This window comes from Paraburkholderia aromaticivorans (genome assembly GCF_002278075.1).
Lineage (GTDB): Bacteria > Pseudomonadota > Gammaproteobacteria > Burkholderiales > Burkholderiaceae > Paraburkholderia > Paraburkholderia aromaticivorans.
On record NZ_CP022990.1, the window covers coordinates 2,064,670 to 2,987,415 of the forward strand.

General features: G+C 63.5%; 794 protein-coding genes, 4 tRNA genes, 3 rRNA genes, 19 pseudogenes and 1 other annotated feature (1 of these 821 only partly in view). Of the genes and pseudogenes, 455 read left to right on the forward strand and 365 right to left on the reverse strand.

Going from position 1 to position 922,746, the window contains the following annotated elements; genetic code table 11:
• Positions 1-310: the final stretch of a peptide chain release factor 3 gene (locus tag CJU94_RS28925; protein ID WP_095422018.1), read on the forward strand. Its footprint begins 1,292 nt before the window's first position; only the last 310 of its 1,602 coding nucleotides appear in the window; the start codon falls outside the window, past its left edge; the stop codon is at positions 308-310.
• Positions 311-423: 113 nt separating this feature from the next.
• Here CJU94_RS28925 and CJU94_RS28930 read toward each other — a convergent pair whose 3' ends face one another.
• Positions 424-1,308, reverse strand: coding sequence for a LysR family transcriptional regulator (locus CJU94_RS28930; RefSeq protein ID WP_095422019.1), 885 nt, complete (start codon positions 1,306-1,308; stop codon positions 424-426).
• 389 nt (positions 1,309-1,697) lie between these two features.
• Here CJU94_RS28930 and CJU94_RS28935 point away from each other — a divergent pair, with 389 nt between their 5' ends.
• On the forward strand, positions 1,698-4,127 hold the full coding sequence (locus CJU94_RS28935) for a bifunctional acetate--CoA ligase family protein/GNAT family N-acetyltransferase (RefSeq protein WP_095422020.1): 2,430 nt from the start codon (positions 1,698-1,700) through the stop codon (positions 4,125-4,127).
• Between the two features lie 127 nt (positions 4,128-4,254).
• On the opposite strand, the gene CJU94_RS28940 is transcribed toward CJU94_RS28935, so the two are convergent.
• The 3 genes from CJU94_RS28940 to CJU94_RS28950 all read right to left on the reverse strand — a co-directional run bounded on the left by CJU94_RS28940 (position 4,255) and on the right by CJU94_RS28950 (position 6,827).
• Positions 4,255-4,800, reverse strand: a complete 546-nt coding sequence (locus CJU94_RS28940; RefSeq protein WP_091805141.1) for a hypothetical protein — start codon at positions 4,798-4,800, stop codon at positions 4,255-4,257.
• Between the two features lie 108 nt (positions 4,801-4,908).
• Positions 4,909-5,934 carry a fimbrial protein gene (locus CJU94_RS28945; RefSeq protein ID WP_095422021.1) on the reverse strand — a complete coding sequence of 342 codons (1,026 nt, stop codon included), beginning with the start codon at positions 5,932-5,934 and terminating at the stop codon, positions 4,909-4,911.
• 104 nt (positions 5,935-6,038) lie between these two features.
• A complete protein-coding gene (locus CJU94_RS28950; protein WP_095422022.1) occupies positions 6,039-6,827 on the reverse strand; it encodes an IclR family transcriptional regulator in 789 nt (262 codons plus the stop codon).
• Positions 6,828-7,090: 263 nt separating this feature from the next.
• Between CJU94_RS28950 and CJU94_RS28955 the strand changes: the two genes are divergently transcribed.
• The 9 genes from CJU94_RS28955 to CJU94_RS28995 all read left to right on the forward strand — a co-directional run bounded on the left by CJU94_RS28955 (position 7,091) and on the right by CJU94_RS28995 (position 16,125).
• Positions 7,091-8,140: a sugar ABC transporter substrate-binding protein gene (locus CJU94_RS28955; RefSeq protein ID WP_167397578.1), complete on the forward strand. Its 1,050-nt coding sequence runs from the start codon at positions 7,091-7,093 to the stop codon at positions 8,138-8,140.
• Between the two features lie 8 nt (positions 8,141-8,148).
• Entirely contained in the window at positions 8,149-9,669 is a 1,521-nt protein-coding gene (locus CJU94_RS28960; protein ID WP_095422023.1) for a sugar ABC transporter ATP-binding protein, read from the forward strand.
• Entirely contained in the window at positions 9,659-10,708 is a 1,050-nt protein-coding gene (locus tag CJU94_RS28965) for an ABC transporter permease (protein WP_095422024.1), read from the forward strand. Before CJU94_RS28960 ends, CJU94_RS28965 begins: the two co-directional genes overlap by 11 nt.
• A gap of 25 nt (positions 10,709-10,733) precedes the next feature.
• Positions 10,734-11,060, forward strand: a complete 327-nt coding sequence (locus tag CJU94_RS28970; RefSeq protein ID WP_095422025.1) for a UxaA family hydrolase — start codon at positions 10,734-10,736, stop codon at positions 11,058-11,060.
• Positions 11,061-11,102: 42 nt separating this feature from the next.
• On the forward strand, positions 11,103-12,416 hold the full coding sequence (locus CJU94_RS28975; RefSeq protein WP_095422026.1) for a UxaA family hydrolase: 1,314 nt from the start codon (positions 11,103-11,105) through the stop codon (positions 12,414-12,416).
• A 108-nt stretch (positions 12,417-12,524) separates the two neighbouring features.
• A complete protein-coding gene (locus CJU94_RS28980) occupies positions 12,525-13,574 on the forward strand; it encodes an aldo/keto reductase (RefSeq protein WP_095422027.1) in 1,050 nt (349 codons plus the stop codon).
• Between the two features lie 7 nt (positions 13,575-13,581).
• A complete protein-coding gene (locus tag CJU94_RS28985; protein WP_095422843.1) occupies positions 13,582-14,412 on the forward strand; it encodes an amidohydrolase family protein in 831 nt (276 codons plus the stop codon).
• Positions 14,413-14,476: 64 nt separating this feature from the next.
• Positions 14,477-15,220, forward strand: a complete 744-nt coding sequence (locus CJU94_RS28990; RefSeq protein WP_095422028.1) for an SDR family oxidoreductase — start codon at positions 14,477-14,479, stop codon at positions 15,218-15,220.
• Between the two features lie 56 nt (positions 15,221-15,276).
• Positions 15,277-16,125 carry an ureidoglycolate lyase gene (locus CJU94_RS28995; RefSeq protein ID WP_095422029.1) on the forward strand — a complete coding sequence of 283 codons (849 nt, stop codon included), beginning with the start codon at positions 15,277-15,279 and terminating at the stop codon, positions 16,123-16,125.
• A gap of 160 nt (positions 16,126-16,285) precedes the next feature.
• Here the strand turns inward: CJU94_RS28995 and CJU94_RS29000 are convergent, their stop codons facing one another.
• From CJU94_RS29000 to CJU94_RS29010, 3 genes are all read right to left on the reverse strand, one after another.
• The gene (locus CJU94_RS29000) at positions 16,286-17,638 is read right to left on the reverse strand and encodes a pyridoxal phosphate-dependent decarboxylase family protein (protein WP_095422030.1); all 1,353 of its coding nucleotides are present in this window, start codon (positions 17,636-17,638) and stop codon (positions 16,286-16,288) included.
• A gap of 54 nt (positions 17,639-17,692) precedes the next feature.
• Positions 17,693-17,995 (reverse strand): ArsR/SmtB family transcription factor, encoded by a 303-nt coding sequence (locus tag CJU94_RS29005; protein WP_095422031.1) that lies wholly within the window; start codon positions 17,993-17,995, stop codon positions 17,693-17,695.
• 117 nt (positions 17,996-18,112) lie between these two features.
• Positions 18,113-18,547 carry a PaaI family thioesterase gene (locus CJU94_RS29010; protein ID WP_091805101.1) on the reverse strand — a complete coding sequence of 145 codons (435 nt, stop codon included), beginning with the start codon at positions 18,545-18,547 and terminating at the stop codon, positions 18,113-18,115.
• A 269-nt stretch (positions 18,548-18,816) separates the two neighbouring features.
• Between CJU94_RS29010 and CJU94_RS29015 the strand changes: the two genes are divergently transcribed.
• Positions 18,817-20,439 carry a methyl-accepting chemotaxis protein gene (locus tag CJU94_RS29015; protein ID WP_095422032.1) on the forward strand — a complete coding sequence of 541 codons (1,623 nt, stop codon included), beginning with the start codon at positions 18,817-18,819 and terminating at the stop codon, positions 20,437-20,439.
• A gap of 112 nt (positions 20,440-20,551) precedes the next feature.
• Here CJU94_RS29015 and CJU94_RS29020 read toward each other — a convergent pair whose 3' ends face one another.
• A complete protein-coding gene (locus CJU94_RS29020) occupies positions 20,552-20,755 on the reverse strand; it encodes a cold-shock protein (RefSeq protein WP_007178724.1) in 204 nt (67 codons plus the stop codon).
• Positions 20,756-20,973: 218 nt separating this feature from the next.
• Between CJU94_RS29020 and CJU94_RS29025 the strand changes: the two genes are divergently transcribed.
• Positions 20,974-21,249, forward strand: coding sequence for a hypothetical protein (locus tag CJU94_RS29025; RefSeq protein WP_095422033.1), 276 nt, complete (start codon positions 20,974-20,976; stop codon positions 21,247-21,249).
• Positions 21,250-21,275: 26 nt separating this feature from the next.
• On the opposite strand, the gene CJU94_RS29030 is transcribed toward CJU94_RS29025, so the two are convergent.
• Complete coding sequence (locus CJU94_RS29030) at positions 21,276-22,388, reverse strand: AGE family epimerase/isomerase (RefSeq protein ID WP_095422034.1); 1,113 nt, start codon at positions 22,386-22,388, stop codon at positions 21,276-21,278.
• Positions 22,389-22,666: 278 nt separating this feature from the next.
• Here CJU94_RS29030 and CJU94_RS29035 point away from each other — a divergent pair, with 278 nt between their 5' ends.
• From CJU94_RS29035 to CJU94_RS29060, 7 genes are all read left to right on the forward strand, one after another.
• On the forward strand, positions 22,667-23,353 hold the full coding sequence (locus CJU94_RS29035) for an MgtC/SapB family protein (RefSeq protein ID WP_095422035.1): 687 nt from the start codon (positions 22,667-22,669) through the stop codon (positions 23,351-23,353).
• Positions 23,354-23,484: 131 nt separating this feature from the next.
• Positions 23,485-24,816: a hypothetical protein gene (locus CJU94_RS29040; protein ID WP_095422844.1), complete on the forward strand. Its 1,332-nt coding sequence runs from the start codon at positions 23,485-23,487 to the stop codon at positions 24,814-24,816.
• Between the two features lie 324 nt (positions 24,817-25,140).
• Positions 25,141-25,299, forward strand: coding sequence for a hypothetical protein (locus tag CJU94_RS41470; RefSeq protein ID WP_167397579.1), 159 nt, complete (start codon positions 25,141-25,143; stop codon positions 25,297-25,299).
• A 436-nt stretch (positions 25,300-25,735) separates the two neighbouring features.
• Positions 25,736-26,041 (forward strand): hypothetical protein, encoded by a 306-nt coding sequence (locus CJU94_RS29045; protein ID WP_095422036.1) that lies wholly within the window; start codon positions 25,736-25,738, stop codon positions 26,039-26,041.
• Between the two features lie 192 nt (positions 26,042-26,233).
• Positions 26,234-27,109: a 3-hydroxyacyl-CoA dehydrogenase family protein gene (locus tag CJU94_RS29050; protein WP_425272234.1), complete on the forward strand. Its 876-nt coding sequence runs from the start codon at positions 26,234-26,236 to the stop codon at positions 27,107-27,109.
• 151 nt (positions 27,110-27,260) lie between these two features.
• Positions 27,261-27,872 (forward strand): flavin reductase family protein, encoded by a 612-nt coding sequence (locus CJU94_RS29055; RefSeq protein WP_095422037.1) that lies wholly within the window; start codon positions 27,261-27,263, stop codon positions 27,870-27,872.
• A 182-nt stretch (positions 27,873-28,054) separates the two neighbouring features.
• On the forward strand, positions 28,055-28,489 hold the full coding sequence (locus CJU94_RS29060) for a cupin domain-containing protein (protein WP_095422038.1): 435 nt from the start codon (positions 28,055-28,057) through the stop codon (positions 28,487-28,489).
• A 93-nt stretch (positions 28,490-28,582) separates the two neighbouring features.
• Here CJU94_RS29060 and CJU94_RS29065 read toward each other — a convergent pair whose 3' ends face one another.
• Entirely contained in the window at positions 28,583-30,016 is a 1,434-nt protein-coding gene (locus CJU94_RS29065) for a polyhydroxyalkanoate depolymerase (RefSeq protein ID WP_095422846.1), read from the reverse strand.
• 218 nt (positions 30,017-30,234) lie between these two features.
• On the opposite strand from CJU94_RS29065, the gene CJU94_RS29070 reads away from it, so the two are divergent.
• On the forward strand, positions 30,235-30,888 hold the full coding sequence (locus CJU94_RS29070) for a glutathione S-transferase family protein (RefSeq protein ID WP_095422039.1): 654 nt from the start codon (positions 30,235-30,237) through the stop codon (positions 30,886-30,888).
• A 94-nt stretch (positions 30,889-30,982) separates the two neighbouring features.
• On the opposite strand, the gene CJU94_RS29075 is transcribed toward CJU94_RS29070, so the two are convergent.
• The 3 genes from CJU94_RS29075 to CJU94_RS29085 form a co-directional block, all read right to left on the reverse strand.
• A complete protein-coding gene (locus CJU94_RS29075; protein ID WP_095422040.1) occupies positions 30,983-32,956 on the reverse strand; it encodes a methyl-accepting chemotaxis protein in 1,974 nt (657 codons plus the stop codon).
• A 163-nt stretch (positions 32,957-33,119) separates the two neighbouring features.
• Positions 33,120-35,480: a heavy metal translocating P-type ATPase gene (locus CJU94_RS29080; RefSeq protein WP_095422041.1), complete on the reverse strand. Its 2,361-nt coding sequence runs from the start codon at positions 35,478-35,480 to the stop codon at positions 33,120-33,122.
• A 104-nt stretch (positions 35,481-35,584) separates the two neighbouring features.
• The gene (locus tag CJU94_RS29085; RefSeq protein ID WP_095422042.1) at positions 35,585-36,256 is read right to left on the reverse strand and encodes an FMN-binding negative transcriptional regulator; all 672 of its coding nucleotides are present in this window, start codon (positions 36,254-36,256) and stop codon (positions 35,585-35,587) included.
• 305 nt (positions 36,257-36,561) lie between these two features.
• Here CJU94_RS29085 and CJU94_RS29090 point away from each other — a divergent pair, with 305 nt between their 5' ends.
• Positions 36,562-37,980 carry a DUF1254 domain-containing protein gene (locus tag CJU94_RS29090; protein WP_095422043.1) on the forward strand — a complete coding sequence of 473 codons (1,419 nt, stop codon included), beginning with the start codon at positions 36,562-36,564 and terminating at the stop codon, positions 37,978-37,980.
• Positions 37,981-38,221: 241 nt separating this feature from the next.
• A complete protein-coding gene (locus tag CJU94_RS29095; RefSeq protein WP_095422044.1) occupies positions 38,222-41,953 on the forward strand; it encodes a DUF748 domain-containing protein in 3,732 nt (1,243 codons plus the stop codon).
• Positions 41,954-42,123: 170 nt separating this feature from the next.
• On the opposite strand, the gene pdxR is transcribed toward CJU94_RS29095, so the two are convergent.
• Positions 42,124-43,668: a MocR-like pyridoxine biosynthesis transcription factor PdxR gene (gene pdxR, locus CJU94_RS29100; protein WP_095422045.1), complete on the reverse strand. Its 1,545-nt coding sequence runs from the start codon at positions 43,666-43,668 to the stop codon at positions 42,124-42,126.
• 130 nt (positions 43,669-43,798) lie between these two features.
• Between pdxR and CJU94_RS29105 the strand changes: the two genes are divergently transcribed.
• The 8 genes from CJU94_RS29105 to CJU94_RS29140 all read left to right on the forward strand — a co-directional run bounded on the left by CJU94_RS29105 (position 43,799) and on the right by CJU94_RS29140 (position 52,422).
• Positions 43,799-44,896, forward strand: coding sequence for an ABC transporter ATP-binding protein (locus CJU94_RS29105; RefSeq protein ID WP_095422046.1), 1,098 nt, complete (start codon positions 43,799-43,801; stop codon positions 44,894-44,896).
• A 109-nt stretch (positions 44,897-45,005) separates the two neighbouring features.
• Positions 45,006-46,055, forward strand: coding sequence for an ABC transporter substrate-binding protein (locus tag CJU94_RS29110; RefSeq protein WP_095422047.1), 1,050 nt, complete (start codon positions 45,006-45,008; stop codon positions 46,053-46,055).
• 167 nt (positions 46,056-46,222) lie between these two features.
• Positions 46,223-47,500 carry an ABC transporter permease gene (locus CJU94_RS29115; protein ID WP_095422048.1) on the forward strand — a complete coding sequence of 426 codons (1,278 nt, stop codon included), beginning with the start codon at positions 46,223-46,225 and terminating at the stop codon, positions 47,498-47,500.
• 15 nt (positions 47,501-47,515) lie between these two features.
• On the forward strand, positions 47,516-48,355 hold the full coding sequence (locus CJU94_RS29120; RefSeq protein WP_095422049.1) for an ABC transporter permease: 840 nt from the start codon (positions 47,516-47,518) through the stop codon (positions 48,353-48,355).
• 153 nt (positions 48,356-48,508) lie between these two features.
• A complete protein-coding gene (locus CJU94_RS29125) occupies positions 48,509-49,588 on the forward strand; it encodes an OmpA family protein (protein ID WP_095422050.1) in 1,080 nt (359 codons plus the stop codon).
• A gap of 192 nt (positions 49,589-49,780) precedes the next feature.
• Positions 49,781-50,389 (forward strand): response regulator transcription factor, encoded by a 609-nt coding sequence (locus CJU94_RS29130; RefSeq protein ID WP_095422051.1) that lies wholly within the window; start codon positions 49,781-49,783, stop codon positions 50,387-50,389.
• A gap of 21 nt (positions 50,390-50,410) precedes the next feature.
• On the forward strand, positions 50,411-51,418 hold the full coding sequence (locus tag CJU94_RS29135; protein ID WP_244221007.1) for an Hpt domain-containing protein: 1,008 nt from the start codon (positions 50,411-50,413) through the stop codon (positions 51,416-51,418).
• Positions 51,415-52,422: a hypothetical protein gene (locus tag CJU94_RS29140; RefSeq protein WP_095422053.1), complete on the forward strand. Its 1,008-nt coding sequence runs from the start codon at positions 51,415-51,417 to the stop codon at positions 52,420-52,422. Before CJU94_RS29135 ends, CJU94_RS29140 begins: the two co-directional genes overlap by 4 nt.
• 104 nt (positions 52,423-52,526) lie before the next feature.
• Here CJU94_RS29140 and acnA read toward each other — a convergent pair whose 3' ends face one another.
• The 6 genes from acnA to CJU94_RS29170 all read right to left on the reverse strand — a co-directional run bounded on the left by acnA (position 52,527) and on the right by CJU94_RS29170 (position 60,982).
• Positions 52,527-55,244: an aconitate hydratase AcnA gene (gene acnA, locus CJU94_RS29145; protein ID WP_095422054.1), complete on the reverse strand. Its 2,718-nt coding sequence runs from the start codon at positions 55,242-55,244 to the stop codon at positions 52,527-52,529.
• 45 nt (positions 55,245-55,289) lie between these two features.
• Positions 55,290-56,741: a bifunctional 2-methylcitrate dehydratase/aconitate hydratase gene (locus CJU94_RS29150; protein ID WP_095422055.1), complete on the reverse strand. Its 1,452-nt coding sequence runs from the start codon at positions 56,739-56,741 to the stop codon at positions 55,290-55,292.
• A gap of 26 nt (positions 56,742-56,767) precedes the next feature.
• Positions 56,768-57,274 (reverse strand): hypothetical protein, encoded by a 507-nt coding sequence (locus CJU94_RS29155; RefSeq protein ID WP_095422056.1) that lies wholly within the window; start codon positions 57,272-57,274, stop codon positions 56,768-56,770.
• A gap of 103 nt (positions 57,275-57,377) precedes the next feature.
• On the reverse strand, positions 57,378-58,565 hold the full coding sequence (gene prpC / locus CJU94_RS29160) for a bifunctional 2-methylcitrate synthase/citrate synthase (RefSeq protein WP_095422057.1): 1,188 nt from the start codon (positions 58,563-58,565) through the stop codon (positions 57,378-57,380).
• Positions 58,566-58,725: 160 nt separating this feature from the next.
• A complete protein-coding gene (locus tag CJU94_RS29165; protein ID WP_095422058.1) occupies positions 58,726-59,742 on the reverse strand; it encodes an HpcH/HpaI aldolase/citrate lyase family protein in 1,017 nt (338 codons plus the stop codon).
• A 256-nt stretch (positions 59,743-59,998) separates the two neighbouring features.
• Entirely contained in the window at positions 59,999-60,982 is a 984-nt protein-coding gene (locus tag CJU94_RS29170; RefSeq protein WP_095422059.1) for a malate dehydrogenase, read from the reverse strand.
• Between the two features lie 495 nt (positions 60,983-61,477).
• Between CJU94_RS29170 and CJU94_RS29175 the strand changes: the two genes are divergently transcribed.
• The 23 genes from CJU94_RS29175 to purF all read left to right on the forward strand — a co-directional run bounded on the left by CJU94_RS29175 (position 61,478) and on the right by purF (position 85,798).
• Positions 61,478-62,278: a GntR family transcriptional regulator gene (locus CJU94_RS29175; protein WP_095422060.1), complete on the forward strand. Its 801-nt coding sequence runs from the start codon at positions 61,478-61,480 to the stop codon at positions 62,276-62,278.
• A gap of 168 nt (positions 62,279-62,446) precedes the next feature.
• A complete protein-coding gene (sdhC, locus tag CJU94_RS29180) occupies positions 62,447-62,863 on the forward strand; it encodes a succinate dehydrogenase, cytochrome b556 subunit (protein ID WP_091804894.1) in 417 nt (138 codons plus the stop codon).
• 3 nt (positions 62,864-62,866) lie between these two features.
• A complete protein-coding gene (sdhD, locus tag CJU94_RS29185) occupies positions 62,867-63,235 on the forward strand; it encodes a succinate dehydrogenase, hydrophobic membrane anchor protein (protein ID WP_091804890.1) in 369 nt (122 codons plus the stop codon).
• A 4-nt stretch (positions 63,236-63,239) separates the two neighbouring features.
• Positions 63,240-65,015 carry a succinate dehydrogenase flavoprotein subunit gene (sdhA, locus tag CJU94_RS29190; protein ID WP_095422061.1) on the forward strand — a complete coding sequence of 592 codons (1,776 nt, stop codon included), beginning with the start codon at positions 63,240-63,242 and terminating at the stop codon, positions 65,013-65,015.
• A 24-nt stretch (positions 65,016-65,039) separates the two neighbouring features.
• Positions 65,040-65,744 carry a succinate dehydrogenase iron-sulfur subunit gene (locus CJU94_RS29195; protein WP_012428644.1) on the forward strand — a complete coding sequence of 235 codons (705 nt, stop codon included), beginning with the start codon at positions 65,040-65,042 and terminating at the stop codon, positions 65,742-65,744.
• An 83-nt stretch (positions 65,745-65,827) separates the two neighbouring features.
• The gene (locus CJU94_RS29200) at positions 65,828-66,100 is read left to right on the forward strand and encodes an FAD assembly factor SdhE (protein WP_095422062.1); all 273 of its coding nucleotides are present in this window, start codon (positions 65,828-65,830) and stop codon (positions 66,098-66,100) included.
• An 81-nt stretch (positions 66,101-66,181) separates the two neighbouring features.
• A complete protein-coding gene (gene gltA, locus CJU94_RS29205) occupies positions 66,182-67,483 on the forward strand; it encodes a citrate synthase (protein ID WP_011490488.1) in 1,302 nt (433 codons plus the stop codon).
• 341 nt (positions 67,484-67,824) lie between these two features.
• Complete coding sequence (gene leuC / locus CJU94_RS29210) at positions 67,825-69,234, forward strand: 3-isopropylmalate dehydratase large subunit (RefSeq protein ID WP_095422063.1); 1,410 nt, start codon at positions 67,825-67,827, stop codon at positions 69,232-69,234.
• Positions 69,235-69,239: 5 nt separating this feature from the next.
• Positions 69,240-69,398, forward strand: coding sequence for an entericidin A/B family lipoprotein (locus tag CJU94_RS29215; protein ID WP_095422064.1), 159 nt, complete (start codon positions 69,240-69,242; stop codon positions 69,396-69,398).
• An 87-nt stretch (positions 69,399-69,485) separates the two neighbouring features.
• Positions 69,486-70,139, forward strand: a complete 654-nt coding sequence (gene leuD, locus CJU94_RS29220; protein WP_095422065.1) for a 3-isopropylmalate dehydratase small subunit — start codon at positions 69,486-69,488, stop codon at positions 70,137-70,139.
• A 153-nt stretch (positions 70,140-70,292) separates the two neighbouring features.
• Positions 70,293-71,360, forward strand: a complete 1,068-nt coding sequence (leuB, locus tag CJU94_RS29225) for a 3-isopropylmalate dehydrogenase (protein WP_095422066.1) — start codon at positions 70,293-70,295, stop codon at positions 71,358-71,360.
• A 351-nt stretch (positions 71,361-71,711) separates the two neighbouring features.
• On the forward strand, positions 71,712-72,833 hold the full coding sequence (gene asd, locus CJU94_RS29230; protein WP_095422067.1) for an aspartate-semialdehyde dehydrogenase: 1,122 nt from the start codon (positions 71,712-71,714) through the stop codon (positions 72,831-72,833).
• Between the two features lie 139 nt (positions 72,834-72,972).
• Positions 72,973-75,498 carry a FimV/HubP family polar landmark protein gene (locus tag CJU94_RS29235; protein ID WP_095422068.1) on the forward strand — a complete coding sequence of 842 codons (2,526 nt, stop codon included), beginning with the start codon at positions 72,973-72,975 and terminating at the stop codon, positions 75,496-75,498.
• A complete protein-coding gene (truA, locus tag CJU94_RS29240; RefSeq protein WP_095422069.1) occupies positions 75,495-76,307 on the forward strand; it encodes a tRNA pseudouridine(38-40) synthase TruA in 813 nt (270 codons plus the stop codon). Before CJU94_RS29235 ends, truA begins: the two co-directional genes overlap by 4 nt.
• Complete coding sequence (locus CJU94_RS29245) at positions 76,304-77,014, forward strand: phosphoribosylanthranilate isomerase (protein ID WP_095422070.1); 711 nt, start codon at positions 76,304-76,306, stop codon at positions 77,012-77,014. The genes truA and CJU94_RS29245 overlap by 4 nt, the downstream gene beginning before the upstream one ends.
• Before the next feature lie 60 nt (positions 77,015-77,074).
• A complete protein-coding gene (trpB, locus tag CJU94_RS29250; protein ID WP_095422071.1) occupies positions 77,075-78,268 on the forward strand; it encodes a tryptophan synthase subunit beta in 1,194 nt (397 codons plus the stop codon).
• 11 nt (positions 78,269-78,279) lie between these two features.
• Positions 78,280-79,185 (forward strand): DNA-methyltransferase, encoded by a 906-nt coding sequence (locus CJU94_RS29255; protein WP_095422072.1) that lies wholly within the window; start codon positions 78,280-78,282, stop codon positions 79,183-79,185.
• A 46-nt stretch (positions 79,186-79,231) separates the two neighbouring features.
• Entirely contained in the window at positions 79,232-80,044 is an 813-nt protein-coding gene (trpA, locus tag CJU94_RS29260) for a tryptophan synthase subunit alpha (protein ID WP_095422073.1), read from the forward strand.
• A gap of 81 nt (positions 80,045-80,125) precedes the next feature.
• Positions 80,126-80,998: an acetyl-CoA carboxylase, carboxyltransferase subunit beta gene (gene accD, locus CJU94_RS29265; protein WP_006047605.1), complete on the forward strand. Its 873-nt coding sequence runs from the start codon at positions 80,126-80,128 to the stop codon at positions 80,996-80,998.
• Between the two features lie 300 nt (positions 80,999-81,298).
• Positions 81,299-82,609 carry a bifunctional tetrahydrofolate synthase/dihydrofolate synthase gene (gene folC / locus CJU94_RS29270; RefSeq protein ID WP_095422847.1) on the forward strand — a complete coding sequence of 437 codons (1,311 nt, stop codon included), beginning with the start codon at positions 81,299-81,301 and terminating at the stop codon, positions 82,607-82,609.
• 29 nt (positions 82,610-82,638) lie between these two features.
• A complete protein-coding gene (locus tag CJU94_RS29275; protein ID WP_095422074.1) occupies positions 82,639-83,583 on the forward strand; it encodes an SPOR domain-containing protein in 945 nt (314 codons plus the stop codon).
• 7 nt (positions 83,584-83,590) lie between these two features.
• Positions 83,591-84,085: a CvpA family protein gene (locus CJU94_RS29280; protein ID WP_095422075.1), complete on the forward strand. Its 495-nt coding sequence runs from the start codon at positions 83,591-83,593 to the stop codon at positions 84,083-84,085.
• Positions 84,086-84,247: 162 nt separating this feature from the next.
• Positions 84,248-85,798 (forward strand): amidophosphoribosyltransferase, encoded by a 1,551-nt coding sequence (purF, locus tag CJU94_RS29285; RefSeq protein ID WP_091804841.1) that lies wholly within the window; start codon positions 84,248-84,250, stop codon positions 85,796-85,798.
• A 48-nt stretch (positions 85,799-85,846) separates the two neighbouring features.
• Here purF and CJU94_RS40995 read toward each other — a convergent pair whose 3' ends face one another.
• Positions 85,847-86,098 (reverse strand): hypothetical protein, encoded by a 252-nt coding sequence (locus tag CJU94_RS40995; protein ID WP_157763817.1) that lies wholly within the window; start codon positions 86,096-86,098, stop codon positions 85,847-85,849.
• Here CJU94_RS40995 and CJU94_RS29290 point away from each other — a divergent pair.
• Positions 86,097-87,287: an O-succinylhomoserine sulfhydrylase gene (locus CJU94_RS29290; RefSeq protein ID WP_095422076.1), complete on the forward strand. Its 1,191-nt coding sequence runs from the start codon at positions 86,097-86,099 to the stop codon at positions 87,285-87,287. The two genes, CJU94_RS40995 and CJU94_RS29290, sit on opposite strands and share 2 nt — an antisense overlap.
• Before the next feature lie 190 nt (positions 87,288-87,477).
• On the opposite strand, the gene CJU94_RS29295 is transcribed toward CJU94_RS29290, so the two are convergent.
• Together CJU94_RS29295 and CJU94_RS29300 are read right to left on the reverse strand one after the other, a co-directional pair.
• Positions 87,478-88,257, reverse strand: coding sequence for an AraC family transcriptional regulator (locus CJU94_RS29295; RefSeq protein WP_095422077.1), 780 nt, complete (start codon positions 88,255-88,257; stop codon positions 87,478-87,480).
• A gap of 31 nt (positions 88,258-88,288) precedes the next feature.
• Positions 88,289-88,630, reverse strand: a complete 342-nt coding sequence (locus CJU94_RS29300; protein ID WP_027803023.1) for an FKBP-type peptidyl-prolyl cis-trans isomerase — start codon at positions 88,628-88,630, stop codon at positions 88,289-88,291.
• A gap of 187 nt (positions 88,631-88,817) precedes the next feature.
• On the opposite strand from CJU94_RS29300, the gene CJU94_RS29305 reads away from it, so the two are divergent.
• From CJU94_RS29305 to CJU94_RS29315, 3 genes are all read left to right on the forward strand, one after another.
• Positions 88,818-89,636: a sensor histidine kinase gene (locus CJU94_RS29305; protein ID WP_095422078.1), complete on the forward strand. Its 819-nt coding sequence runs from the start codon at positions 88,818-88,820 to the stop codon at positions 89,634-89,636.
• A 93-nt stretch (positions 89,637-89,729) separates the two neighbouring features.
• Positions 89,730-91,073, forward strand: coding sequence for a hemolysin family protein (locus CJU94_RS29310; protein ID WP_095422848.1), 1,344 nt, complete (start codon positions 89,730-89,732; stop codon positions 91,071-91,073).
• A 100-nt stretch (positions 91,074-91,173) separates the two neighbouring features.
• Positions 91,174-91,896 (forward strand): sulfite exporter TauE/SafE family protein, encoded by a 723-nt coding sequence (locus CJU94_RS29315; RefSeq protein WP_095422079.1) that lies wholly within the window; start codon positions 91,174-91,176, stop codon positions 91,894-91,896.
• 33 nt (positions 91,897-91,929) lie between these two features.
• Here CJU94_RS29315 and treY read toward each other — a convergent pair whose 3' ends face one another.
• The 8 genes from treY to CJU94_RS29355 form a co-directional block, all read right to left on the reverse strand.
• The gene (treY, locus tag CJU94_RS29320; RefSeq protein WP_095422080.1) at positions 91,930-94,788 is read right to left on the reverse strand and encodes a malto-oligosyltrehalose synthase; all 2,859 of its coding nucleotides are present in this window, start codon (positions 94,786-94,788) and stop codon (positions 91,930-91,932) included.
• On the reverse strand, positions 94,785-96,995 hold the full coding sequence (gene malQ / locus CJU94_RS29325; RefSeq protein WP_095422081.1) for a 4-alpha-glucanotransferase: 2,211 nt from the start codon (positions 96,993-96,995) through the stop codon (positions 94,785-94,787). Before malQ ends, treY begins: the two co-directional genes overlap by 4 nt.
• Entirely contained in the window at positions 96,992-98,914 is a 1,923-nt protein-coding gene (treZ, locus tag CJU94_RS29330) for a malto-oligosyltrehalose trehalohydrolase (protein ID WP_095422082.1), read from the reverse strand. Before treZ ends, malQ begins: the two co-directional genes overlap by 4 nt.
• A gap of 121 nt (positions 98,915-99,035) precedes the next feature.
• Entirely contained in the window at positions 99,036-101,255 is a 2,220-nt protein-coding gene (glgX, locus tag CJU94_RS29335) for a glycogen debranching protein GlgX (protein WP_095422083.1), read from the reverse strand.
• A gap of 105 nt (positions 101,256-101,360) precedes the next feature.
• The gene (glgB, locus tag CJU94_RS29340; RefSeq protein ID WP_095422084.1) at positions 101,361-103,571 is read right to left on the reverse strand and encodes a 1,4-alpha-glucan branching protein GlgB; all 2,211 of its coding nucleotides are present in this window, start codon (positions 103,569-103,571) and stop codon (positions 101,361-101,363) included.
• On the reverse strand, positions 103,564-107,028 hold the full coding sequence (gene treS / locus CJU94_RS29345; protein WP_095422085.1) for a maltose alpha-D-glucosyltransferase: 3,465 nt from the start codon (positions 107,026-107,028) through the stop codon (positions 103,564-103,566). The genes glgB and treS overlap by 8 nt, the downstream gene beginning before the upstream one ends.
• Positions 107,025-110,465: a maltotransferase domain-containing protein gene (locus CJU94_RS29350; RefSeq protein ID WP_095422086.1), complete on the reverse strand. Its 3,441-nt coding sequence runs from the start codon at positions 110,463-110,465 to the stop codon at positions 107,025-107,027. The genes treS and CJU94_RS29350 overlap by 4 nt, the downstream gene beginning before the upstream one ends.
• A gap of 471 nt (positions 110,466-110,936) precedes the next feature.
• Positions 110,937-111,599 (reverse strand): DUF1345 domain-containing protein, encoded by a 663-nt coding sequence (locus CJU94_RS29355; RefSeq protein WP_095422087.1) that lies wholly within the window; start codon positions 111,597-111,599, stop codon positions 110,937-110,939.
• A 358-nt stretch (positions 111,600-111,957) separates the two neighbouring features.
• On the opposite strand from CJU94_RS29355, the gene CJU94_RS29360 reads away from it, so the two are divergent.
• From CJU94_RS29360 to CJU94_RS29375, 4 genes are all read left to right on the forward strand, one after another.
• Entirely contained in the window at positions 111,958-112,551 is a 594-nt protein-coding gene (locus tag CJU94_RS29360) for a sugar dehydrogenase complex small subunit (RefSeq protein WP_095422088.1), read from the forward strand.
• Positions 112,552-112,731: 180 nt separating this feature from the next.
• Positions 112,732-114,333 (forward strand): GMC family oxidoreductase, encoded by a 1,602-nt coding sequence (locus CJU94_RS29365; protein ID WP_095422089.1) that lies wholly within the window; start codon positions 112,732-112,734, stop codon positions 114,331-114,333.
• 19 nt (positions 114,334-114,352) lie between these two features.
• Positions 114,353-115,777 carry a cytochrome c gene (locus CJU94_RS29370; protein WP_095422090.1) on the forward strand — a complete coding sequence of 475 codons (1,425 nt, stop codon included), beginning with the start codon at positions 114,353-114,355 and terminating at the stop codon, positions 115,775-115,777.
• Between the two features lie 145 nt (positions 115,778-115,922).
• Positions 115,923-116,660 carry a metallophosphoesterase gene (locus CJU94_RS29375; protein WP_208645378.1) on the forward strand — a complete coding sequence of 246 codons (738 nt, stop codon included), beginning with the start codon at positions 115,923-115,925 and terminating at the stop codon, positions 116,658-116,660.
• 41 nt (positions 116,661-116,701) lie between these two features.
• Here CJU94_RS29375 and CJU94_RS29380 read toward each other — a convergent pair whose 3' ends face one another.
• Positions 116,702-117,403: an RES family NAD+ phosphorylase gene (locus CJU94_RS29380; RefSeq protein ID WP_095422092.1), complete on the reverse strand. Its 702-nt coding sequence runs from the start codon at positions 117,401-117,403 to the stop codon at positions 116,702-116,704.
• Positions 117,400-117,837, reverse strand: a complete 438-nt coding sequence (locus tag CJU94_RS29385; protein ID WP_095422093.1) for an MbcA/ParS/Xre antitoxin family protein — start codon at positions 117,835-117,837, stop codon at positions 117,400-117,402. The genes CJU94_RS29380 and CJU94_RS29385 overlap by 4 nt, the downstream gene beginning before the upstream one ends.
• Positions 117,838-117,950: 113 nt before the next feature.
• Between CJU94_RS29385 and CJU94_RS29390 the strand changes: the two genes are divergently transcribed.
• Positions 117,951-118,607: a hypothetical protein gene (locus tag CJU94_RS29390; protein ID WP_095422849.1), complete on the forward strand. Its 657-nt coding sequence runs from the start codon at positions 117,951-117,953 to the stop codon at positions 118,605-118,607.
• A gap of 140 nt (positions 118,608-118,747) precedes the next feature.
• On the opposite strand, the gene CJU94_RS29395 is transcribed toward CJU94_RS29390, so the two are convergent.
• On the reverse strand, positions 118,748-119,599 hold the full coding sequence (locus CJU94_RS29395; RefSeq protein WP_095422094.1) for a LysR family transcriptional regulator: 852 nt from the start codon (positions 119,597-119,599) through the stop codon (positions 118,748-118,750).
• A 100-nt stretch (positions 119,600-119,699) separates the two neighbouring features.
• On the opposite strand from CJU94_RS29395, the gene CJU94_RS29400 reads away from it, so the two are divergent.
• A complete protein-coding gene (locus CJU94_RS29400; RefSeq protein WP_095422095.1) occupies positions 119,700-120,083 on the forward strand; it encodes a tautomerase family protein in 384 nt (127 codons plus the stop codon).
• An 82-nt stretch (positions 120,084-120,165) separates the two neighbouring features.
• Here the strand turns inward: CJU94_RS29400 and CJU94_RS29405 are convergent, their stop codons facing one another.
• A complete protein-coding gene (locus CJU94_RS29405) occupies positions 120,166-120,960 on the reverse strand; it encodes an SDR family NAD(P)-dependent oxidoreductase (protein WP_095422096.1) in 795 nt (264 codons plus the stop codon).
• A gap of 200 nt (positions 120,961-121,160) precedes the next feature.
• On the opposite strand from CJU94_RS29405, the gene CJU94_RS29410 reads away from it, so the two are divergent.
• Positions 121,161-121,997 (forward strand): TOBE domain-containing protein, encoded by an 837-nt coding sequence (locus tag CJU94_RS29410; RefSeq protein WP_095422097.1) that lies wholly within the window; start codon positions 121,161-121,163, stop codon positions 121,995-121,997.
• 24 nt (positions 121,998-122,021) lie between these two features.
• On the opposite strand, the gene CJU94_RS29415 is transcribed toward CJU94_RS29410, so the two are convergent.
• The 4 genes from CJU94_RS29415 to CJU94_RS29430 form a co-directional block, all read right to left on the reverse strand.
• Entirely contained in the window at positions 122,022-122,723 is a 702-nt protein-coding gene (locus CJU94_RS29415; protein ID WP_095422098.1) for a sulfate/molybdate ABC transporter ATP-binding protein, read from the reverse strand.
• Position 122,724: 1 nt separating this feature from the next.
• Complete coding sequence (gene modB, locus CJU94_RS29420; RefSeq protein ID WP_095422099.1) at positions 122,725-123,399, reverse strand: molybdate ABC transporter permease subunit; 675 nt, start codon at positions 123,397-123,399, stop codon at positions 122,725-122,727.
• 21 nt (positions 123,400-123,420) lie between these two features.
• Positions 123,421-124,194, reverse strand: coding sequence for a molybdate ABC transporter substrate-binding protein (modA, locus tag CJU94_RS29425; RefSeq protein ID WP_095422100.1), 774 nt, complete (start codon positions 124,192-124,194; stop codon positions 123,421-123,423).
• A 136-nt stretch (positions 124,195-124,330) separates the two neighbouring features.
• Positions 124,331-125,032: a phosphatase PAP2 family protein gene (locus tag CJU94_RS29430; protein ID WP_095422101.1), complete on the reverse strand. Its 702-nt coding sequence runs from the start codon at positions 125,030-125,032 to the stop codon at positions 124,331-124,333.
• A 398-nt stretch (positions 125,033-125,430) separates the two neighbouring features.
• Between CJU94_RS29430 and CJU94_RS29435 the strand changes: the two genes are divergently transcribed.
• Together CJU94_RS29435 and CJU94_RS29440 are read left to right on the forward strand one after the other, a co-directional pair.
• Positions 125,431-126,627, forward strand: coding sequence for an extracellular catalytic domain type 1 short-chain-length polyhydroxyalkanoate depolymerase (locus CJU94_RS29435; protein WP_095422102.1), 1,197 nt, complete (start codon positions 125,431-125,433; stop codon positions 126,625-126,627).
• A gap of 107 nt (positions 126,628-126,734) precedes the next feature.
• A complete protein-coding gene (locus tag CJU94_RS29440; protein ID WP_095422103.1) occupies positions 126,735-126,911 on the forward strand; it encodes a DUF3563 family protein in 177 nt (58 codons plus the stop codon).
• Positions 126,912-127,188: 277 nt separating this feature from the next.
• Here the strand turns inward: CJU94_RS29440 and CJU94_RS29445 are convergent, their stop codons facing one another.
• The 6 genes from CJU94_RS29445 to CJU94_RS29470 all read right to left on the reverse strand — a co-directional run bounded on the left by CJU94_RS29445 (position 127,189) and on the right by CJU94_RS29470 (position 132,544).
• Entirely contained in the window at positions 127,189-128,688 is a 1,500-nt protein-coding gene (locus CJU94_RS29445; RefSeq protein WP_095422104.1) for a cryptochrome/photolyase family protein, read from the reverse strand.
• A 228-nt stretch (positions 128,689-128,916) separates the two neighbouring features.
• On the reverse strand, positions 128,917-129,336 hold the full coding sequence (locus tag CJU94_RS29450; RefSeq protein WP_095422105.1) for an organic hydroperoxide resistance protein: 420 nt from the start codon (positions 129,334-129,336) through the stop codon (positions 128,917-128,919).
• Between the two features lie 173 nt (positions 129,337-129,509).
• Positions 129,510-129,962, reverse strand: coding sequence for a MarR family winged helix-turn-helix transcriptional regulator (locus CJU94_RS29455; protein ID WP_095422106.1), 453 nt, complete (start codon positions 129,960-129,962; stop codon positions 129,510-129,512).
• A 169-nt stretch (positions 129,963-130,131) separates the two neighbouring features.
• On the reverse strand, positions 130,132-130,938 hold the full coding sequence (locus CJU94_RS29460; RefSeq protein WP_095422107.1) for a BPSS1780 family membrane protein: 807 nt from the start codon (positions 130,936-130,938) through the stop codon (positions 130,132-130,134).
• The gene (locus CJU94_RS29465) at positions 130,929-131,924 is read right to left on the reverse strand and encodes a homoserine kinase (RefSeq protein WP_095422108.1); all 996 of its coding nucleotides are present in this window, start codon (positions 131,922-131,924) and stop codon (positions 130,929-130,931) included. The genes CJU94_RS29460 and CJU94_RS29465 overlap by 10 nt, the downstream gene beginning before the upstream one ends.
• 224 nt (positions 131,925-132,148) lie before the next feature.
• Positions 132,149-132,544, reverse strand: coding sequence for a hypothetical protein (locus CJU94_RS29470; RefSeq protein WP_095422109.1), 396 nt, complete (start codon positions 132,542-132,544; stop codon positions 132,149-132,151).
• 199 nt (positions 132,545-132,743) lie between these two features.
• Between CJU94_RS29470 and CJU94_RS29475 the strand changes: the two genes are divergently transcribed.
• On the forward strand, positions 132,744-134,270 hold the full coding sequence (locus tag CJU94_RS29475) for an AMP nucleosidase (protein ID WP_095422850.1): 1,527 nt from the start codon (positions 132,744-132,746) through the stop codon (positions 134,268-134,270).
• A gap of 55 nt (positions 134,271-134,325) precedes the next feature.
• Here the strand turns inward: CJU94_RS29475 and CJU94_RS29480 are convergent, their stop codons facing one another.
• Both CJU94_RS29480 and CJU94_RS29485 read right to left on the reverse strand, forming a co-directional pair.
• Positions 134,326-134,856 (reverse strand): chromate transporter, encoded by a 531-nt coding sequence (locus CJU94_RS29480; RefSeq protein ID WP_095422110.1) that lies wholly within the window; start codon positions 134,854-134,856, stop codon positions 134,326-134,328.
• Positions 134,853-135,422 (reverse strand): chromate transporter, encoded by a 570-nt coding sequence (locus CJU94_RS29485; protein ID WP_095422851.1) that lies wholly within the window; start codon positions 135,420-135,422, stop codon positions 134,853-134,855. Before CJU94_RS29485 ends, CJU94_RS29480 begins: the two co-directional genes overlap by 4 nt.
• Before the next feature lie 97 nt (positions 135,423-135,519).
• Between CJU94_RS29485 and CJU94_RS29490 the strand changes: the two genes are divergently transcribed.
• Positions 135,520-136,437, forward strand: a complete 918-nt coding sequence (locus tag CJU94_RS29490; RefSeq protein WP_095422111.1) for a transcriptional regulator GcvA — start codon at positions 135,520-135,522, stop codon at positions 136,435-136,437.
• Positions 136,438-136,499: 62 nt separating this feature from the next.
• Here the strand turns inward: CJU94_RS29490 and CJU94_RS29495 are convergent, their stop codons facing one another.
• Positions 136,500-137,243, reverse strand: a complete 744-nt coding sequence (locus CJU94_RS29495; protein WP_095422112.1) for an LOG family protein — start codon at positions 137,241-137,243, stop codon at positions 136,500-136,502.
• Between the two features lies 1 nt (position 137,244).
• Here CJU94_RS29495 and polA point away from each other — a divergent pair, with 1 nt between their 5' ends.
• From polA to CJU94_RS29510, 3 genes are all read left to right on the forward strand, one after another.
• Positions 137,245-139,986, forward strand: coding sequence for a DNA polymerase I (gene polA, locus CJU94_RS29500; protein ID WP_095422113.1), 2,742 nt, complete (start codon positions 137,245-137,247; stop codon positions 139,984-139,986).
• A gap of 168 nt (positions 139,987-140,154) precedes the next feature.
• On the forward strand, positions 140,155-141,504 hold the full coding sequence (locus CJU94_RS29505) for an NAD(P)/FAD-dependent oxidoreductase (protein ID WP_095422114.1): 1,350 nt from the start codon (positions 140,155-140,157) through the stop codon (positions 141,502-141,504).
• Between the two features lie 105 nt (positions 141,505-141,609).
• Positions 141,610-142,482: a dienelactone hydrolase family protein gene (locus CJU94_RS29510; RefSeq protein WP_095422115.1), complete on the forward strand. Its 873-nt coding sequence runs from the start codon at positions 141,610-141,612 to the stop codon at positions 142,480-142,482.
• A gap of 124 nt (positions 142,483-142,606) precedes the next feature.
• On the opposite strand, the gene CJU94_RS29515 is transcribed toward CJU94_RS29510, so the two are convergent.
• The gene (locus CJU94_RS29515) at positions 142,607-143,476 is read right to left on the reverse strand and encodes a sulfurtransferase (RefSeq protein ID WP_095422116.1); all 870 of its coding nucleotides are present in this window, start codon (positions 143,474-143,476) and stop codon (positions 142,607-142,609) included.
• A gap of 255 nt (positions 143,477-143,731) precedes the next feature.
• Complete coding sequence (locus CJU94_RS29520) at positions 143,732-144,838, reverse strand: aromatic ring-hydroxylating oxygenase subunit alpha (protein ID WP_095422117.1); 1,107 nt, start codon at positions 144,836-144,838, stop codon at positions 143,732-143,734.
• A 286-nt stretch (positions 144,839-145,124) separates the two neighbouring features.
• Here CJU94_RS29520 and CJU94_RS29525 point away from each other — a divergent pair, with 286 nt between their 5' ends.
• From CJU94_RS29525 to folE2, 4 genes are all read left to right on the forward strand, one after another.
• Positions 145,125-145,433, forward strand: coding sequence for an exodeoxyribonuclease VII small subunit (locus tag CJU94_RS29525; RefSeq protein ID WP_007178839.1), 309 nt, complete (start codon positions 145,125-145,127; stop codon positions 145,431-145,433).
• A complete protein-coding gene (locus CJU94_RS29530; RefSeq protein WP_095422118.1) occupies positions 145,430-146,311 on the forward strand; it encodes a polyprenyl synthetase family protein in 882 nt (293 codons plus the stop codon). The genes CJU94_RS29525 and CJU94_RS29530 overlap by 4 nt, the downstream gene beginning before the upstream one ends.
• An 85-nt stretch (positions 146,312-146,396) precedes the next feature.
• Positions 146,397-148,304, forward strand: a complete 1,908-nt coding sequence (dxs, locus tag CJU94_RS29535) for a 1-deoxy-D-xylulose-5-phosphate synthase (protein ID WP_095422119.1) — start codon at positions 146,397-146,399, stop codon at positions 148,302-148,304.
• Between the two features lie 261 nt (positions 148,305-148,565).
• Positions 148,566-149,372 carry a GTP cyclohydrolase FolE2 gene (gene folE2 / locus CJU94_RS29540; RefSeq protein WP_095422120.1) on the forward strand — a complete coding sequence of 269 codons (807 nt, stop codon included), beginning with the start codon at positions 148,566-148,568 and terminating at the stop codon, positions 149,370-149,372.
• Positions 149,373-149,445: 73 nt separating this feature from the next.
• On the opposite strand, the gene tsaD is transcribed toward folE2, so the two are convergent.
• Entirely contained in the window at positions 149,446-150,474 is a 1,029-nt protein-coding gene (gene tsaD, locus CJU94_RS29545; protein ID WP_095422121.1) for a tRNA (adenosine(37)-N6)-threonylcarbamoyltransferase complex transferase subunit TsaD, read from the reverse strand.
• Between the two features lie 122 nt (positions 150,475-150,596).
• Between tsaD and CJU94_RS29550 the strand changes: the two genes are divergently transcribed.
• The 4 genes from CJU94_RS29550 (at position 150,597) to dnaG (ending at position 154,711) form a co-directional block, all read left to right on the forward strand.
• Complete coding sequence (locus CJU94_RS29550) at positions 150,597-151,814, forward strand: BaiN/RdsA family NAD(P)/FAD-dependent oxidoreductase (RefSeq protein ID WP_095422122.1); 1,218 nt, start codon at positions 150,597-150,599, stop codon at positions 151,812-151,814.
• A gap of 68 nt (positions 151,815-151,882) precedes the next feature.
• Complete coding sequence (gene rpsU, locus CJU94_RS29555) at positions 151,883-152,095, forward strand: 30S ribosomal protein S21 (protein WP_028196180.1); 213 nt, start codon at positions 151,883-151,885, stop codon at positions 152,093-152,095.
• Between the two features lie 222 nt (positions 152,096-152,317).
• Entirely contained in the window at positions 152,318-152,764 is a 447-nt protein-coding gene (locus tag CJU94_RS29560; RefSeq protein WP_095422123.1) for a GatB/YqeY domain-containing protein, read from the forward strand.
• Positions 152,765-152,845: 81 nt separating this feature from the next.
• On the forward strand, positions 152,846-154,711 hold the full coding sequence (gene dnaG / locus CJU94_RS29565; protein WP_095422124.1) for a DNA primase: 1,866 nt from the start codon (positions 152,846-152,848) through the stop codon (positions 154,709-154,711).
• A gap of 67 nt (positions 154,712-154,778) precedes the next feature.
• Here dnaG and CJU94_RS42600 read toward each other — a convergent pair whose 3' ends face one another.
• Positions 154,779-155,021, reverse strand: coding sequence for a hypothetical protein (locus CJU94_RS42600; protein WP_425272204.1), 243 nt, complete (start codon positions 155,019-155,021; stop codon positions 154,779-154,781).
• Here CJU94_RS42600 and rpoD (CJU94_RS29570) point away from each other — a divergent pair.
• From rpoD (CJU94_RS29570) to CJU94_RS29595, 7 genes are all read left to right on the forward strand, one after another.
• Positions 155,011-157,206: an RNA polymerase sigma factor RpoD gene (gene rpoD, locus CJU94_RS29570; RefSeq protein WP_425272205.1), complete on the forward strand. Its 2,196-nt coding sequence runs from the start codon at positions 155,011-155,013 to the stop codon at positions 157,204-157,206. The two genes, CJU94_RS42600 and rpoD (CJU94_RS29570), sit on opposite strands and share 11 nt — an antisense overlap.
• Before the next feature lie 814 nt (positions 157,207-158,020).
• Entirely contained in the window at positions 158,021-158,887 is an 867-nt protein-coding gene (locus CJU94_RS29575) for an NmrA family NAD(P)-binding protein (RefSeq protein WP_095422126.1), read from the forward strand.
• 249 nt (positions 158,888-159,136) lie between these two features.
• Positions 159,137-159,640, forward strand: coding sequence for a c-type cytochrome (locus CJU94_RS29580; protein WP_244221008.1), 504 nt, complete (start codon positions 159,137-159,139; stop codon positions 159,638-159,640).
• 262 nt (positions 159,641-159,902) lie between these two features.
• Complete coding sequence (locus CJU94_RS29585; RefSeq protein ID WP_167397580.1) at positions 159,903-160,109, forward strand: hypothetical protein; 207 nt, start codon at positions 159,903-159,905, stop codon at positions 160,107-160,109.
• Positions 160,110-160,309: 200 nt separating this feature from the next.
• The gene (locus CJU94_RS41475; protein WP_167397581.1) at positions 160,310-160,483 is read left to right on the forward strand and encodes a hypothetical protein; all 174 of its coding nucleotides are present in this window, start codon (positions 160,310-160,312) and stop codon (positions 160,481-160,483) included.
• 949 nt (positions 160,484-161,432) lie between these two features.
• Positions 161,433-162,566 (forward strand): porin, encoded by a 1,134-nt coding sequence (locus tag CJU94_RS29590; RefSeq protein ID WP_095422128.1) that lies wholly within the window; start codon positions 161,433-161,435, stop codon positions 162,564-162,566.
• A 241-nt stretch (positions 162,567-162,807) separates the two neighbouring features.
• Positions 162,808-163,161, forward strand: a complete 354-nt coding sequence (locus tag CJU94_RS29595) for a transposase (RefSeq protein ID WP_095422129.1) — start codon at positions 162,808-162,810, stop codon at positions 163,159-163,161.
• 101 nt (positions 163,162-163,262) lie between these two features.
• On the opposite strand, the gene CJU94_RS29600 is transcribed toward CJU94_RS29595, so the two are convergent.
• On the reverse strand, positions 163,263-164,822 hold the full coding sequence (locus CJU94_RS29600; protein ID WP_095422130.1) for a methyl-accepting chemotaxis protein: 1,560 nt from the start codon (positions 164,820-164,822) through the stop codon (positions 163,263-163,265).
• A gap of 186 nt (positions 164,823-165,008) precedes the next feature.
• Positions 165,009-165,812 (reverse strand): Crp/Fnr family transcriptional regulator, encoded by an 804-nt coding sequence (locus CJU94_RS29605; RefSeq protein WP_425272206.1) that lies wholly within the window; start codon positions 165,810-165,812, stop codon positions 165,009-165,011.
• 110 nt (positions 165,813-165,922) lie between these two features.
• Here CJU94_RS29605 and CJU94_RS29610 point away from each other — a divergent pair, with 110 nt between their 5' ends.
• Complete coding sequence (locus CJU94_RS29610; RefSeq protein ID WP_095422132.1) at positions 165,923-167,554, forward strand: acyl-CoA synthetase; 1,632 nt, start codon at positions 165,923-165,925, stop codon at positions 167,552-167,554.
• A gap of 141 nt (positions 167,555-167,695) precedes the next feature.
• Here the strand turns inward: CJU94_RS29610 and CJU94_RS29615 are convergent, their stop codons facing one another.
• From CJU94_RS29615 to CJU94_RS29625, 3 genes are all read right to left on the reverse strand, one after another.
• Positions 167,696-167,920, reverse strand: coding sequence for a hypothetical protein (locus CJU94_RS29615; RefSeq protein WP_095422133.1), 225 nt, complete (start codon positions 167,918-167,920; stop codon positions 167,696-167,698).
• Positions 167,921-168,211: 291 nt separating this feature from the next.
• Positions 168,212-168,415 carry a cold-shock protein gene (locus tag CJU94_RS29620; protein ID WP_007178877.1) on the reverse strand — a complete coding sequence of 68 codons (204 nt, stop codon included), beginning with the start codon at positions 168,413-168,415 and terminating at the stop codon, positions 168,212-168,214.
• A 291-nt stretch (positions 168,416-168,706) separates the two neighbouring features.
• Positions 168,707-169,342, reverse strand: coding sequence for a LysE family translocator (locus CJU94_RS29625; protein WP_095422134.1), 636 nt, complete (start codon positions 169,340-169,342; stop codon positions 168,707-168,709).
• Positions 169,343-169,809: 467 nt separating this feature from the next.
• On the opposite strand from CJU94_RS29625, the gene CJU94_RS29630 reads away from it, so the two are divergent.
• Complete coding sequence (locus CJU94_RS29630; RefSeq protein WP_095422135.1) at positions 169,810-170,073, forward strand: H-NS family nucleoid-associated regulatory protein; 264 nt, start codon at positions 169,810-169,812, stop codon at positions 170,071-170,073.
• A 172-nt stretch (positions 170,074-170,245) separates the two neighbouring features.
• Here the strand turns inward: CJU94_RS29630 and pcaG are convergent, their stop codons facing one another.
• Both pcaG and pcaH read right to left on the reverse strand, forming a co-directional pair.
• Positions 170,246-170,833, reverse strand: coding sequence for a protocatechuate 3,4-dioxygenase subunit alpha (gene pcaG, locus CJU94_RS29635; protein WP_095422136.1), 588 nt, complete (start codon positions 170,831-170,833; stop codon positions 170,246-170,248).
• 3 nt (positions 170,834-170,836) lie between these two features.
• Positions 170,837-171,541, reverse strand: coding sequence for a protocatechuate 3,4-dioxygenase subunit beta (gene pcaH / locus CJU94_RS29640; protein ID WP_095422137.1), 705 nt, complete (start codon positions 171,539-171,541; stop codon positions 170,837-170,839).
• 108 nt (positions 171,542-171,649) lie between these two features.
• Between pcaH and pcaQ the strand changes: the two genes are divergently transcribed.
• Together pcaQ and hppD are read left to right on the forward strand one after the other, a co-directional pair.
• Positions 171,650-172,645 (forward strand): pca operon transcription factor PcaQ, encoded by a 996-nt coding sequence (gene pcaQ, locus CJU94_RS29645; protein ID WP_095422138.1) that lies wholly within the window; start codon positions 171,650-171,652, stop codon positions 172,643-172,645.
• Between the two features lie 272 nt (positions 172,646-172,917).
• The gene (hppD, locus tag CJU94_RS29650) at positions 172,918-174,051 is read left to right on the forward strand and encodes a 4-hydroxyphenylpyruvate dioxygenase (RefSeq protein ID WP_095422139.1); all 1,134 of its coding nucleotides are present in this window, start codon (positions 172,918-172,920) and stop codon (positions 174,049-174,051) included.
• A gap of 31 nt (positions 174,052-174,082) precedes the next feature.
• Here the strand turns inward: hppD and CJU94_RS29655 are convergent, their stop codons facing one another.
• Complete coding sequence (locus CJU94_RS29655) at positions 174,083-175,015, reverse strand: LysR substrate-binding domain-containing protein (protein ID WP_208645379.1); 933 nt, start codon at positions 175,013-175,015, stop codon at positions 174,083-174,085.
• 165 nt (positions 175,016-175,180) lie between these two features.
• Between CJU94_RS29655 and CJU94_RS29660 the strand changes: the two genes are divergently transcribed.
• Positions 175,181-176,218, forward strand: coding sequence for a DUF1338 domain-containing protein (locus CJU94_RS29660; protein WP_095422141.1), 1,038 nt, complete (start codon positions 175,181-175,183; stop codon positions 176,216-176,218).
• Positions 176,219-176,258: 40 nt separating this feature from the next.
• The gene (locus tag CJU94_RS29665; protein WP_095422142.1) at positions 176,259-179,258 is read left to right on the forward strand and encodes an FAD-binding and (Fe-S)-binding domain-containing protein; all 3,000 of its coding nucleotides are present in this window, start codon (positions 176,259-176,261) and stop codon (positions 179,256-179,258) included.
• A 31-nt stretch (positions 179,259-179,289) separates the two neighbouring features.
• Here CJU94_RS29665 and CJU94_RS29670 read toward each other — a convergent pair whose 3' ends face one another.
• Positions 179,290-179,922 carry a helix-turn-helix domain-containing protein gene (locus CJU94_RS29670; RefSeq protein ID WP_095422143.1) on the reverse strand — a complete coding sequence of 211 codons (633 nt, stop codon included), beginning with the start codon at positions 179,920-179,922 and terminating at the stop codon, positions 179,290-179,292.
• A 195-nt stretch (positions 179,923-180,117) separates the two neighbouring features.
• On the reverse strand, positions 180,118-180,795 hold the full coding sequence (locus tag CJU94_RS29675) for an arylsulfatase (protein WP_244221009.1): 678 nt from the start codon (positions 180,793-180,795) through the stop codon (positions 180,118-180,120).
• Between the two features lie 390 nt (positions 180,796-181,185).
• On the opposite strand from CJU94_RS29675, the gene CJU94_RS29680 reads away from it, so the two are divergent.
• The 3 genes from CJU94_RS29680 (at position 181,186) to CJU94_RS29685 (ending at position 185,335) form a co-directional block, all read left to right on the forward strand.
• Positions 181,186-183,825, forward strand: a complete 2,640-nt coding sequence (locus CJU94_RS29680) for a DNA-binding protein (RefSeq protein WP_095422145.1) — start codon at positions 181,186-181,188, stop codon at positions 183,823-183,825.
• Positions 183,826-184,108: 283 nt separating this feature from the next.
• Positions 184,109-184,294 (forward strand): hypothetical protein, encoded by a 186-nt coding sequence (locus tag CJU94_RS41000; RefSeq protein ID WP_157763818.1) that lies wholly within the window; start codon positions 184,109-184,111, stop codon positions 184,292-184,294.
• A gap of 3 nt (positions 184,295-184,297) precedes the next feature.
• A complete protein-coding gene (locus tag CJU94_RS29685) occupies positions 184,298-185,335 on the forward strand; it encodes a transporter (protein WP_095422146.1) in 1,038 nt (345 codons plus the stop codon).
• A gap of 59 nt (positions 185,336-185,394) precedes the next feature.
• Here CJU94_RS29685 and CJU94_RS29690 read toward each other — a convergent pair whose 3' ends face one another.
• The 8 genes from CJU94_RS29690 to oxlT (CJU94_RS29725) form a co-directional block, all read right to left on the reverse strand.
• Complete coding sequence (locus CJU94_RS29690) at positions 185,395-186,252, reverse strand: CHAD domain-containing protein (RefSeq protein WP_244221010.1); 858 nt, start codon at positions 186,250-186,252, stop codon at positions 185,395-185,397.
• A 230-nt stretch (positions 186,253-186,482) separates the two neighbouring features.
• Complete coding sequence (locus tag CJU94_RS29695) at positions 186,483-187,754, reverse strand: MFS transporter (RefSeq protein WP_095422148.1); 1,272 nt, start codon at positions 187,752-187,754, stop codon at positions 186,483-186,485.
• A gap of 159 nt (positions 187,755-187,913) precedes the next feature.
• Positions 187,914-189,131, reverse strand: coding sequence for a YbfB/YjiJ family MFS transporter (locus CJU94_RS29700; protein WP_095422149.1), 1,218 nt, complete (start codon positions 189,129-189,131; stop codon positions 187,914-187,916).
• 354 nt (positions 189,132-189,485) lie between these two features.
• Positions 189,486-190,412, reverse strand: a complete 927-nt coding sequence (locus CJU94_RS29705) for a LysR family transcriptional regulator (protein WP_095422150.1) — start codon at positions 190,410-190,412, stop codon at positions 189,486-189,488.
• A 136-nt stretch (positions 190,413-190,548) separates the two neighbouring features.
• Positions 190,549-190,980 (reverse strand): PAS domain-containing protein, encoded by a 432-nt coding sequence (locus CJU94_RS29710; RefSeq protein ID WP_095422151.1) that lies wholly within the window; start codon positions 190,978-190,980, stop codon positions 190,549-190,551.
• Positions 190,981-191,085: 105 nt separating this feature from the next.
• Entirely contained in the window at positions 191,086-192,336 is a 1,251-nt protein-coding gene (gene frc, locus CJU94_RS29715; RefSeq protein ID WP_095422152.1) for a formyl-CoA transferase, read from the reverse strand.
• Between the two features lie 25 nt (positions 192,337-192,361).
• The gene (gene oxc / locus CJU94_RS29720) at positions 192,362-194,104 is read right to left on the reverse strand and encodes an oxalyl-CoA decarboxylase (protein WP_095422153.1); all 1,743 of its coding nucleotides are present in this window, start codon (positions 194,102-194,104) and stop codon (positions 192,362-192,364) included.
• A gap of 68 nt (positions 194,105-194,172) precedes the next feature.
• A complete protein-coding gene (gene oxlT / locus CJU94_RS29725; protein ID WP_095422154.1) occupies positions 194,173-195,504 on the reverse strand; it encodes an oxalate/formate MFS antiporter in 1,332 nt (443 codons plus the stop codon).
• Positions 195,505-195,934: 430 nt separating this feature from the next.
• Between oxlT (CJU94_RS29725) and CJU94_RS29730 the strand changes: the two genes are divergently transcribed.
• Entirely contained in the window at positions 195,935-196,324 is a 390-nt protein-coding gene (locus CJU94_RS29730) for a hypothetical protein (RefSeq protein ID WP_095422155.1), read from the forward strand.
• Positions 196,325-196,438: 114 nt separating this feature from the next.
• A complete protein-coding gene (locus CJU94_RS29735) occupies positions 196,439-196,684 on the forward strand; it encodes a hypothetical protein (protein ID WP_095422156.1) in 246 nt (81 codons plus the stop codon).
• A gap of 90 nt (positions 196,685-196,774) precedes the next feature.
• On the opposite strand, the gene CJU94_RS29740 is transcribed toward CJU94_RS29735, so the two are convergent.
• The 4 genes from CJU94_RS29740 to CJU94_RS29755 form a co-directional block, all read right to left on the reverse strand.
• Positions 196,775-197,125, reverse strand: a complete 351-nt coding sequence (locus tag CJU94_RS29740; protein WP_095422157.1) for a DUF4148 domain-containing protein — start codon at positions 197,123-197,125, stop codon at positions 196,775-196,777.
• A 488-nt stretch (positions 197,126-197,613) separates the two neighbouring features.
• Positions 197,614-198,354 carry a hypothetical protein gene (locus tag CJU94_RS29745; protein WP_244221011.1) on the reverse strand — a complete coding sequence of 247 codons (741 nt, stop codon included), beginning with the start codon at positions 198,352-198,354 and terminating at the stop codon, positions 197,614-197,616.
• Between the two features lie 82 nt (positions 198,355-198,436).
• Positions 198,437-198,706: a hypothetical protein gene (locus tag CJU94_RS29750; protein ID WP_095422158.1), complete on the reverse strand. Its 270-nt coding sequence runs from the start codon at positions 198,704-198,706 to the stop codon at positions 198,437-198,439.
• 270 nt (positions 198,707-198,976) lie between these two features.
• Positions 198,977-200,293: a PQQ-dependent sugar dehydrogenase gene (locus tag CJU94_RS29755; RefSeq protein ID WP_095422159.1), complete on the reverse strand. Its 1,317-nt coding sequence runs from the start codon at positions 200,291-200,293 to the stop codon at positions 198,977-198,979.
• A 243-nt stretch (positions 200,294-200,536) separates the two neighbouring features.
• Between CJU94_RS29755 and CJU94_RS29760 the strand changes: the two genes are divergently transcribed.
• On the forward strand, positions 200,537-201,088 hold the full coding sequence (locus tag CJU94_RS29760) for a cytochrome b (RefSeq protein WP_095422160.1): 552 nt from the start codon (positions 200,537-200,539) through the stop codon (positions 201,086-201,088).
• A 39-nt stretch (positions 201,089-201,127) separates the two neighbouring features.
• On the opposite strand, the gene CJU94_RS29765 is transcribed toward CJU94_RS29760, so the two are convergent.
• Both CJU94_RS29765 and CJU94_RS29770 read right to left on the reverse strand, forming a co-directional pair.
• A complete protein-coding gene (locus tag CJU94_RS29765; RefSeq protein WP_095422853.1) occupies positions 201,128-201,832 on the reverse strand; it encodes a hypothetical protein in 705 nt (234 codons plus the stop codon).
• A 185-nt stretch (positions 201,833-202,017) separates the two neighbouring features.
• A complete protein-coding gene (locus CJU94_RS29770) occupies positions 202,018-203,037 on the reverse strand; it encodes an SGNH/GDSL hydrolase family protein (RefSeq protein ID WP_095422161.1) in 1,020 nt (339 codons plus the stop codon).
• A gap of 310 nt (positions 203,038-203,347) precedes the next feature.
• On the opposite strand from CJU94_RS29770, the gene CJU94_RS29775 reads away from it, so the two are divergent.
• From CJU94_RS29775 to CJU94_RS29830, 12 genes are all read left to right on the forward strand, one after another.
• Positions 203,348-206,092, forward strand: a complete 2,745-nt coding sequence (locus CJU94_RS29775; protein WP_095422162.1) for a winged helix-turn-helix domain-containing protein — start codon at positions 203,348-203,350, stop codon at positions 206,090-206,092.
• 154 nt (positions 206,093-206,246) lie between these two features.
• Entirely contained in the window at positions 206,247-207,386 is a 1,140-nt protein-coding gene (locus CJU94_RS29780) for an acyl-CoA dehydrogenase family protein (RefSeq protein ID WP_007178916.1), read from the forward strand.
• 26 nt (positions 207,387-207,412) lie between these two features.
• Positions 207,413-208,600: a lipid-transfer protein gene (locus CJU94_RS29785; protein ID WP_095422163.1), complete on the forward strand. Its 1,188-nt coding sequence runs from the start codon at positions 207,413-207,415 to the stop codon at positions 208,598-208,600.
• 72 nt (positions 208,601-208,672) lie between these two features.
• Positions 208,673-209,608, forward strand: a complete 936-nt coding sequence (locus CJU94_RS29790; protein WP_095422164.1) for an SDR family oxidoreductase — start codon at positions 208,673-208,675, stop codon at positions 209,606-209,608.
• 36 nt (positions 209,609-209,644) lie between these two features.
• Entirely contained in the window at positions 209,645-211,213 is a 1,569-nt protein-coding gene (locus CJU94_RS29795; RefSeq protein WP_095422165.1) for an acyl-CoA synthetase, read from the forward strand.
• A gap of 41 nt (positions 211,214-211,254) precedes the next feature.
• Complete coding sequence (locus tag CJU94_RS29800; RefSeq protein ID WP_095422166.1) at positions 211,255-212,412, forward strand: acyl-CoA dehydrogenase family protein; 1,158 nt, start codon at positions 211,255-211,257, stop codon at positions 212,410-212,412.
• A 26-nt stretch (positions 212,413-212,438) separates the two neighbouring features.
• A complete protein-coding gene (locus CJU94_RS29805) occupies positions 212,439-213,440 on the forward strand; it encodes an acyl-CoA dehydrogenase family protein (RefSeq protein ID WP_095422167.1) in 1,002 nt (333 codons plus the stop codon).
• Between the two features lie 88 nt (positions 213,441-213,528).
• Positions 213,529-214,323 carry a crotonase/enoyl-CoA hydratase family protein gene (locus tag CJU94_RS29810; RefSeq protein ID WP_095422168.1) on the forward strand — a complete coding sequence of 265 codons (795 nt, stop codon included), beginning with the start codon at positions 213,529-213,531 and terminating at the stop codon, positions 214,321-214,323.
• Between the two features lie 180 nt (positions 214,324-214,503).
• The gene (locus CJU94_RS29815; protein ID WP_095422169.1) at positions 214,504-216,060 is read left to right on the forward strand and encodes a long-chain-fatty-acid--CoA ligase; all 1,557 of its coding nucleotides are present in this window, start codon (positions 214,504-214,506) and stop codon (positions 216,058-216,060) included.
• A 143-nt stretch (positions 216,061-216,203) separates the two neighbouring features.
• The gene (locus CJU94_RS29820; protein ID WP_095422170.1) at positions 216,204-217,364 is read left to right on the forward strand and encodes a CaiB/BaiF CoA transferase family protein; all 1,161 of its coding nucleotides are present in this window, start codon (positions 216,204-216,206) and stop codon (positions 217,362-217,364) included.
• Positions 217,365-217,402: 38 nt separating this feature from the next.
• Entirely contained in the window at positions 217,403-218,152 is a 750-nt protein-coding gene (locus CJU94_RS29825) for an electron transfer flavoprotein subunit beta/FixA family protein (RefSeq protein WP_095422171.1), read from the forward strand.
• Between the two features lie 10 nt (positions 218,153-218,162).
• Positions 218,163-219,107: an electron transfer flavoprotein subunit alpha/FixB family protein gene (locus tag CJU94_RS29830; protein WP_095422172.1), complete on the forward strand. Its 945-nt coding sequence runs from the start codon at positions 218,163-218,165 to the stop codon at positions 219,105-219,107.
• A gap of 71 nt (positions 219,108-219,178) precedes the next feature.
• Here the strand turns inward: CJU94_RS29830 and CJU94_RS29835 are convergent, their stop codons facing one another.
• The 9 genes from CJU94_RS29835 to CJU94_RS29875 all read right to left on the reverse strand — a co-directional run bounded on the left by CJU94_RS29835 (position 219,179) and on the right by CJU94_RS29875 (position 230,242).
• Positions 219,179-220,255: an MBL fold metallo-hydrolase gene (locus tag CJU94_RS29835; RefSeq protein WP_095422173.1), complete on the reverse strand. Its 1,077-nt coding sequence runs from the start codon at positions 220,253-220,255 to the stop codon at positions 219,179-219,181.
• A gap of 156 nt (positions 220,256-220,411) precedes the next feature.
• Entirely contained in the window at positions 220,412-221,236 is an 825-nt protein-coding gene (locus CJU94_RS29840; RefSeq protein ID WP_095422174.1) for an SDR family NAD(P)-dependent oxidoreductase, read from the reverse strand.
• 24 nt (positions 221,237-221,260) lie between these two features.
• Complete coding sequence (locus CJU94_RS29845) at positions 221,261-221,677, reverse strand: MaoC family dehydratase (RefSeq protein WP_095422175.1); 417 nt, start codon at positions 221,675-221,677, stop codon at positions 221,261-221,263.
• 10 nt (positions 221,678-221,687) lie between these two features.
• On the reverse strand, positions 221,688-222,128 hold the full coding sequence (locus tag CJU94_RS29850; RefSeq protein ID WP_095422176.1) for a MaoC family dehydratase N-terminal domain-containing protein: 441 nt from the start codon (positions 222,126-222,128) through the stop codon (positions 221,688-221,690).
• 27 nt (positions 222,129-222,155) lie between these two features.
• On the reverse strand, positions 222,156-223,340 hold the full coding sequence (locus CJU94_RS29855) for a lipid-transfer protein (protein WP_095422177.1): 1,185 nt from the start codon (positions 223,338-223,340) through the stop codon (positions 222,156-222,158).
• Positions 223,341-223,371: 31 nt separating this feature from the next.
• The gene (locus CJU94_RS29860) at positions 223,372-224,511 is read right to left on the reverse strand and encodes an acyl-CoA dehydrogenase family protein (protein WP_095422178.1); all 1,140 of its coding nucleotides are present in this window, start codon (positions 224,509-224,511) and stop codon (positions 223,372-223,374) included.
• A gap of 45 nt (positions 224,512-224,556) precedes the next feature.
• Positions 224,557-226,437 carry a feruloyl-CoA synthase gene (locus CJU94_RS29865; RefSeq protein ID WP_095422179.1) on the reverse strand — a complete coding sequence of 627 codons (1,881 nt, stop codon included), beginning with the start codon at positions 226,435-226,437 and terminating at the stop codon, positions 224,557-224,559.
• Between the two features lie 210 nt (positions 226,438-226,647).
• On the reverse strand, positions 226,648-229,482 hold the full coding sequence (locus CJU94_RS29870) for a winged helix-turn-helix domain-containing protein (RefSeq protein ID WP_095422180.1): 2,835 nt from the start codon (positions 229,480-229,482) through the stop codon (positions 226,648-226,650).
• Between the two features lie 130 nt (positions 229,483-229,612).
• Positions 229,613-230,242, reverse strand: a complete 630-nt coding sequence (locus tag CJU94_RS29875) for a DUF2889 domain-containing protein (protein ID WP_095422181.1) — start codon at positions 230,240-230,242, stop codon at positions 229,613-229,615.
• A gap of 381 nt (positions 230,243-230,623) precedes the next feature.
• On the opposite strand from CJU94_RS29875, the gene CJU94_RS29880 reads away from it, so the two are divergent.
• Together CJU94_RS29880 and CJU94_RS29885 are read left to right on the forward strand one after the other, a co-directional pair.
• Positions 230,624-231,787 (forward strand): porin, encoded by a 1,164-nt coding sequence (locus CJU94_RS29880; protein WP_095422182.1) that lies wholly within the window; start codon positions 230,624-230,626, stop codon positions 231,785-231,787.
• Between the two features lie 111 nt (positions 231,788-231,898).
• Positions 231,899-232,249 (forward strand): BON domain-containing protein, encoded by a 351-nt coding sequence (locus CJU94_RS29885; protein ID WP_095422183.1) that lies wholly within the window; start codon positions 231,899-231,901, stop codon positions 232,247-232,249.
• A 74-nt stretch (positions 232,250-232,323) separates the two neighbouring features.
• Here CJU94_RS29885 and CJU94_RS29890 read toward each other — a convergent pair whose 3' ends face one another.
• The 4 genes from CJU94_RS29890 to CJU94_RS29905 all read right to left on the reverse strand — a co-directional run bounded on the left by CJU94_RS29890 (position 232,324) and on the right by CJU94_RS29905 (position 237,918).
• The gene (locus CJU94_RS29890) at positions 232,324-233,745 is read right to left on the reverse strand and encodes an aldehyde dehydrogenase family protein (protein ID WP_095422184.1); all 1,422 of its coding nucleotides are present in this window, start codon (positions 233,743-233,745) and stop codon (positions 232,324-232,326) included.
• Positions 233,746-233,779: 34 nt separating this feature from the next.
• Positions 233,780-234,700, reverse strand: a complete 921-nt coding sequence (locus tag CJU94_RS29895; protein ID WP_095422185.1) for a TauD/TfdA dioxygenase family protein — start codon at positions 234,698-234,700, stop codon at positions 233,780-233,782.
• A gap of 152 nt (positions 234,701-234,852) precedes the next feature.
• Complete coding sequence (locus tag CJU94_RS29900) at positions 234,853-236,541, reverse strand: GMC family oxidoreductase (protein ID WP_095422186.1); 1,689 nt, start codon at positions 236,539-236,541, stop codon at positions 234,853-234,855.
• Positions 236,542-236,628: 87 nt separating this feature from the next.
• On the reverse strand, positions 236,629-237,918 hold the full coding sequence (locus CJU94_RS29905; protein WP_095422187.1) for an MFS transporter: 1,290 nt from the start codon (positions 237,916-237,918) through the stop codon (positions 236,629-236,631).
• Positions 237,919-238,222: 304 nt separating this feature from the next.
• Here CJU94_RS29905 and CJU94_RS29910 point away from each other — a divergent pair, with 304 nt between their 5' ends.
• Together CJU94_RS29910 and CJU94_RS29915 are read left to right on the forward strand one after the other, a co-directional pair.
• Entirely contained in the window at positions 238,223-238,507 is a 285-nt protein-coding gene (locus CJU94_RS29910) for a hypothetical protein (RefSeq protein WP_095422188.1), read from the forward strand.
• 152 nt (positions 238,508-238,659) lie between these two features.
• Complete coding sequence (locus CJU94_RS29915) at positions 238,660-240,288, forward strand: electron transfer flavoprotein-ubiquinone oxidoreductase (RefSeq protein ID WP_095422189.1); 1,629 nt, start codon at positions 238,660-238,662, stop codon at positions 240,286-240,288.
• An 81-nt stretch (positions 240,289-240,369) separates the two neighbouring features.
• Here CJU94_RS29915 and CJU94_RS29920 read toward each other — a convergent pair whose 3' ends face one another.
• The 10 genes from CJU94_RS29920 to CJU94_RS29965 all read right to left on the reverse strand — a co-directional run bounded on the left by CJU94_RS29920 (position 240,370) and on the right by CJU94_RS29965 (position 250,320).
• Entirely contained in the window at positions 240,370-241,668 is a 1,299-nt protein-coding gene (locus tag CJU94_RS29920; protein WP_244221013.1) for a TAXI family TRAP transporter solute-binding subunit, read from the reverse strand.
• Positions 241,669-241,933: 265 nt separating this feature from the next.
• A complete protein-coding gene (locus CJU94_RS29925; RefSeq protein ID WP_095422854.1) occupies positions 241,934-242,287 on the reverse strand; it encodes a RidA family protein in 354 nt (117 codons plus the stop codon).
• A gap of 80 nt (positions 242,288-242,367) precedes the next feature.
• Positions 242,368-243,540 carry an NAD(P)/FAD-dependent oxidoreductase gene (locus tag CJU94_RS29930; protein WP_095422191.1) on the reverse strand — a complete coding sequence of 391 codons (1,173 nt, stop codon included), beginning with the start codon at positions 243,538-243,540 and terminating at the stop codon, positions 242,368-242,370.
• The gene (locus CJU94_RS29935; RefSeq protein WP_095422192.1) at positions 243,533-244,951 is read right to left on the reverse strand and encodes an FAD/NAD(P)-dependent oxidoreductase; all 1,419 of its coding nucleotides are present in this window, start codon (positions 244,949-244,951) and stop codon (positions 243,533-243,535) included. Before CJU94_RS29935 ends, CJU94_RS29930 begins: the two co-directional genes overlap by 8 nt.
• Entirely contained in the window at positions 244,941-245,303 is a 363-nt protein-coding gene (locus CJU94_RS29940; RefSeq protein ID WP_095422193.1) for a (2Fe-2S)-binding protein, read from the reverse strand. The genes CJU94_RS29935 and CJU94_RS29940 overlap by 11 nt, the downstream gene beginning before the upstream one ends.
• A gap of 7 nt (positions 245,304-245,310) precedes the next feature.
• The gene (locus CJU94_RS29945; RefSeq protein WP_095422194.1) at positions 245,311-246,447 is read right to left on the reverse strand and encodes an NAD(P)/FAD-dependent oxidoreductase; all 1,137 of its coding nucleotides are present in this window, start codon (positions 246,445-246,447) and stop codon (positions 245,311-245,313) included.
• Positions 246,444-247,241 (reverse strand): ABC transporter permease, encoded by a 798-nt coding sequence (locus tag CJU94_RS29950; RefSeq protein ID WP_095422195.1) that lies wholly within the window; start codon positions 247,239-247,241, stop codon positions 246,444-246,446. Before CJU94_RS29950 ends, CJU94_RS29945 begins: the two co-directional genes overlap by 4 nt.
• 15 nt (positions 247,242-247,256) lie before the next feature.
• Positions 247,257-248,129, reverse strand: a complete 873-nt coding sequence (locus CJU94_RS29955; RefSeq protein ID WP_095422196.1) for an ABC transporter permease — start codon at positions 248,127-248,129, stop codon at positions 247,257-247,259.
• Entirely contained in the window at positions 248,116-249,195 is a 1,080-nt protein-coding gene (locus CJU94_RS29960) for an ABC transporter ATP-binding protein (protein WP_095422197.1), read from the reverse strand. The genes CJU94_RS29955 and CJU94_RS29960 overlap by 14 nt, the downstream gene beginning before the upstream one ends.
• 57 nt (positions 249,196-249,252) lie before the next feature.
• Complete coding sequence (locus tag CJU94_RS29965; RefSeq protein ID WP_095422198.1) at positions 249,253-250,320, reverse strand: ABC transporter substrate-binding protein; 1,068 nt, start codon at positions 250,318-250,320, stop codon at positions 249,253-249,255.
• A 158-nt stretch (positions 250,321-250,478) separates the two neighbouring features.
• Between CJU94_RS29965 and CJU94_RS29970 the strand changes: the two genes are divergently transcribed.
• Both CJU94_RS29970 and CJU94_RS29975 read left to right on the forward strand, forming a co-directional pair.
• A complete protein-coding gene (locus CJU94_RS29970) occupies positions 250,479-251,432 on the forward strand; it encodes a LysR substrate-binding domain-containing protein (RefSeq protein WP_095422199.1) in 954 nt (317 codons plus the stop codon).
• A gap of 96 nt (positions 251,433-251,528) precedes the next feature.
• A complete protein-coding gene (locus CJU94_RS29975) occupies positions 251,529-252,038 on the forward strand; it encodes a GNAT family N-acetyltransferase (RefSeq protein WP_095422200.1) in 510 nt (169 codons plus the stop codon).
• A gap of 91 nt (positions 252,039-252,129) precedes the next feature.
• Here the strand turns inward: CJU94_RS29975 and CJU94_RS29980 are convergent, their stop codons facing one another.
• The gene (locus CJU94_RS29980) at positions 252,130-253,557 is read right to left on the reverse strand and encodes a cytochrome P450 (RefSeq protein ID WP_095422201.1); all 1,428 of its coding nucleotides are present in this window, start codon (positions 253,555-253,557) and stop codon (positions 252,130-252,132) included.
• 964 nt (positions 253,558-254,521) lie between these two features.
• Between CJU94_RS29980 and CJU94_RS29985 the strand changes: the two genes are divergently transcribed.
• On the forward strand, positions 254,522-255,682 hold the full coding sequence (locus tag CJU94_RS29985; RefSeq protein WP_425272207.1) for a porin: 1,161 nt from the start codon (positions 254,522-254,524) through the stop codon (positions 255,680-255,682).
• A 172-nt stretch (positions 255,683-255,854) separates the two neighbouring features.
• Positions 255,855-256,337 carry a cupin domain-containing protein gene (locus CJU94_RS29990; protein WP_095422203.1) on the forward strand — a complete coding sequence of 161 codons (483 nt, stop codon included), beginning with the start codon at positions 255,855-255,857 and terminating at the stop codon, positions 256,335-256,337.
• Positions 256,338-256,343: 6 nt separating this feature from the next.
• Here CJU94_RS29990 and CJU94_RS29995 read toward each other — a convergent pair whose 3' ends face one another.
• Positions 256,344-257,261 carry a LysR family transcriptional regulator gene (locus CJU94_RS29995; protein WP_095422855.1) on the reverse strand — a complete coding sequence of 306 codons (918 nt, stop codon included), beginning with the start codon at positions 257,259-257,261 and terminating at the stop codon, positions 256,344-256,346.
• A 139-nt stretch (positions 257,262-257,400) separates the two neighbouring features.
• On the opposite strand from CJU94_RS29995, the gene CJU94_RS30000 reads away from it, so the two are divergent.
• The gene (locus tag CJU94_RS30000) at positions 257,401-258,165 is read left to right on the forward strand and encodes an SDR family oxidoreductase (protein WP_095422204.1); all 765 of its coding nucleotides are present in this window, start codon (positions 257,401-257,403) and stop codon (positions 258,163-258,165) included.
• Between the two features lie 128 nt (positions 258,166-258,293).
• On the opposite strand, the gene CJU94_RS30005 is transcribed toward CJU94_RS30000, so the two are convergent.
• Entirely contained in the window at positions 258,294-258,908 is a 615-nt protein-coding gene (locus CJU94_RS30005; RefSeq protein WP_095422205.1) for a TetR/AcrR family transcriptional regulator, read from the reverse strand.
• 82 nt (positions 258,909-258,990) lie between these two features.
• Between CJU94_RS30005 and CJU94_RS30010 the strand changes: the two genes are divergently transcribed.
• The gene (locus tag CJU94_RS30010; RefSeq protein WP_095422206.1) at positions 258,991-260,121 is read left to right on the forward strand and encodes an MBL fold metallo-hydrolase; all 1,131 of its coding nucleotides are present in this window, start codon (positions 258,991-258,993) and stop codon (positions 260,119-260,121) included.
• Positions 260,122-260,196: 75 nt separating this feature from the next.
• Here CJU94_RS30010 and CJU94_RS30015 read toward each other — a convergent pair whose 3' ends face one another.
• Positions 260,197-260,604 (reverse strand): PPC domain-containing DNA-binding protein, encoded by a 408-nt coding sequence (locus CJU94_RS30015; RefSeq protein WP_095422207.1) that lies wholly within the window; start codon positions 260,602-260,604, stop codon positions 260,197-260,199.
• Between the two features lie 290 nt (positions 260,605-260,894).
• Between CJU94_RS30015 and CJU94_RS30020 the strand changes: the two genes are divergently transcribed.
• Entirely contained in the window at positions 260,895-261,326 is a 432-nt protein-coding gene (locus CJU94_RS30020; RefSeq protein WP_095422208.1) for a hypothetical protein, read from the forward strand.
• Between the two features lie 294 nt (positions 261,327-261,620).
• On the opposite strand, the gene CJU94_RS30025 is transcribed toward CJU94_RS30020, so the two are convergent.
• A complete protein-coding gene (locus CJU94_RS30025) occupies positions 261,621-261,839 on the reverse strand; it encodes an HP1242/YdcH family protein (RefSeq protein WP_095422209.1) in 219 nt (72 codons plus the stop codon).
• Between the two features lie 335 nt (positions 261,840-262,174).
• Here CJU94_RS30025 and mgtA point away from each other — a divergent pair, with 335 nt between their 5' ends.
• From mgtA to CJU94_RS30040, 3 genes are all read left to right on the forward strand, one after another.
• Complete coding sequence (mgtA, locus tag CJU94_RS30030) at positions 262,175-264,853, forward strand: magnesium-translocating P-type ATPase (RefSeq protein WP_095422856.1); 2,679 nt, start codon at positions 262,175-262,177, stop codon at positions 264,851-264,853.
• Positions 264,854-265,163: 310 nt separating this feature from the next.
• Complete coding sequence (locus CJU94_RS30035; RefSeq protein ID WP_425272208.1) at positions 265,164-266,282, forward strand: DesA family fatty acid desaturase; 1,119 nt, start codon at positions 265,164-265,166, stop codon at positions 266,280-266,282.
• A gap of 117 nt (positions 266,283-266,399) precedes the next feature.
• Positions 266,400-266,777 (forward strand): VOC family protein, encoded by a 378-nt coding sequence (locus tag CJU94_RS30040; protein ID WP_095422211.1) that lies wholly within the window; start codon positions 266,400-266,402, stop codon positions 266,775-266,777.
• Positions 266,778-266,826: 49 nt separating this feature from the next.
• On the opposite strand, the gene CJU94_RS42605 is transcribed toward CJU94_RS30040, so the two are convergent.
• A complete protein-coding gene (locus CJU94_RS42605; protein ID WP_095422212.1) occupies positions 266,827-267,576 on the reverse strand; it encodes a Crp/Fnr family transcriptional regulator in 750 nt (249 codons plus the stop codon).
• Between the two features lie 1,218 nt (positions 267,577-268,794).
• Between CJU94_RS42605 and CJU94_RS30050 the strand changes: the two genes are divergently transcribed.
• The 3 genes from CJU94_RS30050 (at position 268,795) to CJU94_RS30060 (ending at position 274,645) form a co-directional block, all read left to right on the forward strand.
• Positions 268,795-270,342: a methyl-accepting chemotaxis protein gene (locus tag CJU94_RS30050; RefSeq protein ID WP_095422213.1), complete on the forward strand. Its 1,548-nt coding sequence runs from the start codon at positions 268,795-268,797 to the stop codon at positions 270,340-270,342.
• A 243-nt stretch (positions 270,343-270,585) separates the two neighbouring features.
• A complete protein-coding gene (locus CJU94_RS30055) occupies positions 270,586-272,757 on the forward strand; it encodes an EAL domain-containing protein (RefSeq protein ID WP_095422214.1) in 2,172 nt (723 codons plus the stop codon).
• A 136-nt stretch (positions 272,758-272,893) separates the two neighbouring features.
• Positions 272,894-274,645, forward strand: a complete 1,752-nt coding sequence (locus CJU94_RS30060) for a GGDEF domain-containing protein (protein WP_244221015.1) — start codon at positions 272,894-272,896, stop codon at positions 274,643-274,645.
• A 30-nt stretch (positions 274,646-274,675) separates the two neighbouring features.
• On the opposite strand, the gene CJU94_RS30065 is transcribed toward CJU94_RS30060, so the two are convergent.
• The 3 genes from CJU94_RS30065 to CJU94_RS30075 all read right to left on the reverse strand — a co-directional run bounded on the left by CJU94_RS30065 (position 274,676) and on the right by CJU94_RS30075 (position 277,487).
• Positions 274,676-274,978 carry a DUF4148 domain-containing protein gene (locus CJU94_RS30065; RefSeq protein ID WP_095422216.1) on the reverse strand — a complete coding sequence of 101 codons (303 nt, stop codon included), beginning with the start codon at positions 274,976-274,978 and terminating at the stop codon, positions 274,676-274,678.
• A gap of 172 nt (positions 274,979-275,150) precedes the next feature.
• Complete coding sequence (locus tag CJU94_RS30070; protein WP_095422217.1) at positions 275,151-276,236, reverse strand: aldose epimerase family protein; 1,086 nt, start codon at positions 276,234-276,236, stop codon at positions 275,151-275,153.
• A gap of 33 nt (positions 276,237-276,269) precedes the next feature.
• Positions 276,270-277,487, reverse strand: coding sequence for a XylR family transcriptional regulator (locus CJU94_RS30075; RefSeq protein ID WP_095422218.1), 1,218 nt, complete (start codon positions 277,485-277,487; stop codon positions 276,270-276,272).
• 326 nt (positions 277,488-277,813) lie between these two features.
• Between CJU94_RS30075 and xylA the strand changes: the two genes are divergently transcribed.
• From xylA to CJU94_RS30105, 6 genes are all read left to right on the forward strand, one after another.
• Positions 277,814-279,136, forward strand: a complete 1,323-nt coding sequence (gene xylA / locus CJU94_RS30080; protein WP_095422219.1) for a xylose isomerase — start codon at positions 277,814-277,816, stop codon at positions 279,134-279,136.
• Between the two features lie 172 nt (positions 279,137-279,308).
• Positions 279,309-280,337: a D-xylose ABC transporter substrate-binding protein gene (xylF, locus tag CJU94_RS30085; protein ID WP_095422220.1), complete on the forward strand. Its 1,029-nt coding sequence runs from the start codon at positions 279,309-279,311 to the stop codon at positions 280,335-280,337.
• A 79-nt stretch (positions 280,338-280,416) separates the two neighbouring features.
• The gene (gene xylG / locus CJU94_RS30090) at positions 280,417-281,976 is read left to right on the forward strand and encodes a D-xylose ABC transporter ATP-binding protein (RefSeq protein ID WP_095422221.1); all 1,560 of its coding nucleotides are present in this window, start codon (positions 280,417-280,419) and stop codon (positions 281,974-281,976) included.
• The gene (locus CJU94_RS30095) at positions 281,973-283,172 is read left to right on the forward strand and encodes a sugar ABC transporter permease (protein ID WP_095422222.1); all 1,200 of its coding nucleotides are present in this window, start codon (positions 281,973-281,975) and stop codon (positions 283,170-283,172) included. The genes xylG and CJU94_RS30095 overlap by 4 nt, the downstream gene beginning before the upstream one ends.
• Positions 283,173-283,434: 262 nt before the next feature.
• Positions 283,435-285,705 (forward strand): xanthine dehydrogenase family protein molybdopterin-binding subunit, encoded by a 2,271-nt coding sequence (locus CJU94_RS30100; protein ID WP_095422223.1) that lies wholly within the window; start codon positions 283,435-283,437, stop codon positions 285,703-285,705.
• A 43-nt stretch (positions 285,706-285,748) separates the two neighbouring features.
• Positions 285,749-286,210: a (2Fe-2S)-binding protein gene (locus tag CJU94_RS30105; protein ID WP_095422224.1), complete on the forward strand. Its 462-nt coding sequence runs from the start codon at positions 285,749-285,751 to the stop codon at positions 286,208-286,210.
• 364 nt (positions 286,211-286,574) lie between these two features.
• Here CJU94_RS30105 and CJU94_RS30110 read toward each other — a convergent pair whose 3' ends face one another.
• The 8 genes from CJU94_RS30110 to CJU94_RS30145 all read right to left on the reverse strand — a co-directional run bounded on the left by CJU94_RS30110 (position 286,575) and on the right by CJU94_RS30145 (position 296,370).
• Positions 286,575-288,089, reverse strand: coding sequence for an efflux transporter outer membrane subunit (locus CJU94_RS30110; protein WP_095422225.1), 1,515 nt, complete (start codon positions 288,087-288,089; stop codon positions 286,575-286,577).
• The gene (locus CJU94_RS30115; RefSeq protein ID WP_095422226.1) at positions 288,086-289,129 is read right to left on the reverse strand and encodes an efflux RND transporter periplasmic adaptor subunit; all 1,044 of its coding nucleotides are present in this window, start codon (positions 289,127-289,129) and stop codon (positions 288,086-288,088) included. The genes CJU94_RS30110 and CJU94_RS30115 overlap by 4 nt, the downstream gene beginning before the upstream one ends.
• Positions 289,126-289,335 (reverse strand): DUF1656 domain-containing protein, encoded by a 210-nt coding sequence (locus CJU94_RS30120; protein ID WP_095422227.1) that lies wholly within the window; start codon positions 289,333-289,335, stop codon positions 289,126-289,128. The genes CJU94_RS30115 and CJU94_RS30120 overlap by 4 nt, the downstream gene beginning before the upstream one ends.
• Positions 289,336-289,390: 55 nt before the next feature.
• Positions 289,391-291,493 (reverse strand): FUSC family protein, encoded by a 2,103-nt coding sequence (locus CJU94_RS30125; RefSeq protein WP_095422228.1) that lies wholly within the window; start codon positions 291,491-291,493, stop codon positions 289,391-289,393.
• Positions 291,494-291,499: 6 nt separating this feature from the next.
• A complete protein-coding gene (locus CJU94_RS30130) occupies positions 291,500-292,117 on the reverse strand; it encodes a MarR family winged helix-turn-helix transcriptional regulator (protein WP_095422857.1) in 618 nt (205 codons plus the stop codon).
• 83 nt (positions 292,118-292,200) lie between these two features.
• Positions 292,201-293,859, reverse strand: coding sequence for an ATP-binding protein (locus CJU94_RS30135; protein WP_095422229.1), 1,659 nt, complete (start codon positions 293,857-293,859; stop codon positions 292,201-292,203).
• Between the two features lie 4 nt (positions 293,860-293,863).
• On the reverse strand, positions 293,864-295,381 hold the full coding sequence (locus CJU94_RS30140) for an ATPase domain-containing protein (RefSeq protein ID WP_095422230.1): 1,518 nt from the start codon (positions 295,379-295,381) through the stop codon (positions 293,864-293,866).
• Between the two features lie 86 nt (positions 295,382-295,467).
• Positions 295,468-296,370 carry a LysR family transcriptional regulator gene (locus CJU94_RS30145; protein WP_095422231.1) on the reverse strand — a complete coding sequence of 301 codons (903 nt, stop codon included), beginning with the start codon at positions 296,368-296,370 and terminating at the stop codon, positions 295,468-295,470.
• A 380-nt stretch (positions 296,371-296,750) separates the two neighbouring features.
• Between CJU94_RS30145 and CJU94_RS30150 the strand changes: the two genes are divergently transcribed.
• The 4 genes from CJU94_RS30150 (at position 296,751) to CJU94_RS30165 (ending at position 300,758) form a co-directional block, all read left to right on the forward strand.
• Entirely contained in the window at positions 296,751-297,827 is a 1,077-nt protein-coding gene (locus tag CJU94_RS30150) for a hypothetical protein (RefSeq protein WP_095422232.1), read from the forward strand.
• Positions 297,824-299,182, forward strand: coding sequence for an MFS transporter (locus CJU94_RS30155; protein WP_095422233.1), 1,359 nt, complete (start codon positions 297,824-297,826; stop codon positions 299,180-299,182). The genes CJU94_RS30150 and CJU94_RS30155 overlap by 4 nt, the downstream gene beginning before the upstream one ends.
• 19 nt (positions 299,183-299,201) lie before the next feature.
• Positions 299,202-300,215 carry a hypothetical protein gene (locus CJU94_RS30160; protein WP_095422234.1) on the forward strand — a complete coding sequence of 338 codons (1,014 nt, stop codon included), beginning with the start codon at positions 299,202-299,204 and terminating at the stop codon, positions 300,213-300,215.
• A gap of 102 nt (positions 300,216-300,317) precedes the next feature.
• Positions 300,318-300,758 carry a hypothetical protein gene (locus CJU94_RS30165; protein ID WP_095422858.1) on the forward strand — a complete coding sequence of 147 codons (441 nt, stop codon included), beginning with the start codon at positions 300,318-300,320 and terminating at the stop codon, positions 300,756-300,758.
• 23 nt (positions 300,759-300,781) lie between these two features.
• On the opposite strand, the gene CJU94_RS30170 is transcribed toward CJU94_RS30165, so the two are convergent.
• Entirely contained in the window at positions 300,782-301,369 is a 588-nt protein-coding gene (locus CJU94_RS30170; protein ID WP_095422235.1) for a histidine phosphatase family protein, read from the reverse strand.
• A 251-nt stretch (positions 301,370-301,620) separates the two neighbouring features.
• Here CJU94_RS30170 and CJU94_RS30175 point away from each other — a divergent pair, with 251 nt between their 5' ends.
• Positions 301,621-301,854: a CbtB domain-containing protein gene (locus CJU94_RS30175; RefSeq protein WP_095422859.1), complete on the forward strand. Its 234-nt coding sequence runs from the start codon at positions 301,621-301,623 to the stop codon at positions 301,852-301,854.
• A gap of 11 nt (positions 301,855-301,865) precedes the next feature.
• Entirely contained in the window at positions 301,866-302,606 is a 741-nt protein-coding gene (locus CJU94_RS30180) for a CbtA family protein (protein ID WP_095422236.1), read from the forward strand.
• 215 nt (positions 302,607-302,821) lie between these two features.
• On the opposite strand, the gene CJU94_RS41005 is transcribed toward CJU94_RS30180, so the two are convergent.
• Positions 302,822-303,031, reverse strand: a complete 210-nt coding sequence (locus CJU94_RS41005) for a hypothetical protein (protein WP_157763819.1) — start codon at positions 303,029-303,031, stop codon at positions 302,822-302,824.
• Between the two features lie 95 nt (positions 303,032-303,126).
• Here CJU94_RS41005 and CJU94_RS41010 point away from each other — a divergent pair, with 95 nt between their 5' ends.
• From CJU94_RS41010 to CJU94_RS30215, 6 genes are all read left to right on the forward strand, one after another.
• The gene (locus CJU94_RS41010) at positions 303,127-303,267 is read left to right on the forward strand and encodes a hypothetical protein (protein ID WP_157763820.1); all 141 of its coding nucleotides are present in this window, start codon (positions 303,127-303,129) and stop codon (positions 303,265-303,267) included.
• Between the two features lie 412 nt (positions 303,268-303,679).
• The gene (locus tag CJU94_RS30185) at positions 303,680-306,031 is read left to right on the forward strand and encodes a DUF6531 domain-containing protein (RefSeq protein ID WP_095422237.1); all 2,352 of its coding nucleotides are present in this window, start codon (positions 303,680-303,682) and stop codon (positions 306,029-306,031) included.
• Positions 306,031-306,306 carry a hypothetical protein gene (locus CJU94_RS30190; RefSeq protein ID WP_095422238.1) on the forward strand — a complete coding sequence of 92 codons (276 nt, stop codon included), beginning with the start codon at positions 306,031-306,033 and terminating at the stop codon, positions 306,304-306,306. The genes CJU94_RS30185 and CJU94_RS30190 overlap by 1 nt, the downstream gene beginning before the upstream one ends.
• Positions 306,307-307,732: 1,426 nt before the next feature.
• Positions 307,733-309,655 carry a type VI secretion system baseplate subunit TssF gene (gene tssF / locus CJU94_RS30205; protein ID WP_095422241.1) on the forward strand — a complete coding sequence of 641 codons (1,923 nt, stop codon included), beginning with the start codon at positions 307,733-307,735 and terminating at the stop codon, positions 309,653-309,655.
• 12 nt (positions 309,656-309,667) lie between these two features.
• Positions 309,668-312,406, forward strand: a complete 2,739-nt coding sequence (locus CJU94_RS30210) for a type VI secretion system Vgr family protein (protein ID WP_095422242.1) — start codon at positions 309,668-309,670, stop codon at positions 312,404-312,406.
• Between the two features lie 33 nt (positions 312,407-312,439).
• Positions 312,440-314,494, forward strand: coding sequence for a phospholipase D-like domain-containing protein (locus CJU94_RS30215; protein ID WP_095422243.1), 2,055 nt, complete (start codon positions 312,440-312,442; stop codon positions 314,492-314,494).
• A gap of 47 nt (positions 314,495-314,541) precedes the next feature.
• On the opposite strand, the gene CJU94_RS30220 is transcribed toward CJU94_RS30215, so the two are convergent.
• Positions 314,542-315,359 (reverse strand): IS5-like element ISRme6 family transposase gene (locus tag CJU94_RS30220; protein WP_095422244.1). Its coding sequence is split into 2 segments (ribosomal slippage): positions 314,542-315,011 and positions 315,011-315,359, totalling 819 coding nucleotides; the frame shifts between segments, so codons are not numbered across the junction.
• A 140-nt stretch (positions 315,360-315,499) separates the two neighbouring features.
• Here CJU94_RS30220 and CJU94_RS30225 point away from each other — a divergent pair.
• From CJU94_RS30225 to tssG, 5 genes are all read left to right on the forward strand, one after another.
• Positions 315,500-316,771 (forward strand): SEL1-like repeat protein, encoded by a 1,272-nt coding sequence (locus CJU94_RS30225; RefSeq protein WP_167397584.1) that lies wholly within the window; start codon positions 315,500-315,502, stop codon positions 316,769-316,771.
• Between the two features lie 149 nt (positions 316,772-316,920).
• Entirely contained in the window at positions 316,921-318,150 is a 1,230-nt protein-coding gene (locus CJU94_RS30230; protein WP_095422860.1) for a tetratricopeptide repeat protein, read from the forward strand.
• Positions 318,151-318,206: 56 nt separating this feature from the next.
• Positions 318,207-319,481, forward strand: a complete 1,275-nt coding sequence (locus CJU94_RS30235) for an SEL1-like repeat protein (RefSeq protein ID WP_095422246.1) — start codon at positions 318,207-318,209, stop codon at positions 319,479-319,481.
• Between the two features lie 93 nt (positions 319,482-319,574).
• Positions 319,575-319,838 carry a PAAR domain-containing protein gene (locus tag CJU94_RS30240; RefSeq protein ID WP_011490773.1) on the forward strand — a complete coding sequence of 88 codons (264 nt, stop codon included), beginning with the start codon at positions 319,575-319,577 and terminating at the stop codon, positions 319,836-319,838.
• A 169-nt stretch (positions 319,839-320,007) separates the two neighbouring features.
• A complete protein-coding gene (gene tssG / locus CJU94_RS30245) occupies positions 320,008-321,039 on the forward strand; it encodes a type VI secretion system baseplate subunit TssG (RefSeq protein ID WP_167397585.1) in 1,032 nt (343 codons plus the stop codon).
• 164 nt (positions 321,040-321,203) lie between these two features.
• On the opposite strand, the gene CJU94_RS30250 is transcribed toward tssG, so the two are convergent.
• A complete protein-coding gene (locus CJU94_RS30250; protein ID WP_095422247.1) occupies positions 321,204-323,120 on the reverse strand; it encodes an FUSC family protein in 1,917 nt (638 codons plus the stop codon).
• 314 nt (positions 323,121-323,434) lie between these two features.
• Positions 323,435-324,247, reverse strand: a complete 813-nt coding sequence (locus tag CJU94_RS30255) for a 2OG-Fe(II) oxygenase (RefSeq protein WP_208645380.1) — start codon at positions 324,245-324,247, stop codon at positions 323,435-323,437.
• A gap of 215 nt (positions 324,248-324,462) precedes the next feature.
• Between CJU94_RS30255 and CJU94_RS30260 the strand changes: the two genes are divergently transcribed.
• Positions 324,463-325,305, forward strand: coding sequence for an HTD2 family dehydratase (locus CJU94_RS30260; protein ID WP_095422248.1), 843 nt, complete (start codon positions 324,463-324,465; stop codon positions 325,303-325,305).
• A gap of 167 nt (positions 325,306-325,472) precedes the next feature.
• Here the strand turns inward: CJU94_RS30260 and CJU94_RS30265 are convergent, their stop codons facing one another.
• Positions 325,473-325,841, reverse strand: a complete 369-nt coding sequence (locus tag CJU94_RS30265) for a response regulator (protein WP_095422249.1) — start codon at positions 325,839-325,841, stop codon at positions 325,473-325,475.
• 455 nt (positions 325,842-326,296) lie between these two features.
• Between CJU94_RS30265 and amaB the strand changes: the two genes are divergently transcribed.
• The 8 genes from amaB to CJU94_RS30305 all read left to right on the forward strand — a co-directional run bounded on the left by amaB (position 326,297) and on the right by CJU94_RS30305 (position 341,098).
• Positions 326,297-327,796, forward strand: coding sequence for an L-piperidine-6-carboxylate dehydrogenase (amaB, locus tag CJU94_RS30270; RefSeq protein ID WP_095422250.1), 1,500 nt, complete (start codon positions 326,297-326,299; stop codon positions 327,794-327,796).
• 138 nt (positions 327,797-327,934) lie between these two features.
• Entirely contained in the window at positions 327,935-329,107 is a 1,173-nt protein-coding gene (locus tag CJU94_RS30275) for an NAD(P)/FAD-dependent oxidoreductase (protein WP_095422251.1), read from the forward strand.
• Between the two features lie 122 nt (positions 329,108-329,229).
• Complete coding sequence (locus CJU94_RS30280) at positions 329,230-330,426, forward strand: aminotransferase-like domain-containing protein (RefSeq protein WP_095422252.1); 1,197 nt, start codon at positions 329,230-329,232, stop codon at positions 330,424-330,426.
• A gap of 463 nt (positions 330,427-330,889) precedes the next feature.
• Entirely contained in the window at positions 330,890-332,704 is a 1,815-nt protein-coding gene (locus CJU94_RS30285; protein ID WP_095422253.1) for a DUF2138 domain-containing protein, read from the forward strand.
• Positions 332,705-333,562 carry a DUF1175 domain-containing protein gene (locus CJU94_RS30290; protein WP_244221016.1) on the forward strand — a complete coding sequence of 286 codons (858 nt, stop codon included), beginning with the start codon at positions 332,705-332,707 and terminating at the stop codon, positions 333,560-333,562.
• Complete coding sequence (locus CJU94_RS30295; RefSeq protein WP_095422254.1) at positions 333,559-338,358, forward strand: alpha-2-macroglobulin family protein; 4,800 nt, start codon at positions 333,559-333,561, stop codon at positions 338,356-338,358. Before CJU94_RS30290 ends, CJU94_RS30295 begins: the two co-directional genes overlap by 4 nt.
• Before the next feature lie 16 nt (positions 338,359-338,374).
• Complete coding sequence (locus CJU94_RS30300) at positions 338,375-340,153, forward strand: DUF2300 domain-containing protein (protein WP_095422255.1); 1,779 nt, start codon at positions 338,375-338,377, stop codon at positions 340,151-340,153.
• 138 nt (positions 340,154-340,291) lie between these two features.
• Entirely contained in the window at positions 340,292-341,098 is an 807-nt protein-coding gene (locus tag CJU94_RS30305; RefSeq protein ID WP_095422256.1) for a YfaP family protein, read from the forward strand.
• A gap of 298 nt (positions 341,099-341,396) precedes the next feature.
• On the opposite strand, the gene CJU94_RS30310 is transcribed toward CJU94_RS30305, so the two are convergent.
• Entirely contained in the window at positions 341,397-342,848 is a 1,452-nt protein-coding gene (locus CJU94_RS30310) for an IS1182 family transposase (protein ID WP_095422257.1), read from the reverse strand.
• A 109-nt stretch (positions 342,849-342,957) separates the two neighbouring features.
• Between CJU94_RS30310 and CJU94_RS30315 the strand changes: the two genes are divergently transcribed.
• Genes CJU94_RS30315 through CJU94_RS30325 form a run of 3 tightly spaced genes read left to right on the forward strand, consistent with a single transcriptional unit; the run spans position 342,958 to position 345,070 of the window.
• Positions 342,958-344,007 (forward strand): YjgN family protein, encoded by a 1,050-nt coding sequence (locus CJU94_RS30315; RefSeq protein ID WP_244221017.1) that lies wholly within the window; start codon positions 342,958-342,960, stop codon positions 344,005-344,007.
• A 13-nt stretch (positions 344,008-344,020) separates the two neighbouring features.
• Positions 344,021-344,368 (forward strand): DUF7092 domain-containing protein, encoded by a 348-nt coding sequence (locus CJU94_RS30320; RefSeq protein ID WP_095422259.1) that lies wholly within the window; start codon positions 344,021-344,023, stop codon positions 344,366-344,368.
• A gap of 24 nt (positions 344,369-344,392) precedes the next feature.
• On the forward strand, positions 344,393-345,070 hold the full coding sequence (locus tag CJU94_RS30325) for a M48 family metallopeptidase (protein WP_095422260.1): 678 nt from the start codon (positions 344,393-344,395) through the stop codon (positions 345,068-345,070).
• Between the two features lie 179 nt (positions 345,071-345,249).
• Here CJU94_RS30325 and CJU94_RS30330 read toward each other — a convergent pair whose 3' ends face one another.
• Positions 345,250-345,726: a PRC-barrel domain-containing protein gene (locus CJU94_RS30330; protein WP_095422261.1), complete on the reverse strand. Its 477-nt coding sequence runs from the start codon at positions 345,724-345,726 to the stop codon at positions 345,250-345,252.
• Positions 345,727-346,350: 624 nt separating this feature from the next.
• Entirely contained in the window at positions 346,351-348,348 is a 1,998-nt protein-coding gene (gene rpoD, locus CJU94_RS30335) for an RNA polymerase sigma factor RpoD (protein WP_095422262.1), read from the reverse strand.
• 783 nt (positions 348,349-349,131) lie between these two features.
• On the opposite strand from rpoD (CJU94_RS30335), the gene CJU94_RS30340 reads away from it, so the two are divergent.
• The 5 genes from CJU94_RS30340 to rrf all read left to right on the forward strand — a co-directional run bounded on the left by CJU94_RS30340 (position 349,132) and on the right by rrf (position 354,499).
• A 16S ribosomal RNA gene (locus CJU94_RS30340) occupies positions 349,132-350,664 on the forward strand.
• A 78-nt stretch (positions 350,665-350,742) separates the two neighbouring features.
• Positions 350,743-350,819 (forward strand) — tRNA-Ile (locus tag CJU94_RS30345).
• A 65-nt stretch (positions 350,820-350,884) separates the two neighbouring features.
• A tRNA-Ala gene (locus CJU94_RS30350) sits at positions 350,885-350,960 on the forward strand.
• Between the two features lie 317 nt (positions 350,961-351,277).
• Positions 351,278-354,156: ribosomal RNA gene (locus tag CJU94_RS30355) — 23S ribosomal RNA — on the forward strand.
• Positions 354,157-354,386: 230 nt separating this feature from the next.
• Positions 354,387-354,499: ribosomal RNA gene (rrf, locus tag CJU94_RS30360) — 5S ribosomal RNA — on the forward strand.
• Together the 16S, 23S and 5S rRNA genes with 2 tRNA genes alongside form the textbook arrangement of a ribosomal RNA operon.
• Positions 354,500-354,620: 121 nt before the next feature.
• On the opposite strand, the pseudogene CJU94_RS30365 reads toward rrf, so the two are convergent.
• From CJU94_RS30365 to CJU94_RS30375, 3 genes and pseudogenes are all read right to left on the reverse strand, one after another.
• Positions 354,621-354,749, reverse strand: a pseudogene (locus tag CJU94_RS30365) (lipocalin family protein); the annotation flags it as partial.
• 47 nt (positions 354,750-354,796) lie between these two features.
• Complete coding sequence (locus CJU94_RS30370) at positions 354,797-355,261, reverse strand: hypothetical protein (RefSeq protein WP_095422264.1); 465 nt, start codon at positions 355,259-355,261, stop codon at positions 354,797-354,799.
• 220 nt (positions 355,262-355,481) lie between these two features.
• A pseudogene (locus CJU94_RS30375) lies at positions 355,482-356,156 on the reverse strand (IS110 family transposase); the annotation flags it as partial.
• Positions 356,157-356,458: 302 nt separating this feature from the next.
• On the opposite strand from CJU94_RS30375, the pseudogene CJU94_RS30380 reads away from it, so the two are divergent.
• A pseudogene (locus tag CJU94_RS30380) lies at positions 356,459-356,659 on the forward strand (transposase); the annotation flags it as partial.
• 327 nt (positions 356,660-356,986) lie between these two features.
• Here CJU94_RS30380 and CJU94_RS30385 read toward each other — a convergent pair.
• Positions 356,987-357,844, reverse strand: a complete 858-nt coding sequence (locus CJU94_RS30385; RefSeq protein ID WP_095422265.1) for a FadR/GntR family transcriptional regulator — start codon at positions 357,842-357,844, stop codon at positions 356,987-356,989.
• 276 nt (positions 357,845-358,120) lie between these two features.
• On the opposite strand from CJU94_RS30385, the gene CJU94_RS30390 reads away from it, so the two are divergent.
• The 8 genes from CJU94_RS30390 (at position 358,121) to CJU94_RS30425 (ending at position 365,758) form a co-directional block, all read left to right on the forward strand.
• The gene (locus CJU94_RS30390; protein ID WP_095422266.1) at positions 358,121-359,329 is read left to right on the forward strand and encodes an ABC transporter substrate-binding protein; all 1,209 of its coding nucleotides are present in this window, start codon (positions 358,121-358,123) and stop codon (positions 359,327-359,329) included.
• Positions 359,330-359,414: 85 nt separating this feature from the next.
• Complete coding sequence (locus CJU94_RS30395; protein WP_095422267.1) at positions 359,415-360,275, forward strand: branched-chain amino acid ABC transporter permease; 861 nt, start codon at positions 359,415-359,417, stop codon at positions 360,273-360,275.
• Complete coding sequence (locus CJU94_RS30400) at positions 360,272-361,339, forward strand: branched-chain amino acid ABC transporter permease (RefSeq protein WP_095422268.1); 1,068 nt, start codon at positions 360,272-360,274, stop codon at positions 361,337-361,339. The genes CJU94_RS30395 and CJU94_RS30400 overlap by 4 nt, the downstream gene beginning before the upstream one ends.
• Positions 361,336-362,103: an ABC transporter ATP-binding protein gene (locus CJU94_RS30405; protein ID WP_095422269.1), complete on the forward strand. Its 768-nt coding sequence runs from the start codon at positions 361,336-361,338 to the stop codon at positions 362,101-362,103. Before CJU94_RS30400 ends, CJU94_RS30405 begins: the two co-directional genes overlap by 4 nt.
• Positions 362,100-362,801: an ABC transporter ATP-binding protein gene (locus CJU94_RS30410; RefSeq protein WP_095422270.1), complete on the forward strand. Its 702-nt coding sequence runs from the start codon at positions 362,100-362,102 to the stop codon at positions 362,799-362,801. The genes CJU94_RS30405 and CJU94_RS30410 overlap by 4 nt, the downstream gene beginning before the upstream one ends.
• Before the next feature lie 33 nt (positions 362,802-362,834).
• Positions 362,835-364,115 carry a Zn-dependent hydrolase gene (locus CJU94_RS30415; RefSeq protein ID WP_095422271.1) on the forward strand — a complete coding sequence of 427 codons (1,281 nt, stop codon included), beginning with the start codon at positions 362,835-362,837 and terminating at the stop codon, positions 364,113-364,115.
• Positions 364,112-365,602 carry a M81 family metallopeptidase gene (locus CJU94_RS30420; RefSeq protein WP_095422272.1) on the forward strand — a complete coding sequence of 497 codons (1,491 nt, stop codon included), beginning with the start codon at positions 364,112-364,114 and terminating at the stop codon, positions 365,600-365,602. Before CJU94_RS30415 ends, CJU94_RS30420 begins: the two co-directional genes overlap by 4 nt.
• Before the next feature lie 79 nt (positions 365,603-365,681).
• Positions 365,682-365,758, forward strand: a tRNA-Val gene (locus CJU94_RS30425).
• A gap of 332 nt (positions 365,759-366,090) precedes the next feature.
• Here CJU94_RS30425 and CJU94_RS41480 read toward each other — a convergent pair.
• The 5 genes from CJU94_RS41480 to CJU94_RS30445 form a co-directional block, all read right to left on the reverse strand.
• Entirely contained in the window at positions 366,091-366,228 is a 138-nt protein-coding gene (locus CJU94_RS41480) for a hypothetical protein (protein WP_167397586.1), read from the reverse strand.
• 3 nt (positions 366,229-366,231) lie between these two features.
• Complete coding sequence (locus CJU94_RS30430; protein ID WP_095422273.1) at positions 366,232-367,287, reverse strand: permease; 1,056 nt, start codon at positions 367,285-367,287, stop codon at positions 366,232-366,234.
• Positions 367,288-367,311: 24 nt separating this feature from the next.
• On the reverse strand, positions 367,312-368,379 hold the full coding sequence (gene mnmH / locus CJU94_RS30435) for a tRNA 2-selenouridine(34) synthase MnmH (protein WP_095422274.1): 1,068 nt from the start codon (positions 368,377-368,379) through the stop codon (positions 367,312-367,314).
• Positions 368,380-368,513: 134 nt separating this feature from the next.
• Positions 368,514-369,578, reverse strand: coding sequence for a selenide, water dikinase SelD (gene selD, locus CJU94_RS30440; protein WP_095422864.1), 1,065 nt, complete (start codon positions 369,576-369,578; stop codon positions 368,514-368,516).
• Positions 369,579-369,783: 205 nt separating this feature from the next.
• On the reverse strand, positions 369,784-370,143 hold the full coding sequence (locus CJU94_RS30445; protein ID WP_244221018.1) for a beta-xylosidase: 360 nt from the start codon (positions 370,141-370,143) through the stop codon (positions 369,784-369,786).
• Positions 370,144-370,333: 190 nt separating this feature from the next.
• Between CJU94_RS30445 and fdnG the strand changes: the two genes are divergently transcribed.
• From fdnG to CJU94_RS41015, 7 genes are all read left to right on the forward strand, one after another.
• Positions 370,334-373,402, forward strand: coding sequence for a formate dehydrogenase-N subunit alpha (gene fdnG / locus CJU94_RS30455; RefSeq protein WP_157763821.1), 3,069 nt, complete (start codon positions 370,334-370,336; stop codon positions 373,400-373,402).
• 9 nt (positions 373,403-373,411) lie between these two features.
• A complete protein-coding gene (fdxH, locus tag CJU94_RS30460) occupies positions 373,412-374,344 on the forward strand; it encodes a formate dehydrogenase subunit beta (RefSeq protein WP_095422277.1) in 933 nt (310 codons plus the stop codon).
• Complete coding sequence (locus CJU94_RS30465; protein WP_095422278.1) at positions 374,331-374,987, forward strand: formate dehydrogenase subunit gamma; 657 nt, start codon at positions 374,331-374,333, stop codon at positions 374,985-374,987. The genes fdxH and CJU94_RS30465 overlap by 14 nt, the downstream gene beginning before the upstream one ends.
• Before the next feature lie 109 nt (positions 374,988-375,096).
• Complete coding sequence (fdhE, locus tag CJU94_RS30470) at positions 375,097-376,092, forward strand: formate dehydrogenase accessory protein FdhE (RefSeq protein ID WP_095422279.1); 996 nt, start codon at positions 375,097-375,099, stop codon at positions 376,090-376,092.
• A gap of 40 nt (positions 376,093-376,132) precedes the next feature.
• A complete protein-coding gene (selA, locus tag CJU94_RS30475) occupies positions 376,133-377,563 on the forward strand; it encodes an L-seryl-tRNA(Sec) selenium transferase (protein WP_095422280.1) in 1,431 nt (476 codons plus the stop codon).
• Entirely contained in the window at positions 377,560-379,473 is a 1,914-nt protein-coding gene (gene selB / locus CJU94_RS30480) for a selenocysteine-specific translation elongation factor (protein WP_095422281.1), read from the forward strand. Before selA ends, selB begins: the two co-directional genes overlap by 4 nt.
• Before the next feature lie 38 nt (positions 379,474-379,511).
• Positions 379,512-379,607 (forward strand) — tRNA-Sec (locus CJU94_RS41015).
• A gap of 88 nt (positions 379,608-379,695) precedes the next feature.
• On the opposite strand, the gene CJU94_RS30485 is transcribed toward CJU94_RS41015, so the two are convergent.
• Entirely contained in the window at positions 379,696-380,415 is a 720-nt protein-coding gene (locus CJU94_RS30485; protein ID WP_244221019.1) for a site-specific integrase, read from the reverse strand.
• A 542-nt stretch (positions 380,416-380,957) separates the two neighbouring features.
• Here CJU94_RS30485 and CJU94_RS30490 point away from each other — a divergent pair.
• A complete protein-coding gene (locus CJU94_RS30490; protein WP_095422283.1) occupies positions 380,958-382,538 on the forward strand; it encodes an isocitrate lyase in 1,581 nt (526 codons plus the stop codon).
• A gap of 187 nt (positions 382,539-382,725) precedes the next feature.
• On the opposite strand, the pseudogene CJU94_RS30495 reads toward CJU94_RS30490, so the two are convergent.
• Positions 382,726-382,947: pseudogene (locus CJU94_RS30495) on the reverse strand (transposase domain-containing protein); the annotation flags it as partial.
• A 19-nt stretch (positions 382,948-382,966) separates the two neighbouring features.
• Between CJU94_RS30495 and CJU94_RS30500 the strand changes: the two are divergent.
• Together CJU94_RS30500 and CJU94_RS30505 are read left to right on the forward strand one after the other, a co-directional pair.
• Positions 382,967-383,170, forward strand: a pseudogene (locus CJU94_RS30500) (transposase domain-containing protein); the annotation flags it as partial.
• A 667-nt stretch (positions 383,171-383,837) separates the two neighbouring features.
• Positions 383,838-385,070 carry an MFS transporter gene (locus tag CJU94_RS30505; protein ID WP_095422284.1) on the forward strand — a complete coding sequence of 411 codons (1,233 nt, stop codon included), beginning with the start codon at positions 383,838-383,840 and terminating at the stop codon, positions 385,068-385,070.
• Positions 385,071-385,101: 31 nt separating this feature from the next.
• Here the strand turns inward: CJU94_RS30505 and CJU94_RS30510 are convergent, their stop codons facing one another.
• Complete coding sequence (locus CJU94_RS30510) at positions 385,102-385,836, reverse strand: IclR family transcriptional regulator (RefSeq protein ID WP_095422285.1); 735 nt, start codon at positions 385,834-385,836, stop codon at positions 385,102-385,104.
• A 203-nt stretch (positions 385,837-386,039) separates the two neighbouring features.
• Here CJU94_RS30510 and CJU94_RS30515 point away from each other — a divergent pair, with 203 nt between their 5' ends.
• From CJU94_RS30515 to CJU94_RS30540, 6 genes are read left to right on the forward strand one after another with little or no spacing between them, the layout of a single operon-like run.
• Positions 386,040-387,263, forward strand: coding sequence for a CaiB/BaiF CoA transferase family protein (locus CJU94_RS30515; RefSeq protein WP_095422286.1), 1,224 nt, complete (start codon positions 386,040-386,042; stop codon positions 387,261-387,263).
• A gap of 26 nt (positions 387,264-387,289) precedes the next feature.
• Positions 387,290-388,375, forward strand: coding sequence for a TauD/TfdA family dioxygenase (locus CJU94_RS30520; protein WP_095422287.1), 1,086 nt, complete (start codon positions 387,290-387,292; stop codon positions 388,373-388,375).
• Between the two features lie 24 nt (positions 388,376-388,399).
• The gene (locus CJU94_RS30525) at positions 388,400-389,266 is read left to right on the forward strand and encodes an HpcH/HpaI aldolase/citrate lyase family protein (protein WP_244221020.1); all 867 of its coding nucleotides are present in this window, start codon (positions 388,400-388,402) and stop codon (positions 389,264-389,266) included.
• 37 nt (positions 389,267-389,303) lie between these two features.
• On the forward strand, positions 389,304-390,572 hold the full coding sequence (locus CJU94_RS30530; protein ID WP_095422289.1) for a 3-isopropylmalate dehydratase large subunit: 1,269 nt from the start codon (positions 389,304-389,306) through the stop codon (positions 390,570-390,572).
• Positions 390,569-391,054 (forward strand): LeuD/DmdB family oxidoreductase small subunit, encoded by a 486-nt coding sequence (locus CJU94_RS30535; protein ID WP_095422290.1) that lies wholly within the window; start codon positions 390,569-390,571, stop codon positions 391,052-391,054. The genes CJU94_RS30530 and CJU94_RS30535 overlap by 4 nt, the downstream gene beginning before the upstream one ends.
• 11 nt (positions 391,055-391,065) lie before the next feature.
• Positions 391,066-391,932 (forward strand): isocitrate lyase/PEP mutase family protein, encoded by an 867-nt coding sequence (locus CJU94_RS30540; RefSeq protein ID WP_095422291.1) that lies wholly within the window; start codon positions 391,066-391,068, stop codon positions 391,930-391,932.
• Between the two features lie 275 nt (positions 391,933-392,207).
• Here the strand turns inward: CJU94_RS30540 and CJU94_RS30545 are convergent.
• Positions 392,208-392,912 (reverse strand): annotated as a pseudogene (locus CJU94_RS30545) (IS6 family transposase).
• A gap of 347 nt (positions 392,913-393,259) precedes the next feature.
• Here CJU94_RS30545 and CJU94_RS30550 point away from each other — a divergent pair.
• Both CJU94_RS30550 and CJU94_RS42445 read left to right on the forward strand, forming a co-directional pair.
• Positions 393,260-393,920, forward strand: a pseudogene (locus tag CJU94_RS30550) (response regulator).
• Positions 393,921-394,668: 748 nt separating this feature from the next.
• Entirely contained in the window at positions 394,669-395,289 is a 621-nt protein-coding gene (locus tag CJU94_RS42445; RefSeq protein ID WP_341868382.1) for a sensor histidine kinase, read from the forward strand.
• Positions 395,290-395,449: 160 nt separating this feature from the next.
• Here CJU94_RS42445 and CJU94_RS30560 read toward each other — a convergent pair.
• The 8 genes and pseudogenes from CJU94_RS30560 to CJU94_RS30595 form a co-directional block, all read right to left on the reverse strand.
• Positions 395,450-396,182: pseudogene (locus CJU94_RS30560) on the reverse strand (IS6 family transposase).
• Between the two features lie 59 nt (positions 396,183-396,241).
• Positions 396,242-397,012: an alpha/beta fold hydrolase gene (locus CJU94_RS30565; protein ID WP_095422292.1), complete on the reverse strand. Its 771-nt coding sequence runs from the start codon at positions 397,010-397,012 to the stop codon at positions 396,242-396,244.
• Positions 397,013-397,221: 209 nt separating this feature from the next.
• Entirely contained in the window at positions 397,222-397,668 is a 447-nt protein-coding gene (locus CJU94_RS30570; RefSeq protein ID WP_244221021.1) for a Rossmann-fold NAD(P)-binding domain-containing protein, read from the reverse strand.
• Between the two features lie 269 nt (positions 397,669-397,937).
• The gene (locus CJU94_RS30575) at positions 397,938-398,456 is read right to left on the reverse strand and encodes a RidA family protein (RefSeq protein ID WP_244221097.1); all 519 of its coding nucleotides are present in this window, start codon (positions 398,454-398,456) and stop codon (positions 397,938-397,940) included.
• Positions 398,457-398,700: 244 nt separating this feature from the next.
• On the reverse strand, positions 398,701-399,252 hold the full coding sequence (locus CJU94_RS30580) for a carboxymuconolactone decarboxylase family protein (RefSeq protein ID WP_095422294.1): 552 nt from the start codon (positions 399,250-399,252) through the stop codon (positions 398,701-398,703).
• Positions 399,253-399,474: 222 nt separating this feature from the next.
• Positions 399,475-400,263 (reverse strand): alpha/beta fold hydrolase, encoded by a 789-nt coding sequence (locus tag CJU94_RS30585; RefSeq protein ID WP_095422295.1) that lies wholly within the window; start codon positions 400,261-400,263, stop codon positions 399,475-399,477.
• 582 nt (positions 400,264-400,845) lie between these two features.
• On the reverse strand, positions 400,846-401,817 hold the full coding sequence (locus tag CJU94_RS30590) for an AraC family transcriptional regulator (RefSeq protein ID WP_095422296.1): 972 nt from the start codon (positions 401,815-401,817) through the stop codon (positions 400,846-400,848).
• A 404-nt stretch (positions 401,818-402,221) separates the two neighbouring features.
• Positions 402,222-403,622, reverse strand: a complete 1,401-nt coding sequence (locus tag CJU94_RS30595; RefSeq protein ID WP_095417514.1) for a transposase — start codon at positions 403,620-403,622, stop codon at positions 402,222-402,224.
• A 523-nt stretch (positions 403,623-404,145) separates the two neighbouring features.
• On the opposite strand from CJU94_RS30595, the gene CJU94_RS30600 reads away from it, so the two are divergent.
• Positions 404,146-404,538 (forward strand): VOC family protein, encoded by a 393-nt coding sequence (locus CJU94_RS30600; RefSeq protein WP_095422297.1) that lies wholly within the window; start codon positions 404,146-404,148, stop codon positions 404,536-404,538.
• A 31-nt stretch (positions 404,539-404,569) separates the two neighbouring features.
• Here CJU94_RS30600 and CJU94_RS30605 read toward each other — a convergent pair.
• The 15 genes and pseudogenes from CJU94_RS30605 to CJU94_RS30660 all read right to left on the reverse strand — a co-directional run bounded on the left by CJU94_RS30605 (position 404,570) and on the right by CJU94_RS30660 (position 418,894).
• Positions 404,570-405,801 (reverse strand): IS3 family transposase gene (locus tag CJU94_RS30605; RefSeq protein WP_095422298.1). Its coding sequence is split into 2 segments (ribosomal slippage): positions 404,570-405,513 and positions 405,513-405,801, totalling 1,233 coding nucleotides; the frame shifts between segments, so codons are not numbered across the junction.
• Positions 405,407-405,523 (reverse strand) — a sequence feature (AL1L pseudoknot). It overlaps the preceding gene by 117 nt.
• A gap of 73 nt (positions 405,802-405,874) precedes the next feature.
• Positions 405,875-406,267 (reverse strand): annotated as a pseudogene (locus CJU94_RS30610) (DDE-type integrase/transposase/recombinase); the annotation flags it as partial.
• A 14-nt stretch (positions 406,268-406,281) separates the two neighbouring features.
• Positions 406,282-407,457: a porin gene (locus tag CJU94_RS30615; protein ID WP_095422299.1), complete on the reverse strand. Its 1,176-nt coding sequence runs from the start codon at positions 407,455-407,457 to the stop codon at positions 406,282-406,284.
• Positions 407,458-407,889: 432 nt separating this feature from the next.
• A pseudogene (locus CJU94_RS41910) lies at positions 407,890-408,220 on the reverse strand (IS21 family transposase); the annotation flags it as partial.
• Positions 408,221-408,306: 86 nt separating this feature from the next.
• Positions 408,307-408,426, reverse strand: a pseudogene (locus CJU94_RS41020) (IS6 family transposase); the annotation flags it as partial.
• A gap of 62 nt (positions 408,427-408,488) precedes the next feature.
• The gene (locus CJU94_RS30625; RefSeq protein WP_157763823.1) at positions 408,489-409,268 is read right to left on the reverse strand and encodes a Rossmann-fold NAD(P)-binding domain-containing protein; all 780 of its coding nucleotides are present in this window, start codon (positions 409,266-409,268) and stop codon (positions 408,489-408,491) included.
• A gap of 45 nt (positions 409,269-409,313) precedes the next feature.
• Entirely contained in the window at positions 409,314-409,547 is a 234-nt protein-coding gene (locus CJU94_RS42610) for an NAD-dependent epimerase/dehydratase family protein (RefSeq protein WP_157763838.1), read from the reverse strand.
• Positions 409,548-409,635: 88 nt separating this feature from the next.
• Positions 409,636-409,770, reverse strand: a complete 135-nt coding sequence (locus CJU94_RS42315; RefSeq protein ID WP_279636645.1) for a hypothetical protein — start codon at positions 409,768-409,770, stop codon at positions 409,636-409,638.
• 6 nt (positions 409,771-409,776) lie between these two features.
• A complete protein-coding gene (locus CJU94_RS30630) occupies positions 409,777-410,061 on the reverse strand; it encodes an LLM class oxidoreductase (protein WP_208645381.1) in 285 nt (94 codons plus the stop codon).
• Between the two features lie 95 nt (positions 410,062-410,156).
• Complete coding sequence (locus CJU94_RS30635) at positions 410,157-411,779, reverse strand: hypothetical protein (RefSeq protein ID WP_095422301.1); 1,623 nt, start codon at positions 411,777-411,779, stop codon at positions 410,157-410,159.
• A 790-nt stretch (positions 411,780-412,569) separates the two neighbouring features.
• A complete protein-coding gene (locus CJU94_RS30640) occupies positions 412,570-413,904 on the reverse strand; it encodes an MFS transporter (RefSeq protein WP_095422302.1) in 1,335 nt (444 codons plus the stop codon).
• A 91-nt stretch (positions 413,905-413,995) separates the two neighbouring features.
• Positions 413,996-414,889 (reverse strand): NAD(P)-dependent oxidoreductase, encoded by an 894-nt coding sequence (locus CJU94_RS30645; protein WP_095422303.1) that lies wholly within the window; start codon positions 414,887-414,889, stop codon positions 413,996-413,998.
• Entirely contained in the window at positions 414,886-416,652 is a 1,767-nt protein-coding gene (ilvD, locus tag CJU94_RS30650; RefSeq protein WP_095422304.1) for a dihydroxy-acid dehydratase, read from the reverse strand. Before ilvD ends, CJU94_RS30645 begins: the two co-directional genes overlap by 4 nt.
• An 80-nt stretch (positions 416,653-416,732) precedes the next feature.
• Entirely contained in the window at positions 416,733-417,533 is an 801-nt protein-coding gene (locus tag CJU94_RS30655) for an SDR family NAD(P)-dependent oxidoreductase (RefSeq protein ID WP_095422305.1), read from the reverse strand.
• 2 nt (positions 417,534-417,535) lie between these two features.
• Entirely contained in the window at positions 417,536-418,894 is a 1,359-nt protein-coding gene (locus CJU94_RS30660) for an MFS transporter (RefSeq protein WP_095422306.1), read from the reverse strand.
• 199 nt (positions 418,895-419,093) lie between these two features.
• Here CJU94_RS30660 and CJU94_RS30665 point away from each other — a divergent pair, with 199 nt between their 5' ends.
• Together CJU94_RS30665 and CJU94_RS30675 are read left to right on the forward strand one after the other, a co-directional pair.
• Entirely contained in the window at positions 419,094-420,068 is a 975-nt protein-coding gene (locus CJU94_RS30665; RefSeq protein ID WP_095422307.1) for a LysR family transcriptional regulator, read from the forward strand.
• 687 nt (positions 420,069-420,755) lie between these two features.
• On the forward strand, positions 420,756-420,941 hold the full coding sequence (locus CJU94_RS30675; protein ID WP_095422309.1) for a hypothetical protein: 186 nt from the start codon (positions 420,756-420,758) through the stop codon (positions 420,939-420,941).
• A gap of 490 nt (positions 420,942-421,431) precedes the next feature.
• On the opposite strand, the pseudogene CJU94_RS30680 reads toward CJU94_RS30675, so the two are convergent.
• Together CJU94_RS30680 and CJU94_RS30685 are read right to left on the reverse strand one after the other, a co-directional pair.
• Positions 421,432-421,578: pseudogene (locus CJU94_RS30680) on the reverse strand (NAD(P)-binding domain-containing protein); the annotation flags it as partial.
• A 71-nt stretch (positions 421,579-421,649) separates the two neighbouring features.
• A pseudogene (locus CJU94_RS30685) lies at positions 421,650-421,790 on the reverse strand (SDR family oxidoreductase); the annotation flags it as partial.
• On the opposite strand from CJU94_RS30685, the pseudogene CJU94_RS41915 reads away from it, so the two are divergent.
• Positions 421,788-422,123: pseudogene (locus CJU94_RS41915) on the forward strand (LysR family transcriptional regulator); the annotation flags it as partial. The pseudogenes CJU94_RS30685 and CJU94_RS41915 overlap by 3 nt on opposite strands.
• A 184-nt stretch (positions 422,124-422,307) precedes the next feature.
• Here CJU94_RS41915 and CJU94_RS30695 read toward each other — a convergent pair.
• The 7 genes and pseudogenes from CJU94_RS30695 to CJU94_RS41920 form a co-directional block, all read right to left on the reverse strand.
• Positions 422,308-423,231 carry a glutaminase gene (locus CJU94_RS30695; RefSeq protein ID WP_095422310.1) on the reverse strand — a complete coding sequence of 308 codons (924 nt, stop codon included), beginning with the start codon at positions 423,229-423,231 and terminating at the stop codon, positions 422,308-422,310.
• Between the two features lie 352 nt (positions 423,232-423,583).
• On the reverse strand, positions 423,584-424,552 hold the full coding sequence (gene hutG, locus CJU94_RS30700; RefSeq protein ID WP_095422311.1) for a formimidoylglutamase: 969 nt from the start codon (positions 424,550-424,552) through the stop codon (positions 423,584-423,586).
• Entirely contained in the window at positions 424,549-425,325 is a 777-nt protein-coding gene (locus tag CJU94_RS30705) for an amino acid ABC transporter ATP-binding protein (RefSeq protein ID WP_095422312.1), read from the reverse strand. The genes hutG and CJU94_RS30705 overlap by 4 nt, the downstream gene beginning before the upstream one ends.
• On the reverse strand, positions 425,322-425,990 hold the full coding sequence (locus tag CJU94_RS30710) for an amino acid ABC transporter permease (protein ID WP_007176740.1): 669 nt from the start codon (positions 425,988-425,990) through the stop codon (positions 425,322-425,324). Before CJU94_RS30710 ends, CJU94_RS30705 begins: the two co-directional genes overlap by 4 nt.
• A gap of 17 nt (positions 425,991-426,007) precedes the next feature.
• Complete coding sequence (locus tag CJU94_RS30715) at positions 426,008-426,763, reverse strand: transporter substrate-binding domain-containing protein (RefSeq protein ID WP_095422313.1); 756 nt, start codon at positions 426,761-426,763, stop codon at positions 426,008-426,010.
• A gap of 84 nt (positions 426,764-426,847) precedes the next feature.
• Positions 426,848-427,597 (reverse strand): IclR family transcriptional regulator, encoded by a 750-nt coding sequence (locus tag CJU94_RS30720; RefSeq protein ID WP_095422866.1) that lies wholly within the window; start codon positions 427,595-427,597, stop codon positions 426,848-426,850.
• Positions 427,598-427,998: 401 nt separating this feature from the next.
• Positions 427,999-428,265, reverse strand: a pseudogene (locus CJU94_RS41920) (MFS transporter); the annotation flags it as partial.
• A 536-nt stretch (positions 428,266-428,801) separates the two neighbouring features.
• Between CJU94_RS41920 and CJU94_RS30730 the strand changes: the two are divergent.
• Positions 428,802-429,218 carry a cupredoxin domain-containing protein gene (locus CJU94_RS30730; protein WP_095422314.1) on the forward strand — a complete coding sequence of 139 codons (417 nt, stop codon included), beginning with the start codon at positions 428,802-428,804 and terminating at the stop codon, positions 429,216-429,218.
• A 98-nt stretch (positions 429,219-429,316) separates the two neighbouring features.
• Here the strand turns inward: CJU94_RS30730 and CJU94_RS30735 are convergent, their stop codons facing one another.
• The 3 genes from CJU94_RS30735 to CJU94_RS30745 all read right to left on the reverse strand — a co-directional run bounded on the left by CJU94_RS30735 (position 429,317) and on the right by CJU94_RS30745 (position 433,129).
• Positions 429,317-430,297, reverse strand: coding sequence for an aldose epimerase family protein (locus tag CJU94_RS30735; RefSeq protein WP_157763824.1), 981 nt, complete (start codon positions 430,295-430,297; stop codon positions 429,317-429,319).
• A gap of 266 nt (positions 430,298-430,563) precedes the next feature.
• Positions 430,564-431,811: an ABC transporter substrate-binding protein gene (locus tag CJU94_RS30740; RefSeq protein ID WP_095422316.1), complete on the reverse strand. Its 1,248-nt coding sequence runs from the start codon at positions 431,809-431,811 to the stop codon at positions 430,564-430,566.
• Between the two features lie 73 nt (positions 431,812-431,884).
• A complete protein-coding gene (locus tag CJU94_RS30745) occupies positions 431,885-433,129 on the reverse strand; it encodes a DUF1479 domain-containing protein (protein ID WP_095422317.1) in 1,245 nt (414 codons plus the stop codon).
• Between the two features lie 95 nt (positions 433,130-433,224).
• Between CJU94_RS30745 and CJU94_RS30750 the strand changes: the two genes are divergently transcribed.
• On the forward strand, positions 433,225-434,181 hold the full coding sequence (locus tag CJU94_RS30750; RefSeq protein WP_095422318.1) for a helix-turn-helix domain-containing protein: 957 nt from the start codon (positions 433,225-433,227) through the stop codon (positions 434,179-434,181).
• 53 nt (positions 434,182-434,234) lie between these two features.
• On the opposite strand, the pseudogene CJU94_RS41925 reads toward CJU94_RS30750, so the two are convergent.
• A pseudogene (locus CJU94_RS41925) lies at positions 434,235-434,348 on the reverse strand (3-methyl-2-oxobutanoate hydroxymethyltransferase); the annotation flags it as partial.
• A gap of 117 nt (positions 434,349-434,465) precedes the next feature.
• Here CJU94_RS41925 and CJU94_RS30760 point away from each other — a divergent pair.
• The 5 genes from CJU94_RS30760 (at position 434,466) to CJU94_RS30780 (ending at position 438,902) form a co-directional block, all read left to right on the forward strand.
• Complete coding sequence (locus CJU94_RS30760) at positions 434,466-435,881, forward strand: transposase (RefSeq protein WP_095418279.1); 1,416 nt, start codon at positions 434,466-434,468, stop codon at positions 435,879-435,881.
• Positions 435,882-436,205: 324 nt separating this feature from the next.
• Positions 436,206-437,087 carry an NmrA family NAD(P)-binding protein gene (locus CJU94_RS30765; RefSeq protein WP_095422319.1) on the forward strand — a complete coding sequence of 294 codons (882 nt, stop codon included), beginning with the start codon at positions 436,206-436,208 and terminating at the stop codon, positions 437,085-437,087.
• Between the two features lie 30 nt (positions 437,088-437,117).
• Positions 437,118-437,492, forward strand: coding sequence for a hypothetical protein (locus CJU94_RS30770; RefSeq protein WP_095422320.1), 375 nt, complete (start codon positions 437,118-437,120; stop codon positions 437,490-437,492).
• 71 nt (positions 437,493-437,563) lie between these two features.
• Complete coding sequence (locus CJU94_RS30775) at positions 437,564-438,277, forward strand: SDR family oxidoreductase (protein ID WP_095422321.1); 714 nt, start codon at positions 437,564-437,566, stop codon at positions 438,275-438,277.
• A 163-nt stretch (positions 438,278-438,440) separates the two neighbouring features.
• On the forward strand, positions 438,441-438,902 hold the full coding sequence (locus CJU94_RS30780; RefSeq protein ID WP_095422322.1) for a MarR family winged helix-turn-helix transcriptional regulator: 462 nt from the start codon (positions 438,441-438,443) through the stop codon (positions 438,900-438,902).
• Positions 438,903-439,336: 434 nt separating this feature from the next.
• Here CJU94_RS30780 and CJU94_RS30785 read toward each other — a convergent pair whose 3' ends face one another.
• Positions 439,337-440,062 carry an SDR family oxidoreductase gene (locus CJU94_RS30785; RefSeq protein ID WP_095422867.1) on the reverse strand — a complete coding sequence of 242 codons (726 nt, stop codon included), beginning with the start codon at positions 440,060-440,062 and terminating at the stop codon, positions 439,337-439,339.
• Between the two features lie 120 nt (positions 440,063-440,182).
• Between CJU94_RS30785 and CJU94_RS30790 the strand changes: the two genes are divergently transcribed.
• The 3 genes from CJU94_RS30790 (at position 440,183) to CJU94_RS41935 (ending at position 443,169) form a co-directional block, all read left to right on the forward strand.
• Complete coding sequence (locus tag CJU94_RS30790) at positions 440,183-441,133, forward strand: LysR family transcriptional regulator (protein ID WP_244221022.1); 951 nt, start codon at positions 440,183-440,185, stop codon at positions 441,131-441,133.
• 323 nt (positions 441,134-441,456) lie between these two features.
• The gene (locus CJU94_RS30795) at positions 441,457-442,785 is read left to right on the forward strand and encodes an NAD(P)/FAD-dependent oxidoreductase (RefSeq protein WP_095422323.1); all 1,329 of its coding nucleotides are present in this window, start codon (positions 441,457-441,459) and stop codon (positions 442,783-442,785) included.
• A gap of 183 nt (positions 442,786-442,968) precedes the next feature.
• A complete protein-coding gene (locus CJU94_RS41935; RefSeq protein WP_244221023.1) occupies positions 442,969-443,169 on the forward strand; it encodes a hypothetical protein in 201 nt (66 codons plus the stop codon).
• 1,133 nt (positions 443,170-444,302) lie between these two features.
• Here the strand turns inward: CJU94_RS41935 and CJU94_RS30810 are convergent.
• Together CJU94_RS30810 and CJU94_RS30815 are read right to left on the reverse strand one after the other, a co-directional pair.
• Positions 444,303-444,803, reverse strand: a complete 501-nt coding sequence (locus CJU94_RS30810) for a lipocalin-like domain-containing protein (RefSeq protein ID WP_095422326.1) — start codon at positions 444,801-444,803, stop codon at positions 444,303-444,305.
• A 25-nt stretch (positions 444,804-444,828) separates the two neighbouring features.
• Positions 444,829-444,993 (reverse strand): hypothetical protein, encoded by a 165-nt coding sequence (locus CJU94_RS30815; RefSeq protein WP_157763825.1) that lies wholly within the window; start codon positions 444,991-444,993, stop codon positions 444,829-444,831.
• Between the two features lie 521 nt (positions 444,994-445,514).
• Here CJU94_RS30815 and CJU94_RS30820 point away from each other — a divergent pair.
• The 5 genes from CJU94_RS30820 (at position 445,515) to CJU94_RS30840 (ending at position 449,569) form a co-directional block, all read left to right on the forward strand.
• Positions 445,515-446,003, forward strand: a complete 489-nt coding sequence (locus CJU94_RS30820) for a RidA family protein (protein WP_095422328.1) — start codon at positions 445,515-445,517, stop codon at positions 446,001-446,003.
• 382 nt (positions 446,004-446,385) lie between these two features.
• The gene (locus CJU94_RS30825) at positions 446,386-447,612 is read left to right on the forward strand and encodes an ABC transporter substrate-binding protein (protein WP_425272211.1); all 1,227 of its coding nucleotides are present in this window, start codon (positions 446,386-446,388) and stop codon (positions 447,610-447,612) included.
• A 178-nt stretch (positions 447,613-447,790) separates the two neighbouring features.
• Positions 447,791-448,471, forward strand: a complete 681-nt coding sequence (nthA, locus tag CJU94_RS30830) for a nitrile hydratase subunit alpha (protein ID WP_095422329.1) — start codon at positions 447,791-447,793, stop codon at positions 448,469-448,471.
• Positions 448,468-449,139 carry a nitrile hydratase subunit beta gene (gene nthB, locus CJU94_RS30835; RefSeq protein ID WP_095422330.1) on the forward strand — a complete coding sequence of 224 codons (672 nt, stop codon included), beginning with the start codon at positions 448,468-448,470 and terminating at the stop codon, positions 449,137-449,139. The genes nthA and nthB overlap by 4 nt, the downstream gene beginning before the upstream one ends.
• A 25-nt stretch (positions 449,140-449,164) precedes the next feature.
• The gene (locus tag CJU94_RS30840; protein WP_095422870.1) at positions 449,165-449,569 is read left to right on the forward strand and encodes a nitrile hydratase accessory protein; all 405 of its coding nucleotides are present in this window, start codon (positions 449,165-449,167) and stop codon (positions 449,567-449,569) included.
• Between the two features lie 164 nt (positions 449,570-449,733).
• On the opposite strand, the gene CJU94_RS30845 is transcribed toward CJU94_RS30840, so the two are convergent.
• From CJU94_RS30845 to CJU94_RS30865, 5 genes are all read right to left on the reverse strand, one after another.
• The gene (locus tag CJU94_RS30845; protein WP_095422331.1) at positions 449,734-450,894 is read right to left on the reverse strand and encodes a WD40/YVTN/BNR-like repeat-containing protein; all 1,161 of its coding nucleotides are present in this window, start codon (positions 450,892-450,894) and stop codon (positions 449,734-449,736) included.
• Between the two features lie 92 nt (positions 450,895-450,986).
• Positions 450,987-451,256 (reverse strand): MoaD/ThiS family protein, encoded by a 270-nt coding sequence (locus tag CJU94_RS30850; protein ID WP_095422332.1) that lies wholly within the window; start codon positions 451,254-451,256, stop codon positions 450,987-450,989.
• A gap of 192 nt (positions 451,257-451,448) precedes the next feature.
• Positions 451,449-452,165, reverse strand: a complete 717-nt coding sequence (locus tag CJU94_RS30855) for an O-methyltransferase (protein ID WP_095422333.1) — start codon at positions 452,163-452,165, stop codon at positions 451,449-451,451.
• A gap of 51 nt (positions 452,166-452,216) precedes the next feature.
• Positions 452,217-452,525: a hypothetical protein gene (locus tag CJU94_RS30860; protein ID WP_095422334.1), complete on the reverse strand. Its 309-nt coding sequence runs from the start codon at positions 452,523-452,525 to the stop codon at positions 452,217-452,219.
• 12 nt (positions 452,526-452,537) lie between these two features.
• Positions 452,538-453,119, reverse strand: coding sequence for an RNA polymerase sigma factor (locus tag CJU94_RS30865; protein ID WP_208645382.1), 582 nt, complete (start codon positions 453,117-453,119; stop codon positions 452,538-452,540).
• Positions 453,120-453,456: 337 nt separating this feature from the next.
• Between CJU94_RS30865 and CJU94_RS30870 the strand changes: the two are divergent.
• From CJU94_RS30870 to CJU94_RS30910, 10 genes and pseudogenes are all read left to right on the forward strand, one after another.
• Positions 453,457-453,999: pseudogene (locus CJU94_RS30870) on the forward strand (amino acid ABC transporter permease); the annotation flags it as partial.
• A 78-nt stretch (positions 454,000-454,077) separates the two neighbouring features.
• Complete coding sequence (locus CJU94_RS30875) at positions 454,078-454,755, forward strand: amino acid ABC transporter ATP-binding protein (protein ID WP_244221024.1); 678 nt, start codon at positions 454,078-454,080, stop codon at positions 454,753-454,755.
• A gap of 134 nt (positions 454,756-454,889) precedes the next feature.
• Positions 454,890-455,690 carry a transporter substrate-binding domain-containing protein gene (locus CJU94_RS30880; protein WP_244221025.1) on the forward strand — a complete coding sequence of 267 codons (801 nt, stop codon included), beginning with the start codon at positions 454,890-454,892 and terminating at the stop codon, positions 455,688-455,690.
• A gap of 114 nt (positions 455,691-455,804) precedes the next feature.
• Positions 455,805-455,918 carry an AAA family ATPase gene (locus CJU94_RS41590; protein ID WP_208645383.1) on the forward strand — a complete coding sequence of 38 codons (114 nt, stop codon included), beginning with the start codon at positions 455,805-455,807 and terminating at the stop codon, positions 455,916-455,918.
• Positions 455,919-455,936: 18 nt separating this feature from the next.
• Positions 455,937-456,353, forward strand: coding sequence for a gluconokinase (locus CJU94_RS30885; protein WP_208645384.1), 417 nt, complete (start codon positions 455,937-455,939; stop codon positions 456,351-456,353).
• 10 nt (positions 456,354-456,363) lie between these two features.
• Positions 456,364-457,119, forward strand: coding sequence for a glucose 1-dehydrogenase (locus CJU94_RS30890; RefSeq protein ID WP_095422872.1), 756 nt, complete (start codon positions 456,364-456,366; stop codon positions 457,117-457,119).
• A gap of 678 nt (positions 457,120-457,797) precedes the next feature.
• Positions 457,798-459,186: a class I SAM-dependent methyltransferase gene (locus CJU94_RS30895; RefSeq protein WP_095422336.1), complete on the forward strand. Its 1,389-nt coding sequence runs from the start codon at positions 457,798-457,800 to the stop codon at positions 459,184-459,186.
• 21 nt (positions 459,187-459,207) lie between these two features.
• Positions 459,208-460,542 carry a sensor histidine kinase gene (locus tag CJU94_RS30900; RefSeq protein WP_095422337.1) on the forward strand — a complete coding sequence of 445 codons (1,335 nt, stop codon included), beginning with the start codon at positions 459,208-459,210 and terminating at the stop codon, positions 460,540-460,542.
• Positions 460,543-460,549: 7 nt separating this feature from the next.
• A complete protein-coding gene (locus tag CJU94_RS30905; protein WP_095422338.1) occupies positions 460,550-461,671 on the forward strand; it encodes a hybrid sensor histidine kinase/response regulator in 1,122 nt (373 codons plus the stop codon).
• Positions 461,671-462,672, forward strand: a complete 1,002-nt coding sequence (locus CJU94_RS30910; RefSeq protein ID WP_095422339.1) for a response regulator — start codon at positions 461,671-461,673, stop codon at positions 462,670-462,672. The genes CJU94_RS30905 and CJU94_RS30910 overlap by 1 nt, the downstream gene beginning before the upstream one ends.
• Positions 462,673-462,860: 188 nt before the next feature.
• Here CJU94_RS30910 and CJU94_RS30915 read toward each other — a convergent pair whose 3' ends face one another.
• On the reverse strand, positions 462,861-463,280 hold the full coding sequence (locus tag CJU94_RS30915; protein ID WP_095417045.1) for a hypothetical protein: 420 nt from the start codon (positions 463,278-463,280) through the stop codon (positions 462,861-462,863).
• Here CJU94_RS30915 and CJU94_RS30920 point away from each other — a divergent pair.
• On the forward strand, positions 463,279-464,526 hold the full coding sequence (locus CJU94_RS30920; protein ID WP_095417046.1) for an ISL3 family transposase: 1,248 nt from the start codon (positions 463,279-463,281) through the stop codon (positions 464,524-464,526). The two genes, CJU94_RS30915 and CJU94_RS30920, sit on opposite strands and share 2 nt — an antisense overlap.
• A gap of 311 nt (positions 464,527-464,837) precedes the next feature.
• Here the strand turns inward: CJU94_RS30920 and CJU94_RS30925 are convergent, their stop codons facing one another.
• Positions 464,838-466,085 carry an ISL3 family transposase gene (locus tag CJU94_RS30925; protein ID WP_095417046.1) on the reverse strand — a complete coding sequence of 416 codons (1,248 nt, stop codon included), beginning with the start codon at positions 466,083-466,085 and terminating at the stop codon, positions 464,838-464,840.
• On the opposite strand from CJU94_RS30925, the gene CJU94_RS30930 reads away from it, so the two are divergent.
• Entirely contained in the window at positions 466,084-466,503 is a 420-nt protein-coding gene (locus CJU94_RS30930) for a hypothetical protein (protein WP_095417045.1), read from the forward strand. The two genes, CJU94_RS30925 and CJU94_RS30930, sit on opposite strands and share 2 nt — an antisense overlap.
• Positions 466,504-466,547: 44 nt before the next feature.
• Entirely contained in the window at positions 466,548-467,012 is a 465-nt protein-coding gene (locus tag CJU94_RS30935) for a DUF2846 domain-containing protein (RefSeq protein WP_095422340.1), read from the forward strand.
• 157 nt (positions 467,013-467,169) lie between these two features.
• Here CJU94_RS30935 and CJU94_RS30940 read toward each other — a convergent pair whose 3' ends face one another.
• From CJU94_RS30940 to CJU94_RS30960, 5 genes are all read right to left on the reverse strand, one after another.
• Positions 467,170-468,171 carry a transketolase family protein gene (locus CJU94_RS30940; RefSeq protein WP_095422341.1) on the reverse strand — a complete coding sequence of 334 codons (1,002 nt, stop codon included), beginning with the start codon at positions 468,169-468,171 and terminating at the stop codon, positions 467,170-467,172.
• Entirely contained in the window at positions 468,168-469,013 is an 846-nt protein-coding gene (locus tag CJU94_RS30945; protein ID WP_095422342.1) for a transketolase, read from the reverse strand. The genes CJU94_RS30940 and CJU94_RS30945 overlap by 4 nt, the downstream gene beginning before the upstream one ends.
• A 38-nt stretch (positions 469,014-469,051) precedes the next feature.
• Complete coding sequence (locus CJU94_RS30950; protein WP_095422343.1) at positions 469,052-470,380, reverse strand: MFS transporter; 1,329 nt, start codon at positions 470,378-470,380, stop codon at positions 469,052-469,054.
• A gap of 75 nt (positions 470,381-470,455) precedes the next feature.
• Positions 470,456-471,205, reverse strand: coding sequence for an SDR family NAD(P)-dependent oxidoreductase (locus tag CJU94_RS30955; protein ID WP_095422344.1), 750 nt, complete (start codon positions 471,203-471,205; stop codon positions 470,456-470,458).
• 102 nt (positions 471,206-471,307) lie between these two features.
• Entirely contained in the window at positions 471,308-472,204 is an 897-nt protein-coding gene (locus CJU94_RS30960; protein WP_095422345.1) for a LysR substrate-binding domain-containing protein, read from the reverse strand.
• Between the two features lie 190 nt (positions 472,205-472,394).
• Between CJU94_RS30960 and CJU94_RS30965 the strand changes: the two genes are divergently transcribed.
• The 4 genes from CJU94_RS30965 to CJU94_RS30980 all read left to right on the forward strand — a co-directional run bounded on the left by CJU94_RS30965 (position 472,395) and on the right by CJU94_RS30980 (position 476,994).
• Positions 472,395-473,939 carry an ATP-binding cassette domain-containing protein gene (locus CJU94_RS30965; RefSeq protein WP_095422346.1) on the forward strand — a complete coding sequence of 515 codons (1,545 nt, stop codon included), beginning with the start codon at positions 472,395-472,397 and terminating at the stop codon, positions 473,937-473,939.
• Positions 473,940-473,978: 39 nt separating this feature from the next.
• Positions 473,979-474,974: an ABC transporter permease gene (locus CJU94_RS30970; RefSeq protein ID WP_095422347.1), complete on the forward strand. Its 996-nt coding sequence runs from the start codon at positions 473,979-473,981 to the stop codon at positions 474,972-474,974.
• Between the two features lie 25 nt (positions 474,975-474,999).
• Positions 475,000-476,022 carry a substrate-binding domain-containing protein gene (locus CJU94_RS30975; protein WP_095422348.1) on the forward strand — a complete coding sequence of 341 codons (1,023 nt, stop codon included), beginning with the start codon at positions 475,000-475,002 and terminating at the stop codon, positions 476,020-476,022.
• Between the two features lie 84 nt (positions 476,023-476,106).
• Positions 476,107-476,994: an amidohydrolase family protein gene (locus CJU94_RS30980; RefSeq protein ID WP_208645431.1), complete on the forward strand. Its 888-nt coding sequence runs from the start codon at positions 476,107-476,109 to the stop codon at positions 476,992-476,994.
• Positions 476,995-477,022: 28 nt separating this feature from the next.
• Here the strand turns inward: CJU94_RS30980 and gph are convergent, their stop codons facing one another.
• The 5 genes from gph to CJU94_RS31005 form a co-directional block, all read right to left on the reverse strand.
• Positions 477,023-477,691: a phosphoglycolate phosphatase gene (gph, locus tag CJU94_RS30985; protein WP_208645385.1), complete on the reverse strand. Its 669-nt coding sequence runs from the start codon at positions 477,689-477,691 to the stop codon at positions 477,023-477,025.
• Positions 477,692-477,720: 29 nt separating this feature from the next.
• Positions 477,721-478,485 (reverse strand): HAD family hydrolase, encoded by a 765-nt coding sequence (locus CJU94_RS30990; RefSeq protein ID WP_095422351.1) that lies wholly within the window; start codon positions 478,483-478,485, stop codon positions 477,721-477,723.
• A 153-nt stretch (positions 478,486-478,638) separates the two neighbouring features.
• Positions 478,639-479,061: an ExbD/TolR family protein gene (locus tag CJU94_RS30995; protein ID WP_095422352.1), complete on the reverse strand. Its 423-nt coding sequence runs from the start codon at positions 479,059-479,061 to the stop codon at positions 478,639-478,641.
• Positions 479,052-479,843, reverse strand: coding sequence for a MotA/TolQ/ExbB proton channel family protein (locus CJU94_RS31000; RefSeq protein ID WP_095422353.1), 792 nt, complete (start codon positions 479,841-479,843; stop codon positions 479,052-479,054). Before CJU94_RS31000 ends, CJU94_RS30995 begins: the two co-directional genes overlap by 10 nt.
• A 27-nt stretch (positions 479,844-479,870) precedes the next feature.
• Positions 479,871-480,620, reverse strand: coding sequence for an energy transducer TonB (locus tag CJU94_RS31005; RefSeq protein ID WP_244221026.1), 750 nt, complete (start codon positions 480,618-480,620; stop codon positions 479,871-479,873).
• A 215-nt stretch (positions 480,621-480,835) separates the two neighbouring features.
• Here CJU94_RS31005 and CJU94_RS31010 point away from each other — a divergent pair, with 215 nt between their 5' ends.
• Entirely contained in the window at positions 480,836-481,966 is a 1,131-nt protein-coding gene (locus CJU94_RS31010; RefSeq protein WP_095422355.1) for a YVTN family beta-propeller repeat protein, read from the forward strand.
• Between the two features lie 61 nt (positions 481,967-482,027).
• Here CJU94_RS31010 and CJU94_RS31015 read toward each other — a convergent pair whose 3' ends face one another.
• Positions 482,028-484,403: a TonB-dependent receptor gene (locus CJU94_RS31015; protein ID WP_095422356.1), complete on the reverse strand. Its 2,376-nt coding sequence runs from the start codon at positions 484,401-484,403 to the stop codon at positions 482,028-482,030.
• 219 nt (positions 484,404-484,622) lie between these two features.
• On the opposite strand from CJU94_RS31015, the gene CJU94_RS31020 reads away from it, so the two are divergent.
• On the forward strand, positions 484,623-485,633 hold the full coding sequence (locus tag CJU94_RS31020; protein ID WP_095422357.1) for a histidine kinase: 1,011 nt from the start codon (positions 484,623-484,625) through the stop codon (positions 485,631-485,633).
• On the opposite strand, the gene CJU94_RS31025 is transcribed toward CJU94_RS31020, so the two are convergent.
• The 12 genes from CJU94_RS31025 to CJU94_RS31080 form a co-directional block, all read right to left on the reverse strand.
• The gene (locus CJU94_RS31025; protein WP_095422358.1) at positions 485,603-486,265 is read right to left on the reverse strand and encodes a response regulator; all 663 of its coding nucleotides are present in this window, start codon (positions 486,263-486,265) and stop codon (positions 485,603-485,605) included. The two genes, CJU94_RS31020 and CJU94_RS31025, sit on opposite strands and share 31 nt — an antisense overlap.
• 2 nt (positions 486,266-486,267) lie before the next feature.
• Positions 486,268-487,560 carry a pyrroloquinoline quinone biosynthesis protein PqqE gene (gene pqqE, locus CJU94_RS31030; RefSeq protein ID WP_244221027.1) on the reverse strand — a complete coding sequence of 431 codons (1,293 nt, stop codon included), beginning with the start codon at positions 487,558-487,560 and terminating at the stop codon, positions 486,268-486,270.
• 4 nt (positions 487,561-487,564) lie between these two features.
• Complete coding sequence (gene pqqD / locus CJU94_RS31035) at positions 487,565-487,855, reverse strand: pyrroloquinoline quinone biosynthesis peptide chaperone PqqD (protein WP_095422359.1); 291 nt, start codon at positions 487,853-487,855, stop codon at positions 487,565-487,567.
• A complete protein-coding gene (pqqC, locus tag CJU94_RS31040) occupies positions 487,852-488,604 on the reverse strand; it encodes a pyrroloquinoline-quinone synthase PqqC (protein WP_095422360.1) in 753 nt (250 codons plus the stop codon). Before pqqC ends, pqqD begins: the two co-directional genes overlap by 4 nt.
• Positions 488,605-488,732: 128 nt before the next feature.
• A complete protein-coding gene (pqqB, locus tag CJU94_RS31045; protein ID WP_095422361.1) occupies positions 488,733-489,653 on the reverse strand; it encodes a pyrroloquinoline quinone biosynthesis protein PqqB in 921 nt (306 codons plus the stop codon).
• The gene (locus tag CJU94_RS31050; protein ID WP_095422362.1) at positions 489,650-490,699 is read right to left on the reverse strand and encodes an alpha/beta fold hydrolase; all 1,050 of its coding nucleotides are present in this window, start codon (positions 490,697-490,699) and stop codon (positions 489,650-489,652) included. The genes pqqB and CJU94_RS31050 overlap by 4 nt, the downstream gene beginning before the upstream one ends.
• Positions 490,696-491,262 (reverse strand): cytochrome b, encoded by a 567-nt coding sequence (locus CJU94_RS31055; RefSeq protein WP_095422363.1) that lies wholly within the window; start codon positions 491,260-491,262, stop codon positions 490,696-490,698. Before CJU94_RS31055 ends, CJU94_RS31050 begins: the two co-directional genes overlap by 4 nt.
• Before the next feature lie 78 nt (positions 491,263-491,340).
• On the reverse strand, positions 491,341-492,186 hold the full coding sequence (locus CJU94_RS31060; protein WP_095422364.1) for a formylmethanofuran dehydrogenase subunit C: 846 nt from the start codon (positions 492,184-492,186) through the stop codon (positions 491,341-491,343).
• Positions 492,183-493,142 (reverse strand): formylmethanofuran--tetrahydromethanopterin N-formyltransferase, encoded by a 960-nt coding sequence (gene fhcD, locus CJU94_RS31065; protein ID WP_095422365.1) that lies wholly within the window; start codon positions 493,140-493,142, stop codon positions 492,183-492,185. Before fhcD ends, CJU94_RS31060 begins: the two co-directional genes overlap by 4 nt.
• Before the next feature lie 21 nt (positions 493,143-493,163).
• Positions 493,164-494,864: a formylmethanofuran dehydrogenase subunit A gene (locus CJU94_RS31070; RefSeq protein WP_095422366.1), complete on the reverse strand. Its 1,701-nt coding sequence runs from the start codon at positions 494,862-494,864 to the stop codon at positions 493,164-493,166.
• On the reverse strand, positions 494,861-496,237 hold the full coding sequence (locus CJU94_RS31075; RefSeq protein ID WP_095422873.1) for a molybdopterin-binding domain-containing protein: 1,377 nt from the start codon (positions 496,235-496,237) through the stop codon (positions 494,861-494,863). The genes CJU94_RS31070 and CJU94_RS31075 overlap by 4 nt, the downstream gene beginning before the upstream one ends.
• A gap of 286 nt (positions 496,238-496,523) precedes the next feature.
• Positions 496,524-497,285 carry a HisA/HisF-related TIM barrel protein gene (locus CJU94_RS31080; RefSeq protein WP_095422367.1) on the reverse strand — a complete coding sequence of 254 codons (762 nt, stop codon included), beginning with the start codon at positions 497,283-497,285 and terminating at the stop codon, positions 496,524-496,526.
• A gap of 14 nt (positions 497,286-497,299) precedes the next feature.
• On the opposite strand from CJU94_RS31080, the gene CJU94_RS31085 reads away from it, so the two are divergent.
• From CJU94_RS31085 to CJU94_RS31095, 3 genes are all read left to right on the forward strand, one after another.
• Positions 497,300-498,349 carry an ATP-grasp domain-containing protein gene (locus CJU94_RS31085; RefSeq protein WP_095422368.1) on the forward strand — a complete coding sequence of 350 codons (1,050 nt, stop codon included), beginning with the start codon at positions 497,300-497,302 and terminating at the stop codon, positions 498,347-498,349.
• Positions 498,346-499,479: a hydantoinase/oxoprolinase family protein gene (locus CJU94_RS31090; RefSeq protein ID WP_095422369.1), complete on the forward strand. Its 1,134-nt coding sequence runs from the start codon at positions 498,346-498,348 to the stop codon at positions 499,477-499,479. Before CJU94_RS31085 ends, CJU94_RS31090 begins: the two co-directional genes overlap by 4 nt.
• Before the next feature lie 148 nt (positions 499,480-499,627).
• Complete coding sequence (locus CJU94_RS31095) at positions 499,628-500,218, forward strand: amino acid kinase family protein (RefSeq protein ID WP_095422370.1); 591 nt, start codon at positions 499,628-499,630, stop codon at positions 500,216-500,218.
• Positions 500,219-500,296: 78 nt separating this feature from the next.
• Here CJU94_RS31095 and CJU94_RS31100 read toward each other — a convergent pair whose 3' ends face one another.
• The 3 genes from CJU94_RS31100 to pqqA form a co-directional block, all read right to left on the reverse strand.
• Positions 500,297-501,040 carry a (5-formylfuran-3-yl)methyl phosphate synthase gene (locus CJU94_RS31100; RefSeq protein ID WP_095422371.1) on the reverse strand — a complete coding sequence of 248 codons (744 nt, stop codon included), beginning with the start codon at positions 501,038-501,040 and terminating at the stop codon, positions 500,297-500,299.
• Positions 501,041-501,066: 26 nt separating this feature from the next.
• On the reverse strand, positions 501,067-501,666 hold the full coding sequence (locus CJU94_RS31105) for a DUF447 domain-containing protein (protein ID WP_095422372.1): 600 nt from the start codon (positions 501,664-501,666) through the stop codon (positions 501,067-501,069).
• A 101-nt stretch (positions 501,667-501,767) separates the two neighbouring features.
• Positions 501,768-501,842: a pyrroloquinoline quinone precursor peptide PqqA gene (pqqA, locus tag CJU94_RS42320; RefSeq protein ID WP_013342881.1), complete on the reverse strand. Its 75-nt coding sequence runs from the start codon at positions 501,840-501,842 to the stop codon at positions 501,768-501,770.
• Between the two features lie 473 nt (positions 501,843-502,315).
• Here pqqA and CJU94_RS31115 point away from each other — a divergent pair, with 473 nt between their 5' ends.
• The 8 genes from CJU94_RS31115 to rpe all read left to right on the forward strand — a co-directional run bounded on the left by CJU94_RS31115 (position 502,316) and on the right by rpe (position 511,517).
• Positions 502,316-503,815, forward strand: a complete 1,500-nt coding sequence (locus CJU94_RS31115; protein ID WP_095422373.1) for a form I ribulose bisphosphate carboxylase large subunit — start codon at positions 502,316-502,318, stop codon at positions 503,813-503,815.
• Positions 503,816-503,924: 109 nt separating this feature from the next.
• Positions 503,925-504,353, forward strand: coding sequence for a ribulose bisphosphate carboxylase small subunit (locus tag CJU94_RS31120; protein ID WP_095422374.1), 429 nt, complete (start codon positions 503,925-503,927; stop codon positions 504,351-504,353).
• A 55-nt stretch (positions 504,354-504,408) separates the two neighbouring features.
• Positions 504,409-505,461 (forward strand): CbbX protein, encoded by a 1,053-nt coding sequence (gene cbbX / locus CJU94_RS31125; RefSeq protein ID WP_208645386.1) that lies wholly within the window; start codon positions 504,409-504,411, stop codon positions 505,459-505,461.
• Positions 505,462-505,487: 26 nt separating this feature from the next.
• Positions 505,488-506,606, forward strand: a complete 1,119-nt coding sequence (locus tag CJU94_RS31130; protein ID WP_095422375.1) for a class 1 fructose-bisphosphatase — start codon at positions 505,488-505,490, stop codon at positions 506,604-506,606.
• A gap of 64 nt (positions 506,607-506,670) precedes the next feature.
• Positions 506,671-507,543, forward strand: coding sequence for a phosphoribulokinase (locus tag CJU94_RS31135; protein WP_095422376.1), 873 nt, complete (start codon positions 506,671-506,673; stop codon positions 507,541-507,543).
• Positions 507,544-507,589: 46 nt separating this feature from the next.
• Entirely contained in the window at positions 507,590-509,641 is a 2,052-nt protein-coding gene (gene tkt / locus CJU94_RS31140) for a transketolase (protein WP_095422377.1), read from the forward strand.
• Positions 509,642-509,730: 89 nt separating this feature from the next.
• Positions 509,731-510,768, forward strand: coding sequence for a class II fructose-bisphosphate aldolase (fba, locus tag CJU94_RS31145; RefSeq protein WP_095422378.1), 1,038 nt, complete (start codon positions 509,731-509,733; stop codon positions 510,766-510,768).
• A gap of 29 nt (positions 510,769-510,797) precedes the next feature.
• The gene (gene rpe, locus CJU94_RS31150; protein WP_095422379.1) at positions 510,798-511,517 is read left to right on the forward strand and encodes a ribulose-phosphate 3-epimerase; all 720 of its coding nucleotides are present in this window, start codon (positions 510,798-510,800) and stop codon (positions 511,515-511,517) included.
• Between the two features lie 22 nt (positions 511,518-511,539).
• On the opposite strand, the gene CJU94_RS31155 is transcribed toward rpe, so the two are convergent.
• The 3 genes from CJU94_RS31155 to CJU94_RS31165 form a co-directional block, all read right to left on the reverse strand.
• Positions 511,540-512,922: a DUF6513 domain-containing protein gene (locus CJU94_RS31155; protein WP_095422380.1), complete on the reverse strand. Its 1,383-nt coding sequence runs from the start codon at positions 512,920-512,922 to the stop codon at positions 511,540-511,542.
• A 90-nt stretch (positions 512,923-513,012) separates the two neighbouring features.
• Positions 513,013-513,591 (reverse strand): flavoprotein, encoded by a 579-nt coding sequence (locus tag CJU94_RS31160; protein ID WP_095422381.1) that lies wholly within the window; start codon positions 513,589-513,591, stop codon positions 513,013-513,015.
• Positions 513,588-515,675: a sigma-54-dependent Fis family transcriptional regulator gene (locus CJU94_RS31165; protein WP_095422382.1), complete on the reverse strand. Its 2,088-nt coding sequence runs from the start codon at positions 515,673-515,675 to the stop codon at positions 513,588-513,590. The genes CJU94_RS31160 and CJU94_RS31165 overlap by 4 nt, the downstream gene beginning before the upstream one ends.
• 444 nt (positions 515,676-516,119) lie before the next feature.
• Here CJU94_RS31165 and CJU94_RS31170 point away from each other — a divergent pair, with 444 nt between their 5' ends.
• On the forward strand, positions 516,120-516,644 hold the full coding sequence (locus tag CJU94_RS31170; RefSeq protein WP_095422383.1) for a dihydroneopterin aldolase: 525 nt from the start codon (positions 516,120-516,122) through the stop codon (positions 516,642-516,644).
• Positions 516,645-516,712: 68 nt separating this feature from the next.
• Here CJU94_RS31170 and CJU94_RS31175 read toward each other — a convergent pair whose 3' ends face one another.
• The 9 genes from CJU94_RS31175 to CJU94_RS31215 all read right to left on the reverse strand — a co-directional run bounded on the left by CJU94_RS31175 (position 516,713) and on the right by CJU94_RS31215 (position 524,719).
• Complete coding sequence (locus CJU94_RS31175; RefSeq protein ID WP_095422384.1) at positions 516,713-517,120, reverse strand: hypothetical protein; 408 nt, start codon at positions 517,118-517,120, stop codon at positions 516,713-516,715.
• Between the two features lie 88 nt (positions 517,121-517,208).
• Positions 517,209-517,718, reverse strand: coding sequence for a formaldehyde-activating enzyme (fae, locus tag CJU94_RS31180; protein WP_095422385.1), 510 nt, complete (start codon positions 517,716-517,718; stop codon positions 517,209-517,211).
• Positions 517,719-517,817: 99 nt separating this feature from the next.
• Positions 517,818-518,756 (reverse strand): triphosphoribosyl-dephospho-CoA synthase, encoded by a 939-nt coding sequence (locus CJU94_RS31185; RefSeq protein ID WP_095422875.1) that lies wholly within the window; start codon positions 518,754-518,756, stop codon positions 517,818-517,820.
• Positions 518,749-519,783: an ATP-grasp domain-containing protein gene (locus CJU94_RS31190; RefSeq protein ID WP_095422386.1), complete on the reverse strand. Its 1,035-nt coding sequence runs from the start codon at positions 519,781-519,783 to the stop codon at positions 518,749-518,751. Before CJU94_RS31190 ends, CJU94_RS31185 begins: the two co-directional genes overlap by 8 nt.
• Positions 519,780-520,811 (reverse strand): methenyltetrahydromethanopterin cyclohydrolase, encoded by a 1,032-nt coding sequence (gene mch, locus CJU94_RS31195; protein ID WP_095422387.1) that lies wholly within the window; start codon positions 520,809-520,811, stop codon positions 519,780-519,782. Before mch ends, CJU94_RS31190 begins: the two co-directional genes overlap by 4 nt.
• Entirely contained in the window at positions 520,786-521,994 is a 1,209-nt protein-coding gene (locus tag CJU94_RS31200; protein ID WP_095422388.1) for an ATP-grasp domain-containing protein, read from the reverse strand. Before CJU94_RS31200 ends, mch begins: the two co-directional genes overlap by 26 nt.
• A 43-nt stretch (positions 521,995-522,037) precedes the next feature.
• Positions 522,038-523,003, reverse strand: coding sequence for an NAD(P)-dependent methylenetetrahydromethanopterin dehydrogenase (locus tag CJU94_RS31205; RefSeq protein WP_095422389.1), 966 nt, complete (start codon positions 523,001-523,003; stop codon positions 522,038-522,040).
• 124 nt (positions 523,004-523,127) lie between these two features.
• Positions 523,128-524,156, reverse strand: coding sequence for a beta-ribofuranosylaminobenzene 5'-phosphate synthase family protein (locus CJU94_RS31210; RefSeq protein WP_095422390.1), 1,029 nt, complete (start codon positions 524,154-524,156; stop codon positions 523,128-523,130).
• A 164-nt stretch (positions 524,157-524,320) separates the two neighbouring features.
• A complete protein-coding gene (locus CJU94_RS31215) occupies positions 524,321-524,719 on the reverse strand; it encodes a 4a-hydroxytetrahydrobiopterin dehydratase (protein WP_095422391.1) in 399 nt (132 codons plus the stop codon).
• A gap of 423 nt (positions 524,720-525,142) precedes the next feature.
• On the opposite strand from CJU94_RS31215, the gene CJU94_RS31220 reads away from it, so the two are divergent.
• The 20 genes from CJU94_RS31220 (at position 525,143) to CJU94_RS31315 (ending at position 546,680) form a co-directional block, all read left to right on the forward strand.
• Positions 525,143-526,960, forward strand: coding sequence for a methanol/ethanol family PQQ-dependent dehydrogenase (locus CJU94_RS31220; protein ID WP_095422392.1), 1,818 nt, complete (start codon positions 525,143-525,145; stop codon positions 526,958-526,960).
• 172 nt (positions 526,961-527,132) lie between these two features.
• A complete protein-coding gene (locus CJU94_RS31225; RefSeq protein WP_095422393.1) occupies positions 527,133-527,552 on the forward strand; it encodes a c-type cytochrome in 420 nt (139 codons plus the stop codon).
• A gap of 30 nt (positions 527,553-527,582) precedes the next feature.
• Positions 527,583-528,494 carry a substrate-binding domain-containing protein gene (locus tag CJU94_RS31230; RefSeq protein WP_095422394.1) on the forward strand — a complete coding sequence of 304 codons (912 nt, stop codon included), beginning with the start codon at positions 527,583-527,585 and terminating at the stop codon, positions 528,492-528,494.
• Positions 528,491-529,252 carry a hypothetical protein gene (locus tag CJU94_RS31235; protein ID WP_244221028.1) on the forward strand — a complete coding sequence of 254 codons (762 nt, stop codon included), beginning with the start codon at positions 528,491-528,493 and terminating at the stop codon, positions 529,250-529,252. Before CJU94_RS31230 ends, CJU94_RS31235 begins: the two co-directional genes overlap by 4 nt.
• Before the next feature lie 15 nt (positions 529,253-529,267).
• Entirely contained in the window at positions 529,268-530,230 is a 963-nt protein-coding gene (locus tag CJU94_RS31240) for a LysR family transcriptional regulator (RefSeq protein WP_095422396.1), read from the forward strand.
• On the forward strand, positions 530,227-530,841 hold the full coding sequence (locus CJU94_RS31245) for a DUF3280 domain-containing protein (RefSeq protein ID WP_095422397.1): 615 nt from the start codon (positions 530,227-530,229) through the stop codon (positions 530,839-530,841). The genes CJU94_RS31240 and CJU94_RS31245 overlap by 4 nt, the downstream gene beginning before the upstream one ends.
• A gap of 210 nt (positions 530,842-531,051) precedes the next feature.
• Positions 531,052-532,071, forward strand: a complete 1,020-nt coding sequence (locus CJU94_RS31250; RefSeq protein ID WP_095422398.1) for an AAA family ATPase — start codon at positions 531,052-531,054, stop codon at positions 532,069-532,071.
• A 3-nt stretch (positions 532,072-532,074) separates the two neighbouring features.
• A complete protein-coding gene (locus tag CJU94_RS31255) occupies positions 532,075-532,938 on the forward strand; it encodes a DUF58 domain-containing protein (protein ID WP_095422399.1) in 864 nt (287 codons plus the stop codon).
• Between the two features lie 110 nt (positions 532,939-533,048).
• A complete protein-coding gene (locus tag CJU94_RS31260) occupies positions 533,049-533,903 on the forward strand; it encodes a calcium incorporation protein MxaA (RefSeq protein ID WP_425272215.1) in 855 nt (284 codons plus the stop codon).
• The gene (locus CJU94_RS31265; RefSeq protein ID WP_095422401.1) at positions 533,900-534,886 is read left to right on the forward strand and encodes a vWA domain-containing protein; all 987 of its coding nucleotides are present in this window, start codon (positions 533,900-533,902) and stop codon (positions 534,884-534,886) included. The genes CJU94_RS31260 and CJU94_RS31265 overlap by 4 nt, the downstream gene beginning before the upstream one ends.
• Entirely contained in the window at positions 534,883-535,485 is a 603-nt protein-coding gene (locus CJU94_RS31270; protein ID WP_095422402.1) for a tetratricopeptide repeat protein, read from the forward strand. Before CJU94_RS31265 ends, CJU94_RS31270 begins: the two co-directional genes overlap by 4 nt.
• Positions 535,482-536,435 carry a vWA domain-containing protein gene (locus CJU94_RS31275; RefSeq protein ID WP_095422403.1) on the forward strand — a complete coding sequence of 318 codons (954 nt, stop codon included), beginning with the start codon at positions 535,482-535,484 and terminating at the stop codon, positions 536,433-536,435. Before CJU94_RS31270 ends, CJU94_RS31275 begins: the two co-directional genes overlap by 4 nt.
• Before the next feature lie 284 nt (positions 536,436-536,719).
• The gene (locus CJU94_RS31280) at positions 536,720-538,453 is read left to right on the forward strand and encodes a pyrroloquinoline quinone-dependent dehydrogenase (RefSeq protein ID WP_095422404.1); all 1,734 of its coding nucleotides are present in this window, start codon (positions 536,720-536,722) and stop codon (positions 538,451-538,453) included.
• Entirely contained in the window at positions 538,450-539,070 is a 621-nt protein-coding gene (locus CJU94_RS31285) for a c-type cytochrome (protein ID WP_095422405.1), read from the forward strand. The genes CJU94_RS31280 and CJU94_RS31285 overlap by 4 nt, the downstream gene beginning before the upstream one ends.
• A gap of 15 nt (positions 539,071-539,085) precedes the next feature.
• Complete coding sequence (locus CJU94_RS31290) at positions 539,086-539,748, forward strand: ankyrin repeat domain-containing protein (RefSeq protein WP_095422406.1); 663 nt, start codon at positions 539,086-539,088, stop codon at positions 539,746-539,748.
• A 406-nt stretch (positions 539,749-540,154) separates the two neighbouring features.
• Complete coding sequence (locus tag CJU94_RS31295) at positions 540,155-542,191, forward strand: TonB-dependent receptor plug domain-containing protein (RefSeq protein WP_095422407.1); 2,037 nt, start codon at positions 540,155-540,157, stop codon at positions 542,189-542,191.
• Positions 542,192-542,288: 97 nt separating this feature from the next.
• Positions 542,289-542,723 (forward strand): YfiR family protein, encoded by a 435-nt coding sequence (locus tag CJU94_RS42615; protein ID WP_425272236.1) that lies wholly within the window; start codon positions 542,289-542,291, stop codon positions 542,721-542,723.
• Positions 542,720-544,642, forward strand: a complete 1,923-nt coding sequence (locus CJU94_RS31305) for a putative bifunctional diguanylate cyclase/phosphodiesterase (RefSeq protein WP_095422409.1) — start codon at positions 542,720-542,722, stop codon at positions 544,640-544,642. The genes CJU94_RS42615 and CJU94_RS31305 overlap by 4 nt, the downstream gene beginning before the upstream one ends.
• A gap of 218 nt (positions 544,643-544,860) precedes the next feature.
• On the forward strand, positions 544,861-545,139 hold the full coding sequence (locus CJU94_RS31310) for a hypothetical protein (RefSeq protein WP_095422876.1): 279 nt from the start codon (positions 544,861-544,863) through the stop codon (positions 545,137-545,139).
• A 434-nt stretch (positions 545,140-545,573) separates the two neighbouring features.
• Positions 545,574-546,680, forward strand: a complete 1,107-nt coding sequence (locus CJU94_RS31315) for a trypsin-like serine peptidase (protein WP_095422410.1) — start codon at positions 545,574-545,576, stop codon at positions 546,678-546,680.
• Positions 546,681-546,708: 28 nt separating this feature from the next.
• Here the strand turns inward: CJU94_RS31315 and CJU94_RS31320 are convergent, their stop codons facing one another.
• From CJU94_RS31320 to CJU94_RS31330, 3 genes are all read right to left on the reverse strand, one after another.
• Positions 546,709-548,070: an ATP-binding protein gene (locus tag CJU94_RS31320; protein WP_095422411.1), complete on the reverse strand. Its 1,362-nt coding sequence runs from the start codon at positions 548,068-548,070 to the stop codon at positions 546,709-546,711.
• Positions 548,067-548,729 (reverse strand): response regulator, encoded by a 663-nt coding sequence (locus CJU94_RS31325; RefSeq protein ID WP_095422877.1) that lies wholly within the window; start codon positions 548,727-548,729, stop codon positions 548,067-548,069. Before CJU94_RS31325 ends, CJU94_RS31320 begins: the two co-directional genes overlap by 4 nt.
• A 206-nt stretch (positions 548,730-548,935) precedes the next feature.
• Positions 548,936-549,244, reverse strand: a complete 309-nt coding sequence (locus CJU94_RS31330) for a DUF4148 domain-containing protein (RefSeq protein WP_095422412.1) — start codon at positions 549,242-549,244, stop codon at positions 548,936-548,938.
• Between the two features lie 299 nt (positions 549,245-549,543).
• Between CJU94_RS31330 and CJU94_RS31335 the strand changes: the two genes are divergently transcribed.
• From CJU94_RS31335 to CJU94_RS31345, 3 genes are all read left to right on the forward strand, one after another.
• Entirely contained in the window at positions 549,544-550,332 is a 789-nt protein-coding gene (locus tag CJU94_RS31335) for a COG4705 family protein (RefSeq protein WP_095422413.1), read from the forward strand.
• Between the two features lie 234 nt (positions 550,333-550,566).
• On the forward strand, positions 550,567-551,079 hold the full coding sequence (locus CJU94_RS31340) for a redoxin domain-containing protein (RefSeq protein WP_095422414.1): 513 nt from the start codon (positions 550,567-550,569) through the stop codon (positions 551,077-551,079).
• Positions 551,076-551,603 carry a DsbA family protein gene (locus tag CJU94_RS31345; protein WP_095422415.1) on the forward strand — a complete coding sequence of 176 codons (528 nt, stop codon included), beginning with the start codon at positions 551,076-551,078 and terminating at the stop codon, positions 551,601-551,603. The genes CJU94_RS31340 and CJU94_RS31345 overlap by 4 nt, the downstream gene beginning before the upstream one ends.
• 119 nt (positions 551,604-551,722) lie before the next feature.
• Here CJU94_RS31345 and CJU94_RS31350 read toward each other — a convergent pair whose 3' ends face one another.
• The 7 genes from CJU94_RS31350 to CJU94_RS31380 form a co-directional block, all read right to left on the reverse strand.
• On the reverse strand, positions 551,723-553,987 hold the full coding sequence (locus tag CJU94_RS31350; RefSeq protein ID WP_095422416.1) for a xanthine dehydrogenase family protein molybdopterin-binding subunit: 2,265 nt from the start codon (positions 553,985-553,987) through the stop codon (positions 551,723-551,725).
• On the reverse strand, positions 553,984-554,496 hold the full coding sequence (locus CJU94_RS31355; protein WP_095422417.1) for a (2Fe-2S)-binding protein: 513 nt from the start codon (positions 554,494-554,496) through the stop codon (positions 553,984-553,986). Before CJU94_RS31355 ends, CJU94_RS31350 begins: the two co-directional genes overlap by 4 nt.
• Positions 554,493-555,776 carry a c-type cytochrome gene (locus tag CJU94_RS31360; protein ID WP_095422418.1) on the reverse strand — a complete coding sequence of 428 codons (1,284 nt, stop codon included), beginning with the start codon at positions 555,774-555,776 and terminating at the stop codon, positions 554,493-554,495. Before CJU94_RS31360 ends, CJU94_RS31355 begins: the two co-directional genes overlap by 4 nt.
• 75 nt (positions 555,777-555,851) lie before the next feature.
• Positions 555,852-556,994, reverse strand: a complete 1,143-nt coding sequence (locus CJU94_RS31365) for an alkene reductase (protein ID WP_095422419.1) — start codon at positions 556,992-556,994, stop codon at positions 555,852-555,854.
• 149 nt (positions 556,995-557,143) lie between these two features.
• On the reverse strand, positions 557,144-558,358 hold the full coding sequence (locus CJU94_RS31370; RefSeq protein WP_095422420.1) for an MFS transporter: 1,215 nt from the start codon (positions 558,356-558,358) through the stop codon (positions 557,144-557,146).
• Between the two features lie 37 nt (positions 558,359-558,395).
• On the reverse strand, positions 558,396-559,544 hold the full coding sequence (locus CJU94_RS31375) for an FAD binding domain-containing protein (protein WP_095422421.1): 1,149 nt from the start codon (positions 559,542-559,544) through the stop codon (positions 558,396-558,398).
• Positions 559,541-560,194 carry a DsbA family oxidoreductase gene (locus tag CJU94_RS31380; RefSeq protein ID WP_095422422.1) on the reverse strand — a complete coding sequence of 218 codons (654 nt, stop codon included), beginning with the start codon at positions 560,192-560,194 and terminating at the stop codon, positions 559,541-559,543. The genes CJU94_RS31375 and CJU94_RS31380 overlap by 4 nt, the downstream gene beginning before the upstream one ends.
• Positions 560,195-560,312: 118 nt before the next feature.
• Between CJU94_RS31380 and CJU94_RS31385 the strand changes: the two genes are divergently transcribed.
• The 12 genes from CJU94_RS31385 (at position 560,313) to CJU94_RS31440 (ending at position 578,276) form a co-directional block, all read left to right on the forward strand.
• Entirely contained in the window at positions 560,313-561,233 is a 921-nt protein-coding gene (locus CJU94_RS31385) for a LysR family transcriptional regulator (RefSeq protein WP_095422878.1), read from the forward strand.
• Between the two features lie 338 nt (positions 561,234-561,571).
• Complete coding sequence (locus CJU94_RS31390; RefSeq protein WP_095422423.1) at positions 561,572-562,261, forward strand: hydrolase; 690 nt, start codon at positions 561,572-561,574, stop codon at positions 562,259-562,261.
• Positions 562,262-562,332: 71 nt separating this feature from the next.
• On the forward strand, positions 562,333-564,201 hold the full coding sequence (locus CJU94_RS31395) for an amidohydrolase (RefSeq protein WP_095422424.1): 1,869 nt from the start codon (positions 562,333-562,335) through the stop codon (positions 564,199-564,201).
• 39 nt (positions 564,202-564,240) lie between these two features.
• Positions 564,241-565,713: a mechanosensitive ion channel family protein gene (locus CJU94_RS31400; RefSeq protein ID WP_095422425.1), complete on the forward strand. Its 1,473-nt coding sequence runs from the start codon at positions 564,241-564,243 to the stop codon at positions 565,711-565,713.
• A gap of 188 nt (positions 565,714-565,901) precedes the next feature.
• The gene (locus CJU94_RS31405) at positions 565,902-566,543 is read left to right on the forward strand and encodes an HD domain-containing protein (protein ID WP_095422426.1); all 642 of its coding nucleotides are present in this window, start codon (positions 565,902-565,904) and stop codon (positions 566,541-566,543) included.
• A 28-nt stretch (positions 566,544-566,571) separates the two neighbouring features.
• Positions 566,572-566,814: a DUF1427 family protein gene (locus CJU94_RS31410; protein WP_095422427.1), complete on the forward strand. Its 243-nt coding sequence runs from the start codon at positions 566,572-566,574 to the stop codon at positions 566,812-566,814.
• An 84-nt stretch (positions 566,815-566,898) separates the two neighbouring features.
• Positions 566,899-567,846, forward strand: coding sequence for a VOC family protein (locus tag CJU94_RS31415; RefSeq protein ID WP_095422428.1), 948 nt, complete (start codon positions 566,899-566,901; stop codon positions 567,844-567,846).
• Complete coding sequence (locus tag CJU94_RS31420; protein WP_095422429.1) at positions 567,836-569,350, forward strand: alginate export family protein; 1,515 nt, start codon at positions 567,836-567,838, stop codon at positions 569,348-569,350. The genes CJU94_RS31415 and CJU94_RS31420 overlap by 11 nt, the downstream gene beginning before the upstream one ends.
• 72 nt (positions 569,351-569,422) lie before the next feature.
• Positions 569,423-571,144: an FAD-dependent oxidoreductase gene (locus tag CJU94_RS31425; RefSeq protein WP_095422430.1), complete on the forward strand. Its 1,722-nt coding sequence runs from the start codon at positions 569,423-569,425 to the stop codon at positions 571,142-571,144.
• Positions 571,145-571,354: 210 nt separating this feature from the next.
• Positions 571,355-571,729 carry a response regulator transcription factor gene (locus CJU94_RS31430; protein ID WP_095422431.1) on the forward strand — a complete coding sequence of 125 codons (375 nt, stop codon included), beginning with the start codon at positions 571,355-571,357 and terminating at the stop codon, positions 571,727-571,729.
• On the forward strand, positions 571,726-577,311 hold the full coding sequence (locus CJU94_RS31435; RefSeq protein ID WP_095422432.1) for an ATP-binding sensor histidine kinase: 5,586 nt from the start codon (positions 571,726-571,728) through the stop codon (positions 577,309-577,311). The genes CJU94_RS31430 and CJU94_RS31435 overlap by 4 nt, the downstream gene beginning before the upstream one ends.
• A gap of 143 nt (positions 577,312-577,454) precedes the next feature.
• Entirely contained in the window at positions 577,455-578,276 is an 822-nt protein-coding gene (locus CJU94_RS31440; protein ID WP_095422433.1) for an alpha/beta fold hydrolase, read from the forward strand.
• Here CJU94_RS31440 and CJU94_RS31445 read toward each other — a convergent pair.
• From CJU94_RS31445 to CJU94_RS31455, 3 genes are all read right to left on the reverse strand, one after another.
• Complete coding sequence (locus CJU94_RS31445; protein WP_095422434.1) at positions 578,266-580,104, reverse strand: ATP-binding protein; 1,839 nt, start codon at positions 580,102-580,104, stop codon at positions 578,266-578,268. The two genes, CJU94_RS31440 and CJU94_RS31445, sit on opposite strands and share 11 nt — an antisense overlap.
• Before the next feature lie 400 nt (positions 580,105-580,504).
• Positions 580,505-581,422, reverse strand: coding sequence for a helix-turn-helix domain-containing protein (locus tag CJU94_RS31450; RefSeq protein ID WP_095422435.1), 918 nt, complete (start codon positions 581,420-581,422; stop codon positions 580,505-580,507).
• Between the two features lie 188 nt (positions 581,423-581,610).
• On the reverse strand, positions 581,611-582,597 hold the full coding sequence (locus CJU94_RS31455) for a LysR family transcriptional regulator (protein ID WP_095422436.1): 987 nt from the start codon (positions 582,595-582,597) through the stop codon (positions 581,611-581,613).
• 279 nt (positions 582,598-582,876) lie between these two features.
• Here CJU94_RS31455 and CJU94_RS31460 point away from each other — a divergent pair, with 279 nt between their 5' ends.
• The 3 genes from CJU94_RS31460 (at position 582,877) to CJU94_RS31470 (ending at position 585,424) form a co-directional block, all read left to right on the forward strand.
• A complete protein-coding gene (locus tag CJU94_RS31460) occupies positions 582,877-583,869 on the forward strand; it encodes an MBL fold metallo-hydrolase (RefSeq protein WP_095422437.1) in 993 nt (330 codons plus the stop codon).
• A gap of 44 nt (positions 583,870-583,913) precedes the next feature.
• Positions 583,914-584,798 (forward strand): alpha/beta fold hydrolase, encoded by an 885-nt coding sequence (locus tag CJU94_RS31465; RefSeq protein WP_095422438.1) that lies wholly within the window; start codon positions 583,914-583,916, stop codon positions 584,796-584,798.
• A 143-nt stretch (positions 584,799-584,941) separates the two neighbouring features.
• Positions 584,942-585,424: a DUF3331 domain-containing protein gene (locus CJU94_RS31470; protein WP_425272237.1), complete on the forward strand. Its 483-nt coding sequence runs from the start codon at positions 584,942-584,944 to the stop codon at positions 585,422-585,424.
• A 2-nt stretch (positions 585,425-585,426) separates the two neighbouring features.
• Here CJU94_RS31470 and CJU94_RS31475 read toward each other — a convergent pair whose 3' ends face one another.
• The 6 genes from CJU94_RS31475 to CJU94_RS31500 all read right to left on the reverse strand — a co-directional run bounded on the left by CJU94_RS31475 (position 585,427) and on the right by CJU94_RS31500 (position 591,332).
• Entirely contained in the window at positions 585,427-586,566 is a 1,140-nt protein-coding gene (locus CJU94_RS31475) for an amidohydrolase family protein (protein ID WP_095422439.1), read from the reverse strand.
• A 35-nt stretch (positions 586,567-586,601) separates the two neighbouring features.
• Entirely contained in the window at positions 586,602-588,218 is a 1,617-nt protein-coding gene (locus CJU94_RS31480; RefSeq protein ID WP_095422880.1) for a cation acetate symporter, read from the reverse strand.
• Between the two features lie 38 nt (positions 588,219-588,256).
• Positions 588,257-588,619, reverse strand: coding sequence for a DUF485 domain-containing protein (locus CJU94_RS31485; protein WP_244221030.1), 363 nt, complete (start codon positions 588,617-588,619; stop codon positions 588,257-588,259).
• Positions 588,620-588,690: 71 nt separating this feature from the next.
• The gene (locus CJU94_RS31490; RefSeq protein ID WP_095422441.1) at positions 588,691-589,914 is read right to left on the reverse strand and encodes an FAD binding domain-containing protein; all 1,224 of its coding nucleotides are present in this window, start codon (positions 589,912-589,914) and stop codon (positions 588,691-588,693) included.
• A 2-nt stretch (positions 589,915-589,916) separates the two neighbouring features.
• The gene (locus CJU94_RS31495) at positions 589,917-590,402 is read right to left on the reverse strand and encodes a VOC family protein (protein WP_095422442.1); all 486 of its coding nucleotides are present in this window, start codon (positions 590,400-590,402) and stop codon (positions 589,917-589,919) included.
• A gap of 210 nt (positions 590,403-590,612) precedes the next feature.
• Entirely contained in the window at positions 590,613-591,332 is a 720-nt protein-coding gene (locus CJU94_RS31500; RefSeq protein WP_095422443.1) for a TetR/AcrR family transcriptional regulator, read from the reverse strand.
• A 325-nt stretch (positions 591,333-591,657) separates the two neighbouring features.
• On the opposite strand from CJU94_RS31500, the gene CJU94_RS31505 reads away from it, so the two are divergent.
• Positions 591,658-594,678, forward strand: a complete 3,021-nt coding sequence (locus CJU94_RS31505; protein WP_157763827.1) for an ATP-binding protein — start codon at positions 591,658-591,660, stop codon at positions 594,676-594,678.
• Positions 594,679-594,685: 7 nt separating this feature from the next.
• On the opposite strand, the gene CJU94_RS31510 is transcribed toward CJU94_RS31505, so the two are convergent.
• On the reverse strand, positions 594,686-595,606 hold the full coding sequence (locus CJU94_RS31510; protein WP_095422444.1) for a LysR family transcriptional regulator: 921 nt from the start codon (positions 595,604-595,606) through the stop codon (positions 594,686-594,688).
• Between the two features lie 311 nt (positions 595,607-595,917).
• Here CJU94_RS31510 and poxB point away from each other — a divergent pair, with 311 nt between their 5' ends.
• From poxB to CJU94_RS31565, 10 genes are all read left to right on the forward strand, one after another.
• Entirely contained in the window at positions 595,918-597,639 is a 1,722-nt protein-coding gene (gene poxB / locus CJU94_RS31515; RefSeq protein ID WP_095422445.1) for a ubiquinone-dependent pyruvate dehydrogenase, read from the forward strand.
• Between the two features lie 403 nt (positions 597,640-598,042).
• A complete protein-coding gene (locus tag CJU94_RS31520) occupies positions 598,043-600,220 on the forward strand; it encodes an FUSC family protein (protein ID WP_095422446.1) in 2,178 nt (725 codons plus the stop codon).
• Complete coding sequence (locus tag CJU94_RS31525) at positions 600,217-601,722, forward strand: efflux transporter outer membrane subunit (RefSeq protein WP_095422881.1); 1,506 nt, start codon at positions 600,217-600,219, stop codon at positions 601,720-601,722. The genes CJU94_RS31520 and CJU94_RS31525 overlap by 4 nt, the downstream gene beginning before the upstream one ends.
• Positions 601,706-601,906, forward strand: coding sequence for a DUF1656 domain-containing protein (locus tag CJU94_RS31530; protein WP_095422447.1), 201 nt, complete (start codon positions 601,706-601,708; stop codon positions 601,904-601,906). The genes CJU94_RS31525 and CJU94_RS31530 overlap by 17 nt, the downstream gene beginning before the upstream one ends.
• Positions 601,907-601,975: 69 nt before the next feature.
• A complete protein-coding gene (locus tag CJU94_RS31535; RefSeq protein ID WP_095422448.1) occupies positions 601,976-602,935 on the forward strand; it encodes an HlyD family secretion protein in 960 nt (319 codons plus the stop codon).
• Between the two features lie 208 nt (positions 602,936-603,143).
• A complete protein-coding gene (locus CJU94_RS31545; protein ID WP_095422882.1) occupies positions 603,144-603,581 on the forward strand; it encodes a PRC-barrel domain-containing protein in 438 nt (145 codons plus the stop codon).
• Between the two features lie 365 nt (positions 603,582-603,946).
• Positions 603,947-605,770 carry a PAS domain-containing sensor histidine kinase gene (locus CJU94_RS31550; protein ID WP_095422883.1) on the forward strand — a complete coding sequence of 608 codons (1,824 nt, stop codon included), beginning with the start codon at positions 603,947-603,949 and terminating at the stop codon, positions 605,768-605,770.
• Positions 605,760-606,458 (forward strand): response regulator transcription factor, encoded by a 699-nt coding sequence (locus CJU94_RS31555; protein ID WP_095422450.1) that lies wholly within the window; start codon positions 605,760-605,762, stop codon positions 606,456-606,458. Before CJU94_RS31550 ends, CJU94_RS31555 begins: the two co-directional genes overlap by 11 nt.
• A 331-nt stretch (positions 606,459-606,789) precedes the next feature.
• On the forward strand, positions 606,790-607,746 hold the full coding sequence (locus CJU94_RS31560) for a helix-turn-helix domain-containing protein (RefSeq protein ID WP_095422451.1): 957 nt from the start codon (positions 606,790-606,792) through the stop codon (positions 607,744-607,746).
• Between the two features lie 105 nt (positions 607,747-607,851).
• Positions 607,852-608,265 (forward strand): DUF3331 domain-containing protein, encoded by a 414-nt coding sequence (locus tag CJU94_RS31565; RefSeq protein ID WP_095422452.1) that lies wholly within the window; start codon positions 607,852-607,854, stop codon positions 608,263-608,265.
• Between the two features lie 136 nt (positions 608,266-608,401).
• On the opposite strand, the gene CJU94_RS31570 is transcribed toward CJU94_RS31565, so the two are convergent.
• The 3 genes and pseudogenes from CJU94_RS31570 to CJU94_RS31580 form a co-directional block, all read right to left on the reverse strand.
• Positions 608,402-609,391: a cytochrome d ubiquinol oxidase subunit II gene (locus CJU94_RS31570; protein ID WP_095422453.1), complete on the reverse strand. Its 990-nt coding sequence runs from the start codon at positions 609,389-609,391 to the stop codon at positions 608,402-608,404.
• Between the two features lie 25 nt (positions 609,392-609,416).
• Positions 609,417-610,814, reverse strand: coding sequence for a cytochrome ubiquinol oxidase subunit I (locus CJU94_RS31575; RefSeq protein ID WP_095422454.1), 1,398 nt, complete (start codon positions 610,812-610,814; stop codon positions 609,417-609,419).
• A pseudogene (locus tag CJU94_RS31580) lies at positions 610,801-613,151 on the reverse strand (FdhF/YdeP family oxidoreductase). Before CJU94_RS31580 ends, CJU94_RS31575 begins: the two are co-directional and overlap by 14 nt.
• A gap of 299 nt (positions 613,152-613,450) precedes the next feature.
• Here CJU94_RS31580 and CJU94_RS31585 point away from each other — a divergent pair.
• On the forward strand, positions 613,451-613,921 hold the full coding sequence (locus CJU94_RS31585) for a hypothetical protein (protein WP_095422455.1): 471 nt from the start codon (positions 613,451-613,453) through the stop codon (positions 613,919-613,921).
• Between the two features lie 88 nt (positions 613,922-614,009).
• Here the strand turns inward: CJU94_RS31585 and CJU94_RS31590 are convergent, their stop codons facing one another.
• Together CJU94_RS31590 and CJU94_RS31595 are read right to left on the reverse strand one after the other, a co-directional pair.
• On the reverse strand, positions 614,010-614,273 hold the full coding sequence (locus tag CJU94_RS31590; RefSeq protein WP_095422456.1) for a hypothetical protein: 264 nt from the start codon (positions 614,271-614,273) through the stop codon (positions 614,010-614,012).
• A gap of 50 nt (positions 614,274-614,323) precedes the next feature.
• Positions 614,324-614,737: a hypothetical protein gene (locus tag CJU94_RS31595; RefSeq protein ID WP_095422457.1), complete on the reverse strand. Its 414-nt coding sequence runs from the start codon at positions 614,735-614,737 to the stop codon at positions 614,324-614,326.
• A 457-nt stretch (positions 614,738-615,194) separates the two neighbouring features.
• Between CJU94_RS31595 and CJU94_RS31600 the strand changes: the two genes are divergently transcribed.
• The 3 genes from CJU94_RS31600 to CJU94_RS31610 all read left to right on the forward strand — a co-directional run bounded on the left by CJU94_RS31600 (position 615,195) and on the right by CJU94_RS31610 (position 617,870).
• Positions 615,195-616,700: an ATP-binding protein gene (locus CJU94_RS31600; RefSeq protein ID WP_095422458.1), complete on the forward strand. Its 1,506-nt coding sequence runs from the start codon at positions 615,195-615,197 to the stop codon at positions 616,698-616,700.
• A 93-nt stretch (positions 616,701-616,793) separates the two neighbouring features.
• Positions 616,794-617,420: a response regulator transcription factor gene (locus tag CJU94_RS31605; protein WP_095422459.1), complete on the forward strand. Its 627-nt coding sequence runs from the start codon at positions 616,794-616,796 to the stop codon at positions 617,418-617,420.
• Positions 617,421-617,495: 75 nt separating this feature from the next.
• Positions 617,496-617,870, forward strand: a complete 375-nt coding sequence (locus CJU94_RS31610; protein ID WP_095422460.1) for a response regulator transcription factor — start codon at positions 617,496-617,498, stop codon at positions 617,868-617,870.
• 52 nt (positions 617,871-617,922) lie between these two features.
• On the opposite strand, the gene CJU94_RS31615 is transcribed toward CJU94_RS31610, so the two are convergent.
• On the reverse strand, positions 617,923-619,392 hold the full coding sequence (locus tag CJU94_RS31615) for an ATP-binding protein (protein ID WP_167397588.1): 1,470 nt from the start codon (positions 619,390-619,392) through the stop codon (positions 617,923-617,925).
• Between the two features lie 345 nt (positions 619,393-619,737).
• Between CJU94_RS31615 and CJU94_RS31620 the strand changes: the two genes are divergently transcribed.
• The 7 genes from CJU94_RS31620 (at position 619,738) to CJU94_RS31650 (ending at position 631,720) form a co-directional block, all read left to right on the forward strand.
• Positions 619,738-620,418 (forward strand): response regulator transcription factor, encoded by a 681-nt coding sequence (locus tag CJU94_RS31620; RefSeq protein WP_095422462.1) that lies wholly within the window; start codon positions 619,738-619,740, stop codon positions 620,416-620,418.
• 25 nt (positions 620,419-620,443) lie between these two features.
• Complete coding sequence (locus tag CJU94_RS31625) at positions 620,444-625,453, forward strand: AAA family ATPase (protein WP_095422463.1); 5,010 nt, start codon at positions 620,444-620,446, stop codon at positions 625,451-625,453.
• Between the two features lie 9 nt (positions 625,454-625,462).
• Positions 625,463-628,405, forward strand: coding sequence for a PAS domain S-box protein (locus CJU94_RS31630; RefSeq protein ID WP_095422464.1), 2,943 nt, complete (start codon positions 625,463-625,465; stop codon positions 628,403-628,405).
• On the forward strand, positions 628,402-629,565 hold the full coding sequence (locus CJU94_RS31635; protein WP_095422465.1) for an ATP-binding response regulator: 1,164 nt from the start codon (positions 628,402-628,404) through the stop codon (positions 629,563-629,565). Before CJU94_RS31630 ends, CJU94_RS31635 begins: the two co-directional genes overlap by 4 nt.
• A gap of 197 nt (positions 629,566-629,762) precedes the next feature.
• On the forward strand, positions 629,763-630,722 hold the full coding sequence (locus CJU94_RS31640; protein ID WP_095422466.1) for a DnaJ C-terminal domain-containing protein: 960 nt from the start codon (positions 629,763-629,765) through the stop codon (positions 630,720-630,722).
• Positions 630,719-631,048 (forward strand): chaperone modulator CbpM, encoded by a 330-nt coding sequence (locus CJU94_RS31645; RefSeq protein WP_095422467.1) that lies wholly within the window; start codon positions 630,719-630,721, stop codon positions 631,046-631,048. The genes CJU94_RS31640 and CJU94_RS31645 overlap by 4 nt, the downstream gene beginning before the upstream one ends.
• Positions 631,049-631,267: 219 nt before the next feature.
• Positions 631,268-631,720 (forward strand): CBS domain-containing protein, encoded by a 453-nt coding sequence (locus CJU94_RS31650; RefSeq protein WP_095422468.1) that lies wholly within the window; start codon positions 631,268-631,270, stop codon positions 631,718-631,720.
• Between the two features lie 73 nt (positions 631,721-631,793).
• Here the strand turns inward: CJU94_RS31650 and CJU94_RS31655 are convergent, their stop codons facing one another.
• Genes CJU94_RS31655 through CJU94_RS31670 form a run of 4 tightly spaced genes read right to left on the reverse strand, consistent with a single transcriptional unit; the run spans position 631,794 to position 638,300 of the window.
• Positions 631,794-632,918 carry an ABC transporter permease gene (locus tag CJU94_RS31655; protein WP_095422469.1) on the reverse strand — a complete coding sequence of 375 codons (1,125 nt, stop codon included), beginning with the start codon at positions 632,916-632,918 and terminating at the stop codon, positions 631,794-631,796.
• 2 nt (positions 632,919-632,920) lie between these two features.
• Positions 632,921-635,707, reverse strand: a complete 2,787-nt coding sequence (gene rbbA / locus CJU94_RS31660; RefSeq protein WP_095422884.1) for a ribosome-associated ATPase/putative transporter RbbA — start codon at positions 635,705-635,707, stop codon at positions 632,921-632,923.
• A complete protein-coding gene (locus CJU94_RS31665; protein WP_095422470.1) occupies positions 635,704-636,777 on the reverse strand; it encodes an HlyD family secretion protein in 1,074 nt (357 codons plus the stop codon). The genes rbbA and CJU94_RS31665 overlap by 4 nt, the downstream gene beginning before the upstream one ends.
• Positions 636,774-638,300, reverse strand: coding sequence for an efflux transporter outer membrane subunit (locus CJU94_RS31670; RefSeq protein WP_095422471.1), 1,527 nt, complete (start codon positions 638,298-638,300; stop codon positions 636,774-636,776). Before CJU94_RS31670 ends, CJU94_RS31665 begins: the two co-directional genes overlap by 4 nt.
• 414 nt (positions 638,301-638,714) lie before the next feature.
• On the opposite strand from CJU94_RS31670, the gene CJU94_RS31675 reads away from it, so the two are divergent.
• The 3 genes from CJU94_RS31675 (at position 638,715) to CJU94_RS31685 (ending at position 641,616) form a co-directional block, all read left to right on the forward strand.
• Positions 638,715-639,746, forward strand: coding sequence for an alpha/beta fold hydrolase (locus CJU94_RS31675; protein WP_095422472.1), 1,032 nt, complete (start codon positions 638,715-638,717; stop codon positions 639,744-639,746).
• A 572-nt stretch (positions 639,747-640,318) separates the two neighbouring features.
• Positions 640,319-640,843 (forward strand): phasin family protein, encoded by a 525-nt coding sequence (locus CJU94_RS31680; protein WP_095422473.1) that lies wholly within the window; start codon positions 640,319-640,321, stop codon positions 640,841-640,843.
• Between the two features lie 485 nt (positions 640,844-641,328).
• Positions 641,329-641,616: a hypothetical protein gene (locus tag CJU94_RS31685; protein WP_095422474.1), complete on the forward strand. Its 288-nt coding sequence runs from the start codon at positions 641,329-641,331 to the stop codon at positions 641,614-641,616.
• Positions 641,617-641,653: 37 nt separating this feature from the next.
• Here the strand turns inward: CJU94_RS31685 and hmpA are convergent, their stop codons facing one another.
• Positions 641,654-642,835, reverse strand: coding sequence for an NO-inducible flavohemoprotein (hmpA, locus tag CJU94_RS31690; protein ID WP_095422475.1), 1,182 nt, complete (start codon positions 642,833-642,835; stop codon positions 641,654-641,656).
• 112 nt (positions 642,836-642,947) lie between these two features.
• On the opposite strand from hmpA, the gene norR reads away from it, so the two are divergent.
• Positions 642,948-644,540 carry a nitric oxide reductase transcriptional regulator NorR gene (norR, locus tag CJU94_RS31695; protein ID WP_095422476.1) on the forward strand — a complete coding sequence of 531 codons (1,593 nt, stop codon included), beginning with the start codon at positions 642,948-642,950 and terminating at the stop codon, positions 644,538-644,540.
• Between the two features lie 38 nt (positions 644,541-644,578).
• Here norR and CJU94_RS41485 read toward each other — a convergent pair whose 3' ends face one another.
• From CJU94_RS41485 to CJU94_RS31705, 3 genes are all read right to left on the reverse strand, one after another.
• Positions 644,579-644,722, reverse strand: a complete 144-nt coding sequence (locus CJU94_RS41485; RefSeq protein WP_167397589.1) for a hypothetical protein — start codon at positions 644,720-644,722, stop codon at positions 644,579-644,581.
• Between the two features lie 52 nt (positions 644,723-644,774).
• Positions 644,775-645,065 carry a hypothetical protein gene (locus CJU94_RS31700; protein WP_095422477.1) on the reverse strand — a complete coding sequence of 97 codons (291 nt, stop codon included), beginning with the start codon at positions 645,063-645,065 and terminating at the stop codon, positions 644,775-644,777.
• 192 nt (positions 645,066-645,257) lie between these two features.
• Complete coding sequence (locus tag CJU94_RS31705; RefSeq protein ID WP_095422885.1) at positions 645,258-646,070, reverse strand: DNA-binding transcriptional regulator; 813 nt, start codon at positions 646,068-646,070, stop codon at positions 645,258-645,260.
• Between the two features lie 247 nt (positions 646,071-646,317).
• Between CJU94_RS31705 and CJU94_RS31710 the strand changes: the two genes are divergently transcribed.
• From CJU94_RS31710 to CJU94_RS31740, 7 genes are all read left to right on the forward strand, one after another.
• Positions 646,318-648,168, forward strand: coding sequence for a bifunctional 3-(3-hydroxy-phenyl)propionate/3-hydroxycinnamic acid hydroxylase (locus tag CJU94_RS31710; RefSeq protein ID WP_095422478.1), 1,851 nt, complete (start codon positions 646,318-646,320; stop codon positions 648,166-648,168).
• 1 nt (position 648,169) lies between these two features.
• Positions 648,170-649,120, forward strand: a complete 951-nt coding sequence (locus CJU94_RS31715) for a 3-carboxyethylcatechol 2,3-dioxygenase (RefSeq protein WP_095422479.1) — start codon at positions 648,170-648,172, stop codon at positions 649,118-649,120.
• 18 nt (positions 649,121-649,138) lie between these two features.
• Positions 649,139-649,945 (forward strand): fumarylacetoacetate hydrolase family protein, encoded by an 807-nt coding sequence (locus CJU94_RS31720; protein WP_095422480.1) that lies wholly within the window; start codon positions 649,139-649,141, stop codon positions 649,943-649,945.
• Between the two features lie 24 nt (positions 649,946-649,969).
• Positions 649,970-650,911: an acetaldehyde dehydrogenase (acetylating) gene (locus tag CJU94_RS31725; protein ID WP_095422481.1), complete on the forward strand. Its 942-nt coding sequence runs from the start codon at positions 649,970-649,972 to the stop codon at positions 650,909-650,911.
• A gap of 13 nt (positions 650,912-650,924) precedes the next feature.
• Positions 650,925-651,941 carry a 4-hydroxy-2-oxovalerate aldolase gene (gene dmpG, locus CJU94_RS31730; protein WP_095422482.1) on the forward strand — a complete coding sequence of 339 codons (1,017 nt, stop codon included), beginning with the start codon at positions 650,925-650,927 and terminating at the stop codon, positions 651,939-651,941.
• Positions 651,942-652,038: 97 nt separating this feature from the next.
• Entirely contained in the window at positions 652,039-653,283 is a 1,245-nt protein-coding gene (gene mhpT, locus CJU94_RS31735; protein WP_095422483.1) for a 3-(3-hydroxy-phenyl)propionate transporter MhpT, read from the forward strand.
• A gap of 108 nt (positions 653,284-653,391) precedes the next feature.
• The gene (locus tag CJU94_RS31740) at positions 653,392-654,261 is read left to right on the forward strand and encodes an alpha/beta fold hydrolase (protein WP_095422484.1); all 870 of its coding nucleotides are present in this window, start codon (positions 653,392-653,394) and stop codon (positions 654,259-654,261) included.
• Between the two features lie 73 nt (positions 654,262-654,334).
• On the opposite strand, the gene CJU94_RS31745 is transcribed toward CJU94_RS31740, so the two are convergent.
• Entirely contained in the window at positions 654,335-655,081 is a 747-nt protein-coding gene (locus CJU94_RS31745) for a hypothetical protein (RefSeq protein WP_341868373.1), read from the reverse strand.
• 51 nt (positions 655,082-655,132) lie between these two features.
• Positions 655,133-656,137 carry an aliphatic sulfonate ABC transporter substrate-binding protein gene (locus tag CJU94_RS31750; protein WP_095422485.1) on the reverse strand — a complete coding sequence of 335 codons (1,005 nt, stop codon included), beginning with the start codon at positions 656,135-656,137 and terminating at the stop codon, positions 655,133-655,135.
• A gap of 272 nt (positions 656,138-656,409) precedes the next feature.
• On the opposite strand from CJU94_RS31750, the gene CJU94_RS31755 reads away from it, so the two are divergent.
• From CJU94_RS31755 to CJU94_RS31765, 3 genes are all read left to right on the forward strand, one after another.
• A complete protein-coding gene (locus CJU94_RS31755) occupies positions 656,410-657,405 on the forward strand; it encodes an ABC transporter substrate-binding protein (protein WP_095422486.1) in 996 nt (331 codons plus the stop codon).
• A 219-nt stretch (positions 657,406-657,624) separates the two neighbouring features.
• Complete coding sequence (locus CJU94_RS31760) at positions 657,625-658,686, forward strand: ABC transporter substrate-binding protein (protein ID WP_208645387.1); 1,062 nt, start codon at positions 657,625-657,627, stop codon at positions 658,684-658,686.
• Between the two features lie 126 nt (positions 658,687-658,812).
• Positions 658,813-660,492, forward strand: coding sequence for a GMC family oxidoreductase (locus tag CJU94_RS31765; RefSeq protein WP_095422487.1), 1,680 nt, complete (start codon positions 658,813-658,815; stop codon positions 660,490-660,492).
• A gap of 98 nt (positions 660,493-660,590) precedes the next feature.
• Here CJU94_RS31765 and CJU94_RS31770 read toward each other — a convergent pair whose 3' ends face one another.
• The 6 genes from CJU94_RS31770 to CJU94_RS31795 form a co-directional block, all read right to left on the reverse strand.
• The gene (locus CJU94_RS31770) at positions 660,591-662,018 is read right to left on the reverse strand and encodes an aldehyde dehydrogenase family protein (protein ID WP_095422488.1); all 1,428 of its coding nucleotides are present in this window, start codon (positions 662,016-662,018) and stop codon (positions 660,591-660,593) included.
• 24 nt (positions 662,019-662,042) lie between these two features.
• On the reverse strand, positions 662,043-662,837 hold the full coding sequence (locus tag CJU94_RS31775) for an ABC transporter permease (protein ID WP_095422489.1): 795 nt from the start codon (positions 662,835-662,837) through the stop codon (positions 662,043-662,045).
• Positions 662,834-663,742: an ABC transporter permease gene (locus CJU94_RS31780; protein ID WP_095422490.1), complete on the reverse strand. Its 909-nt coding sequence runs from the start codon at positions 663,740-663,742 to the stop codon at positions 662,834-662,836. Before CJU94_RS31780 ends, CJU94_RS31775 begins: the two co-directional genes overlap by 4 nt.
• Positions 663,739-665,076, reverse strand: coding sequence for an NAD(P)/FAD-dependent oxidoreductase (locus CJU94_RS31785; RefSeq protein WP_095422491.1), 1,338 nt, complete (start codon positions 665,074-665,076; stop codon positions 663,739-663,741). Before CJU94_RS31785 ends, CJU94_RS31780 begins: the two co-directional genes overlap by 4 nt.
• A gap of 4 nt (positions 665,077-665,080) precedes the next feature.
• Entirely contained in the window at positions 665,081-665,794 is a 714-nt protein-coding gene (locus CJU94_RS31790) for an HAD-IA family hydrolase (RefSeq protein WP_095422492.1), read from the reverse strand.
• Positions 665,795-665,859: 65 nt separating this feature from the next.
• Positions 665,860-666,939, reverse strand: a complete 1,080-nt coding sequence (locus CJU94_RS31795) for an ABC transporter ATP-binding protein (RefSeq protein WP_095422493.1) — start codon at positions 666,937-666,939, stop codon at positions 665,860-665,862.
• A gap of 101 nt (positions 666,940-667,040) precedes the next feature.
• On the opposite strand from CJU94_RS31795, the gene CJU94_RS31800 reads away from it, so the two are divergent.
• A complete protein-coding gene (locus CJU94_RS31800) occupies positions 667,041-668,012 on the forward strand; it encodes a LysR substrate-binding domain-containing protein (protein ID WP_095422494.1) in 972 nt (323 codons plus the stop codon).
• A 241-nt stretch (positions 668,013-668,253) separates the two neighbouring features.
• Positions 668,254-669,738 (forward strand): esterase-like activity of phytase family protein, encoded by a 1,485-nt coding sequence (locus tag CJU94_RS31805; protein ID WP_095422495.1) that lies wholly within the window; start codon positions 668,254-668,256, stop codon positions 669,736-669,738.
• Positions 669,739-669,822: 84 nt separating this feature from the next.
• On the opposite strand, the gene CJU94_RS31810 is transcribed toward CJU94_RS31805, so the two are convergent.
• Positions 669,823-670,410: a TetR/AcrR family transcriptional regulator gene (locus tag CJU94_RS31810; protein ID WP_095422496.1), complete on the reverse strand. Its 588-nt coding sequence runs from the start codon at positions 670,408-670,410 to the stop codon at positions 669,823-669,825.
• Positions 670,411-670,607: 197 nt separating this feature from the next.
• On the opposite strand from CJU94_RS31810, the gene CJU94_RS31815 reads away from it, so the two are divergent.
• A complete protein-coding gene (locus CJU94_RS31815; RefSeq protein ID WP_095422888.1) occupies positions 670,608-671,384 on the forward strand; it encodes an SDR family NAD(P)-dependent oxidoreductase in 777 nt (258 codons plus the stop codon).
• A gap of 57 nt (positions 671,385-671,441) precedes the next feature.
• Here the strand turns inward: CJU94_RS31815 and CJU94_RS31820 are convergent, their stop codons facing one another.
• From CJU94_RS31820 to CJU94_RS31850, 7 genes are all read right to left on the reverse strand, one after another.
• Positions 671,442-672,407, reverse strand: a complete 966-nt coding sequence (locus CJU94_RS31820) for a D-2-hydroxyacid dehydrogenase (protein ID WP_095422497.1) — start codon at positions 672,405-672,407, stop codon at positions 671,442-671,444.
• Positions 672,408-672,425: 18 nt separating this feature from the next.
• A complete protein-coding gene (gene tkt, locus CJU94_RS31825) occupies positions 672,426-674,432 on the reverse strand; it encodes a transketolase (RefSeq protein WP_095422889.1) in 2,007 nt (668 codons plus the stop codon).
• A 204-nt stretch (positions 674,433-674,636) separates the two neighbouring features.
• Entirely contained in the window at positions 674,637-676,496 is a 1,860-nt protein-coding gene (locus CJU94_RS31830; RefSeq protein ID WP_095422498.1) for a TRAP transporter large permease, read from the reverse strand.
• Between the two features lie 4 nt (positions 676,497-676,500).
• Positions 676,501-677,544, reverse strand: a complete 1,044-nt coding sequence (locus CJU94_RS31835) for a TRAP transporter substrate-binding protein (protein ID WP_095422499.1) — start codon at positions 677,542-677,544, stop codon at positions 676,501-676,503.
• 156 nt (positions 677,545-677,700) lie between these two features.
• Positions 677,701-678,465: an SDR family NAD(P)-dependent oxidoreductase gene (locus CJU94_RS31840; protein ID WP_095422500.1), complete on the reverse strand. Its 765-nt coding sequence runs from the start codon at positions 678,463-678,465 to the stop codon at positions 677,701-677,703.
• A gap of 82 nt (positions 678,466-678,547) precedes the next feature.
• Entirely contained in the window at positions 678,548-679,546 is a 999-nt protein-coding gene (locus tag CJU94_RS31845; protein ID WP_095422501.1) for a transketolase family protein, read from the reverse strand.
• Positions 679,543-680,388 (reverse strand): transketolase, encoded by an 846-nt coding sequence (locus tag CJU94_RS31850; protein ID WP_425272216.1) that lies wholly within the window; start codon positions 680,386-680,388, stop codon positions 679,543-679,545. The genes CJU94_RS31845 and CJU94_RS31850 overlap by 4 nt, the downstream gene beginning before the upstream one ends.
• 135 nt (positions 680,389-680,523) lie before the next feature.
• On the opposite strand from CJU94_RS31850, the gene gcvA reads away from it, so the two are divergent.
• The 3 genes from gcvA to CJU94_RS31865 all read left to right on the forward strand — a co-directional run bounded on the left by gcvA (position 680,524) and on the right by CJU94_RS31865 (position 683,134).
• Entirely contained in the window at positions 680,524-681,414 is an 891-nt protein-coding gene (gcvA, locus tag CJU94_RS31855) for a transcriptional regulator GcvA (RefSeq protein ID WP_208645388.1), read from the forward strand.
• 126 nt (positions 681,415-681,540) lie between these two features.
• Positions 681,541-682,254 carry an alanyl-tRNA editing protein gene (locus CJU94_RS31860; protein WP_095422504.1) on the forward strand — a complete coding sequence of 238 codons (714 nt, stop codon included), beginning with the start codon at positions 681,541-681,543 and terminating at the stop codon, positions 682,252-682,254.
• A gap of 25 nt (positions 682,255-682,279) precedes the next feature.
• A complete protein-coding gene (locus CJU94_RS31865; RefSeq protein WP_095422505.1) occupies positions 682,280-683,134 on the forward strand; it encodes an AraC family transcriptional regulator in 855 nt (284 codons plus the stop codon).
• 21 nt (positions 683,135-683,155) lie between these two features.
• On the opposite strand, the gene CJU94_RS31870 is transcribed toward CJU94_RS31865, so the two are convergent.
• The 10 genes from CJU94_RS31870 to CJU94_RS31915 all read right to left on the reverse strand — a co-directional run bounded on the left by CJU94_RS31870 (position 683,156) and on the right by CJU94_RS31915 (position 692,628).
• Complete coding sequence (locus tag CJU94_RS31870; RefSeq protein ID WP_095422506.1) at positions 683,156-683,554, reverse strand: hypothetical protein; 399 nt, start codon at positions 683,552-683,554, stop codon at positions 683,156-683,158.
• A gap of 11 nt (positions 683,555-683,565) precedes the next feature.
• Positions 683,566-684,234 carry an RraA family protein gene (locus CJU94_RS31875; RefSeq protein ID WP_095422507.1) on the reverse strand — a complete coding sequence of 223 codons (669 nt, stop codon included), beginning with the start codon at positions 684,232-684,234 and terminating at the stop codon, positions 683,566-683,568.
• The gene (locus tag CJU94_RS31880; RefSeq protein ID WP_095422508.1) at positions 684,231-685,271 is read right to left on the reverse strand and encodes an amidohydrolase family protein; all 1,041 of its coding nucleotides are present in this window, start codon (positions 685,269-685,271) and stop codon (positions 684,231-684,233) included. Before CJU94_RS31880 ends, CJU94_RS31875 begins: the two co-directional genes overlap by 4 nt.
• A 92-nt stretch (positions 685,272-685,363) precedes the next feature.
• A complete protein-coding gene (locus CJU94_RS31885) occupies positions 685,364-686,686 on the reverse strand; it encodes an MFS transporter (protein ID WP_095422509.1) in 1,323 nt (440 codons plus the stop codon).
• A 124-nt stretch (positions 686,687-686,810) separates the two neighbouring features.
• Positions 686,811-687,710: a LysR family transcriptional regulator gene (locus CJU94_RS31890; RefSeq protein WP_095422510.1), complete on the reverse strand. Its 900-nt coding sequence runs from the start codon at positions 687,708-687,710 to the stop codon at positions 686,811-686,813.
• 20 nt (positions 687,711-687,730) lie between these two features.
• Positions 687,731-688,681 (reverse strand): LysR family transcriptional regulator, encoded by a 951-nt coding sequence (locus CJU94_RS31895; protein WP_095422511.1) that lies wholly within the window; start codon positions 688,679-688,681, stop codon positions 687,731-687,733.
• 29 nt (positions 688,682-688,710) lie between these two features.
• Positions 688,711-689,418 carry an EthD family reductase gene (locus CJU94_RS31900; protein ID WP_095422512.1) on the reverse strand — a complete coding sequence of 236 codons (708 nt, stop codon included), beginning with the start codon at positions 689,416-689,418 and terminating at the stop codon, positions 688,711-688,713.
• A 2-nt stretch (positions 689,419-689,420) separates the two neighbouring features.
• Positions 689,421-689,972, reverse strand: coding sequence for a 4-hydroxyphenylacetate 3-monooxygenase, reductase component (gene hpaC / locus CJU94_RS31905; protein WP_095422513.1), 552 nt, complete (start codon positions 689,970-689,972; stop codon positions 689,421-689,423).
• Between the two features lie 22 nt (positions 689,973-689,994).
• Positions 689,995-691,212, reverse strand: coding sequence for an acyl-CoA dehydrogenase family protein (locus tag CJU94_RS31910; RefSeq protein ID WP_095422514.1), 1,218 nt, complete (start codon positions 691,210-691,212; stop codon positions 689,995-689,997).
• Positions 691,213-691,269: 57 nt separating this feature from the next.
• Positions 691,270-692,628, reverse strand: coding sequence for an MFS transporter (locus CJU94_RS31915; protein ID WP_095422515.1), 1,359 nt, complete (start codon positions 692,626-692,628; stop codon positions 691,270-691,272).
• A 332-nt stretch (positions 692,629-692,960) separates the two neighbouring features.
• Between CJU94_RS31915 and CJU94_RS31920 the strand changes: the two genes are divergently transcribed.
• The gene (locus CJU94_RS31920) at positions 692,961-693,686 is read left to right on the forward strand and encodes a haloacid dehalogenase type II (RefSeq protein ID WP_095422516.1); all 726 of its coding nucleotides are present in this window, start codon (positions 692,961-692,963) and stop codon (positions 693,684-693,686) included.
• Between the two features lie 109 nt (positions 693,687-693,795).
• Here the strand turns inward: CJU94_RS31920 and CJU94_RS31925 are convergent, their stop codons facing one another.
• Positions 693,796-695,268 carry an NAD-dependent succinate-semialdehyde dehydrogenase gene (locus tag CJU94_RS31925; protein WP_095422517.1) on the reverse strand — a complete coding sequence of 491 codons (1,473 nt, stop codon included), beginning with the start codon at positions 695,266-695,268 and terminating at the stop codon, positions 693,796-693,798.
• A gap of 189 nt (positions 695,269-695,457) precedes the next feature.
• Positions 695,458-696,474: a LacI family DNA-binding transcriptional regulator gene (locus CJU94_RS31930; protein WP_095422518.1), complete on the reverse strand. Its 1,017-nt coding sequence runs from the start codon at positions 696,472-696,474 to the stop codon at positions 695,458-695,460.
• Between the two features lie 205 nt (positions 696,475-696,679).
• On the opposite strand from CJU94_RS31930, the gene CJU94_RS31935 reads away from it, so the two are divergent.
• From CJU94_RS31935 to CJU94_RS31960, 6 genes are all read left to right on the forward strand, one after another.
• Positions 696,680-697,819, forward strand: coding sequence for an ABC transporter ATP-binding protein (locus tag CJU94_RS31935; protein ID WP_095422519.1), 1,140 nt, complete (start codon positions 696,680-696,682; stop codon positions 697,817-697,819).
• A 122-nt stretch (positions 697,820-697,941) separates the two neighbouring features.
• Positions 697,942-699,195, forward strand: a complete 1,254-nt coding sequence (locus tag CJU94_RS31940; protein WP_095422520.1) for an ABC transporter substrate-binding protein — start codon at positions 697,942-697,944, stop codon at positions 699,193-699,195.
• Positions 699,196-699,279: 84 nt separating this feature from the next.
• A complete protein-coding gene (locus tag CJU94_RS31945; protein WP_095422521.1) occupies positions 699,280-700,185 on the forward strand; it encodes a carbohydrate ABC transporter permease in 906 nt (301 codons plus the stop codon).
• Positions 700,186-700,204: 19 nt separating this feature from the next.
• Positions 700,205-701,056 carry a carbohydrate ABC transporter permease gene (locus CJU94_RS31950; protein ID WP_095422522.1) on the forward strand — a complete coding sequence of 284 codons (852 nt, stop codon included), beginning with the start codon at positions 700,205-700,207 and terminating at the stop codon, positions 701,054-701,056.
• A 37-nt stretch (positions 701,057-701,093) separates the two neighbouring features.
• Positions 701,094-703,058, forward strand: a complete 1,965-nt coding sequence (locus CJU94_RS31955) for a beta-galactosidase (protein ID WP_095422523.1) — start codon at positions 701,094-701,096, stop codon at positions 703,056-703,058.
• Positions 703,059-703,184: 126 nt separating this feature from the next.
• Positions 703,185-704,345 (forward strand): glycoside hydrolase family 53 protein, encoded by a 1,161-nt coding sequence (locus tag CJU94_RS31960; protein ID WP_095422524.1) that lies wholly within the window; start codon positions 703,185-703,187, stop codon positions 704,343-704,345.
• Positions 704,346-704,368: 23 nt separating this feature from the next.
• Here CJU94_RS31960 and CJU94_RS31965 read toward each other — a convergent pair whose 3' ends face one another.
• From CJU94_RS31965 to CJU94_RS31990, 6 genes are all read right to left on the reverse strand, one after another.
• Complete coding sequence (locus CJU94_RS31965; protein WP_095422525.1) at positions 704,369-704,695, reverse strand: hypothetical protein; 327 nt, start codon at positions 704,693-704,695, stop codon at positions 704,369-704,371.
• Positions 704,696-704,924: 229 nt separating this feature from the next.
• Positions 704,925-706,283 carry an MFS transporter gene (locus tag CJU94_RS31970; protein ID WP_095422526.1) on the reverse strand — a complete coding sequence of 453 codons (1,359 nt, stop codon included), beginning with the start codon at positions 706,281-706,283 and terminating at the stop codon, positions 704,925-704,927.
• A gap of 76 nt (positions 706,284-706,359) precedes the next feature.
• Positions 706,360-707,577, reverse strand: coding sequence for a porin (locus tag CJU94_RS31975; protein WP_095422527.1), 1,218 nt, complete (start codon positions 707,575-707,577; stop codon positions 706,360-706,362).
• Between the two features lie 350 nt (positions 707,578-707,927).
• Positions 707,928-708,272 (reverse strand): cupin domain-containing protein, encoded by a 345-nt coding sequence (locus tag CJU94_RS31980; RefSeq protein ID WP_095422528.1) that lies wholly within the window; start codon positions 708,270-708,272, stop codon positions 707,928-707,930.
• A 33-nt stretch (positions 708,273-708,305) separates the two neighbouring features.
• Positions 708,306-709,295 carry a M14 family metallopeptidase gene (locus tag CJU94_RS31985; protein WP_095422529.1) on the reverse strand — a complete coding sequence of 330 codons (990 nt, stop codon included), beginning with the start codon at positions 709,293-709,295 and terminating at the stop codon, positions 708,306-708,308.
• A 44-nt stretch (positions 709,296-709,339) separates the two neighbouring features.
• Entirely contained in the window at positions 709,340-710,422 is a 1,083-nt protein-coding gene (locus CJU94_RS31990; RefSeq protein ID WP_095422530.1) for a tartrate dehydrogenase, read from the reverse strand.
• Positions 710,423-710,578: 156 nt separating this feature from the next.
• Between CJU94_RS31990 and CJU94_RS31995 the strand changes: the two genes are divergently transcribed.
• Positions 710,579-711,538 carry a LysR substrate-binding domain-containing protein gene (locus tag CJU94_RS31995; RefSeq protein WP_095422531.1) on the forward strand — a complete coding sequence of 320 codons (960 nt, stop codon included), beginning with the start codon at positions 710,579-710,581 and terminating at the stop codon, positions 711,536-711,538.
• Between the two features lie 135 nt (positions 711,539-711,673).
• On the opposite strand, the gene CJU94_RS32000 is transcribed toward CJU94_RS31995, so the two are convergent.
• From CJU94_RS32000 to CJU94_RS32015, 4 genes are all read right to left on the reverse strand, one after another.
• Positions 711,674-712,171 carry an Lrp/AsnC family transcriptional regulator gene (locus CJU94_RS32000; RefSeq protein ID WP_011491802.1) on the reverse strand — a complete coding sequence of 166 codons (498 nt, stop codon included), beginning with the start codon at positions 712,169-712,171 and terminating at the stop codon, positions 711,674-711,676.
• 53 nt (positions 712,172-712,224) lie between these two features.
• Complete coding sequence (locus tag CJU94_RS32005) at positions 712,225-713,622, reverse strand: aspartate aminotransferase family protein (RefSeq protein ID WP_095422532.1); 1,398 nt, start codon at positions 713,620-713,622, stop codon at positions 712,225-712,227.
• A 180-nt stretch (positions 713,623-713,802) separates the two neighbouring features.
• Complete coding sequence (locus tag CJU94_RS32010) at positions 713,803-714,729, reverse strand: 2-hydroxyacid dehydrogenase (protein WP_095422533.1); 927 nt, start codon at positions 714,727-714,729, stop codon at positions 713,803-713,805.
• Between the two features lie 5 nt (positions 714,730-714,734).
• Positions 714,735-715,607, reverse strand: a complete 873-nt coding sequence (locus tag CJU94_RS32015; RefSeq protein WP_095422890.1) for a GNAT family N-acetyltransferase — start codon at positions 715,605-715,607, stop codon at positions 714,735-714,737.
• A 290-nt stretch (positions 715,608-715,897) separates the two neighbouring features.
• On the opposite strand from CJU94_RS32015, the gene CJU94_RS32020 reads away from it, so the two are divergent.
• The 11 genes from CJU94_RS32020 to CJU94_RS32070 all read left to right on the forward strand — a co-directional run bounded on the left by CJU94_RS32020 (position 715,898) and on the right by CJU94_RS32070 (position 728,474).
• Positions 715,898-717,376 (forward strand): aldehyde dehydrogenase family protein, encoded by a 1,479-nt coding sequence (locus CJU94_RS32020; RefSeq protein ID WP_095422534.1) that lies wholly within the window; start codon positions 715,898-715,900, stop codon positions 717,374-717,376.
• A 291-nt stretch (positions 717,377-717,667) separates the two neighbouring features.
• A complete protein-coding gene (locus CJU94_RS32025) occupies positions 717,668-718,336 on the forward strand; it encodes a haloacid dehalogenase type II (protein ID WP_095422535.1) in 669 nt (222 codons plus the stop codon).
• 68 nt (positions 718,337-718,404) lie between these two features.
• Positions 718,405-719,679: an NAD(P)/FAD-dependent oxidoreductase gene (locus tag CJU94_RS32030; RefSeq protein WP_095422536.1), complete on the forward strand. Its 1,275-nt coding sequence runs from the start codon at positions 718,405-718,407 to the stop codon at positions 719,677-719,679.
• A gap of 79 nt (positions 719,680-719,758) precedes the next feature.
• Entirely contained in the window at positions 719,759-721,375 is a 1,617-nt protein-coding gene (locus CJU94_RS32035; protein ID WP_095422537.1) for an ABC transporter substrate-binding protein, read from the forward strand.
• 79 nt (positions 721,376-721,454) lie between these two features.
• Entirely contained in the window at positions 721,455-722,408 is a 954-nt protein-coding gene (locus CJU94_RS32040) for an ABC transporter permease (protein WP_095422538.1), read from the forward strand.
• Positions 722,405-723,355, forward strand: coding sequence for an ABC transporter permease (locus CJU94_RS32045; RefSeq protein ID WP_095422539.1), 951 nt, complete (start codon positions 722,405-722,407; stop codon positions 723,353-723,355). The genes CJU94_RS32040 and CJU94_RS32045 overlap by 4 nt, the downstream gene beginning before the upstream one ends.
• Positions 723,355-725,199 carry an ABC transporter ATP-binding protein gene (locus CJU94_RS32050; RefSeq protein WP_095422540.1) on the forward strand — a complete coding sequence of 615 codons (1,845 nt, stop codon included), beginning with the start codon at positions 723,355-723,357 and terminating at the stop codon, positions 725,197-725,199. The genes CJU94_RS32045 and CJU94_RS32050 overlap by 1 nt, the downstream gene beginning before the upstream one ends.
• Positions 725,196-725,510 carry a (2Fe-2S)-binding protein gene (locus CJU94_RS32055; RefSeq protein WP_095422541.1) on the forward strand — a complete coding sequence of 105 codons (315 nt, stop codon included), beginning with the start codon at positions 725,196-725,198 and terminating at the stop codon, positions 725,508-725,510. The genes CJU94_RS32050 and CJU94_RS32055 overlap by 4 nt, the downstream gene beginning before the upstream one ends.
• Positions 725,495-726,901, forward strand: coding sequence for an FAD/NAD(P)-dependent oxidoreductase (locus CJU94_RS32060; protein ID WP_095422542.1), 1,407 nt, complete (start codon positions 725,495-725,497; stop codon positions 726,899-726,901). Before CJU94_RS32055 ends, CJU94_RS32060 begins: the two co-directional genes overlap by 16 nt.
• Positions 726,898-728,067: an NAD(P)/FAD-dependent oxidoreductase gene (locus CJU94_RS32065; protein WP_095422543.1), complete on the forward strand. Its 1,170-nt coding sequence runs from the start codon at positions 726,898-726,900 to the stop codon at positions 728,065-728,067. The genes CJU94_RS32060 and CJU94_RS32065 overlap by 4 nt, the downstream gene beginning before the upstream one ends.
• On the forward strand, positions 728,064-728,474 hold the full coding sequence (locus CJU94_RS32070) for a helix-turn-helix domain-containing protein (protein WP_095422544.1): 411 nt from the start codon (positions 728,064-728,066) through the stop codon (positions 728,472-728,474). The genes CJU94_RS32065 and CJU94_RS32070 overlap by 4 nt, the downstream gene beginning before the upstream one ends.
• Here the strand turns inward: CJU94_RS32070 and prpR are convergent.
• The gene (gene prpR, locus CJU94_RS32075; protein WP_425272219.1) at positions 728,431-730,422 is read right to left on the reverse strand and encodes a propionate catabolism operon regulatory protein PrpR; all 1,992 of its coding nucleotides are present in this window, start codon (positions 730,420-730,422) and stop codon (positions 728,431-728,433) included. The genes CJU94_RS32070 and prpR overlap by 44 nt on opposite strands.
• Before the next feature lie 190 nt (positions 730,423-730,612).
• On the opposite strand from prpR, the gene prpC (CJU94_RS32080) reads away from it, so the two are divergent.
• The 3 genes from prpC (CJU94_RS32080) (at position 730,613) to prpF (ending at position 736,023) form a co-directional block, all read left to right on the forward strand.
• Positions 730,613-731,782: a bifunctional 2-methylcitrate synthase/citrate synthase gene (prpC, locus tag CJU94_RS32080; RefSeq protein ID WP_095422545.1), complete on the forward strand. Its 1,170-nt coding sequence runs from the start codon at positions 730,613-730,615 to the stop codon at positions 731,780-731,782.
• 310 nt (positions 731,783-732,092) lie between these two features.
• Complete coding sequence (acnD, locus tag CJU94_RS32085; protein ID WP_095422546.1) at positions 732,093-734,690, forward strand: Fe/S-dependent 2-methylisocitrate dehydratase AcnD; 2,598 nt, start codon at positions 732,093-732,095, stop codon at positions 734,688-734,690.
• Between the two features lie 145 nt (positions 734,691-734,835).
• Positions 734,836-736,023 carry a 2-methylaconitate cis-trans isomerase PrpF gene (gene prpF / locus CJU94_RS32090; RefSeq protein ID WP_095422547.1) on the forward strand — a complete coding sequence of 396 codons (1,188 nt, stop codon included), beginning with the start codon at positions 734,836-734,838 and terminating at the stop codon, positions 736,021-736,023.
• Positions 736,024-736,149: 126 nt separating this feature from the next.
• On the opposite strand, the gene CJU94_RS41030 is transcribed toward prpF, so the two are convergent.
• Positions 736,150-736,326, reverse strand: coding sequence for a hypothetical protein (locus CJU94_RS41030; RefSeq protein WP_157763828.1), 177 nt, complete (start codon positions 736,324-736,326; stop codon positions 736,150-736,152).
• A complete protein-coding gene (locus CJU94_RS32095) occupies positions 736,323-737,159 on the reverse strand; it encodes a class I SAM-dependent methyltransferase (protein ID WP_095422548.1) in 837 nt (278 codons plus the stop codon). The genes CJU94_RS41030 and CJU94_RS32095 overlap by 4 nt, the downstream gene beginning before the upstream one ends.
• Before the next feature lie 240 nt (positions 737,160-737,399).
• On the opposite strand from CJU94_RS32095, the gene CJU94_RS32100 reads away from it, so the two are divergent.
• Complete coding sequence (locus CJU94_RS32100; RefSeq protein ID WP_095422549.1) at positions 737,400-738,422, forward strand: AraC family transcriptional regulator; 1,023 nt, start codon at positions 737,400-737,402, stop codon at positions 738,420-738,422.
• 51 nt (positions 738,423-738,473) lie between these two features.
• Here CJU94_RS32100 and copM read toward each other — a convergent pair whose 3' ends face one another.
• Together copM and CJU94_RS32110 are read right to left on the reverse strand one after the other, a co-directional pair.
• The gene (copM, locus tag CJU94_RS32105) at positions 738,474-738,869 is read right to left on the reverse strand and encodes a CopM family metallochaperone (RefSeq protein WP_095422550.1); all 396 of its coding nucleotides are present in this window, start codon (positions 738,867-738,869) and stop codon (positions 738,474-738,476) included.
• A gap of 122 nt (positions 738,870-738,991) precedes the next feature.
• The gene (locus CJU94_RS32110; RefSeq protein ID WP_095422551.1) at positions 738,992-739,189 is read right to left on the reverse strand and encodes a heavy-metal-associated domain-containing protein; all 198 of its coding nucleotides are present in this window, start codon (positions 739,187-739,189) and stop codon (positions 738,992-738,994) included.
• 682 nt (positions 739,190-739,871) lie between these two features.
• On the opposite strand from CJU94_RS32110, the gene CJU94_RS32120 reads away from it, so the two are divergent.
• The 8 genes from CJU94_RS32120 (at position 739,872) to CJU94_RS32155 (ending at position 747,804) form a co-directional block, all read left to right on the forward strand.
• Positions 739,872-740,174: a hypothetical protein gene (locus tag CJU94_RS32120; protein WP_095422553.1), complete on the forward strand. Its 303-nt coding sequence runs from the start codon at positions 739,872-739,874 to the stop codon at positions 740,172-740,174.
• Positions 740,171-741,601, forward strand: a complete 1,431-nt coding sequence (locus tag CJU94_RS32125; protein ID WP_095422554.1) for a TolC family protein — start codon at positions 740,171-740,173, stop codon at positions 741,599-741,601. Before CJU94_RS32120 ends, CJU94_RS32125 begins: the two co-directional genes overlap by 4 nt.
• A gap of 1 nt (position 741,602) precedes the next feature.
• A complete protein-coding gene (locus tag CJU94_RS32130; protein WP_095422555.1) occupies positions 741,603-742,898 on the forward strand; it encodes a multicopper oxidase family protein in 1,296 nt (431 codons plus the stop codon).
• 38 nt (positions 742,899-742,936) lie between these two features.
• Positions 742,937-743,299, forward strand: a complete 363-nt coding sequence (locus tag CJU94_RS32135; RefSeq protein ID WP_095422556.1) for a copper-binding protein — start codon at positions 742,937-742,939, stop codon at positions 743,297-743,299.
• A 146-nt stretch (positions 743,300-743,445) separates the two neighbouring features.
• Positions 743,446-745,029: a tetratricopeptide repeat protein gene (locus CJU94_RS32140; protein WP_095422557.1), complete on the forward strand. Its 1,584-nt coding sequence runs from the start codon at positions 743,446-743,448 to the stop codon at positions 745,027-745,029.
• A gap of 126 nt (positions 745,030-745,155) precedes the next feature.
• On the forward strand, positions 745,156-746,115 hold the full coding sequence (locus CJU94_RS32145; protein ID WP_095422558.1) for an O-fucosyltransferase family protein: 960 nt from the start codon (positions 745,156-745,158) through the stop codon (positions 746,113-746,115).
• Positions 746,116-746,221: 106 nt separating this feature from the next.
• Complete coding sequence (gene hmuQ / locus CJU94_RS32150; protein ID WP_095422559.1) at positions 746,222-746,536, forward strand: heme-degrading protein HmuQ; 315 nt, start codon at positions 746,222-746,224, stop codon at positions 746,534-746,536.
• A 260-nt stretch (positions 746,537-746,796) separates the two neighbouring features.
• A complete protein-coding gene (locus CJU94_RS32155; protein WP_095422560.1) occupies positions 746,797-747,804 on the forward strand; it encodes a zinc-dependent alcohol dehydrogenase family protein in 1,008 nt (335 codons plus the stop codon).
• A gap of 127 nt (positions 747,805-747,931) precedes the next feature.
• Here the strand turns inward: CJU94_RS32155 and CJU94_RS32160 are convergent, their stop codons facing one another.
• Positions 747,932-748,555, reverse strand: a complete 624-nt coding sequence (locus tag CJU94_RS32160; protein ID WP_095422561.1) for an ABC transporter ATP-binding protein — start codon at positions 748,553-748,555, stop codon at positions 747,932-747,934.
• Positions 748,556-749,143: 588 nt separating this feature from the next.
• On the opposite strand from CJU94_RS32160, the gene CJU94_RS32165 reads away from it, so the two are divergent.
• Positions 749,144-751,048 (forward strand): AAA family ATPase, encoded by a 1,905-nt coding sequence (locus CJU94_RS32165; RefSeq protein ID WP_095422562.1) that lies wholly within the window; start codon positions 749,144-749,146, stop codon positions 751,046-751,048.
• An 82-nt stretch (positions 751,049-751,130) separates the two neighbouring features.
• Here the strand turns inward: CJU94_RS32165 and CJU94_RS32170 are convergent, their stop codons facing one another.
• Together CJU94_RS32170 and CJU94_RS32175 are read right to left on the reverse strand one after the other, a co-directional pair.
• A complete protein-coding gene (locus CJU94_RS32170; protein ID WP_208645389.1) occupies positions 751,131-751,385 on the reverse strand; it encodes a hypothetical protein in 255 nt (84 codons plus the stop codon).
• Positions 751,386-751,523: 138 nt separating this feature from the next.
• Complete coding sequence (locus CJU94_RS32175) at positions 751,524-752,699, reverse strand: acyltransferase family protein (RefSeq protein WP_095422892.1); 1,176 nt, start codon at positions 752,697-752,699, stop codon at positions 751,524-751,526.
• A gap of 548 nt (positions 752,700-753,247) precedes the next feature.
• On the opposite strand from CJU94_RS32175, the gene CJU94_RS32180 reads away from it, so the two are divergent.
• Both CJU94_RS32180 and CJU94_RS32185 read left to right on the forward strand, forming a co-directional pair.
• Positions 753,248-754,381 carry an OpgC domain-containing protein gene (locus CJU94_RS32180; protein WP_095422564.1) on the forward strand — a complete coding sequence of 378 codons (1,134 nt, stop codon included), beginning with the start codon at positions 753,248-753,250 and terminating at the stop codon, positions 754,379-754,381.
• Between the two features lie 17 nt (positions 754,382-754,398).
• Complete coding sequence (locus tag CJU94_RS32185) at positions 754,399-756,048, forward strand: tannase/feruloyl esterase family alpha/beta hydrolase (RefSeq protein ID WP_425272220.1); 1,650 nt, start codon at positions 754,399-754,401, stop codon at positions 756,046-756,048.
• Between the two features lie 215 nt (positions 756,049-756,263).
• Here the strand turns inward: CJU94_RS32185 and CJU94_RS41490 are convergent, their stop codons facing one another.
• A complete protein-coding gene (locus tag CJU94_RS41490) occupies positions 756,264-756,671 on the reverse strand; it encodes a hypothetical protein (RefSeq protein WP_095422566.1) in 408 nt (135 codons plus the stop codon).
• A 439-nt stretch (positions 756,672-757,110) separates the two neighbouring features.
• Between CJU94_RS41490 and CJU94_RS32195 the strand changes: the two genes are divergently transcribed.
• From CJU94_RS32195 to CJU94_RS32210, 4 genes are all read left to right on the forward strand, one after another.
• Entirely contained in the window at positions 757,111-757,620 is a 510-nt protein-coding gene (locus CJU94_RS32195) for a response regulator (RefSeq protein WP_095422567.1), read from the forward strand.
• A 153-nt stretch (positions 757,621-757,773) separates the two neighbouring features.
• The gene (locus tag CJU94_RS32200) at positions 757,774-758,700 is read left to right on the forward strand and encodes an ABC transporter ATP-binding protein (RefSeq protein WP_095422893.1); all 927 of its coding nucleotides are present in this window, start codon (positions 757,774-757,776) and stop codon (positions 758,698-758,700) included.
• On the forward strand, positions 758,697-759,458 hold the full coding sequence (locus tag CJU94_RS32205) for an ABC transporter permease (RefSeq protein ID WP_095422568.1): 762 nt from the start codon (positions 758,697-758,699) through the stop codon (positions 759,456-759,458). Before CJU94_RS32200 ends, CJU94_RS32205 begins: the two co-directional genes overlap by 4 nt.
• Positions 759,459-759,590: 132 nt before the next feature.
• Positions 759,591-761,006 carry an amidase gene (locus tag CJU94_RS32210; protein ID WP_095422569.1) on the forward strand — a complete coding sequence of 472 codons (1,416 nt, stop codon included), beginning with the start codon at positions 759,591-759,593 and terminating at the stop codon, positions 761,004-761,006.
• Between the two features lie 66 nt (positions 761,007-761,072).
• Here CJU94_RS32210 and CJU94_RS32215 read toward each other — a convergent pair whose 3' ends face one another.
• On the reverse strand, positions 761,073-762,074 hold the full coding sequence (locus CJU94_RS32215) for a helix-turn-helix transcriptional regulator (protein ID WP_095422570.1): 1,002 nt from the start codon (positions 762,072-762,074) through the stop codon (positions 761,073-761,075).
• Positions 762,075-762,256: 182 nt separating this feature from the next.
• Here CJU94_RS32215 and CJU94_RS32220 point away from each other — a divergent pair, with 182 nt between their 5' ends.
• From CJU94_RS32220 to CJU94_RS32235, 4 genes are all read left to right on the forward strand, one after another.
• On the forward strand, positions 762,257-763,180 hold the full coding sequence (locus tag CJU94_RS32220) for an AraC family transcriptional regulator (RefSeq protein ID WP_095422894.1): 924 nt from the start codon (positions 762,257-762,259) through the stop codon (positions 763,178-763,180).
• A 512-nt stretch (positions 763,181-763,692) separates the two neighbouring features.
• Entirely contained in the window at positions 763,693-764,118 is a 426-nt protein-coding gene (locus CJU94_RS32225) for a DUF3830 family protein (RefSeq protein ID WP_095422571.1), read from the forward strand.
• A gap of 249 nt (positions 764,119-764,367) precedes the next feature.
• Positions 764,368-765,588, forward strand: a complete 1,221-nt coding sequence (locus CJU94_RS32230) for a sensor histidine kinase (RefSeq protein WP_095422572.1) — start codon at positions 764,368-764,370, stop codon at positions 765,586-765,588.
• 433 nt (positions 765,589-766,021) lie between these two features.
• Positions 766,022-769,741 carry a YadA-like family protein gene (locus CJU94_RS32235; RefSeq protein ID WP_095422573.1) on the forward strand — a complete coding sequence of 1,240 codons (3,720 nt, stop codon included), beginning with the start codon at positions 766,022-766,024 and terminating at the stop codon, positions 769,739-769,741.
• Positions 769,742-769,845: 104 nt separating this feature from the next.
• Here the strand turns inward: CJU94_RS32235 and CJU94_RS32240 are convergent, their stop codons facing one another.
• From CJU94_RS32240 to shiA, 3 genes are all read right to left on the reverse strand, one after another.
• The gene (locus tag CJU94_RS32240; RefSeq protein ID WP_095422574.1) at positions 769,846-769,974 is read right to left on the reverse strand and encodes an MFS transporter small subunit; all 129 of its coding nucleotides are present in this window, start codon (positions 769,972-769,974) and stop codon (positions 769,846-769,848) included.
• 10 nt (positions 769,975-769,984) lie between these two features.
• Positions 769,985-771,388 carry an L-lactate MFS transporter gene (locus tag CJU94_RS32245; RefSeq protein ID WP_095422575.1) on the reverse strand — a complete coding sequence of 468 codons (1,404 nt, stop codon included), beginning with the start codon at positions 771,386-771,388 and terminating at the stop codon, positions 769,985-769,987.
• 352 nt (positions 771,389-771,740) lie between these two features.
• Complete coding sequence (gene shiA, locus CJU94_RS32250) at positions 771,741-773,060, reverse strand: shikimate transporter (protein ID WP_095422576.1); 1,320 nt, start codon at positions 773,058-773,060, stop codon at positions 771,741-771,743.
• 360 nt (positions 773,061-773,420) lie between these two features.
• Between shiA and CJU94_RS32255 the strand changes: the two genes are divergently transcribed.
• The 6 genes from CJU94_RS32255 (at position 773,421) to CJU94_RS32275 (ending at position 778,015) form a co-directional block, all read left to right on the forward strand.
• Positions 773,421-773,642, forward strand: a complete 222-nt coding sequence (locus tag CJU94_RS32255) for a hypothetical protein (RefSeq protein ID WP_095422577.1) — start codon at positions 773,421-773,423, stop codon at positions 773,640-773,642.
• Positions 773,620-774,339, forward strand: coding sequence for a GntR family transcriptional regulator (locus CJU94_RS32260; RefSeq protein WP_095422578.1), 720 nt, complete (start codon positions 773,620-773,622; stop codon positions 774,337-774,339). Before CJU94_RS32255 ends, CJU94_RS32260 begins: the two co-directional genes overlap by 23 nt.
• Positions 774,340-774,695: 356 nt before the next feature.
• Positions 774,696-774,881 carry a hypothetical protein gene (locus tag CJU94_RS41040; protein ID WP_157763831.1) on the forward strand — a complete coding sequence of 62 codons (186 nt, stop codon included), beginning with the start codon at positions 774,696-774,698 and terminating at the stop codon, positions 774,879-774,881.
• Positions 774,882-774,905: 24 nt separating this feature from the next.
• Entirely contained in the window at positions 774,906-776,153 is a 1,248-nt protein-coding gene (gene frc, locus CJU94_RS32265; protein ID WP_095422579.1) for a formyl-CoA transferase, read from the forward strand.
• A gap of 24 nt (positions 776,154-776,177) precedes the next feature.
• Positions 776,178-776,996 (forward strand): fumarylacetoacetate hydrolase family protein, encoded by an 819-nt coding sequence (locus tag CJU94_RS32270; RefSeq protein WP_095422580.1) that lies wholly within the window; start codon positions 776,178-776,180, stop codon positions 776,994-776,996.
• Between the two features lie 65 nt (positions 776,997-777,061).
• Entirely contained in the window at positions 777,062-778,015 is a 954-nt protein-coding gene (locus CJU94_RS32275) for an NAD(P)(+) transhydrogenase (Re/Si-specific) subunit beta (protein WP_095422581.1), read from the forward strand.
• Positions 778,016-778,077: 62 nt separating this feature from the next.
• Here CJU94_RS32275 and CJU94_RS32280 read toward each other — a convergent pair whose 3' ends face one another.
• Both CJU94_RS32280 and CJU94_RS32285 read right to left on the reverse strand, forming a co-directional pair.
• On the reverse strand, positions 778,078-778,383 hold the full coding sequence (locus CJU94_RS32280; RefSeq protein WP_095422582.1) for a hypothetical protein: 306 nt from the start codon (positions 778,381-778,383) through the stop codon (positions 778,078-778,080).
• 96 nt (positions 778,384-778,479) lie between these two features.
• Positions 778,480-779,427 (reverse strand): LysR family transcriptional regulator, encoded by a 948-nt coding sequence (locus tag CJU94_RS32285; protein WP_095422583.1) that lies wholly within the window; start codon positions 779,425-779,427, stop codon positions 778,480-778,482.
• 409 nt (positions 779,428-779,836) lie between these two features.
• On the opposite strand from CJU94_RS32285, the gene oxlT (CJU94_RS32290) reads away from it, so the two are divergent.
• Genes oxlT (CJU94_RS32290) through CJU94_RS32300 form a run of 3 tightly spaced genes read left to right on the forward strand, consistent with a single transcriptional unit; the run spans position 779,837 to position 783,728 of the window.
• Positions 779,837-781,180 carry an oxalate/formate MFS antiporter gene (oxlT, locus tag CJU94_RS32290; RefSeq protein ID WP_095422584.1) on the forward strand — a complete coding sequence of 448 codons (1,344 nt, stop codon included), beginning with the start codon at positions 779,837-779,839 and terminating at the stop codon, positions 781,178-781,180.
• Between the two features lie 30 nt (positions 781,181-781,210).
• A complete protein-coding gene (locus CJU94_RS32295; protein ID WP_244221032.1) occupies positions 781,211-782,287 on the forward strand; it encodes a LysR family transcriptional regulator in 1,077 nt (358 codons plus the stop codon).
• Complete coding sequence (locus CJU94_RS32300) at positions 782,277-783,728, forward strand: aldehyde dehydrogenase family protein (RefSeq protein WP_095422585.1); 1,452 nt, start codon at positions 782,277-782,279, stop codon at positions 783,726-783,728. Before CJU94_RS32295 ends, CJU94_RS32300 begins: the two co-directional genes overlap by 11 nt.
• A gap of 112 nt (positions 783,729-783,840) precedes the next feature.
• On the opposite strand, the gene CJU94_RS32305 is transcribed toward CJU94_RS32300, so the two are convergent.
• On the reverse strand, positions 783,841-784,818 hold the full coding sequence (locus CJU94_RS32305; protein WP_095422586.1) for a 2-dehydropantoate 2-reductase: 978 nt from the start codon (positions 784,816-784,818) through the stop codon (positions 783,841-783,843).
• A 461-nt stretch (positions 784,819-785,279) separates the two neighbouring features.
• On the opposite strand from CJU94_RS32305, the gene CJU94_RS32310 reads away from it, so the two are divergent.
• From CJU94_RS32310 to CJU94_RS32365, 12 genes are all read left to right on the forward strand, one after another.
• Positions 785,280-786,695 (forward strand): undecaprenyl-phosphate glucose phosphotransferase, encoded by a 1,416-nt coding sequence (locus CJU94_RS32310; protein ID WP_095422587.1) that lies wholly within the window; start codon positions 785,280-785,282, stop codon positions 786,693-786,695.
• Positions 786,696-786,850: 155 nt separating this feature from the next.
• On the forward strand, positions 786,851-788,053 hold the full coding sequence (locus CJU94_RS32315) for a polysaccharide biosynthesis/export family protein (RefSeq protein WP_482811957.1): 1,203 nt from the start codon (positions 786,851-786,853) through the stop codon (positions 788,051-788,053).
• Entirely contained in the window at positions 788,050-788,487 is a 438-nt protein-coding gene (locus CJU94_RS32320) for a low molecular weight protein-tyrosine-phosphatase (RefSeq protein ID WP_095422589.1), read from the forward strand. Before CJU94_RS32315 ends, CJU94_RS32320 begins: the two co-directional genes overlap by 4 nt.
• Before the next feature lie 3 nt (positions 788,488-788,490).
• Positions 788,491-790,701: a polysaccharide biosynthesis tyrosine autokinase gene (locus CJU94_RS32325; protein WP_095422590.1), complete on the forward strand. Its 2,211-nt coding sequence runs from the start codon at positions 788,491-788,493 to the stop codon at positions 790,699-790,701.
• An 83-nt stretch (positions 790,702-790,784) separates the two neighbouring features.
• Positions 790,785-792,029 carry a UDP-N-acetyl-D-mannosamine dehydrogenase gene (gene wecC, locus CJU94_RS32330; protein ID WP_095422591.1) on the forward strand — a complete coding sequence of 415 codons (1,245 nt, stop codon included), beginning with the start codon at positions 790,785-790,787 and terminating at the stop codon, positions 792,027-792,029.
• Between the two features lie 114 nt (positions 792,030-792,143).
• Complete coding sequence (locus tag CJU94_RS32335) at positions 792,144-793,370, forward strand: oligosaccharide flippase family protein (RefSeq protein ID WP_244221100.1); 1,227 nt, start codon at positions 792,144-792,146, stop codon at positions 793,368-793,370.
• Positions 793,367-794,194, forward strand: coding sequence for a glycosyltransferase family 25 protein (locus CJU94_RS32340; RefSeq protein ID WP_095422592.1), 828 nt, complete (start codon positions 793,367-793,369; stop codon positions 794,192-794,194). Before CJU94_RS32335 ends, CJU94_RS32340 begins: the two co-directional genes overlap by 4 nt.
• Positions 794,187-795,497, forward strand: coding sequence for an O-antigen ligase family protein (locus CJU94_RS32345; RefSeq protein WP_157763832.1), 1,311 nt, complete (start codon positions 794,187-794,189; stop codon positions 795,495-795,497). The genes CJU94_RS32340 and CJU94_RS32345 overlap by 8 nt, the downstream gene beginning before the upstream one ends.
• Positions 795,490-796,644, forward strand: coding sequence for a glycosyltransferase family 4 protein (locus CJU94_RS32350; RefSeq protein WP_095422593.1), 1,155 nt, complete (start codon positions 795,490-795,492; stop codon positions 796,642-796,644). The genes CJU94_RS32345 and CJU94_RS32350 overlap by 8 nt, the downstream gene beginning before the upstream one ends.
• Before the next feature lie 44 nt (positions 796,645-796,688).
• A complete protein-coding gene (locus CJU94_RS32355; RefSeq protein WP_244221033.1) occupies positions 796,689-797,441 on the forward strand; it encodes a heparin lyase I family protein in 753 nt (250 codons plus the stop codon).
• A gap of 63 nt (positions 797,442-797,504) precedes the next feature.
• Positions 797,505-798,239, forward strand: a complete 735-nt coding sequence (locus CJU94_RS32360; protein WP_167397590.1) for a WecB/TagA/CpsF family glycosyltransferase — start codon at positions 797,505-797,507, stop codon at positions 798,237-798,239.
• 43 nt (positions 798,240-798,282) lie between these two features.
• Positions 798,283-798,693: a serine O-acetyltransferase gene (locus CJU94_RS32365; RefSeq protein WP_095422596.1), complete on the forward strand. Its 411-nt coding sequence runs from the start codon at positions 798,283-798,285 to the stop codon at positions 798,691-798,693.
• A 28-nt stretch (positions 798,694-798,721) separates the two neighbouring features.
• Here the strand turns inward: CJU94_RS32365 and CJU94_RS32370 are convergent, their stop codons facing one another.
• The 3 genes from CJU94_RS32370 to CJU94_RS32380 form a co-directional block, all read right to left on the reverse strand.
• Entirely contained in the window at positions 798,722-799,342 is a 621-nt protein-coding gene (locus CJU94_RS32370; protein WP_095422597.1) for a LysE family translocator, read from the reverse strand.
• Positions 799,343-799,468: 126 nt separating this feature from the next.
• Positions 799,469-800,032 (reverse strand): hypothetical protein, encoded by a 564-nt coding sequence (locus CJU94_RS32375; RefSeq protein WP_244221034.1) that lies wholly within the window; start codon positions 800,030-800,032, stop codon positions 799,469-799,471.
• A gap of 454 nt (positions 800,033-800,486) precedes the next feature.
• On the reverse strand, positions 800,487-801,128 hold the full coding sequence (locus tag CJU94_RS32380) for an IMPACT family protein (RefSeq protein WP_095422598.1): 642 nt from the start codon (positions 801,126-801,128) through the stop codon (positions 800,487-800,489).
• 205 nt (positions 801,129-801,333) lie between these two features.
• Here CJU94_RS32380 and CJU94_RS32385 point away from each other — a divergent pair, with 205 nt between their 5' ends.
• Positions 801,334-801,960, forward strand: coding sequence for a LysE family translocator (locus tag CJU94_RS32385; protein WP_095422599.1), 627 nt, complete (start codon positions 801,334-801,336; stop codon positions 801,958-801,960).
• Positions 801,961-802,017: 57 nt separating this feature from the next.
• Here the strand turns inward: CJU94_RS32385 and CJU94_RS32390 are convergent, their stop codons facing one another.
• A complete protein-coding gene (locus CJU94_RS32390; RefSeq protein ID WP_095422600.1) occupies positions 802,018-802,386 on the reverse strand; it encodes a hypothetical protein in 369 nt (122 codons plus the stop codon).
• Positions 802,387-802,709: 323 nt separating this feature from the next.
• On the opposite strand from CJU94_RS32390, the gene CJU94_RS32395 reads away from it, so the two are divergent.
• Positions 802,710-803,348 carry a 2-hydroxychromene-2-carboxylate isomerase gene (locus CJU94_RS32395; RefSeq protein ID WP_095422897.1) on the forward strand — a complete coding sequence of 213 codons (639 nt, stop codon included), beginning with the start codon at positions 802,710-802,712 and terminating at the stop codon, positions 803,346-803,348.
• A 39-nt stretch (positions 803,349-803,387) separates the two neighbouring features.
• Here CJU94_RS32395 and CJU94_RS32400 read toward each other — a convergent pair whose 3' ends face one another.
• Positions 803,388-803,645, reverse strand: a complete 258-nt coding sequence (locus tag CJU94_RS32400; protein WP_095422601.1) for a DUF2866 domain-containing protein — start codon at positions 803,643-803,645, stop codon at positions 803,388-803,390.
• Positions 803,646-803,901: 256 nt separating this feature from the next.
• Here CJU94_RS32400 and CJU94_RS32405 point away from each other — a divergent pair, with 256 nt between their 5' ends.
• Entirely contained in the window at positions 803,902-805,017 is a 1,116-nt protein-coding gene (locus CJU94_RS32405; RefSeq protein ID WP_095422602.1) for a GGDEF domain-containing protein, read from the forward strand.
• A gap of 39 nt (positions 805,018-805,056) precedes the next feature.
• On the opposite strand, the gene CJU94_RS32410 is transcribed toward CJU94_RS32405, so the two are convergent.
• On the reverse strand, positions 805,057-806,805 hold the full coding sequence (locus CJU94_RS32410) for a peptidoglycan D,D-transpeptidase FtsI family protein (RefSeq protein ID WP_095422603.1): 1,749 nt from the start codon (positions 806,803-806,805) through the stop codon (positions 805,057-805,059).
• Between the two features lie 147 nt (positions 806,806-806,952).
• Between CJU94_RS32410 and CJU94_RS41045 the strand changes: the two genes are divergently transcribed.
• A complete protein-coding gene (locus CJU94_RS41045) occupies positions 806,953-807,117 on the forward strand; it encodes a hypothetical protein (protein ID WP_157763833.1) in 165 nt (54 codons plus the stop codon).
• 175 nt (positions 807,118-807,292) lie between these two features.
• On the opposite strand, the gene CJU94_RS32415 is transcribed toward CJU94_RS41045, so the two are convergent.
• Positions 807,293-808,834: a methyl-accepting chemotaxis protein gene (locus tag CJU94_RS32415; RefSeq protein ID WP_095422604.1), complete on the reverse strand. Its 1,542-nt coding sequence runs from the start codon at positions 808,832-808,834 to the stop codon at positions 807,293-807,295.
• Positions 808,835-809,133: 299 nt separating this feature from the next.
• On the opposite strand from CJU94_RS32415, the gene CJU94_RS41050 reads away from it, so the two are divergent.
• The 4 genes from CJU94_RS41050 to CJU94_RS32430 all read left to right on the forward strand — a co-directional run bounded on the left by CJU94_RS41050 (position 809,134) and on the right by CJU94_RS32430 (position 813,416).
• Positions 809,134-809,355 (forward strand): hypothetical protein, encoded by a 222-nt coding sequence (locus CJU94_RS41050; protein WP_157763834.1) that lies wholly within the window; start codon positions 809,134-809,136, stop codon positions 809,353-809,355.
• A gap of 83 nt (positions 809,356-809,438) precedes the next feature.
• Positions 809,439-811,169 (forward strand): phosphoenolpyruvate mutase, encoded by a 1,731-nt coding sequence (gene aepX, locus CJU94_RS32420; RefSeq protein ID WP_095422605.1) that lies wholly within the window; start codon positions 809,439-809,441, stop codon positions 811,167-811,169.
• Positions 811,166-812,329, forward strand: a complete 1,164-nt coding sequence (gene aepY, locus CJU94_RS32425; RefSeq protein WP_095422606.1) for a phosphonopyruvate decarboxylase — start codon at positions 811,166-811,168, stop codon at positions 812,327-812,329. The genes aepX and aepY overlap by 4 nt, the downstream gene beginning before the upstream one ends.
• A 19-nt stretch (positions 812,330-812,348) precedes the next feature.
• A complete protein-coding gene (locus tag CJU94_RS32430; protein ID WP_095422607.1) occupies positions 812,349-813,416 on the forward strand; it encodes a 2-aminoethylphosphonate aminotransferase in 1,068 nt (355 codons plus the stop codon).
• Between the two features lie 33 nt (positions 813,417-813,449).
• Here the strand turns inward: CJU94_RS32430 and CJU94_RS41495 are convergent, their stop codons facing one another.
• The 7 genes from CJU94_RS41495 to CJU94_RS32460 form a co-directional block, all read right to left on the reverse strand.
• Positions 813,450-813,602: a hypothetical protein gene (locus CJU94_RS41495; RefSeq protein ID WP_007176551.1), complete on the reverse strand. Its 153-nt coding sequence runs from the start codon at positions 813,600-813,602 to the stop codon at positions 813,450-813,452.
• Between the two features lie 101 nt (positions 813,603-813,703).
• The gene (locus CJU94_RS32435; RefSeq protein WP_095422608.1) at positions 813,704-814,408 is read right to left on the reverse strand and encodes a PIG-L deacetylase family protein; all 705 of its coding nucleotides are present in this window, start codon (positions 814,406-814,408) and stop codon (positions 813,704-813,706) included.
• Positions 814,409-814,597: 189 nt separating this feature from the next.
• A complete protein-coding gene (locus CJU94_RS32440) occupies positions 814,598-816,166 on the reverse strand; it encodes a UdgX family uracil-DNA binding protein (RefSeq protein ID WP_095422609.1) in 1,569 nt (522 codons plus the stop codon).
• 560 nt (positions 816,167-816,726) lie between these two features.
• On the reverse strand, positions 816,727-817,314 hold the full coding sequence (locus CJU94_RS32445; protein ID WP_095422610.1) for a nucleotidyltransferase family protein: 588 nt from the start codon (positions 817,312-817,314) through the stop codon (positions 816,727-816,729).
• A gap of 202 nt (positions 817,315-817,516) precedes the next feature.
• Positions 817,517-819,739, reverse strand: a complete 2,223-nt coding sequence (locus CJU94_RS32450) for a xanthine dehydrogenase family protein molybdopterin-binding subunit (protein ID WP_095422611.1) — start codon at positions 819,737-819,739, stop codon at positions 817,517-817,519.
• Positions 819,736-820,737, reverse strand: a complete 1,002-nt coding sequence (locus CJU94_RS32455) for an FAD binding domain-containing protein (protein ID WP_095422612.1) — start codon at positions 820,735-820,737, stop codon at positions 819,736-819,738. Before CJU94_RS32455 ends, CJU94_RS32450 begins: the two co-directional genes overlap by 4 nt.
• An 11-nt stretch (positions 820,738-820,748) precedes the next feature.
• On the reverse strand, positions 820,749-821,501 hold the full coding sequence (locus CJU94_RS32460; RefSeq protein WP_095422613.1) for a 2Fe-2S iron-sulfur cluster-binding protein: 753 nt from the start codon (positions 821,499-821,501) through the stop codon (positions 820,749-820,751).
• A 141-nt stretch (positions 821,502-821,642) separates the two neighbouring features.
• Between CJU94_RS32460 and CJU94_RS32465 the strand changes: the two genes are divergently transcribed.
• The 3 genes from CJU94_RS32465 (at position 821,643) to CJU94_RS32475 (ending at position 824,955) form a co-directional block, all read left to right on the forward strand.
• On the forward strand, positions 821,643-823,766 hold the full coding sequence (locus CJU94_RS32465; RefSeq protein ID WP_095422614.1) for a D-(-)-3-hydroxybutyrate oligomer hydrolase: 2,124 nt from the start codon (positions 821,643-821,645) through the stop codon (positions 823,764-823,766).
• 133 nt (positions 823,767-823,899) lie between these two features.
• Positions 823,900-824,118: a hypothetical protein gene (locus CJU94_RS32470; protein WP_095422615.1), complete on the forward strand. Its 219-nt coding sequence runs from the start codon at positions 823,900-823,902 to the stop codon at positions 824,116-824,118.
• Between the two features lie 24 nt (positions 824,119-824,142).
• Entirely contained in the window at positions 824,143-824,955 is an 813-nt protein-coding gene (locus CJU94_RS32475; RefSeq protein WP_095422616.1) for an exodeoxyribonuclease III, read from the forward strand.
• Positions 824,956-825,012: 57 nt separating this feature from the next.
• Here the strand turns inward: CJU94_RS32475 and CJU94_RS32480 are convergent, their stop codons facing one another.
• The 4 genes from CJU94_RS32480 to motA all read right to left on the reverse strand — a co-directional run bounded on the left by CJU94_RS32480 (position 825,013) and on the right by motA (position 828,136).
• Positions 825,013-825,300 (reverse strand): CsbD family protein, encoded by a 288-nt coding sequence (locus CJU94_RS32480; protein ID WP_095422617.1) that lies wholly within the window; start codon positions 825,298-825,300, stop codon positions 825,013-825,015.
• A 164-nt stretch (positions 825,301-825,464) separates the two neighbouring features.
• Positions 825,465-826,148 (reverse strand): Pr6Pr family membrane protein, encoded by a 684-nt coding sequence (locus CJU94_RS32485; RefSeq protein WP_095422618.1) that lies wholly within the window; start codon positions 826,146-826,148, stop codon positions 825,465-825,467.
• A gap of 90 nt (positions 826,149-826,238) precedes the next feature.
• Positions 826,239-827,252, reverse strand: coding sequence for a flagellar motor protein MotB (gene motB, locus CJU94_RS32490; protein ID WP_095422619.1), 1,014 nt, complete (start codon positions 827,250-827,252; stop codon positions 826,239-826,241).
• 14 nt (positions 827,253-827,266) lie between these two features.
• Positions 827,267-828,136, reverse strand: coding sequence for a flagellar motor stator protein MotA (motA, locus tag CJU94_RS32495; protein ID WP_095422620.1), 870 nt, complete (start codon positions 828,134-828,136; stop codon positions 827,267-827,269).
• A 425-nt stretch (positions 828,137-828,561) separates the two neighbouring features.
• Here motA and CJU94_RS32500 point away from each other — a divergent pair, with 425 nt between their 5' ends.
• Both CJU94_RS32500 and CJU94_RS32505 read left to right on the forward strand, forming a co-directional pair.
• On the forward strand, positions 828,562-829,575 hold the full coding sequence (locus CJU94_RS32500) for a hypothetical protein (RefSeq protein WP_095422621.1): 1,014 nt from the start codon (positions 828,562-828,564) through the stop codon (positions 829,573-829,575).
• Between the two features lie 89 nt (positions 829,576-829,664).
• A complete protein-coding gene (locus CJU94_RS32505) occupies positions 829,665-831,077 on the forward strand; it encodes a DUF2252 domain-containing protein (protein ID WP_095422622.1) in 1,413 nt (470 codons plus the stop codon).
• A 152-nt stretch (positions 831,078-831,229) separates the two neighbouring features.
• Here the strand turns inward: CJU94_RS32505 and CJU94_RS32510 are convergent, their stop codons facing one another.
• On the reverse strand, positions 831,230-832,087 hold the full coding sequence (locus CJU94_RS32510) for a polysaccharide deacetylase family protein (protein ID WP_095422623.1): 858 nt from the start codon (positions 832,085-832,087) through the stop codon (positions 831,230-831,232).
• 349 nt (positions 832,088-832,436) lie between these two features.
• Between CJU94_RS32510 and CJU94_RS32520 the strand changes: the two genes are divergently transcribed.
• The 7 genes from CJU94_RS32520 (at position 832,437) to CJU94_RS32550 (ending at position 837,870) form a co-directional block, all read left to right on the forward strand.
• Positions 832,437-833,201, forward strand: coding sequence for an SDR family oxidoreductase (locus tag CJU94_RS32520; protein WP_095422624.1), 765 nt, complete (start codon positions 832,437-832,439; stop codon positions 833,199-833,201).
• A 77-nt stretch (positions 833,202-833,278) separates the two neighbouring features.
• Complete coding sequence (locus CJU94_RS32525) at positions 833,279-833,515, forward strand: oxidoreductase-like domain-containing protein (RefSeq protein ID WP_095422625.1); 237 nt, start codon at positions 833,279-833,281, stop codon at positions 833,513-833,515.
• A gap of 51 nt (positions 833,516-833,566) precedes the next feature.
• A complete protein-coding gene (locus CJU94_RS32530; protein WP_095422626.1) occupies positions 833,567-834,436 on the forward strand; it encodes an NAD-dependent protein deacetylase in 870 nt (289 codons plus the stop codon).
• A 43-nt stretch (positions 834,437-834,479) separates the two neighbouring features.
• Positions 834,480-835,085 (forward strand): pyridoxamine 5'-phosphate oxidase family protein, encoded by a 606-nt coding sequence (locus CJU94_RS32535; protein WP_095422898.1) that lies wholly within the window; start codon positions 834,480-834,482, stop codon positions 835,083-835,085.
• A 14-nt stretch (positions 835,086-835,099) separates the two neighbouring features.
• Positions 835,100-835,732, forward strand: coding sequence for a DUF938 domain-containing protein (locus CJU94_RS32540; protein WP_095422627.1), 633 nt, complete (start codon positions 835,100-835,102; stop codon positions 835,730-835,732).
• A 145-nt stretch (positions 835,733-835,877) separates the two neighbouring features.
• Entirely contained in the window at positions 835,878-837,287 is a 1,410-nt protein-coding gene (gene gndA, locus CJU94_RS32545) for an NADP-dependent phosphogluconate dehydrogenase (protein WP_095422628.1), read from the forward strand.
• Between the two features lie 265 nt (positions 837,288-837,552).
• Positions 837,553-837,870, forward strand: coding sequence for a DUF4148 domain-containing protein (locus CJU94_RS32550; protein ID WP_095422629.1), 318 nt, complete (start codon positions 837,553-837,555; stop codon positions 837,868-837,870).
• Between the two features lie 147 nt (positions 837,871-838,017).
• On the opposite strand, the gene CJU94_RS32555 is transcribed toward CJU94_RS32550, so the two are convergent.
• Together CJU94_RS32555 and CJU94_RS32560 are read right to left on the reverse strand one after the other, a co-directional pair.
• Positions 838,018-838,776, reverse strand: coding sequence for a DUF2968 domain-containing protein (locus CJU94_RS32555; protein WP_095422630.1), 759 nt, complete (start codon positions 838,774-838,776; stop codon positions 838,018-838,020).
• Between the two features lie 173 nt (positions 838,777-838,949).
• Positions 838,950-839,270: a hypothetical protein gene (locus tag CJU94_RS32560; protein ID WP_007176576.1), complete on the reverse strand. Its 321-nt coding sequence runs from the start codon at positions 839,268-839,270 to the stop codon at positions 838,950-838,952.
• Between the two features lie 251 nt (positions 839,271-839,521).
• On the opposite strand from CJU94_RS32560, the gene CJU94_RS32565 reads away from it, so the two are divergent.
• From CJU94_RS32565 to ltaE, 3 genes are all read left to right on the forward strand, one after another.
• Positions 839,522-839,833: a cupin domain-containing protein gene (locus tag CJU94_RS32565; protein WP_167397591.1), complete on the forward strand. Its 312-nt coding sequence runs from the start codon at positions 839,522-839,524 to the stop codon at positions 839,831-839,833.
• 169 nt (positions 839,834-840,002) lie between these two features.
• Positions 840,003-840,773: a peptidoglycan DD-metalloendopeptidase family protein gene (locus CJU94_RS32570; RefSeq protein ID WP_095422631.1), complete on the forward strand. Its 771-nt coding sequence runs from the start codon at positions 840,003-840,005 to the stop codon at positions 840,771-840,773.
• A 148-nt stretch (positions 840,774-840,921) separates the two neighbouring features.
• Positions 840,922-841,929, forward strand: coding sequence for a low-specificity L-threonine aldolase (gene ltaE, locus CJU94_RS32575; RefSeq protein ID WP_095422632.1), 1,008 nt, complete (start codon positions 840,922-840,924; stop codon positions 841,927-841,929).
• Between the two features lie 217 nt (positions 841,930-842,146).
• Here ltaE and CJU94_RS32580 read toward each other — a convergent pair whose 3' ends face one another.
• Both CJU94_RS32580 and CJU94_RS41595 read right to left on the reverse strand, forming a co-directional pair.
• On the reverse strand, positions 842,147-843,514 hold the full coding sequence (locus CJU94_RS32580; protein WP_244221102.1) for an MFS transporter: 1,368 nt from the start codon (positions 843,512-843,514) through the stop codon (positions 842,147-842,149).
• A gap of 312 nt (positions 843,515-843,826) precedes the next feature.
• A complete protein-coding gene (locus tag CJU94_RS41595) occupies positions 843,827-843,979 on the reverse strand; it encodes a hypothetical protein (protein WP_208645392.1) in 153 nt (50 codons plus the stop codon).
• A 265-nt stretch (positions 843,980-844,244) separates the two neighbouring features.
• Between CJU94_RS41595 and CJU94_RS32585 the strand changes: the two genes are divergently transcribed.
• Positions 844,245-846,698 carry a glycogen/starch/alpha-glucan phosphorylase gene (locus tag CJU94_RS32585; RefSeq protein WP_095422633.1) on the forward strand — a complete coding sequence of 818 codons (2,454 nt, stop codon included), beginning with the start codon at positions 844,245-844,247 and terminating at the stop codon, positions 846,696-846,698.
• 110 nt (positions 846,699-846,808) lie between these two features.
• On the opposite strand, the gene CJU94_RS32590 is transcribed toward CJU94_RS32585, so the two are convergent.
• From CJU94_RS32590 to CJU94_RS32625, 8 genes are all read right to left on the reverse strand, one after another.
• Complete coding sequence (locus tag CJU94_RS32590; RefSeq protein WP_095422634.1) at positions 846,809-847,900, reverse strand: hypothetical protein; 1,092 nt, start codon at positions 847,898-847,900, stop codon at positions 846,809-846,811.
• A 251-nt stretch (positions 847,901-848,151) separates the two neighbouring features.
• Complete coding sequence (locus tag CJU94_RS32595) at positions 848,152-848,505, reverse strand: hypothetical protein (RefSeq protein ID WP_095422635.1); 354 nt, start codon at positions 848,503-848,505, stop codon at positions 848,152-848,154.
• A gap of 265 nt (positions 848,506-848,770) precedes the next feature.
• Positions 848,771-849,160, reverse strand: coding sequence for a DUF6232 family protein (locus CJU94_RS32600; protein ID WP_095422636.1), 390 nt, complete (start codon positions 849,158-849,160; stop codon positions 848,771-848,773).
• Positions 849,161-849,295: 135 nt separating this feature from the next.
• The gene (locus tag CJU94_RS32605) at positions 849,296-849,976 is read right to left on the reverse strand and encodes an alpha/beta hydrolase (protein ID WP_095422637.1); all 681 of its coding nucleotides are present in this window, start codon (positions 849,974-849,976) and stop codon (positions 849,296-849,298) included.
• A 135-nt stretch (positions 849,977-850,111) separates the two neighbouring features.
• Positions 850,112-851,137, reverse strand: a complete 1,026-nt coding sequence (locus tag CJU94_RS32610; RefSeq protein WP_095422638.1) for an alpha/beta hydrolase — start codon at positions 851,135-851,137, stop codon at positions 850,112-850,114.
• A gap of 43 nt (positions 851,138-851,180) precedes the next feature.
• Positions 851,181-851,609: an organic hydroperoxide resistance protein gene (locus tag CJU94_RS32615; RefSeq protein ID WP_095422639.1), complete on the reverse strand. Its 429-nt coding sequence runs from the start codon at positions 851,607-851,609 to the stop codon at positions 851,181-851,183.
• Positions 851,610-851,769: 160 nt separating this feature from the next.
• A complete protein-coding gene (locus CJU94_RS32620) occupies positions 851,770-852,336 on the reverse strand; it encodes a TetR/AcrR family transcriptional regulator (RefSeq protein ID WP_095422640.1) in 567 nt (188 codons plus the stop codon).
• Positions 852,337-852,524: 188 nt separating this feature from the next.
• Positions 852,525-853,688 (reverse strand): porin, encoded by a 1,164-nt coding sequence (locus CJU94_RS32625; RefSeq protein WP_095422641.1) that lies wholly within the window; start codon positions 853,686-853,688, stop codon positions 852,525-852,527.
• A 296-nt stretch (positions 853,689-853,984) separates the two neighbouring features.
• On the opposite strand from CJU94_RS32625, the gene CJU94_RS32630 reads away from it, so the two are divergent.
• On the forward strand, positions 853,985-854,791 hold the full coding sequence (locus CJU94_RS32630; RefSeq protein WP_095422642.1) for a MetQ/NlpA family ABC transporter substrate-binding protein: 807 nt from the start codon (positions 853,985-853,987) through the stop codon (positions 854,789-854,791).
• A 146-nt stretch (positions 854,792-854,937) separates the two neighbouring features.
• Here CJU94_RS32630 and CJU94_RS32635 read toward each other — a convergent pair whose 3' ends face one another.
• From CJU94_RS32635 to CJU94_RS32645, 3 genes are all read right to left on the reverse strand, one after another.
• On the reverse strand, positions 854,938-856,053 hold the full coding sequence (locus tag CJU94_RS32635) for a succinylglutamate desuccinylase/aspartoacylase family protein (RefSeq protein ID WP_095422901.1): 1,116 nt from the start codon (positions 856,051-856,053) through the stop codon (positions 854,938-854,940).
• Positions 856,054-856,312: 259 nt separating this feature from the next.
• Positions 856,313-857,095 (reverse strand): ABC transporter substrate-binding protein, encoded by a 783-nt coding sequence (locus tag CJU94_RS32640; protein ID WP_091802793.1) that lies wholly within the window; start codon positions 857,093-857,095, stop codon positions 856,313-856,315.
• A 338-nt stretch (positions 857,096-857,433) separates the two neighbouring features.
• Complete coding sequence (locus CJU94_RS32645; protein ID WP_095422902.1) at positions 857,434-857,688, reverse strand: hypothetical protein; 255 nt, start codon at positions 857,686-857,688, stop codon at positions 857,434-857,436.
• A gap of 495 nt (positions 857,689-858,183) precedes the next feature.
• On the opposite strand from CJU94_RS32645, the gene CJU94_RS32650 reads away from it, so the two are divergent.
• The gene (locus CJU94_RS32650) at positions 858,184-859,329 is read left to right on the forward strand and encodes an ABC transporter substrate-binding protein (RefSeq protein ID WP_167397592.1); all 1,146 of its coding nucleotides are present in this window, start codon (positions 858,184-858,186) and stop codon (positions 859,327-859,329) included.
• Entirely contained in the window at positions 859,329-861,143 is a 1,815-nt protein-coding gene (locus CJU94_RS32655) for a diguanylate cyclase domain-containing protein (RefSeq protein WP_095422643.1), read from the forward strand. The genes CJU94_RS32650 and CJU94_RS32655 overlap by 1 nt, the downstream gene beginning before the upstream one ends.
• Before the next feature lie 65 nt (positions 861,144-861,208).
• Here the strand turns inward: CJU94_RS32655 and CJU94_RS32660 are convergent, their stop codons facing one another.
• The 7 genes from CJU94_RS32660 to phnG form a co-directional block, all read right to left on the reverse strand.
• The gene (locus CJU94_RS32660; RefSeq protein ID WP_095422644.1) at positions 861,209-862,342 is read right to left on the reverse strand and encodes an alpha-D-ribose 1-methylphosphonate 5-triphosphate diphosphatase; all 1,134 of its coding nucleotides are present in this window, start codon (positions 862,340-862,342) and stop codon (positions 861,209-861,211) included.
• A 102-nt stretch (positions 862,343-862,444) separates the two neighbouring features.
• Entirely contained in the window at positions 862,445-863,209 is a 765-nt protein-coding gene (phnL, locus tag CJU94_RS32665; protein WP_095422645.1) for a phosphonate C-P lyase system protein PhnL, read from the reverse strand.
• Between the two features lie 8 nt (positions 863,210-863,217).
• The gene (phnK, locus tag CJU94_RS32670) at positions 863,218-863,988 is read right to left on the reverse strand and encodes a phosphonate C-P lyase system protein PhnK (RefSeq protein ID WP_095422646.1); all 771 of its coding nucleotides are present in this window, start codon (positions 863,986-863,988) and stop codon (positions 863,218-863,220) included.
• Positions 863,985-864,908: an alpha-D-ribose 1-methylphosphonate 5-phosphate C-P-lyase PhnJ gene (locus CJU94_RS32675; RefSeq protein ID WP_095422647.1), complete on the reverse strand. Its 924-nt coding sequence runs from the start codon at positions 864,906-864,908 to the stop codon at positions 863,985-863,987. The genes phnK and CJU94_RS32675 overlap by 4 nt, the downstream gene beginning before the upstream one ends.
• Positions 864,905-866,092: a carbon-phosphorus lyase complex subunit gene (locus tag CJU94_RS32680; RefSeq protein ID WP_095422648.1), complete on the reverse strand. Its 1,188-nt coding sequence runs from the start codon at positions 866,090-866,092 to the stop codon at positions 864,905-864,907. Before CJU94_RS32680 ends, CJU94_RS32675 begins: the two co-directional genes overlap by 4 nt.
• Positions 866,092-866,715, reverse strand: a complete 624-nt coding sequence (phnH, locus tag CJU94_RS32685; protein WP_095422649.1) for a phosphonate C-P lyase system protein PhnH — start codon at positions 866,713-866,715, stop codon at positions 866,092-866,094. The genes CJU94_RS32680 and phnH overlap by 1 nt, the downstream gene beginning before the upstream one ends.
• Complete coding sequence (phnG, locus tag CJU94_RS32690) at positions 866,715-867,212, reverse strand: phosphonate C-P lyase system protein PhnG (protein WP_095422650.1); 498 nt, start codon at positions 867,210-867,212, stop codon at positions 866,715-866,717. The genes phnH and phnG overlap by 1 nt, the downstream gene beginning before the upstream one ends.
• A gap of 181 nt (positions 867,213-867,393) precedes the next feature.
• Between phnG and phnF the strand changes: the two genes are divergently transcribed.
• The 3 genes from phnF to phnN are packed head-to-tail and all read left to right on the forward strand — an operon-like array spanning position 867,394 to position 869,428.
• On the forward strand, positions 867,394-868,152 hold the full coding sequence (gene phnF / locus CJU94_RS32695) for a phosphonate metabolism transcriptional regulator PhnF (protein ID WP_095422651.1): 759 nt from the start codon (positions 867,394-867,396) through the stop codon (positions 868,150-868,152).
• The gene (locus CJU94_RS32700; RefSeq protein WP_095422652.1) at positions 868,149-868,871 is read left to right on the forward strand and encodes a DUF1045 domain-containing protein; all 723 of its coding nucleotides are present in this window, start codon (positions 868,149-868,151) and stop codon (positions 868,869-868,871) included. The genes phnF and CJU94_RS32700 overlap by 4 nt, the downstream gene beginning before the upstream one ends.
• Before the next feature lie 2 nt (positions 868,872-868,873).
• Positions 868,874-869,428 carry a phosphonate metabolism protein/1,5-bisphosphokinase (PRPP-forming) PhnN gene (phnN, locus tag CJU94_RS32705; RefSeq protein WP_095422653.1) on the forward strand — a complete coding sequence of 185 codons (555 nt, stop codon included), beginning with the start codon at positions 868,874-868,876 and terminating at the stop codon, positions 869,426-869,428.
• 6 nt (positions 869,429-869,434) lie between these two features.
• On the opposite strand, the gene CJU94_RS32710 is transcribed toward phnN, so the two are convergent.
• Positions 869,435-870,343 (reverse strand): LysR family transcriptional regulator, encoded by a 909-nt coding sequence (locus CJU94_RS32710; RefSeq protein WP_095422654.1) that lies wholly within the window; start codon positions 870,341-870,343, stop codon positions 869,435-869,437.
• Positions 870,344-870,477: 134 nt separating this feature from the next.
• Here CJU94_RS32710 and CJU94_RS32715 point away from each other — a divergent pair, with 134 nt between their 5' ends.
• Positions 870,478-871,668 carry a M20 aminoacylase family protein gene (locus CJU94_RS32715; RefSeq protein ID WP_095422655.1) on the forward strand — a complete coding sequence of 397 codons (1,191 nt, stop codon included), beginning with the start codon at positions 870,478-870,480 and terminating at the stop codon, positions 871,666-871,668.
• A gap of 52 nt (positions 871,669-871,720) precedes the next feature.
• Here CJU94_RS32715 and CJU94_RS32720 read toward each other — a convergent pair whose 3' ends face one another.
• Positions 871,721-872,545 (reverse strand): IclR family transcriptional regulator, encoded by an 825-nt coding sequence (locus tag CJU94_RS32720; RefSeq protein ID WP_095422656.1) that lies wholly within the window; start codon positions 872,543-872,545, stop codon positions 871,721-871,723.
• 206 nt (positions 872,546-872,751) lie between these two features.
• Here CJU94_RS32720 and CJU94_RS32725 point away from each other — a divergent pair, with 206 nt between their 5' ends.
• From CJU94_RS32725 to CJU94_RS32770, 10 genes are all read left to right on the forward strand, one after another.
• Positions 872,752-873,456, forward strand: a complete 705-nt coding sequence (locus tag CJU94_RS32725) for a FadR/GntR family transcriptional regulator (protein WP_095422657.1) — start codon at positions 872,752-872,754, stop codon at positions 873,454-873,456.
• 67 nt (positions 873,457-873,523) lie between these two features.
• Positions 873,524-874,414 (forward strand): L-threonate dehydrogenase, encoded by an 891-nt coding sequence (gene ltnD, locus CJU94_RS32730; protein ID WP_095422658.1) that lies wholly within the window; start codon positions 873,524-873,526, stop codon positions 874,412-874,414.
• Between the two features lie 14 nt (positions 874,415-874,428).
• Positions 874,429-875,739, forward strand: coding sequence for a 3-oxo-tetronate kinase (gene otnK, locus CJU94_RS32735; protein WP_095422659.1), 1,311 nt, complete (start codon positions 874,429-874,431; stop codon positions 875,737-875,739).
• Positions 875,736-876,398, forward strand: a complete 663-nt coding sequence (gene otnC / locus CJU94_RS32740) for a 3-oxo-tetronate 4-phosphate decarboxylase (protein ID WP_095422660.1) — start codon at positions 875,736-875,738, stop codon at positions 876,396-876,398. Before otnK ends, otnC begins: the two co-directional genes overlap by 4 nt.
• Before the next feature lie 72 nt (positions 876,399-876,470).
• Entirely contained in the window at positions 876,471-877,808 is a 1,338-nt protein-coding gene (locus CJU94_RS32745) for an MFS transporter (RefSeq protein ID WP_167397593.1), read from the forward strand.
• Positions 877,809-877,877: 69 nt separating this feature from the next.
• A complete protein-coding gene (gene otnI, locus CJU94_RS32750; protein ID WP_095422662.1) occupies positions 877,878-878,666 on the forward strand; it encodes a 2-oxo-tetronate isomerase in 789 nt (262 codons plus the stop codon).
• A gap of 18 nt (positions 878,667-878,684) precedes the next feature.
• The gene (denD, locus tag CJU94_RS32755; protein ID WP_095422663.1) at positions 878,685-879,665 is read left to right on the forward strand and encodes a D-erythronate dehydrogenase; all 981 of its coding nucleotides are present in this window, start codon (positions 878,685-878,687) and stop codon (positions 879,663-879,665) included.
• A 175-nt stretch (positions 879,666-879,840) separates the two neighbouring features.
• On the forward strand, positions 879,841-880,065 hold the full coding sequence (locus CJU94_RS32760; RefSeq protein WP_095422664.1) for a hypothetical protein: 225 nt from the start codon (positions 879,841-879,843) through the stop codon (positions 880,063-880,065).
• A 143-nt stretch (positions 880,066-880,208) separates the two neighbouring features.
• Complete coding sequence (gene pcaF / locus CJU94_RS32765) at positions 880,209-881,411, forward strand: 3-oxoadipyl-CoA thiolase (protein ID WP_095422665.1); 1,203 nt, start codon at positions 880,209-880,211, stop codon at positions 881,409-881,411.
• Between the two features lie 513 nt (positions 881,412-881,924).
• Complete coding sequence (locus tag CJU94_RS32770) at positions 881,925-882,509, forward strand: hypothetical protein (RefSeq protein ID WP_095422666.1); 585 nt, start codon at positions 881,925-881,927, stop codon at positions 882,507-882,509.
• A 195-nt stretch (positions 882,510-882,704) separates the two neighbouring features.
• On the opposite strand, the gene CJU94_RS32775 is transcribed toward CJU94_RS32770, so the two are convergent.
• Both CJU94_RS32775 and CJU94_RS32780 read right to left on the reverse strand, forming a co-directional pair.
• Positions 882,705-883,085 carry a DUF2917 domain-containing protein gene (locus CJU94_RS32775; RefSeq protein WP_095422667.1) on the reverse strand — a complete coding sequence of 127 codons (381 nt, stop codon included), beginning with the start codon at positions 883,083-883,085 and terminating at the stop codon, positions 882,705-882,707.
• A gap of 375 nt (positions 883,086-883,460) precedes the next feature.
• The gene (locus CJU94_RS32780) at positions 883,461-884,360 is read right to left on the reverse strand and encodes a LysR family transcriptional regulator (RefSeq protein ID WP_095422668.1); all 900 of its coding nucleotides are present in this window, start codon (positions 884,358-884,360) and stop codon (positions 883,461-883,463) included.
• Positions 884,361-884,516: 156 nt separating this feature from the next.
• Between CJU94_RS32780 and dld the strand changes: the two genes are divergently transcribed.
• The 3 genes from dld to CJU94_RS32795 all read left to right on the forward strand — a co-directional run bounded on the left by dld (position 884,517) and on the right by CJU94_RS32795 (position 887,899).
• Positions 884,517-886,256 (forward strand): D-lactate dehydrogenase, encoded by a 1,740-nt coding sequence (gene dld / locus CJU94_RS32785; RefSeq protein ID WP_095422669.1) that lies wholly within the window; start codon positions 884,517-884,519, stop codon positions 886,254-886,256.
• Between the two features lie 250 nt (positions 886,257-886,506).
• Positions 886,507-887,541, forward strand: a complete 1,035-nt coding sequence (locus tag CJU94_RS32790) for a hypothetical protein (protein ID WP_095422670.1) — start codon at positions 886,507-886,509, stop codon at positions 887,539-887,541.
• A gap of 10 nt (positions 887,542-887,551) precedes the next feature.
• On the forward strand, positions 887,552-887,899 hold the full coding sequence (locus CJU94_RS32795; RefSeq protein ID WP_095422671.1) for a hypothetical protein: 348 nt from the start codon (positions 887,552-887,554) through the stop codon (positions 887,897-887,899).
• Between the two features lie 188 nt (positions 887,900-888,087).
• Here CJU94_RS32795 and CJU94_RS32800 read toward each other — a convergent pair whose 3' ends face one another.
• Both CJU94_RS32800 and CJU94_RS32805 read right to left on the reverse strand, forming a co-directional pair.
• Complete coding sequence (locus tag CJU94_RS32800; protein ID WP_095422672.1) at positions 888,088-889,305, reverse strand: sensor histidine kinase; 1,218 nt, start codon at positions 889,303-889,305, stop codon at positions 888,088-888,090.
• A 163-nt stretch (positions 889,306-889,468) separates the two neighbouring features.
• The gene (locus CJU94_RS32805; protein WP_095422673.1) at positions 889,469-890,371 is read right to left on the reverse strand and encodes a LysR family transcriptional regulator; all 903 of its coding nucleotides are present in this window, start codon (positions 890,369-890,371) and stop codon (positions 889,469-889,471) included.
• A gap of 104 nt (positions 890,372-890,475) precedes the next feature.
• On the opposite strand from CJU94_RS32805, the gene CJU94_RS32810 reads away from it, so the two are divergent.
• Positions 890,476-891,357, forward strand: coding sequence for an aldo/keto reductase family oxidoreductase (locus tag CJU94_RS32810; RefSeq protein WP_095422674.1), 882 nt, complete (start codon positions 890,476-890,478; stop codon positions 891,355-891,357).
• 48 nt (positions 891,358-891,405) lie between these two features.
• Here the strand turns inward: CJU94_RS32810 and CJU94_RS32815 are convergent, their stop codons facing one another.
• A complete protein-coding gene (locus CJU94_RS32815; RefSeq protein ID WP_095422675.1) occupies positions 891,406-892,314 on the reverse strand; it encodes a LysR family transcriptional regulator in 909 nt (302 codons plus the stop codon).
• Positions 892,315-892,385: 71 nt separating this feature from the next.
• On the opposite strand from CJU94_RS32815, the gene CJU94_RS32820 reads away from it, so the two are divergent.
• Both CJU94_RS32820 and CJU94_RS32825 read left to right on the forward strand, forming a co-directional pair.
• Positions 892,386-893,168 (forward strand): NAD(P)H-dependent oxidoreductase, encoded by a 783-nt coding sequence (locus CJU94_RS32820; protein WP_095422676.1) that lies wholly within the window; start codon positions 892,386-892,388, stop codon positions 893,166-893,168.
• Positions 893,169-893,397: 229 nt separating this feature from the next.
• The gene (locus tag CJU94_RS32825) at positions 893,398-894,249 is read left to right on the forward strand and encodes an alpha/beta hydrolase (RefSeq protein WP_095422677.1); all 852 of its coding nucleotides are present in this window, start codon (positions 893,398-893,400) and stop codon (positions 894,247-894,249) included.
• A 57-nt stretch (positions 894,250-894,306) separates the two neighbouring features.
• Here the strand turns inward: CJU94_RS32825 and CJU94_RS32830 are convergent, their stop codons facing one another.
• A complete protein-coding gene (locus CJU94_RS32830) occupies positions 894,307-895,599 on the reverse strand; it encodes an aspartate carbamoyltransferase (protein ID WP_095422678.1) in 1,293 nt (430 codons plus the stop codon).
• Positions 895,600-895,980: 381 nt separating this feature from the next.
• Between CJU94_RS32830 and dapA the strand changes: the two genes are divergently transcribed.
• The 3 genes from dapA to CJU94_RS32850 all read left to right on the forward strand — a co-directional run bounded on the left by dapA (position 895,981) and on the right by CJU94_RS32850 (position 899,268).
• Positions 895,981-896,904: a 4-hydroxy-tetrahydrodipicolinate synthase gene (dapA, locus tag CJU94_RS32835; protein ID WP_095422679.1), complete on the forward strand. Its 924-nt coding sequence runs from the start codon at positions 895,981-895,983 to the stop codon at positions 896,902-896,904.
• A 363-nt stretch (positions 896,905-897,267) separates the two neighbouring features.
• Entirely contained in the window at positions 897,268-898,245 is a 978-nt protein-coding gene (locus CJU94_RS32840) for a M23 family metallopeptidase (RefSeq protein ID WP_095422904.1), read from the forward strand.
• Between the two features lie 588 nt (positions 898,246-898,833).
• Positions 898,834-899,268, forward strand: a complete 435-nt coding sequence (locus tag CJU94_RS32850; RefSeq protein ID WP_095422681.1) for a bactofilin family protein — start codon at positions 898,834-898,836, stop codon at positions 899,266-899,268.
• A 40-nt stretch (positions 899,269-899,308) separates the two neighbouring features.
• Here CJU94_RS32850 and CJU94_RS32855 read toward each other — a convergent pair whose 3' ends face one another.
• Positions 899,309-900,115 carry a hypothetical protein gene (locus tag CJU94_RS32855; protein ID WP_095422682.1) on the reverse strand — a complete coding sequence of 269 codons (807 nt, stop codon included), beginning with the start codon at positions 900,113-900,115 and terminating at the stop codon, positions 899,309-899,311.
• Between the two features lie 115 nt (positions 900,116-900,230).
• Positions 900,231-902,300, reverse strand: coding sequence for a putative bifunctional diguanylate cyclase/phosphodiesterase (locus CJU94_RS32860; RefSeq protein ID WP_095422683.1), 2,070 nt, complete (start codon positions 902,298-902,300; stop codon positions 900,231-900,233).
• A gap of 282 nt (positions 902,301-902,582) precedes the next feature.
• Between CJU94_RS32860 and CJU94_RS32865 the strand changes: the two are divergent.
• Positions 902,583-903,751 (forward strand): annotated as a pseudogene (locus tag CJU94_RS32865) (zinc-dependent alcohol dehydrogenase).
• A gap of 145 nt (positions 903,752-903,896) precedes the next feature.
• Here the strand turns inward: CJU94_RS32865 and CJU94_RS32870 are convergent.
• On the reverse strand, positions 903,897-904,286 hold the full coding sequence (locus CJU94_RS32870) for a hypothetical protein (RefSeq protein WP_095422684.1): 390 nt from the start codon (positions 904,284-904,286) through the stop codon (positions 903,897-903,899).
• A gap of 244 nt (positions 904,287-904,530) precedes the next feature.
• Between CJU94_RS32870 and CJU94_RS32875 the strand changes: the two genes are divergently transcribed.
• Entirely contained in the window at positions 904,531-904,974 is a 444-nt protein-coding gene (locus CJU94_RS32875) for an Hsp20/alpha crystallin family protein (protein WP_095422685.1), read from the forward strand.
• A 40-nt stretch (positions 904,975-905,014) separates the two neighbouring features.
• Positions 905,015-905,422 (forward strand): Hsp20/alpha crystallin family protein, encoded by a 408-nt coding sequence (locus CJU94_RS32880; protein WP_095422686.1) that lies wholly within the window; start codon positions 905,015-905,017, stop codon positions 905,420-905,422.
• Between the two features lie 214 nt (positions 905,423-905,636).
• On the opposite strand, the gene CJU94_RS32885 is transcribed toward CJU94_RS32880, so the two are convergent.
• Entirely contained in the window at positions 905,637-905,915 is a 279-nt protein-coding gene (locus tag CJU94_RS32885) for a GlsB/YeaQ/YmgE family stress response membrane protein (protein WP_095422687.1), read from the reverse strand.
• A gap of 427 nt (positions 905,916-906,342) precedes the next feature.
• Between CJU94_RS32885 and CJU94_RS32890 the strand changes: the two genes are divergently transcribed.
• The 3 genes from CJU94_RS32890 (at position 906,343) to CJU94_RS32900 (ending at position 908,562) form a co-directional block, all read left to right on the forward strand.
• On the forward strand, positions 906,343-907,227 hold the full coding sequence (locus tag CJU94_RS32890) for a manganese catalase family protein (RefSeq protein ID WP_095422688.1): 885 nt from the start codon (positions 906,343-906,345) through the stop codon (positions 907,225-907,227).
• Between the two features lie 151 nt (positions 907,228-907,378).
• Complete coding sequence (locus CJU94_RS32895) at positions 907,379-907,885, forward strand: phasin family protein (protein WP_095422689.1); 507 nt, start codon at positions 907,379-907,381, stop codon at positions 907,883-907,885.
• An 80-nt stretch (positions 907,886-907,965) separates the two neighbouring features.
• Complete coding sequence (locus CJU94_RS32900) at positions 907,966-908,562, forward strand: response regulator (RefSeq protein WP_244221035.1); 597 nt, start codon at positions 907,966-907,968, stop codon at positions 908,560-908,562.
• A 39-nt stretch (positions 908,563-908,601) separates the two neighbouring features.
• Here CJU94_RS32900 and CJU94_RS32905 read toward each other — a convergent pair whose 3' ends face one another.
• Positions 908,602-909,906 (reverse strand): NRAMP family divalent metal transporter, encoded by a 1,305-nt coding sequence (locus tag CJU94_RS32905; RefSeq protein ID WP_095422691.1) that lies wholly within the window; start codon positions 909,904-909,906, stop codon positions 908,602-908,604.
• A gap of 454 nt (positions 909,907-910,360) precedes the next feature.
• Here CJU94_RS32905 and CJU94_RS32910 point away from each other — a divergent pair, with 454 nt between their 5' ends.
• From CJU94_RS32910 to CJU94_RS32960, 11 genes are all read left to right on the forward strand, one after another.
• Positions 910,361-910,666: a hypothetical protein gene (locus CJU94_RS32910; protein WP_095422692.1), complete on the forward strand. Its 306-nt coding sequence runs from the start codon at positions 910,361-910,363 to the stop codon at positions 910,664-910,666.
• Positions 910,667-911,092: 426 nt separating this feature from the next.
• Positions 911,093-911,545, forward strand: coding sequence for a rhodanese-like domain-containing protein (locus CJU94_RS32915; protein ID WP_095422693.1), 453 nt, complete (start codon positions 911,093-911,095; stop codon positions 911,543-911,545).
• 35 nt (positions 911,546-911,580) lie between these two features.
• Complete coding sequence (gene ftrA, locus CJU94_RS32920) at positions 911,581-912,546, forward strand: transcriptional regulator FtrA (protein WP_095422694.1); 966 nt, start codon at positions 911,581-911,583, stop codon at positions 912,544-912,546.
• Between the two features lie 214 nt (positions 912,547-912,760).
• Positions 912,761-912,964, forward strand: a complete 204-nt coding sequence (locus CJU94_RS32925; protein WP_157763836.1) for a hypothetical protein — start codon at positions 912,761-912,763, stop codon at positions 912,962-912,964.
• Positions 912,965-913,007: 43 nt separating this feature from the next.
• Positions 913,008-914,222: a DUF2252 domain-containing protein gene (locus CJU94_RS32930; RefSeq protein ID WP_095422695.1), complete on the forward strand. Its 1,215-nt coding sequence runs from the start codon at positions 913,008-913,010 to the stop codon at positions 914,220-914,222.
• A 284-nt stretch (positions 914,223-914,506) separates the two neighbouring features.
• Positions 914,507-915,919: a GH1 family beta-glucosidase gene (locus CJU94_RS32935; protein ID WP_208645393.1), complete on the forward strand. Its 1,413-nt coding sequence runs from the start codon at positions 914,507-914,509 to the stop codon at positions 915,917-915,919.
• A 76-nt stretch (positions 915,920-915,995) separates the two neighbouring features.
• Positions 915,996-917,234: an ABC transporter substrate-binding protein gene (locus CJU94_RS32940; RefSeq protein ID WP_095422697.1), complete on the forward strand. Its 1,239-nt coding sequence runs from the start codon at positions 915,996-915,998 to the stop codon at positions 917,232-917,234.
• 9 nt (positions 917,235-917,243) lie between these two features.
• Positions 917,244-918,185 carry a carbohydrate ABC transporter permease gene (locus tag CJU94_RS32945; RefSeq protein ID WP_095422698.1) on the forward strand — a complete coding sequence of 314 codons (942 nt, stop codon included), beginning with the start codon at positions 917,244-917,246 and terminating at the stop codon, positions 918,183-918,185.
• A complete protein-coding gene (locus CJU94_RS32950; protein ID WP_095422699.1) occupies positions 918,185-919,102 on the forward strand; it encodes a carbohydrate ABC transporter permease in 918 nt (305 codons plus the stop codon). Before CJU94_RS32945 ends, CJU94_RS32950 begins: the two co-directional genes overlap by 1 nt.
• 4 nt (positions 919,103-919,106) lie before the next feature.
• A complete protein-coding gene (locus CJU94_RS32955) occupies positions 919,107-920,318 on the forward strand; it encodes an ABC transporter ATP-binding protein (protein ID WP_208645394.1) in 1,212 nt (403 codons plus the stop codon).
• 50 nt (positions 920,319-920,368) lie between these two features.
• Entirely contained in the window at positions 920,369-921,424 is a 1,056-nt protein-coding gene (locus tag CJU94_RS32960; RefSeq protein WP_095422701.1) for a LacI family DNA-binding transcriptional regulator, read from the forward strand.
• A 124-nt stretch (positions 921,425-921,548) separates the two neighbouring features.
• Here the strand turns inward: CJU94_RS32960 and CJU94_RS32965 are convergent, their stop codons facing one another.
• Complete coding sequence (locus CJU94_RS32965; RefSeq protein ID WP_095422702.1) at positions 921,549-922,406, reverse strand: PA4780 family RIO1-like protein kinase; 858 nt, start codon at positions 922,404-922,406, stop codon at positions 921,549-921,551.
• Positions 922,407-922,746 lie beyond the last annotated feature (340 nt).

Genomic DNA, 922,746 nt, shown 5'->3' on the forward strand with positions numbered 1-922,746 from the left:
GATTCTCGGCGCGGTCGGGCAACTGCAGTTCGAGGTGGTGTCGCACCGCTTGTCGACCGAATACAAGGTCGACGTGCGCATGGCGCCGGCGCGTTACCGCATGTCGCGCTGGGTAACCTGCGACGACGCAGCCGAACTGCGCCGTTTCACCGATTCCTACGCGGCGCGAATCGCGCTCGACGCGTCCGACGCGCCGACTTATCTCGCTTCGCACGTGTCGGAGATCGAAGTGGCGCAGAAGGCCTGGCCGAAGATCGTGTTCAACGAATTGCGCGAGCACTCGGGCGCGCCGTTCAAGAAGGCGATGTAAGTCCGTCGCGCCGATAGTCGAGCGCAAAACACGGCAAGGCAAGACAACCCAAAGAGGCCCGTGAAGACGGGCCTTTTTGCATGAGCGGCAGCACTACGCTTACCGGCGGTTCATCAGTGCGAATTCAGTTTCAGCACCTCTTTCACCTCTTCCCGCAGCCAGTCCGTCAGCGCCTGCACCTGTTCCAGCCCGACGTGCCGCTGGGGAACATCGAGCCAGTAGCCGAGCGGGCCGCTCACTTCGACATCCGAGAACTGCGCGAGACTGCCGTCCGCCAGCTCCTCCTCAATCATGTTCCGGTCGACGACAGCCAGCCCAGCGCCTTTGGTCGCCGCGCGAATTGCTTGATCCAGCGTCGAGAATTCGATGCCGTGGTCCGCGTAGCGCGCGGGCATGCCCGCCTTCGCGAGCCAGTTCGGCCACCACTCGAGCCGCGCGTCGTTGTGCAGCACATGCAGGGCCGGCATCCGGTCGAGCAGCGTCTCCAGCGGTTGATCGAGCAGACGTGGGGCGCCCACGAGCACGTGACGCCCGGTCATCAGCAATTCGGAATACGCGTTCGGCAGCGCGTGGCGGCCGAAGCGGATCTGGCAGTGAAAGTCGCCGTGCGCTTCAGTGCGAACGGACAGTTCGACGTCGGGGAGCGCCGCCGCGAGCGAACCCAGCCTCGGCGAAAACCATTGCGCGGCGAAAGCGGGCGGCACGGCGAACACGAGGCGCCGCCGCCCTTTGGCCACCGTGATTTGCCGAAAGCCGCGCTCGATCGTGTCGAAGGCTTCGGACAACCACGGCAGCAACCGCGAGCCGGCCTCAGTCAGACGAATACCCTTGTGGTCGCGCTCGAACAGCTTCGCGCCAAGCGACTCTTCGAGCAGCTTGATTTGCCGGCTCACGGCGCCCTGGGTCACGCACAGTGCGACGGCCGCGCGATTGAAGCTCATGTGACGGGCTGTCTCTTCGAAGAAGCGCAACGCGATCAGCGATGGCAAGCGCCGCATAAATCACCTTCTGTTGCTTTGAGTCCTCCACGGTCCGGCCGCCGGATCGACGACGGATATCGGGACGGCACTGCGGATTGAGTTGGCGGTGCGTCGCCGGCCGCGCGTTGGTTGCCACGGACAAGTCCTTCGGGGCGTCTCCCGCGCGCGATCCGAACCCGCATCGGTCAGCGATTTTTCAAGGAAGCCGCCATCGTGACGGCATGACGATTGTCGCATTGGCGTCCGTCGTTTTGCTTAATCTCGATAAGAAATGTCGAGTTCACGCGCTACGGCATGGGTCGCGAGGCGGCGCAAAGCAGGCGCGCGAGCGCCCGACTTCGCCTATGCTGACGGAGACGCACGCCCGGCCGCCAAGCGGCTCGCCTTCCCCAGCCTTCGGAGCGCCCGTGACCGTTCGTAATCTCGACGCCTTGTTTCGTCCCAAATCCGTCGCCGTGATCGGCGCTTCCGAGCGGCCCGGCAGCACCGGCGCGATGGTGTGGGCGCGCGTGCTGGAAGGGGGCTTCGACGGCCCGCTGTGGCCGGTCAATCCGAAGTATCAGACGCTCGGCGGCCACGCCGTGATCGGCGAGACCGGCGACTTGCCGGAAGCGCCCACGGTCGCCGTGATCTGCACGCCTCCCGCCACCTGGCCGGGCATCATCCGCCAGCTCGGCGGTCTGGGCACGCGCGCGGCGATCATCGTCGGCGAAGTGCGCAGCGATGACGACCGGCTCGCGCTGCGGCACGCGCTCTCGGCGGCACGGCCAAACCTGCTGCGGATCGTCGGGCCGGGCAGTCTCGGCGTGGTGTCGCCGGCGCTGCGCGCGCATCTGGGCGCGCCGTCGTGCACGGTGAAGGCGGGCGGCGTCGCGTGGGTGTCGCAGTCGAATGCGTTGACGAATGCCGTGCTCGGCTGGGCACGGGCGCGCGGTCTGGGCTTTTCGCACGCCGTGGCGCTCGGCGGGGAAGCGGATGTGGACGCGGGCGACGTGCTCGACTATCTGGCCAGCGACCCCGGCACCCGCGCCATCCTGCTCGAACTGGACAGCGTGCGCGCGGCCCGCAAGTTCATGTCGGCGGCCCGCGCGGCGGCGCGCAACAAGCCGGTGCTGGCGCTACGCTCCGGCCGCGCCGATCCCGCGGACGCGCTCTACACCGCCGCTTTCCGCCGTGCGGGCATGGTGCGCGTCGACTCGCTCGACGATCTGCTCGACGAAATCGAGACGCTGGGCGTGGGCCGCGTGGCGGCGGGCGCCACGGCCACGCTGATTACCAGCGACAGCGGCCTCGCCACGCTCGCCTGCGACGCTTTTGCCGCAGCCGGCGACACGCTCGCGCCCTGGCCCGACGAAGCGTCGGAGGCCCTGAAGCAGGTATTGCCGCATGCCGTTGGCGGCAATCCGTTGCGGCTCGGCGATGACGCGCGGCCCGAGCACTTCGGGACCGCGCTGGAATGGCTCGCGAATCAACGCAGTACGGGAACGGCCTTCGTCGTGCACGCGTCGACGCACAGCGCGCCGGTGGGTGAAGTCGCGCAGGCTTTGATCGCGAATCAGCGCTTCGCGTATCGCGGCTTGCTCGCGTGCTTTTTTGGTGGCGTGGATGCCGCCATGCGCGACGCGCTGCACGCGCAGGGCATCCCCGTGCACACGACGCCGCAGCGGCTCGCGCGCGCATTCGCGCGGCTAGTCGACTATCGAATGGGGCGCGAGTTGCTGATGCAGACGCCAGAGGGTTTGCCGGCGGAAATCCCCGCCGCAATCGATGCGGCTCAGGCGCAGGCACGCGAGGCGCTCGCGGCGGGTGAGCACCAGCTAGCCGGCGAAGCAGCGGCGCGGTTTCTGGAGCGTTTTGGATTGCAGGTGGAAACGGCGCCGCCCGCACCAAGCGGCGCGGAAGGCCGCACTGGATCGACCGGCAAGCCGGTCGTCGACCTCGTCGTCGAGCTTCACGACGACGACAACTTCGGCCCCGTATTCCGCTTCACGGCGCCATCCGCCGACGGCTTACCCGACCTGCTGCGCGTCTACGGCTTGCCGCCGCTCAATCCCATGCTCGCGCGCGACATCATCGCGCGTTCGCGCTACGGCCGGCTGATCACGCCGGAGCCGGCTTTGGCCGCGCTCACGGCGCTCTCGCAAGCCGTCTGCGACGTCAAGGAACTCGTCGGCCTCACGTTGACGCTCAGGGTGTATCGCGATCACGTGACCGCCGTCGCTCCCTCATTGAGCCTCGCGGCGACGCGCAGCCGCCTCGCGATCGTGCCTTATCCGCGCCGCTTCGAAGAGACGCTGGACTGGCAGGGTTTGCGGGTGACGGTGCGGCCGATCCGTCCGGAAGACGAGGCCGCGCATCACGACTTCGTCGAAGCAATGACGCCTGAAGACTTGCGCCTGCGATTTTTCGGCGCGGTGAGCAGCTTCGATCACTCGCAACTCGCGCGCATGACGCAGATCGATTACGACCGTGAAATGGCGCTGATCGCCACCGTGCGCAGCGACGAAGGTTTCACGCGGACGCTGGGCGTGGTGCGGGCGGTCGCCGATCCCGACAACGAAACAGCCGAATTCGCGGTGGCGGTCCGCTCGGACCAGAAAGGCCGGCGCCTCGGCCAATTGCTGATGGACCGGATCATCAAATACGCGCGGGCCCGCGGCACCCATTGGCTGATCGGCGAGGCGCTGCGCGAGAATGTTGCGATGATCGCGCTCGCCAAAGCTTGCGGCTTCACGATCACGCGGACCGAGGATCCGGGTGTCGTTGGCTTTCGTATGGCGCTGGATGAACCGGCCGACGCAAGCGCGGAAGGCGGTGCGCCGACGGCGCAGAGTTAAATGGATCACTGTCGCGTCGCCGGTACAACGGACCGGCGGAGCAACCGCGGTGATCGAAGCGGTGATCGAAGCGGCGAGAGGCGCTGAAGGCATCTCGCCGCAGGAAGCGTGAATGAGCTAAGCCGCCTCAGGCCGCCAGCTTGGCAGCAGCTTCGTCGACTTGCGTGCGCGTCACAGACAGTTCTTCAAGCCATGCATCGCCATACACCGCGCCGGTCTCGCGCTCCAGGCGCGCAATGGTCGCCGCGCAACGGCTCGCATCCTTCGGCGTCGCGATGAACGACTTGACCGACTCACCGGCCTTGAACGCATCGAACAGCGGTACGCGAATATCGTCCGGCAGCGGACGCGCGGTCCACTGATACGGCTTGCCGTTGAACGTGAATTGCGGCGGCAGCACGCGCTCTTTCTTCGCGGCCGGAATCAGGCCATAGGTGCGCGCGGCCTCGCCAATCTGCTCCGGCGAAAACAGCTCGTCCGGGCTGATGTCGAATTGCTGGATGAAGGTCTCGATGCTTTGCATCGCCGCCGCGCGGTCGTCACGCCGCTTTTGCGCGTGAGCGACGATGTCGCGCAGTTCGTCGGCTTCTTCAGGCGTGATCGTGAAGCTCGACTGCTTCTGCTGGAGTTCGGAAAAACGCTGGAATTCGGAATCGGTCAGAAGTTTCGCCATTGCTTGTCGATGGGCGCGCATGAGCGAACCCATGCGGCGTGATTTTTGAGAGGGTCGCCATTCTAAACCATGTGTGCGAGCGGCCGGTTTTCCAGTCCGGATGCTGGCTTATTGATAGCTCAGCGTAAAGGTCATCCGCCCGCGTACCGTGCCTGGTTCAACCTTGCCGGTCGAGATGTATTGGGCCGTGAGCGGGATGCCAGTCGTGTTCGCCGACGGGCCGACTAGCCATTGATTTGTCGTACCCGGTGCCGCCGAGTCTGGTCCGAAGCTGACCGGCGATCCGCTACTGTCCAGCACACGCAGGCTTATTCCCGAGGCGGTCGAATCGCCTGTGAGCGCTAGATTGCTGGTTGTGTTGCCCGAATCAGTAGCGTCGGTCAGCGTAACGAAAACGTTGGCGCCAGGCTGGCAGGACAGACCAATGCTGAAATTCGTATTGCCGGCCGTCGCACCCGGCACGCGCAATGCATTGACTGCAATTTGCGGTAGCGTGATGCCGAGAGACGGCGTCGTCACGTCGCAGGTACTGACGGCGATTGTCGCGTTACCGATCGAAAGCTTATTCAGCATGGCGGAGTCGGCATTGAGACGAACGTCGTGACTATGCAAGGCTGTCAAGGGAAAGTTAGCGATTTTTCCGCTGCTTACGTTAGCGGAGGTTTTCACATATTGATATGTGAAAACATAGTCGGCGTTATACGCTGACTGAGACGCGACAGTCGGCCCAAAATCCCCTGACCTCGTTTTCGACAGAATCGTGTTGCCAAAGGTGACGTCGGTCACCCGGACTCCGATGCCCGTCAGGTTCGTATCCCATACATCGTGCACGGATGCATTTACGTATGCAAACGCGTCGAACTTGAGGTAAAAGCCGCCTCGGCCGCCGCCATCAGGATTTGCTGGACAATTTACCGTCAATGTCGTGGACATAGGCGGCCCAATCGATGCACCGACTTGAGCATCGGCCGGCACCGTCACCGTGCCGGAGTCGACGGCCCCGTTGCCCGTGATCGAGCATTGTAGAAACGCATTGGCGGGCGGACTAAGCGTCAGTGCGGCGAGACCTGAGGCGCCTAGCGCGGCAAGGGTGACATATCGATAACACGCAGTTCGGAGAAGCTTCTCGTGCATGGCGGAGTTTCATGTGCGAGTGAGTTCGCAGTTGCGTGAGGGAATCCCAGCAGCCTCGCATAATAGTTATTAGCCCCGGCGATCACACGTGACGGTTCGTCACGTCAGGCCGCATTCTCACGAAACATCGACAACGCCTCTACCGTCTCGCGCAGCAGCGCGGTGGCGGCTTCCAGCGTCGGCGCGACGTATTCGTCGATACGCCGCAGGTACGGACAGGTGAGCACGGCGATCGCCTGGCCGGACGGACCCTGGATCGGAAACGTCAGGTCGGTGACGCCGAACGTCTGCTGGCTATCCTTCTGCGAGAAACCCGCCGCGCGAATCCGCTCGCAGGCCTGTTCGAGCGCGTCGCGATCGATCGTGACCTCGCCCTTCACCTTGGTGTGTTCGGCCAGCATCTGCTCGCGCTGCTCGATGCTTTGAAACGCGAGCATCACGCGGCCCGACCCCGTATCGATCAGACCGACGCGCGAACCGAGCCGCACCGACATACCCCACGTGCCGGGACCATCCACCTGCGCGATCACCAGCAGATTGCCGCGGTCGTACACCACAAGGTGACACGATTGTTCGGCAGCATCGGCAAAGCGCTGCATGAGCGGCAGCGCTTCGGAGATCAGGCGGTTCATCGGCGGGTGACGGTGGGCGAGCGCATACAGCTTCAGACTGAGCGAATAACGGTCGCCCGCCGCCGAGCGCACCACGTACTGGCGCGCGACCAGCCGTTCGAGCATGCGATACATCTCGCTTGCGTTGCGTCCCAGCAGCTTGGTGATTTCGGCGCGCGTCAGCCCTTCCTTCTGCTCGGCGAGCAGTTCGAGGATGTCGAGGCCTTTGTCCAGCGCCGGCGCACGATATCGGTCGGCGTCGTCTTTGTCTTCTGCGTCCATCGTGAGCGAGGTTCCGTGTGCAGGTCTCATTATCTGGCGCGTGAGTGTAAGTGCGTGATGAATCTCGTGCGAAGCGGCGCGGGTCCAGGGAAAACACGGACGGTTGGCGCAGTGCACATTGCTTGACTTCGAAAAGTCCGTATATGAATAATACGTTCATTGGTGAATGAACGCACGCCAATACTCGATAAGAAAGCGCAGGACGAAGTGCCGGCATCGCGCGTCGGTTCACGCAGTTCAACAACGCATATCAGGAGACAACCATGTCGTTCGCGAAAGGGCCGCACGCGGCTCACCGTTTGTTCCGCAGTTCGTTATCCGCCGCGGCCGCCGCCGTGTGTCTCGCCGGCCTCGCTGCGAGCGGCGCCGCGCAGGCCGCCGACGCAGGCAAGATCGGCCTCGATCTGCCGCTGCTCACGTCGCCGTTCTGGCAGTCGTACAACAACTATCTGCCCAAATACGCGAAGGACATGGGCCTCGACATTCTCGCGCCGGTCAATTCGAACGGCGATCCCGCCCAGCAGATCACGGACATGAACAACCTGCTGAACCTCGGTGCGAAGGGCATCGTGGTCGGCCCGCTGGATTCGGCGGCGATCAGCCGTGCGCTCGACGCCGCCGCGACGAAGAACGTGGCGGTGGTCGCCGTGGATGTCGCGCCGACGCAAGGCAAGGTCGCGATGGTGGTCCGCGCCGACAATCGCGCGTATGGCGAGAAGGCCTGCAAGTACATCGGCGATCACGTGAAGTCGGGCAAGGTCGTGCAGATCATGGGCGACCTCGCGTCGGTCAACGGACGCGACCGGTCCGAAGCATTCCGTTCATGCATGAAGGGCTATCCCGGCGTGTCGGTTCTGGAAATTCCCGCGGCCTGGAAAGGCGACGTCGCGGCCACCGCGCTCGACAGTCTGCTGACCGCGAATCCCGACGTGAAAGGCATCTACATGCAGGCGGGCGGCGTCTATCTGTCGCCCACGCTGCAAACCCTGCGCCGCAAGCAGATGCTCTTTCCCGCCGGCGACGCGAAGCACGTCGTGATCGTCAGCAACGACGGCATTCCTCAGGAGTTCGACGCGATCCGCCGCGGCGATATCGACGCGACCGTCTCGCAGCCTGCCGATTCGTTCGCGAAATACGGGCTGTTCTATATCAAGGCGACGTTGGCCGGGCAGACCTTCAAGCCGGGTCCGACCGATCACGGCAGCAACATCATCCAGCTGGCGCCGGGCATTCTGGAGGACCAACTGCCCGCGCCGCTCGTGACGAAAGCGAACGTCGACGACAAGGCCTTGTGGGGTAATACGGTCAAATGAGCCGTCAAATGAGCGAACCCACGCCCTCCGCGCCGGTTGTCGAAGCGTTCGAGATTACGAGGCGCTTCGGCTCGACAGCCGCGCTGAAAGACGTGAGCATTCGCGTGATGCCCGGCGAGTCGCATGCGCTCGTCGGGCGCAACGGCGCGGGTAAATCGACGCTGGTGTCGATTCTCACCGGCCTGCGCAAGCCCGATACCGGCGAGGTGCGTTTCGGCGGCGCGGCCGCGCCGTCGATCGCGGATCGCGACGCGTGGCGCGAGCGCGTGGCGTGCGTTTATCAGCATTCGACGATCATCCGCGACCTGAGCGTCGCGGAAAATCTGTTTATCAACCGGCAGCCGTTGCGCGGCGGCGTGATCGATTGGCAGGCCATGCGGCGCGATGCGCGCGCGCTGCTCGATCACTGGAAGATCGACGTGCGCGAAGACGCTCGCGCCGGCGATCTGACGGTGGAGGCCCGGCAACTGGTGGAAATTGCGCGCGCGCTGTCGTATGGCGCCCGCTTCATCATTCTCGACGAACCGACCGCACAGCTCGACGGCGACGAGATCAAGCGCCTGTTCCGGCGCATCCGCGAGTTGCAGCGGGAAGGCGTGACCTTCCTGTTCATCTCGCACCATCTTCAGGAAGTCTACGAAATCTGCCAGGCCGTGACGGTGCTGCGCGATGCGCGGCATATCGTCAGCGCGCCGGTGTCCGCGCTGCCGCGCGAGCAGCTGATCGAAGCGATGACCGGCGAACGCGGCGGTCTCGCCGTCGCCGACGCGGCGGCGCGCGACGCGTTGCCCGCCGACACGGCGATCGCGCTGCAAGTGGACGGCCTGGCCGGCTCCGATTACGAAGGCGTGTCGTTCACCGTCAAACGCGGCGAAGTGGTCGGCTTGACGGGCGCGACGAGCAGCGGCCGCACGAGCGTGGCCGAAGCGATCGCCGGCCTGCGCGCCGCCAGACGCGGCACGATCCGTGTGGACGGCACAACCCTGCCGCCCGGCGATGTGCCCGCGGCGCTCGCGCTCGGCATCGGCTGCGTGCCGAAGGATCGCCATCACGAAGGCCTGGTGCTCACACAATCGGTCGCGGAAAACGCCTCGATGACGATCGCGCATTTGCTTGGCAAGTTCGGCATTGCGCCGCCCGCGAAGAAGAATGCGTTCGGCCAGAAGATGATCGACGCGCTCGGCATCGTCGCGCAGGGTCCGGAGCATGTGGTGTCCGGCCTGTCGGGCGGCAATCAGCAGAAGGTGGTGATGGCGCGCGCGCTCGCCACCAATCCCAACGTGCTGGTGCTGATCGACCCCACGGCGGGCGTCGACGTGAAATCGAAAGAAGCGCTGCTCTCCGTCGTGGACCGTGTGCGCGAAGACGGCAAGGCGGTGCTCGTCGTGTCCGGCGAACTCGACGATCTGCGCACCTGTGACCGCGTGCTGGTCATGTTCCGTGGCCGTGTCGCGGCCGAATTTCCCGCGGGTTGGCAGGACCACGACCTGATCGCATCCGTTGAAGGAGTCAGTCTCCATGAAGAATAGTGTGCCCAGTCCCGCCTTCGCCACTGCGCAAGGGCAGGCTCAGCCGCTCGCGCAGTCCGCGCGCGGCAAACGCGCGCGGACCGAACTCGCGCGCTTGCGCGAGCTGGCGTTGCTGCCCGCGCTCGCGTTGCTGATGGTGATCGGCGCGTTTGTCAGTCCCAGCTTTTTGACCAAAGCGAATCTCATCAGCGTGCTGGGCGCCTCGGCGGCGTTGGCGCTGGTCGTGCTCGCCGAATCGCTGATCGTGCTGACCGGCAAGTTCGACCTGTCGCTCGAATCGACGGTGGGCATCGCGCCCGCCGTGGGCGCGATGCTGGTGATGCCGGCGGCCTCCGCCGGCTTCGGCGTGCAATGGCCGGCGGCGGCCGGCCTGCTCGCCATCGTGGCGGTGGGCGCGGTGATCGGTTTGATCAACGGTTTTCTGGTGGTGCGTTTGCGGCTGAACGCGTTCATCGTCACGCTGGCCATGCTGATCGTGCTGCGCGGCATGCTGGTCGGCGCGACCAAGGGCGGCACGCTGTTCGATATGCCGCCGTCGTTCTTCACGCTCGCGACCACCATTGTGTTCGGCTTGCCTTTGTCCGTGTGGCTCGCGGCGGCGGCGTTCGCAATCGCCGCCTTCGTGTTGCGCTATCACCGGCTGGGTCGCGCGCTGTATGCGATCGGCGGCAATCCGGAAGCGGCGCGCGCGGCGGGGATTCGGGTGGAGCGCATCACGTGGGGTGTGTTCGTGCTCGGCAGCGTGCTCGCGTCGCTGGGCGGATTGATTGTCACCGGCTATGTCGGCGCGATCAACGCGAACCAGGGCAACGGCATGATTTTCACGGTGTTCGCGGCCGCGGTGATCGGCGGCATTTCGCTCGACGGCGGCAAGGGCACCATGTTCGGTGCGCTCACCGGCGTGCTGTTGCTCGGCGTCGTGCAGAACCTGCTGACGCTCGCCCAGGTGCCGTCTTTCTGGATCCAGGCGATCTACGGCGCGATCATCCTGGGCTCGCTGATGGTGGCGCGCCTGGCTAGCGGCGAAGGCCAAAACTGATGCGCATGCATTCCGGAGACCTCACTTGACCAGCCGCCCATTGCATACGGACCCACGCCTGATTCTGCTCAGCCCCGCCGACAACTGCCTCGTCGCGGCGGCGCGTCTGCTCGGGGGCACGCAGATCGAGATTGAGGGGGAGCGCGTGACGCTGACCAAAACCATCGAACTCGGTCACAAGGTGGCGCGCCACGAACTCGCGAAAGACGACAAGGTGCTGCGCTACGGCGCAGTGATCGGTCACGTGACGGAAGCGGTGGCGCGCGGTGCGCATCTGCATACGCACAATCTCGAGAGCGACTACCTGCCGACCTATACGCACGACGCGGGCCACGAGTTCGTCCATCACTGATGTGAGCACAATGTCGTGGCTTCGCGCCGCGCTGGAACGATCATGACTGACACTTACGTAGCATCTGCCGCCTTCCAGCAGCCCACGCTGCAAGGCTATCCGCGCCGCGATGGCCGCAAGGGCATCCGCAATGTCGTCGCGGTGGCGTATCTGGTCGAGTGCGCGCATCACGTCGCGCGCGAGATCGTCACGCAGTTTCGCGAACCGCTCGATGCGTTCGACGACCCTTCCGCCGAACGCGAACCGCCCGTGCATCTGATCGGCTTTCCCGGCTGCTATCCGAACAGTTACGCCGAGAAAATGCTCGAGCGGCTCACCACGCATCCCAACGTGGGCGCGGTGCTGTTCGTGTCGCTCGGGTGCGAGAGCATGAACAAGCATTACCTGGTGGACGTGGTGCGCGCGAGCGGCCGTCCCGTCGAAGTGTTGACGATCCAGGAAAAAGGCGGCACGCGCAGCACGATTCAATACGGCGTCGACTGGATTCGCGGCGCGCGCAAGCAGCTTGCCGCGCAACAGAAAGTGCCGATGGCGCTGAGCGAACTGGTGATCGGCACGATTTGCGGCGGCTCGGACGGCACGAGCGGCATCACCGCGAATCCGGCCGTGGGCCGCGCGTTCGATCATCTGATCGACGCGGGCGCGACGTGCATTTTCGAAGAAACCGGCGAACTGGTGGGCTGCGAATTCCACATGAAAACGCGCGCGGCGCGCCCCGACCTCGGCGATGAGATCGTTGCCTGTGTTGCGAAGGCGGCACGCTATTACTCGATTCTCGGCCACGGCAGTTTTGCGGTCGGCAACGCGGACGGCGGGCTCACCACGCAGGAAGAGAAATCGCTCGGGGCGTATGCCAAAAGCGGAGCGTCGCCGATTGTCGGCATCGTCAAACCCGGCGACATTCCGCCAGCCGGCGGCCTGTATCTGCTCGACGTGGTGCCGGACGGCGAACCGCGCTTCGGCTTTCCGAACATCAGCGACAACGCGGAGATCGGCGAACTGATCGCGTGCGGCGCGCATGTGATCCTGTTTACGACCGGACGCGGCTCGGTGGTGGGTTCGGCGATCTCGCCGGTGATCAAGGTGTGTGCGAATCCCGCAACGTATCGCAATCTCTCCGGCGACATGGATGTCGACGCAGGCCGTATTCTCGAAGGCCGCGGCACGCTCGACGAAGTCGGCCGCGAAGTCTTCGAGCAAACGGTGGCGGTGTCCGGTGGCAAGGCCTCGAAGTCTGAAACGCTAGGACACCAGGAATTCATCCTGACCTACAAGACCTTTGATCCGGTTGGGCCGGCTTGTTTGCCGTCGAGTGCCGCGCCGCAGCAACGGGTCGTTGCGATCGAGCCGCTCTGAGCCGCACTGAGCGGCCCGCGCGCGGGCCCACCAGCCAGCAGTTCGCACACGCCGCGAGCAAATTCCGCGCGTGCATGGTAAAACACGAATGAAATCGGAATAAGCGCTATGGGCTCAACGACGGCAACGATCGCATCGAAGATCGGACAGCGGCGCCGCATCGGCCGCACGGCGGTGCAGGTGACCGGATTGGGGCTCGGTACGGCGCCCTTGGGCGGCCTCTACCGTGATCTCTCCGATGAGGAAGCTCACGCCACCATCGCCGCCGCGTGGGACGCCGGCGTGCGTTATTTCGACACCGCGCCGCATTACGGCAACACGAAGGCCGAGCATCGCCTGGGCAACGTCTTGCGGCGCTATCCGCGCGGCGACTACGTGCTGTCCACCAAAGTGGGCCGCCGCTTCGTGCCCCGCACCACGCCTTTCGACGACAAGGAAGGCTGGCAGAACCCCCTGCCTTTCGAAGCGATCTACGACTACACGCACGACGGCATCTTGCGCTCGTTCGAAGACAGCCAGCAGCGCCTCGGCATTGTCGATATCGACATTCTGCTGGTGCACGATATCGGCCGCGTCACGCACGGCGACAACCATCCCCATTACTGGCGGCAGCTGACCGAAGGCGGCGGGTTTCGCGCGCTGGACAGGTTGCGCTCGGCGGGCGCGATCAAGGCCGTCGGACTCGGGGTCAACGAAGGCGCGGTAATACTCGATTCGATGGCCGAGTTCGATATCGATTGCGCATTGCTCGCGGGCCGGTATACGCTCCTCGAACAGACCACGCTCGACGACCTGTTACCGGCCTGTGAAAAACGCGGCGTCAGCATTATGTTAGGCGGCGCATTCAACTCGGGCATTCTGGCGCGTGGCGTCGAAGGTGATCTGAAGTTCAATTACGGCGAGGCGCCGCCCGAAGTGATCGCGCGCGTCGCGCGGCTCGCAGCGGTGTGCCGCGCGCACGGTGTGCCGCTGGCGGCCGCCGCCTTGCAGTTTCCTTATGCGCATCCGGCGGTCGCCACCGTGTTGACCGGCGCGCGCAGTCCCGACGAATTGCGCGAGAACGCCGCGTCGTTCGAGCAGCCGATCCCCGCGGGCTTGTGGTCCGCGTTGCGTCACGAGGGCTTGCTCGACAGCCGCGCGCCCGCGCCGGAGAGTTGATTTGACGATGCATATCGATGCCCACCAGCACTACTGGGACCCCGTTCGTGGCGATTACGAGTGGCTCACGCCGGAACTGAAGATCCTGTACCGGACGTTTGGCCCGGCGGATCTCAAACCCTTGCGCGAGCGGGCGGGCATCGAACGGACGGTGGTGGTGCAGGCGGCCCCGACCATCGACGAGACACGCTATCTGCTGGACCTCGCGCGGCATGAGCCGTCGATTGCCGGCGTGGTCGGCTGGGTGCCGCTGCTGCTGCCCACCGCGCCGGCCGTGATCGAAGCGCTGGCGCTAGAGCCGAAGTTCAAGGGCGTGCGGCCGATGCTGCAGGATCTGCCCGACGATACGTGGATCACCAACCCCGACCTCGCCCCCGCGATCGAAGCGTTGATCGCGCACGACCTCGCGTTCGACGGCTTGATTTACGCGCGCCACGTCGAGCCCTTCGAAACTTTCGCGGCGCGGTTTCCGGCGCTGCGCATCGTGGTCGATCATGGCGCGAAGCCGCCCATCCGCTACGGGCGCGGCGGCTATCCCGGCTGGGCCGACGCGATCACGCGGCTGGCGAAGCTGCCGAATGTGCATTGCAAGCTGTCGGGCCTCGTCACCGAAGCCTCGCCCGGCTGGACCGAGGAAACGCTGCAACCGTATGTCGAGCATCTGCTGAAGTCATTCGGCCCCGCGCGTCTGATGTGGGGCAGCGACTGGCCGGTGCTCGATCTGAACGGCGACTATCTGCTCTGGCATTCGGTGGCGAACAGGTTGCTCGCGTCTCTGAGCGAAGACGAGCGCGAAGCCGTTTTCGGCGGCAATGCCGCCGCGTTTTATCGACTGTGATTTCTGGAAGAGACAAGCAGCAAGAGCAAAAGAACATGCACAGCCCATTCAACTGGAGTCGTAGATGACACAAAGACTGGCCGGCAAGACGGCCCTGATCACGGCGGCAGGACAAGGCATCGGACTCGCCACCGCCGAACTCTTCGCCCGTGAGGGCGCGCGTGTGATCGCCACGGATATCCGCATCGACGGACTCGCCGGCAAGCCGGTCGACGCGCGCAAGCTCGACGTGCGCGACACCGCGGCGATCAAGGCGCTGGCCGCCGAACTGGGCGCGATCGACGTGCTGTTCAACTGCGCGGGCTTCGTGCATGCGGGCAATATTCTCGAATGCAGCGAAGAGGATTGGGACTTCGCGTTCGACCTGAACGCGAAGGCGATGTACCGGACGATCCGCGCGTTCCTGCCGGCCATGCTGGACAACGGCGGCGGGTCGATCATCAATATGTCGTCGGCGGCCTCGAGCGTGAAGGGCGTGCCGAACCGCTTTGCGTATAGCGCCTCCAAGGCCGCGGTGATCGGGCTGACCAAATCCGTCGCTGCCGACTTCATCACGCGTGGTGTACGCTGTAACGCGATCTGCCCGGGCACGGTGGCCTCGCCGTCGCTCGAACAGCGGATCGTCGCGCAGGCGCAGGCACAGGGCGCGACGCTGGACGCCGTGCAGGCGGCCTTCGTCGCGCGTCAGCCGATGGGCCGTATCGGCAAGCCGGAAGAGATCGCCGCATTGGCGCTGTATCTCGCGTCCGACGAATCGTCGTTCACCACGGGCCACGCGCATGTGATCGACGGCGGCTGGTCGAACTGAGCTACGCCGACCCAAGCTGAACTACGAACCGAACACCACTGAAAGGAAGTGTCAGGATGAAACTGCTTCGTTATGGGCCGAAAGGCCAGGAAAAGCCGGGCTTGCTCGACGCACAAGGCAAGATTCGCGATCTGTCGAAAGTGGTCGCCGATATCGACGGCGCCGCGCTGACCGACGAAGGTCTTGCCAAACTGCGCGCGCTCGATCCGGCCTCGCTGCCGCTCGTCGAAGGCAATCCGCGCATGGGCCCCTGCGTCGGCAAGATCGGCAAGTTCATCTGCATCGGCCTGAATTACGCGGACCACGCGGCTGAATCGAATCTGCCGGTGCCCGCCGAGCCGGTCATCTTCAATAAGTGGACGAGTGCGATCAGCGGCCCGAACGACGACGTGGAAATTCCGCGCGGCTCGAAGAAGTGCGATTGGGAAGTCGAACTCGGCGTGGTGATCGGCAAGCCGGCGAAATATATCGACGAAGCCAACGCGCTCGATTACGTCGCCGGTTACTGCGTGATCAACGACGTGTCGGAACGCGAATGGCAGATCGAAAAGGGCGGCACGTGGGACAAGGGCAAGGGCTTCGACACGTTCGGCCCGATCGGCCCGTGGATGGTCACGCGCGACGAAGTCGCCGATCCGCAGAACCTGAGCCTGTGGCTCGAAGTGGACGGCCATCGCTATCAGAACGGCAGCACGAAAACGATGGTGTTCGGCGTCGCGAAACTGGTCTCGTACGTGTCGCAGTGCATGAGCCTGCAACCGGGCGACGTGATTTCGACCGGCACGCCGCCGGGCGTCGGCATGGGCGTGAAGCCGAATCCGGTGTTCCTGAAGCCGGGCCAGACGATTCGCCTGGGAATTGAAGGTCTGGGCGAGCAAACGCAGAAGACCTACGCGGCGGAGTAAGTCTCGCTGGCGAGTTTGGCTGCATGAAGAAAGGCGGTTCCTGTGTCGAGCAGGAACCGCCTTTTTTGTGTGCGCCGCTGCGGTTTGGTGGCGCTGCTCCGTGAGCCGTTGCGCGAGCGGAACCGCTCGGCGATCGACAGGCGTGCAGCCGGCGCGTCGCTCAGGCGCGCTGCTCGGCGAGCAAACGCGCAAACAGCGCCACCAACTGATCGACGTGCTTGTCTTCCGTGCGCCACGACGACACGCTAATGCGAAACGCCGGCCGGCCTTCCCAGACAGTCTGGCCGAACCACGTTTCGCCCGACGCCTGCGCCGCTTCGCGAATCGCGACGGTCTGCGCGTCGGTTTTCGCCCGCACCAGCACCTGGTTCAGCACGACGCGGTTCAGCACCTCGAAGCCCGAGGCGCGTAGACCTTCCGCAATTCGCGACGCCTGCGCGCAATGCCGGTCGACCATCTCCTGCACGCCGCTGCGCCCGAGCGAACGCAACGCGGCCCAGATCGGAATGCCACGCGCACGGCGCGAGAACTCGAGGTTCAGATTCTTCTGCGCGTCATGCGCGCCGCTCAGGTAGACCGCGTCGCTGTTCATTGCCGCCGAGATCGCCTTCGCGTCGCGGCAGATCGCCATCGCGCCGTCGTAGGGCGTGTTGAGCCATTTGTGGCCGTCGGTGGTCCAGCTATCCGCGCCGTCGATACCCTCGGTCAGCGCCCGTTTCGACGATGCGCGCGCCCACAGGCCGAACGCGCCATCCACATGAACCCATGCGCCGGCCGCCCTGGCGCGAGGAATCAGCTCTGCGAACGGATCGAATTCGCCGGTGTTCACTTCGCCGGCTTGCACGCAGAAGATCGTCATGTCGTCGAGCGGCGGCAACTGCGCGGGATCGATGCGGCCATGTGCGTCCACCGGCGCGGTAATCACGCGCTTCATGCCGAAGCCGAGCACGCGCAACGCCTTTTTCACCGTGATATGCGCCATCTCGGAGATCACGACGCGCACCGGCGGTGCGCCGTCCAGGCCGTCATTGTCGAAATCCCAGCCCTTGCGTGCGAGCAGCGCGCGCCGCGCGGCCGCAATGCAGACCAGCGTGCATGCCGTTGCACTGGTGCCGAAGCCGATCGCCGCTTCGCGCGGCAAATCGAGCGCGTCGAGCACCCACCGCGCGGCGATCTTTTCGATTGTGGCCGCGACCGGCGAGTTGTCGAAGGTCGACGCGCACTGGTCCCAGGCGCCCATCAGACGCTCGGCCGCCGCAGCGGCCGGCAGCACCGCGCCGATCACGAAGCCGTAATAGCGCGGATCGTTCGATGCGACCGTGGCGGGCGTGCCGCTTTCGTCGAGCAGGCGCAGCACGTCGGCGGGGGCGTGGCCGTGCTGCGGGAAGGCTTCGTCGAAAGCGGCGAGTTGCGCGAGCGCGGCCGCGTTCGGGAACACCCGGCGTTTGCCGATGCCGGCAAGGTAAGCGTGCGCGCGCTGGTCCGCGTCGGTGGCAAGTGCGAGTTCGTCCATGGGGCTCCTAAGCAGTCGGGAAGGTGGCGGCGCGGTCTCGTGAAAACCGCGCGCCTAGAGATTGGCGAGGTCGCGGCCGAGCCTCTGCAACTCGGCGTCGATGCGTTTGTAGTAGGTGAATTTGCCGATCCGCTGCGCGCGCACGAGTCCCGCATCGGCGAGGATGCGCATGTGACGCGTGGTCGTGGCGGGTGCGATGCCGAGCTTGTCGGTAATGAACGTGCAGCACACGCCGACTGTTTCGATATCGGCGTGGTCCTGATACGGGAAATGCAGCGCCGGCTCTTTCAGCCAGCGCATGACGGCGAGCCGGCTGGCGTTGGCGAGCGCGTTGATGCGGGTGAGGTCGTCTGTCATGAGGCAGAGCGCTGAACGGAGCCACGGGTCGATAACGTTTCGTATATTAGCTAAATGACGAAACGTGGACAAGCGCCTCGATAACGGCGCGATGTGCTTCAGAGAGACGCGGCGTCGTCAGTTGCCGTGTTCGTGCTCGCCGCTCTCGCTGATCCGGTTAACGGTGCCTTGCGCGACGGCAATCAGCTTTTCGCGATTGCCTTCCATCACGAACACGTTGCATTGACAGGTGGCCTGATGCTGGCCCGCATAGACGACCTTCGCGCGCGCGATCAGCGTGCCGTTGATGGCCGGGCGCAGGTAGTTGATCTTGTATTCCCCGGTCACGACCTTCGGCCCCAGCAGCAGCGCGCCGGCGAACGTCAGTGCATTGTCGACGAGATAACTGATGACGCCGCCATGCACGAAGCCGTGCTGTTGCCGCAACTCGTCGCGGATCGGCAGGCTCAGCGTGAGTTCATTGGTGCCCGTGTGCATCAACTCTGCGCCCAACAGCATGCTGAACGGCTGGGCATGCAGTGCGCCGCGCGCCCGGTCGAGGAGGTCGGTCATTGTGATTCCTTCGGGCGTGGCCCGCGGTGGCAATCTGCACTGGCCTGCGTTGTGCAGTCCCTACCCACTCTAGGAAGCGCGCACGCACCACGTCAAGGTGAATCGGTATTTTGCGCCGTGCATTATTGCGCGAAATGATTGCAATGCTGAAGTTGACCGATGAAAAGGGGGCGTAAGGCGATCTTTGATGAAATTGGCCTCAAGCGGAGCGCGCGAATGCCGTTAACCCTGACGTAGCTCCCGTTATTCTTTGTCTTCAGGTATTCACGATGTTCAGCAAGATCAAGGTCGCATCCGGCCTGTTGTGTGTTCTGGCCGCTTTCTGCGTCTTCCAGCTCGTCACGGTCGGTTTGGGGTTCTGGTCGCTCACGCGCACCCATGACGACGTGAACGATCTGTCGAACATTGCCTTGAAGCAGGTGGACGCGGTCAACGAAACGACCCAGCATCTGATGGACGCGCGCATCAACCTCTCGCGGGCCGGCACGCGCATGGTGCGCGGCGGCTCCGAGCCGACCGACATCGTGCAGCACGCCCGTGAGCAGCTGAGCGCCGCTGACCAGTCGTTCGCGGCCTTCATGAGCGCTCCCAAGACCGGCGAAGAAAACGGCACCCGCGCCGCCGCGCTCGCCGAGCGCTACAAGAAGCTGCACGACGCGCTCGCGGAACTGGTGCAGTTTCTCGACGCGAACAACATTCAAGCCTTCCTCGACCAGCCGACGCAGTCGTTCCAGGACGCCTACCTCGGCGAGTCGCATAACTTCGTGCAGTTCGGCAACGCGGCGAGCCGTGCGTCGCTCGATTCGATCGATACGCGCATGGCGGCGTTTCGCGCCGTCAGCCTCGTGATCCTGCTGGCGCTGGTGGCCGGCACGTTCGCCGTGTACGCGGCGTTGCGCCGGGGCGTGGTGGCGCCGCTGGAGGAGGCGGGCCGTCACTTCGACCGTATCGCGCAAGGCCGCCTTGACCAGCCGATTGCCGCGCGCGGCACCAATGAAATCGGCCGCCTGTTCTCGGGCCTCGCGAAAATGCAGGCGAGCGTGGCGCGTACCGTGCAAACCGTGCGCGAGTCCGCGGACTCGATCCACCTCGGCGCCGACGAAATCGCGACCGGCAACGCCGATTTGTCGGCGCGCACGGAAAACCAGGCGGCGTCGCTCGAAGAAACGGCGTCGAGCATGGAGGAACTGACCGCCACTGTGCGCCAGAACGCGGAGCACGCCCGCGAGGCCAACGCGCTCGCCGAGACCGCGCTCGAGGCGACTTCGCGCGGCAGCGAAGTGGTCAACGAGGTCGTCGACAAGATGCGTGGCATCGCGCAAAGCTCGGACAAGATCGCCGAGATCATTTCGGTGATCGACGGCATTGCGTTCCAGACCAATATCCTCGCGCTCAACGCGGCCGTCGAAGCGGCGCGCGCGGGCGAGCAGGGACGCGGCTTTGCCGTGGTGGCGGGCGAGGTGCGCGGCCTCGCGCAGCGCAGCGCGCAGTCGGCGAAGGAAATCAAAACCCTGATCAGTGAATCGGTCGCCGAGATTCAGGGCGGTTCGACGCTGGTCGAGCATGCCGGGGAGACGATGAGCCACGTGTCCACCTCGATCTCGCGTGTCACGCAGATGATGGCGGAAATCAGCGCATCGTCGCTCGAGCAGAGCACGGGCATCGAGCAGGTCAACCAGGCGGTGGTGCAGATGGACGAGATGACGCAGCAGAACGCGGCGCTCGTCGAACAGGCGGCCGCAGCGGCGGCTTCGCTGCATCAGCAGACGCAACAATTGAAGCAGGCAGTTTCCGTGTTCGAAATTTCCGAATCTGTGTTGCGCACGCAACAAATCGACGATGCGCGTGGGCAGTCAGCCGATTTTTCGTTGTCGGGCATGCGCGCAATTTAACCCGCGCAAGCGCTCGAAAAGAAAACGTCAGACAAAGAAAATGGCCCGCCAAAGCGGGCCATTTTGCATTAGACGCAAGCGCCTAAGGGTGCCTCAAAGTACCTGAAGGTACTTAGGCCGGCTGGATGTTCGCAGCTTGCTTGCCCTTCGGGCCTTGCTTGACTTCAAACGTCACTTTTTGGTTTTCCTGCAGGGACTTGAAGCCGCTGCCTTGAACTTCCGAAAAGTGCGCGAACAGGTCTTCGCCGCCGTCGTCCGGCGTGATGAAGCCAAAGCCCTTTGCATCGTTAAACCACTTCACAGTACCTGTTGCCATTTTTAATCCAGTAAATGTTGTGTGTTGCATTCGCGACCGCTATTTCTCAACGCGAGATCGAGCGCGAAGTAGGAGTTGTATCACGTCTTTATGACGGACGCCAACCAACCAGTATTCGGGTATTCCCCCGCATCGGCCTTTTTCGGGCCTGGAAAGCAATTGGAAGGGCACTCCGCCCGGTAGGGTAAACTGCTTGTATTACTCTTCCAGGAAAAACATTGACACATTATTTGCAAGAAGAACTTACCTCGTTCTGGAGTCGTTTGACCCCCTATCTGGCGATATTGGAGTCTAAATCCCCTCAAGAAGGTGCCCCGGACCCGGTCGGCCGTATCACGGTCGATACCGTGGACCGCCAGGCTTTCGCCCTTCACACGACCGATCGGAAGCCGCCCGGCGACGCATCGGACATCCCCACCGGTCAAAGTGCAACTTATATGCGTTTTAAATCTGCCGACGCCGGTTGGAGCGCCTGGCAGCGCGAAGAGTACTGATCGACCATGCGGCCTTGCCGCCGGCGTCACGCCGCCGGCAAGGCCGCATAGGCAGTCGCGAGATGGTAGGGCGTGGTCGACGGCATGTCAGCCCGCGCCACTTCACCCGCTGGCGTCTTGCATTCGAACCAACCCTGCGGACGCAGGAACCGTTGCTGGAACAGTGCGATCTGCCGGGGTAGCGTGGCCAGCGCGGTCTGCTCGTCATGGCTTGCCAGCGCGCGCAGATACTCGGTTTGCGCCCAGATCCGCTGGGTCGCGTCCTTTACGCGGCCGGTTTCGTCGAGCGAGGCGCACACGCCGCCTGTCTGCCGGTCCACCCCATGTTGCTGCGCGAAGCTGAATGCACGCGGCATGGCTTCAGCAAGACCGGAGCCTTCGAACACCGCACCCGCCTGCTTGACCAGCCAGAACCATTCGAACTGATGACCGGGTTCCAGACGGTTATCGTCCGCGCCAATCGGCAACTCCGCGATGCAACCCGTAGGCGTATGCACGAAGTGTTGCGCGACCGCGCCGGCGAGGCGCCGCAACGCGGCGTCGAAGGCGTTGTCGTGCGTGGCTTCGCGAGCGGCCAGCCACGCTTCGGTCAGGTGCATCAAAGGATTCTGGATCGGCGTGCCCGTCACGCGGGCAAAGTCCGCACTCAGTGCGGCGTTGAACAGATCGCCTTCAGCTGCGAAGTTCGACTGGATCAGCGCCGACGTGCGATGCACGATGTCCAGCGCATCGCGATTGCCCGAGCGCCGTCCATATTCCGCGCACGCAAACACGACGAACGCGTGCGTGTACAGGTCCTTGGTGGTGTCGAGCGGGGCGCCTTTCGGATCGACGCTGTAGAACCATCCTCCGTGACGGGTGTCCTGAAAGGTATGCACTAACGAGTCGAACAGCACCTGCGCATGAGCTTCGTCGCCCGCCTGGGAGAAGACGAACAGTTGCCGCGCGCAGGCCATGGCCCGATAACGCCCGGCTGACAGCGGCCGACAATCCTCGGCGCCGAGTGCTTCGTAGGGCAGGTTCAATGCGGTGTTGAAACCCGGGCCGCGCCACATGGGCAGCACCACGCTTGTGAAGTGGTCGCGCAGACGCGTAGCGAGGGCGATGGCGGAAGCGGCGGGAGGGGTCATGCTCTGCATAGTGAATGTGATCCAACGCGTAGTTCGAAGCGCCCACAGACAGGTTCCGTAGCCCGCGTTGCGGCGCGGCGAAGTCGCCGGCAAGTGGGTTGGTGAGCGCGGACGGATGCTACCTGCTTTACGGGCAGGCCAGCCGAAATCAGCACGGCGACTCACCGGGCGACCCGCTTGACCCGCCTCGCGGCGTGCGGCCTAGCATAAAGCAAACGGGGTCCCACTGGCACCCTGGCGACGGTGCGGAAAACACGTCGAATAATTGCGGATAAGGAGGAAAAACAATGTTGGGAAACCTCGACCTCATTGCCCGTCTGGTGTTGGCCGCGGCGCTCGGCAGCGTCATCGGCTTCGAGCGGGAACGGCTTTCGTGGGCCGCGGGCTTGCGTACGCACATGCTGGTGTGCGTCGGTTCGACGCTCATCATGATCGTCTCGGCCTATGGTTTTGCCGAAGTGCTGAGCGGCGAGCACGTCGTGCTCGACCCCTCGCGGATGGCCGCGCAGGTGGTGTCGGGCATCGGCTTTCTCGGCGCGGGCTCGATCCTGCTGCGCGGCGAGATCGTGCGCGGCCTGACGACGGCGGCGAGCCTCTGGTCCGTTGCCGCCATTGGTCTGGCGGTGGGCGGCGGACTGTACACGGCGTCGATCGCGGCGACCATCATCATTCTGATCATCCTTGCCGGCATCAAGCCGCTCGAGCGCCGCTTCATCACGGTCAAGCAACGGCGCCAACTGACGATGATCGTCGAGCGCGGCGCCATGACGTTTCACTCGCTGCACGACGAGCTCGGCGCCGCGAGCCCGCGCGTCAAACAGTTCGTGATGCAGCAAAGCGAGGACGCACCCGAGTGCGACGAGGTGATGATCACCTTGCATCGCGTGTCGAACACCGAGTATGAAGCGATCTGCGGCCGCCTGCGTCAACTGCACGGCGTGAAGCAGTTCAGACAGGACGACGCGGCTTCCTAAAACGGAAAATCCTCGGCGAATGGCCTCGGCGGGCGCCGGCGGCCATGCGACAATGCGGTCTCGAAAAATTCCAACGGCATTGACGAGCGGTGCTCGGCGCCCGCTTTCCGGCGACGACCGCTTTTTTCTCTATGGCAGATTCCGTAGCATCCACGCAGTCCCGGCCTTCGCGCGCAGCTTCGAAGAAGCGGCGTCAGGCCACCGTCTCGACCGAAACTGAAAACAAGCTGGCGCGCGCCGCGCGTTCGGCACAACGTCTCGCGCAATTGAGCGATGCCTCGCGAGACGACAGCACACTCGACCTGTTCCCCGACGATCCCACCCGCGCCACGCTGGAAGCGATGAATATCGATATCCGGCAAGGCACGCTGCATGGTTTCGAATTGCCCGATGTGGTGCTGGCCGCGGTCGGCGCGATCGATGCCGGCGACAGCGCGTCGCCCGACTCGCGCTCGGCACGCCGCGCGCCGCGCGCTGCGAAGTCCGACGAACCGATGCCGGTCAACGCGCAATTGAGCGGGCTTGAAATCGAGCCGTTGACGGCGGCCGCTTCGCCGGTCGGCGAGCTGGCTTTCGACGATGCGAAACCGGCCGCGGACGTCAGCGCCGACGAAAAACCGGCGGCGTCGGCGCCGCTGACGCCTGCCATGGCGGCCGCGACCGTGGCGCGCAGCGTGACCGCGCTGCGTCAGGCGTCCGAGCCGGGGGCGGCGACGAATGCAACGACGGGCGCCACGTCGGATGCCGCGCCCCCGTCCGCTTCGGGCGCCGGCAAAGCGCCGCAGCGTTTTGCCGCGACTTTCGCCAAGGCGGCATCGGCATCGGCATTGCGAGAAGCGGCTGCGACCGGAACTGCGGATACGCTGGATGAACCCGCATCGGCGGACGCCGGCACCGCGCCTGCCGAGCCGAAGCGCGGCGCGGAGCCGCTGGTGAATCCATCGGCGCCCACCCAGGCGGCGCCCGAATTCGCCGCGCCCTGGCGTGAAGCCCGGCGCGCCGAGGCGGCCGCGTTGCGCGCCGCGCCGGAACTCGATCGCGCGCGGGCGACCGCTTTCGCCGATACCGTCGACGCGCTGTATGGCGTGATCGCCGATCAGCGCCGCGCCGCGACCGATCATTCGCGGCGCATGAAGTGGATGCTGTCGATCGTGGTGGGTGCGTTACTGGCGACGGTCGCCATCGGCATCACGCAAACCGTGTTGCTGATGCGCCTCACGCGTGAGACGACCGCCCAGCAGCACCGCATCGAACAGATGATGCAGAACCAGCAGGCCGCCATGGCCAGTTTGCTCGACACGCATATGGCGATGGCGACCGCGGCGGCCGCCAATGCCGCTTCCGACGCGGCCGCAGCCGCGCCGGCGGCGCCTCAGCCAGCCGCCGCCACACCGGCGCATACCAGGCACGCCGTGCGGGCGCAGCATCCGCACAGGCCGAAAGCGGCCGCCTCACATCAATAGTCGACACCCGCCGCGCCGGAGACGAACCGGCCGCGGCGTTCCCGTTCGACGACCGCCAGCCAGCGGTTCCCCTCGCTCCTCCCACGTGAATCCGGATGGCTTTGAAACCGGTGCGGACCAAGCTGCACTGGGTCCTCCCTTCCGGCCCCGAGTTCGAAAAAACGGGGACGTTGTCATGATGCGACGCACCATGCAGAGAAAACCCCATGGCAATGCACGTCGCCTAAAAAAATGCTGCATTGCACTAGCGTTTGCCTAGGGAAAACCCTATAATGCTTATTAAGGGAAAACCCTAGCTAACGCAGTAACCAACCGGGAGTCGCCATGAGCTTCATCTTTGCACTGTTCCAAAAGGTCAGCGACCTCTTTGCGTCGCCCCACCTGCCGCTGGATGCGGACTACTCGTACGCAGCACGCAGCCGCGAAGCAGAACGCGTGCGCAGGGCACAAGCTACGTTGTTCGGCATCAAGCTGAGCGACTAAAAGCCAGACCGCATCAGCCTGAAGCGCGGATCACCGCACACAGGCGCGCACTTTGGGTGCGCATTGCATCATTGAAGCCACAGTTCGCGAAACGCGTACCGTGGCTTTTGTTTTTTGGCGAGTTTTTGCCGCGCTTTCCTTCTGTCCGAATATTTCTCCGCCGAAATGGATGTAACGGCGGCTGACACTGCGCCGTTCCGCCGCACGTCCGAACCACCGCGCATGACTAGATGGACGGCCGTTCAACGCCTGAACACTCCGCCGTCATCCGTCCCTGTCATTGAAATGAGCGCTTACAAGTGCTCACGTCTTCATGCGGTTGGCGTCGCTAAAGTTGGTCTCAAGCGTACGGCGTCCGGCTCGAGCCTCAGATTGCAGGTGAAGGCCGAGCGAGCACGAACGCCGGCTTGATACCAAACTCTGATGGGAGGTCACTATGAAAACTTTCAACAAGACATCGCGTTCGATCATTGCAACCCTGCTGGCCGGCGGCGCGCTGCTTGCAGCCGGCAGCGCGTTCGCCCAGGAACGGGCGGTCGTGGACAACGGGCCGGGACCGGCCGTCTACGGTCAGCCGCACATGACGCCGGTTGGCGTGTCGATCAATATCGGCTGGCACGGCGATCGTTACTACGACGGCCATCGCTATTGGGATCATGACGACTGGATGCGTCATCATCCGCACGACTACGATCCGCACCACCACGGCAACGGCGACCATCGTCCGCCGCCGCGCTACTAAGCCGCGCGAGTTCGCGCAGCAGCGCCGCACGACGCGGCGTGCAGCACACAAGGCCGGTCCTTCCTCGCGGAAGACCGGCTTTGTCGTGTTCGGCGCGGTGAACCGGCGCGCTGCGCTATGCTTCGAAGCTTTATCGACGGGCAGGAGAACGGCGTGGACAAGGCAGTCATTGGCGTAGTCGGCACGGGGTTGATGGGCGTCGGTATTGCGACGCAAAGCGCATTGCACGGACACAGGACGATCGTCCACGACGTCGATCCGGCGCGTCTCGCGAGCGTCGCGTCGAAAGCGGAAGCGGTGCTCGACGAACTGATCGACGCCGGGCGCATCGATCGGGCGGCAAGGCAGGCGGCGCTCGCGCGCATCGAAACGCACGCGCAACTTGATGTGATGGCGTTGGCGCAATTCGTGATCGAGGCGATTCCCGAAGTGCTCGAACTGAAGCATCGCCTGTATGCGGGGTTGACTGAGTTGCTGGCCGCCGACGCGATTCTCGCGAGCAATACCAGCGGTTTCCCGCCGGATCAACTGGTCGCGCCGTTGCGCGCGAAGGAGCGCTTCGTGATCGCGCATTTCTGGAATCCGCCGCATATGATTCCGCTCGTCGAAGTCGTGCCGGGCACGGCGACCGCGCCGGATGTGACCCGGCAAACCGCCGCGCTGATGAGCGCGATCGGCATGGAACCGGTGGTGCTGACAAAGGCGATCCCAGGTTTCGTCGGCAACCGTTTGCAGTTCGCGGTGCTGCGCGAGGCGTTGAATATTGTCCGCTCTGGTGCGGCGACGCCTGACGTGGTCGATCGGGTGATGAAGGCGTCGCTCGGTCGCCGCTGGGGGATCGTCGGGCCGTTCGAGGGCGCGGACATGGGCGGCCTCGACACCTTCCTCGATATCTCCACGCATCTGATGCCCGAACTGGCCAAAGACGAAGGCGTGCTCGACTTATTGCGCGAGCAGGTGGAGGCCGGGCGAGTCGGCGTGCGCAGCGGCGCCGGTTTTTGCGAATGGGACGACGCGCATCTGGAGCAGGTGAAGGCAGGACGCAAGCGAGTGATCAGCCGCGCTTGATCAACGACGGTGAGGACAGTGGCCTGGCGGAAGGGGTCGAGGCTTCACGGGCGGCATCACGAGCTGCCTTGCAGCCCATGCATGCTCGGCAGCCGCTGCCGCTCTGCTGTATAAATGCCTTCTAGCCAAATCCGTCAAGCCATTCACCGCCATGTCCCACTACTTCTACGATCCCGCCGCCGGCCACGGCCTCGCGCATGATCCCTTCAAAGCCATCGTCGCGCCGCGTCTGATCGGCTGGATTTCGTCGCGGGACACGCAAGGCACGTTGAACCTCGCGCCCTACAGTTTCTTCGGCGCGTTCGCCACCTTTCCGCCGATCATCGGTTTTTGCAGCGAAGGCCGCAAAGACAGCGTCACCAACATCGAAGCCACTGGCGAGTTCGTCTGGAATCTGGCCACCAAACCGCTCGCCGAGCAGATGAACCGTTCATCGGCGCCGGTCGCGCCGTCCGTCGACGAATTCGAACTCGCGGGTCTCACGCCTGCGCCGGGCCGCAACGTAGCCGTGCCGCACGTCGCCGAATCGCCGGCCGCGCTCGAGTGCAAGCTGCTGCAAGTGGTGCGTCTGCATACGCTCGACGGCAAGCCGATGGATAACTACCTGTCGCTCGGCCAGGTGGTCGGCGTCCACATCAACGAGGCCTATCTGAAAGACGGCTTGTTCGACACGCACGCGGCGCAGCCGATCATGCGCGCCGGCTACCGCGCCGACTACGCGGAAATCGGCGAAATGTTCCAGATGTTCCGCCCGAGCGCATAAGCGCCGCGGCGTTTGAAACCGTGCCGCGCCGCGCGAGACGGCGTGGCATTCATCGTGTTGTCTTCGAATCGCGCAGATAAATCGCGCAGAAGCGAAGCCCGCGGACTGGCCCGCTTGATGCTTGCAACCGACGCTCCAACGCGTCGTTTTCAACTGCCGGCTCACTCTCGAGGAGCGCGATCATGTCCACCGAATTCGCCACGCAATTCAGCCATGTCCGTCCGCAAGACACGTCCTACGTGGATCAGGGCTTACGCGACTTTTTTCTCTACCGTGATTTAGGCATCGCGCAGGCGACCGGCGGCAAGGTGCTCGCGCAACTCGTCAAGGCGAATCACGCACCAGAGCAAGGCACCGGCTGGCACCGTCATGAAGCCGATTTCCACATTGTGATCATGCTGAAGGGCTGGGCGCGTTTCATGTACGGCGACAAGGAGACGCTCGTCGCCGCCGGCGATTGCGTGCATCAGGCGCCGGGCATCGTCCACTATCTGTTCGATTACTCCGAAGATATGGAGTACATCGAAATCGTCTCACCGGCGGATTTCAAATCGATCGAAGTCGAAGGCCCGTGTGACGTGCCGGCCGTGACGCCCTGGAAGAGCGTCGCGGCTTAGCGAAAGGAGCGGCCCGGGTGTGCCGGGCGGACATCACACATGCTGGCCCCTGCCGAAGAAGCGCTGCGAAACCGCGTTACGGCGCGGCGCGCGCTACGTCTGCGGCTTGATGGCGGAGGCCGACCCTTCACTCGGCGCGGCGCCGGATCCATCCGATCCGGCAGTGACGGCCAGATCCACTTCCACATCGACCACCGCCGTCGCGGCCGGCGCTGCTGCCGCAATTTCGGCCGCCGCCGCCGCCGCCGCCGGCACCGGCCGAATCGTGCGCGCGTGCGAACCCACCAATACCGCGCGAGGCTCGTTGTCGTAAATCACGGCCCGCACGCGCGGGTAGATTTGCCGCTCCCAGCGGTGTCCATTGAACACGCCGTAATGCCCGACGCCTGTTTGCACGTGATGCGTCTTCAGATACGGCCGCAACTTGTCGCACATGTCCTGCGCCGCGAGCGTCTGCCCGACGGCGCAGATATCGTCCTTCTCGCCTTCCACGGTGAGCAACGCCGTGCGGCGAATCTTCGACGGCTCGACGAGACGTCCTTGCACTTCGAGCGCATGCAACGGCAGCGCATGCCGCTGAAAAACCGTATCGACCGTCTCCAGATAGAAGTCGGCCGTCAGGTCCATCGTGGCGAAGTATTCTTCATAGAACGTGTGGATCGTGTCGGCTTTTGCCGGGTCGCCTTTGGCGCGTTCGTAATACATGGTCTCGAACGAGTCGAGATGGCGGTTCAGATTCATGGCCATGAACGCGGTCAACTGCATGAAGCCCGGATACACGCGCCGGTGCGCGCCCGCAAATCCGAACGGCACGGCGCTGATCAGATTCTGCTCGAACCACTCGATTGGTTTGCTTTTGGCGAGGTCGTTGACGCGCGTCGGGTTGATGCGGGTGTCGAGCGGACCGGCCATCAGCGTCATGCTCGCGGGCTGCGCGGGATGATCGTCGGCGGCCATGAGCGCGACCGCCGCCAGAGCGGCGACGGTCGGCTGGCACACGGCCAGCAGATGCGAGCCGGGTCCGATCGTTTCAGTGAAGTCGATCACGTGCTGCACGAACTCGTCGAAGCCGAAGCGGCCCCGGCTCAATGGCACGTCACGCGGGTTGTGCCAGTCGGTGATGTAGACGTCGTGTTCGGTGAGCATCGTGCGCACAGTGCCACGCAGCAGAGTCGCAAAGTGCCCGGACATGGGCGCGATCACCAGTACGCGAGGCTGCGGCACCGAGGGCGGGGTCGCCTTACGGAAATGCACCAGCGAGCAGAATGGCGTGTGCGCCGCGACTTCCTCGACGACCGCCACGGATTTGCCTTCCGTCACCACGCTGTCGATGCCGAACGGCGGCCGCACCGGAGTGAGACCCGCGAGCGTCAACAGTTCGCACCCGGCGCGGATAGAACGGCCATGCGACGTATCGCCGAACGCGGGCCATGCGTCGAGCGAATGATTTATCAGGGCCGCACCGTGCCGCATGGGCAGCATGGTGTCGGCGAACGCCTGATATGTGGGATATGCGAACAGGTTCATAACCTTCGCACGAATGCTGAAGAGGATGGAACCCAAATAGAGGCAAGTCATGTGCCAATCAGCATAAGCGCGGGTTCGGCGCTGCCTGCGCGCTGGCATAGCATTTGCGCGAGTGGAGGCAGCGGGCCGAATTTGCCGCGCTTTGGTGCGCGCGCGCACGGCAACGTGCATGAACGGCATCGGGCGCCGACCGAGCGCCTCATCTGGAGGAGAACCGTATGGCGAATACCACGCTCACCATCAGCAGCAAGAATTATTCGTCGTGGTCCTTGCGCGGCTGGCTGTTGACCCGGTTCAGCGGTTTGCCGTTCGAAGAGATCGTGATGCCGATCGACGATCCCGCGGCACGCGCCGAACTGCTGCTGCTGTCGCCGTCGATATTGGTGCCGTGTCTCGCTCACGACGGCATCGAGATCTGGGACACACTGGCGATTGCGGAATATCTGAACGAACTGAAACCAGAGGCGAAACTGCTGCCCAAAGACATTCGCGCGCGCGCGCATTGCCGCTCGATTTGCGGCGAGATGCATTCGGGTTTCAGCTCGCTGCGCTCGGCCTTGCCGATGAACCTCAAAGCGCATTTCCCGGGCTTCAAGGTGTGGGCGCGCGCTCAATCGGATATCGACCGCATTGTGACGATCTGGAGCGACTGCCTGAAACGGTACGGCGGTCCGTTTCTGTTCGGCGAGCGGACCACCGCGGACGCGATGTACGCGCCGGTGGTGACGCGTTTCGTCACCTACGACGTGAAACTCGATCCGGAGATCGTCGAATACGGACAGCGGATCATGGCGCTGCCCGAGATGCAGGAGTGGATTGCTGACGCGCAACAGGAAGTGGAAGAGATCGACGAGCTGGACGTCGAGTTCTGAACCGGGTGCATTGAAGAAGCGCCGCCGCGCGACGGCGGACAATGGGCGCCGGCCGGCGGCGCACTGCGGTAAGCCGCGCCGCGCTACTCGCCCCTCAATCGCGCCCGCTTTCCAGTTTGAACACACTGACCACTTGCGCAAGACGCGCGGCCTGGTCGCGCAGTTCGGCGGCCGCGAGTTCCGCCTCGCCGACAATCGTGGCGTTCTGCTGCGTTGCCTCGCCGATCTGCGTGACGGCGAGATTCACCTGTTCGATGCCGCCCGATTGCTCGCGCGAGGCGACGCTGATTTCGCCCATGATCGCGCGGACCTGGCCGACCTGTTGAACGATGCCCTGCATCGTCGAGCTGGCTTCTTCGGCGATCCGGAAACCGCCTTGCACCGTCGCCGTGGAAGTCGCGATCAGACTCTCGATCTCCTTTACCGAAGCCGCGCTGCGCTGCGCCAGCGCGCGTACTTCCGAGGCCACGACCGCGAAGCCCTTGCCGTGCTCGCCGGCGCGCGCCGCTTCCACGGCGGCGTTCAGCGCGAGGATATTGGTCTGGAACGCGATGCCTTCGATCACGGACGTGATCTCGGCGATCTTCTGCGACGAGCGGCTGATCTCGCCCATCGTCGACACTACGCGTTCGACCGCGCGGCCGCCTTCGAGCGCGGCATCCGCGGCGCGCGTGACGAGCGTGTTGGCTTGCGCGGCGTGGTCGGCGTTCTGCTGCACGGTCGAGGTGATCTCTTCCATGCTGGCCGCGGTTTCTTCGAGGCTGCTCGCCTGCGTGGCGATCCGCGCGGCGATATTGCCGCTGCCGGTGGCGATCTTTTCGGTGCCGTTTGACATATCCGTCGACGCGTTGCGCACCTGCGAAACGATGCGCGCGAGACCCTCGCCGATGCCGTCGATCGACTGCATCAGGCGGCCGATTTCGTCGGCGCGCGTGGTGGTGCCGTTCGTCACGCGCACGCTCAGATCGCCCGAGGCGAAACGTTCGGACGCTTTGGCGGCTTCTTCGAGCGGACGGCTCACGAGGCGCCGCACGGCAATCAGAAACACCACCGCGAACACGCCGACGAGGATAAAGCCGAACAGCAGGAATTCATTGCGGGTGGCGACCACGTCGGCCATCACTTCGTCGCGCGGCGCGACGCCGCCTATCAGCCATTGCCATTCCGGCACGGTAACGAACGACACGAACTTGTCGCGCGCGCCGCGTTCGCCGAGCGTGGCGTCGGCCGAGTTGTATTCGAGCTGCCCGTCCTTCATGTCGAGCATTTGCTGATACGGCGCGTTTGCGTTGTCGGCGTTCTGACCGGCCGTTGCCGGATGCACGATGAGCTTGCCGCGATCGGTGCCCTTCGACGCATCCACGACGAAGTAGTAACCGCTGTCACCGATCTTCAGATTGCGAATGCCGTCTTCGACCGACTGGATTTCCTTGTCCACATTGACGCCGACGAACAGCGCACCGACCACGCGGCCGCTTGCGTCGGTGATCGGCCGGTATTGCGTGATCAAACGTTTGCCGAAGAGCGCGGCAAGTCCCGTATAGGGTTTGTTCGCGATGAGCAGCGCATACGCCGGCGCCTTGCGGTCGAGCAGCGTGCCGATAGCGCGCGAGCCGTCCTGTTTCTTCAGCGACGTCGTCACGCGCACGAAGTCGTCGCCGTTGCGCGCGAATACGGTGGCGACCGCGCCGCTGCGTTCGAGGAACAGATCGGGGATGGAGAAGTCCAGGTTCAGGACTTTGTCGCCTGCCTTGATGGTCGGCGTGGCGACGCCGCCGATGTCGATTTTCTGGGTCTCGTCGAGCGTGAAGCCCGCGGGCAGGAAACTCGCGAACAGCGACATCGAGCGATCGACTTCATTCGACAAGGCCTTGTCGAACAATTTGATCATTGCGGCGATCGAGCGGTCCCTATCGGCGATGCGTTCGAGCACCTGGTCGCTGATCTGCTTGCCGGCGGTGCGGGTGAGCGCCCACGTGAACGCGGCGAAAATCAACGCCACCAGCACGCAAGAAAGGACAGCGAGCCGCGCGCCGACGCTGACGCGGCGCAAAGAGAGAAATTCCATGGGCGATTGCGGAGTAAAGGAGCACAGGCGAAATGCGTGGGCCATGCGTAGGCATGGCCCGCATCGATGGCTGGTTTACGGCCGCGGCGTCCGCATTCTTTAGAAATTCGAAAGCACTTCGTAATAACCGCGCACGCGGTGGGGGATTCCGGCGCGCATTCGCTTAGCGTCCCGAACGATCCTGCGCGCCGCGCCAGGTGCGCAACAGCAGCGCATTCGTGACCACGCTGACGCTCGAAAAAGCCATCGCCGCGCCGGCGAGCATCGGGTTCAGCAAGCCGAAGGCGGCCAGCGGAATGCCGATCAGGTTGTAGACGAAGGCCCAGAACAGGTTCTGCTGGATCTTACGCCAGGTCCTGCGCGAGATGTCGATGGCGTCGGCCACCAGCGCCGGATCGCCGCGCATCAGCGTGATGCCGGCCGCATGCATGGCGACGTCGGTGCCGGTCGCCATGGCGATGCCGATGTCGGCGGCGGCGAGCGCGGGGGCGTCGTTGATGCCGTCGCCCGCCATCGCGACAATGCCGGCGCTGCGGATTTTCAGGTCCCGGATAACACGGGCTTTGTCGTCCGGCAGCACTTCGGCATGGAATTCCTCGATGCCGAGCGCCTTGGCGACGCTCGCCGCGCTGCCCCGGTTGTCGCCGGTGACCAGCACGCTCGTGATGCCCATCTGCGCCAGCCGTTCGACAGCGGCGCGCGCCGTCGGTTTGACGGTGTCGCCGAACGCGATCAATGCCAGCGCCGCAGGCGCTTGCGGGTCGCGCTGCATCAGCCAGGAGACCGTGTTGCCGGCGGCTTCGAGCTCGCGTGCGCGCGCGGCGAGTTCGGGTGGCAAGGCAATGCCGAGTTCGCTGAGCCAGCGGCCGCTGCCCAGCGCGAGCGTGCGCCCGTCGACCTCCGCTTCGACGCCGCGGCCCGCGACCGCGCGCGCGGCGCTGGCCTGCAGCGCGCGCGTTCGAGTGGGCGCTACGACGGTTTCGCCGATTGCGGCGGCAGTGTCGGCGGCCTTCGTTGCCGCCGCTTCATACACCTTGATCACTGCGCGCGCCAACGGATGATCGCTGTTGCGCTGCACCGCTGCGGCCAGTTCCAGCGCCTCGTCGCGGCGGATGCCGCCGACCGGCTCGAACGCCGTGACCGACGGCTGGCCGAGCGTCAGCGTGCCGGTCTTGTCGAACGCGACAATCGACACCCGATGCGCGGTTTCCAGTGCCTCGGCGTCCTTGATCAGCACGCCGCGCCGCGCGGCCACGCCGGTGCCGGCCATGATCGCCGCGGGCGTGGCCAGTCCGAGCGCGCACGGACACGCGATCACCAGCACGGCCACCGCGTTCAGAATCGCGGTTTCACCGCCCGCGCCGGCGATCAGCCAGCCCACCAGCGTGAGCGCGGCGATCGCCAGAATCGCCGGCACGAAGGTTTCGCTGACCCGGTCGACGAGGCGCTGGATCGGCGCCTTCTCGGCCTGCGCGCTTTCCACGAGGCGGATGATGCGCGCCAGCGTCGTTTCCGCGCCAATCGCGGTGGTGGTCACGGCAATCGCGCCTTCGCCGTTGATCGAGCCGGCAGTGACCGCGTCGGCTACCTGCTTCGGCACCGGCAGGCTTTCGCCGGTGATCAGGGATTCGTCGATATGGGTGCGGCCTTCAAGCACCGAACCGTCGACCGGCACGCGCTCGCCGGGACGCACGATCACCACTGTGCCGACCCGCACTTGCGCGAGCGGCACCTCGCGTTCGTCCGCGCCGACCCGAATGCGCGCCCGATCGGGGCGCAGCGCGTTGAGAGCGCGGATGGCGTCCGTGGTCTGGCGCTTGGCGCGCGCTTCGAGCCACTTGCCGAAGCGCACCAGCGTAATCACGACCGCCGACGCTTCGAAATACAGATGCATCATGTCGCCGGGATGGGTCGCCAGTTCGTAGACGCTGATGCCATACGCCGCCGACGTGCCGAGGGCGACCAGCAAATCCATATTGCCGGCGCCGGCTCGCACGGCGCGATAGGCGGCGCGATAGAAGCGCGCGCCGAACACGAACTGCACGATCGAGGCGAGCGCGAATTGCAGCCAGGGCGGCAGCATCGCGTCGAAGCCGAGCCATTCACCGACCATCGGCACGACGAGCGGCAGGGTCAGCACGGCGGAGCCCAGCACGGCCGCCAGTTCGCGGCGGGTCTGGTCGCGTTTGCGGTCGGCGGAAACTGCCTCGTCGGCCGCGGCGGGGGTGTCCGGCGGCGCGACCAGCGTCGCTTCGTAGCCCGCTTTCCTGACGGCGGCGATCAGCGCGTCCGGGCCAACGGCTGCGCCGTCCAGATCGACCGTCGCTGTTTCAGTCGCCAGATTCACCGACGCGCTCACGACGCCCGGCACTTTGGCGAGCGCCTTTTCGACGCGCATTGCGCACGAGGCGCAAGTCATGCCACCAATGTCGAGTTCGGTGGTGTGGGCGGAAGTGTCGGTGGCGTCCGCGGGGCGCTGGGCGGTGGCAAGTTCAGTCATGGTAGGCAGGGCTCGTGGCGGCATCAGGCCGCATCATGAAGCCAGTATTGACCTTCCCATGATAGGAAGGTCAAGGACGAATTGCAGCGTGTGCTTCAAAGCCGCCGTTACCTCGCCGAAACGCTTGTTCAGAAGGCCGGCGGCGCGTCCAGCATGGCCTGGCCGACGGCTTGCCGTTCATCGCCCGAGCGTGCCAGCAGGGTGTCGGCCGCGCCGCGACGGTCGGCGGCCGCCTTATTCTGGCCGAGCTTCCATTTGCCGACCAGCCGCGTCACCTCGATCTCGATACCCACGATCGCGCCGAGCATCTGCTCGATGAAGTCGGCGGGCGCATCGCTCATCTTCCACGGCACGGGTTCGCCGGCTTCCATCTTGCGGGTCAGGCGCGCCACCAGTCCGCGCACGAACGATTCGTCGTCGCGCACGGCGATCCGGCCGTGCGCATGCACCACCATATAGTTATAAGTCGGCACCTGCCGATGCGCTTCGTGCTTGCTCGGATACCAGTTCGGCGAGATGTAGGCGGCCGCGCCCTGGAAGATCACGAGCGTTTCGGGGTTCGCCGCGGCTTCCTGCCACACCGGATTGGCGCGAGCGACGTGAGCGCGCAGGATGCCGTGAGTCTCGGCCGCCGACGCATCGGACTTGCCGCCCGCGGCGGGCACTTCGAATTCAAACGGCAAGTGATTCGCATCGAGCCCGTGCGGCCCGTGGGTAATCAACGCGCCCAAAGGCTGCTCGGCGATCAGGCGGTGGAGAACCTCTGGACGGTTCTCTTCGAAATGGGCGGGCATGTACATGAAACGCTCCGGAGGCGAGGCGGCGAAGGGGCGAAGGGCGGCAATGCTAAGTGGCCCGACGCGCGGGCGCCGGAGCGGATGTAATAAAAAAACGTCACCGTACCGCAAAAAGAACTGCGTGGGCGCGCGAACCGGCGCTATTGCTGCCTTTGCGCTTGCCTGGTGAGCAAGGATACGATACAACCCGATGTTGTCGGCATCGCGAACCGCGGACTGGGTGCGTTTGGGCTTTGGGAGGCCGCGCAAGCAGGGTTCGCTGCGCGCCGGCGTCTCCCCTAGGACCACACGTTCCGCCACCTGAACGAATGATAAAAAATCGCCGAGAGCTGTACTCGAGTCTCTGGACCTGCGCATCGTTCGCAGGCCTCGCATTTCTGGCGGGTTGCGCGTCGACTCCCACCGGGACGCAAAAATCCACCGGCTGGATCAAGGATGAAGTCGCCGACTCATACGTATTCGGCTATCCGCTGGTGCTGATGGGTATCGCGCGCGACGCGGCGGTCGGCACCGATCCGGGCCGGGCGCCGCTCAATACGCTGCGCCACGCACAGGCATTGCCGCCGATCGGCGCGGCCAATCCTATGCAGCCGAGTCTCGATACGTTGGATTCGACCGGCTGGCTGGACCTCGGCAGTGAACCGGTGATCGTGACGCTGCCCGACTCGCACGGCCGCTACGTGGATGCCCGCGTGCTCGACATGTGGACCAACGTGGTCTGGTCGACCGGCTCGCAGTTCGGCACGCGCGCGGCAGGCATCAAGGCGCAGGCGATCGCCTTCGTCGGCCCGGGCTGGCAAGGCGAGTTGCCCAAGGGCGTGAAGCGTGTCGACGTGCCGACCCGCAACGCATGGATAAGTGTGCGCGTTCAGTCGAACGGCACGCGTGATCTGACGGCAGTCCGCAAGCTGCAGCGCGGCATGCGCGTTGCGCCGCTGAGCGTCTACGCGGGCGACTCCCGCTCTGCCTCGGTCGCGCCGGCGCGCAGCAATGCCGCCGATGCCGCCGCGGCCGCTTCAGGCACGCCGGCCGCGCAAGTCGCCGCGCTCGACGCGAACGGTTTCTTCAGCCGGCTCGCGCAGGCGTTGCCCGACAATCCGCCGACGCCGGCCGATCCGCACGCGCTCAAATTCCTCTCCGACCTCGGCGTGACGCCCGGCGAGCCGGTCAAGCTGCCGAAAGCGCCGGAAGCCATCACGGCGGGTCTTGCCGACGGTCATGAGCGCGTCGGCATGCCGCCGTCCAATCTGCTGACCGGCAACGGCTGGAGCTGGTTCGGCGACGGCGTGGGCAGCTATGGTCCCGACTACGCGCTGCGCGCCTATGCCGCCTACGCGCAGCCGGGCATCGGCACGAAAGACGACGAAGTTCGCGCGGTCGTCACCCAGGACAGCGACGGTCATGCGCTCAACGGCGCAAACCGTTACGTGATCCATTTCGCGCCGAATCAGTTGCCGCCGGTGCGCGGCTTCTGGTCGATCACCGCCTATACCAGGGACGGCGCGTTGGGCGACAGCGCGCCGGCACGGCTCGCGGTCGGCGACCGCAACGGCGCGCGCCGCAATCGCGACGGCTCGCTCGACGTGACCGTGTCGTCCGCTCGCGGCAAGAGCGGCAACTGGCTGCCGGCGCCGCGCGCCGATCTGCAACTCGTGCTGCGTCTGTACGCACCCAAGCCGCAAGCCACCGACGGCAGCTGGCAACCGCCGGCCGTCGTGCGTCAGTGATACCGGCGTGTCCGTGACATGACAGCCGTGCTTCAGTAATGACCGGCTAACGACGGCCGCGTCACGCATCGAGCCACGCATGTCCGCCACTTCACCGCGGCGGACATGCGGCGCTATCGCGCAGCAGAATGTGTAAGCCTCGCCTTACATTTATATCCCGCGAAAGATTCACGACTTATACTGCCGCTTGCGGGATTTTCGTTTCGCGGCGGGCTTGCCGCCGCATTACCCAAGACCGAGCATGGCAAGCCTCAATAAAGCATCAATAGCCTCGTCCATGCAGACCGTGCGCGATGTCGCGCAGTCACGCCGCACCCGGCGTGTCATCACCGGCCTGCTGATTTTCCTTGTAGTGTTCGGTCTGCTCGGCTTCTTCGCTGCACCGCCGCTGATTCGCCACATCGCCGAGCAACAGCTCAGCAAACAGCTCGACCGCCCTGCCACCATCGGCCGCATCGCGCTCAATCCGTACACGCTCCGGCTCGAAGCAGACCGGGTGCATATCGGCGAGCGCGGCGGCGCGGGCGACTTCGTGGATATCTCGCGGCTCATCGTGCAGCCGTCATGGAGTTCGCTGTTCCGCGCGGCGCCGATCATCGATCAGGTGCAGCTCGATTCGCCGCGCTTTCATATTGTTCGTTACGATGCGCAACGCTTCAATTTCACGGACCTGATCGAGAAATTCTCGAAGCAGCCGGCCAAGCCGGATAGCAAGCCGACGCTCTTCTCCGTATCGAACATTCGCCTCGAAAACGGCCAGGTCACGTTCGACGACAAGCTGCTCGGCGCCACGCACGTGATCGATCAATGGAAGCTCGGCATTCCGTTTATCGCCACGCTGCCTTCGAAAACCGATATCTTCGTCGAGCCGTTGCTGCGCGCGCGTATCGACGGCAGTCCGCTTGCCATCGATGGCAGGACCAAGCCGTTTGCCGCGTCGCACGAGTCGGAAGTGTCGTTGCGTTTCGACGGGCTCGACGTGCCGCGTCTCATGTCCTACGTGCCGGCCAAACTGCCGGTGATCGTGCAGTCCGGCAAACTGTCCACCGATCTCAAGCTCAACTTCGTGGTCTCCAACGACGCGCCTTCGTTGCGCGTGGCGGGCACCGTGGATATGAGCGACGTGGGCGTGCAGGATCAAGGCAAGGCACCGTTCTTCGCGGCGCGCGCGGTGCATGTGGCCGTCGCCGCGCTCGAACCGTTCAAGAACCTCTATCACTTCGACGATATCCGTATCGACGCGCCGACAGCCAATCTCGCGCGCGATAAAGACGGCGTGCTGAGCGTCGAGAAGATGTTCGCGCCCGAACCGGCTGCGGCGCCGCCGGAGGCGAGCGCGCCGGTTGCCGCCTCCGCTGCCCATGCCGCCGCGAAGGCCGCGCCGCCGCTGGACCTGGCGGTCAAACGCTTCGTGCTCAATGACGGCACCGTCAATGTTCGCGACAATGCCGCTTCGCGGCCCGTCGACGTCGGCATGCAAAACCTGGCCGTGACGCTGACCGATTTTTCGACGCTCGCCACGGCGCCCGCGCACTACACGCTGAACACCGATTTCAAAGAGAGCGGCGGGTCGCTCGGTATAGCCGGCGCGTTCGGCTTCGTGGCTAAGACGGCGAGCGCGAAGCTTGACCTGAAGTCGTTGAACCTGCCGCGCTTGCAACCGTACCTCGACACCGCGACCACCGCGCAACTCCTGGACGGCACGCTGTCCGCCACGGCCAATGTCGGCGCGAGCTGGGCAAAGTCGCCGGCGGCCGTGATGGTCACCGACACGCAAGTGGGTCTGCATTCGCTGAAGGTCGCGGCGCCCGGCAGCAATGACGCGGTGATCTCGCTCGCGCAAGGCGGCGCGAAGCTCAAGCAGGTGGATCTGACGGCGCGTACCGCCGAGATCGCCAGCATCGAGACGACCGGCCTCGCGGTGGACGTCCAGCGTCTGAAAGACGGCAGCATCAACCTCGCGGCGCTGGCCGGGAAGCATGAAGCGACGCCGCAGCGCACCGCGATCCATGCGGTCAAGAAGGCGCAGGCGGAAGGGCCCGCGTGGCGCTACAAGATCGGCGAGCTGACGCTGAAGGACGCCAGCGCCAATTTCACGGACAACACCACGCCGCAGCCGGTGAAGCTGAATATCACGCCGCTGCAACTGAAGGTGCAGAACATCAGCGACGACCTGAGCCGTCCGTTGCCGGTCGATCTGCAGGCCACGCTGAACAGGAAGGGCACGCTCGGTGTCAAGGGCGACGTGACGGCGACACCGCTCAAGGTGGCCGTCAAGGTGAACGCCAACCGGCTCGACGCGGCGGCCTTCGAACCGTATTTCGGCAGCAAGCTGAACGCCGTGATCGCGAGCGCGCTGCTCAATGCGAGCGGCGATCTCGCGTTGAGCCAGACGAAGTTGCTGAAAGCGACCTATCGCGGTGACGTGGCGCTCGTCGAAGTCCGCATGCTCGACAAGGTGACCTCGGACCCGTTCGCGGGATGGGGCTCGCTCGCGTTGTCCAACCTGAACGCCGGTTACGACGAGCATGGCACGGTGGTCGACGCGGGCCGCGTCACGTTCACGAAGTTCTATGGGCGCGTGCTGCTCGATGCGCAGGGCAAGCTCAACCTCAAGGACGTCGTCGCGCACGAAACCGGCGCCGCGCAATCGCTGACGCGCGACAAGAGCGGTGCCGAACCGGTGCCGCTGACGCCGCAACCGGCATCCACGGCCGCGGCCGCACCCGCACCGGCGGCGTCGGCGCCCGCCACCGTCACGGCTGCTACGCCGCCGCAAAGCCCGGTCAAGCTGCACTTCGGCCAACTGGTGCTGCAACAGGGCCGGGTGACGTACACGGACAATTTCATCAAGCCGAATTTCACGGCGAACCTGGTGGGCATTCAGGGCACGGTCGGTGCGTTCGGCACGCAATCCACCACGTCCGCGCCGGTCGACATTGCCGCGAAACTGGCCGCCAATGGTCCGCTGTCGATTCGCGGCACCGTCAATCCGCTGATTGCGAAACCGGCGCTCGATTTGACGGCGGTTGCGCACGATATCGAACTGACCAATCTTACGCCGTATTCGGCGAAATATGCCGGCTATCCGATCACCAAGGGCAAGCTGAACGTCGATCTGCACTACACGCTCGACAACGATCAGCTGAACGCGAACAATCACATCTTTATCGATCAACTCACGTTCGGCGATCACGTCGAAAACAATACGGCGACCAAACTGCCCGTGCGTCTCGCGATCTCGCTGCTGAAAAACTCGCGCGGCGAAATCGACGTGAACCTGCCGGTGTCCGGCTCGTTGTCGAATCCGGAATTCAGCATTGGCGGGCTGATCTGGCATGCGGTGCTCAATCTGCTGGAAAAAGCGGTGACCGCGCCGTTCTCGCTGATCGCCAATGCATTCGGCGGCAAGGGCGAGGAGTTGGGCTACGTCGAGTTCGAGCCGGGCTCGGCGAAACTCACGGACGCCGACACCCAGAAACTCGACACGATCGTGAAGGCGCTGAGCGACAAACCGTCGATCCGCATGGACCTGATCGGCCGCGTCGATCCGGCCGTCGACGAGCCCGCGCTGCGCATTGGCTATGTGGACCGCCTCGTCAAGCAGCAGAAGATCAAGGACGTGGTGGGCAATGGCGAGAGCGTCGATCTGTCGACGGTCTCCGTCGATCCAAAGGAGTACGACAAGTATCTGACCAAAGCCTACAAGTCGGCGGACTTCAAGAAGCCCCGCAACTTTGTCGGCTTGACCAAGAGCCTGCCGGACGACGAGATGAAGAGCGCGCTCGCCGCCAACGCGCCTATCGATGACGCGAGCCTGCGCCAGCTCGCACAGCAGCGGGCGCAGAGCGTGCAGCAGTATCTGGACGGCAAGATCGACAGCAGCCGCGTGTTTATCGTCGCACCGAAACTGAACGCCGACGGCATCAAGGACAAGGGTGCGACGACGCGAGTGGATTTCGGGCTGAAGTGAGCAACGGTTAGAGTTGTTGCTTCGGTTGCTTCGGTTGCTTCGGTTGCTTCGCGCCGGGCAAGCGCGTAAGCCCCGCCCGTCTCTCCGACTCCGGCGAAACCCGCAAGCTGCGCGGCGGTCCCCAAGTGCACGGCGTTGAACGCACCGCCGACAGCCACTGCGGCGCGCGCTCAGGCGGTGCGCGTCGGCGCCTTCAGTGCGGTTTGCTCGATGACGCGCGCAAGGGTGTCGAACGCGGGACCGATCCTGTCGTTCGGCACACACGCATAACCGAGAAGCAGCCCGCGCCGCGCGGGCGTGTCGCTGCTGTAGTAGCTCGCGAGCGGGCGCACGATCACGCCGGCGTCGTAAGCGGCGGCCGTCACCGCGCGATCGTTCGCGTGATCCGGCAGGCCGAGCACCAGATGCAGGCCGGCTTCGTCTCCCATCACCGGCAACTCGGTGCCGAAACGCGCGGTGATGGCGTCGATCAGAATCTGCCTGCGCTCGCCGTACAGCGCGCGCATACGTCGAACGTGCGAGGTGAGATGGCCGTCCATAATGAAGTCGGTCATCACCGCCTGCTGCATCAACTGACCTTCGCGGTATAACTCGGCCACGCCCGTGCGGAACGTGTCCACCAGATGCTCTGGCGCGATCATGTAGCCGATCCGCAAGCCGGGAAACAGCATCTTCCCCAGGCTGCCGACGTAGATCACCTGGCCGGCGTCGTCGAGTCCTTGCAGCGAGGCGAGCGGACGGCTGCCGTAGCGGAATTCGCTGTCGTAGTCGTCCTCGATGATCCACACGTTGTGCTGGCGCGCGTATTCGAGCAACGTGCGGCGGCGCGCGAGGCTCATCACCATGCCGAGCGGATACTGATGTGACGGCGTAACGAGTGCGAGCCGCGGCGGCTGTTGCAGATCCTGTTCGCGCGGATTGAGCCCTTCGTCGTCCACCGGCACCGGCACCAGGGTGATCCCGGACGACTGCAGCACGCTGCGTGCGCCCCAATAGCACGGTTCCTCGACCCACGCGCGGTCGCCGACATCGGTCAGCAGACGCACCGCCAGATCGATCGATTGGTGAATGCCCGTGGTGATGATGATCTGATCCGGCGTGCAATTCACCGAGCGCGCCACGCGCAGGTAATCCGACAAGGCCCGCCGCAATGGCCGGTAGCCGCCGCCGGGCGCGTAGGTGAGCAGATCCGGATTGGCTTCCTTCCACAAACGCGCCTGCAGGCGGCTCCAGATACGCGCCGGAAATTCCGCCACGTCGGGCACGCCTGGCATGAACGCGCCCCATTGTTTGGCGGAGACGCCGGCTTTGTCGATCAGACGACGTCCGCGATTGGACAGGTCGTTTAGATCCCGCTTCGGTTGCCTGGGGGTTTCACTGATCGCGCCCGCTTCCGTACCGGTGCCCGCCGCAGGCTTCTTGCGCGTATTCATGGCGGCCGTGTCCGGCCTCGTGTCGGCGACGTAAGTACCGCTGCCGGTGGTGGAGATCACATACCCTTCGGCGGTCAACTGATCGTAGACGTGCAGCACCGTGTTGCGTGCAATGCCGAGGTCTTCGGCGAGCGTGCGCGAACTGGGCAGCTTGGTGCCCGGCGGCAACTGGCCGGTCAGGATGGCCTGCTGCATGAGCCGCAACGTCTGCCTGTAGACTGGTTCGGCGGCCGTGCGGTCGAGCCTCGCAGCCAGCCAATCCGACAAGATCACGGTGTCCAAGTGGTTCTATCCGGAATAATGAAATGGTTCCATATTGTAGAACCGTAACGGTCTATAGTGAGCCACGCAATGGATGCAATCCCGCTGCTTTGCAGCGGGAGCCAGCCGGACCGCAGAGGAGACTTGGACGATGAAAACCGATGACGTGATCGTCAGCTTTCGGGGTGTGCGCAAGACGTATGACGGTGAAACGCTGGTCGTCAAACAACTTGATCTGGATATCTATCAGGGCGAATTTCTGACGCTGCTCGGACCGTCCGGGTCAGGGAAAACCACCTGTCTGATGATGCTGGCGGGTTTTGAATTTCCCACCGGCGGCGAGATCTGGCTGGACGGCACGCTGCTCAATACCGTGCCGCCGCATAAGCGCAACATCGGCATGGTGTTTCAGAACTACGCGCTGTTTCCGCATCTGACGGTCGAACAGAACGTCGCGTATCCGCTCACCGTGCGCAAGATTTCGGCGCAGGAGCGCGCCGAGCGCACCCATAACGCGCTGAAGATGGTGCGCATGGAGAGCTTCGCAAAGCGCTATCCCGCGCAACTTTCCGGCGGCCAGCAGCAGCGTATCGCGCTCGCCCGTGCGCTGGTGTTCGAGCCGAAACTCGTGCTGATGGACGAGCCGCTCGGCGCGTTGGACAAGCAGTTGCGCGAACACATGCAGTACGAACTTAAATCATTGCACGAGAAGCTCGGCGTGACGTTCGTGTACGTCACGCACGATCAGGGCGAGGCGCTGACCATGTCCGATCGCGTCGCCGTGTTCGATAAAGGCATCGTTCAGCAACTCGATACCGTGGATCGTCTGTACGAATCGCCGTGCAATGAATTCGTGGCGAACTTCATCGGCGACAGCAACAAGCTGCGCGGCACGATCGCGAATGTCGAGGGCGAGTACTGCGAATTCCATCTGAGCGACGGCACGCGGCTCACCGGGCGCAATATTGCCGGGGCGCGAGCGGGCACGCCGGCGGTCGCATGCATCCGGCCCGAGCGCATGAAGCTCGCCAACGGCCTGTCACGGCCCGGCGCCAATGCACTAGCGGGTGAAGCGCGCGGCCTGATCTATTTCGGCGACCACGTGCGCATGCGCTGTGGTTTGCGGGAACAGGACGAGTGCTTCGTCAAGGTGCCGCTCGGCACCGGGGCGCTCGACACCTTCGTGCCCGGCGCGCCAGTGGCACTGGAGTTCGCACCCGAGCATCTGCGGGTATTCGCAGGGGCGTGAATGCGCTGGGCACGCAATGTGTTCAATGCAGGCAGGTCAGATCGAGCAGCACATAACAAAGTCGCACTGTACTGAGCTTGAAGACACCACCAAAGGAGAGCAACACACCATGAGCAAGATCGGGAAATCGCGCTGCGCCATCGCTGTCGGTGCTGTGGCGCTCGCGCTGGGCGCTGCGCAAGTCAATGCAGCTGAATTGACGGTCGTCAATTTCGGCGGTGCGAATGGCGACGCGCAAAAGGTTGCATTCAACCAGCCGTTCGAAAAGGAGACCAGCAATAAAGTTACCGCCGTCGAATACAACGGCGAGCAGGCCAAAGTGAAAGCGATGGTCGAAGCCAAGCATGTGAACTGGGATGTGGTGGAAGTCGAATCGGGCGATATCGGCCGAGGCTGCGATGAAGGGCTGTACGAGAAACTCGACTGGTCGAAGATCGGCAAGAAGTCGGATCTGATTCCTGAAGCGCCGCAAACCTGCGGCGTGGGCTTCTTCGTGTGGTCGACGGCGCTCGCGTACAACGCGGACAAACTGAAGACCGCGCCGACTGGCTGGGCCGATTTCTGGGACGTCAAGAAATTCCCGGGCAAGCGCGCCATGCGCAAGGGCGCGCGCTACAACCTCGAATTCGCGTTGATGGCCGACGGCGTGCCGCCGAAGGAAGTCTACAAGGTGCTCGCCACCAAGGCAGGCCAGGACCGCGCGTTCAAGAAGCTCGACGAACTGAAGCCGAACATCCAGTGGTGGGAAGCGGGCGCGCAGCCGCCGCAATTCCTCGTCGCGGGCGACGTGGTGATGTCCACCGCGTACAACGGCCGGATCGACGCCGCGCAGAAGGAAGGCAAGAACCTGAAGGTGGTGTGGAACGGCAGCATCTACGACCTCGACTACTGGGCGATTCCGAAGGGCACGCCGAACAAGGCGCTGGCCGAAAAGTACATTGCCTATTCGATTTCGTCGAAGCCGCAGCAGGACTACGCGCACAACATCGCCTACGGTCCGGTGAACGTGACGGCCATCAAGGCGCTCGATGCGAAAACGCTCGCCAATCTGCCGAACTCGCCGGCTAACGGCAAGAACGCAGTGCTGCAGAACCTCGCGTTCTGGACCGATCATGGCGACGAACTGGAACAGCGTTTTTCGTCGTGGGCTTCGAAGTAAGGAGCGCGGCCGGAAAGGCGCGGTTTGACCTGTGGTGAAGCCGCGCTTGGGTGAAGTAGGAAACTGTGCGGTGGAGTCGGCGCTAAAGCGCTGACTCGGGTCGACCGCTTTGCATGGGACAAGAGTAAGCGCTGAAGCGCTAACTCTTGTCGACAAAGGAGACGGGTGTGACGACGATGACGATCGCTGCCGATTCGACGCCAGAATCAACTGGCCGGCTCAAGCGCGAGTTGAAGGCCGCGGAATCCAGAAAGCGGGCCATGGCCCTGCTGCTGATCGCGCCGCTAGCGATTTTTCTGCTGCTGATTTTTGTCGTGCCAATCGGCGCGCTGCTCACGCGAGCCGCGCAGAATCCCGAAGTGGTCAACGCGCTGCCGCATACGCTAAAGGCGTTGAGCGCGTGGGATCGGAAGAGCCCGCCGCCGGATGCCGCGTATGCCGCGCTGGCTGTCGACCTCACGGCGGTCGCCGACAGCGACGGCATGGGCGCGCTCGCGCGACGCCTGAACGTCGAGATCCCGGGTTATCGCTCGCTGATCGCCAAGTCCGCGCACGCCATGCCGTTCGCCGACGACAACAACCAGTCCTTGAAACTGACGCCCGCGCAAGTCCACGCGAAATTCGCCGAACTGGACGAACGCTGGAACGACATCGCCTACTGGCAAGCCATTGCCAAAAACTCCGGCGCATATTCGCCGTTCTATTTGCTCGCTTCGCTGGATCACAAGCAGGACGCGTTCGGCCACGTCATCCCGACCGATCCCGAGCAACAGATCTATCTCGCCGTGTTCAGCCGCACCTTCGTGATCGGCGCGGCGGTGACGGTGTTCGCGCTGTTGCTCGGCTACCCGCTCGCATACTGGATTTCTACGCTGCCCGAACGGCGCGCGAATCTGGTCATGATTCTCGTGCTGATTCCGTTCTGGACCTCGATCCTCGTGCGCGTGGCGGCGTGGATCGTGATTCTGCAAAGCGAAGGGCTCGTGAACAAAGCGCTGATCGGCAGCGGACTGCTGCATGATCCGCTGTCGCTGCTGTTCAACCGTACAGGCGTCTACATCTCGATGACGCATATTCTGTTGCCCTTCATGATCCTGCCGCTTTATAGCGTGATGAAGTCGATTCCGCCGACCTATCAGCGCGCCGCGGTCTCGCTCGGCAGCCATCCGTTCGCCGCGTTCTGGCGCGTGTATGTGCCGCAAACCTATCCGGGCATCGGCGCGGGCGCACTGCTGGTGTTCATTCTGGCGATCGGCTACTACATTACGCCGGCGTTGCTTGGCGGACCGAACGATCAGATGGTCAGCTATTACGTGGCGTACTACACCAACGTGACGATCAATTGGGGCATGGCGTGCGCGCTCGGCGGTTTGCTGCTCGCCGCGACGCTCGTGCTGTACGTCATATACGGACGCTTCACGCGTTCGTCACTGAGCCTTGGCTGAACGGAGTCTATTGCGATGAAACTTGCCAAGCCCTTGTTCGCGCCGCATACGTCGTGGGTCGAGCGCGTATGGTATTTCGCGCTGCGCGGTCTCGCCGTGCTGACGTTGCTGTATCTCATCTTGCCGGTGCTGGCGATCGTACCGCTGTCGTTTTCGTCGAGCACGTTCCTGGTGTATCCGATTCCGGGCTGGTCGCTGCGCTGGTATCAGAACCTGATCGCATCCGATGAATGGCGCATGGCCGCCAAGAACAGTTTTATCGTCGCGCCCTCGGCGACCGTAGTCGCAACCGTGCTCGGCACGCTCGCGGCAATCGGACTGACCAAAGCGAATTTCCGCGGCAAAGGGCTGCTCATGGCGATCCTGATTTCGCCGATGATCGTGCCGGTGGTGGTGGTCGGCGTGGGCATGTATCTGTTCTTCGCGCCGCTGGGGCTGGCCAATACGTACATCGGCCTGATTCTCGCGCACGCGTCGCTGGGTGTGCCCTTTGTGGTGACGACGGTCGCGGCGACGTTGCAGGGTTTCAACTACAACCTGGTGCGGGCGAGTTTGTCGCTGGGCGCGAATCCGCTGAAGACGTTTTTCCGCATTACGTTACCGGTAATCGCACCGGGCGTGATCTCGGGTGCGCTGTTTGCGTTCGCGACTTCATTCGACGAGGTCGTCGTGACACTGTTCCTCGCGGGCGCGGACCAGACTACGTTGCCCCGGCAGATGTTCACCGGCATCCGGGAAAATATCAGCCCGACAATCGCCGCGCTGGCGACAATTCTGATTATCTTCTCGACGAGCCTGTTGCTGGCGCTCGAATGGCTGCGTGGGCGAAATGCGGCACGCGCGGTCAAGGCGTGAGTGCCCGTGAAAGCGTAACGGCGTCCTGATTTGGAACGCATGATAAGCAACACATTTCTGACGATATTCTAAGATTGTTCCCATTCCCTGTGTATCTGCGCCTCTTCATACTCGTAGCCGTCGATAAGAAGATGCGCTCGTCGCAGAGAATCAATGAAACACCAGCTAACGGTGCTTGTGTACGCGCTGGCCTTGACGGCCTGCGCGGACCACGCCGCGCGTGAACGACTCGGCATCGAAGATGCCACCTTGCTGCAAACCGGCTTCGGCGCCACGCAGGACGAGGCGGCAGGCGCGGTCAACGCGCAATGGGTCAGCGCCTACGCACCCATCGCAAGCAGTAGTACCGCGCTGGTCAGCCTGCAGACGCGCCTCGACCGGCTGCCGGGCGATAAGAACGGCTACTTTCACGCCAAGGCGCAATGCTGGATCAACGCCGCCCAACAGGCGCGGCAAGCCGGCGACCACTGGGGCTTCGTCGAAGAAGCGATCGGCCAGGCGGCTACGATCACGCTGAGTCTGGAGAACGGCACGCCGTTATCCGCCGCCAATCCCGCATTGCGCACGGTGTCCACGGTACGCCCCGACCTGTGGACGATCGTCAATACCATCAAGTCGGATCCCGCAGTTGCTCGATGTCCGCAGGCGCAGCCGCCGCTCGCCTGCGCCGAAGTGGAACTGACACAAGCCGGGCATGAAGCATGGCGCCGCAGCTTCACAAACGCCGAGAAGCACTTGCCTGAGGTGCAGGACAACTTACGCCAGGCGGCGGAACGAGCGCTGCAATGCGAGCAGTCGGTGCAAACGCCGGCGTCCGCGCAGGGACCCGCACCTGCACCTGCTGCAAGATCGCAGCAAAAGATCACGCTGAAGGCCGACTCCCTGTTTCGCTTCAACGGGGGCGACGAAGCCGCCATATTGGCCGCCGGCAAGCGCCAGCTGGATGAAGTGGCAACAGATCTGAAAACCGTTCCCGCACAGCATGAGCTGAAGATCACCGGCTACGCTGACCGCCTCGGCGACAAGTCATACAACCTCGGCTTGTCCCAGCAACGTGCGCGGACGGTCGAGCGATATCTGCGAACTCATGGCGTGAGTTTGCCGATGACCGCGCAGGGCAGAGGCAGCGCGAATCCGCTGGTCGACTGCCGGTGGGCCAAGCGCGCTGTCTTAAGGCGATGCCTCGCCCCCAATCGCCGCGTCGAGATCGAACTTGTCGCGGCGCGTTCCTAGTGCCCTTGCATCTAACACGATCCAGCGTTCCGGCGCGCGAACAACCGCGCGCAGAAGGTCGGTCGTTCGACGAGTCCGTGGCGTACCACCATTCGACACGGGCAATTGTGCCCGCACACATTCGTGCGTTCTCAAGCCTGACGCTGACAACAATCGGCGTCGCAACGCGAGTGTTCAGAAGGATTAGGAAATATGTCAACTATTCTTGTTATTGATGATCATCCCGCGTTCCGTATGGTCATCAAAATGCAGCTCATGCAATTGCTTGGCGTGGAAGAAGTGATCGAGGCCGACAATGGCCAGACCGCTGTGGAGATGGCTCGGGTGCACACGCCGGAACTCGCCATACTCGATCTCGACATTCCGCGCATCAGTGGGCTCGATGTGATACCCCGTCTCCGGCTCGCTCATCCCCCCATTCGCGTGATGGTGCTGTCGGGGCACGACCCTGCCACGTTCGCACCGCGCGCAATGCGCTCGGGCGTCCACGGGTTCGTCGGCAAGTCGCAGGAAATGAAGGAGATCATGCGCGGCGTGGAGGCGGTGCTGGCCGGCTACGACTGCTTCCCGGCCGACAGCAACGAAGCGGAGGCCGCGAGCGGATTGAACGCCTTGTCAGCGAGAGAGGTGGAGGTGCTGCAATATCTGGCGCGCGGCGTGAGCAATCGCGACATTGCAGGTCGCCTGTCCCTGAGCGACAAAACGGTCAGCACCTACAAGAGCCGTATTCAGGAAAAGCTCGGTCTTTCATCATTGGCAGGACTCATCGAATTTGCGGCGTCGCATCGTTTGGTCGACTAGGTTTTTTTGGGTACGAACACTGTGAGCCTGTCTCGTTCTTCCGCATGTACATGGAGCCAAACGCTTAACGATCTGCTAGATAGCTCGCCATTGGAATCTCGCGCTTTCGTTCTCAGCGAGAGCGCGACGGGCCTGCGCGAAGTCATCCATGGTGTTATCGCGCTGCTGACTCCGCTCGCTCGTCGTCGCGATTTGCGCTTGCGGGCGTGCGTCGATCAATCGGTCGCCGACACGATTCTCGCGGACAGTGCCCGGTTAGGCCAGCTCGTTTTCCATTTGCTTAACCGAACCATCCAGCTCACCGCGCGATCGGAGGTTTCGCTCATCGCGCGGGCGCAGCCGTTGAATTCAGGCTTGCAACGAATTTTTATCAGCGTGGTCGATGCGCCGATCAAATGCGCGCCCGCGGCGACACCGCCGCCTCTCGGTCCAGCCATTGAAGATCCGCAGATGAGCCGATGGCTTGGCGACGCTGACGCGTGTTTGCGACTTTGCCGAATACTGGTGCAACGTATGCGCGGCGAACTCTGCCTGTCGAGCGGTTTCGAGGCAGGCCCTCAAGTCGTCTTCAACGCGCCGTTCCGCGTCGAGGAAATGGTGCGATCCGCGCAAGCGGCCCGCGGCAACGTCGAGGCGCCGCTTTTGTCCGGAGCCGCGCGGCCACAGGAACACGCCGCGAGCGCCTCCGTCGAGCCTTTTGAGAGCGGTTATCTGGATGCGTTGTCTGAAGAGGGAGTCGATCTTCAGGTGTTTCTCAACAACTGGCGCGCGGCAATGAACGACGACCTGGAGCGTCTCAGCGGTTTGCTTCGTGAAGGTCATTTCGATCATCTCCCAAGTGTGCTGCACCGGTTGAGTGGAGGGGTGGGTCTCGTCGGCGCGCGCAGTTTGATGGAGGCGTTGCGGCGCGCGAGCATTTCGCCGCAGGAACGCAGCGCCGCCTTAGCCGGCGCGCTGATGGCGCGCGCGAGAATGCTCGTGACGCAACTCGAAGCAATGTCCCGCACACCCGGGAGCACTTCACGATGAACCGACCGCTGGCTTTGATCGAAGGCGATCTAGCACTTCCGATCGCGCGGCCGTTCGATACCTTGCCGCCGCCCTTCGGCTCGCGGCGACGGCCGGCCCGGGTTGCGGGGCAACGCGAACTGCAACCCGCAGCTCGCGTCAACGCGCAACAGGCCATCCAGAACGCGGCGCAACGCAGCGAGCTGGCGGCACGTAATGGGTCGTTGCCGCCGGGCGTGAAGTTTCTGTTGTTCTACAAGCTGCCGCAACCGCGCGAGCATTCGCCTCGCTTCGACGAGCAGTTGGCCGAAGCGAGGTACTACCTCGAAATGGGCCGTGCGCGCCCGTGCTCGACGCGTTCGGATCATGTCCTCGGAGCGGCGATTTTCGCCGGCTGCGGTATTGCGCTGGCCTGGTTGCTGGCCACCTGCACGACGCACGACGCCGCCAAGGTGACGGCCACGGCTCTGACCCAGCCAGTGGTCGTGCGTCAGCCCGTGGAGTTTGCCGGCACGATTGCGCAGACCGAACCGCCGGCGGTGAATTCCGAACCGAAGGCGGCTTCCGAAGTGCCTACGCCAACCAATACGACACCGGGAACGACGTTTGGCCATGTCCGTATGCCAGAGCCACAGCGTGTCGAGCACCTAGCGCCGCGTCCAGTCACGCGAGCGTCCACGCATCAGACGGTGCAGAACCGCTCCGCAAAGGCCGATCGCCCGGTGCCGATCGTGCGCTTCAGCAAAGCGCAGGTCGAAGGGCGTCTCGCATTGAGCCGCACGATCCGCCCAGCCACGCAGCCTTCCGCATCCAGGTCACCCGAATGGGCCGCAGGCCGCTCGTCCGCGAGTGACGCGGCCGAGCGCGCGGCGCTGTTCGACTGGGCGGTGCAGCAGCGTCGCGCGGCAATCATCACGCACGCCGATTTGCCGACACCCGTCGATACCGACTGGAGCGCCCGCATGACCCAGCGCAGAATCACCGACAACCCCAACGCGTTCCAATCGGGCCGCAGCACGAAGTAGCAGCCAAAAAAAGCCCGACCAGGGGTCGGGCTTCAAAGTCGGCTGCGTCCTCCACAGGACGCAGCCCCTGCAAAACAGCCGGGCTGTTCGCGTTGTCGCCAGCCTTAAGCAGCCAGCAGCGAACGCAGCACGAACGGCAGAATCCCGCCGTGCTTGTAGTAGTCGACTTCGATCGGCGTGTCGATACGCAGCAGCACCTGCACGCGCTTCTCCTTGCCGTCCTTGCCACGGATCACCAGCGTCACTTCCTGTTGCGGCTTGAAGTCTGCGCCGAGGCCTTCGATGTCGTACGTTTCTTCGCCGGTGATGCCAAGCGATTGCACGCTATCCGAGCCCTTGAACTGCAGCGGCAGAACGCCCATGCCGACCAGGTTCGAACGGTGGATCCGCTCGAAGCTGCGTGCGACCACGGCCTTCACGCCCAGCAGTTGGGTACCCTTCGCAGCCCAGTCACGCGACGAGCCCGTGCCGTACTCTTCGCCCGCGAACACGATGGTCGGCGTGCCGGCGTCGATGTACTTCATCGCTGCGTCATAGATCGACAGTTGTTCGCCGCTCGGCTGATGAATCGTCAGGCCGCCTTCCACGCGCGAGCCGTCTGCCTTCGCCGGGATCATCAGGTTCTTGATCCGCACGTTCGCGAACGTGCCGCGCATCATCACGTCGTGGTTGCCGCGGCGCGAGCCGTAGCTGTTGAAGTCGGCCTTCTGCACGCCGTTTTCCTTCAGCCACTTGCCTGCCGGCGAGTCTTCCTTGATCGAGCCAGCCGGGCTGATGTGGTCGGTCGTGACCGAGTCACCGAAGATGCCCAGTGCACGCGCGTTCGTCACAGCAGCAATGCTGTCGGCCGGCGTCATCGAGAAGTCCTTGCCGAAGAACGGCGGCTCAGCGATGTAGGTCGACTTCGGCCAGTCGTAGACTTGACCTTCTTCGCCTTCGATCTTGCTCCACAGGTCGCCCTTCTTGGTCAGCGACGCGTAGTTCTTGCGGAACGCGTCGGCGTCCAGCGCGAACTTGAGCAGCGCGTTGACTTCTTCGCTGGTCGGCCAGATGTCGCCCAGGTAGATGTCCTTGCCGCCCTTGCCCTTGCCGACCGGTTCGGTCATCAGGTCGCGCGTGATGTTGCCGGCGATCGCGTAAGCGACGACCAGCGGCGGCGAGGCCAGGAAGTTCGCGCGGATATTCGGGTGAATACGCGCTTCGAAGTTACGATTGCCCGACAGAACCGCTGCCGCGACGATGTCGTTCTTCGTGATCGCTTCGTTCAGTTCCGGCGTCAAATCGCCCGCGTTACCGATACAGGTCGTGCAACCGTAAGCGGCCAGCGTGAAACCGAGCTTGTCGAGGTACTTCATCAAGTCGGTCTTCGTCAGGTATTCCGTGACGATACGCGATCCCGGCGCCAGCGACGTCTTGATGTGCGGAGCGACCGTCAGGCCGGCTTCGACAGCCTTCTTCGCCAGCAGGCCGGCGGCGAGCAGCACGCTCGGGTTAGAGGTGTTCGTGCACGACGTGATGGCCGCGATCAGGATGTCGCCGTTCTTCACGTCGACGCCGTTGCTCGTGGTGTATTGCGCGTCGAGGTCTTCCGCCTTCTTCGCAAAGCCGTTTTCCGCCACCGGCTTCGAGAACAGGTCGCTGAAGGTCGACTTCACATGACCGATTTCGATACGGTCTTGCGGACGCTTCGGACCTGCCAGCGACGGCGTCACCGTGCCGAGATCCAGCGTGACGACCTTGGTGTAGTCGATCTGGCCGGCCTTCGGAATACCGAACAGACCCTGCGCCTTGAAGTAGTTTTCGAAGGCGGCGATTTCTGCGTCGGTGCGGCCCGTGCCCTTGAAATAGTCGATGGTCTTTTCGTCGACCGGGAAGAAGCCCATCGTTGCGCCATATTCCGGCGCCATGTTGCCGATGGTTGCACGATCCGGCAGCGACAGCGACTTCGTGCCTTCGCCGAAGAACTCGACGAACTTGCCGACAACCTTTTCCTTACGCAGCAGTTCGGTCACGGTCAGAACCAGGTCGGTCGCCGTCAAGCCCTCGCGCAGCTTGCCCTTCAGTTCGACGCCGACCACGTCCGGCGTCAGGAAGTACACCGGCTGGCCGAGCATGCCGGCTTCCGCCTCGATACCGCCCACGCCCCAGCCCACCACGCCGATGCCATTGATCATGGTGGTGTGGCTGTCCGTGCCGACCAGCGAATCCGGGTAGTACACCGTGTCCGCGCCTTCAGCCTTCTTGTGCACGCCGCGTGCGAGGTATTCCAGGTTCACCTGGTGAACGATACCGACGCCCGGCGGCACGACCTTGAACGTGTCGAATGCCTGCATGCCCCACTTCATGAACTGGTAGCGCTCGTTGTTGCGCTGGAATTCCAGTTTCATGTTCAGGTCGAGCGCGTTCTTTTCGCGGAAGTGATCGATCTGCACCGAGTGATCGACGACCAGATCCACCGGCACCAGCGGTTCGATCGACTTCGGATCCTTGCCCATGTGTTTCGCGACACCACGCATGGCTGCAATGTCGGCGAGCAGCGGCACGCCGGTAAAGTCTTGCAGCACGACGCGCGACACCACGAACGGGATTTCGTCGACGCGCGCGGCGGTCGGCTTCCAGTTCGCGAGTTGCTCGATGTGTTCTTCGGCGATTTTCTTGCCGTCGTAGTTACGCAGCACCGATTCCAGCACGATTCGGATCGAAACCGGCAGGCGGTCGATCTTGATGTTCAGCGCCTTGCCGAGTTGCGGCAGGGAGTAGAACTTGCCTTTGCCGGAACCGCTGTCGAATTCCTTGAGCGTTTTGTGGAGGTTGTGGGCCATGGTGTTTTCCTTGGTTTGATCGCGGAACTACAGTACTCAACTTGACTAGATGACGTACAGATCGACGTATTCATTGACCGGCATGGCTTCGAGCCTTGCCTGATCCAGCGACACGTCGAGAATCGCCAGTTGTTGCTTGACCGGAAAGCGGCGCGCGAGGTTGGTCTTGAACTTCTCGACCAGCAACGGAATTCCATCTTCGCGACGACGTTTATGACCGATCGGGTATTCGACTACGACTTCGTCGAATGTCGAACCGTCGTTGAATTCGACCGTCAGTGCATTGGCGATCGAACGCTTCTCGGGATCGTGGTAATCCTTCGTGAACTGCGGGTCTTCGACACATTCCATCTTTGCGCGCAGCACGTCGATACGCGCGTCCTGTGCGGTCGAATCTTCATAGTCCGCGGCCGTCAGGCGGCCGTGGATCAGCGGCACGGCGATCATGTACTGAATGCAATGATCGCGGTCGGCCGGATTGTTCAGCGGGCCTTTTTTATCGATGATGCGAATCGCGGCCTCATGCGTGCGGATCGTGATCTTGCGAATGTCGTCCACGCGCTTTCCCGCTGCGTTGAGTTGCGCATGCAACTTCATCGCGGCTTCCGCCGCCGTCTGCGCATGGAATTCTGCCGGAAAAGAAATCTTGAAGAGCACGTTTTCCATCACGTACGAACCGTACGGACGCTGGAACCGGAACGCGTTGCCCTTGAAGAGCACGTCGTAAAAGCCCCAGGTTTTCGCGCTCAGCACCGACGGATAGCCCATCTCGCCGGTCTTCGCAATCAGCGCGAGGCGCACCGCGCGCGAGGTCGCGTCGCCCGCGGCCCACGACTTGCGCGAACCGGTATTCGGTGCATGGCGGTAGGTGCGCAGCGCATGTCCATCGACAAACGCCTGCGAGACCGCATTGATCAGCTCGTCGCGCGTGAGGCCGATCAACTGGCCGACCACCGCGGTCGACGCCAGTTTCACCAGCAGCACATGGTCGAGCCCAACCTTGTTGAAGGAGTTTTCGAGCGCGATACAGCCTTGAATTTCGTGCGCCTTGATCATGGCGATCAACACGTCTTTCATCGCCAGCGGCCGTTTGCCGGCTGCGATGGCGCTGCGCGAGAGCCAGTCGGCCGTCGCGAGAATGCCGCCGAGGTTATCCGACGGGTGGCCCCATTCGGCGGCGAGCCATGTGTCGTTGAAGTCGAGCCAGCGGATCATGGCGCCGATGTTGAAGGCGGCTTGAACCGGATCCAGCTGGAACGACGTGCCGGGCACCTTTGCGCCATTGGGGACGATCGTGCCTGGCACGATCGGTCCCATCAGCTTGGTGCAGGCCGGGTAGGTGAGCGCCTCGAGTCCGCAACCAAGCGTATCGATCAGGCAGTGACGCGCGGTTTCCAGCGCGAGCGTGCTGTCGATCTGATACTCCAGCACGTAGTCGACGATATCGACCAGGACGGCGTCCGGTTCGGGTCGCACGTTGGAAATTGGAGCGGACATCGGGGCGTTTTCCTGATGACGATGATTTAGTTGCCGGACTTGTTGATCGCGTTCGATTGCGTCGGAGCCGGTGCGCCTTCCATCATGGCTGCCGTCTTGCACTCGTCGGCCAGACGCGAGCTGTCCTTGTCCGAGAACAGCATGGCCTTCGTCGGGATCACGACGAGGTCCATACCCGTTGCGGCGTCGTGGAAGCGGTCGGCGCCCGTGGTGGTCGCTTCGCGCGGCAGATTGTAATTTTTGTTAGCCCAGTGAACCGTGACGATCTGGTCACGCTTCATGTCGCCCTTCAGGTCGAACGCCAAACCTTCGTTGCACGACCACTTTTCCGCGCCTTCCGGCACCGGATCGACCTTCGCTTCCTTGGCCGGGTTCGGTTTGCGCTTGATCAGGCGCTTCGGCTGCGGTTTTTTCGGGACAGCGTTGGCTGCCGGCTTCGTGGTGGTCGCCGGTTGCGCGACGGCGTCAGTCGCGACGGCCAGCATCGTCGTGGACAGGGCACCAATCACGGCGGCGATCATCAGCTTTTTCATGGAGAAAACCTTTCTATCTAGTTTCAGTTAAACATTCCGCGGGCTACCGGTCCTGGCGTCCGCGTGGTTGAACTGCACGCGCTTTGAAAGCGCACAGCGACCGCTATTTTCTCCTATTTAGCGGCAGGTACTTCAAATTCTCAGGTCCGGTGTAATTCGCGCTCGGACGGATGATCTTGTTGTCGATGCGCTGCTCGATGATGTGGGCGCTCCAGCCGGCCGTGCGGGCGATCACGAAGAGCGGGGTGAACATGGCCGTGGGCACGCCCATCATGTGATACGAGACCGCGCTGAACCAGTCCAGATTGGGGAACATCTTCTTCGCCTCCCACATCACCGACTCCAGCCGCTCGGCGATGCTGAACAGCTTGGTGTTGCCCGCTTCCTTCGAGAGCTTCTTCGCGACTTCCTTGATGACCTTGTTGCGCGGGTCCGAAATCGTGTAGACCGGGTGGCCGAAGCCGATCACCACTTCCTTGTTCTCGACGCGGCGGCGGATGTCCGCTTCGGCTTCGTCCGGCGTCTGGTAGCGCGACTGGATCTCGAACGCGACTTCGTTGGCGCCGCCGTGCTTCGGCCCGCGCAGCGCGCCGATCGCGCCGGTGATGGCCGAGTAGATGTCCGATCCCGTGCCCGCGATCACGCGGCCCGTGAAGGTCGACGCGTTGAACTCGTGCTCGGCGTACAGGTTCAGCGACACGTGCATCGCGTCGACCCACGCCTTGGACGGCTCCACGCCGTGCAGCAGATGCAGGAAGTGGCCGCCGATCGAATCGTCGTCGGTTTCGACTTCGATGCGCTTGCCGTTATGCGAATAGTGATACCAGTAAAGCAGCATCGAACCGAGCGAGGCCATCAGCTTGTCGGCGATGTCGCGCGCGCCCGGCAGGTTGTGGTCGTCTTTCTCCGGCAGCACGGTGCCGAGCACCGACACGCCGGTGCGCATCACGTCCATCGGATGCGCGGCGGCCGGGATCCATTCGAGCGCGGCCTTGACGTTCGCGGGCAGGCCGCGCAGCGCCTTGAGCTTGGTCTTGTAGGCGGTGAGTTCGGCCTGGGTCGGCAGCTTTTCGTGGACCAGCAGGTAAGCGATTTCTTCGAATTCGCAGGCACCCGCAATATCGAGAATGTCGTAGCCGCGGTAATGCAGGTCGTTGCCGGTCTTACCGACCGTGCAGAGCGCCGTGTTGCCGGCCGTCACGCCGGACAGGGCGACGGATTTTTTCGGTTTGAAGCCGCTTTGGGGTGGGTTGCCGCCTTGTGCATCAGCGGTTTGCGTTGTCTCGCTCATCTCCCGCAATCTCCTTTGTGCCTGCTCATTGCTTCTGGTTGACTTACGCGTTCGACGTCCCCGGCCCGCAGCGTCAGATGATTCAGTGCTTCGATTGCACCACGGTGTCCAGGTGCGTGGTCCAGCGCCGCCGTGCCGCTTGCCGGACGGGCGCGCAGGCTCATGATGCGGCTTGCACGTTAGTGCCCACTTTCGTGAAAAGCGGCGCGGCGTCTTGCGGGACGGTGCGGCCGGTGGTTTGCGCGCGACGCAGCACCGACCAGTAATAGCGATAGCTCGCGCGATCATGCAACGTGTCGTGATGACGCGTGGGCCCCCATTGGGCGGATTGCGCGGCCAGCAGGATTTCGGTGGCCGTGGCGATCTCTTCGTCGCGCGGCGCGAACGCGGCGACGATCGCCTCGATCTGTGCCGGGTGGATGCTCCACATGCGCGTGTAGCCAAACTCGTTGCGGGCGCGCGCGGCGTCGTTCGCCACCACGCTCATGTCGCGCACTTCCGTGCTGACGTTGTGCGACGGTACTTTGCCGTAGGCATGGCAGGCAGCCGAGATTTCCAGCTTCGCGCGCCGCACCAGCGGATGATCGAACTGGCCGGGCGAGCGCATGGCCGTGTCGGGAATCGCGCCGTTGTGCGCGGAGACGAAGTCCATCAGGCCGAAGCTCAGCGCTTCCACGCCGGGCAGCGCGGCCAGATCGAACACGCGCGTCAGCGCGCCGTGCGTCTCGACCAGCAATTGCACCGGCACCGGTTGCGCGATGCCGAGCTCGCGGCGCGTGGCCTCGATGAACGCGACCATTTCGGCGGCGTCGGGGACGTTGCGGATCTTCGGCAGGGTGATGTAAGCAGGTGCTCGCTTCGCGGCTCGCAAGATGAGGCGGACGTCGTCGCGCCAGTGCGGGTGATCGAAGTCGTGAATCCGCACGCCGACGCGACCAAAGCGGTCATGCTCGCTGCCCAACAACGAGGCGACCAGTTCCGCGTGTTGCGCTTCGCGGCCGACCTGCGCGCCGTCTTCGCAATCGAGGGTGATATCGAACACCGGGCCGAGCTGTTGCTGCAACGCGAGCGATTTCAGCATCAGCTTTTCGCTGCCGGCGTAGTGATCGCAGGCAGGCAGCACAGCGGGCGGCGCTTCGCCGTCAAACAGCACTTCGGCGGGTGTGAGGGCGCGCATCTTCGGCGTCAGGGTGTGGGTAGTGTTTGGAGAAATCTGATTCGGGCGCGCTCTGCAGGACCATCGTGGCAATTGCGCAAAGCGCGCTCGGATCAGATGCGGACGACTACATTCGCACGAAAAAAAACCGGAACCCGCCGCGGCGACGCCTGGGAGCCCCCAGACTTGCCGCTTTGCGCCGGGCCCCCACAAGCAGGGAAAAGCTTGGGATGGCCCGGCGTTTTCTCATGAGTTCCGGTTCGTCTGCATCAGGCGCTTAGCCGAGCAGATGTTGAACGCCGTCGCGCTCTTCCAGCAGTTCGTTCAGCGTGGCGTCCATCTTTTCACGCGAGAACGCGTCGATTTCCAGACCCTCGACGCGCTTGTACTCGCCGTTTTCGCACGTGACCGGCACACCGTAGATGATGTCTTCCGGAATGCCGTACGAGCCGTCCGACGGAATACCCATGGTGACCCACTTGCCGTTCGTACCGAGCACCCAGTCACGCACGTGGTCGATTGCCGCGTTAGCCGCCGACGCTGCCGACGACAGGCCGCGCGCTTCGATGATCGCCGCGCCGCGCTTGCCGACGGTCGGGATGAACGTGTTGCGGTTCCATTCTTCGTCGTTGATCAGCTTGGTCAGGTCCTGGCCTTCTGCCGTTGCAACGCGGAAATCCGGGTACATGGTCGGCGAGTGATTGCCCCACACAGCCAGCTTTTCGATCGACGCGACCGGCTTGCCCGACTTGGCCGCCAGTTGCGACAGCGCGCGGTTGTGGTCGAGGCGCAGCATGGCGGTGAAGTTCTTCTTCGGCAGATCCGGCGCCGACTTCATGGCGATGTAGGCGTTCGTGTTGGCCGGGTTGCCGACCACGAGGACCTTCACGTCGCGGCTGGCGACTTCGTTCAGCGCCTTGCCCTGAACCGTGAAGATTTCGGCGTTGGCCGACAGCAGGTCCTTGCGTTCCATGCCTTTCGAACGCGGACGGGCGCCGACCAGCAGGGCCACGTCTGCATCCTTGAATGCGACCTTGGGATCGTCGGTGATCACGACACCCGACAGCAGCGGGAATGCGCAATCATCCAGTTCCATCACGACGCCTTTGACGGCGCCTTGTGCTTGCGGCAGGTCGAGCAGTTGCAGGATAACCGGCTGATCCTTGCCGAGCAGGTCGCCATTGGCGATGCGGAACAGCAGGGAGTAAGCGATTTGACCTGCGGCGCCGGTGACGGCAACGCGCTTTGCGGGCTTAGCCATTGAGAAATCTCCAGGACGATGCGTTAGACGCTAGGGAAAACGCCATTCTATATGCGCGTTCAGCGAAGCGTTATGAAACACGGCGGAATTCACTGTTCGCGGACTGCCTCGTAATCTGCCGAGGGCGAGCGGCGCGTTGCGGCGAGACCGCCGTGCCGGAAACCTGTACAACTGCATGGGAGCGGGAATACGAAGCGCCGGGTAGCCGTTGCACGGTGCGGGCTCCTGCAAACAGCGCGTTTCGGCAAGCGTCTGGCCAACGAATGGCGGCGAAATCGAAACCTGAACTGCGTGGGAACAGCATGGTGCAGAGTGGCTGCCGGGGCGTCGCGGCGCTGCGCGAAACAGCCTCCGAAAAACCCGCAAACCCTTGTTCGACAAGGAGTGTAGGAGTCGCTAGACACAAAGTCAACATTATCTTATGTCTTATATAAGACATATCTATCGAGGGGAAAACCCTAGACGCGGCCCAGCCCTTTATGATGAAATGCGCGCATGAATTCGAACCCGGCGAACACCACGAATCCGAACGGCCAAGGCGCCGCAGGGGAGGGTGTACCCGCTGCCGTCCCGGCCACGTCGCCCACTTTCAGCCCTTTGTATCAGCAGATCAAGGGGCTGATCACGCAAAGCCTTGAAAGCGGCGAGTGGAAGCCCGGCGAGATCATTCCTAGTGAAGTCGAATTGGCGGCCAGATACAAGGTCAGCCAGGGAACGGTGCGCAAAGCGATCGACGAACTTGCAGCCGACAACCTGCTGGTGCGCCGCCAGGGTAAGGGCACTTTTGTTGCAACGCACAACGAAGACCGCGCCCAGTTTCGCTTCCTCCGATTGCTGGCCGATGACGGAGCGGAACACCCGCACGTGAGCCGCCTGCTCGAGTGCCGGCGTTTGCGCGCTTCGGCGGACATCGCACGGCAACTCGACCTGAAACCCGCCGATCCGGTTGTATTGATCAAGCGATTGCTGCAGTTCGACGGCGAAGTCACCGTGCTCGACGAAATCTGGCTGCCCGGCGCCGTGTTTCGCGGCCTCACGCTCGAGCGGTTGTCGGAGTATAAAGGTCCACTCTACGCGATGTTCGAGACGGAATTCGGCACGCGCATGATCCGCGCAACGGAGAAGATCCGCGCGGTGGCAGCCGAGCCCGCCGTGGCCGACCTGCTGCACGTGCCCGCGGGTTTTCCGCTGCTATCGGTCGAGCGCGTGTCCTATACATACGGAGACCGGCCGGTCGAGGTACGCCGTGGTTGGTATGTCACAACCGGGTACTACTATCAGAACGATCTAAGTTGAAACGGGTTTGAAACGGTTTGTATGAGGGCGCCGCGTCCCACACGCGCGCCTGTTTGAAGGCGCCTTTATCGCGCAGGCTGCAACGGACTACTCGTGGTTTTCGCTGCAGCGCGATATAAAAAGGCGCTAAAATTGCGGATTAGTGTGACTACATAGTAGGGGTCTAGCATGGCTGAAGCCGTAAAAAAACCGAGGCCGGAATTCCGGAACATCGGTATCGGGCAGATATTGACGGCGTACCGTCTCCCGCTAGCGGGGCGAGTATCGATCTTGCACCGCGTGAGCGGTGGTCTGCTTTTTGTTTTTCTTCCGTTCCTGCTGTACCTCTTCGATCAGAGTCTGACTTCTGAACTCAGCTTCGAAGTCTTCAAAGGCTTCCTCTCCAACATCGTCGTCAAGCTCATCACGCTCGTTCTCGCGTGGGCCTTCCTGTTCCACTTCTGCGCCGGCGTCCGTCACCTGTTGATGGACACAAACCACAATGCGGTCACGAAGGAAAAAGGCAAGTCGACCTCTATCGTGGTTCTCGTCGTGTCGTCGCTGCTCACCATCGCATTCGCGGCAAAACTGTTCGGAGCATTCTAAAAAATGTCAGCTAATAACCGAATCGGTTCGAAGCGTCTTGTTGTCGGCGCGCATTACGGTCTGCGCGACTGGCTCGCCCAGCGCATTACCGCCACGATCATGGCGATCTACACGGTGATCCTGCTCGTCTGGTTCTTTGGCGCGCGCGATTTTTCGTATGAAGGCTGGGCGTCGATCTTCGCGACGCAATGGATGAAACTCGCCACGTTCGTCACGCTGCTCTCGCTGTTCTATCACGCCTGGGTTGGTATCCGCGACATCTGGATGGACTATGTGAAGCCCGTTGGCACGCGCCTGTTCCTTCAGGCGCTGACGATCGTCTGGCTGCTCGCATGTGCGGGCTACGCTGCGCAGATTCTCTGGAGAGTGTAAAAGAATGGCTGCAATCAAGAATTCTCTGCCGCGTCGCAAGTTTGACGTGGTTATCGTCGGCGCAGGCGGCTCGGGGATGCGCGCTTCGCTGCAACTCGCGCGCGCTGGTCTGTCGGTTTGCGTGCTGTCCAAGGTGTTCCCGACGCGTTCGCACACGGTCGCTGCCCAAGGCGGCATCGGCGCTTCGCTCGGCAACATGAGCGAAGACAACTGGCACTATCACTTCTACGACACGATCAAGGGCTCCGACTGGCTCGGCGACCAGGACGCGATCGAGTTCATGTGCCGCGAAGCACCGAACGCAGTCTACGAACTCGAACACTTCGGCATGCCGTTCGACCGTAACGCCGACGGCACGATTTACCAGCGCCCGTTCGGCGGCCACACCGCGAACTACGGCGAAAAGCCGGTGCAACGCGCTTGCGCGGCGGCCGACCGTACCGGTCACGCGCTGCTGCACACGCTGTATCAGCAGAACGTCGCGGCCAAGACGCAGTTCTTCGTCGAATGGATGGCGCTGGATCTGATCCGCGACGCCGAAGGCGATGTGCTCGGCGTGACCGCGCTGGAAATGGAAACCGGCGACGTCTACATTCTCGAAGGCAAGACCACGCTGTTCGCCACGGGCGGCGCGGGCCGTATCTTCGCGGCGTCCACCAATGCATTCATCAACACCGGTGACGGCTTGGGCATGGCTGCGCGCTCGGGCATCGCACTGCAAGACATGGAATTCTGGCAATTCCACCCGACCGGCGTGGCCGGCGCGGGCGTGCTGATTACCGAAGGCGTGCGCGGCGAAGGCGGCATTCTGCGCAACTCGAACGGCGAGCGTTTCATGGAACGCTACGCGCCCACTTTGAAGGATCTGGCGCCGCGCGACTTCGTTTCGCGTTCGATGGACCAGGAAATCAAGGAAGGCCGCGGCGTGGGTCCGAACAAGGATCACGTGCTGCTCGACCTGTCGCACATCGGCGCCGAGACGATCATGAAGCGTCTGCCGTCGATCCGCGAAATCGCGCTGAAGTTCGCGAACGTCGATTGCATTAAAGAGCCGATCCCGGTCGTGCCGACCATCCACTATCAGATGGGCGGCATTCCGACGAACATTCACGGCCAGGTCGTGGGTACGTCGAAGGGTCACGAAGAGCCGGTCAACGGCTTCTACGCAGTGGGCGAATGCTCGTGCGTGTCGGTGCACGGTGCGAACCGTCTCGGCACGAACTCGCTGCTCGACCTGGTGGTGTTCGGCCGCGCGGCCGGCAACCACATCGTCAAGCACGTGAAGGAAATCAAGGAGCACAAGCCCCTGCCGGCTGATGCCGCTGATTTCGCGCTGTCGCGTCTGGCGAAGCTGGATAGCTCCTCGTCGGGCGAGTACGCGCAGTCGGTCGCGAACGACATCCGCGGCACGATGCAAAAGCATGCCGGCGTGTTCCGTACCTCGGCGTTGCTGTCTGAAGGCGTCGAGCGCATCCGCGAAGTCGCTGACCGCGTCGACAGCATCCATCTGAAGGACAAGTCGAAGGTGTTCAACACGGCGCGTATCGAAGCGCTGGAAGTGGCGAACCTGATCGAAGTGGCACGCGCCACGATGGTTTCCGCCGAAGCGCGTAAGGAAAGCCGTGGTGCGCACGCGCAGAACGACTTCGAACATCGCGACGACGAAAACTGGCTGCGCCATACGCTGTGGTTCAGCGAAGGCGATCGCCTCGACTACAAGCCGGTTCACATGCAACCGCTGACGGTCGAATCGGTCCCGCCGAAAGCGCGGACCTTCTAAGGCACAAGTCAAAGGAATTCAGAAATGGCAAAGCGTACATTTGAAATCTACCGCTACGACCCGGACAAGGACGCAGCGCCGCGCATGCAAACGTACGAGATCGAAATCGACTCGCACGAACGCATGCTGCTCGACGCGCTGCTCAAGCTGAAGGCAGTGGACGAGACGTTGTCGTTCCGCCGCTCGTGCCGCGAAGGCGTGTGCGGTTCGGACGCGATGAACATCAACGGCAAGAACGGTCTGGCCTGCTTGCAGAACATGAACGATCTGCCGCAAAAGATCGTGCTGCGTCCGCTGCCGGGACTGCCGGTCATTCGCGACCTGATCGTCGACATGACGCAGTTCTTCAACCAGTATCACTCGATCAAGCCGTATCTGATCAACGATACGCCGCCGCCGGAAAAGGAGCGTCTGCAGTCGCCGGAAGAACGCGACGAGCTCGACGGCCTGTACGAATGTATTCTGTGCGCTAGTTGCTCGACGTCGTGCCCGAGCTTCTGGTGGAATCCGGACAAGTTCGTCGGCCCGGCCGGCCTGTTGCAAGCCTATCGTTTCATCGCGGACAGCCGCGACGAAGCGACCGGCGAACGCCTCGACAACCTGGAAGATCCGTACCGTCTGTTCCGTTGCCATACCATCATGAATTGCGTCGACGTTTGCCCGAAGGGCTTGAACCCGACCAAGGCGATTGGCAAGATCAAGGAATTGATGGTTCGCCGCGCTGTCTAGGATGAATAACCCGCTCGCTCCCTGTCGTGCGCTGCCCCAAGGGGCGGTCGGTACGCTTGGGAAGCGGCCCGGCGCGTGCTGAAATGAACGACACATCGCATCAGTCCGACCCTCTCCGCCGCGCGCGCCTTCGCTGGCGCGCGCGGCGGGGCCTGCTGGAAAACGATCTGATTTTTGAGCGTTTTTTCGGCCGATATGAGCATGACCTCAGCGATGCCGACGTGGGCGCTCTCACGCGCCTGCTCGAGCTGAGCGATAACGACCTGATGGACTTGCTGCTCGCGCGCAAGGAACCGGAAGGCGACCTTGCCGACCCGGATGTGATCCGGGTGCTGGAGTTGCTGCGGAATGCCTGAGCGGCTCGCGCGCCGCTTGTCCGTTGTTCCAGGCGTGCAATTATCGAAACCCTGTTTCCATACTTCGATTGAGGATCTGCTATGACCCCGTCAGATGTTAAAGCCACGCTATCGTTCAGCGACAATTCGCCGAGCGTTGAAATGCCGATTTACAAGGGCACCCTCGGCCCGGACGTGATCGACATCCGCAAACTGTACGGCCAGACCGGCAAGTTCACGTACGACCCGGGCTTCATGTCGACGGCGGCGTGCAATTCCGCGATCACCTACATCGACGGCGATAAGGGCGAGTTGCTGTACCGCGGTTATCCGATCGACAACCTCGCGGAAAACGCCGACTTCCTCGAAACCTGCTATCTGCTGCTGAAGGGCGAATTGCCGAACGCGCAGCAGAACGCCGAGTTCGTCAAGACGGTGACGAACCACACGATGGTGCATGAGCAAATGCACTTCTTCTTCCGCGGTTTCCGTCGCGACGCGCACCCGATGGCGATTCTGGTGGCCGCCGTCGGCGCGCTGTCGGCGTTCTATCACGACTCGCTCGACATCAACAATCCGCGTCACCGTGAAGTGTCGGCCATTCGCATGATCGCGAAGCTGCCGACGCTGGTGGCGATGGCGTACAAGTACAGCATCGGCCAGCCGTTTGCGTACCCGAAGAACGACCTGTCGTACAGCGCGAACTTCATGCACATGATGTTCTCGAACCCATGCGAAGAGTACAAGGTCAACGACGTGCTGGTGCGCGCGCTGGACCGCATCCTGATCCTGCACGCGGACCACGAGCAGAACGCTTCGACCTCGACCGTGCGTCTGGCCGGTTCGTCGGGTGCCAATCCGTTCGCGTGTATCGCAGCCGGTATCGCATGTCTGTGGGGCCCGGCGCACGGCGGTGCGAACGAAGCCGCGCTGAACATGCTGGAAGAAATCGGCTCGGTCGACAACATTCCCGAGTTCATCAAGCAGGTGAAGGACAAGAACTCGGGCGTGAAGCTGATGGGCTTCGGTCACCGTGTCTACAAGAACTACGATCCGCGTGCGAAGCTGATGCGCGAAACCTGCCACGAAGTGCTGGAAGAACTGGGCCTGCACGACGACCCGCTGTTCAAGCTGGCCATGGCACTGGAAAAGATCGCGCTGGAAGACGAATACTTCGTGTCGCGCAAGCTGTACCCGAACGTCGACTTCTACTCGGGTATCGTGCAGCGCGCGCTGGGCATCCCGACCTCGATGTTCACGTGTATCTTCGCGATGGCACGCACGGTCGGCTGGATTGCACAGTGGAACGAAATGATCGCCGATCCGGAACAGAAGATCGGCCGTCCGCGTCAGCTGTTCATCGGCGACACGCAGCGTGAAGCCAAGCCGATCGCGCAACGCTGATTGGTCTTGAGTCCGCGTCGTTCGCAGTGGTCGGTTCTGCTGCGAGCCAACGCGGAACCTGATCGACAGGTGATCGACAAGAAATGCCCCGACGGGTTATCCCGCCGGGGCATTTTGTTTTCGGGTTCGATCTCGCGCGTTCGAGCATCGGATCGCGCCGCGGCGCAGCAAGCTGCAATCGCGCGCAGGCTTGCCGGGTAACCTCGATACAGGTATCGGCACTACCACTCAACTCCCTGTTTTTTATCGGTTTTCTTCCTGAATGAACGGCCCAAAGCGGGACGCTGCGTGGCATAATCGACCGACACGGTCAGCCCGCAGTCATTACTACCCCGCATACCATGGCACAGACTCTCTACGACAAATTGTGGAACACACACGTGGTCCACTCGGAAGAAGACGGCACGACGATTCTTTACATCGACCGTCACCTGCTGCACGAAGTCACCAGCCCTCAGGCGTTCGAAGGTCTGAAGCTGGCTGAGCGTCCGGTGTGGCGCATTAGCGCGAACCTGGCGGTGTCGGACCACAATGTGCCGACCACGGACCGCAGCCACGGCATCGCCGATCCGGTCTCCAAGCTGCAAGTGGACACGCTCGATTCGAACTGCGACGCCTACGGCATCACGCAGTTCAAGATGAACGATCTGCGTCAGGGCATCGTGCACATTATCGGGCCGGAGCAGGGCGCCACGTTGCCGGGCATGACGATCGTCTGCGGTGACTCCCACACCTCCACGCACGGCGCGTTCGGCGCGCTGGCGCATGGCATTGGCACGTCGGAAGTCGAGCACGTGCTGGCCACGCAAACGCTCTTGCAGAAAAAGAGCAAGAACATGCTGGTGAAGGTCGAAGGCGCGCTGCCGCGCGGCTGTACCGCGAAAGACATCGTGCTCGCCATCATCGGCAAGATCGGCACCGCGGGCGGCACCGGCTACGCGATCGAATTCGGCGGCTCGACCATCCGCGCGCTTTCCATGGAAGGCCGCATGACGGTCTGCAACATGGCGATCGAGGCGGGCGCGCGCGCCGGCATGGTCGCGGTCGACGACACCACCATCGAATACCTGAAGGGCCGTCCGTTCTCGCCGGAAGGCGTGGAGTGGGATCACGCGGTCGAGTACTGGAAGCAGTTCAAGTCGGACGACGGCGCGCACTTCGATCGCGTGGTCGAGCTGAACGCCGCCGAGATCGTGCCGCAAGTCACGTGGGGCACGTCGCCGGAAATGGTCACGGCCGTGGACGGCCGCGTGCCGGATCCGGATCGCGAAAAAGACCCGGTCAAGCGCGACGCCATGGAGCGTGCGCTGAAATACATGGCGCTCGAACCCAATGCGCCGATCGAATCGATCAAGCCGGATAAAATCTTCATCGGGTCGTGTACCAACGCGCGTATTGAAGACATTCGCGCCGCGGCTTACGTCGTGAAGAAACTGGGCCGCCGCGTGGCGCCGAACATTCGTCTGGCCATGGTCGTGCCGGGTTCGGGTCTCGTGAAGGCACAGGCGGAACGTGAAGGCCTCGACAAGGTCTTTACCGACGCCGGGTTCGAATGGCGTGAACCAGGTTGCTCGATGTGTCTCGCCATGAACGCCGACCGGCTGGAGCCGGGCGAGCGTTGTGCGTCCACGTCGAATCGTAATTTCGAAGGTCGTCAGGGCGCCGGTGGCCGTACCCACCTCGTGAGCCCCGCGATGGCTGCGGCCGCGGCCATCGAAGGGCATTTCGTCGATATTCGCAAGCTTGGATAAATCGCATGATGAAGAACATGAATCGCACCACTCTATTGCGCCGCTTCGCCCTCGGTTGCCTGGCTGGGCTATTGCTCGGTCTCGCCGGTTGCAACACGGTGCACGGATTCGGCGAGGACATGTCGCACCTCGGCAATTCGATCAGCAATCACGCTGATAAATAAGCGGTTTTTGATTTTTACCGGCCATGCGCCGAGCGGCTTTCCGGCCGCCGCGCGCATTGCCCGGTCTTGAAACAGGTGCCAAGCGTCATGGATAAATTCATCGTACACACCGGCGTCGTGGCGCCGCTCGATCGTGAGAACGTCGACACGGACGCGATCATCCCGAAGCAATTCCTGAAGTCGATCAAGCGCACGGGTTTCGGTCCGAACGCGTTCGACGAATGGCGCTACCTCGACCACGGCGAGCCGGGTCAGGACAATTCGCAGCGCCCGCTGAACCCTGACTTCGTGCTGAACCAGCCGCGTTATCAAGGCGCTTCGGTGCTGCTGGCGCGCAAGAACTTCGGCTGCGGCAGCTCGCGCGAGCATGCGCCGTGGGCGCTGGAGCAGTACGGCTTTCGCGCGTTGATCGCGCCGAGCTTCGCCGACATTTTCTATAACAACTGCTTCAAGAACGGCCTGCTGCCGATCGTGCTGACCGAACAGCAAGTCGATCACCTGTTCAACGAAACGTATGCGTTCAACGGCTTCAAGCTGACGGTGGATCTGGAAGCGCAAGTGGTACGCACGGCGGACGGCGGCACCGAGTATCCGTTCGAAGTCGCGGCGTTCCGCAAGTACTGCCTGCTGAACGGCTTCGACGACATCGGCCTCACGCTGCGTCACGCGGACAAGATTCGCCAGTTCGAAGCAGAGCGGATCGCGAAGCAGCCGTGGCTGGCTCACCGCATCGTCGGTTAAATACGTGAGGGCCTATCTGGCCCGCTCGCCGATTCAAGCTCGCAAGAAAACGCCGGGCCGCCCCAAGTTTTCTTGCTTCCCCGCGGGGGGCCTGACGCGAAGCGACAGGTCCGGGGGCACTCTCACTCTCGAAGAAAACCTCAAGGAATTCGCATGAAGATCGCAGTGTTGCCGGGCGACGGCATTGGTCCCGAAATCGTCAAGGAAGCCGTCAAGGTTCTGAACGTGCTTGGCGAAAAGTTCGAACTCGAAGAAGCGCCGGTTGGCGGCGCGGGCTACGAAGCGAAGGGCCATCCGCTGCCTGATTCGACGCTGGCGCTGGCGAAAGAAGCCGATGCGATCCTGTTCGGCGCCGTCGGCGACTGGAAGTACGACAAGCTCGAACGCGCGCTGCGCCCGGAACAGGCCATTCTCGGTCTGCGCAAGCACCTGCAACTGTTCGCGAACTTCCGTCCGGCGATCTGCTATCCGCAACTCACCGGCGCTTCGTCGTTGAAGGAAGAGATCGTGTCGGGCCTCGACATCCTGATCGTGCGCGAGCTGAACGGCGACATCTATTTCGGCTCGCCGCGCGGCGTGCGCGAAGCACCGGACGGTTTGTTCGCCGGCTCGAAAGAGGGCTTCGACACGATGCGTTATTCGGAGCCCGAAGTGCGCCGCATCGCGCATGTCGCGTTTCAGGCAGCGCAAAAGCGTGGCAAGAAGCTGACGTCGGTGGATAAAGCCAACGTGCTCGAAACGTCGCAGTTCTGGAAAGACGTGATGATCGACGTGTCGAAAGAATATGCGGACGTCGAGCTCTCGCATATGTACGTTGACAACGCGGCCATGCAACTGGTGAAGGCGCCGAAGTCGTTCGACGTGATCGTCACCGGCAACATGTTCGGCGACATTCTCTCCGACGAAGCGGCCATGCTGACGGGTTCGATCGGCATGCTGCCGTCGGCCTCGCTCGACAAGAACAACAAGGGCTTGTACGAGCCGTCGCACGGTTCCGCGCCGGATATCGCCGGCAAGGGCGTGGCGAATCCGCTTGCCACGATTCTGTCGGCCGCCATGATGCTGCGCTATTCGCTGAACAAGGCAGAGCAGGCGGACCGCATCGAAAACGCCGTGAAAAAAGTGCTCGAACAAGGCTATCGCACCGGCGATATCCTCACGCCGGGTTGCAAGCAGGTCGGCACGGTTGCCATGGGCGACGCCGTCGTCGCAGCGCTGTAAGAAGGCGCGCGGATCGAACAGCAGTGAGGTCGTCAAACGGCCTTTAAAACGCGAATTGGCCTCGAATGAGGCCGATTCGCGCGTAATACGGGCGGCAGCGGCGGACGTTGACGTCGCCAGATTCCGGTTTTCGTGTATATTGTAGCGATGGCGCACACAGCTCAAATCTCCTCGATTTCGACACTGCACGGCAAAACGGCCCGTGTGGTTGAGCTCGCCATTACCACCACCAAAACGATTACCCCGAAAACGATCACGAAGCGCTGATCGTCCGTCGTGCCCGCTCATCTTCCCCGCGCGGTCACTGCGGGCAAAGATGCGGGGAAGTTTCCACTCGAAGGGTATGAAGTCATGAACGTAGGTCTCGTAGGTTGGCGCGGCATGGTCGGCAGCGTCCTGATGCAACGCATGCAGCAGGAAGGCGATTTCGATCTTATCGAACCGGTGTTTTTCAGCACCAGCAACGCGGGCGGCAACGCGCCGTCGTTCGCCAAGAACGAGACCAAGCTCAAAGATGCGACAAGCATCGAAGACCTGAAGAAGTGCGAAGCGATCATCTCGTGCCAAGGTGGCGACTACACGAATGAGGTGTTCCCGAAGCTGCGCGCGGCGGGCTGGAACGGCTACTGGATCGACGCGGCTTCGTCGCTGCGCATGAAGGACGACGCGGTCATCATTCTCGATCCGGTCAACCTCGACGTGATCAAGAACGCGCTGGTCAAAGGCCAGAAGAACTTCATCGGCGGCAATTGCACGGTCAGCCTGATGCTGATGGCGCTCGGCGGCCTGTTCCGCGAAAACCTCGTCGACTGGATGACGGCCATGACGTATCAGGCCGCTTCCGGCGCGGGCGCGCAAAACATGCGCGAACTGCTGCAGCAAATGGGCACGCTGTACGGTGCAGCCAAGGAAGATCTGGCTGATCCGTCGTCGGCGATTCTCGACATCGATCGCCGCGTGCTTTCCGCGATGAACAGCGACCGCATGCCGACCGACAACTTCGGCGTGTCGCTCGCCGGCTCGCTGATTCCGTGGATCGACAAGGATCTCGGCAACGGCATGTCGAAAGAAGAGTGGAAGGGCGGCGCGGAAACCAACAAGATTCTCGGCAAGCCGGCCATGGGCACGCCGGGTTCGATTCCGGTGGACGGCCTGTGCGTGCGGATCGGCGCCATGCGCTGCCACTCGCAGGCACTGACGATCAAGCTGAACAAGGACGTGCCGCTGGACGAAGTGAACAGCATCCTTGCGTCGGGCAACGACTGGGTGAAAGTGGTGCCGAACGAGCGTGAAGCGTCGATGCGCGATCTGTCCCCGGCAGTCGTGACAGGCACGCTGACGGTGCCGGTCGGCCGCGTGCGCAAACTGGCGATGGGCGGCGAATATCTGTCGGCTTTCACGGTCGGCGATCAGCTGCTGTGGGGCGCTGCGGAGCCGCTGCGTCGCATGCTTCGCATTGTGCTCGACAAGTAAAGTAAACTACGCGCTCACGACGCGTAGAAAACTCAAGAAGCGTCGCGCTTGCGCGGCGCTTTTTTCATTGTGTGCTCCGATTATCTTGTCTCTCTCCAACCGCAAAAAAGGGCTGCGCGCTGACGCGCCAGGAGTCCCGATGAACCTTCGACTCTCATCCCTTCGGGCTATGTTCGTTCATCAAGGCGCGCACCGAATCGCGGCCGCGGCCGCTTTGGCGCTCGCGCTGGCCAGCGCCGGCGTGGGCAGCGCGCTTGCCGCGCCAGGCGACGCAGCGAGCGCGCCGGACGCGGCCTCCGTTTCGTACGCGAACGGTGGTCAATTTACGGTGCGGCCCGGGCAGTCGCTGAACGACGTGGCGATTGCCGTCACGCAGTCGCACGACCGGGCGACGCTCGCACGAGCTTCGCGCGCGCTGTTCGAGGCGAACCCGAACGCCTTCATGAGTCACGACCCGAGCCGGATGCGCGTGGGTGCGGTGCTGACGGTTCCGGTGCTGGATGCGTCGGGCGCGTTGGCTGCGTCGTCGGCGGGTGTTGCGTCGGCTGGTTCCGCGGCTGCCGCTACGACGTCTGCTTCCGCACCGGGCGCGGCGGCGGCGAGCAGCGTGGCGCAGGCGAATGCGGTGGCGGCTAGTGCAGCCAGCGCTGCGGCGCACGCGGCGACGCCGGCCGCCCCTGCCGTTTCGGCGGCGGCCAGTGCAACGGCCGAGGGGAGTTCGGCGAGTGCGGGTGGCGCGGGTTCCTCTGCGCCGGTCGCAGGGTCGCAGGCACCGGCGTCGCCGGCCAGCACCGCTCATGAATGGACCGGCTCGATTCAACCCTCGGCCAGCGAGGCAGCTGAAACCGCGTCGGCGTCCGGACCCGGCACAACGGCGGGGACGGGCGCCGCACAACCGGCCTCGCAGCCGCGTGCGCAGGTCTCGAGCTTGCAGCAATTGCTTGCGCTGAAAAATCGCGTGCTGATGGAGTTACAGAAGCATGGTATCGGCGGTACGCCGGCTGTGACGGGCGGCGCTTCGACCAGCGTCGCTCAGCCGGCGCCTGGCGCGTCTTCAGCGGCGGCTGCACCTGGTCACGTCGCTAGCCCGGCGGCTTCGACGTCGAAAGATGTCGGGATGTCGCAGACGGAACTGAGCGTGGCGGCGGCGGTCGGCGCGGCGCTGGTTGCGCTGCTCGCGGCGTTGCGTATGGGTCGCCGCAAGCGCGAGCGTGCAGCGGCGGCTGAAGCTGTGTCGGCGGGCGGCGGTGCGGGAGTGTCCGGGCGGGCAGCGAGCCCGCAAGACACTGTGTCGACACACGAGCAAACGCCGGACGCTGACGACGAGGCAGCCGTGCGAAATGCGGCGGCGCTGGCGGCGACTGAGCGTGAAGCAGCGGAAGGCGAGGCGGCGGCGCGTGAGATGGCGGAACGCGCAGCGGCCGAGCGCGACGCGGAAATGCGCCGGGCCGCGGCGCGGGAGGCCGAGGAGCAGGCAGCGGCGGAACATGCGGCGACGCAGCGCGCAGCCGCGGAACAGACGGCTGCGGCGGAACGTGAGACCGCGGAACGAGCTGCGGGGGAACGCGAGGCCGCGGAACGAGCTGCGGGGGAACGTGAGGCTGCGGAACGAGCTGCGGCAGAACGCGAGGCTGCGGAACAGGCTGCGGCAGCGGAACACTCAGCGGCAAAACAAGCCGCAACAGAACATTCCGCATCCGCCCACGAAGCCGCTGCTCACGAGATCATCCCGGTGCAAGACCCCGGCGCGCCCCAGCGCCTCTCGCAAGAGTACGACGCAACATCCGCAGCCGTCGAAGCCGCGCAAGTCGATCCGAACATCGCGCCGTCCGCTCAGAGCGATTTCGCGCCCGAACCTCTTCCGGCGCCGCCTCTCGATCACTTCGATGATGCGACCATGGCCGCGAGCCTTGCCGCGGCTGCGGAACTCGGCGCCGAGGCGTTGCCGCTGGCGCCGCCCGAGCCTCTCGACGAAGCCTTTCCGCATGAGGAGCCCGTTCATCGCCTGCATTGGGATGACGCGCCGGCCGCACCGCAGGAACCGTTGCTCGAACCGCATCGGTCGGGCGAGACCGGCACCGCAGACGGCGCGTCGAGCCTCGCGCCAGCACCGTTGGCGCAAACGCAGCCCGCGTCCGCCGTGCCGACCGAGTTTCCGCGCGACGCCGTGGATGCCTTCGGCAGCCTCGACATGGCGTTGCCGCCGCGCGTCGAGTCGTCCGCTGACCATGTGCATGCGCCCGCTTCGCTGTCGACGCAGCCGGTGTCGTCGCCGGAAGCCACGGCGAAACAATCCGCCGCCGAGCACCACCCGGACGACACGCCGCACATTGCCGACGAGATCGCCGCCGGCACCGCAGGCCCCGCGGCCGTCGCCGGGCTGGGTGCCGGTCTGGGCGCGGGCTTCGGTGCGTCCGGCTTCGGCGCGCTGAAGCTCGATTTCGACCTCGAGTTGCCGCCCAGCCCGGCCGAGCCGTTGCCGGCGTTCACCCAGGCCGATCTCACACGGATCGCCCGCAACAAGCTCGACCTGGCTGCCGAGTACATCGAACTCGGCGATTTGTCCGGCGCGCGCGCGCTCATCAACGAAGTGATCGAGACGAACGATCCGGGCACGCGCACTGAGGCCCGCGCGTTGCTTTCGACGCTCGCACCGTTGTCGTGAAGCGTATTGCTCTAGGCGTCCAGTACGACGGCTCGGCATTCTGCGGTTGGCAGTCGCAGCCGCACGGCAACACCGTGCAGGACGAGCTCGAACGGGCGCTGCGCGAGTTCGCGCAGACGCCGGTGCATACCGTCGTGGCGGGCCGCACGGATACGGGCGTGCACGGTCTCGGCCAGGTCGTGCACTTCGATACCGAACTGGATCGCGCGGACGTTTCCTGGGTGCGAGGCACCAATTCGTTTCTGCCGAAGACGATCTCGGTCCAGTGGGCCAAGCCCATGCCAGACGAGTTTCACGCGCGTTTCTCGGCGTTCGAACGGACCTATTACTACGTGCTTTACGTCCATCCGGTGCGCTCGCCGATGCTGGCAACGCGCGCCGGCTGGGTGCACGCGGCGCTCGACGTGGACGCGATGCGGGCGGCCACGGCTCATGTGATCGGCGAGCACGACTTTTCGGCTTTCCGCTCGTCGCAATGCCAGTCGAAAACACCGTTCAAGCACTTGTATCAGATCGACGTCCAGCAGCAGGGCGACTTCGTCCATTTCCGTTTTCGGGCGAACGCGTTCCTGCATCATATGGTGCGCAACCTGATGGGATGTCTGGTCTACATCGGCCGTGGCCGTCGCCCGGTCGAATGGATGGCCGAGGTGCTCGCAAGCCGCGATCGCGAGTTTGCTGCGCCGACCTTCATGCCCGACGGCCTGTATCTGGCGCAGGTGGGCTATCCTGAGCAATTCGCCGTACCCGCGCCGCAAACGGGCAGCGTGCCGTGGAGTACCGTATGGACCGAGCAGGCGTCAACATGAAATCGACCGAACATCTCGCGAACGAATCCAATGCCCGCGTGGAGCAGGCCGTGCCGCATCGCACGCGCATCAAGCTGTGCGGCCTGTCGAAGCCGGAAGACGTCGCCCACGCGATCAACCTCGGCGCCGATGCGATCGGCCTCGTGTTCTATCCGCCTAGCCCGCGCTCGGTCAGCATTGCGCAGGCGGTCGAGCTGGTGCACGACGTGCCGCCGTTCGTGTCGGTGGTCGGCCTCTTCGTGAACGCCACGCCGGACTGGATCCGCGAGGTGGTGAGCAACGTCGGGCTCACGCTGTTGCAGTTTCACGGCGACGAGACCGCGGAGCAGTGCGAATCGCTCGCCGGCGTCGCGGGTTTGCCTTGGTTGCGCGCGTTGCGCGTTGCGTCGGATACTCAGCCGGCCGATTTGGTAAAATCGGCTCTTAGCTATTCAGCAGCCAGCGGCCTTCTGTTCGACACCCATGTCGAAGGATACGGCGGCGGCGGGAAGGTCTTCGATTGGTCACTTATTCCAGCAGGGCTCGCGCGTCGGGCCGTTTTGAGTGGTGGGTTGAGCGCGCAAAACGTCAGTGATGCGATCCATCGCGTGCGCCCGTACGCGGTCGATGTCTCTAGCGGCATCGAAACGCCGGGCGCCAAGGGCGTGAAAGATCACGCCCGGATGGCGGCGTTCGTACGCGCAGTGCGCGCAGCGGACGCCGAATGATTCCGGCGCCGCAATGCTCTCGCACGAGAGCCGCGCGCCACACTGAGAAGAGTGATCATCATGTATAACTTGCCTGACAAAAGAGGTCATTTCGGCCAATTTGGCGGCACGTTCGTCGCTGAAACGCTGGTTCACGCGCTCGACGAATTGCGTGCGGCCTACGAGAAATTCCAGAAAGATCCCGACTTCGTCGCCGAATACGAGCGCGAATTGAAGTATTTCGTCGGCCGACCGTCGCCCATTTATCACGCACAGCGTTGGAGCGAGATGCTGGGCGGCGCGCAGATGTTCCTCAAGCGAGAGGACCTGAATCACACCGGCGCGCACAAGATCAACAACGTGATCGGCCAGGCGCTGCTCGCCAAACGCATGGGCAAACCGCGCGTGATCGCGGAAACCGGCGCCGGGCAGCATGGCGTGGCCACGGCCACCATCGCTGCGCGTTTCGGCATGGAGTGCGTGGTCTACATGGGTGTCGAAGACGTGCGCCGCCAAGCCGCCAACGTGTACCGGATGAAACTGCTCGGCGCGACTGTCGTGCCGGTCGAGTCTGGCTCGCGCACCCTGAAGGACGCGTTGAATGAAGCCATGCGCGACTGGGTGACGAACGTCGAAGACACGTTCTATATCATCGGCACGGTGGCGGGACCGCATCCGTACCCGATGATGGTGCGCGACTTCCAGCGCGTGATCGGCGACGAATGCAAGGTGCAAATGCCGGAGCTGGTCGGTCGGCAACCCGATGCGGTGATCGCGTGTGTCGGCGGTGGATCGAACGCAATGGGCATCTTTTACCCGTATATTGACGACGTTTCCGTGAAGTTGATCGGCGTCGAAGCAGCCGGCGACGGCATCGAAACCGGCCGCCACGCCGCTTCGCTGATCGGCGGAAGTCCTGGCGTGCTGCACGGCAACCGCACTTACCTTCTTCAGGATGAAAACGGCCAGATCATCGAGACACATTCGGTGTCGGCGGGCCTGGATTATCCGGGAGTCGGCCCTGAGCATGCGTGGCTAAAAGAAAGCAAACGCGCGGAATACGTCGGCATCACCGACGAAGAAGCGCTCAAGGCGTTTCACGACTGTTGCCGCATCGAAGGCATTATTCCGGCGCTGGAATCTAGCCATGCGCTCGCCTACGCCGCGAAACTCGCGCCGACGCTGCCGAAAGACAAATACCTTCTGGTTAATTTGTCGGGCCGCGGCGACAAGGACATGCATACGGTCGCTGAGCGATCGGGCATTCAGTTCTGAGCGCCGCGACGATGCGCGACGAGTTCGACGAGCCGCAGCCGGCAATTGACACCACGCCGGCCGCCGAGGTATTGGCGGCCGAGGCGCCCGCAGGGCTGTTGCCGCAGGTGCCCGCCGGCATCAAGCTGTTGAACCGCGATTTTCTGTCCGATGTAGCGAACATTCCCGACGGGTCGATCGACCTGATCCTGTGCGATCCGCCTTACGGGCTCGGCAAGGATTACGGCAACGACTCCGACATGCGCACAGGCGAGGACTTCCTCGCCTGGACGCGTGGCTGGCTCGAGCTGGCTATTCCGAAGCTCAAGCCGTCGGGTTCGCTCTACATTTTCTGCACATGGCAGTACGCGCCGGAAATCTTCAGCTTCCTGAAGACAAAACTCACGATGATCAACGAAATCATCTGGGACCGGCGTGTGCCGAGCATGGGCGGAACAGTGCGCCGTTTTACTTCGGTGCATGACAACATCGGCTTTTTCGCGGTGTCGAAGGATTACTTCTTCGATCTCGATCCCGTCCGCATCCCGTACGATGCCGCCACGAAGAAGGCGCGTTCGCGTAAATTGTTCGAAGGCAGCAAGTGGCTCGAGGTTGGCTATAATCCAAAGGACGTCTGGTCGGTATCGCGTCTGCATCGGCAACACGCCGAGCGTGTCGCGCATCCCACCCAGAAGCCTCTGGAAATCGTCGAGCGTATGGTGCTGGCAAGTTGTCCGAAGGGCGGCCGCGTGCTCGACCCTTTCATGGGCAGCGGCACCACTGCAGTCGCTTGCGCCCGTCAGCAGCGCGAATTCGTCGGCTATGAGATCAATGAAAGTTACTGCGCGATCGCGCGGGAGCGCGTCAGCGCTGCCGCCGCTCCTCCGGTAGCGCGCCGGGTCAAAGCCAAAACTCAACGGCAGACCGAAGCGCAGTGAGCGTGCGATCGGCATGCTGCGCGGTAACTCAATTCGAGAATATTCCATGTCCCGTATCAAGAACACGTTTGCTGCGCTGTCCGCCCAAGGCAAAAAAGGCCTGATTCCGTTTATGACGGCCGGCGACCCCGACCCAGCCCGCACCGTCGAATTCATGCATGCGCTCGCCGCCGGCGGCGCGGATGTCATCGAACTCGGCGTGCCGTTTTCCGATCCGATGGCCGACGGGCCGGTCATCCAGCAGTCTTCGGAGCGCGCATTGGCGCACGGCGTGTCGCTGCGCCACGTGATCGCCGACGTCAAACGCTTTCGCGAAACCAACGGCACGACGCCTGTGGTGCTGATGGGCTACGCTAACCCCATCGAGCGCATGGGCGCCGAGGCTTTTGCAAAAGCAGCGAAAGAAGCCGGCGTGGACGGCGTGCTGGTTGTCGACTACCCTCCTGAAGAGTGTGCTAACTTCGCCGAACAGATGCGATCTGCGGGTATTGATCCAATCTTTCTGCTTGCGCCCACGTCGACCGACGAACGCATTGCGGAAGTCGGGAAAATCGCCAGCGGCTACGTCTATTACGTGTCGTTGAAAGGGGTGACCGGAGCGGCGAATCTGGACGTTTCCAGCATCGCGAGTAAAATCCCGGCCATCAAGTCGCGCGTCCCCCTGCCGGTGGGCGTCGGTTTCGGTATCCGCGACGCGCAAAGCGCGCGTGCGGTGGCCGAAGTGTCCGATGCCGTCGTGATCGGCAGCCGTATCGTGCAATTGCTGGAACAAGCGGCACCCGACACCGCCGCCGAGACGCTCACGCGTTTCGTCGCCGAGGTGCGCGAGGCGTTGGACAGCATCGCGACTGCCCGATAACAGTTAATTTTTGTCTTCTGTAGTGTGAGCGGCGGGCTTGTCCCGCCGTTTGCGCGACCGTAGACCCCAGAAGGATTCAATATGAGCTGGCTCGATAAACTGCTGCCGCCGAAAATCAAACAAACCGACCCGAAGAGCCGCAAGGGGATTCCGGAAGGCCTGTGGATCAAGTGCCCGTCGTGCGAAGCCGTGCTTTATCGCAATGACGTCGAGGCCAATCTGCATGTTTGCCCGAAGTGCGACCATCACATGCGCATTGGCGCGCGTGAGCGGCTCGACGGCCTGCTCGATCCGGAAGGTCGCTACGAAATCGGCCAGGAAATCGTCCCGGTCGACGCGCTCAAGTTCAAAGACAGCCGCAAGTACCCGGATCGTCTGAAAGAAGCCATGGACGACACCGACGAAACCGACGCGATGGTCGTCATGGGCGGTGCGATCCACACGCTGCCGGTAGTGGTCGCCTGCTTCGAATTCTCGTTCATGGGCGGCTCGATGGGCTCGGTGGTCGGCGAGCGCTTTGCGCGCGGCGCGCAGAACGCGCTCGAACAAAAGGTGCCGTTCATCTGCTTTACCGCTTCGGGTGGCGCGCGGATGCAGGAAAGCCTGCTGTCGCTGATGCAAATGGCGAAGACGACGGCCATGCTGACCAAGCTCGCCGAAGCCAAGCTGCCGTTCATCTCCGTGCTGACCGATCCGACCATGGGCGGCGTGTCGGCCAGTTTCGCGTTTCTCGGCGACGTGGTGATCGCGGAGCCGAAGGCGCTGATCGGCTTTGCCGGCCCGCGTGTGATCGAGCAAACCGTGCGTGAGAAGCTGCCGGAAGGTTTCCAGCGCGCCGAGTTCCTGCTGACGAAGGGTGCGATCGACATGATCGTCGATCGCCGCAAGCTGCGTGAAGAGCTCGCTCAATTGATGGCGCTCCTGAGCCATCAGCCGGCTGACGCGGTAGCGTAAGCAGGCTCCGCGGCGGAGGGTTGTCGCGCTTTATCGAGCGCGCCCACCGTCGAAAAACAGTAAAAATAGCGCGCCGCGTGAGTGATCAAGCGGCGCGCTGTCATTTCCGGGATAATCACGGTCTCGCAACGTAGCGCCGGTTTCCGGCGACGGCCAGCGCAGACGGCATAGTTTCCGCGCATAAACTGCCCGGCAGACCAGGCTCTGGCCGCAGCCGCAGCCGCAGCCGCAGCCGCAGCCGCAGCGGACCGCTCGGCGCATTTGCAATACTGCCAAATCGATTCACTCGCGATTCATCCGATGACCACATTCCCCACCCTCGACGCGTGGCTCACGCACCTCGAATCCGCGCATCCGGTCGGCATCGACATGGGTCTTTCCCGCATCAGCCAGGTGCGCGACGCAATGCGGCTGTCGTTCGCGTGTCCGGTGATCACGGTTGGCGGTACGAACGGCAAGGGCTCCACGTGCGCGATCCTCGAAGCCATTTTGCTGCGCGCAGGTTTCACGGTCGGCTGCCATACCTCGCCGCACCTGCTCTCGTTCAATGAGCGCGCGCGAGTGAACGGCGAAATGGCCAGCGATGCGGACCTGCTGCCGCACTTCGAAGCCGTCGAAGCCGCGCGCCTGAGCCTCGCCGAGCCGGTCACCCTGACGTATTTCGAATTCACGACGCTGGCGATCATGAGCCTGTTCGCGTCGCGCGGACTGGATGCGGTGATTTTCGAAGTCGGCCTGGGCGGCCGCCTCGATGCGGTCAATATCCTTGACACCGATTGCGCGATCATCACCAGCATCGATATCGATCACACGGACTATCTCGGCGACACGCGTGAAAAAATCGCCTTGGAAAAGGCCGGCATCTTCCGCCCGGGCAAGCCGGCAATTTGCGCGGATCCGGTGCCGCCGCAGTCGCTGATCGATTACGCGGAAAAAATCGGCGCGCAATTGTGGCTGTTCGGTCGCGATTTCCATTATGAAGGTCAGGCGGGTAGCGAACGCCAGCAATGGAGCTACGTCGGCCCGACCATGCGGCGTTCCGCGCTGGCCTATCCGGCGCTGCGCGGCGCGAATCAGTTGATCAACACGTCGGCGGCGCTCGCCGGTCTCGAAGCGCTGCGTGACCGCTTACCGGTGTCGGCACAGGACATCCGCCTCGGCCTTGCGAACGTGGAACTGCCGGGGCGTTTCCAGGTGCTGCCGGGCAAGCCGGCCATCGTGCTGGATGTCGGTCACAATCCGCACGCGGCCGCGGTGCTGACGCAAAACCTCGGCAATATGGGCTTTTTCCCCTACACCTACGCGGTGTTCGGCGCGATGCGCGACAAGGATATTGCCGGCGTGTTGTCGCATCTGAAAGACGAAATCGATCATTGGTGCGTGACCGATTTGCCGACGCCGCGCGCGGCGTCGGCGGAACAACTCGAAGCGGCCTTGCGCGAGCAGGGCGTAGGCGAGAGCGCCGACAGCAGCGTGACGCGCTATGCGACGCCGGCCGAGGCTTTCCAAGACGCGCTAAAACGAGCGTCAGAGAATGATAGAATCGTGGTTTTCGGCAGTTTCTATACGGTAGCGGGTGTCATGGCCTACCGTAAATCGCAGCAACACTGAACGGGCGCCAGCCTCGAACCAAGCGATTCATGGGAATTTTCTCGTTCGGCAAGAAAGACGACGCGCCCACCCGGCGCGGCGCAAATACCAGTTCCATCCGGGCCGCCCGTGGCGAGCGCGTGGAGCGGCGAACCCGCCGCACGGAGCGCACCGTCGACGCCGATGCGATGCTGCTCGACCCTACGTTGCCGGAAAAGCAGCGTGCGCGTCGCCGCCTAGTTGGCGCGATCGCAATGGTCGTGGCCGCGGTCGTCATTTTGCCGATGGTGCTGGACTCGCACCCCAAGCCCGTCACAGACGACATTTCCATCGACATTCCAAGCCGTCCCGCGCCGAAGCTCGCCAAAGCCGAGGAAGACACGCAGGCCGGTGTAGCGCCCGACAACCCCACGCCAGACGCGGCACTTGCCGCCTCCGGTCTTGGGCCGGCTACGGCGGCGAGGCAAGGCCAGTCCGGTGCCACGAAGCAACCGGGCACGGAAACGAACACAGCAACGGCAGCGCCCGCGGCCAGGCCGGCGGCGAAACCGCAGGCGGCGAGCGTCGCCGCCAATACTACGCCAGCGGCGCCCGCAGCGCCCGCCAAGCCGGCCAAACCGCCGGTCTCGCATAACGCGGCAACCGCTCCGGCGCCGACCACTGCGGCACCGGCCGCGCAAGCCCCGGGTTCCGACGACACGAACACGGCCGCCGCTGCGGACGCGAATTCCGGTACGCCGGCTTCGCCGCCGGGTAGCCGTTTCGCCGTCCAGCTCGGCGCGTTCGCGAACGACGCCAACGCACGCAGTTGGGCAGCCAAGTTGAAAGCGGCGGGTGTGCCCGCATATACCGAACATCGGAAGCAGGCTGACGGCTCCACGCTCACGTTGCTGCGTGCCGGCCCATTTGCGGACCGTGCAGCGGCAAGCGCCGCCATTGCAAAGGTTCGCGAGGCCGGCTTGACGTCTGGCGCGAACAGCGGCGCGGCACAGTAAGTCGGCGATGTTCACCGCCTTCGACTACGCTGTAATGGCGGTGATCGGTTTGTCGGCGTTGCGCGGCACGTGGCGCGGTTTCTTGTCCGAGATATTCGGGTTGATCGGCTGGATCGCGGCTTTTTTCATTGCTTGCCGCTTTGTCGGTTACGTCGTGCCGTTTATCCCGTCTAACTGGCCGGGCGGCGCGTTGACCCAGTGGCTGCTGGCCTTTGCGCTGGTAGTGATCGGTGTGGTGCTGGTGGCGAGCGTGCTGAACGCCCTCTTGAGCCGCATCGTGCAGGCAACCGGCTTGAGCGGCGTGGACCGCTCGCTCGGTTTGATGTTCGGCCTCGTGCGCGGGGTCATTCTGGTGCTGATTCTGGTCGCCCTGGCGGGCTTGACCGAACTGCCCCAACAGGAATTCTGGCGCAACGCCTTGCTTCGACCCTATGCGGTCGAGGGCGTGCACGTAATGAAACCGCTGCTTCCCGAGACGCTTGCTGCTTACGTCCGAGTGTGACGATCAGGCGAGTGGTTAGGGAAACGCAGCAGGACACCGGCGCAAACCGGCTGCCTTTACGTTCGGTCGCGTAGCTTCGAGAACGCTCCGAAGGAAGTCCCTTGGGACGCCATCGCAGGCAGCGGCCGCCATGACGAATTTCGTACCTTTGAAGGACATGCCATGTGCGGCATCGTAGGCGTAGTTTCCCACTCTCCGGTCAATCAGCTGATCTATGACAGCCTGCTGCTCCTGCAGCATCGCGGTCAGGACGCCGCCGGCATCGCGACGGCGAACGGCAGCAATTTCCACATGCACAAGGCGAACGGCATGGTGCGCGACGTGTTCCGCACGCGCAACATGCGCAGCCTGCCCGGCACGACCGGTATCGGTCAGGTCCGTTATCCGACGGCCGGTTCGGCGTCGAGCGAAGAAGAAGCCCAGCCGTTCTACGTGAACGCGCCGTTCGGCATCATCCTCGCGCACAACGGCAATCTGACCAACTGGCAGCAACTGAAAGATGAGATGTTCCGCATCGATCGCCGCCACATCAATACCAATTCCGACACGGAAGTGATGCTCAACGTGCTCGCGCACGAACTGCAGCTCTCCAGCTCGGGCCTGCAACTCGATCCGGCCGCGTTGTTCAACGCCGTCTCGGGCGTGCATCGCCGGGTGCGCGGATCGTACGCGATCGTGTCGCTGATCGCCGGTTACGGCCTGCTGGGTTTCCGTGACCCGTTCGGCATCCGCCCGCTGTGCCTCGGCAAGCAGGAAACGGCTGAAGGCGTCGAATGGATCCTGGCGTCGGAGTCGGTGGCGATCGAAGGTATCGGCTTCGAATTCGTGCGCGACGTGGCGCCGGGCGAAGCGGTTTTCATCGACATCGAAGGCAATCTGCACTCGCAGCAATGCGCGACGAACCCGAGCCTGAACCCCTGCATTTTCGAACTCGTGTATCTCGCGCGTCCGGACTCGGTGCTCGACGGCGTGCCGGTCTACAACGTGCGTCTGCGCATGGGCGACTACCTCGCCGAGAAGATCAAGCGCGAACTGCCCGACGTTCCAATCGACGTCGTGATGCCGATTCCCGATTCGTCCCGTCCGGCCGCGATGCAGGTCGCGAAGAAGCTGGGCGTGGAATACCGTGAAGGCTTCTTCAAGAACCGTTACGTCGGTCGGACCTTCATCATGCCCGGCCAGGCCGTGCGCAAGAAGTCGGTGCGCCAGAAGCTGAACGCCATGGGCATCGAGTTCAAGGGCAAGAACGTGCTGATCGTCGACGACTCGATCGTGCGCGGCACCACGTCGCACGAAATCGTGCAGATGGCGCGCGACGCCGGCGCGAACAAGGTGATCTTCGCTTCGGCGGCGCCGCCGGTGAAGTTCCCGAACGTCTACGGTATCGACATGCCCACGCGGGGTGAACTCGTCGCCCACGGCCGTTCGGACGACGAAGTCGCGCGCATGATCGGCGCGGACCATCTCGTTTATCAGGACGTCGACGCGCTCAAGCAAGCGGTCCGCGATATCAACCCGGCACTGAAGGAATTCGAAGCGTCGTGTTTCGACGGTAACTACGTGACCGGCGACGTCACGACCGAGTACCTCGACCGCATCGAAACCGCGCGTCTCGCACCGTCCTCGCAATCGGACCGCGACGCCGCGAGCGAAGCGATCGACGGTGGCGCGCCGGCCCGTTCGCAACTGCATCTGCAACTATCGGTGGGCTGAGCGCGATTCGAGTTGCAGGCTCCCGGTGCACGGCGCGCCGGGAGCGTGTTAGCATGACGGCTTGCGTCGATTTGAACTCAGCTTGCGGACGCGGGGCAACCCGAAACAGCTAAAGCGAATGGTGGAAAAGCCGCATTCATCTACCTCCGCTCCAGCTTTCCCCCGCACATGAAGCCCGCTTATGCCGACGCAAAAGCGGGCTTTTTTGTTGCTGCCGTTCGGCTTGATGCGCTCAGATGATTTCACGTGAGCCGCCGACACCGAACGCAGCCATGAAACATTGGAAACCAGAACCAACATGGACGACTCCCTGAACTTCGACACGCTGGCAGTCCGCTCGGGCACGGTGCGCAGCGATTTCAACGAACATTCGGAAGCGATTTTCCTGACCTCGAGCTTCGTGTTCGCGAGCGCTGCGGACGCGGCCGAAAAATTCAAAAATTCCGAAGACAACTACACTTACTCGCGGTTCACGAATCCGACCGTGTCGATGTTCCAGGACCGTCTGGCCGCGCTCGAAGGCGGCGAAGCCTGCATGGCGACGGCCTCGGGAATGGCCGCGATCATGTCGGTGGTGATGTCGGCGTTGCAGGCGGGCGACCATCTGGTGAGCTCGCAGGCGCTGTTCGGTTCGACGCTCGGCATGTTCTCGCAAATCTTCAGCAAGTTCGGCATCGCCACGACGTTCGTCGATCCGACCAATCTGGACGCATGGAAAAACGCCGTGCGCCCGGAGACGAAGATGTTCTTCCTCGAAACGCCGTCGAATCCGCTGACCGAAGTCGCCGACATCGAAGCGATCAGCAAGATCGCCAAGGCGTCGAACGCGCTGTTCGTGGTCGACAATTGCTTCTGCAGCCCGGCCCTGCAGCAGCCGCTGAAGCTCGGTGCGGATGTCGTGATGCATTCGGCCACCAAATTCCTCGACGGTCAGGGCCGCGTGCTCGGCGGCGCGTTGGTCGGCTCGAAGCAGTTCATCATGGAAAAGGTGTTCCCATTCGTGCGCAGCGCCGGTCCGACGCTCTCCGCGTTCAACGCGTGGGTGCTGCTCAAGGGCATGGAAACGCTGTCGCTGCGCGTTGAAAAGCAGTCGGCCAATGCGCTCGAGATCGCGCGCTGGCTGGAAACGCATCCGGCTGTGAATCGCGTGTTCTATCCGGGGCTTGAATCGCATCCGCAGCACGCGCTGGCCATGCGTCAGCAGAAGGCGGGCGGCGCGATCCTGTCGTTCGAATTGAAGGGCGACACGCCCGAGCAGATGCGTGCGAATGCATGGCGAGTGATCGACAACACGAAAATCTGCTCGATCACCGGCAACCTCGGCGATACGCGCACCACCATCACGCATCCGGCTACGACCACGCATGGCCGCGTGACCCCGGAAGCGCGCGCGGCGGCGGGTATCAGCGAAGGCTTGATTCGTCTCGCAGTCGGTCTGGAAAACGCCGGCGATATCCGGGGCGATCTGGAGCGCGGTCTGGCGGGTTGAGCGAAGGTTTGAGCGAAAGCTCGATGCAGGTCAAGCGGGCCGCACTGTCAGGCGGCTCGCGCACAAACACCCAGAGCAGTAAGACGCGGCGCAGCAAAGTGCAGCAGAGCCTCCTTGCAGCAGAGACCTAGTGCGGCAAAGACCTTGTGCAGCAAAGACTTAGCGCAGCAAAAACACACCGCTGTAAAACTCAATGCCGCAGCGCGCGCCATTGACCGGGCGCCAGCCCGAAACGCCGCGTGAACGCGTGCGTATAGGCGCTTTGATCGCCAAAGCCGATGTCCAGCGCGATATCGCTTAATGAAAGCCGCGGATCGGCAAGCAAGGTGAGCGACGTATCGAGCCGCAGACGCTGCAAATAGCGATGCGGCGTCTCACCGAAGGCCTCGATAAAAAGCTGATGAAAGCGCCGCATGCCAAAGCCGCAATGCGCGGCGAGGTCGGCGATCCGCACCGGCTCCGACAAATGCGCGCGCAACCAGCGGTCGATACGCGCAAAATCCAGACCGGCGCCTGCCGCCTGCGCGCCCGCCGTCGTGCCCGCGTCGGCCACCAGCGCCGCGCCGAGACGCGCGGCTGCGTCCCAATGAAAACGCCGTGTGTCCAGATCGTCGCCTCGCGCGCCGCCGGCGGCGTGCGCCGCGATACGGTGCACGAGCTGCGTGAGCGAGGCGTCGACCGTGACGGCCCGCGCGCGGTCGAACAGCCGTTCCGGCACGGCCAGCGACGCCGCCGGCAAGTCCAGAACCAGCTGCCGGTTTTCGCCGACGCCCGCGTAATCGTGCCGAGCGCCCGCCGGGATGAGCCAGGCGGAGCCGGCGTCGATCTGGTGCGCGACGCCGTTCACCGTCATGACCATCGCGCCGTCGAGTCCGAGCACGACCTGGTGAAAGTCGTGCACGTCCGACGCTTCGATCGCGCCGTAGCGGCGCAGCGAAACGCTAGGGGCGGAAACGGGGGCGTGAGTCATCGACGGTGCGTGGCAACGGAACGGCGAAAACTCAGACGCCGAGCAATTCGACTTCGAACACGAGCGTCGCGTTCGGCGGAATCACGCCGCCCGCGCCGCGCACGCCGTAGCCGAGTTGCGGCGGGATGGTCAGTTTGCGGGTGCCGCCGACCTTCATGCCTTGCACGCCTTCGTCCCAGCCCTTGATGACCATGCCGCCGCCCAGCACGAAAGCGAACGGGTCATTGCGGTCCTTGCTCGAGTCGAACTTCTGACCATCGGTCAGCCAGCCGGTGTAGTGAACGCTGACGGTCTTGCCGGCCACTGCCTCGGCGCCGGTGCCTTCAACGATGTCTTCGTACTTCAAACCGGATTCGGTAGTCACAGTCGACATGTATCGCTCCTCAGATCAAAACGTAAAAACCGACATTGTAGGCGTGTTGACGCCGCATCGCGCAGGATTGCCGCGTGGCACGCGGATTGCGTGAAGGGTGGTCGTCCGGCCACGCTGGTCGCGCCGGACCGCGTGCCTATAATGGGGCTTCTTTCAATCATCATGCACCGCCTGAGAGGGCTCGATCGTGACAACGTCTTCAACCGGAAATGCTGGCGAAAAGCCGGTGGCTTCCGGCTTCGCCGTATCCGAACGCACCGCGCATCTGCGCGCGGAAGCCGCGCTGTTCATGCGCGACCATGTGCTGTCGCTGGTGTCGCACGACCTGCGTGGTCCATTGAATGCCATTCATAGCTGGGCGTACGTGCTGGAGCGCAAGCTCGACGCGAACGATCCCAATGCGCAACGCGCCGTCACCGGCATTCGCAATGGCGTGGATCAGCAGGTCAAGTTGCTCGAGACGATCGTCGACACCACGCGCGCCGAGACAAAATCACTAGCGCTAGCCTACGCGCCATTTCCCCTGCATCCGTTACTCGACGAAACGGCGGAAGAAGTCCGCTCGGGCCTGGGTCGCGCGCGCGGCGTGGAAGTCGCCGTCGACTCGCAACTCGCCACCGAGCAGCTCAACGGCGACCGCGAGCGCCTTGCCGCCGCGCTATGGCTGATGCTCACGTTCGCGGTCGAAGCGAGCGCGGAAGGCGCCACGGTCAAGCTGGTCACGAAAGCGGATACGAGCGTGTGGCACGCCAGCGTCGCATACGAGCCCAATGACGCCGCGTTGGAAGACCCCTCGTTGCCTCATGTACTCGAGGCGTTCGCCCGCAAGCAGGCACGCGAGCCGCGCGAAGCGAAACGGATCGCGTGGGTGCTGGCGCTCTGCAAGCGCATCGCGGAAGCGCACGGCGGCAGTTTCGAGCAAGGCGAGGCAACCGACAGCACCGCGGACGGCGCCACGGCCACGCTCGCGCTGCGCGTCCCGCTGAGCGCAACGGCTCCGAAATAGGCGGTTCGACTTGGACGGCTGCTCCGCGCGATAAAGGTTTCACCGAGCTTTCACCCTCTATACTGACAACTTTTGTCGCCGGAGCCTTTCGCTTTGATCCAGGTTGTCGCCCTTATCGGCGCGTTGTTTCTCGTCGCCCTGAACGGTTTCTTTGTTGCCGCCGAATTCGGTCTCGTCAAACTGCGGCAGACGCGCGTGCAAAGTCTTGCCGCCAAACATGGCATGCGCGGACGTCTGCTCGCCAAGGTGCACGGACGCCTCGACGCCTATCTCTCCGCATGCCAGTTGGGCATTACGCTGGCGTCGCTCGGGCTTGGCTGGATCGGCGAGCCCGCGTTCGCGGAACTGCTCACGCCGGTCTTCGGCCTGCTCGGCGTCGAATCGGAGAAGCTGATCCACGGCATCTCGCTCTTCTTCGCGTTCTCATGCATCTCGTTCCTGCACATCGTGGTGGGCGAACTCGCACCGAAGTCGCTGGCCATTCGCGAGGCGGAGAAGGTCTCGCTATGGGCCGCCATGCCGTTGTACGGCTTTTACTGGGCCATGTATCCGGCCATCTGGGTGCTCAATTCGAGCGCCAACGCGGTGCTCAGGCTCGCCGGGCTCGACGCCGATCACGGCCACGACTCGCACTACTCGACGGACGAACTCAAGCTGATCCTGCGTGGGCGCCGCGCCAACGTCGCTACGGAGCTAGGTCCGCCGGACGGCGCGTATAGCCAGGACGAGTGGAACACGATCGCGCACTCGCTGGATTTTTCGCGCATGACCGTGTCGGACCTCATGCGTCCGGCTTACGAAATGATCGGCCTGCGGCGCGATCTGCCGTTGCGCGAAAACATGCAGGTGGTGGCGCGGCACCGTTTCAGCCGTTATCCGTTGTTTGAAGACGCATCCGGCGAACGCGTGGCCGGCATGATCCATTTGAAGGACTTGCTGCTGGCGCGGCACGCGGGCAGCACGCTCGACGATCTTTCCCAATACGCGCGCCCCGTGCAGTACGTCACGCCGGAGATGCCGGCGCTCGAACTGTTTCGCCGCTTCCGCAAGGGCGCGCCGCACTTCGCGCTGGTCGGCCACAAGCGGGAGAAGCCGATCGGCTTCCTGACGCTAGACAATCTGCTCGGCGCACTGGTCGGCCAGATCCACGACGAATTCCGTCAGGGCGATGCCGACTGGACCCGCATGGACGACGGCACGCTGATGGGCAAGGGCAGCTTGCCGGTGGTGTCGCTGGAGCGCGCGTTGGGCATTGACATCGACGAAGGCAAGGCAGAGTCGGTGGGCGGCCTCGTCATCCAGGCGCTCAACGATCTGCCGACCGAAGGGCAGCGGGTCGAGTTCGACCGCTTCGACGTGGTGGTCAAGAAGATGAAAGGCCCGCGTATCGTGCTCGTGCGGGTCTATCCGAAAGCTCTCGACGACGAAGGCGGTTAAGGCGCCATAGCGCCGCGCGGGACTCAGCGGGGAGCCGATCCCGCTGCGCGCGCCACAGCATTGCGCAGGTAGAATTGGCGTCCACACCATTGGGGGCGACATGGGATATCTGCTGGTGCTGTGCGTGGGATTGCTGGCCGGCACGTTGAGCGGCGTGGTCGGCACCGGCTCGTCGATGATGCTGATGCCCGTCCTCGTGATGCTGTTCGGTCCGCAACAGGCGGTGCCGATCATGGCGATCGCGGCAATCATGGGCAACTTCGGCAAGGTTCTCGCGTGGTGGCGCGAGATCGACTGGCGTGCATGCGGTGCTTACTGCGTGACCGCCGTGCCGGGGGCGGCGCTGGGCGTGCGAACGCTGCTCGCGTTGCCGCCCCATGCGGTCGAAATCGCGTTGGGCGTGTTCTTTGTCGCCATGGTCCCCACGCGGCGCTGGCTCGCGCGGCGCGCCATCAAGTTCTCGCTGTGGCAACTCTCGCTGATCGGCGGCGCGGTGGGCTTTCTCACTGGAATCGTCGTGTCGACCGGGCCGATCACGGTACCCGTATTCATGTCGTACGGCCTTGTGAAAGGCGCCTTTCTCGCGACCGAAGCGGCGGGCTCGTTGACCGTCTATGCCGCCAAAGTCGCGGTTTTCAATCATTTCGGCGCGCTGCCCTTGCATGTGGTGATCGATGGCTTGATCACCGGCTCCGCATTGATGGTCGGCTCGTTTGCCGCGCGAACGATCGTGGTCCGGATGAGTCCCGCCACCTTCAAACTGGTCGTCGACGGCTTGATGCTGTCGTCGGGGCTGTCGCTGCTGTGGGCAGCGGGGCGCTAGCCCCGGCGAGCAGACGCCTGCAACGCTCGCGGATCAACTGCGTGGCACGCCGTCCTCCACCAATACCGCGATCGGCATGGCGCCCAGCGCATCGCGCAGATACAACAACCCATTCTCGTCGACCTTCGGCGCAGCGGGACTCAGCCAGTCGAATAGCGCTCTCGCGGACAGATCGGACGGCATCTCCACCGCCGTGTCCTCCCATTTCGCGGGATCGACCATCGGCACGTTGCCTTCCTCACCGAGCAAACCGGCAGCGAGCCTGCTCGCCACCACCACGGCCCAGGCATTGCCATGGCGGCGCGCGAACGCGATCACATTCGACGCGTGCTTACCGCGCACGGCGAGCGGCAGATATTCGCTTTGACTCAGCAACTCCGGCAAATGCGCCCGCAGCGCGAGCACGCGCTGCACCACCGCGAGCTTCACGCGTCCATCATGCCAGGTCGACAGGAATTCGGACGGCGGAGTCTGCGCGAGCCACGCCTCGCGTTTGGCGAAATCGACGGGCCGGCGGTTGTCCGGATCGACCAGACTGAAGTCCCACAACTCGGTGCCTTGATAAAGATCGGGAATCCCAGGCGACGCCAACCGCAGCAGCGTCTGCTGCAAGCTATTGAGCGCACCTGCACGGCCGATTCGCGCGGCGAACGCGGACAACTCCTTCAGGAAACCGTCACGCCGCTGCGGCGCCAGAATGTCGAACAGGAAATCGCGGCAACCGGCTTCGTATGGTTCGTCTGGAGCGAGCCAGTTGGTTTGCAGCTTGGCCTCGCGCAACGCCTTCAGCTGCCATTGCGCGACGCGTTCGGCGAGTTCCTTCACCCCGGCTTCGTCGTCCGGTTGCAGATCCGGCGGCCAGCAGCCCACCAGCGTCTGATACAGCATCGCCTCGGCGGCGGGACCGGGCGCCCAGTCGTAGCTCGTGTCCTGGCCGACGCTGCTGACCGGCTTGCCGTCGAGCGCCCGACGATGCGGCGCATTCAGCGTGGACCACGCGCGCAGTGTCGCGCTCCAGTCCTGCGCAATCTCGCTCAACACAGCGAGCCGCGCACGCACGTCTTCGCCACGTTTGTGATCGTGCGTGGCGGTCGCGAGCATGGCGTGAGGGAAGCGCTGCGACCGCTCCAGATTCGACGCGTGAAACTGCTCGACCGACAACGCAAACTCGCCCGGGTCCGAGCCGACTTCGTTGCGCGACAGCAGCCGGCCATAGCGATAACACGCCGTGTCCTCCACCGCCTTCGCGGCAACCGGCGCAGTCAACTGCGAAAACAGCGTCTGCGCGGTGCGTCCCGCGGAACCGGCATGGCTCGGCGGCGCACCGTTCTGGTTTTGCTGTTGCGGCGCGCCGCTTCGTCCGGCCGGCGCCTCTTCGGCGCTGCCGCCAAGCCACGCGTTCACACGCTCGAGCGCGACATGGTCCGCGCGAGCCAGCGACCGTCTCGCGCCCTCCAAAGCCTGGTCGAAATAGACGTTATCCGCCGTGCTGCGCAGACCGTTCTGCGGATAGATTCGATACACCGGAAAATGCACGACCAGTTCGGTCAGCACACGCCGCAGGGTGGTGAAGGTGAAATCGCGCGTGGTCAGCGAATCGCGCGCAATGCGATGCAACGCACGTGCAGCGCGGTCGAGTTCCGCCGAAAGGTTTTCCGCGAGAATCTTGCGGCGCGCGGCGAGGGCTTCGTCGGCGAAACGCGGGCTGCGGCCGGTCAGTTCGGTCCATGTCTGCGCGAGCGGCTCGGCGCCGGCCGGATCGTGCAGCAGCGCACCCACGTCGTTCATGAAGTCGTAGCCGGTCGTGCCGTCCACCGGCCAATCGTCGCGCAGCGGTTCGCCACGGCCAAGAATCTTTTCGACCACCACGTACGGGGCGCTGTCGCGAAGTTCGGTGAGACGTTGCCGCAAACGCTGACAGTACTCACGCGGCTCAGCGAGGCCGTCCACGTGGTCGATGCGCAAGCCGTCCACCACGCCTTCCTGATACAGACGGAAGGGCAGCGCATGCACGGCCTCGAACACTTCGGGCCGCTCCACACGCACGCCGGCAAGCGTGGAGATATCGAAGAAACGCCTCCAGTTCACCTCGTCGGATGCGGTGCGCCACCACGCCAGGCGGAAGTGTTGCCGCTCGATCAGACGATGCAGGCGGTCACGCGTGACCGGGTCGTTCGGAGAATACGTTTCCAGTACGAACTCGATCGCCAAGCCGCCGTTCTGCGCGACGAACTCGCGCAGCATGTCGCGGCCTTCAGCGGCGCGCGGATGATCGGCGGGCTGAGTCGTGAGGCCGTGGAAACGCTCGGCGAGGGCGGTGAGATCGGAGCGGTCGGCGCTTTGCAGGATCGACGCGTAATCGATCGGACACACTGGAAACACGTGCGGCCCGTAGCCGATATAAAAGCGCCCGATGTCAGCCGCGAAATGCAGTGCAATGCGGCCAGCCGCCAGTTCCTCGCCGTACGGCGCACCGAGCGTGGGCAGCAGCACCTTGCCGCGCAACGCCGGATCGGGCGAATGCCAGTCCACGTCGAAGTGGCGCGCGTAGGCGCTGTGACGGCCCCATTCGAGGATATCGAGCCACCAGGCATTGCTGGCGCCGCCGACGCCCATATGGTTCGGCACCGTGTCGATGATCAGTCCCATGTCGTGCGCGCGCAGCTTGTCGACGAGGCGCCTGAGGGCCGCCTCGCCGCCGCATTCGGCGCTGACCTGGGTGTAATCGACGGTGTCGTAGCCGTGCATGGAACCCGGCTCGGCCGTCGTGATGGGCGACGCGTACACGTGGCTGATGCCGAGCGCGGCGAAGTATTCGACGTGCTTCGCGGCATCGTCGAACGTAAAGCCTCGGTGAAACTGGAGGCGAAGCGTGGAGCGCGGGACGGTCATGGCGTATCAGGCTCCGAAGAAGCGTTGGAAGCAGGAACTGAAGCAGCGGCGGCGCGGCGCTCGCGATCCACCGCGAGCAGGCGGTCGCAGAAGCTGTCGTCCTCGAACAATTCGTCAATCGGCAAGGTGACGCGGCGGCGCCAGTTCGGATGCTCGTCGATCGAGCCGGGCAGATTCGGCTGCTCGACCTGCGCGAGCAGATCCTCGAGCGGAAAGGTCACCAGCGGGCCGGGCGTCGCGGCCACGAAGGCGAGCGCTTCGTCCACGGGCGCGCTGTCGGGTGGCGGCGCGGGAATGTCGTTCGCGGCCACGCCGGCTTGCTGGAACGCGCGCCACAACAACGCGCGGTCTTTCGCGCGCTCTTGCTGGGCAACTTCCTCGGGGTCGCGGCCGTCGGCGCGCGCCAGCGTCTGGCCGATCCGGTTGCGCCACGTGATGTCGCTGCCGCGCCACCAGCCGGCTACCGTCGGCAGATCGTGCGTGGTGGTGGTGCCGACCGCATTGCGGTCCCAGGCGGAAGGCGGCTTGAAACCCTTGCCGTCGTGCGCGCTTTCGAACCACAGCACGCGAATGCCCGCAATGCCGTGTTCTTCGAGCCGCTCGCGAAAGCCGGGCGGCACGGTGCCGAGATCCTCGCCGATCACGATCGCGCGATGCCGCCACGATTCGAGCGCGATCAGACGCAGCAGGTCTTCGAGCGGATAGCGCAAGTACGCGCCGTTGCGCGCGCTTTCGCCTTCGGGCACGAGCCACAGCCGCCGTAAGCCGAGAATATGGTCGATGCGGATGCCGCCGGCATGCGCGAAGGCCGCGCGCAGCATGTCGATGAAGGCGGAAAAGCCTTGCATGCGCATGGCGCGCGGGGAGAAGGTGGTGAGCCCCCATGCCTGGCCGGCCTGATTGAACAGATCGGGCGGCGCGCCGACCGACACGCCTTGCAGCATGTCGTCGCGGTACGACCACGCATGACTGCCAGCGCTATCGCAGCCGACCGCGAGATCGGCGATCAGACCGACGGACATGCCGGCATCGCGCGACGCGTGCTGCGCGTGCGACAAGCCCTTGGCCGCGAGCCACTGCAGAAACCGATGGAAATCGACCTCGTTGCGATGGGCCTCGGCGAAAGCTTCGACTTCCGGGCTGCGTGGATCGCGCAACGCCTCGGGCCAATTACGCCAATGTCCATTGCCGCCTTCTTGCGAGAGTTGCGCCGCCTGCAGCGCTTCGAAGCGCGCGTGATCTTCGAGCGCGCGTCCGGCACGTTCGCAGAAGCCGTGAAATTCCAGCGCGCGAGCCGTGTTCTGCGCGCGATCGTTCGCGCAGAAATGCTCGTACAGAGCGCGCAAAACCTTGAGCTTCAATACCACCGCGTTCGGCCAGTCGATCAACGGCAAGTCTTCGAGTTTCGACCAGGCGTCGGCGGCCTGCGCGGCTTCAAGCGCCGCGTGGAACGCGTCTGTGCCGAATACGGCGGCGGCGTCGATATGCGTGACGTTCAACCACAACCGCGACGACGGCGAGTACGGACTGAAGCGGTTCGGCTCCGCGCTGAACATCGCGTGAGTCGGGCTGACGGCGAGCGCATGCGCGCCACGTTTCGCGCTTTCGACGGCCATCTGTGCCAGCGCCGAATAGTCGCCGATGCCACCATCGCCGATGCGGCGCAAGCCATATAACTGCGCGGCGATGCCCCACAGCGGCGGCACGGGCGCATCGTTGCCGGCGTCGTCATCGTGCAGCGTGCGCCACGCGTCGGCGACGGTGTAGCAGCGCGGCGGCGCGACGGCGAGCGTCACGCGCTGCTCGTTGATCACGAGCGCGTGATAGCCGGGCTCGTCGATCGGTGCAAGCAAGGCTTCCTCGCCTTTGGGCGCCGTAAACCGGCCGTCGATGATCGAGCCGCTTTCGAGTTCGATCCGATAGTGGCTGCCCGACTTGATCGCCGCGGCGGGCAGGGCGATGCCGCGCCCCACTTCCGCGGTCATCAGGGGCGGCAGTTTGCGGCCGGACAGTTCGGCCTCCAGAGCAGCGGAACTCTGGCGGATTTGCGTGGCGTTGCCGCACGGCAAACCCATCCGTTCGAGCAGCACGGCAAGCGTGGTCTCGGGCACATGCTGCGTCGTATGGTGTGCGTCCTGCCACTCCACCTCGAAGCCGGCGCGCGAGGCGAGAGTGACGACGGTGTCGTGATGGCGTCGGGTTGTCACGCGTGGCGCTCCTGTTGGCCTGCAATGCGCGCATCGTGGTGGATCGCATAGTCGCTCACGTCGCCGGTCAGCCACGCGACGAACGCGTGCGACGGCAAGACGTCGACGTCGACCTGTTCGCGCACGCGCGGCGGCGTTTCGAAAATCACTTTGCCGGCCGGCGTCCCGGTCAACGCGACGTTCTCTTTCGAGAGATTCAGCGCCACCGACAACGTCTCGCCGTCAGCGAGTTTCCAGCGGGCGATCAGCGCATTGGCATCGCCGCCGTTCGCTGCGTTCAGCACGGTCACGCCGCATGCCTTGCTATGTTTCAGGCGCGGTGTGATCAATTTGGCGCGGACCGCCAGCGCGGATTTGTAGAAGTGCATCCAGTCGAGCCGGTCTTTCGCTTCTTCGTCGTTGTGCTGCGGTGTTTCATCCGGCGCGGGCGGCGACGATGCAGCGAACGTCTTTACGTCGTTCGGATCGGGAATCTGCGCGCGCCGTTTCTCGTCGCTGAACGACGAAAAGCGCGCGAATTCGCGGCGCCGGCCTTCGCGGACCGCATCGGCGAGGTCGCCCTGGTAGTCGGTGAAAAACAGGAAGGGCTGCGTCGAGCCGTATTCCTCGTCCATGAATAGCAGCGGGATTTGCGGCGACAGCAGGAGCAAGCCGGTGGCGGCGCGCAGCGCATCGTCCGAGGTCAGCTTGCGCAGGCGCTCGCCGAACGCGCGGTTGCCGATCTGATCGTGGTTCTGCAGGAACATCACGAACGAGGTTGGCGGTAAATGGCCGCTCGCTTCGCCGCGTGGCTTGCCGTCGTGAATCGGCGACGGGTCGCCCTGATACGCGAAGCCTTCCGACAGCACGCGCGCGAGGCGGCGGATCGGCTGGTCCTCATACGCGTGGTAATAGCCTTCCGTTTCGCCGGTCAACAGCACGTGCAAGGTGTTGTGCGCGTCGTCGTTCCACTGTGCGTCGAAATGCGTGTCCAGCAGGCTCGCACTGTTGTGCTCGTTTTCCAGCACCAGATGCACATGGCGGCCGTGCTGCACTTTCGCGCGGATATGATCGGACAATTCGCGCAGCCACGCATGATTGTCGATGGCGTGGACCGCGTCGAAACGCAGGCCGTCGATACGATATTCGTTGATCCAGTAAATGGCGTTGTCCGTAAAGAAATCGCTCACTTCACTGCGCTCGAAATCGATTGCCGGCCCCCACGGCGTGTGCGTGCCTTCGCGGAAAAACGAGCGGGCGTACTCATGCAGATAATTGCCGTCCGGTCCGAAGTGGTTGTAGACCACGTCGAGAAACACCATGAGGCCGAGACCGTGCGCGGCGTCGATCAGCGCTTTCAGATCTTCGGGGCGGCCGTATGCGGAGTCGGGCGCGTACGGCAACACGCCGTCGTAGCCCCAATTGTGCTTGCCGGGAAAGTCGTTCAGCGGCATCAGCTCGATGGCGGTGACGCCGAGCGCGGCGAGCGCCGGCAGGCGTTTCTGCACGCCCGCGTAACCGCCCATCGCGCCGACGTGCAATTCGTACAGCACGGTTTCTTCCCAGGGCCGGCCATACCAGTCCGTGTGTTCCCAGCGGTACGCGCGCGGATCGATGACTTCGCTCGGTCCATGCACGTCTTGCGGCTGGAAGCGCGAAGCCGGATCGGGCACCGCATGTTCGCCGTCGAGCCGGAAGCGGTACAACGTGCCCGCGCCGCTGTCGATAGCGGTCTCGAACCAGCCATTGCCGGCGGGCGTCATTTCGTGTGCGCCTTGGGCGGGTCCGTTTTCGATTTCCACCTGAACGTGCTTGCACGAAGGCGCCCAGAAGCGAAACCGCGTGCGCGGTTTCGTGCCCGCCGCGCCGATGAGCTGCGCGCCGAACGGCAAACAATGCGCGTAATGATGCGCATGGGGATCAATCGGACTTTCGGACATGATTCGTCACCATTCAATTTTACTTTCGAGCCGCGTATTGACGTGCCGATCGCAATCGCGATACCTGACGCGCAATGAAGCGACCGCCCTGCCTGTTCCGTTGTCTCGCCGCCGCCGCGGTCTAAGCGGTCGGCGATGCGTCGCCAATGGGCGGATGCGCACCCGGATCGGGCGGAAGCGCCGTCAGAAGCCGTGGCCCGTGCTGCGGGCCGGGTTTCCAGCCCGCCTGCCAGTCCGCTTCGCCCACCGGTTGCGCGGCCAGCATCACGAGGCTATGCGCCGCCACTTCGACCTCTGACACCGCCAGCCGGTGCGGCGCGCTCTCCGGTTCAGCAGTGTCTAACAGCACATGCCATTCCAGGTGCGGAGCGGGAGGCGAAAACCGCAGTGTTTTATCGTTGGCGTTGAGCATCATCAACAATACTTCTGTTTCGCCGTTCAAGCCTGGTCCGGCGCGACGCAATGTGAACGCGCGGCCCTCGGGATCCTGCCAGGCTTCGATCGTGAGCGGATCGCCGCGTTCGTCGAACCAGCCGACGTCGAACAGGCCAGGCAACACTTCTCGATCGCCGAACAAAAAGCGCGTTTCCCGCAACAGCGGATGCTGCTTGCGCAGCGCGATCACGCGCGCCACGAACGCGCTCATCTGACGGCCGTCCGGCGATTCCGCGCGTTCCCAGTCGAGCCATGACATTTCGTTGTCCTGGCAGTACGCATTGTTGTTGCCGTGCTGCGTGCGCAGCGATTCGTCGCCGGCCAGCATCATCGGCGTGCCGAGCGCCATCAACAGCGTGGCGATCAGCGAGCGGGCCACGCGCTTGCGGGTGGCGAGAATCGCGGGATCGTCGGTCTCGCCCTCGGCGCCCCAATTGCGGCTGCAATTCTCGTTGTGGCCGTCGTTGTTGTCCTCGCGATTCGCTTCGTTGTGCTTCTGCTCGTAGGCGGTTACGTCGGCCAACGTAAAACCGTCATGCGACGTGACAAAATTGACCGACGCCCACGGCTTCCTGAAGCGTCGGTTGAACAAATCGGCCGAGCCGGTCAGGCGCGCGGCGAGATCGGGCCGCAAGCCGGCGTCGCCGCGCCAGAAACGGCGCACGGTGTCGCGAAAACGATCGTTCCATTCGCCGAAGCCGGGCGGATGATTGCCGAGCTGATAACCGCCCGGCCCGATATCCCACGGTTCGGATATCAGCTTGCGTTGCGACAGGATCGGGTCCTGACGCAACGCGTCGAAGAAGCCGGAGCCGGGATCGAAGCCGTGTTGCTCGCGGCCGAGCGTGACGCCGAGATCGAAACGGAAACCGTCGATATTGAATGCCGTGGACCAGTAGCGTAGCGAATCCATCACCATTTGCAGCACGCGCGGATGCGGCAGATTCACGGTGTTGCCGCAGCCGGTGTCGTTGATATGGTGACGCTCGTCGCCGGGAATCAGCCGGTAGTAGCTGGCGTTATCGAGGCCGCGCCACGACACGGTCGGGCCCATCTCGTTGCCTTCGCAGGTGTGGTTGTAGACCACGTCGAGAATCACCTCGATGCCGGCCGCGTGCAACTGGCGCACGGCAATGCGCATTTCGTCGAGCCGGTGCGTGCTCAGGTAAGACGGCTCGGGCGCAAAAAAGGCCGCTGTGTTGTAGCCCCAGTAGTTGCGCAGACCGCGTTCCACCAGAAAGCGGTCGTTGAGAAACGCATGCACGGGCAGCAATTCGACGGCGGTCACGCCGAGTTTCAGCAGGTGGTCGATGAACTCCGGCGAAGCCAGCGCCGCGAACGTGCCGCGCTCGTGCTGGCGCAAATCGGCGCGCAGCATCGACGCGCCGCGCACATGCGTTTCGTAGACGATGGTTTCGCCCCACGGCACGTTCGGCCGCTTGTCGTGCGACCAGTCGAATGCTTCGTCGATCACCACGCACTTCGGCATGGCGGGCGCGGAATCGCGCCGGTCGATGGAAAGATCCGCGCGATTCGAATGCACGCGATAACCGAACAGCGCGTCCGACCAGCGAAACTGTCCGACCAGCTTGCGCGCGTAAGGATCGAGCAGCAGCTTGTGCGGGTTGAAGCGATGCCCATGCTGCGGCTGATACGGCCCGTGCGCGCGAAACCCGTAGGCGGTGCCCGGATGCGCGTTGGGCAGGTAGCCGTGCCAGACTTCGTCGGTGCATTCGGGCAGTGTGAAGCGGCGGATTTCCTTGCGCCCGGTGGGATCGAACAGGCAAAGCTCGATTTTCTGCGCGTTCGCCGAGAACACCGCAAAGTTGACGCCGAGGCCATCCCAGCTGGCGCCGAGCGGATAGGGCGAGCCGGGCAGAAGCCGGTCGGGCATTGCATGCGACATGATTCCCCTTCCTGTTCTGATTGTTGAACGCTATCGTGGGACTTCATGCAACGAGCGCGCGGCGCGCAATGTCGCACGCCGCGCGCTCGCCTTACAGCAGTTGCGTCAATCCGCGCGCAATACGATCGTGGCGAGCGGCGGCAGCGTCAGTGCGGCGGAATGCGGCCAGCCGTGGCTCGATTGCGAGTCGGTATGGATCAGCCCGGCGTTGCCCATGTTCGAGCCGCCGTACACACCGGCGTCCGTATTGAGCACTTCCGCCCAGCGTCCGGCGCGCGGCATGCCGATCCGGTAACCGACCCGCGGCACCGGCGTCATATTGCACACTACGACGACTTCGCGGCCGGCGCCATCGGTGCGGCGATACGCGAAGACGCTGTTGCCGCTGTCGTCGCCGATCAGCCATTCGAAGCCGCCCGGCTCGCAATCGAGCAGATACAGGGCGGGCTCGTCGCTATACAGGCGGTTCAGGTCGCGCACCAGCTTCTGCACGCCATGGTGGTTCGCATCGTCGAGCAGATGCCAATGCGGCGACGCATCGTGATCGAATTCCGCCAACTGGCCGAATTCGCCGCCCATGAACAGCAGCTTCTTGCCCGGATGCGTCCACATGAAACCGAAGTACGCGCGCAGGTTGGCGAACTTTTGCCACCTGTCGCCGGGCATCTTGCCGAGCAGCGAACCCTTGCCATGCACCACTTCGTCGTGCGACAGCGGCAGCACGAAGCGCTCCGAATACGCGTACACCATCCCGAAGGTCATGTTGTGGTGATGGTATTGACGGTAGACCGGGTCTTCTTCCATGTAGTGCAGCGTGTCGTGCATCCAGCCCATATTCCACTTGAACTGGAAGCCGAGGCCGCCGTCTTCGACACGCGCCGTCACGCCCGGCCACGCCGTCGATTCCTCGGCGATCGTGATCGCGCCCGGCACGCCCGGCACGTAGCCGACTTCGTGATTCAGCCGCTTCAGGAACGCGATCGATTCGAGGTTCTCGCGACCGCCGTAAATGTTCGGCACCCACTGGTCGGCGGCGCGCGAATAGTCGCGGTATAGCATCGACGCGACCGCGTCCACGCGCAAACCGTCGACGTGATAGCGCTTCAGCCACGCTAGCCCCGAGGCGATCAGGAACGCGCTCACCTCGTGGCGGCCGAGGTTGTAGATCATCGTGTTCCAGTCCTGGTGATACCCCTCGCGCGGGTCGGCGTGCTCGTAGAGCGGCGTGCCGTCGAAATCGATCAGACCGTGCGCGTCGTTCGGAAAGTGCGCGGGCACCCAGTCGAGAATCACGCCGAGTCCGGCCTCATGCGCCTTGTCGACGAATCTCGCGAACTGCTCGGGTTTGCCGAAGCGCGCGGAAGGCGCGAATTGCCCGAGCGGCTGATAGCCCCACGAGCCGCCGAACGGATGCTCGGCAATCGGCATGAACTCCACATGCGTGAAGCCCATGCTTTTCACGTACGGAATCATCCGCTCCGCGAGTTCATCCCAATCGAGCGCGCGCTGGCCTTCTTCCGCGACGCGCAACCAGGATTCGGCGTGTACTTCGTAGATCGAAATCGGCGAGCGCGGGGTCTGTTTGCCGGCGCGCGACTGAATCCATTCGTGGTCGCTCCACGGAAACTGTTCGACCTCGTCGACGTGCGCCACGATGGACGCCGTGCCCGGTGGCTTCTCCGTTTGCATCGCGCAGGGATCGGCTTTCAAAGGCAGCGGATGGCCGTCGCGCGACAGCAGTTCGTATTTGTAGCGCGTGCCCGGCCCGACACGCGGCACGAACAATTCCCATACGCCGGCCTGATGCCGCAGCCGCATCGGATGACGGCGGCCGTCCCACGCATTGAAGTCGCCCACCACCGAGACGCGCCGCGCGTTCGGCGCCCACACGGCGAAGCGCACGCCCGGCACGCCGTCCACTTCCATCGGACGGGCGCCGAGGCATTCGAGCACCGCGTAAGGATCGCCGCCGGCGAGGCGCCCGAGCGGTTCGTCGCCGAGAACGGGACCGAACGCATACGTGTCTTCGATTTCCTGCACCACGCCGTGCCAGTCGATGCGCAAACGGTAGGGCGCGGCGGACGTCACACGGCCGGCAAACAGCCCCGGTCGCAACTGCTCGAGCTCGCCGAGCAGCGCACCGTCGGCGCGCGAAATCACGCTGACGTGCGTGGCGTTCGGCAACAGCGCGCGCACCACCGGACCCGCGTCCGTGTGATGCAGCCCGAGCTGCGAAAAAGGATCGGGGTGGCGCGCTTCGACGAGGGCGTCGATATCGAGCGGTTGGAGGCCCGCGGCCGGATCATGCTCACTCATAGTCGCCCTCGGCCGGATTAGGCGGTGTGGCGGCGCCTGACGCCTGGGTTGAGGAATCGTGACCTGGCGTGCCGGTGTCTCCGAGCAAACGGCTCGTGAGCGCGGCGAGGCCGCGGATTGGCAAGCTGAGCCACGTCGGCCGGTTGGCCGCTTCGTAACGGATTTCGTAGGCGGCTTTTTCGATCAGGAACAGATCGAGCAAAGCCTGCTCGGCTTCGGGCGCGACGAGCGGCGTCGGCGCTTCAGCGGCGGCCGCACGGTACTCGCTGAGGAACGTGTCGGCGGCATGCGCGCGGAACCGGTCGAACAGCGCGCGCTTGCGGTCGGCGGTCTGTTGCGGCGCGGCTTCCGTGGTGGACTGTGCCGCCGCGCTCGCATACGACAGCGAGCGCATCAGACCGGCCACGTCACGCAACGGGCTCGACTTCTGACGACGCTCTTCGAGCGTGCGTGCCGGCTCGCCTTCGAAATCGATCAGATACGCGTCGCCCTGCGCGACCAGCACCTGGCCGAGATGGAAGTCGCCGTGAATGCGAATGCGCAGCGCGCCCGCGTCGGCGGAAACCAGCTTGTCGATGGCGGCGACCAACGCCGCACGGCGGTCGATCAGGCTTTGCGCCAGCGCCCTGGTTTCCGGATCGGTCATCTGCGCGATGCGCGGTGCGAGCAGATCCAGCGCGCTGGCAAGCATCGCCTGCGTGCCGCCGATCCATGCCTTCACCTGCTCCGCGCTGGCGGGCTCCGGCGCGAACGCCGGGTCGTCCGTCGGCGACGCGAGCGCCACGTGCAGTTCGCCCAGCCTTCTGCCGATAATGCCGGCCAACGCGCTGTAACCCTCCATCAGGATCGATTCGTTGGCGCGGTCCGGCGCCGACTGCGCCTCGGTATCGACGGCGATGGCGAGTTCGTCCACCGAGCGGCGCAGATAGTCGAGCGACCAGTTCCAGGCGTCGCCCTGATTGTCGATGAAGCCTTGCAGGATACAGAGCGTATGCGGCACGCCTTCCGGATCGACGCGCACCACTTCGCCATACAGCGGCGCGGTGTTCGCGTAGCCCAACTGCGTCAGGTAGCGGCTGATCTCGGCTTCGGGATGAACGCCGCTCACAAGGCGGCGCACCAGCTTCAGCACGGCGGCGTCGGCGATGATCAGCGAACTGTTGCTCTGCTCCGCCGCGAGCCAGCGGATCTCCGGGCGCTCGCCGAGTCCTTCGAGTTCGGCGAAACGTTCGGTCGGCAGGAACCTGATTTCGCTCTTCTGCACGGTCGGCACCACGGCGCGTTCGCGCAGCTTGCGCATGACGCCATGAGCGAAGATCGGCAAAGCGAACGCGTCCGTCAGATGACCGACGTTGCGGCCGCGTCGCACGCGTGCCAATGCCAGTTGCTTGAATAGCGGGAAGGTGGTTTCGCCCCCCCACGTAATCGCGATCGGCACCACGTAGCGCTCGGTATGCTTGCCCACGTCCGCTTCGATTTCGGTAAACGCAAAACCGCCGTTCGGAATCGTGGTCAACGCCGCGAGCCGCACCGTATTGAGCTTCTGATCCTTCGATGCAAACCAGCGGCGCCGGCTCAGCCATGAAGGCAGCACTTCCGATTCGAGCAAGCGCACGTTCTCCGGCGTCGGACCGACCTGGCCTTCGCGAATCACGATCGTGACGAACTCCGGCAGCGGTTCCGAAGGCGCTTGCGCCCAGGTAGGACGCTGACCACCGGGACACAGCATGAACCACAGGAAGCCATACGGCGGGAACGTCAGCAGATAGGTCAGTTGGCCGATCGGCGGAAACACGGAGTCCGCCGTCATTTCGATCGGCACGGAACCGTCGAATTCGGACAGATCGAGTTCCACCGCTTGCGGCGCACGCGAGAGGTTCGCCACGCAGAGAATCGGCGGCTCGCCCGGCATCTCGCGCAGATACGCGAGAATCTTGCGGTTTTCCGGCTTCAGGAAACGGATCGTGCCGCGTCCGAAAGTCTGCTTCGCGCGACGCGTGGCAAGCATGCGCCGCGTCCAGTTCAGCAGCGAATGCGGGTCGCGGCTTTGCGCTTCCACATTGACCGCGTCGAAGCCATACAGCGAGCCCATGACCGGCGGCAGCACCAGTTGCTCGGGGTCGGCGCGTGAAAAACCGCCGTTGCGATCCGACGACCACTGCATCGGCGTGCGCACGCCGTCGCGGTCGCCGAGGTGAATGTTGTCGCCCATGCCGAGTTCGTCGCCGTAATAGATCACGGGCGTGCCGGGCATGGAGAGCAGCAGCGAATTGATCAGCTCGATGCGGCGGCGGTCGCGCTCCATCAGCGGCGCGAGGCGGCGGCGAATGCCGAGGTTCAGGCGCGCGCGGCGATCGCTCGCGTAGGTGTTCCACAGGTAGTCGCGCTCCGAATCCGTGACCATTTCCAGCGTCAGTTCGTCGTGATTGCGCAGGAAAATCGCCCACTGGTTCGTTTCGGCGAGGTCCGGCGTTTGCCGCATGATGTCGGTGATCGGGAAGCGGTCTTCGCTCGCAATCGACATGTAGATGCGCGGCATCAGCGGGAAGTGGAAGGCCATGTGGCATTCGTCTTCGTCGCCGAAATATTCCTTCACGTCTTCCGGCCACTGGTTGGCCTCGGCGAGCAGCATCCGGTTCGGATATTCGGCGTCGATGGTGGCGCGGATCTTCTTGAGCACCGCGTGCGTTTCCGGCAGGTTCTCGTTGTTCGTGCCTTCACGTTCCACCAGATACGGCACCGCGTCGAGCCGCAGCCCGTCGATGCCCATATCGAGCCAGAAGCGCATGACCTGCAGCACCTCCTTGAGCACGGCCGGATTGTCGAAATTCAGATCGGGCTGGTGCGAGTAGAAGCGGTGCCAGTAATACGCGCCCGCCACGGGATCATGCGTCCAGTTGGACGGCTCCGAGTCGATGAAAATGATCCGCGTTTCCTGATACTTCTGATCCGTGTTGGACCACACATAATAGTTGCGATGGTTCGAACCCGGTTTCGCGCGGCGTGCGCGCTGAAACCACGGGTGCTGGTCCGACGTGTGGTTGATCACCAGTTCGGTAATCACGCGAATGCCGCGTGCGTGCGCTTCCTGAATGAAGCGCTTCACGTCGGCAATCTGACCGTAGTCGGGGTGCACGTTGCGGTAATCGGCGATGTCGTAACCATCGTCGCGCCGTGGCGACGGATAGAACGGCAACAGCCAGATCGCGTTCACGCCGAGCTCGGCGATGTAGTCGAGCTTCGCGATCAGGCCGGGGAAGTCGCCGACGCCGTCGTTATTCGCGTCGAAGAACGACTTGATGTGCACCTGATAAATGATCGCGTCTTTGTACCAGAGCGGATCGTCGCTCAAGGCCGCGGGCTTGCCTCGCCGATGCGCGCGCGCTTTCGCGGCGCCGCCGGTGGCGGCGCTCGTGTGAGCCTGCGACGAGGTTTGGGCTGGATCGTCACGCTTCATGTCGCACCTTCCGTTGGGGTTGGGTTGCCAGCGTCTGCGTGATAGTCGCTGTCGGCTTCATCCGGCCGTTCGGCGGGCAGGCCGCCGAGCGGCGCGATGCGCCAGATCGAGAACGGCTGACCCGACCCGAGCTGGACGTGTTGCCAGCGGCCGTGCCATTCGAAGCGCGCGCCGGTCATCTGATCGGTGAGTTCCAGCGGGCCATGATCGTGCAGATTCCATTTCTGGAAAGTCTCCCACGACAATTCGATATCCGCGCCCTGTTCGTTGAACGGGTCGAGATTGATCGCCACGACAATGACGTTATCGCGTGATTCGGTCGCTTTCTCGAAGACTAGAACGTTGTCGTTGTGCGCGGTCAGGAACGTCAGGCCGAGATGCGTCTGCAGTGCCGGGTTCGCACGGCGAATCCGGTTCAGCGCAGTAATCTCGGGGACGATGTTGCCCGGCCGGTTCCAGTCCCACGCACGCAATTGATACTTCTCGGAGTCGAGATATTCCTCGCTGTTCGGCAGCGCGGCGGCTTCGCATAGCTCGAAACCGCTATATACGCCCCACAAACCGGCCAGCGTCGACGCGAGCGCCGCGCGAATCAGAAAGCCCGTGCGGCCCTGCGATTGCAAATGCCGCGGGTTGATATCCGGCGTATTGACGAAGAAGTTCGGCCGGTAGGAATCGCGCGCGCCGGTCTGCGTGAGCTCGGTCATGTACTCGATGAAATCGCGCTTGGTTTCCCGCCACGTGAAGTACGTGTACGACTGCGAGAAGCCGATCTTGCCCAGCCGGTTCATCATGCGCGGCCGCGTGAAGGCCTCGGCGAGGAAGATCGCATCGGGATAGCGCGCGCGCACGTCGCCGATCACCCACTCCCAGAACGGCAGCGGTTTGGTGTGCGGGTTGTCGATGCGGAAAATCCGCACGCCCGCTTCGATCCAGAACAGGAATACGTCGCGCAGTGCGAGCCATAAGTCGGGCTTGGCGTCGTGCGCATAAAAGTCGGGATTGACGATGTCCTGATACTTCTTGGGCGGATTCTCCGCGTAGCGCAGCGTGCCGTCGGGGCGCCACGCGAACCACGTTGGATGCTCCTTGAGCCACGGGTGATCCGGCGAGCACTGCACCGCGAAGTCGAGCGCGATTTCCAGGCCGTGCTCGTGCGCTGCGGCGAGCATCGCCTTGAAGTCGTCGAGCGTGCCCAACTGGGGATGCACGGCCGTATGGCCGCCTTCGACCCCGCCGATCGCATACGGGCTGCCGACGTCGCCCGGCTGCGCGGTCAGCGTGTTGTTGCGGCCCTTGCGATTCGCCACGCCGATCGGGTGAATCGGCGGGAAATACAGCACGTCGAAGCCCATGTCGCGAATGCGCGGCAGCTTCGTCGTGACATCGGCGAAGGTGCCGTGGCGCGATTCGTCGTCGCTCATCGAACGCGGGAAGATTTCGTACCAGCTCGCAAAGCGCGCGGCCGTGCGGTCCGCGTCGATCTTGTAGATGACGGGATCGCGGCTCAGGAATGGCCGATGGCGCGCGGCGGTCATCGCCTTCGCCGTGGTCGGCGCGAGCAGCAGCGCGAGCTTCGCTTCTGCGTCGGCTTTGGTGAATTCCTTGACGATATGTTCGAGCGGCGCCGTGACCGCGCCTTCCGAGGTTTCCACTTCGGCGAGCACCAGCGCGAACAGATGCGCGGCTTCGTCGAGTTCGAGTTCGACGGTTTGTCCCGCCTTCAGCTTCTTCTGAATATGCTCGACCAGCGACGCAAAGTCGTCGCGCCAGGCAATCACGGTGAATTCGTGACGGCCCATGCGTTCGAGCGGAATGCGCGCTTTCCAGATGTCGAGGCCGGCGGGTTGGGCCGGCGTCATTGGCACTTCATGCCATGCGGTTTCGTCGGCGGCGCGCCAGATGACGGCGGCAGCGATCTTGTCGTGACCTTCGGCGAAGATCGCGGCGGTGATTTCGGCACGTTCGCCCACGGTGCGCTTGGCCGCAAAGCGGCCGTTATCGACTGAGGGCGTGACGCTCTCGATCGCCACGCGCGGCGCGTTGATCGCTTCGATCACGGTCTTGCGGCCGCTGCGCTTGCTGTTCGCCTTGTCGATGGGCGGCGCGAGGCGGATCGGCTTCTCCGTGACCGCGCGGAACAGCCGAACCGCGCCGGGGGCGAGCGCGAACGGCGTGAGCGTGGCGGGCGAAGCGCTCGCGGCTGCGTCGAGCGGCACGAATCGCGTGAAGTTGCCCGGCACGCCCGCGAGAAAGCGTGCGGGATCGACGCGCACCGGCGCGCCGAGGTCGGGATTGACGGCGATCAGAACCGCTTCATCGGCCTCGCGCAGGTCGCGTTGGTCGGCGCGCAACAAGACGGCTGCGGGTGCGCCGGGCCCGCTCAGCGGGCGCAGTTCGCCGTTGGCGTGCAGTGTCTTCGTATTGGCCGCCGCCTGGTTCGCACGCGTGATGTGCTCCGAGAGATCGAATTGCTTCGCCCGCGCAGCGAGGGCGAACTGCGAAGCATCGCCGCGCGTTTGCGACATCGGCTCGTTGATGCCGTATTCGAAGCCCATCGGCATCATCCAGCCCGTGCCGAGCGCAACGGAGGTGTACAGCGCGCGCCGGTAAGCCCGTTCGACGATGGCGGCGTCGTGCGCATCGCTCAGCTCGGCGGCGAGGCGGATGCCGTAAGGCGCTTCGGGAAAGGCGATCGGCGCACCGATGCGCGCGAGCGCGGCGTGTTCTTCGACCATCCAGCTCGAGCGGAAGTCCCACCAGCGCACCGACGAGAACACACTGTCGAAGCCGGCGCGTTCGAGGCCCGGCAGATCGCCGCGTGACAGGCCGGGTGTGGCGGCGAGAAAGCGCACCTCGGGATGCTTCGCGCGAACCGCGTCGCCCAATTGCCGCCAGACGGCGCCCGGCACGCGGTGCGGCGAGTCGAACCGGAAGCCGCCCACCCCGGCGTCGGCGAGCGCCAGCAACTGCTGGGTCCACCAGCCGACCAATGCGGCGCTGCTGCGGGCGTCGTCGAAGTTCGCATATGCGACGTTGTCTTCGCGATGCACATGGCGCGGGTCGAGCCGCGCCTCTTCAGACTCGAATGGGTGGAACCAGTCGGCATGTTCGGCGTACAGGGCGCCATCGGCCGCGATCCGGTCGATCACCAGATCGACCAGCAAGGTCAGGCCGTTCTGGGCGGCGCCGTTCGCGAGCGTGCGAATCGCCTCAGTGGCGGGCTGCTGGGACTCGAATACGGGATGCAGACGGGCGTGAGTGCCGACCACCTGTCCGTGGCCGGCGCGTCCAGGCTCGAAGAGGCTGCCGATCAGCGCGTGATCGAAGCCCAGCGCGGCTGCGCGCGCGAACTGCGCAGGCCATGCATCGAGCGGCCCAACCAGAAGTGAATGAAAAAAGTAGATCCGCGGCGCGTACCCGTTGGGAGATTCCATCGATCGTTTCCAGATTCGTCCTGCTGCGGTGTGGATGCAATTGGCATGCGATCACAGCGCTCATTGGGCTTCCAGAGCCGGATACCGCGCGATGCAAGAAGCGAGGGCGCGTACTGGTCAATGTAGTGCAAAGATCGTCACGCCGCTGGCCAGTAAGGGGTGCTTTGACGCCAGGCGTCGATTGCACGAGCCGGCCAGATCGATTCGGAAGACGCAGCAAACGCTGTGCCAGTGCGGCTCGCAGAGAGCGGGGGATGGGTGGGCGAGCGTCCCGCAGTACGCTTTGCAGCAAGATGTGGCGGCAGGCGCGAGGGCGCTCGCGTGTAGCAGCAGCGGGGCGGCCGCGTGTAAAACGGGCGGGCGCCGCCCGGGATTTACACGCGCGGCGTCACGGGCGGCGCGATTCGCCGCAAAAGGCGGACTTTTATGCGGGGGCAGCGGCGGCTGGAAGCCGCGCTCGAGCCAACGGGTTCACGAACCGAGCAGGCCCGCTGCGATATTCACGCACAAGCCCAATACGGCGACGTTGAAATAGAACGACAGCACGGATTGCGCAAGCGCGGCGCGGCGAATCGAGCGCGAGCGCAACACCACGTCCGAGGTCTGCGAAGCCGCGGCAATGGTGAACGAGAAATACAGGAAGTCCCAGTAATCCGGTTGGAGCGCCTTGTCGGGAAACAGCAGCGGCGTTTCCGCTGAATCGGGATCGTAGTAAAGACGCGCGTAGTGTTGGGTGAAGATGGTCGGGATCAGAAACCATGCGCCGAACATCGTGAGTCCGGTCAGCGCGTAGTGCCAGACCGTCGAAGCGCCCGCCGTCCCCTTCGCCGACGCCAGCTCCAGCACGATGGCGGCAATACTCGCAATGGTCGCCACGCAGATCACGATGAGCACGACGCCCGCGTTCTCATCGTCGCGACGGGCGGATGCGCGCACGCTTTCTTCATCGGCGATGGCCATGTAGACCCAGATCATCGCCAGATAACTCCAGATGGCGGCGTCCCAGCCGGCCAGCACGCGAACCATTGGGCGCGTGTGCGCCGGCAAGGCGAGCGCCGCGATGATGCCGAGCGCGAGGCCGACCAGCATGCGCGGTCGATTGCGAAGTACCTGCGGAAAATATTTCGTGAGCATGGAATGGCGTGCAAGGACTCTCGGTGTGGCGGATTCTACCCCCTGCTTCGACGTGCATTTGTCGAATGAGCAAGTCACAGGCTATAGTCTTTCGCAACGTGCTTGCGCGCCGCTTTCAGTTGAAAGGCGATTGGCAGGCGGCAGATTTTTTTTGCCGTGAATGCCATGCAGTGCGCTCAGCTTCATATGGATGTCATCAGCACAACGTAGCGCGGCTCGCACTGGGTTAAGGCGGGCTCACTAGACCGCTTAAGCGGCGTCAGACCAGGTTTGGGGTAGAGGAATCGACGTCACACGCAAACGGCATCATGTGAAAGCCGTGTGGCAAGTTGAGAATGACTCACCATCTGGAGTGCCCATGACAGATGTTCCCGAGAATAATGATGCGCACCACGAAGTGACGCATCCCGCAGGCTTGTCGCCGTCTGTTTCGTTTTCAACGTCGCGCAGAGCGTGGGTGCTCGGCGCATGCGCCGCGGCCGCGGCTTTCGCGTTTGCCTGCGCCGGCCGCTCGCTCTCCCTGATCGCCCCGGCATCGGCCGAGGCGCCCGCCAGCGGAGCGCTCGACGCCTTCCTTGCGCTCTCGCAGCGCCTCACCGGCCGCACCGGCTTCGACGTCGCGCTCGGCAAACGCGTCTACGACGCCCTCGCCAGGTCCGACAGTCATTTCACCCCGAACGTCGCCGCGCTCAACACGTGGCTGCGGGGCCACGGCGGCGTGCCGTCCGATACCGTGACGCAGGCTTTGCAGGTGGATCAGCCCGCGCTTGCCAAATCCGTGAGCGCGATCATGCGCGCATGGTATCTCGGCCTGGTGGGCGACATGCCTCACGTGGATGTGGTCGCTTATGAAAAGGCGTTGATGTTCGACCCCGTCAAGGACGTGCTGACGATTCCGTCCTACTGCCGCGACGTGCCGTTCTACTGGACAAAGAAACCGGTGAGCGCCTGAACGTCGTTCCTCTTGCGCGTGCCGCATCGTTCGATCAGATCGTTCGACGCAGCACCGGCACGCGCGTTCAGCAAGCAACGATCAGCCAGCACAACCACAGTGCATGGGACCGGGATGAGCGCTGCGCGCGCTCGACAGTTCGAGCGCCAACGCCGGTCGACACAGAAGAAGAGGGCAACAATGGCAAACACGAATTCCGCCGATATCGTCGTGGTCGGTTCGGGCGTGGCAGGCGGACTGGTCGCGCATCAGATGGCGCTGGCCGGCGCGTCGGTGATTCTGCTCGAAGCCGGGCCGCGTATTCCGCGCTGGCAGATCGTCGAGAACTTTCGCAACTCGGCGGTCAAGAGCGACTTCGCGACGCCTTATCCGTCCACGCCCTACGCACCGCATCCCGAGTACGCGCCGGCCAACAATTATTTGATCCAGAAGGGCGACTATCCGTACAGCTCGCAGTACCTGCGGCTGGTGGGCGGCACGAGCTGGCATTGGGCGGCCGCCGCATGGCGGCTGTTGCCGTCGGATTTCCAGTTGCACAAGCTGTACGGCGTGGGGCGCGACTGGCCTTATCCGTATGAAACGCTGGAGCCGTGGTATTCGGCGGCGGAAATGCAACTCGGCGTCTCGGGTCCCGGCAATTCCATCGACCTCGGCTCGCCGCGCTCGAAGCCGTACCCGATGAGCCAGCTTCCCCTCTCGTACATGGATCAGCGCTTTAGCGACGTGCTCAATGCGCACGGCTTCAAGGTCGTGCCCGAACCGGTGGCGCGCAACAGCCGTCCTTACGACGCACGGCCCACCTGTTGCGGCAACAACAACTGCATGCCGATCTGCCCGATCGCCGCGATGTACAACGGCGTGGTGCATGCGGAGAAAGCCGAACAGGCGGGCGCGAAGCTGGTGCCCGAGGCGGTGGTGTACCGCGTCGAAGCGGACAACAAAGGGCTGATTACAGCGGTCCACTACAAGGACCCGAACGGCAACAGCACGCGCGTGACGGGCAAGCTGTTCGTGCTGGCCGCGAACGGCATCGAAACGCCGAAGCTGATGCTGATGTCGACCTCCGATAAATTCCCGCACGGCGTCGGCAACAGTTCCGATCAGGTGGGCCGCAACCTGATGGATCATCCGGGCACGGGCGTCACGTTCCTCGCCAACGAACCGCTGTGGCCCGGACGCGGGCCGATGGAAATGACCTCGATCGTCAATTTCCGCGACGGCGCGTTCCGCTCCGATTACGCGGCGAAGAAGCTGCATCTGTCGAATGGCGTGCCCACCATGGCCGTGACCGCCGCTCTGCTGAAGCAAGGCCTCACCGGCGCTGAGCTCGACCGGCAGATTCGCGACCGCGCGGCGCGCACGCTGACTATCAACAGCTTCCATGAGCATCTGGCGGAGCCGCGCAATCGCGTGGTGCCTTCGGCGGATCACAAGGATGCGCTCGGCATTCCGCAGCCGGAAATCTACTACTCGATCAACGACTACGTGAAGAAAAGCGCGGCCAATACGCACGAACTGTATGGGCAGATCGCCGCGCTATTCGGCGGCGCGGAAATCTCGTTCGACGACACCTTCGCGCCCAACAACCACATCATGGGCACCACGATCATGGGCGGCGATCCGGCGGATTCGGTCGTCGATGCGGACTGCCGCACGCACGATCACTCCAATCTGTTCATTGCCAGCAGCGGCGTGATGCCGAGCGCGGCATCGGTGAATTGCACGCTGACGATCGCGGCTTTGTCGCTGAAACTGGCCGACAAGCTCAAGCGTGAGATCTGAGCCTGACCGGAGAGCCACAATGACGAAGAACACCTCTCGCGTGCCGCCGGTCGATGCGCTCGTGCAGAAAGCCCGCTGCGGTCATTTCAGGGTCGCGGCGCTGGCGGCGATCTTTTCGCTGTTCGCGCTATACATGGCGTGGTACGAGGCGCACGGCCCCAGCACGCGGCACAACGACGAATTGCCTATCACGCAGGCCCACGCGGACGACGCCTCGCAGCCGGCCGATGGCGGCGTCATGCCGGCTGCCGCAGCCGGCGGCGATCTGGCCAAGCGCGGCGAGTATCTCGCGCGCGCCGGCGATTGCGTGGCCTGCCACACGGCGGACAAAGCGCGGCCCTTCGCTGGCGGGCTGCCGATCAACACGCCGTTCGGCACCATCGTGACGCCGAACATCACGCCCGATCCGGACACCGGCATCGGCCAATGGAGCGACGCCGATTTTCTGCGCGCCATGCATGAGGGCATCGGCAAAAGCGGCGAGCACTTGTATCCGGCTTTCCCGTACGCGGAGTACACCAAGGTCACCGATCAGGATGTGCTGGCCATTCGCGCCTATCTGAATACGCTCACGCCGATCCACTATTCGCCGCCCGGCAACAGCCTGAAATTCCCGTTCAATCAGCGCTGGCTGATGGTGTTCTGGAATCTGTTCAATTTCACCGAGGGCCGCTTCGTGCCCGATCCCAAACAAAGCGCGCAGTGGAATCGCGGCGCTTATCTGGTGCAAGGGCTCGCGCATTGCGAGGAATGTCATACGCCGCGCAACTTCACGCAGGGTTTGAAGTCGAGTTCGCGTTTCTCCGGCGCGGTGCAGGCCGGCTGGCATGCATACAACATCACGTCCGACAAGAACAGCGGCGTGGGCAACTGGAGTGACGACGAACTGGTGTCGTATCTGTCGACCGGCGCGGCGCCGGGCCGGTCCAACGCGGCGGGTCCGATGGCCGAAGTGGTGACCGACAGCACCCAATACCTGAGGCGCGAAGATCTCGGCTCGATCGTCGCGTATCTGCGCGCGGTGCCGCCGATCAGCGGCGGCGAATCGCGCCCGCGCGACCAGTGGGGCAATCCCGCCGACGACGTCACGGCACTGCGCGGTACCGCCATCCATGCCGTGAACGGCGCGCAACTGTTCGTCGCCAACTGTGCGAGCTGCCATAGCTGGACAGGGCAGGGCGTGGGCGCGAGCGCGCCGGGGGCGTATCCGTCGCTGATTCACAACTCGGCGGTGGGCGCGAGCGATGCGAATAATCTGGCGCTGGTGATTCTGCACGGCGTCAGTCGCACGACGAAACAGGCGGATGTGCTGATGCCGGCATTCGGCAACGAGCTCACCGACGACCAGGTGGCCGCCGTCACGAACTATGTGACCAGACAGTTCGGCAATCCACAATCCTCCGTGACCGCCGATCAGGTTGCCAAACTGCGTACTCAGCAATAGTGACCGCGCAGAGGGCGAATTTCCGGTAAGACTGGCCGGGAATACGCCAGTTTTGCGTCGATTTTCGTCGTTCTCGCTCGCCATGGCGGCAGGATACGATGGGCAGCGCGCATTCACGTCCCACATGCCGCATTATCATGAAGCCATGGCTTCCGTACTCGTCAATTCCGTTGAGCATCACCCGGCCAACCGGGGCGGGCGCGACTTCGTGGTCGGCGACCTGCATGGCTGCGTCGATGCATTGCGCTATCTGCTGCGCGTGATCACATTCGACCCTGCACGCGACCGGCTCTTTTCGGTCGGCGATCTGGTGGATCGCGGCGAGCATTCCGAGCTCGCGTTGACCCTGCTCGACAAGCCCTGGTTTTTCGCCGTGCTGGGCAATCACGAAGACATGCTGTGCGCCGTTGCCGATGGACGCTTGCGGCGTCAGTCGTGGTATGGAATCGGCGGCCTGTGGGCGTTGCGGTTATCCGACGAGCGCTTGCAACATTACGCGGAGCTCGTGCGCGGGTTGCCGCTTGCGCGCGTGGTCGGCAGCGGCAAGGAGCGCTTCAACGTGCTGCATGGGGAATTCTTCGGCACGGACGCCGAACTGGACGCAGGAAATTTCTCCACCGAAACCCGCCAGCAATTGCTGTGGGGACGCGATCTGGCGTTGGGCAACGGCGATCCGCAACGGCAGCGCGGTCTATCGCTGACCTATTGCGGCCACACGCCGATGCGTGACATCAAGCAGGTGGGCTCGCAGGTGTTCATCGACACCGGCGCGTTCGGGCCGGACGGCAAGCTGACGATCGTCGAGCCGCTGGCATTGCGGCGCTGGTCGATCTCGGTCGAAGAGGCGCGCGCGGACGGGGCGGCGGCGCTGGCGTTGCCGTGACGCTGCCTTGACGGCTCGCGCCGGTGCGCCGGCTGGTCGGCCTAGCCTACCTGGCTGAGTTCGAACACCATATCCACCTGATGCCCGTTCCAGTTGTATTCCAGATACGCCGCGTGATGGCAGTCGCGCAAAAGCGTGGTCTTGAACGCGGCGAGGCACTCGCCTTCGCCGTCCCGCACCGATGGATACACGATACCCGGCGCCCCTGCTTCGCGGACGGCCCGGCCGAGCGATTGTCCCGCCAGATAATCGTCCGGCGACAGCACTGCCAGATCCACCGACTCATCGCCGCGAATGTCCACCACGTTGCCTGCCGCGACGACGGTGTAAAGGCGCATCTGCTGGCGCATGGGCGGCTCCGCCGTTGCTTCCAGAAATTTCCCCGTGTGATAGCGCGTTTCGGCGATCGCGGTGGCGCGTGAGCGGGCGCAGTAAAACACGCCGTAAGTGCCGTCGGAGAAACGGCTGCCGAGCGGATTCAGATGAGTCAAAGCGGCCATGATCGGCCCATAGCCCGGCCCGAAGCGGCGCTCTTCGCGCGGCACCAGATCGAGTTCGCCGACTTCGGTGCGCAGACGGTCGTTGGTCATGGCTTCGAGCGCGTAGAGCGCGTCGAAATCTTCCGGCGAGGCGACCCGGTCGAACAGATTGACGGCCGGAAAGCGCGTCGGAATCACACGATACGCGGGCGACCAATCGAGCGGCGCGGTACGCCAGCGGTCCTGCCAATACGGTTGTGTCACGCCCAGCCGCCTCGCATTGCGTCGAGATACTGGCGCACGGCCACGAGGTCGCTGATGTTGCCCGCCAGCATGCGATCCAGCGCGCGGCGGCCGCCGAACGGCGGCGCGCTGTTGGGGCGTTTGATCCAGCCGTCCGCGGCGCTGGCTTGCGGCAGCAGGATTTGCAGCGCCTTGTAAATGCCGAGCAGCAGCGACAGCCGTTCGAGCGTGTCGCGCCCGAGGCGGGCCGTTTCAGGCGCCGCCTTCCATTTGAAATAGGTGGAGCGGCCCGGTGAGCCTAGCAGCACGATCTGCTCTTCCGCGCTCAAGTCCCAGTCGCGGGCGATATTGAAGAACGCGCGCAGACCCGCTGCGGACATTTCCGTTAGCGACGGGGCCGAAATCGGCCGACGAATCGGCGCTTCGGGTTGGGTGGCGCGAGCAGCGTGAGCCATGAGCAGAAAAGTCCTTACTTGTACTTGCAATTCATACTAGTCTAAATATGGATTTTTGCAAGAGAATATAATCCCCGCTCGTTATGAAAGTCGAAGATCAGGAGAGGCAGGAGATGGGCGTTCGAACAGTAGCAGCGGGAGCGGCGCTAGCCGTGTGGTGCATGTCGGGGTCGGCGGTGGCCGCGGGTTATGCCGAAGTGTGGAACCCGCCCGAGGAGACCGGGCATGTCACGAAGCAGGCCGGCAAAAAGACGGGGACGGCAGTCAAGGGCAAGTCTGGCGCTGCTGCGCAAGGCGCTTCGATGTCCGCTGCCAAGTCCGGTCAGAAGCACGTAGGCGCCCGGCATGCCGCGCCGCACGTGGCCTCGACAGCGGCACACGGCAGCCAGCCGTCGGCGCATGGGAACGTCAAAAAGGTGGCGGCCAAGGGTTCCGCAAAGAGTGGGATCAAGGCAGCAGGCGCGAACCAGACCCCATCGAAAGCGGCCGCCGCGTCGCACGGTAAGAGTCGGCATGCGCAAGTCGTCCAGGCGAAACCGGGACACGGCAAAGTCATGCACGCCAATCTGGTCCAAGGCCGTAAAACGTCTCCGCAAACGGTCAAGGTCGCAGCGAAGCCGGACTCGGCAAAGCCGGCTGCATCGCACGTCGATGTGCCGGCGCCATCCGCAAACGCGGCTTCATCCGCAAACGTTGGCGCCACCTCGGCAAACGCAACGAGCAATCCGGCTACCGCCAGCAGCGGCTCGCTGCCGCCGCTCATTCACTGATCGCAAAGTTGGAGCGCGCGTTCGCGCTTCGGCCTGCTGGTCGCGGCCCGCTAACCTGTTGCGAAAGCGTTATCTTGCTGGCGCCAAAGACAGGCGTCGAATTTCATTCACGGGTCAGGCCGACGGTGACGGTTGTTTGATCATTGCATCTCTAACCCATTCGTCACCAACCGCAACGTTTCCATCGACCGCGCGTCTCTAACCCGCGAATGCAGGGTTACGCGCGATTCCGGCAGCGGCGGCAGGCCTAGCCGTGCGCCGACGTCGACCAGGCCGCGCGGCGCCACCCGGCGCGCCAGCGGCGACACGGCCAGCCCCGCCGCCACCGCCGCGCCCACGGCCGCCACCCCGCCGCCGACGAACACCTCCTGCCACCCAACACCCGCCTGCGCGAGCGTTCGCAGCGCCACGTCGCGCACGTTGCATGGCGGGCTCAACAGCGCCAGCGCCAACGGTTCGCCGACTCGCGGCAACCACGCCGGCGTGGCGAGCCAGCCGAGCGGTTCGCCGAATAGCACCTGCGCGTCGTCGCGCGGCGGTTCGTCGGCGCCATACCGGACGATCACCGCGTCGAGGCGCCGTTCGTCGAATTGTGCGAGCAGTGCGGAGGACGTGCCCAGATGCAATTCGATCACGAGACCCGGATCGTGCGCATTGAGCCGGCCGAGCAGAAGCGGCAAGTCCGGACCGGCTACATGTTCGCTGAGCCCCAACGCGAGCCGCCGACGCTCGACCGAGAGCGAGCCCAGCGCGCGTTCATGGGCGTTGAGCAGATCGCGCGCGGCGCCGAGAAACGCGTTGCCGTCCGCGGAAAGGCGCACCACCCGCGGCGTGCGCTCCAGCAATTGCTTGCCCAGATGGGCTTCCAGCCGTTTGAGCTTCAGGCTGACGGCCGATTGCGTGGTGTCGAGCGCGTCCGCCGCACGCGTGAAACTGCGTAGATCGGCGACCAGGACGAACGCCCGAACCGCGTCGAGATCGAGGACTTTCATTTTCAATGGATATAGATGAAATCACTGTCGATATCTGTTTATTATGACTGAGCGCACCTAAGCTGTCGTTACCCAATCAACGCAAGCAAGGAGGTTCATCATGCCGCTCACACGAATCGCTCTACGCGCCGGCAAGCCGGCCGAATACCGGAAGGCGCTGACGGATAGCATCCAACGCGCGCTGGTAGCGACATTCAACGTGCCGAAGGACGACATCTTCATGCTGCTCACCGAGCACGAGGCCGGCAATTTTGTGTACGACAACCAATACTTGAACGTCGAGCGAAGCGACGATCTGGTGATGATTCAGATCACGCTGAACAACACGCGCACGCTCGAGCAAAAGAGGGCGCTTTATAAGCGCATGGCGGACGAACTGGCGGAATCGCCGGGGCTGCGACGAGAGGATGTTTTGATCAATCTCGTCGAGGTATTGAAGGAGAACTGGTCGTTCGGCAATGGGATTGCACAGTACGCGCTGTGAGTGCCGTGCCCAACGAGTAGCGCAAACGCTCCATGCGAAAACGGGCGGCCATGCCGCCCGTTGTCTGGGAAGCGCGGCGAGGTTACGCGATCGTATCGACCACGCCGCCGTCGACGCGCAGCGCCGCGCCGGTGGTCGCCGAAGCCTGCGGCGAGCAGACGTAGACGACCATGTTCGCCACTTCCTCGGTGGTGGCGGCGCGCTGGATGATCGAACTGCTGCGATGCGCGAGCACGAACTCCGTGGCGACTTGTTCGACCGTTTTGCCCTGCTCTTTGGCCGTCTCTTCCACCATCGCCCGCAAGCCGTCGGACAGGGTCGGTCCGGGCAGCACGGCATTCACCGTCACGCCGCTGCCGGCCGCCTGCTTGGCGATGCCGCGCGCAATGCTCAGCTGCGCGGTCTTCGAAAAGCCGTACGCGAGCATGTCCGGCGGAATATTCAGTCCCGACTCGGACGAGATGAACACCACGCGGCCCCATTTGCGCTCCATCATGCCTTTGAGGTAGTGGCGCGTGAGCCGCACGCCCGACATCACGTTGACCTGAAAGTAGCGTTCCCAATCGCCGTCTTCGGTGGAGAAGATATCGCCGGGGCCGAAGACGCCGAGGTTGTTCACCAGAATGTCCGTTTGCGGCACGGCCTGGATCAAGGCTTCGCAGCCCTGCGGCGTGCCGAGGTCGCCCGCGAAACCTTGCAATTTCGCTTGCGGCGCCGTCTTGCGGATCGCGTCGATCGCGCGGTCCACCGCGTCCTGCTTGCGTCCGTTGATGATGGTCTGCGCGCCCGATGCGGCGATGCCGGTGGCGATCGCAAGGCCGATCCCCGCCGTGGATGCACTGACGACCGCAGTCTTGCCCGATAGATCGATGTTCACTGTCTTGCTCCTCGTTGAAGTTGCGGCGAACCGGCCAAGGCTGGCCGCGCCGAAAGATGCAAAGGACCCGGTGTTCGAAACGTCGAGCGGAAAGTATCCCACCTATCCGCGCGCGAGGTCGGCTCCGTGCCAGGGCGGGGCGCAGATGGCGTCGCTATAATGATCCGACGTTCTTTTTGCGGCTGTCGACCGCTTCGCCCATGACTTTCGATCCCCCCGATCCTTCCCGCGAAACCCTCGAACTCGGCGGCTCCGTATGGTTTCAGGCGGGTGCGCAGACGCTCGGCGGCGCGTCGCGGATCGCGCTGCTCGCGGCGATCGGCGAGACCGGTTCGATCACCAGCGCGGCCAAAGCCGTCGGCATGAGTTACAAGGGCGCGTGGGATGCGATCGACACGATGAACAACCTCGCCGGCGAGCCGCTCGTGGTGCGCCTGACCGGTGGCAAGGGCGGCGGCGGCACCACCCTGACGCCGCGCGCCGTGAAACTGATCGAGACGTTTCGCGCGGTGGAACGCGAGCACCGGCGCTTTCTCGAACGCGCGGGCGCGGCGATCGAAGGGTTCGCGACGGACTGGGATCTGATCGGCCGCATCGGCGTGAAGACGAGCGCGCGCAATCAGCTCTATGGCACGGTGTCGGCGATCACGCGCGGCACTGTCAACGACGAAGTCACGCTCGCGTTGCCGGGCGGGCACGCGATCGTTGCCGTCATCACGCATGAAAGCACCGAGACCTTGGGCCTCGTGGAGGGCGCGGCGGCGTTCGCGTTGATCAAGGCGTCATGGGTCGTGCTGCTGGTCGACAACGAAACCGGCGCGCCGCTCAAACTCTCGGCGCGCAATCAGTTGCGCGGCAAGGTGCAGAGCGTGAAGCGCGGCGCCGTCAATGCCGAGGTGTCGCTGGTGCTGGAAGGCGGCGCGGTGATTACCGCGGTCGTCACCAATGAAAGCGCCGCCACGCTCGGTCTCGCGGAAGGCGGGCGCGCCGTCGCGGCATTCAAGGCGTCGAGCGTGATACTCGGTGTGAAGGACTGAGCGCGCGACCGGCCGGCGCTCGAGTCAGCTCTCGCTGCGCGCGTAGCCGGCGAACGGATGATTCTCGCGCACGCGGCCGTCGCTGACCTGCACGACCTGATCGCCGAAGGCGGCGACATCGTCGGGATCGTGGGTGATCAAGACCATCGGAATATCGAGCCGCGTTTGCAGCTCGGACAGCTCGCGGCGCATGCGCTGACGCAAGGCGCTGTCGAGCGCCGAAAACGGCTCGTCCAGCAGCAACAGCCGAGGTTGCGCGACGAGCGCCCGCGCCAGCGCCACGCGTTGCTTCTGGCCACCGGAAAGCTGCGCCGGATGATTGGCCGCCACGCTCGTCAATTCGAGCGCATCGAGCCAGTAGTCGATCTGCGGATGGGTGATCCGCGCACGCGGATTGAGCCAGCCGTGCTGCAAGCCGAAACCGATGTTCTGCCGTACGTTCAGATGCGGAAATAGCGCGTAGTCCTGAAACAGATAGGCAATCTTGCGCGCTTGCGGTTTCAGATCGATGCCGCGCGCGCTGTCGAACAGCGCGTTGCCATGCAGCGTGATCGCCCCTTCGTCGGGGCGCAGCAGACCGGCGATAGCCTGCAACGTCAGACTCTTGCCCGCGCCGGACGGGCCGAACAGCACGACGCGTTGTGAGGCGGCCTCAAAGGCGACCTCGAGCGTGAAGCGGCGTTCGGCGCTCTGGAAGGTCTTGCGGATGTCGACGGCGAGCAGCATATCAACTGGACTTCAAAAGCGTGTGCTGCGGTACGAGGCGCCCCGCGAGCAACAGGATCACGACGCACGTCACCGAGGTCACGAGCACGAGGAAATTCGCGGTGCTGTCGTCGCCGGCCTGCACGGCTGAATAGACCGCCACCGAAAGCGTCTGCGTGCGCCCCGGCAGGTTGCCCGCGATCATCAGTGTCGCGCCGAATTCGCCGAGTGCCCGCGCGAAGGCGAGCAGGCCGCCGGCGAGAATGCCGCGCGCGGCGAGCGGCAGCGTCACGCGAAAGAACACGGCCGTTTCGCTGACGCCGAGCGTGCGCGCGGCTCGTTCGAGTTGCGGATCGACGGCTTCGAAAGCGGCGCGCGCCGATTTCAGCACGAGCGGAAAGGCCACGACCGTCGACGCGATCACCGCACCCTGCCAGGTGAACACCAACTGGATATCGAAGCGGTCGAGCCAGCCGCCGATCACGCCGCGCCGACCGAGCAGGACGAGCAGGTAATAGCCGAGCACGGTGGGCGGCATGACGAGCGGCAGCATCAGCAGCGAATCGATCACGTCGCGCGCGCCGGAGCGCCAGCGCGACAAACCGAAGGCCGCCGCGACGCCGAATACCAGATTGAGCGCGGTGGCCCAGCCCGCGACTTTCAACGACAGCAGGAGCGGAATCCAGGCCTGTTGCATGAGCGTGCGCGTCCCGTGAAGTTAGTGCGCGGGCTTGAAGCCGTACTTCGCGAGCACGGCCTGGCCGGGCGGCGACAGCACGAAGTTCATGAACGCCTGAGCGTCCGCCGCGTGACGGCTGCCTGCCACTTGCGCGATCGGATAGGTGATCGGCGTTTGCGTCGGCACGTTCGTCGCGACCTTGACCTTGTCCGGCATGACCGCCGCGTCCGTACTGAACACGAAGCCGGCGTCGACTTCGCCACGCGACACATAGTCGAGGCTCTGGCGGACATTCGACGCCAGCACGGCCTTCGCGCTCACGGCGTCCCACACGCCCGCGGCCTGCAGCGCCCCCTGCGTGTAACGGCCAACCGGCACGGAAGCCGGATCGCCGTACGCGACGCGCTTCACGTTCGCCGTTGCCAGATCGTTCAGGTTTGCCGGCGCGAAATGGCTGTCCGTCGGCACGATCAGCACCAGCGAATTGGCAGCGAAGTCCTTGCGTGTGGCCGGCACGATTACTTTTTCGGCGGCGGCCTTGTCCATGGCCTTCTGATCCGCGGATGCGAACACATCGACGGGCGCGCCCTTGACGATCTGCTGCATCAGGACGTCCGACGCGCCGAAGTTCAGTAGCACCTTGGTGCCCGGATGCTGCTGCTCGAAGACTTCGCTGACCGCCTTGAACGCGGTGGTCAGGCTGGCAGCGGCGGAGACCACCAGTTCGTCGGCGCGTGCATGGGCGCTGACGACGACGGAGACAGCGCTGGCAACGAACAGCGCCTGCTTCAAAAGGTGGCGGCAGAGTGTCATGAGCGTTTGAAAGTCCGGCGGGAGCCGGATCGGCGGTGAAAAACGCTATCGTAATATACGAAAGGTTATAGCGGTGGCCAATGACCGTTATTCAGCCGTGCGCATGAGGCCGCTCATTGAACGGCAGAGAAGGTTTTCAGACGCGGGACGACTGCGGCGGCGCCAGCATGTTGAGTGTCTGCGACAGCGGCGCCGTGCCCGGACGGGCATCTCGCACCGCTTTCCACTTTGCGCGGATGAACGGCCGGTCATGACCGGACACTTTTAGCGCGATATGGGTGACCCAGCGCTGCGTGGGCACGTGCACGCCGTGCATCAGCAGCGCGAGGACCATCATGCTGGCGGCGACCGGGAGCGCCGACAACCGGCCCGGCTCGGCATGCCACGCGAGACGGACGAACACCAGCGCCGCCAAGGCGCCGGTCAGGCAGCCGGTAATGGCTTCCGAAGGCGAGTGAGCGCTCAGCACGACGCGCGACAATCCGACCGCGATCCCCGCGCCGAGGCCGAGCAGGACGCCGGCCAGACGTATCGCCGGGCGCGCCGGCAACAGCATCAGGAACAGCGCGACCGGATAAACGGCGGTAGACAGCATGGCGTGGCCGCTGACGCCGGTAAAGTCCAGCTCGCGCACGCCAACCCCCCAGCCGAGAAACGCCAGCTTCGTCACGGTCACCACGCCGATGGCCGCGCCCAGAAGCAGCAGCCAGCCCGCAGCCATGCGCCATGTGTAGCCGACCGCCAGCCACAGCGCGATGGCGAACGCGAGCGGCAGCGTCATGCCGGCGCCGCCGAGGCTGGTGATCGAATACCAAAGGTGGGCAGGTAAATCGGGCATGGCGAAGAGTGCGACCTGGGCCGCGTAGAATCGAGTGGGTAAAGAATATTTAACGCGCGAGCGGCACGAATCGCCGACTAGTACAGGTCAGGCCCGCACGTCACGGAGTCAGCCGCCAGTATAGACGTGTGCTGCACAGCGGTCGCGCCGCGCGCAAGGCTTTTTGTCGCTGGGTGTTGGCTGCCGCACAAGCGGCAAATGACCAGCGGACGAGCGGCGGACGAGTAGCGCAGGGGTTTGACGCCGGCCTTGCAGCAAGGTTCGACGAGCGGAAATTTCGTTACAGAATGACGCGCCCGCGTACCAGCATCGCATGAGGATTGGTGTTATTGTGCAATGCACAACAAACTGCCGTTCTACCGGACGGACCCTGTCCCTTTTTGCGAGGTTATCCGCCAATGGCAAAAAGTCTATCGAAAATCTGGCTGCGCGGTCTGAAGCGGCTGCTCGCGATCCAAACCGAGCACAGTCGCAAAACCACCAAGCGCACCACGACGCGACCGGCCCGGCCCGCCGCCGCCAAGCCGTCCACTAAGGTTCGCCCGCTCAAGCCGGCTGCGGCCGTGCGGGCGCCCGCCAAGCGCGACGTGCCGCGCGCCGCCGCCCGCGAATCGCGGGTGCGTCCGCGTGCGTCGGCATGGGCGAGCGGCTCGTGGACGCGCTCGTTCCACTCCGCGCCTGCTGCGCCCGGCCGGCTCGTCAATCATCTTCAGTATGGCTTGTATATCCCGGCGGGCCATGCGTTCGAGGCCATGCCGCTGGTGGTGATGCTTCACGGCTGCACCCAGTCGATCGATGAATTTGCCGAAGGCACGCGGATGAATGTGCTGGCCGACCGTTTCGGGTTTGCCGTGGTTTATCCGGAACAGTCGAAGCACGTGCATTCGCATCGCTGCTGGCATTGGTACGACGCCGGTGAAAACGCGGGCGGGGCTGAAGCGCGCGCGGTGGTTTCGCTGGTGGACGCGCTGATTGCGCAGCATGGTTTCGACAGCGAGCGCGTGTACGTCGCCGGAATCTCCGCCGGGGCGGGGTTGACGGCGCTTTTGGCCGTCAACTATCCCGAGCATTTCGCGGCGGTCGCGCTGCATTCCGGCCCCGCTTTCGGCGAGGCGCGTTCCGGCATCGCGGCGATGGACGTGATGCGGCGCGGCGCGCGCCGTGAGCCAGCCGAACTGGTCGACGAGACCGCCGACGTCGCCAGTTATCCCGGCATGCCCGCCATCATCATTCACGGCGACGCCGACCATGTGGTCGCGCCGGTCAATGCGGACCAGTTGGCGGTGCAGTTTCTTCGTCTGAATCGTGTCGTCGACCAGAACGGTGCGCGCAAATCCGGCGAAGTGCGCGAAGAGCGCAAGGGCGGCGTGGTGATGCGCGACTATCTGCGCGGCGGCCGGCGCCTGGTGCGGCTGTGCCGAGTGCAAGGGCTTGCCCATGCGTGGAGCGGCGGCGATGACGCGGTGCCGTTTCACTCCGCCAAAGGTCCGGACGCAAGCGCCATGGTGTGGGAGTTCTTCAAGCATCAGCGCCGCACGGGAACTGGCCGTATCGCGGAAACGGCCGCCACGGCGGTCTCCGCCGGCGCACGGTGACCTGAAAGCAACATTTCGAATTGAGTGCTGGCGTGTAACTAGGGTTTTCCCTATAATACGGGTTATCCCCTAGGTAGTAACGCCTAAACTCACTTTCGAGGTTGACCATGTATCTGCTTAGCCGCCTGTTTCTGTTCTTGACCAAATCGCCCGATCAACTCGCTAAGGAACGTGCTGACGCATTCCTCGCTGAAGCCACCGATCTGTACGATCTGGAATTCCGTATGCGCAAGCTGGACCGCGAGGCGAATGTCCGCCAACCGTCATGGATGACCCAGCACTAAGCTGCACAAGCTAAAACATCGGCGCGTATTGAGACGTCGATGTTTCGGGTGAAGCGCCCAAGCTGTCGTCGACTTGCGCGAGCGCGCAGACAGCCGGATTCAATTGCCACCACGCGTGATTCAACTCCGCGGCGAACGCCACCCAAGTTGCACAGCACATCAATAAGTCCGCTTGCCTTGCCGTTCATTTCCGGTAACGCCAGCAACGACGGCAATCGGCTCATCCCTGAGCTTTTTCAGATGTACTGAACCACAGCAATGCGACGTGAGCGGGTGCTCACTTGCCAAAGCGGGCCAACGTACGCGCCCGTGCTTCGGCATGGTCCACGATCGGCGCCGGATAGTCTTTGCCCAACACCACACCGCATTCGGCGAGCCGTTCCGCGCCCGCTTGCCACGGTGCATGAATCCATTTCGACGGCAGCTTTGCAAGCTGAGGCAGGTAGCGCTTGATAAAGCGTCCTTCGGCGTCGAATTTTTCGGACTGCGTGACCGGATTGAAAATCCGGAAGTAAGGCTGCGCATCGCATCCCGTCGACGCCGCCCACTGCCAGCCGCCGTTATTCGCCGAGAAATCGAAGTCGTTTAGCTGTTCGGCGAAATATCGCTCGCCGAGCCGCCAGTCCACGCCGAGATCCTTGACCAGAAAACTCGCCGTCACCATCCGCAAGCGATTGTGCATGTAGCCGGTGCGGTTCAGTTGCAGCATGGCGGCGTCGACCAGCGGGTAGCCTGTGCGTCCGTCGCACCACGCGGCGAATGCTTCGTCCGCTTCCGGTCCTCGCTCCCAGCGCAGCCGGTCGTACTCTTCCTTGAACGACGCCCCGCTCGCGAGCCGCGGATGATGCGCCAGAATCATGAAGTAGAAGTCGCGCCAGATCAGTTCCGACAGCCACGTAGCCGAGCCCTGTCCGTCGGGTTGCAGCGACATCTCGTGGGCAAGGCGTGCGAGCGTGCGGATCGAGACGGTGCCGAAGCGCAGATGCATCGACAGATAGCTCGGGCCCTTGGCCGCGGGGAAGTCGCGCCGGTCGGCGTAGCTGTCTATGCGGGTCATGAAATCGTCGAGCAGATGTTGCGCGCCGCTCATGCCGGTGGGCAGCTTGAGTTCACCGAGGCTGCTTGGCGCAAAGCCGAGTTGTTCGAGCGTCGGTAGCTGGCGATCCAGCTTCGACGGCAGTGCGGCCAGATGCTTGGCGTACTTTTCCACGGGATACGGCTTCAGATCGAACGCGGTCAGTTGCTTGAGCCAGGCATTCTTGTACGGCGTGAACACCGTGAACGGTTTGCTCTGCGCCGTGAGCACCTCGTCGCGTTCGAAAATCACCTGGTCCTTGAACGTCAGCCATTGGCGTTCGGCATCGGCGAGTTGCTCGCGCACCGTCTCGTCGCGCTCGATTGCGACCGGCTCGTAGTCGTGATTCGCGAACACCGCGTCCACACCGAGGTCGCCGGCCAGTATCGGCACCAATTCGGCCGGATCGCCGTGCAACACGATCAGACCGCCCCCCTTGACGCGCAACGCCTCGTCCAGCTCACCCAGCGCCGCGAGAATGAACTCGACGCGGCGGTCCTGCGGCGGCGTGTCTGGATGGCGAGCCCGCCAGACTTCGACCAGAGGCCGCAGGATCGTCGTATCGAACACGAATACGCACCACACGCGCTCGCAGTGCTTGAGCGCGTAGTAGAGCGCGGCGTTGTCCGTGCTGCGCAGGTCGCGGCGAAGCCAGACCAGACCGGTGTCGAAGGTGTCGTTGAGTCGTCGGACGCGTGTCATCGGGAATGTGGATCGTTGAACCAGGGGATGGCTGCGCTATCGCCGGCCGCAGGCGAAGCAGGTGGCGGCACGAGCCCGTATTGCACATTGCATGCCGCGTCCGCAAAGTGGGACAGCGCCCGGCCCCTATTGTGCAGGGTACGGGCGCTGTGTGTGCCAGGCGGCGCGTTCTTTGCGCCTCCCGAGCCATGTTTGAACCATGCTTTAGCGATGCATCGAAGCCGCAGCTTAGGCGACTTGCAAACGGACCGCGACGTTGTTGCGCGTGGCGTTCGAGTACGGGCAGACCTGATGGGCCGCGTCGACCAGTTCCCTCGCCGCGTCGGCGTCCAGACCCGGCAGCGAAACGCGCAGGTCGATATCGAGCGCGAAGCCGCCTTTGTCGTTCGGGCCGATGCCGACTTCCGCCGTGACTTGCGTGTCTGCCGGCAAAGTCTTTTTGTGCTGGCCGGCGACAAACTTCATGGCGCTCAGGAAACACGCCGAGTAGCCGGCGGCGAACAGTTGTTCCGGATTCGTACCCGCTGCGCCAGTGCCGCCCAGCTCGCGCGGTGCGGCCAGCTTGACGTCCAATGCATTATCCGACGACACGGCACGGCCGTCGCGGCCACCGGTGCTCGTTGCGCTTGCCTTGTAGAGGATGTTCATGGTGCTGCTCCTTTGTCTGGATTGTCAGGATCTGGGTATTTGCTGCGTTTGCCGGCCCACCTTTCCGGCAGGGCACTGGTTGCGTTGGCATGCGATAAAGATAGTGTACAAATAATTTGTGTGCAAACTATTTTTTATATCGTACCGATAGCACATGTTCCGCAACGCGCCAGCTAGTGGTCCATGTAATCGTTGAGGGTGGCGCGCAGGCGAGTCAGGTCATCCCGCAGACGCAGCAGAAATTCGGGCGTCTGCTGCGTCGCGCAGAAGATTTCCGCGGGCACTTCGCGCGCCTGGCGCTTGAGTGCCGAACCGGCTTTGGTGAGCCGCACATAGACGAGACGCTCGTCGTCGACGCCGCGCACGCGTGCCACCAGCCCCTGTGTCTCGAGTCGCTTGAGCAGCGGCGTGACCGTCGCCGAATCGAGGTTCAGGCGCGCGGCCATGTCTTTCACCGTGATGTCGTCGCTCTCCCACAGCACCAGCATCGTGAGATATTGCGGATAGGTCAGGCCGAGCTTGTCGAGCAGCGGCTTGTACGCCTTCGTCATGGCGAGCGAGGTGGAGTAGAGGGCGAAGCAGAGTTGCTCGTCGAGCGTGAAGGGCAAAGCGGAGCGCTGGGTCATGATGCATCTCGCAAAAAATAGCGTGCAAATCGATTGCGCGCAAACCATTGTGCCGCAATTCGGCGCAGGTTGACGAGTGCGGTTGGGAATTTCTGAAGCGGGAGAGTGGGCGCCGCAGTGCAGGCAGTGCAGGGGCGGCGCTAGAACTGCGCTCGCCCCGGCATGGAGGTCAAGCCGCCGGTGTGGTTGGCAAGTCCGGTGTTTCGGGCGTTTGCACGCCGAAACAGCCGCGATAGGTTGCGTAGAACGAGCAGTACAGCATGGTCGTCACGATCATCGTGGCGGGCATCAGGACCGCGAACGCGAAGTCGCCGGCGCCCAGCGCCTGCATCAGCGCGGACAAGCCGAGCGATACCGTGATCGCCACTGCGAACCAGAGCGCGCCGAACACGATGAACGCGCCGCGGTTGCGCCAGCAACTGACGATGCTGAAGAACATTGCCTTGACGGGCGGCACGTCATGCCAAGCGGTGAGAATCGGCGAGAACCAGAAAATCATTGCGACCGGGAGGTAAAGCGCCAAGGCGGTGATGACTGCTAGCGGAATATTGCTATTGGCTATCGCGTCCTGATCCATCGTGGCGGCGCCCAGCATCACCTTCAGCAGCATGCCGCCGTCGGCGAGCGCCGAACCGGCCAGCACCAGCGCCATCGCGACGACGTAGAGCACGCCGAGCACCAGCAGCCGTTTGGCGACCACCGGGCCATACGAGTGGAAACCGTCCACCAGAATGGTCGGAAACACCGGCTTGCCGGCAATCGTGTTGCGGCACGCCGCCATGAAACCGACCGCGACGCCCGGAATGAACGCGAGCGGCAGCACGCCGCCGATCACGGGAATCTGCGACACGAGCGTCATCACCAGCAGATAGGTGAAGAACAGCGTCAGGAACGCGAGCGGGTTCTTACGGAACAGCCAGATACCCTGCCGGAACCACACATAGCCGGTTTTCGCGGGGACTTCGATCAGTTGCATGAGGTATGAATGCCTGGAAGTGCAACACCGGACAGGCGTTCGCGCAGAATGCGCTCGAAATGGCCGGGGTCGTGTGGTTTGAGCAACTCGGCCGCGCGCGGCAAATGGAAATCATACAGGCGCGAGACCCAGAAACGGTATGCGCCGGCGCGCAACATGTCGCCCCAGTGACGATTTTCTTCGACGGTGAACGGGCGCACGGTCTGATAGGCGCGCAGCATCGCTTCGGTGCGTGCATCGTCGAGTTTGCCGGTGGCGAGGTCGACGCACCAGTCGTTGACCGTCACCGCCACGTCGAACAGCCACTTGTCGCAGCCGGCGAAGTAGAAGTCGAAGAAACCGCCCAGGCGCACCTCGTGGCCCGTGTCAGGAGCGGCGTGGGCGAACATGGCGTTGTCGCGGAACAGATCGGCGTGGCACGGACCTCCGGGCAGCGCGGCGTAATCGGCCGAGGCGAAAAAGGCTTCCTGATGCGCCAGTTCGGACGACAGCAACTCACGTTGCTCGCCTTCCAGAAAAGGCAGAATGGTCGGCACGGTTTCCTTCCACCATGGCAGGCTGCGCAGGTTCGGCTGATAGGCCGGGTAGTCGCGTCCCGCCAGGTGCATGCGCGCCAGCATTTGCCCGACCTCGATGCAGTGTTCGACGCCCGGCGCCAATTCCGGCGCGCCCTCGAGCTTCGTCACGATCGCGGCGGGCTTGCCTTGCAACAGCCCGAACAGCGCGCCGTCTTCGCGTGGCATGGGGTCCGGCACCGGCACGCGGTGCGCGGCGAGATGCCGCATAAGGTCGAGATAGAACGGCAGTTGTTCGGCCGTCAGCTTTTCGAAGATCGTGAGGACATATTCGCCGCGCGTTGTCGTCAGAAAGAAGTTGCTGTTCTCAATACCGGAGGAGATGCCGCGAAATTCGACGACGTCGCCGAGGTCGTAATGGCGCATCCATTCTGCAAGTTGGGGTTCAGTGACAGCGGTGAAGACAGCCATGCGGGAAACGTCGGTTCAGGTTGGTCGGGCTGGCGCGATGCGGCCAGTGCGATATGCGGCACATGCGGTACGAAAACGTGGTCTGCGGGACCGTGAAGCGCTACGGCATTTCAGTGGCGTACGGCCAGGGTGAAACTCGGCAAGCAGGCCGAGACCCGGGCCGACGCCCGGCGGGCGCGTGGATCCGGGCGGCGGCCCACACCGGGGCGCCGCCCCGGCATGCATCAATAGGTCAGATTCACCGACGGCAAGCGCGTGCTCGCGCGGCCGTTGTCGCGCACGGTGGGCGACGTGTCGAGCGGCGCGCTCATCTGGTAGCGCGTGCCGAGGTTCGAATGCACGTTGATTTCGACGGGCTTGCCTTTGTCGCGGTATTCGGTGATTTCGGTGCCGTTGGCACTGCGTTCGTAAAAGCTCGGCGTGCGCGGCACGTTGATTTCGACCTTCGAGCTGACCTCGGCGGCCGGCCGATTGATCTTCTCCAGATCCGGCAGGCCGGCCCGTTCATTGGCGGACTGAGGCACGCCGGCGGGCGGCGTGTCGTCGACAGGCTGGGCTGCCATCGCGGCGTTGCCAAAGGCGAGGGCCAGTGCAACGGCGACGGGAAGGAGCGGCTTCATGGTGATTCTCCGATAGAGTGCCCCGATTCTAGCAAATCCAGCCTGGCCACCGGGCGCGATCGCCTTATTTTGCGCCCCTTTCGCGCGGCGTGCCCGCAATCTCGCGAGCCGCGCCCGAGCGTGTGTTGCGGAGCCGCCAGGTCATTTGGCGATCACGCGTTCCGTGGTAATGTGGCCTCATCAATCGAGGCGAATGAAGATGAACAACGATACCAATCAACGCGCGGTGCAGACTCCCGCCAACAGCTTCCCAACCGAATCCTTCGACGACGCGACCGAGGCCGTCACGCGCCTCTCGGCGATCTACGAAGCGAACACTTCGTTCCTGCGCGACGCCTTCGCGCGCTATCGCCGCAACGAGCTGTTCCCGAGCCGCGTGCGCGCCTGCTATCCCTTCGTGCGCGTGTGCACTGAAGTCAACACGCATATCGACTCGCGTCGTTCGTATGGTTTCGTCGCGGGCCCGGGCGTCTTCGAAACGACCGTCACGCGGCCGGATCTGTTCGGCAATTACTATCGCGAGCAATTGCGCCTGCTGGCGAAGAACCATCACGTGCAGATCGAAGTCGGTGTCTCGGACCAGCCGATTCCGATTCATTTCGCCTTTGCCGAAGGCATCCACCTCGAAGGCGATCTGGATCGCGAGCGCCTGTTCCTGATGCGCGACGTGTTCGACACACCGGACCTCGCGCTGCTCGACGACCGCATCGTCAACGGCACGTATGAGCCGCAGCCGGGCGAGCCGCATCCGCTCGCGCTGTTCACGGCGGCGCGGGTCGATTTCTCGCTGCATCGGCTGAAACACTATACGGCGACTTCGCCCACGCATTGCCAGAACTACGTGCTGTATACGAATTACCAGTTCTATATCGACGAGTTCGTCAAACTCGGCCGCACGATGATGGCCCATACCGACGACGAAGAGCAGCGCGCCTATCGCAGCGAATACACGTCGTTCGTCGAGCCCGGCGACGTGGTCACGTACAACGAGAACCTCGGCGAGCAGGCGCAGGAAGGCACGGCTCCGCCGCGCCTGCCGCAAATGCCGGCGTATCACCTGAAGCGCGCCGACGGCAGCGGCATCACGATGGTCAACATCGGCGTCGGGCCGTCCAATGCGAAGACCATTACGGATCACATCGCCGTGCTGCGTCCGCATGCCTGGATCATGCTCGGCCACTGCGCCGGGCTGCGCAACACGCAGCGTCTCGGCGACTATGTGCTGGCGCACGGCTATGTGCGCGAGGATCACGTGCTCGACGACGACTTGCCGCTGTGGGTGCCGATTCCGGCGCTCGCCGAAGTGCAGGTCGCGCTGGAACGCGCGGTCGCACAGGTCACGCAACTGGACGGCGTCGAATTGAAGCGCGTGATGCGTACGGGCACGGTGGCGAGCGTGGACAACCGCAACTGGGAATTGCGCGATCACCGCGAGCCGGTGCAGCGCCTGTCGCAAAGCCGCGCGATTGCACTCGACATGGAAAGCGCGACGATCGCCGCCAACGGCTTCCGTTTCCGCGTGCCTTACGGCACCTTGCTCTGCGTATCGGACAAGCCCTTGCATGGCGAGCTGAAGCTGCCGGGCATGGCCGATCAGTTCTATCGCGCGCAGGTCGATCAGCATCTGCAGATCGGCGTGAAGGCAATGGAGCTATTGCGGATGAACGGGCTGCATCGTTTGCATAGCCGCAAGCTGCGCAGCTTCGCGGAAGTGGCGTTCCAGTAAGCGCCTTTTCACGGGCAAACAAGGGCGAGCTCGGATCCGGCTCGCCCTTGCTCGTTCAAAGCTGCCCGAAGCCGGTCAACCCGATCAAACTGCCGGCCGCCAGCAGCCACAGCGGATGAATGCGCGTCTTCATCGCCATCACGGCGGTGAAGGCCGTGATGGCCCACGCGATTGCCGTCGGGTTCGACGCCTCGGCAATGAGCGAGGCGCTCGCCGCGACGAGGCCGGCGGTCACCGGCACCAGTCCCGACTGCGCATAGCGACGCCACGGGCGGTCTTTGAATCGCTCCCACGCATGCATCGCGAGTATCGTCACGAGCGACGACGGGCCGAACTTCGCCACCGAGGTCACCAGCATGCCGGCCCAGCCGGCCACATGCCAGCCGACCAGCGTGACGATCATCAGATTCGGCCCGGGTGCGGCTTGCGCGAGCGCGAACAGCGCGCTGAATTCGCTCGCCGGCATCCAGTGATGCACATCCACCACTTGCCGCTGCATCTCCGGAAGAATCGTATTGCCGCCGCCGAATGCGAGCAGCGAAAGCTGACTGAAGATAACGGCGAGGGAAACGAGCGTGTCGTTCATCGTGCGCTCCGCGATGCGATGTAGATGCTGAGCGGCGTCAGCACGAGCATGGTGGGCAGAAGCGGCAAACGCATGATCGCAATCGCAATGAAGCCGAGCGCCGCGATGAGCGCGGCCATCGGACTATGCCGTAACGGCAGCAGGATCTTCACGGCCATCGAGATCAACAGTCCGGCCGCCGCGGCGGCCAGACCGGCAAACAGGTGGCGAATGTGCGGGTCGTCTTGCGTGTGCTCGTACAGCACACCGAGCCCGATCACCACCAGAGACGGTCCCGCGATCAGTCCGAGCAGGCCCGCCAGTGCGCCCGGCACGCCGCGAAAGCGCATGCCCATCGCGACCGAGAGGTTGATCACGTTGCCGCCCGGTAAGAACTGGCACAGGCCCAGCAAGTCGGTGAATTCGTCGGCGCTCAGCCAGCGGCGTTGTTCGACCAGCGCGCGTCGCGCCAGCGGCAGTGCGCCGCCGAACGAGATCAGCCCGAGGCCGAGAAAGCCGCCGAAGATTTCCCGCAATGTGGGCGTGGGTGCCAGCTCGGGCACGGACGAGGTGAGATCGTGGTCCATATCGGTTAGCTTCCAGTTCAAGCTCAGGAGGTTAGCGCCGAACCCGTGTCGGACAAAACGATTTTTGCGCGCCGGCTTGTGATCTAGAATCACAAGCATGGCTCGTAACCTTCCTCCTTTTCCGGCGCTGCGCGCCTTCGAAGCCGCCGCGCGGCATGAAAGTTTCAGCGCCGCGGCGAACGAACTGCATGTGACGCACGGTGCAATCAGCCGGCAGGTTGCGGCACTCGAAAAGTGGCTCGGCGTGCAGGTGTTCCAGCGGCGCGGCAAACGCGTGCACCTGACTGGCGACGGTCGCCGCTACCTGTCCACCGTTCGGGCTGCGTTCGACAGCATCGCGCTCGCGACGGATCAATTGCGCGATACGGGCGTCGTCCATGTGCTGCGCGTGAATGCGCTGCCTACGTTCGCGATGAAATGGCTGCTGCCACGGCTGCATCAGTTCCAGCGCAAGGTGCCGAACGTGGAGTTGAGACTGTCGACCTCGAACGCGCCAGTCGACACCCTGGACGGCTTCGACGTGGCGGTTCGGCGCGGCCCCGCGCACTGGGCCAACTGCGTGAGCGGCCATTTTCTTGGCGAGAGCGAGATTCCCGTATGCAGTCCGGCGCTATTGCGGCGCTCGCCGATCAACGTCGCCGACGACCTCGCGCGGCACGTGCTGCTGCATTCCGACACGCGGCCGGAAGCATGGAGCAACTGGTTGTCGGCGGCTGGCGTGATGGTGAAATGCCGGAAGAAGCAATCGTTCGATCACTTCTATCTGGCCTTGCAGGCTGCGGTGGACGGTCTTGGCGTGGCGCTCGGCCCGTTGCCCCTGCTCTCGGACGAACTGGTGTCGGGGCGGCTCGTGGTGCCGCTGGCGGGCCCGCGCATCGATGCGCGCGGCTACTGGTGGGTCGCGAGGCGCGAGGTCGCGCAGGCGCCGCTAGTCGAGCAGTTCTGCGAATGGCTGCAAGCGCAAGGCGATCAGACCCACCAGGAAGAAACGGGCAGCGCCGAGGCTACCCGTTAGCATTCGCATGCTCATGGCGCGGCGTTGCATTCGCTTCGCGCCGGGGCGCGAAGCACGCAGCCTCACAGATAGAACATCCGGTCTTCATCCGACTTGGTCGGCTGCGGCTCGGCTTCTTCGCGGTCTTCATAGAACTTCAGCACCGCTTCGAGCACCTGATCCGGATCGTCGATGACCTGCATGAGGTCCATGTCCGTAGGGTTGATCAGGCCCATTGGCGCGAGCGAGTTCTTGAACCACCCAAGCAGGCCTTCCCAGAACTCGGCGCCCACCAGAATGATCGGCACGTGACGCGACTTCTTGGTCTGGATCAGCGTGAGCACTTCGGCGAGTTCGTCCAGCGTGCCGAAGCCGCCGGGCATGACGATCACCGCGTCGGAGTTCTTCACGAACGTGACCTTGCGCGTGAAGAAATGGCGGAAGCGCAACGAAATGTCTTGCCACTGATTGCCCGATTGCTCGTGCGGCAATTCGATGTTCAGCCCGACGGACGGCGCCTTGCCTGCATGAGCGCCCTTGTTGGCCGCCTCCATGATGCCCGGGCCGCCGCCCGAGATCACCGCGAAGCCGGCATCCGACAACTTGCGCGCGATTTGCGTGGCCAGTTTGTAGTAGGGCGAGTTGGGTTTCAGGCGAGCCGAACCATAGATGCTGACAGCCGGGCGAATCTCCGAGAGGTACTCGGTCGCCTCGATAAACTCTGCCATAATCGTGAACATCTGCCACGATGCGCGGGCCTTTTTGGCCGTTGCGCGCTCTTGATCTGCGAGTGATCGCAGACTCGGAATCACTTTTCTCTTAGTCATAATGCCTGAAGAACGAAGCCTTGAAGGTAAGACCCTGCTATTGGTCGACGGTTCGAGTTATCTGTACCGGGCCTACCATGCGATGCCTGATCTGCGCGGGCCCGACGGTGGTCCGACAGGTGCGCTCTACGGGATGATCAACATGCTGCGGCGCATGCGCAAGGAAGTCACAGCAGAGTATAGCGCGTGCGTGTTCGACGCCAAGGGCAAAACGTTCCGCGACGACTGGTATCCGGACTATAAGGCGCATCGTCCGTCTATGCCGGACGATCTCTCGCGCCAGATCGAGCCGATTCATGTGGCCGTGCGCGCGCTCGGCTGGCCGTTGCTGATGATAGAAGGCGTCGAGGCCGACGACGTGATCGGTACGCTCAGCACCGAAGCGGAAAAGCGTGGCATGAATGTGATCGTGTCGACGGGTGACAAGGATCTGGCGCAGCTTGTGTCGGATCATGTCACCCTCATCAATACGATGACTAACGAAACGCTCGACCGCGCCGGCGTGCTCGCCAAGTTCGGCGTGCCGCCGGAGCGCATTATCGACTACCTGTCGTTGATCGGCGATACCGTCGACAACGTGCCGGGCGTCGAGAAATGCGGGCCGAAAACAGCGATCAAATGGCTGACGCAATTTGACTCGCTGGATGGCATCGTCGCACATGCGGACGAAATCAAAGGTGCGGTAGGAGACAATCTGCGCCGTGCGCTCGATTTCTTACCGATGGCGAAGAAACTCGTCACCGTCGAGCGCAATTGCGACTTGACCGACCATATCGTGTCGATCGGGGAAAGCCTGCAAAGCCAGCCGGAATCGCGCGCGGAGCTGCGCGAGGTGTTCACGCGCCACGGCTTCAAGACATGGCTGCGCGAAGTGGAAATCGCGGACGCGGTGGAAGGTCCGGAAACCGATGTGCCGCCTGCCTTGTCCGTGGATCACGAGCGGCATTACGATACCGTGCAGACGTGGGAGCAATTCGACGCATGGCTCGAGAAGATCAATGCCGCCGAACTCACTTCCTTCGATACGGAAACCACCTCGCTCGATCCCATGGTCGCGCAGATCGTGGGGCTGTCTTTATCGGTCGAGGCCGGGCGGGCGGCCTACGTGCCGCTCGCGCATCGCGGCCCGGACGCCCCCGTGCAATTGCCGCGCGACGAGGTTCTCGCCAGGCTCAAACCCTGGCTGGAAAGCGTCGAGCACAAGAAGGTCGGCCAGCATCTCAAGTACGACGAGCAGGTGCTGGCGAACTACGGCATCGAAATGCGCGGTATCGAACACGACACGCTGCTGCAATCGTATGTGGTCGAATCGCATCGCACGCATGACATGGACAGCCTCGCGCTGCGCCATCTCGGTGTGAAGACGATCAAGTACGAAGAGGTCGCGGGCAAGGGCGCGGGGCAGATCGGTTTCGACGAGGTCGCGCTGGACAAGGCTGCCGAATACGCGGCGGAAGACGCCGACATCACCTTGCGGCTGCACCAGGCGCTGTACCCGCAAGTGGCGGCGGAGAAGACGCTCGAGTACGTTTATCGCGACATTGAACTGCCCACCTCGCGCGTGCTGCGGAAGATGGAACGCACGGGCGTGCTGATCGACGCGGAGAAACTGCGTCAGCAAAGCAGTGAAATCGCCACCCGTCTGATCCAGTTGGAAAGCGAGGCGTACGTGCTGGCCGGCGGCGAATTCAATCTGGGCTCGCCCAAGCAGATCGGGCAGATCTTCTTCGAGAAGCTGGAGTTGCCGGTGGTCAAGAAGACCCCGAGCGGCGCGCCGTCCACCGACGAAGAGGTGCTGCAAAAGCTTGCCGAAGACTTTCCGCTGCCGAAGATTCTGCTCGAACACCGTGGTTTGTCGAAGCTGAAGTCGACCTACACGGACAAGCTGCCGCGCATGGTCAACGCCACCACGGGGCGCGTGCACACCAACTATGCGCAGGCCGTGGCGGTCACGGGGCGGCTTGCGTCGAACGATCCGAACCTGCAGAACATTCCCGTGCGTACGGGCGAAGGCCGCCGTATTCGCGAAGCGTTTATTGCACCGCCTGGGCACAAGCTGGTCTCCGCGGACTACTCGCAGATCGAATTGCGCATCATGGCGCACATTTCCGGCGACGAATCGTTGCTGCGCTCGTTCTCGCAAGGTGAAGACATTCACCGCGCCACCGCGGCGGAGATCTTCAGCGTGACGCCGCTCGAAGTCTCGAACGACCAGCGCCGTGTGGCCAAGGTCATCAACTTTGGTCTGATCTACGGCATGAGTTCGTTCGGCCTCGCTTCCAACCTCGGCATCACGCGCGATGCGGCGAAGCTCTATATCGACCGCTATTTCGCACGCTACCCGGGCGTGGCGCGCTATATGGACGAAACGCGCGTGAGCGCGAAGGCCAAGGGTTACGTCGAAACGGTGTTCGGCCGCCGCCTGTGGCTGCCCGAGATCAACGGCGGCAACGGACCGCGCCGTCAGGCCGCCGAGCGTGCCGCGATCAACGCGCCGATGCAAGGCACCGCCGCCGACCTGATCAAGCTCTCGATGATCGCCGTGCAGAAATGGATCGAAGAGTCGAAGATCGGCACGCGCATGATCATGCAGGTGCACGACGAATTGATTCTCGAAGTACCGGACGCGGAATTGTCCGACGTGCGCAAGCGCTTACCCGAATTGATGTGCGGTGTCGCCGACCTGAAGGTGCCGCTGGTCGCCGAGGTGGGCGCCGGGCTGAACTGGGAAGAAGCGCATTGACGCGGGTATGACGGGACGCGATATCGTCGTGCGCATGTCACACATGTGCATTGATGGCTTGTGACAACCCGTGTTGCTCGCGGACAATCGCCCAAAGGCGGCGCGCTCGTGTGAGATCTCGTGCGCGTCGCGGCGACGCATAACCCATCGGCAAACACGGAGAGTTCAATGCATCGTTTTATCGTCGTTGGCGGAGGCGCGGGGGGACTGGAGCTGGCGACGCGTTTGGGCGATCGCTATGCACCCCACAAGAACAAGGGCAGCGTGCAGGCGCAAGTCACGCTCGTCGATCGTAATCCCACGCATATCTGGAAGCCGCTGTTGCACGAAGTGGCGGCCGGTAGCATGGACCCCTTCACGCAGGAGCTCGAATATGCGGCGCAAGCGCGCTGGCATGGCTTCGAATTTCAGCAGGGTGAACTGACGGGCCTGGATCGCGCGAACAAGCGCCTCACGCTCGGCACCGTACTCGACGACGACGGCGCCGAACTGCTGCCCGAACGCGAGCTCGAATACGACACGCTGATCATCGCGATCGGCAGCACGACCGCGTTCTTCGGCGTGAAAGGCGCCCCTGAGTTCTCTCTCGCGCTCGACACGGTCAGCCAGGCCGAGCGGTTCCGCAAGCGCCTGATCGCGGCCTGCATGCGCGCCGAGCATCAGGTGCACGAGCCGGTCGAGTCGGGGCCGGGCACGTCGTCCACGGGCGAGCCGCGCATTCAGGTGGCGATTGTCGGAGGCGGTGCGACGGGTGTGGAGCTGTCGGCGGAATTGCGCAACACAGCGCAGGTGTTGTCCGCTTACGGTCTGCACAAGCTCGATCCGCGGCATGACGTCGGCATCGTGCTGATCGAGGCGGGGCCGCGCATTCTGCCGGCTTTGCAGGAACGGGTCTCGACAGCCACCGCTGAACTGCTCACCAAGCTGGGTGTGAAACTGATGATCGGCGAAACCGTGGCCGAAGTCGCGCCCGGCCTGATCCGCACCGCCAGCGGCAAGACCGTGCGCGCCGATCTGACGGTGTGGGCGGCGGGCATCAAGGCGCCGGCGATTCTGAGCCAGCTCGACGGCCTGCCGGTCAATCGTCTGGGCCAGCTCATCGTGCGCCGCACGCTGCAAACCGAACTCGACGACAACATTTTTGCGCTCGGCGATTGCGCCGCCTGTCCGTGGCCGGGCAATGAGCGCAACGTGCCGCCACGCGCGCAGGCGGCCCACCAGCAGGCGAGCTTTCTGATGAAGGCGCTGGCGGCGCGGCTCGATGGCAAGCCATTGCCGGAATTTACCTATCGCGACTTCGGTTCGCTGGTCTCGCTCGGGCATTTCAGCGCCGTCGGCAATCTGATGGGCGGGGTGATCGGCGGCAATATGCTGATCGAAGGGCTGTTCGCGCGCTTCATGTACATGTCGCTGTACCGGCTGCATATCGCCGCGCTGCACGGCTATGCGCGGATGGTGCTCGATACCTTCGCGCATTGGTTGCGCCGCACCACGCTGCCGCGGGTCAAGCTGCACTGACGCGGGCTGACGCGCCCGGCCGGCGCCCGGAAAAACGTTGCTTCTGCAACAGGATGCGTGTCCGGCGTATCCTGTCGCCTCCAACGTTCAACAGAGGAGCGCCGCATGCTGAAACCCGAGATCGACAGCCTGGTCCCGCACGTTCCCTTCGACCGCCGTACTTTCATCAAGGCCGCGCTCGGCACCGGATTTGCCGCGGCCGTGCTGCCGGTGTCGGCGCAAACCATCCGTACGGACAGCGACGGCCTCGAAGCCGGCGAAGTGGCCGTGCGCTCCGGCGACACCATGGTGCCGGCGTATCGCGCGCAGCCGAAGGGTAAGACACGCTTGCCGGTGATCATCGTCGTGCACGAGATTTTCGGCGTGCATGAGCATATCGCCGACGTGTGCCGGCGCTTCGCCAAGCAGGGTTATCTTGCGATCGCGCCGAACCTGTACGAGCGGCAGGGCGATCCCACCGTTTATACGAGCATGCAGCAGCTCAACGAGCAACTGGTCAGCAAGGTGCCGGACGACCAGGTCATGGGCGATCTCGACGCGACCGTCGCCTGGGCGGGCGAGTATGGCGGCGATCTGAACCGTCTTGGCGTGAACGGCTTTTGCTGGGGTGGGCGCGTTGCGTGGCTGTATGCGGAACACAACCCGCGACTGAAGGCGGGCGTGGCGTGGTATGGGCGAGTCGCGGGCGCAAGGAGCGCGATGACGCCGGCCAATCCGCTCGACGAGGTCGCGCAGCTTCGTGCGCCGGTCCTCGGACTCTACGGGTTGCAGGATCAGAGTATTCCGCAGGACACGCTCGAACAGATGAAGCAGGCCATCGCGCAAGGTCCGCAAGCGGGACGCGGGTCGCAGTTGGTCGTGTATGACGATGCGGGCCACGCTTTTTTCGCGGATTACCGCCCGAGCTATAAGAAGGCCGATGCGGAAGACGGCTGGCGCCGCACGCTGGCGTGGTTCAAGCAGCACGGGGTAGCCTGAGCCCCGGTTTTGACGCTGGCCGGCGAGCCCCCGGGCTCGCGCGGATCAAGAAGGCCGTTACCGCCCGAGCGCGGTTCAACGGCCTTTTGCCAGCTTCGCGCTTACTGTGCGCGAAGGTTGGCGCTCAAGGATTCGGGCCCGTTGCGACGGGTCGCTTCGGATCCGAACTCCACTCACTCCACGATCCCGCGTATAACGCCGCACCGTGCAGGCCGGCGACTTCCATGGCCAGCGCATTCACACAGGCTGTCACGCCCGAGCCGCATTGCAGTATGACGTGTTCAGGCGGCGTGTCGGCGAGTAGCGCGTGGAATTCCTCGCGCAACGTGTGAGCGGGCTTGAAGCGGCTGTCGGCGGTGAGGTTGTCTTTGAAGAAGCGGTTGAGCGCGCCGGGGATATGGCCGCCGACGCGATCCAGCGTCTCGTTCTCGCCGCGATAGCGATCGGCCGCGCGCGCGTCGAGCACGACGCGTTCCTTCGAACCCAGATTGCGCTCGACCGTTTGCGCATCGACCGTGACGGACAGCGGCGCGCCGGCTTTGAAGTCGCCGGTGTTTTGCGCTGGCGCGTCCTGCGTGAGCGGATGACCGCCGGCTTCCCAGGCTTGCAGGCCGCCGTCGAGCAGCGCGACCGCGTCGTGACCGAGCCAGCGCAGCAGCCACCATGCACGGGCGGCGTACATGCCGCCTTGCGCGTCATAGGCGACAACCTGCTGCCCTTGCTTCAGACCGCGCGACTCCAGCGTTTCCACCAGCCGTGCGCGATCCGGCAACGGATGGCGGCCGTTCTGTCCGTTCTTCGGCCCCGACAGATCGCGATCGAGGTGCAGGTAATGCGCGCCCGGCAGATGCGCGGCCAGATAGGCTTTTTCGCCCGCTTCCGGATCGGCGAGATCGAACCGGCAATCGATGATGAACACGCTGCCCGGCGCGGCGGCGAGCCGTTCCGCGAGATTGGTCGCGGAGATCAGAGTGGTGTAATGAGTGTGGGGCATGATGTCTCCTGTCGACCAGAGTTGGCGCTTTAGCGCCTTACTCTGGTCCCATGCAACGCGGTCGACCAGAGTTGGCGCTTTAGCGCCTTACTCTGGTCCCATGTAAAGCTCGATACTGGCGATGGCGGCTCCGTTAGACGGCTTGGCCCCGGCAACGGATGGCCGAGCTATCCCGTTAGTCTAAACAAAAAAAGACGGACCGAAGTCCGTCTTTCCATGCGTCAGTGCTGCCAGAAGAATCTGGCCAGGCGCCAATCAGATCGTGCCGAGTTCGCGCCGCAGGAACTCGTGGAAGTGCTGCATGCCGTCTTCCATCGGGCTCTGATACGGGCCGACCTGCGATTCGCCGCGATTCATCAGCGCGCGGCGGCCGGCGTCCATGCGTTCCGCGATCTCGTCGTCTTCGCGAGCCGTTTCCATATAGGCGGCGCGCTCGGCTTCGACGAACTCCCGCTCGAACAGCGCGATTTCCTCAGGGTAATAGAACTCCACCACGTTGGTGGTTTTCTGCGGACCACGCGGGATCAGCCATGACACCACCAGCACATGCGGATACCACTCGATCATGATGCCCGGGTAGTACACCATCCAGATCGCGCCGAACTCCGGCGGATTGCCGTCGCGAAAGCGCAGCACTTCGTCGTGCCACTTACGGTAGGTCGGACTGCCCGGCTGCTCCAGATCCTTGTGCACGCCAACCGTCTGGACGCTGTACCAGTCGCCGAACTCCCACGTCAGGTCGTCGCAATTGACGAAGCTGCCGAGGCCAGGATGGAACGGCGCGACGTGGTAGTCCTCCAGATAGACCTCGATAAAGGTCTTCCAGTTGTAGTTGCACTCATGGACTTCGACGTGATCGAACATGAAGCCCGAAAAATCGAAATGTTCCTTGGTGCCGAGGCGCGCCAGATCCCGCGCGACGTCGCGCCCCTGCGCTTCGAACAGCAGCCCTTGCCAGTTCTGCAGCGGCGTGGCGCCGAGATTCAGGCAGGGATTGTCCGCAAAATGAGGCGCACCGAGGAGCTGGCCGTTCAGGTCGTACGTCCAGCGATGCAGGGGGCAGACGATATTCTCCGTCTGGCCGCGGCCGTTGAGCATGATGGCTTGCCGGTGGCGGCACACGTTCGACAGCAGTTCGACTTGCGACTGCTGGTTACGGACGAGCACGCGCCCTTCGCTCTCGCTCGGCAAAGCAAAATAATTCCCCGCCTCGGGCACCATGAGATCGTGGCCGATGTAGCGAGGACCTTTCTTGAAAAGGGTGTCGATTTCGCGCGTTAGAAGCGCTTCGTCAAAGTAAGCCGTGACTGGCAGCTGGCTGTGGACAGACCGCAACTGCAATGCATTGCTCAGATTGGACATTCCCACTCCCGTGAAGACGTGAAAGCAGTGAACAACCCAACCATCGAAGATTCGATTTAGGGAGCCCGCGATTATACCCGTTTCCCCCCTCTTGGGGCGCTTAAGTGCCTGATTTGGGTAAAAAATGTCAAGAAAGTTCGACCTTTTCGCCGCAGACCGATCACTTTTTTTCTGCGAGACTGGTGGGGCAGCGGAGGGCCGGAAGGCGAGGCGTAGGCCGGCGAGCGGATCGGAAATGTCGCTTTTGCCGTAGAATGTCCGACTTGTTTTAATTTTGCGACTATTCATGGCGAAGACCGCGTCGAAAGATACTGCTGCCACGCCAGCCGAAGGCGTCGACACTACGCCGCTGCCCGAGAATTACGAGGCCGCTCAGGCGGAGCTGGAGGGGCTGGTTGCGCGCATGGAAAGCGGCAATCTCAGCCTCGAGGAGTCGCTCACCGCCTACCGGCGTGGCGCGGCCCTCGTGGCGTTTTGCCAGCAGCAGCTCGAGAAGGTCGAGCAGCAGGTGCGCGTGCTCGACGGCGAGACGCTCAAGCCGCTGCCCATGAATACCGCAGGCACAGCCGCTACTGAGAGCGGGGACGACCTATGACATTCGAACAATGGATGCGCTCGGTGCTGGAGCGCGTCGAAACGGCACTAGAACATTACCTGCCGACCGAGGCAACCGAGCCCGCCACGCTGCATGAGGCCATGCGCTACGCGGTGTTGGGCGGCGGCAAGCGGGTTCGCCCGCTGCTGTGCCACGCGGCCGGCGAGCTGACCGGCGCGCGCGCCGAATGCCTCGACGCGGCAGCAGCGGCACTGGAAATGATTCATGTGTACTCGCTCGTCCACGACGACATGCCGTGCATGGACGACGACGCGCTGCGTCGCGGCAAGCCCACGGTACACGTCAAGTATGACGAAGCCACGGCATTGCTGGTGGGCGATGCGCTGCAATCGCAGGCGTTCGTCGCGCTGACCTCGGACGTGCTGGCCCCGGCGCAACAGGCCGCGCTCGTGCGCGAACTGGCGCTGGCGAGCGGCTCGATCGGCATGTGCGGCGGGCAGGCCATCGATCTGGCGAGCGTCGGCCACACGCTGACGCGCGTGCAACTCGAAACCATGCACCGCATGAAAACCGGCGCCTTGTTGCGTGCCGCGGTGCGCATGGGCGCGCTCGCGGGTGAAACGCCGAATGCGGAGGCCATGCGCTCGCTGGACGCTTATTCGGCCGCTGTCGGCCTCGCGTTTCAGGTCGTCGACGATATTCTCGACGTGACGACCGATTCCGCGACGCTCGGCAAAACGGCTGGTAAAGACGCGAAGGACGGCAAGCCGACCTACGTGTCGATTATTGGACTCGACGCGTCGCGCGCGCTCGCAGCGCAGTTGCGCAGTGACGCTCACGCCGCGCTGGCGCCGTTTGGCGCACGCGCGCAGCGTCTTGCCGAATTGGCCGACCTGGTGGTGAACCGGGTTAGCTGAACGCGAAAGCCCGCCGCCGCGCGCCTCCTTTGTGGGGTGCATGTATGAAGTGCGGGCGCGTAAGTTTTCCTACAATGGAACGACGATGTACGACTTGCTGAAAACCATTGACGACCCGGCAGCACTGCGCCGCCTCGATCGCCGCCAATTGCAACCGCTTGCCGACGAGTTGCGTGCCTTTGTGCTCGACAGCGTATCGCAGACGGGCGGCCATCTTTCGTCCAACCTCGGCACAGTCGAGTTGACCATTGCGCTGCACTACGTGTTCGACACGCCGCACGACCGGATCGTCTGGGACGTGGGCCATCAAACTTATCCGCACAAGATCCTGACGGGTCGCCGCGACCAGATGCACACGTTGCGTCAGTTGGGCGGCATCTCGGGCTTCCCGAAACGTGACGAGTCGGAATACGACACTTTCGGCACGGCGCACTCGAGCACGTCGATCTCGGCCGCGCTCGGCATGGCGGTCGCGAGCAAGCTGAAGGGCGACAACCGCATGGGCATCGCCGTAATCGGTGACGGCGCAATGACGGCCGGTATGGCCTTCGAGGCGATGAACAACGCCGGTGTCGAAGACGACGTGCCGCTGCTGGTCATCCTGAACGACAACGACATGTCGATTTCGCCGCCGGTCGGCGCGCTGAATCGCCATCTGGCGCGTCTGATGTCGGGCCGCTTCTACGCGGCCGCGCGTGCCGGCGTGGAGCGCGTGCTGCGCGTCGCGCCGCCCATGCTCGATCTCGCCCGCAAGCTCGAAGAGCACGCGAAGGGCATGATCGTGCCGGCAACGCTGTTCGAAGAATTCGGCTTCAACTACATCGGTCCGATCGACGGTCACGACCTCGATTCGCTGATCCCGACGCTGCAGAACATCAAGGAACTGCGCGGTCCGCAATTCCTGCACGTCGTGACGAAGAAAGGCCAGGGCTACAAGCTGGCCGAAGCCGACCCGGTGCTGTACCACGGCCCGGGCAAGTTCAATCCGGCCGAAGGCATCAAGCCGGCCACCACGCCGTCGAAGAAAACTTACACGCAGGTGTTCGGCGAATGGCTGTGCGACGCCGCCGAGCTGGACGCGCGCGTCATTGGTATCACGCCGGCCATGCGGGAAGGATCGGGCATGGTGGAATTCGAGAAGCGCTTCCCGGACCGCTATTTCGACGTCGGCATCGCCGAGCAACACGCGGTGACGTTCGCCGGCGGTTTGGCCGCGGAAGGCATGAAGCCGGTGGTCGCGATCTACTCGACCTTCCTGCAACGCGCGTACGATCAACTGATTCACGACGTCGCACTGCAGAATCTGCCGGTGGTGTTCGCGATCGACCGCGCGGGGCTGGTCGGCGCGGACGGCGCAACGCACGCGGGCGCTTACGACCTGGCGTTCCTGCGCTGTATCCCGAACATGACGGTGATGGCCGCGTCGGACGAAAACGAATGCCGCCAGATGCTGTACACGGCATTGCAGCAGCCGAACCCGACGGCGGTGCGTTATCCGCGTGGCGCCGGCACGGGTGTCGCCACGGTCAAGCAAATGGCGGCGCTGCCGCTCGGAAAGGGTGAGATTCGTCGCGAAACGTCGCAGCCGGCTGGCAAGCGCATTGCGATCCTCGCGTTCGGTACGATGGTCGCGCCGTCGCTGGCTGCGGCCGAGCAACTGGACGCGACGGTCGCGAACATGCGCTTTGTGAAGCCGCTGGACGCCGATCTGGTCCGCCAGTTGGCTGAAACGCACGACGCCATCGTTACGGTGGAAGAAGGCTGCGTGATGGGCGGCGCGGGTTCGGCATGCGTCGAAGCCCTGCTTGCCAGTGGGGTTATCCGACCGGTACTACAATTGGGCCTCCCCGATCAGTTCATCGATCATGGAGATCCGGCGAAGCTGCTCGCCGCGTGCGGTCTCGACGCCACGGGTATCACCAAGTCGATCCGCGAGCGTTTCCTGTTGAGCGGGGCGGTGGGCGGCCAGTCGTCGGTGAAGCGCGTCGCGTAAGCGCTGCTGCTCGCTGTGCGGCCGCCGTGCAGGCGGCTATCGCGCCCATAGCAAGCTCCAATTTGAATTGGTGGGCCTTCGGGCCCATCATTCGACGCCGGCAGGGGCCGGCGTTTGCCATTTGCGCGCCTGGATTTGCGCGGCCGCTGGAGCCCCCAGGCCTGTCGCTTCGCGACAGCACCTGAGGGCGCAGTCCCGAAGGGGACTTCCTCCGGGGCAGAAAAGCTGGGGCGGCACGGCATTTCCTGAAAGGACAAAACAATGAATCAGATGAATCCCGCCTTTGTGATGCCCGACGTGCAAAGCACGCCTGACACCCGCCAGATCCCGATTCAACGGGTCGGCGTGAAGGCGGTGCGCCATCCGCTCACGGTTCGCACGCAAGGCGGCGAGGTGCAGCCGACGGTCGGGACGTGGAATCTGGACGTGCATTTGCCGGCCGACCAGAAGGGCACGCACATGTCGCGCTTTGTCGCCTTGCTTGAAGAGAACAAGGCACCCCTGGAACCCGCCACGTTCCGCACCATGCTCGCCGCGATGCTGGAAAAGCTGGAAGCCGAGGCGGGCCGCATCGAAGTGTCGTTCCCTTACTTTGTGAGCAAGACCGCACCGGTGTCGGGTGTGCAGAGCCTGCTCGACTACGAAGTCACGTTGACGGGCGAGACCCGCAACGGTGCGACGCGTCTGTTCATGCAGGTGCAGGTGCCGGTTACCAGCCTGTGCCCATGCTCGAAGAAGATCTCGCAGTACGGCGCGCATAATCAGCGCTCGCACGTGACGATCAACGCCGAGCTGGCGGGTGACGTGGCCGTGGAAGAGCTGATCCGGGTCGCAGAAGAAGAAGCCTCGTGCGAGCTGTGGGGCTTGCTTAAGCGCCCGGACGAGAAGTTCGTCACCGAGCGCGCCTACGAAAATCCGAAGTTCGTTGAAGATCTGGTGCGCGACGTCGCCCAGCGTCTGAACGCGGACGAGCGGATCGTGGCGTACGTGCTCGAAGCCGAGAACTTCGAGTCGATTCACAATCACAGCGCGTATGCGGTGATCGAACGGGATAAGCGGGCGGGTTGATACGCGCGTTTGCCGACTGCATGGAAAAGCCGCTTCTTGAAGCGGCTTTTTTTACGGTTTAAGGATATCGGCCTCAGCGTGCGAGGGACGTCAGATCCCAGCGTGGCTTCACCGTGAACGCGTAGTCCTTGCCCGACTGGCCCGGCCAACGCTGCAGGCGCAAAGCGCCGGCCAGCGCGATCATCGCGCCGTTGTCCGTGCACAGCGACAAGTCCGGATAGTGCACATAGAAATTGCGCTTCTTCGCGGCGGCGGAAAGCGCCTCGCGCAGTTGCCGGTTCGCGCCGACGCCGCCCGCGACGACCAGCCGGTTGAGTTTGGTTTTCTTGAGCGCGGCCAGCGACTTCGCCGCCAGAACCTCGACCGCCGCGTCGACGAAACCGCGCGCCAGATCGGCTTTCGCCTGCTCACAGATGTTGGCGCCGCCGAGCTTCCTGGCGTGCGTGAGGACGGCGGTCTTCAGGCCGCTGAAACTGAAATCGAGATCGCCCGAATGCAGCATCGGGCGCGGCAGCACCACGGCGCCGGGCGTACCGAATTCCGCCATGCGCGAGACTTCCGGGCCACCGGGATAGCCGAGGCCGAGCAGCTTCGCGGTTTTGTCGAAGGCTTCGCCGGCGGCGTCGTCCAGCGTTTCGCCGAGCGTCTCGTAGACGCCCACGTCCGTCACGCGCATCAACTGCGTATGGCCGCCGGACACCAGCAGCGCGACGAACGGAAACGGCGGCGGCTCGTCCACCAGCAGCGGCGAGAGCAAATGCCCTTCCAGGTGATGGATGCCGATGGTCGGCTTGTCCCACGCCATGGCCAGCGCATTTGCAACGCTCGCGCCGACCAGCAGCGCACCTGCGAGACCCGGGCCTTGCGTGTAGGCGATCGCGTCGATGTCGCCGCGGGCCGTGCCGGCGCGTTCCATCACCTCTTCGAGCAGCGGCAGCGCGCGCCGGATGTGATCGCGCGACGCCAGCTCCGGCACCACGCCGCCGTACTCCCGATGCATCGCAATTTGCGAATGCAGCGCGTGCGCCAGCAGGCCGCGCTCCGTGTCGTAGAGCGCGAGACCGGTTTCGTCGCAGGAGCTTTCGATGCCGAGAACGAGCATGATGGGTGGGCCTGAGCGGACGCGCGAGTCATGACACTCCAGCGCCCGAAAGTGAAAAAGCAAGCCTGAAAGTATAGCAGTGCGGGCAAGGAGCCGCAGACGCGCAGGTACAATGCGACCGCATGGAATCCTTCGATATCGCAGTGATCGGCGCAGGCGCGGCCGGCATGATGTGCGCGGCCGTGGCCGGGCAGCTCGGCCGTCGCGTGGTGCTGATCGACCACTCGCAGCGTCTCGCCGAGAAGATCCGCATCTCCGGCGGCGGCCGCTGCAACTTCACGAATCTGTATGCCGGCCCGGCCAACTACCTGTCGGCGAATCCGCATTTTTGCCGCTCGGCACTCGCGCGCTACACGCCGCGCGACTTCATGGCGTTGCTCAAGCGCCATCATGTGACGTGGCATGAGAAGCATAAAGGGCAGCTTTTCTGCGACCAGTCGAGCGACGCGGTCATCAACGTGCTGAAGAGCGAGTGCGACGCGGGCCGCGTGGCATGGCGCACGCCCCTGTCAGTCGAACAGGTGCGTCAGGACGCGGAAGGGCGGTTCACGCTGGATACCCGGTCGGGGCCGATCAGCGCGCGTGCGCTCGTGATCGCGACCGGCGGGCTGTCGATTCCAAAGATCGGCGCCACGGATTTTGCCTATCGTCTTGCCAAGCAGTTCGGTCACAAACTGATCGACATGCGCCCCGCGCTGGTTCCGCTGACCTTCGCCGCAACCGACTGGGAGCCGTTCTCGGCGCTGTCCGGCGTCTCGCTGGAGGTGCAGCTCGAGACCGGCAACAAAAAGACCGGCGCTGAATTCAACGAAGATCTGCTCCTCACGCACCGCGGCCTTTCCGGGCCGGGCGTGCTGCAGATTTCGAGCTACTGGCAACCCGGCGAGCCGATTCACATCAACCTGTTGCCCGAGCAGGACGCCACGACCGCCTTACTCGAAGCCAAAACCGGCACCAGGCGTCAGATTGCCAGTCTGTTGTCGGAGTGGGTGCCGCAGCGGCTCGCCCATGTCTGGCTGGAAGCCCACCAGGTGCCCGCCGAAGCGCGCCTCGCCGACTTGCCGGACAAGACCCTGCGCCGCGTCGGTGAAGCACTGACGCGCTGGACGCTCACGCCCAACGGCACGGAAGGCTATCGCAAGGCCGAAGTGACGCGCGGCGGCGTCGACACGCGCGACCTGTCGTCGGCGACGATGATGAGCGCGCGCGCCCCAGGCTTGTACTTCATCGGCGAAGCGGTGGACGTCACCGGCTGGCTGGGCGGCTATAACTTCCAGTGGGCGTGGGCATCGGGCGTGGCGGCCGGCCAGGCAGCCGTGGAGTACGCGAGAGGGGCTTGACGGCTCTCTGGCTTTGTGAGAAAGCTCTGCTATACTCCTGAACCTTTACAAAGTTCCGTTATTGAAAAATGACGACCATCCGCGTAAAAGACAACGAGCCGTTTGAAGTCGCCATGCGCCGTTTCAAGCGCACCATGGAAAAAAACGGTTTGTTGACGGAACTTCGCGCTCGCGAGTTTTACGAAAAGCCTACGGCTGAGCGCAAGCGCAAGAAGGCGGCTGCGGTGAAGCGTCATTTCAAGCGTCTGCGTGGTCAGATGCTGCCAAAGAAGTTCTACTGATTCTGGCGTTGCCGCGGTTCCCGTCAAACGGAGCGGCGACATCCACCCGGTGACGGCGCAGCAGGTGCCATCACGGAAAACACGGCCCTTCGGGCCAGCCGGCAGGGTCGCGCCCACCACGCACATTGTGCCAACCCGCTTGAGGAAGCAGTCCCAAGCGGGTATTCGTGTTGATGCGGTTAGCCTGGCCGGTTTCTCAATTCCAACGCATTCAGGTGAGTGATGAGTCTCAAGGACCGGATCAACGACGATATGAAGGCCGCCATGCGGGCACGTGAAACCGAGCGTCTCGGCACGGTCCGCCTGTTGCTCGCCGCGATCAAGCAGCGCGAAGTCGACGAACGCGTCACGCTCGACGACACCGCGATCACCGCTGTCGTCGACAAGATGATCAAGCAGCGCAAAGACTCGATCAGCCAGTTCGAAGCGGCAGGCCGCACGGATCTGGCCGACAAGGAAAAGTCCGAACTGGCGATTCTGTCTGCCTATATGCCGGAACAGATGTCCGAGGCGGAGATCATTGCCGAAGTTCAGGCCGCGGTAGCGCAAACTGGCGCGGCCGGCCCGCAGGACATGGGCAAGGTGATGGGCGTGCTCAAGCCGAAGCTGGCTGGCCGTGCCGACATGACCGCGGTCTCGGCGCAGGTCAAGGCCGCACTCGCGAAGTAAGGTCCGTTGTCCGGTCTGCGCGCGCCGTCGCTCGACGGGCGGCGTGTGCAGCCTTGAGTCTTTCAGGTAGCGTCATTTACTGTGATTCCTCCGTCATTCCTGCAGGACCTGCTCAACCGCGTCGATATCGTCGACGTGGTGGGCCGGTATGTGCAGTTGAAAAAGGGCGGCGCGAACTTCATGGGGCTGTGCCCGTTCCACAACGAAAAAAGCCCTTCGTTTACGGTTAGTCCGACTAAGCAGTTCTATCACTGCTTCGGCTGCGGGGCGCATGGAACGGCCATCGGTTTTCTGATGGAGCACGTTGGCTCGTCCTTTCCGGAAGCGGTCAACGAGCTGGCGCAGTCGGTCGGCTTGACCGTGCCGAACGAGCCTTCGCCGGGCTATGGCGGCGGTTCCGGCGGCCATGCGCCGGCGGCGTCCAAAGCGGTCACCACGGCGCTTTCCGACGTCATGCAGACCGCCTGCGACTTCTACCGCAAGCAACTGCGCAGCGCGCCGGTCGCGATCCAGTATTTGAAGAAGCGCGGCTTGACCGGCGAGATCGCGGCCCGTTTCGGGCTCGGCTACGCCCCGGACGGCTGGCAGAACCTCGAAGCGGCATTTCCGAACTACCGGGACGATTCGCTGGTCGAATCGGGTTTGGTGATCGTGAGTGAAAAGTCCGACGCACAGGGGCAGAACCGTCGGTACGACCGCTTTCGCGAGCGGGTCATGTTTCCGATCCGCAATGTAAAAGGGCAGGTGATCGGCTTCGGCGGCCGTGTGCTGGACGGCGGCGAGCCGAAATATTTGAATTCGCCCGAAACGCCTTTATTTAACAAAGGCAGCGAGCTGTACGGACTGTTCGAGGCGCGCCTCGCGATACGCGAGCAGCACTACGTGCTGGTCGTGGAAGGCTACATGGACGTGGTCGCGCTGGCCCAATTAGGGTTCCAGAACGCGGTTGCCACGCTCGGCACGGCCTGCACGCCGATTCATGTGCAGAAACTGATGCGCCAGACCGACACGGTCATTTTCAGCTTCGACGGCGATTCGGCGGGCCGGCGTGCCGCGCGTCGCGCGCTGGACGCCTGTTTGCCGCACGCCGCGGACAACCGCACCATCCGGTTCCTTTTTTTGCCGTCCGAGCACGATCCGGACAGCTATGTGCGTGAATACGGCACGGAAGCCTTCGCCGAGCAGGTCGAGCGGGCCATGCCACTGTCGCAGTTCATGCTGAACGAGGTGCTGACCGGCAAGGAACTGGACCAGCCGGAGGGCAAGGCCCGCGCGCTGTTCGACGCCAAGCCGCTGCTGCAGGCGCTGCCGGCCAACGCGCTGCGCGCGCAGATCATGCATATGTTCGCCGACCGGCTCGACGTGCCGTTCGACGAGGTTGCCGCGCTGTGCGAGGTCGATTCTCGAATCGCGGCGGCGGCCCGTGCCGCGCCGGCCCGCAAAGACCGGCGCAGTGTGACGGGAATCGAGGAGAAAACGCTGCGCAATCTGGTCATGCATCCGCGCACGGTGGCGGTGCTCGACGAGGAGGCCGAACAGGCGCTCCTCACGGTCACGCGGCACGGCGAGCTGTTCGAAGAGGTGACGACACACGCGCGTGCGCTGGGCGATTCGGCGGAGTTCCAGCTGTTGTCCGACCTATTGCGAAACGGCGCGAACGCCCCAACTTTCGAGGAAATCTTTCGCAAAATTCTAGACTATGATGAAAACGTCCGGGATTTGCTGCTGAAGGACCCGGAAGATGCGACCGTAATCGAGGAACGGCGCGAGCAGGAGCGGATCGTTGGCGAGGAACTGAAGGCGGCGATCCTGAAGATGCGGTACGACGCTTACTGCGATCGGCTCGAGCAACTTTCGCGGCAATCCCGGCATACGCCGGAGGAGTTCGCGGAGCTGTCGGAGCTCAACCGGAAGCGGGCCGACATGAAGCGCCGGCTCGGGCTGTAGGCGGAGCGAAGGGAGCCTGAGTGCTATAATAAAAGGTTTCCAGCGGTTTGTTTTTTAAAGGGTTTTCCTAGCAAAGGCGAAAAGGCGATGCGATGGCAAAGACTAAGGACGCAACTGCGGGCGGAAAGAAAGCAACAGGCACGAACTCCAAGGAGCCGACCAGAAAGGTCACCGAGGCCAAGTTAGTTTCTTCCGCCAGAAAAGCGTCTGCCGTCAGCGTTTCACCCGTTGCCGGGAAGAAGTCCTCGACCATTTCTGCTGCGCGAGCGGAGCCGGTCAGGGCGGCGAAAGTTGTAGCAGTGCCGGCCACGAAGGGGTCGGGTGTCAGAAGCGCAAGGGAAGCGGCTGCCGCGCAGGACGATGCGGTAGTGCGCGAGGTTCCAGTATCCACGGTTCAACCGGCTGTTGTCCACCAGCCGCGAGTCGAGACTACAGCCGGTACGGCGAACTCCATGACGAAAAAGCTGAACGAAGTACCCGTCGATGACGACGCAACCCAAAGCGAAGAAAGCCCCGCGGCTGTTCCAGCCAAGGTGGAAAAGGCCAAGGCTCGCGACCGTCGTGCAAAGGAAAAAGCGCTGCTGAAAGACGCTTTCGCGTCGTCGCAGCCTGGCACGGTCGAGGAACTCGAGGAGCGCCGCTCCAAACTGCGCGCGCTGATCAAGCTCGGCAAGGAGCGCGGCTTCCTCACGTACGCTGAAATCAACGACCACCTGCCGGACAACTTCACCGAGACCGAGGCGATCGAAGGCATCATCAGCACGTTCAACGACATGGGCGTGGCGGTGTACGAGCAGGCCCCGGACGCTGAAACGCTGCTGCTGAACGACAACGCGCCGGCGGCTTCTTCGGACGACGAAGTGGAAGAGGAAGCGGAAGTTGCGCTGTCCACCGTCGACTCGGAATTTGGCCGCACCACCGACCCGGTCCGCATGTATATGCGGGAAATGGGCACGGTCGAACTGCTGACGCGTGAAGGCGAAATCGAAATCGCGAAGCGGATCGAAGACGGCCTGAAGCACATGGTGATGGCCATCTCCGCGTGCCCGACCACCATCGCCGACATTCTGGCGATGGCCGAGCGCGTCGCGAATGAGGAAATTCGCATCGACGAACTGGTCGACGGCCTGATCGACGCCAACGCGGAAGACGCGGACGGCTTCTCCGCGCAAGAAGCGGAAGCGATCGAAAGCGAAGACGAGGAAGTCGAAGAAGACGACGCGGAAGACGAGGAAGAAGACGACGGCACGGCGCAGGCCACGGCGAACGCAGCGCAGATGGAAGCGCTCAAGCGTGCGTCGCTCGAAAAATTCGCGATGATCAGCGAATGGTTCGACAAGATGCGCCGCGCGTTCGAGAAGGAAGGCTACAAGTCCAAGTCGTATTTGAAGGCGCAGGAAACGATCCAGAACGAACTGATGACGATCCGCTTCACCGCGCGTACGGTCGAGCGCCTGTGCGACACGCTGCGCGCGCAGGTGGACGAAGTGCGTCAGGTCGAGCGTCAGATCCTGCACACGGTGGTCGACAAGTGCGGCATGCCGCGTGCGGAATTCATCGCGCGTTTCCCCGGCAGTGAAACGGATCTCGAATGGGCCGACAAGATCGTCGGTGAAGGTCACGCGTATAGCGCGATCCTCACGCGGAATATTCCGGCCATTCGCGAACAGCAGCAACGCCTGCTGGATCTGCAGGCGCGCGTCGTGCTGCCGCTGAAGGACCTCAAGGAAACCAACCGTCAGATGGCGGCGGGTGAGCTGAAGGCGCGTCAGGCGAAGCGCGAAATGACCGAGGCGAACTTGCGTCTCGTGATCTCGATCGCGAAGAAGTACACGAACCGTGGTCTGCAGTTTCTCGACCTGATTCAGGAGGGCAATATCGGCCTGATGAAGGCGGTGGACAAGTTCGAATATCGCCGTGGCTACAAGTTCTCCACGTATGCAACGTGGTGGATCCGTCAGGCCATTACGCGTTCCATCGCGGACCAGGCGCGCACGATCCGGATTCCGGTTCACATGATCGAAACGATCAACAAGATGAACCGTATTTCGCGTCAGATTTTGCAGGAAACCGGTCTCGAACCGGATCCGGCAACGCTGGCCGAGAAGATGGAAATGCCGGAAGACAAGATCCGCAAGATCATGAAGATCGCGAAGGAACCGATCTCCATGGAAACGCCGATCGGCGACGACGACGATTCCCATCTGGGCGACTTCATCGAAGACAACAACACGGTTGCGCCGGCCGACGCCGCTTTGCATGCCAGCATGCGCGATGTCGTGAAGGACGTGCTCGACTCGCTGACGCCGCGCGAAGCGAAGGTGCTGCGCATGCGTTTCGGTATCGAGATGAGCACCGATCACACGCTCGAAGAAGTCGGCAAGCAGTTCGACGTGACGCGTGAACGCATTCGTCAGATCGAGGCGAAGGCGCTGCGCAAGCTGCGTCACCCGAGCCGTTCGGACAAGCTGAAGTCATTCCTCGAAGGGAATTGATCGAGGTTGGCGTTGGGTTGCAATGATGTAGCGGTTTGAAGGAGCCTCGCGGTTGTTTCGGCGGATCGAAGCGGTTGCGAAGGCTCCTTTTTCGTGTAGTATGTCGGCCAATCAAGGTTTTAGGGCCTCTAGCTCATGCTTGGTTAGAGCAGCGGACTTAGCAAGGACTCACCTAAACCTCGCAGCACGGCATGGTGAGTCGTGAATGGGTTGCCTTGGGGTAAGTTAGCTCTGCTCCTTGGTAGAACTGCTCAAATTCGGGGAACCCTCTGCTGCCCAGGCGGCGTGGCAATCCCGAGCGAAGCTCTCTTCGAGAGAACGTGTAGAGACTGAACGGGCAGGTCGTAAAGACAAGAGACAGTCCAGACCACAAACCCGAAAGGGACGGTGAAAACCGTAGCTGGTAAGCATAATCCGTTGGTGCCGTGTTCGACTCACGGGAGGCCCACCAAACAATTGAAAGCCACTCTTCGGAGTGGCTTTCTTTTCTTGGGCTCCACAACTTCGATGTAGAGCGTCCCGGCAAACGGGGCGGAGTCACGACGCCGACGCGATCGACGACTAGGAGTAAGCGCGAGACCTTTCGCTGCTTGATCACGCTTGCAACGCGGGAGGTGGGCACCCTCGCAGCCTTAAGGATGCATACGAAGAGCGATGACGTGGGCTCCATGGTCGGTTGCCTCGTCGTTGGCGGCAGGTGACTCGTGATGCCGTACACGCATATATGAAATGACATTCATGCCATTCACACGGCATGACCGTACGTCCAGAATTCTCCTCAAGCGGTTCGAGCCGCGTTCAACTGGAGAGCAGAATGTTTGCAATTACGGGTATCACGGGTCAGGTCGGGGGCGTTGTTGCTCGCTCGTTGCTTGCGGCTGGAAAGGATGTGCGTGCAGTGGTTCGTAGTGCCACAAAGGGCGCCGATTGGAGTAGCCAGGGTTGTGAAATCGCCATCGCCGAGATGTCCGACACGAACGCGCTGTGCGCGGCATTTTCCGGGGCCGACGGCGTGTTTATCCTGCTGCCGCCGAACTTCGATCCTTCGCCGGACTTTGCGGAATCGCGTCGCCTGGTCGGGACGGTGCGCGAGGCATTGAAACAAGCTAGTCCGGCGAAAGTGGTCTGCCTGTCGACCATTGGCGCCCAGGCTGAGCGGCCGAACTTGTTGCAGCAACTGAGCCATATGGAGCAGGAATTGGGTTCGCTGCCGATGCCGATCGCCTTCCTGCGCGCGGGCTGGTTCATCGAAAATGCGGCGTGGGATGTGGAGCCCGCCCGCACGGCAGGCGTCATCCCAAGCTTCCTGCAGCCGCTCGATAAACCGGTTCCGATGGTGGCTACCACCGATGTCGGCCGAGTCGCGGCGAGCATGTTGCAGCAGCAATGGTCCGGCAAGCGGATCGTTGAACTCGAGGGCCCGCGGCGCATCACCCCGAACGATTTGGCGAATGCGTTCTCGCGCTTGCTTGGCAAGGACGTACGCATGGAGACCGCGCCGCGTGATACGTGGGAAGCACTCTTCGAGTCGCAGGGCATGAAAAATCCGACCCCGCGCATACAGATGCTGGATGGCTTTAACGAGGGGTGGATCGAATTCGAGAGGCCCGACCAGACGATAAAGGGCACTGTGGCGCTGGAAACGGTGTTGCATTCGCTAATCGAACGGCTGCCCCTGTGAGCTTCAGCGGTCCGCTGACTGGATATGAACGTCCTGCTTCTCTAAAGAAGTGCTGCATGGTCGTTCAGCCAAGATGACAAGACCGTAATCCTGACGACGGGATCCGGTAACGGCGCGCGCGCTACGATCGGTCGCTCATCCTTATCGCTTCCAAGACGTGTGAAGTGGCGATGGGATGGGCCGATCAATCTACGCGCATAGAGCGACTCTGGAGCGTTTCCCATGCCATTCCGTCATCCCGTCGCCAGCGTGGCTGCGACGATCGTTATCACGCTGAGCCTGCTGGCAATCGGAGCGCTTCTGTTCGGTTTTTCGGGCGTGTACGACGTATCCGCAAGCTCGAAAGACAACCCGATCATTGCATGGATGTTGCACTCGACTTATGAGGCGTCGCTCCATCATCACGCGGGCAAAGACGTGCCGCCTGGCGATCTGATGTCGCTTAACAATATCAGGGCCGGCGCGCAATTCTACGATTCGACGTGCGCCGCTTGCCATGGAGTGCCAGGCAAACCGCTGAGCTTTATTGGACAGGGGATACAGCCGGCTGCACCTACGCTGCTGGCCGCCAGCCGCCGCAACAATCCCAAGCTGATGTTCTGGGTCATCAAGCATGGCGTGAACATGACCGCCATGCCGAGCTTCGGAAAGACACAATCCGACCGGACGATATGGCAAACGGCGGCATTTCTCTACGACGCACGGGGTATCACCCCGGAGCGATACGAGACGCTTGTCCACGGTTCGAAGTGAGGATTCGGCGGATGGTGGAACGCCGCGGTCAGGCGGAACGTTTCGCGCGAAACAGTCGTGTGTCAAGGCGCAGTGATACGGTGAAGTAACGCGAGATGCGAAAACTTTATCGGCTTGCAACATGCGTCTGGAGCGAAGCGAACGGAGCGGCCGCTCGAGTCCGCGGATTCGAAGTCCCAGCTACGCGCCGTGTTTCGGCCATGGCGTGGCACGTCGTTTGCATAGGGTCGGCTTCCAGACCGTATCGATAACGAGAACGACCATGCGCCCTGACCACACCGCGACTGAATACGCCCAGACTTCATCCTTGCTGGCCACGCCCCTGGAAGGCGCCGGCGAGAGCATGCCGCAACCTCAGATCAGCACGCTGGCACGCGTCACTTTCTGCTTTGCCTGGTTGTTCGGTCTTGAGCCGTTCCTGACCGGTTCGGGCGACGAACCGCCGCATTCGCGACTCGATCGCCATTGACATTTCGTCGCCGCGCGAGGTACGGGGACCGCACGAACGGACCTTGAAAATTTCGCCGCGCGACTGCGCAATTTCTACATTCGCACCTGGATCGCTCGAGCGCCCCTCGACCTCGGGAAGATTTGACCGCGGCACCCACAGCCGGGAATAGCCGTTGCGCGAGCAGGCTTGGGAGCCTTTCCCATCTCAGGACGCTTATCATGCAAACCGATCCCACCATCGACCCCGTCGCCGACCCGGCCAACCAGCCACTCGATGAACCTGGCGAGCAGCCGCGTCTATTGCCCGGCGTGCCGGCTGAAACCGACCCGCTTGCGCCGGGCGGTTCACCCGAAGACGAAGAGGCACTCCGACGGTCGCGAGGCAGACCATAAGTTCATGCTGGGCGGTAGCTAGGGAAACTCCGTGTCAAAAAAAGGCACGGCCGTGCCGTTAAATAAATTGGAAGGCTTTTGAAGTTTGCCGTCCGTTTTCAGCGCGGGTTTTGTCACGCGGCGGTTGGCGCCGCATTTCACCTCCGGGCAACACCCGTGCTGAAGACTTCCTTCATGCAACGGGTGAATCCAGAGCTCATATCAGAAGCTCTCTCTTTAGCCTGACCGGGAAGTCACCGGCCTCCTGAGAGCACGATGCCACCACGCCCGCAGGGCGCAAGTGCATTAAGGTCATCCGTGCGACGATCGCCAGTAGCGCCGCGGCTCACACGCCTGCGCGCGACGCATGCAACGTTCAGCGCGACCAGACTGCTTTAATGCATCGCATAAGAGCGAGCCATTAAATCCAATGCGTCGCCAACAGAAGTTAATGGCTAAATTCAGCGAGACTGATTATTCGCTTCCTCGATAAGCGACCGTATCCGTTGGATTAAGTTCCAGGCTTTCTATAATAAATTTATACCGGTTTGCATGCGGTGAGGCTATTGCCTCATTTTCGAGCAATCAAACGTCTCGTATTTCTGTCTTGGTCCGACCCGATTACGTCAGGCGTATTAAACCCTGTTGCATACACACAACTGGCAATATTGAAAAGTTGCAAATTACTTATGACTAAAGCAGGTGCGACAGGCCCCCAATTTCACGATAAGTAATTAAAAAACAAAGACTTAATGCTTATCGCGATTTCATTGTTGCGGATTCTGAAAAATCCTGTTGTGTGAATTGCGAACATCCCTATCAGGGTGTCCCCCTACACTCACGCTTCGTTTCAAGGGTGCCCGACCGATCCGAAACGGGGTCGGTGAACAGGGCGGCAACGGGTGCGAAGCGCGCGTTGCCGAGGCAGGTCCCGCTCCCCGCGTAAATTTATCGAACAGGAGTCCCACGCATGAAAAAGAGTCTCATCGTCGTTGCGGTTGCCGCATCGTTCGCTTCCGTCGCTCACGCTCAAAGCAGCGTGACCCTGTATGGTCTGCTGGACGCTGGCCTGACGTACACCAGCAACGTGAACCACAACTCCAAGTGGGCAGCCGGTAGCGGCGGCATCAACCAAAGCATGTTCGGTCTGCGCGGTTCGGAAGACCTGGGCGGCGGTCTGAAGGCAGTTTTCACGTTGGAAAGCGGCTTTAACATCAACAACGGCAAGTTCGCTAACAACAACGGCATGTTCAACCGTCAAGCGTTCGTCGGTCTGTCGAGCGCGCAATTCGGTACGGTCACGCTGGGCCGTCAGTACGACGCAGCTCAAGACTACCTCGCACCGCTGACCGCAACGGGCAGCTGGGGCGGTACGTACTTCGCGCACCCGTTCAATAACGACAACCTGAACACGAACGGCGGCTACGCAGTCAACAACTCGATCAAGTACTCGAGCGCTAACTACGCTGGCTTCACGTTCGGCGGCACGTACGGCTTCTCGAACCAGGCTGGTGCATTCGCAAACAACCGCGAATACAGCATCGGTGCTGCATACCAGTGGCAAGGTCTGCGTTTGGGCGCTGCCTACGCACAGCAGAACAACCCGGGCGCCGGCAACAACGGTGCTTCGGATAGCTCGTACGTCAACGCGCTGGCAGGCAACGTCGGCAACTTCCGTCAACGTGAATTCGGCGTTGCTGGTTCGTACGCCTTCGGCCCGGCTACCGTCGGTCTGGCATGGACGCAATCGCGTTCGGACAACTTCACGGCTGGCCAGCAATCGCTGCGCGCTAACAACTACGAAGTCAACGGCAAGTACAACGTGACCCCGGCTCTGGGCCTGGGCGTGGCTTACACGTTCACGGACGGCAAGGGCTACGGCGTTGGCGCGAACGGTGGTTCGGAGTCGGTGCGTTACCACCAGATCGGCCTGCAGGCTGACTACTCGCTGTCGCGTCGTACGGACGTCTACGCTCAAGCCGTGTACCAGCACGCAATGGGCGACGGCGGTGTCGCTTCGATCTACAGCGGCGACATCACGCAACTGCCGTCGTCGTCGAAGAACCAGACGGCTGCTACGGTCGGTCTGCGTCACCGCTTCTAAGCTTCAACAGAAGCCGGTTGTACAAAAAGGTGCCGTTCGCGGCACCTTTTTTTATGCGCGGGCGGATTCGAGGGCCGGCCTGTTTTAGATGTCGTCTCGCATGTTCTGACGACTGCGCTCGCCATCTGACAAGAATTAACCTTCGCGAACGCGTGCTTGGGTTAGTCTCAAATCCATTGATGGATAGACCCTATTTCGTGACGGCGTCGGCACGTGTGCCCCGGCTGCGCTTTCTTACTGCATGAATACTTCCGCTTCCAGGTGGCAGCCTCATACGCCGCCCAATTGCGATCTTACCGACGAGCAGTGGCGTCGCATCGTGCCGCTGCTGCCCGAAATGAAGAAGCAGGGACCCCGGCGCGGCCGTCCCAGCATCGATATCCGCTGGGTGGTGAATAGCGTGATGTGGGTGCTGCAGGCGCGCGCGCCATGGAGTGCGATGCCGCAGTGCTACGCGCCGTACCAGACGGCGCATCGCTACTATCTGCGCTGGAAGAAATCGGGTGTGCTGGCGAACATCGTTCTCACGCTGTTCGAGAACGATACGATTCTGGAGCGGCCTGTCACGCGCCGAAGCGGTGTGCGTGCCGCTTAGACCGCGGCTTCGCGACTGCAAACACAAAGGCTGCCACCGGGTTCCCGGTGACAGCCTTTTTCAATTGCAGCAGTTTGTGGGTCTCTACGTCCGTGGCCCGATTACGCAGGTTGCGCGACCCTGAACACGGCGACGGCATCTCGCAGCCGGTCGGTCTGCTCATCGAGCGAACCGGCCGCGGCCGCAGCCTGCTCCACGAGTGCGGCATTGCGTTGCGTCACGTCGTCCATCTGGCGAATCGCGAGATTGACTTCGCCGATACCCGAGCTCTGTTCCTTCGAAGCCGCCGAGATCTCGTTCATGATGGCCGTCACGCGGCGCACCGCGTCGACCACCTCGCCGATCGTGCTCCCCGCCTTGCCCGCGAGCGCCGAGCCTTCGCCGACTTGCGCGACCGACTGATCGATCAGCACCTTGATCTCCTTGGCCGCTGTCGCGCTGCGCTGTGCGAGATTGCGCACCTCGCCCGCGACCACGGCGAAGCCGCGCCCTTCTTCACCGGCGCGCGCGGCTTCCACCGCGGCGTTCAGCGCGAGGATATTGGTCTGGAAGGCAATCCCCTCGATCACGCTGATAATCTCGCCGATCTTGCTCGAACTACCGGTGATACCCGCCATCTTCTCGACCACGTCGTTGACCACCTGACCGCCGCGCGCGGCGATGTCCGACGCGTCGCGCGCCAGTTCGGACGCCGTCGCCGCATTGTCGGCATTCTGCGTGACGGTCTTGGTGAGCTGGTCCATGCTGGCGGCGGTCTGCTGCAACGAAGCGGCCTGTTCTTCGGTACGGCTCGACAGATCCAGATTGCCCGCGGCGATTTCCTTCGAAGCGGTGGTGATCGTCTCCGCCGAGGTCTTGATGCGCGCAACGGTCGATGCGAGTTGATCGCGCATTTCACGCAGCGAGAACAGCAGGCTCGACGTGTCGTCGCGGCGCAGGTCGATGCGGGTGGCGAGATCGCCGCGAGCAATCTGCGTGGCGATCGCGGCCGCCGTGGCCGGCTCGCCGCCAATCGAGCGCGACACGTTGCGCACCACGCGAGAAGCGACGAAGGACACGAGCACGCCCAACACCACCAGCATGCCCGCCGAGCGCGTGAGCGTCGTGTAGAACTGTGCCTGAATGTCGTCCATGTAGGCGCCGGCGATGAAGTCCCAACCCCACGGGCCGAAGCGCTTCACATAGCCGATTTTTTCGCTGGGCGCCGTTTCGCCGGGCTTCGGCCACCAGTAGCGCAGGTAGCCGGCGCCGGAGGCCGAGCCGCCGGCATGGGCGATGTCTTGATACAGCGCGTTGCCTTTGGCGTCGCGAAAGCCGCTCATGTCCTTGCCATTCAGCTTCGGGCTCATGGGGTGATCGATCATGACCGAATCGCTGCGCACGAGCGTCACGTAGCCGGATGCGCCGTAGCGTTGCGCATGGACGCGGGCAATGGCCTGCTGCTTCGCTTCATCGACGGAGAGCTTGCCGGCGTCGGCCTGTTTCGCGTAATCCGCGACAATTGACGTCGCCATGTCGGTGATGTCGGCCAGATCCCCGCGCCGTGCCTCCATTTGAGCATTGCGCGCCTCGTACGCGTTCACGACGGTCACGATCAGGAGCGCGGCCCAGCACAGCAGCAACGGCACCCACAGTTTCTGTTTCAGTGTCAGACGGTTCATTATCGGATTCGACAATACGTTGAGCTCGGAATAGGGACGGCTGCAATCTGCGCTGCATAGCTCCATAACGGCGCGCGCGGCACTTTCTTGATCCGGTTGCTCAAAAAACGGGCTGACGAGCGAAACGGCCGCGGGTCGGCGGCGCTCCAAAGATGGCGTGGCCAAAGGGCTGGCCGCGTGTTGGCGCTAGATCTGCTCCCGGCCGAACGCGCTCAGGCGGTCGAGGTCGAGCACATGGATCTGGTTGTACGAGAGGCGCAAAATCTGCAGTCGCTCCAGGTTTTGCAGCGCCTGATTGATCCGCTGACGCGAAACGCCTGCCAGCAGCCCGACCTCCTCCTGCGAAATGGCCAGCGTGCGGCCGGTATCGGGATAGAGGTCCGGATTGAACAGTTGCGCGAGCGACTGTGCGACGCGCGCGTCGACGTCGAGCAGCCGGCTATTCTGGATCGAGGCGATGAATTCGCCCATGCGGTTGTTCAGTTGCCGGATCACGAAACCGGTGAACGGCAGGCTCGACTCCAGCAGCGCGTGAAACGTGTCCGACGGCACGAACATGACGAGCGAAGGTTGAATCGCCGCAACGTCGTATTTGCGCAGTTCGCGCTTGATCACGCTGCCTTCGCCGAACCAGCCGCCGGGCGGAACGCCGGAGAGCGTGCAACTGCGTCCGGAGGCGTTATAGATGGCCAGCTTCAGGAGGCCGGAATGCACGCCGATCCAGTAATCCGACGGCTCCTGGCGGCGCGCGATCCACGCGCCGCCTTCCAGATGCTCCGCGTGCGCGCTCGCCACCACCATGGCCTGATGCTCCGGGGCGAGCGCCCGAAACCACGCGCAAGTGGCGAACAGACCCGGCAGGTCGGCGCGCGCGACCCGTTCCAGCCGGTTCGGACGGGCTTCGGCGGGAGCGGTGAGCGAGGCGTCGGTCATGGCGGATGGCGGGATCGATAGGGACTTATTGATCGAATCGAGGTTCGAAAGCGCCAAGGCGTGCCACTCTGTCATTTGAATGACAGACAGTTCACCATGACCCTTGTTAACCTAGTTTACCAATGAGAATAGTTGACGGCGCGGCGAGCGCCTCAGGAGACAACGCGATGAAGCATATGTTCGAAGCAGGCCTTGAGCGCCGTGAGGCCAATTATGTCCCGCTGACGCCGATCGATTTCATCGTGCGCGCGGCAGAAGTCTACGGTGAGCGGCCGGCGGTCGTCCACGGTGAGATTCGCCGCAACTGGCGCGAAACCTACGAACGCACCCGGCGTCTGGCCAGTGCGTTGGCGCGTGCGGGCATCGAGCGCGGCGATACGGTCGCGGCCTTGCTGCCCAATATTCCTCCGATGATAGAAGCGCATTTCGGCGTACCCATGGCCGGTGCGGTGCTCAACACGCTGAACACCCGGCTCGATATTTCGTCGCTGCTGTTCATGCTGCGCCACGGCGAGGCGAAGGCGCTGATCGTCGATACGGAATATGGCGAGTTCGCGCATCGCGCCGCGCTGGAATTCCCGGATCTGCGCGTCATCAGCGTGGCGGACGCCATGCCCGCCGACCCCGATCAATTTATCCGCGCGACCGACTACGAAGCGTTCGTCGAATCCGGCGACCCCGAATTCGCGTGGACCACGCCGGGCGACGAGTGGGGCGCCATTGCGCTGAACTACACGTCGGGTACGACCGGGGATCCGAAGGGTGTGGTGTACCACCATCGCGGCGCCTATCTGAATGCGTTGAGCAATATCCTCGAATGGGACATGCCCAAGCACGCGGTCTACCTCTGGACCTTGCCGCTCTTCCACTGCAACGGCTGGTGTTTTCCGTGGACAGTGGCCGCGCGCGCCGGTGTCAATGTCTGTCTGCGCAGATTCGATGCGAAGACGGTGTTCGATCTGATTCGCCGCGAAGGCATCACGCATTACTGCGGCGCGCCGATCGTGCAGAGCGCGCTCGCGAATGCGCCGGTCGAATGGCGTGAGGGCATCACGCACCGCGTGTCGACGATGGTGGCGGGCGCGGCGCCTGCGCCGGCCGTGATTGCGAAGATGAAGGAGATCGGTTTCGATCTCACGCACGTGTACGGACTCACCGAGACCTACGGGCCGGCTGCGGTCTGTGCGAAACAGCAAGCGTGGGACACGCTCGACGACGCCGTGCGCGCCGAACTGAACGCGCGCCAGGGCGTGCGCTATCACCTGCAGGCAGCGGTGACCGTGCTTGATCCGGAGACGCTCGCACCCGTTCCCAACGATGGCGAGACGATCGGCGAAATCATGTTTCGTGGCAACATCTGCATGAAGGGCTATCTGAAGAACGAGCGCGCGACGGAAGCGGCCTTCGAGGGTGGCTGGTTCCATACCGGCGATCTCGGCGTGCGCATGCCCGATGGCTATATCCGCATCCGCGATCGCAGCAAGGACATCATCATTTCAGGCGGCGAGAACATCTCGAGCATCGAGGTCGAAGACACGCTGTATCGTCACCCTGCGGTCGCCGTGGCGGCCGTGGTGGCGATGGACGATCCGAAATGGGGTGAGGTACCGTGCGCCTTCATCGAACTCAAGGAGGGCGCTCAGGTGAGCGCGGAAGAGATCATTGCGCACTGCCGGCTCTTCCTTGCGGGATACAAGTTGCCGAAAGCGGTGCGCTTCGGCGAATTGCCGAAGACGTCGACGGGAAAAATTCAGAAGTTCGAACTGCGCGCGCGTATCAAGACAGAGCAAAACCAATAGCGTAGTCACGCGCGCGATGCAAAAAGGAGTGGCGTGCCGAACGGCACGCCACTCCTTTTTTGTTCATGCCGCGAGACAAGCGCCTATCCGCACACGGACGACGTGCGCCTCATCGCGCAGGCTCGCAGGCCGATCGCGAGTTTAGCCGCGCGTGTCGACCCAGTGACGAGCCCAGCGTGCCGAGTGCTGCAAGGCCTGTTCTTCGTTCGTGAAGTAATCGAGCGAATAGAACTGGTAGCGCCCTTCGGCACGTGCGCTGTCAGCGCGTTCGAGTAGCAGATTGGATGAAAAAGTGCCATCGGGCAAACGGTGCGCCGAGGGTTTGACGGCATAGCCGTTGTAATGATGAATGTGTGTATTGTGCATTTTATTTTTTAATAATAGTCGAGTGCGCGCCTGCCTTGCGGACCCCCTTGTACGGGTGCGCGGCCAAGCTGATTCAAGCCATTGCGAGCCGAATCCTGACGCAGTCGGAAAGCGAAAAAACGGGCGTTGAAGCCGGAGGGGAGAATGAGGTGCAACGAGGCGTTTGGCGCTTAGGCGAGCTGCTTGTATTCCATGCGGCTCAAAGCGATCGCGCCAACTGTGGGAGGCAAACGCTCCGCGAAGATGTCGCTGCAGCCCGATGTCCGTTGCCGGACACCGAGCCCTTCAAACTTACATCGGCTTGATGTTAGCCGCTTGCAGACCCTTCGGGCCTTGCTTCGTTTCGAAGCTCACTTTCTGATTCTCAGCCAGCGTCTTGAAGCCGTCGCCGCTGATTTCGGAGAAGTGCGCGAACAGGTCGTCGCCGCCCTTGTCCGGAGTAATGAAGCCAAAGCCTTTGCTGTCGTTGAACCACTTAACGGTACCGGTATCCATAAAGAATCCTTGAGGTAAAAATAGAAAGATGTGCTCAGTGAAAGAGCGCGTGAAGCATCAAGGAGGGAGAGGACAACGAATACCGCTTAGAGAGCGAGACATTGATGAACAGCAATCGAACTTCTTGAACTTCGGATGTCACAGTAACCGTCGGGGCTGTCAGCGTCAACATTTAACTTGTAACTGTTTTGGCGGGCGCCGGGAAAAACCTGCTTCCGACACGCCGAAGAAGTTCGGTTCCGGGCTCGCCGTGTCGCGCGACACGGCGAGCGGTTCAAGCGGCAACGCGTGTCAGATGCCCACTTTGTGTGCCGTGAGGATCAGGCGCAATCCAAGCGCGGCGACTGCGCTCGCGGCGACGCGATCGACCCAGGCTTTCCACGTCAGGTAGATCTCGCGCGGCCGCTTGCTCGAAAAGCACAGCGCGACGACGGTGTACCAGCCGGCTTCGATGGCGAAGATCGCAGGCGGCAATGCGAAGTAGCACCACAACGGCGGATGTTGCGGCAACAGGGCAGCGAAGATACTGCCGTAATAGACGGCTGTCTTCGGATTACTGAGCTGTGTGCTCAAGCCGATCCAGAAAGATTTGCGGGCATTGGCCGGGACGGCTTGCGTCGTCTCGAAGGCGAGGGGTTTGGCGGCGCCGCGCCAGATCTTCGACGCAAGGTAAATCAGATAGAGGCCACCCCCCACTTTCAGGCCGACGTAGAGCCATTCGACACTGGCCAGCAAGGTGTAGAGGCCGAGCAGCGCGATGCCGCTGAAAAACACGCCGCCCACACCCATGCCGATCGCGGTGGCGAGACCATCGCCGCGTGATAGCCCGATCGCATTGCGGGCGACGATGACGAAGCTCGGTCCCGGACTCATCGCGCCTAACAGCAGTGCGGCGAGAATGGTGATGATGGCGGTTGAAGCAGACATGTCGAGCGTCTCCTTGGCGCGGGCGTGATAGTCAGTGGAACATAGCATGAAAGGGCGGAGTTCCACGTTTACTATCGACTCATTTCCCATCGATCAGTCTTACCGTTTGTGCGCGCGGTCTTGATGCCGCAGATAAAACATCACCAATTGAAAAGCCCCGCATCGGAGGCTAATAGTCCATTGCTGCAAGCGGACGAAATGGGATGCTAGAATTACTTTCCATACGCTGAAGCAGCCCTGAACCACGGGGCGCAACACGAGCGCAATTCGATCCAGTTGCCGGCGAATTCCCCCTGATCCAGGATTTATCGGGCATGATTTTCAGGTGCGCGTGTTCGCGCGCGGAAAAAGGCATCGTAAGTCCGATTTGCACTCGCGCCATCTTAATCACGCATAGGCTTCGCGTTGTTTAGCGAAGCCTTTGGTTTATCTAACGCAAGCATGATTAGCCGCGATACAGGTACGTTATGAAAGAGCGAGAAGAACAACGGCTGTTCGACCTCGACGGGAATGCGCGTGAGCGCCTGATCGTGTGGATCCGCCGACGCATGGATGAATACGGCATTACGTTGGAAGCGCTTGCCGAAGCGATCGAAGCCGATGTGGCCGCGACCCGGGCCGTCATGTATCGCGACGCCTACGGCCGTACCTGGGACGGTCACGGCGATAAACCGGACTGGCTCGCGCGCGCCATTTACGCCGGACAGAACATCGATCATTTCCGTTGCTAGGCGCGGTGCGCGGAATTCGCTCGCCGATTGCTTCGGCATTGCTTCGGTAATACAAGATCAAAAAAAAGCCCGCGCAAGGCGGGCTCAACTACTCGGAGTTTCACGATCCAGTCGCTAGAAGGATCAAGCTCAGTGTATGTGAAAGCAATATGAAAGTGTAGAGAAAACCGCGTCACAGGTCGAAAAAGACGGTTTCCTTGTCACCCTGCATGTAGATGTCGAAGCGGTAAATGTTCGCTACATTCGGCTCGCGGCGCGCGATCAGCGTGCCGCGGCGGTCCGCGGGCACCGTCGACAACACCGGGTCCTTCTCATTGGCGGCGGCTTCGTCCTCAAAATACACGCGCGTGAACGTGTGCAACAGCATGCCACGCATGGTGACGACCACGTTCAGATGCGGTGCTTCGTCCGGACCGGCGCGACCGGGCTTCACCGTTTCCACCACAAAACGCTTGTGCGGATCCGTACCGGTGCCGACGCGCGCGAAGCCACGAAAGCCGGTCTTCAGGATTTCCTCGCGCGACTCCGGGAAGCGGCCGTTCGCATCCACTTGCGACACTTCGAGCATGGCGTCGCCGATGACCTTGCCGTCGCCGTCGAACACTTGACCGACAATCGTGATGTGCTCGCCGGCCGCTTCGCGATCAGCGAGGACGGGCGTGAACAGGCTCTTGAAGTCGAAATCGTATTGCTGCGGGCACAGACCGTAAGCGAAGTAGGGTCCAACCGTTTGCGAGGGCGTTTGCTTGAGGGTGGTCATGGCTTAGCGCTCCATCGGAGTTTCGTTGCGGCCGCGCAGCACGATGTCGAAGTCGTAGCCGAGCGCATAGGCTTCTTGCGTGGTGTCGAGCGAAAAATTCGCGATCAGGCGGTCACGGGCATGCTCGGGCGTACCCTGGAAGATCGGATCGAACGCCAGCAGCGGGTCGCCGGGAAAGTACATCTGCGTGACGAGGCGTGAGCCGAAGTGGTCGCCGAACAGCGAGAAATGGATATGGTTCGGACGCCATGCGTTCGGGTGGTTGCCCCACGGGTAGGCGCCCGGCTTGATCGTCAGGAAACGGTAGCGGCCTTCGTTATCCGTGATGCAGCGGCCCGCGCCGAGAAAATTCGGGTCGAGCGGCGCGTCGTGCTGGTCGGCCTTGTGCACATAGCGGCCGGCGGCATTGGCTTGCCAGATTTCGACCAGCGTGTTGCGCACCGGGCGGTTGCCCTCGTCCAGCACGCGGCCCGTCACGATGATCCGCTCGCCAAGCGGTTCGCCGTTGCGCACGGCGTTACGCGTCAGATCGTGATCGAGCGCGCCGAGGTCTTCGGTGCCGTAGACCGGCACGTGCTGATCGCGCAGCTTTTCCTTTAGCGGAATCAGAGGACGCGTCGGGCCGCGTTTGACCGACGAACCGTAGCCGGGATAGATGTATGGGGGATGGGACGCGAAGTCCCGCGCGGTGAGAAAGGAATCGTCCACCAGTGTCTCCTTGGAAGATTTGTGAATTGCAACTTGATGGAAGGACTTTATCCAACCTGAGAGGTTATGCAAAATGACGTTTTCGCCCTTTTCGTATAACCTGCCGTTATGCAACGCAGCCTCGCGGATAGTCGCGTCAAATTCCGTCATCTTCAGTGCTTTCTGGCCGTCGCGCAGTTCGGCAGCGTCCAGCGCGCCGCCGACAGCCTGTCGATCACCCAGCCCGCCGTTTCCAAGACGGTTGCCGAACTCGAAGCGATTCTCGGCGTGAAGCTGTTCGAGCGCGGCCGTCACGGCGCCGTGCCGACCCGCGAGGGACAACTCTTCATGCCGCATGCAAGCGCCTGCGTCAGCGCGCTGCGTCAGGGCGTCGATCTGCTGGCGCGCGCGGAAGGCGCGGCGGCGGGCACGCTGGAAATCGGCATTCTGCCGACCGTCGCGGCGGTATTGATCCCCCCGGTGCTGAAGCAGTTCGCCGCGCTGTGGCCGCGCGTGATCGTGCGCCTCGCGACCGGCGCCAACCCGGAATTGCTCGAACGCCTGAAAGCGGGCACGATCGAATTTGCGATCGGGCGTTTGGCCGATCCCGAGCGGATGGTCGGGCTCAGTTTCGAGCAACTGTTCAGCGAGCCGTTGATCGCCGTGGTGCGGGCCGGGCATCCGTTGGCGCTGGGCGCGGGTTTGCCGGCCACCTCGCTCGAGGATTTTCCGGTGGTGTTGCCGCCGTTCGGCACCTTGATCCGGCAATCGGCGGAAAGTCTGTTGAGCGCGTGGGGCGTGCCGCCGTTGTCGGCGTTCGTGGAGGTATTGTCGGTTTCCACGGGCCGGGCGTTGACGCTGGAGAACGGCGCGGTGTGGTTCGTGCCGCTGAGCGCGGTCGAATATGAACTGGCGCACGGCATGATGGTGCGTTTGCCGTTGCCCTTTGCCGGCACGGGCGAGCCGGTCGGTTTGATCCGGCGCTCGGACACGCAGCCGTCGCCGGCCGGGCGGGCGTTTATCGATGCGGTGCGCGAGGTCGCGCGGCAGCGCATGGCGGCCAGTGCGGAAAAGGCGGCGGGTGAGGCAACGGGTAAAGGCGCGCGCAAGCGCAGCCGCAAATAGCGCGTCCCGCAATCGCTTATCGGGCAGCGTCGTGCGAGCATTGAAGCGGACGGCCAGTCGGCGCCGCGGGGCCGCCACTCCCACTGCGTGAACCATTCAGTACAAAATGATGGTTGCGAACGGGCGGCCGGCCGGTGTACAAACACGGTGCAAAAGCCGTCGCGGCCCGTGTTGCTGCGGCGTATGCGGACAGCCGGCGGCCTGCCTCGAACACCAGCATCGACCATCAGAAACGCCGGAAACAGCGTCCAAAGACTGTAAAGGAGATTGCCATGCCCAGCGACTTGCCCACTCCAGACGCCGCGCTGCGCGCCGTGTCGGCACCTGAGCACAATCCGCTCGGCACCGCCGGCCTTGAATTCGTGGAGTTCGCCGCGCGCGATCCGCAGGCGCTCGGCGAAACCTTCACCAAACTCGGCTTCAAGGCGATTGCGCGCCATATCAGCAAGGATGTCACGCTGTATCGCCAGGGCGAGATGCAGTTCCTCATCAACGCGGAGCCGGATTCGTTCGCCGCGCGCTATGCCGAGGAATACGGCGCGGGCATCTGCGCGATCGGCATCCGCGTGGCCGACGCGCAGCGCGCCTTCGACCGGGCGATCGAACTCGGCGCATGGGCGTTCGAAGGTGAGAAGACGGGCGCCGGCGAGTTGCTGATTCCGGCCATCCAGGGCATTGGCGATTCACATATCTATTTTGTCGACCGTTGGCGCGGCCGCGGCGGCCAGCGCGGCGGCCTCGGTGACATCTCGATCTTCGACATCGACTTCCGGCCCATCCAGATCGACACGGCGCAGGCCGACTTGAGCCACGCGGGCACCGGCCTCGTCGCGGTCGACCATCTGACGCAAACGGTCGGCGAGGGCCGCATGCAGGAATGGCTCGACTTCTATCGCGACCTGCTCAATTTCCGCGAGATTCACGAGTTGCACGCCAACTGGCATGTCTCGGCGGAATCGCGCGTGATGGTGTCGCCGTGCGGCGCGATCCGCGTGCCCTTGTATGAGGAAGGCACGCGCCGGACCAACCTGATGCACGAGTATCTGCCCGACCATCCGGGCGAAGGCGTGCAGCATATCGCGCTCGCCACCGACGACATTTTCGCGTGCGTCGAGCAGTTGCTCGCAAACGGCGTGGAATTCGTCGAACCGCCGCCGCGCTATTACGAGCAACTCGACGCGCGTCTGCCGGGCCACGGGCTCGACGTCGAGCGGCTCAAGCGCACGCATGTTCTGGTGGACGGCGAAATCGGCGCGGACGGTGTGCCACTGCTTTTTTTCCAGACCTTCGTGCGCCGCCGCGCCGGCGAAATATTCTTCGAGATCGTGCAGCGCCAGGGGCACCACGGTTTCGGCGAGGGCAATCTGAACGCATTGGCCCAGGCGCGCGAATCATCCGGCGCTTGACGCCTCGCTTGACGCCTCACCTGACGCCCGGTCAATCGGTATCGGGCGGGCCGGCCAGTTCGGGGTTCACCGCGCTGTACGCGGCGGCTTCGTGCAACAGCCACCCGCGGAAACTCGCGAGCGGCTTGCCGTGACTCAACTCGGTCGGGTAGACGAGGTAATACGCCGAATCGGCGACCACGGGCGCATCGAGCGGGATCACGAGCCCTAGCTGTTCGAGCTGCGCGTCGACGAAAAAACGCGGCACCAGCGCGATACCGAGGCCGGCCGCGGCCGCGCTGATCAGCATGGTATGGAGTTCGTAGCGCACGCCCTGCATGGTCCGGTTATCGTCGACGCCCATGCTGGCGAACCACGTTGCCCAGCCGTCCGGCCGGGTGGTGGAGTGCACGAGCGGATAGTCCAGAAGATCGGCGGCGCTCTGAACGGGCCGCGTCAGCAGACTCGCCGCGCACACCGGCACGACCTCTTCGCTGAACAGAAAATCCGCCGACGTGCCCGGCCATGTGGGCTTGCCGTAGTGAATCGCAGCCTCGAAATGGGTCTCGCCGAACGGGAAGGTGCCGGTTCGTACACCCATGTTCACGCGTACGTCCGGATATTGCGCGTTGAATGCCGCGAGCCGCGGAATCAGCCATTGCGACGCGAAAGTCGGTAGCACCGCGAGTTCCAGATAACCGCCGCCGCTGCCGTGCGCGATGATGGACAGCGTGTCGCGATCGAGCTGTTCCAGCGAGCGCCGCACCTGCGCGCCATACACCTTGCCCGCCTTCGTCAGCACCACGCGCTGCTTGACACGCACGAACAGCCGCACGCCGAGGTTGCTTTCCAGCGTGTTGATCTGCCGCGACACCGCGCTCTCGGTCAGGAACAGTTCGCGGGCCGCAAGCGTGAAGCTTTCGTGCCGCGCGGCGGCTTCGAAAGCGAGCAGCGCGCTCATGTTGGGGATCTTGAACTTTCGCACGTTGATTCCAAAAACGCATCAAGTGGCGATTTTATCTCTCTTTACGGCGAGCCTGCCGATTTGAATAATCACGCCTTTGATCGTGCCGTCGTGCGCCTTGTGCGCTGACCGGCGCGTGATTCCAGCACATCAGATAGCGCGCCTGGAGCCACCTGGAGAGCCCACATGCCAAACACCAAGAATGCGAATGTCGAACAACTGCTGAAGACACTGCTCGGCGCGGATAAAACCGCCCGGCTCTTCGCGACGCTGAATCACCCGCGAATCCTCAACGAATGGGAAGAAGGCATCGTCACGCGTGCCGAACTGGCGCAGGCGATGAACATGGCGCTTTTCGAGGATCTGCTGGCGCGCTCGGCGAATGGCCGCCGGTACACGGAGGAAGCGGTCGCAGCGGGCGGCAGCGTGTACTTCGACCATGGCGCGTTGCGCACGGTGCGCTGGCCGCACAGCGGCGCGCTGCCGCCAGGCGAAGCCGCATTCGCCCGCATTCTGCGTCCGCTCGGCTTCAGCATTAACGGCCGCTATCCGCTCGACCGCCTCGGCATGACGGGCCGCGCGTGGGCGCATGACGACGCGCCCGATGAAATCGCGCAGTTCTTCGTGAGCGAATTGCATCCCGAGCGTTTCTCGGCGGAGTTTCAGCAGGCGGTGACCAACGTGACCGGCAACTCGCGCGATCCGCTGACGCCGCGCGCAGTCGGCCAGTTATGGGAGCTCGAACGCGACGGCGTGCTGCCGCTTCAGGCGGCGCATGAATTGCTGCCGGTCATCGTCGGCGCGTTTGCGCGCCAGCACGAGACGCCACGCGAAGCCGATTACGAAGTATTGTTGAAGGAATCGGCGGAAATGGCGTGGATCGCGACCGAAGGCAATGCGTTCAACCACGCCACCGATCGCGTCGCGGACGTTTTTCAACTCTCCGACGACGAGAAAGCCAAGGGCCGTCCGATGAAACCGGAAGTGGAGCGCTCGCGCTCGGGCCGCGTGTTTCAGACGGCGTATCGAGCGGACAGTGTGTCGCGCGAGTTTCGTGCGGCTGACGGCAGCCTCGTGACGCGCGAAGTGCCGGGCTCGTTCTACGAGTTCATCACGCGCAAGCGGACGTTCGATCAGGACGCGCGTCGCTGGGAAACGGACCTGCGTTTCGACGCGGGTAACGCACAGGGCATCTTCAAGATGACCGCGAGCCAGGCCGCCTGAGCGCAGAGAACTGGTCCAGGAACGAGAGACGGGGAGCGCAGTGGGAACGTCATTTGATGAAGAACAGGGCGCGGACCTGAACGAGTTGGACGCCGGCGGCCGTCGCGCACTGAACAAGGCGCCGCGCGTCGCCGCGCCTTTCGCGGGCAGCGCCGCCGTGATGCATGCGCTGGAGGCCGATTTGCGCAGCCACGTACGCGGTGAAGTGCGCTTCGATCAGGGTTCCAAAGCGTTGTATGCGGCGGACGCGTCGAACTATCGGCAAGTGCCGCTCGCTGTCGTCGTGCCTGCGGATGTCGACGATCTAATGGCCACGCTCGCCGCCTGTCGCCGCCACGACGTGCCGTTTCTCGCGCGCGGCGGCGGCACTTCGCAGAACGGCCAATGCGTCAACGTCGCGGTGGTGGCCGACGCGAGCAAGTTCGTAAACCGTGTCGTGTCGGTCGATCCGGTCGCGCGTGTCGCGATCGTCGAACCGGGCGTGGTGTGCGACACGTTACGCGATGCCGCCGAACAGCACGGCCTCACGTTTGCGCCCGATCCGGCTACCCACAGCCGCTGCACGCTGGGCGGCATGATCGGCAACAACTCGTGCGGCGCGCATTCGGTGATGGCGGGCAAGACGGTCGAAAACGTCGAGGCGCTGGAAATCGCGACCTTCGACGGCGCGCGTTTCTGGGTCGGGCCGACGTCGGAGCACGAACTCGAACGCATCATCGCGGCAGGCGGCCGCCAGGGCGAAATCTACGCCGCGCTCAAACGGTTGCGCGACACCTACGCCGAACAGATTCGTGCGAAATTCCCCCAGATCAAGCGGCGCGTGTCCGGCTTCAATCTCGATCAACTGCTGCCGGAAAACGGCTTCAACGTGGCGCGTGCATTGGTCGGCACGGAGGGCACCTGTGCCGTGACGTTGCAGGCGAAAGTGCGTCTCGTGAAGAGTCCCGCGAAGCGCGTGATCGTCGTGGTCGGCTTCACGGATATCTACACGGCGGCCGATGCCGTGCCGCATTTCATGCGCTGCGGGCCGATCGCCATCGAAGGACTCGACCGCGCGATCATTCGCGGCTTGCAGGCGCGCGGTTTGAAGAAGGATGAGATCGCGCTGCTGCCTGAAGGCGATGCGTGGGTCGTGCTCGAATTCGGCGCGGACACGCAGGAGGCGGTAATGCAGCAGGCGCAAGCCGCCGCCGCTTACTTCCGCGCGGGCGAAGCAGGGCCGAATGTTTCGGCGATGCTCGTCGAAGATCGCGCGTTGCAGGCAAAGGTGTGGTCGATTCGCGAGACGGGCGCCTCGGCGGTGGCGTTGTCGGTCGATGCGGGCACGCCTGACCCGGTGGTCGGCTGGGAAGATGCGGCGGTCGATCCGCTGCGTCTCGGCGACTATCTGCGCGCGTTCCAGTCACTGGTGGATCGCTACGGCTACGAGACGAGCCTCTACGGCCATTTCGGCGATGGCTGCGTGCATGCACGCATCACGTTCGATCTGCGCAGCGCGGAAGGTATTTCGACGTGGCGCAAGTTTCTGCGCGAAGCGGCCGAACTGGTGGTGGAATTCGGCGGCTCGCTCTCGGGCGAACACGGCGACGGCCAGGCCAAGGCCGAGTTTTTGCCGATCATGTACGGCCCCGAACTGATGCAGGCGATGGAGCAGTTCAAGGCGATCTGGGACCCGGCCAACCGCCTGAATCCGGGCAAGGTCGTGCATGCGTATCGCGCCGACGAGAACCTGCGCATGGGCCCCGCATACAAACCGGTCACGCTGCAAACGAGGCTTACGTTTGCCAGCCAGGAAGGTGACGGTTTTCAGCGCGAGATCGAGCGATGCATCGGCATGGGCAAATGCCGTTCGCTCGAAGGCGGCACGATGTGCCCGAGTTATCGCGCCACGCGTGAAGAGAAATATTCGACCCGTGGCCGCGCGCATCTGCTCTGGGAAATGCTGCAAGGCGGCGTGATCGACGATGGCTGGCAAAGCCGCGAAGTGAAGGAAGCGCTCGACACGTGCCTCGCGTGCAAGGGCTGCAAATCCGATTGCCCGACGCATACGGACATGGCTTCATACAAGGCCGAATTCCTTTCGCATTACTACGAGACGAATCGCCGGCCGCGCCAGGCGCTATTCATGGGACGCATCGGCGAATGGGCGCCGTGGGCGGCGCGCTTTGCGCGTCTGACGAACTTCATGACGTCGGCGCCGGGTTTGGCTTCGTTCGGCAAGTGGGTAGCAGGCGTGGCGCAGGCGCGCGAACTGCCGCGTTTTGCCGGCGCCACGTACAGGCAGATCGCGCGGCGCGCGCCGCAAGCGGCGCCTGACGCTCGCGGTGACGCGAAAAAGGTCATTCTGTGGGTCGATACGTTCAACGACCACTTCACGCCCGAGATCGCGCAAGCCGCGGCCGATGTCTTGAAGCAATTGGGCTGGCACGTCGTGTTGCCGACGAACCGGTTGTGCTGCGGGCGTCCGCTTTATGACTTCGGCCTGCTCGAACGCGCGCGCGAACTGCTCACGCACATTCTCGACGACCTCGCGGACGATATCGCCGCCGGCGTGCCACTGGTCGGTCTCGAGCCGGGCTGTTTATCGGTATTCAAGGACGAACTGCTGAAGCAACTGCCCGGTCATGCGTTAGCGAAGCAACTGTCGGCGCAGACGTTCCTGTTCTCCGATTTCGTCGCGCGGCAGCCGTTCGATTGGCCGACGCTTGCCGCCGACGTCATCGTGCACGGGCATTGTCATCAAAAAGCGCTGTTCGGCATGCAGGGCGACACCGCGCTGCTGAACAAGCTCGGCGTGAAATGGAAACTGCTCGACACGGGATGCTGCGGCATGGCGGGATCGTTCGGCTTCAACGCGGAGCATCACGCGCTGTCCGAAAAGATCGGCGAAGACAGGCTCTTTCCGGCGGTGCGCAAGGCGGCCGCGGATACGATCGTGCTGACCAATGGCTTTAGTTGCCGTGAGCAGATCGAGCAGGGCACGGGGCGTCACGCAATGCATATCGCGCAACTCGCGCAGCGGGCGTTGGCGGCTCGCTAAGCCGCCTTCATGCGCGTTGCGCGCGCCTGCGTTACTTCTTCGCGGGTTCGGTGGCGGCCGGGGCTTGCGGAATGTCGGCGCTGGTGGCCATCCACAAGACCTCGGCGTCTTCTTCGCTCGTTGAGACCGCCGCGTGGCCGGTGCGGCTGTCGAAGTAGAGACTGTCGCCGGCGTTCAGATGCGTCGGCGCGTACAACTCCGAATAGAGGCACACGCTGCCGCTGATCACATACAGGAATTCCTCGCCTTCGTGACGGCCCCAATCGTCGAATGCGTCGAGCGTGTGCGCGGAGATGCGGATGCGAAACGGCAGCATCGCCTTGTGCGCAAGGTCCGTGGCGAGCAGTTCCATCTGGTAGCCGCGATAGGCGTGACGCTGACCTTCGTCTTTGCGGGTGAGCGCGCGACGCCCACTGGCGCTGACTTTCGGCGTGGAGCCGAACAGTTCGCCGATTTCGATCTTCAGTCCGAGGACGATTTTCTGCAGGACGTCGAACGTGGGGGACATCAGGCCGTTTTCGACCTTGGAGAGCGTGGAGCGGGAGACGCCGCACAGGCGGCTGGCGGTTTCCAGCGTCAGGTCCTGCGCCTGACGGGCGGCGCGGACGCGGCGGCCGAGGTCGGTGGTGGACGGGTCGGCGGGTTTGGCGAGGCGGGTGTCCATGGGGCTTGATGCTGCGAATACGCGCTTTGAGGGGACGAGGTTGTTTCCGATAATAACATTTGGGGGCGAGGGGGCAGTCTCGAAGGCGGATGGGCGTTCCCGGCGCGCTTGCCGACAACGTCTGTACCGGTCGCCTGTGGCTTGCGCGGGCTTGCGCGACGACGCGCCTGGAGGAGGCCGGCGCGCGCGCAGCGTTCAGGTGCTTTTCTCATCGGAAACACCGGTTCTGCCGGATGGCCGGCGCATCGGGGTTCTCGCCTCGCCGAACCGTTGCATTGCAGCGCGAAGCGCGGCGCCCGGACTATCGAGCGGCCGCCTTCTCCCTCGAACGAGGTCCGCGGCAGGCGCCATCCACGGATGAGCCAATGCGACAACCGTCGCGCCCGACTCATACGCGCGTTCCGCCGACAACGCGGTTGCGGCGAGGCTCGCGTCAAGTTCGCCGGCTTTGAACCGCGCCCAAACCCGAGGCAGGTGAACCACCTCCACCGATACGGTGTCGGCGCCGGCGTGCGCCGCGAAGAGCCGCCGGGTGGATTCGATCGCAGTGTCCGCGGCACATAACACGACGAGTTTTCCGCCCACTTCTGCCGCCGCCGCGGCCAAAGCGATCTCCGCTCTGATGATGGGCACCGGCGGACTTTTAATATCCGCCACGGCCGGCCCGAGCGTGGCGCACGTCAGAATGACCGCGTCGGAACGGGTTGCCAGCGCGAGAAGCCGCTGATTTGTCTCGACTTTCGACTCGATCGGGAAACGCCCCGTCTGGCTGACCGCCTCGCGCAGGTCCGCTCTCACTTCATGGTGAAGATCTTCAGGACGCATTCCAAGCGCTTTTGCCGCCTGCTCAAACACTTGCCGGTTGCCGTCCATCGTGTGCAGAAACGAAATACGCATTGCCGTATGCCTTGGTGAAGTTGCGTGAATGAGAGGCATCGTGTCGATGCCGGCTTATGGCTTTCACGCCGACGGGGCAGGCCAGTCGGTTCGTCGGCATTGTTGCAACGACGCGGCCGGCCAACAAGGCAGGATCTTCTACCAGTATCGCGGGTACCCGTCCTGGACAGGCATTGCGCGACGATTTAGCCGCGTTATGGTCCGTTGTTCCCTGCATTCGAAAAAGCCGTTGCGCTTTAAGATGCCAATCCGCGTCACGCTACCTGACATTTACCTTGTATCGCGAACGTCGCCCGACGTCCGCAGACGTAGTAACGTATTGAAGATTTAACCTTTCGCCCCGTTACATTGATTCTTGAGGCGCTTATGTCCACGGACGCAGACACAATCAGCGATGAACAGATCGCCGCCATCGCCGATCGCATGGTCGAAGAAGGCAGAAGAGTTTCGCCGGTGACGATCTGGAAAGAGGTTCGCGGCGGCTCGCTCGTGTCGATAGTCGCGGCCTTGCAACGCTGGCGCGAAGCGCGCCAGGCCGACACGCCGGCATTGCAGGTCCAGCCCGGCTTGCCCGAGGGTCTCGCTGAAACTGTGATGAGCGCCGCGGACCGCATCTGGGCGGCCTCCCAGCATGATGCGGAGCGGGCCTTCAATCAGCGTTTGACCGCTGTGAACCAGGACCTCGAAGCGGCGCTCGCGGAACGGGACGAAGCGCTGGCCGAGTATCAGAAGTCGATTGATGAAGTCGAAACGGGGCGCAGCCGGGTCGTCGCGCTGACGGACGCGTTGAGTGTCTCGGAGAGCATTGCTCTGCGCCTCGAAGCCGAACGCGCGAGCGCCGCGGGTCGAGCGGAGGCGGCTGAAACTCACGTCGAGGAACTGGCGCAGCGTGCGTCCGCACAAGACGCGGAGCTGGAGGCCGTGAAGGCATCGCTCGATGAAGAGCGCCTCGCGCGCGAAGAGTTGGCCGCGGCGCTTGCGAGCAAGCAGACTGAAATCGCTCAGCTCGCTCGGGAACGGGATCAGGCGCGGCACGAGATCGCAACGTTGAGCGACGCCTGCCAGGCGAACACCGAAGAAGTGACGCGCTGGTCGCGGGAGGCAAACGCGGCGACCTCGCGTGCCGAGGCGGCCGAGGCGCGCATCGAGGAATTTGCGCAGCGTGCGTTGATGGACCACGCCAATCTGGAAGCGACGAACGCGTCGCTTGAAGAAGAGCGCAAGGCCCGTGAAGCGTTGACGGCGGTTGTCGCGAACCAGAACGACGAAGTAACGCGCGTGACGCAGGAGCGCGATCAGGCGCAGCACGAGATCGCCGGTTTGCGCGAGGCCTGTCAGGCCAGGTCGCAAGAAGTTGCGCATTGGTCGCAGGAGGCGAGCGCGGCGTCGTCGCGTGCGCAGTTGGCGGAGGCGCGCGTGGAAGAACTCACGCAGCGTGTGTCGTCGCAGGATGCCAGCCTCGAAGCAGCGAATGCATCGCTCGAAGCGGAACGTAGCGCCCGTGAAGCGCTGGCGGCGGATGTTTCGAACAGGAATGCCGAAGTAACGCGAGTGACGCAGGAGCGCGATCAGGCGCTGCAGCAAGTCACGACGTTGGACGCCGCCTGTCAGTCACACTCGCAGGAAGTGGCGCGGTGGACGCAGGAAGCAAGCGTGGCGACATCACGCGCGCAAGCAGCCGAGGCGCGGATGGAAGAACTCGTGCAGCGTGCGTCGGTGGATCAGGCCAATCTGACCGCGACTCATGCGTTGCTGGAAGACGAACGTGCAGCACGTGAAGCCCTGACCTCGGTCGTCTCAGGCAAGAACGATGAAATAGCGCGAGTCGCTCAGGCGCACGAACAGACGCTGCAGCAGATCGAGACTCTGCGCGACGCTCATCAGGCGAAGTCAGAAGAGGTGACGCGACTGGCCGAGGCGCTGAACGCGGCGACATCACGTGCGCAAGCGGGAGAGGCACGCGTGGAAGAACTCATGCAACGCGCAACGGAGCAAGCTGCGGATCAGCAAGCCACGACGGCGTTGCTGGACGAAGAGCGCAAGGCACGCGCAGCGTTGGCCGCCGCGCTATCGAGCAAGGACGAGGAAATAGCGCGAACCATTCAGGAACGCGACCAGGCGCAGCAACAGATCATCAGTTTGAGCGACGCGCATCAAGCCAGCTCGGAAGAAGCGACACGGTTGTCCGCGGAGCTAGATGCGGCGTTGGCGCGTGCGAAAGCAGCCGAGGCGCAGGCAAGCGAGAACCTCGCCCGGCTCGCCTCGCGGGAGACCGAACTGGAGCAAGACCGCGCTACGCTCGAGGCCGAACTGGAACAAGCCCGCGCTGCGCTGGAGGCGGAACTGGAACAAGCGCGCGCCACGCTGGCAGCGGAGCGCGAGGCAGCAGCGGCGCGGGCCGACGAAACGGCGGGTCATCTGAACGAACTGCAGCGCGTCACGCTGGAACTGGAAGCAACACGGCGGCAGATCGAAAGCATGAGCGAGGCGCAGGCGACCGCGAGCGCCGACCTGGCGCGGCTATCGCAGGACGCATCTGACGCGAGCGAGCGCGCAAAAGCCGCCGAGCAGCAGGTGGCGCAATTGGAGCAGCGCCTCGCGGCGCAAGCCGCAGCCATCGCGCAACAAGCTCGAACCGAAGAAACCGAGAGCGCGGAGCAAGTCGAGGCGTTGCAACGCCAAATATCGGCGCAAGCCAAGGCTCATGCCAAGGCGCTCAGCGAGCTTCGCGCCACTGCCGAACAGTGGGTCGCACACGCGAAAGACCTCAAGCAGCGGCTCGGTCTGGCAAGCGAGCGGATCTTGTTCATCGACGCGCGCAGCACCGGCGAGGTGGCGCTCGTCAGGCGGCTTTCGTCCGAACTGGAGCGGCTCAAGCCCGATCACGAGTTGGTTGCCAGAGAGACCCAGCAAAAAATGATCGGCGCGACGATGAGCCAGCAGCTCGCGCAGAAGGGCTACCGTTACGATCCGGCTACGGCTGTGATGTCGAAGGTCGCGACCTGACGTGCGCAGGAAGCTCTGGCGCGTAGTGAAGCAAGGCGCGCGTGCGACGCGCGCCGGAAGTATCGGCCGCTCATCGCGCGGCCGCGTTGCCGACGTGCCTGAATGTCCGATTCAATCATTCAGCGTTGCTGGCACAAAGCGCACACATAACCGGCGTAAGTTACTTGAGTTTCATGTCGTGACTCTTCGTGACCCTTCGTGGCGATGAGTTCGCCTTGCACAGGCTGCAACGTAAGGCTCGAATATGACGTTCTTGTGACCACGCGAATCAAGGATCAACCGGGTGGATGCAGTGAAGAAAGCCCGCGTTAACCTTCTTTTGATCGACCGCGATATGCTCGCGCCTTTGATTCCAGTTCAATCTATGCGAAGCCTGAGAATGGTATCGCGTGGCGATCGTCACGGTTCCAATGTCGGCGGGCCAATTGCCGGATATGCCAACCCCGCATGGGAAGCAAACGCTGAATGACCTATGAAATCTGACCTGCTATTGCAAACCTACGGCGCTGACTCGTCCGGCATGGTCTGTGGCTTTCTCTTTTCTTCGAGTCGCGCCGGGCGGCCTGTCGACGCGGATGAAGTCGTCGAATGGCTGCAAGCGCATGATGTGACCGGCGCTGCCACGGAAGGCAGCGAGTTTCTCTGGCTTCACTTCAATCTGGCCCACAGTGCGAGCGAACGCTGGATGAAAGCTCAACTCGATTTGCCCGAAACGTTTTTCGACGCATTGCGCGAAGGCTCGCACTCGACGCGTATCGAACACGCGGAAGGCGCGCTGCGCGCGGTCGTGAACGACGTCATGTTCAATCTCGAGTTCATTCCCTCGGAGATCGCGACCCTGTGGATTTACGCGAATCAGCGGATCATCGTGACAGCGCGTCTCAAGCCGCTGCGTTCGGTCGACAGGTTGCGCGCATCGGTTCGGGAAGGGGAGATATTCAGGTCTCCGGCAGAATTGCTGGTGCACCTGATGCGCGACCAGGCTGATCTGCTCGTGCAGATCGTGCGCCGAACCAGCGCCGACGTCGACCGGATAGAAGACCGATTCCTGTCGCAGCGGCCGACGCAGAACCGCATCGATCTAGGCGCGATGCGCCGTATGCTGACGCGCTTGCAACGCATGCTCGCGCCTGAGCCCGGCGCGATCTTCCGGCTGCTGGCGAGGCCGCCGCGCTGGCTTCATTCAGAGGACGTGCAGGATCTGCGCGAATCGACCGAAGAATTTTCGGTGGTTCTCTCGGACGTGGCCGGGCTGATCGAACGGGTCAGGCTGCTGCAGGAGGAGATCATCTCCCGTCTGGAAGAGCAGAACAATCGCACGCTGTTTACGCTGACGCTGGTGACGGTGCTGGCTATGCCGATCAATATCGTCGCGGGCTTTTTCGGAATGAATGTCGGTGGTATTCCGCTCGCCGAAAACCGGCATGGTTTCTGGGTAATGGTGTTACTCGTGGCCGGCTTCACGGGGCTGGCAGGATGGTGGGCATTTCGCAGGCGCAAGGAACGGTAGGGGCAAGCCGGGGCAAGACAATGCGCCGGACTTCAACGTCCGCGGTGCGCCGGGTACCGTTACTTCATGCCGGATTCCGGACTCCTGACAGCGAGCATATCGCTGATCGCGCGTAGCGATGCATCGACGCTTTGCGTGTGATTGCCCTTGAGATACCTCAGATACGCGAGCGCATCGTCCACACCGCGGCGCTCGCCGAGACTGACCGCATGCGCGAGCAGTAGCGATTCGCTCGACACGATGTCGTTGAGTTTTCCCAGCTCATCCTGCATTTGCGTCAGCTCGACGACGCCGATCCCATTCCCGTTATCGATCAGAGGCGCGAAGAACTCCAGCAGGTAGCGCAGCTTCTTTGCAGCGATTCGAACGTCGTGAAACTCGGCGTATCCGGCGTGCGGATCCATAAGCAAGCGCTTCATCCGTTTGCGCAGCGCCTTTTTCGCCAGTGCAATGCGGCTCGCGGCAAATACCGCAAGCGGTTCGTCGAACGAGCGGGCGTCGAGTTGCAGCATCACGGCCGCGATCGCCTGCGCCAATATTGCATCGACGTTCGCGGCCGTGATCGCGGCGCGACTGTGCAGGAGCGCATCGCCGCGCAAATGATCGATACGCTCGATGAGCGTCGCAAAAGACTGCGGCATCGCCGCGCCTTCCGCCAGTAAGTGTTTCAGGATATCCCAGTCACGTGTTTGCCCGGCGGAGTCAGCCAGCGCCTTGAATTCACGCCGCTGCCGCTTAGGCCGCGATTCGCCGATAAGCGGTTCGTAAGCCCACCACAGCGAGCGCAGACGACGCAGCACGACACGAAGTTTGTGCAGACTTTCCGGATCGGCGCTGACGCTCAAGGTGCCGACGCGCTGCGCGACCTGCGTGACCATGGGCGTGACCAGCGTCGAAAAAGCGACGGCCGGCGACATGTCGGGCAAAACCGTCCCATGGCGTGCGCCGGAATTGTCCGGAGTCCGCTCTTGTGCAGATGCAACGTCACGCATGGGAGGTGTGGAGTTCATCGGCTCGAATCGCGTGAGTTCCCAAAGCGGGCGGTAGTGAGGTGAACGTAAGGTAACGCGTGTCAGGCGGCCTGGCGGGCTGTGTTATCCATCCTACAACGTATCAGTTCTCACGACCATGACGGTACTCGCCTCGATCAAGGCACCGCTTGCTGACGAGTGCGTGTCCACTGCGAGAGCGCGGCGCATGCCACCAGCAACGAGCCGGTCACGAAAAACACCGCATGCAGCCCGAGATGGACAGCGATCGCACCGCCGATAATCGGCCCGACCACCTGTCCGCTGAATTGCGCCGACTGCAGATAACCGAGCATCTGTCCGGTCTTGTGCTCTTCCACCGCGTGTCGAGCCAGTTTTGCAATCGCGGGCAGGAGACCGGCTAGCGTCATGCCCATCAGCGCGCGCAATCCCGCCAGTTGCCACCACGCGTGGACGAACGCCTGCGGGACCATCACCAGACCCGTCAACACCAGGCAAGCGACGATCACGTTCCAACTGCCGATCCGATCGGCCAACGCGCCGAGGCGCGCGGCCGTCAGCATGCTGCCGAAAGCCGAACAGGCCATCACCACACCTGCGACGCGGGCCAGATGAGCCGGCGCCACGCCGAGACTGCCGACATAGACCGTGATGACCGGCTCGATCGACATGTTGGCGAGCAGCACCATCATTGCCGTCACCAGCAAGGCGGCGACCACCGGATAGTCGTTGCGATGCTTGCTCGCCGCTGCGTGCGCGGCGGGACGTCGGCCGGGACTCGTGGCCGGGTCGAAATCTTCCTTGACGACGAAAATCGTGAGCAGCGCGGCAACCGCGATCATGGCGCCGCCGGCGAAGAACGTGCCGCGAATGCCGAGCCATCCCGGCAGGAAACCGCCGACGAGCGGCCCGATCAGGTTGCCGGCAAGCGCACCCGTCGACAGCACGCCCAGCGCCCAGCCGGCGCGCTCCTTTGGAGCCTGCGTGCCGACCATGACCGTGGAAGCCGACGAATAGCCACCCACGAGGCCAGCCAGCAAGCGCAGGCCGACGAGTTGGTGCACGTTGTGCGCCATGCCGATCAGCGACATGACCACCGCCATGCCGACGGCCGCGCGCACCAGCATCGGCTTGCGGCCGTAACGATCGGCGAGGCGTCCCCACAATGGCGCGGTGACGGCCGTGCCGAGAAAGGTCGCGCCGAACGCGATTCCCGACCATTGGATGACGGCGGACTGCGACGCGACGCCGAGCTGCTGGACATAGATGGGCAGAAACGGCAGCAACATGCTCAGGCTGACGAGCGTGGTGAACGAGCCGAATACGCACACGGCCAGATTGCGGCGCCAGTAACGTTCATGGCGTGCCGAATAATCGAGCGCGCGCGTTTGCGGACCGGTCTCCAAAGAGAGTGGGGGACGCGCGCTCATATCGACTTCTCCACCAATGAGTGCGAGTACAACCTGGCGTTCGCATCGGCAGGCGCGTTCACGCGTGCCTGATGCCTGCAGAGACCGTTGCTCGGGATCATGGGATTCTTCCAGTTCGAGTGAGGGATGCCGTGCGCTGAAAATGGCGTGACGCCAACGCTATTGCCGCTTCGGGGCGCCGCGAAGCGCTGTGAACAGATCGACCACTAGCGCAAGCGCCAACGAGCTCGCGCCGATCAGGAACAGGCTTGTGTAATTGCCACCGTCGTGCGCGAACAGAAACGACAAGCCATACGCCGCGACCGCCTGCAGTACCGCGAAACTGGTGGTCGCCGCGCTCCACGCGCCTTTCTGCGCAGCCGGATGATGTGTGAGCAATTCATTGACCCTGCCGAGCACGAGAGGCACGATGCCCGGCACGAATGCGCCGACCACGACGCTCGAGACGATCAGCGCGGCGGGTCCCGGTACGAGCGCCGGCAATGCGACCGCGGCGATCTGCAGCACGTAGGCCACGCGCAGCGCCGGACCGAACCCGGCACGGTCGGCCAGATGGCCGGTGAGCAGCGGGCCCGCGATCGCCCCCAGTCCGAACAGCACCCAGTATTGCGCGCCGGCGTCGAGGCCCTTGCCAAGGCCGCGCGCCACGAAATCGACCAGAAAGATCATGTGTGGGACGAGGCCTGCTGCATTCAACGCATATTCGGCGTACAGCGCGCGCATCGAGGCGGCCGGATAGGCGCGGCCGTGTCCGGCGTGATGCGCCGCGTGCTGCACGGCGGGCCCGGCCCGACCCGGCCAGCCATTCCATGCGACGGCTGTCAGCGCCACGGAGATCGCGGCGAGACCCAGCCACGTTTGTGTCAGACCCTGACGCAGCAGCAACGGCACGATGGTGCCGGAGGCCGCGATGCCCAGGCCGATACCGCTGAAGATCGCACCGCTCGCAAAACCCCGGCGCGATGGGAGCACATGCGCGAGGATCGTCGGCGCGGCCAGCACCATCAGCGCACCGCCCGACAGGCCGGATGTGAAACGCCAGACGAAGAACCAGAGAAACGAAACCGGAAAGGCGCAGGCGACGAACGCGGCGCTCGCGAGCAGCATCATCGCGCGCAGCACGAACGCGGCGTCGAATCGACGTGCCAGCCTACCGCCCGCGAGCGCGCCGGCCAGATAGCCGCCGAGATTGGCTGCGCCGAGATAAGCGGCGGTCGACGCCGGAAACCAGTGCGCGCTGACGATTGCCGGCAATAACGGCGTATAGGCGAAACGCGCGAGCCCTATGCCGACAAGGCTCGCGCTCGCTCCGGCCAGCGTGCCGCGCCAGACATCGAATGCGGGTGCGAGCGGTCCGTTGACGACTGCAGGTTGCATGACTGCCTCCACTGTTCGGTGACGCGCCGTTCCGTCCGCCTGGCGGCCGCGACGCGATGAGCCCGAGAGTCACAGCTCGCCATGCCGGTCATGAGGATCGCAAATCAAATCCCCCATCACTTGCAACGTTATAAACGATGCCTTGAGTGTCGACGCCGTTGCCGGCATCCACGCGTGGCCCGTTACCCGTTATGAAGATGGCCGGGTCGAGTCGAATCAGGAGCGGGCCGTGTCAGCGAATTCGCCGGTACGGCCCGAAGGCGCGACCTGCGCGATCTCGATGGATAGAGTCTAGATTGAACCGGCCATAGAGAGAATCTACGCGGATCGGCAGACATTCTTGCGCCAAGCGATTCAATTGCGTGTCGTGATCCGCTGGGATTGCGTGAAGTGCCGGCGCAGGCGCGGCGCCGCGAAATCGACGAAGGCGCGCACCTTGGGAACGGCGAGGCGGCCCTGTGGCGTCAGCAGGTGGATTGGCAACGGGGCGGGTTCGTTCTCGCTCAGGACGATCTCGAGTGCCCCTTCCCCGACCTGTTCGGCCACGTGATACGAAAACATGCGTGTGACGCCGTGTCCCGCAACGGCTGAAGCCACGGCCGCCTGAATACTGTTGACGATGAAGCGCGGCGTGAACTGGACGACGCGCGGAATCGTCGAGCCGTGCGGCGGCGGAAAGCTCCACGAATCCAGGCCGAAATGGGTCATGGAGATGATCTGATGCTGGGCGAGATCGGCCGGTTCGGCGATAGGCGGGTGCTTGGCCAGGTAGCCGGGCGATGCGGTAACGACGCGCCGCGTTTCGCCGACCGGGATCGCCACGAGCGTCGAATCCGGCAGGTGGGCGATGCGCAGCGCCACGTCCATGCCTTCGTCGATCAGGCTCACCGGGCGGTCGAGCATATCCAGGCGGACCGAGACGGCCGGATAGTGATCGATGAAATCGTCGATGATCGCCCGCAACATGTCCTGGCCGGCCGCCACCGGCGCGGTGATCGTGAGCAGCCCGCGCGGTGCGGAGCGCTCGCCGGCGATCAGCAGATCGGCTTCCTCGAGGTCGGTGAGAATGCGACGGCAAGCGGCGGCATACCGTTCGCCGGCTTCGCTCAGTTTGATCGTGCGCGTCGTACGATGCAGCAGGGCCGTCCCGACATGTTCTTCGAGGAACGCGATAGCCCGGCTCACCGCGGCGGGCGAGCGGCCGAGCCGACGGCTCGCGCCGACGAGACTCCCCGCGTCGAGCGTGGCGACGAACACCTTCATTGCGTCGATGCGGTCCATGTTGCCTGATCCGGGAGTGATGAAGAACGGGATTCGGCAGAGTCTACAGCGTGGACGAAGGACGGCGGCGGGACAGGGGGGCCGGTACTGGCGTAGGCCCCTGTGGGGTATCGGAATACGGGTGAAAGCGCGCCGCTCACGCGCCAGCGGACGCCTCCAGTTCCGCAAGCCGCTTGCGCAGCAGGCGATCCTCCTGGAAGCGGCTGGTTTCGTCACGGATCACGGCGACGATACCGGTGAGCGCGTTTTGCGGTGAATGCAGCAACGCGACCGTGAAGGCAATCGACATCGACCGTCCGTCTTTATGCAAGGCCGGAACACGCAGCACGTCGTTGCCATAGCGGGTTTCGCCCGTCGCCATGGTCTTGTGGTAGCCGTCCCAGTGGCGGCCCCGCAGCCGTTCCGGAATGATCAGATCCAGCGAATTGCCGAGCGCCTCGTCTTGCGAAAAGCCGAACATGCGTTCGGCCGCGGGGTTCCAGAAGGTGATGCTGCCCTGGGCATCGGAAATGACGATCGCGTCGCCGATTGCATTGGCAAGTTGCTCGAAGTCGATGGCATTTGGCATGGCGCTCCCCGAAAGTGACAAACACGGATGCGTGAACAGGATACGGCACCGCGAGCGGCACCGTATCCGCAAGCCCGAGCCGATGGCCGGGCGCTCCCGGCACCGTCAAACCGCTTTGACTTCGCGCAGGTTGAAGATTTGCTGCTGGTTATAGCCGAGGCTGGCCAGGACTTCGTCGGTGTGTTCGCCGAGCAGCGGCGACGCGGTGACTTCCGGCTTCAGATCCGAAAACTTGATCGGGCTGCCGACGGTCAGATACGTGCCGCGTTTCTTGTGCGGCACTTCGACGATCGTGCCGCTTGCGCGCAACGACGGATCGTTGGCCAGTTCTTTCATGGTCAGCACCGGAGCGCACGGAATGTCGAACTTGCGCAAGATGTCGACCGCTTCGAATTTGGTCTTGTCGGCGAGCCACGCTTCGATGGTCTGGAAGATATCGAAGATGTGCGGTTGACGGGCTTCCGCGGTTTTATAGGCCGGATCGTCGATCCATTCCGGCTTGCCGAGCGCTTTGCAAATCGGCTCCCATGCATGCCCCTGAATCGTGAAGTAGATGTAGGCGTTCGGATCCGTTTCCCAGCCCTTGCACTTGAGCACCCAGCCCGGCTGACCGCCGCCGCCCGCATTGCCACCGCGCGGCACCACGTCGCTGAATTCGCCGTGCGGATATTGCGGATATTCCTCGAGATAACCGACGCGCTCCAGCCGCTGCTGGTCACGAAGCTTCACGCGGCACAGATTCAGCACGCTATCCTGCATCGAGACCGCGACCTTCTGGCCTTTGCCGGTTTTGTCGCGGCCCAGCAGCGCGGTCAGAATGCCGATGGCCAGATGCATACCGGTGTTGCTGTCGCCGAGCGCCGCGGCGCTGATGGTCGGCGGACCGTCCCAGAAGCCGGTGGTGGAGGCCGCGCCGCCCGCGCATTGCGCCACGTTTTCGTAGACCTTCAGGTCGTCGTAGTGGTGACCATCGCTGAAGCCCTTCACCGAGGCGACGATCATCTTCGGATTGAGTTCGTTCAGCCGTTCCCACGAAAAGCCCATCCGGTCCAACGCGCCCGGGCCAAAGTTTTCCACCAGCACGTCCGACTCGCGGATCAGCTTCTCGAGTACTTCCTTGCCTTCCGGCTTCTTCGTGTCCAACGTCAGCGACTTCTTGTTGCTGTTGAGCATCGTGAAGTACAGCGCGTCGGCGTCGGGGATATCGCGCAACTGGTTCCGTGTCACGTCCCCAGAACCCGGCCGTTCAACCTTGATGACGTCCGCGCCGAACCAGGCGAGTAACTGGGTGCAGGCGGGACCGGCTTGAACGTGGGTGAAGTCGATGATCCTGATGCCTTCGAGAGGTTTGGTCATGTTGAAATCTCCGTGGTTGCCCAGATTACTTTTTCATTGCCGCGCTTTGCGGATTCAGATTGGTCAGTCGACCGCTTTCGGTGCCCGCCGCTTCGTCGATCACCGCATTGATGAGGCTCGGCTTGCCCGAGGCGATCGCTTCGAGCAGCGCCTTCGTCAGTTCTTCCGGCGTGGTCGCGTGATAGCCGATGCCGCCGAATGCCTCGATCATCTTGTCGTAGCGCGCGTTCTTCACGAACACGGTCGGCGCGACGTCCTTGCCGCCGGTCGGATTGACATCTGTGCCGCGGTACACGCCGTTGTTGTTGAACACGATCGTGCACACCGGCAAGTCGTAACGGCAGATGGTTTCGAGTTCCATGCCGCTGAAGCCGAATGCGCTGTCGCCTTCGATCGCGACGACCGGTTTGCCGCTCGTGACCGCCGCGCCGATCGCGAAGCCCATGCCGATGCCCATGATTCCCCACGTGCCTGAATCGAAGCGTTTGCGCGGCTCGTACATGTCGATAATGCTGCGCGCGTAGTCGAGCGTATTCGCGCCTTCATTGACCACGTTGATGTCCGGGCGCGTTTTCAGCACATCGCGGATCGCGCGCAATGCGCTGTGGAAATTCATCGGCGACGGGTTCTTGTCGAGCGTCGCGGCCATCTTGGCGAGATTCCTGTTCTTGCGCTCCGCGATCGCGCCGGTCCATTCCGCGCTCGGCTTCGTGAAGCCCGCATGGATGCCGGCACGAAGCGCCGCTACGCACGAGCCGATATCGCCGATCACCGGCGCGGCGATCGCCACGTTGCTGTCGATTTCGGTCGGCGAAATGTCCACCTGCACGAACTGCTTCGGCGCCGCGCCCCACGTCTTGCCCTTGCCATGCGACAGCAGCCAGTTCAGACGCGCGCCGATCAGTACGACGACGTCGGCTTCCTGCAGCACGAACGAGCGCGCCGCCGAAGCCGACTGCTCGTGCGTGTCGGGCAGCAGGCCTTTGGCCATCGACATGGGCAGATACGGAATGCCGCTTTCTTCGACGAACGCGCGAATCTCCGCGTCGGCCTGCGCGTACGCGGCGCCCTTGCCGAGCAGAATCAGCGGCCGTTTGGCGCTCTTGAGCACATCGATTGCGCGCTTGACCGATTCGGGCGCCGGCAACTGGCGCGGCGCCGCGTCGACGACTCGCACCAGCGACTGTTGCGCTTTCACGGCGTCCAGCGTTTGCGCGAGCAGCTTGGCGGGCAAGTCCAGATACACGCCACCGGGGCGCCCCGAGACGGCGGCGCGAATCGCCCGCGCCACGCCGATGCCGATGTCTTCGGCATGCAGCACGCGATACGCGGCCTTGGCGTAAGGCTTGGCCGCGTTCAACTGATCCATTTCCTCGTAATCGCCCTGCTGCAGGTCGACGATTTCGCGCTCGCTCGAACCGCTGATGAGGATCATCGGGAAGCAGTTGGTGGTCGCGTTGGCGAGGGCGGTGAGGCCATTCAGAAAGCCCGGCGCCGAAACCGTCAGGCAGATCCCCGGCTTCTGCGTCATGTAACCGGAAATGGCCGCCGCGTTGCCCGCGTGCTGCTCATGGCGAAAGCCGATGAAACGCATTCCCTGCGCTTGTGCAAGCCGCGCGAGGTCGGTGATCGGAATGCCGACCAAACCGAAAATGGTGTCGATGTCGTTCAGCTTCAGCGCGTCGATGACGAGATGGAATCCATCGGTCGTTTCGGTCGCCTGCTGTTTCAACGTATCGTCTGTTGTGGGCTGGTCGGCTTCTGCCATGACATCTCTCCTTGTAGGCGGGGCTTTATGGGGTGTGTCGCGAGCTGGGCGCCCGCGTTCTCAGTTATTCATTCGGGCGAGCCGCCGGATGACGGCTGCAGCCGCGGTTCGGCGATAACCACGCCGGCTCGCGCGCCCGAGTTCTCGATCCAGCGCTTTCTCATGGGGGCGAGGATGAACTTCGCGGACACGGCTGCCGCGATCGACACGACGGCAGCCGAGATGAACACCGTGCTCCACCCGCCGTTAGCCGATAACACCGAGGCGATCGGCACCAGCATCGAAGCGGTGCCCTTCGCCGTATAAAGCGTTCCGGCGTTGGCCGCGGCGTATTTGCTGCCGAACGTGTCGGCGCAGGTGGCGGGAAAGATCGAGAAGATCTCGCCCCAGCACAGAAAGACGGCGGCTGCGAAGAACATGAAGGCGTACGGGTTGTGGCCGAACTGCATCAATCCCAGCAGCGCGACGCCTTCGCCGAGAAAGATCATGAACATCGTGTTCTCGCGGCCGATCCGGTCCGACAGAAAGCCGCACAGGGGACGCGTGAAGCCGTTACACAGGTTGTCGATCGAGAGCGTCATGGTGAGCAGCGGCAGCGTGATACCCATGAGGCTGACCGGCAGTTTGGCGAAGCCGAATTCCTTCGCGATCGGCCCGAGCTGCGCGGTCGCAATGATGCCGCCGGCCGCGACGAATACGAACATCAGATACAGCACCCAGAAGAGCGGGGAACGGATCATTTCGCCGGGTGTGTAGTCGATCTTGCTTGCCACCAAGCGTTTAGCCACGACTGCGGTGGCGGGCGGCTTCGGCCGTATCAGCATGGTGGCGAGCAACAGGATGCAAACTCCCTGGAAAATGCCGAAGAACATGAACGTATGCTCGTAGCCCGAACGCTGAATCATGTCGGCGATCGGAATCACGGTGACGGCTGCGCCAGCGCCGAAACCCGCCGCGGTCAACCCCGCCGCGAGACCGCGTTTGTCCGGAAACCATTTCAGCGCCGTGCCGACGCACGTGCCATACACGCAGCCCGCGCCGATGCCAGCAATGACCGCTGCAACGTACAGCGCGGCCAGACTGCTGGCGTGCGCGTCGATGATCCAGCCGAGCGCCACGCACACCGAGCCGCCGATCACGACGGGGCGCGGCCCGAACTTGTCGACGAGCCAGCCTTCCACAGGCACGAGCCACGTTTCGGTCACGATGAAGATCGTGAACGCGCTCTGGATCGCCGCTTGTCCCCAATGGTGGGCGTTGTCCATCGGTACGACGAACAGCGTCCACGCATATTGCAGATTCGCGACGAGTCCCATGCAGACGATACCGATGGCGAGTTGCACCCAGCGGTGATGCGTGAACGCGGTACGGCCTCTGTCCGATACGTCGGAATGTCCCATGTCTCCGTCTCCTGTCTCTTCCGACGCGCTCGAACGGCACGCTGGACTTACATGATCGAATCGCTTCTTCGCCGGTTGGTTTGCGGGCTGCGAAGCGCCAATGGTCGGCCAGAAGGCACTGCACTAACGAAAACCCTAACCCGCAGGTGCAGCACGTTGAGAAGATGCTGCGCGAGAACAGCAATAAGGGAAAGTTAAAACATTTTATGGTTTGCATTAGGCATTCCTAATGGATGGGTTGAAACCCTTATCCATAGGGCGCTGAGCGCCGCAATCCGTTCACCGGGCGCGAAGATTTCGTCGCCGTTCGTGGGGTTGGGGTAAACCAATATATAAACAAAAGGCTATTGTTTTTTGAAATAACTTTAACTGTTGTTTATTCGTGCGCGCTTCTACTCTTCGTCGTGCTACCTGCCTGAAGGAGAACACCATGAACACCACCCAATTCAATGCTGCCGACAGCGCGCACGACACTGAAATCGAAGCGCAACTGTGCGCCTATAACGCCGCTTTCGACGAACTCGGCCTGCGCTTTCGCTGGGATGTGCATACGCTGGCATTGCTGGCCATGATCGACGGCGAACAGGCGCAGATCTCCGCGTATATCGAAGCACATCATGGGCACTTGCTGAAGGCCTATAGTGCTGAGTTTCTGAGCCGGGCCATTCTCGAAAAGAAGAGCGCGCGGTATCCCGCGCCTTTGCCAAAACGCGTCGAAGGCGCGTCGCGTTCGACGCACGTGGCGCATCAGTCGGAGGTCGGTAGCCGACGCGAGCGCGTTTCGTTTGCGATAGAGCTGCCGGCATTGGCAGGTGTGTAGAAGCGGTGTGCGGCATGCACGCGTTCCTGCGGGGATGCGTTCGCGTCGCTCTTGAACATCCGCGAAGAATGTGGCGCACATCATGTCGCCGTTCGGGGGTGGAGGAGTAACGCTATGCTCGACGCGGTCGAGCTTGCGCGATTGCCGGCCGCAGGCTCGTCCTGGGACGACGCGGCGGCGGAATACGAGACATCAACGTCCGCGCTTTTGGCCGAATCCGCCTATGGCTCTGCCGAAGGGGACGCGACGTTTCTGTCGCACGGCGGGCAGGCGCTCACGCTCGAAGTCTATCGTCAGCATGCAGCAGACGAGGCGTCCGCTGGCGTCGGTCGACGTAGAACTGCATTCGTCATTCCGTGACGCCGCAATTGGACCGCATCACCCAGGGGTTCCAGAATCAAGCCAGGTCCCGTGCGCGCTGCCGCGACGCGGGACCTGAAGGCGTGCCATTCAGCTGCCGAAGTACGGTGTACAGAAGCTGGCCGGACCAACGCAGCCGGAATGCATCGCCATATGCGCGGGCGCACCTGAGGACGAAGTGCCGTCGTGCGCCACCCCACCATAGCCCTGCGTAGCCTGCTGCTGGCTGGTTTGCGCCGCTACCTTGGCTTCCGCGGCCTGGATGTCGGCCGGATAGTTGGCGTCGTCGCGTTGGGCCGGGTTATAGCCAGCCTGTTCGATCCGGACGAGATCACTGCGAACTTCCGCGCGCGTCACGGGCGCATTCGATTGCGCGAAAGCGAACATCGGAGCGGACAAGGCGCTTGCAGCGAGGGCGAGACAAACGATGGCTTTCTTCATGATTTGATACTCCTAAATAAATGCGATATTTAATCGGCGAGAATCTTGCGAGAATACCTGGAACTGCATATGGCACACGTCACCGGAGAGAGGCGCTCTGGGCTTTGCTCCGTGAGCGTCTGGGATCTATATTGCGACATTGAAGGTGACGTGATACCCACCGGTTGATTACAAGATTGACAGAAAGCGCTGAAGCGTTGTCCGGCCGTGGTTATGGATCACCGCGGCAGTCGAACGAAACGCCGTTATGATGGCGACTGCATCATCAAGCGCTTTCCTTTGTCCGTCCAGGCCGCTTGCCATTTCTGTCAACCACTGCGGCGGCGTCTGAAGAAATAGAAGGGCGCATTCTCGTCGTAACGATGCACGCAAAGTAATCCTGTGCGGTTCGTGCATTCAAAGCCGGGGCATCCGGGTGTATCACGGAAAACTGCTCTGCCACGGAGTCCGTCGACGTGGCCAGAAAGGTCGGCCGGGAGGCACCTACGTCAGTGTTGCAATGGCCGATCAGTTTGCCCACGGCGTGGCCGATACGCGGTGCACCACGATCTCATTGAGGACGGCGGTCTCGAAGTGCTCTGAACCTCCAGAGAGCGGAGTGGCTTTTCGCCAGCAGTGCAATTCAACGGACAAGTCCTCGCGGACCTATTCCTGCTTGCGCAGTGCATCGAAACTGCAAGATGCGCCTGATAGCGCGCCGCTTCGCCATACATCAGAAATCGTTCATACCTCGCATGTGTGCCTAACACCTTGCGAGCGAGTTTGATGGGACACCAGTATTGCTCAGTGCGCGCGGCGATCTCCGACGCGTAGGCAATGAGGCCGTTCGCATATTCACAGTAGGCGCAGTGGAATCGTTCCATAAAGTTCAGATAGCGCAGCTGCCAGCGATCCATCACGATGTAGTCCGCCCGTTTGACTTTGGCGATGCCGTAGATCGGGAAACAGATTGCCTGGTAGATCGAGATGCAGATATCCAGAAACACCAATGGGAAGACGAGCCCATAAACAAACGGCGCCGCGAGGAAGTTCTGTGGCCGACTGGAGAGCATCCAGCTAACAAGGTCCACTTTCAATTCCCGATGGACCTTGCCAACCGCTTCGTCGAATTCGATGTGCTTACCGGTGATCCGGTAAAAAAGCTTGATTTCCCGTTGATGCAGTTCTGTCCGCAGTTCAGATTGAAGGGCGCTGATCTGGGCTAAGAGATGCTGTATCCGCTCTTCCACATGAACTCCGTTGACTTGAACGAGAAGGCGCGCGATAAAAACAGCCGGCTCTGGATTACGCCGAAGCCGGCGTCAAGGCGCTTCAACTATTGCCTCCTCCGGACTGCGCGGCCTCGATGGCCTTGGTCCGCTCGGCTTGGGCCTTGGCAACTTCACGATCTCGGGCTTGGTTCGCCGCACGGACTCTCGCCCGGTAAGTCTCATTCGCGGTGCGGATTTCACTTCTCATCCGCACAATGGCATCGCTGGATTGAGTGCCCTGTGCGCTGGACGATGCGGCGCTTTGGGCCCAAGCCTGAGTCGTGCCAACCGTCGCCAGTGCAATCAATAGGGCCGGGAATAGCCTTTTCATGCTGGTATCTCCAGAAGATCAACGTGTCGAGGAAAAGCCCTGTCGGCCGCGGCCGCGGATTGACGGCCATTGCAAAAACGGATCGCGGCTCCGATACTGGGACAAGGCATGCAGACAGTCAGATGACGTCAACACTGCCTATTTGGCGCCTTGGGCACGCGAGTCGGTTGACCAGGATCAACTGGTTCGACATGGATGGCGCGATCGGACCGCCAATCGAACACATCTGAACGACGGGAACGGTCGCGATACCCGTCTTGCCACAGTCCGTTACATGCTGCTGCGCGGGACGACTCGCCAGACGGTGTTGCCCACGTCGTCCGCCACGAGCAGTGCGCCGTGCGCATCCAGTGCGACGCCGACCGGTCGCCCCACGGCGTGGCCATCCGGCGTGAGAAAGCCGTCTAGAAAATCCTCGGGGGCGCCAGCAGGTCTTCCATCGAAAAAAGGCACGAACACGACCTTGTAACCGGTGTGCGGCTTGCGGTTCCACGATCCGTGCTGGCCGATGAACGCGCCGCCCCGATAGTGCTGGGGAAACAGCGTTCGGTCGTAAAAGACCAGACCTAACGAAGCCGTATGATTGCCGAGCGCATAGTCCGGTGCGGTGGCCGTAGCGACCCGATCGGGGCGTTGAGGTTCGACTCGCAGGTCGACATGCTGGCCGTAGTAGCTGTACGGAAAGCCATAGAACGCTCCGTCTTTCACTGCGGTCATATAGTCCGGTACGAGATTGTTGCCCAGATCGTCCCGCTCATTGACGGCCGTCCACAATGCGCCGCTGTCCGGTTGCCACGAGAGACCGTTAGGATTGCGCAACCCTGTCGCATACGGGCGCAGGCGGGCGGTGGCCACGTCGAATTCGAGGATGCGGGCACGGCCTTCTTCGGCGTCGATACCGTTTTCGCCCGCGTTGCTATTCGATCCCACTGTGATGTAGAGGTGCTTGCCCGAGTGGTCGGCGAGAATATTTTTTGTCCAGTGGTGGTTGATCGGACCGGCTGGCAAATCGGCAACCTTGACTCCGGGGCTGGTGATCTGCGTGGCGCCTTTGACGTACTCGAAACGCACCAGAGCGTCTGTATCGGCAACGTAGAGTTCGTTGCCAATGAGCGCCATGCCGAACGGCGAGTGCAGACCGCGGAGAAACACGGTCTGCATCTGGGCGGCGCCGGTGTTGTTCGCGTCGCGTAATAGCACGATGCGGTCGGGACTCGGCACGCCCGCGCCCGCGCGCTTCATCACCTGCCGTCTGGCCCAGCCGTAGATGCCGCTGCCTTCGTCGTGTTCCGCGGGTGCATCGCTTTCCGCCACCAGCACGTCACCGTTGGGCAGCGTGTAAAGCCAGCGCGGGTGCGCGAGGCCGCCGGCGAACTGAGTGACGGCGAAGCCCTCGGAAGCGGTGGGCATAAAACCCGCAGGGCGCGCCTGAACGGGTGCGATATTGATCATCGGAATCAGCGCCGAGTGCGGCGCCGGAATAGCCGGCGAGGTACCGAAACCGCTATCGCCTATACTTGACGGGCCGATCGCACATGCGGCCAGCGGTAAAACCAGTGAAGCTACCAGACGGCTGGGCAGGCGCATTTTTGCTCTCGGTGATAAGCGTTGGTCGATGATGCTGACAACGGATCAGCAAGAAGCTTGCCTATGAAGCGATCGTCCGTGGCATTGGGCGGTTGGCGGCTGCGCGCAGCGTCAGGTTTCCTTAAGGTGAGGCCGTTAGCATTGTTTAAAATGGACGGGATATGTGTGCCGGCAGTCGTGCCGCGCGATCCCGGCCGCGCGTTTTATCAATTTAATGCGGTACTGAAACATTAAGGAGAGGGAGTGGCTAAAATCCAGCAAAGTACGGGTCCGGCTTATGACGGAGTGGCACGCACGCTCCACTGGCTCACTGTCCTGCTGATCGCGATGCAGTTCGTGATCGGCTGGACCATGCCGGATATACACAAGGATACGCAGCCCGTCGGCCTGATTGCCTGGCATCTAGGCGTTGGCTCGGCGCTGATCGCCGTCATGGTGATCCGGGTAATCTGGCGATTGACTCACTGGCCCACGCCGGACGAGTTGCCGCCGCTGTTGAGCGTCGTCTCGCGCATCACGCATTTTCTGCTTTACGCCGCGCTGGTGCTGGTGCCGCTGCTCGGCTGGATCAATGCATCCTCACGTGGCTGGACGATCCGCTTGCTGGGCCTCGTGCCGTATCCGGCACTGAGCGAGCCGGGCTCGGATTTCGGCCACGAGATGGGCGATGTGCACGGCGTTCTCGCCTGGGTGCTGTTCGCGCTGATTGCGCTGCATGTGGCCGCTGCGCTGTTCCATCGCTTTGTTCTGCGAGACCACGTTTTGCAGCGGATGCTGCCCCGCTCAGGGCCTTGAGCAATTCCGCGCGAAACCAGTGAGCGCTAGCCCCGACGATCAGTCAACCCGGCACCAGCGGCCGGACTCGGGGCACACAATGGCGGGTTCTCCGTTCAGCCGGACCTGTTCCGCGTCCAGTTGCAACGAGGTGGAAGGCGCGGTGTCGAAGGCAATTCCCAGGGCCTGCGCAACGTGGGCGTCTTCAATGGGCAATTCCCAGGTCAGGAATATCTGGATGCAATCCTGATCTGGCGCAAAGTCCGCCACATCAAAACGGCTGCTGCCGCGCTGAATGACGCCATGGGGCTGGCCAGTATCGAATATGACGACCGTGCCCCGGGTCAGCGGAATGCGCCGGCCCAAAGCGGGAAAGTGCAGATCGAGCCCCTTGTCCTCGCTCATGAAGAGATTGCAAAAGGCCGCGCTGCCGTATTGCTCGGCGTCATGGTGATACCTCGCGCCGCGGCAGGCCATGAGGGCGACGTCACTGGAGGCGAGCACCGCGCGCAGTCCTCGCGCGGACGTCCAATCGGACGCGGCCTGCACGCAGCGCCGGTAATCCGGCCAGCGCGCCCGCGCTCGCGCCAGAGGCATCGGTTCGACGTCACCGGGTTCCAGGACCATGTGAGACGCTATTTCCCTTTCCCAATCGGCAAGCAGACGCACAGGAGGCACAGGCACGTCGAGCGAGCCTGACAGCACGACGTCACTCACGCGCCGACTGCGAATGGCGTCGCCGCTCCAGAAATAGGAAGTCAGTATGTCCGGCACTTGATGCTGTCACAGGGAGTCATGCGTCCATTGTAACGATACGCTGGGGGTGCGCTCGGCGCCCATCGGCCCGGAACGGCCCCTCGCGGCCAATGGCGTCCCGCACACCGGAGCAAGGAACTGGACGAGACTTTCCTCCGCGCTCATCGCAACGACACCTTGTGTGGACTGCGGGTTCAGTGCCCGAGGCCGCTGGCGGCGATCTGGTGCTCCACGTATTGCGCAAAAAGCGTATGCAGGCGCGTCGTCGGATGAAGGTCGTCGGCAAACATATACGTCTGGTCCGCGTTGGAGCTCGCGTAGGTTGGCGGCGAGCACAGCAGTGCCGTGGCATCGGGTGTTTTCTTGGGGTCGCAGGCGACACTGGTGTTCGATACGGCGAAGCCATTGGCCTGAAAGTTCGCCATGATTCCGTTCAACCAGGTATAGGAATCGATCTGGATGACCTTGCCCTGCAGGCCATTGGTCTGCAATGCGGCGTTCAGGCTGCTGTTGAACAGTTGCGATAACTGGGTCAAGTTCGCTCCGCCATCGGATGAGGCAAGACCATGCGGCGACAGTCCGATGTTCGGCACATTGACCACCACGACATGAGTGGCGCCGTTCTGGACGATCTGCCCGATCACCTGAGCGAGGGTGGCAGCCGCCGTTTCGACCGTCTGAGCCGCCGCCGGCGGCGCTCCGGCGCGGAGCACATCGTTCGCGCCGGCCCACACGAGCACCAGCTGATTCGAGTTAAAGCTCCCATGAGCGGCCAGATAGCTCGAAACCTGCTGATTGACAGGCATTTCAATGTTGCCGATCACGCTGGTCAGAAAATCGGACTGGTTTGCCGGCGTCGCCACCGTGGCGCCCCCTTCCGCATACCCGAGACCGCCCTTGGCGCTGAGTTTATGCGTGATGTCGATGGTGTACGCAACGTTTAGCGTGTCGCCGTAGTATTGCGCGACATTCTGAGTCCACACCTGTCCTGGATTGGTCGTGAAACGCCCTCCACCCACCGCGCCGGCGATCGGTGCATAGGTTCCGACGTCCGACAGGCTGTCGCCGAACGAGACGACTTGCAGATTGACGCCGCCTGCCGGAGTCGCCGCGCTGCCGCCACTTGAACCGCCTTCGTGACCACCGCATGCCGAAAGCAGGCACACCGCCACGGCAAAAATTGCAGAGCGTACCGTGTCATTGATTCCTCGCATAACGACTCTCCCTGAACTGGCGGGGAGGTGCGGCCACGGTGCGGGATGATCGCGCGTCGCCTTCCCGGCAAGGACACTCCCGAAGCAAGAAGCATGCGCCGCCGCGTATTGCTGTTTGGGGCCGGTTCACCTGTCACATCAGGGGTGGCCGGCGTTTGCGCCCTTCTACCCACCCGAATCGGGTGGGTGAGCGCCAAATTGCCCGGCAGCGCGGCGTCGCACTTCTATACTCGGGGCAACACGCGTTCCGTCGTGACGGCACCTGCCGCGAGCCTTTTCTCACGCCATCCGGCCTCTCAGTTTTCCCAGCATGTCCGAATCCATTGAACGTTCAGTAGACGTACGCGTCTCCCCCAGACTCGCAATCGAACCCGTAACCGGCACGAGATTGATTCCGCCTCGGGCGGCACGCCAGCTGATGCCGCGCGAAGCCTTGATGGCGCGCCTGCTCGAAGCGCGGCGGCAGCGTTGCGTGGTGATTCAGGGGCCGGCCGGCAGCGCCAAAACCAGCACGATGCTGGCCCTCAGGCAAGCCATGTTGACGCTGGACTTCGACGTGGCCTGGCTTTCGCTCGCGCCGGAAGACGACGACCTCACCGCGTTCTTCCACGGCCTGCTCGCGAGCCTTGCCAGCGTGGATCCGGCGATCGCGCGCGAAGCGGAGTTACTGGTCGGCCGTGAAAGCGACGAGACCGCGGTCGAGCACTGGGTGATCACGCTCGTTCGCGGTATCGCTCGCCGCAAGCGCGAACTGGTCCTGATGCTCGACGACGTGCATTACCTGCAGAACGCCCGGATTCTCGAGGCCATGCGCTGGCTGCTCGACTACGCGCCACCACAGCTTCATGTCGTGCTGGCTTCACGGCGTGCGCTGCCCGTCTCGCTGGCGCGTCTGCGCTCGCAAGGTCTGGCGACGGAACTCGACCGGCAGGATCTGCGCTTTTCGCCCGAAGAGTCAGAGCGGTTCTTGCGCGAGCAACTCGGCGACATTGCAAAACGGGACGCGCAGGTCGTGCACGAACTGACCGACGGCTGGGCGGCGGGTCTGCAATTGTTCGCGATCGACCTGAAGACGCGCAAAGGCGCGGCGTTCGCGCCTGCAACGGTGCGTGATGCCGAGACCTTCGCGCGCTACTTCGAACGCGAGGTGCTGGTGCGCCTCGCACCCGAAGACCTTCTTCTGCTCACTCGCGCGGCGCTGTGCGAACGATTTTGCGCACGCCTGTGCGCCAGCTTGATGCAACCTTTAGACGCCGTGGGAGACGTCGCCTCCCGACTCAGCCGCCTGGAAGGCGACAATCTGTTCATCACCCAGATTGGTGTCGGCCAGGACGGTGAAACCTGGTACCGCCTGCATCCGCTGCTGCGCGAAGTCCTGCAGCGCCGGGTCGCCGGATTGCCGGCCGCGCAACTGCGCGAACTGCATGCCGCGGCCTGGCAGTGGCTCAGTGTGCAAGGCTATGTCGACGAAGCCGTGCATCACGCCGTGCTGGCAGACAACGCACAGGCCGCCGCGGACCTCGTGGAAGGTTGCGCGCACGACCTGCTCGCGCGCGGCGAACTGCGGCAGCTTGCGGGCCTGGTGCGCCGGTTGCCCGCGGCGCAGATTGCGGGGCGTTTCGATCTGCGTGTCATCACCGCCTATCTGCAAATGTATGCGGGGCAAACCGATGCCCTGATGCAGAGTATCCAGCAGATAGCGTCGCGCAGCGAGCGGCCGGACCCGCGTCAGCGCTACGCGCTCGCGCTGCTTCGCGGCGGCCTCGCGCTACAGCGCGACGACACGGATTCGGTCGTGGCGCTGTTGCCGGAACTGCAGCGCGTTCCCGCGGATGCCGACGATTTCACCCGTGCGGGTCGCGGCAATATCCTCTCGTGGATGTTCATCCATCGTGGCGAATACGAACAGGCGCGCAAGGTGCTGGAGGAGGGGGCGCCGCATGGCGGCGCGCCGCGCGGCATCCTGTTGGGTCGTTGCATGAGCGGTATGACGCACGCCGCCGAGGGACAGGTGCTACTCGCCGAGCGGGTGTTCTGCGAGGTGCTGGCGGAGGCGGAGAAACAAGGGCCGGCCTATGTCGGCATTGCGTGCATGGCCGCGGCGCTGCTTGGCGAGGCGCTTTACGAACTGAACGATGTCGACGCCGCGCTCGGACTGCTGGACGCGCGCATCGACGTGCTCGAACGCGTGTCGATTCCGGACACCGTACTGCGGGCGCTCGTGGTGCTCGCCGGCGCACACTGGTTCGCGGGCCGTCGGCTGGAGGCGCGCGACTATCTCGAACGACTCGAAGACTACGCGAAGCGTCATGGCGTGGATCGCCTGCTCGCCAACGCATTGTGTTTGCGCTCACGCTGGCTGCTGGAGGAAGGCAGTCTCGACGAAGCCGAGGCGGCCTTGCTGCGTTGCGAAGCGCTGGCGGCGCGTTATGCCGGCGCGGTGCGCAGCACGGCGTGGGAAATCAGCGTCTGCGCCGATCTCGCGCGCATTCGCATGTGCCTGCATCTGAACGACTTCGACGGCGCGATGAGCCGGCTGAAACCCCTCAGTGCGCTGTCGGAAGCCGGAGGGCGGTGGTGCCGCGTCGCCGGGTTGCGCGTGCAGATGTCGATTGCCGAGAAGGGGCGCCACAACGAGAGAGCGGCGCGTGAGCATCTCGTCGGGGCGTTGCGTCTGGGGCACCGGCTCGGGCTGATGCGCAGTCTGCTGGACGAACTCGGACCCTATCGGCGAATTCTCGACCCTCTGCCGTTGGAACAGGATTTCGATCCCGTGCTTGGCTTCTATGCTCAGCGATTGATCGACGCCGGCGAGGCAACCGCGCCCGCCGCGCCGCAAACGGCCGCGGTGCACGTGCCGATCCAGTCGCTCAGCGAACGGGAAAACGAGGTGCTCGGTCTGCTGGCGCTCGCGCTGCCGAACAAGAAGATTGCGCGGGTCATGGACGTTTCGCTCGATACGGTGAAGTGGCACCTCAAGAACATCTACAGGAAGCTGGAAGTGTCCGGGCGTGACGGCGCCGTCGCAAAGATGCGCGACGCGAGCGCGCGCTAGCCGTCTTCCCGCTCGCAGCCATCTGTCCACCCGCCCCCACTCCACGGGGGTAGGCTCGCTCCCCACCCCCGCCACGCACAATGCGTTCATGGAAGCAGCCGGCCGATCAACCCGGTCCGCGCTGCCAACGCATTTAATCGATGAGGAGCGTGCGGTGGAAGTCAAACGTAATGTCTATCGCGAGGATCACGAGATGCTGCGTGAAACCGCGCGGCGTTTCTTCGAACGGGAATGCCTGCCGCGGCAGGCGCAGTGGGACGAAGCCGGCTGCGTCGATCGCGAGACCTGGCTGAAGGCCGGTCGGGAAGGTCTGCTGTGTGTGACCGTTCCGGAAGAGTACGGCGGCGGCGGCGGCGATTTCGGCCATTCGGCCATCGTCGCCGAAGAGCTGCACCGTGCGGGCGTATCGGGCTTCAGCTATTCCGTGCACTCCGACATCACCGCGCCCTACATCGTTCGCCTTGGCACGGAGGAGCAGAAGCGCAACTGGTTGCCGCCCATTTGCCGCGGCGAAAAGATCCTTGCGATTGCGATGACCGAACCCGGCACGGGCTCCGATCTGAAGTCGATCCGTACTACCGCGGTGCGCGACGGCGACGACTACGTCATCAACGGCAGCAAGACATTCATCTCCAACGGCCTGAACTGCGACATGGTGGTGGTGGTTTGCAAGACCGACCCGTCGGCGGGCGCGAAGGGCGTGAGCCTCATCATGGTTGAAACCGACCGCGCGGGTTTCCGCCGCGGCCGCAAGCTCGAAAAAGTGGGGCAGGCGGCGGCGGATACCGCCGAACTCTTCTTCGACAACGTGCGCGTACCGGCAGGCAACCTGATCGGCAACGAGAACGGCGGCTTCATCCATTTGATGGAAGAACTGCCGCAGGAGCGCCTGATCATCGCGGTGTATTGCGCCGCGAAGCTGGAGCGGCAACTCGAACTGACGTTGCAATACGTGAAGGACCGCCGCGCTTTCAATCAGACCGTGTGGGACTTCCAGAACACCAAATTCAAGCTGGCCGATGTGAAGGCGCAAGCCGTGGCGGTCCGCACGCTGGTCGACTACTACATACGCGAGCATATGGAGCGCAAGCTCACGCTGCAGGAAGCGGCCATCGCCAAGCTGTTCGCGACCGAAGCGATGTGGAAGTGCATCGACGAAATGGTGCAGTTGCATGGCGGTTACGGCTACATGCTGGAGTATCCGATTGCTCGCGCTTTTGCCGACATGCGCGTCACGCGCATTTTCGGTGGGACCAGCGAAGTCCTGCGGGATCTGATCTCGCGCAAGCTTTAAGTCCCCTTACCTTTTGAGGCAGCATCATGAGCGAAAAAGTACTGGTGGCGGGCGTCGGCATGATCCAGTTCGCCAAGCCCGGCGCGAGCCAGAGCTACACCGAAATGGGCGCCGAAGCGACCCGCCGCGCGCTGGCCGATGCGGGCATTGCGTACGACCTCGTACAGCAGGCGTTCGCCGGCTACGTCTACGGGGACTCTACGTGCGGACAGACCGCGATCTACGAAGTGGGCATGACGGGCATTCCGATCGTCAACGTCAATAACAACTGTTCGACGGGTTCGACCGCGCTCTATCTCGCACGCCAGGCGATTGCCACCGGCGACGCCGACTGCGTGCTCGCGCTCGGCTTCGAGCAGATGCAGGCCGGTGCGTTGAAATCGCACTGGGACGACCGGCCGGTGACGCGCGCGCGCTTCGTGCCGATCATGCACGGCCTGACCGCCGACCTCGCGCATCTGCCGCAGGCGTTACGCACGTTCGGCGGCGCGGGACGCGAGCATATGCAGCGTTACGGCACGCGCATGGAAACCTTCGCCGCGGTGCGCGCCAAGGCGAGCCGCCACGCGGCGAACAACCCGCTCGCGCTGTTTCGCAAACAGGTCACGACCGAAGACGTGATGAACGACACGGTGCTGATGCCCGGTGTGATGACGCGTCTGATGGCCTGTCCGCCCACTTGTGGCGGCGCGGCGGCAATCCTGGTCTCCGAGAAGTTCGCGAAGAAGCATGGCTTGCGCACGGATGTGCAGATCGTTGCGCAGTCGCTCACCACTGATCCGCCTGCGTCCTTCGATCCGCCGTCGATGTTGAACTACGTCGGCACGCACATGACGCGTTCGGCCGCGAACAAGGTCTACGAGAAAGCCGGTATCGGGCCGGAAGACATCGACGTGTGCGAACTGCACGACTGTTTCGCGCACAACGAAGTCATCTGCTACGAATCGCTCGGCTTCTGTCCGGAGGGCGGCGCGGAGAAGTTCGTCAGCGACGGCGACAACACGTACGGTGGCAAGGTGGTGGTCAATCCGTCTGGCGGCCTGCTTTCCAAGGGGCATCCGTTGGGCGCGACCGGCCTTGCGCAGTGCTACGAGTTGACCCACCAGCTGCGCGGCACCGCCGACCAGCGTCAGGTGCAAGGCGCAAGACTCGCGCTTCAGCACAATCTCGGCCTTGGCGGCGCGTGCGTGGTGACGTTGTACGGCAAGCACTGAACGCGTGAGCGCAGGCCGGCGGCACGTCGTGTCTTGCGCAATCTGGATAGTCAATAGAACTGAGGATTTCCCATGCAGCAGCTCTGCAAGAATCGCGTTGTAGTCATCACCGGCGCCGGGCGAGGCCTGGGGCGCGAATATGCTCTGGAGTTCGCCCGCCAGGGCGCGAAAGTCGTCGTCAACGATCTCGGCGGCAAGGGGGACGGGTCGGGCGCGGCGAGCGGCCCCGCGCTCGAGGTGGTTGCCGAAATCGAAGCGCTCGGCGGCGAAGCCGTTGCGAACTTCGATGACGTGGCCGACTGGAACGGCGCCAGGAACATGATCGACACGGCCATTTCCGTCTTCGGCGGGCTCGACGTGCTGGTCAACAACGCCGGTATTCTGCGCGATCGCACGCTCGCCAACATGAGCGAGGAAGACTGGGATTCGGTGATTCGCGTGCACATGCGCGGCACCTTCGCGCCGTCGCGCCACGCTGCCGCGTACTGGCGCGACGAGGCCAAGGCGGGTCGCGAGCGCGTGGCGCGGCTCATCAACACCAGTTCGTCGTCGGGGCTGTATTGCAATGCGGGCCAGGCCAACTACGGCGCGGCAAAGGCGGGCATCGCGGCAATGAGCGTGATTGCGGCGCGTGAGCTGGAGCGCTATGGTGTGACCGTGAATGCGATCTATCCGACCGCGATGAGCCGCCTCACCGAAGACATCTTCGCAAAGCGTCGCGACGAATTCACCGCGGGCGCCGCACCGGGCTTCGATCCGCTGGACGCCGGCAACGTCGCGCCACTGGTGGCATGGCTTGGCAGCGGTGCGTCGAGCGGCATCACCGGGCGTGTGTTCGGCGTGCGCGGCGGTCGTATCACGGTGGCCGAAGGCTGGCATGCCGGTCCGCGCATCGAAAAGGACGGGCGCTGGGATGCGGCCGAACTCGGCGCGTTGATACCGGGGCTGGTGGAACAGGCCGCGCCGAATGCGTTGACCTCGGGCGAGATTCCGGCGACGGTGGCGTAAGCGTTCCGAACCGTCACGCATCGCAGGAGAGTAGGCATGAGCGGAACCCCGAAGTACCTCGGCGACCATGCCGGTTTGACGCCGGATAAGGCTGCCGCGATCAATAGCACGAGCGGCGAGGTCCTGACCTATCGCGAACTCGACGAGCGGTCCAATCGCTTCGCGCAATGTCTGTACGCGGCCGGGCTGCGGCGTGGCGACCCTATCGCCATGGTGCTCGAGAACAACATGCGCTGCTTCGAGCTCGCATGGGCCGCGCTGCGCTCCGGTCTGACGATCACGCCGGTCAACCGCTTCCTGACCGCGGCGGAAGCAGCCGGCATTATCGAGGACAGCCAGGCGAGGGTGGTGGTCAGCTCGTATGCCATGCGCGAACTCGCGGCCGAACTGACCGGCCTGATGCCGACGTGCCGTCTGCGGTTGATGGTCGACGGCACCATTGCCGGATGGGACAGCTACGAAGCCCTCACCGGCCGGTATCCCGCAACGCGCCTTGCCGACGAATGGCTGGGCGCCATGATGATTTATAGCTCGGGCACGACCGGCCGTCCCAAAGGCATCATTCGCGCGCAACCCGCCGGCCGGGTGACCGAAGGTTCCGGCTCCGCACGCCGTCCGCAATTCGAGCGCTATGGCTTCGACGCGCAAACGGTGTATCTGTCGCCGGCGCCGCTCTATCACACTGCACCGCTCGGCTACGGAATCGAAACGCAGTTCGGCGGCGGCACCGTGGTCTTCATGGAGAAGTTCGATCCACTCGAAGCGCTGCAAGCAATCGAGCGCTATCGCGTCACGCACAGCCAGTGGGTGCCGACCATGCTGATCCGCCTGCTCAAGCTCAGCCCGGCCGTGCGCAGCGCATTCGACCTGTCGAGCCATCGCGTGGCGATTCATGCGGCCGCACCGTGTCCGCAGGAGATCAAGCGGCAGATGATCGACTGGTGGGGGCCGATCATCGAGGAGTATTACTCGTCGACTGAAGGCAATGGCGTGACCGCGCTCAATACCGGGGAGTGGCTCGCGCATCCCGGTTCGGTCGGCCGCGCGCTGCTCGGCGTCATTCATGTCTGCGACGACGACGGCAACGAGTTGCCGGCCGGCGAAACCGGAACCGTCTATTTCGAGCGGGACCAGTTGCCGTTCCATTACCACAACGACCCGGCCAAGACCCGTGCCGCGCAACATCCCCGCCATCCGGCCTGGACAGCGGTCGGCGACATCGGTCATGTGGATGAGGACGGCTATCTGTATCTGACCGATCGCAAGGCGTTCATGATCATTTCGGGTGGCGTCAACATCTATCCGCAAGCAATCGAAGACGCGCTGGCCGTGCATCCCGATGTGCAGGATGCGGCGGTGATCGGCGTGCCGGATGCCGAGATGGGCGAGCAGGTCAAAGCGATTATCGAACCGGCGCCCGGCGTGGCGCCGTCGGACGCGCTTGCGGAACGGCTATTGGCTTACCTGCGCACGCGCGTGGCGCGCTATATGGTGCCGCGCTCGATCGAGTTCATCGACGCGATGCCGCGGCTGCCTACCGGCAAGCTGTACAAGCAGGCACTGCGTGAGCGCTATGGCGCGCGAGCGGAGCGCGCGGGGTCTTAGCCCGCGGCGCCGGGGCGACTACAAAAAATCTGGAGTGAGACGTGAACAACCTGTTGGATGCTTTTCACCTGACGGCGCTGCCCGCCGCGGCTGAAGCCTTCCGCGCGGAAGTGAAGCACTTTCTCGGCGAACACTTGCCGCCGGCGCCGGTCGACATTCGAGCGCGTTCCTGGATGGGCTTCGACGCGGACTTCAGCCGACGCCTTGCGGCGCGCGGCTGGATCGGCCTGACCCTGCCGGCCAGTTACGGCGGCGCGGGCATGGACGCGTTCCGCCGCTTCGTGCTGGTCGAGGAGCTGTTGGCCGCGGGTGCGCCGGTCGCCGCGCACTGGATCGCCGACCGTCAAAGCGGTCCGCTGATTCTGCGCTACGGCACCGAGGCGCAGAAGGACTTCTACCTGCCGCGCATCTGCGCCGCGAGCGCGTTCTTCTGTATCGGCATGAGCGAGCCCGACTCGGGCTCCGATCTCGCAAGCGTGCGTACACGCGCAGTGCGCCGCGATGGCGGCTGGCGCCTGACCGGGCGCAAGATCTGGACGACCAACGCGCAGCATTGCCAGTACATGATCGCGCTCGTGCGCTCGTCGGGCGTGGCGGAAGATCGGCAGAAGGGCCTGTCGCAGTTCATCGTCGATCTGTCCTTGCCCGGCGTCGACGTGCGGCCGATCGTGGACCTCACCGGCGACGCTCACTTCTCCGAGGTGACTTTCGACGACGTCTTTCTCGCCGACGATGCGTTGATCGGCGACGAGGGCGCCGGCTGGCATCAGGTGACGGCCGAACTGGCGTTCGAACGCAGCGGCCCCGAACGGCTCTATTCGAGCGTCGTACTGCTCGACTGCTGGCGCGCGCAATTGCGCCGCGACGGCGCCAACGACGCCGAGCTCGCGTTGCTCGGCAGCTTTGCGACGCAGCTCGCCACGCTGCGCTGCCTGTCGATCGCGGTCACCGCGCGACTCGCGCACGGTGAAAGCCCGGTGGTCGAGGCGGCGCTCGTCAAGGACATCGGCACCGAGTTCGAACAGGCGATTCCCGCGCAACTGGAGGCCGCGATCAGCGCGAACCCCGCGCAGACCCTCGACCCCGAGCTGTATCGCACGGTGGCCTACCTCAGCCAGATTTCACCGACCTTCTCGCTGCGCGGCGGTACGCGCGAAGTGCTGCGCGGCATGATCGCGCGCGGTCTTGGCTTGCGCTAACCCATCTGGACGAGGAAGAGACCTGCATGTTCACCGAAGCCATCGAAGCTATTCTGCGCGACCGCGCCACACCCGAAGCGATCCGCGCGATCGAGAACGGCGGCACCCCCGCGTCTATCTGGAACGCAGTGGAGGAGGCCGGATTTCTGGAGTTGCTGACGCCGGAAAGCGCCGGCGGCGCCGGACTGTCGCTGCCGGCGATCGCGCCGGTTTTCACGGCCTTCGGACGCTATGCGATACCCGTGCCGCTTGCGCAGAGTATCGCGGCGCGCGCGCTCCTGCGCGACGCCGGCGTCGCGGCGCCTGCCGGCATGACGACGCTCGCCGGCGCCTGCCGCCGTCGCGAGAACGGTGCGGTGGAGGCACCTCAGGTGCCGTTCGGCATGACCTGTGATCATGTGCTGGCCAATGTCGACGGTGATCTGCTGCTGCTCGACGCAGCGCGAGCCGAACGCAAGCCATGCGGCGTGCACGGCAGTTTTAGCGGCACGCTCGGCTGGGGGCTCGATGCTGTCCCCGCACCGCTTGGCGTGAACGGAGAAGAAGTGCAGCGGTTCAGCGCGGCGATCCATGCGGCCGCTATCGCCGGCGCGATGGATCGCGTGTTCGCCATGACGCTGCAGTACTGCAACGATCGCTCGCAATTCGGCAATTCGATTGGCAAGTTCCAGGCCGTGCAGCATCAGTTGAGCGTGATGGCCGAGCACGTGGCGTCTGCCGGGATGGCGGCGGAACTGGCGTTCGCCGGTTCGGGCGCCGTCCCCGAACGGCTCGCGACGGCGTTCGCGAAGGCGCGCACGAGCATGGCGGTGCCGCTGGTGGCATCGACGGCGCATGCGTTGCACGGCGCGATCGGCGTCACCGCCGAATACGACCTCCAGCTCTATACGCGCAGACTGCACGAATGGCGCATGGCGGACGGCTCGGAGGCATTCTGGAATCACGTGGTGGGGAACGCGGTCCTCGCGCAGGAGCACGGCACGATCGCGGACTTCGCGCGAACCGCGCCCTACGCCGTGGCCGCTTGAGCGGGCGAACGGCGGCCAGCCCATCTGATCGCGCCGCCGCGGCGGTTGCGATAAAACCTGAACAGCAGGGAAGACGATTAGACATCCTATGAGCCAATTTCTGAACTACGAACAGGACGGACACATCGTCACGCTGACGATGAACGAACCGGAACGGCGCAATCCACTCACCGGCAACACGGCGGTGGAGGAGTTCCTGACGGCCATTGCGCGGATCGAAGCCGACCGTGCGGTGCGCGCCGTGATCCTGACGGGCGCCGGCACGGCGTTCTCGTCGGGCGGCAATATCCACGACATGGAGCGGCACGCGTCGGGCACCATGCCCGGCATGGAGATTCGCCAGGACTACCGGCGCGGCATTCAGCAACTGCCGCTGGCGCTGTTCAATCTGGAGGTGCCGGTCATCGCCGCCGTGAACGGCGCGGCGATCGGCGCGGGACTGGATCTCGCGTGCATGTGCGACATCCGCATCGCGTCCGAGCGTGCCAGATTCGCCGAGAGTTTCGTCAAGCTGGGCATCATTCCCGGCGACGGCGGCGCGTGGCTGCTGCCGCGCATCGTCGGCCTGTCGCGCGCCGCGGAATTGACCTTCACGGGTCAGATGATCGATGCGCAGCAGGCGCTCGAATGGAATCTGGTTTCGCGCGTCGTGCCGCATGGCGAACTGCTGACGATCGCGCAAGGCCTTGCGCGGTCGATCGCCGCCAATCCGCCTCACGCGGTACGGCTGGCCAAGCGCTTGCTGCGCGAAGGCATGCATTGCCGGCTGGATACGCTGCTGGAAATGTCGGCGGCTTATCAGGCGCTTTCGCATCAAACGGCGGATCATCGCGAGGCCGTTGCGGCGTTCATCGAGAAACGCTCGCCGTCGTTCAATGGATAGAGCGGCGGCGGATCGTCTGGCGCGCGACGGCGCACGTGACACGCTGCACACGCAGCGCTTTCGCACCCGCATTACCGATTGCTTCGGCATTCGCCATCCCGCTTCGCCCGCGCGCGCAGGATTCCGCGAGGTTCGCGGCGCGGCTGCCTTAATCGCTTATCCATAGCCAAGGAGGCCAGCATGTATTTGACCCAGGGCCTGCATCGCTCGATACAGCAAAACCCGGATCGGGTGGCGATTTCGTTCAAAGGTCGCCGGCGGACTTTTCGCGAATTCGCGGACCGGGTGGCGCGTCTGGCGGCCGCATTGCGCGGCATGGGCATGACAGCGGATGACCGGGTCGGCATGCTCGCGCTCAATTCGGACCGCTACCTCGAATACGTGATGGGCGTATGGTGGGGCGGCGGTGTGTTGAACCCGGTCAACATCCGTTGGAGCGCGGCGGAGATCGCCTATTCGCTGAACGATTGCGACACGCGCATCCTGATCGTCGACGACCACTTCGTCGATATCGCGCGAGAGGTGTGCGCGCTGGCTCGGAGCGCGCCGATCCTGATTCACGCCGGCGACGGCGCGGCGCCACCCGGCATGCTCTCGTTCGACGCCCTGATCGCGGCCGCGGCGCCGATGCCGGACGCCGGCCGTGGTGGCGCGGATCTGGCGTGCATCATGTACACCGGCGGCACGACCGGCTTTCCGAAGGGCGTGATGCAGACGCATCTGAACATCTGGTCGTCGTGCATCATGCGGATCGCCGAGTCGGCGCCGTTGCCGCATAGCGCGGTTCTGCACGCGGCGCCTTTCTTCCATGTGGCGGGACTCGGGCGTGCGCTCGTGCAGTTCATTGCCGGCGAGTCGCACGTCGTCATTGCAGCCTTCGACGCGGGCGAAGTGCTCAAGGCGATCGGCGAAGAGCGCGTGAGCGACACACTGCTCGTACCGACCATGATCCAGGCGGTGCTCAACCATGCTGACTTTGCCCGCACCGACTTGAGCAGCCTGAAGCGCCTCACCTACGGTGCATCGCCGATCCCGGAAACGCTGCTGGACCGGTTGATCGAAGCCCTGCCCGGCATCCAGCTCGCGCATTCGTACGGAATGACCGAGGCGTGTCCGAGCATTTCGGCGAATTCGCCTTCCAATCACGACGAAGCGGGCCGCAAGAGCGGGCTGTATCGCTCGATCGGTCGCGGCTTGCCGGGCCTGATGGTGAAGGTGGTCGATGGCGACGGCGAGGAAGTGCCGCGCGGCATGGTCGGCGAGATCGTCGTGCGCGGGCCGAACGTCATGGCCGGCTACTGGAAGAAGCCCGAGGACACCGCGCAGGCCATTCGCGACGGCTGGCTACATACCGGCGACGGCGCTTACATGGACGCTCAGGGCTACCTCTACATCGTGGACCGCATCAAGGACATGATCGTCAGCGGTGGCGAGAACGTTTACTCCGCCGAAGTGGAAAGTGTGATCGCCCGCCATCCCGCGGTCGCCGCGTGCGCGGTCATCGGCATTCCGCACGACACGTGGGGCGAGGCCGTGCACGCCGTGGTCGTGTGCAAGCCTGGCGCGACGCCTGGAGAAGAAGAGATCCGAGAGCATTGCCGGCAGTTCATCGCCGGCTACAAATGCCCGAAGTCGCTCGAGTTCCGCGCGCAGTTGCCGCTGTCGAGCGCGGGCAAGGTGCTGAAGCGCGAAATCCGCGCGCCGTATTGGGCCGGCAGGGCGCGCGCCGTCAACTAGCCGGCCTCGCTACCCGGCCAGGGTGGTCCGGTTTGCTCCGCGTTCTGGCTTACTTCTACTCAGGCCACGCCGATCCAGGATCGGTGCCAACGAACAGCGGTGCGCCACGCGCGCCGTCATGCAAAACGGAGACTGGAGGGACGATGGGTGTTTTGAGCGGTATTCGCGTACTGGAATTCGAGGCCATCGGCCCGGGTCCTTTCGGCGCCATGCTGCTGGCCGATATGGGCGCGGACGTCTTGCGCATCGACCGGCCGCTTCCACCCCAGGACCTGGGGCCGAAGACCAACGGCAAGCGTGCCGACGTCACGGGGCGCGGGCGTCGCTCGGTCACGCTCGATCTGAAGCAACCGCAGGCGGCCGAGGCCGCACTCGATCTGATGTCGCGCGCCGATGTCGTGATCGAGGGTTTTCGGCCCGGCACGATGGAGCGTCTCGGGCTGGGGCCGCAAGCCGCTTTGGCGCGCAATCCTCGTCTCGTGTACGGCCGCATGACGGGGTGGGGCCAAACAGGGCCACTCGCGCAGCGGGCGGGTCACGATCTCAACTACATCGCATTGTCCGGCGTGTTGTCGGGCATCGGCCGCGCCGGCGAGGCGCCCGTGCCGCCGTTGAACCTCGTGGGCGACTATGGCGGTGGCGGCATGCTGCTGGCGTTGGGCGTGGTGGCGGCATTGTTGAACGTGCAGCGCGGCGGGGAGGGCCAGGTGGTCGACGCCGCAATGATCGAGGGGGCGGCGCAGCTGGGCTCGGTGATCTGGGGGCTGCTCGCCTCGGGCAACTGGCGCGAAGAGCGCGCCAGCAATCTGCTGGATGGCGGCACGCCGTGGTACGACAGCTATCGCACGAAAGACGGTGGCTATATGGCGGTCGGCGCGGTCGAGTCGCGCTTTTACGCGGAATTCCTGTCTAAGCTCGGCCTCGCGGAGGCGGGCCTGCCGGCACAGCACGACCGCAGCGGCTGGCCGGTGCTGCGTGAACGATTTGCCGCGGCATTTCTCAAGCGCACGCGCGACGAATGGTGCGCGGTGTTCGAAGGCAGCGACGCATGCGTCGCGCCGGTGTTGAGTTTCTCGGAAGCGCCGGCGCACCCGCAGCACCGCGCGCGCGGCAGCTTCGTCGAAGTGGCGGGCGTGGTCCAGCCGGCGCCGGCGCCGCGCTTTTCCGCGACGCCGTCGACGATCGCAAAACCCGCGCCGCAGCGTGGCGAACATGGGCTCGCCGCGTTGCGCGATTGGGGTTTCGACGAAGCCGCTGTCGAACGCATGCGCGAGCATGGCTTGAGTTACCGGCCGCAAGCGTAGGCGTCGTCAGAAAATCAAGTGGGATGTGGAGACAGCAAATGAAAGTATTGGTCGCGGTGAAACGCGTGGTGGACTTCAACGTCAAGGTTCGAGTCAAGTCGGACGGTTCGGGCGTCGACTTGGCGAACGTCAAGATGAGCATCAATCCGTTCGATGAAATCGCGGTCGAGGAAGCGGTGCGCCTGAGGGAAAAGGGCGTGGTCAGCGAAGTGATCGCGGTGTCGTGCGGCACGAACGCCTCGCAGGAAACCTTGCGCACGGCGATGGCGATCGGCGCGGATCGCGGCATTCTGGTCGAAACGGACGCAGAGTTGCAGCCGCTCGCGGTTGCCGGGCTGCTCAAGGCGCTGGTCGACAGGGAGCAGCCGCAACTGGTGATTCTCGGCAAGCAGGCCATCGACAACGACTGCAACCAGACCGGCCAGATGCTGGCGGCGCTCGCGGGTTTTGGGCAGGCCACGTTCGCGAGCCGCGTGGAGCTGTCGAACGATTGTGCGACCGTCACGCGGGAAATCGACGGTGGACTCGAGACGCTGCGGCTCAAGCTGCCCGCCGTGGTCACGAGCGACCTGCGCCTGAACGAGCCGCGCTATGCGACGCTGCCCAACATCATGAAGGCGAAGAAGAAGCCGCTGGATGTCGTCACGCCGGAGCAGCTGGGCGTGGATGTCACGCCGCGCCTTAAGGCGCTCGGCACGACGGAGCCGGCCGGACGCAGCGCGGGCGTGAAGGTGCCCGACGTCGCGGCGCTGGTCGCGAAGCTCAAGAACGAAGCGAAAGTCATCTGAGGGAATCGATATGACTGCATCCAATCAAGTGCTGGTCGTGGCTGAACACGACCAGGGGTCGATCAAGACAGCCACGCTGAACACGGTTGCGGCCGCGCTGCAATGCGGCGCCGAGGTTCATGTGCTCGTGGCCGGGTATCAAGCGACTGGCGCGGCAAACGCCGCTGCCGCGATCCAAGGCGTGGCGCGCGTGCTGCTCGCCGATGCGCGTCAACTCGCCGAGGGTCTCGCCGAAAATATCGCGGCCCAGGTTGTCGCGCTCGCCGCGGGTTATGGCCATGTCCTGTTTCCTGCCACCAGTGCGGGCAAGAACGTCGCGCCGCGCGTCGCGGCGCTGCTCGACGTGGCGCAGGTGTCGGATATCGTTCGCGTGGTGAGCCCGGACACGTTCCAGCGTCCCATTTACGCGGGCAATGCATTGGTGACGGTGCAAAGCGGCGATCCAGTGAAGGTGCTCACCGTGCGTGTGACGGGATTCGACGCTGTAGCGGCCGAAGGCGGCGCGGCGCAGATCGAACCCGTCGACGCGGTAGCGGATAGCGGTCTGTCCGCCTTCGTCGAGCGCGTGGTCGCGACAAGCGACCGGCCGGAACTCGGTGACGCGCGGATCGTCGTGAGCGGCGGCCGCGCGCTCGGCAGCAGCGACAGATTCAACGAAGTCCTCACACCGCTCGCCGACAAGCTCGGCGCCGCGCTCGGCGCAAGCCGCGCGGCGGTCGACGCGGGCTTTGCGCCGAATGACTGGCAAGTCGGTCAGACGGGCAAGATCGTCGCGCCGCAGCTGTATGTGGCGTGCGGTATCTCGGGCGCCATTCAGCACCTGGCGGGGATGAAAGATTCGAAGGTCATTGTCGCGATCAACAAGGATCCGGAGGCACCGATCTTCAGCATTGCAGATTACGGCCTGGAAGCCGATCTATTCGATGCTGTGCCGCAGCTGGTCGACGCGATCTGAGGCGTCTTCACGCAGCACCGGCGAGAAAGAGGGGCATCGCTGCGTCGCGCGGCGATGCCCCTCTTGCATTGTTACGACACCAGCGAATACCAGTGCGTACCGTCGTCGCGGAGTTCGCGTTGAACTTCGCCACACCCGATCAGATAGTTCAGGCACGCAAGGCTCTCACCCGTCGCGAGGCTCATCTGCGACATATCCTCTTCGCCGACCTTGCGCGCAAACAGCGCACCGAACACGTCGACGGCGCGCCGCGGTTCGCCGAGCGCTTGCCGCAAGCGATCGAGGCTGCGCTCCTGGCTGCGGCGCAGATGATCCAAACGCGCGTGCAGGCCGTAAAAACAGTCGTTGTGGGCCGGCAGCACCAGCACATCGTCCGGAACCTGCTCCTTCAGTTTTGCGATCGACGCATACCAGTCCGCCATCGGATTGGCGTCCGGTTCGAGCGGATACACCGATACGTTCGATGAGATCCGCGGCAGCACCTGGTCGCCGGAAAGGAGCAGCTTGAGTTCTGGGCAATACAGGCACGCGTGCTCAGGCGAATGTCCGGTGCCGACGATCACTCGCCACGTGTGCGCGCCAATCGCGAATTCCTCCGCGTCATGCAGGCGTCGGAAGCTGTCCGGCAGCGCATGAATGTGCTGCCCGAAGCGGCCAAAGCGCGAGCGATAGACTTCGATCGCCGCCGCGCTCCAGCCCGCCCGGCGGTAGAAATCCACGCCATCGTCGGGCGCCTCGCGGCCGGTGTCCGACGCGGCAACGCGGCAATTGAGGTATTCGAGGCGCGTCATCCACAGGCGGCAGTTGAAAGTCCGCGTGAGCCAGCCTGCCATGCCCACATGATCGGGGTGCATATGCGTGACGAACACGCGCGTGACAGGGCGTTCCGCGGAAGACTCGCTGCAAAGACGACGCCATAAGGCTGTCGCGGCGTCCGTGCGTGCTCCCGTATCGACGATAGCGCAGCCGTCGCCGTCCGCGATTGTCCACACGTTGATGTGATCGAGCGAGTAGGGCAGCGGCATGCGAATCCAGCGCACGTCCGGCGCAACCTCTATTGCGGTTCCGGACGCTGGAGGCGAATCGAAGGGATAGCGCACGGCAGGAAGCACGCTGCCGGTGGGCGCGACGCGGGTGTCGTCGGTCATGGTGGGTTGGGCTCCGGAAGACGTCGGCCAACTGACGAGGCGAGTGAGCGAGCGGCGCGAAGCGCCAGCGCCCAGTCGTCGAAGTGCAAACGCTGGCATGCGTTGCAACGCATGCCAGCGAAGACGAGACCCCGGAGAATGCCGGGACCGTAGGGATTACTGCAGATTGCCCGCGACCGCGATGGTCTGCCCCGTGATGTAGTTCGACTCGGGCGAGCAGAACAGATAGACGCCGCCGGCTGCTTCTTCGGGCGTGCCGCCGCGGCCGAGCGGATTGCGCTGCGCGTGCGTCTTGAGCATCTCGGGATTGAGGCCCACCCGGATATCGCGTCCTTCGATCTTCACGGTCGCACCGGCGTGAGCGTCCGCTGTCGTCATGCGGGTGTGGATCAGACCGAACGCGACGCAATTCACATTGACGTTAAAGCGCCCCCACTCACGGCTCAGCGCGCGCGTCATGCCGATCACGCCGGCCTTGGCCGACGAGTAGTTCATCTGTCCGGCATTGCCGTTGAGCGCGGACGTCGACGAGATGTTGACGATCTTGCGATACACGTCGCGGCCGGCTTCCTTGTCGGCGGCGTGCAGGGCTTTCACGTGCGGATAGGCAGCGCGCAGAATACGGAACGGCGCGGTCATATGGCAGTCGATGATCGCGTACCACTGTTCGTCGGTCATCTTCTGGATCACGTCGTCCCACGTGTAACCCGCGTTGTTGACGATGATGTCGATGCCCTTGTACGTGCTCATCGCCGTATTGATGAAGCGCTCTGCGAAGTCCGGCGCCCCCACGTTGCCCACGCAAGCCACGGCCTCAGCGCCCATCTTCTTCAATGCTTCGACCGTTTCGTGCGCCGGGTCGGCGTCGAGGTCGTTGATCACGAGGCGTGCGCCTTCGCTCGCCAGTTTCTCGGCGATCGCACGGCCGATGCCGCGACCCGAACCCGTGACGAGCGCCACTTTACCGTCAAGCTTACCCATTTCCTGTCTCCTTGATTGATGCAATTACAGGGCGATCACGGCGTCGCCGAGGACGCGCGGTTCGCCATATTGATTGGCCGTTTGAATCTCTACTTTCACGCGGCGCTCGCCATCGGCCTCGAACTTCTCGACGACCCGGCCACTGCACGTGATCCGGTGTCCGAGATGCGTGATGCCGACGAAGCGCACGCCGAAGTGCCGCAGTTGCCGCTGATCGACCCAACCGTTCAGCAAGCGCCCCACGTACGCCATCGACAGCATGCCGTGAGCGAATACGTCGGGCATGCCGCTGCGGCGCGCGAAATCGAGATCGATGTGGACCGCGTTGTGATCGCCCGAAGCGCCGGCAAAGAGCGCCAGCGTCGTGCGGTCGATGGGCGCGAGCGTCAGCGGCGGCAGCGTGTCGCCCACCTTGATGTCGTCGAAGCTCAATGTGCTCATTCGTGTCTCCTCAGCGGTTGCGGTGGACCAGCACACTGCGCAGATCGGCCACATGCTCGCCTTTCTGGTTGGTCACGCGTGTTTCGCGTACTACGAAATCGAGTGCGCCGCCTTTCTTGTCGTAGATATCGGCAATGTGGCATTCGAACAGCAGCACGTCGCCGGCATAGGCCATCCGGTGATAGGCGAACGACTGTTCACCGTGCAGGATGCGCGCGACCTGAATGCCGATCTCGTCGCGCCAGCTCTTGTCCGGCTGCTCCAGTTCGAGTGAGAACAGGAAGGTGGGCGGCAACGGCAGATTCGGGTGGCCGGCGTCGCGAGCCGCGGATTCGTCGACGTAGATCGGGTTGGTTTCGCCGGTGGCTTTGGCGAAGAACCGCAACCGGCCCGCCTCGGCCACGGTGCGAAACGCGGGAACGACTTTGCCGATGTGTTTTTTATCGATCATCTCGAGCGCTCCGTTGGAAGTGGCGCATTACGCGGCCTTGTACACGGTCGTGACGCATGCTCCGCCGAGCCCCAGATTGTGCGCAAGCGCGACCTTCGCGCCTTCGACCTGGCGTTGCTCGGCAGTGCCGCGCAGTTGATGCGTCAGTTCGTAGCACTGCGCGAGACCGGTAGCGCCCAACGGATGCCCCTTCGACAACAGGCCGCCCGACGGGTTGACCACCCACTTGCCGCCATACGTGTTGTCGCCGTCGTTGACGAGCTTTTCCGCTTCGCCCTCTGCGCACAGACCCAGACCTTCGTAGGTCAGCAGCTCGTTCTGCGCGAAACAGTCGTGCAGTTCGATTACGTCGATGTCTTCCGGACCGACGCCGGCCTGCTCATAAGCGAGCTTCGCGCCGGCGCGCGTCATGTCGAAACCGACCACGCGGATCATGTCGCGCGAGTCGTACGTGCTGGGCAGGTCGGTGGTAAGGGACTGGCCGGCAATCAGCACGTCGGTGCGCAAGCCGCGTTGGCGGGCGAACTTCTCCGACACCACGATGGCCGCAGCCGCGCCGCAGGTCGGCGGGCACGCCATCAGACGGGTGAGCACGCCTTCCCAGATCATCGGCGACGCCAGCACTTCTTCCGGCGTCACGACGGTGCGGAACACGGCCAGCGGATTGCGGGCCGCGTGCCGGCTCGCTTTCGCGCGAATCTTCGCGAACGTTTCGAGCTTGGTGCCGTACTTCTCCATGTGAGCCCGGCCCGCACCGCTGAACTGACGAATCGCGCCCGGCAGGTCGGTGCGATCCACCAGTTCGTTGACCAGATTCAACGCACGTTCGAGCGCGGGTGCACGGTCGCTCCATTTCGACGACAGCGCGCCTGGCTGCATGAATTCGAACCCGACCGCGAGCGCGCAATCGACCGCGCCGCTTTGCACCGCCTGGCGCGCGAGGAACAAGGCCGATGAGCCCGTCGCGCAGTTGTTGTTCACGTTGATGACGGGAATGCCGGTCATGCCGACGTGATAGAGCGCTTTCTGACCGCAGGTCGAATCGCCGTACACATAGCCGGCGTAGGCCTGCTGCACTTCCGCGTAATCGATTCCCGCGTCGGCCAGTGCTTCGCGCACAGCGCCCGCGCCCATTACGTCGTAGGGGTCGCTGGTGCCGGGCTTTTTGAACGGAATCATGCCGACACCGGCGACGAACACGTTACGAGTCATATCACTGCTCCTTGGAAATGGAATATTCGAATTACAGCTTGCGGGAGATGAGGTCGCGCATGACCTCGCTCGTGCCGCCATAGATACGGTTGACGCGTGCGTCGGCGAACGCGCGGGCCACGGGGTACTCCAGCATGTAGCCGTAGCCGCCGTGCAGCTGCACCATGTCGTCGAGCGCCTTGCCGAGCGACTCCGTCGCGAACAGCTTGGCGATCGCCGCTTCTTCCAGCGTCAGACGCCGGCGCACGTGCTCGGCGAGGTAGTGGTCGACCAGCACGCGCACGGCGGTTGCCTGCGCCTTGATGTCGGCCAGCTTGAACTTCGTGTTCTGGAAGTCCCATACGGTCTGATTGAAGGCCCGGCGGTCCTTGACGTAGTTGATCGTGTGCTCGAGGCAGGCTTCGAGTTTTGCGGCCGCGCCGATCGCGATCGAGAGCCGCTCCTGCGGCAGTTCGCCCATCAGGTAAGCGAAGCCCTTGCCCTCTTCGCCGAGACGATTGCTCACGGGAACGCGCACGTTGTCGAAGAACAGCTCGGCAGTGTCCTGCGAGTGCATGCCCACCTTGTCGAGCTTGCGGCCGCGGCGGAAGCCTTCACGGGCCGCTTCGACGACGACGAGGCTGACGCCTTTGGAACCCGCGCTCGGATCGGTCTTACAGACCAGGATGATCAGATCGGCGTTCAGGCCGTTGCTGATGAAGGTCTTGCTGCCGTTGATCACATACTCGTCGCCGTCGCGCAGGGCGGTGGTGCGAATCGCCTTCAGGTCGCTGCCGGTGCCGGGCTCGGTCATGCCGATCGCGAGAATGGATTCGCCGCTGCAGGCCTTCGGCAACCATTTCTGCTTCTGTTCCTCATTGCCGATGCGAGCGATATACGGCGCGATGATGTCGGAGTGCACGCCAAAGCCCAGGCCGCTCAGGCCGGCGCGATTGACTTCCTCGTTGAGGATCGCGGCGTGGCCGAAGTCGCCGCCTCCGCCGCCGTATTCCGTCGGCAGCGTGAGGCACAGCAAGCCCTCGCGGCCCGCTTTCAGCCACGTCTCGCGGTCGACGCGGCCGGCCTTGTCCCACTCGACCTGTTTAGGCGTGCACTCGCGCTCCAGGAAGCGACGCACCGTGGTGCGCAGCATTTCATGATCCTCACGAAAAACGGTACGGGTAATTTGCATCACTAAATTCCTGAAAATGAATGCGGCGTGGTTCGATAGACGGCGTTATCGCGCGCGGGCGATATGCGCTGCAGGTTCCGGGTGGTAGAGCTGTTCGATCAGATGGGCACGGCGTGCGCGGGTCACGGCCTGGTTCACGTAGCCTTTTTCGGCAATCTCATTGGCGTCGATCGAAGGGGGTTCGGCCATCAGCATCAAGCGTTCAATGGTCCGGCTGGCGCCGCCGCCTTTATGGCCGGCGAGACGTTCGCGCAGCGCGGCGACCACGACCGGATGCTCGACCAGCGCGGCCGCGTCGAGCTCGGCGAGTTCGGGTGCAAGGCGCCGGCAGGCGGCGACGTTCGGCCAGGCCAGCGCGGCGAGAAATTCGTGGTCGTGGCCGCAGATCACGGCATCCGAGATGAGCGGAGCGCATAGATCGAGCAAGCCCAGCCGCACCGCGCCGGTTCGCACCCAGGTTCCGTTCGTCAGCTTGAAGTCTTCGACCACCCGGCCGGCGAAGAGCAGGCCCTCGGCCGGGTCTTCCGGATTGGCGAGGCGCACGGCATCGCCGAGGCGGAAGTAACCTTCGTCGTCGAACGCGGCGGCGGTGAGCGCGGCATTGCCGATATAGCCGGCAAACACATTCGCGCCGCGCATGCGGATTTCGTAGCGGCCGTCGCCGCCTTCGAGCGGCAGGAGCTTCACCTCGGAGCCCGGCACTGGGCCGCCGATGTTGCCGAGATCGCTCGAAGGCCAGCCGCAGTAGGTGCCCATGCCGCTCGTTTCGGTGCAGGCAAGGCCCGTGGAGAAGACGATGCGCTTGCCGATGGTATCCACCGCCACACGCTGGATGCGATGCCACACGTCCGACGGCAAGCTTGCTCCGCCGTAGCCGAAATACTGCACATTGGCGAACAGGCTGCGCGCGAGCACGGGGTCGCGCTCCAGTTCACCTGCCAGCACCGCCCATGCGGAAGGCACGCTGGTGAAAACCGTGGGCGACACTTCACGCAGGTTGCGCACGGTGCGTTCGATCAGACCAGGGACCGGGCGGCCGTCGTCGATATAGTGAGTCGCGCCGAATTGCACGGAGCGCCCGATGTTCAGCACGCCGCCAAGGCCGTGGTGCCACGGCAGCCAGTCGAGAAACACCGGTTGCGATTCGCGCAGCCAGCCGAGATTGTCGGCGTAGTAGGCGGCGACCGCCTTGAAGTTGCGGTAAGCAAGCGGCACGCCTTTCGGCGTTCCGGTCGAGCCCGACGTGAAGAGGACGCGGACGGTGTCGTCCTTACGGATGGCCGCGTGCGCCGCGGCAACGGCGGCGACGCGCGCCGGCGTCATCTCGGCGGCCAGCAGGTCGGCCCATGCACGTTGCGAGGGTTGGACGTTGTGTGCGGCGATGACCGGCGTTGCCGCCAGTTCGTCGATTGCGAGCGCGCGTTCGAACGAGGCCGCGTCCTGCACGAACACGGCTGCGGGCGGCACCAGTTCGAGCACGCCTTTCAGGCGCGCGAAGTTTTTGCTGAGCGTGGAATAGGCTGGTGAAACCGGTGCGGCAGGAATGCCGACATACTCGGCCGCGAGCAGAAGCACCGCCTGTTCGATCGAATTGCCCGAGAGCAGGACCAGTGGACGCTGCTGGCCAAGGCCCATTTCGAGCAGGCACGCAGCGACCGTTTGCAACTGACGCCACAGGTCGCGCCAGCTGATCGTGCGCCATGCGCCGCTGCCGTCGCGTTCGCGGAACGCCGGACTATCGCCGCGGCTCTCGGCCCATTCGGGAATGAAATCGGCGAAGCTGTTGTGCGCGATGTCGGGGGGCGGGCTGGCGGAACTCAGCATCAACGTGCCGTCGGGGCGGCGTTCGACGCGCGGACGACGTTCCGGAAAGCGTACGGGACGGTAAGGGGCTGCCGTGTATTCACTAGCCATGAGCGTAGTCATTACGCTTGTCTCCTGAGCTTCAGCGCGCGACAGGGTGCGCGCCGGCGTTTGTTGTGAGAGGCGCGCCTGCCGTGAACGGCTGCGCGCGACCCCTTGACTTATAGAATAGTGGCTCGTGGCCACGAGCGAACCACCCGAGGTGGGTAGCGAGGCGGGATGCAGCAGAGGGGTGAGGGACTACCCGGAGGAACACGTAAAGAGGCAGGCGCGTCAGTCGGTCTCTTCACCGGCAACGGGCGTCGAGCCCAGTTCGAGATCGCGCACGCGTGCCACAGCCTCGTCACGGCTGGTCACGCCGAGTTTGCCGTAGATGTTCTTCAGATGCCACTTGACGGTCTCTGGCGAAATGCCGAGCGTGCGGGCAATCTTCTTGTTCGGCAATGCCTGTGCAAGCAGGCCGACAACCCGTGTTTCGCGCTCGCTCAGCGTCTCGGCGGCAGTGGGCGGCGCGCTTCGGCTGGCGGGTTTGACGGCCGGCTCCGCGCCGCTAGCCGAGGTGGCCTTTCGCGCCGCTTGCAGCCGGTTCACATAGAAGGACAAAACCGGATCGTGCGCCTCGCTTTTCACCACCGTGGTAATGAGATCCAACGCGCCGGGGTCGGCGTCGAGCAAGCCGCGCACGAGCCCCAGCCGGTGGCCTCGGCGCAGCGCGGCGAGCACGGCTTCGCGCGCGGCGTCGGGCCGACCGCGCCGGGCGTCGACGATGGCGGCTTGCATCTGGAAGTGCGCAATGTGCCGTTGCCAGCCGCGCGCTTCGCAGAATGGGATCAGTGCCTGAAGACGGCTCGCGGCGCCCTCGAAATCCTCGTGGGCGATACACCAGTTGATGTGCGAGCGCTCCGCCATGGCGTGGATTTCCGCGGCAGTGCCTGCCGCCGTGGCCACCACGCGGGCCGCGATCATGTCGAGCCGGGCGAGGCCGGCTTCCGCTGCATCGAACTGACCGCTCAGCAGATGGCGATGAATCTGCTCGGCCAAGCTATGCGCGACGAGCCGTGGCAAGCCGTACTGCGTCGCGTATTCTTCGAGGCGCTCGAGATACGCGAAGGCGTCGAGGCGATGTCCCGCTTCCCAATGAACCGCCGACAGCACAGTCAGCACCCGCAATACGGAGTCGGGAATCGACACGCGTTCGAGCACGTCGACACGGTCCTCCAGGAGTTTGCGGGCCGCGTCGAATTCGTTGAATTCGTACAGCACTTCGCCGAGCAGCGCCGCCGCGAAACACGCCGCTTCGGCGGCCGCGCTGCCGAGTTGATCGGCTTCAAACAGAACGTCGCGACTGATGCGCTCCACCTGAATGAACCTGCCCTCCAACGCGTAGCTGAAGCCGGCGATGCAGCGGCCGTTCAGCGTGCCGGCCGGCGTGCCCACGAGCGGTGCGCCGCTCACGAGCGGTCGCGGCGCCTCGCTCTGAACGCGCCGCGCTTCATCGTATTCACCGCGGCGCATGTAGATCCACGACAGCAGATTGTTGCGGGCGCCTACGGTGAGGCTGTCGGCGTGAGCGGGGATTTGCCGCAGGTGCGGCAACACCGATATCGCCTCGTCCGTGTCGTCGCGCTGGACGGCCAGAGCGACCTGCAACAGGATCAGCCGGTAGCGCGAATTCGCATCGCTTTCGGGGATATCCAATTGCAGGCGCGCGATGGCTGCGGCGCATGCATCAAATTCACGCGCATACAGTTGCAGATGCACCATCCACAGGCGCAGTCCGATACGCGACTGCACTTCGGCGAGCGGAAGCATGCGTATCAGCCTGACCAGCTTGCGCAGGTCGCCTTCGATCTGCATGGTCCGGGCAACGCGTAGCACGAGATCGGCGGCCGCGGCCGGCTCGCCCGCGAGTAACGCATGGCGCACGGCGTCGTCGGGCTGGCGATGGTCGCGAAACCAGATCCACGCCGCCAGATGCACCTCGCGCTGGTGCAGTTCGCTGCGTGCACGAAAACGCTCGAGCAGCGTCTCGCGAAAGAGCGGGTTCAGCCGATACCAGGTCTCGCTACCCGAACTCTCGATCGGCGCGATGAACAGGTTGTCGTTGTCCAGTCTGGTCAGCAACGCCCGCACTTCGGCAGGCGACTGCCTGTCGCCGATCAATGCGATGCACAGCGGCGCGCATACCCGGGTGCAGCTCGCCATCCGCACCAGCATCTCCACCTCGGGAGGCGCAAGGCGCGACAGCACTTCGCGTTCGAAATACGCGGCAAAGCCGCGCGCGTCCAGAAGTTGGGTGTTCGCAAGCGGATCTGACGGTGCGAGATCCGTTGTGCCTTGCTTCTTTCCTTTCAGACGCATGGCGAAGAGTTGCAGTCCCGCCACCCAGCCGTCGGTCAATTCGTGCATGTGACGCGCTTCGCGCTGGCCGATTTCGCCCAACCGGGCCTTGAGGAAGGCTTCGGATTCGGCGGCCGTGAAACGCAGATCGCGCATGTCCAGTTCCAGCACGAGGCCCTGGTCGCGTGGGCGTCCCAGCGAAAGAGGCACCGTGCCGCGCGAGACGAATACCAGATGGAAGTTCGCCGGCGCGTAGTCGAGCAGCCATTGCAATGCTTCGTGATTGCGGGCGTTGGCAACGTGATGCAGGTCGTCCAGCACCAGCACCACATCGTTCGAATGCGCGGCGATACCGCGCACGAGGGCGATGACGGTGCGCTCGACCGCTTCGTCGTCCATACCGCGGCCGCCCAGCAAGGTCGCTTCGTGGCACATCGCCGGGTCGACCTGAGCGAGGCTGGCAACGAGGTAGTCGAGAAAATGCGCCAGTTCGTTATCTTCCGGCACGAGTGTCAGCCAGGCGATATCGAAACCGAGCGAAAGCAAAGCTTCGCGCCAGGCGATCAGCAGCGTCGTCTTGCCGCAACCGGCAGGTCCTTGAAGCACGACGCACCGGTTGCGCCGAGCGTCGAGTAACTGGGCTAGCAGTCGTTCGCGCGCGACGACGCGGGCGGTACTGCGCGGCGCAATCAAACGGGGATCAGCTCGGGATTCCGCGGCGCCGCCTTGGGAGCGGCGTGGGTCCACGGGAGGGGAATTCTGCGGCATCGTGACCTGCGCCTTGCGCGCCCCGGCTTCGCGCCTGGTCGGCGAGGGCCAAAGGACGAAATGATAATCGGCTCATTGTAGCGCAGCGCAGGTAGCGGTTTCGCAGCCGGCAGGACAGTGTCTTCCCCAATCATCGCTGGTCCGGCGGGCGGCGTGCGCCGGCGGTCCGCCCTTGCCCTTCGCTTACCCCTTGCCCCGGTTCCCGATTGCGCCGCAACGCGAATTGCACGACCTCGCCACCCGCGCGCCATGCGTGACAGGTGTCGACCATTGGATGAGCCGGTGCGCCGATTGCCGGGTCTGCAGCCTCGCCCCTGGCCGGGGCGGCCTTGTGCCAACCCATCAATGTCTGGATGGCGGTCGTGGCAATGGGACCGAGCAACTCGGTCAGATGCGTGCAGCCTTTCGGACCGCTCAGGCGGCTCTTGACCTCCTTCATGAAGCCCGCGCCGATGGTTACGCCCTCGAGGCCGGCATAGGCCTCGTTGATCTCCGTGCAAAAGCGGCTCGGCGCGGAGTGGGTATGAGCCTCGATACGATGGATCACAAGGTTCGAATCGATCGTGACGACGATGCGCATGTCGTGAATCGGTGAGCCGGCCGGCACGGTTTTGAAGAGCAGATTCGAGTCTTCCGCCTTCGTATCGCGGATGTGTCCTTCGATGTCGAACAGGCCGTCGCTTCGTTCGAAGCCCATGCATTCGACACGGCGTGTGTGCACGAGCCGCCGCGCTGGAGGATTCGATGGAATGGCAGACATGGATATCTCGTGGGCGGAAGCAATCATTCGATTGATGGGAGACGAATCAGACCGGGCTCTCGTCGCAACGCGGACAGCGCATGTTCCGCCGCCACGATCGCGTCGGCCCTTGAGTGATCGATATCACTGAGCCTATTTGAACGCCGGACGCCAGCCGCCCCCTATGTCGGGGGGGCGGCTTCGGCGCGTATCGCTACACCTTCATCGCTCGGGGTATTCCCGTCCCCCCTCTGTTCGGGTAGGTCATCTGCCCGGACGTGCCTGCAATATGGGCTCGCTGCGGTCGGCCGGGCTATGGCCGACCGTCGTCCCGGCGGACATCTGCATGAGTTGGCTTGCCCCGTGTCCGTCGGACACGGTAAACACAAAGAGGAGACATGCATGCGTTTTATGAGTCAGAGCATTTGCGGCGCCACATTGATTCTCGCCGCTGGAGGAGCGGCGGCCCAATCGAGCGTGACGTTGTACGGGGTAGCGGACGTGTTCGTCCAGTATCTGGATAATGGTGGAAAACATTCGTATTCCGAACGAAGCGGCGGTTCCACGGGTTCCCTGTTCGGCCTGAAGGGGACCGAAGAACTCGGTAACGGGCTGAAGGCGGTGTTCGACGTCGAAACCGGCTTCAACATCAACAACGGCGCCTTTTTTGCCGACAGTACGGCGATGTTCTACCGGCAGTCGTGGGTGGGGCTGAAGCACGACTCCTATGGCCAACTGAGCTTCGGCCGCCAGTATCAGCCGAGCTTCTGGGCCGTCTACTTCACCGATCCGTTCCGCGGTAACGAAGTCATGTCGCCGCTCGCAGCGGCCGACCTCGCCGGCGCAACCGACCGGTCCACGCTCGCCACGCAGTACGTGTCCGGACGCACCAGCAACTCGATCTTCTACTCATCGCCCGACATGAGAGGCGTGCACGTCTACGCCATGTACGGCATGCCGACCACGGTGACGCAACCCGTGCCGGTTCGATCCGGCGCGATGGTCGACCTGGCCGCGAGCTATTCGGGCTATGGTTTTTACGCCGGTGTCGGTTACCAATATCAGCATGGGTCGCAGGAGAGCGCGCCGCTGGTGCCCACTGCCCCGACGCTGCTGACCACATTCGACCTGATGGGCACGGAGCACTTCACCGGCGCACTGGCATACCGGCTGGGCATCGTGAATTTCCAGTTCAACTATTCGTACAACCGGCCAAAGGATGCGCCCGCCGGCGCACTGGTCACTGTCACGCCCACCGTCAAGTTGCCGCTGGCTTCGCTGGTTCACTCGTACAGCATTATCGAGCTGGGCGCGACGATTCAGGCGACACCCGTGGACGTGATCGAAATCGCCGGCATCGAGCGGGATGTGCGTGGCGTTCACGACAATACGCCGGGTATCGAAGTCGGCGTCGACCACAGCCTGTCCAAGCGTACGAGCCTTTACATGCGGGCCGGTTATCTGAAGAACAACGGCAGCGCAAACATGAGCTGGCCGGGTGTGACGGGAGTCGCCAGCGGTTCGAAGCAAGTTCTCGCCGTGCTCGGCATGACACATCGCTTCTGACGACGGTACGCGCGAGCGGGGACGCTGCCCGGCGGCGTCGCTTGTGAGCGCTGTCGTGAGCGCTGTCGCCACTGCTTTCAACGGGTCCAACATAACAACAGGAAAACATCGATGAATCAAAACAAGGTATTCAGGCTTGTAGGCGGAGCACTGCTGGTTCTGGCCTCACTCCACGTGCACGCGCAGAGCAGCGATGCCGCCGCGGCGGCGGGCCGGTCTCACGCGTCGGACGCGAAAGCCGTCAAGGCCGCCGACCGTGCGCTTCAGAAGAGCGTGGTGCGCGCGCTGAGCAAAACGAAAGGGCTCAGGTCCGCCACGATTACGGTGAGGGCGCGCAGCGGCGCGGTGATACTGGAGGGAACCGTGCCTGAACAGTCGCAGGTCGGCCTGGCGACTCAGGCTGCTGAAGGCGTTGAAGGGGTGACGTCGGTGACGAACACGCTGACGTTATCCACGTTCTAAAGAGCATTTCAAGCGGTTTTGCAACGAGGTCGGGGCCTGCTCACGGTGTGTGAGCGGGCCCTTTGTACGAAGCTTTAACCGGTCACCGATTTGCATTCGAGAAACTCAGCCAAGCCTTCTCGACCGTACTCCCGACCGTTCCCGGATGTCTTGTAACCGCCGAACGGGACCGTAATGTCCAGCATCGCGCCGTTGATCCGCACCGACCCCACGCGCAGGCGCGCGGCCACACGGCGTGCGCGTTCGGGGTCGCTGGTGGCGATATAGCCGGCGAGCCCGTATTCCGTGTCGTTGGCCATTGCAATGGCCTGGTCCTCGCTGTCGTACGGAATCATCACCAGCACGGGTCCGAAAATTTCCTCGCGGGCGATCTTCATGTCGTTGCGTACATCCGCGAAGACGGTGGGGCGCGCGTAGAAACCCTGCGCAAGTCCCTCAGGTCTGCCGGGACCGCCCGCAATGACTCGCGCGCCTTCCTCGATCCCGGCGCGGATCATGTGTTGAACCTTCTCGTATTGCGTGCGATTCGAGATCGGGCCCATCTTGGTGGCCGGGTCAGCCGGATCGCCGACGACGATCGCGTTGGCGACCGCCGCCGCAATCGCCGTGGCGTCGACGTATTGTTCGCGCGGCACCAGCATGCGGGTCGGTGCCACACAGGTCTGTCCGGAATTGACCATGCACTGGGCCACCCCGCTTGTCACTGCTGCCTTCAGGTCGGCGTCGTCGAGAATCAGCAGGGGTGACTTGCCGCCGAGTTCCTGGGCGACGCGCTTGACCGTGGGCGCGGCGCTGACGGCCACTTCAACGCCGGCGCGTGTGGAGCCGGTGATCGACACCATGTCCACGTCGGGATGCGACGACAGCCGCGCGCCGACGACGCGTCCCTCGCCGAAAATCATGTTGAAGACGCCGGGCGGCGTGCCGGCTGCGTGCATGATTTCCGCGAAAATGACCGCGTCGAGCGGTGCGATCTCCGAAGGCTTCAGCACGACGGTGCAACCGGCTGCCAGGGCCGGCGCGACTTTGGCGGCGATCTGGTTCAGCGGCCAGTTCCACGGCGTGATCAATGCCGCGACGCCAATCGCTTCACGGCGCACGTAGCTTTTGTCGTGTTGAGTCTCGAACTCGAAATGGCGCAGCGTTTCCACCGCGGCTTGAAGCTGCGAGAGGCCGATCGCGGCCTGCAAATGCTTGCACAGCGTAATCGGCGCGCCGATTTCGATACGAACTGCCTCGGCGAAGTCGTCGAGCCGCGCGCGGTAGCATTCGATGATCCGTTCGAGCAGCGCGATCCGCTCGGCGCGGCTCGACTCCGACCAGACCGGAAAGGCGGTTCGCGCCGCGGCGACGGCTCGATCCGCGTCTTGCGCGGTCCCCATGGTGAGCCGTCCGGTCAGCGTCTCGGTGGCAGGATTGACGATGTCCGTCTGCGTGCTGCCGGCCGAGGGCTCGACCCATCGGCCGCCGATATAGAAGGTGTTCAACGTTTTCATGTCGTTTCCTAAGGTGCTGCGCGGCGCGTCGAACTCAGGCCGCAAGCGGACGATCGCCGATCACCGTCGCGCGCATCATGTGGCGCGGGGCCGGGAAGTAATCCTGAACCGCGTAATGCTGGCACGAGCGGTTGTCCCAGAAGGCGATCGTGTTGGGGCGCCACTTGAGACGGACCTGATATTCCGGCGCCTGGGCCTGGCGGAACAGGTACTGCAGCAGATCCATTTCGGCGAGCTTGTAGTCGAAGCCGACGCGATATTCCCTGGCGGTCAGTTGGCCGTAGTTCGACAGATGCGTGGTAAACGCCTCGTTGACGTAGAGGATCTTCTCGCCAGTTTCGGGGTGAACTCGCACAACCGGATGCTCGACGGGTGGGAACTTCGCGCGCATCGCAGCGTGCTGATCCTCGGGCACCGCAATGCCGAATAGCGGCAGGAAGTCGTGAACAGCCTTGAGGCCGGCGATTCTCGTCTTCACGTCGCTGGGCAGATTGTCGTAGGCGGCGACCATGTTGATCCACATGGTGTCGCCGCCGACCTCGGGGCATTGCACGCATCGCAACATGGAGCCCATCGACGGAATCTCGCGCCACGATACGTCGGAGTGGTACAGGTTCTCGCGACCGCGCTTGGACTCGTTGCGGCCGAGTATCACCAGTTCCGGATGCTCGGGATGATGAGGGAACGCGGGATGGATCTCCAGTTCACCGAATCGCTTCGCCACGGCGACATGCTGGACCGCGCTGATGTCCTGATCGCGGAAGAACAGCACCTTGAACTTCAGTAGTGCGCGGCGCAGCGCGGCGTAGGTTTCGTCGTCGAGCGGATCGCGCAGATCGACGCCGCGAATCTCCGCACCGATAGTGGGCGTGTAGCGTTCGACGGCGAACGGCCAGGCGTCGTCGGCGTTGATATGCGCCACGGTCGAATCGGGTGCGATCTCTGTTGCTTGCATGTCATGTCTCCATGGGTCTGGGCCCGCGTATGCCGCGGCACGGGGGGCTCGCGGCGGTGGGGGCGGTTTCACAGGCGAACGCGCTGCGCGTTCGCCGGATTCTTGTTGCGCGCGCCGCTTGTCACTGGCCGTTGCAGCGCGCGGAGCGGCGGCTATCGGTTGTCGGCGCGGATCAGGTCGGCGGCCTTTTCGCCGATCATGATGGCGGGCGCGTTGGTGTTGCCGCCGATCAGTGTGGGCATGATCGACGCGTCGGCCACGCGCAGGCCCGCAATGCCGCGCACACACAGGCGCGGGTCGACCACCGCCATTGCGTCGATGCCCATCTTGCAGGTGCCCACCGGGTGAAAGACGCTGTCGGCGCGACCGCGCACGAACGAGCGGATGGCCTCTTCGTTCGAATCGTCCGGCCCGAAGCCGTCTGTCTCCAGTTCCTTTCCGCCCGCTTCGGCCAGTGCCGGTTGAGCGAAGATACGGCGCACGATCCTGACGCCGGCGACCAGCGCATCCATGTCGGCCTCTGCCGACAGAAAGCGCGGGTCGATCGACGGTGCGTCGCGCATGTCCGCGCTGCGCAGACGCACGTGGCCTCGACTCTGCGGACGCAGAATGTAAGCGTGACAGGAGTAGCCGTGCCCGAGTTCGCGACGTTTCGCCACGTTACGATTGCCGAGCAGCGCGACAACGAAGGCGAGCTGCAGGTCCGGGATGGCGAGGTCGGGGCGGCTCTTCACAAAGGCGCCCGCCTCCGCGAAATTGGAACTGACCATGCCGCTGCGATCGCGCCGGTAACGCCACATTCCGGAGGCGAGCCGCAAGAAGCCGCCTGCCGAGTAGCCGAAGAGGTCGTTGGACTTGACCTGTTTATTGACGATCACGTCGAGGTGGTCTTGCAGGTTCTCGCCCACTCCGCGCAGGTCCTGCACGACCTCGATACCGTGGCTGCGCAGATGCTCGGCCGGACCGATGCCTGACGCCATCAGCAACTGCGGCGAATTGAAGGCGCCGCAACTGAGCACGACTTCGCGGCGGGCCCGCAACGTCTGCTCGACACCCGCACGCACCATGTGGACGCCGCGCGCACGTCGCTCCTCGATGACAAGGCGCAACACCTGCGTGTCCGGGAGTACATCCAGGTTCGGGCGGCCGCCATTCAGGTTCCCGTCTTTCGCGTTGCCGCCGTGCAGGTAGGCGCGCGCGGCATTCCAGCGTTCGCCGTTGAACTGCGTGACCTGATAAAGGCCGGCGCCTTCCTGCTCCGCGCCATTGAAGTCCGCGTTCAACGGCAAGCCCGCTTGCATCGCGGCGTCGACGAAACGGCGGGAGAACGGATTGGGCGTACGCAGGTCGCTCACGTGCACCGGGCCGTCGCCGCCATGCCACGGATCGTCGGTGCGTCCAGCGTGGCGTTGGTTGCATTCGCTGCGGCGAAAGTAGGGCAGTACGTCGTCGAAGCTCCAACCCGTGCAACCCAGGCCTGCCCATTCGTCGTAGTCGTTGCGATGGCCGCGAATGTAGACCATGCCGTTGATCGACGAACTGCCGCCCAGCCCGCGTCCGCGTGGCTGATAGGAAGGCCGTCCGCCGAGATCGCGCTGGCTTTCCGTGTAATAGGCATAGTTGCGCGGCCCGGCCTTTTGCACGGTCGATGCGAGACCTATCGGCACCCATACGCTCAGGTGATGGTCGTGCGGGCCCGCCTCGAGCAGAGCGACCGTGACCGAGGGGTCTTCAGCCAGTCTGGCGGCCACCGCGCAGCCCGCGGAGCCCGCGCCCACCACGATATAGTCGTACTCTGCTGCGATCATCGTACTGCCAGCCTTGTTACCCGCTCTGATCATGGCGCCTCTGTTCATTGGAAGGGATTTGCGCACGCGCGGCGGGTGTTGCCTTTTATCGCCGCGCGATGACGCGATTAGCCAGCCGCATCAAGCCGCAGCTTGCGTCGCAAAGTGATTGAGTGTTTTGTGCGAGCGATCCGGATGAAGCCAGCGCAAGGCGGCGAGGGAGGCCGCGATCAGCAGCATGGCACTGACCGTAAAGCCGAGTTCATAGGCATGGCTGCTGCCGCCGCCGTACACCTGTACGATGCGCCCCATCACGGCTGGTGAGAACGCGGCGCCAAGACTCGCGAGTGCCGTGTGGATCGCGACGAGCGAGCCGCGCTGGGTGTCCGGGACCATTTCGGCGAGCAGGGCGGGCGCCAGCGTGAAACTCAAGGTCGGCAATGCGCCGGCCACCGCGAGTACCGCCACTTTCTGCAACGGCGGCAGGTGAAGCAGCATGAGGGTGATATACAGCAACGCCCCGGCAAGCGCCGACAGGCAGATCAGATGGACACGCGCCTTGCGTGTGGACACGCCGCGGCCGAGCATGCGCTGCGATAACCAGCTCAGCCCCACGTTGACCGGCGTCGCGGTCGCGACTACCACGGCGAAGCAACGGCCCGCATCGACACCGCTGAATCCGAGCCCCTTTTCGAGGTAGGTGGGTATCCAGGTCAGGCTCAGGCCCAATGTCCAGTAGGCGGTGAATCCGAGTGCGAACACGGAGATGACCGAACGGTCCCGGAGGATTTTCCGATAGGGCAGGCGCGGCGCCCCGGTTCGGTCGATCGGCGCGACTTGCTGCCTGCCGAGTCCGCCCTCGCGTCCGAAGCACGCCCACAGCACGCTCCACGCCGCACCTATCGCGCCGAGCAGCAGAAAGTTCATCCGCCATCCCCACTGCCGGGTGACGAGCGGAATCAGCAGGCCGGCCAGCAGCATGCCGAAGGCCGCACCCTGGTTGATGATCGCGACGGGCAGATTGCGTTTGCGGTCTGGGAACCACTTGAACAACGCGTGCACGGAGACGGGAAACGCCGGACCTTCGGCGGCACCCAGGATCACGCGGCAGATGAGAAGCCCCAGCGCGCTCGTCGCCATGGCTTGCGGCAACTGGAGTACCGCCCAGCTCATACCCATCGCCAGCAATAACCAGCGGGTCTGGAAGCGGTTCGAAAGAAATCCCACGAGGACTGTGGAAATGGAGAAGAGCCAGAAGAAGCTGCCGGCGACAAGGCCGAATTTCTCCGGGGACAGATGCAGTTCAGCCGTCAACGGCACTGCCACGAGACCGAGCACGATCTTGTCCAGGAAATTGATGAGGGCGAGCCCCGTCAGCAGGAAGGTCATTGTCCACGCGGACTTTGCCTGGAAATCAGGGGAAGCGGTCATAGGTTGTCTCCTGTAGTCCTGCTCCCGGCGAACTTCGCTGTCCCAACCGGTAATGCGGACTTTGTAGCGCCACGGTAAAGGGTGGGCGTGGGTGGGCAACCACCCGGAACAGGTAGGCTAGGGAAAACCTTGTTGCCCTGAATGGCGAAATGTCCCGTTATTCATGCGGACATTGCCGCGGAGGGTGAGTGCTCTACCCGACCGGGGTAGTGGCATTGACGAAGCGTTGCCTTACTGTGACTCCATGAAGTATCGAGCGGGACCGCGGGTCATATCCGTGTCGGTCTGCATGAGAGGAGAGCCAGTGAATACCCCGGAAACATCGTTGCGCCGTCTTGTGGAAAAGTGGTTGGGTCCGGCTTCGGCAATGCGGGCGCGCGTGACGCTTTTCAGTCACTCCCGGGCGAGCCGGTGGCGTTATGTGTGCGTGGCGTCGAAGCGGGCGACCGGAGAACTGTCGATCTTTTTCTTCCGCCACGACGATGGTTCGTGGTCGATATTTCCCCCGCAGACAAAGCGGCCGTCGATGAACGTGGCGCGCATGCCGGTTGTGAATGGCGCGGCAAAGCCGGCGGCGTCGCCGGGTTGAGGTCGACCGATTCGAGGCGCCTCGTGGATCGACGCGTTCGAAGAGTCCGCTCGGGCGCGGCATTGTGGTGTTGAATCAAATAGACAATATTGGAGATCGGTGCAGTGTCAATCCCGACAGTCCTGGGTGACGATGAGCTCGCCCGCGAAGCAATGGAATACGACGTCGTGATCGTCGGCGGCGGCCCGGCTGGGCTGTCTGCGGCGATTCGCCTGAAGCAGCAGGCGGCTGAAAAAGGCGCTGAAATTGGCGTGTGCGTACTGGAAAAAGGCTCGGAGATCGGGGCACATATCCTCTCGGGCGCGGTGATGGATCCGCGCGCCATGACCGAGCTGATTCCGGACTGGAAGGAAAAAGGCGCTCCGCTGACCGTGGATGTGACCGAAGACAAATTCCTGTTCCTCACCGAAACGGGTTCGAAGAGCGTGCCGGTCTGGGCGCTGCCGGATAACTTCAGGAATCACGGCAATTACGTGATCAGTCTCGCGAACGTGACGCGCTGGCTGGGTCAGCAGGCGGAAGCACTGGGCGTCGAGATCTTCCCGGGTTTCCCGGCTGCCGAGATTCTCTATGACGACGACGGTTCGGTCAAAGGCGTCGCGACCGGCAATCTCGGCATCGGCAAGGATGGCCAGCCGACCGAGAACTTCCAGCTCGGCATGGAACTGCACGCGAAATACACGCTCTTCTGCGAAGGCGCGCGTGGGCACCTGGGCCGTCAACTGAACGAGCGGTTCAAGCTGCGCGAAGGCGTCGATCCGCAGGTCTACGGTATCGGCATCAAGGAACTGTGGGAAATCGATCCGTCGAAGCACCAGCCCGGTCTGGTGATGCACACCGCCGGCTGGCCGCTGGAGAACGACACCTACGGCGGCTCGTTCCTGTATCACATGGATAACAACCAGGTGGTGGTGGGCTTCGTGGTCGGGCTCGGCTATACCAATCCGTATCTGTCGCCGTTCGAGGAATTCCAGCGCTACAAGACGCATCCGGCGATCCGCGCGATTCTGGAAGGCGGCAAACGCGTGTCGTACGGCGCGCGGGCGATCACGGCGGGTGGCCTGATGTCGCTGCCGAAGCTGGTGTTCCCGGGCGGCGCACTGGTCGGCGACGACGCGGGCTTCCTGAACGCGTCGCGGATCAAGGGCTCGCATGCGGCGATCAAGACCGGCATGCTGGCCGCCGAAGCGGCGTTTGAAGCCGTGCAGGCAGGCCGCACCAGCGATGAGCTCACCGCCTATCCGGAGAGCTTCAAGACCTCGTGGCTGCACACCGAACTGCATCGCGCGCGCAACTTCAAGCAGTGGATGAGCAAGGGCCTGTACCTCGGCACGCTGATGGTCGGCATCGAGCAGAAGCTGCTGGGCGGCAACGTGCCGTGGACGCTGCATCACCAGCATTCGGATCACGAGATGCTCAAGCCCGCGTCGCAATGCAAGCCGATCGTGTATCCGAAGCCGGACGGCAAGCTGACGTTCGACCGGCTCTCCTCGGTGTTCATCTCGAACACGAACCATGAAGAGAACCAGCCCGCTCACCTGACGCTGAAAGACCCTTCCGTGCCCGTGAACGTGAACTGGCAGACCTACGCGGGTCCTGAGTCGCGTTACTGCCCGGCAGCGGTGTATGAGTTCGTGAAGAACGACGACGGCAGCGAACGCCTCGTGATCAACGCGCAGAACTGCGTGCACTGCAAAACCTGCGATATCAAGGACCCGACGCAGAACATCGTGTGGGTCACGCCCGAAGGCGGCGGCGGTCCGAACTATCCGAATATGTGATCGGCCTCGCAGCCAGACAGGACACGGCCTCGTCAAACCCAACGTCGGCGTTCGAAGCATCGACGAGGGCAGCTATCGAGGCTATTTCTCTGTCTGCCTCGCCATGTGCGAAATCCTCCCCCTCACCACCTCAATGGCCTGTTTGAGGGCGTAAATATCCGGAAGATAACGCTGCGGCAAGCGTATCTGTCCGGCGTGCGCGTCGATCTGCTCGATCTCGTCGCTCCATCGGGAAATCTGCTCCTTGCTCGGCCGCTCGCTTCGCCAGATCTCATCTTCCAGCAATTTCACTTCGCGGTACCAGACCACGAGGCGGTTCTTGATCCGCGTCTCCGCGATCCGGGGCAGCGCCTGCAGCACGCCGAGCAGCAGGGCCGCGAACGGTAGCAGGATCAGAAGACGCCGTTCGATGAAACTCGCCAGCCAGAACGGCAGATAGCGCTGCAGGAACGGACGGCCAGACTTGAAATAGCGGATGCTTTCGTCGGAAACCGGAAATTCGTCGGTGTTGACGTTGGGAAACGTGCCGAGCGGCGTGAAGTAATCCTCGCGGCCATGGACGGTGCTGGCTACATCCAGCAACAGATAGACGAAGGCAGGGTGCAAGGAGTCCTTGGCGACGAGCAGCGCCGTGGCGGCCAGCAAGGTGACATCGGCTTGCGGACGATCATTGGCAATGCTTGTCGAGCCACGCGGAAAAATGACTTTGGAGAGCGACGGAAATTTTTGGACCAACGCGTCGGCCTGAGCGAAGCTCATGAGCTTCAGATCGCTGTTCAGCAGCGTTCGTTGTATCTCGGCATCCGGCCTGCCGATAAAGAACGCGGCGTCGAGTTGTCCGGTTTCGAGCCCTTGATAGGCGTTGGCAGCGTCGAATTGAAACAGCCTGGCATTGCTGGCCGACACGCCGCTATAGTCGAGCAGCAGTTGCGCGACGTTGAGCAGACCGCTGCCGGGAACGCCTATGGAAATCCGCTTGCCGCGCAGTTGCGCCAACCGGTCGATCGGGGTGTCGCCGCGATAGAACACCCAGATCGGTTCGTACGAGACCGCGGCGATCGTTTTCAGGTCGTCTGTCTCTTTCGGACGAGTCGTGCCTGACTGGATAAAGCCCACCTCGTACTCGCTGCCCGGGTCCTTCAGCCGCTGATAATTCTCGATCGAACCGGAAGAACTCCGGATCTCGAGCGTGACGCCTTTGCGTTTGAGGATCGGCGCGTAGCGGTCCGCAAAGCCGCGATAGATTCCCCCGTCCGCCCCGGATGTGATGACGATCGTATGCTGGAAAGCAGGCTGGAGAATGATCGCCAGCAGCCAGCCCGATATGGCCAGCAGGAGAATCGCGCCCGTGGTGAAGAGCCACCGGCGCTTCGGCTTCATGGGTGGTTTCCGGGCGCGATGGAGAACTGGGTCGTTTGCTGGCACGATTCGGTCTCTCTGGTCAGCCCTCCGGGCGGGAGGAACACAACGCTGCCTTAACGTGCGTAGACTGCAGGCTACCTGGCTTCATGTCAACAATCCGCTAGGCGCCTGCTTGCTCGATCGTATCCGCGTTCAAGCCAGGGCCACGACGGCGCATCGGTCTGCACGACGGCGTGCGCGCGCCCTTGGGCGTCAGATAACCTGACGCGCCAGTCGCGCCCTCTCAAGCCAGGGCCACGACCGCGATCTCGACGAGCAACTCGGGCGCGGCCAGCTTCGCCTGCACCGTCGCGCGCGCGGGTGCGCTGCCTTGTGGCACCCACGCGTCCCATACCTCGTTCATCCCGGCGAAATCGTGCGCGATGTCCGCGAGCCAAACTTGCGCGGAAACAAGGCGCGTTTTGTCGATGCCGGCCTTCTCCAGATAGTTGTCGATCTTCTCCAGTACCTTCGCGGTCTGGATTTTCACGTCAGGAGTGTGATCGGCGGAAGTCTGGCCGCCGACGAACACGAGGCCGCCGGCCTTGACCACGCGGCTCATACGCTGATTGGTTTCGATACGAACGATATCGGTCACGACAATTTCTCCGGTTGAAGTCGAACGAAGCCGCCGCGCGCGCTGACTGCGGTCGCGACGGAACAAAAAAATGAAATCGGTCAATGCGTCGCGAGAGACGAAGCGCCCGTGACGGAAGACGGCGTCGTGCCGCCGAAGCGGTCGATGGCAAACGCATCGAGCGAAATCGACGGCGCGCCGTCGAGCATCAGTTCGGACACGAGCTTGCCGCAACCCGGCCCGAGCTGAAAGCCGCTGCCGCAATAGCCGAAGGAGTAGTACAGATCCGACGCCTTGCGACTCGCGGAGATCACCGGCAATTCGTCTTCGGTAAAAGCCTCGACGCCGGCCCACGCGCGGTTCACACCGAGATTGCGCAGATGAGGAAACAGATCGGTCACGGTCCGCGCGCTCCGCACGAGACGCGCGAAATCGACCTCGCCGTGACGATTGGCCAGATCCGCGATGCCGATCAGTTTTCCGCCGATGACCACCGTGCCGTTGTCGAACTGCTTGAAGGACAGCGGCCTGCCCGTGGCGCCGAGCGTCGCGGAACAGAACGGCGCGACCCGGTGCGTGACCATCAGCATCAAACCTTCGGGATGCACCGGCACCGGCTCGCCGACCTGCTTGGCCAGTTCGCCGGACCAGGCGCCCGCGGTGACAAGCAGCTTGTGCGCGCTGAACGTGCCGTGCGACGTGACGGCGAACCATCGCGTGCCGCGCTGCTCGATGCGGCGCACCGGCGTGCCTTCCAGAAACCGCGTGCCGAGTCGCTGCGCGGCGAGCCGGAAGGCCGTCGTGGTTCGATACGGCAGCGCGTAGCCGTCGCGCTCCACCCAGATTCCGCCGGTGACATGGCGCGCGAGCGCCGGTTCGAGATCGAGCACGGTCTGCCGGTCGATAACCTTTTCGTGCGTGAATCCATGCGATTCGAGCAGCGCGACACGCTGGCGGCACGCCTCGAGTTCGTCATCCGTCTCGGCGATTTTCAACTGGCCGGAAGGCACGAAGCCGCCATCCTCGCCAAGCAGATCGGTCATGCCGTGCCAGATTTCCCGCGACATCAGCGCAAGCGGGATTTCCGGCACCGGACGGCCGAGCGTGCGTACGCCGCCCGCATTCACGCCCGACGAATGACGCGCGACATAGTCGGCTTCGAGCACGATCACCTTCGCGCCGCGCTTTGCCATGTGGAATGCGCTGCTCGTGCCGTGCAGCCCGCCGCCGACCACGAGGACATCGGCTTCCTGGATGTCGGTCGTGTCATTCACCGGCGAGTTCTCCGAGCGTGAGTGGCTTGATGGGTGGACGGATGCGGTAGTAGCCCACTTCGGCGGGCGAGACGCGGCGCGCATCGGCGATTACTTCGGTGACCGTGAGGCCGCACATGCGGCCCTGACACGGACCCATGCCGCAGCGTCCGAACGACTTCGCCTGATTCGGACCGACACAGCCGAGCTCGACGAACTTGCGCAACTCGCCCGCAGTGACTTCCTCGCAGCGGCACACAATGGTCTCGTCGCGCGGAATGCGGTTGATGTCGCGCGGACGATACAGACTGTCGAGAAACGGCCGGATGCGCATCACGCCCGCGAGCGCGCGGCGCAGCGCGACGGCTTCGGTATCGCGTGTCGCGGGTGTGATCGCGCCGAGTTGCGCGGCCACCGCGAGGCCGGCGAGCGTGCCCTGCAAAGCGGCCGCCTGTGCGCCGCCGATACCCGCGCCATCGCCCGCGATGAAGATGCCGGGCACGTCCAGTTCGCCCCACGCATCGACTCGCGGGGTGAAGCAGAGTTGCGCATTGTCCCAGCGGTGCGAGGCACGCAGTGCTTGCGTGAATTGCGTATTCGGCACGACGCCCTGATGCAGCAGGATCACATCCGCTTCGATACGATGCGCCGTGCCTTGTGTCGTGAAGTGAAGCGCGGCGGCGCGCTCGACGTGATCCGTGCCGATGCGCGCTTCCACGCGCAGATCGTCCGCCGCCTCGAAGATCGGCACACCCGCTTCGCGCAGCGTGCGGATCAGTTGCAAGCCTTTGCTCAGGAACGGCCATGCGCGCAGTGCCGCGAGCATATGACGCTTCGCGCGCCAGCGGTCTTCCTGGCGCGTGGTATCGACCAGCGCGCGAATCGGCACGCCGGCGCGCACGTATTGCCAGCCGAGCAGATACAGCAGCGGTCCGCAGCCGGCGAGCACCGGCGGCGCGGCCGGCACTTCGCCCGCGCTTTTAAGAAGAATCTGCGCGGCGCCCGCCGTCAGCACGCCGGGCAGCGTCCAGCCCGGAATCGGGAAGGGCCGCTCCAATGCGCCGCTCGCGAGAATCACGCATTGCGCGTCGAAGCTGCCGATCTTGCCGTCTTTCAGATAATTGACGCCGCGCTCGCGCGTGACCTGCCACACGGTCGCATGAGTCACGTGCTGTGCGCCGCAAGCGGCGAACGCATCGGCGATGGCGGCGCCCGCCGCGTAATCCGGCCCGAGAATCTCCTTGCGCCGCGAATCGGCGCGGCCGATGCCGCGATAAATCTGGCCGCCCACGGCGTCCTGTTCGTCGAGCAGCACGGTTCTGAGGCCGGCGCGCGCCGCGCGCGTCGCCGCGCTCATGCCGGCGGGACCGGCGCCCACCACGACGACGTCGACGGCTTCGGAAGCGAACTCGGAGGCGAAATCAGCGGCCATGGGCGTTCTCCAGCGGGGTATCGGTCAGGTTCGCGGGCGGCAGATCGCGCGCGCCTTCCTGCGAGCGGATTCGCATGCCGGCTTGGACTTCGACCATGCAGGCCTGGCGGCTCGGCACGCCGTCGATTTCGACGAGGCATTCGAAGCACGCGCCCATCATGCAGAACGGCGCGCGCGGTGCGCCGGACACGGGCGTCGCACGAAAGCGCGATACGCCTGCGGCGAGCAGCGCCGCCGCCACGGAGCGGCCGCCCGGCACGGACAGCGGCTGCTCGTTGAACCAGATGTCGATGGCTGCGCCTTGCGCGTCCGGCAACGGCTTGAAGAGTGTGTGAGTCGATCGGGTAGTCATGTCGAATTCAATGAGCAGGAGTCAGTTCGCCGGCGTGCTCGAAGCGGCGCGCGGAGAAAGTGGGCAGTTCCTCGGGCATCGGCGCGCCCATGATCCACGGCGCGATGCGCAGCGCATGCGCGGCCGCCAGCGTCACGCCGCTGTGGCAGGTGACGACAAACGCGCCGGGGTGCGCCCCGGACTGGTCGTAGATCGGAAAACCGTCGGGACTGTAGACACGCAATGCCGCCCACATGCGCACGAGCCGCACGTGCTGCAACATCGGGAATGCGCGCACGCCGCGCCGCGCGATGTCGGCAAGCACGTGCGTGGTGGTGAAATCGTTGAAGCCGACTTCTTCCATCGAATCGCCGAACTGCACGCTGCCCTCGTCGGTCTGGCGCACGTTGAGCGTCGGATAGTCGAGAAACGGCGCGACGCGCTCGCTCACCAGCACCTGCCCGCGGTTGGGCGCGACCGGCGCGTCGAGCCCGATGAACGGCGCGAGCGTGCGATTGCCGAGTCCGGCGGCGAGCACGACCCGCGCCGCGCGATACGTGCCGCGCCTGCCGTGCACGACGAAGCCCTGCGCTTGCGGCTCGATGCGCTCCGCGCGTTCGCCGGACACGAGCCGCACGCCGCGCGCCTGCATGGCGGTATGCAGGCCGCGCAGGAGCTTGAGCGGGTTCACGTGACCGTCCATCGGCGTATAGCTCGCACCGATTACCGCGGGGCCGACTTGCGGAATGCGCGCGCGGACTTCGGCGGCGTCGAGCATCTGGTACGGGTAATCGCCGAGTTCGGCTTGCAGTGTCGAGAGGCGCTTTTCACGGTCGGCGAGTTCGTCGTCGTTAAAGCAGAAGTGAAAGCCGCCCGGCTGACGCAATGCCACATTCACGCCGGTTTCTTGCAGCAGCGCTTCAGCGAGGCCCGGCCAGCGCGTGGCCGAACTGCGCGACCAGCGTGCATAAGGCGACAGGCCATAGCCCTTGCCCTGAACCCAGACGAGGCCGAAATTGCCGCGCGACGCGCGAAAGCCGCCGTCGTCCTCGTCGAGCACGGTCACACGCGCGCCTTCGCGGGCGAGCCCGTAGGCCACGGCCGAACCGACGAGGCCGCCTCCGAGCACCAGCACGTCGGGGCTGGCGGTGCTTGTCAATGTCATCGGGCTTCTCCGATCAGAATGCGGTCCAGTCCGACCATGCGGTCGAGCAGGATCATCAGGAGGACCGTGCCGACGATCAGCACCGCCGATACCGAAGCGACCAGCGGATCGATCGTCTGCGCGATCTGGTTGTACATGGCGACGGGGAGCGTGGTGGTGCCAGGCGTCGCGACGAAAATGGTCATGGTCAGTTCATCGAAACTCTGGATGAACGAAAGGACCCAGCCGCCCGCCACACCGGTGCGGATCATCGGCAGCACCACGCGGCGAAACGCGGTGAAGCGGCTCGCGCCGCAGGAGAGCGCGGCGCGTTCGGCATCGCGATCGAGCCCGACCGCCGACGACAGCGCAAGCCGCAGCGCATACGGCAGCACGATGATCACGTGCGCGCACACCAGCGACCAGAACGATCCGGACAGATGCAGCAGCGACAGAAAGCGCAGGAAGGCGATGCCGAGCACGACCGCGGGGATCATCATCGGCGAGAGGAAGAAGCTCGTGAGCGCGGCGCGGCCTGGAAACCGATAGCGGGCGATCGCCAGCGCGGCGGGCACCGCCAGCAGCACGCCGATGGTCGCCGCCGCGAACGCGAGCCGCACCGACAGCCAGAATGCCGCGACGATGTCGCCGTTCTCGAGGATCGCGCGGAACCAGCGCAACGACGCGCCGTTAAAAGGCATCGAGATGAAGCCCTTGTCCGTGAACGCCACCAGCATTACCACCACGAGCGGCGCGAGGATGAAGCTAAGAAAGAAAGCGTTGTAGACGAGCCCGAGAATGCCGTTCTGTTTCATGATCGTCTCCTTCGCTCAATCGAAGATGTGCTGGAAGCGGCGTTCGGCAAGGCGGCTGCAGCCCATCACGATCGCCACGTTCGCGATTAGCAGCAGTACGGCGATACTCGCGCCGAGCGGCCAGTTGAGCGTGCCGAGGAATTCGTCGTAGGCGGCGGTGGCGACCACCTTGAGACGCCGGCCGCCGATCAGCGCGGGCGTGGCGAACGCCGAGGCTGACAACGCGAATACGATGATCGAGCCCGACAGCACGCCCGGCATGATCTGCGGCAGCACCACGCGGCGGAACACCGCGAACGGCGAGCCGCCGAGCGAGCGGCCGGCCCATTCCACCTGCGGATCGAGCTTCTGCATCGTCGCCCAGACCGACATCACCATGAAGGGCACCAGCACGTGGGTGAGCGCGATGATCATGCCGGTCATCGTGAACACAAGGCGAACGGGTTCGTCGGTGATATGCAGCGCCTCTAGAAGATTGTTCAGCACGCCGTTGTTGCCGAGCAGAATCTGCCAGCCGAGCGTGCGCACCACCACGGAAATGAGCAGCGGGCCGAGCACGATCAGCAGACAGAGCGACTGCCACGGCCGCTTCATGCGCGCGAGCACGATGGTCTCCGGCACGCCGAGCACGACGGATAGCAGCGTGACGGCGAAGGCGAGGACGGCGGTGCGCAGGAAGATCGTGCCGTAGTAAGGGTCGCTGACCACTTCCCAGTAGTTCGCGAGCGTATAGGCGGCAGTGACGCCGGCCGTATCGCTGAAGACGCGGAACGACAGCATCAGCGTGAGCAGCAGCGGCACCAGCAGAAGGCCGACGAACAGCAGCAGCGCGGGACCCGACAGCAGCCACGGCGCGGCACCGGGGCGGGCGTCGTCAAGCGTGGCCATGAGCGCTCTCCTGGTTGTCTTGCGTGAGCACGCGCAAGTCGTCGTCGGTCCAGGCGAGGCCGACTTCGTGGCCTTCCTCGGGCGGCGGCGCGCCGTGGTTCGGTTGCGCGACGCGCAGCTTGCCGAGTTCGGTGTCCACTTCGAGCAGCCATTGATTGCCGACGAAGACGCGGGTCGAGATGCGGCCGCGCACCCGCGCGTCGCCATTGGCCAGATGCACCTTTTCCGGCCGGATATAGACGTTCACCGCGCCGTCGACATATCGACCTTCGTGCGGGACGTGCAGCGTCGTACCGGCGACCTCCACCTCCGAGCAGCGCGGGTTGTGGCGCAGCACCTCGCCGGAAAACGCGTTGGTGCGCCCGAGGAACGTCGATGTGAACGGCGTGGCGGGGCGCTCGTACGCGTCATACGGCGTGCTCAGTTGCGCGATGGCACCGCGATGCATCACCGCGATGCGATCGCTCATGGTCATTGCTTCGACCTGATCGTGCGTGACGAGAATCGTCGTGATGCCGAGGCGCTTCTGGATTGCGCGCAGTTCGATGTGCATCTCTTCGCGCAGCTTGGCGTCGAGGTTCGACATCGGCTCGTCGAGCAACAGCAGTTCGGGCTGCATCGCAATCGCACGGGCGATCGCCACGCGCTGCCGCTGGCCGCCCGACAGTTCCTTCGGATAACGATGCCCGAGCCCTTTCAGGCGCACCAGCGCGAGGGCTTCGGCGACGCGCTCTTCGCGCTCCTTGCGCTTGACCTTGCGCATTTCCAGCCCGAAGCCGACGTTGCCCGCCACCGTCATGTGCGGAAACAGCGCATAACTCTGGAACACCACGCCGATGCCGCGTTTCTCGGGACGCTCGTGCGTGATGTCTCGGCCATCGAGCAGGACGGTGCCGGTGGTCGGCGTGACGAACCCCGCGACCATCTGCAGCGTGGTGGTCTTGCCGCAGCCAGACGGGCCGAGCAGCGAAAGCAGTTCGCCGCGTTCGACGGCGAGATCCAGGTGCTCGATTGCCGTGAAATCGCCGTAGCGTTTCGAGATGTTCTGCAAGGTCAGGAAGGCCATGCGCTTCGCTCCTTCATCAGATCGCGCGCCGCGCGAGGGACTTGCTGGTGCCGGAGTTCAGCGTTCGACCGAACGGTTCCAGCGCTCGGTCCACTCGGTGCGATGCTGGTTGATCGTGGCCCAGTCCATCGAAGTCAGCTTCGAGATCTGCTCGGGACCGTAGGGCACGCGTGCAGCGATCTCAGGCGCGAGCTTGACGGTCTTGTTGACCGGACCCAGGCCGATGCCTTGTGCCTGCAACGTCTGCACTTCCGGACTCAACAGGTACTGCACGAACTGCTGCGACAACTGCGGCTGCGCGTTCTCCGCCACCGCGCACGCGGCCACCTGCAACGCGACCGCGCCTTCCTTCGGGTAAATGAACTTGAGCGGGAAGCCGGTGTTCTGCAATGCGACTGCGCGGCCGCTGCCATACGGCGCGAGGATCACGTCGCCAGCCTGCATCTGGCCGTCCATCTCGCCGGGCGTGGGCGCCCAGGACAGCACGTTCGGCGCGACTTCCTTCGTCATTGCGGCGAAGCCCGGATCGATGTTCTTCTCGCCGCCGCCGGAAAGACGCGCGAGCATCACCAGCGTATGCAGGCCGTAGGTGTTGGTGATCGGCGGCACGCCGAGTTTGCCCTTGATGCGGGTGTCGGTGAGCGCCTTCCAGGAATCGGGCGGCGGCAGGCCGGCCTTCTTGAACGCCTCTTCGTTGTAGCCGATGCCGGTCGCCACCATGCCCACGCCGATGGCGCTCGGTCCGATCTTCGCGAGCGGATAGACGTCTTTCATCACGGGCGCGTCGTCGAGCCTGGCGCACAGGTTGAGCTGCATTGCCTGGTACATGGGGCCGTCGTCCATCACCGCCACGTTGATCTGCTGATGGCCCTTCTGCGCCTGCAGCTTGGCGAGCGTGTCGCTCGAATTTCCGGCGACGTACACGATCTTGACGTTGTGCGCCTTTTCGAACGGCGGGATGATCTTTTGCCGGTAGACCTGCTCGTTCGACCCGCCGACGTTGGCGACATAGAGCGTGGTCTCGGCCTGCGCGAAGAGTGGAGCGGCGAGGGCGGAAGCGAAAGAAAGCGCCGCGACGGCGGTGCGGGACGGGGCGGACAGACGGCGATGCAACGCTCTTCTCATGACGACGATCTCCAGTTCCGGGTGTGGGGAGGCGGGCTTCATTGCCCGTCGTTACAATGCAGTGTCGCGCCGGGTGGTCATGTCGTCCAATACGAATAAAATACCTATCTATGCATGGATGATATGGATTGAACGCCGTCGTCTAAGGGAGAATACGGATGAATCTCAAGCACATCGAGGCGTTTCGCGCGGTGATGGTGTCGGGATCGATGACCGCCGCGGCCAAGGCGCTCTTCACTTCGCAGCCGAACGTCAGCCGCCTGATCGCGCAACTGGAGCGCGACACGGGCTTGCAGCTCTTCCAGCGCAGCGGCGTGCGCCTGATTCCGACGAGCGAGGGCGAGGCGTTCTTTCGCGAGGTGGAACGTGCTTTTGTCGGCCTGCAGGGGTTGGCGAACGCCGCCGCGCAGATTCGCAATCTCGGCAGCGGGCGTCTGCGCATCGCGGCGATGCCTTCGGCCGGCATGACGCTGGTGCCGCACGCGATCAAACGGTTTGTCGAACTATTCCCGGATGTCACCGTGTCGTTGCATGTGAATACCTCGAGCACGGTCAATCATTGGACTGCCTCGCAGTTCTGCGACCTCGGCGTGGCCGTGTATGTCAGCGAGGCGTCCGATTGCGAGGTCGAGCAACTGTCGGACGTGGCGGCCGTGTGCGTGGTGCCGGCGGCGCACCGGTTGGCGGCCAAGCGCAGCATCAAGCCGGAGGATCTGGAAGGCGAGTCGTTCATCTCGCTGTGTCACGGCGACGGCACGCGCGCGCAGATGGACGAGGTGTTCCAGCGCGCGGGCGTCCAGCGTGTCTTGGCGATCGAGGCGCAGTACACCGCAATGTGCTGCGAGATGGTTCGTCATGGCATGGGGGTGACGCTCGCGCATCCGATCGTCGCGCGCGACTTCGCCGGACCGGGAATCGCGATTCGGCCGTTTTTGCCCGCCACGCGCTTTCAGACCTATCTGCTGTTCCCTCCGCACCGGCCACGGGAGCGGCTGGCATCGGCGTTCGTCGAGGTTTTGCGCGGGTTGCACGAGGAATTGCTCGCGGAGGTCGTGGCGCCGGTGCGGAGTGTGGCCAAACGCCGGCAGGCGCGCTCGCGCACGGGGGGTTGACCGGGCGGGCCGGCGTCGGGCTGCAGCGGGTGTTGATCCGCCTGTGTCAGATCGGCGACAATCCAGCCCCTGTCTACGCTCATCCGATGGAGAGTCATGAGTCTCGTCCAGCTCAGCCGCGTGATCCGCGCCGACGCCGCCGATTTGATTGCCGCAAACTCAGCAAGTCAGGACCATCACTTGCCTTGGGTCACATCCTTTACCGATCAGGCTGGCTTCGATAACTGGTTTGCGCGCGGCCTCACCGGGCCGAACGTGAGTCTCGTCGCGCGTGAAGCGGCATCGAATCGCGTTGTCGGCGTGATCAACATCAACGAGATAGTGACAGGCGCTTTTCAGAGTGCCTATCTCGGGTATTACGGAATGGTGGACTTCGCCCGCACAGGGTTGATGACGAAGGCGCTACGCGCGAGCGTCGGCTATGCGTTCGGCGAACTTGGGTTGCATCGGCTGGAGGCAAACATTCAGCCTGGAAATACTGCATCGATCGCACTGGCGCGGCGGCTGGGTTTTAAGCAGGAAGGTTTTTCACCACGCTATCTCCGTATAAACGGTGAATGGCGAGACCATGAGCGATGGGCGTTGCTTGCCGACATGCCCGGCTAGACACGTTTCGTCCCTGCGGTTCACAAAAGAGTCTGGTTCTAGCCAACAAGTATTGGCGTGTCGAGTGCGCGCACGCGCGAGCCGAGTAAATTCATGTAGCTCTTGTCGACAGACGCACCGGCATGGCACTCGGGACCATAGTGAAAGCGGTGACCTCTCGAATCGTATCGGGGTCGACAGCCATTCGGATCGAGAAATTCGCCATCAGCATTGACAGAACCAGTCGCATTTCCACCGCGGCCAGATAGCGTCCAGGACACACCCGGGGCCCGGCCCCGAATTGCAGGTACGCGCGTGAGTCGTGCGTGGTGCGCGCGCGGCTGCCGTCATGGAGCCACCGATCCGGGTCGAACTGCAGAGGATTCGAAAAATTGCGCGCGTCGATCGTGGCGGGCCGATTCAGGAAAAACATTTTCGTGCCGGCCGGTAGCAGGATGTCGGCGAGACACACGTCTTCCAGGGGTTCGAACGAGTTGACCGCGGCGACCGGACGCAGCCTGCCGGTTTCCGTGCAAACCGCCTCGAACAGATCCAGTTGCTTTAGCGACGCGAAGTCCGGGCAAACGGGCGCTGAACCGAGCACTCCGCGCGACGAGTCAAAGAGCCTTTGCTGCAGGGCCGAATCCGCCGCGACGTATAGCAGGGTCCACGCGATCGAATTCGCCGTCGTGTCTTCGCCTGCAAGCAGCAGCGTGAGAACATTCGCGGCGACCTGGTCATCGGTTAAATCGGACTGCGGCGCGTCGCGCATCGTCAGCATCGCTTCCAGGAGATGGCGTGGCGACTCCGACGGTTCATCGCGCATTCGCTCACGCGCCCGGCTCATCATATTTCGCACGTACCGGTGAACTTCGATCAGCGAGCGGTCGAGCGCGCGGTCGCGAGGAAGTCTCACATATCGCCAGTAGGGAAAAGGCGCGTTGATACGATTCATCAGCATGGGAAAGATCAGCGCGAGATGCTCCTGGATGACCCCACGGTCCTGTTCAAGCGTCCTTGGGTCTTCGCCGAAGGCAAGCGCACTGGTGACATCCACCGTATAGCGCTTGAGATCCTCAGTCATCTCGACGACTTCTCCGCGCGCCGCAGCGCGTTGCCAACGCAGGTAGAGCCGCTCCGTGATGGCCTTGAGACTGGGGTAAAAGGCTTTGATATGCGGAATGGACAACGAATGCATGATCAGCTTTCGTTGCGGCGCCCACGCGGCGCCCTCGGCAGAGAAGAGCCCGTTGCTGCCGATTTCCTCCAGCACCGACTCGATCGATGCATAACGGCGATAGCGGTGCGGACGTTCGCGCATGATGGTCTGGCATAGCTCCGGATCAGTCCAGACAGTCACCGGCATTCGACAGATCTGAAATCTGAAAGGGGAGCCCAACTCCCGCGCCCATTGTTCGAGTACGAGGTGAAGCCGGGTCGGCGGTAACTGATGGAGATTGCCGAAAAAAGGCAAACCCCTGGGACATGGGAGATCGGACACCTGCCTGTACCGGATGTGGGAACTGGACACTGTATCCATGGGAGACCTCTTGTTTCGCCTTTGCTTGACCGAGACGGCCGCATCCTGCGCTGACTATCAGTCATTCAGCATAGATCATCCTGTGGGCGCGGAACCGGGAGAATGCCGGCTTTCGAATCGGATGATGAAGTATTACGTACTACTAGCTTCAATAGAAAACGCCGGGGAAACGATTCATGTCGGCTGCGTCTGCGAGGTTGGCCGGCAAGGAGTTGTATCTATCTGGTAAGACGAAACTCTGAGGAGGCGATCGCGGCGCGAATCGAATAGAAGTTGGCGGAATTACGCTTGACGTCGGCGCGCAATTATTCGCACAGGATCGCACCATGGCGCGATGGCCACTAGTCCGGCGTTGTGAAGTGGCCGCAGACATGGTCGGGGTCGACGGTCACACACCGCCGGAGCCAGGAGAACAGTCCGCTGTTGAGTCGTCGCTGGACCGGTTGCCATTTGCCGCCGTTCACGGGCGTGATCGCACATATTGAATCACGCGTGATAACTCCACGGTTTTTAATTTGGCGGATCGAAGTCTCATTATTATTCGCAGCAACACTACGGAAAAGATCCGTCAACTAATAAATAGCGATTTAGTAATCTCGGCTAATCCGATAGGCCGATCCGCGTTACACCCGGGCGTATTCGTCAGCGTTGAGCAATCCATAACAGTCCATTCCTGAAAACGGGCTTTATCGGCCCCGGCGCGTACATCGACTATATGGGCACGTTACGCGTTGAGCCGTCAACGTGGACGAATCCAATTCTCCAACCCCGACCACCCGCCACGTACTCGACCAGACCGCCCAATCATTCAGCTTGTAGCCAACTGCGTGAAAGCATTTTCAAGAAGCGGAGAATGCAATCCAGAAAACCAAACGTGCGCATCAATAAATGATGCAGCCATATCGAAATAGAGTGCAAACCTCGCAAAGCCTTGTATTGATATATGAATAAAAGAAATTTGAAGATGAAAATTGGGGTAACGAGCATTTTGCTTGCAGTCGTCACTCCGGCCGTGCATGCACAAAGCTCAGTGCACCTGTCAGGATCGATCGACGCAGGCGTCGCCTACGTCAGCGACGCTGGCAACGCTCATGGTCATCAAAGCGCCTGGCAGGCAAAGAACGGCGACATCAACATCAGCCGATGGGCCTTGACCGGCAACGAGCAGATCTCCAACGATCTCAGCGCGATCTTCACGTTGACCAACGGTTTCAACGTCATGAACGGCACCGCCGCGCAGCAAGGCCGTCTATTTGGTTTTCAGTCGTGGATGGGACTGGCCTCGCAATCGAAAGGCACGCTCACGTTCGGTCGTCAGTTCGACGAAGTTGTTCAGTTTGTCGAACCGTTCGCGCTGGGCGGAACACGATACGGCGGTACGGCCTTCGCGCACGTTTTCGACAACGATAACCTCGACAACTACACGCGCACGAACAATTCGGTCAAGTACACCAGCCCGGTGCTGCTGGGCGGGCTGAAGTTCGGGGCGCTGTACGGTTTCTCGAACGAAGCGGGCGGGTTCGCGGACAACCGCGGTTACAGTTTCGGTCTCGGCTATCAGTACGCCAATCTGGATCTGGGCGCGGGCTATTTCCAGTTCAACAACGCATCGAACCTCGCGACGGCCAATACGAATGGCGCCGAGCCGGCCGGTGCGCCGTTCAACGCGGAGCGGCAGCGCACCTGGGCGGCGGGCGGCCTGTATCATTTCGCCCAGGCGGCGGTCGGCCTCATCCTGAGCGAGACGCGACTGGACAAGGCCTCGTCGATCAACAACGTGGCCGATACCGCCATCAGCCTGCCTGGCGACGACGTGCGCTTCGACAACGTCGAAATCAACGTGCGCTACGCCGTGACCCCGCGATGGGATATTTCGGCGGGCTACACATTCACGCTCGGCCGCTTCGCCACGCCGACGGGTGTGCGCTATCCCAAGTGGCATCAGGCCGGCATCGTCAACACCTACTTCCTGACGCCCCGCACCGACGTCTACGCGGAGGCCATTTATCAACGCGCCAACCAGCTGCAAGGCACCGGGATCCAGGGGGCGCAGATTTCGAACTTCTCGCGCGCGTCCGGAGCCAACCAGTTTGTCGCCGCTTTGGGCCTGAGGCACCGTTTTTAGCCGGTCCGACACGGCGGGCGCTTCGATGCGCCCGTCGCCATTCGTAACCGCTGACGTGGAGGCGCCACAGCCAGCCAGATAGCCGAAGATGCAGAACCCGGACGCCGGGGATCGGGCGTCGTTCGCGCCGTAACCCGCTATCATCGTTTTTCGTCCTCAAGGAGAACAAGCGATGGGTCGCCCGGATTTCATCAAACACTGGACCGAACTGGAAGAACCACACGCGCATTGCTATCGCGGCGACGCCGAGCCAATGGGCTTTGACGCGCCGCTCTCGGCCGCGATGGGCATTACGCGGATCGGCATTCACCACGTCAGGCTTCTGCCCGGTCGGCGCACTTCCTATCCGCACGCCGAAAGTACCGAGCAAGAGTTCGTCTATGTGCTTCAGGGCAAGCCCGACGTATGGATCGACGGCGTGCTGCATCCGCTTGATGAAGGCGACTCGGTTGCGTTTCCGGCTGGCACCGGCATCTGCCACACGTTCATCAACAATACCGAACACGAAGTGAGGCTGATGGTGATCGGTGAGCGTCCGCGTGAAGACAATCGCATCCGATATCCGCTTAACGAAGCGTACGAACTGACGCGCGCGGACCGCTGGGCGGACTGGCCGACTAGACCGCTCGGCGACCACAACGGGATGCCGGACTAACTCCGCTCACGCGTGATTGGCGCGATCCCACGGAGGCACGCCGCCGAACGCATCCACCAGGAAATCGATCAGCGCGCGCATCTTGGCACTCATGTGGCGACGACTCGGGTACAACGCGAGCACGTCGATGTCAGGCAGACGGTACGCCGGCAATATTCGAATCAGATTGCCCGCGCGTAGGTCGTCGCCGACCAGAAACGTGGGCTGCCAGATTACGCCTTGGCCGGCGAGCGCGGCCGCGCGCGCGGTATCGCCGTTATTGGTACGCATGCGATAGTTGACCTTCACGATGTGAGCCTTGCGCTCGCTGTCGATCAGTTGCCACTCGTCGCCGGTGGCGGCATACGAGTAGCCGATGCATCGATGCCCGATCAGGTCCGCTGGCGCCGCGGGATGACCGTAACGCGTCAGGTAGGCTGGCGACGCGCACAGGATGTTTTTCGATGTCGCAAGCTTGCGGGATGCGTAGTTGGTCGATCCCGCGTGTGAAATGCGAATGGCGAGGTCGTAGCCTTCATCGACGATGTCGACGACACGGTCGATCAGCGAGATGTCGAGTTCCACTTCGGGATATTTCCGCATGAACTCGGACCATAGCGGCGCCAGATGCAGAATCCCAAAGCTCACCGGCGCATTGATGCGCAACCGGCCGCGCGGTTCGATCGACGCGGATGACACGAGCCCCTCGGTTTCGGCGACGTCGTCGAGGATAGATTTGCAGCGGGAGTAAAAAGTCTCGCCGCCCTCGGTGAGGGAGAGCTTGCGTGACGTGCGATTCAGCAGACGTGTGCCGAGATGCGCTTCCAGCTCATTCACGTAGCGAGTCACGTTGGCGGGCGATGTCTCCAGGACATCGGCGGCTCGCGTGAAACTGCCGCGGCTCACCACGGTCACGAAGACTTCAAAAGCGCGCAGCCGGTCCATGTCCATCCCCGATCATTCACAAATGCTGAATGATATACCCATATTTTGCGCCTTTCCGTGCCGTTGGCTGAAGCCTATATTGCTTCTCACGGACCAAGGCATCGGGCACTGGTCGACACACTGCAGCAGGAGATTGAACATGCAACGCTTGACGGGAAAAGTCGCCATCGTGACGGGCGCAAGTGCGGGAATTGGCCGTGCCACGGCAAAACTGTTCGCCGCGGAAGGCGCAAAAGTGGTGATCGCGGCGCGCCGCGAAGCGGAACTTGAGGCGCTCGCTGCCGAGATCGCCGACGCGGGCGGCGAGGCCGCGTTCCTCGCGGGTGACGTGCAGTCAGAGGATTTCGCAAAAGCGCTGGTCGCGCTCGCTGTCAGCCGCTTCGGCCGTCTCGACATCGCCTATAACAACGCCGGCACCCTGGGAGAAATGGGCCCGACTACGGGCGTGTCAGAGGCTGGCTGGTCAGCAGCATTGGCGACCAATCTGACGAGCGCCTTTTTGGGTGCGAAGCACCAGATCCCGGAAATGGTGAAGCAAGGCGGTGGATCGATCATCTTCACGTCGACGTTCGTCGGTTACTCATTCGCTTTTCCGGGTACCACGGCCTACGCGGCGAGCAAAGCCGGATTGATCGGGCTGACGCAGGCGCTGGCAGCCGAGTATGGGCCGCAAGGTGTGCGCGTCAACGCCATTCTGCCGGGCGCCGTGGATACGCCGATGTATCGCGACATGAACGACACGGCCGAGTCACAGGCTTTCGTGACCGCGCTGCATGCGCTCAAGCGGGTTGCGCGGCCGGAGGAACTTGCCCGCTCGGTGCTCTATCTGGCCTCGGACGACTCGTCCTTCGTGACCGGTACCGCGTCGCTGGTCGATGGCGGCGCATCGATTACGCGTACGTGAAATCCCTGGCGGCACCAAACGTTCGAGACGCCTGCTTAAACGATCGTCGATGTCGACTGGCTGCGCTTCAGGGCGGACAGTCGGTCTGCCGGATGTGAAGATCGAAACTCGAGCGTCCGGGCGTCCGCTCACGCATAGCGCGCGAGGAACATGTCAGCGGCCGATTCCGCAATCCGCCTTTGCTCCTGTTCGCGAAGCGGCGCCTGGCCCATCGTCACCTGCGGCCAGAACGCGAAGCCCTTGACTAGCGCCTGCAATTGCAGCGCCGCGAAGGGCGGATCGTCGGTCTTGAGACGGCCGTCCGCGGCGGCCGCCCGGACCCACACGGTCAGGTCTTCCTCGCGTTCGCCGAGACGGGCCACCATATCCCGCGCTCGCTCCGGCGAGTGGATGCCGGCCGCTATCGCCACACGTGCAAGCGACAGAAAAGACTCGTCGTTCAGCAGCCGAAGCTTGCGACCCAACAGGTCGAGCAACTGTGCGCGCAGCGGTTCGTCGGCGCGGTAGGCGGGCGCATCCCCCCGCTGGCTCGCGTCCCACAGCTGATGGAGAATCGCCGCGAACAGCACTTCCTTGCTTGGGAAATGGTTATAGACCGTTCGTTTCGACACGTTCGCGCGGGCGGCGATGCGGTCCATGCTGGTCGCGTCGTAGCCGGCCGCGAGGAATTCCTCGATCGCGGCGCTGACAATGGCGACGCGCTTGCGGTCGGTCAGGCGTTGAGGGGTGGTGCTTGGATCCATGCCGGTATTTTACACTCGACGGTTTACTTTTCTCGAAAATAAACTACACTGACGAGTGTACATTTTTCGGACCGCCTACCTCATGACGTCGCTTCCCGCCTTTGTCAGCCGCGTGCTCGGCGTTACCGCCGCGCAACGTGGCCGCGCGTTGTCCAGCCACTCACCGCAGCATGACGGCGAACGCTTTCGCAACGTCGCGCCGCGTCCCGCCGAAGGCCTGCGCAAGACGCTCGGCATCGCATGGAGCGTGTTGTTCAACAAACCCCGCGGCACGGTGCCGACTGACGCCTTGCCTGTCGATGCGCTGACGCGTTCGCAACTCGATGAAGCCCCCGACCGCAGCCTCTACCGGTTCGGCCATTCGACGATGCTGCTGAAGCTGCGCGGCCAGTTCTGGCTGACGGACCCCGTGTTCGCCGAGCGAGCCTCCCCGTTCCGCAATCTCGGGCCCAAGCGCTTTCATGCGCCGCCCATCGCGCTGGCCGATTTGCCGCCGCTGCGCGGCGTGATTCTGTCGCACGACCACTACGACCATCTGGATCAGGAAGCCGTACTCTCGCTCGCGCAGAGCACGGACGTATTCCTGACGCCGCTCGGCGTGGGTGACCGGCTGATCGAATGGGGTATCGACGCGGCGAAGGTACGGCAGTTCGACTGGTGGCAAGGCACCGAGGTGGACGGCATGCACTTCACCGCGACGCCCGCGCAGCATTTTTCCGGCCGTAGCCTGTTCGATGGCAACAGCACGCTATGGGCGTCGTGGGTGATCGTCGACGATGATCTGCGCGTGTTCTTCAGCGGCGACACGGGCTACTTCGACGGCTTCAGGACGATCGGCGAGCGCCTTGGGCCATTCGACGTCACGCTAGTCGAGACCGGCGCCTACGACGCGCAGTGGCCGTACGTTCATATGCAGCCCGAAGAAACCGTGCAGGCGCACATCGATCTGCGTGGCCGGTGGCTCGTGCCGATTCACAACGGCACGTTCGACCTCGCGATGCACCACTGGCAGGAGCCGTTCGAAAGGGTGATGGGTCTGGCTCTCGTGCACGGTATTGCGCTGTCGACGCCCGGCATGGGCGAGCGGCTGGATTTGAGCGCGCCGCATCGCGGTGAGCGCTGGTGGCGCCGCGCTGTCGAGACTGTCGCCGCGCCGAAGGCTGCTTGGCGCCTGTGCGCCTCTCGCGACGCCGCAGACGCCAAGTCTTCGTGAGGCCACTTTCCACACTGGCTCCGCACTGTCGGCGGCGACCGGCCGGTAGATGTGCGCCATCGCACATGCGGGGCCTCATTCCACGGGCGGTTTACGCCGTATCACCAGTTCCATGAATCCCGAACTCGGGTCGCGCTCCCGCGAGAAGCGATGTTCCGGAAGAAGCGCCAGCAATATCTCCGCGGTCGTATGGACGAGGCAACCGCGTCCCACATGACCACCCAACACTCGACCGCGCGGGTCGGCAACCGACATGTGCAGATGCGCGCCATCCGGTGACAGCGACCCCGCGAGCGTGAGGATTTCCAGATCGTCGCGCAGTTCGGTCGGATCTTCGTTCCCAGCAAACCGCAATTGAGCAACGCTGAGGCTCCCGATGCCCTGGATCACGAACGCCGCCTGCAACCCGCGTTGACTCAGCACGTCTTCGAGGGCGACACGCAGATCGTCGCCGGGAAAGAGGCGTATAGGATGGGTTTGCATCGCTCGGTTTTATGTCGGGGTGGCGTGGTAGGTTAAGGCGGATTGAATTCGGCCGCAATTGCGCGTAAACGTTTGTGCATAGCAGCAGTCATAGGAGCGACAATCGGGCCAATCGCGAGGATCGGCGCCGGGCCGCGCTCGGTCATGACTACACGATCATCGCTTTTGCTAGAAGGACCGCTTCTCGATCCGCACCGACGTACCTGTCGTCGAACGTTAAAGACAGTTTTTCCGAAGAACGATAGCGTGTCGTGCTCCGTCGGCGATGCCGCTGAACCCGAAAAGACAACATGAAACGACTGTTCCTCGCCGCGCTCGCAGTCACCTCGTTCGCAACCTGCGCTTATGCGCAAAGCAGCGCGCCCGGCCCGCTCGCCACACCCTCCGGCAAACTGGAATTCCTGCGCGTGGACCGCGAATTCGTCGCGATGCTCGACAAGGAAATCTTCGATCGCTTTGGCGCGCGCACGCTCACCCATTTCGATGACACCGACAGCGCCAATGAAACCGTCGCGCGCACGCTCGTGCAAACCGATACCGGTCCGGTGCTGTACGACTTTCGTCGCCAGCCGCCACTCGTGCAGCGCGCAGGCAAGCGCTTAACCGTCAAGCGCGTGTTCTGGCAAAACGAAGAAGTCGTGATGCAAAGCTCGCAAGGCTGGTTCCGGCTCAATCGCGGCGCGCTGACGAAGCTGCAATCGTCGACGACGACCTATCACTGATCACGCGTTGCCGGCACGCGCGCGCCCGGCCGCGATGGTAGACACCGCCTCCGCGCTCACCGTTGCCATTGTTAGCGTACCTGCAAAGGGAAAAAAGGTGTCGGGAGCCGGCGCGGAACTTGCCGCGCCCCGCGGCCCGTGCAGCGATGCCTCGGGCTATCGCTTGAAGAAATTTTCGGTCTGGATAACGGCCAGGCCGTCAAGCAGCCACTGTGCTGCAGGGCCAGAGTGACGTTCGAGATTTCAGTTTTCCGCCGATGTTTCTGCGTCGGCCAATCATCGGTGGAAAGCGGCTTAACTAGCGGAGGCCTTCTTTAGAACAGCGTAGAGCTGGTCTTTGAGCTGAAGCTTTTCTTTCTTCAGCCCTTCGATAGCGACGTTGTCGGACGGGGTAACGCCCGCTTCCATATTGCTGATCTGGTGGTCCAGGTCATTGTGACGCTCGAAGAGCCGCGCGAAATGAGCGTCTTCGGTTTTGAGGCGGGAAATCAGGTCGCGAAATTCGGGGAACATCACACACTCCTTTTCGATTACAGGCAAGAAAACATCGGGTTGTTGAATGGATCAGTATTTCACCCGGTGCAATGCTCAGCCTTGACGCTTATCAAGGCGCTATCGGACGGAAGCGGCGCCCGCTGCTGCCGTGCTGCCGGGGGCGGCCGGCACGACGCTCGTGCGTTCGTTGATACACATCAACTGGGCACTGATCGACTTGCGCGAGCATCCGCAGAACCGCGTACCGCATGGGCAGCGCGCATGATCATGAAGGGACGCTCGCCGCGGACCGTTCTGCCCGTTGGTTCCCGCAATCGAAGGGCGCCCGTGTTCAACTTCCCATCGACCACGCCATGATATTCCTCGACGGCAAATATGGCATGCGCGCCATGCTCCCGGTCTTCAGAACCTGGCTGGGAGTTTCGCCGTCGCCGGCAGTCGCGCACGGCTCGAGCACCAGCAGTGCAACGCTCAGCGAGTTCGCGCGGGTTTCACCTGACGAAGCGCTCCAGCGGCTGCACAGCGCGGCGAGCGGTCTCACTGCCGACGAGGCGGCAGAGCGCCTGCGTACTACAGGCCCCAACCAGGTGGCTCACGAGGTGCGTCACACGATCCTCGGTGAACTCGCCAACAGATCGATCAACCCGCTAAACCTGCTGCTGTTGTCACTGGCGAGCGCCTCATACTTCCTCGGCGATTCGCGCGCCACGATCATGATTGCGGTGATGGTCGTGCTTAGCGTTTCACTCGGCTTTCTTCAGGAGCACCGCTCGAATAAAGCCGCCGACGCACTGCGCCGAATGGTGCGCACGACCGCCACGGTGCGCCGGCGTACCGCGCGGACTGAAGCGGATCATGTCGATATTCCAATCGAGCAGATCGTGCCCGGCGACGTGGTCCTGTTGTCGGCCGGCGACATGATTCCCGCTGACCTGCGGCTGATCTCGGCGAGAGATCTGTTCGTCAATCAATCGGCGCTGACCGGCGAGGCAATGCCGCTCGAAAAAGTGGCGCATGCCGATACCGGTGCCGCGGAAACGCATTTCGACCTGCCGAATATCTGCTTTATGGGCAGCGCGGTCGTGAGCGGTGTCGGCTGCGGCGTCGTTGTGCTAACAGGGGGCAGGACGGCTTTCGGCCGCGTCGCCGACCTGATCGCCGCGCAACGTGTCCAGACGAGCTTCGACAAAGGCATTGCACGATTCACCTGGCTCATGATGGCTTTCATCCTGGTGATGGTTCCCCTCGTATTCGTCATCAATGGCCTGACCAAAGGCAACTGGTTCGAGGCGTTGCTTTTCGCGGTCGCGGTGGCGGTGGGGCTCACGCCGGAGATGCTGCCGATGATCGTGACGGTCAATCTCGCCAGGGGCGCCATGGCGATGTCGCGGAAAAAAGTCATCGTGAAACGCATCAATGCGATCCAGAATTTTGGCGCGATGGATGTTCTTTGCACGGACAAAACCGGCACCTTGACGCAGGACCGCATCATCCTCAAGCGCCACCTCGATCTCCACGGCGACGAATCGGATCGGGTGCTCGAATATGCCTATCTGAATAGCGCTCACCAGTCGGGCCTCAAGAATCTGCTGGATGTCGCGGTGCTGAAACACGTGGAGCTTCATGAGCAACTCAAGGCGCACGAGAAGTACACCAAAATCGACGAGATGCCATTCGATTTCGAGCGGCGCCGGATGTCCGTGGTGCTCGCACGCGAAGACGGTGCTCACATCCTGATCTGCAAAGGGGCGGTCGAGGAGATCTTCTCGGTGTGCACGCGTTACGTGATCAACGGCGACATGGGCACGCTCGACGAAAGCCATTTCGACGCGGCAAAGGAAGCCACCGCTGCCCTCAATGCAGACGGATTTCGCGTCGTCGCGGTCGCCTACAAGGAGATGCCACCGCAGCAGGCCACTTATTCGGTCAAGGATGAAGCCGATCTGATTCTGCTCGGCTACATCGCGTTTCTCGACCCGCCGAAAGAGACCACGGCGGCGGCCATTGCGACGCTGAAAGAGCGCGGCGTGCAGGTGAAGATTCTCACCGGGGACAACGATATCGTGACCCGCAAGATTTGCCATGAGGTTGGGCTCACGGTGGATCGGGTCGTGCTCGGCAAGGAGCTCGAATCGCTGTCGCCTGCCCAGTTGGCGGATCTGGCGGAGAGTGCTTCTGTGTTCGCCAAGGTGTCACCGTCGCAAAAGGCCGCGATTATCGATGCGTTGCACCGCAAGGGACATGTGGTCGGCTTCATGGGTGACGGCATCAATGACGGACCGGCGCTCAAGGTCGCGGACGTCGGTATTTCGGTTGATAGCGCGGTCGATATCGCGAAAGAGTCGGCCGACATCATTCTGCTCGAGAAAAGCCTCGCCGTGCTCGGCGATGGCGTGCTCGAAGGCCGCAAGGTGTTCGGCAACATCACCAAGTACATCAAGATGGGCGCCAGTTCGAACTTCGGCAATATGTTCAGCGTGCTCGGCGCCAGCATCATTCTGCCGTTCCTGCCGATGGCGCCGATCCAGGTGCTCACCAACAACCTGCTATACGACTTTTCGCAAACGGCCATTCCCACCGACAACGTTGATGAAGAATATCTGCGGGTGCCGCGCCGCTGGGATATCGGCAACATCGTCAAGTTCATGCTTCTGATCGGGCCGATCAGCTCCATCTTCGACTACATCACTTATTTCATGATGCTTTATGTCTTCGGCGCCTGGGACAAGCCGTCCTTGTTCCAGACGGGCTGGTTCGTGGAATCGCTTCTCACCCAGACGCTGATCATCCACATCATCCGGACTTCCAAAGTGCCATTTCTGCAGAGTCGCGCGAGTTCGGCGTTGATCGCGACGAGTCTCATCATCGCAGCGGTGGGGGTCGCGATACCCTATGCGTGGCTAGGCACGTTCCTCGGCTTTATTCCATTGCCGCCGGCTTACTGGCCGGCGCTTCTGCTGATTCTCCTGAGTTATGCCGTGTTGACGCATCTGATGAAGACCTGGTTCGTCCGGCGATTCGGGCTCGACTAAGCACCCGGGGCTTGAGCAACGATGCACGGGAACATTTCCCGCGCTTCAAATAGAATAATTTTGAGAAAGCAAGGCAGCCGTTCGCTAAGCGCACACATTCCCCACTCAGGACGGATTGGCGACCGGTGCGGCACCGTACCGACGTCTCGCAAGGATCCAGACATCATGACGGTTGGGCCGGTCGCAACACAGTCCCGGCTCCGCGTTACGTCGTTCCAGAAAGAGGGTCCACTTGTTAAATCATCTACTCGCGTTCCTCTCAGACGGCCTATTGGCCTTTTCATGGTGGCAGATCCTGCTCGCTACTCTGGTGTCGACGCACATCACCATCGTCAGCGTGACGGTCTATCTGCATCGGTGCCAGGCGCACCGCGCACTGGACCTGCATCCTCTCGCCAGCCATATGTTCCGTTTCTGGCTATGGATGACAACAGGAATCGTGACCGGCAAATGGGCTGCGGTCCATCGCAAACACCACGCGAGGTGCGAGACGCAAGAAGATCCTCACAGCCCGCAAGTCAAAGGGATCTGGCGGGTATTGCTCGGCGGCGCCGAACTCTACCGTACCGAAGCGAGGAACGAGGAAACGCTGCGCAGGTTCGGCCACGGCACGCCGGTCGACTGGATGGAGCGGAACGTCTACGAAAAATATCCGGATCTCGGCATCAGCCTGTTGATGGTGATCGACGTCGCGCTATTTGGTGTGGTCGGTGTGTCGGTTTGGGCCATCCAGATGATGTGGATTCCATTTTGGGCCGGCGGCGTGGTCAACGGACTGGGCCATTTCTGGGGTTACCGCAATTTCGGTCCTCAGGATGCGAGCACGAACGTGATGCCGATCGGCATTCTGATCGGCGGTGAGGAACTTCACAATAATCACCACGCGTACGCGACATCCGCCAAGCTGTCGAACAAATGGTACGAGATCGACATCGGTTGGATGTACATTTGCGTCCTCTCCGCGTTAGGGTTGGCGACGGTGAGGAAAGTGGCGCCCCGGCCGCGTCTGCTCAAAGGCAAGGTGGTGCTGGACGACGAAACGCTTCAGGCTGTGCTGCGAAACCGCTGCGAGGTGATGGCAAGCTATGCCCGAACGGCTGAGCGCGCCTACCGGCAGGAACTCTTGCGGCTGAAGCACATCAGCAGGAGCGAGAGAGCCTTGCTGATGTGCAGCGTCAAAAGATGGTTTCGCGACGGGCAAGCAGGGCAAGGCGGCGCGCGTCAGCCGGTTTCGACACCACTCTGCGACAGCGACGCGAAGCTTCTTGTCTTCGTTGAATTGCGCGAGGATCTCGCGGCAATCTGGGAACGCTCGAATCGCTCTCGCGAAGAGTTGCTCGGCCAATTGGAAGACTGGTGCCGACGCGCTGAACAAAGCCGCATCGACGCGCTAAGGGAATTCTCGCTTCGCCTCCGCCACTATGGTTGATGTCCAATGCCGGGGCTCCAGCTTTCGATCTATCATTGGCTGAATCACTCCAACAGATATTGATGCGAGTGGGGGGCGGGATGGCAAAATATTAGCTAGCGTATCCGAGGGTTGATCATGCTTGACCATATTATTCTCACCGTAAGCGATGTTGAACGTTCGCTTGCCTTCTATAACGCAGCGCTCAAGCCGCTCAACATCCAGTACTTCATGCCATATAAAGGCGCAAACGGTCATCCCGATCTATGGGGATTCGGCGACGGCAAGAGGGCAGTTTTCTGGCTGAAACAAGGCAGGCCAGAACCTGCGGTGATCCATTGGGGGTTCATGGCGCCCGATAACGACGCGGTCGATGCATTCTACAAGGCGGCAATGTCGGCTGGCGCGCGGGACAATATTCCGCCACGCGCGAGACTGGAATATTATCCGGGCTACTACGCAGCCGACGTGTTCGATCCTGACGGATACTCATTCGAGGTCGTGCATAAAAGCTAGACGTGCTGATGGTGGGCGCGTCTTGCGACGATACGCCGAGCAGGAGCGTTCAACGCGACGCTGAAAACCAGCTCCGTAATGCCTGCACGTCCGGAATGCGGATATGCCGCCCCTTGGCCTCGATGAGATTCAGGTCGCAAAGGCGGGTGAATGCCCTGCTGACCGTTTCGAGTCGCAGTCCGACGAAATCTGCAATATCGGTCCGACTGAGGGGAAGCGAGAACTCGGTAAAGTGCTGTTTGCGCGCGGCAAGCTGGTCCGAAAACCAGAGGAGAAATCCACAGATGCGCCGTTCGGCGTTGGCGCTCGCGGTGAACAGGAACGCCTGCTGCCGCTGTTGCATGACGCGGGCAACGAGACGGTGAAACTGAGTGCCAATCAACTGGTTCTGGGAGATGCGGCGCAGCAGATGCCGGTAAGGGATCACACAAAAGACCGAATTCTCAAGGGCGACGACCGTAACGGGCTGTGTTCCAGACGCGGCGCCGAGGAAGCCAACGACATCCCCTCTCAAAGCAAGCGCCGCAATCTGGAGCCTTCCATCGTCGGAGCGCGCCACGGCTTTGGACGAACCGCTCGCAATCGCGAAGAGATGCGTGAATGGAGCACCTTGCTCGTAGAGAACCTTGCCTTGCTCCACTCGCCTTCTCTCGACAACCACGTCGGCGAGACCTGACACCTGGTGTAAGTCAAGGCCGCTTCCTAGACATAGTTCTCGGATTCCACATTGCGCGCAATGATTTGGGCGTTCGCTAGCAAAAGACTGCTTGCCAAGGGCGATGAGTAGTTCGTGGTCCATTGCTGATGAGTACCGGGTGAGTGGCTCGCGTGGCGCGTTTCGATTGGCGGGGCATGACCCCTTCGTCGACGAACTGGCGAGGGTGTGTCTATTCGCAGGTGGCACTCCCACGCGTTTCCGCCGGTCGTGCTGGCGGCGCCTGACGATTCACACAGTGGCGTATGCCGCACCGAGCGGCTGCTTTAATGCAGATGTGGTCATTAGCCGGTGATGCAAGGGCGAACTAAAAACGCCGACCTGACTTCGGATTGTTCTGCCCAACCGCGCAGGGTTAGCCGTCGACAATCTGAACAGACTTGATTGATGGCGAGCGTTCGTTGTTGCAGGCGCCGGCCCGTCTCCTCACCAACCTTCCATGCAGTGTTGGCACTCCGGAGCACTCCCGGCGCCCTGAACTGAAAGGGTGGCCAACCTGTCTCCTGAACCGATCATATTGCCCGGTCGACTTCGTGCGCTCATCGATACAGCGCACGAAGTTGACTAAAGTCAAATGAGTGGATTGGCCGAGTCGCCAAAGGACCAAGTGTGACGACGTGAACCGGTATCTTGGTGGTGGATTTCATGTGAATACCAATAGCCGCAGCGTTGATCGGCGGCACAATCATCAGACCTTTTGTAACTCGGCTCCTATGAACAGTTCACTTGCCGGCATGCCTTTTCATGCGTGATCGATGGTGCCTGTACGCGCATTCGCTCAATGATCATTGTTTGACATTGTTCGACGAATGGTGCGAAAGGCGGGCGATATTGCCGCTCTACCACTTGATGAATGCATGGCCGTTTTTGTCTGTGTCCGGTTCGGCGATATCTCGCCTGTACGCACGGCTAGGCGGACTACTGAGCGACGAGGCCTCGGGGTTGCTCGAGAGCGAACGAACGACAATCAACATGATTCTGCGAGATCGATGCGTCGATATTGAGAGTTTGGACGACGAAGTGGCGGATGCAGTGTGCGAGTTCTGCTCGCGGCGACGAGATGAATCTTCTTTGGTGCATTGGAACGCCGGCTAGCCAATTGAATTGTTCCTTGGGCGCGAACGCAATCGACGGCAGCCATAAAGAAAATATGAAAGTCGGTCGCGCCGATAATAATTGGTACACCAAACATTATGTGAACGTGAGAATTCCCCTAAAGATATCGAGCCGCGGGCCGTTAGCAGACTGTAGAGATGCAGCACCGTCTGCTCGTTGTGGTCACCTTGAGAGGTTCGTTAACGTATGAAGCTGTCCTTCGCCCAGAAGCTCTGGCTCCCGCTGGTCCTGAGCCTTGCATGTCTTGCCGGCATGTCGATCTACAACGCGTACGAAGAAAGGGACGCCCAGCTGGAAGATCGCAAACGGGACCTGGTCCACTCTGCCGATATCGCCCTTAGCATCGTCAAGACATACGGTGACGCGGTAGCCGCGGGATCGCTGAGCGAGCCGGAGGCGAGGAAGCAGGCCATGGCAAAAATCAGGGCCATCCGGTACGGGGACGAAGGCTATTTCGCGATTATCGATTCGCAAGCAATCGTGCTGATGCATCCCACGCGTCCGGAGATGGACGGCAAGGACGCCAGCAACTACAAGGATCCGAACGGCGTATATGTCTTTCGAGCCGCGGTTGATGCCGTCAAGCACGACGGCAAGGGGTTTAACGAGTATGCATTTCCGCGGCCGGGCTCGACCGAAGCCTCTCCGAAAATCTCGTACAACGTGGCCTATCAGCCGTGGGGCTGGATTCTCACGACGGGCGTGTACGTGGATGACATCGACGCGGCATTCCGTTCAATGTTGTATAGGAGCCTCGGCATCATGCTGGTGCTGGTCGGCGCCTTGTCGACTGTCGTGGTGCTGTTCAATCGCAGCATCCTGCGCGCGATGGGAGGAGAGCCATCCTACGCCGCCGAACTCGCTAACCAGATCGCCGGCAATGACCTGACCGCAGTGGTCAGGACGAGTCGCGATGATCAATCAAGCCTGCTGTTTTCGATGAAAAGCATGCAGGAGCAACTCACGCGGACGATCGGCGCGATCAAGGTCTCTGCCGATTCGATCGCGACCGCTTCGCATCAGATTGCAGTAGGCAATCAGGACCTGTCCCAGCGTACCGAGGAGCAGGCTGCGGCTCTCGAGCAGACGGCCGCCACGATGGAACAACTGATCTCCACGGTCAGCAAGAACGCCGAGAATGCAAGCGAGGCGAGTCAACTCGCTGTTCAGGCGGTGAAGGTGGCCGAACAGGGCGGCGTCGTGGTGACGCGGGTCGTGGAAACCATGGACGGAATCAACGCCGGTTCCGACAAGATTGCCGATATTATCGGCATGATCGAAAGCATCGCATTCCAAACCAATATTCTTGCGTTGAACGCGGCCGTGGAAGCGGCGCGTGCCGGGGAGCAGGGCCGAGGCTTTGCGGTGGTCGCTTCCGAGGTGCGCTCGCTCGCGCAGCGCTCTTCGACCGCGTCGAAGGAGATCAGGGAACTGATTCATGATTCTGTGCAACGGGTACGCGCCGGCGCCGGCTACGCGCAGGACGCCGGCGAAGCCATGGACAGGATTACGCAGGAGGTCAAGCGCGTGACAGATCTCATGAGCGAGATCGCCGCTTCGTCGCAGGCGCAAAGTAAGGGCATCGGGGAGGTGAATGAGGCTGTCACGCAGATGGATCAGGTAACGCAGCAGAACGCGGCACTGGTCGAAGAGGCCGCGGCGGCAGCCAGTTCGCTGGAGATGCAGGCGGACGACCTGAAGGCTGTGGTTTCCAGATTCCGGCTGGGCGCGTAGCGTGGCCCCGGCATGCGCGCCGGCGGTCGGGCGCGCAGGGCGATTGCAGCGCGTGTCGAGGCAGCGCCTGCGCCCGCCGTAAAGCCAAGGGCACTTCACGGATCGCACGGCGGTGCAAGCCGCTGAATCAGACGCTTGGCCTTTCGGTGGGTTCGAACCGTTGAACAGGAACGAACACCCGACTGGGAGGCTGCACGAGCCGCTGCAAACAACATGCAAGAAGCCTTACACCCGGGAGCTTCCATGACCATGTCGAAAGAGCTTGCCGACGCAACGCCTGACAACGACTTGATGGACGACGGTTCGCATCTGTACAGCCAGGCCTGGGCGTCTTCGCTCACCTCCTTGACGGAGGTGTTGCGACACAATGCCGCCGATATTGTGAAGCGGTTCTATGACGGCCTGATTCGCCTGCCTAAATCGAAGCACACGCTCGCGGCGTTGTCCGAGCACGAACTTCAGCATCTCAAGACGCAGCAGATCCAGAATCTCTACGCGCTCGCGTCGCCGGACCTGACCGCGGTGGATCATCGCACGATGGCGCTGCGGGTCGGACGGATCCACGCCATCGTCGGTCTGGAGTGGGAAGACCTGATTCGCAGCCGGGGAATCCTTTCCGCTGCGATTCACGACACACTCGATACGACATTGCACGGCAAGGCACTTGCGGTGCTGGGAAGGCGGTTGACGCAGGATCTGGCGTGGCAGACTGAGGCCTACCAGCGTCTGCAGACTTCGCGTCAGGACGTATTGCTGCGTGTGACCCGACTGGCGTGGGAAGTGGAAAGCTATACGGATCTGATCGGCAGGGTCGTTCAGATCCTCGGCGAACACGACGAGGTCGCGGGTTGCTCGGTTGGCCGCCCCGATGCTCAAGGTGTCTTTCGCTTCGAGTCGGTGTCGGGCAAAACCATGGAGCGGTATCTCGCCGGGTTCGAGAACTCGCCAGAGCGGCCGATCTCGAACGGCGATTTGCCTCAAGGGCAAGGTCCAGTCGGACGCGCCTGGCGTAGCGGGAACGTGGAACGCAGCACCAACTTTGCGACGGATCCGCTCATGGCGCCGTGGAAGGTACTGGCGCTACGGGAGAGTTTTCGCTCCAGCGTGGCGATTCCTCTACGTCAACCCGGCCATCCGCCCAAGGCCATTCTTTCGCTTTACAGCGCGTTTCCGGGCGGGTATTCGGCAGCGGACCAAATGGCTTTCATCATGCCCTTGCAAACTCTTCTCGGGCTCGCGATTGCGCGGATCGAGAATCAGGAAGGGCGTACTCATGCCGTACCTTACGCGACGCGACAACATTGGGCGGCGCTGTTGAGATCGGATGCGTTGGAAATGCATTATCAGCCGCTGCTGGACCTCAAAACCGGGCAGGTGACCAAAGTCGAAGCGCTGGCCCGCCTGCGGGACGGCGACCGGGTGTTGACGCCCGGTGAGTTTTTCCCGGCGCTGTCCTCGGATGATTTTCTCGACCTTTACGTGCGGGGTTTGGCACAGGTGCTGTCGCAGCGGAATGGCTGGCTGCAAGTTGGCGTCGAGTTGGAGGTGTCGGTGAATCTGCCCTCCAGTGCATTGGGTGACAACCGCTATTTCGAAGCCACCCGGCAAGCCCTGAAGGAATACGTTTGCCGTCCAGACATGTTGACCCTGGAAATTCTCGAAACGGATGCCCTTCCATCTGGTATGGACGTGTCCGGCGAACTGGCGAAATTCAAGTTGCTCGGCATAAACCTGGCGGAAGACGACCTGGGGTCCGGGCACAGCAGCCTGAACCGCTTGCGCGAATTACCGTTTGACTGGATCAAGATCGACCGCAGTATCGTGAGTGTTGCGGGTCAGGACGCCTCCAATGTGTTGCGTTTCGTTTATCAGTTGACAAGGCTTGGCCGCTCGCTGGGTAAATCCGTGGTCGTGGAAGGGATTGAAGATGCGGGGATGCTGGAGGCAATCGTCATTCTCGGCGCCGACGTTGCGCAGGGCTATGCGATCGCGCGCCCCATGCCGGCGCAACAGTTGACGACATGGATGCATAACCAGCCGCATGTGCCGCGTTCCCTTGAAGCGAGGAGCGCGCTGGGCAAACTGGCCACGTTGCTAATCTGGGAAGAACGCCTGCATCTGATTTGCGAGGACCCGCGCGCGTTCGGCAGGCTGTTCGACATCGTGACCACGCCGGCCACGATCGATGTCGCCGCGCCGGCTGTGCCAGCGCCGCTCGACTCGGCCTGTCAGGTTTGCCCATTCTCCCGGTTCTTTAGCGAAACGGAATCCATTTTGCCAAAGGGACTTTCGGATCCGACCGCGCAGCGGGCGTTGATTGCGGCTGCGGTGAATCACGGGCCCGACAGCGTGGCCTATCGGTCGGCACGCCAGCGGCTTGTGACCGCCATCATGAGCGAGGCGGTCGAACACTGAGCGACGACAACTCCCGCGGGTGGCAGCCAGTTGCGTAGAAACGACTGCATACGGCCGCGCCCGCTTGCGGTATTCATTTTTTTTTGACGCGCGATGAATCGCGTACGTTTCCATGATCAGGAATGCATTCTCCGCCATGTCTATCGACAGGCGCTTCAGTATCAGCGTTGCAGTCGCGCTCCTGCCAGTCCTGATTCTGTGCGGCAGGCTGGTCGTGCACGAGTGGCACGCATACGTCGTTGCAGATGGCGCTCTCTACGCGTTCCAGAGCTATCGGGCCGGATTGCAGGCAATCGAGCGCGTCTCGGCCGAGCGTGGCCCGACCAACAGCGCGCTGGGCGAAGATTTGCCGACTCCGGAAGCGAGGAGGGCGGCGCTGCGCCGCGCCCGTGACGAGAGTGACGCCCGCATTGAGAAGTTGATCGAGATGCTTCAGGCCAGCCGCTGTCCGGCGTGTGACGGCGACCTTGCTCGCATCAAGGAAGCGCGCAACGAACTCGCAGGGGCACGGGCGAACGTCGATCAGCTTGTCCGCCTGCCGCTGGCACAACGCGGGGAGCGTGCGGTGTCGAGCGCGGTGGACGGGATGATCAAGGTCATTCCGCAGTTCGCGCCCGCGATCGATGCGTTGGCCGCAAACGTGGTCAAGGGCGACACTCGTGCACTGAATTGCCTGATCCTCGCCACGCTGACCGCGGATCTGCGGGAAGCGGCCGGCCAACTCGGCTCGCACTTCACGGCGACGCTGACTGCGCGCAGAGCGCTCCGTCAGGAAGATCAGCTGGCAATCGAGCGCACCGAGGGGAGAGTGGACCAGTTGCGCGAATTGATCGACGCGCATGTGCGGGACCGGTCGACGCTGGAATCGACGGCATTCGACAGAATGAACCAGCTGTATTTCGGGGAAGGCATTGCCTATATCGCCGAGGTTCGCAGGCTGGCGAGTCGGTCGGGCGGCGCGGCAATATCACCCGCGCAGCTCGCCGACCACTACGTACCGATGATGCGGCCGATTACGGTGTTCCGCGACCAGGTATTGGATCTGGCTGAAACGGAGATCCGTCATCACCGGAGCAATGCCTTGGCCCTTCTGGCGGCCAGCGGTTTGGCCGCATGTGTGCTGTTGGCGATACTGCTGTCGATGGCGACGCTATTCAGAAGGCGCGTGATTCGACCGCTTCTCGATGCAACGCACGTCATTGGAGCGATTGCGAACGGCGATCTCACGGCGGAAATTCCGGCGGCGCGCTATCGCGGCGAAATCAAGGCCATGTTCAACGCCATCGGCGTGCTAAAGGCCAATAGTGTCGAGAGGCAGCAACTCGAACGGGAGCGCGACCGTCTGATTCACGAACTGAAAGCCACGGCGGAAACGGACTTCCTGACCCATCTGCTCAATCGCCGCGCATTCGAGAGCAGGGCGCGCGCGAGTTGCGCGGAACGGAACACGGCCGAACCGGAGCTCGCGCTGATCATGTTCGACATTGATCACTTCAAGAAAATCAACGATACGTATGGTCACGCCACAGGCGATCATGCGTTGCAGCTCGTTGCCCGTCTTTGCCTTGACACCTGCCGGCCATCGGATGTCGTCGCGAGATGGGGAGGCGAGGAGTTTGCGGTGCTAAGCCGTGTGCACGATGCAGCAGAGGCGCTTGCCATAGCGGATCGTTTGCGTCGCAGGATCAGCGAGACCCGAATCCCGTTTAACGGTAAGGATGGTTTCACCATCACGGCAAGCTTTGGCGTCGCGCTCGCGTCGGCCTGTGATTCGCGCGACGTAGCCCGTCTTTTCAGGCACGCCGATCGTCTGCTGTATCAGGCCAAGGAGGCTGGACGGGATCGAATCGTCGCTGATCCGATCGGCGTGCCGAGCGGCAGCGCGTGAGGACATTGCACAGCAGCTGGGCGTGAAATTCTATTGACCTTGCAGATTCGGATTGCCAGCGGGAACATTGGAGCCGGTTTCGGACGAACCAGTGGTGGAAGGACCGTATGCGCTCGCCGCATTGTTTCGCGCGGAAACGCGGGCTTCGGCTGCCTGAATGTCGGCGGGGTAGGTGGAGTCGGATGCGACCGCGGGGTTGTAGCCGGCCTGTTCGAGCTGCTTTAATTGTGCCTTGACCTCGGCACGCGTGAGCGGTTGCTCGGATTGCGCGAAAGCCGCCAGCGGCGCCGCGAGCGCGACGCCTAGCGCCGCTGCCTTGATGAGCGATTTCATGAAGCTTCCCTCCGAGAATATTTTTTTGGGGTGCCTCAGCGATCTTTGGCACCATGCACGGATTCTAGGAAGCGAGTGCGCCAGGGGAAACCAGCAATACGGTAATTCAGTGTTGCGGCAAACAACAAGTCGGCGTGATGTAATGTTCGCCGTAGTATACGCAGAACCGCTTTCACACGCCTTCGCGCACATCCACTCGATACGCTGTCACTTGCCGGTACGTGCCGCCGGCGCGCAGGATGACCTCGTCCTGTTCCGCCATGTTGACCTGATTGGGAAAGCCGCCTGCTTCGAGACATAAACCGGCGTGCGCTTGATAGGCCATGCCGCCGCGTCCCGGATCGCCGTTCAACGAATTGCCGCTATAAAACTGTAAGCCGCGCTGATCGGTCGACACGGTCAGTTCGCGTCCGCTGCCGGGATCGTAGGCACGGGCAACCTGGCGCATGGACGGCATGACGCCGTTCATACCGCTACCAGGCGAATCACGCAGCACATAGCAATGATCGAATCCACCCGCTGTCGCCAACTGCGCGTGGGGCCAGTCCAGCCGTGCGCCGATCGGCGCGCTCTGCCGGAAGTCGAATGCGTTGCCCGCCACGTCAGCCAGCCGGCACGGAATCATGTCCGTGTCGACTTCAAAGAACCGGTCGGCATCGATCGACAGCATATGGCCGCGAATGTCCGTGCCCGGCCGGCCTGTGAGGTTGAAGTACGGGTGGCTCGTCAGATTGAGCGGCGTCGCGGCATCGGTGATCGCCTCGTACACGATGGTCAGCGTGCCGTCGTCGTCGAGCGAGTAGCGCACTTGCGTTGTCACATTGCCGGGAAAACCGGCATCGCCTTCGGGCGACTCCAGTCGCATGAGCAGCGCGCCGTTGTCCTCGCTCACTTCCCACAGCGCGCGATGAAAGCCCACCGTGCCGCCATGCAGCAGGTTCGCACCTTCATTGCGATCGAGCGTGTATTCGATTCCGTCGAGCGTGAAGCGCGCATCGGCAATGCGGTTCGCCCAGCGGCCTATCAGTCCACCCATGTATGTGGTGGCCGCCACGTACTCGGCGGGCGTGTCGTGGCCGAGCAGGATATCGCCGAGTACGCCGGCGCGATCCGGCGCATGCCACGACACCAGCGTCGCGCCCAGATCGCTGATGGCGACTTTCATGCCGTGCGCGTTGCGCAGCGTGAAGAGTCGGACGGAATCGCCGCCGCGCAATGTGCCCCACGGCTCAGAAGAAAGTTGTGCGATGCTGATCATGTCGTTGGTGGGAAGAAAAGAGAATAGGCATGCTCAGCCCGGCGCCGGCGTCGAATTCACCCGCTCCTGGTATTCGCGTGGCGTACAGCCGAGTTCACGGCGAAACACCGCGTACATGTATTGCAGCGAGGTGAAGCCGCAGCGAATCGCGACTTCCGCGCTCGATGCATCGCGCTTCGCCAATAGCGCCTTTGCGACATCGAGTTTATGGCGCAGGATTTCCTGATGCACGGTGCACTGCCGCTCGCGCCTGAAGTACTCTTCGAGCGACGAGCGCGACACGCCGACATAGTCGGCGACCTGTTCGGTGCGAATACCCTGGCATGCGTACTGACGGATAAAGTGACGCGCCCGCATCACATACGGGCTCGCAAGCGGTTGGTGCCGGGTCGACTCGAGCACGTTGATGCCGACCGGCGGCACGAGAATGCGCCGCCCCGGAAAGCGCGCGCCGTGCAGCATCTGATGCAAAAGGTGGGCCGCAGTGCGGCCCATTTCCTCGGTGCCTTGAATCACCGAAGACAGTGGAATTCTTGTCAGCGTGCGTGTCAGCGGATCGTTGTCGATGCCGATGATCGCAACTTCCTCCGGCACCGGAATGCCGGCAATCAAACAGGCCTGGAGCAGATGCCGCGCACGCGCATCGGTCACGGCGATGATGCCGACCGGTTTCGGTAAATCGCGCAGCCATGCGGTGAGCTGTTCGGTCGCCTGGTTCCATGACGGCGCGCTGGTCGAGAGGCCGCGATACATCTCGCTGTCGATCTGTGCGGCGCTGCGGCCATCCGCGCTGCGCAAATGGGCGAACGCGAGCTCCCGCTGTTGCGCCCAGCGGTTCTCCTGCGCCTGCGGCAGGCTGTACAACGCGAAGTGCTGGAGACCCGCGCCGATCAGATGCGTATAGGCGAGCGAGATGAGCTTGCTGTTGTCGGTGGCGATATAGGGTAAGTCCGGAGGATAGTGCGCCGGATCTTCGAACGAGGATCCCACGGCGACCACGGGCAACGGACAATCGCGCAGTGCTTCGCCCACGGCGGGATCGTCGAAATCCGCGATGATGCCGTCGCCGTCGAAGCGTTCAATGCCCGTCAGCCGGCAACGAAAGTCTTCCTCGAGAAAGAGGTCCCACGCCACGCGTGTGGACAGTAGGTAATTACCAATGCCGGTAATGATCTCGCGATCGTAGACCTTGTTCGCGTTGAACAGCAGCGCGATCCGATGGGTCGTCTGTGGTGTTTGCGGACGGGTCATGGCGGTGGGTCGCGCGCGGATTATCGGACCCGTCGCGCGTTCGTCTCCTGTCAGCCAGAGCGGGCGCTTTAGCGCCTTCTCCGGTCCCATGCAAGATGGTTGAGGTTGGGTGTGGATTTCACCCGGCACCGGTTTTAAGTGTCTGGTTATTCTAGGCCCCGAATCACGCGCCGGTGCAAAACAAAATGGCGGGCGGTAAGAAACATCAAGCAGGCTGCGCAATTTCGCAATTGCCGATGCATCTTGCAAGCGGCAGCATGGCGTCACCTTGTCGACCGGCGCGACGATGTCGCATGGGTTGCGGTGCAACATAACTGGAGACGCAGATGTCTTATTTCGAACACATTCCCGAGATCCGCTACGAAGGCCCGCAATCGGACAACCCGCTTGCGTACCACCACTACGATAGAAGCAAAAAGGTACTCGGAAAAACCCTCGAAGAGCATCTGCGCATTGCGGTGTGCTACTGGCATACGTTCGTCTGGCCGGGCGTGGATATTTTCGGGCAGGGAACGTTTCGGCGCCCCTGGCAGCAAGACGGCGATGCCATGGAGCGTGCACGGCAAAAGGCAGATTCGGCATTCGAGTTCTTCTCGAAGCTCGGTACACCGTACTACACGTTTCACGATACCGACGTGGCGCCCGAAGGTTCGAGCCTGAAAGAATATAGCGAGAACTTCCTGCGCATTGCCGACTATCTGGCGCGCAAGCAGGAGGACAGCGGCGTCAAGCTGCTGTGGGGGACCGCCAATCTGTTCTCGCATCCCCGTTATGCGGCCGGCGCGGCCACCAATCCCGATCCGGAGGTGTTCGCGTTTGCGGCGACGCAGGTGCGCCACGCACTCGATGCGACTCAACGGCTCGGCGGCGACAATTATGTGTTGTGGGGCGGCCGCGAAGGCTACGATACGTTGCTCAATACCGACCTGGTACGTGAACGCGATCAACTCGCGCGTTTTCTGCATATGGTCGTCGATCATGCGCACAAGATCGGCTTCAAGGGCTCGCTGCTGATCGAGCCCAAGCCGCAGGAACCGACCAAGCATCAATACGACTACGATGTCGCGAGCGTACACGGCTTCCTGCTGCAACACGGGCTGGAGAAAGAGATTCGGGTCAATATCGAGGCCAATCACGCGACGCTTGCCGGACATTCGTTTCATCACGAGATCGCCACGGCCTACGCGCTGGGTATTTTCGGCAGCGTGGATGCGAATCGAGGCGACCCGCAAAACGGCTGGGATACCGACCAGTTCCCAAATAGTGTGGAAGAGCTGACCCTCGCCTTCTACGAAATTCTCAAGCATGGCGGCTTCACCACGGGGGGCATGAACTTCGACTCGAAAGTGCGGCGTCAAAGCGTGGATCCGGAAGACCTGTTCTACGGCCACATCGGTGCAATCGATAACCTCGCGCTCGCCGTGGAGCGCGCCGCGGTGCTGATCGAAAACGACCGTCTCGATCGATTCAGGCGTCAGCGCTATGCGGGTTGGGAAGCGGAGTTCGGGCGCAAGATCCTGTCCGGCGACTATTCGCTTTCCACGCTGGCGACGGACGCCCTGTCGCGCGGTCTGAACCCGCAGCACGCAAGCGGTCATCAGGAGCTCATGGAAAACATCGTGAATCAGGCCATTTACAGCGGACGCTGATCGAAGTCGCAAGAAGCAGTGCAGGAGAGAAAGTAGCAATACCCCATAAAGATCGCGCGGCCACGTCGACCGCGCGGAACAGGAAGCTTTGGGTTGTCGCTTGTCCGGTCTTGCGGCTCGCAGCGCAGGCCGTCCAATCCGGTATTCCGGCTATCAGAAGAAGGAGAGAGACATGAAATTCGCAACGCGTCGTACCGTATTGAGTTCGCTCGTGTGTGGAGCGGTGCTCGCCAGCCTGTCGCTCGTCGCGCCGCTCGCGCACGCAAGCAAGGATCATCCGGAAATTGGCTTCTGTATCGACGATCTGCGCGTCGAGCGCTGGTCGCGCGATCGCGACTATTTCGTCGCCGCGGCGGAAAAGCTCGGGGCGAAAGTGTCGGTGCAATCCGCCGATGCGAGCGAAGAGCGGCAGATCTCGCAGATCGAGAACCTGATCTCGCGCGGCGTGGATGTCATCGTGATCGTGCCGTTCAATTCGAAGACGCTCGGCAATGTGGTGGCCGAAGCGAAAAAAGCGGGCATCAAAGTGGTTTCATATGACCGGCTGATTCTCGACGCCGATGTGGACGCCTATATCTCGTTCGATAACGAGAAGGTCGGCGAACTGCAGGCGCAAGGGGTCTACAACGCACAACCGAAGGGCAACTACTTCCTGCTCGGCGGCGCGCCGACCGACAACAACGCGAAGATGCTGCGCGAGGGCCAGCTCAAGATCCTCAAGCCCGCCATGGACAAGGGCGACATCAAGGTGGTCGGTCAGCAGTGGGTGCCGGAATGGAGCGCTTCCACGGCGCTGCGCATTGTCGAAGATGCACTGACGGCGAACAACAACAAGATCGACGCAATCGTCGCATCGAACGACGGCACCGCAGGCGGCGCGATCCAGGCGCTCGCCGCGCAGCACATGGCTGGCAAGGTGCCGGTGTCGGGCCAGGACGCGGATCTCGCGGCCGTCAAGCGTGTGATTGCCGGCACGCAGACCATGACCGTCTACAAGCCGTTGAAACTGATTGCCGGCGAAGCGGCCAAGCTCTCCGTCGCACTAGCGAAGGGCCAGAAGCCCGCCTATAACGCGCAATACGACAACGGCAAGAAGAAAGTCGACACGGTGCTCCTGCAACCTACGTTGCTCACCAAGAGCAATGTCGACATAGTCGTCAAGGACGGCTTCTATACCCAGGCCCAGCTCGCGAGCCAATGAGCGTAACGTGTGCGCGGCGCGCGCCGATGCGTGTCATGCGTATCGGCGCCGCTGCGCGCCTTGCAGCGAGGCATAGCGAATGACGCAACCTCTCATGACGATGCGCGGCATCGTCAAGGCGTTTTCCGGCGTGAAAGCGCTCGACGGCATCGACCTCACGATCGCGCCGGGCGAGTGCGTGGGCCTGTGCGGCGAGAACGGTGCGGGCAAATCCACCCTGATGAAAGTGCTGTCCGGCGTGTATCCGTGGGGCACGTGGGACGGCGAGATCATCTGGGAAGGCGCGCCGCTGAAAGCCGCCAGCGTGCGTGACACCGAACGCGCCGGCATCATCATCATTCACCAGGAATTGATGCTGGTGCCGGAACTGTCGGTGGCGGAGAACATCTTTCTCGGCAATGAAATCACGCTGCCCGGCGGCCGTATGAATTACGCCGCGATGTACCAGCGCGCCGACGAACTGCTGCGCGAACTCGGCATTAGCGGAATCAATGCCGCGCAGCCGGTGATGAACTACGGCGGCGGCCATCAGCAGTTGATCGAGATCGCGAAGGCGCTGAACAAGCGCGCCAAGCTGTTGATTCTCGACGAACCGTCTTCCTCGTTGACCGCATCCGAGATCCGCATTCTGCTCGATATCGTGCGCGATCTGAAGCGGCGCGGGGTGGCCTGCGTGTATATCTCGCACAAGCTCGATGAAGTGGCGGCCGTATGCGACACGATCAGCGTGATTCGCGACGGCCGTCACGTCGCGACAGAGCCGATGCACGCGCTCACGACCGACCGCATCATTTCGCTGATGGTGGGCCGCGAGATCAAGAACCTCTTTCCGCGCGAGCCGCATCCGGTCGGCGATGTGATCTTCGAAGCGCGCCACGTCACCTGCTTCGACGTGACCAATCCGCGTCGCAAGCGGGTGAACGATGTGTCGTTCGCGCTGAGGCGTGGCGAGATTCTCGGCGTGGCCGGGCTGGTCGGCGCGGGGCGCACGGAACTGATGCAGGCGATCTTCGGTGCGTATCCGGGTGTGAGCCAGGCAAGCGTGGTGATGGAGGGCAAGCTACTCAAGATTCGCGCGCCCGTGGATGCGATTCGCGCGGGCATCGGCATGGTGCCGGAAGATCGCAAACGCCACGGCATCGTGCCGGGGCTGAGCGTCGGCCACAACATCACCCTGGCGGTGTTGCAGCGCTTTGCATCGGCCGGCCGGATCGACTCCGCAGCCGAACTCGATACGATTCACACGGAGATGAAGCGGCTCTCGGTACGCGCCGCCCATCCCATGTTGTCGATTGCGAGTCTGTCGGGCGGCAATCAACAGAAGGCCGTGCTGACCCGCATGCTGCTGACCGATCCGAAAGTGCTGATTCTCGACGAACCCACGCGCGGCGTCGATGTCGGCGCGAAATACGAAATCTACAAACTGATTTTTCAACTGGCGCAGCGCGGCATGTCGATCGTGATGGTGTCCTCCGAATTGCCCGAAGTGCTCGGCATCAGCGATCGCGTGCTGGTGATCGGTGAAGGCGAGTTGCGCGGCGATTTCGTCAACGACGGGCTTACCCAGGAGGACATTCTCAGCGCCGCGATCCGTCCCGTGCAGCGATCCCCGAACCCAACCGTAGCGAGTGCCGCATGACGCCCGACGTTACTTCCCAACGCGCCGATGAAGCCGTGCCGCGAGGCGCATTCGGCGGTCCGCAGCGACTTCAGCAACTGTTCGCGCGTTACAAGATTCTCGCGCTGCTGATCGCCGTGGCCGCGATCTGGATTTTCTTTTCGGTGCTCACGCACGGCGCGTTCGTCACGCCGCGCAATCTGTCGAATCTGCTGCGGCAGATGTCGATCACCGGCATGCTGGCGTGCGGCATGGTGTTCGTGATCATTGCCGGCGAGATCGATCTGTCGGTGGGATCGCTGCTCGGCTTGCTGGGCGGTGTGGCGGCGATACTCGATGCCAACCGGCACTGGCCGCTTGGCGTCACGTTACCGGTGGTGATGCTGCTCGGCGTGCTGATCGGCATGTTCAACGGCTGGTGGTCGACTTATCGGCGCGTGCCTTCGTTCATTGTCGGGCTCGGCGGCATGCTTGCGTATCGCGGCATTCTGCTCGGCGTGACCGGCGGTTCGACGATTGCGCCGGTCTCAGACGGTTTCGTGTTCGTCGGGCAAGGCTATTTGCCAAGGCTCGCGGGCGATACGCTTGCCGTCGTGCTGTTTCTGCTGCTGGCGTTTCTGACGATACGGCAGCGGCGCAACCGCGAGCGCTATCAGTTGCGCGTGGTGCCGTTCTGGCAGGACGTCGTCAAGGTGGTCGGTGCGGGCGTGATTCTCGCGGGGTTCGTCGCCACGCTCGATCGTTACGGCGGTATTCCGGTGCCGGTTCTGTTGCTGCTCGCGCTGCTGGGTATCTTTACATGGATCGCCACGCAGACCGTATTCGGGCGGCGCATCTACGCGGTCGGTTCGAACCTCGAAGCGACACGGCTCTCGGGCGTGAATACCAACCGTGTGAAACTGGCGATCTTCGCGCTGATGGGGCTGATGTGCGCGTTCGGCGGCATCGTCAATACGGCGCGGCTTGCCGCCGGTTCGCCTTCGGCGGGATCGATGGGCGAACTCGATGCGATCGCCGCGTGCTTTATCGGCGGGACGTCCATGCGCGGCGGCTCCGGCACGGTCTACGGCGCACTGATCGGCGCACTGGTGATGGCGAGCCTCGATAACGGCATGTCGATGCTCGACGTCGATGCGTATTGGCAGATGATCGTGAAGGGCAGCATTCTCGTGCTGGCCGTATGGATCGATGTGGTGTCGGGGTCGAACCGGCGGTGAAGGGAAGCAGCAAAGGCGGGGGAAGGGCGGCGGCACAAAGCTGGCTGGCGCGCCTTTCCCCCGCATTTAATGAAACACCCCACGACATCCCCCCATTCCCGCCATCCTCCCCATCCCCCGCCCCGCGCCCTCCTGACCTGAACGCCCGCATTTAAGTCCCCATCCGCTCCGCCGTCTTATTACTATTGCGAGGAACAACGCTAGGCGCCGACCCGCGCTTTCACAGCTTCCCACCCCTCGTGCGAGCTGATCGAACCATGCCATGTTAAAGCGCAGAACCTTCCTGCTCGGCGGCGCCGGCGCTGTCGGCGTGTTGCTGGTCGGTTGGTCGGTGCTGCCGCCGGGGCAGCGTCTGACCACCTCCATGCCGCTGCCGGCGCAAGGCTCGCAAGTGGCGCTCAACGGCTGGGTCAAGATCGCTGCGGACAACAGCGTGACGATCATGATGTGCAAGGCCGAGATGGGGCAGGGCATTCATACCGGCCTCGCCATGCTGCTCGCCGAGGAGCTGGACGCCGACTGGTCGCAGGTGCGAGTCGAAGAGTCGCCCATCGACAAGATCTACAACAGCGTGCAGAACATCGTCGACGACCTGCCGTTTCGCCCCGACGACGACAGCACGATCAAACGCGGCATCGTCTGGATGACCCGCAAGGCGGTGCGCGAAGCCGGCACGATGATGACGGGCGGTTCATCGAGCATCAACGATCTATGGACGCCCATGCGCGAAGCCGGCGCCTCGGCCCGCGCCATGCTGCTCGGCGCGGCGGCCGCGCAATGGAAAGTGCCGGCCGGTGAATGCCGCGCCGAAAGCGGCCAGGTGTTGCACCCGTCCGGGCATAAGGCAAGCTTCGGCGAACTGTCGTCGCTGGCGGCGCAGCAGCCGCTGCCGCGCCACGTGGCGCTGAAAGATCCCGCCGACTTCAAGCTGATCGGCAAACCGGTACACCGTATCGAAGCGCCATCGAAGATCAACGGCACAGCGCGCTTCGGTATCGACGCGCTGCCCGACGGCCTGCTCTACGCGAGCGTCGTGATGTGCCCGACGCTGGGCGGCACGGTCGCGAGGTTCGATGCCACCCCGGCCGCGAAAATGCCGGGCTTCATCAAGGCGGTCGCCGTGGCGCCCTACAACGGTGGAACCGGCGGCGTCGCGGTGATCGCGGACAACCCGTTTCGGGCGATGAACGCGGTCGCCGCCGTCGAGGTGGATTGGCACGACGGCCCGGCGGCGACGTTGTCGAACGCGGAGGTGGATCGCCGGCTCGCGCAAGCACTGGAGGACGGCGACGGTCACGCCTACTATCATCTGGGCGACGTGGATGCGGCATTGAGCCGCGCCGCGCGCACCGTCAGCGCCGAGTATCGTGCGCCGTATCTCGCGCATGGCGCGGTGGAACCGCTCAACTGTACCGTGCAGGTCACGGACGGCTCGGCGACAGTCTGGGTTTCCACGCAAATGCCCGCGCTCGCGCGGCATCACGTGGCGAAAGTGCTGGGCCTCGACCCCGACAAGGTCGACGTGCAAACGCTTCTATTAGGCGGCGCGTTCGGGCGGCGTCTGGAACTCGACTTCATCGCCCAGGCCGCGGCGATCGCGCGCGAAGGCGGCGGCCGTCCGGTGCAAACCCTCTGGTCGCGCGCCCAGGACTTCACTCACGATTTCTATCGTCCTGCCTGCGTGTCGCGGCTGAAGGCCGGTTTCGACAAAGACGGCAAACTGCTGGCGTGGCAGGCCACGTCGGCGAGTCAGGCGATCGTGCCGGAATCGCTCGCGCGCTACTACGGCGTGCCGCGCATTCCAATCGACAAGACCACATGCGAAGGCGCGTTCGATCAGCCCTATGAATGGCCCGCCGCGCGCGTGACGCACAAGATTGTCGAGTTGCCGATACCGGTCGGGTTCTGGCGCTCGGTGGGTCATTCGCATCAGGCGTTTTTCACGGAGGGCTTCACCGACGAACTCGCCGTGGCTACCGGCCAGGATCCGATTGCGTTTCGCGCCGCGCTGCTCGCGCAGCATCCGCGGCATCTGGCGGTGTTAAAGCGCGCGGCGCTTTTGTCGGGCTGGGAGCATGCGCTGACGCATGCCGCCGACGGCGCGCCCCGCGCGCGCGGCGTCGCGTTGCACGAGGCGTTCGGCAGCGTGGTCGCGCAGGTCGCGGAGGTGTCGATCGGGCCGGGTAAGCGGATTCGCGTGCATCGGGTGGTCTGCGTGATCGATTGCGGCATGCCGGTGAACCCGAATCTGATTCGTCAGCAGATGGAGGGTGCGATCGTGTTCGGTCTCTCCACCGCATTGCAGGACGAAATTACCCTCGTCAACGGTCAGGTGCAGGAGAAGAACTTCATGGATTTCCCGGTCGTGCGAATCAACGATTGCCCGGTCATCGACACGGACATCATGCCGAGCCAGATGCATCCGCAAGGTGTGGGCGAACCGGGTGTGCCACCGGTCGCGCCGGCCGTGGCCAATGCCGTGTTCGCGTTGACCGGCCAGCGCTTGCGCTCGCTGCCGTTGCGGCTTGCGTGAAGCGCATCGTATTCGAAAGCTCAGGAACGAAGGGAGGCAAGCAATGGGATCGCTGAACATCAACGGCCGGGCCGTGGCGGTACAAGCCGACCCCGACATGCCGCTTCTGTGGGTGCTGCGTTGCGAGCTCGGCATGACGGGCACCAAGTTCGGCTGTGGCGTGGGGATTTGTGGCGCGTGCATGATCCATGTGGACGGCGAAGCGAGCTTCGCGTGCCAGACGCTCATGTCGAACCTGCACACGCAGAAGATTACGACCATCGAAGGCTTGCAAGGTCCCGAAGCACAAGCGCTGAAAGCGGCGTGGATCGATCTCGACGTGGTGCAGTGCGGCTATTGCCAGAGCGCGCAACTCATGGCGGCCTGCGCGCTGCTCAAGCACAATCCCAAACCCACCGATGCCGACATCGACGCGGCAATGTGGCACATCGTATGCCGTTGCGGCACGTATCCGCGGGTTCGGGCGGCGATTCACCAGGCGGCGGCAAAGCGTCGGCCCGCCTGACGCCGCCGCCGCCGCTTCCTGGCGTTTTCCCAGGAAGCCGCCGCGCGACCGATCAACCTGCCAGCATCTCCACTACAGCGACGACCGCTGTGAAAACGCCGATGCATCCGCCCAGCGCAACTGCGCCTTTCATGAATTGCGACATACGTGTCCCCGTAAAGAGTGGTTGATGGCACGTATTTGACCTTAAATGAAAGGTAAAAGAAAGCTTGTCAAAAATAAAACGTAAGCTCGTGCGCGAAGTTCGGAGCATGCGGATGGCCGGCGCGCAGCGTCGCCCAAACGCGGTGACAGGTGCCCACACGGCTCGGCACGGGAGCCTCGGCAAAAGGCCAGCTTTAGAAGTTCAGAATCGAACGCCGCTTCAAGGTGCTTTTGCCGCAGCCGCCGTCGGCGCCGCTTTGACCGGCACGGTAGCCGCGGGCGGCGAACCACCGGACGCGCTCTGCGGATCGATCTCCCACCCGCCGCCGAGCGCGAGGAACAGGTTGACCTGATCGATCGCGACCTGGCCTTCCGCGGCCGCCGCCTGAGACTTCGTGGAGGTCAGTGTGCGCGTCGCATCCAGATCCGAAATGAACGACTCGCGCCCCGCGAGATACAGCCGATGCGTTTCATCCGCGGACGCGGCCGCCGACTTCACGGCGGCGCGCAAAGCGTCGGCGCGGGCGTAGTCCGACGCATAGGTTGCCAGACTGGTCTCGGTCTCGCGCAGCGCGGTGAGCACCACGCCGTCGAACTTCGCCAACGCCACCTGGCTCGACGCCTGTGCCTCGCGCACGCGGCCACGCGCGCCGTTCGCCGGGAAGGTCCAGCTGATCAGCGGACCGAAGCCCCAGCGCGCCGTGGGCGACGTGCCCAGGTCTTCCAGAACCCCGGTGAGACCTGCCGACGCGCCGATGCTCACCGTCGGATACAACGCCCCGGTGGCGACGCCGATCCGCGCCGTGGACGCCGCCAGTTGACGCTCGGCCTCGCGCACATCCGGGCGGCGCTTGAGCAGCGCGGCGCCGTCGCCGATCGGAATCGGCTGGCGGATTTGCGGCGGTCTGTCGCACGCGAGCACGGCGGGCGGCAAGTCGGACGGCGCGCGGGTGAGCAGCGCCGCGAGGCGGTACTGCGCGATCTTGCGGCGTGCCGTATAGCGCGGAATATCCGCCGACAGCGTGTCGACCTGGGTCTGCCCGCGTGTCACGTCGGGCTGATTGCCACGGCCCGCGTCGCGCAGGCGGCGCGAGACGTCCACGCGTTGCTTTTGCAGAGCCAGCGACTGTTGCGCGATCCTGAGTTCATCCGCTGCCGAACATTGTTCAACGTAGGAGCGCACCACGTCCGCCACCACGGTGATCCGGGCGAGATCGGCCGCGGCCTGGACGGACTCGCTGTCCGCTTGCGCCGCTTCCACGCCGCGCCGCAGCTTGCCGAACAGATCGATTTCATACGAGACGCTGATGCCGATGTCGCCTTCATTGACGACCGGCAGCTTTTCAGTGAGCAGGTATTGTTCGGCGGATTCCTGGGCGCGTTCGATCACCGCCGAGGCCTTGCCGGAGAACCCACCCTGTGCCTGCGCCACGCCCAGCGCTTCGCGCGAGCGCGCGAGATTCGCCGCCGCGACGCGCAGGTCGGTGTTCGATTGCAGCGCCTCGTCGACAAGTCGGTTCAGCACCGGATCGTCGTAGAGCTTCCACCACACGGGCGGCACGTTCCGCCGCGTGGTCAGGGCAGCGTCGGCGCCTTCGATCGGCGCATTGGCGAGCGGCGCGTTGACGAGCGCCTGTTGCGGCAGCGCATAGTTGGGACCGACGTTCATGCAGCCGTTCAGCGCGACAGCCAACGGCAACAGCGGCAATAAGGGCAGGGTGCGCGACAGCTTCATTGCGACGCGCCCGAGATGACCGCGGCCGACGCCGGCTGCGCAGCCGAAGCAACTGGAACAGCGGACGTAACCGAAGAAGAAGCCGGCGCCGACGACGCCGAAGAAGAACCCGCGGCCCCCGAGGCAGCCACCGCGCCCGACGCGCCCGCCTCCGGATGCTTCCTGCCGGCCGGCGCGAGATCGCGCACCGACACCGTCGCGGTGCGCCCCGCGATCATGCGGAAATCGGCAGGCACTTCGTCGAGCGCGACGCGCACCGGAATCCGTTGCGCGAGCCGCACCCAGCTGAACGCCGGGTTCACGTTCGGCAACAGATTCGAGCCTTGCGTGCGGTCACGATCCTCGATGCCGGCGACGATGCTCTGCACGTGCCCGCGCAGCACGTTCGGCTCGCCCATCACCTTGATATCGACCGGCTGGCCGATGTCGATGCCACGCAGCTTGGTTTCCTCGAAATAACCGTCGACGCGGAACGAATGCATGTCGACCACCGAGACCACCGCCCGCCCGGCCGCGACAAATTCGCCGGCGCGTGGCGCGCGGTCGTTCAGATAACCGTCGACCGGGCTCATGATCGTGGCGCGTTGCAGATTCAGCCTTGCGGTGTCGATGGCGACGTTCGCATCGGCGAGCGCGGCTTCGCCCTGTTCGACACGCGAGCGGCTTTCTTCCGACACCTCCGCCGCGACCAGGTTGCCAAGCTTGCGATTGCGCGCATCTTCGCGGCGCGCCTGGTCGAGCGTGGCGCGGCGTTGCTGCGCGGTGGCCTGCGCCTGGCGCAGCGCGAGCGTATAGCGCGCCTGATCGATCACGAACAGCACCTGGCCTTGCTTGACCTGCTGATTGTCCACCACCTCGACCGACGAGATCAGCCCCGAGATATCCGGCGCGACCTGGATCACATCGGCGCGCACGTGTCCGTCGCGAGTCCACGGCGCGAACATGTAGTAATCGACCAGTTTCCACAGCACGAGAGCCGCGGCCGCGACGACGATCAGGGTCAGCAGAATCTGCCCGACGGAGAACCAGGTTTTTTTCACGTTATTAGTCTGTGCGAAACGACAACGACAAGGCCCAGCACCAGCACATAGATGCCGAGATCGAAGATGGAGCGATGCCAGACGAAGCGGTAAAAGCCGACGCGCGTGAGCACCGTGCGGATCGCGAGGTTGATCAGATAGGCGAGCAACATCAGCACGAGCACGGCCGGCACGAACACGCCGAAAATATCGATTTCACCGATCATCGCGGAAAGTGGAAAGAGGGGGAGACGGCCGGATGCCGGTGACGGACTGTGCGCATCAGCTAGCGGCCTCCGGTTCTGGCCGCTTCGGCAGCATCAACGTGGCGGGGAACAGCGAAAGGCGCAAGCCGACCAGCGCGTGCAGCGCATCACGCAACTGGCGCGCCGAAGTCTGCGAGGTCGCGCCCGGTGCGCCGGCGTTGGCGAGTCCCTGGGCCGTCACGCGCGCCACGGCGGCGTCGATCGACGACATCAGGCTCTCGGGCACCGGTTCGCGCTTGCGGCGGGCGACACAGCTTTCGTAGTATCGACGCACGTCGTCGAGCACGTGGTCGATCGCGGCCGGCGCTTCGCCACCCAGCTTGTGGGTCAGGCGGCGCAGATCGAGCGCGTTGAAGGCGATGCGCAGATCGCGAAAGCTCTCGATCGACGGATGGCGATGGTCGTCGGTGGCGGCAAGCCGCGGGATCAACTGCATCAGGCGGTCGACCATGCGCGCGGCGAGATTGCGCGGATCTTCGATCGGCCGCGTCGACGCCGTGAGCGCCACGTCGGCCCAGCTCGAACGCAACAGACGGGCCGCCGCGAGTTCGGCGCCGAACGGGCGCGTTACGCGAGTCCACAGATACGCGTAGAGCAACCCGGCGAGGCCCGCGAGATTGCTGTTCATGAACACCAGAAAGTTGGCGTCGTACGCGTCCTGGATGCTGATGAAGGTGGCCGTGTTCACCGCGACCAGCACCGTGGCCAGATTGAACTGCGGGCGCGGAATCAGCGTGCCCACGAAGATGAACGGCGCGGCGAACATGATGACCAGCATGGGAAAGTCGTGCACGTGCGGCAGCACGACGAACAGATAGACGCCCGCCGCCACCACGCTGATGGCGGTCGCCACGAAGAAGCGGAACACGAACGGCGCGGGCTCGTCGAGCGCCGCGAAAAAACAGCACGCCACGGCGGCGAGCGTGACCGCGCCGGCGCCGTCGTTCCAGCCTGAACTGATCCACAGACTGCACGCGAGAATCACGGCCGCCGCCGCCGAGCCGGTCGAGAACAGCATGATGCCGCGATCGTAGAAGCGCTCGGTGCCGCCCAGCCGCCAATGACGGAAACGCGGGCGCCACGAGCCTTCTTCCAGCGTGATGATGACGCGCAGCGAGCGGCAGTCCTGCCACACGTCGATCACCTGTTTCATCCGCCACAACGCGTTCGAGAGCAGTGCGCCGTCCCAGCCCGCCAGCGCGGACGGCGGCGGCTGCATGGCCGCAATCCGTTCGCGCAGCGCGTCGGCCGTCGGGTCGGGATGATAGCCCTCGCTCACGGCGGGCATCGGCTCGTTGAACCACTTGATGAGATCGGCGAGGAGGCTTTCCAGCCCGTCGGGCCACGTCTGCCGGCTGCTGTTGTAGAGCGCGATCAGCGGATCGGCGAGCGCCGACATGATCGGCAGCAGCAACTGCATGCGTCCGCGCAGTTCATGCGCGCGCGCCAGAATGTCCGGCCGCGTGTGATCGTAGGCAAGCTGGCTCAGCAGCAATTCCAGACCGTTGATGGTGGCCGCGAGGCGTTGCCGCGCGCCCGAAATCGCCGAGCCGGCAATGCGGCCGGACAATGTTTCGGTCGCATAGAAGGCGGCGTCGCGAAACCATGTGTCGGTCCGCTCGATGATGGTCGGCGCAAGCCGGCTCGGAAACAGCGCGCTGCCGACAATGCTCGCGCAGACGATGCCCAGCGTGATCTCCTCCGTGCGGCTGACCGCGAGATCGAACACGCCGGTGGGATTGGTCACCGAAGGCAGCGCGATGATCGGCATCGTATAGCCGGCCAGCAGGAACACGTAGCTGCGCGCGGTGCGGTCCGACACGGCCAGGTAAAGCAGCGTGCCGGTCCATAGCGCCACGATCACGCTGAACAGATACGGCGATTCGACGAACGGCGGCACCAGCAGCACCGCGGCCGAGGCGCCGAGCATGGTGCCGAGCGCGCGATAGATCGCCTTGGAACGGGTCGCGCCGACAAACGGGTTCGACACGATGTAGACGGTCGCCATTGCCCAATACGGACGCGGCAGTTCGAGCGCGAGACCGATATAGAGCGCGATCATCGCCGCGGCAAAAGTCTTGACTGAAAACAGCCAGTCGCGAAGGGAGGGGTAGACCATAAACCGTTATGCCGGATCGCCGGCCTCGTGCGGCGCGGCGGTGTCCGCTTCGCCTTTGTTCGACTTCTTCGCTTTGGCTGCCTGGCGAACCTGGTCGCCGGACAGCTCCTGGTGCGCGGCGCGTCGATTGGGGTGATCGCGTTTTTCGCGGCCGGGTTCGCCACCGGTTTCGGTGGTCTGGTCGGCAGGTTCGGCGACCTCTCCTGTGAAAGCGGCCAGCACCCGCAGGGTCGCTTCGAGATCGCTGCGCGAAACGCCTTTCAATGCCTGCGCGCGCAGCGTGACCAGCTCCTCTTCCATTTTTGCGGTGACGGCGCGGCCTTCTTCGGTGAGCACCACGGTTTTCGCGCGCCGGTCTTCGGGGTCCTCGTCGCGGCGCATCAGACCCGCGGCGCACAGTTGGTCGAGCAGCCGCACGAGCGACGGTCCTTCGATGCCAATGTGATCGGCGAGCGTGACCTGGCGCACCGCCGAGCCGAGCCGGCTGGCGGTCAGCAGCGGCGTGGCGCATGCTTCCGAGACGTTGAAGGCCGCCAGCACGCCGTGGCTCGTGCGCCGCCATTTTCTGGCAGCGACGACCAGCGTGCTGCTGACTGTGCGGCGCAAGGTATCGAGATTCGACATGGCCGCCATTGTATTTCTAAAAAATTCGTTAGCAAACTATTGAATTGAAGTTTTTGTTCGCTGGGAGTCTCCGTCGAACCTTTTCACGCCGCGAGCCCGAGCCGTACCGTGCGCGCCAGATCATCGAGCTGGAAGGGTTTGCGCAAAATCGTGCAGCGCTTCACCGCCAGCCCGGAAATATCCACGTCCGCATAACCGGTCGCGAGGATCACCGGCAAGTCCTCGCGCAGTTTGCGCGCTTCGGCGATCACGTCGATGCCGTTCATGCCGGGCATCGCAAAGTCCACCATCAGCAGGTCCGGCTTGTCGTCCCGCAGACGGTTCAGCCCGGCGCGGCCATCGGCGGCTTCGGTCACGGTATAGCCGAGCATGCGAAGCGACTCGACGAGCATGGCGCGCACTTCGCTGTCGTCTTCAACCACCAGCACCCGCTTTTCGCCGACCGCGTTCGCTTCCGCATTCGACGTCGCTTCGGCTTGCGGCGCCACGCGTTCGCGCAACGGCAGCCAGATCTCCACCGTGGTGCCCACGCCTTCCTCGCTGAACAGACGCGCGGTGCCGCCCGCTTGCGTGGCGATGCCGTAGACCTGGCTCAAGCCGAGTCCGGTTCCCTTGCCGATTGGTTTGGTGGTGAAGAACGGATCGAATACGCGCGACACGATGTCGGGCGGCACGCCCGCACCGGTATCGGCGACCTCGATGACCACGTATGGGCCGCTTTCGAGCGTCTGATCCGGCGCTTCGCGCTGTTTCACGCGAATCCCGAGCTGGCCGCCGGCCGGCATCGCATCGCGCGCGTTGATGGCGAGATTGAGAATGGCCAGTTCGAGCTGATTGGCGTCGGCCTCGGTCCACATTTCTTCGCCGTCGAACTCGTTGGTGTAGCGGATGCTCGAACCGAGCGACACGGTGATGATGTCGCGCATGCCCTGCAGCAACGTCACCACGTCCACCGCTTTCAGGTCGAGGTTGCTGTTGCGCGAGAACGTGAGCAACTGGCCCGTCAGTTTCGCGCCGCGTTCGGTCGCGCGCTTGACGGTGGCGGCCATGCCGCGAAGGCGCTCGTCGCTGCTCACGCGGGCAATCAGTTCCGCGTTGACCATGATGACGTTCAACAAATTGTTGAAGTCGTGCGCAATCCCGCCGGTAAGTTGCCCGAGTGCTTCCATTTTCTGCGATTGCACCAGCACGGCCTGCACTTTGGCGCGCTCGTGAATCTCCATCATCAGCCGGTTGTTGGCAGAAGCGAGTTCGTGGGTGCGCTCGGCAATGCGGCTCTCCAGCGAATCGTTTAGCTGCACCAACGCCTCCTGCGCCTGGATCCGTTCGGCCAGATGGCGGCGCGACTCGTATTGGCGCGCCCGTGCCCGCAGCGACGAGGCCACCGCGCGCCGCAGCGTTTCCGAATTCAGCGGACGTTCGAGCACGACCACGTTGCCGAGCCGCTCGAGCACTTCCAGCCCGCGCTCCGAGCGGTGGCCGACGCGCGAGGCGGCAAGCAGGGTGAACGGGAAATCGGACCAGGCCGGCTGCTGTTCGAGCCAGTTGAACAGGCGCATTGCGTGGTCGCCCGCAAGCGCTTCTTCGGCGATCAGCGCGGCGCCCGCGCCGGCGTCCAGCGCTGTGGTGAGCGCGTCGGCATCCCGGCATGTCACGCAGGTCCGGTCATCTTTGCGCAGCACTTCGGCAATCACCTCGGCGTCGCGGCCAAATGGCGCCAGGATAAGGACGCGTTGCTCCATGACCTCACTTCCCAGGCGTTTCGATGACGCGGTTCGTCGCCCCGAGCAGGGCGGTGCTGCCACGATAAGCCGGCAGTCCGGACAGCACGCCCTCGAAGTCGCGCAGCGCGTCGCCCACCTCCACGCCGCCGCTGCCGAGACGGAACTGACGTATCGAGCGCTCGTGGGCGTTGGCGCGGCTCTTCACCGCGGTCACGGCGGTGAGCACTTCGCCGTGGTGTTCGAAATAGCGGAACAGCACGACCACGTCGCTCAGATAGCTGATGTCGATATCGTTCTGGATCTCGCCGATAATGCCGTGCTGCCCCAGCACGAGCATCGTGACAACGCCCTGCTGGTTGAGATAGCCGAGCAGTTCGTGCATTTGCAGCAGCAGATAGCGCTCGCCGGGCATGGCCTGGAGATAGGCGTTCAGACTGTCGATCGCGACGTACCTGACGCCCTTGTTTTCGACCGACTTGCGCACGTCGCTCGCGAATTCGCCCGGCGAGATTTCCGCCGGATCGATCTGGCGCAGCGTCAACAAACCGCTCTCCACGTGGGGCGCGAGATACATGCCGAGCGTCGCGCAGCGGATCATCAGCGTGGTGAGGGTTTCGTCGAACACGTAGTAGACGCACCGCTCGCCGCGTTCGAGCGCCGCCATCAGGCACGACACCACGGTGGTGGTCTTGCCGACACCCGAGGGGCCGATCATCAGCGCGTTGGTGCCGGGGATCAGTCCGCCGCCGAGCAGCGCGTCGAGGCCCTGCGTGCCGGTGCTCACCACCTCCGCGTTGAAGTCCGCGTGGTGCTCGGCGGCCACGAGACGCGGATAGACGTGGATGCCGCCGGTGTCGAGCGTGAAGTCGTGGTAACCCTCGCGGAACTTGATGCCGCGCATCTTGGCGACGCGTGCGCGGCGCCGGTTGCCGCCATAGTCGTGCACGAGATTGTCGAGGCTGATCACGCCGTGCGCGATGCTGTGCAACTGCACGTCGCCCGGGTCGGAGGAATTGTCGTCGAGCAGCAGCACCGTGCATGCGCGGGTGGCGAAATAGCGCTTGAGCGCGAGAATCTGCCGGCGGTAACGCAGCGCGTTCTGCGACAGCAGACGCAATTCAGAAAGGCTGTCCAGCACGATGCGCGCGGGTTTGAGTTCGTCGACCTGCTGGATCACGTTGCGCACCGTCTCGCCGAGTTCCACTTCCGCCGGGTGCAACACGGTCTGCTCGTACTGAGGGTCGAGGCCCTCGTCGGAGAGCAGTTCCAGAATCGTGAACCGGCTGATGTCCCAGCCATGACTGTCCGCCACCGAGATCAACTCGGAGCGGGTCTCGGACAGCGTGATGTACAAGCCGCCTTGGCCTTCTTCGACGCCCTTGAGTAAGAACTGCAAGGCCAGGGTAGTTTTACCTGTTCCGGGCGCGCCCTCTATCAGGTACATGCGATGTGGCGTGAGACCGCCTCCGAGGATGTCGTCGATTCCATCGATTCCGGAGGACAGGCGGGTCGGTGTGTCGGCGTCGTGTCTGTTTGACATGGCGTGGCGTATGGCTTCAAGGTATGGCCGAGCATTTCCAGCCGGTACGCCGAGAACGCAATTTGCGTGCCCAGCGCGTGCTGGCGTCACGCGCCGGCGCGCGCCATCACCAATTGAATGAAGCGTGCGGCCGCGCTGTTATGCAATGCCGTGGGGTAGGCGAGATGCAGCGGCGCGCTCAGTTTCGACGGATTGGCGAGCGTGCAGTAGACCGTGCCCACCGGGTCGTAACGTTGCATGGACGCGGGCACCAGCGTCACGCCCAGACCCGCCGCAACGAGGTTGATGCCCGACACCATGCGCGGCACTTCACGCGCGATCCGCGGGACGAAGCCTGCTTGCCGGCATGCCGCGAGGATATCGGCATACATGCCGGGCGCGCCGGGGCGGCGGACCAGAATGAAGTCTTCGTGCGCGAGCGCTCTCAGCGGCACTTGCGGCCGCTTCCTGCCTTTGAGCAAGGCATGGCCGACCGGCAACACGACAACCATCGGCTCGTCGAGAAGCAGCTCGAAGGCCACGCCTTCGCGCGCGTCGACCGGCTTGCGTAAGAACGCCGCCTGAATCTGCCCTGCAGCGAGGCGCTCGATGAGCTCCGCCGCATTGAGTTCGGCGAGCTCCACGGCGACCTCGGGACACACCGCGCGAAAAGCGCGGATCGCCTCGGTCGTGAACGGATGGAACGCCGCGGAGCTCGTCAGCCCGATCGAAATCGTGCCGAGCTCGCCGCGCGCAATCCGGCTTGCTCTGTCCACCGACTGCTGCAGGTTCTGCAGCAAACGCTGCGCGTCTTCCGCAAAGGCCTGCCCGGCCGGCGTCAAGGTGACGCCGCGCGGCATGCGCACAAAGAGTTCGAAGCCGATCTCTTCTTCCAGCGTGCGGATTTGCTGGGAGAGCGGCGGCTGTTGCATGGCCAGCCGTTCGGCCGCGCGCGTGAACTGGCCTTCTTCGGCCACCGCCAGGAAGTAACGCAGATGCCGCAATTCCATGGTGTTCCGTCTCCCGGACTGCGCTCGATGGTCTGCTCGCTGCCATATTCATTAAATATGGATGGTGCAAAGAATAGGTATTTTACATTTACCACGATCGATCCTACGATCACGTCCATCGCATCGAGCCGATCGCGACATAAAAGAGAATCAAAGGAGACGGGTGTGAAAAAACAATGTGCGGCGGCTACGCTGGCCGTGGCGAGTGGCGAGTGGCGAGTGGCGAGTGGCGAGTGGCGAGTGGCGCGCATGGTTCCGTCCCAACCAGACCGGCGTGACGCCCGGTATCCGGCATCGGTTCTGAGTAGTCGATTTTTTCAACGACAGATTTGACGATGCGCCGCGTTAAAGACAGTGCACGGTAGTCAGGAGCAAGCCGCATGATCTTCACTCTTTCACGACGTCTCGGGATGCCGTGCGCCACCACGGGCGCCGCACTGCTGATGGCGCTCGCGCAACCCGCGTTCGCGGTCCATGCTTACGAGCCGCATCTGAAGCCGGTGGCGACGATCTCGGATACGCGCCTGACGCTCGACACGCCGCAAGGGCGCGCGCAATTTCCGCTGTATCTGTCGCAGGATTGGAACGTTGCGCAGCCACAGGTGACGCGCGCGGTGATCGTGATTCACGGCAAGCTGCGCAACGCGGACGTGTACTTCCGCACCGCGCAGAATGCCCGGGATGCAGCGCATGCGGACCCTGACGCCACGCTGCTCATCGCACCGCAATTCCTCGCGACGCTCGACACCCGCGTGCATGACGAACCCGCCGATCTGCTGCGCTGGACCGGCGATGCGTGGATGGGCGGCGAAGCGGCGCGTGCTCCGCTGCCGATCAGTTCCTACGAGGTGCTGGACGCGATCGTCGCGCGTCTTGCCGATCGCAAGCTGTTTCCCAATCTGCGGCACGTGGTATTCGCCGGGCATTCCGGCGGTGGGCAAGTCGTGCAGCGCTACGCCGTCGCGGGGCGCAACATCGCTGCGCTGACCGGTGAGGGCATCGACGTGCGGTACGTGGTGGCAAGTCCGTCCACCTATGCGTATTTCGATGCACAGCGGCCCAATGCGCAAGGCGTTGCAGCGCCGTTCGACGCCGCGCAATGCCCTGACTTCAATCAATGGAAATATGGCATGGACAACCGGCCGCCCTATCTCGACGACCGCACCCCCGCGCAGCTCGAAGCGACCTATGCGGCGCGCCGCATCGACTACCTGGTAGGCGGCGCGGACGACGATCCGCAGCAGAGCGCGCTCGACAGAACCTGCGCGGCGCAAGCGCAAGGGCCGCAACGTGTCGCGCGCGCCGAGGCGTACTACCGGTATATGCAGTCGCGCCACCCGGACGGCCTGAAGCAGCGCTTTCACATCGTGCCGGGCGTGGGGCACGACGGGGCACGCATGCTGACGTCGGTCTGCGCGCTCGCAGCGATGTTCGACACTCAGGGATGCGAACAATGAGCGAAGCGATCTTGAATCAACGCGACGATGCCGTGTCCGGCGCCGACGCCTCGAACGCATTGAGTCCCGTGATGGTGCGGCGCGCGATCTTCGCCTCCGTTCTCGGCAACGGGCTCGAGTGGTTCGACTTCCTGATATACGGTTACTTCGCGAAGATCATCGCGCAGGTGTTCTTTCCTGGCGGCAGCGGATTCGTGTCGATCATGCTGACGCTCGCCACGTTCGCCGTCGGTTTTATCGTGCGGCCGGTCGGCGGCATTCTGCTCGGCATCTACGCGGACCGGGCCGGGCGCCGCAAGGCGCTCTCGCTGCTGATCATCTCGATGGCGGCCAGCACCTTGCTGATGGGTCTGACGCCGGGTTATGCGCGCATCGGCATCGCGGCGCCGTTGCTGGTGGTGCTTGCGCGCCTGCTGCAAGGGCTCTGCGTGGGCGGACAGTTTGCGACGGCGTCGGCGATGCTGGTCGAGTATGCGCCGCCGCACAAGAAGATGTTCTATGGCAGCTTCAACATGTCGGCGCAGGCGTTCGCGTTGCTGTTGTCGTCCGGAGTCGGCTATCTGCTGACCACGCAGCTCACGCATGAGCAACTCGTGGCGTGGGGCTGGCGTCTGCCGTTTCTGTTCGGTGCATTGGCAGGGCCGTTCGGGTTCTATATCCGGCATCGCGTGGCCGAGTCGCCGGAGTTCGAGCGCCTGCTCGACCGTAAGGACAAACCGCCGCGCGTCACGATCCGCCAGTTCTTCCGTGACAACGGCGACGCGGCGATCTGCGCGATGGGCGTGATCATCGTCGGCGCGGCGACCAATTACGTGTGGCACTCGTATCTGTCGGTGTATGTCGAGCGGCAATTGCATCTGCCGCTTTCTACCGCGCTGCTCGGCGCGTTCGTGTCAGGCGTGCTCAATCTGTTTCTGTTCCCGCTGTCGGGCAAGCTTGCCGATCGCTACGGCGCTTACCGGCTGTTCTATCCGATCGTGATCGCGTGGATGGTCTGCGTGTACCCGCTCTATCACTTCGTCGTGACCAACCCGACGTCCGGACATCTTTTCATCGCGCAGATGATCGCGACCGTGTTTCTCGCCGCGATGTCCGGCGCGCATCCGGGCATGCTCGCGACCTTGTTCCCGGTGCGCAGCCGCTCCGCGGGCGTGGCGCTCTCCTACAACATCGCGGTAACCCTGTTCGGCGGCATGGCGCCGCTCACCATCACCGGCTTGACGCGCGTGACCGACAGCAGCCTGACGCCCGCGTTTTACCTGATTTTCGCCGGCTTCGTGTCGCTCGCCATGGTGTATTTCACGCGCGCCGGACGCATCTCGGGCGGCGCGGCGGCGAGGCCCGCCACTCATTGATCAACCACGAGCGTATTGCATGACCCAGCCTTTGATCACGGACGACGAACGCGCGCCCAATGAACGTCCGGTTGCGGCCGTCGCGAGCCGGCATCTGAACGTCACGACGCCAGCCGGCAGCGGCACCGTGCCGGTGTTTGCGAATGGCGACTGGCTAGCGCCGACGCGCGAAGTCCGACGCGCCGTGATTCTGATTCACGGGCGCCTGCGCAACGGCGACACCTACTTCGACCTCGCCCAGCGTTCGTGCGCGCTCGCCGGCGGCAGCGCGGCCGATACGCTGCTGATCGTGCCGCAGTTTCTCGCGACCGCGGATGTTCAAGCGCATGCGCTGCCGCCGTCCACATTGCATTGGGATTGGACGGGCTGGATGGGCGGCGAAAACGCAGAAGGCCCCGCGCCGATCAGTTCGTTCGATGTACTCGACGCCATTCTGCATACGCTCGCTTGGCGTGAGCAGTTCGCGTCGCTCGCCGAGGTGGTGATCGCCGGGCACTCGGGCGGCGCCCAGGTCGTGCAGCGCTATGCGGTGGTGGCGCGCAGCGAGGCACCGCTCACCGCGCGTGGCATTGCGCTGCGCTACGTGGTCGCGAATCCATCGTCGTATGTGTACTTCGATGCAATGAGGCCCGTGGCGTCCGGCTCGTTTGCGGAGTTCGATAGGGCGGCATGTCCGTCGTTCAATCGCTGGAAGTACGGCCTCGAAGATCTGCCGGCTTATGCATGTGACGCGGGCAGAGCTGTTTCCGCTGCGGCTCTCGAAGCGCGCTACGCGCAGCGTGACGTCACCGTGCTGCTCGGCGGCGCGGACTGCGATCCGCAGCATCCCGCGCTCGACCGTTCATGCGCCGCGCAAACGCAGGGCAATCACCGGCTCGGGCGCGGACTCGCGTATGCGCGCTATATGACGGTGCGACATCCGGAAGGATTGGCGACGCACAGGACGTTTGTGATCGATGGCGTTGGGCATGATGCCAAGGGGATTTTCGCGTCGCCTGAAGGGCTGGCTGCTTTGTTCGGCACGGGTCCGTGATACGGGGTGCTGAAGTGTTTTGTGAACGCCCGGCGTGCATGGGCACGAAGCGTGCTACCTCGGTTCATGCCCCCTGTGAGTCACTTCGAGGATCGCGCCGACATGACCAGAACCCGATTGTTCGCCGCCACGCTTGCCACGGCATCGTTAGGCGTCTTGCTGCCGTGCAGCGCCTGTGCCGACGATGCGCCTAGCCCTTGCACATCGCTGAAACGCATCGTGGCGGCGGCGCCGGGCGGCCTCGCCGCGTTGACGCCGGACGACGGCAAAGGCGTCGCGCAACCCTACGGCGACGACGCGCAATGTTCCGCGACCCATGGCAGCTACCAATGCACGTGGACGCCCCATCACGACGCCGGTTCGAATGCCGATGCGCTGCAAGCGGTCGCGGCGGACGTCGCGTCGTGTCTGCCCGACGCGACTCACGACCAGAACTCACCGGGACGCCAGCACTTCTATCTGGGCGCGAAGGGCAAGCGGACCGACATTACCGTGACGCCGACGGGCTCGAACAAGTTGCGTTTGGTGGTGTCGGGTAAGTAAGCCGGGTTGCCTCGCGAAAGCGGCTAATGCGACGCCGGCCACCATGTCCAGCCGCGCGATGCATGCCGCAGTTCGATCATTGAAAGCGGCGCGATTTCAATGCGCGAAAACACCACGGGCGATGCTCCTAGCGCATACACAATCGCTGCCCGCATCACCGACGCGTGCGTCACGGCGATTACGTCGCGCGTACGGGCTGATCCGAGATCGGTCGCGCCATTCAGCGCATCGAGCCATGCTGCTGTCCGTTTCACCAGTTCGCTGAACGACTCGCCGCCATGCGGCGCGGCGCCGGGGTCGCGCGTCCAGGCGGCGAGTTCTTGCGGCGCTTCGGCAGCGAGGTCGGCGAGCCGCCGTCCGTGCCATTTACCGTAGTTCATGTCCGCCAGCCCGAGCGCCACCGACGCGGCGAGGCCTAATGCCGTTGCCGTGTCGCGCGCGCAGACGGCCGGGCTGACATAAGCTGCGGTGCCTTCGGCGAGCGCCAGACACGTGCGCTTGGCATGGGCTTCGGCGAGGCCGCTGGCGTCGAGCGGGTCATCGGCGGGAAAGCGGCCTGCGCGCTGGGCGGCGGTCGAAGCGTGGCTGATCATCAGCAGCCGTGTGTCCATTCTGTTCATTTCCTGTGAGGCTACGCCGAAGCCGGACGCCGGTTGGGTACGAAGCGCACGCCCGGGGTTGCTGGGTACCGGAGTTTAGCGCGTAGAATAGCCGGACTGCGAAGCGCGGAAGCCGGTGAAAGCCCGGCGCGGTCGCGCCACTGTAATCGGCAGCCCAAGCCGAAAGCCAGACCTGAGCTTCGCATCATCCCTCTGCAATGACCAATGACTATCGGGGCGCGTAACCCCAGGAGATGTCCATCATGACTGAAGCAGTTTTCAATTCCGCTTCCCAGCCTGCTTCCCAACCCGTTGCTCAACCCACGCCGATTCCGCTGCGCGAGTTGTTGCCGTGGCTCGTGTTCGGCGGTTTGCTGCTGTTGCTTGCGCTTTACTTCGTGGGTGCGGAACAGGGCGCCACATCGCTGTTGCCGGGCATGTACGTGCATGAGTTCGTGCACGACGGCCGCCATCTGCTCGGCTTTCCCTGCCACTAACGGAGTCGAACATGGTCGGTAAATTGTTGGTACGCGGGATGCTCGCAGGCATCGCCGCGGGACTGCTCACGTTCGGCTTCGCCCGCGTGGTGGGCGAGCCGCAAGTCAATCAGGCGATTTCATTCGAAGAAAAGGCCGATGCCGCGAAAGGCGAGGCGCCCGAACCTGAACTGGTGAGCCGCGATACACAGCGCGGGTTTGGCTTGTTGACCGGTGTGGTGGTTTACGGTGCGGCATTTGGCGGCTTGTTCTCGCTGGTGTTCGCTTACGCGTATGGGTGGGTTGGGGCATTGAGCGCGCGCGCGTTGTCCGCGTGGCTGGCGCTCGGCGCGTTCATTGCGCTGGCGGTCGTTCCGAACCTGAAGTATCCGGCGAACCCGCCTTCGGTCGGCGACCCGGACACAATCGGAATGCGCACGGGGTTGTTCTTCCTGATGATTGCAATCTCGCTCGCCGCGATGGTGTTTTCGCTCAAGGTCCGACGCCGTGCGGCCGCGAAACTCGGCGCGTGGAATGGCTCGATTGTGGCGGGGTTGGTCTTCGTTGTGATTATCGCCGCCGTGCAGTTGTCGATGCCGGCCATCAACGAAGTGCCGGAGGCTTTTCCGGCGGTGCTGCTGTGGAAGTTCCGTGTGGCGGCGCTCGGTATGCAGGCGATCATGTGGACGACGATTGGACTGCTGTTCGGCGCGCTTGTCGAGCGGGGTGCGTTTATGCGGGTGGGCGGGGGGTCGGCGGTGGAGTCGGCCTGACGGTGGGTGTGCGGAGCGCAGCCGGTTTGGGTGGCTGCGCTCTGAGGCCGGCGCTTTGCCCCTCGCTCTTCGCTTCTCGCGCAGTGGTCAAGAAGGTATGTGCATCAAGGAGTTGGGGTTGTTGTGGGGCGGTTATCCACAGGCTTCTGAACAAAAACTGTGGATAAAATTTTCCCGCAACGCAATACACCTACAAACATCTGTTCTGTTTAATTTCAACAGGTCAGATGTTTACGTGTTGGACTCGGCGCTGGCTGGAATCCGACCGTGACATCTGTTTTGTGGGGAATATTGTGGGGGAAAATCGTTCGCAAACAATTCGCGACGGGATGCTCCTGAAGCATCGCAAACTCATTCGCGTTGCCCCGGAAGTAATCGATCAGCTTTTCAGTGCGAACCTTGCGCCCCTCAAGTCGTACGCTCATGATTCACCATCGTGGAGCATCCAGGACGGAACCGACTTCAGTGCCTGGTCTTTGAGTACACACACGTCTGAAGATCGCTCAAGGGCGTGCTCTGCGTGTCGCACGTGATGGAAGGCCAGGACACGACGCGCTGGAAATACTTCTTCGATACGCTGCGCATCGCGCAAACGCCTGCGACGCTCACGCTTGAGGCGGTGCGGACAGGTATCGGGTGGGAACGGAAGGAAAAATCATAGGGTGTGATTTTCCTGACGTCGCGCAGTGAAACGTTTTGCACACACCCTTATCGTCGCAGCAAGTGACTTGACGATGCGAGGTGCATCAGTTTTAAGAATATAAATCCGTACTACTATCTGGATACCTACCTTCCGGGGTGACCTTCATGGCACTCCTCCTTTTCTCTTGCGTTCTATCGATCAGCATTGTCGTACCCGCATCTCCCGGTACGCTATTTCTTCTGGTCTGTTCCGCTAATTCTGACAGTTCCTGTTGTGCATTCCTACATCGTGCAGCCGTAAATCCGGATCACATTTTGAGTGTGCGTAAGTAAGTCGCAAATATAGGAATTGTCGGATTTTTCGTTTTTGGTGGTCCCTATACGGTGTGTGTGCATCAAACGTTTCAAACAATAAGCCAATAGGGATAAGAATGAAAAAATCCAGACTCCACGGTGGGACAGCCGGATTCGCGGGCCGCCTGCTGGCTGCCTTCTCGTTGCTAATATTCGCGTTCAGCGCTAACGCAGTCGACTGTTTTTCGCTGTATGCCCAGTCCGGCGCCACGCCGGGCTCCAGGACCTGCAAGCTCGACGTTACGAGCAACACGCCGGGCGGAATGGGCAACTACGCATGTATCAATGACCTCGCCCTGATCGATCAGTGGTGCAATTCAACGGAAACCCCGCCGGACGATACCTGCCCCGTGGCAGACCCGGTGTTTCCCGCGAACGGGATTGTGACTTTCTCTGAAACTGACTTTGCAAGCGGTGACGCGTCGCCGCTTGTGTTTAGTCGTACCTACCTTTCGAAGCCGTTCGACAAAGCGCAGGTAGCGATGGGCGGGTACTGGGCAAGTAACTGGCAACGACGGCTTGATCTGACCTCGGTCAATGCAAGCACGCCGAAAATCACCGCGTATCGGAGTAACGGCCAGCCTCTGATCTTCAAGTGGGTTAACGGCGGGTGGGCGGTGCCGGGTACGTCGGGTCTTTCTCTCATGAAAGCTGGCGACGGATACTTCTATCTGAAGGACGAACGGCTTGGCACGACCGAAACATACTCCGTCAGCACAGGTCTGTTTCACTCCGAGACAACACGCACGGGTATGTATCGTGAAGTTGAATACGTTGGACAACAGATAGATTCAATCGCGCAGTGGCCCGTTGATCGGATCGGACAGGCGGCATCGCGGCTGACACTTAGTCTGACCTATGACAGTAATGGTCGCATTCTGAGTGTAGTGCCGCCTTCGGGCAACGCGACACATTATGCGTACGATGCGAAAGGCAATCTTGTTTCAGTAACCGCGCCGATTGGATACGTTCGTCAGTACCTTTATGAGGATGCCCGCTTCCCCAATGCGATGACCGGGATAAAGGACGAATCCGGTTCACGGATTGCAACATGGACCTACGATTCCAGCGGACGCGCAATCTCGGTCACCCATCCGGACACGACGCGTAACGTTTCTTTCAGTTATGGCGCGAACACGACCACTGTTAGCAATATGTCCGGCTACAGCACGTACTCCTTTAATGTTGGAGACACGTCGCGTCCTGGCTCAATTGTTACGCCTGGCGGCGCGGTCTCACGTACATGGGATATATCAGGGAACCTGAAGCAGACGATTACACCGGATGGGAATACACAGTACACGTGGGACGGCGCCAACCGGCCGACGAAAGCAGTTGCGACAGTCGCTGGCAACAGGACGGTAACGACGATCGAGTATGGCGACAGTACCTCGTTGCGTCCGCATCTGGTCGCCACGCCGGGTAAAATCCGCGCGTTTGTCTATGACCAGGGCGGTAACGTCACTGGCTACGCCGAGACGGAGACAAGCGATCTGACGGGCGACCAGGGAATGCAAGCCGCTGGGACCGGTAACCAGTGGACAGTCGGTGCACGCTACGATTCGGCGAGTCGCCTTCTGTCGGCTGAGATTACCCGTAATGGCTCGAAGCGTGAAGACTGGACCTACACATACGACGTACGGGGCAATGTCGAGTCAGTGCAGGATGCCGTATCTGGCTGGTCGATGCGAACGCTCTCGCGCAATGCTGAGAATCGTGCAACGCAGATAGCTGGAAACAGCGGTCAGGCGAGCATCGGGTACGATGAGCGCGGTCGCGTAATTTCTTTTCAGTACAAGGAGCCAGCAGGTGCGCTGAATGGCGGACTTGCCCGCGTTCTGCAAGTTACGTACCGGTACGGTCCAGATGGTTCGGTGTCCTCGCGCACGGCTCAGGTTTCAACGAATGGAGCCTGGTGGAAACCGATTAGTGATGCTGAACTGGGTGTCTGGCTGACGAACTGGGAACTCGGGAACGACCCGGTTGCGCCACCTGCGAACCTGACAGGACTCCAGTCGGATGCTCCAGCATTTGTGCCTGATATGTGCGTCGAATGCTACATGGCCTGGAAGGCGTTGCCGACAGGTAAGCTATTCGGGCACGAATTGAGTGAAACATTACCAACGTGGCGTGAAACCACCGAGTTGATGGTCAGCGATCAGGCGCAGGTTCCTCACCCGGTGCTTGTGCCGGATCTGACGAGTTCTGCGAAACGGTCAACGCTTTACAGTACGCTTTTTGGTGGCGGGAGCGGGGATGGGGGAATGGTAAAGTGCGGTGGTCGCGAATCCCATGAGGCCAAATGTCATTTGGCGTATGAGGCCGAGCTTGATGCTTGCACCGCGATGGCGAAGCCGCAGGGCAAACGAAGCTTTGCGTTGTGTAGAGAAAACGCCTTTGACAGATATCAACAATGCAGGGGTTATTGATGGTTAATCATCCGCCGTATTCCGTGGTTGTAACTTACAGCGAAGATCCTCAGCAATTGACAATGCAAGCTGTGGATTCAGCAAGGCTCGCCTCACTCGTGGCTGCAAGCATGGCGGTGCCGTTTTTTTTGGATGATGAAGAGGTCAAATTTGACGACGAACTGGCCCGGCAACTCGGAGTCGCAATGCTCAACGTGATTGCCTTGGGTCGACCGGAAATCAAAAAACTTCTGAATCTCACGCAGCACCCAATTGACGAGCCACCGGAGGTGTAACTGGCCGAGCGCCCGGGTGCTGCCACCACTACAATTTTGGTCGCAGCACCGCAGGGTTAGCGGGGGGACCTGTGGCTCGGGTTACAGCTCAACCACGATCGCTGGCAGACACGCAAGCATGCGCAGAAGGCAGTCAGACGTGCCCCGCGGAAGCGGCAGCGTGAACCGGCAAAAATCATGGGGGTGTGATTTATGACATTGAGTTTCCGGCCAGGTATGAGCGCCTGCGCCTTTATCACGGATGGGCTTTACCGGTACCTGAAGGAACATCGTGGGGAGCAACCTGTCGAGCTGGTTCTTCACCCCGACCACAAGCGCATGCTGTGTGATGAACTGCACATGCGACGCTCGGGCGTTCATTACGACGGGTGCGAATTCAATGGCGTCCCGGTGCTTGAGGCCCCGTGCTGCCGTGCGCCCTGGCTAGTTACGGAAGACGGGCAGTGCTGGGCAGCTGTAGCCCTATCATTGCGCGTCGTGGGGAATGTTCCTGGCGTTCCCCATCGTGTGTGCGCAGCAGCACGCACAACCAACCCGTCAGCTTTCTGCTTTAACAAGTGACTTGTAGAAACAGCACCCGAATCGCCGTTAGCTTGAACGCTTTACAAAACACATGTCTAATATGTCGGCCCTTTCCCGTTGAGGGGAAAGGCAGTTTTCCCGCGCCGCAGCGTATGGGGAAACGTGGGAGAACGATGTTTGGCGGCCTGTGGGGAATGCTCAATTTCCCATCACGTGGCGCGCAAAGCTTTATGGCGCAGGTTTAGCGCTGTGGAGAGAAACTTATCCACAGGCTTGAGCACAATTCCTGTGGATAAATGCGTCCTGTGTCGCATCGGGTCTGCAGCCACCTGTTCCGCTGCTGGCGACCATCGCGACGTTCCGAACGACGGCACGGGTTTGTCCGGCAAAGTCTACGGCGGGGCGAAAGGAATGGCGTGGCATGAACTCTCAGGGCGACTTCGGTCGCCCTTTTTTGTTGTGCGGAATCTTCGTCGCAATGCGACTCTGCTGGCGCGCAAAAGGCGCCTCCCCATACCTCGAATGGTTATCCCTATTTTGGTTTCAATCAATCATTTTCATATTTATGCGGGATACCTATCTATTTATCGATTTGACCAATTTTTACACGGCTCCTATATACACCCGACAATCCCAATTCGATAATTGAAATAGAAAATCTTGGGCAAGAAAAAGCGCGTGACCTGCTAAAAAAATCCACCGCATCAACCTGATTCCGCAAGGGGCCTTGCCTGGCTCCGGTCCGCCATGCATCCAGTGCGCGTCGACGTGCCTGCACGCCTGATCCGACGCAGCCATAGCGATCAAAAACCGGAGCCATCCTCATGCCTTTGCCACTTTGTGCCTTATGTCCTGCACCGCATATTCCCGCAGCACAGTCGCCCGATAAGTGACGGATTCCGACATGGCGAGTATGGACCCGGAATTACCGGCGTATTACCAGGGCGAACTGCGCTACATCCACGAACTCTTCGAGGAGTTTGCACAGCAGCACCCAAAGATTGCCCGCAGGCTCGGCGCGCAGGCAGGTGAAGCGGGCGACCCTTATGTCGAGCGCCTGCTCCAGTCCTTTGCGATAACGGCGGCGCGCTCGCAGATGCGTATCGATCGTTTTTCGCTGGACATCCCGTTGCGCAAACTGGATGGCGTCGATCTGAACCTGACCGCGCCGCTGCCGTCGCTGGGCGTGGCGCGGTTCTATCCCGATGCAGAGGCACCGCATAGTCCGCAGGGCCTGACGTTGGCGCGTGGCACGAGGCTCACGATACACGCAGCCGAAGATGCAACGGAGTGCGCGTTCCTCACGAGCCAACCGCTCAGGCTCTGGCCGGTTGCTATCACGCGCGCGAAGCCGACTGGCATTCCCGCCGACGTTCCGGCTCTCTACCGCTACGTCCACGACGGCCAGGACGCGTCGCGCGTGCGTGGGGCGCTGCGCCTGAGCCTTGCCACCGTCAACGGCATGGCGTTCCGCAGTCTTGAAGCGCTGGACGAACTGCCCGTGTACCTGTGCGGTGAGGAGAAGATGGCCTCCCAGCTCTTCGAATTGATCCATACCAGCGTGGTCGGCATCGTCATGGGTGTGCCGGGTGAATTCGAAAAGGGCGGCCTGTATGGCGCAAAGCTACCCGGCATGCCGTACATGCAAGTGAAGCACGCGGGGTTGGAGCCGCATGAAAGCCTGTTGCGTCCGGTCGCCGCGAAGTTCCACGGACACAGGCTGGTCCATGAATTCTTTGCGCTCCCATCCAGATTCGGATTCTTCACGATCACGGGCCTGGCAGCGGGGCTCAAGCAAATCAGCGGCCCTGAGGTCGAAATCGTGCTGCTGCTCGCGCGCGAGGCGGCAACACTGGACCAGCAGATCGGCGTGCGGGATTTCGCGCTGTACTGCACGCCTATCGTCAATCTGTACCCCGCGACGAGCGAGCGGCTCACCATCCACCCGGAGAAGCACGAGCATCCGCTCACGCCCGTGGCGGAGCGGCCTGGCGACTACGAGGTTCATTCGGTCGATCGTGTCAGGGGACAACTGGAAGAGGAGTCGGAGAAGTTCCTCTTCCAGCCGCTCGACGCGGCACTGCCCGACGACACCCGCCGCAACTCGCGGTATTTCATGCTGCGCCGCGAGCAGCAACTGGTGGCGGATAACGAACGGCGATATGACACGCACCGTGAGTTCGTGCGCACGCTCACCTCGATCACGCTCCTTGGCGAGGACCGCGAGCCGGACGAAACAGGCATGCGGTTTCTGACCTTCGACGCCTGGTTGACGAACGGGGATCTGCCTTGCGTGCAGCCACGCAATGGCGTGAAGGACTTGACGATGGCGGACGCGAAGGCGGTCGAGAGCGTCGGCTTCGTGCGCGGGCCGACCGCTCCCAGGCCTCCGCTCGCGCTCGGCGCGCAGGGCGACGCGGCCTGGGAGCTCGTCCGCCAGCTTCATCTTGAGTTGACCGTCTTTGACGACGAATTCGACGAGCCCAATCCCGGCGAAGGCCTGCGGCTGATGCTCCGCCCGTATCTGGCAGCCGGCGATCCGGCAATGGCCCGAGTTCTCGACAGCCTGGTCGGGGCAACGGCCGGCGCGGTCAATGATATGCATTGCTGGGGCGGCGAGTTGCATCTCGCGCGCGGCATCGCGGTCACGCTCACCTTTGACGAGTCGCGGCTCGACGGCTGGTCGCCCTTTGCGTTCGCGCTGGTGCTGGAGCGCTACGTCGCGCGGCACGTCTCGGCGCATTGCTTTACGCGCACCACGGTACGCACCACGCAGCGTGAGATTTTTACGTTCCCGACGCGTGGCGGCACGCGCGGTGTCTTCTGATGGAGGTTCACGGTGGCATGGAATACCCAGTCGCGCACGCTGGAGATCGTCAGCGACGCGATTCCGGAGCACTGCGGGAAGAAGATCTTCGAACCTGTGCGTTGCAAGGGCACAGACAAGCTGGGCCGGCTGTTCGACTACCGGATCGACGTGCAGACCTTCGAGGCGAATGGCCTTCACGTCAACGACATGGACAGGCTGGTCGACGTCAGCAAGCTGGTGGGCAAACGCCTGACCGTGAAAATCGCCATTGAAGGCAGCGGCACGCAGGAGAGCGACGAGCAAAATATCGGCGCCGATGTTCGCGTGATCACGGGCGTGATTGCGGAGGTGAAGTGCATGGGTGCGGACGACCGGCGCATGTTCTACCGCCTGCGTCTGAGATGCCTGCTGTGGCTGGCGTCGTTGAATCGCGACAACCGGCATTTCCGTGACAGGACGGTAAGGGAAATCTCCGACGAGATCCTGAAGAAGTATCCGTTCAGTGTCCGGTGGAACCTCATCGGTGCGGGGAATGGAAGTCGGAACTATCCGAAGCGGGACTATCAGCGCCAGTTCTGGGAGTCGGACTTTTCCTGTTTGAACCGGCTTTGGCAGGAGTGGGGCATCACGTTCTATTGGGATGACGACACGCTGGTGCTGATGGACAACGCAGGCTACCCCGCGCACGGTCCTGCCTGCAAAACGGTGCGTTACCTCGAACGCGGCGGCCAGCGCATCGACGAGGAGCATATCCACAAACTCGAGTATTCGCGCGGGCTGACCACAGGCAAGGTGGCCGGGATTGATTACGACTACACGCGCGCAACGAACCGGCAGTTCAAACGAAGAATCTCGAACCACCGGGACGCCGCGCACGACAACGCCGAGGAATATACCTGGCTCGATTACGCGCAGCCCCAGCAGGGTGCGATGGGGTTGAATGCCGAACCGAACGACTACGAGTTCGAAGGCGATCATCTTGCGCGCGTGCGCGTCGATGCACACCGCAACAAGTCACTTGTCATCAAGGCCACGGGAAACCTGCGCGGCGTGATGACGGGGCATCAGCTCACGGTCGCGGGTCATCCGTTTGCACCCGTCAACCGCAAGTACATCGTCACGGGCACGAAGATCGAAATCGTGAACAACGATTCGGTCACGCAGGGCGGGACGCTACAGCGCGAGTACACGTGCAGGACTAAGTTCACGGCGATTCCGAACGACCACTACTACCGCACGCCGCAGAAGGCGAAGAAACCGCGCGCGTTTGCGGAGAAGGCCGTGGTCACCGGCCACGACAAAAAAGGCGTCCACACGGATGCGATGGCGCGTATCCGCGTCAAATTCATCTGGGACCGGGTGAGCCAGGCCGATGAGGAAGCATCGTGCTGGATACCGCTCATGCAGGTGTGGCAAGGGCAGCGCTACGGCATGAACTTCGTTCCGCGCGTGGGCGATCACGTCTATATCGGGTTTCTGAACATGGACCCGGACCGCCCCTTCATTCTCGGCAGCCACACAACCGATCGCAACGAGGCGCCGTGGGACCTGTACGCGAACCACGCGCTCTCGGGCTGGCGCAGCCAGGATCTGGACGGCTACGGCAAGGGATCGAACACGGTGGTGACCGACGACACTCCCGGCCAGCTCCAGGTGCAGGTGACCAGCGACCATGCCAACTCGAGGTTCGTGGCGGGCTGCAACGTGCGCATCGACGGGAACACAGGGCGCTCGCAGGCGCGCGGCGAAGGCATCGAGATTGCGACCGACGCAAATGCGGTCATGCGCGCGAACCGGGGCATGCTCATCACGACCGAGGCTCGCGACGGGGCAACGGCTCCCATGAAGGACATGGGCGAGACGATTGCGCGCCTTGACGAGGCCCGCACCCTGCACGACAGGCTGGCGGGAGATGCGCAGGCAAACGGCGCGCAGGATTCTGGCGGAGATCAGAAGGCCGTTGCCGCAGCGATCAGGGCGCAGAACCGTGCGCTGGCGGGCAAGACCGGGGCGGGCAAATTTCCTGAATTCGCCCAGCCTCACGTGACGCTGGCAAGTCCCGCCGGTATCGAGTCCACCACGGCGGGCAGCACCCATGTTGCGAGCGGCGAGCATCTTGCGATGACGAGTGGAGCCGATGTGGCCATTGCGGCGGGCGGGTCATTCTTCGGGACATTTGGCAACAAGTTGCGCATGACCGTCCAGAAAGCCGGAATGCGGCTCGTTGCAGTGTCGGGCGATATCGATCTGCGCGCGCTGAAAGACAGCATCAATCTCCTGGCGAGGCTCAATGTCACCGTCACGGCCGAGAAGATCACGATCAGCGCGAAGCAGGAAGTCGAAATCCGGGGCGGCGGCAGTTTCACGCGATGGAGTAGCGGGAAGATCTACCACGGCACGCCGGGGCAGTTTGAAATCCATTCCGCAGGGCGCCTGTTTACTGGACCGGATTCGGCTTCCCTTCCAACGCTTCCTGAATCGGCGCCTGGCCAGCAGGAGTTGCATTTCGCGCTAGGCGCACTGGCGAACGGCGCTGCTCACCGGTACGTGGAAGAACCCTATGAACTTTACCAGGGCAACGCGCTGATCGACAGCGGTGTGACCGACAGCTACGGGCGCGTAGTGGTGAAAGACCATCAGCCGGAGACGACGGAGTATTGCGTCAAGCTTTGCTATGGCGGCCAGTTCAGGCTGAAGGTCAAGGATGCACTCAATGCCGACGCCGACCATATCGATCAGCGCAGCAACCGGGGCGACCGTGCAGTCTGATAACTCATTTGAAAAACCGGAAACGGATCAGTCATGTCCAATCTGAAAACACAGAATCCCGTCGACGTCGCCATTACCGAAGTGGGCGGTCAGGCGCAAGGCTCGGTCCAATGGCTGCTCGAAAAGAAGACATGCCCGGACGCGCCCGAGATTACCGAAGGCAACGATCTCCAGTTCTTCATCTGCGGTCAGGAGGGCTTTGGTCAGTTATCCAAAGATCTGCGCGCTGCGAAGTCGACGGTCGATATTGTCTGCTGGGGCTTTGACCCGGGCATGGAAGTCGAGCGCACAGGCGAAGCGTGGCCGCGCGACCTGCGATACGGCGATCTGCTCGAACAGCTGGCCAAAGCTGAAGTGCGGGTCAGATTGCTACTCTGGTTTGATCCTCGCGCATCGAGAAAGCAGAACAGCATGCCGGGCTATACCGATGTGCCGGTTTCCCTCGCGACGAGCCCCATCCAGCGGATGGTCCAGGGGGATGACCCCTACGGCAATCCGGTGCGTCACGACTGGTGCAAGGCGTGGTGGAAACGGCATGGGCTGGAAAATGACCGCATTGACTCACGCAAGGCGCTGTACCCCGATCATCTTCAGATCGTGCTGCGCGGGATTGAAAAGCAGGCCGTCAAGGGTCTGCTGGCCGCGGACATCGCCGAGGAGGACCGGCCCGATTCGAGCTGGCTTAGTCCGGTTGACGAATCCGCGTTGCTGTGGAATTACCCGACGCATCATCAGAAACCCGTCCTGATCGACTATGCACACGATGGTGGCAGTAAGGCGGTGGGTTTTGTGATGGGACTGAATTCGGTCACGGACTTCTGGGATACGGCGGAGCACAAGATCGAAACGGGTCTGCGCGAAACGGGTGCGAGGTCCACGTGGGAAGGCGAGATCGATCACGAATACAGGAGCGATTTTGGCGGCGGCGATCCAGGCGAAGCGCAGAAGGTGGCGGCGATTCATGGCGGAAATTACACGTCCATCCGCCCTTATCAGGACTATGCCTGTCGGGTGGTGGGGCCGGCGCTGAGGCGGCTGCACGAAAATTTCGAGAACGGCTGGAATGCGTTTGCGCCTTCGCAATGGAAAACATCGGCGAAGGATGGCGATTCACTGCCGCCGAAGATTCCTACGCTTGCGAAAGACTCGGCGCAACGCGTGCAGATAGTCCGGACTCAGGCGGCGGAAGGGGAGAAGACTATCAAGAAGCTTTATTTCCAGGCTACGAGTATTGCGCGTAATTATATTTATATTGAAAACCAGTACTTTTTTTATCCGGAGTTTGCGCGTCATCTGAAGAATGAGCGAAGAAAGTTCTGCCGGGCATGGGCGAGGTTGGCGAAAAAGCCGATGACGGCCGTGCCAAATCTTCATCTGTTCATTGTCATTCCTCATCCAGAGGATGACGGAATGGTTCCCCGGACGTTCGACACGCTGACCGAACTGGGAAAGAGCGATGCAATGCCCGCGCAGGCGGGCTATGTCGATGAAGGGAAGGCCGATCAGCAATACGGCAACCATTCAACACAGGCGACTTACACCACCACATTCACGGACGAGTCGGGCGAGCCGGTCAGCATTGCTCGAACTCATCCAGTGCTGGATCGGCCTAGTCTGGAAACACTGGAACGGACGTTGGGGCTGAAGGTGAGCGTGGCGCGGCTATGCACGAGCGACTCGGTGGAAGGAAAGATGGCGTATCGGGAAATCTATATCCATTCGAAGTTGATGATCATTGACGATGTGTTCCTGACGCTCGGTAGCGCAAATTTGAACCAGCGCAGTATGTCGGTGGATAGTGAGATCAATATTGCGGCGACGGGGGCGGAGCATGCGGCCAGGTTGCGTGGTGCCGTGTTCGGGCTGCATTCTGACAATACAACTACTGGTGACGGCGGTCGGGAGGCAATGCCAGATGTTTTTGAAAGTTGGGAGCGCCTTGCAAACACAAATCTTGATAAATGGAAAGCGGGAAGGGAAAAATTGAAGGGATTCCTGATGAAATTCGAAGACCGGCGGTCTACCAATACGAAACATGCCATGAATACCGTACCTTCCTCCACGGACGGTGAAACCGCACTGACATGAAATTCACCCCCGCTCGATATCTGTTCGGTTTTTGCTTAGAGGCCAGTTCAAAAAGGCTGCTCCGTACGCCTGAAGATGTTCCAGCAGACGAGGGCGCAGCCGAATTTCAAGAATGCTTCGTGAATGTCAGCTCGACGATCGAAGCGTATGCGAAGACGACGGAAGTTGTGGAGCCACGAGTGAGTCCGTTCAACGACCCAACGGAATTTGCCCAGACCACTGCCATGTTCAGTGCGGCGCCTGGCGATCACCGGTTTGATGCCGCGTTCGCGCAATCGTTGACGATGCGGATCGGAATCGTAACCACGATCGGCATAGATGACTTTGGGTCTCTGAAGTGGTCGGCCGCGCGTGCCGCGGATCGGGGGAATCGCGTCGACGAGCGGCAGCAACTGGGTGACGTCGTTGCGGTTCGCGCCGGTCAGGATGGCGCTGATGGGAACGCCATTGGCGTCTACGAGGATGTGGTGCTTGGAACCGGGTCGCGAGCGATCCGTGGGGTTCGGGCCAGTTTTTCGCCCGCCCCAACGGCTCGTACCGACGAGGAATCGACGGCAGCGTATGAAAGATCGATCTGCCCGGCCTCGCGCAACTTGTCGAGCAGCAGTTCGTGTAGTCGATCCCATACTCCTGCTTTGCGCCAGTCGTTCAGTCGTCGCCAGCAGGTCGCGCCGGAGCCAAAGCCCAATACGGTCGGCAGGTAGTTCCATCGCAGACCGGTTTTCAACACGAACAGAATGCCATTCAACGCCGCCCGATCCGATACGCGCGGGCGACCAGGATGCTCTTTGCGCCGGGGCTTGGGCGGCGGCAGTAACGGTTCGATCAGTGTCCACAATTCGTCATCAATGATCGGCGCTTCCATCCCTTGGGTTCCATTGTTCAGGCATCCAAGGTTAACAGCTTGCCGAGAAAGTAAACAGCCCCCTCAGGGGTTTTTGAACTGGCCTCTTACTTTTCGGCTTGATACAAGCCGCGCTTGCCGGATCCCCAATTCACCAACTCATGGCCGCCATGTCCAGTTCCGATTCGCCTCGTTATACGAAACTGCCGCTGTTTGCTCCACATCGCAGGGATTTCACGTGTGTGTATCAGGAACAGCATCTGCCGCCTGTCGATCCGCAGGCCGAACTGTGGTTCCAGCAGGCACTCGCATCGGAACTTGATCCCAACATCTATTGGGAAGACAAGGACTGGAGAAAGATCTACCAGCTTTACTTGCAGGCTGCGGAACGCAACCACTGGAAAGCGATGCTCAATCTTGCCAGTCTGATCCTGAGTGACTACCCGATTCCCGTCAGAGATCCGGACATGGCAATTTCCTGGGTAGAGAAAGCGATGCAACTTGGGGTGCCCGATGCATGGGACACGATGGGTGTCTATCACATGAATGGCATCGTCAAGGGTGGAGACGCCACGAGCGCGTATGCATTCTTCCAGAAAGCCGCCGACATGGGCAGCCCGTTAGCCCAGGCGTTCCTGGGGGCGGCGCTGGATGCCGGCTGGGACAATCCGGGCAACGGATTCTGGGCTAATCTCCCTGTTGGGGTGAAGATGCTGGAATGTGCCGTGGCCCAAGGTTACGGCGACGCGGCGGATGAGCTTGGACTTGTATATGCTCGCCCCCACACACCGGAAGCAAATCTTCGCGCGTTAAAAGTTTTACATGAGGGAGTAAAGCTTGGTAGCGCAAAGTGTGCGAAGTCCCTCGGCGTTGAGTTTAGTGGTTTCTCTTTGTCTTCTGGCGACAATATCGCAGGCTACGTCGACATGGAAAGGTCCAAACGCTACAGGAAGATCGGTGACGTCTTGAAGTGGTACGAAGGCACCCTGAAGCTCCCCAATCTGGACAAGGTGTTGCCTCTTCCTCCGGCAGCCTTACCGAAATGGGACGGCGATGCGCAAACACTGATCGACGCAGCCAAGGCCGTTACTCCGCCACCAACATCTCCAGCGCACCCTTCACAGTCCGAACCTCACGCGGCTCTGACGAAAGCCGGATTGCTGAGACAACTCGCGGACCGACCCGAATCATTGCGCTGCAATGGTGGGCTCAAATGTCCACAGTCCGGCATATGGGAGGCTCGCGTGGCCGCAGCGCATCCGCTTGCCGCACTTTATAACCGATGGGACCGGCAAGCGTTCGTCGAGAAAGAGGCCAGCTTTCCCGATCCGCGACAGCAGCATCTGGACATATCGGCTCACGACGTCCGCTGGACCTGGCTGGGCAGCCCCAATCAGTTGCGCGTAGCGGATGTGTATGACATTGCATTGTAGGGCTTGTTTTGTGTTTGCCGCGTCGCGAGAGAAAGAACGGCACGGCAGCTTATGGCTGGCGCTCTCTATCGGGAGTTTTCCTGCCACCTGAAAAAGGAGCGGGAGAAGTTTTGCGACGTGTGGGCGAGATTGATAGAAAGGGATTCCTGATGAAATTAGAACGATGGTTAAGTCGCACTTACATGAAGTTCGCTCGCGTTCGATATCTGTTCGGTTTGTGGCTTCTTTTCGTCGTGGCACAAACCGCCCTTGCCGAATCCCCAATTCACCAGTTGATGACTGGCATGTCCAGTTCCGATTCGCCCCGTTATACGAAACTGCCGCTGTTTGCTCCGCATCGCAAGGATTTCACGTGTGTGTATCAGGAACAGCATCTGCCGCCTGTCGATCCGCAGGCCGAACTGTGGTTCCAGCAGGCACTCGCATCGGAACTTGATCCCAACATCTATTGGGAAGACAAGGACTGGAGAAAGATCTACCAGCTTTACTTGCAGGCTGCGGAACGTAACCACTGGAAAGCGATGCTCAACCTCGCCGCATTGATATTGAGCGGCTACCCGGTTCCCGTGAGGGACCCTGAGACGGCGATCCGCTGGGTGGAGAAAGCGATGCAACTTGGGGTGCCCGATGCCTGGGACACGATGGGTGTCTATCACATGAAGGGCATCGTCAAGGGCGGAGACGCTACGAGCGCGTACGCGTTTTTCCAGAAGGCGGCGGACATGGGTAGCCCGTCGGCCCAATCGTTCCTGGGTGCGGCGCTTGACGCCGGTTGGGACAATCCGGGCAACGGGTTCTGGGCCAATGTTCCCGTTGCGACGAAGATGCTGGAATGTGCTGTTGCCCAAGGCTATGGCGACGCTGCGTATGAGTTGGCGTTTCTCTATGCTGATCCCGGAACGCCTGAAGCTAAGTTTCACGCACTGAAACTGCTTCAGGAGGGTGCAAAGCTGGGTAGTGCAAAGTGTGCGGATAAATTGTCTGTTCAATTTAATGGCTTCGAATTGGCAAACGGTGGGAGTCTGGTCGGTCATGTCGATGAAGCCCGTGCAGATCGCTACAGCAAAGTCGGCGATATCCTCAGGTGGTACGAAGGCACCCTGAAGCTCCCCAATCTCGACAAGGTGTTGCCTCTTCCTCCAGCCCCATTGCCGAAATGGGACGGCGACGTGCAAACACTGATCGACGCCGCCAAGGCCGTTACTCCACCGCCACCAACACCTCCAGCACACTCGCCACAGTCCGAACCTCACGCGGCTCTAACGAAAGCCGGGCTGCTGAGACAACTCGCGGACCGACCCGAACCATTGCGCTGCAATGGTGGGCTCAAATGTCCACGGTCCGGCATATTCTCTATCGGGAGTTTTCCTGCCAGCTGAAAAGGAGCGGGACAAGTTTTTGCGACGTATCGCACAGTTGGTAGAAAGGATTGCCAATGAAATTAGAAAGATGCTTAAGCCACACTTACATGAAGTTCGCTCGCGTTCGATATCTGTTCGGTTTGTGGCTTCTTTTCGTCATGACACAAACCGCCCTTGCCGAATCCCCAATTCGCCAGTTGATGACTGCAATGTCCAGTTCCGATTTGCCTCGTTATACGAAACTGCCACTGTTTGCTCCACATCGGAAGGATTTCACATGTGTGTATCAGGAACAGCATCTGCCGCCTGTCGATCCGCAGGCCGAACTCTGGTTCCAGCAAGCACTCGCATCGGAACTTGATCCCAACATCTATTGGGAAGACAAGGACTGGAGAACGATTTACCAGCTTTACTTGCAGGCTGCGGAACGTAACCACTGGAAAGCGATGCTCAACCTCGCCGCATTGATATTGAGCGGCTACTCGGTTCCGGTGAGGGACCCCGAGATGGCGATCCGCTGGGTGGAGAACGCGATGCAGCTTGAGGTGCCCGATGCCTGGGACACGATGGGTATCTATCACATGAAGGGCATCGTCAAGGGTGGAGACGCCACGAGCGCGTACGCATTTTTCCAGAAAGCGGCGGACATGGGCAGCCCGTCCGCCCAGACGTTTCTGGGCGCAGCGCTTAACGCCGGCTGGGACAATCCGGGTAGCGGCTTCTGGGCTAACATTTCTGTCGCGACGAAGATGCTTGAATGTTCGTTAGCACAAGGCTACGGCGATGCTGCAGATGAGTTGGAGTTCATTTATGCCGCTCCTCGAACGCCGGAAGCCAGGCTTCGTGCGGTGACAGTTTTGCAGGAAGGGGCAAAGCTAGGTAGCGCCAAGTGCGCAAGCCTTCTTGGTAGTCAGTTTCGCGGCATGGGCCTTAGCGACGGCAAGAGTCTCGTCGGTTATGTCGATAAAGCACGGGCTGAGCGCTACGGGAAAATCAGCGACACCCTCCTGTGGTACGAAGGCACCCTGAAGCTCCCCAACCTGGACAAAGTATTACCTCTTCCTCCAGCCCCATTGCCGAAATGGGACGGCGACGTGCAAACACTGATCGACGCCGCCAAGGCCGTTACTCCACCGCCACCAACATCTCCAGCACATTCGCCACAGTCCGAACCTCACGCGGCTCTAACGAAAACCGGGCTACCGCCACAACCCGCGGCCCGCCCCCAACCAATGCGCTGCAACAGCGGGCGCAAATGCCAAGAGTCCGGCATACGGGAGGCGCGTGTGGCCGCCAGGCATCCGCATGCCCCACTTCACAACCGCTTGGACCGGCAGGCATTCGCTTGACGTAGCAGCGCAGCCCCAATCAGCTACGCGTACCGCGCTGCCCACAACACCGTATCGCGCGACATATTCACCCTTTCCTCGTCGAGATAAAGAATGACACGTCAGATTATCGTCACCGGTGACACATTGGCCCCCTTCGGTGGAGAAGTTATCGAAGGCTCAGAGATGGACAACATCGACGGTCGCAAGATTGCCCGCAAGAGCGACAGGGTGTATTGCGCAGAACACGGCGTGAATCCGATTGCCGAGGGAGACGACTCGACACTTGTCGACGACAGACCCGTAGCGCTCGAAGGGCATCGCGCATCGTGTGGCTGCACATTAGTGAGCCGGCAGCAAACATTATCGGTGGCGTGACGAAAACACGTACCTGTGCTGACCAAAAGAAGCAGCGCTTACACAGCAGAGCCGCCAGGCCACCTGCGGCTCCAACCCAATTTCCCGCATCAAGAGCTTTTCCGGGCCGCTCACGCAGCCCCTTTTCCGACGAGGTGTGTTGGTGAAACGAGCGGCACCCAATATTGCAATGTCAGTCACGCTGATCGATGACCTGGTGGCCACCCCGTGGCGACATGGTTTCATCGCGCTCATGCGCCGCATCAATGCGGACCCCGCCATCGCTCCGGTCGGCACCGCGCTGCTGCCGTACGCGGAACCGTTCCGCATCGGCCAGAAGCCGAGTCTCGTCTTCGCGCCGAGTGAAGTTGCCGAAGCCAGGATCAAGGACAACAGGTTGCATATCCGGCTTCATAGCCTGGGGATGCTGGGTCCGAACGGGCCATTGCCAATTCACGTTACAGAGATCGCCCGCGAGCGCGAAGCGCTGCGAGGTGACACGACGCTGAGCAATTTCCTCGACGTCTTTCATCACCGCTCGCTCGCGCTCCTGTACCGCGCGTGGGCCTCGGCGCAGGCCGCCGCCAGCCTCGACCGGCCGGATCACGACCGCTTCTCGTTCTACGTCGGCTGTCTTTCCGGCACGTCGCCGCGACGCGACCGTACCGTGAGGTTGCCCTCGCATGCACGCCTCGCGTCGGGAGCGCATCTGGTGCACGAGGCCCGCAACCCGGACGCGCTCGCCATGACGGTCGCGCACCGCTTCCACGTGCCCGCGCGCATCGACGAATGGTCGCTGCACTGGACCGTGCTGCCGCCGAAGCTTCAATGCAGGGTGGGGCAGGAGCGCATGTCCGCCATCCTGGGAGGCGGCGCGGTGCTGGGCGAACAGGTGCCCGGCAAGATGCACCGGTTCTGCCTCGTGCTCGGGCCGCTCGACATCGAGACATACCACCGCCTGACGCCACGTGGTGCTGACCTGCTGCGGCTGATCGCTCTGGTACGGGCGCACATGGGCCTAGAGTATGAGTGGCTGCTGGAACTGCAGATCAGGCCGCAGGATGCGACCTGCGCCAGCCTTGGCGACAACCAGCAGCTCGGCTGGTCGGGCTGGCTCGGGGAGCCGCCCAAGGGCGAGCCGGTCGTGGGCATGCGCTTCGAACCCGAACTGTACGTGAAGCAGCTTGTACGGAACATGCAGCACACCAGACGCCAGGCATAGAGGTCTCAGTGAGCCGTGCAAAGAATTCGCGCCGATGATTCCAGCGTTCAAGAAAGAGCGCGTCGCTCCCGGCCGCCTGGTATCGATCCCGCCAAGGAGAAAAGCCAGGCAATAGAGAACTTCATCTGCATAGCCGATGAACTCCACACCCGGCCGCTGCGCCCCTACACACTCCGCCCCCTCAATGCCCAATTGAACACCCGCCGCGCATCCGAAACCGGCCGCATCAACCGGTCGAACAACTGTGCGACCGCGCCGTCCAGTTGAGCGAGTGCCGGCGCCTTATGCACATCGATATCAGCGTCGATCGTCACAGAAGCACGCTCATCGGAATCACCACCCGCAGCACGCGCCACGCCGTTATAGCGCGCAATCAACGAATCGAGCCGCGCCACGATCGACTCGACATGCGCCGCGCCGACCTCGGCCGCATTGAGCGCTGTCCTTTCGCGCAACCCGCCGCGCCGCGCGGAATCACTCAACACCCGCGCCCAATGCAGACAACACAGCAGCGAACCGGTCGCCAGCTCGACATCGGGATTCCACACCACCACGCGCTGCGTTTGCAGCGGCCGCAGCGCGATGCGCAGATCGTGCCAGCTGCGATCGAGCTTGCGCATCGCCGGAAGCGCATCAGCCGCCAGCGCTCCCGACCCGGTGAGCCGCACCACTTCACGCAGCGCGCCCAACACCGAGGCCAGCCGCGTCTCGACATGCCGCGTCGCGGCAAGCGGCATCATCAGGATCGCGACAGCGAACGACACGACGCAACCCACCAGCACTTCTTCAATTCGCAATTCGACCAGCGGTCCCATCGCGAACCCCAACTCGCCGTAGACCAACCCGACGAGTACGGTAATAAAAAACACTCCCGGCGCGTACGCGTTCAGGATGAAGTAAGCCCAGCCGAACACGCACAGCAGTATCGCGGCGACCAGCAAAACCGGCGAGTCCTGCAGCGGCGCAACCAGCGACACGCTGACGAGCGCGCCACCCAGCGTCCCCACGAGGCGCTGCGCGCCGCGATACACCGTATCGGCGCGCGACCGCGTGCCGAGGAACACGACGAATGTGGTAATGACCGCCCAGAACCAGCGCTCCGGCGAAAGCGAGTGACCGATCAGCATGGCGAGCAACGCAGCGGTCGTGGCGCGCGTGGCGGGGAGCCAGCAAAGCTTGCTGCGCAAGTCGGCAAAGCGCTGCGACGCAGTCAGCGCGACCGCGCCGCCGGCTGAGGCAAACGCAGCGCGCCGCGCGTCGCTATCTTGATGCGCCGTCTCCCTGAGCCGCGCAATCGCGTGACGCAATACGCGAGCGTTCGCCTCGACGCCGCCATCCGCGTGGCCCGATGCAAACGCATACTGCCCGGCCGCCACTTCCACTTCGACGATCCGTTCACGAATCGTTTCGGCATCGGACGGATTGAGCAGCGCCAATTGTTCTTCGAGCGAGAGCGCGGCTTCGTTCAACGCGGAGAGATGCGCCGCCACCGGAGCGTGAAGCACGCGCGACGCGCGCAGCGTCACCGTGTGGACCGCGAGGCGCAAGCTCGTTGCGGCCCGCGTCGGCACGATCACGCGGCCCACCAGCGCGACCATCAGCGGGCCGAACGCGGACAGCAGGAGCGACTGCACGAGATGCGTCGTCGAAGGATGCAGGTACAGGCCGAGGTAAAAACACACCACGCCGAGCATCGCACAACCCAATGCACGCGGACCGCAAGCCTGACACAGCATGCCCACGAACATCACGGCGAGGAAGCCGGCATCGCCGGCCAGCGGAAACCGGCTCAGCACGCTCGCCGCAGCGAAGCACGCGCACGCACACAGATAGAGGCAGACGAGCGTACCGAACCACGCGGGCCGCCGCGCGTCGCGCACGAACAGCGGCGCGACCATCGCAAAGAGGATGCCGGGTGCGGCGAGCGTGATGGGGTGATGCCGGGAGGCGGTCCACGCGATGCTGGCCACGCCGGTGAGCAGGCAGGCGAGCGCAACGCGCAGCGCGGTATGAAGACGTACGAGCCCCGGGTCCGCGGCAAGCAGGCGGTCGGCGACGCGCGAAAACGCGGCAGCAATCATGATCGATGATGTCCAGGCTAAATAGCCGCCACCGGCTTTTGGCCGATTGCGACAAGGCGGGCGCGCGGGCCCGCCGACTTCGTATCGCCGGACTGGGTCGCCATGCCGGGATCACCGGCCAGCAGCCCCGACCGACGACGGGCGATAGCACCCGAACGGACACACCGGAACGCGCTGCAAAGGGTGGCGCAGCGCATCCGGCGGATTCGGGTTTTCCCGGATGATACCTGGTCAAAATTACGATTGTCGAGATTTGCGGCGGAGCAGCAGGGCTCGGCGCGCCCCGCGCCACGCCAGGTCATCCCGAAGCCGCGTCAGGTCGCGTCGTGGAAGATCACCCCGAGCGTATGCCGCTGGCCCGAGCGCAGGCGGCTCACACCATGCCGCAAATTGACCCGGTACGGGCCGCGCGTCCCTTGTACCGGACGGTGATGGACGGCGAACACCACCGCGTCGCCCTTGCCGAGGGGCACCACTTCCGTGCGCGATTGCATTCGCGGACGCTGCTCCGTCATGACGAATTCGCCGCCGGTAAAGTCCGCGCCGGGCTCGGACAGCAGAATCGCGACCTGGAGCGGAAAGACGTGTTCGCCGTAGAGATCTTGATGCAGGCAGTTGTAATCGTCGATGGCGTATTGGAGCATGAGCGGCGTAGGCCGCGTCTGACCGGCGGCGTGGCAGCGCTCGATGAACTCCGCATGCATGGCCGGATAGCGGACGTCGATACCCATCACCTCGTTCCAGCGATTCGCCACCGGCGCGAGACACGGATAAAGCGCGGTCCGCAAATCCGCGATCAACGGCGGCAGCGGATAAGCGAAGTATTTGTATTCGCCGCGCCCGAAACCATGGCGCGCCATCACGACGCGGCTGCGGAACAGCGCTTCGCGCGGATAGAGCGCGGTCAGCGCGTCGCATTCTTCCGCCCCGAGCAGATTGCTCAGCATCGCGCAGCCGTACGCGTTCAAGCCTTGTTCGACATCGAACCAGTCGAGCGCCCCGATACGCTGCGCGAGCGAGCCGGCCGCCTGCGCTTCATCGTCTTTGCCATCCGGCTTCCGGATCGCATCGGCCCCGAACTGCAACTCCAGTGAATGCGATTGTTGAGCTTTCGCAACCGTATCCATAAACCCTCTCCATCACGCTACGACTTGAACGATGCTTGAGTGTAAGCACCTGCGTACTGTCACGCACCCCGACTCTTGCTCTTCAATTCTGCGCGTTTCGCAGTCGTTGCTCGGGCAACGGGTGCATGATGTTCAGACAGCACACTTCGCGGGACGTACTGCCTCGTTCATCGTAAGACCCCGTTAAGCCCAACGCACACCTGGAGACTATGCCTATGTCTGCTTCCCCGCAGAAACTCGAAGACTGGCTCGACAAGCAGGCGGTAGCCGAAGACGACATCACCACCTTTCCGCTGGCAGCGATGGCCGCCACGCTCGATCGCGAAGAACACGGCGACAGCGTGCCGCCGCTCTGGCATTGGCTATATTTTCTGCCGATTGCGCCGATGTCCGAGGTCGGCCCGGACGGCCATCCTAAGCGCGGCGGTTTCCTGCCGCCGGTTCCGTTGCCGCGCCGCATGTGGGCCGGCGGCCGGCTGACGTTTCACGCGCCGCTGAAAGTGGGCGAGCGCGCCACGCGGACCTCGACGATCGCGCATATCGAAGACAAGACCGGCCGCTCCGGCCGTCTCGTGTTCGTCACGGTGCAGCACACCATTGAAGCTGGCGGCGAACTGAAGCTTGAAGAAGAGCACGACATCGTCTATCGCGACGCGCCGCAGGAGGGCGCGCGGCCACCGCAGCCGCAACTCGCGCCGGAAGGTGAAGCATGGCGCCGCACGATCGACGCCGACCCCGTCATGCTGTTCCGCTACTCGGCGCTGACCTTCAACGGCCATCGGATCCACTACGACTACCCGTACGTCACGGAGGTCGAGGGCTACCCGGGGCTAATCGTTCACGGTCCGCTGATTGCGACGCTGCTGGTCGACCTGGTGCGCCGGGAACGACCGGACGCCACGTTGCAAAGTTTTGCCTTCAAGGCGGTGCGTCCGACATTCGCCGGCCAGGCGTTCGCGGTATGCGGCAAACCCTCCGCCGACGGCAAGATCATCGATCTGTGGGCCAAAGACCACGAAGGCTATCTGACCATGCGTGCCACGGCGGCGCTCGGCTGAGTTGGGCTGAACTGTACGAGATGCGAGCTTCCGCGCGCGCTAGCGCATCGAGGCAACCGCACCTCGATGCCGCACGGCAAGGCCCGCGAATCCGCTGCGTGCCCCGCTTTTGTGCGCGATTCCAGCTAGCGAGCGAATCGACGATGCTTGCCCGCAGTCACAGCGCCTCAACAGACGGCGGGCAGCGCCGCATCGTTTTCGCATTCGGCCAGCAGTGAGAGGAGCTTGTCCAGCGCGAACGGTTTCCTGAGAAAGCCTTTGACGGGCAAGGCGGGCGCCTCGCCGCTGCCGCTCGTCAGAATGACGGGTACGGACGCCAGTTCACTGCGTGCCTGCATCGATTCGATCAGCTCGGCGCCATCCATGTTGGGCATGCGCCAGTCACACACCACAGCGCTTACGCGCGTGCGCTGCAGCCGTTCAAAAGCTTCGGCGCCGTCCGCCGCCGTGGCGACCGTGTAACCACGGCCGACCAGCACGGCGCGCAGCGCGGACAATGCCTCGGGTTGGTCGTCGACCAGTAATACGCGACTCATAATGCTTGTGCCTGAAATGTCGGTGAGACTGCGCCTCGGGTGTTCTCGGCGCCAGTCGTGACGGGAGCGCGCGCTGAATTAGCGTGCGTTGTGTCCTGTCGAGCCGCAGGAGTAAGCAAGGGGCGTGCCTGGAGATTCGCGTTGTCGCGCGTCGGTCGTCGAACCGTCCGGCCCACAAGAACTCGCCACGCGATTTTCACCGACGCCGTCAGGCACCGCCCAGCATTTCCAATAAGAAACCCACGCGCTGCCGGCGGCACGCCGCCGCTGCCCGTGCTCCGGCATTCGCGGAAGTCGTGAAGCGTGCATGGCTGTCACACTGTTATTCAAGCTCAGTAAGCCCTCAGCAGTTTTGCGCCGAGCTTGCCCGGGCAAATACCCTTGCCGCCAGAAAAACCCGCGTGTATAGTTTCCGAACTTACTCTTGTTTCGCATCGGAAATAAAAGGGATCTTCATGGACGCTTCCACCATCCTCGCCGACCTCGGCATCGCCCACGCGGCGCAAGCCGGCGACATCGCGGTTCATTCGCCCATTACCGGCGAACTCATCGGCCGCGTGGCCAGCAACACCGTGGCGGAAGTCGACACGGCCCTCGCCCAGGCGCAACAGGCGTACGCCGGCTGGCGCAATGTCCCGGCGCCGCGCCGCGGCGAACTGGTGCGTCTGCTCGGCAACCGTCTGCGTGAGAAAAAGCAGGCGCTCGGCAGCATCATCACGCTCGAAACCGGCAAGATTCTTCAGGAAGGCATGGGCGAAGTGCAGGAAATGATCGACATCTGCGATTTCGCGGTCGGTCTGTCGCGCCAGTTGTACGGTCTGACGATCGCCTCGGAGCGTCCGGGGCATCGCATGGCGGAAACGTGGCATCCCATGGGCACTTGCCTCGTGATTTCGGCATTCAATTTCCCGGCGGCGGTGTGGTCGTGGAATGCGGCGCTCGCGTTGGTCTGCGGCAATGCGGTGATCTGGAAGCCGTCGGAAAAGACGCCGCTCACCGCGCTCGCCGTCAATCAGATTCTCAACGAGGCATTGCAGGAATTCGGCGACGCGCCGGCCGGTCTCACCGCATTGATCAACGGCGGCCGCGACGTGGGCGCGAAACTGGTGGCCGATCCACGCGCATCGATTGTCAGCGCGACGGGCAGCACGGAAATGGGCCGCACGGTCGGCGTGGAAGTGGCGAAGCGCTTCGGCCGCTCGCTGCTCGAACTCGGCGGCAACAACGCGGGCATCGTCACGCAAACGGCGGATCACGAACTCGCCATGCGCGGCATTCTGTTTTCGGCGGTCGGTACGGCTGGGCAGCGTTGCACGTCGCTGCGCCGTTTGTTCGTGCACGAAAGCGTGTACGACAAAACCATCGAACGTCTGAAGCAGCTGTACAGCAAGGTGCCGATCGGCAATCCGCTCGAAAAGGGCACGCTGATGGGGCCGCTGATCGACAAGCAATCGTATGGCCGCATGCAGGAAGCGCTGCAACAGGCTACGGCCGAAGGCGGCAAGGTATTCGGCGGCGAGCGCGTCGACGTGAAGGGGTATGAGGGCGGTTACTACGTGCGTCCGGCGATTGTCGAAATGCCGTCGCAAACGTCGGTGGTGTTGAAGGAAACGTTCGCACCGATTCTCTATGTGCTGCGCTACTCCGATTTCGCCGACGCGGTCGAAGCGAACAATGCGGCTGTGCATGGTCTGTCGTCGTGCGTATTCACAACCGATCTGCGTGAAGCGGAACGCTTCCTGTCCGACTCGGGCAGCGACTGCGGTATCGCGAACGTCAACATCGGACCGAGCGGCGCGGAAATCGGCGGCGCGTTCGGCGGCGAGAAGGAAACCGGCGGCGGCCGCGAGTCGGGTTCGGACGCGTGGAAGGCCTATATGCGCCGCGCCACCAACACGGTCAATTACTCGTCCGCATTGCCGCTCGCGCAGGGTATCGACTTCAATATCGGCTGAACCCGTTCGCGTCATTCGTTCGGTTATTCGTGACAGGCAGCGGCGCAATCACGCGCCGCTGCAGCTTGACCCAATCTTCTTCTGCATCCATTTGCGCCGCCGAGGTTGAGAGCGGCCACGCTACTCGTGGGGTAACACGTGAGTTCCAAAGTCGTGATCGTCGGCGGTGGGGTGATCGGCAGTTCCATTGCGTACTTCTTGCGGCTGTCCGATCCGACAGTCAGCGTCACGGTGATCGAACGCGATCCGACTTATGCGCGCTCGTCGTCGGCATTGTCGGCGGCGTCGATCCGTCAGCAATTCTCCACCCCGCTTTCCATTCAGATGTCGCTGTTCGGCATCGAGTTTCTGCGCTCGATCGGCGAACGGCTCGAAGTCGACGGCGCCCAACCGTCCATCGATCTGCACGAAGGCGGCTATCTGTTCCTCGCAACACCCGCTGGCGAAGCGACGCTGCGCGAGAATCACGCACTGCAAAAGAGTCTCGGCGCCGATATCAGCCTGCTCGACAAAGCCGCGCTGCAAGCGCGCTTTCCCTGGCTGAACACGGAAGGCCTCGCCGCCGGCGCGTACGGTGAAAGCGGCGAAGGCTGGTTCGACGGCTACGGGCTCGTGCAGGCGCTGCGCAAGAAGGCGCAGTCGCTCGGCGCGCGCTATGTCGCCGCCGACGTCACGGCACTCCAGCGCGAAGGCAAACGCGTGACCCATGTGCAGACCGCGAACGGCGAGACCTATCCCTGCGACGTGGTGGTCAATGCCGCGGGCGCGTGGTCGCGCAAGGTCGCGCAGATGGCCGGCATCGACATTCCGGTCTACGCGCGGCGCCGCAGCATTTTCAATGTCACCTCGCCAGGGCAGCTCGAACGGTGTCCGTTGCTGATCGATCCGAGCGGCGTGTATTTCCGGCCCGAGGGCAAATCGTTTATCTGCGGGACGTCGCCCTCGGCGGACAACGACCCCGACGATCTGCCGCTCGACGAAGTCGATCACGCGCTTTTCGACGACGTGATCTGGCCGACGCTTGCGCACCGCGTGCCGCAATTCGAAGCGCTGCGCGTGCAGAATTGCTGGTCCGGCTATTACGAATACAACGTGCTCGACCAGAACGCGATCATCGGCTATCACCCGGCTGTCGATAACTGCCTTTTCGCCAACGGTTTTAGCGGACATGGTTTGCAGCAAGGCCCGGCAACGGGCCGCGGCATCAGCGAACTGATTCTGCATGGCCGCTTTACGACGCTCGATCTGGGCTCGCTGAGCTTCACACGCGTGCTCGAAAACCGGCCTATCGTGGAGAAGAACGTGGTGTAGCCCCCAGCGCCGGGGTGATGCGAAAAACGCAATACGTAGTGCGTAGATATCGTTTGCCGCTCACCCTGTCGATGGCCACAATCGACGCCGATCCTCCATCTAGAGATAAGCGGCCCGTCATCATGTTCACGTTCAATCCCGCATTCGAAGCGCCGACCGGTTCGCCGATTCGCGAACTCTTCAAGTATCTGACGCAACCCGGCATGATCTCGTTCGCCGGCGGCTATCCGGCAAGCGATCTATTCGATCGCGAAGGGCTCGACGCCGCGGCGGCGCGTGCGTCGCAACAGCCCACGCTTTGCCTGCAATACGGTCCCACCGACGGCCTCGCCGTCCTCAAGGAGCAACTCGCGCATTTGATGGCGCGCCGCGGAACCCCTTGCACACCGCAGGAATTGCTCGTGACCACCGGCTCGCAGCAAGGCTTTGATTTGCTGCTGCGCGTGATGGTCGCGCCCGGCGACGTGGTGCTGGTGGAGCAGCCGGCGTATCCCGCGACCCTGCAGGCGCTCAAGCTGCAAGAGGCCGACGTGGTCACGATTCCCGTCGATCAGGACGGCCTGAACGTCGACGCGCTCGCCGCGCTGCTCGAGTCGGGCACGCCGCGCCGCGCGCCGAAGCTGCTGTACACGGTGCCGACCTTCGCCAATCCAACTGGTGCGACCTTGTCGCTTGAACGCCGCATGGCGTTGCTGAAACTGGCGGCGCGTTACCGCTTTCTGATTGTCGAAGACGATCCCTACGGCGACCTGCGCTTCAGCGGCGCAGCGTTGCCCTCGTTGCTCGCCCTGAGCGAACAGGTGCCGGGTTCACGCGATTGGGTCGTGCATTTTTCCAGTCTGTCGAAGATCGTCGCGCCGGGTCTGCGCGTGGGCTGGATGCTCGCGCATGCGGAGATCCTGCGCCGCTGTGTGGTCGCGAAGCAGACCGTCGACCTGTGCAGCTCGCCGTGGACTCAGGCGATTGCCGCGGCGTACCTCGCGAGCGGCGCGCTGGAGCGTCATTTGCCGCGCATCGTCGAGGCCTATGCCGTGAAATGCCGCACGCTGTGCGACGCGCTCGACGCGCAACTGGCGGAACACATTGCATTTCATCGTCCCTCCGGCGGCATGTTCGTGTGGGCGCGACTGAAGGGCGGTCAGAATGCGACCGATTATCTGCGCGCCTGTATCGAGCGCAATGTGATGTTTGTGCCGGGCGCGGCGTTCTATAAAGACAATATCGACCCCGCCGCACTTCGCCTGTCTTTTGCCGCGCCCGGCGTAGCCGATATCGAAACCGGCGTGCGGAGGATGAAGCAGGCGCTCGAACTCATTTGACGGCGGCTAAGGCAGTATTCGCCTCGAACGATTAAACGCGATACTGAATAACCCGGCTAGCACATGGCGTGCAGCCGGGTTTTTTACGTGTTCTTTTAATCGCGTGGATTTAGCATAAAACTCGGGGAGAGTAATGCGATACAAGGCCGCTCAGGACTGGCGGCACTATTCACAAGGCGTCGGACGCATGCGCCGCACATGCCTTGCCGATAACGCCAGCAACAGTTCGTGCCAGGCGGACGAATCAGGTTGCTGCATCGAAAGGACGCATTTCCCAATCCCCATAATTAGACGTGTGTCCGATTTTTGTCAAACCCTGAAATGGCCCGACTGTTAAATAAGAAGTGCCGTTGGTTTCCGGTTAAAAATATCGGTTATCATCGCTGCCTTCGGCAATGATCCCGCTGGCTTAATCGGCCGGGTATTCCCGTTAATACCGTCGCATCGAACCAGAAGAAATCAGATGAAGATGTCGCGAAAAAAGATTGCAATCCTGGTCGTCGGTCTTCTGGTCGTGGCCGGCGTAATCATTCAGGCGGTGTGGCGTCCATTTGCGCATCGCAAAGCCGCCGGCAATGGCGAAATCGTCCTCGACATTCATCACCCTGATGCGGTGATCGACAGCGAAGCGCTCTCGCGCTTGCCGCGCGACATCCTGAGCGTGCCGCTACTGCGCGACGTGCTGACGCAAGACTTCGTCGACTATTACGAATCGGGCAATACGCGGCTGTCCGCGGAGGGCGCGCTGCGCCGGCTCGCGTTCGAACATCAGCTCGATTGGCGCGACGAAATGATCCGCCGTGTATTCGACGAACCCGCGCACGTGCTGCTGTGGCGCTCGCCCGACGGGCGTCTGGGCTACTGGGTGATGTCGATGCATCGCAACGGTTTCGCCAAGCTGCTGCAAGGCATAGGCAACGTCGCGACGAGCGATGCGCAATTGAGCCAGGTCGCGAAGCTCTCCGGCGGGGTGCCGGTCTATGCATTGAAACTGGCGATTGGCCGCACGCTGCTGTTCGCCAGCAAAGACGATCGCCTGGTCGTGCTGTCCGCGCCCGGCGTGCTGCTCGACGAGAAGGGCGGCCTGCTGAGCGAGCGCGCCGATGCGGTGTCCGACATGCTCTCCTCGGGCCGCGACGATGCAGCGCGCGCCTTTCAGCTCGATGCACCCGGCGAGGCGCCGAAGGGTCATCGGCTGGTGGTGTCGGCCAATTATCTGTCGTTCGGTTATCAGGCGTTTTTCTCCGGCATCGACGCACTGCGTTTCGATTTTTCATCGAGTGGCAGCACCGCCAGCGGACTCCCTTCAGGGCGTGCCGCGGCGAACTGGCAGACTGCGGCGCTGATCGAGCCGGGCAAGTTGCCGCAGCATTGGAACAGTGCCGATTTGTGGCGCGCGTTGCCGGCCAATCCGGCGGCCTGCACGAGCTTGCCGGCGGACTGGAAAGAGGCTTCCGGTCTCCTCGGCAAGGTGGCCGACGGCGGCGCGGATAACGCCGCCGCGATCGGCGAGCACCTCGCCGGTCCCGCGGCGGTGTGCTGGTATGCGAAGTCGACGCTGGTCGCGCCGGTGTTCGTCGCGCGCGTGAAGCAGCAGGACGCGGCCGGTACCGCTGCCTTGAAGACGGCGCTCGGCAAGACCTTCGGCGACGTGATCGGCGCCTATGAAGCGAAGGCCGCCAAGGCCGACGGCGCCGGCGCTTCGGGCTATCGCCGCTTGCCGGTCACCACGCGCGACCAGGGTGCGGACGTCACCGTGTGGCAGCGTCCGGTCAGCGCGCGTTCGGGGACGGCATTGACGAGCAAGGCGTCGTTCGCGTCGCAGTTGTCGGCGGAGCGCTATTTCCCGGTTACGCTCGCACTCGCGCACGGCTATCTGATTTTCTCGCCGGACGGCCGGCTCGTCGACGACACGCTCGCGGTGCTCGATAAACGCTATCCGGCGCTTGCCGATACGCTCGCGCCGCAACGGCTGCCGCGCACCGTTCTGACGCTCACGCCTGCGTCGGCCGCCGCGCTGATCGAACGCGAGGCGGGCGCGGCGTTGCCGGCGGATCAGGAAGCGGTGTTCCGCAACGCGTCGCGGACTCATCTGGTGCCGAAGCTGCATGCACTCGCGCACTATCCGCCGCTTTCGCTGACGCTGCCGCAGAACCTGCCGGGTTCGAAGGGCTGGGTGCCGGTGGAGTGGTGGTTCGAACGTGCGAAGACCGGTGTCGGTTCGACGGAGAGCCCTGCCGATTCGCCCGCGGATCAGCCCGGCACCGAGGGCGACTGAGTGCGCCGCCTTCGCGTCCCCGGCGCGGCAGCCGCGACGTGCGTGCCTGAGCGCGCGCCGCCAGGCACGCTCGCAGCGAGGCCGGGGCAGTCCGCGCATGCCGCGAATGCCGCGGATGCTGCGCAGTCAACGCAGCCCGCGCATACCACGCCAGTCGCACGCGATGTCGCCACCGCCTCCCGCCGCGCGTGGCTAGCACGCGTTGCATGCGCCTTCGCCGTCGCGAGCCTCACGCCCTACGCTTTCGCGCTCACCAGTACCACCGCATCACCCGACCCCGACGCACTCACGCCGCAGCAATCGGCCACCTTTCGCGCGTGGTTCGTGCGCATCGTCGATCAGCAGATGCGGCGCGGGCCGACGCCGCGCTGGACGCAACGCGATTGCGCGGGCCTCGTGCGCTTCGCGGTCGGCGAGACACTCAGGCCGCACGACACCCGATGGCTGCGCGCCAACGGCATGACCGGTCTCGCGGATACGAGCAGCATGCCGCCCGAACTGCAACTGTCCGCCTCGCAGCGCATGATCGCCAACCGCTGGACCCAGCTCGACGGTTCCACCGGCGCGTATGCTTCGGCGATCGCACTGATTCAACGCAACAGCCGTTTTGTTTCGAAGGACGTGAACCAGGCCCTCCCTGGCGATCTGCTGTTCTTCGACCAGGGCGACGACCAGCATCTGATGATCTGGCTGGATCGTTACATCGCCTATCACACCGGCACCGTCACGCCGACCGATACCGGTCTGCGCGCCGTCGCCGTTTCCGACCTGATGCAATGGAAAGATTCCCGCTGGCAGCCGCTCGACGGCAATCCGAATTTCGTCGGCGTGTTTCGTTTGGACTTTCTGACACCATGACCCGAATGATTTCCGTCACGCCATCGCGCGGTTGGTTGGGCAACGCTCGCCGTCGCGCGGCATGCACGTTCGCCGCGCTGCTTCCAGTCTTATTCGCGGCCATCGCGCTCGCCGTCGCACCGGCTGCTCATGCGGACGACGAAGCGTCGGGCGTGGCCGCCGCCGATGCGAATATCGCCGGAAATCCGACGTTGCAGACGGCGCCATCGAGCAACTTCAGTTCGCAGAAGGTCGACGGCCAGCCGTTCTTCCTGCTCTCGGACGCGAGCTTCGCCAGCGATCAACTCGCGCAGGTGCGGCTCGAAGCGCCCGGCCGCGATTTCAAGGACGCGTTGCAGGCGTATGGCGGCGCGGACATCGTCGTGTATCGCGTGCCCAGGCCGCTCGACTTTCTGAAGGCGCAGAAGAATCTGCATCGGCTGAACGTCGCGCCGAATTATCAGGGTGAAGGGCTCGCGAATACGCTCGCGTATTTGTGGGACCGCTGGTTCACCGAAGCGCGCCGCGCATGGCAGCGCGTGCTGTCTTTCGCCACCCGCAGCAAGGCGACCGAAGCGGCGCCGCAATTCAGGCTCGGCGAGCAGACCGGCAAACAGACGCAATTCCAGCCGAACTCGCCATTCGCGCCGCTCAAAGGCTACGACATGGTTGCGCGTTTCCGTTATCCGATCTGGGACGCGAAAGTGATCCAGCCGCCCAAGGGCGTGAACCTCGCGGGCAGCAGCAGTAACTTTATCGAAGCCAGTGCGGGCAACGTGATGATTCCGGTCGGCAAGCTGCCGCCGGGCCTGTATATCGTCGAGGCGGCGATCGGCAACTATCGCGCGCATACGCTGCTGTTCGTGTCGGACACGGTCGCGGTGGTGAAAGCCGCGCCGAACGGCATGCTGGTATGGACCACGCGGCGCGATAACGGCAAACCAGTCGCGAACACGGAAGTGAGCTGGACCGACGGCGTGGGTGTTCTGCAAAGCGGCACGACCGGCGGCGACGGCACGCTGGTGCTGCAACACGTGAGCCCGGAGCGCAGCTACGTGCTCGGCACCGATCCGCAGGGCGGCGTGTTCGTGTCCGAGAATTTCTACTACGACAGCGAGATCTACAACACCAAGATCTACGCGGTGACCGACCGGCCCATGTACCGGCCGGGCGATCCGGTGCATGTGAAGTTCATCGGCCGCACGTTCCAGAACGCGACGCAGTCGTCCGTGCCTGCCGAAGCCGAGATCGAGCTCGACGTGCTCGATCCGAACGGCGCGCCGGTGGCGAGCAGCAAGGTGCATTTCGCTTCCGGGACGGGCGCGGATACCGCGTTCACGCTGCCCGCCGACGCGACCGCCGGCGGCTATACGCTGCGCTTCGACTACAACGGCGATGTCTACGGCGCCGCGTTTCGCGTCGCCGACTATGTGAAGCCGCACTTCGACGTGAACCTGTCGATGGATAAAGCCGACTATGCGACCGGCGAGGCGCTGAAGGGCAAGATCCAGTTGCGCTATCCGGACGGCAAGCCCGTGCGCGACAGCAAGATTTCGGTCACGCTGCGCGCGCAGAAAGTGACGATCGTCGACGGTGAATTGCGTTATGCCGGTCTGTTCCCGGTCAAGCTCGATCAGCAGGAACTGAAGACGGATAGCGACGGCAACGCGAGCCTCACGCTGCCTGCCGCGAAGGAGCCGAGCCGCTATGCGTTGACGCTGTTCGCGCAGGACGGCGCGGCATACAAGGTGCGCGTGACGCGCGAAGTGCTGATCGCGCGCGGCGCGACATCGTATCGTTTGAACACGGCCAGATCGTTCTCGCAGCCGAAGGAAGCGGTCAGCTTCGATCTGCAGGCGCTCGGCGCGATCGATCCGGCCTCGCATGCGCCATCGAAGTGGGAGTGGACGCGCCTCGAATCACAAACCCATGGTGAAGGCGCGTTGAAGAGCGCGAGCGGCAAGCTGTCGTTCCCGGTGCAATTCGATGAGCCGGGTTCGTACATGCTGTCGGTCAAGGACGATGTGGGCAATCTGCTCGCCGCCACCAGCCATTGGGTCGCGGGCGACGGCGTGAAGGCGATTCCGGGCAGTGTCGAGATCGTGTTCGATCGCGACAGGTACAGGGTCGGTGATACCGCCGAGGCGTTGATCACATTCCCGATGCCGGTCGACGACGCGTTGCTCACGCTCGAACGCGACAACGTCGAACGGCGCGCTCTGCTGACGGCGGGCGGCGACTGGCTGCAACTGCAACGCGTGGCGCCATCGCAATGGAAGGCGCGTATCAAGGTGGGCGCAGACTTCGCGCCGAACATGACGTTCTCGGTGTTGTACGTGCACGCCGGCGAATACGTGTTCCAGAACGCGGGCATCGTGGTCGCTCAACCGCAGATCGAACTGAACGTGAAAAGCGACAAGCCGTTGTACGGCCCGGGCGACACGGTCACGCTGAACGTCGACAGCACGTTGAACGGCAAGCCGGAAGCGGCGAACCTCACCGTGAGCGTGGTCGATGAAATGGTCTACGTATTGCAGCCGGAGATCGCGCCGAATATCGTCGACTTCTTCTATCACCCGCGCCGCAACAACGTGCGGACTTCGTCGAGCCTCTCGTTCATTACGTACGACCTCGCGCGCTCGCCGCTGAAGGGCGCGCCGGGCGGACCGCAGCGCGCGAACTATAACGAGCGCGGCGTGAAGGTGCTCGAACGGCCGCGCCGTGACGATCAGGACACGGCCGCGTGGGAAGGCAACCTGAAAACCGATGCGAACGGTCACGCCACCATGACGTTCAGGATGCCCGATTCGCTGGCGCGCTGGCGTATTACCGTGCGCGCCGCGGCGCCGGATGGGATGGTCGGCCAACGTACCGCTTACGTGCGCTCGGACAAGGCGCTGTATCTGAAGTGGAGCGGTCCGTCGCATTTCCGCGTCAACGATCAGCCTGCCATCGACATGATCGCCTTCAATCAGACCGACGCGGACATGGACGCACAGTGGGTGGTGGATGGCGGCGGCCTGTCGTTGAATCAGAAGGTCACGCTCAGGCGCGGCGCGAACTATCTGCGCTTGCCGAGCGGCGCGCTGAAAGACGGCGTGATCAACGCGACATTGCGCCGCGCGGGTCAGGATGTCGATCGTCTGCAGACCGCGATTCATCTCGACGCGAGCGGCTGGCTCGACCTGCATCAGAACATGGTGGCGCTCGACGGTGCGAGCAAGCCGCTCGATCTGCCGCAAGATGCGCAAGACGTCAGCGTGCGTTTCATCGGCAGCGCGGCAAGCCAGTTCATGCGTGTCGCCGACGATCTGATCGCCTATCCGTACGGGTGCGCCGAGCAGACGTCGAGCCGCCTGATTCCATTGGCGCTCGCGCACGACGCGATCGGCCACGGCGAGAACGCGAGTTCGACGCAAGGGCTCGAAGCGTTGCTGCGCAATCAGCGGCAGCGTCTGGCCATGCTGGCGGGCGTCGGCGGCACGTTCGGCTGGTGGGGCGATACCACCGGCGGCAGCGCGCTGATCACGGCCTACGCGTACTACGCGGATTGGCTCGCGAGCCGCAGCCTCGGCATCAGCCTGCCCGCCGACAACTGGCAGCATGCGATGGATGTCTATCGCGACGCCGGTGCGAAGGAGCCGCTGCTGCATCGCGCGCTGGCCTTGTGGCTGATGCAGCAGATGGGCTTGCCGGTCGCGACGCCGGTGTCGGGCGTGGCCGCCGACCTGATGAGCGACGCGGCGGCCACGGCCAATGCGCCGGCGCGCAGCGGCACGTATGGCGCGCCGGACAGCATCGTGTTCGCGCAAGCCGATACGCCGCGCGGCAAGCAGATGGCGACGCTGCTGATCGCGAGCATGGCGCGCAGCGCGACTGCTCAATTGCCCGAGGGTTTCGACGCGGCGGCGAGCGCCGCGCGTAGCGCGTTGAGCAACGATCCGGCGCCGCTCGTGCAAAGCCTGCTGGTCATGTCGGGCGGTGAAGGCGGCACGGCGGCCGATGCCTCGGCATTGCTCGCGAAGAGCAGCGCCGATTACCCGACGCTCGATCGGGCTCTGACGCTCCTGTGGTTGCGCAAGACGCTCGGCGGCGATGTGGCGGTCGCGGCGTTGCCGTCGCTGCAAGGCGCGGGCTGGACGCGCGCCTTGACGCCCACCGGCGCGCCGCTCTACAAGTGGAGCGGCGCGGCGGTGCCCACCTCGCTCGACGCGGGCGCCGCGCGCACCGACGTCAATGCGCTGGTCGCGTTCCGCAGTCATACGAGCGAGGACAGCCGTCTGAACATCACCGTCGCGCGCCGTTTCTACAAGCTCGAACCGCTCGAGGTCGCGGTCGATCCGAAGAAGAAGGACGCCGCCGGCGAGAGCCAGTTGGGGCGCTCCGCGTTCACCGCGCGGCTGGTCAAGCAGGGCGACGCGATCGACAGCAATGCGCTGTACGTCGACGAGGTCACGCTCACGCCGCGCTCGGGCAACGCTTACCACTATGGCTTGCTCGACGTGCCGCTGCCTCCGGGCGGCGATGTCGAGGCGACGAGCTGGGGCGTGTCGATCGACGGATTGCCGGGCGCGAAGGAGGGCGCCGCCGGTCCGCAGCCGTTCCAACGCGTTGCGTCGTACGAGATGGGCGAGCTGGCGTATCACCAGCCCGTTCCGTTGCTCGACCGTCCGGTCACGTTGCGGCAACTGGTGCGCTTCGCGTTGCCGGGCACGTTCGCGCTGCCGCCCGCGCGCTACTTCCGCATGTATCAGCCGGACGCGAAGGCGTTCGAAGGCGGCAAGAGCGATCGCGTGACGACGCTGCGCATTCAGTAAGCGAGACGAAACCGCCATGTTCAGCGCGCTTCGGCCTCTACGCGATCGTCTGGCAGCTACGCTGCGGGTCGCGCTCGTCGCCGGCATGGGGTGCGGTTTGGGCGGTGCGGGAGCGTATGCGGCGACTTCGTCTTCGCCCGCTTTAACCACGGCCTCCGCGCCGCAGATGCTGCGCTTTGCCTGGTTGCGCGACGGCCAGAGCCAGCTCTGGCAAGTCGACGCCAGCGGCGCCGCGTCCGGCTTCTCGCCGGGTGCCGCGCGTGCGTTGCCGCGCACGCTCGAGACGCCGCTTGGCAGCGTGTGGAAGCTGTTCGTCTACGGCTATCTGGTGGATCGCAACATCGCAGCGCCGGACTACGTCTGCAACGGCGGCGATCCGGAAGAAGCGTATTGCTGCATGACCGGCGGCCACATCGATCGCGATCGTGCGCTGGTGCAGTCGTGCGGACTCTTTTTCGAGCCCGCGCGCCTGCAACTCGATTCCGCCGACTGGCGCAAGTACTGGACCGCCGTTCACGCGCCCGCCTGGCTGCGCGATCTGCCGGCGATGACGCCGGCGCGCCGCGTGCCGGTGGCCGAACTGCTCGCCGCGTTGCAGGTCATGCCCAGCCGCCCGCGCGAAGCGGCCGCGAGCACGCTCGTGTCGGTGCTGACCAGCGGACGCGGCGAAGGCACGGTGTCGCAGTACGGCAGCGTCCTGCGCGCCAAGACCTGGACGATGCCGGATCCGGCGCGGCCGGGTGCGTCGATCGGCGGCGCGGCGGGCTGGCTCGCCGACGGCACGCCGGTATGGCTGGGCGGCCCGGGCGGCAGCGCGCGCGTGCTGGCGGCCGCCGCGCCGCGCATCGCGCCGCTGCTCACGCCGATCACCGTGCCGGACGACGCCGCGTGTGTACTCGTCGATTTCTTCAGCCGCTATCCGATTCGCGAAGTGCTCGGCGACAAAGGACCGGCCGCCGCCCCGGAGGGTCCGCTGCGCGGCGAATTCCGGGTCGGCTTCGTGAATGGCAATTGGGCGCGGGTGACGAGCCGCGGCGAATTGCGGCTCGATCGTGACGCCGCCGGCGCGCTGCAAGTGGTCGGCCGTTTCGGCATGAACGATTATGTGGCGCGCGTGGTCGAGCGCGAGGGCGACACGAGCCAGCCGGAAGCCGCCAAGGCGTTGGCCGTCGCGGCGCGGACCTACGTGGTGCAGCATGGCAGTCACGATCACGGCTGTTTCCGTATCGACGACAGCAGCAGCACGCAGCGCGTCCTGCCCCGCGCGCCGACGGCAGCCGCGCGTCACGCCGCCGATCTGACCGACGCGCTCGTGCTGAGCGGCGTGCCCGTTCAGTATCACCACGACGAGGCCGCGCCGGGACAGATGAGCTGGCTGGCAGCGAAGGCCTCCGCGCAAGCCGGCCTGACGTTCGACGCCATTCTCGCGCGCACCTGGCCGCAAGCGACGCTGACTTCGTTCCAGAGCCCGTTGTCGGGAGACTGCGTCGCGGTGGCGGGCGCGCAGGCCTGGCTGCGGCGCAACGCGCCGTTGTGGGCGCGCCGCATGGAAGGCGCGCCGGGCTACGAAACGCCCGATCTGCCCGCTGTCTGCGCGGTGCGCGAAGGGCGTCCGTATGCCGATGCGCAGCGCAATCGCGTGTACGTGTATCGCTTGCGGACCGAAGAGGACCGCGTTGCGTTGGCGCATGAATATATTCACCTCGCGTTCCAGCATCATCCGCGCGGTCTCGACGAGACGTTCGTCGAGCGGACCGCGCGCACGCTGATTCGTACCGACAATCCGATTCAATGAATGGGCAATTTTCGATTCGAGCGGCTAGCGCTTCGAAGCTAAAGCGGGCGTTCAACTAAAACACGCTGAACCGACGGCGTAAAACGATGGTCGTGGCGCTGCGCGAGCGGCTCTGAGGGCGGGATAGGAGCAGTGAAGATGAAGGTCGAGACGACGGGTTGGATGAAGGCGAGCTACAGATTCCTCGCAGTGGCCTGTTTGGCCTGCCTGCAGGCTGCGCCGGCGGCGCACGCGAGCGATATCGATCTCGCCGCGCCGTTGAACGGCTGGCGCAATACGAGCGGCGACAGCGAGCGTTATACGCAGGACGTGCATTACCCGGCCGTGTCGGTATCGACGCCGGAAGGGCAGTCCAAACTGGCGTTGATCGAAGGGCAGATCCGCAACGCGCCGAAGAAGAAAGGCACCACGGTGGGCACCTTGGTGGTCGACGGCACGCCGTTGCCGCAGCGCGTGGAAGAGGACGGCAAGTTCTCGCGCCCTTACGCGTTTGCCGCGGGCAGCAACGGCGTCGAACTGCGTGCACCGGATGGCAGCCGCAAACGCGTGCAATTCTACGACGCGTACAGCGGCAAGACCCAGCCGAAGCTGCGCGTACTGCTCGCGTGGGATACCGACGGCACCGATCTGGATTTGCACGTCGTGTCGCCCGACGGCGCGCATACGTGGTACGGCGAGCGCGTCGCGCCGAACGGCGGCGCGCTCGACGTCGACGTGACCACGGGTTATGGACCGGAGATCTATTCGTCCGCTGCGCCGTTGAAGGGCACGTATCTGGTCTTCGTGAATTACTACGGCAGCGGCAATGGCAACGCCGATATGACCGTCGCGCAGGTGACCATCATCACGAACGAGAATACGCCGAACGAAAAAAGCGAAACGATTCGCGTGCCCATGCGCAAGGCCGGAGAATTGACGCTCGTGAAAACATTTGTGTTGCCGTAGAACGGTGGGAGCAGGCGCTTGCTCTCGCTCGCAAGCCGGTCTGCAAAAGCTTGCGCGATGCAAGCCAGTTTGCGCGGGGCAGTCACCTGCTTCGCAAAGCCTACGCTTACGCGGGCCATAAAAACTCGATTCGCGAAATGGGGCAGAAAAACAATGAATTCACTCGACCGAGGTTGTGTAAAAACGTATGGGCCGACAGGCGGGTAGGACAACTGTGGGGCCGCCGCGTCTTCGCAGTTGACGATTTCTGAAGGCTGACCAGATTGAGATGCGCCGGCGAGCATGGGCAGGCGTGAGATTACGCGCCTGCCAGCTTCATCGCTCGTAGTGTCTTCGCAAATCCGAGGATCTTCATCACGCGTTTGAGGTTGTACGCCAGCACATGCAAGCTCATTTCAGTTGAGACGTTCCCAAGCCTGCGCATCTGGAAATGGGTTGAGCCCATCCAGTGCTTCAGCGTGCCGAACACGTGCTCGACCGTCCGTCGCCGTATTGTCATCGCATCAAGCTGACGATCCAGTCTGCGTTGCATTCTGTCGAGTACCGCTTCGTGTTCCCATCGGCGAATGCGTCGATACGGCGCCGGCGTGCACTGCTTTCTGAGTGGACAGTGTGGGCAGGCACTGCTCCAGTAGGTCCGCAATTTCAGCAGATTCGCCCTTTCAAACGAGGTGTACCTGTAAATCGCACGCTGGCCCGCCGGACATAGATACTGGTCGTCTTTGGCGATATAGATGAAGTCGGCCCGATCGAAGCGGCCGTCGGCCTTTGCACCAGATGTTTGCGTCTTAGGTACCAGTGCCGCGATACCCGCGTCGTCGCACGCCTTGATCTCCGGTGCGCTGAAATATCCACGGTCTGCCAGTGCCTTGATTTTCCTCTTCCCCATCGCGTCGCGCGCCGCTTTGGCCATCGGACTCAACTGAGTCCGGTCGTTGCCGACGTTCGTGACTTCGTGGGTAACGATGAGATGGTGCCGGGCGTCGACGGCGACCTGAACGTTATAGCCAACCACGCCCGTACCCTTGGCTTGGGAGATCATCGAGCGTGAGTCCGGGTCGGTCAGTGAGATCTGCTTTTCCGGCAGATCGCTCAGGAGTTCCGCTGCGCGTTTCAGATCGCGCATCTGTTCACGCAGCGTCTCGATCTTCTCCCGTAAGCGTTCAGTCTTCGCTTCTACCTCGGCCGGCTGAGTGCGATCGGCGGTCTCCAGCGCGTCCAGATAACGCTGAATGCTTTGCTCGATCTGCTCCTGACGCCGTGCAATCTTGTTGGGCGTGAAGTTGTTGTCGCGGCTGTTGACCGCCTTGAACTTGCTACCGTCGATGGCTACGACCGCTTGTGTGAACAGCTTCAGGTCACGGCATATCATCACGAAGCGACGGCACACGTTGCGAATGCCTTCGCCATTGCTCCGCCTGAACTCGGCAATCGTCTTGAAGTCGGGCGCAAGCCGGCCGGTCAGCCACATCAATTCGACATTGCGCTGGCATTCCCGCTCCAGGCGTCGGCTAGACTGCACGCGATTGAGATAGCCGTAGATATAGATCTTGAGCAGTACGGCTGGGTGGTAAGAAGGTCGCCCGGTGCTTGCCGGCGTAGTGCCTTCGAATCCGAGCGATCCCAGTTCGAGTTCTTCGACGAATGCGTCGACAATCCGCACAGGATTATCTTCAGCGATAAAGTCATCGAGACATTCCGGCAGGAGTGTCGTCTGACTGCGTTCCGCACCTTCGACAAATCGCCCCATCTGCGCCTCTCGATCCAGCAGGTTGATTCAGTCTAGATGATCATCTGAGTTTTTACACAACCTCGACCAGAAGCAGCCGCTCTTCATCTACGACGGCAAGATTGGGGAGTTGTACGGGATCTTTATCAAGAATCTGCTGCTGCAGATCATCACACTCGGCATCTATCGATTTTGGACGACCACCAATACGCGTCGATATATCTGGTCGCGCATGCGCTTTCAAGGTGAGCGGTTCGAATACACCGGCACCGGCGGCGAATTGTTCAAAGGTTTTTTGCTGGCCATTGCGATCCTGTTCAGCGCCGTATTCGCCGCAGCTATTCTTAGCGCGATCTTGCGCGCCGTCACGGGGAGCGCGTTGCTGGGCGCATTGCCGCCTCTCGTTCTTTATCTCGTGATCGCGGTGGTCGCGTCGGGCGCTTATTTCAGCGCGCAGCGCTATCGTCTGAGCCGCACGCAGTGGTGCGGGATTCGCGGCGGCATGACCGGCTCGTCGGTCGTCTATGGCGTGGTTGCGTTGCTGTACGGCTTGCTGTGCATCGTCACGCTCGGTCAGATGGTGCCGTGGATGTCGATGCGTCTCGCGGAGCGCCGTATCAACGCGAGCAGTTTCGGCAGCTTGCCGTTTCACTTCGAAGGCCGCGCCCGCGCGTTGTACGCCGCGTTCCTCGGGATGTTTGCCGGCGTAATCGTGCTGCTGATCGTGCTCGGCGCGATCTTCGTCAACAGCTTCACGGCGCTCGTGCGGGTCGGCCATGCGCCGCTCAAGGGACATGATCCCGCCGCGCTCGCTGCTCTCGGGTCGGTGTTCCTGTTCTACTTGCTGTTCACCGTCGGCGCGTTGTTGATCCGGTGCTTCTATCTGGCATTGGTCACGCGCCATGTCATGGGCAATACGACCCTGGGCTCGCAACTGAGGTTCGGCAGCAGCATCACTGCGGGGCGTCTGCTCGGCATGATGCTCGGCAATCTGGCCATCGTCGTGGTCACGCTGGGTCTGGGTTGGCCGATCGTGCTGCATCGCGTGGTGCGGCTCGCAGCGGATACGTTGCAGGTGTCCGGTCAGCTCGATCCGCAAACGCTGGCGCAAAACGATCAGACGCCGCCACGAACCGGCGAGGGCATGCTGAACCTGCTCGATCACGGCAGCGCGTTCTGATTCGGAGGCGGCTTTGACGCTTTCCGATTCAGCGAGCGAGCGCTCGACGGGCACGCGTTACTACGACGGCCGCAGCGCCGCTGCGCATGCGGCAACACTGCGCTGGAGCGACGCGTTTCTGTCTATCGACGGCATGGCGGGTGAGCTCGCGGTTTGGCCGCGTGCGCGGCTGGTCGTCGGCGAACCCGATCCGGAAGGGCGCATCACGTTGTCGTGCCGAGGCGAGCCGGGCCGCGTGTCGATGGACGCCGCCGCGCTGCCGGCGCGGATCGTGCCGCCGCGCATGCGGCGCCGGCAGTATCTCGGCTGGTTGGCGGTCGGCGCGGCGGCGTCGGCGTTGGCATTCGTGCTCGTGATGTGACTGCCGGCGGCGGCCGCGGCGCTGGTGCCGCGCGCGGCCGAAAACCAGTTCGGCGCGATGGTGGAGTCGGTTGTCGTCGGCAAGCGCAAGGTGTGTCGCGGCGCCGAGGGACAGCGAGCGCTCGAGCAGCTCGAAGCGCGGCTCGCCCACGCGGCCGGTATCGAGCAACCGGTCCGTCTGGAGGTGATCGATCGCAAGACAGTCAATGCACTGACGCTGCCCGGCGCGCGCATGGTGATCATGCGCGGTCTGATCGAGCAGGCCGGCAATGCCGATCAACTGGCTGGCGTGATGGCGCACGAAACCGCACATATCGCGCGGCGTGATCCGCTGGTCGCATTGTTTCGCGGCGCTGGGATCGGCGTGGTTAGCACGATGCTGGGCGTCAATCTCGGTTTTGCGGATGTGTCGTCGCTGGCGGGGCGACTCGTCGGGTTGTCGTATAGCCGTGATATGGAACGTCTCGCCGATGCAAACGGCGTCGCCTATCTGCAAGCGAGCGGCTTGCGTAGCGACGGGCTGGCGGGATTCTTTGCGCTGACCGACACGCGCAACGGCAGTGCCGGCCCGGCTGTGGAATTCCTCTCGGATCATCCGCGCACGGTCGATCGCCAGAGGCAAAGTCACGGCTCGCCGCTCGGCGAAAGCGCGTTGACGCCGCATGAATGGGCGGCTGTCCAGGCGATGTGCGGGACGCCGTGAGGCTAGCGACTCATTCAAAGCGCAGAGATGAAAGCCAATGCGTTCAACGAGTTGCGTGAGTCATGCGCAGGTTGTCCACAGGCTTGCGAACATTTTCTGTGGACAAACTTCTTCGCGAGCGCGCCTGCCGCTGAGGAGGCGGCTCGCCTGGCATGGCCTCGATGCCGCCTCGCCGCTATTCACAGGGGTGAATCCAAGCCCCGCTCTTCCACTACGTCACGCGTGGCCGCCCAATACGGCGGCCGGTTGTAATACTCGTGCACGCTCGTGCCCCATTGCGTATCCGCCATGGAAGGCCACTGGTCCTTATCGAAGCCCGGCGCGTTTCTGATCCGCTCGGCGCTTGCATCGAGCACGAAGCACCGGTCGTCCGTGTCGAGCGTGAGCGCGCTCCATGGAATGGCGTGAAGCGTGTCGCCCATGCCCAGAAAGCCACCCGTGGACAACACCGCGTAAGCAATCCGCCCGCCGCGCACGTCGAGCATGATGTCGGTGATCTTGCCGACGTGTTCGCCGTCGGACGACACCACCTTGTTTCCGTCAAGCGTGGATGCGGCCATGACTTCCGGTCCGGGACCGTCCCCCATGCCGACTCCGACTATAGTTGCGCCTTGCGTGTCCGCGGATGCGGGGACTCGGGGGTCGAGTGTGGTCATGATGTGCTCCTCGTAAATGGCCTATCAACGAGCGCGCAACGACTATGCCTGTTGCCTGCGGGGAGGGTTGCCGCGGCAGCGTCGTCCCGCGGGCGCCGCGGCTGGCGGTCGCGCGGCGAACGCGGTTCGCGCGGACGTGGCGGCGCTTGATCGGCAATTGTGGGAAGCGTTACCGGAGAAATTTGCGCGGACTGTCCCGGAATTTCAGAGCCATGTTGGGATGGCTTCAGCGCGGGCTTTGGCGAGAGCACGTTCAAAACGCACATGTCAGCGGTGAAGACATCAAACGGCGAAGATGCCGACGCGGGACGACGTCGTGGTCTATCTGCACGTAAGACGCGGCGGCAGCGGCACAGGATGGCAATACGGGGCAGGATGACGTAGCGAGCGATTCTGCAGGCGCGGGCGCGCGGAGTTCGCCGTCCCGGCTGTCAAATTGCTTGATTAGGGCGGATACGCTCGGGCTCGAACGTCCCGGTCAGCCTCGAGAAGCGCGCTATACGCTCTATACGACTGGATGATGGTGGCTGGCAACGGGAGTCGCCCTCGGCAGGTTCGTCTCGCTGCTCGCTCGAGAGAGGGTGCGCTTGCCGTGCGTGACGCACGGCAAGCGCTGCTGCGGGCTTAGCGGTCGAGGAACGACTTCAGACGGTCAGCGCGGCTCGGATGCATCAGCTTGCGCATGGCCTTGCTCTCGATCTGACGAATCCGCTCACGCGTGACGTCGAATTGCTTGCCGACTTCTTCGAGCGTGTGGTCCGACTTCGTGTTGATGCCGTAGCGCATGCGCAGTACCTTCGCTTCGCGCGGCGACAGCGAGTCGAGCGCGTCGTCGATGGCGGCGCGCAAGTCGGCCTGCATGGCCGCGTCGGCCGGCGAAGACGCTGCCGAGTCTTCGATCATGTCGCCGAGCGTGGCGTCGCCGTCGTCGCCGACCGGCGTTTCCATCGACACCGGCTGCTTGGCGATCTTCAGAATACCGCGCACCTTCTCTTCCGAGAGTTCCATGCGTTCCGCGAGCACGGACGGATGCGCTTCCTGACCGGTCTGCTGCAGGATTTCGCGTGAAATGCGGTTCAGCTTGTTGATCGTTTCGATCATGTGGACCGGCACGCGGATCGTGCGAGCCTGATCGGCGAGCGAACGCGTGACGGCCTGACGGACCCACCACGTCGCATACGTGGAAAACTTCCAGCCGCGCCGGTATTCGAACTTGTCCACGGCCTTCATCAAGCCGATGTTGCCTTCCTGGATCAGGTCGAGGAACAGCATGCCGCGGTTCACGTACTTCTTCGCGATCGAGATCACGAGACGCAGGTTCGCCTCGATCATTTCGCTCTTCGCCTTGCGCATCTTCGATTCGGCCGCGACCATCTGGCGGTTGATCTCTTTCAGATGCTTCAGCGGCAGCGAAACCGTTGCTTCGATCTCGATCAGCTTTTGCTGTTCGGACTGAATGGCCGGCAGATGGCGCTCCAGCGCCGCGCCGTACGACGAGGACGAGCGCGCGGCGCGCTCCGTCCAGCCGAGGTCGGCCTCATGACCGGCAAACGACTCGATGAATTTCTCGCGCGGCATGCCGCTCTTCGTGACGACGATTTGCAGAATGTTGCGCTCGATCGCACGAACTTGCGCGACCTGTTGCTGCACGTCGCCGCACAAGCGGTCGATGGTGCGTGCCGTGAAGCGGATCTTCGCGAGGTGCTGCTGGATCTCTTCGCGTGCCCGCTGATACGCCTTCGAGGTGACGTCGCCGCGCGTGTGCGAGGCGTTCATCTGGTCGGACAGCATGCCGACCTGCGCGAAGATTTCGAGGCAGTCGCTCGTGAGCTGCTTCAGGCGTGCTTCGTCTGCCGCCGAGGAGTCGGCCGGGCCGACGTCATCGTCGCTGTCGTCGTCATCGTCGCTGTCCGTGTCGGCGTCGACATCGGCCGATGCGTCCGCGCTTGCGCTGTCTTCTTCGGCGGCGAGCGTGTCTTCATTCAGGCCGTCCACCAGTTCGTCGATGCGCAGCTCACCGTCGGCAACCTGCTGGGCGCTCGCCAGAATGGCCGAGATCGCGAGGGGGCAGGCGGCGATAGCCTGCACCATTTCGTGCAAGCCGTCTTCGATGCGCTTGGCAATCGCGATTTCGCCGGCGCGCGTCAGCAGTTCGGTCGCGCCCATTTCGCGCATGTACATGCGCACCGGGTCGGTCGTGCGGCCGAACTCGGAATCGACGGTCGACAGGGCGACTTCGGTTTCCTCGTCCGCCTGATCGTCCGACACCACGGCGGGGGCGTTCGAGTTGAGCAGCAGCGTTTCCGCATCCGGCGCCTGCTCGTAGACCTGCACGCCCATGTCGTTGAACGCGCTGACAATGCTGTCGATCGCCGCCGTTTGCGCGAAGTTGTCGGGCAAATGGTCGTTGATCTGCGCGTGGGTCAGATAGCCTTGTTCCTTGCCGAGCTGGATCAGCGCGCGCATCTGGCGCTGACGTTCTTCGGCTTGCTGCGGCGGCAGCTCGGCCGTCACGGGGATCGCTTTGCCGGCGCCCTTGCCCTTGGCCGTACGGCCCGAGGGAGCTTTGGCGGCGTAGCCGGCGGTTTCGTGTTGCGAATCTTCGCGATCAAAAGGGTTCACGTATTCTCCTCTAGAGGCTTCGCTATGAGACGCAAGACGCGACCGTCAGGCGTTTCGAGCATGGCTCAACATCACCTGAGTGACTCAACGCGGTTGTTTGGCTGTGCTCTGGGGAGCAAAAAAGATGAGCCCGCTCGAAGCGGGCCGATAGAAATGTGCGAAATTCGCGCGGCTCGCATTATATACGAGCTTGGGCCTTCGCGCTCATCGTGTGCACATCATTTCATCATGCGCGTTTGTTGCAGGTGCATCCTTGGGCCGCTGGCTGGGCGTTAGGCGGTTTTTCTGTCCATGCATCAAGATGCGTGCACATTGGTGGATTTCAAGCTCTTCACTATAGAGGAACTCGGCCACCCTCACACGCCGGGATCGTTTCCGTATCACTTTGCCTATATATAGGGTCCGCGTGTTTCTGGCGTCGATCGGCACTTGGTCAAAAGAAAATTCACAAAAGGGGGTTGACGACGTGCCAGTCGTTCTCCATAATCTCGTTTCTGTGCTGCTGATGCAGCGACGCAGAACGAAGCGGTGCCGGGTAGCTGGAAGTGCGGTACTGGTTCGGTAGTGAATGCGGACTCGATCTTTAAAAATTAACAGCCGATAAGTGTGGGCGCTTGATGCGCGATGCGGGCTGGATTCTCCGGAATCTGGCGCAAAGCAAAAGTATCAAGTCTCACACAGTAATGAAAGGAAGGTTTGACTGTCGCAAGATGGTTGGATCATTCGTCAGTACGTTGAGTGAGCGACCGGGTTCGAAAGAGCCCGAAAAACAGTAACAGGTTTGAACTGAAGAGTTTGATCCTGGCTCAGATTGAACGCTGGCGGCATGCCTTACACATGCAAGTCGAACGGCAGCACGGGGGCAACCCTGGTGGCGAGTGGCGAACGGGTGAGTAATACATCGGAACGTGTCCTGTAGTGGGGGATAGCCCGGCGAAAGCCGGATTAATACCGCATACGATCTGCGGATGAAAGCGGGGGCTCCTTCGGGACCTCGCGCTGCAGGGGCGGCCGATGGCAGATTAGCTAGTTGGTGGGGTAAAGGCCTACCAAGGCGACGATCTGTAGCTGGTCTGAGAGGACGACCAGCCACACTGGGACTGAGACACGGCCCAGACTCCTACGGGAGGCAGCAGTGGGGAATTTTGGACAATGGGCGAAAGCCTGATCCAGCAATGCCGCGTGTGTGAAGAAGGCCTTCGGGTTGTAAAGCACTTTTGTCCGGAAAGAAAACCTCTTGGTTAATACCCGAGGGGGATGACGGTACCGGAAGAATAAGCACCGGCTAACTACGTGCCAGCAGCCGCGGTAATACGTAGGGTGCAAGCGTTAATCGGAATTACTGGGCGTAAAGCGTGCGCAGGCGGTTCGCTAAGACAGATGTGAAATCCCCGGGCTTAACCTGGGAACTGCATTTGTGACTGGCGGGCTAGAGTATGGCAGAGGGGGGTAGAATTCCACGTGTAGCAGTGAAATGCGTAGAGATGTGGAGGAATACCGATGGCGAAGGCAGCCCCCTGGGCCAATACTGACGCTCATGCACGAAAGCGTGGGGAGCAAACAGGATTAGATACCCTGGTAGTCCACGCCCTAAACGATGTCAACTAGTTGTCGGGTCTTCATTGACTTGGTAACGTAGCTAACGCGTGAAGTTGACCGCCTGGGGAGTACGGTCGCAAGATTAAAACTCAAAGGAATTGACGGGGACCCGCACAAGCGGTGGATGATGTGGATTAATTCGATGCAACGCGAAAAACCTTACCTACCCTTGACATGTATGGAATCCTGCTGAGAGGTGGGAGTGCCCGAAAGGGAGCCATAACACAGGTGCTGCATGGCTGTCGTCAGCTCGTGTCGTGAGATGTTGGGTTAAGTCCCGCAACGAGCGCAACCCTTGTCCCTAGTTGCTACGCAAGAGCACTCTAGGGAGACTGCCGGTGACAAACCGGAGGAAGGTGGGGATGACGTCAAGTCCTCATGGCCCTTATGGGTAGGGCTTCACACGTCATACAATGGTCGGAACAGAGGGTCGCCAACCCGCGAGGGGGAGCCAATCCCAGAAAACCGATCGTAGTCCGGATCGCACTCTGCAACTCGAGTGCGTGAAGCTGGAATCGCTAGTAATCGCGGATCAGCATGCCGCGGTGAATACGTTCCCGGGTCTTGTACACACCGCCCGTCACACCATGGGAGTGGGTTTTACCAGAAGTGGCTAGTCTAACCGCAAGGAGGACGGTCACCACGGTAGGATTCATGACTGGGGTGAAGTCGTAACAAGGTAGCCGTATCGGAAGGTGCGGCTGGATCACCTCCTTTCTCGAGCTAACGCGTCAGGTGTTGAGCGCTCACGCTTATCGGCTGTGAAATTGAAGACAGATACGCAGACAGACTCAGGGGTCTGTAGCTCAGTCGGTTAGAGCACCGTCTTGATAAGGCGGGGGTCGATGGTTCGAATCCATCCAGACCCACCACTGATTCTGCGGTGGCTGACCGGTGAAACCCCTGGGATGAAAGCAGATCTGATCTGTGCATGACTGGGGGATTAGCTCAGCTGGGAGAGCACCTGCTTTGCAAGCAGGGGGTCGTCGGTTCGATCCCGTCATCCTCCACCAATCCTCAATGCCAAGGGTTCAGTTGAACTGAATGTTTGGCATTGGCGATTGAGCCAGTCAGAGTGATACGCGGTTATAGCAACTGCGATATCGGCTGTCGTTCTTTAACAATCAGGAAGAAGTAGTAAAGAGATTCACGAAAGTGTACTTAGAGATGGGTGCGCAAGTAGGTGAATCAGGGTTGTGATTGTATCAATGTATGAAAAGGTGATCGAAAGATTGCCTTGGAATACGGCGCAACACGAATACTCAACCTGTAGCGATTGTGGCGAGCGTGTGATTCCCAGTGGATCACACATGAGACACACCCGTTATAGGGTCAAGCGAACAAGTGCATGTGGTGGATGCCTTGGCGATCACAGGCGATGAAGGACGCGGTAGCCTGCGAAAAGCGGTGGGGAGCTGGCAAACGAGCTTTGATCCACCGATATCCGAATGGGGAAACCCGGCCCGTATGGGTCATCCGTAGCTGAATACATAGGCTACGTGAAGCGAACGCGGTGAACTGAAACATCTAAGTAACCGCAGGAAAAGAAATCAACCGAGATTCCCAGAGTAGTGGCGAGCGAAATGGGACCAGCCTGTACTCTTTATCTTCATTGTTAGTCGAAGGCTCTGGAAAGTGCCGCCATAGCAGGTGATAGCCCTGTAGACGAAAACAGCGAGGAAGAACTAGGTGTACGACAAGTAGGGCGGGACACGTGAAATCCTGTCTGAAGATGGGGGGACCATCCTCCAAGGCTAAATACTCGTGATCGACCGATAGTGAACCAGTACCGTGAGGGAAAGGCGAAAAGAACCCCGGGAGGGGAGTGAAATAGATCCTGAAACCGCATGCATACAAACAGTCGGAGCCTCGCAAGGGGTGACGGCGTACCTTTTGTATAATGGGTCAGCGACTTACATTCAGTGGCAAGCTTAACCGATTAGGGCAGGCGTAGCGAAAGCGAGTCCGAACAGGGCGTTCAGTCGCTGGGTGTAGACCCGAAACCAGGTGATCTATCCATGGCCAGGATGAAGGTGCGGTAACACGTACTGGAGGTCCGAACCCACTAACGTTGAAAAGTTAGGGGATGAGCTGTGGATAGGGGTGAAAGGCTAAACAAACCTGGAAATAGCTGGTTCTCTCCGAAAACTATTTAGGTAGTGCCTCGTGTATCACCTTCGGGGGTAGAGCACTGTCATGGTTGTGGGGTCCATTGCGGATTACTACGCCATAGCAAACTCCGAATACCGAAGAGTGCAATCACGGGAGACAGACATCGGGTGCTAACGTCCGGTGTCAAGAGGGAAACAACCCAGACCGCCAGCTAAGGTCCCCAAATATTGCTAAGTGGGAAACGAAGTGGGAAGGCTAAAACAGTCAGGAGGTTGGCTTAGAAGCAGCCATCCTTTAAAGAAAGCGTAATAGCTCACTGATCGAGTCGTCCTGCGCGGAAGATGTAACGGGGCTAAGCAATATACCGAAGCTGCGGATGCACATTTATGTGCATGGTAGGAGAGCGTTCCGTAAGCCTGCGAAGGTGCATTGAAAAGTGTGCTGGAGGTATCGGAAGTGCGAATGCTGACATGAGTAGCGATAAAGGGGGTGAAAGGCCCCCTCGCCGTAAGCCCAAGGTTTCCTACGCAACGTTCATCGGCGTAGGGTGAGTCGGCCCCTAAGGCGAGGCAGAAATGCGTAGCTGATGGGAAGCAGGTTAATATTCCTGCACCATTGTTAAATGCGATGGGGGGACGGATCGCGGAAGGTTGTCCGGGTGTTGGAAGTCCCGGTCCTTGCATTGGAGAAGGCGCTTAGGCAAATCCGGGCGCGGAATTCAAGGGTGCGAGGCCATTCACTTCGGTGAAGAAGCAACTGGAAGTGGTTCCAAGAAAAGCCTCTAAGCTTCAGTTTAACAAGACCGTACCGCAAACCGACACAGGTGGGCGAGATGAGTATTCTAAGGCGCTTGAGAGAACTCGGGAGAAGGAACTCGGCAAATTGGTACCGTAACTTCGGGATAAGGTACGCCCCTGTAGCTTGACTGGCCTGCGCCAGAAGGGTGAAGGGGTTGCAATAAACTGGTGGCTGCGACTGTTTAATAAAAACACAGCACTCTGCAAACACGAAAGTGGACGTATAGGGTGTGACGCCTGCCCGGTGCCGGAAGATTAAATGATGGGGTGCAAGCTCTTGATTGAAGTCCCGGTAAACGGCGGCCGTAACTATAACGGTCCTAAGGTAGCGAAATTCCTTGTCGGGTAAGTTCCGACCTGCACGAATGGCGTAACGATGGCCACACTGTCTCCTCCCGAGACTCAGCGAAGTTGAAGTGTTTGTGATGATGCAATCTCCCCGCGGCTAGACGGAAAGACCCCATGAACCTTTACTGTAGCTTTGCATTGGACTTTGAACCGGTCTGTGTAGGATAGGTGGGAGGCTTTGAAGCGTGGACGCCAGTCTGCGTGGAGCCGTCCTTGAAATACCACCCTGGTTTGTTTGAGGTTCTAACCTTGGTCCGTTATCCGGACTGGGGACAGTGCATGGTAGGCAGTTTGACTGGGGCGGTCTCCTCCCAAAGTGTAACGGAGGAGTACGAAGGTACGCTAGGTACGGTCGGAAATCGTGCTGATAGTGCAATGGCATAAGCGTGCTTAACTGCGAGACCGACAAGTCGAGCAGGTGCGAAAGCAGGTCATAGTGATCCGGTGGTTCTGTATGGAAGGGCCATCGCTCAACGGATAAAAGGTACTCTGGGGATAACAGGCTGATACCGCCCAAGAGTTCATATCGACGGCGGTGTTTGGCACCTCGATGTCGGCTCATCTCATCCTGGGGCTGTAGCCGGTCCCAAGGGTATGGCTGTTCGCCATTTAAAGAGGTACGTGAGCTGGGTTTAAAACGTCGTGAGACAGTTTGGTCCCTATCTGCCGTGGGCGCTGGATATTTGAAGGGGGCTGCTCCTAGTACGAGAGGACCGGAGTGGACGAACCTCTGGTGTACCGGTTGTCACGCCAGTGGCATCGCCGGGTAGCTATGTTCGGAAGAGATAACCGCTGAAAGCATCTAAGCGGGAAACTCGCCTTAAGATGAGATATCCCCGGGGCTTCGAGCCCCTTGAAGGGTCGTTCAAGACCAGGACGTTGATAGGTCAGGTGTGGAAGCGCAGTAATGCGTTAAGCTAACTGATACTAATTGCCCGTAAGGCTTGATCCTATAACAGGTGTGTCTTGCGATGATCGTTAGTGCTTCAGCACTTACGAGCATCCCACCCCCGAAGGGGGCACGCGTGAACTCCAGATGGGGCACGCAGAACGCACGGTTGAGATCAGTGTTGTGCCAACAGAAACAACACAACCCCACGCTCTACCCTGGTGAGCATCACCAGAAACTACTTCTTCCAGATTGGCTGGGCTGTCCCCGGGACAGCCGAGCAACAAGTCATGCCTGATGACCATAGCGAGTCGGTCCCACCCCTTCCCATCCCGAACAGGACCGTGAAACGACTCCACGCCGATGATAGTGCGGATTCCCGTGTGAAAGTAGGTAATCGTCAGGCTCCCCAGCAGCATCAGAAACCCCACCCCCAAAAAGGTGGGGTTTCTGCGTTTACCGGCCGCCGTCCCCGGACTACCCGGAATACCGGTCACCCCCGCCACTACCGGCGCGGCAAACCGCCTTCACTCCTTCCCCAGCCGCAGCGCCTTCGCGTAACCCGTCAGCTCCAGATAGGCCCGCCCCACCTCCACGCCTTCCCGGCTCACCCGTACCGCACCTTCCCAGTACAGGGCGCTCGTCGATTGTCGGGAAATGCGTCGATGGGCTTGCCTCCACGCTCCCAAATCATGTGATCGGCCTAAGCCCGTTTGCGCACGGGAGCCTGATACGACATGCCCGCGGTAAATCGATCAAGCCGCTCGCTCGCATCGGTGATTGCCCAAAGAGGCGCGCTATGCAACTGCTGATCGTAGTTTGTCGCGATCGTCGCAAAAAGCGAGAAACCCGCCTCGTCGAGGCTCCACTTGCCAGTCTCGCGGCCGGTATCGAACACATGCGACACCGCGCGTTCCGCCGCACTCAGTTGTTCGCTGGTCGCCGAGCCAAAGCCCGATTCAGCCAGAAAGCCGGTCAGCAGCATGATTTGCGTTAGTGTTTGCGCATCGGTCATGCTGCCGGCGCCGCGGCGCAAGGCATCGAGTGCCAGATGGACCCGCAAGGCGAGGTCGTCGGCGGTCTGCCGGGCGATGGGTAACAGCATGGCCTTGGTAAGCCGCGCACGCGCAACGCCTGTATTACGAGATAACGGGATAGGTTGTGCCATGGAGGTCCAATGTTTACGCCTGCAGATGCAATAACGGCGCGGCTCGTAAAAGGTTGAGCCCTCATCGTGCATCCGGCCGGCAGACCGACTGGAACTCGATCTAATTGCCGCTTCCGACGCGATGTCCTCTTATGGGGACCGGCGCACCCGAGGGTGTAAATAGTTTTGTGTAAACGGTCATTTGGCAGGAGACTGCCAGTAACAGGAGCGACGATGACCGTACCGTCGTGTTGATGCCACTGACCGACAGCAGCTTGCGCAGCCGCTCATCGTCGATGGTCGCTTGTGCAAGTGCCCGCTCTATCTCGCGCAGATCTTCGCCGAGGCGATCCAGTTCGCGCAGCCACTGCTCGACGCCGAGACGTTCATCCATTGGCAGCGGCTGGGCACTGAGCCATGTGCGCCCTTTCTGGCCGAACAGATCAGTAGCGGGACACCGCTCGATCAGATGTGCGGCCAGGACCGCATGTACCTCGTTCTTCAGTCTCGTGCGCTGCCGCACGAGTTGCGAGCGGCGCGAAATCTGGCGGCGTAGCGCCAGGGTGTCCTCGTCGGGCATTCAGACTTCTGGCAGAAAATTGCTCGCATACAGTTGGGCTAGCACGGCCGCATCGATCCTGTCTGTCTTGACACGCGCCTCGGCGATCAGCCGTACCTTCAGCGGATTTGCGATCGCCACGCGCGCTACATGGGGACGCAGCACGTTGACGATTGCGGCAGTATTGCCAGTGGCTTCGAGCACCACATGATCAGTGGCCCGCAGCCCGGCAGCGAAGCGCTCCAGCTCGTCGCGGCGTAGCCCGGTGCGGCCGCCAGCATGCAGCACGCCGTCCTCCAGGTACGCGATCTCAGTTACGGAGCGCGAAACATCCATTCCTTGGTCGGCGACAATCATGTTGGCCGACCGGCCATCCTACTTCACGTTATCCACATTCCTACGATTCGCATAACCATCTCCCGTTTCAGATCACTGATGGGAGCGGTGGGACAGCACGACAACTACGGATTCGCGCTCGCAGCGCAACCGGGCCGGTCGCAGGGGCGGCCAACTACCAACACGAGCTCGCGGCTCAACGTGTAACAATGGCCTGCCCACCCGAAGTGCTCCCCGGTGCCCCTTGTCCCGGATGGTCACACCATACGCCTGAACTGCGTGGCGCGGAACCGTGAGGCACCGGCTATATCATGCCGGTTAGGAATGCCATTGAATCGATCAACATGAGCCTGCGCAAGGTGATCAAGACGCGCAGTTCATTCCCGACGGACGAGGCAATGACCAAGCTGTTCTGTCTGGCACTGAACAATATCAGCAGGAAGTGGTCGATGCCTATCCGCGACTGGAAAGCGGCCCTGAACCGTTTCACCATCCAGTTCGAAGAACGGCTGGTGCCGGGTTAAACATAGACCCGTTTACACAAAATTCGGGACACCCCCGCGCACCCCCTTTCCGCCTGAGTGCGCGACCTCTTTCGATCTTTCTCCATGCCGCGGCGCGTCTCATCGAGCAGCCTGCCGCGCTGCCGACGCATCGCGCCGGTATGGCAAGCGGACCATGCTAATGGCCGTATGTCAGACGCATCAGGCACATCACGAAGAAAAGGACCTCCGGCGCGTCAAGCAACATGCGGCCGTCCCATACGAACCCGTCTTCGCCGAAACCGCGCTCGGCTTGCAACTTCACAGCGCGCGACCCACAACGCACCTGTAACCTACCTGCAACCTCCGTCAAACTGCGCCGCCCTTGTCATGGTCCTCATCAGACGGCACCACGCTTCGCGCCCGCACCCGTCGACGAATCTCCGAATCCAGGATCAGACGCCCACGCAGTTTTCCCTTCATTCGCTTTACGTAACGGGGCGCTTCGGTCATGTGGATCACCATCAACTCCCGAACCTTCTCCGCGTCACGCTCTCGCGCTGCCTTCGTAATCGCTTTGTGAATTTTGACGTTGGCCTGGCCGAACCGCTCATGTTCGGCCTGCGGCGTGTCGTTACGAAACTCGATCAGCTGCCGGATCATTTCGTTGATCAACTCGCAACTGAACCGCAGAAACGGGTTGGGATTCGCCGCCGCGAGGATATCGTGGAAATTCACGTCTTCCTGACGTTGTCGCACGATGTCCTGCCCCCCATGTGACGAAGCCGGCCGGTCACAACATGCAATGCTCGCGTCGAGCGCCTCGAAGTCCTGCTCCGTCAGATACGGCACGGCCCCTGCGGCGAGTTCGGGCTCCAGCAATTTGCGCACCGTGTAGATGTCATCGATCGAAACGTCCTTGAAAAACAGGTAGTTCTGCAGAAGTTGCAACGTGCGATCGAGCGGTACCTCCACCACCATGCCGCCGCCGCTCGGGCCGGTGGTCACCTTGATGAGACCTTGCACCTCAAGCGATTTCAACGCCTCGCGGATCGTGCTTTTGCTCACCGAAAAAAGTTGCTGCAACTCCACTTCGCGGGGTAGCCGGTCACCTGGCTTCAGGTCTTTCTCAGTGATGAGCCGCTTGATTTCCTCCGCGACCAGATCGCCGCGTTTCTGCTGCTTGATCTCAATCGCGGCGCCAGCCTTGGCGCGGTCCATAACCATATTCGATGCTCCCTAGTTTGTCCTGCACGATCCTCGATCGACCCGCCGGCGTCATCGCAGCCCGGAAGGTCGCCTCATGCTGCCAGGAATTTTGCCTTATTGACACTCGAATTTATTGTACCTACGATCGAGTCCAACCTATTTATCATGATAAATAGAACAGTGCCGATGGGGTGGAAAACTTCACGGCGGCCAGCAAGCTCGAGTAGTCGTTCGCGCCAATGCGTGCAGTTTCGTAGTCGGTCAGTGCGTGTCTCTTCCTTAAGGAGCGTCATTTTGAATCGCCGAAATATGTTGAAGCTGGCCGCGTTGTCGGCCGTTCCGGGAACGTTGGGCTCGCTGGTCGCGCGAAGCGCACTCGCGCAGGCCGGCACCTTGCAGTTCGCCTGTCCGGTGCCAATGTCCGGTCCGTTCGCGGCGAACGGCAAATACGCCGACCTTGGCATGAAGCTCGCAATCGAGCAGTATGGCAAGGTGCTGGGCCAACCGCTCGCGTACACGGTACTCGACACGGAAGGCAAGCCGGCAACGGCAGTGCGGCGTGTGCAGGAAATCGCGCAGCAGAAGAATGCGCGCTTCTTTGCAGGCGGTATTCTGTCATCCGAAGCATTGGCAATGGGCAAGGAAGTCCAAAAAGCCGGCGGTATTTTCATCACCACGGCAGGCGCGGACGAAATCACCGGTAAAGACTGCAACGACGCCACTTTCCGCTGGTCGGTGCCGACCTACGGCGCGATCGAGCAGACGGTGCGGCCGCTGATCCAGATGCAGCCCAAAGCAAAACGCTGGTACACCATCACGCCGCAATACGTGTTCGGCGACGGCTTACTGTCGGCCGCGAAAGCGATCTTCAAAGAGAAGGGTATTGAGCACGTCGGCAACAGCTACCACTCGCTCAATGAGAAAGAGTTCAGCGGCTATCTGACGAACGCGGTTGCTGCGAAGCCCGACGTTCTGCTGATTCTGAACTTCGGCTCGCAGTCGTCCGATACGTTGCGCCAGGCCGTGAGTTTCGGCATGAAAAACAATTGCACGATTCTGATGGCGTGGGCATCCGGACTCGAGCAATTCGAATCGCTTGGCGCGGATCTTTGCGAAGGCGTCTATTTCGGCGCGCAGTACTGGCACGACATCGATTCACCGCTCAACCGCGATCTTGTCAAACGTACGAACGCGGCATTCAAGGCGAACCCCAACTACAGCCTCGCGGGCTCCTATATCTGCACGAAGATCCTGCTCGACGGCATTGTGAAGGCCGGTAATGTCGATCCGAAGAAAGTGGTCGCCGCACTTGAAGGCATGAAGTACGACGGTTTGACCGGCCCGGAGGAAGTCCGCAAAGGCGACCACCAGGTGCTGAAGAACTATTATCTGTTGAAGGGCAAGGCGAAGAACAAGATGAAAAACGCCGACGACTACGCCGATATCGTCAGTTCCGGCCAATCCTTCCTGCCGCTCGACAAGACCGGCTGCAAGATGGCTTGACGCCTGCGTGCCGCTCGCAAACGCGGCTTGAACATCGCGGCACCGCAGTGCGATGCCCCTTCGCACCACCCTTTAGACGGACGCCATGAACGTTTATCTCCTGCAGGTCGTCAACGGCATCGGAGTGGGGATGCTGTATTTCCTGCTCGCGGTCGGTTTGTCGATCGTGTTCGGCTTGCTGCGCTTCGTGAATTTCGCGCACGGTGCGTTCTATCTGCTCGGCGCGTACTTCTGCTATCAGGCGATGCAATGGTCGATGAGTTTCTGGACCGCGCTCGTGGTCGTGCCGATCGTCGTGGGCGCGCTTGCATGGGTCGCAGAGAAGCTGATTCTGCGACACGTGTACGCGCAACAGCATGAGTTCCATATTCTCGTGACGGTCGGTCTCGCACTCGTCGTGCAGGAATGCGCGATCCTGATCTGGGGGCCGCTGGGCGATAACGTAGCTGTGCCCGACATGCTGAACGGTGTAGTGATCTGGGGCAGTTTTGTCTATCCGAAGTACCGTCTCTTCGTGATCGGTTTTACGGCGGTATTGGCGGCGCTTTTGTGGTGGGTGCTGGAAGGCACGCGATTAGGCAGCGCGGTGCGCGCGGGCAGTGAATCGACCGAGATGGTCTCGCTGCTCGGTATCAACGTGTTGCGCGTTTTCAGCCTCGTGTTCGCACTTGGCGCCGCAACGGCCGCATTGGCAGGCGTGCTCGCCGCGCCGATTCGCGGCGTCGATCCGTTCATGGGCATCGAAGCGCTGAGTGTCGCGTTCGTCGTAGTCGTGGTCGGCGGGATGGGTAATTTTCTTGGCGCCCTGGTCGGCGGATTGCTGGTGGGGATCGTGCAAAGCGTGATGAGCACGTTGTGGCCAGAAGGCGCGCGGCTCATGATCTACGTCGCGATGGCCGCGGTCCTGCTGCTACGACCGAACGGTTTGCTCGGGAGGGCGGCATGATCGATACCTCGAAGCCCATTGTGCCAAGCGCTTCCGCTGAAAAGGCTCAGCCGGGTCTGAAGCATTCGCTGCATCGTTATCGCTTCCTGTTGCTTGCGCTGCTGGTGGTGTGCGTATTGCCGCTGACGCTGCGTTCCGGGTCGCTGGCTACAGAAGTCCTGGTGTTCGCGCTCGCCGCGCTAGGCTGCAATTTGCTGCTCGGTCACACAGGCTTGCTTTCGTTCGGGCAGGGCATTTTCTTCGGCCTCGGCAGCTATTGCGCCGGACTGGTACTCACCAGAACGGCGCTGCCCGTACCCGCGGCGTTGCTGGCATCGGCCGTAGTCGGCGCGGCGGCCGCGGCGCTCGTCGGCTGGTTTTCGATTCGTCAGCGCGGCACGTACTTCGTCATGCTGACGCTCGCGTTCGGGCAACTGTTCTATTTCCTCGCGTACACCACCCCCGATCTGACTGGTGGCGACAATGGGCTGCTCGATATTCCGCGCCCGGCGCTGGGACTGCTCGGCAAAACACTCGTGCCTTTGGCTTCGCCGTGGCAATACTATGGCTTTGTCGCGGTGCTCTTTCTCGTGGTGTTCTGGTTGTTGATGCGCGTATCGCACTCCGTATTCGGCCGCACGTTGCTCGCGATTCGCGACAACGAAGCCCGGGCGGCCGCGGTGGGCTACGACGTGAAACGCTTCAAGCTGATGGCGTTCGTGATCTCCGGCGCGGTGACGGGGCTGGCGGGCGCGCTGCACGCGCTGATGACCGGCATCGCGCCGCTCTCGAACATCGACTATCACACGAGCGAGATGATCCTCGTGATGACCGTGATCGGCGGCACCGGCAATCTGTTCGCCTCGGTATTGGGCGCTGCGTTCTATGTGCTGTTCGCCGACTGGCTCTCCACGTTGTGGCCGCGCTGGCTATTGCTGCTCGGCATCGTGCTGATTGCGGTCAGCCTGTTCATGCAGCGCGGGCTATGGGGACTGGGCGAACGCATCTGGCAGTCGCTGCGGCCCCAATCGTCCGCCAAGGCAGACAAGGACGCGGACAACGACGCCGACAAGGAGTCCGTATGAGCGAAGCGATTCTGCGAGCGAGCGGCGTTGTGAAGCGCTATGGAAAATTCACGGCGCTCTCCGACGTTACGCTGAACATCATGCCGCGCACGGTGCACTCCGTGATCGGTCCGAACGGCGCGGGAAAAACCACGCTGTTTCACGTATTGACCGGCACGTTGCCGATCACCGAAGGCAAGATCGTTTTCGACGGCCACGACGTCACGCATGAGCCGGATCATAAGCGCGTGCGACGCGGCGTCGCGCGTTCGTTTCAGGTGACGAGCCTGTTCGCCAATCTAAGCGTGCGGGAAAATCTGCGGCTTGCCGCGCAAGGTGTGGATGCGGTACGCGCGTTGAATGCCTGGACACCGCCGCATGGCGCGCTCACGCATTCGGACACCGTCGACAGCGTGCTCGAACGGCTCGCGCTGCAGCGTTTGAGCGACGTATCGGCAGGCGCGCTCTCGCACGGTCAGCAGCGGCGGCTGGAAGTCGGCATGGCACTCGCCGCGCGGCCCAAGGCGATCTTTCTGGACGAGCCGACCTCGGGCATGGGTATCGACGACCTCGACGATATGAAGCAATTGATTCGCGGCCTGCGCGACGATTACACTGTGGTGCTGATCGAACACAACATGGGTATCGTGATGGATATCTCCGACACGATCACCGTCATGCAGCAAGGGCGCGTGCTGGTGGAAGGGCGCCCCGACGACATTCGCGGCGACGAGCGCGTGCGCAGCGCCTATCTCGGCAACATGATCACCGGAGGCCGCGCATGATTCTCGACGTGCAGCAGATTCACGGCTTCTACGGCAAAAGCCACATCCTGCAAGGCGTGTCCCTGCAAATCAACGACGGTGAAACGGTGACGCTGTTGGGCCGTAACGGCGCCGGCAAGTCGACCACGCTGAAAACGATTGCCGGTGTCGTCGCACCGCAGCGCGGCGCTATCACGTTCAACGGCGTCAAGATCAGCGGAATGCCGCCGCACAAGATCGCATCACGAGGTGTCTGTTTCGTGCCGGAGCATCGTGGCATCTTTCGTTTGCTTACGGTCGAAGAAAACTTGCGGCTCGGCGCGCGCAAGGATTCGCCGTGGCAACTGGACGACATCTACCGCATTTTTCCGCGCCTCAAAGAGCGGCGCACGAACGGGGGCGCGCAGCTATCCGGTGGCGAACAGCAGATGCTTGCAATCGGCCGCGCGCTGATGAATCACCCGCGTTTGCTGATGCTCGACGAGCCGGTCGAAGGCCTCGCACCGGTGATCGTCGAAGAGATCGTCGCGCAACTCAAGTTGATCCGCGAGGCGGGCGTGGCGATTCTGCTGGTCGAGCAGAACCTCGAAGTTTGCACGCAACTGGCCGACCGCCATTACATCGTCGAGCAAGGCGTGATCGTGTATTGCGGCGATAACGCGTCGTTTTCCGCGGACGACTCGATCAAGGACCGTTATCTCGGCGTCGGCGTGGTCTGACGCGCACTCAGTCTTCAACACGAGGAAGCATCGATGCAAGTTCATGAATCAACAACCGTCGCGACATTCGCCGACTTGCGAGTCGACGGCGCGCGGCTCTGGGACAGTCTCATGCAACTCGCGCGGATCGGCGCCACCGACAAAGGCGGCGTATGCCGGCTCGCGCTCACGGAGTTGGACCGCGAGGCGCGCGACCTCTTTATCGCATGGGCGAAGCAGATCGGCTGCAGCGTGCGGGTCGACGCGATCGGCAATATCTTCGCGCGCCGCGCCGGTTTGCGCGATGATCTGCCGCCGGTGATGACCGGCAGCCACATCGATACGCAGCCCACGGGCGGCAAGTTCGACGGCAATTATGGCGTGCTCGCGGGTCTCGAAGTGCTGCGCACGCTCGCCGACGCCAACGTGCGAACGCTCGCGCCGCTTGAAGTCGCGGTGTGGACCAATGAAGAGGGCTCGCGCTTCGTGCCGGTGATGATGGGTTCCGGCGTGTTCGCCGGCGCGTTCACGCTGGAGCACGCGCTCGAACAACGCGACCGCGAAGGAGTCACGGTGCGCGACGCACTGTCCGGAATCGGCTATGCCGGTGAGAACGACAAGCCACATGCCGTGGGCGCCTACTTTGAAGCGCATATCGAACAAGGTCCCGTGCTTGAGGCGCACGACAAAACTATCGGCGTGGTGCAAGGCGCGCTCGGTCAACGTTGGTACGACGTGACGGTGCAAGGCATGGAAGCGCACGCGGGCCCGACGCCGATGGAACTGCGCCGCGACGCGCTGCTCGTCGCGGCGGATCTGATTCATGCCGTCAACCGCATCGCGCTCGATCATGCGCCGCATGGCCGCGGCACGGTCGGCTGGCTCGACGTGCATCCGAACTCACGCAACGTGATTCCCGGCCGCGTAACACTCACCGTCGATCTGCGCGCCGCCGACGATGCCACGCTCACGGCAATGGATAACGCACTGCACGCCGCGTGTTCGTTGGCGGGCGAGAAAAGCGGCATCAGCGTGGAGGTCGAGCAGGTCGTATATTTCCCGCCGCAACCGTTCGCCGCTCAGCTGGTGGGCGCCGTGAAGCAGGGTGCCGAGACGCTCGGGTTTTCGTCGATGGACGTGATCAGCGGTGCCGGGCACGACGCCGTTTATCTTGCGCGAGTCGCACCCGCGGCGATGATCTTCGTGCCGTGCAAAGACGGCATCAGCCACAACGAGATCGAAGACGCACGCGCGGACCATCTCGAAGCCGGTTGCAACGTGCTGTTGCAGGCCATGCTGAACGCCGCGCAGAAAGCCGGAGGCGCAGACGCATGAAAATCCTCATCGCGCGGATGAATCACGAGACCAACACGTTTTCGCCTGTGGCCACGCCGTTGTCCGCGTTCGGGCGTAACGGCCCGAACTACGGGGACGACGCGTTCAACGAAAACAAAGGCATGCAGACGGCAATGGCCGCGTTCATCGACGCCGCCGAAAGGGAGCATGCCGAAATCGTCACGCCCGTGTCGGCGTCGGCGAATCCGAGCGGACCCGTCGAGGCCGCCGCTTACGACGCGATCTGCGAGGCGATCGTGTCCGCGGCGGCGGGTTGCGACGCCGTCATGCTCGATCTGCACGGTGCCATGGTCGCCGAGAATTCGAACGATGGTGAAGGCGACCTGCTCGAACGCGTGCGCGCGTTGCTGCCGGATGCGCCGATTGCGGTCGCGCTCGATCTGCACGGCAATGTCACGCAGAAAATGATCGACAACGCAGACGTGATCGTCAGCTTCAAGACCTATCCGCACGTGGATATGTACGAGACCGGCGCGCATGCGGCGCGTTTGATGTTCGACCTGGTCCACGGCAAGGCGAAGCCCGTGATCGCATGGCGCCAGCCGCCGCTGCTCACGCATACGCTGCGCAGTGCGACTGCCGAAGGCGCGATGAAACGCGCCGTGGATGCCGCGCGCGCGGCCGAAGCCGACGGCATGCTCGCGGTGTCGGTACTATCCGGCTTCTCGCTGGCCGATATCGCGGCGCCGTGCATCAGCGTCGTGGTGGTGGGCAACGGCGAGCGTGGCGAGGCGGAAGCGGTGGCGGAGCGGATCGCGCGACAGATCTGGGGCGAGCGCGAAGAGTTCGTTTATCGCAGCGCGCCGCTTGCTGAATCCGTCGCGCAGGCGGCGGCGCTCGCGAAAGACGCCGACAAGCCGGTGCTCCTGCTCGATCACGGCGACAACTGCATGTCGGGCGGCACATGCGACACGATGGATCTGCTCGAAGAAGCATTGAAACAGAAGCTCGATGGCATGGTGAGCGGGCCATTGTGCGATCCGCAGGCGGTCGCGGCGCTGATGGCGGCCGGCGTTGGCAGCACGGTGACGGTGACCATCGGCAACAAGGTGGCGAGCGACGCCGTGACCCCGCGTCCGCCGCTTGCCGTAACCGGCGTGGTGCGCGCGTTAACCGACGGCGAGTACATCATCAGCGGCCCGACTTACACCGGCCAGCGGGCCTTCATGGGACGCGCCGCGGTACTCGACACGGGCGCCGTCAAGCTGGTCGTCACCGAGCGCACGCACGAACCGTGGGACCTCGGCGTATTCGAGAGCGTCGGCATCGACCCGCGTCGCGCGCGCTTCCTGTTGCTCAAATCGCGCATGTACTGCCGCCCGGTTTTCGTGCCGATCGCCGCGGCGCTGGTGGAATGCGACAGCCGCGGCGTGACGAGTTCGGATTACGGCCTGTTCGCTTTCAAGGGCGTGAGGCGGCCGGTTTATCCGCTCGATACGCAGACCGAGTGGGCGCCCGCGAACTGAAGGCGGCACGCTCAGCCGGTTGAAGTGCCGTTAGGGGCTTGTGCATAGCGCGCAGGTTCTCTATAATTCGCGCCTCTAAAGGCTCGTAGCTCAGTTGGTTAGAGCACCACCTTGACATGGTGGGGGTCGTTGGTTCGAATCCAATCGAGCCTACCAACGCATCCGTGACGTAGACGAAAGCGCTTCCGCTTTCGTCTACTGTCCGGTTTTCGCATCACCTCGGCGCACGGGTTCAACGTGCCGCAGTCCTGTCAGTGTTTCCCTTCCGTATTGCCTTCAGCTCGACGCAGCGTGACCGGTTCGCTGCAAACGCTTTTGTGCGTCCAACGTTGTCGCATCACGTCGTCATTCGCCCATGCGCGGTGCCGTCGATCCTCCCGGTTTGGTCACTGAATGAACTGCCGTGCAGCGCGCGACGACAGCGCCGGCAGTGCGGCGCTGTCGCGTCAGCGATCAGATCTCACTCACGCCAGACCGGATGCAGCCCGCTATGACGGACGCAGCAGATCGAAGCCGGCCAGCGCGACGACCCCGCTCACCACGATCAGCGCGACCGAATGCTGTCCGAAGTAAAGCAGGCCGGCGGCCGACCAGCTCGTCAAGGCAAATGCGGCAATACGTTTCATGCTTTAAAACCCCAAGGCAACCGCCAGCACACCGCTGACCACGCCGCACACCATCACGGCCAATGCCACTACCGTCAGCACGCGGCTCGGAAACGAGCGGGCGAGCATGGCCATCGACGGCACGCTGATCAGCGGCAGCGTCATCAGCAAGGCGCCCGCCGGGCCGGCGGCCATGCCGAACGAGAGCATGGCCTGGATGATCGGCACTTCGCCCGCGGTCGGAATCACGAACAGCGTGCCCGCAATAGACAGCGCGACGATCCACAGCAGGCTGTTGTCGATATCCGCTCCGACATGCGGAAACAGCCACGTGCGCGCCGCGCCGAGAATCAGCACCAGCACGATGTATTCGGGAATGAGCCGCAGCGTCATCGTGCCGAGAATTTTCACCCAGCGCGCGAACGCCGTGCCGGGCACGTCACTGGCGACCAGTTGCGCCATCGCTTCACGTGACGCTTCGGCTTCCTTCGGCGTGACCATGCGATTCACCAGATACCCGAGACCGAAGACCATCACGAGGCCGAGCGCGAGCCGCAAGCCCATCCACTGCCAGCCGAGCACGAAACCCATGAAGATCAGCGTGGCCGGATTCAAGGCGGTATTGCCGAGCCAGAACGCGATCGCCGCCCCGGGCGCCGCCTGACGCGCGCGCAAGCCCGCCACCACCGGCGCCGCGCAACACGTGCACATCATGCCCGGCAACGACATCAGGCCGCCTTTCACCACGCTGCTGAAATCGGTGCGGCCGAGCGCACGCGCGACCCATTGCGGCGGAATCAGCGCCTGCACCGCCGAGCCGAGCAGCAGCCCGAGCACCATGGCCTGCCAGATCGCTTTGCCGTAGGCGAGGGCGTAATCGATCGCAGCCTGCCACGACGCCGCCGGCGCGCTCGCCGACGTGCCCATCAGAATGGATTTGCCGATGGAGTGCTGGCTCGCGGCGACGAATGCGCGGTTGTAGTACGGGAACCACTTCACGTAGAAGAGGCCGACGACGGCAATCAGCAGGAACACGATCCAGCCAAGAGCGACGCGCGGTTGTCGAAGAGTTGATTGCATGATGGTCTTAAGCGGTGGTTTTAATCAGGTGATAGCGAGCGCGTTGCGCTCGACGAGCGCAAGCAGTGCGCTCGCCTGGTCGACGAGATCGGCGCCGTTAGGCCGGAAATTGAACTGCAGTGCGTGCGGCAACTGGACGAAGTGCTCATGGCTGCTGCGCGCGTATGCCGGATCATAGTGCCGCTCGATCAACTCGTGCGCGAGTTCGGCGCGCCGGTTTTCGTCGACGAGCCGTTGCCAGCTCGTGACGCGCTCCCGGCTGTGCAAACCGATCAGTTTTTGCAACTGTCCCTTCAGCGACTCGGGATCGTCGAATAGATGCGCATAGTCGTGCAGCAGGAATGCCGCGCGATCTTCCCGGCTCGACAGCACCTCCACGCAGCGGCCCCGATGAAACGTGTCGAGCAGCGCGAGCGGCAACGCAACGGAGCCGATACGCCGGCTTTCCGCTTCCACGAACACCGGCCGTGCCGGGTCGAAGGTGCGCAGCGCCGTCACGACGAGCGTATCGAAGCGCTTCTGCGACGGCTGCGCCACACCGGCCCATGCGCCGAGCAGCGAGCCACGATGCGAGGCCAGCGCTTCCAGGTCCAGCGTTTGCGCGCCCGCCGCGTTCAAGGCCGAGAGCAGGCGGGTTTTGCCGCTACCGGTCGGGCCCACCAGCGCGATGTAGGAAAACGTTGCCGGCAAGCTGTCGAGCGTATCGAGCGTGGCGCGCCGGTAAGTCTTGTAGCCGCCTTCCAGTTGGCGCGCCTGCCAGCCGATCATATTGAACAGCGTGGTCACCGAGCCGGAGCGCTTGCCGCCGCGCCAGCAGTAAATGAGCGGCCGCCACTTGCGCGGCCGGTCGGCGAAGGTCGTTTCCAGATGGTGCGCGATATTGCGCGCGACCAGCGCCGCGCCGATCCGGGTGGCTTCGAACGGTGAAACCTGTTTGTAGGTCGTGCCGACCAGCACGCGCTCCTCGTTGCTCAGCACAGGCGCATTGAGGGCGCCCGGAATATGGTCTTCCGCGAATTCGAGAGGCGTGCGCACATCGATGATTTCATCGAAATCACCTGCTTTTTCGAGGCTGACGAGTAGGTTTTTCAAGGAGCTAGGGACAAAACGGGCCTGCGGGGAGGGTGAAATTATCGCATGCGTGGTAAATCCCGGCTGACGGAGCCCTCGGGACAGCTTGCCGACCACGCGCGCCCCGGCATGGTCGCTTGCGCCGACCAGTCCCTTCAGATGACCTCGACGCGTCCTTCTCCGCTGACCATTTCGCCGATCACGCAGGCGTCGCCGAAGCCGTCGGCGCGGAAAAGCGCGAGAACCTCGCTGACGGCTTTTGGTGCGCACGACACCAGCAGACCGCCCGAGGTTTGCGGATCCGTCAGCAGGGTACGCGCCGTCGCCGGCAATGAGGAAGGCAAAACGATATCTTTGCCGTAGGCGTCCCAGTTGCGTCCGGAAGCGCCCGTGAAAATGCCGGCTTCCGCAAAACCGACCACGTCCGGCAGCCACGGCAGATCCGCATAGCGCACGCGGGCGGTCAGGTTCGAGCCGCGCGCCAGTTCCAGCGTATGGCCGAGCAGGCCGAAGCCCGTAATGTCAGTGAGCGCATGGACGCCGTCGAGCTTGGACAGCTCCGCGCCCGGACGATTGAGTTTGGTCGTCGCGGCGATCATGGCGGCGTAGCCGGCGGCGTCGAGCCGGTCTTTCTTCAGTGCTGCCGAGAGAATGCCGACGCCCAACGGCTTACCGAGAATCAGCACGTCGCCCGCTTGCGCGCCCGCGTTGCGCTTGACGCGCTTCGGGTCGACCACGCCGATGGCGACAAGACCGTAGATCGGCTCGACCGAATCGATCGAATGGCCGCCCGCGAGCGGAATGCCGGCCTCGGCGCACACGGATTCCCCGCCTTTCAGCACGGCGGCGATCACGTCGTGCGGCAGCACATTGATCGGCATGCCGACGATCGCCAGCGCCATGATCGGCTTACCGCCCATGGCGTAGACGTCGGACAGCGCGTTGGTGGCGGCGATGCGGCCGAAGTCGAACGGGTCGTCGACGATCGGCATGAAGAAGTCGGTGGTGGCGACGATCGCCTGCTCGTCGTTGAGCCGGTAGACGGCGGCGTCGTCGGCTGTGTCGTTGCCGACCAGCAGGTCGGGGAAGAACGGCAATGGCGCGCTGCGCTTGAGGAGATCGGCGAGCAGGCCGGGCGCGATCTTGCAGCCGCAACCGCCGCCATGCGACAGACTGGTGAGACGGGGTGACGTGTTTGCGCGGGCGGGAGTATCGGTCATTGTGTCGGGCATTTCAGGCTACGAATGACCGCATTATGAAGCGTGTTCGTTTCCAGCGCAGTGAGGCGTGCGCCGCGGCGCTTTCGCGGTGACCGGGAGCCCCATGCCGGGCGCCCATTTATTTCAGAGAAGCTGCGGGCCAGCTTGCAAAGCCATTCAATGACGTGCCGCGGCGACGCCGAATCAATCCGCTCTAATGGAACCGCTATTTATTGCTCCCTGCTCCGGTGCCGTAGAGCCCGTTATCGAATCCACCCGCGCCTTGCGTCTTGTGTCCTTGCCCCGCGGTCTTGCCGCGCGAGTTGCCCGAACCGCCATCCTTCGTCTGGGGTTTGGTGGATTCGTGAACCATGGAGGCGGACGAATCGGGCGCCGATCCCATGGAAGACGAGCGATGTTCCTGCTGCGACGAGCCGCTGCCCTGGGTGATCTGGGCCACGGAGCATTGACTCGACGCGAGCATCGCGAGGCCGAACGCAAGTGACGCGAGCCCGCCCGGTGCCCGCCGTTTTACTGCGGTGCAAAAATTGCCTGCGAAAGAAGAATGGAGCAGATGGTGGGTCATGGTGTTGAAGGTCCGAGGTGAGGGTGGGTTCGTGACTCATTCATGCAGCAATAACAATGCCCCGGCATTTAAATCGGCTGCCCCGCTTCATATTTGATTGCCCGGCAGGTGGTAGAAGTTCTCGCTGCAGGACTTTATGCCGGCCTCTATAATCATGATCAGTACCCCCAAAAAGAGCCGAGGCCATTCAATGCCCCAAATGTCCCGGCGACAATTTCTGAAGGTCTCCGCCACCACGCTAGCCGGATCGAGTCTCGCCCTCATGGGCTTCTCACCGACGCCCGCGTTAGCGGAAGTCCGCCAGTACAAATTGTCGCGCACAACCGAAACCCGCAATACCTGCCCGTACTGTTCGGTAGGCTGCGGCATCCTGATGTACGGACTTGGCGACAACGCCAAGAATGCGAAGTCCAGCATCATCCACATCGAAGGCGATCCCGATCATCCGGTCAATCGCGGCACGCTTTGCCCGAAGGGCGCGAGCCTGATCGACTTCATTCACAGCCCGAGCCGTCTGAAGTATCCGGAATATCGCGCGGCCGGCTCGAATGAATGGAAGCGCATTTCGTGGGAAGACGCACTCGACCGCATTGCAAAACTGATGAAGGAGGACCGCGATGCCAACTTCGTCGAGACAACGGAAGACGGCAAGAAGGTCAACCGCTGGCTGACCACCGGCATGCTCGCGGCATCGGCCGGTAGCAATGAAGTCGGTTATTTGACGCACAAGACTGTCCGCAGTCTTGGCATGCTCGCATTCGATAATCAAGCACGTGTCTGACACGGCCCGACGGTGGCAGGTCTTGCCCCGACGTTTGGCCGTGGAGCGATGACGAACCATTGGGTCGACATCAAGAACGCGGATGTGATTCTCGTAATGGGCGGCAATGCGGCCGAGGCACACCCATGCGGTTTCAAGTGGGTTACCGAAGCTAAAGCGCATCGCAAGGCAAGATTGATCGTGGTCGATCCGCGCTTTACGCGCACGGCATCGGTTGCGGACTATTACGCACAGATTCGGACCGGCTCGGACATCGTGTTCCTGGGCGGGGTGATCAACTATTTGCTCACCAACGACAAGATCCAGCACGAGTATGTAAAGAACTACACGGACATGCCGTTCATCGTTCGTGAGGACTTTTCGTTTACCGACGGTCTCTATTCCGGCTACGACGCCGACAAGCGAAAGTACGACAAGAGCTCGTGGGATTACGAGCGCGGCGACGACGGCTTCGCCAAGGTCGATCCGACGTTGCAGCACCCGCGCTGCGTCTATCAGCTGATGAAGCAGCACTACTCGCGCTATACGCCCGAGCAGGTGGAGAAGATTTGCGGCACGCCGAAGGACAAATTCCTCAAGGTGTGCGAGATGCTGGCGTCGACGGCGGTCCCGGGGCGCGCCGGCACGATCCTGTACGCGCTCGGCTGGACGCATCACTCGATCGGCGCGCAGATCATCCGCACCGGCGCGATGGTGCAATTGCTGCTGGGCAATATCGGCATTGCGGGCGGCGGCATGAATGCGCTGCGCGGGCACTCGAACATCCAGGGTTTGACCGACCTCGGCCTCATGTCGAACCTGTTGCCGGGTTACATGACGTTGCCGCTGGAAGCCGAGCAGGACTTCGACGCGTTCATCACGAAGCGCGCGAGCCAGCCGCTACGGCCGAATCAGTTGAGCTACTGGCGTAACTATCGCGCCTTTCATGTCAGTTTCATGAAATCGTGGTGGGGCGATAACGCGACCGCGGAGAACAACTTCGGTTTCGATTACCTGCCGAAGCTCGATAAGTCATACGACATGCTGCAGGTCTTCGAGCTGATGAATCAAGGCAAGATGACCGGCTACATCGCGCAGGGCTTCAATCCGCTCGCCGCCGCGCCGAACAAGGCGAAGATCGGCGCGGGTCTGGCCAAGCTGAAGTGGCTCGTCATCATGGATCCGCTCGCTACTGAAACGTCCGAGTTCTGGAAGAACTTCGGCGAGTTCAACGACGTCGATCCGTCGAAGATTCAAACGGAGGTGTTCCGTTTGCCGACCACCTGTTTCGCGGAAGAACGCGGTTCGCTGGTCAGCTCGAGCCGCGTGCTGCAGTGGCATTGGCAGGGCGCGGACGGCCCCGGCGAATCGAAGAGCGACCTGGAGATCATGTCGGGGTTGTGGCTGCGCATTCGCGAGGCTTATAAGAAGAACGGCGGCAAATATCCCGATCCGATTCTCAACATGAGCTGGCCGTACGCCAACCCGGAAAGCCCGACGCCGGAAGAAATCGCGATGGAGTTCAACGGCAAGGCGCTCGCCGACGTCACCGACGCGACCGACAAAACCAAGGTGCTCGCCAAGAAGGGCGAACAACTGGCAAGTTTTGCTCAGTTGCGCGACGACGGCAGCACCGCGAGCGGTTGCTGGATTTTCTGCGGCTCGTGGACCCAGGCGGGCAACCAGATGGGCCGCCGCGACAACTCCGACCCGACCGGCATCGGCAACACGCTGAACTGGGCATGGGCGTGGCCCGCGAACCGGCGGATTCTGTACAACCGCGCTTCGTGCGATGTCAGCGGCAAGCCGTTCGATCCCAAGCGCAAGCTGATCGCATGGAACGGCAAGACGTGGGCGGGAGCGGACATTCCCGACTTCAAGGTGGACGAACCGCCCGAAAACGGCATGAATCCGTTCATCATGAACCCGGAAGGCGTGGCGCGTTTCTTCTCGCGCGACGGGCTGGTGGAGGGGCCATTCCCCGAGCACTACGAACCGTTCGAGACGCCGCTCGGCTACAACCCGCTGCATCCGGACAACAAGCTCGTCGTCAGCAGTCCGGCTGCGCGCGTGTTCGCGGATGACCGGGCTGCGTTCGGCACGCACGAGAACTTCCCGCATACGGCGACCACCTATCGTCTGACTGAACATTTCCACTACTGGACCAAGCACGCGCGCTTGAATGCGATCGTGCAGCCGCAACAGTTCGTCGAGATCGGCGAGGATCTGGCGAAGGAAGTGGGCGTGGTGGCCGGGGATCGCGTCAAGGTGTCCTCCAATCGCGGGCACATCATTGCCGTGGCGCTCGTCACCAAGCGCATCAAACCGCTGATGATCGAAGGCAAGAAGGTACAGACCGTTGGATTGCCGTTGCATTGGGGCTTCAAGGGACTCACGAAGCCGGGCTATCTCGTCAATACGCTGACGCCCTCCGTGGGCGATGGGAATTCGCAAACACCGGAATTCAAGTCGTTCCTCGTCAAGGTCGAAAAGGCATAAGGAAAAGAGATGGCACTGCAATCACTGGACATCAAACGCCTCTCGGCCACGACCTTGCCCGAACCGCAAGTGCGTGAGCCGGTCACGGGCACGGTCGCCAAGCTCATCGACGTGTCGAAGTGCATTGGCTGCAAGGCGTGTCAGACCGCCTGCATGGAGTGGAACGATCTGCGCGACGAGGTCGGTACGACCACTGGCATCTACGACAACCCCCGCGATCTGAGCGAGCATTCGTGGACCGTCATGCGGTTCTCGGAATACGAGAACACCGAAGGCGATCTCGAGTGGCTGATCCGCAAGGACGGTTGCATGCACTGCGAGGATCCGGGCTGTCTGAAGGCCTGTCCGTCGCCGGGCGCGATCGTGCAGTACACGAACGGGATCGTGGATTTCCACGAGGAAAACTGCATTGGCTGCGGCTATTGCATTACCGGTTGCCCGTTCAACGTGCCGCGCATTTCGAAGAAGGACAACCGCGCGTACAAATGCACGCTGTGCTCGGACCGCGTCGCGGTCGGGCAGGAACCGGCCTGCGTGAAGACGTGCCCGACCGGCGCGATCATGTTCGGCACCAAGGAGGACATGAAGCAGCAGGCCGCGGACCGGGTGGAAGATCTGAAGGAACGCGGCTTCCAGAATGCCGGCTTGTACGATCCTGCCGGCGTGGGCGGCACGCATGTCATGTACGTGCTGCATCACGCCGACAAGGCCAACCTGTATCACGGTTTGCCGCAGAATCCGAAGATCAGCGCGATGGTTGGGTTGTGGAAAGGACTGGCCAAGCCGCTGGCGCTCGCGGGTATCGCGTTCGCGGCCGTGGCCGGGTTCTTCCACTACACGCGCGTGGGTCCGAACGAGGTGAGCGAGGCGGAAGAAGCCGAAGCCCAGCACGAAGCCGACGAAGCACGCCGTTCACGGGAGGCATCCAATGAAGCACCCTGAGCATACCGAGGTGAAGGACGTGAAGGGCAACAGCCTGATCGTGCGCTATACGCCGAACGAGCGGACGAATCACTGGATCACCGCCATCACGTTCGTGCTGCTGGCGCTCTCCGGCCTTGCCATGTTTCATCCGGCAATGTCGTGGCTCTACGCGGTCTTCGGCGGCGGACAATGGACGCGGATCCTGCATCCGTTCGTCGGCTGCGTGATGTTTCTGTCGTTCCTGATTCTTGCGCTGCGCTTCTGGCATCACAACTATCTTGACCAGGCCGACATTCAATGGATGAGGCAGATCGACGACGTGCTCAACAATCGCGAGGAAAAGCTCCCCGCGATCGGAAAGTACAACGCCGGTCAAAAGCTGCTATTTTTCACGATGGTGATCTGTCTGCTGCTGTTGCTGGCGAGCGGCATCGTGATCTGGCGGCGCTACTTCTCGTTCTATTTTCCGATCGAGATCATCCGGCTGGCGGCGCTCGTGCATGCGGCAGCGGCGTTCGTGCTGATCGTCGGTATCGTCGTGCATATTTATGCGGCGCTGTGGATCAAGGGGTCGATCGGCGCCATGACGCGCGGCACGGTGACCTACGGTTGGGCGAGAAAGCATCACCCGAACTGGTTCAAGGAAATCATCGGTAAATAGCATCACGCAGAGGCAACCCAGGCAGCTCGACTCAAAGCGCGCTGCACCCCGAGCCGCCGCCCTTGTTCGATGAACGGCGGCGGCTCTTCAGTTTTTAGAGGTCGATACTGTGGTTCAACGTATTCTCGAAGCCGGCGATATCGAGTCGCTCGACCATTCGGCGATTCCGCGCATTCGCACGCCAGAGCGGCTCGCGGTGTTTTCGGCGCGCGCCGCGCGCCTGCGCCAGCTTGCGGCGCTTCACAATCCGATCGCCGGTTATTTGCGCCTGATGGCCGTGCTCGCCGACGCGCAGGAAGCCGTGATGGCAGGCTTCAAGGCGCAGCCGCCGAGCCCCGAGTTGATCGCGAGCGCGCAGCGACATTCCATGCCGCTGATTCCCGCGCTCTCCGGTGTGCGTGATCCGGCGTGGCGCGACGTGCTGCGCGAACTGCTCGACAAGGTGGCGGCCGCGGGCCCGCTCACGCCGCCGCTCGAAGCGCTGATCGCCCGCCTGAGTACGCTCGACACCGCCGCGCTGGAATTTCAGGCCGACGCGATCTTCGCGCAGCGCTTCGAGGAGGTCGACCCCGCGAGCGCGCCATTCATCGTGGCCGCGCTTCAAGTGGTGTGGACCGACCTCGCCGCCGATATCGACAAGCGCGAGGTGCCGTACCTCGAAACCCTCGGTTTGTGTCCCGTGTGCGGATCGCATCCGGTGGCCAGCATCGTGCGCGTGGGTGGAGCGTATGATAACTACCGCTACCTGCAATGCGGCCTGTGCTCGACCGAATGGCACATGGTTCGCGCGAAGTGCTCGAACTGCGATTCGACCAAGGGCATCGCCTATCACACGGTTGGTTCACCGGAGGCCGACGAGGCCACGCGCGAGACCGAATCGAAAAACGCCGCGCTGAAGGCGGAATCGTGCGACGAATGCCATACTTATCGCAAGATCGGCATTCAGTCGAAGGACTACGATTTCGAACCGTTCGCGGACGATCTCGCCAGTCTGACGCTGGATCTGCTGATGGGCGCGGAAGGTTACCGGCGGGCGTCGCCGCACCCGTGGCTGTGGCCCGAGCAGACGGACAGCGCGGCTGAGGCTTCCGGCGAGTCCGACTAGCCGCGACTGGGCACGACTAGACTAGAAAAAGGATTGACTCGTGAGCGATGTAAGCGGCTCTGAATTGCGGGCGCTGATGGCGCGCGTGCCGTCGGTGGAAAAGTTGATGGCGTCGGCCGAGTTCGCGGCGCTGATCGGCGAGTACGGCCGCACGCAGGTGTTGGGCGCGGTGCGCGAGGCGCTCGATAGCTGGCGCGCGAGCGCGCAGTCGGGCGATGCATCCGTGAGCGCGCTGGACGCGGCGCAACTGAAGAGCGTGGTCGACGCCGCGCTACGCGAGCGCAACCAGTCGCGCCTGCGTAGCGTCTTCAATCTGACCGGCACCGTGCTGCATACCAACCTCGGCCGTGCGTTGCTGCCCGACGAGGCAGTGCAGTCCGTCATGAAGGCGCTTACGCAACCCGTCAATCTCGAGTTCGATCTCGACACCGGCAAGCGCGGCGATCGCGACGATCTGATCGACGAACTCATCTGCGAACTGACCGGCGCGGAAGCGGCCACCGTGGTCAACAACAATGCGGCCGCGGTGCTGCTTACGCTGTCCGCGCTGGCGTCGAAGAAAGAAGTCATCGTGTCGCGTGGCGAGCTGGTCGAAATCGGCGGGGCGTTTCGCATTCCGGACATCATGAGCCGCGCGGGCGCGAAACTGCGCGAAGTCGGCACCACCAACCGCACGCATCTGAAGGACTACGACGAGGCCATCGGCCCGCACACCGCGCTGCTGATGAAAGTTCACGCGAGCAACTACGCGATCAACGGCTTTACCAAAGAAGTCGGTCTGGATGAACTCGCACCGCTCGCCCGTGCGCGCGATCTTGCGGTTGCCGTGGACCTCGGCAGCGGTACGCTGGTCGATCTGGGCCAATGGGGTTTGCCGCGCGAGACGACGGTGCGCGAAACCATCAAGGCCGGCGCCGACCTCGTCACGTTCAGTGGCGACAAGTTGCTCGGTGGACCGCAGGCCGGTTTGATCGTCGGACGGCGCGATCTGATTGCGAAGATCAAGAAGCATCCGCTCAAGCGCGCGTTGCGCGTCGGCAAATTGACGCTCGCCGCACTGGAGCCGGTGCTGCAACTCTATCGCGCGCCGGAAAAGCTCACGGAGCGGCTCACCACGCTGCGCTTGCTGACCCGTCCCGCCGACCAGATCAGGCTCGCCGCCGAGCGCGTGCAGCCCGCTTTACAGCGCGCGCTCGGCGAGCGCTATGCGGTCGCGGCGGAGCCGATGTTCAGCCAGATCGGCAGCGGAGCCTTGCCCGTCGATGTGCTGCGGAGCTACGGGCTCGTCGTCAGAACAGCGGACGGCAAGCGGGGCGGCCGCCAGTTGCTCGCGCTCGAAAAGCTGCTGCGCGAAATGGCGCGGCCCGTCATCGGCCGTATCGCCGATGACGCGTTGCGCCTCGACCTGCGCTGTCTCGAAGCCGCCGATGAAGCGCAACTCATCGAGCAGCTTGAAGGCGCGCGCGCATGATCGTCGGTACGGCGGGACATATCGACCACGGTAAGACGAGCCTGGTGAAAGCGCTGTCGGGCGTCGATACGGATCGTCTCAAGGAAGAAAAAGCGCGTGGCATTTCGATCGAATTGGGCTATGCATACGTGCCGCTCGAAAACGGCGACGTGCTCGGCCTGATCGATGTGCCGGGCCACGAGAAGCTCGTGCACACCATGACCGCCGGCGCAAGCGGCATTGATTTCGCGCTCCTCGTGATTGCCGCCGACGATGGCGTGATGCCGCAAACGCGCGAGCATCTGGCGATTGTCGAGTTGCTCGGCATTCAGTGCGGCGCCGTCGCGCTGACCAAGGTGGACCGTGTCGACGCGCAGCGTTTGCGCGAGGCGCACGACGAAGTCAGCGCGTTTCTGAGCGGCAGTGCGCTCGAAGGCGCGCCCGTGTTCGATACCTGGGCGACGCGTGCCGACGACCCCGGGGTGGCCGCGCTGAAGGCGCATCTTTTGGTGGCGGCGACGGCATGGCGCATGAGGCGCGATGACGGCCTGTTCCGTCTCGCGGTCGATCGTGTGTTCACGCTCTCGGGCCAGGGCACGATCGTGACCGGCACCGTGGTGTCCGGTCGCGTGACGGTCGGCGACACGATGCTGCTCGCACCGAAGAATCAACCCGTGCGCGTGCGTAGCATTCACGCGCAGAATCGTCCGGCGCAAACCGGGCGAGCCGGCGAGCGCTGCGCATTGAATCTCGCGGGCATCGAGAAGAGCGCGATCGATCGCGGCGACTGGATCGTCGATCCGCGGCTTTCGCAGGCGTCGGAGCGAGTCGACGTCATGCTGACGCTGCTCGCCGATGCTTCGGTTACGTTGTCGCATTGGGCGCCGTTGCATGTGCATCTGGGCACGCAGCATCAAGTCGCGCATGTTGCCTTGCTCGACGGCGAAACGCTCGGCGCAGGGCAGCGTGGCCGCGTTCAACTGGTGTTCGAGCGGCCTGTCTGTGCGCTGCCGGGCGATCGCTTCGTGGTGCGCAACGCGCAGGCCGATCACACGATTGGCGGCGGCCATGTGCTCGATCCATTCGGGCCGCCGCGCAAGCGTCGGTCGGCTGAGCGGCTCGCGTGGCTCGACGCGCTTCAGATCATGCTCGACACCGGCACGCTCGACGCGATGTTCGCAAGAGCGCCGCATGGCTTGTCGCGCTCGCTGATGGAGCGCTTGACCGGCATGCCGGCGGCTGCGCTTGCGTTGCCGTCCGCCACGCATGTAGTCCAATTGCCTGGCGAGGACGCGCTGCTGGTCGCCGATACGCTTTGGCATGCGCTCAATACGCGATTGACGACGACGCTCGCCGAATACCACGAACGCTCGCCGGACGAGTTGGGCCCGGACGCCTCGCGCTTGCGGCGGATGGCGGCGCCGCTGGTGGACGACGCGCTGTGGCGCGCGCTCGTCGACGCCGCCGCGCTGCGTGGCGAGATTGTCAAACGCGGGCCCTGGCTGCATCTGCCAGGCCACACGGTGACGCTCGACGACGCCGATCGCGCGCTCGCGGCGGCGCTGCTTCCCGCGGTGAAAGCGGGACGCTTCGATCCGCCGTGGGTCCGCGATCTGGCGACGGCGAACGGTGTCCCCGAGGAGCGCGTGCGTCAATTGATGCGAAAGCTCGCGCGACAGGGTGAACTGTTTCAGGTCGTGCGCGATCTCTTCTATCACCAGGAGGTGATTCGGGAACTGGCTTCGATCGCGGCTGCCGAGGCGCAAAAGAATGCTGGCACGGTTGCGGCCGCACCCTTTCGCGATATCACGGGGCTAGGGCGCAAACGCGCGATCCAGCTTTTGGAATTCTTCGACCGGGTTGGGTATACTCGCTTCCACCGTGGGCTGCATTTGATGCGCACGGATAGTCGTTGGCTCGATCTGCTTTGAGCGGTTTTTTACCGGCGACGTGTAGTTCAATCACCGTAGGAAGGCATTCGTATCCGGTGGTGCGGCTGGGCTTCAAACCCAGTTGAGGACGTCAGACGCTCTCAGGTCGGTTCGACTCCGGCTGCCTTCCGCCACAAGGGTTTCACGGTTTTCATCACTCTAGAAAATTCTTGGCTTTATATCAGGTGTGTGGGTTTTTCTGCCCGAAACCGAATTTCCCTCCTACTTCCGAGTTCCGATCTTCGCGACAGCGCCGGCGAGACTCTCGGTTACCAGGTGAGCGTAGCGCTTTGTCGAGGCAGGCGTCTTATGTCCCAGTACGCCCCCCACTGTGTACAAGTCGATACCCGCATTGATCATTTCGGACGCAGCGCTGTGCCTTAGATCGTGAAACCGCACGTCAGGATAGCCGGCACTCTTCCGGGCCTTGTTCCATTCGTCTTTGAGCTTATGTGGTTGGATCGTAAATCTCACGCGACGCGCGATGACTGCGATCCTCGGATGGATCGGCACGATGCGCGGTCGCCCGTTTTTTGTCGTGGCTAACGAGAAACCATCACGCGTCACCCTAGCTCGCAGAATCTCGCTCAGGCGCATGCCAGAATAGAACGCCACTCTGATAGCGGCGCGCGTTTCTCGATGCTTGCATGCCTTGGCGATCTCGAGCATCTCGCGGCGGACTTTATAGACGTGACGTTCATTGGCGACCCTAGGGATAGCCATCTTCCCGGTTTCGTCATGCTCAAGCTTGCCTTTGGTGTACGCGTACTTGATCGCCGCCCTGATATAGCCCAGCGTATTGCTGATGGTCTTGTCGCTCATCGGCTTTTTCGGGCGCCCGTCTCGATCGACTCTGGAACGCATATAGCCGGTGATCTTCACAGACCATTCATAGAGCTGTAGCGCGTCCTGATTTTCATACTCCGGGGCGTATTTATCCATCACCCGGCAGCGCGTCTCAAGGTCTTTCCAGTTCGAACCTTCGTCTTCGATATGAAGCCGAACGCACTCGCCGATCGTGACGATCTGCCGCCTAACACCAGTCTCTACCGCGTAGACTTCAGCGTCCCATTCGCGGCCGAGCTTGTCAGCTTCTGCCGCAGAAATTCCCGCAGGGAGGAGTTTGGTTTTGCGGACACGCTTGCTCTCGATGACGCGTTCGAACGTCCAGCGGTACCCCCGCGGATCTGCCGCCGCTGATTGACACTAATCAACTCTGGCAGGCACGCGGTTCTCTGGTACCCACTCCAACAGCCGAAAGTGCATTTCGCATTGCGGAATTTGCGACATTTTTTTTGCAATGCTGCCATTTTGCTCCCTGAAAACCTGTTTCACATCACAAAAAATACAACGTATCCTATTGAAAAATAACAAATAATTATGTCTTATGTCTTATATAAGAGTTGATGCCAATGGCGTTACCATTGAGTCATGCAGTCCACGGGACTATCCGGTTACCCACGCTTCCCTCTAAGGAGATACTCATGGCCCAATATCAAGACGACATCCAGGCAATTGCCGGGTTGAAAGAGCAACAAGGCAGCGCCTGGAACGCGATCAATCCCGAATACGCCGCACGCATGCGCGCGCAGAACAAGTTCAAGACCGGTCTCGACATCGCCCGCTACACGGCCAAAATCATGCGCTCTGACATGGCCGCCTACGATGCTGACCCGGCGAAATACACTCAGTCGCTGGGCTGCTGGCACGGCTTCATCGGCCAGCAGAAGATGATCTCCATCAAGAAGCACTTCAATAGCACCGAGCGCCGCTACCTGTACCTGTCGGGCTGGATGGTGGCCGCGCTGCGCTCCGAGTTCGGTCCGCTGCCCGACCAGTCGATGCATGAAAAAACCGCCGTCAGCGCGCTGATCCGCGAGCTGTACACCTTCCTGCGCCAGGCCGACGCCCGCGAACTGGGCGGTCTGTTCCGCGAACTGGACGCAGCCCAGGGGCCGGCCAAGGCCGCCATCCAGGCAAAGATCGACAACCACGTCACGCACATCGTGCCGATCATCGCCGACATCGACGCGGGCTTCGGCAATGCTGAAGCCACCTACCTGCTGGCCAAGCAGTTCATCGAAGCGGGCGCATGCTGCATCCAGATCGAAAACCAGGTGTCCGACGAAAAGCAGTGCGGCCACCAGGACGGCAAGGTCACCGTGCCGCACGAGGACTTCCTCGCGAAGATCCGCGCGATCCGCTACGCCTTCCTCGAATTGGGAGTGGACGACGGCATCATCGTGGCGCGTACCGACTCGCTGGGCGCGGGCCTGACCAAGCAGATCGCCGTGACCAACGCACCGGGCGACCTGGGCGACCAGTACAACTCGTTCCTGGATTGCGAGGAGCTCTCGGCCGACGCGCTCGGCAACGGTGACGTCGTCATCAAGCGCGACGGCAAGCTGCTGCGCCCCAAGCGCCTGCCGAGCAACCTGTTCCAGTTCCGCGCTGGCACGGGCGAAGCGCGCTGCGTGCTGGATTGCGTCACCGCGCTGCAAAACGGCGCGGACCTGCTGTGGATCGAAACGGAAAAGCCGCATATCGCGCAGATCGGCGGCATGGTCAGCGAGATTCGCAAAGTCGTTCCGAACGCCAAGCTGGTGTACAACAACAGCCCGTCGTTCAACTGGACGCTGAACTTCCGTCAGCAGACCTATGACGCGATGAAGGCAGAGGGCAAAGACGTCTCGTCCTACGACCGCGCGCAATTGATGAGCGTGGAATACGACCAGAGCGAACTTGCACAGATCGCGGACGAAAAGATCCGCACCTTCCAGGCCGACGCGTCGCGCGAAGCTGGGATCTTCCACCACCTCATCACGCTGCCGACGTACCACACGGCCGCGCTCTCGACCGACAATCTCGCGAAGGAATATTTCGGCGACCAGGGCATGCTGGGTTACGTGGCGGGCGTGCAGCGTAAGGAAATCCGCCAAGGCATCGCGTGCGTCAAGCACCAGAACATGTCCGGCTCGGATATTGGCGACGATCACAAGGAATATTTCAGCGGCGAAGCGGCCCTGAAGGCGGCGGGCAAGGACAACACGATGAACCAGTTCTGATCGCCGTTGCGACTCATGCAAAACGCCAACCCAGCCGGGTTGGCGTTTTTATTTGTCGGGTGAAATCTTCGTAAGCGCGGATTCCAGCACACGACATGGAAGGTTGCGGGCAATTGAAGGTCGAGCGTAGCCGCGTCGCGGCGATCATAATCGAGCGGCGACGTCGGCGTGGAGGCGATGGAGTCAGTCAGGGGGTTGTTGCTTTGGCCTGCTGCAAGCGGGCGTAATTGAATGGCAGCAGATCCGTGACGTCGGCGTCGGGCGCGCGCTGCGGCAACTCGGCGAGCACGTGCAGGAGATAGTCATACGGCTCGACGTCGCAGGCCCGGCACGTCAGCACGAGGCTGTAGATCGTGACACTGGCTTTTGCGCCGTCAACTGTGTCGCTGAACAGCCAGCTTCCTCTGTTATGGAATTGCTTCTCTAACAGGGCCAACTGGTTATTTGCCGGCTCGCTACGGGCGGGTCAACGCGCTGCCGCCATCATGAGCCTGATAAGGTCGGCACAACTTAACGGCCATGACCCGCACGCCTATCTGAAGGACATCCTCACGCGGCTTCCTACCCACAAGGCCAGCGACATCTCGGCATTGCTGCCGCATCGCTGGCAACCAACGGTGATCGTCGACTAACCCGACCCGTCAAGATGGGTTTGCTGCGCGCTTACGATGCATCGCTTGCGGGTACCACAGCGCGCTCTACCAGATTGAAAGGGTTAGCGTTTGCCCTGCGCATTCGTTGCCTCTCAAGCAGGCATGCCGGAGGTGCGGGTATAAAGCGCCATATCTGCTAAACGTGCGACTTCTCGAGACACCATATCGCTGTGCAGATTGCGGCGCAAGGTACGGCAGTAAGAAATGGTCCCCGGACAGGGTACAACCGATGCCAAGGGAGCATCGACGGGCGATCACGCGCGTCTATATCGAGCGGGGGTTACTGTAGTGGCCCAAGCGAGCTTTGACGCCTCGCTTCGTGTCGATAGCACCAGCGACGTCCGGGAAAATTTCGGCTGTCAACGCGCTCGAAGCGAGTCGGCGACATGCCAGTTCGTCTGTGGGCACGCACCAGAACAATGGCCAATCCCCTGTCAGTAAGAAATTTAGGCAGATTGACACATTTACTGCCGAAACGTTGACACTTTTGCGTCGGTCTACGCCAGACGACATTCTGCTCCGAATACGGGAAATCCCCAGTGCGGTATTCCTTGTGCGACCTGGGCGGCTCGGTTACGTTATCGAAAATAGACATCATTTCTATTATTTGAAATGCGCGAAGGCGCTCGCGACATGGGAGACAGGGATGAGTTTGAGATATCAGCTGCTGGTAATGACGTGGCTATTGCAGTTCGTGAATTACCTCGATCGGGTGAGCATCTCTGTCGCCGGTCCGACGATGATGAAGTCCCTCAATCTGGACGCCGCGCAGTTCGGCTACCTGCTCGCGGCCTTCGCGCTTGGCTACGCGCTGATGCAACTGCCCGGCGGCTTTCTCGCGGACCGGTTCGGCACGAAGGCGCTACTGGTCGTCGCGCCCGCGCTGTTTTCGCTGTTTACCGGGCTGACGGGGCTCGCTACCTCGATGGCCGTGCTCGTCGCCGCGCGCTTTTGCTTCGGTCTCGCGGAAGGGTCATGCAACGCGGCGGTGTACAAGGCCGTCGCGGATAACTTCAGCGCGAAAGACGCGGCGAAGGCCCACTCGGTCTGGCTCTCCGCGCTTGCAATCGGTCCGGCGGTGGTTGCGCCGGTCGTTACAACTCTTCTGATGCACGGTGACTGGCGCAACGTGTTCTATGTTTTTGCGTTGCCGGGCGTCTTCGTTGCGTTGCTCATCTTCTTCCTGATTCCCGGCAAGGCGATCGAGGGTAAGGAACGGCATCACGACAAGGCGAACCGCACCGAGCAATGGCGCCAGTTCGCGGGACGCAAAAGCACGTGGCTGCTGTTTTTCGGCTACATGACCTTCAGCATCGGCTACTGGGGATTTCTGGGCTGGATCCCGTCGTATCTCGCCAATCAGCGCCATATCGATCTGAAATCGCTGGGCGTCGCCGCGTCGGTGCCGTATCTGTTCGGCTTCCTGGGCCTCGTCGTATTCGGCTGGCTCGGCAGCGGGCCACTGCACCGCAAACGGCCACTCCTCGTGGCGGCGGGCTATATCGGCACGGGCCTCGCGCTCTATCTGGCGTACAGCGCGATCGACATCGTCGCGTGCGTAATCGGTTTGTCGGCGGCGGCGTTTCTCCTGTACGGCTGCCTCTCGCCGTATGCGGGACTCGTCGCGCAACTAGCGCCTTCCGGCGCGCGCGGCGTGTTCGCCGGCGTGATCAACACCGGCGGGCAGATTGGCGGTCTGTGCGCGCCGCTCGGCGTGGGCTATCTCGTCAAGGCAAGCGGCTCGTACAACAACGGCTTTCTCTTCATGATCACGGCCCTCGTGATCGGCGCGGGCTGCTTCGCGGTGCTGCAATCACGCGTGAATCGCACCGAGCCTGAAATAGACGAAGCGCCGGGCGTGATGCAGCAGAACGTCTGAGCGCGGACGATCTGAACGAGACGACGCGCGACTAGACGCCGTCGAAAGGCGCGAAGGGCGGCTCGAACGGCGTCGTGTCGCCGCCCAGTGCCTTGGTGAGCGCCGCCCCCGCTTCCATCACCTTTGGCAGATAGGTGTCGAACGCCTTGCGGTCGAAACGAAAGCGCGGAATGCCGAGCGAGATTGCGCAAACCAGTTCCTGCCCGGTGCGGAAAACCGGACATGCAATCGCTGCGCTTTCCGGCTCGCGCTCACCAAGCGATACGCAATAGCCGTTCTCGCGCACCTTGTTCAGATGAGTTTTCTTCGACGGCCCGGAAAACGCGCGTAATACGTGTCCCGCCGCGCCCGCCTCGAGCGTGAGGCGTTCGCCTTCGCGCACGTGCATGCGCACCGAGCGTTGCCATTCGACGCGATACAGGCACAGCCGTTCGTCGCCTTCGCGCACATACACGGCTGCCGTTTCTCCGGTTTCCTTGACGAGCGTGCGCAATACCGGCAAAGCGTAATCGCGCAAACGGAACGAGCTCTGATAAATCATGCCGAGGTGGAAAAGCATCGGCCCGAGCATGTAGCGGCCGTCTTCCAGCCGCTTGAGGTAGCCGTAATGCTCGAGCGACTCGCACAGCCGCAGGACGGTGCTGTGATAAAGGCCCGTCGCATTGGTGAGATCGGTGAGCGTCATGCCGTCGATGCTGTCTTCGAAGGCTTTGAGTATCGAAAGCGCGCGGTTGACCGCGGCTACGCCTGGTTCTTCAGTTGCCATTGCTGTTTCCGGTTGTCTGCGCCGATGCCCGCCCGCCATGCCGCGCGGGCGTCTGGCTCGCAAGGATGAACGATTTCGAAGGCTCACGCAACATCGTCGCCACAGTTCATGTTCATGAAAATAGACATCATGTCTATTTGTGCGGATAATGACTTCAGGCCGGTCGTTCCGGCTTGCAAAGAAAACGCGAGAGGACGCAGATCATGCATCGCAAAAGCTTCAACGCATCGCACGCCGGGCCGCTTCGCGGCGTGAAAGTGGTCGACCTGTCACGGCTCGTCGCGGGCAATATGCTCACGCTGCAACTTGCGGATTTCGGCGCGGACGTGATCAAGGTCGAGCCGTTGAAGGGCGACACACTGCGCGCGTTCCGCACGAACGGCGCGGAGGTGTTCTGGAAAGCCTACGCACGCAACAAGAAAAGCGTGTGCATCGACTTTCGGCACGAGACGGCGGCGAGCATGATCGCAAGCCTCGCGCGCGATGCCGACGTGCTTGTCGAGAGTTTCAAGCCCGGCACACTGGAAAAGATGGGGCTCGCGCCGCACACGCTGCTGGCCGCCAATCCGAAGCTCGTGATCGTGCGCGTATCGGGCTGGGGGCAGACGGGACCGTTCAGACATCGGCCGGGCTTCGGCACGCTGGTCGAAGGCTATTCGGGGTTTGCGGCAATGAACGGCTTCAGCGACCGTGAGCCCGTGCTGCCGCCCATGTTCCTGGGCGACATGACCGCCGGTCTCTACGGCGCGCACGCGGCCATGGTCGCGCTTTGGGAAACGCGCGTGAATGGCGGCAACGGTCAGGTCGTGGACCTCTCGCTCTTCGACCCGATGATCTCCATTCTCGGCCCGCAAGTGGCGAACTATCAACTCACCGGGCGTGTGAAGGCGCGCACCGGCAGCCGCTCCAGCACGACCGCGCCGCGCAACACCTATCGAACGGCAGACCACAAATGGCTGTGCGTGTCGACTTCCACGCAGACCATGGCCGAGCGTCTGTTCGCCGCGATCGGCTGCGACGGGATGAACGCGGATCCGCGTTACCACACCAACACGACGCGCTTGCAGCACGTCGAGGAAGTCGACCGCGTGGTCGGCGGGTTCATCAAGGCGCGCACGCTGGCGGAAAACCTCGCCTTCTTCGAGCGCGCCGAGGTGACGGCGGGGCCAGTCTACGAAGCCAGTGATCTTGCTGAGGACGACTACGTCAGCGAGCGGGAAAGTCTCGTGGAAATCGAGGACGAGGAACTGGGCCATGTCGCCGTGCATAACATCGTGGCGCGTCTGTCGGAGACGCCGGGCGGGTTCATGCGTCCCGCGCCGAAAAAAGGCCAACACTCCCGCGAAATTCTGGCGCCGCTTCTGGGCGCGCGCGCGCTTGACGAACTGATTGACTGCGGCGCCGTGATCGATTCCGCGAGCGTCTGAACCTCTCACATCATAAGGAGCATGAAATGAATCGCGTTGGACAACCAATCGTCTCCCCGGCTGCATGGAAAGGGCCAGAACTCGACTGGATGCGCGAGGGGCTGCACGTTCTCACCCAGGCGGAAATCGCAGAAATCGACGCCGCGCTGGCGCATTTGCATTCGCTGGGCGACATCGATTTCCCCGACATCAGCCCGCAGACTTTCCCGCTGGACACGATGGGCCGCTTCATGCGCGAACTGCCGGCGTTCCTGCGCAACGGCCGCGGCTTCATGATGCTGCGCGGCCTGCCGCGCGAGCGCTATTCCGACGACGACATGACGCGCATTTACTTCGGTCTGGGGTCGTATGTCAGCAAGCCGGTGACGCAGTCGTATCTCGGCGATGTGCTCGGGCACGTCGTGAACGTGAGCGACTACGAGCCGAAGTCGCGCGGCTATCGCAAGGGCGGCGGCCAACTGATGCATACGGATTCGTGCGACATCATCGGACTGATGTGTCTACGCACCGCGATCTCGGGCGGCGAAAGTCGCATCTCCAGCGCGCTCGCCGTGCATAACGAACTATTGCGTACCCGGCCCGACCTGCTCGACGCGCTGCGCGAAGGGCTGTTCCTGAAGCGCACTGACGAAGACGGCCGGCGCGCAACACGCACTTTCAGCGAACACAAGGTGCCGTTCTTTACGGACACCGCAGGCGAAGTGATCTGCTATCTGCCGACAGGTTACGCGCGCCTTGCCGAGAAAAGCGGACAGTGCCCGTTCAGCGAACTCGAATCCGAAGCGCTGTATACGGTGCGCAAGATCGCGGCATCGCCGGAGTTCTATCTCGACATGGGCTTTCGCGACGGCGATATCCAGTTCCTCAACAACCGCGTGCTGGTGCACGGCCGCACTGATTACCAGGACGCCGGGCCGCTCGCCGAACGCCGTCATCTGCTGCGCCTATGGCTCTCGGTCGCCGACTGGCCCGCAATGCCCGACTCGCAGGTGTTCCACAAGCCGGAGGATTTGCGCATGTGGGCGCAATATCGCCGTCCGTTTGCGGAGCTCCCTTCAACGCACGACCGCCTGCTGCTCGAATCGGGCGAGGTCGCGAAGATGGTGGATTGACGCAGCATGCGAACGGAGATCTCCATGCTTAAGCCATTCAGAATGCGCAGCAAGCTGTTCGTGCCCGCCTGCCGTCCGGATTTTTTCGACAAAGCCGCGGCGAGCGACGCCGATGCGCTGTCCATCGATCTTGAAGACTCGGTTGCGGAGCGCGACAAGACTCGCGCGCGTGAGGCCGCAGCCGCGTGGCTTGCGAATATCGGCTCCGTGGAGAAGACGATCATCGTGCGTGCGAATGGCATCGGCACGCCGCATTTCGAAGCGGACCTGCGCGCAGTGGTCAGACAGGGGCTCGACATCGTGAATGTGCCGAAGATCGAATCAGCGGAGGATGTACGTAAGATCGACATCTTGCTCGAAGAACTCGAAGCACGTGCGGGACTCACGCGCCGCGTGCTCCTGCTTGCCAACATCGAATCCCCGAAGGGTTTGCGTCTTGCCGCGGAGATCGCACTGGCGAGCGATCGCGTCATGGGCTTGCAGATCGGTTATGGCGACCTGTTCGAGCCGATCGGCGTCGAGCGTCATCAGCGCGCCGCGCTCGATCACGTCATGCTGAAAGTGCGCTTCGCGGCGGCCGAAGCGGGCATCGACGCCTACGATGGCGCGTTCGCCCGTGTCGCGGATCTGGCCGGCTTCGCACAGGAAGCCGGCCGTGCCCGCGCAATGGGTTTCGCCGGCAAGACGTGCGTGCATCCCCGGCAGATTGCGGAAGCCAACCGTGCTTTCGGGCCTAGCGCGGAGCAGATCGCGTTTGCGCGCCGGGTTGTCGAGGCCTGGGACGCAGCGCTCGCGCGTGGTCATGGCGCGGTGTCGGTGGATGGCGTGATGATCGACCAACCCTACGCGACACGCGCCGCGCAATTGTGCGCGATGGCCGAGGCCAATTGATGCATTCGCACGCAAAATAGATGTGGGGGACGCAACGATGCCGCATGCACAAACGCTGGCACAGAAGTTAATCGCCAAGGCTTGCGGGCGCGACGAGGTGGCGGTGGGCGAGATCGTCACGTGCGATGTCGACCTCGCGATGTTCCATGATTCGAGCGGTCCGCGCCGCCTTCAGCCGATGCTCGACGAACTGGGCGCGCAGTTGTGGGACCGATCGAGGATCGTCCTCGTGATCGACCACTATGTGCCGGAAGCCGACGACGAATCGCGCCGTATCGTGCGCATTGCAAGAGAATGGGCGAAGCAGCAGGACCTGCCCCATGTGTACGACAGCGTCGGTATCTGCCACGTCGTCCTGCCGGAACGTGGGCACCTGCGGCCAGGCATGTTTTGCGTAGGTGGCGATTCGCATTCGCCGACAGGCGGCGCATTTGGCGCATATATGTTCGGCATTGGCAGCACGGAAATGCTGGGCGTCGTCGTGTCGGGACAAATCTGGGTGAAGGTGCCCGAGACGCTGCGCATGCATTGGCACGCACGGCTCGCGCGGGGCGTCACCGCGAAAGACATGATGCTGCACATGATCGGCCGCTTCGGCATGAACGGCGGGCGCTATCAGGCCGTGGAGTTTTGCGGCGAAGCGGTCAGCGCCCTGTCGATGCAGGAACGCATGACGCTCTCGAACATCAGTGCTGAAATGGGCGCGCAAGCCGGCCTGATCGCGCCAGACGCGATGACGCTCGACTATCTTCGCGCAGTGGGTGTCACGCATGACATCGACATCATGCGCTGGCAAAGCGATGCCGACGCACCCGCCGAAACGCATCACTTCGATGCCGCCGCGCTGGCGCCGCAAGTGGCCGCGCCGCATAGTCCCGAGAATACGGACGAGGTGCAGGCCTTCGGCGATATCGAGGTGCAGGTTGCCTATATCGGCGCGTGCACAGGCGCGAAGCTCGACGATCTGCGCGCCGCGGCCACGGTGCTCAAGCACCGGCGGGTTGCGCAAGGCGTGCAGCTGGTCGTTGCGCCCGCCAGCATGCGCGACCAGCAGGCCGCGACGCGAGAAGGCGTGATGGCGATTCTCGAAGCAGCGGGCGCGCAGGTGCTCGCCACATCGTGCGGCGCCTGTTCGGGCTATGGCGGGCAGATTCCGGAAGGCAGCACCGTGATCTCCACGACCGCACGCAATTTCAAAGGACGTATGGGTTCGGAGACGGCGCAGGTTTATCTGGGCTCGCCTTATACCGTGGCGGCATCCGCCCTGCGCGGACGCATCACCGATCCGCGCGAGGTGCTCGCATGAGCGATGCGCAAATGCATCGCGTCTGGCGCGTCGGCGCGGATATCGACACCGACGCGCTGGCGCCCGGCGCGTACATGAAATTCGCTATCGGCGAAATTGCCAGACATTGTCTGCAGCGACAGCGCGCGGACTTCGCAGCAAACGTGCGGCCTGGCGATGTCGTGGTGGCGGGGCCCAACTTTGGCATCGGCTCTTCGCGGGAACAGGCGCCGGCCGCGCTCGTGCATCTCGGCGTGCGCGCCGTGATCGCGCCTTCGTTCAGCGGGCTCTTTTTTCGCAACGCGTTCAATGTCGGTCTCGTGTTGCTCACGTGTGCGCAGGCGGAAACGATCGCGGATGGCGAGCATATCGTCATCGATCCGCTGCATGGACGCATCCTGCGCGAAGACGGCGGCGCGCTCACCTGCGACCCGTTGCCCGCTTTTCTGCTCGACATGGTCGAGGCGGGCGGTCTTTTCAACCTGCTCAAGCAACGTTACTGAGCGACCAAAGCATGACACGACAAACCAAGGGACTCGCGGCGCTGCTCGCGCGGGGCACGGTGCTGGCGCCGGGCGTCTACGACGCCTTCTCCGCGCTGCTCGCGGAGCAGGCCGGGTTCGACGCGCTGTATTTGTCGGGTGCGTCGATTGCCTATACACGGCTCGGCCGTTCCGATGTCGGGCTCACCACCTTCACCGAAGTCGCGGATACGCTCGCGCGTATCACCGAGCGCGTTGCACTGCCGGTGATCGTTGATGGCGATACGGGCTTCGGCAATGCGCTCAATGTGCAGCGCGCCGTGCGCGGCTTCGAGCGCGCGGGCGCGTCGATGATCCAGCTCGAAGATCAGACTTTCCCCAAGCGCTGCGGACATCTGGATGGCAAGAGCGTGATTCCCGTCGACGAGATGTGCGGCAAGCTGCGCGCCGCGCTCGATGCCCGCGCGGATCCGGACACGCTGATCCTCGCGCGCACGGACGCGCTCGCCGTCGAGGGACTCGACGCTGCGCTCGACCGCGCCGAGCGCTATCTGGAAGCGGGCGCCGATGCGCTTTTCGTCGAAGCGTTGCGTTCTGCCGAGCAGATGGACGCAGCTTGTGGCCGGTTTGCGTCGCGCGCGCCGTTGCTCGCCAACATGGTGGAAGGCGGCAAGACGCCGGTGCAGAGCGTGCAGGCGCTCGCGGCGCGAGGCTTTCGCATCGTCATCTTTCCGGGCGGCGCGGCGCGCGCGGTCGCTCACACGCTGCGCGGTTTCTACGACAGTTTGTTCGAGCACGGCACGACTGCGCCGTGGCAAGGCCGCATGGTGAAGTTCGACGAGTTGAATGAGATCATCGGTACGCCAGCTTTGATGGAGGAGGCGCGACGCTACGGATGAAGGGTGGGCGCACCGTCCGACCGACTCGGCCGCCTCCGCCTCATAAGCATTTGCTATTGCGCAAGAACGAAGCCGTCTTGGTGTGATTCGCCGTGGCGATATACCGTTGTATCCGTATATCAGCCACCCGGAAGCCACGATCGATCATGTACAAAGCCATCAGGAAAAGCCCGTCGGCGGCGCAAGCCGCCGACACGATTCTTGCCGCACTGCGCGCTATGGTTTTGTCGCGGTAAGGATCAACGAGCTGGCGAGATCGGTATGCGAAGTACTACTTATATGGCGAGGTCATAGAATTGGTCAGCGTCGGACCGATGGGATCCGCGAGCACGCTGCTTCTGTCCTTTTGCAATCGTATGCATCAGCTCAATGCCGGCGAGCAAGATTCGGGCACAGCGAAAAGACTTGAAACCGAGCATTGGTCGCGCCCGTCGCTTGATCGCCCGATGGTCCTGCTCAACCAGGTTATTGAGCTATTTGGACTGGCGGATTTTGATGGGTACTTCACGATTGGCATTGATCGCTTTGAGAGCGGCGAGGTTCGTGCCGCTTCGGTCGATCGTCACGGTGTCGGGTTCGCCGTTCTGATCGATAGATTTCTCGAAGTACCGCCGCGCTGCGGTCTTGTCACGATGGGCCCGCAGCAGGAAATCGACCGTGTTGCCGGCCTTGTCGACCGCGCGGTACAAATATTTCCACTGCCCCTTGACCTTGATGTACGTTTCGTCCATGCGCCAGGTCTTACCGACCGGGCGCTTGCGACAGCGAAACGCTTTCTCGAGCACGGGCAACAGCTTCATCGCCCAGCGATGCACGGTCGAGTGATCGACCGCAATGCCGCGCTCGGCCATCATCTGTTCAAGATGGCGCAGACTCAACGGATACGCCACGTACCATCGCACGCACAACAGGATGATGTCGAGCCGGTAGTGCAGGCGCTTGAGGACTTTTGCCACGGCCGGATTCAGGTTCTGTTTCATCGATCAAAGCGTTCGCTTAAACGGAGCCAGCATAGCAGCTCGCCTTATTGCGACAGAACCGATCCAGTTGCATGTGCGGCAAACGGCAGCGCAGTTAGCGCAACGGCAGCGGCGAGGCGAACATTCATCGTTTTCACTTGGAACTCCATAGTCAGATGGGTTGATTCAATATCGACGGTGCTATTTGCAGATGCATGCTGCAACGCGAGCCTGAAGGGAATCTTAAGCAGAACACCCTCGCGCAGGCACGCGAAGCCGGATTAGACTTAACGATCGATGCCCATGATCAGGGCCAGTAATTTGCAGCGGACTCCGCTGCCTGCCTGTTCCTTTTGGAGTGCGACGAAATGCGAGTATTACTTGTCGAAGATGATGATTTGATAGGAAGCGGCGTCGAAGAGGGTCTGCGCGATGCAGGAATGACAGTCGACTGGGCGCACGATGGACGGGAGGCGATGCTGGCGCTGACTACAACAGAGTACGAGCTGGTGGTGCTCGATCTCGGTCTGCCGAAACTATCTGGAACCGAGTTGCTGGATTGGCTGCGAGGCCGTCGCGACGATACGCCCGTTCTGGTCATGACCGCGAGGGACACGGTAGCCGACCGGGTAGGAGGTCTGACTGCCGGCGCCGACGATTACCTAGGCAAGCCCTTTGATCTCACTGAACTGATTGCGCGATGCCGGGCGCTTTTGCGCCGCGCGCATGGTCGCAGCGTCGAGACAATCGAGTATCAGGATCTGTGCGTCGATCCCTCGACGTTCACGGTCACACGCAACGGTCTGCTCCAGCCATTGACTTCGCGAGAGTGCGCTGTGCTGATCGAGCTGCTGACGCATCAAGGTACTCCACTCTCGCGCCCGCCTCGAGGAAAGTCTTTACGGCTGGCAGGAAGAGGTAGAGAGCAATGCCGTTGAGGTGCACATCTCCAATCTGCGCAAAAAGCTCGGAACAGGATTGATCAGGACGATCAGGGGTGTTGGGTACGTTGTGGAGAAGACATCGTGACAGGGTCAATCCGTCAACGTCTGATGCTACTGGTGCTGGCAAGCGTCTCGGTAGTCTGGGTGGCGGCCCTCGTTTCGAGTTATCGCCAGGCCGTTCATGAAGCCGGTGAGTGGGACGACGCGCGAATCGAACAGGCTGCTCGCACACTCACGCTTGTGGATACCAATGATCTGGCGGCGCTTATCGAAGATGGATTTCACACGTCCGACGATGACGGCGACGATGACCTGTCACGCCGGCTCCTTTATGAGGTACACGACGCCGAAGGGCGCCTGCTTGCAGCGAGCCCCGGTTTGCCGCGTGCTGCCGCGAAGGAGCCGCCGTCGTCTCAGGAAGCGGCAGGCGCTGTAGCGAAATATGACGCCCTCAAATGGAATACCTACGTGCTCCATGACGCGGCGCATGGCAGGAGTGTGCAGGTATTTGAACGTAGGGATAGCCGGGCCGATCTGGGCGCCGGAGTGGCGCGCCGCATCGCGAAGCCGCTTGCTTATGCGCTGCCGGTTCTTGCACTGCTGATCTGGGTGGGCATTGGCAGCAGCCTCGCGCCGCTTAAAACACTCTCGCGGGCCATCGGTGTCAGAAACGCCGACAACCTGGAACTGATCGATATGCGTCGCACGCCGGCCGAAGTGCGTCCCTGGTCGATGCGCTCAACATTCTGTTCCCGCGGCTGCGAGGGTCACTCGACCGTGAGCGGGCCTTCACGGCCGATGCTGCACACGAACTCAAATCGCCACTGGCGGCGATCAAGGTTCAGGCACAGGTCGCCCTTACCACGCGGGATCCGGCAAAACAACGCCTCGCGATGCAGCGGGTCGTTGAAGGTGTCGATAGGAACACACATCTGGCGGATCAACTTCTGTTGCTGGCGAGACTTGACGAAGGTGTATCCGCACCAGCTTCGACCGTGGAACTCGATGCCATTGCCCGCGAATGCATCGCTGTTCACGAAGCAAATGCGTCGTCCAAAGGGATCGGCTTAGTCCTGAACGACGATGCACACGTGACGATGTTAGTGGAGCCCGCACTCGTGCGTATCCTGTTGGACAATCTGGTGGACAACGCTATCAAGTATGGCGAGACGGGAGGTAGTGTCGAGGTCGTGACCCGGAGAACGTCGGATGCAACCCTACTGCTTGTGCGAGATAACGGTCCAGGCGTAAGGGAGCAGGATAGGTTACGTCTGAGCGATCGCTTTTTCCGGGCTGGCGGAAGCCGTCAAAGCGGTAGCGGATTGGGGCTCTCGATCGTCGCGCGAATCGTGGCTCGCCTTGATGGACATTTAACCTATACATCGGGCATTGACGGCCGGGGGTTGGGCGTCGAGGTCAGGTTCCCAGCCACCTTGTCCTCCAATTCGCCATAAGCGCTCGCAGCGTTGCACGATCCATTGGAGGGGGCCGACACATCGATCCATGCGCGGCGCCTCATCGACTCGTTATGTGACGAGCCTTGCGCATGAACGAGCAGCGGAACTGTCACGTTAAATTGCTCGCGACGCAATGACGGAGGGGACACGCGCTTGCTCAGAAAACGGGCGGATTTTGGGTAGCCTCAGTGAAACAATGCCAGGCGGCGAAGCGTGCGGCAAGCTGTTTGCGATAGAGCGAGGCGCGTAGCAAATGTCGTTTGAGCGCGAGGTGTTGCGGAATCGGACCGAAGCTCGATAAGAAAGCCTGCGTGCGTTCAGGATCGCGGAAGCCACGCATGCGTCGCTCACGCTCGCGCGTCGGTTGATGGCTGTTTTCAGCGCGGTTATTGATCCGCGCGCTGGCTTTGACGAAGACGTGCCTGAAGTGAGCCAGCGCGGGGATCCCGGCTTTCGCTGCTGGATAGCTGCGCAGCCGGTCGGTCACAAACGTGCGCGGTATCTCAGGACACGAGGCAAGCACGCGCTTGAAAAACCGCTTCGCTGCAGCCTTGTCACGGCGCTTCTGTAGCAGGATATCGAGTTCACCCGTGCTGATCGACGGCGCACCACAACAGGTAGGGTTTGCCGCGCAACGTCACGAATACTTCGTCAAGATGCCATGTGGTGCCGGGCTTGCGACGTGCAGCCTTGACGCGATGCGCGAATCTCGCGCCGAACCTGTCGGCCCAGCGTCGGACCGTTTCGTAAATGACGACACCCCCGCGCTCGAACAGCAGTTCTTCAATATCACGCAGACTGGGCTGAAACCCGAAATGCCAGCGCACCGCGCAGCTGATGACCGCCGCAGGAAAGCGGTGACCGTGGTAAAGCGATTTTGCATTTTTCATCACGCGATCTTACTCGACCGCCTCAGCAACGTGACAGTGCCCCACGAACATTTGCCCCGCTATCCAGCGGCCTTGATGATAAGTTGGGTGATCTCGTCGGGATGGGAGATCAGCGAGAGATGGCTTGCCTTGACCTCGATGGTTTTGGCGCCCATACGCTTGGCCATGAAACGTTGGAGATCGGGGTTGATCGTTCGGTCTTCCGTTGAAACCGCGTAGAAACTTGGCTTCGTTCGCCAGGCGGCCCGTGTCGTCCTGCCTGCGAGCAGAGCCTTCTGGAAAGGCTCCTGCACGGCATACAGAACCCTGGCCTTCGCTTTCGGAAGGTCGCCCGCGAAATCGCGCAGAAACGCTTCCTCGGTAAGACGTCCTTCGTCGCCGTCGAAGACAATCCCGGCGGAGGCGGGCGGTGTTGGATATGTCCTGGCCAACGCCGTGTAATCCTCGCCAGCATCCGGTGCCCGTGCAGCCACATAGACAAGGGCAGAAACACCTGGATGCGTACCGGCTTCTGTCACGATCATTCCCGAAAAGGAATGTCCGACCAGAACCGTCGGACCATCCTGCCGCTCCAGCACCCGCTGGGCCGAGGCAACCGCATCGGGCAATGTCGTCAAGGGGTTTTGGACAGCCGTGGCATTGAACCCCGCTGCCTGCAATCGCGATATTACTTCCGACCAGCATGACCCGTCAGCAAACAGCCCATGCACGAGAACGATATTGCGCGCCTTCCCCGAACCTGGCGTTCCTGCTACGCCGCGAGTAGAAATAAGCGACGCGGCAGCGCCGACAACGAGGGCGGCCGAGAAATTACGTCTGTTGATCGTCATGATCCGTCTTCCTTCTTAAGGTTATCTGCTTGGTGAAATGTGTCGGGCGCACGCGTTTGAATGTCCGCGTCAACTCACTTGCTTGTTGGCATCACTGCTTCGTTAGACTGGCTAAAGACCAACCTCCGCGGTGTCGGTTAAGCGTTGCCGATCGCACGTTGAACTCTGCTGGTGTGTCTGTCGCAATGGATCTAGACACTTTGTCAGGACTATCCAGTTACTTGGCTTTTCGCTTCAGGCGCCTGCGGTACGGGCAGGATGATCTCCGAAGCTACCTTCCAGTCCTTGCCGATTTTTATCCAGTTGATTAACAGTAGAAACGGCTTGGGGGTTCCGTCCTGACCTGCATAGGAGACCGTGATATCCACCGGCGCATAAGATTGCGCTATGTCCTTCGTCAAGCCGACGACCTTGAATTTCGAACAATCCGGCCGCAGCACGACGGGGCCGGAGGTGCCGATATCGCGCAGTTTCTGATCAATCGCCTCATTGCCCCAGAAGCCAGCCCAGTTCCCTTCCGTAGGGATCGCACTTTTAGCAACGAGAAGGGCCGAAGGAGATTGCCAGAACATCTCATGGAGCGCTTTGAAGTCGTGGCGGTTGGCTAATTGCATGAGATGGTCAAAATCCGATCGAAGTGTGTTCAGCGTCTTCACGTCCAGGGGTTCCTTATAGATGCCAGAAGTGCTCGCGAGACATCCTGTAGAGAAAGTCAGTGTGACGACAACGGTCAATATCATTTGGCGCATGATCGGATTCCGGTGGGGAAATAGACGGTTCTTTTCGGCGTTGGGCAATCGTGTGGCGGCCCCATCGCAATGCTTGCGGCGTCCGAACGAGCATGGATTGATTGCTCTCGAAAACAAGACGGCGGTATTACCCTTCAGGCAGCGCGATGTGCGCCCGTTGTGCGGCGGGTTCAGAATCAGGTTTGGCCGGCTGATTGACTCGCATCAACTAAGCATCTTCGTGTGATCGACGCACGCTCGTCCCCCTTCAGCTCGAAAATGCTGTCGATCTCGACCGGGATGCCCATCGGCAACGAATGCACTCCCAGCGCGCTTCGAGCCGGCAGATTGTCTTGCCCAAACAGCGTCAGCAAGAGGTCACTGGCGCCATTGGCCACTTGCGGATGCTGGGTGAACGACTGTTCTGCACGCACGTAGACTGTTAGCCGGCTGCATCGTCCGACGTTGTCGAGTCCGCATGCCTCGTCGACACAGGCCAGGATCATGAGCATCGTCAGGCGCGCCGCGTCTTGCGCCTGCTCCAGAGACATATCGCGGCCGACCATGCCGACGATTGGCTTGCCGTCTTTGAAAGGGCCGAGTCCGGATACATACAGTTGGCTCCCCGAAACGGAAACCGTTCGATAGGAGCCAAGCGGCTTGACGGGCGACGGCAACTTTAGGCTCGCTTGCGCGAGGCGCTCGAATACATTCATGTTCGGGCTCAACGTAAGAAGAAGAGATAGATTTGGCCTGGTGAATATAGCGCGGGGCGGTGAGTTCGCGCGTCCGATACAGCGGACGACGCTCGCCTGTTGCGGCTCGATTCTGCCTGCCGAAATGAACGACTGCTCGCGCACTTGCGCTGTGCTTGCGGATAATCGCCGCACCTCCAACGCGTAGATGCAATCGAGCAGTTCGGTCAACGCATCACATTTCGAGAAGGGTGCGAGTCCCGTTTTACAGGTGCTGATGTGTACGCACCACGGGAAAGTCAATCTCCGTGTTTGTAACGACGTTGGCGTAGTTGGTCAAGACGCTCAGTGCGATGTGCACGACAATCTCGACGATCTGCGCATCCGTGTAGCCAGCCCCCTTGACGACGCGCAGATCGTCGTCGGAAACGCGGCCACGCTCACGCGCGACCTTCGCGGCGAACTGCACGGCAGGGGCGGCCTTTGCATCATTCGAGCCACCATTTCGATTGGCGGACAGTTCCGCATCGTCGAGCTTCGCCACGTTCCTTCCCAAATAGCTGTGTGCCGACATGCAATAGTCGCAGCCGTTGATTTCGGCGACGGCGAGAGCGATACGCTCGCCGGTTTGGGCTGGAAGCGCGCCTTTTGCCAAGGCTCCGGCCAGACCGAGGTAGCCCTCGAGCGCTGCAGGGCTGTTGGCCAGCAGGCGAAACAGATTCGGCACAACACCCAGTTTCTTGTTGACGGCCTCAAGGAAGGGCTGGGAAGCGGCGGGTGCATCTGCGATCGTGGCGGGTATCTGAAGACGGGACATGTCGGTTCTGCCTTTGGAAACAAGAGAAATTGTCGAAAACAATGGACGCGTATACTTTTTTTCTGAAAGACCATCCCGGTACAGACCATCGAAGAGCGGTCCGCAGGACGGTGCGCGGAAGCCTGGATATAACGCGCCCCCGCGAGGAGCACTACACTTGAAGGCAAAGCGCGGGATGACGGAGCCGCCGCGCCTTCGTCTCCTGCACCAACCGTGAACCGCCTATTTCGCAGCGGCCTCAATCGCCTTTGCCAGGCCGTCGGGATCGGTAAGGAAAGGCGTATGACCGGTCTGCAGGGTGTACTGCGCTCTCACGGGGGTTGCGGCAACCATCTTCGCCTGGAACGAGGGGCTGATGACCTGGTCCATGGCCGTGTGGATATAGACCTTGTCGACCTGGCCAAAGTTGGTGGATGTCAGATGCACGGGAGTTGCTAGCGGGCCCACGGGTTCATCCAGAATCAGATTCGGGATTACCTTGCGCAATTCGTCAGGACCTCCATTGGCAAAGAGATCCGCGCGTGCAGAATATTCGATGGAGGCAATGCCCTTTTCCTTGTCGATCTGCAGATGCGGTCCGATTTTGGCGTCTGCGTCCTTGTTGGCCATCGATACTAGCGAGTCACCATTTTGCGGTAGGTACGCAGCAACGAAGACCAAAGTCTTGATCTTCTTTGGCGCCGTTTCCGCAGTGTCGGCGATGACGATGCCGCCGAAGCTGTGACCGACCACGACGGCCGGGCGATGGGATTGGTTCAGCGCTGCAACCACCGTGTCGCGATAGAGGTCAAGGCTGACCTTGTCCGGTGTGGCGGGCGCACCCGGACGGCCTGGCAGGTCAACCGCCACAACCTTATAGCCATCGGTCTGAAGCCTGGACGTGACATGTCCCCAGACCTGAGCGTCTTCGAAAGCGCCGTGGACCAGAACGATCGTGGGCTTTTGCGCAGCCATCGCACTGGTAACGAACGCGAATGCTGAAATGGAAAGAGCAGCGAGGAGGAGTTTCATCTACATTGATTCCTTAAAGAGACATGGGTGCCGCAGTCGTGAATTTGAACTTGGCTTTGAAAAAATCGCTGGATACGCCGCGGCTTCTCTATTTCACGTAGGAATCCATATCAATGCTACGTCAAAGAAGAACTGATGGGCGCGGATCGACGAATTGTCCGAGATCGTCCGATCTTACTAATGCATAGAGGCAGACACGGCCTTCACGCCACCTATACGACAGTGACGCTGGCGGCGGCACTCGCGCTTCCGATCCAGGCACATGACGCAAGCGCGTGTGCTGCAACGAGAGGTTTGATTGAAAGCGGTCTTTGCTAATTGGGTATGAGGGATATGAACCATAGTGCGTGAGAGTGTTCTGTCTCTTCAGATACGGTAGGACCTTGGCTATCTACTCTAAAGAACGTATCTGGGACTGACCATATCTCAGCGTCTGATTTGCATGATCTTTCGTACGATCGACGCACCCGGACAGGCGGAGCAGATCGACCCCGCGTGGGGATTGGTGCGATGCCGTTGAAACGAAACCACTGCAATGACAGCTACTACCGACGGATTGAGCCAACGGTGTGAAAAGGACTGTCAAAGGAGTTCCGAACTTCGCGCGACAAAGGCACCTGTGTGTGCGATTCGATGCGCGTCACGCGGTGGATAGCCGAACTCCTCCTTGAAAGCGCGACTGAAGGCAGCCTCCGAACCGTAGCCAGCACTGTGAGCTACTTCGGTCACCTTCAAGGTTCCTACGCGTAGCAAGTCTGCTGCGAGCGTCAATCTCCACCGTGTCAGATAGCGCAACGGTGGAAGCCCCACTACTGCCGTGAAGCGGTCCGAAAACATCGATCGCGACATCATCGCCGTCTCGGCGAGCGACGAAACTGTCCATGCACGGTTAGGTTCCAGATGCATTGCGTTCAACGCACGGCCGACGCGTTCGTCACTCAGTCCGGACAGCCAGCCGACCCGATCGCCTTGCCGGCTGACCCACATCCGCAAGGTGCGAATAACGAGCAAATCGATGAGCCGCGAGATCATCAGCGCTGACCCTGGCCCGGCGCTACGCGATTCCACGTCAAGAAAATGCGAGATGGAGGCCAGCCAGGCGGGTTCGCTAACTTTGTCGCATGTCAGATGAATCAGCCCGGGAAGCCCGGTGAGCAGAGAGCGTAACGGTGCCCCGTCAAAATAGAACGATCCCGCGAGAAAGGATCCTGCCACGCCTTCGTCAGTCGCCCATTTGAACGTCTGCGCATCTTTGCTGGGGGTAAAGTCCACCCCCGCCTCAAAGCGTTGATGTGGTTTCCTGCTCGGCTCGCTTCGAATCGTATGTCCATCCGCATGAGGCAAAAGAACGAAGTCGCCTGAGCGCAGCATCACGGAGGCGCCATTGCGTTGAGACACTGACAGTTCGCCGGTGCGCAAATGCAAAAACGTCGCCGGTCCTGGCGGAAAAGTCACCTCGGTGGAACTGCCCAGCTCGCCGTGGAAAACGTGGTCCCCGCGAAGGCGAATCAGCTTGAGTACCTGGGACAGGACATCGACGTGCTCGGACGGCATGAGTTACTCCTTTAGGACATGTTCACAAGACTGCGCCCATCAACGATGTGTGCAGGGTCAAGAGACTAACGGCTGCTTTAGGGGCAGCATCGTACCGTGAATGCCCCTTCCGATATGCGGACATATCTTCGGCGGACCGAACGTCACGCCGGGCGGGTTGTCCGATCCCAGCTTGTCTTCAGGCATTCGAGCATTTCGCAAGAGTGGCGCTAATGGCCGTTCACGGTCCGATGCCGATTGCATAGGATGCGCGCTGCAGATGGACTCGCGTTGGACCGTCACCCCATCCGGCAATGGACCTCGTTCAATCTCGGCCATTCACACATCGGTCGATACCGCGTAGTAAGAGATAATCGCGCTGCCGTAGTAACTCGAGAGTGCCGAATTCAGGCGTGGTTTTTCGGCTATGTGCCCAGGCGGAACATCTCGAATGTGTCGGGGTCCTGCCTTTCTGCGATGAATTTTGCGAAGAAATGGGTTTTGGCGCTATTCACGAGAAATTCGGGCAGGCATTGACGTAGTGCGTTGGCGACGACCAACTCCGATGGAGGGATGCCGGGGCGGATAGTGCGCAGCCAGGATCCAAAGGAACTCCAGACCTGTGAAGGGAACACCGCTGCCAGATAGTGAAGCAGTCCCTGACAGACGATGCCAGCGTGCATAAAGACGTGGTACGCGTGGATCTTGCGCTTGACGGCGTTGCGGTACTCGAGTGACTCGCGATGAAGGTATTGATCGCCGTTTCGGCGGGCGAGCGGCTTCATGTCCTGCATCCAGAAGTGGTACGCGAATGTGCCGATCCGATGCACCGCCTGTTTGAAGCTGTACTCGATCTTGAAGCGCAATCCATACAGGCGGATGATCTCGACGGCATCCAGACTGAGGTCGGTGCACATCAGCAGACACGAACCCCTGCTTGGGTGAGTCACTGCCACGAAGCGAACCAGCTGACCGTACGCCGGCCACAGCAGATCGCAGACCCGATAGTGAATGGTGACATTGTGCTCGCCATAGACCGGACTGGGGGCGGATTGCAAGGCCTGGGGATCAGCCAGTAGCGATTTGAGTTTGATCTTCTCACCGTAGCGCCTGGGACGCCCCCGTTTGCGCGGTCCCTGCTGCACGTACGGGGCACAGGCGACTGCATTGGACTTCACGCGTGTGACCAGGTGGTTGTCCCGATCGCGCAGGCCTTTGACGATCTTGCCAGCAGCGTAGTAGGCATCGGCCACGAAGTAGAACGGCTGCTGCACCGAGACGATGCCAAGCAGCGAGATCATCTTGTCGAGCAAGGTACGCCGATCGCGGTTGGACCACACCAGACCTTCGTGAATACGCACGGCCAGCGGTACGGCGAAGACGCTCTGGGCGGCCCGCACAAGCATACTGACCGCCTGCATCGAGTGCCCCATGATGTATTCGGGCTTGGTGTTGGAGTCGGACTGTTGATGCAGCAGCTTGACGCCGGGCATCTTCCTGCCGCTCTTGGCCACCTTGATGCCATCGCCGACCAAAACCAGTCGGCCATTGACGCGTAGCGGGTCAGGGAACAGGCGCAGCACCGTCTGGGTCCACAGCGCTGAAAGCTGATCGAGCTGCACGGCGTCGCTATGCAGGCTGTCACGCAGCTTGTTGTACAGGGCTGGCCGCAGTTTGAGAGCCCGCACGATGCTGGTCACGCCCAGCAACTCGGTGCGCACAGTCAAGCCAGCGACGACAGTTGCGAACCACATGAAGCTGCGCAGGCGAGAAAACGCTGGGCGTAGCAGCCAGATCGCGTCCCACCAAGCCGTCCAGAGTTTCATTGTTGTTCTCTACATTATTTTGCACTACGAAGTATCGCATAGAATATGCAATATAGGCAGCACAAACGGCTCCTTCAAATCGAAAGACTCATTGAGACGATCAAGGCGATGCTCGCCGCGATAGATGAAAGACGCGCGGGGTCACTCACCCCCCCCCCATTGCAAGGCCCTCCCGAACCAGTTCGGGGCATACTGACAGACGAGCGATACGCGGGACAGGAAGATCCGCACTGAGTCCTTCGTGGGCGATGCGCTGAGCGATGTGAGCCCCTGCAAGTCAACTACGAGAGCATCAACAAGGCATTGATTGAGGAATAGAGCAACGTGAGTTTGATCACTGCCGCCTGACGATGAATCTGGTGCACGAAGGCAACCGGCCACGCCGGATCACATCACCAGGAAATGGATCGGTGTTCAGATGAAAAGCGCCGAGGCCGGAGCGAGTCCGAGAAAAAACAAGCGAGAAGTCGGCACTCTCGAGGTAGTAAAGTAACTAACAAAACTCTGACTGGAGCAGAAATCAATGCAGCTTCTCGATCATGTTTCGATCGGTGTTCCCGACCTTGACGCAGCACGACCGTTCTACGACTCGATCATGAAGGCACTCGGAGCAACTAAGGTCTACGACCGTACCAATGCGCTCGGTTACGGGGATCGTTGCACGTCGGACGATACGAAATCGACGTTCCTGGCTGTCTATCTGGACTTAAGCAGGATCGACATGAACAAGCGCCATTGGTGTTTCAAGGCGATGTCCCGCGAACAAGTGGACGAATTTTTCTCGGCGGGCCTCGCCGCCGGCGGACGTTCAGATGGTGAACCAGGGCTTCGGCCTCACTATCATAGCAACTACTATGCAGCGTTCCTGTTCGATCCGGCCGGCAATCGTGTTGAGGCGGTATGTCACACGGCCTGAATCGCCCCGGGAATCGTGGAGGCTGGTTGGCTTAAGTTAATGCGGGTTCGGCGACCGGTGTTTCAAGTTGCCGATAGTAGTTTGCCTCAGCTTCAGCAGGCGGGATGTAGCCGAGGGGTTCCATCAATCGATGATGATTGAACCAGGCCACCCATTCCAGCGTTGCCAACTCGACGGACTCCCGTGTTTTCCAGGTGCGGCGATGAATCAGTTCGGCCTTGTACAAACCGTTGATTGTCTCGGCCAGTGCGTTGTCGTAACTGTCGCCACGGCTACCAACCGAGGGCTCGATGCCCGCTTCGGCCAGTCGCTCGCTATAGCGAATGCTAACGTATTGCGAGCCTCTGTCGGAGTGATGTATCAACGTTCCATCGCCGCCTGGGCGCCGCGCATAGAGTGCCTGTTCAAGTGCATCCAGAACGAAGTCTGTAGTCATCGACGAACTGACGCGCCAACCGACAATCCGTCGGGCGAACACGTCGATCACGAAGGCCACGTAGAGCCAGCCCTGCCACGTCGAGACATAGGTGAAATCAGAAACCCGGAGCTGGTTTGGCCGCTCTGCCCTGAACTGCCGGTTGACCCGATCCATCGGGCGCGCGGCTGCCGCATCGGCAATCGTCGTTCGAACACGTTTGCCTCGCATTACGCCACGCAAACCCAGTTGCTTCATCAGCCGTTCGACCGTGCAGCGAGCCACCGCGATACGCTCCCGGTTCATCTGCTTCCAGACTTTATCCGCTCCGTAGACCCGCATGTTGGCTTGCCAGACACGCTGGATCTCCGGCCGCAGGCGTTCATCGCGTATCGCACGAGCGCAGCGGCGCGACGGATCGCGAAGCTGTGCAGCATGGCGCCGGTAGCCCGACGGGGCAATCCGCAAGACCTTGCAGATCGGCTCGACCCCGAAGGTGTCGCGATGCTGATCGATGAAGGCCTTCAGGACTTCAGGCGGCGGTCGAGCTCCGCCTGGGCGAAAAACGCACTCGCCAGTTTCAGAATCTCGTTGGCGCGGCGCAGTTCCTTGACTTCGCGCTCCAGTGCCTTAAGACGTTCGCGTTCCGACGTGCTCACGCCCTCGCGCTCGCCGCTATCGACTTCCTCTCGTTTGACCCACCCCAGCAATGTCTGGCTCGTGCAGCCGATCTTGGGGGCGATGGATTCGATCGCCACCCACTGTGACGGATATTCGCCCCGATGCTCCTGCACCATGCGCACTGCACGTTCCCGGACTTCAGCAGAAAACTTGTTCGACTTGTTCATGGCTCCATTTTCTCAAGAGTTGGAGCCTCCACCAAATCCGGGGCGGTTCAGAATGTGTCAGCTGTTTGATGAACTCGATTTGCCTCACGAACGACTCGGCCATGCCGTTGCTCTGCGGTGAACGAACGAGTGTAGTTAACGGCTCCAGACCCAACTCGCGAGCGAAACTGCGCGTGCGATGGTCGATGCAGGCAGAGCCGTTGTCGGACAGCCACTCAAACGGTGCGCCTGCCTGCGTCGTGCCGAAGCGTTGCCCGACCGCAGCGAGCATGACATCACGTACGACGCCGCCGCTATGGCCGCCAGTGGTCGCTGCCCAACTGATGGCTTTCCGGTCACGGCAGTCCAGTGCCAACGTCACGCGCAACGGCGAGCCGTCGTCACAACGGAACTCGAAGCCGTCCGAGCACCAGCGGACATTACTCCGGGCAACGGCAATGCGTCCATCATGTCGGCGCGTCGGACGGTACGAGCGCGTCTTTAGAACATCGTGCGAAGTCCGATTGCCACGCCTACCTGATTGGTCCGGCCAATGGTGTTGGTCGGAACGCCCTCGCCGTTGACCCCGCCGGGGTAGTCGGCGGAAAAGGCGCCCGTGCCGCGCGCGAAGTCCGCGATCCCGTAGACTTCCGTGCGCCTCGTGAACGAGTATTCGGCGAGAACGGTGGCCGATTGGTTCACCCCCCTGCCGAGCGTGCCGTCGAGCAATTCAGCATTGCGCGTCTGCCCGTAATAGTAGGCGAACGTGAACAGCAGCGCAGGCATGGCGTGCCAGTTCGCACCGACGTAATAGGTGTCGTCGATACGGTTGGGGCTTCCCCCCTTCAGTGTCGGCGCGCCGGATTGCTGCATGTAGCTGTCAGTCAAACCAGTGTGGTCCTGCCCCCGCAGCCAGCCGGCCAGGAGGCGGATGTCGTGGGTGACCTGAAACGCGCCGCTGATGTGCAGGAAGTTGGTCTTGGCGCCGTTGGTCAAGCTGCCGACACTGGTGCCAACCGAAGAGCCAGTCACAGATGTCGGAACGGAGACCTGCTGGAAGCCTGCGTTGAGCATGGCAGGGCCGTACGTGTATGTCAGTTCCACGGCATAGGTGGCGCCGAGACCGACCGCGCCCGGCTGGTTGCCAAAGCCGTAAAGGGCAATGACATCCAGGCCATCGAAGCTGCCCTTGTACTTGACCGAGTTGTTGACTTCAAGGTAAGGGCCAATGCCGTTATACATCCAGCTGTTTTGCCAATAGTTGCCAACGGTCAGCGGGTCGAAGATATCGCCCAAGGTGTCGTAGGCCGGCGCATATTGCCTGCCAAAGGTCAGCGAGCCCCACGTTTTGTTCGACAGACCCACGAAAGCTTGCCGACTGAACAGTGTGCCAGGGGCGTGTAGTTGCCCATTAAAGGCTTCGAAGCCGTTTTCAAGGCGGAAGATTGCGGACCAGCCGTCCCCCAGATCCTCACTGCCCCTCAAGCCCCAGCGGCTGTGGGTTTCCGGGCCGGACGTCATGGCGACCTGGTCGTTGCCGCCCGGGCCGGCATTTGTCTGATACCGGATGGCTTCATCGACGATGCCGTACAGCGTGACCGAGGTTTGTGCGAATGCCGACGGCGCCGCGGCAGCCAAGAACACGCCAGTGGCGCCGGAAATAAGTATTCTTTTCATTAGCAATCCACAGTAATTAGTAAGCTGACTGGGAAAGTTTTTCAACGCTCGAACAATAAGACCGTGAAGGGAGCGTAGCCTGTCATTTCATTGAGGCACAGAGGTTAGTTACGGAGTGTTGTTTATTTGCGCTGTTGGGCCAAGTATGTGCAAATCGTCTGATGATTTACGTGCGGGATAACGACCTTTAGTTGGATCTTGATGCGCTGCGCTGCTTTGAGCACATGGCACTGCCGATGCCGGGTCGGCTAGGGCATGGAGAAGGACTGCTTTTTATCGCTGCGGCAACAGACCTCGGTCAGCGTCAAAAAAATTCGCAGCACGCCAGACACCTGCAGTTCCCGACGATTACATTGCGCGGGGAAGTTCGGCGCGCACAGCGCCACCTGGCTGACTCGATTGCCACCATTCGCTGCGAACTGGCGGTCCGACCGATAGCCGGAGGCGACCGGGTTCGTGCACCTGTCGGAACACAACCTCGCGCTCCTCGCGATGGAGTGCCCGCCAGACGCGCAGGCGTCGCTCCAGTGTTCGGCGCACGCCGCGCGACAGATGCGGGTGGGGCCCAAGCATCTCTTCCAGTAGCGCCACCGGCCGGACGCCCGAAGCGGACTGCAGCAGCGGAACCACCTCAGCGTCAAAATATCCCGGTCAGTCGATCCTCGCGTCGGCGCTGGCGTGGCGCCTTCTTCTGCGACGGTAGTCGTGGATCCTCTGCAATCTGGTAGGCCGTGGCGCCGCTGAACCCGGCGCGCGCAGCGGCACTGGCCGGCGTGGCGGCAGCGGTTCCGTGCTACGCCCGCTCCCGCTGCCGTCACACCACCACTCTCATCCTGATTGACGCGCGGCAGAGTAGGCCACGTACCACCGGACACACAGCACAATCACGTCCAGCGGATAGCGCAGCCGCCTCACCACCTTGATCCCCGGCGGTAATGTCTTGCGCGGCGTTTTGCCCGTTATGGCCATCGTGGTCATGTCAATTTCGGTCGTCGAATTTCTATATGACGGCCTTCGCGCGACAAAACCTTTCAGGGAATGTAACGTTGCTCCCTGAGCTCGGTCAGCATCTCGATATACATTTCCTCTGAATCGATGCAATCATGGAAGCCATGTTTGCGTGCCTTGATCGTGCTAGAGATGTTGTCAAAGGTCGTTTTGAAAATCATGTCGCCAAACTTCCACGACACGATTTGGTCGTACGGGTAGTTTCGAAGGTTGTGCTTCTCGACCAGCCTGTTCCACAGTTCTGCCTTGTCGGCCATCATCTGCTGTAACAACATGGGGAACGGCACACCGACCGACACATCGAAAAACTCCGCCAGACGCGGCCAGACGCGAGACCATCTGAAGGACTCGCCATTCGTGATGTTGTAAATCTCGCCTCGGCATGCGTCGGTCTCGCCTGCCCAATCGACGGCGCTCGCGAGAATTCGAGTATCGGTAATCTGGTAGAGCGCGTCGTAAGCGGCGCGCGAGCCGGGAAGAGACATTGGAACGCCCAGGGCCTTCGCTAACGTTCCATAGACAGCAATCACCATTAGCAGATTCATGGGATTGCCCACGGCAACCCCTGCAATACCCTCGGGACGAAATGCAGTCCAAGACCATGATTTGCCGACTGAACGTTCCCGAAGGAAATCTTCCTGGTCGTAATAGAAGTTCGGTGGCATATGGCGCGGGTCGCTCTCCTTCGCGGGCGATGGAATTGGGCCAATATGCACGCCGTATGCCTTGCCTCCCTGCATCAGCGTGACGTGCTGCAGGTTCGGAGCGTGCTTCTCCATGACCTCAACCATGTTCTTCAACATCCGCAGATTCACCTCGACCAGTTCCGCAGGCGTCGGCTTCTCCTGCTAGGCTGAGAACACGAGATGCGTCGCTTCAGGTACTTGTGCAAGTAGCGCCTCGCAGGCCTCTCTGTCCAACAAGTCGACCGCCAAATGCCTCGCGCGCGTCGGGAAATCAGGTGCGCGTCGGGAAACGGCGACCAGATCGACGCCCTTGGTTTCATAGTGTGCGAGTAGTCCGCGTCCGATAACTCCAACCGCGCCTGCTACGACTACTGTGTTCGTCCGTTCTCCAGAGATTCGTAATCAGAATGTTCAGCCAATCGTGACTTCGGGTCTGCTACTTCGCAACCCCGCGGAGCGACATCGATTCAATCTGTAATTCCCCCTATGAGATCGAAGCTCGTTGCAGAACTTCGGCGCCGTCCATCGTTTCAGCAACTTGCTCGCCCTGTGCAGTGCCGATGCGCCGGGCGTGGCGGTAAGCGGTGAGAAAGTGCCGGTCGTCGCTCTCCAGCACCATGCCGGCTCACGTTGACATGACGAAGTCAGGTAGAACGAACTCACCGAGCTCCTCAATGACCTCACCTGCGGGGCGTTGGCCGTATTTCAAATTGACGATCACATGGTTGACGCCGACCTCCTCCTGCAAGCTGCGCAGCAGCGCGACCAGGTGATATCGCCCCAGTTGGCAGCCCAGGTGGATCGGCCGTGGCGGTGTCTGCGGGTTATCTGTCAGGTCGATATATAGCGACTGGGTGAAGGGTTTGCGGCGCCTTTGAACACTATAACGAGCGACACCCGCATAAAGCATTAAAGTACCGCTCCCCACGGGAGTTCCGGCGAACCGGTGCAGCATCAACTTAACGGTGCCCGAGTGTCCTGAGTTTCGGGGTCAACTCCACATGCTCAGGTATGCGCGGGCCGAGGCCTGTCGCCGGCCGGCGTCGGACGTTCACGTTTTGGCTCGGGCGGTGGCGTCGGCTGCACCCGGTCGGACGGAAACAGCGCCTGCACGAGCCGGTCGATGAACTGGAAGAACCTATCTGACGCATAGCCTGCGACGAACGCGATCGCGAGCGGCGACATGGCCTTACCCTCCTGCACGATATCGCTGAAGAGTCCGATCGAAATGCCGACGATCACCGCCGTTGTCACGTGCGCACGGTTCGCGACCTTCGAATATTCTGGGTGAAAAAGGCACGCCGCAGTATCGTCGCGCAACTTGCGAAGGATGGCGGCGGTCGCGCCGAGCCAAGCGTAAAGAATCGGCAGCACAAAGCCCGTCGTCATGCCGACAAACGTCAAAATATTGTCGCGCGCGTAGTTCGCCGTCGCGCGAATCTGCTGATAGATGGCGATTTTCTGGAAGCCCTGCCTGACTGTGTCTTCGGGAATCATCCGGTTCTTCTGGTCCGGCGTCATGCCGATATCGAAGAGCGGTAAATCTATTTCCAGTGCGTGGCGCACGGAATCCGTCGTGCATTCCCAATCCGCGGCCGCCGGCGGCGTGCGCCAGATCAGGCGGAATCCGTAGTTCATGCCGTTGGAGAAAGCGAAGTTCTCGTCGGGCACGCTCACGACATCCGCTGACGCGCAATTCTGCGCATACCGGCTCGTCACGATGCCCCAGTTTTCGCCCCACGGGTCACCGAACAACGCGTACAGGTGTTGGCCCACTTCGTTCGGCAGCCAGAAAAATAGCCTGCTTATCGTTCTCGTGCGTTCGATATCCGAATACAGCTGGCGATTGTTGGTCGCGAACTTTTGTAGTGTGTCCTTGATCGCCACCGCTTCGGGCGAGTTCTGCATCTGTTCGAGAACATCGCCGGAGCGACGTTGATTCACCTGCTCGTTCGCTTTCGAGAGAGCGGCGGAGTAGGCCTGCAACTGGTTGTGCATCTTGAGCGTGATCGGATCGCTCTCGATGATGCGATCCTGAATGTCTGCGGATATCTGCTTGATAACGAAGAGTTGGCACGACAATACCAGCGCCATAAGCGTGAGTAACGCCGCCGAGACCGAGTAGTTTCGAATGGCCCTGCGCGCACCTTTGCGTGCTTCAGCACCGACGGCATCGCCGACGACCGGCGCAATCGCTTCGGTCATATGGCTCATTGCGTCGTAGAACGGCACCTCGATCGACGGCGACCAGTCGAACTCCTTTTGCGCATCGCGCGCCGCGGCGAGCGCCTTGATATCGGGAGTCGCGAGTGCTTTTCCGGTGAGCCCCGCGTGCGATACGACATCTGCGCAAGATCTCAGGTCCTCGGCGACTTTCGCATTCGGATAAGGCGCGTGCGACACGATGTACGCCATCGCGTAGTAGAACGCAGCTTCCGTTTCCGGATCGACCTCGCCTGCGTCAAGTTTCGCGCGTGCCAGTTTGACCGCGCGGATCATCGATTCGCGAATACGCACGCCCGCGCGCGCCGCCAGCGAAATGCACATCTCGCAATGCACGATGTCGTGCCTGAGTTTCTCTTGCGGCGACTCGCCGCCGATTCCGTTTTCCGAAGACGCAGCACCCATAGAAGCCTCCCAAAACGAGGATTCGTCACTTAAACGCCTGTGAGCGCCGTTCGGGGGAAACGGCTCCTGCTGTGCAACGCCCGAGCTGAAACGTCGGCTGCCGTACGCACATTGTCGTTATTGTCGAATCCTACCGGTATCACTTAGTCGTACATATTCGTTCGATAAGATTAGATCGGTTTTTCGAACTTTCCATCGCGCAATTGGGAAACGTGCGGAATGGCGCGACGTGCGCTCTGTCTTGTCGTTTTCTCACTAGGCTTTGTGGACAACGTTCGGCGCGAGGCGGCTGCGGCTAAGCGGCGCCGCTTTGCCGAAATGGCCTGGAAGGCTTGTCCATCGCGGATGATTTACGGTTGAAAGTTGTCGATCCTGGAAGTTATTTCAGTAAAAAAACCGACGCCAAGGCCCCGTTTTTGCCTCGGAATCCAGTCAAAGCGGAAGCGATTTGGTTAATTTTCCGGAAGCCAATCGAGTTCCTTCACAATGCGGCGCGCGACGGGCACCGGCGTGACTAACGACTCGTATGAAAGGCTGACGGACATCGTCCGACGGCTTCATCGGCAAGCCGGAGGCGAAGGCGGCAACGCATCGGCCGCACGTTCACCGTGCGGCTGCATCGAGACGGCGGTTCGCTGAAACTGATTCAGGAACGGCTTGGGTTTTCAGGCCTGTCTGCCCTTAAGAACTTATCCAGGCAATCCACTCGTGAAGCACGAATCCTCGTGATTGTCGTTCCACTTGTTGGAAAGGCGTTGCGGCACGCCGGTGAACCCCGCGGCTCCATGGATCATCCGCCGGTCAAAGCCGTCGCCGGGGCGGCCGGCGCCACGATTTTGCCACTCAGCGCCTTCAGCCCGAACGTCGCCACGAACGTCAGCGACGCGCACGCGACCATGAAATAGCCCGGCGCGGCGAGATCACCCGTGCGACTGATCAGCCATGTGCCGATCAGCGGCGCGGTGCCGCTAAAGAGGGTGAAGCTGAGATTGAATGCGAGCGCGACGCCGCTAAAGCGCACGCGCGTAGGAAACATATCCGCGATGATGCAGGCAAAGGTACCGTTGATCAGCGCCGCGCCCAATCCGCCGAGCAGCATCAGCGCGATCAGATCCATCCGGTGACTGACTGCCGCGTGATAGAACGGCATCGCCAGCATGATCAGCAGCAGTGCGCCTGCGCGCATCAGATGGCGGCGCGACATGCCGTCGCCGATCCGCCCGACGATCAGAATGCCGATCGACGCAGTCGCCAGCGCCACGTTCTGGCCGAGGGCGACCTGGTGCGGATCGTAGTGCAGCACCTTGTCCAGATACGCGGGCATGTGCGCAAACAGCAGGCCGTTATAGCCGGCCGTCGCGCACGTCGTCAGAATGCCCAGCAGCACGGGCCGCCAGTGTTCGCGCATCAGTTCGGCAAACGGGTGCTTCGAGGCGAACTGCTTCATATGCGCGAATTCCGGCGTTTCTTCGAGCTTGCGGCGCAGCCAGAAACCGAGCAGCCCGATCACGCCGCCGAAGATGAACGCGAAGCGCCAGCCGTATGCCGCGACGTCGTCCGGCGTCAGGACAGCATGCACGCCCAGGTTGACGGCCGCCGCGAGCAACACGCCAGAGTTGACGCAGAAGAACACGATCCCGCAGACGAAGCCCGCGCGCCGCGGCACGGTTTCGACCACGTAGGTAATCGACCCCGGCAGTTCGCCGCCGAGGCAGAATCCCTGCACGAGCCGCAGCAGGATCATCGTGAAGGTCGCGGCGATGCCCCAGCTCGCGTAGGTCGGCACCAGCCCCATGCCGATGGTCGACAGCGACACGATGATCACCGAGACGATGAACACGCGCCGCCGCCCGAAGCGGTCGCCGAACCAGCTGAGCACCGCGCCGCCGATGGGCCGCGATAGGTAGCCGATCGCGAACACCGCGAAAGACAGCAGCAGCGCCATCATCGGATCGAGCATCGAAAAGAACGCGCGGCCGATGAATTGCGCGAACACACCATAGACGACGAAGTCGTAGAACTCCAGCGCGCCGCCGAGACTCGCGAGAATGATGAGCCGCCACTGACCCGCCGTCAGGCGGTTGAACGAGGCACTGCGTACGTTGACCGCTTCGAGGTTCTGCATCGTGTCTCCTGATGCATGGCTTATCTGTAGATCCGGCGCGTCTGCCATGCAGCGACGACCGGTGTTCGCTAGAGACCGGAAACCCGCTATGTCATTCGGGCGTGGCCGTTTGCAATTCGACCGTCACGATCTGCGAGATATCGGCGTCGCCGAGACCTTGCTCGACCGCCTGCGTCAGCCAGCGCCGCACCAACGCTGCGACCGGCAGCGCCGTATCGCTCTCGCGCGCCAGCGACTCGACGGCATCGAGGTCTTTCAGCATCGTGCGGATCGTGCCGGAGGCCTGTGCCGGAGGCGCGATCATGCGCGGCATCAAAGTCTGCAGCAGCACCGAATCGGCCCAGCCGCCGGCGAGCGCGGCGGGAATCCGCGCCGTGTCGATGCCGGCATGGCGGGCGAGCCGGGTCGCTTCGGCGAGCGCCGCGATGGTCGTCATCACGATGGTCTGATTCGCCAGCTTCGTGGCTTGTCCCGCGCCGCTGCCGCCCATGCGCGTGACGCGCGCGGCGAAACCACGAAGGATCGGCGTTAATGTCTCGATCAGCGCGGCGTCGCCGCCCGCCATGATCGCCAGCGTGCCTGCCGCCGCGCCGGACGTGCCTCCCGACACCGGCGCGTCGATCCAGTCGCCGCCGGTCTGTTCGTGCCAGCGCCGGGCGAAGGCGCGGGTTTGCGACGGCGCGAGCGTCGAATGATCGACCAGCGTGGCGCCGCGATGCGCGCGGCTCGCGAGCCCGTCGACGCCGAACGCCACCGCCTCGACCGCCGCCGCGTCCGCGAGACACAGCATCACGATGTCGGCGCCGGCCGCGACCTGAGCCGGCGACTCGCATGCCACGCAATTCGTCGCCGACGCCTGCAATGCCGCAGCCTTTTCGTTCGAACGATTCCACACTCGCAGCGCATGGCCCGCGTCGGCGAGACGCTGCGCCATCGGCCAGCCCATCTTGCCGAGCCCGCAAAAACCGAGGCGGGCGCTCGTCATGCGGCGGCTCCGTCGTCGCCGGGTGTGGGTTCGTCGTACGGCCATTCGACGTTGCCCGAATGCGTCACCGCGCCGAGATGCGCGGGCCGCACCAACGCTTCGTATTTTTCGAGCACCCCCGCGAGCCGGCGCGGCGCGCGCGCGGGCGCGTCGGCGCGGCGGCGGGCGAGTTCGTCGTCGGACAGGTCGACGCGCAGAATGCCTGCGCGCGCGTCGATATGCACACGGTCGCCGTTGCGCAACAGGCCGATCGGGCCACCCGCCGCCGCTTCCGGGCCGACGTAGCCGATGCACATGCCACGTGTCGCGCCCGAAAACCGACCGTCGGTCAACAACGCCACTTTCTCGCCCATGCCCTGACCGTAGATCGCTGCCGTCACGCTCAGCATTTCGCGCATACCGGGACCGCCTTTCGGCCCTTCGTTACGGATCACGAGCACGTCGTCTTCGCGGTAATCGCGCGCCGCGACCACCGCCATGCAGTCTTCTTCACATTCGAATACACGCACCGCGCCCGTGAACGAAAGCGATTTGAGCCCGGCGATTTTCAGACATGCGCCGTGCGGCGCGAGGTTGCCGCGCAGGATTACGAGTCCGCCGTTTTCGCCGAGGGGGTCGTCGCACGGACGCACGACGGTGCCGTCCGGTCCGCTGAACGCGCTCAATGCTTCGGCGAGCGTGCCGCCACCGAGCGCGGGCACGTCGCCATGCAGGAAGCCGCCTGCCAGCAGCGCGTTCAACACGGCCGGCACGCCGCCCGCGTGATGCAGATCCTGCGCGAGATAGCGGCCGCCTGGTTGCAGATCGCCGATCAGCGGAATCTTTGCGAACACGCGTTGCACGTCGTCGAGCGTGAAGCGGATGCCGGCCTCGTTGGCGATGGCCGGAATGTGCAGCGCGGCATTGGTCGAACCGCCGGTTGCCGCCACCGCCGCGCAGGCGTTCTCGAGGCTTTCCATGGTGACGAGATCGCGCGGCAGGGGGCCGCCTTGCGTCAGGATACGCATGACTGTTTCGCCCGCGCGGCGCGCAATCGCGATCCGTTCGCTGTAGACGGCGGGCACCATCGCGGAGCCGAGCGGCGCGAGGCCAAGCGTTTCCGCGACCATCGCCATCGTATTCGCGGTGAACTGGCCGGGACACGACCCGGCCGTCGGCGTGCACTGCTTTTCGATGGCGTCCAGTTGCGCACGGCTCATGTCGCCGCGCTGCGTGGTGCCGACCGCTTCGATTGTCGTGAGAATCGTCGACTGGCGTTGCAGGCCGGTGCCGGCGCCGCCGGGCAACTGGCCCGGTGCGACACCCGGCAGCATCGCACCGCCGAACAGGAATACGCCGGGCACGTTGACGCGCACCATGCCCATCAGGATGCCGGGCAAGGTCTTGTCGCAACCGGCGACGCCGATCAGGGCGTCGTAGTTATGCGCGCGCACGAACAGTTCGACGCTGTCCGCAACCACTTCGCGCGACACGAGGCTCATCCTCATGCCGGAGTGATTCATCGACGTGCCGTCCGACACCGAGATCGCCGAGCCGCGGATCGGCACGCCACCGCCCGCTGCAATGCCGAGCCGCGCGTTGTCGGAGACCTGGTTCAGCGACATCGAACACGGCGTGTTCTCGCCGAACGTATCGACGATCGCGACGAACGGCTTTTGCATGGATTCGTCGTCGAGACCGGTAGCGCGCAGGAACGCGCGATGCGGCGCCCGCGTGACGCCGTCGGTCACCCTGCGCGAGCGATGTTTGTGCAGATTGGTCATGTGGAAAAGTCCGTTTTCTTTTGAAACTCGTGCAGTGCTGTGGCGATGGTTCGTTCAACTGCGCGCGCGTTGACCGCGGCTCAACCGGCGTTCAGCAGCAAGCCGTTTTCCGCAGCGATCACCTGGCCGGTCATGGCGGGCGCCTGCGTGGCGAGAAACCACGCCAGGTCCGCGATTTCGGCAGGCATCGACACCCGTTTGAGCGGCGCCTGTTCGGTCATTCTCTCTAGCACGCCGTCATAGGCTTGCGGGTCGAGCACGCGCAGCAACAGCCCGTCGTCGACCATGCCGGGCGCGATCGCGTTGACGCGGACATGCGGCGCGAGACTGCGCGCAAGCGAGAGCGTCAGCGTATTCACCGCGCCTTTCGACGCCGCATACGCGATCGACGACCCGGTGCCGTTCAGACCCGCCAGCGACGAAATGTTGACGACGCTCGTGCTGCGTTTCACCGTCGATAGACCGGCGGATTCGCGCAGCAACGGCACGGCTGCGCGGGTCATCTGATACAGCCCGATCAGGTTCACGCGATACACGCGCTCGAACTCGATAGCGTCGATTTCGTCGAAGGCGTTGTGCGGAATCACGCGGGTCGTGCCCGCGCAATTGATCAGCGCGTCGACACGTTGCCAGCGGCTCGCCACGGTATCCATCGCGCGGCGGCAGTGCGCATCGTTGCCGACATCCGCGTCGAATATCAGCGTGGACGCGCCGGCGTCGCGGCAGGCCGCTTCGACGGCCAGCGCTGCTTCGCGCGTGTTGTCGTCGAAGTTGCCTATCGCCACCGACCAGCCCGCTTGCGCGAAGCGCAGCGCGGTCGCCGCGCCGATACCCGAAGCCGATCCCGTCACCACGCAGACGGGGCTGCTCGATTGCGTCATATTCAAGTCCTCTGTGGAATGCTGGAATTAGGCGCGTTCGTCGAAACGGCAGAAGCGCGCTTGAGTGGCATGCGCAGCACGATCGCCGCGCCGATCAACAGCGCTGCGGCGATAGCCAGCATTCCCGGCAACAGCTTGCCGCCGCTCAGATCGGACAGCCGCCCGACGATGAACGGACTTACGAAACCGGCCAGATTGCCGGTGCAATTGATCACGGCGATCCCCGCCGCCGCGCCCGCGCCGCCGAGCAGCGCGGTCGGAATCCCCCAGAACACCGGCGCAATCGAATTGATGCCGATAGCGGCGACCACCAGCGCCGCGATCGACACCGCGACGTTCGACGCAAACAGCACCGACGCAAGCAAACCGAGCGCGCCGATCGCGCAGCAGACCGCGACATGCACGCGGCGTTCGTCGTGGCGGTCAGCGTGGCGCGCGATCAGCACCATCGCGACCACGCTGATCAACGAGGGCACCGCCGACAGCCAGCCGATGTTGCCCACGCTGGCAACGCCGCTTGCCTTGATGATGGTCGGCACCCAGAACGCGAGGCCGTAATTGCCCATTGCGATGCAGAAGTACAGCAGCCCGAGCAGCCACACGCGCTTGCTGGCAAATGCGCCGCGCGCCGAGGTTTCGGTGCGCGTGATCGCGTCGCGGGCGAGATCGGCGGCAAGGCGCGCTTTTTCGTCGGCGTTCAGCCAGCGCACGTTATCGATCCGGTCGTGCAATACGAAGAACGCCGCAATGCCGACCGCCAGCGAGCCGATCCCTTCGACCAGAAACAGCCAGCGCCATCCGGCAAGACCGTAGGTGCCCGCGAAATGGGCCATCAGCCAGCCCGACAACGGGCCGCCGATCGCGCCGGACACCGGAATCGCGGTCATGAACAGCGCAATGATCTGCGAGCGGCGGGTGGCCGGAAACCAGTTGGACAGATACAGCAAAATGCCCGGAAAAAAGCCGGCTTCGGCGACGCCGAGCAGAAAGCGCATCACATAGAACGATGTCGGACCGTTGACGAACATCGTCAGGCCCGACACCAGTGCCCACGTGACCATGATCCGCGCGATCCAGCGGCGCGCGCCGACGCGGTTGAGGATCAGGTTGCTCGGCACCTCAAAGAAGAAATAGCCGACGAAGAAAATGCCCGCTCCCGCGCCGTACACCGTTTCGCTCAGCGAGAGGTCGCTCAGCATTTGCAGCTTGGCGAAGCTGACGTTCACGCGGTCGATGTACGCCACCACGAACGCCAGAAACAGAAACGGCACGATCCGCCGCGTGAGTTTCGCGTAGAGCAGGGCGTTGTCGGGATCGGCCGCTGCGGGGCCCGGTTCGGGTCCGAAGGAAGGGACGCTCATGGTCTGTCTCCAGTGCGCGTGCTCGGCACGCGGTCTCATCGTTTATGTGGGGTCCTCGTTTTGCATGGACGGGACCGTTGCCCTCTGGCGGCAGTGTCGAAAGGGTAGTCGTGTTGCGGGTATTGCCGCAAATCACGATTTCGGAGAAAGTTATAACCATATCGTTATACCGAACCGTATTTTGGGGGAAACCCTTGTCATGCAAAACAGCGATCCGATAGAACGTTTTTTTCGCAGCGGGCTGAAGCTGCCGCATCTGCGTATCCTCGTAAGCCTTGCGGAGCTTGGCCAGGTCACGCGTGTCGCGGCGGCGTTTCATGTGACCCAGCCGGCCATCTCGAAGCAGATCGGGGAAATCGAGGAGGCGCTCGGCGTGCAAGTCGTGAACCGAGTCGGTAATGCGCTGGAGTTGACCGGGATCGGCCAGGTGATCGTGGCATGCGGGCGCGAAGTCTTGCGCCATATCGAACTCGCGCGCCGCGATGTCAGCGCGCTTGCGTCCGGCACCGGCGGCCATGTCCGGGTCGGCGCGGTGGTGACTATCCCCGAGCCGCTGGTCACTAACTCGGTGCAACTGTTCATGCGGCGCGCGCCGTCGGCGTCGCTTTCGTTCGCGGAAGCCACGCTCGACCGCTTGATCAAGATGCTGGACGACGGCGACCTCGACATCGCCCTTGGCCGCAACCGGATTGCGACCACGCAGAAGACCTTGCGTCAGGAAGTGGTTCATCGCGAGCCGTTTGTGTTCGTGGTCGGCGCGCATCACCCGTTGGGAGATCCCGGGCGTCAGGTGACGTGGGCTGATCTGGGCGCGGTTCGCTGGATCACCCCGATGCACGGGTCGCCGGCGTACGCAACACTGATCGAGACGCTTGCCGGGAACGAGATTGCAGTGGGCGGCGGCGCGGTCGAATCGAGCGCGTTGGCGTTGAATATCGCCTTGATACGCAGCGGCGATTTTGTTTCGATCTTGCCGATGTCAATAGCAAAGCCTCACGCGATGCGCGGCAGCATGCGGGTGCTCCCGTTGCCGCCGCTGGAGCCGCTGGGTGAAATCGTGGCTTATTGGCGGGCCGATTCGAGCTTGCCTGCTGCGAAATTGTTTAGCGCATGCCTGAGAGAGGTGGCAGGGGAGTTGATGAATGAGCCGGGTGGGACGGTGCGGCTAGAGTGAGTTCGGGGCGCGTGGCCGCGCATTTCACGTCATTGAGGCCGGCACCAGTTCACGCGCGTCCAACACGTGGCCGCATGATTCAGCCAGGCGCTCCACGCTGAGATCGATAAAGGCCCGGGCGCGCGAAGGCTGTGCTGGCCGGCCTCCGTAATAGAGGTAGACGCTCATGGGATCGGTAGCGCGCGCTGTGAGCAGCGGCACCAGGCGTCCCGCGCGAATCAGCGGCACGGCAGACAGCCCCGACAACAGGCCGATTACCTGGCCCGGGAGGACGGCCTCGGTACGAAGGAGCCTGAGTGCAGTTGCGCCATCGCAGGACACAGCAGCATGGCGGCCCTGGCAGCGCAGCAGGAAAGCGAGACTATCCGCGATAGGCTCATTGTCGTTAGGCTTCGACCGGATTCCAGGCCCCGAGGACATCGTACAGACACGGGATACGTAGGCGGGCCGCATGTGTCGCAATCCAACCCACAGCGCCGGACGTAAAGTTGGATCCGGCCCACCGGCCGCAGAGCGCATGTCTGTCTACGAATTCGCACTGGTCGCTATTGCGGCGAGTTGTGTCATCGGTTACTGCGGGGCCACCGTTTGGCACGCACTTTGCCTTAATTTTCACCGAGGAGTGACGACATCCTCAAAACGAACTTCGACATTCCTAACCGACTGACTTACTCTTGGAGAATTGAAATGAACACGCTGGTAGTCAAAGACCTCCCCGTAGCCGTTGAGATGGATCGTACTGCAATGACCGCGGTCAGCGGCGGCAGGTTGCCGCAGCAGGTGATGAACATCATTCAGGCCGTTTCCGACTATGCAAACGACTCCCCTGTCCAGCACAGTTTTACTGGCAGTGGGGCTTCCGTGACGTACTAACAGAAACGCGGCGATTTCGTCGCTCAAGGCCCCGCCGACGAGGGGCCTCTTTGAATTCGCTTCCCGTGACTCTATTTGCGCTGCCCCGATACCGGTCGTTCCGCCTCAACTCGACGGGTTGATTTGAGCGTGAGCACTCTTTCTGAGGGCATGACGACCGTTGTCTTGTTCACGATCGATGAGGCACCAGGTTTTCGGTTCCTCACCAAGCGTGCTCAACTTTTGTTTTCCCAGAACAACGGACTCCCACGCGGACCGCGGACGCGAAACATCATGACGACGGAGGTGCCGGCACCTTGTTGGCTTAAGCCGCCGTCGGTGTCCGATCTAACCGGATACCTTGTGGATCCGCCGGTGAGGACGTGGCGCCAGATGATCGAAGCGCGGCTTACTAGTGAGTCGCCCTCGCTTCAATCAAACTGTGGCTGGCCCTTTGACCACGACGCGGGGTCGCATTGAAATGTGCGACCACGACTCATCAGTCGAACTTGATGAGCTCGGGTCCGATCGCGGCCGCTGCGGATGCAAAACTTTCCGGGGCGCGAGTCGTTGCAACGGATACTTCGATGCCGCTTCGGGCAAACGCCCTGGCCAGGGCCTGGCCGATCTTGCCGAAGCCGATAATTGCGAAGCTCATATATTTTCCTTCGTTGTGCCACGCCCTACGGGCTCCGAATATCCAATGGAGTGACCGGCGGGCGTAGCGTGTCAGAGTTGCGCCAGGCCGCCGTCGACGGCGACTTCGCTGGCGGTCATGAAGCTGCTGTCCGGCGACGCGAGAAAGGCGGCCACCGCCGCGATCTCCGCCGGATCGGCCATGCGCTGGAGCGGAGTCATCGCGACGTAGACCAGCCCGATGCGGACAAGACCCAGCAGGGGGTCGCCAGTGAACGCCAGTGGCTGGTGAATGACCTCGGCGCGAAGCACGATCTGCTCAGGGGGAGCTTGTGCTGGGGCCACATGCCGCATCATCTTGTCGCGGAAGACCTCGCGAACGGAACACTTGTCGAACTCCAACGGCGCGCATGGCACATGCGCGCCCTCACGTTCATGATCTCGCAGCGGCGCGGGTACTCCTTTTCCGAAGGCGAGACGCGGCTGGTCGAGCTCCTTGGTAGTCGCCATCGCTTGCCAAAGGGTGCCAGCAAGCGCCCCGTCTCGCGCAAAGGAAAAAAAGCATGAAGGGCCGCCTCGCGTGAGCAACGGCCTGTACGGCCTGCCGTCCTCGACGGATGTCAGCAAAGTAGATAAACAGCAGTCTGCCTGCTCGAATCTTCAATGGATGCAATGGGTCGGTCCCAGTCTTTCACGTAGCGTACGCTCAGTGTGGGTCGACTCTTGCCGAATCACCTCGACTTCGGTGTTCTTAAAAAATCGACCGCCCGGTAAGCGTGGTCAACCGTTCAAGCGCCTCGACGCCCGCCAGTGAGTTGCCGTTCGCGTCGAGTCCGGGCGACCAGACGCAAACGGCCATTTCCTCCGGCAACACCGCGACGATGCCGCCGCCCACGCCGCTTTTCGCTGGCAAGCCGACGCGATACACAAAGTCACCGGCCGCGTCGTATGTGCCGCATGTCAGCATAAGAGCGGACAGGCGTTTGGCCGAACTCGCGTCGAGGATACGTTCGCCAGAGATCGGCGCGACGCCGCCGTTGGCGAGAAAGAGTGCCGCCTTCGCCAGTTCGATGCAGTTCATCGATATCGCGCATTGACGGCAATACGCGTCGATGACAGCCTCGGGCGGCATCTCCAGGTTGCCGAAGCTCGCCATGAAATGGGCCATCGCGCGATTGCGGTGTGCGTGCTGCAATTCGGACTGAGCCACGCGCATGTCATAGTCGATCGTCGATTCACCTGTCAGCCGCCGCATGAATTCGACGAGCGCTGTCTCTGCGTTGACGAAGCGGCGGCACAGCACATCGGTGACGACCAGTGCGCCTGCGTTGATGAACGGATTGCGCGGTTTGCCCTTCTCGGCTTCGAGTTGCACGAGCGAATTGAAGGCCGTACCCGACGGCTCACGGCCCACGCGCCGCCACAACGCATCGCCCAGCAGCCTGAATGCCATCGTGCACGCGAACAGCTTGGAGATGCTCTGAATCGAAAAGCGCGTGTCGGCCTGTCCTACGCGATACACGTCCCCCGCCGTCGTGACGACGGCCATGCCGAAGCTGTTGGCGGGCACATTCGCGAGTTCGGGAATGTAGTCCGCGGCGCGGCCCGCGGTGCGCCACGGTTCGATGTCGCGATGGATCTGTTCGAGGATCGCTTGATAGTTCTGGTCGGACATAGGTGGCTGCATCCAGGAGCCCTTGTGTATGGGTCGCGATGATACCGCAGCCAGCCAGCGTTCGGTGCGTTGCCCACAGTGTCGCGCACCTGTACGAAGAGGCCGGGGCCGGCGATGAGTCCTTCCGTCGACACGGTGCTGGCGCTCCGCGGAAAAGCTGATGTACGGTCCTCCGGCAAGGACCAGGAAGGCGAGCGCCACGTCGCCTTCGAGGGCTGGGATCGGCCAACTGCAGCCGTTCGTCTTCATGTTCAACGGGCCGTTCAAACGGCAGATGCGCATCAAGCAACGGACGTTCGTGGGATGGGAGTTTTTTTCTACTCACGCAATACGGTGAGCATGACGACGTGATTCAAAGCAACCGGTACGCCAGTCGCGCGGCCGCTCTCCCGGTGCGCCTGTCCTGATCGAGCGACGGGTTGTACTCCGCGATATCCGCCGCGCGCAGCTTGCCCGAAGCTCGCACGCGCAGCACCATCGCTTCGATCACCGATAGCGGTACGCCTAGCGCAGCGGGCGCCGATACACCCGGCGCCGTGGCGGCCGGCAACACGTCGAGATCGATCGTCAGATAGACGTCGTCCGCCGCGTCCAGCAACTTCTGAAGCTCATTCAGACGCTGCGGCAGTTGTGCCTCCTGCATATCGACGTCGAACACGTAGTGCACGCCGAGTCGCTCCGCATGCGCGAACAGCGAAGCTGTATTGCTGAGATCGCTGATGCCGAAGCACGCATAATTGAACGGCACCCCTCGTTGCGCACAGTCAAGCGCGATCTGATCGAACGGCGTGCCCGAATTCGCGGGACGCTTCTGACGCAGATCGAAGTGAGCGTCGAAGTTGATGATCAGCAGCTTGCGCGACATGAGCAGCGTGGCGTCATTCTCGGTTTCACGCTGCTGATGCAGCCGCAAACCGCTATATGTGCCCCACGCGACCTCATGACCGCCGCCAAACACCAACGGGCGTCCGCCACCCGCCAGCACCTCACTGACCACGTGGGCCAGTTCCGTCTGCGCGGCTTCGAGGTCGCCGTCGTCACACACCACGTCGCCAGCGTCGGCAAGTACCGCCATCGCCGTTTTGGCCGGCAAGCCTGCCAGCACACGGCGCAATTCCATGGGCGCATGCGCCGCGCCGATCCGGCCTTGATTGCGGCGCACGCCTTCATCGGAGCCGAAGCCCACGATCACCGGCGCATCGTGCTGCATCTGCTTCGCGCTACCGAACGGCGTCACCTGATTGAAAACACGCCGCGTGTCGCCGGCCTCGCCGTCGTCGGAACGGCCTGCCCACACCTTGTCATTGAATGGGACTCTCATGCGCGTGACAACACCGCCTGCAGGAATGCGCGTGTGCGCGGTTGTGATGGCGCCGAGAAAATCTCCGCGGGCGGCCCCGCTTCGACGATCACGCCGCCGTCCATGACTACCACTACGTTGGCCACTTCCTTCGCGAAGCCCATTTCGTGTGTGACGACCACCATCGTCATGCCTTCACTCGCGAGCAGCTTCATCACTTGCAGCACTTCGCCGACCAGTTCGGGATCGAGGGCGGACGTCGGTTCGTCGAACAGCATCACCCGCGGCTGCATCGCTAGCGCGCGAGCAATCGCAACCCGTTGCTTCTGACCGCCCGACAGACTCGCCGGCATCACATGCGCCTTGTGCGCGAGCCCGACTTTCTCCAGCAACGCCATCGCAGCCGATTCGGCCTGCGCCTTGCTGGCGCCACGCAACATGCGCGGCCCCACGGTGATGTTATGCAGCACCGACAGGTGCGGAAACAGATTGAACGACTGAAACACCATGCCGACTTCGGTGCGCAGCGCATTCAGCGAACGCTCTTTGAGCATCTCGCCATGGTCGACTAGCCGATGCCCACAAATGTCGATCGTGCCGCCTTCTGCTTGTTCAAGCCCATTGCAGCAGCGTAGAAATGTACTCTTGCCCGAGCCGCTCGGCCCGATCACCACCACGACCTGCTGCGGCTGGATATCGAAATCGATGCCGTTGAGCACCGTATGGGAGCCGAACGATTTGGTCAGCCCGCGAATGCTGACGATAGGCTCACTGACTTTGGCCACGGTATTCATTGCACCATTCCTCCAGCACGCAAACGACGTTCGACGCGATGCAGCGCGTAATTGGTCGCCTGCGTCAACACGAGATACACCAGCGCGATAGCGAGATACACTTCGAGCGAACGATACGACACGCTGATGATCTTCTGGCCTTCATGCATCAGATCGTCGATTGTCAGCAGCGACACCAGCGCCGAGTTCTTGATCAGCGCGATGAATTCGTTGCCGAGTGGCGGGATCATCCGCACAATGGCCTGCGGCAGAATGATCGCGCGCATTGCCTGCCCCGACGACATGCCGATCGAACGCGCCGCTTCCATCTGCCCGCGGTCGACTGACTGAATCGCGCCGCGCACGATCTCCGAGACATAAGCCGCAGAATACAGACCGAGCCCCAGCATGCCGCACACAAACGCCGGCAGCAGAATGCCGAATTGTGGGAGGCCGAAGAACAGCAGGAAGAGTTGCACCAGCAACGGCGTGCCGCGGAAGAACGTCAGGTACGCGGTGCAGAAGCCGTACACCATGCGCCGCTTCGGCGTCAGCCGGCCGATGCCGATCAGCAGGCCAAGCACGCAACTGAGCGCGAGCGATGCGGCGGTCACTTCGACCGTCACCAACGTGCCTCGCATGATGTCTGGCCAGCCGGCAATCACCGGCGAGAAATCAAGTTCCATTTCGTTTGCCCGGCCGTTTATTGCGCACTCGCGCCGAACCACTTCTTGACGATCGCCGCATACGTGCCGTCAGCCTTGATCTTGGCGAGCGCGGTGTTGAAGGAGGTCTTCAATTGCGGCTCGTCTTTGCGCACGGCGATGCCGTAGGCTTCGGTGGTCAGCGTTTTGTCGAGTACGCGGAAGCCGGTACGCGTTTTCGCGACTTGATACGCGGCCGGCTTACCCGTCACAGCAGCGTCGGCACGACCGATCCCCACCAGGTCGAACATTTCCTGGTTCTTCTCGACCTCGACGCGATTGATCTGCGGAAAGTTATCGCGTAGGAAGTTCACCGACTTCGTGCCCACCTGGACAGAGACTTTCTTGCCGTTCAGATCGGCCACCGTCTTGATCGGTGAATCGCTTTTGACCAGCACGGCCAGCCCCCCCGCGTAGTACGAATCGGTGAAGTCGACCACTTTCGCGCGCTCGTCGGTAATGTAGATGCCAGAGATCGCAGCGTCGAATCGATGCGCGATCAGACCTGGAATCAGCCCTTTGAAGTCAATGTCGGTCCATTGCACGCGTTTACCCATCGCTTTCGCGAGCGCATTCATGAGGTCGACGTCGAAGCCGGTGCGCGCGCCGTTCTCGGTGTACTCCATCGGCGGGAATGTGGCGTCGGTGGCGACGTTCAGCACATCCGGCGTTTGTGCGGATGCCGCGCCGGAAAATCCGCCCAACGTCACGGCGAACGTGACGCATGCGAGGGACAACAGTCGTTGCAGCTTCATGGGGTAGGCTCCTTGTGGTTCTTTCAAGTCATGCGGTTAATTCGGATCCCGAATTGCAGGATGAAATTGAAAAGCTTCGTCCCGTTACTCGGTTTGCATATGCTCGGAAATGGCGCGGGCCGTACGTAGCGTCCCGTCGATGAATTGGTTTTCTCGTCCGATGGCGCGCGTTGACGGCGCCATCAACGTGATCGACGCGCTGCTGCCGGCGCCGCGTCCACTGTGATGAAAGATCGGGGCACTGACACCCCACACGCCCGGGTCGACTTCGCTGTCACTAACGGCGTAGCCCTGGGCTCGAATCTGTTGAAGTTCTGCTTCGATCGCGGCACGGCCGACGGGGTCGTTGTCGAACACGCTGTCGAGCACTTCGACGCGCGCCCTGTCTGCCATGAATGCCAATAGGGATTTCGCCGAGGCGCCCGCCTTGAGCGGCACGGCGCGGCCTTTCTCGAACGAGCAGCGCAACGAATGCTGGCTGTCGACCATCTCAAGGCACATCACCTGGTGCCTCACCGCGACCACCAGTCCAATGCTTTCCTGCGACGCGCGCGCGAGCTGCTGCATCTCATTGCGGCTCGCTTCGACGAGCAGCGAATTCACATCGAAGCCAAGCGCGAGTTGCAAGCTGATCGGACCGGGCGCGTAGTACCCGGCGTTTTCGGCGACGAAACCCCAACGCTTGAGCAGCGCGATTTGACGGTACAGCGTGCTTTGCGCAAGCCCGGTCACGGCTAGCAGATCTTTGACTGACATCGCCTTGCCATGACTGGCGAGCGCGGCCAGCACCAGCAACACGCGTTCGGCTCCTGTCACACCCTGTTCCACATTCACGATCACGCCACCCACGATCCAACAAGAACTCAGAATGCCAGACTATTCTCGAATTTCAAAAATCCTATTCCCATTCAGTGGGAATAAAAGGGGAGGGATTTCCCGAGGAAGGCACATCGGCAGCACGGATAGTCCTGGCACTGGACTATTCGAGGCGTTGAAAAGGAAACGATGTCCAGAATGGACCGGGTCTTCGCCCGGACTCTTTTTCGACTGAAGTAGGTATCAGGCGCGCTCAAGTTTCCGGCTGTCGCGAACGGCCGAAGTGGCCGAGGACTTCCCTGGGAGGTATCGTCGGGAGCGGCAGTTGTAACATTGGTGCCTGCCCTACAGCAGGTGAATGACGAGTAACATCGCAACCCGGCGACGGTTCTGGCCGATACGTTCTTGCATGACGAATCTCCGTCGGCCCCGACGTGACGAAATGCGGCGAGCAGCGAAAGATCGTAGGCAACCTTCAACGCGGCGCACGCGACTAGTTGGGGCACTGAGCCAGCCAAGGCCCAGCAATACTCCTGAAAGGGTGGGCGCGAGCGCTGCAGCCAGGCGTCGCGGAACCGCAGTAAAGCTTGCCGCCACGAGGTGCTGCCCGGGCGTGACGACCGACATCACGTAGGCGCTGCGCGTGGGCACATCCATCTGGGAAGAGCACTGCGTGCGAGGAGTAGCGTCTGGGGCTGGCGCCGAGCGTCGGAGAGATTCGCCGCCGCGGGCTTCGCCACGTCGAATTGTGGCCGCGGGGCGCGACTTGAAAGTAGCGCGTTGACGAGGCAGGTCGCACGTCGGTGAACCGGGAAGCCACTCGGATCGCTCGAATTGCTTGTGCTCTCCAGCATGGCGCGCGCCGAAAAGCGGCTTCCCACGCGACATCGGACGGAATATTTCGAGGCCCACTCACGTTCTATTACCGAGGTTCGCCTGCTCTGGCGAGCACGGTCCTTCATCCGCGATGAATCCACGCGCGCAATGCGTGCAAGCCTGCTTGCACGCATTGCCTGAAGGCGAAGTGATGTGCGCCGCGAACAGTGGTCACCAGCGGCCACGATGATGACGAGGGTTCCTACTCATCCATATTGGCGAACGTGTCTACTGACGCGCAACGGTCATCGAGAGAATAGTTGCTCCACTAGCCCTCGGGGCCGGCGAACCCGGCACCGTGGTTCAACGCGTCTTGCGGCCTGCGGCCCTTTCGGGAAGAAATATTATGATCGGCAGAAACCATACTGTGTGCGTGATGACGGCGATTGCGCTCGGCTTTGTGCCGCTGAGCGGTCATGCGGACGATACGATCCGTGTCAAGCTAACGAACAAGACGATTCAACTCGATCCTGGCACAGCGAAGGCCGGACGCGTCACGTTCGAGGTGAACAACGCAGCGAACGGCGATACCGAACATGAGTTCGTGGTGCTGAGGACAGACATGGACGACGCGCATCTGCCCGTCCACAAAGGCCAGGTTACGGAAAGCCGGTTCAAGAAAATGGGCGAGGTGGAAGATTTGGCGCAGGGTTCGACGAGGCGCCTGTCATTGAAGCTCGCGCCAGGCCGCTACGTGCTGATTTGCAACCGTCCGGGGCACTATGAGATGGGCATGCACACATCGTTCGTCGTTGCGCGCTGAGGCGAAGCATAGTTTTCCCGTCGTTGCAGCACATCGATAGCGACGCGCGACTTCGTAACGCCCATGGGAAAGGCTCTGATCGAGCGGATCAACGCCGTTCAGATTGGCTGTGCTGAAAGCCGATAGTGAAGGCTACGCGGCTTTCCGGCGAGAAACCTTAATCCGGAGCGGTCCACGAGAGGGTGGGTGGCAGGCGGGACCACCACGCGTCCGAGATCAAAGAAACTGTTAGCCGGTTCGACCCCTAGCGCGAAGTTCTTCCCGCACCACGGTGCGTTTGTCCGGCCGCCGTTGCTAATCCAAAGCAAGGCGTCTGGAAGCTCGTCGGCATGCCAGTCAAGCAGAACGTCGGCGCCGCGGGCTGCGTACCTCAAGACAAAGGGCGGTTGGCAACCTGCAATCTGCACGATTTCTTCAGTCGCGGCCGTGAGGGGCAGCAGGGTCACATCCAGAGATCCGGTTGCGGTTGGAAGTGCTGTGAGCGATGTGGCAGTGCGGTCCGGCAAAATTCTAGACACCCCTGGCTCTACAGCGGCCGGGTAGCTATGGATTGTCCGATAAGGACATCCGAGGATTTCAACTCCGTCGAGCGGTACAGCGAATGTCGGGTGATGGGCCACCGGCAACATGACCTCTCCCCGAACGCGGACCGTCAGCGAGACGTCCAGAATCGGTGCATTGGGAGTGGCTTTGATGACACGCTCAAGACTCTCGATCTCGCCGTCTTTCGGGTAGTCGATTCGAAGACGGAGGGTGTGCGACGTCTGGTCCACCAGTTGCCAGCGATGGTTTGATCCATAGCCGTGATCCCAGTCGTCGGGGGAATTCAGTAGGTCATAATCTCTCGGCAGGCCACTGGGAGGATGGACGGTGCCAAACGGAAGACATGGCCACTCGCCGCGCAACGCCCGCATAAGTCCAGGCCACCGCGCATCTTCACCCCACGGTGCAACATGGAGCGGCGAGATGCTTCGACCTCCGCCGAGTTCGAATCGGACAGGCCCGAGCATTGCGCCCAGCGACTGGACCGTTGCTTCGCCGTGCGCCCACTTCAATGTCCAACGAGTTATTGCACTCACGGTTCCTTTCCTCCGGCGGTTCCCGCCAGACTGGCCTGCGGATCGTCAACACGGACCGTCGGTATATTCTGTCGCGTCGCATCGTATGACCGACGGGTCAGCAGGGGCTCCATAAGCGGATCCCCGGTGAAAAGAAAGCCCGCGCGAACGGCGGGCTAAATCCCTGTCCTGGGAGACATGGAGGAGACGTTCATAAAGGTCACCTGATATCCCGAATGACCTTGCGTGACCGCTTGATTTGCGCGTGGCGGCACCGAAACTCGTACCTATTTGATCTTCGCCGCAGCGGCGACCTTGCGCACTGCTTCTTGCGGATCTTCATTCGAGTTCATGAAGCCTGTTACCACATCGGTAATCGCGCCTTCGGTGGCTGACGATTGAACATCCCCGAACGCGAAGGACGGAAAGAACGTGTTGGATTTGATGGTGGTTTGCTCGTCTGCGTAGGATTTCTTCGCACAGGCGTCGAATTTGTCCATTGAAACATCCTGCCTGACTGGAATCGAACCCTTGTAAAGACTGAATTGCTCCTGGAAGGCGGGGGACATGATTGTTCTCGCCAACGCAAGCTGTCCAGGCGTCGCATCTTTTTTGCCGTTCTGCTGGAAGAAGACGAACGAGTCCACCGTGTAGGTGAAGGAGTTCGACGTACCCGGCGCAGCCGCGCAGATATAGTCGACATCCGCTTTCTTGTTAGCATTCGCGAACTCGCCTTTCGCCCAATCACCCATGAACTGCATTCCGCCCGATCCGTTGATGACCATTGCGGTCGCGAGATTCCAGTCGCGACCGGCGGAGCCTTTGTCGAAGTAACCCTGAATCCGCCGGACAATCTGGAACACCTGCAACATCTGCGGCGAAGTGAGTGTTTTCTGGTCGAGGTCGATCAAGGCCTTGCGATAAAAATCCGCGCCCTGAGAAAGCACAACAGCCTCCCAGATGGTCATGTCTTGCCATGGCTGCCCACCACGCGCGACGGGCGTAATGCCCGCAGCGCGAAACTTGTCGGCGAGCGCGAAGAATTCCGGCCACGTCGTAGGCGGCTTGCCTCCCACTTTATCGAGGTTGGCTTTGTTGAACCACAGCCAGTTGATTCGGTGCACCGAGAATGGCGCGGCCACGTAGTGGCCTTTCGACATCATGGTCTTGTCAATTTGCGCCGGAAGCTGGGCTTTCCAGTCGGTAGCGGATTTATCTATATCGACCAACACGCCCTGATCAGCCCAGTCCTGTATCAGCGGCCCCTTGATCTGCGCAGCCGACGGTGCGTTACCGGACATGACCTGTGTCTTCAACGCCGTCATCGCAGCCGCACCCGCCCCTCCGGCTATGGCGAAGTCTTTCCACTCGTAGCCTTGTTTATTCATATCGTCCTTAAGCACTCTGATCGCCTTCGATTCGCCGCCCGAGGTCCACCAGTGCAATACAGAAAGCGACTCGGCAGCAGTTGCGACCTGTGCGCCTGTGGCAAGCGCCGCTGCGACAATTGCAGCTGACATGAGTGTTGTTTTCATTGCTGTCTCCGTTAGTTTTCTTTATGAATCACCAGACAGGCGCACCTCACGATGGCGTGCGTCAGGGTAGCGCTTACAGATCGAAACCGAGTTGAGCTTTACCGAGGGGCGTCAGATCTTCGACGGTAGCCCGCCCGACAAAGTCGACTTCGAAATGGTCGGCCGGGAAGTCAGGCGGGCTCTTGCCTTCAAGGAAACTGGGCAACTGGCGCTTGAGGTATTCGTCGTTCTTGGCACACGTGGGCGCCGACGCGATATACATCACGTTGCTGTAGCCTGCGCCGCGGTGCGCATCTTCCACTGCGTGGATCACGTCGCTATGCCAGAACACGGTGTCGCCCGCCTGCATGTGGGGAATCGATGAGAGCGCATCGAAAAGCGGCGCATGAAATTCCGGCTTGATGGAGAGCGCGCGGCCTGGCATCGCGCCGCACAGATCGTCGTCGGCGACATCGTCCTGAAGCGCGCGCAACAGGATATAAGCCATCGAATTTGCTATAGGTACGAGTTGCAGCGTGCCGTCGCCAGGGCCTTGCGGCGTCAACGCAGTCCACCCCTGAAACGTGCGGAACATCGAACACACTGCGGGCGACGCGATCTCTTCGACGTCCGGCCGGAACGCGGCGTCGAACGGATCGTACTGACGCCAGTTGCCATCGAACACATGCCGGTACACCTTGCGGAAGTTGCCCTCGATCCACCGCTCGACCGAGCCGCCATCGCAATGCGCGGACAAGCCCAATGACTCGGAGCCGGGCGGCCGCCGACGCATCCGGTCCGCGTAGACCGGCACTCGCTCTGGATCGAAATGGACCCGGCCTTCACTCTCGTTGCGCCACAAGCGGTTCAGAAAGACCCGGGCGGCAGTCAGCGACGGCGCCTGGCGCGCGAGGACCTGCGGCTTTGACCAGTACACGCCGTAAATCTGTGGCTTGCTCGATGCGAGCTGGCCAAAGTATTTGTCCTCGGCTCGATTCTGCAGGCGCGTATTCAGGTCGTTGCGTTCCACGTAGTCCGCGATATCGCGGTCCCACCTTTCCACTAGAGCGCGATCGAACACATTGCGGATCACACACGCACCACGCGTTTTGACGAGTTCGATCTGTTCGGCGCTCACGCGCTGCTCCGCTATGTCGGAGAACTGGATCTCGGGGATCACGTTTTCGCCGCGACTACGTTGCGCGGCAATTCTGCTGGCTTCGGTGCGAATCGCTTCATCCACCTCGGCGAAAACCTCCCGATAGTTCGGAAGTCGTGCGCGAAGCTCCTGCTTGGCCTGCCGAATGGCTGCCGGCAGATCGTCGATAATGAGTGCCATGATCGTCTCCTTGTGGGTTCTGCTGTATCTGCAGCATAGGCTGACCGCACTGGCGAAAGTGATACTATCCAGACAATTTCTTTGCGCCTTCAGTCATGAAGCCAGCCTACGAACATGTCGAGTTTGGCGACGACTGCTCGGTCAGGGTTTACCACCGGCGTCTGCCGCGCATTCCGTTTGAATGGCACCATCATCCCGAATACGAACTGACCCTGACGCTGAATAGTCACGGCAAGCGCTATATCGGGGATTCGATTGCGGACTATGTCGACGACGACCTGGTTCTCGTGCCACCGAATCTTCCTCATACGTGGGCGTCGAATCGTTCGATTGACGCGGCATCTCCACAGGTTGCAATCGTGATCTGGTTCGGCGGCGACTGGGCGCGGCGGCTTGCGGACGTGTGCCCGGAATATGCGCCTTTGCGTAACCTGTTGCGTCGCGCAGCTTGCGGACTGGCATTCAGTGCGCAGGTCGGCGCCGCGATGCGCGCTCAGGTCGACAATCTGCTGTCCGGCGCTGCGCGAGAACGCCTTGCCGCGGCACTCAATGTCTTGTGCATGCTCGCAGAAGCACCCGGTGATCCGCTTGCTTCGCCGACCGCGTTTAGCGACCGTGCAGAGGGTCCTTCAGGGCACGAGCCGGAGCGTATAAACCGCGTGCTCTCAATGATCGATTTACGTTTCGCCGAACCGCTGCGCCTATCCGAACTTTGCGACGCCGCCAATGTGTCGGAACGTTCTCTGGCTCGCTACTTCGAGCAGCACATTGGAGAGAGCGTGGGGCGATATATCGCGCGAGTCAGGATTGGACACGCCTGCCGGATGCTCGCGCACACCTCGACTCCCATTTCCGTGGTTGCAGCCCACTCCGGGTTTCCGAACGTGGCTAATTTCAATCGGCAGTTCAAAGCGTTGAAGGAACTCACGCCCGCCGCATACCGCAAACAGTTCGCGGCCGGCGATATTGCCGAAACAGACGCCAGTCCGCAGATCGACGAACGCTCACCTTCGTTGCAACGGAACCCGCGACTACCGAAATCCATTGCGTAACGCAGGCAAGGGACCCCAAGCGCCGGATTGAGGCTGGCCGCATTGGGATGCCTTTTCCCTCGAGTCACTGCCGCCGTGTGATAAACGATATCCGCCAGGCTGACCGGCAATGTCGTGGTGTGGCCCTGCAGTACGTTGCCGAGTGAGTCGCCCACCAGCGCCCTATCGGGTCGAAATAGGCCGGTCGTCGTTGGATCGAGTTCGGCCGATTCTGTTGAAAAAGTCGGCGGCGATGCGGAATGTTGGGTATCCTGGAAGACATCAAACGACGGGAGCGAATCGTCATGATGGGTCGACTGGATAGCGGACAGGACAAGCTCTTCTACTCGTTCAACCTCGATAACCACGTCCCGCAATCGCACCTGTTGAGAGGCATCGATCGCTTCCTTGATCTGCGAGATCTGCGCCGACACCTCGCGCCGTTCTACAGCCCGATGGGTCGGCCATCGATTGACCCGGAGCTCATGATTCGCATGTTGATCGTGGGTTACTGCTTTGGCATCCGGTCCGAGCGACGTCTATGCGAAGAGGTGCATCTGAACCTCGCATACCGGTGGTTCTGCCGCCTGGGTCTGGAAGACGCCGTACCGGAACACTCGACGTTCTCAAAGAACCGTCACGGTCGCTTTCGCGATAGCGACCTGTTGCGCCACGTATTCGAATCTGTGCTGAGTCGTTGCATGGCCGAGGGCCTCGTCAAGGGCGAGGGATTCGCCATTGACGCAAGCATCATCAAGGCGGACGCGAGTCCTGCTCGCGGAGTGCCGGGAACCGAGCCTATCGACTGGGGACGTGCCGACGGCCAGAGCCGCGCTGTGCGGGAATATCTTGAGGCACTGGAGCAAGCCAATCCGGTGGCCGCAGATACGTCCGAGCCAGCATCGTCTTCGGCACCTCCAAAGAAGATATCCCTGACTGATCCTGCTGCACGATGGACGGCCGCTCCGGGCGGTCCTGCGTTCTTTGCCTACTCGACGAATTACCTGATCGATCTGCAGGCAGGGATCATTGTGGATGTTGAAGCGACGCCGGCGAACCGGTCACAAGAGGTCGAATCAACCAGGACAATGATCGATCGTGTTCAACACCAACGGGACCTGAAGCCTCGCCGACTGGTAGGTGACACCGCATACGGCACAGCAGCACTGCTTGGCTGGATGGTTGAAGAGAAACAAATTGAGCCGCACGTTTCAGTCTGGGATAAAACAGAGCGCAAGGACAATACATTCTCTCGTAGCGAATTCATCTGGGATGAAGAGGCCAACGAGTATCGATGTCCTGCAGGGAACGCGCTGCGCTGCGACTGGCGTCCACTGAAGAATCCACGCACGCACATCACGAAAGCCGACACTATCGTGTATCGATCGAGCGAAAAGAACTGCAACCGATGTTCGATTAAGAATCAATGCTGCCCGAATATGTCGTTTCGCAAAATCACGCGCAGCATCCATGAAGCCGCCCGCGATGAGGCTCGACGCATCGCGGCAACCCCCGAATACAAACAGTCGCGCCGGCAGCGAAAGAAGGTGGAAATGCTCTTCGCTCACCTCAAGCGCATTCTCAAACTTGATCGCTTGCGACTGCGTGGTCCAAGCGGTGCCCATGATGAGTTTCTGATGGCAGCAACTGCGCAAAATCTGCGAAGAATGGCCAAGTGGCTCACGCCTGAAGGTAAGCAGGCAAACCAGGCAGCTACATGACGAGAAACGGGGGGCGTCGCACGTTGCAAGACCGCCGCCTCGCTGAACTCCCCAACTCGAAACTTACTGCCGAAGCCCGGGACCCAAACCAAAACACGACTTTTTCAACAGAATCGGCCACTAGCTGACGGTCGCAAGGCACACAAAGCCATTATTCCAACGGCCGATTCACATTCGGGAGCGGCCGGACACTGGGCGGAAGCACGTTCCCAGATGCGCGGTACCGAATCCTGCGCGGACAAAAAAAATCTTGACAATGAGAGCATATGCTTTTATCTTGATCACAAGAGAGCATATGCTCTTACATTCAAATGGAGCGAAGCTATGAACCAGGCCGAAATACTTGTGAGCGGTGCAACCGGACGGACCGGAGGCATCGCTATCGACGAATTACTCAAGATGGGCAGACGCGTGCGGGCATATGTGCGCACAGACGACGATCGGGCAGCCGCCCTGAGGCGGCGCGGAGTCGATACCGCCGTCGGGGACTTCACCGACATCAACGACATCCGCGCAGCCATGGAAGGGATCCGATCGGCCTATTTCCTTCATCCGATCGCGCCGGGAATCATCGGAGCTGCCGCTTATTTCGCGCAGGCCGCGAAAGAAGCGGGCGTCACCGCGATCGTCAACATGTCGCAGATTTCCGCGCGCCGGGAGTCGAAGAGCCACGCGGCCCAGGATCACTGGGTTTCCGAGCGGGTCTTTGATTGGTCAGGCGTTCCCACTACACATCTCCGTCCAACCTTCTTTGCCGACTGGCTCGTCTATCCGCATTTTGCGAAGGAAATCTGGGCCACGAAGAAGATTGAATTTCCCTTCGGCAACGGCCGTCACGCACCCATCGCCGCTGATGATCAGGGGCGGGTTATCGCCCATGTCCTGGCTAACCCCGAAGGCCACGAGGGCAAGACCTACGCACTCCATGGCCCCGTCGAGATGAATCATACCGAAATCGCCGAAGCGATGAGCGAGGTTCTCGGAGCACGGATCGAATACGCGCCGACTTCCATCGAAGCGTTCCAGATCAAGATGGAGAACCTTTACAAATTCCCGCCGTTCCTCACGCAGCATCTGGTCGAGGTCGCTCAGAACTATCGCGACGGCGTTTTCTCGGGTACCAACGACGTCATCGAGAAAATTACCGGAAAGCCGCCCCTCTCGGTCCAGCAGTTCGTCACGCAGAACCGGGCCGGATTCGCGTGAGCGCGGTCTCAAACAAGTCGAGGTTTGAACATGTCATCCACTCAAGATGGGCGTCATCCGTTTCTGGACGATCTGACTGTTGACGCGGAGTTGGTCAGCTCGGTATTGCGCGGCCCCGTCATCGGACGTGACGAAATCCGCGCGGCCGTCGACGCAGTCGGAACCTTCTACGCCTTGCAGACGCCCACGTTTGTCCAGACGGACGATTCGCGGCTCGTTCTGGAGTACGAGGCCGTTCTGACGAACGGCGAGAACCTGAGCGCGGCCGTCGTAGTCCACCGTAACGCCGACGGGTCGGTGCCGCGCGTGAGCGTCCGGATGAGTCCACTCGGCGCCGTGCTGACTCTCGCCGCTCATCTGCGGGAGACACTTTCAAAGCAGTTTCCGGAAAGCCTTTTTCTTTGAACCACGCGCCCGCCGGTCCGCGGCGGATGTTGCCTCACCGGAGGCACGCAGCTTTAAAAGAGGAATATGTCATGGATGTCAAGAACGCCACTGTCTTTATCACGGGCGCCAATCGCGGCCTGGGTCTGGCTTTTGCACGAGAGGCACGCCGGCGCGGGGCGACGAAGGTGTACGCGGGTATGCGCAACACGAACGGTTTTGAAGAGCCGGGCATCGTGCCTGTCAGGATCGACGTTACGGACACGGCGTCGATCGCCGCAGCCGCGGAACTGGCGGCAGACACGACCCTGCTGGTTAACAACGCGGGCATCGCCGCTCTGATCGACGGGCCTCTTGCGCATGACGTAGAAGCGCAATCGGCTCGCATGTTCGATACCAACTACTATGGCATAGTGCGCGTCACGAAGGCCTTCGAGCCGATATTAGCGGCCAAGCCTGATGCGGCGATCATTAACGTGCTTTCCGACATCGTTTGGCTTCCGCGGCCCTATCTGGCACCCTATGCCGCATCAAAGGCAGCAGCGTGGAGTTATACGAATCAAGTTCGCTTTCACCTGCAAGCGCGCGGCGTTCAGGTTCTCGGCCTGCACGTGGGGTTCGTGGATACCGACCTGACCGACGGCATTGATGTACCCAAAGCCAGCCCGGAGGACGTGGTGCGACAGACCTATGACGCACTCACCGCCGGCAAGAGCGAGATTATGGCCGACAAGGGAACAGCGATACTGAAGAGCACGCTTGCGGCTGAGGTACCCGGCTACATCACTCCGCCGGTGGGGCTTTGAACGCTGCAGATCACAAGAGTTGGATTCCGGAGCCGGAGACGAGGCGCGCAGATCACACTGGCACCAACGCCTTCGGCGTCAGTTTTTTGTCGAAAATGATTGCCGTATTTTCGCGCGTGCGCGTAGCGTTCTGGCAATCAAAGGAAGTAAGGAGTGGAACCAGATGTTGCCGTTCGACCAGCCGCTTGGAATCGATCAATGCAACTGCTTCGCAGTGAGGAAGGCGAGCAGGCAGATTTCCCGCCTCTACGATAGTCATCTCGAGCCGGCGGGCCTGCGCATCACGCAATTCCTGACCCTGGCTGCATTGGACGAGGTGGGAAGTGCAGCGGTCAACGCCCTTGCCGAACGACTCGATATCGAACGGACGGCGATGGGAAAGATGGTCGGCTTCCTTGAGCGCGACGGCTTCGTCACGATCAGGCCGTCGCCCACAGACGGCCGAAGCCGCCTTGTCGAGCTTACCGAAGAAGGACGGCGCCTGTACGAAAGAGCGGCGCCGCTCTGGCGGGAAGCGCAGCGGGAGTTCGAGCAACTGAACGGCGCAGAAAATGTCGCAGCGTTACGGGAGGGGCTGAGAGGAGTGGTCGTCGGCGACGTGATGGTACGCTCAGCCGGCGACTGAAGCTGCACAAGGGCTGCACAAGAACCGCCACAAACGCACGAGACCGCGCGTGCCGATGCGTCGATCAACACCAATGTGGCGTGGACGGATTGAATCCGCCAACCCACAGTGAGCGCACGCAATCGGTAACGGCAATTCGCTGCTCAGAGTCGCTTGCTCTCCTTCCAACGGCGGCAAAACTGCCGTGCAAACCGTTCCTGAGTCTGACCGCTGCAAAGCTGGCCATAGCCGCCGCTGGTCGATGGTCGCACCGCCGGGCTACTATGGCCGACAACTTGCCGACCAACTCAGCGGGGCGAGCGTCCATTGCCCCGCAGGCTGTCATTGCGGCGCCGGGAGTCCGAACGGCCGCTCCGCCCCGAACCCGGTCCGTCATCGAACTTCCGGGTCCGCTCGGGAGTGCCCTTTCGTCATCATGACTTCGCCGGCAACCGTCAGAGCAGCCGCAAGCCTCCGTCGCATTCGATGACAGCTCCCGTCATGAAGGTGTTCTCCATCAAAAACTGAAGCGCATGCGCGATATCGTCCGCCGCACCGACGCGCCCCACCGGCAGCGTGTCAGCCTGCTGGCGGAACAGTTCCGTCTTGACGCTGACGGGGAATCTGTCCCACCACGCTGTATCGATCACGCCGGGCGAGACAGCATTGACGCGAAGCGGCGCCAGTTCGCGCGCGAGCGTGCCGATCATGCTTTCCAGCGAGCCGTTGATCGCGCCGAGGCCGGAAGTGCCGGGATTGGCCATGCGCGCGGAAATGGCGGTCACGAATGTCAGGCTGCCATCGCGGCGAAGCGACGACAGACCAGCTTGAGCCGCTTCGAGCTGCGGCCAGAGCTTGGCCTCGAAGCCGCGGCGCAATGCAGCCAGATCGAGTTCGTCAAACCGGCCGCCGCCTTCGCCCCCGGAGAGCGTGAGCACAAGGTGATCGACCGGGCCCACCCGGCCGAAGAAGCTATCAAGCGCGGCGCGGTCGCTGCAGTCGAGTGCTTCCCCGATGACACGGCCGCGTCCGTCGAGGCCGGCGAGCGCGCTGTCGAGTTTGCTCTGATCGCGGCCGATCGCCACGACACTCGCACCGGCCGCTGCCAGCCGCGACACTGTCGCCAGCCCCACACCCGATGAGCCGCCCAGCACGATGACCTTCTGGGATTGCCAATCCATATCGTTCTCCTGTCGATGAAAAGAGGCGGGCGCTGGCTCGCGTGCCGTCACGTCGCGCGTCGTCGTGCTCTCCATGGCGATAGAATGCATGGCAGACTTCCATCATTCAAATCGTTCATTATGATCAGCAACATCATTGAAAATGATTTCAGGCACTTCGACCTGAACCTGCTCCTGACTTTTCGTGCGCTGTTGGAAGAGCGCAGCGTCACGCGCGCCGCGCAACGGCTCTTCCTCGGTCAGCCTGCGGTGAGCGGGGCACTCAAACGACTGCGCGAGGCGTTCGGCGATGAACTGTTCGTGCGCACGTCGCGCGGCATCGCGCCGACCTTGCGCGCGCTCGAACTGGCTCGACAGATCGAACCCTTCCTCCAGTCGCTGCACCAGGTGCTGACACAGGCACCGGTGTTCGATCCGGCGAGCGCGCAGCGCGTGTTTCGCATCGGCCTGAGCGACTCGCTGGAGGTTCTGATGACGCCGGAAATCATGGGCCGCCTGACCGTTGCCGCTCCCGGTGTGAAGCTGATCGCGCTTCCAACCGACTCGACGCGCGCGTCGGCGATGCTTGACGAGGGCGAGATCGAACTCGCGGTCGGCGTGTTCCGCGAATGCCTGAAGTGGCACCGGCGTCGGCCGCTGTTTCAATGGCGCTTTGTGAGTGTCTTCAATCCGCGCCTTGTCAAAACGCGGCGTAAGCGCCTGTCGATGGAGGAGTTTCTGCGCCATCGGCACGTGCTGACCTCGTTCAGCGCGGGCCTGCACGGCTTTATTGACGAGCGGCTGGAAATGCAGGGACTCAAGCGCGATGTGGTGTTCTCCAGCGCGAATTTCGCCACCAGTCCGTTCATTGTTCGGCGCACGCCGGCGATCGCCACGGTGCCCGATTTCATCGGCCGTGTTTGGCGCGATGCACTGGATCTGGAGATGAGTCCATTGCCATTCGATGTGCCGGGCTACGAGGTTTCGCTGATGTGGGCCGCGGCGCGGGACCAGGATCCGGGGCTTGCGTGGCTGGCCGAGGAGTTTGCGCAAGCGTTCGAGGGGGGCGGAAAGAAACGGACAGGGCCTTGATGAATGTGCCTGGGCGGTTCGCATAGCGAGCGCGGCTGTCCGTTGCGGGGCGTCTCCTCGTAGTGATCCCTTGTCCCCCCTTTCGATGGGCGGTTTTACCCAGGCAACCGTCTGCAAGATTGCAATTCAAGTTTTGCCTCGACGCCTGGTGGATCACCGTTGTATCCCTTGCCGATACAACAGGATCGTCCTATCAACGCAGCGGTGGAAGATACCAGAATCGTGGCCACTACCTGCAGATAGCGAAATCGCGCTTCAGGGGCGCATTTCCGAAGGTCTTTACTGCAGTCACTTACCGGTAAACGGCAACCAACGGCCATGAAATGCTAAGGATCGACGAAGTCACGGATAGCGAAGGTTTCCCCGAGCGATGCGATGTCGCGGTAATAGGCGGCGGTATTGTCGGCGTCAGCACCGCGTATGAACTGGCACGGCGCGGCGTCAACGTGGTTCTGCTCGAGAAGGGCATCATCGGCTGTGAGCAGTCAGGACGCAATTGGGGCTGGGTGCGCCAACAGAACCGCGACCTCCACGAGTTGCCGCTCGCGATGGAGAGTCTGAAGCGCTGGAGCGAACTGAGCGAGGAACTGGGCGAGGATATTGGGTTTCGTCGGGCGGGCATCCTGTACGGCACGGAGCGGCAATCTGACATTGCGCAATGGGAAGCGTGGCTTGCCCGCGCCCGGGAAGTGGGCTTCAACAGCGAGATCCTCAGTGCGCGCGAACTGGCAGCGCGCATTCCGTCCGGACGCGGGAAGTGGGCCGGAGGGCTGTGGTCGGTCACGGACGGCCGCGCCGAGCCGTCGAAAGCCGCGCCTGCTATTGCTCGCGGCGTGCAAGGTCTCGGCGCGAAGGTGTATCAGAACTGTGCGGTACGAAGTCTCGACACGAGTGCGGGGCGTGTCTCCGGCATCTGGACAGAACGCGGCCGGCTCGCAGCCGACACCGTCGTTCTCGCGGGCGGCGCCTGGAGCGCATTGTTCTGCCAGCATCACGGCATCGATCTGCCTTGCGTCAACGTGATTGGAACAGCGTTGCGAACCGCTGAGGCGCCGGCGGTCGTCGAAGGTTGTTTCTCCGGGCCTAACTTCGCGCTGAGAAGACGCGTGGACGGCGGCTACACCATCGCGGTTCCCGGCTACGGACGCGTGGAACTCGCGCCGCAAAACGTGCGGCATTCGGTGAAGTTCCGCTCCATGTTTCGCAGTAAGCTGAAGAAAAAACTGAAGATCCGCGTCGGTGCCAGCTTCTTCCGCGGACCGGAAGCAAGCACGACCTGGCGCGACGACGACATCTCGCCGTTTGAAGAAATGCGGGTGCTGGATCCCCGGCCTGATACCGAATGGCTCGAACGTGCGCTGCAAAACGTGGCCGGCGTGTTTCCCGAGCTGTCGGGCTTGCGGATCGCTCACGCATGGGCAGGCGCGATCGACACGACGCCGGACCTCGTTCCCGTCATCTCGAAGGTCAGTGCGAAACCCGGTCTCGTGATCGCGTCCGGTTTCAGCGGGCACGGCTTTGGACTAGGGCCAGGCGCAGGGGCGCTCGTGAGCCGGCTGGTAATGGACGACGCGCTGCAGTTCGACATCAGTCCCTACAGACTTGCCCGTTTTTCCGACGGAACGAAACTGAGCCACCCCGAGATGATGTGAGTCGAGGCCGCGAGCGGGCTATCGCGGCAGCCCACTTCGGAGATTGAACATCAACTGTCGGGCGGGCAAAAGCAACGTGTCTGTATTGCGCGCGCGTTTGCGGCTGAACCGACAATACTGGTCTGCGACGAGCCGACTTCGGCACTCGACCCGCTGGTTGCACAGAGCCCGCTGAGTTTGTTCGTGCGATTACAACGAGAGTCGGGGATCGCGCTGCTGTTTATCACACATGATGTGGAGAACGTGCGGGCCGTGGCCGATGCCGTATTGGCTATCGAAGAGGGCCATGCGACGTATGTCGATGCGCCGCAACAGGAGGCGTTCTTCGAGCAGCCCGCGCTGCGGTTGGCGACGAAGTCATGGCCCGGCGGATTCCAGGCCTGAAGAGACAGGTCTGATCGAGCGCCCGAGCATCGGGGATCTTCATCAGCACTGGCACGGAGGGCGGGACACCCACTCAAGGGCTGTTCCGCGTTCGAGAATGTCAGATCTCTCTGCCGGCGGATACGCCCTCGCACCCCCTTATTCGCACCGCGCGATTCTGCTCCCGCCTGTCAATTTGTCTGAAATCTACCTGGCACCTGCGAAGATCGTCGGTTACACTATTTTTTGCTATGCGACTTTAATGCGTGGCTGACTTACGAAGTCACAATTGCGCGAACTTTCGTGCACCTCTTCTGCGCGTGTCTGCCGACGCCAAGCGAAAACTAACCTGGTGAAGCGTTTCGCCATTCATGACCTGGTCCGCACCTCGGCTTTCTCGCCTCACACTCCAGAACAGCCGGCCGCACTAACGGCCGCTCGTTCTCACCTCGCTTTCTCCGTCACTGCGGCCTTTTTGAATTTCATTTGATTGAACTGGGCGCGTCATCTCGCCGGGCGGTAGCCCGCGCGTGCTGCACCGACGGGACGCTCGTCGAATCCGTGGTCTACAGAGCGCTCACCGTGTCAGGCGCCAGCATGGACGGAGAGGCAGTGTGTCCACCGGATTGCGAGCAAGGTGTACAAGAAAGCTTTGAGGGCAAAAAGGTGCTGGTGTACGGCTTCCGGTAGTAGAGTCCCGGATGGACTCACGCTTGCTAAGGCGCTTGCCATGAGCGGCGCTGGGCGCGAGACCCTGGCGCACACCGACGTGACCGACATGATCGCGAGCGTAAGCCGGTTGTTTGGGGTGGACCGGACGTTCGAACCCTGCGCGTGAAGGTCTGATTGAACGTCTCCCGCTAGCCGATCTTTGCCCGATGAGATACGGCTGTTCGAATGCGCGGTGCCCTTGCGAGCCAGCGAACTGCGCCGCATTACTGCTCGCCATTGAGCGTAGGCATCGACGCTCGCACCCAACGGTGCGTTCCCAGGTGCGCCCGTAAAGCGCGACTAGAAGACAGGCGGGAGCGTCGACGCGCGAGAGCCGCTGCGCGCGGCGACCTCGCCACTTGTGCGACGGGTTCCAGGCAGACACGCTGGCGATCGCCGATGCCCTCGCCACGGTCTGGCGTCGAATTATGTCGACACGTGTTTCACTTCATTCGTTGCCACACCACCTTCGCTTCTCCATAACCGAAACTGCCCGGCGTGATGTAGGTCAATCGATCGCCGTCGATGGTGTAGGGTCGCCTCTGCACGTCCGCGTCCCAGTTAGGAAAGGTGCTGCGTTGGATGTGAAAGACAATCACATGCGCGGCGGCGTCCACCGTGTAGGTGCCAAAGTGAGCCACATTGCCTTGAGCAATGCTCGCGTTCTCCTCGGCGGTTCCCTGCAACCGGTTGCCGGAAGCCAATTTCGGCAGGTTCGCGCGAATAGCGACCAGTGCGTAGCGCCCATCGTTGCCGAACATGAGAAGGCCCTCGGGATGAGCTCCCAACAACTCCTCCTCGGTTCCGCTTCTGGTAGCAGTCAAAGAGACCAGCGACCACGAACCGACCAGGCTGGCAGATTGCGCGCGCGCCTGCGGCGTCGCGATACACATTGCGAGGATCGCCACCGCGACGACGCGCAATGCTTTCAATGTCGCTTTCATAGTCATCTCCAGCGCCTCGTTCCTTCTACCTGGCTCGCTTCCATTCGTTGGTCGGAATGATTTCTCCGTCCGACGTATTCACATGGCCAGTCGAATCCAGCATGAGGTTGCCGGCCGCCTGCTGTTTGAGATTCTGCGCATCCGCGGCCAATGAGGCGCCTATGGAAAGAAGGGCGATCAAGGTCTTCATAGCCAGGCTGCGTCGAGTCATTGCACGCTCCTCGGACCGTATGAGTCGTGAGTGACGGCCTATGCGCGAATCTGCCGAAACCAGGCGTCGCACCTGCGGCTGCCTGGCTGTGCAGCAGCGCGTGAAGGAATACTAGTTGTTTGCAACGCAAATGATAGCTTCAGCATTGCGGGCGTCTACACGAGCTCGCGGGTCCGCGTTTCAGACAACGGAAGCACTCGACGCCGTGACGAGAACGTCAATCGTATTTCATCTCTAGGTGGTTACAACATCCGCATCTGGAAGGTCCGGAAGGAAATACATCGGAGTGCGATCGCTTCAACGACCGGTCTGAAAAGAGCTTATGAGCGTCCAATCGTGGCCACATGGCACTTCATTTAGAGGCCATGCGCTCCCCAACCGCGCGAACCTGTGACCGGCAGCAAGCCATCAGCGAGATCGACCTTCCTGATCCGCACGCCGTGGCTTGAAAAGCCGATTGCCAGCATCTAACGTTCTTTGCAGGCCCCAAGGAGACGACGATGGCAAGAATCGAGGCAAAGTTGGCGGAAAAGGGCTTGACGTTGCCGCAGCCTCTAAAGATGCCGGCTAACGCAAGCATGTCATTGCCGTTCGCATGGGTGCGTCTGAGCGGCACACGAGCATTTGTCTCGGGGCACGTGCCGCTCAATGTCAATGGGACGATTGCGCAACCTGTCGGCCAGGTCGGCGCGGAAGTTTCGCCAGATGAAGGCTACGCCGCAGCACGCCTTGTTGCGCTCGCGCAATTGGCAAGTCTTCAAAGGGCACTCGGAAACCTGGATCGCATTACGGCCTGGGTACGGGTCTTCGCAATGGTCAACGCAGCGCCGGGCTTCGATCAGATGCCACGCATCGCGAATGGCTTTTCGGACTTGATCCTTGAACTGTTCGGGCCGGACATTGGAATGCACGCCCGGTCGGCGATCGGTGTGGCGCTCCCGCTAAACGTACCCGTCGAGTGCGAAGCGGAAGTCGAGTTCGACGGATGACGCCTGTTGTCGCCGGTTGTCGTTCAGTTGGGTCTTACAAAAAAGGTGAGCGTGTCGGCGACATGGATCGGTCGGGCGACTGCTCCCCTGACGTCGACACTCAAGCTGCCGCCGGGCGCCGGTAAGGCGTCGTCCGGTGGGTCGACCGTGACGCGTCATTGGTTTTACCGTCGGCACCGGTGCAACGCTCTTGCGTGGCCATTCCGCCTCAATACACGGACGTGACGCAATGGCAGATGGCCTTTGCTTTGCTTCGAACCAGCATGGGACTGAGCGCAGATTGCGAAATTGGCGAACAGCGACATCATGGCCGTGGAAGAAGGATAACTTTATGCACATGCCATTGAACGTGACGCGAGAACCCGTGCGTAAGTCGAGGCCCGTGGACACCAGGACGTGCAAGAAGATTTCTCGCCGGCTCGATTGGTTTTGCATTGCCACCGCTATCCTCGGAGCGCTCGCATCCGGCGCTGTGCGTGCCGCTGACGATTCGGTGACGATAGGGTTCATCACGGATTTCTCCGGCCTTTACTCCGAGGGCGACGGGCAGGGCGGCCTCGAGTCTATCCGCATGGCAATTGCTGATTTTGGCGGCAAGGTGAATGGGATGCCGGTGAAACTGCTCTATGCGGACCACCAGAACAAGGCGGATATCGCGGCGTCGCGCGCTCGTGAGTGGATTGATCGTGACGGCGTCAACGCAATCATCGGGGGCACGAATTCGGCGACTGCACTTTCCACCAATCAGGTCGCCAAAGAGAAAAAGATTCCCTACATTAACGTGGGCGCCGGCGCCGATACGCTGACCAATGAGCAGTGCACGCCATACACCGTGCACTACGCATACGACACGATGGCGCTCGCAAAAGGTACGGCCTCGGCAGTGACAAAGCGGGGCGGCAAGACGTGGTACTTCCTCACCGCCGACTATGCGTTCGGCAAGGCATTGGAGCAGAACGCATCGGACGTCGTGAAGGCGAACGGTGGGCAGGTGCTCGGAACCGTGCATCATCCCCTTTCAGCAGCGGATTTTTCGTCCTTTCTCATCCAGGCACGGGAATCCAATGCCCAGGTTCTCGGACTCGCGAACGCCGGTGGAGATGCGGTCAACGCGATCAAAGCCGCGAAGCAATTCGATATTACGAAGTCGATGACTATCGCAGCTCTGCTTGTTTTCATCAACGACATTCACAGCCTGGGACTGGAGACGGCGCAGGGGCTGCTGCTGACCGATAGTTGGTACTGGAACAAGAATCCGCAAACGCGACAGTGGTCACAGCGCTACTTCGACAAGATGAAGAAGATGCCGTCGAGCCTGCAAGCCGCGGACTACTCCGCGACGATGGCGTACCTGAGGGCTGTACAGAACGTGGGTTCGACGAATCCGGATAAAGTAATGGCGCAGCTCAAGAAGCAGAAGATCGATGACTTCTATGCAAAGGGCTATGTCCGCGAGGACGGCAGCATGATTCACGATATGTATCTGATGCAGGTGAAGGCGCCCGCCGAATCAAGGGAGGCATGGGACTATTACAAGATCGTCGGCACCATTCCTGGGGAGCAGGCGTATGGCACCAAGGCTGAATCCCGATGCGCTCTCTGGAAATAATGGGCTGGCCGTTGGGGATGTTCGCGGGCTCCATTGGAACGTGTGCGCGGTGCGCGAACGACCGTTAGGGAGTCGACAGTCCCAGGCGCCGCGTTGGCGTGTGGCGCGTGCGCGCGAATTGCATTTGCGTCCCGTGCCGCTCATACTCGTTGCATTGCGCATCCGCGGGTGAACTTCAATGAACGGTAACGATTCGCACCCCCGAGAGTCCGGGAATACGCATCATGGCGATCACGACCACGATCACGATCACGACGGCAGTGCGCTGTCGGAGATGGATCTGCGTGTCCGCGCGCTCGAATCCCTGCTGGTGGAGAAGGGCTACGTCGATCCCGCTGCGCTGGGAGCTCTGATCGAGACATACGAGCATCAAGTGGGACCTCGCAATGGCGCGCGCGTGATTGCGAAGGCATGGCTCGACCCTGCATACAAACAATGGTTACTCGAAGACGCTACGGCAGCGATCGCTTCGCTCGGGTACTCCGGCAGGCAGGGTGAACACATGGTCGCGCTGGAGAACACGCCTCGCGTGCACAACATGGTGGTCTGCACATTGTGCTCGTGCTATCCGTGGCCGGTGCTCGGGCTTCCTCCTGTGTGGTACAAGTCGGCGCCGTACCGATCCAGAGCGGTCATCGATCCGCGTGGCGTACTGAAGGAGTTCGGCTTCGAATTGCCTCCCGAAACCGAGTTTCGCGTTTGGGATTCCACCTCGGAGGTTCGCTATCTCGTGCTGCCCGTGCGGCCGCCCGGAACCATGGGCTTCTCCGAGGAAGCCCTCGCCGAACTGGTGACACGTGACTCGATGATCGGCACGGGATTGCCGAAGACGCCAGAAGCGCAACGGGAGTCGCCATGAACGGTGCTCAAGACCTTGGTGGCATGCAGTCGTTCGGTCCGATACGGCCTGAAATCGAGGGTCCGGTCTTTCACGCGGACTGGGAGCGTCGCGCGCTGGCGATCACGCTGGCGATGGGCGCAGTCGGCAAGTGGAATATCGACATGTCTCGCGCCGCCCGGGAGAGTTTGCCGCCTGCGCGATACCTCGCCAGCAGCTACTTCGAGATCTGGCTCGAAGGACTGCAAAAGCTGCTGTTGGACACGGGAATGGTGACGGCAGAGGAAATCGGCAGCGGCGAGTCGAAGAATGCGCCGATGCCGGTCGCGCGCGTGTTGATGGCCAGTGAGGTTGCGTCGGCGCTGCGGCGAGGCAACCCTGTCGATCGACCGGTGACCGCCCCGGCACGCTTCAAGGCCGGTGACGAAGTGCGGACCCGTCAGTTCAATCCATCCACTCATACCCGTCTGCCGCGTTATTGCCGGGGCAGGCGAGGGCGCGTCATCGCAGTCCATGGCGCGCACGTCTTTCCCGATGCCAACGCGCTTGGCCTCGGTGAGCAACCCCAGTGGCTCTACACGGTGCGCTTCGAGGCGTCTGAACTTTGGGGGGCGGATACGACCGCGGCTTCGGTCTGTGTCGATTGCTGGGAACCTTATCTCGACTATCCGGGCGCTATGCCTGCCTGAGGTGACCCATAAGGTGACCCATAAGATGACCCATAAGACGACCCATAAGACGACCCATAAGACGACCCACACCCCGACGGATTTTCCGGACCTGCGCGCGGCCTTGCCGGCCTTGCCGTGTGACGACGCAGGGCCTGTCTTCAATGCCCCATGGGAAGCTCAGGCGTTTGCGATGACCCTGATCCTGTACGAGCGCGGCGAGTTTACCTGGGCAGAATGGGCAGCATTTCTCAATCAGGCGATCCGCGATGCGCAGGCCGCCGGCGACCCGGACATTGGCAACACCTACTACAGTCATTGGCTGACCGCATTGGAGCGCATCACTGCCGTCAAAGGCCTCGTGACAGGCGACATGCTGCTGCAGCGTCAGAGCGAGTGGGACATTGCCGCTCGACGCACACCACATGGGCAGCCGATTGTGTTGGATTAGCGGTGACCCCGACATGCGCGTGTGAACGCGCTATGTGTCATGCTCGTGGCGTTGCGCCAGTAAAGCCCACGTTTTCCCGCGCCGTCTCGAATGCGGTTCCTGCCACGAAGCGCTTCCCAGAATCCATTCGGAATGCTAAGCCGCCGTTCGATAGTCGAAGACCGTCATCCAAACCGGACGCAGTAAACAGGCGGCAAATGCGCCGAAATCAGTTGCCAGCTTTCGCCGCCGTCAGTGGACGTCCATAGCGAGCCGGTGGTCGACCCCATCGCGAGGCGCGTACCGGAGTTGTCCACCGCGAGGCCGTGCCGATACACGAGGTCATACGCCGGCGCGGACGGCAAGCCGCTCGCAAAACAGTCGAACGTGCGGCCGCCGTCGCGTGTGCGCGTGACGACGAACCGGCCGTCCACCGGAATCCGGCACTGGTCTTTCACGGCGGGCACGAACCACGCGGTGTCGGGCTCATGCGGATGCACGGCAACCGCGAAGCCGAAGCTCGAAGGCTGTGCCTCGATCCTTTGCCAGTGTGTTCCGCCATCGGTCGAGCGGAAGATTGCGCAGTGATGCTGCGTCCACAGCGCGTCGGGATTTGCCGCGCATTGCACGACCCGGTGCGGGTCCTGCACGTTGGCATCGCCGCGCCGCTCCGGTGGCATGTAATCGGCCTCCATGCCCTCGGCAGTCACGCGCCAGGTGGCGCCGCCGTCGGCGGTTTGCCAGACGCCGCCGCACGATACGCCGATCGTCACATGCCGGCTATCGCGTGGATCAACCATCACGGAATGAATGCCCGGCGCGTCGTAGCCGCCGCCGAACCATTCGCGGCACTCCGGGCGATCCCACAGCGCGCGGTTGAGCAGCCATGTGTCGCCGCCATCGCTGGAACGGAACAGCCCGCCCGGAATCGTGCCGGCCCACAAGACGCCCGGTTCGTCCGGGCCGCCGGTTTCGAGCGACCAGATTTGTTGAAGTGTCCAGGCGGGGGATGGCGGGCTGGGCGCGACGGCGTTCGCATTGTCCGCGCCGGTGTTTGCACTCGCGTTTGCGCCATCACGGGCGAGCGTTTCGTCGGCAGGCTGCGGCGGATAGACGGGCACCGCGCACTCTTGCCAATCCGCCATGCCCGCGCGCCGGCGATGCAGTTTCACGCCGAAGTGGCCGAGGTTGAGCGCCGCATACAGCGATCCGTCGCGCGAATCAGGCAGCACCATGCTCACTGGCTCGCCGGTGAAATGCAGCTCACCGAACTCCCAGCCACCCTCGCCATTGGCTTTCAAAACGAACAGACCCTTGCGGGTCGCCACAAGCAAGCGATCGCTCATATCGAGTGTCTCCTCTTGGCCAGATCTCGGTCGGAGCGGGCGCTTCAGCGTTTGCTCCGATCCCGTGCAAAGCTCCAATACGCATGACGTCCTTACCCGCCCGATAGCGCCTGTACGACGTAAACCCGGCTTTGCTCGCCGAGCGCATCGGACAGATGTTGCCGGTCACACACCCGCCGGCCGTCGACGAACACTGCGAGATGGCGTCTCAACGAGCCCTGATCGTCAAGAATGTAGCCGCGCAGTCGGGGCTGCGTGGCGAAGACGGCCTCGAGCGCTTCGCGTAGTGTGCGCGCGTCGATCTCGCGCTCGGGCGTTGCGATATGCCGTTGAATCGAAGCGGCGAAGAAAATATGCGCCATGGCGGAGTCGCGTGGTGGGGATGGCAGTGTCCGTTGGTTCTGTAGTTTAGGCGATTCGCCGGTTGCTTCGGAGCATCGCCATTCACCAGACGATAAGCGACATGACTCACGGCCCGTGATGTCTCGACACTTAGCGCCTCGGCCGGCGCGCCGTCTCGCGCCGCACCGCATCAGCACCCGTCCCGCATCGACTCAGGAAACCACGACCGTAAACTCGACCCCCGATTCGAAGTCCAGCGTCGTCGTGGAAAAGCGCGGATTGTCGTCGAGGTACTGCTTGAACGGCCGGACAGCGTCCTCGGCTGTGTACATGTTATCGGCGAGAACAATGGTGCCGGGGCGCAGGAGGCGTTCCGTCTGCTTGAACAGATCAAGGTACGTGTTCGCCCATACGTCGATAAACACCATGTCGAACGCCCCGTCCAGTGAGGAAACAGTCTGGAAGACGTCGCCTTCCCGCAGGTCGACATAGGCGTCCACGCCCGCGGTGCTGACGTGAACCCGGAGGCGGGCGCACTTCACGGGGTCCAGTTCCGTGGCCACGACCACGCCGCCGTCCAGGGTGCGAAGCGCCTCGGCGAAATACAGCGTGGATACGCCGTAGGAACTGCCGAGTTCGAGAATCCGACGTGGCTTATGCGCAAGCACCATGTTGCGCAAGAATCGTCCCATTTCCGCCGAGACCGCCAGCGAGAGAGCCGCACCTTGCACGGACTCGAAATCTTCGCTGGACAGCCCGAGCGTTTCGAGAAAACGTCCGCGCAGGTGAGGGGCGAGCGTGTCGTATTCTTCCGCGAGTGATTGAAACTCATCACTCGCTCCCGGAAACTGGGCCCGCGCCCGGATCATCAGTTCCGTCCGGCTCTGCTCGTGAAGCTGCTGTAAAAGCATCGTGGTCGTTGACGTCATAGGTTTTCTCCGCGCTAACCGGGTTCGACTAGTGAAGGGTCTCGCGCGTACTCAATCTTCCGCGCGTGTGCCGGGCCGCGAGCGCCAGCCTGCCTGCAGACGTTCCCGTTCCTCCGGTGTCATGACATCCCATTTGCGCCACAGTCGCCGCTCGCGGCAGCCGCCGTGTCCGCGGAAGCCGCCAAACAGAATCCGGCTCAGAACCAGCAGGCCGAGTGCATGCGCGAAATCGATCGTGCGGGCGTCGACGAACAACGCCGGAACCACCCAGTTCCATAGCGTCATGACCGCCCACCCCAGCACGCCTATGCCGATGACCACCAGCAGCGCTTTACCTGCACATCTGATTCGAAATTTCATAGGTCAACTCCTTTAAATATCCAGTTCGTCGTAAATGGCCTGCAGCCGGGCGCGCAGATGCAGAACCGCGTAGCGTTTGCGTGCGAGCAGCGTATTGAGCGTGACTCCGCTTTCAGCCGCGATGTCTTTGAAGGACCGGCCTTCGAGTTCGTGCGCGATGAACACGTCGCGTTGATTTGGCGGCAACTCGTCGAGCGCATCCTGCAGTGCCTTGAGCAATACAGCGCGAGCGTATTGGGCTTCGGGACCCGCATCGTGTGCCGGAAGGTTCAGGTCGAGGCGATACTCATTGCCGGCTTCATCGTCGTCGTCGAACAGGTCCGACAGCGGCTCTTCCTTCTTCTTGCGAAAACGGTCGATGATGCGATTGCGCGCGGCGCGGAAGAGCCACGCGCTGGCCTGTTCGATCGGCGCCGGAAGCCGGTAGGCCTGCACGAATTCGTGGAAGACGTCCTGCAGGATGTCCTCGGCATCGTGCGGATCGCGTATGCGACGCCGGATGAAATTGACGAGCCTCGTACGCTCACGCACCACGGTCGCGGTGATGTCGCTGTCTCGTTCGGTCATCGTGCCCGGGGTGGGTGGTGGTTCCATGCGTCTGAAGACGTTTCAGGCGCGCAAATATTGTGGCCGGCTAGAAAAATTCCGCCAGTCAAATGTGTGTGGCGCCGACGCTCGGTCATGGAGGCCGTCGCGTTCATGCCAGCTCACGCCAGCCGAACTCGCGATCTGACCGTTGCCGTTTGCCGGCCGGCGCGCAAGCTTCGCACGCCTTCTGCCCCCGACAGCATCAAATCCCGGCAGCCGCTCAATGCCGCGCAGTCGGGATCAGCATGTGCTCGCAACCGTCGCCCGTTGGCCCCCTTGCCAGACGACATTCTGCTCCGAATACGGGAAATCCCCAGTGCGGTATTCCTTGTGCGACCTGGGCGGTATTCCGCTCCTCATGGTGATTTTCTGGGTGTACTTTCTCGTTCCCGTTCTGACCGGTTATCCGGTCACCGGATTCGTCACCGTGCTGTGCGCGCTGGTGATCTACGACTCCGCCTATCTCGGCGAGATCGTCCGGGCCGGCATCGAGGGACTGCCGAAAGGACAGGCCGAGGCTTCGCGTGCGCTTGGCATGAGCTACATGAAGACCAGGCGCGCGGTCATCCTGCCGCAGGCGCTCTACAACGTGGTGCCGAGCATGGTCACGCAGTTCGTGTCGACCATCAAGGAAACCTCGCTCGGTTACATCATCAACGTGCAGGAGATTTCCTTCGCCGCGGATCAGATTAACAATGGGCTGCTGACCACGCCGTTCCCCGTTTATCTGATTCTCGCCTTGAGCTACTTCGCCCTCTGTTATGCGCTGACGCAGCTTGCGCGGTAGCTGGAGCGGCGCGTGACACGCAAGCGCGCCGGTGTCGTGGCGAAAGCGCGGAAAACCGGCCCTGTCGCGCTCGCCGATCCGCTGCCCACCGAGAACTAGGCGTTCAATCACTTCGAGGTAATTCGCATGATCAAATTTTCCAGCGTCAACAAATGATACGGCGAATATCACGCTCTCGTGGACGTGAACGCCGACGTTCGCAAAGGCGAAGTCGTGGTGGTGTGCGGACCGTCCGGATCGGGTAAGTCGACGTTGATTCGCACCGCCAACCGGCTCGAGGAAATCAATCGCGGCCAGATCTTGTTCGACGGCCAGGACATTCACGACAGGAAGCTGGGCCTGAATGCGTACCGCAGCCGTGTCGGTTTCGTGTTTCAGCAGTTCAACCTGTTTCCGCATCTATCCGTGCTGGACAACATCACGCTTTCGCCAATGCGTGTGAACGGCCTCAAGCGTGCGGAGGCGGAAAGCAAGGCGGCGGATTTGCTGTCACGCGTCGGTCTGTCGAACAAGGCCAAGGCGTTCCCGCCGCAATTGTCCGGTGGCCAGCAGCAACGTGTCGCCATTGCGCGCGCATTGGCGATGGACCCGTCGGCCATGCTGTTCGACGAACCGACCAGCGCGCTCGACCCCGAGATGGTCGGCGAAGTATTGAACGTGCTGAAGAGTCTCGCGCAGGAAGGCATGACCATGATGTGCGTCACGCATGAGATGGGCTTTGCGCGTGAAGTCGCCGATCGCGTGTGGTTCATGGATGCGGGGAAAATTCTCGAAACAGCGGAACCGGAAGAGTTCTTCTTGCGTCCGCAACACGCCCGCGCGCAGCGATGCCTGTCCGACCTTCGCACGCATTGAGGCAACGGGTTTGCCGCAGTGGTTCGGATTGCGTCACCTTTGATCAGCAATGGGTTGCTTTACACATACACTTCAGGAGCATCACGATACAGGTAAAGAAGATTTTCGCGGGGATGGTGGTCGTGGGCGGTGCGGTGGCATCGATCGCCCCGGCGCATGCTGATCAACTGGCCGATATCAAGAGTCACGGCGAGTTGAGTTGCGGCCTGTATTCGAACGTCGAGCCGTTCTCGTATCCGAATGCGCAGACGCGTCAGCTCGAAGGCATGGACGTAGACCTGTGCAATGCCGTGGCGAAACAACTGGGCGTGAAGGCGAAGCCGGAGCCGCTGGCCGTGGAAGCGCGCATTCCGCAACTGAAGCTCGGGCGCGTCGACATCGTGGTGGCGAATCTGGCCTACACCAAGACCCGCGCCACGCAGATCGCCTTCAGCGACTCGTGCTACTCCACCAAGGAAGTCCTGGTCGTGAAGAAGGCCGACGCCAGCAAGAAGCTGGCTGATTTCACGGGGCAGAAGATCAGTGCCGCCGACGGCTCGACGTCCGCGCAGTCGATTCCGATTTCGATCAAGGATGGCCAGGCGGTGACCTTCCACGAAACCAGTTCGGCGTTTCTCGCACTCGAGCAGAACAAGGTCAAAGGCTTCGTCACCAATCAGACGACCGCCACGAAGATCGCAAAGCAGGTGGACGGCACGGACGGCGCGGTGGCGATTGCGGCGGAGCCGATGCTGATCGAGCCGATCGCGGTGGGCTTGCGGCAGAACGAGCCGGCCATGCTGAGCGCGGTGAATAAAGCGTTGGCGGCGATGGAGCAGAGCGGCGAGATGAGCACGATCTTCAACAAGTGGCTTGGACCGAAGACGCCTTATGGCCTGACCCGCACTGACAAGGTCACGCCGATCGGCCAGCTCAAGTTCACGCCGGTGTCCTGACGCGAAAAGGGGGGCGGGGCGGCGGTGCGTCGGGATCGACTCGCCGCGGCCTGTTGAATGACCGGCGCGATCTTGTCGATCGCCCGCCGCAACAACGTGGCTGGATTGTGCAACGTGACAGATAAGATAGTGGTGATGGGCGTATCGGGCTCGGGCAAGTCGACGCTCGCGCGCGAACTGGCCGTCGCGCTGGAAGGCGTCTTTATCGAAGGGGACGAGCATCATTGAGCGGCAAGCCGTGAGAAGATGTGTCGCGGCATCGCCTTGTGCGACAGTGACCGCGAGCCGTGGCTGGACCGGCTCTCCGGACGCATGATCGAGATTCAGGGCGCGGCGGTGCTGTCCTGTTCCGCGTTGAAGCGCCGTTACCGGGAGCGTATGCGCGCGCGTGTCGCGCGGCTGCGCTTCGTGTTTCTCGACATTCCCCTGTCCGCGGCGATGGCGCGCGTGGCGGCGCGGCCCGATCATGAGTTCCCCGCGACCTTGGTCGCGGATCAGTTCGATACGCTCGAATCGCCGGCGGGTGAAGCCGGCGTGCTGCATCTCCGTGCTTCGCAAGACAGCGCCTCGAATTTGAAGGAGGTGATGCAATGGCTGAACGCACCCGATGGTGCTCGATGGAAATCGGACGAATTAGCTTCGAGGAGAAGTGGAGTTGAATAGCAATCTGAACATGTTTGATCTGTCGGGGCGCCGGGCGCTGGTCACCGGGTCGAGTACCGGCATTGGCTATGCGCTCGCAAAAGGTCTGGCCGGCGCCGGCGCCGAACTCATTCTGAATGGCCGTAACGCGGCGAGGCTGGCGGAGGCTGTCGGCCGGTTGCGCGATGAAGGGGCCACCGTTCATGCCGCCGGCTTCGACGTGACATCGGCTGACGAGGTGGAAAAGGCGATCGGCGATATCGAACGCGAAATCGGCGCCATCGACATTCTCGTCAACAACGCCGGCATGCAGCGTCGCGCGCCGCTTGAACAGTTCTCCCACGAGCAGTGGCAGGAGTTGATGAAGACCAACGTCGACAGCGTGTTCCTGGTCGGGCAGGCGGTGGCGCGGCATATGATCGGGCGGCAGCGCGGCAAGATCATCAACATCTGTTCGGTGCAAAGCGAACTGGGCCGCCCCAACATTGCCGCCTACACCGCGAGCAAGGGCGCGGTGAAGATGCTGACGAAAGGCATGGCGATCGACTGGGGCCAGCACGGCATTCAGGTCAACGGTCTCGGGCCGGGTTACTTCAAAACCGAATTGACCGAGGCGCTCGTCAAGGACGAGACCTTCAGCAAGTGGCTGACCGGACGCACGCCGTCGCGGCGTTGGGGCGATGTGGAAGATCTCGTCGGCGCAGCGGTCTTTCTCGCGAGCAACGCGTCGAACTTCGTGAACGGACACATTCTCTACGTGGATGGTGGCGTGACCGCCACGCTGTAGCGCTCGGGCGAACCGAGCGGCGCTCCGCGGTGGCGGCATCACGCCGGCAGCGATGCACCATGCATATACCGGTTCATCCGCCGCGCCTGCTGGCAGATCGCATGCATCGACAGCGGGGTGTTGCAGTAAGGGTTCTTTGACCGGGAGGCGGCGGCCGGCGTGACCGGATCCCCTCCCTTACCCTTCATGACCGGATCGCGACGCGCGCCGAGTCAGCCCGTCAACCGCTCGCCACGGCCGATATGACCGTTGGGCCTTCTCACAGGCTTTCATTTTTCATGCAGTGCCGCGGCGCACGCCTGCGTCAGTAATCAGCCCATCTGGGCGCCCCCCTATCTGCCAGGCTGATTCCAGCCATCACGGTCATCCTCCTGCCGAAGGCCGCACTAATAGATAAAAGCGGTTCCTCAAAAAACCCATTTCCATCGTATTTAGATGCTCGTCAGGCAAACCCGCCAACAGCCTTCCTCACGAATTTGACGCGGTTCAGAATTAACCGTTGTTGGTGTTACACTGCGACTCGCCGGAGCCATTCTGGCAAAGGGTTTAACGTTGCCAGCGCAACATTGGCTTGAACCACGTCCATGGTTCTTATTCGATGTGGCAAGTGCGGCAGCCAATCACTGGACTTCATCCAACACCCAGCTGCGTTTTCCAGAATCCTCAGGTTCTTATACCGTGTACTCTCAAACGCAAATCGATCCGGTAGTCAGCTTCCGCAACTCGCAACGCGAACAGGTGCGTGGGACAATCATTAACCTCCAGAGAAAATCTTTGGTGATGGAGGTTTATAACCCATACTCGATCGTGCAGGTCAGCGAGGTGTTAAGCGAGCTGAGCGTGCGTATGGGCAGCAAGAATGCCTATTTGGGCAAGGCGGTGGTCGTCAGCCTCGTGAATACCGGCCTTACCGCGGTGGTTTCGCTGGCGCTGATCGACGAGTGGCGCGAGCTTAGCGTCCTGTCCAATGAACCCAGGTCGGTCGGGCGGGAAGCCGAGCTCTTCATCAGCGACTGGGACGCGCGCTTCAATATCCGGCGCGGCTATCAGATCGTGGTCAACGAGATGCGCGCATTCCTCTCGGAAGTGTCGCGCTGGGTTGAACAGGTCGATCTGACCGAGAGCCTGCCGAAGACCGACGGCAAGCTGCGCGAGGATCTGTTCTACGAGCTCGCCACCCCCATCATGCACAAGGTCAAGTCTTATCTCGTGCGGCTCGAGGAAGAGGCCGAACTCGTCGACGTGGAGATTGCGCCCGTGCATCGCACGTACGCGCAAGCGGCACTGCATCCGCTGCTGCTGCGCGCGCCATTTGTTTACCGGACGTTTACGAAGCCGCTGGGCTATGCCGGCGACTACGAGATGGTCAACCAGATTCTGAGCGATCCGCAGCAGGGGCCGACCACCTACTTCCAGATCGTCAATACGGCCTTCCTCAAGGCCGCCGTGGCGACCGCGCACCGGAACCGGATCACGCTGCTGATCGACTTTCTGACGCGCCAGGCCGAAGCGGCGCGCGTAGCCGGCAGACCGTTCCGGATACTCAACGTCGGCTGCGGACCGGCTTTCGAGATCCAGCGCTTCGTGCGCGAATACGCGCAGCCCGATCTGCTGTCGTTCCAGCTGGTGGACTTCAGCGAGGAAACGTTGGCTTTCACGAAGGCCGCCATCGAAGGCGCGGCGGCCGAGGTGGGGAAAAAAGTCGTGGTGGAAACGGTGCATCAATCGGTGCACGATCTGCTCAAACGCAAGATTTCACCCGACGCGACCCAGCGCGAATTCGACGCCGTGTACTGCGCCGGTCTGTTCGATTATCTGTCGGACAAGGTCTGCACACGGCTGTTGAGTTACTTCGCCGCCCGCACGCGTCCCGGCGGCCACTTGCTGGTCACCAACGTGCACTCGGCCAACCCCGAGAAGTACGGCATGGAGCATCTGCTCGAGTGGTATCTGATCTATCGGAACGAGAGCGGCATGCGCTCGCTGCTGCCCGCACAGTCCACCGAACAGAAGCTCTACGTCGACGAGACCGGGGTCAATGTGTTCGCGGAAGCCACGATCCTCTGAACCGTCAGCAGACAGCCATCCATGAGCATCAGTCAACTGCACACAGGCTATCAAACCGAGCTGGCGGACTTTCGCGTGACGTTCAGCCGCGGCGGTGCGTACACGGCCATCGTGCTCGTCCTGCTCGGTGTGGGGTTGGACCATGCGCAGTATCCGCAACTGCAGACTTCGTTCGCCGCTGCGCGTCTGCTCGTCTCGCTGTTGATCGGCGGCATCGTGATCATGCTGAGCACCCCATGGGGGCGACGCTTGTCCCCATGGTTGACGCTGTCCTGGCTGCTGCTGCCGCAGGCCATGATTTCGTGGATGATCTGGCAGACCGACGGCGTTCAGTCGCCCTACTATATGGGGCTGAATCTTGCCATCTTCGCTTCCGGCATCGCATTGCCATTCGGCTTGTGGCAGAACCTGGTGTTCGGCGTGCTGTCGTGCGTCCTGTACCTGCTCGCCTGCCTGCTGCCTCCGCACGGTGCGGTGCCGGTCGGCACGATGACCGTCAACGTACTGCTCCTTCTGTTTGCCGCGGCCGCCAGCGCTGTGTACACCTTCTTCAACGAACGCGTGCGCTTCATGCTGTTTCGCCTGAAGACCGAAGTATCCGAAAAGAATGCCGAGCTCGAGGAGACCAACAGCAAGCTGCTCGATATCAAGGGCCAATTGCTGCAGCAGGAAAAAATGGCGGCGGTCGGCACGCTTGCCGCGGGCTTGTTGCATGAAGTGAACAACCCGGTGAATTTTTGCCTGATGGCGATCGAGGTCGCGCTCGAGGAGCCCGTGACCAAAACGGAGCCGGCGCTGCAGGAGTGTCTTGTCGACGCGAGGCAGGGCATGCAGCGGATCCAGCACATCGTGTCGGACCTCAAGACCTTCGCCTACCGCAAGCCCGGCGCCGAAGCGGAGGCGGGCACACCGTTCCTGTTCGAGAAGGCACTCGATTCGGCGATCCGGCTCATCGCGCATGAGTTGCGCGGCGTTACCGTGACGCGTGAGCTTCCCGCGGACACCCTGGTGCTGGGCGACGAAGCGGCGATCATCGGCGTGTTGATCAATCTGCTTTCCAATTCGGTGCTGGCCATGCGTAAGGCGGGCACCGCCGGACCGACGATTCACATCTCGGTCAAGTGGTCGGACCAACGCCTGCACGTGACGGTACGGGACAACGGACCGGGCATTGCGGATGAGCACCTGGCGCGCGTGTTCGAGCCGTTCTTCACCACCCGCGACGTCGGGCAGGGCCTGGGCCTGGGTCTGTCGATCAGTTATGCCGTGATCGAGCGCCATGGCGGTCTGCTGTACGCTGAGAGCGAACTGGGAAGTTGGGCATCATTCAGCTTCGATCTGTCCCGCGCCCCGTGAGAACCCCATGAACGACATCCGGCAGACGCAGCCCACTATTCTCTACGTCGACGACGAAGAGTTGGCGGGCAAATATTTCGCACGCGCTGTCGATGCGGACTATGAAGTCCTGCTCGCTAGAAGCAGTGACGAGGCGATCGCCGTCCTTCAGCAGGACAGCGCGCGCATTGCCGTGCTGGTCACGGACTTCCGCATGCCGGGCCGCGATGGTGGCGACCTGCTGCGACAGGTGGCGCAGGAATACCCGCACATCGTGCGGATTCTGGTTACTGCTTATGCAGACGTCGACGTGCTGCTGCAGACGGTGAATACCGGTGAGGTGTTCCGCATCCTCGAAAAACCGCTCAGGCCGGTTTCCGTGCGCGAAACGCTTCAAATGGCGATCGAGCGCTATCGCGAACGCGCCATCCAGAATCAGCGGTTGATGGCAATCGACGAGACGTTGGCCTTTCTGGCGCACGAATTGAACACGCCGCTCGCTGCCATTGCGTTGAACGCGAGCAGCATCGAAAATCGCGGTGACGTGGAACACGATTCGCCGCAGGAGATCATCGGCGCCGCCAGATCGATGCGTGAGAGCGCGCAGTATTGCATAGCGGTGGTCTCGTCGTTCTGGCGATCGGTCCACAATGGACACCGGAAACTCGCGGAGGGCGACGCCCGCAGCGAGATCACGGCGCACGGCCTGATCTCCGCTTTGCTCGATACCTATCCGTTCGCAGCGGCGCAGCGGTCGTGGGTACAGGTCGAGATCAATGGCGATTTTCCCGTGGTGACGCAGCCCAACTGCGTGGCGCTCGTGCTCTCTTCGCTATTGTCCAACGCGCTACGCGCGGTTGCGGATGTGCCCTCTCCGTCGGTGCGCTTTACCGTGACGGCAGACCCCGGCCCCCGTATCCGCATCTGCGACAACGGCCCGGGAATTCCCCCTGAAATAAAGGCCCGCCTGTTGACGGACCCGATTACAACGCACGCGAAATCCGGTGGGAACGGCTTGGGCCTGATTCTATGCGACCGCGTCATGCAGTCCTGTGGCGGCGGACTCCAGATCGAGTCCACGTCGGGAGTCGGCACCACCGTCTTGCTGGATTTCCCCCCTATTAAAGGTCAAACGCACAGGAGTTATTGATGAACGAAGCGAAAGCCACACAGGAGTCGTCGGCGGCGATCATCTTCGTCGATGACGAGGCCACGGCCGTGAAATACTTCCAGCGCGCCATCGGAAGCCTGGCGCCAGTCCTGACCGGCGGCTCGGTGGAAGAGGGCAAGGCGCTTCTCGACGCACACGGCGACAGGGTGGGCGTTCTTGTCTCCGACCAGCGCATGCCCGGCGAATTCGGCAACGAGCTGCTGCGCTATGCAAGCGAGCGCTATCCGCATGTCGTACGGATCTTGACGACCGCCTATTCGGAGATCGACCAGACCGTCGCGGCTGTCAATCTCGGTCATATCCACCGCTACATCAAGAAGCCGTGGGACATTGCCGCGTTGCGCATGGAACTGAAGCAGGCGCTCGAACTGTCCGACCTGCGCAAGGAACGCGACCACCTGCTGCGTGAGAAGCTGGGGGTGCTGCAAAAGCAGACTCTCGCCACGCGGATCGGTCTGATTCGCGCGCTGTCCGCCACGCTGATCGGCACCGAGCGCTTCCAGCCGGTGGAGACCTATCTGGCAGCAGCAGTGCTCGCCGATGTGCGGAATTCCGAACCGGACTGGCTGCTGCTGGACTACTCCGATCTGGTCGCGGCCGAGAGCAGCCGGGCCGGCGCTTTTGGCAACATGGTGGCGGCAAAGCTTGCAGAGCTGCGTAACCGAGGCGCCGGTTCCACGGCCGGCGACGCGGTCGCGGCGGTGGCTCAGTCATTGAATGAGGCGGGCATCAAGGTCAGGCGCGAAGCCGATGCTCTGGTCTGGGAGGAGCTTGCCGCACTCGCCGAATTTCTGGGCGAACCGGTTAATCAGGCCGTGTCGACCGGCCATGCGGCATGGTTGGCAAGCCTGCTTTGGCTCGACGAGAATGGCTTTGCACTCGAGCCGCGACGTGAAGGGGATGCCGTCGCGTTCCGGCCCGCTCAATATCGAACTGAGTTTCCCGCCGACCGCCTCGCGGCGTGGATCGAGCAATTCTGAGCGCCGCGGGGGATGGAAGCGGCGTGGTTTGTCCATACGTACCGTTCTGAAACGTCCGGGTGAGAAGTCGTGTATTACTTGGCGGCGATGGTGTTGAAACGAGATTCAATAGCGGCCCGGCCTTTCCGTTGCAGCTCGCGCAAATAAATATGGCTCGTCGGCGGAATCTGTGGGTGGTTTGATGCGATTCATGAGGGACAGAGGAAGCGATAGAGTTTCTTGCAGGTAGCGTCAAAGGCGTTCTGCTCGTGCTCGGAGAGGTGCCTCGAAAGCGGGCCACCGAACTCGTGGATCTCATTGAGAAGCAGTGTGCGGGCATCCATGGCGGCTAAGTCCGGATCGACGTGACGGACTTCGATGAGATGGCCACCAAGCATCCAAAGGTGATCGCGGTGGCGGTGCAACGTTTTGCGGGCATAGCCGTGGGTCAGCAGGTGTTGCAGGAAAGGTGTGAAGACCTTCACGAGCGCCTGTCCGAATGGGATGTCCTCGTCCTCGAAGCGCCATGAGGCAGGCCAGTTCTGCAAGTCCGGGACGTAGCGCTCCAGTGCGTGCGGATCTGAGGTAACAATAGCGTCTTTACTGATTCCCGCGCGCTTGCTAACCATGTTGCTGACCCGCCTGCTCAATGCCTGCCATCATTTTCCCGGCTTCGTCTATGAAAGTGCCCGACTGTGCGAGCAGTCCAAAACCATCGAGATCGACGTGCGGCCACGCAAGGGTTCGAAGCCGATCTGTTCGTGTTGCAACCGGCCTGGCAGCGGCTATGACACGCTCGCATCGCGTAGTTTCGAATTTATTCCGATCTGGGGCTTCGCGGTGATTTTGCTGTACGCCATGCGCCGCGTCGACTGCCGTGAGTGCGGCGTGAAGGTCGAGACGGTGCCGTGGGCCATCGGCAAGCACACGCTGACCAAGGCCTACATGCTGTTTCTCGCGCAGTGGGCACGCAAGCTCTCCTGGAAAGAGACAGCGCAAAGCTTTCGCACCAGTTGGGAGAAGGTTGCCCAGGCGGTGGAGTGGGTGGTCGACTGGGGGCTGGCCCATCGCGAACTCGGCACCATCCGCGCTTTGGGCGTCGATGAAATCCAGTATGGCCGAGGGCACAATTATCTCACGCTGGTCTATCAGATCGAGGCCAGCTGCGTGCGCCTGCTTTGGGTTGGCCAGGAGCGCACGAAGGAAAGCTTCGCAAAGTTCTTCGTCATGATCGGCAAACGGTTGTGCGAGCAGGTCGAGTTCGTCTGCTCGGACATGTGGCGGCCCTACATCGAGATGATCGCACTACATTGCCCCAACGCGCTGAACATCCTCGACCGCTTCCACATCGTTGCCAAAATGAACAAGGCGATCGACGAGGTTCGCGCCGAGGAAGCTCGCCGCATGACCCGCGACGGCTATGAGCCAGTCCTCAAGAAGTCCCGCTGGTGTTTGCTCAAGCGGCCAGAGAACCTTACTGACAATCAGCGACTGCGCCTGCGCGATCTGCTGCACTACAACCTGCGCAGTGTCCGCGCCTATCTTCTCAAGGAGGAGTTCCAGCAGATCTGGGATTACATCTCGCCTGTCTGGGCAGGCAAGTTCCTCGATCAGTGGTGCACCCGGGTCATGCGCTCACGCATCGAACCAATGAAGAAGTTCGCACGCACCGTGCGCGCCCATCGAGAACTGATTCTCAACTACTTTCATGCGCGCAAGCAGTTCTCCAGCGGAATCGTCGAGGGTTTGAACAACAAGGCCAAAGTCACCATGAGAAAAGCGTACGGCTTCCGGACGTTTCGAACGACGGAAATCGCGCTATATCATGCACTTGGCAATTTGCCCGAGCCGCCGACAACCCACACTTTTTACTGACGAACCATAAATATAACCAATCTGCGCCGACGCCAGTCGACAGTGAAAAGGCCAAAGCAAGGCGGACGGTCCGGTTAAAGTCCGCCATAAAAAAGCCGATATAACCCAAAGGAAGATGCAGAGAATCGCCGTACACGCGAGGTAAGCGTGATCGGATGCGCATTGCTTGAAGCGTGACGCATCCGGGCGATTCGACGGCCTGCCGGCCGTATCGAGCATTGACCCTGATCCCACGCCGGCTGGCCTCGTTCAAGGGCTTGACCGTTCAAGACTCGTATTCAGCACCGAAAAGGAAAAATAAGAAAGGTTCGTCAGTAAAAAGTGTGGGTTGTCGGCGGCTCGGGCAAATTGCCAAGTGCATGATATAGCGCGATTTCCGTCGTTCGAAACGTCCGGAAGCCGTACGCTTTTCTCATGGTGACTTTGGCCTTGTTGTTCAAACCCTCGACGATTCCGCTGGAGAACTGCTTGCGCGCATGAAAGTAGTTGAGAATCAGTTCTCGATGGGCGCGCACGGTGCGTGCGAACTTCTTCATTGGTTCGATGCGTGAGCGCATGACCCGGGTGCACCACTGATCGAGGAACTTGCCTGCCCAGACAGGCGAGATGTAATCCCAGATCTGCTGGAACTCCTCCTTGAGAAGATAGGCGCGGACACTGCGCAGGTTGTAGTGCAGCAGATCGCGCAGGCGCAGTCGCTGATTGTCAGTAAGGTTCTCTGGCCGCTTGAGCAAACACCAGCGGGACTTCTTGAGGACTGGCTCATAGCCGTCGCGGGTCATGCGGCGAGCTTCCTCGGCGCGAACCTCGTCGATCGCCTTGTTCATTTTGGCAACGATGTGGAAGCGGTCGAGGATGTTCAGCGCGTTGGGGCAATGTAGTGCGATCATCTCGATGTAGGGCCGCCACATGTCCGAGCAGACGAACTCGACCTGCTCGCACAACCGTTTGCCGATCATGACGAAGAACTTTGCGAAGCTTTCCTTCGTGCGCTCCTGGCCAACCCAAAGCAGGCGCACGCAGCTGGCCTCGATCTGATAGACCAGCGTGAGATAATTGTGCCCTCGGCCATACTGGATTTCATCGACGCCCAAAGCGCGGATGGTGCCGAGTTCGCGATGGGCCAGCCCCCAGTCGACCACCCACTCCACCGCCTGGGCAACCTTCTCCCAACTGGTGCGAAAGCTTTGCGCTGTCTCTTTCCAGGAGAGCTTGCGTGCCCACTGCGCGAGAAACAGCATGTAGGCCTTGGTCAGCGTGTGCTTGCCGATGGCCCACGGCACCGTCTCGACCTTCACGCCGCACTCACGGCAGTCGACGCGGCGCATGGCGTACAGCAAAATCACCGCGAAGCCCCAGATCGGAATAAATTCGAAACTACGCGATGCGAGCGTGTCATAGCCGCTGCCAGGCCGGTTGCAACACGAACAGATCGGCTTCGAACCCTTGCGTGGCCGCACGTCGATCTCGATGGTTTTGGACTGCTCGCACAGTCGGGCACTTTCATAGACGAAGCCGGGAAAATGATGGCAGGCATTGAGCAGGCGGGTCAGCAACATGGTTAGCAAGCGCGCGGGAATCAGTAAAGACGCTATTGTTACCTCAGATCCGCACGCACTGGAGCGCTACGTCCCGGACTTGCAGAACTGGCCTGCCTCATGGCGCTTCGAGGACGAGGACATCCCATTCGGACAGGCGCTCGTGAAGGTCTTCACACCTTTCCTGCAACACCTGCTGACCCACGGCTATGCCCGCAAAACGTTGCACCGCCACCGCGATCACCTTTGGATGCTTGGTGGCCATCTCATCGAAGTCCGTCACGTCGATCCGGACTTAGCCGCCATGGATGCCCGCACACTGCTTCTCAATGAGATCCACGAGTTCGGTGGCCCGCTTTCGAGGCACCTCTCCGAGCACGAGCAGAACGCCTTTGACGCTACCTGCAAGAAACTCTATCGCTTCCTCTGTCCCTCATGAATCGCATCAAACCACCCACAGATTCCGCCGACGAGCCATAAGAAATGAAGTTGAAGAAATTGATTCCGCTGTGCGTCTCGTTGTTGGTGATGGCGGGATGCGCATCCGTGCCGATGGGCGATCCGCAGAAGGACGCGGCACTGAAAACTTTCAATGCCCCGCAGAATAAAGCGGCGATCTATGTATATCGGAACGAGAGCATGGGTGCTGCGGTGAAGATGCCGGTCACCGTGGATGGCCAGGTTCTCGGCGACACGTTAGCCAAAACCTATCTGTACACGGAAGTCGAACCGGGTTCACATGAACTGGTGTCTAAAGCGGAGAACGATTCGACGCTCAAAATCGACACGGTGGCCGGTAAGAACTATTACGTCTGGCAAGAAGTCAAGATGGGTATTCTGTATGCGCGCAGCAAGCTGCAGTTGGTCGACGACCAAACCGGCCAGGGCGGCGTGAAGGAATCGAAACTGACAGTCGCGCCAGCGGCTCAAGCCAGCGCGGCCAAGTAAAGCCGAATTGTTGAATATCGCAGCGGATTGAGATCGGCACCCCGGCAGCTTCAAGCGCGTCATGAACATGCGTGCTTTGCCGGGGCGGTGAAGTCCATGAGGTTGGCTCGAAGCCGATGCCCCGAGCCGGACTCCACCCCCGGTTACGCATGTTCGCTTACGCCAGCCACCCCTTGATCGTCTCCGCCATGACCGAGGTCGAAATGCCGTAGCGGTCATGGAGCGTGGGCAGGGCCCCGGCCGCGAGGAACGCATCCGGCAGTCCCACCTGCCTGAACGGACACGACACGCCCGCGCGCATCAATTCCGCGGCGACGGCTTCTCCCAGACCGCCGATCACCGTATGGTTCTCCGCCACCACCACGAGCCGGCCCGAGCGCCTTGCTTCGCGCAAAATGGTTTCGGTATCGAGCGGCTTGATGGTCGGCACGTGGAGCACGCCGACTTCGACCCGATCTTTTTCGAGCGCTTTGGCTGCTTCGAGCGCGCGCATCGTCATGATGCCGGACGAGATGATCAGCACGTCTGCACCGTCACGCAGCATCTTTGCCTTGCCGAGTTCGAAGGTGTAGTCGTATTCGTCGAGCACGGCGGGCACGTTGCCACGCAGCAGGCGCGCATACACCGGTCCTTTGTGGGCGGAAATCGCCGGCACCATCTGCTCGATGTCGAGCGCGTCGCACGGATCGATCACGGTCATGTTCGGCATGGCGCGCATCAACGCGAGATCTTCCGCCGCCTGGTGGCTCGGCCCGTAGCCGGTCGTCAGGCCCGGCAGCGCGCAGACGATCTTCACGTCCAGATTGTCTTCGGCAATCGCCTGATGCATGAAGTCATAGGCGCGGCGTGTTGCGAATACCGCATATGTGGTGACGAACGGTTGGGCGCCTTCGTGCGCGAGGCCGGCTGCCGCGCCCATCAGCAGTTGCTCGGCCATGCCCATCTGGTAGTAGCGCTCCGGGAATTCCTTGCCGAAGATATGAAGGTCGGTGTACTTGCCCAGGTCGGCCGTCATGCCGACGACATTTGCCTTCTGCCGGGCCAATTCCACCAATGCGTGGCCGAAAGGCGCCGAGCGCGTGATCTGTCCTTCACCGGCAATGGATGCAATCATCGCCGAGGTTTTCAGACGCGGCTTGCTGATCGTTGCGTTGCTCATGCTTGTCTCCCTGCTTCGAGTGCCTGAAGCGCCAATTGCCATTCATGGGCATCGACGCGGATGAAGTGATTCTTCTCGCGTTCTTCGAGAAACGGCACACCGCGCCCCATGTGGGTGTCGGCGATGATCATGCGCGGTTGCGCGACGGGATGGTTGCGGGCCGCATCGAACGCGGCGGCCACGGCGGCGATATCGTTGCCGTCGACCCGTTGCGTAAACCAGCCGAATGCCTGCATTTTTTCGGTGAGCGGTTCGAACGCCATGATCTGCGTCGACGGCCCGTCGGCCTGCTGGTTGTTCACGTCGACCACCGCGATCAGGTTATCGAGCTTCCAGTGGCTCGCGGACATGATGCCCTCCCAAATCGCGCCTTCATCCAGCTCGCCGTCGGAGAACAGCGTGTACACGAACGCTTTCGAGTTCTTGCGCTTGAGACCGAGGCACCGGCCCACGGCAATGGTGAGCCCGTGACCGAGCGAGCCGCCCGACATCTCCATGCCGGGCGTATAGCTGGCCATGCCGGACATCGGCAGGCGGCTATCGTCGCTGCCGTAGGTTTCAAGCTCTTCGGCAGGCAGAATGCCCGCTTCGAGCAGTGCCGCATACAGGGCGATCGCGTAATGTCCGTTGGAAAGCAGGAAGCGGTCACGCTCTTCCCACTCGGGGTCTTCCGGGCGATAGCGCATTGCGCCGAAGTACGCGACGGCCAGCACGTCGGCGATGTCGAGCGCCTGGCCGATGTAGCCTTGCCCCTGGACCTCGCCCATCAACAGGGCGTTTCTGCGGATGTGGTAAGCGTGCTCGGCAAGTGCTGCCGTCGATGCGTTGGATGGACTGTTCATGTCGTCTCCTGGGTTTGGTCGGAATGGTTGAAAGAGAATCAGCGGTTCACCGATTTCGCGGGCACCAGGAAGACAAAGCAGGCACCCAGTGTGACGGCGGCGGAGATGAAGATCAGCCCCGCGGTCGATTTGCCCGTGAGGTCGTTCAGCCACCCCACGATCGCCGGAGAAAAGAAGCCGGCGAGATTGGCGACGCAGTTCACGGCGGCGATCCCGGCGGCGGCTGACATGCCGCCTAGCAGCGCGGTCGGCAGCGACCAGAACTGCGAGGACGCGGCGAGGATGCCGGCTGCCGCGACGCTCAAACAGACGATCGAAGCCGCGACGCTACCGAGCGCAGGCAACACGGCGAAGCCTGCCGCCGCGACCAGCATCGGAATCGCCAGATGCAGCCGACGCTCGCGGTGATGGTCGGCGCTCATGCCGATCAACGGCAGCGCGATGATCGCGCACAGGTACGGAATGGCGGTGAACAAGCCCACCCACAGCGGATCCGCGACACCGGACTTGCGGATGATCGTGGGCAGCCAGAAGGTCAGCCCGTACTGGCCGAGCACCACGCAGAAGTAGATCGCGGCCATCAGCCACAGGCGACGATCGCCGATGAACGACCTGATCGAGAGGTGGGCAATCTTGTGCACATTGTCGGCGGCGACATTGCGGGCGAGCAGGGTCTTTTCCGATTCGTTGAGCCATTTGGCTTTGGCAATGCCGTCATCGAGATAGAGCAGGATCGCGATACCGAGCACGAGCGACGGCAGCGCTTCGAGCAGGAACAGCCATTTCCATCCGGCCATCTCCATCGCGCCTTGGAGCGAGTGCATGATCCAGCCCGACAGCGGACCGCCGATCATGCCCGCCAGTGGAATCGCCATGAAGAACAGCGACAACGCTTTCGCCCGCCGCGCAGCGGGAAACCAGTAGGTCAGATAGAGAATCACGCCCGGGGCAAAGCCGGCTTCGGCGACACCCAGCAGAAAACGGAGCACGTAGAAGGCCGTGGGCGATTTCACGAAGATGAAACTGGCGGAGATCACCGCCCACGTCAGCATGATTCGCGCGAGCCACTTACGCGCGCCGACGCGGTGAAGCACCAGATTGCTAGGCACTTCGAACAGGAAATAGCCGAGAAAGAAGATGCCCGCGCCCATGCCGTACACGGTTTCGCTAAAGCGCAGATCGTTCAGCATCTGCAGCTTGGCGAACCCGACGTTGACCCGGTCGAGATACGCACCGAGGTAGCACAGCATCAGGAAGGGGATCAGCCTGCGGCTGACTTTCGCATAGGTCTTCGACTCGAAGCTGGTCGAGTCCGTGGGTGCCGACATATCGCCCGTAATGGGCGAAGCGGTGTATTTCGATTTCATCTTTGTCTCCATCCATGGCCCCGTGGTTGGTCCCGGGTGCCTGGGATACGGCGTCGCCCTCGCGGACGGACTCCGTCAGTGAATGAGCATGCCGCCGTTCACGTCGAGCGTGATGCCCGTGAGATAAGTCGACAGGTCGCTCACGAGGAACAGGCACGCGTTCGCGACATCGGCCGCGTCGCCTAAGCGGCCGAGCGGGATACCTTTGATGATATCCACGCGCATCTCGGCGGTGAGTTTGTCGCCGGTGATGTCGGTCTGTATCAGACCCGGCGTGATCGAGTTGATGCGAATGCTATCGGGACCGAATTCGCGCGCCATGGCGCGTGCGAGGCCGAGTACGCCGGCTTTCGCGGCGCTGTAGTGCGGACCGCCGAAAATGCCGCCGCCGCGTTGGGCGGACACCGACGACATGCAGACGATGCTGCCGCCTTTCTGCTCTTTCATTGCGGGCAATACGGCTTGCGACATGTAGAGCGTGCCGCGCAGGTTGACGTCGACGATGGCGTCGAAGCCCTCGGCGGTGATGTCGAGCGTGCGCACCGGCTGGGTGATGCCGGCGTTGTTGATGAGTCCGTCGATGCGGCCATAGCGTTCGAGCGTGGCCTTGGCGGCCTTCACGCAGGCGTCTTTGTCGGTGACGTCGCAGGCGAGCCCAAGGTGGGCGTCGCCGAGATCGGCGGCGGCCTGCTTCGCGTCCGCTTCGCGCAGATCGAGGATGACGATGCGCCCGCCCTGCGCGGCCAGGGCTTTGGCGGTGGCTTTGCCGATGCCGCGCGGCGAAGCCGCGCCCGTGACGATCACAACCTTGTTGTCGAGCAGCATATTTGTCTCCTGAGTGTTGATGTGATGGCGCAGTGTCCGCCGCGCGGCCACTCGCATCAACACCTTGGCGCTCAACTATGTTTGAGAAATTTTCAGGTGACGCTACGCCGCCCGATTCGGGTGACCGATTTCCCGTTCGATCCAGGCGATGAACCGCGCCACGCGCGGCAGTTCGGCGTTCTGAGGCGGGTAAACCAGATGATGCGCGCCCACTTCGACCGAGTGTGTAGCGTCGAATACCGGCACGAGCCGGCCTTCCTTGATCCGGACCGACGCGAGCATCTGGCTCTCGAGCGCGATGCCGAGGCCGAGCGCGGCTGCCTCGAGCGACATATATGAGCGGTCGAAAGAGAAATCGAAAGTCTTCTGGGCAGCGCTCACGCCGGTGCGTCCGAACCATTGTTTCCACTGGACCAAGGGCGTCTCCGAGTAGATCAGACGGTGCTCCAGCAGGTCTTCCGGCGTTCTGACCGGATGGCTTTCCAGGTATCTCGGCGAGGCTAGCGGCGCGATGAATTCATTGCGCAGCGTCCTGACCTCGAGATCGCGCCAGTTGGCGTAGCCGTGCCGCAAATCGATGTCGTAGTAGCCGCTGGTAAACGAGACGTCTTCATAGGAGCACGCCAGATTCAGCTGGATGTCGTCGTTGGCGGCCTGAAACGATTCGAGCCGCGGCAACAGCCACATGAGCCCGAAGCTGGGGCTGGAATGCACACGCAGGATATCGACATCGGCGCGGCTCGACGCGCGTTCGGTCGCGCGGCTCAGATCGGCGAGCGAGCCCGTCACGTCCGACAGATAGCGCTCGCCTGTGGGCGTCAGCACGAGCCCCCGGCCCGATCGATAGAACAGCGGTTGGCCGATGATCGCTTCGAGGTTGCTGATCTGATGGCTCACCGCCGAAGCGGTCAGTCCAAGTTCCTCGGACGCGCGATTGACGCTTTTGGTCCGGGCCACGCTCTCGAAAGCGACGATGGCTTTCACGGGTGGGATGCGCATAGTGAAATTTATTTCAGTCGCAGTTGAATGAAACCGCCTTGTTCGCTTGCCGCCCGCACTGCCATTCTGTGGGCAAACCGCGTAACAGCGGCGCTCAAGTTGTCTTGATGCTGCCCCTGGCGATGAAAGGGCAGTACCGCGGCAAACCATAGACATATATTGCGCAGCAGCAACTGCGCAGGAGACTGCGATGAATTATCCGTCCTTTCTGCTGACGGCGCGTTCGATCGTCAAAAGCTTCGGGCCGACGAGCGTGTTGAAGGGTTTCGATATTTCGATCGCTGCAGGCGAAGTGCACGCCTTTCTCGGCGGCAACGGCGCGGGCAAATCGACGCTCATCAAAATCATCTCCGGCCAGTTCGACCGCGACGGCGGCACCCTCGAATTCGATGGTCAGGACATCGGCGCATCCGCAGGCGGCCATGTCGCGGCCGGCACCATTGCGGTTGTCAATCAGGAACTGGCGCTGCTGCCGCATCTTTCGGTCGCTGAAAACATTGCCATGCCGCGCTTGCGGCGCGGATCGGCCCGCTATAGCGAACGCGCTTCAATGACCGTCGCCGTCGAAGCGCTCTCGCTGATCGATCCTCACTTCGCACGCGAATCGGCGGGGCGGTTGGTCAGCGGCCTGACGCTGCACGAGCGTCAGCTGGTGGAGATTGCCCGCGCGCTCGGCTCGGGGGCGAAGCTGCTGCTGCTCGACGAACCGACCGCCAACCTGACCGCCGCCGAAACGGCGCGGCTGTTTTCGGTGATACGCCGGCTGATCGCCGACACGGGACTCGCGGTGCTGTTCGTCTCGCATCGAATGCGCGAAATCCGCCAGATCGCCGACGTCTGCACCATCATCCGCGACGGCAGGACAGCGGTGGACCGTGCCGCGCTCGACACGATCACGGACCGCGAGATCATCGAATGCATGGGGCAGAGTGTCCTTGTCGACGAAGCGGCGCAAAGCGTCGCGGAGCATGCGGAGTCGACGCAGGGCGCGCCGCTCGTGGAGCACGACGGCCACGGCGGCGCTGAGCCGCGCTCCGCGGGCGTGCTGCGTATCGAGCGTGACGGCGTGGCGATCGAGGTTCCGCAAGGCGCGATTGTCGGCCTCGCGGGCGCGCCGGTCGGGCCGTCTTCCCTGATCGACGCGTTGACCGGCATCGCCCCCGCGGGTGCATGGGCCATCACGCGTGACGGTGCCCGCGTCAGCTACGCCCATCCCTCGGCTGGCGCGCGCGACGGTGTCGGCTTCGTCTCCGGCGACCGTTCCAGCAAAGGCATTCTTGCCACGCTGCCGATCGTCGACAACCTCGTCGCGGCGGCGCGCGTCGTCAACCGGCGGCATGTGGTCGGTCGCGCTGAAGTGGTACAGAGCACCCAACTGCTCGAGGCGCTGAAAATTCGCGCCGGCTCGTTGTGGGACCTGCCGGCGACGCTGAGCGGCGGCACCCAGCAAAAGCTGCTGGTCGCCCGCTGGCTATTGCTGCGACCCAGGTTGCTGGTGCTCGAAGAACCGACCCGCGGTGTGGATATCCGCACCAAGCGGGAGATCTACGCGCTGATCCGCAAGATGGCGCAGCAGGGCACGACGATTGTCTGGTGGTCGACCGAATACATCGAGCTCGTGGAGTTGTGCGACACGGTGCTCGCATTCGACCTCGACGGCAAGCCGACCGAAGTGCTGCGTCATGCCGATGTCAATGAAACGCAACTGGCCGCCGCAACCGGCATGGCTGCCTGAAGCGCCTTTCACTCGAACGATAATTATCTGGAGACAGTCATGAAATCAGTCACTCACGCGGTCGCGGACGGGCATCGGCCGCCTGGCGGCGCGCTGCGCCGCTTGCTGTCGACGTATCGCACGGAAATCGCCATTGCCATCGCCATTATCGTGATCGAGCTCGCGGTCGGCGTGATCGTGCCGGCCGCACTGTCCGGCGGCAACATCTCCAATGTGACGCAGGCGGCCGCGCCGCTCGTGATCATGGCGTTCGGCGTGCTGCTCGTGATCATCACGGGCGGGATCGATCTGTCGGTCGGCTCGGTGTTTTCGCTGACCGGCATGGTCACGGGGCTCGCCATGGCGCACGGTCACGGCGCGCTCGTCAGCAGTCTCGCGGGATTGTCGGTTGGACTGATGATCGGCGCACTCAACGGCGCGCTCGTGACCTTCGTCGGGCTCGCGCCTTTTGTCGTGACGCTGAGCACCTATGCGATCGCGGGCAGCCTTTCATTCATCGTCACCGATGGCCATTCGCTGCCCATCTCCGATCCCGATTACTACCTGCTCAATTCGGGGACCTTGATTCCGGGCATTCCGAATTACGCGCTGTGGTGCGTGCTGCTGCTCGTCGCAATCGAATATTGCCTGCGTAAGGTCGTCGCCGGGCGCTGGCTGTATGCGATCGGCAGCAGCAGTTCATCGGCCCGCGTGATCGGCATTCCGGTCAATCGCGTCCGGCTCGGCGCCTATCTGCTGTCGGGGCTGTTCGCTTCGTTCGCGAGCATCGTCAGCGTGTCCTACATCAGCAACGCGGAAGCGACTGCGGGATCGAGCCTGATGCTGCAGGCCATCGCCGCGGTCGTGATCGGCGGCGCGAGTCTGTTCGGCGGAACGGGCTCGGCGATCGGCGCGCTGCTCGGCGCATTGATGATCACCATTATTCAGAACGGCGCGAACCTCATCGGCGTCAACAGTTTCTGGCAAGGCACCGTGACAGGCGTCGTCATTCTCATTGCGGTCCTCGTCGACCGCGTTACCAAGGCCCGGCGTTAAGCACGGGCCCATTCAGGAGACGGAAATGAACAAGCGCGCATTGCAATCGGCAAGCAGGTTTTCAGGCCGGCCGCTCGGACGGCTGATCGGGGCGTCGGCATTGGCACTCGGCATGGCCCTCGCGTCGCAGGCATCGCTCGCCGCGGACCGGCAGACGGTCGCGTATATCGCGCCTTCGCTGGATATCTCGTACTGGCAGTGGGTCGCCTATGGCGTCAAACAAAGGGCGAAGGAACTCGGCATGGACTACGTCGAATTCACCTCCGAGAATTCCCCCGCCAAGCAGATGGACAACGTTCGCACCGCAATGACCCGCGGCGTGAGCGCGATCGTCATGGGGCCGGTCAGTTCGACCAGCACGCCGCCGGTGCTGCGTCTGCTGAAGTCGAAGTCGATGCCAGTCGCGTTCACCGGCATCGGGCCACAAGCCGGTCAGACAGACTATACGTCGGCGGTCACCGCCAACAACTACGAGACCGGCAAGGCGCAGGGCAGCTACGTTTGCAAGCTCGCGAAGGAGCGTGGCAGCAACAAGGTGGCGGTGCTGTCGCTGCCGCAGGATCGCGAGAACGCGCAGAAGTATCTGAAGGGCGCGCAGGAGTCGTTCAAGGCCGATGGCTGCGAAGTCGCCCAGATACTGGAGACACACGGCCTGACCGTCAACGAAGCCGTCACTCAGGCGAACGACGTGCTGACCGCGCACCCGGAGGTCAAGGCGATCTACGGCATGTACGACGAGGCCGCCACGGGCGCCGCGAAGGCGTTGCAAACGCGTGGCATGGTCGGCAAGGTGGCGATCGTGACCGCCGACGGCAGCCCGACGACGATCAAGCTTTTGCGCGATGGCGCGATTCAGGGGATTTTCCTGCAGGAGGCGGTGGGGCAGGGAATCGATGCGACCACGCAGGTCTTCAATGCATTGAACCATAAGCCGACCACGCAGGAACTGGCGCTCAAGGAGCCGCTCGTTACGAAGGAGACGATCGACCATCCTGAAGCGCAGGCGACGGTCAAGCGCGTCTATCCGCCGTCAGCCGGCAATTACTGATGGACCGGTGAAGAGGGCGCCGCCGTTGCACGGTGCGAGCGGCGCCGTGCACGGCTTACACAACACGGAGACACCATGGACAATTTGCCGATCATCGACCCGCATCATCATCTTTACGATCTCAAGACGGGCAACTATCCCTGGCTGCAAGGGCCGATGCTCGACCGCGTATTCGGCGATTACTCGGCGATCCGCCGGGACTATCTGATCGACGAGTTCCGCGCCGACATCAGGAATCAGAATGTCGTGAAGACGGTGCACCTGCAGGTCGAGTACGACCACAATGATCCGGTCGCCGAAACACGCTGGCTGCAGGGCGTGGCGGACGTGCACGGCTATCCTCACGGCATTGTCGGATTCGCGGACCTCGCTGCGCCGAACGCACAGGCTGTGATCGAAGAGCACTGCCAGTTCGACAACGTGCGGGGCATCCGTCAGTGTCTGAACTTCCATCGCGATCCGGTGAAGACATTTATCGGCAACCCGCATCTGATGAGCGATCCGCAGTGGCGTCGAGGCTATGCGCTGCTCAAGCGCCACGACCTGTCGTTCGATTTGCAGCTTTACTACACGCAAATGGAAGAGGCGCTGGCGCTTGCGCGGGAGTTCCCCGATACGCCGATGGTGCTCAACCACACCGGCATGCCGGTCGATCGAACCCCGGAAGAGATTGAAGGCTGGCGGCAGGGTATGAAACAGCTCGCCTCGGCGCCGAACGTTTCCTGCAAGATATCCGGGTTGGGAATGGGCGACTGGAAATGGACGGTGGAGAGCATCCGGCCGTTCGTTCTTCACGCGATCGAAGCGTTCGGGGTAGAGCGCTGCATGTTTGCGAGCAACTTTCCAGTCGACAAACTGTTCAGCAGTTATGACGCGGTGTTCGATGCATTCAAGTCGATCACGCGGGATTTTTCGGCCGGCGAGCGGCGCGCGCTATTTCACGACAACGCCGCGCGCGTGTATCGGCTCTAGCGTTCGGGACACGGCCATGTAAGCGATGTCAAGCGCCGCGGGCCGCAAGAATCGCGGGCATGGCCGCGAGCGAATCGATCAGGCCATCGCACTCCAACGCGGCCGGGCCGCCCGGCCCCGCATAACCATAGCTCACGATGAAGACCGGCAGACCGGCCGCCCTCGCGGCCCTCACATCGACTGGCGAATCACCGACCAATACGCTGTGTTCGGGCTCCACGCCGAGCAACCGGCACGCGTGCCACAGCGGTTCGGGGTCGGGCTTCATTCTCGCGATCGAGTCCCCGGCGACCAGCACGTCGAGGTAGCGGGCAAGCCCGGTCGCAAGCAGGAGCGGCGCGGCGAGTTCCTTCGGTTTGTTGGTGACGCAGGCGAGCCGGTATCCAAGCCGCTGCAGCTCGCTAAGACCGCTCCCCACGTGAGGGAACACGCGGCCGAGGCGTCCGTTGGTTTGCGCATAGTGGCGATGGAACACATCGAGTGCATGGCTGGCGTCGACGCGCCGATCCAGACCGGCTGCTTCCAGCGAGCGGCGAACCAGGTTGGCCACCCCTTTGCCGATAAAGCCGCTGACGGTCGCGAACGGCAGCGGTGCGGTACCGAATTCGCCGAGCATCTGGCGGACCGCCTCGACGATGTCCGGTGCGGTGTCGACCATCGTGCCGTCGAGATCGATCAGCACGGCTTGGGAACGCATACCTGTCACGGGAGACTTCTGTTGCATGCTCAAGCCGACTCGCTCAGCGCGTGGCGGTGCCAATGACGCAAGGTGGCCAGATCGACCCAACCGGCCTGTTCATTCGGCACAGACGAAGGAATCGGCGCGTGCGGTTCACCCAGGTGGGGCAGCACGGCCAACGCGCCGTCGAAGTCGTCGTGAGACGTGTACGCGGTCGGCGTCACGATGGTGGGGACACCGGCCGCACGTGCCGCGCGCAGACCGTTCGCCGAGTCTTCGAAGGCAATGCAGTCCGGGCCTTTCAGCCCGAGTTGCCGAAGCACGTCGAAGTACACGTCAGGCGAAGGCTTCTTCACGTGGGTCGTGCCGGCATCGCCGACCGCGGCGAAGCGGCTGCGCCACGCGGGGCCGAATGGCGTTTGCAGCAATGCGTCGAGGTTCGCGGGGGTGGTGGTCGTGGCGATCGCCACCGGAATGGCGGCCGCCTGGGCTTCGGCGATCAGACGCGCGATGCCCGGCCGCAAGGGCAAGCCGCCGTTGCTCACGCGCGCTGCGTAGTGACGGGTCTTGATCGCATGCACGGCCTCGATCACTTCGTTCACGCGCATGCCGTCCGCTTCTTCCAGATCGGCGACGTGCCAGTAATGCCGCAGGCGCTCCTTACCGCCCGCGACCTTGAGAAGACGCGTATAGAGCGGCGCGTCCCAGACCCAGTCGAGACCCGCTTCGGCGAATGCCGCATTGAAGGCCTGCAGATGAGCGGTCTCGGTATCGGCAAGCGTGCCGTCGACGTCGAAGATCAGGGCTTGCATGGTCCGGTGCTCTCCTCAGGGCATGCAGCCACGATAGCGGAGCCCGATACCGATTTGAATTCAGAGATTCTTTGGGCTCCGGTAAGACATCGTTTATGTGGCCGTGGCGAGCACGCGCCGGGCGGTGGCGGCGCAACGCAAACGCGGCAGCACTCACTTTTTCGCCCGGGGATCCGTGACGAAACCGATTTTCGTCAGGCCGCCGGCCTGCGCGGCCGACATCACGTCGGCGACGCGCTCATAGGGCACTTTGCGGTCGGCCCGCAAATGCAACTCGGGTTGGGGCTTCGCGCGAGCGGCTTCGGCGATCCGGGCGCGCAATGCGTCGTCGGCCACGGGATGGCCGTCCCAAAGAATCGAGCCGTCCGCCTGCACGGCGACGTCGAGATGCGCGGGTTTGACAGTGTCCGGCTGGCTGCTCGCCTGCGGCAGGTCGATCTTCACCGCGTGCTGCATGGCCGGAATGGTGACGAGAAATATGATCAGCAGCACGAGCATCACGTCGACGAGCGGCGTCATGTTGATTTCGCTCATCAGGCCGCTTTCGTCGTCGTCGGAGAACGGGGTCATTGCCATTTGAGCGCTCCGTCATTCGTGCCGTCATGAGCTTCGCCCTCTGCTGCGGGAACGGAGCGCGGCACGAGGCGCATGTCAGGACCGCTGCTGGACGGCAGTTGCGAACCGGTTACGAAATACGCGTGCAGTCCATGCGCGAAACGCTTGAGCCGCGTCACGATCGACTTGTTGGCGCGGGTCAGGCCGTTGTATCCCAGCACCGCCGGTATCGCCACGAAGAGGCCGAAGGCCGTCATGATCAACGACTCGCCGACCGGTCCGGCGACATGATCGATCGACGTCTGGCCCGTTTCGCCGATCAGAATCAACGCGTGATAAATGCCCCAGACGGTCCCGAACAGCCCCACGAAGGGCGCGGTGCTGCCGATCGACGCCAGCACCGCGAGGCCGCTTTGCATGCGTGCGATGGCGTCGTCCATCGTGTCCTGCAGGCGGCGCGTGATCCAGTCGGATACGTCGATGCGGTCATGCAGATGCGACTGGGTTTGCTGATGATGGGCCGCGGCTTCCTCGCCGGCCAGCGCGAGCGCGAGAAGCGGATTGTCGCGGTGAGACGACCCCGGCGCCTGCGCGCCGAGGCTTCTCAATCCGTCTTCGAAGCGATCGGCTCGCCAGAACTGCGCTTCGGCCTGGCGCGTCACGCGCTTCACCCGCATGATGGTCCATAGCTTGACGAGGATCACCGTCCACGACAGCACCGACATGATCAGCAGCGCGCTCAGAATGCCGCGCGTGACGATATCGCCGTTTTCCCAGACATTCGCAAGGCCATAGTGTTGCATGGTGGTTTCCTTTGACTCGGCGATAAGTTACTCGGTCAATCCGAACACGAACGATTCCGAATAAGCGGCGCGAACCACTTCGCCGTTTTCCCTGTATGGCTGGCAAACCCCGGCGTGGATGGCCGCGAGCGCTGCGTCGTCGAGCCGGGGATAGCCGCTGCTCTTTTGCAGCTGCGCGGTTTCGATATGGCCGGTGAGGCCCACGACGAACCGGACGACCGCGGTGCCGCTTTCGCTGCGGCGCTTCGAGACGTCGGGATAGTCCGGCTTCGGGATATCGCAGTCGACGTGCGATACGCTTTTCGGCGTACTCGATGCAGGCGCCGTGCGTTCGGCGGCGGCCGCCGAGGCAATCGTTGCGGGTGCCGCGGGCACGGGTGTGGCAGCAATGGGTGCAGCCACTGGTTCAGGCGAGTACGCCATGTCCCGGGAAGGCGACGGCGTGGCCGGCACGCCCGCAGCAGGCGCCGCGCTGCGCGCCGGCTTGGGACGGGGCGGCGGCGCTTTGCTGCGTACCGGAGGCTGCGTGGTTTGCGGCGCTGCAACCACGGCGGCCGGAGCGGGCACATCAGGCGTGGCAGGTGCGACGACCGCCGACTCATCCTTTAACAACATCGCGATGATGGGCGGCGCTTCCACCGTCCGCTCGACCGTCTTGTCCCGCGCCGCCGACACCCACACGAGCAAGCCCACATGCGCGGCGATTACGGCGCTCAGCGCGAGGACGCTCCGGCTACGCCATGCCGCATTGTTCGCGCTATATCCAGCCGTCGCCATTGCACGTTCCAGCATCACCGTCGCGGCCTCGCATTGGCCACCTCCGCGCTCATTTTCCACCCCTCCAGCGTGTTTTAGTACTGCCGCCGATCCCACCGCGTCAATTCGGGAAAATCTCCCGCCCGATGTTCGTTGTCAAACGATCCTCCAATGGACTACTTTGCTTGAACGGCGCGACCTCTCGCGACGCAGGAATTTCACTACGGAGTACGACAATGCCGGAGACACGGTTTCGCATCACGACGCGAGGGCGTTCGCTCGCTCTCGCTGTCACCACGTTAGCCACCGCCGCCACGGCGATCGCCCTCGCCGTGAGTACGGCCTACGCCGCCGCGCCGATGGCCTACGTGACCAGCGAGAAGGCCGGTGTCGGCGTGATCGATCTGGAGCAGATGACGCTGACCAGGACGTTTCCGGTCGGCGCCGACGGCCCGCGCGGCCTGAGTCTGAATACGGATGGCACACGGCTTCTCGTGGCCAACAAGAATACCGGCGACCTGGCGGTGATCGACACGGCTTCGGGGCAGGTCGTGCAGCGTGTCAAGATCGGCAAGAACCCCGAGTATGTGCGCGTGCACAACGGCTACGCGTACATCACCTACGAGCCCGGCGAAGAGGGCGGCCCGCCCGCCGCGAACGGCAAGCCGAGTGCGGACGGCCCGCCCGCCGCCAACGCCAAGCCGGGTGCCGACGACGATGACGCCAACAAGCCGCCCGCGCAAATCGCGATCGTCGATATGAAGACCTGGCGCGTGATTCGTTCGGTCACGAGCGGCCACGAAACCGAAGGCATCGAATTCTCACGCGACGGCAACGCGATGCTCGTCACCAACGAGGGCGACGATACGGTCTCCATCTATCACGTGCGCACGGGCGCGCCGCTCAGAACCGTGAAGCTCGCGGCAGGCGGCCGCCCGCGCGGCATCCGTCTGTCGCCCGATGGCAAGGACTATGTGGTCACGCTCGAATCGCTAAGCAAGTTCGTGGTGATCGATGCGCGCACGTACCAGGTGGTGAAGACGGTCGATACGAAGCTCGGGCCGTACGGGGTGGCATTCGGGCCGGATGGCAAGCGGCTTTTCGTCGCCGCGGCGCGCGACAGGACGGTGCAGGTTTTCGACGGCCGCAGTTACGAGCATGTTGCCGACGTACCGGTGGGACAGCGATGCTGGCACTTCAGCTTCACGCCGGACGGCGCGAAGCTGCTGGTGGCGTGCGGGCGCTCCGACGCGGTGTATGTGCTGGACGCGCAGAGCTATCAGCCCATCAAGCAGATCGGCGAACTGCCGCTTGCCTGGGGCATCGTCACGTATCCGCATAGCGACGGCTCGATCGAATCGCATTGAGCGTGCGGGATATGGGCGTCGACCACACGCCGATCGATTCGCGCTCATCCCGCTCACCGCGCTACTTCCATGCGTAGTGCAAACCGACCCAGAAGCCACGCGGCGCGCCCGGCCCGACGAACTGTTCGTTGATCGGGTTGGCGCCGTCGAACGTATGGTTCGGGCCGTTGAAGAAGTTCTCGCCGAGCGCGCCGAAGCTCGCATAGCGCTTGTCGAGCAGGTTCGTGATGCTCGCGAAGACCTGAAGCTGTTTGGTCACCTGGTACGAGGTGTCCAGATCAATCAGCAGATAGCCGGCGATCTTGCCGTTCACGTCCTGGTTGTTTTCGTCGCCCTGTGCATAGACGCCGCCGCGCCAGGTCAGGTTCGTGCCGATGTTCCACTTCGCGGTGGCCGCATAGTCGAGTTGCAGTTTGACGGTGTTCGCCGGGATGCTGGGAATATGATCGCCCGGCTTGACGGTGATGTTGCCGCTCTGATCCGCACTGGAGTTGCTCGGACTGCTTTCGGTCCAGCTCGAGCGGTAGGTCGCGTCGACGTAGCTGTAGCTGGCGGTGACGGCGAGCGGCCCGAACTGGCTGTGTCCGGACAGTTCGACGCCTTGCCGGCGGGTGCGGCCGACGTTCTGAAAGAAGCCCTGGTTGCTGGTGGCGCCATTGGTGCTGATGAACTCGATATCGTTGTCGAGCGTCGTGCTGTAGGCGGCGGCGCTCCATGTCGTCGCCCGGCCTATGCGTCCGCGTGCGCCGATTTCAAAGGTCTTCGAGATCACCGGCTGGAGCGACGGATCCGACACGAAGTCGTTGGGCAGCGAGCAGGGCGCGGCCGGATCCGCGCAGGCCAGTTCGATGGCGGTCGGCGAACGCATGCCCTCGTTATAGGTGGCATAGGCCGTGAACGCGGAAGTCGGGTTCCAGTTGATGCCGATCGCGGGGTTGAAGCGGGAAAACGTATGGTGGCCGTCGAGCTGGGGCTGCGTGCCGCTCGAGTCGCCGATCGTGGCGTCCGCCCAGTTGTAGCGTCCGGCGAGCGTCAGCGTCCATTGCCTGGTAAGCGACAAGGTATCCTGAAGATAGATGCCGTAGTTTCCATTATGGGTTTTCGCCGCGGTTTCCTGCTCGAAATCGCCGATGCCGACGGTCGCGCGGGAGGCGGTGAACACCGCATCCTGGGACGATTGCGTGTACCGGGAGTTGGCAATATCCGCGGACACGCCCGCGACGAACTGGTTCTCCATCCCTGCGAGCTTGCCGAGCAGCGTGAGTTGCAGGCTCGCGCCATAGCTGTCGGTGGAGACGATCGATCGTTCGTTGGTTGCCTGGGTCGTATCGATGTTGCCTTCAGCGTCCACCGAGCCGAAATTCGGGTTGGTGTTGCTGCTCACGTTGTCGTTACGGAAGTGCCGGTAATAGACGTTGCCGCTCAGTTCGACGTGGTCGTTGAAGTAATGATCGCCCGACAGTGTCGCGTAGGCGGCGCTGTTCTGATTCTGGTCGGGATAAGTGTACGGCTGCTTCGGATTGCCGAGGAAAGAGCGCGGAATGGTCTGCGAACCGTGCAGATCGTTGTCCGCGCCGCCCCCGGAGAATGACAGGGTGGTATCGGCATCGGTATAACGCAGCTTGCCGAACGCCTGGCGCACGCGGCTGGAATTCTGCTCCGCCCAGCCGTTGTCGTTCGCCGCGTTGCCGGTCACGTAGTAGTCGAGATTCTGACCGATGGTGCCGCCCTGTTCGATCTGAGCGGACTTGCGGCCCCAGGAGCCCACTTGCACTTCGGCTTCGCCGCCGGGGCTCGTCTTGCCGTTCTTCGTCGTGATCGCGAGCGCGCCGCCCAGCGTGTTGAGGCCATAGGTCGGATTCGAACCGGGAATCAGCTGGATCGTGTCGATTGCCTGTTGCGGCAGCAGGTCCCAGTTCACCACGTCGCCGAACGGCTCGTTCACGCGCACGCCGTCGACGAACACCGAGAGGCCTTGCGGCGTGCCGAGCAACGGCGACGCGGTGAAGCCGCGATAGTTGATGTTGACTTGATACGGATTGCCTTGCGCATCGGCAATATCGACGCTCGGCAGATTCTTTGCGAAGTAGTCGGTGAGCGTGCTGCGGTGCTGCTGTTCCAGCTCCTGGGCGTGAACGGTCTGCACATTGGCCGGCACTTGAGCGAGCGGCGTGCCGATGCCGAGCAGCGGCGTGGTGCCGACGACGACGATCGGCGCAAGCTTCACCGCGTCGGCGCCATCGGTATCCGGACTCGCACCGGCAGGCGCGGCGGACGATGCCGCCACGGCGGGCGCGGCGGTTTCTGCCTGAGCCCACGCCGGAATGGACAGGCTCGCGAGGGCGCCGCCGAAGCACAGGGTGAGGCCGGCACGGCGGCGCAAACGGGGCAAGTCCGGTAAGCGAGATGCGCGGTGCGCGCTGGATGGCGTGTTCATCGTTTTGTCTCCGGCCGTATCGACGCTATCTTCGCTAGCGCCACCGCGTTGCGGCGTGCGTAGCGCTTTCGTTCTGTGTGTGCAAAGCTTCGCATACGCCGGCGCGCGAAACCCGGGAGGTTTTCCCGATATCGCGGGGAAGCGTTCCCAAACGCGCAGCAACAAACCGCTGTGCGGACCCGGTCTGAGTAGAATGCGAACGTGACGAATGCAAACGTGATGGCAAGCGACTCCTCGACCCCTTCTTCAGCACGCTCCGTTGCGCCGCATTCGACGGTGCGGCGCGACCTTGCATGGGTGCTTGCGCTGACGGTGCTCGCCGCCGTGTTGAGCGCGAGGTTCGACTTCAGCGAGAACGCATACCGCTGGACACGGGGTCTCGAGCGCTTTCAGCTCGACGAATTGCCGGGCACGCTGTGCGTGCTCTCCATCGGCCTCGCCTGGTTCGCATGGCGCCGTTACCGCGAGGCGCGCCGCGAGCTGAGCCGGCGCTGCGCGCTGGAAGAGCAGGCCGAACGCCTGCTCGCCGACAACCGGCGTCTGGCCAATCAGGCGCTGCAGGCGCAGGAATTCGAGCGCCGCCATCTGGCGCGCGAACTGCACGATGAACTGGGCCAGTACCTGAATGCGATCTCGCTCGACGCGGCGCGCATCCGCGATCTGTCCAGCACACGCGAGCCGGAGATACATCGAGTGTCGCTCGGCCTCATGCAGAGCGCGAGCCACGTCTATCGGCAGATTGGCGGCATGATCCGGCGTTTGCGGCCGATCGGCCTCGACGAGTTCGGTCTGCCGAGCGCGCTGGAGCATTGCGTCGACGGCTGGCGTGAGCGGCTGCCGGACGCGTCGTTCTCACTGACGATCGAAGGGGACTTCGCGGACCTGAGCGATGCGCTGACCATCACGCTTTACCGGCTCGTGCAGGAAGGGCTGACCAATGTCTCGAAGTTCGCCCGCACGGCCCGCGTGGAAGTGTTCATGGTGCGTGCTCCGCGCGATGCGCGGGAGCGGCAGGACGGCAGGTGCATCGATGAAATCGTCGTCACCATGGCCGACGACGGCCCTGGCGCCGATCTCGACCAGCCGCGCGGCGGACTCGGCCTGATCGGCATGCGCGAGCGGGTCGAGGCGCTCGGCGGCGAATTTCACGTGGCGAGCAAGCCGGAAGGCGGTTTCCTGTTCTGCGCGCGGGTGCCCGCTCACGCAGGGCTTGCCGAACCCGTGAACTGAAGCCCGAGTCGCGTCGCCATCTGGGCGAGCTGCACGCCGTTGTCGGCGCCGAATTTCTGCCGGATCACGGACTGATGATTCGCCACGGTCTTCTGGCTCAGCCCGAGTTTCTCGGCAATGCTCGGCAGCGTATAACCCTGCACGAGCAGACGCAGCACCTCGAACTCGCGCGCGGACAATTGGCGTCCGGGTGGGCCTTCGCTGAACGCATTGCGCAGCGCGAGCGCCTGCGAGATATCCGGGCTCAGATAACCCGCGCGCCGCGCGATGGTGCGCACGGCCTCCACCAGCACGTCGGGCGCGCTGGCCTTGGTCACGTAGCCGAGGGCGCCGGCGTCGAGCGCGCGGCGCACGAAAATCGCCTCCTCGTGCACGCTGAAGATCAGCACGCGTGCGTCCGGCTCGCGCGCGAGCATACGCCGCATCGCTTCGATACCGCTTGCGCCCGGTAACGAGACGTCCATCACCACCACGTCCGGGCGCAGCGCGCAAAAACGCTGGTACGCCTGGGCCGCGTCGGCCGCTTCGCCGCACACGTGCACGTCGGCATTCAGTTCGAGCAGACGCCGGTAACCCTCGCGCACCACCGCGTGATCGTCGACGAGCAGGACGGAGATGTCGCCCGCTGCCATGGTCAGCCTCCTGTGCGGCCGTGGTCGTGGCCGCTGGTGTCACAGCTTGTTGCGCCGCTTGCTTCGCCGCTTGTTGCACCGCTTATTTCACCACCTGGGTCGCCGCTCACCGTGCGGCTCGCCGCACTAGCGGCCAGCTTGCGCGAGTTCGCGTCGTTGCGGAACAGGATCGGCTGCTCGCGCGGTTCAGCCGCGGCGGCCGCGCGCCGTGCCGCGTTCACCACGCGCACCACGGTGTCGTGCGACGGCGACTTGTCGCAAACCGGGTCGGCATTGGCCGCGTCGCCGGTGAGCAGATAGGCCTGGCAACGGCAGCCGCCGAGGTCGCGTTCCTTTTCGTCACAACTGCGGCACGGCTCTTTCATCCAGGCGAGGCCGCGAAAGCGGTTGAATGCGTCGCTCTCGTACCAGATCTCGCGCAGCGGCGTCTCTTTGACATTCGGCAGCACGAGTCCGGGCAGGCTGCGCGCGGCGTGACAGGGCAGCGCCGCGCCGTCCGGGGCGACGCCGAGAAACACCGCGCCCCAGCCGTTCATGCAGCGCTTCGGGCGTCGCTCGAAATAGTCCGGCACGACGAAGAAAATCTTGCAGCGCTCGCCCTGCGTGCGGCGGTAACGCTCGACGACCGCTTCGGCTTCCTCGAGCTGTTCGCGTGTCGGCATCAACTGCGCTTCGTTCTGATGCGCCCAGCCGTAGTACTGCGTGTTGGCGAGCTCCAGGTATTCGGCGCCCATCGCGAGCGCCATGTCGATGATCTTGTCGACGTGCGGCAGGTTGTAGCGATGCAGCACGCAGTTGAGCACCATCGGAAAGCCGTGCCGTTTGATCGATGCGGCGACGCGCTGCTTCAGATCGAAGGTGCGCGTGCTGCTCAGGAAGTCGTTGAGTTCCTGCGTCGAATCCTGGAACGACAACTGGATGTGGTCGAGGCCCGCCGCCTTCAGATCGCCGAGCCGTTTATCGGTGAGGCCGACGCCGGAGGTAATCAGATTCGTGTAAAAGCCGAGCTTGCGCGCCTCGCCCACCAGCACTTCGAGATCGTCGCGCACGAGCGGCTCGCCGCCCGAAAACCCCAGCTGCGCGGCGCCGAGCGCGCGCGCCTCGCGCAGCACGCCGATCCATTGTTCCGTGCTCAGCTCGCGGCTGTGGTCCGTATAGTCGACCGGGTTGTAGCAGAACGCGCAATGCAACGGGCAGCGATACGTCAGCTCCGCGAGCAGCCAGAGCGGCGGCGCTACCGCGTCCGGAGTCGCTTGTGGCTGTGCGGCGCCAGCGGGTTGTGAGAGGTCTGTCATCGCGCTACTCCAGCCAGCCGCGTAGCTGTGCGTCGGCAACGAACGCCCGCACTTCGGGACCGAGCCCGGTCGTGTTGAACGCCTGCTCCAGGTCGGCGATCAGCGCGGTCATATCGCGCGTGCCGTCGCAACGTTTGAGGATTTCCGCCGCGCTCTGATTGAGCTTCACCATCCCTTCCGGGTAGAGCAGGACGTGAGCGTTCTGAGCGGGCTCCCATTGCAGACGAAAGAGCTTGCTGATCGTCGGACGTTCGGCGGTTTGCATGGCGCCGCCGGCGCGTGGCAGGTCGTTCATTGCGGGAAGGCCTTTTCGATCGAGTCCAGCATGGTCCACAGGATGTCGAGCTTGAATTGCAGGATCTCGAGCGCACGTTCCTGCTGGTCGCGCCGCGTGAAGTGATCGAGCGTGACTTCGAGGCCGTGCTCCACGTCGCGTTGCGCAAGCGAGATGCGCGAGCGGAAATACGCGAGCCCGGAAGGCTCGATCCACGGATAGTGTTCCGGCCAGCTCGCGAGCCGGTCGCGATGAACCTGCGGCGCGAACATTTCCGTGAGCGACGAGCAGACCGATTCCTGCCACGGCGCGCGGCGCGCGAAATTCACGTAGGCGTCCACAGCGAAGCGCACGCCGGGCGTCACCTGTTTGAGCGACCACAGGTCGTCGCGCGACAGGCCGACCGCGTCGCCGAGGCGCGCCCATGTTTCGATGCCGCCTTCCTCGCCGCCGTAGCCGTCGTGATCGAGAATGCGCTGCACCCAGCGGCGGCGCGTCTCGCGATCGGGGCAATTCGACAGCACGGCCGCATCCTTTAGCGGAATGTTGATCTGGTAATAGAAGCGATTGGCGACCCAGCCGCGAATCTGCTCGCGGGAGCAGCCGCCGCTATTCATCTTCACGTTGAACGGATGATGGATGTGGTATGCGACGCCTTTTGCGCGCAACTGCGCTTCGAATTCCTCGCGGGTCCAGGCGGGGCGGTCGCCGTGTCCGTTAGTCTGCGCAGTGTGTTGCGGCGCCGTGCCCAGGGTGTCTTTCGCGTTCATACCGTCTCGTCTCCGTTTCTTGCTTGATGGCCATGCTTTTACATCGGCGCTTCATCGCTTGCTTTACAGCCCTGCTTCAAAGGCCTGCTTCAAAGCCCTGCTTCAAAGCCCGATCTCGCAGCGCCACGTCATAGTTCAAACGTCATTCCGTCATACGCTACTTCAATGCCGTGCTCGCTCAGGATGCGGCGCTCAGGGCCATCCTCGACGAGAATCGGATTGGTGTTGTTGATGTGAATCAGCACCTTGCGGACATCGTGCGCTTCGAGCGAGTCCAGCACCTCGATCATGCCGCCCGGTCCGGATTGCTGCAGATGGCCCATATCGGCCGCGGTCTTCTTCGAGAGACCCAGGCGGATCATTTCATCGCCGGTCCACACCGTGCCGTCGACGAGCAGCAGATCGGCCTCGCGCATCGCCGCGTGCACATGCGCTTCGATCGCACCGAGTCCGGGCGCGTAGAACACGCGCTTGCCGGTCTGCAGGTTCGTGATGACGAGTCCGATATTGTCACCCCGCTCCGGGGCGTTGCGATGCGGCGAATAGGGCGGCGCCTTGCTCGACAGCGGCAGCGCGTCGATCTGCACGCCGCTGAGCGCATCCACGGCGAGCGGTGTGCCGTCGAGCGCGATGCGGCGATGCTCGACGCCGCAATAGTGCGAAAGGATCGGCGCGACCGGAAAGCCGCTGCACAGGTCCTGCCACACCGCATCGGTCGCGTAGAGGGGCAACGGCGTGTCGCGTTCGCGCAGCATCAGCAGGCCGGTGACGTGGTCGATCTGCGCGTCGATGACCAGCACCGCGGCGATGCCGCTGTCGCGCACGCGGCGGGCCGGCTGCAATTCCGGATGGGCGGCGATCTGCGCGAGCAGGTCGGGTGACGCGTTGACGAGCAGCCAGTCCTCGCCGTTCGCGCTCACCGCGATCGACGATTGCGTGCGGCGCGTCGCCTTCAACGTGCCGCGCCGCACGCCGTCGCAATTGCGGCAATTGCAGTTCCATTGCGGGAAACCGCCGCCCGCCGATGAGCCGAGTACCTTGATCTTCATGCAGCGCGGCGCAGGATGCGCCCCTCGTGAGCGGGTGGAAGGAACATCGCCGTGAGCGCGTGGGCCACGCGTTCGTGCAGTCTCGGGTCGCTCCCGAGGTGCCCGGCGCGCACATATTCGACGCGTGCAGCGGGAACGGCACGCGTGAGACGTCGCAGATTGCCCGGCGGGCAGACGGGATCGCGCGAGCCATGCACGGCGGCAAGCGGCACGCCGGCCGCAGCGGCGCGGCGTGCCAGTGAGAGCAGGCGCGTTTCGCCGAGCCAGCAGCGGTGCATGAGGTAATGGGCCTGAATGCGGTACTTGCCGATCAGCTTGCACGCGTCTCGTCGCGAACTTCTTGCCGGCGAGCGTGAGCGGCGCGAGTCGGCGCTGGCGAGCACCGCATTCTCATAGCCACGCCACGCGAGCGCGACTGCGTGCTGGCGCGCTTCGTTTGCGCCGCCGCGCGGTTGCAGGCGGCCATGGCAGCTTGCCAGCAACGCGGCGGGCCGCGCGCAATCCGCGGCGGCACACAATCTCGCCCACGCACGCGGCGCGCGCTTGTGCGCGGCGACGAACAGCCCACGGACCTCACGCGGGGAAGTGAGAAAGAGGCCCCGCATCACCACGCCCGTCACAGATTGCGGATGCTGGCCGGCATACGCGAGTGCGAGCGCGGCGCCCCACGAGCCGCCGAGCACGCCCCAACGTTGAACGCCGAGCCGTACACGAATCGCTTCGATATCTTCGATCAGCCGATCCGTGCGGTTATGGCGCACGCTGCCGTGCGGCGTCGAGGCGCCGGTGCCGCGCTGATCGATCAGCACGACCCTGAAGCGCGCCAGATCGAAGAGCCGCAGCGAGCCGGGCTGGCTGCCGCTGCCCGGACCGCCGTGCAACACGACCACCGGCACGCCGTCAGCCGCGCCGGCCACCGTGAACGACACCCGATGCCCGTCGCGCGTACGCAGCGTGTCGACCGTCAGCGTCGCCGGCGGCGAACCGTGCGGTGAAGCCGGCGTTGATCCGGGCGTCGACCTGGGCCTCGAAGCGCGCCGTGTCATGGCAGCATCCTCGCGAGCAGATTGTCGCGATCGATCCACTGATGCTTGAGCGCGCCCGCCACGTGCAGCACGATCAGCACGATCAACGCATAGCCGATCGCCTGGTGAAGGCCGAAGAAGAGGTCGCGCAACCCCGCGTCGTCCCAGCCCCACTTCGGCAGCGCGATGCCCCAGAAACGCGTTCCGTAACGGTTGAACGACGAACCGAGATAGCCGCACAACGGCATCGCGACCATGGCTACGTATAAAAGGCCCTGCGTAGTGCGCGCGGCGGCGCGTTGCCACGGTCGCATCGGCGGCAAGGGCGGCCGAAGAAAGGCCACACGCGCCATGATGCGCAGAAGCACCAGCAGGAAAACCGTCAGTCCGACCGACTTGTGAAGGTTGAGCAGCGTCGCCTTGAGAGGCAGCCCCTTCGGCAGTCCGACCATGTAGAGTCCGAGCGCGAGCAGACCGATGATGCCCAGAGCAATCAGCCAATGCAGCGCGATCATCGCGCCGGCATAGCGCGGCGCGGGCGCGTGGGCGCCCTGCGATAGATGGGGAGAATGCACCATCGGCATGCTTGTCTCCTTCGTTGTCCGGTGTTTCTGTCGAACACCGTTTGATTGGCTGTCCGGCGAGCCGGCCGGGTGCGGCGGCTAGCTCACGATCAGTATTTCGCCTCGCCCGTCGACCGCGAGATCGCCCGTATGGCGGGTTGGCAAACGCGCCGCGCGCCACTGCGAAAAGGGCGCGATTTCATCGGCCAGACTGCGCACGAGGAGCGCCCAGAACACGTCGAAACCGCGACCGCCTTCAGTGAAGGTGGGCGGCAGTTGCATGGGCCGCTGGGCAAGCAGGAGGGTGCCGCGCCTCATACCGTACGCATAATGCGCGCCCAGCTGACCGGCGATGCCGATGGTGCCGGCCACGAGCCGTGACGCGGCGAAATCGCCCGCGTTGCCGCCGACCAGCACGAGGCCGCGGCGCATGCGGTCAGCAAGCCGCACGCCTGCGTCGCCATGAATCGTCAGCGTGCCGCCCGTCATGCCTTCCATGTCGCCGGCGAGCGCGCCGGCGGCGAAATCGCCGCTATGGCCGGTCACCGTCAGGCGGCCGCCGCGCATTTCGCAGGCGGTGAAATGGCCGGCATTCCCGCCGATATGCAAGCTGCCGCCCGCCATCTGGAAACCGCTAAGGTCGCCGGCCGAACCTTGGACGACGAGGTGCCCGTCCGTCATCCGCGCACCGATGCGGTCGAGCCACGGCGCCGCGTTTTCGATCACCAGGGTGGCGCTGGCGTGAGGCGCCGCGGATGCCGCGGGGCCGTCATCGCGTGACACGTCGAACACATCGCCTACGATACACCTGTCGTTGCCCGCGGGCAGGACCATGCGCTCGATGTCCGCCACGCTCATCGTCGCGAGCGGCACCGGCAGCAGGGCGGACGCGTCGACGCGGAAACCCGGGAGCGTTTTCACGCGCAGCGTTGTGCGAACACTCATGCGCGGCTCCCGTCGAGGCCGGCTGCGAGGCTGTGAAGATGGAAGTGGTACGGCCCCAGCTTGCCGCCGTAATTGCCCGCCGAAATCCGCAGCAGACCCGCCGCCTGTCCGAGCCCGGCGGCCGCGGCGATACCCGCGGTCATCGCGGCGCCGACGTCCGCGTCGGTGAGCCCGTCGATCACGATTTCGAGCACGCAGCCGACTTCCGCGCCCAGTTCGCCGCGCGCCGAGAGACCTGTGAGCGTGGGACAGAACGCGTCGTTGGTGGACGCGCTCGCACCTTTGTATTTCGAGCCGACTTTCGAACCCGAGCGCACGACGCCGCCCGGGAACGGCATGATCACGTTCGGCAGCCTGCGCATGGCGGCGACCGCCGCTTCGGAGGCGGCGAGCGCGGCGTCGATATCGCGCGCGAGCAGAATCAGGTTGCCGCCGCCCACGGCTTTGACGGTCAGCGCGGTGTCTTCGCAGACGAACTCGCCGTCCATCACCGGCACGCGCCAGTAACGCGTGTCGCCGAGCATCTTCGAAATCTGCCAGCCGTCGCCGAAATAGCGCAGACCGCTGCCGAGCGACGCCCGATCCGACAGCGGTGCGCGGCTCGTCGCGGCATCGATGCCGCCATACACGGCGGTGGTCGGACAGGTGAGCACGCATTGCCCGACGCGCCGTTCGATCTGTTTGGCCAGTTCCTTCGACGAGACCGCGAACAGCAGCACCGTCACGCCCGGTCGGCCATCGGGCGTTTCCGCGCCCGGCAGCGTCCGTTCGATGCCCGCTTCGCAGCCGCAGCCGATCACCGACGTGGCGAAACCCGTCAGCGAGTTCGCCGCGTTCATCGCCCACGCCGGCGTATGGGCGGTGATGACGAGCCGGGTCGCCTTCATCGGAAACGCTTCCGCAAAGGTGGCGTCGATCGTGGTGCCGTTGATCCGCAGGGTCGCCGTGTCGCTCATTGTGTGCGGTTTACCTTGTGCTCAGCCGTTCGCGAAACAGTCGACCGGCAGGAGTCTGCCGCCACGGCAGCAGTTGCAGATCTCGTCGTCGCTGATGGCCGCATGCGCGAAGTTGCTCGCGAGATTGGCGTCGCTGTAGGCGCGCAGCGTCTTCTCGATGCCCCGGTCGAAGTCGGGCGAAACGAAATGGATGCCTCCCGTGGGCGTGGCGACGAGCGTGCCGTCGCGCGCGACCAGTTCGCCGTCCTTGAACACATAGGCGGGCGACGTGAACATCCGCTCGCGGTCCGCGTGGTCGCGATAGACGGCGATATCCGCCGCCGCGCCGACGCCCAGATGGCCCCGGTCGCGCAGTCCAAGCAGGCGTGCCGGTCCGGCGCGCGTGATGATCGCGATCTCGTACAGCGAGAACTCGCGTTGCAACTGCGGCAACGCGCTCGCCACTTGCGCGTCGGTGTTGAGCTTCGCGAGTTGCTCGTCGCGAAACGATTTGTCCATCAGCAGACGGATCAGATGCGGGTAGCTCGTAAACGGGCCGCCGTTCGGATGATCGGTGGTCATCGCGACGCGCCACGGGTCGTCCACCAACAAAAAGATCTCGAGGCCGATGATCCACTGCAAGGCATTCACGTAGCTCTGCTCGCGATAGCGGAACGGCACCACGCCGCAGCCCGCGTCGCATTCGATATCGCCGACCACCCATTTGTGCGGCCGCGCGAGCGGCGCGTTGCGGAACTGCATCATGGTGTCACCCGAGGCCGTGACGGTCTGTCCGAAGATGATCTGGCCGACGTCGATCGACACGTTCGGCCGCGCGTTCACCGCTTCCGCGATCTGCCGCGCGCCCGACGAAAACTTCTGCGGACCCTCGGTGCCATAGCTATGAAACTGGATATGCGTGAGATGGATCGGCAGGCCGTCGGCCGCGTCCATGGTGGCGATCGTCGAATCAATGTTGCCGGGCACGCCGAGATTGCTCGCGTGCACGTGCAGCGGATGCGGCACGCGCAGTTCGGTCAACGCGCGCGACAGGGTGTGCAGCACCTCGCGCGGCGTGATGCCGTAATGCACGTGCGGCTCGTCCACGTTCAGCGAGCGCTGGTTGAACTTGAACGCGGAGATGCCGCCCGGATTGACGACCTTCACGCCGAGCGCCTTGCTCGCGTGAATCGTCCAGCCGATGTAGTCGCGCAGCCGCTCGAAGTCGTCGCGCGCGGCGAGCATCTGCAGGAACAGTTCGTCGTTGCCGAGCATCACGTACGCGCCGTGATCGATGATCGGCGTGTCGCCCATTTCGAGGTGCGTGTGGCGCGCGTTGGACGGCATCATGGCCGGTTCGAACGCGGCCGTGTAGCCCATTTCGGCGTAGCGGTAGCCGGTTGCGAGCGTGCCGGGCGTGCAGACGCCGCACGACGGCAGCCGCAGGTAGCGGCCGTTCGCGTCCCGCGCCGATTCGTAGGCGGCGTCCCGCACCGGATCTTCGCGATGATCCTCGGGCAGCAGCAGGCGCGAAAGATTGGTCTTGCCGCCGCCGATATGCGAGTGCATGTCGATGCCGCCCGCCATCACGATCATGCCGGTGGCATCGTATTCCTGATCGGCCGGCGTGGCGGCGGGCACGTCGACAATGCGGCCGTCGCGGATCGCCAGATCGCGGCGCACGCCGTCCACGCCGTTGGCCGGATCGAAGATCGTGCCGCCGGTGAGCCGGATGAGACTCATGGCTGCACCTGTTTGGCGGGCTGAGCGTTGAGGCGCGCGGCCAGTTGCGATGCGATCGTCGCCACTGAGGGCAGCGCCGCACCGCGTGCGGCGGACAGCGGCATCACGACCGAGCTGTCGACGCGAAACAGATGGCCGCCGCTATCGATGCCAGGCGTGGCAACCGGAATGAAGACGGTGGCGCCGCCGCGTGCTTTCGCGGCTTCGGCTAAAGCGGGGTGGCCGAGCACGATCGCGGGCACGTTCGGGTCGAGCGCTTGCGGCCATGCCGGCGGCGCGAAGCTGGCGACCCACAGCAAGGCATCGATCTCTCCTTTCGCAAGCAGTCTCGCCGTGCGATAGCGATACGGATCGTAATCGAGCGGCGCCGTGCCCGCGACGCGTGCGGGCGCGCAGACACGCGTGCGCAGCGGCAAACCCGCAAGCCAGGTCACGGTCTGGTTGACGCTCAACGCGCCATCGTCGCCGCCGAGCGCGAGACAGCCCGCGCGTACGGTGCGGTTTGCCGCTTTGACGATGCGGTTCAAGGCTTCGATGAGGAGCGCCGCGTGCGGGCCGGGCAGCGTGGCCGGTTCGTAGACGAGCACGGTGTAGTGCGCGGCGGCGATGCGCGCCTGCAGCGCGGCGAGTGCCTCTGCCGCACCCGTGCCGTCGTCCCGCAATGCGCGAGGCGCACGGCCTTCGCTCAGCGCGGACCAGAGGGCGAGTATGTCGAAGGGATCGGCGTCCGGCAGGAGCGCTTCGATTCGCGTAGTCGCGAGGCCGCTCGCAGCCGGGTCGGGCGCGCAACCGACGAACACCAGTTCGCGTTTGTGCGGCGTGCCTTCCAGCGTACGCGCGAAAAATCGCGGATAACGCTGCGACGGCTGGCAGCCGAAGAACACCAGCAGGTCCGCACGTGAACGCACTTCGGAAAGCGTCGTGAAAAACGAACCGCGATCCTGCAAGGCCAATGTGGTGGCGCTCATCGCATCGCCATGCAAATGATCGAGGATCGCGCCGCAACCCGCGGCGAGCGTGTAAAGCTCACGGGCGCCGGCAACGTCCGTGGTCAGGGCGCCGAACAGCGGGCGGTGCGCCGAGGACAGGATCCGCGCCGCGCTCGTGAGAGCGGTATCGAGATCCGCGTCGTGTCCGTCCACGCTGTTGCTGCACTGCGCATCCGGCTTGCCGTAGCACGCGAGCGCCTGCGCGAGGCGCGGGCATTCGGTATTGAGCACCGCGAGCGTATCGTCTTCGCGCGACTCGACGACGAGGTCGTCGCACAGCAGCGGGCAGAACGGACAGATCCAATCGCGCGTAACCGACGAGGCGGGCACGTTGGCCGGAGCCGAGGAGCTCGTGGACGATGGATCGATGGGCGTGAGGTGCATGGCCGCATTTTTAGCAAGCTCCATGCCGATCTGAACGGCCGGCCGTGGCGCGGGTGCGCGGCGCATGGTGCACCGCTTATGCGGCGCTGCGCCTGAAGGAGCCGATACGGTCGCCGTCCGCGCGCCGCTGCATGCTCATTGCGCCGGATCGGCGGCGCGCCTGCCGGCTGCACCGCACAGGTTGTGTGTCAATCTGGAGCAGAGTGTCACGAACTGCCACAGCAGCTTGCCGTTCGTTTACATCCACACCCTATCCAGCGATTGGCATGGAATTTGTATGGCTCGCCTAGGTGGTCTCGCCGGTGAACGGCGCGCCGATCCGGCGATCATGCAGTGCCGAAGCCACGAGCCACGCTGAAGCACCGGTGCGGGTCGCCGCCGTCATATCGTCGCGATGGCGGATGCCACCCGCTCCGATTACGGCAGTCTCTGCGGGGGCGCTGGCACGAATGCGTTCCACGGTGGCGAGATCGGGGCCGTCATAGCTGCCCACCTGATCGAGCGTCATTGCGATCACTCGCTGAGGCCACCAGGCAGAGGCGCGCTCGAATGCGGTGGCGGTGAGCAGCCGGCCGGCGCGGTGGTCGAGCGAGAGGATCGGCGCAAGCCCGGCCGTGTCGGCGGCGCGCAGCGCGTCGATGTCGTGCAGCGACTCGGTGCCGAACACGGGCACGAGCGTCGCGAGGTCGTGAGGAACAGGCTGGCTGTCGATGTTGCCGATGCGCTTGCCGGCTTCTTCGATACGTTCGAACAGCGAATGCATCGATGCATAGTCGGCATAGCCCGCATCGAGCCAGATGTCAGTGCCGGGCAGGGCGGCACGCAATGCAGCAAGCGTCTCGACGTGAGCGCCTTGCTGAAGGATCGCGCCGAGGTCGGCGATATAGAGCGTGCGTGCGCCGCTTGCGGCAAGCAGCGCGCGGGCGATGTGAAGCGGCTCGCTGGTGGCGGCGAGCGACGAGCGGATCGGCCGATAGGCTGTCCGTTCGCCGCGCACCGCGCGTACCACGTGGCCGTCGAGCAGATCGAGAACCGGTATCACCTGCATGGGGGCGCGTTCCTTTGACCAAGATCTTTGTCTTCGAGTATCTCACCGGCGGCGGCATCGACCCGGCGCATGCCGGCGCGGCGAGTCTTGCCGACCTGAGCGCGCTGATCGTCGAAGGCCGGGTGATGCGCGACGCGCTGGCGAGGGATCTGCGTGAGCTCGACGCAGTGGACGTGAGCTTCGCGAGCTCGCGCTTTGAAACCGTCGACCCGGCGCTCGCCCATTGTAGGGCCGTGCAAGGAGAGTCGATGACGGCCTTCGTCGCACGGGTGGCGCGCGAACACGATTACGCGTGGATCATCGCGCCGGAATGCGACGGCCTGCTGCTGCATCTGTACGACGCGGTGGGCGCGGCGCGTTGGCTCGGCTGCGCGAAAGAAGCGATCCGCGTGGCGTCGAGCAAGAGCGCGACAGCGGCGTGCCTCATGGCGCACGGCATCGCCACGACGCCCGCTATCGAACCCGGCCAGGCCGATGCGCAGCGCGGCGAGCGCTGGGTCGTGAAACCGGACGACGGCGCGGGTGGTCTCGATACCTTCGTGTTCGACAACTTCGCCGATGCCTGTGCCGAATACGACGCGCGCGCGGCCGCCGCACGCAATCCCGTGCTGCAGACCTGGGTCGACGGCGAGCCGCTCAGCCTTTCGCTGATCTGCCGCGCCGAGGGCGCGGAACTCATCAGCATCAACCGCCAGCAAATCAGTCTGAGCGCAGGCGACGAGGGGCAGCAACCGCGCATCGTCGAATTCGACGGCGTGACGGTCAACCAGATCGATCCGGCCGGCGACCAGGGCCGCGTGCTCGACGCCCTCGCGCAGCGGGTTGCAAAGGCGATGCCGGGCTTGCGCGGCTTTGTCGGTATCGACGTGGTGTGGCATCCGCTGCTCGGGCCGGTGGTGATCGAGGTCAATCCGCGTCTGACCGTCGCCTATGCCGGCCTGTCCGCCGCGCTGGGCCGCAATCTCGCGTGCGCCCTGCTGGCGGCGCACGGGGTGCGTCTCGAGCGATCCGGCCCGGCGGCGCGCAGCCATGGCGCGCCGTGCGCCTGCGGAGCCCGGCCATGAGCGCCGCGCACGTCACGCAGGCAAGCTCCGCGGCGGCGGGGGATGGGACGGTGTTCGGCTGGGATGTCGGCGGCGCGCATGTGAAGGTATCGATGGCCGATGCCGGCGGCGCCGTGCTCGACATCGCGCAATGGGCGTGTCCGCTATGGCAGGGGCTCGACCATCTGGAGCGCACCATCGACCTCGTCTTCGAGCGCTGGCCGGCCGCGCAGACGCGCGCCGCGCAACACGCGGTGACGATGACGGGCGAAATGGTCGATCTTTTCGAGGACCGCGCGCAAGGCGTGCGGGCGATCGCCGCCGCGCTCACGCAGCGGCTCGGGCCAGAGTTGCGTTTCTTTGCGGGCGACGCCGGCTGGCTCACGCCGCAGACCTGCGCGGCCGGCTGGCGCAGCGTCGCCTCGGCGAACTGGCTCGCGACCGCGCGCTGGGTCGCGGCACGCGTGGGTGATGCGCTGCTCATCGACATCGGCAGCACGACCACCGACATCATTCCGCTCGCGGGCGGCCGGGTCGTCGCGCGCGCCGCGACCGATGCCGGGCGGCTCGCCACTGGCGAACTCGTGTATCAGGGGGTGGTGCGCACGCCGTTGTGCGGCGTCGCGCAGCGCATCGAATTCGCCGGGGCGGCCGTCAACGTGATGAACGAATGGTTTGCGACCACGGCGGACGTCTACCGGCTCACGGGTGAACTGGCGCCGCAGTACGACCTGTATCCGTGCGCCGACCAGGGACCGAAGACGGAAAGCGCAAGCCGCACGCGGCTCGCGCGGATGATTGGGCGGGACGCCCATGAAACGGATCCCGCCGAGTGGCGCAGGTTCGCGCTTCGCTGGCGCGAACTGCAACTGCGCGAAATCGGCGTCAATCTCGCGCGGGTGACGGCGGCGCACCCTGAACTCGCCGCCGCGCCGCTGGTGGGCGCCGGCTGCGGACGTTTTCTCGCGGCGGCGCTGGCGCGAGAAGAGGCGCGCGGCTACGTCGATTTCGGCATGCTGGCCGGCGTTCCGGCGAGTTGTTCGGACTGGGCCGCGACGTGCGCGCCGAGTGTGGCGGTGGCATTGCTGGCGGTAACGCGCCACGGCGAAGCCGCCGCTGAAAACCGTAGTGTGGCGTCGCGAGCGGCTTGATGCGAACGGCGCGGCGCGGCGCGAGTTGGCGCGCGAGGTGGAAAAGCGGCTGTGGGGCGTGACGGAGCAAGCGGACGGACACGCAACCGGGCACGCAATCGGACAAACGGCAGGCCAATGCAGTTAATCGGAAACGAGGACAACGGTCATGTGGGTGGTCAAGATCGGGGGCAGCCTGAGTCACGAGCCGACGCTGCGCCACTGGCTCACCGAGCTCTGTGAAGTGGGGGGCGGGCGCGTCGTTATCGTGCCCGGCGGCGGCGATTTCGCGGACAAGGTGCGGCAATACCAGAGTGAGTGGCGCTTCGACGATCTCGCCGCGCACAACATGTGTCTGCTCGCCATGACGCAGTACGCGATTCTCATGCAAGGGGTCCTGCCCGAACTCGTGCTCGCCTCGAGCGAGGCGAAGATCCGCCGCGCGCTGCGCGACGGCCATGTCGCCGTGTGGGTGCCGACCGCGCTGATGCGCGACACGCCGGACGCGATGAGCAACTGGGACACCACTTCCGACAGCCTCGCCGCGTGGCTTTCGACCATGCTCAACGCCGAGCGGCTGATCGTGGTGAAGTCGTGCCCGATCTCCGAGGACCAGCGGCTCGAGACGCTAGCCGCCACGGGTGTGGTCGACCGGTGTTTCGTCGACTACGTGAACGAAGCGAATTACGTGGTCGAGCTGTTCAACAAGGACAATGTCGCGTTGATGCGCGACCGGCTGCTGAATACGCCGGTGAGCTAACGTTTTTTGCCGCGTTGCATGTCACCACGTAAGCGGCGACCTGCAACGACATGCAGCGGCCAGCGGGGGCCAGCGGGATCAGAAGCGGGCCGCGCCCGGGGCTCGCGCGTCGGCCGCGGCGAGCGCGCCGCTGAGCTCGCCCGAAGGACGGTGCAGCGCGGCAGCCCATTGGGCGACGCGCTGCGGATCGAGCCGCGAGCGCCGTCCGTCGACACATAAGGCGGTGCGAAAACCCGCGACGTCCGGCGCGAGCGCACGGATCTGCTCGAACTGCGCCCAGCCGAGCGAGCCGGCAATGCCGCTCATCGCGCCGCGCTCGCGCGTGATCCGCAGCCACTGGGCGAGCGTGTCGCCATCCACGTGATCGAACAGCGTGCTGCCGTCCTTGCCGGCGGTGTCGAACATCACGCCCACGAAGCCGAGCGTGGCCGCGTAGGCGACCAGCTCGCCGTCCATGCCGCCGTCGCAGAGCAGCACCGGCACGACCGCCGCCGGCAGCGTGGCCAGTTGTTCGAGGCAGCGCCGCGCGGCCGGTCCGGGCGTCACGCCGACTTTCACATAATCGATGCCCGCGTCGCTGACTTCGATGACGCGTGCGGTGATTTCGTCGAGCGCGTCCGCCGGCACGTCGCCGATCGTCGCGCTGATCGGCTTGACCGGGTAATGGGCGCGCAGCCGGCGCGCGATCTGCGTGATGTCGCCGATCGACAAGCCGCCGAGCGCGCCCGCGTTCGGCTCCTTCAGGTCGATCAGTTCGGCGCCGGCCTGGGCGGCGTCGAACGCCTCCTCGTCCGAGCGGACGCTCGCGAGCAATGCGGTCATCGATATTCTCCGAAAGACGGGAAAAACTAGTGGGATACGAGTTCGGCGGCCGAACCGCCGGAAGCCGCGAGATTCTCGCGGTGCCGCGCGATCGCGGCGGTCAGCCAGCCCCAGGCGGTGAGTTCGGCCTCGCCCGCGGTTTTGTCGATGGCGATCTGCAGGTAGGCCATTTCCCGGTCCACCTTGTCGGCGGGCAGCATGAAGAGCCGGCTCACGAGAATCGCGCCTTCCACCACCGCTGCCTGGGCGCGGTTAAAGCCGCCGAACGGCGCATGGTTTTCGCGGTGCACGCATTTCATGCGCAGCACCGGGCGCTCCCTGTCTTCGCGCAGTTCGTCGAGTTCGAGTTCCGCATGCGCGAGCGACTCGGCGAGCCTGACACTTGCCACCCGGCTCGCCGCGAGCGTGGGCCAGTCGGTTGCGCAATGCGTGACGCAGCCGGCGAAGACGCGCACGTCCGTGGTGAAGTTCAGCACCGCCGCGCGCGACGCGACGATATTGTCGAGCGTCACGGACGGACGAAAAGGCGAGAGGATGACGAAGTCGCCCTCGTAACGGGCGCCCATCGGCGCGATATGAGGACGGCCATCGCCCGCTGCCGTGGTGACGATCGTTTCGTGGATCATGGCTGGGAACGCGTGTTCTGGCAGCGCCGAAAGGCCGGCCGTCTAGCTAGGGATTAACCACTAATCCGCAGAAGGGCCGCGGCTCGCGGCCCCTGCGGGGCTTAACGCGTAGCGATATACATCGTGATTTCGAAACCAAAACGCATATCGGTGTAGCTCGGAGTTGTCCATTGCATAGGTGCTTCCTCCATGTAGTGGTACAGCGTTGCGCCGTCGGTCCGGCGCGATGCCGGACTGCATTGGCGTTGATATCTACGCAAGCTCCATGCCGGGCTTTCGGCGACGCGGCGTGGACAGCGCACTGACGCGCCGCAATACAGCGTTTGCCGAATTGCGCCGGCGCGGCGACCCGGCGCGCGGTTCGTTACGGCCATGCCGCGCACTGTTCCGGGAATGCAGCAAAGTGTTCCATGACAGGGGGACGGCTGCTGTCCTCCTGTCACGCGCTATTTGCCTTTCCCGTGTGGATGATTGTCCACCCATCGGCGCGCGTGTGCTGAAACTTCGCTTCGCGTTTCCGCGATCGATAACGGATCGGTTAAGTCTGCCAAATAAAATCGTGAATTCTCAATGAATGCGTTCCTGCCTACAGTGCATCCAAGCGCTTCGTTCTTCCGGCAGCGCGCCTGTTCACACTCGAGGATACGTCATGAACGATTTCAGTCAACCGGTGATCGATTCCATACCCAAGCCGCGCGACGCGGGGAAGCCTCGCGAACGGTACGCCGCGGGCGTGATGAAGTATCGCGAGATGGGCTACTGGCAGCCGGATTACACGCCGAAAGATACCGACGTGATCGCGCTCTTTCGCATCACGCCGCAGCCCGGCGTCGATCCGGAAGAGGCGGCGGCGGCCGTGGCCGGCGAATCGTCGACGGCGACCTGGACCGTGGTGTGGACCGACCGGCTGACCGCGTGCGACATGTACCGCGCGAAAGCCTACCGGGTCGATCCGGTGCCATCTGCGAACGCAGGCGAGCCGCAATACTTCGCTTATATCGCCTATGAGCTGGATCTGTTCGAAGAGGGATCGATCGCCAACCTGACTGCGTCGATCATCGGCAACGTGTTCGGCTTCAAACCGCTCAAGGCGCTGCGTCTCGAAGACATGCGCATACCTGTTGCTTATCTGAAGACTTTCCAGGGGCCGCCGACCGGCATCGTCGTCGAGCGTGAACGGCTCGACAAGTACGGACGGCCGCTGCTCGGCGCCACCGTCAAGCCGAAACTGGGTCTGTCGGGCAAGAACTATGGCCGCGTCGTGTACGAAGGATTGCGGGGCGGTCTGGATTTTCTGAAGGACGACGAGAACATCAACTCGCAGGCGTTCATGCACTGGCGCGACCGTTTTCTGTTTTCGATGGAAGCGGTGAATCGCGCGCAGGCAGAGACGGGCGAGGTCAAAGGCCACTACCTGAACGTGACGGCCGGCACGATGGAGGACATGTATGAGCGCGCCGAATTCGCGAAGGAACTGGGTTCATGCATCGTGATGATCGATCTGGTGATCGGCTGGACCGCGATTCAGTCGATGGCGCGCTGGGCGCGCAGGAACGACATGATCCTGCACCTGCATCGCGCGGGACACAGCACCTACACACGGCAGCGCAATCACGGCATTTCGTTTCGCGTGATCGCGAAGTGGCTGCGCATGGCGGGCGTCGATCACGCGCATGCGGGCACGGCGGTCGGCAAGCTCGAAGGCGATCCGCTCTCGGTGCAGGGCTATTACAACGTGTGCCGCGAGTCGCACAACGAAGTCGACCTGTCGCGCGGGATTTTCTTCGACCAGCCGTGGGCCGGCCTGCGCAAAGTGATGCCGGTGGCCTCGGGCGGCATTCATGCGGGCCAGATGCATCAACTGCTCGATCTGTTCGGCGACGACGCGATCCTGCAGTTCGGCGGCGGCACGATCGGCCATCCGGCCGGTATTCAGGCGGGCGCGGTGGCGAATCGCGTCGCGCTCGAAGCGATGGTGAAGGCGCGCAACGAGGGCCGCGACATCGTTCACGAAGGGCCGGACATTCTCGAAGCCGCGGCGCGCTGGTGCACGCCGCTCAAGCAGGCACTCGATACGTGGCGGGACGTGACCTTCAACTACGCGTCCACCGACACGCCGGATTTCGCCGCCACGCCGACCGCGGCCTGAGCGGCGGGCATTCAGCAATTCTCAGGGCTGGCTCGACCGCAGCGCTGCCGCACTGCGCGGGAGACTGTCGGCGCCGTTCCGAACAGCGCATTCATCAACGAGGTGCGTCATGCGTATTACACAGGGCACGTTTTCCTTCCTGCCGGAATTGACCGACGAGGAGATCCGCTTGCAGATCGACTACGCGCTGAGCCAGGGCTGGGCCTGCTCGGTCGAATTCACCGACGACCCGCATCCGCGCAACACCTATTGGGACATGTGGGGCCTGCCGATGTTCGATCTCCACGATGCGGCCGGCGTGCTGCAGGAAGTGAAGGCATGCCGCGAGGCGCGGCCGCAGCACTACATCAAGATCAACGCGTTCGACTCGGTGCGCGGCTTCGAGACGATGCGTCTGTCGTTCATCGTCAACCGGCCGGACGGGGAGCCGGGCTTCCGCCTGACGCGTCAGGACGGGCCGGGCCGGGTGCAGCGCTACGGGTTGGCGGGCTACGCGGGCGACCGGCCGTCGGGTGAGCGGTACGAACCGGCGCGCTAGAAGATGGCCTCGCGATGCGAGGCTCGATCAACCGCCACGAGAAGAGGGAGGGGCCATGACCGAAGCTGCCGCCATCGACGCGAACGCGCCGCGCACCAACGCGCCGTTTTCCGCAGAGCAAGACGCCGCCGCTTGCGCGCCGCGGGATAGCCGCGCGCCGGCGCAGCAAATCGATCTCGCCGCGCTCTATCGCGACTCCGGCATCGGCGACGTGCTTGCCGAACTCGATCGCGATCTGGTCGGGCTCGCCCCGGTGAAGACCCGCATTCGCGAGATCGCGGCGCATCTGCTCGTGGAGCGCGCGCGCGATTCGCTCGGTCTCGCGGGCGGCGCGCCGACCCTGCATATGTGTTTCTCGGGCAATCCCGGCACGGGCAAAACCACGGTTGCGCTGCGCATGGCCGAAGTGCTGCACCGGCTCGGCTACATTCGCCGCAATCATCTGGTTTCGGTCACGCGTGACGATCTGGTCGGCCAGTACATCGGCCACACCGCGCCGAAAACGCGCGATGTGCTCAAACGCGCGATGGGCGGCGTGCTGTTCATCGACGAAGCCTACTACCTGTATCGGCCGGAAAACGAACGCGACTACGGTCAGGAAGCGATCGAGATCCTGCTGCAGACCATGGAGAACCAGCGCGACGATCTGGTGGTGATTCTGGCCGGTTACGCGTCGCGCATGGAAGTGTTCTTCGAGAGCAATCCGGGCTTTCGCTCGCGCATTGCGCATCACATCACGTTTCCCGACTACGACGGCGCGGAACTGCTCGACATCGCCGAGCGCATGCTCGCGACGATGCACTACCGCTTCGACGCCGACTCGCGGCACGCGTTCGCGGACTATCTCGCCCTGCGCACCAGACAGCCGAATTTCGCCAACGCCCGCTCGGTGCGCAATGCGCTGGATCGCTCACGGCTGCGCCAGGCCAATCGTCTGTTCGCCACGGCGATGCGAGGCGGCGCGCCGATCGACGCCGCCGCGCTCACGCTGATTGCCGCCGCCGACGTGCGCGCGAGCCGCGTGTTCACGGAACCGCTCGCGGCGAGCGCCGGGGCGCCGGCGTCCTCCTCTCATGCAACGCGCGCCGTGCTGGCGCCGCCAGGCTGACCGAAAACAATCCTCAGGAGATCGCCATGCAAGACGGACGTACGACTCTTTCGAAGTTTCTGATCGATACCCTCGATCGCCAGCCTGGTTCGGCGGGAACGGTGCGCAACGCCGGTCTTTCGGCGCTTCTGATCGACGTCGCCGCCGCGATCAAGTCGATCTCCGCGATGCTCACCAAAGGCGCGCTCGGCGGCAACTACGGCTCCGCCCAGAGCCTGAACACGCATGGCGAGGAGCAGAAAAAACTCGACGTCGCGACCAACGAGATTTTCGTGCAGCAATGCGAGTGGGACGGACTGCTTGCCGCGATGGCGTCCGAGGAAATGGAAACCGTCTATACCATTCCGCCCGGCTACCCGCGCGGCGATTATCTGCTCGCCTTCGATCCGCTGGACGGTTCGTCGAATATCGACATCAACGGCGTGGTGGGGTCGATCTTTTCGGTGCTGCGCAACGGCAACCCCGCCGACCCAGGCGACCCGCACGGCACGGTCGGCGAGTCCGCGTTTCTGCGGCCGGGCTGCGAGCAGGTGGCGGCGGGCTACGCCGTTTACGGTCCCTCGACCATGCTCGTGCTTTCGGTGGGCAACGGTACGCATGGCTTCACGCTGGAGCGCGAGATCGGCAACTTCGTGCTCACGCATTCGAACATCCGCATTCCTGAAGACACCGCCGAATTCGCGATCAACGCGTCGAACGAACGGTTCTGGGAGCCGCCGGTGCGTCGCTACGTGCAGGAATGCAAGGACGGGCGCAGCGGTTGCCGCGCGAGCGACTTCAATATGCGCTGGATCGCCTCGATGGTCGCCGAGGTGCATCGCATCCTGATGCGCGGCGGCGTGTTCATGTATCCGCGCGACTCGAAGACGCCGACCATGGAAGGGCGCCTGCGGCTGCTGTATGAAGCCAACCCGATGAGCTTTCTCATCGAGCAGGCGGGCGGTCTTTCGATCACCGGGCGCGAGCGGATTCTCGACGTGGTGCCGCGCGCGCTGCATGGACGCGTGCCGGTCATCCTCGGCTCGAAAAACGAGGTGGAGCGCATTGGCCGCTATCACGGCGAATACGACCGCGGCGAGGATCAGCCGTTCACCTCGCCGCTCTTTAGCCGGCGCTCGCTGTTCCTGCCGGGTTTCACGGCCTAGCAGCCTGAGAACCCGGGCTCGCGAACAGCGGCCGATCAGAACACCACTATCCGGAGACAAGCGCATGTCAGTCAAACACCCGATCATCGCGGTGACCGGTTCGAGCGGCGCCGGCACCACGACCGTGATGAAGAGCTTCACCCATATCTTCCGGCGCGAAAAGATCAATGCGCAGATCGTGGAAGGCGACGCTTTTCATCGTTACGACCGCAATGGCATGCGCGAGGCGATGAAGCAGCACGAGCGGGACGGCGCGCCGAATTTCAGTCATTTCGGACCGCAAGCGAATCTGCTCGAGGAACTGGAAACCCTGTTCGCCAGTTATGGCGAGAGCGGCACCGGGAGGCTGCGCCACTACGTGCATGACGAGGCCGAAACGAGGCTCTACAAGCAGGATGCCGGCACCTTCACGCCATGGGAGGACGTGACGCCCGACACCGACTTGATGTTCTATGAAGGCCTGCACGGCGCGGCGGTGACCGACGACATCGACATCGCGCGGCACGCGGATCTGCTGATCGGCGTCGTGCCGATCATCAACCTCGAATGGATCCAGAAACTGCATCGCGACCAGACCATGCGCGGCTACTCGCACGAGGCCGTGGTGGATACGATCCTGCGGCGCATGCCTGACTACGTGAACTACATTTGCCCGCAATTCTCGCGCACGCATGTGAACTTCCAGCGCGTGCCGACCGTGGATACATCGAATCCGTTCATCGCCCGAGAGATTCCGCAGCCCGACGAGAGCTTCGTCGTGATCCGCTTCGCGCGCTCGAAGGGGATCGACTTCCAGTATCTGCTGACCATGCTGCACGACTCGTTCATGTCGCGCCCGAATGTGATCGTCGTGCCGGGCGGCAAGATGGGCCTCGCGATGCAACTGATTTTCACGCCGATGATTCTGCAACTGGTCGACCGGCGGGCGCGGGCCTGAGGCGCCGCGGCAAACGGTCTGTCTATTTCGTGCAAGGAGAGGTTCGATGAGTGCCGTCGCAGAAACCGTTGCAACACCCGCAACCCGGCTGATGGCCGACGCGCTGCGCATGCTCGCGATCGACGCGGTCGAAGCGGCCAGCTCGGGTCATCCGGGTATGCCGCTCGGCATGGCCGAGATTGCGGTCGCGCTGTGGGACCGGCATTTGAAACACAATCCGCGCCATCCGGCGTGGCCCGACCGCGACCGCTTCGTGCTTTCGAACGGGCACGGTTCCATGCTGCTGTATGGGCTGCTGCATCTCACCGGCTACGACCTGCCGATCGACGAGCTCAAGCGCTTCAGGCAGTTGCATAGCAGGACGCCGGGGCATCCCGAGGTGGGCGTGACCCCCGGCGTCGAAACGACCACGGGTCCACTCGGGCAGGGGCTCGCCAACGCGGTCGGCATGGCGCTTGCCGAGGCGCTGCTCGCGCGCGAATTCAACCGGCCCGGCCATTCAATTGTCGATCACCGCACTTACGTGTTTGCCGGCGATGGCTGCCTGATGGAAGGCATCTCGCACGAGGCGGCTTCGCTCGCCGGCACGTGGAAGCTCGACAAGCTCACGGTGCTGTACGACGACAATGGCATCTCGATCGACGGCCACGTCTCGCAGTGGTTCGACGACGATACGCCGGCGCGTTTCGCGGCGTACGGCTGGCACGTCGTGCGCGAAGTGGACGGCCATGACGTCGACGCGGTCGATCGGGCGCTCGAACGCGCACGCGCGGCCGGCCGGCCGACGCTGATCTGCTGCCGCACGGTGATCGGCAAAGGGTCGCCGTCGAAGGCGGGCACGCACGATGTGCACGGCGCGCCGCTCGGCGCCGACGAAGTCGCGAACACGCGGCGCGCGCTCGGCTGGCCGCATGCGCCGTTCGCGATGCCGGCGGAGGTCCGCGCGCTGTGGGACGCGAGCGAGCGCGGCGCGGCCGCCGAAGCGGACTGGGACACCCGCTTCGAAGCGTACCGCAAGCATTATCCGCATGAAGCCGCCGAGTTCGCGCGCAGGACGCAAGGCACGCTGCCCGCGCAGTGGGGCGATGCGGTCCGCGCGATGGTGCGCGACGCGGACCACGCGGCCGAATCCATCGCGACACGCAAGGCTTCGCAACAGGCGATCGCCGTGCTGGCTCGCGCATTGCCGGAACTGCTGGGCGGCTCCGCCGACCTGACCGGTTCGAACCTCACCAACTGGAAGACCGCCGCCGACGTCCATGTCGACGACAACGGCTTGCAAGGCGGCAACTATCTGCACTACGGCGTGCGCGAGTTCGGCATGAGCGCGGTGATGAACGGCATTGCGCTGCATCGCGGGCATATTCCGTTTGGCGGTACCTTCCTCACGTTCTCCGACTACTCGCGCAGCGCGCTGCGCATGGCCGCGTTGATGAAGACCCGTTCCATTTTCGTGTTCACGCACGACTCGATCGGCCTCGGCGAAGACGGGCCGACCCATCAGTCGGTGGAGCACGCGGCGAGCTTGCGGCTCATTCCGGGACTCGACGTCTGGCGTCCGTGCGACGCGGTCGAGACCGCGCGGGCGTGGGCGAGCGCGGTGGAGCGCGACGGACCGTCGTGCCTGCTGTTAAGCCGCCAGAACCTGCCGTTCGCCGCGCGCAGCGGCGAACAGATCGACGCGATCGAGCGCGGCGGTTATGTGTTGCGGGACTGGCCGGCCGGGCAAGGCCACGCAAGGGTCGTGCTGATCGCCACGGGCTCGGAAGTCGCGCTCGCGCTCGACGCCGTCGCGCTGCTCGCCGAGGCCGGCATCGCCGCGCGGGTCGTGTCGATGCCGTCCACCAGCGTGTTCGACCACCAGCCCGCCGGGTGGCGCGACGCGGTGCTGCCGCCGGGCGTGCCGCGCGTCGCGGTCGAAGCGGGCGTGCGCGCGTTCTGGCGGCAATACGTGGGACTCGAAGGTGGCGTGGTGGGGATTGATACGTTCGGCGAATCCGCCCCGGCTGCCGCGCTGTTCGAACACTTCGATCTGACCGCGCGGGCGGTGGCGGACGAAGCCCGCCGTGTCACGCAACGCGCGCAACTCGCGCGATAGACCCGACCATGCGGCACGCCCGGGGCGCCACGACCTGATCCGACCTGATTGTGCCCGATTGCACCTGATTCGACCTTGAGGAGTTTGCGATGGCCTTCATAGCACTGCGGCAACTGCTGGACCACGCGGCCGAGCACGGCTACGGCGTGCCCGCCTTCAACGTCAACAACATGGAGCAGATCCACGCGATCATGCAGGCCGCCGAGGCGACCGCCAGTCCGGTGATCCTGCAGGCGTCCGCGGGGGCTCGCAAGTATGCGGGCGAGCCGTATCTGCGCCATCTGGTGCTCGCCGCGCTGGAGGCGCATCCGGATATCCCGCTCGTGTTGCACCAGGATCACGGCGCGAGTCCGGCGGTCTGTCAGCAGGCGATCCGTTCGGGCTTCACGTCGGTGATGATGGACGGCTCCTTGCTGCCCGACCAGAAGACGCCCGCCGGCTACGAATACAACGTCGACGTGAGTCGCCGCGTGGTCGAGGCGGCGCACGCGGTGGGCGTGTCCGTCGAAGGCGAGCTGGGTTGTCTCGGTTCGCTCGAAACCGGTACGGCGGGCGACGAGGACGGCGTCGGCGCCGAAGGCCGGCTCTCGCGCGACGAGCTGCTCACCGATCCGCGCGAGGCGCAGATTTTCGTGGAGGCGACCGGCGTCGACGCATTGGCGATCGCGATCGGCACGTCGCATGGCGCGTACAAATTCAGCCGCCAGCCGACCGGCGAGATTCTGGCCATCGACCGGATCGTCGAAATTCACGAGCGGCTTCCGAACACGCACCTCGTGATGCACGGCTCCTCGTCCGTGCCGCAGGAGTGGCTTGCGGTGATCCGCGAGTACGGCGGCGAGATTCCGACCACGTACGGGGTGCCCGTCGAAGAAATCCAGCGCGGCATTGCGCATGGGGTGCGCAAGGTCAATATCGACACCGACATCCGGCTTGCGATGAGCGGCGCGATGCGCAAGTCGATGGCCGATGCGCGCGCCGAATTCGACCCGCGCGCCGCGTTGAAGGCGGCGACGGCGGCGGCGAGCGCGCTGTGCGTCGCACGTTTCGAGGCGTTCGGCTGTGCGGGCCACGCCTCGCGCATCAAGCCGTTGCCGCTCGACGCGATGGCGCGCCGTTACCACTAACCCACTGAACTGTTCGCAAGGAGACGGCCATGCGCGATTTCCTGATAGCCCCGTCGCTGCTGTCGGCGGATTTTGCCCGGCTTGGCGAAGAGATTCGCGCCGTCACGGCGGCCGGCGCGGACTGGATCCATCTGGACGTGATGGACAACCACTACGTGCCGAACCTCACGGTCGGCCCACTCGTCTGCGCGGCGATTCGCCCGCACACGTTCTTGCCGATCGACGTGCATCTGATGACGATACCGGTCGATCCGCTCGTGGCCAGCTTTGCCGAGGCCGGCGCGAATACGATCAGCTTTCATCCGGAGGCGTCGCTGCACGTGCACCGGACCATCGAGCTCATCAAGACGAGCGGCGCGCGCGCGGGAATAGCGCTCAATCCGGCCACGCCGCTCGCGGTGCTCGACCATGTGATCGAGCGGCTCGATGTGGTGCTCGTGATGTCGGTGAATCCGGGCTTTGGCGGCCAGGCATTCATTCCGGAAACGCTGGATAAACTGCGGGCCCTGCGCGAACGGGTCGATGCGACGATGCAGCGGACGGGACGGCCGTTGCTGATCGAGGTGGACGGCGGCGTGAAGGCGGCGAACATCGCGCGGATCGCAGCGGCGGGCGCGGACGTATTCGTGGCGGGTTCAGCGGTGTTCGGCGCTGGCGACTATGCGCAGGCGATCGGCGCGATGCGTGACGAACTCGAGCAGATGAACGAAGACAGCGAAGACGCCGGCGCGTTGGCGATGGCCCGATGAACGGGCATGGCGGTTTGGGCCTTCAGCGTTTTTTCATCGTTTCGCCCGGCGCTTGCCACGCCGTGAGATCCTGTTCGGTACGCTCGACCGCGCAACCCCAGTCGAGCGGCTGGTCCTGATCGAAACGCTTGCCGAGCCGCCATGCGATCTCCGCGCGCGCGAGCTGGACGCCCATATAGAATGCGTGGCCGCCGTCGGCTTCGAGATGCAACTGGGGGTAGAGCGCGAACGGGTCGCCTGCCTGGCGATGTCCGTCGCGGTTGTAGACATGAATGCCGTCGGCGCTGACCTGGACACGGAAGTTGGGATCGCGCACCTCGCGGGCCAGCTCGTCGATTTCGGCGGCGCTGTACGGAAACGGGCGTTTCGCATGCACGGTCGCGAGATCGCTGTTGATGCCCTTGGGCAGCACCTGCGCTTCGCGCGCGGCGTGCATCAGCCGGCGTGCGACGTCGGCTTCGCGCACCGCGCGCCGCGCATGGAGGCTCACGGACGTGGTAAGCACCGCACTCACGCGAAGCTCCGCGGCCATGCCCAGCAGCACGGCGTTGATGCCGCTGGTGTCGGCCTCGGTCAACTCGGTCACGTTGCCGATGCCCATCATGATGGCGATATCCGGGTAGCGCTCGCGCAGTCCGACGTAACGCGCAATCGATGCGGCGAGGCCGAACGGAATCGGATCGAGAATCGGGTCGGCGAGAAACGCGCGTCCGCGCGCGGTGAGCAGGTCGATCGCGGCATCGAGCGAGGCGGGATCGCCGGGCTCGCGGGCGACCAGGATCGGCGTGCACGGCACCTCGTCAGCAATCCATAGCGTATCGAGGTTCAGGCTCATCAGATAATCCGCGCCCGCGCGGCCGCCGCGCAGCAGTTCCTCGCTGCGCATCGAATCGACGCTGACTCGATACCCTTCGTCTTTCAGCCGGCGCACCGCGTCTTCCAGATGCGGAAACGGCGTTTCGGGCAGGCAACCGATGTCGATCACATCGGCGCCCTGCGCGGCGTACTCGCGCGCCCGCGCGGCGATGCCGTCCAGATCGAGCCGCGGCGCATCGACGATCTCGGCAAAAATGTCGGTCTCGTAACGCGTCAGATCGAAAGGCTGCGCCTCGCGGCCGAAAAATTGCGGCAGATCCTTGACCTCCTCCGGGCCGCGCTCGAACGGCACGCCGTAGTGTTCGCCCAGCGCGGCGAGATCGCCACGGCAGCGGCCCGGCACGATCACGCGCTGTGCCGCGAGCGGGGCGGGTACCCGGCGGCGGATCATGTCGGCCGTCATGAGCGCCGCGACCTGCAGGCCGATTTCGCGCACTTCCCAACTGAACGGCGTCGGCGCCATGCTCTCGAGCACGCGGAGCAGGCTCTTTTCGGCGAGCCGGCCGGTCAGGAAGACGATGTGGTCCATGTCAGTGCGCGCCGGGCGGCCCCACGCGTAGTGGCTGCCGATCGGCGTGCCGAGCGGGGCAATGCGGCCGTAGCGAGCGTGGAGGCGGTTTCATGCGAGTTGAAGTGTCGACAAGCGTTCAGCGAGCGCCACCTTCAGTTCATCCAGCGAGCGGACGAGCGTGGTGTATTCGAAGCGGGACAAGCGCTCAACGTTGTCGAGTTCGATCGCCCGCGGCCGCAATTCAACCCATTCGTTCGGGCTCTGCGTGAGCACAGTCGGTTCCGTGTCGCATGCAAAGACAATGCCCGGAATGCACTGCTTGCCGGCCTGCGCGTACATATTGGTGGGCAACGTGTCGGAAATGCCGAACGCGCATTTGGCCACGGTGTTGCTGGTGGCGGGCGCGATCACGACCGTGTGATACATGCCGTGATAGAGCATGCCGACCGGCACGCCGCTCGCGCTGTTGTCGCGAAACACGCGGAAGTGCTTGCGCAGCTTCGGCAGCGGCCAGCCGTAAAGAGGCAGGACCTCTTCCGCGGCCGAGGAAAGGAAAAGGTCGGCGCGCGGCAACTCGAGTGCGAGCGCGATCGACTCCTCGAGCAAATGGCCGGAGCCGGTCACGCACCACGCGAAGCGCGCATCGGGCTTGAAATCCGCGAGTTTGCGAGCGGGCGCCTGGGTCATGCGTTCGAAGGCGGCGCTTCTTCGGATCCCGAATCGTCGGGCGGCATTTCGTCGGGCAGCGCGCCGTCGAGCGTCGAGCCGTCGTGCGACAGACGGATATGCAGCCGGCGCATCTTGCGGTACAGCGTGTTGCGGCTGATGCCGAGCGCCTTGGCGACGTTGCTGACATTCCAGCGATGCTCGTCGAGCAGCGTCAGAACGGTGCCGCGTTCGTTCAACTGGATCGCATTGAGCGCCGAGAGATCCGCTTCGTCGACCGGATGCGGCTCGGGGGCCGCCGCCGTGCGCGACACCGCCATCATTTCCGCTTCCGGCTCCCGTTGCGTGATTTCGGCGGGCAGGTCTTCGCAGCGGATCGGTTGCCCGTCGCACAGCGCGATGGCCATCTGCAAGACGTGACGCAACTGGCGAATATTGCCGGGCCACGCATAGGTCAGCAACGCATGTTCGGCTTCCGGGGTCAGCTCGGGCGGATCGTCGTCGGACTCGTTTTCGAGCAGATGATGAATCAGCGCGAGCTTGTCGATCCGTTCGGCGAGCGGCGGCAGAGTCAGTTCGACGCCCTTGAGCCGGTAGTACAGGTCCTCGCGGAACTGCCCGCCGTGCACGAGTTCGAGCAGATTGCGGTGGCTCGCGCTGACGAGCTGAAAATCGACCTTGATGGTCGTTTCAGCGCCGAGCGGTGTGACCTCGTGTTCCTCGATCACGCGCAGGAGCCGCGCCTGCAACGAAAGCGGCATGTCGCCGATTTCATCGAGAAAGAGCGTGCCGCCGCTGGCCTGCACGATCTTGCCGCGGCGCCCTTCGCGCTGGGCGCCGGTGAACGCGCCGGCACGATAGCCGAACAGTTCGCTTTCGATCAGGTTTTCGGGCAGCGATGCGCAATTCACCGGCACGAACGGGCCCGACGCGTGCGGGCTGATGCTATGCAGCGCCTGCGCGAAGACTTCCTTGCCGGTGCCCGTTTGCCCTCTGAGAATGATCGGGATCTTGCGCTGGACCACGCGCGCGGCGAGCTGGATCTGCGAAGCCATGCGCGGGTCGCCGAATTCGAGGTGCGCGATTTCGTCGAGCCGGGCCGGCGCCGGCCGTTTGTCGGAAACGCTGGCGCGGGCGGCCGGCGCGGACACCATCACCCGTGTGCCGCGCCCCGCACTGTTTTGCGGCGTTTGCGCGACCAGAAAGAAGCGATTGGTCGCGTTCGCGCTATACACGGTGACAGGATGAAACGAGCCGCGAATGCTGCGCGCGATCATGTCTTCGAGCGATGCATTGAAGGCTTCCTCGATGCGCCGGCCGCGCAATTCGCCGAGCGTGCGAAAGCCCAGCTGAAAGAGGGCGCTGCGGTTCGCGGCGAGCACCGTGCTGTCGTCCGCCACCGCCAGTTTGCCGCCGTGCAGCGTACCGACGAATTCCGGGCGGCTATGGAAATGGATCATGTTCGCGTGCCGGTAACGCGCGTCCAGCAGGCGGTTTTCGATCATTTGCCGCGACATGCCGACGAGCACCAGAGAATGCTGCTGCAACAGCTTCGAGCGGCTCGTCACATCCAGTACGGCGGCAATCTCGCCGCGGTCGTCGAAAATCGGTGCGGCGGAGCAGGTGAGCGACGTATAGCGCGGATAAAAATGTTCGTGCTGGCAGACGGCGATGCAGTCGCGTTCGGCCAGACACGTGCCCATGCCGTTCGTGCCGGCTTCGCGCTCGCTCCACAAGGCGCCGACGCGAAAGCCGTCCGCCGCGACCGCTTCCGCGAACGGCACCGACGAGACCTGATGGACGATCATGCCACCCGCATCGACCAGCACGACCGCCAGTTCGGGGTCGGCCAGTTGCTGATAGAGCGTGGTCATTTCGAGCTTCGAGCACGCGATCAGATCGCCCACGGCATCGCGGCGCGAACTCAGTTCGTAGTCCGTCAGGACAGGGGGTGTGACAAAACGGGAAGGGTCGAGCTGGAATTCGTTCATGCAGCGCGCCCACGATTGAGCGACGGGCTCGCTCGTTGGACGCGTGGCCAACTGATGGTTGACGACATTCAGAACTTCACGGACGTGCATAGTGCTGTCAGTGAGCAACGACATGGGGCTTGTCTCCGTTGCGTCAGTTCGTGCGCGCCGGTTCGCATTGCGCTGCGTTTAGTCTGCATGCGCCCTGCGCGTCACGAGTGCCGCTTTACTTTATCGATACTGTCTTCCCCTCGCGCTGCGGCTTCTGCGGTCCGTATGCGCACCGAGTGATGTGCCCTTATATCAGGCGTCGGCTTAAAACTCTACGCCGGATGTCGCCGACGTTCAATAAGAAGTCGCGATAACCCTACATGGCGTGCCCGATTTTTGCTTTTCCGAAACCCATGCCGACCTGTGCGTCTCGCGCTTGCCGGCGGTGAGGAGAGTGTTGCAGGTTCGGCGCAGAGTGCTTCGCGTCCTGTCACTCTGGCCTATTTTGTGTTTACCCCTTTGTGTTTACCCGAATCCCGTCCGCTAACCCATTGACTCATTCATTGCCGCACTGCGGCGGAGTACACCATGGACCGTATCGATGCCGTTCGCCTTGCCAGTTTTTCCGCTGCCGGCGCGCCGGACGCCACTGCCCCGTCCGCCTCGCCCTCCACCGGCACGTTGTCCGGGCGCATGGACATCGTCTTCATTGAGAACTTTATCGGTCAGACGATTATTGGTATCGACAGCAGCGAGCAGCATGTCCTGCAACCGGTCAGGATGGATCTCGCCATCGGGGTTCCCGCGATTCGTGCGTGCACCACGGATCGCATCGAGGACACGATCAATTACGCGGCGGTGCGTGGTGCGTTGCATGCGCTGCTCGCCTCGCACGGCGTGCGGCTGCTCGAAGCGCTTGCCGAAGCGGTGGCGCGCCTGCTGATCAACGACTTCGGTGCTCACTGGGTGCGGGTTACGCTCGCCAAACCCGCCAAGTTCGACGACGTGACGGCCGTCGGCGTGCAGATCGAGCGGCAGCGTTGCGATATGCGGCAAGCGGCCACGGGTCTCGTGGGTTATGCGTCGCTTGGGGCGGGGCTGATTCCGAATTGAGCGCAAGACGGCGGCGCGGCGCTCTTGCTGGCGCCGCACGTCTCAAGCCGCATCTCTCACGCCGCCAACTATTTCGCCGCGGCCGTCTTGTCGGAGCCTAGTCCGCAACTGCCGTATGCATCCGCCTGTAACGCGCGGAATTTCTTCGTCTGGGCTTTCGCGTGGTCCACCCGAAACTCCGATCCGCCTTCGCCGCCCAACGTGGCGTACTTCGAGAACGTCGACTGCGCGACGAAGTCGTCGTAGGACAGCCTGGCGGCCATCTTGTCGATTACGCACGAGCATTTGTAGACGTTCACGAAATCGTGTCCGTTGTCGTCCATGCAGCTCAACACGTATTCGACGCGGCCCTGCGTCGGGTAGCTGTAGCCCCCCGCCGGAGCCGGCGCCGTGGGCGCGTCGCCGTCCGCCCAGGCGAGCGGCACCGCGAGCGCGACGCACGCACAGGCCGCGAGCGCACGACATCGTATGGTCATCTCATGCCTCTATCGAAGGGTTCGCGCTTCAACCCCGAGGCCCGCGCAACGGCGGGCCCCTGTCGCATCCACGCGAACTCGCGCGCACTCAGTTCGGTGCGAACGGATGGGCGACGGTGCCCTTTTTCGCCACGACCTCCGCGGCGCTCGGTTCACCCGCGACGGCGCGCTTGATCGCCTCGCGCGTCGCCTTGTAGTTGAACTCCTGAATCTTCTTGTCGTCGTCCGCCTGCCAGTGAATGAAGACGCCGACGCACAGGAACAGATCGTCCGCCTCGTCTTTCGGGATCGTGCCGTCCTCGACGCTGTCCGCGACGGCGAGCGCAACCGCGTGCTGCGCGGGGCCGAACATCTGCACGGCCTGTTTGGCGCCCTTGATGGTCACCTTGTTGAACAGGATCGTGTTCGGCTTGGTGAGGAGGTTCGGTGCGATGACGGCAAGCAGCGATGTGAAGCCATCCTTATTATTGGTGAGCGCATTGCAGAATGCGGTTTCCGCAGCCGAACCCCGCGGTCCGATCAGCAAGTCGATGTGTGCGACCTCGTTGCCGTCGCCGACGAGCGACTCTCCTATCAGGACGCGATTGATCTTGGCCATTCTGTTCCTCCGATGAGTGGAATACGGACTTGCTGACTGACATGCCCCCGGTGACGATTGTGTTGCCCGATCCCCGGCGGCTGTTGATGCACGGTGGCACTAACTAACAGGATCCGTGCCAGTGCGAGGTTCGCGCCGCTGCGGTGGTATCGGGGCGCCGCAGCGGGCCGCTGCGAGGCAGCCGGCGACGAACAGCGTCGCCACGGTCAGGTCCGCGCTGGTACCGGGATTGATCGCACTGGCCTTCAGTTCGGCGTCCCACGCATCGAGCGGTCGAGCGGCCGTAGCGGGGCCCTTTTGCGCTAGCGCGTGGCGCCATTGCGCGTGCTGCTCGCGTGCCGCAAGCGTGACACTCTGCGCCACCGCCATGCCCTGCTTACGCACAATGAGAGAGTCCGGCCGCGTGCCGAGGAACGTGAGAAAGACATTGAGCGTGGCAATGTGCGGCTGATCGGCAGGCATTTCGCGAAACGCGGTGAGCCCGGTCTCGAAGATGTCGCGAAAGCCCTCCGCGTATTGGCGGGCGATGCTGTCGCGCCCGGCGGCGAGCCTCATCGCGTCGCGCAGGTTGACGGTGGGCGGGCTGTGAACCGGCTGCTCGGGAGCGTCGCCGAGACCGCCGGGATTGGCGAGCGCAATCGCGCGGTACGCGAGGCGCGCGTCGTCGATGTCGAGGCGCGCGAGCACGCGCCCGGTCGCGGCGCGCCACGCGTCGGCCGAGAGCGGGGACGCAACGTCCTCCAGCGCGGCGGCGAGCGGCGCGACCAGCAGCAGGATGCCGAGGTTCGTATTGCAGCCGACCGCGTCGCGCGTGCGGGTGAGCGCGTCGAGCACCCGCTGGCCGACCGGCGCGCCGCGTGCGAGCAGCGCGTCGGCGGCCGCCTCCGCGCTGGTGATGAACTGGGCCGCGCGCATACCGTGGCCGGCGCTTTGCACGCTGACGTTGCCGGGCTTGGGCGTTTCCACGTCGAGCCGGCAGGCCGCGAGGAACGCGGCGTGAACGTGCTCGGGTGCGACGCAACAGGGCGGCTCAGCCATGACGACCATGCAACCCTACGACGGCGGCCTCGGCGGTTTGCGCGGCCTCGCTGACGGCGCGGCGCTGCGCGGGCAGCTTGCGCTGCAGCAGATCGTCGGCGAGCGCCGCCGCGAGGTCGACCGAGGTGACCGACTGCAGGCCGCGCCATGCCGCCACGCCGTTGACTTCCAGCACGAGCGGCCGGGTCGCGTCGTGCGGGTCGGGAATCAGGTCGACGCCCGCATAGTCGAGTCCGAGCGCCTCGGTGGCCCGCACCGCGGTTTGCGCGAGCGGCAGATCGAGTTCGGCCGCTTCGCACGTGGCGCCTTGCGCGAAATTATGAATCCAGCCCTTGCCGCCGACGCGCCGCATCGCCGCCACCGCACGGCCGCCGATCACCAGCACGCGCCAGTCGAAGCCCGGATGGCCGCCGTCGATATACCGCTGCAGATACGCGACCTGCCGGTACGGTTTGAGCGAAGGCAGAGGCGCCAGCGCACCTGGGTGGGCGCCGCCCGCGCCGAGCCGCTTGAGTCCATGCCCTTGCGAACCGAACAGGGGCTTGAGCACGACCTGGCGTCCGGCCGCCGCCTCGCGCATCAGCACGCGCTGCGCGAATGCCGCGGATTCGCCGGCCCATGTCGCCGGCGTCGGCACGCCGTTGCGATGCAGCAGAAAACTCGTCATCGATTTATCGACGCTGCGCTCGATCGCGCGCGCGTCGTTGTAGACCGGCACACCGGACTCGCGCAACGCATGCAGGATACCGAGGCGCAGCGTGACCTGCTCGAAGGTGCCGCCGGCAATGCCGCGCACGAAAACCGCGTCCGGCAGCGTGTGGCCGAAGCCCGGCAGGACCAGCCCATGCGGTTCCCACGTCGTGTCGATCCGGCAGTCTGCGAGATCGATGCAGCGCGCTTGCGCGCCCCGCGCGCTGAAGGCCTTCTTCAGGCGGCCGGTGTGCCAGCCCGTTTCGTCGGTCATGATCGCAATGCGCAGCGACGCTCGCGGGGCGGCGGCGTCCGCGTCAGGCACCGGCATGCTCATGGCTTGCCGCTCCATTGGTCGTGCAGCAGCGCCGCGTCGACACGCCCGCCGTGATACGTCGCACCGCTTTCGAGGCTGCTCACCCACACTTCGGCCGGAGCGAACAGCGCGGGATCGATCTGATAGAAGTCGTAATTGAACGACGTGAAGATGTCCGCGAATGGTCGGCCGTAATCGCGCGAGGTGGAAGCGGGCAATTCCGCGGCGAGTCGTCTCGCCACTGCATCGTGCTTCACGGTGAGATGCACGCGGCCGCCATACAGGATCGCGTCGTTGGTGCGCCCCATTGCCTGAATGCCGTCCGGCGCGGGCGGCGGCAGCGGCGCCGAGCCGCCGCCTTCCACCACTTCGTCCAGCGCGACGCCGAGCACATGCGTTTTGTGCAACGCAACTTCGACGACGCGCGCCACCACCTGTACCGTTCCCGCGACAGAGTGTGTCGGCGTGGTGACAAGGGTCAGCCGCTCGGGCGCGAGGCCGCAATCGTGCAGCACCTTGTCGATCACGACCTGGGGCGGCAGGCGGTCCACCTCGAGCACCAGCACGCCGCGCTCGTGCGTGTCGCGGTAGCCGAGTTCGGCGAATAGCGGCTCTTTCACCGCCAGCGCGCGCGCGGGGCCCGAGCCGAGCGAGAAAAACTTCTTGCCGCCGGTCTGTTCCTTGGTCGCCGCGAGGCTCCAGCCGGCGTACTGGCTGCCGAGGCAAGCCAGCACGGGCCACGAGGTGCGCACCTCGATCGTGCTGGGCCACAACGGCTGCGCGTCGAGGCTTTCGCGCACCGTGACGTGGCCAAGCCCGCCCATGCAGATGCGCGCGATCAGCACGCCTGCCGCGACGCTGCCGGGCGCCACGACGCCCGCGTCGACCAGCACGGTGCCGTTTTCCGCGTGGCTGACAATCGCGCCGAAGCGCGCGGCGTCGTCGACCAGACGGGCGACAAGACGCTCGCTGAGCGCGTTGACGCTCAGTGCGGCGGCACCGGCGAGCGGCGGCTGGGGCGCATCAGGTGTGGCATGGGATGAGGGCATGGTCGGTCTCATGACAGGTTTCGATTCGTTGCACAACGAGCGCGCGCTGCGCGTCGAGCGCGGGCCGCACCGCGTCCACCGAAGCCGCGCGCACGAGCAACGTGCAGACCGGATCTCCGGCTTCGATGCGCACGCCGGGCATCGGCACGTCGCGGCAGCGCGGGTCGTGCAGGCAGGCGTCGCTGAACGACTGGGAGACGGCGAACGGGTGCGGTGCGAACAGCACCTGCTGACCGGCTCGCCACGGCGCCGCGGCGGACGTTGGCGCGGCCGGCAGGCGGCCGTAACGGCAGGCTTCGATATGACACGCGAGCAGCCCGCGCGGCCATGCATGCGGCGACGCGGTTTCGTAGAGCGTCATCGTCGACGAGGGGCGGGTGTTGATTTCGAGCAGGTCGAACGCGTCGCCGTCGAGCAGAAAGTCGCAGCTATTGAGGCCGGTGAGACCGGTGCGCGCACACAACGCGGCGATGGCCGCGCTCACGCGTTGCGTCACGATGGGTGGCAGATCGATCGGACCGATCGACCCGGCATGCACGAACGGCAGATTGCCCATTTCGCAGGTGAGTTGCTCAGCGAAGCCGACCACGCGCGAACGGCCGCGCGCGGCGATGAACAGCGCCGATAGCGAACGTCCGTTGCGCCGGCGCTGGAAGTAGGCTTGCGCGGGAACACGCGGATCGCCGCGCGCCGTGGCCGGTTCGATATGCGTGCCGCCGCAACCGTCCGCGCGTTTGACCAGCCACCCTTGCGGCGTGGCGGGCGGCGCGAACGCGACCGGTGGATGGGGAATATCGAGTGCGTCCAGCAGCGCGAAGAAACGCCGCGGCTCGCGCACCGCCGCGCTCGCTTCCACAGGATTGCCGATGAAGCGAGGCAGGCCAGGCATGCCGCACAACTGCGCGACGAACGGCTCGAGCCCGCTGCCGTCGATCCAGCCGATGAGCCCCGGCAAACGCGCAATGCGTTCGAGCGCCGCGGCGAGTTGCAGGCCGTCGATCGACAACGGGCCGCCGCCGATGTCGAACCACAACTCAGACGCCTCGCGGGTGTCGCGGTCGCCGAATATATCGAGCGCGGCGACGCGCAGGCCCGCGCGCGCGGCGGACTGCGCGAGCATGCGGGCGGACAGCCCCGCCACGGCGACGAAAGGCGCGTGCGGGAGCAATGGGCGGGATGTCATGGCGACTCGGGCAGGGGCAGCGCGCAGGCGCAACGCGGCGCGCTCAACCGAGGCCGGCCGCGACGGCGCGGGCCTCGTCGAAGGCTTGCGGGAATCCCAGGTAGACCGGCTTGCCGCCCGTGCGCATCCGGATGAACAGACGATGTTCCACCTGGTATTTGACATTGCCGATCGCCAGCGCGCCGATCCCGATCGCGCCGCCGGCCGTCGCCACGCCGTCGATCGGCTTGCCGTCGTTCATCACGTTGACGCCCGCTATGCCTTCCGGCGGCACGGCGTTCACATCCGCGGCAATCAGCAGATGTCTGGCGTGCGCAAGATCGTCGCTGCGGACCACCTGCACGCCGGCGAGGGCGGTGGCGAGTACGATTTCGGCCTCGCCCAACGCCGCGCGCAATTCCGGCGGCGTCGCCGTGCTGACTCCCTTGGTCACGATGCCGAAGCGCTGATTGAGGTCGTCGCTGACATGCGCCGCGCGCGCCTGGCCGGTGTGGCTTGCAATCGCCACGTCGGCGCCGAGCGAGGCCGCCATGGCGGCCGCCACACGCCCGACCGCGCCCGTGCCGCCGAGAATCAGCACGCGCTTGCCGCCCAGTTCCATGCCGAATGCCTTGGCCAGATGCCGCTCCACCAGTGCGACGAGCGCCGCAGCGGTCGTGTACGAGCCGCTCGGATCGGCGAACACCGAGACCTCGAAAGGCGGGACCATGGCTTTGCGCGCGCTGTCGAGCATGTCGGCGGCGAGCATCACGTCGCGCCCGCCGATGAAGATGCCGGTGCGCGACACGCCCTTCGGCCCGCGCGAAAAAATCGCGTCCTGCGTCAGGTTCGCGACCATGCCCGCGTCGACGCCGCAATACGGCACGATGATCTGGTAGCCGGCGTCGGCGGCCATGTTCACGTCGAACGGACTCATCTGCGGCGTGGCCGTGAACATGTGCAGGATGTACGGCCTTTCAGCAGGCTTTTCAGCGGCTTTGTCAGCGGGTTTCTCAGTGGTATCGGACATGGCGGAGGCTCGTTTCAGTGGCGTTTCTCATGTGTCTCATGCAAGGCGCACGGCACGGGCGCGTGGCGGCATTGGGCTATCCGGGCTGCCGGATCAGCAGACCGCGGCGCGGGACCGGGGCGCGTCATGCGGCATCGATACGCTGTTGCTGCCGTGCTTCGGCACAGCGCACCGTCGCGCCGCGATTGCGTCCCGTGACGATCGCGCATGCAATGTGCGGCCGTCCGCGCGTGGCCTCGCGCGCCGTGGCGAGCGCAGCTTCGGCCTCACGCGCGTTGGCGACGATCGCAAAGCCCGTCGGTCCCCAGGAGGTTTGGCCGATGCCGGCGGTTCGCTCCTCGGCCACGGCGCGCAACGCGCGCTCGACGTCGGGACTCGCGAACACGCCGCCTTGCACGGGCGCAAAGTATTCGCCGATGGTTTGCTGCATCTCCGTCAGGCCGTGCGCGAAGGGCACGATGTTGCGCTCCGCGGCGCCGGGCAGAATCTTCATCAGCACGAGGTGGCACAGATGCGCGGCGAGCCGTTGCGGAAACGGGGCGAGCGCGGCGAGGCCGCGGCGTTCCTCGGCACCGTGCAGACCCTCGCGGGCGTTGTCGCTGACCAGCAGCACCCGCCAGCTATCCGGAAACGGCTGGCGCGCGAGCAGGGGCGGCACACCCTGATGCAGACCGCCTGAGGGTCCGCCGTCCACCAGCAGGCCGCCGGAATCGAAGCCGAGGACGCCGATGCCCGAACGGGCGCCGCGTCCGAGCAGGCTGGCGAGCTCGGCGGTGGTCGCGACGTGGCCGAGCAGACGAACGAACGCGCTGCCGACGGCGAGCGAGAGTTGCGTACCCGATCCCAGGCCGCTGTGCGCGCGCGGCGTGCGGGCCACTTCGATGGCGACGGGTGTCGGGTCGTAGGCGGCATGCAGCCGTTCCAGGCAGATTGCAATGCGTTCGCGTTCCGACTCGGTCACCGCGCCGTCGATCCGGTCGCGCTCGGCGAGCCGCGCTTCCACGCGGCTGCCGGCGCCGTCGATGACCAGCCCGAGGCTGCCGAATGCGCGCCCGAGCGAGGCGTTCGGATCCAGAAAGCCGAGGTGCAGGCGCGCGGGCGCGTCGACCGTCACGGTGGCTTGAGGCGGAAGGCGGCGAACGTGAAGCTGCATCGCGAGTGTCCTTGTTCGTGCTTGAGTTGCCGTGCATGAATTGCCGCGCATCAGCGGGCAAACCCTGAGGGCTGCCGCTGCGATGGCGCGAGCCGCGGCGCGCGGCGGCCCGGCGGGGGACTTCAAGCGAAAGCCGTACCAGGCGCGAAGCGCGGCGCCGGGCTTCAATCGCCCTCGGCGGTTTTCGGCTTGTCGTACTTGATGTAGCGGAAGCGCTGATCGTCCGTCGGCGTGCCTTCGAGCGGGCCGCCTTCGGTGCCCGGCTGCCACTGAATGAACGACTCGATCTTGCTGGCGAGCGCAAAGTCCTTGTCCGTGATGCCTTTCGCGGAATGCGTCTTGAGTTTCACGATCACGAATGCATAGGAGACCGTGAGATCGGGGTGATGCCAGGCGGCTTCCGCGAGGTGGCCCACCGCGTTCACGACCATCAAGGTTCCTTTCCAGCCTTCGGTGCGATATTTGCGCCGCAGCCAGCCATCTTCCATATACCAGTGCTGTAGCGGACCGACGAGGCGTTGCTGGATCTCCTCGTCGGAATAGACCTGCTCTGCGTTTGCCATGACCGTTGCTCCACGCGTGTTGGAACCGTCCCTAACCGTATGATGCGCCGCAATTGACGGGCCAGTCATCGGGTCTTTCCGTGAGCGCGGGCGTTTTGTTATGACCTGCTTCGCGACGGACACGGTTCGTACCGGCCGGTGACACAGTATGTCCCACACGCCGCGGCGCAGCCGTCACGGCCGCGACACCGACACGCCGCGCGCCGCGCCGTGCGGCGCGCGCGGACGAGCTTCTGGCGGCGAACGATGCGCACGGTGGTTCGATTCCGGCATGGAATATGCGTTGGCCGTCATGCGCCAGAAAGCCCGGCAACGATCGGGACGCGGCGCTGATCGTTACCCGCATTCGAGGAGGCGCGCCCGATGCGACGAGGTAGCGTGGGTCATTCGTGAGTTGAACAGCAAGACCATTCTGGAGGAGACATGAACTTACGCACCACGGTTCTTGGGCTCGCGATCCTCGCGTCGGCAGCCTTGAGTTCTTTAGTTGCACAGGCCGATTCGCAGCTCGACGGGCTCATGAAGAATCCGTCCAACTGGGCGGCGCAGGCGGGTGATTACGCCAACCGACGCTACAGCCCACTGAAGCAGATCAACGAGAACAACGTCGGGAAACTACAGGTCGCCTGGACCATGTCGACCGGCGTGCTGCGCGGCCACGAAGGCGCGCCGCTCGTGATCGGCGACACCATGTATATCCACTCGCCGTTCCCTAACAAGGTCATCGCCATCAACCTGAAGGATCAAACGTTCATCTGGCAGTACCTGCCGAAGCAGGACGAATCGGTGGTCTCCGTGATGTGTTGCGATACCGTCAACCGTGGGCTCGCTTACGGCGACGGCAAGATCTTCCTGCAGCAAGCCGACACCAAGCTCGTGGCGTTGAACGCGAAAACCGGCGATGTGGTCTGGACCGCGCAAAACGGCAATCCGAAGGCGGGTGAAACCAACACCAATGCGCCGCACGTATTCGGCGACAAGGTGCTGACCGGCATCTCCGGCGGCGAGTTCGGCGTACGCGGGCGTCTCATCGCGTACGACATCAAGACCGGGAAGCCGGCATGGACGGCCTATAGCACGGGTCCGGACAAGGACATGCTGATCGACCCCGACAAGACCACCACGTATGCCGAAGGCAAGATGGTGCCGGTAGGCGCGGACTCGTCGCTGAAGTCCTGGAAGGGGGACCAGTGGAAACTGGGCGGCGGCACCACCTGGGGCTGGTACGCATGGGATCCGAAACTCAACCTTGTCTACTACGGCACCGGCAATCCGGGTACGTGGAATCCGACGCAACGTCCGGGCGACAACAAGTGGTCGATGTCGATCTTCGCGCGCGATCTGAATACCGGTCAAGCCAAATGGGTCTACCAGATGACCCCGCACGACGAGTGGGACTATGACGGCGTCAATGAAATGATCCTGTCGGACCTGTCGATCGACGGCAAAAAGGTTCCGGCTATCGTTCACTTCGACCGTAATGGTTTCGGCTACACGTTGAATCGCGAGACCGGACAACTGCTGGTTGCACAGAAGTTCGATCCGGCGGTGAACTGGGCTGACCGTGTCGACATGAAGAGCGGCAAGCCGATTCGCAACGCGGCTTATTCGACCCAGGCAGCCGGCTCGGATCACAACGTGAAGGGCATCTGTCCGGCGGCGCTCGGCTCGAAGGACCAGCAGCCGGCGGCGTTCGACCCGGGTTCGAGTCTCTTCCTCGTGCCGACCAACCACGTCTGCATGGACTACGAACCGTTCGATGTCGACTACGTGTCGGGCCAGCCGTATGTGGGCGCCACGCTGTCGATGTATCCGGGCCCGAACGACAACAACTCGATGGGTAATTTCATTGCCTGGGATGCTTCGAAGGGCAAGATCGTCTGGTCCAAGCCGGAGCGGTTCTCGGTGTGGTCGGGCGTGCTGGCGACCGCGGGCGGCGTGGCGTTCTACGGCACGCTGGAAGGCTACATCAAGGCAGTCCGCATCAAGGACGGCAAGGAACTGTGGCGCTTCAAGACTCCGTCGGGAATCATCGGCAACGTGTTTACCTACGAGTATCAGGGCAAGCAGTTCATCGGCGTCTACTCCGGGATCGGCGGCTGGGCCGGCATCGGCATGGCGGCTGGCCTCGAGAAGTCGACGGAAGGTCTCGGCGCGGTGGGCGGTTATCGTGAGCTCGCGAAGTACACGGCGTTGGGCGGCACGCTCTTCGTGTTCGCCATTCCCGGCGGCAACAGCTGACTAGCCGGAACAGATTGAAGCGCGCGGCCGGTTGCCCTTGCGGAGGATCGGGGCGGCCGGCAGCGCCTTCAGTCATACCAGTCGTCTATGAGTCATCGGGCCCGCGCCGTTTTGCAGATGCGTCGATGAAACGCATTCGGGCGCGGCCTTACTTTGAAGGAGACATGTGCATATGAAAGGCCGATCAATCTTGTTGCGGGCGGCACTGCCCGCCGTTTTCGTCGTACTGCCCGCTGCGTTCGCCCAGACCAATCCCGCGATTGCCCAGGTGGCGTACAAGGTGGTCGACGGCAGCAAGGTCGACAGCAATACGCTGCAAGGATGGAAGACATGGCGCGCGCTGGCCTGCGAACGCTGTCACGGCGCGCAGCAGCAAGGCATGGTGGGACCGTCGCTGGTCGAGGCGTTCAAGACGCTCGACAAGACGGAGTTTCACCGCACTGTCTTCGGCGGCCGGGTGGACAAGGGCATGCCCGACTTCAGTTCGAGCCAGATGATGCAGAAGAACTGGGAGAACCTGTACGCCTATCTGAAAGGGCGCTCCGACGGCCAGATCAAGCCGGGCGATCTGCAGGCCATCGACGCGAAATAGCGCCCACGTCTCTCACTCAGGAGGTTATCGATGCGTCATGGCAAACGAATGCCCGCGCACGCCGCGCTCGTAACCGCCGCGCTGTGCTACGCGGCGATTGCAAGCGGCGCGGTGCGCGCCGAAGGCGCCGCAATGCCCAATAACGATGGCGCCGATGGCGTGCTGCGGGTCTGCGCGGACCCGAACAACATGCCCTTGTCCAACAGCAAGGGCGAGGGCTACGAAAACCGCATTGCGAGCCAGATGGCGAGCGACTTCGGCTACAAGCTCGAATACACCTATTTTCCGCAGCGCATGGGCTTCGTGCGCCACACGTTGCGCGAAAAGGTGCCGGACACCGAACGCTACAAGTGCGATCTGATCATCGGCGTGCCGAAAGGCTACGACATGACCTCGACGACGCAGCCTTATCTGCGCTCCACGTATGCGATGGTATTTACGAAGCGTCCCGAACTGGCCGGCATCAATACGCCGGACGATCTGCTCAAACTGCCGCCTGATCAATTGCACAAACTGCGCTTCGGCATCTTTTCGCAGACGCCCGCGGTCGACTGGCTGCTCAGTCATGGGCTGATCGATCAGGCGGTCTCGTATCAGGTGCAAAGCGGCGATCCGCAGGAGTATCCCGGCCAGATGATCGAAAAGGATCTGCGGGCGGGCACCGTCGACGTGGTGTTCCTGTGGGGACCGATTGCGGGCTACTTCGCCAAGCGCTCGGGGGATACGGTCAAGCTGGTGCCGTTCCCGGCCACGCCGGGGATCCGCTTCGACTATACGATTTCGATGGGCGTGCGCTACGGCGAGAAAGCGTGGAAGGACAAGGTCGATCAATGGATCGGCGCGAACCACGACAAGATCGACAGCATTCTCACGAGTTACGAAGTGCCGCTTCTGAAGCCCGTCGACACGCCGGCCGGCAAGCCCGCGGACGGGTCGCCATGAGCAGTGCGCGAATGCGATTGCGCCGCGTATGGCGGCATGTGCTTGCGGTGTGCGTCACGTGCGCGGCGTGCGCGACGCACACCGCCGCGTTTGCCGCGGGCACTGACGAGATCTCGGCCGCCGAGCGGCTCATCTTCACGACGGATCATCTGCACGGCGTCCAGCGGCAAACCGAACTCGACTACGCGTTCCTCAGCTCGGACCAACCGGCGCACAGCACGGATGTCGTCAAGGTGCTGGTGCTCAGCGCGGACAATGCCAAGGGCGATGCCCAGGTGTCCGATCACAGCGGAGCCGTGCCATTGCCCAACGCCGGCTTGCAGTGCAATCCCGTGATCATCTATTTCCTCGAACGCGATATCACGGAGATGCAGCACCTGACCGGCGGGCAACGCCGCTATTTTCAGCAGCGTCTGCGGCTCGCGCTCGCCGCGGGGCCCAAGATCGAGACGGTGACGAGCCAGATTGGCGGCAAGTCGGTAAAGGCCCGGCAGATCGTCGTGCAACCGTATCTGGGCGATCCCAATTCGGAACGCTTCGCGCAATACACCGGCAAGCGCTATACGTTCCTGATCGCCGATACGGTGCCGGGCGAGGTCGCGCTGATCCGCACCGACGTGCCCGGTGCGAACAACGATTTCGCGCATCCGGTGCAGACCCAGACGCTGAGCTTCCAGGCCGCGCTGCGCAAACTATCGCCGCCGAACACGCCGAACACGCCGTTGAAGCCTTCCGACGCGCCTCGTGCAAGCCGTTAGCGAGGCCGCGCCAAGGTGAATTTCATCCGTTCGCTGACCTTGCGCCAGTTGCAGATCTTTGTCGTGGCGAGCCGCTACACGAGTTTCGCCCGCGCCGCGGAGGAGTTGCATCTGACCCAGCCGGCGGTGTCGATGCAGATTCATCAACTCGAAGAGGCGGTGGGCCTGCGTCTGTTCGAACGCATCGCGCGCAAACTCACGTTGACCGAAGCGGGCGAAATGCTCAGCCATCATGCGAGCCGGATTCTCGGCGAGATCAAGGATGCCGAAGACGCGATGACATCGCTCAAGCAGGCCGATAGCGGCTCGATCGCGGTGGGCATCGTCAGTTCCGCGACGTACTTCGCGCCGAAGCTGCTGGCCATGTATTCGCACCTGTATCCCAAGGTCGACGTGCACTTTTCGGTGGGCAATCGCGACGGGCTGCTGCGCCTCCTGCAGGACAATGCGATCGACCTGGCCATCATGGGCCGGCCGCCGCCGGAGCTCGACACCACGACGGAGCCGCTTGCGTGGCACCCGCAAGTGGTGATCGCACCGCTCGATCATCCGTTATGCGGCGCGCGGCGCTTCGATCTGCAGGAACTGCGCGGCGACACGTTCCTGTTGCGCGAGCCCGGCTCGGGAACGCGCATGGCCGCGGAGGAAATGTTCAGGCAGCATCTTTTCACGCCCGCGAAGGTCGTCACGCTCGGCAGCAATGAAACGATCAAGCAGGCGGTGATGGCGGGCATGGGCGTGAGCCTGATTTCGCTGCATACGCTGCTGCTGGAGCTGCGTACCAAGGAAATCGCGTTGCTCGACGTGAACGGCACGCCGATCGAACGCACGTGGCAAGTCGTGCATCTGCGGGCCAAGCAACTGTCGCCGACCTGCACGGTGTTCCGGCAGTTTCTGCTCGAACAGGCAGCCCCTTATCTGGAGCGCGAGTACTCGCCATTCACCACCTTGCCCGCAAAATCAGGAGTGTTGACATGAGCCTGGCAGGACATGCGGCGTTCGTGCGCCGCTACGTGCGCCGCTACGTGCGATGCCACGTGCGATACCTCGTGCGCGACGTGCGGGCCGTCGGTCTGATCTGCGTGGCGTTCGCCTGTTCGCAGGCGAACGCTGCGCCGACCTCGATCGCGCTGATGGACTGCGTGTTGATCGACGATAACGCGGCCTATAACGATGCCGGGACCAACCGCCTCCAGCAGGCGCGCATCGAGATGGTCAGCGAGGCGCTGCGTGAGCAGTTAAGCGCGAGCCGGCGCTTTCGTGTCGCGGACAATGCGCCTGCGGCCGGCCTGATCGCTCAACTCGGCGCCTCGCAGGATCTGAACGCATGCGCCGACTGCGCGCGCCAGGTGGGGCGGAAACTCGGCGTCGAACAGATCGGTAGGTGCTGGGTGCAGAAAGTCAGCAACCTGATTCTGAACATCAACCTGCATATCGAAGACGTCGCCGGCGGGGCAACCGTGTTCCAGCGCTCGGTCGATATCCGCGGCAATACCGACCTGTCCTGGCGACGTGGCGCGGCTGCGCTGGCGAGGCTGCTTGCCGACGGCGCGGCAGCGGCTTCGGCGGGGAGCGGCGCCTCCCCGTGAGGGTGCCCTGAATTGCGGGCGGCGGCACACTGTGTACTCGAAATACGTAACAGGTTGACATCGTTGTTCGCGCGAGCACGCCCGCTGGAGCCGGGCGCGTACTGGCACGGAGTATGCGGCGACGTCCGCGCATAGCGATGGGAATGCACATTCGTCTCGCGGGATCACGACGAGCCCGCGCCTGATTGTCTGCTATAGGGGATTGCATCGATGGGTGCTGGCGAACTGCTTCAGGACTGGCGTGTGCACGCACTGCAGATCGAAGACGAAGTCTCGCGAGTCGTGATCGGTCAGTCGCAGATCATCCGTCTTATCACCGTCGCCTTGTTCGCGCGCGGTCACGTGCTCCTCGAAGGAGGTGTCGGGGTCGGCAAGACAACCGTGCTGCGCGCGTTCGCGCGGGTCGTGGGCGGCGAGTTCGAGCGCGTGGAGGGCACCATCGATCTGATGCCGGGCGATCTCGTCTATCACACCTATGTGGACGCCGAGGGCAAACCGCGCATCGATCCGGGGCCGCTGCTTCGCCACGGCGAGCGGCTGACCACCTTCTTCTTCAACGAGATCAATCGCGCCCGTCCCCAGGTTCAGTCGCTCCTGCTGCGCGCGATGGCGGAGCGTTCGGTGTGGGCGTTCGACCGCGAATACCGCTTCCCGCATATGACGGTATTCGCCGACCGCAACAAGGTCGAGAAGGAAGAGACCTTCGAGCTTGCATCGGCCGCGCGCGATCGGTTTCTGTTCGAGTTGGGCATGCCCACGCCGACCGAGCCCGACGTGCGCCGGGCGCTGGTATTCGACGCGACGTTTCATGACGTCGACCTGTTGCTGGCGCGGCTCTCGCCCGGGATCGTGCCGTGGGAACAGTTGAATCAGGTCGGCGCGGTCATTCAGGAGAGCGTGCAATCGAGCGAAACGATCGAGCGCTATGTTCTGGACATCTGGCAGGCCACGGAAACGCCGCAGCGTTTCGGCATTGCGCTCGACGGCGTCGATATGGAGCGCCTGATTCTGGCGGGCGCAAGCCCGCGGGGCATGAGCGCGCTGCTGCGCGCCGCGCGCGTGGTGGCGTGGCTGGCCGGCCGCGCGCATCTGGTCCCGGAGGATATTCATGCCGTGCTGTTGCCGGCGCTCGGGCATCGCGTGTTTTTCACGCCGATCTATGAACTGCGCCGCCAGGAACTCGCCGAAGCGCTCACGGCGCAAATCATGAACAGGCTCGCCGTACCCTGAGCCATGAACGGGACAACGGAATTTCACTACCGTTTGCCGATGCGCGCGGGCGGATTTCGTCCCGGCTCGCATCCGGGGTCGAGCTTCGGCGCCGGTCAGGAATTCGCGATGCACGGGCGCCTCTTCGACTACCCGGATCCGCGCCGCCTGGACCTGCGCGCGAGCGTGCGCGCGGCACGCTCCGAGTGGCTGGTGCGGGTGCATCTGCAGCGCGCCGCGGTGCCGGTGCAGGTGATCGTCGATGTCTCCGGGTCGATGCGCTTCGGGATGCGCCGGACCAAGTTGCAGGTTGCCGCGGACTTTGTCGAAGCGTTGGGATATAGCGCGTTCCGTGTCGGCGATCAGTTGGGCATGCTTGCCTTCGATACCCATGCGTGCGACGATCTTTTCATGCCGGCGCGATATGGCCGCGGCGTCGGCAACCTGCTCGCGACGATGTTGCGCGAGAGCGCGAGCGACGCGGCCGGACCCGGCGGGATGGCCGGACTGAAGCGCGCCGCGACCGCGCTGGCCGGACGCCAGGCGCTGATCTTCCTCGTTTCGGATTTTCATTGGCCGCTTGCGGAATTGCCCGCCGTACTCGACCTGCTGGTCCATGCCTGGGTGGTGCCGATAGTGGTCTGGGACGCCGCTGAGATCGCGCCGCCGAGCGGCGGGCCGCTGCTGGCCGTCAACGACGCGGAGTCCGGCCGGCAGCGCACGCTCTGGCTGCGCGGCAGCGTGCGCGAGCATTGGCGCGAAGCCGTCGCGCGACGGCGTGCGGAACTCGCGCGGAGGTTCGTCGAGCGTGGCATGCAGCCGTTTTATGTCGAGAGCGCTTTTGATCCGGAGGCGATGTCGCGCTACTTCCTGGAGACGATCGCATGAGACTTGACGGGTGCGGCATTGGCGGTTCGCATAGTTGGCTTCGCGGGGCATCGGCCGCCACGAGGCGGGTCTGCTCGCGAGCGTTGGTGCTGGCGTTGGCGTTTGTGCCGATGCTTATCCTGATGCCGGTGAGGGAGGTCACTGCGGCCCCGGGCGATGTCCCTCAGCCCACGGTTGACGAGCCGCGCGCATTCGGCCATCTGCTCGGCGATATCCTCACGCAACGCATTCTGCTGCCCGCCGGCAACGATATGGGTTCGGTGGCGCCGCCTTCGGTCGGGCGCACCGGCGAATGGCTCGAGCGGCGGCCCGCGCGGTTCGAGACCGATGCCGACGGTCGCCGCTGGATGGTCATCGACTACCAGGTCGTCAACGTCGCGCCCACGCTCACCAGGACGGCCTTGCCGGCGTTGACGCTGACCTCGCCGTCGGGCGCGACGCTGCAGGTTGCGGAGTGGCCGCTCAGCATCGCTCCAATGACGCCCGTGGAACCCTTCGATACCGGTGAGCTGCAGCTGATGCGGCCCGACCGGCAGGCGCCTTTGATCCCGAGCGCGCCGTTGCGGCGGCAGGCAAGCGTTGCACTCGGCCTGTTGCTGCTGACCTTGCTCTCGTGGGCCGGCTGGTGGCTGTGGCGCAACTGGCGTGAGTCGGCGCGTTTGCCCTTCGCGCGCGCCTGGCGGCAGATGCGGCGGCTCGACGGGCCGAGCGTCGATACGTCCGCGGATGCCTGGCTCTGTCTGCACCGCGCGTTGAACGAAACGGCGGGCCACGTCGTTCATGCGGGTTCCCTGCCCAGCCTGTTCGCGGGGGCGCCCTACCTGCAGCCGCTGCGCGCGCAACTCGAACAGTTCTATCAGCACTCCACCGTGCGCTTTTTCACGCCTGAACCGGCGGCGACCCCTTACCCACTGCGAGGGCTGTGCCGCGCACTATATCGCGCCGAGCAGCGCCATCAGCGATGAACACGGCGTTCGATTTCGCCTATCCGTGGCTGCTCGTGCTCGTGCCGCTGGCCGCGCTGCCGCTGTGGCCGCGGCGTCGCGACACGCTCGTCTTCTCCTGGGTCGCATGGCTTCCGGACGATCGCCTCGGGCGGTGGATCGGCTTCATCGGGCGGGGCAGCGCGGCGCTGGCGATGGCGGCTATCGTCGTGGGCCTCGCCGGGCCGGGGCGCTCGCAAAGGCAGGTGCTGCGAACGGGCAGCGGGGCGCAGATTCTGATCCTGATGGATCGCAGTGCGAGCATGGACGAAACGATGAATAGCAAAGGCGTGGAGTCGCCGGCCGGCGAGTCGAAGAACAAGGTGGCGCGCGCCTCGTTGACGAACTTCGTGGCGCAACGGCCCAACGACCGGCTCGCGTTCATGATGTTCGGCACGAGTTCGGTGCTGGCGATGCCGTTCACCTACGACGCCCGTGCGATCGAGGCGGCGATTGCGGGCACGGCGGTGGGTCGCGGCATGCCGGACACGCAACTCGACCGCGGCTTGCTGGCGGCGATTGGCGAGTTCAATGGAGGGGCGTCTTCGGGCCGGCGAGCGATCGTTCTCGTTTCAGACGGTGGCGCGAGACTCGACGCGCGGGTACGGCGGCTCATCCAGGACGGACTGACGCGCCACGAGATCGCGCTTTACTTTATCTACTTGCGCAGCGGCACCTACAGCCCCGATCTGAACGCCGCGGTGCCGGCGAACGAGTCTTCGGCCGAAGCCGAACTGCATCGCTTCTTCCTGTCGCTGAAGACACCCTACCGGCTTTTCCAGGCCGGCGATGCGCGAGCGATGAAGGACGCGATGGCGGAGATCAACCGGCAGCAAAACGCGCGGACCTCGTTTGTCGAGCATCTGCCGCGGCAGGATCTCAGTCCATATTGTTTCGCGATGGCGCTGTCCGGTTGTGCGCTGTTGCTGGCCTTGCGGGTGTTTCAGGTGAGGGCCTGGTCGTGAAGCGCGCGTCGATTCACGTCATCTTCGCGGCCGTCGCGCTGTGCTGCGCCAGCGTCGCGGCGTATGACTGGGTTCGCCTGCGGCACGCGGAGCACGTCAATCAGGCGGTGGCCGCGGCCGCGGCTGAAACAGGCAGGACGGCGGGCAAAACGGGCGCGGCGGGGGCTCGGCGCAACGACGGCAACGAGCGCAACGAGGGCGACGACGGCAACGAGGCCCAGGTCCGGCTCGCGCGCGCCATCGCATTGTCGAAAGCGGGTGTCTACGATAGGGCAGGCCTGCTCTTCGAGGACCTGATCCGCGATGAGCATGCTGGCGAGGTGGGGCGCGCGGCGCTGTTCGATCTGGGCAACATGTACCTGCGTGAAGGCGTGGGCGACAGCCGGTCCGGCACGGTTCGCTCGGCGGCCATGATCGAGGAGGCCAAGGCGCGCTATCGGACCTTGCTGCGCGCGGCGCCGGATGATTGGGATGCGCGTTACAACCTGGAGCGCGCGCTGTGGCTTGCGCCTGAAACGCGCTCCGCGGCCGACGCGCCCGAGGTCAAGTCGCAGCACAACGTCAAGGTGAGCGATCCGCAAAGCAAGGATCTGCCATGAACTTCGGCGCGCTGATGCGAGGGTTCTCCGGCAAGCGGCACTGGACGACACCCGTGGCGCTCCTGCTGCTGATCGCGGCGGTCGCCATGCCCCGCGTGATACTGCCGCGCAATACGTTCAGCTACATCGTCACCTTCGACATTACGCAAAGCATGGACGTCGAGGACGTCGCGCTCGATGGCGCGCCGGTGGGCCGGCTGGCGTTCGCGCGGGCGGCGACACGCGACGCGATAGGGCGATTGCCGTGCGGCTCGAAGGTGGGCTGGAGTGTGTTCACCGGTCAGAGAACACTGCTGTTGCTGGCGCCCGTCGAAGTCTGCAGCAACTATGACGCGCTGCTGTCGTCGCTCGACAGGATCGACTGGCGGATGCGCTGGACCAACTGGAGCCGCATTGCCGAGGGCGGTGTCTATTCCGCGGTTCGCGTAGCGCATGACCTCGGCCATGGCGCGGCCGTCGTGTTCGTTACCGATGGCCAGGAGGCGCCGCCAATCCTGCCTTCCGAAGCGCCGGCGCGGGACATCAACCCTGCTCAGGTCAAGGGCTGGCTGATCGGCGTGGGCGGCGATCAAGCCGCGCCGATTCCGCACAGCGATGCCGACGGCCGACGTAGCGGCTACTGGCAGGCCGACGATGTGATCCAGATTCCGACACCGCCGGGCGCCGCATCACAGGCGGAAAGCCACGAGGAGCTGTCCGAATTGCACGGGCACTACCTCGCCGCCGTGGCCGAACAGATCGGCTTCGGATACCGCCGCCTGTCGAGCGCGACATCCTTGAGCGACGCCATGCTCGATGCGCGGTTCGCTCACCGCGAGCCGGTGCCGACCGATTTGCGCTGGTGTCCCGCGCTGCTTGCGTTGCTGCTGCTCGCCTGGCGATTCGCGCCTGACTTCGGTTGGACGAGGCGTCGCGCGAGCGGCGCACGCGCGCACTCTTCATATGTGTGAAGCAGCGTTTCTCACAGCGCTTTTCAAAACCTATTGAGGGTCTGGAAAAACTTCAGCGGATAGCCTACGCTTAAGCGAGCCGGCCTTTTGGGGACGAAGGCATTGCCTCCGCCCGTCTGTGCGCAGCCGACCCATCCTGACAAAGCAATCAACGGTTCAAAATCGTACGCTTTTGTTGTTTGAGAGGGTTGTGCCATCCTGCTTTTCTACGCCGTCGGTGGCGTGGATGAATGCCGCACTCCAGCGCTGAAATTCTTGAACAATAAAAAGCCAAGGAGACACTCATGCCATTCATTCGGATTCCAGACGCTATTGGTCTTTCCCTGCTCGCGGTCGTATTCGGCTTGCCTGCCGCCTACGCCGCGGACGAAGTTCAAAACAGTTCGACCACGACGAGTTCGCCCGTGCCCTCCACGCTGCAGCCCGTGAGCCAGGAGCAGCTCGATTCGGCAGCCACCACGTCGAGCGACTGGCTGCTTTCGAACGGCTCCTACGCGCAGACGCGCTACTACCGCGGCGCACAAATCAACAAGACGAACGTGTCGAAACTCAGGCCGGCTTTCATATTCCAGACAGCCGTCAACGAGTCGATGGAAACGGCGCCGATCGTATCGAATGGTGTGATGTTCATTACCACCTCGTTCAACCATGTGTATGCGGTCGACGCGGTGACGGGCAAGGAATACTGGCATTACAAGCACAAGATGGGCTCGGTCACGACGTTTTGTTGCGGGCCCAACAATCGCGGCGTAGCCATCGCCGGCGAGCGGCTCTATATGGGCACGCTCGACGCGAAACTCATCGCGCTCGACGCAAAAACGGGCAACGTGCTGTGGCAAACGCAGATTGCCGACCCCGATGCGGGCTATTCGGAAACGATGGCGCCCACGGTTGTGGACGGCAAGGTGTTGATCGGCACGAACGGCGGCGAATACGGCATTCGCGGCTTCCTCAAGGCGTTCGATGCGAACTCCGGTCAATTGCTGTGGACGTTCTATACGATTCCGGAAACAGGCCAGGAAGGCGTGTGGGCCACGAAGGACGCGACCGGCCGCGACGAGAAACGCGACATCGATGCGGAGAAAAAACAGCTCGCCGCAAAAGGTGGCGACTTCTACAAGACGCTCGGCGGCGGTGTGTGGATGGCGCCCGCTGTCGATCGGCAAACGCATACGGTGTTCTTCGTGGTCGGCAATCCTTCGCCGGACCTGTACGGCGCAATCAGGCCGGGAGACAACCTGTATACGGATTCGCTCGTCGCGATCGACCTGGACACCGGCAAATACAAATGGCACTTCCAGTATGTGCCGCATGACGTGTGGGACCTGGACGCCGTGAGCCCGCCGATGCTCATCGACGTGCGTGACACCAACGGCAAGATGATTCCGGGTGTGGTGCACGGCGGCAAGACCGGCCACGTGTACGTTCACGATCGCGCCACCGGGCGGCTGATCCGCTATTCGCAGGCGATGATTCCCCAGGAGAACATGTGGACGCTGCCGACCGCCGCCGGCGCGCGGATGCTGCCTGGCGCCAACGGCGGGGTCGAGTGGTCGCCGATGGCATTCGATCCGCGAACGCGCCTCGTGTATGCGGCCAATCTGCATCAGCCGATGACGTATCAGGTCGAGGACGCCGCCTATCCGGGCGGCAGCAAGCTGTGGCTGGGCGGCGCGTTCAAGACGATCCCGGCCGAGCGGCAATGGGGCAAGCTGTCCGCCGTCAACGTCGACACGGGCAAGGTGACGTGGGACTTTAAGACCGACGAACCGCTCATTGGCGGCGTGCTGGCGACGGCAGGCGGACTGGTATTCAATGGCGAAGGCAACGGCCTGTTCCGCGCATTCGATTCGGCCACCGGCAAGAAGCTCTGGGAGTTCCAGTGCGGCGCAGGCGTCAATGCGCCCGCGGTGTCGTACATGGTGCACGGTAAGCAGTACATCGCGGTTGCGGCGGGCGGCAACACGCAACTCGACTTCAAGCGCGGCAACACCGTGCTCGTCTTCGCGCTGCCATGACGACGCCGATGCCGCGGACAACACGGCGGCCGGCGCGCCGCTCGTGGACGGTATGGCTATGCGGCTGGTTCGCCGCCGCATGGCTGCCGTTGCACGCGCATGCCGACGCCGAGGCGGGCAAGGCGAAAGCGCAGGTGTGCGTGGCCTGTCATGGGCCGATGGGCAATTCGACCAATCCGGACTATCCAATTCTGGCGGGGCAGACTGCGCGTTATATCTATCTGCAGTTGAAGGACTTCAAGGAAGGGCGGCGCAGCGACCCGCGCATGTCACCGATGGCGGCCAACCTCTCGCGCGAGGACATGCAGGATCTGGCCGATTACTTCGCCGCTCAAAAGCTGGTGGCCGTTCCATTCAAGTCCGATAACGCGAGCATCGAAGCGGGAGGGAAGAAAGCGGGCGAGGTGTTGTGCACGATGTGCCACCTGGGCGGCTTTTCCGGCCAGAATGAAATTCCGCGCGTCTCGGGTCAACTGTATCCGTACATCGTCAAGCAATTGCAGGACTTCCGCTCGCACACGCGGACCAACGATGCCGGCAATATGGCGAGCGTGACGCGCAATCTGACCGACGACGACATCCGCAATCTGGCCGCCTACATCAACAATCTGCAATAGCAGGGAGGAGCTGCGATGAAAGAGACGCTGACCCGCGCCATGGCGACGGTCGTTCTAGTTGCGGGCGCATTCGTTGCATGTGTGCCCGTGCATGCGCAAGGCGACGGGGAAACGAACAGGCAACTGCTCGCCGCCGCGAAAGACGCAGACCCGCCGTCGGTTCTTTCGGCGCTTCAGCGCGGGGCGGCAGTGGACGCCCTGAACCGCATCGGCGACACCGCGCTGATTACCGCCTGCAAGAAAGGCGATGTGGCAACCGCGCGCATGCTGATCGAACATGGCGCGAACGTCCGGCATGCGAATGCGCCGGGCGTCACGCCATTGATGGCCGCCGCGTACGGCGGCTTTGACGAAATCGTCGCGCTCCTGCTGGCGCACGATGCGGATCCTCTCGCCACGGATCGCATCGGCAAGACGGCCATGGAGTACGCGGCCGGTCAGGGACAAACGAAGGTCGTGAATCAGCTGCTCGATGCCGGCGTCGACGTGAACCGCTCCTACAAGAACGATCTGACCGCGCTGATGTGGGCCGCGGGTTACGATCGTGCGGATACCGTCCGGCTGCTGATCGCACGCGGTGCGAATCGGGCGCTGAAGGAAAATCGGGGAATGACGGCAAGAGATATCGCCGTGCAAACAAAATCCGATCAGGTGGCTCGTCTGTTATCCGCGGGATAAAAGCTGTTAAGCGATGCGGGTTGCCGATCCGCATAGGGCTCGCGCAATTCGACGAGCACGCCGCTGTCGGCACGGCTGCGCGTCGCCGACGTTAGCCTGCTGCCCATATACGAACACCTCCTTGCACGCTTGAGCGCATACGCTGCGCGAGCATCACAACTTCTGCGCCTATCTTCCCCCTGACATCGAACTCTCCGGTTCTGTGGATTCGCCCACAGGCCCCCGGCTCAGTCGTGGCAACCCGGAAAACGCGGTCCCCACGAATTCAACCCGGCATTCCAGCCTTTCCATACCCGGCCCATCGCTCCAAGCCCGAGCTTTACCCGATTCAAGTTTGCACGCGCTGCGCCGATAAGAAGCAGGATGAATGCACCATTGCCGCGCTCCATGAGTAAGTATTACCCCTATGTCAGATCTGCGTCACTTCGCGCGCAGTGCTATGTGCACGTTGCGCTTCACGTTGCTTGCCGCAGCGTCCACGGTTGTACCGGCACACACCGCTCGGGCGGTCGCGCAGCCGGACCCTTCTTCGAGTGAGCAGGCGCCGGGCGATCTCACCGCACTACCGCTGGAGACGTTGATGCAAGTAACGGTGAGTAGCGCCAGCCGCCTTGCTCAGCCGATATCCGACGCACCGGCCGCGGTCTACATTCTGACTGCCGTGGATATTCGCGACTTCGGGTGGAGGACGCTCGCGGATGCGCTCGCGTCGCTTCCCGGGCTGTACACCACCTACGACCGGACCTATTCCTATCTCGGCGCTCGCGGCTTTCAGCGCCCGGGCGACTACAACAGCCGGTTTCTGCTGCTCATCGACGGCGTCAGAACCAACGACTCGGTATTCGATCAGGCGGCCATCGGCACGGATTTTCCCGTGGACATGGACCTTGTCGAGCGGATCGAGTATGTGCCGGGGCCGGGATCGGCTGTGTACGGTTCGAATGCGCTGTTTGGCGTCGTGAACGTGATTACGAAGACCGGAGAGAGTCTGCGCGGCGCCCAGGTCGCGCTTGCGGCGGGGAGTTTCGGCGAGAAGCAGGCCCGCGCTACGTACGGTTGGCATGGCACGCATGGCGCGGACGTTCTGCTGTCCGCCAGTTCTTTTGTCAGCAACGGGCAGAGCCTGTTCTATCCAGAGTTCGATACGCCCGATCAGAACAACGGCGTAGCGCAAGGGCTCGATTACGACCGCAGTCAGAAGTTGCTCGCGAAATTCGCGTACGGCGACTTCGGCCTCAGCATGGGCTATGGGAACCGGACGAAGGGCGTTCCCGGCGCGCCGTATGGCGCGATATTCAATGCGCCGTTCAGCACGACCGATACGCATAGTTTTATCGACGGCACTTTTCAGCACACCATCGCGCAAGGCATACAACTGGCCTCGAGCGCCTACTGGGGGCGCTACGACTACCGCAGTCCGAGTCTGTATGCGCCCGGGCCGGTGGAGAACGTGGATGGCGATCACGCGCTTTGGTACGGCGTCGATGTTCACACCACGTTCACGTCCCTTCCGAGAAACAAAGTCGTGCTGGGTTTCGACTACACGCGCGATGCACGCCGTGACCAGTACAACTTCAACGTCGATCCCTACGCGAGTTTGCTCGACGACCGGCGCTCGGGTAACCGCACGGGCGTTTACGGCGAAGACGAGCTGCAATTGTCCGCGAACTTTTCGCTCAATGTCGGACTGCGTTACGACGTGGAGACAGCGGCGGGCGGCAATGTGAGTCCACGCGTGGCGCTTGCCTACAAGCCGACCAGCCACGACACGGTGAAGCTGGTGTATGGTCGCGCCTATCGCGCGCCGAACGCCTACGAGCTCTATTACGCAGTACCGGGTGCGGGCGGGCAGTCCGCCAATCCTTCATTGAAGGCCGAACACGTTACGACCGTCGAATTGATCTACCAGCGACAGTTCGGCGCGACGGGCCGCGCGACACTTTCTCTCTTCCATTACGACATCCGCGACCTGATCTCGGAGACGACCACGCCTGCCGGGGTGTACGTTTTTGAGAACCTCGATCGGGCGAAGGCGAATGGCGCCGAGCTGAGCTATGAACAGCGTTTCGGCGAAACCAGAATCCGGGCCAGCTATTCGTGGCAAATCGCCCGTGACGGCGCGACGGGAGACATACTGCAAAACTCGCCACGCCACCTCGCGAAACTCAACCTGGTGCTGCCGCTCTTCGGCAATGCCGCGCGACTGGGCACCGAGCTGCGTTGCGTATCGAGCCGGCTCGCCGAAGGTGGCCACGCCGCGGGATACTGCCTCGGCAATCTGTCCGTCGGCTCGACGCGCCTGATCCAGCATGCCGATGTGTCTTTCTCGGTCTACAACGTAGCCAACACACAGTATGCGGATCCGGCGGGACCCGGCTACACGCAGGAGGTCATCGCGCAGCAAGGCCGTACCTTCTTCCTCAAAATGGTGTACGGATTCTAGTATGCGGTTCAATCGCACACTCCGCGCATCCGCCATGCTGGGCTCCGTATGCCTCGCGATCATTGCCGGGCCGTCGAACGCGCAAGTTGACGAAGCGATGCTGAGTGCCGCCTACATTTACAACTTCATCCAGTTCACCACCTGGCCGCCAGGGGGGCTCTCCGATTCGAAGCTGGTTGTCTGCGCCAACGGTGATAGCGCTCCGGGCGCTGCGCTCGCCGGTCTCAATGGAAAGACCGTAAGCGGACGCACCTGGACTTCCGCCTCGCTGAGCCGCGGCGACGATCCGTCAGGATGCAACGTAATTTTTCTCGAAGAGGGCAAGCCGGTGTCCAGGCAGACAAGAGAAATGCTCGGTTCGGACCGGTCCGTGCTCGTCATTACCACTTCAGCGCTGGATGCACAGGGCACCGTGATCCGGCTGTACACCGAAGGAAACCATTTGCGTTTCGATATCAACAACCGCGAGGCAGCGCGGCGACACCTTTCGCTCAGCTCGAAGCTGCTTCAACTGGCAAGGACGGTCCTATGAGCGTGATCGAACGCAACAAGCCGAGTTTGACCCGTGCTTTAGGACGGGTCAACGTCATTGGAGTGGCCGTCGCGCTGGTGATTTCGAGTGTCGTCCTGCTTGTCTATGAAGCGGTGTCGCTGCGGGCTGCGCTCGCGGACAACGCCGGGCTCGAGGCTGCAATGGTCGCGGAGAACATGTCAGCGCCACTGCTCTTCAATGACGCCGAGGTGGCGAGCGAGGTGTTGACGCATCTCGGCAGTTTGCCCTACGTCGAAAGTGTCGCGGTGTTCGACGCCAAGGGCCGCCGCTTTGCGCGCTACGCTCAGCCAGGCCTATCGGAGAAGGAACAGAACGAAGGCACGGAGGCAGCCGCGCAAGAACACGTGCGCCTTTCTTTCAAGGACGTGATTGTCGCGGTGCCCGTGGTCCAGGGTGGCGCGCGGGTCGGCACAGTGGTCCTGGTTGCGACGACGGGGGGAATGAAGTCGGAGTTCACGCGCTATGCCTGCTTTCTGTTTCTAGCGTCGGCGTGTGCCTTGTGGATCGCGTCGCTCGTCATGTCGCGTACGAAAGCGCGCGTCATCGAGGCGGAGCGGCGACTCGAGTATTACGCGCTGACCGACCCGCTGACCGATCTGCCGAATCGTCGGGCCTTCTACGACGAACTCGCCCACTGCCTGCGTCCGTCTGCTGGCGTTTTACCGCAGGTGACGCTCGTCCTGATCGATCTCGACGATTTCAAAACGGTCAACGATACGCTCGGGCACGGGGCCGGGGACGAACTGCTGCGCGCGGTCGCGCACACCCTGCGAGGTACGGTTCGGCAACGAGACATCGTCAGCCGCATCGGCGGCGACGAATTCGCGGTGCTGGCCACCTCGGACACCGACCGGAGTCAGAGCCGGGGGACCGCGGAGAAAATTGTCCGCAGCCTTGGGCGATCGTTCGAACTCGAGGGAACGATGGTGCCCGTCACCGTCAGCGTGGGCTTTTCCAGGTTTCCGGACGATGCCGGCGATATCGCGTCGCTCGTGAGCAGCGCGGACATCGCCCTGTATGCGGCCAAGAGTGGCGGAAAAAATCTTGCGTTCGAGTTCCGGCCGAAAATGACGGCAGAGGCGCAGCGGCGCGCGTTGCTGGAGCGCGACCTGCGCGAAGCGATCGAGCGCGATCGACTGGACATCGCCTATCAACCTCAATTCGACTGCCGGACCGGGCAGTTAGTCGGCGTGGAAGCGCTGGCGCGGTGGAATCATCCTGTGCAGGGGGATGTTTCTCCCGCCGAATTCGTGCCGATCGCGGAAAGTAGCGAACTGATTCTTTCACTCGGGCAATGGATCCTGAACCGCGCATGCCGCGATGCCGTGCGTTGGAACCGCGATGCATCGGCACCTGTCAGCGTCTCTGTGAATGTCTCGGCGCGCCAGCTCCGGCATCACAGTTTCGGGGCCGATGTGCTTGCGACACTCGAGGAGAGCGGCTTGCGGCCGGAGTTGCTCGAACTCGAGTTGACCGAGAGTCTGTTGATGGCGAATCTGACGGCGGCGGTGGAGGTCATGCGAACGCTGCGCGCGCGAGGTGTGCGCCTGTCGATCGACGACTTTGGCACGGGCTATTCCTCTCTATCGTACTTGCAGTCGTTTCCGCTCAATCAACTGAAAATCGATCGCAGCTTTGTCAAGGCGCTGCCGCACTCGGGGCAGCCCATCGTGACCGCCATCATTTCGATGGCGCATAGCTTCGGCCTCACTGTCGTTGCCGAGGGGGTCGAATACCCGGCGCAGCTGGCCTGGCTCTGCGATAGCGGGTGCGACTACATTCAGGGTTATCTGACGGGGCGGCCAATGACGTTTGCCGCATTAATGGACGCCTTGAACGAAGAGCGCGAGCATGTCCTCGCCTCCGAGCGCACTGAACCGGCTGGACCCGTGTCATAGAAACCTGTAAGTTCCCGTTGTGACTTTCCGGCGTGATCCGGAAGCACCGCCAGTTTGCCTGATGGACAAGGATGGGATTCGCCGGTTCGCCAAAACGATTCGGTACACGTTGCCGTTGACCGCGGCAACGTGCCGAATCGCGGTGCGGGCGATCTTGAACAGTGGCCACGAACTACGTGGCTGATACGCGGCGCTAGCGTCGCGAAATGGGGGGTGACATGAAAAGTTTCTTCGTTGGCGCAGCCTTTGTGAGTATCGGCATCGCCGCCTCGGGATTGGCGCATGCGACGGATGTTGGCATAGGGATCAACATCGGCGCGCCACCTGTCGTTGTCGCACCGGCCCCGGTAGTCGTCGTGTCGCCTGGATGGCACGGGGACCGCTACTGGGACGGCCATCGCTATTGGGATCGCGACGAATGGGAGGAACACCATCATCACCATGGACATAAGGACGGCCACTGTCCGCCTGGACACGCAAAGAAGGGCGAATGCTGAGCGGCTCAACGCCGCCGCGCGTCGATGCACCGCCAGAAGCGCAGGCGGGTATGAAGAACGCGTAGATTCGCGCGCTTATTGTCTTCCATTGTCGGCGGCAGGCACCGCACGTTTTCGCACGGGCCTGCCGCCGTACTTTTTTGTTCGCCGTGAATTTGCGCGCGGGTCCACGCCTTCGGAAAGGTGTGCCAGTGGAGGCGCGGCTAGCAGCAGGACCCAACAGAACCGGCCTTCCCGGACTCGCTTTCCGTACTTAAAACGCAGGCGTACGGTTCGTTCTAGATACAGAGAAGACTTTCCTGGCCGTTTTCTGAAACAGAGGCGGCTGGATTTTAGTGGAAGGCGCCTTGTCACGCCGCGTTTCTGACGTGCCATGGAAGCGATGCGCAATTGTCTGTTTGCTTGAGCCCCTCAACTACTTCAGGAGAGTCGAGATGCCCTATCATGCGAACCGTCCGCGGCCGTTGACCCGTCAGGAGCTGGAAGTCCTCAGTCCTCTCAAGGCAACCAAAGAAAACCTTCGTGTGACCGCGAAATCCATCTGGTCCACTACCTACGTCACGGTTCCCGCCGGCGTGGAGCTGGCGCCGAAAGTGAAAAGCGAGCGAGTCGATGTGCGTGCCGATGGCCAGAGCCTATGGAAGATCGGCGTCGAGATGAGCGCCGGATCGTCTCCCGGACTGCCCATGGGCTGCACGGTCCAGCGGCATGAGTGGACCGATACGATGGGACAGATTTCCGGCCACCCGTCCTTCAGGCCGGAATGGATGGACGTTCGCTTCATTCCAAAGACCGGGATTCGCCGGCCGCAGCCGCAGATGCGAGACGGAAAAGGGCGCAAGGTCAAACCGCTCACGGTATTTCCTGGCGACGCGCGCCAGGTTCTATTCGATACGAGCTGGCCGTGGCTACTGACGGGCAAGATTGTCACGAGCGACGGCACATCCGGTTCCGGTGTGCTGATCGGTGACCGCCTCGTTCTGACCGCTCGCCACGTCATGCCCTGGAACAGCATCGGAACCGGCAACTGGTGGATGAAATTCACGCCGTACTATTTTGACGGTACCGAGCCGTTCGGGTCATCTTACGTCAGCGACGCCCGCCACTATGGAACCGACGACACGGATTTCAACCTGTCGCATGACTACGCGGTTTTGCGGTTGTACGAGCCTTTGGGCAACCGGTTAGGCTATATCGGCACGACAAGTTTCGACGACGGATGGCGCGGGCTGAACGTATGGGAGAACGTGGGCTACCCATTCGATGTCGCGGGCGGGGAGCGACCTGCGGTGCAAAGCTGGCAATCGTTCGAAGACGACTACGAAGACGACGACGGACAGACGTTGGAAACGGAGGCGAGCCTGAATCACGGTAACTCCGGTGGCCCGTTCTTCGCATGGTTCGACAATGGAAGCCAGGTTCGCGCGTGCGGAGTCGTATCGAGCGAAGTGAGTTTTAATGGCGACGCGGACAATTCGGTGAGCGGGGGAGACAACCTGGTCAACCTGGTCGACTGGGCGCGAGCGAATTGGCCGTTGTAATGCGATAACCGGGCAACGCGCGCCGGAGTCAGCCATTGCTTGCGGCGACGTGCTTCGCCACTCTGACAAATCCGCTCACCGACACCGTTAAACCCGTTGCACCGGCGTTGTTTGACAATGAGAGCGTCAGTCCTTGTCGCTGAGCGATACGGGCCGCAATGGCGAGTCCCAATCCGCTGCCTGTTCCCCTCGTGTGCTCACCGCGGTAGAAGCGGTCGAGCACACGCTCCATGTCGTGCTCGGGAATGCCGGGCCCGTTGTCCACCACGTCGAAGCCGAGGCGATCCGCGGTGAGGGTGAGCACGACGTCGACCTTGCCTCCTCGCGGTGTGTAGCGGATCGCATTGTCGATCAGATTATTCAGCAGCACGCTTACCCCATGGGGATCCGCCAGCACGTCGCATGTATCGTTTTGCGTCACCGGAGGCCGGAACTCCAGGCCCAGGTCGATTTGCCGCTCTTCCGCCAACAGGGAAAAATCGCTGACTGCCTGCTCGCCGATTCTCCTCAAGCTGACCGTTATGCCTTCGTTTGCAGGCTGCGCATCTTCTCTCGCAAGAGTCAGAAGTTGTTGAACGAGCCGGATGATGCGATTGAGCCGCGTGTCGATGCGCTCGATGGTTCGGCCATCGTCTTTCAGCGTGCCGTTGTTCGACGCTGCCTGCAACTGCAGTTTCAGCGCGGCAAGCGGCGAGCGAAGCTCGTGGGCGGCATCCGCAATGAATGTGCGTTGCGCCTGTGAGGCGGCGTTCAGACGCTGCAGGAGGTCGTTCAATGCATCGACGAGCGGCCGGATTTCGACAGGCACATTGCCGTCGATACGCAATGGTTCGAGAGAATCGAGCGAACGCGTGGCGAGCGAACGCGATAATCCGCCAATCGGCGCGAGGCCTCTCGCAACGACGAGCAGCACGAGTACGATGGTGACAGGCATTAGCACACCCAGCGGCCATAACGTATGGAGCGCGAGATGCAGCGCCAGTGCTTCTCGTACAGAGACCGGTTGCGCCACCTGCACGAAACGATCCGACTGTTGCAAGCCCAGCACGCGCCAGTGACCCTCGCCCCGTTCGATGGTGCGAATACCCGCCGGCAGACGCGCGAGGACCGGCGTGTGCCGCGAGTGGTAAACGAGCGCGCCGCCTTTGTCCCATATCTCGATCAGAATCCGGTCGTCGGAAATACCTTCGAACTCCGCACCTTGCCGGTCGACTGTTTCCGCGGTTTCGAGATTCGACGGCAACGACAGGGCGACGGTCCGCAGTTCATAGTCGAACAGTTCATTTGCCTCCTCGCGGGCCGTATGAAAAATGCCGAACGCGGCAATAGCGGAGGCGGCGGCGAGGCCGCAGATCAGCCAGCCGAGCAGCCAGCGGCGGATCGACGTCATTCACGCCTCTTCAGACGATAGCCGACGCCGCGCACCGTCACGATCTGCTCCGCGCCGATCTTGCGCCGCAGGCTGTGCACGTGCACTTCGATCGTGTTGCTGCCGACTTCTTCGCCCCAACCATACAGCTTGTCTTCGAGTTCAGACCGGGTGAACACGCGCGAGGGCTCTTCGATCAGCGCCTGCAGCAGCGCGAACTCGCGCGGCACGAGCGGCACCGGCACACCGCCTTTGCTCACTTCATGCGCGGCTGGATCGAGCGTCAGTTCGCCATGCGAATAGACGGGCTGTTTCTGGCCGGTGCGCCGCCGCAGCAATGCCCGTGCTCTTGCTGCCAGCTCATCGAGATCGAAGGGCTTGATCAGGTAGTCGTCGGCGCCTGCGTCGAGTCCGCGAATGCGCTCGGTCACGGAGTCGCGTGCCGTCAGAATGATGACGGGCGCCTGGCCTCCCTGTTTGCGGTAGCTATTGAGCAGGTCGATACCGTCTTTCTTTGGCAGGCCGAGGTCCAGCAGGACAAGGTCGTACACGCCATTGCCAAGCGACAACTCGGCCGCCCGGCCGTCTTGCGCCCAGTCGATTGCATATCCCTCGCGCCCCATCGATTCGAGCACGGTTTCCGCAATCATTTCATCGTCTTCCACCAGAAGCAGACGCATCGGCCCCCCTTGCGTTGTCACCATCCGACATTGTCGCGCATCCGGAATTAACGTTTCCTTAAGCGAATGTTAAGCGTTCGGTCAATATTATCCGGTTCTGTGTCAGAAGACGCGTTGGGGCGCCGTGCACGCCGCCGCATTGCGGGCCAGGAGAAAGCGGCACGGGAACAGGCGAGGCGCCGGTCGGCACACTGTGCATGCGCGGCCTAGTGGTGGGTGAAAAGCCCGGCTGCCGTGCCGGATGACGGAACATGGCCGGCCGGCATGCGCGATTCTGACGATCCGCCCGATTGCGGGCCATAACCCGTCGCACTGGCCGATTCGTTCAGGCTTGCGTTTTGCTGAGTACCCGGATAGCCGATCTTGGATTGATGCAGGGTGTGGTTTTGCTCGGCTTGAACTGTCTGCGCCTGCACCTCGGTGCGTGTGAGCGGACCGTTCGTCGTCTGTGCGACGGCCGCGACAGGCACTGTGGCGGCAATGGCAAGCATGCTGATGGAGAGGAAGCGTTTCATGGTGAATTTTCCTTCGGAGTCTGAATGGACAAGCCAGAGCTTCACGCCTCGAGTCTTGCGCGCAGATCTGGACCTCCACGTCGCGGTGTCTTGAGACGTCATTGTCAGAGTACGTGTTCTACCTTAGGTGACGCTTATCCGGCTTCCGTGATGACGGCTTCAGATTCTGCGCGGGCGTTCGGCATGACATTCGTGTGTTAAGTCGCTCGATCGGCCTGGTTAAGCGAGTGTTAACCTTTGCCGGTCCATATTCGTCGGGCGCGAACGCATGAGCAGCCTTCAATGAAAAGGAGTGTGATATGAAAGGAAGCACTGTGAGCTTTGCCAGCCAGGCTGTCAGCAAGGTTCCCGAAGTGACGATCGGATTCTGGGTGATCAAGGTGGCCGCGACGACGCTGGGTGAAACCGGCGGCGATTGGGTATCGATGTCGCTGAATCTCGGCTACCTGGTCGGCTCGGCGATCTTCCTCGTGTTGTTCATTGGCCTCGTTTCCGCACAGGTCAAGGCAGCGGAGTTCCATCGCTTCCTGTATTGGGCGACGATTGTCGCCACCACCACGTTGGGCACGACACTGGCGGACTTCGCGGATCGGTCGCTGGGAGTCGGTTATCCCGGCGGCACCACCGTTGTCGTTGCCTTGTTGATCGGCAGTCTGGCCATCTGGTATCGGTCGGAGGGCACGGTCTCGGTCGAGAGCATCGTTACCGCCAAGGCCGAATGGTTTTACTGGATCACGATCCTGTTTTCGCAAACGCTCGGCACGGCGCTCGGCGACTGGGTAGCGGGTGAAGACCGCGGCGGGCTCGGTATTGGCTACGAATACGGCGCGATGCTCTTCGGAGCCGGCCTGATCGTCGTCGCCGCGCTTTATTTCTGGACGCGTGTCTCGCGCACGGCGCTCTTCTGGGCAGCGTTTATTTTGACCCGGCCACTCGGCGCGACGTTGGGGGACTTCCTCGATAAGCCGGTGGCGCAGGGCGGACTGCACGTGAGTCGTCTGTATGCGTCCGCTCTGCTGCTCGCGTTTATTGTGGCGTGTATCGTGCTGATTCCGCAGCGCTCCATCCGGAGCGAGCCGGCTGCGTGACCATGCGCCCGTGTGAAAGGCCGGCAGGGAGCGCATTGCGAACGCCGGCCACCCGGATAGAAGGCCCTATACTCGACACTCCGCCATACAAACGTGTTATCCGCTCCTCCCTTCTCGTGATCCACCGATCCCAACGCATAGCTGTTGCACCGATCCGTTCCGGCCTATTCTGCTGAATACATCGAGCCGCAGCGAAGCGGCGGTCCGCAACGCTTCGAGTGGAGAGTTACCGACATGACTGACCCGCTGTCCCCATCCGCGATTCCGATTCTCGAAGCCGGCATGCAGGCGCCGGATTTCACGTTGCAGGCCACGCCCGACCAGAAGATCTCACTATCCGAGCTACGCGGCGCGCCGGTGGTCATTGCGTTCTATCCGGCCGACTGGAGCCCCGTTTGCGGCGACGAACTTGGCCTGTTCAATGCCGCGCTCGCTGCGATCCACCGTTTGGGGGCGCAACTGATCGCCATTTCCGTCGATAGTGCGTGGTCGCATACGGCGTATGCGACCGAACGCAAGCTTCATTTTCCGCTGCTCGCGGACTTCGAGCCGAAGGGCGAAGTCGCGCGCAGCTATGGCGTGTACCGCGCGAAGGAAGGCGTGTGCGAGCGCGCGTTGTTCGTACTCGATGGAGACGGCATTGTCCGGTGGGCCTATGTCTCTCCCATTACGGTGAACCCCGGCGTCGACGGAATACTCGGCGCACTCGAGCAACTGCACACTGCCACGAAACAGGACACGCCATGAGCCATCTTTCACCGCCGGTCGGATCCCTGGACCACACCCAGGGGGCCGTCGACGCGCCCGTCACGCTGGTCGAGTACGGCGATTTCGAATGTCCCTATTGCGGGGCGATGTACGGTGTGGTCAAGGCGGTGCAGCAAGCCATGGGCGCGCAACTCCGTTTCGTCTTCCGGCACTTCCCGTTGACGGATATGCACGCCCACGCGCTGCACGCCGCGCAGTTTTCGGAAGCCGCGGCTACGAAAGGCAAGTTCTGGGAAGCGCATGACGTCCTGTACGAAAACCAGACGGCACTCAGCGACACGGAATTAACTCGCTATGCGGCGCAACTCGGTCTGCACGCCTCTGATCTGGACACGGCGTTCGAAGGCGCCTACGACGAGCGTATCCAGCATGATTTCGACAGCGGCCTGCGCAGCGGCGTGAACGGCACGCCCACGTTGTTCATCAACGGCCAGCGTTATGACGGCGACCGAGACGCTGAAACTTTGCTCGAAGCGCTGCGTGCGGCTGCCCGTCACGCGTGAGTTGGCGGATTGAGGAAAGGGCGGCAAGGTCAACCTTGCCGCCCTTTTTTACGCGAAGCCTGGCGAACGAAGCTCATCCGCACGCGTTGCGCGATGCGGATGACGAATCTCCCGGACCGCTAAACGTCGATCAGCTTGCGCAGGCTTTCGCCGGCAAGAGGCAGATCGCGCAGGCGCTTGCCGGTCGCATCGAACAGCGCATTGCCGACCGCGCCCGCGGTCGGCCCCATCGACGCCTCCGCCGCGCCGAGGAACGGCGCGCCGGGCCGGTCGATCAAATGCACATTGACGCTGCGCGGCACCGCGGAGAAGCGCAGAATCGGATAGCTGCTCCAGTCGAAGCTGCGGATGCGCTTCGTATCGAACTGCAACTGCTCATACAGCGTCCAGCTTGCCGACTGAATCACGCCGCCCTCGATCTGATTGCGGATGCCGTCGGGATTGACGATCTGTCCGGAGTCCACCGCAACTTCAGCGTGCTCGAGCACCACCTGGCCGGTTTCGGGCACGACGGACACCTCGACGGCGATCGCGACATAGGCCATCAGGTTCTTGTACTTGGCGAACGCAAAGCCTACGCCGTGATTGCGCTTGCGGGGCGTACGCGGCCAGCCGAATTTCGCGGCGGCGAGCTTGATTACGTCGCGCGCGCGCGGGTCCTGCATGTGCTTCAGCCGAAACGCGACGGGGTCGCTGCCGGCCGCGGCGGCCAATTCGTCCATGAAGGTCTCGATCGTGAACACGTTCATGTGCGCGCCCAGCGAACGCATGGCCGACGTATGCAGCGGCATGGTCGGCGAGAAGTTGTTCATCACGTGCAGGTTCGGCAATGCGTAAAGCGGGATCGCGTTGCGATCGCCGCCGCCTTCGGGCTGCACCATCGGCACCGAGGGCGCCGGCGCGAAAGGCTGCTCCAGCATCTGCGCCGGTATGAGCCGGCCGGCATTGACGATCCGCTCGTTGTGCGAACTGCTCCACAGCGCGTAGTTCCAATCGACGATGCTGCCGCCCGAATCGAGTGAAGCGCCGACTTCGGTCACCATCGCGGGTGTGTAGTGATCCCAGGTATGTTCCTGTTCGCGCATCCATTGCACGCGCACCGGCTGACCGTCCATTTCGCGCGCGATCAACGCGGCGTGCGCGGCCACGTCGTCCGCGCCGTTGTGGCCGTAGCAGCCCGAGCCTTCGACATGAATGCAGCGGACCTTGTCTTTCGGCATGGCGAGCATCTCGGCGAGCCCGTCACGCAGCGGATAGACCCCTTGCGAATGGGTCCAGACGGTCAGGTCGCCGTCCTTGAACAGCGCGACCGAGCAGGACGGCCCGATCGAGCCGTGCATCATGTAGCGCTTGGTGTATGTCGCGTGAAGCGTTTTGACGGCCGCGCCGGTGGCTGTGTGCGTGTTGGCGATCTCGATGTGTTCGGTGGCGATCGCCTTCAGATCGCGATGCACGGTGGCGGGATCTGGCAGCGCGCGTCCGGCCGTCCACCGGCTTGCCGCGGCGAGCGCGCGTTGCGCCTGCACCGCCTGCCATTCGCCTTTGGCGACCACGGCGAGCATGCTGCCGTTGCGGATCACCGTGAGGACGCCCGGCATCTTCAGAATCGCGGGTGTGTCCGTCTGCAGGAGCCGCGCCTCGTAGACGGGCGGCATGACCACGCGGGCGTGCACCATGCCCGGCATCGTCATGTCCTGGACGTAACTCACGCCGCCAGTCACCTTGCGAGGAATGTCGACGCGCGGCAACGAGGTGCCGATCATGTCGAACGTCGCGGGATTCTTCAGTGGCGAGACGGGCGAGGCCATGCGATGCAGGTCGACGAGGCCAACCGCTTCGCCATAGGTCATGCTTCGGCCATCCGGCGCCTTGATCACCGCATTGCGCACGCTCAGCACGGTGCTGGCGACGCCGAAGTGCCGTGCGGCGGCATCGACCAGCAGCCCCCGCACCTGAGCCGAGGCGTTCAGCAGCGCGCTGCCGCTGTCGGCGATCGTGTGGCTGCCCGCCGTGAGCCCTTCGTCGGGTGATGCGCCAGTGTCGGCGGTGAGGAACGTGATCAGCGAGGGCGCCATGTCGAGCTCTTCCGCGGCGATCTGCAAGAGCGCGGTGCGTACGCCGGTGCCCAGTTCCACCTTGCCGGTGTATACGGTGACCTTGCCCGTCCGATCGATTTTGATCCACGAATCCAGGTACGGATTGGTCTTCAGGCTGCCGGCGAGCGTCTGGGTTTCCTTGCCGATGTGCACGGCGGCGCCTTCGTCCGCGATCACTTCCTGAGCCATCGCGCTCACACCCGGAACCATGCTGAAGCTTACGACGAGCGCGCCGGAGAGCATGAAGCGGCGGCGTCCTTCGTTGATTTCTTCGTCCTTGATGCTCATTGCGCGCCTCCGTGACTCGCTGCGCCCTGGGGCCTCGTTGCTGCGGCATCGCCGGCCGGCAGATGCGCGACCTCGCGGATCGCGGCGAGAATGCGGGTGTGCGTGCCGCAACGGCAGAGGTTCGGCTCCATATGGTCGAGCAGCTCGCGCTCGGTGGGCCGCGGATTGCGATCGAGCAGCGCCTGCGCGCGCATGATCATGCCGGCGATGCAATAGCCGCACTGCGCCGCCTGATGATCGATGAACGCCTTTTGCAGCGGGCCGGGGTGCTCGATCGTGCCGAGACTTTCGATCGTGCGCACGGGCCGCTTGCCGATCGACGAAACCGGAACCAGGCACGAGAACACCGCTTCGCCCTCCACGATCACGGTGCAGGCGCCGCATTGTCCGAGGCCGCAGCCGAACTTCGCGCCATGCAGTTGCAAGTCGTTACGCAGCGCATAAAGCAGGGGCGTGGAAGGATCGATATCGAGCGCGTGCTGCACGCCATTCACAGTCAGATTGATCATCGCGCGTGGTTCTCCTTTCTGAGCTTGGCCGCCATCGCCTCGACGTCCTGCCATGGGCCCCGCTGCGAATAGGTCGCGCGAAGGTAGGCAGCAAGATCGGCGATCTGCTGGTCGTTGTAGATCTGGCCGAAGGCGGGCATATAGTTCTCGCTGTCTTCGCCGTGCCAGCCGTTGCCGCTCAGCATCATCTGAATCGCGTTGCGTGGCGTCGCGGCATTGACGGCGGTGCTGAACGCGAGCGTGGGGCGCTCGCCGATCGACTGCATCGGCGCGGCGGGTCCGTGGCACTGCGCGCAGGAGGCGGCGAACAGCGTCGCGCCGCGTTGCGCGCCCGGCGTACTCCCGGCCTCGGCAGCGGCAGGGGCGTTCGCAGGGGCCGGTTGCGGTTTCTGGATCGACAGCAGGTAAGTGGCGATGGCCTGCACGTCCTCCACGGGCACGGTGGCGAGATCGCGCGTGACGGGCAGCATTGGGCCGGCTGCCGCGCCGTGTTCGTCGGCGCGGCCCGTACGCAGATAGGTCACGAGCTGATCTTTCGTCCACGGCCTGGGCGCCGCGCCGAGCGCGTTGAGCGCGGGCGCTTCCCAACCGTCGACCACGCCGCCGTCGAATGCACGTCCCGACTGTTCACCGCCGATCGCATTGAGTGGCGAATGACACGATGCGCAGTGGCCGAGGCCATCCACCAGCAACTTGCCGCGGTTCCACACGGCGTCCTTCGACGCATCCGGCTGCTGCGCGCCGGGATGCAGGAACAGCACGTTCCAGAAAGCCAGCAAAGGCCGGAAGTTGAGCGGGAAAATCAGTTCGTTGGCGGGCGCGACCGCGTTGACCGGCTCACGGGTCATCAGATACGCGTAGGCGGCCGAAATGTCCGTGTCGGACATGCGCGTGAAATGAATATACGGAAACGCCGGATACAGCAGATGCCCGTCACGCGCGACGCCATGACGGAGCGCGCGCGTGAAGGCTTCGAGCGACCAGTTGCCGATGCCCGTTTCGGCATCCGGCGTGATGTTGGTCGCGTAGATCGTGCCGAACGGCGTGGCGAGCGGCAGGCCGCCGGCGAACGGCTGGCCGCCCTTCGCGGTGTGGCACACGACGCAGTCGCCCAGCGCGACCACGCGCGCGCCCGCGAGCCGCGTCTGCGCATCGAACGAGGTCGCCGGCGGCGGGCTGACCGGCGCGATGGCGGGCTTCCACATCAACAGGACGGCGACGACGAGCGCGGCCACGACGAGCACGCCGCCTCCCGCCAGCAGTCTAGACTTGCGAGTCATTCACGCACCCCTCACCAAAGTCGCGAATCGAACCGGCCGCGCGTCGCGCGCCATATGTTTGCCGCAGCGCCTGGATCATGCTTGCGCCGTGCCTGCTTGCGCGCCCTGGCCGGCGCTGCCGTGGAACGGGTAGTCGATGTAGCCGGCCGCGTCGCCGCCGTACCAGCCGGTCGGCTTCGCGATTGCGAGCGGTGCGCGAGCCGCGATGCGCTCGACCAGATCGGGATTGGCGATATACGCGCGAGCGAACGCCACCAGGTCGGCCTGGCCTTCGCGAATCAAGGTCTCGGCATGATCGACGGAGATCCCGCCGTTGACCATCAGCGTGCCGGAGAACACGCGGCGCATGCGCTCGATGATGCGCGGCAGGTCCGGCTGCCCGCTCCAGCCGTTCGTATCCGCCGCATGCACGTAGGCGACGCCGAACTCGTCGAGCATCCTGCCGACGTAGTCGTAGGTGCCGTCCGGGTCCGCGTCGCGCACGTTGTTGTAGTGCGCGTACGGCGAGATGCGCACGCCGACCTGGTCGAGCGGGACCACCGAGCCGATCTCAGTGAGAATGTCGCGCAGGAAGTTGGCACGGTTCGCCACCGAGCCGCCGTAGCGGTCGTCGCGCGTATTGGTGGTCGACGAGAGGAACTGATGCGGCAGGTAGCCGTTCGCCGCGTGCACTTCGACGCCGTCGAAACCGGCGGCGATCGCGTTGGCCGCGCCCTGCCGGAAGGCGCCGATGGCGAGCCGCACTTCTTCGGGCGACATCGCGCGCGAAGGCGTGGCGTGGATCTTGGTGTACTGGCCGTTGTGCAGTTGCGCCCACACCTGCAGCTGTTCGAGGTCGTCGTTCACGCCCGAAGGCGAGAGCGGCGCTTCGCCGCCGAGCAGCGCGAACGAGCTGACGCGTCCGCCATGCCATAACTGCATGAAGATGCGTCCGCCCGCCGCGTGCACCTGGCTCGTGATATGGCGCCAACCTTCGATCTGCTCTGCCGTAATGATGCCGGGCGTGAGGTCGAACGCCGCCGAGGCCGCACTGACATTGGTGGCTTCCGTGATGATCAACCCGGCCGACGCGCGCTGCACATAGTATTCGGCCATCAGCTCGGTCGGGCGGCCGCGCACCGGCGCGCGCGAGCGGGTCATGGGCGCCATCGCGACGCGGTTCGGCAAGTGCAATCCCGACAGATCGTAGCCGTCGAGCAGGGGCGAAAGGGAGGACATGGTGATTCCTTAATGAGCAATCGGGCGTCGTTCAGGTGAATGACGATGCGGATCAGCGTATCGCCAAGCCCGCGAATTTTCCTGAAGCCACGCTGAAACGTTGTTAAACCGGACCGCGAGCCATCCAGTCATGGCGCGATACGCGTGGCTCAGGCGTGACGGGCGGCGTACGGACGGCCGATCACGAGGTAATGGGCCAGCGCGACGAGCGGAAAGGCCGTGGCGACCGCCGCGACGAGCGGCCAGCCGCCGTGTTCGTAAAGCGGGCTGGCGAGCGCCGACCCGAACGCGCCGCCCACGAAGATGCTCGTCATATACAGCGCGTTCAGGCGATTGCGGCTCGGCGCATGCAACGCGTAGATCTCGCGTTGCCCCAGCACCATGTTCATCTGCACGGCGAAATCGAGCACGATGCCGGTCGCGACGAGGCCGACCACGCCCCACGCCGGATGGATCAACGCGGGCGCATAGGCGAACGCGCCCACCACCAGCGCGATCAGCGTCGCGCGCACCGTGTGGCCGGCATCGGCGAGACGGCCCGCTACCGGCGCCGAGGTCGCGCCGATCGCGCCGACCAGCGCGAAGATGCCGATCTCGGTTTGCGAAAGCCCGAACTGGCGGGTCAGCTCGACGGGGATCGCGGTCCAGAACAGGCTGAACGAAGCGAACATCAGCGCCTGGTAAAACGAACGGTGGCGCAGCACCGGCATCGTGCGGACCAGTTGGCCGAGCGAGCCGATCAGTTCGAAGTAGGTGGCCTGGTGATCGGGCTGACGGCGCGGAATCGTCAGGGCGAGCACGCTGGTGACGATCGCCATCAGCACGGCGGCGGAGCCGAACACCGCGCGCCAGCCGAAGTGCCCGGCCACCACGCTGGAGATCGGCCGCGACAACAGGATGCCGAGCAGCAGGCCGCCCATGATGGTGCCGACCACCTTGCCGCGCGATTCGTCCGGCGCGAGATGCGCGGCGAGCGGAATCAGGATCTGCACGGCAACCGAACTGAAGCCGACCAGCAGCGAGATGCCGAGGAACACGGCCGGTTGCTGCGCGAACGCCGCGGCGGCGAGACTGGCGATCGACACCAGCGCGGTGATGATCATCAGCTTGCGGTTTTCCAGCAAGTCGCCGAGCGGCACGAGAAAGAACAGACCGAATGCATAGCCGATCTGCGTGAGCGAGACGATCAGGCTGGCGGTGCCGCCGGACATGTGGATCGCCGGTGCGATCAGTTCGGTGATCGGTTGCGCGTAGTACAGGTTCGCGACGATAGCGCCGCAGCAGAACGCGAACAACGCGATCAGTCCGCGTGTCAGCTTGACGGGGCTGCGGGCGCCCGTCGCGGTGGATGCCTGGGTTGACATGACGACTCCTTGAAGAAGAGAAACGGAAAACGCGGGTTCAGCGCGCGAGGTTCATCACGCGGTCGCCGAGCGAGATGCCCAGATCGGTCATCAGCCTGCCGCGCTGCAACTGTTGGTTCTCCCAACGTTTCAGCGCTGAATCGATCGTCGCGCCGCCTGGCCATGTCGAGGACAACGCGAGCGCCAGCGCATGCGCATTGGCGGCCGCTTTCGCCGTGCTGCCCGCCGTGTGAGGGCGCGGCACCGACGCGGCGTCGCCGAGCAGCACCGCGCGGCCGAACACCATCTTCGGCGAGCGCAGATCGACGATCGGCTGCATGAAGGGAGCGTCGGTCGCGTCGACGAGGGCGCGGAACGTCGGGCCCAGCAACGCTTGCGCGTCCTCGCGGAGCCGCAGGATGTCGGCGCGCTTGGTCGAGCCCGGCGGCAGTGAAAACGCGCGCCGGATGCCGTGACGATCGACCAGCAATTCCTCGAGCGTTGCCTCGTCGTACTTGCGATACCACACCCAGTTGAAGCGCCGCTCGCCGGCCACGGTCGAATCGTTCTCGCCCGGAATCAGATACGAGAGGCCCGAATGCCCGTCGCCTTGCTGAAACGCGAAGCGGCCGCGCAGCATGTCCGCCGCGTGCAAGGGCAGATCCGGTTCCTCGACGAGGCCGCGCCATGCCACATAGCCCGCATACTGCGGCGCGACTTCGGGCAGCAGGCGTTGCCTGAGCGCCGAGCGGATGCCGTCGGCGCCGATCAGCAGGTCCGCCTGCTCGCTGCGGTCGCTCTCGAACCGCGCGACGATCCGCTCGCCTTCCATGTGGAAGTCGACAAAGGTCTCGCCGGCATGCAGATGAGGCGCGGGCAGCGCGTCTTTCATGGCGCGGTACAGCAGGCCCCACGAGGTCTGCATCTGCGGCATGTAAAGCTGCTCGACCACCCGGTCCTCGCGGTCCAGGTAGATGCGATCGCCCGAGGCCACGCCTGGCGGGTCCGGCAGTTCGATGCCGGCGAAGGCGAGCGCGTCCAGCACGTCCGGCTGCAGCACGACGCCGCCGCCACGGCTTTCGAGCTGGTTCGGCGAGGTCTCGAACACGTCCACGTCCCAGCCGGCCGCGCGCAATGTACTAGCCGTCAGCAAGCCGCCAAGCGATCCGCCGATCACGACGGCACGCGGTTTCTCCAGCGCTCTCATGCTGCCTTCCTTTGCCCTGCCGAACGCAGCGCGTGGATGAAGACCGCGGGCGGCTGCGCGCCGCTGATCACATCGCCGTCGATGCGGATGGTCGGCACGGCCTGAACGCCCAGACTGTCGGCCCGCTTGCGCGCCGCATCGATCTCCTGATTGCCGGCGGTGCTCAGCAAATACGCGCGCACCGCGTCCGCGTCGAAGGCCTGTTGCGCGGCAAGCGCGACCAGCGTGTCGAGCGAGCCGATGTCGCGGCCTTCGCAGAAGTAAGCGGCGTAGATCGCCTGATACAACGCGGCCGTCGCGCGCGGCTCGTTGCGCTGCTGCGCGAACTGCATCAGACGATGCGCGAGACGCGTATTGGGCGTGCGCAGCACCTTGTCGTAATGGAAGCGCGCGCCGGCCGCCAGACCGGCGGCGGTGACCTGCGCATCCATGCTCTGCGAGCGCGCCCAGCTGCCGAACTTCTGGCTGCGATAGGCACGCCGGTCCATGCCTTCGGCCGGCATGGCCGGGTTCAACTCGAACGGCACATAGCGGATCGACACAACCGTGTCCGCACCGGCATCCGTCAGCGCCGACGCGAGATTGCGCTCGCCGATCCAGCACCACGGACAAATGAAGTCGTAATTGATCTCGACCTGAATGGCTTGCATGTCGCATCCCTCATTAGGCAACGGATGCAGCTTATCTGTTGCGTTGCCGGCGGTGAATATGGATAAAATGCAAGCTGGCGTTGCGTTTTTTGCAACCAAACTGTGGATGAGACCGACCATGGACAAATTCCTCGCCGTCAAGACCTTGCTCGAAGTGGCGGACGCCGGCGGCTTTTCGAAGGCTGCTCAACGTCTGGGCGTGGCGACTTCGTCGGTCACGCGCCTGATGGACTCGCTGGAGGCCTCCCTCGGCACCGCGCTGCTGACGCGCACGCCGCGAAAGGTCAGCTTGACGGACGCCGGCATCGCCTACGTCGAACAGGTTGCGAAGGTGCTCGACGATCTGGCCGAGGCAGACGAGAGCGTGTTCGACAGCGGCGCGTCGCCGGTCGGCGCGCTGCGAATTTCGGTTCCGTCCACCTACAGCCGGCTGCGCCTCGCGCCGCACCTCGCGGCCTTTCTCTCCGACAATCCACGCGTATTTCTCGACGTCGTGGTCGCCGACCACTTTGCCGATCTCGCGCTCGACCGGATCGACGTCGCGATCCGGATCGGTCTTGCCGATCGCGACGCCAACCTGATCGTCAAAAAACTGGCGGACAATCCGCGCTACGTGGTGGCGAGCCACGACTACCTCGAACGCAGCGGCACGCCGTCCACGCCGCAGGATCTCGCCGACCACGAGTGCCTGCGCTTCGCCTATGGCGGCGGCTATCGCACTCGCCAGGTCTGGACCTTCCAGCGCGAGGGCGCGGCGCAACGCGTCGACGTGCGCGGGCATCTGCTGTCGAACAATCTCGACATCCTGCTCGAAGCGGTGATGGCGGGACGCGGCATCGCACTGCTGCCCGAATGGCAGGTCGCGGCCGAAATTCGCGCGGGCCGTCTGCTGCGCCTGTTCGAACACTTCGACGCGAGTCCTCATGCGGGAGACGCCGTCGTCTATGCGGCGTATCTCCCCAATCGCCGCCAGTCCAGCAAAGTGCGCGCGCTGGTTCGGTTTCTCGAAACGCGGCTTCGCGCGTCGCTCGAAGGTTGAACGGCGGCGCGCGCCGCGCTCGCTTAGTGGGTCTTTCACCGCGCATTCCACCGGTCTGACTGATCGAAGTCGCGAAAGGGTGATTCAAGGCTGATTGCAGTGTAGGAATGCCGCGCACATAAAGTCCTGCAGAAAACATGAAATGTTCTGAGCGGGCGCCGGCGCTCGGCCGCGCGCCCAAACGCGCTTTGCCGACCATATTGTTTAAGAACTATTAAGGTCGTTCGCCAAGGACTCGGCAAAAACCCGTGGCTAGAATGGGCTCCAGCTTTTCTCGCACTTCAAGCGAGTGCGGCCTGTCCTCCCATGTTCACCAAACCTTTAGGAAGTACAAAGCCATGGCAAATCCGAAACTTGAAGTCCTCACGCCTGCAAACTCGCAGATCATCTTCATCGACCAACAGCCGCAAATGGCTTTTGGAGTCCAGTCCATTGACCGTCAGGTACTCAAGAACAACGTAGTAGGACTCGCGAAGGCGGCGCGGGTGTTTAACATCCCTACCACGATCACGACCGTGGAATCCGAAAGTTTCTCTGGCTATACGTACCCGGAATTGCTGGACGTATTTCCGGAGCACAAGGTGCTCGAACGCTCGTCCATGAACTCGTGGGACGACCAGAAGGTTCGTGACTCGCTTGCTGCGAATGGCCGAAAAAAGGTAGTGGTGGCGGGTCTGTGGACCGAGGTTTGCAACAACACGTTTGCGCTGTGCGCCATGGCCGAGGGCGACTACGAAATCTATATGGTCGCCGACGCGTCGGGCGGGACCTCGAAGGACGCGCACGACTACGCGATGCAGCGGATGATTCAGGCCGGCGTGGTGCCGATGACCTGGCAACAGGTGCTGCTCGAATGGCAACGCGATTGGGCACACAAAGAGACTTACAACGAAGTCATGGCGATTGCCAAAGAGCATTCGGGCGCGTACGGGATGGGCGTGGACTACGCGTACACCATGGTGCACAAGGCTCCCCAGCGCGCGGCGGGGACGCATGAGGTTCTGGCGCCGGTGCCCGCAAAGAAGTAAGCAGCGACGAGCGCCCGCTTCCCATGAATAGCTCCGCGCTTGAAAGCGGAGCGCTCCCTATGAGGATCGCCATGAATTCCAGTACTTCCGAATTGACGCCGGCCGAGGTCGTGTTCTTCAACGGCAAGATCGCCACGCAGGACGACAAGCGTTCATTCGCCGACTCGCTTGCCGTCGCGAACGGCCGGGTCCTCGCTTCGGGTCCGCGCGAGACGGTAATGCGTCACGCCAACGGCAACACGCGCCATGTCGACCTCAAAGGGCGCACGGTCATTCCCGGTCTTAACGACTCGCATCTGCACATCATTCGCGGCGGCCTGAACTTCAATATGGAGTTGCGCTGGGACGGCGTGCCGTCGCTCGCCGACGCGCTCGACATGCTGCGCAAACAGGTGGCGCGCACTCCGGCGCCGCAGTGGGTGCGCGTGGTGGGCGGCTGGAACGAATTCCAGTTTGCCGAGCGGCGCGGCCCGACGCTCGAAGAAATCAACGCGATCGCACCGGACACGCCGGTGTTCATCCTGCATCTGTACGACAGCGCGCTATTGAATGCAGCGGCGCTGCGCGCGGTCGGCTATACCAGGGACACCCCGAACCCGCCGGGCGGCGAGATCCAGCGCGACAAGCGCGGCAATCCGACCGGCATGCTGATCGCCCGGTCCAACGCCGGCCTGCTGTACGCGACGCTCGCAAAAGGCCCGAAGCTCGCGCCGGAAGACCAGCGCAACTCCACGCGCCATTTCATGCGTGAGTTGAACCGCCTCGGCGTGACGAGCGCGATCGACGCGGGCGGCGGCTATCAGGCCTATCCGGACGACTACGCCGTCATCATGGAGATGGCGAAGAAGAGCGAACTGACCGTTCGGATTGCCTACAACCTGTTCACACAGAATGCGAAGAAGGAAATCGAGGACTTCGCCAAGTGGGTGAAGATGACCAAGCCCGGCGAGGGCGACGATTTCCTGCGCGTGAATGGCGCTGGGGAGATGCTGGTGTTTTCCGCCGCGGACTTCGAAGACTTTCTCGAACCGCGCCCGGACTTGCCCGAGTCGCTGGAGACCGAACTGGAAGCGGTCGTCAGGCTGCTGGTGGCGAACCGCTGGCCGTTCCGTCTGCACGCCACCTACAACGAATCGATCGAGCGTTTCCTGAACGTGTTCGAACGCGTGAACGCCGATATTCCGTTCGACGGCCTGCGCTGGTTCTTCGATCACTGCGAGACCATCACGCAGAAGAACATCGACCGGGTGAAGGCGCTCGGCGGCGGCATTGCGATCCAGCACCGGATGGCGTATCAGGGCGAGTACTTCATTCATCAATACGGCGAAGAGGCGGTCAAGCGCACGCCGCCGATCCGCCACATGCTCGACGCCGGCCTGCCGGTCGGCGCGGGCACGGACGCCACGCGCGTCGCGAGTTTCAACCCGTTCGTGTCGCTGTACTGGATGGTGTCGGGCAAGACCGTCGGCGGCACCGCGATGTACGGGAGCGAGAACAAGCTCGACCGAATGGAGGCGTTGCGCCGCTATACGGTGGGCAGTGCATGGTTCTCGAACGAAGAGGAACGCAAGGGCGCGCTGGTACCGGGCCAGTTCGCCGACTTCGCGGTGTTGAGCGAAGACTATTTCACCGTCGACGAGAGCCGCATCAAGTACCTGAGTTCGAACATGACGGTGGTGGGCGGCAAGGTCGTCTATGCGGACGACGAATTCGCGCCGCTCGCACCGCCCGATCTGCCGGTCAGCCCGTCATGGTCGCCGGTGGCGGAATTCGGCGGCTACAGCCGCTATAAGCCGACGGCGGTGGCGTGCGTGGACGGCTGCGTGAATCTGTGCGGCGTGCATGCGCATGCGCACGGCTGGGCATGGCGCAAGAACGTGCCGGTCAGCGATTCGAACGGCTTCTGGGGCGCGTTGGGATGCAGCTGTTTCGCGTTCTGATCACCCTGGCCGCGTAGCGCGAGGCGAGCGAGGACCTTTATGCCGACCCTGACCGACGGCGTGCTGTTCGGGCTGGCCATTCTGGTCCTGGATTTTCTCGCCTGGCGTTTCATGAGCCGCAAGAGCGACCAGACCCGGCTCGCGTTTCGCGCGCTGATGTTCGCTCTGTCGAGCTGCGTGCTGTTCAGTTACGGCATGAACCCGTTGCGCGCGGCGCCCTGGCCGGGCGAGCCGCTGCGTCATCTGCTCGCGCAGGTGCTGGAAATCGTGTGGTGGCTGCAGGGGGCGCGTCTCGTCACGATTCTGCTCGATCGCGTGGTGCTGCCCGAAGCATGGCACAAGGAGCGGCTGTTTCAGGACGTGTTCGGCGCGCTCGTGTTTCTCGCTGCCGCGGTGGGCGCGATCGCTTTCGTGCTGGAGCTGCCGGTGCGCGGCCTGCTCGCCACGTCGGGCGCGCTCGCGGTCGTGCTCGGCCTCGCGATCCAGAGCACGCTGAACGACGTGTTCTCCGGCGTGGTGTTGAACGCGACCGAGCCGTTTCGTCTCGGCGACTGGGTGACGATCGGCGACGTGGAAGGGAAAGTGGTGGAGAGCAACTGGCGCGCGACGAGCCTGCTCAACGGTCAGGGCAACATCGTCGTGATACCGAACAGCGTGGCGGCGCGCGCCCATATCGTCAACGCCAACGAACCGTCGCATACGCATGGCATCAGCGTGGTGCTGCCCATCAAGCCGTCGATCCGTCCGGCGCTGGTGCTGGAGGCGCTCGCCAGCGCGGCCGAAAGCTCACGCGATGTGCTCGACGATCCGAAGCCGGTGGTGAGCGTGCGGCGCGCCACCAACGACGCGATCGAGTACGAGATCGTCTGCTACGTGAGCGAACTGGGCAGGAAGATCGCCGTGCGCAATGAGCTGTTCGATCTCGCGCACCGCCATCTGCTCTCGCGCGGAGTGGTCTTGCGGCCACTGTCGGTGCCCGAGCCCGTGACCGGCGGCACCGCGGACGAAAAGCTGCGGCTTCTGCGCAACGTGCTGATCTTCCAGACGCTGGCGCGCGACGAGCTCGCCGAGCTCGCCGCGAAGCTGACGCAGCACGAGTTCGACGCCGGCGACACGATCTACGCCGCAGCGGATGAAAGCGGCCACGAACTGCACATTCTGGCGCAGGGCGTGGCCAAAGCGGTCGTGGCGAAAGACGGCGGCGAGATCGAGCTGCGCCGGCTCGCGCCGGGCGACTCGATCGGCCAGTCGGGGATTCTCGCCGGTGTGAGAACGGCGGTGGTGGTGCGGGCGCTGACGCGCGCCACGGTTTTCCGGCTCGACAGGAGCGCGTTGACGCCGGTTCTCTCGCGACGCCCGGAGGTGGCCAAGGAGATGTGCCGGCTGCTGTCGGAACACCATGCCACCGAGGAGATGCTGCTGGCCGCACCGGGCAATCTGGAGGAGAGCCCCGGCGGCTTGCTGCAATGGATTCGCGACGGCGTGCGGCGCATCCATGAACTGACGCTTTAAGTGGATTGGCATAAGTCGCGTGGCGATTAAGGGATTTTAAGAATCCGCCAAAGTCTTAATAGATTTATTTCGCTACGCTGCGGTGGATGGTCCCTGGGCTGTCATCGATTCGCCACGCGGGCGGGTCATGGCGTCCGGTCGGCATGTGCGAAGGCGCGTCGGGAAGGGGCTGACACGGAGGAGTTGACATGAAGAAGACCATTGCCGGCGTTGACATCCCTGACGGTGTCATGGCCCAGGCGGCGACTGACCTGATCCGCAGCATGGAGTCCGAATTAATGTTTCACCACGCGTTGCGGGCCTTCCTGTTCGCCGCGCTGACCGGCTACCGCGAGAACCTGAAATTCGACGCGCAGCTGTTGTATATCGGCGCAATGTTTCACAACGTGGGGCTGAACGCGAAGTACGAGCGCTCGCCTTACCGCTTCGAGGTGGACGGCGCCAACGCCGCGCGCGATTTTCTGCGCCAGCACGGCGTGGCCGAGCGCGAGATCGAAGAGGTCTGGGTGGGGATCGCCTTGCACACGACGCCGGGCATTCCCGAGCACCTGTCGGCGCTCGTCGCGCTCATTAGCGCCGGGGTGCAGATGGACGTGCGGGGCGCGCGCTACGACGAATTCACCGCGCACCAGCGCGACGAAATCGCCCAGGCGTATCCGCGCGAATCCGGCTTCAAGAAGAAGCTGATCGAAGCATACGCGCACGGCATGGCGCATCGTCCCGAGACGACCTTCGGGACCGTCAATGCCGACGTGCTGGACCGGTGGGATCCGAACTATCGCCGCCTGAATTTCTGCGGACTGGTGCTGGGATCGGACTGGCCGAATTGATGAATGGTTGACACAAAGGACGATCGACATGGGCTACATCATTTCTCTAGGAGTGGGCTTCGGCATCGGGCTCCTCTACTGGCTGCTCAAGGTTCAGTCGCCGGCGCCGCCGTTGATCGCGCTCGCCGGCCTGCTCGGCATGGTGCTGGGCGAGCACGCCATACCGGTCGTGAAGGCGCAATTCTTCACGCAGACGGCCACGGCGCAAGTGGCCGAACCGATCAAGGGCGCCGCGGTGCAAAAGCCCGGCGCGACCAAGGAAGGCGGTTGATACCGAAGCTGCGCGGAGTGCGCCGGGCGGGCTGCCGTTCCGGAGGCCGCCATTCAAATTTTGCCAACTCAAACGGAAAGTCAAATGTTCAAGTCGCTTCATAAGTACCGCTCGATTGCGCTCGTCTGCGCCGCGCTGCTGATCGGGTCGGCGCCGCTTTCGTCGGCCTTCGCCGATGCGGGGCCGCCGGAAGTGCCGGGCGGTAAAACAGCGCTGGTCAAACACCCCGACGTGGCGGTGGGCCCGCAGTACGACACCACCCATGTGTACGTCGCCTCGGCCGACCTCGACGCGTTCGTCAACAGCTTTGTCGCGACCTTCGGCGGCAAGGCCTCGCCGCGTGCGGTCTTCACCGTGACGCCGACGCCGAGCAAGACGGCCTCGCAATATGTGCAGACACCGGTCGGGATGCTGTCGGTGTTCGGCTTCGAGACGCCGATTCCCTATCCGTTCGGCAATGAGCGCACCGGCTACCTCGTCACGGATATCGATCAGGGCGTGAAAGCGGCGCGCGCAGCCGGCGCCGACGTGCTGGTCGAGCCGTTCGACGATCCGATCGGCAAGGACGCGATCATTCAGTGGCCGGGCGGCCTGACGATGCAGCTCTACTGGCACACCAAGGCACCGAACTACGCGCCGTTGCAAAGCGTGCCCGATAACCGCGTATACGTGTCGCGTTACGAAGCGAACAACTTCGTGCGCCGCTGGCTGCATTTCTCGCACGGCAAGGTGGTGTCGGACAACCCGCATGCGGATGCCGGCGTGATCGGCCGCCCCGGTGAGACGATGCGCGAGATTCGTATCACGTCGGGCTTCGGCCGCATGATCGTGTTCGTGACGGACGGCAAGCTGCCGTTCCCGTTCGGACGTGAAACCACCGGCTACGGCGTCGACGACGTGGCGCAGACGCTGGAGCGCGCGCAAGCGGCCGGCGCGAAGGTGTTGTACCCGGCATATGCGAGCGGATCGGGCAAGACCGCGATCCTCGAATTCCCGGGCGCGTACATCGCCGAAGTGCACGATGGCAAGTGAGGCCAACGCCGTGCCGTCGTTCAGATCGCGGCGCGCGCGGCACGCCCTTCGCGCGTTGCTGATCAGCGCGGGGCTGGCGGCCGCGCTGCCGGCCGCGGCGGCGGACACCGCGCTCGGCGGCGCGGACGATACGTCCACCACCGGCAGCGCGGCGGCCGCCACGGCCACGAGCGGCGCCGCGGCGACGTCGTGCGCGCGGCCCGCGATCATGTTCAACCGGTGGCAGGAGAACTGGTCGGCGCTGGCCAATCCCTGCGTGCCGAAAAAACCCTTCGATTCGCTGAAGTACATTCCGCTGTTCGGCAATCCGGATGCGTATATCTCGCTCGGCATGGTGCTGCGCGAGCGCCTCGAAATCAACGACGCGCCGCTGTTCGGCCTCGGCGCCGCGCACGACGACACCTATTTGCTGCAACGGCTCGAAGTCCACGCGGACGTGCGCCTCGGCCCGCATGTGCAGATTTTCACGCAGTTCGAGGACGCGCGGCCCTACGGCAAAGACATGGTGACGCCGGTCGATAAGAACCCGCTGGATCTGCGCCAGGCGTTCGTCGCGATTACCGAGCCGCTCGGTCCGGGCACGGTGAAGTTTCGCGTCGGCCGCCAGGAAATGGCGTTCGACTTGCAGCGGTTCGTTTCCGTGCGCGACGGCCCGAACGTGCGTCAGGCGTTCGACGCGATCTGGGCCGACTATGAAACCGGCCCGTGGCGCTGGATCGCCTACGCGACACAGCCGGTTCAATACCGCGACAACTCGGATTTCGACGACGTCTCCAATCGCGACCTGACGTTCAGCGGCGTGCGCGTGGAGCGCAAGAACGTCGGGCCAGGCGACCTGTCCGCGTACTACTCGCGCTACAACCGCAGCAACGCGAAGTTCCTCGACGCGCGCGGCGACGAACATCGCGACGTGTTCGACGCGCGCTACGCCGGCAATGTCGCCCCGTTCGACTGGGACGTCGAGGCGATGTATCAGTCCGGCCATGTCGGCAGCAAGACGATCGGCGCGTGGGCGGTGGGGTCGCTCGCCGGCTATACGCTGGCCTCCCTGCCGTGGACGCCGCGCCTCGGCCTTCAGGTGGACGCCGCCTCGGGCGACAGCCATCCGGGGGACGGGCGCATCGGCACCTTCAATCCGCTCTTTCCGAACGGCTACTACTTCGCGCTGGCCGGCTACACCGGCTACACGAACCTCGTGCACGTCAAGCCGACGCTCATCCTCAAGCCGAGCGCCAAGCTCACGCTGCTGGCCGGCGTCGGTCTGCAATGGCGTCAGACCACCGCGGACGCCGTGTACGGGCAGGGCTCGTCGGTCGTGCCGGGAACGGCCGGGCATGGCAGCCCGTGGACCGGTTTCTATACGCAGCTGCGCGCCGACTATGCGGTCACCGCCAATCTCGCGGCGGCGCTGGAAGCCGTGCATTTTCAGGTCGGCCCGTCGCTGCGCGAACTGGGCGCGCGCAATGCCGACTATGTGGGCGCCGAGCTCAAGTTCGGCTGGTAGAAGTATTGAAGCGGCAGCACGAGCGCTATCGGCAAACCGTCGTCACGACGACGGGTTAGATGAGGTCAAGCCATGAGCACACCCGACATGTCCGTCGACGCAACCACGCCCTCGGAACTCGAGTTTCCGTATTCCTCGCTGGAATACCGCAGGCATCAGATGTTCCCCCGTCTTTCCGCCGCCGAAATCGCGAGCCTGCGGCGCTTTGCGCGGCCCATGTCGTTCAAGGCCGGCGAACTGATCTTCCAGACCGGGCATGTGGCGCTCGGCCTGTTCGTGCTGCTGCATGGCCGCGTGCGGATCGAGTCGCGCGACAGCTTCGGGCGCTCGACCGTCGTCACCGAACATGACGACGGCCACTTCATGGCGGAAATGGCGCAGCTCTCCGGCAAGCCGGCGTTGATCGACGGCATCGCGCTGACGGATGTCGAGACGCTCGTGATCGAGCCGGAGCGCTTGCGCGCGCTGATCGTCGCCGATGCGCAACTCGGCGAGCACATCATGCGTGCGTTGATTCTGCGGCGGCTCGGGCTGATCGAGCAGGGGCTCGGGCCGGTGATCGTCGGCAATGGCGACGACGCGCGGCTGATCCGGCTGCAAGGCTTCCTGCGCCGCAATGCCTATCCGGCGATGGTGATCGACGCCCGCACCGATCCCGAAGCGATCAAGCTGCTGGGCGGCATGACCACCGGGCCGGGCGATTTTCCGCTGGTGTTCTGCCCGAACGGCTACGTGCTGCGCGCGCCGGACGAAGCGCAGCTCGCGTCGTGCCTCGGGCTCGTGCCGACCTTCGAGCAATCGCGCGTCTACGACGTGGCGATCGTCGGCGCCGGACCGGCGGGACTGGCTGCCTCCGTGTACGCGGCCACCGAGGGTCTGTCGGTTGCCGTGTTCGATCAGCGCGCGCCGGGCGGCCAGGCCGGCGCGAGTTCCCGCATCGAGAACTATCTGGGCTTTCCGACCGGCATCTCGGGCCAGGCGCTCGCGGCCCGCGCGTTCCAGCAGGCCTTGAAGTTCGGCGCGCATCTGGCGATTCCCGGCAAGGTCATGGACGTGAGCCGCCATGACGGCATTTTCGTGCTGACGCTGCAGGACGAGCAGCGCATCAGCGCGCGCACGGTGGTGGTGGCGAGCGGCGCCGCGTACCGCAAGCCGACGGTGCCCGGGTTCGACCGGTTCGAAGGGCGCGGCACGTTCTACTGGGCATCGACGATCGAGGCCAAGCTGGTGAAAGGGCAAGACATCGTGCTGATGGGCGGCGGCAACTCCGCGGGCCAGGCGGTCGTGTTTCTCGCGAACTTCGCGCGCAGCATCCGCGTGTTGATTCGCGGCGCGGACCTCAATGCAAGCATGTCGAAATACCTGATCGACCGGATCGGGTCCTTGCCGAACGTGTCGCTTTGCACGCGTTGCGTGTTGCGCGAACTCGGCGGCGACGAGAGCGGCCTGACCGGGTTGCGCATCTTTCATGAGGACGAGGGCACCGACGAGGTGATTCCCACGCGCCACCTGTTTCTGTTTATCGGCGCGGACCCGAAGACGGATTGGCTCGGGTCGAGCGGCGTGGAGCTCGACAACCGGGGCTTCGTCGTGACCGGTTTCGCGCGCAGCGAGCATGGCTTGTCCGAGTCGAGCGCGCGTTATCCGCTCGAAACCAGCGTGCCGGGCATGTTCGCCGTCGGCGACGTGCGCTCGGAATCCGCGAAGCGGGTCGCGGCGGCGGTGGGCGACGGCGCGGCGGTGGTGAGTCAGATTCACGCGTATCTGAGCCAGCTCGCCAAAGCGGCCGCTTGATGTGACGGTGTTGTCATACCTAAGTGTGATAGTGCGAGGCCCCGGCCGGACCCTAACATGCAAGGGGATCGGTTCATGCCGCTACCGTCCCTCTCGCGCAACGGCGGCGCAAGTTCGGCACGGCCCCGACCCGGACGCTCATGAAGCCCTGGAGATCGCGCCAGACATGAAGCCGCGAGATGACGTGGGTGCATCTGGGTATCCGCAGCTATGAGCTTTGTTTGCATCGTCGACGATGACGCCTCGGTACGCAGCGCGCTCGGCAACCTTCTCAAGTCGGTGGGCTATACGACGATGACGTTTTCATCGGGCGAGGCGTTTCTCGCCTCGCCGCTTGTCGACGACGCGTTGTGCGCGTTGCTCGACCTGAGAATGCACGGCATGCAGGGTTCCGACGTGCAACGTCATCTGCAGGAGGCGCGCAGGAATATTCCCGTCGTATTCATGTCGGCGCACGGCGACGACGAAACCGTTCAGCGCGCGATGCAACTCGGCGCAGTGGGTGTCGTGCGCAAGCCTTTTGCGGAAGACGCGCTGCTGGAGTTGATCGAGCTTGCCATTGGAAGGAAGGGAGAACTCAATTGAGCACTGATGCGATTGCCGACGGATGCCGCGCAGCGCCTCCCGATGCCGGCGGCACGGCACATTTCGACCAGGTGTGGTTCGATCAGCTCAACCTCGAGGCGCTGCTGGTCGACGGCAACATCGTGCGTTATCGCGCGAGCAAGCCGGACGGCGCACAGTCGTGGCTGGTCGCGGTGCCCACCGATCTGCCCTCCGAGGCCGATTTCCGGCGTCTTGCACAGGAGTTCGCGCCGGCCGGCAAACTCGATTCGGCGTGGGGCGTACGGCCGCTCGCGCTGGTTCAGCTCGCGCGCGGCCCGATACTCGTCTATGAAGACAACGGCGGCGCGCTGATTCTTCCACCCGCCGACGGCACGATCGCGCTCGGCCGTTTCCTGTGCATCGCGGTCGGCGCCGCGCGCGCGCTGCGGCTCGCTCATCTGCGCGGTGTCCTGCATCGCGATATCAAGCCGTCCAATCTGCTGGAAGGCATTGACGGTACGGTTCGCTTGCTGGGCTTTCGCGATGCCTTCCATCTCGCGGCCGACCCTTGCGCCGAGTCGCCGGATACGCTGTACGGCACGCTCGCCTATATGTCGCCGGAACAGGCGAGGCGCGCCGAAGGTCAGGCCGACGAGCGCAGCGATCTCTATTCGCTCGGCGTGACGTTGTATGAACTGCTGACCGGCCGCCTGCCTTTCGAAGCGGCGGACGCGCTCGAATGGGTCTACAGCCATGTCGCCCGGCAGCCGGCCGATCCGCGGCAATATCGTCAATCGCTGCCCACGGTGCTGAGTGCGATTCTCCTCAAGCTGCTGGCGAAAAGCCCGGCGGAGCGTTATCAAAGCGCTTCGGGTCTGGAGGCCGATTTGCGCCGCTGTCTGGCCGACTGGAACGAGATGCAGCACATCGTGCCGTTCGAGCCGGCCGCCGAGGACAACGTCAGGAACCTTGCCGTCACGCATCGTCTATTCGGCCGCGCTCATGAATACAAAGCGCTGCTCGAAGCCTTCGAGCGCAATGCGCAGCAGGGCACGGCGCAGCTCATCTTCGTGTCCGGCTACTCGGGCGCGGGCAAGTCCGAACTCGTGCGCAGCGTGCACCGCGCGACCGCGCAAACGCCCACGCTGTTCGCTTCGGGCAAGCTCGAACAGTATGGGCAGAATGCGCCCTACGCGCCGTTGATGCAGGCGATCAGGTCGCTGTTCCAACGCATTCTGGGCGAAAGCGACAGTGAACTGGAGCGCTGGCGGGACGTGCTGCGCGACGCGGTCGGGGTGCAGGGCAAACTCATCGTGAGCTTCATTCCGGAACTGGAGCTGGTGCTCGGCGAGCAGCCCGAGTTGCCGGATCTGCCGCCGGTCGAAGCGCAACTGCGTTTCCAGGCGCTGATCACGCGCCTGGTATCGGTGTTCGCGACGCAAGCGCATCCGCTGATCCTGTTCTTCGACGACGTGCACTGGTTCGACGACGCCACCTTGAATTTCATTGCCCATTTCGTGGCGACCGTCGAGATCCGCCATGTGCTGCTGATCTGCGCCTATCGCGATAACGAGGTGGACCGCTCGCCGAAGTTCAAGGCCTTTCTCAACTCGCTGCCACGCGCCGGTGCGCGCGTCGCCACGCTCGCCGTCGCGCCGCTCGATATCGCGGACGTGATGGCCTTGCTCGCCGACGCGCTGCATTGCGACGCCGCGCAGGTTCATCCGTTGGCGGCTATCGTCCACGAGAAGACCGGGGGCAATCCATTTTTCATCAAGCAACTGCTGCTTGCGCTGGCCGATCAACAACTGATCGCGTATGACGGCATGGCCGGGCGATGGACCTACGATATCGACCGGATCGGCGAATACGAATCGTCCGATAACGTCGTCGAGCTGATGGTGGCGCGTCTGTCGCGCTTGCCGCGCGAGGCCCAGGCCGTGCTCAAGCTGCTGGCGTTCATGGGCCGCCGGCTCGACCGCTCGACACTGATGCGCATCGATCATGCCGGCGGCGCGGAGCTGGAACGGCGGCTGCATGCGGCGATCGAAGCCGGTCTGGTGGTGTCCGACCGGACGGGCTTCGCGTTCGCCCACGACCGGGTTCAGGAAGCCGCGTATGCGCTGACCTTCGAGAATGAGCGTGGTATCGAACACGCCCGCATCGCCGGCATCCTGATGAAAGATTTCGACGTGCGGGCCGTGAGCGCGTCGGCCTTCGAGATCGCGCACCATCTCGAACGGGCCCAGGCAGCCGGCGCGCTGCGCGGTCTGGATCCGGACGAAACCACTCTCTTCGCGAAGATCTGTCTGCAGGCGGCGCGGCACGCAAAAGAAGCGATCGCCATCCAGTCCGCGCTGAGTTATCTCGACGTCGCGCAGAAGCTGCTCGACGCGAGCGAGGCGGACTATGCGCAGTCGCTCGGCTACGAAATCGGGGTGTTGCGGGTGCAGTGCCACATCCTTAACGCGAACTTCGATGCGGCCGGCACGGAGATCGCCAGGCTGCTGCGCGAGGATCTGCCGATCGTCGCACGCGTGTCGGTCTACAAGCTGAAAGTCGACATGCAGCAGCATCTGTCCGACTATGAAGCCGCGGTCGAGACCGCGCTCGAAGGCGTCAGGCTGTTCGGCACGTGTCTGCCTCGCTATCCGGAAGCCACCGATGTCGACGCCGCGTACAGCCGGCTCAATGAATCGCTGAAGACGCGCAGCATCGCCTCGCTCGCGGATTTGCCGACTTTGCGCGACGAGGAAATCGAATCGGAAATGAATCTGCTGGCGAGCGTCTATGCGCCCGCATCGTTCGTGAACGAGCGGCTGGGCTTCCTGCATCTGTGCCGGATGGTGCAGCTGACCGTCGATCACGGCATCACCGCGGCTTCCGCGCATTGTCTATCGTGGTTCGGTGTGTGCGTGGCAGAATTTTTCGGCCGCTACGAGGAAGGCTTCGAGTTCTCGCGTCTCGCGCGCACGCTGGTAAAGGAGCGCGGTTTCAACACGGTGGCCACGAGTGTGCTGGTCGCGCTCGACACGGTCGCCGTCTGGACCCAGCCGCTGCCCTACGTGCTGGAATGCGCGCGCGAGGCCTTCGAATCGGCGCGGCCGAGCGGTGACCTGACCATGAGCTGCTACTCGTGCAACCACATCGTCTCGGATCTGCTGACGATCGGCGCGCCGCTGGAGCAGGTCGACAGGGAAATCGATCTCGGCTTGTCGTTCGCGCGGCGGGTGCGTTTCAAGGACGTGGAAGACATTCTCGAATTGCAGAAGCGCTATGTCCATAGCTTGACGGGCGGCCCCGGACTGCCTGGCAACTTCGGCGTGGCGGTCGAGGGCCGCATGACCTTCGACGCCGATCTGCTCGACACCCAGATGACGACGCTGCGCTTCTGGATCTGGCTGCTCAAAGGCATCTCCTGCTATTTCCACGGCGAATATCAGCATGCGCTATATTGCCTTGCCGAAGCCGGGGAGCTGAAGTGGTCGACTCCCGCGCATATCCACTTGCTGGACTATCACTTCTATACCGCGCTAGTTCTCGCCAGGGCATACACCGGCGAGGACGGCGCGGCCGGCGCCGTGGCGCGCATCGAGCCGCATCTCGCGACCTTGAGAAGCTGGGCGCAACTCAATCCCGCCACCTTCCGCGACAAGATGCTATTGATCGAGGCCGAAGTGGCGCGCCTGAACGGTGCGCCGCTCGCCGCCATGGCGCTATACGAACAGGCGGCCGCGGCGGCATCGGAAAGCGGCTTTAATCACAGCAACGCGCTCGCTCACGAACTCGCGTCCGTGTGTTGCGAGGCGAACGGCCTGTTCAGCGCGGCGCGTCATCATCGCCGTCGCGCGGTCGGCAGCTATACGCGCTGGGGTGCGCTCGCCAAGGTCGAGCAGCTCGAACGCGCCGACCGGCCGGCGCGGCTGCCGCTCGAGCAGCCGGTGGCGTCGCGCCCCTCGATTGAAATCGCCGATGCCCAGCATCAGTTCGACCTCATGTCCGCGTTGAAGTCGTCGCAGGCATTGTCCGAGGAGATCGTGCTCGAGAAACTCATCCGTACGCTCGTGACGCTGGCCATCGTTCACGCCGGCGCGCAGAACGGCATGTTGATCCTCGCGAAGGGCAACGTGCCGGTCATCGAGGCGAGCGGACGGGACACGGCGGATGGCGTTCAGGTGACGCTCGGCGGCAACAAGCTCACGCGTGAGGATCTGCCGGCCTCGGTGTACTACACGGCGCTGCGCACGCGCAAGCAGGTGGTGGTGGAAGACGCGCAACGCGATCCGCGCTTCTCGTTCGACGTGGCTTTTTCGAACCGGCGGGTTCGTTCGGTGTGCTGTCTGCCGCTCGTCAAACAAGGCCATGCGATCGGCGCGCTGTATCTGGAGAACAATCTGAGCGCGGGCGTCTTCACGGAAAGCCGCACGTCGATGCTCGACATGCTGGCTTCGCAAGCGGCCATTTCACTGGAAACGGCACGCCTTTATGCCGAGTTGCTGGAGGAAAACAGGCGTCGCCAGGAAACGGAAATGGCCTTGCGCATGAGCGAAGAGGCGCTCGCGCTCGGACAAAGGATCAGCCGCTCGGGCAGCTATATCTGGGACAGTCTGACGGGCGAACGTTACTGGTCCAAAGAACTCTATAACGTGTTCGGCCTGCCGCAGGAAGACGTGGGGCCCGGCGCCCAGGCGATCCTCGACCGGATTCACCCGGAAGACGTTGTCTCGTATCAGGAGACCGTCGAGTACGCCGCGCGCCACCGCACGCCGTTCCGGCAGAAGTTCCGGGTCGTCGTGCCGGACGGAACGGTCAAGTATCTCGAAGTGCTCGGCGAGCCCTCGGGTGTGAGCAGCTTTGTCGGCGTGGTCACGGATTTCACCGACCGGCACCTGACCGAACTCGCCTTGCAGAACGCCAAGCTCGAGTTGGCGAAAGCGTCGCGGGCGACCACGATGGGCGAACTCGCGGCGTCGATCGCACACGAAATCAATCAGCCGCTCGCGTCGATCGTGTCGAACGCAAGCGCGGGGGTGCGCTGGCTCAACCGGCCGGTGCCGGATATTCCCGAAGCATTGGGTGGCTTGCGCGATATCGTGAAGGACGGCAAGCGCGCGGGTGAAATCATTCGCGCGTTGCAGTCGCTCGCGAAGGAAGCCAAGCCGAGCTTCGTGCCGACCTATGTCGACAATGTCGTGCGCGAAGTGTTCGAACTGGCGGCGGCCGAAATCGAACAACGCAGCCTGGTGGTGAGGCTCGATCTCGCCGCCAGCCGTCCGGTGCTGGCCGACCGGGTGCAATTACAGCAGGTGCTGTTCAATCTCGTCATGAACGCCGCGGATGCGATGGGCCATCTCGACGCGCGCCAGCGCCTGCTCACCGTCACTTCATGGCTCGACGATCGCGGCGCGGCGGTCGTGTCCGTGCAGGATAACGGCAGTGGAATCGGCGAGGAGATTGCGCCGCGCATTTTCGATGCGTTCTTCACGACGAAATCGACCGGCATGGGCATGGGGCTCGCCATCTGCCGGTCGATTGTCGAAGCGCATGGCGGCACGCTGTCGGCAGGGCCGGCGCAGCCGCGCGGAACGATCTTCGTGTTCACTTTGCCGGTCGCCGCCTAGCATGCGCGTGCCGCGCGCCCGGCCGTGCGAATCTGAAAAATGTGGGCGATCAGAAAGAAGCGAAGACTGACGATCAGCAATACTCAGTTGACGCATAGGACGCCGGCAAACGCCGGTCAATCACCTCAACTGGAGCATGAGCAATGGCTTATATCACCACCAAAGACGGTACGCAGATCTATTACAAGGACTGGGGTACGGGCCAGCCGATTACGTTCTCCCACGGCTGGCCGCTCGACGCGGATGCTTGGGACGCGCAGATGCTGTTCCTCGCCGAACAAGGCTACCGGGTGATCGCGCATGACCGGCGCGGCCATGGCCGCTCGTCGCAGCCGTGGAACGGCAACGAAATGGACACCTATGCGGACGATCTCGCGGAGTTGATCGAGGCGCTGGATCTGAACAACATCGTGATGGTCGGCCACTCGACCGGCGGCGGCGAAGTGGTGCGCTATATCGGGCGTCACGGCACGAAGCGTGTCGCCAAAGCCGTGCTGATCGCGGCCGTGCCGCCGATCATGCTGAAGACGGAAGCGAATCCGGGCGGTCTGCCGATGTCGGTGTTCGACGGCATTCGCGAGGGCGTACAGAATGACCGCTCGCAATTCTTCCAGGATCTGGCCGTGCCGTTCTACGGCTTCAATCGCCCGGGTGCGAAAGTCTCGCAAGGCGCGATCGATTCATTCTGGCAGATCGGCATGCTGGGTTCGATCAAGGGGCTGTACGACTGCGTGAAGGCATTCTCGGAAACCGACTTCAACGAAGACCTGAAGAAGGTGACGGTGCCCGCGCTGGTGCTGCAAGGCGACGACGATCAGATCGTGCCGCTCGACGATTCCGGCAAGCTGTCGGCGAAGATTATGCCGAACGCGAAGCTGAAGATCTACGAAGGCGCGCCGCACGGTATGTGCACGACGCATGCCGACCGCGTGAATGCGGACCTGCTGGAGTTCATCAAGTCGTAATGGAGCAGGCCGGCGGCGCCGTTGCGGCGGCCGTCGGCGCGTGCGGCGCAGGCTGCCTGGACGCTCGTGCGCGTGCGGGTTTGGCGGGCGGCGGCAGGGGTTCGCGAAGAGGGTGCGCGGCCTCGGCGAGCGCGGCCCGCACGCGCTTCTCACGGGCTGCGTTCACCGCTCCCGAAGGCAGCTTGTCGAGAGCTTCGATGGCTTGTGCGGCGCGAGCGCGGCCCTCGTCGAACAGGCCGGCTTCAAGCAGTGCGTCGACCAGGTCCGAAGCCAGCTCGATCCCGATTCGCGGGTCGCCGTCGGCGGAAAACGCCCAGTCGAACGCGACGCGCGCGTCTTCGAGCGTCTGCTGGCGATCCGGCGGACTGGCGGGCTCGTTGCCGATGTGTCCCGTCTCGCCGAACAGCCGGCCCTCGAAGCAGCGCGATACATAGCGCGCGTTGCGCGCAATGATTTCCCGCAGTTCGCCTTCGGCCTTGAGCTGTTCCAGCGCGTAGGCCCGGGTCGATTCCGATAGCCGGTATTTCGCCGCGGCGCCTTCGAACTCGACGCTCACCAGCGACTTCGCCACCAGTTCGCTGATGCCGCCGATCGCATTCGCGGTCGTATGTTCTTCGTCGCACACCACCGCGCACATCGACTCGAAAGAAAACGTGCCGCTGAACAGCGCGAGACGGCGGAACACGGCCCGCGTCGGAAGGTCGAGCAGCGCGAAGCTCCAGTCGAAGGTGGCGCGCAAGGTTTGATGGCGCGGCAGCGCGGTGCGGTAGCCGCCCGCCAGAATCGCCATGCGGTCGTCCAGCCGGCGGCACACGCCTTCCACACCGAGCGCGACGACCCGCGCGGCCGCCAGTTCGATTGCGAGCGGAATGCCGTCCAGCCGGCGGCAGATCTCGCCGACGAGCCGGAGCTCCGCGCTGTCGGTGGCGACGGTTTCCTGCAGCGAATTGGCGCGCTGAAAAAACAGCTTGACCGCGGCGCAGCGCAGAATGTCCGCGTCGCCCGCATCGGGCGGCGGCACATCCAGCGGCTCGACCCGGAACACGGTCTCGGCCATGATGCGCAGAGGCTCCCGGCTCGTCACGAGCACCCGCAGACGTTCGTTGCCGGCCACCAGCGCGTCGGCGATTTGCGCCACGGCGCCTATCACATGCTCCGCGTTGTCGAGCAGAAGGAGCCTGGGCTTGCCGGCAAGCATCGCGGCGAGGCGCGTCGGCGTCACGTCGGCCTGCGCACCGGGGAGGACCAGCCCGCAGCTTTCGGCAATCGCGCAGAGCACGGCTTCCTGGGTCGTCAACGCGGCGAGCTCCACAAAGCAGACCGGTTCGGCGAAGTCCGCCGCGCTATGACGAGCTGCCTCGATGGCGAGTTGGGTTTTGCCGATGCCGCCGGCGCCGACGAGCGTCAGCACATGCGCGCGCCGCAGCATCGAGCGGATCAGTTCGAGCTCGGCGTCGCGCCGCAGCAAGCCGGATTTGGGCGGGGGCAGGCGGCGTCCACCCGCGCTCGGCGAACGGGCCTCGTCGAGCAGGGGATATTTCGTACGCTGCAACAGCTGATAGCCGCGGCCGGGCACGGTGAGGATCAGGTCGCGCTCCGTTCCGAGCACCTTGCGCAGCGCCGACAGATGAACCTGTATGTTGTTTTCTTCGACGATGGTGTCGGGCCACACCGCGTTCATCAACTCGTCTTTTGTGACCAGACGGCCAGCTGCTGAAGCGACCACGGCAAGAATGTCGAAGGCGCGTGATCCGAGACGCACGACTTCGCCGTTTCGCCGCAAAGTGCGCATCTCCATGTCGATCTGAAAGCTGCCTATTTCCATCATGGCGGTGCCGGGTTGAGGATATCGAGCGAAATACGGAGGTGACGTCGGGGGACCGACGCAGATGAGAGAGAGGTTGCGCGCGCCGGACCTGGTAGGAGGGAAGGTATCGCGCCTCCGGTCTGTGTGTCTTGCACGTTAGTGCGATGCTTTGTAGGAAAGTCTATTGATGAGGGCGTGGCCGTGGCCGTGGCCGTGGCCGTGGTCGTGGCTGAGGCTGAGGCTGAGGCTGAGGCTGAGGGGTTGCTGCGGGTGTGGGTGTAGCTGCGGAGATGGCTGTGGCCGGCGCCATGCTCATGGCCGTGAGCATAAGCATAAGCATGAACATAAGCATGAACATAAGCATGAACATGGCCGCTCGGCGCGGCCCTCCAACGCGCGAGCGAGGCGCGCTGCGATCCGCTTAGTTGCCGGCGCGTCGACGCCAGCTACCCGGCGGCGTGCCGACCAGTTGCGTGAAGGTGCGTGTGAAGTGGCTCTGATCGGCGAAGCCGCATGCGATGGCGATCTCCGACAGCGACGAATCGGAACTGCGCAGCAGGTGGCGCGCGCGTTCGATGCGCTGCTCCAGCAGCCACTGATGCGGCGTGCGATGAGTGGTCTCGCGAAACGCGCGAATGAAATAGCTGCGCGACAGGTTGCAGGCGTTCGCGATCTCTTCGAGCGAGACATTGCCTTCGGTCTTCGCGAGCAGCATGTCTTTGGCGCGCGCCTCGTGCAGACTCGAGAGCAGCCGCCGGCCCGGCTTGATCGATTGAGCGGGCGCGCTGCCGTAACGATCGACCAGATGCGTTCCGATCGCCACACCGAGTTGCTCGATAAAAAGCGGGCTCGCTTCGCTCTCGCGATCCAGCGCCAGCGCGAGGACCTGCGCGAGGTGGCCGAAGATTGGATCCTTGCTGCCCGGCCGCGCCGAGAAGCCGGCGATGTTCGTGCCGCTTCGTTCGTAGCCGGTGTTCGCGATGAATGCACGCGAGAACTCCACCAGCACGAAATCGAACGCGCCGTGCAGATCGGCGCGGTAGTCGTCTTCGAAATTGCGAATGTAGACCGAGTCCTTGTCGAACTCGTGCATGGCCGAACGGCTGCCCGAGATGATGCGCCGGCGATGGCCGGCGCTAAGCGAAACACCGATCAGCACGCCGCGGTCGGAGGCGGGCGTGGCCACTTCGCTGGTGTTGTCCTGACGACGGCACTTGCGATAAAACGTGAAGTCGCCTGCCTCGCGTTCGAGGTCTTTGTGCAACTGGTTCGAAAGACAGCCCAGCGAGTCTTTCCTGCGTGCAGCCGTGGGGGTGGCAATTTCAGTCTGATTCAACATGATCCGTCACCTCTGGTCGTCGCGCTATATGCTCAAGCCCGTTCGCGTTGCCAAAATCAGAAGATGTTAATAACCGGCGGAGTGCCCCGATTATCTTGGAAATTATTTCAGTTGAATATTAATTTTCGTTCAGGTTCGAACGTGACAGGCGAAAAATTAACCACGCAGCGCACGCCGGAGCGTGCCGTTCAAGTTCGAAACACGGTCTCGGCCTGCCCTGGCGAGGCTGACGGCGGGGCGGCCGGCGACGATGCCGGAGCCAGATTCGCAATTCGCAAATCGAGTTTCTGTTTGAGCGCCAGTATCAGGAACTGGACGAACGTTTTTATTTTTGCATCGACGAACTGACGCGACGGATAAACTACAAATACGTTGGTGGTTTGAAGCGGGTAGTCCGGAAACAGTCGAACCAGCTTGCCTTCGCGGAGTTCGTCCGCGACCGAATAGGTTGGCACGGCGCCCACGCCGGCGCCCGCCAGCAGGGCGACCCTGAGCGCCTGCATATTGTTGACGACGAACTGCCCGCACCGCGCCGGGTTGCCGGCGGCATGGCCAGGCAGTTCGGCAGGCCACTCCGGCGGCGGGTCGAACGACGAACTGGTCTGCATGAGCGTGTGGTTCGGCAGGTCGTCCACGCTGTGGATGGGATGCCGCTGCAGATAGTCCGGCGCGGCGACCAGAATGCGCTCGCAACGGGCGATGAGCCTGCTCACATTGCGGGAATCCGGCAACGACGAGGCGGACACGATCGATACGTCGAACTCGTCTTCGATCAGATTGGCCATCTGCGGCAGCAGCTTCAGATCGACGGAGACCGCGGGATAGGCGTGCCGGTATTCGACGATGGTGGACGTCAGTTGTGTCAGGCCGATGTCGGGCACGGCGTGAACCCTCAACTTGCCGCGCGGCAGCGTGTGCGCGTTGCTGGCTTCGGCGTCGGCGGCGTCGATATCCGCGAGGATCTTCTTGCAGTGCCGGTAGTACCGCTCGCCGCACTCGGTGAGCGATACGCTGCGCGTGGTGCGCTGTAGCAGCCGCGTGTGCAGATGCTCTTCGAGCGACACCACCGCACGGGAGATGTTGCCGGCGCTGCGTTCCATATGTTTTGCAACTTCGCTGAAGTTGCCGGTTTCCGCCACCCGCGAAAACACGCGCATGCATAAGATTCTGTCCATAGCCGCTGTGACCTCTTGATCCGGTTGAATCCGGCAACATGTCTTGCCCGATGTGGAAACAATACGGCCCGCCGCGGACTGGCGCCATCCCTACATACGGGTGGCGTGTTCAACCATCCATTCACGCTTCTCATCCACTCGTATAGGGCATGGGATGCTGGCCCGCATGCGGCCGTGGCCCTGATTACGCGCACTCAGGACAATTAATAAAAATTAGCAACGGTTTTGCACGTGCCGTCGTATGCTTTTTTCACGATCGCAAGAGGCACGGGAAACGCAATGTCGGAACTGATTCAGCGCAGATGGCTCATGTACTTTGGCTTGTGGTGCGCACTCACCGTGAGCGTTGGCGCGAGCCTATGGCCGCGCGCCGCATGGGCCGCCGCGCCGCGGGTCGGGACGCAGGGCCCGGGCTTTTACCGGATCATGGTCGGCGGCTTCGAAGTGACCGCATTGCTCGACGGCACGCACCCCTTTCCGATCGATACCGTCGTTCAAGGCGTACCGAAGTCTGAAATCGCGCACGACCTGTCGCGCGATTTTCTGCAGGCGCCGGTGCAGGGGTCGATCAACGCGTTCCTGATCAATACCGGCGCGAAGCTGATTCTGATCGACACCGGCGCGGGTGTGCTCTATGGCGACTGTTGCGGCCGACTCGCCGGCAACTTGCGGGCCGCGGGCTATCAGCCCGAGCAGGTGGATGAAGTGCTGCTCACGCATCTGCATAAGGACCACGTCGGCGGTGTCATCGTCAATGGAGCGATGGCGTTTCCTAACGCGGTCGTGCGGGTGAGCCAGGCCGAATCGGACTACTGGCTGAACCCGGCTAATCAATCGAAAGCCCCCGCTTTCCTTAGTTCGTTTTTCGACGCCGCGATCGCGTCCGTCGCACCGTATGTCACGGCCGGCCGCTTCAAACCGTTCAGCGGCGACGTCGAACTCGACCCGGGCGTGCGCGCGATCGCGCTCCCCGGTCATACGCCGGGCCATACCGCGTATCTCGTGCAGAGCGATTCCAAGGATCTGCTGGTGTGGGGCGACGTCATCCACGTCGCGGCGATCCAGTTGCAAAACCCCACGGCATCCGTCGAATACGACACCGACGCCGCCGCGGCGCGTCGCTCGCGCCGCTATGCGCTCAAGCTCGCGGCGGACAAACATTATCTGGTCGGCGCCGCGCATATTGCTTTTCCTGGCTTGGGGCATATCAGGAAGAACGGCGACGCGTACGACTGGGTACCGGTCAACTACGAGGCCGAACCGGGGCATTGAACCCGGCTCGCGCCCGACGATTCAGCCATTCGAGGAACCACCCGATGGAAGCGGCAACAGAAGCGATCGAAGTCAGGCATCACACGCGCCGGGCGAACGGCATCCGGCAGCACTATCTCGATGCGGGCAATGGTCCGGTCGTCGTGCTGTTGCACGGTTTTCCCGAAACGAGCTTCGCATGGCGTTTTCAGATTCCCGTGCTCGCGCGTCACTACCGGGTCATTGCGCCGGACCTGCGTGGCTATGGCGAAACCGACAAGCCGAGTTCCGGATACGACAAGCGCAACATGGCGCTGGATATCGTGCGGCTGCTGGATGAACTCGGCATCGGCAAGATCGCGCTGGTCGGCCACGACCGCGGCGCGCGGGTGGCGACGCGGCTCACCAAGGATCATCCGCAACGGGTCGACCGGCTCGTCGTGATGGACAACGTACCCACGCGCGTGGTCGCGCAGAACATGAATCCGCAGACGGCGCGCGCCTACTGGTTCTTTCTGTTCCATCTGGTATCGGACCTGCCGGAAACGCTGATCGCGGGGAAGGAGGCGGAGTGGCTGCGCCACTTTTTCGCCGACTGGTGTTACAACCCGCACGCCATCGAGGGCGCGGCCTTCGAGACCTATGTGAAAGCGTACAAGCGGCCGGGCGCGGTGCGCGGCGCGATGTCGGACTATCGCGCGAATGCCGAGGACGTCGCGCAGGATCTGCTCGACGCGGACGTCAAGATCGCCTGTCCGACCATGGCGCTCTGGGGCGAGGACTTCTATGCGGTCGGCGGTCTGTTCGACATGAAGGCGGTGTGGGAAGGAATGGCGACGCATCTGCGCGCCGAACCCATCGCGCAATGCGGACATCTGCCGCAGGAAGAGCAGCCGGCGCGGGTCAACGAACTGCTGGTGGATTTTCTGCACGGCTGGACGGGCGCGTGACGGGACACCGGACAAGTCGGGCCGGGCAACGGCGGGCGGTGGCGACTGGCCGCGATGGTCGGCGGGGGCGCGATGTCCACTGCGAGTCGATGGGAGCAGGCGATCGGAACAAGCGATCGGAACAAGCAATGGGAGTCAGCATGATGCATAGCGAAACCCACTTGAAGCGGCGCGTCGAGGCGAGCCGCGAGGCCTGTTGCGCAGCGGCCGAGCAGGCCGACACGACCCCGGACGGACGGCGCGCCTCCGTGTGGGACCACGTGATTCACGGGCTGTTGCCGACCTATCGCAGCGCGGGCGGCGAAGCGTCCCGCGCGCGGCGGGCGTCCCGCATGGCCGCCTGCGTGCCGTCGCCGCATGTGCAGGTGGAAGTGATCGAGCGTCTGTCCGATACGTCGGTGGCGGTGCTGTGGCAGGACGCAACCCGCTGCCGCTACGACGACCAGGTCTGGATCGTTTGCCGCGCCCGCCTGAAGGGCTACTGCGCGCTCAGCGGTACGGTGATCCGCCGCGACGATCTGATCTACAAGCCGAGAATCCGCGCAAGCACGCCGGCCAACGCCACCGCGATGATTCTCGCCTCGGTGGTCGAGCAAATGCCCGCCATGATGGCGGCGGGCGATTAGCGTCAGATTTTCAGCAAGCGTGCCGCGTTGCCGCCGAGAATCAGATTCTTTTGCTCGGGCGGCAGGCTCAGGCGATCCAGGAAGGTGACCGGCTGCTCGTAGCCCATGTCGAAGCAGTAGTCGCTGCCGAGCACCAGCCTGTCGATGCCGATGTTCCGGATCAGGAAGTCCAGTACCGGGCCGGAATGCGAGACCGTGTCGTAGTTGAAACGGCGCAGGTAGCTGCTCGGTTTGCGCGCGAGGCGCCGTGTTTCGGGGCGCACCGTCCAGCCCGCGTCGATGCGGCCCATCAGGATCGGCAATGCGCCGCCGGCGTGCGGCAACGTGATGTTCAGTTCCGGATGCCGGTCCATCACGCCGCCCAAGATCAGATGCGACCCGGCAATCGCGGTGTCGAAGGGATTGCCGAGCAGGTTGCTCAGATAGAAGTCGCCCAGCCGCGCACCGCCCACCGTCTGCTGCGGATGCAGAAACACCGGCAGACCCAGCTGTTCGATCCGTGCGAAGACCGGTTCGAACAGCGGATCGTCGAGATCCCGGTTGTTGATGTTGGTCCCCATGTACACGCCACGCACGCCGGGCAATTCGGACGCACGTTCGAGTTCGTCGATCGCGTCGTGCGGGTTCAGCATCGGCAGTGTCGCCAGCACCACGAAGCGTTCCGGATGCTTCAGATGAACAGCCGAGGCCGCCGCGTTCCACGTTTTCGCCAGCTTCGCGTTGAAGTCGCGGTCGGCCCAATAGGCCATGGGCACGCTCAACGACAAAGCCTGCATGTCGACGCCAGACGCATCCATGTCGGCGAGCCGTTCGTCGATGTTGATGAACTTGAGCGGCAGCGGTCCGAGTCCGCCCGCCGGTGTCTGGAAGCTGAAGCTCTTGGCGTCGCAGGTGAACTTGCCGCCGAACTTCTGGCCTTCGCTGCCCACCAGGTCGCAATAGCTTTCGGGGTAGTAGTGCGCGTGAATGTCGATCGACCGGCCTTTGCCGGAAGCGCCGGCGGTCGCGGCCGTCCCCGCGGCCGTGTTCGTGGCGGCGCTCGCGCCCGTGGCCGGCACGCCCGAGGCGAGTCCGCCCGCCAGTGCGGCCATGGTGCCGAGCAAGCGGCGGCGTTTCGGTGAAATACAGCAGCTGCAATCCATGCGTGAGTCTCCTTGATTGATTGGTATGCCGGTTTTTATCCGTGCTTGACCATGCCGAGTTCGCAGTCGACGAGCTGGTTGCCGTACAGCGCGCGTTCACGGGCGGCGCGCGCCGAGGTATCGGTGATCGAGAAGAACACCACACCGGCGAAAGCGACGATCATCGAGAACAGCGCGGGATATTCGTACGGATAGATCGCATGGGCATGGCCGAGTACCTGGACCCAGACCGTCGGGCTGAGAATCGTCAGCGTCACCGCGGAGATCAGGCCGAGCGAGCCGCCGAGGACCGCGCCGCGCGTGGTCAGCCCGCGCCAGTAGATCGACAGCAGCAACACCGGGAAATTCGAGCTGGCGGCGATCGAGAACGTCAGGCTGACGATGAACGCGATGTTCTGCTTCTCGAAAGCGATGCCCAGCAGGATCGCGAGCACGCCGAGCACGAGCGTGGTGAGCCGCGACACGTGCATTTCCTCGCGATCCGTGGCCGCGCCGCGGCGAATCACGTTCGCGTAGAGGTCATGCGACACCGCGGAGGAACCGGCGAGCGTCAGACCCGCGACCACGGCGAGAATCGTCGAGAACGCCACCGCGCAGATGAAGCCGAGAAACACATTGCCGCCCACCGCGTGCGCCAGATGGATCGCCACCATGTTCACGCCGCCGACTATCGCGCCCGAGGCCGTGTGATACTGCGGATCGGTCGCCACCAGCGCAATCGTGCCGAAGCCGATGATGATGATCAGCGCGTAGCCGATGCCGACTATTCCGGTCGCGTACAGAATGCTCTTGCGGGCGGCTTTCGCGTCGCCCACCGTGAAGAAGCGCATCAGGATGTGCGGCAGCCCGGCCGTGCCGAAGATCAACGCGAGGCCCAGCGAAACGGCGGAAACCGGATCCGATACGAGACCGCCCGGGCTCATGATTGCCGCGTGTTTCGGATGCGCGAGGATCGCCTGCGAGAACAGCGCATTCATGCTGAAGCCGAAGCGGCTCAGCACCATGAACGCCATGAACGCGGCGCCCGCCAGCAGCAGCACCGCCTTGATGATCTGGATCCACGTGGTGGCGAGCATGCCGCCGAAGAACACGTACACCACCATCAGCACGCCGACCATCACGACCGCGGCCGTGTAGTTGAAGCCGAACAGCAATTCGACCAGCTTGCCGGCGCCGACCATCTGCGAGACGAGGTAGAGCAGCACGATCACGATCGAGCTCGACGCGGCGAACGCGCGGATCGGCCGCTGTTGCAAGCGGTACGACACCACGTCGGCGAGCGTATAGCGGCCGAGGTTGCGCAGCGGCTCGGCGATCAGGAAGAGAATGATCGGCCAGCTGGCGAGAAAGCCGATCGAATAGATCAGGCCGTCGTAGCCGCTCGTGAAGACCAGCGCGGAAATGCCCAGCAACGAAGCGGCGGACATGTAGTCGCCGGCGATCGCCCAGCCGTTCTGGAACGCGGTGATCTTGCCGCCCGCCGCGTAGTGGTCGGATACGCTGTGGTTCTTCCTCGCGGCCCAGCGCGTGATGAACAGCGTCGACGCGACGAACAGCAGGAACATGCCGATCGCGATCGGGTTGTGCGAACGCGCCGGCGCCGCGGTGTCGGCGGCGACGGCGGGCAGGCCGGTGAGCGCGCCGGCCAGCATGGCGCAAATGACCAAAGCGCGCCGCAGAGAGATGCGTGTCATGACGTTGCTCCTTGCCGGATTTCGTTCACGGCGCGGTCATGGAAAGTATTGGCTCGCGCCACATAGACCGCGACGATCACGAACGTGAAGACGAACATGCCGAAGCCCACCGGAATGCCCCAGGTCGCGGGATAGCCTTCGACGATCGGCCGGCCGAGCAGCGCCGGGACAAACGCGAGCGTGAGAATGAAGGCGAAGTACACCGCCAGAATCAGGATCGTGAGCATCCACGAGAAGGTGCGCCGCTCGCGTACGAGCGCGCGAAAGCGCGGATCGTCGAGCAGCGGATTCGCCGCGGGCGGCGGCTCGGTGGCGGCGTACTGCACGCTCATCGAATAGGTTGGGGCGCCAGGTTCCACTTTGTCTCCTTTGAAACGACTCTTTGCTGTGTTCCGGCAGCGCAGCGGATCCGCTGCGATCACCGCGAGTATCAGAAGCGCGCGGGCACCGCGGTCTCGCGCATCACGGCATCAGGCGTGCGATAGCGCTCGGCCATTTCACGGTCCACGTCGGTTTTCAGTTGGGCCTGCATGTAGGCGCCGAGATGACGCGCGTGCTGCACGATCGCCGCGCCCACCTGGGTGCGTTCGCGGCTGTAGTCCGCTAGCGCGTCCTGCACGCTGCCGTGCGTGTTCAGCGCTTTGACGAGCGCCATCGCGTCGCTTGCCGCTTTGGTCACGCCCATGCCGCAATGCGGACGCGCGACGAACGCCGCGTCGCCGAGCAGGGCGATCCGGCCGAACGCCATGCGCGGCACTTCGAGATCGAAGATCGGCTGGAACAGAGGCTGCGTTGCTTTGGTCACCACTTCGCCGAATTGCGGGGCGAGCAGCGTGAGCGCCGCGTCTTCCATGTCGGCGAGCACGTCCTCGCGGATCAGCGTGGGCGGAATGCCGCCTTCCCAACGCTTGCCGGCCGCATCGGTCAGCAGGTTCGGCAACTGCACGTCCTCACTGGTTGCGCGATACCAGACGAAGTTGTAGCGGCGTTCGCCCGGCGTCGTGCTGTTGCCCCGGCCGGCGACCGGGTAGCCGAGAATCTGCTCACGCGGCGGCAGGCAGAAGGCGAATCTGTCGAATAGCGCCTCGCGGGTTTCGCGCGACAGCGTGGCTTCTTCGACGAGGCCGCGCCAGGCGATATAACCGGCGTACTGAAGTTTGACCTCAGGTAGCAAACGTTCGCGAGTCGGCGATTTGAAGCCGTCCGCGGCGATCACGAGATCGGCGTGCAGCACGGTGCCGTCGCCGAGCGTCACGACCGCCTGGTCGGGACCGTCCTGCACCGACGCGACGGTGCAGCCGGCGTGGTAATGCACGTCGGGCAGGGCGGCGCGCAGGACGTGATACATCTTGCCCCACGCGGTCAGCGTTTGCGGCAACTCGCGCTCCGACAGCACTGTGCCGTTCTGCGCGAAGGTGACGCGCGCTTGCACCTTGACGCCGATCGAGTCGTCGTATTCGATACCGGCCGCCGCGAGTGCATCGAATAATTCGGGGTGCGTGACAATGCCGGCACCGCGTCCTGCCAGTTCATCCGGGACGCGTTCGAACACGTCGACATCCCAGCCGTTGCGAACCAGCAGATTGGCGGCGAACAGCCCGCCCAGCGAGCCGCCGACGATGATCGCCCGCGCGCGTGAAGAAGTCTGCGTCATGGTTATGCTCCTGCCCGGCTGGAAGTTGGTTCGATGGCCGCCTTTGCTTCGTTGATGCGGCTGATCTCTTCGGCGGGGAAGTTCAATTCGATCGTCACGCCGGAGGGGTCTTCGATGAACACCTGATGCAAGCCGAGGCTCGGCACCGTGCGGTCGCGCCAGGCGACGCCTTCGGTCCGCAGTGTCGTCCACATTGCTTCGACGCCGGTGGCGAGAAAGGCGATGTGGTCGACCGTGCCGGTGCCGCTCGCGGGCAAGGCCTTGTCGCCGAGATACGCGGTGAGCCCGGCGGGATTGTGCGGATCGACAGCGATGATGTGGACTGTGCCGAAGTCGGCTTCATCGCCGCCTTTGTAGAGCCACGCGCCCGGAAAATCGAAGGGCGGACGGTAGCCTTGTTTGAATCCGAGGATCCGCTCGTAAAAGCGGCAGGATTGCTCGAGATCGGCGGTGCGAATCGAGTAGTGGGCAAGTTTTGAAACGGGCATGTTCGACTCCTGCTATGCTATTTATCGATCGATTAGTGATCGATGGATAAATTGTAGGTGAATGAGCAGGCAGGAGAAAGTGGCGTATCGCCGGTGTTTACCCTGGAAAACGCGTAACGCGGGAGTCGTACGATGGGAGATGAAACGAGCGTCCGGCTCGCCGGCCGGACTTATCGCGAGCCTTGTTGCAAGGCTTGCCGCCGGCCGCTGTCAGGCCTTCGAGCCCGTTTTCGCGCGCGTGGATTCTTTCGCCGCGTGCTGGAGCGCGGCGGGCACGCCATTGAGAAACGCGTCGACCTGGCGGGCGATATGGTCTTCGATATCGTCCGTGACCGGCAGGCCGTAGATCCATTTGCGCACGCCGAGATAAAAGATGCTCGCGTGCAGACTCCAGATCAGTTCGAGGTCGATCTCGCGTTGTTTCGCGCCGGTGGGCGCCGGCAGATCGTAGGCCGAGCGTATTTCCGCCATGACCGGCAGAAAGACGCGTTCGCGCAGGCGCGCCAGATACTTGGAGTTGATGCCTTCGCGCGTCAGACCGGCGAAGATGAAAATGCGGATCCACTCGCGCCGCAAGATCACCTCGGCATACGACGAGTAGAACCTGACCATGCGCTGCTGGATCGGAATGGAGCGGTCCTTGATCAGTTTCTCCCAGCTCGTGTCCCATTGATAGACCTCTTCGTACACACGGTCGATCAACGCTTCCTTGCTGGGAAAGTAGCGGTACAGGAGCGGCTGGGTCACGCCCAGTTGACGCGCGAGTTCTCGGGTGCTGCCGGAAAAGCCATGCGTGGCGAAATGATCGACCGCTTTCAGCACGATCTGGCGTTCTCGCACTTCAGGAGCGAGCCGGCGGGTGACGGTCTTCTCGATGTCGGGCACCTCGTGCTTCGACGCTGTGTCGACCGACGGTACTTTTCTCGGCATGGCTTGTTCGGTACCCAGTATGTTGGGACGCATCATACAAAGATTAGGATGGTCTGGCTAGGCAACCAGGGCAGGGTGCGCCGGCGGCAGCGCGGCAGGCGCGCGCGCGGTGCGCCTCGGTCAGGGTGGCGCGGTGCGTGGAGGGACCTTCATGGTGTCCGGGCGGTGAGCGCTTAGTCCAAAAAATTTGAACAATAGGTTCAGTTTTTTCCGCGCACGCTGAAGACGCGTTGATCTAGACTCTGGGACGCGACGCCCGGCAGCGGTTCCGCCGTTTCTCTCTTCTTCCGTTCTTTTTTTAATCGTCGCGTTCTGGATATTTCGCATGATTTGCATTGGCCCGCTTCAGGTGGACATCGACCGTCGCGAAGTGTTTCTGCGCGGCGCACCTGTGCGGATCGGCAGCCGTGCCTTCGACATGCTTGCCGTGCTGATCGCGGCGAACGGCGGCCTGGTGTCGAAGAACGAGATGCTCAAACAGGTCTGGCCGAATGCGGTCGTCGAAGAGAACAATCTGCAGGTGCATATGTCGACGCTGCGCAAGATGCTCGGCGAAGACCGCGGGCTGATCCAGACCGTATCCGGACGCGGCTACAGGCTGGTGCAGAGTGGGGCGTCGGCGAGCGCGGCCGGCGAGGTGGGCGCCGGCAGAGCGCGCGCCGGTGAAGCGGACGATCGCGACGAACCCGAAGACCGCGCGCCGGGCCGCCACGTCCAGAACAATCTGCCGGTTCATTTCTCCGCGCTGATCGGGCGCGACAAGGCGCTCGACGACATCTCGCAGGCACTCGCCGCCGTGCGCCACGTGACGCTCGTCGGCTCGGGCGGCATCGGCAAGACGCGCCTCGCTGTGGAGGTTGCGCGCGGCTTGCTGGGGCGTTTTCCGGACGGCGTCTATCTGGTGCAACTCGCGTCCACCTCCGACGCAACCAGCGTCCTCGCGGCGTTCGCGGCCAGCGTCGGCGTGAATCCGGCAATCGGTCCGCTCACGCTGGAGCGCGTGAGCAAAGAACTCGGCGAGCGGCGCGTGCTGTTCGTGCTCGACAACTGCGAGCATGTGCTCGGCCCCGCGGCCCAACTTGCCGAGACGCTGCTCGGGGCCGGTCCGGCCATCTGCGTGCTGGCGACCAGCCGCGAGCCGCTGCGCATCATGAACGAGCATCTGTATTGGGTCGCTTCGCTGCAGGTGCCGGGTCAGGACGATCAGAGCCAGGATGTCCTGCAATGTAGCGCGGTCGAGTTGTTCCTGTCGCGCGCCCGCGCGATCGACGCGCGCTTTTCCTCCGATGAAAAAAGCATTCAGCTGACCGGCATGGTGTGCCGCCGGCTCGACGGCATCCCGCTCGCGATCGAACTCGCGGCGGCGCGCGCGGCGATCCTCGGCATCGAAACGCTGGCCGGCCATCTGGACGACCGCTTCAACATGCTGACGGGCGGCAACCGGACGGCGTTGCCACGGCATCAGACCTTGAAGGCGACGCTCGACTGGAGCCATGCGCTGCTCGACGACGCCGAACGCACCACGCTGCGCAGACTCGGCGTTTTCGTGAGCAGCTTTACGATGGAAGCGGCGATCGCCGTCGCCGGCGACGGCGCGTTGCATGAAATCGACGTGGTCGCGGCGGTGTCGGGACTGGTCGAGAAATCGCTGGTGGTGACGCGCATGGAGCGCGGCCGAGCCGCTTACCGGCTGCTGGAGACCACACGCGCCTACGCGACGCAGAAGCTCGACGATAACGGCGAACGGCGTTTCGTCACGCTGCAGCATGCGCGCTACTTCCTGAACTTGCTGGAGCGCGATGCGCCGCGTCGCGCCGAGCCCGCGCTCACGCCTCACGAGGGCTGGAACCAGCGCATGCGCGCATTGCTCGACGACCTGCGCGCCGCGTTCGCGTGGGCTCTGTCGCCGAAGGGCGACGAGGTGCTCGGCGAGACGCTGGCCGTGAAGTTCGTCTTTCTGCTCTACGAACTGTCGCTCGTCGACGAATGCCGCATGTGGGCCAAACGGGCGCTCGGCGCGGTGGACGCGGCGCATCATGGTTCGCGTTCGACGCGTCATCTGCGCGTGCGCATGCAGCTTCACGCGGCGCTCGCCGCGGCGCTCGTCTATCTCAACGGACCGAATCGGGAAACCTTCGGCATCTGGTCGGAGATTCTCGCGTCGGCGATCGCGCTCGGCGATCATGTGTTCGAGGCGCGCGCTTTATGGGGCATGTGGAATGCGAGCCAGTCGGCCGGCGCGGCGCGCAACGCGCAGGCGTTCGCACGCCGCTTTGCCTTGCTCGCCTCCGAGGTGGGCGACACGAGCGGAACGATTCTGGCCTACCGGTTGCTCGGGATCGCGGCGCATTACAGCGGCGATCAGCAGCAGGCGCGCGCGTCGCTCGAACAACTGCTGAAACACAGCGAGGACCTGCAGCATGGCCTGCCGCTCGGGCAGTCCGTGGATCAGCGCATCGTCGGCCACGCGACGCTGGCGCGGGTGCTCTGGCTGCAGGGCTCGCGCGATCAGGCGCTCGCGCTCGCGGAAGACAGCGTCATCGCCGCATGCGATCAGCAACAGGCCATCGTCACCTGCTATGTGCTGGTCGAGGCACTGGTGCCGCTGATGCTGCTGTCGGGCAAATGGGCGCGCGCGGCGCAGGCCATCGCATTGCTGCAGGAAGCGTCCGCGCGCGCCGGCCTGAGCGTGGCGCAAGCGTGCTGCCGCTGCTTCGACGAATATCTGCGCTCGATCGGCGACGACGGCGCGCAGCACCTGCCGGCGTTCCGCGCGGCGCTGGACGATCTGGAGTCGCTCGACTTCGGCGCGCCGCGCGCGATGCTGGTCGCGCAATACAGCCTCGCACTCGGGCGCGCGGGGCGGCGGGAAGAGGGCATCGCGACCGTGGTCGGCGCGCTGGCGCGCTGCGACGAAACCGGCGACCACTGGTATGTCGCGGAACTGCGGCGCGTTCACGGCGAACTGCTGTTCATGGGGCAGGCGGACATGGCGCAGTCCGAGACGGTGAACCGGGATGCGGAGGCCTGTCTGGTCGCGGCGCTGGAACTGTCGCTGGAGCAAGGCTGCCGCTCGTTGCAGCTGCGCGCCGCAACCAGTCTGGGCCGCCTCTGGCATAGGCGAGGCCGAAGCGCGGACGCCGCGCAGCTATTGCAATCCGCCTGCGCGACAGTCACCGAAGGCCTCGACTGGGACGACTACCAGGCCGCCGCGCACCTGCTGCGGATGACGGCATCGCATGGCGACGCGGGCGCTGCCGCGGCGATGGACCGTCCAGCCGGATCGCCTTGCGCGGAGGATTCGCTCGACCTCCCGCCGCTCCGCGGAATCAAGGCGCGCGGCTAAGCGGCGCTCAGCCGTGCAACATTCTCTGTTGCGCAACGTCGTCGATCAGATCCGGCCGGTCCAACTGATCGACCCACCAGTTCAGGGCTTTACCGGCTTCGTCGCTGCGCCACGCGAGAAAGAAATGCGTGACGTCGCGCATGCCCAGCACCTCCTTCTGCACCAGTTCGCCCCTGCTCAGCAGCTCGGCGGCGAGACACTCCGGAATCGTGCCGGCCGCGAGCCCTTTGACCTGCGCGGCGAGCTTCGCCTCTAGCGTCGGCACTGTCATGACCTCCTGATTGGCGGCGAGCGCGATGGTGCGCGGCGCGAGCTTGCGCGACGTATCGCCGATCGCCACTGCGCGATGCCGCGCGACCGTCTCCAGCGTGAGCGGCCCCGGTGCGGCGGCAAGCGGATGATGCGGCGCCACCACGAACACATGCCGCAGCGTGCCGATCGGTTTCGCGACCAGATTGGGAATCTGCGGCGGCTCGCCCGCGGCGCCGACAACCAGGTCGGCGCGGCGCGTCAGCAACGCGTCCCACGAGCCGCCCAGCACTTCCCTGGACAGATGCAGCCGCGTGTCCAGCTTCAGCTTGTAGAACGCATCGACGTGATCCCACAGCAGGTCGAACGGAATGATCTCGTCGATGGCGATATGCAGCTCCGACTCCCAGCCGTGCTGGATACGTTTCGCCTTGCACTCCAGATCTTCCGCGGCTTCCAGAAGACGCCGCCCTTCCTCGACGACCACGCGTCCCGCATGCGTGAGGATGGCGCGACGGCCGCTGCGGTCGAACAGCTTGACGCCGAGATCGAGTTCCAGCTTCTGGACCAGGTACGTCAGCGACGACGGCACCTTGTGAAGCTGTTCCGCCGCACTGGCGAAGGTGCCGGTTCGATCGATGGCATCGAGCACCTGCAGAACTTCGAACGAGAGATTCATGTCGTACAGCCGGATGTGATGGGTACGTCAGCATACTGGAATCGCGGCTTTTCGCGCGCCTTGCGCGACGGCCGGCGGCACGGTGTCGGCTTGATTCAGGTGTTTTCAGGGCTGCTTCAGGACATTTGCCCCGCACTCGCCTAGTTTAGGGGGATCGACACAGCCGTGCCGCGCCGTTTTCCGGCAACCCTGTCTTCTGGCGCCCTGATTCGGGCGCTTCGTGTTTCCACGCGTTGTGTGTGTTCTTCCCGGACGCGGTCCCCACTCTCAGCGCCCGGTCGATCTCCAACTACTGTGACAAGGAGTCAAGCATGGCCAACAACACCATTGCCGCCTTTCTCGCCGGCACGCTCGCCGCAGCGGGCGTCGAGCGGATCTGGGGCGTGACGGGCGACAGTCTGAACGGACTCGCCTACAGCCTCGATCAGGTCGGCTCGATCCGCTGGATGCATACCCGTCACGAGGAAGCCGCCGCCTTCGCGGCCGGCGCCGACGCGGCTTCGAGCGGGCGTCTCGCGGTGTGCGCGGGCAGTTGCGGCCCGGGCAACCTGCATCTGATCAACGGTCTGTTCGATTGCCATCGCAATCACCAGCCGGTGCTCGCGATCGCGGCGCATATCCCGTCGACGGAAATCGGCCTTGGGTACTTTCAGGAAACCCATCCGCAGGAGCTCTTCAAGGAGTGCAGCCATTACGTCGAACTGGTGTCCTCCGCGGCGCAGTTTCCGCGCGTGCTGGCGCGCGCGATGCGCACCGCGGTGGAAGAGCGCGGCGTGGCCGTGATCGTGTTGCCAGGCGACGTGGCCTTGAGCGAGGGACCGGCTGAAGCGCCGGCGTGGACCGAAAGCGCGCCGCCGCGGATCGTGCCCGCCGAAGCCGATCTCGATCGTCTGGCGGCGCTGCTGAACGGCTCCGATGCGGTCACGATCATGTGCGGCAGCGGCACGCAAGGCGCGCACGACGAGGTGGTCGCGCTTGCCGATACGCTCGGCGCGCCGGTGGTTCATGCGCTGCGCGGCAAGCAGTTCATCGAGTACGACAACCCGTACGACGTCGGCATGACCGGGCTGATCGGCTTCAGTTCGGGCTATCACGCGATGATGTCGTGCGACACGCTGCTGTTGCTGGGCTGCGATTTTCCGTACCGGCCGTTCTATCCGGCCGACGCGAAGATCATCCAGATCGACTGGAAGGGCTCGCAGCTCGGCCACCGCGCGCCGCTCGCGCTGGGCCTCGTCGGCACGGTCAAGGAAACCGTCGCCGCCACGTTGCCCAAGCTGCAGCGCAAGACGGACCGCGGTTTCATCGATAACGCCCGTAAGCACTACGCGTCCGCGCGCAAGGGGCTGGACGATCTCGCCACGCCGGCCGGCGCGGGCCGCCCGATCCATCCGCAATATCTGGCGAAGATGATCGACGAGGCCGCCAGCGACGACGCGATCTTTACCGCCGACGTCGGCACGCCGACCGTCTGGGCCGCGCGCTATATGACCATGAATGGCAAGCGCCAGCTGCATGGCTCGTTCAACCATGGGTCGATGGCCAACGCGATGCCCCAGGCGCTCGGCGCACAAGGCGCGCATCCGGGACGCCAGGTCGTGTCGCTGTCGGGCGACGGCGGCCTGTCGATGCTGCTCGGCGACTTGCTCACCGCGCGGCAGCTCGATCTGCCGATCAAGGTGGTGGTGTTCAACAACAGCCTGCTCGGCTTCGTCTCGATGGAGTTGAAGGCGGGCGGTTATCTCGACACCAACGTCGATCTCGCCAAAACCGATTTCGCGGCGATCGCGAAAGGGGCGGGTATTTTCAGCCTTCGCGTCGAGGAGTCGGAAGACGTGGCGGGCGCGCTGAAGCAGGCGTTCGACCATCCCGGCCCGGCGCTGGTGGACGTGGTCACGTCGAAGCACGAGCTGGCCATGCCGCCGACGATCGAGCTCGCGCAAGCCAAGGGCTTCAGCCTTTACATGATGCGCGCGATCCTCAACGGACGCGGCGACGAGATCGTCGAACTGGCGCGCACCAACCTGCGCTAGCCGCGCAAACCATGTAGCGGCGACGCGAGGCGCCCGGGGTGGCGGGCGCCGGTTGAGTAACGTCCGCGTGTGGCGAAGGCCCTCGCGCGGCGCGCGGACTGGCGCCGCTCCGGGGGTGCGGATGCATGGACCCGGATGCATGCGGGTCTATGCGGGTCCATGCCACAAGGACGTACACCACACAGCGCATGCGCAAAAAGCGTGCGATTGCGCAAATACGCCGCCGTCGTCCATCGCAGACTACGCAAAGTCGGCATGTAGCGGTATTCGCAACGCGCGAGAGAGCTGGCGGAACCGTCAACAAAGCAACCGCATGAACCAATGACGAACCAGCGCACGGGCGCACCAACAAACGCACCAACCCGCGCACGAACAAACGCGTCGAGCGACTGACGAGAACCCTATGACCCAGCAAGCGGATGCCGGCGGCGCGACCCTGCCTCGATGGCGGGACGAGCTGACCACCTACTGGAAGGACGATGGCCCGCGCTTTCGCCATATCGCGAAGGTGGCCGTCGCGATGACGCTCGCGATGGGTCTGTGCATGCGCCTCGAACTGCGCACGCCGGCCACGGCGATGGTCTCGTGCGTCATCGTGATGATGCATCAGCAAAGCGGCATGGTGATCGCGCGGGGCTTCTATCGCGGGTTGGGCATGGTGGGCGGCAGCTTGATGGGGCTGCTGCTCATTGCGTTGTTCCCGCAACAGCCGCTGCTGTTCCTTGCCGCGCTCGCGGTGTGGATCGGCGTGTGCGTATTCGGCGCCGCCTACTACCGCAATTTCCAGTCGTATGGATTCGTGCTGACCGGCTACGGCACCGCGATCACGGCGATACCCGTCTGGTCCAATCCTTACGGCGTCTATGACAACGTCGTGTTCACCGTCAGCGAAGTGGCGATCGGCGTGGTATGCGCGAGCGTGGTGAGCGCGGTGGTGTTCCCGCAGCCGGTCGCGCCGGCTCTCTACGCGGCAAGCCGCAAAAATTTCACGAACCTGCTCGACGCGATGCATACGATGCTCGAGCGCGCAACGCGCGTCGCGGGATTCGACACCTTTCTCGATCTGATCCGCGAGCGCGTGGGCGTGGAGAGTCTGCGCAGCGGCGCCGTGTTCGAGGACCCGTCCGTGCGTCTGCACAACCATGTCTTCCTCGATCTGGACCGGAGCTTTCTCGACACCGTCACGTGGATTCATGCGCTGCATCAGCTGAAAGCGCGGGTCACCGCCGAGGCCGAGCCGCGCGTGTGCGCGGCGGTCGGGGAACTGATCGGCGGCCTGCTCGCCCTCGTGCCGAACGAAGCGCCGCCGGCGCTGGTCACGCTGAAACAGGTCGAGACCCTGTTGAGCCGGCTCGACACCTTCGAGCAGGATTTGCCGGCGTTTCTGGGCCGTTTGCTGGCTTCGCTCGCCGATCTCTCGCCGCATCAGCGTCAGTTCGTGGCGACCACCGGCGCGGCGTTGTTCTTCTCGATCGCCGATTTGCGCGTGATGTGCCGAAGCTACATCGACGCACGCACGGTGGGCCAGCTGCCCTGGTCGCAATCGGTGTGGCAGGCCATGACCCGCATCGGCAGAACCCGCGCCACGGCCAACCGCACCGCTGCGACGATCGCCGGCGCGCGCGCGGCCGTGGCGGTGCTGGTGGTCGGTGCGGTATGGATCGGCTCGGGCTGGGTCGGCGGAGCGAGCGCGATCGTCGCCGTGGCGATCACGAGTGCGCTGTTCACGCTCGCGCCCAATCCGGCGGTGGCGAGCTGGCAGATATTCGGCGGCTGCCTCGGCGGCTGGCTCACCGGCTTCGCGTTCAACTTTCTCGTGCTGCCGCGTATCGATACGTTCGAGTTGCTGGCCGCGTCGATGGCGATCGTCGTGATGGTGGGCAGTTACGTGAATACGTTCGCAAAGACGGCGATCCTCGGACTCGGCTTCAGCCTGTATTTCTGTTTCATCGTCGGCATCACGAATCCCACCGTCTATAACCCGACTGCCTATCTGGACACCGGCTTTGCGCTGCTCTGCGGCATCGCGGTGGCCGCCGTCGCGTTTTCGGTGCTCGTGCCGCGCGCGGGCGACTGGATCTCGGCGCAATACATGAAGCAGATTCGCGGGCTGATCTCGCACGACGCCCGCGACGGCGCCCTCGACGATCTGCTCTACACCTTCGAACTGAGCCTGCGGGACTTCATCCTGCAGATCGCGTCGGCGCCGGTCGACGCGCGCGTGGACCGCGATCATCTGATCGGCTGGGCGTTCGCCGCGCTGGAAATCGGCCGCTCGATGATCCAGCTGCGCCTCGACAGCGAACAGCTCGCCGCAACCTTGCCGCCGGGCTGGCCCGCCGAGCAGGAGGCGTGGCTTGCGGCCCTCGCGGATGTGTTCGAGGCCGCCACGCCGCAGGCCGCCGAACGCGCGCTGGCGGCCACGCGCAAGGCGCTGGACCTGCTGCCGCTCGGGCCGAACATCGCGGTCGACGCGCCGACGCTGACGCGCTACCGGATGCGCGCGCTGCTGCATTTCACCGAACTGACGCTGCGCGACGAGAGCCTCGCGCTATGGCAAACCAGCGGGGTGCGGGCATGAAGCCACTTCGCCTGTCCGAGCCCCTGCGTGCGATTTGCCGGCCGGTGGCGGCCGCGCTTGCCTGTGCGTTGCTGCTCCCGGCATGCATCGACAGCGGCGGCATCCATACGCACGAATCGATGCTCGACCCCACGACGCTCGACCCGGGCGCGGCGCTGCGCGCCACCCAGGCCGACGCGAACTGGCCGGCGAGCGGGTGGTGGCGGCAATGGAACGACCCGCAGCTCGATACGCTGGTGCAGGACGCCACGCAAGGCAACCCCGGCTTGCGCGCGCTCGAGCAACGGATCGACGCGGCGCGCTTCCAGGCGCAGATCGCCGGCGCCGACGAGTGGCCGCAACTCGATGCGGGCGGCAGCTTCGAGCGGCGGCGCTATGCGCGCTATACGACGCCGGCGCCGCCGGGTGGCACTACGGTGTGGAGCAACACCATCCAGGCGGACCTTTCCTATGACCTCGATCTGTGGGGCAAGACGCGCGCGCTTCGCGAAGGCGCGCTGGACAATGTGCACGCCGCGGCGGCGGACGCGCGCTTCGCGCAAGTCGAACTGCAGACCGCCGTGGTGCGCAGCTACGTGCAGCTGGCGTTGGCGTATGCCTTGCTCGACGTCTACGACGCAGTGCAAAGCGAACAGCAGCGCACCGTCGACATCGCGACGCGCCGCTGGCGCGCGGGCGTCGGCAGCGGTCTCGAAGTCAGCCAGGCGCAGACCCAGCTCGCGATGAGCACGACGCGCGTGCGCGAGGCGCAGCAACAGCTCGCGCTGGCGCGCATCGGCATCGCCGGTCTCGCCGGCAAGGGGCCCGGCTATGGCGATGCGCTGCGCCGTCCGAGCCTCGCGCTGAGCGTGCCGGTGGACTTGCCGGCATCGTTGCCGGCCGAGTTGATCGGCCACCGCGCGGACGTGGTGGCGGGGCGCTGGCGCGTGCTCGAAGCGGACAAGGGCATCGACGCGGCGCACGCCGATTTCTATCCGGACATCAATTTGCTGGCAACCGCGTCGCTCGGCTCGGCGGCGACCTTCGGCGGCTTCTTCAACTTCCTGAACAGCGACGGCGTGGGGCATGGCGTGGGTGCGGCGATCTCGCTGCCGATCTTCGACGGCGGCCGGCGGCGCGGCAATTACGGCGTGGCGGTGGCTTCGCGGGATGCCGCGGTGGATGCGTACAACCAGAGCGTGGTGAATGCGATGCAGGGCGTCGCGGCGCAGGTCGTGTCGCTGCGTTCGCTCGAACAGCAGCAGGCGTCGATCGAAAACACGCTCGATTCCGCGCGCAAATCGTTTCAGCTCGCCGACGCCGGCTATCGCAGCGGCATCACCGAATTCCTCAATGTGCTGACGGCGCAGGCCGCCCAGTTGCAGCAGGAGGAAAGCCTCGCGGCCGTTCAGGCCAAACGGCTCGATGCATGGGCGCTGCTGATGAAGGAGCTGGGCGGCGGTTTCGGCGCGCCGCCGCCGGATCATGCGCCGCAAGGAGTGGCCGATGCCGGGCGAAATTGATCTGTTCTCGTTGCTCGTGCCCGGCCTGTTGCCGATTCTCGCCGCTTGCGCGCTGCTGTTCGCCGTCCTCGACCTGGTGCTGGCGCGGCTTGGCATCTATCGCTACACGTGGCACCCGAGCCTGTTCCGGGTGGCGCTCTTCGCCGCGCTGTTCAGCGGCGCTTCGCTGCTGCTGTGGCGATGAACGCCGCCGTTTTCCTCTCCCCATGAACCCAGTCGCTTTTCACGCTCACGCTCACGCCAGGTCACCAAGATGAAAACGCAATCCATCCTGCGCGCACTCTTTACGCTCACGCTGCTCGTGGTGGCGATCGCGTTGGTTCGCATGCTATGGCTCGACTACATGTTCTCGCCGTGGACGCGCGACGGCCGCGTCCGCGCGCAGGTCGTTCAGGTCGCCACCGACGTGTCGGGGCTGGTGAGCGAAGTGCGCGTCAAGGACAACCAGCTGGTGCGCAAGGGCGACATTCTGTTCGTGCTCGACCCGGCCCGCTTCCACTATGCGCTCGCGCAGGCCGACGCCGATCTGCTGCGCGCCCGGGCGCAACTGGCGCAGGCGAAGGCGCGCATGGCGGCGAGCGAATCCGGTTTCGCGATGAAGCGCGCCCAGGCCGCGCGCCGCGCCAACCTGGCCGGCGACGTGATCTCGGACGAAAGCCGGCTGGATTCGGCCTCGCTCGCCAAACAGTCCGCCGCCGACTATTCCGCCGACGTCGCCGCCTACGACGCGGCGCAGGCCGCGGTCAAGGCGGCCGTGGTGGCGCAGCAGACGGCCGTGCTGAACCTGACGCGCAGTGAGGTGCGCGCGCCGTCGGACGGCTTCATCACCAACCTGAACCTGTATCCGGGCGATTTCGCCACGGCCGGCACCGCGCGCATGGCGCTGATCGACTCGCACTCGTTCTGGGTCTACGGCTACTTCGAAGAAACGAAACTGCCGCAGGTGCAGGTCGGCGATCACGCGGTGGTGCGGCTGATGTCGGGCGGCAAGGACATTCAGGGGCACGTCGACAGTCTGGCGAGCGGGATTGCCGATCGCGACAACCCGACCAGCAACGGCGATCTGCTGGCGGACGTCAACCCGGTCTTCACATGGGTGCGGCTCGCCCAACGAGTGCCGGTGCGGATCCACCTCGACCAGATTCCCGCCGGGGTCAAGCTCGCCATGGGCATGACCTGCACGGTCACGCTGCGGCCGCGGACCGGCCATTGATCGCGACGCGATTCGCGCCGGCGCATGGATTCTCGCGGAAACCGCGCGCCGGGCGCGCGTGCTTCGTCACCGTGCGAATTCGAAAACGTCTCGCCGGTAACCGGTTCACAGTAACGGTCGGCGTGAGCCCGGCAGCCGGCACGTCAGAGGCCGTCGCCGGGCCGCGATTCATCGTTTCCAATCAACGCATCTCGTGGAGAAAATCATCATGAAGGCAAAGTGGGCACTCGTGTTTCTGGCAGCGTCGGCGTTCGGCGCGGTCTGCCAGCAGGCTAGCGCACAGGTGGCGGGCGCGCAGCCGATCGGCATCAGCGTCGAACAGGCGGAACTCGTTGTCGAAGGCTGGAGCGTCAAGAAGAGCCTGCTCGGCAAGAGCATCTACAACGACAGCGGCGAGAAGGTCGGCGTGCTTCACGACATCATCATCGCGCCGGACAACGCCGTATCGTTCGGGATCGTGGCGGCTCATCAGTTCCTCGGCGTGTCCCAGCACGACGTGGCGATTCCGATGTCGCAACTGGACTATGTGAACGGCAAGCTCGTCTGGGCTGGCGCCACCCGTGGCGTGGTGAAGGCGCTGCCCACCTTCGTGTATTCGAAGGTGCGCGCGGTTCCTATCGCCCGCAAGGACTACGGCCACCACTAAGCGGCGAGTGCGCTGCGGCGGCCCCGCCGCGCAGCAACCGCAAGCCGGCCTCGGCGGCGCCCCAAAACCCCCCGTGTGACGGCGCTTTCCGCCCGAACGCGGGGATCTGTCGCGGCCAGTTTTTTTGGAAGGATTAAGGAAAAATAAGTACCGCCATTGACGCGGGCTCGCGCATGATCTATTTCAGATAGAAAGCTACCGCTCGCCGGTAGGTCTGAAAGTCATGTGCGTTGACGGCCAAGCTGGCTGTCAACCTGACGGGCAGGCTGCCGGTATTCGTCAACGAATGCCCGTTTCGAACGCCATGCACACGCTTCCCCCTTCCGCTGCGCGCCGTTGCCGCGCGGCCCGTTGAACCGGCCGTCATGAAGGCGTGCCGCCGCGCTCTCCCCACGGTGCCGCTCGACGCCAATGTCGTGTCGATGCTGGCCGGCGCCATCGCGCTCGTCGTGTTCATCATCGACGCGCTGACGCCGCTCGATATCGCGATCGCCGTCTTCTACGTCGTGGTCGTGCTGCTGGTCGCTTCGACCGGCAACCGCTCGTCCACGGTCGCGGCCGCCTGGGGTTGCGTCGTGCTGACGCTGCTGGGTTTCGTGATGTCGCACGACGAAGCCTACTCGAGCGGCGCGGCCGCGCGCTGCGCGGTGAGTCTGCTGGCGATCGCCACCACGTCGATGCTGGCGTTGAGAAACCAGGCCGCCACCACGACGTTGCGCGAGCAGCTGGAACTGCTCAACCTCGCGCACGACGCGATCGTCGTGCACGACATGAACGATCGCATCACCTTCTGGAACCACGGCGCCCAGGCGCTGTACGGCTGGACCGCGCAGCAGGCGCTCGGACAGTCGCTGCAGGACATGACGCAGACGGTCTTTCCGGTCCCCTACGACGAGGTTCGCGCCGAGCTGCTGCGCACGAACCGCTGGCATGGCGAGCTGACGCGCGTGCGGCAGGACGGCAGTGCCGTCGTGATTTCCAGCCGCGCGGCGCTGTGGCGCGACGAGAAGGGCAACCCGCGCGCAGTGCTCGCGACCAACAACGACATCACCGGGCGCAAGCAGGCGGAGCAGGCGCTCGAGCGCAGCGAGGCGTTCCTGCGCGACGCGCAACGGCTGAGCAGCACGGGCAGCATCGCCGTGCGCTTTCCGGATGGCGAAATGTGGTGGTCCGACGAGGCCTACCGCATTTTCGACTACCCGCGCGATACCGTGCCGTCGATCGACGCAGTGCTCGCGCGCACGCATCCCGACGATCTCGCGCTGGTGCGTGGCGTATTCGGACAGGCCGCCGGCGGCGAAACGCTGGTCGATATCGAGCATCGGCTTTCGATGCCGGACGGCAGCGTCAAGTACGTCCATTACGTCGCCCGCCTCGCGACCCGGCAGTCGGGCCACCGCGAGTATGTCGGCGCGCTGATGGATATCACCGGGACCCGGCGCGCCCAGGAAGCGCTCGCCCGTTCCAACGACGAACTCGCTCACGCGACGCGGATCACCATGCTCGGCGAGTTGGCCGCCTCCATCGCGCACGAGGTCACGCAGCCCATCGCGGCGATCGTGACATCCGGCGGCGCGGCGTTGCGCTGGCTGAACCGTCCGACGCCGGAAATCAGCGAAACTGCGCAGTCCATCGCGCAGATGATCCGCGACGCGAAACGCGCGGACGAGGTGATCCAGCGAATCCGCGCGATGGCGAGAAAGCGCGACCGTCTGCCCGCGCCGGTAGATCTGAACGGGATGGTGGGCGAGTCGATCGAACTGGTGCGGCGCGAACTGGAGCGTCATCGCATCGACTTGCGCGTCGAGCTCGCGGAGCCGTCGCTGACCGCTTACTGTGATCGCGTGCAACTGCAGCAGGTGCTGATCAACCTGATCATGAACGCGGTCCAGGCCATGGCGGAGGTGGCCGGGCCGCGCACGCTGCTGATCGCCGCGCGCCGCCTCGACGGCGAAGAAGCCCAGGTGATCGTGCAGGACTCGGGCACGGGCATCAGCGACGAACACGCCGGGCGTTTGTTCAACACATTCTTTACGACCAGGGACGACGGCATGGGTATGGGACTGTCGATCTGCCGTTCGATCGTCGAAGCACACGGCGGCCGCATCTGGGCCGAGTCACCGCCAACCGGCGGCGCGGTGCTGAAGTTCGTCCTGCCCGTCGACGAAGGGAGAAGTCATGAGCAGTGATGCGCACGGCGATGCGAGCGCCGACACCGGCAGTCATGCAATCAGCGCCACGGTGTACGTCGTGGACGACGACGAGTCGATGCGCGATGCCGTCAGGAATCTGCTGCGCTCGGTTGGTCTGAACGTGGAAACCTTCGGCTCCGCGCAGGAGTTTCTCGCTTTCGACATGCCCGACGTGCCGAGCTGTCTGATCCTCGACGTGCGCCTCAAAGGACAAAGCGGCCTCGCGGTGCAGGAGCAGATCGCCGCGAGCGAACTCGGTCTGCCGATCGTCTTCATGACCGCGCACGGCGACATAGCGATGACGGTCAAGGCAATGAAGGCCGGCGCCAAGGACTTTCTGGCCAAACCGTTTCGCGATCAGGACATGCTCGACGCCGTCGCGCACGCGCTGGCGAGCGACGAGGAGCGCCGCGCGGCCAACCGCTCCGTGGCGGACCTGCGCCGGTGCTATGAATCGTTGACTTCGCGCGAGCGCGAAGTCATGGCATTTGTCGCCGCCGGTCTGATGAACAAACAGATTGCCGGCGAGCTGAATCTGAGTGAAATCACCGTCAAGATTCATCGCGGTCAGGCCATGCGCAAGATGGGCGCGCGCTCGCTTGCCGATTTCGTGCTGAAGGCCGAGGCGCTCGGCATCAAGGCGCCGCAAGGCATGGCAACGCCGGCGCGCGGTTTGCGCGGTTGAGCGCGGCCGCGCAGTTCGTGTGTAGGGTCCGCGCGCCTCGAGGCTGGCGAACTCATACGCAGGTATAGGTAATTCACCGCTTCTGTTCAAGGAAGCGCGGCAGTCCCACCCATTCCGACACGCTCCGGCGCTTGCTCCCGCCAGGCGCGGCGTAGCGCTGCGCGTGCGGTTCGCGGCACGACTAAACCTGGATATGAAACGACCCAACCATTGGTCATTTCAGACAACCGTATGTAGGGCTAGTTGGGCCAATCGCCGTGCGATACCTTGGAGTCCATGCAGCGCCGCTCTTACCCGGCCCTGTCTTAACACTTACTCGGATGACCAGATCATGATCAGTTCGTCGACGTCGTATCCCGAACCCGCAGCGGACGTCGTCCGGAAGACGCTGGTGAGCCGGATCGGCACGGAGAATCAATGGCGCTGTCCGGTGGATGAGGATGCCGGTGCGCGCCAGCGCGGCAACATCCTCGTGTCGCGTTGGACGCGCAACGACACGCAGGCGCTCGAGGTCGTCAATCCGGGCAGCGCGGCGCATCATTGCATCGCGATGAATCTCAAATGCACGTCGCTGACGTTCTCCCATGCCGGGCGCACGCTCGTGCGCGGCAGAGTGACCGCGGGCGCATTGCAGATCACCGCACCGGGCGTGGCATGCCGCGCCACGTTCGAGTCGCCCGGCGACGTGCTGCACCTGTTCGTTTCGCAACAGGTGCTGGGCGAATGTTTCGAGGACACGTTCGGCCGGCCGCATGCCGGCGACATCCGCATCGACGATCCGCGGCTCGTGCGCGATCCCGCGCTCGAACGTCTTGGCCAGGCGCTGGCCGTGTCGCAATCCGACGACGCCGCGCTCGGCAAGGTTTTCACCGACAGCGTGAGCCTCGCAATCGTGTCGCGCGTGATCGCACGGCATTTCACCGTGAGCGAGCGGCAGACGCGCGAGGCGAGTGCGTTGCCGGCGTGGCGGTTGAGCCGCGCGGTCGAATTCGTCGAAGCCCATCTTGCCGAGCCGATCGGACTCGCCGATATCGCCAACAGCACGGGGCTGACCCGCATGCATTTCGCCTCGCAGTTTCGTCGCGCGACCGGCATGCGTCCGCACGAATACCTGTTGCGTCGCCGGATCGACCATGCCCAGAAACTCTTGCGCGAGACGAAATACAACGTGCTCGACGTCGCATTGAGTTGCGGCTTCCGTTCGCAGGCTCACTTTACGACGGTGTTCAAGCGCATCGTGGGCGACACGCCCTATTGCTGGCGGACCAAAGCGAATGTCGATCGGTAAGCGCGATCACGCCTTTCTGGAACTGAGCGAGACACGGCAGCCCCGGCAGTGGCCGGCGGGACCGTCTCGATGATCGATGCGTTTATCTGAAAGAGGAGTGCCATCATGCTGATGAAAGCGAGTTTTACCGACCCGTGGCTGCAGACCCTCGGGTTGCTGTCCGCCCTGTCCGGCAATAGCGACGCGGTTGCCGTCGACGTGGCCGCGGTCGCGGCTTGCAGCGGGCGCAACGAGGCGCACCTGCCGGTGATGGGAGAGCGGTTCGAGGTTCAGGTGCTGGTGATCGACCGGCCGTCGCAAACCACGGCCACGGTGGTGTGGCGCGACGCGACGCATTGCTCGTACGGTGATCAGGTCTGGCACGCGAGCCGTGCGCGGGTGGCCGGCGTTTGTGCGATGAGCGGGCGGGCTATCCGGCCCGGCGATGCGATCTATAAACCCAGGCCTTGCAAGCCGGCGCCGCTCAATGCCGGAGCGATGATTCTGCAGCGTGTGGTCAATGAGGCGGTGCTGGATTGATCGAGGTTTTTATGCGGCAGGGAGAGAAACAAAAAAAGGCGCGAATTTGATTCGCGCCTTTTTTGTTGGCTCTGGAGCGCAGGGCGTAGAGGAGATTCACAGCACCGCCCCGGCCGTCCTCGCGAAGGCCGCCGCGTCATTCGCCGGCACGTGCCTCGCCGATCACCTTCCCGCGGAAAATATAGTACTGGTAGAGGTTATATCCGATCATCACCGGGAAGATCAGCCCGATTCCGATCAGCATGAACACCAGCGTGGAGGTATCGGACGCCGCCTCGACGATCCCCAGCTTGCCCGGCACGAAATCCGGGAACAGGCTGACGGCCAGCCCGACGAACGACAGCACGAACAATGCGACCGCCCCGCGAAACGGCCCGCGCATACTCCCGAGATACAGCGACCCCATGATGTAAGCGAAGGCCAGAGCAGAGGCTACGCCGAGCGCGGCCAGCACATGGAACACCCCGTGCTCGGTCCACCGATCATGCCCCACCTCGCTGACGAACCACGTCGCCGCGGTCAGCACGACAGCCGCCGCCACCGTGACGAACGCGCTCAGCAGCGCGAGGCGGCGCGACCATTGCTCGATGGAACCCACGGTCTTCTTCACGAGATAGGTGGAGCCGAGCAGCGTATAACCCGCCACGACGCCGATAGCGGACACGGCGATGAACACGCCGCTCGTCTCTCCCGGAATCAACCCGGTGATCACCTTGCCGAGTATCACGCCCTGGGCGAGCGCGGCCACCAGGCTGCCGATGCCGAACACCTTGTCCCAGGCCGGGCCGTGCGACACGCTGTGACGAAATTCGATGGCGGCGCCACGCATGATCAAACCGGCAATCAGCAGCATCACCGGCAAATACAGGTCCTCCAGAAGCAGCGCATACGCCGCCGGGAAGGCGCCGAACAGCGCGCCGCCCAGCACGACGAGCCACGTTTCGTTGGCGTCCCAGACGTGGCCGATGGTCTGCACCATCACGTCGTGATCCTCGCGGCGTTTGCGCAGCAGGCTGAGTATGCCGACGCCGAGATCGAAGCCGTCGGTGACGACATAGAACACCAGCATCAGGCCGATCAGGCCGAACCAGGTGATGGCGAGCATCGTGTGAGTGGAGTGGTCCATGAGATTTCCTTGCGACGCGAATGGATTAGTACTCGGTGACGGTGGCCGCCGCCTCGGCCTTGACGGCCGCGGGCGGATTCAGCGTGAGGTCGGGACCGGCGCGCAGCCAGTTGCGCGCCAGTACGAAGAAGGTGCCGAGCAACACGACGTAGAAGCAGAAGAACATCCCCATGCTCAGCGTCACCGACGAGGCCGCCACGCTCGACACGGCATCTTTCGTCCGCAGCAAGCCATATACGACCCACGGCTGACGTCCCACTTCGCGCACGATCCAGCCGGCTTCGACCGCGACGTAGGGCAGCGGAATGCACAGCACCCAGGCCAACAGCAGCTTGCGCTGCTCCAGCAATCGTTCGAGATTGCCGCGCGTTTTGCGCAATACGTAGGCGCTCCAGAAGGCCAGCACCATGAACGCGAAGCCGATGCCCGCCATCACGCGGAAGGCGTAGTAAAGCAGCGGCAGCATCGGCGGCTGGTCGGCCGGCGCGAAGTCGCGAAGGCCTTTGACCTCGCCGTGCAGCGTATGGGTGGCGAGAATGCTCAGCATGCCGGGCACTTCGATCGACCAGTCGTTGCGTTGCGTCGTCTGGTTCGGCCACGCGAGCAGCGACCACGACGCGGCGGTGCCGGGCTGGTTGGTGGTCCAGTGTCCTTCGATCGCGGCGCCTTTGGCCGGTTGCGTCGCGAACACGCTGCCGCCGCTCGAATCGCCGAGCCAGATCTGGATCGGCGCGACGAATACGAGCACCAGCAAGGCGATCTTGAACGAGCGCGCGAAGAACTCCGGATTGCGGCGCTTGAACAGGTTCCACGCGGAAATGCCGGCAATCACGAACATGCCGGTTTCGATCGCCGCCACCCACATGTGCGTGACACCCCAGACCATATCCGGATTGAAGATCGCCGCGGCATAGTCGGTTACGACGATCCTGCCGTTCTCCACCGTCACGCCGGCCGGTGTCTGCATCCACGAATTGGCGACCATGATCCAGAACGCCGAGATGCTGGAGCCGAGCGCGACCATCGAGGTGGCGAACAGATGCACCGCGCGCGGCACGCGGCCCCAGCCGAGCAGCATCACGCCGATGAAGCCGGCCTCCAGCATGAAGGCCATCGCGCCCTCGAAGCCGAGAATATTGCCGAAGAATTGGCCGCTGTAACGCGAAAAGCCGGCCCAGTTGGTGCCGAACTGGAATTCCATCGGAATGCCGCTGACCACGCCCACCGCGAAATTGAGCACCAGCAGCTTGCTCCAGAACCGCGCATGCCGGTAATAGCCGACGTTGCCGGTGCGCAGCCAGAGCACTTCGATCAGCACGAGAAAGGCCGACAGGCTGATGGTCAGGATCGGCCACAGAATGTGAAAAATGGCCGTCATCGCGAACTGGGCGCGAGACAGATCGAGGACGTCACTGAGATGCATGATGAGCTCCCGCGGCGCTGGTAATGGCCGCCTGATGAGTGGAGTCGGGGCCGACCGCCGCGGCGCGCGCGATCTTCACCGGGACGGATTTGTACGACGGGGTGCGGCTTTTCGGATCGAACGCGTAGAGCGGCACGAGCGGATTGGCCTCGGGGTAATACGCGCCGCAGCAGCCGTCGGGCAGTGAATAGTCGATCACCTTGAAACTGCGGATCACGCGTTCGATCCCGTCGGTGGACAGCGCGTACACATCCACCCGCTCGCCGGGATGCAGATTGCGTTTCTGCAATTCGCGCGTGTTCATGAAGATCACGTCGCGCTGGCCGAACACACCGCGGTAACGGTCCGAGTGCGAGTAGAGCGTGGTGTTGTACTGGTCGTGACTGCGCATGGTGGTGAGCCATAGCGCGTCGGGATCGTCGTGATCCGGGTTTTCGTCGAGTCCGTTGAGACGAGGAAATTGGCGCGGCCGGTAGGCGTGGCCCAGACGCGTTCGCGCGCGCTCGAGGCGAGATGGAAGCCGCCCGGCACGCGAATCCGTTCGTTGTACGCCTCAAAGATCGGGTAGACGATCTCGATCTTGTCGCGAATGCGGTCGTAGCTCGCCACGAGATGTTCCCATTCGACGTGAGAGTCCGGGCCGAGCGTGGCGCGCGCGATGCCCGCGACGATCGCCGGTTCGCTCTTCAGATGCGGTGACGCGGGCTCGTTGCGGCCACCGGACGCGTGCACCATCGACATCGAATCCTCGACGGTAATCGACTGTGGACCGTCGGCCTGGATGTCGATCTCGGTGCGGCCGAGGCACGGCAGAATCAACGCGTTCCTGCCATGCACGAGGTGGCTGCGATTGAGTTTGGTAGCGATGTGAACCGTCAGATCGAGCTTGCGCATTGCCGCCTGCACGCGGATCCAGTCGGGCACGGCGGCGGCGAAATTGCCGCCGAGCGCGATGAACACTTTGGCGTCGCCGCGCATCATCGAGTCGATCGCGGCGATCACGTCATGGCCGTGCGCCGCGGGCGGCCGGAAGCCGAAGGCCCGTTCGATCCCGTCGATCAATGCCGGCGAGGGCTTCTCCGTGATGCCGACGGTGCGGTTGCCCTGCACGTTCGAGTGTCCGCGCACCGGGCACACGCCCGCGCCCGGCCGGCCGATATTGCCGCGCAGCAGTGCCAGGTTGACGATCTGCTGGACATTTTCGGTGCCGCGATGATGCTGCGTGAGCCCCATGCCGTACACGAGGATCACGTTGCTGGCCTTCATGTAGATGTCGGCGGCGTTCTGGATGTCGCCGCGCGACAGCCCGCTTTGCCGTTCGATCGCCTCCCAGCTGGTGGCGCGCAGATCGGCGCGCAGGTCGTCGAGTCCGTGGGTATGTGCTTCGATGAACGCAATATCGAGCACACGGGGTTGATCGGCGGCGAGCGCCGCGTCGTCGGCCTCGATCACGGCTTTCATCATGCCTTTGAGCACGGCGACGTCGCCGCCCACACGCACCTGATACAGAAACGAGCTGATCTGCGTGAAGCCCAGCGTGGCCATTTCCACCGGATTCTGCGGCGACGCGAAGCGCTCCAGCGCGCGCTCGCGAAACGGATTGAACGAGACGATTTTCGCGCCGCGCCGCGAGGCGCTGTGCAGATCGCTCATCATGCGCGGGCTGTTGGTGCCGGGATTCTGACCGAAGATGAAAATCGCATCCGCTTCCTCGAAATCCTCGAGCAGGACCGTGCCCTTGCCGACGCCGATCGATTCGGGAAGGCCGACACTGGTCGCCTCGTGGCACATGTTCGAGCAGTCGGGGAAGTTGTTCGTACCGAATTCGCGCACGAAGATCTGATAGAGGAACGCGGCTTCGTTGGACGCCCGTCCCGAGGTGTAGAAGTCGGCCTGGTCGGGGCTGTCGAGACCGTTCAGATGCCGCGCGATCAGCGCGAAGGCGTCGTCCCATTCGATCGGCAGATAGCGGTCGGAGGCCGTGTCGTATGCCATGGGGTGGGTCAGGCGGCCGGCCATTTCGAGGTCGTAGTCGTCCCAGGCGGCGAGCTCCGAGACGCTGTGCGCTGCGAAAAAGCCGGGCGTGCAGCGATTCGCGGTGGCCTCCCACGCCACGGCCTTCGCGCCGTTCTCGCAGAACTCGAACGACGATGTGTGCTTAGGATCCGGCCATGCGCAGCCCGGACAGTCGAAGCCTTCCGGCTGGTTCATCCGCAACAGCGTCTTCGCGCCGGACACGGCGACGCCCTGCAGCGCGAGTGCCTCGCCGGTTGCCTTCAGCGCACCCCAGCCGCCCGCGGGCTCGCTGTAGACGCGGATTGTCTTTCGTTTGGACATGACCGTTTCCAGGTGTTGGGTTGAGGAACATGAATCGGAAGGATGGTCCCCGGCCGCACACGGGTCTTGTTTAAATGCCCGTCCGTTTCGGATTCGCACGCCGGATCAGGCCGGTATCCACGACACCGCGGCGCGCGCCGTGCGTTTTCGAAAGCGCGCAGGCGTTCTGAAAAGATCGGCGCAACGGGGCGGCAAATAATGGTTTCCACCCGGCGAGGTCGCGCGAAGTCCGCGCAGCGGCGCCGCATTCCTCGCAAGTCCGCAGCGCGCCGACATCTGAGCACCACCGGAGCATCAACATGCGATATCTGGACGAATCACACCGCGACATGACCGGCGGCGATCGGGGTTTTCCGCCGGCCGCCGAGCGCGCCGACGCCATGGACTGGCGCGCCGGGTCAGGCGCGCCGGCCGAACCCGCCGCGCTCGGACGCTGGACGCGCCGGGTCGTTGTCGCGACCGCCGTCTGGTCGGTTGTCGAGTTGCCGTTCGAGATCTGGGTCAGCACGTCCATGCGCGATGCGCTCGCCTGCATCACCGCCAAACTGCTGTGGGTCGCGCTGGTGGGCTTCGTTCTGGCCGGCAGCCGCTTGGCGCGGATCGCCTACGCGTTCCTTTGCACGATCGGCCTGATGGCGGTCGCCTTCGGACTGCCGGTCGAATATCGCGTGTTTCCGCTGGGATTCGTGCTGTCTTCGGTGGAATGCGTGTTGAAAGCGACCGCCTTCGTGTGCCTCGTGTCGGCCGGGGTGCATCCCGACGACGAATGATCGGGCAGGCGCCGCCGCGGCGGCGCTTTCGTGTGTTCGCTCCGGTTCTTTCCTTCGTATTTCCTGTTACGGGCGCCTTGTGAGCGGTTCAGGCCGCGCGTGCCCGATCCAACGCCGAGAGCGCACGCGTCATTGCATAGGCGCTGCGCACCGCGGCTTCGAATGCGCGCTCGTCGGCGAGGCGTCTGCCGTCGACCGCGACCACCCAGCGTGCGCCGTCGTGCTCGCAGACAAGGCGCCGGTCGTCCAGCAGGTCCGCATACCAGCGCCACACTTTCGGGTCCGCGCAGGCGGCCGTCGGATTGACGTTGGTGGGCATGGGCACGGCTGGTCGCTGCGATGGGTCGATCATGAGATACCTCCGATGAGGAGCGGCGGGTAGGGCGAGCGGGATTGACGCGGTCACGTCCAGTTCTTCCAGTCTTTGATCGCCCGTTCGTCGTCGCGCGCGCCGCTCGTGCGGCGTGGCGTGGTCAGCCTGGCAAAGCCGTTGTCCGTCCCGGCTTTCCGGTTGCGCGTGTCGCCACCGACGCTTCGATCCTGCGGCGAAGGCCGCACCGCGTGCCGGGGCGATCGACGCGGCAACGACTCCTCGGCCTGCCGCAACGCTCGCGATGGCGAGGCGGCCGCGTTGCCTGCTTCGATGGCAAACCGTTCGAGCGGCAACTGCGTGTCGCGGTCGGTCTGGTCCAGCGCCTGCACGATGCCGAGCGTGGGCGGCGGACTCGCCGCGCTCCAGGCGGCGAGCGCGACACAGACGGCGGCGACTGCATAGCCGTAAGCGGGTCGATTCCAGAACGCTTTTTCGGCGCGCATGATGGGTTCTCCGGGCGCCGGCCGCGAAGGGCTGCGCAACTGAATCGGGTGAGGGAAGACTGACGGGGCCCAGTATCGTGGTCCGCGCGGCGTCGATCTTTCACTGCGGCACGGTGGCTTGCGGATTCGCACGCATGAGACGGCCCCGGCCCGCCATGCCGCGCCAGGCGGGGAAAGCCGGCTGGATGGCCCGTCCCCGCCCGGCGCATGACGGGCTCATACGTTGGTGTGATGCGCGACGGGCTCGCGGGGGGCGGCGCTTGCGCCGCCAGCAGGGCTGAGCCCGCGGCGAGCGGGCACCGGCGGCCCGCCTCATATCCCTATGGATAATAGTTTCAGATGACTTTCCCATTTAGTATGGGATGGACGACGCAAGCCGGGCAGGGACTGCGTCGGTGCAACGGGCGACATTGCCATAACGGGCCTGTCCCGCTAATCAACCAGGCGTGAGCGCAGCATGATCAAGATCGGTCGAGTCATAGTGTCTCTGGAAATGCGCGAGGTGTACCTGGAGAATCGATTGCTCCAGGTCGGCTCGCGCGCGTTCGATATTCTCGAATTGCTGATCCGCGCGGCGGGCAAGACGGTCACGAAAGACGAGATTTTGCGGCACGTCTGGCCGAATTCGGTGGTGGAGGAAAACAACATCCACGTGCAGTTGTCGGCGCTCAGGAAGATTTTCGGCGCCGATAGCCAGGTGATTCGCACGATCTCCGGCCGCGGCTACCGCCTGACCATTCCCGTCGACGCGTCCGAGCCGGCCGGCTCGCACGGTGCCGGCACGGCCGGCCGGGCGGGCGCCGCAAGCCGCAGCAGCTTGCCGGTTTGCCACGCGCCGTTGATCGGGCGTGACGCGGCGATTGCCGACGTTGCCCGCGCGCTGAAGAGCACGCCGATCGTCACCTTGCTCGGCTCGGGCGGCATCGGCAAGACGCAGCTCGGCATTGCGGTGGCGCGCTCGATCGCGGCGCTCTCGGACAGAGAGGTGTGTTTCATCACGCTGGCCTCGGTGGAGAACGGCCAGGCCGCGATCAACCTGGTCGCCGACGCACTCGGCGTGGAGCGCGCGGCCGCCGATATTCCGCTTCAGTCGCTGGTCGCCGCGATTCAAGGCCGCAAGCTGCTGGTGCTGCTGGACAACTGCGAGCATGTGATCGAGTCGGCCGCAGCCATTTGCGAACTGCTGGTGCAGGCGAGCGCGGATCTTCGCATTCTGGCGACGAGCCGTGAGCCGCTGCGCACGCGCGACGAAAAGTTCTATTGGGTCGCGCCGCTCGACATGCCCGAGGCGGGCGCCGGTTCCCAGGCGATTCTCGCCTGTGCGTCGGTGCGGATGTTCCTCGCGCAGATGCATGCGCTCAACACGGTGGTCGACAGCGACCGCGGCAGCCTCGAGATGGTCGCGACGATCTGCCGCCGGCTCGACGGCGTGCCGCTCGCCCTCGAACTGGCGGCGGCCCGCGCCGCGGTGTTCGGCATCCGCAAGCTGATGGCCGAACTCGACGACCGCTTCCAGTCGCTCACCGGTGGGCGCCGCACCGCGCCGCCGCGCCAGCAGACTCTGGCGGCCGCGCTCGACTGGAGCTATCGGCTCCTCGGCACGACGGAGCGCGTGGTGCTGCAGCGGCTCGGTGTTTTTCCGGCCCGCTTTTCACTCGAAGCCGCGTGCGCCGTCGCCGCGTGCGCCCGGCTGTCGTGCAACGAAGTGACGGAAGCGATTGTCGGCCTTGCCTCGAAGTGCTTTCTCATGACGACCGTCGACAGCAAGACCAAGGAATATTTCCTGCTGGAAACGACCCGTGAATATGCGTTGCGCAAGCTGCACGAATCGGACGAGGCGGATGAAGTGATGAGCAGACGGGCGAGCTACTTCGCTCCAGCTTACGAGGAGCCGTATGCGCGCGTTTTCGGCGCGGCGGCGCTCGGCGGCAAGCGGGCGGTTCAAGCCGTCGCCTCGCGATGAGATCGGGATTGACCGCGGTTCGCGCAGATGCTTCCCGCGGTGGGCCTTATGTACCTTGACGGCACGCGAAGCCCCATTTTTCTGGAATCTGGCATGCCTGTTCCTTCGGAACTCGAACCGATGGTGTATGTGATTGACGATGAGGAGATGGTGCGTGACGCGCTGGTGCGCCTGCTGCGTTCGGCAGGCTTCGATGCACACGGCTTTGCGTCGCCCGCCGGGGTGTTGTCGCAAGCATGGCCGCGCGTGCCGATGTGCATTTTGCTGGACATGAACCTGAAGAGCACGAATGGCTTCGACGTGCAGAGCCAGCTCGCGCGCAAGGGCGTGCAGGTGCCGATTATTTTCCTGACCGGCTATGGATCGATTCCGATGTCGGTGCGCGCGATCAAGGCGGGGGCGCATGAATTCCTCACCAAGCCGATCGACGACGAAGAACTGCTCGGAGCGGTCCGGCGAGCGTTGGCCCAGGACGAGGCCAACCTCGCCGAGCGCGCATTCCATGCGGATGTGCTGCAACGTGCCGCGGCGCTGACGCCGCGCGAGATGGACGTGTTCGAACTGGCGGTGGAAGGCAGGATGATCAAGCAGATGGCGCACGAACTGGGCACCCAGGAGGTGACGGTGAAAGTGCACAAACGGCGGGTGATGAGCAAGATGCAGGCGAAGACGCTCATCGAACTGGCCAGGATGTGGGAAGTGATCCGTCGCACGCGATGAGCCTCCTGAAGCAGTGAATATCGCGCCGGATATTTTTTCTGTGACTACGTCGGCGCAATTGGAGTATTGGCAGCTATGAGCTTTGTTTGCATCGTCGACGATGACGCCTCGGTCCGAAGTGGCGTCGGCAACCTGTTGAAAGCGGTCGGTTATACGACTGTGACATTTTCTTCGGGAGAGGAATTCCTTGCCTCCACGGTGGTCGACGATGCGCTGTGCGTTCTGCTCGATGTCAGAATGCAAGGCATGCAGGGCCTCGAAGTGCAACGCCAACTGAACGCGCAGGGCAGACATATCCCCGTGGTGTTCATGTCCGCGCATGACGACGACGACACCGTCGCGCGGGCCTTGCGGCACGGCGCGGTCGGCTTCCTGCGCAAACCGTTCGAGGAAGAAGTGCTGCTCGATTCGATCGAGCTCGCCATTGGACGCAAGCACGGGGCGCACTGAGCGCAGGCGTGAGCGCGGCGTCCGTTCGACGGTCCGGGATCGTGGGAGCCGATCAGCCGTAGCGCGTGGCCGGCGCCTCCGCCTCGTCCTCTAGCGTACTGTGCGTGCGAACGTAGCGTTCGTGCCAGCGCTCGAGCGTTTCGCTCTCGCCGGCCTCAGCGAGCAACTGCAGCGCATAGGCGCGGGTCGTTTCGAGCAGGTAATAGCGCATGGCCGACCCGCAGGGCCCGAACATCAGCAGCGACTTCGAGACCAGACCGGCGATCGCGTCGGTCACCTCGCCCATGGACAGGTCTTCGCATGCGGCGATCGCACACGCCTCGCCGAGCTGGAAGCTGCCGTGAAACACGCCGAGGCGGCGCAACACCGTGCGTTCGCGCTTGCACAGAAATTGACTGCTCCAGTCGAGCGCCGCCTTCAGGTTTTGCTGGCGCGCCGGCGCGGTGCGCAGTCCGCCGGTCAGCACGCGAAAGCGATTGTCCAGTTGCGCGACCAGTTCGCGGATACCCAGCGCGGTGACCCGGGCCGCCGCCAGTTCCAGCGCGAGCGGCACGCCGTCGAGCCGCCGGCAGATCGTGCCGATCAGGCGGACGCTCTCGCTGTCGGCCCGAAAGTGCGGATCACGCGCGCGAGTCCGCGCAATGAACATGTGGACCGCGCTGTACTTGAGAATCTCGTCGGGCACGAGGTCTTCGCCGGGCACCTCGAGCGGCGCCACCCAGTAAACCTGTTCGATGCGGGTTCGCAAGGGCTCGCGGCTCGTCGCGAGGATCCTGAGATGGGGATTGGCCTGAACGAGTTGCTCGCAGATCGTCGCGGCCTCCTGGATCACGTGCTCGCAATTGTCGAGCACGAGCAGCAGCTTGCGTGCGCCGATGGCTTGAATCAGGCGCTCCGCACTGGCCCCGGCATGCACCGCATCCAGCGCAAGCGCTTCGGCGATTGCGCGCAAGGTCGACTCCGGGCGCTCGACGGCCGAAAGGCTGACGAAGCGGACCTCGTCGAACGACGCTATCTGGCCGCGTGCCGCTTCCAGGCCCAGTTGTGTTTTGCCGATGCCGCCGGTGCCGACCAGCGTCACGAGCGGCGCGCGGCCAAGCGCGGCTGTCACGTCGGCGAGCGCCTGCTCGCGCCCGATCAGGGGCGTGCAGGAGTGCGGCACGTTGCTCGACGCGGTGGCCTCGGCCGGGCGTGGCGGGTGGGCCGGCGCTTCGTTCGCGCAGACCTTCGCGTCATGCGAGCGGATCAGGCGATAGCCGCGGCCGGGGATGGTCTTGATGAGGTCCTTGTCTTCGCCGAGCAGTTTCCGCAGCGCGGAGATATGCACCTGCAGGTTGCTTTCCTCCACCACCGTTTCCGGCCACACGTGCTGAAACAGCGTCTCTTTGCTCACCAGCCGCCCGCCCGCCTCGATCAGCACTTCGAGAATGTCGAACGCGCGCGCGCCGACGCGCAATGGCCGGTCTTCCAGAAAAAGCTGGCGGCGCTCCAGCGAAACGTCGACTCGTCCGATCTTGATCATGACCATTCCGCTTGGGGTTTCGTGAGCGTGCATCGAGGCAATGGAGACGATCTTATGAGTCGCGCGATCTCCTCAGGATGGGGGAATCGTTAACCTTAGTTAATACGTCGGTTCGAAAAGCCCGAAAGCCCGAAAGCCCGCTTGCCGCGCAAGACGCGGTGACTTTTTTCACAGCCGTGACTCTAGCGGGGGCGGTCCGCTCAAAGATTAAAAAAATTTAATGGCATGGGTCAATCGGATGTCGTGCTTTTCGCGGATAATCGGCCGATTAGCGAGCATTTCGCCCGAGGACACGCGTGAGCGCGGGCGGTGCATCAAATGACGATGGGAAGGCACGAGCCTTAAATGAAAATCTTGCTCGTCGAAGACAACGAACAGGTCGCTGGATTTCTGAAGAAGGGCCTCGTCGAGGAAGGGCATGTGATCGATACGGCCGACAACGGCCGGGACGGCATGTTCCTCGCCGCCAGCGAGACCTATGACGCCATCATCATGGATCGCATGCTGCCGGGCGGTATCGACGGCTTGGGGATCATCGCGGCGTTGCGCGCAACCGGCAACCGGGTGCCTATCCTGATCGTGAGCGCGCTCGACGACGTCGACGAACGGATTCGCGGCCTGAAGGCGGGCGGTGACGACTACGTGGTCAAGCCGTTTGCATTCGGCGAGGTGCTGGCACGCCTGGACGCGCTGACCCGGCGGGCGCATGAAAGCTACGCGGAAACCACGCTGAAGGTCGGCGATCTCTCGATCGACCTGCTCTCGCGCAAGGTGGCGCGCGCCGGCAAGCCGATCGCGCTGAAGCCGCGCGAATTCAAGCTGCTGGAGTACCTGATGCGCCACGCCGACCAGGTCGTCACGCGCACCATGCTGCTCGAAAATATCTGGGACTATCATTTCGACCCGCAAACGAACGTCATCGACGTGCATGTAAGCAAGTTACGCCACAAGATCGATGCGGATTTCGAGCGGTCTTTATTGAGGACGGTTCGCAACGCCGGCTACATGCTGACGGCAAACGAATAGCGCGAAAGGGGCAGGCGGGGGCGGCATGATCGAGTTGTCAGGCTTCGGGTTCGAAACGCTCTGCGATGACGGCGAGTTCCTCCTGTCCCGTATCGACCGGCGCGACGGTGCGCCAACGTGGCTGACCGTCACGTTGCCGGCGCAGCAACCCAGCGCCCATAGTCAGGCGCGTCTCGAGCATGCGTATGAGTTGCGCGGCCTGCTCGACGGCCGGTTCGCGACCCGCCCGCACGCACTGATCGAGCACCGCGGGAGCACGGCGCTGGTGCTGGAAGACCCGGGCGGCGTGTCGCTCGCCGCGCTGCCGCACGGCTCCTGGCCGCTTGGCCGCCTGCTGCGCGTCGCCGCCAATCTTGCGGCCGCGCTCGGCGCGCTGCACGGGCGCGGTCTGATCCACAAGGACATCCGGCCGGCCAACATCCTGGTGAATCCGGACACGGGCGACGTGGCGTTGACCGGCTTCGGCATTGCCTCGCACGCGAGCGGCGAGGCGCAGTCCGGCGCGCTGCCCGACTTCAGCGCGAGCGCGCTCGCCTATCTCGCACCGGAACAGACCGGCCGCATGAATCGTGCGACCGACTCGCGCGCCGATCTCTATTCGCTCGGCATCACGTTGTATGAGATGCTGACCGGTGCGTTGCCGTATCGCGCGAACTCGCCTATCGAGTGGATTCACTGCCATATCGCGAGGACGCCCATTCCATTGAGCGAGCTGGCCGGCAATGTGCCGCATCAGGTGGCCGCGATCGTCATGCGGCTGCTTGCGAAAGCCGCCGAGGATCGCTATCAGACAGCGCAGGGCCTGGAAGACGATTTGCGTCGCTGCCTGAACGCCTGGGAGCAAAGCGGGCGCATCGAACCGTTCGCGCTCGGCGCTCAGGACTGCCCCGAACGTCTTGTCATCCCCGAGCGCCTGTATGGGCGCGAAGCGGAAACCCGGGCGTTGAGCGCCGCGTTCGATCGCGTGGTGCGGCAAGGCGCGGCGGAACTCGTGCTCGTGTCGGGCTATTCGGGAATCGGCAAATCGTCGCTGGTGAACGAACTGCACACGAGGCTCGGGCCGTCCGGCGGCCACTTCGCCGCGGGCAAATTCGACCAGTACAAACGCGATATCCCCTATGCGACGCTCGGCCAGGCGTTTCAGAGCCTCACGCAGCAGATCCTCACTCAAGATGCGGAGAAACTCGCACGTTGGCGCGGGCGGCTCGCCGAAGCCGTCGGCACGAACGGACAGCTGATCGTCAACCTGATTCCGGAACTCGAACGGATTCTCGGCCCGCAGCCGGCGGTGCCCGAGCTTCCGGCGCAGGAAGCACAGGTTCGCTTTCAAGGCGTGTTCGGGCGCTTCATCGGCGCCTTTGCGGACCCCGAGCATCCGCTCGTGCTCTTCCTCGACGATTTGCAGTGGCTCGACGCCGGCACGCTCAGTCTGCTGGAAAGCCTGCTTGCCGCGCCGAACCTGCGCAATCTGCTGCTCGTCGGCGCCTATCGCGACAACGAGGTCGGGCCCGCCCATCCGCTCGCCCGCGCGCTCGTCGCGATTCGCGAGCAGGGTGTGCCGGTCCACGATATCGTGCTCACGCCGCTGCAGGTCGGCGATGTGGCGCGCCTGAGCGGCGAAGCGCTGCATGCCGCGCCGGCCGAGGTTGCGCAACTCGCGCAATTCATCGTCGAGAAAACCGGCGGCAATCCTTTCTTCACGGTGCAATTTCTCAAGATGCTCGCCGAGGACCGGCACCTCGCGTTCGATCCGGCGCGGCGGGTGTGGGAATGGGACATGGCGGCCCTGCGCGAGACGCACTTTTCCGACAGCGTCGTCGACCTGATGGTCGGCAAGATCGAACGGGTCGCGGATGCCACGCAGGTCGCGCTCAAGCAGTTCGCCTGCTTCGGCAATAGCGCGGCGAGCGCAATGCTCGCGCGCGTCGGCGGCACTTCGGACGCGCAGGTGGAGCGTGCGCTGGCCGCTGCGGTGGAGGCGGGCCTCGTGTTCCGGCGCGAGCGCGGCTATGCGTTTCTGCACGACCGGGTGCAGGAAGCGGCCTACGCGCTGATTCCCGAAAGCGAGCGCGCGGCCGCTCATTTGAGCATCGGCCGGATGTTCGCGACCCACGCGAGCGCCGAGGAGATCGAGCAGAACATCTTCGAGATCGTCAACCAGTACAACCGCGCGGTCGGGATCGTCGACGACCCCGCCGAGCGCCGGCGCGTGGTGGAATTCAATCTGATTGCCGGGCGGCGCGCCAAGGCCTCGTCCGCTTACGCGTCGGCGGCGACGTATCTGTCGACCGGCAGCGCCATGCTCGGCGACGCGGGCTGGCAGACCTGCTACGCGCTCAAGTTCGCGCTGGAGAGCGGGCTCGCGGAGTGCGAGTTCCTGACCGGCGACACCGGCCCGGCGAAGGAACGGCTGGCGAACCTCGCGCGGCGCGCCGTCGATCTGCCCGATCGGGCAACGGTGGCGTGGTTGCGTGTCACGCTTTTCACCGCGCTCGACCAGAGCGATCTGGCGGTGCAGATTTGCCTCGATTATCTGCGCGATGTCGGCATCGACTGGCAGCCGCATCCCAGCCGCGAGGAGGCGCGTGGCGAATACGACCGGCTGCTCGCCCAGATCGGCGATTCTCCGATCGAGTCGTTGATCGATCTGCCGCTTCTCACCCATCGCGACCGGCGCGCCACGCTCGACGTGCTGACCGCGGTCCTGCCGCCGGCTTTTTTCAGCGACGAGAATCTCGTTTGCCTCGTGCTGTGCCGCATGGCGAACCTGAGCCTCGAATATGGCAACAGCGACGCGTCGTCGATCGGCTATGCCTACCTCGGCATGGTGGCCGGCCCGGTGTTCGGCGACTATGAGGCCGCGTTCCAGTTCGGCCGGCTCGGCCTCGCGCTGGTCGACGAACGCGGGCTGCACCGTTTCCGGCCACGCGTCTATATGTGCTTCGCTTATCACGTGATGCCGTGGACGAAGCACATTCGCACCGGTTTGCCGCTGTTGCGCCGCGCATTCGATGCCGCCAGCGAGAGCGGCGACCTCACTTACACCGGTTTCAGCAGTTGCACTCTCGTGACGAGCCTGCTGGCCGCGGGCGATCCGCTCGCCGATGTCGAGCGCGTGGCGCAGCAGCGTTTAGGCGTGGTGCAGGCCGGGAAATTCGGCCTGATCGTCGACATCATCGGTTCGCAGCTGCAGCTGATTCGGACCCTGCGGGGGCTGACACGTTCATTCGGCTCCTTCAGCGACGAGGCATTCGACGAAACGTCCTTCGAGCAACATCTCGAAGCCGACCCCTGTCTCGCGATCGCGACCTGCTGGTACTGGATTCGCAAGCTGCAAGCGCGCTATTTCGCCGGAGATGTCACGGCGGCGCTGGCGGCCGCCGCGAAAGCCGCGCCGCTGTTGTGGACCTCGTCCGGTCACTTCGAGATCGCCGAATATCATTTCTACGCGGCGCTGGCATGCGCGCGCGCGTACGACGAGGCGCCGCCCTATCTGCATGAGGCGCAATACCGGATGCTGGCCGGGCATCAAGCCCGGCTCGTTACCTGGGCCAAGCATTGTCCGAGCAATTTCGCCTGCCGTTCGGCGCTCGTTGCCGGCGAGATCGCGCGGATCAACGGCAATGAATTCGAGGCGATGCGCGAATACGAAAGCGCGATCCGTCTCGCCCGCGAGCACGAGTTGCCGCTGGTCGAAGGGCTGGCTCATGAAGTGGCCGGCACGTTTTATCTGGCGCGCGGATTCACGACCATCGCGTTCGTCTATCTCGGCAACGCGCGGCTCGCGTACCTTAGGTGGGGCGCGCTAGGGAAGGTCGAGGCGCTCGACCGGCGCTATCCGAACCTGGTCCACGAACCCGCGGCCGATACGCCGACGCGCAGCATCGTCGCGGAGCAACTCGATGTCGAGACGGTGGTGAAAGCGTCGCAAGCCATTTCGGGCGAGATTGCCTTCGACAAACTGATCCGCACGTTGATGACCATCATGCTCGAACATGCCGGCGCCGGGCGAGCGCTGCTCGTTCTGCCGCGCGACGAGAAATTGTGGATCGAGGCGCAGGCGCTCGCGAATCGCGAGGGTATCGAGGTGCAGCTGCATAACGCTGTCGTGACGCCGCGCGATTTGCCGGCCTCGATTCTGCATGCCAGCATTCGCACGCAGGAGCGCGTGCTGCTCGACGACGCGTCGCTGCCCAATCCATTCTCGACGGACGACTACTTCCGCACGACCTCTGCTCGCGCGGTTCTGTGTTTGCCGCTCGTGAAGCAGGCAAAACTGATCGGCGTGTTGTACCTGGAAAACGATCTCGCGCCGGGGGTGTTCACGCCGCCGCGGCTCGCGGTGCTCACGCTTCTGGCGTCGCAGGCGGCGATTTCGCTTGAAAACGCGTCGCTGGAAGAGAAAGGAGCGTTGCTCGAAGAGAAAGAGGCGTTGCTTCACGAAGTGCATCACCGGGTGAAGAACAATCTGCAACTGATCAGCAGCCTGCTCAACTTGCAGGCGGCGCGCGTGACCGACAAGGCCGTGGCTGATCTTTTCGCCGACAGCCGCAACCGGGTGCGGTCGATGGCGCTGGTGCACGAGAATCTGTATCGGGCCGGCAACTTTGCGCGCATTGCGATGGCGACCCACGTGAAGAATCTGTGCGGCCATCTGGCGCGCGCCTACGACATGCGCCAGATGGAGGTCGAGTTGCTGGTCGAGGTCGACGACATGCAGCTCGATATGAACCGCGCCGTATCGTGCGGCCTGATTGTCAACGAGCTGGTGTCCAACGCCTTGAAGCACGCGTTTCCCGACGGGCGCGGCGGTTGTGTGCGCGTCGAGCTCGGCATGGTCGACAACGAGCGGTGCAGACTGGCCGTGGCCGACGACGGCGTCGGCATCGCGCCGGAATTCTCACTGGAAGAGGCGGACTCGCTGGGCCTCCAACTGGTTCACGACCTGACCCACCAACTGCACGGCACGGTGGAGCTGAGCCGCGGCGGCGGCACGATCTGCAGCATTCTTTTCAACCCAACCGGACGTGGATAAGCATAGACCATGGCGCCCGCCCGCATTCTTGTAGTCGAAGACGACCGCGTCGTCGCCAGAGACCTGGCGCAGCAGATGAGCCGCGCGGGCCACACGGTGGTCGGCATCACCGCGCGCGGCGAAGACGCCTTGCCGCTCGCCGCGCAAACCGCGCCTGATCTGGTCCTGATGGACGTACGGCTGGAGGGCGAGCTCGACGGCGTCGACACCGCCCGGCTGCTTCGCGAGAATCTGAATCTGCCCGTGGTCTTCCTGACCGCGTATGCCGACGAGGACACCGTGCGGCGCGCAACGTTTGCCGAACCGTTCGGCTACGTTCTGAAGCCGTTCGACGACACGCAATTGACGACGGTCGTCGAAATGGCGCTCTACAAGCACGGCGCCGAACGGCGGCTGCGCGAAAGCGAGCAGCGCTACGCCGTCACGCTTTCGAGTATCGGCGACGCGGTGATCGCGACCGACCGGGAGTCGCTGATCACTTTCATCAACCCGGTCGCCGAAGCGCTGACCGGCTGGTCACGCGAGGCGGCGACGGGGCGGCCGCTCGCGGACGTATTTCGCGTGATCAACGAAACGACCCGCGCGCCGGCCGAAGATCCGGTGGCGGCCGTGCTGGCTGCGGGGACGATCGTCGGGCTCGCGAATCATACGGTCTTGCTGGCGCGCGACGGGCGCGAGATCGCCATCGACGACAGCGGTTCGCCAATCGTCGACGAGCGCGGCGAAATCCGCGGCGTGGTGCTGGTGTTTCGCGACGTGACACAGCGGCGCCGCGCCGAAGAGGCCGAAATACTGCGCGAGACGAATGCACGCCTCGAATCGGCGATGTACGGGTCCAACGTCGGCGTGTGGGAAATCGACATGCCCGAGGGCGATCATCGCCGGGGCTTCGCGCGCTTCTCGAACATCTGGGAGTGGCTCGGCTATACCCGTCCGCAGACGCTGCTGGACTACGACGCGTATATGAGCATCGTGCTTCCGGAGGACCGCGCGGGCACCGAAGCCGAGATGCTTCGATACCTTGGCAAGGAAATCGATGTGTTCGAAGTGGAGAACCGCCTGTGCCATCGCGACGGAACCGTGCGGTGGGTTCTCGTGCGCGGCATGGCGACGTGGGATGCGCTCGGCAAGCCGATCCGCTTCGTCGGCAGCCTGGTGGATATCACCGAGCTGAAACACACGGAACAGGCGCTGCGTTCGAGCGAGGCTCGCTTTCGGGGCACCTTCGAAAACGCGGCGGTCGGCATCGCGCACTGCGATCTCGACGGGCGGTTCCTGCGTGTGAATCAGCGCTTATGCGATATCGTCGGCTATGAGCGTGAGACGCTGTTGCACAAACGCTTCCATGAAATCGCCAATGCGGATTTTCTCACGGCGAGCGCGGAGAAATTACGCCGCCTGAGCGAGGGCCAACTCTCGCACTATTCGGAGGAGATGCCGCTCTTCAGACGCGACGGCTTGCGGGTTTGGGTGAGCGTGTCGGTCGCGCTTCAGCGTGACGCGAGCGGGCGGGCGATCCACACCATTGCGATTCTCCAGGACATCTCCGCGCGAAAGGCGCTCGAAGATACGGTGCGGGTCGCGAAAGACGCCGCGGAATCGGCGAACCGTGCCAAAGATCAATTCCTTGCCAACATCAGCCACGAATTGCGCACGCCACTGAACGGCATTCTCGGTTACGCGCAGATCTTGCGGCGCGATGCGGCGATGACCGAGCGGCAACTGGCGAGTCTCGGCGTTATCGAGCAGAGCGGCGAGCATCTGCTCATGCTGATCAACGACCTTCTCGACTTCGCGCGCATCGAGGCCGGCAAGCTCGAACTGAACGTGACGGACGTGCCGCTCGGGCCTTTCTTGCGCGTGATCGCCGAGATGGTGGGGGTTCGCGCCGAGCAGAAACAACTGACGCTGAACTACGAGGTGCCGTCGAATCTGTCGAAGGTGATTCGCGTCGACGAAAAGCGCCTTCGTCAGGTGCTGCTGAATCTGCTTGCCAACGCGGTCACGTTCACGGACCGGGGTGAAGTCACGCTTGCCGTGCGCACGGTTGCCGACGCACGGCTGCGTTTCGAGGTGCGCGATACCGGTGTCGGCGTGAGTCCGGACAGGCTCGAGACGATCTTCCAGCCGTTCGAACAGGCCGGCGATTTCACCCGGCGCACGGGCGGCGTGGGTCTCGGGCTGGCGATCAGCCGTCAGCTGGTGCGCATGATGGGCGGTGAAATCAAAGTGGTGAGCGTGGTGGGTCAAGGCAGCATGTTCTGGTTCGAACTCGATGCGCCGGTGTCTTATGCGCAGACATTGAATTGCGCTCCGGCGCTGGAGATAGCGGGCAATGAGCGGCATGTGCTCGTGATCGACGATGTGTCCGCGAATCGCGCACTGATAGTCGACGCGCTGCAACGTTGCGGTTTTCAAGTTTCGCAGAGTGGCGACGGACGCGATGCGTTGGACAAGGCGCTCGCCTGTCCTCCCGATCTGATCCTGCTCGACACCGTCATGCCGGTGATGGGCGGTCTGGAGTTGCTCGGCCATCTGCGCGCCTCGGATGTGTTGCGTCAGGTGCCGGTGATCGCCGTGTCCGCGGACGCCTCGCAACGCAATGCACAGGCGAACCTCGACGCGGGCGCCAACGTCTTTCTCGAGAAGCCGCTCGATCTCGACCGCCTGTTCAAGGAGATCGCCGCGCTACTCGCATTGAAATGCACGATCCGGCCGGCGCCCGTCAGCATGAACGCCGCGTCGATCGTGCCACCGCGCGATGAAGTGGCGGTGCTGCATCGCTATGCGTTGCTGGGGTCGATGCGCGACATCGTGCGTCACGCGGATTATCTCGTGAGCCGCGACAGCCGTTACGAACCCTTTGCGGCGCAGTTGCGCCGTCTCGCAGCGGGCTACGAGTCGCAAGCCTTGCTATCGCTGATAGAACAACATCTGGATCTGAACTCGTGAGCTCGACCGACCCATTCGATACCGGTGCGCCCATCGTTCTGGTGGTTGACGACACGCCCGCCAATCTTGGGCTGGTGGTCGAATGCCTCGAAAGCAATAACCTGAGAGTGGCCATCGCCCGCGACGGCATGGAGGCGTTGCGCCGCGCCGAGCTGGCGCAGCCCGATCTGATCCTGCTCGACGTGATGATGCCGGGACTCGACGGTTTCGAAACGTGCCGGCGGTTGAAGGCGATGGAGAAAACCCGCGACATTCCGGTGATCTTCATGACTTCCCTGACACGCACGGAGGAAAAGATCACGGGCTTTCGTGCGGGCGCGGTGGACTACATTACCAAGCCGTTGCAGATGGAAGAACTCGCCGCGCGAGTGGATACGCATCTGAAACTGCGTGCCTTGCAGCAATTGCAGGAAAAGCACAATGTTCAGTTGCAACAGGAAGTGAAGACGCGCAAGCAGGCAGAAGAGGCGCTGATCGAAGTGATTAACGGCGTGCGCAACGTGTCGAACGCAATTGCTCACGACTTGCGCACACCGTTGACCGAATTGCGCTCACGTCTCGAAGTGCTGACTATCACGTCCAGACGAGTGGGCAATGAGGAGATATTGCCGGAACTGGAGGTCGCGCTGACGGATGTCGATCGCGTGATCAGTATCTTCAATGCGCTATTGCGTCTTGCCGAAATCGACGCGGGCGTGAGGCGCTCAGGCTTTGCGCCGTGCGACCTGAGCGCGATTGTCTCGGATGCCGTCGAGTTTTATCAGCCTGTGGCTGAATTACGTAACGTCACGTTGTTGCTGGAGTGCGTGGGCGATCTCACGGCCGTGGCCGACCAGCTTTTGCTCGCGCAAGCGATCGGCAATCTGATCGACAACGCGTTGAAGTTTGCGCCGGACGGTGGTGAGACCAGGGTTGTCGCGATTCGTCACGGCGACATGATTTCGATCTCGGTGGCGGACGACGGACCTGGCATTCCGGATGCGGAAAAGCCCAAGGCAACCGAGCGTTTTTATCGTGGCGACGCGAGCCGTGGTACACCCGGTGTGGGGCTTGGCCTGGCGCTCGTGAAGTCGGTGGCGACACTTCACCGCGGATCGCTGGAGTTTACGGACAATACGCCTGGACTGATTGCGACGCTGAAGGTGAGTGGTCGTCTTTGAGCGCTCCCACGGTGTTCGCTGAATGAGACCGCGGCGACGCGCGTACTCTTTCCTGACCGCCGTTCGCGCTTTGACGTGAAGCGGTATACCTGGCGCGCAATTTTGCTGGCCCGGCCGGATTGGTATAAAGTCAATCCGTAATTGCCACGCGATGGATGCCCATTGCCGCCCCCATCCCTCATGGGTCTGCCGCCAGCATGAAATACAAAGACTATTACGAAATCCTGGGTCTCGAGCGAAGCGCGTCGCAGGACGACATCAAACGTTCGTATCGGAAACTCGCGCGCAAGTATCACCCGGACGTCAGCAAGCACGCCGACGCCGAAGATCGTTTCAAGGAGCTGGGCGAAGCCTACGAGGTGCTCAAGGATCCGGAGAAGCGCGCGGCCTACGACCGCATGGGCAGCGAATGGCGCAACGGCCAGGAGTTCCAGCCGCCACCGAACTGGGACGAGGGTTTCGAATTCAGCGGCGCGGGCAACGAGTCCGGCGAGCCAACCGATTTTCACGACATCTTCGAGAAGATGTTCGGCGGCGCGCGGGGTGGGCGTGGAGCGCGTGGCGCGCATGCGCGGCAACGGGCTTTCGATGCGCGCGGCGAAGATCATCACGCCAAGGTGTTGATCGAGCTCGAAGACGCCTATCGCGGCGCGCAGCGGTCGATTTCGCTCCAAATGCCGGTGATCGATACGCAAGGCCATGTTTCGCTGGAAACGCGAACGCTCAATGTCACCATTCCGAAGGGCATTCGCGCGGGCCAGCATCTGCGGCTGGCCGGCCAGGGGGCCGCGGGCGCCACGCCCGAAACGGCCGGCGACCTTTACCTGGAAATCGCCTTTCGCGAACACCCGCGCTTTCACGTGGACGGCCGCGACGTCTCGCTCGACTTGCCGGTCGCACCGTGGGAGGCGGCCCTTGGCGCGCAGGTTACGGTGCCCACGCCTGACGGTTCGGTCGAGATGACGGTGCCGGCGGGTTCAGCCGACGGCAGGCGCTTGCGGCTCAAGGGCAAGGGCATTCCGGCCAATCCGCCCGGCGATCTGTACGTGGTTCTGAACATCGTTCTGCCGCCTGCGGACAGCGATGCTGCAAAGGCGGCTTACGTGGCGATGCGGCAGGCGTTCAACTTCGATGCGCGCGCAAACTTCTATCGGTGATCATCGTGAAAGAGACGAGTACAACGACCTATCTGCAAGGCCAGATTGTCGATGAGAACGTGGAGTTCACTCTGGTTGAATTGAGCCGGGTGAGTGGGGCGTCGGAAGAAGAATTGACGCTGTGGGTGTCCGAAGGCGTGGTCGAGCCCGCAGGCGAGCGGCCGCAGGAGTGGCGCTTCAGCGGTACGGTACTGCGGCGCGTGCAGACTGCGCAGCGGCTCGCGCACGACTTTCAGATCAATCCTCCCGGCATAGCGCTGGCGCTCGATCTGCTCGACGAGATCGACTTGCTGCGCTCGCATGTCAAGCGCGCCCGTGGGAGCTAGGCGCGCGCGCGTGTGATTATCCGCTGCGCGGCCGTCGCGCGACCCCGACGATGTCGTCGCGAGTGCGGCTTGCGTGCAGGCTCCGCGAAGCCAGGCCCGGCTTCCCGTCATTCCACGTGCCAGTTGACGGTAGTCAACGGTCGTCGCGCTGATCCCTCTAATCTGAATGTTGATCGAGTCCCGGCTGGTCAGGGGCTTTCTTCACGGAGGAGACGGGATATGAATGCGGGCGATATCTGTACGAGAGACGTTGTGACGTGCGGCCTGAACGCGACCGTGCTGGAAGCATGCCAGCTCATGCGCGATCGTCACGTCGGCGACGTGGTGGCCGTGGAAAAGGGCGCGGACGGAAAGCTCCATGCTCGCGGCGTGCTGACCGACCGCGATATCGTGCTCGCGGTTCTCGCTCGCGAAGTCGACGCGCTCGGGCTTTTCGTCGGCGATGTCATGACCACGCCGCTCGTCGTCGCATACGAGGGGGAAGACGTGTGGCAGCTCGTGAAGCGAATGCGACTGCATGCGATACGGCGCATGCCGGTGGTCAGCGACACGGGTGAACTGGTGGGGCTGCTTTCGTTCGACGATCTTCTCGATGCGGCGTGCGCGTTCCTCGCCGAACTCTCGCTAGTGACTGCGCGACAGCCGCATTTCGAGGAAAAGCATCGCGCGTGACCGTTCATGCCCGGTCGAACATGCGTTCGGACGCGTGATGGACGTCTCGCGCCGGTTGGCCAACGCATGCACGTCAGGCCATCTGACCGATGGTTGAGCGAAAACGCCGCAATGCCATGGCAAACAGCACCGATCCGATCGCGATCAGAATCAGGAACGGCCGCCACGCGACATCGAGGCCGGCGCCGCGATACAGAATGGCCTGCCCCAGTTCGACGAAGTGAGTGGTGGGCGCGAGCAGCATGACGTCCTGAACGATCTTCGGCATGCTTTCGCGCGGGGTGATGCTGCCGGAGAGCATCTGCAACGGCAGGAGCACGAGGACCACCAGCATGCCGAACTGCGGCATGCTGCGCGCAAGCGTCGCCATGTAAATGCCCATCGACGTGGTCGCGAACAGATGCAGCGCCGTGCCGACCATGAACAGGGCCACGGAGCCCTCGATCGGCACATGCAGCGCGCCGCGCACCACGAAGGTGAGCGAGGCGGTCGCCACCACCATGACCACGAGCCCCATCGACCAGATTTTCGCCAGCATGATCTCTGCCGGGGTGACCGGCATGACCAGCAGATGTTCGATCGTGCCGTGTTCGCGCTCGCGGATCAGCGCGGCGCCCGTGAGGATGATCGACAGCATCGTGACGTTGTTGATGATCTCCATCAGCGCGCCGAACCAGGTCTGATCGAGGTTCGGGTTGAAGCGCATATGCACGGCGAGATCGACGGGCGGCGCCGCGGTGTCCCGGTAGCGCGCCACGAATCCCGCAATCTCGTCGGTCACGATCTGCTGCACGTAGCTGCTGCCCGTGAACGCCTGGCTCATACGGGTCGCGTCGACATTGAGCTGGATCGACGCCGGCCGTCCGGCCAGCATGTCACGCTGGAAGTTCGGCGGAATGTCGAGCGCGAACGTGTATTCGCCCGTATCGAGCCCATGGTCGACCTGCGCGGGCGCGATCAGGCGCGCAATGCCGAACTGCGGCGGGAAAAACGCGGACACGATGCGGGCGGATAGCGGCGAGGCGTCTTCGTCGACGATCGCGATGGGCGCCATATGCAGTGTGTCCGGTTGCGCGGTGGCGGCGGAATAGATCGCTACAGTGAAGGTGTAGGCGATCAACACGAGCATGGTCGGGTCGCGCCACAGACTCCACAGTTCCTTGACGCCGAGGCGGTAGATGTTCGCGAGGCGGCGCATGGTCAGGTTTCCTGCTTTTTGAGCAGCGCCGTGGTCAGGCCGAGCACCACCGGTATGGCGGCCAGCAGCGGCCAGAATTGCGCCTGAAGGTCGGTGAAGCCGAGCGCCTTGTTGATCACGCCGCGGCTGATCGTGAACATGTAGGTGGCCGGATAGATCGAGCCGACCAGGCGCCCGCTGCCTTCCATCGACGACAAGGGATTGATCAGGCCGGAGAACTGGATCGCGGGGATGAGCGTGCCGATCATCGTCAGGAAGATCGCGGCGATCTGGCTGCGCGTGAACGTGGATGCCAGCATGCCGACACCGGTCGCGACGATGCTGTAGATCAGCACCGCGGCGAGCAGCGTCACGAAGTTGCCTTTGACCGGCACACCGAAAGCGATCCGGGCCAGCAGCGTCATCAGCAGGAAGTTGAGCACGGCCAGTAACACATAGGGCACCTGCTTGCCCAACAGAAACTCGCTGCGCGTGACCGGCGTGACATACAGATTGATGATCGAGCCGAGTTCGCGCTCGCGCACGACCGCCAGCGCGGTCAGCATGGCCGGCAGCATCAGGAGCAGCAGCGGGATGATCGCGGGCACCATCGCCGGGGCGCTCTTCACGTCGGGGTTGTAGCGAAAGCGCGTCTCGATGTTGACCTGCGGAGCCGGCGTCATGCCGAGCCGATGGATGCTCTGCTCCATCAGCCACGCTTGATGCAGTCCGAGCACATATCCACGAATGGTTTCCGCGCGCTGCGGCATCGCGCCGTCGATCCACACACCGAGTTGCACGGGCGTGCCGCGTTGCAGATCGCGGGCGAAATGCGGGGGGATTTCGATCGCGAGGGACAAGCGGCCGCTGCGCATGCGCCTGTCCAGATCGTCGTAGTCGGCGAGCGGCGCCTGTTCCACGAAGTAGCGCGAGCCCGACATGTTCAGCGCATAGTCGTGACTCAGTTCGGTCTGGTCGCGGTCGAGGACCGCGTAGGTGAGACTTTCGACATCGAGACTCACGCCATAGCCCATCACGAGCATCAATACGAGTGAACCGAGCAGGGCGAGCGTGGCACGCACCGGGTCGCGGCGCAACTCGAGCGCCTCCCGCCACATGTAGGTCAAGGCGCGGCGCGGGCTGAACGCGCGCGGGCGCGCGGGGTTCGGCGGCCTCGCCAGCGCGGGCGTGCCGGAATCGTTCGTGCTGGCCAGCGCTTCGCTCGTCGCTTCGGCGCTGCCGCCTCCATCCGCCTGTTCGGCGCCGGCTTCGATCAGATAGCCGATGAAGGCCGCCTCGAGCGTCGCCGCGCCGCGCTGCTGCACAAGTGCCGCCGGCGACCCGGTCGCGAGCACGCGGCCGGCATGCATCAGCGAGATGCGGTCGCAGCGCTGCGCCTCGTTCATGAAGTGCGTCGAGATGAAGATCGTCACCTTGTCGCGCCGGGCAAGCTGGATCATCAGCTGCCAGAAATTGTCGCGAGCGACGGGGTCCACGCCCGACGTCGGTTCGTCGAGAATCAGCAATTCCGGCTTGTGCACCATGGCGACCGCGAGCGAAAGGCGTTGCCGCATGCCGAGCGGCAAGCTGTCGGGCAACGCGTCGCGTACTTCGGCAAGGCCGAAGCGGTCCACCATCTCGTCGACCCGGGCGGCAATCGCTTGCGGCGGCACGTGAAACAGCTGCGCATGCAATATCAGATTCTGCTGAACCGTCAGCTCGCCATAGAGCGAAAACGCCTGCGACATGTAGCCGACCCGGGTGCGCGTATCGATATCGTGAGGATCGACTGCGCGCCCGAACAGCCTGGCCGACCCTTCGCTGGCGGGCAGCAGGCCGGTCAGCATCTTCATCGTGGTCGACTTGCCGCAACCGTTCGAGCCGAGAAACCCGAAGATCTCGCCGCAGCGAATGCGGAAGCTGACGTGGTCGACCGCGACGAAGTCGCCGAAGCGCATGGTCAGATCGCTCGCTTCGATGGCGAGCTCGCCGGCGGCGCCGGCCGGCAGCGGCTCGACAACCACGGGCTGATGACCGCGGCGGCGCTCCTCGGGCAGCAACGCGATGAACGCCGCTTCCAGCGTGTCGCTATGGGTGCGCGCGAGCAGCGCGCGCGGCTCGCCGGTCGCGAGAATCCGGCCTGCGTCCATTGCGACGAGCGAATCGAAGCGCTGGGCCTCGTCCATGTACGCGGTCGCGACGATCACGCTCATGCCGGGGCGGCCGGCCCGGATGCGCGCGATCAGATTCCAGAACTGCGCGCGCGCCAACGGATCGACGCCGGTGGTCGGCTCGTCGAGAATCAGCAGATCGGGGTCGTGGATCAACGCGCAACAGAGCGCCAGCTTCTGTTTCATGCCACCGGAGAGCTTGCCCGCGGGTCGCGCCAGAAACGGATTCAGGCCGGTGCTGGCGGTCAGCGAGTCGATGCGCAGGCGGCGCTCCGTAGCATCGTGGCCGAACAGCCGGGCGAAGAATTGCAGGTTCTCCTCGACGGTCAGCGTGGGGTACAGATTCTTTCCCAAACCCTGCGGCATATAGGCGATGCGCGGGCAGACGAGCGCGCGGTGCCGGCGCGAGCGCATGTCGCCGCCCAGCACCTCGACGCTGCCTTGCTGGATCGCGCGGGCGCCGGCCGCCAGCGCCAGCAGGCTGGACTTGCCGACGCCGTCCGGGCCGATCAGCCCGGTCATGCGGCCGGCAGGAAAATCCAGCGTGAGGTTGTCGAGCGCAACGGTCTTCCCATAACGCAGCACCACGTTGCGCAGCCGGATGACAGGCGGGGCTTCAGCCGTCGCGATGCCGCTCACTGCGGCACCTTGATCGCGAGCGAAGCCGGCCACGCGGCATGCTGATCGATCCTGATCCACGCAACGCCCGGCAGGCCTGTCTTGACCAGCTTCAGATGCTGCAGCAGCAGTTCGCGGTTGATCCGTGCCTTGACGCGGAACATCAGCTTCTGGCGCTCGCTGGAGGTTTCCACGGTCTTCGGCGTGAATTGCGCGGTGCTGGCGACGAAGGACACCGTGGCGGGAATCACATAGTTGGGCGCCGCATCGAGTATCACGCGGACTTCGGCGCCCAGCGCGACCTTGCCGACCACCGTCTCCGGCAGGAAGAACGTCATGTAGACATCTGAGAGGTCGACGATGTTCAGGACCTTGCCACCCGCCGGCAGCACTTCGCCGGCCTCGGCAATGCGGTATTGCACGCGGCCGTCGCGCGGCGCCGTCAGCTGGCTGTCGCTGATGTCGGCTTCCACGCGCGCCACGGTCGCGAGCGCGGCATGCTCGGCGGAGTGCGCGGCCACCAGTTGCGCGCGGGTCGCGTCGACGGCGGCCTGGGCGGCTGTGACCTGAGCTTGCGCGGCGCGGACCGTGGCTTGCGCGCCGCGCTCGCGGGCTCGATCGTCGTCGAGTTCCTGCATGGAGGATGCGCCGTCGCGCGACAGCGTTTCCGAGCGCGCGAGCTTGCGGCGCGCCGCGTCCAGTTCGCTTTCGCGCTGGGAGACAATGGCTTCGGCAGCCGCCTTGTCGCTCTGCCGCTGCACGACCTGCGCTTCGATGCTGAGCGCGGTGTTGATCGCCTGCTGATGTTGCGCGCGCGCTTCGGCGAGCTGCGCGTCGAGCACGCTCACCTGCATGGTCGCGAGCGGCTGCCCCGCCTTGACGAAGTCGCCTTCGTCGACGGCAATCGTTTCGACACGGCCGGCCAGCTTGGTCGCCACATCGATTTCCGTCGCCTCGATCCGGCCGTTGCCGCTGACGAAACTCGCAGCGGGACCCGAGTCGTGCAACCTGGTCCAGGCGTAGTAGGCGGGCGCAACGATCACGGTCAGAGAGGCGACGGCGAGTATCAGTTTTGTTCTGCTGGGGCTCATGGCAATGGGCCTTGTTGGTGTGTGATGTCGGCGGCCGAGGGCGTGGCGGCCGGTTGCTCATCCTGCACGCCGCCGCCGAGCGCGGCATAGAGCGCGACGCGGCTCGAAAGCAGGGCGCGGCGGGTCTGTATCAGCTGCTGCCGCGCATTAAGCAGGTCGCGCTGCGCGTCGAGCACTTCCAGAAAGGGCGTCGCGCCATTGTCGTATCTGAGCCTGGCGAGGCGCGCCCGCTCGGACTGCGCCGCCAGCGTGTCGGTTTCCGCTTGAACCTGCGCGGCGAGCCACTCTCTCGCCGAGAGCGCGTCGGCCACGTCGCGAAAGGCCTCCTGAATGGTTTTTTCGTATTGCGCCACCGCTTCGCCTTCGCGCGCCCTGGCGAGTTCGAGATTGCTGCGATTGCGCCCGGCATCGAAGATGGGTAGCGAGATGTTGGGCGTGAAAATCCATGCGCCGCTACCCGACGCGAACAGGCTGTGCAGATCGGTGCTCGTCGATCCGACGGCGCCGGTGAGCGTGACGCGAGGAAAGAACGCCGCGCGCGCCGCGCCGATGTTTGCGTTGGCGGCCCGTAGCCGGTGTTCCGCCGCGACGATGTCCGGACGCCTTTCCAGCAGCGACGAAGGCAGCCCGGCCTGCAGATCCGGGTACACGCTCGCGTCGGCGAGCGGCGCCGATTGCAGTTGCGCGGGCGCGCCGACCAGTACGGCGAGCGCGTGGGCCTGAGTGGCGCGCGACTGTTCGAGCTGCGCCACCAACGCTTGCGCCTGCTGCAGCAGAATTTCCGACTGCCGGAGGTCCAGCTTCGAGATCGCCCCGACCTCGAAGCGGCGGCGGAAGATGCGCAGCGATTCCGAGCGGCTGGCGATCGTTTCGCGGGCAACGGCGATGCGTTCATCGAGTTCGCGCAGCAGCAGATAATTGTCCGCTACGTTTGCGATCACGCTGAGGGTCGCCGCGCGGCGCGCGGCGTCGCTCGCCAGATATTCTTCGAGGGCTGCGTCCTTGAGGTTGCGCACGCGGCCCCAGAAGTCGAGTTCCCAATTGCTTTCGGTCAACCCGACCTGATACGCGTCGGCGTCGAGACTTCCGCCTGGCAGCAGCACGCCCGGCGCATGCAAATGGACGTAGGCGCCGGCGGCGGCGATCGTCGGCAACGTGTCGGCGCGCCGGATGCCATACGTGGCGCGCGCTTGCTCCACGCGCCGCACGGCAATGCGCAGATCACGGTTTGCGCTCAGCGCCTGTTCGATCAAGGCCTGCAATTGGGCGTCGGGAAAGTAGCTGCGCCAGTCGGGTTGGACCGTGGTCGATGGGCCGTCGGAGGACGATGTCGCAGCGGCGGAGGAATCGGCGCTCCACGTATCGGGAACCGGCAGCGCGGGGCGCACATACGACGGCGCGAGCGAGATGCATCCGCCCACGCCGAGCGCCGCGGCCAGTACGACCGCCAAGGCGAACCCCGTGCCGCTGCGTGGCGAGCGGCGTGTTGCTGGCGGCGGTCGTGAGTGCGACGATGAGAACATGAGTGCGTGTGGTGAATTCGATGGGATGCTTCGATCAAGGCGATGACCTGTGCCGGGCATCGGCGACGCATTACGGATTACGCATTGCGCCGCGCGCAGGCGATTGCATTCGAGCCCGCGGCGCGCGGCGTGTCCGACGATCCGACACGGCGGCGACCCAGAGCCGACCCCGGCAACGCTTATGCTGCAAGTACTTATAACCGACGCCATGGATGGGACAACTTGATCTGGATCATCCGGACACGGACAGGTCAGGGCGGCTTGCTTTGTATCGCAATGTATCCACCCCGCAGTCCGATACATGACGTTTCATCCGCGTGCATTGGCGACATAAGCCAGATACTTGCGCCGGGTCTAATGCTTTCAGGCCGGATCGTCTGGCTCAACGCCCTCGCGCATAAAAGGAGAAGAACCATGTCGGACCAGATTAATGATCGGCGTCGCCGTTTGCTCGGCACGGCGGTTGCGGGCATCAGCCTGATGGAACTCGGACTGAGCGGACTCGCCCGGGCGCAGTCGAGCGGCACGAAGCCGGGATCGCGGGTCGTTGCCTTCGATCAGCTGAAGCAGATCGACGCCGGGACGCTCAGCGTGGGCTATGCGGAGGCGGGTCCGAGCAATGGTCCGGTGGTGATCCTGCTGCACGGCTGGCCTTACGACATCTACAGCTTCGTCGAAGTCGCGCCGTTGCTCGCCGCCGCCGGCTACCGGGTGATCGTGCCGTACCTGCGCGGCTACGGCTCGACGCGCTTCCTGTCGGCGGACACGCCCCGCAACGGGCAGCAGTCGGTCGTTGCGGTGGACATCATCGCGTTGATGGATGCGCTGAAGATCGACAAGGCGATTTTCGGCGGCTTCGACTGGGGTGCGCGCACGGTAAACATCATTGCGGCGCTGTGGCCCGAGCGGTGCAAGGCGATGGTGTCGGTGAGCGGTTATCTGATCGGCAGTCAGGAAGCCAACCGGACGCCGTTGCCGCCAAAAGCGGAACTGGCCTGGTGGTATCAGTTCTATTTCGCCACGGAGCGTGGCTATGCGGGCTACGATGCGAACCGCCACGACTTCAACAAGCTGATCTGGCACACGGCATCGCCGAAATGGGATTTCGACGATGCAACGTTCGAACGCTCGGCGCAGTCGTTCAATAACCCGGATCACGTTGCGGTGGTGATCCACAACTATCGCTGGCGTCTGGGCCTCGTCAAGGGCGAGCCGCGGTACGACGAGCTGGAGAAGCGCCTCGCACAGGCGCCGGTCATTACCGTGCCGACCATCACGATGGAGGGCGACGCGAACGGCGCGCCGCATCCCGAACCGGCTGCGTATGCGAAGAAGTTCACCGGCAAGTATGCGCATCGGAACATTGGCGGCGGCATCGGGCACAACTTGCCGCAGGAGGCGCCGAAGGCGTTCGCCGATGCGATCATCGACGTCGCCAGGTTCTGAGCCGTGATCTGGGCTGGTCGCCCGACATGCGCTCGGCGGCACGAGTATGAACCCGCTCACTTCGCCGTGATCTTTTCGCAAGCCCGCACCTTTTGCCTTGCTGGCGATGACGATGCTGGCGCCCGGGCGGGCGGCGCCGCGCCATGCAATCGACTGGCCAGCCGCGGAACAGACCTGATTCGAACCAGGCGCGCGCACCTCATCTATTCGCCGAAAATACCGATCCCGTGCACCCGGCGACAGTGCTTGTCACATTCGTCGCCGATACTCACTGCGCGCATTGGTGCCCTGGCCCGAGGCCGCTAATAAAGTGACCGCGGCGGCAAATCAGCAGCACTCCGCATCTTTCGAAGTCGCTCGATTCCTCAGTTAAACCCTGATTGACCAGGGGTATTTACCTACAAAACAGTACGCCAGAGGCTGGTTTAACAAAGTTAGAATGTTTCGTCTAATTCTGCGCGGCAGAAGCGAATCGAGGGGGCCGGGAGCGGTTGTGTCAGCATCTGCATGCTTGCGAGCTGTTTTCGCCTACTCGTTTCGAGCGATTTGTGGGCTTAAGAAAGGAGTGCAGAGTGGTTTTTACGACGCCGGATCAATTTATCGCCATGCAAAGTGCCAATGTTGCGGTCGCGTTTTCGTTGGCACAGCAAACATTCCACTGTTTTGAAGCACTGACGAGGCTTAACCTGCAAGCCGCCAAGGTCACGCTCGCTGAAAGTGAACAGGCCTGGCAACAGGCAATCTCGGGCAAGACCCCTGTCGAATTGTTCGTTCAGCAAGCCGGCAATGCGCGCCCGGTGGCGGAGAAAATGCTGTCGTATAACAGTCATGTACTGGATATTGCGAAAAACGCGCAAGCCGAGTTTATGAAGGTTTTCGAAGATCGCTGCGCACAGTCCAATGCAAGGATGCAGACGGTGGTGGACGACCTTGCGCGTCATGCTCCGGCAGGTTCCGAGGTCGCGGTCACGGTGTTCAAGTCGGCGGTTTCCAGTGCTGGCGCGGCCTACGACGCCATGCGCAAGGCCACCGCGCAAGCCATTGCCATGGCGCAGGCAGGTCAATCGGCAATCCCTGTGCCGACGCGGGCCAAATAAAGCAATCAACCAACAGCAATGCTCAGGCAGCCTGGCGCGAATGCTTCAAGGCTGTTGTTTCGCTTTCCTGCAAGCAGGACGGATCGGCCGATTCGGAGACGAAATGGATATCGCATTGCTTGCCAATTCGTTCGACGGGCGATCCGAGGGCGCTCAAGAAAATAGCCGGGAATGTAATGGGAAGTCACGCTTCTTTTAAGAACGATCTTTTGCATATCGAAACGATAGTCACGACACTTGAGAGATTAACTTCCAAAGGTGATTCGATGGCGTGTACGTCGTTGGTGAACGAGCCGGGTTATTGGCGTCGGCGGATCGAGACGATACTGAATCAGCGCGACATATCCAGGGTAGATCGCGAGCATGCGGGCGCGTTGCTCAGACGGCTGCACGGAATCGTGAAGACGTCTGCGTAACGCTGAAAAATAAAACGGACATCCGAGGGCCGCGGAAAACGCGGATCAGCCAGTCCACAGGGGAAAGACATGACTCATGAATATTCTGAGAGCGGCTTGAACGTGCTGTCGGCCCACGCTTCAGGCCGTCATCGACTCGTCGTGCGCGCGGCGCTTCACGGTATGCGCATTGCCGCCATCTGGCAGGTGCTGATGCCGATTTCCAGAAACGTCGAAAAACTCGATGTCACCACGCCTCCCGGCGGCGGTTTTGAAGAGGTCACGATCGCACTCGCTCAGGCGCAGCGCGAGTTGGTGGATGCGATGATCGCGCGCTTCAGGAGCATGCCCTGGGTGACGAGCGCGACGCTTTGCTGAGCGATGTGTTCAGCGCAACCGTGACCAGTACGACGGCTTATTCCAGCGCCGCAGCCGGGCCGAAGAATTCATAACGGCTTTGCGATTCCGGCACGCCGATCGCCTTCAGGTGCTTCTTGATGGCTTTCATGAACGCGATCGGTCCGAGAAAATAGACGTCGACGTCGCGCGTTTCCGGCAACCACGCATCGAGACGCGTTTCGTCGAGATAGCCGATGCCGTGCGCGTCGGCATCGTCCGCGCGGCGCTGTTCGTAGCAATAGAAGCGCTTCAGCTTCGGGTGACGGGCGGCCAGTTGCTCGATCGTGTCGCGGAACGCATGAACGCCGCCATGACGCGCCGAATGAATGAAGTGCACGGTGCGATCTGTACTCAGCGCGGCTTGCAGCATCGCCAATGTAGGGGTGATGCCCACGCCGCCGCTGATCAGGACCAGCGGCTTGTCGTTGTGCTCGAGCTTGAAGTCGCCGGCCGGCGCATACAGTTCCAGGGTGTCGTTTTCGTTGACGCGCGTGTGCAGATGGTTCGACACCTTTCCATTCGGTTCGCGCTTCACGCTGATACGGTATTCGCGGCCATTCGACATGGCCGAGAGAGAGTAGTTACGCCGCACTTCTTCGCCGTCGATATGGAACCGCACGCCGATATATTGTCCCGGATGAAATGCGAGCAACTCGCCGTTGTCGTCGGGGCGCAGATAGAACGACGTGATCTCGTCGCTCTCCCGCACTTTACGGGCGACGCGAAAGAGCCGCGTGCCGCGCCAGCCGCCCGGCGCAGCTTCCCGCTCGGAGTAGATTTTCTCTTCGAGCCCGATCAGAAGATCGGCGAGTTGCTGATAGGCGGCGGCCCACGCTTCGATGACCGCATCGGTTGCGATTTCGGTGCCGAGCACTTCGCGGATGGCTCTGAGCAGGCACTGGCCGACAATCGGGTAGTGCTCCGGCAGGATATTCAGCGCGACGTGCTTGTTGATGATCTGCGAGACCAGCCCGCCGAGTTGTTCCAGTTGATCGATGTGGCGTGCGTACATCAGCACGCCGTTGGCGAGCGCGCGTGGCTGTGCACCGCTTGCCTGATTCGCGAGGTTGAACATGGGCCGCACCTCGGGATGCTCGCTAATGAGAATCTTGTAGAAGTGCGTGGTCAACGCTTCGCCGCCGCTTTCGAGAAGGGGAACGGTGGCTTTGACGATAGCGCGATGTTCGGCGGAAAGCATAGGAAGTCCTGGTAGTGAGTGGATAGCCAGTCGGGCTTCGACTGTCGTGCTTTTGTATCCATGTTTCGTGCCAGGTATAAAATGCAATTAAATCAACGATCTGAATTTAACTATGGTCACTTCGACCTTGGTCGGAAAGACTCCAGACGGAGTCAATCTGACTGCGCGGGCATTGCTCGACGTCCTGACGCCCCTGATCCTCGATCTCTCGCGTGACCTGTCCGACCGCGAGCGTTACCGGCGCCTGCTCAGCAGTTTGCGGGCGCTGTTTCCGGGCGATGCGGCCGCTTTGCTGCGGCTGGAAGGCGACACGCTGGTGCCGCTCGCGATCGACGGGTTAAGCAGCGACACGCTTGGACGGCGTTTCCGTGTCAGCGACCACCCGCGCTTCGAGCAACTGCTGTCGCGGCCGGAGCCGACGCGTTTCGCCGCCGACTCCGACCTGCCGGATCCCTACGACGGCCTCGTGCAAGGCACGGCCGGGCACCTCGAAGTTCACGACTGCCTGGGCTGTCCGCTGTTCGTTCGCGGCCGTCCATGGGGTCTGCTCACGCTCGACGCGCTGGATCCGGCGCGCTTCGACAGCATCGACATGGCCTCGCTGCAGGCGTTTCTGGGTCTCGCCGCTGCCACCGTGAGCGTCGTCGAGCGAATCGATACGCTGGCGCGCAGCAGCGAGGAAGAGCGGCGCCGCGCGGAAGCTTACCGGCAGGCGAGCAGCCAGAGCCGGCGCGAGATGGTTGGCAGCAGCGAGGCTCACACGCAACTGGTTCAGGAAATCGAGGTCGTGGCCGGCAGTGACCTGACCGTGCTGATCACCGGCGAGACCGGCGTCGGCAAGGAACTCGTGGCCAACGCGATTCATGCGCTCTCGTCGCGGGCCAACAAGCCGCTCGTCAGTCTGAACTGCGCCGCGCTGCCCGACACGCTCGTCGAGAGCGAGCTGTTCGGGCATGTGCGCGGCGCGTTCTCCGGCGCGTCGTCGGACCGGCGCGGCAAATTCGAGCTGGCGGACGGCGGAACGATCTTTCTCGACGAGGTGGGAGAATTGCCCCTTCAGGTGCAGGCGAAGCTGTTGCGGGTGCTGCAGAACGGGCAGTTGCAGCGAATCGGCTCGGACCATGAGCACAAGGTCGACGTGCGGCTGATCGCGGCAACCAATCGCGATCTCGCCGAAGAGGTGCGCGCGGGACGGTTCCGCGCCGACCTCTATCATCGTTTGAGCGTCTATCCGCTACGCGTGCCGCCGCTGCGCGAACGCGGCCGCGATGTGCTGCTGCTCGCAGGGTTTTTCCTCGAGGAGAATCGTTCCCGGCTCGGCCTGCTGAGCCTGCGTCTTGCGGCGGATGCGCAAGCCATGCTGCTGCGCTACCCGTGGCCGGGCAACGTGCGTGAACTCGAGCACCTGATCGGGCGCAGCGCGCTCAAGGCGCTGGCCGCGAATCGCGAGCGCCGCCGGATCCTGACGCTGAGCGCCGCCGACCTGGCGTTGTCGTCCACACCGGACGAGACGAGCAACCAGACGCCCGTGCAGACAACCGGTGCCGGAACGAAGGACTTCCGCAGCGCGGTAACCGAGTTCGAGCGGGCCACCGTGCTCGACGCTCTCGCGCGCCATCACCAGAATTGGGCGGCTGTCGCGCGTGAGCTCGCCCTCGATCGGGCGAATCTGAACCGGCTGGCCAAACGGCTTGGCCTCAAATGAAGCGGCGGCGCAAACGGGCCGACGCCGCCGCTCGACCGTTATTCTGCGATCGAGAATCGCGCCGGGCGCTTTTGCGGCGCCTTGGTGGGACGCTCCACGCGCGCGGTGGCGCCGCGAATGAAGAGAATGGCGCAAATGGCCAGCATGGACCAGATGCAGAGAATGACCGTCAAAGTGCTCATTTCAGTTTTCGGGGTGGAGACTGCGATTGGGGCTGCCCGGCCTGCCGGCCGGTCAATGCGTCGTATGCGGGCCGCTGCCGTCGAACAGGAGTTCGTCGATCAGGCGCGTGGCCAGTGCCAGTTGCTGTTCGAGCGATGCGCGCGCGGCTTCGGCGCCCGCCGCGTCGCCGCGTGCAACCGCGTCGTGAGCCTGAGTTGCAAGGCACAACACGCTTTCCGACGCGAGGTGCAACCCGCGCATCGTTCCGGCGTCGGCGCCCGGCACCGGGCTGGTCCATTCGGTCGTCGAAACGGGCGGCAAGCCGGTTTCGAACTCGTTATCCTGGTCGTGGCGGGAAGACATTGTAGGTTCCTTGCTCGATGGGCACGCTGTGAGTGTGCGCTGGCACGCGGGGTTTCAATCGGTCGAACAAAAGCCTGTTTTTTGGTCAATCTGCGGTAGTTGGGAAATCGAAGTATTCCGCTGAAGAATACTCGCCCGGCGGCCGCCAATCAACCCGTGCGGCGCCGCCGGCGCTCCGTCCTTCCTCGTCCATCACTCCGGCTTCTTTCCGCCCGGCCCATCCTGCGACTCCAGCGCGGCAACCATCTCCCGCACCGCGGTCCGAAGTTCCGGCACATAGCGCCGTTTCGCCTCCGCGAGCGTTACTGCCCGCGACAGAAACACCACGTTCAGACTCCCCAGCACGCGCTCGCGCGAAACGATCGCAACGGCGACCGCACCGATCTTGCTCTGCGCCGACCAGTCGCCGTGATTGGAGCCAAAGCCGTCCGCGCGCACCCGCTTGACCAGGCTTTTTATCAACCTGTCGTTCGCGGCGAGCGCCTTCTGTTCTTCACCGCCGGCACCGGAGCGCAGCAAGTCGAGAATCTCCTCGCGCTCCTCGTCGGGACACATTGCAAAGTAGGCGCGCCCCGCAGCCGTCAGCAGAATCGGCAAGCGGCGGCCCACCATTGAACGGTGAAACGAGAGCGGACTGAAGCGGTGCGTCGTCTCGCGGATGATCATCGCGTCGCCGTCCGGCGTGGTCAGATCCGAAGGCCACGCAACGCGCTGCAGCAACTGCCCCATGATCGGCGGCGCGATCGTCGCAATCCGTTCGTTATCCGTAAAACCTTCGCTCAACGAACGAACCTTCAGCGTCAATCGGAAACTGTCGTCCGACGCGCTGCGCCGCACGAAGCCTTCTTCCATCAACGTCTCCAGCAGCCGCCGCGCGGTGGTGCGATGCAGGCCCGTCAGCTCGCTGATCTGCTGGCTGGTGGCGCGGCCGCTGTCCATGGAATTGAGCGCCTGGAGCACTTGCAAGCCACGCGCGAGACCCCGCACATTCGTATACTTTGTCACCAAAAAACCTCGATAAATCAACTATGTGCATTGTATGCACATTTTTCACAAATTGTTGAGGGCATCCGGCGCGAGTCCTAGACTGCGAGCAAATCAACAATTCAAGGAGACGCGAGAGGCCGCATCCCATGCGCGACTTTTTCGCCATGGCGATACGCAATCGTCCCCGTGCTCTCCCTGGATATTTCACACAAGTCCGCTATCTGAAGCGGCGGCGCGCCGTGCCGCTCGCGTCAAAGGAGACAGTATGTACCCGTCCAATGATCCGGCGACCGCAAGCGGTCGCAGTGAAACCGTGTGCGCCGATGTCGCGATCATCGGCGCCGGACCCGTCGGTTTGATGATCGCCAACTACCTGGGCTTGCAGGGCGTGCGCGTGGTGCTGCTGGAAAAGCTCGAACAGATCATCGACTATCCGCGCGCCATCGGCCTCGACGATGAAGCGCTACGCGTGTTCCAGTCCGTCGGCCTGGCCGACGTGCTGTTGCCGCATACCACACCAGACCACTGGATGCGTTTTGTCACGCACAGCGGGCATTGCTTCGCGTCGATCGAACCGCGCACCGACGAGTTCGGCTGGTCGCGCCGCAATGCATTCATTCAGCCGCTCGCGGATCGTGTGTTGTACGAAGGGTTGCGCCGCTTCCCGCATGTCCGGGTGCTGTTCGGCACGAACGTGAGCGGGTTCACACAGGACCAGAGCGGCGTGACGATCGCGGCGGAGGACGCGAAAGGCGGCCGCCGCACGGTGCGCGCGTCGTACATGGTCGGCGCGGACGGTGGCAACAGCTTCGTGCGCCGCATGCTCGACGTGCCGTTCGAGGGGAGGACCAAGCCGAATCAATGGATCGTGGTGGACGTGCGCAACGATCCGATCGGCTCGCCGCACGTGTACATGCATTGCGATCCGCAGCGGCCGTACGTATCGGCGGCGTTGCCGCACGGCATTCGCCGCTTCGAATTCATGGTGATGCCGGGCGAAACCGAAGAGGAACTGTCCAAGCCGGAGAACATGGCCGCGCTGATCCGCAAGGTGGTGGCCGATCCGCAGAAGGTGGACTACATCCGCAAGCGCGTCTATACGCACAATGCGCGGCTCGCGAGCCGCTTTCGCGTGGACCGCGTGCTGCTGGCCGGCGACGCCGCGCACATCATGCCGGTCTGGCAAGGGCAGGGCTATAACAGCGGGATTCGCGACGCGAGCAATCTCGGCTGGAAGCTGGCGATGGTGGTCAAGCAACTCGCCGGCGAGGCATTGCTCGACACCTACACGGCGGAGCGCCGCGCGCACGCCCGCTCGATGATCCATCTTTCGGAAGTGGCCGGCGACATCTTCGCGCCGACGAGCCGCTTCGGCATCAAGTTCCGCGACGCCTTCGTGCGCACCTTCAACGTGATCCCCGCCATGAAGCGCTACTTCGTGGAGATGCGTTTCAAGCCGATGCCGCGCTATGAAACGGGCGTCGTATTGCTCACGGAGCGCAAACGCAAGCACGGTGTGCTGGCTCGCGTGCTGGAGCGCTCCGGCCATTCCGCACCCGGCCGGCTGCTCGGCCTGATGAGCGAAAAGCGCGAGTCCCTGCTCGGCCGCCTCGTCTATGGCCGTGATCCGCTGTGTCATTCGCCGGTCGGGCGCATGTTCATTCAGCCGCGTGTGCGGACAGTGGACGGCGGCGTCACGCGTCTCGACGACGTGCTCGGCAATCGCTTCGCGATCATCGGCTGGGGTTCGGATCCCACGTTCGGGTTGTCGCCGCTCGCGCGCGAAACCTGGCAGCGCCTCGGCGGCTGCTTCGTGCTCGCCAAGCCCGATACCCAGCTCGCTTTTCATGACGACGTGCCTGACGGCGTGATCGCCATCGGCGACGTGCAGGGCCGTCTGAAGGAGTGGTTCGCGCGCGTGCCGGAATCCGTGGTGCTGCTGCGGCCCGATCGTTTCGTGGCGGGCATGTGCACGCCGCAGCAGGTGTCGGCGTGCATCGGCGAACTCGCGCTCAAGCTGACATTGAAGGCCGGCGAGCGTGCCGCCGCCACGGTCGCGGCGAGCAACCCGGCTGAGGCGTCCGTAAGCGATGTCGCCGTGGCGGCGGGAGCCTGACATGCCGATGTTGCTCGAATGTCTTTCCCACACGCCGCTCGCCGGCTATTGCGACCCGGCGCCCGAGATCGTCGCGGAAGTCGGGCGGATTCACGCCGCGGCGCGCGCACGCGTTGCCGCCTTCGACCCGCAACTGGTCGTCGTGTTCGCGCCGGACCATTACAACGGTTTCTTCTACGACGTGATGCCGCCGTTCTGCATCGGCGCCTCGGCGAGCGCGATCGGCGACTTCGGCAGTCTGGCGGGTCAGCTTGCGGTACCCGCCGGCACCGCGCTCGATCTCGCACAAGCCGCGCTCGAAGCCGATGTCGACGTTGCCGTGTCGTACCGCATGCAGGTCGATCACGGTTGCGCGCAGGCGCTGGAGATTCTCACGGGCGCACTGGATCGTTATCCGGTCGTGCCGGTGTTCATCAACTCGGTTGCGCCGCCCATGGCGTCGTGCCGCCGTGCGCGTTTGCTCGGCGACGCGCTGGGGCGCCGCCTCGCGCTGATGAATCAACGCGTGCTGTTGATCGGCTCCGGCGGTATTTCGCACGAACCGCCGGTGCCGGAACTGGCGGGCGCAACGGACGAAGTCGCCGAGCGGCTGATTGCCGGCCGCAATCCGTCGGCGCAAGCGCGGGCGGCGCGCGAGGCTCGCACCGTCGCGGCGGCCCGCGCGTTCGCCGCGGGCGACAGCCGCCTGCATCCGCTCAATCCCGAGTGGGACCGCGCGTTCCTGAGGCTGCTCGAAGAAGGGGAGTTGCCCGCACTCGACGGCTTCACCGACACAGCGATCACGCGCGCCGCCGGCAAGTCCGCGCACGAGGTGCGCACGTGGATTGCCGCGTTCGGCGCGTTGCAGGCGCACGGACCCTATCGCGCGACGCTCGATTACTACCGGCCGATCCCCGAGTGGATCGCGGGCTTCGGCGCGATGCACGCGCGGCCCATTGCCGAAACCGTTTGACGAATCACGGAACCCGCCATGAACCACCAAAGCCATGCTGAAGCGCTAGCCCTGCGGCTGCGCGAATCCGAGCGCACTCGTCAGACCATCGCGCCGTTGCGCGACGACGAGCGCTTCGTCCAACTGAATGCAGCCGACGCCGCCGGGTTCGCCTACGCCGTCCAGCAGACCAACGTCCAGGCGCGCGTGGGCGCCGGCGAGCGCATCGTCGGGCGCAAGATCGGTTTGACCTCGCCCGCGGTGCAACGCCAGCTCGGCGTCGCGCAACCGGACTTCGGCGCGCTGTTCGCGTCGATGGCTTATGGCGACAGCCAGCCGATCCCGCTCGGCGAACTGATTCAGCCGAAGGTCGAGGCGGAAATCGCGCTCGTGCTCGAACACGATCTCACGCATGAAAAGCACACCTACGCCGACCTGATTCGCGCGACCGCCTATGCGGTCGCCGCCATCGAGGTCGTGGACAGCCGCATCGAGGGCTGGAATATCCGCTTTGTCGATACCGTCGCGGACAACGCGTCGAGCGCGCGCTTCGTGCTCGGCAGCCGCCCGGTGCTGCTGCGCGACGTCGATCTGGCGGCGTGCGCGATGACCCTCTCGAACGAGGCCGAAGCGCTCTCGCGCGGCAACGGCGCAGCGTGCCTGGGCAATCCGCTGAACGCCGCCGTGTGGCTCGCGGACCGCATGCAGCAGCTCGGCACGCCGCTGCGAGCCGGCGATGTCGTCCTGACCGGCGCGCTCGGTCCGATGGTCGCGGTGACGCAGCCCGGCACTTTCAGCGCGCAGATCGAAGGCCTCGGCAGCGTTCGCGCGACTTTCTCCGCATAAGCATTCACCCGATTGAGGACTGACATGGCAAGCGAAAAACTCAAGGCCGCGATCATCGGCTCCGGCAACATCGGCACCGATCTGATGATCAAGATCATGCGGCACGGCGAGCATCTGGAGGTGGCGGCGATGGTCGGCATCGACGCGGCGTCCGACGGTCTCGCGCGCGCCGCGAGGCTGGGCGTCGCGACCACGCACGAAGGCGTGGAAGGGCTGACGCGTCTGCCGGTGTTCAACGACATCGACTTCGTGTTCGACGCGACCTCCGCCGGCGCGCATGTGAAAAACGACGCGTTCCTGCGCGCGCTGAAACCGGACATCCGCCTGATCGATTTGACGCCTGCCGCGATCGGTCCGTATTGCGTGCCGGTCGTGAATCTCGACGCGTATATCGACAGCCGCAACGTCAACATGGTGACGTGCGGCGGTCAGGCAACGATTCCGATGGTGGCCGCGGTCTCGCGCGTGGCGAAGGTGCATTACGCGGAAATCGTCGCGTCGATCAGCAGCAGGTCGGCCGGTCCCGGTACGCGCGCGAATATCGACGAGTTCACCGAAACGACTTCGAAGGCGATCGAAGCGGTGGGCGGCGCGGCCAAAGGCAAAGCGATCATCGTGCTCAATCCGGCCGAGCCGCCGGTGATGATGCGCGACACGGTCTACGTGCTGTCGGATCTCGCCGCGCAGGCGCAAGTGGAAGCCTCGATCGAAGCCATGGCCGCCGCCGTGCATGCGTATGTGCCGGGCTATCGCCTGAAGCAGAAGGTGCAGTTCGACGAGATCGCCGCCGACGCGCCGCTGAACATTCCGGGCCTTGGCCGCTTCAGCGGTTTGAAGACCTCGGTGTTCATCGAGGTGGAAGGCGCGGCGCATTACCTGCCGGCGTATGCGGGCAATCTCGACATCATGACCTCGGCCGCGCTCGCGACCGCGGAGCGCATGGCGCAATCCCTCGTGCAGGCATAAGGAGACGCTTCTCATGGACAAGAAACTGTATATCTCCGACGTGACGCTGCGTGACGGCAGCCACGCGATCCGTCATCAGTATTCGATCGACAACGTGCAGCGGATCGCCCGCGCGCTCGACAAGGCGAAGGTGGACAGCATCGAGGTCGCGCATGGCGACGGCTTGCAAGGCTCGAGTTTCAACTACGGCTTCGGCGCGCATAGCGACCTCGAATGGATCGAGGCGGTCGCGGACGTGGTCGAGCACGCGCAGATCGCCACGCTGCTGTTGCCGGGCATCGGCACGATTCACGATCTGAAGGCGGCGTACCAGGCCGGCGCGCGCATCGTGCGGGTCGCGACGCACTGCACCGAGGCGGACATTTCGAAGCAGCACATCGAATACGCGCGCGAACTCGGCATGGACACGGTCGGCTTCCTGATGATGAGCCACATGACCACGCCGGAGAACCTCGCCGTCGAAGCAAAGAAGATGGAACAGTACGGCGCGACCTGCATCTACGTGGTCGACTCCGGCGGCGCGATGAACATGAACGATGTGCGCGCGCGCTTTCGCGCATTGAAGGCCATGCTGAAGCCGCAGACGAAGACCGGCATGCACGCGCACCACAACCTGAGCCTCGGCGTCGCGAACTCGCTCGTCGCCGTGGAAGAAGGTTGCGACCGCATCGATGCGAGTCTCGCGGGCATGGGCGCGGGTGCGGGCAATGCGCCGCTGGAAGTGTTCATTGCCGCGGCCGAACGCGCCGGCTGGCACCACGGCACCGATCTCTACACGCTGATGGATGCCGCCGACGAGATCGTGCGGCCGCTGCAGGACCGTCCGGTGCGCGTGGACCGTGAAACGCTGGCGCTCGGTTATGCGGGCGTGTATTCGAGCTTCTTGCGGCACGCCGAAGTGGCCGCAAAGAAGTACGGGCTGAAAGCCGTCGACATTCTCGTCGAACTGGGCAAGCGGCGCATGGTCGGCGGCCAGGAAGACATGATCGTCGACGTGGCGCTCGACCTGAAACGCGCGGCCAGCGTCTAGCGCATTGGTTCAGAAGCCGGGCGGCCGTCCGCGTCGTCCACCCCACCCAGCGTTATCGCCGGCAAGAGCGATGCTGAAAACACATTGGAGACTTTTTATGCAGCGATCAACCAACACTCGCCCCACCGGTGCCGTCACGATCGGCCTCTGCCTGATCGTCGCGTTACTGGAAGGGCTGGACCTGCAATCGACCGGCGTCGCCGCGCCGCGCATGGCCCGCGAATTCCATCTCGCGGTCGCGCAGATGGGCTGGGCATTCAGCATCGGCGCGCTCGGCCTGCTGCCGGGCGCCGCGATCGGCGGACGGCTCGCCGACAAGCTCGGCCGCAAGCGCGTACTGATGCTGTCGGTCGCGCTGTTCGGCATCTTCTCGATCGCCACTACGCAGGTGTGGGACTTGAACAGTTTGCTGGCCGCGCGCTTTCTCACCGGGCTCGGGCTCGGCGCCGCGATGCCGAACCTGATCGCGTTGTGCTCGGAAGCGGCGTCGCCGGATCAACGCAACACGGCGGTGGGCGCGATGTATTGCGGCATGCCGTTCGGTGCGGCGCTCGCGGCGGTGATCGGCATCGTCAGTCCGGGCGATGCGAGCTGGCGGCATATCTTCTACGTGGGCGGCGTGGGACCGCTGCTGGTGCTGCCGTTGCTGGCGCTCTACATGCGCGAGTCGGCGCATTTCGTCGCCGCGCGCCCGGCCGCGGGCGGCGCGCGCGGGATGGGCGAGGCGCCGTCCGGCATCGCGCAGGCCTTGTGGAAGGAAGGGCGGGCCGGTACGACCGTCGCGTTGTGGATCAGCTATCTGGGCACGTTGATCGTCCTGTACTTCCTGATCAACTGGCTGCCGTCGCTGGTGTTGAGCCGTGGGCTCTCGCGCGTGCAATCCAGCGTCGTGCAGATGATGTTCAACATCGGCGGCGGCATCGGGGCGATCGTGATCGCGAGCCTGATGGATCGCATCGGCAAGCGGCGCACCGTGACCGGCATGTATCTGGGCATCGCCGCGGCATTGGCGGCGCTCGTCGCCGCGAACGGCGGCGTGTCCATGGCGTGCGGCGGTTTGCTCGCGGGGCTGTTTCTCGTCGGCGGACAGTCGGTGTTGTATGCGCTCGCGAGCAGCATCTATCCGACCCACGTGCGTGGCACCGGCGTGGGCGCGGCGGTGGCGGTAGGGCGCATGGGCTCGATTCTCGGGCCTTTGATCGCGGGGCAGTTGCTGGCGATCGGGCAGAGTGCGTCCGTGCTGCTGAGCGCGAGCATTCCGTTGATCGCCGTCGCGGCGATCTCGGCGTGGCTCGTGGTGGACAAGTCCGCGCCTGTTTATGCGCCGGCGACCGCGCAATAGCGCAAGGGCGCAAGCGCGCAACCGTCGCATAGCGCCATCGAATCCGGATCGCGCGCCCCCGCGTAGCGTGCGCGCTCAACCAACTCTCTTCAGACAAAGGAAAGCACCATGACCTCGAATGTATCGGCCATCACCGAAGCATCGACCAGCAGATTCGTGCGTATCAAGGAGGGCGATCGCGACGTGCAGTTGCACTACAACGACGCCGGACAGGGCGCCGAAACCGTGGTGATGCTGCACGGCTCGGGCCCCGGCGCGAGCGGCTGGGCGAACTTCAACCGCAATGTCGAGCCGCTCGTCGCCGCGGGCTACCGGGTCATCCTGATGGACTGCCTGGGTTGGAGCAAAAGCGATCCGGTGGTGTGCGACGGCTCGCGTTCCGAACTCAACGCGCGTTCGTTGCAAGGCCTGCTCGACGCGCTCGACATTGAACGCGTGCACATCATCGGTAACTCGATGGGCGGCCATAGCGCCGTGGCATTCGCGCTCGCCAATCCGCGGCGTGTCGGCAAACTGGTGCTGATGGGCGGCGGCACCGGCGGCCCGAGCCAGTTCGTGCCGATGCCGACGGAAGGCATCAAGCTGCTGCAAGGCCTGTATCGCGAACCGACGATTGAAAACCTGAAGCGGATGATGAACGTGTTCGTGTTCGACGCCCAGGCATTGACCGACGATCTGATGCAGGCGCGGCTCGACAATATGCTCGCGCGTCGTGATCACCTGGAAAACTTCGTGAAGAGTCTCGCGGCGAATCCGAAGCAGTTCAACGACTTCGGTCCGCGCCTGGGCGAAATTGCGGCGCCGACGCTGGTGATCTGGGGGCGCGACGATCGCTTCGTGCCGATGGATGTGGGTTTGCGTCTGGTTGCCGGCATGCAGAATGCCGAGATGCATATTTTCAGCCGCTGCGGTCACTGGGCGCAGTGGGAGCATGCGGAGAAATTCAACCGCATGGTGGTGGATTTTCTGGCGCACTGAGGCGCGGCGCCGATGGGCATCGACAGGCGCCGCGTGCAGACACGCGAGCGCCAAAGTGTTCCGGACTGCGATCTTATTGCGTACCGGTCTGCGCCGGTGCCTGCGGAGCCGGGGTGACCCGCGCCGATTGCCGCACCAGTTCCTGTGTCATTGCTGCGCCGACGGGGTTCGAGCCGCGGTGGTCCTGGCTGACCGGGGCGGTCTGCATGGGCGGCGGCATCGGCAGCGACGGGTCGGGTTTGGAAGATTCCTTGACGAGCTGTTCCGTCATGGCTGCCGCGACGGCATTCGAGCCGTGCCGGCTCAGATCGTCGCGCGCACGGCCGACAGGCTGCGCCGTGTCTGCTTTCGCCGCGGCAGGTTCGCGTGTTTGCACCGATGTGCTCGCGTGGCCCGGCTGCTTATGCCGTGAGATTTGCGGACGCGCTTCCGTTTGCGCGTCGGTGGCAATGGGGGCCGGTATGGACGGGGACGGCGCCGCCGCCGCGATCTGACCCGTACTGTTCGCGGAGGGCGAAGTGGGAACCACATTGCCTGCGATCACGTGCGTGCCGTCCACGCGCGGACCCACGGCCGTCGTCGTGACGGAGTTGGTCGTCACCGCGTCTGGCGCGGCGTCGGAGTGCTCGCCTTTAGGGAGAAGCTGGTAAGAGATGAATCCCACGTCCACCAGAACCAGCGCGATAATCAACGCCTTGCCTGTATTCGTCATATCCAAAACCGAGTCGTTCGAGTGAGATGATCGAGTCATGATAATCGAACGCCAAAAAACATTCTGCGCGGGCGTTTTGCAATGCGATTTATGCGGTTTTCTCCACACGTATTGACACCGTTCTGACACCCTTCGTTAGTGAGTTCATCAAATCGTTCGTCAAGCGCCGGCGGGCTCCGCGCGTTTCACCGCGAAGTCCCAGCGTTGCGCCTGCGCGGTCTCGACTTTGGCGGGCAATAATCCGGCCTGGAAGAACGTGTCCGCGATCTTCTGCTGTTCACCGAAATTCTGTGCAACGACGGGACGCACCAGATAACTCCGGCGGGCATTCGCACGTTCGATCGTGGCGGCGTCGAGTCCCCAGATCGGCGCAAGTGTCTGGGCAGCCTGCTGAGGATGCGCGCGCAACCAGACGCCGGCCTGCGTCAACTGGTCGAACACGATCTGGATGACCTCGGGATGCGCCGCCGCGAACCGGTTCGACGCGAGGTAGTAGCGCTGGTACGACGCGAGTCCCTTGCCGTCCGCGAGAATGCGCACGTCGGCATCGCGGTCGACGGATGCCACGTACGGATCCCAGGTGACCCACGCATCGACGCTGCCGCGCTCGAAGGCCGCGCGGCCGTCGGCCGGCGTGAGGTAGCTGATCCGCACGTCCGCGGGCGCGAGCCCCGCCTTGATGAGCGCCGCGAGCAGCAGATAGTGGCTGCCGGCGGCCTTGGTCACGGCAATGCGCTTGCCCTTGAGATCGGCGAGCGTATGCAGCGCGCCATCCTGTTTGACGATGATCGCCTGGGCACCCGGCGACGGCGCTTCCTGCGCGACATAGACGAATCGCGCATGCGCGGCTTGAGCAAAGATCGGTACGGTGTCGGCGACGTCCGCGCTGAAATCCACGGCCTCGACATTGAGCGCCTCGGTCAAGGGCAAACCGCTCGAAAACTCATTCCACGACACGCGCACACCCAACGGCGCGAGGGCCTTGTCGAGCGACCCGCTCGCCTTGAGCAGCGTGGTCAACGTCGACGACTTCTGATAGCCGATCCGCAGCGCGGTCGGCTCTGCGTTGGTGGCCGACGTTTGCGGGTAGCCGCGCGGCGCGAGCGTGCTGAGCGAGGAAGCCAGCGCGACGCGGATAAAAGCCCGTCTGGTGAGGAGCGCCATGGTTCATAGTCCTTGAGTCGAATCTGAAGGGAAGGCCAATCGACCATCCTGGCAACGACCCTGCGCTGCGCGAACTGACCGTTTCAGCTAAACATCGAAGGCCAGCGCATAAGCACGGCGATGCGTGGGGAAGCCGGCTCCGGCGTGACGAATCGCATCGGCCATTGAATGCAAAAGATAAATATTGATTCGATATAAACATATCGAAAGAGAATAATTCTCCTGGGCCGTCTTGATCGCTACGCTTGCGGGCATATCGTCAGAGAGGACCTATGGCCGCTTCCACTTCCACGTCGTTTCTCGCACGGCGGCGCGCGCTCAAACGCCTGAGCGCTGTGCCGGCATTCGCCGCGTCAGGCGCATTCGATTCGCTCGCTGCTCATGCCGCCGAACTCGCGCCGGTCACACTCGTACTCGGCGATCAGGCGGGCGGTACGCGTGCGTTGGCCGAAGCCGCCAAGGTGCTCGACGGCGCGCCGTACGCGTTTCGTTGGGCCAACTTTCAGGGCGCGGCGCCGCTCTTCGAAGCGCAGCGCGCGGGCGCCGTCGATCTTGCGCCGGCCGGCGATCTGCCGGTGCTTGCCGCAGCCGTCGGCGACCCGACGCTGAAGATCGTCGCGACGCGCGTCGGTTCCGGCGAGCAACTCGGCATTCTGGTCGCGCAGGACTCGAAGATTCGCACGGTCGCGGATCTGAAAGGACGCACGGTGTTCGTTTCATCGGCGCGGGGCAGCATTTCGCAGTTTCAGCTCTACGGTGCACTAGCCGAAGCCGGTCTCTCGAAGGAGGACGTCAACGTCCGTTTCATTCTCCCCGTCGATGCGTTTGCCGCGTTCGCGTCCGGTTCGATCGAGGTGTGGGCCACGTTCGATCCTTATTACGGCATCGCCGTGCAGCGCGGCGCGCGCATTCTGCGCGACGGCGCCGGCATCAATAGCGGACTGGGTTTTATCACAGCATCCGGCACGGCCCTGGCGGAACCGCGCAAGCGCGCGGCGATTGCCGATGTGCTGCTGCGGTTCCAGCGCGCGGGCGATTGGGCACTCGCGAATCCCGACACCTACGCGCAAATCTATGCGACGCTGACACGTGCGCCGCTCGATGCCGCAAAGCGCATCACGCAGCGCGCGGCGCTGAAACAGCACTTTGTCGACGAGACGGATATCGGCGCATTGCAGAAGGTCGCCGACAGCGCCAGCCGCGATGCCATTCTGCCGCGGCGCATCGACGTGCGCGCGATTTCCGACACCCATATTGCGAACGGGTGACACGCGCGCACCGATAACCTGACATGAGCGGGCCGGGCGTGCGGCGCGCTCACGCTGCCGGCGTGTTCACGGCATATTGGGGTTTCACCGGAGCATAACGTGACGTCATGGGTCCTCAAACAATTCGGGCGTTGTCGCGGATAATTAGACTCACTATATTGGGCTCGACGATGCATGACATCGACGATATGTTCGCTCAACCGTTTCGAGGACCCCGTCGTGATCAAAAAGCCCATGTTGCGCCCGCTTGCCGCTGTTCTGATCCTCGGCGTCGCGAATCTCGCGCCCGCAGGTTTGACGTCCGCGTTTGCCGCCGCCGGCAAGATTACCTTCGTCTCGCAAGGCGGAACCTATCAGGAAGCGCAGACCAAGGCGATTCTCGACCCGGCCGCGAAGCTGCTCAATATCACCGTGAACCAGGACAGCATTCCTGACGCGTGGCCGCAGATCAAAGCCCAGGCCGCCACCGGCAAGCCGATCTGGGACGTGGTCGACACGCCGACCTCCAACTGCCTGCGCGGCGGCAAGGAAGGACTGCTGGAAAAGCTCGACTTCTCGAAGATCCCGAATGGCGCGGCCATGCCGGAGAAATACCGGACGCCGTACTCGGTCGCGTACGAGTTCTATTCGACGGTGATCGGCTACAACAAGAAGACGTTGAAGAAGGTGCCGCAGAGCTGGGCCGATTTCTGGAACGTGAAGGCGTTCCCCGGCACCCGTGCGCTGCGCAACGATCCGCAGACCGTGCTCGAAGCGGCGCTGCTCGCCGACGGCGTGCCGCGCGACAAACTCTATCCTCTCGACGTCGATCGCGCGTTTAAGAAGCTGCAGCAGATCAAGCCGGACGTGACCGTCTGGTGGACCTCGGGTGGCCAGTCAGCGCAATTGCTGCACGACGGCGAGGTCGATATGACGATGATCTGGAACGGCCGCGCGAGCGCGGTGCGCAAGGACAATCCCGATGTCGATTTCACGTACAACGACGGCATTCTGCAAAACACGCAGTTGTGCGTGCTGAAGAACGCGCCCAATCTGCCCGACGCGATCAAGTTCATCAACGCCGCGGTCTCGCCGGAGTTGCAGGCCAACTTGCCGCTCTATATCGACTACGGGCCGGGCAATCCGGCGGCATTCAAGACGGGCAAGATCGATGCGAAGCGCGCGAGCGAGTTGCCGAGCTCGCCGGAGAATGCGTCGAAGCAGGCGCTGATGTCGGAGGAATGGTGGGCGTCGGATGCCGGCGTTCAGGCGAAAGCGCGCTGGCTCAAGTTCATGCAGTAAGCCCAGCGTCTTCTTGTGCGCGTCGTGTGCGGGACCCGAGGCCGTTGCACGCCAGGATCCCGCCGCGTTCGACTCCCGGCGCATTTTCGCGCGTCCCGCACGGCTTAACGTCTGCGCATTCCCAACGTGATCGACTATCTGATTCTCGGCGGCGGCTCGGCCGGCTGCGTGCTCGCCGCGCGCCTGTCCGAGGACGCCGGCAAGACCGTCTGCCTCGTCGAGGCGGGCCGCAATATCTCGCGGACGGACATGCCCGCGGCGGTGCGCAGCCGCTATCCCGGCCGCGCCTATCTCGACACCGCGAACATCTGGCAGCGGCTGAAAGCACGCATGAGCACGTCGAGCGCGACGCGCCGTTACGAGCAGGCACGCCTGCTCGGCGGCGGCTCGGCGATCAACGCGCTGATGGCCAATCGCGGCGCGCCGGCCGACTACGACGAATGGCACGCACTCGGCGCGCACGGCTGGCATTGGAGCGCCTGCCTGCCGTACTTCCGCAAGCTCGAAACCGATTGCGATTTCAGCGGCGCGCTGCATGGCGAGAGCGGGCCGGTGCGCATCCAGCGCACGCCGTGGACGCGCATCTCGCCATTCGTGCGCGCCGTGCTCGCCACGCTCGACGCGCGCGGCCACACGCGGCGTGACGACCAGAACGGCGAGTGGCGGGACGGCACGTTCATTGGCGCGATCGCTGTGAGCGAAGCGGGCGAGCGGATCCCGACTTCGGTCTGCTATCTCGACGACGCCGTGCGAGCGCGCCCGAATCTCACGATCCGCACGCAAACGCTGGTCGAACGCGTGCTGTTCGACGGCAAGCAGGTGATCGGCGCGCGCGTCATTGGTGAGGACGGCCGGAGCGAAGCGTTGCGCGCGAAACATGTGATCGTTTGCTCGGGCGCGATCCACAGTCCGGCGCTTCTGATGCGAAGCGGCATCGGCCCCGCTGCCGAACTCGCCGCGCTGGGTATCGAGGTGGTGGCGGATCGAGGCGGTGTCGGCGGCAATCTGATGGAGCATCCGTCGATTGCGGTGTCGGCGGTTCTGCCGCGCGCGGCCCGCGCGTTATATCCCGACGAGCATCACGAGCAGGCCATCGTGCGCTTTTCGTCCGGCGTGAGCGGGGCGTTGCCCGGCGACATGCATGGCGCGATTCTCTCGCGTTCGGGCTGGCATTCGGTCGGCCTGCGGCTCGGCACGATCTTCTTCTGGGTGAACAAGTCGTACTCGCGCGGCCGTGTGACGCTCGCGTCGGCCGATCCGCGCGACGAGCCCGCTGTCGACTTCAACATGCTCTCCGACGCACGCGATCTCGAACGCCTCAAGCTCGCGCTGCGCTTCGGCGCCCGCACGCTTGCCGATCCGATGATGGCGCGGCACCGCACCACGCTGCTGCCGTCGAGCTATTCACCGCGCGTCGCGAGCGTGGCGGTGCCGGGGGCGTGGAATGCATTGCAGCGCGGTCTGCTGAGCGCGCTGCTGGACCTCGCCGGGCCGTTGCGGGCATGGCTGGTGCGGCGTGTGGTCACGCAAGGTGTGACGCTCGACGCACTGCTCGCCGACGATCACGCGTTGACGCGATTCGTGACCCGCTCGGTGGGCGGCACCTGGCATCCGTCGGGAACCTGCCGCATGGGCGCCGCCGACGATGCGTTCGCGGTATGCGACGCGCGCGGCGCGGTCTATGGCGTCAGCGGACTTTATGTGTGCGACGCGTCGCTAATGCCGTCGATACCGTGTGCGAACACGAATGTGCCAACCATCATGATCGCGGAGCGTATCGCGGATATGTTGCGCGGCCGTGCCTGAGTGCGATGCCGGGCCGCCGCATGGCAACGTGGCGACCCGGCAAGCGGTAAGCGCTAAGTGATGAGCGGCCAGCCGGACCCAGCAGGGCCCGCGCAAGCTCAGTCGCCAAACCCCACGATCCCCTTCACTTCGAGAAACGCCTCGAGCCCCCATTCCGCGTATTCGCGGCCGTTGCCCGACTGCTTGTAGCCGCCGAACGGCGAGCCCGCATCCCACGACGGATAGTTCAGATACACGCTGCCCGCGCGGAGCCTGAACGCCACGCGCCGCGCACGCTCCAGATCGGCGGATTGAACGTAGGCCGCGAGCCCGAACGGACTGTCGTTGGCAATCGCGATCGCGTCTTCCTCATCGCGGTACGGCATGATCGCGAGTACCGGGCCGAAAATTTCTTCACGCGCGATCGTCATGGCAGGGCGCACATCGGCGAACACGGTCGGTTGCACGTAATAGCCGCGTTCCAGACCCGGCGGGCGGCCGAGGCCACCCGTCACGACATGCGCGCCTTCGTCGATGCCCGCCGCAATCAGCCGCTCCACGCGCTCGAACTGCACGCCGCTGACAACCGGACCCATGGTCGTGCGCTCGTGGTCGGCCGGGCCGACGCGCTGCGCTTGCGCCGCGCGCCGCGCGATCGCCACCGCTTCATCATGGCGCGCCGCGGGCACGAGCATGCGCGTGGGCGCGTTGCACGACTGGCCGCTGTTGTTGAAGCACGAGTTCACGCCCGCCGTGACAGCCGCTTCGAAATCGACGTCGTCCAGCAGAATGTTCGCGGACTTGCCGCCCAGTTCCTGATGCACACGCTTGACGGTCGGCGCCGCGAGCTTCGCAATCTCGACCCCCGCGCGTGTCGAACCGGTGAACGACACCATATCGACATCGGGATGCGCGGCGAGCGCCGCGCCGACAGTCGGGCCGTCGCCGTTGACGAGATTGAAGACGCCCGGCGGCACGCCCGCCGCGTCGAGTATCTCCGCGAAAAGCAACGCATTGAGTGGCGTGACTTCGCTGGGCTTGAGCACCATCGTGCAACCCGCCGCGATGGCGGGTGCGGCCTTGCAGACGATCTGATTGATCGGCCAGTTCCACGGCGTGATGAGCGCGACCACGCCGACGGGTTCGTGATTGACGAGCGTGGTCCCCTTTCTGCGCTGCCATGCGAAGGTTTCGCACGTGCGGATCAGCTCTTCGAGATGCCGCCGCCCGATGCCCGCCTGCCACGCACGCGCCATCGCGCGTGGCGCGCCGAGTTCGCGTGAGATGGTGTCGCCCATTTCATCCTGACGTTCGAGAAACACTTCGAGAATGCGGCGGATCAATGCGAGGCGCTCGGCCGGCGTGGTCTGCGAGAACGACACGAATGCGCGTTTCGCGGCGGCGACCGCGCGATCGGCATCGGCGGGCGTACCCATCGCCACTTCCGCGAAGGCTTGCTCGGTGCAAGGATCGACCACGGCGCGGCGCGCGTTGCCCGACGGCTCGACCCAGGCGCCGTCGATATAGAACTTCAGTGCATTGATCATGTTATTGCTGTTGTCAGAGAAAAGTTAGGCGCGCGCCGCGCCGGAGCGGCGGCTTACCACGACGATCATCACGAGGCACAGCGTGAGCGCCGTGAGCATCGTGCTGATCGCGGCAATGGTCGGATCGATCTCGTCGCGCAGCGTCACGAACATGCGGCGCGTCAGCGTCTGGTTCGAACCGCCCGACACGAACAGCGCGACCACCGTTTCGTCGAGCGCCTGAATGAACACGAACACCGCGCCCGAAATCACGCTGGCCTTGATCTGCGGCAGCGTCACCGTCATGAAGCTGCGAAAACGATTCATGCCGAGGCTGCGCGCAACCATTTCCTGCGTGCGGTCGAAGGTGCGCAGATCGGCGCCGACCGAAATCAGCACATACGGCAGCCCGAGCATCGTATCGGCGAGAATCAGGCCGCCAAGCGTATTCACGTAGCCCGCCTGAGAGTACACGAAGAACACGCCTACCGCGACGATGATGATCGGCACCATCAGCGGCAGCATCAGCAGCGTGCGCAGATAGCGCATGATCCAGTGGCTGCCGTTCTGGATCGCGTACGCGGCGGCCACGCCGAGCGGCGTGGCAATCAGCGCGGCGCAAATCGAAGCGGTGAGCGTGGTGCGCGCGGCGTCGATCCAGGCGGGGTTGTCGAAGAACGCGTGATACCAGCGCAGCGAGTAGGCGGGCGGCGGGAAGGTCATGAAGCGCGTGTCGGAGAACGACAGCGGCACCACGATTAGCACCGGCACCATCAGGAACAGCAGGATCAGCACGACGCTCGCGCCGAGGACGATGCGTCCGAACGGGAGTTTGTTCATTTCGCGCCCAGGGTCTTTTCGAGTGGCACCACGCGGCTCGCCGCATAGAAAATCGCGAACACGCAGATCAGCAGCACGACGCTCACCGCGCTCGCCGCGCCCCAGCTGTTGTAGATCTCGACATTGCGGCTCACGACCATCGACACCATGATCGACTTGCCGCCGCCCATCAGTTCGGGCGTGATGTAGAAGCCGAGGCACAGCACGAACACGAGCGTGACGCCCGCGAACACGCCGCTCATCGAGAGCGGCAGGAACACCCGCAGGAACACGTGCAGCGGCGAGCCGCCGAGGCTCGCGCCGGCTTGCGAGAGATTCGCCGGGATCTTCTGCATCGCCGAATAGAGCGGCAGCACCATGAACGGCAGCAGGATATGCACCATCGCGACGATCGTGCCGAACTGGTTGTAGGCGAGTTGCACCGGCCGGTCCACGAGACCCGACGCGATCAGCGCCTTGTTGACCAGACCCGTGCGTTGCAGCAGCACGAGCCACGCGTAGGTGCGCACGAGTACGCTGGTCCAGAACGGCAGGATCACCATGCCGAGCACGAGCGCGCTCAGTTTGGGCGGCAACGCGGCGGCGAAGTAGGCGACCGGATAGCCCAGCAGCAGCGTGATGACGGTCACGACGATGCTCAGCTTGAAGGTCAGCAGAAAGGTTTCGAGGTAAGCGCCGGTGAACATGCGCCGGTAGTTCTCGAGCGTGAAGCCGTCGTGATAGATGGACTGCCACGACAGCCACGCAAGCGGCACGACCAGCAGCACGACGATCACGAGGAGCGCCGGCGTCATCAGGAGAAGCATCGTGCGATCCTCACGGCGCTGATAGCGCACGGCGGGATCGGACTCGGTGGCCTGCATCAAGGTGGTTCCCTGGAGCATCCGTTTGGCGGTTGTCATCATGCACCTACGGCGTCGAGAAACTGATACCACGCCGCGACGAGTCTCACACCCGGCGCGCGCAGCGAATGAAAGGGCACGGGCCGCAGGCCGGGCGCGCCGAGCAGCGAGAGCTCGGGCGTTTCGCCGAGCGCGAGCGCGGCGGCATGCTGGCCGAGCAGGCTCGCCATCGCGACCCCTGCTCCGTTATACCCCAGACAAAAGGTCGTGGCGTCGTCGCTGCGTCCCACATGCGGCAGCGAATTGAACGTCATGCCCACATAGCCCGACCAGCGGTATTCCACGCGCAGGTCCGCGAGATCGGGAAAGAGCGCGATCATCGCGCGCCGCAGCGCTTCGAAGCCGGTGGTCTGGCCTTCCTTGCCGAACGCGTCGCGTCCGCCGAACAGCATGCGGCCGTCCACTTTGCGGAACCACTTCATCATGCGCCGGGTTTCGGTGTAGCTGCGGCGCTCGACCATCAGGCGCGCATCGAGCTCGGCGGGCAGGCGCTCGGTGGCGATCATCGCGCTGCGAAACGGTACGAGTTCGCGCTGATACGCAGCGGTCGCCGTGGTGAGGTCCGAATATGCATTGGTCGCGACAATGACCTGCCTCGCGCGCACCGTGCCGCCGGGCGTGCGCAGCGTCACGCGCGTCTCGCCGGACGCGCGTTGCATCTGCTGCACCGGCGTCGATTCGTAGATCGGCACGCCGCGCAGCGTGAGGCCGCGCGCCAGTCCGCGCACATATTCGAGCGGCAGGATCGTGCCGGCGTCCGCGCTCAGCACGCCGCCGACAAAGCCCTTCGAACCGGTCTCGTGCTCGATGCCCGCGCGCGAGAGCGCGGTCATCGTGGTATCGCCGAGTTGCGTGCGCACCCAGTCGGCTTCGGCGCGAATCGCGGCCAATGCCGCTTCGGTGTGAGCGCAGCGCAAGCTGCCGGTCGGTTCGAAACGGGCGCGCGCCAGCTGGAACTCGTCGACCAGCGCTTCGACGACCCGCACGCCTTCATGCGCGAGACGATGCATGCGCTTCGCGGTGTCGAGGCCGTGCAACCTGTCGATGGTGGGAAACGACAGTCTGAACTTCGACGACACCACGCCGCCGTTGCGGCCGCTCGCGCCCCAGCCGACCGGGTTCGCATCGACCACCACGCAGTCCACGCCGCGCTTTTGCAGCGCATAAGCGGCGGCAAGACCCGAGTAGCCCGCGCCGATCACGGCGACTTGGGTGTCCAGATCGCGCGCGAGCGGCGCGCCGGTGCTCACGGCCGCGCCCGCGTCGGGCGAGGCGGCAGCGAGCGCTTGCCAGAGCGAGTCGGGCTGGGGCATGGGGCGTGCCGTCGGCGCGAGCATCGGATCAGGCGGCCAGACGTGCTTCGGCTTCGACGGCGTCGGCGAGCGCGCCGAGCGTCGCGAACTTGAAGGTCGGCGTGGTCACGGCTTCCGGCACCGGCGTGGCGCCGAAACCCTTCGCGCCCTGACGGCGTTCGATCCAGCAGGTCGCGTAGCCGAGCTTCGTGGCGATGCCGATGTCGTGATACTGGCTTTGCGCGGTGTGCAGGATCTCGCCGAACTTGTAGCCGAACGCCGCCTGACGGCCGCGGTTGTACGCGAAGAATTGCGGGTCGGGCTTGGCGACGCCGGTTTCGTCGCAGCAGACGGTGTCGTCGAACGGATCGCCGAGCGTGTGTGCGTAGGCCGAAAGCGCCACGCGGTCCGCGTTCGTCATGGCCACCAGGCGGAAGTGCTTGCGCAGACGCTTGAGCGCGGCCACCGAATCCGCGAACGCCGGCCATTCGAGCACGTCGCGCTGGAAGGCGGCGGCCGATTGCGCGTCGTCGGGCAGGCCGAGTTCTTTCGCGAGCGAGAGATAGACGTTCGCCATTTCGTGGCTCGAACGGCCCGGATAGGTGGCGCGGCCGCGCATGTACGGCTCGAAGATCTGGTCGTCGGTCAGGTCCTTCGCCGCCGGGCCGCCAATGCGCCGCACGGAGGCGAGCACGCCGCGCTCGAAGTCGATGAGTGTGCCGACGACGTCGAACGTCAGGACCTTGAAATCGGTGAGCTTCATGAAATCATCCTTTTGCAATGTGCGGTAAGTCGGAGAGGGAGTGCCCCACGCGTGGGCGGAGAAAATCAGGCGGGCACGACGATCGTGTCCTGCGGGTCGAGCATCACGCTCATCGGTGCGCCCGGTTGCGGAATGCGGCGGCGCGCGTCGTAGCCGCCGGGTTGCCGCAGACTGATCGCGGTGCCGTCGGCGAGTTCGGCGAACACGCGCAGGCTCTCGCCCTGGTACAGCACCTCGGTGACGCGGCACGACAGACGGTTCACGCCGTCATGCCGGCCGTCGCCGCCGTCGATCACGAGCTTTTCGGTCTGTACCGCGAGCAGCAGTTTGTTGCCGTGCGGCAGCGGATGCGCGGTGCGCAGCACGGTATCGCCGAGACGCACGGCGTCGTCGCCGGCGCGCGTCACGTCGAGCAGCGTCGCCTCGCCGATGAAACTCGCCACGAACGCATCGCACGGTCGGTCGTAGAGCCGCTCGGGCGTGTCGATCTGCACCAGCCGGCCGTTCTTCAGCACGGCCACGCGGTCGCTCATGGTGAGCGCCTCGCGCTGATCGTGCGTCACATAGACGATCGTCGCGCCGAGCTTGCGATGCAGCCGCCGCAGTTCGATCTGCATGGTTTCGCGCAGTTGCTTGTCGAGCGCGGAGAGCGGCTCGTCCATCAGGATCAGTTGCGGTTCGAACACCATCGCGCGGGCGAGCGCCACGCGCTGGCGCTGGCCGCCGGACAGTTGGCCGATGCCGCGGCTTTCGTAACCGGAGAGTTCGACCATCGCGAGCGCGTCGGCGACTTTCTTCGCCCACGTCGCTTTCGGCAGACGGCGCGCGCGCAACGGAAACGCCACGTTCTCCCCCACCGTCATATGCGGAAACAGCGCGTAGTTCTGAAACACGATGCCGATGTCGCGTTTATGCGGCGGCGCAAATGTAATGTCGCGTTCGCCGACCCAGACCGCGCCCGAACTCGGCTGCACGAAGCCGCCGAGAATGCCGAGCAGGGTGGTCTTGCCCGAGCCCGAGGGGCCGAGCAGCGAGACGAATTCGCCGGGGGCGATGTCGAGCGAAATGTCGTCGAGAGCCACTACATGGCCATAACGTTTCGCTGCCGATCGGATCGAAACACCTGTTTTCGCTCGTGCGTCCATTGCGTTCTGTCTCGCTGAAGAGGCCTGCGTCAGGGAAAATATAGGCCGTGCCATTTTTGGCGGCAATTCCCAAATTGTTGGAGAAGGCATAACATCAGGTCATGCCCAACCTTCGCAAGAAACTGCCGAGCGCCAATGCGCTGTTCGTGTTCGAAGCCGCCGCGCGCTGCGGCAACTTCACGCGCGCGGCGCAGGAGTTATATGTGAGCCAGCCCGCGGTGAGCCGCATGCTGGCGCGCATGGAAGACCACCTCGGCGTGCGGCTGTTCGAGCGCGTGCGCGGCGGCATCGAGTTGACCGAGAACGGCAAGATCCTTTACCGGAAGATCTCCGAGGGCTTCAACGGCATTGAAGGCGCCATCCGCGAGATCGAGGCGCGCGCCACCGGCGTCGAGTCGGTCACGCTGTCGGTGTCCACGGCCTTCACCACGCACTGGCTGATGCCGCGCATGAACCGGCTGAATCAGGCGTTTCCGAACGTCGACTTGCGGTTTCAGCTGATCTCGGGGCGCATCGGCGGGCCGCTCGTCGACGTGGACCTCGGCATGCGCTTTCGGCGTGAGGACGAGATCGGCGAGCACAGCGTGCTGGTCATGCCGGAGACGCTGCTGCCGGTGTGCAACCGGCGTTATCACGAGACCGCGGCCACCGAGGCGGGGCGCGCGCATGGCGACACGGTGATCGTCATGGACGACGGCGAACGCGGCTGGCATGAGCGCTTCGAAGCGTTCGCCGCACACGGGCGGCACGCCGCGAGCATGCTGAGCTTCAACGACTACGCGATCGTCGTGCAGGCCGCGTTGCTCGGCCAGGGGGTCGCGCTCGGCTGGCTCAACGTGGTGTCGCACTGGCTGCTGGAAGGCGCGCTCCAGCCGGCCGAACAGGAGCTGATCGTCACGAACCGGCGCTGCTGTCTGGTATGGCCGGAGAGCCGCCCACTGCGGCCGGCCGCGGCCGACGTGCGCGACTGGATCATCGAGGAAACGCGCGCCGATGTGCGCGCGGTCGATCGCGCCTATCCGAAGCTCGGCTTGCGGCGCTCGCTGAGCGAGGCGGGATTGGCGATAGGGTAGGGCGCGTTCATCCACTTTCAGGTGGATCGCTGCAGCGTGCAACGCGCTGCCGCCGCCGCCGGTTACCGACGTCATTAATCGGTCACGAACCTCACGCAGTATTACCGGCGGCCTTCAATCGGCCAACGAGCCGCGGGCCGGCCCCTTTCACGTCTTTCACCCAGCCACGCGGGCGCGGCGCCCATGGACGACGCTGGGCGCCCGGTCCGTCGATAACAAGCATTCCACTCAGGGAGACACCGTGTCTCGTTCAAGAATCCTTGCTCTGACGGCGATCGCTTCGGCGCTGTTCGTCACGACCGTCGCGCACGCCGGCGTCGATCTCATCGCGGTCGGTCAATTAAGCGGCCTTACCGGCGATCTGTCGAAGGAAACCGCCGCGCCGCTGGAGAACGGCGTGGCGGGCAATCTGCTCGGCGGCCTCGGTTCAGGCATCGCTTACGCGGGATGCCACACGTTTGTCGCCGTGCCGGACCGCGGCCCGAATGCCGTGTCGTATAACGCCGCAATCGACGACACCGCCTCGTATATCAACCGTTTCCAGACCCTGCGCCTGCGCCTGAAACCCGGCGCGGCGGGCGCCTCGCTGCCGTACACGATGACGCCGGCCCTGCTCGCCACCACGCTGCTCCACACCAGCGACACGCTGGTCTACGGCACGGGCGCCGCCGCGGGCGTGCCCAACGGCGCACCGGCGCTCAACCGCCGCAATCGCACCCACTACTTCACCGGCCGCTCGGACAACTTCGATCCGGCACACCTGTCCACGGACGACCGCGACGCGCGCTTCGATCCGGAAAGCGTGCGTGTGAGCAACGACGGCCAGAGCGTCTTCATCTCGGATGAGTACGGCCCTTACGTCTACCGTTTCGATCGCCGCAGCGGCCGTCGCATCGACACGTACAAGCTGCCGGACGCGTTCGCGGTCGCCACGCTGAGCTCGGTCGGCAACGACGAAATATCGCAGAACACCGCGGGCCGCGTCGCCAATAAGGGCATGGAAGGTCTCGCGATCTCGCCGGACGGCAACACGCTGTTCGGCGCGATGCAAAGCCCGCTGATCCAGGATGGCGGCACGAACGGCGGGTATACGCGCATCGTCAGGATCGACGTGCGCACCGGCAGGACGACCCAGTTCGCGTATCCGCTGACGAACATCGGCACGGCGGCCAAGCCCAAGTATCCGACCATCAGCGACGTGCTCGCCGTCAACGATCACGAACTGCTGATGGACGAGCGGGACGGCAAGGGGCTGGGCGACGATTCGACGGCCGCGTTCAAGAAGGTGTTCCATATCGACCTGAACGGCGCTCAGGACGTGAGCAACGCGAGCGGCGAGGCCGGCCTCGCGCCTTACGCGGTGCAGAAGACGCTGTTTCTGGATGTGGTCGCCACGCTCGTCGCGCACGGCTACAACGCGAACGATATTCCGGCGAAGCTGGAGGGTCTCGCGTTCGGTCCGGATGTCGTGGTCGGCGGCGTGAAAAAGCACACGCTGTTTGTGGCCAACGACAACGACTTTCTGGGCACGATCACCGATACCCACCATCCGGCCGGCATCGCGAACCCGAATCAGTTTTTCGCCTTCGCGTGGGACCCGAGCGACTTGCCGGCGTATGTTGCGCAAAAACTGCCCGGCGTGGATGACGCGCATCACGGCGATCACCGCCGTGACCACGGCGAGTCGGGGGAGACGTGCGGTCCTGATCGCGACGACGATCATTGAGCCGCCGACGCGCGCCGGTTAGCGCCCCGCGCGCGTTGAAGCCACAGTCGCGGGGCCGGCTTCTACCGGCGCCGCCGCATTGAGCTAGGCGTCAGCGCCTTGCGCGACGATCAGATCGAGCGAGCCGGCAAGGATCGATCTAGCGAGTTCAGGGTCGTCGACGGCACGCGCCAGCGTCACCGCGCCGACGATGGTCGCGACGATCCCGAGCGCCAGATTTTCGCTGTCGCCCGCCAAGGTCTGCGCGATTCGCGATGCCAGCGTGTGCACATATTGCGTCAGCCGCTCGCGCACTTCCGGCGCCGCGTGGCGTGCCTCGCCGGCAAGCGCGCACAACGCGCAGCCGGTGCCCGGATTTCTGATGTGTTTCTCGCTGAGGAACATCTCGGCAATCGTGCGCAACGGTTCCTTGTTTGCAGACCCGTTCGCATTCGCCGCCGCGAGTGTGGCGGCGATCCGTTTCTCGCTCTGCGCGACCGCGTATTCCAGCGCCTCGACGATCAGCGCGTCACGCGACTCGAAGTGGCCGTAAAACGCGCCATGCGTGAGACCCGCGCGCCGCATGCAGTCCGCCACGCCGAGCGCCTCGATCCCGTCTTCCCGAATCTGCCGCGCCGCGGTTTCCAGCACACGCTGACGGCTTTCTGCTTTTTGCGCCTGCGAGTAGCCCATTTCCGTCCCCCCTCTTGACAATCTGCATGACGGGCATAATACTGAAAATGTGCATGATGATCAACATGCAGATTGCTGGATGACGGCATCTTTCGCGGATGCCCGTTTGCGGCGGCGCCGATGGGCCGCTTAACCGTTACCGGCGTCGCACGGCCGTGATTTCCGGCCCGTTGGCGGCGCGCTGAAGGAGAGAGATGATGCGTTTCAATGGAAAAACCGCGTTGATTACCGGCGGAAATAGCGGCATTGGTTTCGTCACGGCCAAGCGGCTGATTGCCGAAGGCGCGCAGGTGGTGATCACCGGCCGCGACAGTGCGAAGCTGGATCAGGCCGTGTCCGAACTCGGCGAAAACGCGCTGGGCGTGCAGGCCAATCTGGATAACGAAGCGGATATCGGCGCGCTGTTCGAACAGATCAAGAGCCGGTTCGGGTCGCTGGATATCGTGTTCGCCAACGCCGGGATCTCCGGTCCGACGCCGCTCGGCGGCACCACGGCCGCGGCGTTCGAGGCCATTCTTCGCACCAATCTGACGGCGGTCTTTCTGACGGTGCAAGCCGCATTGCCGTTGATGGGCGAGGGTGGCGCGGTCGTGTTGAACGGTTCGGTGATGCGCGAACTCGGTTCGCCGGGCTCGGCGGCGTATTCGGCCACCAAGGCCGGCATCACAGGCATGGCGAAGGTCTTCGCATCGGAACTGGTGCAGCGCGGCATTCGCGTGAATACCGTGATCCCCGGCGGCACGCGCACGCCGATCTGGACTCGCGGCGCACGCGCGGGCGCCACGCTCGACGGAACCGAGCAGGCGCTGGCTCCGCGCGTGCCGATGGCGCGCCTCGCCGCGCCGGAAGAAGTCGCGGCAGCGGTGCTGTTCCTGGCTTCCGGCGACGCCTCGGGAATGACCGGCGCGGAGATCGTGGTGGATGGCGGCACGACTGGCGCACCGTGGGGCGCGCCGATTTTCCGTCAGGGTTGAGGCAACGTCGCAGGTGAGTCGCCGCGCCGCACGATTAATCGGCGGCGTGGCCGGGGCTCAATACGCGCCGCTCACCAGATTCGTCGGCGCACCGCTCACGAAGTTCTCGATGTTGTCCATCAACTGATTCGCCAAACTCTGCTGTGCCTCATCCGACGCCCATGCCACATGCGGCGTCAGAATCACGTTTGGCCGGCTGGCCGCGCGCAGTAGCGGGTTGTCGTCGGCGGGCGGCTCGCCCGCGGTCACGTCGAAACCCGCGCCGCTGATCAGCTCTTCGTCGAGCGCCTGCACGAGCGCGGCTTCATCCACGAGGCCGCCGCGCGCCGTGTTGATGATCAGCGGCCGGCGCTTCATCGCGCGAAACTCGGGCATGGCGAGCATGTTGCGCGTGTGCGGCGTGAGCGGGCTGTGCACGGTGATGATGTCGCTGCTCGCGAGCACCTCGTCCCATGGCGTGTAAAGCGGGCCGAGACCTTCGCGGCCCTTGTGCGCGGCGAACATCGGCTGCATGCCGAAGGCTTTGCCCAACTCCGCCACGCGCTGCCCAAGCACCCCTTCGCCGATGATGCCCAGGCGCGCACCGGCCAGATCGTGGATAGCGTGCGTGAAGAAACAGAATTGCCCGGATTTTTGCCACTCGCCGGCGAGCACATCGTCGCGATAGGCGACCAGATTGCGCCGCAGCGCGAGGATCAGCGCGAACGTATGCTCGGGCACCGTGTTGATCGCATAGCCGCGAATGTTGCTCACGGCAATGCCGAGCCGCTGGGCGGCCGCCTTGTCGACGCAGTCCGTGCCGGTCGCGGCCACCGCGACGAGTTTCAGCGCCGGCAATTGCTCCAGCACCTCACTTGTCAGCGGCACTTTGTTGGTGATCGCGATCGACGCGCCGGCGAGCCGCTCGAGCAATTGATCCGGAGTGGTGCGCTCGTGCTCGATCAACTGATGCTCGAAGCGCGGCTCGCGCAGCACGATCTGCGGCGCGAGGGTCGCGCGGTCCAGAAAAACGATCTTATGCATGGTTAGGTATCCGATAATTTACAGATGCCGCTTCGCTTCAGCGACGATATGCTGCGCGGTGATGCCGAAATGCTCGTACAGCGTCTCCGCCGAGGCGGACGCGCCGAAGCCCGTCATGCCGACAAAGCCGCCGCGTTCGCCGAGATAGCGGTCCCAGCCGAAACGCAACGCCGCTTCCACGCCGATTCGCACGGTGCCCGAGCCGAGCACCGCGGCGCGATAGGCGTCGTCCTGTTCGTCGAAAATCTCCCAGCACGGCATGGACACGACTGCTGTCGCAATGCCCTCGTCCTGCAACTGGCGGCGTGCCTGCAAGGTCAGCGCGACTTCGGAGCCGGTTGCGAGCAGCGTCACGGCGCGCGCTCCGCCTTCGGCCTCGGCCAGCACGTAGGCGCCGCGTTGCGACAACGGTTCGGCGCTATGTGCGTGGCGCACCAGCGGCAGCGCCTGGCGCGCGAACACCAGCGTGCTCGGCCCGCGCCGATGCCCGAGCGCGAGCGCCCAGCACTCTGCGGCCTCGACGGCATCGGCGGGACGCAGCACGCGCATGTTCGGCATCGCGCGCAGCGAGGCGAGAATCTCGACGGGCTGATGCGTCGGACCGTTCTTGCCGACGCCGATCGAATCGTGACTGAATACGAAGTGCACCGGCAGGCCCATCAGCGCGGCCATGCGCATGGCGGGGCGCTGATAGTCCGAGAACGCCAGATAGGTGACGCTCGTCGCGATCACGCCGCCATGCGCCGCCATGCCGTTGGCCATCGCGCCCATCAGGTGTTCGCGCACGCCGCAGTGGACGTAGGCGCCGCTGCGGTCGGCGGCGGTGAAGGCGTGCAACTGGCGCTTATGGCCCGTCGGCGCTTCGAGATCGGCGCAGCCGACCATGCGTTCCGGCAACAGCGGCGCGAGCAGATCGCTGATCTCGCCCGAGACGGTGATGCCGGGCTGCGGCTCGTCACGCTCCACGGCGCGTTTGCGGTAGTCGTCCAGCACGCCGCGCCAGCCAGGCGGCAGGTGGCCTGAAAGAACCCGTTCGAACTCGTCCCGCTGTGCGGCTGGCAAGGCGGCGAGACGTTCGTGCCATGCGTAATACTGCCGCTCGCTGCGCCGTCCTGCCGCGCGCCATGCGTCGAGAGTCTGCGCGGGTATCTCGAACGGCGCGTGCGGCCAGCCGAGCGCGTCGCGCGCCGCGTCGGCGTCCGCCTGAAACAGCTTGCCGCTATGGCCGCCGCGCTGTCCCTGCAGACGCGCAATCCCGCGGCCGATCACGGTCCTGCACGCGATCATCGACGGGCGCGGGTCCGCGCGGGCGATCGTCAGCGCGGCCGACACCGCTTCGAGATCGTGCCCGTCGACTTCGACGACATGCCAGCCGCCCACGCGAAAGCGCGCGCAGACATCCTCGCTGATCGAGAGGGACGTGCTGCCGTCGTCGGTGATCTGGTTGTCGTCCCAGCAGAGAATCAGCTTGCCCAGTTGCAGATGCCCGGCGAGCGAAATCATCTCCTGGCCAATGCCTTCCTGCAGACAGCCGTCGCCGACGAACGCATAGGTGTAGTGGTCGACGAGGTCGCTGCCGAATTTCGCCGCGAGATACGTTTCGGCGATGGCCATGCCGAACGCGTTGGCGATCCCCTGGCCGAGCGGGCCGGTGGTGGCCTCGATACCGTGCGCCGGCTCGAACTCGGGATGGCCGGCGCAATGCGAGCCGAGCTCGCGGAAGGTCTTGATCTGCTCGAGTCCGATGGCGTCATAGCCGGTCAGATACAACAGCGAATAGAGCAGCAGCGAGCCGTGGCCGTTCGACAGCACGAAGCGGTCGCGATCAGGCCAGGTCGGATCGGCGGGATTGAACTTCAGGTGACGGGTGAAGAGCGCGGTGGCGATTTCGGCCATGCCGAGCGGCACGCCCTGGTGGCCTTCGCCGGCACGCAGAATCGCGTCGATCGAAAGGAAGCGGATCGCGTCGGCCAACGGCAAGGGCGCGGCCTGAGTGACGGCGGGCACGTCGGCGGCGGGCGCCATGCGCGGCAACGGCGTGATTGATGCGGGCGAAGCGTTCGGTGCGGCAGACGGGGCTTCGGTGGTGGACATGGCAAAAGGCTCCTCTACGCCGCTGCGTCATGCGCAGCGGGCGGCAATAGACAAATCTGACGAACCGGCCCGACGTTGCGGGCGGAAGGACATCGCGCGAGGCGGCGCATGCCTCGCGCTTCACGGATCAACGGCTCAATGCAGGAAGCCCGTCGAAATCCACGGTACGGCGGCCACGATGATCAGGCCGACCATCAACGCGGCGATGTAGCCGAGAATCGGCTTCATGCCTTCGTCGGGATGGATGCGGCTCACCGCGCACGCGGAGTAGTAGCCCACGCCGAACGGCGGCGCGAAGAGGCCCACACCCATCGAGAGGATCACGACCATCGCGTAATGCACGTCGTGGATATGCATGGCGCGCGCGATCGGGAACATCAGCGGGCCGAACAGCACGATGGCCGGAATGCCTTCGAGCACGCTGCCGAGAATCACGAACACGCAGATCGAGGCCGCCATGAACATTGCCGCACCGCCCGGCAAGGCGCCCAGGGTCTGCGCGAGCTGGCCCGAGAAGCCGGATTGCGTCAACGCCCACGCCATCGCGGTGGCCGAGCCGATGATCAGCAGGATCGCGCCTGACAATGTGGCCGTGTCGATCAGCATCGGCTTCAGGCGTTTCCACTCGAAACGGCGATAGATCAGCAGGCCGGCCAGCACCGCATACGCAATGCCGATGGTGGAGACTTCGGTCGCCGTCGCGATGCCTTCGACCACCGCCGCGCGAATCACGAACGGCAGGGCGAGCGCCGGAAACGCGATCACCAGTTTGCGCAGAATCTCGCCGCGCGTTGCACGTTTGACGTTCGACATGTCCTCGCGCCGATAACGCCACTGCACGACGATGCACAGCGTAATCGCCAGCACGATGCCCGGCAGCATGCCGCCCGTGAAGAGCGCCGAGATCGACACGCCGGTCACCGAGCCGAGCGTGATCAGCACGAGGCTCGGCGGAATCGTTTCGGTCTGCGCGCCGGTCGCGGCGAGCAGCGCGACCAGGTCGCCCGGTTTCGCCCCACGCGCTTTCATCTCCGGAAACAGCACCGGAGCGACCGCCGCCATGTCGGCGGCTTTCGATCCCGAGATGCCGGACACCAGATACATGGCGCCGACCAGCACGTACGAAAGGCCGCCGCGAACGTGACCCAGCAGGCTCGCGAGAAACGCGATCATTGCCGCGGCCATGCCGGTCATTTCGATCAACTGGCCGAGGAACACGAAGAGCGGCACGGACAGCAGGATCAGATGCGACATGCCTTCGTCCATCCGGCCGACCACCACCGGCATCGGTGTGTTCGTGGTCAGCGCGAGATAGCCGAAGGTCGCGAGTCCGAACGAGAACGCGATGGGCACGCCGCTCAGCACGCCGAGCGCCACGAGGCCGACGAAGAAGATCAGCAGGTTCACATTGCCGAGCTCACGCAGCACCGGCCCGAGCGCGATGAAGGCGCCGACCAGCGCGCCGACTGTTGCGAGCGCACCCAGTACGAGACGCCAGTCGCCGAGGCGCGCGAGCCGCACCACGGCGACCAGCAGCATCAGCGCCGAGCCGATCGGCAGCGCGGCGGCGCGCCACGAATTCGACAGTTCGAGCGCGGGGGTGGTGATGAACGACTCGTCCTGCGCGAAGCTGATCGCCGGGCCGATCACCATCGCGAGAAACGCGATGGGCGCGGCGATCGCCACCACGTCGAGAAACGCGCGCACACCCGGCGGCGCCATTCCGACCAGCGCCGTCATGCGCATATGCTCGCCGCGCCGCAACGCGATCACGGCGCCGAGCATGGCGAGCCAGAGGAACAGCATGGAGGCGAGCTCGTCGGACCAGACGAGCGGCGCGTGCAGGATATAGCGGCTCGCCACGCCGGCCAGCAGCACGACGATTTCCGCCAGCACGAGCAAGGCGGCGGGAATTTCCACCAGGTGCCCGAGCGCTGAATCGAGCGCACAGGCGAAGCGGTGCTGCCGCTCGTGCGAATAAGAGATCGAGATCATCGCATCACCCCAGTTTTCCGACGGACTTCTCCAGCAGACCCCAGGCTTCGTCGCCGTATTTGCTCTTCCAGTCGTGGTAGAAGCTCGTCTTGGCCAGCGCGCCGCGGAATGCCTCGCGATCCACGTCGATGAAGGCAATGCCCTTGGTTTTCAGATCGTCGCGCAACGAGCTGCTCAGCTTCGCGATGTCCGCGCGTTGCAGCATCGCGGCCTTTTCGAATTCGCGCGTGACGATGGCGCGGATATCCGCGGGCAGCCGTTCCCACGCGGCGCGGTTGCCGAGAATCCAGTAGCCGTCCCACACATGCGAGGTGAGGCTGATGTACTTCTGCACTTCGTAGAGCTTGGCCGTGGCGATGATCGGCAGCGGATTTTCCTGGCCTTCCACCACGCCCGTTTGCAAGGCCGAATACAGCTCGTTGAAGTTGATCGGCGCGGGGCCCGCGTCGAGCGCCTTGAATAGCGACGTCAGCATCGGCGCTTGCGGCACGCGGATCTTGAAGCCTTTCAGGTCGGCCGGCGTGCGCAACGCGCGGGTGGACGAACTGATTTGCCGGAAGCCGTTGTCCCACACCTTGCTGACCGACACGATGCCGGATTTGGCGATCTGCGCGCGGATGTAATTGCCGAGCTCGCCGTCCATGGCTTTCCACACGGCGTCGTAGTCCTTGAACGCGAAACCGGTGTTGACGATGCCCGCGGCCGGCGTGAGCGTCGCGAGAATCGACGAGGCCTGGTTGAAGAACTCCACGCCGCCGTTGCGCACCTGCGAGAGCAGGTCTGTGTCGGAGCCCAACTGGTTCTGCGGGAACAGCTTGATGTCGAGGCGGCCGTTGGTCGCTTCGCGAATGTGGTTGATGGCTTCCTGGGCGCGGATATTCACCGGGTGAGTCGGATCCTGGCCGGTGGCGAGCTTGTACGAAAACTCGGGCGCCGCCATGGCGCGCCGCGAGATGCTCCACAAAGGCACCGCTGCGGACAAGGTGGCGCCGGCTTTCAGAAAAGTGCGGCGGCTGATGCCCTGCGGGGCGTTCGAACGGGTAGTCATGGTGTCTTCCTCCAATATGGCGTGTCGTTATGGTTATGCTGGAATCTCGAGCGCGGCGGCCGCACGTGTTATGCGCCGCGCCCGTTTGCCTGGTACTGCTCGGTCTCCATCGCCGCCGCCGGCCTTCTGCCAGACGGCCCGTCCTGCCGGAGCCGATCAGCCGTGAATCAGCATGCCGCCGTTCACGTCGATCACCGCGCCGGTGATATACGACGACAGGTCCGACGCGAGGAACAGGAATGCGCCGGCCACGTCGTCGGGCACGCCGAGACGATTCAGCGGAATGCCCGCGAGAATCTCGACGCGCTTGTCGTCGCTGATCTTGCCGGCGTTGATGTCGGTCTGAATCAGGCCCGGTGTCACGCAGTTCACGCGAATGCCGTCGTTGCCGAGTTCGCGCGCCATCGCTTTCGCCAGGCCGAGCACGCCGGCTTTGGCCGCCGAATAATGCGGGCCGCCGAGAATCCCGCCGCCGCGCTGCGCCGACACCGACGACATGCAGCCGATCGAGCCGCTCTTCTGCTTCTTCATTTGCGGCACGACCGCTTGCGACAGATACAGCACGCCGCGCAGGTTGACGTCCAGAATGCGGTCCCAGCTTTGCGGGTCGATATCGAGCAGCTTGGCCGCCTGGGTGATGCCGGCGTTATTGATCAGGATATCGATCGAACCGAAATCGGCCACGGTACGTTCAACAGCGGCCTGACAGGCAGCGCGGTCGGTGACATTGCACACATAGCCGCGATGCTCCGGGCCGATCGAAGCGGCGGCTTCTACGGCGGCTTTTTCGTCGAGATCGAAAATGGCGATGCGCGCGCCATGAGCGGCGAATTTGCGCGCGGTCGCCATACCGATGCCGCGCGGCGAGGCGCCGCCGGAAATGACGGCGACCTTGCCGTCGAGAAGACGTGACTCTGACATGATGCGGATCTCCTGAAAGTAATGCTTATGGTTTGCTGCGTCGTTGGCTAACGGTGACTGCGCCTGCCGGCCCTGGCCGGGTCTAGCGCAGCCAGCCTTTGATGGTGTCGCACATCGCTTCGGTGGAAATGCCGTAGCGCTCGTGCAGCGTCGGCAGCGCGCCGGCGTCGAGAAACGCGTCGGGCAGGCCAATCTGACGGAAGGGCGGCGTGACGCCGTTGGTCAGCAGCACGGTGGCCACCGCCTCGCCGAGCCCGCCGATCACCGTGTGGTTCTCCGCGACGATCACGAGGCGCCCCGGCCGGCGCGCTTCGCGCAGCAGCGTGACGGCGTCGAGCGGCTTGATGGTCGGCACGTGCAGCACGCCCACGTCGATGCGGTCGGCGGCGAGCGCCTTGGCCGTTTCGAGCGCACGCATCGTCATGATCCCGGACGAGATGATCAGCACCTCGGTGCCGTCGCGCAGCAGCTTCGCCTTGCCGAGTTCGAACTGATAGTCGTATTCGTCGAGCACGACCGGCACGTTGCCGCGCAGCAGCCGCGCATACACCGGGCCGCGATGGTCGGCGATCGCCGGCACCATCTGTTCGATTTCGAGCGCGTCGCACGGGTCGATCACCGTCAGGTTCGGCATCGCGCGGAACAGAGCAAGGTCTTCGGCCGCCTGGTGGCTCGGACCGTAGCCGGTCGTGAGGCCGGGCAGCGCGCACACGATCTTGACGTCGAGGTTGTCCTCGGCGATGGCCTGGTGGATGAAGTCGTAAGCGCGGCGCGCGGCGAACACCGCATAGGTGGTGACGAACGGTTGCGCGCCTTCGTGCGCCATGCCGGCCGCGGCGCCCATCAGCAACTGCTCGGCCATGCCCATCTGATAGTAGCGCTCGGGGTATTCCTTCGCGAACAGATGCAGGTCGGTGTATTTGCCGAGGTCGGCGGTCATGCCGACCACCTCGGGCCGGTTGCGCGCGAGTTCCACCAGCGCGTGGCCGAACGGCGCGGAGCGGGTGATCTGGCCTTCACCGGCGATCGAGGCGATCATCGCCGACGTTTTCAGGCGCGGTTTCGGGGCGGCGGCGCTCATACGGTTCTCCCGCCTTCGAGCGCCTGCAGCGCGAGTTGCCACTCGTGCGCGTCGACGCGGATAAAGTGGTTCTTCTCGCGTGCTTCGAGGAACGGCACGCCGTACCCCATGCGCGTATCGCAGACGATGATGCGCGGCTGCGCTTCAGGATGGGCGCGGGCCGCATCGAACGCGGCGACCACCGCCGCGAGATCGTTGCCGTCCACGCGCTGCACGAACCAGCCGAACGCCTGCAGTTTTTCGACCAGCGGCTCGAACGCCATGACCGCTGAAGACGGCCCGTCGGCCTGCTGGTTGTTGACGTCGACCATCGCGATCAGGTTGTCGAGTTTCCAGTGCGCGGCGGACATCAGTCCTTCCCACACCGCGCCTTCGTCGAGTTCGCCGTCGGAGAACAGCGTGTAGACGGTGGCGTCCGAACCCTTGCGCTTCAGACCCAGGCAGCGGCCGACCGCGATCGTCAGCCCCTGGCCGAGCGAGCCGCCGGACATTTCCATGCCGGGCGTGTAGCTCGCCATGCCGGACATCGGCAGGCGGCTGTCGTCGCTGCCGTAGGTCTCCAGTTCTTCGTCGGCGATGATGCCGGCTTCGATTAGCGCCGCGTACAGCGCGATCGCGTAATGGCCGTTGGAGAGCAGGAAGCGGTCGCGGCCTTCCCAATCGGGATCGTCGGCGCGATAACGCATGGCGCGGAAGTAGGCGACCGCCAGCACGTCGGCGATGTCGAGCGCCTGGCCGATATAGCCTTGCCCTTGCACCTCGCCCATGCGCAGCGCGTTGCGGCGGATCTGGTAGGCGTGCTCCGCGAGTTGCGGATACGGCGCGGTTTCGCTTGTGTTCACTGTTGTCGTCTCCATAGGTCTTTTGTGTGCCGCATCGACGCCGCAGCCAGTGATGACAAGCGTAATCGCCTCCCCAGCAACGCTCAAACGAATTAAGATGGCCGATAGATGAATTGAATTCACGTGGATGCTGCCATGCACAATCGCGTCACGCTCAAGTCGATACAAGCCTTCGAAGCGGCCGCACGGCTTTCGTCATTCGCGCTCGCAGCAGAAGAACTGTTCGTGACGCCCTCGGCGATCAGCCATCAAATCAAGCTGCTGGAAGAGCAATTAAGCATTCGTCTGTTCCATCGGCTGCATCGCACGGTGCTGTTGACGGACTCGGGTCGGCAATACGCTGAGGAAATCACCTCGGCGTTCGCGCGCATCGACGCGGCGACGCGCGAGATTGGCCGGGTGGCGAAGAGCGACATCCTCACGATTCACAGCACGCCGAGTTTCGCGACCCAATGGCTGATGCCGCGCATCGCGCGTTTCAGCGCGGCGCATCCGGATATCGACGTGCGGTTGAATGCGTCGTCGGAAGCGGCGGACCTGATTTCTGGAGCGGTCGATATCGACATCCGCTACGGTCCGCGCAAGCTGCAGCCGGCCGGCACGCTGGTGCTGGAATTGCCGCCCGAGACGATCGTGCCGCTGTGCGCGCCGGCGCTCATGAGCGGCGACTACCCGCTGCGCAGCGTCGCGGACTTGCAGCACCATCCGCTGATTCATAGCGAGGGCTGTCTGGTCGGCTGGCGGGACTGGATGCGTTTGCATCGAAAGACGCGGATCGATATTGGACGCGGGCCGCGCTTTGACCGCTCGTTCATGGCGTTGAGCGCCGCGGTCGACGGCTTGGGCGTGTGTCTGGAGAGCCTGCTGCTCGCGCAGCGCGAACTGGAAACCGGGCGGCTCGTCGCGCCATTCGGTGTGGACGGACTCAGCGTGAACGGCTATACGCTGAATCTGTTGAAGTCGCGTGCGGATTTGCCGAAGCTGCGCAGCTTCCATGATTGGCTGTTTGCCGAATTGGAACGGTGAGGCCTTGCATGGCACAAGGTTTTTCGCTGAAGCGCAGGCCGTCCGGAGGGCATTTTTAACCAAGACGGTCCCGCACGGGACTGGGTATGCTAGGCGAATTCAGTCAATTCCTGCGAGGACACCAAGGTGCCGCACTATCTTTGCCATGAGCAGCCGGACCTGCTGGACTTTGAAACAGCCGTGATCGCGGCGCGGCCGGGCGCGGTCGTGCTGGGCCGTTCCGCGTTGCATCCGGGCGGTGGCGGCCAGGTGTCGGACGCGGCCACGCTCACGCACGCGAACGGCGCGGTGCGCATCACCGGCGTCGCGACGGAAGGCGAGATGCTGTGGCATCTGCTCGACGAGCCGCTGGAACTGGCCGGCAACGTGCATGTGGCGATCGACGCGGCGCGCCGCGCCACGGTCGCTCAGCTCCATACCGCAACGCATATTCTCAACGCGCTCGTGTATCAGCGCTTTGCCGGCGCGCTCGTGACCGGCGCGCAGATCAACGCGGACGGCACCGCGCGGATGGATTTCGATCTGCCCGACGCGGATAACGACGCTCTGCGTTTGCTGGAAGAACCGGCCAACGAAGTGATCCGCGAGGCGATGGAGGTGCGCGCCTACTATGTCAGCGCCGCGGAAGCGAAGGCGACGCAGGGTCTGATCCGCAGCCTCTCGGTGGCGCCGCCGCCGACGCCGGACGGCACGGTGCGCATCGTCGAGATCGGCGATCTGGACCGGCAGGCATGCGGCGGCACGCATCTGACCAATACGGCGCAGTCGCGGCCCATCCGCATCGCGAAGATCGAAAACAAGGGCCGCCGCAATCGCCGGGTCAGAATCGAGCTGGTGTGAAGGGCATTCGGACGGAGCGCGAGCTATGGAGACATCGGATAAAAGCGAGCCGGAAGTGGTCTGCTGGCGCGACGGCGCGCTCGACGGCGCATGTCTCGCCAGCGCCCGCTACGGCAATCACAAGTTCGACCGGCACCTGCACGACGAACTCGTCATCGTCATGACGGAAGCCGGAGCGGGCCAATGCCATACGCGCGCGGGCAGCGAGATTGCGGGGCCCGGCAGTGTGCTGGTTTTCGGGCCGGGTGAATACCATAGCGGCGAGGTCTGGGAAGGCCGCGAATGGATTTATCGCGCGATCTATCTCGACATGGAAGGCATCGGTGCGCTCAGCGCGGTGTTTTCTCCCGACGCGCGCGCCGACAAGCCATTGCTGATTCCGCCGGGACTCTATCAGGATCCGCACCTCGCGGGCCTGCTGGTCAAGGCGCATGCAAGCCTGGACGAACGGGGCTGCGTGTCGTTGATGGAGCGTCAGGCGAACTGGTGGGCCGCGATGGGGATGCTGGTCGGGCGCTATGGCCGCCCAGCCGAAGAGCCGGTCGAAACGCGGCGCGAAGCGCGCAAGATGGAGCAGGTGCGTGAGTACGTCGCCGCCAATTACGAACGGGATATTTCGGTCGACGAACTGGCGGAGCTGGTGGGACTGAGCCGCTATTACCTCACGCGGGCCTTCTGCAAGACGTTCGGCCTGCCGCCGCACGCGTACGCGACACAGGTGAGGCTGCTGGCGGCGAAGCGCATGCTCGCGGCCGGCCACACCGCGGCGACGGCTGCGGCGGCCGTGGGCTTCTACGATCAGAGTCATCTGAACCGGTTGTTCAAGCGCGCATACGGCATTACGCCTGGTGCGTACGCGGCGTTAAAGCCGGGGCATTGAGCGGCGCATTCGCCGCCGCGCTCACGCCGGCAAAGGCACGTCCTCGATCAGCGCCGCCCGCACCGCCCGAATCCTGCGGTCGACGAAATACCCGCCGCCCTCCACATAACGCAGATAAAGCCGTCCGCACAATGAGCATTGCCACACGGCGCACCGGTTATAGGGAAAGTATCTCGGCGCGATAGGCGCGTCCGCCGCCCAATAACTGGTCTTGCCCGGCAGATACTCGCTGAACGTCGGCTCCGGATCGTCCTCCGGCAACAGCGTGCCGATTTCCTCGAACTGCGTTTCATCGAGCGACAACGGTTGCGATTGCCAGCCGTCGAGCGGGGTTTTCGTGCACGAGCAGGGGGCGGTGGCGCGCGCCTGCGCGGCGTGCGCGAGCTCGAGGAGTGTTGGCGTGTTCAGATATTGCGCCATGAGGCTCACAATCAGTTGTTCATCATCCGTTCCCGGTGCGGAACGACCCACGAGCGGTCGAAGCTGCCGTCGGCAATCGACTTGAGCGCGGCTGTTTCTTTCGCATGCTGGCGACGCGCGCCTTCGATCACGGCTTGCGCGTCGGCGGGTGCGATGGCGAGCAGGCCGTCTTCGTCGCCGACAATGATATCCCCAGGATGCACCACCATGCCACCGACCGTGACCGGCACGTTGATTTCGCCCGGTCCGTTCTTGTACGGCCCGCGATGCGTCACACCGCGCGCGTACACCGGAAAATCGCGCTGGCGCAGCGCGCCGACGTCGCGGATCGCGCCGTCGATCACGAGCCCCTGCACGCCGAGACTTTCCGCAAAGCTGGCCATGATCTCGCCCATCAGCGCCTGCGTGAGTTCGCCCGCGCCGTCGATGACGAGCACGTCGCCGGGCCGGCAAAAGTCGAACGCGCGATGAATCGCGAGATTGTCGCCCGGCCGCGTGTGGACCGTAACGGCGGTGCCGGCCATGGGTCTCGGCTGATGGTAGGGCCGCAAGCCCACCATGCCGCTCGCGCGCGCCATGTTGTCGCTCAGCAGCGACACGGCCAGCTCACGCAACGCGTCGAGTGTGGCCGCGTTGGCCTGCGGCGCGGACTCGTATTCGCGCCAACCGATTGGATTCATGCTGTTGCCCCTTGCGTAGCGAGTTGTCGATCGAGTTGACGCGTGAGCCGGGCATACACGGCGCGCGCGTTGTCTTCGTAGATGCGCTGACGGTCCGCGTCGCTGAGCCAGTCTATGGCGTCGATATAGCGGCGCGTGTCGTCGTAATAGTGGCCGGTCTCCGGGTCGATACCTTGAACCGCGCCGATGGTTTCCGACGCGAACAGGATGTTGCCGACTGGAATGACCTTGGCGAGCAGTTCGGTGCCCGGCTGGTGATAGACGCAGGTGTCGAAGAACACGTTGTTCAGCAGGTATTCGCTGAGCAGCGGGCGCTGCATGTCCTGCGCGAGGCCGCGATAGCGTCCCCAGTGATAAGGCACGGCGCCGCCGCCATGAGGAATGATGAAACGCAGCGTCGGGAAGTCGGCGAACAGATCGCCCTGCAGCAACTGCATGAACGCCGAGGTGTCGCCGTTGATGTAATGCGCGCCCGTCGCGTGGAAATTCGGATTGCACGACGACGAGACGTGAATCATCGCGGGCACGTCGAGTTCCACCATCGCTTCATAGAGCGGATACCACGAGCGGTCCGTGAGCGGCAGGCCGGACCAGTGGCCGCCGGACGGATCCGGATTCAGATTGCAGCCGATAAAACCAAGCTCTTCGACGCAGCGCCGCAATTCGGCGATGCAGTTCGCGGGCGGCACGCCGGGCGCCTGCGGCAACTGGCACACGCCGACGAAGTTGCGCGGAAACAGCTCGCACACGCGATGCACGAGGTCGTTGCATGCGCTCGACCAGAGCGCGTTGGCGTCCGCGGCGGCGAGGTGATGGCCCATACCGGCGGCGCGCGGCGAGAAGATCGTGAGGTCGGTCCCGCGCTCGCGCTGAATGCGCAGCTGGCCGGTTTCGATGCTCTCGCGAATCTCGTCGTCGGTGATGACGGGCCGTGGTGGCGGCGTGCCGCCATCCCTGAGCGCGGCGATCTGCTGGGCGCGCCAGGCTTCGTGCTGGCGCGGGGCGGTCGTGTAGTGACCGTGGCAATCGATGATCATGGTAGGCCAATCCTGTGAGTTGTCGCCGCGCGTGCGCGTGGTGTGTCCGCTGATGCGATCACTTGTGTTCCATCCGCTCGTTGGGCCGCTTCTCAGGCACGCGGGGCGGCCTCGCCGGTGGCGAGCGAGCTTGCTTCGTCCTCTGCCGGCGTGACGCGCATGACGAGCGCGATGATCGTCGCGACAACCAGAAAAGCCGCGATCGTCAGCAAGGCCAGCTTGAAGTTGCCGGTTGCATTGCGCACGAGGCCGATGCTCCACGGCCCGACCAGGCCGCCGAACTGGGCGATGGTGTTGATCAGCGCGATCGTCGCCGCGCCCGCCGCGCCGGTCCTGAATGAGGACGCGAGACTCCAGAACAACGGGTTGCCCGCATAGATGAACAAGCCGGTCACGCACAGCAGCCCATAGGCGACCATGGGGTTCGGTGCGTAGGCGCTGCCGGCAATGGCGGCCGCGCTCATGCCGTACACGAAGGCGAGGTGTTTTTTGCGGTCGCCGGTGCGATCGGAACTGCGGCTGATCAGGAAGGTGCCCAGCACGCCGAGCAAAGGCGGCGCGGCTGACAGAAAGCCGACTTCGAGATTGGTCAGATGGCCGAGACTCTTGACGATCTGCGGCAGCCAGAGAAAGAGGCCGTAAATGCCGACCAGCGCGCACCCGAACAGGCACGCAAGACTCCAGACGCGGATGTCGGCCGCCACGCGCAACAGCGGGAAATGCGCGTTACCGCCCAGCGTTTCGCGCTCGGCGGCGAGCGTCGACTCGAGCCAGCGTTTTTCGTCGCCGGACAGCCAGTCGGCGTCGGCGGGACGCTCGGTCATGATGCGCAGCGTCAGCAGGCCGAGCAGCATGGCCGGCACGCCTTCGAGAATGAACATCCACTGCCAGCCCTGCAAGCCTAGAATGCCGTTCGCGTAGGTCATCAATGCGGTGGAAATGGGACCGCCCAGCACCGCCGAAAACGAACCGGCGATGATGTAGCCGCCCACCGCGCGTGCGCGATAGCGCACGGGAAACCATTTGGTCAGATAGACCGCGACGCCCGGCAGAAAACCCGCTTCCATGACGCCGAGCATAAAGCGCAGCGCGTAGAAGCTCGAATCGTTGAATACGAACGCCGTGGCGGCGGCGACCGCGCCCCACGTCAGAAGAATGCGCGCGATCCAGCGGCGCGCGCCGACGCGATGCAGCAACAGATTGCTCGGCACTTCCAGCAGCATGTAGCCGACGAAGAAGATACTGCCCGCGAATCCGAACACGGCCGGACTGAAACCGAGCTGCTTGTTCATGTCCAGCGCGGCGAAACCGATATTGATCCGGTCGAGATAGTTGAAGAACATCATCGCGAAGAGCAGGGGCATCAGGCGCCCATAGACTTTTCGCATGGTTGCGGCTTCATTGATCACGCTCATCCTGTCTCCTCCCTGGCGGCGACGGCCGTAACCGTGGCTGCGTTCTAATCATGTGTGAGGCAATGATAAGAACGCGCGCGCAGGGAGTCCAAGACTGCTTGCTTATGCTTCTATAACTTTCTGCTTATAGTGTGGTGTCTTTGAGCGGCGCGGGGAGGCAGGCAAGAAACGCACGCAGATGAGGCGAAGGATCGTCGGTGCGGAAGGTGGCCGCGAGCGTGGAGCGATACGACGAACCCGGGCCGGTGAGGTGGCGGAACACCACGTCGGTGCGCCCGTGCCGCGCCACCGATTCGCCGATGAACGTCACGCCCAGACCCGCGGCCACCAGGGCAATCGCGGTCTGGATTTCATAAGCCTCGTGCGCGACGACCGGGGTGATCCCGGCGTCGCGGTAGAGCGACTGCACCGAGCGTTTGAACTGGGCGTTCTGGTGCTTCGGATACAGAATCAACGGCGTATCGGCGAGATCGGCCATGCGCACTTTCTTGTGCGCGGCGAGCGGATGGCCCGGCGCGAGCGCGGCCATGACGCGCTCGCGCAGCAACGGGTACGACGTGCAGCCCTCGACCGTCAGCGGCTGCCGGCCGATGCCGATGTGAATGCGCATGTCGCGCAGCGCATCGGTCTGTTCTTCGGTAAGCATCTCGAAGAGTTTGAGTTCGACCTGCGGATACGCCTCGTGGAACGCTTTGAGCGCGGGCGGCAGGATGCTGTACATCGACGAACGCGTGAAGCCGATGCTTAGCCAGCCACGCCGGCCCACACCGATTTCCTGAGCGGCGAGCGTCATCTGTTCCAGATTGCCGAGTATCTGCCGCGCCTCGCTGCACAGATACTGGCCCGCCTCGGTCAAGCTCAGCGGACGCCTCGCGCGGTCCACCAGTTGCGTGCCGAGCCGTTCTTCGAGCGAACGGATCTGCTGACTCAACGCGGGCTGCGCGATATGCAGGCGCTCGGCGGCGCGGCTGAAATTGAGCTCCTCGGCGAGAATCACGAAGCACTGCAGGGCTCTGAGGTTCATATCGGTTATTTCCTCCGGGCCTAACGCAGTGCGAGGTCAGGTGTCTGCGCGCCGATCGCCGGTTGGTGGAACATGTCGTAAATCGCGTCGAGCAGCCACGCAATGCCCGGATCCGCGGAAAATTGCGAGTGCGAGTGGACCTGAATTTCAATGGGCGGCAGCGCGAACGGCAAAGGCAGGATGCGAAACGCTTTGTTGCGGTTAAAGCGCTGCGCGATACTGCGCGGGAAAATCACGGCGAGGTCGGTGTGCTGAACGATCTCCGGCGCCACCACGAAATGCGGCAGGCGCAGCACGATATCGCGACGCAGATTCAACTCTTCCAGCCACTGCTCGACCATCCGGTGGCCGGTCGCGTTGGTGCTGGCATAGACGTAGCGAAGGCTCGCGAGATCTTCCTTGGTCGGCTTCTGTTTGCGCAGCGGGTGGCCGGCCCGCACCACGCAAACATGTTCGTCGACGAAGAGCGTTCTGCTCACGCAGCCTGGATCGAGACCGGGCACATAGCCGAGCGCGAGATCGACCTTGCCGCTGCGCATGGCCGCGCTCACCGAGTCGACGGAGACATTCGCAATTTCGAGGCGAATGCCACGCGCGCTGCGATCGAGCATCGACAGGAGGGGCGGCAGGAAATAGAACTCCGACATATCCGACATGGACACGCGAAACACGCGTTGCGCCGTGGCGGGATCGAACCTGGCGATTTGCTGAACCGCGACGTTGATGATCCCGAATGCCTGCGTGAGCGGCGCATGCAGGCGCAAGGCGGCGTCGGTGGGAACCATGCCGGCGGGCGTTCGAACGAAGAGCGGGTCGTCGAACAGAACGCGCAGCCGGCGCAACGCGTGGCTGACCGCCGGCTGCGTGAGTCCGAGACGCTCCCCGGCGGCGGTCAGGCTGCGCGAATCGGAGATGGCCAGAAAGACGCGCAGCAGGTTCAAATCCGTAATGCCGGGGTGCGACTTGGTCATGACGTTCGGATCGCGGCGAGGAAGGGCATTTATTTGGGTTTCAGATTACCGTAAATGCTGCGCATAGGGAAATGCAGCGTCGCGCCGCTGTAAGGCGGAAAGGCGTCGAAGTCCCGCTTCATGCTGGCCCGAACGGGCGACGCGAGAGCAGCGGCCAGCGACGCGGGATCGTCGAAGACCACCTTGTTGCGTTGCATGGCCATGGCGCGCTCGGCGCGCAGACCCGAGCGGCAATCGAGCCGCGTGTAGATTTCGAGCTCGCGAATGCCGGGCAGTTGCGCCATCAGCGGTGGATGGTGCGCGAGGTAATGCGTAAGCCACGCGTTGAAGTCCCGCGCTTCGCCTTCGTAGCTGACGAGATACGTGCAGCGTTCGACGCGAGCGGCAGGAACGCCGGGATCCCGGGTGGCGTATTTCCTGACCGCCATGGTCTGCTGGGTGAAGGTAAGACCCGTGTTCGACGAGCCGTCCGTTATATCGTGCATCGCGCTCCCGGGGCGAAGCGCCTGTTCAAGCAGTTCGAGTTCGTCGAAATACCATTGCAGCACGCAGCGGGGGCGCGCGGCAGCGTTGGTCTTCGACAAAGGATCGCAGTCGTGCGATTCCGCAGGCACGTGGATCGCGAAACGGCGCAATCCCTCCGTGTCCTGCGATGCCGCTTCGAGGCGCGCCAGATCGGCGTGCTGTGCGTCGCGCGCGGGCGCCCCGTGGCCAATCAGAAAGAAACAGACTTCCACGTTCACCTCGTGGCTTGCGCGGCAACCGGCGCCGCTGCTGGCGGCCGCGCCAGGCGATGAAACTGCCGCCCGAAGTAGATCAGGCCGTCGCCATCCTGGCGCAGCGCGATATGGCGGATCTGGGCGAACATCACGGAGTGCGACCCGACCGTTTTGATGTCGACGATCGCGCCTTCGAGACTGACGATCGCATCCGCGAGCACCGGCGCCGACGACGCGCCCCCCGTCCATGCGTGGCGTTCGAAGCGCTCGTCCATCGAGCACGCCGTCATGCCGGCAAAATCGCGCGCGAGCTCCTGGCATTCCGCGGCGAGCACGTTGATGCACACGCTGCGGTTGCGATGCAGTACGTCATGTACATAGCTGGCCTGATTGATACAGACGAGCATGGTAGGCGGCGCGTCCGTCACCGAGCACACCGCGCTCGCGGTGATGCCGCAGCGGCCGCCCGGTCCATTCGTGGTGATGATGTTGACGGCGGCTGGCAGGCAAGCCATCGCGTCGCGGAAACGCTTTCGGGTGTCGTCGATCGTCACGTTCTCTTCCTTTTGCATGGCGTGAGGCGGGGCGCACCGCTTACGGATACGGCGTGACCGGCGGCACGCCGGCGAACAATGCGCCGGATGCGTCGTACGTGCCTTCGCCCAGGAACGCATGCTGTGTCACGACAATCGAATCCCGCACCAGACGCTGCAAGCGATTCTCGCGATAGATCGCGGCGACGCCCGCCATCTGATAGGCCTGCATCACCACGTCGGCGCCCGTCTGCGCGGCGTGGGTCGCGCTGAGGCGCAACAGATTCGCCTGTTCCTGCGAGACGGTATCGCCGTCGATAATCGTCCGCCATGCGGCCTCGGCGGATTCGTAGAAGAACGCGCGCGCGCTGCGCCAGCTGGCCTCCGCTTTCGCGAGGCCCGAGCGGTAATAGCCACGGTCGGCGAGGCGCGGCGCGCCGGTGGTGGTTCTGGTCGAGCCGGACATGCCCGTGAGCAGATCGAGCGCCGCTCGCGCAAGCCCGATGTTGACGGCGGCATGCACCTGCGCCTGATAGGCGACCGCGGGGTAGCGGTAGAGCGGTTCGTCGATCAGCGCCGCGCCGCCGCGCACGAAGGTCCATTGCGCGGGGACGAATTTCTCGCGCAGCCGTAAATCGTGGCTGCCGGTTCCCTGCATGCCGACCACGTTCCAGTTTTCGACGATCTCGACCTCACGCGCGGGCAACACCGCGGTGAACGGCTTGCCCGCGCCCGCCTCGCCGGCATTGGCGGGCGCGCCGCCGATGCCGACGCCGATCCAGTCCGCGCCCTTGCAGCCGCTCGCGAAGCGCCACTGCCCGCTGACCAGGAAGCCGCCTGGCGCCTGGGTGGCCGGTTGCAGCGGATAGAGGCCGCCAGCGAACACCTGATCGGGGCCGGTGGCGTAAATCCGCTGCTGGGTTTCGATCGGCAAGGCGGCGAGATACGTGTTCGCCGAGCCGAACGCGGCCACCCAGGCAGCGGAGCCGTCGGCGATCGCAACGCGCTCGAGCATCCGCAGAAATTGCGCGGGCGGCAGGGCGTCGCCGCCGAAGCGTTGCGGCGTGCTCGCGCGAAAGATACCGGCGCGCTTCATCTTCGCAATCATGTCGCGCGGGACATGCGAGAGTTGATCGAACTCGTCGCGACGGCGTTCGATCTCGCTGATCAGCGCGTCGAGTGTGATCGGGCCCGCGTACTCGGGATACGGCTCCGCGTGATCGATCGCGCGAGGTTCGTTGGTGTAGGTCGAAAGACTGCTCATCTGAAGGCTTTGCATGATGACGGCTTGAGAATTGGGGGGAGTGAGATTGGGCGACGTGACGTCGACGCGATATCACGCACTTTCGTGCTCTGCATGCTCTTTGGCCTTCGCCTGAAGCCGCATTGCTTTTGGAAAGGTCTCCGGTGCGAGGCAGGTGGCGACGACCGTGATCAACCCGAGCACGACGAAATACACGGCTACCGGCGCGGCGCTGCGGTAATGCGCGAGCAGCGCCGTCGCCACCATCGGCGAGAGTCCGCCGCCGAGTACCGACGAAATCTCGCGGCCGATGCCGAGTCCGGAAAAGCGCAGATGAACGGGCAGCAACTCGCTGATGAACGCGGGCTGCGCGCCTTCGAGAATGCCGAGCGTGATGCTGTTGGCGAGCACGAGCGCGGTGATTACTTTCCACAGCACGCCGGAGCCGAGCAGCGTGAAATACGGGTAGGCCACCAGCACCATCGCCACGGCGCCGGCGAGATAGACCGGCTTGCGGCCGATCCGGTCAGTGAGACGTCCCATCAACAGGGACACGGGGATCATCAGCAGCATCGACAACGTCAGGCCGCCGAGCACCCAGCTCGATTTGAGGCCGACGAACTGACCATACGCAATCGAGAACGCGAAGAAGATGTATGACGCCGCGCCTTCACCGAAGCGTAGGCCGAACACCGTCAGCACCTGGCGCGGGCATTGGCGCAGCACTTCGACGATCGGCATGCGGGCGTCGCGGCGAGTTGCCTTGACTTCGGCGAACTCCGCGCTTTCGTCGACGCAGCGGCGCATCCACAGGCCGAGCGCGACCAGCACGGCGCTGCAGAGGAACGGCACGCGCCAGCCCCAGCTATGAAAGTCGGCGGGAGAGAGGGTTTGCACCAGCAGAAACGCGGCGGTGGACAGCACGAATCCGAACGCCGCGCCGCACGGACTCCAGGCCGCGAGCGCGCCGCGCCGGGAGGCGGGCGCATTTTCGTGAATCAACAGGATGCTGCCGCTCCATTCGCCGCCGGCGGCGAGGCCCTGCAGAATGCGCAGCAGCACCAGCATGACGGGCGCCGCGAGGCCGATCTGCTGATAGGTCGGCAAAAGACCCATGCAGGCGGTGGCCGTGCCCATGACGAGCAGCGTCAGCATCATCACCGTCTTGCGGCCATAGCGGTCGCCGATATGGCCGCACAACACGCCGCCGATGGGCCGCGCGATGAAACCCACGGTAAAGCCGCCGAATGCCGCGATCGTGCCCGTGAGCGGATCGCTGCCGACCGGAAAGAACAGCTTGCCGAACACGAGCGCGGCGGCGGTGCCGTAGAGAAAGAAGTCGTACCATTCGAGAACCTGGCCGAGCACGGCGGTCGTCACCGCGCGACGAACCTTGCTGGTGGGCCGGATGGCGGGCACGGGTGTCAGAACAGCTGTCGCGTCAGAATTCATGGCAGGTGGAGGGTCACGATGTGGAGGGTCGCGCGTTCTCGCCATGTGTTTCGGCAGGAGCGGCGAGACGAGCCCGGCAGGCATGTCGAACGATAGGACCGTGAAAAAATGCGGTCAAATTCGGGCCAAAAATGGCCGTCATGAATCGCGTGCATGACGGTTGCGCCACTTCGCGCGAAGCCGCCGGGCCGACGGATGCGTTTGCGTCTGCGTTTGTGTTCGCGTCTGAAACGAAGCACTGTGGGTTTTGCTTCGGGCAACTGAGATTTGGCGAACGGCGCGGCGCGCCTCTACACTGTGGACTTATCCCGCGAACCACGGAGAGAACCGCAATGCGACTGACCGACTTCGATACGCTGACGTTCGATTGCTATGGGACGCTGATCGACTGGGAAACGGGTATTTTCGAAGGCTTGCGGCCGCTGCTCGCGCGCGTCGAGCCGCCGTTGACGCGTGACCAGGTGCTCGAAGCGCACGCACGGCACGAGTCGTCGCAGCAGAAGTACACGCCGGGGCGGCGATATCAGGAGCTTCTACCGATTGTCTACAAGCGCCTTGCGGAGGAGTGGCGGGTGCCGTGTACGCTCGCCGACTGCGTGGCCTACGGCAAGTCCATTCAGAACTGGCCTGCGTTCGACGACTCGGCCGCCGCGTTGCACTACCTGAAGCAGCACTACAAACTCGTGATTCTGTCGAACGTCGACAACGAAAGCTTTGCTTATAGCAACGCGAAACTGCAGGTCGAATTCGACGCGGTCTTCACGGCCGAAGACATCGGTTCCTACAAGCCGTCGCCGCGCAATTTCGAGTACATGCTGGAAAAACTGAGGGAGCGTGGCATCACGAAGGAGACGATTCTGCACACGGCGGAAAGCCTGTTCCACGACCATAAACCGGCGAACGAATTCGGCCTGGCGTCGTGCTGGATTTATCGCCGGCACGCGAAGCAGGGCTTCGGCGCGACGATGGATCCGGGCTCACAGCCCAGCGTCGATTTTCGCTTCAATAGCATGGCCGACCTGGTGAAAGCGCATCAGCAGGCTCTGGAGGCAAAGTAGCGTCTGAACGAAACCTGCCGCCTCGGCGCAGTGCCTCCTTGCAGCTGGAGGCGATGGCGTTCGGCGGCAGAGCGTTCACGCAGTCAGGTATTCGCTGGATTGCAGCTCGTCAATCCAGCCCGCCCTGGCACAGGTACTTGATCGACATGTAGTCGTCGAGTCCATACTTCGACCCTTCACGGCCATAGCCCGATTCCTTCACGCCGCCAAACGGCGCCGCTTCGCTCGACACCGCGCCTTCGTTGATGCCGATCACCCCCGCTTCGAGCTGCGCGGCCACGCGATTGATACGCCGCACGTCCTGCGTGTAAAAGTAGGCGGCAAGGCCGAACGGCGTGTCGTTGGCGAGACGGATCGCTTCGGCTTCGTCCTCGAAACGGAAGAGCGGCGCGACCGGGCCGAAGGTTTCTTCGCAGCAGACCAGCATGTCGTCGCGCGCGTCCGCCAACACGGTCGGCGCATAGTAGTTCGGGCCGAGCTCCGTCAGACGCTTGCCGCCCGTCAGAATCTTTGCACCGTGCTTGACGGCGTCTTCCACGTGACGGGCGATCTTCTCGATCGCGCGTTCGTTGATCATCGGGCCGATCTGCGCGTCCGGGTCCGTTGCGGGCGCAACCTTCAAGGCAGCGACGCGTCGCGCGAGCAGCTCGGCAAAGCGCCCATAGACGCCGGCCTGCACATAGACGCGGTTCGGGCATACGCAGGTCTGGCCGCCGTTGCGGAATTTCGCCGCCATCAGGCCGGCGACGGCGGCGTCGAGGTCGGCGTCGTCGAACACGATGAAGGGCGCGTTGCCGCCCAGTTCCAGTGAGAGCTTCTTCAACGTGCCCGCGGATTCCCGCGCCAGATGCTTGCCGACCGGCGTGGAGCCGGTGAAGGTGATCTTGCGCACGCGCGCGTCCGCGAGCCAATCGGCAACCGCGGCAATGCCCTGTTCACGCGACGCCGACAGCATGTTCAGCACGCCGTCCGGCAGGCCGGCTTCCTGCGCGAGCGCGGCGAGGGCGAGCGCGGTGAGCGGCGTGTCCTCGGCGGGCTTGGCGACGACGGTGCACCCGGCCGCGAGCGCCGGCGCGATCTTGCGGGCGATCATGGCCAGCGGGAAATTCCACGGTGTGATGGCCGCGACCACGCCGACCGGCTCCTTCACCGCGCTCATGCGCTTGCCGCGCTGCTGCTGCGGAATCAGGTCGCCGTAGATGCGGGTTGCTTCGTCGGCGAACCATGCCACGTACGACGCGCCGTAAGCGACCTCGCCGCGGGCTTCCGCGAGCGGCTTTCCCTGTTCCGTCGACATCAGCTTCGCGAGGTCGTCGGTATTGGCAACGATCAGCGCGTGCCAGCGCCGCAGAATCTCGGCGCGCTCGCGCGGCAGCTTATCGCGCCAGCCGGGAAACGCGCGGGCTGCGGCGTCGGTGGCGGCGCGCGCATCCGCGGCGCCGCTGTCCGCGACTTCGACGATCGTTTCGCCGGTGGCCGGGTTCGTGACGGCAAAGCGGGCGCCGTCGGCGGCGCCGGTCCATGTTCCGTCGATCAGGTTCTGCGGGCGAATCAGTTCACTGCGCGTCAATGTGAGAGACATCGGGTTGCTCCTTCAGGTTGCCCTTGATGCGGCGAGGCACACGGCGGCGCGGCCGCGTACCGTGGGTCGATTAATGAATCGATGCTACGCCTGCGCCGCAATCGACGAAATGGCGAATCGGGGCGTTGGCGGTTTGCACACCGTTTTTTTGCGGCGCTGACAGCATTTTCTGCTGATTGGCTTGCGAATTCATTTCAGCCGCCGCGGTCCGGTCGACGCGCGCACCACCAGCGTGGGCGGCGGGGCGAGCACCATCGACGGCTGCTGGTCAGGCATCTGGATCAGCCGGATCAGACTCTCGATCGACAACTCCGCGATCGCGGCGGTCTGGATCGCGACCGTCGTCAGGGCAGGGTGCACCTGGTGCGCGAGCTGAATGTCCGTAATGCCGATGACCGAAACGTCGTCCGGCACCGCGCGGCCCAGCGTGATCAGAGCCTGTGCCGCGCCGATCGCGAGCAGGTCGTTGGTCGCGAAGATCGCTGTGAGGTGCGGCCGGTTTGCCATCAACTGCATGCAGGCGGCGTAGCCGGCGTCGATCGAGTCGCGGATCTGCAGCACCGCCGCCGCATCGGTCTCGATACCGGCCGCGTGCATCGCCGCGCGAAAACCGTTGGAGCGCGCATCCTGCAAGCCGCCGCAACCGTCGCCGATCAGCAGGCCGATTTCGCGGTGGCCGAGTTCGAGCAGATGCCGCGCGGCCAGCTCGCCCGCGCGAGCGAAATCCACGGCGATGCAGGGCAGCGCGGGCGGCGACTCCGGGTGCTCCCACATGGCCAGCAGAATGGGCGCACTGTGCATGGCCGAAGCGCACAGGTCGTTGATCGCGATATCCGTGTTCATGACGAGCACGCCGTCGGCCAGCGTGCCCGCAATCTGGTTCAGATACGCGCGGCCGATCTCGGCATCGTCGTCAGTATTGCAAACCATCAGGAAGTGGCCGGTTTTGCGCGCGGCGCGCTCGGCGGCCAGCACGAACTCGGGGTAGAACGGGTTCGAGATGTTCGACAGCATCAGGGCGAGCGTGGACGAGCGGCCCTCGGCGAGCGCGCGCGCGTTCAGATTGGGCCGGTAGCCGAGATCGGCGATCGCCTTGAGCACGCGTTCAGCCGTTTCCGGGCGCACTTTCTCGCGGTTGCGCAGCACGTTGGAGACGGTGGCGGCGGTGACGTGAGCGCGTTTCGCGACTTCCGTGAGAGTGACCATAAGCTCTTTATCCCAGATTCAGGGAATGCGATTCAAATGTTGCAAGCCGTGGGCGAGGTTGATAACTTGCTGGAAAACACACAGCGGAGACATCAACATGAGTTTTTCCTTCAAACCCGAATTTAAGCGATTAAATGCCTGCCGCACAAGGGTTGGCCACTTATTTTTCCAGAAAATTTAAGCGGTTAAATCCGAAGGGGGCAGCATGGCAAGCATTCGTTTGACGGACGTGCAGAAGTCGTATGGTGACCATGCGCCGGTGATCCGGCGCGTGAATCTGGAGATTGCGCAGCATGAGTTCTGCGTATTCCTGGGCCCATCGGGTTGCGGCAAGTCGACCCTGCTGAGAATGATCGCCGGACTCGAAGACCTGAGCGAAGGCGAGTTGCACATTGGCGGGCGCCTGATGAACGACGTGCCCGCCGCCGGCCGCGGTGTGGCGATGGTGTTCCAGAGCTACGCGCTCTTTCCGCACATGACCGTGTTCGACAACATGGCGTTCGGTCTGAAGCTCGCGAAACAGCCCAAGGATGTGATCGACAGCAAGGTGCGCGAAGCCGCCCGGATTCTGCAACTGGACGATTTTTTGCAGCGCTATCCGAAGGCGCTGTCGGGCGGGCAGCGGCAGCGCGTCGCGATCGGCCGCGCAATCGTGCGCGAGCCCGGCGTGTTCCTGTTCGACGAGCCGCTCTCGAATCTCGACGCCGCGCTGCGCGGCCAGACGCGGGTCGAAATCGCTCGTCTGCATCAGCGCTTTGCCAACGCGAGCGTGGTCTACGTCACTCACGATCAGGTCGAAGCCATGACGCTCGCCGACCGGATCGTACTGCTGCACGCCGGCGCGGATGCGGAGCGCTTCGGCAGCATCGCGCAAAGCGGCGCGCCGCTCGAGCTGTATCACCATCCGAAGTCGCGCTTCGTGGCGGGCTTCATCGGTTCGCCGCGGATGAATTTCATCGACGCCGTGGTCGATTCGATCGAGCCGGGCAGCCTGACGGTCACGCTGGCTCAAAGCGGCGAGCGTTTGACCGCGCACGTGGATGGTCAACGTTTGCAGCGCGGTCAGCCGGTCACGCTCGGCGTGCGGCCGGAGCATCTGCGCCTCGACGGCGGCGGGCAGGTCGTGCAGTGCACGACGGTATTGTCGGAGCGGCTCGGCGAGCATAGCTATATTCACGCGGATCATGCCGCGGGCACGCTCATCGCCAAGGCGGCGGGTGATACGCCGATCGGCTCCGGCGAGCGTATCGCCATTCACGTGCCGCCTTCCGCGTGCCACCTGTTCGACGCGGACGGGCTTGCCTTGCGGCGCAGCGCGTTCGAGCCCGAACGGGCCGCCGCTTGAGTTTTCGGGCGTGATCACTCCGGGCAACGACTGATTTCATCAAAGCCGAATTCCGCCACAGAGCGGGTTACATCGCCGGCGGCTGCTCGCTGCCGGCCAACAAGGTATCAAGGAGACACAAGATGATTGCTCTTCGCCTTCGCCGTCTTGCACACGTGTCGATCGCAGCCGCGCTGGTCGCGGGCTCGCTCTGCTGTGCCGCAGCCGACGCCGCCACGCTCAACGTCAACGTATCGGCGCGCGGTAATCAGCGCTCCACATGGCAGGACGCGTTCGACAAGTTCAAGAAAGCCAATCCCGATGTCGATCTGAAGGTGACCTACATCACCGAGGAAGCGTACAAGGTGCAGATGAGCGGCTGGCTCGCCACCGATCCGCCCGACGTCGTCTCGTGGCACGACGGCGAGCGCATGGCGTATTACGCGCAACGCGGCCTGCTCGAAGACCTGTCGCCGGATTGGAGCAGGAATGGCTGGTCGCAGCAGTATGCATCGGTGAAGGAGGCGTCGACGTATAAGGGCAAGCAGTACGCGGCGCCGCTCGGCTACGACGCCTACGGTTTCTTCTATCGCAAGGATCTGTTCGAGAAAGCCGGCATCAGGAGCGAGCCGAAAACGTGGGATGAATTTCTCGACGCCTGCAAGAAGCTGAAGGCAAGCGGCGTGGCGCCGATCGCCGTGGCCGCGCGCGACAGCTGGACGCTCGCCGCCTGGTTCGACTACCTGGATCTTCGCATCAACGGCAACGCATTCCACCAGCAATTGATGGCGGGCGACATTCCGTACACCGATGCGCGTGTGAAAAAGGTCTACGCCGCGTGGAAAACGCTGATCGACGATCACTACTTCATCGATAACGCGCTCTCCTACGACCTCGATTCGATCGCGCCGTTTCTCGTGAACGGCAAGGCGTCGATGATGTTGATGGGCACGTTCTTCTCCGCGAGCATTCCGGCGAACCTCAAACCGCAAACCGGCTTCTTCCGCTTCCCGGTGATCGACGCCAATGTGCCGATGGCCGAAGACGGTCCGGTCAACGTGCTGCTGATTCCTGCGAAAGCGAAGAACAAGGCCGATGCACGCAAGCTGCTCGCTTTCATGGAACAGCCGCAGATCAACGCCGATCTCGCGAAAGGTTGGGGCCAGCTGCCGTCGAACAGCCAGTCGGCCGAACCTGAAGACGCGATCTCCAAGGTCGGCTTCCAGACGCTTGCCAACACCAAGGGCGGCATCGCGCAGTTCTACGATCGCGACATGCAAAAGGAAATGGCCGACGAAGGCATGAAAGCGATGCAGCAGTTCTACAGCGATCCGTCGCAACTCGACGCCGTGCTCGTGCGTCTGGAAGCGACCCGCAAGCGCATTTACCAGAAGTAGGAAGCCAGTCACGGAGCGCCGGCGGCATAGCAACGGCCGGCGCCCGTCTTCGATTCGCCTTCGCTTTTCGACGAGGCCCGATCCATGTCTCATTCCGCAGCGCGCCGCTTACCCGCGGCTTCGCACCGTCGCGTCTCGACCACGCGCCGTCATCAGCACCGCGCCGCGCTTTTCTTCCTGTTGCCGGGCTGTGCGTTGTTTTGCCTGTGCGTGGTGTATCCGATCATCAGCAGCATTTCGCTCAGTTTCTATCACTGGGACGGCATGACGCCGAAGACCTTCGCCGGTTTCGACAACTATGTCGAACTGTTCCATGCCGACACGTTTTATACGGCGCTCAAGAACAACCTCATCTGGCTTGCGCTGTTTCTGCTGGCGCCGCCGCTCGGCCTGCTGTTCGCGCTGTATCTGAACCAGCATATCCGTGGCATGCGCGTCGTGAAGTCGCTGTTCTTCGCGCCGTTCGTGCTCTCGGGTGTGGTGGTCGGACTCGTGTTCAGCTGGTTTTACGACCCCGGCTTCGGCTTGCTGCGCCTGATCGTCGGTCATGGCATTCCCGTGCTCGGCGACCCGCACACCGTGACGTTCGGCATCGTGTTCGCGGCGCTTTGGCCGCAAACGCCGTTCTGCATGGTGCTGTATCTCACGGGCCTGACCGGCATCAATCCGGAAGTGGTCGAGGCGGCGCGCATGGAAGGCGCGAGCGGCGTGAAGCTGTTGTGGCACGTGATTCTGCCGCAGCTGCGGCCCGCCACCTTCATGGCCGTGGTGCTGACGGTGATCGGCGCGCTGCGCAGCTTCGACCTGATCGCGGTGATGAGCGGCGGCGGTCCGTTCGACAGCTCCACCGTGCTCGCCTATTACATGTACGACCAGGCCATCAAGTACTACCGCGAAGGCTATTCCGCGGCGATTGCCGTCGTGCTGTTCGCCATCATGCTCGTCTACATCGTGTTCCATTTGCGCCGCATGCTGCGCGAAGAACGCTGATCTTCAGGAGTCACGCGTCATGTATCCGCTTCCCGTCGAACGCTGGAAACCGCTCAATCGCACGCTCTACAAAGCGTCGTTGCCCATCGCGCTGCTGATCTGGCTTCTGCCGATGCTGGCCGTGCTCGTCACGTCGATTCGCTCTTCGGACGAGCTTTCGCAAGGCGATTACTGGGGTTGGCCGAAACACTTCGCGCTGATCGAAAACTACGGCGCCGCGCTCACGCAAACGCCGATGCTGCATTACTTCACCAACAGCGTGCTGATCACGGTGCCTTCGGTGATCGGCGCAGTCGCGCTGGCGTCGATGGCGGGCTTTGCGTTGGCGACATATCGGTTTCCTGGCAATACGGCGGTGCTGTTCGCGTTCGTCGCCGGCAATTTCGTGCCGATCCAGATCCTGATGATTCCAGTGCGCGACATGGCGCTGAAAGTCGGACTCTTCAACAGCGTGTGGGCATTGGTGATTTTCCATGTGTCGTTTCAGACCGGCTTCTGCACGCTGTTTCTGCGCAATTTCATCAAGCAGCTGCCGTTCGAAATGATCGAGGCCGCGCGCGTGGAAGGCGCGAGCGAGTGGACCATCTACCTGCGCATCGTGCTGCCGCTGATCCGGCCCGCGCTCGCCGCGCTCGGCATTCTGGTGTTCACGTTCGTGTGGAACGACTACTTCTGGGCGTTGTGTCTCACGCAAGGCGACGACGCCGCGCCGATCACGGTGGGCGTCGCGGCGCTCAAGGGGCAATGGACGACCGCGTGGAACCTGGTCGCCGCGGGCTCGGTGCTGGCCGCATTGCCTTCCGTGCTGATGTTCTTCCTGATGCAGAAGCACTTCGTCGCCGGTCTGACCTTCGGTGCAAGCAAGGGCTGAGCGCCCGTTCGACGTCATCTAACCACGAGACTTTCTCATGCAACTTGGTGTCTGTTATTACCCGGAACAATGGCCGCGCACGATGTGGGCCGACGACGCGAAACGAATCGCCGAGCTCGGCATCACGCACGTGCGGATTGCTGAATTCGCGTGGAGCCGGATGGAGCCGCGCGCCGGCGAATTCGCGTGGGAATGGCTCGATGAAGCCGTCGAAACGCTGGCGGGCGCGGGCTTGAAACTGGTGCTCGGCACCCCGACCGCGTCGCCGCCGAAGTGGCTGATCGACGCGTATCCGGACGTGCTGCCGGTGCGCGCCGACGGCACGCGCTGGAATTTCGGTTCGCGCCGTCACTACGACATATCCAGCGAAACCTATCGGCGCGAGTGCCTGCGGGTCGTCACGGCAATGGCGCAGCGCTACGGCCGGCATCCTTCCATCGTCGCGTGGCAGACCGATAACGAACTCGGCTGTCACGATACCGTGCCCAGCTATTCGCCTGCGGCGCTCACCCGTTTTCAGACGTGGCTGCGCCGGCGCCACGAATCCGTCGAGGCGCTCAACGACGCGTGGGGCAACGTGTTCTGGAGCATGGAGTATCCGTCGTTCGAGGCAATCGGCTTGCCCAATCTCACGCCCACCGACGCCAATCCGATTCATCTGCTCGACTTCCGCCGCTTCATGTCTGACGAGGTGGCGCAGTTTCATCGCGAGCAGATCGACGTGTTGCGCGAGCATGCGCCGACTGCGGACTTGCTGCACAACTTCATGGGCTTTTTCACGACCTTCGACCATTACCGCTTCGCCAAAGACAATGCGATCGACGTCGCCGCATGGGACAGCTATCCGATCGCGCGCACCGAATCGATCGCGCTGCCCGACGAACAGAAGGCGCGTTACGCGCGCACCGCGCATCCCGATGTCTCCGCATTCGATCACGACCGCTATCGCGCGATCGGCAGCGGGCGTTTCTGGGTGATGGAGCAGCAGGCCGGGCCGGTCAACTGGGCACCGTGGAATCCGGTGCCGGCCAAAGGCATGGTCCGTCTGTGGGCCTATGAAGCGTTCGCGCACGGCGCTGAACTGGTGTCGTATTTCCGCTGGCGTCAGTGCCCGTATGCGCAGGAGCAGATGCATTCCGGGCTTAATCTGCCGAACAACGAACTGTCGCCGGGCGGCCTCGAAGTGCAGCAGGCGGCGCGTGAGATCGCTGCCTGCGCCGCGTTGTCGGCACTCGGCGCGCCCGCGCGGGCAACGGTTGCGGTCGTCTTCGACTACGAAACGCAATGGATGTTCGAGATTCAGCGTCACGGCAAGACCTTCGACTATCAGACGCTGGTGTTCGACTACTACGAATCGTTGCGCGAACTCGGGCTCGACGTGGATATCGTGTCGAGCCGCGTGGATCTATCGGCCTATGCGCTGGTGGTCGTGCCGAGCATCGCCGTGATCGACGACGCCCTCGTGAATCAGATCGAGCGGAGCGAAGCGCAATGGGTCTTCGGCCCGCGCAGCGGCTCGAAAACCGATAGCTTCGCGATTCCTTCCACGCTGCCGCCCGGCGCCTTGCAACGCGTTCTGCCGATGCAGGTGCTGGAGGTCGAAACGCTGCGACCCACGCTGGCGCCCGCGCTGTCGATCGACGGCGCGCGGGGTGTGGCAATCCATTGGCGCGAGCACGTGCGGGCCAACGGCGAGACGCATGTCGACGCGCAATTCGACGACACGTGGCCGGCGGTTCTCTCGCGCGGCAAGGTGCGCTATGTGGCGGGGTGGCTGTCGCATGCATTGCATCGCACGCTGTTGGAGCAGGCCGCGCGCGATGCCGGCATCGAAACGCAGCGCCTCGCGGAAGGCCTGCGCATCCGGCGGCGCGGCGATCTGACCTTTGCGTTCAATTTCGGCGCGCAGTCCGTGCACGTGCCGGCGCCGGCCGATGCGACGTTCGTGCTCGGCAATGCGCTGCTGAAAACCGGCGATGTCTGCGCATGGAAGGACGTCTGAACCGACGGGCTGTTCGGCGCAATCGCATCCAGCAGTGTGTGTCATCGGAGGGTGACACTCAAGCGCTTCAACCTGGGACCAGGCGGCCTTCAAAAGAGCCGCCCATCAATAGATGGAGGATGACAGATGAACAGAAGAGAAATGCTCGGCTGGCTCGCGTCCACGGCGATCGCGGCCGGCGTCGGCGCAACGGCCGGCGCGCCGGCGCTCGCGGCGCAGTTGCAGGCTTCAGGTCGTGGCGGTCGCTTGGCGAAAGGGGCCGACGTATCGACGCTGCTCGAACTGGAGGCGAACGGCGCGAAGTTCTATGAGCACGGCGTGCCGCACGACTGTCTGCTGCTGCTGAGAAAACACGGCGTGGATTCGATTCGTATCAAGGTCTGGAACGATCCGGGCAACCCGAACTTTTTCCCGGCCGATCAGAGTCCCGCCGCCGGCTACAACAATGCCGAACATGTGCGCATACTCGCGCGCCGCGCGGCCGCGCTCGGCATGCGCGTGCTGATCGATTTCCATTACAGCGACTGGTGGGCCGATCCGGGCAAGCAGTATCCGCCGCACGCGTGGGCCGGCAAGGATATCGCGCAGACCTGCGCGTTGCTGTCGGAGTACACGTCGAATGTGCTGAACATGCTCAAGCGCGACGGCGTGCATCCGGAGTGGGTGCAAGTGGGCAACGAGATCACCGGCGGCATGCTGTGGCCGCTCGGCAAGTACGATCAGTGGGACAACCTCGCCCAATTGCTGAAAGCGGGACACGACGCGGTCAAATCCGTCGATGAACGCATCAAGGTCATGTTGCATCTCGACAGCGGCGGCAACAACGCGACGAGCCGCTGGTGGTTCGACAGCGCGACCCAGCGCGGCGTCACGTTCGATGTGATCGGCCTGTCCTATTACCCGCAGTGGCAAGGCTCGCTGAGCGATCTGCAGAACAACGCGAACGATCTCGCGACCCGCTACGACAAGGACGTGATGGTGGTCGAGACGGCCTATCCATGGACCACCAGCGACGGCGATTCCGAACCGAACGCGATGACCAACGTGGGGTCGGCGACTTATCCGCAGACGCCGGCGGGCCAGGCGCAGTTTCTCGGCGCGCTGACGGACATCGTCGAGGCGATACCGGACGGCCACGGCAAAGGCGTGTTCTGGTGGGAGCCGGAATGGATTCCGACGCCCAATGTCGGATGGAAGCTCGGCGCCGGCGATCAGTGGGACAACAACACCCTGTTCGATTTCCACGGCAACGCGCTGACGTCGCTGGATGCCTTTCGCAAGCGTTAGCGGCTAATGGAACGCGGCGGGTGCTACTTCGCGGGTGCCTGCGCCTGACGGTTCACGCAGTCCGACGTAAACGCCATGCTGGCCTGATCCGGCGTCATGTGCGGCGCGTCGGGACTGTAGATCTTTTCGATAACGGCGCTGACCGCTTGCCGGTCAGCCGCGTTCCTGTAGTACCTGGCTGCCTGGTCGAGCGCTTGCGCCTTGGTCTTTTTGTGCGCGCGCCACGATGCGACCTGCCCGGCGATATCGCCGATCGCAAAACATTGATCGCTGACGGTTTGTGCAACGGCCTGAGCGGCCGTTTGCGCGAGGCACACCGCGAGCAGCGCGGTTACGGCTACGCGTTTCATTCCTTGAATCCTGTGGTGAGATGAGCAACGTTGCGAAAGCGCTGGCATCCGCCACCGCGGCAACCGAACGGGTCAACAAGCGCGTAGTTTATCGGGAAGTGACACGCCGCGTTTTTTCACTCGACGCGCCAAAGAGAAAAGCCGCCCTGCGGGCGGTTTCAAAAAACCATCGGATCATCGGGCGCATCCGCGGCCGGCCGTGCCGCCGCAATGCCGGCACCCCGCAGGTTCAGTGCCCGAACGACTCCGCTTTTGAAGCGCCCGCGTTCGCCACATGCGGCCGCGCCGCCTGCTTGATCAGCAACGCCACGCACGAAATCAGACCGGCCACCGCGACCATCGCGAAGATGCCCGCGAACGAGAAGTGGCGGCGCGTCAGTTCGGCCACGAGGAACGAGCCCGCAATCCCGCCGAAGCGCCCAATGCCGAGCATCCACGCCACGCCCGTGCCACGGCCTTCGGTCGGGTAGAACGCGGCGGCGAGCGCCGGCATCGACGATTGCGCGGTATTCATCAGCACGCCGGCGACGAACACGACGAATACCAGCGCGCCCACGTTGCCCACCGCCTGGCCGATGAAATACACGCTGACGGCCGTCAACGCGTAGCAGGCCGCGATGATGCGGTTCGCGTTGAAGCGGTCCATCAGCACGCCGCACAGCACGGCGCCCACGCCGCCGAGCGGGAACAGCGCGGAAATCAGCGTCGCGCGTTGCGGCGTGAGTCCGGCGTCCTTCAGCAGGATCGGCATCCAGTTGATCGACGCGTAGAAGATCACGAGGCCCATGAAATAGGTAATCCACAGCATTACCGAGCCGATGATGTACGAGCGCGACAGCACCACGGCCGCGCCCTTGCCGCCGGTTTGCGGCGCGGTTTCGGTCATGATGAAGGTGCCGGCTTGCGCCGCTTCGCTCGAAATGCGCGAGAGCGCCGCGCGAATCCGTTCGACCGGCTGGCTGTTGGCCACCATGTAGCGAACCGACTCCGGCATCTTGATCATCAGCAGGATCATCAGCAGCAGCGGGGTGATGCCGCCGAGCAGCAGCACGCTGCGCCAGCCGAAATGCGGAATCATCCACGCGGCGAGAAACCCGCCGAACGCGGCGCCGAGCGGAAAGCCGCAGAACATCAGATTGATCACGGTGGCGCGGCGACGATCCGGGCAGTACTCGCCCATCATCGTCACGGCGTTCGGCATGGCCGCGCCGAGGCCGACGCCGGTGATGAAGCGCAGCGTCGTCAACTGCCCGATGCCGTTCGAGAAGGCCGAGCCGAGACACGCCACGCCGAACAGCAACACCGAGCCGAGCAGCATCGAGCGTCGTCCGAGCCGGTCGGACAGCGGTCCCGAGCCGAGCGCGCCGCAGGCGAGGCCGAACAACGCGGCGCTCAGCACCGGCGCGAGCGCCGGCTTGGTAATGCCCCATTCGGCGATCAGTGACGGCGCAATGAAGCCGATCGCGGCCGTGTCAAAACCGTCCAGCAGGACGATGATGAAGCACATGAAGAAGACCAGCCACTGGAACGGCGAAAAGGGATGTTCGTTGAGGAAGGTCTGAACGTTCACAGCGTTGCTGCGGCTCATGATGTGTCTCCTGACTGCGGAATACGGAAAGGCCCGCCGTAACGAGCCTTCCTCTTTTTTACTGTCGCGCGCCGTTTTAGAAGCGGTGCACGATGCCCACGCCCGCGGCGAACTGGCTACGCGACGACGACGGCGCGCTCTGGAAGCCGTCGCCGATGGTTGCCGTGGCGCTGATGATATGGCCCGAACCGGCCGTTCCCAGCGTATTGCCGTTGGTGCGCTGGAATGCCTGCAACGCGTAGAGGCCGGTGCGCTTCGACAATGAATAGTACTCGGACAGATTGACCTGCTGGTACTGCGCCGAACTCGTGATGCCGTTCGCCTTGGTAGCGCGAGTGTAGCTGTAGCCGGTCGCGAAGTCCCACGAAACAGTCGGCTTCCAGTGCAGCACGACACCGCCTGTATTGAAGATCGCCGTATCGCGGAAGCTCGAGTTGATACCCGGAATGTACTGCACATTCGAGTAGGCCGCGGACACGTCCCAGCCGCCGCCGAAGTTGTAGCCGCCGGTCACGGCAAAGCGCTGCTGCGCCTGCGCCGTTTGATAGCCGTTGGTCACGGCCGACACGCCCGGCTGTGCGCCGTTGTTCGACACGGTCGAATCCGCGCCGTAGGCGCCGCCGCCCAGCGTCGAGTTGTTGATGCGCATGAAGCCGACCGCGAGGCCGACCGGGCCGTTGATGTACTGCACCGCGCCGCTCCAGGTCGAACCGCGGTTCAGGCTGCCCGGCACGCCGCCGAGCGCGTACGAACCGCTGAACGTGAAGCCATACAGTTTCGGCGACGTATAGACCAGCGAATTGTTCGCGCGGTAAATCGTGTCGAGCGCGTCGACGTCGCCGGGGTGCGCGCCGTAGTAGCCGGTGAGCCACGTGGTCGGGCTGTACGGCGAGAGCATCGAGTAGTACGCCGTGTACTGGCGGCCGGCCTGCAGCGTGCCGTAGGTCGGGTTCGTCACGCCGACCCAGGCCTGGCGGCCGAACATCGCGTTCGTGTACTGCTGGGCGCCGGTGCTCGAGTTGAAGCCGGATTCCAGCTGGAAGATGGCCTTGGTGCCGCCGCCGAGATCTTCGCCGCCCTTCAAGCCGAAGCGGCTGCCGGCCCATACGCCGTTGATCATGTTCACTTTGGACTTGCCGCCGGAGGTCGAGCCGAGCGAGCTGGCGCTGCTTTGATAGCCGATGCCGGCATCGACGATACCGTACAGCGTGACGCTGCTTTGCGCGAAAACCGGTGCGCTGGCGAGAGCGGCGATCGCGCAGGCGATCCGGGTCATAGTGATATTGCGATTCATGAGGGTGTTCTCCAATTCGACCTGCTTCGACTGACGTGAGAGTTCTTGGCGACCCGGTCGTCGTTTAATTGTTTGCCTGCTATGTTCGTATATAGAACATCGTTTCTATGTGCGAACAAGGCTGCACTGTAAGTAAGATGACAACGCAGGGTCAACGCGGGATTACCCGACTCTGTTGCAGATGCACATCGATTGGAAAAGGCGCTGGACAGCGCGAAGAAACGGCGAGGCCGCGGCTCGGGTCGCGGCGCCGGGATGATGAGGCGGGGGGAGTGGCAGGAGGGGGAGCGCCGGCCTTGCAGGCGCGGCATGGTGCGGCGCGGCGCTCGGGATAAAACGTGGCGCGGCGCTCAGAAGATGACGTAGACCTTACGCATCGTTTCCTCGACTTCCCAGAGCCCTTCGGTATTGGCTTCGAAGAAGAGCGTGTCGCCGCTCTCGAAGTGAATGGTCTCCTCGTTATCGGGCGTGAAGCGTCCGCGTCCGGCGATGAAGTGCATCACCTCGGCCTGCTTGACCGAGCGGCGATACGTGCCGGCGGTGCATTCGAAAATGCCGGTGTCGACGGATTCGCTGCCCTTGATGACGCATTGCACGCCCGACACCTGAATCGGCGTCGTGCCGGGCAGGCCTGCCTTGCCCCAGTCCTCCAGATTCTGCAGATTCACGCTTTGTTTGAGCTGCTGTACCTTCATCTTTACGTTACCTTTGAGTGTGCGTGGGCCGTTTCATTGGCCGGGGGTTGCGGTGTTCGTCACGGTCTGCTCGACCTTGCCCAGCCGTACGACGGTCACGCCGGGCCGCAGTTGCCGCAACGAAGGCATGACGAGCATGCAGTCGTCGTAGGGTGTCGTGACCGGTTCGCCGTTCGACCAGCCAATCACGGCGCCCGCCTCGGCAAAGATTTCGAGGCCCGTGTACGGCGCCGCGAAACGAAAATCCATGCTGGTGGCCACCACCGGCTGCGTCACGCGGACGATATGCTGCACGGGCGGCAACGGCGCGAGCCAGCCGGCCGGCAGATCTGCTTCATCCACCACGCCGGCGAGCAACAGCAAGCGCGCCGTGGTGTCGCGCGCGACCGCAACCGCGCTGCGTTCCCAATGCTGTCCGCATTCGATCAGGAGCGCGTTCTTCGGGCTGGCGGCCTCGCCGAAGCCTTCGTAATCGCGCATGCGGCGGCCTTCCGGATGGCCTTCGTCGCAGATCACGGTCGCGGGCGTGCCGAGCCGCACGGCGAGATCGATGCCTTTTTGCAGCGGCCCCGCCACGATCAGCGGTTTGCTCTTCTCGTGCATGGAATGCAGATCGAGCAGAATGTCGACTGTGTCGATCACGGGGCGCATCACGCGCGCACGTGCCAGCTCGCTGGAGGTGCGCGAGGTGTCGTCGAGCACCGCGCCAGTCCACACGCGATTGAAATCCTGATCGACGAAGCGGGCCGCGTCCGGCTGCGCGGAATCGAAGCTCCGATAAGCGTCGACGTTCGCGAACGCCAGCGTGAGCCGCCCGCGCCGCGGCCGCAGCGCGCGCCGCAGCAATTCGTCCACGACGATCGCGCCGCACACCTCGTTGCCGTGCGTGAGCGCGTTGATCATCACGTGCGGACCCGGCGCTCCCGAGTCGAACGTATGGACGTAGGCGATACCGGAGGCCGATTGTTCGTGCGCCGAAATATCGGGGAATTCGACTTCGATGGGATAGGCTTCCAAGCTCATGCGAATGTGTCCTGGCAGAGAGTTGAACGGATTGACCGGCAAGCTCAGGCGAGTTTCGCCGCGATCGCCTGGCCGACTTCGGTCGTGTTCGCCTTGCCGCCGAGGTCGCCGGTGTGCGGGCCTTCCACCAGCGTCGCCTCGATCGCGGCGAGAATCGCGTCGTGCGCCTCGCGCTCCTTGCCTGCGTGATTGCCGAGGAAGTCGAGCATCATCGCGGCCGACCAGATCATCGCGATCGGATTGGCGATGTTCTTGCCCGCGATGTCCGGCGCCGAGCCGTGCACCGGTTCGAACAGCGAGGGAAACTTGCGGTCCGGATTCAGGTTGCCCGACGGCGCGAGACCGATCGTGCCGGTGCAGGCGGGGCCGAGATCGGACAGGATGTCGCCGAACAGATTGGTGGCGACCACCACGTCGAAGCGGTCCGGGTTCAACACGAAGCGCGCGCAGAGAATGTCGATGTGCTGCTTGTCCCACGCCACGTCAGGGTATTGCGCGGCGATGCCGGCCGCGACTTTGTCCCACCACGGCATGCTGATCGCGATGCCGTTGCTCTTGGTGGCCACCGTGATCTTCTTGCGCTCGCGCCGCTGCGCGAGATCGAACGCGAACTTCAGCACGCGCTCGCTGCCGTGCCGCGTGAAGACCGATTCCTGCAGCACGAATTCGCGTTCCGTGCCTTCGAACATCACGCCGCCCACCGACGAGTATTCGCCCTCGGTGTTCTCGCGCACGATCCAGAAATCGATGTCACCCGCCTTGCGGCCCGCGAGCGGCGAAGGCACGCCGGCAAAGAGGCGCGCGGGGCGCAGGTTGATGTACTGGTCGAATTCGCGGCGGAACTTCAAGAGCGACCCCCACAGCGAGATATGGTCGGGCACCGTGTCGGGCCAGCCCACCGCGCCGAACAGGATTGCGTCGGCCGACTGCAGTTGCGCTTTCCAGTCGTCCGGCATCATCTTGCCGTGCTTCGCGTAGTACTCGCAGCTCGCCCATTCGATGTGCTGATACTCCAGCTCGATGCCGAAGCGCGCTTTCACCGCCTCCAGCACGCGAATGGCTTCCGGCATGACTTCGACACCGATGCCGTCGCCGGGTATGACTGCGATCCGATATTTCTTCGACATGTTGTGCTCCTCCGCTTGAGACTGTTTGGGACTGTTCCGGGGCTGCCGGACGATGCGATGACGGCTATTTTATTCCTGCTGTTTGAGACTAAAATAGTCGCTTTAGTTAAGCCACTGTGCACGATTCGTGTACAAACTTATGCCCTCCATTCGCCTATGAACGCCGCCCCATCACCCGATCTCGGCGACTTGCGCGTGTTTTGCGAAGTCGCGCGCAAGTCCAGTTTCAGTGCGGCGGCGGAGGCCTTGTCGGTGTCCGCGGCGTACGTCAGCAAACGCATCAACGTGCTCGAGACTACGCTCGGTACGCGTTTATTGCACCGTTCCACGCGCCGCGTCGCGATCACGGAAGCGGGAGAGCGCGTCTACACGTGGGCCGAAAAAATTCTCGACGATGTCGATCAACTGGTCGAAGACGTCTCCACCACGCGCCGCATTCCCGGCGGCAAGCTGCGCATTTCCAGCAGCTTCGGCTTTGGCCGCCGTTTCGTCGCGCCCGCGCTCGCGCGCTTTTCCGAGCGCTATCCGCAATTGAGCGTGCGCCTCGACCTGTTCGACCGTCTCGTCGATGTGGGCGGTGAAGGCTTCGATCTGGATGTGCGCATCGGCGACGAAATCGCGCCGCATCTGATCGCGCGGCGGCTTGCGTCGAATCATCGCGTGCTGTGCGCGTCGCCCGGCTACCTCGCGCGGCATGGCGCGCCGCGCCAGCTTGCCGAACTGTCCTCGCATGCGTGTCTGGCGATCAAGGAGCGCGACCATCCATTCGGGCTCTGGCGTCTGAGCGTGCGTGGCGAGACGGTCTCGATCAAGGTCACGGGACCGTTGTCGACCAATCATGGCGAGGTGGCGGTGCAATGGGCGCTGGCCGGGCGCGGCATCGTGCTGCGTTCCATGTGGGATGTGCGGCCGCTGCTCGAAAGCGGCCAGTTGCAGCAGGTGCTGCCCGAGGTCACGCAGCCGGCGAATCTGTGGGCGGTGTATCCGGCACGGCTCGCGCAATCGGCGAAGGTGCGGGTGTGCGTCGACTTTCTGAGCGAGGAGTTTGCGCAGTGGAGTCCGCCGGCCGACGGCGGGGCCGGGGTGGACATAGCCGGATTTGCCGAGCGTCTCTAATCGCTCGGCGCTTTACGCCTATTTTTCGCGGATCGCGCGCACGATGATCCCGTCTTATCCAAACACGATTTCGTCGTCTTCGACATGCTCATGTTCGTTCATGCTGAGCCGATCAAGCCAGCTTGCCGATACGGCCTAGTGATGATTCTGCGAGAACAGCGTTTCGAGCGGGTAGTGGCTCTTCACGAACGGCGACTTGATGATCACGTAGCTGAAGTACTTCTCGATACCGATGTCGCGTTCCAGCAGCCCTTCGACGATGCTCTGGTAATGGCTCACGCTGCGCGTGACGAACTTCAGCAGATAGTCGTAGCCGCCGCTCGCCAGATGGCACTCGACGATCTCGTCGACGTCGCGGATCGCATTCACGAACTTGATGAAGTCTTCCCGCCGATGATCGGCGAGCGTGACTTCGGTGAAAACGATCTGCACGTCGCCGAGCTTTTCGAGCTGGATCTGCGCGCCGTAGCCGATGATGTAGCCGGCTTTCTCCAGACGCTTGACCCGGATCAGGCAAGGACTGGGCGAAAGGCCGACCGCGTCGGCAAGCTCGACGTTGGTTATGCGGCCTTTCTTCTGCAACTGGGAAAGTATGCGCAGGTCAATCCGGTCTAGCTTGCAGTCGCTGCTCATCGTAACGTTATCGCTCCGGCGATCAATGTAAGGGGCTCAGGTGGCCCTCTACTCTAGCATGCGGTGGCATGAGTTTTGGCCTTCAACGCGGCGCGCACGTCGGCTTGTGCGAGAACGTCGTCAAGGGTCTTTTCGAGCCGCTCGAACATCAGATCGAACTCGGCCTCCGTGTACGAGAGCGCCGGTGCGAAACCGAGAATGTTGTCGCCGAAGGCGCGGAAAATCAGCCGGTTTTCATACGCGGCGGCAGCGATCCGCTCAGACAGTTTCAAGGCCGGGTCGAAGCCCGCCCTGGTGTCCTTGTCGGCGACGAGTTCGAGCGCGCCGAGCAGGCCACGGTGGCGCGAATCGCCCACCAGCGGATGCGCGAGCAGCGCGTCGAGCCCGCGCGCGAAACGCGGCGAGCGCGCCACGCCGTTCGCCAGCAACCCGCCTTCGTGATAGAGGCGCAGCACTTCGAGGCCGATCGCCGCGCTCACCGGATGCGCCGAATACGTATGGCCGTGACCGACCACCGCTTCGGCGTCGCTGTCCGCGATGCCCTGATAGATTTCGTCCGACATCAGCACCGCGCCCATCGGCGCATAGCCCGCGGTCAGTCCTTTGGCCACCGTCATCAGATCCGGCTCGACGTTTTCGCCCTGGCAGGCGAACAGCGGACCGGTACGGCCGAAGCCGGTGATGACCTCGTCGGCGACGAAGAGAATGCCCAGCTTGCGGCAACTTTCACGCATCGCCGTGAGCCAGCCGACCGGCGGCACGATCACGCCGCCCGAGCCCTGGATCGGTTCGCAGAAGAACGCGGCGACGTTATCCGCGCCGAGTTCGGCCACCTTGGCTTCGAGCGCGGCCACCGAGGCGGCGATCAGCGCCGCGTCGTCGGCGAAATCATTGCGGTAAGCGTAAGGCGACGGCAGATGATGCTGGTTCGGCAGCGGCAGATCGAAGTTGCGATGGAACGCGGGCAGGGCGGTCAGGCCGGCGCCGGTCGTCGACGAGCCGTGGTAGCCGCGTTGCAGCGCGATGATGTGCTTCTTCGAAGCGCGCCCCGTCGCATTGAAGTAATGCGTGATGAAACGCAGTGCCGAATCCACCGCGTCGGAACCGCCGAGCGTGAAGTACACGTGCTGCAGCGAAGCGGGCGACACCTCGACCAGCTTTTGGGCGAGTTCGATGGCCGGCTCGGAGCCGAAATGGAAATAACCGGTCGCGTAGGGCAGTTTCTGCATCTGCGCGGTGGCGGCCTCGACAATGCTCTGCTGGCCGTAGCCGACATTCACGCACCAGAGTCCGGAAAACGCATCGAGCAGTTCGTTGCCCGCCGCGTCGCGCAGAAACGCGCCGCTGGCGGACTCGAGGACGGTGACGCCGCGTGCTTCGTGCGCGCGGTAGTTGATGACCGGGTGAATCAGATGCTTACGGTCGGCTTCAATGAGCGATTGAATCGGCATGATGGTTTCTCGTCGCGGAAGGGGCTGTTGACCGTCCCATACTACTGATCAGCGGCGATTGCCTGCTCACCTAAACAATTGCCTGAAAAGCGCGCGCGACGCGTTTTGATGCGCAGCCTCAGCATTTTATGCTGCGGCCGCTGAAAAGCCGCGTCGCACGGTGGGCGCCCTGCGCCACGCTCAATAGCCTTGAGCGCGGTCGACTTGGCCGAGCATCGGCAAGCCGGCGCGATGGCGGCGCAGATTCTCCAGCACCACGTCGACAGCGGTGTCGGGGCGCGTCGCGCTCGCGATATGCGGCGTGACGCGCACGCGCGGGTGCGTCCACAACGCATGGCCGGCGGGCAGCGGCTCGGGATCGGTCACGTCGAGAATGGCGTTGTGCAACTGACCGCTGTCGAGCGCGGCCAGCAAATCCTGCTGATTCAGATGCGGACCACGCCCGGTTTGAATCAGCGACGCGCCGCGCGGCAGCTTCGCGAACAGCTGCGCGTCGAGCAGCCCGCGGGTGGCGGGCGTGAGCGGCAACAGGCAGATCAGGATATCGCTGCGCGCGAGAAACGCATCCAGTGCGCCTTCGCCCGCATAACAGTCCACGCCTTCGATGTCGCGCGCCGAGCGGCTCCATCCCGCGCAAGGAAAGCCGAACAGGCGCAGCCTTTCCAGCACCGCCGTGCCCAATACGCCGAGGCCGAGCACGCCGATGCGACGCTGACTGGCCGGCTTGAGCGGCAACTCGCACCAGAGCTGCTGTTGTTGCTGGAGACCGTAATCGAACAGATCGCGATGAATGGTCAGCACAGCCTGCGTGACGTATTCGACCATGCCTTCCACGATACCCGGTTCGATCATGCGCACCACCGGCACGTGGTCCGGGACGCCCGACAGATCGAACTGATCGATGCCGGCGCCGACCGAGAACACCACTTCCAGATTAGGGAAGGTGCGGGTCGGATCTTCAGGCGGTTGCCAGGCGGCGAGATAGCGGATCGCGGCCGGGTCTCCGAGATCGGGCCAGATATGAAACGGCAATTCCGGCGCTTTCTGCGCGAAGAGGGTCGCCCACTGGGCGCCGCGCGCCGGGTCGGCTTTATAGAGGAAGGCCATGATGGTCAGCAGATTGCCTGGTTGATGATGCCGTATTGCAGGTAATGCGTATCCTGTCCGCCGTTCGCGGGCTCACCGGGCCTGACGGGGCGGACCATTTTGACGACCGAGTCCACGCGCGGCAGGCCCAGTTGTTCCAGCCACTCGGTCAGACCGCTGTCGGCCGGGGTGTCGATACGCACGAACACGCCTTCGTTCAGCGCCAGCCAGTGGCTGATGAGCGCCTTGGCGCGGCTGGAATCTTCCGAGTCCGGCGCGACTACCGGACCGATCGCAAAGCCGCGCCCAAAACGGCGGAACAGGGCGAAGCCGATCAATTCGCCGTCGCGGTCGAGCGCGATGCCGTCGGCGGCGCCCAGCAGCGCGGGCAACACCTCGCCGCGGTCCAGGCCGCTCGCCCGCGACGCCAGTTCGACGAGCCGCGCGGTATCGCTCGACCCGAGCGGGCGCAAGCGCTCCCCGGGCGGCAAGGACACGAGCGGCGGCTGGAACGCCGCACCCTGATGCTGGTCGAGCGTGCCGATCGCGCGAAAACCGAGCTTCTCATAGAGCGGCTGGCCAGCGGGGGTGGCGTGCAGGAAGGTGACACGCCCGTCCAGTTCTTCCAGCAGCAGTTCCATCAGCGTCCTGCCGATGCCGCGCCCCTGGTGCGCGGGCGACACGATCACCATGCCGAGCGACGCATGCTCCGCGCCGTATTTCCAGCACAGGGCGGTGCCGATCACGCCGCTCGCGTCTTGCGCGACGAAACCCACGCCCAGCAGCGCCACGAATCTCCAGTCGTCCGCCCGATGCGGCCATTTGAGTTCGACCGTCAACGCGTGAGCGGCGGCGATGTCCTCGAGGGTGAAGCGTCTATAGGTAATCGAATCGGTAATCGAATCGGACACGCCGTACTCCCTGATTGACTGAAGGCTTACGCCGTCACTTTGTCATCCGGTGCGCGACATGACTAGGACGATCTTTTTATCGCGGGCTCCGGAACGAGCCGCAGCCAGATTCGATGCAAAACGCCAGGTCTGGGCGCGCATTACAGGTGGGTTCTGCTGCGCGGCGATTTTTGTCGGCGACATATGCCACGCCCCCGGCTCTACGATTTCGTCATGGCGGCGGCGGTCCAGGCCGCGCCGCACGGGACCCCCAGCCAGTCACACAGGAAACCTCTCTCATGGACAGCTTCAATCCGGACGACGTCGCGATTCGCAGCGGCCATTACATCGGCGGTGAATATGTCGAGGCGGGCGGGCACCGCATCGAGGTGGCGCGGCCATCGGACGGCGTGGTGTACGCGTCGGTGCCGCTCGCCGATGCCGCGATGGTGGACCGCGCGGTCGAAAACGCATGGCAGGCATTCAAACGCAGTGGCTGGGCGCGCATGGCGCCGCGCGAACGCGCGAAGATTCTGCGCCGTTTCGCCGAACTGGTCGAAGCCGACGCGCCGACGCTCGGCCGCCTGGAAGCACTCGGTTCGACGCGTCCGATCGCGCAGGCGATCGGCTGGGACGTGCCGTTCACCGCCGAGGGCATCCGCTTTTACGCCGAGTTCGCCGACAAGCTGGGCGGCGACGTGGCGGCCACCGATCACGATCATCTCGGCATGACGATCGCCGAGCCCTACGGCGTGATCGGCGCGATCGCGCCATGGAATTTTCCGCTCGTCATGGCGTCGTGGAAGATCGCCCCGGCGCTGGCGGCGGGCAATGCGGTGGTGCTCAAGCCGTCGGAGATGACGCCGTTCTCGGTCTTGCGGCTCGCCGAACTCGCCGTGCAGGCGGGCGTGCCCGCGGGCATCTTCAATGTGATCCAGGGCGATGGCCGCGTGACCGGCGACGAACTGGTCCGCCATCCGAAGATCAGCAAGGTCACCTTCACGGGCTCCACGCGCACCGGCGCGTCGATCATGGCGGCGTGCGCCAACAGCGGCACCAAGCCGGTCACGCTGGAACTGGGCGGCAAGAGCCCGCAAATCGTGTTCGCCGACGCGCCGCGTCTGGACGACGTGGCGCGCCGCATCGCCGGCGCGATCACGGGCAACGCGGGGCAGGTGTGCGTGGCGGGCTCGCGCCTGCTGGTCGAGCGCAGCCTCGCCGAGCCGCTGGCCGAACGGATCGGCAAGTTCTTTGCCGAATTGAAGCCCGGCGCGACATGGGCCGCGGGCACGACGCTCTCGCCGATCATCTCGGCGCCGCAGGCGGCGCGCATCGAAGGTATCGTCGGACGCACGCTGCAAGCCGGCGCGACGCTGCGCTACGGCGGCGTCAGGGCCGACGGCGGCGCGGACGGCGCGTTCTACGCGCCCACCTTGCTCACGAACGTCACGGCGCACTCCGAAGCGGTACGCGAAGAAGTCTTCGGGCCCGTGCTGACGCTGCAGACCTTCGATACCGAAGAAGAAGCGCTCGCGCTCGCACAGCATCCCGAGTACGGCCTCGCGGCCGGCGTGCATACCGCCGACCTTGGCCGCGCGCTGCGTTTCGTGCGCGGGCTCGAGGCGGGCACGGTGTGGGTCAACCGCTATGGCCGCACCTCGGACTTCATGATCCCCACGGGCGGCTACAAGCGCTCCGGCATCGGCAAGGATCTGGGCCGCCAGGCCTACGAGGCCAACCTGCGTTTCAAGAGCGTGCTGATCGACCTGCGGCCCTGAGCAGGCCCCGGCCGCCGCGTGTGAACGGCCGCAAACCCAACAGGGATAAGGGTTACGCCTGATCGCCGCATTCTGTGCTGTCAGCGGCCTCAAAAACGCATTGTTTGTGTCACCGGCAGCGCCCTAATCAGGAACATCTATGTTTTTGCGCTGATTAAATCTTTCACAGGAATGCGCTTTTCCTGTCGATCGGAGTGGCTGCAAAACACTGACTCCGATCCCAAGCACGATAGCTGCTGTTTTTGCCAATGAGCTCCGACAGCGGGCTCACCATCACGATAGGACTGCACCATGATCGAATTCGAACCGAAATACATCACCTTCGACTGCTACGGCACGCTGACCAAATTCCACATGGCCGACATGACGCGCGAACAGTACGGCCACCTGCTGAACGGCGAAGACCTGGAAAAGCTCGTCGCGTTTTACTCGGGCTATCGTCGCGACGAAGTGCTCGGTGCATGGAAGCCGTACCGCGATGTGGTGGTCAACGCGCTGCGCCGCGCCTGCAAGCGTATGAACGTCGAATTCAACGAAGCGGGTGCCCAAAGCATCTATGAAGCCGTGCCGACCTGGGGTCCGCATCCGGACGTGCCGGAAGGCGTCGCCCGTCTGGCGAAGAAGTACAAGCTGGTGATTCTCTCGAACGCTTCGAACAACCAGATCCAGAGCAACGTCGACAAGCTCGGCGCGCCGTTCTACAAGGTCTTCACGGCCGAGCAGGCACAGTCGTACAAGCCGCGCATGCAAGGCTTCGAATACATGTTCGACCAGCTCAACTGCAACCCGGAAGACGTGCTGCACGTGTCGTCGAGCCTGCGCTACGACCTGATGACCGCGCACGACCTGGGCATCAAGCACAAGGTTTTCGTCAAGCGCGGCCACGAACCGTCGACGCCGTACTACCAGTACTACGAGGTCAACGACATTCCGCATCTGGCTTCGGAACTCGGCCTGTAAGCGCGGGTTCGTTCACGCGCTAACGCTGCCCGCCGCCTCGCTCATTGCCCATCACAAGGACCCACCGGATGAAGCTCGATTCCTATTGGCTCGACACCGCGCCGCCCCTGCTTTCGGCGTGCGAGGGTCCGGTCGACGGCCAGACCGATGTGGTGGTGATCGGCGGCGGCTTTACCGGGTTGTCGGCGGCGCAGGCGTTGGGCAAGCGCGGCGCCGCGGTGAGCGTGCTCGACGCGGGCCGCATCGGCGGCGGCGCGTCCGGGCGCAACGGCGGGCAGGTCAATACCGGGGTCGCGCAGGACTTCGCCGCGCTGGTCGCGCAACTCGGTGTGGAGCGGGCGAGCGCCTGCTACCGCGCGTTCTCGGATGCGGTCGATACGGTCGAGCGCCTGATTCGCGAGGAAAACATCGACTGCAACTACATGGCGACCGGCAAGCTGAAACTCGCGTCCAAGCCGCATCACCTCGCGCATCTGGAGAAGACGGCTGAAGCGATTCGCCGTGCGGTCGATACGGATATCGAACTGATCGACCGCAGCCGTATCCGCAGCGAAATCCAGTCCGACAGTTTTTACGGCGGACTGCTGCAACGGCACGGCGGTCAGATGCATATGGGCAAGTTCACGGTCGGCCTCGCGGAGGCGGCGGTGCGCCGCGGCGCGAAGCTGTACGAGAACGCGGCCGTCACCGCCATTGCGAAAGACGGCGGCGGCTTCCGGATCACCACGGCGCGCGGCGAAGTGCGCGCGAAGCAGGTGCTGATCGCAACCGGCCCGTCGCGGCATGGCCCGTTCGGCTGGTATCGCAGGCGCCTCGCACCGGTCGGTTCGTTCATCGTCGTGACGGAACCCGTCGCCCCGGCCTTGCTGGCGCAAGTGTTTCCGAACCGGCGCGCGTACACCACCACGCGTTTGATGCACAACTACTTCCGCGTGACGCCCGATTCGCGCTTGCTGTTCGGCGGCCGCGCGCGCTTCACGGCGTCCGAACGGCCGTCCGATGCGAAGAGCGGACGCATCCTGCAGGAAGGGCTCGCTTCGATGTTCCCGATGCTCGCGAGCGCGCGCATCGACTATTGCTGGGGCGGTCTGGTGGATATGAGCGCCGACCGTCTGCCGCATGCCGGGCAGCACGACGGCGTCTATTTCTCGATGGGCTACAGCGGCCACGGCACGCAGATGTCGACGCACATGGGCCAGGTGATGGCCGACGTGATGGACGGCCGCGAAGACCGCAATCCGTGGCGCGAGTCCGAGTGGCCCGCGATTCCCGGCCACACCGGCAAGCCGTGGTTCCTGCCGCTGGTGGGGACGTACTACCGCATCAAAGACATTTTTTATTGATCGTTCGTTGTTCGATTGGCAGTTAAAACCACGCAGCCATGCCTGCTTAACCTCGTTGCTCACCTCGCGGAGAAGTTCGATGAATAAGGAAAACTCGCAACATGGCGCTCTTGGACTCGGAAGCGAGCTGGAGCGATTGACTGCCAAAGGCGCGTCGCGTCGCGGCGTGCTGCGCGCGATGGCCGCGGCCGGCATGATGTCGGTCACGGGCGCCGGCTTGCTCACCGCAAGCGGCGCGGCGCTCGCGCAGGCCAAACCGAAGCAGGGCGGCAGGATCCGTGTGGCGACGCAATCCGCTTCCGCGGCCGACACGCTCGACCCCGCGAAGGGCGCGCTCGGTACGGACTATGTCCGTGGCTTCATGTTCTACAACTGCCTGACCGAACTCGATTCGCATCTCGGCGCGAAGATGTCGCTGGCGACGTCGCTGGATACAAAAGACGCCACCGTGTGGGTCGTCAAGCTGCGCAGCGGCGTGCAGTTCCACGACGGCAAAGCGCTCGCGCCGGCCGACGTGGTGTATTCGATCATGCGCCACAAGGACCCGGCCACCGCCTCCAAAGCGAAGACGCTGGCCGACCAGATCAAGGAAGTGAAGGCCACGGGCCCGAACGAAGTGACGATCACGCTCGAAGGTCCGAACGCCGATCTGCCGGTGATTCTCGCCACCTCGCATTTCCAGATCATCAAGGACGGCACCAAGGACTTCAAAACGGCGATCGGCACCGGCCCGTTCAAGGTCAAGGAATTCTCCCCGGGCGTGCGCACGGTCGGCGTGCGAAACGAGAAGTACTGGAAGCCGGGCATGCCGCACCTCGACGAAATCGAACTGATCGGCATCGGCGACGAATCGGCGCGCGTGAACGCGCTGCTCTCCGGCGACGTGCAACTGATCAACGCGGTGAGCCCGCGTTCCACGACCCAGATCAAGGGCGCGGGCGGCTTCTCGGTGCTGGAAACGAAGACCGGCCTGTACACCGACCTCGTAGTGCGCGACGAAGGCGGCATTACCGGCAACGACGATTTCCGGCGTGGCATGATGTACCTGCAGGACCGCGAGCAGATGCGCCGCGCGATCTTCCAGGGTTACGGCACCATCGGCAACGACCAGCCGATCGATCCGACCAACAAGTACTACCTGGCCGGCTTGCCGCAACGCGCCTTCGATCCGGACAAGGCGAAGTTCCATTTCCAGAAGGCGAAGGTGGGCAGCGCGCCGATCCAGATTTTCGCGTCGCCGGCGGCCGAAGGCTCGGTTGAAATGGCGATGTTCCTGCAGCAGGTCGCGCCGCAAGCCGGTCTGAATCTGCAAGTGTCGCGCGTGCCGGCCGACGGCTACTGGTCGAACCACTGGATGAAGCATCCGCTGGGTTTCGGCAACGTCAATGCGCGTCCGAGCGCCGACGTGATCTTCACGCAGTTCTTCAAGTCGGACGCACCGTGGAACGAAGCGAACTGGAAAAGCCCGAAGTTCGACCAACTGCTGATTCAGGCGCGCGGCGAACCGGACGACGCCAAACGCAAAAAAATCTACGGCGACATGCAGGTGCTGGTGCATGAAACCGGCGGCGTCGGTATTCCTCTGTTCCAGAGTTCGCTCGACGCGTACACGGACAAGCTCAAGGGCCTCGGCTCGATTCCGCTCGCCGGCCTGATGGGCTTCATGTTCGCGGAGAACGTCTGGCTCGAAACCTGAGCCGGATTCAGGGCACACCCCGCAACACGCGCGCCGCTGCTCGAGCGGCGCGCAGCTTCAACTGAGGAGGCGACTCTCGATGAAAGCCCATGCGCAACGTCTCATCGCCGCGCGCCTCGGCCTCGCGCTGCTCACACTGCTGCTGGTGTCGGCAGTCGTGTTCGCCATCACCGGGCTGCTGCCCGGCGATGCGGCCCAGCAGGCGCTCGGCCAGGCGGCGACCCCCGAAGCCGTCGCCGCCTTGCGGCATCAGTTCGGCCTCGACCAGCCGGCGCTGCAACGCTACTTCGTGTGGCTCCTGCATGTGGTCAGCGGCAACTTCGGCACCTCTTTGTCTAACAATCTGCCGGTCAGCCACCTGATTGCGACGCGCCTGCCGAACTCGCTGGTGCTGGCCGGTCTGACGGCGCTGGTCTCGGTGCCCGTGGCGCTGACGATCGGCATTTCGTCGGCGATGTTTCGCGGCTCGCTGCTCGACCGTACGCTCAACGTGCTCACGCTCTCGACCGTCGCCGTGCCGGAATTCCTCATCGCGACGATCGCCGTGCTGATCTTCGCCGTGAAGCTGCGCTGGCTGCCGGCACTGTCGTATCTGTCCGAAGTGCATTCGTTCGGCGCGCTGCTGCGCATCTACGCGATGCCGGTGATGACGCTGTGCTGCGTGCTGGTCGCGCAGATGGCGCGCATGACGCGCGCCGCGGTGCTCGATCAGCTCAATTCGTCGTACGTGGAAATGGCCCTGCTCAAGGGCGCCTCGCCGGTGCGCGTGGTGTGGCGGCACGTGTTGCCGAACACCATCGGGCCGATTGCCAACGCGGTCGCGCTGAGCCTCTCGTACCTGTTCGGCGGCGTGGTGATCGTCGAATCGATTTTCAACTATCCGGGCCTCGCGAGCCTGATGGTGGACGCGGTGACCAACCGCGACATGCCGCTCGTGCAAGGCTGCGTGATGGTCTTCTGCGCGGCGTATCTGGCGCTCGTGCTGATCGCCGACCTGTGTCAAATCGTCTCCAACCCGAGGCTGCGTCGATGATGAGCCAACCTACCAATCCCCACCATATTCCTCACGCCGGCACGGAGCTGTATGACGTGCGCCGTGACGAACTGGTCGTCGAGCCCGCGCCTGTAGAAGCGCAGGCGCTGAAACACGGCGTGTTCAAACGCCTCGTGCACCGCTTCTCGATACTCGGCCTGATCGGCCTGCTGATGGTGTCGTTCTGGCTGCTGGTCGCGTTCATCGGGCCGCTCGTCGCACCGTACAAGGGCGGCGCGCTGACCTCGACGGAAATTTTCGGCCGCTATAGCGCGGCGTATCCGCTCGGCACCGACTATCTCGGCCGCGACATGCTCAGCCGGATTCTCTACGGCGCGCGCTACACGGTCGGCCTCGCGCTGGCCGCGGCGGTCCTTGCCAGTGTGATCGGCACGTTCTTCGGCCTGCTCGCGGCGGTGTCGGGGCGCTGGGTCGATGAAACCCTGAGCCGTCTGTTCGACGCGCTGATTTCGATTCCGAGCAAGGTGCTCGCGCTCGTCGTGATCGCCGCGTTCGGTTCGTCGATTCCGATGCTGACCACGGTGGCAGCGCTCGCCTACATTCCCGGCGCGTTCCGGATCTCGCGCTCGCTCGCGGTGAACCTGATGGGCCTCGAATACGTGCAGGTGGCGCGGGCGCGCGGCGAAGGCATTTTCTATATCGCGCGGGTCGAAGTGCTGCCCAACATGATTCATCCGATGCTTGCCGATTTCGGCCTGCGCTTCGTGTTCATCGTGCTGCTGCTAAGCGGGCTCTCCTTCCTGGGTCTGGGCGTGCAGCCGCCGAACGCCGATTGGGGTTCGCTCGTGCGCGAGAACATCGGCGGCCTGTCGGAAGGCGCGCCCGCCGTGCTGATGCCCGCCGTCGCGATTGCGACGCTGACCATCGGCATGAATCTGCTGATCGACAACCTGCGGCGTCGCGGCCGTAGCCACGGAGGTGCGTGATGGCTGAGCGGGACATGATCGAAGTGAGGGGCCTGAGAGTCGTCGCGGGTGCGGCGCCGGGGCCGGTGACGGAGATCGTCAAGGGTGTCGATTTTTCGGTGAAGAAGGGCGAAGTGCTCGCGCTGATCGGCGAGTCCGGTTCGGGCAAGACCACCATCGCGTTGTCGCTGCTCGGCTATGCGCGCTCGGGCTGTGCGATCAGCGGCGGGTCGGTGCGCATCGGCGAGGTCGAGGTGTTGTCGCTCGACGCGAAGGGCCGCCGCGCGTTGCGCGCGCGCACCGTCGCCTATGTCGCGCAGAGCGCGGCGGCCGGTTTCAATCCGGCGCGCACGATCATGGATCAGGTCACCGAGCCGGCGCTGCTGCATCACCTGATGACGAAAGAGGCGGCGCGCCTCAAAGCGATCGGGCTGTTCCGCTCGCTCGCGCTGCCCGCGCCGGAAACCATCGGCGAGCGCTATCCGCACCAGGTGTCCGGCGGCCAGTTGCAGCGTTTGATGGCGGCCATGGCGTTGATCACCGATCCGGCCGTCGTCGTGTTCGACGAGCCGACCACGGCGCTCGACGTCACCACGCAGATCGAAGTGCTCGCGGCCTTCAAGAAGGTGATTCGCGAACTCGGCACCACGGCCGTCTACGTCTCGCACGATCTGGCGGTGGTCGCGCAGATGGCGGACCGCATCGTCGTCCTGAACGGCGGCGCGGTGAAAGAAAACGGCGCGGTCGCGCAAGTGCTCGACGCGCCCGTGGACGCCTACACGCGCCAGCTGCTGGCCGCCACGCGCCGTCCGGAAGCGGTGCTGGAGTTGCCGAAGAACCTCGGCAAACACGTGCCGCCGCTGCTGGAGATTCGCGGACTGTCCGCGGGCTATGGCCGCGTCGACCGCGACGGCGTGCCCGCCGTGCGCGTGCTGGACGACGTCAGTCTGTCGATCCCGCGCGGCAGCACGCTCGGCGTGATCGGCGAATCCGGCTCCGGCAAGACCACGCTCGCGCGCGTGGTGGCGGGTCTCGTCGACCGGGCGCGCGGCGAGGTGCTGTTCAACGGCCAGCCGCTGCCGGCGCAACTCTCGCGCCGCACGCCGGAGCAGTACCGGCAGATCCAGATCGTGTTCCAGAACGCCGACACGGCGTTGAACCCGAGCCACCCCATCGCCGATATCCTCGCCCGGCCGCTCGCGTTCTATCACCATCTGCGTGGGTCGGCGGCGAAAAAGCGCATGCTGGAACTGCTCGATCTGGTGAAGCTGCCGGCCGCCATCGCCACCCGCACGCCGGCCGGTCTCTCCGGTGGGCAGAAGCAGCGTGTGAATCTGGCGCGCGCGCTCGCCGCCGATCCCGCCTTGATTCTGTGCGACGAGGTGACCTCCGCGCTCGACACGGTGGTCGGCGCGGCGATCCTCGATCTGCTCGCCGAACTGCGGCGCGAACTGGGCGTGTCGTACATGTTCATCAGCCACGATATTTCGACGGTGCGCGCGATCTGCGACGAAGTGATCGTGCTGTATGCGGGGCATCGCGTGGAAGCAGGGCAGCGCGACGTGCTCGCCGCGCCGCCGTATCACCCGTACACGGGTCTGCTGGTGGATTCGGTGCCGGCGCTCAAACCCGGCTGGCTCGACGCGCGCCGTGACATCGTCGCCACCGCCTTGCCGGCGATGGGCGAGAGCGCGGACATTGCCGAGCTGTGCTCGTTTCGCGCGCGCTGTCCGGTGCGGATCGACGGCAAGTGCAACGTGACGCCGCCCTCGCTGAAGAAGCTGCCGTCGGGCGCGGAGATTCTGTGCCACCATCCGGCCGCCGAACTGAACCGTCTGCAGAGCGTGGAGGCGACACCGGCATGAGCGGACGATTTGTGCGCGTCGCGGAAGCCGGCCGCAAAACCTTTCCGATTACCGTGGACGGAGTGGTGCGCGAAGCCGCCGAAGGCGACACGCTGATGGTCGCGCTGCTCACCGGCGTGGGCGCGCTGCGCGATTCCGAATTCGGCGACGGCCGGCGCGCGGGCTTCTGCCTGATGGGCGCCTGCCAGGACTGCTGGGTGTGGACCGCGCAAGGCGAGCGCCTGCGTGCCTGCAGTACGCCCGCCATGCCCGGCATGTCGATCGTCACCAGTCTGGCGCAAGCCGCGGAGGGTGTATGGCCCCGCGTGTAGCCATCATCGGGGCCGGGCCGGCGGGCGTACGCGCGGCTGAGGCGCTGGTCGAAACGGGGCTGCGGCCCGTGGTGGTCGACGAAGGGCGGCGCGACGGCGGGCAGATTTATCGACGTCAGCCGGACGGGTTTTCGCGCAGCTACGAGACGCTCTATGGCACCGAGGCCGCGCGCGCCGAGTCGTTGCATCAGAGCTTCGACGCGTTGAAAAGCAAAATCGACTATCTGCCGGAAACGCTGGTCTGGAACATCTCGCCGAACACCTTGCATCTGGTGAGCGGCACGCGTTACCGCACGCTCGTATTCGACGCGCTGATCGTCTGCAGCGGCGCGACGGACCGGCTGATGCCCGTCAAGGGCTGGCACCAGGCCGGCGCCTATAGCCTCGGCGGCGCGCAGGTCGCGCTGAAATCGCAAGGCTGCGCGATCGGCTCGCGCGTCGTGATGATGGGCAGCGGTCCGCTGCTGTACCTCGTGGCCGCGCAGTACGTGAAGGCGGGCGCGCAGGTGGCGGCGGTGCTCGATACGTCGACTTTCATACAGCGCGTGGCCGCGTTGCCGCGCCTGCTGGCGATTCCCGCCGCGCTCAGAAAAGGTATCGCGTTGACGCGCGTGCTGGCCGCGGCGCGTGTACCGGTTCATCGCGGCGTGCAGCCCCTGGAGATCAAAGGCTCGCCGCAAGACGGCGTGAGCGCGGTCGAGTTCGCGCTGCCCGGCGGCAAGCGTCTCGAACTGGCTTGCGATGCCGTTGCGCTCGGCTATCACCTGCGTCCCGAGACGCAACTCGCGGACCTCGCGGGTTGCCGCTTCCTGTTCGACGAGGACGCCCGGCAGTGGCTGCCGCAAATCGACGCCGACGGCCGCAGCAGCATCAAGGGCGTCTATCTGGCGGGCGATGGCGCCAGGGTGCGCGGCGCCGACGCGGCGGAACGCTCGGGCCGTCTCGCCGCGCTGGCCGCGATGCAGGATCACGGCATGGCGGTCGACGGCGTGGAACCCTTGCGTGCCGAACTCGTGCGCTTCTCGCGGTTTGCCGCGGGCTTGCGCGAAGCCTTCCCGTGGCCGGCGAAATTCGCCGCGTCGCTGCCGGACGAAACGATCGTCTGCCGTTGCGAAGCGATCACCGCTGGCGAATTGCGCCGCGTGGTGAGCGCGACCGGCGCGCGGGAAGCCAATCGCGCGAAGGCGTTTTCGCGCGTCGGCATGGGCCGCTGCCAGGGGCGCTATTGCGGCCACGCCGGGGCGGAAATCATCGCGGCCGCGGCATGCGTGCCGCTGGCGTCGGTGGGACGGCTGCGCGGCCAGGCGCCGGTCAAACCGCTGCCGGTGGCGCTGACCGAAGAGGCGGGCGCTGAAGTGATGGGCGAGGTGAGCAGCGAGGTGAGGGAATGAGCGCGACGACCCGCAACGAAGCCGATGTGATCGTGATCGGCGGCGGCATCATGGGAACCACGACGGCGTTCTTCCTGCGTCAGCGCAACCGCTCGGTGATTCTGCTCGAACGCGGGCTGACCGGCCAGCAGGCTAGCGGCGTGAACTTCGGTGGCATTCGCCGGCAAGGCCGCGCGCTGCCGCAACTGGCGATGGCCAACCGGGCGCTGCGCACATGGCAACGCGCGGCGGAACTGCTCGGCGAGGACGTCGAGTTTCTGCCGTCGGGTCACACGCGTGTGTGCTACCACGAGAAAGATGTCGAGAATTTCGATCAATACGCAATCGACGCGCGCGCCTACGGTCTCGAACTCGACGTGCTGCACGGCGAAGCCATGTTCAGGCGATTCCCGTTTCTGGGCCGCGAGGTGCTGGCGGCCTCGATCTCGCCGCTCGACGGCCACGCCAACCCGCGCCTCGCCGCGCCCGCGTTCGGGCGCGCGGCGGCGCGGCGCGGCGCGCAGGTGATCGAGGGCACGGAGATCGTTCGGGTGGAAAAAGACGCGAGCCGGTTTCGCGTGGAGAGCGCGGGCGGCGATGTCTACTGGGCCGCGCAGCTCGTGATCTGCGCGGGCGCGTGGGCGAGCCGGCTCACCGAGCAGTTCGGCGAACCCGTGCCGCTTACCGCGCGCGGTCCGCAAATGTGCGTGACCGAGCCGGTGCCCTACGTGTTCAAATCGTCGATGGGCGTGTTCACGTCGATCAAGGAAGAGAGCATCTACTTCCGCCAGATTCCGCGCGGCAACATCATCGTCGGCGGCGGTCCCGCCGGACCCGCCGACGCCGTGACGAGCCGCGCCTCCGTCCTGCCGGTCAACACCGTGCGGCAACTGGCGCAGATGCGCCGGCTCGTGCCCGCGTTGGCGCCGCTGCATGTGATTCGCGTCTGGAGCGGCGTGGAAAGCTATCTGCCCGACAGCGAGCCGGTGATCGGTCCGAGCGGCCAGGTCGACGGCCTGTTCTACGCGTTCGGCTTCAGCGGTTCGGGCTTCCAGATCGGCCCCGGCGTCGGCGAGACGCTCGCCGAACTGGTCGATACGGGCAGCACGCCGATTCCTCTCGACCCGTTTTCCATCCGGCGTTTCGCGAAACAACCGGCGCCTCGCTCGACCATCGTGACGTCATGAAACAGTCCATCAGCCTCAATGCCGCCCGCGCTTTCATCGAAGCCCATTTCGACGAACCGGTGACGCTCGCGCAACTCGCCGCGCTGTCCGCGCTCAGCGTGTCGCGTTTCGCCACCGTGTTCCGGCAGCAGTACGGATCGTCGCCGTACCGCTATCTGTGCGGCCTGCGGATTCAGCGCGCGCAGACGCTGTTGCTCGAAGGCGTACCGGGCTCGGTCGTCGCGACCGAAGTGGGCTTCTTCGACCAAAGCCACTTCGGCCGCCATTTCAAGCGCTGCTGCGGCATGACGCCCAGCATGTTCATCGCGCGCGCCGCCGCCAACGCGGCGCGGCATGGCGGCGCCGGCAGTTCGAGCGGCGCGGCTACTGCGCCGCGTTCAGCTTCCGCCATAAGGTCGTCTTGCTGATGCCGAGCGCCTCGCAGGCCGCGTCGCGGTCGCCGTCGTGCGCGGCGAGCGCGGCGCGGATTTCGTCGGTTTCCACGTGACGGCTGCGCTCGCGCAACGATAACGCGGCCTTTTTCGCGCGCGCGTGCGGTTCGACGATTTCGGGGGCGACCGTGCGCAGCATGTCGCGGGTGAAGGCGGCTTCGGTGGCGCCTGCGGGAATCGCGTCCGCGTCGGCGAGTTCCACCGCGATCCGTTCGATCACGTTCTGCAGTTCACGCACGTTGCCGGGCCACGCGTAACGTTTGAGCGGTTCGTCGAGCGCGGCGAGCAGGTGTTCGGCGGCGGCCGCGTCCGGCAGACGCGCCGCGAGCCTCGGTTCACGCGCCGTGGCCTGCAGCAGCAGTTCCACGGCGAGCGGCAGCAGGTCGGTCGGCCGCTCGCGCAACGGCGGCAATGCGATGCTCAGAATGTTGAGCCGGTAGTAGAGGTCGGCGCGAAAGCTGCCTGCTTCGATGCCCTCGGTCAACGCGCGATGGGTCGCCGCGACCACGCGAATGTCGACCCGCGTCGGCTCCGTCGAACCGAGACGCACGACTTCGCGTTCCTGCAGCACGCGCAACAGCCGGCTTTGCAACGACAGCGGCATCTCGCCGATTTCGTCCAGAAACAGCGTGCCGCGGTGCGCCACTTCGATCAGCCCCGCCTTGCCGCCCTTGCGCGCGCCGGTGAACGCGCCTTCCTCGTAGCCGAACAGCTCGCTCTCCAGCAGCGCCTCGGGAAACGCGCCGCAGTTGATCGCGACGAACGCGAAGTCGCGCCGCGCGCTCAGCTGATGCATGCTCTGCGCGACCATCTCCTTGCCCGTGCCGCTTTCGCCGAGAATCAGGACGGTGGCATCCGAGCGGGCATAGCGCTTGACGAGCGTGCGCACCCGTTCCATCGATTCGGACTTGCCGACGATATCGTCGAGGCGGTAACGCGCGCTGAACTGCTGCACACGCTGGCGCGAGCGCAAGGTCCGGTCGAGCCGTTCGACCGCGCGCGATTCCTGGAACGTCAGCACGGTGCCCGCCGCCGAGCCGCTGCTCGCCAGCGGCCCGCGATGCACGACATAGCTCGCGCCACGCACCGTGCAGAATGCGTCGCCGTCCGCGTCCGGCAGGCTGCCCGCGAGATCGGGCGCGAGTTCGAGCAGCACGCGGCCCACCGCATGCGCCGCGTCGAGGCCGAGCACGCTCGCAAGGCGCTGGTTCATCGCTTCGACGCGGCCTTGCGCGTCGAGCGCGACGACGCCGTCGCGCAGATGCTGCAGCAGGTTGTCGAGCCGTTGACGCCGAACCGTTTCCCGGCGGGTGGCCTGGGCGACTTCGAGCGCGGTGTCGAAGGCCGCGCGCACGGACGCGCGCGAGTAGACAAACACCGCGCCCATGCCGGCGTTGGCGGCGAGATCCGTGACGAGTCCGGGGCCGACCACCACGTCGATGCCGCGATCGCGCAGATCGAGCACCAGGCTCTCGGCGTCCTGCGCCGATTGATAGGACGCGAACGTGACGTCGAGCGCGAAGGCGGCCGTGAAACGCCGCACTTCGTCAGGCGTCTCGCCGTGCGTGACGAGCGCGACCTTCGCGCCGTCGCGGCGCGCGCGCGCGAGCGCGTGCATCACGTCGAAACCGGTCGGGCCGATCAGCACGACCGGCACCGACACGCGGTTCTTCAGATACGCGCCGTTCGAGCCGCCGGCGATCACGACATCCGGACGACCCGTGCCCGCGGCCTCGACTTCTCGCACGGCGTCTTCGAAGCCGTGCGAGACGATGCGCAGGTCCGCGCGTTCCACGTATTCGCCGGCGATATCGAAAAACAGATCGCGCAGGCGGCTGATGCTGAGCGCCCAGATGCGGGGGCGCTGGGCCGGTTCGAAAAGAGGTGTGCTCAAGGCGGGGCGGCTCGCGGCGGGGCTGGACATGTCCGCCTATTATGCGCGCATCCATTTCCAATTTGAAATTCACATTTCATTTCTGAAATCGAGTGCAATCCGGTGCGGGCGAAAGTTTTTCGTTAAATCAGGCACTTAGCCCGTGTGGGTGCAGCTGGCCCGTTCTTTGCGTTTTGAGATGCGGTGAAAAGTATCCCCCCATGCATCTGGAGACGAAGTCATGAGCGAAGCAGATAACAGCACGCCGAACACAGGCGCGTTCAAACCGAAAAAATCCGTCGCCCTGTCCGGCGTGACGGCCGGCAACACGGCGCTCTGCACGGTCGGTAAGACTGGCAACGACCTGCATTACCGCGGCTACGACATTCTCGATATCGCGGGTGCCTGCGAATTCGAAGAAATCGCCTACCTGCTGGTCCACGAAAAGCTGCCGACCCAGGCCGAACTCACCGCCTACAAGACCAAGCTCAAGGCGCTGCGCGGCCTGCCCGCGAACGTCAAGGCCGCGCTCGAATGGATCCCGGCCGCCGCGCATCCGATGGACGTGATGCGCACCGGCGTGTCGGTGCTCGGCACCGTGCTGCCGGAGAAAGACGACCACAACCTGCCGGGCGCGCGCGACATCGCCGACAAGCTGATGGCCTCGCTCGGTTCGATGCTGCTTTACTGGTATCACTATTCGCATAACGGCAAGCGCATCGAAGTCGAAACCGACGACGATTCGATCGGCGGCCACTTCCTGCATCTGCTGCACGGCGTGGAGCCGTCCAAGGCGTGGGTCGACGCGATGCACGTGTCGCTGAACCTGTACGCCGAGCACGAGTTCAACGCGTCGACCTTCACGGGCCGCGTGATCGCGGGCACGGGATCGGACATCTACTCGGCCATCACCGGCGCGATCGGCGCGCTGCGCGGGCCGAAGCACGGCGGCGCCAACGAAGTCGCGTTCGAGATCCAGTCGCGCTACCAGACGCCCGACGAAGCCGAAGCGGACATCCGCCGCCGCGTCGAGAACAAGGAAGTGGTGATCGGCTTCGGCCACCCGGTCTACACGATTTCGGACCCGCGCAACAAGGTCATCAAGGAAGTCGCGAAGAAGCTCTCGAAGGAAGCGGGCAACACCAAGCTGTTCAGCATCGCCGAGCGGCTGGAGTCGGTGATGTGGGAGGCGAAGAAGATGTTCCCCAATCTGGACTGGTTCAGCGCGGTCTCGTATCACATGATGGGCGTGCCCACGGCCATGTTCACCCCGCTCTTCGTGATCGCCCGCACGGCCGGCTGGAGCGCCCACATCATCGAGCAGCGCATCGACAACAAGATCATCCGTCCGAGCGCGAATTACACCGGACCTGATGATCTGCCGTTCGTGCCGCTCGCAAAGCGTGTTTGAGGGCGTTTGAAGACGTCCTGAAACCTGTGCGGCGCGTCACAGTACCGGCGCGCCCATGCAGAGGTTTGTCCTTCATTGCGTCTCGAGAGCGCGGCGCGATGAAATTGGGCCTTGGCTCGCTGGAACCCCGGGCCAGGGCTGCTTTTTGCGGCGCGTCCGCCCGAGTGCCGGCAAACCCGGCCGGCACGCCGCCCGGAGCTAAACTACACGTACCTGACTGGCCCGCCAGGGAAGCGCTAAACCAGGGGCAGCTGACTGCGATCGGCCGCCGCCATCGTTCCCGGATCATTACTGTTTTGTCCCCTACGCCATGAATACCGCAAACCGCAAACGCCTTCCCGGCACCCAGCTCGATTTCTTCGACACCCGTGCCGCCATCGACGCCATCCAGCCCGGCGCGTACGACAAGCTGCCGTACACGTCGCGCGTGCTGGCAGAGAACCTCGTGCGCCGCTGCGACCCCGTCACGCTCGTCGCGTCGCTCAAGCAGATCATCGAGCGCAAGCGCGACCTGGATTTCCCGTGGTTCCCGGCGCGCGTGGTCTGTCATGACATTCTCGGCCAGACCGCGCTGGTCGATCTCGCCGGTCTGCGCGACGCGATCGCCGCGCAAGGCGGCGACCCGGCCATGGTCAATCCGGTGGTGCCGACCCAACTCGTGGTGGATCATTCGCTCGCCGTCGAATGCGGCGGTTTCGATCCCGATGCGTTCGCGAAGAACCGCGCGATCGAGGATCGCCGTAATGAAGACCGCTTCGACTTCATCAACTGGACCAAGCGCGCGTTCAAGAACGTCGACGTGATTCCGCCGGGCAACGGCATCCTGCATCAGATCAACCTCGAGCGCATGAGCCCGGTGGTGCAGGTGAAAGACGGCGTGGCTTTCCCGGATACGCTGGTCGGCACCGACTCCCATACGCCGATGGTGGACGCGCTCGGCGTGATCGCCGTCGGCGTGGGCGGGCTCGAAGCGGAAAGCGTGATGCTGGGCCGCGCGTCGTACATGCGCCTGCCGGATATCGTCGGCGTGGAACTGACGGGCAAGCCGGCTGAAGGCATTACCGCGACCGACGTCGTGCTCTCGTTGACCGAATTCCTGCGCAAGGAAAAAGTGGTCGGCGCGTACCTCGAGTTTTACGGTCCCGGCACGGCCAGCCTCACGCTCGGCGACCGCGCGACCATCGCCAACATGGCGCCCGAGTTCGGCGCCACGGCCGCGATGTTCTATATCGACGAACAGACCATCAAGTATCTCAAGCTCACCGGCCGCGACGACGAGCTCGTCAAGCTGGTGGAAACCTACGCGAAGCAAACCGGCCTGTGGGCGGACAGCCTCGAACATGCCGAGTACGAACGCGTGCTGAAGTTCGATCTGTCCACCGTGGTGCGCACGCTGGCTGGCCCGTCCAATCCGCATCGCCGGTTGCCGGTGTCGGAACTGGCGGCGCGCGGCATCAGCGGCAAGGTGGAGAACGAGCCAGGCCTGATGCCGGACGGCGCGGTGATCATCGCCGCGATCACGAGCTGCACGAACACCAACAATCCGCGCAACATGATCGCGGCCGGCCTGCTGGCGCGTAACGCGAACCGGCGTGGACTGACGCGCAAGCCGTGGGCGAAGACCTCGCTCGCGCCGGGCTCGAAGGCGGTCACGCTGTATCTGGAAGAAGCCGGGCTGTTGCACGATCTGGAGCAACTGGGCTTCGGCGTGGTCGCGTATGCGTGCACGTCGTGCAACGGCATGTCCGGCGCGTTGGATCCGGCGATCCAGAAGGAGATCGTCGAGCGCGATCTGTATGCGACCGCCGTGCTGTCGGGCAACCGCAACTTCGACGGCCGCATTCATCCGTACGCGAAGCAGGCGTTCCTCGCGTCGCCCCCGCTGGTGGTGGCTTATGCGATTGCCGGCACGATCCGCTTCGACATCGAGAAAGACGTGCTCGGTATCGACGCCGACGGTCACCCCGTCACGTTGAAGGACATCTGGCCGTCGGACGCGGAGATCGATGCGATCGTGGCCTCGAGCGTGAAGCCGGAGCAATTCCGCAAGGTGTACGAGCCGATGTTCGCGGTCACGGTCGACACGGGCGAGAAGGCCAGCCCGCTCTACGACTGGCGCCCCATGAGCACGTACATTCGCCGTCCGCCGTATTGGGAAGGCGCGCTCGCCGGTGAGCGCACGCTCAAGGGCATGCGCCCGCTGGCCGTGCTCGGCGACAACATCACGACCGATCACCTGTCGCCGTCCAACGCGATTCTGCCGGACAGCGCCTCGGGCGAGTATCTGGCGAAGATGGGCCTGCCGGAAGAAGACTTCAATTCCTACGCGACTCACCGCGGCGACCATCTGACGGCACAGCGCGCCACCTTCGCGAACCCCACGCTGAAGAACGAGATGGTGCTCGAAGACGGCAAGGTGAAGGCGGGTTCGCTGGCGCGCATCGAGCCCGAGGGCAAGGTCACGCGCATGTGGGAAGCGATCGAAACCTACATGGAGCGCAAGCAGCCGCTGATCGTGATTGCCGGGGCCGACTACGGCCAGGGTTCGTCGCGTGACTGGGCGGCCAAGGGCGTGCGGCTTGCCGGCACGGAAGCGATCGTCGCCGAAGGGTTCGAGCGCATTCACCGCACCAATCTGGTGGGCATGGGCGTGTTGCCGCTGGAATTCAAGCCTGGGGTGAACCGGCTCACGCTCGGTATCGACGGCACGGAAACCTTCGATGTGATCGGCGAGCGCAAGCCGCGTGCGGATCTGACGCTGGTGATTCATCGCAGGAACGGCGAGCGCGTGGACGTGCCGGTGACATGCCGGCTCGATACCGCCGAAGAGGTCTCCATCTATGAGGCGGGCGGTGTGCTCCAGCGCTTTGCGCAGGACTTTCTCGAATCGACCAAAGCGGCGGCTTGAGGCCGCCTGGTTCGCGGATCGCTCGAACTTGAAGACTTGAAGCAGCGAACGTTTTAACGCGGGTCAGGGCGATATGGTGCGGCATGCCGTGCGCCCTGAGGAAGTCCCTTCGGGGACCGTCCGCCTACATCAGGACACGACTTTCATGGCCCACCAACCTCAGATCAAGATTGCCGCCACCTATATGCGTGGCGGCACCAGCAAAGGTGTGTTCTTCCGCTTGCAGGATTTGCCCGAGGCCGCCCAGGTGCCGGGCACCGCGCGCGATGCGCTGCTGATGCGCGTGATCGGCAGCCCCGATCCGTACGGCAAGCAGATCGACGGCATGGGCGGCGCGACGTCGAGCACCAGCAAGACGGTGATCATCGCCAGAAGCAGCCGGCCCGATCACGACGTGGATTACCTGTTCGGACAGGTGTCGATCGACAAGGCCTTTGTGGACTGGAGCGGCAATTGCGGCAATCTCTCGGCCGCCGTGGGACCGTTCGCGATCAGCGCGGGCCTCGTCGACCCGAGCCGGATTCCGCGCGACGGCGTGGCGACCGTGCGCATCTGGCAGGCGAACATCGGCAAGACGATCATCGGGCACGTGCCGATGACCAACGGCGCCGTGCAGGAAACCGGCGACTTCGAACTCGACGGCGTCACGTTCCCGGCCGCCGAAGTGCAACTCGAATTCATGGATCCGGCCGCGGAAGAAGAGGGCGCTGGCGGCTCGATGTTCCCGACCGGCAATCTGGTGGACGACCTCGAAGTGCCGGGTGTCGGCACCTTGAAGGCGACCATGATCAACGCGGGCATTCCGACCATCTTCGTGAATGCGGAATCGATCGGCTACAAGGGCACGGAGTTGCAGGACGCCATCAATAGCGATGAAAAAGCGCTCGCGATGTTCGAGACCATTCGCGCGCACGGCGCGCTGCGCATGGGGCTGATCAAGCATCTCGACGAGATCGCGACGCGCCAGCACACGCCGAAGGTCGCGTTCGTCGCGAAGCCGGCCGATTACGTGGCGTCGAGCGGCAAGCGCATTGGCGCGGGCGATGTCGATCTGCTGGTGCGGGCGATGTCGATGGGCAAGCTGCATCACGCGATGATGGGCACGGCCGCGGTGGCGATCGGCACGGCAGCCGCGATTTCGGGCACGCTGGTGAATCTGGCGGCGGGCGGCGGGGCGAAGGCCTCGGTGCGCTTCGGGCATCCTTCGGGGACCTTGCGGGTCGGCGCCGAGGCGAGCGAGAACGGCGGCGAGTGGACGGTCACCAAGGCGATCATGAGCCGCAGTGCGCGCGTGTTGATGGAAGGCTGGGTGCGGGTGCCGCAGGAACGATGAAGCGTTCGGCGCGAGCGCGCCGATTCGCGGATTTATTTATCGAAGGCGCGAGAGTCCGGTTTCGTCCACAGGGAACGAAACCGGAATGAAACGGGCAGCAAGCCGGGTTGGATGAAACGGCGAAGCCTAGGACATCAGCCCGAAGCTGGCGAGAACGAACCGCAGGCCGAAAAAACAAACGGAAGAAAAAAGCGGCAAGCCGAGAGCCAGCGTGGCACAGCGCATGCCGACGACGCTGAGCGTGGGCCATCGATTCAGGAAGTAGACCGCCGCGCCGGCCAGCGCGCGGCCGATCCCGTTCACAGCCGCTCCATGACGACCTCGAGATACTCGCTGGGCAGCACGAGTGTCTCATCGCCGGAACGGTTGCCATTGGCCAGCAGCGTCATGAGGTCGAGCTGGAAGGCCGCCTGCCGGTCGCCGTCCATCGCGGCGAATGCCTTGTTGACTGGACCGTAGTAAGTCCTGAATACCTCGATCCAATGTGCCGGTGAGCGGTAACGGAACGTGAACTCACGGCGCTTTGCCGCGACATGCTTCACGCTTCCCTGAAAGAGTTCGTAAAGCCGCGCCTGCGTGCCCCACAACGCCGGCGATTTGAGGCCTGGCGGCGGAGGCAGATACTTGCCGATGGTTTTGAACACCTGCCCGATGAAGCTATCGGGTGTCCAGTTCGCGAGACCGATTTTGCCGCCCGGCTTGCACACGCGCATCAACTCGCTTGCCGCCTGTTCCTGATTCGGCGTAAACATGACGCCGAAGGTCGAGATCACGGCATCGAATGAAGCGTCCGCGTAGGGCAGCGCTTCGGCGTCGGCTTCACTGAACCGCACCGCTGTCAGGCCTTCCGCTCGCGCGCGAGCCGCGCCCGCTTCGAGCAGCGAGGAGACGTAGTCGGTCGACGTGACGTCGCACCAGCGGCGCGCGGCGGCAAGCGTGGCGTTGCCGTTGCCCGCCGCCACATCGAGCACGCGGTTGCCGGCGCGCAGGTCGAGCGCCTCGCAGAGGTTTTCGCCGACGATCTGCAGCGTCGTGCCGACCACGGCGTAATCGCCCGTTTCCCAGGCGGCGTGCTGACGTGCTTTGACGTCGGCGAACGCGGAGGTGTGCGATGCAAAAGACTGGACTTGAGACATGGAAATGCTCCTGAAAAAATTGTGCGATGCAAGCTGGTGTCGTTGCCGAGTTAGTTCGGCGCCGCTATCAATTTATGGGTTGCCTCCTTAATTGGGTTTAAGTATTCGATACATTCAAGATTCCTTATCATCGTTGTAAGCCATTCGCATGGGTGCTAGTATCGGTGCGCGCGTTGATTCGATGAATGACCAGGCGTCCAGATATTTTGCGCAGGACGCCGAAGTTCATGGGCGTACTCCATGGATGCTCTCTCCAACGTCCTTCGCCTGGTTCGCCTGGCTGGCGCGGTGTATCTAAATGGCGAATTCACTGCGCCATGGTGTTTGTTCGGTCAGGCGGACGCGGCATTGTGCGGCAGTTTCCTTCCGCCAGCCGAACGCGTCGTCTCCTACCATCTGATCACTGAGGGAAGCTGCTGGGCGGCACTCGCGGACGATCCGGCGTCCGCCATTCACGTCGATGCCGGCGAGCTGCTCGTCGTTCCGCAAGGCGAATCGCACCTGCTGGGCAGCTCGCTCGACATCACGCCCGGACCCACTGCGCAACTGCTCGAAAGTCAACTGCGGAGCGCGCCGGGCCAGTTGATGGCGCTCAGCTATGGCGGCGGTGGCGACAGCACGCGTCTGGTGTGCGGCTTTCTCGCCTGCGACGACACGTTGAACAACCCGGTACTGTCCGCATTGCCGCGCATCTTCAAGGTTGACATGCGCAACGATCCGCAATCCGCGTGGCTGGAATCGTCGTTGCGGTTCGCCACGGCCGAGGCCGCGGAGTGGCGCGTTGGCAGTGCGCTCGTGCTCGCGCGGCTATCGGAACTGCTCTTTGTGGAGGCGGTGCGGCGCTGCATCGACGCGCTGCCGCCCGATCGAAAGGGCTGGCTGGCGGGCGTGGGGGACCGGTTTGTCGGTCGAGCGCTGGCGTTGATGCATGCGCAGCCGGCGTATGCGTGGACCGTGGATGAGCTTGCCCGCACGGCGGGCCTGTCGCGCTCCGCGCTGGCGCAGCGGTTTACGCAGTTGCTCGGTCAGCCGCCCATGCAGTACCTCGCGCACTGGCGCCTGCAGATCGCCGCGCAGGAGTTGCGCGGCGGGACCAGGTCGGTAGCGGAGGTGGCGGATCAGGTGGGGTATGAGTCGGAGGCGGCCTTCAATCGCGCTTTCAAGCGCGAATTCGGGATGCCGCCGGCGGGGTGGAGACGGAGCCGGGGCGGGATGGCGGGTGCCGCCGTGGATTCTCCCGCCGCGAGCGCTGCGGATTGCTAGAGCGAACGCTGTAGCGTTAACCAGACCTTAAGGCTCCAATGCCTCGTACCGTTACTTCACGCCATGCCCGGCCTGCCATTTTTTCATAAACGCGATCTCGTCGTGCTGCGCCTTGATGATGTTCTTTGCCAGCCGCTTCAGCTCCGGATCCTTGCCGTACTTCAACTCGACCTGCGCCATTTCAATCGCGCCCTGATGATGGGGGATCATGTGCGCGACGAAGTCCTTATCGGCGTCGCCGGTGTAGTCGGCGCTCATGTCCTGCATCATTTTGTCGTCGGCGGCCTTGAAGGCTCGCGTCGATTCGCCGGGGTCCGCGCCCGCCGAACCGGACATATCCATGCCGGGCATGGCGGCCGGTTGCTGGGCATGAACGGGCGCGGCCGCGACAGCGAACGCAAAGCCGCCGAGCAGGCAAAGAGCACGAAAGGCGCGAAGTTTTTTCATCGTGAATGTCCATTGGAAGAAAGTTGTCTCGAACGACGCCGATGCCGGGAAGCGGAAGTGGAGCGACAGCGCCCACCGCCCTCCCGACGGCGCTCCGGCATGGTGATCGGCCGGTCAGCCTATCAGGCTCTCAAGGACGGGTGAAAGCCCGCTGCCTCGATGACCTCGATCAATTGGTCGGGCGCCAACGTCGACGTGACCTTGACGATTTTAACGGGGACATCGACTTCGAGCTTCGCAGCCGGGTCGAGACTCGTGACCGCACGCGTGATGGCGTTGGCGCACCCGCCGCACGACATGTCCGGGATGTTGAATTCCATTTCCTACCTCCGATGAGAAGTCATGACTGAAGCGTGGACCTTCCCACGGCGGTAAGGTCAAGCGTCTTTTTTGCGGCTGGCCGAAACCGTATCGCGCACTAAAAGCGGGCAGACGCTGCGTCGCGTCTGCCTTACGATTTTCCAAAACCGCATGCTAGACTCCGTTCCCATGTCTTGCTGGCGCAAATTCTTCATCGTCTTGCTGCTTGTACTGAGCCTTCCGGTTCAGTCGTTCGCGGCCGTCTCCATGAAATGCGAGTCTTCGCATTCCGTGGACGATGGGGCGTCTGCGGGCCATGAGCATGCCGGGCCCATGGCCCGGCGGCACGACCACGCCGCGATGGTGGCCGATCAGGCCGGCACCCTCGCCGGTGCTCACCTCCAGCATCACGGTCCCGCTGGCGGCGAGCCTCACGCGCATGCGTGCTCTACCTGCGCATCCTGTTGTTTCGGCGGCGCGTTGCCCGTCACGCCGGTAGCGTCGGTGTCCGCCAACGCGCTTCATTTTGCCGTGCCTCCGCCTCCCGCTGTGCGAGCCGCGTCGTTTCTGACGGACGGCGTCGAACGGCCTCCCCGAATCTCTCTCGTCTAGTTCTGTCGCAGCCCCGCGCTGCGGTGTTCCATTTCGTCTCGATGGCGGCCGTGTTGCCGCGCGTCGGGGCGGCCTATGACGAGACTATTCATGCGAATGTTCATTGCGGCGCTGCTCGGCGCGGCGGCATCTTTGCCGGCGCTCGCGTGCGCCACGCCCCTATTTCCCGATCCGGCGGAGGCGGGCGCAGCCGTGCCGGCGGTCGAGGCGCCGTCCGCTCTGGCCGGCTATCGGCCGCACCGCGAGCAGCAGGCACCGAGTTGGCAGGCGCTCAATCGCGAGGTGGCCGAGCCATCTGGCGGCACTGCAAAGAGCCGCGGCCCGGCGCATTCCGGCGTAGCTGACGCCAAAGCCGACGGCCACGGCTCTCACCACGGCGAGGCGGCAAAATGAGGCCGTATCTTTCTCCTTCCGCCCGCGCCGCTTCAGTCGCCCTTGCCGCGACACTGCTTGCCGGCTGCACGACGTTTTCAAAGGACGGCGGCTTCGGCACCGTGTCGAGCGTGGCCTCGGAGCGGCTCGGCAAAGACGCCGTACTGATCAAAACGGATCAAGACCGAAGCGCCGCCGCCAGCCGCACGCAAGAACTGCTCGCCGCCCCGCTCGGCATGGACGACGCGGTCCAGATCGCGCTCTTGAACAACCGCGGCCTGCAGGCTTCGTACAGCGAACTCGGCATTGCCGAAGCGGACCTCGTTCAGGCGGGACGCCTGCCGAATCCCGGCTTCACGTTCAGCCGCACGCATGGCGGAGATGACTTGAGCATCAGCCGCACATTCACGCTCGGCATGTTACGCGTGCTGACGATGCCGCTTGCGACGCGCATCGAAAGCCGCCGTTTCGAGCAGACCCGCTTGCTCACCGCGAACGCCATGCTCAAAGTCGCAGCCGACGCCCGGCGCGCCTATATCGGCGCGGTCGCCGCCGGGCAAGCGGCGGTGTACGCGGAGCAGGTGAAAGACTCGGCCGAGGCCAGCGCCGAACTCGCCTCGCGCATGCAGCAGGCGGGCCATTTCAGCAAGCTCGATTACGCGCGCGAGCAGGCCTTTTACGCTGAAGCCATGGCGCAAGTGGCAAGAGCGCGGCAGCAGTCGGTGTCCGCGCGAGAAAAGCTCACTCGCGCGCTGGGCCTCTGGGGTTCGCAAGCACAGTACACGCTGCCTGAGCGCCTGCCCGATCTGCCGGCCACGCGCCCCGAACTGCCGGGCCTGGAAACCTTCGCGATGCAGAACCGGCTCGACGTCCAGGCCGCGAAGCTGCAAACGCAAAGCGTCGCGGGCGCGCTGGGATTGAGCAAAGCGACGCGTTTCATCAACGCGCTGGAGGTCGGCTATCAGAACAATTTCACGACTTCCGACGGCCGCGAGCAGGGCTATGAAATCAGCGTCGAGATCCCGGTGTTCGATTGGGGCAGCGCCAAAGTGGCGCGGTCCGAAGCGATCTACATGCAGTCGGTGAATCGCGTCGCCGAGACCGCGATCAACGCGCGCTCCGAAGTGCGCGAATCGTATTCGGCCTACGTGTCCGGCTACGACCTCGCGAAGCACTATCGGGACGAAGTCGTGCCGATCCGCAAAACCATCTCCGATGAACTGCTGCTTCGCTACAACGGCATGCTCGCGAGCGTGTTCGAACTGCTCGCCGATTCTCGCGAGCAGATCGGCGCGGTGAACAGCGCGATCGACGCGCTGAAGGACTTCTGGCTCGCGCAAACCGATTTGCAACAGGCGCTCGGCGGCCGTTTGCCGGTTGCCTCTATCGCGACGCCGCTCGCATCCACGACGCAAGCGGCGTCGTCCACTGAATCGGAAGGTCAATGACATGGTGTCACGTCGACATTTCATCGGCGGCTCGGGAGCCGCTTTGTTAGGCGCCGCGCTGGTCAGCAAAGCCGGCGCCGCGTCGCTGCCCGAAGCGCCCACGATGGCCACCGCCGCGATGCAGACGCCGCGCGCGCCGTCGGGCGGCAGGCCGTACACGCCGGTCGCCACGCTCAACGGATGGTCGTTGCCGTGGCGCATGAGGAACGGCTGGAAGGAGTTTCATCTGGTCGCCGAACCGGTGGTGCGCGAACTGGCGCCGGGCATGAACGCGAATCTGTGGGGCTATAACGGCCAGGCGCCGGGGCCGACCATCGAGGCGGTCGAAGGCGACCAGGTGCGCATTTTCGTGACCAACCGGTTACCCGAGCACACCACGGTCCACTGGCACGGCATGCTGCTGCCGTGCGGCATGGATGGCGTGGGCGGCCTCACGCAGCCGCACATTCCGCCGGGCAAGACATTCGTCTACGAATTCCGCCTGGAGAAGCACGGCACGTTCATGTATCACCCGCACGCGGACGAGATGGTGCAGATGGCAATGGGCATGATGGGCCTGTTCATCGTTCATCCGAAAGATCCGGGCGTGCTGCGGGTGGACCGCGACTTCGCTTTCATCATGTCCGCTTACGACATCGACCCGGGCAGCTTCACGCCGCGCGTGAACGAAATGACCGACTTCAATATGTGGACATGGAACGCCCGCGTGTTTCCGGGCATCGATTCGCTGCCGGTGCGCGCGGGCGATCGCGTGCGCATTCGCGTCGGCAATCTGACGATGACCAATCACCCGATTCATCTGCATGGCTACCACTTCGAAGTGGTGGGCACGGATGGCGGCTGGATTCCGCCTTCCGCGCGCTGGCCCGAAGTCACGGCCGATATCGCGGTCGGACAGATGCGCGTCATCGAGTTCACGGCGAACCGTCCGGGCGACTGGGCGTTTCATTGCCACAAGTCGCATCACACGATGAACGCGATGGGGCATCAGGTGCCGAACATGATCGGCGTGCCGCAGAAAGACCTCGCGAAACGCATCAACCGGCTGGTGCCCGACTATATGGCGATGGGCAGCACGGGCGGTTCGATGGGCGCGATGGAAATGCCGCTGCCCGACAACACGCTGCCGATGATGACCGGCACCGGGCCGTTCGGCGCGCTCGAAATGGGCGGCATGTTCACGGTGGTGAAAGTGCGCGAAGGGCTGGGGCGCGACGATTACCGCGATCCGGGCTGGTTCGGGCATCCCAAGGGAACAGTGGCTTATGAATATACCGGCATGCTGCCGGACGGTTGATGGGGGTGGTGATCATGGTTGACTCAGGAGAGTGCAGGATGAAGAACGTTTTGGTTTCGATGGTGATGGTGTGCACGGCGACGGTTTGCGCTTCGGCGTATGCGGCGGACCCGGCGAGTCGCGCGGCCGCGGGCACGGAGGGCGCTCAAGCGGGCAGTGAAGCGGGCGGTGAAGCGAAGGCCGGCATGTCGCACGGCGAGGTCAGGAAAGTGGATTCGGCGGCGGGCAAGCTCACCATCAAGCATGGTCCGTTGGAAAACCTCGGCATGGAGGCGATGACCATGGTGTTCAAAGTGAAGGACCCGGCGATGCTCTCGCAGGTCAAGCCCGGCGACAGAATCGACTTCATCGCCGAAGAGGTGGACGGGGCGCTGACGGTGGTGAAACTGGAGAAACGATAGAACGCCCGGCATGGATCGGACGTTTCGGATCGGTCCTACAGACGAGGCGTCGAGCGGCACTGATAATCCACGCGCACGGCCGTATCGCGGGCAGACAGCATTGCCCGCGATACGGCCGTGTCCCGTTCCGTCCTCATTGCGCCGATATGTCTATCCAGCCTCCCGTACCGAATGAAGAATCACTCGCTCTCTGGTTAACCCAAGCCGATCAGGCGCGCATGGCTGGTCAGATCGCAACGGCGCAAACGCTCCTCGATCGAATCCTCGCGCAAGCCCCCGGGCATTCCGGCGCTTTGCATCTTCATGCGCTCGTTGCACTCGCAACGAACCAGCTCGAATCGGCCCAAGGCTGGGCCGAGCGCGCGCTCGAAGTCCGGCCGGATCCCGCGTACTACGGCACCTTGTGTGTCGTCCAGATCAAACGGTGCGCCTATGCAAGCGCTTTGCAAACTGCGGAGTCCGGTCTCGCACTCGAGCCGGATTCGGCGACACTGCACTTCTTCCGCGCCGTGGTCCTGCAAGTTCTGGGGCGTCCGGAGGAGGCTGCCGCCGCGTATCGCCGGGTGATCGAACTCAAGCCCGACCATCCGCAGGCGCACGCCAATCTGGGTGTGGTCGTCAAGGATCTCGGGCTGCTCGATGAAGCGCAATGCCATCTCCGGCACGCCGTCGAACTCGCGCCGAGCTACCTCGGAGCACGCGCCAGCCTCAGTCAGATCCTGTTGGCCGCCGGCCGTTACGAAGAGGCGTGGCCGTATTTCGAAGACCGTTGGGCCAATTTCGTGGGTGCCGACGGGCGGCCCGCCACGGAGCGCCCGGCATTGCCGCTGCCTCAATGGAGAGGGGAGCGCCTCGACAACGCAAACGGTGTACCGGGGCAGCCCGCATACGGCGCGCGCCTGCTCGTGATTCCCGAGCAGGGTCATGGGGATAGCCTGCAGTTCGTGCGCTACCTGCCATTGGCGCTCGAACGCTTTGCGCGGGTCGGCTACATCTGCCCGCCATCGTTGCGGCGTCTGTACGAGGAATCTTTCGCGCACCTCGCGGGCCTCGTGATGCTCGATGACGGCCTGTTCGACCTAGGCGATTGGGATTGGCATTGCCCGTTGATGTCACTGCCGATGGCCTTCGGCACCCGTCTGGACACGATTCCCGCCACCCCGTATCTGCGCGCGGACAACGCTCGCTCGGCCGCATGGCGCGCGCGGCTTTCCACGTTGTCCGATCCGGAGTTGCCGCGCATTGGCGTGGTGTGGGCCGGCGGCCATTCAGGGCTAACCGAAGACCGGGCGCGTAGCTTGTTGCCCGCGCAAATCGCGCCGTTACTCGCGGTGCACGACGTGCGCTGGATCAGTCTGCAGAAGACGGACGATCCGGCCAAGCGTGCCGATGCCGTGTCGAACACGCGTTTGACAGACTGGATGGACCACGTAACGGACTTTGCCGACACCGCCGCGCTAATCGATAACCTCGATCTCGTGATCTCCGTCGATACGTCGGTCGCGCATCTGGCGGCGGCGATGGGCAAGCCGGTGTGGCTGCTCAACCGCTTTGCCGGCTGCTGGCGCTGGTTGCGCGATCGGGACGACAGTCCCTGGTACCCCAGCGTGCGGCTCTTCACGCAAGCGCAACGAGGCGATTGGGGCGGCGTGCTGGAGCGCGTCGCCGAGGCATTGCGTCAATCGACCGGCGCATCTCACGGGAAGTCTTACCGGCGCTTTGTGCGCTAGCTCACCAAGTCGAGCCGAACTTACTCGGCGCGCGTTTTTGAGATGTTATGCTTGGGCGTCGTGACCTTCACCGTGCACGGCCGCGGACGATTTCAAAGAATACCTAGATCTTATTAGGAGCCGGGCATGCTGAGAAAGGTGGTCGATCGGGCGAAAAAGATCCGGCGCAGCGAAGGGTTCAAGCATTCCGTGGCCACGCCGCGCCGCATTTCACTTCATGCTACGCAGCGTCTGAACAGAGGCATTTTTGCCATCGAAATTCAGGAGAACTCGGGGTTTTTCTCCGTGATGCAGATGGTCCTGTTCATTCTGATGTACTGCGACGAAAAGTGTCTGACGCCGTGCATCAGTGCGCGCGGTGGTCTCTATGGGGATCCTGAAGGAAAGATCGACTGGTTCTCGGCTTTCTTCGATTGCAGGCACGGCGAGGCCACGGCGTCGGTGACGCACAGGGTGAGAAAGTCGACGGTTCGCGACCTGGTCCAGTTAGGATTTCGCCAACGCTATGAGGCGCGGCTTCAACTCGTGAGCGCCAGCGAGCTATTCTTCGCCCACTACCGGCCGGCCGGCCACATCCAGGGTGAAGTCGAAGCGATCTGCCAGCGGCTCGAGATCGGCATGTCGACGCTCGGCGCGCATTTCAGAGGCACGGGCAAGACGCTGGAAGCCATTCCGGTTTCATGGGGCGATTTCTGTCGTCACATAGAGACGACGCTGGCGGAGAACCCGCACCTGAGCGACGTTTTCATTTCAAGCGACGAACAGGCGTTTCTCGACTTCTTCGTTGCATGGCCATTTCGCAAGCCGGTCAAGGTGGCACCCGCGAAAATGCTCGCGAGCGGCAACACGCCGGTTCATTTCAGCGGCTATCCAGGGCTCGAAATCGGCCGCGAAGCGCTGCTCTCCAGTCTGCTGCTATCGCGCTGCGGGTATCTCGTGAAAACGCCGTCGTATCTGTCGGCGTGGTCGAGAATATTCAACCCGTCGCTGCCGGTGAAACTGGTGTCGCCGCCGCGGCCGGACGCCTTCTGGTTTCCCGACAGCCGACTCTGGCTCGAACAGGTCGCGCAGGATAAAGCGGCCTGAACGCGCGTGCGTTCCGCCGTCTCGCGGTCGTGGCATCGCCAGGAAGAGTGCCGGGCCTATAATCAAAGCCCGCGAGACCTATCGTGACTGCAAAGAGGCCTTCAGCATGTACATTGCCATGAACCGTTTCAAAGTGACGCCCGGATCCGAGGGCGCTTTCGAACATCTCTGGACAACGCGCGATACGCACCTGAAAGAGGTGCCGGGTTTCGTGGAATTTCATCTGCTCAAGGGACCGCAGAAAGAAGATCACGTTCTGTATTCCAGCCACACCGTATGGAAGGATTACGCTTCTTTCGAGGACTGGACGAAATCCGAGGCCTTTCGTGCGGCGCATCGCAACGCCGGTGGAGATAACCGCGTGCTCTATCTCGGGCATCCGGAATTCGAAGGATTCGAGGTCGTTCAGACCGTCAAATGAACGCGCGAGTCATCGGCGCGCGTGCCTGAATTGCGTTCGCGGTGGCGGCCCGGTTCAACCCGGCGACTTGCCTCGCGCGCTATTCTCGCCACGTTCGCGAAGGGCGCTCGCCGAGCAGTGAGCGTTCGCATGCCGACCCGTGCATGCCGACCCGTGCATGTGACCGCGCGACCACGCGCGAAGCGTGCTTGCGGTATTCTTTTGCGGGTCACTCGCGCCGGCGTCTAACGCGCCCGCGCATCTCTCAGAGGAACGAACGCATGAAAGCCGTCAAAATCGGGTCGCCCGCCACCGTCGCCAATCTCCAGGTCGTCGACATTGCCGATCCCGGCCAACCCGGGGCGGGCCAGATTCGCGTGCGTATTCACGCGAACTCCCTGAACTTTCACGATTACGGCGTCGTAAGCGGCAATCTGCCGGCTGAAGCGGGGCGCATTCCAATGGCGGACGGCGCGGGCGTCGTCGAAGCGGTCGGCGCGGGCGTGTCGGAATTCAAGGCGGGCGATCACGTGGTGTCGTGCTTCTTCCCGTTCTGGGAGAACGGGCCGCCTGCCATCGCCGATTTCACGACCACGCCGGGCGACGGCGTCGACGGCTATGCACGCGAAGCCGTGGTGCTGCCGAGCCACTACTTTACCCATGCGCCGCGCGGCTATAGCCATGTGGAGTCCGCCACGCTGACTACAGCCGGGCTGACCGCATGGCGCGCGCTCGTCGTGGACGGTCAGTTGAAAGCCGGCGACACGGTGCTCGTGCTCGGCACCGGCGGCGTGTCGATCTTTGCCTTGCAGATTGCCAAGGCGATGGGCGCCTCGGTGATTGCCACGTCCTCGGCGGAAGCGAAGCTCGCGCGGCTTCGCGGTCTGGGCGCGGATCATACGATCAACTACCGCGAGAATCCTGAATGGGGCAAGCAGGTCCGCTCGCTGACCGGCGGGCGCGGGGTCGATCACGTGATCGAAGTCGGCGGTCCGGGGACCTTGCCGCAGTCGATCACCGCTTGCCGGATCGGCGGTCATATCGCGCTGATCGGGGTGCTGACGGGACGGGCGGGGCCGGTGCCCACCGCGGCGTTGATGGCAAGGCAGCAGCGCTTGCAAGGCTTGATCGTCGGCAGCCGCCAGGATCAGCGCGATATGATCCGCGCGCTCGAAGCGACCGGTATCAAGCCGGTAATCGATAGCACGTTCGCGCTGGACAAGCTCGGCGAGGCATTTGCGCACGAGGAATCCGGCGCGCACTTCGGCAAGATCTGCGTGGCGGTTTGAGCATGCCGCATGCTCCGCTGCGCGTGCGCGCGTGAAGGTCTGTCAGCGCCGATGAAAACCCGCTTGCCGATTGTCGCTCGCGTGGTTTGCGGTGGGGCAGGCCGGCGCGGCCGCGCACAAGAGCGATCTAGCCGCGCCCGCCGAGGTCGGCGAAGTTCACGCTGCGCGCTGCGCACGCATCAGTAAAGACCGTGTCGTAACTTGAGAAGAACACCGTGCGCGTTCGCGCGAGGGTCTTGAACAAATCGACCAGCACGGCGCGCGCGGCGGCGTCGAGTCCGCCGACGGGTTCGTCGGCAATCAGGACCCGCGTCTCACCGAGCACCGCTGCGGTCAGGAAAATCTTTTTGCGCGTACCGAACGACATCTGCTCGAAACGTTTGTCGAGATGCGGCGTCAGGCCGAAGCGCTCGGCGAGGTCCAGGGTATCGCGGGTGAGCGCGGTCTGTCTCGCCGATGCCACGTTGTTCAAATACGCTCGACCGGTCTGATCCGGATAGGTCATGCAGTCTTCGGGCACGTAGGTGAGCGCGGATTGCGCAGCGAGCGGCGCGGTGCGCAACGAATGGCCGCCGAGCCACACTTCGCCGGTGTCGGGCTCGATCGTGCCCGCCAGAATGCCGAGCAACGTCGATTTGCCGCTGCCGGACTCATCGTTTAACGCCACGCATCCGCACGCCATGTCGTGATGCAGTCCCTGAAAGATGAGGCGTTCGCTGTAGCGCTTGCTGAGGTTGTCGAAACGAAGCATGGGTTGGAGCGTGTATCTGACGTCTGGTAAGGGTTGGCGATGCGCAAGTGTAGCAGCGTGGGCCGTGGCGGCAGCCGCCTTCGAAGCCGCGGCTGACGAGCGGCGCGTTAGCCCGTATATCGCGCGTTTCGATCCAACGAGTGCCGGCGAGCGGATGCGGCATACATTCGCGTGCCGTCGCCGTCCGCTTTGGATGTCTGCCAAAAAAAGGGCTCTACTGTAATTCTGACCGCTTTCAACTAGGGAGCGGTTAATTGTAGGTATGCAGAATACGCAACCAATGTAGCGCTGATAAACTGTGCGCCGGAGCAGCATGTGCCAGCACTGCGTGCCGCGTCCGCTCCCCATATTCCGGCGGCTCGAATCGCCGGATAGACGGTAGAACTAGGCCTTTTCCGCGAATTGGAAGAAGCGGCGGCACGGCATACTGGACGGTATGCACGCTGTTAAAAGGGACATAAGGTTGGGTGTCCTGTCTTCTCGTCTCGCACGGTGTCGTCTTCAGTCGATTCCCCTTCGCCAACCTCTGCCCATCTGATTTTGACAAGTTTCGAGGCTCGTCTTCGAGCCCGTTTTTGGAAGTGACTCATGAAGCCGGGAAAGAACTCGCTTGATAAAAGACGCACGCGCAAGACCGCCATGGTGGTGGCCGCGGCATTCATCGCGGGGTTGCTCGCATTCGGCGGGTGGCATTACCAGCAGCGGTCGGAGCAGGTCGCGCCGGCGCTGACGGGCGTCGCGAACCAGATGCGTCACGACGCCTCGGCATGGACGCACGAAGAGAAGGACGCGTCGCAAATGTTGCGCGATATTCACGACGCCAACGTCGCGGCGGTCGGCGTCAGTCCCAACGCGATTCTGATTTCGAAGCGCGACGGCACGAAATACTTCGTCACGGACCATAACGCGACGTTCTCACACGCGCTTCTGCTTGGTGAACCCAAGGCCGACGAGGCCGCCGCCTATCAACTCGTCTGGCTTCCCGACGCGGATATCCGTAGCGGCGGCGCGCGCTGGGCGCAACTGTTCGATCAGACGCGCGATGCGATCAGCTTGCTGCTCCCGCTGTTGCTGATCGGCGGCATGGTGTGGTTCATGCGGCGCGACATGCGTGGCGGCGCGAGGCTTCTCGACAGCGCGCCCGCGCTGCGTTTCGACGACGTGATCGGCGCGGCCGAGGCGAAGGCGGCGCTCGCGGACATTCGCAGCTATCTGTCGGACCCGAAGCAGTTCACGTCGATGGGCGTGCGCGCGCCGTGCGGCATTCTGATGGTGGGCGGACCGGGCGTCGGCAAGACGCGGCTCGCCCAGGCGCTGGCGGGCGAATGCGGCGCGAACTTCATTTCGATCACGGGCAGCTATTTCAGTGCGAAGTACTACGGCGTCGGCATCCAGAAGGTCAAGCATCTGTTCGAGCTGGCGCGCCAGAATGCACCCACGGTGATCTTCATCGACGAAGCCGACGGCCTCGCCAAACGCACGGATACGGGCAGCGGTCCGGTCGAAGCCGAGAGCAACCGCATCATTAATCAATTGCTGGCGGAGATGGATGGCTTTGCCTCGAACGAAGGGGTCATTATCGTCGCGGCGACCAATCATCCCGACAATCTGGACGAGGCATTGCGCCGGCCCGGCCGCTTCGATCGCACCGTGCAGGTGCGTTTGCCCGATCGTGAAGACCGCGCGAAGATTTTCCGTTTCTATGCGCAGAAGCTGAAGTCGAAATCCGCCGACATCGACTATGACCAGCTGGCGCGTCTGACCACGGGGCTGTCTCCGGCAACGGTCGCGATGGTGGTGAATCAGGCGGGCCTCGTCGCGCGCAAATCCGGCGACACGGAAATCGCCGCGAAGCATTTCATGGAGGCGATCAAGATTGCGCGTATCGGCGACGTGAGCGGCGCCGAGCGCGCATTGAGCGAAGACGAACGCACGCGCATCGCCGTGCACGAAGCGGGGCATGGTCTCGTCGCCGCGCTGCTGGGCACCGGCGTGCTGGAAGAAGTCACGATCCTGCCGCGCGGCGGCGCGTTGGGTGTCGCGCTCATTACGAAAGCGCAAGACAAGCATCTGTATCGCGAGACCGAGATCCGCAACGAAATCCAGGTTTTGCTCGGCGGGCGCAACGCTGAGATTCTGATGTTCTCCGAAGCATCGAGCGGCGCGGCCTCGGATCTGCAGGAAGCGTCGCGCATCAGCCTCGACATGGTGTCGAAATTCGGCTTCAACAGCGACGGTAATCTGTTTAGCCTCGCGGCGCTGCCGTCGCAGTATGCGGGTTTGCAAATGAAGAGTGCGATCGAACACGCGAACGTACTGCTGAAGGAATTGAATGAGTTGTGCTTTGGGCTTCTGCACGCATACGAGCCGGTGCTGCGCGCGATTGCGGACGAATTGCTCGAACAGGAGACGGTGCCCGGAGAGACCGTGTACCGGTTGATCAGGGAGCACAAAAGCACGCTGAAAATCGTTCACGAGCCGGCGGCGGCTTGAACGGATAACCGGCCGCGCAGAGCTGTGACGCGTGCGGGCGGCGCCGGCAATCGGCGCCGCCCGTTGTTCTTGATGATCCGCGCTACGCGAAATCCGACGGGCCCGGCGGCGGTACGCCGGGAGGCGTCTCGGTGTCGCCTAACGCTTCGTCGCCGGTTTCGTCAGGCGTCGCCGGCGTTTCGCCTTTTTTCGGCAGTGGTTGATCGAGACCTGGTTCGACTGGCGTCGGAATGGCGTCGCCGATCGGCTTGGACACCTCGGTGGGGGGGCCGCCAGGGTCTTCTTCGGGCTGGCGCTCGGGCTCGTGTTCGTTCGGGGAATTGGCCATGATTGCCACGAGGGCTCTCCGGTTGGTGAGGATCACACCATTGCGCAGCAATGCGCGTACCACGGCCGTCTCGCCTGTGCGATGCGGCTTGATCGCACATCGGTCCGTCCATGCGCCGTCTGCAGGCAAAACGTAAGCCCGCCGGCCTCAAGCCGCATCCGACGCGGCACGCTCATCCGGCAACGGACGCTCGCTTCGCTCCTGACGCGACGGCGACATAGCCGGCGTGCGCGCCGGTGCCGGCGCTTGCCGCGTCTTCAAACGCAGGATCGGTTCCTCGATCAGCCGCCAGGACAAGACCGCCATCGCGAGCGAAACGGCAAACGACCCGGCAATACCCGCGACGTGCGCCCACACGGGCACCGTGCCGCCGAAGAGCGCCGCTGCGTGATGGTTGCGGGTGAGGTCGGGGATCAGGTTGTGATAGAGGTAAAAGCCATAGCTGATACGTCCAAAACTCACCAGCCAGCGCGTTTCGAGCAGGCCGATAACGACCGCGTTGCGGCAACAGGCAATGGAACACACCAGCGCCGCGATGCACAAGCCGTAGGCGCCGCTGACCATGGTGAACAGCATGGGGCTGTCCAGCCGGCTCCACATTGGCTCAGTCGCGCAGAAACCCACGAGCCCGACACTCAACGCGAAGAGGGTCGCGCCATGGCCAAGCCACGCTCGTAAGCGGCTCTCTCTGCTCGCGATCATCAAGCCGCCGATTCCTCCCAAGGCCAGCAGCCAGAAATTCGTGAGCGGGTGCGTGTAGATGGTGATCTCCGGCGAATGCGCCGCGCGCATCGCCACGAGCGAAACGAGCCCGGCCGCGACGATCACGAGGCACACCGCGAGATGCCGTCTCGAGGCGAGCAGCAACAGGAGCGGCGCGAACACGAGATAGAACTGTTCCTCGATCGCGAGGCTCCATAAATGCGAATAGCGTCCCGGCCAATAGCGCAGCACGGAGCCGATCCAGATGTTCGATAGATAAGCGAAATGAAACGGCATGCCGCTCGCCAATTCAGGACTTGCAATGCCGAACGCCATGAGTGCGCACATCACCAGCAGCATCAGGTAGTAAATCGGAAAAATGCGCAGGGTGCGGCGAAACAGAAAGCGCTTCAATTCAGCGCCGAATCGGCTCGCACCTGTTTCAATACGCGTGCGTTGAGCGGAAAGAATACCGATGATCAGAAAGCCGCTCAGCGCGAAAAAGAGCCATACGCCGAGATGGCCGATCTCGCCGATATCGCCGAACAGACGGTGTTGAAAAAATACCATCAGGACTGCGATCGCGCGCAATCCGTCGAAGCCGGCAATTCTGGTGTTCATGTGGTCGTCTTCCAGTGCGAAGGTGGCGCGCAAGGTGCGGCCGTTCTGGGCGGTAATGGAAGGACCGGAGCGCCGGCGACGGTCAGGTCGGGCGCGGCGAATGGAAGGCGTCGCAATGACGCGCAACGCGCCTGCCGATCGCGGATCGGCGGGCGCGTGTCCGGTCCACATGAGTGGCCGCCGTCGACAGATCGGCATCGCGCCAGATCTTTGATGCCCGACGGGCGTGCATGAAACCATCCTACGATGAAAAAAAGCAAAAAAAATCGCGCTTCGCATCTGGCGATTTATTTTTCTCGTCCATTACCGATTGAATTCGCGGCCGGCGATTCAAAGCCGCAAATCTTGCCGCGAATTGAATGCGTGACGACTCAGTATTACCGCATGCCGACAGCCGAATTTCAGATTGCCATTAAGAGATCCGAAATTAAAGGCGGTTGTCAGCGCGCGCGAAGGGGACGCGCGGGTTTGGCGGGAACGTTCTATTGTCACGGTGTTCCTACGAAAAACGCGCGCGGTATGCGTGCGCCAATCTTGCGAGAACCTGAATGGAAACCCGTCGCGGCTATCCCGGAGGAAGCCCCCCTGGTGGGCGCTCGATCGAAGTGGATTTCTTTCGCGGCGTCGTGCTGATCGTCATCGTGCTGGACCACATTCCCGGCAGCACCCTCTCGCATCTGATGTTGCACGCTTACGCGCTGTGCGATTCGGCAGAGGTGTTCGTATTTCTCGGCGGCTATGCGTCGGCGGCCGCCTATACGGCAGTGCTCGCGGGGCGCGGCGAGAGCGCGGCGAAGATGCGCTTCGTGCGGCGCTGCTGGGAGATCTACCGCGCCTATCTGTTGACCGCCGTGCTGACGCTGCTGTCCGGCGCCGTGCTCGCGATGCTGAACCTGAACCGTCCCATGGTCGACCTCACCGGCTGGCCGCCTTTCGCGGTCGAGCCGCTGCGCGAAGCGTTCGATATCATGCTATTGCGGCGCCAGCCGTATCTGTCGAGCGTGTTGCCCATGTATGTGATCTTCGCGTTATGTGTGCCGTTCGCGGTGCCGCTCGCCCGCCGTTCGTCGCTGATGGCGCTGGGTTTGAGCCTGACGGTCTGGGCGCTCGCCCGGCCGCTGGCCGCGTTATTCAGCATTGACGACGTGGCCGACTGGGCTTTTAATCCGTTTGCATGGCAACTGATGTTCGTGCTCGGGATTCTTTGCCGGGTGCAGCCCATCAGCGACCGCTTTCATGCCACCCGCACCGCTCGCTGGTGCACGCGGGTCGCGGTGGTGGTGGCGGTCGCTTTCGCTATCGTCAAACTCTTCGTGCTGACGCAACCGTTGCCGGGCACGTTTAAACAGAACCTTTCTCCGGATCGCGTGATCAACTTCATCGTCATTGCCTGGGTCGCCGCGCAGTTCGTGCGCACGGGCAGCATCGCGTGGCTCGCGCGGCGGCTGCCCGCCGTGGTCACGGTCGGCCGCACGGGGCTGGTGTGTTTCGTCGCGGGCACCCTGGTGTCGCTGATCGTCGATACGGCGACGCCGCATACATTCCACGGCTTTCGCGGCGTGCTGATCGGACTGGGCGGCGATCTCGTCGCCATCGGCGCCGTGCTGATGATCGCCCGCGGCTGGAGCGGCTGGAAAGAGCAGCAGACGCGCACGGCTGCCAATGGCGCGGGTTACGGATGAGGTCGCGTTGGGCCCGGATGGGAGTTGCGCGAGATTGGCATGCGGCGATCCGGCTGGCCGGCGCGTTGTGGTGGCTCGCCGCGCATCCGGCATTCGCCGCGCCCAAGGAAGCGCCGCTCGCCCTGCGCTGCGCGGAATTCGCGGGCGCCGTTCTGCCTGCCGAACTGATTGCCTTGCCGAGCGCGGGCGTGCAGATCGAAACCGCGACCATGGTGGGCGCCACCGCGCCCGGTAATCAGCAGGGCGGCGAGTATTGCCGTATCACCGGCCGTATCAAGGGCGTCAGCGCCACCACGCCCGACATCCGTTTCGATCTGAATCTGCCGCGCCGCTGGAACGGCCGCGCGCTGCAGATCGGCGGCGGCGGCTATAACGGCGTGGTGGTGAGCGGCACCGGCGTGATGCCGTTTTCGCCGAACCGCGCGCCGCTCGCGCAAGGCTACGCGACCTTCGGCGACGACTCCGGACATGTCGGCGATTCGTCGATTGCGGTCTTCGGCCTCGTCGACGAGGCGGTCACGAACTTCGGCTTCGCGCATCTGAAGAAGACGCACGACGCCGCGCTCGCCTTGATTGCACGCGCGTATGGCCGGCCGCCGCAGCGCATGTATTTCGCCGGCGGCTCGACCGGCGGCCGCGAAGGCTACACCGTCATGCAGCGCTTTCCCGACGATTACGACGGTGTGATCGCCAATTCGCCCGCGCTCAATTTTTCCGGCGTGCGTTTGCTCGGCGTGAGACTCGGGCAGGCGGAATACAGCACGCCCGGCGGCTTCATTCCGCCGTTGCTGCTCGAACACGTCTATCAACGCTCACTCGCCGTGTGTGATCAACTCGACGGCGCGGCGGACGGGATCGTGAGCGACGTCGCCGCGTGCCGGGAGCGCGAAGCGGACATCATCGAGTCGCTGCGCTGCGCCGGGCGCACGCCGTCGCACGATGAATGCCTCACCGACGCGCAACTCGCCGCCTTGCTCGTGATGCGCGACGGCCTGTCGTTGCCTTACCGGCTGGCGTGGGACGTCAATGGCTATAGCGGCTACAACGTCTTTCAGGGCACGCGTCTGACCGGGCTGCTCGGTCTCGCGCATCAGCCTGAGCGTCTGCCGGTGCCGACTTTTTTCGCCAACGGCTACCTGTTCGCGCAAGGCGACGGCTACATCCGCTATTTCGTCGCGCGGGACGCCGGCTTCGACTCGCTCCGGTTCGACGCGCAACACCCTGGGAAATACCGCGCGCAACTGGTCGCGCTGTCGCAGACGATCGGCGCGATGAATCCCGACCTCGCGCGCTACATCGCGCGCGGCGGCAAGCTCATCACACTCCAGGGTCTGGCCGACGAAGTCATCAGCCCGAATCAGACGATTCGCTACTACGACGCGCTGGTCGACCGGTTCGGCGTCGACCAGGTCAATAATTTCATGCGCTTGTACATGGTGCCGGGATTCCAGCACGGCGGTGGCGTGTTCATTCCATCGGTCGATCTGCTGGGCGCGCTCGATAACTGGGTGACGCGCGGGGCGTCGCCCGAAACCTTGACGGCCACCGATATCGCGGCGGCGACGAATGGGCGTTCGCGTCCGCTATGCCGCTATCCGCTGTTTCCGCGCTACGCCGGCAAGGGCAATGTGAATCTGGCGAGCAGCTTTGTCTGTGCTGAGCCGTGAACGGCGGCTTTGCAATAAACGCCGCGCTGATTGCAAGGCGGGTGGGCGTGGCCTGCGAGCCCGGGCCCTGACACGGGTGCCTCCGGAGTCACAAAAGAAAAGGGCGGCGACGCCTTGACTCGGCGCCGCCGCCCCGCTCGAACTCAGCTCAGCAACTCAGTTCAGCAACTCAGTCAGCAACTCAGTTCAGCAACTCAACGCATGAGCGATCCGCTCTACTGGCCGTTCTGCATCGTGCCGCCGGCCCCATTGTTCATGCCATTACCGGTGCCGTTACCCGTGCCGCTGCGCGTACCCTTGTTCAAGCCGTTGCTCATGCCGCTATTGGAACGGTTCGTCGACGGGCTGTTCGGCGACGCGCCGGTGCCGGTGCCCATGCCGCCGCCGGTGCCCGTCACGCCGGGCTGGCCGTAGCCGGAATCGCCCGGGCTCTTCATCGATCCGGTGCCGACACCCGGCGTGGCGGTCCCGCCCGCGCCACCCGTCGTGCCGCCGCCGGCACCCACGCCGTTGCCTCCACCGCCCGCGCCGCCACCCGCTCCACCGCCGGCCTGTGCGTAAGCTCCACCAGACAATGCCATCACGAGCGCCGAAGCAAAAACCATCTTGGTAACGTGTTTCATGTTGACCTCCATAAAGTCGGTTTGATATCACGCAAGCGCTTGTCGCTCACATGCATGGACTGCCGCAAGCGGTGTGCCTCGCTTGAGCGTGCCGGCTTCAACGCGAAGGGCACGGCAGCACACAGAAAATCGAGCATGGGCCGTTCCCGGCCGATTGCCGGAGGAGAAGAAAAGGTAGGGATCCAAAACGATGGAAAGACTTACCTTGCCCCGTGCGGCAGCGTGCGCTGCATTCAGTAAAAGCGGCCGATGCCATGATCATCCGTGCTGTGCCGCGTGCGCATTGAGTAAAGGCCAGTCGCGAAGAGCAATCGCAGGATTGTGAAGGCAGGTGGCCCATGCTAGAGTCCGAAGCGCCCGATCGGCAGCAACACCACGACGAGCAAAAGCACGGACCGGCACAACGCGCCGTCCGCGGAAAATCGATTACGGGCACCGCATGGAAACGCTAGACGGAACACGTCCCGTCCAACCTGGTCAGGACGAGATGCAGAACGCTGCGCGCGACGACGGTGGCGAGATCGCCGCGGACAACACCGCGCACAACACCGCGCCTGCCAGCCTCGCGGGGCCGGCGCTGCGCCTGCTGCTGGTGGACGACAGCGTCGACGCCGTCATGGCAATGTCGTTCTTGCTCGAGGCGGACGGTTACGACGTGCGGGTCGCGCACGAGGGCCGCCATGCGCTGGAGGTTGCCGCGCAGTTCGAGCCGGAGATCGTGCTGCTCGATCTTGGCCTGCCCGGCATGGACGGCTGTCAACTCGCCGAGGAGATGCGCAAGCGCGCGTGCACCGCTCACGCGCTGCTGATCGCGGTAACCGGCTATGGGCAGCCATCCGACCGCCAGCGTTCGCACGAAGCGGGCTTCGACCACCATCTGGTGAAGCCGGTGTCGCCCGAAGAGATTCAGCGCGTGATTAACGGCCGCTTCCCCGGCGGACAGCGCTAGGCGCGCATCTTTCCCCCGTCTCGACCCTACGTGTTCGCGGTGCTGCGCTGCAGTGCGCTGCACGCTTTCGCACTTTCCATTACATTGCGGGTGCGGTGGCGCTTGAACACCGTTCCCTCTAATCAAACAACGGTGTCTGCCATCGTCGATTCCATGCAGCCAATCGTCTCGGTCACGAACCTCTCGAAAACCTATGCGACCGGTTTTCACGCGCTTAAAAACATCAATCTGGCGATCAACCGCGGGGAAATCTTCGCCTTGCTCGGCCCGAACGGCGCGGGCAAAACAACCCTTATCAGCATCATCTGCGGCATCGTCAACGCAAGCGAAGGCAGCGTGACGGTGGACGGCCGCGATATCGCGACCGACTATCGCGGCGCGCGCTCGCTGATCGGCCTCGTGCCGCAGGAGCTGACCACCGACTCCTTCGAGACCGTCTGGGCTACCGTCTCGTTCAGCCGGGGCCTGTTCGGCAAGCCGAAAAACCCGGCGTATGTCGAAAAGGTATTGCGGGACCTGTCGCTGTGGGAAAAGCGCGATAGCAAGATCATTACCCTCTCGGGCGGCATGAAGCGCCGCGTGCTGATCGCCAAGGCGCTCTCGCACGAGCCGCGCGTGCTGTTCCTCGACGAACCGACTGCCGGCGTGGACGTGGAGTTGCGCCGCGACATGTGGAAGCTGGTGCGCTCGCTCGCGGCGAGCGGCGTGACGATCATTCTAACCACGCACTATATCGACGAGGCCGAGGAGATGGCCGATCGCATCGGCGTGATCAGCGGCGGTGAAATCATGCTGGTCGAAGAGAAGACAGAGCTGATGCGCAAGCTCGGCAAAAAGCAGTTGACGCTGCAACTGGAAAGCCCGCTCGCACAAGTGCCGCTCTCGCTCGCCGGCTACCGACTCGACGTCGCGAAGGGCGGCAACGAGCTGATCTACACGTACGAGGGCGAGGGCGGGCGCACCGACATCATCGCGCTGCTCAAGGCGCTCGACGACGCCGGCATCCGTTTCAAGGACCTGCACACCACGCAAAGTTCGCTCGAAGACATCTTCGTCAGTCTGCTCCGAGGTGACCAATGAATCTTTACGCCATTCGCGCCATCTACAAGTTCGAGATGGCGCGCACCTGGCGCACGTTGATGCAAAGCATCATCGCGCCGGTGATTTCGACTTCGCTCTACTTCGTCGTGTTCGGCGCGGCGATCGGCTCACGTATCAAGGAAGTGGACGGGATCAGTTACGGCGCGTTCATCGTGCCGGGTTTGATCATGCTGTCGCTGCTGTCGCAAAGCATTTCGAATGCGTCGTTCGGGATTTACTTTCCGCGCTTTACCGGCACGATCTATGAGTTGTTGTCGGCGCCGGTGTCGTATCTGGAAATCGTGGTGAGTTACGTGGGCGCGGCGGCGACCAAATCGATTCTGCTCGGGTTGATCATTCTCGCTACCGCCGGACTGTTCGTGCCGCTGCAAGTTCAGCACCCGTTCTGGATGATCCTGTTTCTGGTGCTGACGGCGGTCACGTTCAGCCTGCTCGGTTTTATCATCGGCATCTGGGCGGATAGCTTCGAGAAGCTGCAACTGGTACCGCTGCTGATCATCACGCCGCTGACTTTTCTCGGCGGCAGCTTCTACGCGGTCAATATGCTGCCGCCGTTCTGGAAAGTCGTGACGCTCTTCAATCCGATCGTCTATCTGGTGAGCGGATTCCGCTGGAGCTTCTATGGTCTCGCCGACGTCAACGTCGAGGTGAGCCTCGGCATGACCGCGCTCTTTCTCGCGGTGTTCCTGCTGATCGTTGCGTGGATCTTCAAGACCGGCTACCGGCTCAAGAGCTGACAGGGCGCGTGCGAGCCGGCACGACTGTGCCCGGGTTCGCACGTGAGGCGAGCGGTCCGGCCACCGCGCATTCCACGGACTTTCGCTGCATGCGAAACTGACGGACATCCCAACACGGAGCCGATAGCCATTATGTCCGTCGATTTGAGTCTGATCGAAAGAAGCGCCTGTGAAGTCGTCGACCTGTTGCGTGAAGAGGCGCTGAGTCCGCACGACCTGCTCGATACGCTCGCCGCGCAGGTCGCGCGCGTCGAACCGCAGGTCAACGCGCTGCCCACGCTGTGTTTCGAGCGCGCGCACGCACATGCCGATGCGCTGCTGAAGAAGCCGCTGAGCGAGCGCGGCGTGCTGTGCGGCCTGCCGCTGCCGATCAAGGATCTGACCGACGTGGCCGGGGTGCGCACCACGCGTGGTTCGCTGGTCTATCGCGACCGTGTGCCGGAAACGTCTGATGCCGGCGTGACCTTGCTCGAAGCGCACGGCGGCGTGGTCTATGCCAAGTCCAACACGCCGGAGTTCGGCTCCGGCGGCCATACGTATAACAGCGTGTTCGGCGTGACGCGTAATCCGTGGGACCTGTCGCGTTCGGCGGGCGGTTCATCGGGCGGCGCGGCGGCCGCGCTGGCGTCGGGCACCGCATGGGTCGCGCAGGGCTCCGATCTGGCGGGTTCGCTGCGCACGCCCGCGGCGTTCTGCGGCGTGGTGGGCTTGCGTCCGACGCCGGGGCGCGTTGCATACGGGCCAGCCGCGAATCCCTACGACACGCTCGGCATTCACGGACCGATGGCGCGCAACGTGACCGACGCGGCGCTGCTGCTCGACGCGATGTGCGGCGAAGTCGACAGCGTGCCGTTGTCGCTGCGTGAACCGCCCACCTCGTTTCTCGAACATGCGCGCCGGCCGCAACGTCCGGCGCGCGTTGCGTTCAGCGCAGGGCTCGGCATCGCCACCGTCGAGCCGGAGATCCTGTCGATTTGCCGCACGACGATGGAGCGGCTCGCGGCGGCAGGCGTCGGCGTGGACGAGAGCGATCTCGACCTGAGCAGTGCGGCGCAGGCGTTCCACACGCTGCGCGGCATCGCCTACGCGACGAATTACGAGGACGTGCTGGCTCAGCACCGCGACATGTTGAATCCGAACGTGATCTGGAACATCGAATTCGGTCTGCAGTTGGACAACCGCGCCATGCGCGCGGCGCAGCGCACGCGTGCCGAACTCTTCCACAAGACGAACGCGCTGCTGCGGCGCTATGACGTGCTGATCTGTCCGGCTTCGATCGTGCTGCCGTTCCCGGTCGAAGCACGCGATATCCGCGACGCGGTCGGCCGGCACTTCGAGACCTACATCGACTGGCTCGCGATCACTTATGCGCTGACGCTCACCGGCATGCCGGTGATCGCGATTCCATGCGGGATGAGTGCGAGCGGGCTGCCTGTCGGCATTCAGATTGTCGGCAAGCCGCGCGGCGAGGCGGCGTTGCTGTCGGCGGCGCGTGCAATCGAGGAGATCATCGGCACGTGGGCTACCGGCAAGCCGCAGGTTTCCTGACGGTTGTTTCGCCGTGGCCGGCACCCCGACGGGCATGCCGGCCACGGCGCGCTTTCCTGCCTGGTTCTACGACACATACCCCTGCGCGACGTTGATCAACTGCACGCGGTTGCGCACGTTGAACAATTGCCGCAGACGACGCAGGTGGTAGTCGACGTTATGCGGCGACAGCCCGAGGAAGTAAGCGATCTCCTTGTCCCGCTGACCCTGCACGACCGCCCGCAGCACCGCATGCTGCAATTCGCTCAGCGTGACGCGCTGCTGCTGCGCGGGCGCGATGCCGATCACGCTCTTTGCGTGCGTCCAGATGAATTCGTGGATCGTGTGCGCGAACATCAGCGTCTCGGCCACGATCGATTCGGTCATCCAGCGCGGATTGCCGATCTCGGAGTTGAAGCACAGGCTCGCGCTCAGTTCCGGCTCGGGCAGCGGCATCTGCGTGAGAATGCCGCTTTTGCGCCCGGTCGCCTCCAGCATGTCGATCAGGCCGCCGAGCCGTTCGCTGCGCAGTTGCGCGCGCGGCAGATCGGCGCGCATGTCGACCGTATTCCAGAGAAACGGCATGCCGGTCGGCGAGGCGAGTGCGACGCGCGGGTCGAGTTCGAAATAACGCTCGCGGAAATAGCGCGTGAGCCAGCTCTGCGACTCGTAGCTGGTCAGCACGAACATCGTCTTGTGATGCGCCGACGTGCGCGTGGCCGAATAGCTGAACGAGTCGAAGCCCAGTTGCTTGATGCGCTGCCGCACGAATTCGATGCGGTCCTGCGCGCTGCCAAAGCGCACCAGCGGACTGATGACCGGTGCGGCCCGCCGCGCGGCGGGCGAGGGCGTGCCGATTTCCTCCTCTGTGAAGAGTGTCAGAAAGCCTGGGGGCACGACGCCTGTTGCGGTGCGCTGGGGTGCCCGGGATGCTTCAGCCGCGTGGGCTGATTTCTCGGGTTGCCGCGTGCCGGCCGGGTAGGCCGGTTGGGCGGCAACCGCCGAGTTGTAAGCCGCCGACGCCTGCCCGGCTTCACCTTGCGGCGAGCCGGTCAGCCAATGCGGCAGCGTTTCGCATTCGTGTTCCATTAAACGGTAGCTCCGGCGTTCGAAACGCGTGAAAGACGACAACCTGAATGATTAGCTATTTCCAAAAATTACGGTAGCCGGTTCCTTGCTATCATTTTTGAGTTCTTGCTCCGATAGCGGACTGGCAACACCGGTATGGCAGGGTTCACTCTTCATATGGCACCTCCCTGGGAATGGACGTGATGGCACGAATTCCAAAGCTGACAACGACGCTTGCCTACGATCGCTACATGGCGGGCCAGAAACTGGTCTCGAGCGTGGAACGCCCGTGGCGGCACCTGGTGCTGCGCTCCTATCTCGAACCCGCCGAGCAGGAACTGCTGGAAGCGCCGGGCTTGCAGGACCTCACGCTGATGACGCTTGCGAGCGGCGCCGAGCACCTCGAGCGCAACCTGAACGGGCGCTGGGAGAGCGCCGATCTGCGGGTGGGCGACGTGTGGTTCGTGCCGCCCGCGCCGATCTCGTGGCGCTGGCGTTCGATCAGCGATGAGCCGCTGTCGACCGTTCACCTGCATATCGAGCGCAGCCTGATCGACCGCGTCGCCGATCAGATGGAGCTTGGCGGCTCCCGTGAGCTGTCGCTCGGCGACGCGATGCAGTTTCGTGATCCGCTGGTCGCCGCGATGCTTGCTGCATTGCATCGCGCCGCCGCCGATCCGGCCGACTCGCGTTTGTATGTCGATGCGCTGGTTCACGCGCTCGCCGCGCATCTGTTGCAGCATTATTCGCGCGGCCGCTCCGCGCGCGCCGGAGCCCAGGCTGGTTTGCCGGCGAACCCGGAGCGCCTCGTGCCGCGCCGGGTTCGCCGTGTCACCGACTACATCCGCGCCAATCTGGCCGGGGATCTGGCGATCAGCGAACTGGCCGCGCAGGCGGGGTTAAGCAGCTTTCATTTTGCGCGCGTGTTTCGCCGCGAGACCGGTGAGACGCCGCATCAGTTCGTCTCGCGTCTGCGACTCGAGGAAGCCGCGCGGCTGCTGCGTGCCACCGACCAGACCGTGCTGCAGATTGCGATTGCGGTTGGTTTCGAGAATGCCAGTCATTTCTCCGTGCAGTTCAAGCGTGACTACGGCGTGACGCCGCTCGCTTACCGGCTGCGCGGCTGAAGTACGGATTGCGCGGCAGGAAGTGGCCGGCTGGTCAGCAGGCAGTGGCGTGACGGCGGCATACGGTTCATGCCAGCCGGACGAGGGTTCACGGAGCCTGGCCGCTTGCGCCGCCAGCGGTGCTGCAAACGTGCTGTCACACGGCCATTCGCGGCCACTCACGGCCACTCGCGGCCACTCACGGCGGACCGCCTTGGGTCGCCGCGCGGGACAATGCGACGAGCAGCCTCGGGAATCACGCACCTTGCGCAGTGTGCTGCGCATTGCGCGGCTTGCAAACTACGAAGTTTCGTGGCGACCGGGCGGTTCGACCTGGCACGGCCATGCCGTCACGGCGTGGCGGGCACGATCCGCTCAAGAAGCCGGCACTGGTCCAACTGGCCTGACCAGAAAAATGGCAACTGTCTCTGTCGAAGCCTTGCACCGGACGACAGAATGGTGCGCCCGCGGCCCGGCCTGCGCCGCGCGTCCGACCGACCGATCCATTCACCCGTCATACTGGAAACCTGGCGATGACCCGACTCCGAATCACCTCCTGCGGCCATGTCTTTACCGCCGAAACCCATCCGGATGCGCCGCATACCGTGGCCGCCTTCCTGAAGCTGCTGCCGTACCGCCAGAAGATCATTCACGTGCGCTGGAGCGGCGAAGGCTGCTGGGTGCCGCTAGGCGACTTCAAGCTCGAGAACGACGGCGTCGCGGTCGGCTTCGAGAATCACACGAGCCATCCGTCGGTTGGCGACATTCTGTTTTATCCCGGCGGCTACAGCGAAACCGAGATCATTCTCGCGTATGGTTCGTGCTGCTTCGCGAGCAAGCTGGGGCAGCTCGCGGGCAACCATTTCCTGACCATTGTCGAAGGCAAGGAAAAGCTGCGCGAGCTCGGCACCAAGGTGTTGTGGGAAGGCGCACAGGACGTGCTGTTCGAAAAGATCTGAGGCGTCGGCACGGTACCCGCAAGGCATCCTGCTTTCGTGCACCAGTGCGGACGCGTCCTAACCCTGGTTAATTTTTGCTCCGTAAATCGCGCATACTGGAGGCGTCCGGGCGGCTTGCGAAGCGCTCCCCTGTGCCTCCTGTGCGCGGTTCGCAGTCCATGCGGTCGCCTCGGGTACGCCCTAAGGAAGTCCCCTTGGCGATGGCGCGGAACCCTTATTTTCGCCGCCATGCGGCGCCAGGTCTCCCACATGACGGACTCGCACGTACTGCCGCTAACCGCTTTTGCCGCACAGTTGCGTCTGCAACAAGTCGATCTGACTGAACGGTGGATGAAGGCCGTCTTTCACGACGCCGAATTGACCGAATCCGACCGGCTGACCTACGAGCAACTGGCCGATCACATCCCGAACATTCTCGACGAAATCTGCAGCGTGCTGGAGAACCAGGATCTCGACCACGCTGAAGGCGCGATCGAGCGCGACGCGCGCCAGCACGGCAAATTGCGCTGGAAGCAGGGCTACCGGATCGACGAGCTGGTACGCGAGCTCGATCTGTTCCGGCAGATGCTGACCGGCGCGATCGTCGAATTCAGCGAGGCCCAGCCGTATTTCACGCGGCGTCATGAGGAGCGGGCGCGCCATTTCATCGACGAAGCCGTCAGTTTTGTCACGTTGACTTCGATCCGCGAGGTCGTCAGCGAACGTGACCGCAAGATCGACGACTACACCGGGCGGCTCGAGCGCGCCAATCACGAGCTGACACTCAAACAGCAACTGGTCGGCGATCTGTACGAATCACGCATGCAAATCACGCGCAGCGTCGTCCACGATCTGCGCAACTTTCTCAATGTGTTTTCGATGGCGCTGCAACTGATCAGCCGCGCGCCGTCCCGCATCGAGACCGCGCTCGCGCTCGCGAACCGTCAGGCCGCCGATATGAAAACGCTGGTGGACGAACTGGTCGAATACTCGGTCGTGCTCGGCGACAACAGTCCGCTCGTGGTGGAAAGCTTCGCGCTGCGCGAGCTGTTCGACGAACTGGTGATCTCGTGCGAACCGGCGATCGAAGGGAAAGGGCTGCGCCTTCACGCGGCCTTCGACGGCGCCCTGCAAACGGTCGTGTCCAATCGTCTTAAGCTCAAGCAGGTCGCGCTCAATCTGTTGACCAACGCGACCAAATATACGAGAGCCGGCCTGATCGAATTGAGCATGACCGCCGCGCAGGACGATCGCTGGCGCCTGCGTGTGTCGGATACGGGCGTGGGCATCGACGCATCGGATCGGGAACGCGTGTTCAAGGAATTCGAGCGTGCTGCGGCCGATGACATTCCCGGCGCCGGTTTGGGCCTCGCGATCGTCAAGGAATTGTGCCGGATGCTGGATGGCGAGATTCGTTTCGACTCGCAGGAAGGCAAAGGGACGGTCTTCGAAATCAGCTTTCCCATGCGCTTGCAGCCGGCCGGCGACTGACACATCTATCTTGATACGGCGTGGGTCTGCTGTATCAGGTCTTGCCTCTTCAAATGTGGTTCTCCTGTATGACTTCCGTTTAGTCGCCGGGGATAGACTCATTGCGGTCGGTGTTTCGCCCGCGTGAGCGAGATCCGGCCGCGATTCCCATTTATCTCGTGTGCTGTTTTCGGACAAATTAGAACAACGTCTTAGAAAAGACTAAAAACAGTCAGCACTATTTAAGACGTTTGGCAGTTTTCGTCTTAAATCGGCTATGTCGTTTTTCTAATATAAGCTAAAAAATAGCTCTACAAGGTATATTTGTGTTCCGCGGCTTTGCGGCGTGGCGAAGCGCGATGTCATCTTAGGTTTCTATTGGTTCTTGCTGAATAGTTAGGATCACATAATAAATAACTGGTATTTGAGTTCTCTATAAGAAGAGTAGGGAGGAATGTTGAACAAGTCTTATAAGACCGTTTGGAACACCACGACCCGCACATACGCAGCCGCGTCCGAGGTCGCGAAAAGCCGTGGTGCAAAGGGGGTTTCCGCATGTGGGTCGCTCGTAGCCGCGAGTGCGGGGCTGTTGAGCGCCCTGGCGTTTTCGCAGCCGGCAGCGGCCGGAGAATGCGCGTCGCAGGAGCAGGACTGCCTCAGCATCGCACAGGCGCCGGTAGCCGGCCTCGCGCTGCCGGCTACCACGGGCGATGCGATGAAGCCCGCGGACGTGGCAGCCGCAATCAATAACGCAAGCGTATTTACCGGCAATCCGGCCGTCGACACGACGCCGCCATCCATTGTCGGTTCGAACCGGAGCGACTTGCTAGGCGCGGGCGTGACGACGCCGGTGACCGACTACATCGCCGTGAGTCCAAACGTCGTTCAGGGCACGCGCACCAGTGCGTCGTCCGACCTGAACGCAATGGCGATCGGTCCAACCGCCGCCGCCACCGGCTTCAACGCATTGGCCGTCGGCTCGGCCTCGATTGCCGGTTCCGACGCCTCGACCGCGGTCGGGTCGGCGGCGGGTGTCGCTTCGGTGAATTCGACCGCCGTCGGTGCGGCGGCCATCGTGGGCGCCCTTTCCAATAACTCGGTGGCGGTGGGCTACAACTCCCGGGCCGGCGCAATGAATACGATTGCGCTCGGCTCCTTCGCGAGTGCGGTGTCGAGCGGGTCCGTGGCCATTGGCTACAACGCATTCATCAACCCGTCGGCAACGGGGTCGCTCGTCATCGGCTCGAACGCGTCGGCGAGCGGCAAAGGCTCGGTCGCGCTCGGCGCCGATTCGATCGCCGACCGCGTCAATGTCGTATCCGTGGGCAGTCTCGCGCAAGGCCGTCAGATCGCCTATGTCGCAGCCGGCACGCGGCCCACCGACGCGGCCAACGTCGGCCAGCTGTCAGGCGTGGCCGAAGCGCTCGGCGGCGGCGCGCTGATCGATCCGAACGGCGCGGTGGTCGCGCCGGCCTACACCATCGGTGGAGCGACCTACCACGACGTGGGCGCGGCACTCGCGGCGGTGGTGGCGGGGGGCGCCGCCGGCAGCGCCGACGCGCTGCGTTACGACACCCCGGCGCATGACGTCGCGACGCTCGGCAACAAGGTCACGCCCGTCAAGCTCACCAACGTCGCGGCCGGCAACCTGAGTGCCGCCAGTTCGGACGCCGTGACCGGCGCGCAGCTCTACGGCACCAATCAGGCGGTCGCGCAGAACACCACGGATATCACCAACATTTCCAGCAACATCAACAACATCAGTAACGGAAAGGCGGGCCTGCTTCAGCAAGACGCGCTCACGCGCGATCTGACGGTGGCGAAGGGCACGGACGGCAAGCACGTCGACTTCACCGGCTTGACCGGATCGCGCGAGTTGGTCGGCGTGGCGGCGGGCACGGCTGCGGGCTCGGCGGTGAATCTGGCGCAGCTCAGTCCGGTCGTGACAGCGCTCGGCGGCGGCGCGACGGTCAACGCGAACGGTTCGGTAGCAGGTCCGACGTATCACGTGCAAGCCGGCACGCAGACCACGGTCGGCAGCGCGCTCAGTTCGCTCGATACCGGGCTGTCGTCGTTGCAATCGCAGATTAGCGGCGGCACGGTCGGCCTCGTCACGCAGAACGCCGCTTCTCACGACATTCTGATCGGCGGAGCCACGACCGGCACGCGTATCAACGTGACGGGCACGGGGGGAAATCGCGTGATCGCCGGCGTGGCGGCTGGCGCGATCGGCGCGGCCAGCAGCGAAGCCGTCACCGGCGCGCAACTCTATGCGAACGCCGCCAGCGCGGCGGCGCTGGGCGGCGGCTCGAGCGTCAATCCGGATGGATCGCTCAAAAGGCCGGCGTACAGCGTCGGCGGAAGCACATATAGCGACGTGGGGTCCGCGCTCGCGGCCGCCGTCACGACCAGCGTCCGGGCAGGCGCCGATTCGGTTCAGTACGATTCCACGTCGCACGACATCATCACGTTGGGCAATGGCGCCGCACCGGTTCGGCTCACCAACGTGCGCGCCGCGAATCTCGAGGCCGGCAGCTCGGACGCCGTCAACGGCGCGCAACTGTTCGCCACCAATCAGGCCGTCGCGCAGAACACCGGCAGCATCACGAATCTCGATCAGCGTGTCACGGATAACACGACCAACATCAGCCGTCTGGACCAGCGCGTCACCGACAACACGACCAACATCAGCCATCTCGACCAGCGCACCACCACGATCGAAGGCGACGTGAGCAACATCACGAATCAGATTACGAACGGCGAGATCGGGCTCGTGCAGCAGGATCAGGCTTCGCGTAATCTCACCGTGGCGAAAGGCACGGACGGCGCCCGCGTCGATTTCACCGGCACCGGCGGCGCCCGCGAGCTGACCGGGATCGCCGCGGGCACCACGAACGCATCCGCGGTGAATCTCGGGCAGTTCAGACCGATGGTGGCCGCGTTGGGCGGGGGCGCGCAGATCAATGCCGACGGTTCGCTGACCGGCCCCAGCTACCACGTTCAAGGCGGCACGCAGACCACGGTCGGCGACGCGCTCGGCTCGCTCGACAATGGCCTTACCACGTTGCAGCAGAACATGGAGAGCGGCGGCATCGGCATGGTCACGCAGGATCCGGCGACGCGCGTCATCAAGGTCGGTGCCACGACGGACGGCAATCTGATCAACATGGCCGGCACGGCCGGCAATCGGGTCGTGACCGGCGTGGCGCGAGGCACGGTCAGTTCGGCGAGCAACGACGCGGTCAACGGCTCGCAACTGTATGCGCAGGCGGCGGGCACGGCGGTGGCGCTGGGCGGCGGCGCGAGCGTCAACGCGGACGGTTCGGTGAGCGCGCCGTCCTACCGCGTGGGCGGCACGGTGGTGAACAACGTCGGCAGTGCGATCACCAACCTGGATGGCCGCGTCACGCAGAACAGCAGCGATATCGCCGGCTTGCAAACCACCATCGGCAATCTCAACGGGGCGGTCGCGAATGCGGTGCAGTACGACGGTTCGGCGCACGACAGGATCACGCTCGGCGGCACGGCGGCCAATGCGCCGAAGGTGCGATTGACCAACCTGAAGGACGCCAATCTGTCGGCCACCAGCACCGACGCGGTGACCGGGGCGCAACTGTGGAATACCAATCAGGATGTGAGCACGCTGAACCAGTTGGTTCAGACAGTCCGGAACAATCAGACCACTGGCACGCCGTACGTCTCCGTGAACAGTTCGGGCAATGCGGCGCAGGCGATCGGCAATGGCTCCGTGGCGATCGGCGGCGGCGCCACGGCGTCCGCGCCGAATTCGGTGGCGATCGGCGAGGGTTCGGTGGCGGATGTGACGAACACGGTTTCCGTGGGGTCGTCCGGCAGCGAGCGCCGCATCACCAACGTCGCGCCGGGCCAGGCACCCACGGATGCGGTGAACATGCAGCAGTTCCAGGGCGGCTTGAGCGACATGGCGCGCAATGCGTACTCCGGAACCGCGTCGGCGTTGGCGTTGACCTCGATCCCTGAAGTCGACGCCAGCAAGAACCTCGCAATCGGCGTCGGGACGGCTGGGTACAAGGGCTATCAGGCGGTGGCGGTGGGACTGTCGGCGCGAGTCACGCAGAGTTTGAAAGTCAAGCTCGGCGCGGGCATCAGTTCGGCCACCACGGCGGTCACGGCCGGTGCGGCGTATCAGTGGTAGCGGGAAGGGGAAGGTCGGCGCGTGTGAGATGCGCCGGCAGACAGGCGGCGAGTCACGCTCGCTGCGGGCGCCCCGCGGTGTGAACGCGGGGTGCCGAACGGCAGTTACCGGAACAGCTTCATTGCCTGCGAGAGCGTGTTGACCACGCCCCACGCCAGCGGCAGCATCACATACAGCCAGAAGACGGCGAGCTTGACCTTGCTCGTTTGATTCGCTGTTTGTACGGTCGACATGGAAATCTCCTTAGGCGCCTTTGGCGAGTTGAGCGTCGGTCATGTGGTGCTTGTCGTCCACACGCTTGATCAGCAGGTTGCAGACGAAGCCGACTACCAGCAGCACGGCCATGATATGAACCGTCATCGTGTAGGCGTCCGCCTTGGCGACGCCATGCTCGACTTCATAGGCGCGAATGTAGTTGACCAGCACCGGACCGGCGACACCCGCCGCGGCCCACGCCGTCAGCAACCGGCCGTGAATGCCGCCGACGAACGCCGTGCCGAACATGTCGGCGAGATACGCCGGCACGGTGGCGAAGCCGCCGCCGTACATCGTCAGGATCACGCAGTAGGCGAGCACGAACAGGGCGATCTGACCGGATGCCGCGAAACCCGGCACGAGGTAGTACAACACCGCGCCGAGCGCGAAGAAGATGAAGTAGGTGTTCTTGCGGCCGATCCAGTCCGATGCCGACGCCCATACGAAACGGCCGCCCATGTTGAAAAGCGACAGGAGACCCACGAAACCGGCTGCGGCCGCAGCCGTCACCGTGTTTTTGAAGCTCTCCTGAATCATCACCGAGGCCTGGCCGAGAATGCCGATACCCGCCGTCACGTTCAGGAACAGCACGAGCCAGATCAGATAGAACTGCGGCGTCTTCAGTGCCTGGTCGATATGCACATGGTTACGCGAGATCATCTTGTTTTGACTCGTCGCGGCCGGCGTCCAGCCGGCCGGCTTCCAGTCCGCCGGCGGCACGCGGATCGCGAGTGCGCCGATCGTCATCGAGATGAAGTACGCAATGCCGAGCACCACGAAGGTTTCGGCCACGCCGATGCTAGTGGCGCTGCGGAAGTGGTTCATCAATGCCACCGACAACGGCGCGGCGATCATCGCGCCGCCGCCGAAGCCCATGATCGCCATGCCGGTCGCCATGCCGCGGCGGTCCGGGAACCAGCGGATCAGCGTGGACACCGGCGACACGTAACCGAGGCCCAGCCCGATGCCTCCGATCACGCCATAACCAAGATAGAGCAGGACGATCTGATGCAGATACACGCCGAGCGCGGAGACCAGGAAGCCGCCGCCGAAGCAGCACGCGGCTGTAAACATCGTGCGGCGTGGACCGACGCGTTCGAGCCACTTGCCGGCAAAGGCCGCCGACAAACCGAGGAACACGATCGCCAGCGAAAAGATCCAGCCGAGCGAAGTCAGCGACCAGTCATCCGCGCTGGATTGCGTGATGCCAATGACTTTGGTCAGCGGGCCGTTGAACACGGAAAAGGCGTACGCCTGGCCGATACAGAGATGGACGGCGAGGGCCGCGGGCGGGACCATCCAGCGCGAAAACCCGGGCTTCGCAACGGTGGCCTGTTTGGAAAAGAAGGGGGCGGAGCCTGAATTGCCGCTCGGCTCGGTGATGCTGCTCATGGTCGGTCTCCGGGTGACGAATTAGTTGTTATCGGCGCTTCATACACAATGCTTTAGGCGTCTCGGCGCAAAATCCGGGATTTCGGCTACGTCAATATATGTATTCGAACTGCATATGAGATTCGGAAATCCGGGACTAAGGCCGCATCGTCGAACGATAGGGGGCGATCATGGGCTTTGCAATATGAGATGCAAAGACATAAGGTGTTTGCCTGGTGAAACACGACCGTAATCTGTCGAATCGCGGCACTGCGGCGCAAACGGCCGGAACAAGCTACCGAATACCCGAAACGAAACGGGCCGGCGGTGGCATCTTTCGCCACGCCGGCCCGCTTGGGCACTGTTCACTCATTCAGGCGAGATTGCGCCCGGTTTTCATTTTGGCCGCCACGAGCACCGAGATCAGACAGCCGATGGCCAGATAAGCGGCCACCGGGTGCCACGAGCCGCCGGCGAAATTGACCAGCGCGACCGCGATGAACGGCGTGAAGCCGCCGCCCACCACGCTCGCCACCTGATAGCCTACGCCCGCGCCGCTGTACCGATACGCGGTGCCGAATAGCTCGGTGAACATGGGCTGCTGCACGCTCACCACCATGTCGTGCGCGATGTTGGCGAGCATGACGGCGAACACCACGATCCATAACGTCGAGCGCGCTTCGAGCGCGAGAAAGAACGGCACCGCGCTCACCATGCCGACCAGCGCGCCGGCGATATATACGCGGCGGCGGCCGAAACGGTCCGCCAGCGCCGCGAAGCACGGGATCGTCACGCAGCTCAGCGCGCCGACCAACAGACCGATGGTCAGGAAGAACTCGCGCGGCATGTGCAGATTGGCGGTCGAGTAGTTCAGTGCGAAGGCGGTGACGATGTACATCGTGAACAACTCGGCAAGCCGCAACGCGATGATCAGCAGGAACGCCTTCGGATGCCGCAGCAAGGCCTCGACGATCGGCAGACGCACGCTGCGTTCGCCGCGCTTGCCGACCTTCTCGACGAACTCCTTCGACTCTTCCATGCTCGAGCGGATCCACAGCGCGATCAGCACCAGCACCACGCTGAACAGGAAGGGCAGGCGCCAGCCCCAGCTCAGGAACGAGGCGTTGTCCATCGAACGGCTGATCAGCGCGACCAGTCCGGTCGAGAGGACGAGGCCCACGCCGTAGCCCACCTGCACGCCGCTGCTATAGAACGCTTTCTTCTTCTCCGGTGCGCTTTCGACCGCCATCAACGCCGCGCCGCCCCATTCGCCGCCGACCGCGAAGCCCTGGATGGCGCGCAATGTCACGAGGAGCACTGGCGCTAGCCAGCCGATCGCGGCGAACGACGGCAGCAGGCCGATCGCGGCGGTGGAGAGGCCCATCATCATGACCGTGAGCACCAGCATGCGCTTGCGACCGAGCCGGTCGCCGAAGTGCCCGAACACGAAACCGCCGAGCGGACGGAACAGAAACCCGACGCCGAAGGTGGCGAACGCGGCGAGCGTGCCCATCGCCGGGCTGACCTTGGGGAAGAACTCGGCGTTGAAAACGAGCGCGGCGACGATGCCGTACAGCAGAAAGTCGTACCAGTCGACTACGGCGCCGACGAAGCTGCCGAGTGCCGCTTTGCGGGCCTGACTGCGCGCGTGGCGGCTGTCGGCCATGGCGGCCGTCGGGATGGTGGTGCTCATCAGTGTCTCCTTGAACTCGCTGGCTGCTGGTGTCGCTTGCAGGGAAGGGCGCGTGGCCGCTCGCGATCGGTTGCAGAATGTCCCGAAGATTAATGACGCAGGCCTGATTCCACAATCCGCATTCGATCGATATTGCGCGATCATCGGACGCACGTGAGCGCATAGCGCGCGTTTTGCGTGTTTACACGGGGTGCGGCGCGTTCCGGTGCGGCGGCTAACCCGCTTCGAGCAGCCCGTGCTACCTTGAAGGCTCAATCTCGAAAACAACAGTTGCTGATATACTACATACCGAATATTGATTTTTGCGGCATTGCAGCATATGATTGAGTCATTCGTTCACTCAATCATTCGGAGTTACAAATGGAAGTTGTTCCTCTCTTGCTGCTGGCCGTCGCTTTCGTGGGTTTGGGCTCTGCCGCCACGGTGCTGTTGACCCGCTGGATTCCGCATCCGGTTGCGCAACTTGCAGCGCAACATGGCCGCTTCGTGGGGTTGGGCGAGCAACGCGGCGCAGCATGGCCGGCACCGTACCGTGTGCATGTTCAACAAGAGGCGATGAATGTCGTCAGAACTTCAAACTGAAGCAGTGGCTACACCTTTGACGTTGTCATTGCAGCCGATCGGCGCGAGCGCGAGCTTGCGCGATCAGGCCTATGCCATGCTCCGCCAGGCCATCGCCGACGCGGACATCTATCAGAGCCGCGAGGAAATCCGGCTCGACGAGCGCGTGCTGAGCGAATCGCTCGGCGTTAGCCGCACGCCGGTGCGCGAGGCGATGACGCTGCTCGAGCAGGAAGGCTTTCTGCGCATGGTGCCGCGGCGCGGCATTTATATCGTGCGCAAGAGCAAGCGCGAAATCGTCGAAATGATCCAGATGTGGGCCGCGCTAGAAAGCATGGCGGCGCGTTTAGCTACGCTGCACGCCACGGACGAGGAAATTGCCCGGCTGCGCCACATGTTCGACAACTTCCGCGACGCCACGCCGGCCGAGCACATCGCTGAGTATTCGGACGCCAACATCGCGTTTCACCAGGCGATCGTCGAGTTGTCCAAGTCGCAGATCATTCTCGACACGATCAAGAACATCTTCATCCACGTCCGGGCGATCCGCCGTATGACCATTTCGCAGAGCGACCGGGCTTCGCGCTCGATCGTCGATCATCTACGCATTATCGAGGCGCTGGAGCAGCGGGATACCGAACTCGCCGAGCGACTTACGCGTCAGCATTCGCTGGATCTCGCCGCGTTTGTCGAGGCGAATTGCGATTTTCTGGACTAACAGCGGCTTCGCAGTGGTCTGAGTGGCGAACTGGATAGGAAGGGCCCGCGGTGGACACACCGCGGGCCTTTTTGTTTCCAGCGAGCCGGGCTGGCGCGTGCCAGGCGAGGTGCGGGATAAACCTCGCTTGACGGTCTTAGAAATATGGTATGTGATATATCAAACGTGCCAAGCGGAGCCAAGACCTCAGTGTTTTCCCTCGACCCGCCTTCACCGGTTCGCTGTTTCTCGTCGTAACACTCAAGCTGAGTAAGCCTAAGGAGGCGAAATCTCATCCAAGCGGCATCTGGAATTCAAGCTTGATCGAAACTGATATATCACATACCGTATGTGTCGAAGCCGACCAGGAGACGACTATGTCCGCAGTTGTTTCGCCCCTGACTTCAGCGATGGGCAGCACACAGACCGAAGAGGTGCTCGAGCGGAAGACGCGCATCAACGGCGCGGGCTCGCTCGGCACGACCGCGTTCGATATGGGAACCGCCGATTTCGACCCGCGCGAGCATGCGCCGGGGACTCCAAACCCAACCATGTGCAAATAAGACGCGCCCTTCAGGAGACAGGACATGAGCAAAGCACTCGACGGCGTGCGCATTCTCGACTTCACGCATGTGCAATCCGGACCCACCTGCACGCAGCTGCTCGCGTGGTTCGGGGCGGATGTGGTCAAAGTGGAGCGGGCAGGCGCGGGCGACATCACGCGTGAGCAATTGCGCGATATTCCCGATGTGGACAGCCTCTACTTCACGATGCTCAACCACAACAAGCGGTCGGTCACGATCGATACGAAGAACCCCGAAGGCAAGCAGGTGCTCGAAGCGCTGATCCAGAAATGCGATGTGCTGGTGGAAAACTTCGCGCCGGGCGCGCTGGATCGCATGGGCTTCACCTGGGAGCGGATTCAGGAGTTGAATCCGCGCATGATCGTCGCTTCGGTGAAGGGCTTCGGCCCGGGGCCCTACGAGGATTGCAAGGTCTACGAGAATGTCGCGCAATGCGCGGGCGGCGCGGCCTCGACCACTGGTTTCGACGACGGCCCGCCGGTCGTGACGGGCGCGCAGATCGGCGACAGCGGCACCGGCTTGCATCTGGCGCTCGGCATTGTCACGGCGCTCTATCAGCGCACGCACACCGGACGCGGCCAGCGCGTGCTCGCCGCGATGCAGGACGGCGTGCTCAATCTGTGCCGCGTGAAGTTGCGCGACCAGCAGCGGCTCGAACGCACCGGCGTCATGAAAGAGTATCCGCAATATCCGAACGGAGAGTTCGGCGAAGCGGTGCCGCGCGCGGGCAACGCATCGGGCGGCGGTCAGCCGGGCTGGATCCTGAAGTGCAAAGGCTGGGAGACGGACCCCAATGCGTATATCTACTTCATCACGCAGGCGCCGGTATGGGCGAAGATCTGCAATGTGATCGGCAAGGAAGAGTGGGCGACGGATCCCGATTACGCGACGCCCGCCGCGCGTCTGCCGCACCTGAAGGACATCTTCGCCGAGATCGAGCGCTGGACCATGACGAAGACCAAGTTCGAGGCCATGCAGATTCTCAACAAATACGACATTCCGTGCGGCCCGATTCTGTCGATGAAGGAAATCGCCGAAGAACCGTCGCTGCGCAAAACCGGCACGATTGTCGAAGTGGATCATCCGACTCGGGGCAAATACCTGACGGTTGGCAATCCTATCAAACTGTCGGACAGTCCGACCGAGGTCACGCGTTCACCGCTGCTCGGCGAACATACCGACGAAGTCATGGCCGAACTCGGCTATTCGCCCGAACAGATCAGCGCGCTGCGCACTGCCGGCGCGATCTAGGGCCAGGCGCACAAGGAGCGACGTATGGATACGTGGATGCGGTTCATGTCGGGCGACGGCGGCGTCGTGTTCGGCCGTGTGGAGGGGGGCTATCTGCACGAATATGAAAGTCTCGATCAGGCGGTGCCGACCGGCGCCGTGCTGTCGACGCGCGCACTAACCCCGCTCGCGCCATGCGCGCCGGGCAAGATTGTCGCGCTGTGGAATAACTATCACGCGCTGGCCGCGAAGCTCGACAAGCCCGTGCCGTCTCACCCGCTCTTTCTGCTCAAGCCGGCGGGGTCGGTGATCGGCGCGGGTGAACCGATCCGGCGGCCGCTCAGCTACACCGGCAAGATCGTTTATGAGGGCGAGCTTGGCATCGTGATCGGGCGCCGCTGCCGCGACGCGAGTGTCGAAGAAGCCGCCGCAGCGATCTTCGGCTATACGCTCGTGAACGACGTCACGGCTGCGGATCTGCTGAACGAGAATCCGCACTTTCCGCAATGGTGCCGCGCGAAGGGCTTCGACACGTTTTGTTGTATCGGGCCGGCGATCGTCTCCGGTTTCGACTGGCAGCGCGCGCGGCTTGTCACGACGCTCGACGGCGTGGAGCGGCAGGACTATCCGCTCGCCGACATGGTTTTCTCGCCCGCCGAGCAGGTCAGTCTCATCTCGCAGGATCTCACGCTCGAACCGGGCGATGTGATTGCGTGCGGCACGTCGGTCGGTGTCGGTTCGATCAAGGATGGCGCGACGGTGTCGATCACGGTCGATGGGATCGGCACCCTGAGCAATACGTTGAGCGCCGCGCGAGCGGGCACCGCGGCCGGCGCCGAGCCTGTCGTGGCAGGCGCCATCTGAACGGTTCACTGACTTCGCGTTGCATGGGGCGCGTGCCCCATGCATGCCGACACGGAGGAGCTCGTATGCCGCTAGCGTATGACAGTGCCGTCTGGGGTTCGCTGGCTGTTGTGGTTGCTTTCGCGTTGGCCGTTGCGCTTGCCGCGCTCGGGCAGGTGGTCGGGCAACTGCAGCTCGAACGGCGCTCGAGGCGCCGCCCTGACTGGCACGCCGGCGTTTTGGCGGCCGCGCTTGCGGGGCTTCTCGCAGCCGGCGTGGGCGCGGGCAACGGCGTGGCCGGCGCTGCTGTGGCGGGCGCGGGGCTCGGCGCCTGGCTGACGCGCCGACGCAACCTGACGCGGCGGCCGCGCCTCGTCGCGCTGATGGGCAGCGGCATGGGGCTCGCCGTCATGTCGGGCGGTTTTGCGCGTTATCTATCGTCGGCGGTGCAGGCGAACGTCGAGCGCGTTGAACTTTGTATCGCCGTGTTCATAGGCGCGTTGATCTTCGCCACATCGGCGATTGCGTTCTGCAAACTGCGCGGTGCGCTGGAACGCGCCGCGGTGGTGCGACCCGGTCACGACATCGTCAATCTGCTTGCGCTGCTGCTGTGTGGTTGGCTCGGCTACGGCTTCGTCACCGAACAGGCCCAGCCGTTCGGACTCGCCGCGCTACTCGCGATGAGTGCGGTGGCGTGCGCGATGGGTGTTCATCTGATGATCAGCCGCGAGTATTCCGATGCCCGCGCCGATGCCCGCGCCAATGCCCGCGAGTACGGCCACGATTCAGGCGCGCTAGCGTTTGCGGCGCGTTGCCATAGCCATGGTCCGACGACCGACAGACGCGGGCTGCTGGCACGAATCGAATGGCGCGGCGGCGAGGAGCAGGCCTGGACGCTGCGCGACGCCACGCGAGGCGATGTGCGCACGGCCGCCTACCCACGCTGTCGAAGCGAGCGACACAGCGTGAACGGAGAAGGGCGACAACGCATGTGCGCTCACCATCGATCCACCCGCGCCACGACACGGCGTGTCTCATGAATGCACGCGCAGATAGAACGGCAGGCACGGCGCAAAGCGGCTTCGCGACGCAGCCGATGTTCTCAGCCGCCGGTCGACGCGAACTCGCTGAAGTACTGGCACTTCTTGTGCAAAATCAGTTGAGCGAGAAAGTCCGCGTCGTAGGCCCGATGAAGGTGGCCGTGGAACCGCTCGATGTAGGCGGTGATCCGGGCTGCTTCGCTGTTGAATTCCTTGAGCACGTCGAGCGTGGCGCGGTCCCAGCGAAAGCGCAGGCCGAGGTCGCTGAAAGCGGCGTTGTATGCGCTCAGGTGGGCGTCGTCGGGATGGATCGCGGCAGCACGCGCCGCGTGCGCGCTCGTATGAGATTGAACCGAAGCGTGATTCATGATCGGCCTCCTGGGCAGACGAGTGATGGAACCCGCTTGCAGCATAGAAGTCCTGATGAATATGCAATAGTTAAATTTTCATTGGTTCTCCATAGCCTACTGCTTATACACGCTCAATTCCTTGACGCGCGTGATCTTCTCGATGAGATTCGCGCCTTCTTCCATGAGAAAACGTTTGAAGGCGACCGCAACCGGTGGCAGGCGCTTGTTCTTGCGGTGTACCACGTACCAGTTGAGCATGACCGGAAAGCTCTCGACATCGAGCACGACAAGATGGCCGACCTGCAGTTCGAGGCTGATCGTATGCGCCGACAGAAACGCGATACCCATGCCCGCGATCACGGCCTGCTTGATCGTCTCGGTGCTCTTGATCTCCATTGCGATCTTCAGGTTGGAAAGGCGCCCGGCGAAACCCTCTTCCATCGAATTCCACGTGTCCGAGCCGCGTTCCCGCACGATAAAAGCTTCATTGGCCAACTGGCCGATCTTGATGTTGCGCTTATGAGCGAGCGGATGCGTGGGCGCCGCCACGATCACATACGGGTGCGGCGCGAACGGTTCGTTGGTCGCGTCGGTTTCGTGGGGCGGGCGCACCATCACCGCGAGATCGGTCTGATTGGTCGCGAGCTGATGCAGCAGTTCCTCGCGGTTGTGCACGGCGAGATTGAGCACGACGCCCGAGTAGCGGCGCGTGAATTCGGCCAGCAGTCGCGGAAAGAAGTAGTCGCCCGCACTGATCACCGCGACATTCAGCTTGCCGCCCGAGACACCCTTGAGCTGACTCATCGCCTCGTCCACTTCGTGGAACTGCTGGATGATCGCGCGACTGTAGTGAAGCATTTCGGTGCCGGCCGGCGTCAGATAGATTTTTTTACCGAGTTGTTCGAACAGCGGCAGCCCGGCGTGTTCTTCGAGTTGCCGGACCTGAGTGGAGACGGCCGGCTGGGTGAGATGCAGTTCCTCGGCGGCGCGCGAGAAGCTCAGGTGGCGCGCCACCGTTTCGAAAACCTTCAGTTGCCGCAGAGTCGCATTTCGCATCGTCATGACCGATGTATAAGCAAATGTGAATCAACATAATAACAAACTTTAATTATTAGTAATTCAGCAATGACCCTAGCATGACTCTTATAAGAAAGCGGAATTGCCGCCGCAGAAGTGGCCGAAGTACTCGGGTTAACGCTGGGATTTCAGGCCCCGTGGAGCGGGCGACCGGAGCCTGGTCGCAATACGCGGCGTTAATTGATCGGAATAAAGCACTTTCGAAAATGCGATGATTTAAGCCGGTTGATTTTTAAAGCAGCGGATTAAAGACGTAAATATCAGATATTCCCGAGGGCGCGGCTTTTCGGGTCATAACCATAAGGTGGGATGTATACAGCGCGGCGTGTCCCCAAGCGGGACTTCCTTCGGGACGTTGGCCGGCTGCACTAAATAAATAGTGGAGACAAGGCTCATGGACGAAATCACTCAGCAGATCAAAGCCCCCGTGTTTTGGGCGAACCGTTGGTGGCAACTCGTCATCGGCATGGTGTGCATGGCATTGGTCGCCAATCTTCAATACGCGTGGACCTTGTTCGTCACGCCGATGAACGCGCGACATCACTGGGGCGAAGCGTCGATTCAGCTTGCGTTCGCGATCTTCATTCTGACTGAGACGTGGCTCGTGCCGCTCGAAGGCTGGCTCGTCGACCGATTCGGGCCTCGGCCCGTGGTCGCGGGCGGCGCCGTGTGCGCGGGCATTGCGTGGGTGATGAATTCATATGTGACGACCTTGCCGATGCTGTACGTGTCCGCGGTCATCGCCGGGATCGGTGCGGGCGGCGTGTACGGCACATGCGTGGGCAATGCGTTGAAATGGTTTCCGGACCGGCGCGGTCTCGCGGCGGGTCTCACGGCGGCGGGCTTCGGCGCGGGCGCCGCGGTGACGGTGATTCCGATCGCCAACATGATTACGCGGTCGGGCTATGAGCACACGTTCTTCTTCTTCGGCATTCTGCAAGGCGGATGCATTCTGGCGCTCGCACTGTTGCTGAAAAAGCCGAATTTGCGCCAGCAAGCCGCTCCGAAGAAGAAGTTCGCCGTCTCGAAGGTGGACTTCACGCCGGGTCAGATGATCAAGGCGCCGGTGTTCTGGGTGATCTACGTGTCGTTCGTGGCGGTGGCCGCGGGCGGCTTGATGGCGACCGCGCAGATCGGTCCGATCGCGAAAGACTGGGGCCTCGCACGCATTCCGATGACGATCTTCGGCATGACCTTGCCGCTGCTGACCGCCACGCTTTCCATCGACAATGTCTGCAACGGCTTTACGCGTCCGCTGTGCGGCTTCATCTCCGACAAGCTCGGCCGCGAAAATACGATGTTCGTGATCTTCATCGGCGAAGGGTTGGCATTGCTCGGCTTGATGCAATACGGCACCAACCCGTATGCGTTCATGACGTTCGCGGCGTTGATCTTCCTCTTCTGGGGCGAGATCTTTTCGATCTTCCCGGCGATCTGCGCCGATACCTTCGGCAGCAAGTACGCGGCGGCCAATGCGGGCACCTTGTACACCGCGAAGGGCACGGCCTCGCTGCTGGTGCCGATTGCCTCGGTTCTATCGGCGACGGGCGGCTGGAACCTCGTCTTTATCGTCTCCGCCACGGTGACGATCGCCGCGGGCATCGCGGCCAAATTCATACTGGCCCCGATGCGCGCGCGCTGGATCGAAACGCACAACGAGCCTCAGGGTGTGCTGGCGGTGGCCGGCGCCGGCCAGGCCTCGCGGCTGAGTCACTGGCCTGAGCAGACAGGGGAATAGGGTGAGCGCCCCGCTCCCGGCAGTCATGTCATGAATGTTTCGTTGCAGCAACTCAAGGTGTTTGTCGCCGTTGCGCGTGAGCGAAGCTTCACGCGCGCGGCGCGTGAGTTCGAGTTGACACAATCGGCGGTGAGCCGTTGCGTGCGCGAACTCGAAGAAGCCGTCGAACTGAAACTGTTCGACCGTACCACTCGCCAGGTTGAATTGACTCATGCGGGTGCAAGTCTCGAACGAAGGATTGGCCGGCTGCTCGATGAAATCGAACTGACGCTGCGAGAAGAGCGGGCCGCTTACGACGGCCACACTGGCGTCGTGGTGCTGGCAAGCAATCCGGTGTTGTCGTCGAGCTGGGTGGCGCAGGGTCTCGCACGCTGCGCGGCGGCTTTTCCCGAACTGAACGTCTCTGTCAGGGATCAACCCCAGAGTGGTGTGCTCGCGAGCGTCGAGCAAGGCGAGGTGGATTTCGGCGTGGTTTCGCTGGCCGAGCCGCTCGCCGGCGATCTGTTGCATGCGCAAGTGGTTTTCACGACGCCGCTCCACGCGGTGATGCCGGCTGCGCATCCGCTGGCACGCCATGCCACCGTCGCATGGAGCGCATTGCACGAATGGGCCCTCGTTACCCTGAATGCCGACGCCGGCGTGCGCGCGGCGCTCGAACTCGCCTTCAATACGAACGGCGTGAAGCGCAGGCCGGTGCAGGAATTCGGGCATGTCGCGGCGGTGTTGCGCATGGTCGAACTGGGGCTTGGCGTCGGCATCTTGCCCATTGACGCGCATTGGCCCGCGATTGGTCCGTCACTCGTCAGCCGTCCGCTCGGGCCCGGCATGAATCTGACGACGCTGCTCGTGCATCGCCGCAACCGTTCCCTCCGACCCAACGCCGCAGCGGCGTGGGCGCAATTCTCCGCGCCCGCCTGCGTGACTTCACCTGCCGACGACGTGTCGCCGTTCGCTTCGCCCGTGCGAACGGCATCGACCGATGCGCGCGGCGACGCCGTACTCCAGGAGCCCCGGCCACGCCCCTTATCCCCAACCGATTCGCAAGCATTCAGCCCATGCGATTTCTCCGCCAGCATCTCAAGCAAGGAGCTTCATGATGGAAACTGAAACCGACCTCAGGCGCCATGATCTGCTGATCGACGGCAAGCGTTTGCCGCCCGGCACCGGCGAATATTCCGTCGATATCAACCCCGCCACCGAAGAGCCGATCGCGCTGGTCGCGCAAGGCAGCGCCGCCGACGTGGATGCGGCCGTAAGCGCGGCACGCGCCGCATTGAAAGTATGGAACGCGATACGGACCGCTGAGCGCGGCCGCATTCTGATGCGTCTGGCCGCCCTGATGCGGGCGAACCTGGAGGAACTCGCCGCACTCGAAAGTCTCGACGCCGGCAAGCCGATCGCCGCGGTGATGCGCCAGGACATCCCGGCCGCGATCGATACGCTCGAATACTACGCAGGCTGGTGCGACAAGATCAACGGCCAGGTCGTGCCCGTGCGCCCCGATGCATTGACGTACACGCTGCGCGAACCGGTCGGTGTGGTCGCCGCGATCGTGCCGTGGAACTTCCCGCTGATGATCGGCATGTGGAAGATCGCGCCGGCGCTCGCGTGCGGTTGTACGTTGATCGTCAAGCCCGCGGAGATCACCCCGCTCAGCGCATTGCGTATCGGCGAACTCGCACTTGAAGCGGGCGTGCCGCCGGGCGTGCTGAACATCGTCACCGGCAAGGGACGCGTGGTCGGCGATGCGCTGGTCGCGCATCCCGGCGTCGACAAGGTGACCTTCACGGGCTCGCCCTCCGTGGGGCGCGGCATTCTGCAAGGTGCGGCCGGCAATTTCAAACGCGTCACGCTGGAGCTCGGCGGTAAATCCGCCAACCTGATTTTCCCGGATGCCAATCTCGACAACGCGGTGCGCGCCGCGGCGGCCGGGATCTTCTTCAACACCGGCCAGGTGTGTTCGGCGGGCTCGCGCATTCTCGCTCATCGCGATGTGTACGACGAAGTGGTCGAGCGCCTGGCCGCTCGCGCGAAGTCGATCAAGGTCGGCGATCCATCGTCGCGCGAAACGTCGATGGGACCGCTCATCTCGGCCGCGCAAATGAAGACGGTGCTGGGCTATGTCGAAACAGGGCGCGCCGAAGGGGCGTCGCTCGTGACAGGTGGCGCGCGGGTGGGCGAGCGCGGCTTCTTTGTCGAGCCGACCGTCTTTGCCGACGTCGAGCATGAAATGCGCATTTCGCAGGAAGAGATCTTCGGGCCGGTGGCGAGCGTGCTTCGCTTTAACGATGAAGCCGACGCGATACGGATTGCCAACGGCACGTTGTATAGCCTCGCCGCGGGCGTGTGGAGCGCGGATATCGGTCGCGTGCACCGGGTGGCGCGGGATCTGAGGGCGGGGACCGTGTGGATCAACACCTACGGCTATACCGATGTGCGTTTGCCTTGGGGAGGGTCCGGCGACTCGGGTTTCGGCCGCGAACACGGCGACGTTGCGATTGAAAACTTCACCGAGCCCAAGGCGGTGTGGCTCGCGATCGACCAGTAGGGCTAAATGAAAAGAGGATAGGACGCGCGTGGCGTTCGATCCTCTTTTGTCTGCCGCCTCTTTTGCCTGCTGCCGTGCCGCTGCGAGGTCTCTCGATTCCCCTTTCCTGCTCTCAATCCCCCTGCAACGCCATCCGTTCACGCAGTTTGATGAGCGCGAGGACGACGTCGACAGTCGGCGTGGGTTCGCCGACGAGGCGGCCCATTTCCTGCACGACCGTCAGGAGCGGATCGATCTCCATCGGACGACGATTCTCCAGGTCGACGAGGGTCGAGGTCTTATGCGCGCCGACCGCACCCGCGCCGTCAATGCGCTTTTCCACATCGACGCGAAAGTGCACGCCGAATTGATCTGCAATGCGCTTGGCCTCGAGCATCATCGTGCGCGATACGGCGCGCGTGCCGGGGTCGCTGGTGAGCACGTCGAGCGTGGCATGCGTCAGGGCGCTGATCGGGTTGAAGCACAGATTGCCCCATAGCTTGAGCCAGATTTCGTCGCGGATATTGTCGCGGATCGGTGCTTCGAAACCCGCCGCCTGCATGATTTCGTGCAGTTGCTGAATGCGTGGCGTGCGTTCGCCGCTCGGCTCGCCGATCGGGAATTTCTTGCCGTACACATGCTTGATGACACCGGGTTCGACGATTTCGGCGGCGGGATAGAGCACGCAGCCGATCGCCCGTTCAGGCCCGAGCTTCGTCCATTGACCGCCGTCGGGGTCGACACTCGCGAGCCGCGTGCCGGCGAATCTGCCGCCGTGCTGATAGAAGTACCAGTAAGGAATGCCGTTGACGCCCGTGACGATCGCCGTGTGTTTGCCGAGCAGCGGCTGCATGGTGTCGACCACGCCGGGCAGCGAATGCGCTTTCAGCGTGACGATCACGAAGTCCTGCACGCCGAGTTCGCGAGGGTCGGACGTGCAGCGTACCGGCGCGCTGAACGTCTCGCCGTCCATGATCAAGCGCGCGCCGTGTTCCCGCATGGCCGCGAGATGCGCGCCGCGCGCGACGAAACTCACATCCGCGCCGGCGCGTGCCAACTGCACACCCATCAAGCCGCCGATCGCTCCCGCTCCGAAGACACAGATCTTCATGATGCCGCTCCTCTGACGATGAATAGTCGTTTGCCCGGTGCCGTCTCTCGCCGTGCACGGTTTGCGGGTCACTGCTTGAGCATAAGGGGAGGCGATGATTGCAGATAGTTAAAGTTTCTTGGTGGGTGCATTAGGGATAGGTTATGGACCAAGGGTAACCGCGATGTTTTTGGAGCATTCGGAGCCAGTCTGAAACTCGGATTCGCAAGCTGACGAATGCGGCGCAGGATTGGGAAATTTCCCATCTTTCGGCGATCGTGGTGCAGGCAGAATGCGATCTCTTCGAAAGGTGATGCATTCGGTTGGCATTGCAAACGGACTGTATTGAGAGTGATGCCATGGAACCGAGGACAGTTTTGGACTATTCCGTCATGTTCGCGTATGTAGCACCGGTGAACTGCCTGCGCGGCGTCGAAGCCGGTGTTCCGCTTCGCCACCCCGTGGCGCGGTAGGGCGGCACAATGCGAACGGCAATTCGTCAACCCACTGGCCGCAATTTTGCAGATGTGGACAGCATGCTGGCTCGCCTGCTCGACGTGATGCTGATCGCGTTGGGAGCGGCGCTGGCTTCGCTCGCGCTCGTGCCTCGTGCAGGCCTATCGATTTTCGAGGGTGCTTTCGTCGCATTCGACATGGCGTTCGCCATTCTGCTGTTGCCGTGGTTCGGCGTGTATGACTCGTGGCGTGGCCGGTCGAAATGGCGTCTGAGTTTGAATATCGTCTTCGGCTGGATCGCGGTGCAGCTTTGCGGTCTTGCCATGTTGTTCCTGCTTCACCGTACTGCGTCGGTGTCGCGGCTCTGGTGCGTGAGTTGGACCGCGATCACGGCGGCGGGGCTGGTCGTCTCACGTCTGCTCATACATGCGGTCCTCGGTCGCATGAGGCGCGCGGGCGGCAACCTGCGCATGGTGGCGGTGGTGGGCGCGGGTGCGCATCGCGACCGTGTGATTGCCAACATCGACCGGTCGCCGGATGCGGGCTTCCGGATGGCCGCCACGTTCAACCCGCGGCAGCAGCGTGAGTCAGATTTTCCCGGCTTGCCGGCGTTCGGCCATCTGCGCGAATTCGCCGACTGGGTGCGCCGCGAACAGATCGAAGAGGTGTGGCTTGCGCTGCCCATGTCCGAAGAGGACACCGTGCTGCGGATTCTCGACGAATTCAGCGGCGACCTCGTCAATGTGCGCTTCATTCCCGACGTACGCAGTCTCGCGATGTTCGATCGGAACGTCGTCGATCTGGTCGGCGCGCCCGCCATCAATCTGATGGCCTCGCCGATGACACCGTACGCGTTGGTTCAGAAAGCGGTTTTCGACCGGCTGTTCGCGATCGCGGCGTTGCTGGCGTTGGCGCCGGTGATGGCGTCGATTGCAGTGGCCATCAAGGCGACGTCGAAAGGGCCGGTGTTGTTTACCCAGCGGCGCAAAGGGGCGGACGGGCGTGTGTTCCGCATCTACAAGTTTCGGTCGATGCGTGACCACGAGCAGCGGCCCGGCGTGGTGCGTCAGGCCACGCGTGACGATCCGCGAGTGACTCGTGTGGGGGCGTTCCTGCGCCGCACGAGCCTGGATGAACTGCCGCAGTTCTTGAATGTGCTGCGTGGAGAAATGTCAGTCGTGGGCCCGCGGCCTCACGCGATCGAGCACGACGACCAGTACCGCGGCATCGTCGACGGTTATATCCATCGGTACCGGGTCAAGCCGGGCATCACGGGATGGGCGCAGGTGAACGGCTTACGAGGGGAGACGGATCGGGTTGAAAAGATGCAGGCGCGAGTGGAACACGATCTGTACTACTTGCGTAACTGGTCGTTTGGGTTGGATATGCGGATTGTGATTGCGACGGTGGTGAGGGGGGCGCGGCATCGGAATGCGTATTGAAGTGCGACTTCACGCGCTCTGTGCAATCAGACTGATCATGAAGTACAGCTGATTTAAAAGACGGCGCATGTCCCAGTGGAATATGAATCAAATCTGCCCCATGGCGGGCAGCGAGAACGTGGCTTCGCCGCGTTCTCTTGAATAGGTTGAACAAGATGTTAGCGGTATTTTCAACCCGGCCGGCGTTCAGGCTTGGGGTTTTGATGGCGGCGGTAACCGTGTTGACCAGCGCATGCGCGGTGGCGCCGGGTATGCGAATGGAGACGTCTCGCGTGCAGGACCTGCCGGGTGCGTCCGGTGCATCGAGTGTTGCGGACGAGCATGGCGAAAGCGTGGCAAGCGAAAAGGCCGATGCAACGGCCGGCACGCCGGATATCGCCATCACGGAGGTCGACGCGGCGTTGATCTCGCAACTGGCTCGAAGCAGGAAACAGCAACAGCTCGAACTGTCGCAATTACTCTCTGAAGCGCCACAGGCTTATACGATTGGGCCCGGCGACGTGCTGCAGATCGTCGTCTGGGATCATCCGGAATTTGCGGCCGCACTCGGGTCTACGCAGACCCAGTCGTCGTCGCGTCCGGGCGATCCGCTTGCTGGATTCGTCGTCGATCAGAACGGGACCCTGACATTTCCGTATGCAGGCACGCTGCACGTAGCCGGCCTGCGCACCGAAGAGATTCGGCAACGGTTGAGCGACGCGCTCGCCAGGTACTTCGTCAAACCGCAAGTGACGGTGCGGATGGCGTCCTATCGGGCGCACCAGGTTTATGTGGATGGGGAAGTGCGCAGCCCCGGAGCGTTGGCCTTCAACGATGTGCCCATGACGCTCTACGAAGCAGTCGGCCGCGCGGGCGGCTTCAGTGACGCAGCCGACCAGAGCGACCTCGTTCTGGTGCGTGGCGAGCAGACTCATCGCGTGAACCTGACGCAAATGCTTGCTCAGGGATTAAGTCCGTCGCGCCTCTATCTGAAACCCGGCGATCTGCTGCGCGTCGTGTCGCGCGACGAAAACGACGCGTATGTGATGGGCGAAGTGAACAGACCGGTCTCCGCGATTGCGCGCCGAACAGGGCGTATGACGCTCGCCGACGCGCTTTCGCAGGCCGGCAGCGTGAATGCGTCGACCGCCGACGCGGCCCAGATGTTCGTGATACGCGGCTCGCTCACGGGCACGCCGCAGGTGTTTCACCTCGACGGCCATTCGCCGGTCGCTATGCTGCTCGCCAAGGATTTCGAGTTGCAGCCGAAGGACGTGGTGTATGTGGACGGAAGCGGTCTCGTTCGCTTCAATCGTGTGCTGAGTCTGTTGATGCCGTTGATCAGCACGGGGTTGACCGCGGGGGTGATCGCAAAATGACCCGGGTTCTGATGGTGTGTGAGGGGAATGTTTGCCGCAGTCCGGTGGCGCGGGCAATTCTCGAGCGGGCATTGCCGTCCGTTGTCGTGAGTTCCGCCGGCACGCGCGCGCTCGTTGGACGGCATGCGGATCCGCTGGCGGTCGAGGTTGCGCGTGAGCACGGCGTGGATATTAGTGGGCATGTGGCGGAGGCGTTGAACGACGAACACGTGCGCGCAGCGGATGTGGTGCTAACCATGACGAACACACAGCGAGCGCTGATTCTCGATCGCTTTCCGTCCGCAAGGGGGAAGGTTTTTCGGCTGGGCGAGCACGAGCAGCTTGATATTGTGGATCCGTATCAACGGCATCGTGTCATTTTTGAACTCGCCTTCGCGCAAATCGAGCACAGCGTTTTGAAATGGTGCGAAGACATTGCCAGGCTGATGCACTGAATCATGAAATTACTTGATCAGGAACGTTCGGCCGACGCGCCGGGCGAAAAGGAAATCACGCTGGCCGACGTCATCGCATTGTTGGGTGAGAATCGGCTTCTGATTGCGCTGACCACCGCGGCGATGCTACTTCTCGGCGCTGCCTACGCTTTTGTGGCCACGCCGTTATATAGAGCCGACGTGATGATTCAGGTCGACAGCGCTCCCGCCAACGACACGCTCAACGACAAGCTTGGAGATCTGGCATCGCTGTTTCAGAGCAAGGCGTCGACCGACGCTGAAATTGAACTCATCCGTTCGAGGAGTGTGGTCGAAGAGACCGTCCGGAGTTTGCATCTCGACGTCAAGGCAACGCCGTACCGGCTTCCTCTGATTGGCGCTCTGGTGGCACGGTATGTTCCCGTAAGCACTCCCGCGAATCCCGTGTTTGGGATGCGTAGTTTCGCGTGGGGTGGCGAAAGTCTGGATGTGACGCAATTCGACGTCCCTGCCATGCTTTACGAGCAGTCTTTCAAATTGATGGTGGGGGCCGACCAGGCGTTCGAACTTCGCGATCCCGACGGCCGCACGGTGCTGCACGGCCATATCGGTGCCCTCGCGCAGGGTATGACACCGTATGGTCCGGTGCAACTAAGAGTGCATCGTCTGGTTGCGCGCGCCGGTACGTCGTTCAATCTGGCGAGGGCTTCGACGCAACTGACGGCAGCGGATCTGCAAAGGACGCTCGATATCGGCGAGAAAGCGAAACAGTCGGGCATTGTCGCGATTTCGCTCGAGGGCGCGGACGCCGCGAGGACCGCTGCGACCGTCAACCGAGTTGCGAGCATTTACGTTCAGCGAAATGTCGACAGGAAGTCCGCGCAGGCGCAGCAGATGTTGCAGTTCCTCAGCGAGCAACTGCCCCAATTGCGCGCCGACCTCGACGAAGCCGAGGCGAAATATAACGCGTTCCGCACCCAGTACGGCACTGTGGATCTGGAGGCCGAAGGCAAGCTTCTGTTGCAATCGATCGTCGATAGCCAGACGAAGTTAGTCGAGCTACAGCAGCAACGTTCGGCTCTTGCGCAGCGCTACACCGCCGAACACCCGTCCGTGCAGGCAATCGACGCCCAGATCGTGGATCTGCAGAGACGGCAGGGCGTCTTCAATGCAAAAGTGGCCGCCTTGCCGAACGTTCAACAGCAGGCACTGCGTCTCCTTCGCGACGTGAAGGTCGATACAGACCTGTACACCAAGCTGCTGGATAGCGCGCAGCAGTTGCATGTTCTGAAGGCGGGCCAGTTGGGCAACGTTCACACGGTCGACTATGCGGAGGTGGCCGAAAGACCGGTCAAGCCGAAGAAAGCCCTGGTGATTGCGTTGTCGGGCATTGTCGGTTTGCTGCTCGGATGCTCCATCGCCTTGATACGCAGCACCCAGAATCGTGGGCTCGAGACCCCGTCGGAAATCGAAGGCGCGGTTGGCGTGCCGGTGTACGCGCTTGTATCGAGGAGCACGCGGCAGCGGGCGTTGCAGCAGGCCGCGCGTGGTGGCGCTGCGGGGTTGAATGTGCTTGCGGCGGTTCAGCCTGACGATATCGCGGTCGAAGGAATCCGGAGTTTGAGAACGGCATTGCAATTCGGTCTGCTCAAATCGCACAACAATATCGTGATGTTGACGGGGCCGCGACCCGGTGTGGGCAAGTCATTCCTCTCCGTGAACTTGTCTGCGGTGCTATCGGCGGGTGGTAAACGCGTGCTGCTGATCGACTCGGATATGCGTCGGGGCAATGTCCACAGGTACTTCTCGCTTCCCAGCAAACCGGGCCTGTCCGATGTGATTGGCGGAGTCGAGGCATCCAGTGCTGTCCACCGCCAGGTTCTGCCGAACCTCGACGTACTGATGAGTGGAAGCGTGGCCTCCAGTCCGGCTGAAATGCTGATGAGCGATTCCTTCGGGAAATTGCTGACGCAGTTCAGCAAGCTGTACGACGTGGTGATCGTCGATTCGCCGCCGGTGCTGGCCGTGACCGATCCGGTGCTGGTCGGCAAACACGCCGGCTTGAGATTGCTCGTCGTTCGTCACGGACGTCACTCGGCCGCCGAACTCCAGGAAAGCGCCCGCCAGTTGAGTAGTGCCGGCCGTGCCGTTGACGGTGTCTTGTTGAACGGCGTTCCCCCGCGTGCCAGCACGTACGGCGCGTTCTCCGAGTACGGGGCGGATAGGGCCAAGTGATGGATTGCGCTACTTGAAAGACGATTCGGTCCGGCTCCAGGGGAGCTGTGCGAACACAAACTGTTTACGGATAAAGAGAATAAATGGATTTTGAAACTGTTTCGGTAGTGGGTCTCGGCTACATCGGGCTTCCAACGGCAGCCGCATTTGCGGCGCGCCGTAAGCGCGTAATCGGGGTAGACATCAGTCAGCACGCGGTCGACACCATCAATCGTGGTGCCATTCACATTGTCGAGCCGGAACTCGACATGCTGGTGCACGCGGCGGTAACGCAAGGCTATCTGCGTGCAACCATCACACCCGAGCCGGCAGACGCGTTTCTTATCGCGGTGCCGACGCCATTCTCGGACGGCTACAAACCTGACCTCCGCTTCATCGAGGCGGCGAGCCACGCAATTGCGCCGGTACTCAAGAAGGGTGATCTCGTGGTGCTCGAATCGACTTCGCCCGTCGGTACAACCGAACAGATGGCAGCCTGGATGGCACAGATCCGTCCCGATCTCACTTTCCCTCAACAGGCGGGCGAGCAATCAGACATCCGCATCGCTCATTGTCCGGAGCGCGTGCTGCCGGGGCATGTGATCAGGGAGCTGGTTGAGAACGACCGGGTAATCGGCGGCATGACGCCACGGTGCAGCGAACTGGCGCGTGAACTCTATCAAAGCTTCGTGCGCGGGGACTGCATCCTGACGGATGCCCGCACAGCCGAAATGTGCAAGCTTACCGAGAACTCGTTCCGCGATGTGAACATCGCCTTTGCGAACGAACTCTCGATCATCTGCGACAAGCTCGACATCAACGTGTGGGAGTTGATCCGCCTTGCAAACCGGCATCCGCGCGTGAGTATTCTGCAACCGGGGCCCGGGGTGGGTGGACATTGCATTGCCGTCGACCCCTGGTTCATTGTGGATTCCGCACCGGAGCAGGCGCGCCTGATTCGAACCGCGCGAACAGTCAACGACGACAAGCCGGGCTATGTGATCGACCGCGTCGAGCGCGCGGCGCGACGCTTCAAGGATCCGGTGATTGCGTGCCTTGGACTGGCGTTCAAAGCGAATATCGACGACCTGCGCGAAAGCCCGGCGGTCGAAATCGCCAACGAACTCGCGGAGCGATTCGCGGGCCAGGTGGTGGTCGTCGAACCCAACGTCAGAACCTTGCCGGCGTCGCTCGACGGCAAGGTGAGGCTTTGTGAACTGAATGAAGCGCTGCTGGAAGCGGACATCATTGTCATTCTGGTCGACCATGCGCAGTTCCGGCGCGTGGATCCGGTTCGCTTCCAGGCGAAGGTCGTGATCGACACGCGCGGCGTGCTGGCGCATGCGTAGTCCGGCGCGCCTTTCAACCTTCGCACGCAGAGGAAACGCGTGAGCGATCAACATGCAACGCACGCGGATCCGGCTGTGAAAGCGTCTCGCATCCGCACGAACCTTCTCGCCATGATGGTGTGGCAAGTCGGCAATTATCTTGTGCCGCTGGCGACGTTTCCTTATCTGACGCGCGTGCTCGGTCCGGCGCAGTTCGGTGTGCTGGGCTATGCGACGGCGATCGCAACGTACGGTGTGCTGGTGACGGAGTGGGGATTTTTTCTCAGCGGTCCGAAGGCTGTGGTCGAACGTCGAGGGCAACCGGGAGCACTTAACGAGCTCGTCTGGTCGACAATGATCGCGAAAGCGTGCCTGTGCTCGCTCTCATTCGGAGTGCTGCTGGTCGTCGTTTACTTTGATCGCAAGCTGGCTTCGGTCTTTCCCGTGGTACTCGCCGCATGGCCGATGGCGGTCGGCAACGTTTTTACACTGAACTGGTTGTTACAGGGACTCGAGCGGTTCCCGGTATTTGCGACAGTGGCGTTGGCGGGACGCATTAGCGCCTTGCCGCTGACGTTCGTCTTCGTTCGCCATAGCGACGATGTTGCTTTCGCAGCCGCAATCCAGGGGGTGAGCGCGCTTTTGACGGGAATGTTTTCCCTGATTGCCGCATGGCGCCTCGGCGTTTTGCGGCTTCCGTGCGCATCGGTGCTTTCGGTCTGCCAGCGCATTCGGGAGAGCGCCGACATGTTCATTTCTTCAGCATCTGTGAGTCTTTTCGGCGTAACGAACGCAGTCATTCTTGCGTCGCTGACGACGCCGTATCAGGTGGGCGTCTATACGGCCGCCGAGAAGCTGAAGACCGTTGCCAACATGGTGCCGGCCCAAATCAACACGGTTTGCTACCCGCGTATCGCTTCGCTGTTCCGCGCGCAGCCCCGGTCGGCTGCCCGGCTTACGGCGATTGGCGCGCTCGCCGTAGTGTCGGCGTCGCTTGCCGGACTGGCCGTCATCGCCTATGCATCGTCACCGCTGACTACATTGATCCTGGGTGCCGGCTATACAGGTGCCGCGTCGCTGCTCAAGCTGCTTTGCCTTGCGACCGTGTTCGGCAATCTCGCCTATTTGCTGGGTTTGCAGGTACTGGTGCAGTTCGGGAACGTCCGTGTCCGGTCGTTGCTGATGCTGGCAGCCGGCGTGCTGAACGTTGGACTCGCGATCGTTTTGACGCCGCGTTTCGGGGCCGAGGGCGCGGCGGCGTCGCTTCTCGCCGCGGAGGCGGCGTTGCTTGGCGCGTATGTGTCGATGATTTTGAGCAAACCATTGCTGCGGCACCACTTTACCCAATTGTGGATTCGATGATGCAAAGCCTGGTACCTGTTCATATCGTATCCCTGTCCCGTTCCGGCCGTCGCGACGCCATCGCCCGGGTACTCGCCGATCGGGGCGCCACGTATTTCATCGAGGAGGCAGTCGATGGGCGTGCTCTTACGCAAAGCGAACTGGATGCCGCTTACGACGATACGGCGGCTTGCCGTCGTTACGGACGCTCGATGACCCGCGCAGAGGTGGCGTGCTTCATGAGCCATCGTTCGGTGTGGCGCAAGATCGTCGAGTCGGGGCGTGCTGCGGTGATCCTCGAAGACGACGCGATTCTCGAGCCCGCATTTTTCGAGGGCGTGTTGCGTGCGAACGACTCGGAGTTGTCGGCCATTGCCGACATTGTTTTGCTTGGACGATCCAAGTTGCGCCGCGCCGACGCATCGTGGACCTACTTTAATGAGCCGCTCAGACGGGTCACCGGGGTTGGTGGACTGCGTGTCGGTCTTCCGTTCAAGCAGTGGACGTCGGGATCCGTGGGCTACTGGATCTCCGCGCGAGGCGCCGGTCAGGCGCTCGCGTACTCGTATGGCCCAGTCGGTGCCTTGCTCGACGACTGGCCATGGCATCGCGACTCGGGCGGTGCTCGCGTAGTCGAATTGCGTCCCTATGCAGTGTGGGAGGACTTCGAACGGTTGCCAAGCAGTATCGATGAGGAACGTAGAGCGCGTATAAGGTCGCGCGCGTCGTTGCACGATGCCGCACTTTGGCCGCTGCGTCTCGCGCGCACGGTGGCTCGTTGGAGTGTGGTTGCACTGCAGCGGCTTTCGTTCGTCAACGATGCGGGAAGCGTGCGTCATGATTGAAGACCTATCCTTGCAGCGCAGGGGCGGATTGACGGTACAGAAGCCGACACGCCGGCCCCGACCGTCATTGATATGGATTGTGTTTGCCGGAGGTCTCGCGCTGTCACCCTTCGCGGACTACCTGTCAGTGCGGGCAGCGCACGGATTCGAGACCGCGGGCGGTGACGCGCGTTACTCGCTGTTCGTCCGCGGGGGCATGGTGACCGGGCTGCTACTGTTTCTGCTGGCGAGCGGTCGCACCAGGCTTTCAAGTTGGCATACGGCGCTCCTGCCTGTGCTGGCGATCATTGCTTCGGCTGGGACGTACGCATTCGGGGATGTGACGATAGCCGAATTCACGCAGCAGACGGTTTTTGTTCTCAAGGTCTTCTCCTTTTTTGTCTGTCTTGCAGCCCTCTCGCGAATGAGTGACAGGCAACTCGAGAGGCTCGAGCCGATTGTGCGCTTCACGCTATTTGCGTATGCGTTGGCAATCGTGGCGGGCGCGGTGTTCTCGATTGATATGTTTCGTAGCTACTGGGCTGAAACGCAGATCCGCGCTGGCTACAAGGGCATTGTGTACGCGCAGAACGAAGCTTCTGCGCTGATGATCGTGGGGCTCGGCTATACCCTGCTGAAAGTGATGAAATCGGGCTGGTCGGCATGGAATGGCGCTCTGTCAGCGAGCATCGTGCTGGCTTCCTGCCTTGTAGGCACCAAAGCCGCGATGGTCGGAGCGGTTGCCATGACATGTTCGTACTTCTACTGCCGATACGGCGTGCTTCAGGCGACCGTCCGCACACTGGCGCTCATCGCAGTATTGATTGGCGCCGCGGTGGCCGCCTACGTGTCGCTGCCGGGCGTACGAAGCGCCGTCGATCTCAGTGTGCAATATTTTATGTATCAGCATGACCACGCGGGTGACGGCGGAGTGCTCACCATGGTTTTGTCCGGCCGTGATGTCAAGTTTTCGACTGTGTGGGATGACGTGGCGAGCGAGGGCTTCGTGCCGCTGCTAACGGGCGGTTATCCGGTAGTGCGCTATCTGGTTGAGATCGACGTGCCGGATCTGGTGTTGGCAATGGGTTTGCCAGTCTCTATTTACTATCTTTGGGGCGTGGGCAAGGCATTTGTACATCGCGGAAACGGAGCGGTGCCGGCCTTTGGAAAGTGGTTTTGTATCGTCTTGATGGCAACGGCTTGCACCGCGGGGCACGTGCTTGTCTCAGCAGTCGTGAGCCCGTACCTGGCCATGGTCGCTGTGCTCGTCGAACGTGCCGCTGCAGATCGCCACCCTCTAACAAGAGGAGCGGACGATGAGTGATCGGCGGGGCAATCACGCACACTTGCCTCATGACGCAGCCCCTTTACGCGTGCTGCACGTGGGGCCGGGACAAGGTCAGCGAGGCGGCATCGCCTCTGTTCTCGCTGAGCTGGGTGCGCAACGGGGAAGGTTTCGGCATGCGGGCATAGTTGTGACTATCTTCGAAACACATGGTTTCGAGAACATAAGATCACTGCTGTCTTTCCTGCTAATGGATATTCCGCGCTTTCTATTCGCGATGCTAAAAGGTGTCGACCTGATTCATTTCCATGTGTCGGTTCGAGGTTCGTTCTACCGGAAATTCATGTTGTATCTGCTTGCGCGGCTTTGCGGCAAGAAAACAATCTTTCATCTGCATGCAGGTAATTTCCAATATTTTTTGACCCGTAGTGGGTGGGCTACTCGCAAGGCGGTGCTGTGCTTCGTTCGCGGAGCAGACGCGGTGGTGGCTGTGTCATCGGCAATTGCGACGGAGCTCAAGAGGCATCAGGGCGCGGCGCGCAATCTGTATGTGATCGGGAACACCGCGTATGGCGCCCAATTGGCGGCAGGTGCGGCCTTACGTGATTCCCATGACGCCAAGGGCGCGGACATGACGCCCTATGTCGCTTTTGCCGGTCGATTCACCGAGGGCAAGGGGCTCGACGAGTTACTGAGGGCGGTTGCGTCCGTGAATCGACGGGGTCTTCAAGTTCAACTACGGTTGGCAGGTACCGGTGATACGAATAGATGGACTCGCGCGGCGATCGATTACGGCGTGTGCGACCAGGTCCACTTTGTCGGTTGGTTGCAGGGCGATGCAAAGCTCGCGTTCTATCGGGACGCGGCCGTGTTTTGCATGCCGAGTCATTTTGAAGCGTTCGGCATCTCGACCCTGGAGGCCATGTTTATCGGTTGCCCCGTGATCGGTACGCGGGTCGGCGGTTTCCTCGATCTGGTCGAGGAAGGAGTGACTGGCTATCTCGTCGGTTGTGGCGACGCTGACGAACTCGCGGAAAGGATCCTGCAACTGGTGGAGAGCCCCGATCTTGCCCGTGCGATGGGGCGGCAAGCCGTATCGAGAGCCTCGAGCCGCTATTCGGTTGACGCGATTGTCAGTCAGTATGTTCGCTGCTATCGGAACGTGGGCGAATCCAAAGGGGAGTGACTTGTATGAGGTACAGATGGGCACTGATTTGTTTTTCAGGAACCTTGGGTATTGCCCACGCCCAGGATGTCGGGGTCGTATGGACCGATCCGCAAATGGCCGCATTGGTGAGCACGTACGACAAAGTGTTCTCGGCGCAGTGGGAGGACGGTATCAACGCAGGCATTGGGGTTCAGGCAAATCCCGGTGATATCGCCGTGGTCGATGATCCAGCGGTAGCCGGACGCAAGGCCTTACGTGTTCATATGATCCGGTCCGAAGACTTTTCCAGGGTCGCGAACGGTGTTCCCCGAGCGGAGTTGATCTTCCCGAAAGCAGTGAGTTTTTCGCAAGGACCAGACTATCTGATCAACTGGAGCACGTTTATACCGGTCGGGTTTAATTTCGACGCCAGGCAAGCGGTCATTCTCACCCAGGTGCACCAGGGCGAATGGACCGGCGGCCCAACAATCGCGCTGAGTTTGCAAGGTAAGCAGTACGCCATATCCGAGCGTGGAGGGGCGAATACCACGACCGTTTCCGCGGGCAAGTGGCTGTGCTGCGCCGACGCTGACGAGGGAAAATGGGTGAACTGGTCGCTGCGATATGTCGCTGACGATTCCGGCCACCACGCTTCGACCCAACTATGGAAGGACGGGCGATCGGTGTTCGCATCACAAGGGGTGCCGAACGCCTACATAGGCGTTCAGGATGCCTATCTGAAGTTGGGACTGTACAAGTCTGGGTGGAAAAGTTCAGCCTCGGATGTCAGCGAGATTACGTTGTTTTTCGGACCGGTCTCGGTGTCGAAGAAATAAAGGCAAATCCGTGGCAAACGATTCACGTGTGGATGTGACAGAACAGGCAGGGAGAGTGGTGTTATGAAGCGTATTGAGGTATTCGGATGTCCGATGGATGCAGCAACAATGGACGAAACGGTTGCCCGGATATTAACTCGCATTGTTGCAGGGCAATTCACCCAGCACGTCGCGGTCAATGTGGCGAAGCTCATACATATGCAGACCGACACAGAGCTGGCAAAGTCGGTTCAAGATTGCGACCTGATCAGTATCGACGGAATGGGTGTGATTTGGGCTGCGCGAATGCTTGGTCATAAGGTGCCGGAACGCGTTGCGGGCGTCGATCTATTTGACCGGTTGCTAGCGGAGGCAGGCAGGGCAGGGTTGCCGGTGTACCTGCTTGGCGCGACTGACGAGGTGGTCGCACGCGTGGCCACGATATGCGCCGATCGCTATCCCGATCTCCAGATTGCCGGATATCACCATGGCTATTTCGGCGCTGATCAGCAATCGGTTGTCGATCGCATCCGCGAGTCTGGCGCGCGGCTGCTGTTCGTGGCAATCACCTCGCCCACCAAGGAAAATTTCATCAACCGCTGGCAGGCGGCGCTTGGTGTCGATTTCGTCATGGGGGTGGGCGGAACGTTCGACGTCGTGGCCGGTAAAGTCAGCCGGGCGCCACGCTGGATGCAAAGGGCCGGTCTGGAATGGTTCTTTCGAGTGCTGCAGGAGCCGCGCCGTATGTGGCGCCGGTATCTGGTGACGAACAGCAGGTTCGCACTTATGTTAGGTAAGGCGCTGATCGTCCAGCGGTAATCCGGGCAGGCCGGCGGTTGAACGTTAGTCAAGGAAGTCGTCCATGTTGTACATCTATCGCATTGCGAATCTGCTTTATCGTCTGCGCGTACCTTTCTTGCCATGGGTATTGAAGGTTTTTAACCGCGTCGTCTTTTCCGTATCCTTGCCGCCCTCGGTAATAGTTGGGCGCAACGTCGTATTCGGCTATCAGGGGCTCGGTATCGTAGTGCACCGGCACGCGGTGCTAGGCAACGATATCGTCATTGCACCCCACGTGGTGATTGGGGGCCGTGGCCGGCCGGGTGCGCCGGTAATTGAGGACAATGTTCTAATCGGCGCGGGCGCATGCATACTGGGGCCGGTGACGATTGGGCGGAACGCGAAGATCGGAGCCAATGCCGTGGTTACGTTCGACGTGCCGCCGCATGTCACGGTGGTGGGTGTCCCCGCTCGAATTGTCCAGCCGGGGTAGAGCGGTCGAACGACTTGCGCGGGTGTCCTTACCCGCGCCTCACCATCAAAAACCCCACCCCAATCGCCGCCAGAAACCCCCCACAACACCGATTGAACCACCGCCGCACCGTCGCACGCACGAGCCACTTCCCAAGATACATCCCAGCCCACGAATACAACGCGATCGCAAACCACTCCAGCACCAGAAAACTCGCCCCGAGCAGCGCGAACTGCGGCAACATCGGCTTGGAGATATCGACAAACTGCGGCAAGAACGCGGTAAACACCAGAATAGCCTTCGGATTACCCGCAGCCACGAGAAACTCCCGCCGCGCGACACGCGCAAGCGAGGCATCGTCCTGCCGCGTCGTGTCGATGGTCGGCGCGTCGCTGCGCCACAACTGGATAGCGAGCCAGATCAGATAAGCCGCGCCAGCCAGCTTGATCGCGAGAAAGAACCACTCCGATGCGTGCAACACAACCGCGAGTCCGGTTGCGGCGAGCACGAGCATCGCGGCGAACGCGACCAGGCGCCCCGTGCCGCCGATGAACGCGGCCATGAAACCGTGACGCGCCGCCACATTGATCGACAGCAGATTATTGGGTCCGGGCGCCAGATTGATCGCGAAACAGGCGGGCAGAAAAAATAGCCAGGCGGTGAGGGACATGACGGCTCGCACGGTGAATGGACGTTGGGGGCCCATCGCACGGCAGAACGACGGACCGTGCGATACTCCCCGGCCCATTGTAGCGAAACCCGTCAGAACTCACCCGGGCGTCCTCCGGGGTCGCCGTCAATTCACCGCTTTGACAAACCCCGGATCGCCGATCAGCGCGTCGACGCTCAGCTTGACCGTGTCCTCGATGGCGATGGTGTTACTGGTGAATTTCGGCGATTTTTGCTTGACCGTCTTGGTGGTTGAAAACACAACCTTCTCGGTCGTGGCGTCGGTCACCACATAGCGCATTTTGAGCGTCCAGAACGCTGGCGAGCGCGTGTCGTCCACCGTGAATTTTTCGATGCTGCCGCTAAGGACCCGCTTGCCTGCGTCGAGATGAAAGCCCGCGATCTTCAGGCTATTCACAATGCCGTTGCGCACCGTTTCATTGATGTCGTCTTTGAGCACGATGCCCGTCATCGCCGTGTTTTCTATGCGGTTCGGCGAGACCTCTCCGTTGCGGGCCGGCATGTAGGGAAAGTCGCGGGCAGGGGCGACGCTGAGCCAGCCGGTGGGATGCGCCGCCGCGCGCGGCGTGCTGTTCAGGCCAAACCACGACCAGGAGCAGGCGGACAGCATTAGCGGCAGCGCGATCGAGCCGCATCCCTTGAGCACGGTGGTCGTCAACGGCGAATGCATGGGACTGAGCGATGGCGGCAAAGACGCGCTCCGATGCGGCGACTCAGGCGCTGTGCTGGAAAAAGCGGCGGTCGAGGTCAGAGGAGTTACCCTTTTAAATGGAGTCATTCCGGAGAATAAACGACATGGTAACAGCGACCCGGTCCCATGCATCTCTTAAAGAGGTCACGGCCCGGATTGACGCAGGGCTTCAACGGGCCTGCTCATCATAACCAGCAAGCCTTGCAATAGACATCGCGTCAATGAGCGGCGGTTGCCAGGCATGCGTGCGCGCCTCGGGGAAAATCGATGCGACACGTGTTATCTCACGACAATAACAGCCATGCATGACATCCAGTAACGCGTGGCTCGACAGTGGGCCGTCCTGCACTGCGCATGCCTTCAAGCGTATTAAGGATCGCAAACAAATAGGCAGGCGCACGGCAGCGGCGACTCCTATCGAGTCGCCGAGTCTCTAGTCGAACCCTGCTTTACCCTGCGTCATATCCACCAACGCTCGCCTCGCGTCATCGACCGCGTTGATGGGCAAACGGATCGTCATCTTCACCAGCATCGCGTAGGCGCTGTCCACCAGCGCGTGGCCTTCGGCGTCGATCCATCGGCGCACTTTGGCTTCGTCGGCGTAGCTGACTTCGACGGTCAGCGAAACCTGAGCGATCCGTTCGACGCGCGGCGCATCCAGCAAAGCCGACGCAATCGCATCGGTATACGCGCGCACGAGCCCGCCGGCGCCGAGCTTCACGCCGCCGTAGTAGCGCACGACCGCGGCCAGCACGCCGTCCAGATCGTGATGCCGCAGCACTTCGAGAATTGGCCGGCCGGCGGTGCCGGAGGGCTCGCCGTCGTCGGACATGCCGGACTGGCCGCCGGCCAGCAGCGCCCAGCAGACATGCGTCGCGGCGGGATGCTCGTCGCGCAGACGCCGCAACTCGGCCATCGCGGCATCGCGGTCGGCGACCGGAATCGCATACGCGATGAACCGGCTCTTGCGAATCTCGAGTTCCGCGCTCAACGCCGCGGGCAGGGTATAAGTGGGCAAGGCAAAGACTTCGGTGAATGAAAGAATTCGGGCCGCAAGTGGCGCCGCGCCCGCCATGGTAACGGATCAGCCGCCGCGGACGGCCTCGGCTTGCCAGGCGTGCACGACTTGAGCACCGTCATTCCGGCCGCGGTGGTCAGGGTGTGTCGCGATCTGGCGCCTCCATGCCGCGCGTTAATCGAATTGCACGCGTTCGTCTACAATCTTCCGCTGAACGCACGCGCTCGTCCGCGACAATTCGCGCGTCATCAAGGAGACACGCATGCTTGACCTATCGACGCTAGGGACTTTCGTGGCCGTTGTACTCGGGCTTTTTCTGATTCCGGGGCCGGCCGTGCTGCTGGTCTTGACGCGCACCGTGCATGGCGGCCGCAAGGCCGGCATTCTCACCGGCCTCGGTGTCGCGGTAGGCGATTTCATTCATACGCTGGGCGCATCGGTCGGTCTCTCGGCGCTGCTGATGACCTCCGCGCTGGCCTTCAACGCGGTGAAGTTCGTCGGCGCGGCCTACCTCGTCTATCTGGGCATTCGCGCATTGCGCGAAAAGCAGGCGAGCGCGCATATGCCGGCCGTGGCGCCGGTATCGGCCTCGAAAGCCTTCTTCCAGGCCATTCCCGCGGAAGTGCTGAATCCGAAAACGGCGCTGTTCTTTCTGGCGTTTCTGCCGCAGTTCGTTCATCCCGAACATGGCTCCACGTTTCTGCAATTCACCACGCTCGGACTCATCTTTGTCGGCATGAGCACGCTTTATACGACGCTGATCGTGTTGACCATTCGTCCGCTGGGCAAGCTGGTCAGGCGTCTTACGTGGTTGACGCGCTGGCAGAACAAGATCATCGGCGTGCTGTTTATTTCGCTCGGCCTGCGGGTGGCGACCCAAACGCGTTGAACGACCCGCGCGCCCATTTCGCGCCGTCCCGGCGGGACTCGCGCAACCGCGTTCCGGCTAGATGTTGCGGCGCCGTTGCCTGAGGCGGCCTTCACGCGCGTATTCCATCTGACCTTCGGTGCGAACCGCGAGCCGTTCCTGTTCGGCGCGGCTCATCTGCCGCGTATCGTCGATGTCGCCGACACGCAGCACCTCCTGGGCGATCCGGATGCGCAGTGTCATCAACGGTGCGCCCTGTTCGACCAGCGTGCGATCCACTGCGCGCGCTTGCTGCACGCCGCAGTCGATCAGGTTGCGCAACTCCAGCAGCGTGAGCCGCTGCCGCTGGATTTCGAGGATGAGCCGCTGGATGGCCTGCTCGTCACGCGTGCGCCACCAGGCACGCAGTTCGGCGAGCGTGGGAGGGTCGAAGGGTGGAAGGCGCATTGCTCAGACGAAAAATACTGTATATATATACAGTATATCCCGTCTTTTTACGAAATCGCGTAGAGCGTTCGCAGATTCACCGCCTTCGCGGGAGGCGGCGCGAATGGCTCAGCACAACGCGAGCATGATGGACGTGGAAACCACGATGATGAAAAGACACGTGGCGGTGAGAATGTCGTAGGGATAGCGCATGGTGAGTGACCGTCTGACGTGGCGGGTTGTGAAGCCATCATAGGGATAAGCGCACCGCGCGACTGTTAAGCTTTGCAAGACGCAAGGCATCAGCGGGCGTCATGCGCCTGCGTACGATTCGAGAGGCAAACATGAGCGACGCCGCGGCTTGCGCGAGCACGCGCGCACCGGAAATCGAGTTCTGGTTCGACTTCGGCAGCAACTACAGTTACCTGAGCGTGATGCGCATCGAGGCGCTGGCGGCGGCACGGGGCGTGCGCATCGGCTGGCGTCCGTTCCTGCTGGGACCGGTTTTTCGCGACCTCGGTTTCGACAACTCGCCATTCGTGTTGCAGAAGCAGAAGGGCGCCTATGTGTGGAAGGACATGGAACGGCAATGCCGAAAATATGGCATCCCGCTGAAGCGTCCCACCACCTTTCCACGTGCGGCGCTTCTCGCCATGCGCGTGGCGCTGCTCGGCGCGGATCGCGAGTGGATCGCCGGCTACTGCCGCAAGATCATGCAACTTAACTTCGCGCATGACCGTGACATCGGTTCGTTGGAGGTGGTGAGCGAGGCGCTCGACGAACTCGGATTGCCGGCCCCGCAGATCATCGGCGAGGCGCAAGGCCACGCGAACAAACTGCGTTTGCGCGAACAGACCGCAGTGGCGGCCGCAAGGGGTATTTTCGGTGCGCCGACTTTTTTTGTCGGCGATGAAATGTTCTGGGGCAACGACCGGCTGGACGATGCATTGGACTACTGCGAGTCGATCGCCACACGCGGCTAGAATCGTGATTGCGCCGCGTGCGCTCGGCGTTCTCGCGTGCTATTCGTCACCGTGCTGGCAGAAGCGGCGGCCCGGAACGTGCGAGACGACAGCTTGAGCGATTTCGAGCGGCGTGCTCTCGGCGGGTACCACGCGGCGGCATGATTCGGGCGTGTGCTTCATGGTCCATTCGACGAGCCGGTATGAACGTCCCCACGGATGCTGCAACGGGTCCGAGATCTTGCATGAGTGGATCTGGCCGACCCATTCGTTGTCGGGCATGGCGCGCAGATGCTCGAATACCGTGTCTTCATTCATGGTTTGACTCCTTCTTCGCGGGCCTGCAGCCCGTCTTCTGGCGCGTCGTCGACACCCCGGAGAAAAAGCGCCGCCGATGTTCTGGCGGCTTCAACAGGGGATGTTGTGTCTCATGGTTACAGCAAAGAATTAAGCGAGACTTAAGAGCGCGTAAAAGCGTAGTCGGCGCGAACCCTCAAGACCTCATGAAACTGGCCGTTATTAGAGCGGTTGGGGCCGTGGACCCCGCTTCGCCTTCGGGCCCGCACCTCATAACGTGACGAATCTCGCCCAAACGCCGCTTTCCGAGCGCCTTCGCTCGCTCGTCGATACCGTGCAGCACAACGAGCGCACGCTGCGGCGCTTCCAGAACGTCGAGTTGCGTTTGATCGGCGCGCAGGACTTCCCGTCCTTTCTCGACACGTTATTCAGTCAGTTGCCACGTGAATTCTCGCTGACGGGCGTGACGCTCTGGCTCGACGACCGCGCGCCGATGCTGCGCGAACTGCTCGAACCGGTCGCCTTGCAGGCGCTCGAGCAGCCCAGCCTGCGAACCTCGCGCGAAGGCGGCCTGGCCGCACAAGGTCTGTGCGGAGAGGGCCGACCGTGGCTCGGCAAGCTGCGCGACGTGGACGACACGGCGCGGCGCGCTTTCTTCGGCGCGGCCGAAGCGCCGGCAAGTGCGATCCTGCTGCCACTCGCCGCGGGCGCCACCGTCAGCGGCTATCTCTGGCTCGGCAGCGACGACCCTGGGCGTTTCGCGCAAGGCATGGCCACCGACATTCTCGAGCGCTTCGCGAGCATCGTGACGGCGAGTCTCGACAATGTCGCGCATCGCGAGCGGCTGAAACAGCTGGGCATGACCGATTCGTTGACGGGCCTCGCGAATCGCCGCTATTTCGACGAGCGGCTGCGGGAGGAAATGATGCGCGCCGTCCGCTATCGCATGCCGGTGGCGTGCCTGTTCATCGATATCGACAGCTTCAAGCGCATCAACGACACCTACGGCCATCAGACTGGCGACCGCGCATTGGCGGCGGTGGCGGCGTGCGTGCGGCAGCAGGTGCGCCTGGGCGATACCGTGGCGCGCTACGGCGGCGAAGAGTTCGCCGCGCTGCTGCAAGGCGACCGGGCCGACGCGCTCACCGTCGCCGAGCGTGTGCGGCTCGCGGTCGAAAAGCTGGCCTTGCAGGACGACCATGGCGAACGCATCGCGCTGACGGTATCGATCGGCGTGGCGGCGCGGATGGTCGGCGGTACGCCGGCCGAGGCGGCCACGTTGGGCGGCGTGATCATGGAAGAAGCCGATCGCGCGATGTATCAGGCCAAACGCAACGGCCGTAATCGCATTGAAGCACTGGTGAACGCGGGCAGCGATCACGCGACGGATTGACCGGCTGACCGGCGCTCCCCGCCATTCACCTCACGCCGTTCAACTCACGCCATTCAGGTTCGCCGGCGCATCCGGCGGCACGCCGAGCAACTGCAGCGCTCCGCCCGTCACGCCGCTGAACACCGGCCCGGCCACCGTGCCGCCATAGAACGCCTTGCCCGCCGGGTCGTCGATCATCACGGCGACGATCAGCCGTGGATCGCTCATCGGCGCCATGCCGACGAACAGCGCGCGGTAGCGGTTTTTCGCGTAGCTCGCGCCGACCTGCTTGCGCGCCGTGCCGGTCTTGCCGCCGATCCGGTAGCCTTCCACCGTCGCCGCGCGCCCGGTGCCCCCCACGCCGGTGGCCATTTCCAGCATCGAACGGATGGCGCGCGCGGTGGCCGGCGTCGTGACCGTATGGCCCCTGGCCGGAGGTTGCGCGGCGGAGCCCGCGCCATCGCGCAACAGACTCACGCGATGCATCGTGCCGTCGCCGGCATAGGCGGTGTAGACCTGCGCGATCTGCAGCAGGGAGGTGGAAAGCCCGTAGCCATACGCCATGGTCGCCTGTTCGATCGGACGCCAGCGTTTATACGGACGCACCTTGCCCGAGGCCACGCCCGGAAAGGTCACCTCGGGGCGCAGGCCCAGTCCGTATTCCTGATACTTGGTCCAGATTCTTTCGGCCGGCAGATTCAGCGCGAGCTTGGCGAGCGCGATATTGCTCGACTTCTGCACCGCTTCGGCGACGGTCATCGCGCCGTGATTCGAGGTGTCGTGGATCACGGCCGGGCCGATCTTGTACCAGCCGGGCGCGGTATCGATGATGCTCTGCGGCCGCACCTTGCCCTCGTCGATCGACAGCGCGACGACCACCGGCTTGATGGTCGAGCCCGGCTCGAACGTGTCCACCACCGCGCGATTGCGCAACTGGCGGCCGGTCAGGCGGGCGCGGTCGTTCGGATCGAAGCTCGGGTAATTGGCGAGCGCCAGAATTTCGCCGTTGCGCGCGTCGAGCACCACCACGCTGCCGGCTTCGGCGTGATGTTTGGCAATGGCTTCCTTCAACTGCGCGTAAGCGAGCTGCTGGATCCGCCGGTCGATCGTCAGGTGGATGGTTTCGCCGTTCTGCGCGGGCACGAGCGGCCGGGTCTCGGACACTACGCGCCCCAGCCTGTCGCGGATCACTTCGCGCTGGCCGGGCACGCCGAGCAGTTGCTCGTTGACGGCGAGTTCGACGCCTTCCTGGCCGTTGTCCTCGACATCCGTGAAACCGACTACGTGCGCCGCCGATTCGCCTTCGGGGTAAAAGCGCTTCGAATCCGCGATCTGCGTGATGCCGGCGAGGCCTAGTTTCGACAGATGCCCGGCGGTCTCGGCATCCACCTGCCGCTTGAGCAGCACGAAGGTCTTGTCGCCGTTCAGACGCCTGCGCAGCTCCGCCAGCGGCAGATCGAGCAGTTTGGAGAGCGGCGCGACCGCGGCCTCGTCGATCAGCTTCGGCGAGGCCCAGATCTCGTAGGTCGCGAGGCTGACGGCGAGCATCGAGCCGTTGCGATCGACGATCCGCCCGCGTGTCGCGTCGAGTTCGATGGTGCGCTGGTAGCGTTTCTGGCCCTGATCGACATAGAAGTCCTGGTTGACCACCTGCACCCAGAACGCGCGCCCGGCCAGCGCGGCGAACGCGCCGAACATCAGCAGGACGATGAATTTCGAACGCCACATCGGCAGGCGCGCGGCCAGCAACCGGTTCTTCGCGACTGGCGCGTAGGGATCTTGCGACTGCGATTTCTTCTTCTGGATCATGGGGTGCGGAAAACGAACAGCTCGATTGACTTTGTGCCGCCCGAATCGGCAGCGACGAATACCGTGAGTTGCACGGACACTTCGCACGTACCGCGGCAACGGACTTCGCCCTGATTGTAATGAGAACGTAATCTGGATGCGAGATCCATGCAAGCTGATATTGAACGGGCAGGACTCGCGCAACGCTCTGCCGCCGGACGCGGCGCGAGATCGTGCAATACCGGATTCGGCCTGACCGGCCTGCTGTTTCAGGTGTGGCAGGTATTCGCCGGGCAAAGCGGCGCCACGCGGGCCGTGGATGGCGAGGCATGAGCGAGCGCCGCGTTCGGGCACAAAAAAACCGCGCGGACTTGAAAAATCCGCGCGGCTCTTTCGTTCGATTAATGCGTCGACTCCGACGCGGCGTGTTAAAGAGGCGCTCTCCGCCTGTCGAGCGCCTTCTTTTTTGCGTGACTGCTTGTGGCGCTTGCCTGTGCTCTGAAAATACTCAGGCCGGCAGCGAGAAGCTCGAGATCGCTTCGCGCAGCACACCCACCTGATCCTTCAGCGAGTGCGCCGCAGCCGCGGCCTGTTCGACCAGCGCCGCATTCTGCTGCGTGACCTGGTCCATTTCGCCGACCGCCCGATTGACCTGCTCGATGCCCGCGCTCTGTTCGCGCGACGCATTGCTGATCTCTTCGAGAATCTCGTTCACGCGCCGCACCGACTGCACGATTTCGCCCATCGTCGACCCGGCATTGGCGACCAGCGACGCGCCGGCTTCGACCGTATGCGTCGAGGTCTCGATCAAGGCCTTGATTTCCTTCGCCGCCGTGGCCGAGCGTTGCGCGAGGCTGCGCACTTCGGCTGCGACCACCGCGAAGCCGCGGCCCTGTTCGCCCGCGCGGGCCGCTTCCACGGCCGCGTTGAGCGCGAGAATGTTGGTCTGGAAGGCGATGCCGTCGATCACGCCGATGATGTCGCCAATCTGCCGCGAACTGGTGGTGATCTCGCCCATCGTGCGCACCACGTCGTCGACCACGCGGCTGCCGCGCGTGGCGACATCCGCGGCCTGGCCGGCGAGGTGCGCGGCCTGCTGCGCGCTGTCCGCGTTCTGCTTCACGTTGACCGTCATCTGGTCCATGCTCGACGCCGTTTCGACGAGCGCGGCGGCCTGTTCTTCGGTGCGCTGCGAGAGATCCGTGTTGCCGGCGGCAATTTCGGTCGCGCCGATATTGATGTTTTCCGTGCCGAGACGCACCCGCGACACGGTTTCGACGAGACCGGCCTGCATCGTCTGGAGCGCGTGCAACAGACTGCCGGCGCTGTCCGGGCGCACCGGCACGCGCGTGGCGAGATTGCCGTGCGCCATCAACCGCGCGTGCTCCACGGCGGCTTCGAGATCGCCGCCGAGCGAGCGGCGAATGCTGCGCAACACCAGCAGCATCACGGCGGTGGCGATCGCACCGAGCGTGACGGTGATCACGAGCCAGCGCAGCAAACTGGCGTAGAAGGCGCTTTGCACGTCGTCCATATACATGCCGGTGACGATGTACCAGTCCCACGGCGCGAAGTGCAGCGCGTAGCTGGTTTTGGCCACCGGTTTGTCGCTGCCCGGCTTGGCCCACAGATAGTCGACGAAGCCGCCGCCTTCGCGATTGCCCGCGGTGACGATATCGGTGAACAGATGGTTGCCCGCCGGATCGACGAACTGCCCGAGATTCTTGCCGACCATTTCGGGCTTGAACGGATGCATCAGCATGACCGGTTGCGAATCGTTGACGGAGATGTAGCCGTCCTTGCCGTAGCGCATGGCCGCGAGGGTGACGAGCGCCTGCTTTCTGGCTTCGTCTTCGGTCATTGTGTGCTGTTGCGCGAGCGTGTAGTAGCGGCCGACGATATGGTTGGCCTGGTCGATCAGCGCTTGCAACTGATCGCGGCGGTCGGAAATCATCGAGGCGCGGTTTTGCCAGGCGCCGAAGCCGCCGATCAGGATCAGGCCGATCCAGAGAACGGCGACCATCGAGGCCAGTTTCTTGTTCAAAGTCATAGCGGTTTTTGCTTTCGCACAGTGGTCGGTCAGGATGGGGTTCGCTTCAGGCGATTGGCTTGTCGCTTACCGTGTTTACGGCGTGCCGCTATGCGCTCCGCAGGGCAGGGGAAACCCGCTATCGGACTGTGCTATTCGTCTGACTAAAAAGCGTTTTTACGGTCGGGATCGCATTTTGATGCCTGCTTGGTCGCGGCTTATTTATTTGATATTGATTCGAGCGGGGCTTTCCCCGCATTGGGATCGCAAATGCCGGCACTTCTCAATCGGGATTAATAGTTAAGACGCTTCGGCAATAAATGGCTGCGTATTTGAAGCGTCGCGGTCGCCACAACTGGTTATCGCCGAAGCCGGTCAACGGTAATGCTGGTCTGCTTCCTGACAAGGGTTGCGGCAGGATTCCACAAAACGCCAATAAAATCCAAGCGGCCGGCGCATTACCCGATTTGCTAAAAACGACACATTTTTCCACTTATCCGCAAATAGAGAAAGCGATTGTCACGGAAAAGACGAGTAATTAGAAATTCCGCTATAGTCGCCATTTTCCAGACGTCAGTCGGGCAACAGAAGAGCACCAATAAGCCCGCCACCAGGAGTAAAAAAAATGAACGCCCGCGAACCTGCTTTCGTCTCCGCTTCCCGCAGCGCGCGCCTGCGCCAGATGCTCGTCAGCAACGAACTCGAATTCATGATGGAGGCCCATAACGGCCTGTCCGCGCGGATCGTCCGCGAAGCCGGTTTCAAGGCGATCTGGGGCTCGGGCCTCGCGATCTCCGCGCAATTCGGCGTGCGCGACAACAACGAAGCAAGCTGGACGCAAGTCGTCGACACGCTCGAATTCATGGCCGACGCGAGCGACCTGCCGATCCTCCTCGACGGCGATACCGGCTACGGCAATTTCAACAACGTGCGCCGCCTCGTGCGCAAGCTCGAACAGCGCGGCATTGCCGGCGTGTGTATCGAGGACAAGCAGTTTCCCAAGACCAACAGCTTCATCAACGGCGAAGCGCAACCGCTCGCCGATATGGACGAGTTCTGCGGCAAGATTAAAGCCGGTAAAGACTCGCAGCTGGATGAAGACTTTTCGATCGTCGCGCGCGTGGAAGCGTTGATTGCCGGCTGGGGTATGGACGAGGCGCTGCGTCGCGCGGAAGCGTACCGTCAAGCCGGCGCGGATGCGATCCTGATTCACAGCAAGCTCTCGCGCCCCGACGAAATTCTCGAGTTCGCCCGCGAATGGGCGGGCCGTGCTCCGCTCGTGATCGTGCCGACCAAGTACTACAGCACGCCCACCGAAGTATTCCGCGAAGCCGGCATCAGCACGGTGATCTGGGCGAACCATCTGATTCGCGCGGCAACCTCGGCCATGCAGGCGGTCGCGAGGGAAATTCACGCGAGCGAAACGCTCGTCAACGTGGAAGACAGCATCGCCGCCGTCAACGAAATCTTCCGTCTGCAAGACGCCGACGAATACTCGGAAGCCGAAGACCGCTACCTGTCGAGCGGCCGCGCGGCCGGCTCCGCGGTCGTGCTTGCGGCAAGCCGCGGCAAGGGCCTCGAAGCCGTCACCGAAGACCGTCCGAAAGTCATGCTGCCGATCGCCGGCAAGCCGCTGTTGCGCTGGCTCGTCGATGCATTCAAGAAGCAGGGCGTGAACGACATCACCGTGGTCGGCGGTTATCGCGCCGATGCGATCGACACGGCCGGCATCAAGCTCGTCGTCAACGAACGCCATGCGCACACCGGCGAACTCGCGTCGCTTGCCTGCGCGGTGGACAAGCTGGCGGGCGACACGGTCGTCTCGTACGGCGATCTGCTGTTCCGCAGCTATATCCTGCGCGATCTGGTGGAAAGCGATGCGGCGTTCAGCGTGGTGGTCGATTCGTCGCTGACCGACGCGGAAAACGCCAGCGTGCGCGATTTCGCGTGGTGCTCGGCGGCCGACGACCGGGGCCTGTTCGGCAACAAGGTCGTGCTGCGTCACGTATCGAGCGGGCAGGACGCAACCTCGTCGATCGCGTCGCAAACGCCGCATGGCCGCTGGGTCGGCCTGCTGAACGTGCGCGGCGAAGGCCTTGAGCGTTTGCAGGCGGTCATGAGCCGCTTGCAGGCGCGCCCGGATTTCGCGACGCTCGATATGCCCGCGTTGCTGAACGCGCTGATCGAAGCGGGCGAATCGATCGAGGTGCAATACGTGCACGGCCATTGGCGCGGCGTGAACGACCTCGAAGACTTCCGCCGCGCGGGCGACTTCGCGCATGCGCAAGCGCCGTTCGCGGCCGGTGACACGGCAACCGGCGTGGCAGCGGACCCAGCGAGCGGAGCTGCGCAATGATCGAGGCTGCACAGTTCGTCGAGGCGGCGCGCGAGCGCGGCTTCGACTGGTATGCGGGCGTGCCGTGTTCGTATCTGACGCCGTTCATCAACTACGTGTTGCAGGACGAGTCGCTGCATTACGTATCGGCGGCCAACGAGGGCGACGCCGTCGCCCTGATCGCGGGCGTCACGCTCGGCGCGCGCAATGGCCGGCGCGGCATCACCATGATGCAGAACTCCGGCCTCGGCAACGCCGTGAGCCCGTTGACCTCGCTCACGTGGACCTTCCGGCTGCCGCAACTGCTGATCGTCACGTGGCGCGGCCAGCCCGGTGTCGCCGACGAACCGCAGCACGCGCTGATGGGCCCAGTCACCCCCGCAATGCTCGAAACGATGGAGATCCCCTGGGAAACGTTTCCGACCGAAGCCGGCGCGATCGGCCCGGCTCTCGATCGTGCCATCGCGCATATGGATCAAACCGGCCGGCCGTATGCGTTGGTGATGCAAAAGGGCAGCGTGGCGCCGTACGAGTTGAAGGACAGCGGCGCGAGCGCGCGCCGTGAGCCCGTTACGCCGCAGTCGCGGTTCGCAAACCTCGCACCGGGCGAACTCGCTTCGCGGCACGACGCGCTGAACAAGGTGATCGGGCACACGCCGCTCGAATCGACGGTGGTGCTCGCCTCGACGGGATTTTGCGGGCGCGAACTCTACGCGATCGACGACCGTCCGAACCAGTTGTACATGGTCGGCTCGATGGGTTGCGTGACGCCGTTCGCGCTGGGTCTGGCGCTCGCGCGTCCCGATCTGCACGTGGTCGCGCTCGACGGCGACGGCGCCGCGCTGATGCGCATGGGCGCGTTCGCGACCCTCGGCGCATACGGTCCGTCGAATCTCACGCACGTGCTGCTCGATAACGGCGCGCACGATTCCACCGGCGGTCAGGCCACGGTGTCGTCGCAGGTTTCGTTTGCGGGCGTGGCCGCGGCGTGCGGCTATGCGTCGGCGGTGGAAAGCGACGACGTGGCCGTGATCGACGACCTGTTCGAAGCGGCGCCGCTCGACGGCCCGCGCTTCGTGCGTCTGGCGATTCGCCGCGGCACGCCCGACGGGCTGCCGCGTCCCACCATTACTCCGCCCGATGTGAAGACGCGTCTGATGCGCCACATCGGCGCCGCTTAACGCAAGTCAAGGAGCGTTCATGCTGCTACTCAATCCCGGCCCGGTGACGCTCACCGAACGCGTTCGCAACAGCCTGTTGCAGACGGATCTGTGCCATCGCGAGAGCGAGTTTTTCGATTTGCAGGAAGAGGCCCGCACGCGTCTGGTCGATCTGTACGGTCTCGATGCCGGGCAATGGCAAGCGGTCCTGATGACCGGCTCCGGCACGGCGGCCGTCGAAAGCATGACCGCCGCGCTGGTGCCGCAGAACGGCAAGCTGCTCGTCGTGGAAAACGGCGTGTACGGCGAGCGCATTTCGCAGATCGCCACGCAGTACGGCATCGCGCATGAATCGCTGAAGCACGACTGGATGCAGGCGCCCGACCTTGAGAAAATCGCCGCGCGCCTCGACGCGGACAAGGCGTTCACGCACGTCGCCGTGATCCATCACGAAACCACCACGGGCCGCCTGAACGATCTGGCGGCGCTCGGCGCGCTGTGCCGCGATCGGGGTCTGCGTTTGCTGGTGGACGGCGTGAGCAGTTTCGGCGCCGAATCGATCGATTTCGCCGACACCAGTCTCGACGCGGTGGCCGCCACGGCGAACAAGTGTCTGCATGGCGTGCCGGGCGCGTCGTTCGTGCTGGTGCGGCGCGCCGCGCTCGAGCAGGCGGCGAGCCGCACGTACTACCTCGATCTCGGACGCCTTGCGCGTTTGCAGGATCAGCGCAACACGCCGTTCACGCCGTCGGTGCATGCGTACTACGCACTGGTCGAAGCGCTGCGCGAACTCGCCGACGAAGGCGGTTGGCGCGCGCGTCATGCGCGCTACGCGGCGCTCGCCGAACAGGCGCGGGCAGGTCTCGCCGAGCGCGGCATCGGCAGCGTGTTGCCGCCGGAGCAGTCGTCGGTGGTGCTGCGCGCGTACCGTTTGCCGGCCGGCATCGCGTATCCGCAACTGCACGACGCGCTGAAGGCGCGCGGCTTCGTGATTTACGCGGGGCAAGGCGGCTTGTCGGCGGAACTGTTCCGCATCTCGACGATGGGCAACATTCACGCCGCCGACATCGAGCGTCTGTTGCAAGGCTTTACCGAACTGACGCGTTGATTCGCGCCTCCGGATGCTGGCCGCGCGACGCGGTCACACCGGATCTTTGTCCGGCGGCCCATCGGGCTGCTGCGGTTCCTCGGTGTGGTGGCCGGGCGACGGCGGCACCAGCGGATCGGCTTCCGGGTCGCGGTTCGGATCGGCATTGGGATCGGGAATCGGACTGGTATGCATGTCGTAGCTCATGACGGTACCTTTGGGGTGAGAAGAGGACGGTGCGGGCGGCAGGGACGAACCCGCGCCGGCCGTTCTCTTCAAGCGTAGCCGTTTCCGGCGCGCCGCGTCGTCTACTTTTTCACGCGACGGCCTACGCTGAGCTGCCAGTAACGCTCGGTGGCGAAAATGTCCTCGTAATTGCCCGCGCCGAATGCGCGCAACTGGCTTGCGTAAGCGTTGACGGCTTCGCGTTTGAGTTGCAAGCGGCGTTGCAGATCGATCGTATGGCTCGCGCTCGGGTGAGCCGGTGTCGCGACAATGCCGCGCTGCGCGAGATCGGCGAGCCGCGCCTGCACCACGCCGGGCGTGCGGCGGTGAATCGCTTCCTCGTAGCCGAACCACGTGAGATGCGACAGGCGCGGCAGGATTTCGCAGCAGGCTTCGAACACCCGCACGTGGTCGTCGTGATACAGGCCGAGCGGCATCAGCAGCGTGTTCGCGGTGGTGCGGTAGATGGTTTCTTCGAGCGCCGCCGCCAGTTTGCCGATCGACGGCGAGTCCAGGTACTGGCTGTCGCGAAACGGCATGCGCAACGGGATCGCATCGAGCACTTCGAGTGCGCGGTTGTCTTCCAGCGTGCGCTCGTGGATGGCCTGAAGTGCGTCCGTGAAGCCCGACTTTTCGTCCCATTCGGTGTGCATCGGCTGCTCGGGCGGCGCGGCGAACACCGTGCAGACCGCGGCGTCGGGATGCGCGGCGAGCAACGCGCCGCAACTGAAGACGGCGTCGTCGAAGTGGGGCGAGACAATAAAAAGGCGTGGGCTGGTTTCGCTCATGGGACGTGTGATGGGTTCGCGACGCGCGGGCCGTGGTCAGGGTTGTCCGAGGCTCGGGCGTCGCACCGGTGGGGAAAAGCGCGGCGTCACATCAGCTTAGGCGGAATTGGCGTGGCTTGCGCGGCCCGTTCGTGGCGCGCAAGTGGCGTGCCTGAGCACGGCGCTCGGGTGGCGGGTTCCCGTAGAGGCTCACCGTGGTGGGCCAACTGGCTCCTGAACCTGCTCACCTTGGCGCAGCCTGAACGGCAAGCTGGCGGCCGGCTCCATCGCCAACCTCGCCGCGCGACCGAACGCCGCCACCATGCCCGCGACGATATCCTCGCGCAGCCGGCCGTCGGCCATTTTCAGCGCGTACGACGGATGCCACGTCGGCACGATCAGCCGCCCGCCGTGATCGATGGTTTGCCCCAGATATTCCGACAGATTGACGTGCGCGCCGGTCAGCGCCTTCAGCGCGGTTGCGCCGAGCGTGACCACCACGCGCGGCGCGACCTGCGCGAGCTCCTGTTCCAGCCAGTAATGGCAAGCCTCGACCTCGCGCGGCGCGGGCGTGCGGTGTACGCGCTGCTGATCGAGCGTTTCCCACTTGTAGTGCTTGACGGCGTAAGTCAGATACAGCGCCGCGCGGTCGAGCCCGGCGCGCGCGAGCACCGTGTCCAGCAATTGACCGGCGGGTCCGCTGAAGGGCGCGCCGCTCTGGTTCTCGTCCTCGCCGGGTTGTTCGCCGACCGCCATGATCGCCGCCTGAACCGGCCCGGCGCCCGCAACGGCCTGCTTTGCGTTGCGCCACAACGCGCAGCGCCGACAGGTGGACAACGGGCCGGTGGGCTCGCGCAACGGCGGCGTCACCGCCGAATATTCGACTGGCGGCATTGCCGGGACGGTGACGGTGCCGCTCTGCGCGCCGAGACGGCTGCGCTCGCGTGCGAGGTGCGCGGGCAGCGGCGGGCCCGCGGGCGGCGTTCTCCAGTAGCGCAGCGGCACGGGTGCCGGCGCGACGTTGAAGACGCTGGCGTAATACGCGAGCCAGAGCGCCTCGGTGGGTTCGCTGGTCGTGGCTTCGCCGGCCATGGCGCCCGGCGGCAACACCGGCGCGGCCGGCGGGTTCGGCTGCTGGCTCGCGGAACGAGGGCGCGCGGCGTGGCCGCCGTTATCCGCTGCCGGCCCGCCGCTTCGCAGCAACATGCCGTTCCAGAATGCCGCGCCTTGCGGCGTGGCCAGCATCCACGTGGAATCGCCCATACGCTCGGCGAAGCGCGCGGCGGCCCGTTCCAGCTGATCGTGATGCGGTTCGTACCAGCCGACGAATTCCGGCAGGCCCATCGACGGGTCGCGCCGCCTGAACAGGGTGAGCAGCACCAGATCGGCGGTTTCGTGCTCCACTGACCGGATGCGTTGATCGAGCAGCGCGCCGTCGCGGTCTTGCGGATCGACGACATGGCGCTCGCCGTGTGTCCAACGCCACAGGATGCGGTAGAGCAGGGACCAGCGGTCCGGCGCCCGGTAGCAGGCCGCCGTTTTCAGCCGGGCGAGCAGTTCACGAGGGATCGCGGGGGCGGCGACCGGCGGCGCGGCAGTGGAGCTGTCGGGAATATCGGCGCTGTGTGGGCCGGCATTGCCCGATGATCCCGAAGTGCACTCGACCCACTCCACCCACTCCACCCACTCGATCCGCTCCGGCTCGATCCCTTGCCGCAGCAGTTCCCGCGCCGCGCGGCGCCAGGCGGCAAAAGACGGTTCGATTGCAATGCTTTTCATGCGGACGCGCCACGGGCAAGCGGCAAACAGCGCGCTCGTCCGTGCGGACAAAATACTGTATGGATGTACAGTATGCGCCTGAACGGCCGCCCGGATCAAGTGTGGCGGCTGTCAGTAAACAGAATTGGTTGGACTAGCGCGCAGTTAGCTAGTCTCGAAAGCACGGAATTGGCTGGACTGCCGGGAAAGCGCGGGAATCAAAGGACTGCCGCGCGGACGGGGGCGCTCCCCGGCAACGTGCCGATAAGACTTTGATTAGAAAGGGTGAGAGACGCTTGACGACCCTCAACGGCCGTGCTGGCAATCCAGGTCAACGGCCGGTCGGTCACGCAACCTTTCGAACCGGCGCGACGCGGGCCGCTCGCACACTCCGGCAAATCCAACGAATTCGCGTCACAATCCGGCGAGTCCAGTTTATTCGGTTCCGCGTCATCTGGCGCGTGACCGAATTTGTTGCCAGGTGCTTGATTTTTGATGACGCCCAGTCCAACGAATTCCGAATCCCTGCAGCCGCTTCGCCACTGCGCCATGGCACGATTGCCGCGCCGGCGTCACGCCGCCTAGACGTTGCGCAGATCCTCAGGCGTATCGACATCGCGCAAAATGCCCGCGTCGTCGACATCCAGCCGCGTCACCCGGTGAGACATGAAGAGGGACCTCGCGCCGGCATCGCCGTCGAGCGCCAGCAGCGCGTCGCGATGTTCGATGCCGAAGCCGACCGGATGCCCGCGCTGCCCCTGATAAAACGGCGCGACCAGCGACGCGCCGCCGTCGAGCGCGCGCGCCACGTCTTCGATCGTCGAGGTGGCGATGCGCGGCATGTCCGCGAGCGCGACGATCCAGCCCTCGGCGCCTTCGCTGGCCTCGACGCCGGCCGCGAGACTCGCGCCCATGCCGCGTTCGGCGTCCAGCGCGAACACCACGTCGCAACCGGCGTCGTTGAGCAGCCGCGCGAGCGCGTCCGAACCCGGCCGCACCACGGCCAGCACCCGCGTCGCGACCCGCAGCAGCCGATGAGCGGATTCGTGTGCGACCGGTGTGCCGTCGGGCATGCGCGCAAGCAGTTTATTGTGCAGGCCGTCCGGGTCGAAGCGCGAACCGAAGCCGGCGGCGAGCAACACGCCAGTGGCGAGTGAGGCGTAGGCCATGGGCGGGCACCGGGAGAAAAGATGAGATCGATTGTGCGATGCAACGCAGCCGTAGGCAAGCGCCAATGCATATGCACGGCGCTTGCTCTCCCGCTTGCTATCCTCTTCATGCGCTTGCCCGCTTTCGGCCCGCTTTCGCCCGCTGATCTACAACGCATCGCCTTCACCATGAATCGCATCGGCGCGCGGGAAGGCGCGCGCATCAAACCTGCATCGGGCTCATCACTTTGTCGAGCGTGATGGGCAGGTCTCGCACGCGCACGCCGGTGGCGTGATACACCGAGTTCGCGAGCGCCGCCGGCACGCCCGTAATGCCGATCTCGCCGATGCCGCGCACCCCGAGCGAGTTGATATAGGGATCCGGCCGGTCGATAAAGGTAATGTCGAGCGAACCGATGTCGGCATTCACCGGCACGTGATACTCCGCGAGATTCGCGTTGGTGAAGCGGCCATAGCGGGTATCCACCGGACTCTCTTCCTGCAGCGCCGCCCCCACGCCCCATACGATGCCGCCCATCAACTGGCTGCGCGCCGTCTTCTGGTTGAGCACGCGTCCCACGTCGTACACGGCCACTACGCGCGGCACCCGGATCGTGCCGAGGTCGGCATCCACATGCACTTCCACGAACACCGCGCCGAACGAGTGAAACGAGTATTTCTGCTTTTCGTCGCCGGGCTTGACGGTCGCGATCGCCTCGATCGGCTTGCCGCCCGAGCGCGCGATGATCGCCGCCGCCGGATCGCGCCTCGCCGGTTGCGAGCGGCTGGTTACCCAGCCGTTTTCCACGGTGATGTCGTCGAGCGCGATGCCGTGCACGGGTGAAGCCTGATCGGCGAGCGCCAGCGCGATCAACTGGCCGCGCACCTGGCTCGCCGCGTCGCGCACGGCCGGCGACACGCTCGCCGCCGATTGCGATCCGCCCGACACCGGCGCTCTGGGCAGCGACGAATCGCCGAGCGCGAAGTGGATGCTTTCCGGCGCGAAGCCGAGCGCGTCGGCGGCCACCTGGGTCATCACGGTATAGGTGCCAGTGCCGATGTCCTGAGTGCCGGAGGCGACCATCGCCGTGCCGTCCGGCAAGATCCGCGCAATCGCGCTGGCTTCGCTGCGATTGGCCGGATAAGTGGCGCTCGCCATGCCCATGCCGATCAGCGTGTCGCCGTTGCGCATCGAGCGAGGAGCGCTCGTGCGCCGCGACCAGCCGAATTTCTCGGCGCCGATCTGATAGCACTCGCGCAAGGACTTTCCCGACCACGGCTTGTTTTCCTGCGGGTCGGTCTCGGCGTAATTCTTGATGCGCAACGCGAGCGGGTCCATGTTCAAGGCCACGGCGAGTTCGTCGATCGCGGATTCGAGCGCGAATGAACCGGTGGTTTCTCCCGGCGCGCGCATGAAGGTCGGCGTGCCGAGATTGAGCGGCACGATGCGGTGCGTGGTCACCTGATTGGGCACCGCGTACAGCATGCGTGTGACCATGCAGCAGGTCTCGGTCCAGTCTTCGATCACCGAGGTGGTCGAGATGCTGTCGTGACGCATGGCGGTGAGCGTGCCGTCGCGCCGCGCGGCGAGCACGAAGTGCTGCTCGGTGCGCGGACGCGCGCCGACCGGGCCGAACATCTGCGGCCGTTCGAGCACGAGCCGCACGGGGCGTCCGGTCTGTTTCGCCGCCATCGCGCACAACGACACATGCGACCACGACGAACCCTTGCAACCGAAACCGCCGCCCACGAACGGCGAAATTACGCGCACGTCGGCGGGTGACATGCCGAGCGTCTTCGCGACCGCCTGCGCCGCGCTGCTGACGCCTTGCGTCGAATCGTAGAGCGTGAGCTGCGGACCGTCCCAGCGCGCCATCGTGGCGTGCGGCTCCATCGGATTGTGATGCTCGATCGGCGTGGTGTAGGTCGCGTTGACGTGCACGGTGCCGCTTTGCATGCCGTCGTCGAAGCTGCCGCGTTGCGTGTCGGTTTGCCGGCCTTGCGGTTTGTCCGGCGCGTGCGCGTTCGGTTTGGCTTGCGCGAAGTCGGTGGTCGCGGCGCCGCTCTGATAGGTGATGCGCAACTGGCGCGCGGCGTCCGTGGCATGTTCGAGCGTATCGGCCACCACCACGGCGACCGGCTCGTTGCTGTAGTGAACCTGGTTGTCCTGAAGCAGCGACAGGCGGCGTCCTGCCGGCGGCGCCAACGCGGGCTTGCCGCCGTTGGGCAAACGCGGCGCGTTCTGATAGGTCATCACGAGCAGCACGCCGGGCAGCGCCTGGGCGCGGCTCGCATCGATCGACGCGATGGTGCCGCGCGCAATCGTGCTCGTGACCAGCACCGCATGGGCAAGACGTGCCTCGGGAAATTCGGCGGCATAACGCGCTTCGCCGGTGACTTTGAGCAGACCGTCGGTGCGGTCGAACGGTTGACCGATCAGATTCATGCGACACCTCCCGCGTGGCCTGCGGCCTGATTGACTGCGCGCACGATCGCGCGCTGCGCGAGCTGCACCTTGAAACGATTGTCGTGTTGCGGCCGGGCTTCGCGTAATGCGGCGGCAGCGGCGTTGTTCAGGGTGGCCTGGGTGAGCGGCTGGCCATTGAGCATCTGTTCCGCGGCGCTGGCGCGCCATGGCTTGTGCGCGACGCCGCCCAGCGCGATACGCGCGGTCCTCACGCGATCGCCATCCATCTGCAACGCGGCGGCAACCGAGACCAACGCGAATGCGTAACTGGCGCGGTCACGCACCTTCAGATAATGAGAGTTCGCGCTGAAGAGCGGCGGTGGCAGATCGACGGCCGTAATCAGTTCGCCCGGTTGCAACGTGGTATCGACATCGGGCCGCTCGCCAGGCAGCCGGTGAAAATCGGCGAACGCAATGGTCCGCTCGCCCGCGGGGCCGCTCACGCGCACCACGGCATCGAGCGCGGCGAGCGCCACGCTCATGTCCGACGGATTCACCGCGATGCATTGGGGACTCGCACCGAGAATCGCATGCGTGCGATTGTGGCCGTCGAGCGCCGCGCAGCCGCTGCCCGGCATGCGTTTGTTGCACTGCGTGAAGGCCGTGTCGTAGAAGTAGCCGCAACGGGTGCGCTGCAGCAGATTGCCGCCGACCGTCGCCATATTGCGCAGTTGCGACGACGCGCCCGACAAAAATGCTTGCGACAGCAACGGGTAGTGTTCGCGCACCAGCGCGTGGTTGGCCGCATCGCTATTGCGCACCAGCGCGCCGATCCGGATGCCGCCGTCAGGCAGCATCGTGACCGTATCGAGCCCGTGGATATGCGTGATATCGATCAGCCGCACCGGCCGCGCTACGCCGCCCTTCATCAGATCGAGCAGGTTGGTGCCGCCGCCGATGAATACCGCCCCCGGCTGCTGCGCCGCCCGCACTGCGCCGGCAACATCGCCGGCGCGTTCGTAAGAGATCGCATCCATGCTGTCGCTCCTCAGGCGCTGCGGCGGTTGCCGCTGCCCGTCGTGTCGCTGCCGGCGGCGCTGCCATTTTGCGCGCCGCCTTCGTGCACCGCGCGCACGGCGGCCACGATATTCGCGTACGCGCCGCAGCGGCAAAGATTGCCGCTCATGCGTTCGCGGATTTCGTCGTCGGAGAGTTGCGGCGGGCGGCTGCGAACATCGGCCGTCACGGTGCTCGCGGTGCCGGTACGAAATTCATTCAGAAGGGCAGTCGCGGAGCACAACTGCCCGGGCGTGCAGTAACCGCACTGAAAGGCATCGTGTTCGATGAACGCGCGCTGCATCGGACTCAATACGCCGTTGCTGGCGAGCCCTTCGACCGTCGTAATGTTCTCGCCCTCGTGCATCACGGCGAGCGTCAGACAGGAGTTGATGCGCCGGCCATCGGCGAGCACGGTGCAGGCGCCGCATTGTCCGCGATCGCAGCCCTTCTTCGTGCCCATCAGCCCCGCGTATTCGCGCAATGCGTCGAGCAGGGTGACGCGCGGCTCGAGTTGCAGCGTGTAAGCGCGGCCGTTCACGGTCAGGGTGACCGGGCGCGGCGGCACGGCTTGCCGGGCCTGTACGGCAGGCGCGGCCGGGGTCTGGGTTTGCGCGCGCAGATGCGGCGCCGCGCCGACCGTGGCGGCAGCGGCAGCCGATTGGAGAAAGCGGCGGCGGGAAGGTTGGGGCGGGGTGGCGGCTGACTCGTCACTCGGATCCTGACATTCGTTATGCGTGGACATGACGTTCTGTTGACTCCGTCGAAAGGTCGATGCAGGCTAGCGATGCGTCGGCATCCGAAGCGTCGCGCTCCATTGGACACAACTCAGCAAATTCGGTGCCGTTGCATACACAACGGTATTAACAAATATCGGAGACAGCCAATGACAGTAATTCGAAGAGTCGAATCCGCGTCGAGACCCGTATCGGCGGTACGAATCCTGACGGCCATGGTGGCCGTGACGGTCGTGCTGACTGCCTGCCACAGCGGCGAGGAGGTCAATTCACCGCCGCAAGCGAACACGTTGCCGAATTTTATCGCCAGTACCTCGGTCAGGACCCAGTCTTACGACGGCAATACCGACGACCTGCTCACCGCGGGGCTCGGCAAGACCGGTCTCGCTTCGGCTGCGGCGCCCGCCGTTGCCAACGCTGCGCAACCCACCGCCGCCGAATTGCGGCGCCTCGCCATCTGGGCGAACTACCGCGCGCTGGTCGACATGACCGCGAACGGCGGCTACGGACGCTTCTGGGGGCCCAATGTCGATGTGAACGGCAACGACACGCTCGGCGAAGGCAAGATCGCCGGCAAGGAATATCTCGCCTTCGCCGACGACGGCACCGGGACTCAGAACGTCACCATGCTGGTGCAGATTCCGGCGAGCTTCAACCCGGATCAGCCGTGCATTGTCACGGCGACGTCATCCGGGTCGCGCGGTGTCTACGGCGCGATTTCGGCGGCCGGCGAGTGGGGCCTCAAGCGCGGTTGCGCGGTGGCCTATAACGACAAGGGCAGCGGCAACGGCGCGCATGAACTGTCTTCCAACCGGGTCACCTTGATCGACGGCACCTTGCAGGACGCGGGCGCCGCGGGCAAGGCCAGTCTCTTCACGGCTAACCTCGGCAATACCGATCTGGCGACTTATAACAGCCAGTTCCCGAATCGCTATGCATTCAAGCACGCGCACTCGCAACAGAACCCTGAGCAGGATTGGGGCAAGAATACGTTGCAGGCAATCCAGTTTGCTTATTGGGCGCTCAATGATTCGTATGGCACGCTCAACGGGACGACCCGCAACGTGCGTTACACGAGCGGCAGCATCATGACCATCGCGGCTTCGGTGAGCAATGGCGGCGGCGCGTCGCTCGCCGCGGCGGAGCAGGACACGTCCGGTTGGATCACCGCGGTGGTCGTCGGCGAGCCGCAAATCAACTTGCGCTTGCCTGCGCAGGTGTCGGTGGCCCAGGGCGGCGTGCCGGTCGGCGCGTTCGGCAAACCGCTCGCCGACTACATGACGCTCGCCAACATGCTGCAACCGTGCGCGGCACTCGCGCCCGCGGCAGCCGGCGCGCCGTATCTGACGGCGTTGCCGCTCGCCACGACCACGGCGATTCGCACCGCGCGATGCACGTCGCTGGCGTCCGCCGGTGTGATTGCAGGCGCGAACACGACGGCCCAGGCGATCAACGCGCTCGCACTCCTGCACCAGAACGGCTATCAGACCGACTCCGACGTGCTGCAGGCGCCGATGTGGGATTCGCAAGCGGTGCCGGCTGTCGCCGTGACTTACGCGAATGCGTACGCAAAAGCGAGCGTCACCGCCAACCTTTGCGCATTCAGTTTCGGCACGACCAGTGCGGCCGGCGCCGCCGGCGTCACGCCGGCGGTGTCGCCCATGCTCACGGTGTTCGGCAACGGCAACGGCGTGCCGCCGACCAACGGCATCAACCTCGTGTTCAACTCGGGCGCGGGCGGGGCGGACCATCGGCTGGCAAGCGCCGACGCCAGCTATGCGGGCGCCTCCTGTCTGCGCACGCTGTGGACCAACGGCACGCTGACGAGTAGCGTCGAAGCGATTCGCGTGAATGCGAACCTGCACGGCAAGCCCGCTATCATCGTGCAGGGCCGCGCCGATGCGCTGGTGCCGATCAACCATGCTTCGCGGCCGTATCTCGGCTTGAACCAACTGAGCGAAGGCGGCGCGAGCAAGCTGTCGTTCTATGAAGTGACGAACGCTCAGCATTTCGATGCGTTTCTCGGCGTGGCCGGCTTCGATTCGCGCTTCGTGCCGCTGCATTACTACAACATTCAGGCGCTCAACCTGATGTGGAACCATCTGAAGAGCGGCACGCCGTTGCCGCCGTCCCAGGTGATTCACACGATACCGCGCGGCGGCACGCCCGGCGCCGCACCGCAGTTGACCACGGCCAATCTGCCGTCGATCGCGGCGAGTCCCGGCGTGAACGCGATTACGGTGAGCAACGGCGCGGTGAACGTGCCGAACTGAAGCGCACCTGGCTGAAGGCACCGGCTCGCGGCGGCACTCGCGCGAGCCGGCGCGCGTGCCGCCAGTGAGCATGACCGTGCAGGAATGAGCGATGCTATTGCTGGTGAAGTGATGCGCGTTCAAAGGAGAGCGAATGCAGTTCGACTACAGGCATTTCCATATCGATTGCCGCGCCCGCCACGCAGAAGACGGCCTCTATCATGCGCGAGCGAAGATCACTCGCGTGCCGCAAAGAAACGAACACGTCCAGTCGCATGATTCCGGCGATATCGACGCCTTTTCCAACGAAGCCGATGCCATTTCGTGCGCCAAGTCGTACGCCATGGAGTGGTGCGACGGCGCGGCACGATAGGCCGCATTGCAGGGAGGACGTGCCGTGGCGAGGCTTCGAATCGCGACGTTCAACATCAACGGGATCCGCTCGCGCTTGCCCGCGCTGCTGCAATGGCTCGAACGCGGGGCGCCCGACATTGTCTGTTTGCAGGAACTCAAGGCGGTGGACAGCGCGTTTCCCGTCGAACCCTTGCGCGACGCCGGCTATGGCGCGATCTGGCAAGGGCAGAGCGCATGGAACGGCGTGGCGATCCTGTCCAAAGGCGAGGCGCCGCTGGAAAGCCGCCGCGGCCTGCCGGGATTCGAGGACGACACGCATAGCCGCTATCTCGAAGCCGCCGTGGGCGGCGTGCTGGTGGCATGCCTCTATCTGCCGAACGGCAATCCGCAGCCCGGCCCCAAATTCGACTACAAGCTGGCGTGGTTCGACCATCTGATCAAGCACGCGGCGAAGCTCTATAAGAGCGGCCATCCGGTGGTGCTGGCGGGCGACTTCAACGTGGTTCCCACCGATGAAGACATCTACAATCCGCGCTCGTGGCTCAAAGACGCGCTGCTGCAACCCGAGAGCCGCGAACGCTATCAGCGTTTGCTCGCGCAAGGCTGGACCGACGCGTTGCGAACGCATTTCGGCGACGCACGGGTGTACACCTTCTGGGACTATTTCCGCCGGCATTGGGAGACGAATTCCGGCTTGCGCATCGACCATCTGCTGCTGAGCGCCGAGCTCGCGCCGCGTTTGCGCGACGCCGGTGTCGACCGCTGGGTGCGGGGAGAGCCGCACGCGAGCGACCATGCGCCAGCGTGGGTGGAACTGGAGATGGGCGCGGCGCGCCGCAAGAAAAGCGGCGCATGAAGCGAAACGGGCGATCGCTGGACAGCAGATCGCCCGGAACCTCAGCCGACTCGACGATCAACGGCGATAGTTGCGCTCAGACGCGCCGTGCGCCCACAACGCGCCGGCCACGAAGCCGGCAAGCGCGACCACCGCAATCGCGGTGAAAGGGCTTTCCGCTGTGGTCTCGCGCACGAGGCTCGTGGTGCTCGCGCATAGCTGCTGGGCTTTGCCGCTGAGTTCTTTGGCCTTGCCGGCCAGTTGCGTGCCGGTATCGCCGAGCACGTCGCCGACCGCGCCCTGGACCTTGCCCGCGACTTCCTTGACTGCGCCTTCCGCTGTATTCGCTGCCGAATTGGTGTCCATACGTTTTTGCTCCCATTGTCATATTTACGTGCGAGCCGTTGCGGGTCGCAACACTCGCACACCCGGGTTGCGCGCACGCCGGCCGGAATAGCACGGCGTACGTCCACCAGAACGGGCGCAAGAAGCGCGCCTGAGGGTGCAAACCGACGCAGCGGGCGCGCGTGTCAGTGCCGGCGGCGCGCATTGATCCCCACGAACACCGCCATCAGCATCAGAAAGCCGCCGAACAGCAGCGCCGCATTCACCAGCACGTGACGGACGCCGAGCATCTCGACGTTGATGAACGGATAGGGATAAAAATCCGACAGGCTGCCGCGCCAGAAGGTCACCCCGAGATAGGCCAGCGGATACACCAGCCACAACAGGCAGTGCCGCCGTTTCAAATGAAAGCGCGGCACGAACAGCACCCAGTAGAGCGCGGCCAGCATGGGCAGCACGCTGTGAAGCGATTCGTTGAGCAGCAGCCGGAATGCCGTCGGCGACCACAATCCTCGCAACAGCAGGTTATAGGCGATCCCGACGAACACCATGTAGACAACCACCGCGGTGACGACAGTAGGTTGCCGGAAGAATCGCGCGGGCGCGGACCTGTGCCCGCGCCATGCCACACAGCTAAAACAGATCGCACAGGCGAGCGCGGTCAGATTCGTGAGGTAGCTGCTCATGCGCGCAAACCCGTCGAGCACGGTCAGGCCGCGGGCGAGGGTTCGGTCGATTGTCACGTCGGCTTGCGCGATGATGGAAAGCCACGCAATGACGGCGATGATCGCCGCCAGCGTCACCGACGAAACACTTGGCGTATGCAGCGGAAGCTCGGGCTCGCGCTGCCCGGAAGGGGAAGGGCGCATGCGTTCGATTCTATACACACCGCATGTGCCGTGCAGTGTGCGCGAGCGGACGCACGCGCCAAACCGGTCAGGCGCGAGGCCGCAAAAACCCTACGGCCTGCTATGCGAACCGGTCAACGGCTGCAGGTGCGCCACCGGAGCCGCCACCGGCGCGACCACCGCCGGAATCGCGGAACTTGCCGGCGCGGCATCGTCGATCGCGGCCCGTCCGCCGTCGTGGAAGAATGCCAGTTCCGCGGCCTTGTTCAACACCAGGATGCTGATGCGCCGATTGGTCGGCTCGTCGGCGACATTGCTGTTCAGCGGCAACACGTCGGCCAGTCCGCGCACCTGCAGCAGCTTTTCGCCATGCATGCCGCCGGCGACCAGCGCGCGGCGGGCCGCGTTGGCGCGTTCGGACGACAGTTCCCAGTTCGAGTAACCCTCCGGCCCCGCGGTGTACGGCACCGCATCGGTATGGCCGGCAATCGAAATGCGGTTGTCGACGTCGTTGAGCGCGGCGCCGATCTGCGTGAGGATCGTCACCGCATACGGTTGCAGCTTCGCGCTGCCGGAAGGAAACATCGGCCGGTTTTGCGAATCGACGATCTCGATTCGCAGCCCTTCGTTCGTGATCGAGACGCGGATCTGGTCCTTGAACGCCTTCAACGCGGGGCTCTGCTCGATCAGCGCGGTGAGCTTCGCCTTCAGTTGTTCGAGGCGCGCCGCGTCGGATGGCGCCACGCTCGGCGCGACGGTGGCGGCCGGCGTCGGCCGGGTTTGGGTCTGGCTCTTCGTGCCCTCGCCGGGCCGCGTGTCGGAGATGTCGCGGCCGCCGCCTTGCACCACACTCGGACGCGCCGCGGCCGTGCCTTCATGGCCGCCGAGCAGGCTCGACAAAGGCGTGTTGAAATAATCCTCGATACCCTGCTTGTCGTACTTGGATGTGGAGCCGAGCAGCCACATCAGCAGGAAGAACGCCATCATCGCGGTGACGAAATCGGCGTAGGCGATTTTCCATGCGCCGCCGTGATGGCCGCCATGATCGTCGCCCCTTTTCGAGCGGCGCACGATGATGGGCGCCAACGCCTGGTCCGCCGACGCGCGGGATTTTCTTTCGCTCATCATGGCGCTCCGCGTCAGGCCGACTTCGGCATCTTGGTGGCGCGCACGGCGTCGTCCAGTTCCTGAAAGCTCGGGCGGTCGGCCGTGAACAGCACCTTGCGGCCGAACTCGACAGCGATCGGCGGCGCATAGCCGGACAACGACGCGAGCAGCACGGCCTTTACGCACTGGTACGGCTTGGCTTCAGCGCGGCCTTTGGCGTTGAGCAGATCGGCCAGCGGGCCGATAAAGCCATAGGCGAGCAGAATGCCGAGGAACGTGCCGACCAGCGCGCCCGCGATCATTTCGCCGAGCACGGCAGGCGGTGCGCCGACCGAACCCATGGTGTGAACCACGCCCATGACCGCGGCGACGATCCCGAAGGCGGGCAGGCCGTCCGCCATCTTCTGAATGGCGTTGGCCGCCACGGTCGATTCCGCGTGATGCGTGGCCAGCTCCTCGTCCATCAGGTCCTGCACTTCGAGCACGTTGACATTGCCGCCGGACATCATGCGCAGATAGTCGACGATGAAGTCGAGCAGATGATGGTCTTCCAGCACGTGCGGGTACTTCTGGAAAATCACGCTTTCTTCCGGCGCGCCCACTTCGGCTTCGAGCGACATCATGCCTTCCTTGCGCGCCTTCTGAAGCAGCTCGTAGAGCAGGGCGATCAGTTCGAGGTATTTCTCCTTGGTGTAGCCGCCGCCTTTGAAGCATGAGGGAATCGCCTTCAAGGTTTTCTTTAGCGTCGAAGTCGGATTACTCACGACAAACGCGCCGATTGCCGCGCCGAAAATGCAAAGTAATTCGAACGGCTGAATGAGCGCCGGCAAATGACCGCCGACGCCGATAAAACTGCCGATCACGGAACCAATCACTAAAACCCAGCCGATTGCCACAAACATACTTTCTCTCCGATTATCTTGCGCTGCCCACGGTCGAATAGAACAGCCCGTATTTCAGGGGTTGCTCTGGGTGGGGCACACATCTTCCGTATGTATCGGTAAACGGCTGCATGCGCGGATGCTGAAGTGCCTGTCCGTCTCGAACGCGAAATAAATTCACCAATTGGTTAGTTCTTTGATTGGCGTCGGTAAATCTGTCCGCATTTTGCGATTGTTGGCGTGGCAATTCGTGTTTGCCCGGCCCCGCCGGGTAATGAGTCAATACGCCGCTAAGGCCACGCGACAGGTAACTTTTTACCGATCGCTCTGGTAGCATGTCGGTCGATTGACACAGACGGTCGTTCCCGGGGGGCGCCCTGTCGTGTCGCGGCCCGTCGACTACCAAAACCGGCAGTGCTAACGACTCAACCGGGAAGGAGTGCCGCATGCGAAACCTGAGATCCACTGTTCGAAGTCGGCTGATTCCCAAGGCGGCGACCTGCATGACAGGCGTGAGCCTGCTCTTCATCTCGACGCTCGGTCACGCTCAGGAGTTTTCGCTGTTCGGCGGCGGCTCGCGCGCGGGCAGCACCAACACCTACACGTGGGCCTTCAACTATCAGGAAGGCTTGGGCCAATACTTCGCCGGCAGCTTCACGTGGCTCAACGAAGGGCATATTCCCAATCACCATCGCGACGGTCAGATGATCCAGTTGTGGGCGCGCATTCCGGTGGGCAGCCCGCAATTCGTGTTGCAGGCGGGCGTCGGCCCGTACCGCTATTTCGACACCACCACCGCCCAGGAGGGCGGCAGCTATTCCGACACCCACGGCTGGGGCGTGGTGTACAGCGTGCGCGCCGCCTATTACGCGTCGAGCCGGTGGATCACGCAGCTCCAGTTGAATCGTGTGCACGTTCAGCGCGGGCCGGATGCGACCAGCGTGATGTTCGGCGTCGGCTATCAGCTCGACGCCCCGGACACTCCCGGTCCGCGCGACTGGGCGAGCGGCAGCACGCACAAGGTCACCAACAACGAAGTGGCGGTGTATCTCGGCAAGACCATCGTCAATTCGACCAGTTCGCCGAGCGCGTTTGGCGGCGCGATCGAGTATCGCCGCGGCCTCGCGAAGTATCTCGACGTGACGGTCGGCTATCTTCACGAAGGCAGCAGCAAGGTGGCGCGCCGCGACGGTTTCACCAGCCAGTTGTGGGCCACCCGCGCGTTTCTCAACGACAAGGTCACGCTGGCGCTCGGCCTGGGCGCCTACTATGCGATCAACGAGAACGAAAACAGCGCGACGCCCGGGCCGGGCGCCGGCAAGTTCTCCGGTCTCGTCACGATTGCGGGCTCGTATCGCCTGAGCGACCATTGGGACGCGCGGCTCGAATGGAACCGCATCGTGACCCGTTATGATCGCGATTCGGATGTGATTTTCGGTGGTGTGGGCTATCGTTGGTAAAGGCTCGCCCGCAAGGCGTCAAGGTTTGTCGTGCCAGCAGAAGCAGTCTCTCGAACCGCTAGTCAAGACTCGCAAAAACGGAGAACAGCATGAAAGCCAGCACCATCGCCGAACGGGAGGCCCGGGGCCGCGCCGCCCGTGAGCACTCGAAACGTTCGAGTCACAAAGCGGTAGGCGACCTGCATCGCAATCCGATCGAATTGCTCAAGCAAAGCAGCGAGGGCCGGGTGCACAACCTCGTGCCGCTGCGCTACGGACGCATGGCCGCCTCGCCGTTCACGTTTTTTCGCGGCACCGCGATCCTGCAGGCGCACGATCTCAGCAAGGTGAGCGACACGGGCCTGACCATGCCGATCTGCGGCGACGGCCACCTGATGAATTTCGGCGGCTTCGCCACGCCCGAGCGGCAACTCATCTTCGACCTGAACGACTTCGACGAGGTGTCGGTCGGACCGTTCGAGTGGGACCTGAAACGTCTGAGTGCGAGCCTCGTCGTCGCCGCGCGTCACATGCGTCTGAGCCGGGGCACGGCGGAAAGCCTGGTGATGACGGCGGTCAACGAATATCGCGACCGCATGGCACAGTACGCGCAATGCGGCGCACTCGAACTCTGGTACGACCGCATTACCTTCGAGCTGATGGCGGAAACCGCGTTGACACCCGAACGCCGCCGCACGGTGCGGCGAGGCATGGAAAAGGCGGCGAGCCGGACGCACGAAAATCTGCTCGAGAAAATGGCGGAGCATGACGGCGAGCGCTGGACGATCCGCGATACGCCACCGACGCTGTTCCACGTACTCGGCGCCAACACGCTGTTCACTCCGGAAGAGACCGAAGCGTTCAGAGGCGCGAACTGGCGCAAGATGGTCGAACGCATGTGGGGCGAGTACATGAAGACGCTCTCGCATGACCGGCGCGAACTGCTCGACCATTTCACCGCGCAGGATCTCGTGTTCAAGGTGGTGGGCGTCGGCAGCGTCGGCACGCGCTGCCTCGTGATGCTGATGGTCGATCACAGGGCCAAGCCGCTGTTTCTGCAAATCAAGGAGGCGCGGCCGTCGGTGATCGCGCAGTTCTACAAGGCGCCGGCCGTCAAGCACGAGGGCCAACGCGTCGTGCAAGGGCAACGCATGCTGCAGGCCGCGAGCGATATCTTCCTCGGCTGGGCGACGGGGCCGCTCGGGCGGCATTTCTACTTTCGCCAGTTACGCGACATGAAGTTGTCGGCGGAGATCGAGTTGTTCGATAACGACCTGCTGGACGGCTACGCGCGCCTGTGCGGCTGGATCATGGCGCGCGCGCATGCCAAGGCAAGCGGGCAGGCAATCGAAGTGAGCGCGTATATCGGCCGCGGCGACCAGTTCGCGGAAGCGCTCACCGGCTATGCGACGACTTACGCGGACCAGGTGGAACGCGACTACGACGTGTTCCTGAAGGCATGCCGCGGCGGCGAACTGGAAGCGCGCACGGACGAAGATATGGCGGCGGATTTCCGCGTGTAGCCGGCGCGTCCAACTTCGCGCGGCGTGCGCGCCGTGCGGCGAGCGTGGCGAGCGGAGGCCGCGTGTGCGCTGTGCATGCGCGGGGTGGCTCATGCACGTGCCTGCTTACGCCTGCTTGTATGTGGTCGTGCGTGTTCGTGCGTGGTTATGCGTCAGTCGTCCGCGCGCGCCTCGCGCAACGTCACGAATCGCAGACCGCGCTGCCGGGCCGCGCCGATCACCTGCGGCAGGACGGCGAGGATCTGCGGCGTGCCCTCGGCCGTGAGGGCCGCGTTGCCGTCGTGCAGCAGGAGAATGTCGCGCGGCGCGAGACCGTCGAGCAGGCGCCGCGTGACCACATGAGGATCGCGCTCGCGCGTGTCGTAGCCGCGCCGCGTCCACGCCGCAAGGCGCAGGTCGAGCTTGCGCAGGACCGGTTCGAGAAAGATGTTGCGCAAGCCGGCCGGGGCGCGGAAAAACATCGGCCGCTCGCCGCTCAGTGCCTCGAGCGTGCGTTGCGCGGCGCCGATCTCGCGCGTGAGCGCGCCCGGAAACGTCACGGAAAACGTGTGCACGTGCACCTGCGAGTGGTTTTCGAGCGCATGGCCGCGCGCGACGATCTCGCGCGTGAGCGCCGGGTAACGCTGGGCCTTTGCGCCGATGCAGAAAAAGGTGGCGCGCACGCCGAAGGCGTCGAGCAGATCGAGCACTTGCGGCGTGACGACCGGATCCGGACCGTCGTCGATGGTCAGCGCGATCGCGTCGGCATTGCGCGTGGCGGCGGGCAGGCGTGTCCAGTTGGGGCCGAGCAGCGAGGTGCGCGGCAGCAGGCCGGCCACCGTGAAAATGGCGTGATTCGCAAAGATCGCGGCAAGCCACCAGGGCCACGCGGCGGGCGCGAGCAGCCATCCGGCCAGCACGAATACGTGCCATGCGGCGGTGGCCGTGAGCATCGCGGGATAGCCGGTGCGCGGCCAGCGTGGCGGCGGTGCGTGCCGGGTGCCGTGCGGCGGCGTGGGGAGTTCTTTCATAAAACGTGCTTCCTGTCTTCCTTCCTCCGTCCTGGGAAGGCCTTGAATCGCGCGCGTGACGCGCAACGGCAAACGATACCATTGTTGCGCGCCTCGACGCGCCCGCCGGCAAGACGGTGATGACGACTGCGGGCGCTTCCGAACCACGCCTCGTGCGGCAGATGAGTCACGGAAGGCGCTTGAACAGGCGCCCGATCAGCGCGAAAGACCACGCGGAAACGTTGCTCGATGTGAGGACCGGCCGCACTGTGGCATTTGTGATGGACGATCCGCTGTTGTATGGTGCTAAAGCCAGGGAGGCGGATGCGTGCAGCCAGTTTGCATCGTCTGCGCAACGAGGAGACGTGCAGTGACGGGAACGGGAATCAAGAAGGTCGCGCTGGTGACGGGCGCGGGCAGCGGGATCGGCCGCGCGTGCGCGCTCAAGATGATCGAGCACGGCTATAGCGTCGTGCTGGCAGGCCGTCGGCAGGCGCCGCTCGACGCGCTCGTGCAGCAGGCGCAGCAGCTCGGCGGCGACGCCCTCGCCGTGGCGTGCGACGTCACGGACGCCGACAGCGTCGCCGCCTTGTTCGACACGATCCGCGCACGGCGCGGCCGGCTCGACGTGCTGTTCAACAACGCCGGCCGTAACGGTCCGCCCGTCGAGATCGATGAACTCGCGATCGACGAATGGCGCTCGGTGGTCGACACCAATCTCACCGGCGTGTTCCTGTGCACGCGCGCGGCCTTCGGTCTGATGAAAACGCAGAGCCCGCGTGGCGGGCGCATCATCAACAACGGCTCGATCTCGGCGCATGCGCCGCGGCCGCACAGCATTGCCTACACGGCGACCAAGCACGCCATTACCGGCCTCACGAAAGCCGTGTCGCTCGACGGCCGCAAATACGACATCGTGTGCGGGCAGATCGACATCGGCAATGCGGCGACCGAGATGGCCGAACGCATGGCGCGTGGCGTGCCGCAGGCCAACGGCGAGATCGCGGTCGAGCCGCTGATGGACGTTCAGCATGTGGCCGACGCCGTGCTGCACATGGCCGAACTGCCGCTCGCGGCGAACGTGCAGTTCATGACGATCATGGCGAGCAAGATGCCGTTCGTCGGCCGGGGTTGATGGACGGAGCGCGCACAGCAAGCCGCGCGGGATCAACTTATACTGGGCGCTTTCCGCCTTGATGGAAGCGCTTCGCCGTGCCCCGAGACACGCCTGAGGACGACCGGGAGGACGACCCGCAGCCGGTGCCGCCCGTGCCGCCCGATCTCGACGATTGTTGTCATAGCGGCTGCAATCCGTGTGTGTTCGATCGCTACGACGAAGCGCTCGAGCGGTATCGAACCGCGCTCGCCGAGTGGCAGGCGCGGCAGCCGCAGCGGCAAGCGCAGCACATGACGGCGGCGCGGCGCAGCAAGCCGCGCACGCGCCGTTGAACGGCGTTCGAGGTTTCGCCTCGAGGCCGCAGCCCTTTAACCTGTCCCGTCATGACCGATCTTCAGTCCGCGCCTCTCGAACCGCTCAATGAATCGCACACGCTCGACGACCTGCATCGCTTCGTGCAGCGTTATCCGCGGCTGTTCGTGCTGACCGGCGCGGGCATCAGCACCGACTCCGGCATTCCGGGCTATCGCGACGACAATGGCGAATGGAAACGCTCGCCGCCCATCACGCTGCAGGAGTTTCTCGGCACGCCCGCCATGCGGCAGCGCTACTGGGCGCGCAGCATGGTCGGCTGGCCGGTGGTCGCGCACGCCGAGCCCAACGCCGCGCATACCGCGCTCGCCCGGCTCGAAGCGGCCGGCCACGTGCCGACGCTGGTGACGCAGAACGTCGATGGCCTGCATCAGCGGGCGGGCAGCCGCGAGGTGATCGAACTGCATGGCGGCATCGACGGCGTGACGTGTCTGGACTGCGGCACGCAGCACGCGCGCGCCTCCATCCAGCAGACCCTCGAAGCGGACAATCCCGCGCTCCTGAGCGTGACGGCCGAAACCGCCGCGGATGGCGACGCGCATCTCGAGTGGCACGACCTTGGCGGGTTCCGCATTCCGGCGTGCCCGAACTGCGGCGGCTTGCTCAAGCCCGCCGTGGTGTTCTTCGGCGAAAGCGTGCCGAAGGAGCGCGTGGAGGCGGCCTCGCACGCGCTCGACGCGGCTGACGCGGTGCTGGTGGTCGGCTCGTCGCTGATGGTCTATTCCGGCTACCGCTTTTGCGTGTGGGCGCACAAGCAGCGCAAGCCGGTGGTGGCGATCAACCGCGGGCGCACGCGCGCGGATCCGCTGCTGTCGCTGAAGATCGCGGCGCCGTGCGCCGCTACGCTGACGGCGCTGGCCGGCCGGCTGGCGCCGGGTTGAACGGGCGGCTCCGGCAAGCAACGCACCTCGAAAGGGAATGCCCATGGTGACGACGATCGCACAGCTCGAAGCCCTCTACGGTCAGCCGCACGAGCGCGCCGTGCGCAAAGAGATTTCCCACATCAACGAGGACTATCGCGCGTTCATCGAAGTCGCGCCGTTCGCCGTGCTCGCCACCGCCGGCCCGGCAGGCCTCGACTGTTCGCCGCGCGGCGACGCGCCGGGTTTCGTGCGAATCGTCGACGAACGCACGCTCGCGTTGCCGGACCGGATCGGCAACAACCGCCTCGACAGTCTGCGCAACATCATCGCCGAGCCGCGGCTGGCGCTGCTCTTCATCATCCCCGGCGTGGGCGAAACCTTGCGCGTGAACGGGCGCGGCCGCATTACCGACGAACCGCAATGGCTGGACAGTTTCGCCGTCGAAGGTAAACTGCCGCGCACCGTGCTGCTGATCGACGTCGACAGCGTCTACTTTCATTGCTCGAAAGCGCTGGTGCGCTCGAAGCTGTGGGATCCGGCGCATTACGTCGAGCGGTCCCGTCTGCCGAGCGCGGGCGAGATTCACCGGCGAATCAACGGCACGCAGTTCGATGCCGCCACTTACGACCGCGAGCTCGCCGAGCGCGTGCGCACGGCCCTGTACTGAAATCCAAGCTGACCATGACAGATTCTCAACCGGCGTTGCGGCAACGTTCGCCATCCGCGGAACGCAACCGTGAACCGATTCTTGCCGTGTTGCGTGAAGCGTTGCCGGCCACCGGCCGCGTGCTCGAGATTGCGAGCGGCACGGGCCAGCACGCTGTCTGCTTTGCGCGCGCGATGCCGGGACTCGACTGGCAGCCGAGCGATGCCGATGCCGCCGCGCGCGAGTCGATCGCCGCGTGGATCGCGCACGAAGGGCTCGCGAACGTGCGCGCGCCGCTCGCGCTCGACGTGCATCAGCCGGACTGGGGCGTGGATGCGCTCGACGCCGTGGTGTGCATCAACATGATTCACATCTCGCCGTGGAGCGCGACGCAGGCGCTGTTCGCCGGTGCGAGCCGCCGTCTCGCCGATGGCGGTGTGCTCTATCTCTACGGTCCTTACAAACGCGGCGGCGCGCATACTTCGCCGAGCAACGATGCGTTCGATCAGCGGTTGCGCGGCCGCGACCCGGCGTGGGGCGTGCGCGACATGGAGACCGTGGTGGCGTTGGGCGCGTCGGTCGGGCTGGCGTGCGACGAGCCGGTCGCCATGCCGGCCAACAATTTCAGTCTGGTGTTCAGGAAACGCACGGCTGCGGCGCAGGTCTGACAGTCGTCCGACGCAATGAACGGCGCCGCCCGCTGTCTGCCGGCGAGCGGCAAGCCGGCATTTCTTTTATTCTTTCACCCTCGACGTCCCGCCGACGTTCCTTCCGGCGCGGCGTCACGACATTTTTGGACTCTGGAGAATTCACATGGGCAAACAGGCAATCGGCGTGGTGGGGCTGGCGGTCATGGGCCGCAATCTGGCGCTCAACATCGAGAGCCGCGGCCACGCGGTGTCGGTGTACAACCGTAGCCGCGAGAAAACCGACGAACTCGTCGCCGAATATCCGGACAGAAAACTGGTGCCGGCCTTCACGCTGGAAGAATTCGTGGAGTCGCTGGAAAAGCCGCGCCGCATTCTGCTGATGGTCAAGGCGGGCGAAGGCACGGATGCGACCATCAACCAGCTCAAACCGCTGCTGGACAAAGGCGACATTCTGATCGACGGCGGCAACACGCATTTCACCGACACCATCCGGCGCAACCAGGATCTCGCTAAGTCCGGCCTGCATTTCATCGGCACGGGCGTCTCGGGTGGCGAAGAGGGCGCGTTGAAAGGTCCGTCGATCATGCCGGGCGGCCAGCGCGACGCCTATGATCTCGTGGCCCCGATCCTCACCGAAATCGCCGCCAAGGCGCCGGACGGCGAGCCGTGCGTCGCGTACATGGGACCGGACGGCGCGGGCCACTTCGTGAAGATGGTGCACAACGGCATCGAATACGGCGACATGCAGCTGATCGCGGAGAGCTACGCGGTGCTCAAGCAGGTCGTCGGGCTCTCGAACGAAGAACTCGGCAAGGTCTACACCGAGTGGAATCAGGGCGAACTCGACAGCTATCTGATCGAAATCACCTCGAAGATTTTCAGCAAGAAAGACGAAGAGACCGGCAAGGATCTGGTCGACGTGATCCTCGATCGCGCCGCGCAGAAGGGCACCGGCAAGTGGACCAGCCAGAACGCTCTCGACCTCGGCGCGCCGCTGCCACTGATTACCGAAGCCGTGTTCGCGCGCGTGCTGTCGTCGCTGAAAGACCAGCGGGTGGCCGCGAGCAAGGTGCTCGAAGGGCCGGCGGCCAAGCCGCTCGGTGCGGAGCGCGACGCCTTCGTCGAGTCGGTGCGCCGCGCGCTGTATTTCAGCAAGGTGATTTCGTACGCGCAAGGCTTCGCGCAACTGCGCGCCGCGTCGCAAGAGTACAAGTGGGATCTGGATTTCGGCACGATCGCGAAGATCTTCCGCGCCGGCTGCATCATCCGCGCGCGCTTCCTGCAGAAGATCACGGACGCTTATACGAAGGACAAAGCGATCGCCAATCTGCTGCTCGATCCGTATTTCCGCGACATCGCGAAGAATTACCAGGCGGCGTTGCGCGAAGTCGTGATCGCGGCGATCAACGCGGGCGTGCCGGTGCCCGCGTTCGCGTCGGCAATCGCGTATTTCGACGCCTATCGTTCGGAACGCCTGCCGGCGAATCTGGTGCAGGCGCAGCGCGACTTCTTCGGCGCGCATACTTTCGAACGCGTCGACAAGCCGGGCAGCTTCCACGCGAACTGGAGCTGAGCGTTTGAATGGCGGCCCGGCGCGTCCTTGTGGCAAGGCGCGCCGGGCCGCCAGAGCGCTTTAAATTCGAGACAGAGAATTATTGCCGAAGGCTGCCGAGGAGGCGCGGCGGCCGGGCGATACGCCGTCTACTATTGCTAATTTTGAAATAGAGTTTCGTCGTTTTAGGGGTTTCCCCTAGGTGTCGACACTCCTAAACTTCTACTTAACCGCTGCGGGACACCAAGTCCCAAGCGCATTAAAACAAGTTCTGGAGGTTTACATCATGAAGTCCCTTATCTCTGCAGTTGTCGTTGCCGCCGCTCTGGTCGCTCCTGTCGCTTCGTTTGCTCAATCGAACCAGCCGGTGACGCGCGCTCAAGTCCGCGCTGAACTGGTTCAACTGGAAAAGGCCGGCTACAACCCGGTGGGCGATCACACCGATTACCCGTCCAATCTGCAGGCCGCCCAGGCTCGCGTCGATGCTCAAAACGGCACCGTTCAAGCCGTGAACAGCGGCTACGGCGCACCGATCGCCGGCAGCTCGCAAGCTGGCCGTCCGCTGAGCAGCAACGACCGTAACTCGGTCTACTTTGGCAACTGATTCACACGAAGTTGATGGATAAGCCGCCTTGCTGACAGGCGGCGCGCAAATGGAAACGCCGTCCGGATTGCCGGGCGGCGTTTGTCGTTTACGGTGCCGCACGGGGATCTAGTGCGGGTGACGGCGCACGGCCTTCAATGCGGGTGTTCAGCGAGTCGGTAGATGCGGAATCGCCTCGTTGCTGGTGAGATTGAGCTGGTGAATCTGCCGATGCGTTTTGTTCAGATGCGCCTGCGCGGCCACCCGTTGCGCTTCCAGTTGCGAAACGTCCTTGCGCACCTGATGTTGCCGGTTCGTCACCGCCTGCTCCTGCGCGCCGCGCCTTTGCAGTTCGCTGCGCAGCCGCTCCGCCTGCGCCTCGGAGCGCGCGATCATGCGCGCCAGCTGTTCGTTCTGCGCCTCCAGTTGGGCGCGGCGTGTCTCGCCGTCCGAAAGGCGCGTCGCCTGTTCCTCGAAATGATGAAAGGCGGCTTCGGCGGCTTCGAGATCGGCGGCTTTCAGCGCGCGCCACAGCGAGCCGTCCTGATACAGGGCGACGTAGTACGCCAGTTCCTTCGCGTGAAACAGCAGGCTGACCGAATAGGCGAAGCTGCGGAAGACGCGAAACGGCGTCAGCGCTTCTTCGTCGGCGAGCCAGTCGACTTCGGCGGTGTCGGCGATCTGCACACCGCGCACGCTGACCTGCGACGGCACCACGGGCACCGGCCGCAAGGCCGTCACTGGCCGGGCCGGCCTCGGCGGCGAGGATGGCGCCGCGGCGTCCGCGCCAGCGGCGTCGGCTGCCGCGGCGAGCGCGGCCTCTTGCTTGTCGTCGGGCGATGCAGGTCCGCGGGCGCTGGTTCGCGTGTCGTGCACCAGATGCGAGGGGCCCGCCAGCACGCTGCGGCGGTTCAGGAGACTTTTCACGGCGGTCCTCCGGTTGAGTCGCCCGAAAGCTGCAAACGGCGCCGACAGTGATGCATGCCGGTTAGTCTGGCAGGCCGAGCGGTGAGCGAAGCGTGGCGGACTAACCGGCGCCGGTGAACGGGCGCCGGGGTGCGCGGCAATGCGGGGTAGCTGGGCGCGAACGCCCGATGTGTCTAATGCAGCGGGCGATGCCGGCGGCCTATTTCATCGAACAACGCGCGGCTGGGTTCGAGGGCCAGCAGCCAGGATTCGTCGTAGCCGCTCAGATTGTCGAGCGCCTCGCGCAGGCGCTCGATCGCCACGGCGGGAATCTCGACGCTCGCTTCCACGCCGCTCGACAATCCCGCAATGCTCGCCAGTTGCACCAGCGCGTCGGCGGCTTCGGCCACGTCGGCGGCGAATACCAGGTGGGTGTTCAAAAGTTCGACCAGACCCGGCGACGCCGCAATATCGTCGACGTTGAGTTGCACGGCCAGAAAAGTGGCTTTGTTCATCCTCAACTCCCTAGCAGATTCAGACGTTTTTGCTTGCGGTGCGCCGCGACAGCAAGACTGAGTATAGGCCAGGGCTCGAATGATTCAATAATCACACGAATCGGTTCGTACTGCCCGGGGGCGGCGAACAGGCCGGCCGCCACGCCTATAATGAGGCCTGCCAGCGCGCGGCGCGCGCCATTTCATGGCGGCCCGCCATGGCCCACGGGCCGTGACTGGCGGCGTTGTCCCTTCTCAACCGGCTGGTGACCATGAAGATCATTCGCAGCAAGGATTTCACCGCGACGCGCGCCTGGGGCGCGCTCGATATCGCCAACATGGGCGGCATTACGACGCGCCTGCATTGGACCGATCAGCCCTATAAGTGGCATGTCAACGACGGCGAGGAAGTGTTCGCAGTGCTCGATGGCCGCGTCGAGATGCGCTATCGGGAGAACGGTGTCGAGCAGTCCGCCGTGCTGGAAACGGGCGACGTGTTCTACGCCGCGCTCGGCACCGAGCATGTGGCGCATCCGCTCGGCGCGGCGCGCATTCTGGTGGTCGAGTCGGAGGGCAGCGTCTGAAGGTTGGCGGAAAGCGCTGTGCCGCGCGGGCGCGGTGGTCGTCGCGTGCGGCGGCATAATGGATAAGCGTGGGATCGCCGTGTTACCACGCTTGCGCGACGTGCGGCACGGCAAATGCTTGGCCATCGATTGAATCCGATTGATTGATAAAAACGTCGAGGAAAATCACATGAGAAGACCATGGCAATTGGCGGGGACTCGGTGGCTGACAGCGGCCGCGCTCGGCGTGATGTTCAGCGGCTGCACGACGATGCCTTGGGAAAGCACGCCGTTTTACAGCAGCACGCCGTCCCGGCCGACTACCCTCAGCACGGTTCCTGTTCCTGCCGGTTTTTACCGGGTCAATCCGGGTGACACGATCGCCGGGATTGCGTCGGCTTACGGACACAAACCTCAGGAAATCGCGGCGTGGAACGGCCTCGCGGCCAACGCGGCGGTCACCCCGGGGCAAGTGCTGCGGGTGTCTCCGCCGATGGCCTCGGGCAGTGTGGTGACGCCGCCGGTCGCGGTCGCGCCGACTGGTCCCGCCACGGCGCCGGGTGCGCCCACGGCTTCCGCCGCTCCGCAGCAAGGCGTGTTGCAATGGCCGCTGCGTGGGCCGGTGCTGAAAGCCTTCGCGCCGGGCAGGTCGAACGGCATCGTGATCGGCGGACGCCCGGGCGATCCGGTCAAGGCCGCCGCCACCGGCCGCGTGGTCTATGCGGGCTCGGGTATCGAGGCGTACGGCCCGCTCATCATCATCAAACACGACGACTCGTTGATCACCGCCTACGGGCAGAACAGCACGCTGCTGGTCAAGGAGGGCGACGCGGTCGCGCAGGGGCAGACCATCGGCGAAGTCGGGGTGGACAGCCGCGGTGTGGCGTCGATCCAGTTCGAGGTGCGTCAGAACGGCCAGCCGGTCGACCCGCTCGCGTGGCTGCCGAAGCCGGGCGGCTGACGCTTTTTATCGCGCGATTTCAGCGTTGCGTTAATTGAATATACTGTGTGGCTAATTGCCCGCGGCGCGGGTCGCGCGTCGATACCGACGCAGCGGCGCGACGGCCGTCCGACGCGGGTTGTCATTCTTAGACGCACAGGGACACACCATGATCGATTTGCGCAGCGATACCGTAACCCGTCCGAGCCCGGCGATGCTCGCGGCCATGTCGGCCGCCGAAGTGGGCGATGACGTCTGGGGCGACGACCCCACCGTGCTGCGTCTGCAGGCCGCGGTCGCCGAACGGTCGGGCAAGGAGGCGGGGCTGTTCTTCCCGAGCGGGACGCAAAGCAATCTGGCCGCGTTGATGGCGCACTGCGCGCGCGGCGACGAATACATCGTCGGCCAGTTGGCTCACACCTACAAGTACGAGGGCGGCGGCGCGGCGGTGCTCGGCAGCATCCAGCCGCAGCCGCTCGACAATGCCGCGGACGGCTCCATCCCGCTCGACAGGATCGCCGCCGCGATCAAGCCCATCGACAATCATTTCGCGCGCACGCGGCTGCTGGCGCTGGAAAACACGATCGGCGGCAAGGTGCTGCCGGCCGCTTATGTCGCCGAGGCGGTGCAGCTGGCGCGCCAGCGCGGGTTGTCCGTTCACCTCGACGGCGCGCGCGTCTACAACGCGGCCGTCGCTTCGGGCAAGCCGGTCGCGGCATTGTGCGAGCCGTTCGATTCGATCTCGATCTGTTTTTCGAAGGGACTGGGCGCGCCGGTCGGCTCCGTGCTGGTCGGCAGCCAGGCGCTGATCGACGTGGCGCACCGCTGGCGCAAGGTGCTGGGCGGCGGCATGCGTCAGGCCGGCATTCTGGCGGCGGCTTGCCTCTACGCGCTGGATCACAACGTCGAGCGTCTCGCCGACGACCACGCGCACGCCGCGCATCTGGCAGCGGGCCTCGAGGGCATCGAGCACGTAAAGGTGCAGTCGGTCGCCACCAACATGGTGTTCGCGCAATTTCCGCAGCAGCACTGCGCGCCGCTCGAAGCGTGGCTGAAGGAGCGCGGGATTCTCACGCAGATGCTGTATGCGTCGCGATTCGTGACGCATAAGGATGTGTCGCGGGCGGATATCGATACGTTTATCGCCGCGGTGAAGGCGTATTTCGCGGCGCGGTGAGTGGTTGGCGAGGTCGCGCGCGGTTCGATGATGTCGCGTCCGGAGGCCGCAACGCAGCGTAGTCATGCGGGGCCGCCGGGAAAGCGGTGATCCAGCGCAGAGAAGCAACGCCGTGAAGAAAGCGGTAACGCAACGAGCAAGCGAGCGGAGCAAAGCGACAAAAGCAAAGCTGCAAAAGCAAAGCGGACGCACTGTCACCCCAGCGCGTCCGCTTCTTTCATTTCATCGCCGCTTTCGCATGCACGCCCGACCGATGCGACGGCGCCAGCAAGCGCAATCCGCTCGCAAGGCTCGCCGCGCCGGCGAAGAAAGCACCGGTGCCAAGCGCCAGCGTCGGCCCATGCCGGCCGGCAATTCCGAAGCTCAACGCGACGAGCGCCGCGCCGGTGGTCTGGCCAAGCAGCCGCGCGGTCGCGACGATGCCGCTGGCGCCCCCGCTGCGCTCGGGCGGCGCGCTCGCCATCAAGGCTTTCAGATTCGGCGACTGGAAGAAGCCGAAGCCCGCGCCGCAGATCGCCATGCGAATGCCGATATCGAGAACGTGCGGATGAACCGGCAGCAGCGCGAGCGACGCCATCCCCGCCGACATCACCGCGAGACCGATCGCGCCGAGCAACCCCGGCGGATAGCGGTCGGACAGATTGCCCGCCAGCGGCGCGGCGAGCGCCACCACCACCGGCCACGGCGTCATCAGAAAGCCGGTTTCGACCTGACTGCGATGCAGCACGTCCTCAAAGTAGAACGGCAGCGAGACGAATGCCAGTCCCTGTGCGGCGAACGAGCAAACCGCCGTTACCGCCGACAGCGCGAACACCGGTCGCTTGAACAGATCGACAGGGAGCATCGGCGCGGGGTGGCCGGCTTCGCGGCGAATCAGCAGCAGCCCGAACACCACCGCGATCGCGGCCGCGCCCAGCACCAGTTGCGTCGAGGCACGCTGGGCCGCCTCGCCGAGCGCGAAGATCAGCGCGGCGAAGGTGATGACGTTCAGCAGCGCCGCAATCGGATCGAAGTTGTGCTTGCCGCGTCCGGTGTGGGGCAACGCCGGCCAGGCGAAGCCCAATGCCAGCAGGCCGAGCGGCACGTTGACCGCGAACAGCCACGGCCATGCGGCGACGGACAGAATCAGCGACGCCACCGTCGGCCCGACTGCGAACGACACGCCGACGATCAGCGCGTTGGTGCCGAGACCGCGTCCGAGCCGGTGCGGCGGATACAGATGGCGGATCAGCGCGGTATTCACGCTCATGATCGCGCTCGCGCCAAGGCCCTGCAGGACGCGCGCGGCGGCCAGCAGCGGCAGCGTCGGCGCCATCGAGCATGCCAGCGACGCCAGCGTGAAAAGCGCGATGCCGCTGATATAGATCCGCCGGTGCCCGACGATATCGCCGAGTGCGGCGAGCGGCAACAGGGTCGCGACCATCGCGAGCTGATACGCGTTGATGATCCACACCGACGCCGCGGGCGCCGCATGCAGGTCAGCGGCAATCGCGGGCAACGCGGTATTGGCGATGGCGGTATCGAGCGTGGCGAGCGCGACGGCGAGCATGATCGCGGCCATCGCGCGGCGGTTGGCGGCGGACATCGGGGCGTCCGCGGGGAAGGGGTGGGCGGCGGTCGCGCTGGGTTTGTCGGACAAGGCGTGGCTCGTCGGGTTAGGCATGCCGATGCGCCGCACGAGGCGAGGAGCGCGGCGCGCGAGCGGCAGGGGTTGCGTGGCGCTGGCGCGCACGGCCTGAATCCAGCGTCTGAAGCCGTTCAGGAGGGGTGCGCGGGCGAATGTAGCGATTGTTACAGAGACGCGGAAATCGTGCTGGCGACGCTCGCGGGGAAAACATTGGTTTCGCAATGGCTAATGCAACTAACGGCCCAGCCCGCGTCGCCTCTGCGAATTGGCCTATGCCATCGCCATGACTTGGCATGACGGCATAATCGCCTGCAGACGAGGCGCTTCGATTTGACCACGGACCGAATCCGTCGGCTTATTCATCCGCGCGTCACTGGCGAAAAAAATAATGGCAGTGCGTTTCACGCAGTCGACATCGGGCATTCGCAATCGTTTGCCTGTTTTGCGCAGCCGATGCACGCGCGCAGTGCCATGCGCGTGCGGCTTGCACCTGCCGTGTGCGGAAAAACGGCGCGCCGCCGTGTGTCGGCGGGCATGGCATGTGCGTGGGCAAGCGCTCGCGCTCGCCGGTGCCCGGTGGCCGTAAAATGTCCTACTCTGTTTCTTAACCCGCCTGACCGGCACGCGCCTCCCGTCCGTCATCTGTGCGGTTCGCGTATGCCGCGTCGCACTTTCCCCGGAGGCTTCGATGACAGCCGTCGATCTGGAATTCGACCAGCTCAACAGTACCGTCGACGCGCTACGGCGCTCAATTTCCAACCGCATGATGTATGGCGTCGGCAAGGACGCCGTCACCGCGCATCCGCACGACTGGCTGCACGCCGCGGCACTCGCCGTGCGCGACCGGCTGGTCGCGCGCTGGATGAAGACCACGCGCCTGCAATACGAACAGGACGTCAAACGCGTCTACTACCTGTCGATGGAATTCCTGATCGGCCGGACCTTTACGAACGCCTTGCTGGCGCTGGGCATCCACGACCAGATGAAGGAAGCGCTGGCGAGTCTGGGCGTCGATATGGACGCCTTGACCGATATCGAGCCGGACGCCGCGCTCGGCAACGGCGGCCTTGGCCGGCTCGCGGCCTGCTTTCTGGATTCGATGGCGACGCTCGGCATTCCCGGGTTCGGCTATGGCATCCGTTATGAATACGGCATGTTCCGTCAGGAGATCGTCAACGGCGAGCAGGTCGAAGCGCCGGACTACTGGTTGCGCGCGGGCAATCCGTGGGAGTTTCCGCGGCCGGAAGTCACGTACATGGTTCATTTCGGCGGTCGCACGGTGCAGCGTGGCGAACAGGTCGAATGGATCGACACGGAGCACGTGAACGCCACCGCTTACGACACCGTCATTCCCGGTTACGACACGGACGCGACCAACACCCTGCGCCTGTGGTCGGCGCGCGCGACCGAAGAACTCGATCTGGGCGCGTTCAATCGCGGCGACTACCGCAACGCGGTCGACACGAAGAACATGTCGGAGAACGTCTCGCGCCTGCTGTACCCCGACGACTCGACACCGGCCGGCCGCGAGCTGCGTCTGCGTCAGGAGTACTTCTTCGTTTCGGCGACCATGCAGGATCTGATTCGCCGCTATCAGCGCACGCACAGCACGTTCGGGCGCTTCTCCGAAAAGGTGGCGGTGCATCTGAACGATACGCACCCCGTGCTGGCCATTCCCGAACTGATGCGTTTGCTGGTGGACGTCCACCATCTGCATTGGGACAAGGCGTGGAAGCATGTCACGCAGATCTTCTCGTACACGAACCACACGTTGATGCCCGAAGCGCTCGAAACGTGGGATGTCGAGATGCTTTCGCGCCTGTTGCCGCGGCACCTCGAGATCATCTTCGAGATCAACGCGCAGTTCCTCAAGCACGTCAGCGAGCACTCGGGTCATGACGGCGAGATGATTCGCCGCATTTCGCTCGTCGACGAATATGGGCAGCGGCGCGTGCGGATGGCGTATCTGGCGATCGTCGCGAGCCAGAAGGTGAACGGCGTGTCGAAGCTGCATTCGCAATTGATGACCCGCGACATCTTCGCCGACTTCGCGCGCATCTATCCGGACCGCTTCACCAATGTGACCAACGGCATCACGCCGCGCCGCTGGCTCGCCCAGGCGAGCCCGTCGCTGTCGTCGCTGATCGACCAGCAGATCGGCAAGCACTGGCGCACCAATCTGTTCGAACTGGAGCAGCTGCGCAACCTGCGTAACGACAGCGGCTTTGTCGAAGCCTTTCGCGAAGCGAAGCGGCAGAACAAACTGCGGCTCGTGCACCGCCTTGCGCATCACACCAAGCTGCGTTTCGATCCGGATGCGCTCTTCGATCTGCAGGTCAAGCGTATTCACGAGTACAAGCGGCAACTGCTCAATGTGCTGCACGTGATCGTGCGCTATAACCAGATTCGCGCGAATCCCGAACGCGACTGGGTGCCTCGCGTGGTGCTGTTCGCCGGCAAGGCCGCGTCCGCGTACCGGATGGCCAAGACGATCATCAAGCTGATCGGCGACGTCAGTGAGAAGGTCAATCACGATCCGCTGATCGGCGACCGGCTGAAAGTGGTGTTCGTGCCGAACTACGGCGTCAGCGTGGCAGAACTGATCATTCCTGCGGCCGATCTGTCGGAGCAGATTTCGATGGCCGGCACGGAAGCATCGGGCACCGGCAACATGAAGCTCGCGCTCAATGGCGCGTTGACCATCGGCACGATGGACGGCGCGAACATCGAGATCTGCGACGCGGTGGGACGCGAGAACATCTTCATCTTCGGCCATACTGCCGACGAGGTGGACAACCTGCGCGCCACCGGCTACCGGCCACGGCAGATCTACGAAGAGAATCCCGAACTGCGCATGGCGCTCGACCAGATCCGCACGGGCTTCTTCTCGCCGGACGATCCGCTGCGCTTCTCGGATATTTTCCACACGCTGGTCGACTGGGGCGATCACTACATGGTGCTGGCCGATTTCGCCGCGTTTGCGAAGGCGCAGGACGAGGTGGACGCGCGCTTCGTCGACAAGCGCGCATGGACCGAAAGCGCGATCGAGAACGTGGCGGGCATGGGGCAGTTTTCGTCGGATCGCACCATCGGCGAATATGCACGCAACATCTGGCATGTGAGTCCGCTGGAAATTGGATAGCAAATAGCGGACGGATTGCCCTCGTTGCAGTACGGACGCGGAAGGGCCGCGCGATTGCGTCGCGCGGCCGTTTTCATTCTCGCCTGTTGTCGCGGTCGCGGCCGCCGCGACTATTGCGCGAGTTTTTCAACCTCGCGCGCGGCACGCAGGCCCAACTGGCCGTGCGGGAAGTCGAACAGCACGTCGATATTCTGCATGCCCATCAGGCCGATCACGATGCGCTCGGCGCCCGGTCTGGCCTTCACGATCGTCACCTGCGCGCCCTCATAGCGATGCACCCATTTCCCCGAGCCAACCGCCACGTTGTAGTTGCCCTGATTGAGCACCTTGCCGATGTCGTCGTCGCCAGTCCAGTTCGGCGCCTTGTCCATTTCGATGCGGATCATGTCACTGCTGGCCGTGGCGAACACCAGCGGCGCGCAAAAGGTCATCTTGTCACCCACGTTGACGCAACCTCTCGGCCATTGCGCGGTGCCGTCCGCGAGTACGGTCATCGGCACCATCGCGTAGTCCTTCGTGAGCGCGCTCGACGGACTCAGCACCAGGAAGGGCTTCGCGAAGTTCGCGTGCACCAGATAGCGCTGGCCGATGTTGCCGGGCAAAGCACGCAGCGGTTGCGTGCAGCACGTGTCGTCCGGTTGCGCGGCGCCCACGCCGAAAAGCCCCGAAAAGGCCCAGCCGAATTCAGCGGTATAGCCGTCCATGCCCACGCAGCGGCGGGAGGTGGACTGGCAGTTCACCACGTCGACGGCTTGCGCGTCGATCTGTGCCGGCTTCGTCCCGGCAATGCTCAGCGGCAATTTCACGGCCGCGCCGGAGACTTGAGCGCCGTTCGTCAACGGCAGCGAACTGACCGGCCCGGCGTTCGGATAACCGCTGCCTGGCAGGACCGACTTCAGCACGCGCACGCCTTGCGTGCCCGTGTCGAGTGCGACATAGACCGCCTTGCCGTCGAGTTGAATCGGCAGTCCGAGGCGCGCCTGATCCTTGTCGGCGCGCTCCACTTGCAGCGGAATCAGCAGGCCGTCATTGCCGCCGTTGATCAGGGAGGCGGCCGGCGCGGGCGGCGTGGGCGTGGGGAAGGTAACGGCGCAGCCGCTTAGCGCAACGAGCGCACCAGTGACGACGAGTGCGGCCGCGCCGAACCGGCGCCCGCTGAGACGCAAATGCCGGCGCGCGGCGCCGGAAGACGACAGGAACATAGATCACGCTTTGCAAAAAGGCGGTCCCTGGTGAAGGCGAGGCATCGCGAGCCGCGAGGCGGATAGTTCGCCGGCGCAATCTCACGGGATTGCGCCGGCGTGGACCGTGAAACCGCGACGCTCGCAGGCCTGCCGAAGGGAACACGCAATAACAGGAGCGGCGACTCTACATGGCCGCTCGAGTGCAATTGCAAAGATGTGTGAAGGTTTGCATGCGCGTGCCAGCCGGCGCGTGCAAGTCTCGATCGACGTCAATGTTCGCGCGGACGGCGGATCACGGTTGCCCGTGCGCGGCCGAGCGTAGCGTGATCGAGCGCGGCGGTCAGCAGGCCGATCACGTCGTCGAGGCTGCGCGAAGTCACTTCCACACGAAACGTCACGCGCTCGCGTTGCTGATCGATGGTGACGACATAGAGACGCAGATCTTCGCCGAGCGCGGCGTGCAGCGCGCGCCGTCCGTTGGCCGACGAGGTGCCGGGCACGGTGACGTCGATAATGACGAGCGGCACGACGACATGCGTGCGGCGTGCCATACGTGCCATACGAGGCGTGCGCGAGTTGCGCGTGACGGGGAGATCGGACGTTGCGACGGAAGTGAGCATCATGATTGCGCCGACCGGGCGGCCGGCGCGCGTTGTTGACACCAGACCACTCTAACGATGCACACCTCAAGGACGCGCAAAAGCTGCTGCGCGGCGAATCAAATTTGTGTTAACGCCCGGGCGGCAACTTGACGCATCCTATGCCACGAGCCACGAGCCACGAGCCACGAGCCACGAGCCACGAGCCACGAGCCACGAGCCACGAGCCACGAGCCACGAGCCACGAGCCACGAGCCACGAGCCACGAGCGCCCTGGCCGAGCGCGGGATCAGACCTTCGGCGCCGCGGCCGCGCTCTTCGCCTCGTTCACGGCCGCGCCCACGCGTTCGACGAATTCGCGATCGGTGCTCATCAGCGCCTCGCGCTCGCCATTCGCGGTTTGCACCATCAGACGATGGGTAACGTCCTGGGTCGCCCAGGTGAGCCAGCCGACCACGGCCAGCATCGTGCCGCAAACCATGCCCACCGGCGAGCGCAATATCGCGCCGGCAATCGCGCCGGCGACACCGACGAGCGAAATCGCGACTGGCAAGACCTTGTTCTTCTGCACGGTGACGACCTGCACGCTCACGATGTCGCGCAGCGGAAAGACCTGGCCGGCGGACGAGAGCGCATTGCGCGTGACCGACACGCCACGATCATTGAAAGGGGTTTCCATCGAGTCCAGTTCAAGCGGTAGCAAAGGGCGCAGCGTACCAGACTTCAGATTCCTGAAGTTGCCGGAATTCTTGACCTCCGTCAGGCCAGACGGTGCTGCCGCAAGATCCTGAAAGAATCCGCCGCGCCCGGCGCTTTACGCCAGTGCGGCGATACGCGCGCCGAGCCAGCCACGCAGCGCGGCGACTTCTTCGCCACACACGGAATGCTCCATCGCATACGCATGCCACTCGACCTTGCTGCCCTGCGCGAGCGCGAAGTCGCGCGCGGCCTCGCCGAGCTGGATCGGCAAGACCTCGTCGTACTCGCCGTGCGCGGCAAAGATCGGCGTGCCGTGGTTCGCGGGCGCGAGGCGGCGCTCGACGAAAGCTCTCGAGGGCAGGTAACCGGACATGACGACCAACCCGCCAAGCGTCGCCGCGTGGGTGAGCCCCGCTGTGTACGTCATCGCGCCGCCTTGCGAGAACCCCGCAAGGAATATCTTCGAGCTCGGAATGCCGCGCGCGTTCTGCCCGGCGATCAGTTGTCTCACGGTCGCGCACGACGCTTCGATGCCCGCCTCGTCGACCTGCCGGTCGATCGACTGGAATGAGCGGATGTCGTACCACGCGCGCATCACGTAACCGCCGTTCGCGGTCACGGCCATCTCGGGCGCGTTGGGAAACACGAAACGCACGGCGGGTCCGTTGGCGAGGCGCAGTTCCGGAACCAGCGGCACAAAGTCGTTGGCGTCGGCGCCGAGACCGTGCAGCAGGATCACGGCGAATTCAGGATTCGGTGCGGTTTCGATTTCGATGGTCTGCGGCGTGGTGGTCATGGCGTACTACTCCCTGGCGTCGGCATGGTCGGATGAGCGGGATCGAAACCAGCACGATACCGCATAGCGTACGAGCCAGATCAGCCGCGGCGCGAGTCTCGACGACACCCGCGCCGCGGCCGCGTGCCAAAGGCGTTACTGCAGACGTTGCTTGAGTTCGTTAGCCAGTTGCCGCGTGGCCGCTTTGGTCGGTGCATCCTCGGCCAGCGCGTTCAGCAAACCGAAGTCGTGAATCGTGCCGTCGTAACGGACGGTGGCCACTTCGTCACCGGCTGCGTCGAGCTTGCGTCCATACGCCTCGCCTTCGTCACGCAACACGTCGGACTCGGCGACCTGAATCAGCGCAGGCGGCAAGCCTTTCAACTGTTCCGTCGTAGCGCGCAGCGGCGACGCGTAGATCTCGTTGCGCTGCTTCGGATCTTTCGTGTAGGCGTCCCAGAACCACTTCATCATCGGCCGGGTCAGGAAGTGGCCCTGCTGGAACTGATTGTACGAACCGTCGTTGAAATTGTTGTCGGTGACGGGCCACATCAGTCCCTGGAAGCGGATCGCCGGGCCTTGCTTGTCTTTCGCCATCAGGCTCACCACCGCGGCCATGTTGCCGCCGACACTGTTGCCCACCACGGCGAGGCGATTGCCGTCGACGCCGATCTCGCCGCCGTGCGCGGCAACCCACTTCGTGGCGGCGTAAGCCTGATTGATCGCGACCGGATAGCGGGCCTCCGGCGAAGGTGTGTAGTTCACGAACACCGCCACGGCGCCCGACTGAACCACCAGATCACGCACCAGGCGCTCATGAGTCTGGAAGTCGCCGAGGATCCAGCCGCCGCCGTGGAAGAACATGAAGACGGGCAACGTCCCGCTCGCGCCGTGCGGACGGACGATGGTCAGCGGCACGCTGACGCCGTCCTGCTCGATGGTGCGGTTGGAGACGTCGATGCCCGACAGATCGACTTTCACGCCGTTCTGCGCATCGACCAGAATTTGCCGCGCCTGGGCGGGCGGCAAGGTATTGATCGCGGGGCCCTTGCCGCTGTTCAGCGCGTGCAGGAAACCGGACGTTACGCGGTCGGGCGTGGCTTGTGAAGCGGGGCTTGCCGCAAAAGCCGAACCGAAGGCGAAGGCAGAGGCCAGCAGCACGGGGACGAACTTGATCTTCATGATGAACTCCGGGTAACTCAATAGATTGGAAAAAGATTTCGGATCAGACGAGCGTGAGCGTGACGGCAATGTTGTTGCGCGTGGCGTTCGAGTACGGGCATACGATGTGCGCCTTGTCGACAAGCGCCTGCGCCGCGTCCTGGGCCATGCCCGGCAGCGAGATCTTCAACTCCACTTCGATGCCGAACCCGTTGGGAATCGCACCGATGCCGACGCTGCCCTCGACCGAGACGTCCGCGGGAATCGCGATCCGGTCGCGCGCCGCGACAAACTTCATCGCACCGACGAAACACGCGCTGTAGCCGGCCGCGAACAGTTGCTCCGGATTGGTGCCTTCGCCGCCGGCGCCGCCGAGTTGCTTCGGCGTGATCAGCTTCAGGTCGAGGTTGCCTTCGGGCACCACGGCGCGGCCGTCACGGCCTCCGGTTGCCTTGGCGTGAGCGCGGTACAGCACGTTGTCGATCCTGGTCATGGTCAACTCCTTGTTGGTGGGTATCTACTACTAGATAGATAAACGGCGGTTAAAAAAATGACGCGTAGCTCGCGCCGTCGATTGCGGACCGCAATCTATCTATCTATAGATAGATTGGCGGGTAAAAATAAAGAGGCGCGCGACCACCTCCGTGACAGCATTACTGCGATTTCTTCCACGATGCTTCCACATCTTCCAGCCGGGCCTTCGTGCCGAACAATCGGCTGGCCAGCACGCTGCCCTGATAAGCCGCGTACAGTGCGCGCGCGGCGGCCTCAGGCTTGCCGTTCACCGCCAGCGTGTGTTCCTGTGCGCCTTGCGCGAGGACTTGCGCCAGCCATTTTTCGTTGGCCTTGAAAAACGCCTGGATCGCCTCGCGAATGTTTTCCGGCAGCGACGCAATGTCCGACGCCAGCATGCCGCACAGACAGATCCGGTCGCCGTCGCCGAGCGTGCGGCCGAACAGCCGGGTGTACTTGCCGAGCTTCGTATTGGCCGGCAGCCTGGCATCGATAGCGTGCAGCGAGGCCAGCACTTCCTTGCTGTACTCGTTGACCGCCTCCAGCACCAGGTCGTCTTTCGAGGGGTAGTAGTAATGGATGCTCGAGGTCTTCACGCCGACCAGTTCGGACAGGTCGCGATAGCTGAAACCGTTATAGCCGCGCTGCATCATCAACGTGATGGCGTGCTCGAGAATCTGCTCGCGGACGGTCGGGTTCGTTTCCATGACTGAACTTTATCTACTACTAGATAGAGAGTCAAGACTTTTTTGCACGGGAAGAAGGGCGGCGCGGTGCTGCGGATCGCGGCGGGGTTCGCTGGTGTCGTCATCAAAGGAAAAGCGCCCCGCAGGGCGCTTTTCCAGACTCCGGATCCTGCAGGGAACTCGCGTTCCCCGCGGAGCGAAAGACTCGCTTAGAACTTGTGACGGATGCCGACGCGGAATGCCAGCTGATTGTCCGAACCCGTGCCCGAGGTATTGAAGTAGCTCGTGCTCGAACCGATCTGCGCCTGCAGATCCTGGCCCTTGTTGCGGCCGGAAGCGATCTGGTAGATACCCAGCGCATACACGTCCGTGCGCTTGCTCAGCGCGTAGTCGATGCTCAGGTCGGCCTGGTTCCAGTGGCCCGTGCTCGCGTCGCTCAGGTGCATGTACGTGTAGCCTGCGCCTGCGGTCAATGCCGGCGTGAACGCGTACTTCGCGCCTGCTTCGTACGCTGCGAACGTCGTCGAGCTACCCGAGATCGGTTCGAAGCGCGTGTTCGTGTACAACGCCCACAGCGTCGCCGCGCCGATCGAGTAACGGCCGCCCACGCCGAAGGTGCGCAGATCGCGGACGGTGCCCGTCGTCACGTTGGCGATGGCCGTCGAGAACGTCGGCGTGGCCTGACCCGGGAAGCGGATGTCCGTGTACGCCGCGCCAACGCCGAACGGGCCGTTCGCGTAGTTCACGCCGAAGCTGTAAGCGCGCGACGAACCCGCGACCGGCGCAGCGGCCGTGCCGGTTGCCGGTGCGCCGGCGAATGCGCCAGCCTGGTTCGAGAAGCCGTACATCGCGCCGAAGGTCAGGCCAGCGAAATTGGCGCTGCTGAACTTGACGGCGTTGTTGATGCGGCTCGACGTCAACTGGTCGACGTCGTTGATGTGGTAAGCGTAGTTACCCGCGACGGTCTGGCCGCCGGTCGAGTAGTAGCCGCCCAGATAGTCGGTCGAAAACGAATACTGGCGGCCGAACGTCAGCGAGCCAATGCCGTTCTGCGACAGGCCGACGAATGCCTGACGGCCGAACAGCGCGCCGCCCTGGCCCAGTGTGCCGTTGCCGCTGTTAAAACCGTTTTCCAACACGAACAGCGCCTTCAGGCCGCCACCCAGATCTTCCGTGCCGCGCAGGCCCCAACGGCTGCCTTGAGCGACGCCGTCGTCGTACTTGAAGAGGTTGTCGTGGCCCGTTGCGGTCTTCGAGTTGTTCACGTAGCTGATACCGGCGTCGATCAAGCCATACAGCGTGACACTGCTTTGTGCGTGAGCAGCGGAGGCGAAGACGGCGAGAGTAGCGGCGGTCAGTATTTTTTTGTTCAAGACTTTCTCCGATTAAAAATTAAGCGATCGCGACGCCGGGCTCTTTGGCCGGGTCGTGCGATGGCCCGAAATTTAAGGGAACGCAGAGTAAGGTATGTGACAGCTTTTCTTATTTGCGAAATCTGTCGCGCGGGCGCGACACTCACGTAGCCTCGCAAACTGAAATCGCGCAGGGCGCGCGTGCATAAGCTTTTTCTCCAGCGTGCATATAAGCGTGTGAAAAACGATTGGTTTTCGGCCGCCGCGGCCGCATGCGACGATGCGCGCCTACCAACACACTACAAGTAGGAAGACGCATGCAACGCCGGACAATGATCCAGAACCTGCTCGCCATCGCCGCCATTTCGCTGACGGCCACGTTCGCGCACGCGGACGACAAACAACTCAAGGTCGGCACGATGAGCGGCCCGGACGCGCAAATCTGGTCGGTCGTGACAAAAGTGGCGGCGCGCGAAGGTCTGAACCTCAAGGTCATTGAATTCAACGACTATGTGCAGCCGAACGCGGCGCTCGACGCGGGCGACCTCGATGCCAACGGTTTTCAGCATCAGCCGTTTCTCGACAGCCAGGTGAAGCAACGTGGCTACAAGATCGTCAACGTCGGCCTGACGTACGTGTCGCCGATGGCCTTCTATTCGAAGAAACTCAAGTCGCTCAAGGACTTGCCGGAAGGCGCGAAGGTCGGCATCCAGAACGACCCGTCCAACGGCAACCGCGCGCTGCTGCTCTTGCAGAAGTACGGTGTGATCAAGCTGAAGCCGGGCGTCGGCACGAACGGCGTGAACGCGACGCCGCTCGATGTCGCGGAAAATCCGAAGAAGATCAAGCTGGTGGAACTCGACGCCGCGCAATTGCCGCGTGCGCTCGGCGACCTCGACGCGGCGTCGATCAATACCGACTACGCCGTCAAGGCGGGCCTGCAGCCGACCAAAGACGCGATCGCGATCGAAGACCTCAAAGGCCCCTACGCGAATCTGATCGCGGTGCGCGAGCAGGACCGCAATCAGCCGTGGGTGAAGAAGCTGGTGGCGGCGTACGAATCGGATGAAGTGCGCAAGTACATCGACACGCAATTCAAAGGCGCGATCATTCCGGCTTTCTGAGCGGTTCTGACGCAACGCGCGTCAACGCAAAATCGCCCGCTGTTTTAGCGGGCGATTTGCGTTGCGGCTCGAGGTATTACGGACGTGGTACGGACGTGCCGCGCGCAGCGTGAGGTGCGCTGGCGCTGCCGTTCCGACGTGGCGCCCTAGTTGCTCAACAGCGAACCGCTGCGGAACGCCTTCGCGCCGGCAATGCGCGCGAATTCCAGGCCGGCCGTCGCAAAACGCGTCAGATGCCGCGCGTACAGTACGCCGGCCACGCTGCTCTTGAGCGTGACGACCTGCTCGGTCAGCGGATCGACGATATCGGCAATCTCATGACCGGCGTCGACCCAGGTGCCGACTTCGCAGCGATACACCAGCACGCCGCTGATCGGCGCGACGATCGGCTCGGCGCCGGCGAGCGGCGTGGCGGCGAATTCGAGCGGCGGCAACGCGGCGGCCTTGCCGTCGATCACGCCACGCGAGGTCAGGTATTCGATGATCGCTTGCGCATCGTGCTCGGCGTACTCGTACGACACTTCGCGCTGGCCGCGCAGTTCGATCGTGACCGAGATCGAGCCGTTCGGAATCGGGAAGCGGTCGCCGTAACGGCCGCGCAGATCCGACCAGCAGAAACTGTGGATTTCGTCGAACGGGTTGCCCACCGAATTGAGCGCGAGCAGCGATGCCTTGGCGTCCAGGTAGCAGGCGAGCGGCTCGACTTCCGGCCACAGATCCGGGTTCGTGTAGAGGTGCATCGCGGCTTCCCAGTCGCAGTGCAGATCGAGCACGATATCGGCGTCGTATGAGAGCTTTTGCAGCGCGAGGCGCTGCGATTCGAGTTCGGTCTGCGGGTTTTGCGCGTCGAGCGCCTCGCGCATGGCCGTGCGGATCGCCGTGCGGTTGGCGTCCACATTGTCGGTCAGGCGCGACTCGATCACCGGCTGCACCAGCGCCGACAGGTCGTGGAAATTGCGGTTGAAGTTCTGCGCCGTGTTGGTTTCGAAACGCCCGGTCAGATGGCCGAGAAAATGCTGGTTCAGGCCGATCGGATTGGCCACCGGCACGATCACGACTTCGCCGCGGATCTTGCCGGCCGCTTCCAGCGCCGCCAGCTTGCGGCGCAATGCCCACGACACCAGCATGCCGGGCAGCTCGTCGGCATGCAGCGACGACTGGATGTAGATCTTCTGGCCGCCGCCCGGACCGTAGTGGAAACTCGTCAGGTTGCGGGCGGTGCCGAGCGTCGGAGCAATCAGCGGATGGGTTTGGGTTTGCATGGTTTTCAAATCCGCGGCCAAGTGGGCGTGCCGCGCTATCTCGTTGATAACAGTGGGGAAACTTGCTGAATGGCCGGTCAGGCCCGGCCCGGCGGGCGCCGCCTCGCGGCCGCCTCGATCGCACGATCTTAGCCGATCTGACGCAGTGTGTGGTTTTATGCGGCGCCGCAAATGGAAACGGGCTCCGCGTGTGGCGGAGCCCGTTTGTGCGAACCGGCCAGCGCGCCGTCAGACACGCGGGGCCGTTTCAGCGGCCAACCTAGCCGCCGTACACGTCGAAGTCGAAGTACTTCTTCTCGAGCTTCTTGTACGTACCGTCCTTGATGATGTCGGCGATTGCCTTGTCGACCTTCGCCTTCAGGTCGGTATCTTCCTTGCGCATGCCGATGCCTGCGCCGTTGCCGAGGATCTTCGGATCGTCCAGGTTCTTGCCGACGAAGTCGAAGCCAGCGCCGCGCGGCGTCTTCAGGAAGCCGATTTCAGCTTGCACCGCGTCTTGCAGCGCTGCGTCCAGACGACCCGACAGCAAGTCGGCGTAGACCTGGTCCTGGTTCTGATACGGCACGACCTTCGTGCCCTTCGCTTCCCAGTACGTCTTCGCGTAGGTTTCCTGGATCGTGCCTTGTTCCACGCCAACCGTCTTGCCCTTGAGCGAGTCGGCCGTCGGCAGGATGCCCGAACCCTTCTTCGCCACGAGGCGGGTCGGGGTGTTGAACAGCTTGTTCGAGAAGGCGATCTGCTCGGCGCGTTGCGGCGTCATGGACATCGACGACAGCACGCCGTCGAACTTCTTCGCCTTCAGGGCCGGGATCATGCCGTCGAAGTCGTTTTCGACCCACACGCACTTGGCCTTCAGGCGCGCGCAGATTTCATTGCCGAGGTCGATATCGAAGCCAACGAGCTTGCCATCCGAGCCCTTCGACTCGAACGGGGGATAGCTGGCATCAACGCCGAAACGGATGGTCGACCAATCTTTAGCGTGTGCGCCAATCGAGACGGTAGCAAGCAGAGCAACCGTCAAAGCCGCTAGCAGTTTTTTCACTGTTTAACTCCTCGGTGTAGTTCAAATACGCCCGCATGCGGTTGTGCCGCTGCGGGGCACCCGGCGCGACTCACGACCGGGCCTGGGTTGAAGCCGCCAGCCGGGGCGGCCAGCAGCGCGCGCCAAGCTTATCAGTTCAAAAAGAATGGGTAGCTAGTGAAACACCGGATGGCGCACGAGCCTGACTTCCAAAGTCTGAAAGTGGTCGGGAGGCAAAACACCGCTAATGCGTATTGAATCGCATGGGCCGCTCCGACCGATCCTGTAATGCCGCGGTAATGAAGTTGGCTAATGGCAGGTGTGCGCCGCGGACACCATGGCGGCATAGAAACGGCTATTTAACCGGCTGTCGACTCCTTAGCCAGCGAATCCACGCGCCCGGCGCCGACCGTGCCGCACCACAGTGCGCCTTTGTCCATCATCTGTGCGTCCTGCGTGGACATGCCCGCGCAGGTGCCGCGCATGTCCGGCATATCGCGCTGGGTGCGCGCTACCGCCGCACGGTCCATTTCGCCCTGAAGCCAACTGCCGAAGCACGCAATCGATCCGGCCGCCACGGCCACCCACACCCACTCTGTTTTGCTCAAGCGCATGGTCTGTTTCTTGTCCGACTCTCGACTACCCGGAAGACAGCTCGCGCGGCGTCGCGCGACGTTGCCTTCGACCGCCGGCGGCGGCCTGGGCAGGCGTACGTTTATCGGCATCCGCGCCGCGTTTCTTTAGAAGCCTAATGGCCACGTTTCTGACTACGCCTTGCGTGGCCACTGGGATTTGCCGCTGTGCGGATTGCCCGCGTTTCAGGGGACTGCGTGTTTCAAGCGCGCGCCTTGAGTTAAAGATTCGGAACAAATTGCCGTCAAATACAGAGGGGTGCGATGCTGTATCACGTCTGACGGGAATTTTTATCGACTCGGGCCAAGCCGAAAACCAAAAATGGTTTCCTTAGCGCTATCATCGTTGCTCCTCGCGCCCGGCCCCATGCCTCACGCAGAGCGTATCTGTCTGAAGAAAGGAGCCGTGTGGCCGTCCGCGGAGCGATGCAGGGCGTCCATGCTTCTCACCAGGCCTTCTGCTAAGCGGTGTCGTGTATGCCCATAATGTTCATGGCAGATGAAAAGCATTTGTTCAAACGATTCTTTCGTTCACGAATCGCCGTTCGTGCGCGCACGCATTTATCGTTTCGCGGCGTTTGTACCGGATTTCTGACATTTCTGATCGGCGCGATTTTCTGCGTCGGTCTTTTTTCGGCGGCACCCGTTAAAGCCGACGACAAGGTTCTGCGTGTGCTGGCGTGGCCCGGCTACGCGGACGCCGACGTGGTGAAGCATTTCGAAGCGCGTTACAAGGCCAGAGTGGAAGTCACGCTGGTCGATTCCGACGAGGCGCTATGGGCCCAGATGCATGCGAAAGCGACACCGCCCTTCGACGTGCTCGCTGCCAACACCGCTGAAATCCAGCGCTATACCGAGGCGAATCTGCTGGCGCCGCTCGACCTCGCCAGTCTGCCGAACACCAGCAAACAATTGCCGCGTTTTCAGGCGCTCGCATCGATCGGCGGCCTCACGTCGGGCGGCAAGGCGTACGCCATCCCGTTCACGTATTCGTCGATGGGGCTGATCTACGATCGCAAGCAGGTCGCCGTGGCGCCGCGCTCCATGCGCGAGTTGTGGAATCCGCGTTACCGCGGCAAGGTGCTCGACTTCAACAGCGCGCAGCATAATTTCTCGTTCACGGCGTTGGCGCTGGGCTATCCCCATCCTTTTCAGCTCGATGCGACGCAAATGCGCACCATTGCTCGCAAGCTCGTCGATCTGCGCCGCAATCTATTGACCTATTACACGTTGCCCGAGGAGGCGACCGCCTTTTTCATTCAGCACAAGGTCGCGCTGATGTTCGGCAACTACGGCACCCAGCAGGTCGAGTTGCTGCGCCGGGCGGGTGCCGACGTGGGCTACGTGATTCCCGACGAGGGCGCGCTCGCATGGCTCGATTGCTGGTCGATGACGCGCGCGGCCGCCGATCGTCCGCTGGCGCACGCGTGGATCAATTACATGCTCGAACCGGACGTGAGCGCGTTGTTGACGCAACGCCAGGGACTTGCCAACACGTTGACGGCGCCCGTGGAAAGCAGCGATCACGCACGCATCGTGTGGATCGGCCCGGTGGAGAATATTCAGCGGCGCGAGGACCTGTGGACCAGAATCGTGTCCGGGGACCGGTCGGAGCGTTTTTGATGATACGTCCTGGGCTGACCTTCAAACTATCCGTACTGCTTGCGTGCATCGGCGTGCTCGCGTCAGGCGCGACCGGCTATTACGCGTACCGCGCCAACCGCACGATGCTCGTGAACGAGGCCGGGCACAGCCTGCTCACGTCCACGGAGTTGCTGGGCCAGCGCTTTTCCGCTTCGATCGACGACGTCGGCTCCGACGCGCTCGTGCTCGCGAGCATGCCGTCCACGGCGGATGTCGCGCAGACCGACGACGGCGTCGGCCCGGACGCGGCCCGCGAACGGCTGGCGCAGGTGTATTCGAGTTTCATGGTTCACCACCTCGAATACCTGCAAATCCGGCTGATCACGCGCCGGCACTATGGGCTGGAACTGGTCCGCTTCGACCGCGACTCCGACGGGCTCGTGCGGGTCGAAGGGAAAGACCTGCAGGAGAAAGGTCAGTTTGCCTACGTATTCGATACCCTGGCGTTTTCTCCGGGCCACATTTACACCTCGCCGATCTCGGTCAATCACGAGTACGGCGCGCACGCGGCCCAGGGCAAACCGACGCTGCGGCTCGGCACGCCTGTCTCGAACGCGAATGGCGAAGTGGTGGGCGTCGTCGTGATCGATGTCGATCTGGCGGCGTTGTTCAAACGGCTGCAAAGCGATCTGCCGAGCGACTATCAGGTCTATCTGGCCAACGAGTGGGGCGATTTCCTCGTTCATCCCGATGAATCGAAAACCTTCGGCTTCGATCGGGGCCGGCGCGTCTTGATGCAGGACAGTTTCTCCGTGACGAGGCCGCTCTTCGAGCAGTCGCAGGGCGAGGTGCTGGTCGACGGGCTGGCGCGGCCGCGCCAGGCCGCCGGCCAGGTGCTCGCTTTCGTGCGCCGGCCATTCGGCGACCTGGAGGGCAACCGCTTTATCGTGCTCGGTCTCGCCAAGCCGCTCGACGACGTTTTGTCCGGCGCGAATCTGCTCGGCAACCGTATCGTGCGCATGGTGCTGATTTTCAGCGCGCTGGCTCTTCTGCTCGCCATTCTGTTCGCGCGCGCCCTGACCAAGCCGCTGTACATGCTCGCGCACGCGGCCACGCATCTGTTCGCCGAGCACGCCATGGATACGCTGCCGCTGAACCGGACCGACGAGATCGGCGTGCTGGCGCGCTGCTTCGACCGTCTGCGGCGCGAAATCAAATCGCAAATGGATGTGCTGCATGCCAAGCAGCGCGAGCTCGTGCATCTCGCCACCCACGACGTGCTGACCGGACTGCCGAACCGCGTCCTGTTCATGGAGAAGCTCGAAAGCGCGATCGAGGAAGCGTCGCGGCGTCAGGAGGGGCTCGCCGTGCTGTTCGTCGACCTCGACCGCTTCAAGCAGATCAACGACCAGTTCGGCCATTCGGTCGGCGACAAGGTGCTCGCCGCGGTGGCGCGCCGCCTGAAGCTGGGGCTCTGTTCAGCGGACGTGGTGGCGCGTCTGGGCGGCGACGAGTTCATCGTCTTGATCGAAGGGCCGCGTTCGGCGGAGGCGGCGCCCGCGATCGCCTCGCGCATCATGGAGACGTTGAACGAAGAAGTGACGGTTGAAGGGCAAAGCATGACGGTGGGCGCGAGCATCGGTATCAGCCAGTTCCCCGACGACAGCGGCACGGCGGAGGAACTGTTGCTCAACGCCGACGCGGCGATGTACGCGGCGAAATCCGGCGGACGCTGTGGGTATTTGCGTTACCACGATGTGCTCGAGGCACGCCGGCGCGAACAGATCGAACAGGCGCACGCCCGGGCTAGCGAAGGCGCGACCCAAGGGCACGAGGCCGAACCGACGGCTTGACGCCTGCACGCGACCGGCGTGCTTCGGCCGGCGCGCGTCTGCACGCAACGGCGCCGGTCAATTTCTCAAACGATCCGAGCCCCGCTGCGATACGTCGCGCGCGGCACCGGCAACCTGTCAAGCATCGTCACGCGCACGAAATCCGCGCGCAAGCCGGTTTCGATCGCGCCGCGCTCGTGCAGGCCGGCCGTGCGCGCCGGTTCCGCGGAGACCGTTGCCATGGCGCGCGGCAAGGTCCAGCCGGCCTGGTCGACCAGCTCGAACACGGCGGTCAGCAGGCTCGACGGCACGTAATCGGACGACAGAATATCGAGCAGGTCCGCGCGCGCCAGTTCGAGCGCCGACACGTTGCCCGAATGCGAGCCGCCGCGCACGATATTCGGCGCACCCATGATGGTCGAAATGCCATGCTCGCGCGCCGCCTCGGCAGCGATGCGGGTGGTCGGGAACTCCGCTAGCACGATGCCTTCGGCTTTGGCCTGCTCGACGTGCTCGATCAGCGTGTCGTCGTGACTTGCCACCGGAATGCCGAGCCGGTTGCAGCGCGCCACGATCTCGCGGCGGTGCGCGTCGGCGTAACGGGCCTGTTCGACCGACAGTTCGGTCAGCGCGGTCGCCACGTGTTCGTCGCTCAGCTTGCCGTTGCGTTCCTGGAAGCGGCGCCATTGCTCGCGGTCGTGCCACTGACGTTGACCCGGCGTGTGATCCATCACCGAGGCGAGCCGCAGCAACGGATGCGCGCACAACGAATCGAACACGTCCACCACGTCGGCGGTGGCGATTTCGCAGCGCAGATGCAGGAAGTGTTCGGCGCGCAGCAGCTTGCGCTCCGAGAACCGCGTGAGCGCTTCGGCGCATTGCGTCTGCAGATCGCGGCCCCGCAAGCCCACGTTCGTGCGCGAACCGATCGCAAGCGCATCGAACACGGTGGTAATGCCGGCCGCCGCCACCTGGGCGTCGTGAATCACGAAAGCGGCATCGGTGTTCCATTGCACGCCCGGACGCGGTGCGAGATGCTTCTCGAGATTGTCCGTGTGCAGTTCGATCAGGCCGGGCAACAGATAGTCGCCGTCCCAATCTTCGGCTTCGCGCGCCGCGGTCGTGCCGCGCTCGACTTCGCGGATCACGCCGTCTTCGACGCGCACCACGCCGGTGAATACTTCGTCTCGCGTCACGATGCGAGCGTTTCTGATCAACATCGACTTGCTCCGTAGTCAGTCAGACTTGAGTGGGGCCTGGGTTGCGGCGCTTTGCCGTTGCATGCAGCAGTGTAGTGCCGTTGCGCGCCCTGTTTGTGTCATTCAGTGACGAAGCGGCGGCTTCAGTTCGAGGCGCCGCGTGGCCACTTTGTTGCGCGTGTCTTCGTCGTGGAAGATGCCCACGATCGCCGCGCCGCGCTCACGCGCTTCGACGATCAGATCGGCCACCACGTCGCGATTGTCGGCGTCGAGCGAAGCCGTGGGTTCATCGAGCAGGAGCAGCGGATGTTCGGCGATCAGACCGCGCGCGATATTCACGCGCTGTTGTTCGCCACCGGAGAAAGTGGCGGGCGCGAGCGACCACAGCCTTTGCGGCACATTCAACCTGGCGAGCAGCGCGGCGGCGCGCGAGCGCGCTTCGTGTTCGGGCACGCCGCGCGATAGCAGCGGCTCGGCCACGAGCGCCAGGGTCGGCACACGCGGAATCACGCGCAGGAACTGGCTCACGTAACCGACCACGCCTGCGCGCAGGCGCAACACGTCGTGCGGTTCGGCGCCGGTGATCGATACAGGCCGGCCGTGGTTCGCCGCGTCGCGAATCGCGATCGAGCCGCTCGTCGCCAGATAGTTGCCGTACAGGCAGCGCAGCAGCGTGCTCTTGCCCGCGCCCGACGGTCCGATCAGCACCACGCATTCGCCGCGCTCGACCTCCAGCGAGACGCCCGCGAGCGCTTCGATCCGCACGCCGCCCTGGCCATGCAGCACAAAGGTCTTGCCGATGCCGACCGCGCGCAGCATCAGCGCCGTGTTGTCGATGAACGCGCGCTCGGCGGCGCGCGCTTCGGTGCTTGTTTCAATGGATCGCATTGTGAGCCTCAAACCGGCAGAACCGAGGAAACCAGCGTTTGCGTGTACGGGTGCTGCGGATCGTCGAGCACCTGGTCGGTCAGTCCCGCCTCGACCACTTCGCCGCCCTGCATGACCATCAGCCGATGCGCGAGCAGACGCGCGACACCGATGTCGTGCGTGACGATCAGCACCGACAGATGCAGCGTCGAGGTCAGCGTGCGCAGCAGATCGAGCAGGCGCGCCTGCACCGAAACGTCCAGACCGGCGGTGGGTTCGTCCATGAAAACGAGGCGCGGACCGGTAACGAGATTGCGCGCGATCTGCAAGCGCTGTTGCATGCCGCCCGAAAATGCCGCCGGAAATTCGTCGATGCGCGAGGAGTCGAGTTCGACGCGCTCCATCCATTGCGTGGCCGCGTGACGGATATCGCCATAGTGACGCGCGCCGACAGCCATTAACGGCTCGCCGATATTCGCGCCGGCCGAGACGCCGCTACGCAGTCCGTCGCGCGGATTCTGCTGGACGAAGCCCCACTCGGTGCGCATCAGCAAACGGCGGCGCGGTTCGGATAAAGCCAGCAGGTCGAGCTGCTCGCCATGGGTCGCGGTGTAATGAAGCGAGCCGCTGTCAGCCGCCGTTTTCAGCGCGAGCGCGTTGAGCAGGGTGGTCTTGCCCGAGCCGGATTCACCGACGATGCACAGTACTTCGCCCGGATACAGATCGAAGCCGACGTTCCTGCAGCCGTTGCGGCCGCCGTATTGTTTGGTGAGCGAGCGGGCGCTCAGCAGCGGCGTCATGCGGGTTCTCCGTTGCGTGCTTCGCGCGTCGGCAGATCGAGGTTCGCGTCGCCGCGGCGTTCGTGGCAGTAGTCGCTGTCGGAGCAGACGAACATGCGCTTGCCCGCATCGTCGACGATCATCTCGTCGAGAAAACTTTCCGTCGAACCGCATAGCGCGCAGGCGTGCTGCCACTTCTGCACCTCGAACGGATGATCGTCGAAGTCGAGGCTGCGCACCGGCGTGTACGGCGGAATCGCATGAATGCGCCGTTCGCGGCCGGCGCCGAACAATTGCAGCGCGGGATTCATATGCATCTTCGGGTTGTCGAACTTCGGAATCGGCGAGGGCGAAGCCAGATAGCGGTGGTTGACGATCACCGGGTAGTCGTAGGTGGTCGCGATGCTGCCGTGATGCACGATGTCTTCATAGAGCTTCACGCTGATCAGGCCGTAGTCGGCGAGCGCATGCAGCTTCTTGCATTCGGCGACGCGCGGTTCGAGGCGATACAGCGGCTCGGGCATCGGCACCTGATAGACCAGAATCTGCCTCTCGGTGAGCGGTGCTTCCGGAATGCGGTGACGGGTCTGGATGATCGTCGCGTCGACCGTGCGGCGGGTGGTCGCCACGCCGGTGGTGCGCGCGAAGAAACGGCGTATGTTGACTGCGTTGGTGGTTTCGTCGGAGCCCTGATCAATGACTTTCAGCGTGTCCTGTCTGCCGATGATCGCCGCGGTGACCTGAATGCCGCCCGTGCCCCAGCCGAACGGCAGCGGCATTTCACGCGAGGCGAACGGCACCTGATAACCCGGCACGGCCACGGCCTTGAGCAAGGCGCGGCGCAGCATGCGTTTGGTCTGCTCGTCGAGGTACGCGAAGTTGTAGCCTTCGGCTGCGCTGTCGTACGACGCGTTCGCGTGAGATGTGTCGGGTGCGTTCATGCTGCCTGCTCCTGCAGGCCGTCGGATTGATCGGCAGGTTGATCCGCGCGCTGGTCCGAGTGCGCGTCCGTGCCGTATTCCGGACTTTGCGCGGCATGCCGCGCGCGCAGACGCCGCACGAGTTCCAGCTCCGACTGGAAGTCGACGTAGTGGGGCAGCTTCAGATGCTGCACGAAACCGGACGCTTCGACGCTATCGCTATGCGAGAGCATGAATTCGATGTCCTGGGTCGGCGAGGCCAGCGTTTCACCGAGTTCCTCGCCGCGCAACGCGCGGTCCACGAGCGCCATCGCCATGGCCTTGCGCTCCGAGTGGCCGAACGCGAGGCCGTAGCCTTGCGTGAAGGCGGGCGCCACCGCGCCGCTGCCGGCGAACTGGTTGATCATCTGGCACTCGGTAACGTCGATGTCGCCGATCTCGACGGCTTCACCCAGTTCGTCGAGTTCCATTTCCACGGCGATCGTGCCGAAGCGGATCTCGCCCGCGAACGGATGCGAGTGCGCATAGCCGCGCTGCGTCGCATAACCCATGGCGAGCAGAAAGCCTTCGTCGCCGCGCGCGAGATTTTGCAGACGGGTGGCGCGGCTCGCGGGAAAGGCGAGCGGCTCGCGCGAGAGGTCGCCGGGTTCCGGCGCGTTCGGCGTGGGACGCTCCTGTTCGATCAGACCTTCCCGGTCGAGCAGGGTGACGACGCGCGGCATGGCCTCTGTCGCAGCTGCGGCGGTTCGATTCGAAGCTGAAGCCACGCTTGCAACCGGAGCGCCTTCGGCATCACGTTCCGCGAGCAGCGCGAAATCCAGCAGACGCTGCGTGTAATCGTACGTCGCGCCCAGCAACTGGCCGCCGGGCACGTCCTTGAAAGTCGCCGAAATGCGGCGCTCCACTTGCATCGCTTCGGTATCGACCGGCCGCGTGTAGCCGAAGCGCGGCAGCGTGGTGCGATACGCGCGCAGCAGGAAGATCGCTTCGACCAGATCGCCGGCGGCCTGCTTGATGGCGAGCGCGGCGAGGTCCTCATCGTAGACGGACCCTTCGGTCATCACGCGCGCCACCGCGAGGCGCAGTTGTGCGCGAATCTGCGCGACGCTGAGTTCGGCGAGCCGCGTGTCGCCGCGGCGCGCCTTGTCGAGCAGGCGCCAGGACGCTTCGATCGCGCGTTCTCCACCTTTGACGGCAACGTACATCAGTTCACCTTCGCTTGAGTTGTGCGCGGCAGGCCGATCAGGCGCGCGCCGCAGACGAGATAGCAGTCGACACCGCAAGGAAAAAGCGGTGCGAGGCCGGCGCGTTCGCGCCAGAAACGCTCGGGCAGGCCGAGCGGCGCGATCGTGGTGGTGTGCTCGATGCCCGGGCCGCTCAACACGACCGGTGCGCCGCCCGTCAGTGCCGCCACGCGGATCAGCAGCGTGACCGATTGCTCGGGCGACTCCGCCGCGCCGAGCGCGAAGCGCTCCAGCGGCGGCAACGTGGCGGCCTCGTGGATATAGGCAAAGGCCGCTTGCGCCGGTTCGTCCACGAGCGGTGCGCCGGTATGAAAGCGCAATGCCGAAACCAGCGCCGTATCCGCTTGCGCGAGCCACACGGGCGTGGCGTAGTCGCACAGTGCGAGCAGCGCGGCGAAGGCGGCAAGTTCGGCACGCGTGGCCGGCGCTTCAGGCAACACGTTCCCGACCACGCCGACCGTGCCCGGCCGCGACAGCGCATCGAGCAAGGTGCGGAACACGGCCTGGGTGTCGTGCACCGGGTCGGCGAAACCCGGCGTCAAGGTGGATAACGCGGTAGACAACGCAATCTGTGAATTTTCCATCAGTCGCCCCTGACCATCGTGAAGAATTCGACGCGCGTGGCCGCGGCGTCCTGTTGCCGCGCGGCGCGTTTCGCCGCCTGCTGCGCGGCAAACGGCTCGATCAGCGTTCGATGTAGAACGGCATGATGCTCGGGTATTTGCAGAAGCGCGTCCGCGAGCGCGGCCAGTTCGGCGCGGCGGCGGTCGCGGCCCAGATGGCATGCCACGCCCACGGCCGCGGGGGCCTCGCCTAACGTGCGCAGACGCAACGTGGCGCGCGTGACCGTGGCTTCGCCGAGATTGAACGGGTCGCCGCTGCCGCCGATCCGCCCGCGCACCATCGCAAGGCCGATTTCGGGCGGACGCAGCCAGTCATACGTGGGAGGGGGGATGTCCTGCAAGGCGCGCGCGAGGGCGGCTTCGAGATCGGCGCGCGGCGTGCGGGCCAGCACGGCCATCCATGCGCGCCGGACAGACGCGGGCGGAGCGGAGGAAGGCGAGGCGGAAGTGGCACTCATCGAATTTCCCGTTGATCCAGCGAGTCGACATTTGACCATCTATTCATCTAAACGTCTAGACGTTTAGGGGTATGCTTGCGGAGCTCCGTGGCGCCTGCCGGCCGTTTCACATTTCCATCACGGCTTGCGCACTACAATGCACGTCATAGCGATTATTTGAACCCAAGGGAATGACAGCACCATGACATCGAACGACAACGCGACGCCGGGCACGATGCTCGAACGCGGCGCGGGCGTTGCCGTGTGGCGGCAGATCGAACAGATCCTGGCGGCGGAAATCGCCGCCAGCGGTTTCGGCGAAGAAGGGCGCCTGCCGAGCGAGGGCGAACTCGCCAAACGCTTCGACGTGAACCGGCATACGGTGCGCCGGGCCATGCTGGGTCTTGCCGCGCTGGGGCTCGTCAGTGTCGAGCAGGGGCGCGGCACCTTCGTGCAACCGGGCGCCATCGACTATACGATTGGCCGCCGCACGCGCTTCACGGAAAACCTGCGCCAGCAGCATCACGCGGCGGCGGGCACGATGTTGTCGGCCGCGCGCGTGAAGGCCGAGCCGAGCGTGGCGAAGGCGCTGGGTCTGCGGGCTGGCGCGCCGGTCTACCGGATCGAATCGCTGCACGAATCCGACGGCGTGCCGCTCACGTTCGCGCGCAACTGGTATCCGGCGGCGCGGTTCGCGGACTTGCCGCAGGTGCTGGAGCGGACCGGCAGCATCACCAGATCGATGGCGGAATTCGGCGTGAACGATTACCTGCGCAAGTGGAGCCGTATCGGCAGCGTGCTGCCCGAACCGGAGGTGGCGCGCCGCCTGAATATCAACCGTCAGCAGCCGGTGCTGTGGGTCGAAAACGTCGACGTGGATCTGCAAGGCACGCCGGTCAAATACGGCTTCACGCACTTTGCCGCCGACCGCGTGCAACTGCTGGTGGAGCACGATCTGTGAGCGGCGCCGCATGGGGCGCCGAGGCTCGTTTCGCCGTGTATTACGCACCTTCGAGGGAGTCGGCATGGTGGCAGGCCGGTTCGGCGTGGCTCGCGCGAGATGCGCAAAGCGGCGAGCGCTGCGAATCGCCGCAACCCGCGCGACTGACGCGAGCGCTCGCCGCGATGACCGAGGCGCCGCGCCGCTACGGCTGGCATGGCACACTGGTCGCGCCGTTTCGACTCGCCGAGGGCGTGACACAGGCTTACATATTGCAAGCTGCGCGTGAATGGGCGCGCACGCAAAGCGCCTTCGCGTTGCCGGTGGAGGCCGCGACGCTTGGCGATTTCGTCGCGCTGAGGCCGGCCACCGCACAGGGCGAAGCCCACATTCGCGAGGTGGCGACGAGCGCGCTGCGAACGCTCGACACCTTGCGCGCGCGGCCGTCCGCCGCCGATCTCGCGCGCCGTCTGGCGGCCCCGCTGAGCGAAAGGCAACGTGCGCTGCTGATCGAATGGGGCTATCCCTACGTGTTCGACGAATTCCGTTTTCACATGACGCTCTCCAGTTCGCTCGCCGATGCGCACGAGCGCGCCACGCTGGTCGCATGGTGGCAGGAGCGAACGCCCGCACTCGGGCCGCTGCCTGTCGATCAGGCCGCGCTCTTCGTCGAGCCGGCCCCGGGCGAGCCGTTCGTGTTGTGGCAGCGTCTGCCGTTTCAGACCGACGAGGTGAAATAACAATGGCAGGTCGTTTGGTCTATGTCATGGGGCCGTCCGGCGCGGGCAAGGATTCGTTGCTGGAGTTTGCCCGCAAGCGCCTGATGGGCGAGCCGATTCTGTTCGCGCATCGCTATATCACGCGGCCGAGCGGCAATGGCGAAGCGCATGTGGCGTTGAGCGTCGAAGAGTTTGCGGCGCGCTCCGTGCTCGGCCTGTTCGCGCTCGAATGGTCGAGCCACTCGCTGCGCTATGGCATCGGCATCGAGCTGGATGCGTGGCTGGCGCGCGGTTGCACGGTGGTCGTCAACGGCTCGCGTCAGTATTTGCAACACGCGCTGGCGCGTTATCCGCATACCGAAGTGGTGCACGTGGACGCCGCACCGCATATTCTCGAAGCGCGGCTCGGCGCGCGGGCGCGCGAGTCGGCGGAACAGGTGGCGGCGCGGCTCGCGCGCCGTGCGCCGTTCTCGCTGCCGGATGGCGTGCGCTGTACCACGATCGACAATTCCGGCCCGCTGGATGACGCCGGCCATGCATTGATTGCGTTTCTGCAAGCTGAAGCTGACGTTCAGTAAGCCGTACTATTGGGCAACCGCCATGCGCTCCCGTGTGGCGTCCTGCAAGCAGGATACGAATTGCAGGACGGCCGGCGTCGGCAATAAATCGCGCCGCGAGATGATGCTGAGGTCATAGTTCGGCAGCGCCTCTTCGATCTGCGCGACGCGGATGCCGAGTGGCGCGACCATCTGCGCGAGCGGCCGGGTAAAGCAGCCGATCACGTCGGTTTGCGAGACCAGCCCGAGCGTCACCGCGAACGACGACGACGCCCGCACCAGCCGCTTCGGCACCGGCAAGCCGTGCGCGTTGAACATCGCCATCATTACACTGTGGGGAAAGTGATCGGCGCCCACGGTCACGATCCATTCCGCGTCGAGCAGCTCATGCAGGCGCCTCACATTGGCAAGCGGATGCCCGGCGCGCATGGCGACGACGAACTGCGTCGAGTAGAGGGGGGCCTGCACCAGATCGCTGTCGAGCGCCTGCACATGATGGATCGCCGCGATATCCAGCGCGCCATTGCGCAAACGCGCCACTGCATCCGGTATCGTCACTTCTTCCAGATGCAGGTTGACCAGCGGCATCGCGCGGCGGAACTTCGAGACCGCATGCGGCAGCGCCGTGAGGGCGATCGACGGCGTGGTGCCCACGCTCACCTTGCCGGCCAGCTCTCCCTTCACCTGCTCGACGGCTTCCACCGTGCGCCGCATATCGCCCAGCAACTGTTCGGCGCGCGGCAAGAGCGCGAGCCCGCATGCCGTCAATTCGATGCCGCGCACGCTGCGTACCATCAGTTCCGCATTCAGCGCGCTTTCGAGCTCGCGAATGGTATGCGTCACCGCCGGCTGCGTCACGCCGAGTTCGCGCGCGGCGGCGCGCAGGCTGCGGTGATGGGCGGCAGCGACGAACGCCTGCAATTGCTGCAGTTTCATGGGGGTAATCCCGTATATAACGGTTGTTAATCGGGGTGAAAAAAACAGCATCTTATTCGAACCAGACGGCGTGGCTATAGTGCTCGCCTGTTTGCCGCGCTTCGACGCGGCCGTGAACCCATGGAGTCTTAGAGATGAGCGAAGCCGCGCGTTTTACCGAAGTGTCCGACCTGGTGCCTGCCGCCGAGAGCCTGCGCGAGATCCGCCATCACATTCACCACCACCCGGAACTGGCTTACGAGGAACACCAGACGGGCGCACTGGTGGCCGACAAGCTCGAGCAATGGGGCTGGCAGGTCACGCGCGGCGTCGGCCAAACCGGTGTGGTGGGCACGCTGAAGGTGGGTGACGGCAAGCGCAGCATCGGCATTCGCGCCGACATGGACGCGTTGCCGATCATCGAGCAAACCGGCTTGCCGTATGCGAGCGGCACGCACGGCAAGATGCACGCATGCGGCCACGACGGCCACACCACCATGCTGCTCGGCGCGGCGCAACGTCTGGCGGCCACGCGCAACTTTTCGGGCACGGTGCATCTGTACTTTCAGCCGGCCGAGGAGAGCGGCATCGACAGCGGCGCGCTGAAGATGATCAACGACGGCCTGTTCGAGCGCTTTCCCTGTGACGCCGTGTTCGGCGTGCACAACCATCCTGGCGAGGAGCCGGGCGTGCTGCTGTTTCGCAAAGGGCCGTTCATGTCGGCGGGCGACAAGGCGATCATCACGATCGAAGGCGTGGGCGGCCACGCGGCGCGTCCGCATCTGACGGTCGATCCGGTCGTGGTGGCGGCGAGCATCGTGATGGCGTTGCAGACCATCGTCGCGCGCAACGTCGACCCGTCGCAACCGGCGGTGGTGACGGTCGGTTCCATGCATGCGGGCACCGCGAACAACGTGATCTCGAGCAGCGCGAAGCTGGAGTTGAGCGTGCGCTCGTTCAGCCCCGAAGTGCGCGCGCTGTTGAAGAAGCGCATTACGGAGCTCGCCGAATCCCAGGCCGCGAGCTATGGCGGCAAGGCGGTGGTGGAATATATCGAAGGCTATCCGGTCGTGGTCAATTCGGATGCCGAAACGGATTTCGCGGTGGAAGTGGCTCGCGAACTGGTCGGCGATGACAATGTGGTCGCGCAGACCGACATCCTGATGGGCAGCGAAGATTTTGCCTTCATGCTGCAGAAGCGGCCGGGCACGTTCTTGCGGATCGGCAATGGCGCCGGCGAGGACGGCTGCATGGTGCACAACCCGCATTACGACTTCAACGACCGCAATCTGCCGGTCGGCGCGGCGTTCTGGACGCGGCTGGTGGAGCGCTATCTGGGTCGGTGACCCCGGGGTGAAGCCGCGCCGCGCCGTCATGGCACGGCGCCGGCCGTCGAGATTATCCGCGCCTCGCCACCATCTCCGAGACGGTTTGCGCGGCGTGCTGCAGCGGTTCCAGAAACGCCTTCACCATTTGCTTCGCCGAATTGCGCTGCGCGTTGCCGCTGATATTCATCGCGGCGATCACGCGTCCCTGGCGATTGCGAATCGGCGCGGACAGCGAAATCAGTCCGCCTTCCAACTCCTGATCGACGATCGCCCAGCCTTGGCGGCGTACCTGCGCGATCAGCTTTTTCAACTCTTCCTTGTCGGTGACCGTGCGCGGCGTGTGCGCGTAGAGCGGTGCCGAACTGAGCGTCGCTTCCAGAGTCTCGTCGTCGAGCGCGGACAGCAGCACACGGCCCATCGAGGTGCAGTACGCCGGCAAGCGGCTGCCGATCGACAGGTTGATCGTCATGATCTTGTGCGTCGGCACGCGCAGCACGTAGACGATCTCGGTGCGATCGAGCACGGCCGCCGAAACGCTCTCGTGAACCTGCGCCGACAGTTGTTCCATCAACGGCTCGGCGAGATTCCAGAACGGCATGGAGGTCAGATACGCGAAGCCGAGGTCCAGAATCTTCGGCGTGAGGCGAAAGAGGCGCCCTTCGGCTTCCACATAACCGAGCGTTTGCAGCGTCAGCAAAATGCGGCGTGCGCCGGCGCGCGTGAGGCCAGTCGCGGCGGCGACGTCGGTGAGCGTCTGTTCGGAACGCGTGGCGTCGAACGCGCGGATCACTGCGAGACCGCGGGCGAACGACTGCACATATGAGTCGCCCGGTTTGTCCGGGGCCGGTTCGGCGCTGGCGGGAACGGCGGAAGACGGCGGCAGGGCTTGGCTCATGGACCTTGAAAGATGCGTTCGAGGAAAGGCGGGCGCACGGCGCGCCGGGTCACCCGCGCGATGCGGCGCAAAGGCGTGACGATAGCTTAAGCCTTCTGTTTCGCCAACTTTGCCCTCCGATGCTCAAAAATGCCAGGGTTTGCATGGATGCAGGTTGCATCGAAAATTTGTATGATGACCCGATAACATGATCAATCGAGGCACGGATGTTCGACAAGATTCCTGCGCGGGCGTTGAGCGACACGGTCGCGCAACAGCTTCTGAAGCAGATCGACAAGGGCACCTTCAAGCGTGGCGGCAAGCTGCCCACCGAGGCCGTGCTCGCGCAGCAGTTCGGCGTGAGCCGCACGGTGATCCGCGAGGCGATCTCGCGGCTGAAGAATGAAGGCGTGGTCGAACCGCGCCAGGGCAGCGGCGTGTTCATCGCCGCGCATGGCGCGATCCGGCCGCTGCGTATCGACTACGCGGAAGCGGTCGAGCCGGGCTCGGTGGTGCAGATTCTCGCGTTGCGCCGGGCCATCGAAGCGGAAGTCGCATCGGAAGCCGCGATGCGCCGCAGCGACGCCGACATGGTGTCGATCGATGCGGCGCTCGCGAAGATCGACGAAGCCGTGGCCGAAGGAGAAGACGGCGTGGCGGAAGACGTCGCCTTCCATCGCGCGATCGCGGCGGCCACCGGCAATCCGTATTTCCTCAAGACCCTCACGTTCCTGAATCAGTATCTCGAAGCCGGCACGGTCGTGACGCGCCGCAACGAAGCGTTGCGCGAGGACTTCTCGCGTCAGGTGCGCGAAGAGCATGCCGCGATTGCCGCCGCGATCCGGGCCGGCGATCCGATGGCGGCGCGCAATGCGGCGCGAACTCATATGTACAACGCGGCACGGCGTCTCGCGGAAGCGGGGATTTGCTGAGCTTCAGCGCCGGGCTCCAGTGCCCGGTTTCAGGCGCGAGCGTCCAACGAATTCATAGAGGTCAAGCATGTCCAGAAATGTCGGTGTCATCGGTCTTGGTGCAATGGGCCTGGGTGTCGCGCGCTCGCTGCTGCGCGCGGGGTTTCGCGTGCATGCGTGCGATCTGCGCAGCGAGGTCCTGAATGCGTTCGTCGCGCAAGGCGGCGTGGGTTGCGCGACGCCCGCCGAACTCGGCGCGCAATGCGAGGTGGTCGTCACGCTGGTCGTGAATGCCGCGCAAACCGAAACCGTGCTGTTCGGCGAGCAGGGCGCGCTCGCCGCGATGAAAAAGGGCGGTGTGGTGATCGCCTGCGCGACCGTGGCGCCCGAGTTCGCGATCGAACTCGGCAAGCGCGTCGAGGCCGCCGGCTTGCAGATGCTCGATGCTCCCGTCTCGGGCGGCGCGGCGCGCGCGGCATCCGGCGAGATGACCATGATGACCTCCGGTCCGGCGGCGGCCTACGCCGCGTGCGAGGACGTGCTGGCCGCGATGGCCGGCAAGGTGTATCGCCTTGGCGACGGGTACGGCGCGGGGTCGAAGGTGAAGATCATCAACCAGTTGCTGGCCGGCGTGCATATCGCGGTGGCGGCCGAAGCCATGGCGCTCGGTTTGCGCGAGGGCGTCGATCCGGATGCGCTGTACGAGGTCATCACGCATAGCGCGGGCAATTCGTGGATGTTCGAGAACCGCGTGCCGCACATTCTCAATGGCGACTACACACCGCTTTCCGCCGTCGATATTTTCGTCAAGGATCTCGGCCTCGTGCTCGATACCGCGCGCCGCTCGAAATTCCCGCTGCCGTTGTCGGCGGCGGCGCATCAAATGTTCATGATGGCGTCCACGGCCGGCCACGGCGGTGAAGACGATTCGGCGGTGATCAAGATTTTCCCCGGCATCGACGTGCCGGCGGCGAAGTAAACAGGAGTCGCGCCATGACGGCCAATACGAAACGCGCGCTGCTCGGCTGCATCGCCGACGATTTCACCGGCGCCACCGATCTCGCCAACATGCTGGTGCGCGGCGGCATGCGCACGGTGCAGACTATCGGCGTGCCCGCATCGAATGAAACGATCGAGGCCGACGCCCTCGTGGTCGCGCTGAAATCGCGCACGATCCCCGCGGCCGACGCGGTCGCGCAATCGCTCGCCGCGCTCGACTGGTTGCGCGCGCAAGGATGCCGCCAGTTCTTCTTCAAATACTGCTCGACCTTCGATTCGACCGACGCGGGCAATATCGGCCCGGTGACGGATGCGCTGCTCGACGCGCTATCCGCCGACAGCAGTGCCGGTGCTTTCACGATCGCCTGTCCGGCGTTTCCCGAGAACGGCCGCACGATCTTTCGCGGCCATCTGTTCGTCGGCGACGCGTTGCTCAACGCGTCGGGCATGGAGAACCATCCGCTCACGCCGATGCGCGATGCGAACCTCGTCAGCGTGCTGCAACGTCAGACCGGCTCGAAAGTCGGCCTCGTGCGCTACGACGTCGTGGCGCAAGGCGTGCCGGCCGTGCGCGACGCGTTCGACGCCTTGCGTAAAGAAGGCGTGCGCATGGCGATCGCCGATGCGGTGTCCGACGCCGACCTCTACCTGCTCGGCGAAGCCTGCGCCGATCTGACGCTGATCACGGGCGGTTCGGGTGTCGCGTTGGGCTTGCCGGATAACTTTCGTCGCGCGGGGTTGCTGGCGGAACAGGCGGACGCCGCGCAATTACCGCTCGTGGATGGGTTTTCCGCAGTGCTCGCCGGCAGTGCGTCGAAAGCGACCAATGCTCAGGTGGCCGAGTGGCGAGCCACACGGCCCGCGTTTCGCATCGATCCGCTCGCGGCGGCGCGCGGCGAAAACGTCGTCGAACAGGCGCTCGCTTTCGCGCAGCCATACCTCGACAAAGCCGAACCCGTGCTGATCTATGCAACCGCGACGCCCGACGAAGTCAAGGCGGTGCAACGCGAACTCGGCGTGAATGAAGCAGGGCATCTGGTCGAATCCACGTTGGCCTCGATTGCGCGCGGTTTGCGCGAGCGCGGCGTGCGCAAGTTCGTGGTGGCGGGTGGCGAAACCTCGGGCGCGGTGGTGCAGGCACTCGACGTGCACACGCTGCGCATCGGCGCGCAGATCGATCCCGGCGTGCCGGCTACCGCGACGACCGGCGCCGAGCCGCTCGCGCTCGCGCTGAAATCCGGCAACTTCGGCACGACGGACTTCTTCGAAAAAGCGCTGCGGCATCTTGACGGAGACGTGCAATGACCAGCGCTCCCGCACTTCACGCGACGAACGAAGCACGCGTGCGCGAAGAAATCTGCGTGACCGGCGCGAGTCTGTATCAACGCGGCTATACCGTGGGCACCGCCGGCAACATCAGCGCGCGGCTCGACGACGGCTGGCTGATCACGCCGACCGATGCCTGTCTCGGCCGACTCGACCCCGCCGATATCGCCAAGGTCGACCTCGACGGCAATGCGGTGTCGGGCGGGCGGCCGTCGAAAACGCTGGCGCTGCATCGCGGCATCTATGCGCGCAACGGCGAAGCACGCGGCATCGTTCATACCCATTCGACGCATCTGGTCGCGCTGACACTCGCGGGCGTCTGGCGCGAAACCGACATCCTGCCGCCCATCACGCCGTACTACGTGATGAAAGTGGGCCACGTCCCCCTGATTCGCTATAAGCGGCCCGGCGATCCGCAAGTCGCCGAACAGATCGCCGCGCTCGCCGACAGCGTTCGCGCGGTGCTGCTCGAACGTCTCGGTCCGGTGGTCTGGGAGCGTTCGGTGGCGCAAGCCGCCTATGCGCTCGAAGAACTCGAGGAGACCGCGCGTCTGTGGTTGATGACCCAGCCCCGGCCCGCGCCGCTCGACGAAGCCGCACTCGAAGAACTGCGCAGCGTGTTCGGCGCGCGCTGGTAGAAAAAGCCGACAAAACAAAGCCCGGCCGCGCGCGAGGCGCCGCGTCGGGCCATCCATTCAAGGAGACAATGCATGAGTTCGTATCAAGCCGCATCCAGCCACCCGGTTGCAGCCGCCGCCGCGGGACAACCCGGCGCCGCCGAAGTCGAGCGCACCTACAAGAAAGTGTTCTGGCGCATCGTGCCGTTTCTGATGCTGTGCTACGTGGTCGCTTATCTGGACCGCGTGAATGTCGGCTTCGCGAAACTGCAGATGTCGCAAGACCTGGCTTTTAGCGAAACGGTGTTCGGTCTCGGCGCCGGCGTGTTTTTCATCGGCTATTTTCTGTTCGAGTTGCCGAGCAACATTCTGATGCACAAGATCGGCGCGCGCATCTGGATCGCGCGGATCATGATCACGTGGGGCTTGCTCTCGGCGCTGTTCGTCTTCGTGAAGACGCCGATGCAGTTCTATATCCTGCGCTTCATGCTGGGTCTCGCCGAAGCCGGTTTCTATCCCGGCGTGATCCTGTACCTGACCTACTGGTTCCCGTCGCATCGGCGCGCGAAGATCATCGCGGTGTTCATGTCGGCGATTCCGGTGTCGGGCATCTTCGGCAATCCGCTGTCCGGCTGGATCATGCAGACGTTCCACAACAGCTCGGGTTTCGCGGGCTGGCAATGGATGTTCCTGATCGAAGCGATCCCCGCCATCGCGATCGGTATCGCGACGATCCTGTATCTCGACAACGGCATTTCCAGCGCGAAGTGGCTGAACGAGCGCGAAAAGCGCCTGCTCACCGATGAAATCGCCGCGGCGCAGCCGCAGGACAAGACGCAGAAGCATTCCCTCGGCGCCGTGTTCCGCGATCCGCGCACGTGGTGGATGTCGCTGATCTATTTCGCGTTCGTCACCGGCCAATACGGCCTGACGTTCTGGATGCCGACGCTGGTCAAATCGACCGGTGTGACGGGCGCACTCAATATCGGTCTGCTGAGCGCGATTCCGTTTCTGAGCGCGATCGTCGTGATGAATCTGATGGGGCATAGCGCCGACAAGCGCCGTGAGCGCCGCTGGCATCTGATCGTGCCGGCGCTGTTCGGTGCGATCGGCTTCACGGTGGCCGCTTCGTTTGCCGACAACACGGTCGTGTCGATCGTGTCGCTCTCGCTGGCTGCCGCCGGTGTGCTGACCTGCGCGCCGCTTTTCTGGTCGTTGCCGACCGCGTTCATGTCGGGCGCGACCGCCGCGGCCGGTATCGCGATCATCAATTCGATCGGCAATCTCGCGGGCTTCGCGAGCCCTTACATGATCGGCTATCTGAAGGATCTCACGCATAGCACGCAGACCGGCATGTATGTGCTCGCCGGCATGCTCGTGATCGGCGCGATCGCCACGTGGCTCACGCCGCCCAAACTGGTCAACCGATAAATCGATACCCGCGCGTGGCATGCGTCGCTGCGGCGCGCGGGATCGCACTGTTTTCAAGGAGTCGCTGCCATGCCTCGCTTCGCCGCCAACCTCTCGATGATGTACAACGAGCACGCTTTCCTCGACCGATTTGCCGCCGCGGCACAAGACGGTTTCGAAGCGGTCGAGTTTCTGTTTCCCTACGATTTCCCCGCCGCCGACATCCAGGCGCGTCTCGCCGCGAACGGTCTGACGCAGGCGCTCTTCAATGCGCCGCCCGGCGACTGGGCCGCCGGCGAGCGCGGCATTGCGTCGCTGCCGGGACGCGAAGACGAATTCCGCCGCGGCGTCGAGACGGCGTTCGACTACGCGCGCGTGATCGGCAATCGCAAGCTGCATGTGATGGCCGGCCTGATCGGCGCTGACCAGTCTCGCGCGAAGCATCGCGAGGTGTATTTGAGCAACCTCGCGTATGCGGCGAAGGCCGCGCAAGCCGAAGGCATAACGGTCGTGATCGAGCCGATCAATACGCGTGACATGCCGGGCTTTTTTCTGACCCGTCAGGACGAAGCGCAAGCGGTCTGCGCCGAAGTCGGCGCGCCGAATCTCAAGGTGCAGTTCGACTGTTACCACTGCCAGATCGTCGAAGGCGACCTCGCAGTGAAACTGAAGCGCGATATGGCGGGCATCGGCCACATTCAGATCGCGGGCGTGCCGGAACGGCATGAGCCGGACACGGGCGAGCTGAACTACCCGTATCTGCTCGAGCTGATCGACTCGCTCGGCTACGACGGCTACATCGGTTGCGAATACCGGCCGCGCGCGGGCACCTCGGCCGGTCTCGGCTGGCTCAAACCGTATCTGAACGCGAACCGCTAACCAAGGACGACACTCATCATGAAAGTACTGATTACCGGCGGCGCGGGTTTTCTCGGCCAGCGTCTCGCGCGTGAACTGCTCGCGCGCGGTTCCCTGAAGGACACGCAAGGCACGCCGCAAGCAATGAGCGAACTCGTGCTGCTCGACGTGGTGCAAGCCAACGATTTCGGCGACAGCCGCGTGCGCACTGAGGTCGGCGATATCGCCGAGCGCAGCGTGCTCGAGCGCGTGATCGACGACAAGACCTCGGCGATCTTCCATCTGGCCGCGATCGTCAGCGGGCAGGCCGAAGCGGATTTCGATCTCGGCATGCGCATCAATCTGGATGCGTCGCGGCTGTTGCTGGAAACGTGCCGGCAGCGTGGCCACCGGCCGCGCGTGCTGTTCACGAGCTCCGTGGCGGTGTATGGCGGCGAGTTGCCAGAAGTCGTGCAGGACGACACGGCGTTGAATCCGCAGTCGTCGTATGGCGCGCAGAAGGCAATCGCGGAGTTGTTGCTCAACGACTACGCACGGCGTGGTTTCGTCGACGGCCGCGTGCTGCGGCTGCCCACCATCAGCGTGCGGCCGGGCAAGCCGAATGCGGCGGCTTCGTCGTTCGCGAGCGGCATCATTCGCGAGCCGTTGAACGGTGAAGCCGCGGTGTGCCCGGTCTCGGGCTCGACGCGGCTCTGGCTGCTGTCGCCGCGCAAGGCGATCGAGAGCCTGATCGCGGGACTCGAACTCGATTCCGCCGCGCTCGGTAACCAGCGTGTGCTGAATCTGCCGGGTATTTCAGTGAGCGTCGACGAGATGGTCGCCGCGCTGCGCGAGGTCGCGGGCGACGCGGCCGCCGGGCGGATCGTGTGGGAGCGGGACGCGCGGGTCGAAAAAATCGTCGGCAGCTGGCCGGGGCGGTGGGATACGTCGCGCGCCGAAAAGCTGGGGTTGAGCGGCGAGCGCAGCTTTGCCGACGTGATCCGCAGTTATGTTGCGGACGAGCATATCGAGATTCGCTAGTCGCAGTTTTCCGCACGGTCCGCGGGCAGTGCCGCAGCCGTGCCCAGGTAGCCCGCGAGCGGTCACCAGGCAGTGCCCAGATAGTCTGCGGGCGGTCTCCCCAGGCAGTGCCCATATCGTCACCGAACAGTGCCCAAGCAGTCTCCGGGCACTCATCGAGTCTCGTGCCGGCGCCATGAATGCCTATGTGCCGGCATGGCGCGTCAATCGTCTGATCCTTTTCAACCAGCGTCGCGGCCTGCACGTATTCCCTGGTGCAGGCCTGCGCGCGCTTGACATGGTTTCCGCGACGCGCCTATTATCGAGCCTGGTTGTTCGATATATGACCGTGTGTTCGTATAAAGAACAAATGACCGGAATTCCGCGTCCATCGTCCATCATCTGCGTTAAGCTGATCTGACGCGAAGGCTGCCTTGCGGCCGCTTCCCGTCGCGTTGAGTCCACTTGCGGGACGCCGGGTCGGCGCATCCGCGCATCCAGCCCGCGTCATGCCGGAATCCGGTCGTGGCGCGGCGCGCGCAGCACATCAACTGGAGACATCACATGACCGAAGCATTCCTGTGCGACGCGATTCGCACCCCCATCGGCCGCTATGCGGGTTCGCTGTCGTCGGTACGCGCCGACGATCTGGGCGCCGTGCCGCTCAAAGCGCTGATGGAGCGCAACAAAAACGTCGACTGGAACGCGATCGACGACGTGATCTACGGCTGCGCGAACCAGGCCGGTGAAGATAATCGCAACGTCGCGCGCATGTCGCTGCTGCTGGCGGGTTTGCCGCTGGACGTGCCGGGCTCCACCGTGAACCGTCTGTGCGGCTCGGGCATGGACGCGGTCGGCATTGCCGCGCGCGCCATCAAGTCGGGCGAGGCCGCGTTGATGGTGGCGGGCGGTGTCGAAAGCATGAGCCGCGCGCCGTTCGTGACGGGCAAGGCCACCAGCGCATTCTCGCGCCAGGCCGAGATCTACGACACGACGATCGGCTGGCGTTTCGTCAATCCGTTGATGAAGAAACTGTACGGTGTCGATTCGATGCCGGAGACCGGCGAAAACGTCGCGACCGACTACAACATCAGCCGTGCCGATCAGGACGCCTTCGCATTGCGCAGCCAGCAAAAAGCGGCGCGCGCGCAACGCGACGGCACGCTCGCGCAGGAAATCGTCGGCGTGACGATCGCACAGAAGAAGGGCGATCCGGTTACGGTGTCGCAAGACGAGCATCCGCGTGAAACGAGCCTCGAAACGCTCGCCAAACTCAAGGGCGTGGTGCGTCCGGACGGCACGGTCACGGCAGGCAATGCGTCGGGCGTGAACGACGGCGCGGCGGCCCTGCTGCTCGCCAATGAAGAGACCGCCAAACGCTTCGGCCTCACCCCGCGCGCCCGCGTGCTGGGTATCGCGACGGCCGGCGTCGCGCCGCGCGTGATGGGCATCGGCCCGGCGCCCGCCACACAGAAACTGCTGGCGCGCCTGAACATGACCATCGATCAATTCGACGTGATCGAACTGAACGAGGCGTTCGCTTCGCAAGGCATCGCGGTGCTGCGCGCACTCGGCGTGGCCGACGACGACGCCCGCGTGAACCCGAATGGCGGCGCGATCGCGCTCGGCCACCCGCTCGGCATGAGCGGCGCGCGTCTGGTGACCACCGCGATGTATCAGCTGCATCGCACGCAAGGCCGCTTCGCGCTGTGCACGATGTGTATCGGCGTCGGCCAGGGCATTGCGATCGCGATCGAACGGGTGTGACCGTTTAGGGGACCCGCGCGCGCGGTTCGAGCTTTGGTTCAGGCAGCAAGCAACAGCCTCTTCGCTCGCGCGATGAGGCTGTTTTTTTATGCGAGCACCGATCACACGTAGTTTGAATGTGAGTCCAATTCGGACTAAAGACGTTGTGGATTATGTCGGGATATCACGGGATATCGACTGCCCATTCAACGGCCTTGCAGTTTGTGTTTAATGCCGATTGCATTTGAAACGTGCCGCCCATTAAGAGTAGCCGTAAAAATGTCACAGTATTGTCAACAGCCACGATCCCGCTGCGACGCTACGCCGCGGCACTTTGCGCCATTCCCTCATTCAACCGAAAATCACAATTCAATCAATCACAGTTTGCTGTGAGCCATGTAAAATCGTCTGGGTCGTACCTTTAAAAAACTATCATCTTCAAGATGCCCAAGTACTCGCGGCGTTAAACATCGGCATTCCATATTTTTAGATCGCCGTTACGCTGGATCCAATAATTTTTCAAGGAGCACATATATGAAGGCAGCGACAATTGGCGCAGCGTTGATGGTCGCGGCGTTCGCCGCAGCCCAGCCCGCATGGGCGCAAGATGCCATGGCCAGTGCCGCGCAGGGCGTGGTCAGCGCTGTGGAGCCGGTGCACGTGAAGGCGCAGATCGTGGGTATCGACCCGGGTAGCCGCACGCTCACGCTCAAGGGGCCGGACGGCAATGCGGTGGTCGTCATGGTGAGCCAGCAGGTGGCCGGATTCGACCAGTTGAAAGTGGGCGACCGGGTGGACGTGCTCTACAAGAACGCGTTGCTCGTGAAGGCGGAGAAGGTCACGGGCAAGGACAAGGGTGTTCGCGCGCGCGTCGATACACAGGTGTACGCACCGGCCTCGGGTGGTTTCGAATCCGCTCGCCAGGTCGAGGTGCTCGCCACCGTGCAGAAGATCGATCGCAAGAAGCGTCTGGTCACGCTGCGCGGCGCGTATCAGACGCAAACGCTCCAAGTCGGCCAGGACGTCGATCTGAAGGACGTCAAGGTAGGCGATACGATTCACGCGGTCTTTGTCTCGGCAGCAGCCGTTCAGGTGACGCCGCAAGACACCGCGCAGTGACCGCTGCAGTCACGGTAGTAATCGCGGCGTTGTCATGCAGCCGAGCATGCCAGTGCCGTCACGCAGGACAACAGCATGTCGGCTCCCGCGAGCCCGCATGCTGCGCCAGGCAGACGCCTCCAACACCCCTAGTGGCAGGGGTGTTGTTTTGTCGGAGCCACAAAAGCTTCGTCAAACACGCAGCCGTCAGCGCTGCTAACGCGGCGCAGGCGGCCCGAGGCTCAACCATGCGAGCCGTCCCAGCCAACGTCTGAACAGGCCGCCTTTCGACGGAAGCGCGCAACTCAAGGACACTCGCGCCGCGCATTGACCATCCGTACTGAGCCATATGCGCTCGCCGCGATGCAGCTGGAATGTCTGGCCCGGGTCGAGCCAATGATCGTAAGGGGAGCTGACGCGTGTGAGCCAGAGGCGCGCGTCCTTTACGGCGAGCGTGCTATCGGCTTCGACACGCCATGTCAGCGTCGCGCCGGGCATGACAGAAAAATGCACCACCACCTTCGGCAGACGCTCGTCCTGCTGATACGCGAACCGGCTCGAGTCGTCATCCATGCACTGCGGGCTTGCCTGATCCATCTTGCTCTCCGTCATCAAGCCGGCGGACGGAGGCGCCCACAAAACAAAAGGCCCCTTCCGTTACCGGCGGGGCCTTGGGGATTGGTTACGCAGATTCAGACTGCTAACGCACACAAACTCCCAATGGCCAGCCGCTCATGGCTCGCTTCGGGTGTGTAATCGCATTAGCGATGAAGAGGTGCGTCAACATGGGATTGAGTGTGCCGTTTTGCCGCGGGTCTTGTCAACAGAAAATCGCCATCAGCACAAACGCTGCGCGTGCCGTGTGCAGTCCGCGCGACGTGACCTGTCCAGTGCCGGGCGAGGTTAAGCGAATCGGGGCGGCGCGCATGCTTCGCAAGACGTAGCGCTTTTTCCCTCAGACTCGCGGCAGTCTCACGTCGTGCGGGATGCGCTGCGCTGCTGCCGCAAAATCCTCACGAAGTTCAGCACGGTCGGCGATTTCTCACGCTGCCGATGGATCAGCGCAATACCTGTTGAAAGCGGTTTGCCCTGCAGTTCGTGATACGACACACCTTCGACCTGGATCTGCCGGATCGACGCGGGCACCACCGCAACGCCGAATCCTGCCGCCACGAGGTTGGCCGCCGACGAGATCTGTGGCGACTCCATGCTGATAGACGGCGCAAAGCCGGCTTCGCGGCAGGCGCTGATGATCGAGTCATACAGGTCCGGGCCGATCGGCCGCGGAAAGAGGATAAACGAGTCGTCCGCCAGGTCTGCCAGATTGACGCGCCGCCGCCGGTTCAACCGGTGGCTTGCCGGCAGCACGACCAGCATGTCTTCCTCGACCAGCGGTTGCACGATCAAATCCCGGCAGTTCAGCGGCATGCGCACCAGGGCGGCATCGAGTTGCCGCGCGGCGACCTTGTCGAGCAGCAGCGAGCTGTTGCTTTCCTCGCAGCCGATCGTCACGCGCTCATAGGCGTGACGATACCGTTGCATCGTCATCGCGACGGCTGGATGGAACACCGTGGAACCCGCGAAACCGAGCGAAAGCCGGCCTGTCTCTCCGCGGCCCGCATTCTGCACTTCGACCAAAGCCTCTCGCGCATCTTCAACGATACGTTGAGCACGCTCGCGAAACAGCCGCCCGGCTTCGGTCAATTCGACGCGGCGCGGATGACGGATGAACAACGGCGTGCCGATTTCGCGCTCGAGCTTCAGGATCTGCTGACTCAACGGCGGTTGGGCGATTCCGAGGTGCGTGGCGGCATCCGTGAAATGCAGATGCTCGGCGACCGCGAGAAAGTAGCGCAACTGACGAAATTCCATATCTTTTTCGTCTCCAAAATGTGACTTCGAGATATTGGACTAATGACCGGACTGATTCTAACCTTTGCGTCAATCCGATGCGCTCAAAGGCCGCACCCGAAATCACTGGCCGCAATCGTCGCGCATCGCAATCAACATTCGCCGAGGAGAAGTTCTATGTCAGCAGCGTATGCACCTCTCGCCAACCAGCCGGCCGTCGCGGCCCAAAGGCTCGTTGCGGATCTGCGCAACATCGTCGGCAAGAAGCACACCTTGACGGACGACGGCGCGACCCGCCGCTACCGTACGGGGTTTCGTTTCGGCACAGGCAAGGCGCTCGCGGTGGTACGTCCCGGCACGGTCGTCGAACAGTGGCAGGTGTTGCAGGCATGCATCGCGGCGAACGTGATCGTCATTACGCAGGCTTCGAACACGGGTCTCACGGGCGGCTCGACGCCTGACGGCGACGACTACGATCGCGACATCGTGATCGTCAGCACGACCCGGATGAAGAAGGTGTACCTCATCGACAATGGCAAGCAGGTGGTCTGCCTTCCGGGGGCGACGCTCGACCAGTTGGAAAAAGTGCTGAAGCCTCTCGGGCGTGAGCCTCATTCGGTGATCGGCTCGAGTTGCATCGGCGCGTCGGTATTCGGCGGTGTCTGCAATAACTCGGGGGGCGCGCTGGTGCAGCGTGGCCCGGCGTATACGGAAATGGCGGCCTTCGCGCAGGTCGACGCGACAGGCAGACTGAGCCTCGTCAATCACCTCGGCATCGAGCTCGGGGAGTCGCCCGACGAAATTCTTGGCCGGCTCGAGCGCGGCGAGTTTTCGGATGCCGACGTCCGGCACGACGCGGGCGCCGGGTCGGACCACGGTTACGCGACTCACGTGCGTGAGATCGACGCCGATACGCCGGCGCGTTTCAACGCCGATCCACAGCGACTGCATGAAGCGTCGGGCTCGGCCGGCAAACTGATGGTGTTCGGCGTGCGGCTCGACACGTTTCCGATCGAGCACAGCGCCAAGGTGTTCTATATCGGCACGAACCGGCCGGACGAACTCACGGCGATCCGCCGGCACGCGCTGCACGGCTTCAAACATCTGCCGATCTCGGGCGAATACCTGCATCGCGACGCTTTCGACATTGCAGAAAAGTACGGCAAGGATAGCTTCCTCGCGATCAACTATCTCGGCACGTCCAGACTGCCCGCGCTGTTCGGCTTGAAAAGCCGTTTCGATGCGCTATTCGATCGCCTCGGCTGGTTCCCTTCGCATTTCACCGACCGCGTCTTGCAGGCCGTAAGCCGGCTGTTCCCAAACCATTTGCCGCCGCGTATGAAGCAGTACCGTGACAAGTATGAGCATCATCTGATGTTGAAAGTCGCGGCCTACAGTGTCGAGGAAACGCGTGCGTTTCTCTCGCGCTATTTCGAAAACGCAAGCGGCGGTTACTTCGAATGCACCGAAGAAGAGGGCAGAAAAGCGTTCCTGCATCGCTTCGCCGCCGCGGGCGCCGCGGTTCGCTATCGTGCCGTGCATCCGCGGGAGGTGGAGGACATCGTCGCACTCGATGTGGCGCTGCGCCGCAACGATCCCGACTGGATCGAAACGCTGCCGCCGGAGATCGAAAAGACGATCGCGATCAAGTTGTACTACGGCCACTTCCTGTGCCACGTGTTCCACCAGGATTACATCGTCAAGAAGGGCAACGATTGCCTCGAAGTCGAACACAAGATGTGGATGTTGCTGGATCGACGCGGCGCGGAATATCCGGCGGAGCATAACGTCGGGCATCTGTATCACGCGAAGCCGCAGCTCGCCGCGTTCTATCAGCAGCTCGATCCTTGCAACTGCTTCAATCCGGGAGTCGGGCAAATGTCGAAGTTCGCGAAGTACCGCGAAGCGGCGGGTTGAAGCGCCGCATTCGGACGCACATGAGTGGGGCGAGGCGAGGTGACGCGCGCCTGCGCCGGCCCGCAACAAGTTATGTCGAAATGTGTCGCGCAGCGTGGAAAACGCCCGCAAACCCTTATCCCACGGGCCTTCCTCGTGGTGAAACAGCGCGACATATCTTCCCTGTCGATTATGTCGACGCGTCCTTCTATAGTCCGTTCGTTGCCACGCCGCAGTCACCGAAGTGGCCCGAATCCAGGAAGGATATCTCGTGAAGAATCGTTCGTTCGTCGTCCCGGCTGCCGTTCCTGCCGCTGCCTCCGTTTCCGGCTCGATACCGGCCCGTTCATCCGCACGCGGCGCGCTGCGCAAGCTCGTACTTTCCGCCGCAACCGCCGCGCTCGCACTCGGCAGTGCATCGGCGTTCGCCTGGTCGCAGCATGCCACGGCCTACACCTCGCGCGGCACCTATAACGGCGCGCGTTACGGCTCGTGTGGCAGTGGCAGCTGTTCGCATGCGGGCGGCGTCGTCGGCCCCTACGGCGGCCTCGCCACCAACACCGGCACGGTGACTCGCACTGCGCCGGGCCAGTTCTCCAATTCGGGCACCGCGACCGGTCGCTACGGCAACTCCGTCCAACACTCGGGCGACACCAGTTGCGCCGGCGGAACGTGCTCGCACGCCGGCACCCTCACGGGTCCGGACGGCAAAATGGCCACCACGTCCGGCGATGTCACGAGGACCGGCGCGGGGCAGTATTCGTCGTCGGGATCGGTGACCGGCGCGAACGGCAATACGGTCAGTCATTCGGCGTCGACGAATTGCGCCGGCTCGACCTGTTCGCGCTCCGGCACGGTGACCGGCCAGAATGGCGGCACGGTCGATCACTCGGGTTCGGCCACGCGTGTCGCAGCGGGCGTCGTGACGACCTCGACTAGCGTGACGGGTACGCACGGCAACACGGTGACGTCGAGCGGGACGGTGGTGGCGAGTACGGGCGTCGTCGCGACGGGCGGCACCACGGTGGTCGTGGCGCCGAAGCCGGTGGTCGTCGCGCCGCCCGTCGCGTATGTGCCGCCGCCCACGGTGGTCGTGGCGCCCGCGCCGGTCGTGGTTGTACCGAAGCCGGTCGTGGTCGCGCCGCCGGTGGCCTATGTGCCGCCGCCGCCGGTCGTCTACGCACCGCCGCCTCCGCCGCCCGCTGTGTATGTCGCTCCGCGGGTGGTGTATGCCGCGCCGCGTCCGGCGGTTTGGGTGCCGGGCCATTGGGTCGGGCGTGTCTGGGTGCCGGCGCACTGGGCGTGAGGGGGCAGCCATGCGAGTCAAATCACGTGTGACAGTGGAGCAGGGTGGCAGCGCCGCGTTCAGACCGGCTCTCGAGGATTCATCGACACGGCGCTTCTACAAATCGGGCGTGCTGGCGGCGCTAGTCGTGGCGACCGGGTTGGCGATTGCGATGTGCCGTTTCGGGACCGCAGCCGATACGCGCAGGGCGAGTGCGTCGTCGCGGGATTGCTCCGCCCGCTATGCGGCGTTGCTCGACCTCGCGGAGCTGGCGAGACGTGACGGCAAATCATCCGAAGTGGTTGTTCGCGGCCTGAGCGACAGAGGCGGCGCCATGAGCGGATGTGTGTCGACGGGCGGCAGCGGACTGGCGGAGTAGAGCGGCTGATCGATACCCGCGCCGCTCACGCCGCGAAATGGAGCGCGCCCGCGTGCCTGCACAGCCGGGGAGCGCGCTTGGCGATCCGCGGCCTCGTGGCTGAAGCGAATCCACGCAGATTCGGCTCTCTGCGCCGCGCCCGGATCGAAATTGAGTACGGAGCCGCCGATTGCCGATTTCCCGCCGTCTTACTCCGGTTCCGCGAGCACTAACGGAAAGCGAATCTCGAACGTCGTCCCTACACCCTCACGCGACACAAAATCGATGTGCCCGTTCAACACCCGGCACAACTCCTTGACGATCGCGAGACCGAGCCCCGTGCCCGGAATATCTTCGCCCGCGGCGCGCTCGAATTCGTCGAACACGCGGTCGGCGTCCGACGGCGCAATACCCACGCCGGTATCGGAAACGCGAATCGACCAGTGCGACTCGCCGGCCATCGCGAAGTCGAGTTCGACTTCACCGGACTTGGTGTACTTGGTGGCGTTCGAGAGCAGGTTGACCGCGATCTGTTTGAGCTTGAGGCGATTGGACGTGACCGTCGGCAACGCGGGGTCGAAGGCGGCACGCAACGTGAGACCTTTCGCCTCGATCGACGGACGCGAAGCGGCGACCAGTTCGTCGTAGAGCGCGCGCAGATCGACCTGTTCGAGTACGAGCGCGGCGCCGTCGCCCAGCACCACGGAGTACTCGACGATCTGATCGACGAGCTGTTTCATATCGGCGGCCTGGCGGTTGGCCAGCGTCAACGCGGTATCGGCTTTCGCGGGGGCGCGCCCGATCAGCTGCAGTGCGATGGAAAAGGCGTTCAGAAAGTTGCGCAGATCATGGACCACGCTGCGCGTAATTTGCATGCGCGACTCGTACAGGTCGCTCACCAAACGCTGTTTCAGCTTGAGTTCGTGATTGGCGCGTTCAAGCCGGCCGGTGTATTCGTCGATCTTGCGGTCCCGCTCGCTCACCACTTCCTTGATCGACGTGAGCGTCACCATACTGAGTGTTTCGGCAATCAGGCGGCGTGCGCGGCTCTCATGGCGGCGCGTGAACGCGTTGTCGAGGCCCGCGAATTCTTCGAGCGCGTCGGCGAGCACCTGATGGAAGAGATCGAGTTCGCGCACCAGTTCCTCGATGCGGTAGCCCTGGCGCCAGCGCACCATGCCGTGTTTTCTCGCATTGCGTTCGATAGCCGGCTCGACCCGTTCGAGATCTTCGATATCGAGCGCCTCGCACAGTCCTTCGAGAATCTCAGGCAGATGATCCGCCAGTTGCTGGTAGGTGAGCTTGTCCGCTTCGATGAGGTCGACGTCGCCGAAGACGGCGTTCATCCATTGTTCGGTGAGCCGGGTGCGCTCGGTGCGAATGTAATCGGCAAAATTGCGCAGGGGGCTAACGCGTGTGTCGGTCATGGTGGCGCAGTGGGATCGGTTGCGACATTATCACCGCAATCGCGTGTTGTGGAACACCGCTTGCGTAGGCAACACGCCCCGCGGCGGCGTTTGGTGCGGCGGCCCATCGATGCGGTCAATCTTGCCGATATGGCTTGATCCTGTGTCCGCTGCCGCGCCCGTGTCAGGCAGGCGAATCGTGCGCCTTCAAAAAATCGACGAACGCGCGCAACGGCGCGGGCAAATGGCGACGGCCCGGATAGTAAAGAAACGGTCCCGGGAAACGCTGCCACCACGGTTCCAGAATCGGCTCCAACGCGCCGCTGTCCAGATGTGGGCGAAGCATGTCTTCGAAAAGATGAATGACGCCCACGCCGGCGACGGCCGCGCTGATGGCGAGGTCGATCGCCGCGCCGGGGCGCACCAGCAGCGGCCCCGATGGATTTAACTGCAGCACTTCGCCATCGCGCTCGAAATACCAGATCGGCATGGCGCCCCCCGCGAACTGGCCGCGCAGGCACGCATGCGAAAGCAGCTCGCCCGGATGGTCCGGACGCCCATGCGCGTCGAGATAGCCCGGCGCCGCGGCGGTGGCGAAGCGTTGCACGCGCGGCCCGATCGGAATCGCGATCATGTCCTGTTCGAGTCGCTCGTCATAGCGAATACCCGCATCGCAGCCGATGGACAGCACGTCGACGAACCCGTCTTCGACCACGACCTCGACGCGTATGTCGGGATAGGCCTTCAGGAACGCCGCGACGAGGCCCGGCAAAACGATCCGCGCGGCGCTGGCCGGCACGTTCAGTTTGAGCGTGCCGGCCGGCTTGTCCCTGAATACGTTCAGCACGTCCAGCGCCGCTTCCATCTCGCTGAAGAGCGGCGTGAGCTTCTCGATGAGGCGCAATCCGGCTTCAGTCGGCGCCACACTGCGCGTGGTGCGGTTGAGCAGCCGCAGACCAAGCTTTGCTTCGAGGCGGCGCACGGCGATGCTCAAGCTCGACGCCGAGACGTTGCCCACCCGCGCCGCGTCCCGAAAGCCGCCTGCGCGGGCAACCGAGACGAATGCGGCCAGATCGTTCAATTCCATGGCGATTGTTCACATTTTTAAACAACCCGTACACGTTAGACGGCTTTATTAAACAACGCAACCGCGCCCATACTTTCGCTCATCCAATCACCGAGGCGCGCACCATGACCCTTCCCACCATCACGGACACTTTCCCGCTGGCCGGCCGCCCCGTGCGCCGCATGGGCTACGGCGCCATGCAACTGGCCGGACCCGGCGTATTCGGGCCGCCGAAAGATCGCAAGGAGGCGATCGCGGTGCTGCGCGAAGCCGTGGCGTCGGGCGTCAACCATATCGACACGAGCGACTTCTACGGGCCGCACGTGACCAACCAGCTGATTCGCGAAGCGCTGCATCCGTACCCCGGCGACCTCGTGATCGTCACCAAGGTCGGCGCGTTGCGCGGCAGCGACGGCGCGTGGCTGCCGGCGCTCGAACCGGAAGATATCGAGCGTGGCGTGCACGACAATCTGCGTCATCTCGGTCTCGACGTGCTCGAGGTCGTCAATATGCGGATGATGGGCGACGTGCACGTTCCCGCCGAAGGTTCGCTTGAAAAGCAGGTGACGGCCCTTGCCGAACTGCAACGCCGCGGGCTCGTTCGCCACATCGGTTTGAGCAACGTGACCGCGACGCAGATAGCGCAGGCGCGGCGCATTGCGGAAATCGTCTGCGTGCAGAACCACTACAACCTCGTTCATCGGGCGGATGACACGCTGATCGACGACCTCGCGCAGAAGGACATCGCGTATGTGCCGTTCTTCCCGCTCGGCGGTTTCACGCCGATCCAGTCGTCGGCGCTTTCGGACATCGCGCGAACACTTGGCGCGACGCCGATGCAGGTGGCGCTCGCGTGGCTACTGCATCGGTCGCCTAACCTTCTGTTGATTCCGGGCACGTCGTCATTGGGGCATCTGCGGGAAAATCTGCAGGCGTCGCAGTTGAGCTTGACCGACGAGGTGTGCGCTCAGCTGGACAGGATCGGCGGCGTTAGCGGCAAGGCGTGATCGCAATACGTGAGGGCTGGCGGGCAGTCTCCCTACGCGAAGCCGGCCTCACGCCGAACTTGCGATGTACTCTCGCAGCCATTGGTGCGCGGGATCGCGGTGCGAGCGCTCGTGCCAGAGCATTGCCATCTCGTAGCCCGGCACATCCACGGGCGGCTCGACCATCCGCAGCGCGCTGTTGGCGCGGGCGAGCCGCGCGGGCAGCATCCCCACCAGGTCGGTATTCTCCAGTACCGACGACATGAACAGAAAGTGCGGCACGGACAGCACGACTCTGCGTGTCAGGCCGGCCTTCGCGAGCACTTCGTCCGTCACGCCGGTAAAGCCGCCGCCGTCCGGCGACACGATCACATGTTCGAGCTTGCAGAACTGCGCGAGCGTCGGCCGGCGCTTCAGGCGTGGGTGACCGGCGCGGCCGGCCAGAACGTAGCGCTCGGCGAACAACAAACGGCGGCGCAACCCTTCGGGCGCGCCTTCGCTCGTATGAAATGCCAGATCGATCTCTCCCTGTTCCGCCTGCCGCGCAATGCGGGGCGGCGCCGCTTCGACGATGGAGAGACGCGCACCCGGCGCCGCTGCGCGCAAGCCGGCCAAAGCGGGGAGGATGATCGTCGATTCGACGTAGTCGCTCGCGGCAATGCGCCACGTGTGATTCGCTTCGGCGGGATTGAACGGACGGGCTGGCGCCACGGCGCGCTCGAGCGCTTCGAGTGCTTCGCGCAAGGGTTCGCGCAACGCCTCGGCCCGGGCGGTAGGACGCATGCCGCGAGGTCCGGGCAGCAGCAACGGGTCGCCCAGCACATCCCGCAGTTTGGCCAGATGCACGCTGACGGAGGGTTGCGAAAGGTTTAGCCGTTGCGCTGCGCGAGTCACGTTGTGCTCCGACAGCAGCACGTCGAGCGTGATCAGCAGGTTGAGGTCCAGCCCTCGAAGATTATTCATGGCTATACCTGACATATTGGGAATTCATTTCCAATATACCGGAGCAAAGTCTATCTTGGGTTTCTTTAAGCCATGAAGGCCTCGTCATGAACGTTCTTCTTGTTTACGCGCACCCGGAACCCAAATCGTTGAACGGATCTCTCAAGGAGTTTGCGGTCAAACGTCTCGAAGATGCAGGGCACACCGTTCAGGTGTCCGACCTGTACGCGATGAAATGGAAAGCGTCGCTCGATGCTGACGACAGCCTGGCGAAAGAACGCGGCGAGCGGTTTGATCCGTCCCGTGACTCGAAGCATGCATTCGAGAATGGACTGCAGAGCAAAGACATCGAGGTCGAGCAGGAAAAACTCGTGTGGGCGGATGCCGTCATCCTGCAGTTTCCGCTCTGGTGGTTCACCATGCCGGCCATTCTCAAAGGCTGGGTCGAGCGCGTGTATGCCTATGGCTTTGCATACGGCGTCGGAGAGCATTCCGATGTGCGGTGGGGCGAACGCTACGGCGAGGGCAAGCTCGCCGGAAAGCGGGCGATGCTGGTGGTCACGACGGGCGGGTGGGAATCGCACTACAGCCCGCGAGGCATCAATGGTCCGATGGACGACGTGCTGTTTCCGATTCAGCACGGCATGCTGTATTACCCCGGCTTCGACGTGCTGCCGCCCTTTGTGATCTACCGGACGAGCCGCATCGACGAAACGAATTATCCCGCCGTGCGGGACGCGCTCGGACAGCGTCTGGACGATCTTTGGAAAGCTGCGCCGATTCCGTTCCGCGCTCAGAACGGCGGCGCATACACGATTCCGGATCTGACGTTGCGGGCCGATATTGCGCCCGGCACGGTAGGCTTCGGGGCGCACCTCGAGCAGGATTAGGACGCGTACGCGGCAGCGCTCCATCTTCATCTTCATGCAGACGAAGCGCGAGACGCCGCGCGTCGGTTGCGCGGCATCCATCGCCATCCCGGGGTCACCCAAGCTGACGGGATCGTATGCTTCGCTGAAATTTGGTTGTAAGTCGTCGTTGCTAGAGTCGTCGAAAGAATCTTGCCCTATATGCCGGGCAGTGTTCTTCGGACACCTAGATAGGGAAGAGCGACAAACCATGAACCAAACTCGTGCGTTCTGGCTCATTCTGACGCTGCTATTTACGACGCATGCCTGGGCATTTCAGTCCCGGGTCGTCGCCATCCCGAGCGTCGCCATGCATAAGTCGCTCGCAGCGACAGTCGTGCTACCCGACCAATATGCGCGCGGCAAGGGGGCTGACCGCTTTCCGGTCGTCTATCTGTTGCACGGCTCGGGTGGCGACTACACGGACTGGACCTCGAACTCGCAGATCGGCAAGCTGGCCGACCGCTATCACGTGATACTGGTGATGCCCGACGGCGGCCACGAAAGCTGGTACATCGACAGTCCGGTCGATCCGCGCAGCCGTTACGAAACCTATGTGGGAACGGAGGTGGTTACCTACGTCGACGCGCATTTCCGCACGATCGCGAAGCGCGAGGCGCGTGCCATTACGGGCCTGAGCATGGGCGGATTCGGCGCCTTGCATATTGCGCTGGACCGCCCGGACGAATTCGGCGCGGCGGGCAGTATCAGCGGCGCGGTGGATCCGCGAGGCTGTGAGAATGAGCCCGGCATCGACCGGGTGTTCGGCGATCCGGCGCGGCACGCCGACTTCTGGGACAACGAGGCGATCGTCGAGAATGCGCGCAGTCTCGGCAACGCGCATATCGCGCTCACGATCGATTGCGGAGTGAACGATTCGCTGGTGCAGTCGAACCGAACGCTGCACGAGCGTCTGGTCGAACTCGGCGTGCCGCACGATTATGCGGAGCGGCCCGGCGGCCACACGTGGAAGTACTGGGCCAACGCGGTGCAGTATCAGGTACTGTTTTTCGCCGGCGCGTTCAAGCGCAACGGGAGCAGCGCGGCAAGCGCCGCGGCCTGACACCGCGCCGCGCTTCAGGGCGCGCCGTGGGGCGGGTTCAAAACGCCCGCCGATCCGTCAATCGATGCCGTGAAATACCGCGTCGTCCGGACCGAGATAGGCCGGCGGGCGCCACGCCGCATCGCGCATGGAATGCTGGACCAGTTTTTCGACGCCCAGCAGCACCGCGAAAATCGCCATCCGCACCGGAATGCCGTTGTCCGTTTGCCGGAAAATCGCCAGCCGCGAATCGTGATTCAGGTCCACGCTGAGATCGTTCGCGCCCGGCCGGCTGTCGCGCGGCAGCGGGTGCATGATCAGCGTATCGGCGCCGCACACGCTGTCCACCAGCGCCTGATTGATCTGGAAATCCGGCGTGTAGCCTTCGAACGATTCGTCGGTGAAGCGCTCTTTCTGGATGCGCGTGGCATACACCACGTCGGCGCCGCGCAGGCCGGCGGACAGATCGTGAGTCTGCTCGATCACGTGGTCGTTGCGCGAAATCTGCTCGATGATGTAGCTCGGCATTTCGAGCGTGGGCGGCGAGATCAGCGTGAACTTGATGCCGCGGTACAGCGCCAGCAGTTTGACCAGCGAGTGCACGGTGCGCCCGTATTTCAGGTCGCCGACCAGCGCGATATGGGCGCCGTCGACGATCTTGCCCAGGCGCGAGAATTCACGCTGGATGGTGTACAGGTCGAGCAGCGCCTGGCTCGGGTGTTCGCCCGGGCCGTCGCCGCCGTTGATCACCGGTACATTGGTCGCGCGCGCGAATTCGGCCACCGAGCCTTGCTCGGGATGGCGGATCACCAGCGCATCCACATAGCCGCTCATCACGCGGCTGGTGTCGTAGATCGATTCGCCCTTGGCCATCGACGAAAACGTGAAGCCGGTGGTGTCGCAGACCGAGCCGCCTAGCCGGCAGAACGCCGAACCGAAGCTCACGCGCGTACGCGTGCTGGCCTCGAAGAACAGATTGCCGAGCACCGCGCCTTCCAGCACCCGGGAGATTTTGCGGCGCCGGGCGATCGGCTGCATGATGTCGGCCACGCGAAAGAGCGCTTCCACCGAGTCGCGCGAGAACTGATCCACCGACAGCAACTGCGGCTTGCCCTCGAAAAGCATCTGGCTCGCGAGCGATTGCGAGTCTACGCTTTGCGTATACTTTTCGCCGGGCTCGCCGTGCACCACGATTTCCGACACGAAACGCTCGACGATTTCCGGCATGGCCCGCGATTCCTGCGAGTCGTCCGGCAGGAGCCAGGTGTCGAGCGCCCGGCGCGACACGCCGATGCGGCTTGCGAACGTGTCGCGCGTCATGTTCAGGCGACGCATGGCATCGCGTAGGAAGGCTTGTTGCGGGACGCTCATGGGGCACCTGTCGGAAAAGGAAAGTCGGCGAATGTACGCGTTGCGTATATTAGTTTTCCTGCGGCAGAAGTCAAGCAATTTCGCGATGGACTTTGCCACGCCGCGCCGGTGGCGGTTACACTGCGTCTCATGCATTCCGGCCCAACCTCCCGACTCCGCCCGTCGACCTTCGCACGTCTTGCCCTGGTGAGCGTCGCAGCCGCACGCGCGTGTGACTCGAACGTCGGCGCCAAAGCCAAAAAACAGCCGCTCATCTGACCGGAGCACGCTGTTCCGTCAGATGCGACGGAACAGCCGGTCAACGCCCGCCTGGGCACTTTCCTGTCTTTCCTCCCTCGCACCGCCTGACGGAATCGATACGGTCGTCATCGAGGTAAAGACATGTCTATTTTTTCGGGTATCTGGGTTCCGCTCATCACACCGTTCGCCGACGGCGCCGTCGATCACGCCGCCTTGCGCGCGCTGGTGCGCCGCTATGCCGGCGCGGGCATTGCCGGGCTGGTCGCGCTCGGCACGACCGGCGAGCCGGCGGCGCTCGATCCCGCCGAGCAGGACGCCGTGCTGGCGACGATTCTCGACGAAGCGCGGGCCGAGGCCCGCCACGCGCATGATGCGCGGGCCTTGCCGGTGCTGGTCGGCGTGTCGGGCAATCACACGGCGAGCATGCGCGAGCGTATCGCGCAACTGAACCCGTTGCCGATTGCCGGTGTGCTGATGGCCGCGCCGTACTACATCCGGCCTTCGCAAGCCGGCATCGTCGATCACTTCGCGGCGCTGGCGGACGCGAGCGCGAAGCCGGTCGTGCTGTACGACATTCCCTATCGAACCGGCGTGCGGCTGGAACTCGACACGTTGCTCACGCTTGCCGCGCATCCGCGGATCCAGGCGGTGAAGGATTGCGCCGGTTCGCTCGACACCACGCTCGCGCTGATTCGCGATGGGCGCCTGCAGGTGCTCGCCGGCGAGGACATCAATATCTTCAGCACCTTGTGTCTGGGCGGCAGCGGGGCGGTCGCGGCGTCCGCGCACGTGCGACCCGAGCGCTTTGTCGCGCTGTATCGCGCGCTGGCGGCGGGGCGGCTCGACGAAGGACGGCGCATTTTTCACGCGCTGGCGCCGCTGATCCAGACGTTGTTCGCCGAACCGAATCCGGCGCCGGTCAAGGCCTTGCTGGCCGCGCAAGGATTGATACGCGACGAGTTGCGCATGCCGATGACGCGCGCGAGCGGTGCGCTGCGTGAGCGGCTCGAAGCATGGGCTGACCAGGAGCGGAGCGATTCGAAGGAAGCCGAAGCATCGGTTTGAGTCAGACGCTGGTTGCGAGCGAAGGCGCATGCGGGCGATGGCGCGGCGTGTTGATCACGGCACCCGCGCCGCGCCGTGAACGTGATCCGATGCATTCCCTGTATTTGAGATGATGCTTCGTCATGCCAGGGGATAATCGACGCCCTCTGTCCATTCTCGCGACCGGTGTACAGCCGGTTGATGCCGTATGCAGTCAGTCCCGTTGGCCGATCTTCCGTGGCGCTCGCCATTGCCCGGCACGTGCCGCATGTATCGCACAGGTCGCACGTTCGGTGCGCCAAACGTGTTGCCCATATCGAACCCGCGCCGGGCAGCGTCCGAGCGAATGTGTTCGACGAGCTCGCCGCGCGCGGGGCGGCGTTAATGGCTTCCGTATTTAGCGCCGGTAGCCGGCTTGCCAGCGGATCGGTCGGCTTCGTCACGCGCCGCACCGCGTTGACGCTGGCGTTGGGCGCGGCGGGCGGCGCGGCGGCGCTGGCGCTCGCCGCGGGCTTTGCGATCGGCACGCACTGGCCGGCGCATCGCGGGGCCGGCAATCCGGAGGCGGGTCGCATCGAGCACGACTATGCGATCGATCAACTCGGCAAGCTGAATGCGTCCGTGGCGCAGATCGAACCGCGCATCGCGCGATTGACCGCACAGGTCGGCGACCTACGCGATTTCGAAGCGCGCCTGAACACGCCCCGGCCGGCGCCGCGCGCACCGGCTGTCCCCGCCATGCCGGCCGCGGCGTCCGAAGCCGACACCGCGGCCACCGACAGCGAAGGCGAGGGCGGCCCTTCGCTGCCGCCGCGTCGCTGTAGCGAACTCGCGCCGGCACTGAGCCGCCATGCCGATGTCGCACGCACCGGCCAGCAACTGGAGTGCATTGCCGCGACTCTGTCGGCGCTCGAGCAGCAGACCGCCGATCACGCGATCGCGTACGCCGCGTTTCCCGGCCGCATGCCCGCCGACGGCGCGCGCTTCGGCTCGCCATTCGGCAATCGCATCGATCCGTTCACGCATCGTTTGAGCTTTCATCCGGGTCTCGACCTGGTTGCCGGGACCGGCACGCCGATTCGGGCGGCGGCCGGCGGCCGCGTGGTTTTTGCCGGTGAGAAATCGGGTTATGGCAACGCGGTCGAAATCGATCACGGTAACGGCCTCATGACGCGCTATGGCCACGCGTCGCGCATCGTCGTGCATGTCGGTGATCTGGTGCTGCCGCGTCAATATATTGCCGATGTCGGCTCGACCGGCCGCTCCACCGGGCCGCATCTGCACTTTGAAGTGCTCGTCAACGGCGCGCCGGTCAATCCGGTTGCCTACCTCGCCCTTTTCTTGCCCGCGTCCCATGGCTAACCGACATTTTCCGCGCGAGGGGGGCCGCCTGACTCACCGCGCCTATACGCTTCGGCCGGCGCGCTCGCTGGGGTTTCGCGTGGTGGTGTGGGCCGTGGCGTGCGCGCTATGCGTTTGCGCGGGCGCGGCGGGCTTCGCGGTTTGGCATGCGAGGCGCGCCGGCACGCCCTTGGTGGCATGCAGCGCGGCCCCTGTCGAGGAGGGTGAGCAGCAGATCCAGTTGACTCGCGCTCGGCTCGCTCTGGCGGAGGAGTCGGCGGCGCGCGCCGCCGTGCAGAAGACGGCGGACAGCGCCGCAGCCGAGGTTGCGCGGCTTGACGCGGAATTGCAATTTCTTCGCGGTCAGAGCAAGGGCGGGTCAGCAGCACGGACGGAAGCCGCGGGTCGCTGAGCGTCGGCGGTGAGCGAGGCGCCTACGCCGGCCAGCTAGCGCCGGGCAACCAATGCGGGGCGGCAAGCACCAACCAGCGAGCACTAGCCAGCCAACACCAGCCAACCAACGCGCCAGCCAGCCAACGCACCAGCCACACCGTTTCTCCGCCGCGCCCCGCCTTGCGCGACGACCATTTTCATTCACCAGAGATCGTTATGTTCAACAAGAAGAAATCCGCGGGTATCAAGCAGACCAAGCTCGCCACCCTGATTGCCCACGACGTGCGGATCACGGGCGACCTTCGGTTCAGCGACGGCCTGCGCTTGGACGGCCACGTCACCGGCAACGTGAGCGGCGAGCCGGGCGGGCAGACGTTGCTGGTATTGAGCGATCGCGGGTCGATCGAGGGCAACGTGCACGGCTACGACGTGGTGGTCAACGGCAGGATCGTCGGCGACGTGATTGCCGATCACTTCGTCGAGTTGCAGAGCAACGCGCATGTGACCGGAAGCATCTACTACCAGCAGTTGCGCATGGATTGCGGCGCCTCGGTGGACGGCAAGCTCACCAAACGCGACGCGGCGCAGTCGACGCCGCCGCATCTCGTGTCGGTGGCCGACAGCGCAGCCGACGAACGCATGGCCGGCTAGCCGGCGAGGCGATCAGCCGGCTCGCCGGCAAGGCGCCGTATCAGACCGGTCCCGGCAGCGACTGGCGCCGCGTTGGCGTGTCGAGGCCGAGCCCATCGGCGCGCGCGGTCCGGGCATCGGGATCAGCGCGTGTTTCGCGGGTTGTGGCGAGCCGTCCCACCGCGCTGCGCTCAAGTGTGGCGAGCATGTTCATCTCGACTACCTGCAGTTTGAAAGCCAGCACGATCAGCCCGCTTGCCAGCAGCAGGTCGCCCGCGAACACGACCGCGTAAAGCGCCGAGGTGCGCTGCGGGTTGCCGAGCAGCAGCGACAGATTGGTGCGATGGAGCAGCACGAGCACGAGCGGCACGAGGCCATTGAGCGTGGCGATCGTGCCACCGATCATCGCCATGAGTCGAGCGGCGCCCAGGTGCGGACGGCGCCGCCGGCACACTTCATAAAGCGTGGCGGCGCGGACCGGCAGGAAAAACAGCACGAGCAGGCCGGCGCGCAATACCATCGGAACCTTGAACAGCAGTGCGCATCCATAGAGGGCGCAGAACACGGCCGTGACGGCAAGTCCGGCAGGCCACGGCGCCTTGACGCCGAACAGTTGGCGCGTGCCCGCCCAGATCAGCAAGCGGCTTTGCAGCGCGAGCGTCGCGGTGGCGATCAACAGCGCGTCGTAGGGCCACGTGAAATGCAACGCGAAGCAGGCCGACGACGCGGCGAGCAGATAGAAACCGACCGCCCAGAAGCGGAACGCGGCGACGGCCGCGAACATGTGCGACAGCACGGTCGTAATGAGGGCGCAGCACAAGAACGTGATCAACCATAACGAATTAAACGTCGCTACATCGAATTTCATGAAGTCTCCAACACCTGAGCTGCCTGTTATTGTTTATTTGTGAATTGCGATCCGCCAACGGCCGCGGCGCGCCCAGCGGCAACCCCTTACTGCATCTTTCAGAAGATCGCTATGCTCATGCGGAGACCCTTGTCTCCCGCAACAGGCTGCCGAAGTCGTCGGCGTTGAGCGGCTTGCCGAGCAGGAAGCCCTGCATCTCATCGCACATCATCGACCTGAGCATGTTGAGTTGCGATTCGGTTTCGACACCTTCGGCCACCACATCCATTTCCAGCGAGTGCGCAAGCGCGATGATCGCCGATACGATCGCGCGGCCCTCCAGTCCGTGCGCGTCGAGACCGTTGGTGAAGAAGCGGTCGATCTTCAACTGCTTGACGCGAAAGCGCTGCAGATAGGCGAGGCTCGAGTAGCCGGTGCCGAAGTCGTCGATCGCGATCTCGAAGCCGCAGGCCTGAAACTGGCGGATCATCTCGATGGTTCTGGGGGCGTCCTGCATCGCCACGGTTTCGGTGATCTCGAACATGATCTGCGTGCATTCCACGCCCTCGGCCTCCACGATCTCGAGCATGCTCGCGACGAGATTGGGCTGCAGCATCTGGCGCGGCGACAGATTGATCGCCACTTTCATCGACGGCAAGCCGTGCTCGATCCAGCGGCGAATCTGCCGGCACGCTTCGCGCACCACCCAGTAGCCGATGTGCAGGATCTGCCCCGAGCGTTCGGCGATCGGAATGAACTCGAGCGGCGTGATCTCACCGAGTTGCGGGTGATGCAGACGGATCAGCGCCTCGGCGCCCGCCAGCGACTCGCCGCCGCCGTGAAACTTCGGCTGGAAGTGCAGCGAGAAATGGCCGGCCGCGAGCGCGTCGTGCAAAGCGCTCTGGATCTGCAGCGTGCGCATGGCTGCTTCGTTCATGCTGCGCTCGAAGAAGCGATAGGTGCTGCGGCCCGCGCGTTTGGCTTCGTACATGGCCGCGTCCGCGTGTTTCAGCAGCGTTTCGACGCTGTCGCCGTCGTCCGGATAGAGGGCGATACCGATGCTGGGCATCACCTGGAGCGGCTGGGAGTCGGTCCACATGCCCATGCGCATCCGGTCGAGCACACCCTCGGCCAGCGCGCCGGCGTCTTCGCGCGAGCCGAAATTTTCCGCCAGCACCACGAACTCGTCGCCGCCCAGCCGCGCCACGGTGTCGCTTGCGCGCACGCACAGCAGCAGGCGCTGCGCGAACGCGGTCAGCACCTGGTCGCCGACCGAATGGCCGAGCGAATCGTTGATAGTCTTGAAACCGTCGAGGTCCATGAAGAGGACCGCGCACAGCGAACGCTGCCGCTGCGCGCGATGGATCGCGTGTTCGATGCGCTCGGTCAGCGTGCTGCGGTTCGGCAGCCCGGTCAGGCTGTCGAGCGTGGCGAGCCGCACGATCTGGCCGTTCAGTCTGGACACCGCGCCGACCAGAAAGGTGGTGCGCGCATCGAAACGCGACAGCATCAGCGTGACGATCAGAATCGCAAAGGTGAACAGGGTCACCGAGGTCGCGAGCCACGTGGTGTTCACGCCATTGGCCGCGCCGCACACGGCGCCGGGCGCAAACTCGGCGGCGGCCATGCCGGCGTAATGCATGCCGCTGATCGCGACGCCCATCACCAGGGCCGCGGCCAGCCGCTTGCGCACCACGTGGCGCGCGTCGTCGTCGCTGAGCGCGCGCGCGAGCCACAGCGCGGCGCTCGACGCGCCGATCGCGACGGCGAGCGAGCCCGCGAACCATGCCGGTCGATAAACAATGCCTGGCGTCATCTGCATGGCCGCCATGCCGACATAGTGCATGCCGGCAATGCCGCATCCCATCACCACGCCGGCGGCCGGCAGCCGGCCCGCCGTCAGCCGCTCATGGGTCGTGATGGTCAGCGCCAGATACGAAGCCGCGGTCGCGAGTCCGAGCGAGGCGGCGGTGGTCGGGAAGTCGTAGCCGAGCGGAATCGGCAGCGAAAACGCCAGCATGGCGATGAAGTGCATCGACCAGATGCCGACGCCGAGCGCCGCGGCGCCACCCAGCCGCCAGGCCTGCCGCGCGCGCGGCGAGGCCAGCAGGAAAATGCGGCCGGTCAGGTCCAGGGCCGTGTATGAAGCCAGCGTCGCGACGACGAAAGAAATGGCCACCAGCCAAAGGTTATATGAGCTTTGCATGTCTAGTCCAACCGCCGGAAGGGAAGCGGCTGAACTGGTTATCGACAGTTCAAGGCAAATATTTAATTCGCTTTCAATACGTTAGGTGCCGGCGGCGGCCGCTTCGCCGGTGCGTGCCGCTCGGGCCGGCGTGGCGTGTTTCCGCGAGCGGGGCCCGCATCGGGCCGGTGCGGCATGGCGTTTGCGCACCGGTGGTGCCGGCCCCGATACGCCGGTGTGCGCGCGACGACATGAAAGCCGTGCTGTCCGCCGCCCTGGCCTTCCTTGATGATGGAGCCAAAGATGAAAGCGCTATGCTGGCATGGCAAGAAAGACATTCGTTACGATACCGTCCCGGATCCGACAATCGAGCATCCGCGCGACGCGGTAATCAAGGTATCGAGTTGCGCGATTTGCGGCTCCGATCTCCATCTGTTTGACGGCTTCATGCCGACCATGGAATCGGGCGACGTGATGGGCCACGAGTTCATGGGCGAGGTCGTCGAAGTCGGGGCGGACAACAAAAAGCTGAAGGTCGGCGACCGGGTGGTGGTGCCGTTTACCATCGCATGCGGCGAATGCGACCAGTGCAGGCGCGGCCTTTTTCGGTCTGCGAGCGCTCGAACCGCAACAAGGAGAAAGCCGATAAGGTGTTCGGCCACGCTACGGCGGGCTTGTTCGGATACTCGCATCTGACGGGCGGGTATCCGGGAGGGCAGGCGGAATATGTCCGTGTGCCGTATGCCGATGTGACGCCTGTCAAGATCCCCAACGGACTGACCGACGAGCAGGTCCTGTTCCTCGGCGACATCTTCCCGACGGGGTGGCAGGCGGCGGTGCAATGCGACATCCAGCCAACGGATACGGTCGCCATCTGGGGCGCGGGGCCGGTTGGCCAGTTTGCGATTCGCAGTGCCATCATGCTCGGTGCAAAACCGGTGCTGGTGATCGATCGTGTGCCGGAGCGCCTTGCCATGGCGAGGGTGGCGGGCGCGATCACGATCGACTTCGAGGAAGAGAGCGTCGTCGAACGGCTGAACGAACTGACGCAGGGCAAGGGACCGGAAAAGTGCATCGACGCGGTCGGCATGGAATCTCACGCGACCCGCTCGATCGACGCGATGTACGACCGGGCGAAGCAGGCCGTGATGCTCGAAACCGATCGTCCGCATGTGCTGCGCGAAATGATCTACGTGTGCAGACCGGCGGGCACGCTGTCGATTCCGGGCGTCTACGGCGGACTGATCGACAAGATTCCGTTCGGCGCGGCGATGAACAAGGGGCTGACTTTCCGGATGGGGCAAACGCACGTGAACCGTTGGACCGACGACCTGCTGCAACGCATTGTGGAAAGTCAGATCGATCCGTCGTTTGTCATCACGCACACGGTGCCTCTGGAGAAGGGCCCGGACATGTACAAGGTATTCCGCGACAAGGAAGACGGTTGTATCAAGGTGGTTTTGAAGCCTTAGCGAGACGGCGCGGCGGGGTGCCGCCCGGCGTCGTCTCGAGCCGGGATTCTGCGCGCCCGGCATGGCCCGTCCGCGTTCTTCGTGCCGGATGCGGGTGGCGCGACACCGGCAGCGGCCCGTCCGGGCTGCTCTCCGCGTGCCCGGCCTATTCACGTGCAATCGGCGCGAGTCCGCCAATTTTTTCCGCAAGCATTCTCTCGTACACACCGAAATGGAGGTCGACTTCCTCCTGCGTGACGACCGTCACGAAGATGCGGATCTGCCCCGGCAATAACCCGAGCACCACCGCGATGGCCGCCTCCAGTTGCGGCGCGCATAACCGGTCTTCCGCGAAGGTCGTCCCGACCGAGACGTCGTACGATTTCTCCTCGCGCACCGCCACATCCACGAGGCGAGCGCGGGCGCTCATATTGTTCTCGACGGCAAGGCGCATCACGTCCACCGCCGTGCGCATGCCTTCGGTGGGAAAGCCCCTCGGCGAGCGCAGACGAACCCGGTGCCTGCCGAGTGTGAGCCAGTCAGAATCGAATTCCATGAATCCTCCTGCCAGAAAATGCCTGCGCCGAGAATAGGGCTTCGCAACCGTTTTTCAAGAGCAAAAAAATTTGACCGCCAACCTTGAAATCCGCGTGGCGCGGTCTATTTTCTATTTCGCTCAGGCAGTCGCGCGGTTTCGCGCCGTGCGCTGCGTGTTTCGATTTGTTTGCCGCGGTGGGGGCAGGCGGACTGGAGCGCGTAGGCCCGTCTGCATCCTCGCCGTCTTTACCGAGGAAACGACCATGAGTGATCTCTACTTCACGACCGACCTGTTCAGCCAGTTCGATCGTCTGCATCAGCAGATGGCGACGCTGTTCGGCGGCTACCCTTCCAGCATTCGCACGGACCGCCTGTCGGCCTTTCCGCAAATCAATATCGGCACGACCGACGACACGATCGACATCGTCGCGTTCGCACCCGGCATCGACCCGAAGCAACTGGAGGTGTCCATCGACAAGGGCCTCCTGACGATCGCCGGCGAACGGGCGCCCGCGGCGCGCGATGCATCGGATGAAGCCGCGCGTCATTACGCGCGGGAACGCTTCAGCGGTCCATTTCGCCGCGTCATCGAGCTTGCGCCGCAAGCCGATCCCGACAAGGTCGAGGCTCGCTATCTGAACGGGTGCCTCTGCATCTCGATTGGCAAGCGCGAATCTTCCCGGCCCCGCGCGATTGCCGTGCAGTGATGCAACAGACAGAAAGAAAGGAGCAAAAAAGGAGCTGATCATGAACGACACCACGCAACTCGCTCGCAGTGACTCGACCACGGTCAATCGCGCGGAGCCTCAAGAAACGGGGCAACGCCTGACGCTCAGTCCGGCGGTCGATGTCGTCGAAAACGCGCACGGCGTGACGCTGTGGGCCGATCTTCCCGGTGTGGACCGGGACAATCTGGAAATCAGGGTGCAGGACGGTAATCTGCGGATCGAGGCATCCGCCAGCGTGCCGACGCGGGAAGGGCTGCGTCTGCAACACGCGGAGGTTCGCGTGCCGTATTTCGCGCGGTCATTTACGCTCGGACCGGAGTTCGATACGTCGAAGATCGAGGCGAAGCTTCACGATGGCGTCCTGCAGTTGTCGATTCCACGACGCGAGGAGGCGCGGCCGCGCCGCATCGAGGTCGCCGTCGGGTGACGGGCGGGGTATTGCGGACCATCGCGGCATATCGCTAAGTATCGCGAAGTATGGCGCCTGAAGGACAGCTCGGGCACGCTTGCCCGAGCTGTTCAACGCGTGCGGCGCGGAGCGCGACTCGTCTTGCAAGGCGGCACACCGCAATGCTCCGGGCCCGAGGTGGCAGCGCGGTTCTGCGCTGCCACCTCGGGCGTCAAGGCGGCGCGGACCCGACTTATATCGCGCCTCCCGACCTGCCACGATTGAAGAGCCGCACGATCAGAAGAAGAATGACCGCGCCGATCAGCGCCGTGATCAGGGAGCCGATTATTCCGCTACCGAGATGGATCCCGAGCGCGCCCCCCAGCCATCCGCCGATAAACGCACCGACTATCCCCACGATAATGTCGACGATGATGCCGAATCCGCCGCCATCGACAAGACGGCCGGCAAGCGCGCCAGCAACGCCGCCGATGACCAGCCAGAAAATAATGCCGTGCGATACAGGTTCCATTTGATTCTCCTTGTCCAGGGTACTCGTTATTGGCTGACGCCATTGTTCCGCCATGGCGTTGCGCAACGCGCGTGCCCGCGGACACTCTCCCCCCTCTATTGGCTATCACGCCAGCGCCGCTGTGAACGGCGGATAGCAATTTATCGCGCCGGTGCATTCAGCGCGACACCGTGCGCGATCAAGGAATTCATCTGTCGGGCACGGTGCATGCGGAGTGCAAGTCGCAGGTAAATCTCGCCGCGTTCCCTGCGCGCGCATCTCGCCAGAGCGGCTGCTCTGAGACCCAAGGTGGGGCATTCCGCACACGCGTTCGTCATCGCCCACAAAGCTGGTTTTCCAATGAATGTCCCTTTGGTCCGCACGTCCTTCTACCTTTCACGAGGTGAGGAACGCCAGCGGAACCCACAATCTTTTCTGGAGAAATGCGATGTTCGTGCACAACAAGCGACTTCAATACACCGTCCGCGTAGCGATGCCCAATCCCGGTCTTGCCAATCTGCTTCTCGAACAGTTCGGCGGCCCGCAAGGCGAACTGGCCGCGGCCTGCCGCTATTTCACTCAGGCTGTCAGTGAGGACGACCCCGGCAGGCGGGACATGCTGTTCGACATCGCGACGGAAGAACTCAGCCACCTGGAGATCATCGGCTCGATTGTCGCGATGCTCAACAAGGGTGCGAAGGGACGACTTGCCGAAGGCGTCGAACAGGAGGCCGAACTTTACCGTTCACTCACTGCGGGCGGCAACGATTCGCACACTACCGCGCTGCTCTATGGCGGCGGCCCGGCGTTGACCAATTCCGCAGGCGTGCCATGGACCGCCGCGTATATCGACACGATCGGCGAGCCGACCGCGGATCTGCGCTCGAATATCGCTGCGGAGGCGCGCGCAAAGATCGTCTACGAACGGCTCATCAATGTGACCGACGATCCTGGTATCAAGGAAGCGCTCGGCTTTCTGATGACCCGCGAGATCGCGCATCAGAAGTCATTTGAGAAAGCCTTGCATTCTATTCAGCCGAACTTCCCGCAGGGAAAATTGCCGGGTGTTCCAGAATTTACCAACGTCTATTACAACATGTCCGACGGCGACGACGCGCCTCGCGGCCCGTGGAATGAAGGGCCGGGTTGGGACTTCGTCGAGACGCCGCAGCCGGCGGTCGACGGCGGCGATGGACTTGCCACGGTTCAGGTTTCGGAAGAAGAGGTCGAGGTGTTGAGCGCGATGGCGTCGCGCACGGCTTCCGCGACCGAGACGGACCCGGTCACCGGCGCGGATCTGGGCGCCGGACAGAATGCAGCCGTAGCGAAATAACCGCACACGTAGTCGAACTGACCGTCGTCGGTCGTACCTTGCCGACGACGGTGTTTCGTTCCGGCCGTGCGCGCCACTCGTACGGCGTGACGGATCGTCCGGACGATGCCTGCTTGTGGCGCTTTGCGCGCTTAACCATCAAGGAGTTTCCATGCACGATCGGATCGCAGAACAGTTCTCCTCACGTCAACGTGACACGGCAATCGACATCGCTTTCGATTGCAACACCGAAGTCCTTGCCGGGGTCGAGAAAGTCGTCGAACTCAACATACAGACCGTAAAAACCTCGTTGTCCGAGCAACAGGCTCTGACCGAGGCGGCACTTTCCGCCGACTCGCTCGATGATGTGGTCGATCTCCAGTCGCAGCAATTTCCGGCCGCGGTCAAGAAGACCTTTGCCTATTGGCGGCACGTGGAAGAAATTGCTGCCGGTACGCGAATCGGATTATTCAATGCGATGCAGGCGCACTTTGGTAATTCCTTGAAGACGCTCGGGGAAATGGTCGATATTGCTTGCGGGAATGTTCAGGAGCAGGCCGGCAATTCCAGCCTGCTCGTCACGACGCAACCCGCGTTCGCATCCGCTGAGCGGGTGGAGATTGTCGATAGCTCGGGCAGGGCGGTGTCTTCCGCCGGCGCCCGGCGCGATTTGCGTTAATTGGCATGTCACGGCGCGGCGTCTGGCGGGGGGAGCCTTGCTGCGCTTCGTCGGCGGACGCCGGCGCGACGGAGGAGGGAGTGGGAACGGGCGTTGCGCTTGCCATGGGTAGAAGCTCCATGCCAGGAGCCCACAGCGAGAGAAAAACCATGAACTCCAACTCTGAAAATCATGACTGCCCGGATGATTCGAGCGGCGCCGGGCGCGAGCCACATCAAGGCCGGGCGCCCGTGCGGGTGCTGGTGGTGGACGATTCGCTCCCGTCGGCGGACGCGCTCAGCGCGTATCTGCAAGCGGGCGGCATGAGCGTGCGAACCGTCTACCACGGCTCGGACGCTCTGAGAGAAGCAAAGGCGTGGATCCCCGACTGCATTGTTCTCGATGTCGCCATGCCCGGGCTGTCCGGCATTGGCGTCGCCACGGCGCTGCGGCGAATCGAGGCAACCGGAAAGATTCCCCTTCTGGCATTTACCGCGTTCGATACCGCCGACTACGTGCGGGAAATGAAAGAGGCCGGCTTCGATGCCATCTGCCGCAAGCCGGCGGAGTTACGCCATCTCGAAGGCATGATCTTCAGGTTGCTCAGGAACGAAGCCGCGAATGGCTCCGCGACTGTCCAATCCCGCACAGCGCTTGCGCCAACGGATCCGGGCGAGAACCCGGCCGATCGACCTTGACGCGAACCCGGAAAGCCGCACTGACCGCAGAAGACCCGCTCACCGGCTGGTGGGCGCGAGCATGAACCAGAACATGGCCAGCGCGGCGAGCGCCATGGCTCCCGTGGCGGTCCAGCCGGCGACCGACAGACGCCTCGAGATGACGAAGCTGCCCATGATCTTTGGGTTCACCGCCATGAACATCATCAGCGCCATGATCGGCACGGACACCACGCCATTGATCACCGCGCTCCAGTAGAGCGCCTTGACGGGATCGATGCTCGTGAATCCCATCGCGAGGCCAATTAGCGTCGACAGCACGACGATGCCGTAAAACCGTTTCGCGAGTTGCGGTTTCAGGGCGAGGCTGTTTCGCCAGTTGAACGTGCCGGCCATCGCATACGCGGCGGAGCCGGCCAGCACAGGCAGCGCGAGCAGGCCCGTACCGACGATGCCCAGACTGAACAGTAGGAACGCGAACTTTCCGGCAATGGGCTTCAAGGCGAGCGCCGCTTGCGACGAGGTCTGGATGTCCGTCACACCGTGGGCGTTCAGCGTGGCGGCGGTGGTGAGGATGATGAAGAACGCGACCAGGTTGGAAATGCCCATTCCGATCCACGTGTCCATCCGGATCCGGCGCAAACTCGCCGGCCCCTGTCCTGGCGCGTTTTTCAACGCGCGCTGCCCGGTTTCGGCGCGCATCTCCTCGACCTCTTGCGACGCTTGCCAGAAGAACAGGTATGGACTGATGGTGGTGCCGAGCAGGGCGACAACGGTGGTGACGTATTCGCTTTTCCACGACAGATGTGGACTGAAGGTGCGCACTATCACGGTCTGCCACGGGATCTCGACCACGAACACCGTTCCGACGTAGGCGAATAAGGCGAGCGTTAGCCATTTCAGCACGCGCACATAACTTCGATACGGAATGAAGACCTGCAGTAAAACTGACGATACCCCGAGCACAAGGGTGTAAATGCGCGTCGGACCGCCGATCACCAGGTTGACTGCGGCGCCCATTGCGGTCAGATCCGCGGCGATGTTGATCGTATTGGCGACCAGCAGCAGGAAGACCGACCCATAGAGCAGCCACGCGGGGTAGTGACGCCGGATGTTCGTGGCGAGTCCGTGACCGCTCACGCGTCCCAGTCTGGCGCTGACGACCTGAATGGCCACCATCAGCGGATACGTGATGATGACGGTCCACAACATGTTGAAGCCGAACTGCGCGCCGGCCTGCGAATAGGTGGCGATACCGCTGGGATCGTCGTCCGCCGCGCCTGTGATGAGGCCGGGGCCGAGTTGTTCCAGCCACGACCGAACCTCGAGGTCCGGCTTGTCGGAGGGGTTGATGTCGATATCCATCGTTGAGTCCTTTGGTGTTCGTGCCCGCGATCTCACGGGAGCCCGCAAAGCCTGCCCGACGCATCTTACCGTTCACGCCGCGGTTTGAACGGGAACGCGCGTCGCGTCGGACTGGCGGCGCCGGCTGGCTGGAGTGTCCGCCTTCGCGGGCCAGGTAGATACAGGTCCGCTCTTTCGTCGACGTCGCTCTGTTTTCCTTGACCATGCGCACGAATCGGGCCACGTACGGCCGCTGGGCGCGGGGCTTGCTACAGGGACTGGGCCATCTGGTGGACGACGATCTCTTTGCCGGCAATCGCGCGGGGCGCAACCTCTGAGTTCATCCGATGCGACATGACGTTCCGTGGTCGGAGCGGGGCTCGATAACGACATGGCCCGAAGCCTTTGCCGAGCGAGGCGGTATTCAGCCGGACTAACGGCAAGACCTGATAGACACTACATAGCGGAGCGGACAATGAACCCTGTTACCCTCGACCAGTTCAAGACGCGACTGGCGTCGATGTTGCGCGACATCCCTTACGGCACGAGTGCCGACCTGACAGGCTACGCAATCGCATTCTGGGACGGCAGCAAGGTCGTCTACGCGTTTCTCTCCGGAGACGGCACCGGCATGATCGAGGACGAGTTCGAACTGAGCGACTACGAATGGAACCACTGGCACGACGATTTCGCCGCGTGGATCAAGGAGCCGTTGTTCAGCGTTCGGCCGGAGCTCAATAAGCGGACCTGGAGGGCGCCCACCGGTGCCGGCGCACGGTAGCGTTCAGCGCCGCAGGCTGCCTTGGAGCGGCGGGACGCCGCGCCCGATATCTACATGGCACGTTCTACCAGTTCTTGTAAAAGCTGGCCGGGATGGCCCGCATCTGCGCCCCGGTGTCCTGCAGCGCAGTTTTTCCGGCCAGTTGATCAGCGACCTTGGGCACCCGACGATTTGACTCGGGCGTGTTGTAAAGAGCAGCGGGGGGGCCGTCGCGCGGGCGTTCATGCTGTCCTCTGGCTTGATCGGAGGGATACCGCGTAAGCCAGTGGTACGGAGCGAGGCGGGCGGGCGAGCGGGGCGGCCATTCATCCCGCGGCCTGCAAAGGGATGGCGTGATGTTACTGGAATCTGTCATTCGAGCCACTGGTCGATCCTGTGGGGCAACGGGACAATGCATCCCGACAGTTCACCCACAAGGAGCCTTCCATGTCCCCCGTCTCAGCCGTGCCTGCTGCCGACAGCGCTGCAGCGCTCGCTCACTTCAGCGCGCTGTTGTCGTTCGAAACCGATTGCGCCGACGTACACGCGGCACTTGAAAGCAGTCACCCGCACCTTGTCGACTTCGTACTGCTCGACGTGCGCAGCCCCGCACTTTTCGCCCGCGGCCATGTACCTGGCGCAGCGAACCTTCCACACGGCAAGATCGTGGAGTCCAAGCTCGCCGACTATCCGCCGGATACGCTGTTCGTCACTTACTGCGCGGGCCCGCACTGCAACGGAGCGACGCGCGCCGCGATCAGGCTCGCTCGCCTCGCTCGCCCGGTGAAGATCATGGCGGGTGGCATCACCGGCTGGCTGGACGAGGGCTTCCAGCTTGCCATCGCCGATGAGGAATCGGCCCGGCGCGCGTCGCCTCGCGTGGCGGGCCACCCGGGTTGACTGGCGGAATCGTCGATCTCCGGTAAGATCGCGCCATGCACAATCATTTCGTCGTCGCGCTCGCTTACGACCGGCTCTGCACCTTCGAATTCGGCTGCGTGACCGAGCTGTTCGCACTCGAGCGCCCTGAACTCGGTGTGGACTGGTATCGCTTCGCGGTCTGCGCGGGCGAGCCGGGGCCGATTCGCGCGGCGGGCGGCGTCACCTTCGCCGCGCCTTACACGCTCAAGCTGCTGGAGCGCGCCGACACCATCGTCATTCCCGGCTGGCGCGATGCCGACGAGGTGCCGCCCGAACCGCTGCTGAGGAAGATTCGCGCCGCCTACGAGCGCGGCGCGCGCCTCTGTTCGATCTGCTCCGGCGTGTTCGTTCTCGCGGCCGCGGGCGTGCTCGACGGCAAGACCGTCACGACGCACTGGCGCTATGCGGCCAAATTGCAGCAACGCTATCCGCAGTTGCATGTGCAGCAAGACGCGCTCTATGTGGACGAAGGGCAGATCATCAGCTCGGCGGGCTCGGCGGCAGGGCTCGATATGCTGCTGCATCTGGTGCGGCGCGATCACGGCAGCGCGGTGGCGAACCGGGTGGCGCAGCGGCTCGTGGTGCCGCCGCATCGCGAGGGCGGCCAGGCGCAGTTCGTGCCGCGGCCCATGCCGCAGGACGAAAGCGGACGTCTATCTCGACTGATGGACTGGGTGCGCAGCCATCCCGCTTTGCCGCACACCTTGCGCTCGCTGGCCGAGCGCGCGGCGATGAGTCCGCGCACGCTGCAGCGGCAGTTTCACGACGCCACCGGCATGGCGCCTTATGAATGGCTCGTGCGCGAGCGCGTGGCCATCGCGCGCGAACTGCTCGAAGCGCAGGCCTTGCTGCCGATCGCGCGCGTCGCGGAACTGGCTGGATTCGGTTCCGAGGAATCGTTGCGGCGGCATTTCCGCCGCATTGCGCTGACGAGTCCGGGCGCGTACCGCAAGAAGTTCGGCGCGCGGGAAACGGCTTGAGGGCGTAAGTGGCGTAAGCGGCTTCAGCGTCCGAGCACCGCGTCGGCGCGGCCTGCCGGGTTCGCGTGAGCGGAGATGGGCGGGGCATGCTCGCCGACAGGCACCGCGGCCCTCTCCACGCGAGCGCATCGGCGCTTATCATGCAGCGGTTGTACACGTCGATTCCTTGTCAGAAAGCGTTTTTTGCCCAACCGCTCCGAGACAAACGCTCGCCATGCAAACTATCTTCGATCAGCCGGCACTCCTGTTCGCCGTGTCCTTCGTGCTGATGTGGCTGTCGGGACTGCTGCTGATCGTGCCGCTAGTGGTGTCGCTCGCGTTTGCGCTGATCGCGGATATCGACAGTCCGCGCGGCGGCGTGATCCGGGTGAGGCCGCTTAATCTGCATGCGCTCGCGGATACCATGCGGGCGCATTGAACGACGGCCGAGCGGCACTGTGCCGCCTATTCAAAGGAAACTCATGCTCGACATCGCAAAAACCATCGCCGGCTTTAACGCAGGACGCGATCCCGAGCGGCTTGCGATGAAATACAAGGCCATGCGAGCGTCGCCGTTCGTGTTCCTGCGCGGCACCTGTCACCTCTTTTACGAACGACTGCCGCGCGACAAGGCGCTCGACGACGCGCCGCCGGTGTGGATCTGCGGTGACATGCATCTGGAAAATTTCGGTAGCTACAAGGCCGACAATAGCCTGATCTACTTCGACAACAACGATTTCGACGAAGCCTGCCTCGCGCCGAATCTTTACGAACTGGTGCGTCTGCTGACGAGCGTGCTGGTCGGCGCGAGCGATCTCAAGCTAAGCCGCGCGCAGGCGCTGGCGCTGTGCCACACCGCCGTGGAAACGTATGGCGCGGCGCTCGCGGACGGCAAATCGCGCTGGATCGAGGAGGAAACCGCGACGGGAATGGTGCATGATCTGTTCGTCGCGCTCGCCAGCCGCACGCGGGTTGCGCATCTGGACCGGCGCACCGTGCTCAAAGGCAAAACGCGTGTGCTGAAAGTGGACGGCAAGAAAGCGCTGGCGGTTAGCGATAGCCAACGTGCCGCCGTCACGCAATTCATGCAGAAGTTCGCCGCGGGCGAGCCCAACCCCGACTTCTTCCGCATTCTCGACGTCGCACGGCGGATTGCCGGCACGGGCAGCCTTGGTGTGGATCGCTACGTCATCCTCGTCCAAGGTAAAGGCTCGCCGGACGGCAATTATCTGATCGATCTGAAAGAGGCGCTGCCTTCTTCCGTCACGCCGCGCCTGAGCACGCCGCAACCGGCCTGGCAGACAGAAGCGCAGCGCGTCGTGGAGGTCCAACGGCGAAATCAGGCCGTTTCGCAGGCGTTCCTGCACGCAGTCGAATTCAATCAGCGATCCTATGTGTTGCGCAGTCTGCAGCCCTCGGAGGACCGCGTCGCGTTGAGCGACTGGGACGGCAAGCTGCCGCGTCTCGAAGCGGTGGTGGACAACATGGCCGGGTTGAGTGCGTGGGCGCATCTGCGCAGCGGCGGCCGGCAAAAGTCGTCGATCGCCGACGAGTTGATCGCGTTCGGCAATCGGCGCGACTGGCAGTTGCCGCTGGTCGATATCGCGATGCAATGCGAGGCCCAGGTGGCCGCGGACTGGAAGGCGTATTGCGACGCGTACGACAGCGGCGTGTTCGACCTGACGGCCAAGCGCTGAGGTTCGTCGCGCGGATTGCGCCGCATCGCGCCGGTGTGCTTGCGGCGTATTCGTCGTCTTGCTCGTTAGCGTCTTCCAATGCGCGGCGCATCGTGGCGCCGCGCGTGCCAGAACCGCTCCAGACAAACCCTGATTGCTGCGGCGAATCCGCCGCTGCTATCGTTCGCTGGTCGTGTGGAAGCGCTTCCACTCCGGTCTTCCGGCTCGGTTGAAGTGGCCTTTCGCCGTATGCGTTCAATGAGGTCAGCTGACTCTGGCCGAGACAGCCTTGCATGGGAGACTCCGTGGCAAACGACGCTTCCGCTGTATCCGACGCTCTCTCTTCCCATTCCCAATCGCTAGCCGATCCTTTCACCCCGCCCGCGGACTCGTCGCTGTGGCGCAAGCGCTTCCTGCTGGGCGCGGCCACGGCTTCGTACCAGATCGAAGGCGCGGTGAACGAAGACGGCCGCCTGCCGTCGATCTGGGACACGTTCTCGGCGACGCCGGGCAAGGTGCTGGCCGGCGACACCGGCGCGGTGGCCTGCGATCACTATCATCGCTGGGAAGCGGACGTCGACATGCTGGCCGGGCTCGGTCTCGAAGGCTACCGGCTGTCCATCGCATGGCCGCGCGTGATGGACGCGGCCGGCGCGCCGAACCGCAGAGGTATCGAGTTCTACAAACGGCTTCTGGCGCGCTTGAAGGAGAAGGGCGTCAGCACCTTCGTCACGCTGTATCACTGGGACTTGCCGCAGCATCTGGAGGATCGCGGCGGCTGGCTCAATCGCGACACCGCATACCGTTTCGCGGATTACGCCGACCTGATGAGCCGCGAGTTGGCCGGCAGCGTGGACGGCTGGATGACGCTGAACGAACCCTGGTGCTCCGCGTATCTCGGCTACGGCAACGGCCACCACGCGCCGGGGCTCGCAAATGGGCGTTACGCCACACAGGCCATGCATCATCTGCTGCTGGCGCACGGGCTCGCGATGCCGGTATTGCGCGCCAACGATCCGGCCTCGCAAAAGGGCATCGTCGCCAATGTCGGGCGCGGCACGGCCCATAGCGAGAGCGCCGCCGATCAGCGCGCGGCGCATCTGTTCGAGGTGCAGCACAATGCGTGGATTCTCGATCCGCTACTCAAGGGCCGCTACCCGCAGGCTCTGTTCGAGCTGTGGCCGGGCACCGAGCCGCTGGTGCTCGACGGCGATATGCAAACCATTGCCGCGCCACTGGACTTTCTCGGCATCAACTATTATTTCCGCACGAATGTCGCGAGCGACGGCGCGCACGGCTTCACGGAAGTGCCGCTCGAAGGCGTGGAGCGCACGCAGATGGGCTGGGAAGTGTATCCGGACGGCTTGCGCGATCTGCTGACCGGTTTCAAGGACACGTACGCGAATCTGCCGCCGATCTACATTACCGAAAACGGCATGGCTTCGGACGACAAGGTGATCGACGGCCATGTGGAGGACACCCAGCGCATCTCGTTCCTCAAGCGCCATCTCGCCGCGGTCGACGAAGCGATCAAGGCCGGTGTGGAGATTCGCGGCTATTTTCTCTGGTCGCTGATGGACAACTTCGAGTGGGCGTTCGGGTACGAGCGTCGTTTTGGTGTCGTACATGTCGATTACGCTACCCAGAAGCGCACGCTCAAACGCAGTGCGGAGTTGGTGGCCAGGTTTCTGAAGGAGCGCAACGCACGAAGTGAATAGCAGGTGAAGCTGGCTTGTATGCCGACTTGAAACACGGGCGCCGAGCCCGGCGCAACTATCCTGCACAGGAGACGGAATGAACCGCAGAAGAATGGTCTTGCGAGGCGTGGTTGCGGCACTGGCGTTGTATGGCGTCGTCGCGCAGGCGGAGCCTTTGAAGGCCAACGTGATTCACTGGTGGACCTCGGGCGGCGAGTCGGCCGCGATTCGCCAGTTTGCCGATGCATACAACAAGGCTGGCGGCCAATGGGTCGACAACGCGGTGGCGGGCGCGGATCAGGCGCGCTCCACGGCGATCAACCGGATCGTCGGCGGCGATCCACCCACTGCCGCGCAGTTCAATACGTCCAGGCAGTTTCACGACCTGATCGATCAGGGCCTGCTGAACAACGTCGACGACGTCGCCGCGAAGGAAAACTGGAACGGCGTGTTTCCGCAGTCGATTCTCGACAGCATCAAGGTGAAAGGGCACTACTACGCCGCGCCCGTCGATATCCATATGCCGGCCTGGTTCTTCTACTCGAAGCCGGTGTTCCAGAAAGCGGGCATCGCCGCCGAGCCGAAGAGCTACGACGAGTTCATCGCCGATCTCGGCAAGCTCAAAGCCGCGGGCGTGATTCCGCTCGCGCTCGGCGGCCAGCCGTGGCAGGAGAAAATCACGTTCGACGCGGTGCTGGCGGACGTGGGCGGCGCCGATCTGTATCTGAAGGTGTACCGCGATCACGACATGAACGCGGTGAAGTCGGACGCTTTCAGGAAAGTGCTCGCGTCGTTCAAGCGCCTGCATGATTTCGTCGATGCCGGTTCGCCCGGCCGCAACTGGAACGACGCCACCGCGCTGGTGATCTCGGGCAAAGCGGGCGTGCAGATCATGGGCGACTGGGCCAAGGGCGAATTCTCGGCGGCCAGTCAGAGCGCGGGCAAGGACTTCGGCTGCTTCCCGGGTTTCGGTCCGCATTCGCCGTATCTGGTCGCGGGGGACGTGTTCGTGTTCCCGAAAACGGACAACCCCACCACGATCAAGGCGCAAAATCTGCTTGCCACGGTGATGACCTCGCCGTCCGCGCAAGTCGCATTCAGCGCGAAGAAAGGCTCGATTCCGATTCGTCCCGACGTGGACGCCGGCAGTCTCGACATCTGCGCGAAGGAGGGCATCGCGATCATGAAGGACAAGTCGCGTCAGTTGCCGAATCCGGAAATGCTGCTCTCGCCCGACACGCAGGGCGCGTTGATCGACGTCATCACCAACTTCTGGAACAAGAACCAGTCGGTCGACGACGCGCAGAAGGCGTTTGCCGGCGCGTTGAAGAGCTAGGCGCGCAGCATGCACGCGCTCAAGCTGCCGGCCGCCGGACCGAAGACGGGCAAGGCGCGCCGCGCGCGGCCGCTCGCGAGGCGTTTTCCGTTCGCGGTGTGGGTGGCGCTGCTGCCGATGGTCCTCACCGTCGTGTTCGCGTACCTCGGCACGATGGTCTGGACCGCGCGCGTATCGCTCAGCAATTCGCGCACGTTTCCGTCCGGCGACTTCGCGGGCTTCACGCAATACGCGCGGCTTTTCAATAACGACCGCTGGCTCCTGTCGCTGCAAAACATCGTGGTCTACGGCGCGTGCTTTATCGTGGCGTGCATGGTGATCGGTTTGCTGCTGGCGATTTTCATCGACCAGCGCGTGGTCGCGGAAGGCGCGTTGCGCACGGTGTTTCTCTACCCGTATGCAATGTCGTTCGTGGCGACGGGGCTCGTCTGGCAGTGGATCCTGAACCCGCAACTCGGCGCGCAGGCGGTGCTGCACAAGCTCGGTTTCGCGCATGCGCGCTTCGACTGGATCGTCGACCAGGACTGGGTGATCTACACGATCGTGATTGCGACGGTGTGGCAGGCGTCCGGTCTCGTGATGGCGCTATTGCTCGCGGGCCTGCGCGGTATCGACGACGAACTGTGGAAGGCCGCGCGCATCGACGGCATTCCGCGCTGGCGGGTCTATGTCAGCATCGTCGTGCCGATGCTCGGGCCGTCGATCTCCACCGCGTTCGTGCTGCTGTTCGTGATGGTCGTGAAGCTCTACGACGCCGTGGTCGCGATGACGCAAGGCGGCCCCGGCACGGCGAGCGAAGTGCCGGCGAAGTTCATCATGGACTATCTGTTCGGCCGCGCCAATATCGGGCTCGCGTCGGCGGCGTCGATCGTGTTGCTGGCCACGGTGCTGGCGATTCTCACGCCGTTCTTCTACGCTCGAAGCCGCGCGGCCAGACGCGAGGAGGTGTGATGAACACGTTCAGTTCGCCGCTAAAAGGCGGCACGCCGGGCCGCGCCCAGCCGCACCGCCGCCGCGGGGCGTTCGCTCCGGCGCGCGTGCGCGTCTACGCGTTTCTGCTGACCGCGGCGCTGTTCTTCCTGCTGCCGCTGTACGTGATGCTCGTCACCTCGGTCAAGCCGATGAGCGAGATCCGCCTCGGCAATCTGCTGGCTTTGCCCGCGCATTTCACGCTCAGCGCGTGGAGCGCCGCGTGGCAGTCCGCGTGCACCGGGCTCGATTGCAACGGCATCCAGGTCGGCTTCTGGAACTCGGTGCGCATTGTCGTGCCGAGCACGATTCTGTCGATCGCGATCGGCGCGGTGAACGGCTATGCGCTGTCGTTCTGGCGGCCGCGCGGCGCGGGCCTGCTGTTCGGCGTGCTGCTGATGGGCGCGTTCATCCCCGTGCAGGTAATGGTCTATCCGCTGGTGCGCGTGCTGGCGAGCGTGCATCTGTTCAGTTCGCTGCCGGGTATCGTGGTGATCCACACCATCTTCGGCATGCCGGTGATGACGCTGCTGTTCCGTAACTACTACGTGTCGATTCCGCAGGAGCTGTTCAAGGCCGCGCGTATCGACGGCGGCGGCTTCTGGCGTATCTTCGTGCAACTGATGCTGCCCATGTCCACGCCGATCATCGTGGTGGCGGTCATCATGCAGGTCACGGGCATCTGGAACGACTTCATTCTCGGCCTGGTGTTCGCCGGCACCCGCAACCTGCCGATGACGGTGCAACTGAACAACATCATCAATACGACGACCGGCGAGCGCCTCTATAACGTCAACATGGCGGCCACTATTCTGACCTCCATGGTGCCGCTCGCGGTGTACTTCGTGTCGGGCCGCTGGTTCGTGCGCGGCATTGCATCCGGCGCCGTCAAGGGATAGGGCAATGACAAACGTGGCTAATCGGGCAAACGCGATGGCAAATCCGGTGGCAAATCCGTTATCGACTCCGCTCGCCAGCGCGGCCGACATGCCGGACGCGGCGCGCAACCCCGAGCTCGCGGACGCGGCGGGATTCACGAATCCGGCCAACGTCGCCGTGCGCAATCTGACCATCCGGCTGGGCGCGAACACGGTGATCCAGAACCTCGATCTCGACGTGCGGGCGGGCGAATTCGTCGTGCTGCTCGGACCTTCGGGCTGCGGCAAATCCACGTTGCTGCACAGCATTGCCGGATTGATCGACGTGACCGACGGCAGCATCGAGATTGCCGGCGAAGACATGACGTGGGCGGACCCGAAAGACCGGCGCATTGCGCTGGTGTTCCAGTCGTACGCGCTGTATCCGACCATGAGCGTGGAGCGCAACCTGTCGTTTGCCTTGCGCATCAACGGCACGCCGAAAGCGGAAATTGCGCGGCGCGTGGCGCGGGCGTCCGAGATGCTGCAACTCGGGCCGCTGCTCAAGCGCAAGCCGGCGCAGCTTTCAGGCGGCCAGCGCCAGCGGGTGGCGATCGGCCGCGCGATCGTGCGCGAAGCCGATGTTTTCCTGTTCGACGAACCGCTCTCGAATCTCGACGCGAAACTGCGCACCGAACTGCGCCGCGAACTCAAGCAACTGCATCTGCGTCTGGGCGCGACGATGATCTACGTCACCCACGATCAGGTCGAGGCGATGACGCTCGCCACTCGCATGGCCGTGATGCGCGGCGGCGTAATCCAGCAGTTCGGCGCGCCCGCGGAAGTCTACGCGCGGCCCGACAACCTGTTCGTCGCGACGTTTCTCGGTACGCCCGCGATGAACCTGCTCAAGGGCACGATCGAGGCGCGCGACGGTGCGCATCATTTCTGCACCGGACATGCGCGGCTCGAGGTCTCGAAGTATCCGTTCAGGTCCACGCCCGCAAACGGATCGCCGAGCGTGCTCGGTGTACGGGCCGAAGACGTGCGGGTGAGCGAGGGCGCGAGCGAACGCGCAAAAGTTTCGTTGGTGGAGCCGATGGGCAACCACCGCGTCATCTGGCTCGACTATCATGGAGTTCAGGTCGCGTCGATCGACCAGACGAAGACGCCGGTGGCGGTGGGGGATACCGTGGCGTTCTCGTTCGACAGTACCCATGTCTCTCTGTTCGACGCAGCGGACGGCGTGCGTTTGTAGCACCGGCACGCGGCGTCGCTCGAAATACAACATGCTTGACGGAGATCCGCGTGGCAACACTCAAAGATGTCGCGGCATTGGCCGGCGTGGGCATGTCGACTGCCTCGCGCGCCATTTCCGGCAAAGGACCGGTCTCAGCCGACGCCGCCGCCCGCGTGAAAGCGGCCATCGAGGCGCTGAACTTTCGTCCGTCCTCCATCGGCCGGGCCATGGCCACGCAGTCGCTCGGCATGGTCGGCATTTTCGTGCCGACGTTCTTCGGCTCCTATTACGGCACGATTCTCAAGCAGACCGACGCTGAACTGCGCGCGGTGCGCCGTCACGTGGTAGTGGCGACCGGCTGCGGAGAAGTGTCGCCGCGTGAGCAGGCCATCGAGGCGGTGCGCTTTCTGATCGGCCGGGATTGCGACGGCGTGGTGGTGATCAGCCACGATCTGCACGACGAAGATCTGATCATGCTGCACCGCATGCATCCGAAAATGGTGTTCCTGAACCGCGCGTTCGATCAGTTGCCGGAGGCGTCGTTTTGCGCCGACCACCATCGTGGCGGCGAACTGGCGGCGCGCACGCTGCTCGATCATGGGCACCGCGACATCGCGGTGATTTCCGGGCCTTTCACAGCGTCGGACAACCAGACGCGTCTGGACGGCTTCTTTGCCGAACTGGCGCGCGAGGGCATTGCGCGCGAAGACGTCACGCTGATCGAATCGGACTTCTCGCCGGAAGGCGGCTACGCCGCCGCGCAAAAACTGCTCGACGCGAAGCGCCGCTTCACGGGTGTTTTCTGCGCCAACGATACGATGGCGGTCAGCGCGTTGGCGCGTTTTCATCAGGCTGGCATTGCCATTCCCGACGAGGTCTCGGTGATCGGCTACGACGACGATTATTCCGCTGCGTACGCCGCGCCCGGACTGACGTCGGTGCATATTCCCACGGCCGAGCTGACGCAGAACGCGGTGCGCTGGCTGCTCAACCAGTGCTACCGGACCACGTGGGAAATCTTCCGCGAGTTTCCGGTGTGCGTGACGATGCGCGAGTCGGTGGGGCCGGCGCCGGGTGTGGCGGTGGCCGCTATCGAGGCGGCGCGGCTGAGCCCTACGCCGTAGCGGGAGCGCGCGCGGCGGCAAACCGTTGCGCGCCGTTGCCGGCCCTTGCCATCGGCCGCTGTCCGGCGCTAACTGCCGTTGCTAATGGTGGTTGCTCACCGCCGCTGCGGCTCGCGGCCAACGCTCAGGTGCCGCTACGCAACGACTGCTCGTAGCGCAAGCGCGCTTCTTCGTCGAGCCTCGTATCTTCGAGTTCCTGCAGCACGGCTTCGAGATCGATCGGCGTGGTGTCCGCTTCGACGCGGCCGGTCAACGCGGCATCGACATGCAACGCCCCCGCTTCGTAGAGCGCCCAGATTTCCTTGCCGTAACGGGTTTCGAGCAGCCCCGGCGCGAAGCGGCCGAAATAGGTGGCGAGGTTGTTGACGTCGCGCTCCAGCATGGCGGGCGCTTCGAGATTACCGGCGGCGTCCACCGCTTGTGGCAGGTCGATGATGACCGGACCGTCGGCGGCAAGCAGAATGTTGTACTCGGACAGGTCGCCGTGAATCATGCCGGCGCACAGCATGCGCACGACCTGGTTCAACAGCAGCGCATGCAATTCGAGCGCGCGTGCTTCGGTCATCTCGACGTCGTTCAGACGCGGTGCAACATTGCCGTCCGCGTCGGTCACCAACTCCATCAGCAACACGCCGTCGGTGCAGATGAACGGCTGCGGCACACGCACACCCGCGTTGGCCAGCTGAAACAAGGCGTCGACTTCGGCGTTCTGCCAGGCCTGTTCCTGGACTTCACGGCCGTACCGGCTGCCTTTTTCCATGGCGCGCTGCTGGCGGCTGTTCTTGACCTTGCGGCCTTCGCGATAGGACGCCGCCTGGCGGAAACTGCGCTGTTTGGCGTCCTTGTAGACCTTGGCGCAGCGCGTGGCGTCGCCGCTGCGCACCACGTAGACGGTGGCTTCCTTGCCGCTCATCAACTGCGAGATCACTTCGTCGATCAGGCCTTCTTCGACTAGCGGGAGCAGGCGTTTCGGTGTTTTCATGCGACCGCCGAAGGGCGGTGGGCGGCGCGGCGGCGATAAGCGGCCGCAGGCGTGGGCGGGTGGTGCGGGATTCGGGTCATGCCGGATTATACGGGGAGAGCGCGGGAAGCATGGGGCGCGGCCCCAGCCGGGCGCGCTGGCACGGGCGCGCCATACCCGGCCGCCCCGACTCTGCGACGAGCGCGTTGGGCGGCATCAGCGCGTAGAAGTGTCCGTCTAATTGAGAGGGCGTCCCCACGCTGCTCGGACCGCTCTATGTCTGATGCCCGATATGCCCGCAAGCGTTTGCGCGTCGGAATGCCTCGTGGAACATGCGATTTTTCGCGAGATAGGCCGCATT

Bases quoted from the DNA above. Each gene is read 5' to 3' on its own strand.
- CJU94_RS28930 (WP_095422019.1), bottom strand. From the start codon at position 1,308: ATGCGGCGCTTGCCATCGCTGATCGCGTTGCGCTTCTTCGAAGAGACA.
- CJU94_RS28940 (WP_091805141.1), bottom strand. From the start codon at position 4,800: ATGGCGAAACTTCTGACCGATTCCGAATTCCAGCGTTTTTCCGAACTC.
- CJU94_RS28945 (WP_095422021.1), bottom strand. From the start codon at position 5,934: ATGCACGAGAAGCTTCTCCGAACTGCGTGTTATCGATATGTCACCCTT.
- CJU94_RS28950 (WP_095422022.1), bottom strand. From the start codon at position 6,827: ATGGACGCAGAAGACAAAGACGACGCCGACCGATATCGTGCGCCGGCG.
- CJU94_RS28955 (WP_167397578.1), top strand. From the start codon at position 7,091: ATGTCGTTCGCGAAAGGGCCGCACGCGGCTCACCGTTTGTTCCGCAGT.
- CJU94_RS28960 (WP_095422023.1), top strand. From the start codon at position 8,149: ATGAGCGAACCCACGCCCTCCGCGCCGGTTGTCGAAGCGTTCGAGATT.
- CJU94_RS28965 (WP_095422024.1), top strand. From the start codon at position 9,659: ATGAAGAATAGTGTGCCCAGTCCCGCCTTCGCCACTGCGCAAGGGCAG.
- CJU94_RS28975 (WP_095422026.1), top strand. From the start codon at position 11,103: ATGACTGACACTTACGTAGCATCTGCCGCCTTCCAGCAGCCCACGCTG.
- CJU94_RS28980 (WP_095422027.1), top strand. From the start codon at position 12,525: ATGGGCTCAACGACGGCAACGATCGCATCGAAGATCGGACAGCGGCGC.
- CJU94_RS28985 (WP_095422843.1), top strand. From the start codon at position 13,582: ATGCATATCGATGCCCACCAGCACTACTGGGACCCCGTTCGTGGCGAT.
- CJU94_RS28990 (WP_095422028.1), top strand. From the start codon at position 14,477: ATGACACAAAGACTGGCCGGCAAGACGGCCCTGATCACGGCGGCAGGA.
- CJU94_RS28995 (WP_095422029.1), top strand. From the start codon at position 15,277: ATGAAACTGCTTCGTTATGGGCCGAAAGGCCAGGAAAAGCCGGGCTTG.
- CJU94_RS29000 (WP_095422030.1), bottom strand. From the start codon at position 17,638: ATGGACGAACTCGCACTTGCCACCGACGCGGACCAGCGCGCGCACGCT.
- CJU94_RS29005 (WP_095422031.1), bottom strand. From the start codon at position 17,995: ATGACAGACGACCTCACCCGCATCAACGCGCTCGCCAACGCCAGCCGG.
- CJU94_RS29010 (WP_091805101.1), bottom strand. From the start codon at position 18,547: ATGACCGACCTCCTCGACCGGGCGCGCGGCGCACTGCATGCCCAGCCG.
- CJU94_RS29015 (WP_095422032.1), top strand. From the start codon at position 18,817: ATGTTCAGCAAGATCAAGGTCGCATCCGGCCTGTTGTGTGTTCTGGCC.
- CJU94_RS29020 (WP_007178724.1), bottom strand. From the start codon at position 20,755: ATGGCAACAGGTACTGTGAAGTGGTTTAACGATGCAAAGGGCTTTGGC.
- CJU94_RS29030 (WP_095422034.1), bottom strand. From the start codon at position 22,388: ATGCAGAGCATGACCCCTCCCGCCGCTTCCGCCATCGCCCTCGCTACG.
- CJU94_RS29035 (WP_095422035.1), top strand. From the start codon at position 22,667: ATGTTGGGAAACCTCGACCTCATTGCCCGTCTGGTGTTGGCCGCGGCG.
- CJU94_RS29040 (WP_095422844.1), top strand. From the start codon at position 23,485: ATGGCAGATTCCGTAGCATCCACGCAGTCCCGGCCTTCGCGCGCAGCT.
- CJU94_RS41470 (WP_167397579.1), top strand. From the start codon at position 25,141: ATGAGCTTCATCTTTGCACTGTTCCAAAAGGTCAGCGACCTCTTTGCG.
- CJU94_RS29045 (WP_095422036.1), top strand. From the start codon at position 25,736: ATGAAAACTTTCAACAAGACATCGCGTTCGATCATTGCAACCCTGCTG.
- CJU94_RS29050 (WP_425272234.1), top strand. From the start codon at position 26,234: ATGGGCGTCGGTATTGCGACGCAAAGCGCATTGCACGGACACAGGACG.
- CJU94_RS29055 (WP_095422037.1), top strand. From the start codon at position 27,261: ATGTCCCACTACTTCTACGATCCCGCCGCCGGCCACGGCCTCGCGCAT.
- CJU94_RS29060 (WP_095422038.1), top strand. From the start codon at position 28,055: ATGTCCACCGAATTCGCCACGCAATTCAGCCATGTCCGTCCGCAAGAC.
- CJU94_RS29065 (WP_095422846.1), bottom strand. From the start codon at position 30,016: ATGAACCTGTTCGCATATCCCACATATCAGGCGTTCGCCGACACCATG.
- CJU94_RS29070 (WP_095422039.1), top strand. From the start codon at position 30,235: ATGGCGAATACCACGCTCACCATCAGCAGCAAGAATTATTCGTCGTGG.
- CJU94_RS29075 (WP_095422040.1), bottom strand. From the start codon at position 32,956: ATGGAATTTCTCTCTTTGCGCCGCGTCAGCGTCGGCGCGCGGCTCGCT.
- CJU94_RS29080 (WP_095422041.1), bottom strand. From the start codon at position 35,480: ATGCCGCCACGAGCCCTGCCTACCATGACTGAACTTGCCACCGCCCAG.
- CJU94_RS29085 (WP_095422042.1), bottom strand. From the start codon at position 36,256: ATGTACATGCCCGCCCATTTCGAAGAGAACCGTCCAGAGGTTCTCCAC.
- CJU94_RS29090 (WP_095422043.1), top strand. From the start codon at position 36,562: ATGATAAAAAATCGCCGAGAGCTGTACTCGAGTCTCTGGACCTGCGCA.
- CJU94_RS29095 (WP_095422044.1), top strand. From the start codon at position 38,222: ATGGCAAGCCTCAATAAAGCATCAATAGCCTCGTCCATGCAGACCGTG.
- CJU94_RS29105 (WP_095422046.1), top strand. From the start codon at position 43,799: ATGAAAACCGATGACGTGATCGTCAGCTTTCGGGGTGTGCGCAAGACG.
- CJU94_RS29110 (WP_095422047.1), top strand. From the start codon at position 45,006: ATGAGCAAGATCGGGAAATCGCGCTGCGCCATCGCTGTCGGTGCTGTG.
- CJU94_RS29120 (WP_095422049.1), top strand. From the start codon at position 47,516: ATGAAACTTGCCAAGCCCTTGTTCGCGCCGCATACGTCGTGGGTCGAG.
- CJU94_RS29125 (WP_095422050.1), top strand. From the start codon at position 48,509: ATGAAACACCAGCTAACGGTGCTTGTGTACGCGCTGGCCTTGACGGCC.
- CJU94_RS29130 (WP_095422051.1), top strand. From the start codon at position 49,781: ATGTCAACTATTCTTGTTATTGATGATCATCCCGCGTTCCGTATGGTC.
- CJU94_RS29140 (WP_095422053.1), top strand. From the start codon at position 51,415: ATGAACCGACCGCTGGCTTTGATCGAAGGCGATCTAGCACTTCCGATC.
- acnA (WP_095422054.1), bottom strand. From the start codon at position 55,244: ATGGCCCACAACCTCCACAAAACGCTCAAGGAATTCGACAGCGGTTCC.
- CJU94_RS29150 (WP_095422055.1), bottom strand. From the start codon at position 56,741: ATGTCCGCTCCAATTTCCAACGTGCGACCCGAACCGGACGCCGTCCTG.
- CJU94_RS29155 (WP_095422056.1), bottom strand. From the start codon at position 57,274: ATGAAAAAGCTGATGATCGCCGCCGTGATTGGTGCCCTGTCCACGACG.
- prpC (WP_095422057.1), bottom strand. From the start codon at position 58,565: ATGAGCGAGACAACGCAAACCGCTGATGCACAAGGCGGCAACCCACCC.
- CJU94_RS29165 (WP_095422058.1), bottom strand. From the start codon at position 59,742: ATGCGCGCCCTCACACCCGCCGAAGTGCTGTTTGACGGCGAAGCGCCG.
- CJU94_RS29170 (WP_095422059.1), bottom strand. From the start codon at position 60,982: ATGGCTAAGCCCGCAAAGCGCGTTGCCGTCACCGGCGCCGCAGGTCAA.
- CJU94_RS29175 (WP_095422060.1), top strand. From the start codon at position 61,478: ATGAATTCGAACCCGGCGAACACCACGAATCCGAACGGCCAAGGCGCC.
- sdhC (WP_091804894.1), top strand. From the start codon at position 62,447: ATGGCTGAAGCCGTAAAAAAACCGAGGCCGGAATTCCGGAACATCGGT.
- sdhD (WP_091804890.1), top strand. From the start codon at position 62,867: ATGTCAGCTAATAACCGAATCGGTTCGAAGCGTCTTGTTGTCGGCGCG.
- sdhA (WP_095422061.1), top strand. From the start codon at position 63,240: ATGGCTGCAATCAAGAATTCTCTGCCGCGTCGCAAGTTTGACGTGGTT.
- CJU94_RS29195 (WP_012428644.1), top strand. From the start codon at position 65,040: ATGGCAAAGCGTACATTTGAAATCTACCGCTACGACCCGGACAAGGAC.
- CJU94_RS29200 (WP_095422062.1), top strand. From the start codon at position 65,828: ATGAACGACACATCGCATCAGTCCGACCCTCTCCGCCGCGCGCGCCTT.
- gltA (WP_011490488.1), top strand. From the start codon at position 66,182: ATGACCCCGTCAGATGTTAAAGCCACGCTATCGTTCAGCGACAATTCG.
- leuC (WP_095422063.1), top strand. From the start codon at position 67,825: ATGGCACAGACTCTCTACGACAAATTGTGGAACACACACGTGGTCCAC.
- CJU94_RS29215 (WP_095422064.1), top strand. From the start codon at position 69,240: ATGATGAAGAACATGAATCGCACCACTCTATTGCGCCGCTTCGCCCTC.
- leuD (WP_095422065.1), top strand. From the start codon at position 69,486: ATGGATAAATTCATCGTACACACCGGCGTCGTGGCGCCGCTCGATCGT.
- leuB (WP_095422066.1), top strand. From the start codon at position 70,293: ATGAAGATCGCAGTGTTGCCGGGCGACGGCATTGGTCCCGAAATCGTC.
- asd (WP_095422067.1), top strand. From the start codon at position 71,712: ATGAACGTAGGTCTCGTAGGTTGGCGCGGCATGGTCGGCAGCGTCCTG.
- CJU94_RS29235 (WP_095422068.1), top strand. From the start codon at position 72,973: ATGAACCTTCGACTCTCATCCCTTCGGGCTATGTTCGTTCATCAAGGC.
- CJU94_RS29245 (WP_095422070.1), top strand. From the start codon at position 76,304: ATGAAATCGACCGAACATCTCGCGAACGAATCCAATGCCCGCGTGGAG.
- trpB (WP_095422071.1), top strand. From the start codon at position 77,075: ATGTATAACTTGCCTGACAAAAGAGGTCATTTCGGCCAATTTGGCGGC.
- CJU94_RS29255 (WP_095422072.1), top strand. From the start codon at position 78,280: ATGCGCGACGAGTTCGACGAGCCGCAGCCGGCAATTGACACCACGCCG.
- trpA (WP_095422073.1), top strand. From the start codon at position 79,232: ATGTCCCGTATCAAGAACACGTTTGCTGCGCTGTCCGCCCAAGGCAAA.
- accD (WP_006047605.1), top strand. From the start codon at position 80,126: ATGAGCTGGCTCGATAAACTGCTGCCGCCGAAAATCAAACAAACCGAC.
- folC (WP_095422847.1), top strand. From the start codon at position 81,299: ATGACCACATTCCCCACCCTCGACGCGTGGCTCACGCACCTCGAATCC.
- CJU94_RS29275 (WP_095422074.1), top strand. From the start codon at position 82,639: ATGGGAATTTTCTCGTTCGGCAAGAAAGACGACGCGCCCACCCGGCGC.
- CJU94_RS29280 (WP_095422075.1), top strand. From the start codon at position 83,591: ATGTTCACCGCCTTCGACTACGCTGTAATGGCGGTGATCGGTTTGTCG.
- purF (WP_091804841.1), top strand. From the start codon at position 84,248: ATGTGCGGCATCGTAGGCGTAGTTTCCCACTCTCCGGTCAATCAGCTG.
- CJU94_RS29290 (WP_095422076.1), top strand. From the start codon at position 86,097: ATGGACGACTCCCTGAACTTCGACACGCTGGCAGTCCGCTCGGGCACG.
- CJU94_RS40995 (WP_157763817.1), bottom strand. From the start codon at position 86,098: ATGTTGGTTCTGGTTTCCAATGTTTCATGGCTGCGTTCGGTGTCGGCG.
- CJU94_RS29295 (WP_095422077.1), bottom strand. From the start codon at position 88,257: ATGACTCACGCCCCCGTTTCCGCCCCTAGCGTTTCGCTGCGCCGCTAC.
- CJU94_RS29300 (WP_027803023.1), bottom strand. From the start codon at position 88,630: ATGTCGACTGTGACTACCGAATCCGGTTTGAAGTACGAAGACATCGTT.
- CJU94_RS29315 (WP_095422079.1), top strand. From the start codon at position 91,174: ATGGGATATCTGCTGGTGCTGTGCGTGGGATTGCTGGCCGGCACGTTG.
- treY (WP_095422080.1), bottom strand. From the start codon at position 94,788: ATGACCGTCCCGCGCTCCACGCTTCGCCTCCAGTTTCACCGAGGCTTT.
- treZ (WP_095422082.1), bottom strand. From the start codon at position 98,914: ATGTCCGAAAGTCCGATTGATCCCCATGCGCATCATTACGCGCATTGT.
- glgX (WP_095422083.1), bottom strand. From the start codon at position 101,255: ATGTCGCATGCAATGCCCGACCGGCTTCTGCCCGGCTCGCCCTATCCG.
- glgB (WP_095422084.1), bottom strand. From the start codon at position 103,571: ATGAGTGAGCATGATCCGGCCGCGGGCCTCCAACCGCTCGATATCGAC.
- treS (WP_095422085.1), bottom strand. From the start codon at position 107,028: ATGAAGCGTGACGATCCAGCCCAAACCTCGTCGCAGGCTCACACGAGC.
- CJU94_RS29350 (WP_095422086.1), bottom strand. From the start codon at position 110,465: ATGGAATCTCCCAACGGGTACGCGCCGCGGATCTACTTTTTTCATTCA.
- CJU94_RS29355 (WP_095422087.1), bottom strand. From the start codon at position 111,599: ATGCTCACGAAATATTTTCCGCAGGTACTTCGCAATCGACCGCGCATG.
- CJU94_RS29360 (WP_095422088.1), top strand. From the start codon at position 111,958: ATGACAGATGTTCCCGAGAATAATGATGCGCACCACGAAGTGACGCAT.
- CJU94_RS29365 (WP_095422089.1), top strand. From the start codon at position 112,732: ATGGCAAACACGAATTCCGCCGATATCGTCGTGGTCGGTTCGGGCGTG.
- CJU94_RS29370 (WP_095422090.1), top strand. From the start codon at position 114,353: ATGACGAAGAACACCTCTCGCGTGCCGCCGGTCGATGCGCTCGTGCAG.
- CJU94_RS29375 (WP_208645378.1), top strand. From the start codon at position 115,923: ATGGCTTCCGTACTCGTCAATTCCGTTGAGCATCACCCGGCCAACCGG.
- CJU94_RS29385 (WP_095422093.1), bottom strand. From the start codon at position 117,837: ATGGCTCACGCTGCTCGCGCCACCCAACCCGAAGCGCCGATTCGTCGG.
- CJU94_RS29390 (WP_095422849.1), top strand. From the start codon at position 117,951: ATGGGCGTTCGAACAGTAGCAGCGGGAGCGGCGCTAGCCGTGTGGTGC.
- CJU94_RS29395 (WP_095422094.1), bottom strand. From the start codon at position 119,599: ATGAAAGTCCTCGATCTCGACGCGGTTCGGGCGTTCGTCCTGGTCGCC.
- CJU94_RS29400 (WP_095422095.1), top strand. From the start codon at position 119,700: ATGCCGCTCACACGAATCGCTCTACGCGCCGGCAAGCCGGCCGAATAC.
- CJU94_RS29410 (WP_095422097.1), top strand. From the start codon at position 121,161: ATGACTTTCGATCCCCCCGATCCTTCCCGCGAAACCCTCGAACTCGGC.
- CJU94_RS29415 (WP_095422098.1), bottom strand. From the start codon at position 122,723: ATGCTGCTCGCCGTCGACATCCGCAAGACCTTCCAGAGCGCCGAACGC.
- modB (WP_095422099.1), bottom strand. From the start codon at position 123,399: ATGCAACAGGCCTGGATTCCGCTCCTGCTGTCGTTGAAAGTCGCGGGC.
- modA (WP_095422100.1), bottom strand. From the start codon at position 124,194: ATGACACTCTGCCGCCACCTTTTGAAGCAGGCGCTGTTCGTTGCCAGC.
- CJU94_RS29430 (WP_095422101.1), bottom strand. From the start codon at position 125,032: ATGCCCGATTTACCTGCCCACCTTTGGTATTCGATCACCAGCCTCGGC.
- CJU94_RS29435 (WP_095422102.1), top strand. From the start codon at position 125,431: ATGGCAAAAAGTCTATCGAAAATCTGGCTGCGCGGTCTGAAGCGGCTG.
- CJU94_RS29440 (WP_095422103.1), top strand. From the start codon at position 126,735: ATGTATCTGCTTAGCCGCCTGTTTCTGTTCTTGACCAAATCGCCCGAT.
- CJU94_RS29445 (WP_095422104.1), bottom strand. From the start codon at position 128,688: ATGACACGCGTCCGACGACTCAACGACACCTTCGACACCGGTCTGGTC.
- CJU94_RS29450 (WP_095422105.1), bottom strand. From the start codon at position 129,336: ATGAACATCCTCTACAAGGCAAGCGCAACGAGCACCGGTGGCCGCGAC.
- CJU94_RS29455 (WP_095422106.1), bottom strand. From the start codon at position 129,962: ATGACCCAGCGCTCCGCTTTGCCCTTCACGCTCGACGAGCAACTCTGC.
- CJU94_RS29460 (WP_095422107.1), bottom strand. From the start codon at position 130,938: ATGCAACTGATCGAAGTCCCCGCGAAAACCGGCTATGTGTGGTTCCGG.
- CJU94_RS29465 (WP_095422108.1), bottom strand. From the start codon at position 131,924: ATGGCTGTCTTCACCGCTGTCACTGAACCCCAACTTGCAGAATGGATG.
- CJU94_RS29470 (WP_095422109.1), bottom strand. From the start codon at position 132,544: ATGAAGCCGCTCCTTCCCGTCGCCGTTGCACTGGCCCTCGCCTTTGGC.
- CJU94_RS29475 (WP_095422850.1), top strand. From the start codon at position 132,744: ATGAACAACGATACCAATCAACGCGCGGTGCAGACTCCCGCCAACAGC.
- CJU94_RS29480 (WP_095422110.1), bottom strand. From the start codon at position 134,856: ATGAACGACACGCTCGTTTCCCTCGCCGTTATCTTCAGTCAGCTTTCG.
- CJU94_RS29485 (WP_095422851.1), bottom strand. From the start codon at position 135,422: ATGGACCACGATCTCACCTCGTCCGTGCCCGAGCTGGCACCCACGCCC.
- CJU94_RS29490 (WP_095422111.1), top strand. From the start codon at position 135,520: ATGGCTCGTAACCTTCCTCCTTTTCCGGCGCTGCGCGCCTTCGAAGCC.
- CJU94_RS29495 (WP_095422112.1), bottom strand. From the start codon at position 137,243: ATGACTAAGAGAAAAGTGATTCCGAGTCTGCGATCACTCGCAGATCAA.
- polA (WP_095422113.1), top strand. From the start codon at position 137,245: ATGCCTGAAGAACGAAGCCTTGAAGGTAAGACCCTGCTATTGGTCGAC.
- CJU94_RS29505 (WP_095422114.1), top strand. From the start codon at position 140,155: ATGCATCGTTTTATCGTCGTTGGCGGAGGCGCGGGGGGACTGGAGCTG.
- CJU94_RS29510 (WP_095422115.1), top strand. From the start codon at position 141,610: ATGCTGAAACCCGAGATCGACAGCCTGGTCCCGCACGTTCCCTTCGAC.
- CJU94_RS29515 (WP_095422116.1), bottom strand. From the start codon at position 143,476: ATGCCCCACACTCATTACACCACTCTGATCTCCGCGACCAATCTCGCG.
- CJU94_RS29520 (WP_095422117.1), bottom strand. From the start codon at position 144,838: ATGTCCAATCTGAGCAATGCATTGCAGTTGCGGTCTGTCCACAGCCAG.
- CJU94_RS29525 (WP_007178839.1), top strand. From the start codon at position 145,125: ATGGCGAAGACCGCGTCGAAAGATACTGCTGCCACGCCAGCCGAAGGC.
- CJU94_RS29530 (WP_095422118.1), top strand. From the start codon at position 145,430: ATGACATTCGAACAATGGATGCGCTCGGTGCTGGAGCGCGTCGAAACG.
- dxs (WP_095422119.1), top strand. From the start codon at position 146,397: ATGTACGACTTGCTGAAAACCATTGACGACCCGGCAGCACTGCGCCGC.
- folE2 (WP_095422120.1), top strand. From the start codon at position 148,566: ATGAATCAGATGAATCCCGCCTTTGTGATGCCCGACGTGCAAAGCACG.
- tsaD (WP_095422121.1), bottom strand. From the start codon at position 150,474: ATGCTCGTTCTCGGCATCGAAAGCTCCTGCGACGAAACCGGTCTCGCG.
- CJU94_RS29550 (WP_095422122.1), top strand. From the start codon at position 150,597: ATGGAATCCTTCGATATCGCAGTGATCGGCGCAGGCGCGGCCGGCATG.
- rpsU (WP_028196180.1), top strand. From the start codon at position 151,883: ATGACGACCATCCGCGTAAAAGACAACGAGCCGTTTGAAGTCGCCATG.
- CJU94_RS29560 (WP_095422123.1), top strand. From the start codon at position 152,318: ATGAGTCTCAAGGACCGGATCAACGACGATATGAAGGCCGCCATGCGG.
- CJU94_RS29575 (WP_095422126.1), top strand. From the start codon at position 158,021: ATGTTTGCAATTACGGGTATCACGGGTCAGGTCGGGGGCGTTGTTGCT.
- CJU94_RS29585 (WP_167397580.1), top strand. From the start codon at position 159,903: ATGCGCCCTGACCACACCGCGACTGAATACGCCCAGACTTCATCCTTG.
- CJU94_RS41475 (WP_167397581.1), top strand. From the start codon at position 160,310: ATGCAAACCGATCCCACCATCGACCCCGTCGCCGACCCGGCCAACCAG.
- CJU94_RS29590 (WP_095422128.1), top strand. From the start codon at position 161,433: ATGAAAAAGAGTCTCATCGTCGTTGCGGTTGCCGCATCGTTCGCTTCC.
- CJU94_RS29595 (WP_095422129.1), top strand. From the start codon at position 162,808: ATGAATACTTCCGCTTCCAGGTGGCAGCCTCATACGCCGCCCAATTGC.
- CJU94_RS29600 (WP_095422130.1), bottom strand. From the start codon at position 164,822: ATGAACCGTCTGACACTGAAACAGAAACTGTGGGTGCCGTTGCTGCTG.
- CJU94_RS29610 (WP_095422132.1), top strand. From the start codon at position 165,923: ATGAAGCATATGTTCGAAGCAGGCCTTGAGCGCCGTGAGGCCAATTAT.
- CJU94_RS29615 (WP_095422133.1), bottom strand. From the start codon at position 167,920: ATGCACAATACACACATTCATCATTACAACGGCTATGCCGTCAAACCC.
- CJU94_RS29620 (WP_007178877.1), bottom strand. From the start codon at position 168,415: ATGGATACCGGTACCGTTAAGTGGTTCAACGACAGCAAAGGCTTTGGC.
- CJU94_RS29625 (WP_095422134.1), bottom strand. From the start codon at position 169,342: ATGTCTGCTTCAACCGCCATCATCACCATTCTCGCCGCACTGCTGTTA.
- CJU94_RS29630 (WP_095422135.1), top strand. From the start codon at position 169,810: ATGAAAGAGCGAGAAGAACAACGGCTGTTCGACCTCGACGGGAATGCG.
- pcaG (WP_095422136.1), bottom strand. From the start codon at position 170,833: ATGACCACCCTCAAGCAAACGCCCTCGCAAACGGTTGGACCCTACTTC.
- pcaQ (WP_095422138.1), top strand. From the start codon at position 171,650: ATGCAACGCAGCCTCGCGGATAGTCGCGTCAAATTCCGTCATCTTCAG.
- hppD (WP_095422139.1), top strand. From the start codon at position 172,918: ATGCCCAGCGACTTGCCCACTCCAGACGCCGCGCTGCGCGCCGTGTCG.
- CJU94_RS29660 (WP_095422141.1), top strand. From the start codon at position 175,181: ATGCCAAACACCAAGAATGCGAATGTCGAACAACTGCTGAAGACACTG.
- CJU94_RS29670 (WP_095422143.1), bottom strand. From the start codon at position 179,922: ATGGACACCCGCCTCGCCAAACCCGCCGACCCGTCCACCACCGACCTC.
- CJU94_RS29675 (WP_244221009.1), bottom strand. From the start codon at position 180,795: ATGGACGGCAACCGGCAAGTGTTTGAGCAGGCGGCAAAAGCGCTTGGA.
- CJU94_RS29680 (WP_095422145.1), top strand. From the start codon at position 181,186: ATGTCCACGGACGCAGACACAATCAGCGATGAACAGATCGCCGCCATC.
- CJU94_RS29685 (WP_095422146.1), top strand. From the start codon at position 184,298: ATGAAATCTGACCTGCTATTGCAAACCTACGGCGCTGACTCGTCCGGC.
- CJU94_RS29690 (WP_244221010.1), bottom strand. From the start codon at position 186,252: ATGTCGCCGGCCGTCGCTTTTTCGACGCTGGTCACGCCCATGGTCACG.
- CJU94_RS29695 (WP_095422148.1), bottom strand. From the start codon at position 187,754: ATGAGCGCGCGTCCCCCACTCTCTTTGGAGACCGGTCCGCAAACGCGC.
- CJU94_RS29700 (WP_095422149.1), bottom strand. From the start codon at position 189,131: ATGCAACCTGCAGTCGTCAACGGACCGCTCGCACCCGCATTCGATGTC.
- CJU94_RS29705 (WP_095422150.1), bottom strand. From the start codon at position 190,412: ATGGACCGCATCGACGCAATGAAGGTGTTCGTCGCCACGCTCGACGCG.
- CJU94_RS29710 (WP_095422151.1), bottom strand. From the start codon at position 190,980: ATGCCAAATGCCATCGACTTCGAGCAACTTGCCAATGCAATCGGCGAC.
- frc (WP_095422152.1), bottom strand. From the start codon at position 192,336: ATGACCAAACCTCTCGAAGGCATCAGGATCATCGACTTCACCCACGTT.
- oxc (WP_095422153.1), bottom strand. From the start codon at position 194,104: ATGGCAGAAGCCGACCAGCCCACAACAGACGATACGTTGAAACAGCAG.
- oxlT (WP_095422154.1), bottom strand. From the start codon at position 195,504: ATGGGACATTCCGACGTATCGGACAGAGGCCGTACCGCGTTCACGCAT.
- CJU94_RS29730 (WP_095422155.1), top strand. From the start codon at position 195,935: ATGAACACCACCCAATTCAATGCTGCCGACAGCGCGCACGACACTGAA.
- CJU94_RS29735 (WP_095422156.1), top strand. From the start codon at position 196,439: ATGCTCGACGCGGTCGAGCTTGCGCGATTGCCGGCCGCAGGCTCGTCC.
- CJU94_RS29740 (WP_095422157.1), bottom strand. From the start codon at position 197,125: ATGAAGAAAGCCATCGTTTGTCTCGCCCTCGCTGCAAGCGCCTTGTCC.
- CJU94_RS29750 (WP_095422158.1), bottom strand. From the start codon at position 198,706: ATGAAAAGGCTATTCCCGGCCCTATTGATTGCACTGGCGACGGTTGGC.
- CJU94_RS29755 (WP_095422159.1), bottom strand. From the start codon at position 200,293: ATGCGCCTGCCCAGCCGTCTGGTAGCTTCACTGGTTTTACCGCTGGCC.
- CJU94_RS29770 (WP_095422161.1), bottom strand. From the start codon at position 203,037: ATGCGAGGAATCAATGACACGGTACGCTCTGCAATTTTTGCCGTGGCG.
- CJU94_RS29775 (WP_095422162.1), top strand. From the start codon at position 203,348: ATGTCCGAATCCATTGAACGTTCAGTAGACGTACGCGTCTCCCCCAGA.
- CJU94_RS29785 (WP_095422163.1), top strand. From the start codon at position 207,413: ATGAGCGAAAAAGTACTGGTGGCGGGCGTCGGCATGATCCAGTTCGCC.
- CJU94_RS29790 (WP_095422164.1), top strand. From the start codon at position 208,673: ATGCAGCAGCTCTGCAAGAATCGCGTTGTAGTCATCACCGGCGCCGGG.
- CJU94_RS29795 (WP_095422165.1), top strand. From the start codon at position 209,645: ATGAGCGGAACCCCGAAGTACCTCGGCGACCATGCCGGTTTGACGCCG.
- CJU94_RS29805 (WP_095422167.1), top strand. From the start codon at position 212,439: ATGTTCACCGAAGCCATCGAAGCTATTCTGCGCGACCGCGCCACACCC.
- CJU94_RS29810 (WP_095422168.1), top strand. From the start codon at position 213,529: ATGAGCCAATTTCTGAACTACGAACAGGACGGACACATCGTCACGCTG.
- CJU94_RS29815 (WP_095422169.1), top strand. From the start codon at position 214,504: ATGTATTTGACCCAGGGCCTGCATCGCTCGATACAGCAAAACCCGGAT.
- CJU94_RS29820 (WP_095422170.1), top strand. From the start codon at position 216,204: ATGGGTGTTTTGAGCGGTATTCGCGTACTGGAATTCGAGGCCATCGGC.
- CJU94_RS29825 (WP_095422171.1), top strand. From the start codon at position 217,403: ATGAAAGTATTGGTCGCGGTGAAACGCGTGGTGGACTTCAACGTCAAG.
- CJU94_RS29830 (WP_095422172.1), top strand. From the start codon at position 218,163: ATGACTGCATCCAATCAAGTGCTGGTCGTGGCTGAACACGACCAGGGG.
- CJU94_RS29835 (WP_095422173.1), bottom strand. From the start codon at position 220,255: ATGACCGACGACACCCGCGTCGCGCCCACCGGCAGCGTGCTTCCTGCC.
- CJU94_RS29840 (WP_095422174.1), bottom strand. From the start codon at position 221,236: ATGGGTAAGCTTGACGGTAAAGTGGCGCTCGTCACGGGTTCGGGTCGC.
- CJU94_RS29845 (WP_095422175.1), bottom strand. From the start codon at position 221,677: ATGAGCACATTGAGCTTCGACGACATCAAGGTGGGCGACACGCTGCCG.
- CJU94_RS29850 (WP_095422176.1), bottom strand. From the start codon at position 222,128: ATGATCGATAAAAAACACATCGGCAAAGTCGTTCCCGCGTTTCGCACC.
- CJU94_RS29855 (WP_095422177.1), bottom strand. From the start codon at position 223,340: ATGACTCGTAACGTGTTCGTCGCCGGTGTCGGCATGATTCCGTTCAAA.
- CJU94_RS29860 (WP_095422178.1), bottom strand. From the start codon at position 224,511: ATGCAAATTACCCGTACCGTTTTTCGTGAGGATCATGAAATGCTGCGC.
- CJU94_RS29865 (WP_095422179.1), bottom strand. From the start codon at position 226,437: ATGACTACGCTCATGGCTAGTGAATACACGGCAGCCCCTTACCGTCCC.
- CJU94_RS29870 (WP_095422180.1), bottom strand. From the start codon at position 229,482: ATGCCGCAGAATTCCCCTCCCGTGGACCCACGCCGCTCCCAAGGCGGC.
- CJU94_RS29875 (WP_095422181.1), bottom strand. From the start codon at position 230,242: ATGTCTGCCATTCCATCGAATCCTCCAGCGCGGCGGCTCGTGCACACA.
- CJU94_RS29880 (WP_095422182.1), top strand. From the start codon at position 230,624: ATGCGTTTTATGAGTCAGAGCATTTGCGGCGCCACATTGATTCTCGCC.
- CJU94_RS29885 (WP_095422183.1), top strand. From the start codon at position 231,899: ATGAATCAAAACAAGGTATTCAGGCTTGTAGGCGGAGCACTGCTGGTT.
- CJU94_RS29890 (WP_095422184.1), bottom strand. From the start codon at position 233,745: ATGAAAACGTTGAACACCTTCTATATCGGCGGCCGATGGGTCGAGCCC.
- CJU94_RS29895 (WP_095422185.1), bottom strand. From the start codon at position 234,700: ATGCAAGCAACAGAGATCGCACCCGATTCGACCGTGGCGCATATCAAC.
- CJU94_RS29900 (WP_095422186.1), bottom strand. From the start codon at position 236,541: ATGATCAGAGCGGGTAACAAGGCTGGCAGTACGATGATCGCAGCAGAG.
- CJU94_RS29905 (WP_095422187.1), bottom strand. From the start codon at position 237,918: ATGACCGCTTCCCCTGATTTCCAGGCAAAGTCCGCGTGGACAATGACC.
- CJU94_RS29915 (WP_095422189.1), top strand. From the start codon at position 238,660: ATGGAATACGACGTCGTGATCGTCGGCGGCGGCCCGGCTGGGCTGTCT.
- CJU94_RS29920 (WP_244221013.1), bottom strand. From the start codon at position 241,668: ATGAAGCCGAAGCGCCGGTGGCTCTTCACCACGGGCGCGATTCTCCTG.
- CJU94_RS29935 (WP_095422192.1), bottom strand. From the start codon at position 244,951: ATGGCCGCTGATTTCGCCTCCGAGTTCGCTTCCGAAGCCGTCGACGTC.
- CJU94_RS29940 (WP_095422193.1), bottom strand. From the start codon at position 245,303: ATGACTACCCGATCGACTCACACACTCTTCAAGCCGTTGCCGGACGCG.
- CJU94_RS29945 (WP_095422194.1), bottom strand. From the start codon at position 246,447: ATGACATTGACAAGCACCGCCAGCCCCGACGTGCTGGTGCTCGGAGGC.
- CJU94_RS29950 (WP_095422195.1), bottom strand. From the start codon at position 247,241: ATGAAACAGAACGGCATTCTCGGGCTCGTCTACAACGCTTTCTTTCTT.
- CJU94_RS29955 (WP_095422196.1), bottom strand. From the start codon at position 248,129: ATGGCCACGCTTGACGACGCCCGCCCCGGTGCCGCGCCGTGGCTGCTG.
- CJU94_RS29960 (WP_095422197.1), bottom strand. From the start codon at position 249,195: ATGGCCTTCCTGACCTTGCAGAACATCTCGAAACGCTACGGCGATTTC.
- CJU94_RS29965 (WP_095422198.1), bottom strand. From the start codon at position 250,320: ATGAGAAGAGCGTTGCATCGCCGTCTGTCCGCCCCGTCCCGCACCGCC.
- CJU94_RS29970 (WP_095422199.1), top strand. From the start codon at position 250,479: ATGAATCTCAAGCACATCGAGGCGTTTCGCGCGGTGATGGTGTCGGGA.
- CJU94_RS29975 (WP_095422200.1), top strand. From the start codon at position 251,529: ATGAGTCTCGTCCAGCTCAGCCGCGTGATCCGCGCCGACGCCGCCGAT.
- CJU94_RS29980 (WP_095422201.1), bottom strand. From the start codon at position 253,557: ATGGATACAGTGTCCAGTTCCCACATCCGGTACAGGCAGGTGTCCGAT.
- CJU94_RS29985 (WP_425272207.1), top strand. From the start codon at position 254,522: ATGAAAATTGGGGTAACGAGCATTTTGCTTGCAGTCGTCACTCCGGCC.
- CJU94_RS29990 (WP_095422203.1), top strand. From the start codon at position 255,855: ATGGGTCGCCCGGATTTCATCAAACACTGGACCGAACTGGAAGAACCA.
- CJU94_RS29995 (WP_095422855.1), bottom strand. From the start codon at position 257,261: ATGGACCGGCTGCGCGCTTTTGAAGTCTTCGTGACCGTGGTGAGCCGC.
- CJU94_RS30000 (WP_095422204.1), top strand. From the start codon at position 257,401: ATGCAACGCTTGACGGGAAAAGTCGCCATCGTGACGGGCGCAAGTGCG.
- CJU94_RS30005 (WP_095422205.1), bottom strand. From the start codon at position 258,908: ATGGATCCAAGCACCACCCCTCAACGCCTGACCGACCGCAAGCGCGTC.
- CJU94_RS30010 (WP_095422206.1), top strand. From the start codon at position 258,991: ATGACGTCGCTTCCCGCCTTTGTCAGCCGCGTGCTCGGCGTTACCGCC.
- CJU94_RS30015 (WP_095422207.1), bottom strand. From the start codon at position 260,604: ATGCAAACCCATCCTATACGCCTCTTTCCCGGCGACGATCTGCGTGTC.
- CJU94_RS30020 (WP_095422208.1), top strand. From the start codon at position 260,895: ATGAAACGACTGTTCCTCGCCGCGCTCGCAGTCACCTCGTTCGCAACC.
- CJU94_RS30025 (WP_095422209.1), bottom strand. From the start codon at position 261,839: ATGTTCCCCGAATTTCGCGACCTGATTTCCCGCCTCAAAACCGAAGAC.
- mgtA (WP_095422856.1), top strand. From the start codon at position 262,175: ATGATATTCCTCGACGGCAAATATGGCATGCGCGCCATGCTCCCGGTC.
- CJU94_RS30040 (WP_095422211.1), top strand. From the start codon at position 266,400: ATGCTTGACCATATTATTCTCACCGTAAGCGATGTTGAACGTTCGCTT.
- CJU94_RS42605 (WP_095422212.1), bottom strand. From the start codon at position 267,576: ATGGACCACGAACTACTCATCGCCCTTGGCAAGCAGTCTTTTGCTAGC.
- CJU94_RS30050 (WP_095422213.1), top strand. From the start codon at position 268,795: ATGAAGCTGTCCTTCGCCCAGAAGCTCTGGCTCCCGCTGGTCCTGAGC.
- CJU94_RS30055 (WP_095422214.1), top strand. From the start codon at position 270,586: ATGACCATGTCGAAAGAGCTTGCCGACGCAACGCCTGACAACGACTTG.
- CJU94_RS30060 (WP_244221015.1), top strand. From the start codon at position 272,894: ATGTCTATCGACAGGCGCTTCAGTATCAGCGTTGCAGTCGCGCTCCTG.
- CJU94_RS30065 (WP_095422216.1), bottom strand. From the start codon at position 274,978: ATGAAATCGCTCATCAAGGCAGCGGCGCTAGGCGTCGCGCTCGCGGCG.
- CJU94_RS30070 (WP_095422217.1), bottom strand. From the start codon at position 276,236: ATGATCAGCATCGCACAACTTTCTTCTGAGCCGTGGGGCACATTGCGC.
- CJU94_RS30075 (WP_095422218.1), bottom strand. From the start codon at position 277,487: ATGACCCGTCCGCAAACACCACAGACGACCCATCGGATCGCGCTGCTG.
- xylA (WP_095422219.1), top strand. From the start codon at position 277,814: ATGTCTTATTTCGAACACATTCCCGAGATCCGCTACGAAGGCCCGCAA.
- xylF (WP_095422220.1), top strand. From the start codon at position 279,309: ATGAAATTCGCAACGCGTCGTACCGTATTGAGTTCGCTCGTGTGTGGA.
- xylG (WP_095422221.1), top strand. From the start codon at position 280,417: ATGACGCAACCTCTCATGACGATGCGCGGCATCGTCAAGGCGTTTTCC.
- CJU94_RS30095 (WP_095422222.1), top strand. From the start codon at position 281,973: ATGACGCCCGACGTTACTTCCCAACGCGCCGATGAAGCCGTGCCGCGA.
- CJU94_RS30100 (WP_095422223.1), top strand. From the start codon at position 283,435: ATGTTAAAGCGCAGAACCTTCCTGCTCGGCGGCGCCGGCGCTGTCGGC.
- CJU94_RS30105 (WP_095422224.1), top strand. From the start codon at position 285,749: ATGGGATCGCTGAACATCAACGGCCGGGCCGTGGCGGTACAAGCCGAC.
- CJU94_RS30110 (WP_095422225.1), bottom strand. From the start codon at position 288,089: ATGAAGCTGTCGCGCACCCTGCCCTTATTGCCGCTGTTGCCGTTGGCT.
- CJU94_RS30120 (WP_095422227.1), bottom strand. From the start codon at position 289,335: ATGATCGGTGAAATCGATATTTTCGGCGTGTTCGTGCCGGCCGTGCTC.
- CJU94_RS30125 (WP_095422228.1), bottom strand. From the start codon at position 291,493: ATGGTCTACCCCTCCCTTCGCGACTGGCTGTTTTCAGTCAAGACTTTT.
- CJU94_RS30130 (WP_095422857.1), bottom strand. From the start codon at position 292,117: ATGTCGAATCTCGATACCTTGCGCCGCACAGTCAGCAGCACGCTGGTC.
- CJU94_RS30135 (WP_095422229.1), bottom strand. From the start codon at position 293,859: ATGGAGCAACGCGTCCTTATCCTGGCGCCATTTGGCCGCGACGCCGAG.
- CJU94_RS30140 (WP_095422230.1), bottom strand. From the start codon at position 295,381: ATGTCAAACAGACACGACGCCGACACACCGACCCGCCTGTCCTCCGGA.
- CJU94_RS30145 (WP_095422231.1), bottom strand. From the start codon at position 296,370: ATGGAATTGCGGCATCTGCGTTACTTCCTGGCGGTGGCCGAAGAAGGC.
- CJU94_RS30150 (WP_095422232.1), top strand. From the start codon at position 296,751: ATGATCTTCACTCTTTCACGACGTCTCGGGATGCCGTGCGCCACCACG.
- CJU94_RS30155 (WP_095422233.1), top strand. From the start codon at position 297,824: ATGAGCGAAGCGATCTTGAATCAACGCGACGATGCCGTGTCCGGCGCC.
- CJU94_RS30160 (WP_095422234.1), top strand. From the start codon at position 299,202: ATGACCCAGCCTTTGATCACGGACGACGAACGCGCGCCCAATGAACGT.
- CJU94_RS30165 (WP_095422858.1), top strand. From the start codon at position 300,318: ATGACCAGAACCCGATTGTTCGCCGCCACGCTTGCCACGGCATCGTTA.
- CJU94_RS30170 (WP_095422235.1), bottom strand. From the start codon at position 301,369: ATGGACACACGGCTGCTGATGATCAGCCACGCTTCGACCGCCGCCCAG.
- CJU94_RS30175 (WP_095422859.1), top strand. From the start codon at position 301,621: ATGACTGAAGCAGTTTTCAATTCCGCTTCCCAGCCTGCTTCCCAACCC.
- CJU94_RS30180 (WP_095422236.1), top strand. From the start codon at position 301,866: ATGGTCGGTAAATTGTTGGTACGCGGGATGCTCGCAGGCATCGCCGCG.
- CJU94_RS41005 (WP_157763819.1), bottom strand. From the start codon at position 303,031: ATGAGCGTACGACTTGAGGGGCGCAAGGTTCGCACTGAAAAGCTGATC.
- CJU94_RS30185 (WP_095422237.1), top strand. From the start codon at position 303,680: ATGAAAAAATCCAGACTCCACGGTGGGACAGCCGGATTCGCGGGCCGC.
- CJU94_RS30190 (WP_095422238.1), top strand. From the start codon at position 306,031: ATGGTTAATCATCCGCCGTATTCCGTGGTTGTAACTTACAGCGAAGAT.
- tssF (WP_095422241.1), top strand. From the start codon at position 307,733: ATGGCGAGTATGGACCCGGAATTACCGGCGTATTACCAGGGCGAACTG.
- CJU94_RS30215 (WP_095422243.1), top strand. From the start codon at position 312,440: ATGTCCAATCTGAAAACACAGAATCCCGTCGACGTCGCCATTACCGAA.
- CJU94_RS30225 (WP_167397584.1), top strand. From the start codon at position 315,500: ATGGCCGCCATGTCCAGTTCCGATTCGCCTCGTTATACGAAACTGCCG.
- CJU94_RS30230 (WP_095422860.1), top strand. From the start codon at position 316,921: ATGAAATTAGAACGATGGTTAAGTCGCACTTACATGAAGTTCGCTCGC.
- CJU94_RS30235 (WP_095422246.1), top strand. From the start codon at position 318,207: ATGAAATTAGAAAGATGCTTAAGCCACACTTACATGAAGTTCGCTCGC.
- CJU94_RS30240 (WP_011490773.1), top strand. From the start codon at position 319,575: ATGACACGTCAGATTATCGTCACCGGTGACACATTGGCCCCCTTCGGT.
- tssG (WP_167397585.1), top strand. From the start codon at position 320,008: ATGTCAGTCACGCTGATCGATGACCTGGTGGCCACCCCGTGGCGACAT.
- CJU94_RS30250 (WP_095422247.1), bottom strand. From the start codon at position 323,120: ATGATTGCTGCCGCGTTTTCGCGCGTCGCCGACCGCCTGCTTGCCGCG.
- CJU94_RS30255 (WP_208645380.1), bottom strand. From the start codon at position 324,247: ATGGATACGGTTGCGAAAGCTCAACAATCGCATTCACTGGAGTTGCAG.
- CJU94_RS30260 (WP_095422248.1), top strand. From the start codon at position 324,463: ATGTCTGCTTCCCCGCAGAAACTCGAAGACTGGCTCGACAAGCAGGCG.
- CJU94_RS30265 (WP_095422249.1), bottom strand. From the start codon at position 325,841: ATGAGTCGCGTATTACTGGTCGACGACCAACCCGAGGCATTGTCCGCG.
- amaB (WP_095422250.1), top strand. From the start codon at position 326,297: ATGGACGCTTCCACCATCCTCGCCGACCTCGGCATCGCCCACGCGGCG.
- CJU94_RS30280 (WP_095422252.1), top strand. From the start codon at position 329,230: ATGTTCACGTTCAATCCCGCATTCGAAGCGCCGACCGGTTCGCCGATT.
- CJU94_RS30285 (WP_095422253.1), top strand. From the start codon at position 330,890: ATGAAGATGTCGCGAAAAAAGATTGCAATCCTGGTCGTCGGTCTTCTG.
- CJU94_RS30295 (WP_095422254.1), top strand. From the start codon at position 333,559: ATGACCCGAATGATTTCCGTCACGCCATCGCGCGGTTGGTTGGGCAAC.
- CJU94_RS30300 (WP_095422255.1), top strand. From the start codon at position 338,375: ATGTTCAGCGCGCTTCGGCCTCTACGCGATCGTCTGGCAGCTACGCTG.
- CJU94_RS30305 (WP_095422256.1), top strand. From the start codon at position 340,292: ATGAAGGTCGAGACGACGGGTTGGATGAAGGCGAGCTACAGATTCCTC.
- CJU94_RS30310 (WP_095422257.1), bottom strand. From the start codon at position 342,848: ATGGGGCGATTTGTCGAAGGTGCGGAACGCAGTCAGACGACACTCCTG.
- CJU94_RS30330 (WP_095422261.1), bottom strand. From the start codon at position 345,726: ATGACCACACTCGACCCCCGAGTCCCCGCATCCGCGGACACGCAAGGC.
- CJU94_RS30370 (WP_095422264.1), bottom strand. From the start codon at position 355,261: ATGGCACAACCTATCCCGTTATCTCGTAATACAGGCGTTGCGCGTGCG.
- CJU94_RS30385 (WP_095422265.1), bottom strand. From the start codon at position 357,844: ATGGTTATGGACCGCGCCAAGGCTGGCGCCGCGATTGAGATCAAGCAG.
- CJU94_RS30395 (WP_095422267.1), top strand. From the start codon at position 359,415: ATGAACGTTTATCTCCTGCAGGTCGTCAACGGCATCGGAGTGGGGATG.
- CJU94_RS30400 (WP_095422268.1), top strand. From the start codon at position 360,272: ATGATCGATACCTCGAAGCCCATTGTGCCAAGCGCTTCCGCTGAAAAG.
- CJU94_RS30405 (WP_095422269.1), top strand. From the start codon at position 361,336: ATGAGCGAAGCGATTCTGCGAGCGAGCGGCGTTGTGAAGCGCTATGGA.
- CJU94_RS30410 (WP_095422270.1), top strand. From the start codon at position 362,100: ATGATTCTCGACGTGCAGCAGATTCACGGCTTCTACGGCAAAAGCCAC.
- CJU94_RS30415 (WP_095422271.1), top strand. From the start codon at position 362,835: ATGCAAGTTCATGAATCAACAACCGTCGCGACATTCGCCGACTTGCGA.
- CJU94_RS30420 (WP_095422272.1), top strand. From the start codon at position 364,112: ATGAAAATCCTCATCGCGCGGATGAATCACGAGACCAACACGTTTTCG.
- CJU94_RS41480 (WP_167397586.1), bottom strand. From the start codon at position 366,228: ATGAAACGTATTGCCGCATTTGCCTTGACGAGCTGGTCGGCCGCCGGC.
- CJU94_RS30430 (WP_095422273.1), bottom strand. From the start codon at position 367,287: ATGCAATCAACTCTTCGACAACCGCGCGTCGCTCTTGGCTGGATCGTG.
- selD (WP_095422864.1), bottom strand. From the start codon at position 369,578: ATGACCGATACTCCCGCCCGCGCAAACACGTCACCCCGTCTCACCAGT.
- CJU94_RS30445 (WP_244221018.1), bottom strand. From the start codon at position 370,143: ATGACCCACCATCTGCTCCATTCTTCTTTCGCAGGCAATTTTTGCACC.
- fdxH (WP_095422277.1), top strand. From the start codon at position 373,412: ATGGCACTGCAATCACTGGACATCAAACGCCTCTCGGCCACGACCTTG.
- CJU94_RS30465 (WP_095422278.1), top strand. From the start codon at position 374,331: ATGAAGCACCCTGAGCATACCGAGGTGAAGGACGTGAAGGGCAACAGC.
- selB (WP_095422281.1), top strand. From the start codon at position 377,560: ATGATCGTCGGTACGGCGGGACATATCGACCACGGTAAGACGAGCCTG.
- CJU94_RS30485 (WP_244221019.1), bottom strand. From the start codon at position 380,415: ATGGATAAATACGCCCCGGAGTATGAAAATCAGGACGCGCTACAGCTC.
- CJU94_RS30490 (WP_095422283.1), top strand. From the start codon at position 380,958: ATGGCCCAATATCAAGACGACATCCAGGCAATTGCCGGGTTGAAAGAG.
- CJU94_RS30505 (WP_095422284.1), top strand. From the start codon at position 383,838: ATGAGTTTGAGATATCAGCTGCTGGTAATGACGTGGCTATTGCAGTTC.
- CJU94_RS30510 (WP_095422285.1), bottom strand. From the start codon at position 385,836: ATGGCAACTGAAGAACCAGGCGTAGCCGCGGTCAACCGCGCGCTTTCG.
- CJU94_RS30515 (WP_095422286.1), top strand. From the start codon at position 386,040: ATGCATCGCAAAAGCTTCAACGCATCGCACGCCGGGCCGCTTCGCGGC.
- CJU94_RS30520 (WP_095422287.1), top strand. From the start codon at position 387,290: ATGAATCGCGTTGGACAACCAATCGTCTCCCCGGCTGCATGGAAAGGG.
- CJU94_RS30525 (WP_244221020.1), top strand. From the start codon at position 388,400: ATGCTTAAGCCATTCAGAATGCGCAGCAAGCTGTTCGTGCCCGCCTGC.
- CJU94_RS30530 (WP_095422289.1), top strand. From the start codon at position 389,304: ATGCCGCATGCACAAACGCTGGCACAGAAGTTAATCGCCAAGGCTTGC.
- CJU94_RS30535 (WP_095422290.1), top strand. From the start codon at position 390,569: ATGAGCGATGCGCAAATGCATCGCGTCTGGCGCGTCGGCGCGGATATC.
- CJU94_RS30540 (WP_095422291.1), top strand. From the start codon at position 391,066: ATGACACGACAAACCAAGGGACTCGCGGCGCTGCTCGCGCGGGGCACG.
- CJU94_RS30565 (WP_095422292.1), bottom strand. From the start codon at position 397,012: ATGACGATCAACAGACGTAATTTCTCGGCCGCCCTCGTTGTCGGCGCT.
- CJU94_RS30575 (WP_244221097.1), bottom strand. From the start codon at position 398,456: ATGAATGTATTCGAGCGCCTCGCGCAAGCGAGCCTAAAGTTGCCGTCG.
- CJU94_RS30580 (WP_095422294.1), bottom strand. From the start codon at position 399,252: ATGTCCCGTCTTCAGATACCCGCCACGATCGCAGATGCACCCGCCGCT.
- CJU94_RS30585 (WP_095422295.1), bottom strand. From the start codon at position 400,263: ATGAAACTCCTCCTCGCTGCTCTTTCCATTTCAGCATTCGCGTTCGTT.
- CJU94_RS30590 (WP_095422296.1), bottom strand. From the start codon at position 401,817: ATGCCGTCCGAGCACGTCGATGTCCTGTCCCAGGTACTCAAGCTGATT.
- CJU94_RS30595 (WP_095417514.1), bottom strand. From the start codon at position 403,622: ATGAAACTCTGGACGGCTTGGTGGGACGCGATCTGGCTGCTACGCCCA.
- CJU94_RS30600 (WP_095422297.1), top strand. From the start codon at position 404,146: ATGCAGCTTCTCGATCATGTTTCGATCGGTGTTCCCGACCTTGACGCA.
- CJU94_RS30615 (WP_095422299.1), bottom strand. From the start codon at position 407,457: ATGAAAAGAATACTTATTTCCGGCGCCACTGGCGTGTTCTTGGCTGCC.
- CJU94_RS30625 (WP_157763823.1), bottom strand. From the start codon at position 409,268: ATGTTGAAGAACATGGTTGAGGTCATGGAGAAGCACGCTCCGAACCTG.
- CJU94_RS42315 (WP_279636645.1), bottom strand. From the start codon at position 409,770: ATGGTGCTGGAGAGCGACGACCGGCACTTTCTCACCGCTTACCGCCAC.
- CJU94_RS30630 (WP_208645381.1), bottom strand. From the start codon at position 410,061: ATGCTTTATGCGGGTGTCGCTCGTTATAGTGTTCAAAGGCGCCGCAAA.
- CJU94_RS30635 (WP_095422301.1), bottom strand. From the start codon at position 411,779: ATGGGTGCTGCGTCTTCGGAAAACGGAATCGGCGGCGAGTCGCCGCAA.
- CJU94_RS30640 (WP_095422302.1), bottom strand. From the start codon at position 413,904: ATGCAGAACCTCGAAGCGGTCAACGTACGCAGTGCCTCGTTCAACCGC.
- CJU94_RS30645 (WP_095422303.1), bottom strand. From the start codon at position 414,889: ATGACGAGCGCCCGCCTCGGTTTTTGCGGGCTCGGCAAGATGGGCTGG.
- ilvD (WP_095422304.1), bottom strand. From the start codon at position 416,652: ATGACCAATCTGCACAAACATCGCTCGCGCAGGGTGACCGACGGCGTC.
- CJU94_RS30655 (WP_095422305.1), bottom strand. From the start codon at position 417,533: ATGACGCAATCGAGCAGCCCCGTCTGCGTGGTGACGGGATCGGCTTCG.
- CJU94_RS30660 (WP_095422306.1), bottom strand. From the start codon at position 418,894: ATGAGCGTCCCTTCCTTCGGACCCGAACCGGGCCCCGCAGCGGCCGAT.
- CJU94_RS30665 (WP_095422307.1), top strand. From the start codon at position 419,094: ATGCAAAACAGCGATCCGATAGAACGTTTTTTTCGCAGCGGGCTGAAG.
- CJU94_RS30675 (WP_095422309.1), top strand. From the start codon at position 420,756: ATGAACACGCTGGTAGTCAAAGACCTCCCCGTAGCCGTTGAGATGGAT.
- CJU94_RS30695 (WP_095422310.1), bottom strand. From the start codon at position 423,231: ATGTCCGACCAGAACTATCAAGCGATCCTCGAACAGATCCATCGCGAC.
- hutG (WP_095422311.1), bottom strand. From the start codon at position 424,552: ATGAGAGTCCCATTCAATGACAAGGTGTGGGCAGGCCGTTCCGACGAC.
- CJU94_RS30705 (WP_095422312.1), bottom strand. From the start codon at position 425,325: ATGAATACCGTGGCCAAAGTCAGTGAGCCTATCGTCAGCATTCGCGGG.
- CJU94_RS30710 (WP_007176740.1), bottom strand. From the start codon at position 425,990: ATGGAACTTGATTTCTCGCCGGTGATTGCCGGCTGGCCAGACATCATG.
- CJU94_RS30715 (WP_095422313.1), bottom strand. From the start codon at position 426,763: ATGAAGCTGCAACGACTGTTGTCCCTCGCATGCGTCACGTTCGCCGTG.
- CJU94_RS30730 (WP_095422314.1), top strand. From the start codon at position 428,802: ATGATCGGCAGAAACCATACTGTGTGCGTGATGACGGCGATTGCGCTC.
- CJU94_RS30740 (WP_095422316.1), bottom strand. From the start codon at position 431,811: ATGAAAACAACACTCATGTCAGCTGCAATTGTCGCAGCGGCGCTTGCC.
- CJU94_RS30745 (WP_095422317.1), bottom strand. From the start codon at position 433,129: ATGGCACTCATTATCGACGATCTGCCGGCAGCCATTCGGCAGGCCAAG.
- CJU94_RS30750 (WP_095422318.1), top strand. From the start codon at position 433,225: ATGAAGCCAGCCTACGAACATGTCGAGTTTGGCGACGACTGCTCGGTC.
- CJU94_RS30760 (WP_095418279.1), top strand. From the start codon at position 434,466: ATGATGGGTCGACTGGATAGCGGACAGGACAAGCTCTTCTACTCGTTC.
- CJU94_RS30765 (WP_095422319.1), top strand. From the start codon at position 436,206: ATGAACCAGGCCGAAATACTTGTGAGCGGTGCAACCGGACGGACCGGA.
- CJU94_RS30770 (WP_095422320.1), top strand. From the start codon at position 437,118: ATGTCATCCACTCAAGATGGGCGTCATCCGTTTCTGGACGATCTGACT.
- CJU94_RS30775 (WP_095422321.1), top strand. From the start codon at position 437,564: ATGGATGTCAAGAACGCCACTGTCTTTATCACGGGCGCCAATCGCGGC.
- CJU94_RS30780 (WP_095422322.1), top strand. From the start codon at position 438,441: ATGTTGCCGTTCGACCAGCCGCTTGGAATCGATCAATGCAACTGCTTC.
- CJU94_RS30785 (WP_095422867.1), bottom strand. From the start codon at position 440,062: ATGGATTGGCAATCCCAGAAGGTCATCGTGCTGGGCGGCTCATCGGGT.
- CJU94_RS30790 (WP_244221022.1), top strand. From the start codon at position 440,183: ATGATCAGCAACATCATTGAAAATGATTTCAGGCACTTCGACCTGAAC.
- CJU94_RS30795 (WP_095422323.1), top strand. From the start codon at position 441,457: ATGCTAAGGATCGACGAAGTCACGGATAGCGAAGGTTTCCCCGAGCGA.
- CJU94_RS30810 (WP_095422326.1), bottom strand. From the start codon at position 444,803: ATGAAAGCGACATTGAAAGCATTGCGCGTCGTCGCGGTGGCGATCCTC.
- CJU94_RS30815 (WP_157763825.1), bottom strand. From the start codon at position 444,993: ATGAAGACCTTGATCGCCCTTCTTTCCATAGGCGCCTCATTGGCCGCG.
- CJU94_RS30820 (WP_095422328.1), top strand. From the start codon at position 445,515: ATGGCAAGAATCGAGGCAAAGTTGGCGGAAAAGGGCTTGACGTTGCCG.
- nthA (WP_095422329.1), top strand. From the start codon at position 447,791: ATGAACGGTAACGATTCGCACCCCCGAGAGTCCGGGAATACGCATCAT.
- nthB (WP_095422330.1), top strand. From the start codon at position 448,468: ATGAACGGTGCTCAAGACCTTGGTGGCATGCAGTCGTTCGGTCCGATA.
- CJU94_RS30840 (WP_095422870.1), top strand. From the start codon at position 449,165: ATGACCCATAAGACGACCCATAAGACGACCCATAAGACGACCCACACC.
- CJU94_RS30845 (WP_095422331.1), bottom strand. From the start codon at position 450,894: ATGAGCGATCGCTTGCTTGTGGCGACCCGCAAGGGTCTGTTCGTTTTG.
- CJU94_RS30850 (WP_095422332.1), bottom strand. From the start codon at position 451,256: ATGGCGCATATTTTCTTCGCCGCTTCGATTCAACGGCATATCGCAACG.
- CJU94_RS30855 (WP_095422333.1), bottom strand. From the start codon at position 452,165: ATGACGTCAACGACCACGATGCTTTTACAGCAGCTTCACGAGCAGAGC.
- CJU94_RS30860 (WP_095422334.1), bottom strand. From the start codon at position 452,525: ATGAAATTTCGAATCAGATGTGCAGGTAAAGCGCTGCTGGTGGTCATC.
- CJU94_RS30865 (WP_208645382.1), bottom strand. From the start codon at position 453,119: ATGGAACCACCACCCACCCCGGGCACGATGACCGAACGAGACAGCGAC.
- CJU94_RS30885 (WP_208645384.1), top strand. From the start codon at position 455,937: ATGTGTCGCGGCATCGCCTTGTGCGACAGTGACCGCGAGCCGTGGCTG.
- CJU94_RS30890 (WP_095422872.1), top strand. From the start codon at position 456,364: ATGTTTGATCTGTCGGGGCGCCGGGCGCTGGTCACCGGGTCGAGTACC.
- CJU94_RS30900 (WP_095422337.1), top strand. From the start codon at position 459,208: ATGAGCATCAGTCAACTGCACACAGGCTATCAAACCGAGCTGGCGGAC.
- CJU94_RS30905 (WP_095422338.1), top strand. From the start codon at position 460,550: ATGAACGACATCCGGCAGACGCAGCCCACTATTCTCTACGTCGACGAC.
- CJU94_RS30910 (WP_095422339.1), top strand. From the start codon at position 461,671: ATGAACGAAGCGAAAGCCACACAGGAGTCGTCGGCGGCGATCATCTTC.
- CJU94_RS30920 (WP_095417046.1), top strand. From the start codon at position 463,279: ATGTTGCTGACCCGCCTGCTCAATGCCTGCCATCATTTTCCCGGCTTC.
- CJU94_RS30915 (WP_095417045.1), bottom strand. From the start codon at position 463,280: ATGGTTAGCAAGCGCGCGGGAATCAGTAAAGACGCTATTGTTACCTCA.
- CJU94_RS30930 (WP_095417045.1), top strand. From the start codon at position 466,084: ATGGTTAGCAAGCGCGCGGGAATCAGTAAAGACGCTATTGTTACCTCA.
- CJU94_RS30925 (WP_095417046.1), bottom strand. From the start codon at position 466,085: ATGTTGCTGACCCGCCTGCTCAATGCCTGCCATCATTTTCCCGGCTTC.
- CJU94_RS30935 (WP_095422340.1), top strand. From the start codon at position 466,548: ATGAAGTTGAAGAAATTGATTCCGCTGTGCGTCTCGTTGTTGGTGATG.
- CJU94_RS30940 (WP_095422341.1), bottom strand. From the start codon at position 468,171: ATGAGCAACGCAACGATCAGCAAGCCGCGTCTGAAAACCTCGGCGATG.
- CJU94_RS30945 (WP_095422342.1), bottom strand. From the start codon at position 469,013: ATGAACAGTCCATCCAACGCATCGACGGCAGCACTTGCCGAGCACGCT.
- CJU94_RS30950 (WP_095422343.1), bottom strand. From the start codon at position 470,380: ATGAAATCGAAATACACCGCTTCGCCCATTACGGGCGATATGTCGGCA.
- CJU94_RS30955 (WP_095422344.1), bottom strand. From the start codon at position 471,205: ATGCTGCTCGACAACAAGGTTGTGATCGTCACGGGCGCGGCTTCGCCG.
- CJU94_RS30960 (WP_095422345.1), bottom strand. From the start codon at position 472,204: ATGCGCATCCCACCCGTGAAAGCCATCGTCGCTTTCGAGAGCGTGGCC.
- CJU94_RS30965 (WP_095422346.1), top strand. From the start codon at position 472,395: ATGAATTATCCGTCCTTTCTGCTGACGGCGCGTTCGATCGTCAAAAGC.
- CJU94_RS30970 (WP_095422347.1), top strand. From the start codon at position 473,979: ATGAAATCAGTCACTCACGCGGTCGCGGACGGGCATCGGCCGCCTGGC.
- CJU94_RS30975 (WP_095422348.1), top strand. From the start codon at position 475,000: ATGAACAAGCGCGCATTGCAATCGGCAAGCAGGTTTTCAGGCCGGCCG.
- gph (WP_208645385.1), bottom strand. From the start codon at position 477,691: ATGCGTTCCCAAGCCGTGCTGATCGATCTCGACGGCACGATGGTCGAC.
- CJU94_RS30990 (WP_095422351.1), bottom strand. From the start codon at position 478,485: ATGCAAGCCCTGATCTTCGACGTCGACGGCACGCTTGCCGATACCGAG.
- CJU94_RS30995 (WP_095422352.1), bottom strand. From the start codon at position 479,061: ATGGCAATGACCCCGTTCTCCGACGACGACGAAAGCGGCCTGATGAGC.
- CJU94_RS31000 (WP_095422353.1), bottom strand. From the start codon at position 479,843: ATGCAACACTATGGCCTTGCGAATGTCTGGGAAAACGGCGATATCGTC.
- CJU94_RS31005 (WP_244221026.1), bottom strand. From the start codon at position 480,620: ATGGCGACGGCTGGATATAGCGCGAACAATGCGGCATGGCGTAGCCGG.
- CJU94_RS31010 (WP_095422355.1), top strand. From the start codon at position 480,836: ATGCCGGAGACACGGTTTCGCATCACGACGCGAGGGCGTTCGCTCGCT.
- CJU94_RS31015 (WP_095422356.1), bottom strand. From the start codon at position 484,403: ATGAACACGCCATCCAGCGCGCACCGCGCATCTCGCTTACCGGACTTG.
- CJU94_RS31020 (WP_095422357.1), top strand. From the start codon at position 484,623: ATGGCAAGCGACTCCTCGACCCCTTCTTCAGCACGCTCCGTTGCGCCG.
- CJU94_RS31025 (WP_095422358.1), bottom strand. From the start codon at position 486,265: ATGGCAGCGGGCGACATCTCCGTCCTGCTCGTCGACGATCACGCGGTG.
- pqqE (WP_244221027.1), bottom strand. From the start codon at position 487,560: ATGACAGACCTCTCACAACCCGCTGGCGCCGCACAGCCACAAGCGACT.
- pqqD (WP_095422359.1), bottom strand. From the start codon at position 487,855: ATGAACGACCTGCCACGCGCCGGCGGCGCCATGCAAACCGCCGAACGT.
- pqqC (WP_095422360.1), bottom strand. From the start codon at position 488,604: ATGAACGCGAAAGACACCCTGGGCACGGCGCCGCAACACACTGCGCAG.
- pqqB (WP_095422361.1), bottom strand. From the start codon at position 489,653: ATGAAGATCAAGGTACTCGGCTCATCGGCGGGCGGCGGTTTCCCGCAA.
- CJU94_RS31050 (WP_095422362.1), bottom strand. From the start codon at position 490,699: ATGACACGGCGCGCTTCGAGGCCCAGGTCGACGCCCGGATCAACGCCG.
- CJU94_RS31055 (WP_095422363.1), bottom strand. From the start codon at position 491,262: ATGCCGATGGTGCATTCTCCCCATCTATCGCAGGGCGCCCACGCGCCC.
- CJU94_RS31060 (WP_095422364.1), bottom strand. From the start codon at position 492,186: ATGAGTGTTCGCACAACGCTGCGCGTGAAAACGCTCCCGGGTTTCCGC.
- fhcD (WP_095422365.1), bottom strand. From the start codon at position 493,142: ATGAGCGACACGGCGACCCTGCGGATCAACGGCACCACGATCGACGCC.
- CJU94_RS31070 (WP_095422366.1), bottom strand. From the start codon at position 494,864: ATGAGTCTCATCCGGCTCACCGGCGGCACGATCTTCGATCCGGCCAAC.
- CJU94_RS31075 (WP_095422873.1), bottom strand. From the start codon at position 496,237: ATGCACCTCACGCCCATCGATCCATCGTCCACGAGCTCCTCGGCTCCG.
- CJU94_RS31080 (WP_095422367.1), bottom strand. From the start codon at position 497,285: ATGCAGGTGATACCGGTTCTCGATCTGCTCGACGGCCACGTGGTACGC.
- CJU94_RS31090 (WP_095422369.1), top strand. From the start codon at position 498,346: ATGAGCGCCGCGCACGTCACGCAGGCAAGCTCCGCGGCGGCGGGGGAT.
- CJU94_RS31095 (WP_095422370.1), top strand. From the start codon at position 499,628: ATGTGGGTGGTCAAGATCGGGGGCAGCCTGAGTCACGAGCCGACGCTG.
- CJU94_RS31100 (WP_095422371.1), bottom strand. From the start codon at position 501,040: ATGACCGCATTGCTCGCGAGCGTCCGCTCGGACGAGGAGGCGTTCGAC.
- CJU94_RS31105 (WP_095422372.1), bottom strand. From the start codon at position 501,666: ATGATCCACGAAACGATCGTCACCACGGCAGCGGGCGATGGCCGTCCT.
- CJU94_RS31115 (WP_095422373.1), top strand. From the start codon at position 502,316: ATGAACGATTTCAGTCAACCGGTGATCGATTCCATACCCAAGCCGCGC.
- CJU94_RS31120 (WP_095422374.1), top strand. From the start codon at position 503,925: ATGCGTATTACACAGGGCACGTTTTCCTTCCTGCCGGAATTGACCGAC.
- cbbX (WP_208645386.1), top strand. From the start codon at position 504,409: ATGACCGAAGCTGCCGCCATCGACGCGAACGCGCCGCGCACCAACGCG.
- CJU94_RS31130 (WP_095422375.1), top strand. From the start codon at position 505,488: ATGCAAGACGGACGTACGACTCTTTCGAAGTTTCTGATCGATACCCTC.
- CJU94_RS31135 (WP_095422376.1), top strand. From the start codon at position 506,671: ATGTCAGTCAAACACCCGATCATCGCGGTGACCGGTTCGAGCGGCGCC.
- tkt (WP_095422377.1), top strand. From the start codon at position 507,590: ATGAGTGCCGTCGCAGAAACCGTTGCAACACCCGCAACCCGGCTGATG.
- fba (WP_095422378.1), top strand. From the start codon at position 509,731: ATGGCCTTCATAGCACTGCGGCAACTGCTGGACCACGCGGCCGAGCAC.
- rpe (WP_095422379.1), top strand. From the start codon at position 510,798: ATGCGCGATTTCCTGATAGCCCCGTCGCTGCTGTCGGCGGATTTTGCC.
- CJU94_RS31155 (WP_095422380.1), bottom strand. From the start codon at position 512,922: ATGGACCACATCGTCTTCCTGACCGGCCGGCTCGCCGAAAAGAGCCTG.
- CJU94_RS31160 (WP_095422381.1), bottom strand. From the start codon at position 513,591: ATGACCCAGGCGCCCGCTCGCAAACTCGCGGATTTCAAGCCCGATGCG.
- CJU94_RS31165 (WP_095422382.1), bottom strand. From the start codon at position 515,675: ATGTCGTTGCTCACTGACAGCACTATGCACGTCCGTGAAGTTCTGAAT.
- CJU94_RS31170 (WP_095422383.1), top strand. From the start codon at position 516,120: ATGGACCGTATCGATGCCGTTCGCCTTGCCAGTTTTTCCGCTGCCGGC.
- CJU94_RS31175 (WP_095422384.1), bottom strand. From the start codon at position 517,120: ATGACCATACGATGTCGTGCGCTCGCGGCCTGTGCGTGCGTCGCGCTC.
- fae (WP_095422385.1), bottom strand. From the start codon at position 517,718: ATGGCCAAGATCAATCGCGTCCTGATAGGAGAGTCGCTCGTCGGCGAC.
- CJU94_RS31185 (WP_095422875.1), bottom strand. From the start codon at position 518,756: ATGGCTGAGCCGCCCTGTTGCGTCGCACCCGAGCACGTTCACGCCGCG.
- CJU94_RS31190 (WP_095422386.1), bottom strand. From the start codon at position 519,783: ATGAGCATGCCGGTGCCTGACGCGGACGCCGCCGCCCCGCGAGCGTCG.
- mch (WP_095422387.1), bottom strand. From the start codon at position 520,811: ATGCCCTCATCCCATGCCACACCTGATGCGCCCCAGCCGCCGCTCGCC.
- CJU94_RS31200 (WP_095422388.1), bottom strand. From the start codon at position 521,994: ATGACATCCCGCCCATTGCTCCCGCACGCGCCTTTCGTCGCCGTGGCG.
- CJU94_RS31205 (WP_095422389.1), bottom strand. From the start codon at position 523,003: ATGTCCGATACCACTGAGAAACCCGCTGACAAAGCCGCTGAAAAGCCT.
- CJU94_RS31210 (WP_095422390.1), bottom strand. From the start codon at position 524,156: ATGCAGCTTCACGTTCGCCGCCTTCCGCCTCAAGCCACCGTGACGGTC.
- CJU94_RS31215 (WP_095422391.1), bottom strand. From the start codon at position 524,719: ATGGCAAACGCAGAGCAGGTCTATTCCGACGAGGAGATCCAGCAACGC.
- CJU94_RS31220 (WP_095422392.1), top strand. From the start codon at position 525,143: ATGAACTTACGCACCACGGTTCTTGGGCTCGCGATCCTCGCGTCGGCA.
- CJU94_RS31225 (WP_095422393.1), top strand. From the start codon at position 527,133: ATGAAAGGCCGATCAATCTTGTTGCGGGCGGCACTGCCCGCCGTTTTC.
- CJU94_RS31230 (WP_095422394.1), top strand. From the start codon at position 527,583: ATGCGTCATGGCAAACGAATGCCCGCGCACGCCGCGCTCGTAACCGCC.
- CJU94_RS31235 (WP_244221028.1), top strand. From the start codon at position 528,491: ATGAGCAGTGCGCGAATGCGATTGCGCCGCGTATGGCGGCATGTGCTT.
- CJU94_RS31245 (WP_095422397.1), top strand. From the start codon at position 530,227: ATGAGCCTGGCAGGACATGCGGCGTTCGTGCGCCGCTACGTGCGCCGC.
- CJU94_RS31250 (WP_095422398.1), top strand. From the start codon at position 531,052: ATGGGTGCTGGCGAACTGCTTCAGGACTGGCGTGTGCACGCACTGCAG.
- CJU94_RS31255 (WP_095422399.1), top strand. From the start codon at position 532,075: ATGAACGGGACAACGGAATTTCACTACCGTTTGCCGATGCGCGCGGGC.
- CJU94_RS31260 (WP_425272215.1), top strand. From the start codon at position 533,049: ATGCTTATCCTGATGCCGGTGAGGGAGGTCACTGCGGCCCCGGGCGAT.
- CJU94_RS31265 (WP_095422401.1), top strand. From the start codon at position 533,900: ATGAACACGGCGTTCGATTTCGCCTATCCGTGGCTGCTCGTGCTCGTG.
- CJU94_RS31275 (WP_095422403.1), top strand. From the start codon at position 535,482: ATGAACTTCGGCGCGCTGATGCGAGGGTTCTCCGGCAAGCGGCACTGG.
- CJU94_RS31280 (WP_095422404.1), top strand. From the start codon at position 536,720: ATGCCATTCATTCGGATTCCAGACGCTATTGGTCTTTCCCTGCTCGCG.
- CJU94_RS31285 (WP_095422405.1), top strand. From the start codon at position 538,450: ATGACGACGCCGATGCCGCGGACAACACGGCGGCCGGCGCGCCGCTCG.
- CJU94_RS31290 (WP_095422406.1), top strand. From the start codon at position 539,086: ATGAAAGAGACGCTGACCCGCGCCATGGCGACGGTCGTTCTAGTTGCG.
- CJU94_RS31295 (WP_095422407.1), top strand. From the start codon at position 540,155: ATGTCAGATCTGCGTCACTTCGCGCGCAGTGCTATGTGCACGTTGCGC.
- CJU94_RS42615 (WP_425272236.1), top strand. From the start codon at position 542,289: ATGCTGAGTGCCGCCTACATTTACAACTTCATCCAGTTCACCACCTGG.
- CJU94_RS31305 (WP_095422409.1), top strand. From the start codon at position 542,720: ATGAGCGTGATCGAACGCAACAAGCCGAGTTTGACCCGTGCTTTAGGA.
- CJU94_RS31310 (WP_095422876.1), top strand. From the start codon at position 544,861: ATGAAAAGTTTCTTCGTTGGCGCAGCCTTTGTGAGTATCGGCATCGCC.
- CJU94_RS31315 (WP_095422410.1), top strand. From the start codon at position 545,574: ATGCCCTATCATGCGAACCGTCCGCGGCCGTTGACCCGTCAGGAGCTG.
- CJU94_RS31320 (WP_095422411.1), bottom strand. From the start codon at position 548,070: ATGACGTCGATCCGCCGCTGGCTGCTCGGCTGGCTGATCTGCGGCCTC.
- CJU94_RS31325 (WP_095422877.1), bottom strand. From the start codon at position 548,729: ATGCGTCTGCTTCTGGTGGAAGACGATGAAATGATTGCGGAAACCGTG.
- CJU94_RS31330 (WP_095422412.1), bottom strand. From the start codon at position 549,244: ATGAAACGCTTCCTCTCCATCAGCATGCTTGCCATTGCCGCCACAGTG.
- CJU94_RS31335 (WP_095422413.1), top strand. From the start codon at position 549,544: ATGAAAGGAAGCACTGTGAGCTTTGCCAGCCAGGCTGTCAGCAAGGTT.
- CJU94_RS31340 (WP_095422414.1), top strand. From the start codon at position 550,567: ATGACTGACCCGCTGTCCCCATCCGCGATTCCGATTCTCGAAGCCGGC.
- CJU94_RS31345 (WP_095422415.1), top strand. From the start codon at position 551,076: ATGAGCCATCTTTCACCGCCGGTCGGATCCCTGGACCACACCCAGGGG.
- CJU94_RS31350 (WP_095422416.1), bottom strand. From the start codon at position 553,987: ATGAGCATCAAGGACGAAGAAATCAACGAAGGACGCCGCCGCTTCATG.
- CJU94_RS31355 (WP_095422417.1), bottom strand. From the start codon at position 554,496: ATGATCAATCTGACTGTGAATGGCGTGCAGCACGCGCTCGATATCGAT.
- CJU94_RS31360 (WP_095422418.1), bottom strand. From the start codon at position 555,776: ATGACTCGCAAGTCTAGACTGCTGGCGGGAGGCGGCGTGCTCGTCGTG.
- CJU94_RS31365 (WP_095422419.1), bottom strand. From the start codon at position 556,994: ATGTCCTCCCTTTCGCCCCTGCTCGACGGCTACGATCTGTCGGGATTG.
- CJU94_RS31370 (WP_095422420.1), bottom strand. From the start codon at position 558,358: ATGTCAACCCAGGCATCCACCGCGACGGGCGCCCGCAGCCCCGTCAAG.
- CJU94_RS31375 (WP_095422421.1), bottom strand. From the start codon at position 559,544: ATGAGAGCGCTGGAGAAACCGCGTGCCGTCGTGATCGGCGGATCGCTT.
- CJU94_RS31380 (WP_095422422.1), bottom strand. From the start codon at position 560,194: ATGCAAGCCATTCAGGTCGAGATCAATTACGACTTCATTTGTCCGTGG.
- CJU94_RS31385 (WP_095422878.1), top strand. From the start codon at position 560,313: ATGGACAAATTCCTCGCCGTCAAGACCTTGCTCGAAGTGGCGGACGCC.
- CJU94_RS31390 (WP_095422423.1), top strand. From the start codon at position 561,572: ATGGCAAATCCGAAACTTGAAGTCCTCACGCCTGCAAACTCGCAGATC.
- CJU94_RS31395 (WP_095422424.1), top strand. From the start codon at position 562,333: ATGAATTCCAGTACTTCCGAATTGACGCCGGCCGAGGTCGTGTTCTTC.
- CJU94_RS31400 (WP_095422425.1), top strand. From the start codon at position 564,241: ATGCCGACCCTGACCGACGGCGTGCTGTTCGGGCTGGCCATTCTGGTC.
- CJU94_RS31405 (WP_095422426.1), top strand. From the start codon at position 565,902: ATGAAGAAGACCATTGCCGGCGTTGACATCCCTGACGGTGTCATGGCC.
- CJU94_RS31410 (WP_095422427.1), top strand. From the start codon at position 566,572: ATGGGCTACATCATTTCTCTAGGAGTGGGCTTCGGCATCGGGCTCCTC.
- CJU94_RS31415 (WP_095422428.1), top strand. From the start codon at position 566,899: ATGTTCAAGTCGCTTCATAAGTACCGCTCGATTGCGCTCGTCTGCGCC.
- CJU94_RS31420 (WP_095422429.1), top strand. From the start codon at position 567,836: ATGGCAAGTGAGGCCAACGCCGTGCCGTCGTTCAGATCGCGGCGCGCG.
- CJU94_RS31425 (WP_095422430.1), top strand. From the start codon at position 569,423: ATGAGCACACCCGACATGTCCGTCGACGCAACCACGCCCTCGGAACTC.
- CJU94_RS31430 (WP_095422431.1), top strand. From the start codon at position 571,355: ATGAGCTTTGTTTGCATCGTCGACGATGACGCCTCGGTACGCAGCGCG.
- CJU94_RS31440 (WP_095422433.1), top strand. From the start codon at position 577,455: ATGGCTTATATCACCACCAAAGACGGTACGCAGATCTATTACAAGGAC.
- CJU94_RS31445 (WP_095422434.1), bottom strand. From the start codon at position 580,104: ATGATGGAAATAGGCAGCTTTCAGATCGACATGGAGATGCGCACTTTG.
- CJU94_RS31450 (WP_095422435.1), bottom strand. From the start codon at position 581,422: ATGTTGAATCAGACTGAAATTGCCACCCCCACGGCTGCACGCAGGAAA.
- CJU94_RS31455 (WP_095422436.1), bottom strand. From the start codon at position 582,597: ATGGACAGAATCTTATGCATGCGCGTGTTTTCGCGGGTGGCGGAAACC.
- CJU94_RS31460 (WP_095422437.1), top strand. From the start codon at position 582,877: ATGTCGGAACTGATTCAGCGCAGATGGCTCATGTACTTTGGCTTGTGG.
- CJU94_RS31465 (WP_095422438.1), top strand. From the start codon at position 583,914: ATGGAAGCGGCAACAGAAGCGATCGAAGTCAGGCATCACACGCGCCGG.
- CJU94_RS31470 (WP_425272237.1), top strand. From the start codon at position 584,942: ATGCATAGCGAAACCCACTTGAAGCGGCGCGTCGAGGCGAGCCGCGAG.
- CJU94_RS31475 (WP_095422439.1), bottom strand. From the start codon at position 586,566: ATGGATTGCAGCTGCTGTATTTCACCGAAACGCCGCCGCTTGCTCGGC.
- CJU94_RS31480 (WP_095422880.1), bottom strand. From the start codon at position 588,218: ATGCTGGCCGGCGCGCTCACCGGCCTGCCCGCCGTCGCCGCCGACACC.
- CJU94_RS31490 (WP_095422441.1), bottom strand. From the start codon at position 589,914: ATGACGCAGACTTCTTCACGCGCGCGGGCGATCATCGTCGGCGGCTCG.
- CJU94_RS31495 (WP_095422442.1), bottom strand. From the start codon at position 590,402: ATGCCCGTTTCAAAACTTGCCCACTACTCGATTCGCACCGCCGATCTC.
- CJU94_RS31500 (WP_095422443.1), bottom strand. From the start codon at position 591,332: ATGCCGAGAAAAGTACCGTCGGTCGACACAGCGTCGAAGCACGAGGTG.
- CJU94_RS31505 (WP_157763827.1), top strand. From the start codon at position 591,658: ATGATTTGCATTGGCCCGCTTCAGGTGGACATCGACCGTCGCGAAGTG.
- CJU94_RS31510 (WP_095422444.1), bottom strand. From the start codon at position 595,606: ATGAATCTCTCGTTCGAAGTTCTGCAGGTGCTCGATGCCATCGATCGA.
- poxB (WP_095422445.1), top strand. From the start codon at position 595,918: ATGGCCAACAACACCATTGCCGCCTTTCTCGCCGGCACGCTCGCCGCA.
- CJU94_RS31520 (WP_095422446.1), top strand. From the start codon at position 598,043: ATGACCCAGCAAGCGGATGCCGGCGGCGCGACCCTGCCTCGATGGCGG.
- CJU94_RS31525 (WP_095422881.1), top strand. From the start codon at position 600,217: ATGAAGCCACTTCGCCTGTCCGAGCCCCTGCGTGCGATTTGCCGGCCG.
- CJU94_RS31530 (WP_095422447.1), top strand. From the start codon at position 601,706: ATGCCGGGCGAAATTGATCTGTTCTCGTTGCTCGTGCCCGGCCTGTTG.
- CJU94_RS31535 (WP_095422448.1), top strand. From the start codon at position 601,976: ATGAAAACGCAATCCATCCTGCGCGCACTCTTTACGCTCACGCTGCTC.
- CJU94_RS31545 (WP_095422882.1), top strand. From the start codon at position 603,144: ATGAAGGCAAAGTGGGCACTCGTGTTTCTGGCAGCGTCGGCGTTCGGC.
- CJU94_RS31550 (WP_095422883.1), top strand. From the start codon at position 603,947: ATGAAGGCGTGCCGCCGCGCTCTCCCCACGGTGCCGCTCGACGCCAAT.
- CJU94_RS31555 (WP_095422450.1), top strand. From the start codon at position 605,760: ATGAGCAGTGATGCGCACGGCGATGCGAGCGCCGACACCGGCAGTCAT.
- CJU94_RS31560 (WP_095422451.1), top strand. From the start codon at position 606,790: ATGATCAGTTCGTCGACGTCGTATCCCGAACCCGCAGCGGACGTCGTC.
- CJU94_RS31565 (WP_095422452.1), top strand. From the start codon at position 607,852: ATGCTGATGAAAGCGAGTTTTACCGACCCGTGGCTGCAGACCCTCGGG.
- CJU94_RS31570 (WP_095422453.1), bottom strand. From the start codon at position 609,391: ATGGACCACTCCACTCACACGATGCTCGCCATCACCTGGTTCGGCCTG.
- CJU94_RS31575 (WP_095422454.1), bottom strand. From the start codon at position 610,814: ATGCATCTCAGTGACGTCCTCGATCTGTCTCGCGCCCAGTTCGCGATG.
- CJU94_RS31585 (WP_095422455.1), top strand. From the start codon at position 613,451: ATGCGATATCTGGACGAATCACACCGCGACATGACCGGCGGCGATCGG.
- CJU94_RS31590 (WP_095422456.1), bottom strand. From the start codon at position 614,273: ATGATCGACCCATCGCAGCGACCAGCCGTGCCCATGCCCACCAACGTC.
- CJU94_RS31595 (WP_095422457.1), bottom strand. From the start codon at position 614,737: ATGCGCGCCGAAAAAGCGTTCTGGAATCGACCCGCTTACGGCTATGCA.
- CJU94_RS31600 (WP_095422458.1), top strand. From the start codon at position 615,195: ATGATCAAGATCGGTCGAGTCATAGTGTCTCTGGAAATGCGCGAGGTG.
- CJU94_RS31605 (WP_095422459.1), top strand. From the start codon at position 616,794: ATGCCTGTTCCTTCGGAACTCGAACCGATGGTGTATGTGATTGACGAT.
- CJU94_RS31610 (WP_095422460.1), top strand. From the start codon at position 617,496: ATGAGCTTTGTTTGCATCGTCGACGATGACGCCTCGGTCCGAAGTGGC.
- CJU94_RS31615 (WP_167397588.1), bottom strand. From the start codon at position 619,392: ATGATCAAGATCGGACGAGTCGACGTTTCGCTGGAGCGCCGCCAGCTT.
- CJU94_RS31620 (WP_095422462.1), top strand. From the start codon at position 619,738: ATGAAAATCTTGCTCGTCGAAGACAACGAACAGGTCGCTGGATTTCTG.
- CJU94_RS31625 (WP_095422463.1), top strand. From the start codon at position 620,444: ATGATCGAGTTGTCAGGCTTCGGGTTCGAAACGCTCTGCGATGACGGC.
- CJU94_RS31630 (WP_095422464.1), top strand. From the start codon at position 625,463: ATGGCGCCCGCCCGCATTCTTGTAGTCGAAGACGACCGCGTCGTCGCC.
- CJU94_RS31640 (WP_095422466.1), top strand. From the start codon at position 629,763: ATGAAATACAAAGACTATTACGAAATCCTGGGTCTCGAGCGAAGCGCG.
- CJU94_RS31650 (WP_095422468.1), top strand. From the start codon at position 631,268: ATGAATGCGGGCGATATCTGTACGAGAGACGTTGTGACGTGCGGCCTG.
- CJU94_RS31655 (WP_095422469.1), bottom strand. From the start codon at position 632,918: ATGCGCCGCCTCGCGAACATCTACCGCCTCGGCGTCAAGGAACTGTGG.
- CJU94_RS31665 (WP_095422470.1), bottom strand. From the start codon at position 636,777: ATGAGCCCCAGCAGAACAAAACTGATACTCGCCGTCGCCTCTCTGACC.
- CJU94_RS31670 (WP_095422471.1), bottom strand. From the start codon at position 638,300: ATGTTCTCATCGTCGCACTCACGACCGCCGCCAGCAACACGCCGCTCG.
- CJU94_RS31675 (WP_095422472.1), top strand. From the start codon at position 638,715: ATGTCGGACCAGATTAATGATCGGCGTCGCCGTTTGCTCGGCACGGCG.
- CJU94_RS31685 (WP_095422474.1), top strand. From the start codon at position 641,329: ATGACTCATGAATATTCTGAGAGCGGCTTGAACGTGCTGTCGGCCCAC.
- hmpA (WP_095422475.1), bottom strand. From the start codon at position 642,835: ATGCTTTCCGCCGAACATCGCGCTATCGTCAAAGCCACCGTTCCCCTT.
- norR (WP_095422476.1), top strand. From the start codon at position 642,948: ATGGTCACTTCGACCTTGGTCGGAAAGACTCCAGACGGAGTCAATCTG.
- CJU94_RS41485 (WP_167397589.1), bottom strand. From the start codon at position 644,722: ATGAGCACTTTGACGGTCATTCTCTGCATCTGGTCCATGCTGGCCATT.
- CJU94_RS31700 (WP_095422477.1), bottom strand. From the start codon at position 645,065: ATGTCTTCCCGCCACGACCAGGATAACGAGTTCGAAACCGGCTTGCCG.
- CJU94_RS31710 (WP_095422478.1), top strand. From the start codon at position 646,318: ATGTACCCGTCCAATGATCCGGCGACCGCAAGCGGTCGCAGTGAAACC.
- CJU94_RS31715 (WP_095422479.1), top strand. From the start codon at position 648,170: ATGCCGATGTTGCTCGAATGTCTTTCCCACACGCCGCTCGCCGGCTAT.
- CJU94_RS31720 (WP_095422480.1), top strand. From the start codon at position 649,139: ATGAACCACCAAAGCCATGCTGAAGCGCTAGCCCTGCGGCTGCGCGAA.
- CJU94_RS31725 (WP_095422481.1), top strand. From the start codon at position 649,970: ATGGCAAGCGAAAAACTCAAGGCCGCGATCATCGGCTCCGGCAACATC.
- dmpG (WP_095422482.1), top strand. From the start codon at position 650,925: ATGGACAAGAAACTGTATATCTCCGACGTGACGCTGCGTGACGGCAGC.
- mhpT (WP_095422483.1), top strand. From the start codon at position 652,039: ATGCAGCGATCAACCAACACTCGCCCCACCGGTGCCGTCACGATCGGC.
- CJU94_RS31740 (WP_095422484.1), top strand. From the start codon at position 653,392: ATGACCTCGAATGTATCGGCCATCACCGAAGCATCGACCAGCAGATTC.
- CJU94_RS31750 (WP_095422485.1), bottom strand. From the start codon at position 656,137: ATGGCGCTCCTCACCAGACGGGCTTTTATCCGCGTCGCGCTGGCTTCC.
- CJU94_RS31755 (WP_095422486.1), top strand. From the start codon at position 656,410: ATGGCCGCTTCCACTTCCACGTCGTTTCTCGCACGGCGGCGCGCGCTC.
- CJU94_RS31770 (WP_095422488.1), bottom strand. From the start codon at position 662,018: ATGATCAATGCACTGAAGTTCTATATCGACGGCGCCTGGGTCGAGCCG.
- CJU94_RS31775 (WP_095422489.1), bottom strand. From the start codon at position 662,837: ATGAACAAACTCCCGTTCGGACGCATCGTCCTCGGCGCGAGCGTCGTG.
- CJU94_RS31780 (WP_095422490.1), bottom strand. From the start codon at position 663,742: ATGATGACAACCGCCAAACGGATGCTCCAGGGAACCACCTTGATGCAG.
- CJU94_RS31785 (WP_095422491.1), bottom strand. From the start codon at position 665,076: ATGCTCGCGCCGACGGCACGCCCCATGCCCCAGCCCGACTCGCTCTGG.
- CJU94_RS31790 (WP_095422492.1), bottom strand. From the start codon at position 665,794: ATGAAGCTCACCGATTTCAAGGTCCTGACGTTCGACGTCGTCGGCACA.
- CJU94_RS31795 (WP_095422493.1), bottom strand. From the start codon at position 666,939: ATGGACGCACGAGCGAAAACAGGTGTTTCGATCCGATCGGCAGCGAAA.
- CJU94_RS31800 (WP_095422494.1), top strand. From the start codon at position 667,041: ATGCCCAACCTTCGCAAGAAACTGCCGAGCGCCAATGCGCTGTTCGTG.
- CJU94_RS31810 (WP_095422496.1), bottom strand. From the start codon at position 670,410: ATGGGCTACTCGCAGGCGCAAAAAGCAGAAAGCCGTCAGCGTGTGCTG.
- CJU94_RS31815 (WP_095422888.1), top strand. From the start codon at position 670,608: ATGCGTTTCAATGGAAAAACCGCGTTGATTACCGGCGGAAATAGCGGC.
- CJU94_RS31820 (WP_095422497.1), bottom strand. From the start codon at position 672,407: ATGCATAAGATCGTTTTTCTGGACCGCGCGACCCTCGCGCCGCAGATC.
- tkt (WP_095422889.1), bottom strand. From the start codon at position 674,432: ATGGCGCCCGCCGCCGACGTGCCCGCCGTCACTCAGGCCGCGCCCTTG.
- CJU94_RS31830 (WP_095422498.1), bottom strand. From the start codon at position 676,496: ATGATCTCGATCTCTTATTCGCACGAGCGGCAGCACCGCTTCGCCTGT.
- CJU94_RS31835 (WP_095422499.1), bottom strand. From the start codon at position 677,544: ATGACTACCCGTTCGAACGCCCCGCAGGGCATCAGCCGCCGCACTTTT.
- CJU94_RS31840 (WP_095422500.1), bottom strand. From the start codon at position 678,465: ATGTCAGAGTCACGTCTTCTCGACGGCAAGGTCGCCGTCATTTCCGGC.
- CJU94_RS31845 (WP_095422501.1), bottom strand. From the start codon at position 679,546: ATGAGCGCCGCCGCCCCGAAACCGCGCCTGAAAACGTCGGCGATGATC.
- gcvA (WP_208645388.1), top strand. From the start codon at position 680,524: ATGCACAATCGCGTCACGCTCAAGTCGATACAAGCCTTCGAAGCGGCC.
- CJU94_RS31865 (WP_095422505.1), top strand. From the start codon at position 682,280: ATGGAGACATCGGATAAAAGCGAGCCGGAAGTGGTCTGCTGGCGCGAC.
- CJU94_RS31870 (WP_095422506.1), bottom strand. From the start codon at position 683,554: ATGGCGCAATATCTGAACACGCCAACACTCCTCGAGCTCGCGCACGCC.
- CJU94_RS31875 (WP_095422507.1), bottom strand. From the start codon at position 684,234: ATGAATCCAATCGGTTGGCGCGAATACGAGTCCGCGCCGCAGGCCAAC.
- CJU94_RS31880 (WP_095422508.1), bottom strand. From the start codon at position 685,271: ATGATCATCGATTGCCACGGTCACTACACGACCGCCCCGCGCCAGCAC.
- CJU94_RS31885 (WP_095422509.1), bottom strand. From the start codon at position 686,686: ATGAGCGTGATCAATGAAGCCGCAACCATGCGAAAAGTCTATGGGCGC.
- CJU94_RS31890 (WP_095422510.1), bottom strand. From the start codon at position 687,710: ATGAACCTCAGAGCCCTGCAGTGCTTCGTGATTCTCGCCGAGGAGCTC.
- CJU94_RS31895 (WP_095422511.1), bottom strand. From the start codon at position 688,681: ATGACCAAGTCGCACCCCGGCATTACGGATTTGAACCTGCTGCGCGTC.
- hpaC (WP_095422513.1), bottom strand. From the start codon at position 689,972: ATGCAAAAGGAAGAGAACGTGACGATCGACGACACCCGAAAGCGTTTC.
- CJU94_RS31910 (WP_095422514.1), bottom strand. From the start codon at position 691,212: ATGCAAAGCCTTCAGATGAGCAGTCTTTCGACCTACACCAACGAACCT.
- CJU94_RS31915 (WP_095422515.1), bottom strand. From the start codon at position 692,628: ATGAATTCTGACGCGACAGCTGTTCTGACACCCGTGCCCGCCATCCGG.
- CJU94_RS31920 (WP_095422516.1), top strand. From the start codon at position 692,961: ATGCGACTGACCGACTTCGATACGCTGACGTTCGATTGCTATGGGACG.
- CJU94_RS31925 (WP_095422517.1), bottom strand. From the start codon at position 695,268: ATGTCTCTCACATTGACGCGCAGTGAACTGATTCGCCCGCAGAACCTG.
- CJU94_RS31930 (WP_095422518.1), bottom strand. From the start codon at position 696,474: ATGGTCACTCTCACGGAAGTCGCGAAACGCGCTCACGTCACCGCCGCC.
- CJU94_RS31935 (WP_095422519.1), top strand. From the start codon at position 696,680: ATGGCAAGCATTCGTTTGACGGACGTGCAGAAGTCGTATGGTGACCAT.
- CJU94_RS31940 (WP_095422520.1), top strand. From the start codon at position 697,942: ATGATTGCTCTTCGCCTTCGCCGTCTTGCACACGTGTCGATCGCAGCC.
- CJU94_RS31945 (WP_095422521.1), top strand. From the start codon at position 699,280: ATGTCTCATTCCGCAGCGCGCCGCTTACCCGCGGCTTCGCACCGTCGC.
- CJU94_RS31950 (WP_095422522.1), top strand. From the start codon at position 700,205: ATGTATCCGCTTCCCGTCGAACGCTGGAAACCGCTCAATCGCACGCTC.
- CJU94_RS31955 (WP_095422523.1), top strand. From the start codon at position 701,094: ATGCAACTTGGTGTCTGTTATTACCCGGAACAATGGCCGCGCACGATG.
- CJU94_RS31960 (WP_095422524.1), top strand. From the start codon at position 703,185: ATGAACAGAAGAGAAATGCTCGGCTGGCTCGCGTCCACGGCGATCGCG.
- CJU94_RS31965 (WP_095422525.1), bottom strand. From the start codon at position 704,695: ATGAAACGCGTAGCCGTAACCGCGCTGCTCGCGGTGTGCCTCGCGCAA.
- CJU94_RS31970 (WP_095422526.1), bottom strand. From the start codon at position 706,283: ATGAGCCGCAGCAACGCTGTGAACGTTCAGACCTTCCTCAACGAACAT.
- CJU94_RS31975 (WP_095422527.1), bottom strand. From the start codon at position 707,577: ATGAATCGCAATATCACTATGACCCGGATCGCCTGCGCGATCGCCGCT.
- CJU94_RS31980 (WP_095422528.1), bottom strand. From the start codon at position 708,272: ATGAAGGTACAGCAGCTCAAACAAAGCGTGAATCTGCAGAATCTGGAG.
- CJU94_RS31985 (WP_095422529.1), bottom strand. From the start codon at position 709,295: ATGAGCTTGGAAGCCTATCCCATCGAAGTCGAATTCCCCGATATTTCG.
- CJU94_RS31990 (WP_095422530.1), bottom strand. From the start codon at position 710,422: ATGTCGAAGAAATATCGGATCGCAGTCATACCCGGCGACGGCATCGGT.
- CJU94_RS31995 (WP_095422531.1), top strand. From the start codon at position 710,579: ATGAACGCCGCCCCATCACCCGATCTCGGCGACTTGCGCGTGTTTTGC.
- CJU94_RS32000 (WP_011491802.1), bottom strand. From the start codon at position 712,171: ATGAGCAGCGACTGCAAGCTAGACCGGATTGACCTGCGCATACTTTCC.
- CJU94_RS32005 (WP_095422532.1), bottom strand. From the start codon at position 713,622: ATGCCGATTCAATCGCTCATTGAAGCCGACCGTAAGCATCTGATTCAC.
- CJU94_RS32010 (WP_095422533.1), bottom strand. From the start codon at position 714,729: ATGGCCTTCCTCTATAAAGCCGACCCGGCGCGCGGCGCCCAGTGGGCG.
- CJU94_RS32020 (WP_095422534.1), top strand. From the start codon at position 715,898: ATGGACAGCTTCAATCCGGACGACGTCGCGATTCGCAGCGGCCATTAC.
- CJU94_RS32025 (WP_095422535.1), top strand. From the start codon at position 717,668: ATGATCGAATTCGAACCGAAATACATCACCTTCGACTGCTACGGCACG.
- CJU94_RS32030 (WP_095422536.1), top strand. From the start codon at position 718,405: ATGAAGCTCGATTCCTATTGGCTCGACACCGCGCCGCCCCTGCTTTCG.
- CJU94_RS32035 (WP_095422537.1), top strand. From the start codon at position 719,759: ATGAATAAGGAAAACTCGCAACATGGCGCTCTTGGACTCGGAAGCGAG.
- CJU94_RS32040 (WP_095422538.1), top strand. From the start codon at position 721,455: ATGAAAGCCCATGCGCAACGTCTCATCGCCGCGCGCCTCGGCCTCGCG.
- CJU94_RS32045 (WP_095422539.1), top strand. From the start codon at position 722,405: ATGATGAGCCAACCTACCAATCCCCACCATATTCCTCACGCCGGCACG.
- CJU94_RS32050 (WP_095422540.1), top strand. From the start codon at position 723,355: ATGGCTGAGCGGGACATGATCGAAGTGAGGGGCCTGAGAGTCGTCGCG.
- CJU94_RS32055 (WP_095422541.1), top strand. From the start codon at position 725,196: ATGAGCGGACGATTTGTGCGCGTCGCGGAAGCCGGCCGCAAAACCTTT.
- CJU94_RS32060 (WP_095422542.1), top strand. From the start codon at position 725,495: ATGGCCCCGCGTGTAGCCATCATCGGGGCCGGGCCGGCGGGCGTACGC.
- CJU94_RS32065 (WP_095422543.1), top strand. From the start codon at position 726,898: ATGAGCGCGACGACCCGCAACGAAGCCGATGTGATCGTGATCGGCGGC.
- CJU94_RS32070 (WP_095422544.1), top strand. From the start codon at position 728,064: ATGAAACAGTCCATCAGCCTCAATGCCGCCCGCGCTTTCATCGAAGCC.
- prpR (WP_425272219.1), bottom strand. From the start codon at position 730,422: ATGTCCAGCCCCGCCGCGAGCCGCCCCGCCTTGAGCACACCTCTTTTC.
- prpC (WP_095422545.1), top strand. From the start codon at position 730,613: ATGAGCGAAGCAGATAACAGCACGCCGAACACAGGCGCGTTCAAACCG.
- acnD (WP_095422546.1), top strand. From the start codon at position 732,093: ATGAATACCGCAAACCGCAAACGCCTTCCCGGCACCCAGCTCGATTTC.
- prpF (WP_095422547.1), top strand. From the start codon at position 734,836: ATGGCCCACCAACCTCAGATCAAGATTGCCGCCACCTATATGCGTGGC.
- CJU94_RS32095 (WP_095422548.1), bottom strand. From the start codon at position 737,159: ATGTCTCAAGTCCAGTCTTTTGCATCGCACACCTCCGCGTTCGCCGAC.
- CJU94_RS32100 (WP_095422549.1), top strand. From the start codon at position 737,400: ATGGATGCTCTCTCCAACGTCCTTCGCCTGGTTCGCCTGGCTGGCGCG.
- copM (WP_095422550.1), bottom strand. From the start codon at position 738,869: ATGAAAAAACTTCGCGCCTTTCGTGCTCTTTGCCTGCTCGGCGGCTTT.
- CJU94_RS32110 (WP_095422551.1), bottom strand. From the start codon at position 739,189: ATGGAATTCAACATCCCGGACATGTCGTGCGGCGGGTGCGCCAACGCC.
- CJU94_RS32120 (WP_095422553.1), top strand. From the start codon at position 739,872: ATGCGAATGTTCATTGCGGCGCTGCTCGGCGCGGCGGCATCTTTGCCG.
- CJU94_RS32125 (WP_095422554.1), top strand. From the start codon at position 740,171: ATGAGGCCGTATCTTTCTCCTTCCGCCCGCGCCGCTTCAGTCGCCCTT.
- CJU94_RS32130 (WP_095422555.1), top strand. From the start codon at position 741,603: ATGGTGTCACGTCGACATTTCATCGGCGGCTCGGGAGCCGCTTTGTTA.
- CJU94_RS32135 (WP_095422556.1), top strand. From the start codon at position 742,937: ATGAAGAACGTTTTGGTTTCGATGGTGATGGTGTGCACGGCGACGGTT.
- CJU94_RS32140 (WP_095422557.1), top strand. From the start codon at position 743,446: ATGTCTATCCAGCCTCCCGTACCGAATGAAGAATCACTCGCTCTCTGG.
- CJU94_RS32145 (WP_095422558.1), top strand. From the start codon at position 745,156: ATGCTGAGAAAGGTGGTCGATCGGGCGAAAAAGATCCGGCGCAGCGAA.
- hmuQ (WP_095422559.1), top strand. From the start codon at position 746,222: ATGTACATTGCCATGAACCGTTTCAAAGTGACGCCCGGATCCGAGGGC.
- CJU94_RS32155 (WP_095422560.1), top strand. From the start codon at position 746,797: ATGAAAGCCGTCAAAATCGGGTCGCCCGCCACCGTCGCCAATCTCCAG.
- CJU94_RS32160 (WP_095422561.1), bottom strand. From the start codon at position 748,555: ATGCTTCGTTTCGACAACCTCAGCAAGCGCTACAGCGAACGCCTCATC.
- CJU94_RS32165 (WP_095422562.1), top strand. From the start codon at position 749,144: ATGAAGCCGGGAAAGAACTCGCTTGATAAAAGACGCACGCGCAAGACC.
- CJU94_RS32175 (WP_095422892.1), bottom strand. From the start codon at position 752,699: ATGAACACCAGAATTGCCGGCTTCGACGGATTGCGCGCGATCGCAGTC.
- CJU94_RS32180 (WP_095422564.1), top strand. From the start codon at position 753,248: ATGGAAACCCGTCGCGGCTATCCCGGAGGAAGCCCCCCTGGTGGGCGC.
- CJU94_RS32185 (WP_425272220.1), top strand. From the start codon at position 754,399: ATGGGAGTTGCGCGAGATTGGCATGCGGCGATCCGGCTGGCCGGCGCG.
- CJU94_RS41490 (WP_095422566.1), bottom strand. From the start codon at position 756,671: ATGAAACACGTTACCAAGATGGTTTTTGCTTCGGCGCTCGTGATGGCA.
- CJU94_RS32195 (WP_095422567.1), top strand. From the start codon at position 757,111: ATGGAAACGCTAGACGGAACACGTCCCGTCCAACCTGGTCAGGACGAG.
- CJU94_RS32200 (WP_095422893.1), top strand. From the start codon at position 757,774: ATGCAGCCAATCGTCTCGGTCACGAACCTCTCGAAAACCTATGCGACC.
- CJU94_RS32205 (WP_095422568.1), top strand. From the start codon at position 758,697: ATGAATCTTTACGCCATTCGCGCCATCTACAAGTTCGAGATGGCGCGC.
- CJU94_RS32210 (WP_095422569.1), top strand. From the start codon at position 759,591: ATGTCCGTCGATTTGAGTCTGATCGAAAGAAGCGCCTGTGAAGTCGTC.
- CJU94_RS32215 (WP_095422570.1), bottom strand. From the start codon at position 762,074: ATGGAACACGAATGCGAAACGCTGCCGCATTGGCTGACCGGCTCGCCG.
- CJU94_RS32220 (WP_095422894.1), top strand. From the start codon at position 762,257: ATGGCACGAATTCCAAAGCTGACAACGACGCTTGCCTACGATCGCTAC.
- CJU94_RS32225 (WP_095422571.1), top strand. From the start codon at position 763,693: ATGACCCGACTCCGAATCACCTCCTGCGGCCATGTCTTTACCGCCGAA.
- CJU94_RS32230 (WP_095422572.1), top strand. From the start codon at position 764,368: ATGACGGACTCGCACGTACTGCCGCTAACCGCTTTTGCCGCACAGTTG.
- CJU94_RS32235 (WP_095422573.1), top strand. From the start codon at position 766,022: ATGTTGAACAAGTCTTATAAGACCGTTTGGAACACCACGACCCGCACA.
- CJU94_RS32240 (WP_095422574.1), bottom strand. From the start codon at position 769,974: ATGTCGACCGTACAAACAGCGAATCAAACGAGCAAGGTCAAGCTCGCC.
- CJU94_RS32245 (WP_095422575.1), bottom strand. From the start codon at position 771,388: ATGAGCAGCATCACCGAGCCGAGCGGCAATTCAGGCTCCGCCCCCTTC.
- shiA (WP_095422576.1), bottom strand. From the start codon at position 773,060: ATGAGCACCACCATCCCGACGGCCGCCATGGCCGACAGCCGCCACGCG.
- CJU94_RS32255 (WP_095422577.1), top strand. From the start codon at position 773,421: ATGGAAGTTGTTCCTCTCTTGCTGCTGGCCGTCGCTTTCGTGGGTTTG.
- CJU94_RS32260 (WP_095422578.1), top strand. From the start codon at position 773,620: ATGTCGTCAGAACTTCAAACTGAAGCAGTGGCTACACCTTTGACGTTG.
- CJU94_RS41040 (WP_157763831.1), top strand. From the start codon at position 774,696: ATGTCCGCAGTTGTTTCGCCCCTGACTTCAGCGATGGGCAGCACACAG.
- frc (WP_095422579.1), top strand. From the start codon at position 774,906: ATGAGCAAAGCACTCGACGGCGTGCGCATTCTCGACTTCACGCATGTG.
- CJU94_RS32270 (WP_095422580.1), top strand. From the start codon at position 776,178: ATGGATACGTGGATGCGGTTCATGTCGGGCGACGGCGGCGTCGTGTTC.
- CJU94_RS32275 (WP_095422581.1), top strand. From the start codon at position 777,062: ATGCCGCTAGCGTATGACAGTGCCGTCTGGGGTTCGCTGGCTGTTGTG.
- CJU94_RS32280 (WP_095422582.1), bottom strand. From the start codon at position 778,383: ATGAATCACGCTTCGGTTCAATCTCATACGAGCGCGCACGCGGCGCGT.
- CJU94_RS32285 (WP_095422583.1), bottom strand. From the start codon at position 779,427: ATGACGATGCGAAATGCGACTCTGCGGCAACTGAAGGTTTTCGAAACG.
- oxlT (WP_095422584.1), top strand. From the start codon at position 779,837: ATGGACGAAATCACTCAGCAGATCAAAGCCCCCGTGTTTTGGGCGAAC.
- CJU94_RS32295 (WP_244221032.1), top strand. From the start codon at position 781,211: ATGAATGTTTCGTTGCAGCAACTCAAGGTGTTTGTCGCCGTTGCGCGT.
- CJU94_RS32300 (WP_095422585.1), top strand. From the start codon at position 782,277: ATGGAAACTGAAACCGACCTCAGGCGCCATGATCTGCTGATCGACGGC.
- CJU94_RS32305 (WP_095422586.1), bottom strand. From the start codon at position 784,818: ATGAAGATCTGTGTCTTCGGAGCGGGAGCGATCGGCGGCTTGATGGGT.
- CJU94_RS32310 (WP_095422587.1), top strand. From the start codon at position 785,280: ATGCGAACGGCAATTCGTCAACCCACTGGCCGCAATTTTGCAGATGTG.
- CJU94_RS32315 (WP_482811957.1), top strand. From the start codon at position 786,851: ATGTTAGCGGTATTTTCAACCCGGCCGGCGTTCAGGCTTGGGGTTTTG.
- CJU94_RS32320 (WP_095422589.1), top strand. From the start codon at position 788,050: ATGACCCGGGTTCTGATGGTGTGTGAGGGGAATGTTTGCCGCAGTCCG.
- CJU94_RS32325 (WP_095422590.1), top strand. From the start codon at position 788,491: ATGAAATTACTTGATCAGGAACGTTCGGCCGACGCGCCGGGCGAAAAG.
- wecC (WP_095422591.1), top strand. From the start codon at position 790,785: ATGGATTTTGAAACTGTTTCGGTAGTGGGTCTCGGCTACATCGGGCTT.
- CJU94_RS32335 (WP_244221100.1), top strand. From the start codon at position 792,144: ATGGTGTGGCAAGTCGGCAATTATCTTGTGCCGCTGGCGACGTTTCCT.
- CJU94_RS32340 (WP_095422592.1), top strand. From the start codon at position 793,367: ATGATGCAAAGCCTGGTACCTGTTCATATCGTATCCCTGTCCCGTTCC.
- CJU94_RS32345 (WP_157763832.1), top strand. From the start codon at position 794,187: ATGATTGAAGACCTATCCTTGCAGCGCAGGGGCGGATTGACGGTACAG.
- CJU94_RS32350 (WP_095422593.1), top strand. From the start codon at position 795,490: ATGAGTGATCGGCGGGGCAATCACGCACACTTGCCTCATGACGCAGCC.
- CJU94_RS32360 (WP_167397590.1), top strand. From the start codon at position 797,505: ATGAAGCGTATTGAGGTATTCGGATGTCCGATGGATGCAGCAACAATG.
- CJU94_RS32365 (WP_095422596.1), top strand. From the start codon at position 798,283: ATGTTGTACATCTATCGCATTGCGAATCTGCTTTATCGTCTGCGCGTA.
- CJU94_RS32370 (WP_095422597.1), bottom strand. From the start codon at position 799,342: ATGTCCCTCACCGCCTGGCTATTTTTTCTGCCCGCCTGTTTCGCGATC.
- CJU94_RS32375 (WP_244221034.1), bottom strand. From the start codon at position 800,032: ATGCATTCGCCGTTGACGACCACCGTGCTCAAGGGATGCGGCTCGATC.
- CJU94_RS32380 (WP_095422598.1), bottom strand. From the start codon at position 801,128: ATGGCGGGCGCGGCGCCACTTGCGGCCCGAATTCTTTCATTCACCGAA.
- CJU94_RS32385 (WP_095422599.1), top strand. From the start codon at position 801,334: ATGCTTGACCTATCGACGCTAGGGACTTTCGTGGCCGTTGTACTCGGG.
- CJU94_RS32390 (WP_095422600.1), bottom strand. From the start codon at position 802,386: ATGCGCCTTCCACCCTTCGACCCTCCCACGCTCGCCGAACTGCGTGCC.
- CJU94_RS32395 (WP_095422897.1), top strand. From the start codon at position 802,710: ATGAGCGACGCCGCGGCTTGCGCGAGCACGCGCGCACCGGAAATCGAG.
- CJU94_RS32400 (WP_095422601.1), bottom strand. From the start codon at position 803,645: ATGAATGAAGACACGGTATTCGAGCATCTGCGCGCCATGCCCGACAAC.
- CJU94_RS32410 (WP_095422603.1), bottom strand. From the start codon at position 806,805: ATGATCCAGAAGAAGAAATCGCAGTCGCAAGATCCCTACGCGCCAGTC.
- CJU94_RS41045 (WP_157763833.1), top strand. From the start codon at position 806,953: ATGCAAGCTGATATTGAACGGGCAGGACTCGCGCAACGCTCTGCCGCC.
- CJU94_RS32415 (WP_095422604.1), bottom strand. From the start codon at position 808,834: ATGACTTTGAACAAGAAACTGGCCTCGATGGTCGCCGTTCTCTGGATC.
- CJU94_RS41050 (WP_157763834.1), top strand. From the start codon at position 809,134: ATGGCTGCGTATTTGAAGCGTCGCGGTCGCCACAACTGGTTATCGCCG.
- aepX (WP_095422605.1), top strand. From the start codon at position 809,439: ATGAACGCCCGCGAACCTGCTTTCGTCTCCGCTTCCCGCAGCGCGCGC.
- aepY (WP_095422606.1), top strand. From the start codon at position 811,166: ATGATCGAGGCTGCACAGTTCGTCGAGGCGGCGCGCGAGCGCGGCTTC.
- CJU94_RS32430 (WP_095422607.1), top strand. From the start codon at position 812,349: ATGCTGCTACTCAATCCCGGCCCGGTGACGCTCACCGAACGCGTTCGC.
- CJU94_RS41495 (WP_007176551.1), bottom strand. From the start codon at position 813,602: ATGAGCTACGACATGCATACCAGTCCGATTCCCGATCCCAATGCCGAT.
- CJU94_RS32435 (WP_095422608.1), bottom strand. From the start codon at position 814,408: ATGAGCGAAACCAGCCCACGCCTTTTTATTGTCTCGCCCCACTTCGAC.
- CJU94_RS32440 (WP_095422609.1), bottom strand. From the start codon at position 816,166: ATGAAAAGCATTGCAATCGAACCGTCTTTTGCCGCCTGGCGCCGCGCG.
- CJU94_RS32445 (WP_095422610.1), bottom strand. From the start codon at position 817,314: ATGGCCTACGCCTCACTCGCCACTGGCGTGTTGCTCGCCGCCGGCTTC.
- CJU94_RS32450 (WP_095422611.1), bottom strand. From the start codon at position 819,739: ATGAATCTGATCGGTCAACCGTTCGACCGCACCGACGGTCTGCTCAAA.
- CJU94_RS32455 (WP_095422612.1), bottom strand. From the start codon at position 820,737: ATGGATGCGATCTCTTACGAACGCGCCGGCGATGTTGCCGGCGCAGTG.
- CJU94_RS32460 (WP_095422613.1), bottom strand. From the start codon at position 821,501: ATGTCCACGCATAACGAATGTCAGGATCCGAGTGACGAGTCAGCCGCC.
- CJU94_RS32465 (WP_095422614.1), top strand. From the start codon at position 821,643: ATGACAGTAATTCGAAGAGTCGAATCCGCGTCGAGACCCGTATCGGCG.
- CJU94_RS32470 (WP_095422615.1), top strand. From the start codon at position 823,900: ATGCAGTTCGACTACAGGCATTTCCATATCGATTGCCGCGCCCGCCAC.
- CJU94_RS32480 (WP_095422617.1), bottom strand. From the start codon at position 825,300: ATGGACACCAATTCGGCAGCGAATACAGCGGAAGGCGCAGTCAAGGAA.
- CJU94_RS32485 (WP_095422618.1), bottom strand. From the start codon at position 826,148: ATGCGCCCTTCCCCTTCCGGGCAGCGCGAGCCCGAGCTTCCGCTGCAT.
- motB (WP_095422619.1), bottom strand. From the start codon at position 827,252: ATGAGCGAAAGAAAATCCCGCGCGTCGGCGGACCAGGCGTTGGCGCCC.
- motA (WP_095422620.1), bottom strand. From the start codon at position 828,136: ATGTTTGTGGCAATCGGCTGGGTTTTAGTGATTGGTTCCGTGATCGGC.
- CJU94_RS32500 (WP_095422621.1), top strand. From the start codon at position 828,562: ATGCGAAACCTGAGATCCACTGTTCGAAGTCGGCTGATTCCCAAGGCG.
- CJU94_RS32505 (WP_095422622.1), top strand. From the start codon at position 829,665: ATGAAAGCCAGCACCATCGCCGAACGGGAGGCCCGGGGCCGCGCCGCC.
- CJU94_RS32510 (WP_095422623.1), bottom strand. From the start codon at position 832,087: ATGAAAGAACTCCCCACGCCGCCGCACGGCACCCGGCACGCACCGCCG.
- CJU94_RS32530 (WP_095422626.1), top strand. From the start codon at position 833,567: ATGACCGATCTTCAGTCCGCGCCTCTCGAACCGCTCAATGAATCGCAC.
- CJU94_RS32535 (WP_095422898.1), top strand. From the start codon at position 834,480: ATGGTGACGACGATCGCACAGCTCGAAGCCCTCTACGGTCAGCCGCAC.
- CJU94_RS32540 (WP_095422627.1), top strand. From the start codon at position 835,100: ATGACAGATTCTCAACCGGCGTTGCGGCAACGTTCGCCATCCGCGGAA.
- gndA (WP_095422628.1), top strand. From the start codon at position 835,878: ATGGGCAAACAGGCAATCGGCGTGGTGGGGCTGGCGGTCATGGGCCGC.
- CJU94_RS32550 (WP_095422629.1), top strand. From the start codon at position 837,553: ATGAAGTCCCTTATCTCTGCAGTTGTCGTTGCCGCCGCTCTGGTCGCT.
- CJU94_RS32560 (WP_007176576.1), bottom strand. From the start codon at position 839,270: ATGAACAAAGCCACTTTTCTGGCCGTGCAACTCAACGTCGACGATATT.
- CJU94_RS32565 (WP_167397591.1), top strand. From the start codon at position 839,522: ATGAAGATCATTCGCAGCAAGGATTTCACCGCGACGCGCGCCTGGGGC.
- CJU94_RS32570 (WP_095422631.1), top strand. From the start codon at position 840,003: ATGAGAAGACCATGGCAATTGGCGGGGACTCGGTGGCTGACAGCGGCC.
- ltaE (WP_095422632.1), top strand. From the start codon at position 840,922: ATGATCGATTTGCGCAGCGATACCGTAACCCGTCCGAGCCCGGCGATG.
- CJU94_RS32580 (WP_244221102.1), bottom strand. From the start codon at position 843,514: ATGTCCGCCGCCAACCGCCGCGCGATGGCCGCGATCATGCTCGCCGTC.
- CJU94_RS41595 (WP_208645392.1), bottom strand. From the start codon at position 843,979: ATGCCCGATGTCGACTGCGTGAAACGCACTGCCATTATTTTTTTCGCC.
- CJU94_RS32585 (WP_095422633.1), top strand. From the start codon at position 844,245: ATGACAGCCGTCGATCTGGAATTCGACCAGCTCAACAGTACCGTCGAC.
- CJU94_RS32590 (WP_095422634.1), bottom strand. From the start codon at position 847,900: ATGTTCCTGTCGTCTTCCGGCGCCGCGCGCCGGCATTTGCGTCTCAGC.
- CJU94_RS32595 (WP_095422635.1), bottom strand. From the start codon at position 848,505: ATGATGCTCACTTCCGTCGCAACGTCCGATCTCCCCGTCACGCGCAAC.
- CJU94_RS32600 (WP_095422636.1), bottom strand. From the start codon at position 849,160: ATGGAAACCCCTTTCAATGATCGTGGCGTGTCGGTCACGCGCAATGCG.
- CJU94_RS32605 (WP_095422637.1), bottom strand. From the start codon at position 849,976: ATGACCACCACGCCGCAGACCATCGAAATCGAAACCGCACCGAATCCT.
- CJU94_RS32610 (WP_095422638.1), bottom strand. From the start codon at position 851,137: ATGAAGATCAAGTTCGTCCCCGTGCTGCTGGCCTCTGCCTTCGCCTTC.
- CJU94_RS32615 (WP_095422639.1), bottom strand. From the start codon at position 851,609: ATGACCAGGATCGACAACGTGCTGTACCGCGCTCACGCCAAGGCAACC.
- CJU94_RS32620 (WP_095422640.1), bottom strand. From the start codon at position 852,336: ATGGAAACGAACCCGACCGTCCGCGAGCAGATTCTCGAGCACGCCATC.
- CJU94_RS32630 (WP_095422642.1), top strand. From the start codon at position 853,985: ATGCAACGCCGGACAATGATCCAGAACCTGCTCGCCATCGCCGCCATT.
- CJU94_RS32635 (WP_095422901.1), bottom strand. From the start codon at position 856,053: ATGCAAACCCAAACCCATCCGCTGATTGCTCCGACGCTCGGCACCGCC.
- CJU94_RS32645 (WP_095422902.1), bottom strand. From the start codon at position 857,688: ATGCGCTTGAGCAAAACAGAGTGGGTGTGGGTGGCCGTGGCGGCCGGA.
- CJU94_RS32650 (WP_167397592.1), top strand. From the start codon at position 858,184: ATGCCCATAATGTTCATGGCAGATGAAAAGCATTTGTTCAAACGATTC.
- CJU94_RS32655 (WP_095422643.1), top strand. From the start codon at position 859,329: ATGATACGTCCTGGGCTGACCTTCAAACTATCCGTACTGCTTGCGTGC.
- CJU94_RS32660 (WP_095422644.1), bottom strand. From the start codon at position 862,342: ATGTTGATCAGAAACGCTCGCATCGTGACGCGAGACGAAGTATTCACC.
- phnL (WP_095422645.1), bottom strand. From the start codon at position 863,209: ATGCGATCCATTGAAACAAGCACCGAAGCGCGCGCCGCCGAGCGCGCG.
- phnK (WP_095422646.1), bottom strand. From the start codon at position 863,988: ATGACGCCGCTGCTGAGCGCCCGCTCGCTCACCAAACAATACGGCGGC.
- CJU94_RS32675 (WP_095422647.1), bottom strand. From the start codon at position 864,908: ATGAACGCACCCGACACATCTCACGCGAACGCGTCGTACGACAGCGCA.
- CJU94_RS32680 (WP_095422648.1), bottom strand. From the start codon at position 866,092: ATGTACGTTGCCGTCAAAGGTGGAGAACGCGCGATCGAAGCGTCCTGG.
- phnH (WP_095422649.1), bottom strand. From the start codon at position 866,715: ATGGAAAATTCACAGATTGCGTTGTCTACCGCGTTATCCACCTTGACG.
- phnG (WP_095422650.1), bottom strand. From the start codon at position 867,212: ATGAGTGCCACTTCCGCCTCGCCTTCCTCCGCTCCGCCCGCGTCTGTC.
- phnF (WP_095422651.1), top strand. From the start codon at position 867,394: ATGACATCGAACGACAACGCGACGCCGGGCACGATGCTCGAACGCGGC.
- phnN (WP_095422653.1), top strand. From the start codon at position 868,874: ATGGCAGGTCGTTTGGTCTATGTCATGGGGCCGTCCGGCGCGGGCAAG.
- CJU94_RS32710 (WP_095422654.1), bottom strand. From the start codon at position 870,343: ATGAAACTGCAGCAATTGCAGGCGTTCGTCGCTGCCGCCCATCACCGC.
- CJU94_RS32715 (WP_095422655.1), top strand. From the start codon at position 870,478: ATGAGCGAAGCCGCGCGTTTTACCGAAGTGTCCGACCTGGTGCCTGCC.
- CJU94_RS32720 (WP_095422656.1), bottom strand. From the start codon at position 872,545: ATGAGCCAAGCCCTGCCGCCGTCTTCCGCCGTTCCCGCCAGCGCCGAA.
- CJU94_RS32725 (WP_095422657.1), top strand. From the start codon at position 872,752: ATGTTCGACAAGATTCCTGCGCGGGCGTTGAGCGACACGGTCGCGCAA.
- ltnD (WP_095422658.1), top strand. From the start codon at position 873,524: ATGTCCAGAAATGTCGGTGTCATCGGTCTTGGTGCAATGGGCCTGGGT.
- otnK (WP_095422659.1), top strand. From the start codon at position 874,429: ATGACGGCCAATACGAAACGCGCGCTGCTCGGCTGCATCGCCGACGAT.
- otnC (WP_095422660.1), top strand. From the start codon at position 875,736: ATGACCAGCGCTCCCGCACTTCACGCGACGAACGAAGCACGCGTGCGC.
- CJU94_RS32745 (WP_167397593.1), top strand. From the start codon at position 876,471: ATGAGTTCGTATCAAGCCGCATCCAGCCACCCGGTTGCAGCCGCCGCC.
- otnI (WP_095422662.1), top strand. From the start codon at position 877,878: ATGCCTCGCTTCGCCGCCAACCTCTCGATGATGTACAACGAGCACGCT.
- denD (WP_095422663.1), top strand. From the start codon at position 878,685: ATGAAAGTACTGATTACCGGCGGCGCGGGTTTTCTCGGCCAGCGTCTC.
- CJU94_RS32760 (WP_095422664.1), top strand. From the start codon at position 879,841: ATGAATGCCTATGTGCCGGCATGGCGCGTCAATCGTCTGATCCTTTTC.
- pcaF (WP_095422665.1), top strand. From the start codon at position 880,209: ATGACCGAAGCATTCCTGTGCGACGCGATTCGCACCCCCATCGGCCGC.
- CJU94_RS32770 (WP_095422666.1), top strand. From the start codon at position 881,925: ATGAAGGCAGCGACAATTGGCGCAGCGTTGATGGTCGCGGCGTTCGCC.
- CJU94_RS32775 (WP_095422667.1), bottom strand. From the start codon at position 883,085: ATGGATCAGGCAAGCCCGCAGTGCATGGATGACGACTCGAGCCGGTTC.
- CJU94_RS32780 (WP_095422668.1), bottom strand. From the start codon at position 884,360: ATGGAATTTCGTCAGTTGCGCTACTTTCTCGCGGTCGCCGAGCATCTG.
- dld (WP_095422669.1), top strand. From the start codon at position 884,517: ATGTCAGCAGCGTATGCACCTCTCGCCAACCAGCCGGCCGTCGCGGCC.
- CJU94_RS32795 (WP_095422671.1), top strand. From the start codon at position 887,552: ATGCGAGTCAAATCACGTGTGACAGTGGAGCAGGGTGGCAGCGCCGCG.
- CJU94_RS32800 (WP_095422672.1), bottom strand. From the start codon at position 889,305: ATGACCGACACACGCGTTAGCCCCCTGCGCAATTTTGCCGATTACATT.
- CJU94_RS32805 (WP_095422673.1), bottom strand. From the start codon at position 890,371: ATGGAATTGAACGATCTGGCCGCATTCGTCTCGGTTGCCCGCGCAGGC.
- CJU94_RS32810 (WP_095422674.1), top strand. From the start codon at position 890,476: ATGACCCTTCCCACCATCACGGACACTTTCCCGCTGGCCGGCCGCCCC.
- CJU94_RS32815 (WP_095422675.1), bottom strand. From the start codon at position 892,314: ATGTCAGGTATAGCCATGAATAATCTTCGAGGGCTGGACCTCAACCTG.
- CJU94_RS32820 (WP_095422676.1), top strand. From the start codon at position 892,386: ATGAACGTTCTTCTTGTTTACGCGCACCCGGAACCCAAATCGTTGAAC.
- CJU94_RS32825 (WP_095422677.1), top strand. From the start codon at position 893,398: ATGAACCAAACTCGTGCGTTCTGGCTCATTCTGACGCTGCTATTTACG.
- CJU94_RS32830 (WP_095422678.1), bottom strand. From the start codon at position 895,599: ATGAGCGTCCCGCAACAAGCCTTCCTACGCGATGCCATGCGTCGCCTG.
- dapA (WP_095422679.1), top strand. From the start codon at position 895,981: ATGTCTATTTTTTCGGGTATCTGGGTTCCGCTCATCACACCGTTCGCC.
- CJU94_RS32840 (WP_095422904.1), top strand. From the start codon at position 897,268: ATGGCTTCCGTATTTAGCGCCGGTAGCCGGCTTGCCAGCGGATCGGTC.
- CJU94_RS32850 (WP_095422681.1), top strand. From the start codon at position 898,834: ATGTTCAACAAGAAGAAATCCGCGGGTATCAAGCAGACCAAGCTCGCC.
- CJU94_RS32855 (WP_095422682.1), bottom strand. From the start codon at position 900,115: ATGAAATTCGATGTAGCGACGTTTAATTCGTTATGGTTGATCACGTTC.
- CJU94_RS32860 (WP_095422683.1), bottom strand. From the start codon at position 902,300: ATGCAAAGCTCATATAACCTTTGGCTGGTGGCCATTTCTTTCGTCGTC.
- CJU94_RS32870 (WP_095422684.1), bottom strand. From the start codon at position 904,286: ATGGAATTCGATTCTGACTGGCTCACACTCGGCAGGCACCGGGTTCGT.
- CJU94_RS32875 (WP_095422685.1), top strand. From the start codon at position 904,531: ATGAGTGATCTCTACTTCACGACCGACCTGTTCAGCCAGTTCGATCGT.
- CJU94_RS32880 (WP_095422686.1), top strand. From the start codon at position 905,015: ATGAACGACACCACGCAACTCGCTCGCAGTGACTCGACCACGGTCAAT.
- CJU94_RS32885 (WP_095422687.1), bottom strand. From the start codon at position 905,915: ATGGAACCTGTATCGCACGGCATTATTTTCTGGCTGGTCATCGGCGGC.
- CJU94_RS32890 (WP_095422688.1), top strand. From the start codon at position 906,343: ATGTTCGTGCACAACAAGCGACTTCAATACACCGTCCGCGTAGCGATG.
- CJU94_RS32895 (WP_095422689.1), top strand. From the start codon at position 907,379: ATGCACGATCGGATCGCAGAACAGTTCTCCTCACGTCAACGTGACACG.
- CJU94_RS32905 (WP_095422691.1), bottom strand. From the start codon at position 909,906: ATGGATATCGACATCAACCCCTCCGACAAGCCGGACCTCGAGGTTCGG.
- CJU94_RS32910 (WP_095422692.1), top strand. From the start codon at position 910,361: ATGAACCCTGTTACCCTCGACCAGTTCAAGACGCGACTGGCGTCGATG.
- CJU94_RS32915 (WP_095422693.1), top strand. From the start codon at position 911,093: ATGTCCCCCGTCTCAGCCGTGCCTGCTGCCGACAGCGCTGCAGCGCTC.
- ftrA (WP_095422694.1), top strand. From the start codon at position 911,581: ATGCACAATCATTTCGTCGTCGCGCTCGCTTACGACCGGCTCTGCACC.
- CJU94_RS32925 (WP_157763836.1), top strand. From the start codon at position 912,761: ATGCAAACTATCTTCGATCAGCCGGCACTCCTGTTCGCCGTGTCCTTC.
- CJU94_RS32930 (WP_095422695.1), top strand. From the start codon at position 913,008: ATGCTCGACATCGCAAAAACCATCGCCGGCTTTAACGCAGGACGCGAT.
- CJU94_RS32940 (WP_095422697.1), top strand. From the start codon at position 915,996: ATGAACCGCAGAAGAATGGTCTTGCGAGGCGTGGTTGCGGCACTGGCG.
- CJU94_RS32945 (WP_095422698.1), top strand. From the start codon at position 917,244: ATGCACGCGCTCAAGCTGCCGGCCGCCGGACCGAAGACGGGCAAGGCG.
- CJU94_RS32950 (WP_095422699.1), top strand. From the start codon at position 918,185: ATGAACACGTTCAGTTCGCCGCTAAAAGGCGGCACGCCGGGCCGCGCC.
- CJU94_RS32955 (WP_208645394.1), top strand. From the start codon at position 919,107: ATGACAAACGTGGCTAATCGGGCAAACGCGATGGCAAATCCGGTGGCA.
- CJU94_RS32965 (WP_095422702.1), bottom strand. From the start codon at position 922,406: ATGAAAACACCGAAACGCCTGCTCCCGCTAGTCGAAGAAGGCCTGATC.